Below are 790,064 nucleotides of genomic sequence, written 5' to 3'. Positions count from 1 at the left end.
CCAAGGCGCAATCATCGACCCCTCATGCGGCGGTAACCCCATCAAACTCAACGAGGATAATCTGACAAAACTATTCAATAACGCGTTGTGATCAGGAAATTGCTGTGTAGACACAATGGCCGGTCCGCTTATCGGGCCGGTTCTTTTACGCACGAGGTGCAGTTGTGACCATTTTTGTCATCGTCATCATTCTGACGGCGGCTTTGCTGCACGCAGTGTGGAACGCCATCGTCAAAACTGCGGCGGACAGAACAACGACTTTGGGTCTGGTTGCGTTCGGCCACGTCATCCCAGCGTCGATCATGGTGATGCTCCTACCGTTGCCGAGTGCAGAGAGCTTTATTTACATCCTGCTCTCAACCGTTGTGCATTTCGGCTATTACTTCATGTTGGGCAAAGCCTACCAGCATGGTGATCTGAGCGTCGTTTACCCGATTGCACGTGGCATCGTGCCCGCGTTGGTGTCGCTCTGGGCAATGCTATTGGTGGGCGAGGTTCTTCCTCTGCAAGCCTGGGGTGGGATCGCACTGATCGCACTCGGGATACAGCTGAGCAGCTGGCGCGCATTGCGTTCGGGCGTGGGGCGTGCCGCGTTGGGCTTTGCTGTTGGCACTGGTTTTTGCATTTCGGTCTATTCCGTGGTGGACGGAATTGGGGTGCGATTGTCGGGCAATACGCTTAGCTATTGGGCGTGGGGCGCCTTTCTGCATTTGTTTATCGCCGGATTTGTTGGTGTGCGGAAAAGAAACACGCTGGCGGCGCTGCCTGCCAAAACCTGGATGATCGGCATTCTGGGTGGGTTGGTGTCGATGACGGCCTATGGGCTTGTGCTTTACGCCAAGAACTTCGCTCCGCTGGGGGCGGTGTCGGCGTTGCGGGAAACGTCGGTCATCTTCGCTGCGCTGATCGGGTTTGTGTTCCTGCACGAAGGCAACTGGATGCGCCGTATGGGCGCGGCGGTTCTGATGGCGGCGGGCGTGGCTCTGATCGGACTGGCCGTTTGATTCCCGATCGCGACCTTGCTGTAGACGCCCCCGATCTCTCATAGTGGCGAGAGAAAAGGGAGCGTTTTCATGACCAAAGAGATTGTTCTGATCCACGGGGCCTTTGCTGGGCCGTGGTGTATGCAGGATTACGCTGGGTTCTTCCGTGATCGCGGCTGGACGGTTCACACCCCCGCGCTGCGCTATCACGGTGGGGACCCTACGGCTGAACCCGACCCGCGCCTGACCGACACCAGCGTGATGGATTACGCCGACGATATTGCGGATTTTGCGCAGGGGCTGGACAACAAGCCAGTTCTGTTGGGCCATGCCATCGCGGGCGTGGTGGCGCAGCAGGTGGCCTCACGCGGGTTGGCCAGTGCCATCGTCCTGATCAACCCGAACGCGCCGTGGGGCACATTGCCCGAAACCGACGATGAACGTGCCATCCCCCGTGCGCTGATGGAGGGCGGGGCGTTCTGGAAACAGCCCATGCGGGTCGAGTTCGACCTGATGGCCCCCTTCGCGCTGAACAAAATGCCCGAGGCGCAGCAGCACGCGGTGTTCGACCGTTTAGGCGCCGAAAGCGGGCGGGTGATGTTCGAGATGTTCTTTTGGATGTTCGACGATCACCACGCGATGAAGGTCGATATCGACAAGGTCGACTGCCCGGTGCTGGTCGTTTCGGGCACTGAGGACCGTGCCGTGAACCCCAACACTTGCCGCGCTTTGGCCGATCTGTACGGGGACCGCGCCACCTTTATGCCCGTCGAAAACCACGCGCATTTCCTGTTCATGGAGCCCGGCTGGGAACAGCCCGCCGCGCAGATCGCGGACTGGCTGGAAGGGAAGGTGGGCTAACGCGCCCACCTTATGCGTTTAGTTATTGGTCGAGAACGTGCTCTGCGGTTTCCATTTCAGGGTACCATCGCTTTCGCGGTGACAGCGCAGCAGCCGTTCCTGAATCGTGCTGACCGTCTGAGTGACCGTGTTGTCACCGACCAGCAGGACAAACGCGTCCTGCGAATAGGCCATGCCGTCATAATAACAGAACCGCGTCTCAGCCCCGTCCGGAATGGGGGATGCTGTGCTCAAGGTCTGCTGCGCACTGGCTTGGCTGGCCAGCAGTGCAAAGGCCAGCCCAAGGATTAGTGTTTTCATATCGTCCTCCCGTTCGAAAATCTGTTCTTGGTTTCATTGCGTCTTGGACGCTCGGAACCTCAATTGTCGTTCTTGAATGACGGTTTGAGGGTAAGTGTGAACGAGATCAACGGGTTAGGCAAGGGGAGTGTTTGGTGGTCGTTTTTTTTTGGACAAGTTCCGCGCCACCCTTAAATCGGGGGCGTAAGTTGAGATGATGAGGAGTTTAGGAGAGAAGCCCAGCCCAGTCCCTTTATTTGCAAGTGGTCCTGATAGCTCTTGCAAGTTTCAATTTTGTTTGCACGTAAGACTGCCCCGGTTTTACGAGGTCTGAATACAGAGCAGAAAAACTAAGCGAATTCGCGTCAAACCAGGAGTTTCTGAGGCTAGGGTCATTGAAACTAACAGGTTCGAGTTTCTTGAGGCCCATAGTTTTTAAAGTTACGGCTTCTACGCAAGCAAACGTATCCTCATCGGAATACCCAAGTTTCACCCAAATTTGCGCATCTTGTATCGTACCGTCTTCGTATTCCGTGGTAATCTCGGTGCACAACCGGTCGCTTTTCAGCCAATTTGAGAAGACCGTTCTGCGTATCTCTGGGAAGCCTAAATTTTCGGGTGCCACTATATTCTCAATAGTGGCATTTAATTCTCCGGTGGAATCTTCTTCGTCAACAACAACAAACGCCAACATGTTTAGTGTTTCGGGCGTTCTAAAATGGGCTCGGCTCTCAGTTAAATCACTAAGTTCTGTAAGTAATTTGGAGGTTCTAGCAACTAGCGATTTTCCTATGTCGAAGCCTGTCGGTGCCACTATGAAAACACTGTAGTCTTCGACGCGTCTAGTCGCAGGCGCATAGCATGGGCCGCTATCGTCGCATAAACCGTAGTAGTGGATGGAGGTCGCTATTTTCTGGGTCAGCGCCTCGACGTTTCCACCGTTACGCTCAAGCCCAACGCACAAACTATCAATCGTAGAACTCAATTGCTCTCCCGATGTCTGACTGGCCAAGCCAGTCGCCACAAGAATGGTACCGAATAACACGTTTCTCATAATCAATTTTGATAAAGGCTGTTGGGGCTTGAAGCAGCTTGGAAGTCTAATTGAATGCGTTAACGGAATTTGAAGTTGCCGGAAGCAACCTCTTAGTCTCAAACATCCAACTCCTCCACAAACCGGGTATTCTCCTGAGTGTATTGGAACCGCAGTTCGGGTTTTTCCCCAATCAACCGTTCGCTCTCTGGCCGAGCCAATCTCGACCTCACCAATTCGATTTATTGATCTCATACAATGCGTTATGCAGCGAGACAAACGCATTGCTCCGATCGTTTGGTGAGGCGTTGAACAGAATGACAACGGTCTCTCCATCCAAAAACTGAAAGACAGTTGTGAACACGCCCCGGACGCCGCCCCAGTGGGTCAGGTGCTGGCCGTTTTCTTCCGGCCACACATGCCAGCCCGACGCATAGAAATCACTTTTGTCATCCTCTAAGGCCGTCGCCTCGAAAGAAGGTTGCGGGGTCGAGGCGAAGGACCAGACCGCCTCGGCCGTGCCGATTGCCCCGCCAGCGATGCCTAGCCCCAACACCCAAGCCTCGTCGGCCTCAGAGCCATGCACGCGGACCCAGCCGTCGCTGGTACGTTCCCAATTAGCCCCGGCAGGCCCTTGCAGACGGATATCGGCGACCTGTTGCAGGCCGCCCTCAACACCCGATCCGGGGATGGTGGTGAACAGGTCGCTCAGAAGACAGAAACCAACGTTCGAGTATGCCGTCTTGTTGCCGGGCACGTGGTCCAGCGGCATGGTTTGCCACACGGTTCGGGCCACATCCGCGCAACTGGCAGACCAATCGAGGCCAACACGTTCAGGTGCGAAGATCGGATCGAAGCTGATTTTTCCGTCGAAACCACCGGTATGCGCCATAAGCTGTCGCGCCGTTATCTGCGCGGCCCGTGGATCATGGGGCGGGGGGAGGTCGGCAAGCTCGGCTATTGGGCGGTCCAGATCGATTTGGCCGCGTTCCTCGGCTTCGATCAGCGCTCTGGTTGCAATGGGTTTGGTGACTGAGGCCAGGCGAAATGGCTGGTTGATCGACATGGGTGTGTTCTGAACCGGATCGGACACGCCGAATGCTATAACTTTGGGGTCTGCGCCCGAGGGACCATAGGCCAGCACAGCGCCCGGAATATCGTGGATTTGAAGAAAAGCCTCGACGATGTCTTCGACAGTGGCCGGTTCGTGGCGACGATCCGCGAACATCGCAATCACACCTGCAAGGACAAGAATACCTGCTGACCAGCGCAGCCTTGCCTTACGTGATTTGAACATTTGGCCCCTGTGCTGATTGGAAAATTACGATATCGCTGTCCTGATTGGATTTTCGCGTAAAGCCGCCTTATACGTCCAGTTCTTCCACAAATCGCGCGTTCTCCTGAATGTACTGGAACCGCAATTCGGGTTTTTTGCCCATCAGGCGCTCGACCAGGTCGCCGGTCTCGCCAGGTTCGTCTTCGTCGATGGTGACCCGGATCAGTTTGCGGGACGCGGGGTCCATGGTGGTTTCTTTCAGGTCCTTGGCGTCCATTTCGCCCAGACCCTTGAAGCGCGAGACGTCGATCTTGCCCTTGCCGCCCAGACCTTTCTCAAGCCATTCATCCCGCTCGGCCTCGTCCAGACAATAGACGCGCTTGGCGCCTTGGGTCAGGCGGTAGAGGGGCGGGCAGGCGAGGTAGAGGTGGCCCGCGTCGATCATCGGGCGCATTTGGGTAAAGAAGAACGTCATCAGCAGCGAAGCGATATGTGCCCCGTCCACATCCGCGTCGGTCATGATGATGACCTTGTCATAGCGCAGGTCGTCGACGTTGAACTTGGTGCCAAGCCCCACACCCAACGCCTGCGTCAGGTCGTTGATCTCGGCATTGGTGCCCAGTTTCGAACTGGCCGCGCCGAGCACGTTCAGGATTTTGCCGCGCAGGGGCAGCAGGGCCTGCGTTTTGCGGTCACGGCCCATTTTGGCAGAGCCGCCCGCCGAGTCGCCCTCGACGATGAATAATTCGGTGCCGTCGCGTGTTGAACTAGAGCAGTCCACCAGCTTGCCGGGAAGACGAAGTTTCTTAGTGGCGGACTTGCGTTGTGTTTCCTTCTCGGCCCGTCGGCGCAGGCGTTCCTCAGCCCGCAGGATGAGGAAGTCCAGAATGGCGCCGGCGGATTTTGTGTCCGCGGCCAGCCAGTTATCGAAATGGTCGCGGACCGAATTTTCCACTAGTCGCTGCGCCTCGACTGTAGCCAGACGGTCTTTGGTCTGGCCTACGAATTCCGGTTCGCTGATGAAACACGACACCAGCGCGCAGCCGCCGGTGATCAAGTCGTCACGGGTGATCTGACCTGCCTTCTTGTTGTTGATCAGTTCGCCGTAGGCTTTTATCCCCTTGAGGACCGCAGCCCAGAACCCCGCCACATGGGTGCCGCCTTCGGGCGTGGGGACGGTGTTACAGTAGGATTGGATGAACCCGTCGCGCGAGGGCGTCCAGTTGATCGCCCATTCGACTTTGCCGGGGGTGCCGAATTTCTCGTTAAAGTCCACGGTGCCGGCAAAGGGTTGCTCGGCATAGGTGGACGAGCCATTCATCGTCTCTTTCAGGTAGTCCGACAGGCCACCGGGGAAGTGGAAGGTCGCCTCGGTTGGGGTCTCGCCATCGTCGATGGCTGATTTCCAGCGGATTTCGACGCCTGAGAACAGATAGGCCTTGGAGCGGATTGATTTGAACAGTCGCGCGGGTTTGAATTTGTGATGGCCGAAGATCTCGGCATCGGCGTGAAAAGTGACCGTGGTGCCACGCCGATTGGGAGCTGCACCGACCTTTTCGACGGGCCCCAGTGGGATACCGCGTGAGAAGCGTTGTTCGAACAGCGTCTTGTCGCGCGCCACTTGAACAACCATCGAGTCCGATAGAGCGTTGACCACAGATGCCCCCACGCCATGCAGACCGCCGGAAGTCTGGTACGCCTTGCCCGAGAATTTGCCGCCCGCATGCAGGGTGCACAGGATCACCTCCAACGCTGATTTGTCCGGGAATTTCGGATGGGGGTCGATCGGAATGCCGCGCCCGTTGTCGCGTACGGTCAGGGCGTAATCAGCGTGTAGCTCAACCTCAATCCGGTTGGCGTGGCCCGCGACGGCTTCGTCCATCGAGTTGTCGAGAATTTCGGCCACCATATGGTGCAACGCGCGCTCATCAGTGCCGCCGATATACATACCGGGGCGTTTTCGGACCGGTTCTAGACCTTCCAGTACCTCAATCGAAGAGGCGTCGTAAGTGGTGGTCGCGCTTGGCGTCAACAGATCGTCGGGCATCGGGGCTGCTCTTGTTTTTAGGTTAAGCCCATTATGGCAGGTGATGTGGTCCGGGGGAAGAGGGGCGCGAGGTGTAGTGGACGATTGACTGCAATCTTGATGGGTGACACCCCTTCACGAACCCGAAGTTATTCCGGTTTTTCCGCCGTCAATCGTACTCCGCCGATCCGTCTTTGTTTCACGTCGCTGACAAATTGCGCGTACATTTTCAGGAAGGTATCGCCTTTGGACGGGTTGCCAGCACGTTCGGCCTCGGCATCCAGAGTCTGGTACATGCTCAGCCGACGCGCCAGAATTTCGCCCCAGGACGCTGTTACATCGTTGGCCGAGACGACCGAAAACCCAGCTTTTTCCAACACAGTTTCGTATTCGGGAATACTGAGCAGGGACTGGCAGGCAAAACGTTGGTGGTACAATTCCATCTCATCGTCGGGCAGGGGCTTATGCATCACCCAGTCAGTAAAGGCAAAGCGGCTGCCGGGGCGCAGAACGCGGAACACTTCGGACAGGGCTTTGAACTTGTCGGGGATATGCAAGAAGGATTCCTGACTGACCGCCGCATCGAAATGCGCATCGTCAAAGGGTATATCCATCGCACTGCCCAGAATTGGATGCACCTGATCCTGTAGTCCGACAAGCTCGTTCAGTTCCTTGGCGCCGTCGACGCGGTTGGGGCTGATATCGAGGCCAGTGACGTCAACGTCATGCTCAGAGGCGTACCATCGCGCAGGTCCACAAAGTCCGGCACACACATCCAGAACGCGATCACCAGATTTCATCCGGACTTTGTCCGCCAGTCGGGCGTTGGCATTCAGGCCGTCATAGTGATCCTGATCATAGGGGTAGAGTTCTTGCGGAGTTACATCCTTTAACGATCCGCGAATGCCTGTCAGCTTTGTCAGGATATGTGGCGCGGAAATTGGGTGGTTGGCATAGAATTCAGTGACAGTTTTCTCCGCCATTTCCATGAGATGCTCCCTTACTTGCGTTTCCTCAACTTAGCCTGACATGGTGGGGTGATCCAGTTTTGTCTCAGAAGGATACGGAGCGAAATTGGGAGGCGAAGACGAGATAAGACAACAGGGCGAGGACCACATGAGCTGGATTAAGACTGTTCCATTTGAAGAAGCCACCGGCAAGCTGCGGAAGCTGTACGAACGAGTCACCGGGCCGGGTAACAACGTGGACAACATCATGATGGCGCATTCCCTGCGCCCGCATTCGATGGAAGGCCACATGGCGTTGTACAAGAACGTCCTGCATCACTCGGCCAACAAGGTTCCGAAATGGTTTCTAGAGGTGCTGGGGGTTTGGGTCAGTTCCCTGAACCAGTGCAGCTATTGCGTCGAGCATCACTTTCATGGGTTACAGCGGTTGTTGGCAGACGCGGAACGGGGCGATGCCATCCGCGCGGCGATTGAGGCGGGAACACCGGAATCCGCGCCGCTGGACAACGCCCAAATCGCTGCCATGTGTTATGCGCGCAAGCTGACCGAGGCACCTGCGGAAATGGTTCAGGCTGATGTTCGAGCCCTTAGGGACGCCGGGTGGGACGATGGCGAGATTCTCGAGATCAATCAGGTCTGCGCTTATTTCTCATATGCAAACCGAACAGTTCTTGGGCTTGGATGCTCGACCACAGGCGATGTTCTGGGTCTGTCGCCCAACAACTCGGATGACCCGGCGGATTGGGGGCACAGCTAGATCTGTGCCACAACGTGTTGAACTTCTTTGGTAGAAATATTCCTAGGCTACGGGTCAAAAGTTTGACCCGTATCAAAGCGAAAAACCACGCCTTTTGCTAGACGTTCCCGCGGATAGTGAAAAAGGAATAATTGAATGGAAGCTGCGGCACAAATCGAACAAAAACAACCCTCTGTCAAAATTGTCCCAACACCCAAGCCCGAACCATCGCAACCTAGTCCCGAACGAATTCGGCAGGCGTTTGAAAGCGGCAAATACCCTTATGACCGCAAGATGGCACGCGGCAAGTATGAGGCGCAGAAAGCGCAGCTGCAGGCCGAATTACTCAAGGTGCAGCTTTGGGCGCAAGAGACGGGGCAACGCTTTGTTCTGCTGTTCGAAGGGCGCGATGCGGCAGGTAAGGGTGGTACGATCAAGCGGTTCATGGAGCATCTGAACCCCCGGCAAGCCCGCGTCGTCGCGTTGAATAAGCCGACCTGGGAAGAGAAAGGCCAATGGTATTACCAGCGCTATATTCAAGAGTTGCCGACCGTCGGTGAAATGGTGTTCTATGACCGGTCTTGGTACAACCGTGCAGGCGTTGAGCGGGTCATGGGGTTTTGTTCGCCCAACGAGTACCTGGAGTTCATGCGGCAGACACCCGAGTTGGAGCGAATGTTGGTACGCTCGGGCATTCAGCTCTACAAATATTGGTTCTCGGTCACGCAGCCAGAACAACAGCGCCGGTTCAAAAGCCGGGAAACCGACCCATTGAAACAATGGAAACTGTCCCCCATCGACAAGGCGAGCCTCGATAAATGGGACGACTACACCGAAGCCAAAGAGGCGATGTTCTTCTATACGGACACTGCCGACGCGCCTTGGACCATCGTCAAGTCTAACGACAAGAAACGTGCGCGCCTGAACTGTATGCGCCACTTCTTGTCGACGCTGGATTACCCAGACAAGAACCACGATATCGTGGGCCAGCCCGATCCCATGATCGTGGGGCAGGCGCATCACGTCATTCATCAATCCGAGCATATTTTGGGTAATTCCCTGCATCCGGAAGCCCGGTGAGTTAAGCGGCCAATTGCCGGCAGCAATAGTCTCACATTGAAATTTCATTGATCACCTCTTGTACCGGCCTCTGGCCGGGCATAAGGCTGGTGAAATGAATAAAGTAATGACATATCAAGCCCACTTCCGGGCTATTGCCGTGCTTGGTCTGCCGCTGGTCGGCGGGCATTTGGCGCAGTTTGCCATTGGTTTGACCGACACGATCATGCTGGGCTGGTACGGGGTCGAGGCACTGGCCGCCGTGACGCTGGCCAGCAGCTTTTATTTCGTGTTGTTCCTGTTTGGCGGGGGTTTCGGACTGGCCGTGATGCCCATGGTGGCGACTGCGGCCGCCGAAGAGGATGAGACCAGTATTCGCCGCTCGACCCGGATGGGGGTGTGGCTGTCGTTGCTGTATGCGGTGCTGGTCATGCCTTTGCTATGGTGGTCCCACCCGATTTTGATTGCCGCAGGGCAAGATCCGCAGGTGGCTGAAACCGCATCGCAATATCTGCGTGTTGCAGGATGGGGTCTGTTCCCGGCGCTGGTGGTTATGGTGCTGAAGTCCTATCTGGCGGCTTTGGAGCGCACGCAGATCGTTTTGTGGATCACCGTGACGGCCGCTGTCGTCAATGCGCTGACCAATTACGCGTTGATCTTTGGCAATTGGGGCGCGCCTGAACTGGGCGTGATGGGGGCTGCCATTGCTTCGGTGGTGACGCAAATGGTGTCACTGATTGCGGTCGTGGTTTACGCCGTGCGCGTTTTGCCCGAACACAACCTGTTCCAAAGGTTCTGGCGCCCGGATTGGGAGATGCTGTACAGCGTGCTGCGCCTAGGCATTCCCATTGGGTTTACATTGCTTGCCGAGGTGTCGCTGTTCGCCATGTCGGCCTTCATGATGGGGTGGATCGGGCCGGTGCCGCTGGCGGCACACGGGATTGCGCTGAACCTGGCCTCCGCCACGTTCATGGTGCATCTGGGGCTGTCCAATGCGGCCACGATCCGCGCCGGAAACGCCTTAGGGCGCAAGGATCGCCCACATCTGGAAAAAGGTGCGAAAGCGGTGACCGTGATGTCTCTGCTGGTGTCCGTCCTGACGATAACTCTGTTCGTGACCTGCGCCGAGCCGTTGATTTCAGTATTCATAGAACCCGACGATCCGCAGCGTCCACAGATTTTGGCAATTGGCACTGGCCTGCTGGCCATGGCTGCCCTGTTCCAACTGGTCGACGGGGCGCAGGTGATTGCGCTGGGGCTGCTGCGTGGCTTGCAAGACGCCAAGGTACCGATGGTAATGGCCGGACTTAGTTATTGGGTGGTTGGGATTCCGGCGTCGTATTACTTTGGCTTTGTGCAGGGGATGGACGGGATTGGAATCTGGCTGGGCCTCGTTCTGGGGCTTGCTTGCGCGGCTGTCTTGCTGATGGCGCGGTTCTGGACACGCTCGGTTCAGACCGTTGGAGTGCCTGCGGAATAGCCCGCTCCTTCAGTCCTTGTTCAGCCGATCCGCCTTTTTGCGCACCAAAACGGTGCGCAGATCGTGCATCGCCAACAGCAACCGGTCAGTTACATCCTCAAGCTGTTCTTCCGTGGCCTTGGACTGCGCCCATTGTGTCGTCAGGTTCAGGTAGTCGACTGCGCGGTGAATGTCGTCGATATCCCGTTGCGCCAGCAGGGCTTTGCGTTCCTCCATCCAACGCGCGATTTCCGCCTGATCCGCTGTGGTCAGGGTGCGCTGGCCCTGTGGCTTAACCTCGCCATTGCGGATGTTGATGACCGCGATCTGATCCATCTCGATTCGCCGTTGACGGTTTTCGGTATCGATCCGGAAAACCGCGGCGCCATTCTCTCGGACACGAAAGTAGTATTCGGGCAGTTCTGCGGTCATCTTGTCCTCCGGTTCAGGTCAGGGACGCGCAGAAACGCTGGATGCGGGTGCAGGCTTCAGTCAGAGCTTCGTCCGAGGTCGCATAGCTGACCCGAAAATTCGGCGACAGGCCAAAGGCTGCACCAAACACAACGGCTACGTCGGCCTCTTCCAGCAGGGCGGTGGCGAAAACCTCATCCGAGTCAATCTTGGTGCCCGCCGGAGTGGTCTTACCGATCAGACCCGCGATCGACGGGTAGACATAGAACGCGCCCTCGGGCGTAGGGCAGGTAATGCCGTCAACCTGGTTGAGCATGTCGACCACCAGATTGCGACGGCGCTTGAACGTCTCGTTGTTCGGGGCCAGAAATGCCTGCGTTCCGTTCAGCGCCTCGACCGCCGCCCATTGGCTGACTGAGCAGGGGTTCGAGGTCGATTGCGACTGTATCTTGCGCATGGCGGCGATGATTTCTACTGGACCCGCCGCATAGCCAATGCGCCAACCAGTCATAGCGTAGGCTTTGGATACGCCGTTACAGGTCAGCGTACGCTCATAGAGGCCTGGTTCCACTTCGGCCGGGGTGCAGAATTCGAACCCGTCATAAGCCAGATGCTCGTACATGTCGTCAGACATAATCCACACATGCGGGTGGCGCATCAGCACATCGGTCAGCGCCTTCAACTCCGCACGGCTATAACCTGCACCGGTCGGGTTCGACGGCGAATTGAAGATGAACCACTTGGTCTTGGGCGTGATCGCTGCCTCAAGCTGTTCTGCGGTCAGTTTGAAGTTGTTCTCCAGCGTCGTTTCGACAACAATCGGCGTACCACCGGCCAGAAGAACCATATCCGGATAGCTGACCCAGTAGGGCGCAGGGATGATCACCTCATCGCCATCGTTCATGGTCGCCATCAGGGCGTTATACAGTGTTTGCTTGCCTCCGGTCCCGACCGAGATCTGCGCGGGCGTGTAGTCCAACCCGTGATCACGCTTCATCTTGGCGCAGGCGGCCTGCTTCAATTCTGGAATGCCGTCGGGTGCGGTGTATTTCGTTTTACCAGCAGCAATGGCCGCAACGGCCGCGTCCTTGATGTTTTGCGGCGTGTCAAAATCAGGCTCACCCGCACTCAGGCCGATCACGTCCCGTCCGGCAGCTTTTAGCTCGGCCGCTTTGGCCGTCATCGCGATGGTTGGGGATGGTTTTACGCGTGACAGTGTCGCAGACAGGAAACTCATGGGGGCCTCGGTTTGTATGTTCAACCTGTCTGTCATAGGGTGCGCCCGAATGACGATCAAGCCGTATGAAAAATTGAATTGGAGACCCCGATGGACGACGAAAACGACTGGTACGGACCAGAGGCCGCGACATTCGGGGATCGGCTGGCAGGCGCGCGCGAAGCAGCGGGCATGTCTCAGGCCCAACTGGCGCGGCGACTAGGTGTCAAAAAGGCGACGATTGCGGCCTGGGAAAATGATCTGTCGGAACCGCGTGCTAACCGTTTGTCGATGATGGCGGGAATGATCAACGTGTCGATCATGTGGTTGCTGACCGGCGAGGGCGAGGGTATGGACGCCCCCTTCGAAGAAGGCGAGACCAATATCGAACTGTCGGATGCAGTGGCCGAGCTGCGCGCGATCCGTGGCGAGATGCGTGGAAGCGCCGAACGAGCCGCGCGACTTGAGAAGAAGCTGCGATTGATGTTGGAGCAGGGAAAGTGACCGAAACACGGGACGTCAGGATCAAACGCATGCAGATGCGGTCGATGCGCCGCGGGATCAAGGAAATGGATTTGATCCTGTCGGCCTATGCCGAGCGCAATCTGGAGGCGATGGATACAGCCAGCCTGGATCAATTCGACGCGTTGCTGCACGAAAACGATCAAGACCTGTATCAATGGGTCACCGGACAGGTCCAACCGCCCGAGGGTTTCGCAAGCCTGATCGCCGACATCGCGCAAACCTTTCAAAAATAAAGAAAATCCAGCTTAACTGATTCTTGGGGATTTCGATTCATGCTGCCTGAAACAGCGCGACTGAATCGGAGGATCGGATGAGTATGGAAATGCAGGTCTCCGCGCCGGAAACCAAGGGTTTCATGACCAGCTATCTTGAGGCGCTCGCTTTGGTCGAGCGGCTGCATCGTCTGCTGCTGGACGTCATCAAAGATGAGTTCGAGCGGGTGGGGGTGCTTGAAATCAACGCCGTCCAGGCCCTGCTGCTGTTCAATATCGGCGATCATGAGGTGACGGCCGGCGAGTTGAAAAGCCGAGGTTATTACCAGGGCAGCAATGTCAGCTACAACCTAAAGAAGCTGGTCGAGATGGGTTATATGCACCACCAGCGGTGTGAGATTGACAGGCGCTCGGTTCGGGTTCGACTGACGCCGCGCGGGCGGGAAATTCGGGATATCGTGTCCGAGCTGTTCTCGCGCCATGCCGAAGGGCTGCAGACCCGTGGCGTGCTTGGGTTGGAGGGAATTGATGACATCACAACCTCTCTGCGCCGGGTTGAGCGGTACTGGACGGATCAGATCCGTTATATCTACTGATCAGGGGTGCAGGTCCGACAGGATCAACCCTTCGAGTTCTCGGATCAGTTTTCGGGTCATGGCGTCCTCGTAGGCGTCAAACCCAAGGGCGACCTCGACAAAGGCGTCTGGCCCCAGAATGACCCAGGCCGAGTAATAGGCAGATAGCTCTCCGACCTGAACATAGCGTTTGTCGCCGTGGCTGGGATCATCCGCGCCGATGACCAAACCGTTGATGGTGATACCCGAGGAGAGAAGCGCGGTTTTGGCCTCGCGAGGGTGGGTGCCCAGATTATGTTTGCCGTCCCCGGAAAGATCGAGCGTTTGTTTCCAGCAGTCTGTTTGCCAGGACAGCAGTTCGGCGCCGAACAGCATCGCTGACCCTACAGCCGTGCCTTGCGGGGCGGCGCTGCGTTTGGTGCTGTTTAACAGAAAAGCGATCTGTTCAAGGTCGCTGACTGATCGGATGGCGGTCCAATTCAGCAGCAGACGTTGATGGCCTGGCTCGCTCCACTCGAAGATCGCCAGTCGCACCGGAGTTAATGTGTCGGACAGGAATATCTGCACCACTTCAGGCTGTTGCAACGCCGCAGCCAGACCATCTAGTTGCAACCGGTATTCCTGGCTGTCCACGGAACCGGACACATCGAGACCCAAAGCCAAGGCTTGACGACACTCCGCCGCGGCTGATCCGGCAGCCAAGCTCGAGATAACCGCCAGTAGCCGCATCATCTGGTGATTGCGTCCTGCAGTGCGCTGATTTGCTGCCCGGTTAATTCTCGTTCCAGTTTCCGCCGCATGGCACGTTCGAAATCCTCGAACCCCTGTGCGACTTCAAGAAAAGCACCAGGCCCGTACAGAACGTTGTCTAGGAAGTAGGGGACCAGAAACAGTTCGTCTTCGAAATTGGTGGCATTGATGACGAGCCCGTTGACCACAGTGTTGTCGAACGGAAAATAGCGATAGGCCGAAGCTGGTTGATAACCGTCATTATTTGTTCCGTCCCCAGACAGGTCGATGGTCTGGAATAAACAAGATGGCGCTTGCTGCATCAACAATGCGCCAAATGCCAGAGCATGGCCCATTGCCGTGGCGGAGTCACTGTCAGTCCGAGCCGATTTCTGCACGGTTTCCGCCGCCGTCAGCAGGTCAGCCTGTGTGTTGATCGTCGTCCAGTTCAAAATGACGTGCTGGGTAGAGCGACTACTCCATTCATACACAGCTAATGCTACGGGCATAGGCGAGGAAAAGAACGCCTCGGTCACCTCGGGTGCGATCAGGGCGGCCGCCAAGCCCTGTCGCTGCAGGGCGTCCTCGGTTGCGTCCACCGAGCTTGAAATATCCATAGCCAGAGCCAGGGCCAGACGGCAGGTTTCGGCCCGAAGCGGGCTGGCCAGCCCGGCCAGCCCCAATGCTGTCAGCCAGCGGATCACCAGTGGCCGGTGCTTTCCATACTGGTCCAGGGCTCGGCGGGCTCCAGCGCGTCACCGTTCTGCAGCAGCTCGACCGAGATATTGTCGGGCGACCGAACAAATGCCATGCGGCCATCGCGGGGCGGGCGGTTGATCACCACACCATTGTCCTGCAAGTGCTGGCAGACCTCATAAATATTATCGACGCCATAGGCCAAATGTCCGAAATGCCGGCTGTCGCTGGGCAGCGCGTCGTCCCCATCCCAATTGTGGGTCAACTCAATTGGACGATCTTCTTGCCCAGGAGGTGCCATGAAGATTAGCGAAAACCGCCCAGACTCACTGTCGTAGCGGCGGGTTTCCTTCAGGCCCAGCAGCTCGAAAAACGCCATCGACTTCTCCAGATCCTTCACGCGGATCATGGTGTGAAGATATCTCAGCCCCATTGTGGCTCCTTTTCTGTTCAGGTGATGGGCTGCAGCTTAGCGCGCGGAAATAGCGTGTCGAGGGGCAGGGCGGACACATTTTTTAAATTGCGCCGCCGGGTACACATGTCGCGGTTCCGGTCCGGGAATTGCCGATATATAGTGGTGAACGACTCATTGCTGGAAAGGAACTTTCATGCCGCTGTCCTCTGACCAACTGGCCGAGATCGAAGCGCAACGGGCGCAATCGCATCCAACACGCCGCGTTGTGGCTGCGGGTATGGAAGAGCATCTTTATACCGCCCACCAAGTGCTGGACCACGGTTTTGTACGCGTGATCGACTATATGGGTGACGATGCGGCGATCTGTCAGGCGGCGCGGGTGTCTTATGGCAAAGGCACCAAATCGGTTCAAAATGATGAAGGTCTGATCCGCTACCTGATGCGCCATTGGCATTCGACCCCGTTCGAGATGTGCGAGATCAAGCTGCACGTGAAACTGCCTGTCTTCGTGGCTCGGCAATGGATTCGTCACCGTACGGCGAACGTGAACGAATACTCCGCGCGCTATTCGATTTTGGATCGCGAGTTCTATATCCCTGCGCCCGACCACGTGGCCGCTCAGTCCGAGGTGAACAACCAGGGCCGGGGCGATGCCCTGCAGGGCGAAGAGGCCGCCCGTGTGCTGGAAATGCTCAAAGCTGACAGCGCAAGGTGCTATGACAACTACGAAGCGATGATTAGCCAAGATGGCCAACAGGGGCTGGCGCGTGAACTGGCTCGAATGAATCTGCCCGCGAATATCTATACGCAGTGGTACTGGAAGGTGGATCTGCATAACCTGTTCCACTTCCTACGTCTGCGCGCCGACCCACATGCGCAGTACGAGATTCGGGTCTATGCGGATACCATGTGCAAGATCGTCGCCGACTGGGTACCATTCGCCTACAAGGCGTTTGAGGATTATCGCCTGGGCGCGGTGAACCTGTCGGCTCAGATGGTGGACAGCCTGCGCAGAATGCTATCGGGCGAAGCTGTTACGCAGGAAAATTCGGGCATGACAGCACGGGAATGGCGTGAGTTTGAGGCAGTCATTCGCGATAGCTGAACGCGCATGCTGTACCTCATTGTGTTGAGAAAAAACCAACATACTCGCGTCAAAGTTAACTTGGCGCGAGGGTAAGGTTTCGAACCTTTAAAAATTGGTCAACGGCCGGAAATTGGCCGTTGTCCTGTTTTGGTCACCCGCTGCATGCGGGATTGTTTTACAGTGGCTTTAAATCAGATGCCATTTGGCGGCCGTCACGTCCGTCTTCCAACTCATACGAGACTTTCTGATTGTCAGCGAGCCCGGTCAGACCGGACCGTTCAACGGCCGAGATATGAACAAATACGTCCTTGCCGCCCTCATCAGGGGCAATAAACCCGTAGCCTTTAGTGGTATTAAACCATTTCACGGTGCCAGTTGGCATTTCCCGTGTCTCCTTCTACTTACGCGTTGTCCCACATAATTGGTGGGGGCAGTGGTTGACGTCACCGCAATGCATAACCGTATCGCCCACACGATACAGCCTGAATTGCGTGTTTCGTCTTTTTCAACATTGCACGGTGAAGTAAAAAATCAAGAATAACCGATACGAGCAGGCAATTTTGCTGAAAATTGAACCAGATACAGGAGACACCCAAAATGCGCCTCTATGGCTTGAAAAACTGCGATACGTGTCGCAAGGCTTTGAAATCATTGCCGGAAGTTGAATTTGTCGACGTTCGGGCTGATGGTGTGCCCGATGCCGTTCTAACGCAGGCGCTGGATCGCTTCGGCGGTGCTTTGCTCAATACTCGCTCGACAACCTGGCGTGGATTGGACGATTTGCAACGCGCGCGGCCACCGCTAGAGCTGTTGGCGGACCACCCAACCCTGATGAAGCGCCCCCTGATCGAGCAAAACGGAACCCTTTATCTGGGATGGACGGTGGAAACGAAGGCAGAACTTGGCGTTGCGTGACTGGATGACTATGTGAATCAACGCAACTTAGAGGGTTTTGAATGCGCAACGCAGCTATGATTTTGGGCGTCATTGCCGGACTGATCGGGATGATCGTGGGATTTTTCGGCTATGGTTATGTCGAACTGATCGACCGATTTGGCGAGATTGAAGGACTGGCCGAGCAGGTGGACAATGCGCAATTCATTCAATTCGCGTCGATCATTGCGCCGCTGTTGGCGATTGCAGGCGGTGCTATGGCCCATGCGCGGGCCCTTATCGGAGGGGTCTTATTGCTGATTTCAGCAGCCGGGATGTATTACGCCTTTGGTTTTAATGTCTTCACCATGTTTCCGGTGGCGTTTGCAGCTGTAGCGGGCTTCCTTGGGCTGGCCGCGGGTAAACCGGACGAGCCCAAGGCGCATTTCTAGATCATTTGATGCGCAGGATGCGGTCCACTGACAGCGGGCCTGCGCCATTGATCACGATCACGGCAAGCAGGAAGGACCAGAGAGTCCGATCGTCCAGCAAACTTACGGCATTGGTGAAGTAGTTGCCCAACTGAGTACCGTGCCCAGCGACATCCACGATCGTCTGAACCCAGACAAACCCGATCATGCCCAATGCTGCAAAACGTGACAGCAGGCCGACCACGATCAGAGCAGGTAGCAGGAATTCCGCCCATGTACCTGCGACAGCAACCGCCCAGTGAAAGATGCCAAGCTGCGAGCTGTCGTAGCTGACGGCCTCCATCGCTTTGGGAAAAATCTGGACATAGGCACCGTCAGACGGGCGCAGGAACCCGAAGAAGCCGCTGCCCAGTTTGGTCGTCGCCGAGTTCCAGTAATACACCAGCAATGTTGCCGCAAAGACCAAGCGGGCCAGAGTCGGTGTCAACCAGCCAGCGGTCATTTCCAACCGTCCCAGGGTGTTGTTATGCAATGAAATCAGGGCAGTCATGTTGCCAGCCTTTCGATAGTCACAGAGGTTATTGCGCCACCTTGTAAAAGAAGCGCCAGAGTGGCCCCAAGGTCAAATTCGGGGAATTGAGCTGCCGTTTCTTCAAATGCGTCGCCAATGGTCTGTCCGGCCTGAAGGCTAGCGATCCAATGTGCGCCGCCAGCGGGCAGCAAATGGGGAACCGGGTCATATTCAGCCCGGGTGATCAGAACGTCTTCTGCTTTGGGATCAGGCTTGGGTGCACCGTCTTCGGTGTTGAAACGCCAGATCGAAAAAATCGGCCAATTCGAGCGTAAAACCTGCATCGACGGCGCAAAGTCCAGCCGTGCCCGCATGATGTCTTCCGGCGGGACTGCCAGCGCGTCAGTCGGGGCGGCCTCGCTATCGGCGGCGTGGTACGAACGGCGCAAGGCCAGCTCCAGTTGGGCCACGTCGGGCAGGTAGCCGATATGCGACAGCTGCTCCATACCGGCCAGAAAACTGGGGAATTCTTCGCCGTAAAACATCATCAAGGGCGAAGTGGGGGGGTGTTTGCGCAGGAAAATACCTGACAACCCATCCATGTTTTTCGCTCCAAGCAGCTTGGCGATAACCGGAAAGGCCTGATGCATCGCCTCGGTCAGCGATACCGCGACATTGTTGCGATACACGCTGAACCGGCGCCCCGCAGGGTGTGCGTCAGCATCCAGCAACCCTTCTGGTATGGCAGCTGCCGGGTCCAGCAGCGCGGCGTGAAGGATTGCTTGAGAAACGCTCATGCCGGGACGCGGTCCAGCGCCGCCTGCGCACGATCCGCTTCGGCCCGCAGGACAGGCCAGTCAGGAACGTCCGTGTCCCATTCGATCAGCACCGGTTTCGGGCCGGACCGTTCCAGAACGTAATCCAACAGCGCCCAGACCGGATCGACAACTTCGCGACCATGGCTGTCGATTAGCAGGGGGCGACCGTGGTCATCCTCATCCTCATCATGTCCGCCGAGATGGATTTCACCCACTTTCTCAAGTGGATAGGCGTCAATATAACCCTGCGGTGAAAACTCAAGATTGGTCGCCGATACAAAAACGTTGTTGACGTCCAGCAGCAGCCCGCAGCCTGTACGGCGAGCGATTTCACGCAGGAAATCGGGTTCGGACCAGGTGCTTTCTTCGAACGCCAGATAGCTGGACGGATTTTCCAGCAGCATTTGTCGCCCGACGGTTTCCTGTACCTGATCGATATGCTCGCAAATGCGTGTCAGCGTGGCGTTGGTGTAGGGTAGGGGCAGAAGGTCATTCAGAAAATGGCTGTCATGGGTCGACCAGGCCAGATGTTCCGAGAAACTGCCCGGGTTGAGCCAGCCGACAAGGTGTTTCAGCCGTGCCAAATGATCGGGGTCCAGCGGGCCTTCGCCACCAATGGACAGGCCGACGCCGTGGACCGAGATCGGAAACTTTTCAGAGAGGTGGCGTAGCTGAGCCAGCGGGCGGCCACCTTCGCCCATGTAGTTTTCGGCGTGAATTTCCAGCCATTCAACCGGCTGAGCCTGTTCTAGGATCTGCGTGAAATGCTGCGGTTTGTACCCTACGCCCGGTGCCGAGGGCAGACGGTTTGATCGGAGTGTATCATCCAACATTTGGCAGCTCCTTGTTCTAGAAATAAAGGGCGGGCAATGTGGCCCGCCCCCTGACTAGCTTAAGCCAGACTTATGCCGGCAGGTCGCGGTCCTGGGCTTCCAGGGAACCTTTGCGCGGTGTGCCGTCAGCCTCGGCCGGCAGTTCGATATCGGCGCAGGTGCCCGCATCGACCAGAGTCCAAGCGTTGCCCTGATAGTCTACGGTCGAGGTGCCCGCGCAGGTTGTGCCGGGGCCAGCGGCGCAGTCGTTTTGACCGGCCAGCGAAATGCCATAGCATTTCTCTTTGGCTTGTGCGGTGGCAGTGGTGGCTGCGCCCGAAACTGCGGCTGCGACTGCGGTTGCGATAACCAGTGATTTTGCGGTGTTCGACATCTCGGTAATCCCTTTTGATGACTGCGTATGTCTGCTTGTGACAATGACAAAGGTAGTGGCTTGAAGCCCAGAGTTGAATTCACGAGCCCGTGTCTCACAAGCCCGTCAGGGCGCACGATGCCCCCCTTGAACGTTAATATACTGTTTTTGAATAAGAAAAGAGGAAATATTACAATTCGACCCCAAGAGTGGGGCCGAATTCACGGCAATTAAATGCCTAATGTTACATCAGGTCCGGCGGAGTCGCGGCCCGCGAAAGCTCATTTGTTACAGCCTCAAGCGATTGAACCTGCGTTTGTTTTTCGCCCAGACGGCGGACACTGACGGTGCGCTCATCGACCTCGCGGTGACCAACGGCCAGAATGACCGGCACTTTGCCGACCGAATGTTCGCGGACCTTGTAGTTGATCTTTTCGTTGCGAATGTCAGCCTCGGCGCGGACACCGGCGGCCTTGAGCGTCTCAACAACCTCGGCCACGTAGTCGTCCGCCTCGGATGTGATCGAGGCGACAACGACCTGACGCGGTGCCAGCCAGAACGGTAGCTTGCCTGCGTGTTCTTCGATCAGGATGCCGATGAACCGCTCGAACGAGCCCAGTGTCGCCCGGTGCAACATGAAGGGGCGGTGCTTGGCTCCGTCAGCGCCGATAAAGCTGGCATCCAGCCGCTCGGGTAGGTTTGGGTCTACCTGCAAGGTGCCGCACTGCCATGTCCGGCCGATCGCATCGGTCAGAGTGAACTCCAGCTTGGGCCCGTAAAACGCGCCTTCACCTTCTAGTAACTCATACTCATATCCAGCGGCCTTACAGGCATCACCCAACGCCTTTTCGACCAGATCCCAGCTTTCATCCGAACCGATCCGCTTTTCGGGACGAGTGGACAGTTTGATTGTCCAGTCATGGAAACCCAGATCGGCATAGACCTTGGACAGGAAGGCAATGAACTTGGCGGTCTCGGATTCGATCTGATCTTCGGCACAGAAGATGTGGCCATCATCCTGTGTAAAACCGCGTACCCGCATAATACCGTGCAGCGCGCCGGACGGTTCATATCGGGCACAGGACCCAAACTCGGCCATCCGCAGCGGCAGATCGCGGTAGGACTTCAGGCCCTGATTGAACACCTGCACGTGGCATGGGCAGTTCATTGGTTTCAGCGCGTTGATCGCCTTTTCGCGGGCATGTTCTTCGTCGACTTCGACGATGAACATGTTTTCCTGATACTTGTCCCAGTGGCCCGAGGCCTCCCACAGTTTGCGGTCGACGACCTGCGGGGTGTTCACCTCGACATAGCCGTCACGTTCCTGCATCCGGCGCATATAGTCCTGCAGGGTGGTATAGATTTTCCAGCCGTTCGGGTGCCAGAAGATCTGGCCCGGGGCCTCTTCCTGCATGTGGAACAGGTTCATCTCGCGGCCCAGCTTGCGGTGGTCGCGCTTGGCGGCCTCTTCCAGCATGTGCAGGTGCGCTTTCAGCTTTTCTTTGCCAGTGAAGGCCACGCCATAGATACGCTGCAGCATCGCGCGATCACTGTCGCCGCGCCAATAGGCACCGGCGATGGACATCAGTTTGAACGCATCGCCCGGAACCTGTCCGGTGTGCTGCAGATGCGGTCCGCGACACAGGTCTTGCCAGTCGCCGTGCCAGTACATGCGCAGCGGTTCATCGCCGGGGATAGCCTCAATCAGTTCGACCTTATAGGGCTCGTTATTCTGCGTGTAGAAATCAATCGCGCGCTGACGGTCCCAGACCTCGGTGGTCACGGGGTCGCGCTTGTTGATGATTTCCTTCATCTTTTTTTCGATCAGGCCAAGGTCTTCGGGCGTGAAAGGCTCTGCCCGGTCGAAATCGTAATACCAGCCGTTTTCGATGACGGGGCCGATGGTGACCTTGGTATCCGGCCAAATCTCCTGCACTGCACGAGCCATGATATGCGCCAGATCGTGGCGGATCAGCTCATTGGCCTGAACCTCGTCCTTCATGGTGTGAATGGCGATGTCGGAATCGTTTTCGATGGGCCATTGCAGGTCCCAGTGCTGGCCGTTCACCGTGGCCGAGATGGCCTTTTTCGCCAACGAGGTTGAGATATCGGCAGCCACCTGCGCGGGCGTTACGCCAGCGTCATAGGAACGTGCATTGCCATCGGGAAATGTGAGTGAGACGGATTTTGCATCCAGGGCCATATCGGCTCTCCTCGTCGGTTTGGCGCCCACTGAACGCCCGGTTGCGGGTTATGTGTGTTCGGCCCATGTGGCAGGTGCAGCAAAACCTGTCAAGTGTCGAAGGGCGTATGATCGACGCTGCGGTACGGTGGAAATCGGGAATTGCGACCACCGGCATGCCGTGCATGATGTCATGCAAAAGGAAAGAGGGTGTCATGGCAGCAACGGAATCTCTGATCACCGCAAAGGACCGGCGGTTGGCCTATCACAAAAGCGAGGGCCATGGCCCGATCATCGTTTTTCTGGGCGGGCTCAAATCGGACATGGAAGGCACTAAGGCGGTGCATCTAGAAGATTGGGCGCAGACGCGCGGGCAGGCGTTCTTGCGGTTCGACTATTCCGGTCATGGTGAAAGTTCTGAGGAATTCACAGATGGCTGCATTGGCGACTGGCATGAAGATACAGTCGAGGCTGTGACAGCCCTGACCGAGGGGCCGTTGATCGTTGTCGGATCGTCCATGGGCGGGTGGCAGGCGCTGTTGCTCGCCAAGGTAATGCCCGAACGGATTGCTGGAATGGTCACAATTGCCGCCGCGCCGGATTTCACCGAGGACGGTTATTGGGCGTCGTTCAGTGAAGAGCAAAAGGCCGCGCTGGACAGTGTCGGGCATGTGGAGTTGCCCTCGGATTACATGGAACCCTACATCATCACCAAGCGGATGATCGAAGATGGACGGCAACGGTTGGTACTGCGCGACGCGCTGGACCTGCCTTTCCCCGTGCGCTTTCTACAGGGCACGGCGGATACGGCGGTGTCCACTGAAACCGCCGTGCGATTGCTGGAACACGCCACTGGGCCGGACATGCATCTGTTGCTGGTCAAGGACGCAGACCACCGGTTTTCGGACGGCCCTTGTCTGGGTCTGATCGAAAACGCCGTGCTTGAGGTAATGGAGGCCAACTGATGCAGCGCTTTGGGTGGTTTCTAGGGCGTTTGCTGCTGGCGCTGATTGTTATCGGCGCGCTGATCTATTGGTTTGGGCCGCGTGAGCAGGTCGATTTGTATCCCCGCTTTGACCCGCGCAAATTCGGCGAAGGGGTTCAGGTCTATTTTGAAAGTACGGAATCCGCCTATGATGACATCGTGCCGGGCGTGGAAAAACGTGTGATCTGGCAGGAAGGTTTCAAGGAACAACGCACACCCGTTTCTGTGCTCTATGTGCATGGTTTTTCGGCCTCGTCCGAGGAAATCCGTCCGGTGCCCGATAGGGTGGCTGACGCGCTGGGGGCCAATCTGGTCTATACGCGCCTGCAGGGCCACGGCCGGGATAGCGCCGCGATGGCCGAAGGCACGGCAACCGGCTGGATGCAGGACATAGCCGAGGGGCTGGCAGCCGCGCAGGCCGTGGGTAATAAGGTTGTGGTCATCTCAACCTCGACCGGTGGAACTTTGGCGGCAGCTGCGGCGTTGGACGAAGACCTGAGCAAGGACGTGGCGGCGCTGATCTTTGTCTCTCCGAACTTCGGCGTGAATACTCCGGGTGCGTGGATGCCCGGCCTGCCTTGGGCGCGGGAGTGGCTACCCTTGGTGATGGGCGAAGAACGGGATGTCTCTGGCCCGGACCCGGAGGTAAACACCTATTGGACGTCAGTTTATCCGTGGGAGGCTGTGGTGCCGATGACTGTGTTGGTCGAAACTGTCTATGCACTCGATTTCTCGGGTGCGCAGGTACCGGCACTGTTCTGGTTCTCGAATGACGATCAGGTCGTGCGGCCCGATCTGACGCATAAAGTGGCTGAAGCCTGGGGCGGGCCAGCGAAGGTCAATCTGGTGACGATGGGGCCGGGGGATGATCCGGCGTCGCATGTGATCGCAGGGCGCCTGATGTCCCCCGGGCAGACTGATGCGACTGTGGCGGGTATTCTGGATTGGCTGACTGAGCAGGGGATTAAGTAGTGGACCAGCGAGTAAGCTTGATTACGGTTGGGGTGGATGATCCTGAGGCCGCCGCTGGTTTCTATGAGGCCATGGGTTGGAAACGGGTCAGCAGCCCGGATGGGGTGATTGCCTTTGATCTCATCGGTCAGACTTTGGGTCTGTATCCCTTGTCGGCCTTGGCAGACGAGATCGGAATTGACGTTGACTCTCTTGGGCGCGGTGCATTGACGCTCAGTTACAATTGCCGGTCAAAGGACGAGGTCGCGCAGGTGCTAAGCAAGGCTGGCGATGCCGGGGCAGAGGTATTGAAACCGGCATCTGATGTTTTCTGGGGCGGGCATAACGGATATTTCCGCGCCCCAGAAGGCACGATCTGGGAAGTCGCCTTCAATCCGTTCTCACCCCTATCCCCAGATGGCGCATTCCGCTGGAACGGATACGGGTGATGCGCAAGCCCGGCAGCATGTGGAGCCTTGAAACGCTTGGCCGCGTGCGCTTGTCTCGGCATTTCTTCATGCGGGATTTCCTGTATTCCGAAATCGGGAACTTCCATGAAAAGCAAAACCTTCCGGACAATCCTGATCTTGCTATCGAAACTGGGCGGGCCTTTTGCCAAACCCTGCTTGACCCGCTTGAGGAAACCTTTGGGCGTATCGCGGTTCGGTCCGGGTATCGGTCACCCTCACTGAACCAGTTCGGGAATGAAAACCGCCTGAACTGCGCCCGCAACGACAACCCGTTAGAGTGTCATATCTGGGATCGAGGAACGGGCGATGCCCGGATCGCCGGGGCGTCGATTGTCATTCCATGGTTCGCAGATCAATACGATGCCGGGCGCGACTGGCGCGATCTGGCGTGGTGGATGCACGACCATCTGGACTATTCCGAGATCTGGTTCTTCCCTAAGCTTTGCGCCTTTAATCTGGTTTGGCGGCCCAACCCTCACCGTCGGATCGACAGCTATATCGCACCGCGCGGCTGTTTGCTGCGCCCCGGGGCTGAACCGGGCGAAGACTTGGCCGTCCGTCGCGGTCGGTATGCGGATTTCCCTACCTTCCGAGGCATAAACTATCCCTGAAGTTTAACTTGCCCGAACCTGCAAAACCTCTCATCCTGTTGGCATAGGACATCGCTTATAAGGTTGAAGTGTTGCGAGGCCCCGCGTGATCGAGCCGCTGGTTTTACTGCCTGAAATGATGTGCGACGCACGGCTATTTGGACCCCAGATCAACAGCCTGTCGCGGCAGCGCGCAGTCACGGTTGCGCCTATTTCGCTGGGTGAGCGGATTGAAGAGATTGCATCGTCCCTTTTAGACCAACTGCCGCATCGGTTCGCACTATGCGGGTCGGGTATGGGCGGCGTGGTGGCGCTGGAACTGATCCGGCGCGCATCGGATCGGGTGACGCGGTTGTGCCTGATAGCAACGGATGCGCAAGCCGATACACCGCACACCGCAGCGGCCCGCGAAGAGTTATTGGTTGGGGCAAAGATGGGACGCCTAGAAGAGGTGATGCACCGTATCATTGGCTCGGACACGCTGGCACCGGGACCGAAGCGAATACCCATTCTGAACGAGGTAATTTCAATGGCGATGGATCAGGGTCCCGAGGTGTTTGAACGCCAGATCCGCGCCTTGCAACGACGCCCCGATCAGCAAGGAGAATTAAGGCGCATCAATGTGCCGACCTTGGTTCTGTGCGGCGCGCATGACACTCTGACACCGCAGCGCAAACACGCGTTTATGTCAGAGCTGATACCGGGGGCGGATCTGAAAGTTCTTGAAGAGGCCGGGCATTTGCCGACCCTCGAGGCTCCTCAAACTGTGAATGACGCGCTGGCCGAATGGCTGAACGTGCCCGCGCGCGCGGCCTATGTGTAAAGCTTTGACCGCTCAGCTTTGCTGAGAATAGTCGGAGCGGCCACGGGTTCACCGCTGTTCGCGTCGAAAAATGGCGTGTTTTTCCAGCTTCCTGACAGCCACGATTTGCTGAGCCGTGTCACCATCCCAACCGCCGCATAGCGCAGTTTTTCATGAGATTGCTTACCATTTGGCTGTGGAACAAACCCTAGGGTGGTGATCGGACCAAGACCGCTAGGATCGGTTATTCGCTTAACGATAAACCCGGCGAACGGAAATTTCGCGGTCCGGGCCGACGTCGCCAGCGGCGCATTGCAGCATTTGGCATACCACCGCAGCATTCCCTTCGGGCTCAGCTGCATCAGCGCAAGATGTTCTGCGCCACTGTCGATGTGAATTTCTTCGGGGCTCATCTGCAGAACATCGACGGGGCCGGGGGCGGGATCAGGTTGTCCGAAATACAGTTGCGCTGCGCGGCAGTCGTGGCAGAAACAGCCGACGTGGGTGCCTGAATGCACTCCAGCCGCTGTAATATGTCCGTGTAAGGCGCTGCAATCGCAGGAGAATGCCGCTTGTCGAGCCGCTCTCCTGCTCATTGAATCAGGCGACCTTGTTATTATTGGCGGCCCGCCTGCGCGGTTTGCGCGCGTTGGCGTTCATGAAGTCGATCACCAATGGGCGGATGTTGTCGCGCCAGCTGCGTCCGGCGAAGATGCCGTAATGCCCAGCACCCGGTTCAACATGGCTGGCCTTTTTCGCGTCGGGCAAGCCGGTACACATGTCCAGTGCCGCGATACATTGGCCGGGGGCGGAAATATCGTCATTCGCGCCTTCTACGGTCTTAACCGCAACATCCGTGATCTTGCCGATATCTACCTTATGGCCCGCGACAACGAATTCGTTCCGGGCAATTTCGCGGTTCTTGAACACGCGCTCAACTGTGGACAGGTAGAATTCTGCAGTCATATCCATTACGGCCAGATATTCATCGTAGAACCGGTTATGCGCATCGTGATCCGAGGCTTCATCGCGCATGACTCGCTGAATCTGCTCGGAAAAGGCCTTGGAGTGACGCTCGGCATTCATGGACATGAAGGACGCTAGTTGCAGCAGACCTGGATAGACCATGCGGCCAACGCCTTTGTATTTGAAACCGACCCGCTGGATCATAGTCTCTTCCAGTTGTCCCATGGTGACGCGGCGGCCAAAATCGGTCACGTCGGTCGGAGTGGCATCGGGATCAACTGGTCCCCCGATCAGAGTCAGGGTGCTGGGCTGCGCCTTGGGCTCGACCTCGGCCAGATAGGCGGTGGCGGCCAGAGTCAGCGGTGCGGGTTGGCAAACGGCCACAACATGAGTGTCGGGACCAAGTTCTTTCATGAAATCGACAAGATAGAGTGTATAGTCCTCTACATCGAACTTGCCTTCGGACACAGGGATGTCGCGCGCATTATGCCAATCGGTGATATAGACTTCGCAATTGACCAGCAAGCTTTTCACGGTCGATCGCAGCAGCGTGGCGTAGTGGCCAGACATCGGCGCAACCAGCAAAACCTTGCGGGGCTGTTCTTCGCGCCCGTTCACCCGGAAATGAACCAGATCGCCAAAGGGGCGTTCGACAACAGTGGTGATGTCTACCAGATGGTCTTTGCCATCCTCGCAGGTAAAGGTGCGAATTCCCCAGTCCGGCTTGACGACCATGCGCTGGAAAGTGCGTTCCGTCACCTCACCCCAGGCGGCCATCATGCTGAACGCGGGGTTGGGCACCATGGAGAACGCGGGGTAGGAGGCGATTGCGCTGGCAGTTGCGCCCATCCACTGGTTGGTGTTGCGCATCGTCTCCATCAGGTCGTATGTCATCATATAGCGCATGGAAAGGGGCCTCCTAGATGTCAGCCAATAAGTTCGGACCATTCGCCGCTTTGCCCCCCGACATCCACGACGTTATTCTGCGTAGCAGCGAGGTTAGGGGGGAATTGTTAAAATGACAACAAGTGAAGATCAGATGCCAGAACCGACCGAAGAAAACATTGAACGCCTTAAAGAAAATATGGAAAAGGTCGAAGAGCTTTCGAAACGGCTGATCGAAGTTATGTCGGCCAAAAAGCCTCACACCCCCGCTTTGGACGGCCCGAATCAAGAACTTTTCGCACGAGCAGCAACTGCCTATTGGGCCGAAGCGTGGCAGAATCCCGCAAAGTTGCTGGAACAGCAGATAGAGTATTGGGGCAAGTCGGTTCTGAACTTTGCCGAAGCCCAAAAGGCCATGACCAGCGGCGAAGTCGAGGATGAGGAACCCAAACCCCGCGACAAACGCTTTGCCAACCCCTTGTGGGACAGCAACCCTTATTTCCGCCTGATCCGTCAGCAATATCAGACCAACTCGGACGCTATCGCGCAGGCTGTGGCCTCGGTCGAGGATCTGGATGCCAAGGACAAACGCCGCCTGCGGTATTTCTCGCAGCAGATTATCGATATGATGTCGCCTACAAATTTTCTGGCGACCAATCCCGACGCGCTGCAAAAGGCGGTTGAAACCGAAGGGCAGTCGTTGATCAAGGGGCTTGAAAACCTCGTTTCGGATCTTGAGGCCAATGACGGCGAACTGGTGGTCAAGCTGGCCGACGAAAGCGCGTTCGAAGTGGGGGGCAATCTTGCGACCACACCGGGCGATGTCGTCTACCGCAACCGCATGATGGAACTGATCCAGTACAAACCTGCGACCGAGACGGTTCATGAAACGCCCATTGTGCTGTTCCCGCCTTGGATCAACAAGTTCTATATCCTCGATCTGAAGGCGCAGAACAGCCTGATCAAATGGGTCACAGAACAGGGCTATACTCTGTTTGTGGTCAGTTGGGTCAATCCTGACGAAAGCTATGCGGATGTCGGGATGGAGGACTATATCCAGGATGGTTTCCTGACTGCGGTCGAAGAGGCCAAGAAGATTTGCAAGGTTAAGCAAGTGAATGCGATCGGCTACTGCATTGCGGGCACCACGCTAAGCTTGACTCTGTCTCTGATGAAACAGCGCGGCGACAAGTCGATCAAATCGGCCACCTTGTTTACCGCACTGACGGATTTCTCTGAACAGGGTGAATTCACACCCTTCCTACAGAACGATTTCATCGACGGTGTTGAGGAGGAAGTGAATAAAGAGGGCGTTTTGCGGTCGTGGATCATGGCGCGCACCATGTCCTTCCTGCGTTCGCGCGATCTAATCTATGGGCCGGCCATCCGCAGCTATATGCTGGGAGAGGTGCCTCCGGCCTTTGATCTGCTGTTCTGGAATGGTGACGGCGCCAACCTGCCGGCCAAGATGACGGTGCAATACCTACGAGGGCTGTGTCAGCGCAATGAGTTCGCCGCTGACGGGTTCGAACTGTTGGGGCACAAGCTTCGCGTCAGTGATGTGGATGTGCCGCTGATGGCAATCACCTGCGAAACGGATCATATCGCGGCCTGGAAAGACTGTTATCGTGGCGTGCAGAAAATGGGCTCGCGCTCCAAAACCTTTGTGGTTTCGGAATCCGGTCATATTGCGGGCATCATTAATCCGCCCAGCAAAAAGAAATACGGCCACTACACCAATCAGGATATGACGGCGGATGCCGACACATGGATGAAAGAGGCCGACTTTCACGAAGGGTCGTGGTGGCCGTTGTGGGAGGCTTGGTTGAAGAAGCGATCCGGCAAGCAGGTTCCTGCCCGTGATACCGGCGATTCGGATCACCCGAGGTTATGTCCGGCGCCTGGCACCTATGTTGTGGCCGATCCAAACAGCTGATTTCATTCTGAAACTAAATTTTTCTGCATCGCAGCAAGAAAAAACTTGCAATGCTGCGATGCAGCAATCATATTGTCCTCAAGCTGATGAAAGCCGGGGTGGGCCCGGTTCGGCAAAAGGATTAGGACAATGGCAAAGACTCAAGACTTTACCGCGACCCTGAAAGAAATGATGGGCGCATTCCCTGTTGACACCACCGCTCTGGAAGGTGCCTTCAAATCGACCGCAAGCCTGAACGAAAAACTGTCGGGCGTTGCTCTGGAAGCAGCAGAAAAGTCGGCTGAAATCTCGAACAAATGGACCAAGGACACCCTGGCCAAGCTGACCGAGATGTCGAAAGCAAAGGCTGAGCCTGCTGATTACGCAAAAGCGGCCACCGATTTCGCAAGCGCGTCGGCTGAAGTTGCTGCTGAAAACATGGCTGCATTCGCGGAAATCGCGAAGAAACTGCAGACCGAAACCGTCGAGCTGCTGATGGCTGCTGGCAAAGAAGCTGCTGAAGACGCAACTGCCGTCGTTCAGAAAGCCACCAACGACGTGACAGCTGCCGCTAAAAAAGCCGCAACTGCCAAGTAAGAGAAGGGCGCGAGGGGCACCCATTCCTCCCATTTGGTGCATTCGCGCAGGGCGGGTCTTAGGACCTGCCCTTTCTTTTTGTTCTGCGCTCGCATAATCTCTGCTGCAACGCATCATCCTTGGGGAGGGCAACCGGTGCCAGAACAAGAAAAACCGCTGTTGATCAAACGCTATGCCAGCCGTCGGCTGTATAACACTGAGACCAGCGACTATGTCACGCTCGAGGACATCGCGACCTTTATTCGCGACGGGCGGGAAGTGCAGATCATCGACCTGAAAAGCGGGGATGATCTGACCCGGCAATATCTGTTGCAGATCATTGCCGAACACGAAAGCCGGGGTGAAAATGTGTTGCCGGTCAACGTGTTGAACGATCTGGTGCGCAGCTACATGATTCCGGGCGGTGGGATGATGCCGCAATTCCTGCAAAGTTCGTTCGAGATGCTGCGCGAAAGCCAGAATAAGATGATGGAAAACATGAACGCCATGAACCCGATGTCGCAGATGCCGGGATTCGAGGCGATGCAGGCACAGCAACAGGCGTTCCTCAAGGCGATGACGGGTGGTTTGTCGGGCGGCTGGTCCGGGCCCGAGAAAGACGACGAAGACAAACCAGAATCGAAAGAAGATCTGGACGACATCAAAAAGCAACTGGCCGAGTTGCAACAAAAACTCTCCAAATTGAACTGACGACTGCGGTGATGCGCTGGTTAGTCCTGAGTATCGTACTGCTTTGGACCCAACCTGCGCTGTCACAGGGCGTTTTTTCGGAAAACTGGTCTCCGGTCTGTACGATGGGCACCCAATCCGACGAAGGGTGCGACGCCATTCGCGCGCGCAAGATTCTGGAGGCGAACCAAGCCCCGTGGCGTGCCATTGGGCGGATCAACTTCGCCAGCCGGGATCGGCGGTCACATTGTACCGGCGTTCTGGTATCGGACCAGCTGGTCCTAACCGCAGCCCATTGTCTCTATAACGCGCCCCGCAAACGTTGGATACCACCGTCCAGCATCCGGTTTGCTGCCGGCTACCAACGCGGAGAGGCCACTGCGGTCTCAGATGTCAGCGGATATCGGATGCATCCCGAACAGGGTGCTGGTGGAACATTCGACGATCGTGCCGAATTGGATTGGGCGGTACTTGAGCTGACCGAGCCTATTGGTCAGACGGTTGGGTACCTGCCGCTGGCAACAACGGCCACGCCTTCTGCTTTTGTCGCGGGGTATCCTGGACTTCGGCCTCATGTCCTCAGCCGAACCTTGGCCTGTGCACCGCGGCCCTATGAGGGGGGGATCGTCTTGTCGCTTTGCCCGGTCATGATGGGGGACTCAGGTGCGCCGCTTTTGGTGGATACGCTAACCGGCCTCCAGGTCGCGGCGATCCTGTCGCGTGTGGGCGCAACCCCCGAAGGGATTACAGCCCTGTTTTTGGCGACCGAGGTGTTTGACCTCGGCCCGTGATCATCTTCAGGTGCCGTAGACGGGAACTGGGCCGGTTACTTCACCGACCGAAGCGAGAAGAATATCGGCAATCACATCCAGCTCTTCCTGCGTCAGACGCACTGGCAGGCGAACGTCACAAGCCTTCATCAGCATGTCACGTGTTTGCGGCAGGTCGAACTTTTCAGGCAGGAATTGCCAGTTCCAGAAGGCGCGGGCGTTATCCTCGCTCAGGCCAAATACCTGAACTTTGACACCGCGTGCCTCTGAAGCATCCGCAAAGGCGCGGATTTCGGCCTCATTCATCCCAACCAGATTGAACTGGATCGAATCCGGCGCGCGCCGCTCGGGCGCTAGGGGGGCAGGGACGTCGATATGCGACGAAGTGTTCAGCCGCTCGGCCACATAATCGTGGTTCGATAGGCCATTGCGCACACGGCGCGCCAATTCGGGGATTTGCGGGCGGATGACGGCGGCGCTTAGGTTGCTCATCCGCAGGTTATACAGAGGCAACTGGTTCTGCCAGCGGGCAAAGGCCTGCTGCAACTCGGGCGAGTTGTCGCCATGCGGAGTTTTGTGCTTTTTCCAGTTGTGCTCATACGCGCCCGACATAATCACGGCCTGGGCCACCAGATCGGCGTCGTCGGTGATCAAGATGCCACCTTCGCCAGCGTTGATCATCTTGTAGGACTGGAACGAGAAGCACCCCACCTTGCCGATGGTACCAATGTTCTGTCCATGCCAGGTGGTGCCCAGCGAATGGGCCGCGTCCTCGATCACCGGGATGTCGCGAGCGTTGCACAGCGCCATGATCGCGTCCATGTCGGACGTGTGGCCGCGCATGTGGCTGATGATCACGGCCTGCACGCCGTCCAGCTTGGCAGCGAAATCCTCCATGTCGATGCGATAGTTCTGACCCACTTCGCATAGAACCGGAATGCAATCCGCATGCACGACCGACGATGGCACGGCGGCGAAGGTAAAGCCGGGTATCAGTACTCGCGCATCCCGTGGCAGGCCCAACGCCTTGAGTGACAGGAACAAAGCTGCCGAACACGACGACACGGCCAGCGCGTATTTTGTGCCCAGCAAAGCGGCAAATTCCGCCTCGAGCAGAGCCACCGGAGCATCCTGCGGCGCGGTATAGCGGAACAAGTCCCCAGACTGCATCAAGGCGTCGATGGCTTCTTTTGCGGCTGAAGGGATGGGTTCGGCGTCATGTACGTTTGGAGGAAGCGTCATATTTGATTTTCCCAAATTCTAACTTTGGGAAACGTAAAGCTAAATATGGGGTAATCCAACCCCTCAATCGCTTAGTGAGCAAAATTTCACCAATCCGTCACAATCAAAGGATCACTGGTTGGCTCGAAGCTCGCCCCAGATATTTGTTTTGAGCTTGCAACTTTTTGGAAAGTAAGGTGCCAATGACCCAACTTTCACGTTGATCTAGGTTGCTAGGTGGGATCACTGTTTTGATTGTCGGACGTTTCACCGTTCTCTTGGCGCTATTAACGTACGCGCCGGTGGCAGATGCTCAGTTTGTTTTGTCAGACGGCGTGGAAGTGGCTCCGCTCGAGATATTTCAGGAATGCGATGTTTGCCCTGAAATGATTGCCTTGCCTTTGGGTGATTTTCTGATGGGTGGACCTCCAGGTGAATCGAAACTGCATTACAATTTCGATAAAGAGGGCAACTGGATACGCACAACTCCTGAATTGTCCTATAGTTCGATTCACGAAGGGCCAGTTCACAGGGTCAAGATAGACTTACCCGTGGCGATGGGCCGAAACGAAATCACCTACGATCAATGGATGGCTTGAGTGGATGATGGCGGCTGTGGCAGTATGAGCCCGAAGACTTCATTCGGCTACCCAAATCGCAGCGCGCAAAGGTCATTGGAAACCATCCCGTCATCACGGTCTCTTATCTGGATGCACTCTCCTACACGGATTGGCTGAACGGCAAGGTGGGGAAGGATGTTTATCGCTTACCGACAGAAGCTGAATGGGAATACGCCGCACGTGCCGGGACGCAGACTCCTTTTGCACAGGGCGAAGAAGTCACAACCGGTCAGGTGAACTTTCTGGGCAACGCAACAGAGATCATGCTGGGGGAAAAACGCCCAGACCTCGTTTCCCGTGGTGTACCAGTTCCAGTGGATATGCTGGACGCGGCCAATGCCTGGGGTCTGCGCCATATGTCCGGCAATGTTGCCGAAAGAACGATGTCCTGTAGGACGGATCAATATGCAGGTTGGGAGACATCCAGCCTTTATCTGGAAAAGGCACTTGAACCAAATTGCGAAAGACGTGTCACGCGGGGTGGAGCTTATTATGCCGCGATGGACAGCTCCCGTGTCGCTGGACGAGGCAGCGCTTCGGAAAGCACTCGGACCGCCGGATCAGGGTTTCGTGTCTTGAGAGAATTTAAGTAATCAGATTGGGGCCTGCGATCACAGGCCCAACCGATCCCTCAGCGCAAACCATGTCATCGCCAACACCAGCAGCGGGCTGCGCAGGGCGGGACCACCGGGGAAGGGCAGGGCTGGGACGCGGGCCATGGTATCAAAGCCTTCGGCTTGTCCTTGGACAGCCAGTGCCATCAACTGACCGGCATGGGTGGCCGTGCCAACCCCGTGGCCGGAATAACCCGACGCTGACAGGATATTCGGTGCAACCCGTGCCAGATAAGGCATGCGGCGCATGGTGATGGCCAGCGTGCCGCCCCAAGCATAGTCGATCTTAACATTCTGCAGGTGCGGGAAAATCTCTGTCATCGGTTTGCGCACTTTAGCGGCAATATCAGCGGGGAAACGGTAGCCATAGCTTTCTCCGCCGCCAAAGAGCAGGCGGCCATCCGCGCTGAGGCGGAAGTAATTCACCACGAATTTGGTGTCAGCGACGGCGACGTCTTTCGTCAGAACATGAGCGGCGTCAGCGCCCAAGGGTTCGGTCGCCGCGATGAAGTTATTGATCGGCATGACCCTTGAGGCCACCTTGCGGTTCAGGTCACCCAGATAGCCGTTGCAGGCCAGAATAACATGGTCTGCGCTGACCGTTCCGTTCGCTGTTCGAACCTTGGCGGGCTGTCCTTCGTCGATCCCGGAAACCTCGGTGCTCTCATAGATGCGCACCCCGGCTTTTGCCGCCGCCTGCGCCAGACCCAAGGCGAAATTCAGCGGGTGCAGGTGAGCGGCACCCATATCCAGAAACCCGCCTTTGTAAGAGGGCGATGGACACAGAGTGTGGCAGGCGGCCTCATCCAGCAGCTGAATCTGATCGTATCCGTAGCGGCCGGACAGATGCGCGGCATGCTCGTGCAGGTCTTTTTGTTCGCCGGCACTCAGGCCCAAAACTGCTACGCCAGGTTTCAGGTCGCAGTTGATCTGGTGCTTTGCGATCAGGGATTTGACCAGGTCTTTAGCATCCTCAGCCAGATCCCATAGCTTGGCGGCATCGTCGTCACCGACCAGCCGTTCAAGGTCTTCCTGATCCATGCGCTGTGCGCTGCCCAACTGACCGCCGTTGCGACCGGACGCGCCGAATCCAACACGGTGCGCCTCAAGCAGCACTACGCTGAGTCCGGCTTCGGCCAAATGCAGCGCGGCGGAAAGGCCGGTATAGCCTGCGCCGACGACGCAGACATCGGCTGTCTCGTTTTTGGAGAGTGCGGGAAGCCGATCCACTGGGTTGGCCGTTGCCGCATACCAGCTGGCCGGATACTCGGCCTTGCGGTCGTTGGAATAGAGCAGGTTCATCGCAGGCCTCAGACGTTCAGCAGTAGATGCTCACGCTCCCAAGGGGAGATCACCTGCAGGAATTCCTCGTACTCGGCGCGTTTTACGATGCCATAGACGCGGGCGAATTCGGGGCCCAGAACCTCATGCAAAGCAGTGGCCTCGTCAAACAGGTCCAGCGCGTTGCCCATGACCTGCGGGATATCGCCTTCGCCTTCATAGGCGTCGCCATAGAATTGGCGGCGGGGGCGTTCTTGCTGAGTAAGGCCCAGATAGCCACAGGCCAGCGACAGCGCGATGCCCAGATAAGGGTTGCAGTCCATCCCGGCGATGCGGTTCTCGACCCGGCGCGCCTCGGGCCCGGAAAGAGGCACGCGGATTCCAGTGGTGCGGTTGTCGCGCGCCCACTCCAGATTGATAGGTGCGGCGTGGTCTTTCACGTAACGACGATAGGAATTCACATAAGGCGCCATGACTGCCAGTCCGGCGGGCAGGTGGTTCTGCAGCCCGGCGATGAAATTGTAGAACGCGTCCGTCTCGCCGCCTTGCGGGCCGGAAAAGATGTTCTGGCCGGTCTCCATATCCGTGATCGAATGATGGATGTGCATGGCTGAGCCCGGCTCATCCTCGATCGGCTTGGCCATGAAGGTGGCAAAGCAATCGTGGCGTAGAGCGGCCTCGCGGATCAGGCGTTTGAAATAGAATACTTCATCGGCCAGTTTAACCGGATCGCCGTGCCGCAAGTTGATTTCCAACTGGCCTGCGCCGCCTTCCTGCGTGATGCCGTCGATCTCGAACCCCTGATGTTCGGCGAAATCGTAGATATCGTCGATCACCGGGCCGAACTCGTCTACCGCTGTCATCGAATAGGCTTGCCGGGCCGCCGCCGGACGGCCCGAACGGCCCATCATCGGCTTGATCCCCTGCGCCGGATCGACATTGCGGGCGACCAGATAGAATTCCATCTCAGGCGCGACAATCGGTTTCCAGCCCTTGTCGTGGTACATCTGCACCACGCGTTTCAGCACGTTGCGGGGGCTGAAGGGGATCGGCTCGCCCTCCCGGTCATAGGCGTCGTGGATCACCTGCAGTGTCCAGTCGCCGGTCCAGGGCGCGGCTGAGACAGTCGAGAAGTCGGGCTTGAGGATCATGTCCCGTTCGATAAACCCATCCTCGCCCGCAGCTTCGCCCCAGTCGCCGGTGATGGTCTGGTAGAAAATACTGTCGGGCAGGTGGAAATAGGCCTGTTTTGCAAATTTAGATGCTGGCACAGCTTTGCCACGGGCAATGCCTGGCAGGTCCGAGATAATGCATTCAACTTCATCCAGGCGCTGGCCTTCGATATAGGTTTGGGCTGCCTGTGGCAGTTGTTCTTTCCAGTCGGCCATCAGGCCCTCTCTTTCTTCAGAAACTCGGCCATTAGCTGTCCGATCTTCGGATTGTCGTTCCGGGCGGGCAGGCGGTTCGCAGCCGCTTCCATCAGTGCATCGGGCACAACGCCCTTGCCGCGCGTGTTCATCAGGCCCTGAATGAAGGCGTCGCCGTATTCCGGATGCGCCTGCACCGTCCAGATGTTATCGCCATAGGCCACCATCGCATTTTTGCAAAACGCGTTTGTGCCCAACACATGCGCGTCTTCGGGTAACTCAACTACCTGATCCTGATGCCAGGCGTTTAGTGAAATAGTTTGGCCGCCATAATCATAATCGGTGCGCCCGACGGCCCAACCGTCTTTGAATTTCTCGACCTTTCCGCCTAGTGCCTGCGCAATGATCTGGTGGCCGAAACAGACACCGATCAGGGGCCGACCACTTTGGCGGATGGCGCGGATCAGATCCTCAAGCGGCGGAATCCACGGGTGGTCCTCATAAGCGCCGTGGCGCGAGCCGGTGATGATCCAGCCATCGGCCTGAAGTTCATCTTTGGGGAACTGGCCGTCCACAACGGCGAAGGTTTCATAGGTAAAGCCATTACCGTCCAGAAGCGCGCGAAACATCGCGTCATATTCGTCGAACTGGTCCTGCAACACGTCAGGAGGATGGCCAGTCAGGAGGATGCCGATTTTCATAGGTCACCAAATTTGATCAAATTTATTCTAACCCACCGGGTTCACGTGAGCAAGAGGGTCATACCGCTTCCAGATAGCTTAGCCAGTGCTCTTCCGGCGGGCGGTCGGCAAAGCGGCGGATTTCTTGTCGCTTGGTCATGGCAAAAAAGCGGATCAGATCGGCGGGGAAGATGCGCGCCACGGTCGGATCGGTTTCGAACGCGGTGATGGCTGCACCCCAGTCTGCTGCCAGTTGCGGAAGCCCGTCGATCTCATAAGCATTGCCCGAGATCGGGGCGGGGGGCTCGGTCTCATCCTCGATCCCGTTCAGCGCGGCACCCAGAACGGCGGCCAGCATCAGATAGGGGTTTATGTCACCGCCCGCGACGCGATGCTCGATCCGCCGTGCGGCTGGGGCGCCGCCGGGAATGCGCAGAGCGGCGGTGCGGTTTTCGTAAGCCCAGCTGGCGCCAGTGGGGGCGTGCGCGCCGGGTATAAGGCGTGTGTACGAGTTGCCATGGGGCGCAAAGATCAGCGTGCAGCCCGGCATCGCTGCCAGACATCCGGCAACGGCCCAGCGCAGCAGATCGGTGCCTTCCGGTCCGCCATTGTCAAACATGTTCCGCCCCTGATCGTCTACGACCGAGAAATGCACATGCATCCCGTTGCCTGCGTCGTCGGCGTAAGGTTTGGACATGAAGGTGGCCGTAAACCCGTGCTTGCGGGCAAGACCACGCGTCAAGGTCTTGAAAAGCCACGTATCATCGGCGCAACGCATGGCATCTTGATGGTTCAGGTTGATCTCGAACTGGCCAATTCCGCTTTCGGATATCGCCGTCTGGGCGGGGATGCCCATTGCTGCGCACCCGTCGTACAGGTCGGTGAAAAACGCGTCGAACGCATCCATCTCAGCCATGGACAGCACCGCCTCATCCGCCAAGCGCCGATTTGTGACCGGGTTGAGTGGAGGCTGCGGCTGGGAGCCGGACGCGTCCAGCAGGGTAAACTCCAGTTCGGTCGCTGCAACGACCGACCAGCCGCGCTGGGCATAGCGTTCCAGCACCGCAGCCAGTGCGTGACGAGGATCACCTGCAAAGGGCACACCCGCGTCGTCATGCAGACACATCGGAACCAGCGCTGTATCAGCGTCTAACCAAGGCATCGGCACCGGTCCACGGTCCGTCGGCAGCAGCATTCCATCCGCATCGCCGGATTCAAAGACCAACGGGCTGCCGTCGATATCCGCGCCCCACAGGTCGACGTTCAGCGCGGAAAAGGGCATCCGGACCGCGCCCTTGGTCAGTTTGTCGGCATATGAGGGCGGCACTCGTTTGCCGCGCATCTGGCCATTAAGGTCACAGGCAGCAACGCGAAAACTGTGCAGGGCGCTCAGATCCATCGGGGTCTCCATCCTTCGAGTTACCCGAGATGTAATAGGTTAAGCGCGCGTTGTCACGAAATTTGATCAAATTATCTCTTGAGCGGTCCTCAGTAAGTTGCTCCGCGCCCGAGGGGGAAGGCGCGGAGCAGGGGCTTTAAACGAAGCTGATGCCGTTTTCAGCCATTGGCAGTTCGGCGACATGCGTGCCGGAGAGTGCGTTGATCGCATTGGCCAGTGCCGGGGCCGAAGGCGGTGTGCCCGGTTCGCCAACACCCGTAGGTGCCTCGGCAGATGGGACGATGTGCACGTCAATCGTGGCAATGTCCCCGATGCGCAGCGGCTCGTAATCAGGAAAGTTGAACTGATCCACGGTACCGTCCGTCAGCGTGATCTGGTCTCGCATGACGTGGCCGATGCCGTAACCGATTCCACCTTCCATCTGCGCACGCACTACGTCGGGGTTCACGGCAATCCCGCAGTCGATGGCACAGGTGACCTTTTCGATCTTGATGCCGTTTTCCGGATCGCCCGAAACTTCGACGACCTGAGCGGCATAGGACCCAAAAGACTTATGAACTGCGACGCCCTGCGCGCGGCCTGCGGGAACGTTACCCCAACCGGCTTTTTCTATGGCTAGCTTCAGAACGCCTGCTTTGCGTTGCTGATCCGGGTTGCTGGTATCCGCGAGGTGTGACAGGCGGAACTCCACCGGATCGCGACCTGCGGCCTCGGCAACGGCGTCCATCATCGTCTCCATGACATAGCCGGTGTGGGTGTGGCCCACGGACCGCCACCACAGAACCGTCGTTGCCTTGGGCGTGTCGGTCAGGCCAAGCGCCATGCCGGGGATCGTATAGGGACTGTCCGCGATGCCCTCGATCGAGCTGTGGTCGACTCCGTCATGCACCAGAACGGATTCGAACGGAGTGCCTTTGATGACGGATTGACCAGCCACCTGATGCTGCCAGCCGACGATATCGCCATCGGTATTCAGACCCACGCGAACCTTGTGACCGAAGGCTGGGCGGTAATAGCCGCTGCGAATGTCATCCTCGCGCGTCCAGACCAGCTTGACCGGACGCGAGCGGTCGGTGACGACAAAGGCCAGCGCGGCCTCGACCTGATAATCCGCATCCGGCGTCGCGCGACGTCCGAAGGACCCGCCAGCCAGCATCGTTTTAATGTGGATCTTTTCTGGCGGCAGTTGGAAGATCTGTTGATACGCCATATGCGGGCCGGTTGGCATCTGCGCACCGTCATGCAGAACGATATCGCCCTCGGCGGATTGTTCGATGGTGCAGTTCAGCGGCTCCATCGGTGCATGCGCCAGCAGCGGGAAATAAAAGGTCTTTTCGATGACCTTGTCCGCGCCTTCGATTGCCGCCGCAACCGCTGCAACGTCCGCTTTGTTCACATTGTATGTGGGTGCGGCGTCCAGTGCGGCCATAATCTCGGCCTTGATCTGATCGGAATGGCGGGTTTCGGCGCCCGACATATCCCAGTCTACCTCGAGCGCGTCGCGTGCCTGAATCGCGGCCCAGGTGTTTTCGGCGTAAACCGCGACCCCTGCCTGATTTGGCAATACAGCGGCAGAGATGTAGCCTTTGACCTCTTTCGACGCGCTGTCGTCAAAGCCGTTGGCGACCCCTCCGCGCGAGTCCGGGCGCTTGATCATGGCGACCATCTGGTTCGGCAGGTGAACGTCCATCGCGTACTTTGCCTGACCGTTGCCCTTGATCGCTGAATCCTTGCGGCGCACGGCTTCGTTGCCGATCAGACGGAATTCCGACGGGTCCTTCAAGCGCGGCTCAGCTGGCGCATCAAGCTGAGAGGCTGCGGCCACGAATTCAGCAATCGGGGCAGACTGATCGCCAGCTTTGACAACGCCTTCCTCGATGGTGATGCCTGCGGCTTCTACGCCCCAGCTTTGAGCGGCAGCCGCGATCAGCATCTCGCGTGCGGCGGCCCCCGCCTGACGGTATTGCAGCCATGAGTTCGCCATCGCAGTCGACCCGCCCGTGCCCTGGAAGGGGCCGAACAGTAGGTTGTTGTAGATCTGCGGGTTAGACGGCGCAAATTCGTATTCGATCTGATCCATTCGCAAGCCGATTTCCTCGGCGATCAGGGTCGGCAAACCGGTTGCGGGACCTTGGCCCTTTTCAAAATGCTTGACGATGGCGGTCACGGTGCCGTCGGCATCAATTCTGACAAAAGGGTTGAACTTTGTGGTTTCGGACGTCGCCACGGCCAACGCACCATCCGGGCGCGCACCAACCAGGAGAACTGCACCAGCAGCGGCGGCACCTTTCAGAAATCCACGGCGAGAAGTGTTGATGGTCATGGATCAGGCCTCCAGAATTTCGGACGCGCGCTGAATGCCGGCGCGGATGCGTTGATAGGTGGCGCAGCGGCAGGCGTTGCCGTACATGTAGTCGTCGATCTCTTCAGCGCTTGGCTTGGGGTTTTCGGATAGCAGGCCAACCGCGGACATCACCTGGCCCGATTGGCAATATCCGCACTGGACCACGTCCAACTCGACCCAGGCCTGCTGAACGGCGGCGCCGATCTTGTCCTCGCCAACTGCCTCGATTGTGGTGATCTCGGCATCTTCGACGTCTTCGATATATGTCTGGCACGAGCGCACGGGCTCTCCATTCAAGTGTACAGTGCACGCACCGCACGAAGCGACGCCGCAGCCGAATTTGGTTCCGGTCAGTTTCAATTCATCCCGGATTACCCACAGCAGGGGCGTGCCGGGTTCGGCGTCAACCGTGTGGGTTTCGCCGTTCAATTTCAAAGTCAGTGCCATGAGGGGACCTTCCGTGTTGGGCTGGTTACCTGAGTCGGTAAACTGGCGCGTTTACTAGTGGCACAGAAATCCACCTGTGTAAACTCTGGCGTTTACCTAGGATTTGACCGCCCCCTGTCAATAGGTCTATAGCTCTGACATGACCGAATGCAGCGCACCGAATGCGACCAAATACGCGCAGATCATCGAAGCTGCTGTGGCCGAGTTCCAGGACAAGGGCTTTGCCGCGGCCAGTATGGATCGCATCTCGGCACAGGCCGAGGTGTCTAAGCGTACGCTGTATAAGTATTTTGAAAGCAAGGAAAATCTATTTCGCTCAATTGTGATCGAACTGTCCAGCCGCTTTGCCGAAGTTGTCGAAATTCGGTATGAAAAAGGGCGTGATATTCGCGAGCAATTGACCGAGCTGGCCTGGGCCGAAGGGCGCATTCTGATGATGCCTGACGTGATGGCGATGTCCCGAATGGTGATCAGCGAAACCTTGCGCAGCCCGGGCCTTGCCGCCGAAGCGACGGGCAAGCTCGACAAAACTGCTGCCTTCATTGGCATGATGCGAGATGCGGCCGAAGACGGCCAATTGCGAATCGACGACCCTGAACAAGCCGGGCGCGAATTCATCGGCCTGATCAAGGCGCGAGCCTTCTGGCCGCTGTTGTTCACAGGGTCAGTATTGAGCGAGCCCGAAATGGCCGAAACCATCAACAACAGCGTTGAAATGATGCTCAGCCGTTATGCAGTTTAGAGGCTAAAGATCCTCACATTTTGCCAACCCGTGTTGAGGCTGGCCGCAGATTCGGCACTCTGGCATTCTATGTGACGCTCAATGCCGAAATAACGCTGAAGGGTAGGTCTGAAATTGGCCCTTGAGTCGAATGGGCGGAGAATCGTCATTCGTGGCTGTCGCAAACTGCTAACAGTTTCGAAGCTAATGCGGACATTCACACCGTAAGAAAATCTTAGAAAACAGCGAGCAATTCATCGGAAGTTAGAGAAAGCGAGCTTTTGGTCGTACCGATACGGTTGCACCTATTGAGGCGTCGAAGGTGCCAAACGGCGTTCAGATTTATAAGGCGGCAGAGTTCGGCCTTTGCCGCCTAAAACTCAGCAATGATCTCAGTCTACCGCAAGTTCTGTGATTTCACGGCGGAAGGGCAGATCGTCACCAATATCATTGCCGTCAAGTTCGCGGGCATAGCGGTGACCGGCATAGGTTGCCCAGGCGATCGGACCCGGAGCGTTGGCGTCACCAATCAGTTTGACCGATTTGATACCTGCATCCGCCCATTCGGCCTCACGTTCTTTCAGGTCATTGAATACCCCGTTGTTTTCCAGACGTGACGCAACCATCACAACGGCATCTGCCTCGATCTTCCAGTTGCGGTCGGTGTAAACGCAGTTTGAAACCACATGATCTGGGTGAATTTCAGTGACGCCTTGGTTAAGCACAATCTCGACGCCCGCGTCGACCAGTCGCGGATGGATGGCAATCTGTTCGAGTGTGTTGTTGGTCCAGTCACTGACATAGGCCGATGGCGTGATCAGCGTCACCTGTGCGCCGTTCTTGGCCAGAAGTTCGGCCAGCACTCCACCCATGTAATAGTGGTCATCGTCATACACCACCACGCGGCCTGACGGAATTGTGCCATCCATCAGATCATCAGGGGTATAGACATTGGCACCTTCGGCAATTGGCATCGGCACGACGTGCTGACGCGAGACCCCGTCGTTACGCCATGTAGAACCCGTAGCAATGCAGACGTTTTCAAAGCCGAACTCCAGAATGCTCTCGGCATCCAACTCGCTTTCACGATAGATTTCCACATTCGGACGCTGGCTGAGCTGATAGTCGCGATAATCCACGACACGGCCCCAAGCCGAAAGGCCCGGCAAAAGGCGTTCGCGGGCAACACGGCCGCCGATCATGTCACGAGCCTCTGCCACAGCTACGTCATAACCGCGACGACAAAGCGCCCAGGCAGCCTCGAGCCCGGCAGGGCCCGAGCCAACGATCAGCACGTTCGAGCTGTCGCCTTTTTCGTTCATCTTCTCGGGGTGCCAGCCTTTGCGCCATTCCTCCATGAAGGTCGGATTCTGGGTGCAACGGCTGATTGACATGGTCATATCACCAGTGATGCAGATGTTGCACCCAATGCATTCGCGGATGTCCTCGATCCGGCCTTCCTCGATCTTCTTCGGCAAGAATGGATCGGCAATCGACGGACGGGCGCAACCAATGAAGTCCAGCGTGCCTGACTTGACCATCTTGGCCATTACATCCGGTGATGTGAACCGACCAACCCCTACGATGGGCTTGTCGGTCAATTCATGAATGCCGCGCACCAGCAGTTCTTGTGCGGCCTCTTCTTTGAACCGAGAGGGGCCGGAACAATCTTCCCAAGTGCCCTGCGCCAGATCCCAGAGGTCTGGTAGGTCCTTGTTCATCTCGATGTAGTCACGCACCTCGGCGTTTGAAAAACCGAGCTCTCCAATAGTTTCGTCCAAAGACACCCGAAGCGTGATCGCCATGGTATCACCTACGGCATCACGCATATCTGCGATGACCTCTTGGCTGAACCTCGCTCGGTTCTCCAGAGAACCACCATATTCGTCGCTGCGTTGGTTGGTGGCACGGCTGAGGAAGTGCTGGAAGATGCCAAACCCATGTGCGCCGTACAGGCAGATCAGATCGAAACCAGCTTCTTTCGAGCGTTTCGCAGCGTTTACGAACCACCGACGCAAGTCCTTGATGTCCTGCTTGTCCAGAGCGCGGGCCTGCACCGGGTCGTTGGTGAATGTGCGGATTGGCAGGGCAGAGGGGGCTAGTGGAACCTCTTTGGTATACAGGTTCGGCCCGTTGATACCGGAATAGGCCAGCTGGATACCGGCCAACGCGCCATGTGTCTTCATCCGTTCAGACATCTTGCGCAGTTGCGGGATGTCCTTGTCCTCCCACAGCCGAAGTTCGATGAAGGGCGTGATCTCGGACGTGTGGTGCATCTCGCACTGTTCAGTAAAGATCACGCCCCAGCCGCCTTCGGCTTTGATCCCCCGCATCGCGGCGGCGGCGGAAGGGTCACGATATCCGCCTCCATTGCAATGGGGCACCTGATAGAACCGGTTCTTGGCGGTCAGAGGGCCGATGTTCATCGGCTCGAACAGAATGTCATAGCGGGGATCGCGCATAGCTGGCTCCTTGTAGCTGGCTAATAGGTAACAAGGCGGGGGCATGACCCCGCAGAGCGGGATTACAGACCGGCGGCGACTTCGGTGATGGCGTCGCGCAGGATGGCTTCGATGCGGTCAATCATGGGTTCGTCCATAATCAACGTTGGAGACAGGATCAGGACGTTGCCGAGCGGGCGCGCAATGAGACCACGTTTCTGGCAGGCGCGAGCGACTTTGAGACCGACCTGCGCCTCTGCGGGATGGCTTTCCTTGGTGGCCCGGTCCTTGACGAACTCGATACCCATCATGAAATGGCTGCCGCGCACTTCGCCGACCAACTCTATGTCTGTCAGGCCGCGCAGGTTGTTTTCGAACTGCTTTCCGGTTGTCCGTACGCGCTCGGGAATGTCGTCGCGCTCCATGATCGCGATATTGGTGAGGCCTGCTGCTGCTGCCGCAGGGTGTCCAGAATAGGTCATGCCATGCAAGAACATACCCTTCGGACCCGAGATCACCTCGTGAATATCGTCCGAGACGATCGTGGCTGAAAGCGGCTGATAGCCTGAGGTCAAACCTTTGGCTGTGGTGATGATGTCGGGCACCATGCCAAACACGTCTTTTGACGCAAAGAAATGCCCAAGACGGCCAAAAGCTGTGACGACCTCATCTGCCACGTATTTGATGTCGTTGGCTTGGCAGATTTCCCAAGCACGCCTGTGGTAACCTTTGGGTGCAGTTACAACACCGCCTGCACCCTGGATGGGTTCGGCGATGAAAGCACAGATGTTTTCTGAACCGATCCGCTCAATGCTTTGTCTTAGATCGTCGATCAGGGTATCGAGGAACTCGGCCTCGGTCATCTCACCGCCTTCGCGCCAGTAATGGGGTGAGCGTAGGTGGTGAACCAATTCACTGGCCGCGTGCCAACCTTCGGAATAACCCGGTGTGGTCATGGCCATCGCCAGATGAGTCGAGCCGTGATAGGCACCGTGCCGCGACAAGACCAGCTTCTTTTCCGGCTTCCCTTTGCGGATATTGTAGTGGTGCAGCATACGAATGGCACTGTCATTGGCGACCGAGCCGGAATTGCCAAAATACACAGCGTTCAAATGACCCGGCGCAAGTTTCGCGATCTTCTCTGCCAACGCTGCTGCTGCCGGGTGGGTGAAGTTGTAGAAGGTCGAATAGTAATCCAGCGTTTTCAGCTGATCCGAGATTGCGGCGATCATCTCATCATTGCCGTGGCCGATATTGACGCACCAAAGGCCTCCGATTCCGTCAATCAGTTCGGTTCCGTCGCTATCGTAAACATATGCGCCCTTTGCGCGTGAAATCACGGTGCGCGCGCCTTGCTGCTTCAGCGCGTTCAGGTCAGCGAAGGACTGAATCAGGTGTTCGTCCTGTGCAAGAATGTCGAGTGTATCTTTAGCCATGATCAATCCCTTTGTTTTCCCGATGCAATTTCGCTGATCCGATAAGGCCCCGTCAGGGGACGGTCACAGGGTGAGTTGCATACCACTCTTTTTGGGGATTAAGGTTACTTCGGCTAATTTAAGGGGTATATACCCCCAGGGGGGTATTCGAAAGTGACAACAATTCCGGCACCAGACGCGCTTTCGGTGGCAATCATGGCAATTGGATCGCAACGTTTCGGCGACGCGCTGCAGGCTTGGCTGGACCGGACATGTTCATTCGATAACTTCGCGATTATTGCCTTCTTTCATCGCAGCAACCCTCAAGTCTTGATGACACACGCACGCGATAGTCGCGTTTTTGAGCGTATCGACAGCCACTATGTCAAAGGCGCCTATCTGTTGGATCCGTTCTATGGCCTGCACCAAAGCCGCGCAGCGGATGGCCTCTACAGATTAACGGACATTGCGCCCGATCAGTTTCAGCGCAATGAATATTTCAAATCCTACTATACAAACACGACATTAACTGATGAGCTTGCCTTTTTTGCCAGCCTCACCCCCGAAATCTCGATCACTGTATGTATCGGCAGGGACGCGACAACCGCGTCGCGATTTTCACCCAAGGATTACAATGCGGCCAAAAACGCCGCCCCAGTCGTTAATGCGCTGGTGAGGATGAACTGGTCTGACCTTCAGCCAACCAATGAGACAGAGCCGGAAGATGTTGTTGAGCAATTGCGTCAGCGCCTGACCGCTGAACAAGACATCAGCCTCAGCCCAAGGCAGGCGCAGGTTGCACTCTTAATCCTGCAGGGTCATTCGTCGATTTCGATTGGCTTGACTTTGGGTATCAGCCCCCAGACCGTTAAGGTTTTGCGCAAGCAACTCTATCGGAAATGCCAAATTTCTTCGCAGGGTGAATTGTATTACCTCATCGCACCGTACCTTTCGGAAAGTGGGCAACCGGCAGGGAAACAAGCATAAATCTCGGCGGGTTAGCCAAAGCCTAATTAAGAGTAAGTTAGACAGTAATTTCGCCTCTCCCCAACTTGTGAAACCTTATCCCGGAAACGTGCAATTCGTGCTGGAGCGGCACAGTAAGCGTTAAACCCAAGCGGCCTTTACCCTGGAATTGGTCAAAGCCCTGGTTACGCGCTGATGTCCGGTTTTTGAAACTGCAAGGCGCTTGGCCCATTGCGGTCACTCGCCTCTCAGACCAGCTCAAAACGCGCGAAATTAGCGACCTCTCCGGGTCAATTCGAGACGCAGTTATAGGGAACCGACACATGTCCATTGAGAAAACGGATACGCTGGTTGTTGGCGGCGGGCAGGCAGGTATCGCGCTAAGCGAGCACCTGGGAAACAACAAAGTGCCTCACATCATTCTGGAAAAGAACCGGACTGCGGAGGCGTGGCGAACAGGTCGCTGGGATGCTTTGGTAGCCAATGGCCCGGCATGGCATGACCGTTTTCCAAGCCTACTGTTTAAGGGGGATGACCCGGATGCATTCGTTTCAAAAGACCGCGTCGCTGAATACCTGGTCGAATACGCAGAAATGGTGCAGGCACCTATCCGCGAGGGTGTTGAAGCGCTCAAAGCCGAGCGGTTGCCTGGCGAAGGTGGTTTCCGTGTTGAAACTTCTGCCGGAGAAATTCACGCCAAGCGTATTGTAGCCGCAACTGGCGCATTCCAGCACCCTGTCATTCCGCCAATTGTGCCGGAAACTGCTGGCGTCGAACAAATCCACTCGTTCTATTACAAGAACCCTAACCAACTGGCTGACGGTGCCGTGATGGTTGTTGGAGCCGGTTCATCCGGCGCGCAAATTGCAGATGAGCTGAACCGCGCCGGGCGCAAGGTTTTCCTGTCGGTAGGTCCGCATGACCGTCCACCGCGCCGTTACCGTGGCCGCGATTTTGTCTGGTGGCTGGGTGTCTTGGGACTTTGGGATGTGGCTGCAATGAAGCCGGGAACCGAACATGTAACCATCTCTGTCAGCGGCGCATATGGTGGACATACGATGGACTTCCGTCGTCTGGGTAACGAGGGCGTCACTCTTGTGGGCCTGACCAGGAGCTTTGAAAACGGTGTGCTCAGCTTTGCGGATGATCTACAGCGTAACGTGGCCTCAGGTGATGCCAACTACAACGAAATGCTGGATCTGGCAGACGCCTATGTGGAACGCACGGGTATCGAATTGCCGGAAGAGCCAGAAGCTCGCGAAGCTTTTGCCGATCCGAATTGCCTGACCAATCCACTCAGCTCGGTTGATTTCAAAAAGGAAGGCATTACCACGATTATCTGGGCCACGGGTTTCCGGCAGGATTTTAGTTGGATCAAGGCAAACGCTTTTGACGACAAGGGCGCTCCAATGCATCAGCGCGGCGTTTCAGTTGAGCCAGATGTGTATTTCTTGGGTCTTCCCTGGCAGTCCCGTCGCGGCTCGACCTTTCTTTGGGGCGTTTGGCACGACGCAAAATACATCGCGGACCAAATCGCGATTCAGCGTGCCTACGCCGAATACGACGGCGAAGCGGCAATTGTCGCGCCAACTGCAGCAGAATAACAAAGTCAGGACATCGAAATGGCGCATACACGCATTCGTAAATTCAACACCAAAGAGACTTATCCAGAACAAAACCTCGACAACGACCTGTGTCAGGCCGTTGTTACACAGGGTGGGAAAACAGTATACCTGCGCGGCCAGTGTCCGCAGAACCTGGAAGATGCGGTCAATATCGACAGCCATGATCCCGTCGAACAGACCCACAAGGTGATGCAAAACATCAAGCAGTTGATCGAAGAGGCGGGTGGCTCGATGGAGCATCTGGTCAAGGTGGTGGTTTACATCACCGACGTCCGCCACCGCGAAGCCGTATACCGGACCATGGGTGAGTATATCAAAGGGGTTCATCCTTGCTCGACAGGGCTGGTCGTTCAGGCGTTGGCTCGCCCCGAGTGGTTGGTTGAGATCGACGGTACCGCTGTTATTCCCGACTGATCGCATCGATCAATTGAGGATACCGGGCTGCGCAGACATGCTCTCAACACGCGCGGCCCGGTCTTTGTCGTTAAGGAGGTCTGTATGACTTTTTCACTGGTTGCCCGGTGCGCTGAGACCGGTATGTTCGGTCTGGCGATTTCGTCGTCGTCACCCGCAGTCGCCGCGCGCTGTTCCTTTGCCCGAGCCGGTGTCGGTGCAGTTGCATCGCAGAATGTGACGGATCCCAGCCTCGGCCCGCTAACACTGGACTTGATGGAACAGGGCAAATCCGCGCCTCAAGCGATCGAGGCCATGAAAGCTCAGGCGAAATTCATCGAATACCGTCAGGTTTTGGCCGTGGACACCGAAGGGCGCACGGCGATTCATTCCGGCCCCAACAGCCTAGGCATTTGGACGCAGGCACAGGCAGAAAACGTCGCCTCAGGCGGAAACCTTTTGGACAACGACGCCATTCCACAGGCCATAGTTGACGGGTTCCTGTCATCCGCTGGGCATATCGGAGACCGTCTGATTGCTGCAATGCGGGCCGGTTTAGCCGTCGGTGGCGAAGCAGGCCCCGTGCATTCGGCAGGAATGAAGATCGTCGACAAGGTCAGTTGGCCGGTGGCGGATCTGCGTTGCGACTGGACTGAGGATTGCCCAATCGAGACCATCGCGACTGCTTGGGACATCTACAAACCGCAACTTGACGCCTATACCCAGCGCGCCCTCGACCCGCGCGAAGCACCATCCTACGGCGTCCCCGGCGACGAATAATCAGGGAGAAACAAAATGTTGGACAATACCCACGCGGATTGGAAAAGCCGCGCCGCCAGTCTGTCGTTCCGGGGTCAAGCCTTTATCGACGGTAAATTCACCGATGCCGCATCAGGCAAGACTTTTGACAGTATCAACCCAGCCACAGGGGCGGTTCTGACCCCGGTCGCTGAATGCGACGAAGAAGACATCAACCGCGCCGTGGCCGCAGGCCGTATCGCATTCGAGGATGGTCGCTGGTCGCGTATGACACCGGGTGATCGCAAGGTGGTGATGCTGAAACTCGCCGATTTGATCCGCGAGAATCTTGAAGAGATGGCGCTGCTGGACAGCTTGGACATGGGTAAATTGGTAACGGATGCCGTGACCATCGACGCACCGGGATCTGCCCACTTTTTCCAATGGTATGCCGAAGCCGTCGACAAGGTGTATGACGAGGTTGCCCCGACCGGCCCCGGCGACTTGGCGTTGGTTAGTCGCGTGCCGTTGGGTGTTGTCGGTGCGGTGACCCCGTGGAACTTTCCGCTTGATATGGCAACGTGGAAAGCCGCCGCTGCGCTAGCCGCAGGAAACTCGGTTGTACTGAAACCGGCGGAACAATCGCCTTTGTCCGCGCTACGGCTCGCGGAACTGGCGGCCGAATCTGGTATTCCAGACGGTGTTTTCAACGTTGTTCCCGGTTTTGGGGTAACCGCAGGCAAGGCGCTGGGTTTGCACATGGATGTAGACTGTCTCGCATTCACCGGTTCGACTGCAATCGGTAAGATGTTCATGCAGTACTCGGGACAGTCGAACCTGAAACAGGTCTGGCCAGAAACAGGCGGCAAAAGCCCTAATCTAGTATTCGCAGACTGCGAGGACCTGGACGCCGCCGCCGACATGGCCGCCTTTGGTATCTTCTTCAATCAGGGTGAGGTTTGTTCGGCCAATTCACGGCTTTATGTAGAACGTTCGATTAAGGATGCGTTTGTTGAAAAGCTGATTGCCCGTGCGCAAGCGATGCAGCCAGGCGACCCATTGGATCCCGCATCGAAAATGGGTGCGATCGTCGATGAACAGCAAACGCAAGGTATCATGCGCTTTGTTGAAGACGGCAAGCAAACCGCCAATCTGGTTACAGGCGGTGAGCGTGTCACCGTTGAGGGCAAGGGCTGCTTTGTTCAACCAACAATCTTCGACGACGTGGCGCATGACAATCCGCTGGCGCGCGACGAGATTTTTGGCCCCGTCCTGTCGGTCATTCCCTTTGATACCGAAGAACAAGCCGTCAGCATGGCGAATGACTCGATCTATGGCTTGGCGGCGTCAGTCTGGACCGACAACCTTTCCCGTGCTTGCAGGGTGTCTGACAATCTGATGGCTGGCACCGTCTCTGTGAACACGGTGGACGCCCTTTCAGCGATGACCCCATTCGGAGGCATGAAACAGTCAGGTTTTGGTCGTGATTTGTCATTGCACTCGCTTGAAAAGTATACTGCTTTGAAGACCACGTGGATCAAGTACAAGGCTTGATCCGCGGCCAAGCGGAGATGTGCCATTGCCTTTCAGATACACGCTGCGGCAGCTTGAGTATTTTGTAGCGGTCGGAAAGGCGGGTAGCATCGCCGCTGCCAGCGACAAATTGAACGTGTCGTCGCCGTCAATCTCAGCGGCGATTACCCAGCTCGAGGTTGAATTCGGGGTCGCCTTGTTCGTGCGCGAACACGCGCGTGGACTATCGCTGACCAAGGCCGGGCACAAACTCATGGAACGCACCGAGTTTGTCCTGCGTGAAGCCGAATTGCTCGCCACGCTGGCAGGGGAAATCACCGGTAAGGTTCAAGGCATTCTGTCTGTTGGATGTCTGGTCACATTTGCCCAGATTATATTGCCAGGGTTGCGGCGCGATTTCGAAAACAGCTACCCCGATGTACGCATTGAACAGCGTGAATTGAATCAGGCCGATATTTTCAGCCAACTGCGTCGAGCTGAGCTGGACATCGCATTGACCTACGATCTGGACATTCCCACCGATCTTGAATTCCAACCTCTTCACGACCTCCCGCCCTATGTGGTTCTGGGGGAAAATCACGCGTTAGCGAACCGCACTGAGTTGACGATTCCGGATCTACAGGACAGCCCCATGGTTCTGCTGGATTTACCATTCAGCGGTGAGTATTTTTTGTCGTTTTTCAGTGAGGCAAATATGAAGCCTAATATCGCAGAACGAACCGCAGACATGTCAGTGATGCGTTCTTTGGTTGCCAACGGTTTCGGATTCTCAATTGCGAATATTCGCCCTCTGAACAGCTTGTCGCCAGATGGGAAGAAACTGATCTTTGTGCCTTTGGCTGGAGAGTTGCGCCCAATGCGCCTTGGCTTGCTACGCGCGCGGGCCGAGAATGAAACAAACACCCTAAAGGCCTTTGTCGAACACTGTGCGCGGGCTGTGAAATCGGGAACACTTCCGGGGTTGTGCGCTTCGGACAAAGCGTGATCGCCGGTTCTTCGAAAAAACCTAACCTCTGCTTCGCCATTCCCAGATTTAAGTATTCTGCCCATCGTATAGGCTTAAGGAAAATCCCCAGCAGAGCGGGGATCAAACCGGTCGCCAATCCGAAAAGCAGGTTCAATTCGCATGACGTCTACACTGGACATTCTAGACAAACTGGTCGGTTTCGATACGGTTAGCAAGAACTCGAACCTCGAACTTGCTGCATATGTCGAAGAGTTTCTGGAAGCGCGCGGTTTTGCTGTCCATCGCATCACAGATCCAGGTGGCGACAAAACTGGGCTATACGCAGAAAAAGGGCCGGAAGGTGACGGGGTTCTGTTGTCGGCGCATACAGACGTTGTCCCGGTCGAAGGCCAAAGCTGGACAAAAGACCCGTTTCGCCTGACCCGCGAAGGTAATCGTGTTTATGGTCGTGGCACCACAGATATGAAAGGGTACGTGGCTTCGGTCATGTCTCTGGCAGACCGAACCACAGGAAATGAACTCCGGGAACCGCTTAAGATCGCGCTGTCATATGACGAAGAGGTGGGGTGCGTCGGCATTCAACACATGCTGGATCGGCTCGCCCCAATGCTGGGCCAACCACGCGCTTGTTTCGTCGGCGAACCTACTGAGATGCAGGTGGCAGTTGGGCACAAAGGAAAAGCCGCGTTGCGAGCCGTCTGTCATGGCCAAAGTGGGCATTCAGCCCTGGCTCCGAAGTTCGTTAACGCGCTTTATCTTGCAACCGATTTTGTAGGAGAGTTGCGCGCCTTGCAGGAAGCCTATGCCAAAAATGGGAATAGCGATCCGGCCTATTCGGTGCCCTACACAACGTTCCACGTGGGAGTGATGTCGGGCGGAAAGGCGCTGAATATTGTGCCGGACCGGGCTGAGTTGACCTTTGAGTACCGTCATCTTGCCTCGGATCTTGGAAAAGACATCCTGTCACAAATTCAGGACGCAGCGGTCAGGGTCGGCACCCGGTATCAAACCCTATGCCCAGAGGCGCGCATTGAGGTTGAACAGTATAACGCCTATCCCGGACTGGATGTCGTCGAGGCAGAAGGCGTCATCGCGTATGCCCAGAAACTTGCACAAAGCAACGCCACAACCAAGGTCGCCTTTGGCACCGAGGCCGGGTTTTTCAGCGAGTTGGGTATTCCGACCGTCGTCTGCGGGCCTGGTTCAATGGAACGTCAGGGACACAAGCCAGATGAATACCTTGAGATCGATCAACTGAACGCTTGCGACGCGATGATGGACCGTATCCTCGACGACATCAGCAACTGAGACAGAGCATGACCCTGCTTCAAGACCTAACTTTCGTTGATGGCCTCGGCATCCTGGGATCGGCTATTATCATCTGCGTCTATTATCTGGCGACCCGCAAAATCCTTCCTGCCGACAAGATCGCGTTCAATGCTTGGAACATCGCAGGGGGATCGCTGGTTATGCTATCCCTCATCTATCGACCCAATCCGGGCGCCATCGTGATGGAGGTCATGTTTCTGGGCATTGCCGCCTTGGCGGTGCTTAGAAATCTACGCGGCGCGAAATAGCTCGCGCCACGCACCAGTCACGCTGCAATCATATAGAACTTGCGCAGAGTCTGGGTGATTTCCCAGGTGCAAGGCGTGCCTTTGGCAATGAAAAACGTGTCACCACCCGTAAAGGTCTGAGCAGAACCGCCCGCGTCAGTCAGGGTGACTGAACCCGAAAGCACCGTCATCATCTCGTCCACGGGATACGCTTCGATCACCTCACGGCAAGGGGCGCAATCCCAGACACCGACCGAGATTTTCTCATCGCGGCTTTCGAAAAAGCTGCTGATGGTTTCGGTCTTGTCTTCGGTGGTGAAGTCGCTTTCCGCCACCAGAGAGGACGGAACAAAGCCGGTTTCGGGATTGCCCTCAGGCAGCAAACGAATTGGCTTTTGCATTGTGCAGTCTCCTTCCATTAGCCACAGCGGCCATGAATGAAGACAGCCCTCCGAGGCAGGTGATACTGACCCGGAGGGCTGTCACTCAGAAGAATAGGATTACTTCTTCAGGTTGGTCCAGATCTGATCGTACACCGCCTGGGTTTCTTCATCACAAACCTCGATGAATACTCCCTGGCCTGCGTTGCCATGAGGGTTCTTTTCCGGTTGTCCGGCCAGCGCCGGATCCAAGAAATCACTCACTCCGTTCACACCGGCATTGTACTGCGCAAAGTTGGAGACGGCCGCAATATTTTCAGGTTCCAGCAAGAAATCCATGAAGATCAGCGCGTTATCGCGGTTGGGGGCATCTTTCAAAAGAACGACGTTGTCCATCCAGGCGATGTAACCTTGGGTTGGAAAGGCGTATTCCACATTGGCCCCTTCTTCGCGCGCCTTGGCCGAGAACCCGTCATAGATCTGGCCAACGGCAGCATCGCCCGAGACCAGAACTTCTTTAGCGGTATCCGAGTTGAACGACGCCCAATGTTGTTTGGCCTCTTGCAGCATGGCGTTCAGCGCCTTCAGCTGCTCACGATCTGTGGAACACTGCGGGATCCCCATATGTAGCGCGGCCATAGCCATCACTTCGCCCTGACTGTCCAGCATGTTGATGCGGCCCTGCAATTCGGCGGGTGGGTTGAACAAGATGTCCGTGGTCTGAATGTCTCCATCATAGGCGTCGCGGTTAACCGCAAAACTGGTAGATCCCCACTGATAAGGGATCGAAGATTGACGGCCCGGATCGAAGCCGGGGTCCGCCCATTCGTCAGAAATGTTGCCTTTGTTCTTCAATTCGCCATCCGCGATTGTGTCCAACATACCTTCGCCCGCCATGATCGAAACCATGTAGTCGCCAGGCACTGACACATCATAGGTTCCGATACCACCAGCCTTGAGCGAAGCCAGCATTGCCTCGTTCGAGTCGTAGGTATCCATGGTGACATTGATGCCGGTTTCTTCGGTGAACTTGTCCAGCAGTTCCTGCGGAATGTATTCGAACCAATGGTACAGAACCAGCTCGCCTTCGGCCGCTGCGGCGTTTGCGCCGATAGCAAGTGCAAGGGCGGCGACGCCACTTTTCATCATATGTTTCATGTGTCTCTCCATCTGTTGGTTATTTTGTGTTGTCAGACTTGCTGACGAAATAACTGATCGTGACCATGATGATGGACACACTCAGCAACATGGTCGAAATCGCCATGATATTCGGTTTGATACCCTGCTTTACCGAGCCAAAGATTGCCGTAGGCAGGGTCTCGACTCCCGCTCCTTTGACAAAGTTGGTGATGATGAAGTCATCCAGGCTGACGATGAAGGCCAGCAAGAAACCCGAGATGATGCCCGGCATCATCAACGGCAGCAGGATCTTGGTGAACGCCTGTCGTTTGGTGGCATAGAGGTCCAGCGCGGCCTGCTCATAGCTGTCTTCGATCCCCTGCATACGAGCCGAGATCGGCAGATAGGCAAAGGGAATGCAGAATGCGATATGGGCCAGCAGGATGGTCAGCAGACCGCGTTCAAATCCGATCGAGTTGAAGAAGATCAGGGTGGCAACCGCCAGAACAATCTCGGGTACCATCAGCGGCAAGCTGATCAGCCCGAAGGACAACGTGCGAAAGCGAAACTTGCCCCCTCGCACCATCCCCGTTGCGGCAAGCGTGGCGATAGCTGTCGCCGTGGTCGCGGCGATGATTGCTATGACAAAGCTGTTCTTTGCCGCTGTTTTGAACTTGCCGCTTTCAGGGCCGGTAAAGACGTCCGCATACCAGCGCAGTGAGACACCTTCCCAGTTGGTCAGCGATTGAGAGGCGTTGAAGCTGTAGATCGTGACCACGATCAGCGGGGCGTAGAGGATAATCAGGCACAGTAGGGTGATCCCTTTGAAACCTGTGTATGACTTGATGTCGAATTGCTTGCTTGCCATTGATCAGCCCCCCGCCTTGTCGGCTTTGGCCTGCTGGCGGGCCGAAAACATCAAAATGATCAAAACCATTGTCAGCAAGATCATCGACGCGGCTGCGCCGAACGGCCAGTTGCCGGCATTACCTTTGAACTGTTCCTCAATCAGCGAGCCAATCATGAAGTTCTTGGCGCCACCTAGCAGATCGGGTGCAAGGAACGACCCCATTGAGGGGACAAAGACCAGAATGCACCCCGCAAACACACCCGGCTTGACTGCCGGAAGCAGCACGCGGCGCAGCGTGGTCCATTTTGATGCGTAAAGGTCAGCCGCCGCCTCGGAGAGGGCGAAGTTGTAGCGTTCAACCGCTGCGTAAATCGGCAGAACCATGAAGGGAAGATAGGAATAGAACAGGCCGAGCTGCACCGCGAAGTTAGTGTTGACGATATGCAGTGGGCTGTCGATCAGGCCGATATTCATCAGAAAGTCATTAAGCGGCCCCTGATCGCGCAGCAGGAACTTCATCGATACGGTCCGGATCAACAGATTCACCCAATAAGGGATAGTGATTAAGAACACCCAAACCGGGCGCATGTTCTCAGAGCGGGTAGCAATGAAGTACGCCGTTGGAAAACCGATCACGAGGCTCAGCAGCGTCGCTGCCCCTGCCTGCCAGATCGAGCGCCAGAAGATCGTAATATATGTCCATTCGATCTTTGGGGGATCGTCACCGAACAGGCCGCGGTCAAAGAAGAACTGATCATAGGCGGCCAGCGAGAATTCCCAGATCACGCCGCCGCGAAACTCTTTCGTCAGGAAAGAGTAGATCAACATCATGATCACCGGCGCCAACACTAGAATGGCCAGTGTCACCCATGCGGGCAGCAGGAGCCAAGTACGTGCCTCTTTATAGGTATCGGTCGTTGCGCTGCCGCCGCTTGCCGCACCCGCTGCCATCAGTCGACCAGGAGGCGTCCCGCCCCCAACTCCATGTTGACGAACATCTCGGTGCCCGGTTCGAAAATACGTTTATTCCCGCGGTCGGAATTGGAGGTGCGTACGACAAAATCCGGACCATCCTGCAGGTCCACGATAGTGGTGATGTCTGTCCCGACAAAGATATTGTCTTTGATCCGCCCTTTCAGACTTTCGGCCTCTGCGGGGGTATCCGACATATACAACCGCTCAGGACGGATCGACATGTGAACCTTGGAGCCGACATCAACCCCGTCAACCGAGTTGCAGGTCAGCTCATGTCCTCCGCCAAGGTGACAGGTCGCGCGGCCATTTTCGATGCCGTCTACGGAAACTTCCAAAAGGTTGGTCTCGCCGATGAAATCCGCCACGAACATGTTGTGCGGACGCTCGTAGATGTCTGTTGGCGTACCCAGTTGTTGCATCTCGCCCGCCGACATGACCGCGATGCGGTCCGACATGGTCAGAGCTTCTTCCTGATCGTGAGTGACGAAAATAAAAGTGATCCCGGTTTCGCGCTGCAGATGCTTCAGTTCAAGCTGCATGGCTTTGCGGAGCTTCAAGTCCAGGGCAGACAGGGGTTCATCCAGCAACAGAACTTTGGGCTGAGGTGCCAGAGCGCGCGCCAGCGCGACACGTTGCTGTTGACCGCCTGACAACTGGCTGGGCTTACGCGCCGAAAACTGGGAGAGTTGCACCAGTTCCAACATCTCGCCCGCCTTTTTGCGTGCATCGGATTTTGATATCCCGCGCATTTCCAGCCCGAATGCCACGTTGTCCAGAATGGTCATATGCGGAAACAGCGCATAGTTCTGGAAAACCGTGTTCACCGGACGCTTGTTTGGCGGGAGGTTTTCGATTTCATCGCCATACAGGTAGATTGCACCTTCGGTTACGGCCTCGAACCCGGCGATCATCCTAAGCAGAGTAGTCTTGCCGCAGCCAGACGGGCCCAGAAGAGTGAAGAACTCATTGTCCATGATCGACAGCGAGATTTTCTTGAGCGCCGTAAAGTCGCCATAGCGTTTCACCGCATCCCGTACGTCAATCGCGATATTTTCTTTATCAGACAATTGCGCCTCCCTCAGCACCGCGAATTTCCATTCGGGTATATACGGGCTGCGTGGTCCTCCTAAGAATTGACTTCCTCACCAAACATTAGGATTTGCCTAATCATTTTTATTCTTGATTATAGATCAAGGCGTTATCGTTTATCTGCAATCTTTTTCAGCAAAAAGAAAAGACCAGAGCGCATAAAGGAAGTGCTACCCCTATTAATTTTAGGGATCCCAATTGTGAAAGGATCACCCAAGATCTAGTGAAGGGTCAATTTTTGGAGCAGGAAACACCGCAGGGTTTGTTGTCTGGCTTGTGACTGGCGCCAGTTAATTGGAAGACGTTCACTTGGTTGGATTGTATCCTCGACCTTGGGACGAGCTGCATTAAAAAATGTATCCTACCATCCATGGCGCGCTGGCGCCGATTTTGGTCATGAGACTCATCCCGTCTTGGTGTCAGTGATGGCAAGGCAGTCCGAGCGCATAAAAGTGAAGTTCAGCGCTTTAAACTTGGTTTCCATTAGAGAAATCGGAAGATGCAAAAGGGGGCGTTCGGATCAGAAATCTACTGCATTCGGGCCGCTGTCTGTGCTTTCCTGATGTGCTACACCCTAGCACACTCGAATCGAAAATCCCTGGCAATACGGTGAAACCTAGGGAATACGTTTTACACGAATTTCAAGGCGCGCGGAGGTAACCCCTTGATAAGTAATGCGCAAAAGGCAGCACGTTTAAGCGTGGCACCCATGATGGACTGGACAGATCGGCATTGTCGCTATCTGCATCGGCTGCTCAGCGGTCAAACGTTGCTGTACACCGAAATGGTGACGGCTCCGGCGCTGGTGCGAGGTGGGGCGATGCATCTGTTGGGTTACAGCCCGGAAGAACATCCCGTTGCGCTGCAATTGGGTGGGTCTGACCCGCAGGAACTGGCGCAGGCAGCGCGGTTTGGGGCCGAAGTGGGCTATGATGAGATCAACCTGAATTGCGGTTGCCCCTCAGATCGTGTCCAATCCGGGACATTCGGCGCGGTATTGATGAAAGACCCTGGCCGCGTCGCCGAATGTGTGTCCGCGATGCGTGAGGCGGTTGGCGTCGAGGTGACTGTCAAGTGTCGCATCGGCGTGGATGAACAAAACCCCGAAGAGGTTCTGCCCACGTTTCTGGACCAAATCCGCGCGGCTGGTTGCGAACGGGTGACGATCCACGCGCGTAAGGCTTGGTTGCAAGGGCTCAGCCCCAAGGAAAATCGCGACATTCCACCTTTGGATTATGATCTGGTGCACCGGATGAAGACGGCCTTTCCCGATCTGCATATTTCAATCAATGGCGGCATTACCTCTCTGGATCAGGCGCGTACGCATCTTAAGGCCGGGCTGGACGGTGTCATGATCGGACGTGCGGCCTATCACCAGCCAACCGACATTCTGGCCGAAGCAGACCCGCTGATCTACGGAACAGGGCAGGAGGCTGATCCGATCGATGTTGTGCGCAAAATGGTTCCCTATGTCGAGGCGCACCTTGCCGAGGGGGGACGGTTGCACCAGATCACCCGCCATATGCTGGGCCTTTTCGCAGGACGCCCCGGTGCGCGGGCATGGCGACGGACCTTGTCCGAGGGCGCGGTGCACGAGGGTGCGGGCCCCGAGGTGATGTTACAGGCACTGGAGCGCGTGGCGCCTCTGGTCGAGGTTTGAACGGATTAAGATACGGCCACCGGCCGGTATGGGGGAAAGATGCCCGAGACGATGTTGCTGGCCCAGATGCTGGGCCTTTTGCTTGTAATCGGGGCGCTGGCGGGTGTGCTGGCCGGATTGCTGGGCGTTGGCGGGGGCATCGTGCTGGTGCCCGCCTTTTTCTACACCTTCAAGACGCTTGGCTATGGCGGCCCGCAGCTGATGCAGCTGTGTCTGGCGACTTCTTTGGCGACGATCATCGTAACCTCGACGCGGTCCGTGCTGTCGCACAACAAGAAAGGCGCTGTGGACTGGGATATTCTGCGCGGCTGGGGGCCTGGGATCGCGGTTGGGGCGATTATCGGCGTTCTGGTGGCTTCGGCGCTGCGGACCGAGGTCCTGCAGATATTGTTCGGTGTGCTTGGGATGGTCATCGGGGCCTATCTTGGGCTTGGCAAATCCGAATGGCGGCTGGGTGATGCCATGCCCAAAGGTTTTCGTCGTGCGCTGCTGTCGCCTTCGCTAGGCTTTCTATCGGTGTTGATGGGGATCGGAGGCGGCAGTTTCGGCGTACCACTGATGAGTCTGTTCAACACGCCCATTCACCGCGCTGTTGCTACTGCAGCCGGGTTTGGAGTAGTCATCGCGGTGCCCTCGGTTCTGGGCTTTCTGTTTCTGGACATTTCGCCAGAGCACCGCCCTCCGCTGACCATCGGTGCAGTCAATTTGATTGCTTTTGGTATCGTTGTGACCATGACGACGATTACTGCCCCGTGGGGGGTAAAACTGGCCCACGCCATGGACTCCAAACTCCTCAGACGTGTGTTTGCAGTCTTCCTGACCCTCGTCGCGCTGAACATGCTGCGCAAGGCGCTGGGCTTATGAGTGATTATAACGAAACAGGTTGGATAAAGTTCCCCTTTGACCCAGCACTGGTCAAGTGGGTGGGGCATGCTCTGCCTGCAGCCCACGCATCTGTTGTCGATCCCGCCCATGCCCAATGGCTTGATTGCGAAGGGACATGGTTTATTGGCGTCGACGCGCTGGACAATGACCCGCAGGGCAGGGTGGGGCAGTCGGACGTGCTGTCCGGACACGCCTTGGACTTCATCATTGAACAGTACGGAGAGCTACCACTGCACAAGGGGCAAGTCTCGGTTGTCTATCCCGGCTATCCACGCCCACGGCAGGGTGAAAGTGACAGCGCCGGGCGGTATCGTCTGAAACGGGACGCGGCGCATGTGGACGGTTTGCGACCCATGGGGCCGGATCGTCGGCGACGGGTGGAGGAGCCACACGCCTGGATACTGGGAATTCCCCTGAACGACGCCAGCGCTGATGCGGCCCCGATGGTGTTGTGGGAGGGCAGCCATAAAATCCTACGTGCCGCGTTCCGACGCGCGCTGGACGGGCACCCACGCGACGACCTGCATCAGGTGGATATCACAGATACCTATCAGGCCGCCCGCCGCGAGGTGTTCGACACCTGCCCGCGCATCGAATTGCCCGCCAAACCGGGCGAGGCCTACCTGTTGCACCGTCATTGTTTGCATGGGGTGGCCCCGTGGGGTGCCAATGCCTCTGCAGGACCGGATGGACGTATGATTGCCTATTTCCGCCCTGAGTGTGCTGGGGGAGTAGCCGAATGGATCGAATCCGCCTAACCTCCTGCCATTATTCGGATTTGGAGGTTTTTGGATGATTACGGTCCACAGAAATTCGGACGGGGCCTTGCTGGAAGTCGAACTATCCGGCGAGGTGACCAGCACTGATTACAGCGAGGTTCTGGTGCCCGCGATCGAGGCCGCACTGACCGAACATGACAATGTGCGTCTGCTGGCTGTCGTTCAGCCGGAATTCAAGGGTTACGATTTGGGTGCCGCTTGGGCTGACACAAAGCTGGGACTGAGTCATTGGCGCGGATTTGACCGCATTGGCGTGGCTGCGGATCAGGGCTGGGTTAAGACCAGCATTCGTTTGGCTGCACCTATCTTACCATGCCCAGTGCAGGTTTTTGAATTGTCCGAGCTTGAGGCCGCCCGCCGCTGGATGCGCGAATCCCTGGGCTCCATTCACGTAATTGATCTGGGCGGCCCCTGCATTCAGATTCGCTTGTTGGGCAAACTAGACCCCGAGGAGTTTAACCGGGCCGAACTGGACCTCGACAACCTGTTGCAGGGAAAGGACGGGTTCCGGCTGTTGATCGACTTGCGGGAATTCGATGACTGGCAAGGGCTGTCCGCCCTGGCATCGCATTTCAAGCTGGTTAGAAATCACGCCGGGATACTGGATCGCGCGGCCATCGTTGGCGACAAGACGTGGCAGCATATGGCGCAACGGGCGGCCAGCCACGTTCTGGGGACGAGAACTCAGTTCTTTGCTTCCGAGGATATTGAGAACGCCAAATCCTGGTTGGCTGCGGGATAGGTCAGGATCAAACGTAACGCTTACGTAAGGTCATGCTAGGTCAGGCTTTGTTTTTCTTGATTGAACGGTCAAAAAAAGATTAGCAATGCCTTGTTCTTCCGCGTAACCACTTCGGAGGAACCGAAAAACTGAAGCGCGTCGCTGTGGGTTGCCACTCACTCACCACAAGTGTTCGAACTTGATCCCCCTCGAAGTTCAGACCGGCCTACAGCGGCGCAGATTCAGTCCATGCCCTCGATTTGAATAGGATTAAGACTCTTTCAGGCGTGCCGCACGACCTCCCCGACGTTTGGTCAGTTGCGGCTTGCGTGAGGGTAGGTTTTCCATGATTTCGGCACGTTCGCTGCTGTCCATTTTGGACCAGCGCGAGATTTCGTCAATCGTGCGATAACAGCCGGTGCAGATACGTTCGGTCGGGTGCACGACACAGATCTGGACGCAAGGGCTTTCGACCTCGTTCCTTTTCCAAACCATGTTCGTCATTGCTGTATCCTGTCGCAACTAAAGAAAGCGTAGCCTGTCCAAGGCTCCTTGCAGAATATAGCCAGCGGCGACGTGATCGATAACCTGTCCGCGACGTTTTCGTGTCGTATCCGCCTCAAGCAGTGCCTTTTCGGCCGCAACTGTGCTGAGTCGTTCGTCCCAGAACCCGATGGAAACCTCGGTCAGGCGCGACAGATTCCGGGCAAAAGCACGGGTGGATTGGCATCGCGGGCCTTCGGTACCGTCCATGTTTTTCGGCAAGCCCAGAATGACGCCGCCGATTTCGCGGTCGGCGATCAATTCAAGCAACCGCGCAGAATCCAGAGTGAATTTCTTGCGCCGTACGGTTTCTAATGGGCTGGCCACGCCACGCATCCGGTCCGAGACGGCAACGCCGATGGTCTTTTCACCCAGATCCAGACCCATCAGCGCGGTCATCGGCGGCAGGGCGGCAGCAAATTCTTCGAACGCGTCGTGAATCATTGTGCGATCCCGGCCTGCAAAGCCGCAGCGTCGATCAATTCTATGGCATCTGTATTTCCGGCAAAGACTTCCATCGCCTCGTTTTTGATGTCGATGGCGCGTTGACCCTCCCCCAGAACACCAAGGGCTGCGATCAGACGCGCCCATTCCTCGGGTGAACCGCCTTCAGTGGCCAGACGTTCAGACAATTGGTTGACCATGCCCTTGATCATCTCTTGCCGTTCTTCCGGCGTCAGTTCGGCTGCGGCGTTGACGTCATCCTGACTTGGGCCGGGAGCAGCAGGTAGTTCCGGAGCGTTGAAAACGCCGGCGCGGAAGGCCAGCTCGTCCAGTTGCGCCCGAATGGCATCGGCCCACGGAGCGCCCGCAGGGGCATCGCGTAGAGCATCAACCCAGACCCGGTAGCCGACGTCGGGGCGACCGATCTGTACCATCATCTGCCCCAGATAATACTGTGCCGGACCATGGCGCGGGTCGCGTTGCAACGCCTGTTTCAATGCCTCTTCCGCCTCGGGCGAGACATAGCCACCGACGGACAGGATCATCATCTCGGCCAGATGCGAAAAGGCATCGGCGGGGATATCGTCGCCGGACAATTCGATCACACGTTGCTGGGCTGCGTATGCGGCGGGAAAATTGCCAGCATTTGCCTCGTGCTGAGCTAGCAAAATGTGGCCCTGCAGATCATCAGGGCGCGCTGCAACAGTCTCGCGCAACTGATTCAGAAGATTGGCATAACTCTCATCCAACTGCGGCAATTGCGCGGGCGGGGCGGCCGCTTCGGCGTCTGTCTGACTGGGGCGTTCGGCCCGCAGAATTTCGGCCTGCTCCAGTCGCTGCGACAAAGGCTGGTCCGGCAGCCCTGCGGCACCCATCTGGCGATACATCCAGCTCGCACCACCAACGACGACAAGTGCAATGACGGCAAAGGCGGTAACAGAGGCCCAGCGTGGCGGTCCGGCGTGATCAACCCCGGCCTGCATCTGTGCGTCAGCGGCCAGAATGCGGCGTGAGATTTCCGTGCGTACCCGATCTGCGTCGGCCTCACCGATCACACCCCGGGCTAAGTCCTTGTCTACGCCCGCCAGTTGTTCGCGATAGACACGCAGGTCATAGGCCGCCGCTGGCTCTCGCGTTTTGCGGCTGCGTAGCAGCGAAAAGCCCAGGAACACCGCAATGATCAAAGCAGTAAGAATGGTGACGACCAGGAACGACATGGTTTCTCCGATATGGCTGCCCTGACTTAGACCTGTCAGCAGTCGGAAAAAAGGGACAAATAGCCGCGAGAGGACGTCATGTCGCAATAATGGAGCCGATGTCGCAATAGTTCGATATTGTGGCGCTGTGCGGCAGGGGTAAACTGTTTGCGCACGGCATATCTGCGCCAATCACCGAACCGGATGGATTCGCTTATGAAACACTACTCAGCCTTTGCTGTGGCGCGGGAGGCCCTGCGCTATCACACCGGATGGGAGCGCGCGTGGCGCTCGCCTGAACCGAAAAAACGGTACGACGTGATCATCGTCGGCGCAGGGGGGCACGGTCTGGCGACCGCCTATTATCTTGGCAAGAATTACGGCATCCAGAACGTCGCCGTGATCGAGAAAGGCTGGCTGGGCGGCGGCAACACCGGCCGCAATACGACCATCATCCGGTCGAACTATCTGCAGGACCCGTCGGCGGCGATCTATGAAAAGGCGCGTGGCCTCTATGAGGATCTGAGCCAGGATCTGAACTATAACATCATGTTCAGCCCTCGTGGCGTAATGATGCTGGCGCAAACGCAGCACGAAATCCGAGGTTATCAGCGCACGGCCCACGCCAATGCGCTACAGGGCGTGCAGACCGAATGGATCGGGCCCGAACGGGTGAAACAGCTGGTGCCGATCATCAATATCGACGGTCCGCGCTATCCGGTTCTGGGGGCCCTGTGGCAGGAACGCGGCGGCACCGCACGGCACGATGCTGTGGCCTGGGGCTATGCCCGTGCGTGTTCGGCCATGGGTATGGACATCATCCAGCAATGCGAAGTCACTGGCGTCCGGTCCGAGAATGGCCGCGTCGTTGGCGTTGACACCACCAAGGGTGCGATTGATTGCGAAAAGCTGGGCATCGTGGTCGCGGGCCATTCAGGTCAGCTGGCCGAGATGGCGGGCTTCCGTCTGCCGCTTGAGGCGATTGCCCTGCAGGCGCTGGTCTCCGAGCCTATCAAACCGTGCATGGACGTGGTGGTGATGGCCAACACCGTGCACGGCTATATGTCTCAGTCCGACAAGGGGGAGATGGTGATTGGTGGTGGCACCGATGCCTATAACAACTTCACTCAGCGCGGGTCCTTCCACCATATCGAGGAAACCGTGCGCGCGCTGGTCGAAACCTTTCCGATGATCTCGCGCCTGAAGATGCTGCGCCAGTGGGGTGGTATCGTTGATATGACCGGCGACCGATCGCCCATCCTGTCGAAGACGCCGCTGCAAGGCTGCTTCATCAACGGTGGTTGGGGCACAGGTGGCTTTAAGGCGATCCCGGGTTCCGGCTGGGGGATGGCGCAGCTGATGGCCACGGGCCATTCCCCGCTGACCGAGGCGTTCTCGTTGGATCGTTTCAAAGAGGGTCGCTTTATCGACGAAAGCGTCGCCGCCGGGGTGGCGCACTAAGGGTGTTGCCCAAGGTTGCCCACTAACAGAATTCAGGTCGGCCATTGCGCCGACCGACCGCCAAAAGGATGAACACATGCTGATCCTGAATTGCCCGTATTGCGGCGTCGACGCCGAAGAAACCGAACTGGCCGCTGGTGGCGAGGCGCATCTGAAGCGTTTTGGTCCGGGCTCGTCGGATGATGAGTTCCATGACTATCTGTTCATGCGCGAGAACCCCAAAGGCGTTCATTTCGAACGCTGGCGTCACAGCAATGGCTGCGGCAAGTGGTTCCACGCCGCGCGCTGCACCCAGACGCTTGAAGTGTTCGGGACCTATTCGGCCCAGACCACCGAGCCGCCAAAAGAAATCAAGGACGCGATCACTGCAAAGCGCCCTGGCTGGACGTGGAGAGAGTACGAATGATCCGCGCCGCCACCCGTAATTCCGCCTGCGAAAGGTCCGCAACATGAGCACCCGTCTCGCAAAACAAGGCCGGCTGATTGACCGGTCAAAACAGGTCACCTTTACCTTCAACGGCACCTCGATGCAGGGGTACGAGGGCGATACGCTTGCCTCGGCCCTGCTGGCCAATGATCAGATGATGATGGGCCGGTCGTTCAAGTACCACCGTCCGCGTGGTGTTGTCGCCAGCGGTGCAGAAGAGCCGAACGCACTGGTCGGTCTGGGGCAGGGCAACCGGTTCGAGCCGAACCAACGCGCCACCACGACCGAGCTGTTCAACGGTCTGACCGCAATTTCACAGAACCACTGGCCGAACCTTGAATTCGATATCGGGGCCGTGAACACGCATCTGTCGCGTTTTCTGCCGGCTGGTTTCTATTACAAGATGTTCATCCATCCCAAGCCGTTCTGGAAGCACGTCTATGAACCGTTTATCCGCCAATCGGCCGGTCTGGGCAAAGCGCCTGACAAAGACAACCGCGATGCGGACACCTATGAGCACTTCTATGCCTTCACCGATGTTCTGGTTATCGGTGGCGGTGTTGCCGGTCTGCAGGCTGCCAAGGCGGCGGCTGCGTCCGGTGCCAAGGTGTTGCTGATCGAACAGACTGCACACTGGGGCGGGCGCGCTCCGGTCGATGGGGGCACTGTTGATGGCTCGCCTGTGGATAAGTTCGTGGATCAATTGGTTTCCGAATTGGAAACAATGGACAACGTCACGATGCGATTGCGTTGCATGGGCGCGGGTGTCTATGACCACGGTTACGTGCTGGGGTATGAGCGTCTGACTGACCATACTCCGGGCATTCAGGGGCCACGCCACCGCCTGTGGCGCATCCGCGCCAAGCAGGTCGTGACGGCAACCGGTGCGATTGAACGACCGCTGTCTTTCGCAGGCAATGATGTGCCGGGTGTTATGCTGGCCTCGGCCATGCGCGACTATGTGGTGAACTGGGGCGTAACCCCCGGCGAGCGTGTGATCGTTGCCACCAATAATGATGACGGTTATCGCACCGCGATCATCCTGAAACAGGCCGGAGTGGATGTCTTGCGCGTGGTTGACGCACGCGCCGCCGCTGGCCCGATGGCCGAAGAAGCGCGTCAGCTCGGTATCCGCGTTGACCCCGGCAAAGCCGTCGCCAAAGTCAAAGGCGGCAAGCGCGTCAAGAAGGTTGCGATTTGCAATCAGGAAGGCATCGGTGGCGCTCGCGAAGAGGTTGAGTGCGATGCTGTTGCCATGTCGGGCGGCTGGTCTCCGGTCGTTCATCTGTGGTCGCATTGCGGTGGCAAGCTGATTTGGGATGATGCGAACGCCCATTTCCGTCCTGATCCCGAACGTCCACCGCTGGGTGCGAACGGAGAAGGATTTGTCGTGGCCGCCGGTTCCGCCAACGGACCGCTGTCGCTGGGCGATGTGCTGTTTGATGCACAGACCGCAGGCGAAGCCGCGGCCAATGGCGCGGGCTTCAAAACCAAATCAACCGATGCACCGAAAGGCGAAACCACGGCCGAGGCCGCGATGGAGCCGGTATGGCTGATGCCCGCCAATGCCGAGGTTCAACTGCGCATGAAATCGTGGCTGGATTTCCAGAACGACGTTAAAGTATCCGACGTCCAACTGGCCGCGCGCGAAGGTTATGAAAGCGTTGAGCATACCAAGCGTTACACCACGTTGGGTATGGCAACTGATCAAGGTAAGTTGAGCAACATCAATGGTTTGGCTATCCTTGCTGATGCATTGGATTCTGAGATCCCGAAGGTCGGCACCACCACGTTCCGCCCGCCGTATACTCCGATCTCGATGGGGTCGATTGGCGGCGAAGCGCGGGGTGATGTGTTCCAACCGATCCGCCAAACCCCGATGCACGACTGGCACGACAAGAATGGTGCGGATTGGGAACCGGTCGGCCACTGGCACCGGACCTACGCCTATGTGCGTCCCGGTGAATCCGTTCATGACGCGGTGAATCGCGAGGTTAAGAACACGCGCGAAAACCTCGGTCTGCTGGACGCGTCTACGCTGGGCAAGCTGATCGTCAAAGGCCCGGATGCCGGCAAGTTTCTGGACATGATGTACACCAATATGATGTCCACGCTGAAGGTCGGCAAATGCCGCTATGGCCTGATGTGTTCGGAAAACGGTTTCTTGATCGACGACGGCGTTGTTGCACGTATCGACGAGGATACCTGGCTTTGCCACACAACCACCGGCGGAGCGGAACGTATCCACGGCCATATGGAAGAGTGGCTGCAAACCGAGTGGTGGGACTGGAAAGTCTACGTCGCTAATGTGACCGAGCAGTACGCTCAGGTGGCAGTTGTTGGCCCCAACGCTCGCAAGGTGTTGGAGAAACTGGGCGGCATGGATGTGTCCAAAGAGGCGCTGCCGTTCATGGAATGGCGTGATGGCAAGATCGGCGACTTCGACTGCCGCGCCTACCGCATCTCGTTCTCGGGTGAGCTGTCCTATGAAATCGCCGTTCCCGCGTCTCAAGGTCAGGCGTTCTGGGACGCTCTGATGGAGGCAGGCAAAGAGTTCGGCGTGATGCCTTATGGCACCGAATGTCTGCACATCCTACGGGCCGAGAAGGGCTTTATCATGATCGGGGACGAGACCGACGGCACCGTGATCCCGCAGGATCTGGGGCTGCACTGGGCACTGTCTAAGAAGAAAGAAGACTACCTTGGCAAACGCGCCCATTCGCGCACTCATATGGCCGATCCCGAGCGCTGGAAATTGGTGGGACTTGAGACTGTGGATGGTTCCGTCATCCCTGACGGCGCTTACGCAGTTGGTGACGGCGTCAACGCCAACGGTCAGCGCAACATGATCGGTCGCGTGACCTCGACCTACTACTCGGCCAATCTGGACCGTGGTATCGCCATGGGCCTGATCAAGCACGGTCCTGACCGGATGGGTGAGATTGTCGAGTTCCCGGGCACCGACGGCAAAACCTACAAAGCCAAGATCGTAGACCCGATCTTCTTCGATAAGGACGGGGAGAAGCAGAATGTCTGAACCCATCAGCGCACTGAATCACGCCAGCTATGACGGCATCGTCAAGGTCGAGGAATGCGGCCTGCAGGGCATGATCACCCTTCGGGGTGACCTGTCCGACAAGGTGCTGGCCAAGGCAGTCAAGGATGCCACGGGTCAAAAAGTGCCCGACCAGCGCGAAGTTCTGGTCAATGGCGACACCGGCGTCTGTTGGATGTCGACCGATGAGTTGTTAGTGCTGGTGCCTTATGCCGAGGTTGAGGTCAAATTGGCCTCTATGACAAACGCGCTCAGCGGCACACACGCGCTGGCGGTCAATGTATCGGACGCGCGGGCCGTATTCCGCATCTCGGGCGCTAGCGCGCGCGAAGTGATTGGTAAGCTGGCCCCGGTCGAGTTGTCGACCGAAGCCTTCCAGCCCGGTCAAATCCGCCGCTCGCGCTTGGCGCAGGTGGCCGGGGCGTTTTGGATGGGTGATGCTGAAACCTTCCGGGTCGTCTGCTTCCGGTCGGCTGCGGACTACGTGTTCAAACTGCTCAAGGTTGCGGCGCAGCCGGGCAGTGAAGTTGGATATTACTGACCGCGTTTCACTCTCAGAAAAGCAACAAATGGCGGCCGTCTTTGCAAAAAGGCGGCCATTATCATTTTAGTGTTGCACAGTTATTTAGAGGTCTTTTATGCGGGGGTCACGAAGGTGGGCTCTCCTTAAGATTGTATTGAGTTTTAAGCGGGATAAGGCTGCAAACGTTAGTGTTATTGGTTCTACTTGAAAGCCTAAGAAGATGAGGAAAGCATTGACCGCCCTGGCATTGACCTTGGCTGCGACCACAGCAAAAGCTGAAGTCTTCACCTATGACTGCAAATTGCATCGGTTGGAACAAGGGTGGATCGCCGAACGAGTGATCCTGAGCGTTGATGAAGAAAATGCGCGCGCGCTTACGACGCCTACATTCACCACTATGATGTTGAGCAGCCCAAGGATGTGAAGTTCAATAAAACGCGCAAGGTTGAATTCAGGTTGACTTGGAAGATGAAAATTCCCGCACGTAACGGTGGATCGACCTAGGCAAGCTACACTGCCACGCACAACCCGGAACAACAGCGTCTGGATCTGCTTGCAAGATTTCCGCAAATCAGTGTGACCAACCGGCCATCTGGGTATGGGGGCTGCTCATTGAACGCGACCGAGTCACTTTACGCATCCTGAGTTCTGAAAACCCTGCGCCCATGCGTGCTTATAAAAGAAATCCCCGGGATTACCCGAGGATTTTTTTAACTTTCAACGCTGCAAATGCCCACACCGTAAGGCTTGTTTGCGGCGTTTGTGCTGACAAATGCCATACGAACTTTGAGGCTGTTGTCAGCAGGATTCAGGTTGGCCTGATACCTGACACGCAAATTACCACCGGCAGAGGCGCGTTGGGTTTCGGTCCAGACTATCCGAACACCTTTCTTGCCGCGACTTTTGTACTTGGTGTCTACCCATTCGGGGCTGTCCGCTACTTTTGCCCATCCGTCTTCGACGTCCACCTGAAATGCGTAGCTTGGTGCGATCCAGCCATGACTGTCCTGTTTGGTCATTTTGCAATTGTAGGTAACAGTTTCTGCCATGGCACCGTTTGCAAAAAATGCGGCAAAAGCAACAATGCTGAGGTATTTCATTTTGTTCCTGTTTCCTTGTAACCGGCTACGGGAAATTTCAGCTAACCGCAGAAGGAACAAGGTGTTGGAGCTAATTTTCCTGATTGCCTTGGGGGTAATGTCAATTGCGCAACAGCAACGTTTTGTACTGCGTCAGAGCGTCCGGAGACAGCAACAGTTCAGCGGTGATCGGCTGGGATTTATCGTCGAGGATTTCGGAATAGAAGTTCAACAGATTCAACAGGGCTTTTGTCCGTTGCAGGCGATCATTATCTGGCAACAGTGGGGCGTGCAAAGACAACAGGAGGGCGGGGCGCTGTTTCTTTAGCCAGTCAATCAAAGTGGGCAATACGAAAAACTCGGCCCCCTCGATGTCAATCTTGACCAGCGACACGCCGGACAGATCATTCGCGGCCTCGAACTGATCCCATGCAATTGTAAGGGCATCACTGCCATGCGCGCCGTCATGCAGCAGGGAACTGGTGGAATCACCCGGCTCTCCGCGTACTGACGCCATGCGGGCCACGCCGAACTGATCAGACAGCGCCACCCCAAAGGCCGAGACGTTGTGGATGTTGTTCAGGTCCAGATTCCACGCCAGATACCGAAAAGCAGTGGGGTCGGGTTCGAAACACCAGACATGCCGGGCGCGGCGGGCACCGTAAAGGACCGTGGGCCCGATCCAGGCTCCGATATCCAGATAATCGCTGTCTGGCGACAGATGGTCGTCCAACACGGCGAAAGTTTCAGGCTCCCACGCGCCAGAAGATGCCTTGCGCCAGAATTTCGAATGATAGGGGTCCAGGCGAAAAGGCTCTCCATTCAGGTTGCCTGCATAATACCCGCGGGCGCGGTAAAACATCTTGCGCGCCTGTGTCAGCATCGCGGACCTCCGGGTTTTATTGTCACGGGCCTTGACCTACGGCGGCTGTCAAAGCATTTAACCTTGGGAACCGCAACTTACATTTATTACAGGGGGCCGAGATGGCTTTTGAACTTCCTGATCTTCCTTATGCACATGACGCGCTGGCAGCCAAGGGTATGTCCGCGGAAACGCTGGAATATCACCACGACTTGCACCACAAGGCCTATGTTGACAACGGCAACAAGCTGATTGCCGGAACCGAATGGGACGGCAAGTCGCTGGAAGAGATCATTGTTGGCACCTATGACGCAAACGCTGTGGCGCAGAACGGCATCTTCAACAACATCAGCCAGCTGTGGAACCACAACCAATTCTGGGAAATGATGGGCCCCGGCGGCAACGCCATGCCTGGTGAGCTGGAAAAAGCTCTGACCGAAAGCTTTGGCTCGGTTGACGAATTCAAATCGCAGTTCAGCGCGGCTGGTGCCGGTCAGTTCGGCTCGGGCTGGGCGTGGCTGGTCAAGAACGCTGACGGCTCGCTGGCAGTGACCAAGACCGAAAACGGCGTTAACCCGCTGTGCTTTGGTCAGACCGCTCTGCTGGGTTGTGACGTGTGGGAACACAGCTACTACATCGACTTCCGCAACAAACGCCCGGCTTACCTGTCGAACTTCCTCGACAATCTGGTGAACTGGGAAAACGTTGCATCGCGGATGTAATTCTTGACCCGCAGAGGGTTCATACAGGGCCTGCTGGCGTCCACGCTGGCAGGCCTGTTTGTTGCGGCATATGGGTTCTTTGTAGAGCCCTCGCTGCGGTTGCGCGTACGCAAATGGCGCGTACGACGTAAGGATTGGACTGCCCAGCCCTTGCGGATCGCGGTCCTGTCCGATCTGCACGTTGGAGAGCCCTATGTCGGGCTTGATCGTATACGGCAGGTCGTCCGGCGCACAAATGCATTGGCACCCGATCTGATCTTGTTGTTGGGTGACTATGCCGGGCACCACAAAGTCACCTCTGATAGAATAGAAGCAGACGAACTGGCTCCGGTTCTGGCTGGGCTAGAAGCGAAAAATGGCGTCTACGCTGTTCTTGGCAATCACGACTGGTGGGATGACCGCGATGCTCAGAGCCGGGGCGCAGGGCCGAACAAATTTGCAGCGGCGTTTGGGGAACATGGAATCAGGGTTCTGTCCAATGAGGCTATTCGCCTTGATGGGCCAGAAATTTGGTTGGCAGGTCTGGAAGATCAGCTTGCGTTCAGACGTAATGGAGAGCTTGTGGGTTTGGACGATTTGCCGGGAACCTTGGCTCAGGTGACTGATGACGCCCCGGTGGTGATGATGGCGCATGAGCCCGACATCTTCCCCAAAATCCCGGACCGCGTGGCGCTGACCCTGTCGGGCCATACCCATGGTGGCCAGGTGCGGTTGTTGGGTTGGTCTCCGGTGGTGCCGTCCAAATATGGCAATCGCTATGCCTATGGTCATGTGCATGAAGACGGGCGCGATCTGGTTGTGTCGGGCGGAATCGGGTGCTCGATCCTGCCAGTGCGCTTTGGTGTGACGCCCGAGATCACGGTGATCGAACTGTCGGCCTGACAGGAGAAAACCCGCCTATGAATAAAGTTTCACCCTGAGACGGGTTTGCACGCAACCTCGCAATGCTTACCTTTGGTGAGGCGGAGGGAGAGAACCGCTAACCATATGAAAATGCACAGGCAACGCGCTGGAAACCTCTGGTCGCGTCAGGGTTAACCTATGCCTGGCAATTGAGGGATGGCCGTAGAAACATGACAGGAGATCACGATGGTCGCACTTGAACAGGGAACCTGGGTTGTCATTGCCGATGGGGAAAAGGCGTTGTTCGTCGAGAACATCACTGATGCCGAAGACCCAAATCTGGTTGTTGTCTCGGTGGAAGAACAAGACGGGGTCAACCGACCCACCGACCGGGCCGGACGGCGCGCTGATATCGGGCCGAACCAGAAATCTGCGGTTGAAGAACCAAACTGGAAAACCCACGCGAAATCTCTGTTCGTGCAGGATGTCGCCAATCTGCTGAACCGCAAAGGGTTGAAAGGGGCCTTTAACAGGTTGGTTCTGGTTGCCAGCCCGCATGTTCTGGGGCTGCTGCGCCGTCGCTTGCATAGCGAGGTGCTGGCCAAGGTTGTGGCCGAAGTGGACAAAACCCTGACCAATCATCCGATTCACAAGGTTGAAAAGTTGCTGACCAGCCGCCTGAACCCGGCAGTTTAGGCGATCTATCTCCGGTGGGCGCTCCCAGTCGCCTGCCCACCGGTCAGGTCAGGAACCCGCGCAGCGTCGACATCGCCGAGGCCGGATCATCAACCCAAGTGATGTAGTCCGCCAACGACTCGTCCGCGAACCCCTGACCGATGACGCGCTGCACCAGCTCGTGCAGCGCGTCCCAGTAACCATCCACATTCATAACCAAAATGGGTTTGTCATGCAGACCCAGCTGCCGCCATGTCAGTGCCTCGAACAACTCGTCCAGTGATCCCGGACCGCCCGGCAGCACCACCACGGCATCCGCGTTCATGATCATAACCTTTTTCCGCTCGTGCATCGTTTCGGTGACAACAAAGCGGGTCAGGTCGGTCTTGCCGACCTCGCGCCGTAGCAGGTGAACCGGGATCACGCCAAATGTGTCGCCGCCAGCGGATTGTGCAGCTCGGGCGACTTCACCCATCAGTCCGACATCCCCGGCACCATAGACCAGACGCCAGCCTTCTTGCGCCAGCATCGTTCCGAATGCACTTGCGGCTTTGGAATAGGCGGAATTTGCGCCATTGCGTGACCCGCAATACACACAAACAGATTTCTGAGACATCGTGAACGCTCTCCGGGGTTGTGCCTGGGCTTTTGACCCCTGATAGCGGGATTGATAGATTGGCTCAACCGCCGGGCAGAATGTGTTTAAGCCAAGACAGTTGCGCTGCGGAGTGAAAGGAAAAGAATGAACGCCGAGTCGGGAAGCGGAAGCTCTGGCGCGTTCACCTGGGGGGTGATCGCCGGTATCGCAGTTATAATCGGGGCAGGTGGATTGTACCTGTCCGGCATAGTCGGCGGAGGCCCGGAAGAAACCGTACCCGACACTGAAGCAGCAGTTCAGACCCAGGATGACAGCACCGCCCCCGCTGAGCAACCCGTCGAAGGTTCCACAACACCTGCCGCAGAAGCGGAGCAGAGCGCCGAGGCAGCCACGACACCTGCTGCCGAAGAAACCGCGCCTGAGGCACCTGCTGTGGAGGAGGCCGCCGAAGCTAAGCCGCAAGCAGCGCCGCTGTTGGATCAGATTTTTGTCGAACCGGACGGCAATACGGTTCTATCCGGTTCTGCCGAGCCGGGTTCCGAGGTGAACGTTTTACTGGACGGCGAGCCGGTGCACAGTTTCACGGTTGATCCTAGCGGTCAGTTTGCCGAGTTCGTTTCCATCCCGTTTGCCGATACTGCGCGTGGCCTGACGCTGGAAACGCAGGGCGATCAACCCGTGCGCTCGGATGATTACGTGATTGCAGCGTTGCCCAAACCGGAAACCGCAGATGAACCTGTTTCCTCTGCGGGCACGGCTGAGGGTGCAACGCACGAACCCGAAGTGTCTGAAGCTGCTGTACCGGATAAACCGGCTTCGACTGGCACAGCCGACGCGGGCGCGGAGTCGACCGAAACGGCTGATGCTGAAGTGCCGTCGTCCGAAACCACTGATGTTGCGCAAGCCGAGACAACTGACGCGGACGCAAAGCTGACCGAAGATCAATCGGAACAGATTGCTGAGGATCAGGCCGAGGACACTCAGGACCAACAGGTTGCCATCTTGCGGTCCGGCGAAGAGGGTGTCGAATTGGTGCAAGGTTCTGAGGGCCAACCGCAAGCATCGGAACAGATCGCGCTCGACACAATTGGATATTCCGAAACCGGCGAGGTTGAACTGACAGGTCGGGTACCGGATGGGTCGGCGGTGCGTCTGTATCTGGACAACCGGCTGGTCGATGATCTGTTCCCGGCTGACGACGGTAAATGGCGTAGCGAGCTGGGCGGGATCGAACCCGGTGTCTACACCTTGCGCGCAGACGAAATTGCGCCGGACGGCACTGTGGTCAGCCGAATTGAAACGCCATTTAAACGCGAGGCCACCGAAGTGTTGCAGGCGGCCGAAGCCACTAACAACGCTGAGGCGACGTCAGAATCTGCGCCTATCCGCTCGGTCACGGTACAAAAAGGCGACACGCTTTGGGCCATCTCCCGCGAACGTTTTGGCGACGGTGTCCTGTATGTGAAACTGTTCGAAGCCAACCGCACTGCGATCCGTGATCCGGATCTGATTTATCCCGGGCAAATCTTCACGATCCCCGAATAAGCTTTTGCCTCTGGCCCCGTCCGGGGCGGGGGGCTATCTCTGACCGCAGATTAGGTACGTGATGAGACGATCAGCCCCGATGCATTCAGACGATATGCCAGAGACGAACGAACGCCGCTCAGGCTGGCGCACGATCCGCAAGGTGTCCCCTTACCTTTGGCCCGAGGATGAGCCCTGGGTCAAACGCCGTGTCGTTTTGGCCATGGGGATGCTGGTTCTGGCAAAGCTGATCGCGGTCTATACGCCAATTCTGTACAAAGGCGCGGTCGATGGCCTGGCGGGGGAAGGCGTACCGCCACTGGCGCTGGGCGCTGTGGGATTGACAGTGGCCTATGGCGTTGCCCGGATGATGACCGTGGGATTTCAGCAGTTGCGTGACGCGTCGTTTGCGCCAGTTGGGCAGCGGGCCTTGCGGGCGCTGGCGCTGGAAACGTTTCAGCACATCCACCAATTGTCGATGCGCTATCACGTGACGCGTCGCACCGGTGGCCTAAGCCGGATTATCGAGCGCGGTGTGAAGGGCGTGGAGTTCCTGTTGCGGTTCCTGCTTTTTTCCATAGGGCCGCTGATCCTGGAGCTGCTGCTGGTCGCGATTATTCTGATGTGGCTGTTCGATGTCTGGTATCTGGTCGTCGTGGCGGTGACGATTGCGCTTTATATATGGTTCACCTTTGCGGTGACCGAATGGCGCGTGAAACTACGGCGCGAGATGAATGATCAGGACACCGAGGCCAACCAGCGCGCTATCGACAGTTTGCTGAACTTTGAAACCGTCAAGTATTTCAACGCTGAACAGCGCGAAGCTGAACGATATGACACCTCGATGAAAGCCTATGCCGGGGCGGCCCTCAAGACGGCTTATTCACTGGCATTTCTGAACTTCGGTCAATCTTTCCTGATCACCTGCGGGTTGATTGGCGTGATGGTGCTGGCAGCTTTGGGGGTACAGAACGGCTCGCTGACTGTGGGCGATTTCGTCATGGTCAACGCCTACATGATCCAGATTACCGTGCCGTTGAACTTTCTGGGCACGGTGTATCGAGAAATCCGTCAGTCACTGGTCGACATGGGGCAGATGTTCGACCTGCTGGAACAACCCACCGAGGTGACCGACAAGCCCTGCGCGCCAAACCTTGCAATCAATGGCGGCGAGGTGACGTTGGACAACGTGCGGTTTGGTTATGATGCGGATCGGGAAATCCTCAAGGGGGTATCGCTGACGGTGCCGGCGGGCCAGACCGTGGCAATTGTCGGGGCTACCGGTTCGGGTAAATCGACCATCGGGCGGTTGCTGTTCCGGTTCTACGACGTGACCGGCGGAGCGCTGAGGATCGACGGGCAGGACGTGCGTGATGTGACTCTGAACAGCTTGCACGCTGCTATCGGCGTGGTCCCGCAGGATACAGTGCTGTTCAACGACACCATCCGCTACAACATTGCCTATGGCCGCGATGGTGCCACGCAGGAAGAGGTAGAGGCCGCGGCCAAGGCGGCCCAGATTCACGAATTCATTGCTACGCTGCCCGAAGGTTACGACACCAAGGTTGGTGAGCGTGGGCTGAAACTGTCCGGCGGAGAAAAACAGCGCGTCGGCATTGCGCGCACGTTGTTGAAGAACCCGCCTATCCTGCTGCTGGACGAGGCGACCTCGGCTCTAGACACAGATACCGAACAGGACATCAAAGACGCTTTGGCGCGGGCCGGCGAGGGGCGCACGGTACTGACCATTGCGCATCGCCTCAGCACCATCGCCGAAGCCGACCGCATCGTGGTGCTGGAACAGGGCGAGATTCTGGAACAGGGCACTCATGACGAGTTGCTGCAGCGCGAAGGTCGCTATGCACAGCTGTGGAGCAGGCAGCAATCGGACGCACAGGCTGCCTGAACCGATCCGATTATGTGATACACTGACTGGGTTTCGGAGGAGTTGGTTTGATGCGCAAATTGAAAAGGAACACCGTTATTCCGGTCGTTATTGCCATGCTGATGCCCGTGATGGCGGCGGCTGATCCCATTGTTGGCGTTTGGAAAACCGAACCGGACCGCAAGAACCTGATTTCGCATATCAAAATTTCCGCCTGTGGCGACAAGTTCTGCGGCCAGATTCAGTCGGCCTATGACCAGTCGGGGAAAGAGGTGCAGACCCCCAATATCGGCAAAAAGCTGTTCTGGGATGTGGCCAGCGAGGGGGGCGGCAAGTACGGTGGCGGCGATTTCTGGATCCCCATGGTTAATGTGGATGTCGTGCCCCAAATGACGCTGAGCGGAGACAGTCTGACCGTGCGCGGATGCGAGCATGTTGTGTGCGGGCATCAGAAATGGACCCGCTTGTCCAAGTGATACGGCCTTTCAGCTCTGGTCTTGTTGCAGGATAGCACACAGCTTTACTCACCGATCTGGTTGCAGGCGATTGTCGTTTGACCGACGGCCTTGGTCCGGTATGACAGACAACACCACCCGTGTGGTGTCGAAGAACAAATCAGGGAAACACCTAATGAAGAAATTCTTTGCTGCGCCGATCATTCTGGCGTCGCTTATCGCGTCGACCGCATCCGCCGAAGACCTGGTATTCTTGCTGGGCAATGAAAGCAGCGTCGATCTGGTCGAATTCAACGTCTCGCCAAGTGCGTCAGACAATTGGGAATCGAACTTGCTACAGGGCGATTACATCGCGCCGGGGTACGAGGCGGACGTTCTGATTGCCGACGGCCAGACCACCTGTGTCTATGACATTCGCGGTGGGTTCTCTGACGGGTCCAGCGCAGAAGATTATGGCGTGGATCTTTGCGATCTGGGTGAATACGTCTTTACTGACTGATCTAAAAAGAAGAATGGCGAGCCATAGAGCTCGCCATTCTTTTATTCTGCCGCTTTTAGGGGCGGACCTGGCGGATGTTTTGACGATTGCGCATCCTTGGGCGCAGGGGGAGTTTCGTCGCCCCAAACCACTTCGGTTGCCTGTGCCTGACGGACAGCTTTGCCAATGGCCATATCCTGCGCGATTTTGCTGGACTTGCCAGACGTCGCGCGGGCCAATGCTCGGCCCAGCCATATCGTATAGGTCGAAACCCAAACGCGCAGCGCCAGCAGCGATGGCGTCACGATCAGCGTCAGAACCGTCGCAATACCCAAGCCGAACACCACAGCAGTGGCCAGCTGTTTCCACCACAGCGCAGTTGGGCTGTCGATCGAATAGCCGCCGTTGATAAAGTCCAGCGACAGACCGAACATCATGGGTGTCAGACCGGCCATCGTAGTCAGCGTGGTCAGCAAAACCGGACGGATACGCGCCTCGGCCGTGCGCACGATGGCTTCGATCCGGGGCATGTAGCGGCTGTATTCCTGATAGGTGTCGATCAGAACAATGTTGTTGTTCACCACGATCCCGGCCAGCGCCACGATGCCCGTTCCCGTCATAATGATCGAGAACGGTTGGTTCATCGCAATCATCCCGATCAGAACCCCGGTGGTCGACAGAATAACCGCCAGCAACACCAGAACCGAGTTGTAGAACGAGTTGAACTGCGCCAGCAGGATCACGAACATCAGCCCCAATGCGCCCAAGAATGCGTTCATCAAGAAGGCGCCGGATTCTTCCTGATCCTCCTGATCGCCGGTCCATTCCCAACTGATCGAAGGATCAAATGGGCTGGTATCCAGCCACTTGGTTAGGAGAGCGATGCGTTCGTTCGGATTAATTGGCCAGAAGTTCGCAGATTGGGCTTTTTCTTGCAACTCCTGAAAATCGGCGGCGCCAGTAAGTTGTACAACTTCATAGACTCCTCCATTTTTGTCCGAGATCGTTGGTAGATTGGCGGTATTGCCTTCGTCTAGCGCTCGAACAATGGCCAGCCGCTTTTCCTTAAGTTCTGTGTCTATGCTCTCATCTCTATGATCAGCACTTAGATGCACGACGTCGATCAGCCCCGGTTCGACATCAGCTTTCACATCATAATACCGCTGCTGGTCGATCCGGTTGATCTCGGCCAGTTTGGCCACCGGTTGGCGGGTGACAAAGTTGGAAAGCGGTACCAGCCCGTCTGGGGTGCGGACCTTGAGAGAATCCAGTGTCGACAGAACCCGGTCCTGCTCGGGCAGGCGCACGCGAATTTCGACCTCTTCATCGGTATTGTCAGGGCGCATTTCGCCCAACAGGATGCCACGCGTGACAAGCTGAACCATCGCGCCCACCGTTGCGACATCGGCACCAAAACGACCCGCCTTGGCAACGTCCACGTCGATCTGCCAGTCAATGCCGGGCAGGGGCATGGTGTCTTCGATCTTGATCAGACCCGGCGTTTCGTCAAACACTGCGCGCGCGGTTTGGGCCGAAGCAGTTAGTTCCTCCCAGCCATCGCCCTTGATGCGCAGATGCACAGGCTTGGCCGAGGCCGGGCCCTGTTCCAACGGCAGTATTTCCACGATGAAACCTGGCAGCTTAGAAAGCTCTGCGTTCAATTCGTCCAAAACGAAATTACCATCATATTCGGGCGCAATAACCTCACGCTCGAACAGACCGAAAAACGCGGATTCGCTCAGCGTTGGGCGGTCCTCCCACGGGGTGATTTCGAATTGAACGCGACCCACCGTATCCGCAGGTGCAGACACACCGCCATCGTTCTGGGTCAAACCGCCTTCGCCGGCAAAGGCGAACACGTTGGTTACAGCCGGATGCGCTCCGATCACCTCTTCGGCGGCCAGCACCATTGCATCTTTTTCTTGCAGCGACAGGTTGCCCCGCGCACGGACATAAGCAGTGGCCTGTTCCGGTTCAGTTTCGACAAAGAATTCAACGCCGCGATTGTTGGCCATGTAATAGGACATCACGGTCATGACGCCAAAGGCGACAACCGCGATCGAGACAAGCGGCATAATGGGATTGCCGACCAAAAACTTGACCACGTAGCCAAAACGCGAGTGTTCGCGGGCGGTATGCACACGCTCTTCTTGGTGGCGTTCGATCTTGGCCGCGCTCAGAGTTACTGATCCGGCAAAGCCACCGAAGATGAACAGCAAAGCACCCGACAGCACTCCCCCGGGCAGCAGGTAATCGGGGTTCAGCATCTGCATCGCACCGAGGAAAATCATATACAACGACGGCGGAACCAAAGCCGCGCGCACCCACCAGGGTGCAATACCGCGCAGCCAGTTCGAGGTGCGGTCGAAAGTGCGGCTCATACGCCCTGACACACCGCCCACGACCGGCAGGTAGATCAGCGCCACGATCAGCGAGGAGGACAGCACGAAGATCAGCGTGATCGGCAGCATCTTCATGAACTCGCCGGGCACGCCGGGCCAGAACAGCATCGGCAGGAAGGCACACAGGGTTGTCGCGGTCGATGATACGATGGGCCAGAACATCCGCTGCGCGGCCTCGACATAGGCGTGCATTGGGCCAATGCCCTCTTTGATGCGTTTGTCAGCGTATTCCACCACCACAATGGCACCGTCGACCAGCATACCCACGGCAAGGATCAGACCGAACATCACCATGTTCGAGATGCTAACCCCCATGACCGCCAGAAAGGCGAAGCTCAGCAGGAATGAGGTTGGGATCGCAAAACCCACCAACAGCGCGGCGCGCGTTCCTAGCGAGGCCAGAACCACGATCATCACTAGCGCGATGGCGGTCAGGACCGAGCCTTCAAGCTGGCGCACCATCGAATCGACGATACGGCTTTGGTCGTTCGAGGTGCCGACATCGACTGCGGCCTGCAATTCGGCGGGCCATTTCGCTTGCGCGGCATCCAGAGTTGCCTTCACGTCGGCAACAGTGTCGATCAGGTTGAAGCCTTTGCGTTTGACCACCTGCAGCGCGACGGTGGATTCATTGTCAAAGCGGGCCGTGCCTTCGCGGTCTTCGAAGGTGTAGTTGATCTGCGCCAACTCGCCCATTGTGACCACACGGTCGCCGTTTACCTTAACCGGCAGGCTATAGACGTCCTCGGCGGTTTTGAACGAGGACGGGATCTTGACCGAGAACGTGCCCTGCGCACTGTCAACCTCACCCGCCGCGATCAGCTGGTTGTTGTTCTCTACAACTGAGATCAGCTCATCAGCCGACACGTTGTAGGCCTCAAGCCGCAGGGGATCGATGATGACCTCGAGCAACTCGTCGCGATTACCAGCAATTCCGGCTTCCAGCACTGAATCCAGTGCCTCAAGCTCGTCCTGCAAGTCCTTGGCGATGCGGGCCATTGTGCGTTCGGGGATGGCCCCGGTAAGGTTGACGATGACGATGGGGAATTCGGACAAGTTGATCTCGGTCAGCGAGTATTGCTCAGCCCCTTCGGGGAAATCAGCTTGCGCGGTGTTCATTGCATCGCGAACATCCGCCATAATCGCTGTCTTGTCCCAGCCAAAGTCGAACTCCAACGCAATACCAGCATAACCTTCGGCAGCGGTGGCGGACATTTCCTTGAGACCGTCCAGATCCGCCAGCTCGGTCTCCATCGGCTTGATCAGCAGATTCTCGGAGTCCTCGGCGGAAATGCCGGGAAACTGAACCGATACGAAAAGCGCCGGAATTTCGATGTCGGGTTCACCCTCTTTAGGCAATCCGACATAGGCAAAGCCACCGACAATCAGCGAGATCGCGATAAAGGCCAATACCATTCGGGCCCTGTGGGCGGCCCATGCAACCAATCCTGTCATTGTGCAGCTTCCCGATAGGTTGGCTCGACCCTAACGCCTTGTGTTACGAATTCCTGACCAATGACGATGATATCTGAGGTTTCCGGCAACCCATCCACCCAGACACCTTCCGACGTATCGCGCAGCAGAAGGATCGGCATGAACTCGACGATTTTGTCAGCACCGACCGTGCGCACTCCGATCTGGCCTTCGTTGTTCAGCGTCAGCGCGGATTGCGGTAGCAGGTGGGCCTTAGCCCCTTCGGCCGCAATTCGGATATCGGCGGTTTGTCCGTCACGAATGGCCAGTTCCGGGTTCGGAACGGTGATCTCAACCTCGAATGTGCGGGTTGTCTCATCGGCCGAACGGCTCAGGAAGGTCACACGACCCGCGACTTCAAGGCCCGTGATCAGCCGCGCCGAAGCTTCTGATCCGACGATGATTTTGTTCACATCCGTTTCTGGCACGAACCCGACCAGCTTGATTGGGTCCAGCTGAATGACGGTCGCGCACAGCGATCCGGGTTGCATCAGGCTGCCCAGTTCGGCGGTATCGCTTTCCAGCAGGCCCTTGAATGGTGCTTCAATGGTCTGGCGGTCGATCTCGCGCTGGGCGGCCTTGACCTCGGCGGTGGCGGCTTCGATCCCGGCGCGCGTGGCCTCCAGACCGGCTTCGGCGGTTTTTACGCCAGCCTCGGCCGAGCGCATCGCAGCCTCGCTGGAAATACGGCGTGTTTCCGATCCAAACCCGGTTTCCGACAGTTTCTGCGCGGCGGTCAGGTTGATTTGCGCCTCGGCCACAAGGGCATGCGCCTCTTCCAGACGGGCTTCGGCTTCGGGGATGCGGCTTTCGGCTTCAAGCTTGGCGGCTACAGCCTCGGCCAAACTAGCAGGGCGGGTGCCTGGGTCCAGCTCGCACAGCAGGTCACCGGCTTCCACAAAAGCACCTTTGCGCTTGGGTTCTGAAATTACGGTCGAGGTCGTTTCGGCCAGAACTTCGACCTGACGATTGGCTCTGGTCTGGCCGCGCAGCAACACGGCACTGTCAATTTCCCGTGCGGTCGAACGCAGTACGACGACGCCAATAGCATTCTGGGCCGTCTGTGGACCAGACACAGAATCTGTCTCGGATGCGGTATCTGTTTCAGAGTCGCCACGGCCTGCAAAGGCAAACAATGCATCGCGTTCAAAAACCAAAAGGAATAATGCGGCGATCACTAAAATCGCATTCACGAATGAAATCAATCGCATACGGGGCCTCGCTTAAAATTCTTCGCCGATTGTCCTTCGGCGTGCATGTTAGAAAATGGGGTCAGGCACGCACGTTTTCTACACTAAACTGAATAGTTCGGTTCACTTTTTTTCGCAAGGGCAGCGTGACGCCGCGAAAATGTGCGAAATCCGGCTCTTGGCTTGGCACGGACGCCGGGGTATGACATGGCGCCATGGAAATGTGACAGCCCGGGGAGCAGGGATGAGCGACGTCGACAGTTTTATTGATGAGGTGACCGAAGAGGTTCGCCGTGATCGCCTGTTTCTGCTGCTGCGCCGTTGGGGGTGGATTGGCGTGCTGGCGGTAGTCCTGATTGTGGGCGGGGCCGCATTCAACGAATTTCGCAAAGCCCGTACCACCGGTCAGGCTGAAAAGCTGGGTGATGAGATTCTCAGCGCACTTGCGCAGAATGACTCGGCAGAACGTGCCGCCAATCTTGCCAGCATCGAGGCCGCCACACCCGGCGGTGACGCGGTTCTGAATATGCTGCTGGCTTCGTCGCAGACCGAAGCCGGGTCGCGGCAAGAAGCTGTGGACAGCCTGAATGCCATAGCCGTTCAGGGCGAGCTGCCGGAAATCTATCGCTCAATTGCGGCGTTCAAAGCATTGCTACTGCAAAGCGACACTCTGCCGGTGGCGGATCGCCGTCAGCAGTTCGAAGCGCTGGCCGCGCCTGGCGCGCCGCTGCGGTTGTTGGCCGAAGAACAACTGGCGCTGATTGATGTTTCCGAAGGGAACGTCGACGCGGCGATCGAGCGCCTGCAGGCGATGCGGCAGGATGCCGAGATCGGCGTGGACCTTCAGCAGCGTGCTGCTCAATTGATTGTTGCCCTTGGTGGCGAACCGGAACCGCTGGTGGCCCGGCAGGGCTGATAAGGCGGCAAAAAGAATGACAGGCGAGTTCGGAGTATCATGGTGACAAGTCTTTTCTCCCGCATTGGATTGCCGGCTGCGGCCCTTTCGCTGACCGTGCTTGCCGCCTGCGAGGAACCTGAGGTCATTCTGCCCGGTGCCCGCGAAGATATCCGGCCTACAACCGACAATGTCGCGGCGGTGATCCCAGGGTCGAAACCGATCAGCCTGCCTGCGCAAAGCGCGAACACCAATTGGTCGCAAAGCGCCGGGACACCAGCCTATCGCACCAACAACGCCGCATTGCGTTCAACGCCGCAGCGTGTCTGGTCAACCTCGATCGGAGACGGGGATTCGCGAAAACGCCGCATTACCGCTGAACCCGTTGTGGCCGGTGGCTTGATTTATACGCTGGATGCAGGTGCGACTGCCTCTGCCGTTACTCCTCAAGGGCAGGTGGCTTGGAGCACGAACCTGATCCCAGCCAGCGATGGCGACTCGGACGCGACGGGTGGTGGGTTGGCCTATGCCAATGGTGTACTTTACGTGTCGTCCGGGTTTGGGCGCCTGACGGCGCTTGATGCAAAAACTGGTGCGATCAAATGGCAAAAGCGTCTGAACGCCACCGGCAGCGGCGCGCCTTTGGTCAATGATGGTTTGCTGTACCTGGTCGCAGGTGATGAAACTGGCTGGGCAGTGAATACCAAGGATGGCCGTATCGCGTGGCAGGTTCAGGGCACGCCGAGCGTAGGTAATGTTCTGGGTGCCCCGGCCCCCGTCGTCGCATCGGAATTTGCCGTCTTTGCCTTTGGGTCGGGTGATATTGCCGCGTCTTTCCGTAAAGGGGGAATTGGGCGCTGGAATTCCTCGGTCGCAGGCGGGCGTCGGGGTCGTGCAGCCGCGCAGATCGTCGATGTGACAGGCGGTCCCATGGTTGTTGGAGATACGATTTATATCGGCAATCACTCGGGCCGAACCGTGGCGTTTGACGCCAGTTCGGGTGACCGGATTTGGACCGCTGATGAGGGTGCCGTGGATACGGTTTGGCCTGCAGGCGACAGCTTGTTCCTGATCAGCGACCGCAGCCAGTTGGTCCGACTGAATCGCGCGGACGGTTCTATTATCTGGGCGCGGGACCTACCGGGTTTCGTCAAGGACAAACCAAAGCGCCGTGGCCCGATCTTTGCGCACTATGGCCCGATCCTGGCCGGTGGGCGCATCGTGGTCGCCTCGAATGACGGGTACCTGCGGTTCTTCAATCCGGTCGATGGAACGCTGGTCAACAGTGTTGAAGTGCCAGGTGGTGCCACCACGGCGCCAGTCGTGGCGGGGCAGACACTGTACGTGGTGTCGACCAAAGGTGATCTACACGCTTTCCGTTGACCGCAAGATGCGCTAAAGGGCGCGTCTGAGTCTTGAAAGTTGAGTATCATGTCGCTGACCCTCGCCATCGTGGGGCGCCCGAATGTGGGCAAATCCACTCTGTTTAACCGCCTTGTGGGCAAACGTCTGGCCTTGGTCGACGACCAGCCCGGCGTGACACGCGACCTACGTGAAGGCGAAGGGCGTCTGGGTGATTTGCGGTTTACTGTGATCGACACGGCGGGGCTTGAGGACGCGACCGACGACAGCCTCCAGGGTCGGATGCGCCGCCTGACCGAGCGGGCGGTAGACATGGCTGATGTCTGCCTGTTCATGATCGACGCGCGAGTGGGGTTAACCCCGACTGATGAGATGTTCGCCGAGATCCTGCGCAAACGCTCAAAACATGTGATCCTCGCCGCCAACAAGGCGGAAGGAAACGCGGCGGATGCCGGTGTGCTCGAGGCGTACAATCTGGGTCTGGGTGAGCCAGTGCGCCTGTCGGGCGAGCATGGCGAGGGGATGACGGACCTCTATGCACAACTCATGCCCTTAGCAGATTCGGCAGCCGAGCAGGCTAAGGATGATACTCCGCAAACCGATATCGAATTGGATGAAGACGGCGAGGGCGAAGCGCCTCTGATCACAGCTGCCAAACCATTGCAGGTTGCGGTTGTAGGTCGGCCGAATGCCGGTAAGTCCACCCTGATTAACAAGATCATCGGCGAAGATCGTTTGCTAACGGGTCCCGAGGCGGGAATCACGCGTGATGCGATTAGTCTGCGCATCGATTGGGCAGATCCCGATGGTGAAAGCACTCCGATGCGGATATTCGACACCGCCGGGATGCGCAAAAAGGCCAAAGTACAGGAAAAGCTGGAAAAGCTTTCGGTATCCGACGGGCTGCGCGCTGTTAAATTTGCTGAGGTTGTGGTGGTGCTGTTGGATGCGGCGATTCCGTTCGAGCAACAGGATCTGCGCATCGCCGATCTGGCCGAGCGCGAAGGACGTGCTGTCGTTGTTGCCGTGAATAAATGGGATATCGAAGAGGACAAGCAGGAAAAACTGCGCGATCTGAAAGAATCCTTTGAACGTCTGCTGCCGCAATTGCGTGGCGCGCCGCTGATCACCGTGTCGGCCAAGACGGGCCGGGGGCTGGAACGTTTACGCGCCGCCATCCTGCGCGCCCATGATGTCTGGAACCGCCGCGTGCCCACAGCGGCACTGAACCGCTGGTTGACAGCCATGCTGGAACAGCACCCGCCGCCAGCACCACAGGGCCGCCGGATCAAGCTGCGCTATATGACTCAGGCCAAGACACGTCCCCCCGGATTTGTGGTCATGTGTTCGCATCCCGACAAGATGCCGGACAGTTACACCCGCTATCTGGTGAATGGCTTGCGTCAGGATTTCGACATGCCCGGGACGCCAATCCGGCTGACGTTGCGCGGGCAGGGCGACAAGAATCCCTATAAGGGACGGCGCAAGAAAAACGCGGGCGCGCTGGCAAAACATCTCAAAGGTCGCGCATAACCGCGCCAATTTGCAGCATTTTCAGCTGTGGGGCGTGACAGCCCCGCTGCCACAGGCTAGCATTCGCCTGTGTGCATTTGTTTTTTGAGCGCGCAGCTTGATTGCAAGCAGGACGCAAATAGTTTCGTGGTGATATTAACTGGGCCAAACGTGGGGACAGGCTGAATGAATTTGCGGGAATATACACGCCAATACGCGGTGCAGGATAATCGGCTGGCCGCGCTAAGCTATTTTGGAACATTCGCTGTGTATTTCGCTTCGCTGGCGCTGGCGATTGTTTATGTTGATCGCTGGTATATCATGGTTCCCTCCGGGATCGTATTCGCCTTTTCCGCTGTGCGTCTCTACGTTTTGCAGCACGATTGCGGTCACCATTCCCTGTTCGAAACTCGGGAACAGAACGAATGGGCCGGGCATGGGCTGTCGCCCTTCACCTTTGCGCCGTTCGAAGTGATGAAGCAGAACCACAATCTGCACCATGCTGGGATCGGCAATCTAGAACACCGCGAAACCGGTGAGATTCATACCATGACCCTGCGCGAATGGAATGCGGCGGACTGGAAAAATCGTTTGTTCTACCGCCTTTACCGCAACCCCTTCATTTTGGTTCCGGTTGGCGCGCTGTTCACTTATTTCATCCGCTACCGCTGGCCAAAAAACACCGTGCGCTTTGGCGTAACAGGGGTATTGCTGCACAATCTGTCGATCGTGATCTTCTTAGGTCTGCTATATCTGATCGCTGGTATGACCGGAATTCTGGTGTGGCTGGTGTTTTCGTTTATAGGGGGCATGTTGGGCGTGTTCCTTGTTTATCTGCAGCATAATTTCGAAGACACCTATTGGGATCGCCGCCCGGATCTTGATCCGCAACTGGCGGCCCTGCAGGGGTCTTCCGCTTTGGATTTCGGTTGGTGGTTCGACAATGCGGTGGCTTGTATCACGCTGCACGATATCCATCATTTTAACGCGCGCATCCCGTCATACCGGCTGCGGGCGTGCCATTATAACTTGCCACCCGAAGTCACACCGCGTCGGATCAAGTTCCCCGAAGCAGTGGCGGCGCTGAATTTGAAACTGTGGGACGAGGATGCGAAACGCCTCGTACCGTTCCCGAAAAAGGACAGAACCGGCACTCTGGCCCACAGCAGCTGACACACAGGAGTCGCTAAATTGGCTTGTCGAATTGCGGGCGGGTGTATCCAGTCTGCATGCGATTAAAATAACAGGGAGAGAAAGGAAGGATTTGTAATGACTGCAGTGACCGACGTAAAAGGTGTGGGAAAGGCGCTTGGGCAGGCGCTTATCGCCAACGGATTCAAGACCGCCGAAGCCCTCGCCAAAGCCAATCCAACCGACCTGGTCAAGATCCCCCGAATAGGTGTGTCCAATGCGTCGCTACTGATCGCTGCCGCGAAGGAGGCGATTGCCTCCAAACCTGCGCCCAAAGCCGGAAGTGCAAAACCTGCGGCTAAGGTTGCCAGCCGCCGAGCGCCTGCACGCAAACCTGCAGCGCGCAGACCTACAGCTCGGAAAACCGTTGCCGCGGCCGCCGCCGAAAAGCGCGCCGAAGAGGCTGCTCGCAAGGCAGCCGAAGAAAAAGCTGTAGCAGAGGCTAAAGCTCGTAAAAAGGCCAAAGCCAAGGCAAAGGCCGATAAAGCTGCTAAAAAGCTGCAAGAGATGGAGGCCGCAATCTCCAAGGCCAAGGACAAGGTGAAGGCCAAGTCCAAAAAAGACAAAAAGTCCAAGAAGGACAGTAAGAAAGACAGTAAGAAAAAAGATCTGTCCAAGAAGGACGGTAAGAAAAAAGATAAGAAGAAGGATAAGAAAAAGGCGAAGAAGTAATTCTCCTCCGCCTTTGGTTCTTGTTGACCGGCACTGTGTCACGCGTGTGCCGGTTTTTTTACGCCAGTGTGCCGTCCAATTGCAGCGTCTGCTTGCCGCCCAGATACGGGGCGAGCACTTCGGGCAGGGTCACTGTGCCATCTGCGTTCTGGCCGTTTTCAAGCACTGCAATCAGGCAGCGCCCTACCGCCAGCCCCGAACCATTCAGCGTGTGAACATATTCTGGTTTTCCGCCGCCTTCGGGGCGGAAACGGGCGTTCATGCGGCGGGCCTGGAAATCGCCGCAGGTCGAGACCGAGCTGATCTCACGATACGTGTTCTGACCGGGAAGCCAGGCCTCGATGTCATAGGTGCGACGTGCGCCAAAGCCCATGTCGCCGGTGCACAGGATCACGGTACGATAGGGGATGCCCAGTTTTTCCAGAATCCCTTCGGCACAGCGCAGCATGCGTTTTTGTTCCTCATCCGACTTGTCGGGATGCGTGACCGAAACCATCTCGACCTTTTCGAACTGGTGTTGGCGCAGCATGCCGCGTGTGTCTTTGCCAGCCGAACCGGCCTCGGACCGGAAACACAGGGAATGTGCAGTATAGCGGCGGGGCAAGTAGCTTTCCTCGATCATCGTGTCGTTGACGATGTTGGTCAGCGACACCTCGGACGTTGGGATCAGCCACCAGCCCTCGCGTGTTTGATAGCTGTCCTCGCCGAATTTCGGCAGTTGACCTGTGCCCTGCATCATCTCGGAGAGCACCAGAACGGGGCCGTTGACCTCGGTCAGGTCGTTTTCGTTGATATGCGTGTCCAGCATGAATTGCGCCAGCGCCCGATGGATGCGCGCAACACCGCCGGACAGCAGCACGAAACGCGAGCCGGATAGTTTGGCCGCGGTTTCGAAATCCATGCCGTTCTGGACGGCTTCGATTTCGAAATGTTCTTTCGGGGCAAAATCCAAGTCAGGCGGGGTGCCCCAGCGGTTGATCTCGACATTGTCGTTCTCATCCGCGCCTTCTGGCACATCCTCGGCGGGCAGGTTGGCGATGCGGATCAACTGGTCGGTCAACAGAGCGTCCAGGTCCTTGGCCTCGGTTTGCATGCGGGCGATTTCGGCCTTTTTCTCGGCCACCAGTGCGCGCAGGCGCTGGAATTCGTCCTCATCACCGCGTCCTTTGGCGGCACCGACCTCTTTGCTGGCTTTGTTCTGTTCTGCCTGCGCGGTTTCGGCGGCCAGAATCTTGGCCCGGCGGCTTTCGTCCAGCCTCAACAAATCTGACGACACCGGCGCATCCCCACGGCGCGCCAGGGCGGCGTCGAAGGCGTCAGGGTTTTCGCGAATGGCGCGGATGTCGTGCATGGTTCAGATCCTTAATGCGTGAATCACTAGGACCGCTTATGCACCATCTGAAAGGCAGGGTGTAGCACCGGTTACGACTTATCAGCGTCCTCGTGTTCTTCATGCGCCAGATGCCCATCCCATTCCTCGGCAGGGATTTTCGGCTCAGGTGGATCGGCCATGTAAGACGGCGTCATGATCTGCACGTTGTTTTCATTGAACACGGCCACGATATTGCGGTGCAGATCCGATCTGATCTTCGGAATGATGCTGCCCCGCGTGGTATAACCGTTGATCTGATAGTTGATTGCGTAATCGGCTAGTGCGGTCCACAACACGAACGGCTCAGGCTTGGCTTTTATTCCCTTGGTGCGCTTGGCAGCTTCGATCAACATAGCCTCAACTTTTTCAGGGGGCTCTTCATAACCAATGCCTACGGTGGTGTGCAGCAACAGTCCGCTGCCATCTGTTTTCTTTGAAAAATTCACTACATCCGAGTTCATCAATTGCGCGTTGGGGATCGAGATCAGTTCATTCTTGATGGATTTCAGATGGGTCTCCATTAACTTGATCTGAACCACATCGCCGATGTGATCTCCGATCTGAATACGGTCTCCGATCGAGGTTGAGCGGCGGTAGATTACGAAAAGTCCCGCTAGCATGTTGGATACGACGGAATTCGCCCCCAGTGACAGCATGGCGCCAACCAGGATGGTCAGGCCCTGAAAGGCCGCCGAGTCCGATCCCGGTATATAGGGCACCGCAAAGACCAGCGCGATCAGGATGACGACGACGCGTGCAATATTGAAAGTTGGGTTGACCCAGTGCTTCTCGAAATCGCCCATGTCGAACGAGCCTGCTTCGACGGCATCAAAAAACACGCGCATGCCCTTGATGATGTACATCGTGACCCAGGTAATCAGGGCCAGCATGATCATATTGGGGATGTAGGACAGAATGCCCTTGAAGATTAGTAGAACCGGTTCGGTCAGGTAGGTCAGCAGCAACTGCGCGAAATAGCGGGTTTCGGCAAAGGCGAGCAGAACAAAGGATAGGTAGTAGTAGAAGCCCAGAAAGAAGATGATCAGAAGAACGAAATTCAGACCATAGCGGACCAAAGCGGCAATCGCCTCGGCCTGAACGCTTTTGGCGGTAGCGGTTTCAACATCCCGCAGATGGCGTTTGACGAATTTCAGCGTGCGCCATCTGATCCTGCGATGCAGCCAGAGGATCACAACGATGAATACGGCAAACCCAAACGTCCAGCCGGCGGCCTCAATCGCGCCCGATACACGCGCCTGCTCAGTGCGATTGGCGCGGTATGCTAAAATGGCTTCTTCGATGGCCTGACCATGTAGAAAGCTGAGAACATCCAGTTCCATCTGGTCCAGCTCAGCATCTGCCACAGTCACGATGGACACGATCACACCATCCGCGCGAATTCGGATGCCAAGGTCGGTGTCTTCGAACGAAATGTCGACCGAAGGGTCTTCTGATGCTTCGGCAACCTCGATAATCTTATCCTGGACACTTTCCGCACGTTCCGGCGCGGGTAGGGCGCTGGAGCCGCGTAGGAAGAATAGCATATCGCCGTCTACGATGACGGGGGCTTTGAAACTGTCTGTTTCCTCTGCATCGGGTTCAACGATTTCAGCGGGTGTTTCCTGAGCCCCAAGCGGTGCAGCTAGACACAAAACCAGGGCTATTAACAACAGCAAAAGCGTCAACAATTGGAATGGTTTGTAACGAGCTGCCATTGTGCCTCCTGAGGTTTGACTATAGCCGAGTTGAGGCCTCTGCCTAGGACATATCTGCAACGCTTTGATGCGACTTCATGCGTTGGGATCAGGTTCAGGTGGGTCACAGCGCCGCCTTTGCTTGCAAAGGCGCATCTCAGGGCATAGGTTCCCGCCAAATTTGCGGAACGGTACCGCAATACAAAGCAAAAGGAATATCCCATGGAAGGTGGCGCATTCGCCCAGTTTCTCCCGCTGATCCTGATCTTCGCGATCATGTATTTCCTGCTGATCCGTCCGCAGCAGAAGAAGATGAAGCAACATCAGGCCATGGTCGAGGCCGTGCGCCGCGGCGATCAAGTCGTCACCCAGGGCGGTCTGATCGGCAAAGTGTCGAAGGTCAAAGAAGGCGAGAACGAGATCGAGGTCGAGCTAGCCGAAAATGTCAAGGTTCGTGTGGTCAAGTCGACCATCGCGCAGGTTCTGAACAAGACCGAACCGGCGAAGTAACTTCGCGCGATAATTCCTTGAAAAGGCAGGGTAATGCTGCAAATTAATACCTGGAAGCGGGTTCTGATCTGGTCGGTCTGTGTGATCGGCCTGCTGATGGCCCTGCCGAATGCGTTTTACACGCGTGTCGAGCAATCCAACGATGCCAAGGCCGCGATTGAACTTGGCATCGACACCCCCGAGATGCAGGCTCAGGCGGCGCAATGGCCCAACTGGCTACCGTCATCTCTGGTTAATCTGGGCCTCGATCTGCGGGGCGGTGCGCATCTGCTGGCCGAAGTAAAGGTCGAGGATGTCTACGAATCTCGGATGGAGGCAATGTGGCCGGAAATCCGTGATGCGTTGCGCGATGAACGCGCGACCGTTGGTACGATCCGCAAACAGGAATCAGCTCCGGATGAGATTCGCGTTCGCATCAGCCAGCCCGAGGGCATGTCCCGCGCGCTGGAGGTTGTGCGTGGGCTGGCCCGTCAGGTGCAAACGCTGACCGGCGTTGGTGCCACCGACATCGAAGCCCGCGCTGATGGGGATACGATTGTCGTGCAACTGTCCGAAGCCGAAAAACTCGCCTCGGATGACCGCACCGTGCGTCAGGCGCTGGAAATCATTCGCCGTCGTATCGACGAAGTCGGTACGCGAGAGCCGACAATTCAGCGTCAGGGTGCAGACCGCATTCTGATTCAGGTGCCGGGTATCGGCAGTGCTGGTGAATTGAAAGAGATCATCGGCACCACTGCTCAGCTGACCTTCAACTCGGTGGCTGGACGCGGCACCGACCCGGACGCAGTACCGGGCATCGGGCAAGAGGTCGTTCCGTCCATTGATGAGGATGGCGTTTACTACATCATCGAATCCGCCCCTGTTGTGACGGGTGAAGAACTGGTGGACGCGCAACCCTCGTTTGACCAAAACGGCCGCCCGGCGGTCAGCTTCCGGTTCAACACTTCCGGTGCACGTAAATTTGGTGACTACACACTGGAAAACATCGGTGCACCGTTTGCCATCGTGCTTGATGACGAGGTGATCTCGGCCCCGGTGATCCAAAGCCATATTCCGGGCGGGTCTGGTATCATCACCGGCAACTTCACCGTCGAGGAAAGCACCAATCTGGCCGTTCTTCTACGCGCCGGTGCCCTGCCTGCAGGGCTGGAGTTCCTTGAAGAGCGCACGATTGGTCCCGAACTGGGGCAGGACAGCATCGACGCCGGTAAAGTGGCCACCATCGTGGCCTTTGTCGCGGTGCTGACTTTCATGGCGCTCAGCTATGGTCTGTTCGGGGTGTTTGCCAATATTGCGCTAATCGTCAACGTGGGGCTGTTGTTCGGCCTGCTGTCGCTGATCGGGGCCACGCTGACCTTGCCGGGTATTGCGGGGATCGTCCTGACGGTCGGTATGGCGGTGGACGCCAATGTGCTGATTTTCGAGCGTATCCGCGAAGAGCTGAAATCCGCCAAAGGCCCGGCGCGCGCGATTGAGCTGGGTTATGAAAAGGCGCTGTCGGCCATTCTGGACGCCAACGTCACCACTTTCATCACCGCCGTGATCCTGTTTGCCATGGGCAGCGGACCGGTGCGTGGGTTCGCGATTACGCTGGGTCTGGGTATTCTGACCTCGGTCTTCACCGCGATCTTCGTGACGCGTTTGATGATCGTGATGTGGTTCGAACGCCGCCGTCCGAAAATGATCGAGGTTTGACATGAGACTGAAACTCGTACCCCAAAATACCTCGTTCGATTTTTTCAGCCGCTGGAAGGTCTGGCTGGGTATCTCGGCCCTGATGATGGTCGTGGCGTTCACGTCCTTCATGCTGCAGGGTCTGAACTTCGGTATCGACTTCCGCGGCGGGACCACGATCCGGACCCAATCCGCACAGGAAATCGACGTCGGTGCTTATCGCGATGCCATCTCTCCGCTGGAACTGGGCGATGTCAGCATCACCGAGATTTTCGACCCTACCTTTGGGCCGGATGAAAACGTCGCCATGATCCGCATTCAGGCGCAGGCCGACGCCGAGGCTGTCTCGGCCGCGACGGTTACCGCCGTGGAAGAGGCACTGAAGGTCGCTGCGCCGGATATCGAGTTTGTGTCCGTCGAATCCGTTGGCCCCAAAGTGTCAGGCGAACTGATCCAGACCGCTGTGATCGCAGTGGTTTTGGCTATCGGGGCGGTGCTGGTATATATCTGGCTGCGCTTCGAATGGCAGTTTGCGCTGGGCGCTGTTGCGGCGCTGGTGCATGACGTGATCCTGACTATAGGCATTTTCTCGGAGCTACAGATCCGGTTCGACCTGGCCATTATCGCTGCGCTTTTGACCATCGTGGGCTATTCGCTGAACGACACCGTAGTTGTGTTCGACCGCGTTCGCGAGAACCTGCGGAAGTATAAGAAGAAAGACCTGAAAGAGGTCCTGAACATCTCGATCAACGAAACGCTCAGCCGTACTGTTATGACCTCGGTGACCACGCTGCTGGCGCTGATCTCGCTTTATGTGCTGGGCGGGGATGTGATCCGCGGCTTTGTCTTTGCGATGATCTGGGGCGTGATCGTGGGAACCTATTCGTCGGTCTTTGTGGCCTCGACCATTCTGTTGTGGCTGGGTGTCAAGCGCGACTGGTCCAAACCGTCGAATACGGCGGGCAATCAGTTTGCCAACATCGACGCCTGATATTTTCGGCCAGTCCCCAACGGGGCTGGCCGTTATCTTTTTTGCAGCCTTCCTTGGCGGCATTGTTCGCGGGTTTTCCGGTTTCGGCACCGCGCTGATTTTCCTTCCCATCGCGACACCGTTCCTAGGTCCGTTCGGAGCCATCATTGGCCTGACCATCATGGACATCTTTGGCCCATTGCCGAACCTTCGCGGTGCGTGGAGCGTTGTGCATCGTAAAGATTTGCTGCGGTTGCTGGTGGGCTGTGCGCTGCTTTTGCCAATTGGTCTGTGGACCTTGACGCAGGTCGAGCCCGAGGTGTTCCGCTATGCCGTCAGCCTGCTGGCGCTGTTCATGCTGGCGGTTTTGATCCTTGGGCTGCGGTATCACGGCCATGTCGGCCGATGGATGGTCGCGGGCATCGGCGCAGCCGCCGGGTTTCTTGGCGGCGTAGCGGGTTTGCCCGGCCCGGCGGTGATCCTGTTCTATATGTCCCGACCCGTACCCATCGAAGTAATCCGCGCAACGATTCTGTTGTTCCTGTTCGGTTTTGATTTCCTCATCCTTGGGTATCTGACCGGGATGGAGCGGATTACCTGGGCGGCAGCCGCACTGGGGCTTGCGCTGGCTGTGCCGAATGTGCTGGGCAACTGGCTGGGTGGTTGGTTGTTCCGACCAGCGTATGAAAAGATCTATCGCGCTGCCGCTTATCTGGCGATTGCGGTCGCGGCCTTGTCGGGCTTGCCGCTTTGGGGCTAGAAGGTGCCCATGCGCCTGAATGAGATTTCCTATACCAACGCAGTCCCGGTTGACGGGTATGGCCCGGGCTTTTTTCGGATCGGTGGGCAGGTTCACCAGGGGGCTGTTCTGACTGGCCCCGCAGGAACTGCAACCTGGGGCGGATATCAGGACAATACACCGCTGTTGGACCTGTCCGATGCCGTGGACGTTTTGTTCATTGGCACCGGGGCCGAACTCAATCACATCCCTGCTGATCTGCGCGTGGCCCTGGAAAATGCCGGGATTGGGGTCGAGATCATGAACTCCCCGGCTGCGTGTCGCACGTACAATGTGCTGTTGTCCGAAGGACGGCGTGTTGCGCTGGCCTTATTGCCGGTCTGATCTGTCGGCAAGGCCTGCGTCAAATCTCGCCTTTTGCCCCTGACGGCAATGAGATAAGCGGGACCCATGACATTGACTGTAACCGATCTGGCCATCGCCCGTGGCGGCGTTCCTGTGCTTGAAGGGCTGAGTTTTGCCTTGCAACCGGGCAAAGCGCTGATTCTGCGCGGGCCGAACGGGATCGGCAAGACGACATTGCTGCGCACGCTGGCGGGATTGCAGCCTCCGCTGGCGGGGCAGATTATCGGGGCCGAGGACCAGATCGCCTATGCCTCACATTCCGATGGGTTGAAGCCGACGCTGACCGTAGTCGAGAATCTGACCTTCTGGGCCTCGGTCTTTGGCACGAATGGCATCCAGCCCGCGTTGGACGCCTTTGCGCTGAATGAGCTGTCGGATCGTCACGCGGGCAATCTGTCGGCGGGGCAAAAGCGGCGGCTGGGTCTGGCGCGGATGTTGGTCACCGGGCGGCCGATCTGGATGCTGGACGAACCCACCGTGTCGTTGGACAAAAACGCCGTGCAGATGTTTGCCGACGCAGTGCGGGCGCATCTGGGGCAGGGCGGCTCGGCCCTTATCGCCACCCATATCGACCTTGGCCTGGATGGCGAGGTTCTGGACGTGGGCCCCAATAAGGCGAAACCCAAATCCATCGACGATTTCGACGGAGGCTTCCTGTGATCGCCCTGTTGCTGCGTGACCTGAAGCTGGCCTTCCGCGCGGGTGGGGGATTTGGGCTCGGTCTGGCGTTTTTCCTGATCGTCACCGTTCTGGTGCCGTTTTCGGTCGGTCCGCAATCATCGCTGCTGTCCACCATTGCGCCGGGTGTTCTGTGGCTGGGTGCGTTGCTGGCCTGCCTGTTGTCGCTGGACCGCCTGCTTGCACTGGATTGGGAAGACGGCTCGCTTGACCTGCTGGCCACCGCGCCGCTGCCGCTAGAATCGGTAGTGACCATCAAAGCGCTGGCTCATTGGCTAACCACTGGTCTGCCACTGGTTTTGGCCGCACCATTTCTGGGCGTGTTGCTGAACCTGCCCGTGCCGGGGTTTTTCTGGCTGGTCGTATCGCTGTTGATCGGCACTCCGGCGATGAGTGTAATCGGTACCTTTGGCGCAGCGTTGACCGTTGGTCTGAAGCGCGGCGGATTGCTGTTGTCGCTGCTGGTTCTGCCACTGTATGTGCCAACACTGATCTTTGGGGCCGAGGTCGCGCGCCGCGGGGCCACGGGGATGGAAACACAGACCCCGCTGCTGATGCTCGCCGGGATCACCGCCGCAACAATTGCCCTCTTGCCCTTTGCCAGCGCTGCGGTGCTGCGCATTAACCTTCGCTGACGCGGTCAAACTTTGACTGATGTCAATTGAGAACGAACCCGACTCGGACTAGATAAGGCCCATGTCTATCGCAGCCAAAGCCAACGCCCTCTGGGAATACGCCAATCCGCGCAAGTTCCTTGCCACCAGTGAACGGGTGATGCCGTTTTTCTGGCTGTCATCGCTTGCCTGCATCGTGGTGGGGCTGGTGTGGGGGTTCTTCTTCACACCGGATGACTACAAGCAGGGCTCGACGGTCAAGATTATCTACCTTCATGTGCCTGCTGCGCTGATGGCGATCAATTGCTGGCTGATGATGTTGGCGACTTCGCTGGTCTGGTTGGTGCGGCGTCATCATGTCAGCGCGCTGGCGGCGCGTGCAGCGGCCCCTGTGGGCATCGTTATGACCCTGATTGCGCTGGCGACCGGTGCGATCTGGGGGCAGCCAATGTGGGGCACTTGGTGGGCCTGGGACCCGCGCCTGACCTCGTTCCTGATCTTGTTCCTGTTCTATCTGGGCTATGTCGCACTGTGGGAAGCCATCGAAGACCCGGATACAGCGGCTGATCTGACTTCGGTCCTGTGTCTGGTGGGGTCTGTCTTTGCGATCCTTAGCCGTTATGCAGTAAACTTCTGGAACCAGGGGCTGCATCAGGGCGCGTCCGTGATGCGTGCTGCCGCGGTGACCGGTGCGGATACCGAAGAGAAGGTTAGCAACATCTATTTCTACCCGCTGCTGCTTTGTATCATCGGGTTTGTACTGCTGTTCATTGCGCTGGTCCTGTATCGCACGGGCACGGAAATTCGCGCGCGCCGGGTCAAGGCGCTGCTGGCGCGGGAAAGGGTGAACGGATGATCCCTGATCTTGGAAAATATGCCGATACGGTTTTGTGGTCCTATGCGGCCTCGATCGGATTGCTGGCGCTGCTGATCGTGTTCAGCGTCGTACGCGGTCGCAAGGTTCGGGCCGATATGGAGAAGATCGAGCAAAGGATGACGCGCAATGGCTAAAATCTCGCCCCTGATGATTGCGCCGCCACTGATTTTTGGCGCTTTCGCCGTTCTGGCGGGCATCGGCATGTTCCGCGATGATCCCAACGCGTTGCCCTCGGCCCGCGAGGGTCAACCTTCGCCGCCTGTGGTCCTGACGGAATTCGCGGGCAAGCCGGGGTTTGATGATGCCACGCTGCGCGACGGAGAGGTCAAGCTCGTCAACTATTGGGCCAGTTGGTGCGCGCCATGCCGGGTTGAACATCCCAACCTGCAGGCCCTGTCAGATGAGGGCATTCCCGTTTACGGCATCAACTACAAGGATAAGCTGGCCAACGCCGAAGCGTTCCTGACTGAACTGGGCGATCCCTATGCCGGGATTGGCCGAGACGAGCAGGGGCGCATGGGATTGGACTGGGGCGTTTATGGCGTGCCCGAAACCTATGTGATCGACGGCGAAGGCACGATCATCCTGCGCTTTGCCGGTCCAATCACCCAGCGCGTGATAGAAAGCACGATTCGTCCGGCATTGGCAAAAGCGGCAGGCAACTAAAACTGCGATGGTTTGACCAAACGAGATAAGAAAAGGGCGCCCAATCGGGCGTCCTTAATTTTTGCATTCAGGCTTAGTCCGCCTTTGCCAAGTTCCGCAGCACGTATTGCAGAACACCGCCGTTTTCGACGTATTCGATCTCGGGCGCGGTATCTATGCGGCACTTGAGGGTGATGGTTTTCTCGGTGCCGTCGCCATAGGTAATGGTGCAGGGCACCTCTTGCAGCGGTTCAACTGTATCCAGACCGTGGATCGAGACAGTTTCGTCCCCCTTCAGCCCCAGCGATTTCCGGGTGTCTCCGCCGGTGAATTCGAACGGAATCACACCCATGCCGACCAGGTTCGAACGGTGGATACGCTCAAAGCTTTCGGCGATCACGGCCTTGATGCCCAGCAACGCAGTGCCCTTTGCGGCCCAATCGCGTGAGGATCCGGCACCGTATTGTTGGCCTCCGAACACCACAAGCGGAACGCCCTGTTCTTGATACGCCATCGACGCATCATAGATCGAGGTCTGCTGACCGTCCGGTCCTTTGGTATAGCCGCCCTCGACGCCATCCAGCATTTCGTTCTTGATGCGGATATTGGCGAACGTGCCGCGCATCATGACCTCGTGATTGCCCCGACGCGAGCCGTACGAGTTGAACTCGCGCGGCTGAACCTGACGCTCTGTCAGGTACTTGCCCGCAGGCGAGGTTGCCGCGAAGGACCCGGCGGGTGAGATGTGGTCGGTGGTGACCATGTCGCCTAGAATGGCCAGAACCTTAGCGCCGTCGATATTCGAGATGGTGCCCGGTTCGGGGCTCATGCCTTGGAAATAGGGCGGGTTCTGGATGTAGGTCGAGGTCGGAGGCCAGTCATAGGTCTCCTGTTGCGGAACTTCGACCGCCTGCCATTTCTCGTCGCCTTTGAATACGTCGGCATATTTCGACTGAAACGCATCGCGCGTGACGGTTTCCTGCACCAGATCAGCGATTTCCTTCTGATCCGGCCAGATATCTTTCATGAACACATCATTGCCGTCCTTGTCCTGACCGATCGGTTCCGAGGTCAGGTCGATATCCATGGTGCCCGCCAGCGCATAGACCACCACCAGCGGAGGGGAGGCCAGGTAGTTGGCGCGCACATCCGGTGAAATTCGACCTTCGAAGTTGCGGTTGCCCGACAGAACCGAGGTGGCCACCAGATCGCCCTCGGCAATAGCTTCGCTGATTTCTTTCTGGATCGGACCCGAGTTGCCGATACAGGTGGTGCAGCCGTAGCCCACAAGGTTGAACCCGATGGCGTCCAGATGCTGTTGCAGTCCGGCGGACTCAAGATATTCGGTCACGACCTGCGATCCGGGGGCCAGCGAGGTCTTGACCCAAGGCTGGCGGTTCAGGCCCAGCTCGTGCGCCTTTTTCGCGACCAAACCGGCGCCGATCATCACATAGGGGTTCGACGTGTTAGTGCACGATGTGATCGACGCAATCACCACTTTGCCGGATTCCATGGTGTAGTCTTCGCCTTTTACGTCGACCTCCTTGGCCATCGGGCGCTTGAAGGTTTCAGCCATTTCCTTGGTAAAGGCGGCTTTGGCATCGGTCAGTGCGACATAGTCCTGCGGACGTTTCGGGCCCGAAATCGCCGGAACGATGGTGCCCATGTCCAACGACAGGGTGTCCGTGTAGATCGGGGCGTAATTCTCATCCCGCCACAAGCCGTTTTCCTTGGCGTAGGCCTCGACCAGCGCCAGACGTTCTTCGTCACGTCCGGTATTGCGCATGTAGCGCAGGGTTTCGCCGTCAATCGGGAAGAATCCACAAGTTGCGCCGTACTCCGGCGCCATGTTGGCGATGGTTGCACGGTCTGCCAACGGCAGGCGATCCAAACCGTCGCCGAAGAACTCGACGAACTTACCCACAACACCTTTTGCGCGCAGCATCTCGACCACTTTTAGAACCAGATCGGTACCGGTGGTGCCTTCGACCATCGCGCCTGTCAGTTCAAAGCCGATCACTTCGGGGATCAGCATCGAGATCGGCTGACCCAGCATCGCGGCCTCGGCCTCGATACCGCCGACGCCCCAGCCCAAGACAGCCATGCCGTTGATCATGGTGGTGTGGCTGTCGGTGCCGACCAGCGTATCGGGATAGGCGACCTCTTCACCATTCTGGTCCTTGTCGCTCCAGACAGTCTGGCCCAGGTATTCCAGGTTCACCTGATGGCAGATGCCGGTGCCGGGTGGTACGACGCGGAAATTGTCGAAGGCAGACTGGCCCCATTTCAGGAACTGGTAGCGCTCCATATTCCGCTCATATTCTCGATCCACGTTCATCTGGAATGCGCGCGGATTGCCGAATTCGTCAATCATGACCGAGTGGTCGATGACCAGATCCACCGGGTTCAATGGATTGATCTTTTGCGCGTCGCCACCCAACGCCTTGATCCCATCGCGCATTGCGGCCAGATCGACCACGGCCGGAACTCCGGTGAAGTCCTGCATCAACACGCGGGCAGGGCGATAGGCAATCTCGCGTGGGTTTTTGCCGCCATTGGCACCCCATTCGGCAAAGGCTTTGATGTCGTCAACCGAAACAGAAAACCCGTCATCCTCAAACCGCAGGATGTTTTCTAACACCACTTTCAGCGCTGCGGGAAGCTTGGAAAAATCACCCAGACCGGCCTCTTGCGCGGCGCGAATCGAGTAATAGGCGATGGACTTGCCATTCACGCTCAGGCTGCGGCGTGTCTTGGCGGTATCCTGTCCTACGGTAATGGGCATTATTGGCCTCCCTTTCAAAAATTCTGGGTTTTGGGATTTGCTGATTGTTTTCTGTAGCATGATTGCTGCGCGTTCAAGGCTTAGATACCTTGACTCTAAAATTGTATGCGAAAGTATGCAATTCAAGGGTAATAGCTTTAAATCTCAAGAAACCTTGATTGGCGGTTGAGCGTCGATCCGTTTAAACCGGTTAAGCACCCAAAAAAACCGAGATTTCAGATGTTCAGAATTGCTCCTGCCGTTGTCTTTGTTTCCTTGTTCCTGGCCACCTCAGCCGTGGCCGAAAAGGACCCGGTCGTGGTTGAATTGTTCACTTCGCAGGGGTGTTCGTCGTGTCCACCAGCCGATGAATTGATGCATGATCTTGCACAGCGCGATGACGTGATTGGTCTGGCCCTGCATGTGGATTATTGGGACTATATCGGTTGGGAGGACGAATATGCCAATCCCGATCACACCCAGCGTCAGCGTGCCTATGCACGTCAGGGAGGGCGGTCGATGATCTATACCCCGCAGATGGTCATCAACGGGCAGCACGATGTTGTCGGTGCAAAATCTCAGGAGCTGGAGTATCTGATCGACGCCCATCTCAAAGCTGCACCCGAGGCCGAGGTAGTCGCGACCCGTTCGGGCAATGACGTGACGGTCGATGTTACGCCAGTCGAATTGCCAGAGGGTGAACTGTATGATGTGCGCGTGGTGCAGTATTCACCAATGCGCCATGCCTCGATCCGCCGAGGTGAGCTGGCGGGGCATGAGCTGGATTATGCAAATGTTGTAGAGACCTGGCAGGTGGCCGGGCAGTGGGACGGGGAGGCGCCGCAGCAGTTTTCCGCGGCGTTGACCTCGGACCTTCCGGCGGTCGTTTTGGTGCAAAAGGTTGGGCATGGACCAATCGTCGCGGCCGCCAAAGTTAAGTGATCAGGGCATATCCTCGGGGGCGACGCCCAAACCGTTCCAGGCCTTCCAACGCCTGTGAATCCAGAACCACTGACCCATGTGTTGGCGCACCATGGCTTCAAGATCGTCATTGGTGAACTGCGTCATTGTCTTAGGGTCCGTGTGCGGAACCGGATCGTGCAGAACGATTTCGAAATCAATGCCATTGGGCTGGCGGATGGCATAGCAGGGGATTAGCTCCGCCTTGTATTTCATTGTCAGTTCCGCGTTCAGGACGGATGTCACGGCGGGTTTACCAAAAAAGGTCAGCTCTTCTCCGCCCTGGGCATGTAGATCCGAGACTATAGCAATGATGCCACCTTTTTTGAGCGAGCGGACCATCTCGACCATACCGCGGCGGCCCTGTTCGAACATGGGCGCGCCGGTTTTGTAGAACGCATCGACATACATGTCATTGAAATACGGGTTCGCCATACGGCGATAGAGGCACCCTATGGGCTGGCCACTGCGGGTTTGCAGGGCAATCCGCGCGGCCAGATAGTGGCCGAAATGCGCGGTGATCATCATGACAGGGCGCCCCTCGGCCACGGCGGCATCGAAAGCGGCAATGCCCGGGCCAGAAATCTTGGCGGTGGCTTGCCGTTCAGTGAACCCCTCTGGCGAAAAATGCTCCATGATCGCGCGGCCGGCATTATCGGGAACAGCGCGGCAAATGCGTTTCACCTCGGCATCCGGCAGATCGGGGCAGGTGAGTTTCAGATTGCTGCGCACGCGCTTGGTGAACCCGACCAGGGGGGCAAGCCCGCGCACGATGGCTCCCATCGTTGCGATACGCCGTTCATACGGCAATAGACGCATCGCCCCGATCACACCTTTTAGAAACAGGCCGGTGACATAGTACTTTCGAAGCGCCCCGCGGCTGAGTTCCGACTTTTCGACGGGCATAATCTGGTCTCACCGGCTGTTGAATTCTGCCGGGTCAGACATACAAGCCACATCCCGTGACCACAAGCATTCCTATGGTCCAAGTCGCGATGCTTACCTATTCCTCATTTTCTTCGTCGATCAACGAGATTGTCCCTTCGTCGACCAAGGATCGGATGGCGCCTACAATCTGTGTCATGGCGTCTTCGGCGTCGGATTGTTTGACTCTGCCGCGTTCGCCTATCTCTTCGCGCAGGTTGTCGGCCATTCGTGACGACATGTTGGACAGCAGAAACTCGACCGTTTTTTGATCATCATCTGTTGTGGCCCCGGCCAGCGCGGTGACCAGATCGGCCTGATCCACGTCGCGAAGAACCGCCGGGACGTCACGCGGCAGAATGCGAGCTGGCACATGCGCAAAGGTAAAGATCGAGCGGCGCACGACACTGGCGAAATCCGAATCTTCTTCGTCTAACGCGGTCAGCAACCCGTCGCGTGTTGACGCAGCCGACTGGTTCAGTATGGCCCCTACACGAGCGCCCGGACCATCTGCAAACGCCTGCGACGGCCGCTGATCCAATTGCGCCGCCAGCGACCAGCCGATGCGTTCAACAGCTTCGGGTGTTACGTTGGCGGTCTTCGAAATTGCATAGGTAATCTGGCGGGCAATAGGGCCGGGCAGGTGCCCCAACAGTTGCGCGGCTTTTGCGGTTTCCAGTTTCGAAAGCATCACAGCGGCAATCTCGGTGCTTTCTGCCTGAGCCATGGCCGCCAAATCTTCGGTCGGGACTTCGCGCAGGCGTTGCCACGGATCGCCGATCTGACGCACTCCCGCCACCTTACGCAGCCGCGCCGCCGTTGTCGGGGCAATCTTGCCGTCCACCGCGTCCAAAGCACCGGCCAAACCGTGCGGGAAAGACAAGCCGACACTATCAAGTGCTTCGGCAAATTCTAGCGCGACCGCGTCCAATGTCACACGATCCACCAGACCCATTTCACCCAGTTGGTGGGTCAGCTTTTCCTGCAAATCATCGGGAAGGTCTTCCAGTGGGATATCCGCACCTTCGTTTAGCAGCAACCGCACAACTACGGCGGCCTTCTGTCGATTGCTGAGCGTACGGGGGATGACGCGAGGCGCGTCACTGTCCGCCTGATCTGTCACCGGAGCCGCCCCCGGCGCAAACTGTATCAAAGTGTTTGAATCCTGCATCTGCCTGCGGTGCCAAAGTTGCGTTCCACAGGCAGATTACGGAGAGTCGGGTAAAGAAAGACTGAAGCTTAGTAGCTATAGGTCAGCCCGGTGCGGATAGCCTCGCGCAGCGACGCCTCGGCCCATGTGCCTTCCCCCCCGCGCGCCTTGATCTCGCGCCACTGGGCAATTGCCAGATCGGTTTTGCCTTCGGCGACAAATCCCTGACCCATATAGCTGCGGGCAAGGATATTGTCGGGGTTCGCTTCAATGGCGTTGGTATAGAAGACATTGGCCAACTCAAGCTCTCCCATCTTGCGGTAGGTAAAGCCCCAATAGGTCAGCACGCGATCATCGTTCTGATCCATGATGCTCAAAATGTTCTGAGCGTTCTCGAACTGCCCGTCATAAGCCAGTTCGCGCACGGCGTCGTACAGTTCGTCCTGGGTAAAATTGGTCTTGTCGGGTTTGACACAGCGCCCGGCATCCTTGTCGTAGACACGGCCGAACAGGCATTTCTTGGTTGTGTTCGTCGGTTTTGGGGCGGTGCTGCCACCGCCGCCCGCAGCGTATGCCGCCGGTGCAAAGACAAAGGCCTGAAGGGCAATAGCTGAAACTAATACAAGACGCATTTTCCTACTCCGTTCTCTGGGCTGCTCTGATCAAGCATAGTGCGATCTGATAAAAAGCTAACAATCGCGCCCTCGCTTTTATTCACAAGTAGGAAAAAAATTTTCAGCCGCTGACGTTTTTCGCGCAGGTTTGGCTTTCTGCATCCCAGTAGGTGCCCGGTGCGCAGGACTGTGTTTGCTTGGAATGGCCGGTACAGGCCATAGCGACCGAGGCCGAAAACGTAAGGGCCAATGCGCAGACAATAGTGCGGATCATGGTGTTTCTCCGGTTTGGAAATACACACGCAGCATAACTGATTTCGACCCGTCTGGCAAAAGAACAGGGCCCGGATCGCGTTGTGCGACCCGCGCCCCCTTGAACCGATTGAACGGTCAGGAATTATTCACCGAACACGCGGGCGAAGATCGTGTCGACATGTTTGGTGTGATAGCCAAGGTCGAACTTCTCTTCGATTTCCTCGGGGCTCAGCGCGGCGGTGACATCGGCGTCGGCCAGCAGTTCTTCTTTGAAATCGGTGCGGTGTTCCCACACTTTCAGCGCGTTGCGCTGAACCATGGCATAAGCATCTTCGCGGCTGACCCCTGCTTGTGTCAGAGCCAGCAGAACCCGCTGGCTCATCACCAGACCGGGGAACTTGTTCATATTCTCCATCATGTTCTCGGGGAAGATTAGCATCTTGTCGACCACACCTGTCAGCCGGGCCAGTGCAAAGTCCAGTGTGATTGTGGCATCCGGGCCGATCATGCGTTCGACCGAGGAATGCGAGATGTCACGTTCGTGCCACAGCGCCACGTTTTCCATCGCAGGGATCACGGCCGCGCGCACCATGCGCGCCAGACCAGTCAAGTTCTCGGTCAGAACCGGGTTTTTCTTGTGCGGCATGGCCGAGGAGCCTTTTTGACCCATCGAGAAGAACTCGGCCCCTTCAAGCACCTCGGTCCGCTGCATGTGACGGATTTCGATGGCGATGTTTTCGATGCTGCTGGCGATGACGCCGAGGGTCGCAAAGAAGGCCGCGTGGCGGTCACGTGGGATGACCTGCGTGCTGATGGGTTCAGGCACCAGACCCAGCTGATCGCAGACATGTTCTTCGACGCGTGGGTCGATATTGGCAAAGGTGCCGACCGCGCCGCTGATCGCTCCTGTGGCGATCTCGGCACGGGCGTCGCGCATGCGGGACAGGTTGCGGTCCATCTCGGCGTAGAAGCGGGCAAAGGTCAGGCCCATGGTGGTCGGCTCGGCGTGGATGCCGTGGCTGCGACCGATGCGGACGGTGTTCTTGTGTTCGATCGCGCGGCGCTTTAGCGCGGCCAACAGGCCTTCGAGGTCGGCAATCAGCAAGTCAGCGGCGCGGGTCAACTGCACGTTGAGGCAAGTGTCCAGCACGTCCGAAGAGGTCATGCCCTGATGCACGAAACGGGCTTCTTCGCTGCCAACATGCTCGGCCAGATGGGTCAGGAAGGCAATGACGTCGTGCTTGGTGACGGCCTCGATCTCATCAATGCGGGCCACGTCGAATTCCACGTCCTTGGCTTTCCACACGGCCTCGGCGTTTTCGCGCGGGATCACGCCCAGATCAGCCATGGCGTCGCAGGCATGGGCCTCGATCTCGTACCAGATGCGGAACTTGGTCTCGGGCGACCAGATGGCGACCATATCGGGGCGGGAATAACGTGGAATCATTGGCGGCGAGACCTTTTTGTGTTTGGGATAGAGCGTTGGCGCGGGGTTTAAACCCAGCCGCACAAGGGAACAAGGCGCGAGTGCAGGTATGAGACGGTTTGCCCTGATTTTGGCCCTTTGGCCCGGCTTTTTGGCCGCAGAAGAGTTCCGGACGCTGACCGGAGACGAGACTTTGGAGGCTCTGGCTGGCCAAAAGCTCGATTACGGAGAGGGTGTCTGGCAGACCTTCGATGATACGATGCTGACCCAGTATTTTTCGGGAAGACCCAGTGCGGGGCGCTGGGCCGTACGTGAGGATCGGTATTGCTCGCTCTGGCCCCCTTCGGATCTGTGGGCCTGTTACGACGTGCAACAAAGCGGTGAAGTGATCCGGTTCGTGGATGACGCGGGCGGAACCACTGACGGAACCTTCGCGGAATGACTTTGCCGCTCAGCCTGTCCGATTTCGAGGGCAAGTGGAGCCTGACTCGCACCATTCAGGACACGCGGGCAGGGCAGGTCGTACACGCCGAAGGTCACGCGGTTCTGTGTCCGGCGGAGGATGGGTTGATCTATGACGAAGAGGTTACGCTGCGCATCCCTGGGCAGGCCGAGATGAAAGGCACGCGACGCTATATATGGCAGGATGCAGGCGAAGAGGTTGCGGTTCATTTCGAAGATGGGCGGTATTTCCATGCATTGAGGCTGGGGCATTCCCAGGCTAAAGATCATCATGATTGTCCGCCAGACAGCTATGACGCGGTTTATGATTTTTCGTGCTGGCCGAATTGGTCCGTACACTGGACGGTGAACGGACCTCGGAAAGCCTATGAAATGAAAACCGAATACCGCCCTCGATAGCGCAATCATCTTGAAGTCTCGATGTGAAATGGGCCATCCTGTGCCCAAATTTCCATCCGAACGTGGAGAAATGACAATGACGACAAATGTTCTGGCCGAAGCAATCGGTCCGCGCGAGGGCACGGCGCTGCGTGTGAAACAGGTGGTTCTGGTTGCGCTGGGTATCTTGGCTCTGGCGATTGCCGCAAAGATCAAAGTGCCGATGTGGCCGGTTCCGATCACCATGGGCACCTTTGCCGTGCTGACCATCGGCACCGCCTATGGCGCACGTCTGGGCCTGATCACCATGCTGGGCTATCTGCTGATCGGTGCGCTGGGCTTTGATGTATTTGCGGGCTCATCGGCTGAGAAATTCGGGCTAACTTACATGATGGGCGGTACCGGCGGTTATCTGGTGGGTTACCTGATGGCTACCGTTCTGCTGGGCGCACTGGCGGCGCGCGGTTGGGACCGCTCGGTTGGCAAACTGGCACTGGCGCTGGTTCTGGCCAATGTGCTGATCTACGTGCCGGGTCTGCTGTGGCTGGGTCAGCTGTACGGCTGGGACAAGCCGATCCTGGAATGGGGCCTGACGCCATTCCTGGTGGGAGATGTCATCAAACTGGCGCTGGCCGCGCTACTGATCCCCGCCCTATGGAAAATGGTTGGCGACGCCCGCAGCTGATTTCCCAGAAACTGTTTGAACGAACCCGCGCCCGGAGAAATCCGGGCGCGGTTTTTTGCGGCTTAATCCAAGAGATGCTGGACAAAACCGGCAACCAAGGTCCAAGCTGCATTCAACGAAAACATCAGGTTATTTAGAAATGAGAATTTTTACTGGCTCGATCCTGACCGCCTGCGCCGCCCTGTGGCTGGGGGTCATGACACCGGCATCCGCGGATACTCCGGTCACATATACCGACGCTGGGCGTGCCCTGTTCAGCTTTGCCGTGCCAGACTATTGGGTTGTGCGAACAGGTGGCCCGCGTGAAATTGAGGATACCGAATTGGGTGATCTGCGCGCGGTCGCGCGTGTGATGGCTGTACGACCGTTGACCGATGACAACGTCTGGATGGGTTTTGTTTCACCAGCGGGCGTCAAGTCAATTAATGATGGGCTTCAATATCTTGAAGACATTGATAAATTCCTTGTTGAGGATCCGGAAGTTTCCGGCACCTCCGACACTCGAATTGGAGGGTTACCTGCGCGCGTGATACGCGGCACGGGCACCCGGGACGGGCGCGGCATCAACTTTACCGCGACCGTCATCGACCTGCCGAATGGTCGCGTGGCCGTGGTTGTGGCGATCCTGCGAAATGGCGCTGACCCGGCTTATGTTGACGACCTGAACGCCGTGTTCACGTCGTTCCGGGCCTTGCAGTAGGGAGACGTGCAGATGATCACAATACGTATCAAACGTACCATCCTTGCGTTGGGGCTTGGGGCTGCAAGTTTTACGCTTTCCGGATGTGAAGGCGTCTCGGTCGGTGTCGGTTATGGATACGGTTACGACCCGTTCTATGACTCGATGCTGTGGAATGACTATTATCGACGTGATATTGACGTCGACCGGCCTCCGCGACCGAAGCCACCTGCAGGTAAACCTCCGGCAAGGCCAAAGCCGCCGGTTGCCAAGCCGCCAGCGCGACCACGACCACCTGTATCGCGCCCGCCTGCGGCCAGGCCTCCGATACATCGACCTGCGCCGCGACCGCGCCGATAAATTCAGAGGGTCAGGTCAGCAATTCCGTAGTGATCTGGGCTGACCCTTCTAGCGTTCTGTGAACAGGGCATTTGTCTGCGATCTCAAGTAGCCGAGTGCGCTGTTCCTGATCCAGCGGTCCTTCCAGGCGGATTTTCCGGCGGAACACGTCGATTTTACCGTCTCCGGCCAGCCCGGCATCCTGTCCGTGCACTTTGTTGTGGCAAACATCGACGGAGATAGCTGTCAGAGGCCACCGCTTGCGCCGCGCGTACATGCGGATCGTCATCGACGTACAGGCCCCCAGACCCGAGGATACAAACCCGTAAGGCGACATACCCCGATCCGAGCCGCCGTAGGATTCAGGCTCATCTGCGACTGCATGGTGCCGGGGGCCGGATTGAATGTCCTGCAGGAAACCGGATGGATCGACCTCGGTCACGCGCACCACGCCCTCTGGCGCGCCCGGTGGCGGTGCTGGAGGGCAGAGGGTGACGTACCTCTTGACCCACGCCGCGATCACGTCCGCAGCGTATTCAGCATCTGCAGCTCGCGTGATCAGGTGATCGGCATCATCCAGCGTGACAAAGCTTTTGGGATGTTTGGCAGCCAAAAAGATGGTGCTGGCATTGTCGATGCTGACGGTCTCATCCCGTGGCGCATGGAGGATCAGCAGCGCTGCTTTGAGATCGGCAATGGCCGGGGCCAAGGCCGTTTCCGAGATGTCATCGACAAAAGCCTTACCGATGCGGAACGGGCGACCGCCCAGCATGACCTCGGCCGAACCTTCTTGTTCGATCTCCGGCAGGGCAGCTTCGAAGTGATGCGAAACATGCCCAGGATCGGCAGGAGCGCCCAGCGTGACCACTGCTTTGACGCTGGGAATACCGGCGCGGGCGCGCAGAACGGCAGCCCCTCCCAATGAATGACCGATCAACAGAGCAGGGGCCATTTTGCGCCCGGCCAGATAATGCGCGGCAGCAATCAGGTCTTCGACATTCGAAGTAAAGGTGGTGTTCGCAAACTCTCCGCCCGAATGGCCCAGTCCGGTGAAGTCAAAGCGCAAAACGGCAATACCCATGGCCGCCAGACGTGCGGCGATGCGGCGTGCGGCGGGAATGTCCTTGGAACAGGTAAAACAATGCGCAAACAATGCGGTCGCAAGCACTGGGCCATCTGGCAGATCCAGGCGCGCAGCCAATTGGTTGCCGTCGTGACCGGCAAAAGTAATGCGTTCGGTGGGCATGACAATTCCTTACCTATCGGGATGGCCCTAATACTGTGTGCTTCGCTCTGGTCACTCAACCCCATTGTAAGAAGCGTCACGGGAAGGTGAGGAGAAAACAGACATTTGCGGTAGGTTGCGCGAAACCAAAATGGTTCACTATCTGTGATGTATGATCCATCAAATATTCGTTTTATTAATTTACTGCCAGCACCCATCTTGCGGTTGTCACACACAGTCAGCCAAGGAGGCTCAAATGGCACATACTGCATCCGCCCCGCGTGGCGTTATTATTCGCCCCGATCTTCTGATCATCATCGCCTTGACCGGAATTTTGGGGTTCTCACTGGGACAAAACTGGTCACCGGCGGCATCGACCACAACCGAAGCCGCCATCCCATCCGAGGATTGGCACGGTAACGTCCGGCGCTCAACCTGGCCGGACTGAGATCTTACGCCAGCCCCATAAGCTGAGGATCAAACGGGTATGTGGTGAGGTTTTCATACCCGTCCTCGGTGATCAGCACCTGATCTTCTAGCTTGATCGAGAAATCGCCCCCGACTTCACCACAGGCGGCCTCGACACACAGGACCATGCCGGGCTCAAGCGGATAGTCGTATGAGCCCGCAACCGCCTTATCCGGATAGGCGACCAGTGGCCATTCATCACATAGGCCTACACCGTGCATCAGGCAGCCGTATTTCCGGGCCTGAAACTTATCGTCAAGCTTATGCGCGTTGGCGGTCAGTTCAGGGATCATCACGCCGGGTTTCAACATCTCCATGTTGGTCATGATGTGCTCATGCGCGTGCTGCATGGCATAGACCATGTCGGGGCGGGGTTTCTCATCCCCGATCCACCAGGTGCGCGAGATGTCGATACAGATGCCGTATGAGCCGATCAGATCGGTATCAAAAGCGATGATTTCATTCTTTTGGGTGATCCGTGGGCCGCATTCCTGAAACCAGGGGTTTGTACGCTGCCCCGAGGCCAGCAGGCGGGTTTCAATCCATTCCCCACCGCGCCGGATGTTCTCGGCGTGCAAAACGGCCCAGATATCATCTTCCGAGGTCTTGCCGTCCCCCACATTGGCGCGTGCGAACTTTTCCATCTCGGCCACTGCAGTTTCGCAGGCATGGTGGGCGCAGCGCATGGCCAAAATCTCGTCCGGGCCTTTGATGGCACGGGTCTTTTCGCTGACCTCTTCGCCCTCCATAATCTCGAATCCCTGCGCTTCCAACGCGCGCAGCCCGTGCAACATGATCTTGTCAACGGCCAGACGTTTATTGCCGCCGCCATGTTCGTCAATCAGCACCCGCACCTCGTTCGAGAACACGTCGGCCTGAACATCCACCTTGTCACCCCGGTCAAAATAGAACAGGTCCGCGCCCGAGCGTTGTTCGCGCACCAGCGGATTGAATTTAGACAGGAAGGGTGAATTCTTATAGTCCCAGATCACCATGTAGCCATCGGCGCACAGCAATACCGCTCGGAAAGGGTTGTGGGTGTTCCAAAGCTGCATGTTGGTGCTGTCGGTGGCATAGCGAATGTTGAGCGGGTCAAACATCAGCAACCCACCATAGCCGCGATCGACGATGGCCTTGGTCAGTCGTTTCCACCGGTGTTCCCGCATCCGCGCCAGATTGGGCAGGGCAAGTCCGGCCGCTTCCCATTCGGCAAAGGCCAATTGCGTCGGCCCGATCTCGATCCGGTCATTTTCATTCGGGGTGCCATCGCCGAGCGTTGCGCCCTTTGTCGGGTCGATCTTACGGGTATCACGGTAGTGTTGGTTCATGGTGGGTCTCCCTGCCTGACTTCGAGCGTGGAAGATCATTTTCGCCACGTCTTGAAAGTTTGCGACGGCGTATCCGTCGCTTTTTGACCGACAAGCCAATGAACTGGTGCTAGGTCCAAGTCATGACGATCCTTCAGAGCTCAATCCCCTATGATCCGCTAACCCCAAGACCCTTGCCCGGTATTCAACCGGGCAGCATGGATGATTGGCTGCATTGCGATGATGCTTTCGCCGCCCAGATGCAGCGGCGAGCAGCCCTGTTGGTGGAAAAAAGGGACGAGGTTCTAGCGCTGGACCCAAACGCCGAACCAGCAGCGCAAGAGCTTTTGAGCGTTGTCCTACGACACGCCTATCCAGAGAGTTCGGATCGCGTGACACGACCTGACGGACAAGTTGTCGAAATCGACCGGGTTCGTCCCCTGGATACGTTGTGCCATCTGGTTCAGGAAGATTTCTGCATCCTGCAAAAGTATGGGGATGAACACGTTCTGACCGGTGCCATTCTGTGTTTTCCGGCCAGTTGGCGGTTATCTGAAAAATTCATGCGGCCCTTGATCGACATTCACGTGCCCGTTGCCAGCTATGATGGCAATATCGCCCGCCGAGTACAGCGCCTGTTCGACGGGATACAATCAGGCCGTCCGCTATGGCGGTTTAATGCGCTTTGGTACGAAAACGCCGAGCTGCACCAACCTCGCAGCGCCAATGCACCGCGCGACGTCAAAGATGCGGGGACCGCTCCGTATTTGCGTAGTGAACGACAGACACTATTGCGCCTGCCTGAAACGCAGTCGGTGGTCTTTTCGATCCACACTTATGTGCTTGAGGCACGGCACCTGCACAAAATGGAAAACCCCGCCTAAGTGGCGGGGCCTCCAAGGAGGGTCTTCGGTGTAGTGTTACATGCCCAACGCGTTTGCGACACCTGCAATTGCCCCGCTTGTGCTGAGAGCGGAGATTGCGACTGTGTAGGCAAGTACCTGAGTATTCAGACGAAAGTCTTCGCCTCTAATCAGGTTCACTGCGGCCAAAGAGACCGCGATCGGAACTGACACGCTAGCCACGGCCCCGGTCAATCCCCAACTGGACAGTCGAAGGATATCGCTGGGCTTTTCGTGGTCGAGGGGGGGCGTGTCGTCGTCCCGATCAGTAGGCTGCTCGATAGGTTCTGTCCGGAAAGCGATGCTGAGCAACTGCTCATCCGACAGCTGGATCGGCCGGGCTGCTGTTTTCAGCGCCTCTTTTTGTGGCTCATCCAGGTCTTCTTCAGTAGTGGCCAGCCCCGCGAACGGGCCTGTCACTGCCTCGAAAATCTGTTTTCTGTTACGTGGTTTGGAAGGCGTCAATGTGTTGAACGCGCTCATGAATTGTTCGATGGTCAGAACGGTGTTGGGCGACAGCCACTCAACACGCTGTGTCGCGCAGATATCGACCATCCGGTACAGGATAACCACCAGCATAAGTTCTGAGATTTCACTGTCATCCAACAGTGCCGATACCGGAGAGATGGTGATTGTCAAACGGTTCTTCGGAAGGGTTACTATCTGCCGGTGGGCTGTCTTCAACCCGGCAGCACGGTCCAGCCGCTCAAACCGGTCTTCCGTACCTATAGCGTGGGTATCAAGGGTCAGACGTACCAGATACTGGCTGGAAACGATGCTGGCTTCGGTCTCGCTTAGAATGGTCTTGCGCTCTACCAGATGGCCATAGTCTTCCAACGTTGCCGCAACAATGGTGCCAAAACGCTCGATCGCGCCCTCGGTCTCACCGTTGAATTGAAGACCACCATGATAGCTGTGCTTCGGAGTCACTGCGCTGTCCCTTGTCGCATCCTGTCTTAGCAAACAGGTTAACAACGGATATGGGGCAGATTTTGGCAAAAATGGAAAAAAATCAAAAAATGGCGGGATTGATTACTCTATGGAAACCTAGACATTTTAGGGGCCAATTAATGTCTGTGGCAATAATGTGGCCGGATTGGGGTGTGGGGGCGCAGATTTGTGGCGGTTCTCAGTTGTCGATTCGGGTCGCCATAATCGCGATGGATTGCTGATAGACCGATGCAGCGTTCCATTGCTGAATCACTGCAAAATTAGGTTGCCCCGGTTGATAGCCGCGCCCCGGTTTCCACCCTTTCTGGCGGAGAAAATTGGCGGTTGAGGCCAGTGCGTCAGTCATGTTGTAGAAATCGACCCGCCCGTCGCCGGTCGCATCAACCCCATATGTAAGCGCGTTGCCCGGCAGGAATTGTGTGTGCCCCAATTCGCCGTGTTTGGCCCCCTGCGTTCCTGTCGTAATGCTGCCTTGATCAACCAGTTTCAACGCACCAATGGCATGAGGAATAAAGAAGTCAGAACGGCGACAATCATAGGCCAGTGTTGTGATCGCGGAAACAACCTGACTGTCCCCCATGAAATTTCCGAACCCAGTTTCCATTCCGTGAATGGCGATCAGTACGCCGCTTGGAACACCGTATTGGCGTTCCAGTGCGGCATAGAATTGCGGGTTGCGGGCCTTGCGTTTCCGCCCTTGCGATACGATCGCGTCGGCACCGCGCACGCGCATGAATTTGTCCAGCGAGTATTTAAAGCTTTTCTGGTTGCGATCCGCCGCGATGGTACGGGTTGCGTATTGGCTTTGGGCCAGCGCCTGCAGTCCTTTCTTTTTGACGCCCGCGCGTTTGGCCTGTTTGGCAAAGTCCTTCTTCCAGACCTCAAAGCCGTTGCTGGTATTGCCGCAGGGGGCGGCGACCGCAACAGCAGGCACAGTCAGAGCAAAGGTTAGTAAAATCGCAACACGCCGCATGAAGAGCTTCCTCTGATCCAGTCCGTTCCTACCGATCCGCATGACACTACAAACCGCGCTGTAAATCTTCAGCGGTCAGAACAGGTTGAATTTCAATATTGGCATTCAACGCGGCAAACAGAGGCTCGTTTATCTTTGGCATACGGGCCTGATCGGTTTCCTCGAAGATGACAATGCCCATGCGCTTCCCGTGTTCCAAACCGAAATAGGCGGCCTCGGCATTGACCTCATTTACCAGCGCTTCGATAGCTTTTCCCAGCGTGCCGTCCCGTTCCGCCTGATTTCCTTTTTCAACCGGTATCGTGAATTTCAACATCAGGCGCATCGTTTCCTCCCAAAATTCTCTGATCAATACTTTAGGCAGAGGCTCGGACGTTCGCATGCGTCAGTCAAGATCCGTTAATCTGAACAGCAAAAGGGCGCCCAACTGGACGCCCTTCGTCTTTCTTATACTTAACCGCAGTTTAGCAGCTGTAGTACATACCGTACTCAACCGGGTGCGGTGTGTGCTCGTAGGTTTCGACCTCTTCCATCTTCAGTGCGATGTAGCCGTCGATCTGGTCTTTGGTGAACACGTCGCCCTGCAGTAGGAAGTCGTGATCCGATGCCAGAGCTTCCAGAGCTTCGCGCAAGCTGCCGCAGACGGTCGGGATGTCGGCCAGTTCTTCGGCGGGCAGATCGTACAGGTTTTTGTCCATGGCTTCGCCCGGATCGATCTTGTTCTTGATACCGTCCAAACCGGCCATCAGCAGCGCGGCAAACGCCAGGTAGGGGTTTGCAGCCGGATCGGGGAAGCGAGCCTCTACGCGCTTGGCTTTCGGGCTTTCGGTCCACGGAATACGGACACAACCCGACCGGTTACGGGCCGAGTAGGCGCGCAGAACAGGTGCTTCGAAACCCGGGATCAGACGCTTATAGCTGTTGGTCGACGGGTTGGTGAAGGCGTTCAGGGTCTTGGCGTGTTTCAGAACACCACCGATGAAGTACAGCGCTTCGTCCGACAGGTCGGCATATTTGTCGCCAGCGAACAGAGGCTTGCCGTCTTTCCAGATCGACATGTTCACGTGCATGCCGGTGCCGTTGTCACCTGCGATCGGCTTCGGCATGAAGGTGGCCGATTTGCCGTAGGCGTGTGCGACATTGTGGATGACGTACTTGTACTTCTGCAGCTCATCGGCCTGTTTGGTCAGGCTGTCAAAGATCAGACCCAGCTCGTGCTGGCACGAGGCAACCTCGTGGTGGTGCTTGTCGACCTTCATGCCCAGACGCTTCATGGTCGATAGCATTTCCGAACGCAGGTCCTGTGCTTCGTCAATCGGGTTGACCGGGAAGTAACCGCCCTTGACGCCCGGACGGTGGCCCATGTTGCCCATCTCGTATTCGGTGTCGGTGTTCCACGACGCGTCGGTTGCATCAACTTCGTAGGATACTTTGTTGATAGTGTTCGAGAAACGAACATCGTCGAACAGGAAGAATTCAGCTTCGGGGCCCATATAGGCGACGTCACCGATACCCGATGCTTTCAGGTATGCTTCGGCTTTCTGGGCAGTGCCGCGCGGGTCACGCTCATAGGCTTCGCCGGTGTCGGGCTCTACAACCGAGCAGTGCACGCAAATGGTTTTTTCGGCGTAGAACGGATCGACATAAGCACTTTCGGTGTCGACCATCAGCTTCATGTCCGAAGCTTCAATCGACTTCCAGCCCGCAATGGACGAACCGTCGAACATAAAGCCTTCTTCCAGGAAATCCTCGTCGACCTGATCGGCCATCAGGGTCACGTGCTGCAATTTGCCGCGCGGGTCGGTAAAGCGGACATCGACGTACTCGGCGCCTTCGTCCTTGATCAGCTGAAGAACTGCGTCCTTGCTCATACTTTTATTCCTCTATTGAGTGTATTCGATTACAGGGCTTCCGAACCGATCTCGCCGGTACGGATGCGAATGGCTTGTTCAACGGGCGAGACAAAGATTTTGCCGTCGCCGATCTTGTCGGTTTTCGCGGCGGATACGATGGCCTCGATGGCGGCGTCGACCTGATCGTCGTCCAAAACGACCTCGATCTTCACCTTGGGCAGAAAGTCGACCACGTATTCGGCACCGCGATAGAGCTCGGTATGGCCTTTCTGCCGGCCGAACCCTTTGACCTCGATCACGCTGAGGCCCTGGACACCCACGTCCTGCAGCGCCTCTTTCACTTCGTCCAGTTTGAACGGTTTGATGATCGCTTCGATCTTCTTCATCCCGGGCTCCTATAACTCTTGTCAGAAAGGCACTGATCACGTCTAAGATCGGTCGGCAATCTGATTGCGAAAATGGCCGTGCCCTTGTGGTTAGAAATTAAGCGGTAGGTGAAACTTTGATCGACTTGCACAAAAAGTAATCAGAATTGAATCGCCGGGGGAATTTGAGATGACGGAATTGCTGACAGCCGCGCAGATGCGGGCCATCGAACAAGCCGCGATCGAGTCTGGCGAGGTGACCGGGCTGGAGTTGATGGAACGGGCCGGGCGCGGCGTTGTTGAGGCGATTTTTGAGGAGTGGCCTGAATTGGCCAAATCCTGGGGCCGCGCCGTGGTTTTGTGCGGGCCAGGGAATAATGGTGGAGATGGGTTTGTCGTTGCGCGCTTGCTGAAGGAGTGGGGTTGGGAAGTCGAGGTATTTCTTTACGGCGATCCTGACAAGCTGCCGCCGGATGCGCGGGTGAACTATGAACGCTGGACTGGCATAGGATGCGTCGAACCGCTTGATGAACGGTTGGAGCCTTCGACGCTCAAGGCCAACGTGATTGTTGATGCCCTGTTTGGCACAGGGCTTGCCCGACCCTTATCGGATCTTGGTCTCCTTATGCTTGACCTGCACGACAGTCAGGGGCTTGGTGCTGCGATGGCGGCGGCACAGAGACCCGACTGGTGCCCGCTGATTGTGTCAGTTGACCTGCCAAGTGGTTTGTGCAGCGACAGTGGTCGTGCATTGAGGACGCCGGATTTCGTGGGACTACCTGCTAAATTGGAGGCAATGTCTTGCGCTAGCGATCTTACCGTCACGTTTCACAGTAAAAAGTTGGGTCACATGCTGGCTGAAGGGCCTGAATTGTGCGGACGTGTTGTCGTTAAGGGGATCGGGCTAAAAGTGTCCAAGAATGATGAGTGTGTTTCTGAGGTGCATGTCGGTTCTGGTCGGGTAGGAGGCAAAGAGTCTACATCGCACAAATACTCCCACGGCCACGCCCTAACCCTTTCAGGTGGCGCAGGTAATACCGGAGCCGCTCGATTAGCGGCACGCGGGGCACTGCGGATTGGGGCGGGGTTGGTGACTTTGGGGATGCCTCCGGCGGCGCAGTTGGAAGTCGCGGCGCAGGTCACGGCCATTATGTTGCAGCGGGTTGAAGGGGCGGATGGCCTGACCGGAGTGTTGCAGGACGAGCGATTGAACGCATTGTGCCTTGGTCCTGGATTGGGGTTGAAGCGCGCGCGGGAATTGGTGCCAGCGGCTCTGACTGCAAAGCGCGCGACAGTACTGGACGCGGATGCGTTGACAGCTTTTGCTGATGATCCCTCGGCCTTTTTCGCGCAATTGCATGAAAATTGTGTTTTGACCCCGCATGGCGGTGAATTTGCACGGCTGTTTCCGGATGTCGCCGAAAAGCTGTTGGAACCAGCAACCCAAGGTCCGGCTTACTCCAAGGTTGATGCAACGCGCGAGGCCGCCAAGCGGGCAGGCTGTGTGATCCTGTTCAAAGGGCCGGACACGGTGATTGCCGCGCCGAACGGGCGATGTTCGGTGAATGCCGCTGTGTATGAGCGCTCAGCCCCATGGTTGGCGACGGCCGGGTCGGGGGATGTCTTGGCTGGTTTTATCGCTGGGCTGCTGGCGCGTGGATTTTCGCCGATGCAGGCGGCGGAAACTGCGGCCTGTTTGCATGTGGAATGCGCACGAACATTTGGCCCGGGGTTGATCGCCGAAGATTTACCTGAGCAGCTGCCCGAAGTTTTCAAACAACTTGATATATGATTTATTAGGCAAGTTTTGGCCGATCCACCTGAACTTCGGCAGCATTTGGCCGATTGGTCTGCGGTGCTGTCTAAGCGAGTGTTTGCCAGACGCATGGCCGGGCGTCAGAATTCTCTTGGATGGGGGGCTTCGGTTACGGTCCTACCTGCAGATAATACGTTGATTGAAATAGGAATTATCTCTGACTTTCATGCTCTAAGTGGCGAGTATGCAATACTTTGAAAGTATCGGGTGCAGCTACTGGAGCCTCGGTGTCATGCGCGCGATCGAGGAGCATCGAAAGCCGGAATTTTCAAGGTGAATGAAATGACCCAGAAACTAAAACTGTCCTCAATAGCTGCGGCCCTGGTTGCGACAACGGCAATTCCTGCAGCGGCCGAGTTGAAATATAAAAACAACAGCGGTGGGTACGTGCTGTTGTACGGTCAGTTGCACCCTGCCTTGATCTCGGTGGATGACGGGCAGCAAACAGAAACCCGGGTGCTAGACAATGACCTTTCGAACAGCCGAGTGGGACTGCATTTAGTCCAACCTTACGGTGCCAACGAATTTTCGTTCCGCTTTGAATCTGCATTGGGTCTGCCCAATTCAACCGAATGGAACCAGTTGGGCACAAATTTCGGCGGCTGGACCCGCACAGATATTCGCCATGTCGATTTCGCGTTGAAGGGAAATTACGGCACATTTTCGGCGGGCCAGGGGAGCATGGCGTCCGACGGGGCGGCCGAAGCCGACCTCTCCTATGTGGGTACTGTGTTGTATTCGTTCACGAATGACGAGAACTTTGCATTCCTTTATCGTGAAGCGAATGGTACCCTGAGCGGGATTAAGATTGGCGATAGCAGCGACAGCTTTGACGGGTCTCGCCGCGGGCGCATCCGCTATGATACGCCGAATTTTAACGGGTTTTCTGCCAGTATTGCCTATGGTGAAAATATTCTGTCCAGCAGTGACGACGACACCTATTACGACATTGCCGTAAATTACAGAAACACCTTTTCGAATGGCATCGAGTTTGACGCGAGCTTGGCTTACGCAGTGCGGGATTTCGATAACACTTCGGGAGAGCGCAAGGATACGATTGGCTCAGCCTCAGTTCTGCTGCCCAGCGGATTCAGCTTTACGGCAGCTGCAGGTACACGGAATGATAGTTCAACCGGTGCCAGCGATCCGAACTATTGGTACGCGAAAATCGCCTATGAAGACGACTGGGTGTCCTGGGGAAAAACCGGCATTGGGCTCGACTATTATGACGGGTCGGATTTCGACACAGACGGATCCAGCACCAAAGCCTGGGGGGTCGCGGTGATCCAGAAGATCGACTCGATCAACACTGACACCTATCTGAAGTATCGCAACCACGACTTCGATGACGGTACATCCTTCGACAACAACGAAACCTGGGTTTTGGGTGCTCGCTGGAAGTTCTGACATCGTCCTCCAATAACTCAAAGCGCCTCGGTCCTATTCGGGGCGTTTTTTTGTTCAAATCGGCGGCAAAACAAGGCTGATCCGGGCTTTGCCCCTTGCACGCGGGCGGCTGGGCAAATAGAAGGCGTCAAATTTGCCTGGCGCGCCCTTTTTGCGCGCCCCGAATCCTATGGGGACTACCATAATGCAGGTTACCGAGACGCTGAACGAAGGTCTGAAACGCGGCTACAACATCGTTGTGTCCGCAGCCGAGCTGGACGACAAGGTCAACGAAAAGCTGACCGAAGCGCAGCCCGAAGTCGAGATGAAGGGTTTCCGCAAAGGCAAGGTGCCGATGGCGCTGCTGAAAAAGCAGTTTGGCCAGCGCCTGCTGGGCGAAGCGATGCAGGAAAGCATCGACGGCGCCATGAACAAGCACTTTGAAGACAGCGGTGAGCGCCCGGCGCTGCAGCCCGAAGTCAAGATGACCAACGAAGACTGGAAAGAAGGCGACGACGTTCACGTCGAGATGTCCTATGAGGCACTGCCCGCCATCCCCGACGTTGACCTGAAATCGGTTGAACTGGAAAAGCTGGTTGTTAAGGCCGACGATGAAGCCATCGAAGAAGCGCTGAAAAGCCTGGCTGAAACCGCGCAGGATTTCAAAGCGCGCCGCAAAGGTTCCAAGGCCAAGGACGGCGATCAGGTTGTGATCGACTTCGTTGGCAAAGTGGACGGTGAAGCCTTCGAGGGTGGTTCGGCCGAAGACTATCCGCTGGTTCTGGGCTCGAACAGCTTTATTCCCGGCTTCGAAGAGCAGCTGGTTGGCGTGAAGGCCGAGGAAGAAAAAGACGTCAACGTCACCTTCCCCGAAGAATACGGTGCGGAAAACCTGGCCGGTAAAGATGCTGTTTTCACCTGCACCGTGAAAGAAGTGAAAGAGCCGGTTGCCGCCGAGATCAACGACGATCTGGCCACCAAGTTCGGTGCCGAGGATCTGGCTGGCCTGAAATCTCAGATCGCCGAGCGTCTGGAAGCGGAATACTCCGGTGCATCGCGCGCAGTCATGAAGCGCGGCCTGCTGGATGCGCTAGACAAGATCGTTTCCTTCGACCTGCCTCCGTCGCTGGTTGAGGCTGAAGCCAAGCAGATCGCTCATCAGTTGTGGCACGAGGAAAACCCGGAAGTGGAAGGCCACGATCACGCAGAGATCGAGCCGACCGACGAGCACAACAAGCTGGCCGAGCGTCGCGTGCGCCTGGGCCTGCTGCTGGCAGAACTGGGTCAGAAGGCTGAGGTTGAAGTCACCGATGCAGAGATGACTCAGGCGATCATGAACCAGGCGCGTCAGTATCCAGGTCAGGAACGCCAGTTCTTTGAGTTCGTGCAGCAGAACGCTCAGATGCAGCAGCAACTGCGCGCGCCGATCTTCGAAGACAAAGTCATCGACTACATCTTTGAGCTGGCCCAGGTTGCAGACAAAGAAGTCAGCAAAGACGACCTGCAGAAAGCCGTTGAGGCACTGGAAGAGGAGTAATCCTCCTCCGCCCATTCCCCATGGGCACAAAAAAAATCGGAGCCGTCTGCGGTCAGACGGCTCCGGTGGGTGGCTTTTGATCTTATGAGGTGAGGGGGTCAGGCCTCATGAGCAAAAGCACGGGGGGTACTCAGCAGAGCGATCTTCTGCTCTGGCGTGAAGCGATCTGACAGTGCCTCGATTAGCTTTAGCACGTCTTTAGTTTCGTCTTCTGTTTTTGCCGAATGCATCTGTTCGACAAAATATTTCTCTAGTTCGGTCAGAGGTTGGTGGTCGCGGTTCGCGACTTTCGGGTCGACCAGCTTTTTGCTGTTGAACAGAGCAAGTGCCTCTTCTTCTTCAAGGAACACATCTCCCTCGATGCCTGCGAACTCCCGTAGGGCGGCGATGCGTTCATCGGTGCAGTCAACCAGAGCGGCTAGAGCTGAAACCTTGCCCATCGGCACAGTTTTCCCGACATAGTCGTAAGGCGCGCAGTTCGAACGTTTGAGAACGCGATCCATCACCGGATCAATGACCGTAATTATGTCCTGAATACCTGCGTTTATGGCATATTCCAGCGAACCAACCATAAGTTCACAAGTCGCATAGGACAGTGAGTTCTTATCCGTACCGTGTTTTAGCCGTTGGGTGTCGACGCAGAAGCGCGTGGATTCCCACATTGTTGCGCTTCGGAGTGGTGGTTCTCCATCCAGAATGGCCGAGAATACATCCGCCAGCATGTGAGGTCCGGTCGTCTGTAGGGCACGCACGGCTGCGACGACATTCCCCCCGTCGTCGAAGCCGATTACGTATGTCGGATCCAGATTATCGAACTCATCGATTTCTTTGCCGTCTTCGATTTTGACGTCCCAACCAAGACGTTCACCAAAAACGCGCGCTCTTAACTCGAACATTTCGTCAAGAACTTCGCCGAACATATGTCTGTTCAGCCCATCAACTACGATGATCATTTCTTCCCCCTTCGAGTGGTTATTCGGTAAACTAGAGGTTACCGCTTCGAAGGAGATTTTCTATTGGGGGTTTCCCGTATTTTGTTCAGATTGTGGGATTTCTGTGCCTAGCCGGTGCCGATAAGTCCGACTGCGATGGCCCGGCCCACAGCCTGTGGAGTGGTCAACGCACACAGTTTTTCCCTGCTTGAGCGCAGGTGAACCTCGACCGTCCGGTGCGAGATTGAGAGAATGTCGCCTATGTCCTGTTGCGATTTTCCAGCCGCAACCCATTGAAGGATCTCTGCTTCACGGGTCGATAGGTTGGGGTGATACAACGCACCGGTGAAATCGTCCGATGTGATTACGTTGTCATGCATGTGTACTGCCATGCCCTGGAGGTCGCTGATCACGTGTTTGTAGAGCTTGCGCCATTCCTCTTTAGAGCAGTCACGTGTCACACTAAGGAAACCGATGTCGCCATAAGGTCCGCGGACGGGAATGGTAACCCCTTGACTGGGAAGGCCAAAATCATGTGCGTCTCTGAAAACGCGTTGAAAATTTTGGTTGCGTTCCAGGCGGGTCCAATCAACCGGAGCGATGCTGCGTTTGGCCACATGCAGCGTTGGATCAATCATAACCAGATCGTGCTTTTGGTAATGCTCTTTCCAGTCGTCATTATAGGTAACGTGGCCTGCAACTTTTCCCTCCGACGGGTTCATACCCGCGTAGGCTGCGTGATCCATTTCAAACTTTTCACAAACCTGCTTAAGAAAATCGGTATACCGATTTTCCGAACCTGGCAGCGTGCTCAGATCAATGATCTCCATATTGCGCCTACGAACTACTGCTTTTATTTCAGCCCGATGGTGTCTTCGGACCAGCAATTTACCAGAGTGGAACCAACTTACCTCGCGACAAGTACGACAACATATATTTCAGATAATGACAAGACAATGGAATAATTGTCTGTGCTTTTCGAATCAGTGTTATGTACATCAGAGCATTTTTGTCACAATAGCCCTCAAGTACGCCCAGATTGCGTCATAAACCATGATTTAACAACCTATGGTGATGGCACTAGCCCAGTTTCGACCAGCATTCCCCGCGCTTTGGCTTCTGGATAGTATCCTTTGGCGTACAGGAATATTGCCCGTTTCTGATCACCGTCCGACAACAGCCACGCGCCACGCAGGTACTTTCCGGCAAATTCCAGATTGGTATCGGCATCCAACAGCCCCTGTGCATTTCCCTTGTAGCCCATCGAGCGAGCCGTCGCGGGCAGGATTTGCAACAGGCCGTAATACGGCCGGTTTACAGCCCAGGGTCGGTGGGTACTTTCCCGGATCGCCAGTTTGTGCACCAGCTCTCGAGGGACTTCGTAATGATCGGCCCACTTGTTGATTGACGCCCGCAACTCAGGAGTTTCGTTGGGATGGAGCGGGGGATCAAACGTATCTTGCGTCGACGTATTCGGCCCGCCGCAGGCGGCGAAAGGGATTGTCAGCAACATGGCCAGAACGCTGCGGCGCAGGATAGGTGTCATCTGTGTACTCCGAATTTCAGGGCGCGATGATAGGAAACGAAGACCTGGTTGCAAGTATAGGTTTGAGATGTGGCCGAAATTTGCCCGTTTTGCGTGTGCATAAAAAAGGCCGCACGAAACTGTGCGGCCTTTTCAAATTTCGGTAAAACCGGATCAGGCTTTGGCTTCGTCTTCTTCAGCCGGCGCTTCTTCGGCAACCAGCTCTTCATCGTCCGAAGCAGCGGAACCGATATCGTCGAACAGTTCAGCGATTTCGAATTCAGCGGCAGCTTCTTCTTCAGCAGCCAGTTCCTGGATCGATTTGCCCGACGCCTGCAGTTCGGCTTCTTCTTCCGAACGGGCGACGTTCATCTTGATCTCGACTTCGACCTCGGGGTGCAGTTTGACTGCGAGCGAGTGCAGACCCAGTTCCTTAATCGGTGCGATCAGAGCAATCTGTTTCTTGTCGACCGAGAAACCAGCCTCGGTTGCAGCGTCCGCGGCGTCACGCGGGGTGACCGAACCGTACAGAGCGCCGGCATCTGATGCCGAGCGAATCACGATGAACTGCTGACCGTCCAGCTTTTCAGCCAGTGCTTCAGCTTCTTTCTTGGTTTCCAGGTTGCGTGCCTCAAGCTGTGCTTTCTGGGCTTCGAACGACGCGATGTTGGCGTCCGATGCGCTCAGCGCTTTGCCCTGGGGCAGCAGGAAGTTGCGGGCATAGCCGGGCTTGACGTCAACGACGTCGCCCATCTGACCCAGTTTCGCAACGCGTTCCAGCAGGATAACTTGCATGTCAGTCTCTCCTTACTTCACGGCGTAGGGCAGCAGGGCGAGGAAGCGCGCGCGCTTGATAGCACGGGCCAGTTCACGCTGCTTTTTCGCCGAAACGGCGGTGATACGCGAAGGAACGATCTTGCCACGCTCAGAAATGTAGCGCTGCAGCAGACGTGTGTCTTTATAGTCGATCTTCGGCGCGTTCTCGCCCGAGAACGGGCAGACCTTGCGGCGGCGGAAGAATGGTTTTGCGGCCATGGTTTATGTCCTTTCGTCAGGCGTTGATCAGCGGCGCTCGCGGCGGCCTTCGCGCTCATCGCGCTTCTGCATCTGGACCGAGGGGCCCTCGGCATGCTCGTCGACCTTGATGGTCAGAACACGCATAACGTCGTCATGCAGGCGCATCAGGCGTTCCATTTCCTGAACGGCACCGGCAGGGGCGTCGGTCTTCAGGAAGGCATAGTGGCCTTTGCGGTTTTTGTTGATCTTGTAGGCCATCGTCTTGACGCCCCAGTACTCGCTTTCAACAACGTTGCCGCCGTTGTCCGCCAGAACGGTGCCGAAATGTTCGACGAGGCTTTCTGCCTGCGCGTTGGACAGGTCCTGACGCGCGATCATTACATGCTCATACAGTGGCATGTGCACTCCTGTTTCTATCAAGGCGCATTTCATAGGCGGGGCCATTTTGTCCTTCGCGACCCTGCCACGAGAGGCTGCGCGATTCATATGATTTGCGAAGGATGGCCCCATATACACGTTTGAGCGGTAGGGGCAAGCCCCGCCTCAAACGCCTTGGCGGTGTCGTGCTATTAACATCCAATTAACATTGCACCGCCCAATTCCTGACGCTTTTCGGCTCAAAGTTGTTTTTCATACCGGGGACTATCCGGCCCGACCGGACCCAGATCGGCAACCTGAAATACAGGGTGAGAGAGATGACCGCGATGAATACGAATGCATTCGAAAAGTCCGCAACCTCAGCGAACTATGAGAAATCTGTACCAGTTATGATCACCTTCGCACCGAACTGGAAGGTTCGCATGGTACTGGCCCGTCTTTTGGGCGCTTTTCTAGTCGTGATGGCTTTTTCCATGTGGCTGGTTGCTGGCTCCGCAATGGCCGCCGAAGTCTGGCCGATCAAGCTGGCTGCGTCGCTGATGTTCCTTTTGGTTGGGGTCAGCCTGCTGACGATTCAGCTGCTGGATGCCCGCCCTGATGCCTATTTCGACCCGATCCGCCGCGAGGTTCGGGTGCTGCAAAAGAACGAGAACGGCCGCCCACAGACTGTTCTGCGCCGTAGCTACGACACGCTGGGCGGCGCCCGCTTTGCGGACGATCAGGTCGAACTGTACGACGTCGACGGCAGCCTGTTGATGAAGCTGCCGCTGCAATCGGCGGATGTCAGCCGAGCGCTCAAGGGGCAACTGAGCGGAAGTGTAACAATCTTTGCCTAAATCTTATTCTGTTCATCTAAGAACAGAAACTGTTAGCGAATAATACTTGTGTGCTGCCCAAGGGCAGCACATTTTCGTTATTGAGCAACCCAACCGGATTGCATCCATAATTTTGCGGAGATTACCATGAAATCCACCCTTCTTGCTGCTGCACTGGCCGTTTCGGCAACATCGGCGTTTGCCAGCGCCGAGAAATATGTTTTGGACCCCAGCCATAGCCAGGTTGTCTTCAGCTATAACCACCTAGGTTATTCAACCACCACCGGCATGTTCTCGGGCTTCGAGGGCGAGATCATGTTCGATCAAGAAGACCCCGCGGCTTCGAGCGTGTCCGTTTCAATGCCTGTTGTCGAAATGATCACCGGTTGGAAGCCGCGTGAAGATCACTTTATGACTGAGGATTTCTTTGGCGCAGCCGAAGGTGATCTGGTCACCTTTACGTCGACCGGCATCGAAGTCACCGGCGAGAACACTGCCAACATCACCGGCGATCTGACCATGAATGGTGTTACCAAATCGGTCGTTCTGGATGCCAAGCTCAACCAGGTGTCCGAGCACCCGATGGCAAAAAAGCCGTGGGCCGGCTTTGATGCGACCACCACATTAATACGCAGCGATTTCGATCTGGGACAGTTTGCACCGTTCGTCGGTGATGAAGTCGAAGTTCGGATTTCGGTCGAAGCGGTGAAGGCTGAATAAGCCAGGTCCGACCCTTTGAATAGAAACCGCCGGGGTATATCACCCCGGCGGTTTTTTTACTCGGCGCGTTGTGCGGTCAGGTCCACCGAGACTGCCACCGCAAAGGCCAGCGAGTCCTCACCGGACATGGACTTGCCAACGTCAAAGTCCAGACGGTTCAGTTCCAACGCTCCGGTCATCGTGGCGGTGTTGTCCTGAAGATCAAGCGTGAAGGGCAGCACGACATCCACCGTTTTGTCGCGGATGGTCAGCGGGCCGCGTGCCTCGTACCCGGTGCCGGTCTTGTAGAGCTCGGCCTTGAACTGGGCGGTTGGGAACTGGGTGCTGTCAAAGAAATCGGCACCCATGGCCTGATCTGTAACTGTTCCGAGGCTCAGCGAAGGGATGGCGATTGTGACATCCACTGTCCCGGCCAGGCCTAGCTCGGATGGGTCCTCAAAGGCGATTGCGGCAGTCCAGTCGGCGAAGGTGCCGGTTACCGGGCTGCCCAATTGAGTAATGGTAATGGACAGTGTCCCGTTCTGTACTTGCCAGTCCGATTGCACCTCGGTCAGCTCTGCGGTGTCGGTCGCGGCGGCGGAGTGGTCCGAGACTACGCCCATGGACCAGCCCCCAAGCAAAACCGCGCCCCAGATTGCCAGCGCGGCAAATGCGGGCAGGGCCGTATGATGTTGGGCTGGCGGCTGTGGAGCGTCCGAAAGGCCGGGCAGCATACGGCGCAGGGTGCTGTCCTTATCGACCACGTGATGCTTCAGGGCACCGGTGATATGCAGAACCAGTGATCCAGCGAGAACCAGGATAAACAACCAGTGCAAGCCAGCCGTGACCTCGGCGACATAGGGCGACTTGGGCACGAGGGGCAGGTTTTGCCCAAAGGGCCACAGGATCGGGGCAAACCCTTCTGCCGCGGCGTGATGCAACCAGCCGGTCAGCGGAACCAAAACCAGCGAGCCATAAAGCATCCAGTGAACGACCTCGGCGGCAAAGGCTTCGGGTTTGTTGTCTGCGTTCAGCAGACCGGGTTTGGGTTGGGTCAACGCCCAAATGATACGGGCCAGAGCAACGAAGAAGACGGTAACCCCGACCGTCTTATGAAGCGAGAACAGCTGAACTGCTCGGACAAGGTCCTCCTCGGTGGTAGGGATCGCAGGGTCATAGATTGCGTGTGCCAGATTGTTGGCGAACCATCCCAGCGGCAGGGCGGTGAAGATCAGCAAAGCGGTCAACCAGTGAAAGGTCTTGGCCACACTGCCATAGCTAGAGAAAGTATTGGTCGAGGGCATCGGTTGCTCCGTGCTGGGGTGATTGCGATCAACCTAAAGCCAAGGGATCAGGACGCAATAGGGAGGCACGCACAGTCAAAGTGCCAGATTGCAGAGGTCAGGCAATGCTTGTGCCGCGCCCTCGCACGGTTTACACCCCGCCGCAATCTAACGTCATCCAAGAGGTCGCAATGACACGCGCATTCGTTTTTCCGGGGCAGGGTGCCCAAACCATCGGGATGGGCAAGGCTCTGGCCGAGGCCTACCCGGCTGCTCAGGCTGTATTCGATGAGGTCGACGAGGCGTTGGGTGAAAAGCTGAGCAACCTGATCTGGGAAGGCGATATTGCGGACCTCACCCTGACACAGAATGCGCAACCCGCGCTGATGGCGACGTCGATGGCGGTGATGCGCGCGCTGGATGCCGAAGGTATTTCGGTGACAGACGCCGCGTTTGTCGCAGGCCATTCGCTGGGCGAATATTCAGCGTTGGCCGCGGCCGGGGCGTTGTCAGTAGCCGATACTGCCCGCTTGTTGCGCACCCGGGGTCAGGCCATGCAAAGCGCCGTCCCAGTCGGCGAAGGCGCAATGGCCGCTATTCTGGGTCTGGATTTGGACGCGGTCCGCGCTGTGGCCGAAGAAGCTGCGCAGGGAGAGATTTGTCAGGCGGCAAATGACAATGACCCGACGCAAGTTGTGGTATCGGGCTCCAAAGCCGCCGTCGAACGCTCTGCCGAAATTGCGAAGGAAAAAGGAGCTAAGCGCGCGGTGATGTTGCCGGTCAGCGCACCGTTCCATTGTGCGCTGATGCAGCCTGCCGCCGATGTGATGGCCGAGGCGCTGGCAGAGGTTGAAATCAAGGCACCTGCAGTACCGTTGGTGGCCAATGTGCGGGCCGAGGCGGTCTCGGACCCCAACCTGATCCGTCAATTGCTGGTCGAGCAGATCACGGGCTCGGTCCGCTGGCGTGAAAGCGTGCAATACATGGCGGCGCAAGGCGTAACCGAAACATGGGAGATTGGCGCAGGTAAGGCCCTGTCGGGTATGGTCCGTAAGATCGACCGTGCCATCGCGGGCAAGGCTGTGAGCACGCCGGAAGATGTTCAAAAGGTCACGCAGGCCGAATCGTAAGTTAAAAGTCGTCGCAACGGACGCACCAAGAGGGAAACCGAATGTTTGATTTGACAGGTAAGAATGCGCTGATCACCGGCGCTTCGGGCGGTATTGGGGGCGATATCGCGCGCGCTCTGCATAGCGCGGGCGCTACTGTCGGGCTGTCTGGTACGCGGGTCGAGCCGCTGCAGGCTTTGGCGGATGAACTGGGTGAACGCGCGCATGTTCTGCCATGTAACCTGAGTGATCCGGAATCTGTAGCGGCGCTGCCGAAACAGGCGGCTGACGCCATGGGGTCGGTTGACATTCTGGTGAATAACGCTGGCATCACTCGGGATAACCTGTTCATGCGGATGTCGGACGAAGAATGGCAAAGCGTGATTGACGTCAACCTGACCGCCACTGCCAAACTGTGTAAAGGCGTGTTGCGCGGCATGATGAAGGCGCGTTGGGGTCGGATCATCAACATCTCGTCGGTGGTTGGTGCGACGGGCAATCCGGGTCAGGTCAACTATGCCGCGTCCAAGGCCGGTATGGTTGGTATGACCAAGTCGCTGGCCTGTGAAGTAGCAAGCCGCGGAATCACGGCAAACGCGGTGGCCCCGGGCTTTATAACAACTGCGATGACGGAAAAGCTGACCGACGATCAAAAGTCCGGAATTCTGGGTCAGGTTCCGGCCGGTCGCATGGGCGAACCATCAGAAATTGCTGCAGCAGTTCTGTACCTTGCAAGCCCCGAAGCAGGATATATCACAGGAACAACCTTGCATGTGAATGGCGGTATGGCCATGTTGTGACCGCAAACTGGCGCAGGCGCGAAAGCGTTTGCGTCGGGCGTTGTCTGTGCTATAGGCGGCGCATGTATGCAGGGGTCGACCGATGGGTCGGCCTTCTACTTTCCCGGCAATCGGGAATCCAAACCGCCCGGACCGGGCAAATCAAAGCCAGCCTGAGCGGGCAAGGGCAGAACCGGGCAATGCGCCCTGAAACGGAATGAGGAATAGACATGAGCGACGTCGCAGATCGCGTTAAAAAGATCGTTGTTGAGCACCTGGGTGTTGAAGAAGACAAAGTGGCTGAAAACGCTTCCTTCATCGACGATCTGGGCGCAGACAGCCTGGACACTGTTGAGCTGGTCATGGCCTTCGAAGAAGAGTTCGGCATCGAAATCCCGGATGATGCAGCCGAAACCATCCAGACCTTTGGCGACGCCGTCAAATTCATCTCTGAAGCGTCCTAAGCGTTTCAAACCCTTGAAAGCGGCGCTTCCGGGCAACGGAGGCGCCGTTTTTTATGCCCTTCGAAAATTCATCCTTGCTTGACGCTTATTCGCTAAGCACTGTTGGAACTGAGGCAATTTTCTGAGCGGGCAGGGCATGATACGATCCACCCCGACGATAAATACAGCACGCTTGATGCTTTGCGCCATGCGTCCCGAAGATTTCAACCGGTTCGCCGAGATCTGGCGGAACCCCTGCATCGTGCGGCATATCGGTGGCAAACCACGTTCGCGCGGTGAGGCATGGGATTCATTTCTGCGCAATGCTGGGCACTGGCAGATGGCCGGGTTTGGGCAATGGGCAGTCTTGCAGCAATCGAATCGCCAGATGATCGGTCAGGCCGGTTTTTTCTACGGCAACCGCTCGATGGGCGACGATTTCGACAGTTACCCCGAGGCCGGGTGGATTCTTGTACCCGAAGCACAGGGTCAGGGTTTGGGCATAGAAGCAGCCCAGGCGGCGCATGATTGGTTTGACCGCATAATGCCTGGGCCCTTGGTTGCAATGGTAAATTCGGCAAATGAGGTCTCGCAGAAACTGGCTGGAAAGCTGGGATATGAGACGATGCGCGAAAGCGAATACAACGGCTCAGAGGTTGTGTTGTTACGCCGAAATGGTCCTCCGAAACGTCTGTAACCTCCAAATGCGGCAATGCCGCAAAATGTCCTCAGTTTGCCGAAACTGGTAAAATCCAACGTGAGTCTCATGTATATTCTACACAGGATTGCCATGTGATTGAGCGGAGGAATGGGCTCATGAGGATTTACCCAACTATGGAACTGCAGAACGGCCGGTGTGTGACGCTGGACAAGGGCCGTCTGGACAACGCCATGATCTGGCACGTGGACCCGGTTGAAACAGCACGTAGCTGGTCGGCTGCCGGGGCCGAATGGATGCAGTTGACAGATTTCGACGCAATCGAAGGACGCGACACCAACGCCGAACTGGTCGAAGAAATTATTCGCTCAGCCGAGATGCCGGTGCAGTTGGCTGGTGGGATGCGCGCGCGCGAACATATCGAACACTGGATCGACAAGGGCGCAGGGCGGGTCGTCATCGGTACGCTGGCCGCACGGGACCCGATCCTGGTGAAGGAACTGGCCAAGTTTTACCCGGATCAGATCGTTCTGGCAGTGGATGTCTGGCAGGGTTTTGTCATGACCGAAGGCTGGCGCAGTCAGAGTGCCTTTACCCCAGAAGCCTTTATCGAAGCTTTCGCGGATACTCCGTTTGCAGGCATCGTGGTGACGGATATCGACAGCGATATGGAAGATGTCGAGGCGCAGCTGGGCCTGATTTCAGGTCTTGCCGAGAAATCCCGGACCCCGGTTATCGCCAGCGGCGTAGTGCGTACGGCGGACGACATTTCACGCTTGGCCTATATCCACAATATCTCGGGTGCGATTGTCGGACGTGCGCTATTCCGCAAGTCACTGAGCCTGGAAGAAGCGCTGGACGTGGCCAAAACCGCGCATGAACCCGTGGCGCAGTTCCAGTAGTAAATAAGTAGTACGGAAACCGCCTTTTGCCTGTTTGGGCAGAGGGCGGTTTTTCATTTCAGGACCCTTCAAGCGGTGTCAGACGGTTTTTCCTTAGGGTTTGGCAGGATGATGCCGGAAGGGATTATGCCGTGGCTCTTGCCCCCGGACCCCGGGCCGGGGTATGAGCGGTTCTCAAATAGGAAGCAGGCAAGAGGCATTTCATGCGCAGAGTCGTTGTAACCGGTCTGGGATTGGTCACGCCGTTGGCCAGTGGGGTCGAGGAAAGCTGGTCACGGCTGCTGGACGGAGAATCCGGCGCAGGCCCGATCACGCAGTTTGATGCTGAGGCAAGCGGGGTCACGACGACCTATGCCTGCGAAGTGCCGCGTGGTGATGGCACCAACGGGACGTTCAATCCCGACGATTGGATGCCGCCGAAAGAACAGCGCAAGATCGAAGACTTTATCCTGTATTCCATCGCAGCGGCCGATATGGCCTGTCAGGACGCAAATTGGTTGCCTGAGGATGAAGACGCGCGCCTGCGCACCGGCGTTCTTATCGGTTCGGGCATCGGTGGTCTTGGTTCCATCGCGAACACGGCCAACCTGATCCGTGACAAAGGCCCGCGCCGTGTGTCGCCCTTTTTTATTCCTGGGGCTCTGATCAACCTAGCCTCGGGGCAGGTGTCGATCCGTCATGGCTTTAAAGGTCCGAACCATTCGGTGGTGACTGCCTGTTCAACCGGTGCGCACGCCATTGGCGACGCCAGCCGCATCATCCGTGCCGGTGACGCGGATGTCATGGTTGCAGGTGGCGGCGAGGGCTGCATCTGCGAGATCGGCATTGCAGGCTTCAATGCGTGCAAGGCGCTGTCGACCAAATATGCGGACGATCCTAAGAAAGCGAGCCGCCCGTATGACATCGACCGCGATGGGTTCGTCATGGGTGAAGGCGCCGGTATCGTTGTGCTGGAAGAATACGAACACGCCAAGGCGCGCGGGGCCAAGATTTACGCCGAGGTCCTAGGGTATGGCATGTCCGGTGACGCCTATCACATCACCGCGCCGTCTGAAGATGGCGACGGGGCAGAGCGCTCAATGAAAGCCGCGCTGCGTAGTGCCGGGCTGGAACCTAAGGACCTAGACTACATCAACGCGCATGGCACTTCGACCATGGCGGATACGATCGAACTGGGCGCGGTGGAGCGTCTGCTGGGCGACCATGCTGGCAATGCAACCATGACCTCGACCAAGTCGGCCACCGGTCACCTGTTGGGTGCGGCTGGTGCGATTGAGGCGATCTTCTCGATCCTCGCGATCCGCGATCAGGTGGCACCGCCGACGATCAATCTGGACAACCCAGCAGTTGAAACGCCGATTGATCTGGCACCCAATGCCAAACGGGAACGTGAGATCAACGTGGCGCTTTCAAACTCATTCGGGTTTGGTGGAACCAATGCCAGCGTGATCTTCGGAAAGGTCAGCTAAATGTGGCGGGCTTTGGCATCAAACGCGCTGACCATCCTAGTGGTCGGCCTGTTTCTGATCGGCGGTTTGGTCCTTTGGGGGCAGTCGCAGTACAAGTCCGAAGGCCCGTTGGAAACCGCCATGTGTCTGCAGGTTAAACGCGGTTCGAATATGACCGCCGTTAGCCAACAGCTTGAGGATGACGGCGCTATCAGCAGCTCTCTGATTTTTCGTCTGGGCGCGGACTACACCGAAAAAGCCCAACAGCTGAAAGCTGGCAGCTTTCTGGTTCGCGAAGGTGCGTCGATGGAGCAGATTATCGACGAAATCACCAGTAGCGGCGCCAGTACTTGTGGATCCGAGATCGAATACCGCGTCGGCGTTACACGGGTTCAGACCCGTGTGCGCGAGCTGAACCCTGCGACTCTGGAATTCGTTGAGATTGCGAGTTTTGAAGCTGGCGAAGAAGAAGCCCCGGCTGAATATGCCGAAAAACGTCAGGATGCCGACACACGGTATCGCGTTTCAGTGGCCGAGGGCGTGACCTCGTGGCAGGTGGTTGAAGCGCTGAAAGGGATCGACGCGTTGACTGGTGAAGTCGCCGAGATCCCAGCCGAGGGTATGCTGGCCCCGGACAGTTATGAGCTGACTCCGGGCGACGATCGGGCTGCTATGTTGCAGGAAATGCAAAACAAGCAGCAACTACGGATCAATGCGGTCTGGGAGAACCGCCAGAGCGATCTGCCGATCTCGAACCCCGAAGAGATGTTGATCCTGGCCTCGATCATCGAAAAGGAAACCGGTGTCCCGCACGAGCGTGGGCAGGTGGCCAGCGTCTTTGTGAACCGGCTTGAGAGAGGCATGAAGCTGCAGACGGACCCGACTGTGATCTATGGAGTCACCAAAGGACAAGGCGTGTTGGGCCGTGGTCTGCGCCGCAGTGAACTGCGCCGGGCAACCCCTTGGAACACTTACGTGATCGACGGTCTGCCTCCGACACCAATTGCCAATCCCGGCCTCGCAAGCCTTGAGGCTGCGGTGGCCCCGGAGGATACGAATTTCGTGTTCTTTGTGGCGGATGGCACGGGTGGGCATGCTTTTGCGGAAACCTTGGATGAGCACAACCGCAACGTTGCCAGATGGCGAGAGATTGAAGCCGAGAGAAGCAGCTCGAGCAACTAAGAAAAGGGCCGCGTCAAAAACGCGGCCCTTTCTTTTTATGCGGCGGGACGTCTGCGTGGACGCCGACGTTTCGACGATGCAGGTTTTGACGTCGAATTTGCCCCTTGCGGTTTGCGCCCCTGGAATCCTCCGCGAATGCGTGTTTTCTTGGGTTCAGAAAATTCGGGCATAGTGCCGCTGGCGACCGGAATTTCGATCTTCATCAGCCTTTGAATCTGGCGCAACTGGTCCAGCTCATCCGGCGCGCAAAAAGCTATGGCTTCACCCTCACGACCGGCGCGGGCTGTGCGGCCAATGCGGTGGACATAGTTGTCTGGCACCTCGGGCAGGTCATAGTTGATCACGTAAGCAACGCCGGGAATGTCGATGCCACGTGCGGCCACGTCGGTGGCGACAAGCACATTGATGTCTCCGGCGCGGAAAGCCTTGATTGCGCGGTCGCGTTGGCCCTGACTTTTGTTTCCGTGGATCGAGGCTGCGTTGAACCCGTCGGCCACGAGGCCCTTCATCAGCTTTTCAGCACCGTGTTTGGTACGAGCGAAGACCAGCGTCAGGGCCTCCATGTCAGTGGACAGAATTTCGCGTAACTTTTGGGGTTTTTCGGCCCGGCTAATGAAATGGACAGACTGGGTGATCTTGTCTGCCGCCTTACCCGGAGGTGAGACCTGCACCCGTTGCGGGTTGGTCAGGTAGGACTGACTGAGCTCCTCCATCTGCTTCGGCATGGTGGCCGAGAACAACATGGTCTGGCGCGGCGTGCCCAGAGCGGGCGCGATTTTGCGCAGGGCGTGGATAAAGCCCATGTCCAGCATCTGGTCGGCTTCATCCAGTACCAGATGGCGCACTGAGCTGAGATCAACGGCCCCGCGCTCCATCAGATCGATCAGGCGACCGGGGGTGGCGACCAGAATATCGGTGCCCCGCGACAGAAATGAGATCTGTTTACCAATCGACTGGCCGCCGACTACGGTGCCCACGCGCAGTTTTGTTTTCTGGGTCAGATTTCGCAGGCTTTCTGCGATCTGGTTTACCAGCTCGCGGGTCGGAGCCAGGATCAGAGCCTTAACCGTTTTCGGTGCAGGTTTACCCGGCTGGGCCAGCAGGTTGTCAATCAGCGGTAGCCCAAAGGCCAGGGTTTTGCCGGTGCCGGTTTGTGCCAGCCCAAGGATGTCATGGCCTTTCAAAGCCAGCGGAATCGCCTGGTTCTGGATCGGAGTGGGTTGGGTGAAGTTGGCGCGTTGCAGCGCGTCATTCAGGGCCGGGGCAAGGCCCAGCATGTCAAAGTCGAACAAGTGTCATTCCTTTTTAATCCGCACTGAAATATCGGCCACGGACAAGAGCGTCAGGCCGCGCAAATTGCGAGGCCAGCAGGGGTTTCTCGCGGCCTCGGGACGTGCAGGCGGTTCCTGCGGCATCCGGCCGTCTCAACAAGAACCCTGCGTGAAGGGGAACTGGGAAGTGTGTAGGGCGCTGTGGGGGGCTGTGTGGCCCAAGTGCTCACGCGTCAGCGCTGTGATTGCGGGCAGATGGGCTGTTAAGCGGGAATTGTCAAGCGTTTATTGATGGTCGTTCGCCCGCGTCAACAGCCAGCCGCCGCCCAGAATGGCCGCGCATCCGATCCAGGTTCCCAACCCCGGGACCTCGTGAAATATTGCCAATCCTAGCAGGGCTGAGAAGACGAGCCAGCTGTAATCTACCGGCGCAACCACCGAAAGCGGGGCGGAGCGATAGCCGCGAATGGTGCAATATTGCCCGAGTATCCCAAGCGGGCCCAGTAGGAGGGTCAGGCTGAAATGGGTGAAATCAATGCTCTGCCATCGAACAATCGAAGGGGGCAGCATCAGGCACGCCCCAAAAAGGGTTACATAGAACATAACGGTGTAGGCGCGTTCGGTGCGGCCCAGAAGAGTGATCAGCAAACCTTCGACGGCGAACAACAATGCGCTTAGAAAGGCAATTGCACTGGGTAGGACCGAAAGCCCTTGTTGAAATGCGCCTTTTGATATCATGACGATCAATGCTCCGGCGACAGAAACGGCAATTGCGACCTTGTGGCGGCCGCCAATGGCTTCGTTCAAAACGAAGGTCCCAAGCAAAACGGCAAGGACACCTGACAGCATGCCGATTGCCGTTGCGTCCACCAGCGGCATATTGGCCGACGCCCAACTGATCGCAACGGCGGCCCCGCATCCGCACAAGGCTCGCATGAAATGGACCCAGGGCTGAGTGCTGCGAAGCCTGAGACCGCGCCCTTGGAAAGGCAGTAGAAATCCAAGCGTTAACAGCGCGCCCAGATATCGGAATAGCGTAAGTTGGAAGACGTCGATCTCTCCATCCGCGAATTTTACCGCAGCGAATATCACCGTCCATATGAACGTGCTGAGAAGAACCCAAAGAATGGCTCCGAGGTGATTTTGGGTGGATTGCAATCGAATGTTCCTTAGAGTGTTTGGAATACGCTGGGCAAAGTTTTGTGTTTACTTCAAACGAGAAAAATTCGTTTTGAATGAGGATTTCTATTGCAGAATTCTGAACGAATATCGCTGAACGCAGTACGAATATTCGCTGTTGTTGCTGAACATCAAAGTTTCAAACTAGCGGCGCAACAGTTGGGGGTAACAGCCGGCGCAGTCAGTCGTCAGGTGCAAAGTCTTGAGGTCGCAATGGGCGTGCGGCTGTTCGATCGCCGCAACAATGCCATTTGGTTGACTGAGGCCGGAGAGACTTTTCTTCGGGATGCGCGACCGGGATTGCAGACCCTCAACAAGGCCATTGACGCAACGCTGAACGAGGGGCGAGACCTGACGGTATTGGTGCCGACCACTCTGGCCACGTTGTGGTTGGTGCCATTGTTGGCGGACTTCAAACGTCGCTGGCCTGACATTGCCGTGCGGATCGATACTTATGATCAGATCAATGCGGTACCGTCACGGCAAAGCGATATCCTCATTTCCTATCTGCCGGTCGGCATGGCGATGGAGGATGGAGGCGTATTGTTAGAAGATCGCTGCCGCCCGTATCTGTCCCCGGGCCTTCTGTCCAGCGTTTCTGACCCTGGAAATTTGACTCAAATTCCGGCATTGCAGTGCACTCGAAGCAATTGGGACTGGCTTGCTTGGCTGAAAGAGATTGGCGCAGCTGAAACGCAGCTGAGCTATGCTGGTCAATTCGATCTGGACCAAACCGCTTTGAGGGCCGCAGTTGCGGGAATGGGTATGGTGCTGTCATCTGAGTTCATCGTGCAGGATGACCTGCAAGCGGGGCGGTTATGCGCCTTGCCTGGACATCAAAGCGTGCTGTTAGGGCACTACACAATCAAGCTTTCCGAAATGGCCACGTCCGGTGCTCGTATCTTCGCTCGGTGGTTGCGATCAGCCAGTCAGAGGCCGCTATCGGTCGATTTAGGTTAACAACACGTACGGTGTCTGTTGCGTTCGCTGTTGCGTAACATATTGACTTTGCGAACTTAATCACGTATACGTTATGTCATGCTAGAAGAGGTGGGCAACGGCCGCGGGGAAACCCGGTGGCCGTTTTTCGTTTCTCTCGTGCGGAAAAACTCACGCATGAGGTCACAGGCAAACATGACTTTGATTACCCCGGAAGAGCGGATGTCCCAGACGGTAGAACTTTTGCAGTCGCTTGAGATATCCATTCGCGGTTTGCGCCAAGCAGCGGAAGAACTGCGCAGGCAAATCGGAACCGGGGAGGATGCAGACCTGGCTGGAACAGCCAAGCAACTTGGGCAGCTAGAGGGGCTGATCCGAAGTTGTCAGAAAGTGGAGACAAGCTTTGTCGAACAACATCACAGACAAGCCGGAATTGCCCAAGGAGGGTACGCACTCGACCTTGAGCGCGCTCGATTTGAAATCGGGTGCAGGTTGGCTCGCCTCCGCCGATGCTGCGGTTCGGGAGAGATTTCTGAGTGAGATCGGGGAGGGGGGGCTGTGCGCCCTCCCTTTCCTTTTCGAGTTCTGGGCGCTGCCGCATCAATTGCCGCCCGAAGGTGATTGGCGATCCTGGGTGATCATGGGCGGGCGCGGGGCTGGCAAGACACGGGCCGGGTCCGAGTGGGTGCGGTCGATGGTCGAAGGGGCCAAGCCGCTGGATCGGGGCGAGGTCGGCCGTGTGGCTCTGGTGGGTGAGACGTTTGATCAGGTGCGTGATGTGATGATCTTTGGCGACAGCGGGATATTGCAATGTTCGCCGCCGGATCGCCGACCGGTGTGGAAGGCATCCGAGCGCAAGCTGATCTGGCCGAACGGGGCCGAGGCGCAGGCATTCTCGGCCAGTGATCCCGAAGGGCTGCGGGGTCCTCAGTTCGATGCTGCGTGGGTGGACGAGCTGGCCAAATGGAAAAAGGCTGGCGAGACATGGGACATGTTGCAGTTCGCACTGCGATTGGGGAAACGCCCCTGTGTCTGTGTTACGACCACGCCCCGCAATGTGAAGGTTTTGAAAGAGTTGTTGGCCTCTCCGTCCACGGTGCAAACCCACGCGCCGACTGAGGCGAACCGGGCCAATCTGGCAGACTCGTTTCTGGAAGAGGTGCGCGCGCGCTATGCAGGCACACGGCTGGGGCGGCAGGAATTGGACGGGGTACTGCTGTCGGATGCTGAGGGCGCACTGTGGACGGGGTCGATGTTGGATGCGGCGCGCATTGAGGCCGTGCCCGATCTGGACCGCATCGTCGTGGCGCTGGACCCGGCGGTGACGGCGGGGTCAGGTGCCGATGCCTGCGGAATCGTGGTAGTCGGGGCGCATGTGCAGGGGCCGCCCGAGCAGTGGCGCGCCTATGTACTGGCCGACCGGACAGTGCAAGGGGTTGGCCCGGCAGGTTGGGCGCAGGCGGCGATTGACTCCATGGATGAGTTTGGGGCCGAACGGCTGGTGGCTGAGGTCAATCAGGGTGGGCAGTTAGTTGAGGAGGTCGTGCGGCAGGTAGACCCTCTGGTCCCGTTCCGCGCGGTGCGCGCGTCGCGCGGCAAGGTCGCGCGGGCGGAGCCTGTAGCGGCCCTGTACGAACAGGGTCGGGTGTCGCATGTCTCGGGGTTGGACGCGCTGGAGGAACAGATGTGCCAGATGACCGCGCGTGGGTTCGAGGGGCAGGGCTCACCTGACCGGGTCGACGCACTGGTATGGGCACTGCATGAGTTGGTTGTGGGGCCTGCGGGGGCGTATCGGCGGCCAAGGGTGCGGGCACTGTAGTAGAACCAAAGCGGGCCCCAGTAGTCCGCTGGAAATACGATACACGTGATCACGTGCTGTCTCTGGAAGTATTGCCCTACACCTCACTTGATGCGACCATTTCGAGGCGGAGGTGTAGTCATGAACATCCGGGTTGCTTTGCGAGGTAACATTGTCGCGGCGATGATTTGTGCTGTCATCGGGCCAGTTGCCGCGCAAACCACAGAATTACCAGAACGGACGACAGCAATACCAGAGACGACCCGTGGGGTTCCTCATGTCCAGATTGGTGTTGAGGCTGTCCCAGAGTTGACCGAAGACCTTCTGAGACGCGTCAACGAAATTCCTGATGTAGAAATTCGCGAAACTGTCGTCTCATTGCCCGGAGCAAAGGGATTCTGGTTAGCAGACAACATTTCTTTGGAGCATCCAGAGGTAATTGTTGGAGGACGAGAGTTTGCGCATGTGCATCCTGATGGCTCACTCCACGCATCGCTTGACCCTAGAACGGCGCGTCTCGCGATAGATGCAGGCTGGGCGGTCGCCCACCCCTGGTCGCAAAAACGGCCGGGATGGGAAGGATTTGTGATGATTTTCACCCCTTCTTCGGCAGACGAGCTTGACGTTGTTTTTCAATTGGTTGTGGGATCCTACAATTATGTGACCGGAAGGTCATGGCAGGACCAATAGTATTTTGCGGTGAAGCGGTTCATTTCCCTACGCCTTTGTGTTGCCCAACCCCCGTACGCCTTATTCCCGAGGCTTAAACTTCTCTCCGTCATAACTCCTTTCAACAAGCCGAGCTGAGCGGCGGCAGAAAGGAGCACAGATGGTATTCGATTTCTTGCGTCGTGGAGCGGCTGAGGAAGTACCCGAAGCAAAGGCAAGTGCGGCGGGCCCTGTGGTGGCTTGGCAAACCGGTGGGCGCGTGGCGTGGAGCCCGCGGGACGCGGTCTCGCTGACGCGAACGGGGTTTTCGGGGAATCCGGTGGGGTTCCGCTCGGTCAAGCTGATTGCCGAGGCGGCGGCGGCCTTGCCGTTAGTGCTGCAGAATCGCGATCAGCGGTATGAGACGCACCCGATGCTTACCCTCATGCGCCGTCCCAACGCAGCGCAGGGGCGGGCTGAGTTGATGGAGGCGGTGTTCGGTCAACTTCTGCTCTCCGGTAACGCTTATATCGAGGCAGTGCAGGCCGAAGACGGACTGCCGGTTGAACTGCACGTCTTGCGCTCGGACCGGATGAGCGTTGTGCCGGGCGCGGATGGGTGGCCCAAGGCTTATGATTACAGCGTCGGCGGCAAGACACATCGCTTTGCGGCAGATGTCATCTGCCACATCAAGTCCTTTCACCCGCAGGACGACCACTATGGGTTTTCGCCGATGCAGGCGGCGGCCATGGCGATTGATGTGCATAACAGCGCTTCGCGCTGGTCGAAATCACTGCTGGACAATGCGGCGCGGCCTTCGGGGGCGCTGGTGTGGAAGGGCGGCGACGGTCATGGGGTGATGGCCGAGGATCAGTTCCGCCGTCTGTCCGACGAGATCGAACAAAACTATCGCGGGGCGCGCAATGCTGGTCGGCCGATGGTTCTGGAAGGGGGACTGGATTGGAAGCCGATGGGTTTCTCGCCGTCAGATATGGAGTTTCAAAAGACCAAGGAAGCCGCCGCCCGTGAGATCGCGCTGGCCTTTGGAGTCCCGCCAATGTTGCTGGGGATTCAGGGCGACGCGACCTATTCGAACTATCAGGAGGCTAACCGGGCGTTTTATCGCCTGACCGTTCTGCCCCTGGTGACGCGGGTGGCGGCGGCGGTGTCAGAGTGGCTCTCGGGCTTTACCGGTGAGGATCTGATGCTGAAACCGGATCTGGATCAGGTGCCTGCCTTGGCCACCGAGAGGGACGCGCAGTGGACACGCGTCAGCCGTGCTGAGTTCCTAACGGATGCCGAAAAACGGTCTCTGCTGGGGCTGCCAGTGCTGGCGGAGGATGCGGATGGCTGAAGGGTATCCGCCGTTCGATTGCGCGCCGGGCTTGCGTCTGGCTGCGCATGAAAGGGTGGCTGAGATTCAGCACGCGCATTTGTGCAAACGGTTGGATCAGATCGAAGAGATGATGGAACGACTAGAGCGCCGGTTGTGGCTGACAGTCTATGGAGTGGCCGCAGTGATCCTAGCGCAGGCGTTTCAATCGTTTTTATCGGTAACGCCATGAGTTCTGATGCTTACGAGGAGTTGTTGATGGATTTAGAGCATAAGTTTGCGCGGTTTGGCGATGGTTTGTCTGTGTCCGAAGATGCGGTGATCGAGGGGTATGCCAGCCTGTTCGGTCAGGTTGATCAGGGCCGTGATGTGGTGCAGAAAGGTGCCTATCGCGCATCGCTGGACGGGCTGATGAAAGCCGGTCAGCGGGTCAAGATGCTGTGGCAGCACGACCCGGCGCAACCTATCGGTGTTTGGGATGAGGTGCGCGAGGACGTCAAGGGCCTTTGGGTCAAGGGGCGTCTGTTGGAAAGCACCCAAAAGGGCCGTGAAGCCGCCGAGCTGATCCGTGCAGGCGCAATGGACGGTCTGTCGATTGGTTATCGAACCAAGCGGGCCGTGAAGAATGACAAGGGCCAGCGGGTCCTGACGGAACTGGAGCTGTGGGAAGTGTCGCTTGTGACTTTCCCGATGCTGCCCAGTGCGCGGGTGGCGGCAAAGGGGACGACCCCGAATGCCGAGGATACCCTGCGCAGTATTGCCGAGGTGTTCAATGACGCCCGGCAGGAGCTGGCGCGACACTAGCGCGCCTCAAACCCACCCAAGAATGGAAGTGCTGATGAGCAAGACCGAAACCCCGGCCTTGACCGGAGAGGGTGCGCCCCTGGTTCAGGAGGTGAAGCAGGCGATGGCTAGCTTCGTTAATGAATTCAAGGGCCTGAAGGCTGAAATGAATACTAAACTGCAACAGACAGAAGAGCGACTGACCATGCTGGATCGTAAATCAACCATCACGGCACGCCCGTATCTTGCGGCCTCGATCGAAGAGGGTGCACCGCACCAAAAGGCCTTTGACGCTTATGTACGTTCGGGCGACGATGACGGCCTGCGCGGGCTTGATATGGAGGCCAAGTCGCTGTCTAGCGCCGTCAATAGCGATGGCGGCTACCTGGTTGATCCGCAAACGGCCGAGATCATCAAATCGGTGCTGAAATCCACTGCTTCGATCCGGTCGGTTGCGTCGGTGGTGAATGTCGAGGCGAACTCGTTCGATGTATTGATCGACCACACCGATGTCGGTGCGGGCTGGGCGGATGAAACCACGGCCGCGACCGAGACCGCAACCCCGTCGGTTGACCGCATCTCAATCGCTCTGCACGAGCTGAGCGCGTTGCCGAAAGCATCTCAGCGCCTGCTGGACGACAGCGCATTTGACGTCGAAGGCTGGCTGGCCGGTCGTATCGCCGATAAGTTTGCCCGCGCCGAGGCGTCGGCCTTTATCAGCGGTGATGGTGTCGACAAGCCGAAGGGTATTCTGGATCACGCCAAGGTCGACAATGACGTCTGGGATTGGGGCAATATCGGCTACGTTCCGACCGGCATTGAAGGCGGTGTCGAAGCAGATGCCATTGTTGACGTGGTCTATGCGCTGGGCGCGCAGTACCGAGTCAATGGCACTTTCGTGATGAACTCGAAAACTGCTGGCCTTATCCGCAAGCTGAAAGACAGCGATGGTCGCTTCCTGTGGTCGGACGGTCTGGCGGCTGGTGAGCCCGCGCGTTTGATGGGCTATCCGGTACTGATCGCCGAGGACATGCCGGATGCAGCATCCGACAGCTTCTCGATTGCCTTTGGTGACTTCCAGGCCGGGTACACCATCGCCGAACGTCCTGATCTGCGCGTCCTGCGCGACCCGTTCAGCGCCAAGCCGCATGTCCTGTTCTACGCGTCCAAGCGTGTTGGCGGCGACGTGAGCGACTTTGCCGCGATCAAGCTGGTGAAATTCGGCACCGCCTAAACGGTGGCGGATCCGGGGGGCGGGAAACCAGCCCCCCGGGCGGCAGGTGCGGGCCGGGGTGAGATCCTCTGCGTTGTCTAGCTGCTCCCCTCCGTCCGAGCAACGTGGGGCGGCGCGTGCCTGCCAAATTCCTGAAGTGACAACCCCCGGAGGGGGCCGAGATTGCGGAGTGAATGGATGATGTTGATCGAAGAAACCGCCATCGCGGATGCGGCGCTGCCGGTGGATCAGTTCAAGGCGCATCTGCGGCTGGGAACCGGCTTTGCCGAGAGCAGCGTGCAGGACCAGGTGCTGAAGGGGTTCCTGCGGGCGGCGATCGCAGCGATTGAGGCGCGCACCGGCAAGGTGCTGATTGAACGTGAATTTTCCTGGAACCTGAGCGGATGGCGTGATGCTGCGGGTGAAGTGTTGCCGGTGACTCCGGTGACGATAGTTGATGCGGTGACAGTCACCAGTGCGGCGGGTGCGCAAAGCCCAATTGCATCGAGTGATTACCGGCTGGAACAGGATAGTCAGCGCCCCAGGCTGCTCCCTGTGGGCTCGACGCTGCCAAAAATTGCGACGGACGGGTCGGTGAAGATCACTTTTACCGCAGGTATGTCGGCCGATTGGGGCGGGCTGCCTGCTGATCTGGGGCAAGCAGTTCTGTTACTGGCCGCGCATTACTACGAATACCGCGACGAAACTGCTTTGGGCGCTGGTTGCATGCCCTTTGGTGTAACCAGCCTGATCCAGCGCTACCGTGTCGTGCGTTTTGGTGCCGGAGTGACGCAATGAAGACGCCGCGATTAAACCGAAAGCTAGTGCTGGAGACACCGGTTCGCACGGCCGATGGCGCGGGGGGATATACCGAGACATGGGCTGCTCTGGGCTCGGTTTGGGCCGAAGTCACAGCACGCAGCGGGTCTGAACGCCAGGTGGCCGGGGTGCCAGTGTCGCGCGTGAGTTATCGCATCGTCGTGCGGGGCACGCCTGAGGGGTCATTGATGCGCCCGTCACCGGATCGGCGCTTTGCCGAAGGGGCGCGCCGTTTTGTCATTCGCGCGGTCGCTGAACGCGACCCGCGCGGCCAGTACCTGATCTGTTTCGCAGATGAAGAGGTGGCGGCATGAGCTATGGCGTTTCAGCGGCCTTGCAGGCGGCGGTCTATCAGCAGCTTTCAGGCGATGCGCAGGTCAGTACGCTGTCAGGCGGCGCAATCTATGACGCGGTACCTGCAGGGGCGGTGCCCCAGACTTACGTAACATTGGGCCCGGAAGAGGTCCGGGATGCCTCGGACCGATCAGGCGCTGGTGCTTTGCATCGGTTCACAGTGTCGGTGATGTCTGAGGCCGCCGGGTTCGGTGCCGCCAAGACCCTGGCGGGGGCGGTGTGCGATGCGCTTGAGGGTGCGGCACTGACCCTCGATCGCGGGCGATTGGTGGGGCTGTGGTTCGAACGCGCCTCGGCCCGCCGCGCGGGAACCGGTGGAGCCATCCGCCAGATCGACCTGAGATTCCGCGCCCGCGTGGAAGACGACTAAGCAATCAACGGAGAGAGCATATGGCTGCCCAAAACGGAAAAGACCTGTTGGTCAAAGTGGATATGAACGGCTCGGGCCTGTTCGAAACCATCGCGGGGCTGCGGGCCACGCGGGTTAGTTTCAACGCTGAAAGTGTGGATGTCACCAGCTTGGAAAGTCAGGGTGGCTGGCGCGAGCTTTTGTCGGGCGCAGGGGTGAAATCCGCAGCGATTTCGGGCTCGGGTGTGTTCAAGGACGCGGACACTGACGAACGCGCGCGACAGCTGTTCTTTGACGGCGAGACGCCGAACTTTCAGGTAATCATTCCAGATTTCGGCATCGTCGAAGGCACTTTTCAGGTCACCGGCATCGAATATGCGGGCTCGCACAATGGCGAAGCGACCTATGAGATGAGCCTGGCTAGCGCCGGTGCCCTGGCCTTCACGGCGCTTTGATCCGATGGCCAATCCGTGGACGGGCGAGGTCGCATTGACCATCGATGGAGAGCGGCAGGTGCTCAAGCTGACGCTGGGTGCTTTGGCGGAATTGGAACAGGAACTGGGCACCGGGTCTTTGGTGGAACTGGTGCAGCGCTTCGAAGGCGGGGCTTACTCTAGCGGTGATGTGCTGGCGCTGATCGTCGCCGGTTTGCGGGGTGGTGGGGCCGATGTGGCGCGATCAGATCTACTGCGTGCAGAAATCGACGGCGGCCCGATGGCTGGCGCCAAGGCGGCGGCTGAACTGCTGGCACGGGCTTTCATGGTGCCGGGTGGCGCATGAGTGGGATTGACTGGCCCACCCTGATGCGGGTCGGCTTCGTCGGCCTGCGCCTGACGCCGGATCAGTTCTGGCGTCTGACCCCGGCTGAACTGCGACTGATGCTGGGGCAGGGGGCGGGTATGCCAGCGATGAACCGGGCAGGACTGGACGCTTTGCTGGCGGCCTATCCGGACAAGGAACAAGGAGAGCGTGATGACGGATCGTGACGGGTTGGACGACCTGCAGGAACGGGGCGAGGCGCTGGGCGACTCGCTGGGGGATGCGGCGTCGATGGCTGCGGCTTTCGACAGTCAGATGAAGCGGATCAGCGCAGCCTTTGAAGAGACCGGCAAGGATGTCGCCACATTGGAGCGCGGTATGTCCGGCGGGTTGCGCAAGGCGTTTGACGGCGTGGTGCTGGACGGCATGAACCTGTCAGACGCGCTGGATGTGTTGAAGAACTCGATGATCCGAACGGCTTATTCGGCAGCGATAAAGCCTGTCACGGATCATTTTGGCGGCATGTTGGCCAATACAGTCGGTGGTCTGGTGCAGGGGATTTTGCCCTTTGCCGATGGCGGTAACTTTTCGCAGGGCCGGGTGATGCCCTTTGCCAGTGGCGGTGTGGTCAGTGGCCCTACAACCTTTCCGATGCGCGGTGGCACCGGATTGATGGGCGAGGCCGGCCCCGAGGCGATCATGCCTCTGGCGCGTGGGCCGGATGGCAAGCTGGGGGTGCGAACATCCGGCGGAGGGCGCGCGGTAAACGTGGTGATGAATATCACAACGCCGGACGTGCAGGGTTTCAGGCGCAGTCAGGGTCAGATTGCCGCCCAGATGAGCCGTGCGTTGGGTCGCGGTAATCGCAACAGGTAACACGAGGGAGCAGCTGATGAATTTCCACGAGGTTAGATTTCCCGCCAGCCTGAGCTTTGGCTCGGTCGGCGGCCCCGAGCGGCGCACGGATATCGTGACGCTGGCCAATGGGTTCGAAGAACGTAACACACCCTGGGCACATTCCCGTCGTCGATATGACGCGGGGCTGGGTATGCGATCGCTGGACGATATCGAGACGCTGGTTTCGTTTTTCGAGGCCCGTCAGGGGCAGATGTTCGGTTTCCGATGGAAAGACTGGTCGGATTTCAAATCCGGGGCGGCCACCGCAGACGTAGCTCAGGGCGATCAGGTCATCGCGCGTGGCGACGGTACAAGCACCGAGTTTCAGCTGGTTAAAACCTACAGCTCGGGCGGGTTCAGCTATGTTCGTCCGATTGTTAAACCCGTTTTGGGTACAGTTCAGATCGGGCTGGAACAGGACCAAGTGCGCGAAGGCGTCGATTTTGAAGTTGATCTGAACAGTGGACTGATCACGTTTTCAGCGCCGCCGCCAGAAGAGGTGGAAATCGCCGCCGGGTTTGAATTCGACGTTCCGGTTCGTTTTGACACGGACAAGATTCAGACCAGCGTGGCCAGCTTTCAGGCGGGCGATGTACCAAATGTTCCGGTGGTCGAGGTGCGTGTCTGATGAGTGGTGATAAGCAAGGGCTGCACACCCATCTGCAAACCGGATTGACCACAACCTGCCGATGCTGGGCGATCCGGCGTGAGGACGGGCGGGAGTATGGCTTTACCGATCATGATATGGAACTGAGTTTTGAGGGGATGACCTTCAGGGCCAGCACAGGCTTGACCGCCACGGCGATTGAACAAGCCACTGGCCTGTCTATCGACAATTCCGAGGCCATGGGGGCCTTGTCCGATGCTGCCGTGACGGAAGAGGATATCGAGGCCGGCCGTTTCGATAACGCCGAGGTCCGGGCGTGGTTGGCCAACTGGGCCGCGCCTGAGCAACGAATGCTTCAATTCAAAGGCTCAATCGGTGAAATGCGCCGCGCTGGTGGGGCGTTTCATGCCGAACTGCGCGGATTGACCGATCTGCTGAATCGCCCGATGGGCAGGATTTACCAGAAACCATGTACTGCAGTTCTTGGGGACGGCGAATGTAAGTTCAGTCTCAGCGCGCCCGGTTACCAGGCTGAAGCTGAAATCGTCAATTTGATTGCGGGAGCTGTCTTGCAGTTGAAAGGCGCTCAAGGGTTGGACGACGGCTGGTTTAAACGCGGGAGATTGGATGTTGTGTCCGGACCGGCAACCGGGCTGTGGGCTGCGATAAAACAGGACGAGAGGATTCCGGGGGGGCGAAATATTGCGCTTTGGTCCGGTATCAGCGGCGGCCTGTCAGTCGGGGATCGGGTAAAGTTAACGGCAGGGTGCGACAAAAGCATGAATACCTGTCGCAAAAAGTTTAACAACATCATCAACTTTCAAGGATTTCCTGACCTGCCAGGTGAGGACTGGGTGATGGCCGTAGCCAAGCAAGGCAATCCCAACACCGGGGGGAGCATACGATGAGCCCCAATAGACAGGATGTTGTAGCCGAAGCACGCAGCTGGTTGGGAACGCCTTACGTGCATCAGGCGTCAGTCAAGGGGGCAGGCACGGATTGCCTGGGACTATTGCGCGGTGTTTGGCGCGCGCTGCTTGGGCACGAACCCGAAGTGGTTCCGACCTACAGCATGGACTGGTCCGAACCGCAGGGCGAAGAACGCATGTGGGCCGCCGCACGTCGTCATTTGATCGAAAAAAAAATCGATGCTGCAGTGGCGGGCGACGTGTTGTTGTTCCGCATGCGAGACGGGCGGGTTGCTAAACATGTGGGCATCGTCAGCGAAACCGGGCCGGTGCCGCGATTCATTCACGCTTATTCCGGGTACGGCGTCGTTGAAAACATGTTGGGCGACCCCTGGCGTCGCCGGGTGGTCGCCTGCTTCGAATTCCCGCTGGAGGATATGTGAATGGCTACAATAATTCTTTCTGCAGCAGGGGCCGCGGTCGGCGGCGCGATTGGCGGCACCGTTGCGGGGTTGTCGACAGCAGTAATAGGTCGCGCAGTCGGCGCAACGTTAGGCCGAGTTATCGACCAGCGGTTGATGAGCCAGTCGGTCATGGGTGGCGGGAGCGAAGTGGTTGAGACTGGCCGCCTTGACCGTTTCCGCCTGACGGAGAGCGGAGAGGGCGCGCCTGTCACAACGGTTTTCGGACGCATGCGGGTGGGCGGTCAGGTCATCTGGGCATCGGATTTTCTGGAAACCAAAAGCACAAGCACGACCACTCAGGGTGGCGGGGGCGGCAAGGGCTCTCCTGCGTCGCCCGAGGTTACAACGACCTCGCACAGCTACAGCTATTCGATTTCACTGGCCATCGCGGTGGGGGCTGGGCGAATCTCGGACGTCCCGCGCATTTGGGCGGACGGTGAGGAGCTAGAGCGCGCAGGTCTGAACATGCGTATCTATCGGGGGGACGACCAACAATTGCCAGACCCTCTGATCGAAGCCATCGAGGGCGCTGGAAATGTCCCGGCCTATCGTGGCACCGCCTATGTTGTGATCGAGGGGTTGCAGTTGGCGCAGTTTGGAAACAGGGTGCCGCAGTTTTCATTTGAAGTAGTAAGACAAGAACAGCCGGGTTTACCGGATACTCCGGATGCCTTGTTCAAGACCATCCGGGGCGTTGCCCTGATGCCTGGCACTGGTGAATACGCGCTGGCCAGCGAACAGATCAATTATACCAAGGGCCGCGGGCAGAGCTGGGCGGCGAATGTAAACTCTCCCTCGGGGCTGGCGGATCTGGTGACCTCGACCCAGGCACTGCAACGCGAATTGCCAAGCTGCGATGCTGCGTCGTTGATCGTTTCATGGTTTGGTGACGATCTGCGGTGCGGTCATTGTCAGATACGGCCGAAGGTTTTGCACAAGGACATTGAAGGCGACAACATGCCTTGGCGTGTAGCAGGTTTAGACCGCCAAGCTGCCCAGATTGTTAAGCACGAAGACGATCGTCCTGTTTACGGCGCCACACCTGCGGATCAATCTGTGATTCAGGCGATTAAGCATTTAAAAAGCATTGGAAAACGGGTGATGTTTTACCCGTTTATCTTAATGGATCAGTTGCAAGGCAACGGGTTGCCCGACCCGTGGTCAGATACGGGCAATCAGCCACATCTTCCTTGGCGGGGACGGATCACACTCAGCGCTGCGCCCGGTCGGGTTGGGTCGCCAGATCAAACAGCAGCAGCAGACGCAGAGGTGGCCGCGTTTTTTGGATACGCGCGTGCCAGTGATTTTGTCATTGGCGATGGTCAGGTGACTTATAACGGTCCGCAAGAATGGGGCTTGCGCCGGTTTATCCTGCATTATGCCGCGCTGTGCAAAGCTGCTGGTGGGGCGGATTCGTTCTGCATCAGCTCCGAGATGCGCGGGCTGACACAAATCCGCGGTCTGACTGGCTTTCCTGCTGTATTTCAAATGAAAACACTGGCCGCAGAAGTACGCAAGATTTTGGGGCCGGACACCAAAATCGGGTATGCCGCCGATTGGAGCGAATATTTCGGCTATCAGCCCAATGACGGAACAGGGGATCGATATTTTCACCTAGATCCACTGTGGGCAGACGAAAACATCGATTTTGTCGGCATCGACAATTACATGCCCCTGTCGGATTGGCGTGATGGCGAGGATCACCAGGATCTCAAAGCGGGTGCCGAGGCGATCTATGATCTAGATTACCTTCGCGGCAATATTGAGGGCGGTGAGGGCTATGACTGGTTCTATGCCTCTCCAGAAGAGGCCGAAGCCCAGATACGAACGCCAATCACAGATGAGGACCACGACGAGGCCTGGGTTTGGCGGTATAAGGATCTGCGGAACTGGTGGTCGCACCGCCACCACGAACGCATCGGGGGAGTCCGACAAGCGAATCCGACAGACTGGGCTCCAAGCTCAAAGCCAATTTGGTTCACGGAACTGGGCTGCGCCGCCATCGACAAGGGGACCAATCAGCCGAACAAGTTTCTTGATCCCAAATCCTCGGAATCCAGCCTGCCGCGATATTCTTCCGGTCAGCGCGATGATTTCATGCAGCTGCAATATCTGAAGGCGATGCATGGCTATTGGTCTGATCCGGCGATCAATCCGAATTCGGATCAATATAGTGGTCGGATGGTGGATATGGCGAACGCCTATGTCTGGGCTTGGGACGCACGTCCGTTCCCCACTTTTCCAAGCCTGCGCAGCCAATGGAGCGATGGGGTGAACTATCCTCGGGGACACTGGCTGAACGGTCGGTCGGGGACGCGGTCTCTGGCCTCTGTCGTCACTGAAATTTGCCATGGTTCGGGAGTGACGGATATCGATGTGTCGCGTCTATATGGCGTGGTGCGTGGATACGTGATTCAGGATGTATCCAGCGCACGTGCGGCCCTGCAACCGCTTATGCTGCGCTATGGGTTCGACGCGATTGAACGGGACGGTGTGCTGCTGTTTAAGATGCGCGGTGGCCACAACGCGATTGGGTTGGACGCGGATGTTTTGGCTGACAGCTCTGACATTGAGGGCCGTGTGGAATATCGCAGGGAGGCTGAAGCGGAAATGACCGGCCGTGTACGGTTGCGATTTGTACAATCGGATGCGGATCATGATGTCGTAGCAGAAGAAGCCATTCTGCCAGACACCCGTACGCATTCTGTATCGGTGAACGAGATGCCGCTGTCGCTGACGCGCGCCGAGGGCCGTCAGACCGCAGAACGCTGGCTAAGCGAGGCGCGGGTCTCGCGCGAGACTGCACGCTTCGCTTTGCCCCCGTCGTTGCTGCATCTGGGTGCAGGCGATGTCGTAAGCCTGACGAAAGACGGGCAGAGCGCACGCTATCGCATCGACAGGCTGGAACAGGCGGATCTCCAACTGGCCGAGGCGGTCCGGATTGAGCCCAGCGTCTATGCGCCGTCTGACTTGCCCGACGATGAGGTGACGATCAAACCCTTTGTGGCGCCGGTTCCTGTTTTGCCCGTGTTTATGGACTTGCCGCTGCTGACCGGATCAGAAGCGCCACATGCCCCATATCTTGCCACATCGGCCAATCCATGGCCCGGCAGTGTCGCCGTTTATTCAGCAGCCAGCGACGAAGACTATGCGTTGCAAGAGGTGATCTCGGGTCAGGCGGTTATCGGCTTTATTGAAACCCCGCTGAGACGTGCAAGTGCCGGTGTCTGGGATGAAGGTGCGCCGCTGCGCGTCAATCTGATTGATGGCCTGCTGGAGTCGCGCCCTCGGGGTGCGCTGTTGAACGGGGCCAATCTGGCCGCAATCGGAGATGGGACGCCTGGCAACTGGGAGCTGTTCCAGTTCGCCGACGCCACCTTGCAAGAGACGGGCATCTATACGTTGTCCGGTCGGTTGCGCGGCCAGCTGGGGACGGATGCGATCATTCCCGATGTCTGGCCCGAAGGGTCTATGTTCGTTCTGCTGGATCACCGCGTTTACCAGACAGGCCTGTTACGGTCCGAGCGTCGTGTGACCAAACACTATCGCATCGGCCCGGCGAAGCGCGGGTACGATGACCCATCCTTTGTTCATCTTGTCGAGGCTTTCGATGGAAATGGATTGCGTCCCTACGCGCCGGTGCATCTGAAGGCGATGGAAACACCCGCAGGCGATCAGTTGTCATGGATACGCCGAACCCGGCTGGACGGAGACGACTGGGCGGGGATCGAGGTGCCTTTGGCTGAGGAAAGCGAATCCTACCTTCTGCAAATTCGGACCAACGGAACTTTGATACGGGAACAGATCGTGAGCGAGCCAAACTGGGTTTACTCGCCCGCCATGAAGGCTGCGGACGGGGTGAATGGGTCTTATGAGGTTCGTGTCGCTCAGGTCTCGGCCAGCTACGGGCCGGGATTATCCGCCAGCTTGATTGTCGGGTAAGTCAGGGTATGCGCCCCGTCCTGCACGGTGACGTCAGTGTGGCAGCGCGAGCCTTGTTGGCCGTGCTGCCGCAAAATCGCAACCGCCTGTGTATTCGCATGATCCACGAAGCCGAACTCGCCGACCAACATGTCGGCCAGACGGGAGAACTTCATCCTCTGTTCGGCAATGGCTCGTTGATGGCGACCGCGCGCAACAGGCGGTTGGCTGACGAGCCTGGCTTTGATGATGTGCAATATTGTCGCTGTTTCGAACTGGTGTTGCGCCATCTGATCCAGTTTCAGATCAGCCAGAGGCGCAGCTGACACATTTCGTGGCGGCGAGATCCAGGTTCAATCGACCCGCTGGGATTTCATCGCAACAATCCTCGCAAAACCCGAAATCGCCATCGTGAATTCGGTCTAACGCGGCCTGCAACCGCAACGCCTCGATGTCCCGATTGGCCTGCTGTGCTTTGGCCATTGCCTGATTCTGCAGCGCGTCCATTCTGCTAAGACGCCCGACTGCCTGTTGATCCAGCTCGACAATGGCCTGAGCCTGCTTTTCTGCAGCTGAATGCGCTGTAATCTCTGCCAGCCGCGCCTGTATTTTTGCTTCAAAGTCTGCCAATTCGGTATCATTCATTTTTGTTACTCTGCAGATCACGGGTTTGCGTTTGGCGTTTTTCCCACTAAATGGCATTCTAGGCGCAGCAAAGGATCAAAAGCCATGTTGGAAAAGCGCAGTCAGGTTACTCCGGTTGACCCGGTTTGGAATCGCATCACGACCGAAGCCCATGCGGCGGTCGAAAGCGAACCATTGATGGGGGGACTGGTTCACGCCTGCATCCTGCACCACAGAAGCCTTCAGCGGGCCCTATCATATCGGGTGTCTGCCAAGCTGTGTTCGAACGAAATGTCGATGATGGTGCTGCGCGAAATCGTGGACGAAGCCTATGCCGATGATGCCTCGCTGATCGAAGCGGCGCGCGCGGACCTGATGGCTGTGTACGAGCGTGACCCGGCGTGCCACCGTCTGTTGCAACCAATCCTTTATTTCAAAGGCTATCAGGCGATGCAGGCCTATCGCGTGGCGCATTGGCTTTGGAAGAAGGGACGCCACGATCTGGCGTATTTTTTCCAGATGCGTTCGTCCGAGATTTTCGGGATCGACATTCACCCTGCGGCGAAAATCGGCAAAGGCATCATGATCGACCACGCGCATTCGATCGTTATTGGTGAAACTGCGGTCGTTGGTGACAATGTCTCGATGCTGCATTCCGTGACGCTGGGCGGGACCGGAAAAGAAGAAGAACAGCGCCATCCGACCATCGGTAACGGTGTGTTGATCGGGGCTGGCGCCAAGGTTCTGGGCAATATCGTGGTCGGCCATTGCAGCCGCATCGCAGCGGGGTCTGTGGTGCTGCAAGAAGTTCCCGCCTGTAAGACCGTGGCGGGGATCCCTGCGAAGATCGTCGGAGAGGCCGGATGCGACCAGCCCTCGATCTCGATGGATCATATGCTGGGTAAAGACCAGTAAGACGACCTTAGTTCGAGCGGTTCTTCTTTCTGTTCAACCGCTCGAGCCGCTTCTCCTCGCGACGTTTTTTGCGCACTTCGATGCGTTTGACCCGTTTGGCTTTGCGTTTGGCCTCTGAGACGGGATCAGATTTAAAGGTCGAGTTTTCGCCCGGATAGCCGTTGGGTTTTGCAATAGCCGCAACAGGCACAGCCGTCGCCAGCAAAGAGACCACCAGTATAAACTTAGCCGAGTTCACGAGGGTCATAGGGCACCTTTGCATCAGAATTACCTGTGCATTTAAGGTGGTCCGCAACGAGTGTTTGAGCAACTGTTCTGGCGATCACGACTGCTCACAACGTGGCCGTGATCCGTGAGGCCACGCCGGGGAATAGCCCGGCGCGGCCTGTGTGTAAGTGGTTGTTAGGCCAACATAACCATCGGGTTTTCCAGGTTATCAACGATCGCCTGCAGTAACTCTGCGCCCAATGCGCCGTCGATGACCCGGTGGTCCACCGACATGGTGACCGACATGACCGTTGCAACAGTCAATTCGCCATCGTCGCCGACGACCGGCTTCTTGACGCCCGAGCCGACGGCTAGAATACCTGCGTGGGGCGGGTTAACGATGGCGTCGAAATTATCGATGCCGAACATGCCCAGGTTCGAGATTGCAAAGGTGCCGCCTTGGTATTCGTGCGGTGCCAGCTTACGTTCGCGGGCGCGTCCCGCAAGGTCCTTCATCTCGGTCGACAGTGCCGACAGGGATTTTGTGTCCGCGTCCTGCAGAACTGGGGTGAACAGGCCACCTTCGATGGCGACCGCAACGGCCACATCAGAGGGTTTCAGTTGCAGAACACGATCTTCGGCCCAGACAGCATTGCATTGCGGTACTTGCTGCAGTGCGTTGGCGACGGCCTTGATGATGAAGTCGTTTACGCTGAGCTTGACGCCCCGGCCTTCCAACTGCTTGTTCAGTTGTGCGCGGAACTTGAGCAACGCATCGAGTTTGATATCGCGACGCAGGTAGAAGTGTGGGATGGTCTGCTTGGCCTCGGACAGGCGCGCGGCGATGGTCTTGCGCATGCCGTCCAGTTTGACCTCTTCGTACTCCCGACCTTCGTACATGCGTGCCACCGCATCTGCCGAGGGTCCAGCCGGGGCCGGAGCGGATGCCGTCGCCGTTGCAGGCGCAGGAGCAGCTGCTACGGCTGGAGCAGCCGAGGCACCTTCGACATCTGCCTTGACGATACGGCCATGCGGGCCGGACCCTGCGATCTGCGTCAGGTCCAGACCTTTTTGTGCAGCGATCCGGCGGGCCAGCGGTGACGCAAAGATGCGACCGCCATCAGCTTTGGTCGGAGCAGCCGGGGCAGGGGCGGGCGCCTCGGACGCCGCTGGCGCGGCGGCCTCGCTGCCCGCTGCGGCTGCGGGGGCAGCCGCGGGTGCTGTCGCAGGCGTGGCCGCGATGTCGTCGGTGCTTTCACCATCTTCCAGCAATACTGCAATGGCGGTGTTGACCTTGACCCCTTCGGTGCCTTCGGGGATCAGGATCTTGCCAACGGTGCCTTCGTCGACGGCTTCGAACTCCATCGTGGCCTTGTCGGTTTCGATCTCAGCCAGCAGGTCGCCGGAAGAGACGGTATCGCCTTCCTTGACCAGCCATTTGGCAAGCGTGCCTTCCTCCATGGTCGGTGAAAGGGCGGGCATCAGAATTTCTGTGGGCATCTGTCTGTCGCTCCTTACCGGTAGGTCACTTGCTTGACGGCGGCGATCACCTCATCCGTGGTCACCAGCGCCAGTTTTTCTAGGTTTGCGGCGTAGGGCATCGGAACATCCTTGCCGGTGCAGTTGATGACCGGCGCATCGAGATAGTCGAACGCTTCCTGCATCACAACGGAGGAGATGTAGCTGCCGACCGAACCTTGTGGCCAACCTTCTTCGACCGTCACCAGACGGTTGGTTTTCATCACTGAGTTGATGATCGCGCCAGTATCCATCGGGCGGATGGTGCGCAGATCGATAACTTCGGCGCTGATGCCTTCCTCGGCCAATTTGTCAGCGGCTTCCAATGCGAATTGCATGCCGATGCCAAAGCTGACGATGGTTACATCCGAGCCTTCGCGCCAGATGCGGGCCTTGCCCAGTGGGATGGTCAGGTCATCCACTTGCGGTACGTCGAAAGAACGACCGTAGAGGATTTCGTTTTCCAGGAAAACCACCGGATTGGGGTCGCGGATCGCGGATTTCAGCAGGCCTTTGGCGTCTGCTGCCGAATAGGGCATCACGACTTTCAGGCCGGGGACTTGCATGTACCACGCAGCGTAGTCCTGAGAGTGCTGCGCGGCCACGCGGGCAGCGGCACCATTCGGGCCACGGAATACGATGGGGCAGCCCATCTGGCCGCCGGACATATAGAGCGTTTTGGCCGCCGAGTTGATGATCTGGTCCATCGCCTGCATGGCGAAGTTGAAGGTCATGAATTCAACAATCGGTTTCAGACCACCAAAGGCGGAACCAACCGCGATACCGGCAAAGCCATGCTCGGTGATCGGGGTGTCGATGACGCGCTTGGAGCCGAATTCGTCCAGCAAGCCTTGGGAGATCTTGTACGCGCCCTGATATTCGGCGACTTCTTCACCCATCAGATAAACATCTTCGTCGCCGCGCATTTCTTCGGCCATCGCGTCGCGCAAGGCTTCGCGGACCGTTTCAGACTTCATCTCGGCGTCGGCCGGCCAATCGGGTGACAAGTCAACGTCCGGAGCTGCCGGGGCTGCGGCAGGAGCGGGGGCCTCAACCGCCGCTGGGGCGGCCTCAGCCACCGCTGCGGCTGCAGGGGCAGCCGCGGGCAGGGCTGACGCGTCTTCGCCTTCCTCGACCAAAACCGCGATGGGTGTGTTGACCTTAACCCCTTCGGTGCCTTCGCCGATCAGGATTTTACCGACGATGCCTTCATCTACAGCTTCGAATTCCATCGTCGCCTTGTCGGTTTCAATTTCGGCCATGATGTCACCGGAAGAAACGGTATCGCCTTCTTTGACCAACCATTTGGCCAATGTGCCCTCTTCCATCGTGGGCGAGAGTGCGGGCATGAGAATTTCGGTTGCCATGTCTTATTCGTCCTCTCAGGCGTAAATATCAGTCCAGAGCTCATCCAACGACGGCTCGGGGCTTTCTTTCGAGAATTCGGCGGCCTGATTGACGATCTCTTTGATCTCTTTATCGATCGCTTTCAGATCGTCCTCGGTCGCGTGTTTGCCGGTCAGCAGCAGGTCGCGCACATGTTCGATCGGGTCGCTTTGTTCACGAACCTTCTGAACCTCTTCACGGGTACGGTACTTGGCCGGGTCGGACATCGAATGGCCGCGATAGCGGTATGTCTTGATTTCCAGAATGTAAGGGCCTTTGCCCGCGCGACAGTGCGCGACGGCTTTCTCGCCCGCGGCTTTAACAGCCAGAACATCCATGCCGTCGACCATTTCACCTGGTATCCCAAAGGCTTGGCCTCGGTGGTAGATGTCAGCGGAGGATGTTGAGCGCGCTTGCGCGGTGCCCATGGCGTATTGGTTGTTCTCGATCACGAAAACCACCGGCAGTTCCCATAGGGCGGCCATGTTGAATGTCTCATAGACCTGACCCTGGTTCGCGGCGCCATCACCGAAATAGGTGAAGGTCACGCCACCGTTTTCCTTGTACTTGTCGGCAAAGGCCAGACCTGCACCCAGCGGCACCTGCGCGCCGACGATGCCGTGGCCGCCGTAGAAGTGTTTCTCTTTCGAGAACATGTGCATCGAGCCGCCCTTACCTTTGGACAACCCACCTTCGCGGCCGGTCAGTTCGGCCATCACGCCGCCCGGTTCCATCCCGCAAGCCAGCATGTGACCATGGTCGCGATACGAGGTGATACGTTTGTCACCATCTTTGGCTGCGGCTTCAAGGCCCACAACGACGGCTTCCTGCCCGATATAAAGGTGGCAGAACCCTCCGATCAGGCCCATGCCGTAAAGTTGGCCTGCCTTTTCTTCGAATCGGCGGATCAAAAGCATTTCGCGGTAGTAGGTTTTAAGCTCTTCCGCAGAAACGTTTGGTTTCTTTGTGGTTTTTCGCGCAGCCATCGTGGCGATCTCCCCCTTTCGGACAGATAGTTTAGCGTTAAACTATCTCATAAAGCATTTCCTGCTTTCTGGCGAGAGTAAATATGACGCATCGCTGTTTCGCGCGATTTCAGGCCGCGGTGAATTGTTCGAAGGCGCTGGCTTTTCGATGAAAAATATCGATCCGGATCAGCGGATGACGATTTCGTCCGAGCGGATCATGCCCAAAATTGAACGGGCCTGCTGATCCAGCAAGTCTAGATCCAGATAGGTGTCGGACAAACGACGGGTCAGGTTTTCCATTTCGGCGATCTCGGCCTCGAGCTTGGCCAGGTCCTGTGACAGGGCGTCCCGTTCCGCTGCAATCTCGACCCGTCTGAACAGGCCATAGTCGCCTTGCACGGCGGCGAAGGTGAAATACACACCCAGCATAAATGCCACCATGAAAAAAACGACTGCGCCCAAACCGGGCCGATGGGAACGGGACACTCTGTTTACCGCCGTATGAAGTTTGCCTCAATAACGTGCCCTTTGCGGGCATCTGTTCGCACTATGTCACAGGTGATTCGGGTTGTGAATCCCTTGGTTCGCACTTTTTTGCGAATTGCTGGATTTCGTTCCTCAGCGCCATGCCTCCAGGGTCTGATTGCGAGTCAGCGTTTGCTGCTCCATGCACACCCAATAGAACATTGGTGCTGCGCTGCCGTCGCTTTCCAGTTCCGGGTCGCAGGCGGCGTCGCGCGCTTTCAACCAGGCACGCTGCTCGCTTAATAGGGTCTGACCGTCTCCGCGTGCATCGGCCAGCGGTTTAACCTCGGCCCAAAGCCGGTTCAGCTCGCGATCCGCAATTTCCCATTTTTCCTTGGCGCAGAAATTAGCGTCGAGCTGCGTTTGCCCGCCGCAGCTGGATTGTGCGGAGGAATAGACTGGGATCAATGTGACGATCAGATAGGCAAGAACCCTCATGGCAAATTCTCCAACAAATAGGGAGAGTCTACCATGAGGCCCAAAATGCAGCCAAATGGGCGCTAGGCCTGACCTTCCAATGCAGCGACACCGGGCAGGGTCTTGCCTTCCATCCATTCCAGGAACGCACCGCCAGCGGTCGAGATGTACGAAAAGTCCTTGGCCGCGCCCGAAGCGTTCAGCGCCGCGACCGTGTCACCACCGCCTGCGACCGAAATCAGCTGCCCCGACCGTGTCAGTGCTGCTGCTTTAAGCGCCGCTGCGTTGGTGGCGGCGTCAAAGGGCTCGATCTCGAATGCGCCCAGCGGACCGTTCCAGATCAGGGTCTGGCTCTGCGCAAAGATGTCAGTGATCGTTGCAACGCTATCGGGGCCTGCGTCCAGGATCATGCCTTCTTCGGGGCATTGGTCGGCAGGCAGCACTTGATGTGGGGCGTTGGCTTCGAATTTTTCCGCGACCACAACGTCAGAAGGCAGAATGATCTTGCAGCCCGAGGTTTCAGCCTTGGCCAGGATCTCGGCGGCGGTGTCTTTCATGACGCGCTCGGCCAGCGATTTGCCGACATTCAGACCTTTGGCGACTAGGAATGTATTCGCCATGCCCCCACCGATCACCAGATAATCGACCTTGTCGATCAGGTTGCCCAGCAGCTCAAGCTTGGTCGAAACCTTTGCCCCACCAACAACAGCCGTCACAGGGCGCTTGGGCGCACCCAGCGCACCTTCCAGCGCTTCAAGCTCGGCCTGCATCAGACGGCCAGCACAGGCAGGCAACAACCGGGCGATAGCCTCGGTCGAGCTGTGGGCACGGTGGGCCGCCGAGAACGCGTCGTTGCAATAGACATCGCCCAGCTTGGCCATACCAGCGGCCAGATCGGGATCGTTCTTGGTTTCGGCGGCGTGAAAGCGGGTGTTCTCCAACAGCAGCACCTGACCGGGCATCAGCGCTTCGGCGACCAGATCGGCCTCGGTGCCAACGCAATCCGCGGCGAACAGAACCTCGGTTCCAAAGGCAGCTTCAAGCGTGGGGATCAGTTGCTTCAGCGACAGGTTCTCGCGCCGCTCGCCACCAGGGCGACCGAAGTGGGCCAGCAGGATGGGCTTGCCCCCGGCTGCGAGGATATCACGCACGGTGGGGACGATACGCTGAATACGGGTTGCGTCGGTTACGACCCCGTCAACGACCGGCACGTTGATATCGACGCGCACCAGCACGCGTTTGCCATTCAGGTCCATATCGTCCAGAGTTTTCCAGCCCATCGCTCTATCCTTGCCGTTACAACAGATTCAGGCGGTTCTTTTCCTGCATTTTGCCCTCAGGTCAATGCGTCACTTGGCATTCACGCGCCCGCGTCATAGGTATTTGCGCAAGACAAACGACAGGAGGGCCTCATGGCCGAGATCAAGGATCCCGAAAACACGATCATCATGGAACTGAAAGACGGTAATGTCGTCATCGAGCTGCTACCGGATGTTGCCCCGCAGCACAGCGCCCGGATGAAAGAACTGGCGCGTGGTGGTGAATATGACAACGTGGCCTTCCACCGTGTGATCGACGGTTTCATGGCACAAACCGGCGATGTGCAGCACGGCGACATGGAAGACGGGTTCAACCTGCGCATGGCGGGCACTGGTGGCTCGTCGCTGCCTAATGTTCCTGCAGAGTTCTCGAAGCTGCCCCATGACCGAGGCACCCTGGGCGCCGCCCGCTCGCAGAACCCGGATTCGGCGAACTCGCAGTTCTTCATCAACTTCAAAGACAACCATTTCCTGAATGGCCAATACACCGTTTACGGTCGCGTCATCGACGGGATGGAGCATGTAGATGCCATCGTGCGCGGCGAGCCGCCTGCAAGCCCCGACCGCATGATCAGCGTCAAGGTTGCAGCAGATGTATAAGCTGGCCGCCGCTTTTGCCTTGTTGGCCAGCCCCGCGCTGGCCACGGGCCTGCAGATCGAGATCGAAGGTGAGGGGGCCAACGGCACCGTCACCGTCGACCTGTTTGATGACATCGCCCCTAAACATGTCGAGCAGATCAGTACTCTGGCCGCTGAAGGCAAGTATGACGGCGTGGTGTTCCACCGAGTCATCGACGGCTTCATGGCGCAAACCGGTGATGTCGAATTCGGCCGTATCGGCGGCGATATGCGTCGCGCCGGAACCGGCGGGTCCGACCGTCCCGATCTGCCGGCTGAGTTCTCGGACTTCAACTACGACCGTGGTGTCGTTGGAATGGCGCGAGCACAGGACCCGAACAGTGCGAATTCGCAGTTCTTCATCATGTTTGCGCCGGGCCCGTTCCTGAACGGCCAGTACACGGTTGTCGGTCAGGTCACTGACGGCATGGATGTGGTGGACGCGATCAAGCGGGGCGATGGCCCGAACGGTGCAGTGATCGGTCAGCCAGACGTGATGAAAAAAGTCACGGTCACCGAATAAAGAAAAAGCCCCGATGCGCATCAACATCGGGGCTTTTTAATCTCAGTCGTCACCCATCATTTGCCAGATCAGCGCCCCGATGGCAGCGCCGATCAGTGGGGCGACCCAGAACAGCCAGAGCTGCGCAAGCGCTGGGCCATCTGCGAACAGGGCTACTCCGGTAGAACGCGCCGGATTGACCGACGTATTGGTCACCGGGATCGAAATCAGGTGGATCAGAGTCAGGCACAGACCTATGGCGATTGGGGCGAAACCGTCTGGCGCAAAGTTGGACGTTGCGCCCAGAATGACCACGATGAAGAACGCGGTCATCACGATCTCGATCACCAAGGCGGACATCATTGAATAGCCCTCGGGCGACGCTTCGCCGTACCCGTTCGAGGCGAACCCGCCGACACCTTCAAACCCTGGCGCGCCGCTGACGATCAGGTACAGAACGGCGGCGGCGGCGATTGCGCCGATCACCTGTGCGATCCAATAGGGGATCAGCTCTTGCGCCGGGAATCGGCCGCCGATCATCAGGCCAAGGCTGACCGCAGGATTAAAGTGCCCGCCCGAGATATGCCCGACCGCGTATGCCATGGTCAGAACCGTCAGGCCGAAGGCAAAGGAAACGCCCAGCCAACCTATGCCTACATCAGCAACGCCTGCCGCCAGAACGGCGCTGCCGCAACCGCCCAGTACCAGCCAGAACGTGCCGAAGAATTCGGCCATGAGTTTAGATGCCATGAAAAGCCCTCCTGAAAACAATGGGTTTCAGTGTAATTCAAAAATCGATTTTTGTGAAACTGGCGTGAATTTGCGTTCTAGTGACCTGAGGAACTCCAGCTGACCGGGTCCAGCCGAAACAGTTTCGACAGCTGCTGATAAACGTCGGGTACGGCTGCTTTGAGCTGACGGGGCTGTTCAAAGAAGACCTCGACCGAGACCGCAAAAAATTCTTCGTGACCCACGGCACCATAGGGGTCGATGACCGTGTGCTGACCATGCTCAACAGCACGGACATGGGCGTCATAGGCGGTCAGAAACACACGTTCCCACTCGGCAAAGCTCTGACCGTCGCTCAGGATCGGAACGCCGTTGGTACCGCCTGAGAGGTCATCAACCTGATGCGCAAACTCGTGCAGGACGACATTCTGCCCATCGTGATCGTTTGCCGCGCCTTGTTTGCTGTGCGACCACGACAGAATGACCGGTCCGCGATCCCAGCTTTCACCGGTGCGCACGATTTCTTTCTCGCTAACAACATAGCCATCCTGTCGGCGCTGACGAGATTTGAACGCGCTAGGATAGATCAAGATGGTCGTCAGATGGTCGTACCAGAGATCGCTGTTGACCAGCAGCAGGCTGGCTTGCGCAGCTATGGCCAATTCCATCTCCTCGGTGACTTCCAACCCATCACAACCGTGAAACTGCACCTGATCCAGAAACAGGTTCACCTTGCCGTCCAGTTTGGCGCGCAGATCAGAGGGCAGGCGGCGGATCAGGGGCACCTGTTGTTCGATCAGCATGCGCTGGTGGTCGGTCAGGGGCGCGGCCAGCAGGGCCTGCCGCGCCTGGGATTTGGACCAATGGCGGTACAGAAAAAAAGCCACGATCAACAGAATGATAGAGAAAAAGATCAACATGACAGAACCCTATACCGACCACAGCAGCCAGCAAGGGCAAAAGAAAAACGCCGCAGGCTAACCCGCGGCGTTTGATCATTCGATTGTCGGGTCAGCGTTACTGCTTGACCTCCGCAGCCGGGTTGGCACCCGACTTGCCGCTGCGGCCCGGGTTCAGCGGGTCGTCCTGACGTTGCACAGACCCTTCGAAATGCGCACCGCTTTCGATGGCGATGGTCTTGTGGATGATGTCGCCTTCGACACGGGCGGACGAGGTCAGGCGTACCTTCAGGCCGCGCACGCGTCCCACGATGCGGCCGTTGATCACGACGTCATCAGCGGTGACTTCGCCCTTGATGGTTGCGGTTTCGCCAATGGTCAGCAGATGCGCGCGGATGTCGCCTTCGACTGTGCCTTCGACCTGGATGTCGCCTGTGGTTTTCAGGTTGCCTGTGATGTGCAGATCCGAGGACAGAACCGATGCCGGAGGCTTGGGCTTGGGCGCGGTGCTGGCCTTGGTTTCTGCCGGTGCTGGGGCAGCCGGTGTCGCCGGAGCAGCAGGTTTTGCTGTCTCGGGGGCGTCGGATGCGGGTTCGTTGATTTTGCTCTTAGAAAACATTTCTCGCAGCCTTAATGTAAGTCATTGGATTTCTTGGTACACCGTCGACACGAACCTCATAGTGCAGATGCGTTCCGGTAGACCGTCCGGTGCTACCCATATCAGCAATATGATCCCCGCGCGAGACCCTTTGGCCAACCTTGACCCGGATCTTGGTATTATGAGCGTAAAGAGTCTCAACCCCGAAGGCGTGCCTGATTTTCACTAGCCTGCCGAAACCGGATTGCCAGCCCGCATGGGTGACAACACCATCGGCGGTGGCAAAGATGTCGGTTCCGTGGGCACCGGCAAAATCCGCGCCGTTGTGCATGCGCCGACCGCCGGTCTTGGGGTCACGTCGCGTGCCAAAGCCGCTGGTAAAGCGGACGGCGTCGTGCACCGGGCTGGCGAAGGGGGCCTTTTCGGCAGCGATGCGGTACAGGTTCAGCTGATCCATCTGTTGCAGCAGAACGTTTGCGCGGATTTCGTCGGGGGTCAGATCCTCACCGCGCGTGCTGAAAGAGATGGGAGTCAGGGGGCCGCCCATGCCGCTATAACCACGGCGGACTTCTTCAATAATGCGGTCGGTTGGCATGCCGGCCTCGCGGAACATCTTGTCTAGCGGCTCGACCGAGATCACCATCGCCTCTTCCAGCTGACGGAAAATCTCGTCGCTGCGCTCCTGCATCAGCCGGATTTCCAGCTCAAGTTCGTCGCGCTGCGCCAATGCGTCCTGCGCATCGGTGGCGATCTGATCGCGCTCTTGTGCGGTCCGGACCAGCGCCTCGGTCATGAAGTTCATCTGTTCGGGATCGGCGAGGGCAGGCATATAGACGTCGCCGTCATCGGTTTCGACCTGCATGCTGGCCAGCTCGGTGCGAGCTTCTTCGCGCTGCTTCATTGTGGCACGCAAGGTGGTCTGGATTACCTCAATCCCGGTTTCCAACTCACGACGGCGGTTCTCCGAGGTCAGCAGCTCGGACTGCATAGCCGATATTTGTTCCAGCGCCGCGTTGAACCGATCCTGCGCGGCCAGCGCCTCTTGAGCGCGGGTATCGCGTTCGGTCGACAGGATATTCAAGCGTTCTTGATAGGTTGCCTGATCCCGCTTGGCCTGTTCGCGGAAATTACCCGACCCGATGCTATCCATTAGCAGAATCGCAGTGGCGACGGCCGTCCAGCCAACAAACACCGCGACGCCAGCGACGGCAAAAATCTGCGTTTCCGAGCTAAGCCGAATAAACCGCGTGTCGTTGTCAGATTTCAGGAAGACTCGGCGTTCGGGAAAATGCCGCTCAAGCAGTGAGTGTAGTTTGATTGCCAGACGTGTTCGCACGCGTCTTCACCTCTCATCCCCAAGATTCGGGACCGGTCGTGAGTGATAGCCGTCCCTTTGGCGAAGTGCATAGAGGGCGCGCGTGATTTGGGCAAGTTTGTAAACTAGTTCACACATGAAACCACGTTATTCCCGCCAAAACTCGGCGGGAAATTGCCGATAACGTTAAGTTGCGCGCGTTTATTGCGCGGACCCGGGCGCAGGCAGGTCTTCGGTCAGGGGCCAGTAGAAATCAGGGGGCAATCCGGCTTCGGCGCGCTTCTCTTCGTTGAAGGGTGGCTTGAGGACGCCATGAAAATATTGCCGGACTAGCTGGTGAAACACATCCTTGGGATCGGCATTCTCGCGCCCGCACAGGGACTCGTTATACCAACTAAAATTGATTTATCATTGTATTTATCAGTGCAATCCCCTTGAAAACAATCGATACATCGAACCGAGATACTTCCACTTCAAAAAGTTCCACGTGCATTGTGGAACTTTTTCGCCTCAAAACCCGATCAAAAGTTCCATGTACTTGAGTTCCAATCTTGATCGAATCGAGGACAGAAACGGCGAATTGGAAGAGTATTAGGTTTGGCTTGGGTAATCCTTCTGCTTCACTAGGATAGTGATGTGATCTCTGAGAACTGGACCATCTCCGTTGAGAGTTTTCAGTCGATAAGACGGCGCTCAAGAAGCTCATTCATCTTATTTGCGACGGTTCTGTTACCAGTGCATTGGAAGATCAGGATGTCAAACTCGGTGATTTCAGGTTTCAAAAATCTAATGTTGAAGAACTTCTCAGATCAGAACGGCAGTCGTTGGACTGGACTGCAAATGTCGTCGCGAAGTTAACAGGTTGGAAGGCTCAGGCGGTGACACATTGGTGCAAGCTGGGCCTGCTCGGATCACGCAATGTCCCGCATGGCCCAAGCGAGTCTTTCTTGGTCAAGCCGCAGCAGCTTGCGATCTTTCAAAGCGAGTACATGCCTGTAGCTACACTGGCTAGGTCAAGAGGAACTACGTCCCGAAAGCTCCTGTCTGATTTTGAGAGCAAAGGGATTGAGACCCATGGTGCGCAAATGGAAGGTAAGACGACGCGAGGACACTTGGTAAAACTGAGTGATCTGGCTTCGCTGCTGTCTGAGGCTGCCTAGTGCTCGCCTGCACCATCCGAAAAGAACACCACTGAAATACGCTGTCCAATTGCGGGTTCGTGGTCGCGCGAAACCTGCTCAGCTTCCTCGATGACCCGGACCATCTTTTCATGGATCTCAGCGGACGCCTGATGATCGCTTTCGAGCTTTTCCAGGATAACCTGAAGAGCGATGTACCCCTTGGGAAGATCCTCATAGGCGAAGCTGTCACGCACTTCGTGTTTTGCTTGTTCCCAGAAGGGATCAAGCTCACGGCTCCACGCCTCGCACACCATTTCCACGGCCGGCAGTGAAAGATGGCCAAACCATTCTTGATCACTGAGATCGACACCACCCTTGCGTCCCATGAACTCGGCGCAGGCTTTCATGAGGCTCTCAACGCGCGCCGGACGCAAGTCCCACTCGGTCAGCTTGCCGATCTGCTCTGAAATCGTCTCTAGCGCTTCAGAGAGATCTTCCAGTGACATGTGGGCGTGTTCCATGCCAAGGCTTCTGGTCCGTTCGTATGCAGTCTCCAGAGTTTGGACGCAGGCCAGCTGGTCGCGTTCCAATATCAGGCCTGGCGCAGTATCCTTTAGAAGAAGCAGGCGAGGCGGAAAGAAGCTATTGCTCTTGCTAAGTCCTTTGAGATGTAGCGCCGTGAATTTCTCACGGGCCGATAGGAGCGCCAACTCGGCGCCCCAGGTGCCCTGGATCTTGGCCTTGTCGATGAGTTTGTAGCGGTCTTCGGGGATTGTTTGCTTGGTGCGTTCCAGCAGGTCGTGAAAGTTATTGTCGCGAAGCGGCCGTGGGGATCGCAGATATTTAACAACACTATTGAGGATCAGTTCTGCGTCTTCGGTGCTTTCTTCTAAGACGGCGTCGATTAGCGCCTCCCCAGCCAAAGTTTTATAGTTCTCTATGCGCTGGGCGATTTTTTCGTCAGATGCAAACTGACCTACTGGCACATCAACAAGGTGGTAATTGACGACCCCGAACTCACTATCGATCCTGTCGATCCTACCCAGACCTTGGATGAGCTCTTTCAGGTTCGAGGTCAGACCAAGCAACACCAGCGTGTCTGACGACTGAAGGTTGATGCCTTCAGCCATCTTGTAAGTCAGAAAAACCGATGCAGATCCTTTTGGTTCGTTCTTTCCTCCAGGTCGGAAGTAAGACTCCACGGACTTGCCCTGTTTGATACGCTTGAAACTGTCGGGGCCATCTCCAAAGATCGCCTTCACGGCGCGATCTTCACCCTTGGTTTGGTTTCCCACGACATAGTTGGTGTGGTGGCCTCTGCGCGACAGCGCTTCTGCAAAAATCTCGAGTGTGTCCGTCCGTTCTGCGAGAAAGACGACCCTGTTTTTTTCATTTTGTATTCTCAGGCACGCCTCATACCGCTTCTCATCAAGCTCCTTGAGAACACTGAGACCCAGTTTTTGGTTTAGAGCGTCGCATTTCTTTGTGGGTTCAGGCGCTGCTATTCCCAGTGCTGCGAACATGTCGGACTGGTCGCGGTGGGATACCTTTTTCTTCGATTTTCCACCACGCTCGAAGTCGCGAAGCGATTTGCCAATCGCTCCATGAGACATCTCCCAATGGGCTTGGGCGGCACTCACGCGCAGAATGTTCAAAAGGTTTCGGATGTAGAGCTGATCCTGCGTGCTTTGTTGCGTGCTGACGTGTCCGAAGCGGCTTTTCTCGACTGCGGTCACCCTACCGCCAGGCGCAAGTTCTTTACAGAGGGCCACAATCTCATCCAGGCGCGTTTGCTGAGGCTTTGTCACCTTAAGTTTCTTCGGGCGCCCGTGGTTTTCTAGTCTTGGGTAACTGTGCTTCTTGGGATCTTCGTCCTCGCCAATGCATTTCCGTTGTCTGCGTGTCAAAAACGGCGAAACCAACTGAGCGAGTTCGTTGCGAGCCTCTCGCGTGAGCGTCGTGTCAGGCTCTGATAGGACGGCCAGTTGCGCATCCTGGTTGAAGATATCCTTAGGAACTTGGGTTTCGCGCTCGAACAATTCACCCATGGCCTGAATGAAATGCGGAGTCATGAAAATGGACGCTCGCTTTTCCTGCATATGGGTTAACCAGTCGACATCGCGGTTCCCGAGCAGCGTCGCCGACAGACAGACGTTCCAGCTTGGCGGGGCAAGCTCAATAGCTGAGGCCATTTGAGATGCTTGTTCAAAGCCCGGTGTAACTGTGTGGCTCTCATCGATTATAAGAATGCCAAACTGATCGAGCCTGAGCCCAGATTTTTCTTCGTCGCCAGCGCCGCGGAGGTGTTGTTTGGCAAGTTTGCTGTTTGCGACAGGTTGGAGCGAGTTTGTCGAGTACTTGCGCCAACTGGGAATAACTTTGGGCGGGGCAATTACAGCTGCATTTTTTCGCGCAACGCCATGGACCGGGGAGCGGGGCACGACTTCCGAGAATGTTTCTGACAACGCTTCGGCCAGGTGACAGCCGATCTCTGTCTTTCCTGAACCGGTTGGCGCTTCTACAAAGGCGATCCCATGGTCATAGACGATGGAACACGCCTCATAGGTCAGCTCCTGTTGATACCCAAACAGCGTATGGCTCGTGATATCTTTTCGGTCTCCGGTGAGCCAAGGTTCGAACCCCTTTTGCTCGGAGATCGTACGCGCCATCGCATCTTCAGCGGTCACCGGTTTGATGAGCTTTTCGAGTATCTCCAGCGCTTCGGTATTCCAATCGACAGACACATCCCAAGCCTGCTCAGCGGCTTCTGTGCGTTCGACCTGAAGTTCATGAGTGCCCGCATCCAGGTCATCGGCATACTCGATGTTTCTGTAGAGCCCTGAGTAGGAAAAGTTTGCGGATCCGGCGACGGCACCTTTTGGCGAGCTGACGATTTTTGAGTGTAGCCGCCGATCCCCGGTTATCCCTAACTTACGTTTGGCAAGCTCCGGATCGAAGACACGCAAATCAATTTTGCCGGTTTTGATGGCGTGTTTTGCCAGCACCGCGATAAGATCGTGATCCTCTTCCACCTGAAGCCCGGAGCGCTCCAGCCAGTAGAGTTTCATTTCTTCGGTGACTGGTTTGGGGTTTGTCAACCTTTTGGTATTCGCCGTGTCGATCCCGAACGATATCCGGATCCGGATGTCGCTTTCGTTTTCCGGATCCTTCAGCTCGGGCAATTCCTTCATCAAAATCGACAGCGAAGACAAGAAGTCCTGATACCCGGTGACAATCAGACAATCCCCAGAGGTGATATGGGGTCGGTAGAGATTGATGACCGGCCGGTCGATATTGGTGCCGACCTTCGCAATCGGTTCGGCCTTAAGCCCGCTTGCTGGCTTTTGATCTGCTTCGGTGAGTTGTTTTGGCCTGGAGCGCAGCCAATCTGGGAGTGAAAACAATGAACAAGACTTGGTTTAAGGACACTTAATCTAATAGTGATACTGCGGGCATCGTCCTTCAAGACATCACCGGAAGAAACATTCGTTTTCCTGAAACTGTCGGAAATTCGCACCGTTTTTACGTGGGCGATGACCAGGCTCTCGAACACAACATGAGCCGTCAGCCTGCCAGGTAACCTTACTGGCGACTGAGAGTATTTTGAGTTAGGGGCCTGGCGGCATACCAGGCCCTCTCTAGTCAAGTCCTGGCGCTAGAGACCTCGAAGTGGGTATTCATCACACACAACAAGTGCTCATAATCGCCCTGAACGGCGTCCTCCAGAAAAGTCTGAATTCTGGCTTGCTCGACTCCGGCTTTTTCGGCTGCGGCCTGGCAGCGCGCCAGGATTTCAAAGGCGTTGGCGCTTGTTCTGGGCAGGTCGATGGTTGCAAGTTTTTTCATGGCAAATCCTTTTTAGAATACCGGGCAACCATCGCGGGTCGAACTTAATCTCAGGTATAAGAATTGCGGATTTTGCCCCCGATCCAGAGGCTGATTGGGATTTAACATAAGTTGCAAATTATGGAGCGTTTTTGCTCGCGTCAGCCAACCACTCGCTGCACCCGAACAACGGTCAAACGTGAATATTCCTTCAGCGAATGCCTTGAGCCCAAAACACAAATGCTTCACCACGATCAAAGGTCAGCAATGCGCAGAAACCAGACTTTGCAAACTTTGGCGGCCGAGCCAATGCGGACAATCAACACCTTTCTCGGATGTTGCGGTTGAGGCCCGCTTACCTGCAACAGCAGTCACCTAACTGAATTGGCGGGCAGGGGACAGTTGCGTAGGAACAAAAAACACAGCAATCACCTTCTAACGGCTTCAAGACTGCCTTGCATGATTTGCATTCATAAAACCACTGGCACGAGTCAGTTGGCATTGTCTCGGTTTCAACGTGCCCACACCGAGGGCAGGTCAAAACGCTATCTAGCACTGCAGTTTGTTTTGTCATTGTCTCACATCTGCATGATTAGATAATTGTTGATTTGAGCCTCACTGAACACGATGGCCCATGCCAGCGCGATGATCACCGTACTTCTGACAAGCCACCATTTCAGATTTACCAACGTCCCGTTTCGCTGCACTACGAACCATGAAACTGCTACCAGCGCTGTTGAGACGGCGAGAAACTGGTAATTTGCCGCCGCTATTTTTCCGAATTCCGCCAACCAACTTCCACCCAAGTCTAACAACATCATGGCTATTGGAGGAACACAGCATATTGCGACGCCCAGAGCGGAAACCGAACCCAGGTAACTGAGGGTCACATATTTCTTCATCGTTCGCTCCCTGGGTACTCGACCTGATTGTGTTACGGCACGGATATTCAGAACGTAAAACTCCTGTATCGACTACAGGATCAAGAGGGGCACTACATGTGATTGCGATAGGTGAGGCTTCCCGTCAAAGCGGGGTCGGCATAGAAACCATTCGCAACTGTGAAAGTGAAGGTATTGTACCAGGGTCTGAGATTTAGCCAGATCACGTCAGACCAAGGTCTGTGGTGCGGTAACAAATTGTAGTTCATAGTCGATTTCACGATGAGAGCGAAAGTAGCTGAACTGACGATTGGCAATTGGTCGTTGTCGCGAGTCTTTCTTGCGGCCAGCATCATTGTGATGGGCACCGCTACCGCACTCGTCGGGGTCTGGGTGTCAAACCGAATTCAGAACGCAGTCGTGCAAAACTCCGCCAACTCCGCAGCGCTATACATGGAAAGCGTGGTATCCCCGCTCAGCCAAGAATTGGCACATGGCGACCGCCTTTCTGAGCAGGCGAGCCTAGCGCTGGCCGAGATATTCATGACCCAGCCAATGCGTGACCGCATTGTCTCCTACAAATTTTGGAAACAAGGCGGTGTGATTGCCCACGCCTCGGATACAGACATCATTGGAAACCGTTTCAATCCAACGGATGACTTAAGGCGGGCGTGGAGCGGTGATATCTCCGGCTCTTTCGAAGAGCTTGATCATGCCGAGAGCGCCGCCGAGGCGGCTTTGGGGATACCATTACTTGAAGTTTACAGCCCCATCCGTGAACTCTGGTCCGGCGAAATCATCGCAGTTGCAGAGTTCTACGAAAGAGCTGATCAGCTTGAGTTAGACTTAGCCAAGGCCAGGCGAACAAGTTGGTTGGTCGTCGGTTCCGCTTTTCTGGCAAGTACTATTGTTCTGTATGCCATCGTCGCAATTGGTGACAAAACAATTCGACGACAGGGGTCTCTTCTTAAACAACGCCTGACAGAAAGTGTGAGGATGGCTGAGCAGAATGCCCTGCTGAGGTCGCGTGTGGTCGAGGCGTCGGAAAGATATGCCACGCAAACAGATCGATTCCTCAAGAAACTTGGCGCCGAGCTACATGATGGTCCTGCGCAATACTTGTCACTCGCCGCCCTTAGATTGGAGGCGGCGTTTTCCAAAGAGTCCGAAAGGCCTAAAGAGGCAGTGGAAATTCATCAATCTTTGCAAAAATCTCTGGCTGAAATTCGTGCGCTTTCGCGAGGGCTGTCCGCGCCGGATATCGATGGTCTGTCACTCGTCGATGTTGTGAAGAGAGCCGTTGAGGATCACGCCGAACACAGCCCGTTGCGACCGGATGTTTCATTCTTGGGTAGCCAGGCCCCAGAGTTGTCATTGTCCGACAAGCTGTGCGTTTTTCGGTTCCTTCAGGAGACGCTTTCCAATGCCGCGAGGTATGCTCCAGCATCCAAGTGCATTGTTATCTCTGAGGCGCAGAGCGACTGCATAGTTGTGAAGGTCAAAGACGACGGACCTGGATTTGACAGGTCAGAAGAAACCGCGTTGCGAGACGATGGTGGCCAGGGACTTATGGGCTTGCGAGATCGGGTCGAAAGTATTGGTGGCAGGTTCGAAGTCGCATCGAGGCCGGGCGAAGGCACCACCATTGCTATGACACTCTTTCCCAGAAAGTTAGGCACATCATGACTACATCTGTCGTAATAGCTGATGATCACCCGATATTCAGGGATGGTTTGCAACGAACGTTGGATGAAGCTGATGGCTTTGAAGTTTTGGCCGCTGGGTCCAACGCTGAAGAGGCAATATCGCTGGTCGACACGCATCAGCCGGACATAGCTATTCTTGACCTCTCTATGCCCGGTGGCGGGATAAGCGCGACACGTAAAATTGCGGCAATGGAAAATCCACCCGTCATTGCAATCTTGACGGTCTCAGAGAACAGCAGCGATGTCGCGGACGCCTTGGAGGCGGGCGCGATTGGGTACATTGTGAAGGGAGTAACCGCGAGCGAACTAACCGCTTCCTTACGCAGCATCGCCGCGGGTGAAGGGTTCGTTTCTCCGGGCTTGGCTTCGCGGGTACTTTTTCAAATCAACGCTGACACCGGCATGTCTGTTAACAGCAGCATTCTAGATGACCTTACACATCGTGAGGAAGAAATACTGAGACGTGTGGCCAAAGGATTGAGTAATCGTGAAATCGCTGACGATTTAGACCTCCAGGAAAAAACCGTGAAGCACTACATGACGGCAATCCTGTCCAAGCTTCATGCGCGAAATCGGGTAGAAGCCGCGCTTATTGCACATGATGTTTGGAACAATGGAGATTAGCTGCGGTCTCTTTGACGACGATGACGGCCTCTCATTGAGAGAAGCCACCAACGATTATCGACTAGTTGCTGTTCAGTTGGCAACCGACTGTAACCTCCGGCGATCAGAGGCCGTCGCGGTTCTTTCAACAACAGTCCGGTTGTACGGGTCTTTCAACTCGTAGCGCCCAAACTCGATCTCCTCTTTCCAACCATTGGCATAGTTCACTTCGATATTGTTGCCCTGGCGTTCGATTTTGGTGGGTCGACTTCCAGCAGTGCCGCCTTGCCCGGGAGAACGCACGTTGTCGATTGAGATACCATTCGCCAACGACCGAAGCCTTGAGACGTCAGCGCCGGTCGCGGGGCGCTCCTCAACAGTTCGGTTCTGCGCGTTCTTTCTCTCATACCGCCCATTTTCGATCTCCTCCTTGGTTCCGTCGGCGTAACGCACTTCGATGCCGTTAGCGTTTGTTTCAACCTTTGTTATCCCTGCCGAACCCGACGGTTTGCCCCCTGCTTGAGACCGACCCTTCTTTCCGCTGCCTTTGTTGGAGCGTTTGGAGTCATCATCATCGTCGTCGCGATCATCGTCTCTATCGTCATCACGATCATCGTCCCGGTCACCACCACGGCCGCTACTCCCCGACCCCGAGTTATCATCCCGGTCGTCGTCGCGATCATCATCCCGATCATCGTCGCGACCATCCCCGTCTTTCCCCTTGCCGCTCTTGGCAAAGGCATATGACGGCTCAAAGTGTAGGCGACCATCGGCATCGAACGCTGGCACATAAGGTGTCGCCGCGATCAACGAAGCCAACGCCGCGGTACTAAGAAGTTGACCCAGCTTTCTTTGAATTTTCATTTTCGCCTCCAATTTTGAGCATCACGTTTCGTGACGTTGGAGACAGGTTACTTCTGGTTCAACTTTCCCACATCGGGCTTAGGTCTGACGAATTTCAAGCCGAACGTCTTAGTCAGATCAGTCAAACCAATAAAGTTTTTGCTGAGCCATTTGCCCCGTTTAATGGGAACTAACGCCGTCTCCCTTCAACTCGTCATCTGGTTCGAGGTGAATGACAAAGACGGAACTCGGATACAAACGATCCAGTTCTTCCTCGATGTCATTGCATATATCATGCGCCGCGCTGACTGGCATTTTGCCGTCCACAACAAGATGAAACTCCACGAAGATGACATTAGCGGATCTGCGCCCTTTGAGGTCGTGGTACTCTAAGGCTGCACCGAGATTTGCTTCGATTGCGTTGGAAACAGTCTGCAAGTCATGGTCCGAAAGTGTCACATCCATCAGGCCATCGACGGACGACCGAATAACTTTCCAGCCTTCCCACAAGATGTTCAGTGCAACGAGAATTGCCAGGATCGGATCGAGGATCAGCCAGCCGGTGACAAGTGCAAGTATCAGACCTGCGATGACACCAACTGAGGTCATGACATCTGTGAAAATGTGCCGGGAGCCTGCCTCCAATGCAGGCGAACCCTCGCGCCTGCCAATTTTGAGCAATAGGTAAGCCCATGCGCCATTCACACCCGTTGCTATGACATTGACGACGATTCCAAGAAGCGGCGCATCCTCAAGATGCGGGTTTGGGAGTGCCAGTACAGCTTCTCTGATGATCAAGAACGCCGCCAGCACAATCAGTACGCCCTCGACGACAGCGGAAAGGTACTCAGCTTTTTTGTGACCAAAGGGGTGGTTTTCATCAGGAGGTTTATTGGCAACCCGAACTGCGAAGTATGCCAGCAACGCCGCAACGACATTCACGGTAGATTCCATTGCGTCCGACAACAACGCCACCGAGCCTGTCAGCCACCAAGCCAACAGTTTTAGGGCCAGTACCGCAACGGATATCGGAATGGACCAAAGAGCGATTTTTTGTGTCATTGGGCCGCGACCCTCAGTCAATCATGAACAGAAACTCGAGTGATTGGTGAGCTCCGATGTTCAAAACGTAAAACAGGTGTTTGGTGAAAAGGGAATAGGCCTCACAGCTTCCTACCGGCGACCGGCAACAGCATCTGGCCCCCGCAGCATGGCGCCAAACGACTGTTACTCGGATGGAAGCCCCGTCGACGAAACAGGAACAGCTTTGAGATAGGCGGCAATCGCCAAGCGGTCCTCATCCGTGAGGCGTGATGTGTTCTCGATGACGTCCACCATCTCACCACCTGCGCTGTCATAATCCGGCGTGAAGCCAGATTTGAGGTATTCGGCAATGTCTGCCTCAGACCAATCAAGCTGGTCTGAGGTCAGGCCGGGGATACGTCCCTTTCCGCTGGGGTTTGGCGCTCCCGTCAACCAGAGATCGCGTTGCATACCCCCTAAGCCGTTGCGTGGCGTATGGCATTCGGCGCAGTGGCCAAGAGCCTCCACCAAGTACCGGCCATGTCGTTGTTGGTCGGTCAGATCTCCATCGAGCACCCATCCTGGCGACATGAACAAATGCTTCCATCCGCCCAGTCCGCGTCGAATGTTGAAGGGAAAGCCAACCTCATGCACCTCGCTTTCGGTTGCGGCCGCTGGCAGCGTGCCGAGAAATGCGTGAAGCGAAACGACGTCGTCTGCCGACATGTTGGTGTAAGATGTATAAGGAAACGCTGGAAAATAGTGCTGTCCTTCGGGTCCGGTCCCATGGATCAAGGCATTGGCCAGATCCAGGGCAGACCAGGACCCAATACCAACTTCCGGGTCACTGGAAATGTTGGGGGCAATGAACGTGCCGAATTCCGTATCAAACCGGCGACCACCGGAGAGCATGAGCTTGTCCTCACCAACCGCATCCGGCGCTGAATGACAGGATGCGCATCCCGCGGCGTGGAACACGATTTCACCTCTGGCGAGATCTGGGTTCAAACCGTCGAGTTGAGATTGATCCATTCTTTGTGGTCGGGTGAGTACCAAGCCGGCCAACCCAACCAAAAGTGCAACGAAAGCAGTGAAAAGGAAAAGCCGCTTCACAGCTTTCTACCATTTAGTCTTTCGGTGCTCTGTACGCTTTGTGACATGCCGAACAGCTTCCACCTAGATCGCCCATCGCTGCTTTCAGGGCATCAATATCTTGACCAGCCGCAGCCTGCATCGCAACAGCGGCGTCTGCCATAGCTTGCCCTTTGGCACCCACGTCGGGGAAATTCTCCCAGATCGCAGGCAATGCTCGGGTGGACGGATCGGACACATTGTCAGATCCCTGAGGCCACATCGCGGATTGGTCGATCTGCGTTAGCACAACAAGGTTGTTTGCAGCCCGTGTCGCGGTCTCGGCATCATAATCCACCTCGCCTTTGGCCATGCCGCCAAGTGTACCAAGATTGAATGCATAGAGCTGCATGATCGAGGTTCGAGCCTTCACAGCCGGGTTTTCACTTTCGTGGGCGATGGCTGTGCCAATTACAGCCACCGAGAACAGACCGGCCGCAAAGATCGAAAATTTCTTCATCATGGTGTGTCTCCCTGTTCAATAGTCTGAATGTTAACTTGATCGAATTTACTTGTAATTGTTTGTTCTTCGTCTTCACTTGTTAATTTATGAACAACGAAAACTGGGACGACATTCGATACGCGCTTGCGGTAAGTAAATACGGCTCACTTAATGCAGCCGCAGTGGCCATGGGCGTCACGCACGCCACAGTCTTGCGCAGGGTGGCCGCATTCGAGGAGAGAAATGACTGCCGGATTTTCCAGAAAAGTCCGTCGGGATATTCCGTTCTCCCCGAAGCAAGTGCGATCTTTTCGGCCATGGAAAGTGTTGAAGAAGCGGTGCTTTCGGTGGAGCGGGCAGTTGTCGGAGCAAATCGCTCCCCAATGGGCCACGTGCGCATTACATCGACCGATAGTCTTTGTCAGATTGTTCTCCCTAGAATACTCAACGAAATCTCACTCCTTTACCCAGGTTTGAACCTGACTCTGCTAAGCCAGAACAGCCACCATGATCTTTCCCGACTGACAGCAGACATTGCTGTGCGCCCTTCGATAAAGCTCGGGGAAGGGCTAATCGGGCAGCGTGCAGGAACGCTGTCCTTCGGTGTCTTTGACGATGGTTACCCCAATCGCAAGTGGATGAGGCTAGACGGAGCTTTGAGTCGTTCACTTCCTGCCAAATGGTTGGCACAGAATGTACGCGCCAACGAAATGACCAATGGAGCAGACAGTTTTCTGGTGCTACAGCAGATGGCGGCCTCGGGAGTGGGTAGAACCTTTCTCCCCTCATTTTTTGGCGACGAGGATACCCGCCTTAAACGGTCACAGGAGGTGAACCCTAAAATCGAGGTTCCGCTCTGGGTCGCGACGTTGGAAGAAATTGCACAAACTCCAAGGTTTGCCGTTGTTCAGAAGGCGTTAGTTGAACGCATATCGGAAGCGCTAGCTAAGTGATTTCATGCAATCGAGATTTGCTATTTTTCGTATTCTTCATCTCTCGAAATTTGCAAAGTCCTGCCGGAAATGTCCGCTTTGGGCTGAGAGCGGGCATTGATCTTGGAGAGTGCAGCGTAAGATTTGATGCGCTTTGTCGACTTTTTTTGAAGACACGACGATAGCCCGGTATTCCTCACACACTTTGCTCGGCGATCAGATCAAGCAGCGCATTTTGCCGACGCACCATTTGATCAACTTCCACCCGCAACTCTTCCGCTTGCCCCTTAGCTTCACGAAGCTCGCCTTCGAGTTCAGCCATGCGCACGTTTTCGCTCGTCGGGGTGCGCTCATAGAAGGCAATAAGTTCGAGGAAGAGAGCGGTTTTAGCTCCTTTCCCATGGCCTGCAAACTGGACGGCCAGTGCGCCAAAATGCTCAAACATTTCCTCCGAGACCATGAACTGGAGCGGTTTGGTTGCTGTATCAGACTTTGTCGTCCTCATGGGTTTCTCCTTTAAATTTCGATGTCGTCACGCTCAGTTTTGCCGGGAGACCAATTTTAACTGCTTCCTCGCCGCGCGGATCATGCAGACGGCAGTTCTATCGATTTCTCATGGAGGTATCCGTGCACCAGCCGCCCCAGAATGCGGATGGATTTATGCACCTTGTACGTGTCAGCCAGTGCTTCGACCTCGCCGATATCAAGCGAGAAGAACTCCCGCCTGAGACCATGGTCCGCCGCATATCCACCGACGAGACTGTTGATGATGGCAGGCACCTGCTCCTGCGTCGGTTGCGGGATCTCATAGACCTTGCAACGGCTCCGTAGCGGCGCAGAGATCTTGTCGAGTACGTTAGCGGTGAAAATCCAGTTCACATGTGATGCATCGACTTCGGTGGTCAGGTATTTTTCCCGGTAACGCCTGGCTTCTTCGAGCTCCAACAGACCCAGAAGCTCGCCCTGGATATCCCCGTTTCTGCCGGAATGGGTCTTGTCAATCTCGTCCAGGATAATGACAGGGTTTAAAACGCGTGCCGAAGCGACGGCCTGCGTTACAATGCCCGGATGAGCGCTGTGCCATCCCGCGGACAAACCGAACAGATGATTTTCCGAAATACCGCCCACATTGGCAGACTGGGCGTATAGCCCAAGTGTCTTGCAAAGCTCCCTCGAAAACTTGGTTTTGCCGATACCAGGAGAACCAACCAAAAGCGTCGGTCGGAACCGGATAACATCGGATCCCATGCCCCAATTCAGTTCGATGTCGTGAACAATACCGTCGACGGCACCCTTGCAGTGCGGGAAATTTGTTGTCAGCAAGCGAACTTTCTCAAGGTGATCCGGAACTTTGAGGCGCGCGAACTGGCCACTCCATTCAACCAACTCCCGGATGTGTTTTGGCATTTCGTTTTTGAGATTGCGCGGCAGGTAGTCAAAGTCGCTTTGGCCGATGAGGTAACGCGCGTCGAGCTTATCGGGATCTTCTCCAGACTCACCATCCTCTGCCAACTTCGTCTGGTAGTTTTTGACAAGTAATTCAGCGACCTGGTGCCAGACATCCATGCTGGGCATCTGGTTGATTGCATATGCCGCGAAAGATGTCGGGATCGGATCGTCTGATTTCAGCTTGTCGATTTCGGTTTGGCGCCAATCTGGATCGTCCGTGTCGGCATAGCATACTGCTTCAGCACCTCGGCATTTGATCACCTTAAACGCGTCTAGGGCGGACTGGTGATCGATAATGCGCGCCTTGAGTTCGTCCCATTCACGCTTGTCTCCAACAACTTCGACAACGCGGCGCACAACGTCCTGGAACTCCCAGTCGAACCCCGAGAGCCGTCTGACTTCAGCGTCTTCCCATTTCCGTTTCTTGAGCACCATTTCTACAGTCCTTTGGAGACGCAACACGGACACCGATGACCGGTTGCCTTCCAGGCAATCTGCCCGACATAGCCACAGCTCTGACACCGGAGTGGATCGTCCGGCAGGTGTTGGGTGTTGAACTTGGGCTTCGACTTGCCGGTGTTGTCCGCCATGCGGTGCATGCACCAGCAGCACATGTTGACGATCCAGGCATCGATGATCTGCGTCCGACAGCTGTTTCCGCACCACTGGCAACAACGATTTGCCTCAGTGATCGCGGCCACAATGTCCGAATCCTGGTAGCCGTCGGTGTTCGCGCGGCTGTAGTAGATACGCAACTCGCCAAATTTTTGCTTGATCTGATGAACCTCTGGGGCAGGCCTTTTTTGCTCAATCGCGCGCTTCTTGACGCGCTCAAGAGCTTCTTCGACGATCCGGATCCAGCCCTGGCACTCCTTTCCAAGTTCGCTGACGACGCTGTTATGGATGTCACCCCAATCAATCACGGACATACCTGCCTCCTGTTTCTTTACGGTGACGCAAGGGCAACTTGGCCCTGCGTTCACAGATTGCGTCCGCAACCAAGTCTCGGAACAAGGACCTCCAAGGACTTGGTTCTGCTTCGCGCAGGTGCTTTTCATATTCCTGATTGTCTTGTTGGTGGTTTACCTTCCTAGGAAGCCAACCGAATTCATGCTGAGTCTTACTTTCCCGCATCACACATTCCTCCTTTGAAAATGGTAGGAGGCGTCGGAATCGAACCGACTCGTGCACTCTAATCTGGAGCTATCACAGGGGTATAAGCCCCGCCCGCATACCAATGCTGCCTCCCACGGGTTTCGCGTGGGCTATCGACCTCAGGCCGATATTCGGTGGCAGATGATGCGTGCGTTTGACATACGCCAAGGCTGGTCCAATTCCTGTTCCCACGTCAAGACGGAAACTGAAGCGCCAAAAGAAATGACCTATAATAAATTGAAAATAATAACTTATTTCTATCAACAATTTTAGAATATGCAATTTGGGTATCAGCTCTCGTGACCTCCCTAAGTGAAGAATCGACCGATCCTGATGCTCACATAATTCGTACTTGCAGCATCAGGGAAAAACACCCTGAGAACGCTTGATGCGAGTGGCTTTTGTCGGTTCCGCAGTTTCAAAAATAGAATCGAGTGCAACGAAATTGAGCATGCTTGCTAAGGCTTGGATGCCTTGAGGATCCTCCATCACAAAGAAGATGAAAAAGTCATGCGTCGTTCTTTTCGGAGAATTCCTTTCGAACCCTTTTCTGATATTCGATGTCATCAACAAAAATTGCTCGAGTCTTGGTCTTATCTAAGAATACTTTTTCAATTTCTTCGTCTGTAGCCGCTTTCGGCTCTTCAGGCAGACTTCGCCATGTCAACCAGCAGGCGATCCCACCGATTACGCCTATCACGACGGCGAGGATTGAAATGATCTGATCAGGCTCCATTCGCTCATTTTATCATAGCCATCCTAAGTGGAGAAAAAAATTCGTGCACTAGCGGCCAACTTGGACCAGTCAGATGAGGTTGCTCAAACTCATCCAGTTACGCCTTTGGATACAGAACTGGACATGCTCGTATTGTTCAATCTCTGCTTTTGTAATCGAATCCACCTTTGTCGCCCGAGGAGGATAGCAGGCCGAAGCCAGTGGTGTTTCCTCGACAGATTTGATCGTTCTCTCCGCTTCACCAAGGTTCAGTCATAACTTTGAAGTTTGATCAGCAGTTCGCAATCTAGTGGCTGTATCGGTGCCACATTCCTCGAAGCAACGTCGCAATAGGTGGAAGAGCTTTCCATTCTGGATTTCGAGTTCGTGCCTCAAAGACCGGAACCAATCCTCGTCCTCGGGTAAAACCTTCATATGCAACTGACCGGAAAATGCAGATTTTCGTCTCCTAAATCGACGTTCTTCCTTGGCAGCAATACCTTCCGTAACTGAACGATTGTCTAACTCTTGGTGCTCGGAAACGGCCTCCAAAACCTCTTTGGTGATTTCCTGTATGAGAGCAGCGATCTGATCATTTGAAAACTTGCTTTGAGTCATAGTGGTCTTTCGCGATTGGTTCCGAATTGTGCCTCTTTCAAGCGTATGGCCTATCCGACCCGCACATTTTGTTTGCCCACTCAATATTCACAGTATACTTCATAGCCGCAAGGCATTTATTGCCCCCTTCCTCTCTATATGAAGCCCGTAAGAATCAATCCATTGCAGCGAGCGCTGGCCAATGTCGTACGTAGACATCGGCAGGCAAAAAAAATGTCTCAAGAGGAGCTCGCACACAGAGCCGACAGAAGCATGCGTTATATTTCCTTGCTGGAAAGCTGCCATCATCAACCGACCTTGGATACATTAATCCGAGTAAGTCGTGCTCTGAGACTGCCCTTGAGCCAGCTAATTCTGGAAGCGGAGCAAGAGGAAGAAAACACAGAATGATCCCGTTTGTTGAGACGGTCTCGCCCTTGATGAGTTGTAACTGTCGCCTCGTGAATACGCGCGCAGGGTGATTACTTGAAGCACGAGGTCCGCAAAGGAAAATGCTTCAATGGCGCGGTCAAATGCCAATTTTCTCAGCGAACATAAGCGGGAAGCTCCTCAGCGAGCGGCCAATAAAAGTCAGGTGGCAATCCGGCATCTGCGCGTTTTTCTTCGTTGAACGGAGGCTTCAAACCTCCTTTGAAATAGCGCTTTACTAGCGCATGGAATACTTCTTTTGGATCACTGTTGTCCCTGCCACAGCCGAAGTTAAACCATTTCGCCCCATACGCCACGTGGCTGACTTCCTCGCTGTAGATGGTTTTGAGGCTTTCAACAGCCGCGGTCTCGCCGGCTTTCTCGAAAACTTCTATCATTCCCGGTGTTACGTCTAGCCCTCGTGCCTCCAATACCATTGGAACGATAGCTAACCGCCCTTGTAGGTCGTTTGCAGTATCTGTTGCCGCGCGCCACATTCCGTCGTGAGCGGGCAGGGCTCCGTAGTAGCTTCCCATACTTTCCAGGCAATCACAGATCAGGTTGAAGTGCTTTGCTTCGTCGTCTGCGGCTTTCACCCAGTCGTCATAAAATCCCATCGGCATTGGCACGTGGGCGAAGCGTGAGATAATATCCCAGTGCAGATCAACTGCATTGAGTTCGATATGAGCGACGGCATGCAAGAGCGCTATTCTTCCTGCTGGAGATCCCGGCTTGCGCTTTGGCACGTCGCGGGGACTGAGCAGCTTTGGTTGCTGCGGGCGAGCAGGGTGATCTGGTGGAATTGAGCGCCCGAGTTCAATGATTTCACCCGTAGTCCGCGCAGTGTTCCAAACAGAAGCATAAGCTCGTGATTTGGCTGTTTTTGCGTGACCATCCGCCGTGGAGAGCACATCGACTGCCATTGCGGTCAGCGTAGTCGGACGCTGTGTTTCAGCGTCTTTTTCAGTACGGCTAGACAAAGTGTAGATTGCTCCCGGGTCGGTAGAATTAGCAGTGCCTGGCTTTGTAACCAAATGGCGCAACTAACCTTTTAAGGTTGTTCGCTACGCCTACTATAGGGGGCGGCCTGCGTCCAGATTGCAGGTTGCTGCGAGGTCTGCATCATCATGCGCTCCCGATACTACGAACGTGTGTCCGTAAGAGCACATATTGAGTGACCGGTTCATTGGCATGTTCAGATGGTCGATGAGCATGCTGAAATCAATTTCTAATCAAATGTTATTATATATCAAATATTTAAAAGTAATAGCTTAAAAAGCTTCCACCTACCACGCGTATTCAGTTCGCCAAATGATTGTGGCCGCACAAATGTCCAAGTATTGATTCCAAAAGTCATATGATCTGGCTGCCGACAAGACTTCGGAACTAACCAAGGCTACTGCTGTCGACAGCCATTAAGGTTTGAGGGAAACCAGTGGCAGTCAAGAAAACCGATCTTTATGCATCTCTTTGGGCCAGCTGCGATGAACTTCGCGGCGGCATGGATGCGTCTCAGTACAAAAACTATATCCTGACACTTCTGTTCATGAAGTATGTCTCCGACAAGTACGCCAACCAGAAATACGGCGCCATCGTTGTGCCAGACGGCGGGTCGTTCGGTGACATGGTGGCGGCAGATGGAAAGACGGATATCGGTGATCGCCTGAACACTATCGTCGGTGCTTTCGCAAAAGCTAATGACATGGACTGGCTCCGCAGTGCTGACAACGATTTCAACAACGAAGATCGGCTGGGCAAAGGGAAGGCTATGGTGGACACGTTGTCCAAGCTAGTCCGGATCTTTGATGGCTTGGATCTTGGTCGGAACCAGGCCGAGGGCGACGATCTCATGGGAGATGCCTATGAGTATTTGATGCGCCATTTCGCGACAGAGTCGGGAAAAAGCAAAGGGCAGTTCTACACACCTTCTGAAGTTTCTATAATTCTTTCCAAGGTCATCGGCATTAGTTCCGAGACCAAACAAGACCAAACGGCGTACGACCCTACCTGTGGTTCGGGCTCCCTGCTTCTAAAAGTGAACGCAGAGGCTCCCAACGGCTTGTCGCTTTTCGGTCAGGAGAAGGAACAGGCCACTGCGGCACTCGCCAAGATGAACATGGTGCTGCACAATAGTCCGACGGGTGTGATCTGGCAGGATGATACGATTTCTGCTCCACATTGGACGAAGGCAGACGGAACTCTTGAGACCTTCGACTATGCTGTTGCCAACCCGCCATTCTCTCTCAAATCCTGGTCGAATGGCATTGTGGTAGGGGAAGACCAATTCAATCGCTTTGAGTACGGTGAACCTCCCGAGAAGAACGGCGACTACGCATTTCTCCTGCATATCATCAAGTCGCTTAAGAGCACGGGCAAAGGGGCCGTAATTCTGCCTCACGGCGTTCTCTTCCGCGGAAACGTCGAGGCGGACATCCGCAGGAATCTGGTTCACCAAGGGTACATCAAGGGGATCATCGGTCTGCCGGCGAACCTGTTCTATGGAACCGGTATACCGGCCTGCATCGTCGTGATCGACAAGTCTGCGGCTAAAGCAAACAACCCGATCTTCATGATTGACGCCTCCAAGGGCTTCATCAAAGACGGCAACAAAAACCGACTGCGGTCGCAAGACATTCATCGGATCGTGGATACCTTCAACAATCAGATCGAAGTTGACCGGTATTCACGGCTGGTTCCATACGATGAGATTGCAGACAAGAACGAGTTCAACCTGAACATTCCTCGCTATATCGACGCTAGCGAACCAGAGGACATCCATGATCTCAGCGCACATTTGCAGGGCGGTATTCCGAACGCTGACATAGATGCCCTATCGCAGTATTGGGATGTGTTCCCGACCTTGCGTTCGGTTTTGTTCGAAGACGGGGATCGCCCGGGCTATTCCAAAGCGCTGGTCGAGCCGCGACAGATCAAAAAGACCATTCTGGACCAGCCAGAGTTCGAAACCTTCAAATCCACGACCATGGAGCGCTTCGAGGCTTGGAAAACCCGGCATGTTGACCGTCTCAAAGGTATTTCGAATGAGGATCATCCAAAGGAACTGATCCACACTATTTCCGAGGACTTGCTCGGCAGTTTCACGGATGCTGATTTGCTGGACAAATATGACATCTACCAGATCCTCATGTCCTACTGGCGGGATGTGATGCAAGACGATGTCTACATGCTGGTTCAGGATGGTTGGGAGGCTGCCAGCAAGGTCCGCCAACTGGTGCCTGTAAAGGATAAGAACGGCAAGAATGTCTACAAGGAAGACGCGGATTTTGAATTCGGCGCCGGCAAGGCCAAAACCAAGCATAAGTCGGATCTCATTCCGCCAGCTTTAGTGGTTGATCGTTATTTCGCGGATGAGAAGGCAGACCTTGAAGCAAAGACGCAGGCCAAAAACGAGGCTGCCCAGGCGCTGGAAAGCTACATCGAAGAAAACAGTGGCGAAGATAGTCTGATCCAATCCGCCCAAGGGGACAACGGCAAGTACGCCCAGACCGAAGTAAAGCGGCAGATCAAGGCGGTCACGGACCCAGAGGAAGTGGACGCACTCAAGAAGCTGCTGAAATTGTTGACCGCTGAGGCTGCGACCAAGAAGGCTGAGAAAGACGCGATTGCGGCTCTGGGCCTACAGGTATTTCAGAAGATCCCACAGTTGTCGGGGCAGGAGGCAAAAACGCTGGTTGTGGACGACAAATGGATCGCGTCCGTCGAGGCTCAAGTTGAGGAGGAAGTCGAGCGGGTTACGCAGGCCTTGTCCAATCGGGTGCGGATTCTGGAAGAACGCTATGCGAAAACCCTGCCGAAGCTGGAAGAGGTCGTCGAGGACTACAGCGCCAAGGTCGAGGCCCATTTGAAGACGATGGGGCTGACATGGTGAAGGCGGGGTATAAACAGACTGAGGTTGGGGTGATCCCGGAGGATTGGGAAGTCCAGCCTCTGTCCAGATTTGTAGAAAGGCTGGACTCAGGTGTCAGCGTTAACTCTGTGGACGCTGAGTACACCCCAGGACAAAAAGGAATTCTAAAGACCTCGTGCGTATTTGCCGGCGAGTTTTGTCCTGATGAAGCCAAAGTTATTCAGCCCAACGATCTGCGTCGTGCGAAGTTGAATCCCTGCAAAAACACAATTCTAATTAGCAGAATGAATACACCTGATCTGGTTGCCGAGAGTGGGTACATTCCAGAAACTTATCCGGATTTGTTCGTGCCGGATCGGCTGTGGTTGACCAAACACAGAGGCGATACCGAGCACAGCGTTCTGTGGTTGTCCAAGTGTTTGGGATACGAAGCTTTCAATCGATCAATTAAGTCGGCGGCCACGGGGACTAGTGGCAGCATGAAGAACCTCTCCAAGGAGAGCTTTCTCGCTTCTGTCGTTCCGTGTCCTCGACCAAACGAGCAAAAGGCCATTGCGGAGGCTCTTTCGGATGTGGATGGGTTGATAGCGGCGCTGGAGGCGTTGATAGCCAAAAAGTATGCCCTCAGAGCCGCCACCATGCAACAGATCCTCACAGGCAAAATCCGCTTGCCTGGCTTTGGTGCGGGCATGGGCATGAAGCAGTCGGAAGTTGGCGAAATTCCTGAGGATTGGGAAGTTCAGGGGCTTGGTTCACTGTGTAGTTCAATCGTGGATGGGACACACTACACACCGTCCTATGTCACTAACGGTGTTCCATTCTACAGTGTCGAAAACGTTTCGGCCGATGAGTTCGAAGACGTAAAGTACATTTCTGAAGAAGAACACGAAAGACTGATAACTCGCTGTAAACCTGAAAGAGGTGACGTGCTGCTGACGCGGATAGGAACGCTCGGCAAAACCAAATTCATAGACTGGGAAGCTGAAGCCAGCATTTATGTGAGTTTGGCGCTCCTAAAGTTCAGTCACTTGAGAACTGCGAAGTATTTTTCCGTGTTCTCACAGTCTTCTTTGTTTCTTAGAGAGGTAGAGAAACGCTCGCTTACGAACGCCACGCCACAAAAAATCAACATGGACCAAATCGGATTGGTTCCGATTCCGATGCCCAGTGAACTTAAAGAACAACAAGCGCTCTTTGAAATCCTGGACGACATGAATTCTGAAATTTCTATGATTGAATGCCGCCTTAGAAAGTCCAGGGCCCTAAAGCAAGGCATGATGCAGGAGCTTTTGACAGGCAGAACGAGATTGGTATGAGCGAAATTGGTCAGATTGAACGGGCCACCCAAAACCGGGTGGTACAGCTTTTTGAAAATACATTGGAATACAATTACCTTGGCAACTGGCAGGACCGACCGAACAACCGGAACATCGAGCCCGAGTTCCTGGGGCAATGGTTGACAGCGCAGGGGCACAGCGCCTCGGTGCAGTCCAGGGTGTTCAACCAACTAGAGATTGCTACGGCCCTTGGGTCTGGCCGCCACCTCTATGAGGCCAACAAGGATGTCTATGGCCTGCTGCGGTATGGTGTGAAGGTTAAGGATGACGGGGATGAGTTGACCCAGACCATCTGGCTGATCGACTGGGAAAACCCCGAGAACAACCATTTCGCCATTGCCGAAGAGGTGTCGGTCGAAGGGGAACACAAGAAGCGACCGGATATTGTTCTATACGTCAACGGTATCGCGCTTGGGGTAATCGAACTCAAACGCTCTAGTGTATCAGTCAGCGAGGGCATTAGGCAGAACTTGGACAATCAGGATAAGGCATTTATCCGTAACTTCTTTACCACCATGCAGTTTTGCTTCGCCGGGAATGACACCGAAGGTCTGCGCTACGGCACGATCCAGACGCCGGAAAAGCACTATTATGCTTGGAAGGAAGACGTCGATAATCCGTTCGACAGCCCGCTTGATTTTCACCTCAGACTAATGTGCGAGAAACGGCGGTTTCTGGAGCTAATCCACGACTTCATTGTGTTCGATAAAGGAGTGAAGAAGACCTGCCGGCACAACCAGTATCACGGCGTGATTGCTGCTCAGGAACACATCCAAGGTCGCAAGAACGGCATTATCTGGCACACACAAGGGTCAGGCAAAAGCCTGACTATGGTGTGGCTAGCTAAATGGATCCGTGAGCACGTGGACGACGCCCGTGTGCTGGTGATCACTGATCGTACCGAGTTGGATGAACAGATCGAGGGCGTCTTTCAAGGCGTTGATGAAAAGATCTTTCGCACCAAAAGTGGTGATGAGTTGATCAGCGTTCTGAACAGCCCAGTCGAATGGTTGGTGTGCTCCTTGATTCACAAATTCGGACGTCAATCCGAGGGCGAAGATGAGCAAGCAACCGACAAGTTTATTGAGGACCTGAAGGCGAGCTTGCCTTCAGACTTCGAAGCCAAGGGGGAGATGTTTGTCTTCGTAGACGAATGTCACCGAACCCAATCCGGCAAGCTTCATGAGGCTATGAAGGCGATCCTGCCGAATGCAACCTTTGTTGGCTTTACAGGTACGCCGCTGCTGCGGGCCGATAAGAAGAAAAGTATCGAGGTGTTTGGCGGCTTCATCCATACCTATAAGTTCGATGAGGCTGTTGCAGATAAGGTTGTCCTAGACCTCCGATATGAGGCCCGGGATATCGACCAGTACGTCACTTCTCAAAAGAAGGTCGACAAGTGGTTCGAAGCCAAAACAAAGGGTCTGAGTGACTCTGCAAAAGCGCAGCTCAAACTGAAATGGGGAACGCTTCAAAAGGTCCTTTCCAGCCAAGGGCGGTTAGAGCAGATCGTCGACGACATCCTGATGGACATGGAAACGAAGCCCCGCCTAATGGATGGGCACGGCAACGCAATGCTGGTTTGTTCCAGCATTTATCAAGCCTGCAAGGTATTTGATATCTTCAGCCAAACTGACCTTGCCGGCAAATGCGCCATTGTCACCAGCTACCACCCGTCTCCTGCGGATATCAAAGGTGAAAGTACTGGAGAGGGGCTGACCGAAAAGCTGAACCAGTACAACATCTATCGCAGGATGCTTGCGGACTATTTTGAGCAGTCCGAAGACGAGGCTATGAACCGGGTTGAGGAGTTTGAAAAGGCCGTCAAAAAGAAATTCGTGAACGAGCCTGGCCAGATGCGGTTGCTGATCGTGGTCGACAAACTCCTTACAGGGTTTGATGCCCCTTCCGCTACGTATCTCTACATCGACAAGGAGATGCGCGACCACGGCCTATTCCAGGCGATATGCCGCGTGAACCGGCTGGATGGAGACGACAAGGAATACGGCTACATTGTTGATTACAAGGATCTCTTCTACCGCCTGGAAAGCTCGATTTCCGATTACACCAGCGGCGCATTCGATAACTACGATCAGGAAGACGTTGCCGGGTTGCTGAGTGACCGGCTCGAAAAAGGAGCCGAGCGGCTTGAAGAAGCCCGAGAGACAATCAAAGCGATTTGTGAGCCGGTGTTAGAGCCACGTCAGCAAAAGCACTACTTCGATTACTTTATAGGTGATGCGGCCAACAAAACCGAGATCGCCGAAAACGAACCCAAACGGATTGCACTGTACAAGGCAGCGGCGTCCTTGGTCAGAGCGTACGCCAATCTCGCAAACGAGATGTTGGCGGCGGGGTACACGGCAGCGCAGGAAGATGAGGTGAAAACAGAGGTTGAACATTACAGCAAACTGAGCGCCGAGGTGAAACTGGCCAGTGGTGACTTTGTGGACATGAAACTCCACGAACCAGCCATGCGACGTCTGTTGGATACCTACATTCAAGCAGAGGACAGCAAACTGCTCGCTGACTTCGAAGAAATGGGCCTGATCCAACTGATCGTCGAGAAGGGTACAGAACCCCTCGAAGATCACACTATGGCTATGATGACTTCGGAAGAAGCTATGGCCGAAGCAATCGAAAACAACATTCGCAAAGTCATCATTGATGAGCAGCGGGTGAACCCTCAGTATTATGAAAAAATGTCTGAACTTCTGGAAGCGCTTATCGAAGAACGAAGGAAGCAGGCGCTCGAGTACAAGGAATACCTGGAGAAGGTCAAAGAGCTCTCTGTCCAGGTTGTTAACCCTGGTGGCGTTGACCCAACTGACTACCCTGCATCAGTTGACACGACGGCCAAGAAGGCAATGTATGATAACTTCGATGTCGACGAGAGTTGGGTTTCGAAAGTTGATACCGCGATCAAGTCAACAAAAAAGGCGAATTGGGTCGGAAGCGCAATCAAAGAACGCGAGGTCGCCGGAGCCATCTTTACCGCGGTGGGAGATGCCATAGACATCGATGACATCCTGAACATTGTCCGGAACCAACATGAGTATCAGTAGGACCAAGCTATCGGTTTCTGGGATCGACGTTGATTTGATCCGAAAGGATGTAAAGAACATCCACCTATCGGTGTGTCCGCCAGATGGCTTGGTGAAACTGACGGGTCCCAGCAAACTGTCAGATGACAATGCACGTCTGGCCGTGATTCAGAAACTGCGTTGGATCAGGGACAAGCAAGCCGAATTTCAACAACAACAACGTCAAAGCGAACGTCAGTTTGTGGATGGCGAAAGCCACTATTTTGATGGCGAAAGATACCTGCTGGAAGTTAGGGAAGCGCAAGCCAAGCCAACAGTCCAGATTGCAGGTAACGGTCGGTTGAGGATGGCGGTTCGACCTGGATCCGATCTAGCAACTAGGTCCAGTACCATGGCTGAATTCTACCGTACGCACCTAAAGCTATTTGTGTCTGGTCTCGTTGATGATTGGGCAACACGTTTAGGCGTGGAGCCCAAAGAAATTCGGATTCAAAAGATGAAAACTCGATGGGGGAGCTGCAATCCAGCCACAGGTCGAATTCTGCTGAACCTCGAACTCGCCAAGAAGCCGAGGACGTGCGCCGAGTATATTCTGGTGCATGAGTTGGTTCACTTTCTGGAACGGCACCACAACCAGCGCTTCGTTGCACATATGAACAGAGTGATGCCGGATTGGCGATATAGGAGAGATGTTTTGAAGTCGTTGCCGTTAGCGTACGAGACTTGGGATTACTGAGGTTGTATCCGATCCTGCGATACGGTTTTCGAGAGTTGCAATCTCTTGTGCTTCATTGTGGAACGGTCAACGGATACCTCGTTACCAAAAAAGGGGGAAGCAGTGGATAGCTCTCTGAAGAAACAAGAATCTTTGCGAAGAAATCGTGAAGGATTGTATTCGGTAAGAGTTTTGCCTGATTTCTTTGACTCACTAGTTGAAGCATTCGGCGAACAAGCAAGCCTTTATGTTTCGAACGAAGGCAATGAAAACTTTGACATCTCCTCTCAGGTAGCGTTTTGTAGTTTCCTTTCCAGCGATTTAGATGGCTCCCTCAGGACCAAAAATATTGGGTTAATGGTCCTGGACTTACCCATTAACTGGCAACCTAGCTCTTTGAATGGCGAGGCCCCCAAGTACAAACGAAACTTCGAGTTCAATATTGCGGGAACATTGCTGGAATATCTGGACTCGAAGGGCTTGGCGTTGCTCACAGTGTCTTCTAGGGGGTTAAGTACGCGAGTTGGCAAACAATTTCTTTCAGATCTGAACAGCAAAGGGCTTTACGTTGTCGGATACCTGGAGCTACCGAAGAAAGGTCTTAACTTGGGTATTCGGCCTTTGTTGGTCGCGATATCGAGGAAAAAATCAGAAAATCTTTTTCTTGCAACTTTGGATGACGAGCTAGACGAGTTGTTCGTCGCTGAATCTCTTGTCAGACGTGATGAGGCATTGTGGAAAGAGCATGGACACATTGCTAGAAACAAAGATTTTAATGGCTTCAACGCAGAGCGAATACAATCTGAGCTTGATGGCCTGTTGAAATCTTATAGCGGTTTTGAAATTAGGCCATTTAGAGATTTTATAGAAGCCACGAAGACAAGCCACCGGCATCAAAGTCTGGACATTGGCGCAAGATCTGTCGCGGTCTCCCGGTTTCTAGGGGGAACGAGCAAAGAAGTGGTTATTACTGGAGCTGATGATCCAAGTATCCGTCCCCAGTGGATTGTGGTAGATTTAAACGACAGCATTAACCCCTCTTACCTCAAAATGTTTCTCAACTCGACACTGGGTCGTATGTGCCTCGAAGGAGTGGCGTCTGGGACTCCGCATTTGACTTTGACTGGTGATCTTCTCACAACCTTAGAGATTCCTGTTCCGCCATTGAATGTGCAAACAACCCTTGTGGAGACCCATTTCAATTTGCTGAAATTACAAGAGCAGATAGCGAGATTGGAAAGGGATTTGGTTTTTAGCCCAAACAACGTCAATTCCATTTCAGTCGACGTCTCAAGTCTTCTTGGTGCAATTGGCCGACTAACCGCAGCCGATGAAATCAAGGCTTTAGTTCGATCTGGTGAAGACAAAGTAACCGAGTTTAAGGAAACACTTTCGGTCGACCTGAGAACCGGCAAGAAAGAAAAGTACATCGAAATATCAGCGCTCAAAACAGTAGCTGGGTTCCTTAATACGGAGGGAGGCACTCTGCTGATCGGTGTAAGTGATGATGGGCGCATCCCTGGAGTGGATCAAGAAGTCTCAAAGCACCATTCAGGAGTAACGGATAATTACCTTCTTCACTTCAAGAACCTGATTAAGTCGAAAATTGGTGAGAAATTCTACCCTCAGCTGGATTGGGTGCTTGAGGCAGTTGATGGCAAAAATGTGCTAGTAGTAAGAGTTGCGAGTGGCGCCGAACCAGCATTCCTTGGTGATGATTTCTATGTTCGGACCAACCCAGCCACCGACAAATTGCAGGGCGAAAAGCTCTACAAATATCTATCGCAACGATTTTCCGGCAGGACATAGTGAGAGCTCACAAGGAGCGTTTCATAGGTCCACAGCGCCCGGCCGAAAACCTGAATCGTTTGGATTCCCTTGAGGCCTGATCTGTGATTATGGGATGACCCGCCCTTTTCGGCGGCGGCCTTTGTTATGGTCGCCTTGGTCAAAAGGGAAGCTACTGCCCCCATAACCGACTTGTTCATTCTGCGTGGCCCACCGGAATACATAAGATCCGACAATGGGCCGGAATTTATCGCTCAAAAGGTGCGGGACTGGATCGCCGCAGTGGGTGCCAAGACAGCCTACATCGGACCAGGCTCGCCATGGGAAAATGGATACTGCGAAAGCTTCAATGCACGCTTCAGGGACGAACTGCTAAACGGTGAACTGTTCTACAGCCTGCGCGAAGCTCAAACCCTCATCGAGCAATGGCGTATTAGATGCCCGCAACTCAGCAATCTTCTTTTCAAGCTGTGAGACCCGCTGCTGTAGGTCTTTGAGCTTCTTAAGGGGCACCATGTCTGTGGGATCTGACTTCGATGCTTCAAGGCTTTCTTCAGTTGGGCGACTCTGCCTTTCCTGCTGTATGCCAGCCCCTTTTCTTCTGCGTACTCTGCGAGGAGAGAGCGGATTTCTTCGTTGCGATACAGAGTGTTCCAGTTCAGTTTCGCCTGTTCCAAAATCAGTTTCAGGCTCAAGGCACCATCCGCATTGGGCAGCAACTGATCGTTTTCCTCAGCCTTTCTGATCAACGCCTCAAGCGTGGCAATGGCCTCCGCTTTCCTGCTGCGGCTCATTTTTTGCGTCCCTCTGGGTAGGTGTTCCCAAGTCTGGAGACGTTTAGCGGTTGCTTCATCAAGCGAGGATCAACCCCTTGTGCCATGGCGTTTGACAAGATCACGTCCAATTTCTCTTCGAGTTGAGCGATCTTTTTTTGCTGTTCTTCCATTATTACAGCGGCGTTTTTTGGTGCCTTTCGGGTTTTTTTACCTTTATCCGTCTCTCTTTTGCGCGAGAAGGCTGCCGCCTTGTCTAGGTAGGCCGCATGGATGAGAGGGTGTTTGAACAGCTGCTTAGATGAGATTTTGACAACCTTTGATTCAACTTTATCGTGTATTTTGGTCCGGGTGATTTCGCCCCTCATTTGACTAATCAGGACCAGAATTTTATCCACTTTTTCGGGCGTAAGCTTCACGTCAAGTTCCCTGTGGTTCGAGAGGTTTCAAGCTCTGCCAGCTTTTTTTCGATGATCCGTTCAGCGTGGCTGAACTCGATCAATGGGCCAAGGTCGGTATTGCGGATCAGACTCCCTTCGTTTGCTGGATCCATAATGGCCTCAGCGAGTGCTTGACTACGAGCATGACTATGTTCGATAGCCTCTATGGTTGTTTCATTGACCCGCATTCCTTTAGCCTGGCGAGCACGCAGGGTTTCAAGAGATTTCTGATCTCTTTCCGCATCTCTAAGGAGCTGATCAGCGGCTCTTTTGGAACCGCCTAGGCATACCAGCCTAGTGCATGTTCTACAGGCACCAGCTCGGTCGCACGGCTCTTGATTAAAGCGACGATTGCAATATCCGAATAACGTCGAAAGAAGATGCATCTTCAGGTTTGCAGTTTCGTAGGCCGCATTTTCGACTTCCGAGTCGTCCACAACTCTGATTGCCGGTAGGTTCTCACCCTCGCCAGTGCGCTTTATTTGTTCGACTTGATACAGTTTGTCTGTGTGGTCGTAGTTCCGGTTTTGCATGACGTTCGCACGACCACTCCAGTAGGCTATGTGTGATTGGGGAACATTGGCGCGTTGAGCAATAGTGTTTAGGTAATGGCGCATTTGGTGTGTAGTGATTTTGGGGTACTTACCGTTTTTTAACCGGATATCGAAACGCTCGAAGATGGAGGGAACCGCAGGTTGAGTTTGGCCACTTTTTTGAAGACTTTCTGGCCTGCCTGACAAGACGAGTTCGACCACAGCTCTACTTAATGCTTCTATCATGTAAGGCCGTGCCTCAGCATTGTGAGCAAATTGGTTTTTTAAACAGACGCACAGCGCCTCGGAGTACACTAACGAAGACAATTCGCTGAGCACAGGAAATCCGTGAGGTGCTTCGGCCAAGCACTTCTTTTCAACCTGAACAAAGTCGTATACTGCTATGGGTTTTCCATTTTCGCGGGTCCTGTACTTGGCAGCTAGGATGCGCCTAGACTGAAGCCAAAAATCTACACCGACACCAAGAAGTTCTTCCAGCTCTGAACGTGTGATTTCGCCGGTTGCCCTAACATGTTGAAGATTCGCAGGGACAAAAACCCTGCCAGGGTTCTCCATCATCCACTTTGCTAATTTGCGCGCTTTCTCAGTATGTTCACAGATCCTTTCGAGTGCCAACTGAGAAACCGGAACCATTTCTTTCGGAACAAATTTAATCATAGGCTTTCCGCCCTTTACTGGCCACCACCTGAGGCCAGCTTTGAAACGACAGTCTTCGTTGAAGGGCACATCTGGGTTGACGTAACCTTCGCCCGGGTTATCCAAAGCCTGAACCTTGGCTGGTAGAATGAAGACTTCCTCTTTTCGAGAGGGGGCACACATCAACAGTGCGACAATGCCCATAACGACCTGATCTCGTGGCGTTTTTGCTCGGTGAAAGGCTTCTCCCAAGCATGACACTTCCTCTTCGGTCAGGTTTTTCCGGAGAGAGTCCTCATTCACTCTGCTCCGAAAGCGATTGTCTTGGAGTTCTGGATGCCACCAGCTCTTTAGGTCACGCGCGATGCCCGCTTCCTCCAACACTCTCGCAATAGATCGCATGGTCTCGGCAGCCTTACGCTTATGCGATTTACTGGCTAACTCGACGACTTTGTTCAGGTCTGACTTTGCTATAAGGTCTGCACGGCCGGGATGTCCTCGACTTTCTAGAACGCGGTCTAAGATGCGGCAGAACTTAACCTTGTGGCTAAAGACATTGGATTTTCTAAATTTTCCTGTTTTTGTGGCGTTTTCATTGAGTTGAAAGGCGAAGTATGCCTTTGCGAAGTCACCAAACGGCAGGTTCATCGCGAACTCGGGATCATTCGCCCGGGACCGCCATCGATCTGCATGATGGAAACCAATCGTTTCTCGCTTGGAATTCCTTATCCGCTTTACGAAAGCAGTGATGTCCCAAGTGGCACTGTCCCAAACAACATGCCCCTCGACACGGGGGTCAAGGATCGACAGTTTCTTAGCCATTGCGATGTATTCTTCAACCGAGATTTGTTGTTTCGACTTGAAATGCAAAGTCATGCGTTGCGCTCCCGCTCTTGGCGCGCCTGATGCTGCATTTTCTTAGCCGCTAAAACCGCAGCAACGTGCCGATTAAGTTCTCGAGAATATTCGTCATCGCCATGCATTTTAGCTTCTGCCTTTCTACCAGCCAGAAGGCGCAGTAACGGGTCAAGCTCGGAATCAATTGAGAGATTGAAATGGCGGCAGAGAAAGCATGCATATGGCGCTGCGAGGCTTTCCAGCGCGCTGCAACCTCCAGAATCGCATGCGCCCAAATCAGGAGCACCGTCAGCTTCGGTTGCTGTAATAATTGCGCCAAATTCGAGGTCGTCGGATTGCGCTTCAGTCACTTGACCCAAGAACCTGCCTGCGACATGAACCATCTTACCGTCCAGCAGACTACTCATGAGCTGATGATGTCGAGAGGCAAGTTCGATGTAGGCTTCGCAGCTGCCGGGGCTGGTGTGATGCATCCATGCCGCGATTTCTTCCGCCGTACATCCTCGCATCGCCATGATTGTTGCGATAGTGTGCCGTTCTCTCAATTGGTTAAACACCATTGGTTCACCAGTTCGAGGGCTTATGATATTTAATTTTTTAAGAATGTTTTTGAATCGCGCAGAGGCTTGGTGCGCAGTCATATGACCTTCGTAACCCGCCATTGTTTGACCTTTTGAGTCTCGCGCTCTTTTCTTCGTGACTGAGCGACAATCTGCAACAAATTCATCAGTACTCGCGGGAAATAATGGTTTCTCGTGATTCCACTCAGAAGCAGGAATGCCACCGGTTAATCGATCTAGGTAAGCCTCTAAGGCGTGGGTAAACAGCATTGGGGCAGGTCGCTTGGGGCCGTATCTTTCGGCTTGGGTTCGCTTTTGTTTAAGGATTTCGAACCGGATAGAGGTTTGCACACCGTGGTGCTTCGGAGTTCTTATGTCCCGAAGTTTCAGGTTGGCATTCATTGAGGCTCGCTGACCATAGAGGCGAAATGTTTGAACTAGCACATATTGAGCATCATTGATGGCGCCGCTTTCGTAAGCTTCATGGAGTTCGCGATCCACCATCGCGATTTCGCCATCCAAGTACGGACCCGACTCTGGATCTAGGGTCAGAATATGAACTTTTTCGTTTTCTTTTTTCCGGAAGCCGTCGATTAGTTCAGCCGCATCTGGGGCAATCCCCGGAAATCCAATTTCTTGCCATGAAGAAACAATGTTTCGCATGCTGTAATCACTACCACTCGGATCATCCAATCGGTAGGCGGCAATATCTTTACGGTTGATCCGACCGACCAGGTCGTTGTTTTCGCGCCTGAGCCAGACACAGGGTCGCTTGAAGGCTCTCAACTCTCCAAGAATCGAAGAAGCAAGGTTGGTTTCGAGCCGATAAGCCACCACTTCCTTAAGCGCGTTTTTCATCAACGGCGACAATACCTCAGTACACCATTTAAAATTGAAAGTAGCAACGCTACCAGTTGCGCTCACTTCCCAATAATCAGAAGTGATATCGAAAGTTTCACCGTTGGCAGCTCGGCGGATATTGGTCGGGCGAAATGCTGGAATGCCATGATAAAGATGTTTGCGCTTGTTCATTGCTTACCATGCTTCCTTTCCGCGGCTTCTTCGAACAGCTTTTCGCGGTGATCGAGAAGGCTAATGTACTCGCTGGGTTCCGAACCAATTGTGTTGAGGAATTCCGTATCTAGAGCAGCAGCTCTTGCCTCCTGTTCCGCCCAGATTGTTCGCATGCTTTTCGCGGCGCCAAGATCGGACTCTCCTCCAAGATAGCGAGAGATCATCTTAGACGTTTCCGACCATCCAAAGTGATAAGTGAAGACTTTTCGAGCTTCTTCGCCACTGGTTCCAAGTTCCTTTAAAAGCTTGGCCATTTCTCGGGCCTTTTTGTGTCGCATTGGGTGCGGGGTCAGTGTTCGAACTCCAGCTGCTCTGGAGGCGTCTCTGAACACATCGTCAATTGCGGTCTTGGACATGGGCTTGCCATACTCAGTGGGATCACGAGCCAAGTTGACAAACATGAAGGAGTTTGAGTTTCTCCCGCTTTGAAAATCGATGTCGTCCCTCACATCCATCCATTCATCGAGGGTCTCGATCAGCAACGGCGACGCTTTCAAACTGATTTTCCGGTCGAAGGTCTTTGCGTTTGGCTGACGTTTCCTAGGGTCTTCTGGGTCATTGCGGCGGCGAACGACCTCGATCAAATCATCTTCGCTCTTATAATCTTCGGTCTTCATTTGACCCAACTCGCCAGCGCGCAAGCCAAGGTCGGAAAACATCAATAAAATTAGGTAGTTTCGTAAAGCTCGAACTCGATTCTTGGGCCAAACATCATACGGATTACAGATCGCGATCCATAGGGCAAAGCGGTCAGCAGCTTTCTCATGATCGTATGCCTTGATCCGGCTTTGCGGCATACCTTTACGTACCTTTCGAAAGTAGTGCGCATAGCTGCCCGGCACTGTGTGATAGCCGCCCTCACGTAGCTTGATCGCTGGTTCCAGGAGTTGTTTGCGACGGCACAGTTTCCGTTCGGATTCTGGGCTTGGCTTTTTTTGAAGCAAACGATTGCCGTACTCGCCGAGCCACAGGAGGTATTCTTCAATACCAATCTGCCGTTGGATTATTGTGCCAGCTTGAACGCTTCGCTCTTCCAGACACCTGGTAAGAAACTTCTGCTCATTCATGGGCAGAACCCTCGCCAGCTTACGCAAATCCTGTATTTGAAAATTCAGGAAGTAATTTAAGTCCGCTACTTGCTCTAAGCCCAAGCATTCTCCGTCTAGCATGATGGTGTAAAGTTCGATACCTCGGTGAATTGCCCAAAGTTCGAGAATGGTGATGTGAGATAGTCGAGTGGAAATAGTATCCGGGGTGTAGTTTCGTTGACGTGTCTCGCTTACAACCCAAGCCCAAGGCCACATCGCGATGCTGCCATCTTCCCGGTAGATCGAAAATCGGGTTTCGCCAGCTCGAGTTTGTGTGTGTTTCACAGGTTGCCGGCCTAATTCTGAGATGGGCTTCAAGTGGTCCTCCAAGGCAGCGAATGGTCTCCAAAAGATACAAGAATGGAGGCCATTCTTCAACTATCCTGCGCTTGGTGCAGTCGTAAAAATCTAGCAAGAACAGATGCTTATGCTATTCTTGGTCCCTAATGGATAGATGAGGGACTGTTCTTGGATTTCAAGGATAGAAGAAGAGTAGAGAGGCAATGGTGCTCTACGATTGGCTATTCTTGCCAATGAGAGCCCTAAGATTTTTTTTCCCGGTCTAACGCGTTTTTGAGCATTGTCGGTGCCAGTTTTGACCAGCGCTGCGAATCACCGGAGAGGCCCGCAACTGCAAATGATCGAAGGGAACAACCTCGACAGACAAACCAACTTGGAGGCACGGATCCACGCAGCCTCACCAGGCTGCACATTTGCAACGATCATCGGCAACATGGCTTGTACCTGTCATGGTTTGATATCGCTGACCGGAGCCTTTCTCAACAGGCTTACCCATCATGTCAGAATTCTTGAGATGAACGGTGACAACTATTGCCTGACGCAAAGCAGGGCAAAACAGCTCAAAGACAATTCTTGAAATGGAATTTCGATTGGTCCTGACGGACCAAGGCACCTCGGCACACGCCAGCTATTTGGAGAGCGCGCGTGCCAAGGTGCCAGTCACTCTGAAATGGCCGGGTATTGCGCCTCCCAGTGGTCGGAAAACATACCGCTGTTGGCATTTCAATAATGAAAACGTCTGAAGTAGTTGAGACCATCTGTGTCTCCGTCCGTGACTGTAAGTCAAATCTAGTCAGCAACGTGCATCAAACTACGTGGCATTGAGTGCTGTCGGTCATTTTTGTTCCCAGAACGTCCATTCTTGTAAAGCATTGTGGTGATTTGCTTTTTGTGGGCGCTGCTTAGGTGTACGTGGGCACATTTCGAAAGTTCCATCCGAAAAAGACTTGTTCTGTAATCCCAAGTGATGGAGCAAGTCTTTTGAAGGGGGAATCTGACCTGATGAAAAAATTTTTAATAATTTACAAATATTTAGGTGCTCGAGGCTTCCTCTGGAACGAAATGGTTGGCATATAAATGAAACCATTTCGAACCATAGGCCACATGCCCGACCTCTTCGGCATAAATAACCTCTAGCGCCGCGATGGCCTTTGCGTCCTTGGCCTTGCGGAAGATGTCGATCATGCCGGGGGTCACATCTAGCCCGCGTGCTTCAAGCACCATCGGAACCACGGCCAGACGGCCCATCAAATCCTCGGCGGTGTCCTCGGCTGCGCGCCACATGCCGGCATGGGCTGGCAGGGCGCCGTAATGGCTGCCCATAGCTTCGAGGCAATCGCAGACCATTTCGAAATGGCGCGATTCCTCTTCGGCGCATTTGACCCAGTCGTCATAAAATCCGATCGGCATCGGGACATGACCGAAACGGGCGATGATGTCCCAGTGCAGATCGACCGCATTCAGTTCGATATGGGCGACGGCATGCAACATAGCGATACGGCCCGCCTCAGTGCCAGGTTTTCGTTTGGGCACCTCGCGCGGGGACAGCAGTTCAGGCTGATCGGGACGCGCAGGTTGCAGTGGCGGGATGGCGGTGCCGATCTCAATCGCAGGCGCGTCGCCCTTGCGCGATGCAAACCATGCGGCGGCATGGCGTTTGGACAGGGCGGTTTTCTCCCGCCCTTCCGCCATGGTCAGAACTTCGGTCGCCATCTGAGTTAGCGTCTTTGACACCATGTTTCTCCGCTTGATTGCACGCGGCTCTTAGACCGGATGGCGACTGTGGTCGAGGGGGCTAAAGGGCGCGCACAGCCTCCAACACTTCGTCCACGTGACCGGGCACTTTGACCTTGCGCCAGACCTTGGCGATCTTGCCTTCGGCGTCGATCACGAAGGTCGAGCGTTGAATGCCCATCGATTTCTTGCCGTACATGTTCTTTTCCACCCACACGCCGTAGTCCTCGCAAACGGTCGAGCCTTCATCCGACAACAGGGGTGTGGTCAGGTTGTGCTTGGCGACGAATTTGTCGTGCTTGGCGACGCTATCCCGTGAAATGCCGAAAACGTGAGCGCCCGCATCCGCAAAGGCTTGAAGTTGTTCCGAGAAACCGATGGATTCCTTGGTGCAGCCCGGCGTATCATCGCGAGGATAGAAGAACAGAACCACAGTGCCGCCGCGCAGGGCTGACAGGGTGACCTCACCGCCTCCGTCGCGGGGCAAAGTGAAATCAGGGGCGATGTCTGAAACGTCGGGCATTGGAAACTCCGCTAAAGTTTTTTATGGGCTGCCCGACATCATAGGGCGGCGCGGGCGGGTTGGAAGACGTGGATAGAAAATTGGTGCAGCACGAAGACAAAAGTGCGCCGCAGCCCAAAAAGCCCCGGCGTCGCCGGTCCCGTCGTCGTATTGCCGCGCATTTTTCTGGTTGGACGGTCCTGTCGCTGGGGTTGTTAGTCTTTGCGGGTTGGTTTTTTCTATTCGGTCAGAATCTGCACGCGCCTGAGTGGCTGCGCAAGCAAGTAGAACAGCGCCTAGACCAAAGCCTTGGGGGGCTGAAAATCCGTTTCGGCGACGCCAGTTTCATCGTGAACGAAGAATGGCGCCCTCGGCTGCAGCTGACTGACGTGACGATCAGCGACGCGGCGGGGCAGCAGATTGCGCAAGTGTCCGATTTGCGCACTCGACTGTCCATGCGTGGGCTTTTACGGGGACAAATCCGCCCGCGTCGTATCATCCTTCGCGATGCGCAGATCGCGTTGACCCGGGGGCTGGACGGGGCATTGTCGCTGACCGTCGGCTCGGGCAGCGCCCCTGTACAGCGAGCGCCGAACTTAGCCGAGTTGATCGAACAATCCGACGACGTATTTCTGTCGCCTATCCTGTCCGGGCTGCGCTCGGTTGATTTGGAATCGCTGACGCTTGACTACCAGGATCTGCGTCTTGGTCGGGCCTGGATTTTTGACGGGGGGCATATCACTGCCACCCGCACCGGGGATGAGATGCATTTGGCCACAGGGTTTTCCGTTCTGACCGGCCGAGACTATGCCAGCTCGATTGAAGCGAATTATACCAGTGTTTTGGGCACACCTCAGGCGCAGTTCGGCATTTCGATCACCGATCTGCCGACCGAAGATATCGCCAGTCAAAGTGTTGCTCTGTCGTGGTTACAGGTCCTCAAGGCGCCGATTTCAGGGGCGTTGCGCGGTAGCATCGACGGTAACGCAGCGTTGGGGCCGTTGTTCGCAACGCTGAACCTTGGGGCAGGAGCGGTGCAGCCAACGCAAGAAACGCGCCCCATTCCGTTCGAGTCCGCCAGAACCTATTTTACCTATAACCCCACTAAGGAGGAGCTAGACTTCAACGAAGTCTCGGTGGTTTCCGCCTGGGGGGCCTTTCAGGCCGAAGGTAAGGCCTTTTTGCACGGTATCGAAAACGGTGCGCTGGACAGCCTGACTTCACAGTTGAGCCTCAGCAATATCAACATCAACCCGGCTAACTTGTTCCCGGTCCCGTTGAAACTGGCGCGCTCCGATCTGGATTTGAAGATGAAACTGGCTCCGTTCGAACTGCAACTGGGTCAGATCATGATCGAAGACGCTAACTATCGGCTGTTGGGATCGGGCAAGCTGACCGGTGAACCCGAGGGTTGGGCGGCGCAAATTGAGGCGCATCTAGACAGCATGAACGGGGATGAGCTGTTGAACTATTGGCCCGAACGCCTGGCGTCAAAGCCACGGCTTTGGGTAGAGGAAAACCTTTATGAAGGCCAGTTCTCGGACATTGATTTTGCCTTGCGGCTACAGCCGGGAAATAAACCGGATATCTATTTGGATTTCGGATTCGACAAGGCAAAGATCAGGTTCGCCAAGACCTTGCCACCGCTTGAGAACGCGCAGGGACAGGCCAGCTTGATCAATCGCCGTTTCACGGCCACAGCGGAAGCTGGCGTTGTCATCGCGGACGAAGGGGGCGCAGTAGATGCCACCGGCACGTCGTTCATCATCCCCGATACAGCGATCAAGGAACTGTCCCCGTCGATCACACGCGTCACGGCCAAAGGCAGCGCGACAGCGGCGTTGTCACTGCTCGACCGCCCACCACTCAGTTTGCTGTCCAAAGCGAACCTGCCGGTCGATCTGGCTGAGGGCACTGTGAGCCTTGCCGGAACGTTGTCGCTGCCGATGAAGAAGGGGTTAAAATTCGAAGACACCGAGTTCCATTTCCTCGGCAATATAGGCAATGTCCAAAGTGACAAGCTGGTTCCGGGGTTTTCGGTCAGTGCCGACCAACTGGCACTTGAAGGTAACCAAACCGAAGTTGAAGTTTCTGGCGATGGGTTGTTCGGCGATGTCCCGATTCAGGGTACGTGGCGGCAACCGATCGGCGGTACCGAAGCACAGCGCAGTGAGTTGACCGGCCAGATCGAATTGTCCCCTCGGTTGATGACCGAGTTGAATGCCGGGTTGCCGCAAGGAATGCTAACCGGGCTGGGCACGGCAGATATTGCTCTGGGCATCGGTGCTGGGACGCCGCCAATTCTGACCGCTTCGTCCGATCTAAGGGGTGTGGCATTGGCTGTTCCCGAGCTGGGCTGGCGCAAGGGCACGGGCACGACCGGCACAATGACGCTTAAAGCCACCTTAGGGGAAAATCTTCGTGTGGATGAGTTGAAGCTGGACGCGGCCGGATTGCGCACTACCGCTTCGATCTCGTTCAATGACGGTGATTTCGACCGTGTTCAGTTCAGCTCGTTTGATCTGGGCAATTGGTTGGCGGTTCCAGCCGAGCTGATAAATCGCGGCGGCGCGGTGCCAGATATCCGGGTGCTGGGCGGCGTAATGAACTTGGGGCGCGCGACATTTGGCAGTGGTAGCGGTGGTTCCGGCACAGGACCCCGGATGGACGTGACACTGGACCGTCTGCAGGTGACCGAGACCATAGCGCTGACAGGGTTTCGGGGCACGTTTCAAACCACCGGCGGCGTTAATGGATCCTTCACAGCCAACGTGAACGGAGGCGCGCCTGTGCGAGGGCAGGTTTCACCGCGTGCGGATCGTAATGCGGTGACACTGACCTCAGGGGATGCTGGGGCAGTTCTGCGGTCTGCGGGGATGATCACGCAGGCGCGGAGCGGGTCATTAAACGTGCAACTAGAGCCGGTTGCGGGGCCCGGGAATTACGACGTGATCGCAAAAATCACCAATACATACATCAAGGATGCCCCTGCCATGGCCGCCCTGCTGAACGCGATCAGCCTTGTTGGTTTGGTCAATGAAATGGCGGGGCAGGGCATCTTTTTCTCGACCATCGAAAGCCGGATGCGTATCACTCCGACAGAGGTCAAAGTCCTCAGCGGTAGTGCTGTTGGCCCATCAATGGGCTTGTCCTTTGACGGCACTATCAACACAGTTACTGAAACGCTGAACCTGCGCGGGGCGATTTCTCCGATCTACCTAGTTAACGCCATCGGCAGCGTGTTCACCAAGAAGGGCGAGGGCGTTATCGGTTTCAACTACACCCTGACCGGCCCGTTCCGAGATCCAAAAGTATCCGTGAACCCATTGTCGGGGCTAGCACCGCTGTTCCTGCGCAACCTGCTGCGGGCTCCGGCGCCCACTGTGTCCGACGGGCCTAACGCGCAGCCCATAAAGCCGGATGAGCCGAAGCGAACTTACGGGGCGCCGCCATCAGACCGTTGAACTGAGATGTTTGGCGCTGTATGGCGCGGCCATGAAACTCAGCGATTTTGATTTCCACCTGCCCGAAGACCGAATTGCCACGCGCCCGGCCAGCCCGCGTTCGTCCGCGCGGCTTTTGGTAGCCAACGGCGATGCCGTCTCGGATGCACATGTGTATGATCTGCCGGATTGGCTGCAACCCGGTGACCGGTTGGTGCTAAATGACACGCGCGTCATCCCCGCGCGCTTGAACGGCCGCCGCCATCGCGACAGCGCGCAAGGCCCGGTTTCGGCTGCAATCGAGGCCACCTTGCTGGACCCGCAGGCCGACGGCACATGGGCAGCGCTGATCAAACCGCTAAAAAAGGTCAAACGGGGCGAAGAAATTAGGTTCTCCGATGACCTCAGTGCCACGCTGGAACGGGTTGAAGACGGGCAGGCCTATCTGCGGTTCAACCTGTCGGATGAGGATTTCGACACCGCGCTGGAACAGGCAGGCGCAATGCCGTTGCCCCCTTATATTGCCGCTAAGCGCCCGGCAGATGAGCAGGACAAAACCGATTACCAGACGATCTGGGCCCGCAATTCGGGTGCTGTCGCGGCCCCCACGGCGTCTTTGCATTTTGATCAGGCGCTGATGCAGGCACTGGAAGCCCGCGGCGTGGTGATAAGCCATGTTACACTGCATGTGGGGGCAGGCACGTTCCTGCCGGTCAAGGTCGAGGACGTGACCACCCACAAGATGCACGCTGAATGGGGCAAGGTCAGCGCCACTGCAGCCGAAGAAATCCGCGCCACCAAATTGGCCGGAGGGCGAGTTATCCCCGTGGGCACCACCGCCCTACGCCTGATCGAAAGCGCGGCACGGTCCGGGCAGATCGAACCGTGGGAAGGCGACACAGATATCTTCATCTATCCCGGTTTCGAGTTCCACGTGACCGATGCGCTGATGACCAATTTTCACCTGCCGAAATCCACGCTGTTGATGCTGGTTTCAGCACTGATGGGGCAGGATCGGATGCGCGATGTCTATGCGCATGCGATTGAAGAAAATTATCGTTTCTTTTCTTACGGTGACGCGTCGCTTTTGATCCCATAAGGGGCGCGTTGTCGGGATCGTCTGTTTGCAATGTCGTAGACAAGCGCGATCAGAGCCGTTTTTCATATAAAAGCGAATCCATAATTCAGGTCGGCATATTTCGGAGGCCCCAATGTTTCAGGTCCTGTCCAGCGCATGGGCGCTTCTTCTTGGTATGGGCTTGTTGATGGTCGGCAACGGCCTGCAAGGGACGATCTTGGGTGTCCGTGGTGAGATCGAGGGGTTTTCGACCCTTGAGATGTCGTTCGTAATGTCAGCGTATTTTATGGGTTTTCTTGGAGGATCACGCCTCGCACCCGAGATGATCCGAAGGGTCGGACATGTGCGAGTGTTTGCGGCGCTAGCGTCTTTCATCTCGGCCGTCATGATCCTTTACCCGTTGATGACCAACCCGTTTGTCTGGATTCTGGGGCGCTTCGTGATCGGGTTCTGCTTTTCCGGCGTTTATGTCACCGCAGAAAGCTGGCTGAACAACGCCGCCAGCAACGAAAACCGTGGTCAGGCATTGTCGCTGTATATGATTTTTCAAATGACAGGCATCATCACTGCCCAGGGTCTGGTTGTGCTGGGCGATCCGGCTGGTTTTGACACGTTTGTCGTCGCGTCCATTCTGGTTTCGATCTCTTTCGCCCCCATTCTTCTGTCGATTTCGCCAACGCCGGCATTTGATACAACCAAACCGATGACTCTGCGCGAACTTTTCAAAAGTTCGCCACTGGGCTGCGTTGGTATGTTCCTTCTAGGCGGAGTGTTCTCGGCTCAGTTCGGTATGGCCTCGGTCTATGGTGCCCGCGCGGGCTTGACGCTGGTTGAAATTTCGACCTTTATCGCTGCTTTCTACATCGGCGCTTTGGTGTTGCAATATCCGTTGGGCTGGATGTCGGACCGCATGGACCGCCGTTTCTTGATCATGCTGGTTGCTGGGGTAGGGGCGTGTGCGGCAACAGCGGGCATGCTATTCGGGGTCACTTTCCCGATCTTGCTGGGGGCGGCATTTGTGATCGGAGGCATGTCGAACCCGCTATATTCGCTTTTGATTGCCCACGCGAACGACTTTCTTGATCACGAAGACATGGCCGCTGCTTCGGGCGGTTTGCTGTTCATCAACGGTCTGGGGGCGATTGCGGGTCCGCTGATCACGGGTTGGCTGATGGGCGATCGCGTCTTTGGCCCTCAGGGGTTCTTCCTATTCATTGCTGCACTGCTTGTAACGATGGCAGTTTATGCCCTGTATCGCATGACGCAGCGTGCTGCGATCCCGGTGGACGAGACAGGCACAATGTCTCCGGTCTACCCGACGGCCTCGCCAGTTGCGGTAGAAGTAGCGCAAGAAGTTGCCATTGAAGCGGCCGAAGCCGAGGCCGAGACGCAAGATGTTGCCTAAGACACACGATTATGTCGCAAGTGTTGCAATTTTTTACTGTAACAATCCTGTAAAACAGCTTTAAATGACCTTACGTCCCTGGGGAGGGCAACACGACGGAGTTATAGGGCAATGGCAAGTCCTGAAGAAGTATTGAGTTATTGGTTAGATGAGATTGGTCCCAAAGGTTGGTATCTACAAGACGATGCCTTGGACGCAGAAATTCGCGAACGGTTTTTGACCACCTGGGAAGCCGCGAATGAAGGCAAATTTTCTCTTTGGTTGACTTACCCTAGCGGGGCATTGGCATACATCATCCTGATGGACCAGTTCCCGCGCAACATGTTTCGTGGCAGCGCCAAGGCATTCGCGTCAGATCGCGCCGCTTTGTCAGCAGCGAAATGTGCGGTGGACAAGGGTTGGGACCTCAAGATCGATGAACCCGCGCGGCAGTTCTTTTACCTGCCGATGATGCATTCGGAAAATCTGTGTGATCAGGAACGCTGTGTCCGTCTTATGTGTCAAAACATGAGCGACGGTGATCAAAGCAACCTGTTGCATGCACGGGCGCATCGCGAAGTGATCCGCAAGTTCGGACGTTTCCCTTACCGGAACGAAGCACTTGATCGCCCGATGACCGAGCACGAAGCCGCTTATGTCGATATGGGCGGGTATGGGTCCACGGTGCGCGAGCTGCAGGCCGCCCTCTAAGACGGCGGTACGCAGCCTCGAATGGCAATAATTCGGTCGGCGACCACGTCGGCCGATCTCTTTATTGCAGAATTGATAAGCACACCCGGAGCGTCGGTTATAGCGGCAACTCGGGTTTGCGCGTCCTGCATTCTCTCTTCCAGGTTATCCAGCTTTACCAGCGCCGTGGATATCCGCAGTTTTTCGGTAATATCTGTGACAGAGCCACTGGCTTGCGCATCTGCAAGATCGCTGCGCAGCGCCACAAGCTCGCCCTGAACTCCGCGAATTTCATCCCTCAGCGGTGCCACTAACTGGACTTTTTCCGAGAAAACTGTGGTGACGTCTTCTACTGTCGAAGCCAGCTTCCATCCCAGAAACAAGCAAAGAGCCACAAGAATTAGTGTGGCGTTGAGCAATGCAAGTAGCAGATCCTTAAGTGTTTTGGCCATGGTAAGCCTCTCGAATAATTTGTGTTTATGAAAGGGTGGGTGAACCCGCCCCCTATGTTCTAGCCATAGAAGCGTACCCGGTATAGGCTGAAATCAGCATACACTGATACCGGTGATCCCGCGTCGCATTTGTCGCGGGAAAGGTGTGTTGATGCGTTCCGGAAATTAGTTTAATGGTAAACTAAATTTTTCAACCGTCCTGCGCCGAGAGGGAAACATGGCTGCACAATCTTTTGATCTGATCGTAATCGGCGCTGGTCCGGGCGGCTATGTCGCTGCCATTCGCGCAGCACAGCTGGGCCTGAAAACAGCTGTGGTCGAACGTGAACATCTGGGCGGTATCTGCCTGAACTGGGGATGTATCCCAACCAAGGCGCTGCTGCGTTCCTCCGAAGTGTTCCACCTTATGGAGCGCGCCAAGGATTTCGGTCTAAAGGCGGACAAGGTTGGCTACGACTTGGACGCTGTTGTCAAACGCTCACGCGGTGTGGCGGCACAGCTTTCAGGCGGCATCGGTCACCTGTTGAAAAAGAACAAAGTCACCGTCGTGATGGGGCAGGCGACGATCCCCGCCAAGGGCAAGGTTTCGGTCAAAACCGACAAGGGGACCGAAGAGCTGACGGCCAAGAACATCGTGCTGGCCACCGGCGCGCGGGCGCGCGAACTGCCGGGGCTTGAGGCCGATGGTGATCTGGTCTGGACCTACAAGCACGCGCTACAACCGCCGCGGATGCCCAAGAAACTGCTGGTCATCGGTTCGGGCGCGATCGGTATCGAATTCGCCAGTTTCTACAACACGCTGGGTGCCGATACGACCGTTGTCGAGGTCATGGACCGCGTGCTGCCGGTGGAAGATGCCGAGATCAGCGGTCTGGCCAAGAAGGCCTTTACCAAGCAGGGCATGACCATCATGGAAAAAGCGATGGTCAAGCAACTGGACCGTGGCAAAGGGAAGGTCACCGCGCATATCGAGGTGAAGGGGAAGGTCGAAAAGCACGACTTTGACACCGTGATCTCGGCCGTTGGGATCGTTGGCAATGTCGAAAACCTCGGGCTTGAGGCTCTGGGTGTAAAGCTCGACCGCACCCATGTCGTGACCGACGAATTCTGCCGCACCGGGGTTGAGGGGCTGTATGCCATTGGCGATATCGCGGGCGCACCGTGGTTGGCGCACAAGGCGAGCCACGAAGGTGTCATGGTTGCCGAACTGATCGCCGGTAAACACGCGCACCCAGTTAAACCCGAAAGTATCGCCGGCTGCACCTATTGTCAGCCGCAAGTGGCTTCGGTCGGCTACACCGAGGCAAAAGCCAAAGAACTGGGCTATGACATCAAAGTCGGTCGTTTCCCGTTTATTGGTAATGGTAAAGCCATCGCTCTGGGCGAACCCGAAGGTCTGATCAAAACTGTGTTTGACGCCAAGACCGGCGAATTGCTGGGCGCGCATATGATCGGTGCGGAAGTGACCGAACTGATTCAGGGCTATATCGTCGGCCGTCAGCTGGAAACTACCGAAGAAGATCTGATGAACACGGTCTTCCCGCATCCGACACTGTCGGAAATGATGCACGAGAGCGTTCTGGACGCTTACGGCAAAGTCATTCACATGTAATCAGTGAGACCGATCTGAAAAAGGCACCGCCAATCTGGCGGTGCCTTTTTCTTTAGCGGGTCAGGTTTCTTTAGCGGGTCAGGGCGTCCAGAATCCGGGCCCAGGAGCGGATGCCTTTGTGAAAGCTTTTCACGTCGTACTTCTCGTTCGGTGAGTGGATGGCGTCATCGTCATTGGCATAACCAACCAGCATCGAATCCAGCCCGAGTTCGGTATTGAAATAACCGACGACAGGAATGGAGCCGCCCATCCCGGTGAACACGGCCTCACGCCCCCATTCGTCCGACAGGGCACCACGGGCGGCTTCGAATTCGGGGCGATCCAGATTCATGACCGACGCTGGGGACCCTTCCAGATCATTGTCCCATTCGACCGTGGCGTCCGGCGACAGACGCTCTTCAACATGTTTGCGGATTTTGTCGCGCAGGCTGTCAGGGTCCATGTCACCGACCAGACGACAAGTGATCTTACAATGCGCCTGCGACGGGATCACGGTTTTCGACCCCGCGCCGTTATAGCCACCCCACAGGCCGTTGACCTCAAGCGTTGGACGCGCCCATTGCTGTTCCAGCGTCGAATAGCCTTTTTCGCCATGGGGTTGCGAGTAGCCGACCGAGTTCAGGTACTCGGCCTCGTCAAAGCCGCAGTTTTGCCACTGGCGCAGCTGTTCGGCAGGCACCTCATGGACACCTTCATAGAAACCCTCGACAGCGACACGGCCGGTTTCATCGTCATAGAACGAGGCGATGATCTTGGACAATTCCCGCAGCGGGTTCAGGCCGGGGCCGCCGTAATGGCCCGAATGCAGGTCGATGCGCGGGCCGGTGATGGTGAATTCGTCCTTGAGCATGCCGCGCAGCTGCGAGGAAATCGACGGCACACCGCGCGATACCATCGAGGTATCGCACACCAGCGCCAGATCAGCTTTCAGCTCAACCGCATTTTCCCGCAGGAACGGAACCAGGGAAGGGGACCCCGATTCTTCTTCGCCTTCAAAGAAAAAGGTGATGCGGCAGGGCAGGGAGCCGTTGACGGCTTTCCAAGCCCGGCAAGCCTCCACAAAGGTCATCAGCTGGCCTTTGTCATCCGACGACCCGCGCCCACGAATGACCGGGCCATTGTCCGTGTCCTCGATGGCGGGATCGAACGGGTCACGATTCCACAGCTCGAGCGGGTCAACCGGCTGCACGTCATAGTGCCCGTAGAACAGGACATGCGGCGCGCTGCTGTCTTCTCCGACATGGCCAACGACCATGGGGTGGCCGGTGGTCTCACGCTTTTCCGCTGCAATGCCTATGCTTTGCAGATCGGCCACCAGCCAGTCGGCAGCCTGATCCACCTGTTCGTTATAGGCCGGGTCGGTCGAGATGGATGGAATGCGCAGCAGCTCCATCAGTCGGTCGATTGAGGTTTGCAGATCAGCGTCAATGCGGTTCAGAACAGCGTCCAGCGACATGGGGTTCTCCTGCTTTCAAGATTTGGCAGAACCTATCAGCGCAATCGGCGCCGTCCAGTGTGCTTTGGCGGGAATATGGTATAATATCGGAAACTCCGGCGGGTGCCTGCGTCGTTTCCTCGCGCCCGATGGCCGTAACTTTACTTGTCGATGCGGGTACGAGGGGATATTTGATGCAAATCAAATATGTGATCCCAATGTCGTCTATACGTACTGGGCACAAGGGAACGCATTGGCGTATATCCGGATTCGTCCGGTGAGGACGTCAGAAATTTTGTCCGGTCTTTAATGACCTGGCCGGGCAGGTAAGGAGATACCGGTGGACTATACTGCTCAGCTCGATACAGCGATCGCCAGGCTGCATGATGAAGGACGCTACCGGACCTTCATCGATATCGAACGCCGTAAAGGCCATTTCCCGCATGCGGTGCGGACGCGCCCGGACGGGTCGCAGCAGGATATCACCGTGTGGTGTGGCAATGATTATCTGGGCATGGGCCAGCATCCGGTTGTTTTGAACGCCATGCACGAAGCGGTTGACGCAACTGGCGCTGGCTCGGGTGGAACCCGCAATATCTCGGGCACCACGGTTTATCACAAACAACTTGAGGCCGAGCTGGCTGATCTGCATGGCAAAGAGGCCGCGCTGCTGTTCACCAGTGCGTATATCGCCAATGACGCGACGCTGAGCACGCTGCCGAAATTGTTTCCTGGTCTGATCATCTATTCGGATCAGCTGAACCACGCCTCGATGATCGAGGGCGTGCGCCGCAACGGCGGTGCTAAACGCATCTTCCGCCATAACGATGTGGCCCATCTGCGCGAACTGCTTGAGGCCGACGACCCCAAAGCACCAAAGCTGATTGCGTTTGAATCCATCTACTCGATGGATGGCGATTTTGGTCCGGTTGAAGAAATTTGCGATCTGGCCGATGAGTTCGGCGCGCTGACCTATCTGGACGAAGTCCACGCAGTAGGCATGTACGGCCCGCGTGGTGGCGGCGTGGCCGAGCGTGATCGTCTGGCGCATCGCGTCGACATCATCAACGGCACTCTCGCCAAGGCCTTCGGGGTGATGGGCGGCTATATAGCGGCCAGTGAGAAAATGTGTGATGCAGTGCGCTCTTATGCGCCGGGCTTCATCTTCACGACGTCGTTGCCGCCTGCGGTGGCAGCAGGGGCTGCGGCCTCGGTCGCCCACCTGAAAACCGCGACCGATCTGCGCGAGCAGCATCAGACTCAGGCAAAAGTCCTAAAGCTGCGGCTTAAGGGGCTGGGCCTGCCGTTGATCGACCACGGTACGCATATCGTGCCGGTGATCGTTGGTAATCCTGTGCATACAAAAATTCTCAGCGACCGGTTGCTGGATGATTACGGAATCTATGTTCAGCCAATCAATTTCCCCACCGTTCCGCGTGGAACCGAGCGCCTGCGCTTTACCCCATCCCCGGTGCACGGACCTGGTGAGATTAACCGTTTGGTGCAGGCGATGGACGAACTTTGGTCACATTGTGCGCTAAATCGCGCCGAACTTGCAGGTTAACCTCACGCTAAAGTGTGCAACGCGTTTGCCGCGTGTTAAGCTTAAGCTAACAAAAGTGACGGACGAATCGTCAAAGGGATGATTCGCCGTTAGCGTGAAACACGCGCAGGCAGAATGGGGCAGCAGGGATGATTGGGCGCAGATCTCAGCGCGATTCCAAAGGTGAAGCCGACGTCAGGCCAAAGGGCTATGACGATTACGAGGTACGGCTTGGCGACATGATGCGCGGTGAACGCGCAACAATGGGCAAGTCCCTTCTGGATGTGCAACGAGAACTGCGGATAAAGGCCAATTACATCGCAGCCATCGAAGACGCCGATCCAGACGCGTTCGATACACCCGGCTTCATCGCCGGGTATGTGCGTTCTTATGCCCGCTATCTCGGGATGAACCCGGATGACACCTTTGCCGCCTTCTGCAAGGAAAGTGGTTTTGAGGTTGCGCATGGTATGTCAGCCGAGGCATCGGTTGTCCGCAAGCCCTCGGGCGCGGTAGCTGCACGCGGCCCAATGGGACGAGATCCCTTTATGTCGCCCAATACACCTTTCGTTCCCGGTCGGGAATCTATTGTTAGCCAGATTGAACCGCGGGCCATCGGCTCGTCGCTTGTTTTGGTCGCAGTGATTTGCGGCATTGGTTACGGCGGTTGGTCGGTTCTGAGCAAGATTCAGCAAGTGCAGGTCAGCCCGGTCGAACAAGCTCCGGTGGTTCTGTCCGACCTCGATCCGCTGGATGCGGCGCGTAAGAGTGTCGAAACTGAGGTCGCAGCTGCAGACTCCCCAAGTGCCGAGGCGCTGGATCGTCTATACCGCCCGCAGGCGCTGGACGTTCCCGTTCTGATCGCCCGCGATGCGCCAATATCCACACTGGACCCGCGCACGGTGGGCACCTTCTTACCGCAGGCACTGCCCAAGGTTGAGGTCGCTGAAGTACACACCGTCGAACGCCCGGCCTTGCCGCAAGTGGTCGAACAGATCGACACCACCCTGAAAATTGTTGCTGTGAACCCGGCCTGGATGCGGGTCACCGCAGCGGATGGCAGCGTGATCTTTGAGGGCACCCTTGGCACCGTTGAACAGGGCAGCGTGTTCGAGGTTCCGCTGACGGAAGAACCGCCGCTGTTGCGCGCGGGCGCTTCGGGCTCGGTGTTCTTCTCGATGAATGGTGAACATTACGGCCCGGCCGGCGCACCGGGGACCGTCGCCAAAGGTGTTGTTCTATCCAAGGATGCTGTTGCCGAAACCTATGCGGTGGCCGATCTTGAGGCCGATCAGAACAGTGCACTGAAGCAGCTGGTGGCTGAACTGCAGGCACAGGTTTCAGAAGACCCCGCCGAGTGATCTAACCATTGCGGTGCCCCGGTAGGCGGACTATCTAAAGACCCAACTCAGGCTGTCTTGGATCCGTCCTCATGTCGCTCAATCATGTTCGCCCGTGGCGCAATATCTATCGCCGCAAATCCCGTCAGATCATGGTCGGGGATGTTGCCGTTGGCGGTGACGCTCCGATTGCTGTTCAGACGATGACCAACACGCTGACGACCGATGTTGCGGCAACTGTGGCGCAGGTTCAGGCGGCGGCCGAGGCCGGTGCCGATATAGTGCGCGTTTCGGTTCCGGATGAGGCATCTTCGAAGGCCCTAAAAGAGATCGTGCGCGAAAGTCCGGTGCCGATCGTGGCTGATATTCACTTCCACTACCGCCGCGGGATCGAGGCCGCCGAGGCTGGTGCCGCCTGTTTACGGATCAACCCGGGTAATATCGGCGACGAAAAGCGGGTGAAAGAGGTCATCAGGGCGGCGCGTGACCACAATTGCTCGATCCGGATTGGGGTGAATGCAGGGAGTCTGGAAAAGCACCTGCTAGAGAAATATGGCGAACCGTGCCCCGAAGCGATGGTTGAAAGCGGGTTGGAGCATATCCGCATCCTGCAGGACAACGATTTCCATGAGTTCAAGATCAGCGTGAAGGCCAGCGACGTGTTCCTGTCGGCTGCCGCTTATCAGGGCATCGCAGAGGCGACCGACGCCCCGATTCACCTAGGGATCACCGAGGCCGGGGGTCTGGTGTCTGGTACCATCAAATCTGCCATTGGGTTGGGTAATTTGCTGTGGATGGGCATTGGCGACACGATCCGCGTCAGCCTGTCTGCTGATCCGGTCGAAGAGGTCAAGGTTGGTTATGAAATCCTGAAATCTCTGGGCCTGCGCCATCGCGGCGTAAACATCATCTCGTGCCCGTCCTGCGCGCGGCAAGGGTTTGACGTGATCAAGACGGTCGAAGCACTTGAGCAGCGGCTTGAACACATCAAGACCCCGATGAGTCTGTCCATCATCGGCTGTGTCGTGAACGGACCGGGTGAGGCATTGATGACCGATGTCGGCTTTACCGGCGGTGGCGCCGGATCGGGCATGGTCTATCTAGCGGGTAAGGCCAGCCACAAGATGTCGAACGACCAGATGATCGATCACATCGTTGAAGAGGTCGAGAAGAAAGCAGCTGAACTGGATGCGGCTGCCGAAGCCGCGGAATAGGTTGGCAGACGGCTTGAGCTGGCCCTTATACCGCAGGCATCTGTTGCGTGGCGCAGTGAATGCCGCCGCCTGACTGGCCCAGAGCATCGACGTTCAATGAAATAAGCTCGCGCCCAGGATAATGCCGGGCCAAAGCTTCGCGTGCGATGGCATCGGTTTCTCTGTCGCCGAACTGCGCCATTATGACCCCGCCATTGCAAACATAATAGTTTGCATATGACGCAACAAATTCCGCGTCAGTAACCCGAGGTCTGAACGGTTCAGGGATTACATCGACCTGCAAGCCTTCGGCGACAAGACGGTCATGCGTGTCGAGCGCTGCAAGGTGGAACGGGTCTTGCATGTCCGGCTCGTCTGGCAGATTGACCAAAACGCGGCCCGGACCGGTGAACCGTGCCAGACTGTCGATGTGGTAATCGGTGATGTCTTCGCCCCAAACACCCTCGGACCAGATCATTCGATCGGCACCATAAGCAGTCAGAAGTTTGGCTTCGACCTCATCACGCGATTGACCGGGGTTGCGATTGTCATTCACCCATGAACTCTCATGCGCCATCAGCAATCCGTGCCCGTCATGTTCGACCCCACCAGCCTCACCCATCAGGCCAGAGGGCAGCAGGGATAGACCTAAACGCCCAGCAACTAGGCTGGCGATACGGGCGTCATGCTTGTGGGCTTGTTTCCGACCCCAGCCGTTGAACTGAATCTGACGAACCGCAATGTCTCCACTGTCGTTGACAACAAAGATCGGGCCGGAATCCCGGCACCACAGGTCCTCGGTCGGGATGTCCCACAGTTCGACGCTCTCCGACAGTCTTTTACGTGCCGTTGCGTGATATTCGGCGTCTGTCAGCATCGTTACAGGCTCAAACTCCGATATCGCATTTGCAATATCGGCGATGGTCTGCTGCGTCATACTCAGAAGATAGCTGTCCCCGTACACTTTGCGGCTGACAGGCCACTGCATAAAGGTCCGTTGATGCGGGGCTTCCTCGGCAGGGACGAAGTAGCCTTTATCTGGTTGAGCGAAAGACTGACCTGAGATTCCCATGACACCCATAGCCCCGCCGGAGAGCAATATGTTCCGCCGGTTCATCGCCAATTACCCCTTTGTGTAAATCTGAGGTTGAGAGCACCTCGGTAAAGAGGTGCTCTGTGGCCAATCAGCCTTGTTCTGCGCGCACGCCCTTGGCGATTTGCAGCATTTGGTCCGCAGGCAGGAACCCGCGCAGCATTTCGGTGCCCAGAATGAAAGACGGAGTTCCGGAAATCTGCATGCGTTGTGCCAAGGCACGGGTGCGGGTGATCTCATCGGTCACCTGATCGCTGTCCATCGCCGCGATGATCGCGTCACTGTCCAGACCCAAGCCATCGGAAATGCGACGCAGAGAAACCTCGGTTGGTTCGCCGCCAAACTCCAGCAGGGCATCGTGAACCTGTTTATAGGCATCGTCGCCGGCCACATGTTTGGTTGCCACGGCAAAGCGTGAGGACAGGACCGACGCCTCGCCCAGAATCGGGAATTCCTTGATCACCAGCCGGATATTGCCGTCTTCGGCCAGCAGTTCAGCAACTTCGGGTACCGCGCGACGGCAATAGCCACAGCGATAGTCCATGAATTCGACCAGGGTAATGTCGCCCTCCGGATTGCCTCCAACCCAGCTATAGCCGTCATTGAACAGCTCATCAGCGTTGGCAGCCACTAGTTCCTGGTCGGCGGCGGCCTCGGCAACGGCATTGCGTTGTTCAAGGATGTTGATTGCCTCGATGATCACCTCGGGGTTTTCCAGCAGGTACTCGCGCACCTGTGCGCCGAATTCTTCCTTTTCCGAGGCGCTGAGCGCGTTCAGATCCAGCGCTTGCGCGGGGCCTGTGATCAGGGAAAGCCCCAGAAGGGCGGGTGCTGCATGTCTGAGGATCATTTCCGTTTCCTTTTTGCTTTCTTTGCGCGTTCCGATGCAATCAGCACATCCTGCGCCCTTTGCCAACCCGGTGACCCTTCGGGCAATTGCCCAAGGGCTCGTTTTGCATGAATACCCGCGTCGGCCAGACGACCGCTCAGGGCATATCGTTCTGCGGTCACGACCGAAGCCATGCCGTTTTTTCCTACTTTCGCATATGCGACCCCGAGGTCTTGCATAAGTCGGGGGTTTCGGTAATCTCTTTGCCTTGCGTTTTCAAGCGCTTGCAAGGCGTTCTTTGTCTGCCCTTCAGCCAGCAGGGCACGCCCGTACCCAGCTAAAATCAACGAGTTATTGGGGGCCATTTCAACTGCTTTACCATAGGCCTTCACAGCGTCTTGCACCTTGCGGTTTTCCAGCAGAATCTGGCCTTTGAGTTCATAGTAAAACGGATCGTCCGGACGAATGGCCAGGGCACCGTCGATGGCTGCGCGGGCATTGGCCAGATCGCGGTTCTGATGGTAGGCCGACGCTTCGCGCATCAGGCGGACATCCTGCGCGTTTTCCTCTTTCGCGCGGCGCATGGTCCATGCTGGGGATCGCAGGAAGGCCGACAGCTTACCTTTGACCCGCGCAAACCAATAATCGGCATTCGGGTCCGATTTTGACCAGTCGCCGGATTGCGCTAGAAACCTCTCAGCCACGCGCAGGCGCTCGCGGCTGGTGGGGTGCGACCGCATGTAGGGGTCTTGATTGACGGCGTTCAGCAACTCTTGACCTGCGAACTTTCGATGCAGTTCAACCATCCCGGCGGGCGAGATACCGGCCCATCTGAGATAGCTGGCCGCGCTTTGGTCGGCCGAGGATTCTTCGGCGCGGGTATGTCCGAGAAAACTGCGCAGCGCGGCGCTTTGGGTTCCCGCGGCAATGCCTGCTGCGGCCTCACCACCGCCCGCAGCCGCAGCGATCAGGGCCAGTGCGGTTCCAAGACCTGCTTTGCGCTGCGCCGTTCGCAAGTTTTGCGTCCGGCGGGCCAGATGACCGTTGGCGATATGAGCAGCTTCGTGGGCGATGACCGCCTGCAGCATTTCGGGGTTTTCGACGGACAGGATCAGGCCGTAATTCAGGTAAATCGCGCTGTAATCGATGACAAAGGCGTTGAACGTACGGTCATTGACCACCAGTACCTTGACCCGGTTGGTGTTCAGCCCGGCCGCGCGCAAAATCGGAAAGGCCAGTTCACGCAGCCCGTGTTCTATATCGGGGTCTCGGATCAGGCCCTGAGCGTTTGCCGGAACAAGGCTTGCCATCCATGTCACTGCTACCAGCAACAGGGTCGGGATTGACGCCACCCTGGATAAGCGTTCAAAAGCCATGGCTGAAACATGGGAGATTGGCATGAGAAACTCAACCCGGTCCGGGGTCGATCCCTTTATCGTGATGGACGTGATGGAGGCCGCGCGCCGCGCCGAAGAGGGTGGGCGCCACATTATCCATATGGAAGTCGGCCAGCCCGGAACCGGTGCGCCCAAAGGGGCCGTGCAGGCCTTGGGCAACGCCATGGAGCAAGCCCCGCTGGGCTATACGGTTGCCTTGGGCCTGCCTCAGCTGCGGCAACGGATCGCACGTCTTTATGGTAAGTGGTACAACGTCGATCTGAACCCCGAGCGTGTGGTGATTACCCCCGGGTCGTCGGGCGGATTTCTGCTGGCCTTTACCGCGTTGTTCGACAGTGGCGACCGCGTTGGTATCGGTGCGCCGGGCTACCCGTCTTACCGGCAAATTCTGAAAGCTCTGGGTTTGGTGCCAGTCGATCTGCCGACCGCACCGGAAAACCGTCTGCAGCCCGTGCCTGCGGATTTCGCCGGGCTTGACCTGCAGGGCCTGATGGTCGCGTCACCGGCCAACCCGACGGGCACCATGCTGGATCACGCCGCAATGGGCGCGTTGATCGAGGCCGCGCACGGGCAGGGGGCCTCGTTCATCAGTGATGAGATTTACCATGGTTTGGAATATGAAGCCAAAGCCGTCACCGCGCTCGAGCTGACGGATGAGTGCTATGTGATCAACTCATTCTCGAAGTATTTCTCGATGACCGGTTGGCGTGTTGGCTGGATGGTGGTGCCCGAGGAACAAGTGCGTGTCGTTGAACGTATTGCCCAGAACATGTTCATCTGCGCGCCCCATGCCAGCCAACTGGCGGCTTTGGCTGCGATGGATTGCGACGAGGAATTGCAAGCCAATCTGGACGTCTATCGCCGCAATCGCGCGCTGATGCTGGAAGGTCTGCCCAAAGCCGGGTTCACCAATATCGCGCCGCCCGACGGGGCGTTCTACGTTTACGCCGATGTGTCCGGCCTAACCGATGACAGCCGCGCCTTCGCGGCCGAGATTCTGGACAAGGCCGGCGTAGCCGTGACTCCGGGGTTGGATTTCGACCCTGTACGCGGGCACCACACATTGCGGTTCTCCTATGCGCGATCAACGGCGGATATCGAGGAAGGCCTGCTACGGCTGCAGCGTTTTATGACCGAGCGCGGTGCGATCACAACTCCGGCGTAACCCGTTCACAAAAACGCTTCGGTCCGTTAGTCTGACTGTCAAACGATCTCGGGAAAACTTGAGGCCATGAGCAGGATTTTCTATGCCATCGCGCTGATCTGGGCGCTGAGCAGTGCTGCGTTCGCGCATGATTTCAGCGCGCTTGCACGTGTGTTATCCGATGAAAGCCGTATTACCGATGACGGCCGCGCTGGCGTTCGGGTTGAGCTTGGCCTCAGTCAGGGGGTTCCTTACCGGGTCTTCACTCTGCGAGATCCATACCGCGTGGTGTTGGACTTTCAGGAGGTAGACTGGACCGGGCTGGACGCCGCCTCTTTCCTGCAGACTGACCGGATTAGTGGCGTGCAGTTCGGGACCTATGTTCCCGGCTGGTCGCGCATGGTGCTGGAATTGGGCGCACCGCTGGCCGTTGATACTTCAGATCTGAGGGTGGATCAGGTCAACGGGACAGCGAAACTGTCGCTTGGTCTGAGCGGCACCGATTTCGACAGCTTCGCAGCCTCCGCCGGGGCGCCGCGCCAGCCAGGATGGGATTTGCCTGAACCGGCAGTGACGACTGCCAGACCCAGTCGGGATGGGTCGCGTACGCTGCTGGTGATGCTGGACCCCGGTCATGGTGGCATTGATCCCGGGGCAGAAGTCGCTGGAACGGACGAGAAAACCCTGATGCTGACCTTCGCTCGCGAGCTGCGCGAAACGTTGCTTCGGGCTGGAGGGTATCAGGTCGTTATGACTCGTGTGGATGACCATTTCGTCAGCTTGGAACGGCGCATAGCTTTGGCGCATCGGGCAGGCGCGGATGTGTTTATTTCGCTGCATGCAGACATCCTGTCCGAAGGTCGCGCACATGGAGCAGCGGTCTATACGCTGTCCGACGACGCCTCGGACGTGGCCAGCCACAAACTGGCCGAACGCCATGATCGGGGTGATCTGATCTCCGGCGTAGACCTGAGCGGCGCAGACGATCAAGTGGCAGACATCCTATTGGATATCGCGCGGCAAGAAACCAGACCACGCACCGACGCCCTGGCTCGGGCAGTGGCTGAGGGGATGACACAGCAGGGCGGACCGATGAACAGCCGGCGCATTCGCACGGCGTCCTTTTCGGTGCTCAAGGCGGCGGATATCCCCTCGATTCTGGTCGAACTTGGATTTCTTTCCAGCCCCAGAGACCTGAAAAACATCACGAATCCCGAATGGCGCAAAGGTATGGCGCGTGGAATCCTGACCGGGTTGGAGCAATGGCGGCAGGACGATCTGGTCAAACGAGTCCTGATTGGGCAGTGACGCTACGGCGCAAACCGGCTAATATTGGCCATCGTGTTTTGACCCTGCGCCGGGGCACTACTATATAGGCGGCAGCGCGAGTAAAAGGCAGTAACGTGATCCGTTTCATTCTTTCGTTTTTCGGGGCGATCTTCAGCCTCGTCACCTTGGGTATCTTTATGGCTGCGCTGGTGATTGGCGCGGTCTTCTGGATGTATGGGCGCGACCTGCCCAGCCATGAATCGCTGGCACAATACAAGCCGCCCACGATCAGCCGGATATACTCGGGCGAAGGTCAGTTGATCGACGAATTCGCACAGGAACGCCGCCTGTTTACCCCATCCGAAGAAATCCCCGATATGGTAAAGCAGGCCTTTATCTCGGCTGAGGACAAGAACTTTTACACTCATCAGGGCTATGACCCGCGTGGCATCATTGCAGCGGGCGTGGAAGCGGTGAAGTCCAAGGGTGAAAACGTGCGTGGGGCATCCACAATCACTCAGCAGGTGATGAAGAACTTCCTGCTGTCCGGCGACCGCCGGGCCGAACGGAAGATCAAAGAGATCATCCTCGCTACCAGGCTAGAAGATACGCTGGACAAGGAACAGATCCTCGAACTTTACATGAACGAGATCTTTCTGGGCCAGAACTCCTATGGTGTGACGGCTGCGGCGCAGACCTATTTCAACAAGACGCTGCAGGAACTCGAACCGCACGAAGCCGCCACTTTGGCCGCGATGCCCAAAGCGCCATCGGATTACCACCCAGTTCGGCAGAAGGAACGGCTGCTGGCACGCCGCGACTATGTGCTGCGTGAAATGCGGCAGAATGGATATATCGACCAGGCAACCTATGAAGTTGAGGTCGCGCAACCGCTGCGCTCGGTGCAGAACGGCGATTTCGAGAGCTTCCGTACGGCGCTGCCGCCGCGTGACTATTTCACTGATGAAATCCGTCGCCAGCTGAGCGAGGATTTCGGTGAGGGTGAGTTCTTTACAGGCGGCTTCACCGTTCGCGCTTCGGTGGATGAAGAGATGCAGGTCGAAGCAGCCGAAGCGCTGCGTACCGCCCTCCAGAAATATGACCGTTCGCGCGGCAAATGGCGGGGCACCGGTGAGGTGATCCCCGAAGAAAAACTGACCGACGAAGCCCAGTGGCGCGAGGCGCTGACGATCATGGAAGTCCCGCGCGACGTGGTGTTGCCGACGCAGTGGTATCCGGCGGTGGTGCTGAATGTGGCAGAGCAATCGCTGACGGTTGGCATCGAGGACGGCCCGGCCGACGGTGTTGTCCCGCGTTCGGATATCAAATGGATGCAGGGCGATTTCGCTGCCAATTTCAAACGTGGTGACGTCATTCTTGTTATGGCTGGCGAAGAGGGGCAGTGGTCTGCTCGTCAAGTGCCTGAAGTGCAGGGTGGCTTTGTGGCAATGGACGTGAACTCGGGCCGTGTTCTGGCTATGCAGGGTGGGTTCTCGTATCAGGATTCGGTTTTCAACCGCGCCACGCAGGCGCAGCGCCAGCCGGGATCCAGCTTCAAGCCATTCGTCTACGCAGCCGCGCTGGACAGTGGCTATAGCCCGGCCACCATCGTTGTGGATGCGCCGATCGAGGTGAACACGCCGCAAGGCCTGTGGCGGCCCAAGAACTCGACGAACAAATTCTATGGCCCGACGCCATTGCGCACCGGGATCGAACAATCGCGGAACCTGATGACGATCCGGCTGGCGCAAGAAGTCACGATGCCGGTTGTTGCAGGCTATGCCGAGCGGTTCGGCGTCTACGACCGGATGGGCGCGTTCCTTGCCAACTCGCTGGGGTCCGAGGAAACCACACTCTATAAAATGGTCGCCGCGTATGCGATGTTCGCCAATGGTGGTGAAAGGGTCGAGCCCACTCTGGTTGACCGTATTCAGGACCGGTTCGGCAAGACGATCTACCGCCATGATGACCGCCAATGCGTGGACTGTAATTCTAGCTGGCTTGAGCCGGATGAGTCCCCCACTATTGTGACCGATCGCTGGCAGGTCATGGATGCGATCACCGCATATCAGCTAACGTCGATGATGAAGGGCGTGGTGGATCGTGGCACGGCATCCAGCGTCGTCAACCTGCCGGTTCCGACAGCTGGTAAAACCGGTACGACAAATGAATCCAAGGACGCGTGGTTCATCGGCTTTACGTCCAATATCGTGGCCGGTTGCTATATCGGCTATGACCGTCCACGTCCGATGGGGCGGGGGGCTTATGGTGGCACCCTGTGCGGCCCGGTGTTCCAGAGCTTTATGGAACACGCTGTCGAGAAATACGGCGGCGGTCCGTTTGAAGTGCCCGAGGGTGGCCACTTTATCAAGATCGACCGATTTAGCGGCGCGCGTCTGCCCGCAGATGCGACTGGCGATTACGTCGTGGCTGAGTATTTCCGTGATGGCGTCGACGGCTTTATCGACCGTGTTTATGACGGCGGCTTTGCGGTCGGCTCGGACTTGCCGCTGTTCGAAGAGGTGAGCACTGGCCGTCAGGTGACTACATCAACCGGCAACACCATCACTGTTGGACCCAATGCCAGCCAGGGCGACCTACAGGGTGGCGGACTTTACTAATCCGCTACCTTCAGGAACTGATCTAGCAAATCTGCTTCGGGGTCGTCTGTGATTGTCCCTTTGCCCCGCCAGAAAATTGACAGCGCGCATTTCGCTGCAGCCCATTGCGCCAGACGCTTGGGCTGCACTTCCATTGCTTGCGAATAAAGCTTTAGACACCAACGAATTTGTTCCGGTTGGCGTACAAGCATAGGCATGTCTGCGGGGTGGCGCAAAGCATTGGCCAGCTCAAAGGCCGGATCGCCTACATATCCCTTCGCGTCGATGACCTTTAACCCGTGTTGGGTTTGAATGACGTTATCATGATGCAGATCGCCGTGCAGTGGAACCTGATTGTCCTGCCTGTCTAGAAGGGATCGGGCTAAACCCATTGCCCGCATCATGTTGTATTTCAGCGGATCTGAACAGTTCAATGAAAAGTCAAACTGGAACAGCGGGGCAAAAACCTCGTTCAAATCTAATAATCCAATTGGCTGAATCCAGGGCTTTGCATGTAGACGACGCGCTGCCTCAGCCAATGAACGACAGGCGCTTTCCGCGTCTCCTCGGCGCGCGATATCACCCAGAGATGGACCTTCGAGCCATTCCATCAAAACGGCATTGCCAGCTTCTGCAATGATCTCAACACCTCCGCGATCTCGCCAGTGGGTCAAGATCTGCGCAGCTGGCGCTTCGTTTCCGCGATCTGATCTGCGATATAGCTTCAGGACAGCCAATGTACCGTCCGCGGTCTGGACTTTCCAAAGCTTGGCTAGGCCGGTGTTTGCGACCGGTTCAATGATCTTCAGCCCCCACCTCGGGGGAAACTCGAGCGGTACATCAGTCATTCATGCCTCACGCGGCTTGTGGTGCCCCGAACCTCTTGCTATCACGCAGGCCTGATTGAGCAAGTTGGGACAAGACCATGCGCGCCGAAACCCAGAATACTGTGGCGGAAATTGAAAAGTCGCTGGAGCTGCTGGCGCAGCGCATGGACTATGAAACCGCGCCCCACCGCCTTGAGGAATTCAATGCGCGTGTCGAGGACCCTAATCTTTGGGACAACCCCGAAAACGCGCAGAAACTGATGCGTGAGCGTCAGATGCTGGTTGATGCCATTGAGACGTATGAATCCATTAAAACCGATCTGAACGACAATATTGAACTGATCGAATTGGGTGAGATGGAAGAGGACCAGGAGGTTGTCGACGACGCTGAAAACGCCATCAAAGGCCTGAAGGCCAAAGCCGCCAAGAAAGAGCTTGAGGCGCTGCTGGATGGCGAGGCAGACGGCAATGATACGTTCCTCGAAATCAACTCGGGCGCAGGCGGTACGGAAAGCTGTGACTGGGCCTCAATGCTGGCACGGATGTATGTCCGTTGGGCAGAGAAAAAGGGATACACGGTCGAGCTGCAATCCGAGACCGCGGGCGAAGAAGCGGGCATCAAATCCGCCGCCTATAAGATTTCAGGTCACAATGCTTATGGCTGGCTTAAATCGGAAAGCGGCGTGCACCGGCTGGTGCGGATTTCGCCCTATGACTCTGCAGCCAAACGGCACACCTCATTCAGTTCGGTCTGGGTCTATCCGGTGGTCGACGACAATATCGAGATCGAGGTGAACCCGTCGGACATCCGTATCGACACCTACCGGTCCTCGGGTGCGGGGGGTCAGCACGTGAATACGACGGATTCGGCGGTTCGGATTACGCACATCCCAACGGGCATTGTGGTGACCTCGTCCGAGAAGTCGCAGCACCAAAACCGTGATATTGCGATGAAAGCGCTGAAATCGCGCCTGTACCAACAGGAACTGGATCGTCGTAACGCGGATATCAACGCAGCGCATGAGGCCAAGGGCGACGCCGGTTGGGGCAACCAGATCCGGTCTTATGTCCTGCAGCCGTATCAGATGGTAAAAGACCTGCGGACGAACCATGAAACCTCGGACACCAAGGGTGTTCTGGATGGTGATCTGGATGAGTTCATGGCGGCGACGCTGGCGTTGAACGTGGCGGGCAAAAGCCGGTCCGAGGCGCAAGGCGAATAACGCGGGCTTGGGGCTTGCACCCGTTTCCACAAGTGGAGCCGCGCCCGGAAACCTCTGACCAGAGCAAGTGGATCTCGGTTTAGTGCTGGGACGAAAAAGATACATTTAAACAGTGGGTTTAAATGGGGGAACGCCCCGGCTAGGCTGCTCTTGCAAAGAGGACGAGCCTGGGATGAATCTGAGCCAAGTAACTGCAAGTGACCTGTCGAAAGCGCTCTCGGCGGGGCAATTGTCGGCGCAGGAGTTAATGCAACAAACGCTGGACCGGATTGGGGAGGTTAATTTGACCGCGAACGCCATCGTGGCTTTGCGCGACCCGGATGATTTGATGGCCGAGGCCCGTGCGTTCGACGCTGGGCCTAACCGTGGCCCCCTGCATGGGTTACCGATTGCGGTAAAGGATCTGGCGAATGTGGCGGGGATTGAGACGTCACAGGGGTCTCCGATATTCAGGGGCCATATTCCACAAAGGGATGATCTGATTGCTGCCAGGATGCGGGCGGCGGGGGCGATCTTGATAGGCAAGACCAATGTGCCCGAATTCGGGCTGGGTTCTCATACTTTCAATCCAGTCTACGGGGCGACACCTAATCCCTATGATCCGACGCGGACCTGCGGCGGGTCATCCGGTGGAGCAGCGGTGGCCTTGGCAACTGGGATGGTAGCGCTTGCGGATGGGTCCGACGCGATGGGCAGCCTGCGTAATCCAGCTGCCTGGAATAATGTTTACGGGTTCCGGCCCAGTTGGGGGCGGGTACCATCCGAACCAGTTGGAGATGGATATCTGCATCAATTGTCCACCTTGGGGCCTATGGCGCGGAGCCCTGAGGATCTTGGCCTTTTGCTGGACGTGATTTCAGGGCCGGATTCGCGGCAGCCGTATGGGGGAACGCATCCCAATATCTCTCCGGTGCAGGCGGCGGATATGCGTGGCCTGAGGATCGGTTGGCTGGATAATTGGGGCGGCGCCTATCCGTTTGAAGACGGCATACGCGCACTGTGTCAGGATGCTTTGACAGTGTTCACCCAACTGGGTGCCGAGGTTGTTCCTGTAGCACCTCCGTTTGAGTCAGAGTGGCTTTGGAGCAGCTGGACAACTCTGCGATCCTGGAGTGTCGCCGCAAGCCTTGCGCCGCTTGCCGATCAGCGCGCAGCGTTGAAAGACACCGCACAATGGGAATTGGATCGGGGTCAGGCGCTGACTGCAATGCAGGTGCACCAGGCCAGTGTTGTTCGGTCAGAGTGGTTTCGGTGTGTTGCAAAGTTGATGCGTGACAATGATGCCTTGGTATTGCCGTCGACGCAGGTATGGCCCTTTGAAATCGAAACGCCTTACCCAACCGAAATTTCTGGGCAGCATATGGATACCTATCACCGGTGGATGGAGGTCATGGTTCCAGTCAGCCTGATCGGTTTGCCCTGCGTGTCAGTTCCTGCGGGTTTTGGCGACAACGGGTTACCGATGGGGATGCAAGTGTTCGGCCCGCGTGGATCGGATGCTCACATCCTGTCGATTGGCGCGGCCTATCATGCTGCCACAGGCTGGCCGCAAAAAAGACCGGCCCGACCAAAGGCGCCGCAAGAGAGGAGGACAGAACATGGATAAACCATTCGGCGTTCCGGACATGGGGCCGGTAAACATGGGGATGCTAAGCAAAGCTTTGCGCCAGGCCTGGTCCGACTTTCGCCGGGCTCCGGTTTTCGGCCTTCTGTTTGCCGGGTTTTATGTGCTGGCCGGTTGGTTCATGGCTTGGGTCACTTTAAGGACGGGCACGTCCTACTGGCTGGTTCTGGCTGCCATCGGGTTCCCTTTGCTGGGGCCGTTTGCAGCAGTGGGGATGTATGAAGTCTCGCACCGGCTCGAGCAGGGGGAACCTTTGGATTTCAAAGCTATTTTCGGGGTGGTGATACAACAGGGACGCCGCCAGTTGCCCTCGATCTGTGCAATCATCGTGGTGATTTTCCTGTTCTGGTTCTTCCTCGGGCACATGATTTTTGCATTGTTCATGGGGCTATCAACCATGACCAACGTGTCGACCTCACTAGAGGTGTACACGACAGTCAATGGACTAACTATGCTGGCTGTGGGCAGCGTTGTGGGAGCTGTGTTCGCAACTGTGCTTTACATGATCACGGTGCTCTCAATTCCGATGCTGTTGGACCGCGAGCTGGATTTCGTGACCGCCATGATCGCTAGCTTCGGCTATGTCCGCGACCATTTCGGTGTCATGCTGCCTTGGGGCATATTTATCGCGGCCCTGACCTTCTTGGCCATGATCCCGTGGTTTCTGGGCTTGTTTATTGTGTTGCCGCTGTTGGGGCATGCAAGCTGGCATTTGTACCGGCTAATCACACAAGCGGCGGGCGAAAACACGACCTGACGTCAGCCAGCAACTTGCTGAAGAGTACGGTCCGCGCGGCGGGCCGTGCGTGCTGCGGCTAGTATGGCTGAAGGGTCTTCACCCAGATGGCGCAATAGAATACGCCGGGTCGTTGTTGCGCTAGCCGTGGTCTTTGACAGGCAGATCGCCACGCCGCGCCAACGGTCCGAATGATCGTCGGAGCCGCGTGTCACCAAGTATATCCGGCTGTTTTGCGAGGCCCGGCTGGACATCAGAATGTAAATCTGCCGACCGGCGCAGGCAGCAATCCCCTGAACTTCGCGGTCGTTTGGAGTGGCACCGGGCATGCCAGGGCGGGGTTCATAGCCACGTACCAATGTACATTGAGGCAACCGACGTGCGTGAAGCAACCTGTGCCGCGAAGGCTTAGGATCATCCACTTCGGTTTCCGTCGCATAGTAGAACCCCGCTGGAAAAAGGTTCTCGGTCAGTGTCGTGGGACCCGAACCTAGGAAATCGGTCAGGGCTGATGCTGCGGGATGGGTGGGTGAGCGGTCAATCTCGTCCAGTGGTCGCAGCAGAATGCGGGCGTCGACTTCGAAAAAGCGACAAATCCGGTCCAACACGTCAGGTCTGGGAAAGCTCTCGCCGCCCAAGTATCGGTTGAATTGGGTCCGGTTGATACCCAGTTGGCGGCAAAGCTCTGAAACCGACGAATATTGCTGAGCCAGTTGCCTGAGATTTGCGCCGAACATCCTGCGCAATTCGTCCGGGTTACGCATGTCTTTGGTCATTGGTGTCCCAGGTTCTCGCGACTTGTTTTATAGTACGCAATATGTCCGACCTGACGGCCGTCGCAACGCACACAACATACAGATGACACGAACGGACGCATCCCAACGCCACGTCACACCCAAAGGCTAACGTTCAATCTTACAAAGGCAATAGGCTTTATATTATTTTGTATGATCTTTTTTTGCTGTTTTGCTCAGAAAAACAGCACTCGGCCAGTTTCCGCCTTTGAGGGGCAAAAACAGACCAGAATGACCCCACCCTAATCGAATGGCCCGACAGGGTGGGGCGAAAGTTTATTCGCCGCGCAGCAGAGCCGCGACACCGGTACGGGCCACTTCGACCAGACCCAGTGGGCGCATCAGATCGGCAAAGGCGTCGATCTTATCCGGCGCACCGGTGATTTCAAAGATGAACGAGTTCAGCGTGCTGTCGACCACATTGGCGCGGAAGATATCGGCTAGGCGCAGTGCCTCGACCCGTTTGTCGCCGGTGCCAACCACCTTAATGATCGCAAGTTCACGCTCAACGGCGTCGCCTTCTACAGTCAGGTCATGCACGTCATGAACTGTCACGATACGGCCCAGCTGTGCCTTGATCTGCTCGATCACCTGCGGCGTGCCTGTCGTGACGATAGTGATGCGGCTAAGGTGCCCGGTGTGGTCGACCTCGGCCACCGTCAGGCTTTCGATGTTGTAACCACGGCCCGAGAACAACCCGATCACACGGGCCAGGACACCCGGCTCGTTCTCGACCAGAACCGCAATTGTGTGGCGTTCCTGTACGTCCGAAAAGGTAGGGCGTAGGTTATAGGCCGAATGGCGGGTGGAGCCTTTTTTGATATGTAGGGCAGACATTTACGTCCCTTTCATCATCCTTGTGGTGCCGGGCACGTGGGGCGCCCAACGGTATTTCGTCAAACCAGGACCGAACCTTTGGAGTCGATCACGCCCTGCGTTTCTGCTTCACCCAGCAGCATCTCGTTATGCGCCTTGCCCGACGGGATCATGGGGAAGCAGTTTTCATGCTTTTCAACCAGACAGTCAAAGATCACCGGACCGTCATAGTTGATCATCTCCATGATCGCGTCATCCAGATCGGCAGGGTCCGAGCACAGAATACCCTTGGCACCAAACGCCTCGGCGAGCTTGACGAAATCGGGCAGGGCCTCGGACCAGGAATGCGAGTACCGTTCGCCATGCAGCAGCTCTTGCCACTGGCGGACCATGCCCAAACGCTCGTTATTCAGAATGAACTGCTTCACCGGCAGGCGGTACTGCACCGCGGTGCCCATTTCCTGCATGTTCATCAGCCACGATGCTTCGCCCGCCACGTTGATAACCAGCGCGTCGGGATGGGCCATCTGTGCGCCGATCGAAGCCGGGAAACCATAGCCCATCGTGCCCAGGCCGCCCGATGTCATCCAACGGTTGGGGTCCTCAAAACCAAGATACTGAGCGGCCCACATCTGATGCTGACCGACCTCGGTGGTGATATAGCGGTCGTGTTTTTTGGTCAGCTCTTCCAGGCGTTGCATCGCATATTGCGGCTTGATTGTCTTTTCGCTGTTGGTAAAGGCCAGACAGTTCACCTTGCGCCAATCGCTGATCTGCGCCTGCCATTGCTTGACGGCAGCAGCGTCGGTTTTACGGCCGCGTGATTTCCAGATCTTGAGGATATCCTCAAGCACATGCGCCACGTCGCCAACAATCGGGATGTCCACGCGGATCACCTTATTGATCGACGAGGGATCAATATCGATATGCGCCTTTTTCGAGTTCGGTGAGAAGGCATCGATCCGTCCGGTGATCCGGTCGTCGAATCGTGCGCCGACGTTGATCATCAGGTCGCAGTCATGCATCGCCAGATTGGCCTCGTACAGCCCATGCATCCCCAGCATGCCCAGCCAGTTCTCGCCCGACGCGGGATAGGCACCCAATCCCATCAGGGTCGACGTGACCGGGAAGCCCGTCGCATCAACCAATTCACGCAACAGTTGGCTGGCTGCAGGTCCCGAATTGATAACGCCGCCGCCAGTGTAAAAGACCGGTTTCTTCGCGGTCTCGATTGCCGCAACCAGTTCAGTAATCTCTTCCAGATCGCCTTTCAGAACCGGCTGGTAGTGCGAGGTCGACGGCTTCGGCGCGCTGTATTCACCCGAGGCGAACTGAACGTCCTTGGGGATATCGACCAGCACCGGACCCGGACGGCCCGCGGTGGCGACGTGGAATGCCTCATGCATGGTTTCTGCCAGCGAATCTGTGTCCTTCACCAACCAGTTATGTTTGGTGCAGGGGCGGGTGATGCCGACGGTGTCGGCCTCTTGGAACGCGTCCGAGCCGATCATGAAGGTCGGAACCTGTCCGGTCAGAACCACAATCGGGATCGAATCCAGCAACGCATCCGTCAGGCCGGTCACCGCGTTGGTGGCACCGGGACCCGAGGTCACAAGTGCAACGCCGGGCTTACCGGTCGAGCGCGCATAGCCTTCGGCTGCGTGGATCGCGCCCTGTTCATGCCGCACCAGAATGTGACGGATATCGTTTTGCAGAAAGATCTCATCATAGATCGGTAGGACGGCGCCACCGGGGTATCCGAATACCGTGTCCACGCCCTGATCCTTGAGGGCCTGAACTACCATCTTTGCGCCGGTCATCTCACGTGTCATCTGCTTTGCTCCGTTCGCGACATGTGTCTTGCGTTTAGCATAAAAAAAAGCCCCCGAGATTTTTCGGAGGCGCATGGGTTCGATTATGGTTTACCGTTACCGGCCCATGCGCGTGTTTCCTACGATTACGACTAGCGCTTTCATCGCCAGAGGCTCCTTTTCAGCTTGGCAGGGACATTATTGGCGGGCGATGTGGGCGTCAACCGGCAATCGTACCAATTTTGTAACCTGAGATGCGGTTTTTGCGACATTTTATTGCGCAGAATGCCGCAGGTTGGGAATTTCCGCGAAATTTGACCCATTCAAGCTGCGCAAGGTTGATTTCCAGCAGGTCTGAAAGCGTCAAGGCGATGTCCAAAATTGACATGAGCGGTCAGTTTCTGTGCGGCACGCTGGGCTGAGTTGAACAGGTATGGGAGGCGGACAATGCTGCAGGACTTGATAGATCTGGGGCGGTATCCGATCGATCGGCCGGGGTCGCGAGGCTATGATCAGATGATCGCGGATGTGCGGCACGAGCTCGATCGGGATGGCTGTGCGGTTCTGCCCGGATTTGTCCATGAAGACGGATTGGAGCAATTGGTGCAAGAGGCGGATGCAGTCGCCCCACAAGCGCACCGGTCTTTCAATAGGACCAACGCCTATTTCACCAAGGACGACCCGCGTTTTGGGATTGGGCATCCGATACGACGCTTCTATGACCGTTCCAACGCCTTTGTTCCGGCAGATAACTTCCCCACCTCGGGTCCTTTGCGCCGAATCTATGAATATGATTGGTTTATGCCTTTCGTTCGGGATGCGCTGGATGAGCCGGAGGATCGATTCTTTCGCTACGATGATCCACTGGCCGACGTGATTATCAACGTAGTCGAAGAGGGGCAGGGATTTCCCTGGCACTTCGACACCAACAATTACACCGTCACGCTGGCGATCCAGAACGGAGAGGCCGGCGGTACGTTTGAATATGTGCCGAGCCTGCGCACAGCTGAAGATGAGAACTTCAAGGCCGTGGCTTCAGTTCTGGACGGGGACAGGGCGCGGGTACGGGAAATGGACCTGCAACCAGGGGACCTGCAGATTTTCAAAGGGCGTTACGCGTTGCATAGGGTGGCCCCGGTGACAGGTGGACGCACCCGGTATGTCGGGATATTCTCATTCGTCGAAGCAGAAGGGATGTGCGGCGGTGTTGAACGCACACGGCAATTATATGGGCGTGTATTGCCGCATCATCATGAGCGTGAGGGAATGCGAAAGGACCAATTGCTGGACTGAAATATCTCGGTTTGAATATAAGGGTATTTTGCGACCGGAGGGTCTGATGCCCAAGATTTTACAGCTTACGCCATTTGTTCTGTGTTCGTCCCTACAAAAGCAGATTGATTTTTATTGCGACCGCTTGGGGTTCACTTGTGGGTTCCGGCAGGACAATTACGCCTTTTTGTCATTGGGGTCGGTGGCCATTCGGTTGCTGGAATGCCCGCCGCGCGATGATGGTCGACCGTTGGGAGAAGATCAGTCGTTTTACATAGATGTCGACGAGATCGACGCATTGTACGGCAGTTTGCAAACGATGCTGTCTGATCTGCCCAAAGGCCGTGTACGCCCGCCGTTCGACCAGCCCTATCTGCAGCGCGAGTTTCACGTCATCGACGAAGACGGGGCGTTGGTGTTTTTTGGGCAGGATATCAGTCCGAGGGCGTAGGCCCTCCCGCCCGTCGTCAATGCGCCTGCGGCGCATCTTCGCCGGTTGGGCAGAGCAGCGCTTCGCGCTGCGGGTGGACTTAGAATCCTGGGCTTGTACCTTGCAGGACCCCGTGTTCCAGCGCGTAGCGGGTCAGGCCGGCGGTGGAGGAGATACCCAGCTTGCGTTTAATGTTCTTGCGGTGGGTTTCCACCGTTCGAACCGAAATATCCAGGGTCTGCGCCACTTCTTTGTTGGATTTCCCTTGCGCCAGTTCCAGCAGGATTGTCTGTTCGCGGCCTGTCAGCGCTTCGCGTGCGCTGTCCTGTTTGGGCGCCAGTGATCCGCTGGCCCCAGTGCACAGGTACTGTTCGCCACGCATCACCGCATCAATGGCCTGCTTGATCTCATCTGTGGGGACGTCTTTGAGGATATATCCTTTGGCGCCGTGACTCAGCGCGGTTGAGATATATTCCGGGCTGTCATGCATCGACAGGATCAGGATGCGGGTGTCGGGCAGGCGTTCAAGGATGATTTCGGTGGCGCTGAGCCCGCCCAGGCCGGGCATGTTCAAATCCATCAGGATCACGTCTGGGGTCAAATCGGTGGCCTGATCGACGGCTTCCTGACCCGTACCAAGGGTGCAGACCACCTCGATGTCGGGATAGCTTTCCAGGATCGATTGAATTCCTTCGGCCACCATTGGGTGGTCATCCACGATCAGGACCCGGATCGTCTGTGCGCTCATGTACCGGCCTTTCGGTTCGGAGTTGCGTCTTCCTGCGGCGGTAGCAGGTGGCTGAGGGGCAGGGTGACCTCAATCACTGTGCCGCCGCGCGGGCTGCGTGATGACAGAATGCGCAGCGATCCGTCAAGCTGTTCGATGCGCTCCTGCATATTGCGCAGCCCGATTCCGGTGCTGACGCCGTCAGGCTCGCGGGGCAGTCCACAGCCGTTGTCGGTGATGCGCATGGTGGCACCCTTTTTGTGCCCGCGCAGGTCGATTGTAACATGTGTTGCGTTGGCGTGGCGTTCGATATTGGTCAGGGCTTCCTGCGCAATGCGATAAAGAGCGATCTTGGCGTCCTGATCCAGTCGGTTACGAAACACGACGGTCGAGAATTCGGTCTCGATACCCGTACGTTCGCGGAAATCATCTGTCAAAGCCTTGACCGCAGGGCCAAGGCCGAGATCATCCAGTACGCCCGGACGAAGGTCACGACTAATGCGGCGAACTTCGTTGATCGCGGTGCCAAGATGCTCGATTCCTTTGTCCAGAGGAGCATGCGCGCCGTCGTCATCGCCCCGTGCAAGTCTCCGCCGTGCATTGTCCAGCGCATAGCGTACACCGACGAGTATTTGACTGATGCCATCATGCAATTCGCGCGCCACGCGGCCGCGCTCTTCCTCTTGCGCGTCAAGCACCCGCTGGGTCAACTCTTTCAGTTTGGCATCCGCTAGCCGCCTCTCCCGGAAATTCAGGAACATGCCGGAGGCAAAAACGACCAATACCGCTGCCAGAGTGATCCCGCCGATATAATAGAATGTTCTTCGCACGCGGGCTTCCACCTCGGCCCTCGCGGCGGCGATCGAGGCGACAACGTCATCGATGAACACACCGGTTCCTACAGCCCACTGCCAGCTGGGAAAGCTGGTGACATACGTGATCATCTGCGCCTCTTCCCCAGTCGAAGGTTTGGGCCAAAGGTAGGTGTGATACCCGGCACCCTGTCGAGCGATACGGATTAGTTCGTCCACGACAGGGGTGCCCTCGCTGTCGGTCAGGCCGCTCCAGTTCTTGTTGATAAGGTCGGTCTGGCGAGGGCTTACCAGATTGTTGCCGTCATAGTCATAGACAAAAAAGAACCCGTCATCGCCGTAGATCATCGCCGAAAGGATTTGCGCGACCTGATCCTTGGCGTCCTGATCGTCGGGTTGGGCCGAGCCGTAGACGAAATAAAACCCGTTGCGTGCCTGGGTGACGTAGTTGCGTAGCTCGGCCTTTTTAGCCTCGATCAGCTGAGCCTCGAGCTGGTCAATTTCACGCTCGGCGAGTTTGCGGGACTGATGCGCAACAAGAATGGCAATCGCCGCCACGGCCACAATCAGCGGCAGCGTCGCCAGTAGCGACAGCTTTTGCGCGTAATTCGGTCGAAAGACGTTGCGGAATCTCCCCATACCTCTGCGATAGGCAAATTTTTCGAAAAAAGCAAAGTCGGACCGTTCGAGGCTGGAAAAAGGCGGGTTCAGCACAGAAAAATCACGGTGAATCCAGTGGTTTGCCCTAACGAATGCTCGTTTCTACGTAGTAGTAGGTATTTTCATCTTGAAATGCATGGATATGATCCGCCTCATCGACAACGATCAACTGCCCCAAGAGGCAGACCATGACTTTGGGAGGACTGACTAAATGGATCGTCGTTCATTTTTGAAAACCACGGCACTAGGCGGCAGCGCGGCTGCAGCTACCACTCTGGCGGCACCGGCATACGCTCAGGGCAAGCGGACCCTGACTATGGTGACATCTTGGCCGCGTGGCTTTGCCGTTTTGGATGACGCTGCCAGCTATATGGAGCAGATGGTCGGTGAGATGTCCGATGGTCAGCTGACCATTGAAAAGAAAGCCCCGGGCGAACTGGTGGGCGCGCTGGAAGTGTTCGACGCCGTGTCATCCGGCCAGGCCGACATGTATCACTCGGCTGACTACTACTTTATTGGTCAGCACCCAGGATATGCCTATTTTACCGCCGTGCCCTTCGGTGGCACCGCGCAAGAACTGACCAACTGGTACTATCACGGCGGCGGTGAAGAGCTGCACGACGAGCTGGGCCAGATCTTCAATCTAAAAGGCCTGCTAGCCGGTAACTCAGGCTCGCAGTCGGGCGGTTGGTTCCGCAGCGAGATCAACTCGGCCGCAGACTTCAACGGTCTGAAATTCCGTATGCCGGGTCTAGGCGGCAAGGTGCTGGGCAAGCTGGGTGCTTCGGTTCAGAACATCCCCGGCGGCGAACTGTATCAGGCGCTGTCTTCGGGTGCGCTGGACGGTCTGGAGTGGGTTGGCCCGATGGCTGACGAACGCGCCGGCTTCCAGGAAGTTGCCAAGGTCTACTATACTGCGGGCTTCCACGAGCCGGGTTCGGGTCTGGCCGCATCGGTCAACCTGGATGTCTGGAACGAGCTGACACCCGCGCAGCAAGCGATCATGCGTTACGCTTCGATGGCCACGACCCACTACCAGCTAGCCGAAACGCTGGCCAACAACGGTGCCGCTTTGGCGCGCTTGCAGTCGCAAGGCGTGAAAACGCTGCAATTCTCGGATGATGTCTGGGATGCGTTCGGCAAGGCATCCGCCGAGGTCATGGACGAGAACATGAGCGACGAATTGTTCGCCAAAATCCGCGGTTCGTTCGAAGATTCGCTGGCGACATCGGCCTCGTGGATCAACAAATCGGATGGTTACTACGTCCAGCAGCGCGTTCGCGTTCTGGGTGGCTAAGTAAGCGCCGGAAATCTCTGAGGCCTCACGAAAGTGGGGCCTCTTTTCAATACATTTCTCTGAATGTCGTGGTCCCTGCTAAGGTGAAGATCACAAATATTCAGCTGAGTGAGGGACATCATGGACGACAGCAGCTCGGTTGGTTTGACCGACGCTCTTGCCGCGATTGGCGGCGGGATTGTCTGGGTTCTGCAAAATCTGGCCCAAGCCTTCTACAACATTGGCTATGCACTGACCCATCCAAGCCATTGGCTGGATTGGTCCGATAAAGAAGCTGTCATGCGCTTCGTCTACTATGGCGGATCGGTTGAGTTCTTCTTTGCCGTTTTTGCCGTTTTTCTGGTCATCACGATCATCGGGATGGCTCGCAACAACTTTATGTGGGGTTGTGTGCGGGGGCTGGAGGGGTTCACCAACACCCTGGGCCGATTCTTTGCCTGGGCTGGCCTGCTGATGGTGCTGCAACAGATCATCATCGTGATCATGCAGCGGATTTTTACCCGCCCCGACATCGTGCTCGCCTTTGGCATTCCGCTGCAATACGACATTAGCTGGTATGCAGAAATGCTAAAGTTTTACAACGCTTTGGTGGTGTCTCTTTGCGTTGGCTACACCTTTGTCCAAGGTGGGCACGTGCGGGTTGACCTGTTCTATGCCCCGGCACGGTACGGCACCAAAAAGGTGATCGACATGCTCGGTTCGGTGTTCTTCATGATGCCGCTGGCGGTGCTGGTCTGGATGTATGGCTGGTACTTCATGTGGCGCCACCTGATCGTGCCGAAACCCTCGGCCAGTGACACGCTGGAGCGGCTGTTGCTGAAATCGAAAGCGATGCGCTGGAACGTAGAGACCATCGGCTTCAGCCCTAACGGTTTCACCGCGTACTTCCTGTTCAAGATCATGCTGGTGGCCTTTGCCGGGCTGGTCTTCCTGCAGGCCATCGCGTTCCTGTACCGGTCGTATCTGGAGTACGTCGAAGGGCCGGACAGTGCCGGAAAATACCTCGACAAAGACAGCCTTGGCGAGGGTGAAGAAGCCTTCGAAGGCGTACATTAAGGACGGAGACCAAGACTATGCTATTCGGACTTGATGGCGTCGAGATAGGCCTCATTATCGTATTCTTCTGCCTTTTCGGAGGCATCCTTTCCGGGTTCCCGGTGGCTTTTGCCATCGGTGGGGCCGGTATCATCTCATTCGGGATCATCGCGGCGTTGGACAGCGCCGGGTTGCTGGTGCACCAAGCAATTGACTCGGGTACACAGGCCTATAGGGATTTGGTGAATTCGGGCGTGAAACCCGACACCATATCCGTGTTTCGATACCCGGAATTACCAACCGTAGGTGAGCCGGTCTTTCCCTCTGGCTGGGAAACCGCACTGGACCGCAACGTCTCGTTCATCGTGAACCGCATCAACGAGCGGGTTCTGGCCGGGCAGTCCATCGAAACCCTGTTGGCCGTGCTGATGTTCGTGCTGATGGGGATTACACTGGAACGTTCAAAGATCGCCAACGATCTGCTGACCACGATGGCGCGCGTCTTCGGCCCGCTGCCGGGTGGTCTGGCCGTGTCGATCGTGGTTGTGGGCGCGTTTCTGGCGGCCTCAACCGGGATCGTGGGCGCGACCGTTGTGACGATGGGTCTGCTGGCGTTGCCGACCATGCTGCGGAACAATTATTCGCCCGAACTGGCGACTGGTGTAATTGCGGCTTCGGGGACGTTGGGGCAGATCATTCCACCCTCTATCGTGATCGTTCTTTTGGGCACGCTGGCCGGTGATTTGTACTCGACCGCGCAAGAAACTCGCGCGGTTGAGGCTGGGTGTACCGATGCGCTGACCTATCTGGGCGAGCCTGCGGTGGTCTCAGTCGGTACTCTTTTCCAGGCGGCGTTACTGCCGGGGATCATGCTGGCCTTGCTCTATGCGCTGTATGCGTTTGGTTATGCGCTGATGAACCCCGAGAAAGCCCCAGCAGTTGAGTTGGGCGGCGGTGGCGGCGAACCGATCACCCGGGGCGAAGGCCTGACCTGGCTGTTGGGTGCGCCCGTCGCGTTGATCGTGGGGGCCATTCTGCTGGGTAGCACAGGTGTGATTGGCAGCCAGAACATCACTGTTTCGGCCTTCTCGGATATCGGTGAGGGCGCTTCGTTACGCACCAACGTGTCTGAAGAGTGCAAGGTTTCGATGATCGAACTGCATGGACAGTCCGCCTGGGATCAGGCCGTAGCTGAGCAGCAGGCGCTGGATGAGGCTGGTGGTGTCGCGCAAGCTCAGCGACTGACCGAGGAAGAGTTGACTGCCGCGCAGGACGCCAAAATCGCAGCAGCAGCGCCGATCGGAACGGGCGTCGCGGTTATTGTTGTGCTGCTGGGTTTGACCTTGCTGTTCGGTCGCGGCATTGCGCCGTCGAAATCGACGCAACCCTTGATCGTTGGGACCATCGGCCTGTTGCTGATGGTGCTGGTGGATGTGCTGCTGATTGCGCCGACGACCTCGTCTGGGGTGGCTTTCCTGATCATGGCGATACCGTTTGCACTGGCGATCTACGGCTGCAAGTTTGCGGCTGAACGCTGTGCCACCAATGATCTGATCCGCGTGGTCTTCCCACCTCTGGTTCTGATTATCGCGGTGCTAGGGTCGATCCTTGGCGGCATTACCAATCCGACACCGGCGGCGGCGCTGGGTGCGGGTGGGGCGATCATGCTGGCCGCTTATCGCAAGCTGCAGGATCAGGGGCGCTCGGGCAAGGTGATCATCTGGTCGACCTTCGCTATCCTCATCTGCATGCTGATGGGCATAAACTTCGATCTGCGCATCAACCAAGGTGATATCTCGGTTGAAACCTGGATTGCCTTCATCTTCGCCTATGCAGCTTATCTCTATGCGCTGTTCGGTCTGATCTTTGCCTGTTGGGTTCTGTACTCAAGCGACGTTCTCACACCCGTGGTGCGCGAGACAGCCAAGGTGACGTCGATGGTCTTTACCATTCTGATCGGGTCGCAGCTGTTGAACCTGGTGGTGATCTCATTCGGGGGCGAGCATTACATCCAGCAATTCCTGCGCAGCTTTGACAACGAGTTCACAGTCTTCCTGATCGTGATGCTGGTACTGTTCATCCTAGGCTTTGTGCTGGATTTCCTCGAGATCATCTACATCGTGATCCCCATCGTGGGCCCAGTGATCTATGGCGGGTCGTTCGATCCGAAATGGGTGACGATCATGGTGGCGGTCAACCTGCAGACCTCGTTCCTGACGCCACCGTTCGGCTTTGCGCTGTTCTACCTGCGGGGTGTCGCGCCAAAAGAGGTGACAACGGGTCACATCTATCGTGGGATCATACCCTTCGTGATCATTCAGGTGGTGGGAATCGGCATCTTGTGGTCCTTCCCGTCGATTGTGACCATCGTGCCGGATCTGATCCCGAACTGATGGATCGCCGAGATCCAATGGAAAAGGGGGCCGTTTGGCCCCCTTTGCTTTTTCGGTTTGGTGAAGGGGCCAGCCCCTTCTTGGCCTGCGGCCAATTCAACACCGAGATGTTTTTGACCAGATGAAGGCGGATCAGGTGAATTGAATCAGGTCCCAACGATTTCCGAACGGATCGCGCCAGACGGCGACTGTACCGTAGGGTTCTCGCCTTGGGTCTTCCTCGAAGTGAACACCATTTGCCCGCATAGCGGTGTAATCGCGTTCGAAGTCATCCGTTTGCAGAAAGAAACTCACGCGACCTCCGGTCTGATTACCTACGGCAGCGATCTGGTTTGGTCCGTCGGCCTGAGCCAGCAACAGAGAGCCTGAGTCTGATCCCGGTGGCGTTACCAGCACCCAGCGTTTGCCACCGCCTAGGTCGATGTCCTGCGCCAGGGTGAAATTAAGAACCTGAGTGTAGAACGCAATGGCGGCTTCGTAATCCGGCACCACGAGCGTGACCGCGTGAAGCGTTTGTCGCATGGTTGATCAGCCCTTGGTCGGGTGGCGGTCAGGCAGTTGGATGTTGGCGACCTGCTCAGCGATCGGGGCCGTGGACAGGGGATGATGCTTGCCGTCCGCCAGTTCGGACGGGTCATTGATACGGTTCCAATTGCCCTGAATATAAGCCTCAAGCCCTGAGAACCGCGCTTTGTATCCCATCTTGGGGCTGCCCGGCACCCAGTAACCCAGATAGACGTAAGGAAGGCCAGCCTCGCGCGCGATATCGATGTGATCGAGGATCATATATGTCCCCAATGAGCTTTGCGGCTGTTCAGGGTCATAGAAGGAATAAACCATGCTGAGACCGTCATCCAGAACATCGGTTAGGCTGACGGCAATCAGATCTCCGCTTTCGGGGTCGGCATATTCGACCACACGGCTGCGGATCGGGGTTTCTTCGATCATTGCCGCGAACTCGAATACGTCCATATCGGCCATACCGCCATCGGCATGGCGTGTGTCCAGATAACGGCGGAACAGCTCGTATTGCTCATCGGTCGCCCAAGGTGAGTTTGCCCGACGCTGCAGATAGGCGTTGCGTTTGGCGGTGCGTTTCTGGCTTTTGCTGGGCTGAAAGGCCGCCACATCAATACGGGCTGACAGACAGGCGGCGCAATCGGTGCAGGACGGGCGGTAGAGCACGTTCTGAGAGCGGCGAAACCCTTGTTGTGAAAGGGAGTTGTTCAGCTGATCAGCACCTTCGCCTTGTAAGGCGGTGAACAACTTACGCTCCATCCTGCCCTCAAGGTAAGGGCAGGGTTGAGGGGCCGTCACATAGAATTGCGGCGCAATGGGCAGCGTGTGTCGCATGAAGGTTCCGTGTTTCCTGAGACAGGATGATAACAACGGTTCTCTAAACCGCCAAGTGATTCACGTGGCTGATTTATTACGCCCGCTGATTGATCATGACTGTTCCCAGGAACGAATCCGTCAGTCCCTGGCAACGTGCACTGGTCAACATCATGATGACCGAGATAATCTGAACCACGAAAAACGCCATGCTGATGAAATATCCGGCGGTATGCGCCACGGCTTTGCCCATATCCAGACGGGCCCCGAAAGCGTCGCGCAGTTCAATGCCCATAAAGCGCATGCCTAGTGTCGCCGACCCGTTGGCGATGGTGACCACGCGGTACACAAAGCTGATGACGCCGTAGATCAGGGGTAGAAAGAAAAGTCCCGCGCCGAATGTTAGGAAAACCGGCACGATACACAGCAGAGAAATAAAGGCGATGTCAAACAGCCACGCAACAAAGCGTTTGGTTGCCACCGACTGGTAGAACTCGGGCTGGGTGTCAGGATCGGGCAGGTGAGTCATATTGTAATATCCGGATATTGTTCGGAAAATACCCTGTCCCGAATGGCGAAACAGGGCAAGTCTTGATTAGGCGCGTTCGCCGTTATCGGCCTCGTCGCGGTTGTCGCGGGCGCGTTCGTCCATGAACTGATCGAACTCCGCCTTGTCCTTGGCGTCACGCAGGCGGCGCAGGAAGGATTCAAAGTCCTGCTGTTCGCGTTCAAGCCGCGCCAGAGTGTCCGCCTTGTAGGCATCAAATGCACTGTTGCCCGAGGGCTTCATGGCGCTCATGTGACTATGCCAGGTTTTGCGGCGGCTGCAGGATTTGCTGAACATGCGTTTGCTCCAGATCATGTAGGCCAACAGGGCCAGGCCAACGGGCCAGAAGAAGATGAAACCAAGGACCATGGCGGCGATCCAGGCGCCTTTGCCCTTGTCGTCAAGCCAAGCTTCGATACGGTGCAGCCATCCCGGATTTTCAGGGACGGCGGGGTCGGACAGTGCGGTCATTTAAGGTCTCCGGGGTTGATGTAAATCGTTTTCACATTGATAAGATGGGAAGCGAATGGCCGGTTGCAAGGGGTCGATGTGAAAAAGATTTACATTATTCGCCGCGCCTGAGTTTGGTTGACGTCACCCAGAGAACCAAGCAGTTTGCAAAAATGTCTGTCGAAGAACGAAAAACCGCCCCGTCACTTACCGAAATTCTGGAGCTGGAAAAGCAGGTCTGGACAGCCTTGGTTGAAGGTAATGCCTCTGCCGATCGGGCGTTGTTGAGCTCGGATTTTCTGGGGGTCTATCCCACTGGGTTCGCCAACCGCGATGATCATGTCGGGCAATTCGCTGATGCACCGACGATGGCGCAGTACGAGTTGAGCGAGACAAAACTGCGGGTTCTGACGGCCGATATCGTCCTGCTGTCCTATCGCGCCGACTATCAGCGCCCCGACAGCGACGCATGGGAGGCGATGTTGATCTCATCCCTGTGGGAGCGACGCCATGACGTCTGGGTCAACAGTTTCAGTCAGGACACTCCGTTGGAGGCACAATGACCGGTCCGCTGACCATCCACCGTGTTCCGCGGGCCTTCGATGCGTCGTTGGGTGATGAGGCGCTGAATTCGGTATCCGGCATTACTTCCGAGCAGGGGGAGTTGATCGCAGGGGCGGCGGGATCAAGCCCGTATCTGAAGGGATTGATCGAACACGAACGCGAATGGCTACCATCGGCCTTGCAACAACCGGATCAGGCTTTAGCGGATTTGATGGACGCAGCGCGGGCCTTGCCGCCTGATCAGTTAAAACCGGGTTTGCGGCAAGCCAAGCGGCACGTGGCGTTGCTGACCGCACTAGCTGATCTGGCGGGCGCGTGGCCGTTAGAGAAAGTGACCGCTGCGCTGACGGATTTCGGCGCGCTTGCGGCAGATGTGGCGGCTAAGGCCGAGATTGCGGCGCTGATCCGGCGCGACAAGTTGCCGGGGATGACCGAAGACGATGTGGAAACCGCTGCCGGGATGATCATTCTGGCAATGGGCAAGATGGGCGCGCACGAGCTGAACTACAGCTCAGACATCGACCTGATCGTACTGTTCGATGAAACCCGCTTTGACCCCGATGATTTCTTTGACGCTCGGCAAGGGATGGTGAGGGCAACGCGGAATTTCTGCGCCACGCTCAGCGACAAGACCGCGGATGGGTATGTATTCCGCTCCGATCTGCGCTTGCGCCCCGATCCGGCGGTGACCCCGGTCTGTTTGGCGGCTGAAGCGGCCGAGCGGTATTATGAAAGCCTTGGCCGCACGTGGGAGAGGGCGGCCTATATCAAAGCGCGTCCCTGTGCCGGTGACATTGCCGCCGGACAACGCTTTCTAGATGCGCTGCGCCCCTTTGTCTGGCGCAGGCATTTGGATTTTGCCGCCATTCAAGACGCCCACGACATGCGCCTGCGTATTCGCGAGAACAAGGGTACTGGCGGTGCGCTGACAATTCCCGGCCATGACATGAAGCTGGGGCAGGGCGGCATTCGTGAGATCGAGTTCTTCACCCAGACCCGCCAGTTGATCGCCGGGGGGCGCGACCCTGATCTGCGCGTGCGTGGCACCGTGCCCGGTCTGGCGGCGCTGGCCGGAAAAGACTGGATACCGCAAGACGTGGCCGAAAAGCTGACCGCCCACTACCGCGCCCACCGCGAGGTCGAACACCGCATTCAGATGGTCCACGATGCGCAAACCCATAAGGTTCCGCAATCTCCGGATGGAATCGAACGCGTTGCCTGCCTGATGGGGATCGACACCGCCGAGCTGACCGCTGACCTGACCCGCCGTCTGACCGAAGTGCACGAGCTGACCGAAGGGTTCTTTGCGCCCGGTTCCTCGACCCCCGCACCCGCAAGTGAGGCCGATTTTGACCAGAATGTTCTGGCCCGGTGGATGACCTATCCGGCGTTGCGCTCGCAACGGGGCGCGCGAATTTTTGAACGTCTCAAGCCAGAACTACTCTCACGCCTGTCTAAAACCGCAAAACCGGATGAAGCGCTGCGGGCACTGGACGGGTTCCTCGCAGGGCTGCCCGCTGGTGTGCAGCTGTTTTCTTTGTTCGAAGCAAATCCGCACCTGATTGATCTGCTGGTCGATATCGTGGGCACCTCCCACGCATTGGCGGCCCATCTGTCACACAATGCTGCCGTGTTTGACGCGGTGATTGGTGGCAGTTTCTTCAGTGGCTGGCCAGGGCAAGCGGCGCTTGAGGCGGAACTGTCAGTGGCATTACAGCAAGAAACGGACTATGAAACGCAGCTGGATTTCGCGCGTCGCTGGTGCAAGGAATGGCACTTCCGTATTGGTGTGCATCACCTGCGCGGCCTGATCGACGGTGTGCAGGCCGGGCAGCAATATGCCGAGCTGGCCAGTGCCGTCATCGCTGCGATCCTGCCTTGCGTGACCGAACAATTCGCCAAGAAGCACGGACCCGCACCGGGGCGCGGGGCGACAGTGCTGGGTATGGGCTCGCTAGGGGCAGGTCGGATCAACTCGCAATCCGATCTGGACATGATCGTAATTTATGACCCGCTGGATCAGGACATGTCCGACGGTCCGCGCCCCCTGGCCACGCGAACCTACTACGCGCGGTTCACGCAGGCGCTGATCACTGCATTGTCCGCACCGATGTCGCAAGGGCGGCTGTATGAAGTCGACATGCGCCTGCGCCCGTCCGGCAATCAGGGGCCGGTGGCGACCAGTTGGGCCAGCTTCACCAATTACCAACGCAACGAAGCCTGGGTGTGGGAGCATCTGGCCCTGACCCGCGCCCGCGTGGTCGCAGGTGACGCAGGGCTGGCGCAGGATATCGAAGCCTTCCGCGCCGATTTTATGTCTCAGCCCGTTGATCGCCAAAAAGTACTGCGCGAAGTGGTCGAAATGCGCGCGCGCCTGGCCGCTGCCAAATCCCCGGCGGGGATATGGGACGCCAAGAATGGTGCCGGACGGATGATGGATATCGAACTGGTTGCCGAAACCGGGGCGCTGCTGTCAGGTGTCACACAGCGCGACGTGCATTCCGGTTTGGACGGCGCTGTCGCTGCCGGTTTGCTGGACGTCGCTCAGGCGCAAACGCTCAAAGAATGCTACGATCTATGCTGGTCCGTGCAATGCGCCGCCCGGCTGCTGTCGGGCAGGGCGATCGAAGCTGACAACATCGGCGAAGGCGGCGCGGCTTTCCTGTGCCGGGCTACCGGGTTCGAACAGGTCGAACACCTGCAGGGGGCGCTGCAGGACAGTTACACCGCCGCCGCCGGTATTATCGGTCGCGTGCTTGAGGAGGGGCAGGATGCCGCGCAATGACGATCCAAACGATCACAAGGGCCTGATCCGCGAGGCGTATCGCATCGAAGGCATCACGCTGCCCGAGTGCCGCAGCATTTTTCTGGATTGGGCGCTCAGCCTGCCTGCGGATCGCGACCAGACTCAGGCGCTGACCGCGCTGCATGCCATCTATGCCGGGCAAGAGGCCGATCATCCGATGACGCAGGTGCTGGCCGAAGGGTTACAATCGGCTAAAACCCCAAAGAGACGCGGCGGCTGGCGCTCCCGACCGCGCTAGGGCTTTTCCCCCGGCGCGTTCAGCACTATGAGGGCGTCATGACCCAAGCCACCGACCGCCCCCGTATCCGCCTGAAACCCAAAGCCAATGCACGCGGCTTGCGCCATGGCTTCCCGTGGGTCTACGCCAACGACATCGTCACTGACCGCCGCACCCGCAAGATCCCTGCTGGCGCTCTGGCCGTGCTGGAGGATGACAAACGCGCGCCTATTGCGTTGGTCGCTGTAAACCCCGAGTCGAAAATCATGTGCCGCGTGCTGGATCGTGACCTTGGCGCCGACCTGAATGCTGAATGGTTCGAAACCCGCCTGCGCCGCGCGTTGGACATGCGCGAGCGCCTATTAGATGCGCCGTATTACCGCCTGATCCACGCCGAAGCGGATGGCTTTCCCGGCGTGATCATCGACCGCTTTGGCGATGCCTGCGTGATTCAGCCCAACGCTGCCTGGGCCGAAGCGCATCTGGAAACGCTGACCGACGCACTGGTTGCCGTGACGGGTGTGACAACGGTTCTCAAAAACGCCTCGGGCCGGACCCGAAGTCTTGAAGGGCTGGATGATGTAAACCTGACCCTGCGTGGAACAGCGCCTGACGCGCCGCTGCCAGTGCCGATGAATGGCGCGACCTATATGGCCGACCTCACCGGAGGTCAGAAAACCGGCCTGTTCTACGACCAACGCCCCAACCATGCCTTCGCCGCGCGGTTGGTACAACCGGGTGCGCAGGTGTTGGATGTGTTCAGCCACGTCGGCGGTTTTGGTCTGGCGATGCTGGCCGGAGGGGCGGCTCAGGTACTGTCCGTCGATGGCTCGGCTGCGGCGCTGGATCTGGCCGCGCAGGGGGCTGAAGCGTCGGGATTTGCGGACAGGTTCCAGACCCGGCAGGGCGACGCCTTCGACGTGCTGACCAAACTGGGTGAAGAGGGCGCGCAATTTGACGTTGTCATCTGCGACCCACCGGCCTTTGCACCTTCGAAACAAGCACTAGACGCGGGCCTGCGTGCCTATGAGCGTATCGCACGGCTTGCGGCACCCTTGGTCAAATCAGGCGGCTATCTGGGCTTGTGCTCGTGTTCACACGCTGCCGATCTGGGTCGGTTCCGTGACGCGTCTTCGCGCGGGATTGGTCGGGCTGGGCGGCAGGCGCAACTGATCCACACGGGTTTTGCCGGCCCCGATCACCCGCAATTGCCGCAACTGGCCGAAAGCGGCTACCTCAAAGCCGTGTTCTACCGGCTGTGAAGGCGGTTCTGGATACCTGCGTCATCTATCCAACGGTGATGCGAGAGATGCTGTTGGGCGCTGCCAGATTAGGTCACTACACGCCGATCTGGTCCCCTCGTATCCTCGAAGAATGGGCCCGTGCCGCCCGCAAGCTGGGCCCGGAAGGCGAGGCGCAGGCCCGCGCCGAAATCGCCCTGACACAGGCGCAATGGCCCAAGGCCGAACGCACAGCCAATCCGGGGCTTGAACAACGCCTCTGGCTGCCCGACAGCGCCGATATCCACGTTCTTGCCACCGCTGTGGCGTCTTCGGCTGATGTTATCGTCACCGTGAACGCAAAAGATTTTCCAAGAAATATCCTTTCAGAAGAGGGGTTGGAGCGCGGCGATCCCGACAGCTTGCTATACAGATTCTGGCTGGATGACCCTGATGGCATAACCGATGTCGCCAATCGTGTTCTGGCTGAAGCCAATCGCCTGTCCGGTGATCAGTGGACCTTGCGTGCCCTGATGAAAAAGGCCCGTCTTCCAAGATTGGGCAAAGCGCTAGTTACTTAATTTCAGCTGGCCCGTCGCTGCCAAATCTAACCGTCCGCGCCCCAACGCTGCTCAAGCGCTTCCAACGCTGCAATCCGCTCATCTGTCTTCGGATGGCTCATCAACCACGCAGGAACAACTCCGGCGCGCTGCTGAGTTAAATCTTCCAGCTTGTGAAACAGTGATTTTTGCGGGCCGATGCCGATCCCGGCCTTGGTCAGCAGGGCGGCGGCATATTCATCGGCTTCATATTCATCGCCACGCGACAAGCGTGATGCCAGCAGATGGGTCAGCATATTGGCGATCCACGCGCCGATGAAAGGAATGAAGCGGTTTAGCAGCATCATCAGTGCCGCCCGCAATGCGTTCTGGCCGGAAAAGTCAATCATCCGCCGCCGCGCGTGACCCAAGGCCACATGGCCAAGTTCATGGGCGATCACGCTGGCCATTTCCTCGGCCGATACCTCTCCGTTGAGAAATTTACGGTAAAAACCACGGGTGATAAATATACGTCCGTCCGGCGCAGCCAACCCATTTACCGGGTCAATTTCATAGATATAGACAGGCACTCGATCGATCCCGAGCGCCGCTGCCAGCCGATCCGTCATGCGTTTCAGCGCCGGGTCGGCCAGTTCGGTCGATTTTGCATCCAGCTCACGATGGGTGCGCCAGACAGAAATCCGATACATCACAATGGCATAGGCGATGGCCAGCAGAATTGGAGTAAAGCGCAGCATATCTCAGATATGGGCCACAGCCGTCAGACTGGCAAGGGGTTACAGAAGTAGCGCGGGCGAGATGCCCGAGGCCTCGAATTCCCACTGAGCCGACCAGTGTCCACTGGTGCGGGCAACCATCAGATAGTTCCGTTCCGCAACATATCGCAGCGCCTGGCCAGGAAAGCGACGGATGTGAATCGGGTGACCGGGCAGGGGTGTCTCTCCGACCGTGACCAGCGCGCCCAAAACCCGGGCCTAAGCCAGGGGCGGTGCCCGGTGCGTGACGCCCGAGGCGACGAGCTGATGCAATAGCTTGCCATGAGCCAGCTTCATCTCGCCACGCGCAGCAAGGTGGATTTCACCCGACACAACAGTGACATTCTGATCCGCTGGTGCCGCGATGCGTTGCATCAATTCCAGCATATGCGCCCAACTGTCGCGATGGGCGCGGCTTTGCCATTGGTCGCGCAGGTCGTCCTCGTATTTCTGCATGCGTGGGGTCAGCACCATCAGCAGTTCCAGCAGCGACAGGCGCGGGCCCAGCAACGGAACGCTCGACATCACCAATGTGCGGCCCGGCGATGACTGCCCGGCCAGATCCTCCATCCATTGCCAACCGCGCTTGCCCAGCACCTCGCGCCGGGTGCGTTCCGAGCGCAAATCCGGCCCGATCAATCGTATGCCCGGTGCCGTGACCGACCATCCCAGATGCAGACCGGACGGATCGGCGAACCGCGCGGGCAGATCTCCTTCGACCGTGCCATGCTGAAACAGCAGCGCCGCCTCGTGCGCCATGTCGAACAGCACCTGTCCAACCGGCGAATAGGTGCGTGATCGCCTAAGCGAGCCCCAACCGTCGCAAATATCATGGTCGTCCCACTGCATCAGCGAGGGCACACGGGCCATCATATAGGCGATCTCGGGGGTTGCGTAGTTTGTCAGATAGCGTTGCAGGAAACCCTCGCGCAGATGGGTTCGTAATGTCACCAGATCAGCGCGCAACGGGCCCGATGGCAAGTGATCCGGCCATCCATAGCTGAGCGGATGCCCCTGAGTGACTTCATCGGCATAGACCTGATCGCCGCCATGCAGCAGCAACGAGAACGGTGTCCGTTGATGTTCAGCGCCCATACGCGCCCACATCGCATTGCGTTCGGCCCCGTCGCGGTCAAGATCGCCATGCTCCTCGCCATTGCACGAGGCATAGGCGATGCGCAGATCGTCAGTCAGGCCAGAGACTACGTATTCGGTTCCAGCCCAGCATTAGGAGGACGGGCGATCCGCAGGAACTGCAAAGCGCGCGCGGTGCACGTCGTGGGCGGAGTATTCTGCCATGAGTTGTGGGCAAACAGCTCCATCGGGTATTTCGATCTGACCGGGAGTATGACCTTTCAACGAAATAAACAGCGCGGCCAAATGCATCTTGCCGTCGCGAATGTCATCAAGGATCAGAATGGGGCCGGTTACGGTGCTGGAACTGCTCATTTTATTCGCTCACCTATGACGTCACCCTCGAGGGTTCAAGGTGAGCTGTCAGGGATCATTTGTCCTGGTGCCACCGAGTCTTCTAGCGCTCTGATCGGGGTTGGTAGCGGGAACATGACCAGCGGGATGTTATAGCGGCAGCCGAGCCCAATTTTTGCCGAAATTTCTACTTATTGGGGTGGAATGTAGATTGCCAAGCATGAGTGAGTTGAGATGAAAAAATTTTTCTTTCTGTTGTACAAATTTGGGCTGAAAGCACAGGGGCGCTACGGGTTGATGATGTCAGTGTTGCTCTTGACCGGGCTGATCAATGGTGTCCCTGAAGAACATAATGTTCTTCCCCTGATTGCGCTTCTTCTGGCCGGGGTGATCTGCGGTGCTGTGATGGGGCTGCCGCGATTTACGCCTGCTTGGCTTGGCGATCCGAATGGTGTGCTGAAGGGTGGCGCAGTGTTCGTTTTGTCTGGCCTCGTCTTCATTCTGTACGTTCTTGTCGGCATGTTGGGAGTAATATCTTGGGGGATTGAAGAACCGCTGTCCAAAGCTCTGGCGATGCTGGCCTGTTTGCCCACCTTCCTATTTTCAAACATCCTCGGATGGTCGGCACTTGTTTACGGTGTTTCGCCTGACAAAGAAGGTGCTGAACCTCCTCAACACCCCGATATTCCCTCCGCTGTGGGACCTACAACACCAGAGGATCTGCGGAACCTGCGTCAATCACGTATGACACGGTAAGGATTGCTTTAACGGGTCAACTCCCGCATTCCCTGTTCCAGCCCGGCCAGCGTCATCGGCACCATGCGGTCCTCGAAAATCTCTTGGATCATGCCGATCGAGTGGGTGTATTCCCAGTATTTTTCGGGAACCGGATTGATCCACAGATTTGACGTCCACTGTTCGCGTGCGCGTTGCAGCCAGGCCTGACCGGCCTCTTTGTTCCAGTGCTCGTTAGCCCCGCCGGGATAGGCGATCTCGTAGGGGCTCATCGAGGCATCGCCGACAAAGATGCACTTGTAGTCCGAACCATAGGTGCGCAGTACCTCATGGGTCGGGGTCTGCTGGTCCCAGCGGCGGCGATTGTCGCGCCAGACGCCTTCATACAGGCAGTTGTGAAAGTAGTAATATTCCAGATGCTTGAACTCGGTCCGGGCGGCCGAGAACAGTTCCTCGACCACCTTGATATGCGGGTCCATTGACCCGCCTACATCCAGAAATAGCAGCACTTTTACTGCGTTGTGACGCTCGGGGCGGGTTTTGACGTCCAGATAGCCGTGTTCGGCGGTGGCTCGGATAGTGCCATCCAAATCCAGTTCCTCCGCCGCGCCCTCGCGTGCCCAGCGACGCAGGCGTTTCAGGGCCACCTTGATGTTGCGTGTACCCAGTTCAACTGTGTCGTCCAAGTTCTTGAATTCACGCTTGTCCCAGACCTTGACTGCGCGCCGATGGCGGCTTTCGTCCTGACCTATGCGCACACCTTCGGGGTTATATCCATAGGCCCCGAACGGAGACGTTCCGGCTGTGCCGATCCATTTATTGCCACCCTGATGGCGGCCTTTCTGATCCTTCAGCCTCTCGCGTAGCGTTTCCATCAGCTTGTCGAACCCGCCCAAGGCTTCGATTTCGGCTTTTTCTTCATCTGACAGGTGTTTCTCGGCCATCTTCGCCAGCCAATCAGCGGGGATGTCAACGGCTTCAAGAACCTGTTCAAAGCTGATTTGATCCAGCCCTTCGAAACTGGCGGCAAAGGCACGGTCGAACTTGTCGATGTTGCGCTCATCCTTTACCATCGACACGCGGGCTAGGTAGTAGAACGCTTCAACATCATAGGTCGCCAGACCCTTTTTCATCCCCTCTAGAAAAGTCAGATATTCGCGCAAGGATACGGGAATGCCGGCTTTTCTGAGGTTTTCGAAGAAGGGCACAAACATCGGTCAGACCACAAAGCGGATGAGGATAAGGGACAGTACCAGCCCGACCAAGGCAAAGGCGATGCCGTATCCGGCGGCATATTGCGCCATGTCGGCACCGGTACCATTGCGTTTGCGCGCCGTCAGCGCCCCAAGGATTGCCCCTAGTATCGCCATACCCAGAATTACGACCATGCGTTATCCGCCCCTGTTGTTGTTGGGGGGCCCTTCCGCAACGTCCTGACTTAGCGACCGGACCACCATTTCCGAGCCGAACCCGTAGCGTGCCCATCCCAGACTGTCCAGCCTGACGGAACGTGCCTCAGAAGTTCGGCCCGCCTGATTGAGGGCTTCGGATTTTAGCAGCAACAACGTTGCCAGTTGTGAGGCATTTTCGGCCCGCTTCATCACGTCTATGGCCTTGTCCAATTCGGGAAGAATTGCAGGACCGTCGCCCAATGCCAGGGCGAAAGCTGCTGTTTGGGTGGTGATATAAGCCTGATGGATTTCAGTGCCGGGGCTTGCGCGCAGAAACTGCAAGGCGGTCTGATAATTGCGCAGTGCGTCCTGAGGTCTGTCAAACTGGCCCATCCGTCCCATCAAGTAATACGGATAGGCGCGACGGTGATCAGTCCAGCCTTGTTCCTGACCGATCCGTGCGGCTTTTTGTGCGGCCCGCAGGCGACGCTGCGTACTCAATTCCGGACGCAGGGATTTTTGAACTGCGTTGATCCATTCGCGCGGCGTTTCAGACAATGGTTGCGCGGGTAGTGCAGCGCCGCGGGGGTTCAGGCGGCTGAGGATCCCGGGCAGGGCGACTTCGACCTGTTCGCGGGTCATACCGCTGCGCAGTTCGGGTGCGTAGGCCGTGCGCAGGATCAGCATGTCGAACCCGGTCAGAACAGTGTGGATATTGTCATCGTTGAACACCGAATCCGGCAGATGGTACAGATCGTTCAGCGGCCCCAACGCCTGCGCGATCTCTTCATGCAGGCAATCGCGTTTTTCCTGCGGGCTGACGTCATTGGGGATGAAGATACCCAGACGTTCGCGGCTGCGCAGTCGGCTCCAGCTGCTTTTCTGTTTGCGCCGGTCGCGCCGGTATTCATCGAAGGTCGAAGAGTTGGGCACCACAAAACAGGCCGCCTGTGGCAGAATTTCGTGGATCTGCGCCTGACTGACGGCCTCGATTGTGATGTTGGCCGTGCCTTCCGAGATCTGGCGGATGTCGATCCCGGCCTCGCGGCGCAGGCGGTTCAGCAGTTGCGCCAGGTCGCGCTGCATCGAAGGCGTTGGCGCACCGGTTAGGCGAACGGTTATCGGGGTTTCAAATCGAGTAAAGACCGGCAGTTGTGCGCCGCCCTCCAGCGCAAAATGCAACGACACGAAATCCGCTGCGATATTGGCATTCGATCGGCCCGGTGGCTTGGGATATGCACGGGTGAACGCCTTGGCTGGGGGCAACGCCTCTTCTATAGCCTGAACGCGGGTCGGCACTTCGGTCGGCTCAACCGTGGCGCAACCCGCCAACGCCACGCCTGCAACAAGGGCCACCAATCGCATCATGGGCGCTGATACCGGATAAAGGGCGTCTGTTTACCAATGCGATCATAGAGCTTACGGGCGGTGTGGTTGAAATCCTGCGTCAGCCAATAGACCGAGGGGGCGCCCTGCCGGTCAGCCTCATCATACACTGCCTGGATCAGGGTGCGTCCAACACCGGTGCCGCGCGCCTCAGGCCGGGTAAACAGGTCCTGCAGATAGCAGACGGATTCGACCTTCCACGCGTGGCGGTGAAACAGATAGTGGGTCAGACCAAGAAGCTGCCCACTTTGTTCCGCAACAAAGCATGAGAAATCATTTGGGTCGTCACCCAGCAACCGCGCAAAGGTGCTGTCATAGGTGTCATCGGCGACCGTTGTCTCATAGAACGCCAGATAGTCGCGCCACATGTCGGACCATTCAGCCCGGTCGTCGGGCCGCAAGGCGCGGATGGTCAAATTGTCAGTCAATCACAGTGTCCCGTCTGATCCGGTTATACATAGCCCGGAATAACCGGGCCGCCACCTGCAATGCTGACAGCCAGACCTGTCCAAGGCAAGCAGCGATCACCGGGTGTTCAACAGGTTCAGCGTTTGCCGCGCGCCATAAAGGCCAGACGTTCGAACAAATGCACGTCCTGTTCGTTTTTCAGCAGCGCTCCGTGCAGTTTGGGCAAAGCGTTCGCCCCATCGCGTTTGAGATCCTCGGCTGTCAGGTCTTCAGCCAGCAGCAATTTCAGCCAGTCCAAAACCTCGGAGGTTGAGGGTTTTTTCTTCAAACCTTGTGTTTCGCGGATTTCATAGAACTGGGTCAGGGCGGTGGTCAGCAGCGCATCCTTGATGCCAGGGTGATGGACCTCGACTATCCGGCGCATGGTCGCCTCATCGGGGAAGCGGATATAGTGAAAGAAACAGCGACGCAGAAACGCGTCGGGCAGTTCCTTTTCATTGTTCGAGGTGATGATGACGATAGGGCGATGCTTGGCCCGGATGGTCTCACCAGTCTCGTAAACATGGAACTCCATCTTATCGAGTTCCTGCAGTAAATCGTTGGGAAATTCGATGTCGGCCTTGTCAATCTCGTCAATCAGCAGAACGACTTTCTCGTCAGCATCGAACGCTTGCCAAAGTTTACCTTCGCGGATGTAGTTGGACACGTCATGCACGCGTTCGTCGCCCAGCTGACTGTCGCGCAACCGGCTGACCGCATCATATTCATACAAGCCCTGTTGCGCGCGAGTGGTGGATTTCACATTCCACTCGATCATGCGCAGCCCCAGCGCTCCGGCCACCTGCTTGGCCAGCTCGGTCTTGCCGGTGCCGGGCTCCCCCTTAACCAACAGAGGGCGTTCCAGTGTCACGGCAGCGTTTACCGCAATGGTCAGGTCATCGGTGGCAACATATTCGGCGGTGCCTTGGAAACGTGCGGTCATGGGACCCTCATGTGGTTTCGCGCTATCTGTGTTGTTCGGGTTACAGAGAGGCGATGATTTTGACAAGCGGGCCACAGCGTCACGCGACGAGAATTTCGTAACGACTCCAATCCCTTTTGTGTGATTCGACGGCTTGCAAGCGCAGTTGCGGGTGTGGTTTGCCAAAATTTTGCCTGACAATTTCCACAGTATAACAAGGTTTTGTTGTTATTTGTCTCATATTTAGACATGTCAGGGACGTGACGTATCAAGACGACGTTTGTGTAGTGACATTCAAGCGTGCGTCGGATACACGCACCGCAGAAGGGAGTGCCAAATGTCAGGTCAAACAACAGCAACCGACGTTACTGGCCATACCGAGGGAGCAAAAATGAAGCAGGAAGTTTTTCTGCCGGAGGATTACCGTCCGGCCGAAGATGAACCTTTCATGAACGACCGTCAGCTTGAGTATTTTCGCCGCAAGCTGATGGATTGGAAGAATGAACTATTGGCGGGCAGCCGCGACACGATTGAGGGGCTGCAGGACAACACCCGCAACATTCCGGACGTAGCAGACCGCGCAAGCGAGGAAACTGACCGCGCGCTGGAACTGCGTACCCGCGACCGTCAGCGCAAGCTGGTCGCCAAGATCGACTCGGCCCTACGCCGCATCGAAGAGGGCGAGTACGGCTATTGCGAAAAGACGGGTGACCCGATTTCGCTGAAACGTCTGGATGCGCGTCCTATCGCGACTATGACGCTTGAGGCTCAGGAACGTCACGAGCGCCGCGAAAAGGTTCACCGCGACGATTGATCGCTGGAACTTGGGTAAAAATTCAAACGCCGGGGCCTGTTGCCCCGGCGTTTTTACGTTAAGCCGGTATCATGAATATCGATGGTCTGAATTTCAATGTCATTGGCGGCGGAATAGGGGGTCTGGCGGCCGCTCTGGCGTTGCGGCAACGCGGGGCGCAGGTCACGGTTCACGAGCAGGCCCCAGCCCTGACCGAGGTTGGCGCGGGTTTGCAGATCAGCGCCAACGGCATGGCGGTCCTGCGGGCACTGAATGTGCTGATGCCGGAGCCTGAGGACGGTCAGTTGTCCCACGGCACAATCCTGCGGGATTACCGCAAGGGACGTGTCGTCAGCCACATTCCCGCGCCGGCTGCTGGACCGACTTATTATTATCATCGCGCGGATTTGCTTGACTTGCTGCACCGTGCGGCGGTGGAAGCGGGCGTCACTATTCGGCTGGGCGCGCAGGTGGCGCAGGTAATTCAACACCCGGCTGAGGCGGAAATCGTCTTAACCAATGCTGAACGCTTGCGCTGTGACTGCGCCATCGCAGCTGACGGGGGGCGTAGCGCTATACGACCGATACTGAACGGCTCAGAGGCTCCTCAATTCACCCATCAGATTGCCTGGCGCGCGACCATTCCCTGGTCACACCGTGATGAGACGCCTTGCGCATCGCTGACAATGGGACCGGGCCGCCACGTCGTCACATACCCATTGCGCGATCAACGTCTGATGAATGTGGTAGCGATTGAGGAACGCTCGGACTGGCAAGAGGAAGGCTGGCGTCTGCAAGGTAATCCGGACGACCTGCGGGCGCGGTTTGCTGATTTCGGTGGTCTGGTGGGCGATATCCTGTCCGACGTGACCGAAACCCATCTTTGGGCCTTGTTCCTGCGTCCGGTGGCGCAAAGCTGGCAGCGGGGACGACTGGCGCTGCTGGGCGACGCCGCGCATCCTACGCTGCCCTTCATGGCGCAAGGGGCCTGTCTGGCGCTAGAGGATGCTTGGGTTCTGGCATGCTCCTTCGAAGACCAACCCGATGTGACACAAGCCCTTGCTGCCTATGAAAACCTTCGCCGACCAAGAGCTAAACGAGTCGTTGCCGCCGCCGGAGCCAACGCGCGCAATTTTCACCTGCGTGGCCCCATGCGACTGGCGGCTCAGATGGCACTGATGGCCATAGGCCCGCGGCTTTCTCGAAAATACGAGTGGATCTACGACTACGACCCGACCGCGTGATCTTTTACAGGTCGAGTTGAACCCAGACCGGCACATGATCTGAGGGTTTTTCGTGCCCGCGCACGGCTGCATCAATCTGGCAGTCTTGCATCAGATCGGCGGCCTGAGGTGTCAGCAGAAAGTGATCGATGCGAATGCCATCGTTTTTATTCCACGCACCGGCTTGATAGTCCCAAAAGGAATAGTGGCCGGAGCCTTGCGTGCGGGCGCGGAAGGCCTCGGTAAAGCCCAGATAGAGGATTTTGCGAAACGCCGCGCGGCTTTCCGGGCGGAACAAGGCGTCTTCGCGCCAAGCATCCGGGCGGGCGGCGTCTTCGGCCTGTGGGATAATGTTATAGTCACCGGCCATGAGTGCCGGTTCTTCGCTGTTCATCAGGTCGCGCGCCCGATCATACAACCGCTCCATCCAGGCCAGTTTGTAGTCGTATTTCGGCCCTGGCACCGGGTTGCCGTTGGGCAGGTACAATCCGCAAATACGCAGCGCCTGTTTGCCAATCACGGTTGCTTCGATCCAACGCGCCTGCTCGTCCTCATCATCGCCGGGCAGGCCGCGGGAAACATCCTCAAGCGGAAGTTTCGATAGAATAGCTACGCCATTAAAGCTTTTTTGGCCATGAGTTTCGACGTTATAGCCACGTTCCTCGAACATCTCGCGCGGGAAGTTTTCGTCGACCGATTTGATTTCCTGCAGCAGAACAACGTCTGGCTGTGCGTCGTCAAGCCACCTGGGCAGGGCCTCGGCCCGCGCTTTGATGCCGTTAATGTTAAACGTGGCGATTTTCATGCGCGATCCTCCGGCTGGCTGCCGGTTGATCTATCACTCAACCGCGCGGTCAGGGCAAGGTCACATTGAAAAAGACGTACCGCAGCCGCAGGACGAGGTCGCGTTAGGGTTCTCGATCACAAACCGCGCGCCGATCAGTTCTTGTGTGAAGTCAATCACCGCGTTTTCCAAAAACGGCAGCGAAATCGAGTCGACAATGACCTTCTGGCCTTTACCTTCCAGCACAAGATCATCGTCCTTGGGCTCGTCGAGCGCGATTTCGTATTGAAAACCGGAACATCCGCCACCTTCCACGGCGACGCGCAGAGCTTGACCCTGATCTGCTGCGCCAATCTCGGCGAGGCGATCATAGGCGCGTTCTGTGACTGTGGGGGGCAGATTCATGCCGGTCTCCAAAGGTTTATTTCCTTAGCAGGCTACAATATATGAAACCTTAGGACAGGCGACAAGGACAAGACCTTTGGAAAGAGCGGGTTTTGCCTCGAACCCCAATCGCGCAAGGGGGCGGTTGGTGCCAGAGGAAGAAAGCAGTTTCCGGTCATGTTTTCAACGTGACCGGGATCGGATCATTCACGCCAGCGCATTTCGGCGGCTGAAGCACAAGACACAGGTGTTTGTTGAGCATGAAGGCGACAGTTATCGCACTCGTCTGACACATTCGATCGAAGTCGCGCAAGTGGCGCGCACGATTGCCGGTGCCTTGAGGTTGAACCCCGAGCTGACCGAAGCCGTGGCGCTGGCGCATGATCTTGGGCATACGCCCTTTGGTCATACCGGAGAGGACGCTCTGCACGCATTGATGCAGTCCTATGGTGGCTTCGATCACAACGCGCAGGCCATTCGGATCGTCACCAAACTGGAACGCCATTATGCCGAATTCGATGGCTGCAACCTGACATGGGAATGTCTGGAGGGCATTGCCAAGCATAACGGCCCTGTGACAGGCGAATTGCCGTGGGCATTGGCCGAATGCAACGGTGGTTTTGACTTGGAACTGCACACCCATGCCAGTGCCGAGGCACAGGTGGCCGCGCTGTCAGATGATATTGCCTATAACAATCACGATCTTCTGGATGGGCTGAGGGCTGATTTGTTCACGGACGCGGAAATTCAGCAATTGCCAATTGTGGGTGATTGTTATGCTGAAGTGGACCGCAAATACCCCGGTCTGGACCCGTATCGGCGCAGGCACGAAGCGTTGCGGCGCGTTTTTGGTGTGATGGTTTCGGATGTGATCGACACGTCGCGCGACCTGATCGCCGCGTCTGGGGCGCAAACGGTCGGGGATATCCGGCATCTGGGCTATCCGGTGATCCAGTTCTCGGCGGGGCTTTGGACCCAGCTCAAGGAAATCCGCACCTTCCTGTTTTCGCGGATGTATCGCGCGCCCAGCGTGATGAAGGTCAGGGCCGAAGTCTCTGCTGTCGTTGAAGAATTATTCCCGATCTACTTGAACGATCCGAAGCAGATGCCAGCCCGTTGGCACAGCGATATCGAGGCCGCCCGGGATGAGACTGCGCTAGCCCGCATCGTGTCTGATTATATTGCCGGAATGACCGACCGCTTTGCTTTGCAGGATCACAAAAGACTGACGGGCCGCTCGTCACTCGATCCCGATATAGGCTAACGCCCAGACCTGCTGCCCGGATTGCTCGTACGCCAGATCAGCATCGTTTGTGGGGGGGAAAACAATCATCGTCGGGCCATAGCCGCCGATCCCCATTGGGCTGCCATCCGCGTGGGTTGCCACGATGGGCTGGTGCGTCTGAATACTGTCCCAAAGGATTTCGGACTGATAGCCATCCATCGCCATTGGCTTGGCAGTTTTCCCTTCAGCCCCGGCCATAGTCATCACATCCGACAAAAGCGGGCCAGAGAAAGTGATGTCACGCTGATTGTCTTCGGAACCGTAGGCAATCGTGATCTCCACCTGTGTCAGACCGTCCAACATAGAGGCGTCAAATCCGGCGGCACCGTCGTGCTGCACTTCGAGGTATCCCAGCAGGCCACCGTCATTCTCACCCCGGGCTGGCAGGTTGGTTTCGGTGACCGCTCCACCCAGAGTCAGAAGGACGTGGCCTTGCGGGGTGTGCATCTCGGCCCAAACCGGGATCGAGATGGTCAGGACAAAGGCAAGAGGCAGGGCAAGGCGCATGAAACGGTCTCCGGGTTACAATTTTCCTGAGACCTTAGCCCGGTTTATAGCTAATCCAAGCGGAAACTGATCGCTTCCATTGACCTTGCCGCTTTGCGTGGTAAACCGCCGGGCAAGCAAAAGGACATCCGAAATGAACCTGTTTTCCGAGATCCGCGGCCTTGTACTGGACGCGCTGGCGCAGTTGCAGTCCGAAGGTGCTCTGCCCGAGGGGCTGAGCTTTGACAACGTGGCGGTCGAACCGCCGCGCGATGCGGCGCATGGCGATATGGCGACCAACGCCGCGATGGTATTGGCGAAACCTGCCAAGATGAAGCCGCGCGATATTGCTGATGTGCTGGCCGGAAAGCTGGCGGCGGATGATCGGATCACGAGCGCCGAAGTGGCCGGGCCGGGATTTTTGAACCTGCGGTTGGCGCCTTCGGTTTGGCAGGGTGTTCTGGCGGCGGTGCTGGAGAAAAGCACCGATTATGGCCGCTCGACCATGGGGCAGGGGCAGAAGGTCAACGTGGAATACGTCTCGGCCAACCCAACCGGTCCATTGCATGTGGGGCACACGCGGGGTGCGGTGTTTGGGGATGCGCTGGCGAGCTTGTTGGCCTATTCCGGTCATGACGTGACCCGCGAATATTATATCAACGACGGTGGGGCGCAGGTGGATGTGCTGGCGCGCTCGGCTTATGAACGGTATCGCGAGGCCAACGGACTGAGCCCCGAGATTGCCGAGGGGTTGTATCCAGGTGACTACCTGATCCCGATCGGCGAGGCGCTGAAAGAGAAATACGGCGACAGTCTGATCGACAAGCCGGAAAGCGAGTGGCTGGAAGAGCTGCGCAACTTTGCCACCGACGCGATGATGGACCTGATCCGCGCTGACCTGAAGGCGCTGGGCGTTGAGATGGACGTGTTCTTTTCGGAAAAGTCGCTTTATGGCACCGGCCGTATCGAGGCCGCGTTGGAGTCTCTAACCGAGAAGGGACTGATCTACGAAGGCGTTCTGGAACCCCCGAAGGGCAAAAAGCCCGAGGATTGGGAGCCGCGCGAGCAGACCTTGTTCAAGTCCACCGAACATGGCGACGACGTCGACCGCCCGGTGAAGAAATCGGACGGCAGCTGGACCTATTTTGCCCCGGATATTGCCTATCACTATGACAAGGTGACCCGTGGCTTTGACGCGCTGATCGACGTGTTCGGTGCGGATCACGGTGGCTATGTCAAACGGATGAAAGCGGCTGTATCAGCGCTGTCCGATGGCAAGGTGCCGCTGGATATCAAGCTGACCCAGTTGGTGAAGCTGTGGAAGAACGGCGAGCCGTTCAAGATGTCCAAGCGGGCAGGGAATTTTGTTACCCTGCGCGATGTGGTCGATCAGGTGGGGCCGGATGTGACCCGGTTTGTGATGTTGACCCGCAAGAACGACGCGCCACTAGATTTCGATTTCGACAAGGTGCTTGAGCAGAGCCGCGAGAACCCCGTGTTCTATGTGCAATACGCCCATGCCCGCGTCATGAGCGTTGTTCGCCGCGCGGCCGAGTCCGGGATTGCCGCCGATGACGCGACCCTTGCAGGTGCGGATCTCAGCAAGAACGACCACGCATCGGAATTGACCGTGGCCAAGAAGCTGGCCGAATGGCCCCGCTTGGTAGAGATTGCTGCGCGTACCAACGAACCGCACCGCGTTGCCTTCTATCTGTACGAGCTTGCAGGTGACTTCCACGCGCTGTGGAACAAGGGCAACGACGAGACTCAACTGCGTTTCATCCAGGATGGCGATGTTGCCACAAGCCAGTCAAAAATCGCATTGGCCCGCGCCGTTTCTGTTGTGATTTCAGCGGGCTTGGGTATTCTTGGCGTTACTCCAGCGCAGGAGATGCGGTAACAAACACCGCCCGACGCGCCGGTACGAGGTAGGCAAGAAATGACCCGCGCGCCTTATTTTCTGGCGTGAATCGGGCGGTGAGGCGGACATGGCACGTTACGATTACTCGGGGCAGATGCGCCCCGAGCAGATGCATTACACGAATCAACCACATCCTCAGGATGGGTACGAATATTCCGACGACATCCACGGGTATGATGAGGCGCCACGCGCAGCGGGACTGGGACGTATCGTAAACGCGCTGGGCGCGGTTGCGTCCCTAGCTTTGGTCGCAGGGATTGGCGTCTGGGGCTATAAACTAGTGATGCGCGATGTCAGCGGCGTGCCGGTTGTGCGCGCCATCGAAGGACCCATGCGCATTCAGCCGGAGAACCCCGGTGGAACACCCGCTGATCATCAGGGACTGGCCGTCAATACGGTGGCTGCGGTCGGAACCGCGGCTCCGCCTGCGGATCGTTTGATCCTTGCGCCGCGCCCGGTGTCTCTGTCGGATGAGGACATACCTATTGAACCTCTGAAAGCTACTCCGGCCGTGCATGTAGTGCAGGAAGAGATTTCCGATCAGGAAGCCGCTCAGTTGCGTCAGGGCAAGGTCGATGCTCTGGTCGCCGAATTGGCGGGGGACGCGGCCGAAATTGATGCACCCTCTGAGCAAGGTGTGCAACTGGCCTCTTTGACAGTGCTTGAGGAAGAGCCAGCGATTGACCCCGCTGACCTCGCGGCGCAATTGCCCGATCCTGAACTGGCTGCGCTGCCGGGGGTTCGTCGGTCTCTGCGTCCCAACACTCGACCGGCGCGGGCCGTCCCCAGCCGGATCACCAACAACAGCAGTACCGAAGACGCGATCAATGCCGCGGTCAAAGCCGCTGTAGGGTTGGATATTGACCCGGATACGCTGTCCAAAGGCACGCGTATGGCTCAGTTGGGGGCCTATGAAAGCACCGACGTAGCGCGCGCCGAGTGGGATCGCCTGAATGGCCGTTTCGGGGAGTATATGAATGGAAAACAACGTGTTATCCAGAAAACTTCGCGTGGTGGGCGAACCTTCTATCGCTTGCGCGTGCTGGGATTTGACGATCTGAGCGACTCCCGCCAGTTCTGCGCGGCCCTCGAAGCACAAGGCGCTGATTGTATCCCGGTGGCCGCTCGGTGAGTTTTCGCGCGGCGATCACTGATGCCGAAGGCCTGCGCCTGACGCCCGAAGAAAAAAAACTATTTCAAGAAATGAACCCTTTCGGGTTTATTTTGTTTGCCCGCAACATCGATAACGCCGATCAGGTTCGCGCTCTGTGCGATGACTTCCGCGAGGCGGTGGGGCGCAACTGCCCCATAACCATTGATCAGGAAGGCGGCCGGGTGCAACGCCTGCGCGCGCCGCTGGCACGGGAATGGACGCCGCCGCTGGATCACGTCACGCGCGCCGGGGATCAGGCCGAACGCGCCATGTATCTGCGCTATCGCCTGATCGCGAATGAGCTGTTTGAACTGGGGATCGACAGCAACTGCGCACCGATGGTGGATCTGGCGCGCGATAATACTCATGCCTTTCTGAAGAACCGCTGCTATGGAGCTGATCCCAAAGAAGTTTCCGGGATCGGAAAGGCCGTTGCAAAGGGGCATTTGGATGGCGGCGTTCTACCTGTGATCAAACACATGCCGGGCCATGGTCTTTCCACGCTGGATAGCCACCACGACCTGCCGCATGTCGATCTGACGCAGGATGCGTTGGAGCAGGCCGATTTTGCACCGTTCCGCGCCCTAAGTGACCTGCCGATGGGGATGACCGCGCATTTGGTTTATGACCGGATCGACCCGCAACCGGCTACGATTTCGCCCACCGTGATTGGTCTGATCCGCAACGAAATCGGCTTTGATGGTCTGATCATGACGGATGATATCTCGATGAAGGCCGTCAGCGGGGCCCCCGAAGAAATTGCCTGTCAGGCGCTGTCCGCAGGATGTGATGTGGTTTTACATTGCAACGGGTCGTTTGAAGCCCGAACCAAGGTGTTGGAAGCTGCCGGAGAAATGACCGAGCTGGCCCGGAAACGCGCGGAAAAGGCGTTAGCGATGCGGCAAAAGCCCCTTGAACTTGACATCCCAGCCGCCGAGGCGGAACTATCTGCCCTAATGGGCGGGCAGGTATATGAACGATAACCTTTTCAGCGAAGAACCGGTCTCGGTCGCGGATCGTCTTGCGGCCGAAGCCCTGATCGTTGACGTCGACGGGTTCGAGGGCCCGTTGGACGTGTTGCTGACCCTGTCGCGCACGCAAAAGGTTGACCTGCGAAAGATATCGGTTCTGGCGCTGGCGCAGCAATATCTGGCTTTTGTTGAAAAGGCTCGCGCGCTGCGGATTGAACTGGCGGCTGACTATCTGGTGATGGCGGCGTGGCTGGCGTTTCTGAAATCACGTCTGTTGCTACCCCCTGATCCGGATGACGAAGGTCCCTCGGGTGAAGAATTAGCTGCGCATCTGGCGTTTCAACTGGAACGCCTGCAAGCAATGCGTGACGCCGCAGCGCGTCTGATGGCACGCGATCAGTTGGGGCGTGATTTCTTCAAACGCGGGCAGGGCGAAGATGTCACACGTATCCGTACTGTGACTTATTCCGCAACACTGCTGGATCTGATGCAGGGCTATGCCCGTATCCGAACCCGCGACGAATTCCGTCCCTTTGTGATGGATCGCGACGCTGTGTTCACGATGGAACAGGCGCTTGAACGGATGCGCCCTCTGATCGGCTTTGCGGGCACCTGGACGGATATGGAAACCTATCTGCCCGAAGGTTGGGATGCTGACCCAGTTCGCAAACGGTCGGCCACGGCGGCGACGTTCGCAGCTTCGCTGGAGTTGGTGAAAGAAGGACATATGGAGATCAAGCAGAGCGATACCTTTGCACCGATCCATCTGCGCAAGAGGACTGACACACGTGACTGACGCCCCCGAAGACGAAGGCACTGGCACCCTGTTCGAAGCACCGCCACTGGCGGAGCAGGAGCGCATGGTCGAGGCCGTGCTGTTCGCTAGCGCCGAACCGGTGACTACCTCCGACCTTGAGGCCCGGATGCCCCATGGCAGCGACGCGGCGCAAGCGGTTGAAATGCTTCAGAAACGTTATGAAGGGCGCGGTGTGCGTGTGGTCAAGGTTGGTGAGGCCTGGGCCATTCGAACCGCTCCCGATCTGGGCTTTTTGATGCAGAAGGAAACGGTTGAGACTCGCAAGCTCAGCCGTGCTGCCATCGAAACGCTCGCCATCGTGGCTTACCATCAGCCCTGTACCCGGGCCGAGATCGAAGAGATTCGCGGCGTATCTGTATCGCGCGGGACGATTGATCAATTGCTTGAGATGGAGTGGATTCGTCTGGGCCGTCGTCGCATGACACCAGGCCGTCCGGTGACATTCGTGGTGACGCCGCATTTCCTTGATCATTTTGGGTTGGAGAATGCTCGCGACCTGCCGGGGCTCAAGGAACTGCGTGCCGCTGGCCTTCTGGAAAACAGGCCGCCTCCGGGGGCAATTCCGCTTGGTGAAGGGCGCGAAGACGAGCAAGATGAAGACCAGACCGAACTGTTTGAGGAAGAGTGATCAGGCAGCCCTTTTGTTGTCACACTAATCTCCTATGTTGGGGACAGGAAACGGAGTTGAGCAATGAACGCCAATCGGATCATCGACATGATCGTACGTCAGGTCATGCGACGCCTTGTCAGCAAGGGCGTAGACAAGGGTTTTGACATGGCGGGTCGCATGGGCGGTAATGACCAACAGTCCGGTGAGCCCAAACGTGCGAAAAGTAATGGACCGCGCCCGTCGCAGAACCTGAAACAAGCGCAGCGGATGACCCGCCAGATGCGCCGGTTCATGAAGTTTTGATCAGCCAACCGCTTTGAAATGTTTGGACAATTTCAGGCCTTGTCCCTGATAGTTTGAGGCAATGCCCGCGCCGTATAGCTGCGTCGGCATCTCGGCCATTTTCTCATAGACCAACCTGCCAACGACCTGCCCGTGTTCCAGCACGAAGGGAGCTTCGTGACAGCGTACTTCAAGTACTCCGCGCGATCCTGCGCCTCCGGCGGCTGCGTGTCCAAAACCGGGGTCGAAGAAACCCGCGTAATGCACCCGGAATTCGCCGACCATGGCCAAATAGGGGGCCATTTCGGCGGCATATAGGGGCGGGATGTGTACGGCTTCGCGGCTGACCAGAATGTAGAACGCACCCGGGTCCAGGATGATGCGGCCATCGGTGGTGCGCACCTCTTCCCAATATTCCTGCGGATCGTATTCGCCGATTCGGTCTAGATCAATCACGCCAGTATGCGGCTTGGCGCGATAACCCACCAGATCGGTGTCGGGCAATTGCAGATCGACCGAAAAGCCCAGCCCGTCCTGAATCACGGCGGGACCATCGACTAGGGGTGAGTCGCTGTGCAGTGCGATCAGTTCCGCGTCGCTGAGCACGGCTTGTCCCTGACGAAAGCGAATCTGGTTGAGCCGCATTCCCGGGCGTACCAGCACTGAGAATGAGCGCGGGCAAATCTCGGCATAAAGAGGGCCGGTATAGCCTGCGGGGACGCGGTCAAATTCAGTCCCGCCATCGGTAATGGTGCGGGTCAGCAGGTCCAGCCGTCCGGTTGAGCTTTTGGCGTTGGCCACAGCCGTCACGTTTTCGGGCAGGGCCAGCGATTCCATCAGAGGAACCAGATAGACGCAGCCTTTTTCCAGAACCGCCCCGTCCGTGATGTCGATGCGGTGCATCTCGAATTCGGACAGCCGTTCCGCGACCGATCGGGTTTCGCCCGCCAAGAATGATGCCCGGACACGGTAAGCTACTGTTCCCAATCGCAAATCCAAACTGGCAGGTTGTACTTGTGCCGGAATGATCTCGGGGCTGGCGGTGATTTCACCGCGCGCGATCATCGCCTCGATCTGCTGATTTGGGCAAACACCTGTCATTCCGATCCCCCCTGATGCCAGAGCGGGATCTGGCCTATTTGCCATAAACGTCGGTGTGATTTGGTCGGGCTAGCAGGACTCGAACCTGCGACCTTCCGTCCCCCAGACGGACGCGCTACCAGGCTGCGCCATAGCCCGACGTTGAGGTGTTCATAAAGACTTTCCCGGCAGGGGCAAGAGGAAATCATCGCCTTTTTTCTTATCCCGCCGTTCGGTTTTCGATGCGGTTGAGCACGGCGCGCAAGTCCTTTGCCACCGGAGCGATCTGTTTCAGCAGGTCGTCGTCGAAATCGGTGCGATTCCACGCTTGCGATGCGATTCCACCCAGCAGGGGGGCTTCGTCCAGAAATTCTGGTGTGGGCTTCGAAACAGCTGGCTGTGGCGAAGGTGCAGCAGGTTCCGCCTTTGGGACGTCTGCCGCAACAGGCGCGGCAGGCTTAGCCATGGGGGCAGACTCATCCAGATCCAGGTTGATCTGCTCATTTGACGCAGCCGGTTTGGATGCGAAGGGCACAACCACGTTGTCGCTGTGCTCAACCTCTGGCTTGGCAACCTCGTCCAATCCCTGCGAGAGCGAAGCAACATAGGACACACCCTGTTCGCGTAGGATACGCTGAACACCTTTGATGGTTATCCCATCCTCGTGCAGCAGTTTCTTGATTCCGCCCAGCAGGCGCATGTCGTTGGGCCGGTAATAGCGCCGCCCTCCGGCGCGTTTTACCGGTTTGACCTGACTGAAGCGGCTTTCCCAGAAACGCAGGACATGAGCCTGAACGCCCAGCCAGTCCGCAACTTCACTGATAGTGCGAAAGGCGTCGGGGGACTTGCTCATGACCGTGTCGTCCTGATCTTACTTGCGATTCCCTGCGGCGACGCGATCCTTCATCAGGTGCGACGGGCGGAACGTCAGAACCCGGCGGGGTTGAATCGGAACCTCTTCGCCGGTTTTGGGGTTGCGACCGATGCGGGCGGTCTTGTCCCGAACGCTGAACGTCCCGAACGACGAAATCTTCACCTGCTCACCGCGCACCAAGGCGTCGGACATGTGGTTCAGAACGCTTTCGACCAGCTGCGCACTTTCGTTGCGTGACAGGCCAACCTCACGAAAGACGGCCTCGCTCAGATCCATTCGGGTCAGTGTTTTATCGCCCATACCATTTCCCCTGTTGATACCGCAGAATACGGCGGGGGAAAATTCGCTGTCAATATCAATGAATTGCAAGTCTGTGTGTAAGCCGAATTGCGCCGGTTACCAGCGCAGAACAACCGCACCCCAAGCCAGACCACCGCCGATGGCCTCGGTCACGACCAGATCGCCTTGTTTGATCTGCCCGCGTTGTTTTCCGACAGACAGGGCAAGGGGAATCGACGCGGCTGAGGTGTTGCCGTGGTCTTGGACCGTGACAACAACATTATCCATCGGCAGGCCCATTTTCTTGGCGGTGCCCTGAATGATGCGGATATTGGCCTGATGTGGCACGATCCAGTCGACATCGGAACTGCCCAGGCCTGCGGATTCCAGTGCGGTTTCTGCAGTTTTCGTCAGTTTTTCAACAGCATGGCGGAAAACCTGATTGCCCTGCATGCGCAAATGACCGGTCGATTGAGTCGACACGCCGCCATCTACATAAAGCAGGTCCTTGTACCGACCGTCTGAATTGAGGTCAGTGGCCAGAATACCGCGATCCTGCGCAGTGCCTTCGCTCTCTTGCAGCTCCAGCACCAGCGCACCAGCGCCATCGCCAAACAGCACGCAGGTCGACCGGTCGGTCCAATCCATGATTCGCGAGAAGGTTTCGGCCCCGATGACCAGAACGCGTTTGGCCTGACCGGATACGATCAGGGCATTTGCATTGGTCAGCGCAAAAACGAATCCGGCGCAAACGGCCTGAACGTCAAAGGCGAACCCTTTGGTCATGCCCAGCTGCGCTTGCACCATGGTCGCGGCTGATGGAAAGGTCAGGTCAGCGGTCGAGGTTGCCACAATAATCGCGTCAATATCGTCCGCCGTCAGCCCCGCATCGGCCAGCGCGGCCTCGGCCGCCTTGGTGGCCAGATCAGATGTGGTTTCGTCTTCGGCAGCAAAGTGGCGGCGTTCGATACCCGAGCGGGTTCTGATCCACTCATCCGTTGTATCGAGCGTCTTTTCAAACTCGGAATTCGGAACGATGCGCTCTGGCAAATAATGTCCGACACCTACGACAACTGAACGGCCTGCCATGCTTGGGTACTGCCTTTTTTGTTATTCGCCGGCCTTTGGCGGCGTGTGGGCGGCATCTTGTGCAAGCTCGGCTGTCGATGCAACCCGTGCCGCCAATTTTTCGGCAAAGCCAGACTGGGCCAGGGTAAAGGCCAGTTTGACGGCTGCCGAGACTCCGGTGGCATCCGCGCCACCATGTGATTTGACCACGGTTCCGTTGAGGCCAAGGAAAACCCCGCCATTCACACGGCGCGGGTCGATACGCTTTTTCAGACGGTTCAGCGAGGTGATCGCCAGGACCGAGGCTAGGCGAGACAGCGGCGAATACTTGAACGCCTGACGCAACAGATCACCAATCAGGCTGGCTGTACCTTCGCCGGTTTTGATCGCGACGTTGCCGGTAAACCCATCGGTGATAATGACATCTGCCTTGTCACCGGGAATGTCGCTGCCTTCAACGAATCCGACAAAATCAAAATTCGCCTGCTCTGCGAATTCCGTGATCATCGCGTGCGCTTCTTTCAGTTCGGCGCGGCCCTTGTGTTCTTCGGTGCCTACGTTCAACAGGCCGATCCGGGGACGTTCCAATGCCATGCCGTTGCGCGCGTAAGAGGCACCCATCAGCGCATATTGCAGCAGATCCTTGGCGTCGGCCCGCACATCCGCGCCCACATCCAGCATCACGTTGAACCCCTGCGGGTTGCGCGAAGGCCACAGAATCGCGATTGCCGGGCGGTTAACCCCCGGCAATTTGCGTAGCCGCATCATCGACAATGCCATCAGTGCGCCGGTGTTGCCGCAGGACACGGCACCATGCGCATCACCTTGCCGCACCGATTCCAGCGTCGACCACATCGACGTCTGCTTGCCGCTGCGGACCACCTGGCTGGGCTTGTCCTCCATCGTGACCACATCGGGGCAATCACGAAAAACGACGCGCCCCTGCAGGACACGCCGTTTGGCAACAAGTTTGCGCAGCGTTTGCTCAGGACCGTGCAGGATGAACGCGATGTCGGGATTTACGCTTGCCGATTTGGTAATGCCCGCAACCACGGTCGCGGGCCCCGAGTCTCCGCCCATAGCGTCAACCGAGATGGTAATCCGTCCGGCCTGCGAGGGCTGTTCTGTCATGCCTTGCCTGCGCTTTTAAAGGCTTAGGCCGCGTCTTCGTCCAGGTCGATTTCGTCGGCCTGTGCGACGACTTCGCGGTCATCGTAGTGGCCGCAGGACGCGCAGACGTGGTGCGGGCGCTTCAGCTCGCCGCAGTTGGGGCATTCGTTCGGGTTTGCAGCAACCAGAGCGTCGTGTGCGCGGCGGTTGTTGCGACGCGACTTGGAAACTTTGTTCTGTTGGACGGCCATGGTCTCAACCTTTGTCTAACTAAGGGCCAACAGATTCGCTGTGGGCCGGGTTTCATTCTTCGTTTTTCTCGTGGTTTGACGCGCGTTTAGGGTACATGCCCCACGTTGTCCAACCCAAATTCCGATGAGCGCGCGAAAATACTGCGATTCTCGACATGTTCAAGCGATTTTTCTGAGGGCGTGCTATGACAGGAAAACAGACCTATGTCACTCGTCTTTTTTCAATGCATCCCGCAAACCGGCCAGACCGGCAAAGGGTTTGACGTCTTCGTCCGTCATGGCCTGTTTGCCCGGCTCGGTATAGTCGGCCTGTCCTAATTCCGCACCATCTTTGCGTGGGTATTGGGGCAGGGCCAGCGACAAGGCCTCGATCATCACAAGGGCCGGGTCGATCTCGGAACCCAGCTGTTCGGTTTCATCACCTTCAGGTATTTCAAATTCGGCTTCTTCGGGATAGGCCCAGTCGGCCACAAATACCCGAGAGACCGGAATGTCGATGCGCGTGGTCACAGGTTCCAACGTCACCACGCAAGGCTGAATAACAGTAGCCCCCAATTTCCCGGCAAGAATCCAATCCCGCTTGCCTTGTGCCCTAACGTCACCTGCAAAGCTGAGCTTGCGCAGGCCAAGCAGGCCCAATTCGTCCTTGATCGCCTCCAAGGCCTTGGTGTCTGGGCGCAAGTTAAAGGGGGTAGGTGCGTTCTGGGGCAGGTCGGCCACCCGCAGAGATGTCTGGTTGTTCATTCGTGACCCTTTCCTGTGTTGAACCGGGGCTGCGGTTTGATGTAAGCGGATAGGGTCCGTAACGGGCCAAGGCAAGAGGGTGTGAATGTTGAAGGTTGTGAACAGGTTGAAACCGGCGTCGAAAACGCTTGTCTTTGCGGCCTGTATGGCAGCAGCCGGTGCATGTACGCCGGTCTTCAAGAATCACGGATATATCCCGACACCCGAGGATCTGGCCGAGGTTAAAGTGGGTGTGGATACCCGCGACAGTGTGATCGAGGCGGTCGGAGCACCAAGTTCGTCCGGCGTGATCCGCGATTCCGGCTTTTACTACGTCCGGTCTCGCGTTCGCCATTACGGCCCGAAAAAACCCGAAGTCGTCTCGCGCGAGTTGGTAGCGATCAGTTTTGATGACCGGGGCGTGGTGCGGAACATCGAACGGTTCGGGCTTGAGGATGGAATCGTCGTTCCGCTGGATCGCCGGATCACCGAATCCAACATTCAGGGTCAGGGCTTTATCCGTCAGCTGTTGGGGAACATCGGCAACTTCAACCCGGCTAATATTCCGGGTGCAAGCCAGCAATAAAAAACTCAGCCTTGCAGTGGTCATCCGGCAGTCACACATTGTGTGATAGGGGCATGGCAAGAGGAAACGGGTCAGCAACCGTGGAGGATGCGACCATGGCACTATTGCTTCGTAAGGGGCGGTATCGCGTCCGACTGGCGCAATCGCCGCAAGACGTGGCGGCGGCACAACAGCTACGGATGCTGGCCTTTGGGACCGATAAACTAGATCAGGACTACTTCGACCCGGTCTGCGCTCATATTCTGGTCGAGGATACGCGGGCAGGCGGGTATCTGGTTTGCTGCTTCCGTATGCTGACCATGGCCGATGGTACTGATATCGGGCGCAGCTATTCGGCGCAGTTCTATGATCTTTCCGCGCTTGCAGGCTTTAAGGGTCGGATGGTCGAGATGGGGCGGTTCTGCGTCCATCCGGATTGGACAGACCCGGACATTCTGCGTGTCGCCTGGGGTGCGATGACGGCCTATGTGGATCAGAACAATGTCGAGATGCTGTTTGGCTGTTCCTCATTTGCCGGGACAGAGACCGAAGAGTATCTGGATGCATTCGCGATGCTAAAGCACCGGCATCTGGCTCCAAAACGCTGGTTGCCACGGGTGAAGGCGCCGGATGTATTCCGATTTGCTGCCCGTCTGCGCCGCAGGCCGGATGTGAAAAAGGCGATGCTGCGGATGCCGCCCTTGCTGCGGACTTATCTGATGATGGGCGGCTGGGTCAGCGATCATGCGGTGGTCGATCGTCACATGAACACGCTGCATGTGTTCACCGGGCTTGAGATCGGTGCGATTCCTCCTGCGCGGAAACGATTGTTGCGGGCCTTGGTCGGGTAATCGCCGTTGACGCCTTGGCCTTGCCGGTTTAGCTGGCGGGCATGGCGAGAATTCCTTTGTTGCAGATGTCCGGCATTTCCCTGACTTTCGGGGGCAATCCGGTGTTTTCCGAACTGGACCTTGTTGTTCAGCCGGGTGATCGCGTGGCCTTGGTGGGGCGGAACGGGTCGGGAAAGTCCACTCTGATGAAAGTAATGGCTGGTCTGGTTGAACCTGATCAGGGCGACATCGTGGTGCCCCCAGGGAAATCCGTCGGTTATATGGAGCAGGACCCCGGGATGGAAGGGTTTGCTACACTGGGTGACTATGCCTCCAGCGGGTTAGAGCCGGGCGAGTTGTACAAGGTTGAGCGCGCCGGCGAAGGGCTGAAGTTTGACCCGGATCGCGCAGTCGAGACCGCCTCGGGTGGTGAACGGCGGCGCGCGGCGCTGGCCAAGCTAATGGCCGAAGCCCCCGACCTGATGCTGCTGGACGAGCCAACCAACCATCTGGATATCGAAGCCATCGCGTGGCTTGAGCGTGAGTTGGGCGCAACGCGGGCCGCTTATGTGCTGATCTCGCACGACCGTGCTTTTCTACGCGCTTTGACACGCGCAACGCTGTGGATCGACCGCGGTATGGTGCGACGACAGGAACAGGGGTTCGATGCGTTCGAAACCTGGCGCGACAAGGTCTGGGATGAGGAAGATCAGCAGCGGCACAAGCTGAACCGCCTGATTAAGTCCGAGGCGAAATGGGCCGTTGAAGGCATCAGCGCACGGCGCAAACGCAATCAGGGCCGGGTGCGGGCCTTGCAGGCGTTGCGGGCCGAAAAGGCGGCACAGATCAAACGTCAGGGCTCGGCTGCGATGACGCTTGAGGTGGGGCCAAAGTCCGGAAGAAAGGTGATTGAAGCCAAGGGTTTGTCCAAGTCTTTTGATGCACAGCAGATCGTACGGAACTTTGATCTGTTGGTGCAGCGCGGTGATCGGGTGGCATTTGTCGGACCCAATGGCGTTGGCAAGACGACCCTGCTGAAGATGCTGCTGGGGCAAGAACAACCGGATGAGGGTTCGGTCTCATTGGGTACCAATCTTGAGGTTGCGGTATTCGATCAGACCCGCGCGCAACTGGACCCGGAAATGAGCCTGTGGGACAGCCTGACCGGCGATCCCGAGATGCGAGTCTCCGGCAAGGCCGATCAGGTCATGGTCGGCGGCCAACCCAAGCATGTGGTCGGTTATCTCAAGGAATTCCTGTTTGACGAGCGGCAGGCCCGAGCGGCGGTTAAATCCCTATCGGGTGGTGAAAAAGCCCGTTTGCTGCTGGCTAAACTGATGGCCAAATCCTCGAACCTATTGGTGCTGGACGAACCAACCAACGATCTGGACGTCGAGACGTTGGACCTGTTGCAGGAACTGCTGGATGATTATGACGGCACCGTTCTGCTGGTCAGCCACGACCGCGATTTTCTGGATCGCGTCGCCACCACAACCATCGCGATGGAGGGCAATGGCCGAGCCACCGTTTATGCAGGTGGGTGGTCGGACTACATTGCACAGCGAGGCGACGTAGCGGAAAAGAAGATAGAAAAAACAAAAATTTCAAAGCCGAAGATAAAGCAGGAAAGCCAGCCGAAATCGGGCCTTTCGTTCTCGGAAAAACACCGGCTCGAAAAACTGCCCGCCGAAATCGCCCGGCTTGAGGCCGAAATTGGCAAGCTCGAAGAACTTATGTCCGATCCTGAACTGTTCACCCGCGAACCGGTCAAGTTCCAAAAGGCGACCGAAGCGTTGGTTGAGCGGCAGGAAAAGCTGGCAGCGGCCGAGAATGAGTGGCTGATGCTTGAAGAAAAGGCCGAGGGCACCTAGGGGCGGCTAAGCAGGCGGGCAGGGTTCCCAACAACCGTTTCGTCGGCGCCGACGTCTTTGGTCACGACGCTGCCCGCGCCGATGGTGGCATTGTCGCCGATGGTGATGCCGGGCGTCAGGATGGCTCCTCCGCCCACCCAGACATTCCGCCCAATCGTCACCGGCAAGCCAATTTCCAGACCCTGCGCACGTTCAACCGGGTCTTTGGCATGTTGGGCGCAATATATCTGAACGTGCGGACCGAACATTGTGCCGTCTCCGATCCGCACGGGCGCGGTGTCCAGGACCACGCAGCCTGCGTTGAAATAGACCCGATTGCCTAAGTGGATATTCAGTCCGTAGGCGCAGTGGAACGAAGCCTCAATAAAGCAATCCGATCCGATGCTGGCGAACAGTGCCCGTAACTCTGGTGCCATCGCGCCGCGCGTATCAGGGGGACAGGTGTTGTGGGCATGAACCGCACGCCGGGCCTGCGCACGCAAGGCATCCAGTTCCGGATCCAGACAGCAATACCATTGTCCGACCTGCATCTTTTCCCGTTCAGTCATGAAACAGACCTAACGCATTCGCAGGGCACCGTCGATGCGGATGACCTCTCCGTTCAGGTAGCCCATCTCAACGATGAAACCGGCCAGCCGCCCGTATTCGCGCGGGTCCCCCAGACGGGCTGGGTTGGGGACATCGGCGGCCAGTTGTTGCTGCACCTCTTCGGGCAGTCCAGCTAGCATCGGGGTCATGAAGATACCGGGGGCGATGGCCATCACTCGAATCCCGGTCGAAGCCAGATCGCGTGCCATCGGCAGGGTCATCCCCACCACTCCGCCTTTCGAGGCCGCATAGGCTGCTTGCCCCTTTTGCCCGTCAAAGGCCGCGATTGAGGCGGTGTTGATGATCACACCTCGCCCGCTGTCAGGCTCGGGATCGTTCTTTGCCAATTCAGCCGCGGCCAGGCGCGAGACGTTGAATGTGCCGACCAAGTTGATGTCGATGGTGCGTTGAAAGGCGTCCAGAGGGTGGGGCCCGGCCTTGCCTACCGTCTTGATGCCATAGGCGATCCCGGCGCAGTTCACGGTTGCCGTGATCCGGCCCATCTTGTCCATCGCTTGTCCGATGGCCGCAGCGACCGACGCCTCGTTCGTCACGTCCGTTTCAGCAAAATGCCCGCCAATTTCGTCCGCGACCTGAGCGCCTCGTTCGGTGTCGCGATCCAGAATGGTGACCTGCGCGCCGTGTTCGGCAAAGTAGCGTGCCGTTGCCTCGCCCAGCCCCGAGGCACCCCCAGTGATGATCGCGGATGTGGTGGACAATTGCATGGCGGATGCCTCCTGTGAGGATATGAACATTTGTTCAGTTAATCCGAGGATTAAGAAGATGTCCACAATCCAGGCGTGATTTTTCAAAGTTCTAAGCTGTTTCTCAAGGCTTTCTCAGATGATCTTTAACTGTACTTAATGCTCAAGTCTCAAATCGGAACTCACGAAATTGACGCGTCGAGGGGGCGCTGAACAAGGAGACTAGCGGTATGAGTAAGAGTTTGAAGGTTGGAATTCCTGTGCTGGTGGCAGCGCCTTTTCTAACCGTGATGATGGCAAGCAGTGCCATGGCTGCACCAGAAGTGTGCAACTGGAAAACAGCGCGGGATGCGGCGAATCGTGGGGATTATCAAGCGCTGTGTGATTGTCAGCAAGTGACGCCCAGCTTTTTAGAGCGTCTTCAAAAGCGATCGGATTTCACGACCACACTGCGCAATACAACGGCCCAATGCCCGGGATTGGCTGCACTGCTGACCGATCAGCCGACTGGGTCGATTGGTACGTCCGGAACACCGGGCGAGGCGCGTAGCAATGATCAGTTTGCCGAACTCGGTTCAGATAACGGAAATAACCCGGGCTCTGGTGGCGGAGGAGGTGGCAGCAATCCTGGTGACGGCGGTGATCCCGGTAATGGCGGTGGTGATCCGGGTGAAGGCGGTGATCCCGGTGATGGCGGTGGTGATCCGGGTGACGGTGGCGATCCCGGTAATGGCGGCGGCAACGGTGGTAACAACGGCGGCGGCAATGGTGGTAACAACGGCGGCGGCAACGGCGGGAACAACGGCGGCGGCAACGGTGGTAACAACGGCGGCGGCAACGGCGGGAACAACGGCGGCCCTGGTAACGGCAATGGAAATAACGGGAACTCCGGCAATGGCGGTGGCAACAATGGTGGCTCCGGCCCCGGCACCGGTAACGGTGGCGGCAATAACGGAAACGGCAATGGCTCTGGCAATGGCGGGGGCGGTCACGGCAATGGCGGTAACAATGGCGGCGGCCACGGCGGTGGTAAAGGTGGCGACGGTAAAGGTGGCCACGGTGGCGGCAAAGGTGGCGACGGCAAAGGTGGCGGCAAAGGCGGTCACGGTGGCGGCAAAGGTGGTAAACGCTAACCGCGCCTGCGCGTATACCTAATACGTTATCGAAAAAGAAAACGGCCACCCAATGGGGTGGCCGTTATTTGTATTGTGAAAAGTTATGATCAGCCCAGCTGCACCAGCGCGTGTCGCTTTTTACCCGCGCTCAGCTTGATCGGAGACGACAGCGCACCCGCGTCGATCATTAGCCCTGCGTCGGTCAACGGCGCGTCATCCAGCTTGGCACCGTTTTCGGCTATCAGACGTTTGGCCTCTTTCCCCGATTTAGCCAGACCCGATTTCACGATCACCTGCACAATTGACATGCCGTCGCCCAGCTCATCCGCGCTGAGGGTCAGGGTCGGAAGGTCTCCGCCCACACCGCCCCGTTCGAAAACTTCGCGCGCAGTGGCTTCGGCGGTCGCCGCAGCCTGAGCGCCGTGGGCCAGGGTGGTCACTTCGTTAGCTAGGCGGATCTTGGCCTCGTTGATCTCGGAACCCTGCAGGGCGCCCAAACGGTCACACTCATCCACCGGCATTTCGGTATAGAGCTTCAGGAACCGACCCACGTCCGCATCGGTCGTGTTGCGCCAGAATTGCCAGAACTCATAAGGAGAGCGCATGTCGGCATTAAGCCACACCGCACCGTCCTGAGATTTGCCCATCTTCTTGCCGTCGCTGGTGGTCAGCAGCGGCGAGGTCAGGCCATAGATCTCGTGATCCAGCACGCGGCGGGTCAGGTCGATACCGTTGACGATGTTGCCCCACTGATCCGAACCACCCATCTGCAGAACGCAACCATAGCGGCGGTTCAGCTCAAGGAAGTCATAGGCCTGCAGGATCATGTAGTTGAACTCAAGGAAGCTTAGCGATTGCTCGCGATCCAGCCGCGATTTCACGGACTCAAACGACAGCATCCGGTTGACCGAGAAATGCCGCCCGATGTCGCGCAGGAAATCGAGGTAGTTCAGGTCGTCCAGCCACTCGGCATTGTTCAGCATCAGCGCCTTGTTTTCGGCGCCACTGTCATAGTCGATATAGGCCGAGAACACCTTTTTGATGCCCGCGATGTTCTCGTCGATCTGTTCGGGGCCCAGCAAGGGGCGTTCGTCCGCGCGGAACGACGGATCGCCCACCTTGGTGGTGCCGCCGCCCATCAGGGTGATCGGCTGGTGGCCGGTTTTCTGGAACCAGCGCAGCATCATGATCTGGATCAGGCTGCCCACATGCAACGACTTGGCCGTCGCATCAAAGCCGATATAAGCCGGCTTGCATCCACTGATCAGCGCTTCGTCAAGGCCCTGATAATCGGTGCAGTCGGCGAGAAAGCCGCGCTCGATCATCGTGGCGATGAAATCCGATTTGGGATGGTAGGTCATATCGTGCCTTTTGGGTTGATGTTGCGGGGCACTGTATAGGCGGCGCGTCAGGCAAGGAAAAGCCACCATTTCCAAGAAAACGCGGGCTGTGTCAGCTTTTGACAGGCGGAAGGCGGAAGGCGTAGAGCATCGCGATCAGGTTCAACGCGGCCAGCGCGACGATCGGGGTAATCGGATCGTGCCAATGCGCCACTGCACCCAGAATGGCAGCAAAGACCATACCGATCAGACCTGCGCTGACATCGCCCAGGGCGACCAGATAGGGGCGCTCCTTTTCTGAGGTCTTTTCGATAATATAAAGGTACCGGCCATAGATAACACCATTTCCGCCCAGCGAAAGCAGCAGGATGACCAGAGCATAGGCCCAGACGTATTGCGCGTAGCCCAGATAGGTGAAGGCCAGAGCGAGAACCGCGGATAGTGTCGAAATAAGACAGCCCAGCCACATCACCGGCTTTACCGAAATCCGTCCACTGAGCCAGCCCCACAGGATTGACCCCAGAACCATGCCCAGACTGGCCGCCATCACGAAATAGCTGAGCGAATGTTTTGTGCCGGTGTGAAAGGTCGCCGCGTGGATCGTATAGAATGGCATGGCCAATTCCACCGAGACAAAGATCAGGCGTGCAGTTAGAAACTTGCGATACCACTTGTACGCCATACCGGTTTTGAACCCGGTCATCAGTTCGGTCAGTGGTTTGGGTTTGCTTTTGGGGGGCGGTGCGTGGGCCTGTTCTTCTTCCAGCAGGCGGACACCGGCAAAACTGACGCCAGAGGCGAACATGGCGACAACGCCGCACCACAGGACGACGATGTGGCGCTGCATCGGCTGGTCCGAGGCCAGCAGGTCGCGCGTCATCCAGACGACTAGGATCGCCAGAATGCCCGAGATCGTGGCCTGCGCAAACACCATCCGATTGCGTTTCGCCTCGGGCACCGAGATGCCGTATATCTGGCTGGTGCCCAGGCTGGTGATCCCCTGGCACAGTCCCATAACAACCGAAGTCGTCAGAAACAGAAGAACGATCAGAAGGTTGGGCAGGTTTGTTGCGAACAATGCGACGACGGCCAGAATAGAGGCAGTCAGGATATTTGGCACGTAAACCGCCAGCTTCGCACGGGTCACGCGGTTGATGAACGGAGACATGAAAATCTCGGCAATCAGGCGCGATCCGGTCACGAAGGGCAGCAACAGACCGGCGAAAAACGTCGGGGCTCCCAAAGCCAGATACAGGAACGGCAAGACCAGATTGGGATTGACCAACTGCCCACCAATCGTGGCCAGTGATCCCGACCAAAAGATCAGCTGGTAATTGCGCCCTTGGGTGGGTTTGTTGGGGCTCTGTGTGTCCGTCATGGTCGTCCGTTCAGGGTGCAGATGACCGCAATGGTTACTCAGGCCACGCGCGCGTGCAACTGTTGCGTTTCGCGAATTGTGGTCACAGGCGCGCAGGTTGAGCTAAAAATGCGCATGGACAGCGCGAAGTGACTTGCGCAGCGGGGCATCGAACAGGCATTTTGAGCGCCATAAAACAAGATAATTGAGGTGAGCGTGAACCGGGCCATCAGGAAAGGCGGGCCGATCAAAGCCCTGGGTGCGATGTCTGGCACATCGCTGGACGGTGTGGATGCTGCCGTGGTGGAGACCGACGGGCGTCAAATCATCGGCTTTGGCCCAAGCGGTTATCGCGCTTATACCGAGGCCGAGCGCACAGATCTGCGCGCGGCGCTGGGTCAGTGGCACGGCCCGGATGTGGACAGGGCGGCTGAATTGGTCACAATTGCGCATGCCGAGGCGCTCTCGGAATTTGAAGAGATCGACCTGATCGGCTTTCACGGACAGACCCTGGCACATGAACCGCATGGTCGGGGCACGTTGCAGGTGGGCGACGGCAAAGGACTGGCGCAGGCACTGGGCGTGCCGGTGGTCTGGGATTTCCGCAGTGACGATGTGGCGATGGGCGGAGAGGGCGCACCGTTGGCGCCGTTCTTCCACTTTGCCTGCGCCAAATGGATCGGTGCATCTCAGCCGCTGTGTTTCCTGAACCTTGGCGGGGTAGGAAATCTGACCTATGTGGACCCCAGTTTTGACGGCCCGGAAGCACCCGGGGCCTTGCTGGCCTTTGACACCGGCCCTGCCAATGCGCCCGTTGATGATCTGATGCAGGCGCGTCTGGGTCTGCCGATGGACCGCGACGGCGCAGTCGCGCGTGGCGGCACCGTCGAGATGGGTGCGTTGGAACTGTTTTTGGCCGAGCCCTATTTTGCCCGGATGCCCCCCAAATCCTTGGACCGTAACGACTTTGCCGAGATGATCCGGCTGGTTCAGGAATTAAGCGACACTGACGCCGTGGCCACTCTGACCGGTATGTGTGCCGCAGGTGTTGTGCAGGGGATGGAACATTGCCCCAAATCGCCCTCGCGCCTTTTGGTCACCGGTGGTGGACGGCGCAACCCGGTGCTGATGGAGATGCTGCGCGTCGCGCTGGACTGCCCGGTTGAGCCGGTCGAGGCGGTGGGGCTGAATGGCGACATGCTCGAAGCACAGGCCTTCGCCTATCTCGCGGTACGCGTGGCGCGGGGGTTGCCGACATCTTGTCCCGGAACAACCGGGGTTAAAGCTCTTGTCGGGGGTGGAGTTGTCAGTACGGTTTCGATGGGTGCCGCTGGCTGAAGGGAAATTGGTGGAAACTTAGATATAAGGTTTTCGGGTCGCTCGGCAGCAAAATTTGCATTCGATGTCGCATGCAGACAAACCCAAGTCTGAATATTGGCTATCCTCGCTCTTTATGAGCAAGGAAGGCGTTTACCAGAATCTACTGCAACAAGCTCGGGATGCATATGTCAGCCATCCCCAGATGACGTCTTTCGCACCGTTTCCAGATGACATTCAAAGGCAGGAGATTGCGCCATATCATCTCCCGTGTGGCGACGTGTTGCGGCAGAAGGCGGGGCTGGTATCACAAACCTATGCTCACCTGCAGGATGCGATCGTAAACGCAGCACCTTACGCGGTTTGGCGAGAAACCTACAAACACACAGATATCGGCGATCGTTTCCTGAAAAATTTTGGATGTTATTCCATCGTCGGAGCAGGAGGGCCGTTCTCATCGAACAAACTCTGGCTTTGGATTGTTCACATGCCGCCTCAGCTTTACTATCCGTCGCATCATCATCCGGCAGAAGAAATGTACATGGTGATTTCGGGAACTGGAGTGTTCAAGCGCGAGGGCTGTCCGAGTGAAACCCTCGGCGAAGGCGGCACTGTGTTTCACGAAAGCAATCAGCCGCATGCAATGGAAACACAGGACGATCCGGTTTTGTGCCTTGTGGCCTGGCGCAACCGTTTCGATACGCCTCCTGTCCTGACCCCATCCGATTGAACAGTTGGATCGGGGTGACGTTGTCCAGCTTTTTTGTCGGAGGTCAAAGGGCCACTGGAAGATGGATCTTCACTTCAGAGACTTGATGTAATCCTGTGTGAAATCGGAATACCCGTCTGAAGTTGATTTCAGATATGCTTGGGTCCGATCGTGCAGAGCCGGCAATTGGTGAAACGGCACGTTAGGAAAGGCGTGGTGCTCGGCGTGGTATGGCATGTTCCACGCCAGAAAGCGGACGATGCGGTTGGTGAAGGTGGTCCGAGAGTTTTCAAGCATATTGGCGACCGGGGGGCACAAGCCATGCTCGGCCAGTAGATAGAGGCGCAAGACGGGTTGAGCGATAAGCACCGGCAATAGCCATAACCAAAACAGCGCCGATGAATAGATCAGGCTGAAACCGCTTACGATGTAGAGCCCCAGCAACAGCCGCGCCTCAATACGCATGGCGCGGTGTTGGCGGGCAGGCAGGTAGGGGGCGTCGATCCGGCTAAAGGCGTTTTGCACCAGAACCTTTGCCATCCCGCTCCAATACGGCCAACCACTGAGGTAAATCAGCAGGTCCCGCCAATTGCCAGGTCGTGGTTTGCCACCCAACTCGGGGTCTTTTTCAGGGTGGTTGGTCCATTTGTGATGCGCCAGATGGAAATATCGAAACCAGGTAAAGGGCAGGGCGATAGGGATAGAAACCAGATGCCCGATGACATCATTCAGCCAGCCGGAGCGAAACGGCGTCTTGTGCGTGCATTCGTGGCTGAGCGTGAACAGAAAGACCAAAAGGACGCCCTGATGAAGGATCAGCAAGGGCCAGAGAGGAACCCTCAATGCGATACAGGCAGATGTACCCGCGAGTAACGCGCCATACATTGCCAAATGCCTAAGCCCAGCCGCGTCAGATCTTTGCTGCAGGCTATCCTTCGCCTCAGCTGGGATCGACGCTATGAGGGCGCGATGATCCATGGCTTACCCGCGCGCGATATCGAATTCCGGTTCGGCCAGAACGAAGCCGTCGAATTCGAACCCGGGTGAGACGGTGCAACTGACGAGTGTGTACTCTCCGGTCGATTGCGCCGATTGCCAATGGTTCTTGGGCACAATCACTTGCGGCGCGCCTTTGGTCAGGTCGGGGGTCAGCAGGTGGTCGGTGGCCGGGCCGTCATCCGTGGCGCTGAGGGAAAGGGTCAGCGGTGCCCCGGCATGGTACAGCCAAATCTCGGTTGCATCCACGCTGTGCCAGTGGCTGTGCTCACCCGCCTGCAGCAGGAAATAGATACAAGTGCCGGTAGCGCGGCCTTCGTTGTCTGCCCGCCAGGTCTCGCGGAACCAACCGCCCTCGGGATGACGCTGCAGTTGCAGGTGGTCGATGATTTCTTGCGCGGTCATAGGGGCCTCTTGCTTGGTTAGGGCGATTATGCATGCGGGCTTGCAATCCGCTATGGTATTTACGTGTATCCAACATATGTTTGCGGCATGACCCTGAATATCCCGTTTGACAACAGCTACGCCCGCCTTCCCGATACGTTTTTCGCGCGACAGGCACCGGTCCCGGTACGTGCCCCGCGTTTGATTGCGTTTAATGAAGATCTGGCCCGAGTGCTGGGTGTTACTCCGGGCGATGTTCAGGAGATGGCTGAGGTTTTCGCCGGGAATACTCTGCCTGATGGGGCCGAGCCGATCGCGCAGCTTTATTCCGGGCATCAGTTTGGTTCCTACAACCCGCAGCTTGGCGATGGGCGCGCGGTGTTGTTGGGAGAGACGGTTGGATCCGACGGCGTTCGGCGGGACATACAATTGAAGGGCTCGGGGCAGACGCCGTTCAGCCGCCAGGGCGATGGTCGCGCTTGGCTGGGGCCGGTGCTGCGTGAATATGTGGTGTCCGAGGCGATGCATGCGCTGGGCATCCCAACCACCCGTGCGCTGGCTGCGGTTGAGACCGGAGAGGTTGTTTTACGCGAAGGTCCAATGCCGGGTGCAGTGCTGACCCGCGTAGCGCAAAGCCATCTGCGTGTGGGGACATTTCAGGTGTTCGCGGCGCGGGGGCAGGTCGAGAACCTGAAACAGCTGACCGAATATGCCATCACCCGACACTACCCGCAGGCGGAAGGGCCCATGGGTCTGCTGTGCGCAGTTAGGGATGCTCAGGCGAGACTGATTGCGCAATGGATGAGCGTGGGGTTTATCCATGGGGTGATGAACACCGATAACTTCTCGATCGCCGGAGAAACCATCGACTATGGGCCTTGTGCCTTCATGGATAGCTATCACCCGAACACGGTCTACAGTTCGATCGACCGGATGGGGCGATATGCTTATTCTAACCAACCGGACATCGCCGTGTGGAATCTGGCGCAATTAGCGACCTCTTTGATCCAGCAGGTCGAGGAGCCCGAAGCCGCCGTTCAAGAGGCCACTGAGATCGTGCATGCAATGCCCGGACTGATCCAGCAGGAATGGCTGACCCGGTTCCGCGCCAAGATCGGTTTGGCCACCGAAGATGAAGGTGACGAGGCACTGATCACCGATTTGCTGACCCGAATGGCGCACAACAGTGCCGATTTCACCAATACCTTCCGAGCGCTGAGCAATGACAAGGCTCGCGATCAGTTCCTAAATCCCGAAGCCTATGATGAATGGGCCGGTGGCTGGCAGGCGCGGCTGGCTCGCGAAAAAGACCCGCAGGCTGTGATGAACACCGCCAACCCGGCCTTTATCCCGCGTAACCACCGGGTCGAGCAGATGATACAGGCTGCTGTCCATGGCGATTTCGCCCCGTTCCATCGGTTGAACGCGACGCTTTCCCGTGCCTATGAGGATCAACCCGACATGATCGACCTGACACACCCACCGACCGAAAACGAAGTGGTTCACGCGACGTTCTGCGGGACATAGAGGCCATTACTAAACTGAACGCCGCTGTTTTGTGCAGTCGAAGAAGTATTCTCAAGAACACAACACCAAGCGACTTACCATCAACTCAGAATGCTGCATAATAGGCGCATCAGGGGGAACTGCAGATAAAATCAGTTTTGTTTCAGGGAGCATAAAATGCGCTACTCCTTTTTGTTGGAAGACGCGGACGGCGTGTCTTATTTCGAAGATCGCGAGATTGATTTCGAACTCAAAACCTTTGCCCCACCAGCCGCGCCATTTCTGGTCTCCAAAGAGGTTGATGCCGCGCGTATCGCGTTCCTGACATTGCCTGCGGGTTGGAAAGGGGTTCAGCATCGATCCCCGAAACCTCAACTTGCGACGGTTCTGTTTGGTACGTTTCGTGTTCAGGCAGGCTCGGGCGAAATACGTGACTTTAAAACGGGTGACTTGTTTTGGGCCGAAGATGTCACGGGATCGGGTCATGCCTCGTCCGCTGAAGGGGGTGAACCCGTGAATTTGATGATTACGCAATTCCAATAGCGGACGGATGGCCGAGTAACATTTAATGCCTAACACGGAATGTAAATGACCCAACTCTCAACCCTGCGCATCGCCAGCTATAACATTCAGAAATGCGTGGGCCTGGATTTTCGGCGGCAACCGCAGCGCATCATGCAGGTCATCGACAGCATGCAGGCCGATATCGTGGTGTTGCAAGAGGCTGACAAGCGCCTGCCGCCACGACCGGCGGCGTTGCCACATTTCATGCTGGATGAGGCCGGCTGGCAGATCGTCGATCTGGGCGGAGCGGGCAGTTTGGGCTGGCATGGAAACGCTGTGATCTGGCGCGGGGATTCGATCCGCGTTCGGCAGACCGGGCACCATGACCTGCCGGGGCTGGAGCCGCGGGGGGCCGTGCGTGTGGAGTTCGATACCCAAATCGGGCCGCTGCGCGTGATGGGGATGCATCTGGGGCTGCTGCCAGCGTCCCGGCGGCAGCAGATTACGCACATCCGGCGCTTTGACGACGATCTGGACAACATGCCCACCGTCTGGGCCGGGGATTTCAACGAATGGTCGCGCCAGCCCGTGTTGGACCATCTGGCCCCGGATATGCGCTTTCTGGCGCCGGTTCCAAGCTTCCCGGCCGCACAGCCCTTGGGGGCGCTGGACCGCATCGCGCTGGGCGCTGGCCTTGAAGCGGTTGTCCACGGGGTGCATGACGCACGGCCTGCGCATATTGCATCCGACCACCTGCCGATCTGGGCCGACCTGCGACGGGTGGCCTAGGATGCAATTCCCCTGTGGCGCGATCCGCGCAGACGTACTAAGACAGAATCCCGAACTACTCTGAGGGTCACTAATGTCCGACACGATCATCGCCCGTTGCGAAGCAAAAGGTCTGCGCATGACGGGACAGCGCCGCACAATCGCGCAAGTTCTGCAGCAAAGCGACGATCATCCGGATGTCGAAGAGCTTTATGCTCGTGCCTCGAAAGTGGATTCGGGGATATCGATCGCAACGGTCTATCGCACCGTCAAACTGTTCGAAGAGGCAGGAATTCTCGACCGTCTGGAGTTTGGTGACGGGCGCGCGCGATATGAGGATGCCGAGCGGGATCACCATGACCACCTGATAGATATGCAATCGGGCAAGGTGATCGAATTTGTCGACCCCGAGATTGAGGTGCTGCAGGAAAAAATCGCGGCCAAGCTTGGGTATAAGCTGAAAGGTCACCGGCTGGAATTGTACGGCGTGCCGCTGGAACAGGACTGATCCATCACAAAACGCGAACGTCAGGCGCACGGGAATTCATGCTTTTCAGGCGGATAATGCTTGCCTGAACGCGCTTCTTGCGATTTTGCTGAGAAAAGCGGCATTGGGGCCGCAGGATTCAACGGACACGGTCATGAACAACGTACACGGCATTTTGCTGGTCGTCGGCGCTATGGCGGCCTTTGCGCTTGAGGATATGTTCATCAAGCTTTTGTCGGTGACTGTACCGACCGGCCAGATCATGGTTGTTCTGGGGTTGGTTTGCGGCTTGGTGTTCGCCCTGTTGGCGTTTGTGACGCGCAAACGCATCTTTGATCCCTTGGCGTGGCGTCCCTTGCCTTTGGCACGCGCCGGGACCGAGATGGTGGGCGCTTTGACATTCGTGACCGCGCTGTCGTTGGTGGAACTTTCCACAGTGGCCGCCGTGTTCCAGGCGATGCCTTTGGCCGTCACCATGGGCGCTGCGCTGTTTCTGGGCGAGCATGTCGGCTGGCGCCGGTGGAGCGCGATCGGCTTGGGCTTTATCGGCGTTCTGATGATTATTCGACCGGGGCTCGAAGGGTTCCAGCCCGAGTCGCTGTTTGTCGTGGCAACCGTGATCGCCATCGCCGCGCGAGACCTGATCACACGCAAACTGGACAGCCGGGTCGCGTCGTCCGTTGTCGCGTTGCAGGCTTATTTTGCAGTGGCCGTCTCGGGCATGGCGCTGATGTTGTTTATGGCGCAGCCCGTTGTCGCGCTGGAATCTGCGCAGATCGGCCCTTATCTGGGAGCAATCGGATTTGGTGTGTTGGGATATTATGGCATCGTGACAGCCATGCGGATCGGAGAGGCTTCGGCCCTGACACCGTTCCGCTACACCCGGCTGATCTTCTCGATCGCAGCGGGGATGCTGATGTTCGGCGAACGCCCCGACCTGATGACTCTGGCTGGGGCCACGTTGATTATGGGGTCGGGCATGTACACCTTTATACGCGAACGCCGCTTGGCCCGTGAATTGGCTGTCGCGGCCTGACGGATCGTCGCACGTTGGCGCAAACAGATAATTGTTAGCCCTAAAGAGTAAAGAATGTGCGTGTTAGCGATAACATGACAGGTTTACTTTTCACCCGGTGATGATATGAGGCGTGCAACTGATTGCAGCCATAGGAACGGGCCTCATGAGCACCATCATCGACATCCACGCACGCGAAATTCTGGACAGCCGGGGCAACCCAACCGTTGAGGTGGACGTGATTCTGGAAGACGGCACCATGGGCCGCGCAGCTGTGCCCTCGGGCGCGTCGACCGGCGCTTATGAGGCGGTGGAGAAGCGTGACGGTGACAAGGCGCGCTACATGGGTAAAGGCGTTCTGCAAGCTGTCGCTGCTGTAAACGGTGAGATTGCCGAGGAACTGGTTGGTTTTGACGCTACCGAGCAGGTCGCCATCGACGGCGCGATGATCGAACTGGACGGAACCGAGAACAAGGGCCGACTGGGCGCGAACGCCATTTTGGGCGTCTCGCTGGCCACTGCCAAGGCCGCAGCCGATTTCACCACGCAGCCGCTCTATCGCTATGTCGGCGGTACTTCGGCCCGCGTCCTGCCCGTACCGATGATGAACATCATCAACGGTGGCGAGCACGCGGACAACCCGATCGACATTCAGGAATTCATGATCATGCCAACAGCGGCCGCGAATATCCGCGAAGCCGTGCGCATGGGGTCCGAAGTTTTCCACACTCTCAAGCGCGAGTTGTCGGCAGCCGGTCTGGCCACCGGCGTGGGCGACGAGGGCGGCTTTGCCCCCAACATCGCATCCACCCGCGAAGCACTGGATTTCATCCTGCAAGCCATAGAAAAAGCGGGCTACAAACCGGGTGAGGAAATCCACCTGGCGCTGGATTGCGCGGCCACCGAATATTACCGCGATGGTAAATACGTGCTTTCGGGCGAGAAGATCTCGCTGACTTCGGAAGAAAACGCCGAGTATCTGGCGACGCTAGTGAATGACTACCCGATCATCTCGATCGAAGACGGCATGTCGGAAGATGACTGGGATGGCTGGAAGGCGCTGACAGATGCCATCGGTGACAAGGTTCAGCTGGTGGGCGACGACCTGTTCGTGACCAACCCCGAACGTCTGGCCGAGGGGATCGACCGTGGTTGCGCCAACTCGATGCTGGTCAAGGTGAATCAGATCGGTTCGTTGACCGAAACCCTACGCGCCGTCGATATGGCGCATCGCGCGGGTTATACCAACGTGATGTCGCACCGCTCGGGCGAAACCGAGGACGCCACCATTGCCGATCTGGCCGTGGCGACCAATTGCGGTCAGATCAAGACTGGTTCGCTGGCGCGGTCAGACCGGTTGGCCAAGTATAACCAGCTGATCCGCATCGAGGAATCGCTGGGCGAGGTTGCCGAATACGCAGGGGCTTCGATCCTGAAACGCTGAGTGCTACTCTGATCCTCAAACCTATCCTGAGGATCAGCGGTTGCTTAGCATAATAGAACCCAGAACGCCGGACCACTTTGATGCGGTCCGGCGTTTGTGTTGGGAATATCGCGATTTCCTGCTTACGCTGGATGAGAAATCGCAGCGTATCGTTCAAACCATTTATTCGCAGGACAAGTATGCCCGCGTGATGGACGCGATCGAGGTCGAACACAGCCCACCAAACGGTGGCGTGTGTCTGGCGTTGATAGACAATCAACCCGTTGGATGTGGCATGTTCCATACGATTGAACCGGGCGTGGCCGAGATCAAACGCGTATTCGTCAGGGACAGCGCCCGTGGCACAGGGGCAGGTCGGGCTATCATGCTGTCTTTGATCCAGAAATGCCGCGATCAAGGGTTTGACCTGATCCGCATGGACACCGGCAAACCCTTGCAAACAGCGACCCGCCTTTACCTTTCGATGGGCTTCCGCCTGCGTGAGGCATACGCCGAGATTCCGGAAATCGCAGAGGGTCATCTGCTATTTTTTGAGATGAATTTGCGCTGAACAGACCAGAATGAGTTTTTGGTAGGATTTTTCTGCGCCGCGTTCTCGTTGTTAACAAATGGAAAAAGCTTAACCCGGAAAAAATTCCGACATAATTCACGTTATGTGTGAACTTTTTCCTATTTGTCTCAATTTGAGCTGATCTATTGTGCCTGCATTACAGAAAAGGGGGCACACCATGACTGGTTCGAAATTCCTTCTCGTAGTGTCAGTAGTCAGCACGGTATTTTTGGCGGCCTGCTCAGGGCCGGGTACATATCCGGTAACGGGGATGCAGGCGTCATCCACTGACCCGGTGATGGATATGGACATTCCTGGATTCGATATGGGGGTTGAGGCGCGCTAAAGCGGCTTGCTCATCAGTACATAGCGGTCACGTGGTTTGAAACCGGTGCGCAGATACAGTCTTTGCGTGGCTTCATTGGTCCGGTCGACCTCAAGGTGCAATGCGGTCAATCCTGCCCCGGCAAGGGCTTTGGGCAGGTCCAGCAGGACTTCGGTGGCGATCCCGCGACCACGAACTGCGGGGCGGATGTAAATCTCGTCGACAAAACCGTCCATACCGCCAAATTCGACCGACCACCCGAAGGTCAGCACGATATAGCCCAGCGGTGCACGACCGGGGCCGATCAGATAGACACAGCCGTGGGGGATACCCTCAAGCAAAGGGGCAAGCGCTTCGCGCCGTTGATCGGCGTCCTGTTGAATGCCGGCCTCTGCATGAAAGGCAGAGACCAGCGCCATCAGGCGATCCAGATCTTCGGGACGGGCGAGTTTCAGCGCGGCGCTCATAGGCGGGCCAGCCTTTCTGTTAGCAGGTCAAAGAATCCATCGGCGTCGATTTCTCCCATGAACATGGCATTGGGTGGGTGATCCGTCACGCGCCACCAGTCGGCAACAGTCATTCCTAGGGTCAGGTCGGATTGTGTTTCGATCTGCACGTTGATGTGACGGCCCGAAAACAATTCAGGTCGGATCAGGTAAGCTGTCACGCAGGGGTCGTGCAGAGGTGCGCCCTCCGAACCGTATTTTTCAGTGTCGTAGCGTTCGAAAAATTCCGTCATCTCGGCGACGGCATGGCCGACTTTGCTGTCCAACGCGTGGAAGGCTTCGTTGCGGTGTTTTGTGACCAACGCATCGTGGGTGACATCCAACGGCATTACAACAATTTGAATCCCAGATTTAAACACAATTTCAGCAGCTTCCGGGTCGACGTAAATGTTGAATTCAGCGGCTGGAGTGTAATTGCCAACCTCGAAATACGCGCCTCCCATCAGGACGATTTCTTGCACCCGGCCGACAATATCGGGCGCTTTCTGAAAGGCCGTGGCGATATTGGTCAATGGCCCCAGTGGGCAAAGCGTCACTGTCCCCGGTTCTTGCGTACGAAGGGTGTCGATGATGAAATCGACAGCGTGCCCTTCAGCCAATGGCATTTCCGGATCGGGTAGAACAGGCCCGTCCAGCCCGGTCTTGCCATGTACGTGTTCTGCCGTCACCAAGTCGCGCTTCAGCGGGCGATCGCATCCGGCATAGACGGGGATATGCGTGTGTCCAGCCAGCTCACACACGATCCGAGCGTTCTTGGCCGTCAGCTCTAACGGTACATTTCCGGCAACGGCGGTGATGCCTATCACGTCAATCTCTTCGGGGCTGGCCAGCGCCAGCAGTATGGCGACGGCGTCGTCCTGACCGGGGTCGGTGTCGATGATGATTTTGCGCGGTGCCATTCTGTGCCTCCGTGGTCTTGAAGCGCGGACACTCGCAAGTGTCACCACACTTGTCCAGCGGTTTCAGGCGTCGGTCGCGGCGTCCACAGGCGGGAGTTTGCCTTTGGCGCGGTGTTCCTCGATCTTCACTTCGTCCCACAGCGCATCCATCTCGGCCAGATCACTTTGTGATGGCGTTTTGCCGCGCGCGGCCAGGCGCGCCTCGACCTGTTCAAAGCGGCGGGTGAACTTTGCGTTGGTACGGCGTAGGGCGGCCTCGGGTTCGATTCCTAGGTGACGACCAAGATTGACCATCACGAACAGTAGATCGCCAAATTCATCTTCAAGCGCATCGGCATCCTTGCTGTTGCGGGCCTCTTCCAACTCAGCCGCTTCTTCGGTGATCTTGGCCAGCACATGGCTGGCGTCGGGCCAATCGAATCCCACACGCGCCGCGCGTTTTTGCAGCTTATGGGCGCGCAGCAGCGCGGGCAGATTCGCGGCCACACCATCCAAAGCACCTTTCTGTTCCTTGCCCGCACGCTCGGCCGCCTTGATGGTTTCCCAGTCCACGGTTTGTTGTTCAGCGGACTTGTCGCGGGATTCGTCGCCGAACACATGCGGGTGGCGGTCGACCATCTTGTCCGACATGGTGCGGACCACGTCCTGAAAGGTGAAATGCCCAGCCTCTTCAGCCATTTGTGCGTGGAAAACGGATTGGAACAGCAAGTCACCCAACTCGCCCTTCAGCTCGTCATATGCGTTGCGTTCGATGGCGTCCGCGACCTCATAGGCCTCTTCGATCGTGTAAGGGGCGATGGTGGCGAAATCCTGTTCGATATCCCACGGGCAGCCTGATTCCGGGTCACGGAGGCGGCGCATGATTTCCAGCAAACGCTCGATACCAGCATCGCTGTCGTGGATCAGAGGATTTTCGGCCATTGCGAACCCTTTCGTTCCGGTGTCAGATGCATCCATTCCGCAGTCAGGATCAGGAGTCCACCCCAGATGCCCGTCGTCAACCGAATTGCCGATTTCTCTGCCGATATGGCCGCATGGCGCCAGCACCTGCATTCGATCCCCGAACTTGAGTTCGAATGCCACGAAACATCTGCTTTCGTCGCCGACCGACTGCGCGAGTTCGGCGTGGATGAACTGCATGATGGCATCGCCAAGACCGGCATTGTGGCGATCATCAACGGGCAGGGTGAGGGGCCGACGATCGGCTTGCGCGCCGATATGGACGCGTTGCCGATCCCCGAGGAGACGGGCGTGCCTTACGCTTCCAGGAATCCCGGCAAAATGCATGCTTGCGGTCATGACGGACACACGACGATGCTGTTGGGTGCGGCGCGCTATCTGGCCGAAACACGGAATTTTCGCGGTCGCGTGGCGCTTATCTTTCAACCCGCCGAAGAAGAGGGCGGCGGTGCCGGTGTCATGGTCGAAGAGGGGATCATGGACCGGTTCAACATCTCTCAGGTCTACGCGCTGCACAATGCGCCCGGATTTGTCGAAGGGTCGTTCTATACCACGCCGGGGCCGATCATGGCGGCGGTGGACACGTTCGAGGTGCATATTCAGGGTGTCGGAGGCCACGGGGCCATGCCGCATGAGACCCGCGATCCGGTGATGGCGGCCTGCGGCATCGCGCAGGCGATCCAGACTATTGTCAGCCGTAACCACTATGCGCTGGATGATCTGGTGGTCTCGGTCACGCAAATCCACACGGGAACGGTGAACAATGTGATCCCTGATACGGCCTTCATCAACGGTACAGTCCGGACGTTTGACCCCGCTGTTCAGAAGATGGTGATAGAGCGGATGGAACAGATCGTGCAGGGACAGGCGACCTCGTATGGGGTCACTGCGCGGCTGGACTATGAAAAGAACTATCCCGCCACGATCAACGACGCCGACAAGGCCGGGTTCGCAGCCGACGTCGCGCGCGATATTTCCGGCGAAGACCGGGTAACTGCCAATGCCGGGCGTGAGATGGGGGCCGAGGATTTTTCCTATATGTTACAGGCACGTCCCGGCGCATATCTGTTCCTGGGGCAGGGTGAGGGCGCAGGGCTGCACCACCCCAAATACAACTTCAATGACGAGATCGCGCCGGTTGGTGCCTCGTTTTTTGCACGGATCGTCGAAAAGGCGCAGCCTTTGGGCTGATGAGGGGAAGACATGGCACTGGAAGACGCAAAAAATCAGGTGGATGAGGCATTCACCAATCCGGACCTCAAAGGGTTATCGTTCGAAAACACGTTCGGCGGCGCGACGTCGTTCCTGCGGCGGCTCTATACCAAAGAGTTGAAGGGCGTAGATATCGCCGTAACCGGGGTGCCGTTCGATCAGGCCGTGACCAACCGTCCTGGAACCCGCCTTGGCCCCCGCGCGATCCGCGAGGCCAGCGCGCTGCAATCGCCGGATGCGCCCTATGGCTGGCCCTTCGATGCGCTCAGCGAATTGGCGATCGTGGATTACGGTGACATGGCCTACGACTACGCCAATATCCCAGCCTTTCCCGATACGTTGACGGATCATATCCGTACTATTCTGGCGGCTGACGTAGCCTCGGTTTCGTTGGGCGGAGATCATTATATCAGCTTTCCGATTCTAAAAGCCTATGCCGAGAAATATGGGCCGATGTCGTTGCTGCAATTCGATGCGCATACGGACACCTGGGCCGATGACGACATGTCCCGCGTTGATCACGGAACAATGTTCTACAAGGCGGTTAAATCGGGGATCGTAGATCCGAAACGCTCGGTTCAGGTAGGGATCCGCACCACAAATGAGGACATGCTAGGTGTCAACATTATTGACGCGCGTGAGGTGTACGAATCCGGCCCCGCCGCCGTGGCGCAAAAGATCAAGGGTATTCTGGGCGACAGCCCCGTCTATCTGAGCTTTGATATCGACGGGTTGGACCCGGCCTTTGCCCCCGGCACCGGCACGCCTGTTTGGGGTGGTCTGACCTCGATCCAGACCCAGATCATCTTGCGCGACATCGCCGGGATCAACATCAAGGGCGGGGACGTGGTCGAGGTCTCTCCGCCATACGACACATCTGGCGCAACCGCGATTGCCGGGGCGCATGTTGCGACGCAGATCATTTGTCTTTTGGGGTGGAACAAGTTGGTCACGGATTAACCAATGGGGCTTAACCATTGGTTAGCCATCTTTCCGGTATCAGGTAAACCAAAAGACCGGACGGGAGAATGACGGCCATGACAGAGTTTAACCAACCCATCAGCGGCAATGATCTGGCGCGGTTTTCGGGACCGAATACGTTTATGCGCCTGCCGCAAGTAGATTCGCTGGCCGGGCTGGACGTGGCGGTGCTGGGGATTCCCATGGACATCGGCACCTCGTGGCGGTCGGGGACGCGGTTTGGTCCTAAGCAGATCCGTAGCGAAAGCGCGATGATCCGGCCATACAATATGGCCACGTTTGCGGCCCCGTTCGATAGCCTGCAAGTCGCGGATATCGGCGATCTGGCGATCAACACCTTCTCGCTGGCGGACAGTTTGAAGATCATCAAGGAAAGCTATGACGCGATTCTGGCGCAAGGCGTGACGCCGGTGGCAATGGGGGGCGATCATTCGATCACCTTGCCCATCCTGCGCGCGATTGCGGCCAAGCATGGCCCGGTGGCTTTGGTTCATGTCGATGCCCATGCGGATGTGAATGATGAGATGTTCGGAGAAAAGGAAACGCATGGCACTGTTTTCCGCCGGGCCTACGAAGAGGGGCTGATCGTCCCCGATAAAACCTTTCAGATCGGTATTCGCGGTTCGGGCTACGCCGCGTCGGATTTTACCGAGGCTAAGGGTTGGGGCTTCCGTCAATTCCCAGCCTGGGATCTATGGCAACAGAACTTAACCGAGATTGGAGCGCAGATCCGCAAAACGGTCGGCGATCACCCAGTTTACATTTCGTACGATATCGACAGCCTGGACCCGTCTTTTGCCCCAGGCACCGGCACGCCAGAGATCGGAGGTCTGACCACGCCGCAAGCGCTGCAACTGATCCACGCGCTAGGTGGGATGAAAGTAGTGGGGTGTGATCTGGTCGAAGTCTCGCCACCTTATGACCCCACGGGGAACACGGCACTGACGGCCGCCAACCTGCTGTTCGAGATGCTGTGCATTCTGCCAGGCGTGACGTCGCGATAGGGGCAGCAATCTCTTGCACGGCCTGCCGATCCGAATATCTTTCGTAAAAAGAACAGGTTCGGAATGAAGAAAATGGTGTTTTGGCTGATTGTCGGTCTGGTGGTGTTGCTCGATGCCTACATCCGGCTGGCACCTTCTGACCCTTTGCATTGGCATCAGGCACCAAAGGCTGAGGTAGACCGCGACTTTGATGGGGGCGTTCTGCGTGTGGTTGAAACCGGTCCGGGAGGTTTGGCTCGGCTTGACGCTATTGCCCGCGTGTCACCACGCACCACCGTTCTGGCTGGCTCAGTCGCAGAAGGGATGATCACCTATATCACCCGCAGCAAAATGTTCGGCTTTCCAGATTACACGACGGCCCTGCAGGATGGGAACACTTTGCGCGTTTATGGACGTTTAAGATTTGGCCGGCGAGATTTCGGGGTAAATCGAAACCGAGTTGATGGGTGGCTGGCTGCTTTGCAGCCTTGACGACAAACAGCCCTCTTGCACCTCGCGCCACATGGGGACGTTCAGGGACATCTGGCATTGTGCTGTAAACATGCGGCCGTCCACCTGCAGGCAGATCATCTCACCCAATTCGATGCGCGTGCCGGATTTGTCGGTGCAATAGCAGTCCTGTACTTTGCCTCCGGGACCTACCACATCGGCCATAGCGGGGGCCGCAAACAGCAAAATAACAAGTGTTAAACGTGTCATAGTGTCAGCTTAGCACAGGGTCGGCCCTTGACCAAAGCGCCGGATTAAGAGACACCGCGCGGATGATCCCCGAAGAACGCCTTGAACAGATAACCCAGCGATTCCAGTATCTCGAAGCTGCCATGGCCGATGGCGCCTCGGGTGGAGATATTGCGGCCTTGGCCAAGGAATACTCGGATCTGAAGCCGGTGGTCGATCAGATCATGGCGTGGCGTCAACTAGTCGATGATCTGGCCGAGGCAGAAACGATGCTGGCTGATCCGGACATGAAGGAGCTGGCCGAAGAGGAAATCCCCGAGCTTCAAGCCCGCATCCCTCAGGCCGAACAGGCCCTGCAACTGGCGTTGTTGCCGCGGGACAAGGCTGATGCACGTCCGGCGATGCTGGAAATCCGACCCGGCACGGGTGGGGATGAGGCCGCATTGTTCGCGGGCGACCTGCTGCGCATGTATCAACGCTATGCTGAAGCACGCGGTTGGCAGTTTGAGATCATCGAAGAGCAAGCTTCGGATCTGGGCGGCATCAAAGAGGTGGTGGCCCATATCAAGGGCGACAATGTCTTCGCCCGCATGAAATACGAATCCGGTGTACACCGGGTGCAGCGAGTGCCCGAAACCGAAAGCGGCGGGCGCATTCACACCTCGGCAGCGACCGTAGCGGTTCTGCCCGAGGCCGAGGACGTAGATATCCAGATTGATGCCAATGACATCCGCATTGATACGATGCGCAGTTCGGGTGCGGGTGGCCAGCACGTGAATACCACCGACTCGGCAGTGCGGATCACGCATCTTCCCACTGGTCTGGTGGTAACGAGCTCCGAGAAATCGCAGCACCGTAACCGCGAAATTGCGATGCAGGTGTTGAAAACACGCCTTTATGATCTTGAGCGACAGCGGATCGACAGCGAACGGTCGGCTGATCGCGCAAGTCAGGTGGGCTCAGGCGACCGGTCAGAACGCATCAGGACCTATAACTTTCCACAGGGCCGCATGACCGATCATCGCATCAACCTGACGCTCTACAAGCTGGATCAGGTGATGCAGGGCGATCTGGATGAGGTGATCGACGCGCTGACCGCAGATGATCAGGCCCGGCTGTTGGCCGAGATGGCGCAATGATTGCGGCGCTGACAGCTGCCCAGGCCATGGTTGCCGCCACCGCGCGCCTACGCGCCGCAGGAGTGGACGACCCGGCACGCGATGCGCGGGTTCTGCTGGCCCATGCTGCACGAATCGAGGCCAGCCGAGTCACTTTGATCGCGCCCGAGGAATTGTCGCCCGAGATCGCCGAACGCTATGATACCCTGATCTCATTGCGGGCCATTCGCATACCTGTTTCGCATCTGTTGGGCGAGCGTGAATTTTATGGGCGGCGGTTCCGTGTCAGCCCGGATGTGTTGGACCCGCGCCCCGAAACCGAGACGTTGATTGAGGCGGCGCTGAGCGAGCCGTTCGATCATGTTCTGGACTTGGGCACAGGATCGGGTTGTATCCTGATCACTCTGTTGGCTGAGCGCACAAGTGCGTCAGGCATCGGTGCAGACCTGAGTGAAGCCGCTTGTTTGCAGGCTAGCGCGAATGCGGTGCAGCATCAGGTGCAGAGCAGGGTTGAGATTGTTCATTCGGACTGGTTTGAAGACATTGAAGGGCTTTATGATCTGATTGTTTCCAACCCGCCTTATATATCGCTGGCTGAGATGCAGGATTTGTCCCCTGAAGTGCGTGAGCATGAACCGCGCATGGCGCTGACGGATGAGGGGGACGGGCTTGGCGCTTACCGGCACATCGCCGCCTCGACCCCGGATTTTCTGATGCCGGGCGGACGCATTCTGGTTGAGATCGGGCCGACACAGGGTCAGAGCGTCACAGCCTTGTTTCAAGCGGCCGGGTTGGTCGATGCGCGGGTGATCCCCGATCTGGATGGCCGTGATCGTGTCGTTGTCGCCAGAATGCCGTAAATTAGACATCAGGTGAGGCTGAAATGCGCCGATCAATGTAAAAAACCTGCGATTTTTTGGACAAACCTCTTGTCTGTAGGCGCTGGACATGCTTACTCAGAGATAGTCGGAGAGGTTGACGCTGTTTTCAGCGGGCCCCTGACGCCAAGCCCAAAAAAGTCGACATCGCGTGACGGCTAATGCCTTTGAGCAGTGCAGGACGCGACTTGATCGGCACCGAATGACAAGGCTGACGTAAAGTACGATGAGATCTTCCAAATCCCGCTCGCGGGCCAAAAATAACCGCAATCGCCCTTCTGGCGGCAACGTTGTTAACCGGGTTTTCGACAGCTCGGGTCCCGAAGGCAAGGTGCGCGGTACGCCCCAGCAGATCATTGATAAATACAACCAGTTGGCGCGCGACGCCCAGCTTTCGAACGACCGTGTGGCAGCTGAGAACTTTCAGCAGCATGCCGAGCATTATCTGCGCCTGCTCAGCGAAGCGCAGCGAGAAATCGAAGCACGCCGGGAAGAGCAGGAGCGCCAGAACCGTGAACGCCAGGCCGAGCGTGATCGCGAACGCGCCGAGCGTCAGGAACGCGAAGCTGCCCGTCAAGCCGACCCTGCCGAGGCACCGCAACCTGATGTGATGGACTTCGGAGCCGAAGCGTCCGCACCCGAATCTGGACTGGTTGAGACCCCGGAAAGCAAGGATGCCGCTCCGACAGCCGAGTCGGCCGAAAAACCTGAAAAGAAAGAAAAGCCCGCGCGTCGACCGCGTGCGCGCAAGCCCAAGGTCGCACCGGCAGAGAATGCGCCCAAAACGGATGGGGATGCGCCTGAAGCGGCGGAATAAATACTGACATAGAGTGTGTAAAAGCCCCGGGATGATCCGGGGCTTTTTCCTTTTACTCTCAGCCTTTTTTGACTTCACGCGCCAAGGCGCAGAAGGCCTCGAGCGGGACCTGTTCAGCGCGTTCGGTGGGTTGAATGCCAGCCGCCAACAGACGGTCTTCAATATTCGGTGCGACACCTTTCAAAGATGCGCGCAGCATCTTCCGGCGCTGATTAAAGGCCGCTGCGACTACACGTGACAGGGTAGCTGCATCAGCGGGATAACGCGGTTCGGGTAGGGCTGTCAGGTGGACCACTGCACTTGAGACTTTGGGGGGTGGGGTAAACGCGCCGGGTGGCAGCGACATGGCGATCCGCGCCTCGGCCCGCCATTGGGCGAGGATAGCGAGGCGTCCATAGGCCTTGCTGCCGGGTTGAGCGACGATGCGCTCGGCCACTTCGCGCTGGAACATCAGGGTCAGGCTTTGCCAAAAAGGCGGCCATTCGGGCGGAGTCAGCCAGCGAACCAGCAATTCAGTACCGACGTTATAGGGCAGGTTAGCCGCGATACGGATCGGCGGGGTTAGATGAACCAGCGGGTCGATCTCAAGCGCGTCGCCGTTGATCACTTCAAGCCGACCAGGGTATGCGGAGGCGATATCGTTCAGGGCCGCGATACAACGGGTGTCCTTCTCCACGGCCACGACCTTGCGCGCGCCTTCGGACAACAGCCCGCGAGTCAGACCGCCGGGACCAGGGCCGATTTCCAGCACGTCACAATCAGACAGGTCTCCGGCCTGACGGGCGATCTTGGCTGTCAGGTTCAGATCCAGCAAGAAGTTCTGACCCAGAGATTTGCGGGCCGAAAGCTGGTGTGTCGCGATGACCTCGCGCAGAGGAGGTAGATTGTCGATTGCGCTCATGATCCGGTTTCCATAGCGCGGAGTGCGCCGACGACGAGGTATTTTCAGCCAACTGAAGGGTCAAGCGCATTGTGCCATGCGTTGGGCCAGTTTCAGTGCCTCGATCAGGCTGGTGGGGGTGGCGATGCCTTGGCCCGCAATATCCATCGCGGTGCCGTGATCGGGAGAGGTGCGGATAAAGGGCAGGCCTAGCGTCACGTTTACGCCACGGTCAAAATCCAGTGTTTTTATCGGGATCAGCGCCTGATCGTGATACATCGCAATTGCCACGTCATAGCGAGCCCGGGCGGCTGCGTGGAACATCGTATCCGCCGGATGTGGGCCGGTGACGGTATAACTGTCACCGGGCAAGTCAGCTATCAAGGGGGCGATCCAATCCAGTTCCTCGTGCCCCATCTTGCCGCCTTCACCTGCGTGCGGGTTGAGGCCAGCGATGGCTATACGGGGATGCGCGATGCCGAACTGGTTACGCAAGCCTTCGGCAGTGACCGTGATGGTGTCGCGCAGCAAGTCTGGGGTCAGGGTCGAAGGCACCTCGGACAGCGCGATATGGATAGTTGCGGGCACCACACGCAATTGCGCACTGGCCAGCATCATGATCACACGGTCCCGGCCTGCTAGAGCGGCCAGAAATTCGGTATGTCCAGGGTAGGCGAAACCGGCTCCGTCGATCAGAGCCTTTTTGTGAATCGGTGCGGTGCACAGAGCCGAAGCCGCACCGGACTGCACCAGCGAAACACCCTGTTCAATGGCGGCGATAACCGAAGGCGCGTTGGCTGGATCGGGTTGACCTGGAACATTGGGTGCAGGGAAGTCCAGTTGTAGGACCGGCAGTGCCGTGGCACTGACATCCATGGCGTCAGATGGGTCAGAGATGCGTACGACAGGGGTATCAGACGGCAAATGGGCTGTATCGCCGATATAGAAGAATGGGCAGGTGTCGCGCAGTTCAGACCACGCTTTTGCTGCGATTTCCGGGCCTATTCCGGCCGGGTCACCGCAGCTGAGCGCGATCGGTTGTGTCATTGCTCGACAATGTCAGCTTCGGCGCGCAACTGCGCCACCAGGCTGTTCGCAAAAGCGCCAAGGCGTTGTTGTGTCAGTGCGTTGGCAACGTCGACACGTGTTGTCTCTTCCCCCAGATCACGGGTGCGGGTGCAAAGCATCAGAAACATCAGGGTCTGGCCGTTGTTGCGGGTCAGTGTCGTTGACACTTCGTTGAGGTCGAGCTTGGCAAGTTCCAACGCGACGTCGCGCGGAATCTCGTTTGGGCTGGCCTGAATCCGCTGCAGAACTTCTGGTGGCTGGTCCTTAGCAATGCCATAGAGGTCATCGCAAGTATCGATTTCTTCCCTGAGCTTGGCTGCCCTCGCAAGAGTGTCGGCGCTGCGGCCACCGGCCAGGTTGTAGATTGCGTAGTCGATCTCGGAATAGTTGGGGGCACTGGTCGCGACCTCACGCAGACCACGCATCTGGAAAAGTGCAATAGCGTTAGGCAACGACAGCGGCTGAGTGATATCGCCATTTTCCAGACCGAGAATCACCGGTTGCAGTGCAGGGGGCAGGCTGGTGAGATTCAGCCAATCTAGCCGCCCGCCATTGTTACGTGTGGCGGCTGCTGAATATTGTGTGGCTGCAGCAGAGAACGAGTCAAAGCCCTGCAGTTGGGCAATCTCTTGTGCCAGAAGATCGGCTTGGGCCACTGTTTGCTGGTTCACCGGAATGATGATCTCGGATAGCAGCACCTGCAGGCCACCGCCGCCGGCTTGACCAAGGGCTCGGTTGATCTCTTCTTCTGATGGACGCGCCTGTGACAGGAAGCGCGCGCTGACATAATCGTTCCATGAAACCTGATCAGCCACGAAATCCCGAACTGTTTCACGATCAACACCTTGATCAGCAAGCAACTGCAGGAACTGGTCCGTTGACAATTGCCCACGCGCGGCAAATTCGTCGATACCGACTTGAATGTCTTCGGGGGCGGCTTCAATTCCAGCTTCGCGCATAGCCTGACGGCGCAATCTTTCATCGATTAGGGCATCGCGTACTTCGGCCTCGGTTGCGCCCGGGGCACCCAGAGCAGTCAGGAACTGTTGTCGCTGTGAAAGCTCGTACCAAGTAATGATATCCTGATTGACCTTTATCGCTGGTGAAAACAGGCTTTGCGCATCGGCTTGTGGCGACGTCAATGCCAGCGAAGCCCCAATAAGCACTGGGGCGACCGGTTTAAGCCAACCGGAGCGGAGGAAACTGGTGAAACCTGAAATCAACTGCATCTTCTCTTGTACTGTTGGCCGCCACTATTAACGGAATAACCCGTCAGGGCTACGGTAAAGCCGAATTCTGTCGAAGGCTCAATACTTGATGATGAGGTAAAGCGCCTGCTGACGTTCATGTTAACTTGAACGCATTCATTCTGATATGTGACACCCATCCCAAAGCGGATCGGTTCGGATTCGCTTAGGTCATAGCGTGCAGCGGCCCGTGTATTCCAGTTCTGATCCACCCGGTAACGTCCCGTCAACAGGACCTCAGATATCTCTTCTTCGATCTGCTCGACTGGGTCTGGCTCTTGCCAACCATAGCTTCCGGCAAAGCCAACCCTGCGCTGCTGCCAGCCAACGCGCAGTTCGGCCTTGGAAAAGCTGAAATCGCTGTTCAGCAATCCGCGGCCAGCTAAAAGCCAACCGTTGTTGGTTTGAATCTGACCGGCCAGCAACAGGTCCGACGATGTGCCCTGCAGGCCCGAGGTCAAATTGAAATTGGGATCTGCATCAGCACGAAAAACCTGACCAATCGTGGCAAGGGCCCGCCAATTCCCGGCCGCGTAGCGGGACCAGTTTAGGCCAACAACACCGGTCAGGCCGTCTTCGCGCCGGTCCGGGGCCGGAAATCGGGACAGCGACAATAAGTTGCCCTGATCGAATTCCTGAAAGGTGCTTTCGTCATTTGGTACGTCTTCATCTGAAACATGGGTCCAGCCGATCTGTGCAATCGGCTCCAATACCTGGATCGCGCCCGATGACTCGCGCCTGCGCAAAGGATAACGCAGAGTCAAAGCGACACGCGGCGTGGTTCGGGTAACGTTATCGGGAAATTCACTGTCATGACGGATATTGAACGTATCAACCGAAGCGCCAACACGCGCCTCGGCTCGAAGGCCCGATGCAAGGGTCCAGTTGCGCAACCATTCCGCATCGAAAGTGGCACGTGCCACATCGCGCCCCACGATATCCTCATCACTGGTTCGTTCATGCGAGTGGGCGACAAAGCCCAGTCGAACTTCGCCACCTAAGGAAGTGGGGAACAGGCGTTTTTGATAATAAAGGTCAAAGACCCGCGACGGGATTTCATCCTGATCCTCGCTGTCACGCAGGGTTTCATAGTGAATAAAACTAGTACGGAACGCCGTATCGCGCTTGATCCGCTCTAACGCTACTTCGCTGCGTAGCCGGTCTAGGTCAGGCAAGCCATAGTCGGTTAGGTAAGAATCGTCCGTTGTGGTCTGAAGGTTGAACAGGAACCGGTAGCCGTCATTGAGGTTGAACCAGCCATTGGCAAACAGGTAGCCTCGATCCTCACCTGGCTGCAGATCATCGCGGGTAAAGGCACCATCTAGTTGAATGCGACCATTCTTGAAGGCCTGACGATAGCGAAGCCCGAGGGTTTTGGTCTTGGGCGAGACATAGGGCGTGAGTGTCAGGTCCTTATGGTCACCCAGCTTGATGAAATATGGCACTCGCACGCCGGTACCCAATTGCGTGGTGGTACGTATCGACGGCACCAGGAACCCAGTGGCCCTGTCCAATGTTGGATCCGGCAGACGCAGATAGGGGAAATAAAATACCGGTACGTCAAGTACCCGAAGTTGAGCCCCTTCAAAGTAGAGTTGCCGCTCCAGTTGATCGTGGGTGACCTTGCGCGCGCGGATTTGCCAGATCGGTGGTTTCCCGTTTGCGCAGACATGGCATGAAGTGGCCGAAACTTTGCTAAGCTGCGTGTACCTGCCAGCCGCGCGTGTGGCCTGAACCGATGCGATCTGCACCTGCTGGTCAAATACCATTCTAGCACCAATCAGCAGGCCGTTCTGAATGCCGTCATCCAGTTCGGCCGAATCCGCAAGTGTCGTCGTGTCACCGGCTTGATCGATACGAATCGGGCCCTCCAGCGTCAGCGCGCCGGTTTCCTGATCATAGGTGATACGGTCGGCGGTGACTTTGACGTCGCCCTGAAAGGCTTCGACATTGCCTTCGGCCACCAGCAGACGTTCAGGTGTAATGAAGATCTTGTCAGCCACCAGCAGGGCAGGTTGGTCCTCCTGTTGGGTATCCTGCGTTGGGCCGGGCGAGGACTGGTTTTGGGCTGCCGCACCGGTCGTCATCGCCAGAGCAACAGCGCCGGACATCAAAAGACTGGATATGAGTCGCATCAGCCATCCTCCGCGTGGAGCAGAAGGCCTAGGGACAAAAGAATGGCTGCAAAAGGCGGAGCCCAAGCCGCGACTAAGATAGGCAATTGACCGTTTTCCCCGAGTATTTGGGCAAAGTTTCGTATGAAGTAGATCGAGAACCCCAAAAGCACCGCAGACAAAATCGCGATGCCGGTGCCGCCAAAGCGAACGTGGCGCATGGTAAAGGCCGCACCGATCATAACCATCGCCATCAGAAAGAGGGGGCGCGCAAGTTGTACCTGCAGCCAGACCTCATATTGCTTGGTGGAAAACCCTGCTTCGCGGAGATCGCGTATCAGTTGTGGCAGGTCGTAGACCGACACCGAATCCTGATGGCCCAGCGTGTCCAGAATGCGCTGGCGCGTCAGCGTAGTGGGGAGTTCGAAGCGGCGGTATGTTTTTGCTGTGGCTTCGGGGTTCACGTCATCGGCCAAAGACCAGATCTTAGCGTTGAACAGAACCCATGATCCGTTCGACAGTTGCGCCCGGCTGGCGCTGATTTGTTGCGTCGGCTTGCCGTCAGACATAAATGTGACGATCGTGACACCGGTCAGTTCCAACGGATCTAAACTGTTGGTACCGCGGGCGTGAATGACCGATTGCCCATTTGCCGAGCCCTGCCGCAGCCACAGCCCTTCGCTGGTAATCGAAAATGCGGAATTGCTCCTGTCCTTGTAGGCGTCGGACAGGCGACGGTATTCCTCGGACGTGGCTGCGGTGATTGGATTCAGCAAGGCAACCGCCAGAGTGCCGATAATCAGTGCCAATGCGATCGGTGCCAGCAGCGCCCTGATACCGGACCGCCCAATGGCGCGCGTCACAACCAGTTCGGAACTACGGGCCAGCCCGACGAACAATGCGATGGTGGCCAGTATGACCAGCAGGGGCAGCATTTCGCTGATGGCAGCGGGCGAGTTCAGCAAAGTCAGGTGCAGCAAGGTACCAAAAGACAGGTTCTCAGTACTGAACCGGCGGGACTGCTCGACCAGGTCAATCAGAATCAATAGCGTCAGAAAGATGCCGCCGATGACCAGAAAGCTTTGCATGAACCGGCGGGCAAAATAGCGGTCGAGGATCACGACAGTGCCTCCACCTGGAGCAGAGTGCAGGGCAAACTGGCAATAAAAAGGCCAGAATCACTTTCGTCTGCGCGGATGCGCGACGGCATATGCCTGCCCTGTCTCGCCAATTCGTTCTCCCCCGATCCTGTCGGATTTTTTTCGGCACTGTAATGCAATTGGCGCGCGGGGAAAACTGCTATCTGGTCAAGCTGCGCAGCGCGAGCTAGGTCTTGGGGAACAGATTTTGAGGAGTTTGCAATGAGCAGTCTTGTATCGATCCGGTTTCAGCCCTTTGACGCGGATGCAATGGCACAGGCCGAAGGTCGAGTGGCGGTGATCATCCCCACTGACGGCAAGATGAGCCCCGCCGTACGCCGGGCCAACCGCCTGACACGTGGCGCCGTCGCGCGCTTGGTGGAAAGTCCCCGGTTCGAAAAAGTAAAGACGGGCGACGTGATCTCGATGGCCTGGCCCGCTGGCATGGTGGCAGAGGCACTGGATATCGTGATCCTGCCCCGCCGCCCAGATGCAGCCGAGGCGCGCAAGGCCGGTGCGGCGCTTGCCAAATTGGCGGGCGGCAAGGACGTGCTGGTGATGGCTGGCAATCAGGTTCGGGCCGAGGATCTGGCTATGGGCATCGCACTGCGCAGCTATGATTTCGACGTCCATAAGACCAAGGAGTCCGAAGAATCCGGCACCGTCACCATCAGCCATCAGAAGGCCGATGAGGTCGAGGCCGCGTTCGCCCCGCAATATGCCGTCGCGGACGGTGTGCGGATGACTCGCGACTTGACCAACGAACCCGCAAACGTTCTGACCACCACCGAATTTGCGGACCGGCTTGTCGAAATGAAAGAACTGGGTCTTGAGGTCGAGGTTCTGGATGAGGACCAACTGGCCGAACTGGGGATGCGCACGCTGCTGAGCGTTGGGCAGGGCTCGGACAGCCCCTCGAAGGTCGTAGTGATGCAGTGGAATGGTGGCGACAAGGACGACGCGCCGCTGGCACTGATCGGCAAGGGCGTTGTGTTCGACACCGGTGGTATCTCGCTGAAGCCGGCCGGTGGCATGGAAGACATGACCATGGACATGGGCGGTGCTGGGGTCGTTGCGGGCACCATGCGCGCGCTGGCCAAGCGTAAGGCCAAGGCCAATGTTGTGGGTCTGGTTGGACTGGTTGAGAACATGCCCTCTGGCAACGCCACGCGCCCCGGCGATGTGGTCAAGTCGATGAAGGGTGACACGGTTGAAATCATTAACACCGACGCCGAGGGCCGTTTGGTTCTGTGCGATGTGATGTGGTACACGCAGGAACGTTTCAAGCCAGTAGGCATGATCGATCTGGCCACCCTGACGGGCGCGATCATCATTGGTCTGGGGCATGAGAATGCAGGCGTGTTTTCGAACAATGACACGTTCTGCGATGCCTTCCTGAAATCGGCCAAGGCCGAGGACGAGGGCGCGTGGCGCATGCCACTGGGCGAAGGCTATGACAAGCTGCTGAAGTCGCGAATTGCCGACATGAAAAACGTAGGCGGCCGTGCGGCAGGTTCGGTCACTGCAGCGCAGTTCCTACAGCGGTTCGTCAAAGAAGATGTGCCATGGATTCACCTGGATATTGCGGGTGTAGCATCGGTGTCGTCGGAAACATCCTATGCGCCCAAGGGGGCAACCGGTTGGGGCGTTCGCGCGCTGAGTCGTCTGGTGCAGGATCACTTCGAGTAATCCGATGGGCGCCGTCTATTTCTACCACCTGACCCGACAACCTCTGGAACACACCTTGCCGGTGCTGCTGGACAAGGCACGACAGGCCGGGTGGAAGATTGCCGTGCGGGGCACCGATCCCGCACGGATGGACTGGCTGGATGAAAAGCTGTGGCTGGGGCCCGAGGACGGATTCCTGCCACATGGGCGCGAGGGTGGGCCGCATGACGCGTCGCAGCCCGTGCTGCTGACGACCGTGCCAGAGGCCGCCAATGAACCGGCCTGTGTAATGGCTGTGGATGGTGCACCGGTGGACCCATCTGAAGTGGCGGCACTAGAGCGGGTCTGCATCCTGTTCGACGGCAATGATGATCTGGCGGTCCAGCAGGCGCGGGCTCAATGGAAGGCTCTGACCGGTGCAGGATGTACTGCGCAATACTGGTCCGAGGAATCGGGGCGGTGGGAGAAGAAGGCCGAGGCGTAAGGCTAAGACTTCGAAGGAACTTTCAGGAGGGCAGCAGATGGAAACGAAACCGCTGGGCCGTACGGGAATAATGGTGACAGATCTGTGCCTGGGTACAATGACCTTCGGCACGCAAACGTCCGAGGCGGAAGGCCATCGGCAGATGGACATGGCACTGGCGGCGGGGATTAATTTCGTTGATACGGCCGAGATGTATCCGGTGAACCCAATTTCGAAAGAAACCGTTGGCCTAACCGAAGCCATTCTGGGTAATTGGAACGTGGCCAACCCGTCGCGTCGCAGCGATTACGTGCTGGCGACCAAGCATTCCGGGGCAGGGTTCGCCCATGTCCGCGACGGCGCGCCGATTACGGGTCAGACGATCCCCGAGGCGATCGAAGGGTCACTGCGGCGGCTGCGTACGGATTACATTGATCTATACCAGTTTCACTGGCCGAACCGGGGCAGTTACATGTTCCGTCAAAACTGGAACTACTCTCCCTCGGGGCACAACACCAACGAAGTTCTGGACAACATGCAGGATTGTCTTGAGGCCCTGCAGGCACAGGTCGCCAAGGGTAATATCCGCGCCTTTGGCCTGTCCAATGAAAGCGCATGGGGTACGGCGCAATGGCTGAGGATAGCCGAGCAGATAGGCGCACCACGCGTAGCCTCGGTGCAGAATGAGTATTCGATACTGTGTCGACACTTCGATACCGATATGGCGGAGCTTAGCGTGCACGAAGATGTGGGACTGATGGCTTTTTCGCCCTTGGGGGCAGGGTTTTTGACCGGCAAGTATCAGGGCGGGGTGGTGCCCGAGGGCTCGCGCATGTCGCTGGTGGCCGAGATGGGTGGGCGAACCGGTCCGCGCGTGTTCGAGGCAGTGGAGGCTTATCTGGAGATCGCCGAGCGGCATGGGCTGGACCCGGTGCATATGGCGCTGGCCTGGTGCCGGACGCGGCCCTTCATGATGTCGGCCATATTTGGCGCGACCTCGGCGACTCAGTTGGAACATATTCTAGCCGGTAAAGGTGGGCGGCTGTCTGATGAGGTCGTGGCTGAAATAGCTCAGGCTCATCGCGCGCATCCGATGCCGTTTTAGGGGGGGGCGCCGAGATTTTTTAGCTATATGAAGGAAATTCGGTCAGTGATGGGTCGGGTGGATGCGTTCTTGCCTCAAATCACGGGCGGACAGGCCGTGCGCCGTTCGGAACGCACGGGCAAAGCTGGATTGTGAGGCAAAACCAGTGGCAAGCGCCACATCCATCAGCGACATGTCGGTGTCAGTGACCAGACGGCGGGCCTCGGCCAGGCGCAATTGCAGGTAGTGGTCTTGGGGCGTCGTGTTCAGGCGCAGGCGGAATTGCTGCTGCAGAGTGCGGGGGCTGGTGCCCAGTGTCTCGGCGATATCTGCCAGTGGCAGCGGCTCGTCCAGCGAGGATTCCATCAAGGTGTTGGCCTTGGCCGTCAGCGCCGTATGGCGATGTGGGGCCCCGGTCCGGCTTTGCGGTTTTGTCGGTTCCGGCGCGCCGTCGTAGAGGAACAGGCCTGAGACCCGCGCGGCAAAGCCTGCACCGTGGCGCGCGGCAATAATGTGCAACATCATCTCAACCGCTGGGATCGCACCACCCGAAGTCAGGCGATTGCCAGATACGGTGAAACGATCGGGGCGAACGTCAACATCGGGGAAACGGGTGGCGAAATTGTCCAAATCTTCCCAGTGGGTTGTGGCAGCGTGCCCGTCCAACAAGCCAGCTTCGGCCAACAGCCACGGGCCGCCGTCTATGCCAGCCATGGTGGCACCGGTCCCGGCGATGCGGCGCAGGCCGGCCAACAGGTTGGGCGTGGCATGGCGGGCCAGCTGGAACCCGGCCACAACGATCATCAGATCGCAGCTTTGCAGCCGTGCCAGCGGAACACCCGGCACATTCAGCGCGCTGGTCAGCATTGCGGGCTCTGCTGTGGCTGTCACATAATCCCAATCGAAAGCGGGACGATCCGCCAGCCGGTTGGCCGCGCGCATCGGATCGACCGCCGAGGCGAAGCTGAGCGTGTTGCATTCGTCCAGAACCAGCACGGCCGTTTTCAGGGCGCGATGTTCGGGCTGAAGTATATTTTTTGCGGATTTCATCAAGTTCGATTCGCATTCTGGCAAGTGTTTCTACAAGGCTGCGTCAGAGTCGCACGCAACGCAAATCGGAATCCGGGGAGAAGCCTGGGGAAAACTCATGGCAAATCCGGGTATAACTTGGGGAAAACACGATGCCTCTGGAAATGAACCGCGAAGTCTTCATCACTTGCGCCGTCACCGGATCAGGCGGAACGCAGGATCGCAGCCCGCATGTGCCGCGTTCGCCGAAGCAAATTGCCGAAAGTGCGATCGCAGCAGCCAAGGCCGGGGCGGCGGTGGTGCATTGCCATGTTCGTGACCCCGAAACCGGCGCGCCCAGCCGTCGTCTGGACCTGTATCGCGAGGTGACTGACCGCATTCGCGAGGCCGAGGTCGACGTCGTTCTGAACCTGACCGCCGGGATGGGCGGGGACATGGTGTTTGGCCCAACCGAATCTCCGCTGCCGCTGCGCGAGGACGGGACTGATATGATCGGTGCAGCCGCGCGGGTCGAACATGTAGCAGAATGCCTGCCCGAGATCTGCACGCTGGACTGCGGCACCATGAACTTTGCCGAGGCCGATTACGTCATGACCAACACGCCGGGCATGCTGCAGGCGATGGGTCGGATGATGACGCACCTGGGAGTGAAGCCCGAGATCGAGGCGTTTGACACCGGACATCTTTGGTTTGCCAAGCAATTGGTGAAGGACGGTGTGTTGGACAGCCCGGCTCTGGTGCAGTTGTGCATGGGTGTACCATGGGGCGCGCCGGACGATCTGAACACCTTCATGGCGATGGTCAACAACGTGCCCGATGACTGGACGTTCAGCGCGTTTGCTCTGGGTCGCAATCAGATGGCTTATGTGGGGGCTTCAGTGCTGGCGGGCGGCAACGTGCGCGTCGGTCTTGAGGACAACCTGTGGCTGGACAAGGGCGTGCTGGCCGAAAACTGGCAGCTTGTTGAACGCGCCGGAACCATCATCGAGAATATGGGCGCACGGGTAATCGGTGCGCAGGAAGTGCGTGACAAGTTGGGGCTGGTGAAACGGGCGCCGGTTTCGAAATAACTCAGGGTAGGGTTGAGACAAGCTCCCAATCCTTTGGGTTATTTCGACAAATGAAAACTGTGAGTTTGTAGGCGAGAAATGATGAAAACAGCGGCGATTATTGGCGGCGGTGTAATCGGCGGCGGTTGGGCTGCGCGGTTCTTGTTGAACGGTTGGAACGTCCGGGTGTTCGACCCGGACCCCGAGGCCGAGCGCAAGATTGGTGAGGTTCTGGACAATGCGCGTCGTTCCTTGCCGGGGCTGAGCGATGTGCCATTGCCTGCCGAGGGGGGGATGACCTTCCACGAGGATTTGGCTGAGGCCGTACAGGGTGCGGCGTGGATTCAGGAAAGCGTGCCGGAACGGTTGGATCTTAAACTGAAGGTCTACAAGGGGTTGCAAGAGGCTTGTGATCCAGATGCGATCATAGGCTCCTCGACTAGTGGCTTTAAACCGTCCGAATTGCAGGAGGGTGCGCTGAGGCCCGAGCAGATCGTGGTGACGCACCCGTTCAATCCGGTCTATCTGCTGCCGCTGATTGAATTGGTGCCGACTGATAAGAACTCGCCTGAGATGGTTGCCAGGGCTCAAGAGTTGCTGAAATCCGTTGGGTTCTTCCCGCTGCACGTCAAAAAGGAAATCGACGCGCATATCGCTGACCGATTTCTTGAAGCAGTCTGGCGCGAGGCACTATGGCTGGTCAAAGACGGCATCGCCACGACCGAAGAGATCGACGAAGCAATCCGCATGGGCTTTGGCATCCGCTGGGCGCAGATGGGATTGTTTGAAACCTATCGCGTGGCCGGTGGCGAGGCCGGGATGCGGCATTTCATGGCTCAGTTCGGGCCTGCGCTGAAATGGCCATGGACCAAGCTGATGGACGTGCCAGACTTTACCGATGAATTGGTCGACTTGATCGCAGATCAGTCGGACGCGCAGTCGGGTATGCACTCAATCCGAGAACTGGAGCGTATCCGCGACAATAATCTTGTGGGCATGATGCGAGCGCTCAAGGCGCAGAATTACGGTGCGGGGGCGGTGCTGAACCAGCATGATGCACTGTTGAAGCCGGGCGCGTTGCCAACGCTGGAACAGGCGGACATAAGCCAGCCGATCCTGACCTTGTCCCGCGCGGTGCCGTTGGACTGGACTGATTACAACGGCCACATGAATGAGGCGAAGTATGTCGAGGCCTTTGCCGCCGCGACCGACCGGTTCATGGAGATCATCGGCTGTGATGCAGATTACATCGCCTCGGGTGGCAGCTATTTCACCGCTGAAAACCACATCCGCTACGTCGACGAAGCGCATGCAGGTGCAAAGATCGAAGTGCGCACGCAGATGCTGTTGGGGCAGGGCAAGAAATTGCACGTGTTCCACAGCATGTATGAGGGCGACAAACTGCTGGCCACGGGTGAAAGCTTCTTGCTGCATGTCAGCCTTGAAACCCGCCGTCCCAGTGCACCGTCGCCGGAAATCGAGGCTGCCATGGCGCGGATCGCCGAGGCGCAGGCCGGGTTGCCCTATCCCGAAGGCGCGGGTGCTGCGATCCGGAAACCCGCATGACCGGGCGCGTTCTGATAACGGCTGGCGCGTCGGGCGTTGGCCGCGCCATGGCCGAGGCCTTCGACGCCGCAGGTGCGCAGGTGTGGGTGGCGGATGTGGACAAATCCACGTTGGCAGAATGTCCGGCACATTGGCAGCAGTCGACAGTGGATGTAGCGGACGAAACCGCTGTGGTCGCTCTGTTCGCAGAGATTGAGGCCAGATGGGGGGGATTGGACACGCTCTGTGCAAACGCAGGTGTGGCAGGCCCTACCGCTTTGGTTGAAGACATTGCTCTTGATGACTGGCGGTTCTGCCTTTCCGTTAATCTTGAGGGCGCGTTTTTGTGCGCGAAATACGCGACACCGATCTTCAAGCGGCAACGCAGCGGGGCAGTCGTGATTACGTCTTCAACCGCTGGGCAATTTGGCTACCCCAATCGGGCGCCCTATGCGGCCGCGAAGTGGGGCGTGATCGGGCTTGGCAAAACGCTGGCGATGGAACTTGGGTCACACGGCGTTCGGTGTAACGTCATCTGCCCTGGCGCGGTCGAAGGTCCTCGGATGGAAGGTGTGCTGGCGCGCGAAGCTGCCGCCAAGGGCATGACGCGGGATCAGGTCTATGACGGCTACGCCGCAGGCACCTCGATGGGCCGGTTTGTTGAAGGCCACGACATCGCGAATATGGCTGTATTCCTAGCCTCGGATGCGGCCCGGCTGGTGTCGGGGCAGGTCATTGCGGTGGATGGCCACACGGTGAACCCTGATCCGAAAATCTAGATCGCTTCAGGAAATACGCGAAAGCCCAATGCCCTGCGCGCCTGGCGCTTTTGGGGCATTGGTGAGCGGCATGGGGCAGGGATCTTCTGATCCGTTGAAATCAGCCCTGATTTGGCCCACGGATTTGGCGAATGGTCTGGCGGACTGCCTGCCAGTCCTGTGCTTCCTGTTTATTCCCGGCGGCCTCGCATTCGCGCATCTTTTGCGCGGCTTCCGCCTCGGCCCGGTCGCCGTGAACGGTATAAAGAGCCCGTGCGTATTGAGCGGTCTGTAGTGCGTCCATTCCTGTCGTCCTCCGTCTGTGATCGGAATACCCGAAGGTTCGCGCCGAATGACGATAGCACAAGACGGGTGCCGGTGCACCTTAGTGATCGCAAATCTGCGTGCGTAGCTTTCTGAGGTGCTCCGAGAAGTCGCGGGCTGTCAGGTCAGCTTCGCGCACCAGACGGTCGAAATGGCGCGTAAATGTCTCGATCCGATCACGGTCACGGAAAGCCATATAGTGGCTGCCAGCGTAGAATACGCAGAGCAGGGGCCCGAAGATCGTGACCGGAGCGGAATAAAGCCGTTTGGCATCAAACAGATAGATCCTGAGGCGCGGATAGAGTTGTTCACAGATTTCAAGCAGATGGTCGATCTGTTCCAATCGGATTTTGGGGCATAGCCCTTCGTAGTAGCCACGCGCATGAGCAAAACTGTCGATTTCATACAGCGGCATGGCGATTTCATAATCGGATTGCGCACTGCGCATCCACATCAGCCGGTCAGCCGAGGCGCCAATAGCCTGATCCGCCGTCCGCCCCAGATGCGGGGCATATTCCCACTCCAGCACTGCCCGGGTCTTTAACATGTCGGGCAAAGTCGCTGGAACGTAACGGATTTTGTACCCTGCAGCCTCTTGGTGCCATTCGAAAATTCGCTCATCCACCAATGCGCGCGGCGCTTCGGTCATGGTCAGCGAACTGGCCAACAATTCCGCGGCGCTTTCGGGGCGGTCAGACAGGCTCAGTAGCCAGTCCGCAGATACTCCCAAGGCCGAGGCGCAACTTCCGACCACATGAGCGTTCGGCAATCGTGCGCCCTCATCCGTCAACAGCTGTGATACGGTCGAACGATCCACGCCGATATCACGCGCCAGCGCGCTTTGGCTGACGTGTTGTTCCTCCATCGCGCGGGCAAGGCGCGTGCGAAACTGTGATGCTCGGTCTCGCTTGTCGATTTTTTCCTGCATGTGTTTTCAAATATCACAGATGATGAGTTTTGTTAATCATATTCAGAATTTTCAACGGATGCCGTGACCCTTAATTTTGAAGACATAACAATAATATGGGTGACGGAATGGAAACACGACGTAGATCAGTCGTGAAAGCTGTATTGTGGAATGCGATGGGCCTGCTGGTGATGACGCTGGTCGGGTTGATCGCAACCGGGTCAGCAGCTGTGGGCGGGACACTGGCGATTGTGAATACGGCCATCGGCTTGACGATGTACGTTATTTACGAGCGCGTCTGGGCCAAAATCGCGTGGGGCCGCAATGTCTAGGCCCAGATCACCTGAGTGGGGCACTCTGGCCCTGATCCTAGCCTGCTATGGGGCGTGGCTGGCGGTGATTTTCCTGTTGCCGCTCTGGCTGGCGATCCCGGCGATGGGGTTGGTTTCCGCGCTACATTCCTCGTTGACGCATGAGGCGCTGCACGGTCACCCGTTTCGTACAAAATGGCTAAACGAGGCGCTGATGGCGCTGCCTCTGACCTTGTTCATCCCGTATCAAAGGTTCCGCGACCTGCATCTGGCGCATCACCGGGATGAGACGCTGACCGACCCTTATGACGACCCCGAAACGAACTACCTGGACCCGCAGGTCTGGGGAGCTTTGGCGGGGTGGCAGCGGTGGTTGCTGTCTGTGAACAACACTTTGTTGGGGCGAATGGTTGTGGGTCCGGCGATTGGCCAATTCATTTTCACGCGGGATGAACTGCGCGGTGCTTTGCGTGGAGGCCGGGGTATTTTGCGGGCCTGGGCATTGCATCTCGTCGGGGTAGCCTTGGTTTTGTGGGTGGTTGGACATTCGGCAATGCCAATTTGGGCCTATATACTATCGGCTTATATCGGTCTGGGGTTGGTGAAGATCCGTACTTTCCTAGAGCATCGCGCACATGAGAATCCGCAGGCCCGCACCGTGATTATCGAAGACCGCGGATTGTTGGCTTTTCTGTTTCTTAACAATAACCTGCACGTGGTTCATCACATGAACCCAAGTGCGCCGTGGTACCGGCTGCCTGCGCTGTACCGAGCGGGTAAAGTTCAGTTTCAGGCCCGGAACGAGGCCTATGTCTACCGCTCATACGCTCAGGTTTTCCGAGCGCACTTCTGGCGGGCCAAGGATCCGGTGGCACATCCTCTCTGGCCAAAGCATTGATTTGACGACAAAAGGGGTCCATGAGTTTATGGATTCCCGTCACAATCGCCGCCGCCTCGTTCCAGACAGTGCGGTTTATGCTGCAAAAATCGCTCAGCACCGTAAAGCTGACTGCGGCCGGCGCGACCTTTGCCCGGTTCGCTTACTCCATGCCGCTGGCGATAATCGGGTTGCTTGTGGCACTGCAGATGACTGGGTTCAGCTTACCGCCGCTGACGGGATGGTTCTGGATATACGCTGTCATCGGCGGGACGTCGCAAATTCTGGCAACGATCTGTGTGGTTGCACTATTTAAGCAGCGAAATTTTGCGGTCGGGATCACCTTTAAGAAAACCGAAGTCATTCAAACCGCCATTGTCGGTTTCCTGGTGCTGGGCGACCAAGTCTCGAACGGCGGGCTGGTTGCGATCTTGCTGGGGCTGATGGCGGTACTTCTGCTGTCCAAATCACCTGAGGTCGAAAGCGCATGGTGGAAACACCTGACCAACCGCGCTTCGCGTCTTGGGCTGGGGTCGGGTGTGCTGTTTGCCTTTTCCGCAGTCAGCTATCGCGGGGCTTCGCTGGAATTGGGTGATATCGACGCGTGGTTTCGCGCCCTGATCACCTTGGCCGTGGTGGTAACGTTCCAGTTCCTAAGTATGGCAGTGTGGCTGCTGTGGCGTGACCGGGCAGAACTGCGTGCGGTGTGGCAGACACGACGGACCGGAGTATTCGTCGGCCTGACCAGTTTGGGCGGATCGTTCTGCTGGTTCTTTGCGTTCACCTTACAGAACGCAGCCTATGTCAAAGCGTTGGGGCAGGTCGAGCTGTTGCTCAGCCTGTTCGCGTCGATCCTGTTTTTCCACGAGACCATCACCCGGCGTGAGATCGCCGGGATGACGTTGTTGGGCGTATCGATCTTGGCGCTGGTGCTAGCAATTTAACCGGCGCGGCGTTCGTCAAAGCTGAGGGCGATAAAGCTGGGCAGGTGATCGCCCATGCCCACAACCGCCGGGCCACCGTCGTCGCGACGGCCACGACCTTTGGGTTCTTTGTCCCTTTTGCGGTCGCTCTTTTTGGGGTCGGTCTTTTTCTCGTCCGACTTGGCTTTTTTCTCGCGCTTGGGCGCCTCGTCCTTGGGTTCTTCCTTGACCGGGTTATCCAGTCGCGGAATTTCCTTTTGGATCAGCTTTTCGATTGCATCCAGCGCCTTTTCATCGCGGCCTGAGCAGATCGTGACGGCCTTGCCCTCACGCCCGGCGCGACCGGTTCGGCCGATGCGGTGCACGTAATCCTCGGCATGGCCTGGAACGTCGAAATTGAACACGTGGCTGACCGAAGGAATATCCAGACCACGCGCGGCCACGTCAGAGGCAACCAGCAGGCGCAGCGAGCCATCGCGGAACCCGTCCAGTGTTTTCATTCGCTGCGATTGATCCAAATCGCCGTGAATGGCGGCGGCGTTATAGCCGTATTTCTTCAGAGACTTGGCGCAGATATCCACGTCTGTCTTGCGGTTGCAGAAGATGATCGCATTTGTGCACTTGTCGCCTTCGGCGTCGATCAGCGAACGCAAAACCTTGCGCTTGGCGCTGGCCTCACGGTCGCGGCGACCACCTTTGAACATGACCACGCCCTGTTCAATAGTCTCCGACGCGGTGGCCTGTCGGGCAACCTCGATCCGGGCCGGAGCGGACAGGAAAGTGTCGGTGATACGTTCGATCTCAGACGCCATAGTGGCCGAGAAGAACAGCGTCTGGCGAGTGAACGGTGTCAGCGAGAAGATGCGTTCGATATCTGGGATAAAGCCCATATCCAGCATCCTGTCGGCTTCATCCACCACCATGATCTGCACGCCGGTCAGCAGCAGCTTGCCGCGTTCGAAGTGGTCCAGCAGGCGACCTGGCGTGGCGATCAGAACGTCAACGCCACGGTCGATCAGTGCTTCCTGCTCTTTAAAGCTTACACCACCGATCAGCAGCGCTTTGGTCAGTTTCAGGTGTTTAGAGTAGGTGTCGAAATTCTCGGCCACTTGCGCGGCCAGTTCCCGAGTTGGGCACAGCACCAGCGAACGTGGCATGCGCGCCCGCGCGCGGCCCCGTGCCAACAAGGTGATCATCGGCAGGGTAAAGCTGGCCGTTTTGCCGGTGCCGGTCTGGGCGATCCCAAGAACATCACGCCCTTCCAATGCGGGCGGAATCGCGCCCTCCTGAATCGGGGTGGGGGTTTCGTATCCGGCTTCCTCAATAGCCTTGAGGACCTTCGGGTTCAGGTTCAGTTCGTTGAATTTTGTCATGTAAGTCCGGTTCAAGCGGACACTAGACCTGGCCCGCGCGTCAAAGGTTTGCCGGGCCCGGATGGCCATACGCTGCATTGCGCATTTTCGGCTTGAAGGGGGACATAACAAAAACACCGGGCATGGTCAAATGAAGACCTCTTAAGGGATGTCATCGTGTCCGTATTGCGGATTTCTCGCAACAATTCAGTGACTTCTGGGGAAGTGTTTCCGAGCTTTGTCATCCAAATCCAGTGGCCGATGCCGGAGCAGACCCTGTTGTTGCAAGCGGGCGCGTACGTCGGGGTCAGTGCCGCTGATTTCATCGAAAAAGGCGCGCAGACCTTCCATTCCACTTTCGGTCTCGATCCAGCTGAGTAGTTCGTTCATGTTCATGCCGCCACGTTCGCGCGGTACATTCAGCGACATTCCAGGCTGATATGAGCCACGCGCCAGGCGGAACCTCAAGTGCGTCTGCCAATGTTTCCAATCTGGGGCGTGCCGGTGGCACAACTCCAATCCGGGCAGTTCGAATTTGCAGGATAAGAGCTTTTTGTTCTGGAATAGATTGTGGATGCGAAAGTTCAAATTCTCCATTCCGGTGCGAACGATCAGCTTGCCCTGCAAATGGCTGAAGAACCCGCCCTGAACAAAGGCGCCATAGTTCGGGTACAGCGATTGAACAAGTGCGTCGCGCTGTGGACCTTTAGGGATGTGAGCCTTGAACAGGTCTTCAGCATCGGCCACCACCTCAATGGGGCGGACACGCACGGCAGGGATGTGTTCGGGAGTATCGGTCAGTTGCTGGGGTATGGGGCGATCCGTCCACAGGAACTCGTCCACGTCGATATGGGCCAGCCAATCTAAATCGGTTTTGCGATAGGTAAAGGATGCATTCGCGGTCTGACGGTTCTGATGCCGTTCGGGCCGCTCGCGCTTGCGGCTGGTCCAGAACGCATCGTCACAGGTGTGAACGTCGACCTTTGGGTGCCGAACCAAGACGTCGAAGGCATCGGGGTTGGGTTCGTCCAGATGGATGTACATCCGGTCGACCCCGAGATCGAGATGATAGGCTACAAACCGCAGGATATCCGGGGCAGGACCCCGAACCGTCGAGACAATGCCCCAAGTCGGTTGCTTATCTGCCATGTATGGCCCTCGGGCCGATCACACCATCATCTCTTTCGTCGCCGTCAGGTTCAGCTCAGGGTAATCGCGCACGACCCGGTCGATGTCCCACTGAAGGCGCGTCAGATAGACGATGTCGCCGTCATGATCATGGGCGATGTGCTGTTTGTTGGCGTTGACGAACTTGTCGACCTCGGCCTTGTCGCCACTGACCCAACGGGCGGATGTGAACTGAGACGCCTCGAACCGGACGGGCAGACCGTATTCCATCTCGATCCGGCTGGCGAGCACTTCGAATTGCAGCGCGCCGACGACGCCCACGATAAAGCCCGAACCGATCGAGGGTTTGAACACCTTAGCGGCACCTTCTTCGGCAAACTGCATAAGGGCTTTTTCCAGATGTTTGGCTTTCAACGGATCACCTGCGCGGACGGTTTGCAGCAGCTCCGGCGCGAAGGAGGGGATGCCGGTTACACGCAACGCTTCACCTTCGGTCAGTGTATCGCCAATGCGCAGCTGGCCGTGGTTGGGGATGCCGATGATGTCTCCGGCCCATGCCTCTTCGGCGAGTTCCCTGTCCGATGCGAGGAAAAGCACAGGGTTCGAAATTGCCATCGGTTTTTTCGACCGCACATGGGTCAGTTTCATGCCGCGTTTGAAGTGGCCCGAGGCCATGCGCACGAATGCCACCCGGTCGCGGTGCTTGGGGTCCATATTTGCCTGAACCTTGAAGACAAACCCGGCGACCTTCTTCTCATCGGGTGCGATTTGGCGTGGTTGTGCAGACTGAATCTGCGGCTGTGGGCCATAGGCGCCGATACCTTCCATCAGCTCTTTGACCCCGAACGAGTTGATCGCTGAGCCGAACCAGATCGGGGTCATGTGCCCCTCAAGCACGGCCTGCGGGTCCAGCGCGGGCAGCAGTTCGCGCGCCATCTCGACCTCTTCCAGCAACTTGTCCAGCAGATGCTCGGGCACGTGTTCTGCCAGTTTCGGATCGTCTAAACCATTGATTTCGATACTTTCGGCGACCTTGTTGCGGTCTGCTCGGTCCATCAGTTCCAGCCGATCGCGAAGCATGTCATAGCAGCCGATGAAATCCCGGCCTACGCCAATAGGCCACGCCGCAGGGGTGACATCGATGGCCAACATCTCCTGAATTTCGTCAATGATCTCGAACGTATCGCGGCTTTCGCGGTCCATCTTGTTACAGAAGGTCAGGATCGGCAGATCACGCAGACGGCAGACCTCGAACAATTTCTGTGTCTGGCTTTCTACACCCTTCGCGCCGTCGATCACCATTACAGCGGCGTCCACTGCAGTCAGTGTGCGATAGGTATCTTCCGAGAAGTCGCTGTGACCGGGCGTGTCCACCAGATTGAACCGGAAATCCCCATAGTCGAAGGACATGGCCGAGGCGGAGACCGAAATACCGCGATCTTTCTCCATCTGCATAAAGTCCGAGCGCGTCCGCCGCGCCTCGCCTTTGGCACGCACTTGACCTGCCATCTGAATCGCACCCCCGTACAACAGAAACTTTTCAGTCAGCGTCGTCTTGCCCGCATCCGGGTGCGAGATGATGGCGAATGTCCTGCGCCGAGCGATCTCGGGCGGCAATACGGGTTGGTTCGAGGCGGTATCAAGCATGAACGCGCATATATGCGGGGAATTCTGCCGAAGCAAGACAAAGGGGCTGTTCAGAATCGTGAAGCTATGCCAATAAGAACATATAGAGAACAAATAATGGAGAGGACCAATGAATTTGAAAGAAATCGCGGACGAACTGGTGGCTGGTTGCCGAGAGGATCGGGCCAAGGAGAATCTGGCAAAGCTGTATGCGCCGGATGCTGTTTCAGTTGAGGCGCAAGAGATGGAAGGAATGGGTCGCGAGACTCATGGCGTCGATGGCATCCGCGGTAAGCACGAGTGGTGGGAAGGCGCGCATGAGGTCTCAGGCGCATCCGTCAGTGAGCCTTATCTGCATGGTGACGACCGCTTTGCCGTAATCTTCGAGGTGCAGGGCAAGGTGAAGGAAAGCGGCGAGACATTCGATATGAAAGAGGTTGGTATCTACCACGTCGCCAACGGAAAAATCGTGCGGGAAGAGTTCTTTTACTAACTCGTTTTGACTTCTGGTCTTCCCCGTCTGGCCGGTGCTAGACATGCGGGCAACAACAGATGGGGAGGATCCGATGGATCTGGGAATTCAGGGAAAACGCGCGCTGGTTTGTGCCAGCAGCAAAGGTCTGGGTCTGGGCTGTGCAGAGGCACTGGCCGAGGCGGGCGTTGATCTGGTGATGAACGCCCGCGGGGCCGAAGCGCTGGAAGCCGAGGCCGCCCGTTTGCGATCCGAGTATAATGTGGACGTGCAAACCGTGGCCTGCGATGTGACCTCGGCCGACGGTCAGACGCAGGTAATTGAGGCTGCGCAGGGCGTTGATATCCTTGTGACAAATGCCGGTGGCCCCCCGCCGGGTTTGTGGTCGGATTGGGATCGGGATGATTTCATCAAGGCGCTAGACGCCAACATGCTGACGCCGATTGCGTTCATGAAAGCGCTGCTGCCGGGGATGATCGACAAGGAATGGGGCCGGGTAGTGAACATTACCTCACAATCCGTACGCTCTCCGATTGCAGCACTGGGCTTGTCGAATGCGGCCCGAACCGGGTTAACCGGGTATGTGGCGGGCACGTCCCGGCAGGTTGCGCAATATGGCGTTAATATCAACAACCTGCTTCCGGGTATTCATGATACGGACCGGGCGTTGTCACTGGATGGCGGTGTCTCGAAACAACAGGGTATCTCACTGGACGAAGCCCGTGCCGCGCGCTCGGCAACGATTCCGGCGCGCCGGTACGGCACGCGGCAGGAATTCGGGGCGGCCTGCGCATTTCTGTGTTCCCAGCATGCAGGCTTCATGGTCGGGCAGAACATTCTGCTGGACGGTGGTGCAGGCAATATGACGATGTAACTATGTCTCAGGGGTATTCGCTAAAGGATCAGTTGTTTAACGCGGAAAAGACCCGTTATCTGACGGGCTTGTTCTCGGATGTCGATCCATCCTTTGATGGAGAGTCATTCGAGGAGCAGGTCATGTCGCGGCTGCCGAACCTTGAGTTGAAAGAGCGCATGGCCTGGATCGCCAAGTGCTTGCAAGAAGCGATACCTGGAGAGCTGCCGACCATCGCGCCGATCCTTCTGCGTGCTCTGCCACCGCCTTTGGATCCGACCAAAACGGATGATGACTTCGGAGATTTCATCTTTGCACCTTTGGGGGATTGGGTCGTCGCTGTGGGTTTGGATCATCCTGATCTTGCCCTGGACGTACTCGAAGAGTTGACCCAGCGGTTTTCGATGGAATGGGCCATTCGTCCCTTCCTCAACCGTCACCAGGATCAGGTGTTGGCGAGGATGGAGGATTGGTGCGGGCATGACAGCTATCACGTGCGTCGTCTGGTCAGCGAAGGTACGCGGCCTCGACTGCCTTGGGGGCAGGCGGTTGGGTTGGAATTGACCGATCCGATGCCGTTGTTGGACCAGTTGCATAAGGATCCGACACGCTATGTCACGCGGTCTGTGGCGAACCATTTGAATGACATCACTAAGAAAGACCCCAAGCTTGTGCTGGATCGGTTGCAGGATTGGTCCCGGACCGGGAAACAAGATCAGGACGAACTGAGTTGGATGACCTCACATACCTTGCGAGGGCTGGTGAAGGCGGGTCATCCGGATGCCATGAAGATGTTGGGCTTTGATCCCGAGGCCAAAGTAACCGCGAGTGTGCAGGTGAATCAGGAGGCCAGGATTGGCGGTGCGCTTGAGTTTGATGTCACGCTAAATGGGACAGGGGATCAGCCTGTTCTGATCGACTATATTGTTCACTTTCAACGGCCTGGCGGAAAAACCTCAGCCAAAGTGCACAAGTTGAAGCAGACGACCTTGCGCGACGGCGCGCTAAGCCTAACCAAGAAACACAAGCTGAAGGGCAACGCGACCACGTTCAAACTGGTCCCCGGTGCGCATCAGTTGGATATTCAGGTAAACGGGCGGGTTCGCGCCTCAGTCAATTTCGAACTGTTGGGCTAGGCCTCACGCTTTTGTCAAATTTGGCAGCAGCGGTTGCATAGACGGCGGTGCTGCATTAGCTGCCAAGTAGCCAGCGAGGAAAGGGTAGCTGCGATGAAGCATGAATCAGTGCAGAATTACTATGGCGAGGTCCTGCAGGGCAGCGCGGATTTGCAAACCAACGCGTGCTGCACACCCGACGATATGCCGGACCATGTTAAAAAGATCCTCTCGAAAATTCATGACGAAGTGTTGACGCGTTACTATGGCTGCGGCCTGATTGCGCCGTTGGATCTGGAAGGGATGAGCATCCTCGATCTGGGCTGCGGGGCAGGCCGTGACGTATACGCCCTGTCCGCGATGGTGGGTGAAAAGGGCCGGGTGGTTGGGGTCGACATGACTCCGGAACAGCTGGACGTCGCCCGCGCGCATCAGGATTTCCACGCGCAGGCTTTCGGTCACTCAGCCAGCAACGTCGAATTCCATCATGGCTACATCGAAAAGCTGGATGAACTGGATCTGGAGCCCGGTTCCTTCGACATCATCGTCTCAAACTGTGTGATTAACCTGGCCACGGATAAAGAGGCTGTTCTGCGCGGTGCCCATCGTCTTTTGAAAGAAGGTGGCGAGATGTATTTCTCGGACGTCTACGCCGACCGCCGTGTGCCGCAGGCCATGGCCGAGGATGAGGTGCTCTACGGCGAATGCCTGTCAGGTGCGTTGTATTGGAATGACTTCCTGTCGATTTCGCGGAAGACTGGCTTCGGCGATCCGCGCCGCGTCACGCACCGTCCGCTAACCATTGAGAACTCAGTGCTTGAGGAGCGTGTTGCGCCGCTTAAGTTCCTGTCTGCCACTTATCGTTTGTTCAAATTGTCCGCGCTTGAGCCCGCTTGCGAAGACTACGGTCAGGCCGTGACCTACAAAGGCACCATCCCGCACGCGCCGCATCTGTTCGAACTGGATGATCACCACGCGATCGAGACCGGCAAGGTTTTCCCGGTCTGTGGCAACACATGGATGATGCTAAAAGACACGCGTTTTGCGCGACATTTCGACTTTATCGGCGATTTTTCGACCCATTATGGCATTTTCGACGGCTGTGGTGGCGAAAGCCCGTTCAAGGCCAACCGCGCGACCATCAGCGCGGCCACGAGTGAGACTGCCTCGGGCGGTTGCTGCTGATCGCTTGCGCCTGACGGGTGGGGTTGCTATCCCCGCCCAAGCCCGGGATTTTGATCGGGAAAAGGCAACGAGGCCCATCGGTGACAATAGACGCAACTCCTCCTCGTCTGGAAATTCGCAATCTGATCGCACGGTACGAAGGGCGGGTTGTTGTTGACGACGTTTCTTTGACGGTTGAAGCCGGGAAGGTGACCTGTCTGCTGGGGCCGTCGGGATGTGGCAAGTCGACCACGTTGCGCATGATTGCCGGGGTTGAGATGCAGGAATCCGGTGAGATTTATGTGGACGGCAAGCTGATCTGCGACACCGTGTTTCGCGTTCCGCCCGAACGCCGCGAGATCGGCCTGATGTTTCAAGATTTCGCCCTGTTCCCGCATCTGAGCGTTGCCGACAATGTGTCCTTTGGCCTGACGGGGCACAAAGAGGAAAAGCGCGCGCGTGTCGACGAGCTGCTGCGCAAGGTTGATCTTACCCGTTTCATTGACAAATTCCCGCATCACCTTTCTGGGGGCGAGCAACAACGCGTTGCTCTGGCCCGTGCGCTGGCCCCACGTCCGCGGATCATGTTGATGGACGAACCGTTTTCGGGCCTCGACAACCGCCTGCGCGACGGTATCCGGGATGAGACGCTGGCGATCCTCAAGGAAGAGGATGCCGCCGTCGTGCTAGTGACCCACGAGCCCGAAGAGGCGATGCGCATGGCCGATGAGATCGCCCTGATGCGACGCGGTAAGATCGTGCAACAAGGTGCGCCGTATAACGTCTATACTCGTCCAGCCGACAAGGCTGCAGTCGCATTTTTTAGTGATATCAATGTGTTGCAAGCTCAGGTTAATGGTGCATTGGCGGATACTCCGTTTGGACAGTTTCTGGCGCCAGGTGTTCCGGACGGCACGGATGTTGAAATCGTGTTCCGTCCCCAGCACGTGCGATTGGACTTTGACCGCAACGGCAAGGGCCCGCTACCAACGGCAACCGATGGGGTGGCAGCCCGCGGTACGGTCGAGAGGGCACGGTTTCTGGGTAACGAGAGCCTGGTTGAGTTCCGCATGGACCATGACGGCTCGGTCTTGAAAGCCACGGTGCCGAATGTCTTTGTCCCCAATCCGGGGCGCGTCATGTGGCTGACCATTCGCCGGGACCGATGCTTTGTTTATCCGGTTTAGGGACTAAAAACGCAGTTTTGACCAAAGTGGTGCGCGAAAGCCGCAGATTGCGTGCGTGCTTTGCTTGCCGCCACGCGGGGGCGGGTCTATCAAGGGCAAAACGCTGCGGTGGATGGGGCAAATGCGTATTCTTCTGACCAATGATGACGGTATCAACGCGCCGGGCCTGATCACGCTTGAGGCGATCGCCGCCGATTTGGCCGGATCTGACGGTGAAGTCTGGGTGGTTGCGCCTGCGTTCGAGCAATCGGGCGTTGGCCATTGCATCAGCTATACCCATCCGATGATGGTCGCCAAACTGGGTGATCAGCGTTTCGCTGCCGAGGGCTCGCCCGCTGATTGTGTTCTGGCCGGTCTGCATGATGTGATGAAGGATGCGCCGCCCGATCTGGTGTTGTCTGGTGTGAACCGGGGCAATAACTCGGCGGAAAACACACTTTATTCGGGCACTGTCGGTGGTGCGATGGAGGCCGCATTGCAGGGCATCCCGGCTATCGCTCTGTCGCAGTATTTTGGCCCGCGTAATCTGGGGCTCGACGATCCGTTCGAGGCTGCTACCCGGTACGGCGCTGATCTGGTGCGGAAAATCCTGGACGCAACTCCGGCAGAGCAGGGCGATTACCGTCTGTTCTACAATGTCAATTTCCCACCCGTGCCGGCGGATGAAGTACTGGGCACCAAGATTGCCCCGCAAGGTTATCGCCGCGACACGCACTTCTCGGTCGAGCCGCATAGTTCTCCGTCAGGGCGGCGGTTCCTGTGGATCAAAGGCGGGTACCAACATAACCCAACCGCGCCGGGCACGGATGCTGCGGTCAATCTGGCGGGCTATATCTCGGTCACCCCAATGCGCGCGGATCTGACTGCGCATGACGCGCTTGTGGCACTGAAGACAATCGAATGACCGGACCAGATCCCGAAACAATTATGCAGTTCCTGTTTGCCCTGCGATCGCGTGGGGTGACTGATGCCCGCGTGCTGGCCGCGATGGAGCAGGTTGATCGAGGTCAGTTTGTCAAAGGTCTGTTCGCTGAGCGTGCTTATGAGGATACGCCACTGCCGATTGCCTGCGGGCAGACGATCAGCCAGCCGTCTGTTGTTGGGCTGATGACACAGGCACTGGACGTGCGTCCGCGGGATACGGTGTTAGAGGTCGGCACAGGCTCGGGCTATCAGGCGGCAATCCTGTCCAAGCTGGCGCGCCGGGTCTATACGGTCGAACGCCACAAGCGGCTGGTGCGCGAAACTGGTGCGCTGTTCCGTGAGTTGGGTCTGACCAATATCACTGCGATGTTGTCGGATGGCTCCTTTGGTCTTTCCGAACAGGCGCCGTTTGACAGGATTATCGTGACTGCTGCAGCAGAAGACCCTCCAGGGCCGCTCTTGGCGCAGCTGAAAATCGGCGGTATCATGGTGCTGCCGGTGGGACAGTCGGATGCGGTTCAAACCTTGATCCGGGTCAGACGGACCGAGACTGGTCTGGACTATGACGAATTGTTGCCCGTTCGTTTCGTGCCCTTGTTAGAAGGGCTTGGCAGGGACGGGGCGTAAAAGAATATTCTGTAACACGCGCCGGAACCCCGGAAAACACGGGCAGGCGCTGAGGACGGTAAGATGAGAGCAGTTTCCAAATCAGCGATGCTCCGCTGCGCAACAGGTGTGGCGGTTTTGGCGATTCTGGCTGGGTGCGAAGGCCCGCTGGACTATGATCTGCGCGGGCAGGTCGGCGGGTTTTCGACCGCCGATGCCGCGCGCGGGGTTACAACGAACCGGCCAGCACCGGATGCGCGGGGGGTCATCACCTATCCGAATTACCAGGTGGCCGTTGCGCGTCGTGGCGATACGGTTGCCTCGGTTGCCGCCCGCGTCGGGTTACCCGAGGGAGAGTTGGCTGTGTTCAACGGCCTCAAGCCGACCGATCAATTGCGCGATGGCGAGGTGATCGCCCTGCCGCGCACGGTAAGTTCGGCTAGCTCGGTTGATATCGCCACGATCGCCGGTACCGCGATTGATGAGGCTCCGGCAGATGGTTCAGTCCGGACGTCAACGCTAGCCCCGGCCCAGCCTGCGCCTGCAACGGCCCCGGCGGCATCGGGGCCCGAGCCGATCCGCCACCAGGTCAAACGCGGCGAGACGGCATATACAATCGCGCGGCTTTATGATGTGCCCGTGGATGCGCTGGCCGAGTGGAACGGGCTGGGACCGGACTTTACCGTGCGCGAAGATCAGTTCCTGCTGATCCCGATCAAGAACCAGCCCGCGCCGCAACAAGCGGCTGTGCCTGCCACCAACGTGACGCAACCGGGGCAGGGTTCGCCCACACCGACACCTCCAAGCGCAACCCAGCCGCTGCCGGACGAAGTTATCGAACCCGCCCCGCCTGCACCTGATGTAACGGCTGAGGCGCCGACCAGCCAAAGCAGTTCAGCCTTGGGGTTGCCGGTTACGGGGACGATCATTCGAACCTATGACAAAGGCAAGAATGAAGGGATCGACATCGCCGGGTCGCCGGGAACCGCTGTGAAGGCAGCAGAGGCCGGGACCGTAGCTGCAATCACCGCAGATGCGGATCAGGTGCCGATCATCGTGGTCAAGCACAACAGTGACCTGCTGACCGTCTATGCGAATGTCGACAAGATCACGGTTAAAAAAGGCGATCGCGTCCGTCGAGGAGAGCGGATCGCCTCCTTGCGGGGTGGGGACAATTCCTATGTCCATTTCGAGGTGCGCAAAGGTTTTGAATCCGTCGACCCGGAACCTTACCTTAAGTGATGACAATGGCCCGTTTCGGGCCATACATCTTACAGCCGAATTCAGGCGTGCGGTTCGAAGTCGTCTAGCGTTTTCCCCGGTTCGTCGGCGAAGATTTCCGGCAGGGGTGAGACGGAATCAATCAGGTCGATGCGGAACACGCGGAACCCTTCGCGCAATTCGCACCATGCGGTCAGGGTCCAGACGCGGCCCCAGTACTCCATATGAAGAGGGCGAATGGTGCGGTCTGTCAGAACGCCGTCTATACGACGATAAGACAGGTGCAATTTCTGCCGGGTTTTGATCGCGGACCGAATCGGAGCCATATGCGCCAGCCCCCGCGCAGCGTCGGCAAAGGGGTATACGGCGAATTTCCACGTGTCCGCCTCGGCCACGACCTGGGTGGGCAGTACAGCGTCAATCTTGTCGGCCAGGGTTTCTGCGGCGGCCTTCAGATCGGGGTCTGCGGCCTCGGCCACGATGGCCATGCCGAGGTTCAGCGCTTCAAGCTCGGCCGGGGTCAGGTTCAGCGGGGGCAGGGTGATCTGTTCACGCACCATGTATCCCACGCCGCGCTCGCCTTCGACCGGAACGCCTGAGGCGACCAGAGTATCCATATCGCGATAGATCGTGCGAACCGACACTTCAAGCCGATCCGCAATATCCTGCGCGCGGTGCAGTTTGCCGTCGCGCAGGATCTGGATGATGTCGAACAGACGATCAGAGCGGCGCATGACACGCCGCCCAGACCGCTTTTATGCGGTCATGTTCCATAGCACATTCTCGTGGCGCATCTGGACGCTTTCAGGGTTGATGGCGGCCATCATGCCAGCGGCACACTCTTGTTGCGGAAATTGTGCGGCTGCGTCCTGCGCGGCCTTCATATTCGTCCAGATGACGTAATCGGTCCAGCGGCCATCTTCACCCTGGCTCAACTGACGGTGGGCAAAGCCAGGGGCCGAGCGGACGAACGCCTCGGACGCTTGGCTAAGTTTCACAAACTCTTCCGGTGTAGTCCCGTTGGCGAGGGTGAATGTGACGATTTCAGCAACATGGGTCATTTGAATCTCCGTTGACCAGGTTTCGATGCCCTGTTCCTAATGCCGTGCAACTGACATAAACCTGTCAGTTGGATTTTACCAGCCCACAAAAAATGCGTGATCGGAACAAATTTGAACGCGGAATCGATCTGACGCACTTTTGCCACGGGCTTTGCAGGCGTAGACACAGACCCAGATCACATTCCCGGCGCATTGCGCCGATGTACAAGGAGAAGAGACATGCTTAACAATATCGGCCTTCCCGGTCTGCTGCTGATCGCCGTTGTGGTGCTGGTGCTGTTTGGCCGCGGTAAAATCAGCTCATTGATGGGTGAAGTGGGCAAGGGCATCACCTCGTTCAAGAAGGGCGTCAAAGAAGGCGCGGACGAACTGGAGCAGGATGCTGCCGAAGTGGCCAAGGACGTCACGCCCGAGACCGACAAAGACAAGGCCTAAGCGCAGATGTTTGATCTGGGCTGGACCGAGCTTCTGGTCATCGGCATCGTTGCCCTGATCGTTGTGGGGCCAAAGGACCTGCCGGTGCTGTTTCGCAATGTAGGCCGTTGGGTCGGCAAGGCCCGTGGCATGGCGCGAGAATTCAGCAGCGCCATGAACGAGGCTGCGGATCAGGCGGGTGTGAACGAGATCAAGAAGGGTCTCAACGCGGCGGCGAACCCCGTCAGCACCGCCATGGACAGCGTTAATGAGGCGGCGCGAGACGTTGCCAAAAGCATTGATCCCACTAAGTTCGATCCCGACAGCGAAACCGGCAAGCTGGCCGCGGAACGGGCTGAACAGGCCAAAAAGATTCAGGCCTCAACCGCGCGTGCCGCGGCTGAACGCAAGGCCAAAGAAGCGGCGGATGCGCTGGCCAAGGCCGAAGAGGCCGAGGCCGCGCTGAAGACTGAAAGCAAGACATGACAAAGACCGACGAGATCGAAGACAGCTCGGCCCCATTGATCGAGCATCTGGCGGAACTTCGCACGCGGCTGATCCACTGCGTCGTGGCATTTCTGGTCGGGATGATCATCTGTTTCACTGTGGCCACGCCGCTCTTCAACTTCCTAACGAACCCTCTGTGCGAAGTTCTGGCCGAACGCGGGCAGGATTGCGGGCTGATCTTCATCTCGCCGCAGGAAGGGTTCTTTGTTGCCATCAAGGTTTCGCTGTTGGGCGGCTTTATTCTGGCCTTTCCCTATATCGGGATGCAGATGTGGCGGTTTGTGGCACCGGGTCTCTACCGGTCCGAGAAGAACGCGTTCCTGCCGTTCATGCTGGCGTCGCCTTTCATGTTCCTGCTGGGTGCAAGCTTTGCATTCTATGTCGTCACACCGTTGGCCTATGACTTTTTCCTGGGGTTCCAGCAATTTGGCGCTGAAGGTGAGGCCGTGGTCGAAGGTGCAACTGCGGCTCCGCTAAGCGTGGTGTTCCAGGGTTCGGCGCAGGAATACCTGAACCTGACGATCAAGTTCATCGTGGCCTTTGGCCTGTGTTTCCAACTGCCCGTTCTGTTGACCCTGATGGGCAAGGCGGGGTTGGTTACAGCCGAAGGGTTGGGTTCCGTGCGGAAATATGCGGTGGTTGCCATTTTGGTGCTTGCTGCATTGGTAACACCTCCGGACGTGATCACGCAGGTCATCCTGTTTGTAGTGGTCTACGGGCTGTATGAAATATCCATTTTCCTCGTCGCACGGGTCGAGAAAAAGCGCGAGGAGCAACTGCGCGCTGACGGCTACTATGATGATGAAGAAGAAGCCGACGAAGAGATAGTGCGGGAAGAAGACGGCAAGTAACCCCGCTGAAAACAATGAAACAGGCGCGCTCGTTCGGCGCGCCTTTTTCGTGTCTGGCCCTTGTTGCGCTGCTTCGAACATGGTTTGAACCCCGCAAGACATGACGCCGGAGGCCCCAATGGACGACAAAGCTCTGAACCGTATCGCCGACGCGCTGGAGCGGATGGCACCAGCCCCTCTGGCCGCGCCCGATTTCGCGGCGGCCCCGGCATTTGTTTGGCATGTTGAACCGGATCGGTTGGAGCCCGTCGCGCAGGTCAACCGCGTCGATCTGGATTTGTTGGTCGGCATCAACCGGTCTCGCGACACGTTGCTGGACAACACTCGCCGCTTTGCCGCTGGGTTCAAAGCCAACAACGCGCTGTTGTGGGGCGCGCGGGGGATGGGCAAATCCAGCCTTGTCAAGGCTGTCCACGGCACGTTGCAGGATGAATACCCGGACCTGAAGCTGGTAGAGCTCCAGCGCGAGGATATGGGCTCGGTCGCGCGTTTGCTGAACCACCTCCGGGCCGCGCCGCACCGGTTCATCCTCTTCTGTGATGACCTGTCTTTTAGCCACGATGACCAGCACTACAAATCGCTCAAGGCAGTGCTAGACGGGGGTATCGAGGGGCGTCCGGAAAACGTCGTGTTCTATGCCACGTCAAACCGCCGCCACTTGATGCCACGCGACATGATCGAGAATGAACGTTCCAGCGCGATCAACCCGTCCGAGGCGGTCGAAGAAAAAGTATCATTGTCTGATCGATTTGGCCTTTGGTTGGGCTTCCATCCCTGCGATCAGGACGAGTATCTTGCGATGATCGACCGCTATTGTGGTGCGTACGGCGTGTCAGTTGACGCCGAAACCTTGCGTGCCGAAGCCATCGAATGGCAGGCGACACGCGGCGCTCGTTCAGGCCGCGTTGCGTGGCAATTCTTCGTCGATCTGGCTGGGCGGAACGGCGTGCATATCGCCTAACCCGCCCGCTTCACTTGGCAATAATATCTCCGCCGGAGGCATGGCCCATAGGGCCATTCCTAGAGCAAAGACAAAATCCGTGCGGCTTCGTCTGCCGTGCTGGTCAGGGCATCGCGGTCTTCACCGGGATGGAACCGCGCGCGCACGGCGGTTGGCATTGGGGCAGGCTCGACAATAGAAACCCGAGGACCGGTGCGCTCGGTCTCAAGCGCCCAGCTGCGCGCCAGTGCCATCTGTGCACCTTTAGTCGCGCCATATATGCCATAGAACTTCTGACCTGCCTTGGGATCGTCAAAGAACACGGCATGGCCGGTTTCGCCCAGCAAAGGGGCGATATAGGGGATCAGAACTGACGTGGCCGTAGCGTTGGTATTTACGGCCTTTGTCCACTCTTTCGGGTCTATGAAATGCGTGGGCGTCAGGGCCGAAGTGTGGACGGCCGTGTGCAGCCACAGGTCCACCTTGCCCCAGCGGTCATGAATGCCCCGGCACAGGGTCGCCATGGCGTTCGGGTCGGCGATGTCCATCGGCGCCAGTGTTGCCGCTCCGCCTTTGGCCTGAATGCGGTCATCCAGCTCTTCCAGCCCGCCAGTGGTGCGGGCGACGGCGACGATGTGATATTCGGGTGCCAGTGCCTCGGCCAGGGCAGCGCCCAACCCACGAGAGGCCCCGGTGATGAGGGCTATTTTGGTCTGATCGGTCATGATAGCGGTTTGAACCCCTGCACGCAGGGCGTCAAGCCGGTTTAACTGCCGGGGATGACGATCCGCTTGGTCCGGCCGCTTTGTCGCAGCATCACGCCTTCAGCATCAATCGCAACCACAGTACCCGAGGACACGCGGCTGCCCAGTTTCACCTCTTTGACACGCCCCGACGACATGCGCATCAGGGCCCGCATATCCGATTTCGGGCCAAACACCCCAAGAACGGACAAAGAGCTTTTGTTCAGCGCGCCCTTTTGCGTGGCCGCACTTTTGACAGTGGCGTTTGACATGGATTCCGGCCCGGCCGCAGCGACCCGACCCCTTGTTTTGAGTGGTTTCCAGCGGGCTACCAAACCGGGTCGCGAAGGAAAACCCCGATTGGTCAGTCGCCACCAGATGGGATTTCGCACCTCGGCGAAGCCCTTGCGATTGCAATTTCTTCATCGAAGGGTTGTGGCGGAAATCTACCTATTCAGTCCGGCAGTCAGGCAAAAAAAGACCCGCATCGCGTCTGCGACACGGGTCAATGAAATGTCGATTCGGGGTAAAACCTAGCCCGAGGCCAGTTTCGCGCTGTTCCACGATCCGCCGGGAACCTGCATGTCTTCGCGTTTCTTGCTGACCCGAGTGCTGTTTTCGAGACTGTCCAGATAGTCATCGCTGACACTGCCGGTGATGTAGTTGCCATCGAAGCAGGAACAGTCAAACGCCTCGATCTCAGGATTGCCTTCTTTGGCCGCCCAGATCAGATCGTCGAGATCCTGATAGAACAGGGCGTCGGCTCCGACCTCTTGGCGGATTTCTTCGATGTCTTTGCCGTTGGCGATCAACTCATGCTTGGTGGGCATGTCGATGCCATAAACGTTAGGGAATTTGACCGGCGGAGAGGCGCTGGCGATGAATACTTTCTTGGCACCGGCATCACGGCACATCTGCACGATTTTCTTGATCGTGTTGCCCCGGACGATTGAATCGTCGATCAACAGCACGTTGTGGTCTCTGAACTCCAACGGCACGGCGTTCAGCTTGCGTCGCACGGATTTCTGACGCTCTTCCTGGCCGGGCATGATGAAAGTTCGACCGACATAGCGGTTTTTCACCAGACCTTCGCGGTAGGGAATGCCCGTGGCTTTGGCAACTTCAAGCGCAACAGGTCGGGCACTGTCGGGCACGGGGATGATGCGGTCGATCTCAAGCCCGGCGGCTTCAATTTGACGGGCCAGCGTTTGACCCATGCGCATCTGCGTCTTGTAGACCGAGACACCGTCCAGCAGCGAATCCGGGCGGGCCAAATAGACATATTCAAAAATACACGGTGTTAGTTGACCTTCGACCGCCTGGAAGGTGTGCATGTTGCCATCCAGATCAATCAGGATCGCCTCACCGGGTTTCAGATCGCGCAGCTTTTCAAACCCGTTGATGCCAAAGGCCACATCCTCAGAGGCAAAGGCGTAATCATCGCCATCTCCGTCCACATCGCGCTTGGCAACGGACAAGGGGCGGATGCCATAGGGGTCGCGGAAGGCCAGCATACCAACGCCTGCGACCAGACAGATCACCGAATAGGCGCCCTGAATCCGCTCCATCGTCATCTTCACACCCGCAAAGATATTGCGGATCGGCTCGGCATTGCCGTTGACCTTGATCGCGTCGGCCACCTTGTCGGCCAGCACGTTCAGCAGGATTTCCGAGTCCGATGTGGTGCGCAGGTGGCGGCTATATTTGGCGGTTACCTTCTCGCGCTGTTCAGCGGTGTTGGTGATGTTGCCGTTGTGGACCAGATAGATGCCGTACGGGGCATTCACGAAAAAGGGCTGTGCTTCCGACGCGCTGAGCGAACCGGCGGTCGGATACCGCACATGGCCCATGCCGATCTTGCCCATAAGGGTTTCGGCGTCTTGGGCGTTGAACACATCCTTGACCAGGCCATTTGCCTTTTTTTCGCGGAAGTATTCGCCGTTGTAAGTCACGATCCCCGAGGCATCCTGACCCCGGTGCTGCAGCATCAGCAGCCCGTCATAGATTTCCGCAAAGACATCATGCGTCCTGCTTGCGATCCCCAAAATCCCACACATGTACGGGCTCCAATTTCTATGACGGTTTGATTAGCGGTGATGAGCGGAATGTCTGCACTGCGGTGCAAATGCACAGAGTCGTCGACCAAGCTGATGGTGCAAACGCGCTGTCGTCATAAGGGTAAGCGCGAAAGAAAACAGGTACAGCAAGATCGGTCGCTCCGATTCCATGTCAGTTCGGCCTCCACATAATGCTTAAAGGGGGCTGTGTCATCAAAGGATCACAATTGTTATTTCCCAAAGGTGGATTTTGCCGAATGAGGTATCAAAAGGTGACATATGCGCAGGCTTGTGCTGTCATAATACGTGTAACGAGTTTTCCCGTTAGCCGGGATGTAAATTGGAACAGAGCCATGTGGGAACACAAGCAAGGAAGAAAAAAGGAAGAGCCGGTTAAGCGCCGGTGCCATCGTTGCCGTGGCATGGGCCGATCACCGTGCCCGATTTGCAATGGCTCAGGAGAGGTAGTCAAAAGCCGCGATATCCACGGCGCACCTATTATGGGCCGCTGTGAAGGGTGCTTTGGCCTGAAGAATACCAGGTGCACAGTCTGCGGCGGAGAAGGTTTCTTAACCGAATATGTCTGACGGTTAGGTAAGGAAAAAGCCCGGTCAGTGCCGGGCTTTCTTTTATTCGGTTGTTGCTGGTGCCGTGGTTTCCGAGGCTTCTGGCGCTTCGGTACCGGCGCCGCAGCTTGCCACCAGCTCTTCATATTGTTGGGTGACCCAACCCAGCCATTGCTCGGGGTTTTGTTCCTCGATGCGGTCGCTGAACTGTTCGAACACTTTGGCAGAACGGCTTTCGTCGACCATTGTATAGGATTGGCCAGTCATCACTGTATCATAGACAAAGAAGGCGATAGCCACCAACAAGATGCCGCGCGCGATGCCGAAGAAAAAGCCAAGTGCCTGATCCAGACCGCCAATGGCAGAGCGCTGCACGATCGACGAAAACAGTGGTGTAAAGATACTGACCACGATCAGAGCGATTGCGAACACGGCGGCAAAACCGGTGATTACCGACAATTCGCAGCTGTCGCGCAGGAAATCCCCGACGACTGGGATTTCTTTCACCAGCGGCACAGCCTGGGGTGCGAAAATAAAGGCCAGAACGGCGGCTGCGACCCAGCCTGCGATGGCCAAAACCTCACGTAAGAATCCTCGTGAATAGGCCAGCAGGCCCGACACGACGATGATCAGGGCAACCACCCCGTCGATAATTGTAAAACCTTCCATGGCCCTCGCCCGTAATTTTTTCTGCCCCTCAAGGCGTTACCTTAACCTGCTCCGAAGGTTTCGCCAACAAACCCCACCAAATCAGAGGGTCGGGTGAGTGTCAGACCTGCCACAGTGCCGGTTTTACCACCCGCCGGAGCGATTGCTGATGTGAAACCAAGTTTTTGCGCTTCTTTCAACCTGTTTTCGGTCTGAGGGGCCGGTCTAAGTGCCCCGGATAACGAGATTTCTCCGAAAACCACTGTATCTGCGGGCAGGGCTGTGTCTTCGCGGGCACTTAGCAGGGCTGCGGCCACAGCAAGGTCGGCAGCAGGTTCACTGACCTTCATCCCACCGGCCACGTTCAGATAGACATCGAGTCCCGCAAAGGGAACGCCGCATCGAGCCTCAAGCACTGCAAGGATCATTGCAAGTCGTCCGCTGTCCCATCCCACGACGGTGCGGCGGGGTTGAGAATGGGGCGACGGAGCAACCAAAGCCTGCAATTCAACCAATACAGGGCGGGTGCCTTCGATCCCCGCAAAAACCGCCGAGCCGGGGCTGGGTGTGCCGCGTTCCGACAGGAACAAGGCCGAAGGGTTGGTGACCTGTGCCAAGCCTTTGCCGGTCATCTCAAAAACACCGATCTCATCGGCGGGGCCAAACCGGTTTTTGACGGCGCGTAGGATGCGAAACTGGTGGCCGCGTTCGCCTTCGAAGTAGAGGACCGTATCGACCATATGTTCGACCACCCGGGGGCCGGCAATCTGGCCCTCCTTGGTGACGTGACCAACCATGACAATCGACACACCGTGTCGTTTCGCAAATGTGGTCAATTCATGCGCGGCTGCCCTGACTTGTGATACCGAACCGGGTGCGCTGTCCACGTTGTCGGCCCACATGGTCTGAATCGAGTCGATGATTGCAAGGCCGGGTTTTTCAGCCTCAAGCGTTGTCAGGATGTTGCGCAGATTAGTCTCGGCAGCCAGTTGCACCGGCGCATCTTCTAACCCAAGCCGACGGGCACGCATTCGAACCTGAGCGCTGGCTTCCTCGCCCGAGATATAAATGGTTTTCACACCAGCGCGGGAAAAACGGGCCGCAGCCTGAAGCAGAAGGGTGGATTTGCCGATGCCGGGGTCGCCGCCCACCAGCAGGGCCGAAGCCGGGACAAGGCCACCGCCCAGTACACGGTCGAGCTCTTCAACTCCGCACAGCGTGCGGGGCGGAGGTGTTTCTTCGGTCGACAGATCGGTGAGTGCGATGGACTGGCCGCGTTTGCTGCCCAAGGATTTCTTGGCGGGGCCTGCCGAAAGGGGGACGTCTTGCGTGATCGTGTTCCATTCACCGCATGCGTCGCAACGCCCGGACCAGCGCGAATGTGACGCGCCACAGGCCGAGCAGGAGAAAGTCGTTTTTGCCATGCGGCCTTGGTGCCCGAGGACGGGCGGTTCTTCAAGCCCTTGCAGGGCTTTCATCTCCGCCGGTGGGGCGCCGCGTCCTCAGGTCCGATGGGCCGTCGTTCGCGGCGAGGCGCTGAAGCGCCTATTCCGCCGCGCGAGGCGGGGACATTGCGACCACGCTGGATGCTTTGTTCGTGCTGTCCTTGGGAGGAGTTTGCAACTGTGCTGACAATTCGGGCAACAGCTCGAACAGCTCATCGCGCAAACGGGCCAATTGCGATTTGGCGATGGTTTCCTCCATCTCGACATCGCGGGTCCATTGGCGCAGCTCGTTTTGGATCACCTGAGCTTCTTCGAGACGTTTCTGGAACAGTTCGATCTCTTCCTGGCGCTGTTGCAGGAAGGACCGTGCGCGATTGATCCGGACATCGCCGTAGGTTTCGGCCAGTTCATGACTGATCTGACTCATTTGGGCGGCCAATTCCAGGATTTCGGGTTCGAGTTTTTGCAGGTCGGGATGCTGGCGCAGAAAGGCCATGCGTTCTTTCACCGCGTCAAATTCGGACGACATCATGAACAGACCAGCGCGATCTGCGGCATGGGCCATTTGATAGGCGTCAGAGATGTCATGCATGTTCAGCGCGAATTTGCGGTGATTGTTTTCCAGGGCCATCATTCGTGCGTTGGCCGGCAGATAGAACGCGAGCATGAGAATCAGTACGGTCAAACCGATCTGAATAAACATCCCGGCATCCGTCACCGGGCCGCCACCGAATCCGGCTTGCATTGAGAGCCAGGGTAAGACGCCTAATGCGGATAAAAGCGTGGCTGAAACAGCGAAAAGGGCTGCCGCGCATATGAGGAAAAAAGTCAGTCTTAAAAAGGCATTCTGAAATTGCAATGTTATGTTGTGGAGGGCAGTCATGTTCGACGAACTCCTTCTAGAACCGGTACACACCAGGCCCAAGCGGAGAGCATCCAAAACACACAGATTGATCCGCTACGGACCCGAAACTACAAATTGTCACTGCTCGAAATATAAAGATGATACTCAGATGAGTGTTTTCAATCAATTACATCTGATTATTTCGTGATCTGCGTGTCATCTCGGTAATATAGCCCAGTGCGATCGAGGCCAAAATGCAGGATGTGAACAGATACAGACCCCATGCGGTTTCGATGGTCGCATACGAGATGCCCTTGGCCAGAGTGATATAAAGCGCGATCAGGAAGATGTCGGCCATGGCCAGTTTGCCGAGGATGTTCAGGGCGGGTTGGACGCGGGCGTCCAGCAGATCCCATTGGACCAGAGCGGTGCCGATGGTTTTGATGTAAGGGGCAAACAGGGCGAAGATGGTGACGATCAGTGCCAGGAAGACGTCTGATTTCCACAGGGACTGCAGGCCGGTGATGACACTGATTTCGCTGAGGCCGAAGATCGGCAGTAGCCCCGCGCGCATCAGGGGGGCGAACCACGCGATGGGGTAGAGGATCAGAAGGGAGAGGGTGGCGAGGCGGAGGGTCATTGGCTCCATCGAAGTTCACGGTGGCACATTACCATTGGGCTTAAATGTCTTTAGTTGAGCTTCTCTTCTTCGAGTTTCCTCGTTTTAGCTGAAAAAACTCCCAGAACATATAAAGAACAGCAAGTGGAAGGACGACTACTAGGGCAAAATCGGCTTGCGTTGAATAAGCAGATTCATAGTAGCTGTCGGCGAAAAGAAACCTCCAGACAATAACTGGCGAGCAACAAGCGAGCAAACGAAGTGGAACCGAATAGTAGGTCACAAACTCTCTTGCCAGTAATAGAAACGTCTTCAAGTTCTTGTTCCTCTGAAATTCATTTCTTTAGTCTTTGCAGGGCGCGAGGAAGTGAAGAGAATGAAGCACTAGACTCGCAGTTTACAAAACAAGTTTCAGTAGAAAACGGATTACAATCTTTTAAGCGCACATTGCGCCATCACCGCACTGCCTCAATCGGCCCCTCTGCACTGCCGCTGATGAACTGCTCCACATAGGGATCACCTGACGCGTCCATCTGGCTGACCGGGCCGGTCCACTGGATGACGCCTCCGTGCAGCATGGCCACGTTGTCGGCAATCGCACGGACCGAGCTCATGTCGTGGGTAATGGTCATCGCGGTGGCTCCCATCTCGGTCACGATCTCGCGGATCAGGTCGTTGATGACACCGGACATGATCGGGTCCAGGCCGGTGGTGGGCTCGTCGAAGAAAATGATCTCGGGCTCGGCGGCGATGGCGCGGGCGAGGCCGACGCGTTTTTGCATCCCGCCTGACAGCTCGGAGGGGAACCGGTCGGCCACGTCGGATTTCAGACCAACGCGGCGCAGTTTCTCGATGGCGATCTCGCGTGCGTATTCCGGGGGGCGCTTCAACGGTCCGCGCAAGAGGCGGAATGAAACGTTCTGCCAGACGGGCAGCGAGTCAAACAGGGCCGCCCCCTGAAACAGCATCCCGAACCGGGCCAGAAACGCATCCCGGTCGCCCTTAGTGGCGTCTCTGTCATCCACAAAGATCATGCCGCTGTCGGGTTTGATCAGGCCAAGGATGCATTTCAGCGCCACCGATTTTCCTGTGCCCGAACCACCGATGATGACCATCGAGGTGCCCTTGGGGATCTCGAGGTTCATGCCCTGCAAAACCCGATTGTCGCCGAAGGCTTTTTGTACGTTCTCCATCCGGATCATAGCGAGAAGAACACCCCTGTCAGAATGAAGTTGGTGGCCAGAATCATGATGGCGGCAGATTCGACCGAGGATTTGGTGGCCCGGCCCACCCCCTGCGCGCCGCGGCCCGAATTCATGCCGTAAAAGCAACCCATCACAGCCGCGATCAGGCCGAAAGCTGCACCCTTGGCCAGTGATGACATGATGTCATGCGCCTCAAGGAAATTGACGGTGTTCAGCAGGTAAGTCGCGGGGTTGAAACCCAGATTTTGGGTGGCAACCACATAGCCGCCTGCGATGCCGATGACATCTCCAATTCCAACCAACAGCGGCACGGTGATCAAGGCGGCCAGAACGCGCGGGGCAGTCAGGTATTTCATCGGATGGGTGGACAGAGTGACCAAGGCGTCGATCTGCTCGGTCACTTTCATGGTGGCGATCTCGGCGGCGATGGATGAGGTCACGCGGGCCGCGATCATCAGGCCCACCAGCACGGGGCCAAGTTCGCGCACCATGCCGATGGCAACGATCTGGGGTACTACTGCCTCGGCGTTGAAACGGGCACCACCGGCGTAGATCTGCAGCGCCAGCGCGCCGCCGGTGAAAATGGCGGTCAGGCCGACAACGGGCAAAGACAGCCATCCGATATTCATCAAAGCAACAAGAAATTCCCGTGGGTAGTAAGGCGGACGAAAGATGTGCGAGATCGCATCAATCGAAAACAGCGCGACCTTGCCGAAAGTGGCAAACAGCGCCAGGACCGCGCGGCCCAACCCACCCAACAGAGAAAGAGGATTCATTCCACGTAACCCCGAGAATAGCGCGCGCCAAGCGATGTGAGGATTTCATACCCGATGGTGCCAGCAGCCTCGGCCAGATCATCGACTGTCTGGTGACCGTTCAGGATGCGCAGGCGCTCGGGGTCCTCGGGCAGGTCTGTGACGTCGACTGTGATCAGGTCCATCGAGATACGACCGACAACAGGGCAGGGTTTACCACCTGCAAAAGTATCGATGCCGCCACCTATGGCTCGGTGCAGGCCGTCTGCATAACCTGCGGCAACTGTCGCGATTCTGGATGGCCGTCGGGCGACCCAACTGCTGCCATAGCCCACAGATTCGCCGACTTCGACGACGCGCACCTGAATAACCGGCAAATCGGCGGTCACCACGGGTTTGGCGTCGGCAAATGGCATGCCGCCGTAAAGGCCAACACCTGGACGGCAGAAATCAAAGTGAAACTCCGGGCCCATCAATGTGCCCGCCGTCGCTGCCAAAGACCGTGGTGCGGTTACACCGTCGGTCATATCGCGGAAGGTCTTCAGCTGCTGGCGGTTCATCGGGTGGTCAGGTTCGTCAGAGCAGGCTAAATGCGAAATGATGACTTGTGGGTTCAAGCTCTCCATCTCAGACCTCAGCGCGGCCCATTCGGCGGGTTCGAGACCCAGACGATTCATGCCGCTGTCCAATTGAACACCGAAAGGGTGATCCGGCATTGCCTGTTGCAGGCGCTTGAACTGTTCCGGTGAATTGATCAAAGGGATCAGGTTGTCGGCAAAATGCAGGCCGTTGTCGCCTTCCATGAACCCCGAGAATACAAAGATCTGCGGTTCTGGGCCCACGGCTTGGCGCACGGCGGCACCTTCTTCTGCCGCGGCGACAAAGAATTTGCGAACGCCTTCTTCGGCCAGAGTCGCGGATACGGGTCCAGCGCCAAGGCCGTACGCGTCGGCTTTGACCACGGCGCCGGTCTCGACATTTGTTTTTGCATCCAACGCCCGCCAATTGCTGGCCAGCGCGTGAAGATTGATCGTTAAGCGTGCGGTACTCATGGTGCTGTTCATGACATTGGATTGCGGCAGGTCAAGGGGGTAGGCGGCAAATCTTGCGCATATCCCGGCATTCCTGCGCAGCTTCTGGCCTGTAACCTAAGGTCAACGCTAAATAAAAAGCCCCAAGTTGGGGTGGTCGAAGTCTCGCCATTGTGTCTGCCCTGTGTTCAACTGAGTGCCCAGAACGGGATCGTTGATGCAACTGAGAGGGGCTGCAATGCTATACCTGACAGCAGACTACCAAGCGCGGGTCGATGAACTGCCCGGTTTGTTTCTGGATGTTTTCACCGCCTCTGAGAGTGAGGCCGAAGGGCGCGCAGTGGCCGATTTGGTGGGTGATTTACTGCATTCCACACCCGACGGAGACTTGTTGGGTGTTATGGCGGTGGACGATGACGTGCTGACAGGCTGCATTTTGTTCTCGCGCCTCAAGTACGATCAGGACCCACGTCAGGTATTTCTGATGTCACCGGTGGCGGTGAAAACAGATAGGCAAAAGTCGGGCATCGGGCAAAAACTGATCGGGTTTGGACTGAACGAGTTGTGTGGACAAGGGGGTGATCTTGCAGTGACTTACGGCGACCCGGCCTACTACGAGAAGACTGGTTTTCAACCGATCACCATTGCGTTTGCACAACCGCCAATGCCGCTGAGCATGCCGCATGGATGGCTGGGGCAATCCCTGAATGGCAATGATGCGCCGCTGGCGGGTCCGTCTCGCTGTGTCCAAGCGTTCAACAGGCCCGAGCTTTGGTAGATCAGTAACCTTCGATCTGGCCGTCCTGCTGCCAGGGTTTGACCAGATTGCCGAAGCGGGTGAACTGCGCCTCAAACGATAGTTCGACCGTGCCGATGGGGCCGTGACGCTGCTTGCCGACGATAACCTCGGCCTTCGCGTGCAGGCGTTCCATGGCCTGCTTCCACTCTTCCATCTTTTCCAGCTCATGATCGCCGGGTTTTTCGCGTTCTTTGTAGTATTCTTCGCGGAATACGAACATCACCACGTCAGCGTCCTGTTCGATCGAGCCCGATTCCCGCAGGTCAGACAGTTGCGGGCGTTTGTCGTCGCGGCTTTCGACCTGACGCGAAAGCTGTGACAGAGCGATGACAGGGATGTTCAGCTCTTTTGCGATGGCCTTCATGCCCATAGAAATTTCAGCAATCTCATTGACCCGGTTATCGGCCATTCCGCGACATAGCTGCAGGTAGTCGATCACCAGCAGGTCCAGACCATGTGTCCGTTTCAATCGACGCGCGCGAGCGGCCAGCTGCGAGATCGGCAGGGCAGGTGTGTCGTCGATGAACAGGGGGCAAGCTTCCAGTTCTTTGGCCGCGTCGACAAAGCGGCGGAATTCTGATTCCGTCATATCGCCCTGACGGATCTTGTGGCTGGAAATCTCGGATGCTTCGGCCAGAACCCGACCCGCCAGCTGCTCGGCGCTCATCTCAAGTGAGAAGAACCCGACCACGCCGCCGTCAATCGCACCTTCGGTGCCGTCGGGCTTGGTGCCACGCTTATAGGCTTTGGCCACGTTGAACGCCACGTTGGTCGCCAATGAGGTTTTCCCCATCGACGGACGACCGGCCAGAATGATCAGGTCGGACGGGTGCAACCCGCCCAACTGTTTGTCCAAGTCGGCCAGACCGGTGGAAATACCTGCCATGCCGCCACCACGTTGATACGCTTCGTTGGTGACGTTGACGGCTTCTGTGACCGCCTTGAGGAAGGATTGAAATCCCTGTTCGGTCTGGCCCTGCTCGGATAACTGATAAAGTTGCTGCTCGGCCTCGACGATTTGTTCTTTGGGCTCGCTCGACACATCGACCCTTGCCGCCTTGTCCGAGATGTCCCGGCCTAGCCGGATCAGCTCGCGCCGAATGGCAAGGTCATAGATCATCTGGGCGTAGTCATGCACCGCGAAAGCACTGATCGAGGCCCCGGCCAGTTTCACCAGATAGGCCGGGCCACCCAGCTCCTTCAGACCTTCGTCCTCGGCCATGAAGGATTTCAGCGTTACGGGCGAGGCCAGCGCATTCTTGGCGATGCGATTGGCCGCAACTTCGTAGATTCGGGCATGGACCGGATCATAGAAATGCTCGGACCCGATAATCGAGGCCACCCGGTCGTACAGATCGTTGTTGGTGAGGATCGCACCCAGAAGCTGCTGCTCGGCTTCGATGGAGTGCGGCATGGTTTCGGCGTTCTGAATCTGCGCCGCTGCCTGCTCGATACTGCTTATCTCGTTCATTTTGTCCCCGCTGCCCTGTGGCAGTTCTAATCAATCAGACCCCAGTAGGGCCATCTGTAAATCTCTGAAGATAAGTCGCGTATAACTTGGCTTCAGCTTGGGATAACTTTGGACAACTCTGCCAAAAAATACCACGTCACGCAATATTTTGTGCAGCCGCACAACGGTTGCACAAGATGCAAGCTGTGTGGGGGCGATTCTGGGCAGAGTTACCCCCAGCTTATACACAGGCGTTTTATAAAGGTTTGTTGGCTTCCTGCCAGCCACGGGGGTCGTTCAGGAAAGCCTCAACACCGTCAAGTGTCTCTTGGTCAAAGGCTTTCTGGGCCTTGGCCTCGGCCAGAACATCCCACCAGGTGCAAAGCGAATGCAGCTTCACGCCATGATCGCCCAGCGTTTTCTCGGTCTCGGGGAAAATGCCATAGTAGAAGATCACCGCCGTATGCCCGCAGGTCGCGCCGGTTTCACGGATCGCATCTACAAAAGACAATTTCGAGCCGCCATCGGTGGTCAGGTCCTCGACCAACAATACGCGCTCGCCTTCGCTCATCGCGCCTTCGATACGGGCGTTGCGGCCATAGCCCTTTGGCTTTTTGCGAACGTACGTCATCGGCAGCGCCATACGCTCAGCGACCATGGCAGCGAACGGGATACCCGCGGTTTCACCGCCGGCGATGTTGTCGAACGCTTCGAACCCTGCATCGCGCATCACGGTAACCGTAAGGAAATCCATCAAAGTCGATCGGATGCGTGGGTATGAGATCAGCTTGCGGCAATCGATATAAGTCGGGCTAGGCAGGCCGCTCGCCAAAGTGAATGGTGCGCGCGAATTGAAGTGAACGGCCTTGATCTCCAGCAGCATCCGCGCAGTCAGGCGGGCGATTTCGGTGCTATCGGGGAAAGAACTGGGGATCATGGTGCAACCTCGGGACAAAATGACGTTGCGGGCTGATAGCCTGTCCATTGGGCCAGAGTCGAGAGGGCTGAGCCGCAAAAGAAAAGCGGACCCGCAAGAGGTCCGCTTAAGCCCTTACGGGCCGAGCGCGCTAAGGTGGGCTTAGCTGCTCATATCATAGGCCCGCTCGCCGTGCGCCGACAGATCAAGCCCGTTTGTTTCGGTCTCGGCATCTACGCGAAGCGGGGTGATAAGCGCAACCACCTTGATCAACACAAAAGTGACAACTGCCGTAAAGACACCTACGATCATCAGCCCGCCCAGTTGCGCGGTCCATGCGCCCAGTCCGAATACGGCGATCATGATGGTGCCAAAGATTCCACCCACACCGTGCACAGCAAAGACGTCCAGCGTGTCGTCGATCTTGAGGATATTGCGGATCACATTGACCGCTTCCTGACACAGCACGCCAGCAACCGCACCGATGATCAGCGCCTGCACCGGGTCAACATAACCCGAGGCCGGGGTGATCGAGGCCAAACCGGCGATTGTGCCGGTGACCAGACCCACCATCGAAGCCTTGCCGTATTTGATGCGCTCGTACAGCGCCCATGACAAAGAGGCTGTTGCGGCCGAAATATGCGTGACCGTCATCGCCATAGCGGCTCCACCGTCAGCGGCCAGCTGCGAACCGCCGTTGAAGCCGAACCAGCCGACCCATAGCATCGCGGCACCGATCATGACATATCCGGGGTTGTGCGGCGGTGTCGTGCGATTGCGGCGCGGCCCAAGCGCCACTGCGATGATCAGCGCGGCCAGACCGGCTGTTTCATGGACGACGATGCCGCCTGCAAAGTCACGCACTCCGATTTCTCCCAAGATACCACCATCGGTCAGCATGCCGCCGCCCCAGATCCAATGCACCACAGGGGCGTAACACAGTAACATCCACAGGCCCGAGAAGGTCAGGACGAAGCCAAACCCCACGCGTTCCACATAAGCTCCGACAATCAATGCGGGGGTGATGATGGCAAAGGTCATCTGGAAGGCAAAGAACAGAACCTCGGGCAGGGTGCCTGATAAGCTATCGGCGTCGACCCCGTTCAGAAACGCTTTGCCCAGCCCGCCCCATAGGCCCAATCCACCGTCGCCGAATGCAATCGAATAACCCGCGACTAGCCACAGGATGCTCATCAGACAGGCAATGCTGAAGCAGTGCATGAAGACACTCAGCACGTTGCGGGCGCGCACGAGGCCGCCATAAAACAGGGCCAGTCCCGGCAATGTCATGAACAGGACCAGAGCGGTTGCAACTATAATCCAGGCGGTATCGGCTCCATTCATCGGCCGGTCTCCTCTTTGCTTCTTTAACGTGCGTGACGGGCGTTGAAGCCGAGAGCGGGCGTGGAAAAAAGAGGCAGGCGTGGTTTTTAGCGCCTGTTTTTAGGGCTTTTGGCTAATCGGTGATTAAATGAGCGCCGTTTGGCGTTCGGTGCTTAAAAAATGATCAGCAATGGAATGGAGAATGGTGCGGGCTTGCAAGTGAAACCGATGCCTTCAAGGGAACGGTTGCCGGGGCAGCCAGCTTTTTGCCTGGTTAACTTCATCACGCCGGTTCAAAGGCGTTGTTGGTGTTTGAGTTCATTCGAAAACGGTGTGTAACTTAATGCGAATAGGATTTCGAGGTGCCTTTAGGTTTATGAATTAAGGCATTGATTTATCATTAATAAAGCATGATCTCGTGCGGCAATGCGCACGTTGTCTCGGCCCAACGGCCCAAACTCAACAGTCTCAGTCAGCGTGGGTCGACCCTTAACGGCCAACCCAAAACAGACTCGACCCTCGGGCTTGAACTCAGACCCTCCGGGGCCCGCGATGCCGGTAACGGAAACTGCAAGCCGCGCCTCGGAATGCGCCAAGGCACCCTCTGCCATTTCACGTGCGACCTGTTCTGAGACCGCTCCATGTGCGGCCAGCGTTGCGGCCCGAACACCTAGCATCTGCTGCTTTGCGGTGTTTGTATAAGTGACGAACCCGCGCTCGACCACGGCGGAACTGCCGGGGATATCGGTCAGGGCCGCCGCCACCATGCCGCCAGTACAGCTTTCGGCGGTGGCGATCATCACGCCCTGCGATTTGGCGCGGTGGAGGATATCGGCGACGGTCACAGGCCTAGAACTCCGTGTGAAATACCGGCGAGGATCAGAACACCGATCCCGGCAAGAACTCCGGCAATGACGTCATCCAGCATGACGCCCATCGCGTCGTTGCGCCGGTCGGCCCAGCCAACAGGGCCTGGTTTGGTGATATCGAACAGGCGAAACAGCACAAAGCCAGCAATCCACCCCGGCCACAGCGCTGTGATTTCAATTCCGTGAGCCCAGGACGGGTATGAAATCGCCCAGAGCGCGATGAATTGCCCGGCGACCTCATCGATGACAATTTCGGATGGGTCGTGATTGTCCTGACCAGCGGTCATCACGCGTGTGGCCCAGAGACCGCCAAAGAATGCGGCCAGCGTGGCGATTACCAACAGGGGAAAGCCTCCCAACGTGTGCAGAACCCACGCTAGGGGCAGGGCGACAAGAGACCCCCATGTGCCTGGCGCAGGCCGCAAATACCCGACACCACCAACAGTTCCGATCAGACGCGCGGCGGTCATGATTTCACCAAACAGGCTGTAGCCAATGAGGCAATCCCTTCGCTGCGACCGGTGAAACCTAGCCGTTCCGACGTGGTTGCCTTGACTGAGACCTGATCCGCGCGCAAATCCATAATCCGCGCCATTGCGTCCCGCATGGCGGGCGCATGGGGGCCGATTTTGGGATATTCGCAGACCAGCGTGCAATCGACATTCGAGATATTATATCCCATCTGCCCGGCCAGCTCGACCGCGTGACGCAGGAAGATCTCGCTGGCAGCACCCTTCCATTGTGGGTCCGAAGGAGGGAAATGTTGGCCGATATCACCCTGCGCCAGCGCTCCATAGATGGCGTCGGTGACCGCGTGCATCCCCACATCCGCGTCGGAATGGCCCTGCAGGCCACGGTCATGCGACACCTTCACACCACACAGGACCACGTGATCCCCGTCGCCAAACCGATGCACGTCGTACCCGTTGCCTAGCCTTACATCCATGTCCGTTCCCAATATGCGTTCTGCCCGGGCAAAATCCTCGGGCCGTGTGATTTTGATGTTGTCCGCATTGCCCGGCACTATGGCGACGTCCAGCCCTGCAGCGCGGGCAACCTCGACATCGTCTGCAGCGCCGCCGGGGTGGGCGGCGTGCGCCGAGACAATGGCGTCATAGAGAAAGCCCTGCGGTGTTTGCGCTGCAAACAGACCGGACCGGTCCTGCGTTCCTGTGACGACGGTCCCATCCCCAGTCCATAGTGCATCGGTGACCGCCAGCCCCGGTGCGGCTGCGGGGTGGGTTTCCAGCGCGTCCAACACTTGTTGAATGGACTGAATGTCAACGCAGGGTCGGGCGACGTCATGGATCAGAACGCGTTCTACCCCAAACGGTGAAAGCGCTGCGAGCCCGTTGCGAACTGATCCGGCTCGGTCACTGCCGCCCTTGGCAAGGATCAGATCGGTGCTTTCGAATTCGGCCCACGCGTCGCTGTCACCTTCGGACAGAACGAGCACGATATGGTCGACCTGTCCCCGAAAACGGTCGATGGTCCAATCCGCGACGCGACGCCCCGTCAAAGGACGCCACTGTTTCGGCATCCCCCCTCCGGCGCGCAGACCGCGTCCTGCGGCGACGATGATGGCGGCGGTAGTCATGGGGGCGTTCTCTCCGGTGGTTTGAGGCAATCTTTAGGGTGCGGTGAATGCAGAGGCAATCACCCACGTAAAGTTGCCTAAAAATTAGGCATGTGATGATTTAGCGGGCTTGATGGTCGCCATTTTATTGTTCATATGCGTTCAATTCGATATCAAAGCCGCAACTGCCCAAGGATTAAGCACGTTGACTCTGTTGCTCGCTGACAAAGCTCTGAACCCGCCGGTCTTGCTGGCACCGATGGCCGGAATCACCGACCGTCCGTTTCGCGATCTGGTGATGCGATTTGGCGCGGGCATGGTCGTGAGCGAGATGGTCGCCAGTCAAGAGATGGTGCAGGCCAAACCCGGTGTACGGGAGCGGGCCGAGCTGTCTGCGGATGTGGAAAACACTGCCGTTCAGCTGGCGGGACGCGAGGCACATTGGATGGCCGAAGCCGCCCGGCAAGTGGCTGATCGTGGGGCGCGGGTGATCGACATCAATATGGGTTGCCCGGCCAAGAAGGTGACAAACGGCTATTCTGGGTCGGCCTTGCTGAAAACGCCAGACCACGCGCTGACTTTGATCGAAGCGGTGGTCGAGGCCGTTGATTTGCCGGTGACTCTGAAAACCCGTTTGGGTTGGGATGACAACCTGCTGAATGCACCCGACGTGGCGCGGAGGGCGCAGGATGCAGGCATCTGCATGGTCACGATCCATGGCCGCACTCGCTGTCAGTTCTACAAAGGGAGTGCCGACTGGCGGGCGATCCGTGCGGTGAAAGAGGCGGTCTCGATCCCGGTTATCGCCAACGGGGATATCGTGGACACGGACGCCGCGCGCATTGCGTTGGACCAATCAGACGCAGATGGGGTGATGGTCGGACGCGGGGCGCAGGGCAAACCCTGGCTGCTGGCGCAGATTTGTCATGACCTTTATGGCGCAGTCGCGCCGGAAATTCCGACGGGTGAGGATCTGCTTGAAATGGTGCGGGCCCATTATCAGGCGATGCTTGGGTTCTATGGATCCGATCTGGGCCTGCGCGTCGCGCGGAAACATTTAGGCTGGTATATGGACGAGGCCGGCACGCCTGCGGCTTTGCGCCGTTCCGTTCTAACCACGCGCGACACAGACGAGGTGATGCGCCTACTGGGTGACGCTCTGGACGCAGATGCAGAGGCGGCCGCATGACCTCGGATCAGAACATCTGGACCTCATTGCCGGTTCCCGCCTTCATCATCAACGCCGAGGACCGGATTGCCGATGTGAATTCCGCGGGTGAAGGGTTTCTGAACGCATCGCGCAAAGCGGTGGTGGGACATCCGGTCTGGGACCAGATCGCCGTGGACGCCCCGCTGGAAGAAGCGTTCGAGCGTGCGCGCGAACAGGGCACGCCGCTATTCGTGAACGATGTGGATGCTGGGTCGGGCAACCGGGCACCGCTGCAATGCGCGCTGCAGATTGCCCCTCTGGTTGGGCATCCGGGGTCGATGATCATGATCATCTCACCGCGCGAGTTGGCCGGGCGGATGACCTTGGGCAATACAGTAAAATCGGCAGCGCAGTCGGCTATTGGCATGGCTGAAATGCTGGCGCATGAGATTAAGAACCCACTGGCCGGGATTACCGGGGCGGCGCAGCTTCTTAGCATGAATATCCCGCAGCAAGATCTTGAACTCACAGATCTAATCGTCGCTGAAAGTCGACGAATCGTGAAATTGCTGGAACAGGTCGAGCAATTCGGAAACCTGCAACAACCTGATTTCAAGCCGGTCAATATTCACGATGTTCTCGACCGCGCGCGGCGGTCGGCGCTGCTTGGGTTCGGCGCGCATATGAAAATCATTGAGGATTATGACCCCTCGCTACCGTTGGCCTATGGTGACCCCGATCAGTTTCTGCAGGTGGTGTTGAACCTGCTCAAGAATGCGTCGGAGGCGGCTGATCCCAAAGGCGGCACTATCCGGTTGCGCACCTATTTCGAACATTCCTTCCGGCTGCGCCGCAATGACGGTTCGGGCCATTCACTGCCGCTGCAGATCGAGATCATCGACGATGGTCCGGGCCTGCCCGAGAAGATCCGGGGCGATATTTTCGATCCCTTCGTGTCGGGCAAGGAAAACGGTACCGGCCTAGGACTGGCGCTGGTCAGCAAGATTATCTCGGACCATGACGGCTGGATTTCGGCCGACTCTGTGCCGGGCCGTACGGTGTTCCGCATCTCGCTGAGGCGGGCGCCAAAAGACGCAACGTAGAACAAGGAGAGCACCCGATGGATGGCACAGTACTGGTCGCAGATGACGACCGCACGATCCGCACCGTTCTGACGCAGGCCCTGACGCGGGCAGGGTGTAAAGTTCATGCGACCTCATCGTTGACCACGCTGATGCGTTGGGTTGGCGAGGGCAAGGGTGACGTGGTGATCTCGGACGTGGTCATGCCGGATGGTAATGGGCTGGAGATGCTGCCGAAAATAGCTGAGGACCGACCCGGGCTGCCTGTCATCGTGATCTCGGCCCAGAATACGATCATGACGGCGATTCAGGCGGCCGAGGCGGACGCCTATGACTACCTGCCCAAGCCCTTCGATTTACCCGATCTTATGAAGCGCACCGCGCGTGCGCTTGAACAGAAACAGCACGTGCAATCCGAAGCGGTCGAAGTTGCTGAAGATCGCCCCGAAGATCTGCCCCTTGTTGGGCGGACACCGGTGATGCAAGCGCTGTATCGGTTGGTGGCGCGGGTGATGAACACTGACCTGTCAGTGATGATTTCTGGTGAAAGTGGTACGGGTAAGTCTCTGATTGCGCGCGCTATTCACGATTTCTCGGACCGACGTACCTTGCCTTTTGTGACGGCTACCGCGGCTGATCTGCAAGATCTGGAAGGACCCGCGCGCATCATGGCGCGAGTGCGTGGCGGCACCCTGTTGATCGACGAGATCGCTGATATCGATGACGAATTGCAGGCCCGCATCGTACGCATGATGGACACGCCCGGCGACCACGTCCCGCGTTTTATGGCCACCAGCCAGTCGGATTTGACCGAAGCGATGGAAAATGGACGGGTGCGTCAGGACCTTTATTATCGCTTGTGTGGCGCGACGGTGCATGTGCCGTCCCTGCGCGAGCGGGTAGACGATATCATCTTGCTGACCGATCACTTCCTGGCACGCGAAGAGCGTGAGCATGGCGCTAAACGCTGGCTCAGCCCCGAGGCGGTGGAACTGGTTCGGCGTTATTCGTGGCCCGGTAATGTGCGGCAATTGGAGAATGCCGTTCGCCGCCTGAGCCTGACCAGCCGCACTGATGAGATCTCCAAGCCCGAGGTCGAGATGGTGCTGGGCAGCCAGCCCGAGGCTGAACCGATTCTGGGCGATGGCGAACGTGAGAAATTGTCGGCCTCAGTTGCCCGTCATTTGCGCCGATATTTTGACCTGCATGGTAATCTTTTGCCGCCTCCGGGCCTGTATCAGCGGATTTTGCGCGAAGTAGAAGCTCCGCTGATAGAGCAAGCTCTGGACGCAACCGGCGGAAATCAGGCGAAATGTGCGGATCTGCTTGGGATTAACCGGAATACGTTGCGGAAAAAAATTACAGATCTCGATATTCAGGTGACACGTCGACGCAAACTGATGTAATATCGCCACACAAATCGTGGCATCTGGGTTCACACCCGGCAAGGACCACGACATATGGCGGTACGTCGCGCAAGCGACACATCAGGATGAGGGCAGACGGTGGCAACCCGGGCACAGAGCGGGCCGATTCCAGCGATTAATCGGTGGCGGAAATCCCGAAAACTGCGCAACTTCGGCACTTTGGGGCTGGTTCTTCTGGGCCCCGCGCTGGCGTTGGCCACCTATCTTGTCATTGGTCCCTTTGATCTGGGGGCAACGGCCCCGACGCTGCGCCTGATCCTTCTGGCAGATTTGGTCTACGTGTTGGTCGTGGCCGCCCTGGTACTAGGGCAGGTCTTCAACCTGATTGCTGCGCGACGAGCGAAATCGGCCGGGTCACGTCTGCACCTTCGATTGATCGGCGCATTTACGCTGTTGGCTCTGGTGCCGACTGTGACCGTGGCGATCTTTGCAGGGCTGACGGTGAATATCGGTCTGGAAGGGTGGTTTTCGGATCGTGTGCGGCAGGTGGTTGGCTCATCTCTGACAGCTGCAGAGGCGTATGAGTTGGAACACAGGCAGGGCCTGACGCAAGACGCAACAATTCTGGCGCGGTACCTGGACAATGCGCGTAACCGGGACTTTTACATCTCTGACGCGGAGTTGCGTGAAGTTCTGGCACAGGGGCAGGCACAGATTCAGCGCGGCCTGCGCGAGGCTTATGTCATTGATGGCAGTGGCGAAATAAGATCGCGCGGGGATCGCTCTTATCTATTCGATTACGAGGCTCCTACGCCCGACCAAATGGTCGAGGCCATGAATGACGGCGTGGTGATCATTGCCGACTGGCAAAACAACGAATTCCGCGCGCTGGTGCCGTTGCAGGCCTATTTGGACCGGTTTCTATATGTCAGTCGTGAGGTGGACGGGCAGTTACTGACGCTGTTGGATGACACCAAAGAAACGGCGCAATTTTATCAACAGTTGGAAAGCGAACGGGGCAGGGTGCTGTTTGAGTTCGGCCTGTTGTATTTGGGTTTTGCGGTGATCCTGATTTTGGCGGCAATGTCGCTGGGCATGTGGTTCGCTGAGCGCCTCTCGCGCCCTGTGGGTCGGTTGACCACTGCTGCGCAACGAGTTGGTGCGGGCGACTTGAGCGTTCAGGTGATCGAAGAGGCCAGCGATGACGAAATCGCAATGTTAGGCCGTTATTTCAACCAGATGACGCGACAACTTAAAGGGCAACGCGACACTTTGCTGGAAAATACGCGCCATATCGAGCGCCGTCGGCGGTTGTTTGATTCGGTGCTCAGCTCGGTGACCTCGGGCGTGGTTGGCGTTGATCCGGATGGATGCGTGACATTCGTGAACCGTTCGGCTGAGCGGTTGTTGGACTGGACACGCGTGGATGAGCAGTTATCCATCGGCATCGCAGTGCCCGAATTTCTGCCGCTGTTTGAAAGCCTCAAGGAAAGTGGGCAAGAGGCCGTGCAGGGCGAGGTTAAAGTCACCCGCAAAGGTCAGCTTGAAAATCTGCTGGTCCGCATGGCCACGCGCCGTGGCGAAGATGGCGGGCTTGAGGGTTACGTGGTCGCCTTCGACGATGTGACCGATCTGGTCAGTGCACAACGGATGGCCGCCTGGGGCGACGTCGCGCGGCGGATCGCGCACGAGATCAAGAACCCGCTGACCCCGATCCAGCTGAGCGCTGAGCGCATTAAACGCAAATTCTCAAGGAAACTGAACGAAGAGGATTGCGACAGCCTTGAATCCATGACCGATGTGATTGTACGGCAGACAAACGACCTGCGGCGGATCGTGGATGAGTTTTCAAAATTCGCGCGGATGCCGGAACCGGAACGGCGCGAAGAAGACGTGGTCGGGCTGGTGCGCGAGGCGGTTTTGTTGCAGCAAGCCGGTCAGCCGGACGTTCAGATCGACGCGGCCCTACCGGATCAACCGATTCTGGCGGATGTGGATGCCACAATGCTGAATCAAGCACTTACCAACCTAATCAAGAATGCTGGTGAGGCCATTGAAACTTTGAAACAAAAAGACCCACCAGAAAACCTGAAACCACAGATCAAGGTGGACGTGATCAGCGATGACGCGGGTACGGTTATTACCATCGCTGACAACGGCATCGGCCTGCCCGAGGACCGGGCGCGGCTGTTCGAGCCGTATGTGACGACACGGGATGAAGGCACAGGTTTGGGCCTGCCCATCGTCAAGAAGATTATCGAAGAACACGGCGGAGCGCTCACTTTGGAAGATGCGCCCGTCTTTGACGGACAGGACCATTTTGGTGCAATGGCCGTGATCCGTTTACCGGGGGGTAATCTCTCTCCGACCGCAGCGCCACAGAAGCAGGCAATTCATACAAACAAACTGAAAGCAGGCCAAAGATGAGCGACATTCTGATCGTAGATGACGAACGCGATATTCGCGAACTGGTGTCCGACATTCTGGAGGACGAAGGCTATTCAACCCGGCTGGCTGGCAACTCGGACGAGTGCATGGCTGAGATCAATTCCGAGCCGCCAGGACTGTTGATACTGGATATCTGGCTGAAAGACAGCCGTATGGACGGGATCGACATTCTAAAGGCGGTTAAACGCGACAACCCGGACGTTCCGGTGGTGATTATTTCGGGCCACGGGAACATTGAAATCGCCGTGGCGGCAATCAAACAGGGGGCGTATGACTTTATCGAAAAGCCCTTTAATATAGACCAGTTGATGGTGGTTATCCGTCGTGCGATGGAAACTTCGCGCCTGCGTCGCGAGAATGCCTCGCTGAAACGCAAAGAGGTCACCAATTCCGACATGATCGGCAAGTCCGCATCATTCCGTGCGATGCAAAGCCAGTTGGACAAGGTGACCAAATCGAACGGTCGCGTGATGCTCAGTGGCCCGGCCGGATCGGGCAAGGAAATCGCCGCACGGTATATCCACGCCCATTCGAACCGCGCCAATGCCCCCTTTGTGACCGTGAATTGTGCCGGGATCGAGCCTGAGCGCGTCGAAGAAGTTTTGTTCGGCCGCGAGTCCTCGGAACGCGGAATCGAATCCGGCCTGCTGGAAGAGGCCCATGGTGGTGTAGTCTATTTCGACGAAGTGGCCGATATGCCGCTGGGCACGCAGTCCAAGATTTTGCGCGTGCTAGTCGATCAGCAATTCCAACGTGTTGGCGGATCGGACAAGGTGCGAGTTGATCTGAGGGTGATCTCTTCCACCAATCGTGATCTCGAAACGGAAATCGCTGCCGACCGTTTTCGCGAAGAACTGTATCACCGACTGAACGTGGTGCCGATTGCAGTACCGTCGCTGGAAGAACGGCGCGAGGATATCCCGGTTTTGGCGCAGCACTTTATCGAGATGTGCAATGAATCGCAGGGCCTTGCGATGCGCGAAATCTCGGAAGAGGCGGTTGCGCTGTTACAGACTATGACGTGGCCGGGCAACGTGCGTCAGCTCAAAAACCTTATCGAACGTGTGCTGATCCTGGGCGATGACTCGGGGCCGATCGAGGCCAAAGAACTGCCCGCAGAAGAAGAAAAGACCGACGACTCGGGTCGGGTGGTGCTGTCGGGGGCCCTGGCGACATTGCCCCTGCGCGAAGCACGCGAGGCGTTCGAGCGGGAATACCTGCTGACCCAAATTAACCGCTTTGGCGGCAATATCAGCCGCACTGCCAGCTTTGTCGGGATGGAGCGCAGCGCGCTACACCGCAAGCTGAAATCGCTGGGCGTCGTGACCTCGAACAAATCTGGTGCGCGGGTGGCGCAAATTGATGAACCGGAACCGGCGGAATAATCCGCCGGGCCACTATCCGGACTGGCCGGGTGTGATGATCTGAAACGACCCATTGTCGAATTTCACATAGCAGGATTGGGTGCCCAGCGGCGGCAGTGTCGTTGTTGGTATGGCTGGCACCTGAGATTTCACGTTCTGCTTGCAGGGTGGCAGACTAATCGGGCGAAACCCTTTTTTGGCCATGCATTGAGCCTCAACCTGATTGCGCAGTCCTTGATTGACATCGACGGTGTAAACCCGGCCGGGCTGCCACCAGCCGGGCGAGCGGTAACAGCGCCCCCGACCATCGCAATAAGTGCGTCCGGGCCAGTAAGTGGGCGGGTTTTGACGTATTTGATTGGCCACCGGAACTTCTTCCAGCGCCTTAACTTGGCATTGGGTGGTTTCGGTCTGCAGGCGCGATACGCTCTCACCCTCACGGTAATACAATGCAAGCGGGCCGTCGCACGCGGACAGGACCATCAATGGAAAAAGCAATCGAAGCACTGATTTCATAGGCTTATCTTGCCCCAGCTTCGCCAGCATGACAATTCAATTGACCGCTTTGGGGGCATCTGTCATTCAAAGATTTCAGGCAGAAGGGCCAAAAACATGAAGGTCATCATTTGCGGTGCAGGTCAGGTGGGTTGGCAGATTGCACGGCACCTTTCGGGCGAACTGAACGACGTAACAGTAGTGGATAACAACCCCGATCTGGTGCGCCGCGCGACTGAGACACTGGATGTGCAGGGGATAGCGGGATTTGCCAGCTATCCGGATGTATTGGAACGGGCGGGGGCCCGCGACGCTGACATGATCATCGCAGCCACCCATTCGGACGAGGTGAACATGGTCACCTGTCAGATGGCGCATTCTATATTCTCGATCCAGCGCAAGATCGCGCGCCTGCGGTCGAAATCCTATCTTGAGGCGATCCATTCGGACCTGTTCCGGCGCGATCACTTGCCCATCGATGTGGTGATCAGCCCCGAGCGCGAGGTGGCCGCTGCCGCCATGCGCCGCCTGTCCGCTCCTTCGGCGTTTGATACCGAGATGTTCATGGATGGCAAAGCGCAACTGCTTGGCATCCGCATCGAAGAAGACTGCCCCATCGTCAACACGCCCCTAAGGCAACTGACGGATCTGTTTTCAACACTCAGCTCGATTGTTGTAGGTGTACGGCGCAAGGGTAGCCTGTTTGCTCCGGAATCCGAGGATCAGCTGTTCGTCGGTGATGAATGCTATGTGTTTAGCAACGTTCAGGACGTTGACCGCACGATGGAGGTTTTCGGAAAGACCCAGAAGAAACAGGATCGCGTGGTGGTCGTGGGCGGAGGGAACGTCGGGCTCGAAGTTGCACGTACACTGGAAGAACGCGAAAGTCGGGTTCGCGCCAAGATCATCGAGCGGGACCGCCGCTGTGCCGAGTTGGCCGCCGAGTCGCTGGAACGAACGATTGTTCTGAACGGTGACGGGCTGGACGCGGCGCTGCTGCGCGAAGCCGGGATCGAACGCGCAGATGCCATGCTGGCGGTCACAGATGATGACCGGGCTAACATGCTGGCCGCCGTTCGCGCCAAGGCCGAAGGCTGCGCGTTGGCCATTGCGCTGATCAACGATCCCAGCATGGTGGCGCTGATGGGGCCACTGGGGATTGACGCCTATATCAATCCGCGCGCTACAACCGTCAGCTCGATCCTGCGCCATATTCGTCACGGGCGGGTGCGGCAGGTCTATTCCATAGGCGACGCCGAGGCCGAGGTGATCGAAGCTGAGGTGTTGTCGACTTCACCATTGGCCGGGCAAAAACTGCGCGATATCGACTTCCCTGAAGGCGTTTTGGTGGGCGCAGTGCGCAAGGGGGATGAGGTCCTGCGCCCCTCTGGTAGCTTGCGGATCGAGGAAAAAGACGTTGTGGCGATCTTTGCTATGGCCAAAGACGTGCCCGAGGTCGAACGGTTGCTACAGGTCTCGATCGATTTCTTCTGATGATACGCGCGCGAACTCAAAAGATCGGGCTAGTGCGGCGCTTGCCGCTGTTCCTACTGATCTGGGGGGTGTTTTCACTGTCGATGTGGATACCGGCAATCTATGCGCTGGCGCTGGATGACCATGACACGTCGCGGTCGTTCTTCTATTCCGGTTTGCTGGGTCTGTTTGTCGTGGCTTCGGTCGCGCTAGCCTCCTCGAATCGGGTGCCGCGTCGAGGAACGCTGGGGCAGCTGGCTGTATTGTTCGGTTGCTTTACTGTGCTGCCGTTGTTCCTAGCCATTCCACTGCATGATGCGTTGGGCAACACCACTTTACTGAACGCCTATTTTGATATGGTCAGCGCGCTGACGACCACGGGAGCAGACATTTTTCCAGACCCTGACCGCCTGACCGCTCCGCTGCATTTGTGGCGCGCGCTGGTGGGTTGGATGGGTGGTTTGTTGATGTGGATTTCGGCTGCCGCGATTCTGGCTCCGTTGTCGCTGGGTGGGTTCGAGGTGACCGCGCAAGGACAGCCCGGACGCCCGGTCACGGGTGTTGCGCAAAGCGAAAAGGTCGACCCGCGTGGGCGTCTGATCCGTGTGACCCGCACGCTGACGCCAGTTTATGCAGGGCTGACGGCGGTGATCTGGCTGCTGCTGTTGATCGCGGATGAACAGGGGCTGACCGCCATCTGCCATGCCATGTCTACCATGGCCACGTCGGGAATCTCTCCAGTTGGCGGGCTCGAGGGCGCGCAGGCTGGCCTCACGGGCGAGGCGATCATGTTCCTGTTCCTGTTCTTTGCCTTGTCCCGGCTGACCTTTTCCACCGATACCGCCACCACAGGGTTTTCTCGGTTGGACAAGGACCCGGAGTTTCGGATTGGCCTGCTGATTGTTCTTGCCGTTGCTACGCTTCTGTTTTTTCGTGTGTGGGCTGGAATCAACGAAGTCGGCGGGACGATGCGCCCGATTGAGGCGGTGCAGGTCTTTTGGGGCATGTTGTTCACGGCGCTGGCTTTCCTGACCACGGCTGGGTTTGAAAGCGCTAACTGGAACGATGCGCAGCAATTGTCCGGGCTGGGGACGCCAGGTCTGATCCTGATGGGGTTGGCCCTGATCGGCGGCGGTGTTGCTACGACGGCGGGTGGGGTCAAGCTGCTGCGGGTCTTTGCGCTGTACCTGAACGGTGCGCGCGAGATTGACCGGCTGATCTATCCTTCGTCGGTCAGCGGCGTGGGCGGTGGCAACCGGCGAATCCAAAGTGACGGCGCCTTTATCGCGTGGATCTTTTTGATGATGTTCGCGTTGACGGCAGCTCTGTTCAATCTGCTGTTGGCGATGATGGGGGCCGGGTTTGAACAGGCCATGGTCCTGACGGTCGCTGCGCTCAGCACGACGGGGCCGGTAATCGAACTGGCAACGGATATTCCTATTCGCCTGGTGGACCTGTCGCTTGGGGCCAAGCTGACGATGTGCGCCGCAATGGTAATCGGAAGGCTGGAAACTCTGGCGATCATCGCGCTGATCACGCCAACCCTCTGGCGGGACTGAGATTCAACACAAATCGAAAGACTGATTTTTCATCTGGAAACTCAGTTAATCCCACTCCATACTCAGCCAGAGGGAGCGCGTTGGTCCGCAGCGCGTAGCAAGAACAATGGCGAGATAACAAAATATGGCTTCTGACAGACAGAATCTGCAGGACGCGTTCCTGAACAATGTACGGAAAGCAAAGGTCCCGGTCACAATTTTCCTGATCAACGGTGTGAAATTGCAGGGTGTGATCACCTGGTTCGATAACTTCTGTGTGCTGCTGCGCCGCGACGGACAGTCGCAGCTGGTCTATAAGCATGCGATTTCGACCATCATGCCGTCGCAACCGATCAGCTTGTATGAGGGCGAAGACGCCTCTTGATGGAACATGACAGGACGCAGACCCGCGCTTGGGTTCTGCATCCGGAAATCAAATCAGATGAACAGCGCCGCGTTCCCGGACCAGCGCTGGAAGAGGCGGTGGCACTGGCCGCCGCTTTGCCGGATCTGGATGTGATCGGGTCCGAAATCGTGCGCCTGCAACGTGCCCAGCCGGGGCTGTTGTTCGGCAGCGGCAAGATCAATGAGCTGGCTGAGCGGCTTCATGACAATGAGATCGAACTGGTTCTGATCGACGGGCCGGTATCGCCTGTGCAGCAACGCAATCTAGAGAAGGCGTGGAAGGTTAAAATCCTGGACCGAACCGGCCTGATCCTTGAAATTTTCAGCGACCGCGCGCGCACCCGCGAAGGTGTGCTGCAGGTCGAAATGGCCGCGCTTAGCTATCAACGGACCCGGTTGGTGCGGGCATGGACGCACCTGGAGCGTCAGCGGGGCGGATTGGGATTTGTCGGTGGTCCGGGTGAAACCCAGATTGAGGCTGATCGCCGCGCTATTGATGAACAGTTGGTGCGTCTGCGGCGGCAATTGCAAAAGGTCGTAAAAACTCGCACGCTACACCGTGCTGCCCGCGCCAAGGTGCCGTATCCGATTGTGGCTTTGGTGGGCTATACGAACGCCGGTAAATCCACACTGTTCAACCGCCTAACCGGGGCCGAGGTGATGGCTAAGGACATGTTGTTCGCCACACTTGACCCAACCATGCGCCGGGTCGAACTGCCTGATGGCTCCGAGGTGATCCTGTCAGACACTGTGGGTTTCATCTCGAATTTGCCGACCGAACTGGTTGCGGCCTTCCGGGCGACACTCGAAGAGGTGCTGGGCGCAGATATCGTGGTCCATGTGCGCGACATCAGCCACGAGGATACCGAAGCACAAGCGCAGGATGTCGAGGCGATTTTAACCTCACTGGGTGTAGACGAAGAGCGCCCCCGGCTAGAGGTGTGGAACAAGATTGATCTTCTGAACGATGAAGAACGTGAAGCGGCTTTTAAGCGGGCGGATCGCGACCCATCGATTTTCGCTATCTCGGCGGTGACCGGTGAAGGGGTCGAACCTCTGCTGGCTGAGATCGCTACCAAGTTGCAGGGCGCGCGTCACCAAGAGACATTGTCTTTGGATTTTGCCGAGGGTAACAAGCGCGCATGGCTGTTTCGACAGGACGTGGTGCGGTCTGAAAAGCAGACCGAAGTCGGGTTTGAAATCACCGTTTTGTGGACCGATAGGCAGGCCGCGCAATTCGCCGGACTTTAAGCGTCAGGTGCCGTCTATCTGACGCTGCATATCTTCTACGTCGAACCAGCCTTGTGAAGAGAGGACTTTATGGTCCTCGTTCAGGTCCCATTCTTCCCATCCCCGCGTCAGGACGTGGTTTCCGGTCTTGGTGTGATGGCCTTCGAAGGTCCAGACAAAGATGGCATGAGAACCGGCCCATCGCATCATGTCGCAGCGCAGTTCAAGATCGGGAAAGTCTGATTGAAATCCACGGGCCATCTCGGCGATTGCGGCACGACCTATCAGAGGGTCAGCTCGATTCATGGACATCTGCCCGTCGGCGGCAAAAAAACTGGCGACAGCATCGTGGTCGCCCGAGCTCCACGCGATTGCATAGTCGCGCGCAAGATTGTTCAACCTATCCCGAATACTCGCCATTTGTGCCCCCAGTCCCACCTAATCCGCCCGCAGATCGTATGCGAAAAGGGTACTCGGCGTCCACGGCAGTGGCCATCAGGGGGCAAGGTCTTGCCGAGACAGCGGAAATCAGCGCGGGATCAGATTGGTCACACCAACTGCGGCGGCGCGCGCCAGATCAATGTCCAGTGACATCGGGATATACTCGCCCCGGCGCCATAGCTGTGCCTGATCGTCATAATAGCGCGACAGGAAGTGGCCCGACTGGCCGGTTGCCGTGATAAATACCGAGCTGTCAGGATCGGCAAAATCATACACACCGCGATAGCCCGCGCCGTGCACGTTCTGAAACGGGTCTCTGCCTTCGCCAGAGGTACGCCCGCGCAGCAGGGTGTTGTCGCCGCCGCTGGTGGATTGCCGGATGTTGACGAAGAACCGCAGGACCGGAACTTTGCCCAATACGGGGTGGTCATGCGTGGCCTGATGCGCATCGCCCCAGCGCAGGGATTGCAACGCGGTGCCATAGTTTTCAGAGATCCAGATCAGCGCGTCATCCAATGCTAAACGCGCCATGTCGGTACAGGTTTCAGAGGGTGCGCTTTGGCGAACATCACACCAGATCGAGGCACCGTCGATATCGCGGTAGACACGCTCGATGAACAGCGGCTCGACATGCTTGTATTCAGCAGCCAGCGGTCCTAGCTCGTCCGAGATTAGACGAATTTGCAGCGCCCGTAACCACGCGGCGTAGATCAGCGGTTCGGGCAGATGCTCGTTCATCTCACCATTCCATTCGGCCAGCAGCGAAAGGGCAATCTGGCGCTGACGTTCCAGGGTGCCCTCGGGGGCGGATGCGCCGGTAAACCAAAGGTCCGCGCCGATCAAAGGCAGCAACGAGCGGGCGGTAAAGCTGACTGTATCCAGTTGTGCTTCGATAAAGCTGTCGCGTGTGTGGACTTCGCGCGATTGCATCAGGCGCTCCCAGCGTTGCACGCGCTGAGTGTCGCCCCATTCATACGAGACATGTAGGGGAAAGGGCCGGTCGATGATCTTGTTGTTGGTGTTGCCCAGAATGCCACCGGCGGGGGCCACGAATTCCGGATTGTCGGCATAGGGCAGGCGTCCTTGCCATAGATTTTCGGCCAACCAGCCTGGCGTCGGGATGCGGCCCCGGCTTTGGTTGCGCAGATCTCGTTTGGGCATCGCACCAATCAGCTTCAGGCCGATCGTGTCCTTATCGACCAGCGACAGGTTTTGCGAGGGCGAAATGAACAGCTCGCCCGCATCAATCGCCTCTCGAACAGTGTCAGCATTCATCAGCGCCATCGACGCCGTCATCGAAGTGTCTCGCGGGCTGAGCGCCGTCCAGGACAGCGAGGCGACATGACCAGGAGGCGTGATCGTTTCCAGATTGTAATGACTGCCGGGCAGCACCGGGCCGTTTTCCGTCCAACGCAGGGTCAGAGTGATGGGGGCTTCGTCCTTGATCTCGATGATCGAGGGGCGGGTGCGGAATTTTTTGTACCCATCCGGCGACAGATATTCCTCGGAGTTGTCGGGGTTAAGTTGCTCGATGTGTATGTCTTGGTCATCCAGATAGGACGAAGTCAGACCCCAGCCCAGACGGTCGCTGCGTCCAGTCATAACGGCGGGAACACCGGGGATAGTTGCGCCTATCACGCCGCTTTTGGCCAGTTCCAGCCGCGCCAGATACCAGACACCGGGGGCGGTGAACCCCAGATGCGGGTCATTGGCCAGCAACGTTCCACCACTCGCTGAGCGTGAGGGGGCAGCGGTCCAGGCGTTGGATGCCCCGGCTAATCCGCGCTTAGGGAAAGGTGACAGCGGTGTGTCGGGCATTGGTGTACCGCGGGCATAACGGGGCAACCCAGGAAACAGGGCGGCATATTCGGGCAGGGCGGCAATGCCGGCACCCGGAACATTCGGCAAAATATCGGACAGCCGCGCCGGATCGTTCAGCATCAACGAGGTACGGGCGCGCAGCACCTCGTCCTCAAGATGGCCGGATAGTTGCAAACCCATCAGCTTGATCACAGCAATGCTATCGCCCGGTTGCCACGGCGATACAGGCGCATTGAACAGAAACATCTCGGGCGCGCCGCGGCCCAGGGCGGCTTCGTTGATCTCGTCCAGCCGCGCGTTCACCCCGGCGGCATAGGCGCGCAATGCGGCCTTGGTGTAATCATCCTGCGCTTCGACCGAGCGGTGCGCCAGACCGTACAGGTCAAACCGGCGCAACAGCTTGTCGATACTGACGGTGCGGGCCCCGAATATTTCGGACAGGCGCCCTTGCGCAGTTCGGCGCATGACAGTCATCTGCCACAGCCGGTCCTGCGCATGTGCATAGCCTAGTCCAAAGAACACATCCGGGTCATTTTCGGCCAGGATATGCGGAACATTGGCGGTATCGCGGATGATCTCGACCGGGGCGCTCACCCCCCGAACTTCGACTGTTTGATTGTAGTCGGGCAGGGACTGACTGGCGAGGAAATACACCAGTGCCACAGCAGCCAAAGCCAGCAGGATCAGACCCGTTGTAATACGCACGAGCCAGCGAAACACAAATCCCATCTGCGGCCTTCAATCCTGATGCAATTCCAATTGCGGCCAGACTAGTGGATGGCCGGACTGACCGAAAGAGGAACAGCCCGGGAATATTCATGTTAACAGCGCTATAAATGAAAAACCCCGCCACAACTGAGAGCCTGCGGCGGGGACCAATAGAGGGGAGAGTGGTAGCCCGAAGTTATGGAATGATCCGTGTGTATTTGGTACCTTCGACCGTCGCGCCGAATTTCAAACCGGCTTGTCCGAATACGACCGCCAACACCGGAGAACGCAGAGTCGTTGTGTCCGTGGATAGGGAGTTTCCAGTTGCATCAACCACATAGCCAATATCGGCACCGGCGGTCCATCCGCTGGATCGGCGAAAATCGTTTAGCGCATCCTGCGTCATGAAGAACAGGACATGTGCATATTGCTGTGCGCCAATTTGCAGGCCGGCGGTTCCGGAAATTGCAGAATAGTAATCAACCGTTGCGCCCTGAATGCGCAAGGCGCCCTGACCGTAAGCGCCACCAAAGAAGATTAATCCGGCGTCGGTGATCAGTGGCATGACCAACATACCGTTGGCTTTGTTCGCGATCTCAATCGTGTTGGGATACTTCGCATACATCTCGGCAAGTGTGGCATCGACGCGGGCGTCGATGGTGGCGGCGTTGGAATTGCCGACGCCGTTGCCGCAAGCTGCGGTTACCGTCAATCCGGCCATGCCAAAGGCAAAGCCACGACGGCTTAGTCGGGGTGCATTGGAACTGCTCATGTTTTTTTCTCTGTATTACTGCCTGATATGTCGGGTGTTCCCGATCTTATGTGCAAGAATACGCCGATTGCTTCGCTGTGTCACGGGAAAGCTGAGTGACGGCAGATCACAATCGGCGAAAAATTGCGACAATTAGGGGTATTAGCCTTGCAGGATGCGCGCGACCTGAGGGGCGAAATAGGTGAGGATGCCGTCACAGCCTGCGCGTTTGAAGGCCAAAAGGCTTTCCAGCATCGCCTTCTCGCCGTCGATCCAATCATTCTGGGCGGCAGCCTGAATCATCGCGTATTCACCCGACACTTGATAGGCATATGTGGGCGCGCCGAAGGTATCCTTCACCCTGCGGCAGATATCCAGATAAGGCATGCCGGGCTTGATCATCACCATATCCGCGCCCTCGGTCAGATCCCGTTCGATCAGGCGTAAGGCCTCGTTCGAGTTGGCCGGATCCATCTGATAGGTTTTCTTGTCACCCGTCAGCGCGCCCGAAGCGCCCACCGCATCGCGGAACGGTCCATAGAAGGCGCTGGCGTATTTCGCAGCATAGCTGAGGATCATCACGTTCTGATGCCCTGCTGATTCCAGTGCGCGGCGCATTTCGCCGATCCGGCCATCCATCATATCAGAGGGGCCAATGATATCCGCACCTGCCTCGGCCTGCGCAAGCGTCATCTTGACCAACGCCTCGATCGTCTGGTCGTTCACAATTTCGCCATCGACGACATAGCCGTCGTGACCATTGATGTTGTACGGGTCCAATGCCACATCGGTCATCACCGCAATATCTGGGGCTGCGGCCTTGATGGCGCGAATGGCGCGATTCGACAGGTTTTCTGGATTCCAAGCCTCGGCGCAATCTTCAGTTTTCAGGCTGGGATCGGTGTAGGGAAAGATGCAGATTGCCGGGATTCCCAACGCCTGCGCCTCAACCGCGGCCTTGGCGATCAGGTCGACCGAACGGCGCATCACACCTGGCATCGATGGCACGGGCTCTTCCACGCCTTCGCCGTCACGCGCAAATACCGGCCAGATCAGATCATCCGTGGTCAGCGTATTTTCCCGGACGAGGCCACGCACGGCCTGCGATTGGCGCGCCCGGCGGAAACGGGTCAGGGGATAGGGGGCGATGGTCGGCTTCATGTCGCGCTCTCCTTGAATATTCTCGCATTGGGTGGCATGAATTCCACGTGGTCTCAAGGGTAACGATGGTCGCGCCTGCGCAGAGAAGGCCCCAAAGGACAGTGAACAAAGGGCTGACGCTTGGACTTATACTCTTCGCTTTTCGAAATCATCGACATGCGCAGCTTTTCGAATCTGTGGTATTGGATTGGGTTGGCTGTGTTGTGGTCGTCGGCAAGCCATTGGAGTATGGGTATACCCTACGATCTACTGGTGCGCGCCCGTCGTGTCGGAGGGCAGGCTGAGCGTGATTTTCTGGATATCGTGCGGATCAACAGCAATCGGATTCTGTATATCGTTGATGTGTCTGGTCTGGCCATTCTGGGGCTGTGCTGTTTCATCTTCACGGGCTTGGCGACGCTGGGGTTCTATTATGGGGTCGAATTTGCGCAGGCCGTGTTCTTGTTACTATTCCCGGTCTGTATTGTGATGTTGATCAACATTTCGGCGGCGCGAAAGTTGCGGGCGGGAGACGGGACGCTGGAATTTACCGGCAAAATTTTGACCCGCTGCCGGATCTATACACAGATCATCGGCATGATTTCGATCTTGATCACGTCGCTTTGGGGCATGTACCAGAACTTTTCGATCGGTGTTCTGGGGTAGGAAATTCGGAAAGGCGAGGCAATGACGGCTCCGAACCACGTAACTGTCGGCGGCGCCCCCGAGGGGTTTGACGCGCAGCTTGTCCTGAACGAGATCGCGCGTTCGGGCGGGCCGGTTTGTCATGTTGCGCGCGATGATAAGCGGATGGAGGCGATGCGAGCGGCACTCGCCTTTTTTGCCCCCGACATGCCGGTGTTCGTCTTTCCCGGCTGGGATTGCCTTCCGTATGACCGGGTGTCGCCCAATGCGGATATCGCTGCGGCACGGGTGGCGACACTGGCCGCGCTGGTGCATCAGATGCCCGAACGGTTTGTGCTGTTGACCACGCTGAATGCTGCAACCCAGCGCGTTCCGGCACGCGATGTTCTGCGTGAGGCCGCATTTACCGCGCGGGTCAACCACCGCGTTGACGAAACCGCATTGCGGAATTTTCTGGTGCGCATGGGGTTCACGCAAAGCCCGACGGTGATGGAGCCCGGAGACTATGCGATCCGCGGCGGCATTATCGACATTTTTCCTCCGGGCGAATCCGGTCCGGTTCGTCTCGATCTGTTCGGTGATGTTCTGGATGGTGCACGCCGCTTCGATCCAGTGTCGCAGCGTACGACCGAAAAGTTGGACATGGTCGAGCTGGCTCCGGTGTCCGAAGTCATTCTGGATGACGCCGCTATCACACGTTTCCGCCAGAACTATCGCATCGAATTCGGTGCGGCTGGCACCGACGATCCGCTATACGAGGCGGTCAGCGCCGGTCGCAAACATCAAGGCGTCGAACACTGGCTGCCGTTCTTCCATGAAAAGCTGGAAACGCTGTTCGACTATCTGCCGGGGGCCACGATCTCGCTGGACGATCAGGTCACGCCCGCGCGGTTGGCCCGTTGGGATTCGATTGAGGATCAGTACGAAACCCGGCGACTGGCATTGGAAAACCGATCACGGATGGACACGGTGTATAAGCCGACGCCGCCCGGTTTGCTGTATCTCGACGATGCCGCGTGGGAACAGGCTGTGGGTGATCTGCGGGTGATGCAGTTCAGCCCTCTGCCGCAGGCCAGCGGCCCGGGCGTAATCGATGCGGGCGGGCGGATCGGACGGAATTTCGCCCCCGAACGGCAGCAGGAAAGCATCAGCCTGTTTGGTGCGCTTGCCAGCCATATCACGGACAAATTGACCAAGGGCGCAGTACTGATTGCGTCTTACTCTGAAGGTGCGCGTGAACGTCTGACCGGATTGATCGAGGACGAAGGCCTGGCCGAGGCGATCCCCGTCACCAACGGCACTCGCATTGGCAAGCGTGGCCTGCATCTGGCGGTTTGGGCGTTGGAACATGGGTTCGAAACGCCAGGCCTGACGGTAATTGCTGAACAAGACGTTCTGGGCGATCGTCTGATCCGCCAACCCAAGAAACGCCGCAAGGCCGAGAATTTCTTAACCGAAACCCAATCGCTGTCCCCCGGCGATCTGGTGGTGCATGTCGATCACGGCATTGGTCGCTATCAGGGGATGGAGGTCGTCACGGCGGCGGGTGCGGCCCATGAATGCCTGTTGTTGGAATATGCCGAACAATCCAAATTGTACCTGCCGGTCGAAAACATCGAGTTGCTGTCGAAATACGGCCACGACGAAGGTCTTCTGGACCGTTTGGGTGGCGGCGCGTGGCAGGCCAAGAAGGCCAAACTGAAAGAGCGCATCCGCGAGATGGCGGATAAGCTGATCCGCATTGCGGCGGAGCGCGCCTTGCGCAAGGCTCCGGTCATGGACCCGCCGCCCCACGCGTGGGAGGAGTTCAGCGCGCGCTTTCCGTATCAGGAAACCGACGACCAGCTGCGCGCGATTTCCGAGGTGATGGAAGACATGCACTCGGGCGCACCTATGGATCGCCTGATCTGCGGCGACGTGGGCTTTGGTAAGACCGAGGTCGCCATGCGCGCCGCTTTTGTCGCCGCAATGTCGGGCGTGCAGGTGGCCGTTGTGGCACCTACGACGCTGCTGGCGCGACAGCACGCGGCATCGTTTAAGGAAAGGTTCCGGGGGTTCCCGTTAGAGGTTCGGCAGTTGTCTCGTTTCGTCTCAGCCAAAGAGGCGCAACAGACCCGCGATGGATTGGCCCGCGGCACGGTGGATATTGTGATCGGCACCCATGCGCTGCTGGCTAAGGGGGTCCGGTTCAACAACCTCGGACTGCTGGTCATTGATGAGGAACAGCACTTTGGCGTTGGTCACAAAGAACGTCTGAAGCAGCTTCGTTCAGACATCCATGTGCTGACCCTGACCGCAACGCCGATCCCGCGGACGTTGCAATTGTCGCTGACCGGTGTGCGTGACCTGTCGATCATCGGCACGCCACCCATCGACCGCCTGGCCATCCGCACTTATGTCAGCGAGTTCGATGCCGTTACCATCCGCGAGGCGCTGCTACGCGAACATTATCGCGGCGGGCAGAGTTTCTATGTGGTCCCACGCATCTCGGATCTGCCCGAGATTGAGGAGTTCCTTAAGCAACAGCTGCCGGAACTGACCTATGTAGTGGCCCACGGGCAGATGGCAGCGGGTGAGCTCGATGATCGGATGAACGCGTTTTACGACGGCAAGTACGACGTGCTGCTGGCGACGACGATTGTAGAAAGCGGATTGGATATCCCGACCGCGAACACGATGGTTGTGCATCGCGCGGATATGTTTGGCCTAGCGCAATTGTACCAAATCCGGGGACGAGTGGGGCGGTCGAAGACCCGCGCCTATGCCTATCTAACCACCAAGCCACGTCAGCGGCTGACCGCAACGGCCGAGAAACGCCTGCGGGTTCTGGGCTCTCTCGATACGCTGGGGGCCGGGTTCACGTTAGCCTCGCAGGACCTGGACATTCGCGGAGCGGGTAATCTGCTGGGCGAGGAACAGTCCGGCCAGATGCGTGACGTGGGCTACGAGCTTTACCAATCCATGCTGGAAGAGGCGATTGCCAAGATCAAAGCCGGTGAGATGGAGGGGCTTAGCGATGCCGACGACCAATGGGCGCCGCAGATCAATCTGGGCGTGCCGGTTCTGATCCCAGAGGATTACGTACCCGATCTGGACGTGCGTCTGGGTCTGTACCGCCGCTTGTCCTCGCTCTCGACCAAGGTGGAATTGGAAGGTTTTGCGGCTGAGCTGATTGACCGGTTTGGGGCTCTGCCGAAAGAGGTAAACACCCTGATGCTGGTCGTGCGCATCAAGGCGATGTGCAAACGGGCGGGTATTGCCAAGCTGGACGGCGGGCCGAAAGGCGCGACGATCCAGTTCCACAATGACAAGTTCGCCTCACCCCAGGGGCTGGTCGAGTTCATCCAGAACCAGCGCGGACTGGCCAAGGTCAAGGACAACAAAATCGTCGTGCGCCGCGACTGGAAAAAGGACAGCGATAAGATCAAAGGGGCCTTTGCTATCGCCCGCGATCTGGCGGAAAAGGTTGTGGCCGAGAAGAAAAAGGCGAAGATTTAGTCTCCGCTGACAAAAGTACACAGCTGCCATTCGCCCGCGTCCGATTTCACGAAGGCGGCACGGTGGCCGGTCATAGGCCAAAGAAAGTCGGCGTGCATATAGCCTTGGGTGCCGTCTGTTAGCAGAACGCGCTGATACTCGGCACCATCGTGATAGTCGCGTATGATCGCGATCTCGTAGCTGATCAGGCCAAGAATGGGTGAGCTGCGGTCCGGTCTTTGACGCAGTGAAACATTCGTTCCCGTGACAAAGAATGCCAACTCCGGGTCCAGCGACGCTGGTAGGGTGATCTGCCATTGATGCGGCATCCAGAACTCGCCCTCTTCGTCGAAGTAGCCAGGCTGGGATAGGGTGTCTTCCAGATGGACCCAGTATTGCGCGCGTAACGCATCTGCGTTTTCGCGCTGTTCTTCTGACAAGGTTTCAGGGTCCCGGATCAGATTGGCGCGCAGTTCCTCGGGTCCGCCATCGCCGCTTTGGCTCAGGTAGATATCGGGGCACGCTGCCGTGACCACCGCGTCGGTGTCCCGTGCAATTACTTGAGCAAGTAACGCTTCGCGAAAGGCCACCAGCGTTTGGTCGCGGTCGGCCTGATCGACTGGAGGAAAGGATTGACGATCAGCAAGGGCGGGGCCGCAGAGCAGGGCGGCCAACAGAATGGCGTACTTCATTCAGCAGCTTTCATCGCGGCCTGAGCACAAAAACAGGATGCCCCGACGGCCCGATCGGCACGGGCCAAAGCAAGATCAAGGCGTTGTTTGATCTGAGTAATTTCAACACCTTCCCCGCGCGCCTTCAAGCAGTCATGCAGACCTTTGAGGCTCCAAACATTATCCGGATGGATCGAGGCTCGGCTGAGGGTGCCGCCCAGGCCAAGATCCTCGCGATAGACCGCTTCGGCCTCGGCCACATGGCCCTGTTCGAACAAAAGCGCTCCTAAGGCATGACGTGTTGGCTGCATCCAGCCCCATGGCTCATCATAGGGCAGGGTGTCATCCAACTCGACTGATCGGCGCAGATGAGCATAGGCGATGTCGTAGTTGCCCTTGCGGTATTCAATCTCTCCACTCAGCATTTCTCGGGCGATTTCAAGCAGATCGACAACGCGGTTGTTGTGCAGCAATCGCGTCTCGGGCACGCAGGCCTTGGCCGACAGGAACAGCTGCTCTTCAGCTTCGGCCTCGGCCACCTCACCTGTCGCAGCGTGGGCGATGGCGCGGGCGTAGTGGATGGTGGCAGTCAACGTGCGATAGAGGTTCGGGTCTTCGGGCAGTTCCAGCGCCTTGGCTTCCTCCCACCGGCCAAAGCGGATCAAGATATGCGGCCCCATGGACATGTAGCTTTCGAAGTAATCCGCCATGGGTGGGCTTTCGATGCGCAACATCTCTTCGGGGGTGGTGTCCCACAGACCCTGATTGGCACGAAGGGCCGGTTCCATCTGACCCAGGAACAACGCGCCATAGATGGCGAAATGGTAATTGTGCTGGCGATAGCCAGTGTAAATGTTGAACGCGCCTTCGCGTTCGTAATACTTCAGGTCGGCGACGGTGGCCTTCTCGTTCCAATAAACGACGTTGTGGTAATGGCCGCACAGCACGTCGATATGGGTGGGCATATGCACCAGATGGCCCGCATCGGGCACCAACGTGCGCAGAACATCCCCTGCTTTCAATGCCTTTTCCGGGGTCGGAGACATCTCCATCAGATGAACATATAGGTGGAGCAGGCCCGGATGGGACATGGCCGCCGGGTCGTTGGCCATCGCATCTTCTAGCGCTTTCTGCGCCTCAAGCGTGGCGGCACCTTCGGCGGGTTGGCCGGTTTTCAAATCCCACATTTGCCAGGGGGTCAGGTTCAGCAATGACTCGACATAGATTGTACGCAGGTCCAGATGGTCGGGTTGTTCGGCAAAGGTCGTGCGCATGGCGTCTACAAAATCGTGGTTCCAGCCGTTCATGTCCGGAATCGGATCGCGCTGAGGGTAGCGCGCAGGCAAGGCGCGGATCAGCGCCTGTTCGACTGGGGTGCAGGTCTCCAGCAGGGCAAGTGCCTGCTGCGTCGCGTCATAAGCTTGCGCCAGCGCTTTCTGCTGGCCACGCTCGTCGCGTAAATCCCAAGGCAGGTTGTAATTCGGGCCAGCTGCGTATGCTATGCCCCAATAGGCCATGGCGCAATCTGGGTCATGTTCGGCAGCGCGCTGGAAACAGACAACGGCCTCGTCATGGTTATAGCCATAGGTCCAGACCAATCCCCGGTCGAACCACAGCTGCGCTTCGGCTGAGGTTGTACTGACCGAACAAGAATGTGTGCCCAGATCGTAATACTCGGTCATAGAAAATCTCCCCTCGGATCGGGGAAATGTTAGCGTGATTCACTCGGGCTGCACAGGTCAGGCAGGCAGTCTGTTTTCGATCCGGCCCATATGAAGCATCAACCCGAAGCCGGTCATGCTCATGACCAGAATGCCGGTGGTCAGCGGATATAGTGAACCATCGAACAATTGCCCGATCGGTGCAGCGATGGCAGCAGCGAGAATGGTCGAGAACGCACCGATGACCGACGCTGCCATGCCGGCGATATGCCCCATCGGCTCCATTGCGATGGCGTTCAGATTGCCCATCGTCATGCCAGCCATGAAGAAGATCGAGGTCTGCCAGAAGACGAACACCGCAAAGTTCAGGTTGGCCGAAAGTGGCATCATGTTCAGGGTGATCACGCCAATTGTGACGGCGATCTGCGCGCCGAGGGCCCAAGTTACAAGCCGCCGCATCCCCACGCGGATCACAAGCGCGGCGTTCAACAGGCTGGCAGATCCCGCCATCAGTGCCACAAAGCCGAACCAAAACGGGAAGCTGTCGGCACTGTTATGGATAACGTCATAAACTGGCTGCACCATTGTCAGCATAGTGAACAGCATGCCCAGGCAAAGGGTCTGCACGAAGATTGATACCCGTACTGTGGGGTGGGTGAACATCTCGCGCGCGGCCGCGGCCATCAATGGCAGGCGCAGTGGGCGACGGTTCTCGGGCTTTAGCGATTCCGGCAGGCGCAGGCCCAGCCAAATCACGGTGATAACCGAGAACAGAATGAACGAGACGAAGATGCCGCGCCATCCCGCGATGGCAATCATTCCGGCCCCCAGCATCGGGGCGACGGCGGGCACCAGCGTAAAGATCATCATGGCGATTGATACGATCCGCGCCATTTCCCGGCCCGAGTACAAATCCCGGATGATCGCCATGGCCACCACGCGTGGCGCAGCACAGCCGATGCCCTGAGCCACCCGTGCGAATAGCAGCAGTTCCAGCGAAGAACTGGCCCAGGCCACTGCAGCTGAAACGATATACAAAGCCGAGCCGACATAGATCACCGGCTTGCGTCCAAACGCGTCGGACAGAGGGCCCACAAAGAATGTCCCGATGCCCATACCCAGTACAAATGAGGTCAAAATCAGCTGAGCGTCGTTGACATCATCGGGGCTGAGTTGCGCGCCGATTTCGGGCAAAGCAGGCAACATCGAGTCGATCGAAAACGCAATCGTCGCGAACATCATTGCGACTAGTGCGATGAACTCTCCCGAAGACATACGATTGGCCATTGCGCCCTCCTGACCGGATTGCGCTATCACGGCTTTTCAAATGGCGCTAGGGGTCAGTGCGCACAGGGTCCTGTGCTATTTTGCAGGGGAAGCCTCAATCTGAGACATGATCTCATTGATTACTTTTTCCCACATTTCAGGGGGTTGCGCACCAGGGACTGCGTGCTGGTTGGCCACGATGAAAGTTGGAACAGAATTCACACCCATCTGACGTGAATGGGTGTCGCGGGTGCGGATATCCTCGCGGTCGGCGTCGGATTTCAGCAGTTTTGACACCACTGCCGCGTCCATGCCGACACCATCGGCGATATCGGCCAAGACTTCGTGGTCGCCAATATCGCGACCCTGCACGAAATACGCATCGAATAAGGCGTCCACGACCGCATCCTGCTTGCCTTCAATCCCAGCCCAATGGATCAGGCGGTGGGCGTCCAGCGTGTTGGGCGTGCGTTTCATCCCTTCGAAATCTATGCTCAGCCCTGCGTTCTGCGCATGCTCAACCACCGGGGCATAGGCGCGCACGGCACCGTCCTTGCCACCGAATTTGCGTTCTAGATACTCGCGACGATCCATGCCTTCGCCCGGCATATCGGGGTTCAGTTGAAACGGATGCCATTCGATCACGAACGGGTGGTCCGGAATGGCGGCCAGCGCTTTGTCCAGATGGGTTTTGCCGATATAGCACCACGGGCAGATCGGGTCGGACATGATGTCGAGTTTGACGGTCTGGGTCATGGTGTATTCGCCTTGAAATAGGCCGGTAGCGCCCGGCGCAGGAGTTTGCCGTTGCCGCCGGTTGGCAGCTGGGGCAGGTGAATGAACGCGCGTGGCTGTTTGTATCGCGCCAGATTTGCCTCCACATAGGTTTGCAAAGCGGCCTCGTCCAGCTTTTCCGGCCCAGTATAGAAAGCGGCTATCACGAATGTGTCCTGTTTGACCTCAACCGCAGCCGCGCCCACTTGCGTGATGCCGGGGTATTTGGTCAGGGCAGCCTCAACTTCGACCGGGGACACGCGATAACCGCCTGCGTTCATCATATCGTCGTCGCGGCCTAGATAGGTGATCTGCCCGTCTATCGCCATTGCCCCTTGGTCGCCGGTTAGAAACCAGTCGCCCTGCATACGGGTCTCGGCCTCGTCCGGTGCGTTCAGATAAGTCAGCATCAGCCCGGGGTCTGATCGGTGGATAGCAATGGTACCCTCTTGGCCGTGCGGAACGGGCCCGTCCGGCCCCAAGATCGCTACGCGGCGGCCCGGCTGCGGTTGACCCAGAGCTTCACCCCGCGCCGGACGAGAAGGGCTGGATGAGATAAAGGTGGAACATTCGGACATTCCGTAGGCTTCGTACAATTCCGTCCCGGTCAGGTCTGTCCATTGGGCGTGCAGATGCCGTGACAGTTTTTCGCCCGCGCACAAGCCGTGGCGCAGGTCCGGCAGGTGCAGATCACCGGCGGATTTAAGAAGTTTGCGAAACACGCCCGGCGCGGCGGCAAAGATCGTTGCCCGATGTTGGCGTAACAGGGTTGGCAAATCTTCCGGGTCGGTGCCCGGTTCGGGGATCAATGCGGTCGCGCCGATGGTCCAGGGGTCCATCAGTCCGGTACCCAGCGTATAGGTCCAGTTGAACGCCCCGGCATGGCACAGGCGATCCCATCCCTGCAGACCGTACCAGCCGTCCACCATCATCTGACGCGCCCAAATGGCGCGATGGGCATGGGCAACAGCACGCGGTTTTCCCGAAGTCCCAGAGGTATAAACGATATAGGCAAGTCGGTCAGGGTCGCCGTATTGGAATTCAGCGGGCGGCAGGGCGCGCATCTGGGCTAGGTCATCCAGTGCAATCTGCATCGGATGCTCGGCACAGGCGACGGACGGGTCCCGCAGTATGGCTGCGGGATTCAGATCGGCGATCATGCGCGCGGTTTCGGGTTCGGTCAGTTGTGACGAGGTTGGAACCGGCACGATCCCGGCAGCTATGGCACCCAGATAGGCAATTGGAAAATCGACGGTGTTCCCCAGCCGCATCAGCGCAATGTCACCGGGTTTCAACCCAGACTCCAGCAAGCCGGTGGCAGTGCTCAGAATGGCTGATTTCAATGCGCCATAGGTCCAATCCTGTGCCCGGCCGCTGCCTAGAACCGACAAGCCGATCTTGTCCGCTTGGTCATCCGAACGACGCAGCACATGTGCGGCCAGATTGAAGGGGGCAGGGCAGGCCGTTGGCGGCCCCTGATCGAATACAGAAAGCATGACAACTGGCTATCGCGGCGCTTGGCGCGTTGCAAGCGGGACAGGCTGGCCCTATAGAGTTGCGCATGAGCACCAATGAACAGCCATCCCTGATCCGTATTGCCCGTGACTCGGGTGAGCATACCGATCTTGAACCGCTTGACCTGGGCGCGCGTGTGCGTCAGCTGCGTAAGGCGAGGAACTGGACGCTGGAGCAGGCGGCTTCGCAGGCGGGGCTTGCGCGCTCGACGCTGAGCAAGATCGAGAACGGGCAGATGTCGCCGACCTACGATGCGCTCAAGAAACTGGCGACCGGGTTAGAGATCTCGGTGCCGCAGCTGTTCACACCGCCGCAGCGCGATCAGGTGATCGGGCGTATGGCGATCACCCGCATGGGTGAAGGTGCCGCACATCCAACAGGTACCTACGAGCACGAGTTGCTCGCCGAAAACCTGACGAAAAAGCAGATGCTGCCTTATCGCGCCCGTGTTCGAGCGCGTTCAATGGATGAGTTTGACGGCTGGGTACGCCATGATGGCGAAGAATTCCTGTATGTGCTGACTGGGGTTGTAAAGCTGTATACTGAATTCTACGAACCTGTCGAAATGCGTCGTGGCGACAGCGCCTATTACGACGCCAGTATGGGGCACAACGTGATTTCCGTCAGTGACGAAGATGCGACGATCCTATGGGTAACGTCACTTGCTTAACGACCGGCTGAACTCGCGGTTCAACCCTTCGGTGAATAGAAAATCCTCAAGTTCTTCGTGGGCTTCGTTTACGGTCAGGTGGTGGCGTTCGGCCAGGTATGCTTCGAATCCTTTTCGATCTTTGCTCAGCCGCACCTTGTCCTGATCGCGTAGGTTCGGAAAACGCCGTTTGGCGCGGGAGTACATAGCGTCCCAGTCTTGCGTCAGGTCAGTCCAGTTCAACATCAGTCAGCTTCCGTAGTTCGGGTTTCACGGCTGCTCGGCCCTTACATCAGGGTACGGAGACGGCAGGAGTCGTCGCGCATGACAAAATGTCGCACCCTGGCAATGCTTACCTTAGGTCAAAAAGGCCCGTCACGCACGAAACGTAACGGGCCTACGGACCTGAGGTTTGAGTGAGTGGAGGCCGGTCCGCAAAATCCAGGTGTGACGCGCCGCATGGAAAGCTATCTAGCTAGATAATCAGAATTAATCTGGTCAAACAGCACGGTTAAATGCCAATAGGCTATATCGTTCAGACATGTTCAGTAAAGCCCCTTGTGGGTGTTTTTTTGATTTAAGCTGTAAATTGGAGGTTGTACAAATTGTGGCGAAACTTTGTTGAGGCATAACTAGATGTGGTGGGATTTAACCCATGTGCCGAAATCCGCCGAACGACGGTGCGAATTAGTGGGGCTTTCTTTCGGAAATAAACCTGCAGATGCACGAGATCGCCGCGACGACAACCTTGCAACCGATCAGGCTTGTAGTGGGGCTTATCTAATCACTCTTCGAACCACCAAACCTGCGGCATATACTCGGGACCATCGCCATAGATCGGTAGGGTCTGCGGTTGTTTCAGCTCCTTGGCGTGAGCGATGCGCCCGACGTCGAAATTCCAGATCGGAATGACATAGCGACCGGTGGTCAAAACCCTGTCAAGCGCGCGGGTGGCGGCCACGAAATCCTCATGGCTTTCCGAGGCCAGCATCGCATCAATCAGACCGTCCACGGCAGGTGAGGCAACGCCCATCAGGTTGCGCGTGCCCTGTGTATCGGCATTTTCGCTGCCCCAATACAGGCGCTGCTCATTGCCCGGCGATAGCGACAGCGCGCGGCGGATGAAGGTGATATCAAAATCCAATTCGGCGTTGCGGCCAGCGAACTGGGCGCTGTCTACTTGTTCGACATTGATTTTGATGCCCAAACGCTCAAGCGCGCGAGTGTAAATTTCGATGGCCGTCTGGCCCTCGCTGTCGCCCTGTTGAAGTAAAACGGTGATGGCGAAGTCCTGACCGTCCTCATTGCGCAACACACCGTCCTGAATGGTCCAGCCAGCCTCGGCCAGCAGTTTGTTGGCTTTGCGGATATTGGCGCGGTTACGGGCCGAGCCGTCGCTGACGGGCAGGGCATAGCCCTCAAGCGCGCCGGGCGGCAGGTCGTCGGCATAGGGCCGTAGCAATTCGGCGACGCGACCAGTAGCAGGGCCGGATTGCATGCCCAGATCGGAACCCGAGAAATACGAGGTGATCCGGGGCTGAGCGCCACCGGTGATCGTGTCGTTGATATATTCGAAATTGAACGCCAGCAGCATCGCCTCGCGGACGCGCCAGTCGTCAAAGGGGGCTTTGCGGGTGTTCATGACGAACCCGGTCATGCCCGAGGGCTTGCCGTGCGGGATCTCGGTCTTGACCACATCGCCGCGCTGGACGGCTGGGAAATTATACTGGGTGTTCCATTTGTCGGCGTTGAATTCGCGGACCGCGGTCAACTCACCGGCCTTGAACGCTTCGAACAGTACGGTGCCGTCGCCATAAAATTCGATCCGAATGTCATCCAGGTTCATGGTGCCGCGCCGGAACGGAATGTCAGCCCCCCAATAATCCGGGTTGCGGCGCAAATTCACAAAACGGCCTGCCTCATAGCTATCGACGACGTAAGGCCCCGATCCGATGGGAACGTCGTGCAGCGCGGCGTTGGCGAAATCCTTCCCTTCCCACTGCGCCTTTTGCAGAATTGGGCGCAGCCCAGCGATCAACGCCAATTCACGGTCGGGTTCGTTAAAGGTGATCCGCACCTTGCGCGGGCCTGTCTGTTCGATGCTATCGATCTTGCCCCACAACCCGCGATAGCGCAGGTGCCCTTCTGTGCCCAGCGTCTCATATGACCAGATCACATCGTCTACGGTCACTGGGTTGCCATCCGAAAACTCGGCATTTTCACGCAGCGTAAATTCGACCCAGGAGCGGTCCGGAGCAGTCTCAACTGATTCGGCTAACAACCCGTAAAGAGTGAAAGGTTCGTCCCAGGACCGGCCCATCAGGCTTTCGTGGGTCCAAAATCGCAATTGCCAGGGCGATGCACCTTTTTGCACAAACGGGTTCAAACTGTTAAAGCCGCCGGTATTTCCGAAAACGACTTTGCCGCCTTTGGGGGCCTCGGGGTTGGCATAGGGCAGAGACACAAAATCCGGTAGTAGGGCAGGGTCTCCGTACATAGCTATGCCATGCGCCGATTCTGCATAGGCAATCGTGACGGCAAAAACAGAGGTGATTCCCGCGATCACAGTGCGAACGGGACGTAGAAAATCGGGGCTCATTTTGGAAACAATCCTGCTCAGGCCTTATTTTGTTGGGATTCACCGTACCGATGATTTTTCTTATTATCAAACTTTTAGCTTGGACGAAGGCGGGGAATTGCGTATAAAGGTTGCACTGCTCGATAGGTTTCTTGCCTGTATGAAACCTGCCTCAATAACTTAACGCCCGCTTCGTGCGGGCGTTTTTTTTGGCAATTTCAACCCCGGATACAGAACCTAAATGTTTCCCCGTTTCCTTTGCACGTGCAGCATGGCACTGTGCGGCCAAAGCGGATGTTGAGGGAGAAAGCTCATGAGCGTGGCGGGAAAAACAGCGATCATCACTGGGTCGAATTCGGGGATCGGTTTGGGCGTTGCCCGTGAATTGGCCAAGGCCGGGGCCAACGTCGTTTTGAACTCGTTCACCGACCGGGATGAGGATCACGCGCTGGCCGCCGAGATTGCGCAGGAGACCGGAACCAACGCGCGGTACATCAAGGCGGACATGTCCAAGGGGGATGAATGCCGTGCTCTGATCGAAAAGGCGGGTGCTTGTGACATCCTGGTGAACAACGCGGGCATTCAACACGTTTCACCGATTGATCAGTTTCCGGTCGACAAATGGGATGCGATCATTGCGATCAACATGAACTCGGCCTACCACACCATGGCCGCTGCTTTGCCGATGATGCGCAAGGCCGGGTGGGGACGGATCGTTAATATCGCCTCGGCGCATGGGCTGACCGCGTCGCCTTTCAAAGCAGCGTATGTCGCTGCCAAACACGGTGTGGTCGGAATGACCAAAACCGTAGCGCTGGAAACCGCGCAGGAACCGATCACCTGCAACGCGATTTGCCCTGGCTACGTGCTCACGCCTTTGGTTGAAGCCCAAATCCCCGACACGATGAAGGAATACGGCATGAGCCGCGAGGATGTGATCAAGAATGTTATGCTGGAACGCCAACCTTCGAAAGCGTTTGCAACGGTCGAGCAACTTGGTGGCACTACAGTCTTTCTGTGTTCGGATGCTGCCGCGCAAATCACCGGGACAGCAATCTCGGTGGATGGGGGGTGGACGGCTCTGTAAAGAAAGGGGCGGGTCATGAAGCAGATCAATCTAGCCTTGCAAGGTGGCGGCGCGCATGGCGCTTTTACCTGGGGTGTACTGGACCGGCTGCTGGACGAGGATGATATTGAGGTCGCGGCCATTACCGGCACCTCGGCCGGGGCGCTGAACGGCGCGGCCTTCAAATCCGGTATGGTGCGTAATGGCCGTGACGGCGCGCGGGCCAGCCTTGATGGCCTGTGGGCGCGCATGGGGGCCGTGGGCGACATGCGCCTTGCCAACTGGATGCAGGCGATCGAACCTGCACAGATCGCGCATGCCATGGAGTATTCCCTGCCGTTCTCCGTGGGTGATGCGTGGTCGCGGCTGGTTTCGCCCTATGCTTACGGCCCGTTCTATCGCAATCCTTTGGAGCCGGTGGTGGACCGGTTCAATTTTGATGAAATCTGCGCCGACGAAGGGCCACGCCTATTCGTCTGTGCCACCTGTGTGCGCAGCGGCAAGATACGGGTCTTTACCGGGGGTGAGGTCTCGACAGATGCGATCCTGGCCTCGGCTTGCCTGCCGAACCTGTTTCAGGCGGTCGAGATTTTTGATCCCAAATCTGGAAGGACCGAAGCCTATTGGGATGGCGGCTATACTGGGAACCCGGCCCTGTACCCTTTGTTCAACACCGATCTTCCGGAAGATTTGGTGATCGTGAACATCAACCCGCTTGAGCGGGATGAGGTGCCGAAAACGCCGCAGCAAATCCAGAACAGGATCAATGAGATCAGCTTTAACTCATCCCTTTTCCGCGAGTTGCGCGCCATCAGCTTCGTGCAACGCTTGCTGGCCGAAGGCAAGCTGAAAGCGGGTGAGATGAGCCGAGTGCTGGTTCACATGATCGCAGATGACGCGCTGATGAATGATCTTTCGGTGGCAACCAAAACGGTGCCGAACCCGGTGGTTTTGCACAAGTTAAAAGAGGCCGGGCGAGCGGCCGCGCATCGGTTCCTATCGGACAACAAAGCCGATCTGGGTCAGCAGAGTACCGTAAACCTTCCGGAGATGTTCGGCTGATTATTCAGGCGGTTGCGTAGGGTCTTTGTCGTTGGGGTAAACCAATCCTGCCGAAATCACCAGCTTGGCCGCATCCTCGATGGACATGTCCAGCAGGATGACGTCCTCTTCGGGGAAGAACAGCAAAAAGCCCGAGGTTGGGTTTGGGGTCGTAGGGACAAAGACACTCAGCAATGCGCCACCCGTTTCCGCTCGCTCACTGACTTCGCCCCGCGCTGTGGTCGACACAAATCCGATGGCCCATATGCCGCGGCGGGGGTACTGGATCAGGCAGGCTTTTTCGAAGGACCGTTCGGTCTGCGCAAAAACCGTTTCGGAGATCTGTTTGATCCCAGAATAGACCGAGCGGACAACGGGCATCCGCTCTACCAGGCTTTCGGCGAACGAGATTAAGGACCGACCCAGAATACCCTTGGCAATCCAACCCACCAAAACAGTGAACGCCAGAAAGATGATGACACCAACGCCACGCGGGTTGATGCCCACGTATTGCTGGGGCTGGAACTGTTGCGGGATCAGCGGCAGGACAGCACTGTCGATCCAACCTACAACCGACCAGATTAGCCAGATCGTCAGCCAGACAGGCGCAATGACGACGATGCCCGTCAGAAAAGACGCGCGCAGCCGGGATAACAGGCCCGGTCTACGATGGGGTTCTTCATCAAACGGTGTGTTCATTGCGATCCTGAATGATTTGCCGATTTAATTAAGCAGTCCGGCGTCTTGGTACAATAGGTTAATCCTATGCGGTTTTGCTCAGCGCAATCGCGACACCAGCGGCAAGTCGGGCATTATTGCGCACCAGCGCAATGTTTGCGGTCAGCGAACGGCCCTCGGTTTGTTCGTAAATCCGCTGCAGCAAGTAAGGTGTGACGCCTTTGCCCGTGATACGATGCGTTTCTGCGTCGGCATGGGCCGAGGCGATGATTGGGGCCAGTTCCTCGGCCGGGATTTGATCGGCGGTCGGGATCGGGTTGGCGACCAGCTGACCTCCGGGCAGGCCAAGCGCCCGTCGGGTGGCGTGAGCTTTGGCGATGTCTTCAGCGCTGTCCAGGCGCAGGGGCGCGGCATAGGGAGATTTGGCAGACCAGAAGGCCGGGAACTCATCCTGACCATGCGCGATGACCGGAACACCCAGCGTTTCCAGCACTTCTAATGTCTTGGCGATATCTAAGATCGCCTTTGCGCCGGCTGCGACAACGGTAACCGGTGTTTGCGCCAGTTCATGCAGGTCAGCCGAAATGTCAAAAGTGGTCTCAGCCCCCTGATGCACACCTCCGATGCCGCCCGTGGCAAAAACCTCGATCCCGGCATAATGTGCGCCGATCATGGTGGCTGCGACCGTTGTGGCTCCAGTCCCGCCAGAGGCCATGCAAACGGGCATATCTGCGCGGGACACTTTGGCGACGCCATGGGCCTGACCCAGTGATTTCAACTGGTCAGATTCCAACCCCACATGCAGCTTGCCCTTGATCACCGCGATCGTAGCCGGAACCGCACCCGCATCGCGGATGTCCTGTTCAACCTGCGCCGCCACCTCGATGTTCTGAGGGTAGGGCATGCCGTGGGTGATGATGGTGCTTTCCAGCGCGACGATGGGCTGGCCCGCTTCTTTGGCGCCGCGGACTTCGGCGGAATATTGGATGTCGATCACAGCGGGGTTTCTCCGGAAACATAAGTTGCGGCGGCGTGCAGGGCGCGGCGCAGGGCTTCGTCACTGGACGCGCCGCTGGCCTCGGACGCGATATGCGCCGCCATGAAGGTATCCCCGGCACCGGTCACGCGTGTGACCAATACAGAGGGCGGTGTTTGGGTCAGTATTTCGTCAGCGTTGCCTACGGTGGCCGAGTTGCCGCCATCGGTGACCAGCACCCGCAGAGCGCCGCGATCCAGCAAGCCCTTGGCGGCGCTTTCAGAATCTGTGAATTCGCGTTGGCACAGGATGCCAGCCTCTTCGAGGTTCACATAAAGCGTGGCGCGGGCGTGTTTCAGGAAAGGCAACAAACGTTCGGCCTTGCCGGGCGAAGCCGGTGCCACGCGCAAGTCAGCACGCGCAAAGCCCGGGCTTTGGGCGATTTCCTCCAAAAGGGTCAGGGTCAGATTTCCATCCAGCGCGATTGGGCCCTGAAATGGAGTGTTCTCATACCCCAGCGGCCCGTGCATCAAAGGACGCAGGATTTTGGCACCGGCGGCCTCAAGCGAATGCGCGTCGGCAATCGCTGCGATCAGACCGTTGGCCCCTTCGACGGCCATGTATCTGTCCGTCGGCAAATCCTGCGAGCGGTAGATATGATCCGTCACCATGCCCAGCCGCGAGCAGGCATGAACTAACTCGTCCCCTTCGGGGTCGCGACCGATGGCCGTCAAAATGGTTGGGGTCATGCCGAACCGCACCAGTGTCATGGCAATATTCATGGCCACACCGCCGGGCAGGCGGGTGATCCGACCCGGCACGTCCGAGCCTTGCCGCATGGCGCTGGCGGAACGCCCGATTATGTCCCACAGGACCGAGCCAATACACAGGATTTCGCTGTTCTGAGTCATGCCCGTGTCATGCCGCAGCCCTGAGGTTGGTGCAAGGGTTAACGCTCACATCGCGTCGGTGAGGGCTTTCAACGCGGCAAGAGGGTCGTCCTGCGACCAGATCTCATCCCCGATGCCAAAGAAATCGGTGCAGGGGGTAAGGTCGCGGACCAAGTCGGGGGTCAAGCCGCCTTCGGCAACAACCGGAACCTCGATCATTTCCGACCACCACTGGAAGAGATCTTTTTCAGCTGTGGTCCCGTCGCCCAGCGTTGACGCGCCGACCGGACCAAAGGCGACATAATCCACGCCAGCCTCGCCAGCGGTCATGCCATCGTGGCTCGACGCGCCACAAAAGCTGCCAACGATGGCATCAGCGCCTAGCTCTTTGCGCGCGGCGCGCGCAGAACGCGCGGCGTCATCCAGATGTACACCGTCCAGCCCCAACCGTTGCGCCAGCAGAACGTGGTTCGAGATCACCAGTGCCACGTCGCGTGCATGGGCCACTTCGCGGCAAGCGTCAGCAGCGCGGGCGATGGCGTCTTCGTCGTTGCCCGCTAGCGCCAGCCGGATGCAGGCGATCTCGGCACAGTCCAGAACGCGGCCAAGCTGGTCGGGGAAGGCGCTCAACGAGATCGTTGGCGGGGTGATCAGGTAAATCTGCGGCTGCTCGGGGGTGTCCATTGGCGCGTCCTTCGCTTTCAGTCTTTGGCGCGGTTTAGCGGATTGTGCCGGGGAAGCAAACTTTTATGCCGGTTTAAGGCGCAAATGACCAATCTGATGCCTTGCCCTGCGCCAACGCGCCGATTACAGCAGGCCAAGTTTTCCGGAGACAACCATGCCCAGCGATAAATCCCAGCCCTCTTTTGTGCTCGTGCGCCCTCAGATGGGGGAAAACATCGGTGCCGCCGCGCGGGCGATGTGGAACTTCGGGCTGGACCGGATGCGGATCGTGGCACCGCGCGACGGCTGGCCCAATCCAAAGGCGGTGGCTATGTCCAGCGGGGCCGGCCGGTTGCTGGACGAGGCGCAGCTGTTCGATGATCTGGCCGGGGCGTTGTCCGACAGCACGTTTGTTTTTGCTACCACAGCGCGTCAGCGTGGGCTGACCAAGCCGGTCTACAGTCCCGAACGCGCGATGCAGATTGCAGCCGAGAAAGTCGCGGCCGGAGAAAAGGTCTCGGTCTTGTTCGGACCGGAGCGGGCAGGGTTGGAAAACGAAGATATCGCCAAGGCCAATGCCATCATCTCAGTTCCGGTGAACCCGGAATATGCCTCGCTGAACCTAGGACAGTGCGTGTTGCTGAACGCTTATGAGTGGATGCGCCAGACCGGCGATGTGGTGCACGAAGCCACTGATCTAGGCAAGGGTGACTGGGCCACGGGGATCGAGGTCGAAAAACTGGTCGAACATTACGAGGATCGGCTGGAAGAGGCAGGGTTCTTCTATCCGCCCGAAAAGGCCGAAGGCATGAAGACCAATCTGCGCAATCTGTGGTCGCGGATGCGGATGACCCGCGCCGATGTACAGATGCTGCACGGGATCATGCGTCAGATGGTCCGTTGGAAGGATAAGGGCTGAGGCTGGACCTTAGCCCCCCTTCACCCTAGCTTGCGACGAAATCCAAGGCACAAGAGGACAGCATGAGCGGTAAGCGCAGCATCTTCGAAGACGTCTCAGACACCGAAAAACAACAAGCCGTTCAACCGGGTATGATTGACCGGGGAAAAGGCGGCGCACGCGGGGCCATTCGCGTCTGGCTGATGATCCTGTTCGCGCTGGTCGTCGTCATGATCGCCGTGGGCGGCCTGACACGTCTGACCGATAGCGGGCTGTCGATCACCGAATGGCGTCCGATTACCGGAGCTATTCCGCCGATGACCGAGTCCGACTGGCAGGCCGAGTTCGACAAGTACAAACAGATCGACCAATGGCAAATCCAGAACCAATGGATGGAGCTGGATGACTTCAAAACCATCTACTGGTGGGAATGGGGTCATCGCCAATTGGGTCGGGTGATCGGTCTGGTCTGGGCGCTTGGATTCTTTGGCTTCCTGTTGGCGCGGAAAATACCGACCGGGTGGACCGGCAAGCTGTTGATCCCCGGCGTTTTGGGCGGAGTTCAGGGCGCGGTCGGCTGGTGGATGGTCGCCTCGGGCGTGACACAGGGCGAGGGGATGACAGCCGTCGCCAGCTATCGTCTGGCGGTCCATCTGGGGCTGGCCTTCGTGATACTGGGTTTCCTTGCCTGGTATATCTTTGAGCTAGGCCGAGAAGAGCGTGACCTGATGCAGGCCCGTCGCGCGAAAGAGGGTAAGCTGTTCTCACTGTCGACCGGCCTGATGCATTTCGCCTTTTTGCAGATCCTTATCGGCGCGCTTGTGGCAGGCATCGACGCCGGGCGATCTTTTACCGATTGGCCGCTGATCGGTGGGCAGTTATTGCCGCCCGACGCGACAATGCTTGAACCGATGTGGCGTAACTTCTTTGAAAGCCCCGGTCTGGTTCAGTTCATCCATCGATGTGCGGGCTACCTGCTGTTCATCTTTGGCATCATCGTGTGGCGCCGCGGTAGCACCAGCGCGCATACCCAAACTCGATTTGCCTTCAACGCAGCTTTTGCAGCGCTGTCGCTGCAGGTGGTGGTCGGGATTATGACGGTCATCTACGCAGCCCCTTGGCAGATCGCCATCTTCCACCAGTTCATGGCTGTCGTCGTCTGGACCTTGATCTTGCGTGCACGGTTCCTGACTGCCTACCCAATCGCCACCTCAATCCGCGGAGCGTAACCCCGATGACTGCCTATGACGACCTGATGGCCTTTCAACGCGAAACTTCGGCCCTCGGGCAGATCGCCGGGCGGCTGGGCTGGGATCAGGAAACGGTGATGCCGCGTGGCGCAGCTCCGCAACGGGCCGAGGAGATGGCTGCGATCGAAGCCGTTCTGCATGCCCGTCGCTCAGACCCGCGCGTGGCTGAATGGCTGGAGCAGGCCGATCCGCAAAACGATGTGGCCCGTGCTCAGTTGCGCGATATCCGCCGAACCTACGAGCGGACGGTCAAGGTGCCTGCCGATCTGGCCAAGGCTATCGCGCGCGTGACCTCAGCAGCGCAGGGAACGTGGGCGCAAGCCCGTGCAGACGAGAACGTCGCCACTTTTCTGCCGGTTCTCGAAGAAGTCGTTGCCCTCAAGCGTGAAGAAGGCGCAGCACTGGCGCAGGGTGGCGATGTCTATGATGCCATGGTCGAAGACTATGAGCCCTACACAACGGGCAAGCAGATCGCCGAGATTTTCGATCAGATGCGCCCGCGTCTTGTGGCTCTGCGCGCGGCTGTACTGGATAGACCTGCGCCTCAAGCTTTGACCGGTAAATACGATGAACAGATACAGATGCGCCTTTCGCAGAAACTGGCGACCACCTTTGGCTATGACCTGAATACGGGGCGCGTGGACAAGGCAGTACATCCGTTCAGCTCGGGCAGTGGTCTGGATGTGCGCATTACCACCCGAACAAGCGAGACCGACCCGTTCAACTGTTTCTATTCGACCATTCACGAAGTCGGCCACGCTGCGTACGAGCAGGGCATTAACCCGGCTTTTGCGCTTACTCCGCTGGGGCAGGGCGTTTCGATGGGTGTGCATGAAAGCCAAAGCCGCATCTATGAAAACCAACTGGGTCGTTCTCGTGCCTTTACCGAGTGGCTGTTCGAACAGATGGTGGACGCATTCGGTGATTTCGGTGTCGCGGATGCCGACGCTTTCTATGCCACGGTCAATGGCGTGCACAAAGGCTATATCCGGACCGAGGCGGACGAGGTGCAATACAACCTGCACATCATGCTGCGCTTTGATCTTGAACGCGCCTTAATGGCCGGCGATCTTCAGGTCAAAGATCTGGAGGCCGCGTGGAACGACCGGTTCAAGGCAGATTTCGGATATGCGGTCGACAAGCCATCGAACGGGTGTTTGCAGGACGTCCATTGGTCGGTCGGACTGTTTGGTTACTTCCCAACTTATTCACTGGGCAACGTTTACGCGGGGTGCCTCAATCAGGCGTTGCGCGCTGCGCTACCTGATCTGGATGCGCAATTGGCCGGCGGCGATACTTCGGGCGCAACAGGATGGCTGCGTGAAAATCTCCAGTGTCATGGTGGGCTCTACACTCCGCGCGAGACCATCCAGCGCGCCAGTGGGGTAGAACCGGGACCGGAACCTTTGTTGGCGTATTTGGAGCAAAAATTTGGTACGCTATACGGTCTTTGAACGCAAAATTTCCGGCGGTTTTTGTTCTCAGATGCGTGCCGCGTTGCAAGTTTTTTGCCTAAATAAGACTTTAGTAGTCGAGCATTGCTAATCAGGCAGAAGATAGATGGTCAGGTAGCACAAAAGCTGAAAGCCCCCCTGAACCATGTGGTTTTCTTCCAGGTCAAAATTCATGACCGTCTGGTCCGCCAGAAAAAAAGCGAGCCACAACCCTAGCGATACAATAAACGCTGCGTCGACTCTCTTTTGCCAACGATCCGTCTGGGAATAAGGGGTAAATGACGCGAGCGCAAAAAGCAGCGTCGATAGAAGCAACCACAGAATGATCCCAACAAATAGAAACACATCAACGGCCATAGAGGCACCAAACTGATCCAGCGTTTTTTGCAGAAACGGAAAGTTATGGCCGTCAAACCAAGGGGTTGAAGTCATCCCCAGTAGCTCTAGCCCGCCGATGAAATCGGTTAAAAACGCGAATGTCCACCACAGGAACCAAAAGATTACTAAACTTTGTTTGAAAAAAATGCGCATTGAAACGACCTCTTGAAACTACTGTTTCGAATAATCTTGGTCGTAGAATAACGAAATTTAGAAGATACAGAAATCAGCGCCAATTTGACCGTTGAAAGGGCAGATCGTCGATTGCTGAAATTCGGATCGATTTCTGCGCTAGCAGCTCAAAGGCCCCGGAACGCAAAGTTCTGGGGCCTTTGCCGCAATTTTATTCCTCGGCCTCTTCGTCGCCCTGATCCGCGATCCAAGCGACGCTGACGACCTCTTCGCCTTTGCCGGTGTTGAATACCTTCACGCCGCCCGCGCTGCGGGACCGGAACGAGATGCCGTCGACCGGCACTCGGATCGACTGACCCTTGGACGTGGCCAGCATGATCTGATCGTCGATCTCAACCGGGAAAGAGGCCACCAATTCACCACCGCGCATGGCCTTGTCCATGGCCGCAACGCCCATGCCGCCGCGTCCGCGGACCGGGTAGTCGTGGCTGGAGCTCAATTTGCCCGAACCGCCTGCCGTGATAGTCAGGATTAGGTTTTCGGCAGCTGACATTTCGGCGTAGCGTTCCTGACTGATGGTCGCCAGTGCATTGCCTTCTTCGTCGCCTGCCTCGGCCTCTTCTGTCAGCCCGGCCACCGCACGGCGCATTTTCAGATAGGCGGCGCGTTCATCCGATGTGGCCTTGAAGTGGCGGATCACCGACATGGAGACCACACGATCGCCGTTGGAAAGCCGGATGCCACGCACACCGGTCGATTTACGTCCTTTAAAGACCCGCACATCGGTGGTCTGGAAGCGGATCGCACGGCCCGAATTGGTGACCAGCATCACGTCATCGTCTTCCGAACAGATGCGCGCGTTCACCAGTTCCACGCCCTCGGGCAGATCCATTGCGATCTTGCCATTGCGTTTGACGTTGGTGAAATCGCTCAGCGCATTACGGCGCACGTCGCCGGCACTGGTGGCGAAGACAATCTGAAGGTCCTCCCATTCTTCATCCGGTACATCCACCGGCATGATCGCCGCGATGGAAACGCCGGTCGGAATCGGCAGGATGTTAACGATGGCCTTGCCTTTGCCAGTCCGACCGGATTGCGGCAGGCGCCATGTCTTGAGCTTGTAGACCATCCCGTCGGTGGTGAAGAACAACAGCTGTGTATGCGTGTTCGCAACAAAGAGGTTGGTAACTACATCCTCTTCTTTTGTCTGCATTCCGGACAGGCCCTTGCCGCCACGCTTTTGCGCGCGGAAATCGGCCAGCGGGGTCCGCTTGATGTAACCGCCTGAGGTGACGGTCACGACCATGTCTTCACGTTCAATCAGGTCCTCGTCTTCCATGTCGCCGGACCAGTCGACGATCTCGGTGCGACGGGGAACGGCGAACTGCTCGCGCACACTGCGCAGCTCATCGCCGATGATCGACATGATGCGTTCACGAGAGGACAGAATATCCAGGTATTCCTTGATCTTGGCGGCCAGTTCTTCAAGCTCGTCCGTGACCTCTTTGACACCTAGTTGGGTCAGGCGCTGCAGGCGTAGATCAAGGATGGCACGGGCCTGAACCTCGGTCAGGTTATAGGTGCCGTCGTCGTTCATCTTGGACAGAGGGTCGTCGATCAGGCGCAGATACCCTTCGATCTCGGATGCGGGCCAGCGACGGGTCATCAGCTTTTCACGCGCCTCGGCTGCGTCGGCGGATGACCGAATGGTGGCGACTACTTCGTCCACGTTGGAAACGGCCACGGCCAGGCCACACAGGATGTGGCTGCGTTCGCGCGCCTTGCGCAGGTCATACGCGGTACGGCGGGCAACAACATCCTCGCGGAAGTCGATGAATGACGTCAGGAACCGACGCAGAGTCAGCTGCTCAGGCCGGCCACCGTTCAGCGCCAGCATGTTGCAGCCGAAGGACGTTTGCATCGGCGAGAAGCGGTAAAGTTGGTTCAGGACCACCTCGGGTGTGGCATCGCGCTTCAGCTCGACCACGACGCGGACACCGTTACGGTCGGATTCATCCTGCACGTGGGCCACGCCTTCAATACGCTTTTCACGCACGGCTTCGGCGATCTTTTCGATCATCGCGGCCTTGTTTACCTGATAAGGGATCTCGTCGACGACGATAGCGTAACGATCCTTGCGCAGCTCTTCCACGCGGGTCTTAGCGCGAATGATGACGCTGCCGCGCCCCTCAAGATAAGCTTTACGCGCACCAGAACGTCCCAGCATGACGCCGCCAGTCGGGAAGTCGGGGCCAGGGACATACTCGATCAGCTGTTCTGAAGTCAGGTCCGGGTCGTCGATCAGTGCCAGCGTGGCGTCGACCACTTCACCCAGGTTGTGCGGTGGGATGTTGGTCGCCATGCCCACGGCGATACCACCGGCGCCGTTGACCAACATGTTCGGGAAACGGGCAGGCAGTACGGTGGGTTCTCGGTCCTTGCCGTCATAGTTGTCCTGGAAATCGACCGTCTCTTTTTCGATGTCGGCCAGCAGCGATGCGGCGGGCTTGTCCATCCGTACTTCGGTGTAGCGCATGGCCGCCGGGTTGTCGCCGTCCATCGAGCCAAAGTTGCCCTGACCATCCAGCAAAGGCAGAGACATCGAGAAGTCCTGTGCCATCCGCACCAGCGCGTCATAAATCGCGCTGTCGCCATGAGGGTGGTACTTACCCATCACGTCGCCAACCGGGCGGGCCGACTTGCGGTATGCCTTATCGTGAGTGTTACCCGTTTCATGCATCGCATACAGGATGCGGCGGTGAACCGGCTTCAGCCCGTCACGCAGATCGGGGATCGCGCGGGACACGATGACCGACATCGCATAGTCCAGATAGGACGTGCGCATCTCGGATTCGATGGACACCGTCGGGCCGTCATAGACTGGGCGTTCGGGCGGGGTTTCATCCATGTTTTCTGGGGTTTCTGGCGTATCGCTCACGTAAACTGCCCGTGTATTGTTCTGGGTCTATATCTTGTGGATGTACCTTATCAGACCCGGCACATAAGGTGCAAGCAAGCAACGGTTTTGCATGTGAAAAACCCCCGTAACACCTGAGTAACATATTGTTAACTAAGGGTTAGGTGATTTTTGTGTTACCCTGAAGAGACCTTGCAACAAAATTGGAGGTCTGCATGGAGCAAAGCGAAACCGAATTAATGCTCAAGGGGTACGGGCTGACGACGGCGGAGTTCTTCTACCACATGCCCGATTACATTCACGTTCTGAACACGTTCATCTGGCAGGATTACGACCTGGCGCCGGATCATCCGAAACTGTTCGATTTCATCGACTTCTGGCAGCGCGAGATTGATGGCCCGCTGCATTCGGTCCGGTTCACACATCGCAAGATGATCGCGCCCGGAGAATGGCGCAACATGGTTGGTGAATTCAGGGTAAATTGAATTTCCGACCGGTATTTTGGTCAGTAACGATTGAGACGCGTTAAATTTTTTGGTGCTTGGGTTATGGTGTCGACCAAATCATTGGTCACATACGGAATCGCTTTATGTCCCGAGCTTTGTTTTTCGCCGCTGCTTTGTTGATCAGCGGGCCAGCCGCCGCCGAGGGCGTCTTTGACAAAATCAAGAAAGGTGCTGCAAACACAGCCGACGCTGTCGGGCGTGGGGCCGAAACCGTGGGCAATACCATTGAGAAGGGTGCGGATGCGGTCGGGGGCACAATCGATTCTACTGCTGATCTTGTGACGAACGAGGCCACGCCGGAAGAGACGCGCGCCAAACTGGATATGATGGCCAGCGAGGTTCTTTCCCAGCTGTTGGCGGAAAATCCCGACGCGAAGACGCTTTACGATGTCAGCGCGGGCTACGCAGTGTTCGATTCACGCAAGGTTACGGTGTTTCCGGTTTCAGCCGGGTATGGGCGCGGGGTGGCCGTTTCAATGGATACGGGTCAGCACACTTATATGAACATGGGCACCGGTGGCGTGGGTGCCGCCGTAGGCATCGGCGGTTTCGAGACCAAGTTTGTGATTATGTTCGAAACCCCCGCCGATCTGCAGAAATTCATCGAGCATGGCTACGACGCCACGGCGGAAACCGGGGCCATGTATGGTGACGAGCGCAGCGGAGAAACCGTGCGGTTCACCGATGGCCGCTCGTTTTTTGTTCTCGGCAAGAAAGGTTGGCGTGTCTCGGCAGGAGCATCCGGTACAAAATTCTGGGAATCCCCCGAGTTGAACTGATCAGCCCGAACAACTGGCCCCGCCCAGAACGCAGAACTTGGCGCAATGAGGGTGGTTGAGGTGCACGTCCGCTTCGGCCTCAGCCAGAGTGTGGCCCATCTCGAATTCTGGCGCATAGGGCAGCAGTGTGCAGGCCAGAACCGCAGGGCGTACCGCACCCTTGCGCTTTACCACCATGCGGGCGCTGGCGCACATCACCGCATCGGGTGACTTGTCCAGGATCCCCCAGCAGGCGGTTGTGATCTCGGGCACCTCGACGGTGTCATCCATCTCAGGAAACAGAACCGTTTGGCCAGGGTTCTGGGCGTCAATGTCAAAGTCGTGCTGTTCGAAAAAAGCGGCATAGCCAGCGCGGCTTTCGGCGTCGGAATCACCCCAGACGGTGCGCCCGGCGACAGCCATGTTAAAACCGTTATCGCGCAACCATTCCATCCCAATCAGGGTCTTGGCAAAACTGCCTTTGCCGCGTTCTTCGTCATGCAGATCAGGGCGGTAGTGATCGACCGAGATTCGCAGGGTCAGCTTGTCGCCATATTCGCGCAGTAACTCCAGAAGTCCTTCGCGCACCTTGCGGCGCATCATCGGCTGCATGGCGTTTGTGAGAATCAGCACCTCATACCCGCGTTCCAGCGCGGCGTGGTTCATTTCGATCATTTCGGGGTTCATAAAAGGTTCACCCCCGGTGAACCCGATTTCCCGAACTGGCCAGTTGCGGGCCTCAATCTGATCCAGATAATCCCGCACCTCATCCGCTGTGATATAGACCAGCGCATCGTTGGTCGGGCTACTTGCGATATAGCAATTTACACATTCGATATTGCACAAGGTGCCAGTGTTGAACCAAAGCGTTTCAGGGTTGCTAAGCGCAACTGAAGCCCGCGTTTGCCCGTCAGCCGTCACCAATGTGTTTTCAAACTTGCCTATATTGGCGGCCTGAGAGGCATTGTCTTTCATTCCGGCATCCGGTTCTTTGAAGTCATGTTGCTGACTTAGCCTTTCGGACCGGGTTAGTTAAGGGTGTCACGGGCGACCTGACAGAGTTTTGATGATGGGAAAAAATCAAATTTGTTTGCGCTAACATTGGACATGCCCGCAGGGGTAAGGTAGGGGAAACGCATGGTTTCTCGTGTCATACCCGTCGACCCGTTCGATCTGGTCATATTTGGCAGTACCGGCGATCTTGCACAGCGCAAGATTCTGCCGGCCCTGTTCCGACGCTATTGTGCCGGACAGTGGCCCGAGGATGTTCAGATCATCGGTGCCGCACGGTCGAATCTGGATGGTGATGCGTTCCGCGACATCGTTTCACAGTCGCTGCGCACCCATGCGCCTGCGCAATGCCAGGACTCAGAGGCGCTGAATGCGTTTCTGAAGCGGGTCGACTATGTTGCGCTGGATGCGCTTTCTGATGAGGGGTGGGTCCAACTTGCCGCGAAACTCACCATTGATCGGGTGCGGGCGTTTTATTTCTCGGTCGGGCCGCGCTTGTTCGGGCCGCTGGCCGAGCGGATCAAGACCCATGATCTGGCGACGGCGCAGACGCGGGTTGTAATCGAAAAACCCTTTGGTCACGATCTGGGCAGTGCGCGGGCGTTGAATGCCACTCTGGCAGCGCATTTCTCCGAAGGGCAGATTTACCGGATCGACCATTATCTGGGAAAAGAAACCGTTCAGAACCTGATGGCCGTCCGTTTTGGCAACATGCTGTTTGAGCCGCTGTGGAACAGTCAGTATGTCGATCACATCCAGATCACGGTCGCCGAATCCGTCGGCATAGATGGGCGCGAGGAATATTATGAGCGCGCAGGCGCCATGCGAGATATGGTGCAGAACCACCTGATGCAGCTGCTTTGCCTGATTGCGATGGAGCCGCCAGCCAAGTTTGACCCCGACGCAGTGCGGGACGAAAAGCTCAAGGTGATCCGCGCGCTGGACCCGGTTGAACCACACCACATCGTGCGGGGCCAGTTCGAAGGCGGCCCAAATGGTCTGAGCTATCGTGATGCTGTCGGCAATCCGCGCTCGACCACGGAGAGTTATGTGGCCTTGCGGGCGCATGTCAGCAATTGGCGGTGGGCGGGCACTCCGTTTTATCTGCGCACAGGTAAACGGCTTGTGGCGCGGTCTTCGGTGATTAATGTGATGTTCAAGGACGCACCGCATTCGATCTTTGGGGCAGATGCAGGGCGGCACGCCAATGTTCTGTCGATCCGTCTACAGCCAAATGAAGGCATCACGCTGAAGGTGACGATCAAGGAACCGGGGCAGGGTGGGATGCGTCTGGTCGACGTGCCTCTGGATATGAGCTTCGCCGAGGCTTTGGGACCCGAAAATCAGGACCCGCCGGACGCTTACGAACGGCTGGTGATGGATGTGATCCGTGGCAACCAGACCCTGTTCATGCGTGGCGATGAAGTTGAGGCCGCCTGGGCCTGGACCGATCCGATCATTGCGGGCTGGCAGGCGCGTGGTGACGTGCCTAAACCTTATGAAAGCGGCAGTACTGGCCCCGGCGACGCCGAGCTGCTGATGAAACGAGACGGTCGCCGCTGGCAAGGGATAAACCCATGAATATACAGGACTACGCCGACCGGGATATGCTGGCCATTGACGTTGCAAACGTTCTGGCAGGCGAATTGGAATCTGCCTTGCTGCACCACGATATCGCCTCGTTGGCCGTCCCCGGAGGCACCACGCCTGGCCCAATGTTTGACGTTCTGTGCGCGGCAGATCTGGAATGGGACCGGGTGCGAGTTCTGCCCACAGATGAACGCTGTGTGCCGGGCGATCATGAACGTTCGAACGAGCGTCTGATCCGCGAGCGATTGCTGACCAATCGGGCTGCGGTTGCGCAATATATCCCTCTGTTCGTTCCGGGAAGGGAACCCGAGGATGTATTGCCCGAGATCGAAAGTCTGATCACTCCGATCCGGCCCTTGTCAGTGCTTGTGTTGGGGATGGGCGAAGACATGCACACCGCGTCTCTGTTCCCAGGCATGGACGGGCTTGAGGCCGCTTTGGACGGCCACGCGCGCCCGCTGGCAGTGGCGCGGACCGACGTTCAGCCTGAAGCCCGCATCACGTTGACTGCGCCCGTTTTGGATGGTGCCTTGTCGAAGCATCTGATCATTTTCGGGGATGCGAAACGCGACGCGTTGGAGCGGGCCATGTCTTTGCCGCCGGAAGAGGCCCCCATTGCAGCGGTGCTGAGCGGCATGACCGTACACTGGGCGGAGTAGACGCGATGCAACTTGAGACGCTCACAGCATTGGCTGCAGACCGAGAGGGGCAGTCCATCCTGGATTTGTTCCATAAGGATGCAAACCGGGCGCAGGGGTTTTCGGCCTCGACCGGTGATTTGCTGTTTGACTATTCGAAAACCCGGATAGACGCGGATATCCGTGACGCCTTGATCGGGCTTTGCGATGCGGCTGGGTTGGCCGAACGGCGCGATGCTATGTTCTCGGGTGTAAAGATCAACGAAACTGAAGGGCGCGCCGTGCTGCACACGGCGTTGCGCAATCTGGATGGCGGACCGGTCGAGGTCGACGGGCTGGACGTGATGCCCGACGTGTTGGATACGTTGCAGCGAATGCGAGTCTTTGCCGAAGAAGTGCGCGGGGGTGCAATTTCCGGGGTAGGGGGCAGCTTTACCGACGTGGTGAATATCGGCATTGGCGGTTCAGACCTTGGACCGGTGATGGCGACACACGCATTGGCCCCGTATCACGATGGTCCGAACCTGCACTATGTCTCGAACGTGGATGGCGCGCATATTGCGGACACGCTGCGCCTGCTAGATCCGACGCGGACATTGATCATCGTAGTGTCGAAAACTTTTAACACGATTGAGACGATGACCAACGCCCGCACCGCGCGCGCTTGGATGTTGGATGGTGGTGGCGATCCGGCAAAACAGTTCGCTGCTGTGTCCAGCGCGGTGGACAAGACCGAAACCTTTGGTATCCCCGATGAGCGTGTCTTCGGTTTCGCAGACTGGGTCGGTGGGCGATACTCGGTCTGGGGACCAGTGGGCTTGCCGGTGATGATCGCGGTCGGATCGAACGCCTTTGACGCGTTTCTGCTCGGCGGACAAGCGATGGACGTCCATTTCCGTGCCGCTGACTGGGTTGAGAATATGCCGGTGATGCTGGCCCTGGTCGGGGTTTGGCACCGTCAGGTTCTGGGATATTCCAGTCGCTCCGTTCTGCCCTATGAACAACGGCTGCTGCGTCTTCCCGCTTATTTCCAACAGCTTGAGATGGAGTCGAATGGTAAGTCGGTGGCGATGGATGGCAGTGCCTTAACCGTGCCCGCGGGTCCTGTGGTCTGGGGTGAGCCGGGCACCAATGGCCAGCACGCCTTTTACCAGCTGATCCATCAAGGCACCGATGTGATCCCTTGTGAATTCATGGTGGGCGCCGAAGGGCATGAGCCTGAGTTGACCCACCATCACCGTTTGCTGGTGGCTAATTGTCTGGCCCAGTCCGAGGCGTTGATGTGTGGCCGTTCACTGGACGAAGCGCGGCAACGCATGGCCGATCAGGGGCTGGAGGGGGATGAACTGGAACGTCAGGCCCGCCACCGCGTGTTCCCGGGAAACCGACCGTCCACAACCCTGATTTATCCGAAACTCACCCCATTTGTGTTGGGCCAAATTATTGCCTTGTACGAACATCGCGTATTTGTCGAAGGGGTTCTTCTGGGTATCAATTCGTTCGACCAATGGGGCGTGGAGCTGGGCAAGGAACTGGCAACCTCGCTGGGCCCGATTGTGGAGGGTGAAGAAGGCACCGACGGCAAGGATGGCTCGACCGCTTCACTTGTCGCCTATGCGCTGCGCCACCAGGATTGACGGTTAAATTTTAGCAACTGTCGCCACGACAGATCGCATTCTTTTATTGTCAGACAATTAAATGCTTGGCAGGCTCTACCTAGGGAAAAGCCATACCGCGCGATGCGTTTGCGGGCAGAAATGGCACCACCATAGGGAGGACGCCCATGCTGGGACAGATGATGACGCAGCCGCTGCTGATCTCGTCGCTGATAGATCATGCCGACCGCTTTCATGGTCAGACCGAGATTTATTCGGTCGAAACCGACGGCACAGTGAGCCATAGTAGTTGGTCACAAGTGGCTGGAAACGCGCGGAAACTGGCCTCGGCTTTGTCCAAGTTGGGGTTGGAGCCACAAGCGCGGATCGGAACGCTGGCCTGGAATAACCGGCGGCATCTTGAGATTTACTATGCCACTTCCGGTGCCGGGTTCGTCTGCCATACGGTCAACCCGCGCCTGTTTCCCGAACAGCTCACCTATATCATCAACCACGCGCAGGACCGGGTTCTTTTCTTTGACGCCACCTTTATTCCACTGGTCGCTGCCCTGCATGAGCATTTGCCAGAGGTTCAGCATTTCGTTCTGATGGGCCCCGGAAACGAAGACGCCATCGCTCAGATACCGGACGTTCAGTTCTACGATGATCTGATCGAGACCGGTGACGATAGTTTTGAATGGCCCAGCTTTGACGAAAACACCGCATCCGGCTTGTGTTATACGTCCGGCACGACCGGCAACCCAAAAGGGGTTCTGTACTCACATCGATCCACTGTACTTCACAGTTTTGGGTCGAACACGCGCGATGTCATCGGGTTTTCGGCGATGGATGTGGTGATGCCGGTGGTGCCAATGTTCCATGTAAACGCCTGGGGTTCGCCTTATGCCTGTGCAATGTCGGGGTCACGCATGGTGCTGCCAGGGCCTGGGTTGCATGGCGAGGCGCTGGTGAGCCTGATCGACACATACGGCGTCACCTTGGCCATGGGGGTGCCGACAATCTGGCAGGGTCTGCTGGCCCATGCCGAGCAATCCGGAAGCAAACTGGCCAGTCTGCAGAGAACGGTGATCGGCGGGGCCGCTTGCCCGCCCTCGATGATCGAAACTTTCCGCGAACTTTATGGCGTCGACACTGTTCACGCTTGGGGAATGAGCGAGATGAGTCCCTTAGGAACTGCGAACCAGCCACTGGCAAAACACTTTGATTTACCTCTGGAAGACCAGCACAAACTTAGGGAAAGTCAGGGACGGCCTTGCTATGGTGTCGATCTGAAGATCGTCGATGATGACGGCAATCACTTGCCACATGACGGTGAAACACAGGGCGATCTGTTGGTACGCGGACCTTGGGTATTGGATAGCTATTACCAGATGCAGGACGAAGAATTGCTGCAGGATGGCTGGTTCGCCACCGGTGATGTCGCCACGCTGGACCCTGATGGCTACATGACCATCCGCGACCGTTCCAAGGACATCATCAAATCCGGGGGCGAGTGGATCAGTTCCGTTGAATTGGAAAACATCGCCGTTGCTCACCCTAAACTGGCGACTGCAGCCGTTGTTGGCGTGCCGCATCCGAAATGGGACGAGCGCCCGCTTTTGGTGGCCGTCAGGGCGGAAGGAGAAGACCCGACCGAAGATGAGGTGCTGGCATTCTATGACGGTAAAATCGCCAAATGGCAGGTGCCGGACAAAGTGGTGTTTGTGGACGCCTTGCCACTGAATGCCACGGGTAAGGTTCTGAAACGCAATCTGCGGGCAGATTTCGAGAATGCCTTGAAGGGCTGAATTTAAAAAAATGGAATTGGCTCCGGCGGTAGGGATCGAACCTACGACCAATTGATTAACAGTCACATTTTCTGTGATTTTGTTGACCAAGTTTGGTCGCGTTTGGCCAAGTTTGACCTGATATTACCTAAGTAAGCCAATGTGTTAGCCAATTGACTACGGTTTTTTGACCACCTATGGCTAGGTAATGGCCCGTTTGTCGTGTCCCGGTTTTCGGGACACACGTCGGGACACAGGGGAACTGACATGAACAAACTGAAGGAAGCACTACCGGCTTCGGGCCGGGGATCGTGGCGGGACACTCAAACGCCCGGTCTGGAACTGGTCGGCAACCAGAACGGCGCAAGTTGGTATCTGCGACACAGGATCAACGGAAAGAGGGTGCGGGACACACTGGGACGCTGGCCCGCTCTGGACCTGTCTGCGGCCCGTAAAGCAGCGAAGATGACCATAGAGGCATCAGCGGTCAAAACGGCTGCTGGTGTCGATGTGGTGGCCGAAAGGAAGGCAAAGAAACGGCATCGGTCAACACTGATTGTTGAGGCCGCATTGTGCCGCTACAGGTCCGACCGGCTGGACAACTTGCGATCTGGGGCGCACGCGGAGTCGACCATCAGGAATGTATTTGGCCCGGTACTGAAGCACAGCCTAGGCGATCTGGACACCGACGATCTGCGCGATGTCCTGAAGGCCAAGAGGAAGACAGCACCAGCAACGGCTGACACGGCTTTGCGCTATGCTCGACCGTTCTGGCGATGGATCGCGGATGAACGTCTGGGTGACAATCTCCTGATCGACATGAAGGCACCACAGACCAACAAACGAGAACGCACCCTGTCGCTGCTGGAACTGGGCAAGGTGGTCGTCGCCTTGGAAGACATGGATGATGTTGGCGCACTGGTTGCCCGTGCTCTGATCGCTTCACCCGGTCGGTTGAAAGAGGTGGCGCACATGCGGTTAGACGAGTTGGAAGGGGATGTATGGTTGTTGCCCCACGACCGGAACAAGTCGGGATCGACCCACCGGATACCGTTGAACAAGTATGCGCTGGAAGCCATCGAAGCGGGCAGGGCGAGGAACACCGGATCGCCCTATGTGTTCGAAGGTCGAACAGGTCGGACGCCGTTTAGTGGCTGGTCGAAGATGAAAGACCGGCTGGACGAATCCAGCGGTGTTTCCGATTGGGTCTGGCACGATCTCCGCCGGACCTTTGCCACGATCTGCGCGGATCGTGGTGTCGATCCTCTTATTGCCGACCGGTGCCTGAACCACGTGGGATCATCTAGCATGTCCACCGTCGCCCGTATCTATCAACGCTCAGAGTTTTTCGATCAGAGGCGCGAGGCACTGGCGGTCTGGGATCAAGCGATTCGGGACGTTGCGGCTCGTGTCAGGGCGCAAAACGTGGTCAGCCTGACCGGCTAGAAAAATATACATTTAACATAATGCATGGGCGCATCGGTCTAAGTGACTGGTGCGCTTTTCTTATTCAGGATGCTTGCATATAGCTTTTTGACTATAAGAAAATATAACGTTTTCAATATGTTGACTCCATTACCCCGTTCGGGCCTGTTTGTCTTGTCACAAGCAGAAAGGAGTCTGTGATGAATACTTACAAACTCGACCCGTGGCCGACCTTCGCACCGTTGGCGGAACACGCGAACACGCTGTCTCAGCATCTTTACGGGGTTGGTCCGAAAACGATTTCCCGTTGGCCCGTAGATCAGCCGGTCGTCACCCACAAACGTCAACCTATGACCGTCGATGTCTGGGCGATTGCCGTTGCCCGGTTGCCCGAAGCGGCACGCGATCAAGCCCTGATGCACCTGCCCAAAGCATTTGTCGAAGCGATCCGCGACAAGCTGCCTTCAGCTATTGAGGCGAACGAAGCCGCGTAAGCAATCCCCGCCCGATGCTGGGCCAATCGGGATGACGGGATCACTGCGCCCAAAGGAACTGACAATGAATACACCAATTGAGAATGCCCTACTGAAAGCCCAGGGCGAGGTTCACTACAGAGCGACCCGTTTGGAACAGTACGGCGGCTGGCACAATGAGCAGCTTTTTAAAGAGGCCGTTAGCCGCCTTGAAGAACTGGAAGCGAAACGCACCGCACGGGTGGTGGCCGATGCTTTCAACGATCTTGGCATCAGCATGGAAGCAACTACGCCACACAATCAGTGGGATGAAATTGCTGATCGTGTCGCAGGACATCCGCTTCTTAAAGAAGACCGACAACAGGCCGCATCCTTGGTCAAATGGTGCCGCGCACAAGCCGCCTAAACCAAAACGGGCGACCTAAGCCGCCCGTCCCGATAACCACCCGATGCGCCATCGCCAAACACCGCACCGGGCTATCAACTCAGAAAGAGATACTATGAAAAAGCGCATCGTTGAAGCACTGGATAGGGTGCTGGATCAGAGCATGACCGTAGAGCAGGAAATCAGCGAAAAATATCCAGCTCTGCCCGACTGCGAAATTGGCTATCCCAATTACGGATCGAACGTCGAATTGGATAACTGCATGGGTTATCTGGACCGGTACAACTGGTTGCTGGTCAGTCTCCTTTTTACGACCCGCAACGAAATGATCACAGCTGAGCAAGCACGCGAACGATTGCTGGCAATCAAGCCTGTGCCGGTTCGGTATGGCGACAGTGAAGACGCCATTCTGGCCGCTGATACGTTGCAATACGTACAGCAGCGGATCGCCAGTTTGCAGAAGGAACTGGTGTCGTAACAGTCCTTTAAGTTTTCGGCACGGTCTTAACTGAAAGAACGAAGGTATTGTTCCTGCGTAACATCCGGCCTGTCATGGCGACGGTTGCGGATGAAAAAAGCCCCGGCCCGTCATGGGCCAGGGCGGATCAGAAGAACGAAACCCTAACGCCAAAAAGGGGTCGCCATGACCAAACATACACCACTTGGAAAACCTCAGCAAACATGGGTGCGTGCGTTCAGCCGCAGCCCGTTGTCCGATCCGTCGCAGTGCGTCATGGGTCAGATGCCACAAACGGCCCATCTGGCGCATGGCACGTTTGCGATGACCGTACGGGCCGAAGACATTCGCGCGGTCATGCCACCGTTCCAGCCGCAGTGTGAGGGCTATCTGGTGATCACCGTCAAAGGAATAAAGGGTCGCAACCTGATGGCCCTGCGTGACGAACTGGTAAAAGTCTTTCCAACACTGGCGGCAACCTATCCATGAACTTTATCAAACCCGGCGACATAGCTCCGACCGATTACGTGACTCCGACGATCCACCAGCTAGACCCGCAGTCGATGGAAATTCTGACACATCCACCCGGCCTTGTGGGGGCGCTTACCGACTTCGGGGCGCAGCGGTCCATGCGGTTGACCCGTTTGCCTGCTCTGGCAGGCGCGTTGGCGGCTGTTAGCGCACTTTCGGGCCGCAAGTACGTCGTGGACGGTTACGGGATGCGCACCAGCCTTGGATTGCAGACCATGTGCGTGGCCGAGTCCGGCGTCGGTAAAGACGTTATGTTCGAAGTCAGCAGTGAAGTGGCCGATGCGTCCGGTGATGTTTTCAGCATGGCACATCCAGCATCCGTTGCCGGTCTGCACAACTTGCTGGCCGAACATCCGACTTTGCTTTGGCGTGTCGATGAGTTTGGCAGGTACCTGGAAGTCGCCACCAAACAAACGGGCCATGACTGGCAGTTGTTGACCAAGATGATGGAATTGCACACCAGCTTCATGAAGACTTGGGGCAAGCGTGCCTATTCGGACAGCGGCAAGAATTTGGCACCGGTCACCCACCCGTTGATGGTCGGTCTGTTCGCCACCACACCGGCGCAGTTTCTTCGCGCAATGGATCGCGGAACGGTCGTTGACGGTCTACTGGGTCGGATGCTGGTTTTGCGTGTGACCGACAAGGTGGAAGCTAAGCCGCTGGGAAGTCGTGTGTGGGTACCAATGCCGGATGATGTGACCAAGGCGACCCAGAATGTCGCGACGATTCTGGCACCGTCACAAGGCGGCGTGCAGGGGATCGACGGTCACCGCATGTGGCCGGTTCATTTCCAGCCAGCCGCGTACGACATGCTGCAACCGATCTTTGACGATGTGGATAATCGTGGCGTTGACGAACTGGAACGGACGCTGTGGCGTCGGTCGTTCGAACAGATCATCCGAATTGCTGGTGTCGTTGCGTTGGGTGAAGCCGCGATGGTAGGAACCGCTTGGAACGTTCAGATCACACCAACGACGCTGCAATGGGCTTATTCGCTGGTTACTCACAGCATCGTTGGAATGATGCCGGATATAAAAGACAACGCAGCGGACACCGATCTGGAACGGCTACAGAACGCAATCCTCAGCGCGTTGAAGAAACACATGGCTGAAACTGGTGACACAACAGTTAAGAAAACAGCGTTGATTAAACGTCTGAAAGGACGCAGCAGATCGTATCGTGACGTGAAGGACGCCATAGAAAGTCTGGTGGAAAGTGGGACACTGTTGGTGTCGCTGAAAATGATTAACGAACGTGGTGTGGAATTTATAACGCTCAATGGGGAATGATTGGATACTTGTGGGACAAGCCGTGTCCCCACGGTTAAACACATGAAAACTTGCAATATATATACATAATAGGGACAGTTTTTTTTATTATTACTTATCTTTCTTTTTCTTTTAATTGGCGATCTGTACGTTCTTTCTCGCTCGTTCTAAGCACGCATCCCCCTGTCCCCATAGGGTTCCAACTCCGGGCATATATCCATCCAGCTATACCCCAGTTGCTCTAGTCTCACGGCAGTAGCACCAGCCATCAACAGACCCCAACAACCAGCCACCAACCAACGAAGACCCAGCGGTCAAGAAGGGTATAGAACGTATCATATAGGTGCGCTGTGGTAGGAGTGTTCCTGATGTGTGTTTGGTTGAAGCTGATCTACTGTAACAGGTTGTGATAGTACGTGACGCACTGACCGTGGCGACCGTGGCTGTCAAACGTCGGGCGGGGGGCGGATTCGTTCGTAGGAATGAAACCATCCACCGCGCTTTGGAAGTGATTCCGTTACGGCCCTGCAAATCTCAGTTGGTGGAATCGGTCTGTTGCAAGTTGTTACAGACCCCCAAACAGCCGTCCAAACACGTGCCATTTACGCCCGATCAGAACGATTTATAAAAACTATGGTGAAAACGTAGTACGATAAGCTAATATTATGGCGACTCGCGCCGACCCACACGCGCCAAGGGGGATAACTGTGACCGACAGCACCGCCAGCGACTACCAGAAACGTAAATCCGTAGAGAACGCCGACGCGATCCACGATTGGCCCGACGAAGCGGGGGAATGCGCCGAAGACAGTTGGTCGATCTATCGCAAGAACCAAGATTACCGTGCGTACGACGACTGGACCGACAGCGACCTGATCGAACTGGCCCGCATGTCCCGGCTGCAAGCCATCGCAGTCGATCTTCAGAACCAATTGGACGATGAGGGCTTTGTGATCCTTGGCGGCAAATCCGGCAAGACGCCAATTGAAAACCCGGCTGGTCGCGCCCTGTCCACGGTCAATGGCAGCATCAACAGCATCGCCCGCCGTCTGGGCCTGACCAGCGCAAGCCGTGGCGACCGTGCCAGCCGATCCAACCGCGCCGCGCAGCAGCGCGATGCGGCCAAAACCACCAGCTATCAGGAAGACGATGAGTATTCAGGTCAGGCGTTGATGTGACAAAGCGTAAGAGGCCACCAAAGCATGTCCGCGAAGCAAAGACCGCCAACAGTTACACAGGCCGCATTCAGTCGAGCAAAGGCCGAATACGCAGCAGCCCTGCGGGGAATGTGCGAGACCTGCACCCAGATCGTAACGCGGGTAAACGTGACGTACCTGCCACCACCCGACGCGGCTGACTTCGACCCGGAATACCTTTTGTGCCGCTGTCAGTCCTGCTTACGGCGCGGACGAACCGAACTGATCAAAATACGGTTGGTCGATGCCTACATTGCTTGAACAGTTCGCCGCAGCCGAAAACGCCGCAATGCGGGAAGTCATGCGGGATGATCGCGGCGTCAAGGGCATTCGGCCCAATCGGTTGACTCAGGGGTTCAGCCAGAAAGACCGTGCGATCATCCAGCGGGCCAAACAACTTTGCGCGGGATGCGGTACACTGTGCCAACCAACCAACGTGTACCATTATCGCGGGGATCGGATGTGCAGCCAGCAGTGTCTGGACGATGTGAAACGCTGGAACCGCTGGACCAGATCAGACAAAATTTGACGCCACCTGGTAACTACATCTGGTAGCATATAGCCAAAATCCTATAACCTAACATATTGATTTATTTCGTTTATGTACGACTCAAAATCTAGACAGACACCATATGTGGGGTCCATGCTGTCGGCAACCTGAGAAGGACCGACGCGATGGCAGTACACCAACATACCGCGACCAGAGCCGTTAATTCGGTGGTCAAAAGCGTCGGCCACACCCGCCAACAACTCGACTCCGCATCCCGTGCCGAACAGGACGGCATCCAAGGCGCGTTCGAACAGCGGATCAAGGCAACTGCCAAATTCAAACACGATCAGGATCGCGCACAACGGGCCATTGATGACACCAGAGCGGCGTCAGTCCGGTTTCAAAAAGCAGCCATGATCCTGCGATCCGATACGGTCTATTGCAACTTGCAAGAGACACGATCCGGTGGTGTTTCTAGCAAGTTGCGAGAAACACGATCCGGTACGGTGCAAAACGGCAATGCGATTGCCGATACCCTGCTCCAACGGTGCGCCGATCTGGTGCGGATGAATTCCCATTCGACTGGGAATTTGGCCGACCAACTGGACGCCATAGCCAAGACAGCCAACGACGCAGCGGATCGGGCCGAAGATCGGCTGAATGGGGCCGAAGACGATCTGCGGGTAACCGACGCGATGGCGGATTATCTGGCGGCACTGGCCAAGCATTCATTCGACAAAAGCAACCCAGCCGTACGCGCCAAGCACCGTGACTACATGGCGTGGAAAACCGTAGCGAGGAAACGCGCATGACAAACCCTTTCCGTAACAGCGGTGACAACCCGTACGACCGCCCGCTGGTCGGTGGCAAGTTGCAACAGACCGGCGCACCGACGCAATCGGATCACGCGGTCCTGTACGACGCAGCGGCCAAGACAGCCAGCCCAGCCGGTGCTGCACTGATCGAAGCCATGATGGCGCAGCTACGGGCCGAACAGGCCAAGCAACAGGACGCCACGGCCCGTGTGATCGCCAAAACGATCCGGCCATTGCTGGACCGCATCGACACGCTGGAAAAGGCGTTGGATGTGAAGCGCGATAACATCGCCAAGTCGGTCCAGCGTGAGATTGATCAATTCATGGGCGACGACGCGCCATTGGACGAAGCCACGCTGGAACGCATGGCCGACCAGCACCGCAAGTCTATGCGTGAACGGGGGATTGGCTGATGGGAATGCCCAGCAGAATTATGCACGACATGCCGCACGCGATCCGGTCCAAGCTGGTCAAAGAAGCGGCCCTGTTCCGTCTGGCTGGCCACGACAGCCAAACCGCAAAGGAAATGGCGAAAACGAAAGTCCGCCAGTTCTACACCGAACGCGGCAAGGATTTCGTCCGCGATCATCCAACATGGGCTGACCTGTTCCGCAAGACAGCGGCCAAACAACTGGGGAGTCTGGACCTATGAACGCAGCAATGAGCAACACCACCCGCCGCCGTGACAGCGACGACAAAGCGGCCCAAATTCTGATGCAAGAGACCAAGGCCGCAGCGTTCGATGACGCACTGGCCACGGCCAAAGATGCGCCACGGATCGCCCGCGAACACGCAGCCCTGAAGGCGGAAAACGCGGCCCTGAAGGCGCAGGCGGATCGGCCCGTATCCGTAACGGTTACGCAACCCAAACCGGCAACGGTCAAAGGGACCGTGAAGGTGCCGAAGACCACCGACATTGCCTTTGCCAAGGCCACGGCCCATTTCAGCCAACGCCAGATCGAACAGGTGGCTAATGATCTGTTCCCCGGCGAACCCGGCAAGCTGCAACGGAAAGCTGCGACAGCACCGGCCAGCACGGTTGATGCGGGTTTTGGTGCGGAACTGGTAACGCACGATGTCGGTCCATGGGTCGAAGAACTGCGGCCCGTGTCGGTTTATGCCGCTATGGCCGCTGGTGGCGTTCCGTTGCCAATGGCTGATCTGTCCAGCCTGACAATGCCGACCAACCCCGGCACAGGCGACATCAGCGGGTCTTTCGTTGGCGAGAAAGGCACGATCCCGGTCAAATCGGGCGTGGTCGGATCGGTCACGTTCCACCGGCTGAAAATGGCCGTGCTGTCGGTCTTCACGAACGAATTGCGCGACACCAGCACACCCAGCATCGAGTCGGTGATCCGCAGAAATGTGGTGGCTGATGCGGCTGAAATGCTGGACGTATATTTCCTGAACCCAGCCAACGCAGCCGTGCCGGGTATCCGCCCCGCAAGCCCGTGGAACGGTGCCGCCAATCAACCGTCCGCTGGTACCGGTCTGGACAACGTGATCGCGGATATTGCGTATCTGACCGGCGTGATCACCGCAACGCGACCGCGCAACCCGGTCCTGATCATGGACAACATGCGGGCGCAGCGGCTGCGTATGATGCGCGAAGCCGGGGTGTTCCTGTTCCGTGACGAAGTGGAACGGGGCGAACTGTTCGGCTTACCGTTGATCATCAGCGCGACGGTACCGACCGACCATATTTTCGTGATTGATCTGGCCGACTTTGCGTCGTTCCTGCCTGCGCCCGAAATCGACACCAGCGGATCGGCCACGGTCGTTTTGGCCGATGACGCAGAACCCGCACCGCAGATGCTAGATGAAAACGCCGTGAATGACACGGGCGGGTCGATCCAAGTGTCCGACGCGGCTGGAACCGTACCCGCAACCAAAGTGGTCAGTTCGTTCCAGATCAACGCCACCGTTCTGCGGATGGTCCAGCCCATTGCGCACGGAATGCTGCGGGCCGGAAAGGCTGCGTATGTCGCGGGGGTTGCTTGGTAAGATGTTCGAACCCGTCGCAAACGTACCGAACCTGTTGCTGGCCATTGATCGTGATGGTCAGCACCGGCTGTGCGCAGCCGTACAGGACCGCCGAAGCCGCGAAATCGTGGCCACAGCGGTGGAACGTCATGTCACGCTGCACAAGCCGCGTACGGACGTTCTGGCCGATCAGGTGGCTGCTGCACTGGCACCGTTCATGGCGCGGCTGGATCAGGAAGGGTTCGCAGTATGATTTTTACAGACCCGAACGGGCTGAAGGGCATCCGCCAAAGCCGATATGATGCCGGTCTGCTGACCAACGATTACAGCAAAACCCCAACACCGCCCAACAACGACAACCTGTTCCAGCCCCGGCACGACAAGACCACAAGAACGGATTTGGACGATGGACAGTGATCTGACACCGAGAGGAAGGAGCCTAAAGGATGCCCTTTGATATTTCGAAGCCTAAGCGCAAACCCGAAGACCTGAAAAAGCTGGTGCGGGTCGGGTTGATCAACAAAATGGTCAAGATTTTGGGCCGTGAACTGGACGAACGCGAACTGGTACTGCTGGACAACGCGCTAGAGGATTGGGAACCGCCCAAATGAACAAACTGGTCTGTTCCATTTCATCCCCTGGTTAAAACCCATTACGCGGTGCTATGGCCTCGCTTGCGGTACTACTTTCTATCCAACTCGCAAAGCCTTGGGTCGGAGTTGGCCGTGCGTCGCCGGTCATGTGTTTCGCTATTGTTTTTGGGCGTGAATTTCGTAGCCTTCAGAAGTCTGGCTGCACTAACTTTTGGCACCCAGAATTGTTGTATCGACCTTTCCAAAGCACATGGCTACAGTTAGCATAAAGCAGTGCTACTGCAGTATTTTTCCTTCAAAAAAATAGGCAAAAAAATGAAGCCAGATGATCTTAAACACAGCGCATTCTCGGAGGTGTTAGAGAAAAACTACCCGGATCGCGCACCGGATTTTGCCAAAAGGTTCTTGAAGTGGTTTTTAGAGAGTATTTTCCGTTTGGACGAATTTGAAACAGACGACGCTTGCGTGGATGCGAAGCATGACAAAGGTGTGGATGCTATCTATGTCGACAACGTTTCCGAAGTCGTGTTCGTGGTCCAGTCGAAAACAAAGTCCAACGACAAAGCGACGCTTGGAGACACTGAACTAAAAGATTTTTATGGAACACTTGCGCAGTTCGATGACGGTGAAAAAATCAAGAAACTTGCTGAGGAAACAAGTAACCAACGCCTCAAGCAAGCGATCGCCAGAAACGAAGTGGCTGAAAAAGTCGAGGCGGGATACGATGTCCAAGGTGTTTTTATCACCAACGTGGCCGCCAACGATGATGCTGAAACATACTTGGATAAAGTCGAAGGCATCGACCTGTACGATGCGGTTGAAATTGCTCGGGACTATGTCGATCTTGAGATTGACGGCGGAATATCCAAGAAATTTATGTTCGACATCTCTGATAGTGACGTTATCGAGTATGATGCTGGAGGTGCCGCCACTAGGATTTTTCTCGCTCCCGCCCTTAATTTAACAAAGATGGAAGGAATCTCTGACGGCGTTCTTTTTGAACAGAATGTGCGTCTTTCCTTAGGGAATACAAAGGTTAACAAGAGTATTAAGTCCAGCATTCGGCAAAAGGCTGAACACGGAAACTTCCCTCTGTACCACAATGGCATCAACGTGCTTTGTGGCGAAATTCTGGACGAGGATGATCAATCCTTAACCGTCCAGGACTATGTAGTGGTGAACGGTGCTCAAAGTCTAACTTCGCTTTTGTCAGAGCGGGCAAAAATTACGGACGATCTGAAAATCCTTGTCAAACTAATTGAGGTAAAGGGCAATTCTGCGCTTTCTCAAAAAATCACAAGAAACAGCAACAACCAGAACGCCATTAAAGCGAGAGATTTAAAGTCAAACCACAATATTCAGCAGCGTCTAAAGGCGGAAATCGACAAGATAAGCGGCGGCGATGTCGCGTATGAGATCAAACAAGGTGAAAAGAACAAAGGTAAAGAGGTAGTAACGAATGAGGCTGCCGGTCTCGTGTTGCTGGCTGGAGACCTTGAGCAGCCTTGGAATTGTCACCAGAAATACAAGATTATGGACGATCTGCATTCCGACATATTCGGAAGGCCAAATGTCACTGGTTCACGCGTTCTCGCATTATGGCGGTGCTTTCAATCCGTCAGTGAGGCTTTGGGCGAGTTAGATAACCAGTCTTTCGCGAACTACACCCTGACGAAGTATTTTTTGTTCTTTGCCGTCATGGAAATCATAAAGGGTGACCCAGATGGCTCGAAGCTACTAAAGGGAATTGATCAGATAGTGGAAAAAGGGAAGATCGATGAATTTGCTCAAGGTGTAGGCGAGTTTTCTGTGGATGCGGCCATTGATCTGAATGCAGAGATAGCACCCGAAGATGACGAGTATTTCGACTACAAAAACTTGTTAAAAAGCCAAAAGTGGTGCCGAGAAATGTCCGCCAAACTTTTGGCGCAGCACAAGAAAGATGCGCGACGAGGTAAAGCGGAAACTGTGGCTGACATTTTCGGGGAATTGTTGAAGTAGGTTTATCTTCTGGGTCGAAGTCAAAGGTGCGGACTACGGGCTTCGGCTGCAGTTCCGTACCTTACTTCCAACATGCATAACAATACCCAGCACGAACTACCCTCGCCCTAGCTTCCGGCGTCTCTAAATAACGGTACCGGCTACCTGAATATCGGCGGCAGTCTAGGGCATGCCCGGCAGCCATTGAGGCCGCCCTTGTGTCCTCGCCATCCACATAGCAAACGCCCACCCAGCGGTCATAGGTGCGTTCACCGTTCAACTTGCGCGTGGCGGTCTCGCCGCGAAGGTGAAGCGTGCTTGAAGCTACTAATCTCCGCTCCGGCTCACCTTTATTGTTGTCCTCTGTCGAATGCGAATAGAAGCATGCCCAAACTGCCCGTTAGCGAGTCTTCGCCGCACTCCCGGTGGCTCTAGATGGCGATACTTACCACGAGAAAACTCCGGCAAATCTAAAGCCAATCCTTGTTTAATTAACTCTGCACCAATGTCTCGACCGTCTGGTAGATAGCATGTTCCCACAAGTCGATCGTAAGACCTTTCACCATCAAGTTCTGCGGTAATTGTTTGCCCCTTACAAATTTCGACCATCGCCCATTTGGACTTTTGGCCATAAGGCATGTCCAATTCCGGAGCATCGATTCCAGCCAAACGAATTTTTGTTCCATTTATCCGGATAGTGTCCCCATCTATCACATAGGCACGCCCTTGCAGCATCATGCTCTTTGGCATTGCCGGTATCGAGTATTTTGGCTTGTGGATGGGGCGTCTATTGTTAGGTCGAATTACTGGCTTCAGAGTTGATCGCCGATTGTTAGGTCGAATTACAGGCTTTGGGGAAGTTCTTCTCCGACGAGAGCGACCTACTGCACGGCCTATCGAGCGACCTATAGAGCGGCTTGATCCAGTGACCTTAATTAAAAATCCGCCAAAAATAACGGCCAAGACAACTAGTTCCATTGTTCCCAAAACCCTTCCACGAAGCGGATGAAGCAGGTTGTTTGATTAGGGTGTTTTTGGGTCAAATTGCTTTCGGTTCACGGCCAATAGCTTTTTAATTTCCGCCAAAAACAATGATATACAGATCAATCACTTTGCCGCTCTGGGAAGTCTTAATCCGAATTGAGGTTCGTACCGTGGTTCAGCAACACCCAGGGTAATCAACCAAGTCATGGATGCTGGCTTTGATGTTTGGTTCGTCTAGAGAACTGACACCCGCTGAACTGGGGTGGGGTACCGGCCATTGATCCACTTAGCCAATAACCCCGTAACACACTTGCCCCATTTCGTCTGGGCAGTCCCATGACCAGACGAAATCCCCGCGTTGCCCATCATCCCAGATTAGGGCGGCGCGGGGAACTTTGATCCAACCCATGATCCCTGTCGTAACTAAAGTACCCCAAACTGCGACCCGCGTTGTTCAACTGGTTTCCCTCCGAACAATGCGCGTTTTTTGGGGATGAGGGGGTAACGAGTTTTCTGTCACCAGTGGCCGACCGGACCTTTTAATTCTGGTTCGGTCGGTAACGCATGATCTGGCGGTTCCACGCCATGCTTTTCCAGCCATTCCAGAACTTCACCCCACTGGGTTTGGATGCTGGGTGCGCTGCGGTATTCATGCAGCGATTCTAGTCGGCAGCGTAGATCATACGGAATTGTTCGCGGCCATTTCTTCATGACACGATGTTCTAATTTTGTTCCAAATAATGTCAACTGGCATTAGGCAGCAAAAGATTGACTTAAAATCACAAGCCAAGTCTACACCGAAGCCCGATTTCACGGTTTACCAAAATGGAGTAACATAATGCTTTTCATTAACATTGCGCGGATTTCCGGTTGGGTTGGTTTGGCTTACGCAGTGCTTTTATTTGTGTCCGCACAAGACATACTGAGCCAGAACCCGGATTTGATTGAAGACGCAAGTTATATGACAAAAAAAGTCATTAACCCAATCGTTGGCGTGGTTGCCACTTCGATCTTATTGGGTGCTGTAGGTGAAATTGGAAAGTTGGTTGCTGGGTCTAACAAGCAACCAACTGACTGATCATAATCTGGTCGCCGGAAAGAAGCTGACCGGCTTAGCCACAACGCGCCCAGTTTACCGCGCCATCGTAAAATTCCAGGCCATTAGTGCCAATAACTGATGGAGTGTGAACGACAAGTGCATTCCCTCGCAGCATGACACTCTTTTCATAAGGCAATGAAACCGCATCATTTGATCAATTGACTTCTTGTCATTCTAGGCAAGTGTTTGGAGTACCCTTGGCTACGACTTCTTGCCAATTCGGACCGAGAGTGGCACGAGCATCAATCGCGTTTGCTGCCTCAGGGTCATTTGCTTTAAACATTACTGCAACAAGTGCAGCATCTTGTGTACCGCCATAGATAGGTGTGGCCGTGGTGTAACCAGAATAGCTTCCTGTGTTACCCCAAGTGTTTATTGTGCCAGTTGTATTGTAGTTGGCTCCAACAACTCGAACATTGTTTTGTGCGTCCATTCCGGCGATGTAGTACTTGTCGTAACCCAATCTAATAGTTTCGACCGCCGCCATTCGAGCTACCAGCTTCCTTGCGCCGGACGAACCACATGCTGGTGCAGCACTTACATCGATACGGACTATGTTTTGAGCAAGTTGCGTGGTGGTGGAGGAAGCACAGGCACTGAGAAGCGTGAGCAGCGACAACCCGACAAGGCAACTGGTGAACTTCATTTAATTTTTCCCTTATTTTTCGTAGGTTGTTTAACATTCCTACAATCTGATTGATTGCGAATATTGACTAAATTTTGACGATTTTTCGCAGGAACGATACAAACGGTCTTTCAGGCTGATGTGCTATCTAAAAATGTCAATTTGATACTTTTTTGCAACTGAAAAAACGATGAGAACAATCAGCATTGTGAGAAAACTGAAAGCGAAAATTGTGACTAATTTCTATGCCTCATGCACTGACCGCCACAAGTGGCCGACAAGGTACATGTTGCCACCCAGACCCGATGACCGCGTCACAGTTGCCTGCGGACCCTGTCGTTATGGTTTCTGGTTAGTTTCATTCCAGTGGCGTTGCTGCGGTGATGAGTCGGGACACACGTCGGGACACGATCCAAACACACCCCGCGTAGGTGTGTCCCAAGTGGGTTTTAAGTCATTGTAACTTAGTGGTATTTGGCTCCGGCGGTAGGGATCGAACCTACGACCAATTGATTAACAGTCAACTGCTCTACCGCTGAGCTACGCCGGAACGGTTCGCGCCGTATAGCAATCCGTTTCTGTGGCGTCCAGAGGGGGCGAAAGATTTTTCGACGAAAAATCCTGCGCCAAAATCCCTACTCTGACAGGCTCTGACGATAGTTACGATTGTAGGGAAGATTTGGCTCCGGCGGTAGGGATCGAACCTACGACCAATTGATTAACAGTCAACTGCTCTACCGCTGAGCTACGCCGGAACTGAGGGCCGTATAACAATCCCAATTTTTGCCGTCCAGAGGGGAATTCGACGTTTTCGCAAAAAAGTTCTGGCGACTCAGGATTGCCTGCTGAACCGGGCGTCGGCAGACAATTTTCCTTCGGGCGCGACCTGCGATTTTCCAACCAGATCAATAAGGTGGGCAAAAACGTTTCTTTCTGCAGCAGGCAGCAATGCGGCTGGTGTGTCCACATAGATCCGCTTGGCCAAGTCATGGGCTGTGCCGGGGTGATCCTCAAGCGCTGAGAGAATCTGCGCTTCGCGAGTCAGGCGATGTTTGATCAGCCAGTCCAGCCGCGCCGTGGGGTCGGTAATGGGCGCGCCGTGTCCAGCGTGAAAGACCGTCCAGTCGCGTGATCGAAGGCGATGGCAGGCCGACATGAAATCCGTCAGATCTCCATCAGGAGGTGAGACCAGAGAGCTGGCCCAACCCATGACGTGATCGCCGGTGAAACAGACTTGGTCCCAGCCAAGGGCAATGTGGTTGCCCAAATGGCCGGGTGTGTGAATCACTTCAAGCTGCCAGTCATCGCCGGTGATCAGCGCGCCATCAGGCAGTTCGATATCAGGGCGAAAGGTGGTGTCGATTCCTTCGCCACCGCCCGCAAGCCCACCATCGGCCAGTTGGGTCATCACTGCGCTGCGCCCGGCCTCGGATCCACCAAAGGCCAGAATGGGGGCGCCGGTTCGATCTGCCAAAGGCCGTGCAAGCGGTGAGTGATCCAGATGGCTGTGGGTGACGATGATGTGGCTGATCCGTTGATCTGGCTGTACCGCGGCCAGAATCGCATCCAAATGCCCATCGCTGAGTGGTCCCGGGTCGATCACGGCCAGTTCGCCCGTACCCAACAGATACGTGTTGGTCCCACGATAGGTCATGGGCGACGGGTTCGGTGCCAAAACCCGCCGCAATCCCGGCTGCAGCTCAACCGCCGGACCCGCGGGCGGGTTGAATTCGTCAGGCGCCTGCATTCTGTGCTCTTTCTCTTGTCGTAACAGCCCGTTAGGTTTAGCGCATGTCCACGCTATGGCTCAAACACTATATGCCGCGCAGCCTATATGTACGTGCTGCGCTGATACTGGTCCTGCCGGTGGTTGTCGTATTGCTGGTGGTGGGGGTCGCGTTCCTGCAAAAGCACTTGGAAGACGTCACCGCGCAAATGACTCGGGCCGCCTCGCGCGAGGTGACCTTGGTAACCGATGTCATGGACGGATCGGAAACGCAGCAGCAGGCGCTGGCGGCTGTTCGACCTGATTTACAGGCGCTCGAGATGAAAGCCCGGTTTCTGGGCATCAACGAAAAGCCAATGATCGGCTCTCGTCGCTGGTATGACTTCATCGCGCCGCGTGTCGAAACCGATTTACGGACGTTGCTGCCGAATCTGTCGGCTGTTGCTTTGCCGAGCGGACAAGAAGCCCGGCTGTACCTGCAGACGGATCTGGGGGTTTTACAACTGACCTTTGACCGCCGTCGCCTGTCTCCGGTGGCGCCGCATCAGCTGATTGTAACGATGTTGTTCTTTGCGGTGGTTATGACCACGATTTCTTTCCTGTATATGCGCAACCAACTGCGCCCGATCACACGTCTGGCCGAGGCTGCGCAAGCATTTGGTCGGGGCAGAGTGGTGCCTTATTCCCCCGGTGGGGCCATCGAAGTACGCGCGGCGGGAAGTGCGTTTCTAGACATGCGGGCGCGTATCGAGCGTCAGATGGAACAGCGCACTATGATGTTGTCGGGGGTCAGCCACGATTTGCGCACTCCGTTGACGCGTCTGAAGCTTGGCTTGTCGATGCTGCCCGAGGAAGAAGCCGCCCCTTTGCAGCAAGATGTTGATGAGATGCAATTGCTGCTGGATGCGTTCCTTGAATTCTCGCGCGGGGCCGCCGAAGGAGCACCGGAAGCAGTCGATCCCAAAGTGCTGTTGGAACAAATCGTCAAAGATGCTCGCCGGGCGGGGCATGAGGCCGAATTAATCTCGATTGAGGGGGAAGGGACGGCAATGCTACGCCCTACCGCTATACGGCGCGCAGTGGAAAACCTGATTGGCAACGCCATGCGGTATGGGAAACGCGCTGATGTCAGCCTGTCCGTCACGCCCAAGTCCCTGCGTATCCGGGTCGAGGATGACGGGCCGGGAATTCCGCCCGAAGAGCGGGCGGAGGCGGTCAAGCCATTCTCGCGCTTGGATCCGGCGCGCAATCAGAATCAGGGCAGCGGCGTAGGGCTGGGCCTTGCCATCGTCTCAGATATCGCACGGGCACATGGGGGCGTGGTCCGTCTAAGCAAGAGTGAGCGTTTGGGCGGCCTTTGCGCCGACATCATCATCGGACGCTAAGGTGCTGACCGGTACATGCGCTGCATCACCAGCGGGGTCAGGTACATCGGGATTTGGTAGGCGCCGATGAACACCATGATTGGTGCGGTAACTTCGGGCGCCAAGGCAACAAAGAACAACGCGATATTTCGATTGCCCGCGATCAGGGACACAGCGGTCGCCGTAGCTGCGGGCATGCGAAAACGGGTCAAGCGGAAACAAATGACCTGCACACCGAGATTGGCCACGCAGGCGAAGGTGATCCAGAGCAGCGCGCGTAACGGCTCGGTCAGGATGACCTCGCTGACCGAGGGCATTAGGCCGATGACAAAGAGGGCCAGGGTGATATTGGCGAGGCCCTCAAGCGCGCTTTCTGTTGAAGGTGACGGGGCTCGTAACAGTGTTCTTCGGATGATAACCGCTGTTGCGGTTACCAGTAGGATCGTGGCCAGAAGTTTGGCGGCGGCCCAAAGCACCGTGCCGAACCCGCCCAGCTGCGGCGCAAGCCAGAACACTGGGGCAATGGTCAGTGGCAGCAACGCGGTGCCGATGACCAGAAGGCGGAGCGCGTATTCAGACGGGTGCCCCATCATTCTGCACATATTCGGGCTACCTGCAATCGAGGGAGCGGCGGTCATGACCAGCAGCGCAAACACTGCCGGGCTGTCCAGCCATCCGCCCACGGCACCTACACCCAGAACTATCAGGGGCAATACGAGTTGCAGGCCAAGAACCACCCCGATGACGCGGTGTAGGTCACGCAGAGATCCGAAGATGCGCGCCGGGTCCATTCGCAGTACGGTGACGAACAGCAATAGCACAACCATTGGCGGCAGCAGGGGCCGCATCGGCTGCGCCAGCCATGGCAGCAGCAGCCCCGATAAAAGGCCCGCCAGCAGAACATAGGGTCCGTGGCGGGCAGCGATGTGCAGCGGGTTCAACGGCTACCCGGCGGGACTTTGCCGCAGGTTATCTGGCAGCCAGGTGGCAAGTTCCGGGAACCAGATCAGGACGAAAACCATTACCACCATGATCAGGAACATCGGGATCGCTGCGCGGGCGATATAGCTCATCTCATGATTGGTCATGCCCTGCATCACGAACAGGTTGAACCCAATAGGTGGCGTGATTTGCGCCATCTCGACCACGACGACGATGAAGATGCCGAACCAGATAAGGTCGATCCCTGCATCACGGATCATCGGCTCGACCACGGCCATGGTCAAAACAACCGAGGAAATCCCGTCCAAAAAACACCCAAGGATGATGTAGAACACGAGCAGTACCATCAGCAGTTCGAACCGTGTCAGCTCCCATCCGGCAATCAGGTCAGCCAGACCGCGCGGCAGGCCGGTAAAGCCCATCGACAGCGAAAGGAAGGCCGCGCCCGCAAGGATCAACGCGATCATTGCGCTGGTTCGGGTTGCTCCCATCAGGCTTTCGGTGAACGTCTTCCAGTTCAACGACCCCTGACCAGCGGCGAGCAAAAGTCCTCCGATCACGCCAAATGCGGCGGCCTCGGTCGCGGTGGCATAGCCCAAATACATCGAACCGATGACAACGACGATCAACAGGATCACCGGCAGCAAAAAGCGTGAGTTCTTGATCTTCTCGGCAAACGTCAGTTTGTTTTCCTGGTTCGGGTTCCAGTCTTTGCCGATCTTGGAATAGATCGCGACATAACCCATGAACATGCAGGCCAGAACCAGACCCGGCAGGATGCCTGCAAAGAACAGCTTGGTGATCGATTCATTGATGGTAACGCCATAGACGATCAGCGTCAGCGAGGGCGGGATCATCAGGCCCAGTGTCGCCGCACCGGTCAGGGTGCCGATAATCATGCGCTCGGGATAGTTCCGCTTGCGCAGTTCAGGGATCGACATCTTGCCAACTGTAGTCAACGTGGCAGCGGACGAGCCCGATACGGCAGCGAATACCGTGCAGCCAACGATATTGGTATGCACCAGACCACCGGGCAGGGGGGCCATCCACGGGGAAAGCCCCTTGAACATGTCCTCGGACAATCGCGTTCGGTACAGGATTTCGCCCATCCAGATGAACATTGGCAGCGCTGTCAGCGTCCACGAGGATGATGCTGACCAGATCGTGGTGATCATGACGTCGCCGACGGGGCGTGTGGTGAAAAGCTCCATCCCGACCCAGGCGACGCCCATCAGGGCAAGCCCGACCCAGACACCGGTGCCCAGTAAGGTGAACAGAACAAAGAGGAAGAGGATTATGATTGATGCGTTTTCCATGCTCTCACTCTCCGTGGCTTTGATCGGCAAGATCGCGGGTGATGCGGTGATCGCCGCGGAATATCACGTGGATCAGGTGGTCTGTCAGGGCGATGGCCAGAATGACAGCACCGATCAGCATGGCCGACTGCGGTATCCAAAGCGCGGTTTTGTCCTGCCCCTGACTGATGTCGTTAAATTTCCAGCTCCAATAGACAAAGCGGTAGGCGTACCAGCAGAAATACCACATGACCGCAGTGCCGATGCCAAAACACCAGATTTCCAGCACCCGCCGGAACTTTTCAGGCACTGCATTCAACAGGATCGACACGCGGATATGGCTGCCTCGGTTCAACGCGTTAGCAAAGGCCAGGAACGAGGCCGCGGCCATCGCATATCCCGCGTAGTCGGGCGCGCCTGGGAAAACTTCGCCCGTCCAGCGGGCCAGCATCTGCACCACGATCAGAACCAGTATGGCGATCAGGCTTAACGCCGCCAGCACGCCTGCTGCCAGATAGATGAAATCCAGTACGGACCGAAGCCCTCGTAATGCTGCCATACTGTCCCCGCTTTTCTTATGGTTGGATAGAGAACGGGCGGCAGATGGCTGCCGCCCGCACGCGCAGTGTTATTGCTGTGCGTTGAAGGCGTCGACGATGGCCTTGCCTTCGTCCCCGGCGGCCTCAAGCCATTCATTGGTCATGGTGACGCCGATCTCTTTCAGCTCGTTCGTCATCTGCTCGGAGGCCGGACCAACGGTCATGCCACCATCACGCAAACCCTGCAAAGTGAAACCGGTGTATTCCTTGGCGCGCCAGTTACCTGCGTATTCCGCCAGCTCGGCACAGCCCTTGATCACGTTCTTGTTCGCGTCAGAAACGCCACCCCAGACATCCGAGTTCACCATCACGTAGTTACGCGGCAGCCAGGCATCCACTTCGTAGAAATAGTTCAAGCTTTCCCATACTTTACGGTCATACCCAGTAGAGCCCGAAGACACCATAGAATCGGCAACGCCAGTGGCAAAGGCCTGACTGATTTCAGCCGCTTCGATGGTCACCGGCAGCATGCCTGTCAGCTCGGCCAGGCGTGACGTGGCGTTGTTGTACGAGCGGAACTTGATGCCTTTCATATCGGCGACCGAGTTCACCTCGTCTTTGAAATACAGCCCTTGCGGCGGCCAAGGCACCGCGTAAAGCAGCGTCAGGTTCTGTTCAGCCAGAAGTTTCTCGATCGAGGGTTTTGCAGCGTCCCACAGCTTGGCGCTGTCGTCGAAAGATGTGGCCAGGAAGGGGATTGAATCAAATCCGAACAGCGCGTTTTCATTCTGATGGCCGGACAGCAGGCGCTCACCAATCGGGGCTTGACCAGTCTGAATGGCACGTTTGATGTCGCCGCCCTTAAACAGCGAGCCCGAGGGGTGGGTAACAATCTCGATCTCACCGCCTGTACCTGTTGTCACGCATTTGGCGAACTCAGCGCCGGTGGCCGAATGGAAGTTCGAGGCCGAATAGGCCATCGGCATGTCCCATTTCTCGGCCGCGACCGGCATGGCTGCGGCGGCGGTCAGTGCGGTTGCTGTCAGAAGGCTCGTTAATTTTTTCATTTTGGTCTCCCAGTTGGTGTTGGTCATGCCGGTGTTGATCACCGGCTGTATTAATTCGCGTATCGTGACGGGGCGTAGACGCCCATGTCCGTGTTCGGGGTTCTGCCCGCGATCATTTGCGCCAATAGACGCCCGGTTTTGGGCCCGCCTGTCAGGCCGATGTGATGGTGGCCAAAGCCCAAATACGCGCCGTTAATGCCCGGAACCTCACCGATTACCGGGATCGAGTCTGCGGGCGCGGGACGGTGCCCCATCCATTCCACTTCATCCTTCCATGTCACGCCGGGAAAGGCCGCCCGGGCATTTTTGCGCATCAGTTCGAACGGCGCCTTCGAAGGCGGCGCGTCCAGCCCGCCAAACTCGACGATCCCGGCCAGACGGATACGGCCCTCCATCGGGGTGGCGACGAATTTGCCTGATGCCACCATAACCGGACTTTTCGGCATTGCGGAAGGTTCCACTAATTCAAGATGATACCCGCGTTCGGTTTCCAGCGGAACAGAAACACCCAGTTTGTCGGCCAAGGGCCCGGACCAGACACCCGCAGTGACAATCGCGGTATCACAGGCAATGGTTTCACCACTCGCCCGTACGCCGGTAACGTGGCCATTGTCGCGCACGACGTCATCGACTGCCGCGCAGATGATTCTGCCGCCATTGGCTTCGACATAAGCAGCTAAGTCTTTCACATACCGCCCCGGATCTGTGATATGCCCGTGATCGGACAGCCTTGCGGCGAAACCAATTTCCTTGCTGAAGATCGGGTCGTAGGCATGAAAAGCTTCGCCCTCTAATTCTTCCCATTCGAAGCCATGCTTGCGCCGGATACCCCAGCCCAGTGCATCGCCTTCGAAATGCTGTCGGTTTTCGTAGAGGAACAAATAATCCGAAGGTGTAAGCCATTTCTCGGCCCCGGTGCCTTGGGCCAGTGCCTGGTGGTCGTTCAGGCTGTCGCCGACAATGGGTGCTAGTGCGGCAGCAATTCGTTCCACGTCGTCTACGTTTGCGTGCTTCAGGTATCGCATCAGCCACGGCAACAGTTTGGGCACATACCCCCATTTCAAGAACAGAGGTTGGGATGGATCAAACAGCATTCTCGGGGCCTTTTGCAGCAGCCCCGGCACCGTAACGGGAATGATTGAACAAGACGCTAGAACCCCACCATTGCCGTGCGAAGTGCCCTCGCCAGGCCCTGCCTTGTCGATCAATATAACGTCATGCCCGTCGCGTTGCAGCCAGACCGCCGCCGACACACCGACAATGCCAGTGCCGATGATGGCTATGGTCTTGCGTTCGCTCATGCGGCCACCGCCTTGGCCACGGCATAGCGGTTCAGCTTAGCCAGATCCGGACGACCGCCCAATCCGGGCGTGTCAGGCACGATGACTTGCCCGTTCTGTACCTGGAAGGGGTCTTCCAAAATATCCTCTTTCAGGAAGTAAGAGGCCTGGTAGAACTCGCATCCCAGCGTGATTTCGGGCGTCGCGGCAATCATGTGGGTTCCGGCCAAATGCGCCAGCCCAGCCTCGAACATATCGCCACCATAAGCGCTGAGCCCATGTGCAGCCGCGATACGGGCGACGGTCTGACCCCGGCTAAGTCCGCCGGACTTCATGATCTTGACCGAGACGCCATCGCAGATGCCTTCACGTGCCGCGCGTTCCATATCTTCGGGCCCGAACACACTTTCGTCGGCCAGCAGGGGTAGGTCGATCTGGTCTCGCAGCTTGGTCATCATCCCAAAATGATGCGCCCGGACGGGTTGTTCGATGAAGTCCGGATTGAACTGCGCCACATCACGCACCTGTGCGGGGGCGTCTTCGATGGACAGGCCTTGGTTATAGTCGACGCGCACCGAAAACTCGGTGCAATGTTGCGCCAGATGTTCCAGCCGCATGATGTCGAACGCATGGTCCTTGAACCCGGTCTTTAGCTTGACGATGCGAACGCCATCTTCGCGCAGTTGCTCAAGCAGCGCGATGTCCTGCCCGAAATCCGGGTTGGCGATCGAGCAGCTCAGCGGGATCGAGTCCCGACATTTGCCGCCCAACAATGCCCAGACCGGCACGTCACTGATGCGCCCGGTTAGGTCCAGCAAGGCGGCTTCCAGCGCGGCCTTGGCCTCGGTGCAATGCGCGACGGCATAGGCGGCTTTGGCCGTGATTCCAGCCCGGTCAGCTACCCGCGCGCCAACAACCAGCGGACGGATATAGCGGTCCAGCGCGGCGAAGGTTGCTTCGGGTGTTCCTGTGAAGACCGACCAGGGCGACGCCTCGCCGAAGCCTTGCGATCCGTCCTCAGACGTCAACCGCAGAATTACGACTTCGCAACTGCCCTCGACCGATCCGATCCCATGGTCGCGCCGCGAGGTAACGGGCAATTCAAGATGCCAGAGGTCAAATCCGGTGATGGTCTGGTTCAAGTCGGTCATTGGTCCTCCGGTCGTTAGGGGAACCGTGCCGTGATGGCTATATCATTTCAAATACTATGTTATAGCAAGGGTATCAGAAAAAATGATGAGGATGGTCTGATGTCCCTTCGGTTCCGGCAATTGCAAGCGTTTCACGCGATAATGGAGACGGGAACGGTGACTGGGGCCGCCTCGGTTCTGGGGATATCGCAACCTGGCATCAGCAATCTTCTGGCTCAGTTGGAGCGCGAAGCCCGTCTGCCGCTGTTCGAGCGGAATAAAGGCCGTTTGTTGCCCACCCCCGAAGCCGATTTGCTGTATCGCGAGGTGGACACGGTTGTGCGGGGCCTTGACCACGTGGCGCAGGCGGTGACGGATTTGCAGAACAAACATCCCGGTCAGCTACAGGTCGCCGCGCCACACATGCTGTCCTTTGGCTTCATTCCACGGGAAATCGCGCGTTTTGCGGCCAGCCGCCCCAATCTATCGGTCAGTTTTCAATCGCAATATTCGTCGAAGATTCAGGAATGGGTTATCTCGGGTCTGTTCGAAGTGGGCATTGTCGAAATGCCGATCCTGCACGACACGCTCAATGCTCAGGTGTTCCGCTTTGAAACTCTGGCCACGTTTCCCGAAGACAGCCATCTGGCCCAATACGACGTGATGACCCCGGATCTGCTTGAGAACGAGCCCTTTATCGTGATGGGCCCCGAACATCAGACCTATCGCGGGACTCGGGATGTCTTTCAGGCGGCGAACCGGACGTGGCGCACGCAGATTCACACGCATCTGTCCGAAAACCTGTTGAGCTTTGTCAAACAGGGGATGGGGGTCGCGGTGATCGACCCCTTTACTGTCGCCTTTGATGCCGAAAGCGGATACCAGACCCGCCCATTCCGGCCAGCGGTGACTTTGGAGCTGGCGATCATCACCGCCAAAGGGCGTCCTTTGTCAACCATCGGGCGAGAATTTTTGGACCAGTTGAAACCCGCGATGGCGTCCTTTTCCACCATGGCGAATGACGGCAGCGACAGTGTTTGAATTCGGGCCGAATACCAAGCATGCAGTTTTGCCTATTGACCTTTAACCGCTCTGTGCAAACTCTGCGCGCGTCGCCTCGTTTTGGATGGCGAAGAAATCCCTGCAGAAAATACCCGGATAACAAGAGGTTTGAGGAATGATCGCAACAGGTGGAAAATCGGTTTACGGCGCATCGGTGGGTATCCTGATGCTGGACGCTCGCTTTCCCCGCATTCCCGGCGACATGGGCAACGCGTTGACCTGGCCATTTCCGGTGCACTACCGCATCGTTCGGAATGCCTCGCCCGATTTGGTGGTGCGACGCGGGGCCGCTGGCATGCTGGACGCCTTTGTCGATGCTGCAAGAGATTTGGTTGATGAGGGTGTCGACGGGATCACCACCAATTGCGGGTTTCTGTCGCTGTTTCAAAAAGAACTGTCCGAGGCGGTCCCGGTGCCCGTTGTCACATCCTCGCTGATGCAGGTCGAAATGGTGAACCGGATATTGCCAGCAGGCAAACGGGCAGGGGTGCTGACCATCTCGGCCTCGACCCTGACCGAGGCCCATCTGCGCAGCGCACAGGTGCCCGAGGGCACGCCCATCGGCTCGACCGAAGGCGGGCAGGAGTTCACGTGCGCGATCCTGGACAACGAACTGACGCTGGACGTGGACAGAGCCCGCGCCGACAATGTCGAGGCCGCCTTGGCGATGAAAGAGGCCCATCCCGATCTCGGCGCGCTGGTGTTGGAATGTACCAACATGTGCCCCTACGCAGCTGATATTCAAACGGCGACGGGGCTGCCGGTGTATTCTATCGTCTCTCTGGTCAGCTGGTTTCAGGCCGGGCTGCGCCCGCCGGTTTATTGAGCGGTTAATGCAGACTGGCGACCGACCTTAGTATCGAAACCTTCGGTGGATCGCGGGTGTGCAGTGGATCAAACGGTGATTTCCCAGCGACATTGACAAGATGTGGCTGCACCATCACTCGAAACCATACGTTATATGGCGCCAGAGTTGGCCAAGATTTAGTTACTAAACTTTAGGCGAGCTAAGACTTCATTAATGGAATCGACAAATGGGCTGCACGTTAGCGAGACAACCTGAGTGTGATGGCCGCTAACATAAGTTTGGGTAAAGAATCCTTCCCACTCATCGGAAAGGCATTTCTTAAGATAAAGTTGATCGTTGCCTTTGTAATTGATCAAGAACTTATCGAGTGAAACTTCGCTGTACGTGGTTCGGTATTCAGCGCCATTGGTTATTCGGGAAATCCCCTTGAAGCTGCTCGCTGGGAAAGGTTCTTCAATCAGAACATTTGTTCGGTCGGGCTCGCCCAGATAAATCTCAATGCCGTGCTCCAAGTCGTGCGTGAAATCGAAGTTGAATACCGTGCCAGACGAAAATCCTTCACTGTGAATATCGATTGAGACGCTGTGTTCCTCGCTGGTTGGAACGAACTTGCTTGTCAGGACCTTACAGATCATGCGGCCCGTGATTGCATCTTCTTGGGCAAACGATTGGGAACCCGAAAAGGCGACTAGAAAGGCAAGGATGGCTTTCATTTCGATTACCTCCTCCTGCAATCACACTACTTTAAAATCGGCATGAAGTCACCAGACAGCTCCAAGCGGAGAACTTTGAAATCCTCCGTTTCGATAACTGGCAGGTGGAATAGTGCGCATGGGCAAAGTTTTGCGGGTTGAAGCTGAAGTTGCTTAGGTGATCGACACTTGAATCGTCCCTACTGTTTTGAATTCGTAAGGCTCTCGCCTCGCACCCCATTGAGGAAATGTGAGCTAATCTGCCCGAGGCATTAGGTGTTCGGTCACAGTTTTTTAGGAAAAAAGCGGTTTTTGGTAGGCCCGGCAGGACTTGAACCCGCAACCAAAGCGTTATGAGCGCTCTGCTCTAACCAATTGAGCTACAGGCCCGCCTGAGCGCTTTGAGTATCACGGTGAACAGCCGCGTCAAGCCTGACCGTTGCAACAGGACGCACAATCGAATAACCCGCGCGGGAACCATTCAAAAGGGGCTGGCCATGACGACGGGCAAGAACGGAATCACCTATGCCGATGCAGGCGTTGATATTGATGCGGGGAACGCTCTGGTCGACCGGATCAAGCCAGCGGCCAAGCGCACCAACCGCTCGGGCGTGATGAGCGGTCTGGGCGGGTTTGGTGCCTTGTTCGATCTGAAAGACGCCGGATATCAGGACCCGATTCTTGTGGGCGCGACCGACGGTGTTGGAACCAAGCTGCGGATCGCCATTGATACCGGCGTGGTTGACGGCGTGGGCATTGATCTGGTGGCGATGTGCGTCAATGACCTGATCTGTCAGGGGGCCGAGCCGCTTTTCTTCCTCGATTATTTTGCCACCGGCAAGCTAGACACCGACACCGCCGCTCGGATCATCGAAGGTATTGCCGAGGGCTGTGTACTGTCCGGCTGCGCTCTGATCGGCGGTGAGACGGCCGAGATGCCGGGCATGTACCCAGATGGCGATTTCGATCTGGCCGGGTTCTCGGTTGGCGCGATGGAACGTGGGGCGCATCTGCCCGCCGACGTTCAGAAGGGCGATGTGTTGCTTGGTTTGGCCTCGAACGGTGTGCATTCCAACGGCTATTCACTGGTGCGCAAGCTGGTTGAGATCTCGGGTCTGGGATGGGATGCGGCGTCGCCCTTTGGTAACGGGTTGCTGGGTGAGGCGCTGCTGACACCGACGCGCCTGTATGTAAAACCGGCGTTGCAGGCGATCCGGGCAGGGGGCGTACATGCGCTGGCCCATATCACCGGCGGCGGTCTGACCGAAAACCTGCCGCGCGTGTTGCCCGAGGGACTAGGCGCTGAAATCGACCTGAACGCTTGGGACTTGCCACCCGTCTTCCGTTGGATGGCTGAAACCGGTGGAATCGTCGAAGCCGAGATGCTGAAGACCTTCAACTGTGGTATCGGCATGATTGTCGTCTGTGCTGAGGATCGCGCTGATGAACTGGCCGCGTTGCTGGCAGAGGCTGGGGAAACGGTTGCCCGCATGGGCACCGTGACCGACACGCCCGGCGTGGCCTATTCGGGTCAACTCCTGTGAGCCACAAACGCGTCGCCATCTTGATCTCAGGGGGTGGGTCCAACATGGTGTCGCTGGCCGACAGCATGGTCGGGGACCACCCGGCGCGCGCCTGTCTGGTCCTGTCGAATGACGCCGAGGCTGGCGGACTGAAAAAGGCCGCCGACCGGGGCATCCCGACGGCCGCAGTGGATCATCGTCCGTTCAAAGGGGACCGCGCCGCGTTTGAGGCCGAACTGCTGAAACCTTTGGAAGAGGCACAGCCGGACATCGTTTGCCTCGCTGGGTTTATGCGCGTTCTAACCGGTGATTTCGTTTCGCGTTTTCAGGGGCGGATGCTGAATATCCATCCGTCGTTGCTGCCGAAATACAAAGGTCTGTACACCCATGCCCGCGCGATCGAGGCCGGGGATGCGGAACATGGATGCTCGGTTCACGAGGTCACGGCAGCATTGGATGACGGCCCCATCCTAGGACAGGCGCGGGTTAACGTAGAAGCTGGTGACACGCCTGACGCATTGGCTGCTCGTGTGTTGGTTTGGGAACATAAACTTTACCCAGCAGTGTTGCGCCGTTACGCCAGTGGCGACCGGACTCCGGTGTTGCTGCCCTGAAGGTCCCAGGATGATTTACACGCGCGTCAAATTCGGCCTATGGTCCGCAATACGGTTGGGTATGGCAAAGAAATGACGGCCCGCCGCACAGAACAAGAGCAAGAACAGCACCGCGCATGAAAACCCTGACAACGACGCAAGAGCTGGCCGATTTCTGCAAGGCCGCGGCGGAATATGACTATGTCACCGTAGATACCGAGTTTCTGCGCGAACGGACCTATTATTCAAAACTCTGCTTGGTGCAACTGGCCGTTCCTTCCGACGACGAAGACAGCGCCGTTCTGGTCGATCCGCTGGCTGACGGTTTGTCACTGGATCCGCTTTATGAGCTATTCGGCAACGAAGAAGTGGTCAAGGTATTCCACGCAGCGCGCCAGGACCTTGAGATTTTTTGGGTCGAAGCAAACGTCTTCCCTAAACCGTTGTTTGACACGCAGGTTGCAGCGATGGTCTGCGGCTTTGGCGAGCAGGTTGGGTACGAAACGTTAGTGCGCAAAATTTGCAAGCAGGGAGTCGACAAGACCTCTCGCTTTACCGATTGGTCCCGGCGTCCGCTGTCCGAGGCACAAAAGACCTATGCGCTGGCCGATGTTACTCATCTGCGCCAGATTTATGAATACCTCGCAGCGCAGTTGAAAAAGACGCAGCGCAACCATTGGGTGGCCGAAGAGTTGCGTACGCTGACCCAGCCCGCGACCTATGACATTCGTCCCGAAGATGCGTGGAAACGGGTGAAAACCCGGACGAACTCGGCCAAGTTTCTTGCCGTTGTGCGGGAATTGGCGCGGTTTCGCGAGGCTTACGCTCAGGATAACAATGTGCCGCGCAGCCGTGTGTTCAAGGATGACGCGTTGATCGAACTGGCCTCGACCAAGCCCAAATCGCCTTCGGATCTGGGCGGCTCACGCCTGTTGCTGCGCGAGGCGCGCAAGGGCGCGATTGCAGATGGAATTCTGGCTGCCGTCAAGAAAGGGGTGAATTGCCCGGCGGATCAATTGCCACGCGTCGACAACAGCCGAGACAAGATGAAGGTGAACCCGGCGCTAGCGGATTTGTTGCGGGTTCTGCTGAAGTCGAAAACCGAAAGCTCAGGCGTGGCGGCCAAACTGATCGCCACCAGTTCGGAATTGGATCAGATCGCAGCGGGTGAGCGGGAACTGCCCGCGATGTCAGGTTGGCGGTTCGAAGTGTTCGGCGAGGATGCCCTGAAACTGTGCGAAGGTAAGATCGCGCTGGCCGCCATGGGCCAAAACGTCAAGGTTGTGTCGCTGTAAGACCAATTAACGCCGCCGCGATTCCAACGCGTTCTGCTGCCCGACGACCCGTACCAGACGGGTGCTTTGCAGGTCATCCTTACTAATATTGATGGCATCAGACACCATGCGGGACCGCTCAGTTCCAGTATTGGTGGCCCGCTCAGGGTAGGTTACTCGGAAAGTGAATTCCAAAACGCCGTTTTTCTCGTTTTCTTCGCTTTCCACGCGAACTAATCGGGCGTCATATGCTCCTTGTCGGATTGCCGTACCCGAGGCGTAGACGATTGCACCGTTCGGAGTCGGTTCAATCCTCAATTCATCAATTTTGGCGATCGGAACACTGGTATCTTCGGGGGTCGGTCTGGAGAGCAGGCCGCCGCCTTCCCTTGTTTCGGGCACTAGCGCGTTGGCATCATAGGCCGCCGTTTCCGGTGGAGGGGCTGGGGTGCTGGAGCCGAACCAGTTGGACGGGTTCACCCGAGATTCGCGCCAGCTGTTGCAGGCAGAAAGGGTCAGGGTGGCGACCAGGAGAAAAGTAAACGATTTTTGCATGGTCCCAACGTCCAGAGCAGTAAGTCCTGCAATGGGTTATCTCAATTTCTGCTGCTTGAAAAGCCACGCAGGGGGGTGGACAGGCATAGATCAGAGGCATAGTTCACAATTGTGAATGCAATGAAAGGACCGCCGCGTCATGGCAACGCCTGCCTTTGAAGAGATCGTCGAGGATTTCGTGTTTCTGGAGGACTGGGAAGACCGGTACCGCCACGTCATCGACCAGGGCAAAGCGATGGAACCGCTGGACGACGCGCTGAAAGTACCGGCCACCAAGGTCCATGGCTGCGCCAGCCAAGTTTGGCTGCACCCGATCATCGAAAATCAGATCTTCCGGTTTGACGGTGACAGTGACGCGCTGATCGTGCGCGGTCTGATCGCTGTCCTGCGATCTCTGTACAACGGGCTGCCCGTCAGCGAAGTTCCCAAGGTTGATGCGGGTGGCGAGCTGGCGCGGCTGGGTCTGCACGATCACCTGTCCGCACAGCGGTCGAACGGGTTGCGGGCAATGATTGAACGCATCCGCGAAGTGGCACAGGAAAACGCCTGAGGTTAATCAGCCTTTCGGCTTGCGGTTCGCCCAATCGGTCAGGGTGTTTTCCAGATCGCCATAGCCGGTCAGGCGACGTTCAAATTCCAAACCCATCCGCTCGGCGCATTCTCGGGCGCGGGCCGTCAGGTCCGGGTCGTCGATTTGCGCCTGATAGACCAGCTTGGTGTAGTTGCCGAAATACATATCAAGCAGCTCAGGGTGCCGATCCAGCCCTAAGGGTTTCCACACAAAGGCATCGAACTGCCGGGCCAAAAAATCGGTTAGATAGAAGGCGGTGGTTTCTTCGTCGCCATGGGCTTCGAAAGCCTGATTTCCTTCAAAGAATGAATAGCAGTGGGGGCCTTTGACCATCTCGACGTTCAGTTCTTCGCAGGCTTGTTGCAGCAGGCCGCCAGTGCCGCAATCGGCGTAGACGACAAATATCTGGTCATAGTGGTCGCGGTGTTTGGCAACGGCCTCGCGTACCGCCGGAATGATCTTGTCAGGCTGGATGTGAAAAATCGCAGGCAGGCAAGTCAACGCCATGTGATCCCAACCATTGCGTTGCTTCAGATCCAGAATCTCGCGTGCAAGCGCGCCACAGGCCAATAGCAGGATGCGCCCTTGTTCATCGGATTCGTAACCCTTGGTCGTCAGACTGGTATCGTCTGGCAATTTATCCTGCTGCATTGGGTGCCCCTCGGAATTTATGCGACAGTCAGTGTAACAAAAAAGGCCGCCCGAATACCGGACGGCCCCAGAACATTCTTAGCGTCCGGTTAACCGGCCAGTTGGTTGTGCTTGCGCGAGACGAAATCCTTAGCGGTTTCAACCGCAACAGCCGCGTCGCGGCAGTAAGCGTCTGCGCCGATGGCTTTGCCGAATTCTTCGTTCAGCGGCGCGCCGCCTACCAGAACGATATAGTCTTCGCGCTTACCTTGTTCGACCAGCGTGTCGATCACAACTTTCATATAAGGCATAGTCGTGGTCAGCAGGGCTGACATACCCAGAATGTCGGGCTCTTCGGTCTCTAGCGCTTCCAGATAGTTCTCAACCGGGTTGTTGATGCCGATATCGACCACTTCGAATCCGGCGCCTTCCATCATCATCGACACAAGGTTTTTGCCGATGTCGTGGATGTCGCCTTTGACGGTGCCGATCACCATTTTACCGACGCGTGGTGCACCGGTTTCGGCCAACAGCGGCTTGAGGATAAACATGCCGCCTTTCATGGCGTTTGCGGCCAGCAGAACCTCGGGCACGAACAGGATACCGTCGCGGAAGTCGTGGCCAACGATGGTCATACCACCGACCAAAGCCTTGGTCAGAATGTCGTAAGGTGTCCATCCGCGTTCCAGCAGGATATTCACACCTTCTTCGATTTCTTCTTTCAGGCCGTCATAAAGATCGTCGAACATCTGTTCGACAAGTTCGTCGTCGTTCAGTTCGGACAGGACGATGTCTTCTTCATCAGACATGGGGCGTTTCCCTGAGCTGTGCGGGCCATTGGCCCGTGGTGGCATTTTTCCCGTTTTGGCCAAAACGTCGCAGTTTGACTGTGACGATTGCGACCTCAGTCGTTTCGAGACCGACCTATACGGTAAATTTTCGCATCACTCGACAGAATTATCTGCAAGATGATCCTGCATCTGGTTCATTTTTTTGGTGGATGCCCATGTCGCCGGAAACAACGCAGAATCAATCGGTAGGCTTGTAGGTTCGTTGGATTGGCGATATACCCCATAGCCGGAACATAACAGGAACAAAAGATGAAAACCTCGCATATCCGAGGCCGTGGAGTCGCCACTAATGCAGCTGGACGGTTCGAGCAATTCGATACCGTTTCTTGCGATGACGGGTGGGATATCGAGGAGGACCTACCACCATTGCGCACCGATGTGCGGGGTGAAGTCGCACGCAGCCTGATCACTTACAACCGTTCGCCCGACTTGCCGTTTGATCGCTCGATCAACCCGTATCGCGGGTGTGAACACGGCTGTGTCTATTGTTTTGCCCGACCCACCCATGCCTATCTTGGTTTGTCGCCGGGACTGGATTTCGAAACCCGATTGATCGCGCGTCCGAATGCGGCTGATATCCTGCGCAAGGAGCTGTCAGCCAAAGGGTACAAGGTCGCGCCCATTGCCTTGGGCACCAACACGGACCCATATCAGCCGATTGAGAAAACCCTTTCGATTACAAGGGGCTGCCTCTCGGTTTTGCAAGAATTCAACCATCCCATCGCCATCGTCACCAAGGGGGCTTTGATCGAGCGGGACTTAGACATTCTGGCCCCGATGGCTCAGCAGGGTTTGGTACGGGTTGGGATTTCTTTGACCACTTTGGATGCTGATCTTTCCCGGCGGATGGAACCACGCGCGCCGTCCCCTCAGCGTCGATTGACCATCATGCGCCGTCTCACCGGCATGGGCGTGCCTGTGCGTGTCATGACGTCTCCGGTGGTGCCCGGTTTGACGGATCATGAGCTGGAACATTTGCTTGAGGCGGGGCGCGAGGCGGGTGCGGATGCGGCCAGCTGGATCATGCTACGCCTGCCGCGCGAGGTCTCGGCCTTGTGGCAGGAATGGTTGAAAGATCATGAACCCGCGCGGGCGGAAAGGATCATGTCCAAGTTGCGCGAAATGCACGGGGGCAGGGACTATGATCCGCGTTGGGGTCACCGAATGCGGGGCGAGGGCGAATATGCGGGGTTGATCGCCAACCGGTTTGCATTGGCGGTCAAACGTCTGGGTCTTGCAACGCGGACGCCACCCTTGCGATGCGACCTGTTCACCCGCCCGGCCCAGATTGGTGACCAGCTGAGTCTTTTGTAACAAAAAAAGCCCCGGAGGTTGGTCCGGGGCTTTGATGTTTCTGTGCAGCGATCAGCGGTTTTCGATATCCACATAGTCGCGCATGGTTTCGCCCAGATACAGCTGACGCGGACGACCAATCTTGTTCTGAGGATCGGCGATCATCTCTTTCCATTGGCTAACCCAGCCAACTGTGCGCGACAGGGCAAAGATCGGGGTAAACATCGAGGTCGGGAAGCCCATCGCCTCTAGAATGATGCCCGAATAGAAGTCGACATTCGGGAAGAGTTTCTTCTCGGCGAAATACGGATCTTCCAGCGCTTCTCTCTCAAGCTCTTTGGCGACCTGCAGTTTCGGGTTGTCTTCAACACCCAGCAGGTCCAGCACTTCGTCGGCCGACTGCTTCATCACCTTGGCGCGCGGGTCAAAGTTCTTATAGACGCGGTGACCAAAGCCCATCAGGCGGAACGGATCGTCCTTGTCCTTAGCGCGGGCAATGTATTCAGGGATGCGATCCACTGAACCGATTTCTTCCAGCATCTCCAGACACGCTTGGTTTGCGCCACCGTGGGCCGGACCCCAGAGGCAAGCGATGCCGGCAGCGATACAGGCGAACGGGTTCGCACCAGAAGACGAGGCCAGACGCACGGTCGAAGTCGACGCGTTCTGTTCGTGATCCGCGTGCAGGGTAAAGATCCGGTCCATCGCGCGGCTGAGGATCGGATTGACCTCATATTCTTCGGCCGGAACGCTAAAGCACATGCGCAGGAAGTTCGAGGCATAGTCCAGGTCATTGCGCGGATACACGAAGGGCTGACCGGTGTGATATTTGTAGGCCCATGCCGCGATCGTCGGCATCTTCGCGATCAGGCGGTGCGAAGCAATCTCGCGCTGACGTGGATCATGAATATCCGTCGAGTCATGGTAGAACGCTGACATCGCACCAACGACGCCGACCATAATCGCCATTGGATGCGCATCGCGACGGAAGCCGCGATAGAAATACTGCATCTGCTCGTGCATCATGGTGTGGCGGGTGATCGTGGTCTCGAACTTTTCCAGATCTTTTGCGACCGGCAGCTCTCCGTACAGCAGCAGATAGCACACTTCGAGGAAGTGCGATTTCTCGGCCAGCTGGTCAATCGGATAGCCACGGTGCAGTAGCTCGCCCTTGTCGCCGTCGATATAGGTTATGGTGCTGTCGCAGCTGGCTGTCGATGTGAAGCCAGGATCATAGGTAAACACACCCGCATCACTGTACAGCTTGCGAATGTCGATTACATCCGGGCCAACGGTTGGCGAGTAAACCGGCAACTCGTAATTTTCACCATGTACGGAAAGAGTGGCTGTTTTTTGGCTGTCGGTCATTGTTGTCCCTTCTTCGTTCATGGGCATGCCGAAAGAACGGCCTGCGCGCGGTCTGCGGTCACACACCAATGCGTTGACCGGTCGTAACGGAGCAGCGTTACCTGAACATTAAGTCAGGATTAGTTTGCTGCGTCGGAGAGCCGCGCCAGGGTTTCTTCGCGCCCCAGCACAAGCATCATGTCAAACACCGAAGGAGTTACCGCTCGACCCGCCAAAGCCGCCCGCAAGGGCCCAGCCAGCTTGCCGAACTTAATACCTTTCGCCTCAGCAAAGGCGTTGAGGGCTTCCTCCAGTTCGTTCCGCAACCAGCTAGCATTTTGCACGTGCGGCGTCAATTCACTTAGTATACCGTCGGATACAGTTTGCAGCGCTTTTGCCGCTTTCTCATCCGGTTCAACAGGGCGGGAAATCAGCGCAAAATGAGCTTTTTCAAGCAATTCCGGGAATGTTCGGGCCCGATCCTTGAGACAATACATCGCGCGTTCCAGATCACTGGATTGTGTCTGGGTGAGAGCTGGAAGGCCTGCCGCATTTAGGTAGCCTTCGATTTCATGCCGCAATGCAGCATCATCTGAAACCGCAATATGCTGCCCGCAGAGATTTTCGAGTTTTTTCAAGTCAAAGCGAGCAGGGCTTTTGCCGATTCCGTCTAGATCAAACCACTCTTTGGCTTGATCGTCGGTAAAAAACTCATCATCGCCATGGCTCCAGCCCAGACGCGCCAGATAGTTTCGCATACCAGCGGCCGGATAGCCCATAGCCTGATATTCCTGCGCGCCCAACGCACCGTGACGTTTCGATAGTTTCTTACCGTCCGGCCCGTGAATCAGAGGGATATGCGCCCACACCGGAACGTCCCAGCCCATCGCTTCATAGATCATCATCTGCCGCGCTGCGTTGTTCAGGTGATCGTCGCCCCGGATCACATGGGTCACGCCCATATCGTGATCGTCCACTACTACGGCTAGCATATAGACAGGCGTGCCGTCTGAGCGCAGCAGGACCATATCGTCCAACTGATCGTTGCGTATGGTCACGTCGCCTTGTACCTGATCGCGGATTACAGTGGCGCCATCCTGCGGTGCCCTAATGCGGATGACACACGGTGTGTCGGGATGTGTTGCCGGGTCGGCGTCACGCCAGGGGCTGCGGAACAGAGTGGATTTACCTTCGGCCTTTGCCTGTTCGCGGAATGCCGCGATCTCATCCTGCGTCGAAAAGCACTTATAGGCTTTACCTTCGGCTAGCAATTGATGCGCGACCTCGGCGTGGCGTTCGGCGCCTTCGAACTGGCTGATCACATGACCATCATGATCAAGACCCAGCCAAGCCATGCCTTGTAGAATGGCCGCTGTCGCTTCGGGTGTTGAGCGCTCGCGATCCGTGTCCTCGATCCGCAGCAGGAATTTACCGCCGCGTCCACGGGCATAGAGCCAGTTGAACAACGCAGTGCGGGCGCCGCCGATATGCAAAAAACCGGTGGGCGAGGGGGCGAAACGGGTGACGACCTGATCGGACATTGTGTGGATTAACCTTTTGGTAACCGTGTCTGGCATAGTTTGGCGTCTGTCTAACGAGCCCGAAGGACGGGGGCAACCATGCGTGTTCTGGCACGGGTCGACGCCGCTTTGCTGAACCAGACAGGGTATTTGTTTCAGTGGTCTCCGATTTGTCTGGCAATTGGCATCGGCCTTTATTTCAGCCTTCGGTTTGAACCGGAATGGCAAGTCTATGCTTGCCTTCTGTTGGCGGTCGTAATTTTGGTCTGGATCGTGCGCGCGCGGCGCAATGGTTGGGCTGCGTTGGCAATTGGGAGCGCACTGATCGCAGCCGGATTCATACTGGCCGGTGCGCGGGCCCACTCGGTCGCAGAGCCGGTCATGTCCTGGCGGTATTACGGCCCGATCGAGGGGCGGGTCGTAGCCATGGATCGCTCTGCGTCGGACGCGTTGCGGGTCACGCTGGATCGGGTTCGCATGGGGGATGTGCCCGCAGACCGCAGGCCGCAGCGCGTCCGGCTTTCGCTGCATGGCGGCTCGGCCTCATTGTTGCCAGGTCAAAAGATTATGACAACGGGGCATCTGTCCCCGCCGCAAGGGCCTGTCGAGCCCGGTGGATTTGATTTCCGCCGTCATGCTTGGTTTCAAGGTTTGGGGGCGGTGGGCTACACCCGGGTGCCGGTGATGACTATAGCGCCTGCAACCGACGCGACCGAGGGGGTTCGGATTACTGCCTTGCGGATGGCCATCTCGGAAAGGGTTCGCGCAATTCTGCCCGGTGAAATCGGTGGATTTGCAGCCGCGGTCACAACCGGAGATCGCAGTGGCATGGGGCAAGAGACGCTGAAATCCTTGCGCGCGTCGAATCTTGCGCACTTGCTGGCGATTTCTGGCCTTCACATGGGGCTGTTGACGGGGTTTGTATTTCTCGTTTTTCGGCTGGGCCTGTCCGCCATTCCTGCAGTTGCTCTAAGGCTGCCCATCCGCAAGCTGGCGGCGATATTTGCCCTGATCGCGGCGATCATCTACCTGATGTTGTCTGGAGGGAATGTTGCTACGGAGCGGGCATTTGTAATGGCCAGCGTTATGTTGGGCGCGATCCTGATAGACCGCCGCGCAATTTCCCTGCGAGCAGTGGCAGTGGCCGCGTTGATCGTAATGGTCTTGCGACCTGAATCTTTGTTGAGCCCTGGATTCCAGATGTCCTTTGCCGCAACTACGGCCCTTGTGGCGGTGTTTGGTTGGTTGCGGGACTATGGACCGATGCCCGGTCCGAAATGGTTGAAAGCCGTGACGGGGTTGCTGCTGTCGTCGGCCCTTGCCGGGCTCGCGACCGCTCCGATAGGGGCGGCCCATTTCAACACGATGTCGCACTATGGCTTGCTGGCCAACATGCTTTCGGTTCCGGTGATGGGAACAATAGTGGTGCCCGCCGCCTTTGTCGCGGCATTGCTGAGCCCCTTCGGACTCGAGGCTGTAGCATTGAAAGTCATGGGATTGGGGTTGGAGTGGATCCTGATCGTTTCGGACCGGGTGTCGTCCTTAAATGGCGCGCAGGGTTATGTGGTCAGCCCGCCGCATTATGTACTGCCCATGTTTGCGCTGGGGGCCTTGTGGTTGGCACTGTGGCAGGGCCGCGTGAAATGTATTGGGATCATTCCAGTTGTAACGGCGTTTCTGATGTGGGGCCAGGAGCATAGGCCGGAGATTTTGATTGCGGAATCAGGCGGCCTGGTAGGTGTCATGACTGAAAACGGCCGAGCGTTGAGCAAGGAAAGAGGCAGCGGTTTTATTGCCACTGTGTGGTTGGAAAATGACGGGGACGGGGTCGATCAGACAAAGGCCGCCAGCCGTTGGCCTGACGGCGTGAATATGGTTCAGCGTTATGTCTGGCGGGGCAAGGAACTGATTCATATCACCGGAAAACGCGCGGCTAAGGGTTTTGAAGAATGCCAACAAAACCAGATCGTAGTGTCTGCTGTTGATCTGGACCTGAACGGAGACTGCGGTCTGTTTGATCCCAATCGCCTGAAAGAGACTGGTAGCCTGGCTTTGTCAAAAGGTGGTATAACAACCAGCCGAGAAACGATCGGTCATCGCTTGTGGTCCCCGGTCATAACCGAGAACCGCAATGTCAAAGTGGATCAATAACTGCGGATCAATCCGACCAACCGCCCTTGCACCTTAACCTTGTCTTCGGGCAGAACGCGGGTTTCGTAGGCTGGGTTCGCAGCCTCTAGCGCTATGGCATTGCCGCGGCGGAAAAAGCGTTTAAGGGTAGCTTCCTGATCTTCGACCAATGCCACAACAATATCGCCATTGTCGGCCACTCTAGTCTCGCGGATCACCACGACATCGCCGTCATTGATACCGGCGTCGATCATCGAATCTCCGCGGACCTCAAGCGCATAGTGCTCTCCTTTGCCAGAAACCATGCTTCCCGGTACCGCGACACGGTGCGAAACGTGGCTGATCGCCTCAATCGGCACACCAGCCGCGATGCGGCCCATAACGGGAAGCTCCAAAGCATCCACGGTAACAGGTTCAAAATTCGCCGGGCGCGGGCCGTCGGGCCTATCACCCTCAATCACGCGGGGTTTGAAGGCGGCTGTTGGTTCGCCACCAAGGCTTTCGGGAAGCTTCACGATCTCAATCGCGCGTGCCCGGTGGGCGAGGCGGCGGATAAAGCCGCGTTCCTCCAGTGCAGTGATCAGGCGATGGATGCCGGATTTCGATCGTAAATCCAACGCGGCCTTCATTTCGTCGAAACTAGGCGGAACACCGTCCGCCTGAACGCGTTTGTGGATGAATTCCAACAAATCCAACTGTTTCTTGGTCAGCATTGCTCACACCTCGTCGGTCATGCGTTTTCTTTTGTTCTACGCATGTTCACGTTTTGTGTCAACGGATTTGAACGCGACCTAAATCGGCAGGTACAGAACGTCATCCCCTGCAGGGCGTGCCGGATCATGTGGTTCGCGGACCAACAGCGCGTTGGCTTGCGCCAGAACGCTAAGAAGCGAGCTGTCCTGATCGGAACAGGCGCGAATGCCATCGTCACTGAGAATGGCGCGCATATAATGTTCGCGTGGACCATTTTTGCTAACTGGTTCGGCCAGCTTGGCGCGCTGGAACGGGGATAAATTATGCTCGATGCCTAACATGCGGCGCATCATAGGGATTAGAAAGAGATACCCGCAAACCATTGCACTCACAGGGTTTCCTGGTAGGCCAACCATCGCTGCCTCACCCAATCGACCTGCCATCAGAGGTTTGCCAGGGCGCATGCGGATTTTGTAGAACGACCGCTCCAACCCCAATTTTTGCGAGACGTCAGCGACCAGATCGTATTCCCCAACCGAGGCACCACCTATTGTCACGACCAGATCAGAACCTTCAGTTAACCCAAACGCCGTTTCAAGCGATGAAACGGTATCGCGTGCAATCGGCAGAACGCGAACATGAGCGCCTGCGTTTTCTAACATCGCTTTCAGGCCAAACGTGTTCGAGGCAATGATCTGATCCGGGCCAGGTGTCTCGCCCGGCATCACCAACTCATCTCCGGTCGAGATCAACGCGACCACGGGTTTACGTCTGACAGGCACTACTGCGATGTTCATCGCCGCGAGAAGTGCGACGTCTTCAGGGCGCAGCATGCGTGGAGCGGTGATTTTGGTTCCGACAGTGAAGTCGGCACCAGCAGGCCGGATGTTTGTTTTAGATCCGGGGTCTTCCGTGATTGTCAGCAGATCGCCACGCCGTTCTGTATCCTCTTGAATAACAACGAAATTCGCCCCGTCGGGAACCGGGGCTCCCGTAAAGATACGAACGGCCTGGCCGGGCCCAACAGTGCCTTCAAAACGACATCCGGCTGCGGATTCGCCAACAACCTTGAACATGGCGTGCTGTTCGACTTCAGTCGATTTCAGCGCATATCCGTCCATGGAAGACGCAGCAAACGGGGGTTGATCACGGGTAGCGCTGAGATCTTGCGCCAACACGCGCCCCGCAGCTTCGGCAAGAGGAACCGTTTCTGCATCAAGCGGGGAAACGAGATCAAACAGCAGCGCCCGGGCGTCTTCGACCGTAATCATGTCGCTTCGTAACGTCCTGATTTACCGCCATCTTTCAGCAGAACTCGGATGCCGCCAATCTCCATCGCCTTATCAACTGCTTTGGTCATGTCATACACAGTCAGCGCTGCGGTCGAGACGGCAGTTAGTGCTTCCATTTCAACCCCGGTCTGGCCTGAGGTTTTGACGGTTGCCTCGATCTGTACGCCGGGCAAATCGGGGTCAAGCGTTAACTCAACCGCAACTTTGGTGACCGGCAATGGATGGCAGAGCGGGATCAGATCGGACGTTTTCTTAGCCCCCATGATGCCCGCCAGGCGAGCAATGCCTAGAACATCACCCTTCTTGGCGCGACCCTCTGAAATCAAATCAAAGGTTTCCTTTGCCATCTTGATGTGACCAGCCGCCACGGCAACACGGTCTGTAATGGCCTTGTCCGAAACGTCGACCATATGGGCTTGTCCCTGCGCATCAAAATGAGTCAGTGGCATCACATCACTCCGGGGATCAGCGGGTTTGCCAGCAATTGCCGGGTTGCGGCTGCGACATCATCCTGACGCATCAGGCTTTCACCGATCAGGAAACACCGCGCGCCATAGCGGGCGATATCGGCCAGGTCTTCCGGCGTGCTCAGCCCGCTTTCACAAACAATAGTTCGGTCGCCGGGTACCAGTTTCGACAAACGTCGCGTTGTATCCAGCGAGGTTTCGAACGTCTTGAGATTGCGGTTATTTATCCCGATCAGTCGGCTTTTCAGTTGTGTCGCACGTTCCAGTTCGGCCTCATCGTGGACTTCGATCAGCACGTCCATGCCCCAGTCAAACGCCGTTTGCTCCAACTCTGCCGCCTGACCGTCTTCGACCGAGGCCATGATGATCAGGATACAATCGGCCCCCAAGGCACGCGCTTCGACCACTTGATAGGGGTCGTACATGAAATCCTTACGCAAAGCGGGCAGCGAGGTCGCGGCACGTGCCGAAGTCAGATACTCTTTAGCGCCCTGAAAGCTGGGCGTGTCAGTCAAAACAGACAGACAGGCTGCACCGCCGTCTTCATAAGCCTTGGCCAGAACGGGCGGATCGAAATCCGGGCGGATCAGGCCCTTGGACGGGCTGGCCTTTTTTACCTCGGCGATCAGGCCATAGCCGCGGCGCGTTGCCTTCTGCAAGCTTTCGGCAAAACCTCGCACTTCGGGTGCAAATCTTGCTTCACTCTCCAGTTCTTCCAAGGACTTATCAGCCTTATCTGCCGCAACTTCTTCCAGCTTATAGGCTTTGATTTTGTCCAGTACCGTCTCGGTCATGCGGCCTCCTGAGTCATGCGGGCCAGTACGGCGATTTTTTCTTTGGCTTTTCCGCTGTCGATGCTTTCAACGGCTTTTGCAACCCCGTCCCGTAGGTCGGAGGCAGCGTCTGCGACCACCAGCGCGGCGGCCGAGTTCAAAAGAACCGCGTCGCGATAGGCCGAGGGCTGTCCGTCCAGCAGCGCGCGGAAGGCGACGGCGTTTTCTTCGGGCGTGCCGCCGAGAATATCCTCGAACGGGTGCACTGGCAGACCTGCGTCTTCGGGGTGGAGTTCGACTTCTTTGACTGCGCCATCTTCCAGCGCGGCAACCCAGCTGATGCCTGTAATGGTCAACTCATCGGTGCCGTCCGAGCCGTGCACCAGCCAAGCGCGGTCAGATCCCAGTAGGCCCAGTGTTTCGGCCATGGGTCGGATCAGGTCGCGGCTGAATGCTCCGGTCAGCTGACGTTTAACACCCGCAGGGTTCGTCAATGGACCAAGAATGTTGAAGATCGTGCGGGTTCCAAGCTCTTGCCGCGAAGGCATGACATGGGCGATGGCCGGGTGATGCATTGGTGCCATCATAAAGCCGATGCCGGCCTCTTTCAAAGCATTTTCAACGGTTTCCGCACCGACCATGACGTTGATTCCCAGTTGTCCCAACGCATCGGCGGCCCCGGATTTTGAGCTGAGATTGCGATTGCCGTGCTTGGCAACGGTGACACCGGCACCGGCAACAACAAAAGCTGTGGCGGTCGAGATATTCAGCGTGCCTTTGCCGTCCCCTCCGGTTCCAACAATATCCATCGCACCGGCAGGCGCGCTGACGGCGTTGCACTTGGCGCGCATTACGGCGGCGGCGGCGGCGTATTCCTCGACCGTTTCACCGCGGGTACGCATGGCCATCAACAACCCACCAATCTGGCTGGGTGTGGCTTCGCCGTCGAACAGGATGCCAAAGGCCTGTTCGGCCTCGGCGCGGGTCAGAGGCCGGTCGGCGGCGGCTCCGATCAGCGGTTTCAGAGCGTCGCTCATGCAGGAACTTTCATCTCAGACAGGAAATTCTTGAGCAGGGCATGACCATGTTCGGAGGCGATGGATTCCGGGTGGAACTGAACGCCATGAATCGGCAGCTCTTTGTGCTGCAAGCCCATGATGGTGCCATCGTCCAGCTCTGCCGTGACTTCAAGACAATCGGGCAGTGTATTCGGATCAACCACCAACGAGTGGTACCGGGTCGCCTCGAATGGCGTGGGAAGTCCGGCAAACACTCCTTTGCCGGTGTGGTGCATCATACCCATTTTGCCATGTACGATTTCATGGCAGCGGATCACGTCGCCGCCAAAGGCCTGTCCGATGGTCTGATGACCAAGGCAGACCCCCAACAGCGGTATTTTCGTTTCAGCCGCGGCCTCGGTCAGGGCTAGGCAAATACCGGCCTGATCCGGATCACAAGGGCCAGGGCTTAGCAGGATGCCGGACGGGTTCATAGCCATGGCTTCCTGAACGTCTAAGGCGTCATTCCGCCGAATAACCATCTCGGCGCCAAGTTCGCCTAAATAATGTACCAGGTTGTAGGTAAACGAGTCGTAGTTGTCGATCAGCAGCAGCATTTGGGCACTTGTCTCGGATTGGGCATTTCGGACTGGCGATGCAGCCCTTAGCCACGGTATAATGTCGGGACATACATGCTCAGGCTTGTGCGGCAGCGTCAAGGGGACATCCCATTCTTGGCGCCGCGACAAGCAAATGCCGCAGCAGACGGCGAACATGTGATTGAAGCAGGGCCAAGACGAGAGGCATTTGTTATGGGCGGATTTGTTGGCGGAATGATCGTGGGAGCGGTCAGCGTTATTGCATTGGGGGCAGTGTTGTCGCTGAACATGCCGCTGAGCAGCAAACCGGACGTGGCGGTTTCCGTGCCCAAACCTTCCGCGGTTGAGGTGCCGGATACTGTTGCAGATGCAACCGATGCCGTTGGCGACGCCGATGTGCTGGATCTGCCGCCCACGTCACCCGAAGCCGTCGGCGATCAGAGCGACACATTGGCTGAAATATCGGATGTCGAGGTTGAGTCTGATGCACTACCCGAGGTGAAAGCGGATGTGGAGCAAGGTAGTGCGCCGAGTGTTGCCCAATCTGCACCGGTGACCGTAGTAGCAGAGGCACCGGTTGCTCCGAAAACTGTGCCGGTGTCGCAAGGATCTCCTAACTCCGACTCTACGCCCGAGGTGTCGTTGGAGGTGCCTGAACCTCAACCTGAACCGGTCATAGAACAGGAGCCCGAAGTTGCAGAGGTCGAACCGAAGCCGGATTCCGAGGTTACCGACACTCAAACACAACCAGAGCCCGAGGTGGCAGCGATCGCTGACCCGGAGGCAGAGGAAAATCCATTCACCGACAGCCCGATTGCGGTTGAAGGTGACGAAGATACTGCACCGCGCAAACTGCCCCGGATTGCTTCGGTTCCGCAGATCGGTGGGGCTGATCAAGCTGCCACGATTCCGTCAATCGGCAAACGCATAGTGCCGTTGACCGAGCGTGATGACGTTGTGGAAGTAAGCACAACCAGCACCGAGACAATTATCCCAGGCAAACCAATCGAGGCATATGCCGCCAAATTCGAGAACCCGGAATCCAAACCGTTGATGTCGATCATCTTGATCGACGACGAAGGGGCCTATGGGGCCGAAGCCCTGCGCGATTTTCCGTACCCGCTGAGTTTTGCTGTCAGCCCGTCTGATCCGGAGGCCGTCGAAAAAATGGCACGACATCGCGAAGCCGGGTTCGAAGTTCTGGCCATGGCGGACCTACACGAAGCCTCCAGCGCGCAGGATGCCGAAGTGTCATTGGCCGTGTGGCTCGACACACTTCCGGAAACAGTGGGTATACTCGAGGGGGTTGATTCTGGGATTCAAGGCAACCGCAAACTGGCTGATCAGGTGGCCGCGATCGCCGCAGACACCGGTCGCGGTTTGATCACGCAAGACAATGGTCTGAACACGGTGCAAAAGCTGGCCGCACGTAACGGCGTGCCATCGGGTGTGATCTTCCGCGATATCGACGGCGCGCGTCAGGACCCCCAGATCATGCGCCGGTTCCTCGATCAGGCCGCGTTTCGCGCCGGGCAGGAGGGCACGGTCGTGATGCTGGGACGTCTGCGTCCCGACACGATCTCAGCCCTGTTGCTGTGGGGGCTTGAAGATCGGGGTAGCCGTGTAGCAATGGCCCCAATCTCGGCGGTGATGATGAAAGAAGTTCAGTAGAACTAGAACTGGAAAAACGGCTGGCCCTAATACGGCCAGCTTTTTTTTATGCGTTACCCGAACCTGTAAACCGGGATGCGTCAGCGGCCGCGCGGCGAATGGCGTTCGATTTATGGACGGTTTCCATAAATTCCGCCTCGGGGTCGCTATCATAAACAACTCCGCCGCCGGCTTGAATATAAAGCTTCTGATCTTTCACGATGGCCGTGCGCAGGGCGATACACATATCCATGTCGCCTCCGGCACTAAAATAGCCGACACCGCCGCCATAAACACCGCGCTTTTCAGGCTCCAACTCATCGATGATCTCCATTGCGCGTACTTTTGGCGCGCCCGAGACTGTGCCTGCAGGCATCCCGGCAAAGAAGGCGTCCAGCGCGTCTTTGTCTTCGGCCAACTCTCCGACCACGTTCGACACAATGTGCATCACGTGGCTGTACCGTTCGATGATGAACTCTTCGGTCGGACGCACTGTTCCAATCTTGGCCACACGGCCCGTGTCGTTGCGGCCCAGATCCAACAGCATCAGATGTTCTGCCAACTCTTTCTTGTCGGCCAGCAGATCGAGTTCGTTGGCCTTGTCCTCTTCGGGCGTGGCGCCGCGCGGACGGGTCCCTGCGATGGGGCGGATCGTCACCTCGTCGCCAAAGACACGTACCAGAATTTCAGGGCTGGCACCGACCACCTGAAAGCCGCCAAAGTTGAAATAGAACATGAACGGAGACGGATTGGTGCGCCGCAACGACCGATAGAGCGTAAAGGGCGGCAGCGGGAAGTCCTGCGTCCAACGCTGCGCCGGAACTACCTGAAAGATGTCACCTGCACGGATATATTCCTTGGCCTTTTCAACTGCTTCCATATAGCCGGATTTGGTGAAGTTCGACACGGGCGATGCCACCTCGGACGCATCGCCCAGATCACGGGTTTCTGCGGGCATAGCGCGTTCCAGATCGCGCACGGCGTCCATGACACGCTCGGCGGCTTGCGCATAGGCGGCTTTAGCTGATTGCCCTTCAGCCACCCAAGCAGGTGAGACGACCGTGACCTCGCCCTTCACGCCATCAAGAACCGCGATGACAGACGGGCGCAACATAATTGCATCCGGCAATCCTAATGGATCAGGGTTCACATTGGGCAAGTACTCGACCAGCCGAACCATGTCATAGCCCAGATAGCCAAACAGCCCCGCCGCTGATTGCGGCAGATCATCTGGCAGTTCAATCCGGCTTTCGGCCAGCAGCGCACGCAGGTTATCCATCGGGTTACCGTCCTGCGACGAAAACGCGTCGGCGTCGAAGCGGGCCGAGCGGTTTAGCTCGGATGTTTCACCCCGGCAGCGCCAGATCAAGTCCGGCTTCATCCCGATAATCGAGTATCGGCCCCGAACCTCACCACCAGTCACGGATTCCAACATGAAGGCGTCTTTCTGCGCGCCCGTCAGCTTGAGCATCAGGGACACAGGCGTATCCAGATCAGCCGCTAAGCGGGTGTAAACGACCTGATTTTCGCCTGCCGCATAGGCACGGGCGAAGCTGTCAAACTCGGGGGTCAGGGCCATATTCGGTCTCTTTTAATAGCTCGACTGCACTGCGTTCAGCGCGCGTTGGTCAATCACAGGACGAGCGCGGGTCTGAGCGTCGCGTACATAGGCGTCAAATATGTTCTGAGCTAGAGCTTGATTCAGCTGTGCCTCAAGCGCGGTCTGGGCTTGCCGTAGTTCATCTGTTTCGGCTGGCGGCAGCAGTTCTTCAAGGCGTACGATAAACGCGGTGTCGTTGCCTGGGACAACGCGCAGCTCAGCGGGTTCCATCTCGAACACTTGGGCCATGAAATCTGTCGGCACATCCTCAAGGAAAGCGGTGCGAGTCAGAGCGTTCTCCACCCGGAACGGCAGGCCGGTGGCAGTGAAGTCGCCATCAGATTTCAGTTGTTCCAGAACAGTATTGGCTTGGTCTGCCAATGCCCTTCCGGTTTCCACTAGCGTCCAGGCAGCAGCCACACGGTCACGTGCACTCTCCAGAGGCTCGGGGCGCTGAGGCAGCACTTCGTTCAGTCGTAGCGCAAAAATCGAGCCGTCTTCAAGGAACGCGACCTCAGGGAAATCGCCTTCGTTCACGGCTTCGGCAGCGGCGCGGAAACCGTCATAAGCGGCGACGCCTTCGCCGCTTTCGCGGGTCCAGTCGATCTGGCCCAACTCCATCTCGGTCTCACCGATCAGCTCTTCCAGTGTGGCGCCACCGGCAAGCAGGTCGTCAATATCTTCGGCCTGGGCTTCGATTTGACGACGCGCACGGTCGGCGGCCAATTCCTCGCGCAGGGCAGGGGCGGCATCTTCGAACGGCGTGTTGTTTTCGGCCAGCGACCCGTTGATGCGGAACAGCGCCGGGCCGAAGGTCGAAGGTAGCGGGCCAACGACCGTATCCAGATCAGCGGCAAAGACAGCATCGGCGGCATCGCCCAGATCTTCGCGGGTGACATCGCCAAGGTCGATATCGCTCAGCTCTAGCTGACGATCCCGCACAAGATTTTCGAACGTTGTGCCACCGACCTCAAGCTGAGCCATCGCATGCTTCGCATCTTCTTCGTTGGGATAGGTCAGTCGTTCGACCAGACGACGCTCGGGCTGGTGGAATTCAGAGGCGCGCTGGTCATAGAGGCGACGCACCGCATCCTCGTCAACTTCAACACTGTCCAGCAACATGTCAGGCGACAGGATCGCATAGGTTAGTTGCTTGGTGCGGGGCAGGGTGAACTGATCCTGGTTCTCATCGTAATAGGTCTGAATCTGTTCGTCCGTGGGTGCAGGAACGGGCGAGGTCAGAGCGTCAGGTCCGACTGTCGCAACGGTAAAGCTGCGACGCGCGCCAACATAGTCTGTCAACACTTGCGTCAGTAGCGCAGGCATCTCAACTCCGCTGACCACAGCGTTTTGCACAATAGTGCGCGAAGATTCCTTACGCAGATCCGATTCGAATTCCGAATCCGTCATGCCAGCCTGTTCCAGCTGAAACTGATAAGCTTCGCGGTCAAACGTGCCATTAACACCCTGAAAGGCTGGGATGGCGACGATCTCTTCTTGCAGGTTTTCGTCCCCAATAGAAATGCCCAACTCGCCGACTTCGTTATCCAGCGCGGCCAAAGCGGTTAGGCGCGACAGGGCCAGTTGGTCCAGTCCGAACTCATGTGCCTGCGACATTTGCAGGGGCTGGCCGGTCTGGCTCTCGACCGCGCGGATTTCACGCTGCAGTTCGCGAACATATTGGTTGATCGAAACCTCTTCGTTCCCGACCTGCGCGACCGTGCGTACGGTGCCGGTCAGGCTTGTGGCGCCAAAGCCTGCAAGGCCCAGCATCAATAGGCCCATGAGAATCCAGACAAAGGTCTTCGATAGGTTTTTCATGCCTGCGGCCATGGTGCCCTCTTATTCTGCGGCAATAACTGCCCTGTCGGTTGCGGCCCTGAATACGACGCGCACCGCCGGGGGGCAAGCTCAGAAGGACAGGGCCTGCAGCCGTTCGAACAATTGCTGAATTCCAGCGCGGTCCAGATTGGCGAACGCCACGCGCACCTGCCGTTTTCCGGCGGGATCATCATGCGGCATAAACATGGTTCCGGGCAGCAGAAGAACACCGACCTCGGACACCAGGCGGCGGGCCAACTCGTCCGAGGGGATGTCGAATGGATGTTCGAAATAGGCAAAATAAGCCCCCAGCCCCAGCAAGCGCCAACCTTTGTCAGTCAGGCGCGGCAATTGCTCTTGGATCGCGGCGCGTCGATCGAGGATTTCGTCGCGCTCTCCGGCGACCCATTGTGACAGGTTCCGCATCCCCCAAAGGGCTGCGAATTGGCCGATCTGACCGGGGCAGATCGCCATTGTATCCAGGAACTTTTCAACTTCGGACAGCAAGTTTGCGCTGGTTGCAATTGCGCCAACGCGATGACCGGTCAGGCGATATGCTTTGGAAAAGGAATAGAGGTGAACCAGTGTCTGGTCCCATCCGGGTTGCCCGAACAGATCATGAGGTGGGCCGCTGCGGCTGTCGAAATCGCGATAGGTCTCATCCACCACTAGGCGCACACCCTTTTCGCGGGCCAGATCATAAAACGCGCGGACGAGGTCTGCCGGGTATTCCACACCGCCCGGATTGTTCGGCGTCACCAGTGCGATGGCCCGGGTCTTGTCAGTGATCAAAGCGCGGGCGGCGTCTGGATCAGGCAGTAGATCATCACCGGTTTTCAGGTCAATTGCGTGTACACCTGCCATGTCCAGCCACATTTTGTGATTGAAATACCATGGGGTTGGCAGGATGACCTCATCCCCTTCGTCAGTGATGGCAGAGATTGTGGCGGCAAATGCCTGATTACAGCCCGAGGTGATTGCGACCTGATCTGGTGCGATCTCGGCGGCATAGTAATGACCAATTTGCGCCGCCAGTTCGGTACGCAAGTCTGGATTGCCCAGAACCGGCCCATACAGATGCGCCTGGTCTTCGGTCAACGCAAACTCGGCCATGGCCTGACGCAATGCCAAGGGCGGCGGATCGACCGGTGCGGCCTGGCTGACGTTAATCAGAGGCCGGTTTTCAGGAAAGTTCGCGCCCTCCAGCCAGCGCCGCGCCTCCATCACCGGAGGGGCGAAGGTGGCGGCGGTGCGTGTCCGGGTCATGTGTGGTCCTAGATGTTCAGGAAATGATCAGTCGGTGCCGCGATAGGGCTCGACATATTGCAGGGCCATATCCCAAGGGAAGAAAATCCAGGTGTCCTGGCTGACCTCGGTAATGAACGTATCCACCATCGGACGGCCTTTGGGCTTGGCATAGACAGTAGCGAAATGCGCCTTGGGGTACATCGCGCGCACCAGTTCCAACGTTTTGCCGCTGTCGACCAGGTCGTCGATAATCAGTACACCTTCGCCATCGCCCATCAGTTCGGCATCCGGGGCTTTCAGCACCTCGGCTTCGCCTTGCTCCTGATGGTGATAGGACCGCACGCTAATCGTATCGACGGTGCGGATATCCAGCTCGCGGCTGACGATCATCGCGGGCGCCATGCCGCCACGGGTGATCGCAACTACGGCACGCCAGGCCCCATCATTCGGGCCCTGACCATCCAGACGCCACGCCAAAGCGCGTGAGTCGCGGTGAATCTGGTCCCAACTGATGTGAAAGCCTTTTTCGTGGGGCAGGCGGTCCTTGGCGCTCATGACTTAACCCTTTTCAACGTCCGGGGCGTCGACGGCTTTCATGCCGACGATGTGATATCCCGAATCTACGTGCAGATTCTCGCCTGTGACGCCGCTGCTGAGATCGGACAGCAGATACAGAGCAGACTTGCCAACATCGTCGATGGTCACGTTGCGGCGCAGGGGCGAGTTATACTCGTTCCACTTCATGATATAGCGGAAGTCGCCAATACCGCTGGCGGCTAGCGTCTTGATCGGACCTGCAGAGATCGAGTTCACGCGGATACCATCCTTGCCCAAATCCTCGGCTAGATATTTGACCGATGCTTCCAGCGCTGCCTTCGCGACACCCATGACGTTATAGTGTGGCATCACCTGCTCGGCACCGTAATAGGTCAAAGTGATTGCGCTGCCGCCTTCGGACATCATCTTTTCCGCGCGCTGCATTACGGCGGTGAAAGAATAAACCGACACATCCATCGTTAGCTTAAAATTCGCACGGCTGGTGTCGACGTACCGACCACGCAGTTCGTTCTTGTCGGAAAAGCCAATCGCGTGAACGACGAAATCAAGCTTGCCCCATTTCTGTTCCAGTTCTGAGAACAGAGAATCAATCGATTCCTCGTCGCCGACATCGCAGGGCAGAACAATTTCACTGCCTAATTGCGCTGCCAGTGGGTCGACCCGCTTTTTCAGAGCTTCGCCCTGATAAGAAAAGGCCAGATCGGCTCCGGCGTCGGATAAAGCGCGCGCAATGCCCCATGCGATCGATTTGTCATTGGCCAGTCCCATGATGAGGCCGCGTTTTCCGGCCATCAACTGATTTGACATGTTTGGTTCTCCGCCTGTCTTCGCGATTTGTTGAGTTGGTTTATGCCATTGGGTGCGCTGCATCAAGGCCGCGTACTCTTGCCCGCAGCGGGTTCTCGCCCTAGGGTAGCCAATAATAGTTTCCGGGGGATGGAAATGACCGAACGTGACGGCATTTTCGCTGGCACCGATCCGTTTGAAATAGCGGCGCGGTGGTTGGGCGAGGCCAAAGACAACGAACCGAATGATCCCAATGCGATAGCGTTGGCGACAGTCGATTCTGATGGCATGCCAAATGTGCGCATGGTGCTGTTGAAGGAAATCGAATCCGGAGCGTTCGTGTTTTACACCAATTACGAAAGTGCCAAGGCGGCCGAATTGGATTTGGCAGGTAAAGCAGCTTTTGTGATGCATTGGAAATCTTTGCGGCGGCAAATCCGTGTTCGTGGTACAATAACCCGGGAAAGCGGTGCGCAAGCCGATGAGTATTATGCGTCCCGCTCGCTAAAAAGCCGTCTTGGGGCCTGGGCTTCGAAGCAGTCTCAGCCCCTTAGCAGTCGGTCTGCACTGATGGCAGAAGTTGCAAAGGTGACCGCGAAACTGGGGCCGAACCCTCCGCGACCACCGTTCTGGGGCGGGTACAGGTTGGTACCGACCGAGATCGAGTTTTGGGCCGATGGTGCATTCCGTTTGCACGATAGGTTCCAGTGGCGCCGGGATCACGAAGACTCGGCATGGGATGTACAAAGGTTGAATCCATGACGTTCGCGTATCGTGAAATGCAACACGAAGGAAACAAAGGATTTTTTCGGCTTGAATTTGCGGACCAATCCCATACACATCGGACCCTTAACGAACCATTAATTTTCGCGATGGGAAAACCGTGCCAGAAGATCTGAACAACATGTACCGCGTCCGTGGACACGTGAAATGGTTCGACCCCGCCAAGGGGTACGGGTTTGTCGTGTCTGACGAAGGCGGCCCGGATATTCTGTTGCATGTGAATGTGTTGCGAAATTTCGGTCAAAGCTCGGTCGCCGATGGTGCCGGGATCGAGATCATGACACATCGCACCGACCGCGGGGTTCAGGCGGTCGAGGTTATCAGCGTTGATCCACCTGCGCGTGCCGACTCGATGCTGCTGGCGGATTTCGCTGAACTTGATCCGGTGGTGATCGCCGAAGCTCCGTTGGAGGCGGCTCGGGTGAAATGGTTCGACAAGGGTAAGGGCTTTGGCTTTGCCAATGTTTTTGGCCGGGGCGAGGATGTGTTCTTGCATATCGAAGTTCTGCGCCGATCCGGCCTGGCCGATCTGCAACCGGGAGAAGCGCTGGCTATGCGTGTCATCAGCGGCAAGCGCGGGCGCATGGCAGCTCAGGTTTTAGCCTGGGAAGCGGCACTGGACGAATAATCACCGATGAACAGACTGTTAGCGGTTCTTGCAAGTGTAACAATGCTATGGGCCGGTGACGTACTGGCTGCGTGCCAGATGGATCGGGTCGGGCTTCGGAACGACAAGACTCAGATCAATTTCAACATAGAACTTGCCATCAGCCCGCAGGACAGGGCTCGCGGGTTGATGTTTCGCGAGTCGCTCCCGCAGCGGTCCGGAATGCTGTTCGTGTTCGACCCGCCGCAGCGAGTCGCTTTCTGGATGAAAAATACACTGATTCCCTTGGATATCATTTTTGTGGATCGCACAGGCACTGTCGTCCATGTGCACGAGAACGCGATTCCCGAAGATGAATCGCTGATCGAAGGCGGGAATTCGGTCTATGCTGTGTTGGAAATCAACGCTGGGTTGGCGGCCCGTTACTTGATCACCCCAGGAACACAGATGCAGCACGAAATTTTTTCGCAAGGTCCTGCAATTTGGGCCTGTTAGGGCTTTTCAAATCAGAAAGGCAACGTTAGGAAGGCGCACGGTCCGGGGCGTGGCGCAGTCTGGTAGCGCACCTGTTTTGGGTACAGGGGGTCGTAGGTTCGAATCCTGCCGCCCCGACCACTTCTTTCACTTATGTTGGTGAACCACCCATTTGCTGGAACAGCGCGCCAAGCGCCTGATCCAGTGTTTGGCTTTCCACAGGAACTTTAACAGCCGGGCCGTTTCTTCGCGGTACGTTAAAGAACAACTCGGCATCTACGCGATACCCTGAGGAATTCTTGGTCGACGTCATGCGCATGACGCTTTTCGGCAGGTCCTGAGGGTAGCCATCGTAATTGAGAATCAGGAACGCTGTTGTATCCGGCGGCAGAAACTCCTGGCATTCGAACACCCGATTCCCCACTTTCTCAAAGTTTTCGCCTGGCCCGGCGCACTGAGTCTCGAATGTGTCAAACAGTCGTTCGGGGTAGGCTTCGAACTGCGCACTGCGGGAAGGTAAGGGCACGTCTTGTGGTGTACAGGCCACTATAAGGGCTATTGCAGGTAGAAATCGAAATGCCGTCATGTCCTTTGAGCCTCTCGATTTTCCATTCTGCACGTGAACCTTCCCGTCTAGTCCCGCAGTTAGCGGTGTTCTGATTCCCAGTCAGCCTAGCCATCTTACAGCGGGATTACCAAATGCCGGTAACTCCGCTGAGAAAAACAGTTAATTCAGATAAGAGAATTTCAACTCCGGCACCATGATCCGTGGATGAACCTGTGGGGGAATCGGAAATCCAAGCCCGGCAAGTGCCCGGAACGGTTGGGTCAACTAAAAAGATTTAAAAAATGAATGAAAATGGCGTTGACGATCTATGGCTGAATACGCCAAGTTGTATGGGCCGAAAGATATGCCACTAAATCTGGTAGCATAACCAGGGTAAGGCATAGGGCGAGGGTCGGAAAGCACATCTATTAAACGTGCAACCGTTTAGGCGGTTTCGCGCTGTTAAAGACAGCGACCGGTCATTTGCGCCCAATTTTCAGGCATGGCGTGCGGATCGCTGAAATGCATCTGACGCAAAACGGACAAGTTGATTGAATCTAGGGCTGCGGACATGAAGATTGACAGGAAATTCACTAAATCGGGGCAAGACGCATACGCAGAACTGGACTTTGTCTCTGCGACTTCTGAGATTCGAAACCCTGATGGCACCATTGTTTTTCGTCTGGATGAAATCGAAGTTCCCGCAAAGTGGAGCCAAGTCGCCAGCGATGTCATCGCGCAGAAATATTTCCGGAAGGCTGGCGTTCCATCAGCACTGAAAAAGGTCAAAGAAAAGGATGTCCCCGAATTCCTGTGGCGCTCGGTTCCCGCGGAAGGTGCTGAATTTGGTGGTGAAACCTCGTCGAAGCAGGTGTTTGATCGTCTCGCCGGGGCTTGGGCCTATTGGGGTTGGAAGGGTGGCTATTTCTCAACCGAAGAAGATGCGCGCGCCTATTTTGACGAGATGCGCTATATGCTGGCGACCCAGCGGGCCGCACCCAACAGCCCTCAGTGGTTCAATACCGGTCTGCATTGGGCCTATGGAATCGACGGCCCGGCGCAAGGCCATCACTATGTCGATTACAAAACTGGCAAGCTGACCAAATCGAAATCCGCTTACGAACACCCGCAGCCGCACGCGTGTTTTATCCAGTCCGTCGATGATGATTTGGTGAACGAGGGCGGCATCATGGATCTGTGGGTGCGCGAGGCGCGCCTGTTCAAATATGGCTCGGGTACCGGGACCAACTTCAGCCATCTGCGTGCAGAAGGCGAAGCGCTGTCGGGTGGCGGCAAGTCCTCGGGCCTCATGGGCTTTCTCAAGATCGGCGACCGCGCCGCTGGCGCGATCAAATCAGGCGGAACAACCCGTCGAGCAGCAAAGATGGTGATCGTCGATGCAGATCACCCGGACATCGAGCAATTCATCGAATGGAAGGTGATCGAAGAGCAGAAGGTGGCCTCGATCGTTGCCGGATCAAAGATGCACGAGAAGATGCTGAATGGCATTTTCGAGGCCATCCGCAGCTGGGACGGCGCGCAGGATGATGCGTATGATCCCAATAAGAATGACAGCCTGAAGAAAGCGGTTCGCGAGGCGAAAAAGGTCGCGATCCCAGAAACTTACATTAAGCGTGTTCTGGATTACGCGAAGCAGGGTCATGACAGCATCGAATTCCCGACCTATGACACGGACTGGGATTCGGAAGCATATAGCTCGGTTTCGGGCCAGAACTCGAACAACTCGATTCGTGTGACCAACGCATTCCTGACCGCAGTTGAAAAAGACGCGGATTGGGAGTTGATCAACCGGACCGATGGCAAGGTTGCCAAGACCGTCAAGGCGCGCGACCTGTGGGAGAAAGTCGGCCACGCTGCTTGGGCCTGTGCCGATCCGGGTATCCAGTTCCACGATACTGTTAATGAATGGCACACTTGCCCTAAAGATGGCGAGATCCGCGGCTCGAACCCGTGCTCGGAATACATGTTCCTTGATGACACGGCCTGTAACCTGGCGTCGATGAACCTGCTGACTTTCCTTAAAGATGGTGAGTTCCAGGCGGCGGACTATATGCATGCTTCGCGCCTGTGGACCCTGACACTGGAAATCTCGGTGACAATGGCGCAGTTCCCGTCGAAGGAAATCGCACAGTTGTCCTATGACTTCCGTACGCTGGGTCTGGGTTATGCGAACATCGGTGGCTTGCTGATGAACATGGGCTACAGCTACGACTCGGATGAGGGTCGGGCAATCTGCGGCGCGCTGACTGCGATCATGACCGGTGTAGCATACGCGACTTCCGCCGAGATCGCTGGCGAGTTGGGCGCGTTTAAAGGTTACGAGCGCAACGCCGAGCATATGCTTCGCGTCATCCGCAACCACCGCCGCGCGTCGCAAGGCGTGACCCAAGGCTACGAGAAACTGGCGGTTAAACCGGTGCCACTGGACCACGGCAACTGCCCGGACAAGCGTCTGATTGACTTGGCCATGTCGGCCTGGGATGAGGCACTGACCCTGGGCGAAAAGAACGGCTACCGCAACGCGCAGGCCACTGTGATTGCACCGACCGGCACCATCGGTCTGGTCATGGATTGTGACACCACCGGGATTGAGCCAGACTTTGCTCTGGTCAAGTTCAAGAAGCTTGCAGGCGGCGGTTACTTCAAGATCATCAACCGCTCGGTGCCTTCGGCATTGGAAAAGCTGGGTTATTCCTCGGCTCAGATCGAAGAGATTGTGGGTTACGCAGTTGGCCACGGCACCATTGGCAACGCGCCGGGGATCAACCATACTTCTCTGACCGGCCACGGTTTTGGCCCTAATGAGCTGGCCAAGGTGGACGCCGCGCTGGAAAGCGCCTTCGACATCCGGTTTGTCTTCAACCAGTGGACTCTGGGCGAGGACTTCTGCACCGGCGTTCTGGGCATCCCGGCGACTAAGCTGAACGACCCGACCTTCGACCTGCTGCGCCATCTGGGTTTTACCAAAGCGGATATCGACGCGGCCAACGATCATGTCTGCGGAACCATGACGCTGGAAGGCGCGCCGCATCTGAAGGAAGAGCACTATTCGATTTTCGATTGCGCCAATCCGTGTGGCAAGAAAGGCAAACGTTTCCTGGGGGTTGATAGCCACATCACCATGATGGCGGCGGCGCAGAGCTTTATCTCGGGTGCGATCTCGAAGACGATCAACATGCCGAACGATGCGACCATTGAGGATTGTCAGAAGGCTTATGAACTCAGCTGGTCGCTGGGCGTGAAGGCCAACGCGTTGTATCGCGATGGCTCGAAACTGTCGCAGCCACTGGCGGCGGCTCTTGTCGAGGATGACGACGAGGCAGCGGAAGTTCTGGAAAGCGGATCGGCACAGGAGAAAGCCGTTGTTCTGGCAGAGAAGGTAATCGAGAAGGTTGTGGTCAAGGAAATGATCCGCAGCCATCGCGAGAAACTGCCGCATCGCCGCAAGGGCTATACCCAAAAGGCGATCGTGGGCGGCCACAAAGTCTATCTGCGGACCGGTGAGTTCGAAGACGGCAAGCTGGGCGAGATTTTCATCGACATGCACAAGGAAGGCGCTGGCTTCCGGGCGATGATGAACAACTTTGCCATCGCGGTCTCGGTCGGCCTGCAATACGGCGTGCCGCTTGAGGAATTCGTAGACGCCTTTACCTTCACCAAATTCGAGCCGGCGGGGATGGTACAGGGCAACGACTCGATCAAGAACGCAACGTCGATCCTGGATTACATCTTCCGCGAGCTGGCAGTGTCCTATCTGGATCGAACCGATTTGGCCCATGTGAAACCCGAAGGCGCAACCTTCGACGATCTGGGCCGGGGCGAGGAAGACGGTTTGTCGAATGTCTCGGAGATTAGCGACAGCGCGGCGACTAAATCCTTGGAAGTGCTGAAACAAATCAGTTCGACCGGCTATCTACGCAAACGTTTGCCGCAGGACCTGATGGTGTTTAACGGCGGTCAGGCCGAGGTGAACGGTATGTCTGAAACAGCAGCTTCATTTGAAGCTCCTGTCGCGGATACAGCGGTTGCAACCGGTATGGATGCACGCACCAAAGCCAAGATGCAGGGGTATGAGGGTGACCCATGCGGCGAATGCGGAAACTACACGCTGGTGCGCAACGGCACCTGCATGAAATGCAACACTTGCGGCGCGACCAGCGGGTGTAGCTAAGGCAAACGCCCCGCCAGGCGGGGTGTAGGGACCTAGGATTTCCCCCCCGGATTTCCGGTCCCGACGAATACGGAGCAAGGCAAAGCCTGAGACTTACCACTAGGCGTCTTGTTCCACTCGGCCGACATGCCCGTGTTGGCCGGGAACAGGGTGGGGCGGAATATTTGCTCTTTCCCACTCTTTCACGGGGCGGGTGCGCTCGTCCCATGCGCAGTCCAGGCCGCAGGCAAAAAAACACCGGGCGGTCAACGAAATGAGCCTGGAAGGCGAAACTGACAGGGGGCTTCGGCCCCCTTTCTTTTTTCCAACCGTGTTTGGGAATTTGGGCAGGCTTTTGCCGGATTTTGCATTTCCCATCGGGCAAGACCCGCCGAGACGTGATGGGGGAATTTTGCCGAGCGGCTCGTCGCAGACGCGACTCGGATAAACACGCAAAGATTGGCGCGTAAGCGAAGTAATCCCGCAATGCGGGTGACAGCGGCCCGGGATGCAGTGTTTGTGATGCTTGTCCGGACACAAACACGCAAAAAACTCAATCAGGAGGCATCACAATGAAACCGCAAACTCTGGCCGCTATTTCCGCCATCGCTCTTGGTCTGCCGACACTGGCCGTCGCACAATCCTCGGCAGATGCAAATGGAGATGGTGTACTGACCATCGAAGAAGTGCAGGCTGTTGTGCCTAGCGTCGACGCGGATGGATTCTCGGCTATGGACGCCAACGGCGACGGCGCACTGGATGAGGCCGAGATTGCCGTGGCACAGGAAGCAGGATTGCTGCCGGCAACTGACGGCTAATGCATTTACGAAAGCGGCCAGAGTGTTTCTGGCCGCTTTTCAATACCTTATTGAGGTAAGTAAATTTTGAATTTGGAACGGAGTTCAGCGTCCAGCAAAGGGTCGAAACGGGCTGGAGACGGGGTCGACAAGATCTCTTCCTTCCGCTTAATCGCTTTTTCGATCAGATCGGGTTTGCCAAGCTCGACCCATTCTTTGGGTGAAGTTCGGTCTCCGAAAACGGGATAGACATAGTCCGCCTGCATCCGACTGAGCGTTGCATCAGTGCCAAGGTAATGACCCGGCCCGCCAATGCAGACCTCGGCGATCTGGTCCAGAGCCAGTGTTTCATCGGTAACTTCGATTCCGCGCACGCACCGTTGCGCCTGGCCAATCAGGTCGTCGCTAAGGATTAGGCTCTCATGGCAAAAGCCCAGCAGTGAGGCATGCATGCCCGCCGCTTCGTACACCATGTTCAGACCTGACAGACCCGCCATGACGTTGGAACACATCTGTTCCCACCCGGCCTGCATGTCGGGCAGTTTCGAATCCGACGCGCCTGCGGCAGCTCCACCCGGCAGGTCGTAAAAACGGTGCATCTGTGCGCAACCCGCCGTCAGCAGGGCTTGTTCACCCGACCCGATGGACATCGCACCTGTCCGCAAGTCCAGACCAAAAGGCCAGGTACCAAAAACTGCTGGTGCGCCTGGGCTTACGGCATTTACGTAAACCAGCCCGGCCAGACATTCCGCAGTGGCCTGAGTTATCGCACCGGCGATGGTCGAGGGTGCGGTTGCGCCAGCCATCCCCGCAGAAAGCAGCAGAACCGGCATACCGGCCTTGATGCACTCTTCCATCACTTCGCAGCTTTCCGTTGCGAACTTCATGGGAGGAACGACAAAACAGTTCGAATTCGAAACGAAGGGACGCTCGCGATATTTGTCCTCACCGCCAGCGATCATATATATCATCTCCATCGCAGGAGCGACATGGCTGGGTTCGGTAAAGGATGTACCGATATGTTTGAAGCTGCCTGAACAGGCGGCGTAGATTGTGTTCAGGTCCATTTCCAGATTGTCCGCGATATCGCGGCAGACCATGGGGCGCTGAACAAAATGGATGTTTTCCAGCTGTTCGCAGATACGCGCAGCATCGTGCAAGTCCTGAACGGTTGAATCTCGATATTCCTGCCCATGCACGTCGACCATGCTTACTGCTGCACCGGCTGTACCATAGTGAACTTTGGTGCCCGACAGCTCCAAGTCGGTTTTTCCATCGCGGCTGAATAGGGTGACCGAGCGATTGGCCTTGGCAATCGTGTCTTCCACCAATGCGCGCGGGAATCGGATGCGACCATCGTCGCCCAGGATGCACCCGGCACCGACCAGATAGTCGATGCCGCTTTGAGGCGCATCTGCAAGGCCGATGGTTTCCAATGCGGTTAGAGCGGCTTCGTGGATGCGCTCGATCTGAGCTTGAGTAAGCACATTGAGAACACCACCTTCCATGCCCGGGCGGACGGGGCGCAGATGTTCAGGCAGGGCAGTGGCGCGGGCAGCACGACGCGCGGCGCGACCGCCGGTACGGGAAGAGGTGCGGGATTGATCGTTCATGATTCGGATTCCGGTCGTAAAGAGGGTGTCAGAGTGGTTGATTTAAATCTCTGATGGCCGCCCACGCGCCGCACGACCGCGATCCGCACCAATGGTGCGGCTGACCAGTCGAATCTTCCAAACGTCGTCTTGCATGCAGGTCCTCACCTTGTGAAACGAAGTATCCAGATGTGTCCTGTCACAATCTGTTCTGTTTGCGACCTGGGGGTCTAAAAGCGAAGTATACATGAAGATGTCACACTCTTCTTTTGTCTGCCCAAGTTTTTTTCTTGGACAAGTAAAAATCTGTTATAGTTCCTTCACTTATTTAAGAGTGGTTCGTGATCTCAATTGAATTTTAATGATCATGTACCAAGTTTTTGAGTTAACATGACTTAACCGAACGTCTCTGCGACGAAAGGTTTTTAGGAGAGATTAATGAAAGCCCTTAAGGCCCTCAGTCTCACAGCATTGGTGTCCTTCGCGACCCCGGTATTGTCTGAGGATTGGACCGGGGCTTATGCAGGTTTCAGCTTTGGATATGCAGATGCCGATGGCCCGAACGGTTCCAGCGGAGATGATCTGACCTTCGGGCCGCATATTGGCTATGACCGCGACTTCGGGAATTTTGTTTTGGGCGGCGAGCTTGAATACAACAGCCTGTCTTTGAACCTGGGTCAGAGCGAGGGTTCGCTGGACAGCATGACCCGTCTGAAGCTGCGTGGCGGCTACGATTTCGGGCCCGCCTTGGGCTATGTTGTGATCGGTGCGTCGCGGGTCGATAGCTCAGTCGATAACGATACTGCGGCTGTGTACGGAATTGGCGTCGCCTATCCCATTGGCGATCGTTTTGTAATCAGCGGCGAAGCCTTGCGGCAGGAATTCGACGATGTCACGCGGTCAGATGGCTCGTTGGATTCGAATGTCTTCAATCTACGCACCTCATTCCGGTTCTGACATCAACTAGCTTGCGGCGGCGTGACGGTTCGCCATATCCGAAGCGAACTCGCAGATCGTCGATAGGGCGGATGCAAAGCGTTCGTCGTCAATGGTCATGGCCACGCGGATATGACCAACTGCAGCAGAGCCAAAACTCTCACCCGGCATCACGGCAATGGCGTGCATATCCAGCAGGGCGTTGGCGAATTCTTCACCGCTAAGACCCGTGGCGCGGATATCTAGCATCAGGTACATGGCCCCCTGTGCCGGGACCAGACCGACCGTGTTCTGGGCGTTCAGAATGTCCACGGCCAGCGCGCGCCGCCTGCGGAAGGGTGCGGCGATCTGTTCTTCCAGCGCGTTACCTGCGTTAAGTGCGAAACTGGCGGCGTCCTGAATAAATCCCGGAACTCCATATGTGGTATGAGTGGCAAGATTGATCAGATGGGTAATCACTTCTTCTGGCCCGACAACCCAACCACAGCGCGAACCGGTCATGGCGTGCGACTTGGACATCGATCCTACGACAAGCGTACGTTCGGTCATCTCTGGCAAAGTGCGTGGCGAAATATGCGAGCCTTCCCAAACCTGTGTGTCGTAAACTTCATCTGAAATTAGCCAGAGGTCTCGCTGACGGCAAACCTCGGCGATTCCCTCAAGAGTTTGACGAGAATAGACGACCCCAGTGGGATTATTGGGCGTGTTGATTAGCAGTGAAACCGCGCCGTCTGCGGCTGCGTCAATCTGTTCGGCACGCGGCTGAAATGCGTCTTCAGCGGTGGTTTGGATCGCCCGCGCCTCGGCTCCGGCACCACGGATCGTACCGGGATAGGTGGCGTAATAGGGATCCAGAAACAGACCGACATCGCCCGGATCGCAAACTGCCACATGGGCTGCGAACAAGGCCGATTGACCACCGGGCGTGATCAGCACGTTGTGGCGGGTGGTGGGGACTCCGGTGCGCGCCTGTAGCCGTGCGGCAACGGTATCGCGCAGCAAATCCGTGCCGGGCACCATCGCATAACCGGTGTGTCCCTGACGGGCCGACAGGTCCATGGCCTCAAGAATCGAGGGGTCGGTACGAACATCATGCTCACCAATGGTCAGTTCGGTCACGGCATAGCCGTCGCTGATCATCCGCCGAGCACGATAGAACACATCCCACCCGTCACTGCCGCCACCGGTCAAATGAGTGATACGCTGCGACAATTTCATGACCCGCTCCCGTCCTGTCATTTTCGGTGACAGGGCCAGAGCGCCAGCCGTTTGTCAATCAGCTTCGCGGCGGCAGAGTGGCTTGAACCTTTTTGGTCAACGAGGCGCGAACCAGATCATACGAGGCGGTTAGCCTGTGGTGCAGTTCGTCTTTGTCGCAATCGAAGGGCAAGCGAATCCAACTGCGGTGGAAATACGGGGCTTTTTCTCCGATTCCGGCATCGATCAGCATCTGGGCGGTTTCGATGTCAGGTGTTTTGACCGATACACCGTCATTGGCCGTCCCGATGCACGCAAACATCTTGCCACCGATTATCCAGGCATCATGGCCGCCACCCCAAGGGTCGGACTGTTCCGCACCGGGCAAGGTATGGCATATTGCGTTTACATTTTCGCGGGTCATGGCGGTAGGCTGCGATGCAGAGCGGCGAAACTCAAGGCTTGGCGTCCGGCATTCTGCATGCTAGGTGATTTGTTATGAACCCGATGACCTGCATCATTATCTGCTGCATTACCTGCTGATACTTCAAGCGGGCCGGTTTCTTTCGTTTTCATCCCTGAGACAAGTTGCTAAGCCCGCGTCAACGCGACAAGCCATGCTGTCTTTAGGAGCCGACCGATGACGACGATCAAACTGCACAACACCCGGACGCGGACGAAAGAGGATTTCGTGCCGATCAGCGCCGACAAAGTGCGGATGTATGTCTGTGGCCCCACCGTTTACGACCGCGCCCATCTGGGCAATGCGCGGCCTGTCGTAGTGTTCGACGTGCTCTACCGGTTGTTGCGGCACATCTATGGTGCGGACCACGTAACCTATGTGCGCAATTTCACCGACGTGGATGACAAGATCAACGCAACCGCATTGGCGCGGCAGCAGGCTGGGGCCGAGGGCACGTTGGAGCAGTTGGTGCAGGAGCGGTCAGACGAAACCATAGGCTGGTATCTGCACGACATGGGCGCGCTTGGGGCGCTGGAGCCCAATGAGATGCCGCGCGCCACGCAATATATCGCGCAGATGATCGCGATGATCGAGGATCTGATCGCCAAGGGCCATGCTTACGCGGCAGAGGGCCATGTTCTGTTTGCCGTGGACAGCTGGAAAGAGCATTACGGCGAATTGTCGGGCCGGTCCGTCGATGACATGATCGCAGGGGCTCGGGTCGAGGTTGCGCCCTATAAGAAGAACCCGATGGATTTCGTGCTGTGGAAGCCCTCGACCGATGAACTGCCGGGGTGGGAATCCCCCTGGGGCCGGGGGCGTCCGGGCTGGCACATCGAATGCTCGGCCATGAGCTATGAGCTGCTGGGCGAGAGTTTTGATATTCACGGCGGTGGCAACGACCTGATGTTCCCACACCATGAGAATGAGATCGCGCAGAGCAAGTGTGCCCATCCGCATGGTGAGTTTGCAAAGTTCTGGCTGCACAATGAGATGCTGCAGGTGGAAGGCAAGAAGATGTCCAAATCCCTGGGCAATTTCTTCACCGTCCATGATTTGCTGGAACAGGGCGTGCCGGGTGAGGTGATCCGGTTTGTCTTCCTGCAGACCCATTATCGCAAGCCGATGGATTGGACCGAGAAGAAGGCGCGCGAGGCCGAGGCAACGCTGCGCAAGTGGCGGGCGCTGACAGCGAGCATCGAGCCCGCCGCCAGCGCGGCACCCGCAGTCGTTGCTGCGCTAAGTGACGACCTGAACACGGCGGGCGCTTTGGCTGAGCTCTACCGCCTAGCTGCGGATGGAGATGCTGCAGGCTTATTGGCTAGTGCGCAGTTGATGGGCTTGCTGTCGTCGGAAATGGGAGCGTGGGCGGATACGGATTCAGTTGACTTGACCGTTCATGCGGATCGGTTGGCAGACGCGCGGGTCATTGCGATGCAAAGCAAAGATTTCTCGGAAGTAGATCGTCTGAAAGCCGCCTATCTGGCAGCTGGGCTAGAAGTTCGCATGAGCAAAGATGGGGTCGAACTTGTGCCCGGCGCCGGTTTCGACGCCGCCAAGCTGGAGGAGGTGTGATGCCTAAAGAACGCCTCTACCTCTACGACACCACGCTGCGCGACGGGCAACAGACGCAGGGCGTGCAGTTTTCCACCTCTGAGAAGGTGCAGATCGCGCAAGCGCTGGACGCGTTGGGGGTCGATTACATCGAAGGCGGATGGCCGGGCGCCAACCCGACCGACAGCGCGTTTTTCGATGTTGCGCCAAAGACTTCGGCCTGTTTGACCGCATTTGGCATGACCAAACGCTCGGGGCGGTCGGCTGAGAATGATGATGTGCTGGCCGCTGTCATGAACGCGGGCACGCAGGCGGTGTGTCTGGTTGGCAAGTCGCATGACTATCACGTGACCCACGCGCTGGGTATTTCTCTGGAAGAGAATGTCGAGAACGTCCGCGCCTCGGTCGCGCATATCGTGGCGCATGGGCGTGAGGCGCTGTTCGATGCCGAGCATTTCTTTGACGGCTATAAGGACAACCCTGATTATGCGGTTCAGGTGTGCCGCGCCGCATTGGACGCCGGAGCGCGCTGGGTTGTACTGTGCGACACCAATGGCGGGGTTCTGCCTGCCGAGGTGGCGCGGATAGTGTCCGAGGTGATTGCCGCCGGGTTGCCCGGTGACCTACTGGGGATCCACACCCACAATGATACCGAGAACGCGGTGGCTTGCTCTCTGGCTGCTGTAGATGCAGGCGCACGGCAGATACAAGGCACGCTAAACGGGTTGGGTGAGCGGTGTGGCAATGCCAATCTGACCGCTCTGATCCCGACCTTGCTGTTGAAGGAACCCTATGCGTCCAGCTTTGATATTGGCGTCAGCGAAGAGGCTCTGGCCGGTTTGACGCGGGTCAGCCGGATGCTGGACGACATCCTGAATCGGGTGCCCAGCAAGCAATCGGCATATGTCGGCGCTTCGGCCTTTGCGCATAAGGCAGGGCTTCATGCTAGCGCGATCCTCAAGGACCCATCGACCTATGAGCATGTCGACCCGGCCTCGGTCGGTAATGCGCGGGTCATTCCGATGTCGAACCAGGCGGGGCAGTCGAATCTGCGCAAGCGTCTGACAGAGGCCGGTCTGTCCGTGGAAAAGGGCGACTCGGCGCTGGGGCGCATTCTGGATCGGATCAAGCAGCGCGAGGCCGAGGGGTATTCCTATGACACCGCGCAGGCCAGCTTTGAACTTTTGGCGCGGGATGAGCTGGGGCAACTACCGGAGTTCTTCGAGGTCAAGCGCTATAAGGTGACCGTTGAGCGGCGCAAGAACAAGTACAACAAGATGGTCAGTCTGTCCGAGGCCGTCGTCGTGGTGAAGGTTGACGGAGAAAAGAAGCTGTCGGTCAGCGAGTCCATGGACGAAAACGGCAGCGACCGGGGGCCGGTGAACGCGCTGGCCAAGGCGCTGGCGAAGGATCTGGGGCAATATTCGCAGATATTGTCCGACATGCGGCTGGTCGACTTTAAGGTGCGCATCACTCAAGGCGGGACCGAAGCGGTTACACGCGTCATAATCGACAGCGAAGACGGGCAGGGGCGACGCTGGTCGACCGTGGGTGTCAGCGCGAACATAGTCGATGCCTCGTTCGAGGCACTGTTGGACGCCATTCAGTGGAAGCTGGTTCGGGATTGCGGATCACAGACGGCGGTGGCCGAGTGACCGTGGACTTCGACGACGACGTCAAATCCTGCGCGGCACTGGTACACCGCGCCGATCCGGACCGGTTCATGGCAGTTATGGCGGCACCTGTTGCGGTGCGACCGAAGTTATTCCCGCTCTATGCGTTGAATGTTGAAGTCGCGCGGGCTCCTTGGGTCACGCAAGAGACGATGATCGCTGAGATGCGCTTACAATGGTGGCGCGATGCGCTGCAAGAGATCGCCGAAAGTAAGGCGGTGCGTCGGCATGAGGTCGTGACGCCTCTGTCGCAGGTCCTGTCGCCGCATCTGGCGGCCATTCTGGATGAGTATGTAGCTGTAAGGCGTTGGGATATTTACCGTGAACCGTTTGAGGATGAGACGCATTTCGACGCCTATATCAACCATAGCACGGGGTCCCTGTTGGTTGCGGCCGCGCATGTTCTGGGTGACGCAGATGAGGCTGTGCTGCGCGATTTCGGTTATGGCGTAGGGGTGGCGAACTGGTTTCGCGCGATCCCCGATCTTGAGGCACGCGGCCGTATTCCATTGCTCGACGGAACGCCTGACGGCGTTCATTCGCTGGCGCAAAAGGCATTGGATAGGCTTCAGCGCGCACGATCAAATACTGTGGGCATCTCGGCAGATGCCCGGCCTGCATTGTACGCCGGATGGCAGGCCGAGTGGGTTTTGAAACGGGTCATTGCACGCCCTGACCGCGTTGCGGCGGGGGATTTGGCACAAGGCGAAATTCGGCGCAGGATATCTCTGATGTGGTCCGTCGCCAGCGGACGCTGGTAGATCTTAGACCGTTTCCGCTTCGGCCGGCTTAAGTACCAGCCACAACAGCGCGCCGCCGGCCAGCGTCAGCAGCGGGATCATCGCCAGGTTCACGGCTGTCCAGCCCTCGACCGGGGAACCGCCCGAGCAGTTCATCAATCCGCCCGAAGCCAGCGACGCAAGCGTCACGCCCCCAAACACTAGAAGGTCGTTTAGCCCTTGCATCCGACCGCGTTCGTTCACGTTATGCGAGGCGGCCAGCATGGTGGTGGCACCGATAAAGCCAAAGTTCCAGCCGACGCCTAACAGGATCAGGGCGACGAAGAAATTGCCAAGACCAACGCCTTGCAAGGCGACCAAACCAGCCCCGCCCAGAATGGCCAGACCTACGGCCACAATCTTTTCGACACCGAACCGCGCGATCAGCTGACCCGTGAAAAAGCTGGGTACATACATCGCCAGAACATGGCTGGTGACAACGTCGGCGGCGTCATTGGCACTGAACCCGCAGCCCACCACTGCAAGCGGAGTCGAGGTCATGACAAGATTCATCAGTGCATAGGAGACCATCGCGCAAATGATCGCTACGGCGATGCGGGGAGTCTTGAGCATTTCAAGCCGGGTTCGCCCCTTGGGTGCGTCTTCCCTGGGCTTTTCAGGAGTTGGGATGTCGAGGAAGAAAAACAGGATCGATCCGAAAATATTTATCGCGATCACGGCCAGGTAAGTGCCAAGAAATGGGATCACATAGGCAGTCGATGTCAGCTTGACGATCTGCGGGCCGATGATGGCGGCCGCTAGGCCACCTGCCATGACATATGAAATCGCCTTGGGCCGAAACTCGTCAGACGCCGTGTCAGCCGCTGCGAAGCGGTAGAAACCGTGCGCGCTCATATAGACACCGGTCAGCAAGCTACCCAAAAGGAAGATCGGGAACGACCCTAGAAACAGGCCGTATGCTCCGACCACTCCGCCACAGGCGCCTGCGGTGGCACCAACCAGAAACCCTGCGCGCCGCCCCCAGCGTTGCATGATCGCCGAAACGGGTGTGGCGGCCAGCATCGACCCCAGAACGATCAGCGAAATGGGCAAGGTGGCCAGACAGGGGTTGGAGGCTAGTGATTGCCCAGCCAACCCGCCAACGATAAAGATCATCGGCATCTGCGCACCCAACACAGCTTGGGCCGCCACCAATACGGCGACGTTGCGCTTGGCCTGGCTGTTGTCTGGTGTTGCGGTGGAAAGTGTCATGCGCCAATGCGTAACTTTGAAAAGCCAATCATACAAGCGGGTTGCATCTGCGACAAAGCAACCTACCGTGAGCGCAGTATCAACCAGCCGGAGTGCCCATGTCGGTCGGACGCATCATTGAAACACCCGACTGTGTCGCAGAAGGGGCCGAATGGCTGTCTGCGTCCTGTCCACGCATGTCCTGGGCGATGGAACAGACCGGGCCTTTGCCGCTGCGTCGTCGCCCGGACGGGTTTGCCCAGCTTCTCAGCGCCATTGTCAGTCAGCAGGTCAGTGTGGCCTCGGCCAATGCGATCTGGAAACGCATGCAGGATGCGAAGCTGACCGGGCCGCGCAAGATTATGTGGGCCACCGATGATGATCTGAGGGCTGCCGGGCTGAGCCGTCAAAAGATACGCTATGCCCGTGCGCTTGCGGAGGCGCGTATTGATTACAAAGCTTTACGTGACGCTCCTAATGATGACGTCATTGCGATATTGACCGAAGTGCCGGGGATCGGTGTTTGGACGGCCGAGATTTACGCGATGTTCTCCCTCGGCCGTGCGGACGTCATCGCACCGGGCGATCTGGCCCTGCAAGAGGCGGCGCGTATCCTCTATGACTTGCCCAAGCGCCCTACGGACAAAGAGTTGCGCCAGATGGCCGAAGCTTGGTCGCCCTGGCGATCGGTTGCGGCCCGGGTGTTGTGGGCCTATTACCGGGTGGCCAAAGAACGAGAAGGGATCAGATGACACGGGTTTTGAATGCGCTCCGAAAAGAGCCGGTTTCGGGCGATACCCGCTCGGTCGTGGTGTTCGTGCACGGCTATGGGGCCAATGGAGCCGATTTGCTGGGGCTCGCTGATCCGCTGGGCGAACACTTGCCGGACACGCTGTTCGTTGCGCCCGACGCGCCCGAGCAAATCCCCGGTATGCCCAATGGTTTTCAGTGGTTCCCGATTCCGTGGATTGACGGCTCGTCCGAAGAAGAGGCGCGCCGTGGAATGGAAATGGCGGTCGAGGATTTTAACGCATTCCTCGACGCGCTGATGGTGGATGAGGATGTTTTGCCGGAACAGGTCGTGCTGTTCGGGTTTTCGCAAGGCACGATGATGAGCTTGCACGTAGCCCCGCGCCGCGAGGACCCTGTCGCTGGTATTGTCGCCTTTTCGGGCCGGTTGCTGGAACCCGATCTGCTGCCTGACGAGACGGTCAGCCGGATGCCGATCCTTCTGGTTCACGGCGATGCGGATGACGTGGTGCCGCCGCAATCGCTGCCTGCTGCCGCCGAAGCGCTGCAAGAGGCTGGGTTCAAAGAGGTCTACGCGCATGTGATGAAGGGCACCGGCCATGGTATCGCGCCGGATGGCCTCAGCGTTGCGCTTGCCTTTATGCGTGACAAGCTGAGCCTGTAACGATGATCGCGGTTCGCCCGATGATGCCCGAGGATGTCGCCACAGCTTGCCGTATCCTCAATGACATCATCGAAATCGGGGGCAGTACCGCGTTTGAAATCCCGTTTTCTGAAGCGCTGTTTGTACAAAGCTACCTGGATGGCGCCGATAAGATCTGCAGCCACGTCGCGTTAGATGATCAGGGCGAGGTGGCTGGTTTTCAGTGGTTAGGAACGTATGACGCCTTGCCACAGGACTGTGTCGATATTGCGACTTTCACACGCCGCCAGCCTATGTTGAAGGGGGCAGGTCGGGCCTTGTTCGCGGAAACGTCTAAAATCGCGGCGGCAATGGGGTTTACGGCGATCAATGCAACCATCCGTGCCGATAACGGAATGGGTCTCAGTTATTACGACAAGATGGGATTTCGCGACTACTCGGTCGCTTATGGCGTGCCGCTGAGGGATGGCACGCCGGTCGACCGCATCTCCAAACGTTTTGACCTGATGGCAGGCGCGGTGTTTTGACCGATCAGGTCCATTGACCGATCAGGTCCACAGGTGCCCCTCGGCAAACTCAACTGAATTGCCGGACGGGTCGCGCACGTAAAGGGAACGCGCACCGTTGGGCCAGTCGAATTCGGCATCTACGGGGATATTCCAATCCAGCAGATGCTTGCGCATCGTGTCGATCTGTTCGCGAGTCAGGACCAGACAAACATGGCCGGGCCCTTGTGCACCATGGGGCGGGACGGGCAGGTCGGGATTGCCCGGCGGTTTTTGGGTTTCTTCCGCGTTAAATAGCAACAAAACCGAACTACCAACACGAAAGAACACGTGCCGATCCGTCACACGCTGAACTTTCTCTAACGCCAGTATTTCACCGTAGAACCGCTCGGCAGCATCCAGATCGTCAACATAGAGCGCGGCTTCGAGAATGCCGTTTGGCACAGGGATATCCGGTGTGACCTTCATGCTGTAAGCCTATCACAACATGCGGTTTTTGTCACCGGCGCGGGCGGCGGTCCCTTTTGCGCTGCGGGGCGGAGTTCAACATTGGTGCAGGCAGGCTGTCCCACTGACCGGGCTCTAGTCCCTCTAGTGACCAATCGCCAATCCGAGCGCGGATCAGGCGCAGGGTCGGGTGGCCCACGGCTGCCGTCATCCGGCGCACTTGCCGGTTGCGACCTTCGCGAATCGTCAATTCGATCCAGCAATCGGGCACCGTCTGGCGCACCCGGATCGGCGGATTGCGGGGCCACAGTCCCGGTGGTTCATCCATCAGGCGTGCCTTGGCAGGACGGGTTAGGCCGTCTTTTAGCTCGACGCCGTCGCGAAGGGCTTTCAGAGCCGCGGTATCGGGTAGACCTTCGACCTGAACCCAATACGTTTTGCTCATTTTGTGCTTGGGGTCTGAAATTTGCGCCTGTAGCCGCCCATTGTCGGTCAGCAGCATCAAGCCTTCGCTGTCCCGGTCCAGTCGCCCGGCCGGGTAAACGCCGGGCAGGTCGATATAGTCCAACAAAGTGCTGCGCGGCGAATCCGCATTGGCGCGGTCGGTAAACTGCGGCAGTACGTCGAAAGGTTTGTTGAAGCGAATGAACCAGGACATGGCAAACGCCATAGCCTGCAGGCCACATCGGTGCAACCTGTGGATAACTGTCACGTTACTGTTACTGCGGCAGCTTAACCAATACCCGAGATATTGTGGAAACTCAGGGCTTGTCAGAGTTTTAACACGATATATAGTTAAGTTAAGGCCGGGGCGGGTGTTCCCCGCTCTGATGTCAAAACGGGCAGAGCAGAGCGAGGAGCGATTCTGATATGGACGGAGACTTCAGGACCGAATTTGTCAGGGAACCCGGTGCACTCAGGCATCATCCGGCATTGGTTTTGAACGCCGATTATCGCCCCTTATCCTATTACCCATTGTCCCTGTGGCCTTGGCAAGAGGCGATCAAGGCGGCCTGGCTGGACAGGGTCGACATCGTGGCTGAGTACGACGAGGTCGTACGAAGCCCCAGTACCGAGATCCGAATACCCTCGGTCGTTGTCCTGAAAGATTATGTAAAACCCAGAAAGCGCGTGGCCTTCACGCGCTTTAATTTATTTTTGCGGGACGAATTCCGCTGTCAGTATTGCGGCAGCAAGGGTGATCTGACCTTTGACCACGTGGTGCCGCGTGCGGCAGGGGGCGTCACAAGCTGGCAAAACGTGGTTGCGGCTTGCAGCCCGTGCAACCTTAAGAAAGGGTCGAAGTCTTTGCGACAGGCGAGAATGACTTTGCGCAAACCTCCGCGCCAACCGGATGCCGAGGCGCTGCGCAATATCGGGCGCAAGTTCCCACCGAACCACCTGCATGACAGTTGGATCGACTTTCTCTATTGGGATGCGGAACTGGACGAACTTTAACGAGCGCGCCAGGCGGCGATCCAGACCAGAACCAAAACGCCCGACAACACGGCGTTCCATCCTGCCATAGACAGGCCGAGCATTTCCCATGGGATGTCGTCGCAGCGCACCAGCGGCGCGGACATGATCTGATCCATCAGTTGTTCGGTAGAGAGGCCGCCAATATCACCCGACGTGCAGCTGGTCGGACCTTCCCACCATTTCTGCTCGACCCCCGCATGAAACACGCCAATGGCAGCCGTGGTCAGGGCTGCGAGCGCGCCCAGCAGCGGCAGCAACGTTGCCCGAGGTAGCGCCAGAGCCAAAGCGCCGACAAGAATGGCAGCGCCATGCGGGTACCTTTGCCAAATGCACATTTTGCAAGGCGCCAGCCCGCCGATGAACTGAAACCCCCAAGCCCCAAGCAAAAGTGCGGCAGACCCGACCGTAGCGATCAGGACCAAAGTGTTTTTGCGTGTCATAGATATTTCACCACGAAGAAGCCGCCGAACAGCAGGATAACAAACAAAGTGAACATAAGACCCAGTCGTTTCTCGATGAAGGCCCGGATCGGCTCACCAAAGCCCCAAAGCAACCCGGCAACAATAAAGAATCGCAAGGCACGGGCCAGAATGGACGTTGCGATGAAGGTACCAAGGGGCATGCCGGTCCAGCCGGACATGATGGTGATGACCTTATAAGGGAAGGGCGTTACCCCGGCCGCCAATACAGCCCAGAAACCGAAATCATTGAAGCGTGTGTTGAACTCTTCCATGGCGTGCGCCTTGCCCATCGACTCTAGGATCGGTTGGCCGAGACTTTCGTAAAAGAACGCGCCAATAGCATAGCCCAGCAATCCCCCCAAAACCGAAAAGACCAGTGCGACCGTTGCAATCAGCCAGGCGCGCGACGGGCGTGCCAAAATCATCGGAATCATCAGAACATCGGGTGGAATCGGAAAGACCGAGCTTTCGATAAAAGCCACAAAGGCCAACGCCCACAAAGCGTGTGGATGTTCTGCCAGACGAATGGTCCAGTCATAAAGCGAACGCAACATAAGGTGCTAAAATCCTGTTTTAACGTTGCGCAAGCCAAATCACGCACCCAGCAAGGCGTCAACCATTGCCGCGCAAACAAACTGGATTTTGGTTGCTTTTTGCCTCTGGACCTTCCCGATTAGGGGCGCTAATCCAATGGTCGTGGCCCAAGTGGCGGAATGGTAGACGCAGGGGATTCAAAATCCCCCGGTAGTGATACCGTGCCGGTTCGAGTCCGGCCTTGGGTACCAAAGTAAAAACAGAGGGTTAGGGAGGCCTGCTCTCTGTTTTTTCTTTTCCGGCATTGTGATTGCTCCGCTGCCCTCTCACATTTTCTCTTTCTGGTCTTGCGTTGTCTCAGTCTCGGCGGGTTTCGTCGGCGTTGGAGAGTCTTTGAAGATCAACCAGATCAGGAACCCGATATAGGCGAAAATGATGACATTCAGTATGGTATCGACGAATTGTCCGCTCATGTCTGGTCCTCACGTGCAAGGCTTTTGAACAGGCAGATCACAAGGATCGGCACGATAAACACGAACGCCATTGCCGAAAGCGCGATGATGGATCGTACCACAGAGATGTCGCCCACCAGTATCATCGCCAGCCCTAGTGCCCCCAATATTATGCCCCAGATCGTGCGGATGCGGGGTGACGGGTTTTCGTCGCCGCCGGAGCCGATCATCGCAAGCGTGAATCCGGCGCTCACGACGCTGGTGACAACGAACAGAAACGCAGCCAAAACCGTGGCGATTTGGGTGACGCCGCCCAATGGGAACTTTGCGAGCAGAGCAAAGGTTGTCGCGTCCAGATTCTCGGCATTTACGGCGGACAGGGCACCGTCCTGACGAAGCGTGTCATAGAATCCCAGTCCACCAAAAATGCCGAACCACAGGATTGAGAACAGAGTGGGGGCGACGATGACACCGACCAGGAACTCTCGGATCGTGCGCCCGCGTGAGATTCGAGCAATGAAGATGCCCACAAAGGGCGACCAGGCCAGCCACCAAATCATGTAATTCAGCGTCCAGCCGTGAAACCAGTCGACGATGATGTCGTCGAAGAACTCAGCCGTAGAGAACCCGGCTGGAAGTACTCCGAATAAATAGCGCCCGAACCCTGAAACGATGCCGTCCATGATGTAGGACGTGGGGCCGAGAACCAGCAGATAGATCATCATTCCAACCGCGATCAGCATCGCGGTGTTGGATAGCAGAGACATCCCTTCGCCCAGGTCTCGACGCAGCGGGATGATATAGGCCACGCACAGCAGGGCAAAGACCGGCAGGGTCAGTGTGCCTGGTGAGTCGACCCCCATCAGACCCGCCAGCCCTGTCTGGATTTGGAAGACGCCCATCGCAAGCGACCCGGCCAGACCGACCGCAATCGCGACAATCGACAGCAAATCAAACACCCATCCCAACGCCTTACTCCATTGGGCAGATCCCAAAGCCTCGGCCACCGGGGCGCTCAGCAGCAGAGCGCGCCGTCGGCGATAAGCGAAATAGGCGATGATCAAGCCAACGATGGCGTAAATGGCCCATGCGTGAAATCCCCAGTTCAGATAGGTGATGAACAGGGCGTGGCCTGCGGCCATAGGGTCAGGATCGTATTGGCGCAAAACTTCGAAATGGGTCAACGGTTCAGCCGCGCCGTAAAATAGCAAACCGACCCCCATGCCTGCCGCAAACAGCATGGCGATCCAGGCTGGTGTCGAGAATTCAGGCTTGGCATCGTCAGGGCCAAGGCGGATGCTGCCAAACCGGGACAAGGCCAGATACAGCGTGACGAACAGAAGGCCGCTGACTTCCAGCATGATGAACCAACCACGGCTATTGAACTGTGTGGCTACCGCCGCAGATGCGAGTTTTCCCAACCCTTGAGGGTCGAAAATCCCCCAGGCCGCAATTGCCGCGCTGATGGTCAGAGCGATAACAAGCAGTGGGCTGGGTGATGCGGACTTCATATAATCGGCCTTTCCCGGAAAGTGTGGAACAATTTCCTTTCCAGCCCTGCGCTTACAGGTGTCTGTGAATGTCAAGCTGACACTAAAGGTCGCTTGAGCGAGTTTCAAAAGAATTGTTCCCACCAGCCCAAATGACCCTCAATTGGAGCGTTCTGGGGGGAAAGTTCGGAAAAAACCTTCAGATTTGCGGCGTGGGCGGGTTGGGCCGTGCACGGGGGTTGACAAGTTGAGTGTCTGAATGAAACGTCGAATATGTTGGGAGATTTTGGAAATTCAGTCGCTTGCGCCTGTTGCAAGACGGGTGCAGTTCGCGTACCGGCAGGTCCCGGGATGGGACCGCTAACAATCTCCCATCCACAATAAGAATTGGGAGTTCTCAAAAATGAAAAACAGCAGCAAGCTTGGCCTCGGCGCGGTCGTTACCGCGGCCCTTATGGCTCCGGCCGCGTATGCAGAGGAATTCATCACAATCGGCACCGGTGGTGTGACCGGTGTGTATTACCCGACCGGCGGTGCGATCTGTCGTCTGGTTAACAAAGGCCGCAAAGAGCACGGCGTGCGCTGCTCGGTCGAATCGACCGGTGGTTCGGTTTACAACATCAACACCATTCGCGAGGGCGAGCTGGAGTTCGGTGTGGCGCAGTCCGACTGGCAGTACCACGCCTTTAACGGCAGCTCAAAATTCGAAGAGGCTGGCCCGTTCGAAGGTCTGCGCGCCGTCTTTTCGGTACACCCCGAACCGTTCACCGTTGTGGCCCGTGCCGATTCCGGTATCGCCAACTTCGAAGACCTGAAAGGCAAGCGGGTCAACATCGGCAACCCCGGTTCCGGTCAGCGCGGCACCATGGAGGTTCTGCTGGGCGAAATGGGCTGGACGACCGAAGACTTCGAACTGGCGACCGAGCTGAAGGCGGCTGAACAGTCCGCCGCTCTGTGCGACAACCAAATCGACGCCATGGTCTACACCGTTGGTCACCCCTCGGGTTCGATCCAGGAAGCCACCACCGCGTGTGATTCCGTGTTGGTAAATGTTAGCGGCGACGCCGTGGACAAGCTGGTTGGCGACAACTCGTTCTACCGTACTGCAACCATCCCCGGTGGTATGTATCGCGGTTCCGACGGTGACACTGCAACCTTTGGTGTGGGCGCGACTTTCGTGACCTCGGCAGACGTGTCGGAAGACGCGGTTTATGCAGTAGTCAGCTCGGTCTTCGAAAACTTCGATGACTTTAAAAAGCTGCACCCAGCATTTGCCAACCTGAAGCCCGAAGAGATGATTGCAGACGGCCTGTCGGCTCCTCTGCATCCGGGTGCTGAGAAGTACTACAAAGAAAAAGGCTGGATTCAGTAAACCAGACCTAACGCAGGGTGCCCACGGGCGCCCTGCTACCCAAGCCCGTAAAATAACGGGTGGTTCAAAAGGCCAAAAAAGGCCGCGACGGGGAGACACTTTATGAGTTCCGACACACAATCCAATCGTCCGTTATCCGAAGAAGAGCTGCAGGAACTTGTAGCCTCGTCCGATGCGGGCGGGCGTAATCCGGTCGGTAATGTAGGAATCTTTCTGGCCGTTGTGGCGGCGATCTGGTCGATATTTCAGGTGCTTTTGGCCTCACCGATCGCTAACTATGTGTTGCCGGGCAGTGTGGTGAATAATGCGCGCCAGTTTCATCTGGCCTTTGCCATGTTTCTGGCCTTTGCAGCGTATCCGGCGCTGAAAAGTAGCCCGCGTGACTATATCCCGATTCAAGATTGGATCATGGGTGTCGCAGGCGCGTTTCTTGCGTTGTACGGATACTTCTTCTACGAAAAAATCGTTGACGCGGGTGGTCTTGCGGATGACACCGACAAATGGGTCGCTTTGGCTGGCCTGTTGCTGCTGTTTGAAGCGGCGCGCCGCGCGCTCGGGCCTGCCATGGCCATTATCGCAACGATCTTTCTGGCTTACGTGTTCTTTGGCTCATCCGATTGGGTGCCTGAGGTCATTCGCTGGAAAGGCGCTAGCCTGAAAAAGGCCATGAGCCATATGTGGATCACGTCCGAGGGCGTATTCGGCATTGCCTTGGGTGTTTCAACCAAATTCGTGTTCCTGTTTGTGCTCTTCGGCGCCTTGCTCGATAAGGCCGGGGCAGGGAACTACTTCATCAAGATGGCCTTTGGTGCCCTCGGCCACCTGCGTGGTGGTCCTGCTAAGGCGGCGGTTGTTGGCTCTGCAGCGACCGGGCTGATCTCGGGTTCATCTATCGCCAACGTGGTTACCACTGGCACCTTCACCATCCCGCTGATGAAACGTGTGGGCTTTAGCAGTGAACAAGCTGGATCGGTCGAGGTTGCCTCATCTGTGAACGGTCAGATCATGCCGCCCGTGATGGGCGCTGCAGCCTTCCTGATGGTGGAATATGTGGGCATCTCCTATGTCGAGGTGATCACCCATGCCTTCTTGCCAGCGGCGATTTCCTACATCGCGCTGGTCTACATCGTGCATCTTGAAGCGGTGAAGCGGAACATGCCCACGCTGGGTGATCGCGACGTGCATCTGGCCCGCACCGTGGTCGGAATGTTGATGTTCTTCCTTGTATTTGCAGGACTTTGCTATGGTTCGCAATATCCGGTCGATGCAGTTACCAGTTGGGTGCCTTCAGCGGCCGGATTGGTTCTGAGCCTGATTGTCTGTGCGGTTTATGTCGTGCTGCTGTATCTGGCGGCTCAAGTGCCGGATCTGGAGCCTGATGATCCTAATGCCAAAGAGGTGCAACTGCCGGTTATCGCCGATATCTACAAGGCCGGGCTGCACTACCTGCTGCCGATCATCGTTCTGGTTTATTTCCTGATGATCGAACAGAAATCGCCGGGTCTGTCGGCCTTCTGGGCCACCGCGTTGCTGTTCGTGATCCTGCTGACGCAAAAACCGCTCAAAGCAATGTTCCGCGGACAGAGCAGCCTTTATAACAGCTTTATCGATGGCGTTGCCGACTTGTGGCAGGGCCTGATCGATGGCGCGCGCAATATGATCGGCATCGCCCTTGCGACGGCCACTGCGGGCGTTATCGTTGGCACCGTGACCCTGACCGGCGTTGGACAGGTGATGGCCGATTTGGTCGAGTTCCTGTCGGGCGGCAACCTGATTTTGATGCTGGTGATGGTCGGTATCCTCAGCCTGATTCTGGGCATGGGTCTGCCGACCACAGCGAACTACATCGTTGTTAGCTCGCTGATGGCTGGTGTGGTTGTCGAACTGGGCGCGCAGAGCGGTCTGATCGTGCCATTGATCGCCGTGCACTTGTTCGTCTTCTACTTTGGGATCATGGCAGACGTGACACCTCCGGTCGGACTGGCAAGCTTTGCGGCGGCAGCCGTGTCAGGCGGCGATGCAATCAAGACGGGCTTTACCGCGTTCTTCTACAGCCTGCGGACTGTGGCACTGCCGTTTGTGTTCATCTTCAACACAGACCTGCTGTTGATCGACGTCACCTGGGTTGAGGGGATAACGGTCGCGATATTCGCGACTATAGCCATCCTTGTCTTCACAGCGGGCACAATGGGTTATTTCGTAACGCACAGCCGTATCTATGAGAGCGTCGCCCTGATCTTTGTGGCCTTCGCACTGTTCCGGCCCGACTTTTTCATGGATCGGTTATCACCGCCTTATGCAACTGTCGAACCGGGTGCCTTCGTTGAAACGGTGGGACAAACGCCTCCGGGAACTGAAGTGCGCCTTGTTGTTAGCGGCCCGGATTTTGACACTCTGGAAATGACGGATACCACGGTTGTGGTAGCTGTAGGCAGCGAAGAGGGTGGTGCTGCGCGCGTGGACGCTATGGGCCTGATGCTGATCGAAGAGGACGGTCTGGTCAAATTGGACGAACCGCTGTTTGGCACTCCGGTCGCGGATGAACTGGATATTTTCGACTATTACGCGGATGACGCGGTACGTTTGACTTCGGTCAGCCTGCCGTCCAGCCAGCCACCGAAGCAATTGATCTATATCCCCGCGATGATCCTGCTGGGTCTGATTGCCTTCCTTCAACGCGGCCGCGCCGCCAGACAAGAGGTGCTCGCATGACAAATTCAGTTCTTTGTGCCGTCGATATCAGTAACGGTGATCTGGACGTGAACGTGTTGAAGACGGCAGCAGCGCTGGCCGATCAGGACAATGCGCAGTTGGACGTTGTGACCGTATTACCGGACTTTGGGGAAAGCTGGGTTTCCGGGTTTTTCCAGCCGGACTTCCACGAAAAGGCACTGGATGAGGCGCATGCCAAGCTGACCGACTTGTGCACCGCAACCTTAGGCGCAGAGCGGAACGAGAAAATCCGACATGTCGTCGCTACCGGCACGGCTTATCAGGAGATTCTGAAGACCGCCGAAAGTGCGAATAGCGATCTGATCGTTATTGGCGCGCATAAGCCGGACCTCAAAGACTATCTTCTGGGCCCGAACGCGGCACGGGTCGTGCGGCACTCTACCGTTTCGGTCTACGTGGTGCGCTAGTATCCGGTCATCTCAAGGTAGCCGCGCCCGGAGTGGCTGCCTGAGACCGTGACGGGGCCTTCCCAGTATTCGAACCGTGTCGCCATCCAGGCGTCAGGAGTGATGGCTGAAACATCGACCTCCAAATTGCGGTCAGGTATTGTCACGCGCCACTGAACGGGCACGTCCCGCCCGGCAATGCTCGCGGTGTCCAACGGTTTAAACAAAACGGACTTGTCGGGCAGGGGTGTCGTTGCGCCGTTCGGGGCGATCCATGTGGCCGCTGTGAAATCTCCGCGTCCGCCACGCAGGCGAAAGGCCATCAGCTTGTTACCGTCATCAAAGCTGAGCGAGAACCAATCCCACCCGCTTTGATCTGCGGCAAGCGGTTGACTGGACCACTCGCGATCCAACCAACCCTGACCAGATACCGCAACATCTCCATCTGGTAGGCGCAGCAAGCCTTCGACGTCATAGAAGGGCTGCGAATAGTAATAGCTGGCTTGCCCATCGGCGGACTTGACCGAGTATCCTCCCTCTCCGTGAAATACCAACGGGCCTTGGGCATTCAGGGTTAAGTCATAGGAAAAGTCCACACCACCGGCGGACAGAGCCAACGTGTTGGGATCAGGCCCGCGCATATGCCATTCGTCGATCCATGCCTCGAATGGTTCCGCAGTCACCCCGGCCTGACCAATGCCTCCGCGCGACAGGCGTTCAGCGAAATAGTGCGTGTCCTCAGTCGTCACAGCAGCATGGCCCAACCAAAGCTGCGGGCTTTGCCAGCCTTGGGCTTCGGTTGGTTTCAAGGCGGATCGGAACAGGGTCCACTGTATGCCGTAATCGCGCGCATCTTCGCCGGTCAGGTTGGCAGTCAGATACCACCATTCGATCCGGAACGTCGGGTGCGGTCCGTGATCGCGTGGAAATTCGAACTGGTAACCGGGCTGAGGGATGTCGAACCCATCGGCTGATCCCCCAAGTCCGGCATAGCCCTGTGCCCGCACGATTGAAGGCAGCAATAGGATCAGGACAAACAGCCAAGCTCTAACGTTCATTGGCAAATACCTTTAACAGATCGGCAGGTGGCAGGCGCATCAGACGCAACGCGGGCAAGGCGGCAGCGACAAAGGCGGCCAGCAGGGTCAGCACGAACAGATAGACCCAATCGGCAGGAAACAAAAACATCGGCAGTCGCCAACCAAAGGCTTGTACGTTGATCACCGCCAATAGAGCCCAGGCCAGTACCAGCCCAAGCGGAAGGGCCAGAACCGCCGTCAACGCTGCCAGCAGCACACTACGCAACAGCTCCAACCGGGCCAACTGAGCGCGTGTCAGTCCCAGCGCCCATACCGGGGCAACCTGCGGCAGCCGCTGGGTCCACAAGGTCAACAGGCTGGTCAGGATGGCAAACCCCGCCACCCCGAGTGTCAGCACGTTTAGTGCCGAAGTCACGACAAAGGTTTTGTCAAAGATCGCCAGCGATTGCGCCTTCATGGCGGCCTGTTGCACGACAGCCTGCCGAGGTAGGTCAAACTGATCCCGCAGCGCCTGGGTTGTTTCGGTGGCACGCTCGGGTGCAAGGCGTATACCGAACCGGCGGGTGTCAGCCCCCGGAGCGATCAAGTCAAGCTGCGGCATGGAAACGATCGCCTGGCCGGTTGGGTTGCCGTAATCCGAATAGACGCCCGCCACAGTCAGCGTATGGCCTGCTTTCAAGGTCAACATGTCCCCCGGCCACAGCCCCGCACGGCGAGCGAGTTGTTCGTTGATCAAAACGGCCTCACCCGCCAGGGTCCGATCCCAGACATTATCTGACGAGGCGATCAAGGGCCAATGATCGCGATAGGTTTGATGGTCCACGATCCCATACAGAAACAGCGGGCCGGTCTTGTGGGTCAGTTCAACGCTGCGGATCGGCAGAACAGCTTCTACCTGTGGGTTTAGCCATTCGGCGATCTGTAGGCCCTGCTGGTTGTTAGTGGCGGTCACGTACACCTCAGACGTCAGGCGTTGATCGAGCCAGCCTACAAAGGTGAGGCGAAAGCTGGATACCATTGTTCCGACGCCAATATTCGCTGCCAATGCAAGCAGCAATGCCATCAAGGCCAGAGACAGGCCGGGCAGTTGCGCCCGCATATCGGCCCAGACCCATTGCGCAACCGGCCCTCGGGCGCGCCGATGGAACATGGTAAGGGAGAGAGACAGTAGATACGGCAACGTCAGCGCCGCTCCGGTCAGGATACCGCCTACCATCGCAAATCCAGCAACCAGCTCGTCAAAGGCAAACCCTATTCCAAATCCGCCGACGATCAGAGCCAGCCCGATCAGACCTGTGGTGCGTAGCCCTGTGGCCGAGCGGCGCCAGGCTTGCACTCCGGCGCCGCTCAAAAGGGGCATGTTTGACAGACGGTACAAGGCATGACCACTGGCCAGCAAAGTGCCCGCCAATGCCATCGCCAGCCCGGCCAGCGCCCATTGCGGCCGTAACGACATTTGCCCATCGACCGGCGCGCCATACAGCCCGCGTAAAGTGGCCGCGACGTCGGGCAGCAGGGCTCCGGCCAGAAAGAACCCAAGGACCAAGCCCAGCGTGCCGCCGACCAGGGCTAGCAGAGTCAGTTCCGCCATGATCATCCAGATCAAACGTCGCATTGAGACACCCAGCGCCCGCAGGGTGCGGATCATTCCACGTCGCTGGGCAAAGGCTAGTCCGACTGTGCCGTGAACGATGAACAGACCAACGGCAAAGGATAGCAGACCAAACGCCGTCAAGTTCAGATGAAAGCTGTCTGTCAGACTGGCCGCATCCAATTGCGCCGAAGCTGTTATCCGTTCGAGTTCCGGCGCGACCTCAGATAGCGGCGGTACGCCCACGGGCTGGTCGGGCAGCACTATCAGCCGAGAGATCTGTCCTTGCCTGTCCAGCAAGGTTTCAGCAACGCCGATATCGGTCAGGATCAGATCCGGCGGTACCGAATTAGATGACAGCACTGGGGGCAGGCTAATTTGCCCGCGCAACACTTGCGCCAAATCAGGTGCGGCCAGCAACCGACCCGGTGTAGTCAGCATATCAGCCGGGTCGGGGGGCGTTTCGCTTCGCTCGATCTGGGTTACGGCGGGCAGGGCCGGGTAGGCGACCATATCGACGCCCATCACCTGTACTGTGCGCCCGGCAATCCGAAAAGGACCTTCCAGAACTGCCGCAACTTGCCATCCCGCGCGGCGCAGTGTGACGTAACGTTGGACCGATATCCGACCGGACGGGTCGCGAAGTTCGTCGAATAATCCGAGTGCAAGCTGATCACTGGCTTGTTTATAGCTAGCGCGCGCCTCGGCATTGATGGCCTGCACCGCTGACCACAAACCGGTCGCCAGTGCGATGCCGATCAACAGCGTTGCCAGTTGAAGCCAATGACGCCGCCAATGCGATAGCAAGGCCTGTATGACTGCCCCTGTCATGCGATATGACCGCCCGTCAGGTGTGCCCGCCGATCCAAACGCGCCGCGATGTCTTGCGAGTGGGTGACCAGCAGCAAGGCGGCCTCGGTCTCGGCAACAAGCGAAAGCATCAGATCCAGCACTGTTGCGCTGGCGGTTTCGTCCAGATTGCCAGTCGGCTCATCTGCCAGCAACAGCTTTGGCCGGGGGGCCATAGCGCGGCCAATGGCTACGCGTTGCTGCTGACCACCCGACAGGTTCTCGGGGTAGCGCGTCAGCAAATCGGACAGGCCAAGACGTTCGGCCAGTTGCGCAGTCCATTCGGTATCTTCACGGTTCGCCAGTCGGGCGTGAAATGACAGGTTCTGAGCGACCGTCAGCGATGGGATAAGGTTGAATTGCTGAAACACCAGCGACACGCTTTGACGGCGCAAAGCGGCGCGGCCGCGATCGTCCAGCGACGACAAGGCGGTGCCGTCTAGCGTGATCTCACCCCCGTCAAAGCTGTCCAGAGCCGCTGCAAGGTTCAAAAGCGTGCTTTTGCCACTGCCGCTTTCACCGGTCAGAGCTAGCGTCTGCCCCTGACCCAGCGTAAGCGACACATCCCGCAACACCGGCCGCCCGCCGGGGTAGGATTTCTGGACCTTGTCGATATTCAGCAGCATGCAAAACCCCTTGGACAATGCCAGCCACAATGTGCAACGCCACCGCACAGAGTCCAGCGCCCGCGCACAATCTTTTCCATTTGTCACAGCCTTGTTCTTTTTGGGTTAAGTCGCCATTGTGTCAGAACTTCTCAGGGCTGGGATACGAGTTGATGACACTAGCGCAGCAGATTGTTTGGGGCAGCATCTATCTCGGGATTTGTTTTCTGATCGAGATCATCCTACTGACGTGGTGCACGCAGTTCATCCGGCACATGGCACCACGGTTAGAAAATACCCAAAAGTTTCTTGCGATCGCCGGACCAATCTGTATCGCCCTTGCGTTCATCGTAGCTATTCACACGTTTCAGGTGTGGTTATGGGCGATTGTCTGGGTTCTGGGGGATGTTCTGCCTGATTGGAACTCGGCCTTATATTTTTCGTTGGTGACATTCACCACGCTAGGCTACGGCGATATCGTGCTGGGAGAGCCGCTGCGCATATTCGGCGCGTTCGCTTCGGTCACCGGATTGCTGGCTTTTGGCTTGTCGACCGCCTTTATGGTCGCGCTGATGACCCAGGTTTTCAAAGAAGAGTTGATGTCCTAGAGGATCGGCGCGAACAGCCGCGCTAGGGGCGAGCCGAACCGGATATAACCTGGTTGTTCGGGCAGGTTGCGTGTCAGTTCATAGCTGTTTTCGAAATCGGCCCGCAGCATTTTGTCTACGGCTTCAGCCGCGCGTTGGTCAAAAAACAGCGCCATGGCTTCGAAATTCAACCGGAATGAGCGGTTGTCTAGATTGGTCGTTCCCACAGCGGCCAGCGTGTCATCGACCACAAACGCCTTTTGATGCATGAACCCTTCGGTATATCGAAACACGCGCGCGCCGCAGTCGCGGATCTCGTCAAAATAGGCGAAGGCGGCCAACCAGGGCAGGCGGTGGTCGATCACTTCGGGCACGAGGATACGCACATCGACACCCCGTAAGGCGGCGTGCTGCAGGGCTGTCATTACGTCTATATCGGGAACAAAATAGGGCGATGCGATCCAAATGCGTTCTTTGGCTGCGGTGATGGCCGAGAAAAACATCATCGCACCGGTTTCCGTATCATCCCCCGGTCCGGTGGCGACCAGCAGGGCGTTCATATCCTGTTCGGATTCCGACCCGGCCCAATTCAGCTGGTCAATCAGGTCTTCTTCGTGGGCCCAGTGCCAGTCTTCGACAAAGATCAATTGTAGTTGCCGGACGATGTGGCCAGTCATTTTAAGATGTGTGTCGCGCCATTTCCCGAAGTACTTGTCTTGTCCCAGATATTCGACACCCACATTGTGACCGCCGATAAAGCCCATTTCCCCATCAATGATCACGGTTTTGCGGTGATTGCGGTAGTTGAGTTGAAAGCGGTACTGCGGCCCGCGCCGGTCGCGCGGATTGGCAATCTCGATCCCAGCATTGCGTAGGGTGTCAAGATACGCGGTCGGCAGGCCATAGCTGCCCACGGCATCGGTCATAAAGCGGACAGATACTCCGCGCTTGGTGGCAGCGATCAGCTTGGACTGCAACTGTTTACCCAGTTGGTCGTCGCGGACAATGTAGAACTGGATCAGAATATAATTCTGCGCGGAGTCGATTGCGTCGAAAATGGCATCGAATGTGGCTTGGCCGTCGATCAGCAACTCGGCCCCGTTGCCGCGCGATACCGGCAGATGCGCCAAAACCTCGAAGGGTCGCGGGTTAAACGGCATCGACCCGGGTTCGGGCATTGAAAAATCCGCAAAACTTTTGATGCCTTCGACGACCCTTTCACTGTGCTTGCGGGCGATACGATAGCCGCGAAATCTGTGGTGACCTAGAAACAGGTACAACGGGACGCCAAATACCGGGGCCGAGATCAGAAACACCACCCAACCAACCGCGCCTTGTGGCGTGCGGGCGGTTTGCGCGGCCCGTATCGCAAAGACCACGGCCGTGACGTAAAGAAAGAAGACGGCCGCGGAAACTAGCAATGTCCACATTGGGTTATCGTTCTCTGAGTATCTTATTCAAATCCAGTGTAGATGCGATTCCAGTCTTGCGCCATATCCACGATGACCCAACCCATATCGGGGCCTTTGTCCAACCCGTCGACCAGCTTTCCGATCGGACTTTCGCGGTCATAGGCCCATTCCCGTTCAGCGTCGGTGTGATGGATCAGGACGCCCAGACGCGGCCCATGACCGGCGGTTGTCCACTCGAGCATGGCGAAATCCCCGTCCGAGTTTCCACCGGCCAGAATGGGACGCCTGCCAAGCGTGCGTTCGATGTTGATCGGCTTGCCTTCCTTGTCATCAATAAAAGCAATGCCGGGGGCCTTGATGATCGTGGGTTTGCCCTCGGCTGTTTCATAGGTCGTGGCGGTATATGTTCCCAGAACCTGCTCTGGCGGAACGCCATAGGCATCTTCGGCAAACACGCGCATGAAATGCAGCCCGCCACCCGAAACGACGTAAGTGCGGAACCCTTCATCCCTGAGGTAACGCAGCAGTTCGACCATTGGCTGATAGGTCATCTGGTCATAGGGCAGACCGGTATCGGGATGGCGCGCAGTGTCCAGCCACTTGGTGACCGAGGCCTGAAACTCTTCCACGCTGATCCCGGAATGCGAGGCGTTCAGAACTTCGATCAAGGCCTCATGGCCGCCTTCGGCGATGGTTTGTAAATCTCCCTTTGCCGCCGCCTCCAGCGTTGGGCTGGTCAGGATCGAAGGGTTAGCCGCTGCCATTTCGGCAAGGCGATCCATGGCGAAGGTCAGTTGGAAATAAACCGGCTGCTCTGCCCAAAGGGTGCCGTCGTTGTCGAATACTGCAATCCGATCCGCCGGTGTCACGTAATCGGGGTTATCCGGATCGGTGACAGCATCGACAAAGGCGACGATCCGATCTTTCGACACTGAGGTTCCCCAACTGGGTAGCGGGTCGGCGAAAACAGCAGACGGAGCCATGAAAACGGCAGCGGCATACAAAGCAGCCTTCATGAGGAAATCCTTTATACTTCAATGTGAAAAGGGCCGCCGTTGAACCGGCGACCCATGATTTGCGAGAGGGATCAGTTGTTGGTCGGTGTGACCAGTTTCTCCATCACCTGATCTAGGTTAAAGCTGGCCGCTTTCTGGCGTGGCGGGAATTCCTGGAAGGTTTCCAGGAAGGACCCGACATATTGCTGTGCGGGAACCAAGAAATAGGCCCGATCCAACAGCCAGTCATAATAGGTGTTGGAGGTCCGATAAGCGCGCTCATAAGGATCGCGACGCAGGTTCACGATCAGCGGAATACGCAGTTCAGTCCACGGTTCGATCCAGGCGCGCAGTGTGGCCCAGGCCTTCTGCTCAAGGAAGATCAGCTTCCAGTCGTCAAAGCGCAGCGCGGTCAGGTCACCGTCATCCGAGAAATAGAAAATTTCACGACGGGGGCTTTCCGTGGCCTCACCAGTCAGCAGAGGCAGGATGTTGTAGCCGTCCAGATGTACTTTATAGTCGCGACCCATACCGGACGAACTATAACCAGCTTTCAGCTTTTCCTTAATTTCCGGATCACCGGCGACCGCCAGATAGGTCGGCAACCAATCCATATGGTGCACGATCTCATTGGTGACAGATCCTGGCTCAATCTGGCCGGGCCAGCGTACCATGGACGGAACGCGCCATCCGCCTTCCCAGTTGGTATTCTTTTCCCCCCAGAACGGTGTCATGGCAGCATCCGGCCATGTGTTCATGTGCGGTCCGTTGTCGGTGGAATAGTGGACGATCGTGTTGTCGGCGATTCCAAGCTCATCCAGTAGGTCAAGCAACTGCCCCACATGCATGTCATGCTCAATCATGCCCGCGGTGTATTCGTCTGCAACGCCACCGATGATGTCGTTCGCTTGCGCGCGCATCTCATCCTTGACGTGGGTGCGGAAGTGCATCCGAGTGCCGTTCCACCAGACATAGAAGGGCTGGCCTTGCTCATGAGCTCGTTTGATGAAGTCAATTGCAGCGGCAACGGTCTCTTCGTCTACCGTCTCCATGCGCTTGCGGGTCAGGGGACCCGTATCTTCGATGGTTCCATCTGCCTTGGACTTAATCACACCACGCGGGCCATAAGCTTCGCGGAAGGTGCGTCCATCGGCCAGAACTGCTTCACCGGGATAGTCTTCATTTTCCGGTTCTTCCTCAGCGTTCAGGTGATAGAGGTTGCCAAAAAATTCATCGAATCCATGGTTTGTAGGCAGATGCTCGTCCTTGTCACCCAGGTGGTTCTTGCCAAACTGCCCAGTGACGTAACCATGGTCTTTCAACAAGCCCGCGATGGTCGGGTCTTCAACCTGCATACCCAGATCGGCGCCTGGCAAACCAACCTTGGACAGGCCGGTCCGGAAAACAGATTGCCCCATAATGTAAGACGACCGGCCGGCGGTGCAGGATTGCTCACCATAGTAGTCTGTAAAAATCATCCCTTCCTTGGCGACCCGGTCAATGTTCGGCGTTTGATAGCCCATAAGTCCCATCGTGTACGCCGAGATGTTGGACTGTCCGACATCGTCCCCCCAGATAACCAGAATGTTGGGTTTCTGTTCCTGTGCCCAGGCAGGAATTGCCAACGCAACGGCGAAAGTAGCCACAGCGACCCGACGCAAGCCATTGCGCCAGCTATGTGCAATCGAACGAGGTGGTGACATGATGTGCTCCTGATTTGAATGGGTTGAGAAAACCCGGAGAGAAAAATTAGATGGAGGCTGGCTTTTTTAGCCAATAAGCTGCCAAGAAAAGATCAATTCCTGAAAGGTGTTAGATCACACGCTAGGGAATCGAGTGGGCCAAGCTTAGGCGATCAAATAGATTGAAAACTCATCATATGATGATATTGGAAAATTCTAATGTTTGACAAAGCGAATAATTTGAAGCTCTTGCAGGGCGGCAGCTGGTTCAGCAAACGCTCGGCCGCTTTTCAGCGTGATCTACTGGAGTGTGGGACGCCCAGAACCTATGAAGCCTGGGAAACGCTGTATCACCATGGTGACGCTTCCAACGGGGTTTTTGCAGTCCTCAGTGGAGGTGTGCAGATCACCGCACCTGCGGATGACGGACAGGAGTTCGTTCTGCATCGCGAAGGCGCGGGGTTCTGGGTGGGGGATTTAGCCCTTTTTGCAGATGAGCCCCGGCTGGTCAGCGTCGTGACCACGCAAGAGACTCACGCTCTGTTTTTTCCAAGCGGCCGTGTTACTAAGCTGGTTCAGTCCAAGCCTGATTACGTGCGGGACTTTTATGCGTTGACCCACGAGAATATGCAGACCGCCCTGAGGATCATGGCAAACCTTGCGGTGACGGGAAGTGAAAAGAGGCTTGTTCTAAGGCTTTTGCATCTGGATGAAGGTACTTCGAAATGCGACGGCTGGATCGTGGTGTCGCAGGAGGAGCTGGCTGAGATGATCGCCGTCTCCCAACCCACTTTGCATCGCAGTCTTCACCGGCTTGCGGATTTGGACTTGATCGAACTTGGTTATGGACGGGTGCGATTGAAGAACAGGCAGGCACTGATCGCGAACTGCCAAACGTAAAAGTCAGGGGTTCAGTGGAGGAAGGGGCTGTGCCTGCTTTTGTGGTGTTGCCTGAAGCCCATTCATGGAAGAAATTGCGGTAGACCAATCTGGCGTTTTACGATCGGAAACAACCGCGTATTGCGCACGGCCGATCTTGGCCAACTGCGCTTCCAGTTCGGCATATCCCTGTGGATCACTGCAGCGGCCTTTCCATGTTTCAAGCGCAGAATAAGCTCCGGTCAGATCATGCGCCTGTAATGCGCTGCGCAATTCCGCCAGTGCAAAGGCTGGCGAGGCCCGATACGCTTGTTCCCGCGCTGATTTCCAAGAGCGATATCGCGGCGTGCCCCAGTGCAAAATTGCCCAAACCACAATTGCTGCCAGACCCATCCATAGCGCATAAGCAACCAACCTTTCCGCAGTCAGGGGGGTCGACTTGGGCGCGGTCAGCGTCATATCCACGCCCGGGACATCCACCGTTTCAACCGATTTGGTCGTCAGGTTGTACCACTGGATGGAAACTGGCGGCAGCTGTGTTTGGCCTCCACCTTGTGCGAGATACACAACCTCGTCTATGCGTTGGCCTGACAGGACACCTCGGTCCTCAACCTCGGTGAACCGCGGTTCCTTTGGATAAGGTCGCAACAGAAGATCTTGATTTTCGGGAATAAGATGTGGAATTAAGATTGGAGTGGTCCCAGCAATACGCGCCGTTAAGCGTCGCGTGATCGCATCTCCGGCTTGCATTTCGTTCGCGCCTTCAATCTCTTGGTCCAATTCAAAGCCCGTCGCGATAATCAGAGGGTTCAGTGTTGCCGCACCGTCGGGGACAACCGCGTTGATCGTGATCGGAGAAAACGGGACTGAAACCTGAATTGGGTCGGTCGTTTCAGGATCGGCAAATGTCACCGCCATGTCTGTAGTGCCAAGGTCGATTTGGCCGGCTTTCAATGGATAAATACGATAACTGCGCTGAACGCCGGACCAGGTTTCGCCGTTTACAGTCTCGCTGACGGGACCAGAGGCGCGTTCGGGAAGGCGGACCAACAGGTTCTCCTGTTCCAGTGATGGGAAAACAGGAGGAGACAGCATAAACGTCGGAACTAGCACCTTGATGCGCACGATGGCCGGTTGCCCTACGATTACGTCTTCGGTCGGCGTTTCGACCGTGACTTGAGGTTGGACGGCAGTGGTTCCTTGCGAAAGCGCCAAGCAGGGCAACAGCATAAGCAAAAGCAGCAGGAACCTCATTGCTTCTGCTCCTGATTTTCCAACAAGAACCGATTGCGTAAAAAATCCTGCATGTCCGTATCAATGGCGCTGATCCACTGATCTGCAGAAAGGGGCTGACTGCCGTCAGACTGGGTTTGAATGGTCGTATTTTCACCCCGACCGCCTTCATTGTCGAAAACCGTGTCATCTGCGCCAATACCGGCCTCTTCGCCGGTATCGGACTGTTCGCGCGTGGTTTCCACATAGTCCAGAATGGCCGTGGCAACTTCAAGATTATGTTGTGCGTCTGGCCAGTTCGGGCGACGCTCTAAAGCGGTTTCAAAGGCCGCGATTGCCGGTCGATACTCCCGGTTTCGGATGCGTGCCATACTCTCGGCAAAGGCTGCTTCGGGAGTGTTGATCTCCTCAAAGATCGCTGCGGCCTCTGGGTATTGGCCTGCTTTCAGGCGGGCGTATCCTTCGTGATAGGGATCCTCGAATAACTCCGCCGCGTCGGCAAAGCGTTTTTGGTTCATGGCGATCTGGCCCTGTTGATCGGGGGTCAGGAACCAATCACGCCAACCGTCAGCCTTGGCCGGGCCTGACAGTTGCACAAGGAACAGCCCCAATAAGGCCCACCGGACAACCCACCCCCGTCGGAACCAAAGAAGGGACAGCAGCGCCGCAGGCCAGGCCAAAATCCATCCCTTATCCTGCCAATCAAGCCGGTCCTCGTCATCCAGCGCATCGACATAGGCCGTCTGTATTTGCCTCAGCAGCTGAGCTACATCACGGTCATCGTTTGAAAATTGGACGACGGTTGCATTCTTCAAAGTATTCAGCTGAACGATCTCTTGGTTGTTAGGCAGCATTGTCAGGAAGAACATCTGCGATGAGGCGGTCTGAAACTCTGGAGCTTGCGACGGGTCGAGATCATCCAGAACAAACAGCACGGCACCGGGAGTCTCACTGTCATTCAAAATGCTTTGCGCCAATACCAGCGCGTCTGCTGCGGTGTCTCCCGGTGTCGGCATCACGGCTGGGGTCAGGCCCTCGAGCAAAGGGCGCAGGATATTTGCATCCTCAGTCAGCGGTGCCACCCGATGGGGTGATCCTGCATAGGCAATCAAAGCGGTCTGTGCGCCGACCCGCGCGTTGATTATATCTGTGATCTTGAATTTAGCCCGCTGCAACCGCGACGGGATCAGGTCCGTATTCTCCATGCTGTCGGTGACCTTCAAAGCGATCACCAACGGGGCGGTGTCGGCAAGCAGAGGATTGGTCGCTCGCGTCCAGGTTGGGCCAGCGGCAGCGAGTGTGATTAATGCAGCGACGAGCATAGCAACGTCTATCGGATAGATCCGGCGCTTTTGGTCTGCGCCCAGCGTAAGCGCTCGTGCAAGATGGGGTGCAATACCCGCAGGTAAGTTAGATTGCCCTCTGCGTTTCGGGCGGATCATCCACCATAATCCGGCTATTGGAATTAGGAACAGTAGATATCCCATTCTGATAAAATGAAATTCTGTGACAGCGTCGATCAAGTCGTTCTCCTTCGACGCTGTGCGACATGAAAGCCAGCGGAACTAAACAGGAAAACGATCAAAGCGATCAGTAACGGGTAGTGGGTAAGGCTTTCACGCGGACGATAGCTCTGGGTTTCTACAATTCTGGGGTTCTGCTCATCAATTCGCTGGTAGACATCGCTGAGTGCGGCCTGATCGTTGGCAAAGAAGTACTGACCATTGGTGCGATCCGCGATGGCTTGCAAAGCGTCCAGATCTACACGGTCTTCGCCGGTAGCATTGGGGTCACCTACACCAATGGTATAGATGACCACGCCTTTATCCGCAGCGATGGCTGCGGCATTGGTGGGCGTCATTCGACTGGACGTATCCGCTCCGTCGCTGAGCACAATCATCAGACGTTGGTCCACTTCGCTTGAATCGAAGATGCGTATGCCAAGCCCAATCGCATCGCCCAAAGCGGTGTTCGGACCCGCCATGCCTACTTGAGTCTGGTCTAGGAACCCATTCAAACTATTTAGGTCTTCAGTGAAAGGTGCTTGCACAAAAGCTCGTGTACCAAAAATTATAAGCGCCATTCGGTCGCCCGGACGCTCGGCTATGAATGTGCGCAATACATCTTTGACGGCCGCCAATCGTTGCACGGGCGTGCCATCTGTAGATTGGAAATCGCGTTGATCCATCGAGCCCGAGATATCGAGCGCTAGTACTACGTCTCGTGCAGATTTTTCGATCACGATTGGGTCGGCCAGCTTTTCAGGTCGGGCAAGGGCTGTGACTAGCAGCAACCAGATCAAGGTCGCCACAAGGGCTTGCACCTTCGTCCGCAGTGAAATCACCGACCCGGATTGCGGATCAGCCCCTGCAGCCCTGGCGACATGGCGGAAAAACGGAATGCGGATCGCGCTTGTTTGTTCTTGATGGGGAGGAGCGAACCAGTAGACCAGCCCCGCTAAAGGCAAAATCAGAAAAGCCCATGGTGCAGCGAATGAAATCATCAGCGCCCCCTTTTAGCTTTGTGGGTTTTGATCCAGACCCGTGCCATATGCGTAACTTCCGGGCTCGGTGGACAGATTCTATACGGCGCCTCTAGCAACAGACGAGATGCAGAGGCAGAAAAAGGCAATTTTTCAGCAGTTTGCTGTAGAAAGTTGATCCATTCTTGCCCATGCAGACCGGCGACTTGCGCACGTGGATATGCAGCAAGTGCAGTGCGCCGCAGAATCTCTGCTATCTTGGCGGGGTCGTCGCCGGCAGCTTGAAGATCAGCCAGAGCTGCACGTCGATACGCATTTGATCGCCTATGTCGGCGAAACAGGTAAATTTCGACTGCGATGGCCGCGATCAAAACAATAGCAAGAGCCACCCAACCCCAAGTCTGCGGTGTCATTAGAATTGGTTCTGGCGCAGGTGCGGGGACAAGCATGTCCAGCAACTCGACCAGGGATTTGCCTTCTACGTCAACAGTCATGCCCGACCTCCGGGGTGACCGAACAGTTTCAGCAATTGATCCAGAGCTGGTTTTGACGTTGTTAGTGGGACAATAGGAAAGCCATAGCGTCGTGACCAGAGTTGTAATTGCGCTAACCGGTCATCCATTGCCGCTTTGATGCGGTTGGATAAGTCAGGTTCAGAACTGTCGAGCTCGATTTGTTTAGTTCCGTCCGACACGGTCATTTTCAGCCCTGCGGTCAATTGATGCGCGCTGGGATCGGAAATATTGAACAGAATAAGGTCATTTGACTGCGACAAGCGGTTTATTAGGCGTTCCGAGTCTTCGGTCAGACCGTCGAAATCCGAAAATACGCAGATCAGTGCGTTGGTGTGTGCTATGCCAATTGCCTGCTTCAGGACGTCGTTCAATAAAATGGTCGGTTCTGGATGCAAGGATGCGTTCAAGCCGCTGTTCAACGCGGCGACTGACGAAATGAACCTCGTCAATACAACAGCGCGGCGTTGAGGACGATGCTCGGCGAGATCTGTATCCCCAAAAACGATCCCACCGACACGGTCTCCTTGGGAAAGGACACGATGGGCCGCGATAGCAGCGGCTTCTGCTGCGATGACCGATTTCATATAAACTTCGGTCCCGAAAAACATTGAAACACGTTGATCAACCAACAGCAGGGCAGGGCGATCTCGTTCTTCGGTGTAGACCCTAACATGAGGTTTTCCGGTCCGCGCCGTCACTTTCCAGTCGATTGTCCGAATGTCATCGCCGGGAAAATAACCTCGCAGTTCCTCAAAATTTAGACCTCGCCCCCGCAGGCGCGACGCATGACGCCCGTTCAGGATCGAGCGTGCGGGTTGTTTCGGCAAAAGACTGAGGGCACGCGATTTTGCGCCAAGCCGCAACAGGTGTTGAGCATCCACATGTATGCGTGGGTCTTTGGTATATGTGGCGGTCTTGGCCACGGGCCTCTCTTTCCAATCAATCAGGGCAGCGCCACGAGGCGCAGGATTTCCGTGATTACGTCGTCCGGTGTTTTGGCGCTTCCCTGCGCCTCGAAACTAAGTGTGATGCGGTGGCGAAACACGTCGTGCGCAATGGAACGAATGTCAGCAGGATCCACATAGTCGCGTTCCTTCATCCAGGCATGGGCCCGCCCGCATTTGTCCAGCGCAAGCGACGCACGTGGGCTGGCACCTATTTCGACCCAGCTGGCGAGCTCTTCGCTGTATTTCTCGGGTGTGCGGGTGGCCTGTACCAGATCGGCCATGTAGCGATCCATGGCATCGGACACGTGGACTTGGCCGATTTCAGATCGCGCCTGAAATACGGCATCTTGTGGGATCGGAGGTTGAGGTTTCTTGAACATGCCGGACCCGGCCACAATTTCTTCGCCCCGAACCAGCCGAATTACCTCAACCTCATCTTCAACCGGGGGGTAGGTGATCTGGACGTGCATCAGAAACCGATCCATCTGGGCTTCGGGCAAGGGATAAGTCCCCTCTTGCTCGATCGGGTTTTGCGTGGCCATCACGATGAACAATGGCTCCATCTTGTGTGTGGTGCCAGAGACGGTGACCTGCCGTTCCTCCATCGCCTCTAACAGGGCGGCTTGGACTTTGGCGGGTGCGCGGTTGATCTCATCGGCAAGAACGATATTGGCAAAGATCGGGCCGGGATCGAACCGGAAAGTGCCGCCATCGCCTGTCTGCTGAAACACTTCGGTGCCGGTCACGTCGGATGGCAGCAGGTCCGGCGTGAACTGTATTCGGCTGAAACTTGCATCAAGATTACGCGCCATGGCTTTGACTGCACGGGTTTTTGCCAGACCGGGCAAGCCTTCGATCAATAGGTTTCCGTTTGCCAATAATCCGATGATCAGCCGGTCAATCACCTCGACCTGCCCGATAACTGACTGCCCCATACGGCCCTTAAGATCATTTATCTGATTAAGTGCATTCATTTTTTGGTCCAATCATGGCCAGATGTCAGGAATTGACATGTCAAGGCAGCGCTGCAGCGGAATGGTCAAGAATATTTAGTAATGATGGAACGTTAGCAGCGTTGTCCCCACCGATCCACTATGAAATCCGATGCGAAAGAAGTTGCAAGTCGGCTCTTAATTCAGGGCGGATTTCTCCGTGGATTGGCTTGTCGCGCAGAGTCTCGAACCAGTGTCGTGGGGGGCGTTTTCCGGCAGCACGGCTCCAGGTCAGGTCACTCAGCACTGTTTGCACCTTTGAGTTTAACGCGACAGGTACGTCGATCCCGTTCAGGGTCGCCCAAACACCGCTCCACAGCCGTGCAACGGACCAAGGGTTGTATCCTCCGCCGCCGAGAACAAGCAGCCGTGGAGCCATATCGCGCAGGCTTGCAACCGCGCGCCAATGGGCGTTGTTCGAAAGCGTCAGGCGCGATAGCGGGTCTTCGGCCACCGCATCCGCGCCGCATTGCAACACGATAGCCTGAGGTTCGAATGATGCGGTCGCGGGCAGGATGAGCTGATCTAGGATCGCATAGAACTCATCATCATTCAGATTACGTCCAACGGGAAGGTTGAACGCGGCACCACCCGCATCGTCCGTTAAAGTACCGCTGAACGGCCAGCGGCGCGCCTCATGAACCGATATCATGCGAACCTTGGTCGAGCCGTGGAAGGCGGTCTCGACCCCGTCGCAATGGTGCGCGTCGATATCAATATAGACGATCCGGTCGAGGCCGCTTTTTAGCAAGGTCAGGATCGCAAGAACCGGGTCGTTCAGATAGCAAAACCCGTTGGCGCGGTTCGGCAGGCCGTGATGCGTGCCGCCGGCGGGGCTGTAGACGATACCACCATCCCGGATCAGTTCTGCGCCCAAGATGGAACCACCAGCGGCGGTCGCAGGACGTCGATACATTTCAGCGAATACCGGGTTCGACAGGGTGCCCAGCGCGTATTTTTCACGCGTCTCGTCAGATACCGCCTGATCTCGCTCGGCCTGCTGCAGGGCTTCTATATAGTCCGGCGTGTGAAACGCAGTAAGAGCTGCGGGTTTCGCGCAGGGGCTGACGCGATAATTCGTGCTCGTTAACCAACCCTGAGCCCGGCACAGATCAATGACGGTGGACACGCGCGGGATGGCTAACGGGTGTTTTGAGCCATAGGTCGAGCTGCGATAAATTTCCGATCCGATGAACAGAGGCGCGTGCATCGTCTAACTAGCGCCAGTAGGGCGGGTATCTTCCCCCAATCGTCCGTCTAGGGACATCAGGATTGCAACCGGACGCAGAGCCGGAATATGGCTGAACACGATCAGGATGCAGACTGTTAGGGGCACACTGAGGAACGCCCCGATCAGGCCCCAGATCGTGGTCCAGAACATCAGCGCCAGGATGACCAAGAATGTCGACATGTTCAGCGAACGCCCCAGAAATGCGGGGTCCAGGAAGTTACCGATCAGGAATTGAATCGTGCCGCAGCCCAATATGATCACCAGAAATGGCCCGATACTTTCGAACTGAACCAATGCGATCAAAGATGGAAAGATCACCGCGATGATTGAACCGATAGATGGGATGAAGTTCAGTGCAAAGGTCAGCACCGCCCAGGTTTCAGCGAACTCCAGCCCCAGTATCTTGAAGACAGAGTAACTGATGGTCGCCGTAATCAGGCTGATCAGGGTTTTCACCCCGACATAGCGTTGCAGACTGAATGAGATTGCATCCAGAATGGCAGCGAACTCGATACCTGTCTTGGGATCGCCTGCGGCAAGTTGGATTTTTTTACGAAAGGCCAGTCTCTCGGCCATCAGGAAGGCGACATAAAGGCTGATCAGGAAAAACTGGTTCAGCAGTGATGTTGCGCTGCCCAAAAGAACACGCGCAATATAAGACATGTCGATGTTGATCAGGTTGTCGCGGATAAACGTGGTCACGTCATTGCCAACCCACCCGGTGACGCGGCTGACGGTTTCGTCGAACTGGTTTTCGTAAGTGCCGATCGTGCGGGCGAATTGAGTGGCCTGACTGCCCAGAATATACATGATCACGAACAAACCGGCCAAAACGACAGTGACACCGGCAAGATTGGCCAGCCACACCGGCATGCGCGTCAGGGCGATGATCCGGTCGCTGAGCGCGATGATCAGGACGTTGACCAGCAAGGCCATCGTCAGCGGGATCAGAAACGCCGAACCTGCGTATAGCCCAAGCACCACCAGCGTGGCCACAATCGACACGTCGCGGACAACCGACAGTTTCAGCTTTGTCTGTGTCTCTTCTTTCTCCGGTGTCATAGCTAGGCCTGTTTCGGGAATTGCGTTTAGCGCGTGTGGTTGATCCTGCACAGCAGGGCCGGATTATGCAATGCGCCCAGACATTTGTCAGAGATTATTTGCGTACATCCCCGGATTGCCGGTTCTTTGCATGTCGCTGGCGGGTTAGTCTTTGGGAATGAGCACGCGTGTGATTCCCTATCTTAGTAGGCCGGTTCAGGCACTTTGGGTGGCCATTGTCCGCTTTGACGCCAAGAACGGCTTTGTCATGAGCAGCCATGTAGCCATGTCATTGATGTTGGCGCTTTTCCCTTTTGCGTTGTTCACCGTCGCCCTGGCCGGGTCGCTTTCTCAGGATTACGTCACTAACGAATTGATCGAATTGATATTTGGCGCTTGGCCCAAGGATGTTGCCGGGCCGATCGTGGCCGAGTTGCGCTCGGTTCTGTCCGAGTCCGGCTCGGGTGTGATCACTCTGGGTGGTTTGCTGGCGGTGTTCTTTGCCTCGAATGGGGTATTGGCTGTGCGGAAGGCAATGAACCAAGCTTACCATGATCATGACAGCTGGCCGTTCTGGAAAACGCGTTTGCTATGTCTTGGGCTGGTCATTGTTGGAGGCGTCACCATCATGATTATCGCCGCAGTCGAAGTTGTGCTTCCGGTCTACACGAAACTGGTGTCCGAGAAGACGGATGTGAACGTGTCCGATTGGTTGTCGGTGGATCGCCTGCGCTGGACGTTCACGGTGGCCGTTCCTGCGGGTGTGGTTCTGCTGGCACATCTGGTCTTGCCGACGGGGCGGCACAAGTTACGGCAGATTTTGCCGGGCGTCCTACTGACGCTGGCCCTCTGGGCCGCTGGCGGTTGGGGGTTTTCGGTTTATATTGCGCAGTTCGCATCTTACAGCGCCACCTATGCGGGGTTGGCTGGGGCGATGGCGGCGCTGATTTTTCTGTATCTGTGTGCTGCGATCCTAATCCTTGGTGCCGAATACAACGGTGCTTTGATGGATATGCAGAGTGATTTGAACGGGCAGGCGGCGTGAAAACAGCAGCGTTTCTTCTCGGGCTGTTCGCGCCAGTGTGTGCGTTTGCCCAATCGCCTACGTATGTGGGCTCGGATCAATGTATCGAGTGTCATACGGCCGAGGTTGAAGCCTGGTCTAAGTCCCATCATGCTTTGGCCTGGACTAGGGTGGAGGACGGTCATGTCGTGGCCGATTTCGACGGCACTCGGTTTGACCATGAAGGCATGTCGACCGAGTTCATTCAGACAGGCGATGCTTTGCAGGCCCGCGTGACTGAAATGGACGGCGCCACGACCCTTTATGATCTGCATTCGGTGGTCGGCATTGAGCCCTTGCAGCAATACCTATTCGAAACCGATCCCGGCCGGTTGCAGAGTTTCGATGTGGTTTGGGATGCAGAGGAACAACGCTGGTATCACCTCTATCCCGATCAGGATCTTCCGCCGGATGATGGTCTGCATTGGACCGGACCGTATAAAAACTGGAACGCTCGTTGTGCTGAATGTCACGCAACCGGATTTGAAAAGAATTACGACGGACAGACCCGTAGCTATAGCTCGGTTCAGGCTGAGATTGGGGTAGGGTGCGAGGCCTGTCATGGCCCGTCCTCGGCTCATATCGACTGGACGCAAGGCGAAAGCACCGGTGCCAATCTAAGTGAGTTTGGGTTCACTATGGATTGGGGCAAAGGTCGGACCGAAGCAGAAATCCAGCAGTGCGCCGGTTGTCACTCCCGACGTGAGGCGCATGGTGATGGCAATCCGGTCCCCGGAACGCCCTATCATGATGCTTATAACCTGTCGGTGCTGCGTCCTGGTCTATATCACCCGGACGGCCAGATTATGGACGAAGTCTACGTCTACGGCTCGTTCCTTCAATCCAAGATGTATGCGCAGAGCGTCGGCTGCATGAATTGCCACGACCCGCACAGCGCCGAGCTGAAGGCCGAGGGCAACGGCGTATGTACCCAGTGCCATTCACCGGCAGGAAACCCCGATTTCCCGACCCTGACGGCCAAGGAGTATGATTCACCTGCGCATCATCATCACCCGGACGAAAGCGCAGGTGCTCAGTGCGTGTCCTGCCATATGATAGAGCGTGTCTATATGGGCGTCGACTGGCGGCGTGATCATAGCTTCCGCATCCCGCGTCCCGATCTGGGGTTGGGACAGGATGCCTGCACCGATTGCCATCAGACCGAAGATCAGGTGTGGGCCGCGCAACAAATCGAAGGGTGGTTCCCCGATTCTTCTCACCGCGGCGCGCATTTCGGGACAACGTTTCAGGCCGCCTTGAGTGGACAGGCCGATGGGCCTGATGCTCTGCTGGGCATTACGACCGATCCGAACATGGCTGGCATCGTGCGGGCTACTGCGGCGTATCTGTTGCAACCCTTCGCTTCGGCCGAAGTTGCGGCGAAAACCGCACCTTTGCTGACAGATACTGATCCATTGGTTCGCGCCAACGCAGCACCGCTGCAACGTCAAGCGGTGCTGCCGGATCAGGTGGGGCGGCTTGAGCCGTTGCTGTCGGACCCGATGCGAAACGTTCGTATTTCGGCCGCCAAAGAGTTCCTGAACATCCCGGCTCAGGCGCTGACACCGGACCAGCAGACACAATTGGCCCAGAGTATGGATGAATGGCAGGGATCTATCGGGAACCGTCTGGATTTCCCTGAAACTCACCTCGTTCTGGGTGGTATGGCATTGACGTTCCGCAACGCGCCAGCTGCCGAGCGCGCCTTTCGCGAGGTTGTTACCTTGGACCCGCAGCGCGCCGAAGCGTGGCCAATGTTGGTGCAATTGGCCCAGATCAACCGAGGGCTAGAGGCCGCGCGCAATGTGCTGCAAGAAGGGCTGGAGAAACTGCCCCAAGATCCAGGATTGCTGCAACTCAAGGCTCAGCTGACCCCGTGATCCGGCATGGGGAGGTCTGTTTTTGGCCACGATCCCGGCAAATTTCTCGGTTAACGAAGGGGCAAGGTGAAAATGCCACCAGACCCGGAGGTGACCAATGGCTGACAAACCGGTGCATACGTCGCAGCTGCAAAACCCATTGTCGCTGAACCAAAGGATTGCCGATCTTCAGGCCAAAAAGCCGGAATATATCAACCATGGTGAAGCCCTGCTGCTTCAACGTACAGCTGCTGCGTCGCTGCGCGAACAATTTCTGACCGGTGATCGAAGCTGGCTTGACGATTAAGTCAGCCCCGGAACCCCGTGGCGACAACAAATTTTTCGGAACTGTCCGATCGTGATGCAGGCGGTTTTACGTTCGCCACTTTTTCGAACTTTTGCTTCAGCAGTTTTTGCAGATCGCCTTCGGCACCTCCGGCCAAAACCTTGGCGACAAAGGTGCCGCCTTCTTCCAGAACGTCAAAGGCGAAATAGGCCGCGGTTTCACACAATGCCATGATCCGCAGGTGATCGGTTTGCTTATGCCCGGATGACGCTGCCGCCATGTCAGACATAACAACATCGGCTTTGCCGCCCAGCCAAGTTTTGACCTTTTCGTCGGCGTCATCTTCCATGAAGTCCAGCACATGCGCCTCGGCACCTGCAACAGGTTCAACCTCTTGCAGGTCGACGCCCAGAACCGTGCCGATTCGTTTGCCGGACCGCTCACCCAGCGCATTTACGCGTTTGACGGCGACTTGCAGCCAACCACCCGGTGCGCAGCCCAAATCGACGACACGCGCGCCGGGGACGAGGAAACGGAACTTGTCATCCAGTTCCAGAATCTTGAACGCCGCGCGCCCACGGTATCCTTCGGCCTGCGCACGTTTCACGTACGGGTCGTTCAGCTGCCGTTCGAGCCAGCGGGTCGAGCTGAGCTTGCGCCCGCGCGCCGTCTTGACCTTAACCTTCAGGTCGCGTTGCCCGCGACCCGAATTGTTTTTGCCACTTGGTGTCTTCGCCATCAGAACGGTCCGTCTTCCAATACACCGTCCGCGCTCATCTGCGCATAAAGCAGGCCTTCGCGCAGCCCACGGTCCGCCACGGAAAGGCGGTCAGTGGGCCAGCAGCGTAACAAAGCCTGCAAAATGGCTGAGCCGGACATGATAAGGGCCTGCCGGTCATCGCCGATACGCGGATCTCGCCGCCGCCCCAGTGGGCCGAGTTCTAAGTATCCTCGTATGACTTTGTCAATCTGATCGCTGGTCATGCGCAGACCGTCCACTTTGGTCCGGTCATAGCGTTTTAGCCCCAGGTGCGAGGCGGCCACGGTCGTCACGGTGCCACTTGTGCCGACGATCTGAAACCCTTCGCGCGCTTGTTCGTCCTTATAGGGAGCAAAATCGGCCAGATTCTCTTCAAAGAACCAGCTCATCAGCGCAAATCGGGCCGAGTCGTCTTCGACATCATTGAACTGATCGCGCAGCGTGGCCACGCCCAGCGGGACGCTGATCCAGTCCACCACTTTGGCTGCCGGAAAAGGGCTGTCGGCCGTATGAAACCCGTGGTGCAGCCGCATGATCGCCGCTGGACGATCCCGACGCGGCACGGATGAGATGTCGATCCACACCAACTCGGTCGAGCCGCCACCGATATCCACGACCAGAAGTTGTTCAGTCTTGGTCGACACCAACGGCGCGCAAGAGATCACGGCCAGACGGGCCTCTTCCTCGGGCTGAATGATTTCTAGGGGCAGGCCGGTCTCGCGTTTTACTTGCCGTATGAAATCGCGCGAATTCTTGGCGCGTCGACAGGCCTCGGTCGCGACCAGACGCATCCGTTTGACCTTGTTTCGTTTGAGTTTTTGCTGGCAGATTCGCAGCGCTTGAATGGTGCGTGCCATCGAAGACCGAGACAGCCGTCCGGTCCGTTCCAGCCCCGCGCCCAGTTGCACGGATTTGGAAAAGCTGTCCACCACATGAAACCCGCTGCCCTTGGGCTGGGCTATCAACATGCGGCAGCTATTTGTTCCCAGATCCAGCGCCGCATATAACGCATCTGGATCGGGTCTTGCCGGCGCGGGGCTTTCGACCGCCTTGGGGAACGCGCCCGCACCTTTGGGACGCTTGGGCGCCATCTTTAACGCCCTCCGATTTTCGAGTTACCCCGACCATAGGTCGGCCAAATGTTTCGTGCAAGACGCTCATTAAAGTGATGAGTATTTTGATGTGCGCGTTTGCGCGATAATTGAGTACAAGCGCCGTATCCTGTGGTGGACAAAAACGTCGTTTGAAAGACTGCTTGTGTCGAAAATCGACCGACTTTGACCCATATAGAAGTCTAGAACCGATCCATCTGGTTAGGAGGAATCAACGGCAATGCCTGACGTCACCATCGTATACTGGCGCGATATTCCCGCCCAAGTCATCGTCGGCAAGGGCCGTCGTGGCGCAAAGCGGCAGTTGGAGGAACGGTTCGAACAAGCGATCGACCGGGCTGCGATGAAGGTGAACGCCAAGGACAGTGATGCCTATCTGGCCGAATGGCGCAAAGCCGAACCCTTTGCAGTTGAGGGCGACCCGTCCGAGATTGCCGAGGCTGAGGCCACGCGTTTGGAAACGGAATACGATCAGGACCGTATCAAGGCTCTGATCGCCAATGACGGTTGGGCATGAGCCCCAGAACTATATGGGAGGCCGCAATGGCTTTGCTGAACTTCAAGAAACGTGACACGGTCGAAAACGGCCCTGTGAACCCGACCGTCGAAGCCTTTTTGCAGGGCTATTCGATCGAGGTGATGCCGCGCACCGCCGAGAAGGTCGAGGATTTCCGCGCGCTGCTGCCCGAAGGCACACGCGTTTACATCGCCCATATCGAAGGCACGCCCATCGAGGACATGGTCAAGACTGCCAAGCGGATCGCGGCCGAGGGATATCCGGTCATGCCGCACTTCCCGTCGCGGATCATCAAGGATGCGGCGACGCTGGAGAACTGGATCTCCATGTATCAAGGCGAAGCAGGTGTAGATCAGGCACTGCTGCTGGCAGGTGGCGTCGCCAAGCCACACGGCGAATTCGACAGCTCGATGCAACTGCTGGAGACCGGTCTGTTCGACAAGGCAGGCTTCAAGCGTCTGCACGTTGCAGGTCACCCCGAGGGCAACAAGGATATCGATCCGGATGGCTCGACCAAGAATGTCGACGACGCGCTGCGCTGGAAACAGAAGTTTTCGGAAACCACCGACGCGGAAATGGCTTTGGCGACTCAGTTTGCCTTTGATGCCAAGCCGATCATCGCATGGGCCGACAACCTGAAAGAGGCGGGCATCGATCTGCCGATCCACATTGGTATTGCAGGCCCTGCCAAGCTGCAGACCCTGATCAAATTCGCCATCGCTTGCGGCGTTGGCCCATCACTCAAGGTTCTGCAGAAGCGCGCCATGGATGTCTCCAAACTGCTGCTGCCTTATGAGCCGACTGATGTTTTGACCGAACTGGCTAACCACAAGGCGGCCAACCCCGATTTCAACATCACCAACGTGCATTTCTTCCCGCTAGGCGGCATCAAAACCAACGCCAACTGGGCTATCAACAACGGCGGAGCTTCGGCAAAGCCTGCAAACTCCTAAGGAACGGACATGACCCGTACAGTCGTAGAATCAAAAACAAAAACCGCCGTCCTGGGCTTTGACGAACCGTTCTGCGTGATCGGTGAACGGATCAACCCGACAGGCCGCAAGAAACTGGCTGCTGAACTGGAAGCAGGCGATTTCTCGACCGTTGAGAAAGACGCGCTGGCGCAGGTTATGGCAGGCGCGACCGTTCTGGATATTAACGCGGGTGTTGTGTACAACTCGAACCCCAACCCGAACGAGACCGAGCCGCCGCTGATGCGCAAGATCGTCGAGCTGGTGCAGGGCCTAGTCGAAGTGCCGCTATGCATCGACTCGTCGGTTCCCGGTGCGTTGGAAGCCGGGCTTGAAGCGGCTGAGGGCCGTCCGCTGCTGAACTCGGTTACCGGCGAGGAAGAGCGTCTGGAGCTGGTTCTGCCGCTAGTCAAGAAGTACAACGTGCCGGTCGTGGCGATCTCGAATGATGACACCGGGATTTCGGAAGACCCCGACGTGCGTTTTGCCGTGGCCAAGACCATCGTAGAACGCGCTGCTGATTACGGCATTCCGGCGCATGACATTGTCGTCGATCCACTGGTCATGCCCATCGGAGCGATGGCGACTGCTGGTCAGCAGGTGTTTGCGTTGGTCCGTCGTCTGCGCGAGGAACTGGGTGTGAACACCACATGCGGTGCGTCCAACATCTCGTTCGGTCTGCCAAACCGTCACGGTATCAACAACGCCTTCCTGCCGATGGCAATGGGCGCTGGCATGACCTCGGCGATCATGAACCCGGTGGCTCTGCCGACGACGCAGAAGAAGATTGCCGAGAAGAAGGAACAGGTTGCCGCCGCTGGCATAATCCTGCCCGAAGGTATGGATGACGAGGCATTCGTCCAGATGTTCGGTCTGGGCTCGACCATGCCGCGCGCGGGCAAAGAGATGGAGGCCATCCGTGCCGCCAACTTGCTGACCAACAACGACCCGCATGGTGGTGAGTGGATCCGGTTTAACAAAGCACCGGACGAGGCGGGTGCCGCAGGTGCAGCTGGTGGCCGTCGCGGTGGTGGCCGTCGTCGTCGCGCCTCCTGATCAGGAAGCCCCAGAAAGTTGATAAGGCCGGGCCGTGTGCTCGGCCTTTTTCGTTCTTGATACCGATCAAGGCCCGCTTTGGGGTGGCGAGTCAGACTGTCTGAGACAGATGACCAGGGAACAGCGCAATCATGACCAGACATCACCCTCCTAAACTCGCGGATGCGGACCTGAGCCTGAAACTGGGCAAGCAGGCGTATTTCAAGAAACTGACCGAGCTGCAGGCGCAGTTGGCACTGATCCAACAGGCGTTTCTGTTTCATGGGACCAAGGGAGTGCTGGTTTTTGAAGGCTGGGACGCGGCTGGCAAGGGCGGAACGATCCGGCGGGTAAGTCAGGCTTTGGATCCGCGTAGCTTCAAAGTATGGCCGATCGGGGCGCCCCGGAACTACTATCTGAACCGTCACTATCTGTTGCGGTTCTGGGAGAGGTTGCCACCGCAGGGCGCGATCTCGGCCTTTGACCGCAGTTGGTATGGCAGGGTACTGGTCGAACGGATCGAGAAACTCACACCGGAAGAGCGCTGGCGCGCCGCCTATCGAGAGATCAATGATTTTGAACGTATGCTTTTGGATGACGGCACTCGCATCGTAAAACTGTTCTTTCACATTTCCCAAGAAGAGCAGATGGAGCGATTTACTGAACGTCTGCGCAACCCGATGAAGCGGTGGAAATTGACCTATGAGGATTTTCGTAACCGCGAGCGATGGGCCGAAGCTGAAGTCGCCGTGGATGAGATGCTGGCCCGTACCTCAACTGAGATCGCGCCGTGGCATGTGATCCCGGCCAACAATAAGAAACACGCAAGAATCAGTGCAATGCAGGCAATTGTTGATGCCTTTTCAAAGGATATCGACCTCAGCCCGCAGCATTTGGATCAGCGCACGCTTGATGCGGCCTCAAAGGCATTGGATGTGGATCAATCCCTGATCGATAGTCTGCGTGCTCGAACCGAGTAAATAGCCACTGAGATGGAAAGGCGCTTGCGGTCGATCAACCGGCGGTGCTATCCAGCGCCACGCGGCGGGTATGATGTAATGGTAGCCTGTCAGCTTCCCAAGCTGAACGCGCGGGTTCGATTCCCGCTACCCGCTCCAATCACTCAGATTTGCGCGCCTGAAACAGGTTGATGACCGCCGGGATGCGCAGCTTTGGCCCGGATAGGAACTGCCCAAATTCCTTGGTAACGCTGTCCTGAATCGCTTGCACATCCTGTTCGTCGCCGTTGAAGTGCGCAATCACACGTGCTGCGGGGCCAACGCGTGTACATAAGGCCGCTGAACCTTCAACGCCGCCATAGCCGGGTAGGTTCATGGGCACAGCTTCGCTCCTTACGTCAGTCAATCCGGCCTGTGTCATCATTCCTGACACGTGGCCTAGGTCGTGAAAAGCCAGAGGGCCGGGTGCATATCGGTCAACACGCGGTGGTCGACCGAGCCGTTTTACAGCCGCCAGATGCGGAATCTTGAACCATGGGTTGTCATCCAGAGGCCCCCAGGCGGCAAAGGTCATCTGGCCTCCGGGTCTTAGGGCGCGGGCAATGTTGGCAAAGGCGGCCACTGAATTCTCAAAAAACATCACGCCAAAGCGTGAGATCGCCGCATCCATTTGGCCCTGCGGAAAGGCAAATGTCTGCGCATCTGCATATTGAAAGCGGATGTTGTTCAGCCCAGCTTCTTCCGCACGTGACCGAGCGCGTTTCAGAAAGGGCTGTGAGATGTCTGCTGCTAGAACTTGCCCTTCGGGTCCGACTAGAGAGGCTGCGGTCAGGGCACTAACACCCGTTCCGCATCCAATGTCGAGAATACTCATGCCAGTAGAAAGTTCGGCGCGGGTAAGAACCAGCTCCAGAACTGAGGCAAAGGTTTGATCCAACTGGTCTTCGTAAGTTAGCCACTTGGTGCCTGGATCGGAATTGCCCCAATATTCTGCCTGTTCTTCGTTCACCAGTTCCATCTTCGCCTCCTGTTTGTGGCGACTATGACCTCCTGCGACGACGGCGACCAGACTTTTCCTCAGCCCCGCCCGTATTGAACGAAGGTGAGGGCAGGGTAACCACCTGTGCCAGTTCCGGGAATGGGTCGGTTTTGTGCGGGATCGCGTTTGCAGCTACGAAGTGGTCCTGGAATTTGGGCTCAATCGCGGTTTCAACCTTGGTGATTTTGCGCACGACGCGCTCGATCTCGGACCGGGCAGTGATATTGCACAGTGCAATCCGCGCACCGGTTCCTGCCGCGTTGCCCGCGCTTGAGACTTTGTCCAGCGGCGCATCAGGGATCATGCCCAGTACCATCGCGTGTTTGGTCGAAATATGTGCACCGAACGCCCCAGCGAGAACCACGCGATCCACTTTGTCGACTTCCATGACATCCATCAGAAGGCGTGCACCTGCATAAAGCGCGGATTTGGCGAGTTGGATGGCCCGTATATCACCCTGGGTCACGGTGATACGCGGGCCGCCTTCGGCGCTTGCGTCGTGGATCAGGTAGGCATGGGTACGGCCTTCGGGCACGCAACGCGAGGTGCCGGTTTGTTCGGCCGATCCGATCAACCCGCTCTCGTCCAGCAACCCTGCTATACGCATCTCGGCGACCGCCTCGATGATACCCGAACCGCAAATGCCGGTGATGCCAGTAGTGGCAACGTCCTGATCGAAGCCATCCTCGTCGGACCATTTATCGGATCCTATGACGCGGAAACGAGGTTCCTTGGTAACGGGATCGATCTCGATCCGCTCAATAGCTCCGGGTGCTGCGCGCTGACCCGAGCTGATCTGAGCGCCCTCAAACGCCGGACCGGTGGGTGAGGAGCACGCCAGAACACGGCTGGTGTTGCCCAGCAGAATCTCGGCGTTGGTGCCGACATCGACGATAAGAACGAGGTCTTCGGACTTGCCGGGCTCTTCCGACAGGGCCACCGCCGCGCAGTCGGCACCGACATGGCCCGCGATGCAGGGCAGAATATAGACCTGCGCGCGTGGGTTCATTTTCGTCAGGTCCATTTCTCGCGCGGGCAGGGACATGCTTTCCGACGTGGCCAGAGCAAACGGCGCCTGACCCAGTTCAACCGGGTCTAGCCCCAGCAGCAGATGGTGCATGACCGGGTTGCAGACGAAGACGGTCTCAACGATCAGGTCCGCGTCAATCCCGGCCTCTTCAGCAATCGAGGTTGTCAGGTCATTGATCGCCTCGCGCACGGCTTTTGTCATCTCCTGATCGCCGCCGGGGTTCATCATCGAATATGACACACGGCTCATCAGGTCTTCGCCAAAGCGGATCTGTGGGTTCATCAGGCCCGAAGATGCCTTTACTTCACCCGTTTCCAGATCGGTCAGGTGGGCCGCAATGGTGGTCGAGCCAAGGTCGATGGCCAGCCCATACAACCCGCTTTCATGCAGGCCGGGCCAGATTTCGACGATCCGTGCAACCGAGTCCTTGTTGCCTTTGTGGACCGCGACCGTGGCCTCCCATTTGCCTTTGCGCAGCACTGGTTGCAGCTTGGACATCAGCGATAGATCAGCTGTGACCGCGTCGATGTTCCACTGTTCGCGCAGGGCGCGCTCTAGCCGTTCCAGATCACCGGTGGGTGAGTGCATGTCGGGCTCTTCTACGACGACGAAATACAGCCGGGTCGCTGGGTCCATAGTGATGGCACGCGCGGTGGCAGCCTTTCGAACGACCTGACGGTGTACCTGGCTTTCAGGTGGCACGTCGATCACGATGTCGCCCTGTACCGTAGCCTGACAACCCAAACGGCGACCGGTTTTCAAGCCGCGTTTGTCGTCGTAGCGCTGTTCGACTGCGTTCCATTCGCTTAGCGCGTCTTCGGAGACAGTCACGCCGTGCTTGGGAAACTCACCATAGCTGGGCGTGATCTGGCATTTCGAACAGATCCCACGTCCGCCACAGACCGAATCCAAATCGACGCCCAACTGCCGGGCGGCGGTCAGAACCGGGGTGCCTACGGGGAAATGCCCGCGTTTGCCCGAGGGGGTAAAAACGACAAGGGGGTCGGTGGTCATATCTGGCCTGCCTTTTTGTATTCGCGCGTATGCCGGGCAAGATATGGGTTTGCGCGCAAAGGGAAAGGGCATTCCGCGGCACGTTTTGCACAAGGAACGTCGTTTTTTATCGCGGCAACGGCCCGCAGGGGAAAACTAGTTTAGGTCAGGGGCTTTTCCTTGGCCTGAATCCATGTAATAGGGTCACCGCCAAACGGGCTTTTGCATGAGGTTAGAAGATGCAGATTCGTGAGGCACTCACCTTTGACGACGTACTCTTGGTTCCGGGGGCATCGACGGTGCTGCCTGCGACGGCGGACACGACCACACGTGTGACCCGTGAGATTACGATGAACATCCCACTGCTCAGCTCGGCTATGGACACAGTGACCGAGGCGCGCATGGCCATTGCAATGGCACAGGCCGGTGGAATTGGTGTTATTCACAAGAACCTGACAGTGGACGAGCAGGCCCGCGAAGTGCGGCGGGTCAAGCGGTTTGAATCGGGGATAGTCTACAACCCGGTGACTTTGCGGGCCGATCAGACGCTGGCAGATGCGCAGGCGCTGGTGCAGCGGTATAACTTTACCGGCTTCCCGGTGGTCGATGACGAAGGCCGCGTCGTTGGTATCGTAACCAATCGCGATATGCGTTTTGCAACCTCGGATGACACGCCGATCAAGGCGATGATGACCTCGGACAATCTGGCGATGCTGCAAGAGCCGGCCGATTTGGAAGAGGCCAAGAGCCTGATGCGGGCCCGCCGGATTGAAAAGCTTTTGGTGGTTGATGGTGCGGGAAAACTGACCGGCCTTTTGACCTTGAAAGACACCGAACAGGCGGTGCTGAACCCGACGGCCTGTAAGGACCGTCTGGGCCGGTTGCGTGTGGCTGCGGCAACTTCGGTCGGAGATGCCGGGTTTGAACGGTCAGAACAGTTGGTGGATTCAGGTGTCGACATCATCGTGGTTGATACCGCGCATGGCCATTCGCAAGGGGTTCTGGACGCAGTGAAACGCGCCAAGACACTGTCGAATGAAGTTCAGATCATCGCAGGAAACGTGGCCACTGGCGAAGCGACCAAGGCGCTGATCGACGCAGGCGCGGATGCGATCAAGGTCGGTATCGGGCCAGGTTCGATCTGTACCACGCGGATGGTCGCCGGGGTCGGGGTGCCTCAGCTGACGGCAATCATGGACTGTGCCTCAGCCGCCGGAGATGTTCCGGTGATTGCTGATGGCGGCATCAAATTCTCGGGCGATTTCGCCAAGGCGATTGCGGCAGGCGCATCCTGTGCGATGGTCGGTTCGATGATTGCGGGAACTGATGAAAGCCCAGGTGAAGTGATCCTGTATCAGGGTCGTTCATTCAAATCTTATCGCGGTATGGGCAGCCTTGGCGCGATGGCGCGTGGCTCGGCCGATCGCTACTTCCAAAAGGATGCCGCTAACGACAAGCTGGTGCCTGAAGGGATTGAAGGGCAGGTGCCTTACAAAGGCTCAGCCAGCGCCGTGGTCCACCAGCTGGTTGGCGGTCTGCGCGCGGCGATGGGTTATACCGGCTGCGCCACGGTTGAAGAGATGCGCAAGAACTGCAATTTCGTCAAAATCACTGGCGCGGGTTTGAAAGAAAGCCACGTGCACGACGTGCAGATCACCCGAGAAAGCCCGAACTACAGGGTGATGTAATTGCAGCCATTGCGTGATGCGGCGCCTGGATCAGGGCGCCGTTTTGCGTTTTTGGCTCACTTGCTCACGCCACGCCAATAGCAACGGAAATCAACATGACCCCGGCAGCTCGTATTCAGGCATCGATAGAAATCCTTGATCAGATTCTCTCGGGCACACCCGTTGAAAAATCTTTGACCAACTGGGCCCGCCGCAGCCGGTTTGCGGGGTCCAAGGATCGAGCAGCGGTTCGGGATCATGTGTTTGAGGCATTGCGGTGTAAGCGGTCTTTTGCGGCGCTTGGTGGTGCTGAAACCGGCCGTGGTTTGATGATTGGTTCAGTTCGTGCCTCGGGCGAAGTGCTCGACGATTTGTTTTCGGGTGCGCGCCATGCGCCTGCGGTTTTATCCAGTGATGAGCTTGGGCGCGATTTTCAAACGGAGGCCGAGCGTTATGACATTCCCGAATGGCTCTGGCCCAGATTTCAGTCTTCGCTGGGGGGGCAGGCGGTATCGGTCGCGCAGGCCCTGCAACATCGCGCGCCGGTGCATCTGCGGGTCAATTTAGCCAAAACGGATGTGCAAGCCGCGATTGCCGAATTGGCAGTAGAAGGTATCAAGACGGCCGCGCATCCGGTTTGTGAGACTGCCCTCGAAGTGACCGAAGGTTCGCGCAAGATTGCGCGCAGCCGGGCCTATACAGAGGGGCTGGTCGAGCTTCAGGATGCTGCCAGCCAGGCCGTTGTCGCCGCTCTGGAATTGCGTCCAGGAATGCGGGTTCTGGATTTTTGCGCGGGCGGCGGCGGCAAATCGTTGGCCTTGGCAGCGCATCGGGGGATAGATGTATTTGCTCACGATGTGAACGCAGATCGGATGCGCGATCTGCCCTCGCGTGCGGAACGCGCTGGCGTCAAGGTTCAAATCATGATGACTGATGAGTTCGAGCAACAAGCTCCTTTCGATATTATTCTGGTTGACGCACCGTGTTCGGGCAGCGGGTCATGGCGGCGTGCACCCGCAGGAAAATGGGCGCTGACTGAAAGCAGGTTGCAAGAGCTTACGGAAATCCAATCGAGCATTCTGGGCAAGGTGTCGTCCATGGTCGCTGCGGGTGGTGTTCTGGCCTACGCGACGTGTTCCATGCTGGATGATGAAAATGGATCGGTCGTTGATACATTTTTGCGCGCCAACCCTGTGTGGTCCGAGACATTTCGCGAAACGTGGCTGGTTTCGCACGGTGCAGACGGTTTCTTTACTGCACACTTGACGCGATAGTGCGTCAGAGATTAGCAACTTTAAGACGAGTATCCGATTTCGCTTAAGCGGACATTAACCTTATTTGGGCTGACTACGCGAAAGCCCATCGACTTGAGTTGTTTATGACTGACACCACGGAAGTTTTCTCTGATCCGTCTTTCCAGAAAATCCCCTCCGGATTGCGACTAGCCTCTTTGATCGTCATTGGCGCACTGTTGAGTTTGACGCCAGTATTGGGACTTTTACCAGAGGTCTGGCACACCGGGTTCACGGTTGCCGGAGTATCGCTATTGGCCGCGTCGTTCCTGGTGGTTCTGCGGGGTAAGATCACCGACTATATGGCGCAGCAGGCGGTTAAAACCATGGCCGTTTTTGCGGAGCAGGATCAGTTCCCTTGCATGATCGCGAACGCTCAGGGCGAAATTCTAACCGCTAACCCGGCGGCACGGGCGCAGTTTCAGGCGTTTACTGGCACCCGGCTGGAACTTTGCCTAAAATCCAGGTTCGCAAACCCTCCGGCCATTTTGCTGCGATTGCAATCGTCGGCTGAAATCTATGGTAAAGCCCGCGAAGACATAGTGACCGTTGGATCGACGATTCCGGTTTCAGTGTTCAATGTTGGCCAGGATCGGTTCTGCTGGCGCTTTCATCTGGAAACGCCCGGGCAATGGGATGACGTCAGCGTTCCTGTTTTGACTGAGGGGCGCAACGGCACGTTGCTGCGGGTGAATGATGCGGCAGCACATTTGCTGGGGCAGAGACCGGATATGCTGCATGAGATCTTGACCGGCGAACCGCGCGCGCAGGGTGATATCGTGCAAGTTCAGACATCAAGCGGTTCAATTCCAGCCGCTGTGTGCGAACTCGGTCGGTCCGGCACTGTTCGCGACCTTCTAGTGTTGCCAGTGGAACAGCCCGGGCATGCTTCCAGCGCCGCGTCATTTGCTGATCTACCAGTACCGATCATGCACCTTGCGCCAGATGGTCGTATTCTCGAAGCAAACCGATTGGCCATGAAACTGATCGGAGATATTGAGCCTGGGGAAACCAATGTCGAGGAAATCATGCAAGGATTGGGGTATCCAATTCTGAATTGGCTGGAACGCACTGCGGCTCAGGAACCCACCATGCGGTCCGAATTTCTGCGCCTGACCAGACAGGACAAGGAGATCTTTGTTCAGGTCACTTTAAACCGTGTGGTGAGCAACGGTCAGGTTTGTCTGATTGCGGTTTTAAACGACGCAACCGAACTCAAGACGCTTGAGGCGCAGTTCGTGCAGGGGCAAAAAATGCAGGCCGTGGGGCAATTGGCTGGTGGTGTTGCCCACGATTTCAACAATTTGCTGACAGCAATTTCCGGGCATTGCGACCTGCTGCTTTTGCGGCACGATCAAAGTGATCCGAACTACGGAGATCTTGTTCAAATCAATCAGAATGCCAACCGGGCTGCCGCTCTGGTTAGTCAGCTTCTGGCGTTTTCACGCAAACAGACCTTGCAGCCCGAAGTACTGGACCTGCGGGATACGATCTCGGACCTGATCCATCTGCTGAACCGGCTGGTAGGTGAGAAAGTGCGTTTGATTCTTAGCCATGATCCGGTTCTGAAACCTGTTCGGGCGGATAAACGGCAGCTTGAACAAGTGCTCATGAACCTTGTCGTGAACGCGCGCGACGCCATGCCGGACGGTGGCGAGATTCGGATTGAAACTGAGGTGGTGGTGTTGGACCAAACCTTCACACGCGACCGGGCAACAGTTCAGCCGGGTGAGTATGTGACCGTAAAAGTGATCGACAGCGGCACCGGTATCCCCGCGGACAAGCTGCAAAAGGTGTTTGAACCATTTTATACGACCAAACGCACCGGCGAAGGCACGGGGTTGGGCCTGTCCACGGTTTATGGGATCGTCAAGCAGACGGGCGGTTTCATCTTTGTCGATAGTCTTCCCGGGCATGGGACGGAGTTCATTGTCTATCTCCCGGTCTCAGCCGCTCCACAGGAGATTCCTCAGGAGGCGCTGCCCGCTGCCGATACACAAAGCGCGAGGCAGGGCGAGGGCGTTGTACTGCTGGTCGAGGATGAAGCCCCGGTACGTGCCTTTGCAACCCGCGCGTTGCGGTTGAAGGGCTATACCGTGCTCGAGGCCGACTCGGCCGAGGAGGCGCTGCGCCTGCTTGAGGACGGAGCATTGAATGTCGATGTGTTCGTCACCGATGTGGTTATGCCCGGAATGGATGGGCCCACCTGGGTGCGTCAGGCGATGGAGACTCGCCCCGATGTTCAGGTGATTTTCATGTCCGGCTATACCGAGGGGGCATTTGGCGACTCAGGCCCGGAAATTGCGAATTCAACTTTCCTGCCGAAACCGTTCTCATTGAATCAGCTGACCGAAGCGGTGTTTCAACAGATCAATTGACCACACTAAATCGCCGCATCATGGCAGGCGAACTCGGCGTTGTGGTGTTTTCGGAATTTCCGCTCGGTCTCTCGTGAAAGGACAAGTTCACGCTTGGGCGAGACGTTTTCCAGTTGCAGGCTGATCTGCATGTTCAGGCGGTCCTGCAAGAAATTCAAAATTTTGTCCTGATTTTCGTATTTGAAGACGTGGCTTGCGCCGAAACCGTTGCTTCGGGTGCGGAAAAACTGACTTTGGCTACCCACATCCGCAAAGTCGGGGCGCGGAGATTTCATATAGGCCTGCACGAAGTCGTCAAACGACATGTCCCGGGTCGAATGTGGATGCCCGATCCGATCATCGCGACTGCGGAAGCGGTACCAACTGCCCAGCCAATCAATCGGTTCGCGCACGACGGCCATGATCTCCATCTCGGTGTCGTACATTTTTCGAAAAATGTTCTGAAAAAAACGGTCATAGCGCCGGACAGGGGCGTGTTTCAGATCTGGCGGACCGGTTACGACAAAATCGGCACGGTCACGAAGGGCTGAGTGGTAGGCCGTGCTGCCGGTTTTGGGAACAGCTAGAAACGCGAGGCGTTCCTTATAAAAAACAAGCATTTATTTGCCCTGCATCGATCTTTGTTACGAATGCAGATTGGCGTAAACGACTCTTTAACACAATTGCTCAACAGTGAGATCTGTAAGTTTTTATTGAAATGTTCTTCTTTTAGTCCCATAAGGAACAAGAGGCGAACAAAGCAGCGATTGCCGCCCGTTCAAGGGTGTGACAAAAGGGAAGGCGACAGGACAATGGCGGATCTTCTGACAATGAGCGACAAGAAAAACGCAGACAAGCAAAAGGCGCTCGACAGCGCGCTGGCCCAGATTGAACGCCAGTTCGGCAAGGGCTCAATCATGAAGCTGGGCGAGGACGCCAAGCAGGACATTGACGCGAGCTCGACCGGTTCTCTGGGCCTGGATATCGCGCTGGGAATTGGCGGCCTGCCCATGGGTCGGATCGTTGAAATTTACGGACCGGAAAGCTCTGGTAAGACAACGCTGACGCTGCACTGCATTGCCGAACAGCAAAAACGCGGCGGGGTATGTGCCTTTGTGGATGCGGAACATGCGCTGGACCCGCAATATGCGCGAAAGCTAGGTGTTGATCTGGATGAGTTGCTGATCTCGCAGCCCGACACAGGTGAACAAGCGCTTGAGATTACCGATACGCTGGTGCGCTCGGGTGCGGTGAACATGGTTGTTGTTGACTCGGTTGCGGCACTAACACCGAAATCTGAGCTCGAAGGCGACATGGGTGACAGCAATGTCGGCGTGCAAGCCCGTCTGATGAGTCAGGCAATGCGCAAGCTGACCGGTTCGATCAGCCGTTCGAACTGTATGGTGATCTTCATCAACCAGATTCGGATGAAGATCGGCGTCATGTTCGGCAGCCCGGAAACCACAACCGGTGGTAATGCGCTGAAGTTCTACAGCTCGGTCCGACTGGACATTCGCCGGATCGGAGCGATCAAAGACCGGGATGAGGTTGTTGGCAACCAGACCCGGGTCAAGGTCGTGAAAAACAAGGTGGCGCCGCCGTTCAAACAGGTGGAATTCGACATCATGTATGGCGAAGGCATCAGTAAAATGGGCGAATTGCTGGACTTGGGCGTTAAGGCTGGTGTGGTTGAGAAGTCGGGTTCTTGGTTTAGCTATGGGGACGAACGGATCGGGCAGGGGCGTGAGAACGCCAAGCAGTACCTGCGCGACAACAGCCGCGCTGCGCTTGAGATCGAAGACAAGATTCGTGCCGCACATGGTCTGGATTTCGACATGCCGCCCGGCGCTGCCGAGGATGATGATATCCTCGAAGCTTAATCATCCGTTAAAGGAAAAAGCAGAAATCCCCGGCACCAATTTAGTGCTGAGAATATTCGGAACAGGGCGGTCCATTGGGGCCGCCTTGTTTCGTTCTGCGGGTCCAACGCTGTGGACTATCCGCAGGGACAGGGATAAACCCGTTTTGACACATATGATTGCGCGCTGAGAGAGCCTTATGCCCACGTTAAACGATATCCGATCGACCTTTCTGAACTACTTTGACAAGCAGGGGCACGAAGTTGTGGCGTCCAGCCCTCTGGTCCCGCGCAATGACCCGACCCTGATGTTCGTGAACTCGGGGATGGTGCAGTTCAAGAACCTGTTTACCGGCTTGGAAACCCGCGACTATCAGCGTGCAACAACCGCGCAGAAATGTGTGCGGGCGGGCGGCAAACACAATGATCTGGACAATGTCGGCTATACCGCGCGGCACCATACGTTCTTTGAGATGCTGGGAAATTTCTCGTTCGGTGATTATTTTAAGAACGACGCGATCCCGTTTGCCTGGGAATTGATCACCAAGGAATTCGGCGTCGACAAGAACCGCTTGCTGACAACGGTTTATCACACAGATGATGAGGCGTTTGAGATTTGGAAGAAAGTTGGTGTGCCTGAGGACCGGATTATCCGCATCGCCACCAATGATAACTTCTGGCAAATGGGCCCGACCGGCCCGTGCGGTCCGTGCACAGAAATTTTCTATGATCACGGCGATCACATCTGGGGTGGCCCTCCGGGTTCGGCTGAGGAAGACGGCGATCGTTTCATTGAAATCTGGAACATCGTTTTCATGCAGAACGAACAGTTCGAAGACGGCTCGATGGTCGAACTCGACATGCAGTCGATCGACACCGGCATGGGGCTGGAGCGGATTGGTGCCCTGCTGCAAGGAAGCCATGACAACTATGACACCGACTTGTTCAAGACACTGATCGAGGCGTCCGCAGATGCCACGGGCGTTGATCCCTACGGTGATCAGAACGTGCATCACCGGGTGATCGCGGATCACCTGCGCTCGACCTCGTTCCTGATTGCTGATGGGGTGATGCCATCGAATGACGGTCGTGGTTACGTTCTGCGTCGGATCATGCGCCGCGCCATGCGTCACGCGCACCTGCTGGGTGCGAAAGACCCGATCATGCATCGCCTAGTGCCGGCGTTGGTGCAGCTGATGGGTGCGCAATATACCGAGCTGGGTCAGGCGCAGGCCTTGATCGAAGAGACGCTTCTGTTGGAAGAAACCCGCTTTAAGCAGACGTTGGATCGCGGTCTGAAGCTGCTGGACGATGAGGTTGCTGGACTGCCCGAAGGCGCGGCCTTGCCCGGTGATGCAGCGTTTAAGCTGTACGACACTTACGGGTTCCCGCTGGATTTGACGCAAGATGCGCTTCGGGAAAAGGGCCGGACTGTGGATACGGAGGGGTTCGACACAGCCATGGCCGAGCAAAAAGCCAAGGCCCGCGCCGCATGGGCAGGGTCCGGTGAGTCCGCAGATCAAGCCGTTTGGTTTGATGTGTTGGACACAGCCGGCGCGACGGATTTCTTGGGCTATGACACCGAAAAAGCCGAAGGTCAGGTGGCCGCTTTGGTTGTCGACGGTGCGCTGGTCGACAAGATTGAAAAAGGCGGCTCTGGATGGGTTGTCGTGAACCAGACACCGTTCTACGGCGAAGCTGGTGGTCAGGTTGGCGACACTGGTGAAATCCGGCGTCTTGAGAATTTGCAGGACGTGGCGCAAGTCGAGGACACGCGCAAGTTTGCTGAAGGTAAGGTGTATGCCCATCGGGTAACGGTGAGCCAGGGCACGTTATTGAAAGGCGATGCGGTTGAGCTTGAGGTTGATCATGCCCGTCGTACCGCGATCCGGGCCAACCACTCGGCTACGCACTTGCTGCACGAGGCATTGCGCGAAACTTTGGGCGATCACGTGGCACAGCGTGGCTCGCTGAATGCCTCGGACCGGTTGCGGTTCGACTTCAGCCATTCTAAGGCGCTTAGCCCTGATGAGATCCGGAAGGTCGAACGTGAGGTGAATGAATTCATCCGTCAGAACTCGACCGTCGAAACCCGGATCATGACGCCTGACGACGCGCGCGAACTGGGTGCTCAAGCGTTGTTTGGAGAGAAATACGGCGACGAAGTCCGGGTTGTGTCGATGGGTAAAGCTGAGACTGGCAAGGGCCACGATGGCGACACTTGGTCGATAGAATTGTGCGGCGGCACGCATGTGCGTCAAACCGGCGATATCGGCACCTTTGTTGTTCTGGGTGACAGCGCCAGCAGCGCCGGTGTGCGCCGGATCGAAGGGCTGACCGGGGATGAGGCTTTCCGCCACCTGTCTGCTCAGGATCAGCGGTTGGGCCAAATTGCTACGGAGCTGAAGGCGCAACCGGATGACGTGGTCACACGGGTCAAATCTCTGCTGGATGAACGGAAGTCCTTGCAAAACGAAGTTGCTCAGCTGCGCCGTGATTTGGCGATGGCTGGTGGCGCGGGGCAAGGCGGTGGTGTCGAGGCGCGGGACGTGAACGGTGTGCCCTTCCTGGCGCAGGCGCTGAGTGGTGTTTCGGGAAAGGACCTTCCCGCATTGATCGACGAGCACAAGGCCCGTTTGGGTTCGGGCGCGGTGTTGTTGATTGCGGATGCAGGTGGCAAAGCCGCCGTAGCAGCCGGTGTGACATCAGACCTAACCAACAAGGTCTCAGCCGTTGATCTGGTCCGGGCAGCAGTGGTTGAACTGGGCGGCAAGGGCGGCGGCGGACGTCCGGATATGGCGCAAGGCGGTGGCCGCGATGCGTCGAATGCAGACGCGGCGATCAAAGCCGCAGAACAAGTATTGGGAGGATAAGATGCCTGCACTCTGGATTGCCCATGTCACGGTGACGGACGATCAAGCTTACGGCAAATATGCTGAGCTGGCCGGGCCTGCGCTTGCCAAGCACGGGGGCGAGTTCATCGCGCGTGCCGGGCGGTATGTGCAGCTTGAAGGGAAAGAGCGCCCACGCAATGTGGTTGCTCGGTTCCCCTCAGTTGAGGCTGCGGTGGAATGCTACAATTCACCTGAATATCAGCAGGCACTGGACCATGCGCGTGGGGCCAGTGAACGTGAATTGTTGATCGTCGAGACCACTGAATAGATTCAGATTGCCAAAGTTTTGCCAACTTCTGGTTGTGTAGGCGGAATTTAGCCAATGGGAAAGCCAGGTAGCGTGATTAGCAGCCTGGCTTTTTATTTTTCGAAATACCTTCATATTTTACAGGTATTTGCTGTTAAGCTTGGATGTTTAGTTTACGCTCCGTCACCCCTAGATTGTGACCAAGTTCTCTCAATTATTGCCTGAAATGGTCAAATTGCGGAACGAATTTCCGCCTCTTTTTCCTTGCAACTTCACCTCAGATTGCGCAAACGGCCTCGTCTACTGATAGTTAAGCTAAACGATCTACGGTCCTGTTTGTCCGCAATTGTGAGGATGAATTTAGGTCGAGGGACAGGCATGAAACTGTTGAGTACTGAAGTCAAAGCCGTATCTGCGCGGTTGACCTCATCAATGGGTCGACTGTTAGTTTTTTCCACTTTGGCATTGGGACCGTTGATTAGTGGTTCAGCGGCGGAAGCGTCAGAAGGGCGCTTTATCAAGATTGTTGCCGCTTCACCGCCTCCATCGGGTGCAAGGCAATTGTGCCGTCAATACAACTGGGCCTGTTCCACCAAAGCGTCCGTTTCCATGTCCAGCAAGAAAGAGATGCAGATCATTCAGCGCGTCAATCGTCGGGTGAATGCTTCGACACGGACGGTGACTGACCAATCGCAGTATCGGACTGCAGAACGATGGGCATTGCCAACTTCCCGTGGTGGCGATTGCGAAGACTTTGCCCTGCTGAAGAAACGCGATCTGATCCGGGCCGGAGTTGATCCTAGTAAGCTGCTTATTGCAACTGTGTTAGATGCGAAGCGGAACTCACATGCCGTTCTTGTCTATCGTTCGGCAGCTGGCGATTTGGTTTTGGATAACCTGACTAACCAGATTAAACCCTGGACAGCCACGCAATATTTGTTCCTTCGCATGCAAAATCCACAGAAGCCCAGTGGATGGGTTGGTGTTTACGGGCGCAGTTGACGCTTGAAAACAATTAATCGAACTCAGGAATGTTAGACAAAATACATGGGCGACCAGAGGGCCGCCCATGTATTTTGTCTAACACGTTTGCTTCGGCGATATCGTTCAGTTTTGACGATACGCGGTAAACTTAGGCTATCAGTTAAAAGTGCCGCCTTTTCCGGCACCATTGGCGTTTCCGCCAGAAGCGCCACCAGTGCTACCACCGTTCCCGTTGCCGCCGCCACCGCCGCCTTGGCCGTTGTTGCTACCACCATTGCCGGTGCCGGAGCCAGAGCCGCCGTTGTTGCCGCCTCCGTTGCCCTTGTTCCCGGCGTTTCCGTTCCCATTACCTGGGCCGCCGTTGTTGCCGCCGTTACCATTACCGGAGTTGCCGCCGCCGCCGTTGTTGCCGCCGTTGCCATTACCGGAGTTGCCGCCGCCGCCGTTGTTGCCGCCGTTGCCATTACCGGAGTTGCCGCCGCCGCCATTGTTGCCGCCGTTGCCATTACCGGAGTTGCCGCCGCCGCCATTGTTGCCGCCGTTGCCGTTACCGGAGTTGCCGCCGCCGCCATTGTTGCCGCCGTTGCCGTTACCGTTGTTACCACCGCCGCCGTTGTTACCGCCGCCCCCGTTATTGTTGTTATTATTGCTATTGTTATTGTTATTGTTGTTGTTGTTGTTGGAGGTGGTGTCACCGTTGTTGTTATCGCCACTGCCTGAACCGTCAAAACTAGTGTCGTCGTTGTCACCATCTCGTGCTGACGCAGCCGTTGTCGCAGTTGGTAGGTCAGTCAGCACTGCCGCGAATGCCGGGCAATTTGCAGCCGTGCGGGCCAGAATGTCCTCGAAATCAGCTCTGCGCTGTATATAGCGCAACATGCGAGTATCAACGACTGTGCAGTCGCACAGTGTTTCAGTCGATACAGATTGTCGGGCTGTTTTGATGTTGCATCTTTCCGCCTGAGCCGCGCTGGCGGTAATAAATGGTAATGTTGCGGAAACAAAAACAAAAGATAACAAATGAGATTTCACGCGCATGGCGTTGCTCCTTCAGAACTCGTTACTAACACTGGCGCACTACAAATTGTGCTTTACGTCTGGGTACAACAATAGTGCCATATTTCAACCACAATTACACCTATTTTGCGGCACATTTTCAAGAGGGGTTTATTTTGAATTAATGTTGGGAAGAAAAATCTCACGCGTAAAATTTATTGAAAACAAAGAGAAAGCCCGCCAAATTGGCGAGCTTTTCACGTTTTGTTATGTTGTCTGACGGTATAAATTAGTCATAGGTGTGGCATTGTTGCCATTGTGGCAACTATACCTAGGGGTGACTCAAGCTGATTTGGCCATGCGCTTGCGTTCATGCGGATCTAGAAAGCGTTTGCGAAGGCGTACGGCGTTCGGAGTAACCTCAACCAATTCATCATCATCGATATAAGCGATCGCCTCTTCCAGCGAGAACTGTACATGCGGCGTTAGCCGGACAGCGTCATCCGAGCCGCTGGCGCGCACGTTGGTCAGTTTCTTGCCTTTGAGGGGGTTCACTTCCAGATCGTTGTCGCGCGAATGCTCGCCAATCACCATACCCTGATAGACATCCGTTTGGGGGGCAACGAACATGCGGCCACGTTCTTCAAGGTTCCAAAGCGCATAAGCGACGGCCTGACCGTTCTCCATCGAGATCAGAACGCCTGCTCGGCGCCCCGGGATCGGGCCTTTATGTGCCGCCCAGCCGTGGAATACCCGGTTCAGAACGCCAGTTCCACGTGTATCGGTCAGAAACTCGCCGTGGTATCCGATCAAACCGCGCGAAGGGACATGCGCGATGATCCGGGTTTTGCCTGCGCCTGCAGGGCGCATTTCGGCCAGTTCCCCTTTGCGCGCGCCGGTGATCTTTTCGATTACAGCGCCCGAGTATTCGTCATCAACGTCGATGGTAACCTCTTCGATGGGTTCAAGACGCTGGCCGTCTTCCTCACGAAACAGAACCTGCGGGCGCGAGATACTAAGCTCGAAACCTTCGCGGCGCATGTTTTCGATAAGAACGCCCATTTGCAATTCGCCTCGGCCGGCAACCTCGAAAGCTTCGCCACCGGGGGTGTCGGTGATGCGAATAGCAACGTTGGATTCCGCCTCTTTCATCAGTCGGTCGCGAATGACGCGGGACTGTACTTTTTTGCCATCGCGACCAGCCAGAGGTGAATCGTTGATGCCAAAAGTCACGGTGATTGTGGGCGGGTCGATGGGCTGGGCAGGCAGGGCCTCTTCGATCTGCGGTGACACCAGCGAGTCAGCTACTGTGGCCTTACTCATGCCGGCGATGGTCACAATATCGCCTGCTTCGGCGACGTCGATGGGTTGTTGCGCGAGGCCACGGAAGGCAAGAATTTTCGACGCGCGGAAGTTCTCGATCAGCGTGCCGTCGCGGGACAGCGCCTTGAGGCTGTCACCTGCCTTGAGCGTACCGCTTTCCACGCGACCGGTCAGGATTCGGCCGATGAATGGATCGCTGCCCAGCGTGGTGGCCAGCATGCGGAAGGGTTCGTCCTTCTTGTCGGCTTGTTTTGGCGCGGGAACGTGGTCGACGATAAGATCAAACAGAGCGGTCAGGTCCTTGCGTGGTCCATCCAGCTCCATATCCGCCCAGCCCGAACGGCCCGAGGCGTACATGGCGGGGAAATCCAGTTGGTCATCATCTGCACCAAGGTTGGCAAATAGATCAAAACATTCATCCAGCGCCCGGTCGGGTTCAGCGTCGGGCTTGTCGACCTTGTTCAGAACCACGATAGGGCGTAGTCCCAGCGCCAGCGCCTTGGAGGTCACGAACTTTGTCTGCGGCATCGGACCTTCGGCGGCATCGACCAGCAGCACGACGCCGTCCACCATGCTGAGAATCCGCTCAACCTCGCCACCGAAATCGGCGTGGCCGGGGGTGTCGACGATGTTGATGCGCGTGCCCTTCCACTCGACCGAGGTGGCTTTGGCCAGGATGGTGATGCCGCGCTCACGCTCCAGGTCATTGCTGTCCATGGCGCGCTCTGCCACGGCCTGATTTTCCCGGAACGCGCCGGATTGTTTGAGCAGCTCATCCACCAGGGTCGTCTTGCCGTGGTCAACGTGAGCGATGATTGCGATATTGCGCAGGTCCATGAGAGGTCAGCCTTTGAACGGGAAGTTGCCGCGCGCATAGCGCGGTTTGACAAAATAGACCAGCCCTAACCGGCGATCAGTGACCGGCTGTCTTGGAAAACAGGTGAATGATGAGGATTCCGGCCAAAATCATGACCAATCCGATCACGGCGGGCCAGTCGAGTCTCTGTCCGAAAACGATGAAACCGATGATCGCGATCAGAAAGATGCCAAGCCCTGACCAAATCGCATAGACAATTCCGACAGGCATGAACTTTAGCGTAAGTCCCAGCAAATAGAATGCTATGCCGTAGCTAACTACAACAAGGACGGACGGCCAAAAACGGCTGAACTGTTGGCTGGCTTGCAGGGACGTGGTGCCGATGGTCTCTGCAATGACCGCCAGCAACAGGATCAGATAGGCTTTGGGCACAGTGGGGTTCTCGACAAATGTTTTGCGAGGTTGAGCACGAAAATAGCCGGGCGAGCAAGAAAAAACTGGCGGAGTCTACCCGCAGGCTGACGTTACGGCAGTAGTGCCGGTGTTTTGAGGAGTATGGATAACCTGACTATTTTCTCAGCATCAATTATGATAAAAACGCGTTGTTTTTTAATGATTTTTGTTTTTCAGGTTAAGCCAAATGACGAGATTTTCAGGACTAATAGTATTTGTTTCGGCATTAATTGTGGTGCTTGGGTGGCTTGCTGGCGGGGGGTCCGTCGACAAAAACGCAGCCAAGTTTGTTGAACGGTTAGAAAGTTTTCAGGTTTGAGCGCCTGCCGAAGCATGGGAAAAAGAGGCCTTTGTGCCTCTTTTTCTTTTTCTAGGTTGTGACCTCTGATGCGAAATAGGCATCAAGCTGTGGTTGCAGCCACGCCCAAAGGCCGGGTGCGCCTCGTTTGACCGGCGCGCCCACGCGCTGTTCGATCTGCGCGTATGTGACGTCATAGTCCACCCAAGAGCCACCACCGGTTGCGAGGTTGCCCACAGGTGCCTGAAACCGGTCAACCGCCTTGGCGAACTGGGCATCAGGGCTGTTGGCCACCTCGAATTCCTGCCACAAAGACATAAAGGCCGTTTTTTGATCATCGGGCAGCAGCCCGAACAGCCTCTCTGCGGCGGCTTGCTCTGCAGCTTCCTGGGCGGCGTGATCAACCTGACCATGGATGGGATTATCACCAGCGTCGATCTCAACGATATCGTGCAGCAGAAGCATTTTTAGAACGCGGTCGATTGAAACATCTGGCGCTGCTTGTTCGGATAAAATCCAAGCATAAAGCATAATATGCCACGAATGTTCGGCGGAATTTTCGAACCGCTCGACGCTGAGCAAACGCGAGGCGCGATAGACGGATTTCAATTGGTCACTTTCGGCCAAAAACTCAAGACGGGTTGAAAACGCGGATTCAGCTACGGGATTACCGTTTAGAAGGTTTTGTGCCGCGGTATAGGCTTCCGGAAACTCGGTTTTAAGATAGGCGGCACGTCCTCCGTTCAGGTTATCCCGAACAATAGCCCTGTGATCGGCCCTTGGCGTTGGCGCGCAGAGCACCTGAAACATTGGCTGGCAGCGATCAAGGCACTTTGTAAATTTTGCGTCTGGGGTTTGGTCAGCCTCAAACTCCCGCCACAGCGCCAGGCAAGCCTCGGCTTGATCTGCGGGCAAAAGGCCAAACAATTCGGAGGCGGCGGCTTGCTCGGCCCTTTCGACAGCTTGCCAGTCGGTTTGCAGGTGGATCGGATGGTCGCCGACGATGATTTCGACTAGGTCATGCAGCAATAGCATGCGGATCACCCGGTCAATGCTGACATCGTTGTCAGCCAATGGCTGCATCACCAGCGCCCATAGCGCGAGTTGCCAGCTGTGTTCAGCAGCGTTTTCAGCACGGGACTGATCCAGAAGATAATTGGCGCGATCAACCGACTTCAGGCTGTCCACGCGTTTCAGAAATTCGATTTGCGCGGACAGTCTGGTGTTCATTGTTTTTCGATCGCTTTCAGTTTCGAGCGGTGTTCCGAGAGCCTCTGAATCACGAATTTGCGTGCTTTGCGTTCTGCCAGCCGCACGCGAATTTCCGTCAGAAAGGCTTCTTCCAAAGTCTGCGAGGACGCCCCCAAGTGTTCGCCCACCTCAACAAAGAAACGGTCGTCTCCGGTTTCGTCCATCACTTTCATCGTGTCCTCGGCCAGTTTGGCGGCAAGGGTGGTGATGGTATCAGACATCAGCGCGTGTTCTCGGTCAGGCGGCGTTTCACATAGTCACTGACATCGGTGATCAGCGTGTCCATGTGACGTTCCTGGAAGAAATGGTCAGCGCCATCAACCTCGTTGTGAGTAATGGTGATTCCCTTTTGTTCGTGCAGTTTGTTCACCAGCGAGGTGGTGTCCGCAGGCGGTGCCACGCGGTCTGCTGATCCGTTGATGATCAGACCCGAAGACGGGCAGGGCGCCAAGAACGAAAAGTCGTACATGTTCGCCGGGGGCGAGACACTGATAAAGCCGGTGATTTCCGGGCGGCGCATCAGCAGCTGCATGCCGATCCAGGCGCCAAACGAGAATCCAGCTACCCAACAGTGCTTCGAGTTATTGTTCATCGACTGCAGGTAATCCAGCGCTGAGGCTGCATCGCTCAGCTCACCTACACCCTGGTCATACTCGCCCTGGCTGCGACCAACGCCGCGGAAGTTGAACCGCAACACGGTGAAGCCCATGTTGTAGAACGCATAGTGCAAGTTGTAGACCACCTTGTTGTTCATGGTCCCGCCGAATTGAGGATGCGGGTGAAGCACGATGGCGATCGGTGCGTCTTTTTCCTTTTGCGGGTGGTAACGGCCTTCCAGGCGGCCTTCGGGTCCGGGAAAAATCACCTCGGGCATGTGTGCTTTGGTCCTGTCTTTTTCTTCCTGGTGCCGGGATATACTTGACGGTTATCGTCAGGCACCTTAGAACGGTTCTAATAATGTTGCATTGCGCAAGGCACTGCCCGTCGGAGATACGCACTGGCAGCGGCGGCGTCAATGTTTTCGCGCGGTACCAGCCAAAAGGGGAAGGGAATGAAGCTTTCGACCAAGGGTCGTTATGCCATGGTTGCAATGGCCGATATCGCTCTTCAACCGTCAGATAACCTTGTAACGTTGGGTGAAATTTCCGAACGACAGGACATTTCGCTGCCGTATCTAGAGCAACTGTTCGTAAAACTGCGTCGGGCGGATCTGGTATCATCGGTTCGCGGACCGGGTGGCGGGTACCGGCTGTCGCGGTCGCCATCAGAAATTCGAGTGGTCGAGATTCTTTCAGCCGTGGACGAAACTGTCGATGCGCTGCAAAAAGGCGCGGGGGCGTCTGGGGCGTCATCAGGTAGCCGGGCGCAATCGCTGAGTAACCGTTTGTGGGAAGGGCTTAGTGCCCATGTCTATGTTTTCCTGCATCAAACGCGGTTGTCAGATGTGATCAAAAACGATCTGGCCCCGTGCCCTGCTGTGCCGAGCCTTTTTGCAGTGGTGGATGAGTGAGGCGTTGCACTTGGCTATTGAATACGCGAAACCACTTCGCATTCGCAAAAAGATGAATCTATGAGTCGTGTTTATCTGGATCATAACGCAACGACTCCTCTGCGCCCTGAGGCCCGAGAGGCGATGATCGCGGCGATGGAGGTGTGTGGCAATCCGTCCTCGGTTCATGCCGAGGGGCGCGCGGCCAAAGCACTGGTCGAGCGTGCCCGGGCGCAAATCGCCACAGCCTTCGGGGCGGATGGGGCAGATGTTGTGTTCACCTCAGGTTCGACCGAAGGGGCGGCGCTGACGTTAGGTGGGCGGAAACTACATGGATCCGCCGTTGAGCATGATGCTGTAAGAGCTTGGATTAACGAAGATTTGTCGACGGATATGTCAGGTCGTGTTCTAGTGTCTGACCCTGCACACTCGACCCTGCAGTTGGCGAATTCTGAAACCGGGATCGTGCAGGCTTTACCTGCTGGGCTTGCGGTGACCGATGCAACACAGGCATTTGGCAAATTGCCGGTCGCCTTCAACTGGCTGGACACGCGGATGGCGCTGATCTCGGCTCATAAATTGGGCGGTCCAAAGGGTGTTGGCGCGGTTGTGATAAAACGCGGCACGGATTTGCCGGCCCAGATCAAGGGCGGCGGTCAGGAAATGGGTCGCCGGTCCGGTACGGAAAATGTCATTGGAATCGTGGGCTTCGGGGCCGCAGCAGAAGCGGCTGCAAGGGACCTTGCCAATGGCGTTTGGGAGCAAGTGAAAGAAATTAGAAATATTCTAGAAAATGCCCTTGAGGCCGGGTCTAAATTGACTATTTTTGTCGGGAAGGATCAGGACCGACTGCCAAACACATTATGCTTTGCCACCCCGGGATGGAAGGGCGAGACACAAGTTATGCAGATGGACCTGGCGGGGTTTGCCATCAGCGCGGGTTCTGCCTGTTCCAGTGGCAAGGTGCGCGCCAGCGCGGTCCTCACGGCAATGGGGTATGATGAGGTTGCGGCGGCCAGCGCGATACGCGTGTCGCTGGGACCTTTGACAAAAAAAGAAGATGTGCTGCGTTTCGCCGAAATGTGGCTTGAAAAAGAGAAAAAGCATCGCGCGCGTGCCGCGTGATCTGACGGAGTGAAGGAAATGGCCGCTTTGGACCAGACCCAGGTAAAAGAAGGCGTCGATCAGGAAACCGTGGATGCGGTGCGCGAGGTTGGCACCTATAAGTACGGCTGGGAAACCGATATCGAAATGGAGTACGCGCCCAAAGGTGTGAACCCGGATATCGTCAGACTGATCTCTGAAAAAAACGAAGAGCCCGAGTGGATGACCGAATGGCGTCTGGCGGCTTTTGAACGCTGGACCAAGATGGAAGAGCCAACTTGGGCGATGGTGCATTACCCGCCGATCGATTTTCAGGACCAGTATTACTATGCCCGTCCCAAGTCGATGGAAGAAAAGCCGAAATCGCTGGACGAGGTCGACCCCAAGCTATTGGCCACTTACGAAAAGCTGGGTATCCCGCTGAAAGAACAGATGATTTTGGCGGGTGTTGAGGGTGTCGAGAACGCCCCCGCCGAGGGTCGTAAGGTTGCTGTGGACGCCGTATTTGATTCGGTATCCGTTGGCACGACGTTCCAGGCTGAATTGAAACAGGCCGGCGTGATTTTCTGCTCGATCTCTGAGGCGATTAGGGAACACCCCGAACTGGTGAAAAAATATTTGGGTACCGTAGTTCCGGTATCAGATAACTTCTATGCCACGCTGAACTCGGCCGTGTTCTCGGACGGTTCGTTCGTTTACATCCCGCCGGGCGTTCGCTGCCCGATGGAGCTGAGCACCTATTTCCGTATCAACGCGGAAAACACGGGTCAGTTCGAGCGTACCCTAATCATCGCTGACAAGGGATCGTATGTCTCTTATCTGGAAGGCTGCACGGCGCCGCAGCGTGACACTGCGCAGCTGCACGCGGCTGTGGTTGAAATCATCGTCGAGGAAGACGCCGAGGTAAAATACTCGACGGTTCAGAACTGGTATCCCGGAGATGAGAACGGCAAGGGTGGCATCTACAACTTTGTGACCAAGCGTGCCGACTGTCGGGGGGATCGGTCCAAGGTGATGTGGACGCAGGTCGAAACCGGCTCGGCCGTTACATGGAAATACCCGTCCTGCATCCTGCGCGGCAATGAAAGCCAGGGTGAGTTCTATTCGATCGCGATTGCCAATAATTATCAGCAGGCCGACACCGGCACCAAGATGATTCACTTGGGCAAGAACACCAAGTCGCGCATCGTGTCTAAGGGTATCAGCGCAGGCAAAGCGCAGAACACCTATCGTGGTCTGGTGTCGATGCACCCGAAAGCGAAAGACAGTCGGAACTATACGCAGTGCGACAGCTTGCTGATCGGTGACAAATGCGGTGCGCATACGGTTCCCTATATCGAGGTCAAGAACAACTCCTCACGTGTTGAGCATGAGGCGACGACATCCAAGGTGGATGACGATCAGTTGTTCTATTGCCGTCAGCGTGGCATGGACGAGGAAGAAGCCGTGGCGCTGGTCGTCAACGGGTTCTGCAAGGACGTGCTGCAGGCTCTGCCGATGGAATTCGCGATGGAGGCGCAGCAGCTTGTTGCGATTTCACTAGAGGGTTCCGTCGGCTGATGACCCGCATCCGGAAAGATGATGTGTTGACCTGGCTTGGGTATGCGCTGCCTGTTTTGGGTGGTCTGCTCGGCGTGGCCTACGTGAACATCAACCACATGGAATTCATCAACCCGGTCTGGGCTGTCGGCGGTGGAGCAATCCTTGGATGGATTGCTGCGCGGCTGATCCGCAAAGTGCTGGGCTAGAAAATTATCGGGGTTGTGATGCCCCTTGCGATACGCAAAAGGAAAAATCATGCTGGAAATCAAGAACCTGCACGTACAGCTTGAAGACGAAGACAAGCAAATCCTCAAGGGCGTGGACCTGACGGTCGAACCCGGCAAGGTGCATGCGATTATGGGGCCGAACGGTTCAGGTAAGTCGACTCTCAGCTATGTGCTGTCGGGGCGCGACGGTTATGAGGTCACCGAAGGTGAGGCTACACTGGAGGGAGAGGACCTGCTGGATATGGAACCCGAAGAGCGCGCTGCCGCTGGTGTGTTTCTGGCATTCCAGTATCCGGTCGAAATTCCAGGCGTTGGCAACATGACCTTCCTGCGTACGGCTGTGAACGCACAACGCAAGGCGCGCGGACAAGAGGAACTGTCAGCGGCAGATTTCCTGAAAGAGGTGCGCGCCAAAGCCAAAACGCTGAAAATTGATGCTGATATGCTCAAGCGCCCGGTCAATGTTGGTTTCTCGGGTGGTGAGAAAAAGCGCAATGAAATCCTGCAGATGGCCATGTTGGAACCCAAGATGTGCATCATGGATGAAACTGACTCTGGTCTCGACGTGGATGCGATGAAGTTGGTTTCGGAAGGCGTGAACGCGTTGCGGGACGAAGGTCGGAGCTTTCTGGTCATCACCCACTATCAGCGTCTGCTGGATCACATCAAACCGGATGTCGTCCACATCATGGCCGACGGCCGCATCGTGAAAACCGGCGGGCCCGAGCTGGCGCTTGAAATTGAACATAACGGCTATGCCGACATTCTGGCCGAGGTGAACTGATGGCTTTGCCGCAAGCGAAACAAACCGCAACTCAGGAGCGGCTGGCCAGCATGACCATGCCCGCAGCCGGGTGCACCCGTGCCGCGCGCGAGGATGCTCTGGCTCGTGTGCAGGAAATGGGTCTGCCAGGGCGTCGTGATGAGTACTGGAAGTACACACATCCCGATACGCTGGTTTCAGCCGTGGCGCCACGTGCCGCAGTTTTCGATGCTGGTGAACCAATGCTGTTCGAAGATATGGACACGCTGCGCATTGTCTTCGTCGATGGCGTCTTCAGCCCCGAAGAATCCGATGATCTAAGCCTTGAAGGCGTCAGGATCGACCGGATTGAGGATATTTGCGGCAAGGACATACACTGGGCCAAGGAATTGTATGGCACGCTGGAACGCCGGGGGCAAACCCCGGTTGAACGTCCGCTGGCGGCGCTGAATACGGCGTTTGCCAAGGATGGGGTTGCGATCCATGTAACCAACACGCCGCCCAAGCCGATCTGTTTTGTCTACCGCCATGCCTCGGAAACTTCGGATGCGATGCTACATCACGTGATCCGCGTTGAATCCGGCGCCGAAGTGACCGTTCTTGAGGTTGGACCGGCTGCGTCGCGCTTTAACAAAAGCATGGAGATCGACATCGCCGACAAGGGCACGCTGCACCATGTGCGTGCACAAGGGCGCGATCATGAACGTCGGGCAATGACGCATATGTTCGCCCGTCTCGGCGAAGAGTCGACCTACAAGTCGTTTTGCCTGACAGCCAACGGCGTTTTGACCCGCAATGAACAGGTCGTCGAACTGACCGGTGACAATGCGGTTGCGCATGTTGCGGGTGCCTGTGTCGGAGACGGCGATTTCCACCACGATGACACCGTCTTTATCACGCATGACGCGGTGAATTGCGAAAGCCGTCAGGTTTTCAAGAAAGTGCTTCGTAACGGTGCGACAGGCGTGTTCCAGGGTAAGATTCTGGTGAAGGAAGGCGCGCAGAAGACTGATGGCTACCAGATCAGCCAGTCGCTGCTGCTGGATGATGACAGTCAGTTCCTCGCCAAACCTGAACTTGAGATCTATGCCGATGACGTTGCCTGTTCGCACGGCTCGACCTCGGGCGCGATTGATGAGACGGCTCTGTTCTACCTGCGGTCGCGCGGTGTTCCGGTCAAGGACGCCACCAACATGCTGACACTGGCCTTTTTGGCCGAGGCGGTTGACGAGATCGAAGACAGCGAAGTCGCCGAAAAGATCGTGGACCGTCTGGAAGATTGGTTGGCACGGCGCAGCTGATGCCTGTCACATCGGATATCGTGGCCACATACCGGGGGCCGGGGCGCGTGGTGCGCCGGCTTTTGGATTTAGGGCAGCGGGAAGACAGAGCGCTGATATTTGTTATGGGCTTCTGTATCGTGGCCTTTATCGCACAGCTTCCCAGTCTGGCGCGTCGGGCGCATCTAGAGGGGCTTGAGCTGAATATGCTAATGGGCGGGGCCCTACTGGGGACCGTGATTATCCTGCCACTGTTCTTCTATTTATTGGCGTTCGTCTCTTATGGCGCGGCGCGTCTGGTTGGTGGGAAAGGTTCGGCTTATGGTGCCCGATTGGCGTTGTTCTGGGCCTTGCTGTCGTCGACACCTTTAGTGTTGTTGAACGGACTGGTGGCGGGCCTTATTGGACCTGGGCCAGCGTTAACCTTAGTTGGGGCAGCGTGGCTTGGGGTGTTTATCTGGTTCTGGCTGGCTGGCCTCAGACAAGCGCAAAGGCAAGCGGAATGAATACCTCGACTCTTGGAAGCCTAGCAGTTCTAACCTTGACCAACCCTGCAGAGGCTGCTCGAAAATTGCTGACCTTTGGCGTCGGGCGTGACGTTCTTTGGCTCGGGTTCTTTCTGGCCGTTGTGTTGAACGGGCTGGTGCAGTTTGGGTTCGAACATCTGCTTCCTGCGCCGGAGGGCCTAAACCTTCCTGAACCCGAACCGATTTTCATGAGCCTGATCCGCTCGTCCGTCCTTATGTTGTTCAGCATCGGCGCGTTCCTATTCGTCGGGCGCTTGCTGGGCGGTCAGGGATCGTTTGAAGAAATCATGACGCTGACGGTCTGGTTACAGTACCTGCAGATCACGGCGATGTTCATTACGCTTATGTTTGCCATAGTTGCTCCGGTTCTGATGGTGCTGTTTTTGTTCGCCACAGCGTTGGTGAGCCTTTACGTCACGCTCCATTTCCTCAATGAAGCGCATAAATTCGGGACGCTTTGGAAATCCTTCGGGGTCATTGTGCTGTCTGCGTTGATAGCGGTGCCATTTGCCCTCGCTCTGACACCCAGCGGCCCGGTATAAGGATAAGAATATCATGTATGACGTAGATAAAATCCGCGCGGACTTTCCGATTCTGTCGCGTGAGGTGAACGGAAGGCCGCTGACTTATCTGGACAATGGGGCCTCGGCGCAGAAACCTCAGGCAGTCATTGACGCGGTCACGCGTGCCTATGCCGAGGAATACGCGAATGTGCATCGTGGTCTGCACTATCTGTCCAACCTAGCGACCGAAAAATATGAATCCGTCCGCGGAACTATTGCCCGGTTCCTTGGGGCGGCGGATGAGAATGAGATCGTCCTAAACTCGGGCACGACCGAGGGGATCAATCTTGTGGCCTATGGCTGGGCGATGCCGCGCCTGCAGGCCGGGGATGAGATTGTCCTTAGCGTGATGGAGCACCACGCCAACATCGTACCCTGGCATTTCCTGCGCGAACGCCAGGGGATTGTTCTGAAGTGGGTCGATATCGATGCGGATGGTGGGCTGGACCCACAGGCCGTGATTGATGCAATTGGTCCGAAGACCAAGCTGGTCGCAGTCACTCAATGCTCGAACGTGCTGGGGACTGTGGTGGACGTTAAGGCCATCACCCAAGGCGCCCACGCAAAAGGTGTTCCGGTTCTAGTCGATGGCAGCCAGGGCGCGGTGCATATGCCGGTCAATGTATCGGATATCGGCTGTGACTTTTATGCGATCACAGGGCACAAGCTGTATGGCCCGTCCGGTTCGGGCGCGATCTATATCAAATCCGAACGTATGGCCGAGATGCGCCCCTTTATCGGCGGCGGCGACATGATCAAAGAGGTCAGCAAAGATCAGGTGATCTATAACGACCCGCCCATGAAGTTCGAAGCCGGAACCCCTGGTATCGTGCAGACCATCGGGCTGGGCGTGGCGCTGGACTATATGATGGATCTGGGGATGGAGAACATCGCGGCGCATGAAGGCGCGCTTCGCGATTATGCAATGCAACGACTGACAGGGCTGAATTGGGTGCAGGTGCAGGGCACGCGCCCTGATAAGGCCGCTATTTTCAGCTTTACCTTGGATGGGGCAGGGCATGCGCATGACGTGTCGACAATCCTCGACAAGAAGGGCGTTGCCGTGCGGGCAGGTCATCATTGCGCTGGTCCACTGATGGATTTCTACGGCGTGACTGCGACCTGCCGCGCCAGCTTTGGTCTGTACAACACCAAAGATGAGGTCGACACGCTGGTCGATGCCCTTGAACTGGCGCATGATTTGTTTGCCTAAAAGCTGGTCGATTCGGGCAGATTTTCAGTTGCGCCCGGATCGGATCAAGGATAGCTAACGGCCAAGGCACCTGTAGCTCAGCTGGATAGAGCGCTGCCCTCCGAAGGCAGAGGCCAGAGGTTCGAATCCTCTCAGGTGCGCCATACTACTACCTTGCAAAAATTTCGTTTTCGGAGGCTCGGCGGGGCGCTTCGATCTGTCAGGTGGCGCATGGCTCGAAACTGTTTCAGATATACTTGCGAAGCTGAGTTCAGCTGATCGTTTAGCGATTCTAACGGCGGCCGTAGCGATGTCTACAGCGGTCAGAATAATCATTCCTCGTTGAAATCGAGTGATTTTTTATCTGTGCGCAGAATATGGCTCGGATTGTTCGGCTTTATTCGCCCAAACCTCGTGAGTACGCCGGAGACATTCGAATGATCGCCTACAGTCGGAAAGAAACGCTTGAGTTGCAGCCTAGATTGTGAGGAGTTGGGGTCAAAATCTAGCCACAGCTCGGTTTCTCTTGGGAATACGCGAGTGGAGCAACGTCGACGTCAGGAAATTCGTTGCGACGATCGAATTCAAGATTGGCTACAATGTCCGCCAGAACTCAGTGGCGCGGTCGATTTCTCAGAATATTCGCAGCGTTTTCGTGCGTGTTTGCAATGTCCTGAGGTTCCCTCTCAGAGGTTGGAATGTGTGATACTGCATCGTTGAGCTGTTTGGCAATTTCTTCTCTGGCATCTAGGTCCAATGCACCTTTTTTGGGTCAGTATTTCCATCAGAAAGCTCGTTACGTTGAGCAGCGTGGCCTAACGGGCTGTGGATATCTCTCGTAAGCGGACAATTTGATCCTGCAGTTGCTCGTTTGTTAAGGCCATCTTTCAAACTCCTTCATCTCTATATGGTTGCACATTTAAGGGTGGAACGGGGCGGGAGTCGTGTAAACCCCCATCCGGTGTCCGGAAGAGAGGAGAAGGGGCAGCATGAAAGGCTAGGCGAAATTGGTCTTGAAATAAAATTCACTTATTAGCACACGCTCAGCATGAGGCGCGCCAACGTCACTTGAAAAAACGGGGATTTACTTGGCTGGAGCACAAAGTAGTGAACACGCAGGTAGCAACTATGTTCGAGCGGATTCAAGTCTTCTTGGCAGGTTCACCCCAAAAATGGATTATCTCCGGGTCGCATAAATAGGAGCGCCTAAGGGCGCTCGTTGTCTCAAATCTTGTGGAAGATTTAGCCGCCCCAGCTACGAACTTCGCCACAATCCATGTGAACGAAATTTGAACGAGAGTATTTGCCAACGCCACCAGCACGGCAGGACATTGCGGCCTTGGCCATCTGCGATACCGAGCGCGACGACAGTCGCAGATCGGCCGCTTGACCCTTCATGTGCAACGAGTTCTTAGCAACCCGACGGGAACGGGAGCGAAGCATTGCGTTGGTTTGCGGGGACCGATAGCCGGACAGCAGCATGTAGGGTTCATTGACGTCCAGCAGGTTATGTGAGGCAGCCATGATGTCGATTGTGCGCAGGTCCATGTCTTTGGACTGATCGGTCCGCCAGTCGCGCATGAAGTGGTTCACTTCTTTGACAGCGTCCTTGATGTATTTGCCGTCGACCCAATATATCATATCAATCCGCTCACCCGTGCGACCGGAATACATACGAATACGGCGAATATCACCGCCGCCGCGAAGAAACCCTGCTGCATTGGAATAAGTCGGTGCTGCCACAACTGCCGTAGCTGCGAATGCGCCCAGAAGGGCACGCCGGGTCATGCCCGAAGTACTGCTCATCGTCATTTCAGTTTCGTCCCGTACTGTTCCTGCCTGCACACGATGTTACGCGCGCGTTCTTAATTTTTTCCCATCCCAGATGCGGGATTTATGACACAGACGCAAAAGTCAGCCAAGAAGTCTTTCAAATTCACCTTTTCAAGGGGGAATTTTCGGCAGTTTTTTGCGCAGGTGATGCGATTATGTATAATATTGAGACATTTGGCGGCGCATTTCCGCCGGGCGATGCAAACACGCATCACGCATCAAAAGATGCGCCAGGTTGATACGTTTGTGAATAGACAACCAACTCGCGGCGCAATCATAGTTTATCGGCACGCAATTTTGCGGCGTAGAAATAATAAAAATCAAGGCCATCTCATGTTCTCAGGTTTTCGGACGCGTACTGGTATTATTTTAACCGCATGTTTTCTGGCTTCGGCTTCCTTAGTGAATGCAGATTCCCGACCAGCGACTGCGTTTCAGATGGCTGTGGCCGAGTTCGCGCCTTCGGGTTCGGGAATCGCTGAGTACTACCGAGAGGCTGGTTTTGTCCCGATCTGGGTGGGCGAAACGCCTCAACACACCGCGCGCCGCGTTCGTTTGATCCGCGCGTTGTCGTCGATCGATATGCATGGATTGCCGCAAGGGACAATTAGCGTTCAAGCGCTGGTGGAGCAGATGCAGGGCGCACGCTCAACGCGTGATCTGGGTGCCGTGGAAATCAAGCTCAGCCGAGCATTTGTGGAATACGCACGGAACGTTCAATCTGGTGCGCTGCGTCCGTCTCAGATCGACGACGGCTTGGTTCGGAAAGTTCACAGAGCCTCGGCAAAAGAACATTTGCAAGGGCTAGTCACAGCCGAGGGGGATGCGTATTTCGATCGGCTAGCCCCGCAGACGACCCAATACCGGGCGTTGATGAAGCAGAAACTGGTGTTGCAGAACCTCATTCACCAAGGTGGATGGGGTGCGACTGTTCCAGTGGCAAAGCTGGAATATGGCGACACCGGACCTAATGTAATAAAGCTGCGGAACCGTTTGGTTTCCATGGGATATTTACGCTCGACCGCCAGCCCAAAATTCGATGCGGCTATGTTGGCTGCGGTCCAGGCATTCCAGACCGACCACGGGCTTGCACCGGATGGGGTGGCTGGGCAGGGCACGATTACCGAGCTGAACCGCAGCGCCTCGGACCGTCTCAAAGCAGTCTATGTTGCGCTCGAGCGTGAGCGTTGGTTGCCGCGCGAACGAGGCGAGCGGCACATCCTGGTGAATCAGGCCGATTTCTCGGCCAAGATTGTGGATGACGGGCTGGTAACGTTTGAAACCCGCGCTGTTATTGGCAAGAACACCCATGACCGTCGCAGCCCGGAATTCTCGGACGAGATGGAGCACATGGTTATCAACCCCAGTTGGTATGTGCCGCGCTCGATTATCACCAAGGAATACCTGCCTCAGCTGCAGTCCAACCCCAACGCCGTTGGTCATATCCAGATCACTGACCGCAGCGGGCGGCAGGTCAACCGCGGAGCGGTGGATTTCACCCAATTCAACGCCCGGAACTTCCCGTTTGCAATGCGCCAACCTCCCAGCAAGAGCAACGCGTTGGGGTTGGTGAAGTTCATGTTCCCCAACAAGTACAACATATATCTACATGATACGCCTCAAAAAAGTCTGTTCGCGCGTGAGGTGCGGGCGTTCTCACACGGATGTATCCGTCTAGCAGACCCGTTTGATTTCGCCTATGCGCTGCTGGCTAAGCAGGAAGAAGACCCTAAGGCGTTTTTCCAGCGCGTTTTGGCGACCGGAAAGGAAACCACGGTGCAGCTTGAACAACACGTTCCGGTCCACCTGATCTATCGCACGGCCTATATCGACCCGAAGGGACAGGTGCAGTACCGCCGGGACGTCTATGACCGTGATCGGAAAATCTGGGAGGCCTTGCAGAAAGCAGGGGTGGCCCTGCCGGACGTTCAGGGGTAATCAGCAGGGCAGATCCTTAAACCGGGAAGCCCGATATGCACTACACCATCCAGCAAATCGCCGACGCTCTTGGGGCGGACAGCCATGGCGATACCAGCCTAATCGTTAATCGTGCGGCTGAACCGGGCGATGCGGCGGCGACCGATCTGGCGATGGCGATGTCTCCGAAATACGCTGAGGCGCTCAGCAGTGGTTCAGCGAAGGCGGCTGTATTGTGGGAAGGCGCTGATTGGCAATCCTTGGGGCTTGAGGCTGCTATTTTTGTTCCCCGTCCGCGTATGGCGATGGCCGGAATAACCGCAATGCTGGATCGCGGTCAGGGTGTTGCGCCTGGTATCCACCCTTCGGCCGTGATCGACCAGACTGCGGAAATCGCCGAGGACGCCTCCATTGGCCCCTTGGCTGTTATCGGAGCGCGGGTTCGTATCGGCAAGGGCGCGGTCATCGGTCCGCATTGCGTGATCGGCATGGACGCGGTTCTGGGCGACAATGCTGTTTTGCGTGAGATGGTCAGCATCGGGGCCCGGGCGCAGATCGGTGACCGTTTCATTGCTCAGCCGGGTGCACGGATCGGGGGCGACGGCTTCAGCTTTGTCACGCCTGAGGTCTCGGATGTAGAAAACGTCCGTAAAACAATGGGCGACAAGGGCGATGCGCGGGCGCAAAACTGGCTGCGCATCCACTCACTGGGCGCAGTCGAAATCGGGGATGACGTCGAAGTTGGTGCCAATTGCACGGTCGACAATGGAACAATCCGGAATACATGCATTGGTGATGGGTCGAAACTGGATAACCTAGTGCATGTCGGCCACAACACCCGTGTTGGGCAGGATTGTCTGCTCTGTGGTCAGACCGGCGTGTCCGGCTCGGTTGAGATCGGCAATAACGTGGTTTTGGGAGGTCAAACCGGTGTGGTCGACAATATCTTTATCGGCAATGGCGTGATAGCAGGGGGTGGCACAAAAATCCTGTCCAATGTTCCCGCGGGTCGGGTCATCATGGGGTATCCGGGGATCAAAATGGAAACCCATACCGACATCTACAAAGCACAACGCCGCTTGCCGCGCATGGCGCGTGACGTCGAGGCGTTGAAAAAGGCTGTTTTCAAACAGCCTCCGAGAGATTAAATCATCCGCAACGGGATAATCAGAGGACCGACATGAGCATCACCGACCGCGTCATCGCAATCATTGCTGAGCAGGCCGTGCTGGAGCCTTCGGACGTCACGCCCGAAAGTACGCTTGAAGATCTGGGAATCGACAGCCTGGGTCTGGTCGAGAGCATTTTCGCCATCGAGGAAGAGTTCGACATTTCGGTCCCGTTCAACGCCAACGAACCTCAAGCCAGCGATTTCGATATTTCCAACGTTGCTGCGATCATTGCCGGGATCGAAAAGCTTGTGTCGGAAAAGGTCTGACATAACCTCATGAAACGCGTTGTCATTACCGGGGCCGGGACGATCAATTCGCTGGGTCATTCTGTCCCCGATACGCTGGAGGCCATGCGCGAAGGGCGTTGTGGCATCTCGGATCTTGAATTCCGCGATGTTGAGCGGCTATCCATAAAAATCGGCGGTCAGGTGCGCGGGTTCGAGGCGGAAGGGCGGTTCAACCGTCAACAGATGAGCCTTTATGACCGCTTTACGCAATTCACGCTGACGGCCGCGAAAGAGGCGATTGACCAGTCGGGGATCGAGTTCCACGGTGATCTTGCCGCCCGGTCCGGCGTCGTTCTGGGCACAGCGGGTGGTGGGGTATCCACCTGGGATGACAATTACCGTTCAGTTTATGAGGACGGGAAGAACCGCGTTCATCCGTTTGTCGTACCAAAACTGATGAACAACGCTGCGGCCAGCCATGTGTCGATGGAACACAACCTGAAAGGGCCAAGTTTTACTGTCTCGACTGCCTGCGCGTCATCCAATCACGCGATGGCTTTAGCTTTTCAAATGGTGCGTAGCGGTGCCGCACCGGCGATGATCACAGGCGGGTCTGAATCCATGTTGTGTTTTGGCGGCGTCAAGGCTTGGGAAGGTCTGCGTGTGATGTCCAAGGACGCTTGCCGCCCGTTCAGCGCCAACCGAAATGGTATGGTGCAGGGCGAAGGGGCCGGTATTTTCGTCTTTGAAGAGTATGAACATGCCCGCGCCCGTGGCGCGGATATCCTTTGCGAGGTTGTTGGCTTTGCCATGTCCTCGGACGCATCAGATATCGTGATGCCTAGCAAACAGGGCGCTGCACGCGCTATGTCAGGTGCGCTGGCGGACGCTAAACTGAATGCGGATCAAGTGGGGTATATTAATGCCCATGGAACAGGCACGGCAGCAAACGACAAAACCGAATGCGCGGCAGTTGCGGATGTATTCGGGCCACACGCGGACGACCTGATGATTTCGTCTACGAAATCTATGCATGGACATCTGATCGGTGGCACTGGCGCGGTAGAGTTGTTGGCCTGTATCATGGCGCTGCGCGACGGGGTGATTGCCCCCACGATTGGTTATGAGGAACCTGATCCGGAATGCGCCTTGGATGTGGTGCCTAACGAGGCCCGCGAAGCTAAAATTGACGTGGCGCTTAGCAATGCCTTCGCTTTCGGAGGGCTGAATGCAGTTCTGGCACTGAAGCGGGCCTAATGTTCAGACTGTAGAACGCAAGAACGCCGCCCGTAAATTCAGGCGGCGTTATCTTTTTGTCAGAACATTAGTTTTGGATGACTTCTAGCTGGTCGAATCCGGCAGTAAAGCCAGCCAGAGAAATCTCCAACTGCAGCGCTTGTGAGGGAGCCAGAACCGAAACCATAGACAGGGTTCCTTTGGTACCGCTTTTCATTGCTTCGACATCTTGCTGCGTAAAGCCAACTTGCGCGAGACATCCAACGGGGTTGCAGTGGTGAAAGTTGTACCGCTTGCCCGGTGCCCCGTCGATCGACAGCGCCAGCTGCGCTTGAAGCAGCACTTCAAGTGGCACAATGACAGTAGCGCCAGCCGCAGCCGGAGCTGTTTCGGGTAGCTTTTCGATCGTTATTTCCGCTACAGGTTGACCTTGTTGTCCGGTCAAAATCTGCCGCATCGCGCACGGTTCGTTTTCAGTCTCCGTTTTGATGCACATAATTGCCCAGTCACCGGTTTCTTCCTTGAGGTATTGCTCGCCGATGCGAGGCCCGGATTCCCCTAGGTCCAGACCAGGCGCGACTTGGGTTTGCGGGGTCTCAGTATCCTGATTTGTTTCCTGCGCATAAGCGACCCCACACCAAAGCGTAGCGGCCACAAGGCTGAGAGATAGAGTGTTCTTGATCATGAATGCCTCGGCAATGTGATTGAGCTTTTTGTCCGGTCTAACACCCTAGGAACATGGTGTCAGGCATTAAGCTGCGCAAACTAGCGGTTGTGATCGGATTTTTGCCGTTTTCCGGCGTTACAGGCCGCTCTTATACAAATGAGAAAGGGAGCCGGTGGAGCGGCTCCCTTTCAAAAATTTTCTCCCCGTCGGACTGGCCGACTTAGTTATGCGCAGACGTTACGAGAGGCGATGGCATGCGTCAACTGAAAACCTGAATTTTTAATGGAAGATCAAGCCCAGATTTAAAAAAACCGCGCCCAAAGGCGCGGTCAGTCGACAGGGAGGAAGTTTGCCGCCCATCACCTGTGACAGCGTAGGCAGCAAATTGACTATCGCAGTCAAAGGTTAACTTTGTATGCTGGGTCGAGATCGGTGGAAATTTAGGCCTTACATACATGGACAAAAACATCTTTCTGGGCGGCGCGGGTGAAGATTATAGCCAGCCTCAATCCTTGACGTTGAAATATGCCAACCGCCACGGGCTGATCGCCGGGGCGACGGGAACAGGAAAAACAGTGACGCTGCAAATTCTGGCAGAAGGGTTTTCTGCGGCGGGTGTCCCAGTGTTTCTATCGGATGTAAAAGGCGATTTGTCCGGACTCGCCAAAGCGGGCAGTGAAAGCCACAAACTGCATCAGGCGTTTCAGGATCGCGCTACACGCATTGGATTTCAGGACTACGCCTATTCCGCGTGCCCGGTGACATTTTGGGATTTATTTGGCGAACAGGGCCATCCGGTGCGAACCACCGTCACCGAAATGGGACCATTGCTGCTGTCCCGCCTTATGGATTTAAGCGAAGCGCAAGAGGGTATCTTGAACATCGCTTTCCGTGTTGCGGACGAAGAAGGGATGCCGCTGCTGGATCTTAAGGATCTGCAGGCTTTGCTTGTCTGGATCGGTGAAAACAGGGCGCAGTTATCCTTGCGCTATGGCAATGTCTCAACCGCTTCTATCGGAGCAATCCAGCGACGCCTTTTGGTTTTGGAGAATCAAGGCGGGACCAACCTGTTTGGAGAACCCGCGCTGGAATTGGCCGATCTGATGCGCACTGACGCAAACGGGCAGGGTGTAGTGAACATTCTTGCCTCGGACAAGTTGATGGGATCGCCGCGCCTGTATGCGACTTTTCTCCTATGGTTGTTGAGCGAACTATTCGAAGAACTGCCCGAGGTCGGTGACCCCGACAAGCCCAAGCTGGTGTTCTTCTTTGATGAGGCGCATTTGCTTTTCGACGATGCGCCCAAGGTTTTGGTCGACAAGGTGGAACAAGTCGCACGGCTGATCCGGTCCAAGGGCGTCGGCGTTTATTTCATCTCGCAAAATCCGGCTGATATTCCCGAGGATATTCTAGGCCAACTTGGCAACCGTGTGCAGCACGCGTTGCGCGCCTTTACCGCCCGGGATCGCAAGAACCTGCGCTTGGCTGCCGAGACCTATCGCGAAAATCCTGCCTTCGACACGGAAACCGCAATCCGTGAGGTTGGCGTGGGTGAGGCAGTCACGTCGATGCTGCAGAAAAAGGGCGTGCCGGGCATTGTCGAGCGGACGCTGATCCGGCCACCGGGAACGCAGCTTGGGCCGATCACGGCGTCCGAGCGTCAAGCGGTTGTCGCGGCGTCGCCGATGCAAGTTAAATATGGAACATTGAAAGATCGGAAGTCGGCCTTTGAAATCCTGCAGGCGCGTGCGGATCAGGCCGCGCAGGCGGCCGCGAAAGCGGAAGAGCAAGAGGATACGCAAACCATGGCCGAGCGCGAATTTGCCACGGCCCGACGGTATTCCGGCAACCGGGTCGGGCGGTCTTCATCCCGCGTAACGCGGCAGAAGGATACATTTGCCACGGCCATGAGCGAGGCCGTAATCAAAGAGCTGAAAGGTACCACTGGCCGCCGTATCGTACGCGGTATTTTGGGTGGGTTGTTCAAGGCCAGATGACCTTGGAGCACCGCGTAGCCAAGCGCCGCGCGGTGCTAATCAGGTTATTTCAGACGTCGCTGACCTTCTTGACGGCAGTATCCGTCAGCCTCGGCGACTGACATTTTGGTTGCCGGATAGTCGATGGCACGATCCCAGATGACGCGATCCGGACGATACAATTGGCAAGTCACCACACCCTTAGAGGTCTGGACCTTGACCGGGTCGGTTTCCAGATCTTCGGGCGAAGGGATACATGCCGTCAAGCTGGCGACAACCGGCAGCATTAGGATCTTTGGGATAAACGAAGTTTTCATGTGTCGTCTTCTTACTCTCGAGAGGTGACCTGTAGTATCAGCGTCAACTGACTAATTAACCGTGAAGGCGATCTGGCGCAGGTCCGGAATGTGCCCAACGATAATTCGGTCTATTAAGGTTCGGTTCATGAATCAAGAAACCGCGCCGATTTTGCGGCGCGGTTCCGATTTTTCCCCGGAATGTGATTTATTTCTCGGGGATCAGGCCTCTTGGACTGAATCTGAGAACAATCAACAAGATCAAACCCATTGTGAGCAGACGCATATGTGCGGCGCTTCCGATCAGATGGGCCTTGAGCGCACTGCCATCGGGCAGTCCGGAAGTAATCAGGTTCATCAGCCACAGGCCAATCGGTTCGACCTGAACCCATAGGAACCAGATGACGAACGCGCCCAGAACGGCACCGAAATTGTTGCCAGAACCGCCTACGATCACCATCACCCAGACTAGGAAGGTAAACCGCAATGGCTGATACGCGCTGGGGGTCAACTGGCCGTCCAGCGTAGTCATCATGGCACCGGCAATGCCGCAGATGGCCGAACCCAGTACAAAGATCTGCAGGTGGCGGCGGGTGACGTCCTTACCCATCGCTTCGGCCGCGACTTCGTTGTCACGAATGGCGCGCATCATACGGCCCCATGGGCTGTTCAACGCTTTTTGCGCCATCCAAAGCAACACTAGTAGAACGATCAGGAACAGCAGTGAATAGCCCAGTTTGACCGCCAACGTCGAAGCCGTGACGGTGTCCAGTCCTAACCATTCAGCACGCGCCACAAATCCAGGATCATTTTGCAGATCAACTTCGTATCCGACGACCGGAGCTGGGCGCGGGATACCGTAGACGTTTTTGACGCCTCGGGCCAGCCAGTCCTCGTTTTTCAGAATCGCGATAATGATCTCGGCAATACCCAGCGTTGCAATAGCCAGATAGTCCGAGCGCAAGCCCAAAGCGGTTTTACCAATCAGCCACGCAGCGCCCGCAGCCAAAAGCCCACCCGCTGGCCAGGCCAGAAGGACGGGCAGGTTCAGACCGCCGAGGTTACCCGCAACAGCCGGCTCAATCGCCTCGACCGCAGCAGTATTTGGATCAAGTACAGCGCGGAAAATAAAGAAGCCGACGACAAGAATGGCGATAATCGAGATGGTTCGCACCCGACCTTTGGGCATCTTCTTCGCCACAAGAACTGTGGCCACTACGGTTGCCGCTCCCAACAGCAGGGCCAGAACAATGCCGAACCCACCTGCTGACCAGGCCCCGGGAGTGGTCGGGGTCGAGATCAGCACGACAGCAAGGCCGCCAAGCGCAACAAAGCCCATGACACCGACGTTGAACAGACCGGCAAAGCCCCATTGCAGGTTTACCCCAAGCGCCATGATGGCTGAGATCAGCCCCATGTTCAGGATCAGGATCGCAGCGTTCCAGCTTTGCGTGAAACCGGTCAGCAGGATCAGACCACCGACGACAGCAAAAAGCAGTGTGTTTCTGACAGGCTCGGTCATACTGCTTTCCCCTTAAACAGACCCGTAGGTTTGAACAAAAGCACGATCAGCAGGATGACAAAGCTGACGGCGAATTTGTAATCGGTGGACAGGAATTGCACCAATCCCGAAGGTTCCAGATTCTCCGGTGCCAGATAGGTCAGCACCTTTTTCCAGGCATAGGTGATCGTGACCTCGGAAAAGGCGATGATGAACCCGCCTGCAATGGCACCCACTGGGTTACCCAACCCTCCTACGATAGCCGAGGCGAAAATCGGCAGTAGTAGTTGGAAATAGACGAAAGGCTTGAAGCTCTTGTCGAGGCCATAAAGCACGCCCGCCGTTGTGGCCAGCGCCGCAACGATAATCCAAGTGATCATCACGACACGCTCGGGGTTGATGCCGGACAGCAGGGCCAGATCTTCATTATCCGAATAAGCGCGCATTGACTTGCCAGTGCGTGTCTTATTGAGGAACCAGAACAAAAGAACCACGGCGACGACCGCAACGATGACCGTAATACCCTGAGAAGTCTTGATCGCCAGCCCCTCATTCAACCCGGTCATGGCCTTAAATTCGCGTGCGGAAATTAGAAACCGCTGACCGTCTGAAAACCTCTGATCGTCCGGGCCGATGATGAAACGTACCAGACCGTTCATGATGAACATCACGCCCATCGAGACGATAACCAAAATGACCGGTTTGGCCTTTTGTTCGCGATAGAACCGATAAACCAGACGATCAGTGATCAGCACCAGAACGATACAGCCTAGAATGGCAAAGGGCAGGGCGAGCAGCGCAGTAGGTAACGGACCAAAACTGATCCCAACGGCCTGCAGCCCCCAGGTGACAAGAACAGCGATCATCGCGCCAAAGGCCATCGTGTCGCCATGGGCGAAGTTGGAAAACCGCAGGATGCCGTAGATCAGAGTGACCCCCAGCGCCCCCAGTGCAAGCTGGCTGCCATAAGCAATCGCAGGCACCAGTACAAAATTCGCAAGCGCGACAAGCGCGTTCAGTATGTCCATTTCACCTTCCCATTCCGCCGGGTGCGGCCTTATGGCATACCCGCACGCAAAGACACAATATTTCAACGGTTATGGACAGCAGAATTCCGTAGAAAAACTGCAATTGCGCAGCGTTCTTTACTGGCAGTTAATGCGCGCCGGATCGGGTCGTATTTTTCCGGCGCGTCATTGGTTTAACTTCGCAGTTCTCGCAGATACGAAAAAGTTCAGTTGGGCAGCGTGCAAACGCCACGTTCGTTTCGTTGTTGCCCGCCAGAGGCGCGCACCTCAAGATGACCGGACTCGGAATTGACCGTGTATCCGACGCTTCCATTGCTTAGAATTTGCAGAAATTCCTGCGCCCCGAGGCTGGGGATTACCATAACTTCAAGCTCCTGACCGTCGGCCAGCAGCAAGCCTTTAGATTGCCCCTCGATTTTTTTCAGCGCAACCTCACGCGCAGGATCAAGAGGATTGCATCCACCGGGATTGCAAGTTTCGGTAATCTGGCACTCGTATACAAATTCACCTTCCGCGGGGGCTTGCGACACGGCCTGCGCGGTCGCAGGCAGAACGATGGCGGCAAGCGCTGCCAGATATTTCATTTTATGTCTCCTGAAGAGGGCAATCGCCCGAAATTTTAAGAATCCGCCCAGGATTCCCGCTGTTCGCGCGCCCGTGGTTATGGGTGGATCATGGCGGAAATTGAGCCGAGACAGGGCAGAATTCTGGACGGCCTCAATTTCTCAATTCTGAAAGTGGAAGGAATAACCAACAGGGAATAAACCGTTTTATTAGACGTTGAATTCATTTCCGGCTGCGCAAGCCTTCGATCGTCATTATCTCGCCATAATTGCTGACCCAAAGGCTCTTATTCTGAGCGACGCCAAAAGGGGCAGATACACGAACACGGCAATTCACTGGGTTTCAACTGAAGGTGAGGATGGCCGTTCAGCTTATTGAAGTTATTAAGTTAAATGGTGAACTTGCCCTGTGCCTGAGGGCGCTGACTAAAGGGAGGTACATCATGAAATTCTACGCAGCAGTAATATTGAGCGCGGTTTTGCCCGCGATGGCGCATGCCGCGACAAGCGATCCTTTGGACGGGGCGGATTTCGTCGTCAATTGCGTGTCGGACAGCAATGGTGGCGCGGTGACATTGGCGAGATCCGGAGCCACAGATAAGGGTTTTTTCGTCACAGATGACATCCGCGGAGAAGCGACGATCATTGCCGGTCTGAACTCACTGACTTTCCTTCACATCATGGACAAGGACGTCGTGACCTTTGTCGTGGACTTCGAGGACCTGAACTATGATATGTCGATCAAAGGCCCGCATGCCGCGCAGGATTTTGGGTCTTGTGGTGATCCGATCGGATAACTGAGGTTGGATGTCTTGGTGGTGAAGGCAGGGCAGATGAGAGAAGGTCCTGTTTTCCCAATTCAGCAACTTAAAGCTATGTTGGCAACGCAAATTCAATGCTTCGAAACTTGGATATTTACACTGGATGTAGTTGAAGGTGAAATGCGAAACGAGTGCCGCTAGGAAGTCAAATTTCGTTATTAATCGGAATCGCAAAGTAATTTCTGAGTGTGGTACTTGCCAACTTCACCCCAAAGCTTTCTATAAACAGTCATTTCCCAGGGCAAGTCATCATCCTTGTCTAAATTGGCCCTGCTGTACTGAATTTCATACAGGTCACAAGTCATAACGAGAGCATAACCCTTTACGTCGTAAGGGGAATCCTGTTCCCCTTTGAGCCAATCCTCTAGGCGGAAGGTTATCTGCGGGTCAAAACCGGCATCGTCGAGATACCAAACAGGCAACGGGAGCTTGCCAGCACGCGGATTAATGAATTCCACCCAAGCTGTCACTTCCTGCCAAGTGTTAAATGGGTAATCAATTGGAGTAATTGACTTGGAAACTGACAAGTCGTGGACCAATGCGGTATAAGCTATCTGAGTAGGCTCTTCAGTTGTCTTACACAGGGACTGGTGGTCACACTTTTGAACTATGGTGCAATTGAACTCAATATAGTGACTCTGCGGTGCCGAATACGCCAATACTGTGGTTGTTGATATTGCATAAATTAATGCAGCAGCAGTGTTTTTAGTCATCACCCACCCAAGAAACTCTTCCGAACCTCTGGATCAGCCAACAGTTCCTTTCCCGTGCCGCTATACGCATTGCGCCCCTGCACAAGCACATACCCTTTATCCGCAATCTCCAACGCCTGACGGGCGTTCTGTTCGACCATCAGGATCGGCAAACCGGTGCGTGAGACCTCGATGATCCGATCAAACAGTTCATCCATCACGATGGGCGAGACACCGGCGGTGGGTTCGTCCAGCATCAGCACTTTGGGTTGGGTCATCAGCGCGCGGCCCACGGCGACCTGTTGGCGTTGACCGCCTGAAAGCTCTCCTGCCGCCTGGTTACGCTTGTCGCGCAGGATGGGGAACAGGTCATAGACCTGCTCCATCGTCTGGCTGATATCGTCGCGGCGAATGAAGGCACCCATTTCAAGGTTTTCCTCAACCGTCATCGACGTAAAAATGTTCTGAGTTTGCGGCACAAACCCCATGCCTTTGATCACGCGGTCTTGGGGTGAGAGCTTGGTGATGTCCTCTCCGTCCAGCCGTACTGCGCCGGCGCGCACGTCCAGCATTCCGAACACGGCTTTCATAGCTGTGGATTTGCCTGCGCCGTTGGGGCCAACGATCACCGCAATCTCACCTTTGTCCACGGCGATGGTGCAGTCGTGCAGAATGTCGGGACCCTTGCCATAGCCACCGGTCATGGTGTCACCGATCAGGAAAGGGCCGCCGCTGACCTTGTGGGTTTCTCCGCTGGTCGGATGGGCGGGGGTCATCGTGCCGATGCCTTTGGTATTGGCAATCGTCGCGTCCTTGTTGCCGTGATCGTCCTGGTAAGGGTTGTCGCTCATGCCCCGGCCTCCAGCTTGTCTTTGTTCTTCAGGCCGGTGCCCAGATAAGCCTCGATCACGTGCTCATTGGCTTTGATCTGTTCCAAAGTACCTTCGGCAAGGACCTTGCCCTCGGCCATGCAGATAACCGGGTTGCAGATTTTTCCAATGAAATCCATGTCATGCTCGATGACGACAAAGGTATAGCCGCGTTCCTTGTTCAGGCGCAGGATGGTGTCGGCAATGGTCATCAACAGGGTGCGGTTTACACCTGCTCCGACCTCATCCAGAAACACGATCTTGGCGTCGACCATCATGGTGCGGCCAAGTTCCAGCAGTTTCTTTTGCCCGCCCGAGACCTGACCGGCCTTGTGGTCGGCCAGATGTTCGATGGTCAGAAATTCCAGAACTTCATCGGCCTTGGCGCGCAAGGCGCGTTCCTCGTCGGCGATACGTTTGCGGCCGAACCAGGTGTTCCAAAGCGATTCCCCCGATTGCGCGCCTGGTACCATCATCAGGTTTTCGCGGCAGGACATTGAGGAAAACTCATGCGCGATCTGAAAGGTGCGCAGCAGGCCCTTGTGAAACAGCTCATGCGGGGGCAGGCCGGTGATGTCCTCACCATCCATGAATACCTTGCCACCGGTCGGCGGCAGCACACCCGCAATCACGTTGAACAGGGTGGTTTTACCTGCTCCGTTCGGTCCGATCAGACCGGTGATCGAGCCTTTCTGGATTTCCAGCGAAGCACCGTCCACCGCGTGGAACCCGCTAAAATGCTTGTGCACGTCCTCAACGACGATCATGGTTTTCCCTTGCCTTATCCCCGAAAACAGAGGTGCAGACTTTTGTCACTGAAACAGCCCGGACACAAGGCCCGGGCTGTTTGTTTTTAAGACGGTTAGTGTTAGATCAACGGAATTTAACGGTTTCGTTTTTACCGTCTTTTACTTCGATCTCGCGGTAGGATCCCGCGCTTTCGCCGGGGCCGATCAGCTCAACGCCGGATGCTCCGACATAGTCGATTTCCTGACCTGCGGCCAGCAGCTCCAGCCCCTTGGCCAATTCACCCGGATAGATTTTTTCGCCTGGTTCGTTGGCAACTTCCATGATCTTTGCGCCGTACTCAGCTGGGTTGGTCGAACCGGCAGCCTGCATTGCCAGCATGAACAAAGCAGCGGCGTCGTAAGATTCCGGTGAATAAGGGGACGAGCCATCAAAACCCGCGGCTTCGGCCATTGCAAAGTACTTTTCAGCACCTTCGCCACCCGAGCCAGCGATCTGACCAAACGAACCATCAAGATCCGGGCCAACGTTCTGCGGTAGCGAGTCGCCAATCATGCCGCCGGGCAGGCCGAACGTGTCAAACGCTCCGCTGTCCAGCGAGGACTGGATGATTCCCAGGCCACCCTGGTCCAGATAGCCCGCAACAACCAGAATATCACCGCCTGCCGACGCCAGTGCGCCAACTTCTGCCGAATAGTCTGCCTTGCCGTCTTCGTGTGAGGCTACGATGGTAACTTCACCGCCAGCAGCTTCGAACGAGGATTGAATGGCATCAGCCAGACCTTTGCCGAAGTCGTTGTTGGTGTAGGTCAGTGCGATCGAGTTGATGCCGCGATCTTTGAGGATATCAGCCATGATCTGACCTTCACGCGCATCCGATGGGGCGGTGCGGAAGAACAGGCCGTTATCCTCCATTGACGACAGGCCGGGCGAGGTTGCCGAAGGCGAGATCATGACCATGCCATTCGGAATCGCAACGTTCTGAAGAATCGCGCCAGTCACGCCCGAGCAATCGCCACCGATAATACCGGCAACGCCGTCCGCGATCATCCGTTCACCGTTCGAGGTCGCAAGGCCATTGTCGATGCAGCCAGTGTCAGCGCGCGACGCAGTGACCGTAGCACCATCCAGAAGCTTGCCGGATTCGGTAACTTCGGACATTGCCAGTTCAGCACCAGACCCCATGGACGGGGCCAGTGATTCAATCGGTCCGGTGAATCCAAACAGAACGCCCAGTTTTACATCCTCGGCCATGGCGGTGCCGGCCAGCAGTGCGGTTGCTGCAGTTGCAGTAAGCAGCTTTTTCATGTGGTTACTCCCAAATTGGAACATGTTTGTTCTGCGCACGACCCTAGGCAAGCTGCCGGGAAAAGAAAAGTCCTCACGCAAAAGTGTGGTTGCCACCTAAAGTTCTGATTGTTTTGTTGGGCTTGTCCCAATGTTTGGTGACTGGATGCTGCGGATGGAGAGCTGAATGTTGAGAGTTTTCACGATTCTGTTTCTTGTCGTTAAGGCTGGGTTCGTCAGTGCTGATGTTTTGCAAACTTCATCCGGCCCTGTGCAAGTTACTCCGATGGTCACAGGCTTGGATGCCCCGTGGGCAATCGGCATTTTGTCGGGCGAAGGTGTTCTGATCACGGAACGTGACGGTGAACTGCTTTATGTTGCAGATGGGAAAGCCAATTCCGTCAAAGGTGTGCCTGATGTTCTGGCCAAAGGGCAGGGTGGTTTGCTTGATGTGACTGTCGCCCGCGATTTTAAACAAACTCGCGAGATTTTCCTGACCTTCTCCAAGCCACAACGTGGCGGTGCCGGGACCGCCCTTGCGGTGGCCCGCTTGTCCGAGGGGGGTGATCGACTAACAAACCTGCGTGTGATCTTCGAAGCGGTGCCGGGCGGCTCAGGCGGACGTCATTTTGGGTCACGCGTGGTTGAATCTAAGGATGGAACCTTGTTCGTCACGATCGGTGACAGGGGTGAACGCCCCAAAGCCCAGGACAGGTCAAACCATAATGGCACCGTGATCCGTGTGAACCGTGACGGATCGGTTCCTGCTGACAATCCTTTTGTTCGGGAAAGTGCTGTTCGCCCCGAGATTTGGTCGTATGGCCATCGCAACCCGCAAGGAGCTGACTTGGATGCCCGGGGCCGTCTTTGGATATCGGAACATGGAGCCAAAGGAGGGGATGAGGTCAATCTGGTTCAGCCAGGATTGAACTACGGTTGGCCAGTTATTTCCTATGGCGTGCATTACTCTGGAGACAAAATTGGCGAAGGCACCGCGAAACCGGGGATGGAGCAGCCAAAGCATTATTGGGACCCGTCCATCGCCCCGTCCGGGTTGATGGTCTATTCCGGCAAACTGTGGCCGGACTGGAGAGGGGATATCTTTGTTGGATCGCTCAAGTTCGACTATATCGGGCGGTTGGCAGGATCGCCGCTGCGAGAGGTCGAACAGATCAAAGGTCCCGAAACGATCCGGGTACGCGACATCGTTGAGGCCCCCGATGGGTCAATCTGGTTCATTTCTGTGGGTGAGGGGGCCGTTTATCGCATGACCCCCGCGTAGCCTAAACCGACAACCGGTCACCCTGCGCACCCCGCTCGCGGTATGGCGTGGTATTGTAATGTGCCCGGTAGCATTTCGAGAAATGGCTGGGCGAGGCAAACCCGCAAGCCAATGCCACGTTGATCACGCTCATATCCGTTTGCATTAGTAGGTTGCGCGCCTTGTGCAGCCGCAGCTCCATGTAATAGCGCTTGGGTGAGCGGCTCAGGTATCGACGGAACAGGCGTTCCAACTGCCGGGTCGACATACCGACATCCTTGGCCAGTATCGAAGGCGAGATCGGTTCTTCGATGTTCTTTTCCATCATCAGGATAACCTGGCTCAGCTTCGGGTGACGCACGCCGATCCGGGTTGGGGTCGACAGACGCTGGGTGTCCTGATCGGTACGGATCGAGGAATAGATCATCTGATCGGCGACGGCATTCGCCAAATCCTCGCCGAAATCATCGGCGATCATTTTAAGCAGCAGGTCAATTGACGATGTGCCACCCGCCGTGGTCATCCGGTTGCCGTCGACAATAAAGACGGATTTGGTCAGGTCGACCTCGTCGAATTCCTCAACAAAACTGTCCGAGTTTTCCCAGTGAATGGTCGCACGTTTGCCGTCCAGCAAACCGGCTTTGGCCAGAGTATAGGCTGCAGTGCACAAACCACCGATGCGCAGACCCCGACGCGCTTCGCGGCGCACCCAGTTCAACACCTTCTTGGTGGTTGCGGCCTGAACGTCGACCCCACCACAGATCAGCACAACATCGTCGCGTTGCAACTCAACCAAGTCTGAATCCAGCGCAAAGGTTGTCCCTGCCGAGCAACTGACGGTCTCGCCGCCTTCACCCATCAACTTCCAAGTATACAGCGGTTTATCCGCCATACGGTTGGCAATCCGCAGACTGTCCAATGCCGAGGCAAAAGATAGCAGAGAAAAATTGTCCAATAGGACAAAAACAAAATTGCGGGAGGTGGCCCCAGTGTCTTCCACCGTGACAACTTGGCGTTGCTCTTGCATGGCGAGGTGTCCTTGATTCGGCGTCCGGCGACTTTTTGTCCGACGTCAGATTTGGCAGCCACCATGACCAAAGCTTGTTTGCTGCGTCAAGAGGGCCAAATCATATATGGTCAGTCTTCAATGCATTTTGTATAGAAGCAACCTGAATACTTCAGCGGAGATCAAAGCTATGACTGAATGGCAAAAAACGAACTGGCGCAACAAGCCCCGGGTTCAGATGCCAGACTATACCGACGCGGCCGCACTGGCCAAGGTCGAGGCGCAGCTTTCGCAGTATCCCCCGCTGGTCTTTGCGGGCGAAGCACGGCGTCTGAAGCAACACTTGGGTGCCGCCGGTCGCGGCGAAGCCTTCCTGTTGCAGGGCGGGGATTGTGCGGAAAGCTTTGAACAATTCAGTGCGGATGCAATCCGCGACACGTTCAAGGTGATGCTGCAGATGGCGATGGTTCTGACCTATGGTGCAAAGGTGCCGGTGGTCAAAGTGGGCCGAATGGCCGGCCAATTCGCCAAACCGCGCAGTGCCCCGACCGAGGTGGTGGATGGCGTTGAACTGCCCAGCTACCGTGGTGACATTATCAACGAGCTGGCGTTCACACCCGAGGCACGCATTCCGAATCCGGGTAAGATGTTGCAGGCATACACTCAGGCAGCGGCGACCCTGAACCTGCTGCGCGCCTTCTCGACCGGCGGTTTCGCTGATATGAGCATGGTGCATTCCTGGACCCTGGGCTTCACCGACGTACAGGATGTCCAAAAATACTCGGAGATCGCCGACCGTATTCAAGACACCATCGATTTCATGGGTGCGGCTGGGATCACAGCGGACACCACGCATGAGTTCTCGACCGTCGAGTTCTACACGAGCCATGAAAGCCTGTTGCTGGAATACGAAGAGGCACTGACGCGCCTGGATTCGACTTCCGGGAATTGGCTGGCCGGTTCCGGCCACATGATCTGGATCGGCGACCGCACGCGGCAACCGGACGGTGCGCATGTGGAGTTCTGTCGCGGGGTCCTGAACCCGATCGGTCTGAAATGTGGTCCGACGACGACCGCAGAGGATCTCAAGGTACTGATGTCCAAGCTGAACCCGGAAAACGAAGAGGGTCGTCTGACCCTGATCGCGCGTTTCGGTGCGGGTAAAGCGGGTGAACACCTGCCGCGTCTGATCAAGGCCGTCAAAGAAGAGGGTGCTAAGGTCACTTGGGTCTGCGACCCAATGCACGGCAATACGATCAAATCGGCGACCGGGTACAAAACCCGTCCGTTCGACTCGGTCCTTCGCGAGGTACGCGACTTCTTCGGTGTACATCAGGCTGAGGGCACCATCCCCGGCGGCGTGCATTTCGAAATGACGGGTCTGGACGTGACTGAATGCACCGGCGGCGTGCGTGCCGTGACCGAAGAGGATCTGTCAGATCGTTACCATACAGCTTGCGACCCGCGTCTGAACGCGACGCAATCGTTGGAACTGGCTTTCCTGGTCGCAGAAGAATTGACCAATCTGCGCCGCGATCGCAACAAGCGCGAAGCAAGCTAAGTTTCATTGTCTTTAAGAATAAGAGGCGGGCTGTAGTGGCCCGCCTTCTTTGGTTAGTCGTCTCGCGAGGCAACCAGACGCAAGTGTGATCCGGGCTTCTTGAACCCTTCCTGTTCTTCCGCAAACCCGGCCGTAGTCTGCTGAATCGGTTGTTGTGGTGCCTGAACGTCGAATTTGGCCCGTATCTTAAAATCGGGCATGGTAAATCGCCGCGGCGTTGCTCCGATCACGCCATCGGAAATCATCACACCCAGAACGCGGCTGATATCACCAAGATCGCTTTTTAAGGGTAGCAGGATCATGCGCGCCTGCAGTTGAGTTCGCCCCAGTTTGCCAGAGGAAACCAGCCCAAGCTCGGCAACCGCTGGTCGGGCGAAGACTTGTTCCAAAACGTCTGAAATCTGGCCACGAGCGCTAGGTTCAAAAAACGCGGTCAACGGCATGCCGCGTACTTCCATGCCTGCCAGATTGTTAAGATGGCTGCCGGCCAGACGAAACCGCGCAAGTCCGGGCGCGATCCGTTCAAGGATGAAAGTGTACTCCAGAACGTTCTCAAGCCCACGGGGGTCGATTTGCGCACGTTTGGGAACACCGTCGCCGGTTAACAGCGCAGTCCAATACGCCTCGACCTGTCGGATGGGCGAGAGACTGCGCCCGCTGTCAAAACGATCCATTGCGACGATCTTTCCAGAGTTCGATCCGAACCTGTTCCCGAAAAACGTTTTCATTTTCACCACCCTAGCGTCAATCGACCGTCATTTGTCTAAAATGCCAGATATCGGGACCCTTCCGGTCTGAACATCCCTGAGCAAGGCCAAATTGACACGGATTGAGTCAATTTTGGAGGAATTCTTTAATGAATGGTTAACTTCTGGACGAAGGTCGAAAACTAGCAAACTCTTGCCCTGCACCCGTTGATGGCTTTAGGTGCAGCAAGCGAGCAGATGAGGACAGCCAACATGATCAGATCCATGACCGGATTCGCCGCAGGAAAAGGGGCGTTTGGACCTCATAGTTGGACGTGGGAGCTGCGCAGTGTGAACGGAAAGGGTTTGGACATGCGTCTGCGCATGCCCGAGTGGCTGACCGGGCTTGAAGCCGCCTTGCGCGCGCAACTGTCAAAATCGCTAAACCGTGGCAATGTCACCTTATCCTTGCGCCTAAGCCGTGAGGAAACTGCCCCTGATCTGGTTCTGAACGAAACCGCCATGGGCGCGGCGCTTGCTGCGTTGGCCCGCACAGAACAGATGGCCGCAGAAAGTGGTGTCGCGCTAGCGCCTTCGACAGCGGCAGAGTTGATTGCGCAGAAGGGGATGTTGGAGGCCGGCAACGATGCGGATGACTCGGCTCCGCTGGTGAAGGAACTTTCGACGGAATTCGCTGACTTGTTGGCCGCCTTTGTCGACATGCGTCAGACCGAAGGCAAAGCGCTCGCAGACATTCTGAACGGACAGCTTGCTCAGGTCGCAGATTTGACTGTGCAGGCGGCCGAGCTTGCGGAACAGCGCAAAGACAAGACTGCTGAAGCGCTGCGGGAAAATCTGGCAAGGGTGTTGGACAACACACAGGGGGCTGACCCCGACCGGGTTGCGCAGGAATTGGCGTTGATCGCGGTCAAATCCGATATCACCGAAGAGATCGACCGACTAAAAGCTCATGTAAACGCAGCACATGATTTGCTGTCGCAGGATGGGGCTGTGGGGCGCAAGCTGGATTTCCTGATGCAGGAGTTCAACCGTGAGGCCAACACGCTGTGTTCAAAAGCGCAAAGTGCCGAGCTGACCTCGGTGGGGCTTGAGTTGAAGGCCGTAATAGACCAGATGCGCGAACAGGTGCAAAATATTGAATGACGATGGGAACAACTGACATGGCAGATCGCCGCGGCCTACTTATCATCCTGTCTTCGCCTTCGGGGGCGGGGAAATCCACTTTGGCGCGCAGGCTTATGGCCTGGGATGAAGGTCTGGAGTTCTCGGTTTCGGCCACAACCCGCGCGCCGCGCCCGGGGGAAGAGCATGGACGGGAATACTACTTCCTGTCGGAGGACGAGTTCAAACAGCAGGTGGCCGATGGCCAGATGCTGGAACACGCGCATGTTTTCGGGAATTTCTACGGCTCTCCCGCAGGTCCGGTGCGGGACTCGATAAACTCGGGCCGGGACGTGTTGTTCGACGTGGATTGGCAGGGCGAGGTGCAGATCCGCAATTCGGATCTGGGTAAGCATGCACTGTCGATTTTCATCCTGCCGCCTTCGATCCCAGAATTGCGCCGCCGTCTGGAAACGCGCGGTCAGGACAGCGAAGACGTGATCGCTAAGCGGATGCTCAAAAGCTGGGATGAGATCAGCCACTGGGGTTACTACGACTATGTGCTGGTCAATGATGATCTGGACGCAACCGAGGATAAGCTGAAAACCATCGTCAGCGCCGAGCGTATGCGCCGCATCCAGCAACCGAGCCTGCAAAACCACGTGCGCAGCTTGCAGAACGAATTCGAGGGATTGTCATGACCATCTACGCTCTTGGCGAACACTCCCCGCAAATCCACGCGGACACCTGGGTGGCCCCGGACGCTAATCTGATTGGCAAGGTCGTGCTCGAGCAGGGGTCGTCGGTCTGGTTTGGATGTACTATCCGTGCCGATCATGAAGAGATTCGTGTGGGCGAAGGCAGCAATGTGCAGGAAGATTGCGTAATGCATATCGACGCCGGTTACCCACTGACCATTGGTAAGAACAGTACCATCGGCCACAAGGTGATGCTGCACGGGTGTACGATCGGGGAAAACACGCTGATCGGCATGGGAGCCATCGTGTTGAACGGGGCAAATATCGGTAAGAATTGTCTGATCGGGGCAGGGGCCTTGATCACCGAAGGCAAGGAAATCCCCGACAACTCGCTGGTCATGGGAACGCCGGGCAAGGTCGTGCGGGAACTGGACGAAGCCGCGGCGCAGAAAATCACGCTCAGCGCGTTGCATTATCAACAGAACATGCGCCGGTTCCGTGACGAGATGAAGCCTGCGTCCTAACTTGCCGGGAAGGGTCTGAAGAATGTCAGACGACCTGCTTGCCGAATTTGTCTCGGCCATTCCGATGCCGGCTTTGATGGTCGATCAGACCGAACGGATCATCGCCGCCAATGACGAGGCCAAAACCCTGCTGACGCAGAATATCGTCGGTCGGCATTTCGCGACGATTCTGCGGCAGCCGGGGGTGATTGATGCAATAGAACAGTGCCTGCACACCAAGGGTCCGGCAAAGGCGCGTCACCTGTCAAACGATGGCGCGCAAGACACCACGCTAGAAGTTGAATGTCGGTATCTGAACGGTGTGGGCGCGGTGTCAGGTGGCGCCATGCTGGCAATTTTCCAAGACGTTACGCATGTCGAACAAGCCACCCAGATGCGACGGGATTTCGTAGCGAATGTCAGCCATGAGTTGCGCACACCGTTGACAGCGTTGATGGGGTTCATCGAAACGTTGCGTGGCCCGGCGCGTGAGGATGCAGCCGCGCGCGACCGTTTTCTTGGGATTATGGCCGACGAAGCCAATCGTATGAACCGGTTGGTCGGCGATCTTCTTTCGCTGAACCGCGTCGAAAGCGAAGAGCGTGTGCGGCCCAAGGATCAGCTAGAGTTGACGGGGTTGTTGCAATCGACGCTGAATTCTCTGCGACCTCTGGCCGAGGGTGCTGATGTAGAATTAAACCTGAATGCACCAGAGGGGCCCGTTTCGTTGACCGGGGATAGCGACCAGCTGCGTCAGGTCTTTACCAACCTGATTGAAAACGCCATCAAATACGGCGGCAGTGGTGGCAGCGTCGAAATTCGGGTGGAGTCATCCGAACGGGACTCCACTATGCGCGGTCCAGCCGTCCGGGTTCTGGTGAGTGACAGGGGGCCCGGTATTGAAGCGCAACACCTACCGCGCCTGACCGAGCGATTCTATCGCGCTGACAGCCACAGATCGCGGCAGTTGGGTGGAACTGGGCTGGGCCTTGCGATTGTGAAACATATTATCAATCGTCACCGCGGGCGTTTGCGGGTGAAAAGCGAAGTCGGCAAGGGCTCGACGTTTACTGTTATACTTCCAAGATAGAAGCGATTTATCCGCAGCTACCTGTTGCCATGTAACTGGCGCATGGCAGCTTTGCGTTCAGTCCAGCCGTTTTTAGACCGACTGTCATAAAGCTGTTACACACCTGTCACAAAAGACTTACGTGCAAGTTCTAGAAGATCGCGCAAGATCATCATGGGGATGATCAAAACTTATCTTTTCAGGGAGACTGAAATGTCCTTTGTTAAACTGTCGGCTTCGGCGATTGCCATCGCTGCCGTATCGGCCACCGCTGCCGCCGCACGTGATCAGGTTCAGGTTGCCGGTTCTTCGACCGTGCTGCCTTATGCTTCGATCGTCGCAGAAGCCTTCGGTGAAAACTTTGACTTCCCGACACCTGTTGTTGAATCAGGCGGTTCATCCGCTGGTTTGAAGCGGTTCTGCGAAGGTGTTGGCGAAAACACCATCGACGTAGCAAACGCGTCGCGCGCGATCCGCGAAAAAGAGATCAAAGCCTGTGCCGAAAACGGCGTGACGGACATCATCGAGGTTCAGATCGGTTATGACGGCATCGTCTTCGCTTCAGACATCAACGGCAACTCGTTCGAGTTCACACCGGAAGACTGGTACAAGGCTCTGTCCGCGCAGATCGTTGTTGACGGTGAACTGGTCGACAACCCGAACAAAACCTGGGCCGACGTAAACCCCGCATTCCCGGCGCAGCCGATTGCAGCATTCGTACCGGGCACCAAGCACGGCACTCGCGAAGTGTTCGAAGACAAGGTGATCCTGGCTGGATGTGAGCACCTGGGTGACTTCGACGTCTACAAAGCCGCCAACGGCGATGACAAGAAAGCCGCTGAAAAGGCCTGTATCGCGCTGCGTACCGATGGCGTTTCGGTCGACATCGACGGCGATTATACCGAGACTCTGGCCCGCATCGATAGCAACAAGGACGGTATCGGCGTCTTTGGTCTGGCCTTCTACGAGAACAACACCGACAAGCTGCAGGTCGCGACCATGTCCGGTATCGTTCCTTCGACCGAGTCGATCGCATCTGGCGAATACCCGGTCTCGCGCCCGCTGTTCTTCTATGTGAAGAAAGCGCACATCGGCGTGATCCCCGGCCTGAAAGAATATGCTGAGTTCTTCGTTGCGGACGAGATCGCAGGCCCCGATGGCCCACTGGCCGAGTATGGTCTGGTCTCTGATCCGGAGCTGGGCAAGGTTCAGGAAACCGTTGCAAACGAAGCCGTTCTGGGCGGCGGTTCCTAATCCACCTCGAAAACCGAACCGGGGCGTTTTATTCGCGCCCCGGTTCTTTTTGACTCCAAACACTGCCATCCCCACGGAGTTCTCATGGCGTTATCCTGGCTGTTGCTTATCCTGCTTGCGCTGGCAGTGATCGGATATTTCGCGGGTCGATCCCGCGCACTGGCAAATGCGGGAGGTGATGCCCGCGACTTGCACTCTCTGCCTTCTTATTATGGCTACAACGTTGCGCTAACGGCACTGGTTCCGGCTTTGGGCGTGCTAATTATCTGGCTTCTGGTGCAGCCGATGATTGTGAACAGCACGGTGTCCGGACTAATTCCCGATCAGTCAATCCCCGAAGGGTCAGATCGTGGTCTGGTCATGAGCGAGGTGCGACGCGTGGCCTATGGTCTGGACGGTGCCGTTGCCAGCGGTGCGATGACCGAAGCACAGGCTCGGTACGGCAATGCTGACATCGAGACTGTGACCAAAACGCTGAAAGATGCTGGGCAGGTTCTGACGCAGGACATTACGCAGCCCATTCTGGTGGCGGCGCAAAAGTTCCGCAGCATGACGTCGACTGGGAAGGTCGCGATGCAGGTCATCGTGCTAGCTCTGGCGTTGCTTGGTGCGGCCTTTGCCTACGTTCGTACGCATAAGGAATTTCGGGCTCGTAATGTGGTCGAGCAGGGCGTTCTTGCGCTGCTGTTGCTGGCCGCGTCAATCGCGATCCTGACCACAGTTGGTATCGTTTTGTCGATGCTGTTCGAAACCATGAACTTCTTCCAGCTGCATTCGTGGAAGGACTTTTTCTTCGGCAGCACATGGGCCCCAAATTTCCGCGGAGGCAGTGAACTGTCTATCCTGCCACTGCTTTGGGGAACGCTGTATATTTCACTGATCGCACTACTGGTGGCTGTGCCGATTGGCCTGTTCGCCGCGATCTACTTGTCCGAGTATGCTTCGGGTGCAACGCGGTCTATAGCCAAACCTCTGCTAGAAATTCTAGCCGGCATTCCAACCATTGTTTATGGTCTGTTCGCTTTGCTGACAGTGGGTCCCGCGCTGGTGTCCATGTTTGGCGAAGGCGGCGCGCTGGGTGTTGGCTGGATGGCCAGTTCCAATGCGGTTCTGACTGCTGGGTTGGTAATGGGGATTATGTTGATCCCGTTCGTATCATCGCTGTCCGACGACATTATCAATGCGGTACCGCAGTCAATGCGGGACGGTTCCCTTGGTCTGGGGGCAACCCACTCCGAGACTGTGCGTAGTGTGATCCTGCCAGCAGCCCTGCCAGGTATTGTTGGTGCCATCCTTCTGGCTGCAAGCCGTGCCATCGGCGAAACGATGATCGTGGTGATGGCAGCTGGTGCGATCGCCAAATTCTCGGGTAACCCGTTTGAAGCGATGACCACCATTACAACCCGGATCGTCAGCCAGTTGACCGGCGACACCGATTTTGCCAGCCCCGAGACTCTGGTGGCCTTCGCGCTGGGTCTGACGCTGTTCATCATCACGCTGGGGCTGAACATCTTTGCCCTCTACATCGTACGCAAATACCGGGAGCAGTACGAATGACCGATATTTCCCAAACACCTGACGCTGCTCCTGTGGCAAAACCCAAAGGTGGTTCACTGTTTGAAAAGGACAGCCGCACCAAGCGTCGTAACGCGGCCGAAAGCCGGTTCAAGATGTATGGTATCGCGGCCATCAGTATCGGATTGCTGATGCTGATCGTTCTGGTCACCAACATCGTGACGGCCGGTCTGGGCGCGTTTCAGCAGACATATCTTGAACTGAATGTCGAGCTGAAGGCCGACAAGCTGGACAAGAACGGCAACCGCAATATCGAGGACATCAAGAAGGTGTCGACCTTCGGTTATGCACCCCTTATTGCGTCGGCTCTGGAAAATGAGGTTGCTCAGCTGGGCATCCAAACAGATTTGTCGCCCAAGGACATGGGCAAAATCCTGTCCAAAGCGGCGCAGGCCGAGCTGCGCAATTATGTCATCGCCAACCCTGATGAGATCGGCAAGACGGTCAGTTTCCGTTTTTTGACCAACAGCCGTGTCGATGGATACTTAAAGGGTCGCGTCACGCGCGACTCGATCGCCAACGATAAGAGTATCTCGGTCGAACAGCTTGATTTCGTTGATCAGTTGCGGGAAGCGGGCGTGCTATACAAAGCCTTCAATCCCGACTTCATCTTCGGTGCGGATGCGTCCGACCAACGGCCCGAGGCCGCGGGAATCGGTGTGTCGATGCTGGGTTCGCTGTTCATGATGTTCGTGGTGTTGGCCCTGGCGTTGCCGATTGGCGTTGCGGCCTCGATCTATCTTGAGGAATTCGCGCCGCAGAACCGACTGACCGATATTATTGAGGTAAACATCTCGAATCTGGCCGCCGTGCCGTCCATCGTGTTTGGTATACTCGGTCTGGCTGTGTTCATCAACTACATGCACCTGCCAACATCGGCCCCGCTGGTCGGAGGTCTGGTACTGACGCTAATGACCTTGCCGACGATCATCATCTCGACCCGCGCTTCGCTGAAGGCCGTGCCGCCGTCGATCCGCGATGCAGCACTTGGGGTAGGGGCCTCGAAAATGCAGGCGGTATTCCACCATGTTCTGCCGCTGGCCGCGCCCGGTATCCTGACCGGCACCATCATCGGATTGGCGCAGGCGCTGGGGGAAACCGCGCCGCTGCTGTTGATCGGGATGGTGGGCTTTATAGCCTCGAACCCGCCCGACGGGATTGTGGCAGGCTTCCTGTCCCCGAATTCGGCCATGCCGGCGCAGATCTATGAATGGTCCAAACGCGCCGACCCGGCCTTTTATGAACGCGCATGGGGGGGCATCATCATCCTGTTGATCTTCCTCGTGACAATGAACACCATCGCGGTACTTCTGCGCCGCCGCTTTGAACGCCGCTGGTAAGAGGGGCCAATGATGAACCAGATGACGAAAATGGAGAGAACCGTGGACTCCAAAAACATCAAAATCGCCGCGAATAATGTTCAGGTCTACTACGGCGACACGCATGCCATCAAAGACGTGAACGTTAAGATCGAGGACAAGACTGTCACGGCCTTCATTGGGCCATCGGGCTGCGGCAAGTCCACCTTTCTGCGGTGCCTGAACCGGATGAACGACACGATCGATATCTGCCGGGTGAAGGGCGATATCCTGCTGGATGGCGAAGATATCTATGACAAGCGGGTCGACCCGGTGCAGCTGCGCGCCAAAGTGGGCATGGTGTTCCAGAAACCGAACCCGTTCCCCAAATCGATCTATGACAACGTAGCCTACGGTCCGCGCATCCATGGTCTTGCTAAGAACAAGGCGGAACTTGACGATATCGTTGAGAAATCCCTGCGTCGTGGCGCGATCTGGGATGAGGTCAAGGATCGTCTGGACGCCCCCGGCACTGGTCTGTCCGGTGGTCAGCAGCAGCGCCTGTGCATCGCACGTGCAGTGGCCACGGAACCCGAGGTTTTGCTGATGGACGAGCCATGCTCGGCCCTGGACCCGATTGCAACCGCGCAGGTCGAGGAACTTATCGACGAGCTGCGCTCGCGCTATTCGGTGGTGATCGTCACACACTCGATGCAGCAGGCAGCGCGGGTCAGCCAAAAGACCGCGTTCTTCCATCTGGGCAATCTGGTCGAATTTGGTGAGACGGGTCAGATCTTTACCAACCCCGAAGATCCGCGCACGGAAAGCTACATTACAGGCCGGATCGGCTAAGTACAGGTATTCAGATATGAGCGAACAACATATTGCATCCGCCTTCGACCGCGACCTCGAAGCCATTCAGGCCCACATCATGAAGATGGGCGGGTTGGTCGAGGCCGCCATCATGAACTCGGCCCGGTCGCTTGAAACACGGGACGAGGAATTGGCCCAGCAGGTTCGTCAGGGTGACAAGGCCATCGACGCGCTGGAAGAGTTGATCAACGAAGAAACCGCCCGTCTGATTGCCCTGCGTGCGCCGACGGCCAGCGATTTGCGTTTGGTGCTGTCGGTTCTAAAGGTTTCAGCCAATTTGGAACGCATCGGCGATTACTCGAAAAACATCGCGAAACGCACCACGGTTCTGGCCAGTGGGGGGGATATCAACGGTACCGCTTCCGCCCTGCGTCGCATGGCGCGCGAGGTCGAACGGATGCTGCGGGATGCACTGGACGCTTATATTCAGCGTGACGCCGAACTGGCGGCCGAGGTGATCGATCGAGACGAAGAGGTCGACCAGATGTACAATGGTCTGTTCCGCGAGTTGCTGACATTCATGGCCGAGGATCCGCGCAACATTTCATCCTGTATGCACTTGCATTTCATAGCTAAAAACATCGAGCGTATGGGCGATCATGTAACCGCGATTGCTGAACAGGTCGTGTATTTCATCACCGGTGAACGCCCGACCGAGGCGCGCCCGAAAGCTGATATAACTTCGCAATCCGCCTAGGAGTTCAGACGAATGTCCGCTGATCAACCAACCGTTCTGGTGGTCGAGGATGAACCGGCCCAGCGCGAAGTGCTGGCCTATAACCTCGAAGCTGAAGGGTTCCGCGTATCCAAGGCTGCCAATGGCGAAGAAGCCATGCTGTTGGTCGATGAAGAGCAACCGGATATCATCGTGCTGGACTGGATGATGCCCAATCTCAGCGGGATAGAAGTTTGCCGTCGGCTGAAAATGCGCACCGATACGCGTGCGATCCCCATCATCATGTTGTCGGCGCGCACGGAGGAGATCGACAAGGTGCGTGGTCTGGAAACAGGCGCGGATGACTATGTGGTCAAGCCATATTCAGTGGTTGAATTGATGGCGCGTGTGCGTACGCAACTGCGTCGGGTTCGCCCGGCAACCGTTGGGATACGGCTTGAGTTCGACGATATCGTTCTGGATGCCGAAACGCACAAGGTCAGCCGCGACAGCAAGCCGTTGAAACTTGGTCCGACCGAGTTCCGCTTGTTGAGCACGTTCATGGAAAAACCCGGCCGTGTCTGGAGCCGTGAGCAACTGCTTGACCGGGTGTGGGGTCGAGATATCTATGTCGATACACGCACCGTAGACGTCCATATCGGCCGGTTGCGAAAAGCACTGACACAGCATGGCGGCAAAGACCCGGTTCGAACCGTCCGCGGCGCCGGCTACGCACTAGGATAAACGCAGGGGCAGGAGGTATGAGTTTTGCTCATAGATGGATGCCAAACTCTTACTGTCTTTTGCTGAAAGGCCGGGTTAGTTTGCCGCGAAGCTGATTGAGCGGAGAAGCACCATGAACGCCCCTGACACCAAGCCAACTCTGCGCGCCAAAGATGCGCCTGATATGGGTTCATTCACGTGGGATGATCCGTTTCGTCTGGCCGATCAACTGACGGAAGACGAACGTATGATCGCCGCCAGCGCCAATGCTTATGCGCAGGAAAAGCTGCAACCGCGGGTGACTGAGGCCTATCAGAACGAAGAAACCGACCCCGAGATTTTCCGTGAAATGGGCGAAATGGGCCTGCTGGGCACCACGATCCCCGAAGAATACGGTGGCCTTGGGGCAGGGTACGTATCCTACGGTCTGGTCGCTCGCGAAGTCGAGCGTGTAGATTCGGGTTATCGTTCCATGATGTCGGTACAAAGCTCGTTGGTGATGTACCCAATTTATGCCTATGGCAGCGAAGAACAGCGCCGGAAATACTTGCCTAAACTGGCCAGCGGTGAATGGATCGGATGTTTTGGTCTGACCGAACCCGATGCAGGATCGGACCCGGCTGGTATGAAAACCCGGGCCGAGAAAATTGATCGCGGATATCGTCTGACCGGCAGCAAGATGTGGATCTCGAACTCTCCGATAGCGGATGTGTTCATCGTATGGGCCAAATCAGACGCGCATGACGGTAAGATCCGTGGCTTTGTTCTGGACAAAGGCGTCGAAGGTCTGAGCGCTCCGAAAATTCAGAACAAGCTGAGCCTGCGGGCGTCGATCACCGGTGAAATCGTTTTGGACGGCGTTGTGGTCGGCGAAGATGCGCTGCTACCGCACGTTCAGGGATTGAAAGGTCCATTTGGTTGTTTGAACCGTGCGCGTTATGGCATCAGTTGGGGCGTCATGGGGGCGGCCGAGGCCTGCTGGCATGGTGCACGCCAGTACGGAATGGATCGGAAGCAATTCAACAAACCTTTGGCACAGACGCAGCTGTTCCAGCGCAAACTGGCTGACATGCAGACCGAAATCTCTTTGGGCCTGCAGGCAAGCCTGCGCGTTGGCCGTCTGATGGATGAGGCGAATGCGGCGCCCGAGATGATTTCGATCGTCAAGCGTAACAACTGTGGCAAAGCGTTGGACATTGCGCGGATGTCACGGGATATGCATGGCGGCAATGGCATCTCGCTCGAATTCCAGGTCATACGCCACATGGTCAACCTTGAGACTGTGAATACCTATGAAGGTACCCATGATGTGCACGCGCTGATCCTGGGGCGGGCTCAAACTGGGTTGCAGGCGTTCTATTAGAGTTATCGTGTAATTGGTATTATGGTAATAATATGGTAAATTTGGAATGCCAATATTGCCTTTATACCAATGTTTTACGGCGGATTCCTGAATCAATACATGGGTTCAACTCATGGAGCTGAGCGGAAAAACAGTGGTTGTTACCGGTGCCGCTCAGGGTATCGGTAAAGGTTTGGCTGAGCGGTTCGCCAAAGAAGAAGCCACAGTAGTGTGTTCAGATATCGACTTACACGGCGCGCAGTCCGTGGCCCGGGAAATCGGTGGTCACGGATTGGCCTGCGACGTGTCGCGAGAAGATGATATCAAATCACTGATTGACACAGTTGAGAGCCAGATTGGCCCGATTGATCTATTCTGTGCCAATGCCGGAATACTGACGCTTGGCGGTCTGGATGTTCCCGACGAGGATTGGGACAGCATCTGGAAGATCAACGTCATGTCTCATGTCTGGACGACACGCCATTTGGTGCCGCGCATGATTGCGCGTGGCGGTGGATATATCATGATCACGGCGTCGGCGGCTGGATTGCTGAATCAACCCGGTGCCGCACCTTATGCAGTCACAAAACATGCGACTGTTGGTTTTGCCGAGTGGTTGTCACTGACGTACGGCCAGAAAGGTTTGCGCGTGTGCGTTCTGTGCCCACAGGCCGTGCGTTCTGAAATGACGCGCGGCCATGAAACTTCGGTTGCTTCAATTGACGGAATGTTAGAGCCTGAAGATGTGGCCGAAGCCTGCGTTTCAGCGATCCGATCCGAGCAGTTTCTGGTGCTGCCGCATCCTCAGGTTCTGGATTACTTGCAGTTCAAGACAGCTGACTATGATCGGTGGTTGACCGGGATGCAGAAGTTAAATCAACAGTTTATCGAGGACATCTAAGGCTTGCGTCGCGCTTTGCGCATCAAGCCTTCCTGAGCCACAGAAGCGACCAGAGTGCCGTCTTGGGCATATATGGACCCGCGGTTGAAATTGCGTCCCTGCCCGCTCCATGGAGAGTCCATCGCGTATAGATGCCAATTTTCGAAATGAATTGGCGCGTGGAACCACAACGCGTGATCGAGGCTCGCGCCGTTTACTTCTCCGGTAAACCAGCTGACTCCGTGCGGACGCAGACCAGAGGTCATCAAATACATGTCTGACGCATAGGCCAAAATCAGATGTTGCGTCACCGGATCGGTTCCGGCTGAAGCTTTCATGCGAAACCAAATCTGATTTCGGTCATCCGATTTTTCAGGCGCAAATGGATTTTGATGATCCACTTCGCGCACTTCGATGGGACGTTCTCGCATCAGTTCGCCACGTAGTTTTTCTGGAACCTGATCTACATATCGTTGGCGCAGTTCCTCGCGGGCCGGATAAGCCTCGGGCCCATTGGTCGGTGGCATAGCGTGCTGGTGATCCCATCCTTCGTCTTGAACATGAAATGAGGCCGACATGTTGAGGATTTGCTTTCCATGCTGGATCGCGACGACGCGACGGGTGGTCATGGAACCTCCATCACGTGCTCTATCAACTTGATAAATAACGGGAATAGAGGGATCACCAGCGCGAATGAAGTAGGAGTGTAATGAATGGCACAGGCGATCTTCAACTGTACGATAGGCCGCCGCCAGGGCCTGCGCGATCACCTGACCACCAAAAATGCGCGTTGGCGTTTCACCGCCCGAACCAGTGCCGCGAAACAGGTCGACCTCAAGCCTTTCGATGTCCAAAAGGTCCAGAAGGATACGTTCTGCTTCGGTCATGTTGCGGTCTCCGCTAGGTCTGATGTCGATAACAGCGGCCAGATCGTCATTCAATCAGTGCCCCAAGGACAAGTGCCTTTAGTTCTGCCCGTGATGGATATGAACTGGATGGCGACAATTGCGTGAAGAAAACAGTGGTAAGGTCATTCATCGGGTCGATCCAGAAGAATGTCGACGCCATACCGCCCCAGCTAAAATCACCCACTGAACCGGGTACGCGGGTGCGGCCCGGGTTTATCACCACGGCACCGCCCAATCCAAAACCGGTGCCTTCCATCGGCTGTTCTGCAAAACTCTGCGGTCCCATCGAGGCGATGTCGCCCGGCAAATGGTTGCGCATCATGTAGTCCACGGTTTTGGGGCCCAAGAGGCGGTGTCCTGCGCCCTGCCCCCGGTTTCGCAGCATTTCCGCGAAACGAGAATAGTCGTCGATCGTGCCAACCAAACCGCCGCCGCCGGAAAAGGTGGAGGCGTTTTGGAACGGAGATCCCTTGGCTTGATCCACCAGCCGCAGAGTTTCAGCCCCGGTCTCTGCCGAATTCAACGCCATCGCATCACCGGCCAGCGGAGTATATAACGAAGCGAACCGATCCCCTGCCCCCGCAGGCACGGAGAATCCAGTGTCTTTCATTCCAAGTGGCTCAAGAATTTCCTGCGCGAAGAACTGGTCCAAAGGTTGCCCCGAAACAACCTCTATCACGCGGCCAATAACGTCGATGCCGACGGAATATTCCCAACGAGTTCCTGGTTGAAATGCCAAAGGTAGCTCAGCAAGGTCGCGGGCTCGGTCGGCCAGAGGACCCTGATCCGGTTTGAACATCAGGTCTCGCTCGTCCATCGCTTGCGGTAGCACTCCGGGGTTGAAGGGGTAGCTGAAGCCGCTTGTATGCGTCAGCAGTTGATGCAGTGTCGGTGTAGGTGCGTTTTCGGTCTGGTCCAACCGCTCTGCACCCGGCACCAGTGCTCGCATTTTAGAGAATTTTGGCAAAAATTCAGACAGTTGCGTGTCGAGGTGAAACAAACCACGTTCTACTAACATCATCAGCGCAACCGTGGTGATCGGTTTCGTCATTGAGTAAATACGAACCACTGTATCGCGCTGAAAATCAAGATCGTTATCAACGTTTCTTTTGCCGCAGGCATCGAAAAACACTTCGGCCCCATTGTGTTTCACCAACAAGGAACTACCAGCGTATTTGCGTTCGTCGACATATCGCTGCATCCAGTCGGAAATGCGGCTCAGGCGGTTCGTGTCGAATTTTGTCATTGTTGCGGGACCCTCTGGTTCATGACGGGATTTTGCTGGCTTACGTGCTGAATTGACAGGGAAATCGACCACATGGCGTGCAAGACTGCTACACTAAGGCCGTAGCGGATTCGGTTGTCACGAGTTGGTGCATTTACATTGTTCGAAATCTCGGAGGAGCAACATGGTGCAACATATAGATTTTGTGTATGATTTTTGCAGTCCCAATGCGTTTTTGGCCTATAAGACCTTGCCGGCACTGGCAGGCAAGCACGATGCGCAAGTGAACAATGTGCCGGTTCTACTTTCGACCGTGTTCAAGGCAACAAACAACCAAAACCCGTTTCAGGCCTTTTCGGAAAATCGACAGAAATCGGCCTATCTGACCCATGACCTCCACCGGTTTGCACGTAGACGAGGTCTGAGTTTTCATATGAGTCCGCATTTTCCGATAAACACCAAATTTGCTATGCGCGGTGCTGTTTATGCGTCAAGAAAGCCGTGGGAAGACAAATACATGGGCGCGATATTTGATGCGATTTGGGTGCACGGCCAAAAAGTGGATGAGCTTAGTGTCTTGTCCGAAATCATGCAAGAAAATGGGCTGCCAGTCCGCAAATTGCGCGAGGCGATGACCAGTGCCGACATAAAGCAACAGCTAAAAGACCAAACCAAAGCTGCCGTGAAACGCGGCGTGTTTGGCGTTCCCAGCATGTTTGCAGGGTCCGAGATGTTCTTTGGCAAGAATAGCCTTGGAAATCTGGGGTTAGAATTGTCGAAGGAATCTTAGGCGTTAATGGCGTCCAGCCCGTGCCGGGCAAAGATTGGAACATATGTGCCAAGGATCTTCGCCCGTTCCGGATCGGACGCATTGCCATCTTGCGCGCGTTTGTAGACGCCCTGCAAAATTCCGGCCATTCGAAAGAAGTTGAAAGCCAGATAAAACCCGAAATTGTCGATCGCGGGAAGGCCACGACGCTGGCAATACTGGTCTATAAACGCCTGATCTGATGGCAGGCCGAGGCCATCTCGGTTAACGCCCGCTAGCCCCCGTCCCTCACTACCGGGCGGCATCTGCCATTGCATAATCACTGCCGCCAGATCCGCAAAAGGATGCCCAATGGTCGACAACTCCCAATCCAACACTCCGATGCACCGTGTCCCACCTTTTTCGAACATCAGATTGTCGATGCGATAGTCGCCATGCACCAGTGTTTTTTGGCCATCATCCGCAGGGATTGATCCTTCAAGCGCGATAATCAGCGCGTCCATCTCAGGGATATTTTTGGTTTCAGAGGCGCGATACTGTTTGATCCAGCGCGTGATCTGACGTTCAAAATAGTTCCCGGGCGGGCCATAGTTAGAGAGTCCAACGGCGTTGATATCCACCTCATGCAGCGCGGCCAGAACCCGGTTCATTTCATCCAGAATTGCGGTGCGCGTTTCGCTGCTTTCCCTCTTCAATGTAGGTTCCAGAAACACGCGCCCTTCGAGGTGCTCCATGATGTAAAATTCGGACCCGATGACTGCCCTGTCCTCACACAACAAGTGCATCCTTGGGACGGGGACGGCACTACCCGACAAAGCGCATTGTACTCGGAATTCCCGATCAACGGCGTGTGCGGATTTTAACAAAGCGCCTGGTGGCTTCCGCCGCAGGACGTAGCTCTGACCCGGCGTTTTCAGTAAAAACGTCGGATTAGATTGTCCCACGGCAAACTTAGTCGCCTTCAGCGGGCCTCTATAGCCCGGAAGATGGGCGCCGAGATAGGCCTCCAAAGCCTTTAGATTCAAGTTGCTGCCGTCCATTTTAATGCTTCTGTCCTCACAAAGCCTCGGCAAAGATATTCCCGGCGGTCTCGACGTTAATACCACCAGAAACCGGGATGACTGCACCGGTGACATAGCTGCCGCCTCGGCCACACAAAAACAGCATGCAGCCAGCGATATCCTCATCACGCCCGACCCGTCCAAGTGGAACGGATTTACCGACCCGTTCGCGGGTCTCTTCGTCAGCCGTGGCAAAGGCAGTCATTTTCGACACGAACGGCCCCGGCGCCAGCGCATTGACCGTGATGTGGTAAGCCGAGAACTCTTTGGCCATGATCTTGGTCAGGTGCAGAACCGCCGCCTTCGACGCCGAATAACTATAAGCGCCGTCACCCATCGGTACCTCTCCCATGACCGAGCCCACATTGACCACGCGCGCCGGATCGTCGGCCGTGCCGGACGTCATCAGCATCGGCAACAGTCTCTGGGTCAGTTCGAACAAACCCGCAACGTTGACGGACATTACTCTATCCCAGGCTTCGTGAGGGAACTGCCCCATCGGCGCCCCCCAGGTTACACCTGCATTATTCATGAGGATATCAAGCTGATTTGTCCGGTTATTAACCTCAGACACCAGTGCCTCAATCCCGTCTTTGGTCGCGACATCACCACCGAAGCCCTCGGCATGGCCAGGTGCATCCAGAGCGTTCAGCTCAGACGCCACGGCTTCGCAGGCGTCGGCCTTGCGGGATGCAATAAGAACACGTGCACCGGCACGTACCAGCGCTTCGGCCGCCATTCGCCCGATCCCAGTAGCGCCACCGGTGACAAGCGCGGTCTTACCCTGCAAATTGAATAGTGTCTCGGGGGTCATGGTTTGCTCCTGGGTCTTATAATCGGTGGCACGTAGCGGAACCGGTTGGTTTCTTGACAACTCCCTAAGCCGCGCCAAAGCTCCTTGTTGAATAACAGTGATAACAGGATTGATATGCAAGCTTTACTCAGCGTCGCGCCAGGCGGACCGGATGCTCTGGAGCTGACCACCCTGCCCGATCTTGTACCAGGCAAGGGTGAATTGCTGATCGGGATCAGGGCCGCCGGCGTCAATTTCCCCGATACGCTGATCATTCAGGACCTTTATCAGATCAAACCGCCCCGCCCCTTTGCGCCGGGTGGAGAAATCGCCGGGGAGGTTCTGGCGATTGGCGAAGGTGTGGCTGATTTCGCCATCGGTGATCGCGTTCTGGCGCTGACCGTACATGGCGGGTTTGCTACGCATATAGCAATCCCTGCGGCAACAGCCATAAAGTTCCCGGACAAAATGCCATACGAAGACGCGGCCTGCTTTGTCTTTACGTACGGCACATCTTATCACGCATTGAAGGATCGCGCGGCCCTACAAGACGGCGAAACACTGCTGGTGCTGGGCGCTGCCGGAGGGGTCGGATCCGCAGCGATCGAGTTGGGCAAGGCCATGGGCGCACGTGTGATTGCGGCAGTATCCTCGCAAGAAAAAGCGGATTTTTGCCGGAGTTTGGGGGCGGACGAAACAGTCATCTATGCCCGAGACATGGACAAAGACGCACAGAAATCCTTTTCCTCTGAAATCAAGGATTTGGCCGGTCCATTGGGTGTGGATGTCGTCTATGATGCCGTGGGTGGCGTTTACGCCGAACCAGCGTTGCGGTGCATAGCATGGGCCGGGCGATACCTTGTGGTTGGTTTTCCGGCGGGAATCCCCAAAATTCCGCTGAACCTTCCGTTGTTAAAAGGTTGTCAAATTGTGGGTGTATTTTGGGGCGCGTCGGTCCTGCGTGACCCGATGGGGCATTCCAAAAATGTCAAAGATTTGTTTAAGTTGTACAACGAAGCTCAAATAAAACCCAAGATCAGTGCCAGATACCCGCTTGACTGCGCATCAGAGGCTCTGACTCATCTGACCAGTCGTTCGGCCCTTGGCAAGATCGTGGTGACAATGCCGGAAGGGTCGTAAAGTGACTGACGACCCAGCGACTGCTCGCCCTATACGCGCGTTGGCTGGTGGACATTACCACCCATTCGCGTTTATGAACCTGTTATGGGAACAGTGAAATAATGCATAAAGCTCTGATTTTGAACGGCCCGAACCTGAACCTTTTAGGCACTCGGCAGCCCAAGGTGTACGGAAGTACCACGTTGGAGATGGTTGAAAGTCTGTGCGTTAGCCACGGATCTTCCATCGGAATTCACGTGTCTTGCTTTCAGTCCAACCACGAAGGTGCGTTGATCGACGCCATTCACGCGGCCAAAGGAAACCAGGACGGCATCGTTCTGAACGCAGGTGCTTATACCCATACTTCCATTGCACTGATGGACGCGATTGCGTCTGTCGAATTGCCGATGGTTGAGGTACATCTGTCCAACATCCATGCACGTGAAGACTTCCGCCACGTGTCTTACATCTCAAAGGTGGCCATTGGCCAGATTTGCGGCTTTGGCGCGCAGGGCTATTTGATGGCATTAGACGGATTGGCCGAACATCTGAAAGGCAGGTCGACTGCATGACGCTGAGCGAATACCTGCACTTTCTCAGCTATACCAAAACTTTGGAAGAGCTTTGGGATGCCCATTGCCGTCAGATGGCTGAATACGGGTTTGATCGGTTGATATATGGCTATACTCAGTATCGAACCGAAACATCGCTAGGCGATCCCGAGGACTTCGTGATTTTGACCAATCATGAAAAGTCCTATCTGGATGGGTTTTTGCGCGCAGGTCTGTACTTTCATGCGCCGATGTTGAAATGGGCGTTGCACAACGAAGGTGCCGCAAGTTGGAATATCGCTCAGAACATGGTGAGCACCAGCAAATTGACGCCTCAGGAACTGGACGTTCTGGACTTTAATCGCAAGCACGGTGTCGCTTTCGGGTATACGGTCAGTTTCACCTCGGTCTCAATGCGGTCTAAAGGTGCGATCTCCCTATCCGCCGGGAATGCTTCCAGCCAAAGCGAAGTCGATGCGATGTGGGCCGAACATGGCGACGACATTCTACTGATGAACAATGTTGCGCATCTTAAAATTCTCACCCTGCCCTATCACGCGCCAAACCGGGCGTTGACCAAACGCCAGCGTGAAGCTTTGCAATGGGTTGGCGACGGCAAGACCACTCAAGACATTGCCCTGTTGATGGGTTTGACATCGGCAACGGTCGAGAAACACCTGCGTTTGGCACGCGAGGCTTTGTCGGTTGAAACCACCGCGCAGGCCGTTCTGAAGGCATCATTGCAGAATCAGATGTTCGTTATGGAGGCGTAAAGCTGGAGATCTGACGCCAAGTTGCGTCAATTTACCCTAGGTAAGGAAATCATGACTTTCCAAATCTGGGGTCTGGTTGCAAAGTGAGAGTGTTCCGTGAGTGGTGGCTTTAGCCAGGGAACATTTGGTTGGATCTTTGCAATACCAAGGCTCTCCAATCGCTCTGACATCCGGGCGCCTATTCGTCCGCGTCTGATTGTCGGAATTTTGGGGGGCCTCGACCATCCCCATCATGCGGGGCCCCTCATATCCTTTCCAGTAGGTTCAGGACGCGCGAGCGTCCTTTTTTGTTTCTTAGTATCTTGAAGGGCCAACAAAAAACCGGCCACGCAGAACGCGACCGGTTTCATTATTTGCCCAAACCCTATCGAGTTCGGGAATACCTGATTTAGCCTTGTGCGGCTTTGGCAACCTCGGCTGCGAAGTCTTCTTTTTCAACAACGATGCCTTCGCCAACTTCCAGACGGATGAAGCCGGTGATGGTTGCACCTGCCTCTTTGGCCGCTGCTTCAACGGTCAGGTCAGGGTTCACGACGAAGGATTGGTTCAGCAGAGTCGATTCGGCGACGAATTTCTTCATACGACCTTCGATCATCTTTTCGATCACCTGCTCCGGCTTGCCGGATTCGCGGGCGATGTCCATTTGAACCTGCTTTTCTTTTTCGACAATAGCCGGATCCATGTCTGCTTCGGACAGGGCCGCGGGGTTAACAGCTGCGATGTGCATCGCAACCTGCTTGCCGATCGCTGCGTCACCGCCCGACAGAGCAACCAGAACACCGATTTTGCCCATGCCGTTGGTGGCCGCGTTGTGAACGTAGGACACAACGGTGTCGCCCGACAGTTTGGCCATGCGGCGAACCGACATGTTTTCACCGATAGTGGCGATCTTGTCGGTCAGAGTGTCGGCAACGTTCTTTCCGCCCAGATCAGCAGCCAGTAGTGCTTCGACATTGTCGACGCCTTCAGCAGCGTAAGCGATCTTGCCAACCATTTCCTGGAACTCGGCGTTTTTCGCGACAAAGTCGGTTTCCGAGTTCACTTCGACAGCAACACCATTGCCGCCGTCGACGTGCACAGCAACCAGACCTTCTGCTGCGGTACGGCCCGATTTCTTGGCCGCTTTGGCCAGACCCTTGGTGCGCAGCCAGTCAACGGCTTCGTCCATGTTGCCGCCGGTTTCGGTCAGCGCTTTTTTTGCGTCCATCATGCCTGCGCCGGTCGAGTCGCGCAGTTCTTTAACCATTGCTGCTGTGATTGCCATCTCTTGGCTCTCCTCAATTCAAACGGAATTGGGGCAGGTCTACCCTGCCCCATATGTCATTTAGGTAACGGGCAGCTTACGCTTCGGCTTTAACTTCCGGCGCGGCTTCTTCTGCAACAGGTGCTTCTTCTGCCACGGCTTCTTCAACCGGAGCTTCTTCGAACGCACCCAGGTCAACACCTGCAGCACCCATCTGGGCGGTCATACCGTCCAGAGCGGCACGTGCGGCCAGATCGCAGTACAGCGAGATTGCGCGTGCTGCGTCGTCGTTGCCGGGGATGATGTAGTCAACGCCGTCAGGCGAGCAGTTGGTGTCGACAACGGCCACAACCGGGATACCCAGCTTGTTGGCCTCGGCGATGGCCAGTGCTTCTTTTTTGACGTCGATGACGAACAGCAGGTCCGGAACGCCGCCCATTTCGCGGATACCGCCCAGCGAAGCTTGCAGCTTGCCTTGGTCACGCTCCATGCCCAGTCGCTCTTTCTTGGTCAGGCCTTCTGCGCCCGATTCCATGGCTTCGTCGATCTGGTTCAGACGGTTGATCGACTGAGAAACGGTTTTCCAGTTGGTCAGAGTGCCGCCCAGCCAGCGGTGGTTCATGTAGTACTGAGCCGACTTTTCAGCGGCTTCGGCGATCGGGCCAGCGGCTTGACGCTTGGTACCAACGAACAGAACGCGGCCACCTTTTGCGACGGTGTCACGAACGGCTTGCAGAGCCTGGTCCAGCATCGGAACAGTCTGGGTCAGGTCCATGATGTGGATGCCATTGCGCGAGCCGTAGATGAACGGGCCCATGCGGGGATTCCAACGCTGTGTCTGGTGACCAAAGTGAACGCCAGCTTCCAGCAGCTGACGCATGGTGAACTCGGGAAGAGCCATGCTTTACTTTCCTTTTCCGGTTTACGCCTCGGCGGGGGTGAAAGAAGCGGATGCTCCAACCGGCGGTCTTGATGAGGATGTCTCCCTCAAAAAGCCCAAACCCCGCCTGCGGGTTTGAATGGCGCGCGTATACGGTAGGTTTTCAGGCAACGCAAGGGCTTTTCGCCCTTATTTTTCGAGCTGCGCCAACGCATGCGCGTGGCGCACGGCTTCCTCGCAATGAGCCGCCAAGGCTTTGCGGCTTTCGAAATCACTGACTTTGGCTGGGGCATGATAGATCAACTCAACCGCCCCCTGCCGGCGTGCGCCCAGGGTTTTCAGCAAATGCGGTCCGAAATCCATATCGCCCCACCAGCCATAGAACCTGTCGGGCTGGCCTACTGGAGCGCGATACACAACCGAGACAGGCTGCACATACATGAAGTCTCGCAATTCATCAGCAAAAAAAGCGGCGAAAAGCGTTGTTTTGAATGGTAAAACCCGCAAACCATCGGTTGAGGTTCCCTCGGGGAAAAACAGCAATTTGTGGCCTGCTTTCAGCCGGGTCTCGAATACTTTCGTCTGTTCCTTCGCTTTCTTACGGTCCCGTTCGATAAACACCGTGCCAGTTGCTCGGGCAAGCCAGCCGATTCCCGGCCATTTTGCCACCTCGGCCTTGGATACGAAGTAAACGCGCTTGCGTGCATTGAGCGCAAAGATGTCCAACCACGAGGTATGGTTGGCGACCACTGCCCCCTGCTGATGCATCAATTCGCCGGAGGTTTGAAACCCCAAACCGAGTATCCGAAACGCATTGCGGCAGACGAACTGTGAGATGAACGGCGTTATCGGTCGGCGCACACCAAACAACGGCCGCTCGAACAGACGAATGCACAAAAGGACAAGCAATCCGCCGAACACCAGAATGGCCAAAGGTAACCCGCGAACCACAACCAACACCCAACCCACCAGACCCAGATTGATGGGGTCCGGTGCATCCTCACTATTCCAAAGCGGGTCACTCACTGTGTTAGGCCCCGCCATAGATACGCTTTTGCCGCTCGTTCATCCGGGCGGTATCGAGGATTAGGCAAACATCAGTGGTGTTGAAGACGTGGTCGATAAACGCACCTTCCCCCACAAAGCCGCCCAGGCGAAGATAGGCCTTTATCAGCGCCGGAACCTGAACCATTGCAGCACGGCGATTCAGATCCTCGGGCGCTACAAGATCCATAGATTCAAATACTTCTGGCTGCGCCCTCACTCGCAAGTCAGGCGGGGCAAGGTGGTTGTGGTGCAACATCGACAAGGGCTGCGCCAATTCCCGAACATCCGTCCCGTGAAAGCTGGCGACGCCGAACAGAACTTCGAACTCATGTTCGTTTACATAAGCCGCCAACCCGTTCCACAAGTGATACATCGCTGTGCCGCCACGATAGTCCGGATGAAGGCAGGATCGACCCAGCTCCAGCAGCTTACGGCCGCTTTGCTTCAGGACGGTCAGATCGTATTCATCCTCGGAATAGAACTGGCCCAATTCAGTTGCACGTTCGCCCGATAACAGCCTGTAAACACCGATAACTTCGCTTGTCAGATCATCAATCGCCAGCATGTGGTCAAAATACGGATCGAACTTATCCTGCTCTAGCCCGGCCTCGTGATCCACCATCTCTCCGCCGCCACCCAACTCGCGTACGAATACGTCATAACGCAACCGTTGGGCGGCGCGCAGTTCGTCCTTGGTCTGTGCAAGTTTGACGGTAAAGGAAGGGCCTGCGTCCGGCATTGGTAGTTCCGTTCTTGTTTGCGCGCTGATACCGCAGTTTTCGTGAGGATGGCAACAAGGGCAGAGTTGTGGGGCCGTTAACCTTTCCTAAACCAGTTTCACGGATCAAAGACCGGCATCAGGGCGATGCGCGTTCCGTCAATCACCACTTTCCCCTGCTCGCGAAAGTTCACGGTGATCTTGCCTCCGATGTTGGACTGCACCTGTCCAACGCCCCAATCGGGGAAATCGGGGTGGCGGACGTACATGCCCGGTGCAAGAATAGCATTAAGGTCTGTCATGGCTGGGCTCCGGTCCGGCGGCAGATGCAGCAGGAGGTACGCTTGAGCGACACCACAGTCAACCTGGCCGAGCTGATCGGTTCCCGGATCTGTCACGATCTGATCAGCCCTATTGGCGCAATCACCAACGGCCTGGAACTGCTTGAGATGGTTGGCTCGGTTCAGGGTCCCGAGATGGAGCTGATCTCGGGCAGTGTCGGAAGTGCTGGGGCGCGCATTCGGTTTTTCCGCGTGGCGTTTGGATCAGCCAGTGATCAACCACTGGGCCGCGCCGAGGTGTCGGAGCTGCTGAAAGATGTCGAACGCGCAGGCCGCGTGCGCGTCAACTGGCATCTGACCGAGGCGGTGCCGCGCAATCAGGTGAAACTGGCGTTTCTGGCGATGATGTGTTGCGAAAGCGCCATGCCTTTTGGTGGAGATGTTACTATCGACCATGTTGGCGAAAACTGGACAGTCACAGGATCAGCCGACAAGCTGAACGTGGATAACGACCTTTGGAAAAACCTGCCGAAGGGGCGATACGCGACCAAGGTCACGCCCGCACAGGTTCAGTTCGCCTTGCTGCCTGAAACTGCGGCCTCGATGGGACGACGGGTTGCGGCGGAAACCACCTCGACCCGCGTTGTGATCCGGTTTTAGGACCGGGTCGTTCCGTTTCCGCGCACAAGATACTGGAAACTTGTCAGCTGCGCCGCCCCCACTGGGCCACGCGCGTGCATCTTGCCAGTGGCGATACCGATCTCGGCGCCCATGCCAAACTCACCACCATCGGCGAATTGGGTTGAGGCGTTGTGCATCAGGATCGCGCTATCGAGCCGTTCAAAGAACCGTTTAGCGGCGGTCTCGTCCTCGGTCATGATGCAATCGGTATGCTCTGATCCATTGAGGCGGATATGCGCGATAGCCTCGTCGATATCAGCGACAGGTTTCGCGGCGATGATGCTGTCTAGGAATTCCTTACCCCAGTCGTCAGCTGTAGCGGCGACAGTGCCACCCACGGCAAGCGCACCTTCGGCGTGCACCTCAACACCTGCGGCCATCAGAGCGGCGATGACATCTTGCCCCAGTGTTTCCACCACATCCTGATGGATCAATAGGCATTCCGCTGCGCCGCAGATACCGGTCCGACGGGTTTTGGCATTCAGAACGACGTCCATCGTTTTCTGCGGATCGGCTGCTTTGTCGATATAGATATGCACAATGCCTTCAAGATGCGCGAATACGGGCACACGTGCCTCACGCTGCACCAGTCCTACCAGTCCTTTGCCTCCGCGAGGGACGATAACGTCGACATAATCCGTCAGGGTCAGCAATTCCTGCACCGCCGCCCGGTCCCGAGTCGGCACCAGTTGGATGGAATCTTCGGGCAGGTTCGCAGCTTTTAGTCCCTGAACCAAACAGGCGTGGATTGCTCCCGAGGAATGAAAGCTTTCGGACCCACCGCGCAAGATAACCGCGTTGCCGGATTTCAGGCACAGCGCGCCGGCATCGGCCGTTACGTTGGGCCGGCTTTCATATATCACACCGATTACACCCAAAGGCGTGCGCACACGTTGGATATGCAGCCCCGAGGGCATGTCCCATTCGGTCAGCACCTCGCCTACAGGATCAGCTTGATCCGCAACCGTGCGCAGCCCATCAACCATGCCCTGAATGCGCGCCTCGTCCAGCATCAGACGATCCATCATTGCCGGGCTCAGGCCTTTCTCGCGGCCAAACTCCAGATCTTTCTTGTTGGCCTCGATGATGTCTGCACGGTTGGCCCAAACAGCATCTGCAGCTGCGATCAGTGCTGCGTGTTTGCGTTCGGCACTGGCAAAGGCCAATTCGGCCGAGGCTGCCTTGGCGCGTTTTCCAAGATCGGCCATCAGTGTGGGAATGCTGTCGAAATCCTTCATCTCATGTGCCTTTCGGTCGGTCTTTTGGTGTTCTAACATTGCAAGGCTAAAGCGCCAAATCGTCTCGGTGGATCAACACAGCTCTGCCCGGATAGCCCAGAGTTTCTTCGATTTCCGAAGATTTACGCCCTTTGATCGCGTCCGCCTCTTGCGCGGTATAGCGGCTGAGACCTTGCGCCAAGCGTCGTGCTTCCGGGTCCAGGATCGCCACGGGATCGCCGCGACCAAAGTCTCCGGTCACTTCGATGATTCCGGCAGGCAACAGGCTTTTGCCGTTACCAAGCGCCTGCGCAGCGCCTGCGTCGACGATGATTTCACCACGCGGTTTCATCGCGGAAATCCACCGTTTACGCGCTGCATGTGGGTCCAAGGTTGCGATGAACCATGTGCAATTCGCACCATTTTCAAGCGACTTCAGCGGGTTCAAGGGCGATCCTTCCGTGATCGCCATATCACATCCGGCTGCGGTCGCCATCTTGGCTGCTAGCAACTTGGTCTTCATCCCACCTTTTGACAGGCCCGACCCTGCATCACCCGCCATTTGTTCAATCTCGGCGGTAATTTCTTCGATCACGTCAAAACGCGTGGCCGAGGTGTCCTTGTTCGGGTTGCCAGTGTAAAAGCCGTCTACATCCGACAAAAGGATCAACTGATCCGCACCAACCGTAACAGCGATCTGTGCGGCCAGGCGATCATTGTCTCCATAGCGGATCTCATCCGTCGCCACCGTATCGTTTTCGTTGACGATGGGAACGGCACCCATGCTGAGCAAAGTTTCCAGCGTGGCGCGTGAGTTCAAATAGCGTCGGCGGTCAGCGCTGTCTTCCAACGTTACTAGAACCTGCGCCGTGGTAATCTTGTATGGCGTCAGCGCCTCTTCATACGCACGTGCTAGACGAATTTGTCCGACGGCGGCGGCGGCCTGTGACTGTTCCAGCGGCAAGGTTTGCATTGGTAGGCCCAAAACCCCACGTCCTAGCGCGATTGACCCGGACGAGACCAGAATGACATCCGTGCCCTGCCCTTTTAGCCAAGCCACGTCCTGCGCCAATGAATGCAGCCAATCTGACCGCAAAAGGCCTGTGTCCCGATCCACCAACAGGGCGGACCCGATCTTGACCACCAGTCGCTTGGCCGAGGTCAGGGTTGCCACGACTTCGCCTCCTCAGCGGGCTTTTGCCGCAGGCGGTTTTCGTCGATCTGGGCACGCAATGCACGCAGAACCTCGGTTACGCCCAAATGCGCCACACCTGACATGGTCATAACGGGGCCGCCAACGGCCTCTTCTAACTCGGTCTTGGCCAATTCGCGTTCTTCATCATCCAGTGCGTCAACCTTGTTCAGCACCGTAATGCGAGGTTTCTCGGCCAGTTCGCCACCATAAGCCTCAAGCTCGTGAATGATCGTCCGATAGTCGTCGGCCACGGTTTCTGACGTGCCATCGACCAAATGCAGCAGAACGGCGCAGCGTTCCACGTGACCCAGAAAACGATCTCCGATGCCACGGCCTTCGTGAGCACCTTCGATTAGACCGGGAATGTCAGCCACCACAAATTCAACGTTATCAACGCCGACGACACCCAAGTTCGGGTGCAGTGTGGTAAAGGGGTAGTCGGCGATTTTGGGACGCGCGTTGGAAGTTGCGGCCAGGAAGGTCGACTTACCTGCATTGGGCATGCCCAACAGACCGACATCAGCTATTAGCTTCAACCGCAGCCAGATGGTGCGGTCTATCCCCGCCTGTCCTGGATTGGCCCGGCGCGGAGCCTGGTTGATGGCGGATTTGAAATGCAGGTTGCCAAAGCCACCATTGCCGCCTTTGGCCAGCAATACCCGCTGACCAACCTCTGTCAGATCACAGATGACAGTTTCTTCGTCTTCGTCCAGAATTTCGGTGCCAACCGGCACCCGCAAAACGATGTCATCGCCATCCTTGCCAGTACGCTGTTGGCCACGGCCCGGCTGGCCGTTTTTGGCAAAGAAATGCTGCTGATAGCGGAAATCGATCAGGGTGTTCAGCCCGTCAACGACCTCGGCCCAGACAGACCCGCCCTTACCGCCGTCGCCGCCATCGGGACCGCCGTATTCGATGTACTTTTCGCGCCGAAAGCTTACGCAACCGCCACCTCCGGCACCAGACCGGATGTAGACCTTTGCAAGATCGAGAAATTTCATGTGTGTCCCCTAATGCAAAGGCCCCATCGGCCACAAGTCAGAGTTTCTTAGTATATGTCCAGGTGGGCACATTCGCATCACGCGCCACCGAATAGCTTTCGGCATCGCCGAGATAAGCAAACCCACAATGCGTCAGAACCCGCGCCGAAGCCGGATTGTCCTGAAACACGCTGGCAAACATGTTGGCGTTTTCCAGTGGGTTGGCATTGACCAGCGCTTCGACGGCCGAAGAGGCTACGCCTGTGTTCCAATAGACCGGCGCGACCCAATAACCAACCTCGGACTGGTTCCGATCCAGACGCGTCAGTGAGATCAGACCGATCAACTCGGGGCCGCCATCTTTTGTGGCATCCATCGCCCACACGTCTTCTTCCCGGTCTTCTGTCATCGACCGTGCGACAAATGCTTCGATCGAGCCGGGCGGCAATGGGTGCGGGATCGACGTTGTCATCCGCGCCACGCGCTCGTCACCTGCATAATGTTCAATGAGACCCATATCCGACCGACGCAATGGTCGCAGGTCGAACCGCTCGGTTTCAATGACCGGCTGGTTTATTATCGTCTCAATCTTCATGAGTGCGTTCCTCCTCCGAACAACACATAAAATACGGACGCAACAGTAATACTCGCCAATGTCCACATCAGATATTTTTCCGTAGGCCGTCCTTCAACCGCGTGGGCAATTCTATCCCCCGCAAAAGTCCAGATTGGGTGAAGAAAGGCCTGACAAAACAATAAACAAGCAGCGATCGTAGCCGTTGCCTCAAAACTCGGTGTTCCCGCTGCCACGAAGCCGGTGAAGCCGGCAATGATCATCGCCCAGGCCTTGGGGTTCAGCGGATGCACGACCAGACCAGACCAGAACCCCGGCGCGTCGCTAAGGCTGTCTTGCCGGGACAGGCGCAGATTAGCGATTTTCCATGCAAGCCAGCAAATATAGGCCGCTGAGGCATATTTCAGGGCGGTAAACACACCTGGCGCCTGATCGGCTAAATGCAACACTCCAAACCCAACCGGCCAGATGATCAGTTGTTTGCCCAGAACCACGCCTGCCACAAAGGGCAACGCCGCCCGAAAACCATAGCGCGCACCGGTTCCCAGCAGGACCATGTTGGCGGGTCCCGGCGTGCCGACCTGACTGGCGGCAAAAATCAGGAAACTGGTGGTTGCGACTGTCATCTGAACGTTCGATCAAAACTGCGTTGAAACGAGAAAGGGGACCGGCATTTTCTGCCGGTCCCCCAAGAATTTTCAAACCTTATGGGTTTCGGCTTACTCTGCGGCCTCCGCCACTGGCAGGACCGAAATAAAGGTGCGGTTTTTGAGTCCCTTGTGGAACTTAACGGCGCCATCGACAGTCGCAAAAATGGTGTGATCTTTGCCCATGCCTACGCCTTCGCCCGGCCAGAACTTGGTGCCGCGCTGACGCACGATGATGTTGCCTGCAATAGCGGCCTGGCCACCATACAGTTTCACGCCAAGGCGGCGACCAGCTGAGTCGCGACCGTTACGGGAGGAACCGCCAGCTTTCTTATGTGCCATTCTCTCTCTCCTTAGCCTTTAGCCAGTTCTTTGGCCTGCTCAACCCATTCGGGTTTCACTTTGATTGTGTCGATAGCAGCAATCTGCTCTTCCGACAAGGCGGCCAGAGCGGCAAAGCCCTCGATACCGGCTTCTGCCAGCTTTTTGGCAGCGGCGGGGCCGACACCAGTCAGCGCGGTCAGATCGTCAGCGGCGGCAGCAGCGGCGGGTGCCTCTGCTTTGGCTTCGGCTTTCTTGGCAGGCTTTTTCGCCGCCGGAGCAGCTTCGCCAGCCGGTGCCGAACCAGTTGCAGCTTTGATACCAGATTTTTCAGCGCCCGATGCCAGGATGTCGGTGATTTTGACCAGAGTCAGCTTCTGACGGTGACCAACGGTTCGCTTCGAGCTGTGCTTACGACGACGTTTTACGAAGTTGATGACCTTGTCACCTTTGATCTGTTCGATCACTTCGGCCTGAACGCCAGCGCCTTCAACGAAAGGTGCGCCAACAACCGGTGCGTCACCGCCCAGCATCAGAACATCGTTGAATTGAACTTTTTCACCTGCGTCGGCAGCCAGCTTTTCAACACGGAGAACATCGCCCGCCTGAACCTTGTACTGCTTGCCGCCAGTCTTGAGGACCGCAAACATGCGTCTTTCCTTTTCCAAACCGCGTTCTGTGGTCCCCGAATGGGTGTTTTTGGCTTAAGCCACCTCGAACAGCGCGCCCTATTTGGGGCTGTGTGACGACCCGTGGGAATGGCCCTTTGGGTCAATAATAACGATACCCGGCGCGGAAGAACCGGCCGGGATGAGCGCTTATCCATAGATTACAAAGGAAAGTCAACATCAAATGCGCCCCTAAAGGTCCGACCCTTTCAGGACCTGAGCGACTGCTTGACCCATCTGATAATAGATCGTGTCAAACATCCGGTTAAAACTTTCAAACAGCGCCGTGTTGATGGCCCTGCCTGTGTCAGTGCGTGAAAAGGCGATGTTCTCACGCATCTCGCTGTCGCTAAGCGGTTTGTAAGCCAACAGGAAGAAAGAATACAACCAGATACGGGTGTCTTCTGTCACACTGTCCTTTTGCCCGAGAAGCTGTGCCAGCAACTCGCCGTCGTCCGCCCCGACCCCAAGACTCATCCCGCGAAAAAAGTTGTAATCTGCGCTAATGGAGTTCTGAACATTCTCATCAATCAGGTTGTTGACCTGAATATACTCGTCAACCAATCGATACAGTTCCGTGCTACGATCGTCGTGCTTGTAGGCATCCTGTGCCATCTCTTCAATGGCTTCATCCGCCAGCGCTATACGGGCGGATATTTCCAGCGAAATTATATTTTGCCCCAAATCACTTTCGAAAAACAAAATGGCACGGTCCACCTGGCTCTCGGTAAGCGTTTCAACAAAAACCTCCTCGACCTGAAGGCGCATTTTATCTGTGTCGTAAATCCGATCTACCTGATCCAGAAAGACCTGGCCGCCATTGTTATCAAGAAAAGTCTGCTGCAGATCCTGCCCCAGCATGCTGCCTTCGTCCCGCAGGATATCGATGACCGCATCCACTTGCAGGGCCTGCATCAGTCGCTCGACCTTTTCCCCCGCCTGCAATGGAACGGCCCAAACGAACAGGGCGAGGAACGAAGCAACCAGACGCATCAGATATCCTGTGCCGGGTGCAGGTCCGCCATCCGGGTAGCGAGAATCTCGAATTTCATAGCCATGATTTCATACTGAACGGCATTCAGCAGTTCGTAGACCTCTTGCATTAAAGGTTGCTCCAGCGCATCGGCATAAGCGATTACATCGGCATCTGAAAAATCCTGATATGTATAAGCTGCACCCGCAAGCGCGGACAGTTGCAGTGCCTGCCGCATGCCGGTCTCGTTTTGGCGCATCATCTGCCGCAACTCGTTTGCGTCCAGTTGCAGATCAATCACTCCCGAGGCACTGGCGGCTAGCAGAAATCGCACTTGAATCTCTTGCAACGCCCGCAGCGCCGTCCCGCTGGAATCAATTGCCCTGTTCATGCGTTTGAGGCTTTCAACACGATGCGAGCCGTCCTTGATCAGCTCTGCCACAATCTCTTGCCCCTGCTGCTGCTTAGCCTCTTCATCGTCGAGCATATGCGAGGCATTTTCCGCCTCGACCAGACGCTGACCCAGATCCGAGGCATAAAACTCCACCGCATGGTTCAGCGCCTCATCGCTCAAGGTCTGCTCCAGAATGGACACGGCTGTTTCATGCATGTCTTGGGTATCGAACACTTCTTCGGTCAGGCGGGCCCAATCCGAACCGAAACCGTCAGGGTCGATGCCCAGCATTTGTGGCGCTGAAGCAGAGGACAGCGCGATACTTTCCAACGCCACGTCAAAGCCGGTTGTGGTTAGAAACGCCTCAATCCTGTCGCGCCCGGCGGCAAAGGACGACACAGGCGCAAATGCCAGCGTCAGAAGCAATAGAAAAAAGGTGAAAGCGGTGCGGCGAAGATGATAAGTCATATCTCAAAGCCTAGGCGATTTGTGTCGTCTGGCAATGGAAAAAACCGTCATAGTGAATTTCGGGAATTTTCTGCTTGCACCCCCGCGCGTTCCTCACTAAATCCCCCCCTCACAGACCCCCGCGGAGAGGTGCCGGAGTGGTCGAACGGGGCGGTCTCGAAAACCGTTGTGGGTGCAAGCCCACCCAGGGTTCGAATCCCTGTCTCTCCGCCATTTTCCTGAGACTACGACATGCCCTGTTCAGTGGCGCGAAGCATCACTGGCTATCGGTGGTCTTTCCGTTAAAAAACTGATGATTCTGTTTCCAGGTATTCCCAAATAGGTTTTTCAGATTCAGCAATTATGTCTGCAGAGGTCATCGCGCCTTTTGCTACAGCACCCTCTTGGCCCAAACCGGACTTTCGAAGTTTTGTTTATTTCTGCAATGCGGATTGTAGCGATCTTCAACTTTCAGAGTTTCTCAATGTAGAGCTAAAAGCAGATAAGTACGCCTGAGACGTACTATTTATTGCCCACTAAAATGGCGATTAGACCCTGGCTTTTTCAAAAGCTGCCCAAGCGGTTTCGAATGCTTCGAAACCAAACTCCGGCTGGCGCGCCGCGTCTAAGACAATACGCTCTGTCGACAACAGCTTTTGTATTGCAGATTCCAATTGATCGACGACATCCTCGGGTACGACCAGCGCCCCATGACGATCGGCATGAACCAATTCGCCTGGGTTAACAGCTAGGCCGAAAACTGAAACCGGTGTATCAATCTCGCGGATGTGTACAAAACCATGGCTCGGTCCGACGGAACCGGCAACAACCGGGAATCCCTCGGGTAAATCGCCGAGATCGCGCATGACACCATTGGTTACGACACCGGAAATTCCGAACCCCTTGTGGACAGAGGTATTGATCTCACCCCAATAGGCTCCGATGCAGTCCGGATAATCCAAGTCCTCAATCACAGCGACACAGGGGCTGGGCGCTTCGGCCATGTACTTGTAATAGGCCATGCGACGGGCTTTGATGACGTCGGGCGTCTCGGTCGGTGGGTTGACCGCCGCGATCTTGGCCGTGCGCGCATAGCCGACGATCGCAGGCTCTTCAGGCGCTGAACACAGCATGGTGCCGCGCGTAAAATCGTCGAACCCACGCTTACCCTGTGCCACTTCGATGGCATTGCAGACAGTGGGAGTGTCGACCTTGCGAAGCAGGGACAAAAGGGATGGCGTCATGTGTCCTCCAACCAGCGGATCAATGCCGCTGTGGTTTTTTGTGGTTGTTCCAAAGTTGGAAGGTGTCCTGCACCCTCGATGACCTCCAGCGCGCTGTGTTGCAGCAGGTCATGCATCATCTGGTGGCGCTCAACCGGGCACAACTTGTCTTCACGCCCACATAGGACCAGAGCGTATCCGGTATAAGCCCTTAGGGTCATACTTTGATCCGGGCGGTTCATCAGCGCCTGCGACTGGCGTAAGAAAACGTCAGGCCCCAAGTCGGTGGCCATTGCCATGCAAAGATCCAGAATAGCCCCTCGGTTAGGTCCGTCCGCCAGGTAATTGGGTTTCATCTCGTCCCGCATCACCGATCTTAGGTTGCCATCGCGAACAGCCTCCATTTGGGGCGCACGACGGGCTTTTACTTCTGGATTTTCAGCGAGTGGATTTGTGTCAAGCAATGCCAGACGCGACACACGTTCAGGAGCCTGACGCAATACTTCCATCGCCACGATCCCCCCCATCGACAAGCCAGCCAGTGCGAAATCGGGTGGCGCATTTTGCAGGATGTTATTCGCCATTGCCTGCACACTGTCTTGCCGGGACAAAGGGAAAGTCATCACGGGTCTGCTGCCCGACAGAGCGTTGATCTGCGGGCCAAATAGGCGGGCATCGCACATCATACCCGGCAAGAAGATCAAGGGTGTCATGCTGAAGCCAGCTTTGCCCCATCAGACAGTGCCGACAACTTGGCGTAGGCAATCTGAGGGTCGACCGCGCCAAAGCCCGCAAAAGTGCCAAAGCCGCAATCGCTGCCTGCTATAACCCGGTCCGCGCCGATAATCCCCGTAAAGCGCTCGATCCGCTGGGCAACAAGTTCGGGGTGTTCGACGAAATTGGTGGTGGTATCGACCACACCGGGCACCAGAATCTTGTCATCCGGTATCTCCGACTTGCGGTCGCGAAACACAATCCACTCGTGCGCATGTCGTGGGTTCGAGGTCTCAAACAGGACATAACGCGATTTGGTAGCCATCAGGGTGCTGAAAACCTTGTCCATTGCGATGTCACAGCAATGCGGACCTTCGTAGTTGCCCCAGCAGATATGCACCCGCACACGATCCTGTGGGACGTTCTGAAGCGCGTGATTCAGAGCCTCAACGTGCAAGTCGGCAATCTTGACGAACTCGTCGTCCGAAAGATCCGTGAACAGCATATGGCGCGACAAGGCCAGATCGGGGCAATCCAGTTGCAGGTCCAGACCAGCGGCCACGATGGTTTCGTATTCTTCTTTCATGGCATCGGCCAGAGCTGCCAGATAGGCCTCACGCGTGGGATAGAAATCATTTTGCAAAAACAGCGAGATTACGCCGGGAGACGCGGCATTCATGAAACCGCGTTCGCCCCCATTTTGGGCCATGGCGGCTTTGAGGTTGGCAATGTCCTTCTCCAACTCGCCCTGCCCTTTTGAACGCACCTCGCCTGTGCACATCGGTCGAGCGTATTTTGGCGTGCCACCGTCGTCAGCCAGTCGCTGCAGATAACTGGGGAACATCTTCAAATCTGCAGGCGCATTTCGGGGGCTGTCCCCGGAAAAACCGGTGTAACGATCCTTGACATAGGTCGCGTAAGAAATCTTTGAGGTTTCGCCATCGCTGACAACGTCGACACCGGCTTCGACCTGCTTTCGTACTGTCTCAGAAACCGCATCGGTCATACAGGCATCAAACGCGGCCGCGTCGTAGGTTTCACCGTTCTCACGGGCGAAAATGAAATCCACAACATTCTGTGTGCGGGGCAGAGACCCAACATGTGTGGTTTTGATAGTCATCAGCGCCTCCTTAAACTTTGCGTGCCATCAGGATCGTGTGGCTTTGGGTCTCAGGATCCTCGGCCAAATACCCGGTCATTTGCAGTCCGTTTTCCTCTAGACACGTCGCGTAATCGGCTGGGGACAACGAGGCGTGATAGACAAGCTCTGATCCCACCGTGCCGCTGACCTCTCCGGCCCGAGGTCCAACGGTCAGCATGAGCATTCCACCGGATCGCAAATGACGCGACATGCGCGCAATACAGTCTTTTTGTTCACTTGCTGTCAGATGAAAAAAGCTATTCCAGGCGATGATGCCGTCGAATTGCTGGTCTAACTCAAAGTCCCGCATATCAGCATGCCGCCAATCCCCGTCTGGCCAGCGATCGCGGGCTATGGCCAGCATCGCCTCGGCGAAATCCACACCTGTTACTGCGAACCCCTCAGCCATGAACCAGCGTGCAATCGGATCACCTGTGCCGCAACCCAAATCCAGCACATGGTCACCCGGCTTGAGGCTGGCCGTGAAGCGCGCCAGCCAGCGCGCTTCGAACAGAGCCTTTGAGCGGCGCTTGTCATACTCCTTCGCTTGCCGCTCATAAATGGCGTGTGTGTCTTCGGGGTCTACGCTCATCCTGTCCAGGTTGCTCCTGCCGGGTCATCGGTTGCAGTGATCCGATACAGGCCCGCCTGCCCGGTCATCGATGGTTTCACGCTATAGGATTCACCGGTTAAGACCAAAGCCGTGTCGCCGGTGGACAAAGTGGTTTCATGATCGTCGATCACAACACGCCAGTGGCCACTGGCGGGCATAAGAACCACAGGTCTTTCTGCTACAACCGGTTCGGTAACAGAGGATCCTCGCCCAAGGAAATCAACCTCGAACCCGGGTTTATCCTTGATCATTCCGTTTTCACCGATCACCTGAGCGGGTTTATTGGCCGACAATGCCATCAGGTCCCAGTAGCGCGCGACGTATTTTCCGACCACATCTTCAACCGGAACCTCGGGGTAGTCTTTCAATTGCTCCTCAGTCAACAGAGGCATTGGGCGCACATTGTGTGGCAGGTCCTGGCCCTTTTTAGAGTCGTAAAGAACACCATTGTCGCCAAGCATCAGCCCATGTGCCTGCGCATCTTCGATGACTTGCGGTGCCCAAGTGACCCCGCCGCCGGCATCGTCACCGCCCAAGATCGACATGATCATCCCATAGTCCTGGCCTACGTTTTCAAAACCCCGGAAGATACCGGTCGGGATGTTGAAGATATCGCCCTCTTCGGCGATGAACTCACCGGCGGTGCCATAGCGGCCCCAGAAAAACCGCCAACGGCCCTTGGCGACAAAGAATACCTCGGCTGTCGTGTGGCTGTGAAGCGAGTTCCGGCATTTCGGTGGCTGGCCCGCAGCACCGATGTTGAAGCCGATCTTATCAGTGATGTGCACATGCTGATCCGGAGATTCCGAGACCCCGCCGCCGACGATTGTGAAGTTCTCTTTCTGATCGCTGCCCGGTGTGTGGGCGTCGATGAAGGCGGTTTTACAGGGCTGGAGTTCGCCGTAGCGAACAATGCGAGAAGAGATGGTTGATTTGATCATGACGTTTGTTCCGATATTACGTTTTAGGGAGATAAGGTGCTTGTGCCTGTAAAGCACTCGCCCTTACTCTCCCGGTGGACGCAGGTTCAATCGGCGTGCGCGCAGGCTTTGACGGAACATGTGGAACCGTCGGCTAGCCCCGGTTTCATGCAGACCATCCACAAGTATACGATATCTGACCGGGTGAACCACTCAGCCCTCGCCGCCTTGCAAAAGGATCTGTTTCCAGACCGACGTTTCATCGAACAATGTATATTCGCGGCGCAGTTGCGGGTGACCGCCAATCAGCGCACCGAACTCGGCGTGGCTGATGCCAAGGACATACACCTGTGCACCCGTTGGTGCGCCAAACACGCCCCAGCCGTCATGTTTGCCCCACAGACTCCAGCGGATCGCGGCGCGGGGTGGCATATCCGGATCGTCTCGCCCGATCTGATGCTCGATCTTGAATTCTGCATTCGGGAAACTCGCGCGCAGACCCATCCAGAAACGGTCAACCGCATCCCAGCCATGACCAGTCACGCCGCCCACATATTCTGATTGAACAGCACGGTCATATTCTGCCTCAATTGCACCCATATCAGCTTTCATGATCCGGGCCAGAATGTCAGCATAGCGCTGCCCCCACTCATTGTCGTTCCCGAGGCTCTTATACGGTCCCGGCTGATCGATTTCGGGTGTCAGGGGTTTGACGCATTTTTCGGGGCCGCCTTCGCGGGCAATCAAATCAGTGGCGTATTCCTTGGGGTCCCATCCCATCTGACGGACGATGGCGCCCTGATCGCGAATGAGCCATTCGTCGTTTATTTGATTGTTGATGGCATGGCAGTCGGCCAGAATTCGATAGCGCAGTTTTGTACCTGTTGGTTTGCCATAAACACCCTCGGCCAAATGTGTAGCGGTCGAAATGATGCGGTGCGAACTCAACATTCCTTCTTCCGGCGTTCCTGACCAGATCACATCCTCGCCCAGCAATTGGCGATCCGGAAACTCTGCCAGCGTCGCCATTGTTGCGCCGATCACGTTCTGATTGCCCAGCACCACTGAACCGGGCGAGCGCACGACGATATCCTCGCTGTAATAGTCGTGCAGGGTCGCGATACCTCGGTCTTCCCAGATCTCTTTGGTGATGCCGATGATATAGTCGGGGAAGTCCCTGAACTTGGGATCAAAGCCTTTCATGTTTTCATCCTTTGCGGCGTCCAGCCTTTGGGCAGCCGTGCCGATGTGCGCACGATCAGAGGCCCATCAATCGCGACCTTGCGTGCCGTAGCGGCTGTCGGGTTTTCAATATGGTCCAACAAAGCGTCAACGGTCTCGGTAACCATGAGGTTGGCGCGCTGACGAATGGTGGTAAGGTTATAGGCAAGCCAAGCTGCCTGCGGGACGTCATCATATCCAACAACTGAAACGTCTTCGGGTACACGCAATCCCAGCTCGAATCGGATAACGTCCATGACGACAAGAGCCATGTGGTCATTGGCGACGAACACCGCGTCGGGCCGTTTCTCGGGTTCGACATCGAACATACGACGTGCCGCCATGCGCGCGTTCTCGGTGTGAAACTCTCCGACTTCATGAGCGTACAAATCCTGGCCCACATCACTCAGAGCTGCCCGGAAGCCAGCTTCGCGGTCCCGCTGAGTTGATGCACCTTGCCACCCAGCGATATAGGCAATGCGGCTGTGACCCGCTGCGATAAGGAATTCGGCCACCTTGCGACCGCCCGCATAATTGTCGGACGTGACGGACGTGATCCCGTCAATGTCCTGACTACGGTTGAACAGCACCACCGGCACACCGGCCTGTTGGCAACGCGTTGCGATATCGGACGACATCGCGACCGAGGCCATTATGACGCCATCAACTTGATAATCGAGGATTTCCTCCATCACGTCGTCAATATTTCCGGCCGTTCTGGAGGCCATGAAGATCAGGACGTGATAGCCCTGCTCCTGCAACTCGTTCGACAACTTCTCGATTGCTTCGGGGTAAAAATAGTTGTCCAGATAGGCGACCACCAAACCGATGATGCGGCTTTTGCCGGACACCATTGCGCGCGCCAAAACATTGGGGCGGTAGCCTAATTCAGTAGCGGCTTTCCGAACTTTCTCTTCTGTCTTCTTGCTGACCGAAGCCCCAGGCGTGAAGACCCGGCTAACTGCGGATTGGCTGACCCCTGCAAGTTGGGCAACCTGGAGTGATGTTACCTTCTCAGCCATCAGTCTGCCGTCCAACCTCCGTCAATTAACATCGCAGTGCCCGTGACTAGTGCCGAGGCGTCCGAGGCGAGGTAGCGGACCGCGCCCATTATGTCCTCGACCTCTCCTACCCGATCCAGCTTGATCTTTTCCATTATCCAAGCGGCGCGTTCGGGATTGTCAAAGGTGGATTGCGTCAAAGGCGTTCGAATGAACGTCGGGCAGACAGTATTGATCCGGATTCCCTGTTTGCCCCATTCGATGGCCATTGATTTGACCATCCCCTCCAGACCGTGTTTCGTCGCACAATAAAGCGCCCGGTCGACTCCGCCGACATGTCCCATCTGGCTGGAGATGTGGATGATCGAGCCAGGCTTGTCGGCCTCGATCAAAGCGCGGGCTGCATAGGCCGAAAGAAAATACGCCGATCGTAGATTGACGCTGGTGACAACATCGAAATCCTCTGGCGTTGTTTCTATTGCAGCGCTGTGCCGTGCGACTCCGGCCGAATTCACCACAACATCAAAGCTGCGCGTCAAGAACAGCTGTTCCAACGCGCCCAGATCGCCCTGATCCAACACAAGAGCTTCGGCTGACCAACCTTGCCCCTTCAAAGCAGCGACGGTGTCGTTCAATCGGTCCACACCTCGGGCCGCACAGACGACATGTGCGCCTGCCTCGGCCAAAGCCACCGCACTCCCCTGCCCGATGCCTGAGGAAGCTCCGGTAACGAGCGCAGTTTTTCCATTGAGGGAAAACGAAGGGGTGCGTGGCAGTTCCGTCATCAGCTCATTCCATCCGGTGTTTCAATGCGACCCATATTTCGGGCCTTGTTGAATTCCCGCAGACGAGCAAAGACGTCAACGCCAAGCTGCCGGTAAGCGTCCAGCAAATCGACCAGAACCCAGTTCTCCCGGATGCGTCCGTTTTCCAGCCGCCAAAAATCGAGGCTACGCATGGTGATTTTCCTGCCCGAGGGCGCGATCCCCAGCCAACCGTCATGAGTCACGGTCTGGATCATATTGGGCCAGCCAGTCACGGCCGCGTATTCGCCATCACCAAAAAAGTGATAGGTAATCTCGTCCACGTATTGCCCCCGATCCGGCATCCCGTTGAGGAACGGGATCTGGTGCCAGTTTCGAAAGCCTGCATATCCGCGCCCGGTGCCGATGCCCGAAGGACCGTACCAATTCATGCGTGGATGCCAGAAACGCTCCATCTCCATTACTTCAGGACCACCCAGGGACGGATGTTTTTTCAAGTGCTCAAGCATGTCTATAATATGCTGGCAGGTCGCCTTGCCCTTGGCCGCGTCATATGGGCCAGGCACGAAACCGTCTTGCGTGGTCGGTCCAGGCACATGCCATTCGCGTCCCAGGCTAGGGACCATCGGCCAGGCAGCTGCCTGCATCATCACCTCGGGGATATCCCAAAGCGCCTGCATTTCAACGACTTTGCCGTCCTCGAACCGATAGAATTCGTGGAACCGCATGGTCGCCTGATGCCCAGTGGGTGGAATATCCAGCCAAGGGCCGGTGAAAGTACCCGTGTAGTAGCCCCCGCATCCGACCCAATCCGCACCGTCTTCGTCTGGCCCAGCCATGACGATGTAATCGCGGCGCTCCAGATCAGGCCAGGCGCCCAACAGGTCCTTGAAGGCACAGTCATAAAACGCATCGCTGCCGATAATGTCTCCGAAGGGATGGCAAAGGTGGAACACTGTGTCTTGAGTCGTCGTCTCGGCCAGCGCCTTTCGGACACCGGCCTCGGAAAAGTCATACATTGCGGCCCTGAGCGGAGCGATCAGGGCCTTGTGCCAGGTGTGCGGGTCATTCATTCAGCAGCATCCCGATACGGCGCAGGTTCACCATAGGGCACATTGATGCCGCCATATCGACGCACACGAACGTTGCATTGTTCGGCATGACCAACGAAGCCTTCCAGCATACACAGACGCGAACCGTATTCACCGATTAGCGTCGCGGCCTCATCAGTCAGAACTTTTTGATAACTATGGGTTTTCAAGTACTTCCCTACCCAAAGTCCACCTGTGTAACGACCGGCTTTCTTGGTTGGCAGCGTGTGGTTGGTACCAATCACCTTATCGCCATTCGAAACGTTGGTGCGCGGGCCAAGGAACAGAGCGCCGTAGCAGGTCATGTTCTCGAGGAACCAGTCGTCGCGATCTGTCATTACCTGAACATGCTCTGACGCAATGTCATCGGCGACCTGCAGCATCTCGTCATAGGTGTCGCAGACGATTACCTCGCCATATTCGTCCCACGACACTTTCGCGGTGCCTGCTGTGGGTAGGATACCGAGCAGACGGTCGACCTCGGCCAAGGTGTCCTCGGCCAGTTTGCGAGAGTTGGTCAGCAGCACGCAGGGGCTGTTGTAACCGTGCTCAGCCTGGCCCAGCAAGTCGGTAGCGCAAAGCTCCGCATCTGCCGCAGACTCGTCAGCAATAACCATCGTCTCGGTCGGACCGGCGAATAGATCGATGCCGACGCGGCCGAACAGTTGCCGTTTGGCCTCGGCCACAAAGGCATTGCCGGGGCCGACCAGCATGTGTACCGGGTCAATGGTCTCGGTTCCCAGCGCCATCGCGCCGATGGCCTGAATACCGCCCATAACGTAAATCTCATGCGCGCCACCCAGATGCATCGCGGCAATCACCGCCGCATTGGGCTTGCCATTGAACGGAGGCGTACAGGCAATGATCCGGGGTACGCCCGCCACCGAGGCCGTAGCCACCGACATATGGGCCGAGGCCACCATCGGAAACTTACCGCCAGGTACGTAGCAACCCACCGACTGCACGGGGATGTTTTTGTGGCCAAGGATGACACCAGGCAGGGTCTCAACCTCGATATCCAGCATTGAATCACGTTGTGCCTGTGCAAAGTTTCGAACCTGCTCCTGCGCGAACTTGATATCGGCCAGCTCGCGTTCGGTTAGTTGTCCGATCAAGTCATCGATTTCCTGCTGGCTCAGACGGAAGGAAGGCGGCGAGTAGTTGTCGAACTTTTCGCTAAGCTCTCGTACTGCGGCATCGCCACGGGTTTCAATATCTTTAAGGGTTGCTTCGACAACGGCGCGGGTTTTGGCGTCGTCTTCGGCCCGGTCAGCATCAGATTTACCGCGTTTAAGATACTCGATTGTCATGTTTCCAAACCTCAGTTTTCAGGCCGGGGCGCGACTTTTTCACCCCGGTCAAAGGCTTCCCAGCCTTCGCCGTTGAACAGATCGACGCCCAGCTGCGCCGCGACATGCGCGAAATCAACGTTCACCCAGTTGTCGACGATCTTGCCATCGACCACTTTCCAGAAATCCATATAGCGGATCTCGACCCGTTTTCCGGTGGGCGCAATACCCAGAAATTCGCCCGAATGGGTCGCTTCCTGACGGCCAAAAGCTGCCGCCCACTCGCCCATATATAGGCGCGCCTCATCGATGCAGGTCTTGTCCGAAAACGCCGCCTGAAACGGGCGCTGCCAGTTGTCCTGAAACTCTTTCAACCCGGTCTTGGTGCCGCAGCCCTGATTGCCCATCCAGCGAAAGCCCTGGGCAAAGAACTCACCAATATCATCAATTCGGTGGTCGTTCAGACCATCCACCATGGTTTCAATCACACGGCGTGTCTCATCCGTTTTGCTGAGATCCGTGTCGCGGGTCAGAACCGCTTGTTCGGGGCGAGAACCTTTCATGTCTCATGTCCTTTCAGATTGCTTGGGGAAGAGTTTGGGGACAGTTCCCCCAAGGCTCAGAAAATCCCTCGGCATTCTGTTCAGCGCCGGGTGGCGCGACATGGCGTTATGTCGGGCGTTTTTGCTCATTAGCCTTTAACCGCCCCTGCTGTCAGACCGCTGACGATCTGGCGCTGGAAGATGAGAACAAGGAAGATCAACGGCGCGGTAATCGACACAGCGGCGGCTACAGCAACCACCTGGTCGGTTGTTGTCGTCTCGCGGTTGAACATGCCGACGATGGCCGGAACCATGGTCTGGTTCTGCGCGTCCAGCAGCAACGAAGTGACAAGAATATCGTTGTAAGCCAGCAAGAAGCTGAACAACCCGGTGGTAATTACCCCCGGCCACATCACCGGCATAATCACACGGCGGAAAGCCTGGAAGTGATTGCAGCCGTCGACGCGGGCGGCTTCATCCAGCTCGGCCGGGATGTTCTGGAAGAACGACCGCAGCATCCAGATCGTGAACGGCTGGTTGATCGCCACCAGCACCGCGATCACGGCGAAAGGTTTGCCATAGAGTGTCGGTGCATTTTCGCCCAGGATCGGGGCCAGCCATTCGGACGAGCTGATGAAGACCGGCAGATAGCTGGCCACCAGCGCCGAGGGCGGCAGCGCGCGGAAGATCAGTGCAACGATCAGCAGCCAGAAAGCCAGATTTGACCCCGACCGGGCCAGACCGTATCCCGCCAACGTCCCGACCGACAGCGACAGGACAACAACCCCCGTGGTCACGATCAACGAGTTCTTGAAATTGTTTGAGAAACCCCGGTCGATCCAGACTGTCTTGTAGTGTTCGGTCGTCAGACCCAGTATGTCCCGCCCAAGTGGACCAAAGAGTGGATTCAGAACGCTCAGAATGGCGGGCAGGATAACAAAAAACACGACTAGAAAGCCCACTGCGGCGGCCAGAATACCGATCACCCAGCCAAACCATTCCTGCCCTTCCTTGGAATAAGTTTTGACCATTGTTGGCATTTTCTTGAATGCCACAGCAATAGTGGCCCAGATCACCGCTATTCCGAGGATTATGTCCAAAAGCGAAAGCCCGTTGCCGTTGGACAGTGTCGCTGGCCCGAAGATCACGTTGAGGGCGTTGCTGTCAAAGGCATCGACCGGGGATTTGAAGCTCATCACCGTAATCCAGAAGATCGGGAAGATTGCAACAAGGCACCAGAAGGCCAGGAAGATGTTTGAGGTCAGCCGAAGACTGAGCGGTTGGCGAAGCGCGCGCGAGGACATGTTAGTGACCTCCTTTGTGATCGCGCCAAGTCCGGCGCAGCGGGAAGATAAGCAGGATGGCAATTCCGATCATGGTCAGCATGGCGCTGGCCGAGGCCCGGCTGATCGAGCGGTTGCCGGCCTGATCCGGAACCAGGAAGTCATAAGTCAGCCATTGCAGCGAGATGACATAGCCCTGGCTTGCGAAACCGACGATCTCTTCGAACACCCGATAGCTGTCCATTAGGTGAATCATCGATACGAAGATGATCAGCGGCATCAGGTGGGGGATGACGATAAATTTCATCCGTTGCCAGCGGGTCGCGCCGTCGATCACCGCACTTTCCAGGCTGTCCTGATTGACCGTTTGCAGACCGGCATAGAACACGATGGCGGCAAAGGGCGCGACGTGCCAAACGCGGTAGAGCATCATCAGGATTTCAATGGTCCAGGCCTGCGCAAACAGGGCAATGTCCCGGTTCAGCCACCATTCCAACAACGCAGTCAGGATACCGTCACCGCGGAAAAGCCAGTTGACCGACAGAACCCCGATCACAGGGGTTATGATAAAGGGCAACAACGAGATGAAGATCACCGGCCCTCGGATCGCATGTGCGGCGTTGTTGATCATAACCGCAATCCCCAACCCGCAGACGATGACCAAAGGCAAAGTGATCAGCGTAAAAGTTAGGGTAAACCGAAGCGCTTTCCAGAAGTTGATGGTGGACAGCACGTTCCAGTTGCCATCACTGATCGCGCGCCAGGCCCGTTCAGGCTCCAATACATTGCGATAGCTTTCCCACCCCACATACTGTGTTTGGGTGATGACCTTGCCATCCTCACCCAGCTTTGGTTGCGAGACAGTTTCCGTCACGCAAGTCTGTTCCAGAAAGCCGGGGGTGCAGGTTTCGATCTCGACCGTTTCATACAACGGCTGCGTGACGTAAAAGCTCTGCTTAAACACGCTGACCAGCGGGAACGCGATGAAGAGAAGCATCATAAAGACAGAGGGGCCAACAAAGGCGGCAAATGTCCGGAAATTCATGGCTCTGCCTTTCTCATGGTTCTCAAGGGAAAAGGGAGGGGAGGACCGGAACCCTCCCCCCGGGAGGATCAGTTGTTGATCAGACCCGCTTCTGTAGCAGCGGTCAGATACTCTGCTTCGATATCAGCCAGAGTGGTCTGCGCATCCTTGGCGCCGGTCAGGTAGTCGGCCAGCCCGTTACCCAGCGCGCTGTGCAATACGCCCATCGCTGCGGAGGCAGGATACGCCTTGGCGCCGTTCTGGGCCGAAGCTGCGGCACCAGCGGCCAGATCACCCGGCGTGTAGGCAGGGCTCAGCCAGACGGCTGTATCGTTGTTGGCGCTGACCATGTCACCGTCGATACCTTCCATGACAACGCGGAAAGCGGCATCCGCTTCTTCGTCACTCATGTTCGCGGCCAGAACGACCCCGTCCCACCAAATGGTTGTGGATGGCGCAGCAGCACCCATCGGTGCCGACGCCATGGTCACTTTGCCGACTACCTGGCTCTCGGCCTCGTCATTCATCGCAGCGGCACGGCTAGCCCACAAGTTCGCCATAGCGATCTTACCCTGTTGGAACTGCTGCTGAACGTAGGTCGAGTCAGAAACCAAGTATTCCGGGTCCATGTACTCGGTCATCGCTTTCATGGTCTCAAGCGCTTTGACACCCTGTTCGTTGTTAATCGAAGGCTGATTGCCGTCGCCAAAGAACTCACCACCTTCGCCCATATACATGTTGACGAATTCCTGGGCGAGGTTCCAACCGGTCTTGAAGGTTCCGCCAATCGGGTAGTCCATGACACCCGCTTCCTTGATCTTGGCAGCGGCGGCCAAAACGTCGTCATAGGTCTTGGGCTCTTCGATGCCCAAATCAGCCAGAACGTCGTTGCGATACATCAGGTGTTGCGCGTTGACCATCATAGCAATCGCCATGATCTGACCGTCTACTTTGATCAGCTGGTTCGGAAGCAGGTCCTGACCATACTTCTCAACGAGATCATCCAATGGACGCAGCGACCCCGCGTTCAGCAGGGGGATCATCGTTTCGTTGGCTACGCCACCGATCTGATACAGCGAAGGGTTCGCGGCAAACGCTTCAGGCTGTTTCTCGCGGAATTCCTGGTCCAGCGAAGCGCTGAAATTGCCGCATTCGGCCATTGCGTCAGTTGCGGCCTTCCAGGCCTCAAACCCAGCCGAAAGTGATTTCAGCGGCACGTCGTTTTCAAAGGCGCACTCGGCCCATGCGCCGCCGGCGGCGATGGACATGGCACCTGCCATGAGGATCATCTTGAGTTTCATGCGTTTCTCCCTGTCAGGATCGGTCCGTCGTCGACGTCCGGACCGGTGTTAAGCCCGTTTGGGCTGTTCGTGGGGTTGCTCCCCGATCCGCGCACCGCTTTCAGCTTCAAAGAGGTGACAGATTTCTGTCGGCACCGAGAACGAGACCGGTTCGCCAATTTCAGCGCGGAAGGCTTTGTCCGCTTTGACCGAGACCAGAGCACCACCGACCCGGACCGAGATCATGGTCGCGTCGCCCAGAAGTTCCAGCGTGTAGATCGGCGCGGTAATCTGGCCTTTTCCTTCAGCAAGGCTGGCATCCTCGGCCCTAAAGCCCAGCGTCATTGGGCCGTCCGGCGCATCGACCGGAATTTCGACGTGCTCGGCACGGAACACGCTGCCCGAGACTTCACCATCCATCAGGTTCATCGCGGGCGAGCCGATAAAGCTGGCCACGAATGTATTCGCTGGGCGATCATAGATTTCGGTCGGGCTACCGACCTGCTGTACCACACCCTGTTTCATCACGACGACGCGGTCGGCCAGCGTCATCGCCTCGATCTGGTCATGGGTCACATAAATGGTGGTCACTGCCAGTTCGTGGCTAAGGTTTTTAATCTGCGCCCGGGTCGAAACCCGTAGCTTTGCATCCAGGTTCGACAGCGGTTCATCCATCAGGAACACGTTCGGCTCACGTACAATCGCACGGGCCAGCGCCACACGCTGTCGCTGACCGCCCGACAATTCCGCGGGTTTGCGATGCAGGAAATCGTCCAGTTCGACCATTGCGCTAGCGCGGCGTACTTTGTCGTCATGCGTCGTGGGGTCGATCCCGCGTACTTTTAGAGGAAAGCGGATGTTTTCATAGACGTTCATGTTGGGATAAAGCGCGTAGCTTTGGAATACCATCGCCACGTCGCGGTCCTTGGGCTCCAGGTCGTTGACCACTTTGCCGTCGACCAGGATTTCGCCCTCTGTCACGTCTTCGAGACCGGCAATCATTCGCATCGTCGTAGTCTTGCCGCAGCCCGAAGGGCCAAGCAGCACCAGAAACTCGCGATCCGCAATCGTCAGGTCGAAATTGTGAACCCCAACGAATGAGCCCCATCGTTTGCCGACGTTCCGCAATTGAATTTCCGCCATGGTGCCCCCTGCAAGGAATCATTTTGCATACGTTTGCAAAACTGTAATTCGCATATATCAAATCAGGCAAGACTTTTTTGCATACGCATGCAAAAATGCTACTGATATCCGACTCACACCGGCCCCGCGCCTCTCGTAAAACCCTGACTACAATGGTAAACACCGTGAAATTTCAGACAGAAAAAAAACTGGTTACCGCGTTTCACACCGCCTTGGAATCCGCGACAGAGCAAGAATCACCCAAGGTCGTGAGCCAATTCTGCGTTCCGAACCTGAAGTGGCGCGGTTTTCATCCATTTGGCGAAATCAATGGCGCCGAACAGGTTGCGCAGCAATTCTGGCGACCGCTAAAATGCAGCCTTACCCACATGCAGAACCGTGTGGATATCTTGTTTGCGGGGCAAAACTCACTGAGCGACGGGGCTGACGTTTGGGTCGTGTCCATGGGGCATCTGATGGGGCTGTTCGATCGACCGTGGTTAGGCATTCGACCAACCGGTAAGTTGGCTTTCCTTCGATATTGTGCGTTCTACAAAGTTGTAGGTGAAAGGATTGTCGAAACTGCAATGTACTTCGACATACCTCATCTGATGGTTCAAGCCGGACAGAACCCATTTCCTCCACAAACGGCTGTGCATCTCGTGCAACCTGGTCCAATGCCGCATGACGGCCTGCTGTTGAACGAACAACCGGTTGAAGAAGGCAAGAAGACACTGGCGGTCATCAATGCAATGATCTCGGATCTTGGTCAATGGGACAGTGGAGTGTCGCTTGAGGATGAATTGGCTCGAACCTGGCACCAAGACATGATCTGGTGGGGACCCGAGGGTATCGGCGCGACCTATACGATAGAACGCTATGCCAAGCAGCACTCTGGACCGTTCCGCGCGACTTTCAAAGACAGATCCAAGACCAAACATATATGCCGTCTGGCCGAAGGGCACTATGGCGGCTTCTTTGGCTGGCCCAACTTTACGGCTACTCCATCGGGAGGGTTCATGGGTATGCCTGCCACTGACAAACCCGGCGAGTTTAGGGTGATCGACATCTATCGCCGCGCTGGCGACAAACTGGCGGAAAACTGGATATTCATCGACTTGCTCCACTTCTGGAAGGGGCAAGGAGTTGATATTCTGGCACGCACCACGGGGATCGAAACACCATGAAGATAGATGCACATCACCACCTGTGGGATCTCTCTGCGGTGAACTACCCCTGGCTCATGGAGAAAGGCATCGTTCGATTTTTTGGCGACCCGGCTTCAATACAGCGGGACTATTTGCTGCCGGAATTTCGCGCAGATGCCGAGGCCATGGGCTTCGGGGCTTCGGTACACATTCAAGTCGGCGCTGCTGACCCTTGGGCCGAAGCTCAGTGGGTGCAATCCGTGGCGGATCAGTTCCCTGATTGGCCGTTGGTGCAAGTGGCCTTCTGCGATCTGACCTCTGACGATCTGGACGAACAACTTGACCGTCTTCAAACCCTGCCTTCGGTACGCGGCGTTCGTCAGATTGTTGGCCGTGCCCCGGGCGAAGATGCCTCAACTGGCACGAACTCGTTGCTTAAAGACCCAATGTTCTTAGCTGGCCTGGAGCGACTGGGCACTCGCGGCTTTTCCTTTGATCTTCAATTGCTGCCGGAGTTAATGGGTCAAGCCGCTGATGTTCTCGCGCAAACTCCGGATACCCAGATAGCACTGTGTCACGCAGGTTCGCCACACGACCGGACACCGCAAGGTTTACGACGGTGGGCACAGGAATTAACTGCATTGTCGAGCCTGCCGCAGGTCTATTGCAAGCTCTCCGGGCTCGGAATGTTCGACCACAACTGGAGCACTGACAGCGTCGCGCCTATCGTTTCGACCTGCTTGTCCCAGTTTGGCGCCGATCGCTGCATGTTCGGATCGAATTTCCCGGTCGATAGCCTCACTTCAACTTACAAGGAAGTTGTTTCCCGACACCAGGAACTCGTCCCGAGCTCAAACCATGAAGACGTGTTCTATGGCACATCAAAACGCTTTTATCGCGTTTAACCGCGTAGAAACACACAACTCAAAGGTCTTTGGTTCCATTTCAAAACAATCTCTTTGCAGTCGCGGCGAAAGGCAGAATCCCGCCCAATTTGTGCCGAGATAGCCTTGAAATCGGTCGAAACCCGAACGTCGGACTATTGAAAAAAGCATTCAATTGCGCGGCGGCGTGATATTGCCGCCCGCCACCAGTGCATAGGCATAGCCTGGCTCAATCCACGGATTTGAAAAGAATTTCCGGGATTTCCCCTTTGAAATCCGTTAACTTTAACCCATCTCGGCGACACATTTTCCAAAGGAGAGAGACATGTCGCGTACTATCATATTGGCCGTGGTGATCATTGCCGCTGGCGCTGGAATCTATTTTTACACGACGCAACCCGATCCCACACCTGCCGAACAATTGCAATCGGCGGCAGAAGACGCTTCTGACGCGGTCAATGAAGCCGCCAGTTCGGTGACTGAGCAAGCCAACGAAGCTGCTTCGTCCATTGCGGAACAGGCCTCGGACGCTGCGGATCAAGCGGGCGAAACAGCCACAGATCTGGCCAATCAAGCCGGTGATCAGGTTGCCGCATTGGCGAGCCAGGGGCAGGATTTGCTGAATTCGTGGATTGAAGACGGCGCGCTAACCCTTGAAAATTTCGACTATGACACGATGGTCGCTTCAGTTCAGGAAAGCGATCTTGCGCAGAACCTAAAATCACAAGCCATTCAAATCCTGGACGAGATCAAGGCTTCGCCTGAAACGATCGCGACAAAGTTCCAGGAACTCCGCGACTTGCTGTCGGGACAGTGAACTCGGCGGGCTACCCTAGTCGGGTGGCCCGTCCTTTTTGGCGTTACGCTCGTTCCATCCACGTCATTTATTATGTCGATTGACGCACTGCATCCCATTTGATTGGCTTTTGCCCAAGGGGAAGCTAACCCAATTCAGCAACTGTTATTCTAAGGTTGCGGATAATGGTTGTGTTCCAAAGATGATTTTTGATCCGTTCAAGCGGGAGGAACGACCTTGACCACCCTGCCCCCGACTATGTTTGCGACCGTTTTGACTCACGGCGGATATTCCGGTGAGGCTTCCGGGCCCTATATCGATGACGCCGGGGAATGGCTGGCAGAGACTGAACTGCCTGTGCCAGAACCCGGCCCCGGACAAGTTTTGATTAAGCTGCGCGCCGCGTCGGTCAATCCGTCTGATATCCACTTTATCAAGGGCGAATATGGGCAGCCGCGCGTCAAAGGGGCTCCAGCCGGATTCGAAGGTTGCGGCGACATAGTCGTAACCGGTAGTGGTGCCGAAGCATTGCAGGGTCAACGCGTCGCCTTTGTCACTGCAGGTTCTGGTGCATGGGCCGAATACGTTCTAGCCCCGGCCCTGATGTGCATTCCTCTGCGCCCCGAAATTTCAGACGAAGACGGAGCAGCCCAGATTGTAAATCCGCTGACCGCCATGGCGATGGTCGATATTGCACGCCAAGCCGGGGAAGCATTTGTTGTTTCGGCCGCCACCAGCCAGCTGGGTAAGCTTATGTGCGGTCTTGGCCGTGATTTTGGTCTGAAGCCTATCGCTCTGGTTAGGCGATCCGAAGCAGTGAGCATGCTAGAGGATATCGGCGCAGCCGAAGTGTTGACGACAACCGACCCGAACGTGGTGCAAACATTTCAAAAGATAAGTAAAGATATGAAACCTCGCATTTTTCTGGATGCCGTGATCGACCAACTCTCTGAGCAAATTTTCTGCGCCATGCCCAACCGGGCGCGCTGGATTTGTTATGGTAAGCTTAGTGCCGAACTACCAACCCTTACGCAGACAGGTCAGCTAATCTTTATGGGTAAACAGATCGAAGGGTTCTGGCTGACCAATTGGATTTCAAATACTCAGCTAGCAGATCAGGCGCGGATTGTGAGCGAGGTTCAGGCCCGTTTTGCTGACGGGCGCTGGAAAACGGACATTTCAGAGAAAGTGGCGTTGAGGAACGTAGTAGAAAATCTGGCCAAGGCCCTGAATAAGAGCGACGGAAAGGTAATCATCACGCCCTAACGGACCGACACCTTGCCGCTGATCATCAGGCTGGCGCGTTTTTTGTCGATATAGCAAGTGGCACACTGAAGCAGCCATGCGAGAAATAATGTTTTTTATCAGCTTCTTATTTGAGATATTTCAACCTTTTGAGTGCGGGAAAGCTAGTTTGCTTTCATGCAAAAAGTAGGCGCCGACTCTGCTTGCGTCATCACAAAATTGTTATAATTTCCCGGCATGACAAGTGCTCGAATCGGAAACCTGTTGAAATTGAAAGACTCTGAGGTGATTGCTCAGGGTAACCGTCAATTTGTTTACCAGCATCCCGACGAGCCGAATACGCTTTTAAAAGTACCGCAGCCACACACCACAGATGGCGGGGCCAACCTAAAGACAGACACGTGGTTTGATCGGAACTTTCGGCGCTCCACGGTTTACAAAGGGTTCCTGCGAGAGTTTCACGAGTCCTTTGACCTTATGGTTCGCTACCAAAACAGGAATGAACCCATCCCAGTTTGCGAGGTTCGCGGCGTAGTACAGACCGATATCGGCCTTGCTCTTGTTTATGAACGAATTTCCGAACCCGATGGTCAGTTGTCGCCCAGTCTAAAGGAACTGGTCAAAAGTGGACGCCTTACGCAACATCATTTGACGTCGTTGAACGAGCATTTCGATATGCTGATCGAAGAGCAAGTCCTCATCAGCAACAAAAACGTCGGAAATATTGTTTATCAGACATTATCCGACGGGTCAGGTCGGTGGGTTTGGATCGACAGTTTCGGATGTAAACAGATAATTCCTGTGCGCCGCTGGTTTCAATTTTTGAACAGGCGCAAGATCAATCAGATCAGGGATAGGTTCGTAGGTGTCGCAAAAAATGCCTTGCATCAGACGGCAGCGCCTTAAAGTCGACCAATAACTTATGATCTTGCTATTGGGCAAATACCGACAATCCGAAAGAAAACGGTCGCAATTTCTTGCGACCGTCTGAATTCGTAGTCCGCAGCGATTAACGCTTCGAGAACTGGAACGAACGACGCGCTTTGCGCTTACCGTATTTCTTACGTTCCACAACCCGGCTGTCGCGGGTCAGGAAGCCAGCGGCTTTCAGAGCGCCACGCAGGTTCGGGTCGTATAGTTGCAGGGCTTTCGAGATGCCGTGCTTGACCGCACCGGCCTGACCGGTCAGGCCACCGCCTTTGACGGTTGCGACAACGTCGAACTCACCTTCAACACCAGCAACCTGGAACGGCTGGCGCAGGATCAGCTGCAGAACCGGACGCGCAAAGTACTTGTCCTGGTCTTTGCCGTTCACGGTGACCTTGCCGGAGCCCGGCTTGATCCAAACGCGGGCAACAGCGTCTTTACGCTTGCCGGTGGCGTACGAGCGGCCCAGCTCGTCACGTACGGGTTCACGCACGATGACTTCTTCGGCCACGGTTTCAACGCCTGCGACGGCGCTCAGCTCTTCGAGAGTATTGATCTGATCAGCCATCGGTCATTAGCTCCGGGTGTTTTTCTTGTTCATGGACTTAACGTCCAGAACTTCGGGGGCCTGGGCTTCGTGCGGGTGCTCGGCACCGGCGTAAACGCGCAGGTTGGTCATTTGCTGACGCGCCAGACGGTTGCCCGGCAGCATACGCTTGACCGCTTGGGTCACGACGCGTTCGGGGTGTGCGCCCTCGAGGATCTGCTGCTTGGTGCGCGACTTGATGCCGCCTGGGTGGCCAGTGTGCCAGTAGAAGTTCTCTTCGCGCTTCTTGCCGGTCATCTGGATTTTGTCAGCGTTGATCACGATGACGTTGTCGCCCATGTCCATGTTCGGGGTGAACGACGCTTTGTGCTTGCCACGCAGGCGCATGGCGACGATCGAGGCAAGACGGCCCAGAACAACGCCCTCGGCGTCGATCAGGATCCATTTCTTGTCGATGTCTGCAGGTGTTGCAGAAAAGGTTTTCATGGCAGGATAGTCCTGTTTGATGTGAAAGACCGCCCCAAGTCAGAGCGGTCCGAATTCGATGGAGCGTATTTAGAGGCCCCTGTAGCTCACGTCAACAACACTAAAATCTTTTAAATTGTGCAATATCAATAACTTAAAAAATAGGTATTATTTTACCCCACAATCGAAACCCTTTACGACTGCCCCACCCGGCCCGCTATACTGTTTAATAAGATCCGATTAAAGGAACGCAGACATTATGGAGTGGCAACAAACCATCGCTGACTATGGTGCATCCTGGCAAGAGACGGACCCTGAGAGGCGCCTATTACTTCTGACAAACTGCTTTGCGGAAAACGGACGTTACGTTGACCCAACCGCAGATGTGAACGGTCGCGCGAACCTGTGCGATCATATTGGCCAGGTTCTGAAAAGTTCTGATGGCCGCGTTGAGCTGACAAGCAAACCGTCCAACCATCACGATGTCGTCCATTTCACTTGGCACATGATCGGCCCGGATGGTGGTGTCGTTGTATCAGGTCATGATTTTATTCGTTTAAATGCCGACGGTAAAATCGCCTATTTGGCTGGCTTCTTTGGTGATCCGGCCCCGCTGAACTGAAGGATCAGACACTGATCTGTTCGGGCGGATTGTCCAGCAAACGCCGCAACCGCTGCATCGCATCCTCAAACCGTTCCAGTGACACATGCCCGTTCATGGCGATGCGCACCGCATTTGGGGCTCGCCCGTCCCGCAGGGCGAACTCATCGGCAGACCGGAGTTGTATCCCTTCCCGCTCAGCCGCGCGACTGAAGGCTGCAGCGCGCCAGCCTGAGGGCAGGTTCAGCCAGACAAAGGGCACATCCGGCGCCCAGTTCAAATCGAACCCGCCCAGAGCATTCACAGCAACCCGGACGTATTCACCCATTCGAACCCTCACATCTCTTGCAATCTGCAGCGTGCGGGGATCAGACAGCAGCAACCGGGTCAGTTCAGCCAGCGGTTGCGCCAATCCGAAATACCCATATTCCGCGGAACGCCGCAGGTCCACGCTGCGCTCGCGTGGTGCAATGGCAAATCCAACACGCAATGCTGGTGTCAGCGTTTTTGAGATCGAAGACACATGCCAGCCCCGCTCAGGCGCCAATGCCCGAAAGCTGGGTTCACGGGCGTCGCCCATGCGATAGCAATCGTCCTCGATGATTTGCAGGTCAAAGCGCCGGGCCACTTCAACAATCTCCTTACGGCGCTCCAGCGGAGTATGCGCACCGGTCGGATTCTGCACTTCAGGCGAAACGCAGATGGCTTGCGCCGGTGTCTGCCGCAAGACGTGCTCCATCGCAGACGGGTCGACACCCCACTTGTCCATTTTCACGCCAACAACATCGGCGCGCATCAACTCTCCGGCTCGGCGGAACCCGGCATACGAGAGGTCCTCGACCAGAACGACTGGCTTTGGCCCGCGCAGGATCGTTTGGAACACAAGGCACAGGCCATTCTGGCCCCCGTGTGTCAGTACAATATCGTCATGCGACAGCGCGCCCAAAGGCAGGTCAGAAAGCCAATCCACCACGGCCTGCCGCATCGGTTGATATGCATCCCGTGTAGGGTAGTTCAAAAACAGGCCCGGATCCGCTTGGGCAACCTTCTGTAGGCACTCCCGGATCAACGTGACCTGCCCTACATCCGCCAATCGCGGGCTGAACAGGCTGACATTGGCGTTGTACTTATCGTCTTGCAAATGCAATTGCCGGGCCCAGACGTCGTCCAGAATTGGCGATTTGGGTGGGGCGACGAATGTACCACGCCCAACCTCGGCATTTAGCAGCCCCTCATCCGTCAGAATCGTGTAAGCCCGCGCAACGGTACCCGGTGTGATTTGTAACCGATACGCCAACTCCCGCACCGGAGGCAGCTTCGTTCCGACCTCCAGCAATTTGTTATCAATAGCTTTTCTGATTGTGTCAGCGACCAGGGTATATTTTGGACCCTTGGATTTGGGTAGTGATTCAGGCCAAATTGTATCCATTACAATTCTTCCTTTGATTTTGACACAATCCAGAATGTATCAAGCACATATACCGAACACTTTAACTTTGTGTCAATACAATTTGAAAGGATACCCTGATGACACGCTCAATGCACAACCCCGCCCTCATGCTGCTGAACGACAGCCCCCGGCTGCCGCTGATCGCCGCGCTGGCCGTGCGGTTTGCGGCGACGGTCACGAAATGGGAACGTCAACGCCGCAGTCGAGTCAATCTGTCCAAGCTGGATGACAGGCTTCTGAAGGATGTTGGCCTGACAAGGTATCAGGCACGTCAAGAATTCACCCGCCCATTCTGGCAGGGCTGAAATTTCCCCAGTCCCTTGATGGGACCTCTTCCTGGCCGGGCTCTGCCCGGCCTTTTTTAACCGAAAGCCGCTGCGGCCGACCCTTTGGGCGGCAGCGAGTAGGTCATAGTGGCGCGCGCGGCGGGTTTATCTGACCCCTCGGAATACATAAGCACATCCCCAACAGCCAGACTACGACCCATTTTCAACAGCCGACAATGGGCAATCATGTCCTTGCCGCCTTCGGGTTTCCGTAGAAAATCCAGGGAACTGTTGGTGGTAACAGCCAGAGATTGCCGCCCCTTACTCGCTAGGATCATCGCATAGACGCTCACATCCGCCAGGCCAAACATTGATGGCCCGGAAACTGTACCACCCGGGCGCAGATGCCGGTCTTCGACAACCAGACGCATCACGATCGAATCCTCGTCCAGCGCTTCCACAACGAAATCCCGATGCACCTGCGGGAAGATTTGCCTTAGGTATTCCATCAGGTCTTCCCGGCTCATGACCAATGACATGCTTCCCCTCCTCGATTTGCCGACCTAGAGTTGGCCCAACATCGCAACGGAGGGCAAGATGGCAATTCTGGAACGTAACGACACAGGTGCAATTGCAACGCTGAAAATGAACGCGCCCGATCGTCTAAATGCTCTCAGCGACGAGATGCTGACCGCCCTTCAATCAGAGTTTGATAGTCTGAGCGATGATAACTCGATCCGGGCGGTGATCTTGCGTGGCGAAGGCAAGGCGTTTTGCGCCGGCCACGATCTGAAACAGATGACAGCAGGTCGTCAGGCAGAAGATGGTGGCAAAGCCTATTTTCAGGACCTGTTCGCCAGATGCGCACAAATGATGCTGTCGATCCGATCCCTGCCCCAACCGGTCATCGCACAAGTTCACGGTATTGCAACTGCTGCAGGGTGCCAACTGGTTGCCACCTCCGATCTTGCCGTCGCGGCTGAAGGCACGCGTTTTGGCGTGAACGGCGTTAATATCGGTTTGTTCTGCTCGACACCGATGGTTGCCCTCAGCCGCAACATCCCCCGCAAGCGCGCATTCGAGATGCTGACAACCGGCAGCTTTATTTCGGCAGAGACTGCGGCTGAGCTAGGACTGATCAATCGCGTCGTCCCTGAAATGCTGTTGGAACATGAAACCGCGACGCTTGCTGAACAGCTTGCTACCAAGCTGGGATCGGCCGTGAAGATCGGCAAACAGGCCTTCTACAGACAGTTGGAAATGCCCATTGAGCAGGCCTATGACTATACCGGAAACGTAATGGCACAGAATATGCTGCACCGGGATACCGAGGAAGGCATATCCGCTTTTATTGAGAAAAGGCCGCCAAACTGGCAACAATAAGGCGATTATTGTCAACAATTTTTAGGATTGTTCGTAATTTTGCACTTCCCAAAAGGGCGACACTGTGGCAATGCTGGGACAGGGCTATGGCTCTGGATACACTTTTGGGTCGCCGTGGGCGGAAGGTCCCTCCAAGCTGGTTTCTCTCACCAGCGTCGACATTCCCGCAGCGGCGACCCCAAAATTCCCCTAATTTCCTAATCCACGCAGCCTGTGTTGCGTTGTGCGGTGCTCTGCCCTATGTGGCAGCGCATGACACAAAAACTGCATATCGTGGGCGGCGGCATGGCCGGGTCCGAGGCTGCCTGGCAGGCAGCGGAAATGGGCGTGGATGTGGTGATCCACGAAATGCGGCCCAAAGTGGGCACCTTTGCGCATCAGACCGGCAATCTGGCCGAAATGGTGTGCTCGAACTCATTCCGCTCGGATGACGATGAACAGAACGCTGTTGGTCTGCTACATTGGGAAATGCGCGCCGCGAACGGCCTGATCATGACAACTGCTGACGCACACCGCCTGCCCGCTGGTGGTGCGTTGGCTGTGGACCGCGACCCTTTTGCCGAGGCAGTCACCGCCAAACTGCAGGACCATCCGCGCGTCCAAGTAACCGGGGAAGAGGTCACTACCCTGCCCGACGACGGCCATTGGATCTTTGCCACCGGCCCTTTGACGTCCGCATCCTTGGGCGAGGCCATTCGCACCGAAACTGGTGCCGAGTCGCTGGCCTTTTTCGATGCCATTGCACCTATCGTCTACGCAGATAGCATCGACATGAGCAAAGCCTGGATGCAATCGCGCTATGACAAGGGCGAGACCGAGGAGGAGCGCACTGCTTACCTAAATTGCCCGATGGACCGTGATCAGTATGAGGCCTTCATCGATGCCCTGCTGGCCGCTGACAAGACCGAGTTTCACGAAGGCGAAACCGCAGGCTATTTCGATGGTTGCCTGCCGATCGAGGTGATGTCGGAACGCGGGCGCGAGACGCTGCGCCATGGCCCGATGAAACCAGTCGGTCTGACTAACCCTCACCAGCCGGACGTCAAACCTCATGCCGTCGTTCAACTGCGCCGCGACAATGCGCTTGGCACGCTGTTCAATATTGTCGGTTTTCAAACTAAGATGAAGTACGGAGCGCAAACCGACGTATTCCGCAGGATCCCCGGATTGGAAAACGCCAGCTTTGCGCGGTTGGGTGGTATTCACCGCAATACGTTCATCAACTCTCCGACTTTGCTTGATGCACAGATGCGGTTGAAATCGAAACCGAATATCCGTTTTGCCGGGCAGATCACCGGGGTTGAGGGCTATGTCGAAAGCGCGGCCATGGGTCTGCTGGCCGGTCGTTTGGCCGCAGCCGAAATTCTGGGCCATACCCTTCCCGAGGTCCCTCAGGACAGCGCCATGGGTGCCTTGATTCACCACATCACCGGCGGGGCCGAGGCCAAGACTTTCCAGCCGATGAACGTCAATTTTGGCCTGTTCCGCCCCGTTGACGGGTTAAAAGGCGGGCGGCGTGGCCGCAAGGATCGCTACAAGGCCTATACAGATCGTGCCAAGGCCGACTGGACCAACTGGCTGGCGCAGTGTTGACTGGACGCCTCGGGTCTGCGCGGCGTATCATCAGGTTATGAGCGATAAGTACCTCAAAGACACTTATAATCTAGATACACCCCAGGACACGCACGCGCATTATCAGAAATGGGCGTCATCCTACGATGCTGAAGTTGGTGCACATGGCTACGCCACCCCCGGGCGGGTGGCAGAAGCGTTGTGGTCAAAGCTGCCCGAGCCGCAAACTCCGATCTTGGACTATGGCTGTGGCACCGGCTTGTCCGGCGTCGCCCTGCGTGCTGCGGGTTTTGAAGTGATTGACGGCGTTGATCCAACCCCAAAGATGCTGGAAGGTGCCGCGGCGAAGGGTATCTACCGTAAGCTTTCTACTTTTGAGATCACCGACCCGGACCCATTGGACCAAGGAGCTTACAAAGCCATCACCGCCATCGGTGTCATAGGTGTTGGCGCGGCACCGCCCGAAGTCTTCGACATGTTGATGCACGCCCTTCCTAAAGGTGGACTTCTTGGATTTTCCTTTAACGATCATGCGCTTGAGGACGTTTCTTACACCTCTCGTTTAAATGACTGGCTGGATATGGGTGCCGCGCGATTGCTGTTTCGTGAATACGGCCCGCACCTACCGGGCATGGACCTTAAGTCAGACGTATATATTGTTGAAAAAGCGTGATATTTAAAACTCGATTTGCGCCTTCACCCACCGGTCCGTTGCATCTGGGTCATTCGTATTCAGCGATGCTGGCCAATGATCTTGCCTCCTCTGAAAACGGTCAGTTCTTGTTGAGGATCGAGGATATCGATCTGTCTCGATCTCGGCCCCATTGGGAAGAACAGATCTATGACGATCTTCAGTGGCTGGGATTGCGTTGGCCTGAACCTGTCATGCGTCAATCTGAGCGGCTGGAGGTATATGACAAAGCTCTGGACGACCTGTGGGCGCGTGGTCTGCTTTACCCTTGCACCTGCAACCGCCAGGATATCGCCGCCGCGGCCAGTGCTCCGCAGGAAGGAGCACCGTTACACGGGCCGGACGGGATCATTTACCCCGGAACTTGCCGAGACAAAAATCGAGACGCGTCACGCCCCTCGGACATCCCCCTGAGATTAAATATGGCTGTTGCTGGCCGCTTACTAGCGGTCTCAGACCGGCCTGATGCAAAAGTAGGCGCGTTTCACGAAACTGGCGCAGGACCAAACGGTGAAACGGGCACCATTCCGTTTTCACTGGGTGAGTTAACGGACACGATTGGCGACGTTGTCTTGTCACGCCGCGATATGGGGACGTCCTATCACCTGTCGGTGGTGTTGGATGACGCCGCACAGGGCATCACCCATGTTATACGCGGTCAGGACCTATTCGAAGCGACCCGTATTCATGTCGTGCTGCAGGCTCTGCTGGGTTTGCCGACGCCACAATACCTCCACCACCGCCTGATCCGCGACGAAGCCGGCAAACGTCTGGCCAAGCGTGACGATGCGCGCGCGATCTCGAAATACCGGGCCGAGGGGGCCTCGCCAGCAGATATCCGGGCGATGGTCGAGCTTTGATCGTGTCACTCCATGGGTGACATCAGCTCAACCTCGTCGCCATCGCGCACAGCAGTATAGAAACATGTGCGGCGGTTCGTGTGGCAGGCCGCACCGGTTTGGCGCACCAGAACCAGCAAACAATCGCGGTCGCAATCAAAGCGGAATTCCACCAACTCCTGCACGTGCCCCGAGGTTTCGCCCTTGATCCAGAACGACTGTCGCGACCGTGACCAGTAAGTGACGCGCCCGGTTTCCAGCGTTTTTTCAATAGATTGAACATTCATCCAAGCCATCATCAACACCTCGCCCGAACTTGCATCCTGGGCGATGGCCGGGATCAGTCCGACCTCGTTAAATTTCAGAGACGACGGATCAAACGCGACAGTGGTAGACATGAGAAAAACCTTTTGCATCCCGGTAGATGCTCACTATGTATGGGGAACAGACAACGAGGGAAAGCCATGTCCGGCGAGAACGACCTGATCAAGCTCTATTCCGGCCGCATTCTGGCGCTGGCTGCGGATATTCCGCATCTGGATCGGCTTGAGAATCCTGATGCCACGGTGAAAAAACGCTCACCCCTATGCGGGTCGACCGTAACTGTGGATGTGAAGATGCAGGATGGCAAGATCTCGGATTTCGGGCAGGACGTGAAAGCCTGTGCATTAGGGCAGGCTTCGGCCTCGGTCGTGGGCAGCGCCATCATCGGGGCGACACGGGCGCAGGTGGAAACCGCGCGTGATCAATTGGCGGCGATGCTGAAGAAAGACGGCCCGGCCCCGGATGCTCCCTTTGACGGGCTCGAAGTGCTGATCCCCGCTCGGGATTACAAGAATCGCCACGCGTCGATCCTTTTGGCGCTGGAGGCCACGGCTGAAGCGATGCGGCAGGCTGAACAGGCTAACTGCGCATAACAATGGAATTTTTGCGGGCAATCCGGTTTAATCACCCCGCATGATGTCGGGGGGATTGGATTGGAAAAATTGCTTGAACACTTTGTTACGCTCTGGGTCGTTATTGATCCAATCGGGACCATCCCTGTTTTCATTGCTGTCACTGCGGGCCTCACAGCAGCGGCCCGTCGTAAAACCGCCCTGCTCGCCGCGCTGGTCAGTGCGGGAGTTCTTCTGTTCTTCCTGGTTTTCGGCCAATTGCTGATCGAAGCGCTGGATATTGGACTGAATTCGTTTCAAGTCGCAGGTGGTATCATCCTGTTTCTCTTTGCACTGACGATGATCTTCGGCGAAAGCAAACAAGTCGTCGAACAGCATGAAGCCGAAGAGGAAATGGAGATTTCCGCCAACAAACCCAATCCAGCGATTTTTCCTCTGGCGGTGCCATCCTTGGCGTCACCCGGTGCCATGCTGGCCATTGTCATTCTGACCGACAATAACCGCTACAGCGCAGCGGATCAGGGCATTACGGCGCTGGTCATGCTGTCCGTTATTCTGATTTCGTTTGTTCTGATGCTGCTGGCAGACCCGATAATCCGGGTCATCCGGGCTTCGGGTGCTGCGATTATCAGCCGGGTCATGGGCATGATCCTAGCTTCGGTCGCGGTGAATTCCGTACTGTCAGCGCTTCTTGAGATTATGAAAACCGGCCAACTATAAAAAAACCGCCGCACCTTCCGGGCGGAAAGGGCGGCGGCAGGTTGTGCGTGTCTCGTGTGGGGTCCGGATAGCCGCACGGGGCCGAGGCTGGCCCCTCAAGGGAATTGGGACAGGCAGGTCACCCTTGACTGAAATGGGGATGACAGCGCGGTATGATCGGCACGAGATCGCAGGCAGAAAGGCTTAGAACGATCCGGGCAGGTGTAGGGCAACCATTAGCATAACCACCAGAGACACGGCCCCCACAGCATCCTGCAAAATCGTCGATTGCGAGCGGCTCAGGGCGGTCTTGATCTGGGTCAGCATGGTCTCACCTCCGGTCGAGATTTAATCCTTTGTTGACCTTTTGTTCTCATATTTCGCCGAGTCGGTAAAGAACTTTTTGAGAACATTTGCGAACTTACAAGAACAAAAAACCTAACCCACTGAAATCAAACGGATTGCCTGATCCTGTTTCATAAGCCACAGCAGAACACGCGCCGCCTGCCCCCGATCTGATTTCAATTGAGGGTCAGCAGATAACAGGGCGCGGGCATCAGTCTGAGCTGTCGCCATCAATCCGGCTTGGCGCTCCAAGTCAGCGATCCGGAATTTGGGTAAGCCTGATTGTGCTGTTCCGATCAGATCACCAGCGCCACGCATTTGCAGATCGGTTTCGGAGATGCGAAACCCATCTTCAGTTTCACGCAGTACTTCAAGACGTTTCCGTCCGCCTTCACTGAGCGGCGGTTGGTACATCAACAAACAAGTAGAATCCGCCTCACCCCGACCAACGCGACCGCGAAGTTGGTGCAACTGTGCCAGCCCAAAGATTTCGGCCCGTTCAATGACCATGATCGAGGCATTCGGGACGTTTACACCGACTTCGATCACGGTTGTGGCGACCAGCACCTTGGTATGACCCTCCTGAAACGCCTTCATCGCCGCGTCTTTTTCCGCCGGTGGCATCTGACCATGAACCAGCCCGACCGTTCCTTCGCCCAGAATGGCGCGCAGGCGTTTGAAACGTTCCTCAGCCGCCGTCAGGTCGGAAACCTCAGACTCATCGACCAGAGGGCAAACCCAATAGCACTGCCGCCCTTCGTCTATAGCCCGGCGCAGGTGGGCCACGACCTCGTCCATACGATCCGTGCTCACAACGGCGGTTTTAATCGGTTTCCGCCCGGGCGGTTTTTCGTCCAGCACAGACACATCCATGTCCCCGTATTGCGCCAGCGCCAGGCTGCGCGGGATCGGGGTGGCCGTCATAACCAGAACATCCGCACCCTGCCCTTTTTCCGACAACTCCATACGTTGCCGGACACCGAACCTGTGCTGTTCATCAACGATAGCCAGTCGCAGCGCACTGAACTCCACGTCACTTTGAAACACAGCATGAGTGCCAACCAGAATGTGAATATTTCCGTTTTTCAGCGCCTCGAGCTTTGCCCGCCGTTCTGCGCCTTTATCGCGGCCAGTGAGGATTTCCAGCACAACCCCGGCCTCTTCGGCCAAGGGACGCAGACCTTCCAGATGCTGCCGCGCCAAAATCTCGGTCGGCGCCATCATGACACCCTGCCCACCAGCCTCAACCGCAACTAGCAAGGCCATGAAGGCGACCAGTGTTTTTCCCGCCCCTACATCGCCTTGCAGCAACCGGTTCATCCGCGCATCCGAGGCCATATCGCCAGCGATATCATCAATGGCCCGCAGCTGCGCCTTGGTGGGTTGATATGGCAAGCTGGCAAGAACCTTTGCCTGCAAAGCGCCCGTGCCAACGCTGACAAGACCCCGCGCCTTCCTCTCGCGCTGCCGCGCCAGTGCCAGCGTTAATTGATGCGCGAACAACTCGTCATATGCCAAACGTTCTCGCGCCGGAGCATGAGCAGCCACATCATCTGCACCTTGCGGACTGTGCACTGCGGTAATGGCAGCAGCCCAATCCTGCCACCCCTGTTTCGCCAGCAAGGCGGGGTCGACCCATTCCGCCAAAACCGGAGCTCGCGCCAAAGCGCTTCGGGCGGCTTTATAGGCTTTCTTTTGAGTTATCCCCTGTGTCAGGTGATACACCGGTTCAAAATCCGGTATGTCCCGCGCCTCTTCAACAGGCAGCATGTGATCCGGATGAACCATCTGCGCCATCCCGTCGAACAGTTCCAGCTTGCCCGAAATCACCCGTCGAGAACCCTCAGGCAGAACACGTTTCAGGTAGTCGCCACGCGCGTGAAAAAAGACCAGTTGGAAGTCCGCCTGACTGTCTTCGACATTAACCCGGTAGGCGCCGCCCTTATTGCGTGGGGGGCGATGGGTTCCAACCGTAACCTCAACCGTCAGAGTCGTTGGCAAGTCAACGCCCTGAATCGTGTCACGGCGGCGTCGATCAATGACGGCATATGGCAGGCTGAACAGAACATCACGCGGCGAGTCTGTCCCCGCCTGAACGAGAACCTGAGCCGTCTTCGGTCCGATACCATCGAGCGTTTCCAATCCCGCAAACAGCGGGAACAGGCTTTCCGGACGTCCACTCATGCAGTGCCGATCAGCTGCAGCCAGCCATCCTCATCCAGCGTTTCAATGCCCAGTTCAGCGGCTTTCTTGGCCTTGGACCCTGCACCGGGTCCCGCCACCAGAATGTCGGTCTTTTTACTGACCGACCCCGAGACCTTAGCCCCCATCGCTTCGGCCCGGGCTTTGGCTTCGGCGCGGGTCATCTTTTCCAACGTGCCTGTGAAGACGACTGTTTTACCTGCGACAGGACTACCGGCAGTATCAGGGCGCTTGACCTCTTGCACGTCTAACTGAGCAACCAAGGCGTCAATGCTGGCGCGCTCAGCCTCTTGCGCGAAGGCTGAAACAAGGGCACGGGCCATGACCTCTCCGACTCCATCAACACTCAGCAAATCTTCCCATTGAGGGCCTTCGAACCCAGCCGCGGTGGTCACGGCATGTTCAAAGTCTCTCCAATTTCCATAGTGTGTTGCGATCAGGTTGGACGCGGCCTCTCCTACATGCCTGATACCTAACGCAAACAGCAGCCGACCAAAGGGAATTTTGCGTTTCTCGTCGATGGCCTCCCACAGGTTGCCCGCACTTTGCGCACCCCAACCTTTCCGATTGGCCAGTTTGTTCAGATTTCCGGCGTCTCGCGCCTGCAATGTGAATATATCAACCGGAGTTCTGATCGGCAGGTCCGGATCAACGTAAAACATCTCGATCTGCTTGGCCCCCAGACCTTCGATATCGAAGGCCTTACGAGAGACAAAGTGTTTTAACTTTTCAACTGCTTGCGCCGGGCAGATAACACCGCCAGTACAGCGACGCACGGCGTCGCCTTCTTCGCGGACAGCGTCACTGCCGCATTGCGGGCAAGTCTTGGGGAACTGGAACGGTTCAGCCCCCTCGGGTCGTTTCGAGATGTCGACATCCGCCAGTTTCGGAATCACGTCGCCCGCGCGGTAGACCTGCACCCAATCCCCAACCCGGATGTCCTTACCATCACGGATGGTACCGCCCTTGGCGTCACGGCCTGCAATGTAATCTTCGTTGTGCAAAGTTGCGTTTGACACGACCACACCACCGACAGTGACCGGATGTAACCGGGCAACCGGGCTGAGCGCCCCAGTACGGCCAACCTGAATGTCGATCGCTTCAAGCCGCGTCCAGGCCAGCTCTGCCGGAAACTTATGCGCAATCGCCCAGCGAGGGGTTGTGGACCGGAACCCCAGACGTGCTTGCAACGACAGATCGTTCACTTTGTAGACGACACCGTCGATATCATAGCCAAGGGTCGACCGCTGCGCCTCGATCTCCCGGTAATGTGCCAGCATCTGATCTGTCGTTTCGCACAGTTGAGTCAACGGGTTGGTTACGAATCCAAACTCGTGCAACCGGTCAATTGCCTTCATTTGGGTTTCTGCCAACGGTTCGGACAGCTCGCCCCAGGCATAAGCATAGAACCGCAACGGACGGGATCGCGTGACGGATGAATCCAATTGCCGCAAGGAACCCGCTGCCGCGTTTCGTGGGTTGGCGAAAGGTTTTTCTCCTGCCTCTTCCTGCCTCGCGTTCAGCTTTTCGAAGTCTTCATGGGACATATAGACCTCGCCCCGCACCTCCAGAACGTCTGGCGCATTTTCCAAAGTTTGAGGAATATCCGAGATCGTCCGAGCATTCGCAGTGACGTTTTCGCCCACTTCTCCATCCCCGCGAGTGGCAGCATGAACCAAATTGCCCTTTTCATATCGTAGCGAAAGCGACAGACCGTCGATCTTAGGCTCGGCCGTATAAGCTAAAGGTTTAGACGCATCTAATCCCAGATATTTTCGGATCGAGCGGTCAAAATCCTGAACGTCTTCATCATCGAACGCATTACCCAGCGACATCATGCGAACGGCGTGCGTAATTTTCGAAAAACCGTCAGCCGGGCGCGCACCAACTTGATCCGACGGGCTGTCGGCGCGCTTCAAATGTGGAAAACGCGTTTCGATTTGGGCGTTTCTGTGCTTGAGCTCATCATACTCAGCGTCTGAAATCTCGGGGGCGTCTTCGCCGTGATACAGCGTGTTTGCCCGCGCCAACTGTTCGGCCAATTGCGCCAGTTCGGCACGCGCGGCTTCTTCAGTCAGATCAGATACCGGAATCAATTCGCTCATGGCCTCGCCCTGTCATATAGTCTTGGACCTCAGTGATAGGGCGAGGTCATGGTCAGGTCCAGACGTGCTGTTCAGTGAGTGAGAACGGCCACCCCGGACCACAGGCGGCCATGTTCAAATCAAGCCCCAACCGCCATCCGTGTTTCGTCAACACTGTTGCTTTGCGGATCACGCAGGACATAGCCCCTGCCCCAGACGGTCTCGATATAGTTGTCACCGCCCGTCGCGTTGCTGAGTTTTTTACGCAGCTTACAAATGAATACGTCGATGATTTTCAGCTCGGGCTCGTCCATACCGCCATAGAGGTGGTTCAGGAACATCTCTTTTGTCAGCGTTGTCCCTTTGCGCAGGCTCAACAGCTCGAGCATCTGGTATTCCTTGCCGGTCAGATGAACGGCCTTGCCCTCCACCTCGACCGTTTTGGCATCAAGATTCACAGCCACCCGCCCAGTGTGGATGATGGACTGTGAATGCCCTTTTGACCGGCGAATGATGGCGTGGATACGGGCCACCAGTTCTTCGCGATGGAAAGGCTTGGTCATGTAATCATCAGCGCCGAATCCGAAGCCTTTGATCTTGCTTTCAGTATCATCGGCGCCCGACAGAATCAGGATCGGCGTTTCGACCCGAGCGATACGCAGTTGCCGTAGAACTTCATGCCCATTCATGTCGGGCAGATTCAGGTCCAGCAGGATCAGATCGTAATCATAGAGTTTTGCCAGATCGATGCCTTCCTCGCCCAAGTCCGTCGCATAAACGTTCAGGTTTGCGTGTGTCAGCATCAGTTCAATGCTTTTGGATGTGGTCGGATCATCCTCGACAAGAAGTATACGCATTTACTGCTCCAATTCGGGTCAATTTACCAATTCAAATTGAGCCTGCTTAAAAATGGTTAATCTGACGTTACCGTTGAATCATTTATTCATTTTCCCCCTTAGGTTGTCGATATTTTTTTAACGCAGTCACCTTCAACGCGTCTGTTCCGTGCTCGGCAACAGCCGAAACCCAGGCGTTGAATTCCTCATCGCTCAACCCGTATCGCTTTTTGGCGTCAGATAGCGTGATAAGCCCATAAACCACCCCCCGCACGACGATCGCCTTGCGTGATGCAACCCAGCGCGTCGTCTCCTTTGGGGGCAGATCGGCACGCGATAAAACCGTGCCATCCGGTAGGGTTACGGATCTTGAACCCTCAACTTTGTGCAAAAACATTCTCTGATCCTCTTCGTGCTGCGACAAAGCTGCCTCAAGCCTACTTAATGCTGAGTGAAACCGCCCCTTGAGAGTGTGTAGAATTTTCTTATATTCTGCCGGTCTTTCTTAACCCGCACTGGAATCACCATGGCCCTCGCTGCCGAGACCCAACTCAATTCGCTTGGATTCGCCAAACCGCCCTCAGAAACGCGGGTGGTTGTTGCAATGTCTGGCGGTGTAGACAGTTCCGTTGTCGCCGCCCATCTGGCAGATCAGGGATATGACGTAGTCGGCGTAACGCTGCAGCTTTATGATCACGGCGCGGCGTTGGCCAAAAAAGGTGCCTGCTGTGCGGGGATCGATATCCATGACGCGCGGCGTGTAGCCGAGGAACGCGGTTTTCCGCACTATGTTCTGGATTACGAGAATATCTTCAAAGATGCAGTGATCGACGAATTTGCCGACAGCTATCTGGCAGGCGCGACGCCGGTGCCCTGCATCCGCTGCAACGAACGGGTAAAGTTCAAGGACCTGCTGGAAACGGCCAAGGATCTTGAGGCCGACTGCATGGCTACTGGTCACTATATCCAACGCAAGATGGGTCCTAACGGGCCAGAGCTGCACAGCGCAGAGGACGCGAACCGCGATCAGTCCTATTTCCTGTTCTCGACTACGCCCGAGCAGCTGGACTTCCTCCGCTTCCCTCTGGGCCATCTACCCTCAAAGGACGCGACTCGGGAGATGGCCGCACTATATGGGCTGGCTGTGGCCGACAAGCCGGACAGTCAGGACATCTGTTTCGTACCCAACGGCAACTATGCCAGCGTCATTGAAAAACTGCGTCCGGGCGCAGCGGAACCCGGTGAGATCGTGCATGCCGACGGTCGCGTTCTAGCCCAGCATAACGGCGTGATCCACTATACCATCGGTCAACGCCGTGGTCTGGGCATCGGCGGCCTTAGCGAGCCTTTATATGTCGTGAAACTGGACGTCGACGCAAAACAGGTTGTTGTCGGTCCCAAAGAGATGCTGGCCACCCGCACCATTCCGGTGCGTGAAATCAACTGGCTTGGGGATGAGCCCTTCACCTCACGCGATGAGTGGCATGTCCTGGTTAAGGTCCGCTCGACCCGCCCCCCGCGTGAGGCGATCATCCGGCCCCTGTCGGATACAACGGCCGAGGTTGAACTGCTGACGCCCGAAGAAGGCGTCTCACCCGGTCAGGCATGTGTGTTCTACGCCTCGGAAGGCAGCCGTATCTTTGGCGGTGGCTGGATTTGGCGCGGTTATTAAATCGCGTCCGTCCACGAGTTGCTGAGAATATAGAGCCCGGCACAGATCATCACATATGGAACCAACCGTTCCAACCGCCGGGCCAGCGTGCCGCTCATGAACGGCGCTTTTGCCCCCAAGAGCGCAACAGTTGCCAGACCAACTGCAGCCAGCACGGCCCCGATCACACCAGCGGTTCTGAAAGTGGGCGCCGAGTCGGCCAGCAGAGGCGCAAGTACGGCAAATGTGTCCATCGACAGGCTAATGAACAGCAGCGTGATCATGATCACCGATGCCCCGGTGTCCAGATTGGGATGGGTTTCTGCGTCGGTCTCTCGCTTTCGCCGGATCAACGCCAGGATTCCCAAGCTTAACGGAATCAGGCCCAGATGTCCGGCCCAATGCGGCACCACGTCCTCGACCCCCAGCGCTAGCAAAAGCGCTGCGCTGATCACGATAACCTGCGCAAGCAGGAAGCCAAAGACCGAGCGTTTGGCCCCTGACACCAATGTCAGCGCCAAAAGCGCTGCCAAATTGTCCAGATTGGTCAAGATCTGCGCCATAAAAGCGGACAGGCCGAAAAGTACGAAATCCAACATCAGGTCGTCATCCGTTCAAGAACGGCCTTTGCAGCTCGCAATCCGGGTGCCTCACCTCCGCGCCCCAGACGGTCCATCGTGATGGCCATGGCATCGCGCTGCGCATCGGGGGCATCGGTTACATGTTTCAATGCTTCCGCGATCAGTTCAGGTTGGCAATCATCCAGCAAACACTCGGGTACTGTCCGGGTCTCGGCCACCAGATTGACGAGCGTTACAGTATCTAGCTTGACCATCCGTTTGGCGATCAGAGTGGTCAGCCAGTTCAGGTTATAGGCAATTACCATTGGTGTGGCTTGTGCAGCCAATTCCAACGAAACTGTACCCGAAGCCGCCAGCGACAACTCCGCTGCCGCAAACGCGGCCCGTTTCTGTGCTTGGGCCTGATCCGAAGGCATCTCGCGCGGATCGACGACAACAGGACTTCCGGGCCAGCTCCGCATATGCTCAGTGACGGTATCCACCATATGCGCGACTGCGGGTACCACAACGCGCGCGTCCGGCCTGTCGCTCAGATAAAGTCTCAGCGCCTCACCAAAGATTGGGGCCAGACGCTCAATCTCACCCCCTCGCGAGCCCGGAAGGGCCAGAATAATCGGTGCTTCACCAAGATCGTAGGCCGCGCGAAACTCTTGGATATCCTTGTCTGAGGCCACTGGTTCGCTGGCCACCGGATGGCCGACGAAATCGCACTCCATCCCCGCGCGTTCCATATAGGGCGGCTCGAATGGCAGCAGAGCCAACACGTGGTCGATCACCTTGGCCATCTTGTCGGCGCGTCCCGGTCGCCAGGCCCAGACACTGGGGGCGACGTAATGCACAGTTCTGATATCGCTCTGCGCTTTGACCAACTTGGCGACGCGCAGTGAGAAGTCAGGACTGTCGATGGTGATCAGTACATCGGGCTGCGTATCAAGAACGGCCTGAGCGGTTTCGGCAATCCGGCGTTTCAAGTGGAAGAACTTGGGCAGAACCTCGATCAATCCCATGACTGACAACTCGGTCATCGGAAAGCGGCTCTCCAAGCCTTGCGCCTGCATCAGTGGTCCGCCAACCCCGTCGAACCGAATATCGGGTACAAGGCTGCGCAGCCCTTCCATCAATGCGCCGCCCAAACGGTCGCCCGAAGGTTCACCGGCGACCAGGAAGACCCGCATCAGATGGTCCGCTCGCGCACATACAGGAACAGGCCCAGACGATTGCATTCGTCGATCACGCGATCCTGCTGCAGCACGATTACGCCACCTTTTTCGATGACAATACCCGCCAGCCCGGCGGCTACAGCACCAGATACGGTGTCCGGACCAATGGTCGGCAAGTCAGCGCGTCGATCCTGATCGGGTTTAGGCGCTTTGAACAGAACTCCCCCCCCCGCATCAGGCCGTTGCGTTAGGGATTGCAGCATCCAATCGGTGCCATAGATGCTTTCGACCGCAAGCGCCTGCCCTTTGGACACCGCACAGGTCTGACCGATATCTGCCGCACCCATGGCCCGCAAAATACCCACCGCCCTGTCCGCATCGGACAGATCAGTCTCGGACGGCTGCGCTTCGGTCAGGCAACCGAGTTGGGGCAACAATGCCGGTGCGATCTCGTGCGCGGCGCGGACAGTCAGCCCGGCGTTCTCGAATATCCCAATCACGGCCCGCAAAGCCCCATCATCCCCGGACATCATCGCCTGTTGCAATACCGGAACCAAGGGCATCGTGGCCGCGTCAATCCGTGACGGATCGATAGCGGGCCGGCGAACCGTGCCTGCCATGCAAATCTCGGTCACGCCTCGGGCTTGCAGCTCTGCAAGGAAGCTTCCCAACTGTTCCAACGGAAAGACGATATCCGCCGTCAGCGCGTCGGGCGTGAACCCTTCCATTGCACAGATCAGCGGGCGGTCAGAAAGACGGCCAACCACTTCGCCCGGCAATGCGCCTGTTCCAGCAATCAATGCCAGCATCGGATTATTTCCTCGGCGTTAGGAACGAGCGATCCGTTTGGCCGGTCACGAAATCCACGATCCGCTGCACGTATTCGCTTTCGTTATCCGCGCCCACTCGGTGCGCCCGCTCCATGAAAGTGCCATCGCCGGTCGACAATTCGCGGAATGCTGCACGCAGGGCCGAGATATCCTCCCGTGAGACGCCGCGCCGTTTGAGGCCAACAAGATTCAGCCCGTCCAACTCGCCCCGCGGTGCCTGAACCAAGCCGTAGGGGATCACATCGTTGGCCACCATTGTCAGTGCACCGATGATCGCACCACGACCCACGCGCACCCACTGGTGCAGACCGGAAATACCACCAACGATCACATCATCTTCGATGACACAGTGACCAGCGGCACCGGCGTGGTTCACCATGATCACACGGTTGCCGATCTGAACGTCATGCGCCACATGCACACCGGCCATAAATAAACAGTCGTCGCCGATCCGGGTGACACCGCCGCCGCCTTCGGTTCCGGTATTCACCGTCACATGCTCGCGAATGCGGTTGCGCTTGCCGATCTCCAGCCGCGTGTCCTCACCACCAAACTTCAAATCCTGCGGAATTTCTCCGATCACCGAAAAATTGAAGATGACGGTATCTTCTCCGATTGAGGTATCGCCGGTCACCACGACATGCGATTTCAATTCAACCCGGTCAGCTAGTTTGACCTGACTACCGACAAAGCAGAACGGACCGATTGTGCAGCCCTCACCGATCTGCGCACCTTCTTCGATGATTGCGCTTTGGTGGATGCCACTCATGTTGTTTTTTCCATGTCCCAATCAACATAAGCTGAGAATTCAGCCTCGGCTGCAACTTCACCATCAACGGTCGCCCTGCCACTGAACTTGAAGATCTTTCCGCCCTTCTTGCCGCGCACGGTGTCCACGTGCATCTCAAGCACGTCACCCGGGACCACTTTTCGACGGAATTTGCACTTGTCGATGTTCATGAAATAGATCAGCAGCTCACTGTCGATCACGTCCATGCCGACGCCCAACATCACACCTGCCGTCTGCGCCATCGCCTCGACAATAGTGACGCCCGGCATGATTGGAGTTCCGGGGAAATGGCCCTGAAAATGGGGCTCGTTCATGGTGACGTTCTTGATGCCAACGGCCGACTGATAGCCCGAGATATCAACCACCTTGTCCACCAACAGAAACGGATAGCGATGCGGCAAGATCCGTTGGATCAACTGGATATCGGCGCTTTTGGTTTCCGTGCTCATGGTGTCGTTGTCCCATTCTGGATTTCTGTTTGCGGCGTGGTTAGCAATACCACGCCATAAGGGCAAGCAAACCTATTCGATGGACCCGTTTTCGACAGTGCTGCCATCGCCGATAACCGCATTGATCCGCACAATGGCAGCATCGGTAATATCGGTGCGATCCGAGCTTAGAAATACATTAGATCGCTCGATAATGATCGAAGCACCAGATTCGCGCAGCAAATCTATCAATACTGGTCTCGCGAGTTCCAGGAACTTCTGCCGGGCCTCTTCACTACGACGCGCCAATACGTCCAGTTTTGCGCGCTGTCCTTCACGGTGTGATTGTACTTTTTCGTCGAAAGCATCGGCCAGTGGGCGAAACTCTTCAGCCGTCATCGTCGCCCGCTGTTCCGTCAGAACCTTCTCCTCACGGCTTAACTCCGCCACAATTCGTTCGTTTTCTTCCCCCAAAAGGATACCTTCGACCTCAATTTCACGCAGGACGCGTTGACCGAAAGCAGATTCGGCGAACAAACGCTCGCTTGACAAAGTCACCACGCTACTTTGAGCGACTCCCAGTTGTTGGGCCGTAGCGATGCCCGAAGAGGCGAGGAACAGAAATACGCACAGGGCCCGAAAAGGGCCCTGTAGCTTCATGAATACAGTTTCCAACATCCAGGGATCAGAACTGGGCCTGAACCGTCAGGTCAAAGTTCTGCTCTTTGTCAAAGTCTTCCTTTTTCAACGCTTTCGAGAAGTTAAAGCGCAGCGGACCGAACGGCGTTTCCCACAGCACCGAAACACCAATCACGTGCCGGATAGAACCGTCTTCACCAACAATGTTGGCCCCGGCGGTATTTACATCGTTGAGATTGTACAGGTTACCGAAGTCATAGAATACGCCACCACGAATTCCAAATTCTTCGGGTAACCCCAGTGGGAAATCCGATTCCAGGCGCGCGACCCAATAATAGTTACCCCCGATTGCATCATCCTGACCGTTAGACAGATCGCGCGGACCGAGACCAGCTGGCTCAAACCCACGGAAGACGCTGGGCCCTAGAACAAAACGGTCGATGGTACGGCTGAAATCATCGCCCCTCCAGTGCAAGGCTCCAACTTCCACCGTAGCCCGCAGAACAACTTCTTCGTTCCAAACTCGGGTTTGCGCAATACTACGTGCAGTCGTCTTGAAGTACTCGTTGTCCCCACCTAATCCGGCTGCGTCGATACCTGCTTCAATCAGAACACCTGCATTAGGATTCAGACCACCAATCCGGCTGTCATAGACGTACGAGAGACCCAGCGAACTTGTTGTCCGCTCACCCTGAGCAATTTCCGAGGAAATGACCGCACCGTTGACCTCATTGCTTTGCTGAGTCATTTCACTGTTTTCCCAGCCGTAGCGTAGACGCAGTGCTGACAGTTCGCCGATCGCGTAGCTCAGCTGCGGTCGAAAGAACAGTGTCTCGGTGTCATAGCTGGCAAAGCTCGAGTTGGTCGTCGATAACCCAAGCCCCATATCGAACCGCAGTTTGCGACCCAACAAGTATGGTTCAGAAAAGTTCAGAGTGTATTGCTCGGCATCTTGTGCGGTCGACAGGTTAACGCCAATGGTTTGCCCGCGCCCAAGGAAATTGGATTCGCTCAGACCAATAGCAACGCCGAAACCATCGGAAATCGAGTAACTACCACCCAGGCTCAGCGAGCCGGTCGGTTGTTCCTCAACATCCACATCCACGATCACCTGACTGGGTGTAGACCCTTCGCGCGGCTCGACATCAGCCACCGCAAAGAAACCCAGGGCCCGGATGCGTTCCGCTGCCTGACGAATCTCACGTGGGTTGAAAGGGTCACCTTCCACCGTGTCGAATTGGCGGCGGATCACACGGTCCAGCGTGGTCGTGTTGCCCTCAATATCGATCCGCTCAACAAAAATTCGCGGACCTTTGGTCAACACGAATTGAACATCCAGCGTCAAATCGCGTGCATTGCGAGTTACGCGCGGCTCCACCCGCAGAAAGTCGACGCCCTGCTTGATCCCCAAGCGCTCCATCCGCGCAATCGAGTTTTCCACCAGCGTTGGCGTATAGGTAACCCCTGGCCGAATTTTCAGCGCGTCCTGATACGGAGCAGCGTCTACCCCTGGAATTTCGCTAACCGTGCTGATTTGGCCAAACGAGAATTTTTGACCTTCCGTGATATTCATCACCAAAAAGAAGGCATCACGTTCACGGGTGAATTCCACATTCGCGCTGTTGACGCGGAAGTCGACATAACCGCGGGACAAGTAAAAGTCCCTGATTACCTGTTTATCAAACTCAATCCGGTCGGCGATGAAAGTGTCGCTACTGACGAATGTCCGCAGAATATTCGCCTGCTTGGATTCTAGAACGCGGCGCAAACGTCGATCAGAATAGGCACGGTTGCCGACAAAGCTGACGCGTTCGACTTCAATGGTGGTACCTTCGGCGACTTCAAACACCAGGTCGACACGGTTGTCACTGCGGCGAATGATGCGGGGAATGACCGTGGCCGACACCCGCCCTTGGGACGAGTAGATTTGAGCAATCAAGTCGGCGTCCGCTTCCGCAACCTGGGGTGTGAACACCCGGCGCGGTTCAGACGAGAGCGCCTCGAGCAGCACGTCATCCTTGACGCGGCTGTTTCCTTCAATACTGATCTGGTTGATCGTCGGGTATTCTGCGACCGCAATCACCAATGTATTGCCACGCGGCGTCAACTCGACTGTCTCAAAAACACCACTGTCAAGCAAACGCTGATAGGCGTCATTCAGTTCACCCGCTGTAACCGACTGACCGGGTTCGATCCCGGTACGTGCAATAATGGTCGATGTTTCGATGCGCTGGTTTCCTTCGACATCAAACGAATTGAAGACGAAATTCTGCGCCCATGCGCCCTGCGGAAGCGACCCAAAAGCTACCAATGTAAAAAAGAAAATTACCGCTAGTGACCGCCACAAAATCTTGTTTTCTGGCTTCTGCCGCCCGCAGGATGTGCCCGCGCCTCGCCTGTCAGTCATATTTTTCACTACCCAATATTTTTGGACTTTAATGCTGATTAGCGAGAATATTTAGCCTTGTCAAAAGACCAAAACACAAAGCGGCCCGAAGGCCGCTTCTTAAAACTTTCACAACCAGTGTTAAGAATCACATGGTGATCAAATATGCCCAACCACCCATCGCGACAGCGGTCGCACCGAAGAACAGCAATGTGTCCCAGTTCAACACGAACAGGCACCCAAAGCTTTTGGCGGATTTACGCAGGGCCTTTGTCATCATTTCCTCTGACACGGTTCAATTTCAGGCAATAAGCTACGCTGAAATTGAGGCGGAATTGCGGCGATTTCTTGGGGTCATCGCCACATTCAGCAGAACAAATCGTTGGTAACAGAAAAGACCATCAGTGCAAGAATCAGCGACACACCAACGCCCATCAGTACCCGCAATACACCATCGCTGGGTGGTTTGCCTGCTATGGCCTCGTAGGCATAGAAAACCAAGTGCCCGCCATCCAACGCAGGGATAGGAAACAGGTTCAGAAGGCCAACGGCTGTCGACAGAACAGCAATGAAGAAAATGAAATTCTGTGCACCTTGGCTGGCCATTGCCCCGGAAGTTTCTGCAATACCGATAGGACCGGATATGTTGCAGGTGCTGATTGCCCCTGTCACCATGTGCCAGACGCCGGACAAAGAGCCGTCGACAATGCGAATGGTCTGCTGCACACCACCCGAAAGCGAGGCAAAAATACCCGCTGGTTCGGTTGCGGGTTCCAGAGCCATACCGCCCACAATCCCAATGCGCCAATGCGTTACAAAGCCACCTTCGGGCTGTGGCTCATCCGTGCGACGTGGGGCCAATGCAAATTCAAGCTCGGCCCCGTCGCGCCAGACATTGAGCAATAGAACCTTACCATCCGATCCCTCAACATGCTCTTTGAGTTGCTCAAAGGCAAAAATCGGGTCGCCGTTGACAGCCGTAATGACGTCACCGGATTTCAGATCAATGTCCATTGCCGCACTGCGTGGAACGACTTGTTGGATGAGCGCCGGGAATAGCCAGGGGCCGGACACATCCAGTGTCTGCCCATCGCGGATCACTGTGTAATCCAGTTCCGGTTCCACTGGTAACGCATCAGTAAAATCGGACCAGGTCCCCTGCTGATCGAAATCCGGAACCGGCAGGCCCGCAATGGCGACGATCTCATCCCCGTCCTGCAGCTCCTGAACCGTACCGGGCAGTGACCGCAGCTCGCCAACGGTCAAAGGATCACGCGTAACGCCCTGAGACATAAAGATAAGGCCGAACACCACAATGGACATCACGAAGTTGAACACTGGCCCCGCCGCAACCGTGGCTGCCCGTGCCCACAAGGGGGCGCCATGCATGGTCCGGCGCAGTTCTTCGGGACTTTGTTCGGTGATTTCCTGCATCGCGCCTTCGTCTTTGCCCGATGCGGCGTTGGCGTCCCCTAGGAATTTAACGTAGCCTCCAAAAGGCAACGCCGCGATCTGCCAGCGGGTTCCACGCTTGTCGACACGGCTCCACAACACCGGGCCAAAACCTATCGAGAATACCTCGGCATGGATGCCGGACCAACGACCGACAATATAATGGCCATATTCATGCACCGCGACGATGATGGACAGAGCGATCACAAAGGCAACGATGGTATAAAGCAGGTTGCCGAATTGAGGGATCAGAGAGAGTACGTCCAAGTTTCTATCCTGCTTTCTGCATCACGGCTTCATCGGCCCACTTACGTGCCAGATGGTCCGTTTGCAGTACGTTATCAAGGGTTAAAGAGGCATCTAGAAGGCCGTCTGACGCCTCAAATCTGTCCAGAACGGTTTCCACGATCCGGGCCATCTCGGGAAAGCTGACCCGGCGAGCGATGAACAGGTCCAGCGCTCGCTCTTTTGCGGCGTTGAACACGGCTCCGGACAGGCCGCCACGCTGCATAACGTTGCGGGCAAGGCGCAGAGCCGGATAGCGGGCCTCGTCCGGGTCCTGAAAGCGCAGTTGACCCAGTTTCGCTAGGTTCAACCGTTCAACCGGCAACTCACGCCGTTCCGGCCAGTGCAGCGCATACCCGATTGCATGCCGCATGTCCGGCGCGCCCATATGGGCCATGACCGCGCCGTCGTTGAAACCGACCAGAGAGTGCACTATGGATTCGGGATGCACTAAAACTTCGATCTGCTCCGGAGAAACGCCAAAGAATTCTCGCGTTTCAATTACTTCTAATGCTTTGTTGAACATCGACGCACTGTCGATAGTGATACGCTGGCCCATGTCCCAGTTCGGATGGCTCGAGGCTTGTTCAACCGTCGCGTTGGCCAACTCATTCAGCGGCCAATCCCGGAAAGCACCACCGCTGGCGGTGATAATGATCCGCTCGACCGCGCTCATATCCTCACCGACCAGCGCCTGAAACACGGCGGAATGTTCGCTATCTACCGGCAAAAGGCGGGCATTGTGTTTCCGAGCCGTCTCCAACACCAAAGGCCCGGCGCAGACTAGTGTTTCCTTGTTTGCCAGCGCTAGTGTGGCACCTTGTTTCAACGCCTCAAGACCAGGCGGCAATCCGGCAGCGCCTACAATGGCCGACATGACCCAATCCGTCGGCCGTGCTCCGGCTTCGGTCAACGCAGCCTGCCCGGCGGCAACTTCGATGCCACTTCCGAAAAGCGCGGCACGCAAGTCCTCTAACCGGTCCTCATGGGCAGTCACGGCCAGATCGGCGTTCAGGCGGCGCGCGTCGTTTGCTAGCTTTTCGATGTTGGCCCCGCCAGTCAGCGCTACCACGTCATAGGCGGAAGGGTTTCGGTCGATCAAATCGATAGTGTTCTGTCCAACCGATCCGGTCGCGCCAAAAATGGAAACTCTGCGCATTACATGCCTCCGGGGGAATAGATCAGCCCCGCTATCAGAACGAACAGGGCCGCCCCCATCATCCCATCAAACCGGTCGAGAAACCCGCCATGTCCCGGGATCAGGTTCGAGCTGTCCTTGACCCCGAATTTCCGCTTGGTCGCACTTTCGACGATATCTCCGGCCTGGCTGGCCATAGAAGCCAAAACTGAGATCAAAACAAACATGAACCCAAATCCTGCATAGATTGCAAAAATGGCACCCACGATGGCCGCCGCGGCCCAACCTCCGGCAGTACCCGACCATGTTTTCTTGGGGCTAACTTTGGGCCAGAATTTAGGGCCACCAAAGGTTTTGCCAACAAAATACCCGGCCACGTCTGTCGCAACGACGACTGAGATCAGCCACACCATCCAGCCAAAACCCATCGTCTCGCGGATTGAGATAAAGCCCAGACCAGACGCGGCAATCCAGATGGCGAACAGCGTAAAGATTGCTTTCGAACGACCGACCTGCCCTGCCCCAACCAAGGACGGAGCCACCAGAATCGGCAGTTTGAAAAGCGGTGGCACGTGATAGCTGACCAGAACGGCCACTCCGGTCAGGATGCCAAGCTGAATGCGCACGCCGACCTTGTCCGGATCAATCATCCGTACCAATTCCCAGGTCATCAGACCGCAGGCAATTGCAATGAAAGTTTCAAACCACAAACCGCCCAGCCAAACTTCGACCGAGCCGATAACCACCAGCACAGCGGCAGACAAAACACGGGCGCTAAGGTCAGACCATCGGCCGTCGCTCATACCGACACTGCTCCAAAACGGCGCTCGCGGGATCCGAAGTTACGGCACAATCGTTCCAACTCGGCCGCAGTGAAATCCGGCCAGAGCGTGTCGATGAATTCATACTCTGAATAAGCAGACTGCCACAGCAGGAAGTTCGAAATCCGTGCTTCGCCGCTGGTTCGGATGACAAGGTCGGGATCAGGAAGAACATGCGTATCCAAATATTTGGGCAGTGTTTCCTCATCCACATTCTCGGGACGCAAGCGCCCTTCGGCAACGTCCCGTGCAAGGCGTTTGGTTGCCCTCGCAACTTCATCCCGGCCGCCATAGTTCAGAGCAACCGTCAGGTGAACCAGATCGTTATCCTTGGTTTCTTCTTCCAACGCATCCATCAAGGCAGTCAGTTTGGCGTCCAGACGAACCCGGTCGCCGATGAACCTCACCCGGATACCATTTTCCTTGAGGGTTCGCGTTTCTTTAATGATGTAGCGCCGAAACAGGCTCATCAGCCCAGCGACCTCGGCCTGGGTGCGTTTCCAGTTCTCGGTGGAAAAGGCGAAAACAGTTAGATATTTGATGCCAAGCTCTGGGCAGGCTTCAACCACCTCTCGCACGCGTCGCGCCCCAGCGTGGTGTCCGAATAACCGTGGCCGTCCACGCGCCTGCGCCCAGCGTCCGTTCCCGTCCATGATAATAGCAACATGGCGCGGCCCAAGTGCGGGCGCAGTATGAGGAGTGTTGAGCATTACCAGTCTCAGACCTGCATAATCTCAGCCTGCTTGGTCTCAAGCGCGGCATCTACGGCTTTGATCATCTCATCGGTCAGATCCTGAACCTCGGATTCCCAGAACTTCTGATCATCTTCGGACATTCCGTCCGACTTGGCCTTCTTTATCTGGTCCATCCCATCGCGGCGTACATTCCGGATCGAAACGCGCGCGCTTTCAGCGTATTGACCGGCGACCTTGCCCAACTCGCGACGGCGTTCTTCGTTCAATTCAGGAATCGGCAACATGATGATGGTACCGTTCAGCTGTGGGTTAATCCCCAGACCGCTTTCGCGGATCGCCTTTTCGACTTTGCCGACCAGCCCCTTGTCCCACACGTTGACCGTCACCATACGCGGTTCGGGAACATTCACTGTGCCCACCTGGTTGATCGGGGTCATCGAGCCGTACGCGTCCACCATCACCGGCTCAAGCATCGAGGCCGAGGCCCGTCCGGTCCGAAGCGAAGCAAACTCGGTTCTGAGGTTGCCCATGGCACCTTCCATGCGCCGTTTCAGATCGTCGGTATCCAGTTCGAAATCGTCAGACATGCTGCTCACTCCCCGTATTCAGGTGCTGTTTGCTAGGCTTCTAAGCCATCGCAATTGGGATGTATAGCAATGATGATGTGGAAATGCGCCAATGACCAGAGGTGTTTGAGGCATTTTTTGGTTGTTTTCGCGTCAAACTGACCGGTCAGCGTTAAGGCCAACCGGCCTGAAGTAAGCTTTTCCAATCAGGCGTTTACGTCGACAACCACGCGTCCCTTGACCTGACCTTTCAGAATATCCGCACCCAGTTGCGGCAGATCGTTAAGGGTTGCCGGATGAACCATCGCTTCAAGCTTGTCCATTGGCAGATCAGTGGCGATGCGCTGCCATGCGCGGACACGGTTGTCATAAGGCTGCATCACGCTGTCGATGCCCAAAAGATTGACCCCGCGCAACAGGAACGGAATGACAGTCGCAGGCAGGGCTGCACCACCCGCCAGACCTACAGCAGCAACTGAGGCGCCATACTTCATCTGCCCCAGCACGCGCGCCAGCATCTCTCCTCCGACGGCATCAACACAACCAACCCAGGTTTCACTTTCCAAAGGCCGCTTGGTTGTTTCATTCAGCTCATCCCGTGGGACGATCGTACTGGCCCCCAGGGATTTCAGGTAGTCCCCCGTCTCAGGCCGTCCGGTCACGGCAGCAACCTCATACCCAAGGTTGGCCAGAATGGCTGTGGCCACCGATCCAACACCGCCTGCGGCCCCGGTCACCAGAACCGGCCCGTGTCCCGGTGTCATCCCGTGATCTTCCAGTGCCATTACGGCCAACATCGCAGTAAACCCGGCCGTTCCCACAGCCATCGCTTGTCGCGCGTCCAACCCATCAGGCAGCGGCACCAACCAATCGGCCAGGGCATTGGCTTTCTGTGAGTACCCCCCCCAGTGCGCCTCACCCACGCGCCAACCGGTCAAAACCACTTTGTCTCCGGGCGTATAACGGTCATCTGTCGACGCCTCGACTGTTCCCGCATAGTCAATGCCTGGCACATGCGGATAGTTGCGCACCAAACCGCCGCCCTTAGGGGATGTGCATAGACCATCTTTATAGTTAACCGTCGAGTACTCAACGGCCACCGTCACCTCGCCATGCGGGAGATCGTCTACAGACAATTGCTTTATCGAAGGGCTGGCAAGACCGCTCTCGTCATCTTTTTCCATTACCAATGCATTAAACATCTGACTTTCCTTTCGTTTTCCTGCAGCCAGGCTCGCACTTCATCTGGCCTAAATACCAAGGGGCGTGCACCCCAACTCTCCGCTAGATCCAGAACCGCTCCTGCACCGTTGCGCGACGCATACCGTCCGGCGTTTCAACCTCTACAACCGTATCGGCGTCCCAGTGGCTTAACCTCAGCATACCAATTGAGACATTCGTCCCGAAATCAGGGGACCACGCGGCCGAGGTCACCTGACCTACCTGCCGACCATCCGCGAACACCGGCCACGGTCGATCGCAGGGTGGCACCGCTTCGCCTTCAATTGAAACCGGGCGAATCTGCTGTACTGGTCCTTCCTTGGCCACGCGCAGCAAAGCATCCCGGCCAACACAACCTATCGCGGTATGGGTGTTACAGAACTTACCCAAACCACATTCATGCGGCGTGTTGTCGTCAGTCATGTCATTGCCATAAGACAACAACCCACCCTCGATCCGTTCGATCAGGTTGGGGCAACCCGCGCGCACGTTCAGGTCCTCGCCTTCAGCGAACAAAGCATTCCACAGAGGCATACCGATGTCCGAGCCCTCGACATAAATCTCAAACCCGCCCTGTTTCGAATAACCCGACCGGGCCACCGCCAGGTCGCGACCTTCGAATTGAAACATGTCAAACTTGAAGAAACGGACGTCCCGTATGCGATCTCCGAATACGCGCGCCATTAGATCATCTGCCTTGGGCCCTTGGACCGCCAAAGGTGAAACGTCCGGCTCATCCACCAGAACATCTAACCGATACCCGTTGGCGATACCCTTGACCCACAACAGCAAGTCACTGTCGGCGATTGAAATCCACCAGCGATCATCGGACAATTTCACGGCCACCGGGTCATTCAGCATCCCGCCGGTTTCATCGACGATGGGTACGTAATAGCACTGTCCCGGCAGCATTCCCCGCAGGTCGCGAGGGGTGAGCATCTGCATCAAACGACCCGCATCCGGACCGCGCAGTTCAACCTGCCGTTCGCAGGAGACATCCCAGACCTGAACATGGGTTTTGAGATGCCGGTAGTCTGCCCCAACACTTTCGAAAACCGTGGGTAGTAACATGCGGTTATAAACCGTGTAGGCTTTGACCCCTGCGGCCTCGACACCGTCCGAGAACGGCGTACGCCGCAACCGTCGGGATAAGGAAATCTGCGGCATTCAAACCTCCTTGGGCATAAACACCAGATCGCTTACAGGCGCAGCTGATCCGATTTCGGTCAACATTTGATGCAATTGCCCGCGATGATGAGTCTGGTGGTTAAACATGTGGATGACGCATTGCGCGTAAGGCAATGTAACTTCAGCTTCTTTCGCTGCCGAGAACCATGTGAAATCCCCTGTTAGAAGGTCCCCTGCAAGTGATCTGGCCCACTGCGAAATACGGGCGTCGACTGTCTTGCACAGCGGTAGCCACTCGGCCAGATCGCTGCACAAGGAGACACTATCGGGAATACTGCCACCCGGGGCATCGCCTTTGTCAAAGCGTGATATCCAAATCCAGTTGCCCCACAACAAATGGTTTGCTGTCCCCATGATCGAACCGAAGAAAGCGCCGCAGTCTTTGGTTAACTCTTCAGGCGTTAATTCCTGAAGAAACTCGGATAACTGACTGTTCTGCCAGTGATTGTACCGCGCCATTTCTTGCGTGTAGGCTCCGGTGATCATTATTTCGGACCGTGCCAGTCGATCGGGCAAATCTCGGCCGACTTACCGCCGAAATCCCAAACGCGACCATAATCGCGCACTTTGGATTTCGTTCCACGCGCCACAATGATGTCCGGCCCCATCCAGTATTTCGAGTTCGACACCATCACCGGATGCTCGGGGTCTTTGCCCGCCAGCATCTCAATCTCACCCTGTATTTTTCGACCAATCACGATGCGGCGCTTGTTGCCGTCGCGTTCGATCTGAACCGGAGCCCGTTCAGCACCAATAATTTCGCTGACGAGCATGGTGAAAAGACCGGTGGTACCGCCCGCCTGCCCGCTGAAGATTTGCAGCAGACCGTTATAGGCCTTACCGCTGGCTCGTTCATCGACATAGGCCGCTACCTTCCACTGGCCCTCGCCCATACGGCCGGGGATATCGACCAGCAGCCCGACGTTCAAACCCGACAGATCTTCGCCCTCGTAATGGCCTTCGTCGATGATGACCCCCATCCACGCGTGACAATGCCCTTCGGTTGGAGGATGCGCGCCCAGCGACACAACACAGGGGCAAAAAACGTCGCACGAACAGTTTAGGATCAGCTCTCCTTTAATCGCCCAATTAGTCGGGCTCATCTCTCGCCGCTTGGGATTGGGCATACGGCTGTCGATGCGTTGGCTGATCGGCAACCTGTCCGCCTCAGGTTTTCTGTTCTTAGCCATATACTTATCCTCCGAATATAAAGGGATAGATCAGCAGAAGAATTCCTCCTGCAATAAGAGAAAACCCCATCGGCCGTGTTACTGCGTGGCCAATCTGAGGCAGTTTTTCCAGAACCATGAACAGCGTCGCCAGCCCCATCCAAAGCAGGCTCATGACACCGCCGACAAACCCCAGCGCCATAAAGCCCCAACAACAGCCGACGCAGAAGGCACCTAGCCCAAGGCCCATACGTAGACCGCCTGTAAAACCGGTTTTCCAATGGCCCAGGAAATAGGTCATGGGCGCGTGGCAAACGCCGTGGCAAACCTCTTTGGCGCGTGTAAATTGGAATGCACCGACTGCGATCATCAGGCCCCCCGCAACAACGCCAGATTTGGCGATTCCAAGCATGTCGACCACGCCAGCGAACAGTAATATCAGTTGAATTCCGGTAATCAGCGCCGCGAATCCGACCCAGACGATGAAATACCCGACCAGAACACCCAACCAACCCTCCCGAGTGCCGTTAGCGCTGCGGATCAGATCCTCATAGCTGCGCAATGTCGGAACGAGGGTCGGCAGCATCATTGCGGCCATCATGATGGCCCACATCCACAACAACGGACCGAATTCGGCCATAGGCATGTACATGTCCATTCGCGGGTCCATGGCGGCCATCGCTTGCCCCATCGGGCCTGGGCGACCGATCCAGTCCAAATCCATTCCACGACTCATGGTGAACATCATCCACCATGCCCACAGGATCAGACCGTAAAACCCCAGCCACAAACCGCTGCGCAGAACTGCACGACTCATGCATCCCTCCCGACTCAGTCCTTGCAATTCAAATGTCAGACTTTTAAATGTCAGACAAATAAAATCTCACCAACGGTCCCTTGATTATGAAAATCGACCCCAGAAAGCCCGCCGATTTGTCAGCTCAGATCGCGCAGGCCATTCGTGACGCAATCATTTCGGGTGAATTGATCGTAGATGAGCGGTTGCCATCCGAGGCAGAGCTGTCCGAGCAGTTTCAGGTCTCGCGTCCGACCGTGCGCGAAGCATTAAAACGTCTGGCCGCGCAATCTCTTATCCGAACGCAGCGCGGGGCCAGCGGTGGCGCTTTTGTCAACCGGATCAGCTTTGAGGACGCGTATTCACAGCAAGTCACCACCTCAACGCTGTTGCTGTCGATGAATGCCGTCAGTTTCGATACCGCCTGCGAGGCTCGCTTTGCGCTGGAACGTGCCTGTGCGCTCTTATCCGCGCAACGTCGCACAGCCGATCAACTGGCCACCATGCGGGCCGAGATTTTTCGTCAAACACAACCAGGACTTTCGGATGAGGCGTTTTGTGCTTCGGACGTCACGTTTCATCGGGCTCTGGTCGATGGAGCTGGCAATCCGGTGCTTTCTTACCAATTGGCCGGCGCGGTCGAGGCCATGCAGCCTCTGATGAACATGATCACTTTCACAGCCAGATCACGTGAGGAAATAGTCGCCTTGCACACCCAAATCGCGGACGCGTTGGAAAATCAGGACGCGACAAAGGTGGATGCAACACTGGTTGAGCTTGAAGCCTATACGCGTAAGCTGGCGCAGGATGTGGCTCAGCAACATCGCATACCTGCGTGACGAGGGAAAGATGACAACTGCTTTGAACGCAATCGCGGCCCTTTTGACCATAGGTTTTGGTCTTTTCGGGTTTCTGGCGCCCGCGTTTACAGCGGCATCGCTGGATCTTACGCCTACTGACAGCAATATGGGCCTCAGTGAGATGCGCGCGTCCGTTGGCGGCTTGTTCGTGGTCACTGGCGCTGTGGTTCTGTGGCTGAACAACCCCATGGCCTATGCCATGCTGGGTGTTGTCTACGCGGGCGCGGCGCTTGGTCGGTTTGTTTCGGTTGTTCTCGACAACCCACCGGTTGTCAAAGCAGTGACATTCGGAGGAATCGAACTGGCCCTGGCGCTTTGGTTAATCTTAGCGAACATCAATAGAGCCGCATAAGCGTTTGCTTTTAATGCATTCGCCGCAAAAAATTCCTGGTTTGCATCCGGGCGTCTGCTCACCTATATAGGATATGTCCTTCGGGACTATGGACATAAACGCGCTCGTAATAAGCGGATCGGACCCGGGGGCGGTACCCGGCGGCTCCACCAAAATCTTTCGTTTGAAGATCATGGGGCCGAAACAGGATCGACGAACGTCTAAAGGGGTTAGCTTTGTCTCGGCGGTCTGCCACCGTTACCGGCGAAAATAGTACAATTGCAAACGACAATCGTGCTCCGGTTGCAGTTGCTGCGTAAGCAGTAACAAGACCGAAACTTAAGCCCTTGCGCCTAGCCGCGTAAGGCGGGGTTCGCAGGTACCTGGCAACAGAAACCTGCATTTTCCTACAAATGTCTGCTGTTTAACCTTGATCTTGTTCACGTTCAGAGTTTTTTCACCCTTTGGTCTCATGCTGACCCCGACAAGAAAAGGAGAGTCGGGATGTCCCATGCAGATGTCGTCAAAGGATGGTATTCCGAGGTTTGGGAAAACGGGAACCTTGATGCGATCGACCAGTACTTCGACGCTGATACGATGGCCGAGGGGCTGATCCCCGAAATGCAAGTTGGCGCGGATGAATTCCGCGATTTGGTATTGGCGTTTCAACATGTTCTCGGGGACATAAAGGTCGAGATTCCAAAGATCGTCGAAGATGGTGACTGGGTGTCAGCCATTCTGCATGTCAGCACGACACGGGCCGACAATGGTGCCCCGCTAAAGGCCACAGGAAGCGTCTTCGCCCGAATAATGGATGGCCGGATGGTCGAGGCTTACAACCAATTCGACTTCATTTCCCTGTTCGAACAACTCGGGCAATTCCCGCAAGACACGCTGCCTGTGTGCATGACGGGCCAAAGGCTCGATTGGGCGTAACCCTGGTAAGGCAATCTTGACCCTTTGGGCGCTTGCACGTAAGCAAAGGCCATGGGGTAAGATTGCGAACGCCCCGTGAGGCGTCAGCCCAAGTTTCGCATGTATCCGCTCAAAACAGGAGACATGCTATGCCTGCGCCCAATTCAATCACACCGAAACAGCTGATGCGCCTGATCGGAACACCTCAGGCTCCGGTTTTGGTCGATATTTGTCTGGATGAGGACTTTGAAGCAGACCCCTATCTGATCCCTGGGTCCATGCGTCATCCCGCCAAAGATATTGACGGGATTGCTGACAGGGTTGGAGACCGTGCTGCGGTCATCGTCTGCCAAAAGGGCAAAAAGCTCAGCCAGGGGGTCGTCTCGTGGCTGCGCAGCAAGGGCTGCGGTGCTGAATATCTGGAAGGCGGTATGTTCGCCTGGGAGGAAATGCCCGACTCACCACGTGTTCCGGCCTCCGCTGTGCCAACAGGCAGTGATGGCAGGTCCGTCTGGGTCACGCGCCATCGACCCAAGATTGACCGAATAGCCTGCCCGTGGCTGATCCGCCGTTTCGTAGACCCAGATTCGCAGTTTCTGTACGTTGCCCCGTCCGAGGTACAAGCCGCCGCCGAAGCCTTCAACGCAACTCCGTATGATATTGAAGATACGTTTTGGTCCCACAGACAGGACCGCTGTACCTTTGACACGATGCTGGACGAGTTTCAGTTGCACACACCTGCGCTTGACCGTCTGGCCATGGTCGTTCGGGCCGCAGACACCAATCGCCATGATCTTGCCCCCGAAGCCGCCGGATTGCTTGCAATCTCGGTCGGTCTGTCTCGGCAATATCGTGATGATCACCAAAACCTTGAGGCCGGGTTACATCTGTATGACGCGCTGTATCGCTGGGCGCGTGACGGTTTTGACGAGGGCCACGACTGGCCCACGGACCGTAAATCATGACGCCATCAAACGCAGAACTTGTCCGGGTGTTCGGCCGCATCGGGCTTCTGTCTTTCGGAGGGCCGGCAGCACAGATCTCATTGATGCATCATGAACTGGTCGAGCGACGCCGGTGGTTGGATGAGCAAACTTATCTGCGCGCCTTGTCGCTGTGCATGCTGCTGCCCGGCCCCGAGGCAATGCAACTGGCCACCTATGCCGGTTGGAGGTTGCGTGGCGTTGTCGGCGGGTTAATCGCAGGTGCCCTGTTCGTGCTCCCAGGGGCTTTTGTCATTGCCGTTCTAGTCGGGCTTTACGCTGCTTTTGGAAACCTGCCGCTGGTGCAGGCTGGGTTTCTGGGGGTGAAGGCGACAGTGATTGTCATTGTTCTACAGGCGCTTAGAAATTTATCGCGCAAAGCCCTGACAGACACCCAACACCGAGCCATCGCGGGCCTGGGCTTTCTCGCGATTTTCGCGCTGAACCTACCCTTCCCGCTAATCATTCTGGCCGCCGCTATCTGGGGTTATGCCACCTTCAACGGCGAAGTTAGAACCGCAGATGCGCCCCCTGCTCCCAAGGCCAGTGGAATGCTCCGGACCGCTGCGATCTGGTTGGTTCTCTGGCTGGGACCACTTCTGGCTTTGACCTTGTCGGGACAAAAACTGCTCAGCGATCTGGGATGGTTCTTTGCCCGATTAGCCGTTGTTACGTTTGGCGGGGCCTATGCCGTGCTGGCTTATATGACCCAAACCGTTGTGGAAAAATATCAATGGATCAGCACAGATCAGATGATCGACGCCCTGGGGCTGGCCGAAACCACACCGGGACCGTTGATTCTAGTGACCCAGTTTGTCGCCATGTTAACGGGTCAGATCAGCGGCGGTGCGCCTCTTGCGCTAGCGGCCGGAGCGGTTGCTCTCTGGGCCACTTTTGTACCGTGTTTTCTGTGGATTTTCCTCGCTGCCCCATACCTGGACCAATTGGCGATCCGTTCGAGGCTATCCGCCGCGCTGCACGGGATTACCGCCGCTGTGGTGGGTGTGATTCTAAACCTGTCGGTGTGGTTCAGTCTGAATGTTCTTTTTCAGGATATCCCCCGGCGGTCATGGGGGCCTGTGACCATCCCTTGGCCTGATCTGTCCAGCCTAAACCCGGCCGCTCTGATCTTAACACTGTTAGCTGGGCTGTTGATTTTTAAGTTTAAATTTGGGATGGCGACAACTCTGGCCTTTATGGCCGTGATTGGAACGGGAATTCACTTCCTTTAAACAATCCTCGCATACCCGGTCTTTCGTTTCCGTCGAAATCCCCTATGCTGAGGGTAACCACTTTTGAGGATGACACATGTCGCAAGACATCGACTATGGGAACCTGATGCACACCGCCATGCGCGGTCTTATCAAGTCCGTTTTGAACAGCGTTGCCGATAACGGCCTCCCTGGCGCGCATCATTTCTTTATCACTTTTGATACCCGTCAGGAAGGTGTCGAGCTGGCCGACTGGCTGCGCGAACGCTATCCCGAAGAGATGACAATCGTTATGCAGCATTGGTTTGAAAATCTTGAGGTCGGCGACGATGGATTTGCCATCACGCTGAACTTTGGCGATGCACCGGAACCGCTGTATATCCCCTATTCGGCGATCAAAACCTTCGTCGATCCTTCGGTTGAATTCGGATTGCGGTTTGAAAGCCCCGAGGATGAGGAAGAAATCGAACCCATCACCGAAGAATCGATCGAGGTCGAGGAAGAGGCTGACCAACAAGACGCCGAGGTGGTCTCACTGGACAGTTTCCGCAAGTAACAGGCTCTATTGCCTATTGTTTTTTTAGGAATGTCTCGACTGATCGGGATTTCACGCCATTGCGAAACCGTGAAAACGACAAGTTCAGACCGCCATCTGCCAGGGTGCGGTCGAATTGTTGCAACTCGTAATCGCCGGTCTCACCAATAAACAGCGAAAATACGGTCAAGGTGTCACCATCGATCCGGCCCCAAACAAAGGGTTCGCCCTGCATCGGGTCAAGCGGGACCTCATGACCGAACACATTGCGTTTCATCGCAGCGGAAAAAACGTCAGCCCGGTCAGTCTGTTTGAAATCTATCGAGAATTTTTGCTCTTTGATACGACCATCCGCCTTGTAGGTCGTGGTCGTCCAACTGACGTTGAAGCCGTTTTTCATCTCGTGAATCGACACGCTCATGTCACGAGGGGTCTCGGTGCCGTCATCATCTATAACATTTGCTGACCCGACATAGTCACCAACAAAGGGGGCAATATCCGCTGCTTGGGCCGGCAGGTTGGACAATGCGGCCCAAAACAGGACGCTCAGAGAAAACGCAATATATTTCAGGGGACAAGTCCGAACCAATGTGCCCACCGGAGCCTCCAATTTGGTAATTCTTGTATTGTAGCGGACTAGCAAGCGCGCACAATGCGATTCACAAGAAATTTCACCCAACCTTCCACCTATACCTCTGGTGCCCTTGAGTTTATGGTGCGCGCAACTGGCCGATTGCTCTGTAGCTACGTTGCAGGTAAACGGCATGCGACTGTATACACGACGGAGTGACAGATGTCTCAGACCCGCACCGAATCCGACAGCTTTGGCCCGTTGGAGGTTCCTTCTGACAAGTATTGGGGTGCCCAAACGCAGCGTTCGATCATGAATTTCCCCATCGGTTGGGAAAAGCAGCCCGTCGCCATCGTGCGAGCGCTGGGTGTGATCAAAAAAGCCTGTGCGATGGAAAACAAAACGATCGGCAAGCTGGATGCAAAGATCGCGGATGCCATCATTCAGGCCGCCGGTGAAGTGATCGAAGGCAAGTTTGACGACAACTTCCCTCTGGTCGTCTGGCAGACCGGTTCGGGCACGCAGTCGAACATGAACTCGAACGAAGTTATCGCCAACCGTGCAATTGAGATTTTGGGCGGCGTTATCGGCTCGAAGGAGCCAGTTCACCCGAACGATCACTGCAATATGGGCCAGTCGTCCAACGACACATTCCCCACCGCCATGCATATCGCCACAGCGATGAGCGTGCGTGACGTACTGTTGCCGGGTCTTGAAAAATTTGCCTTGGCGCTGGAAGCCAAAGCAAAGGAATTCGCAGGCATCATCAAAATCGGCCGTACCCATACACAGGACGCAACGCCGCTGACTTTGGAACAGGAATTTGGCGGTTACGCACACCAAATCCGTCAGGGCATCGCCCGCGTGCACGCGTCGATGCCTGGCATTTACGAACTGGCACAGGGTGGTACCGCAGTTGGCACTGGTCTGAATACCCATAACGGTTGGGATGAGGCCGTCGCCAAGAACATGGCAGACATCACCGGCCTGCCCTTCGTGACCGCACCGAACAAATTTGAGGCGCTGGCTGCCCACGACGCTATGGTATTCCTGTCGGGCGCGCTGGCGACGATTGCTGGCTCTTGCTACAAAATCGCCAACGATATTCGCCTGTTGGGGTCGGGTCCGCGTTCAGGTCTGGGTGAGTTGATCCTGCCGGAAAATGAGCCTGGGTCGTCCATCATGCCGGGCAAAGTGAACCCGACGCAGGCCGAGGCGCTGACACAGGTGGCTGCGCATGTCATGGGCAACGATGCAGCGATGAAGTTTGCCGGTTCGCAGGGCCACTTCCAGCTGAACGTCTACAACCCGATGATGTCCTATAACCTGCTGCAGTCGATCCAGCTGCTGGGCGACGCCACCGACAGCTTTACCGAGCGGATGCTGCTGGGCATCAAGGCTAACGAGCCGCGCATCGACAAGCTGATGAAGGAATCGCTGATGCTGGTAACCGCTCTGGCGCCCACCATCGGGTATGACAACGCCACCACAGTTGCCAAAACCGCGCATAAAAACGGCACGACCCTCAAGGAAGAGGCCATCGCGCTGGGCTTCGTGGACGAAGAGACCTTTGACGCTGTTGTCCGCCCCGAACATATGATCGGACCGAAAGACTGATGAGTAAGCCGGTCAATCTGAACCGGTACAGAAAAGAAAAGGCACGGGCCGAGAAAAAGGCCCGCGCCGACCAGAACGCTGTCAAATTCGGTCGCAACAAGGGCGAAAAGGCTGAGGCCAAGTTCGAGAAAGATAAACAACGCCGCTACGTGGATAATCACGAGCTGGATGAATGAGCGGTCGCCCAGTCAAACGCTCGCTGACCTTGAAAGGGCATCGTACCTCGGTGTCTCTTGAAGATGAGTTTTGGCAGGCTTTCCGCGACATCGCGAAAGAAAAAGGGCTAGCAATCAACGCTCTGGCAGCTGAGATTGACATAGAGCGCGATCCTGAAATTGGGCTAGCCTCGGCCATTCGGGTCTATGTTCTGAATTGGTATCGTAACCTCGATTGACGCTTGTCAGACCCTTTCTTTTGCATTTAATCTGAACGAGAACAAAAAGGGTACATCGCATGAGCAAGACAGTCACCGGACCCGATGGAAAACCGCGTTGCGCCTGGTGTCAAGCTGCCCCAGAGTTCTTTGAGTATCACGATAAGGAATGGGGGTACCCGGTCGCGGACGATCAACGATTATTCGAAAAACTGTGCCTGGAAAGCTTTCAATCGGGTCTCAGCTGGCGGACGATACTGAACAAGCGTGAGAATTTTCGTAAGGTGTTTAATCACTTTGACTTCAATGTAGTAGCCGCATTCACTGATGTAGATGTCGAACGCCTTCTACAGGACGAAGGCATCATACGTCACCGGGGTAAAATTGAAGCCGTCATCAATAATGCCCGCCGCGCGCAGGAGCTTGTGGCCGCCGAAGGATCTTTGGCTGCTTATGTCTGGCGCTACGAAGCGGACAACCCGCCCGCGCCGCAAACTGCGTCGACGTCGGCCGAGTCCACTGCAATGTCGAAAGACTTGAAAAAGCGTGGCTGGAAATTTGTTGGGCCAACCACAGTATTTGCCTTCATGCAAGCTATGGGTTTGGTCAACGATCACGCAATAGGGTGCTCAATGCGTGAAAAAGCGGCGCAAATGCGCCGCGAATTCACCAAGCCTGAATAGCGCTCCTTAGACCGAAGCGCGGAATATCTTGTCGATGTTACCACCCAGAGCGGCGTTAAATTCGGCATCTGACTGCTGTTTGGACAGACCTTCGGTCAGCGCGCGCGAGAAAGATGCGATCATCTTGCCGTTCTGGTTCAGAAGATCACAGGCTTGCTCGGTCGAATAACCGCCCGACAAGGCCACAACGCGGACAACACGCGGGTGGTCAGCCAATTCGTCAAACAGGTTGGCATTGCTGGGGATGGTCAGCTTCAGCATGATGTCCTGTCCCTCGTCCAGCTGATCGAGGTTCTTCAGGATTTCGGCTTTAAGAATGTCCTCGGCCTCGGCCTTAGTGGCAGAATTGATGTTCACTTCGGGCTCGACAATCGGAACCATGCCCGCAGCAACAACCTCGCGCGCGACGTCGAACTGCTGTGCAACCACGGCGGCGATGCCTTCGGCGTTGGCTTCATGGATCACCGAGCGTTCCTTGGTGCCGAACACACCATCTGCCTTAGCCAGCGTTTCCGCCAGACCAGGGATTGGTTTCATCATCTGTACGCCGTTGGCTTGATCTTCCAGACCCTTGTCGATCTTCAGGAACGGCACGATACCTTTCTGCGACCACAGATAATCGGCAACTTTGCGGCCATCGATTTCCTCGCCCAAAGTGCGTTCAAACAGGATTGCACCGATCACTTTGTCCTTGGTAAAGTCGTCGGCAAGAATGATGCGTGCGCGCATCTTCTGGATTTCACCGAACATTTCCTCATCCGAGCTATAGTCCGAGGCCTCAACCCCATAAAGAGCCAGCGCCTTGGGCGTCGACCCGCCGCTTTGATCCAGGGCTGCAATAAAACCCGCGCCGTTGGACATCTGCTCGCGCTGTTCTGATTTGGACATAAGACTTTCCCGTTTAACAATGATTCCGCATTTTGCACTCGCATACAGCAAGGCGGCGAGCGATGGTAGCGTGTTAGCGCTCAACCACGCGCAACCAAATGCCGTCCTTTGATCGGACCGTCAGATGCGCCACCGGCACTGGCGTGCGACCTTCGACCAGCTCAAACCGAAAATTTCGCAACAGCATCGACAGCAACAAGGGTCCTTCTACCATAGCGAACCCTGCCCCGGTACAAACGCGGGGGCCAGCAGAAAACGGGATATAGGCGTGGCGTTGGCAGGCTTTCCCATTTTCGGTGGACCAACGGGTAGGATCAAAATCATCGGGTCGATCCCACAGACGCTCTTGCCGATGCAGATGCCAAGGGCTGATGACGATCTGCGCGCCATTGGGCACGTCGCGCCCTCGGAATTCCTCCGAACAGGATGCCTCACGCACCATCATCGGCACTGGAGGGTACAGGCGCAGCGCTTCTCTGAATACATCTCGGCTGAGTTTCAGCTTCGACACGACACCAAAGCTGGGTTCGTCGAGAATAGTCGCCTCAGCGCTCAGTTTCTCCTGCCATTCGGGATACAGCGCCATCAGGTACAGCGTCCAGGCCAGTGCCGATGCGCTGGTTTCATGCCCGGCCAGGAAAAAGATGGCCACCTGATCCACCATTTCTCGTGTGCCGAAACACCGTCCGGTTTCCGGATCAGGTGTAGTCATAATCTTAGTGGCCAGATCGTCCGGCGCCTGCCCCGAGGCGATCAGATCGGTGCGTTCAGCCGTCAGGTGCGTGATCAAAGCCCGGATACCCCGCGCATTTTTACGTGTATTGCGCGCATGCATTCTTGGCACCCAGCGCGGCACCGGGATAAACGCCGCGAGATTCAACAATGGCTGTTGCCGCTGATAGGCCCGAAACTTTTCAAACACCTGCGCGGCCACTTCATGTTCAATCGGGACCGAGAACAGCGTTCTGAAAATCACATCCGCCGCGGCGTGGCTGGTAAGTTCCTCGCATTCGATCACCTGCCCCGCCCGCCCCTTCAACCGTGTGACACAGGATTGCGCGGCGTCCAGCATGGCTGGAAACGTGTCCTTCAACCGCCCGCCTTCAAAAGCCGGGTCAATGATACGCCGTTGCTGTTTCCAAGTCTCACCATTTGTCAGAAAAACCGAGTCCCCCAACAGCGGACGCAACCCCTCGCTGATGCGGCCGGATTTGGGGAAATCCTCGGGACGCTGTTTAAGGACCGTATCCACAAGCTCGGGTTGGTTGATCATGTAGGACCTGAAGAACGGCGTGCGAAACTCGGCCATCCAGGCACGATACAGGCGCTGTGGTTGGGCCGACAACAGATCCTTTCGGAACAGTTTCACGTAGCGCCACAGAGAAACCTTATCCGGGCGGGGTGTTGGCTTGGGCGGCTTCATGGCTGAACCGTTGTGTATTTTGAAACCGGCTGCTCGATGCGAGATTTGGATGGCGCGCGCCCTTCAAACCTTTGTGCCAGGGTCAGCGGCCCCGCAGTAATGCGGAAGTAGTCATAAATTCCAGGGCGATCAAACGCGCAAAGATATTGAAAATGCAGCCGGAAAAACCGCCAACGCAGTTCTTGCCAACGCTCTGGCGACAAAGTTTGCGTGAAAGCTGCAGACAACACTAGCGGCCAGCGTTTTTGGTCAGTCGCAACGCCACTGACACCCACCGGATCACACAGCGCAAAGGCGCACCCATCACCCGGAGCAGATACGTCAACCCAGGCCAGGTCACTTTGGGTCGACAGGAATTGCAGATCAGTGCGCAAATCCTGCGCGCCTGGGAGGAATGAGACCATGGGCACCACCTGCCCCACACTCAAAAAGGAAAGGACCGGCCCGTTATCGGGCACCCCTTGCGCGCGGATCAGATTAGACAAAACCGTCACACCTAAATACGCGCCCGAGGAATGCCCGACGACCAGAACCTCATCCACATCTGTCTCAAGTGCGTGCTGAATATGCGTGGTGAATTCGGCGAGGCGAGAGTTAAGCTCGGGTGAGACAGCACCATTCAATGCAGCAGAATAGGCGTAATCGTGCATCAGGTAATAGGCAAACAAGCGATTGTCGATCTTGCGAAACCAATGCAACAACGCATAGGCCACCACGATTGCCGGGGCCAAAGTCAGCCATCCGCCAATGGGCCATAGCAGAGCTGCTACAATCCACATCACGGCCAACGACAAGAGAAATTGCGCAATCAGCATTCCAACAGGATAAAGTGCCACGATCACTGGTCCTTTGCGCAGGCGCATCAAACGTCCCAATGTCCCTGATCGGATGTAAATCCAGGCTGTGCGAAATAGCTGCAGGTAGGTCGCAGGAATCGAATTCGACATACTGTCGCGCACGATATCGGACCAGACTAGAACCTCGACATCCGTCTCAACATCTGAACCATCCTGATGTGAGCGGACATGCCAGCCATAAGGCCCATCAGTCGGCTTGGGCGACTGAGAAATCTCATAGCCCGATATGTCCGCCTGCACCCGGCTTTCCTTGCGGTACAGCTCTCGGTACCGGCGGGGATGAATCGGATCGTAGCCGGGAATATAGAACACCCGACGCCGTCTTACCCGAGGCTGATTTGTATGACTGCTCATGTCCTTACCTTCTACGGCGCAGGTTAACGCAGCCTCGCCGCCAAGGTAAGTCAGTTCAGCACATCATCCGAAATTGGCCAGCGCTGGGAAGGTCTCAAGCAGCCACCAACTGAATTCGGTAAACAGTCCGGTGATTAGCATAATGCCGACGAACAACAACAGACCACCCATGACCTTTTCAATCGTGCCCATGTAAGGCTTGATCCGGTTCATTACCGACATCGACCGGTTTAGGAACATCGCCGCCAGCAGGAACGGAATACCCAGACCCGCCGCATAAACCCCCAGCAACAGCGTGCCCCGCGCCACCGAGGCCTCGGACGCAGCCAGCGACAGGATCGCACCCAGCTGCGGCCCAATGCACGGCGTCCAACCAAACGCAAAAGCCAGACCCAGAATATAAGCGCCAAAGACCGAGCCACCGGAATCCCCAGTCTCGATCCGCGCCTCACGATCCAAAAACGGGATGCGAAAAACGTTCAGGAAGTGCAGGCCAAAGACAATGACCACCGCGCCAGACAACTTGGCAAACAGAACCTGATTCTGCAGCACAAACGCCCCAAAGGCCGAGGCCGTGAACCCCAGCAACAAAAACACCGTCGACAGACCCAACACAAAGAACAGCGCTGACATCGTTGCCTTGCGCCGTGCGCGCGCCTCGTCTTGCATCTCGTTGATGGTTACACCGCTCATATACGCCAGATACGGCGGCACGATGGGCAACACGCAGGGCGAAAGAAAGCTGATCAGCCCGCCCAGCATCGCGATGAACATGGCAGGCAGCAGGCCCGCGTCTATGATATCAATTCCGAACATAGATCAGCACATATGGTATCAACCTCGCCACGTCACGGGGCCATTCGGTCACATCCCCGTGCTTGGACGCTGGACACTGTGTCAAAGTGGAAATATCTGCATCTTATGTCTAACCCTACCGAAACGCTGGACGCGCTGGGTCTTCTGTGCCCCTTGCCCGTCCTAAAAGCCAGAAAACGCCTTAAATCTATGCCCGCAGGGGCGATCTTGCGTGTGTTGGCCGATGATCCCGCCGCCGTCATCGACGTTCCGCATTTTTGCGCTGAAAGCGGGCATCAGTTGGTTTCGCAAGAGGATGCCGACGGACATCAGATCTACGTTATTCAAAAAATAGGTTGAGACGAAAACACGTCCCATTCAAGAAAAAGGCGGGCTCAAGGCCCGCCTTTCTAGTTTATTGCCCTAAGGACCACCATCCACGCCGTTTCGGCTTGGGCGGTTCGCTGGGCTGCTCTGGCTCTTCGGCCACAACTTCCAATACAGGTTCCGGCGTTTCAGCAATTGGCTCTTCCGGCGTCACTTCGACCTCAGCCTCTTCGACCGGCTCAGAGACTGTCACTGCAACTTCTTCTACAACCGCTTCGGCGACCACTTCCAACTCGGTCACTTCTTCAGTCTTTGGCGCAGTGGGTTCGTCAGCGACCGGTTCTGCCGAGTCTTCACCGGTTTCAGGTTGCTCAACGGCCTGTTCCGCCTCAGCTTCTACAGGCTGCTCAGCAACCGTTTCTTCGGGCGCTTCAGCAGGTGTTTCGTCAGACGCAGAGGCGTTTTCCTCGGCCGCTTCAACCGGTTCCGCATCTTTCTTGCGTCGGCGTGGTGCTCGGCGGCGCTTGGGTTTTTCAGCCTTTTCTTCCGCAGCGGACTCTTCCGCTTCAGCCTCAGCAGGTGCTTCTTCTGCAGCCTCGGCAGCGGCCTCACCTTCTTCGGCACCGACTTCAGGTGCTTCACCCGAACCGTTGCTTTTCTTGCGACGACGACGGCGACGTTTGCGCTTGGGCTTGGTCTCTTCTTCGGACTGAACCGCTGTATCTTCTTCGGCGACTTCGTCCTCGTCCGCGTCCACCATATCCATCAACGTCGCGTCCACTGACACCACCGGAGCGGTTGCCTCGGGCACGATGCGGCTGGCGGTCTTGAATTTCTCCATCGAGAAATCAGGGCTGACCAGATGCACGTCCCCTTCGATCCGAACCGACAGGCCATAACGCGCCTCGATCTGCGCGATATGCTCCCGCTTTTGGTTCATCAGGAAGTTGGCAATGCTAACCGGGCAGCGCACCAAGACCTCGCGCGAGCGGCGGCGCGTGCCTTCCTCTTCGATCTGACGCAGGATGGTCAGAGCCATGTTGTCATCCGAACGGATCAGACCGGTGCCATGACAGGATGGGCATGGCTGCGTCGTCGCCTCCAGCATACCGGGGCGCAGACGCTGACGGCTCATCTCCATCAGGCCAAAGCCGGAAATCCGGCCAACCTGAATGCGCGCGCGGTCTGTCTTGAGCTTTTCTTTCAAACGTTTTTCTACGGCCGAATTGTTCTTACGCTCGTCCATGTCGATAAAGTCGATGACGATGAGACCAGCCAGGTCGCGCAAGCGCAGCTGGCGCGCGACTTCCTCGGCAGCTTCAAGGTTGGTCTTGAGCGCAGTTTCCTCGATCGAGCCTTCCTTGGTCGCCCGGCCTGAGTTCACGTCAATCGCCACCAAAGCTTCAGTCACGCCGATCACGATATATCCGCCAGACTTCAGCTGAACCGTCGGGTTGAACATCCCGGTCAGATAACTTTCGACCTGATAGCGTGCGAACAGAGGCAGCGCGTCCTCATACCGTTTCACGTTCTTGGCGTGCGACGGCATGATCATTTTCATGAAGTCTTTGGCGATGCGGTATCCGCCTTCGCCTTCGACCAGAACCTCGTCGATATCGCGATTATAAAGATCCCGGATCGACCGTTTGATCAGGTCGCCCTCTTCATAGATCTTGGCGGGCGCGATGGATTTAAGAGTCAGCTCGCGGATCTGCTCCCACATGCGCTGCAGATATTCATAGTCGCGCTTGATCTCGGACTTGGTGCGCTTGGCTCCTGCAGTACGGATAATCAGCCCCGCGCCGGTGGGTACGTCGATTTCAGCGGCGATTTCTTTGAGCTTCTTACGATCAGGCGCGTTGGTGATCTTGCGGCTGATGCCACCGCCACGGGCGGTGTTGGGCATCAGAACGCAATAGCGCCCTGCCAGCGACAGATACGTGGTCAGCGCGGCGCCCTTGTTGCCACGCTCTTCCTTGACGACTTGCACCAGCAGAACCTGGCGCACTTTGATCACTTCTTGAATCTTGTAGCGACGCGGACGCGGCTTGCGCGGCGGACGAATGTCTTCGCTGTCGTCCTCGTCAGCAACCGATTCGATGCTGTCATCTTTGGCGGTTGCGTCTGAACGAGGTTTTTCATCGGCCTCAACTTCGTCGTCAGAACCGCTTTTGGCTTCTTCTGCGGCAGCTGCGTCTTCTGCGCCTTCGCTCTCAGCACTTTCGCTTTCCGCGTCACCCTCGGCAGAGGCATCTTGCGCCTCAGCGTCTGCTGTTTCGTCTGCAATCTCCTCAGGCGCATCTTCCGCTACGGCTTCTTTCGCCTCATCAACAAGCTCTTCGGCTACTGTAGCTTCCTCTGCCTCTGCGGCAGGTTCTTCAGTTTCTTCTGAAGTTTCTGCATCGTCACTCGGTTCTTCGACCGGCGTTTCAGCGACATGATCCATCGGAGAAGTGCCTTCAGGAACCGACAGGTCAGCCCCTTCTTCACCCTCATCCAGATCGATCGTCTCCATGCCCGTTGGCTCAGACGATACCTCGATGGATTCTACGGCGTCGTCCGATTTCACATCCGCCGCTTTGGTACGCGACCGTGACCGGCGTTTTTTGGGCTTGGCTTCTTCCGCCTCGTCCCGGGCTTTCATCGCCTCGGCATAGGCGCGTTCTTCTTCCATCAGCGCTTCTCGATCAGCGACCGGAATTTGATAGTAATCCGGATGAATTTCCGAGAACGCGAGGAATCCGTGACGGTTCCCGCCATAATCTACAAAGGCCGCCTGAAGGGACGGTTCGACCCGCGTAACTTTTGCTAGATAGATGTTGCCAGCAAGCTGACGTTTGTTTTCGGATTCAAAATCGAACTCCTCGACCTTGTTTCCGTCGACCACCACAACGCGGGTTTCCTCCGCGTGGGTGGCATCGATAAGCATTTTCTTAGCCATGTGTCCTTGGTGCACCGCGCCAAACGCGTTGTCCTAACCCATCCGGGGGGACAGGCGCTTTTGGGGTGGTGTCTTGTCAGGGCGATATCGGACGGCGCGCGGCAGGGTCTGGCGCTGTGGCCCCCTGCCCGTACTCTCGATCGTTGCGCGCGCGTCATCGCGGTTCTTCTCCGACAGGCGCGGAGTGCCGCGTCCTGCCCATTTTTTCCTTTCGCCCGCTCAGGCGGGCTCAGGCGTTCAACTGCCCAGTTAAGGGCATAATCGGTCTGCTTTGCCTCGTGGGGATCATCACCATCCGCAGCAGAGCAGCGAAACTCAAAGCTTGGGGTTTAAGGGCGCAAAAAGGCCCGACCCGTCCCGCCACCATAAAGGCAGTCCTGTGGAAAAGACAATGGGCAAACTGCACGGTTCATGCTGAACACGGGCCAGGATCGCTTCATCTGGCCCAAAATACCTTGAGGGAGGGAATTGGCCCAATAGGCCAAGAGAGGGGGCTGGCCCCTTCTCCGACGTTTACAAGTAATCCGAACGCTGTAGGCTGTACTTAGCCATTTTCTCGTTCAATGTCCTCCGTGGCAGGCACAGTTCTTCCATAACGGACGCAATCGAGCCCTTGTGGCGGCGCATCGTATTGTCGATCAGCATCCGCTCGAACGCTTCGACATATTCCTTGAGCGGTTTCCCTTCGGTCGTCATAACCGGCTGCATTTCCTCGTGATCCGACATCAGCAACGATGCAATCGTCCCCGAGCCACGGCGTGATTGCAGCACTGCGCGTTCGGCGATGTTGATCAGCTGTCGCACATTTCCCGGCCATGGGGCCTGCAGCAGCTGCGCCGCCTCCTGAGCGCTGACCTGCGGCGCATCACAGCCATATTCCTCGGCAAATTGCTCACTCAATCGCGTAAACAGCGTCAGGATATCCTCACCGCGTTGGCGCAAGGGTGGCATGGTGATCCGTAGCGCGGCCAGACGATAAAACAGATCCGGGCGCAGCACGTCCTCGCTGGTCTTACCGGCCTCTTGCAGGTTCGAGATCGCCACGATCCGCGTCTCAGCCGGTGTACCCTGATCGTTCATGACGCTCAGCAGACGGGCCTGCAGCGTGTCACTGAGCGCCTCAACATCTTCAAGCACCAACGTACCACCGCGTGCCTCTTCGATCGCGGGCAGTTGCGCGTCTTCCGGCATCATCGGACCGAACAGTCGTTTCGACAGCACTTCTTCTTCCAGAGCCGCGCAAGAGACCAGAACGAATTTCTTGCCCGCTCGACTACCAACGGCATGCAGAGCATGCGCGACCAGGGTTTTACCCGTGCCGGTCTCTCCATCGATCAGCACATGGCCGTCGGCCTGCCCCAGGTCCAGAATATCCTCGCGCAAGCGTTCCATGACTGGGCTGGCACCGATCAGCTTGTTCATGATCTGAGTACCGCCGGACAACTCGCGCCGCAGGGCCCGGTTATCCAGCGTCAGACGGCGCGCGTTGCTGGCGCGTTTGGCCAGTTCCGACATACGGTCTGGGTTAAAGGGTTTTTCAAGAAAGTCGAACGCGCCCACGCGCATCGCCTCAACTGCCATCGGAACGTCACCGTGACCGGTGATCATGATGACCGGCAACGTGCTGTCTGCCCCCATCAGCTTCTTCAACAGTTGAATGCCGTCCATTCCCGGCATCTTAATGTCCGAAATGACAATGCCCGGATATTCCGGCCCCAGAACCTTCAGCGCATCCTCGGCGCTGGAGAAGGTTTCCGTGTCATAACCCGACAGTGCCAGCCATTGGCTGATCGACTGGCGCATATCCTGTTCGTCATCCACGATGGCGATTTTCATGGCCTGTGCCATAGTCATTCCTTTGTTATTCAGCGGCCTCAAGGCCGTCGCTTCCCAGTATCGGCAATTGCATCTCAAACACCGCACCACCTTGCTGGCTGTTACGCGCGGTCAGCCGTCCCCCGTGGTCGTTCACGATACCCGACGAGATGGCAAGCCCCAAACCGACCCCATCACCGGGCTGTTTGGTCGTGTAGAAGGGCTCGAACAGGTTCTCGATATTCTCGATTCCGTGACCATTGTCGCGCACGGTCAGCACCGCCATGTCACCAGCCGCCAGGATAATTTCCACATCCGGCTCTGATACAGATTTGGTAGCGTCCAGCGCATTGCGCAAGAGGTTCACCATAACCTGTTCGATCCGCATCCGGTCGCCCATCACTATAACAGGTTCTTCGGGCAGGATCTGAGTAATTTTCACATGCCGCTGCCGTAGCTGCGGCTCCATCATAGACAGACTGGAAGCCAGCGCTTCGCTAAGGTTTACAGGGGAAAACGCATCTGCGCCTTTGCGCGCATAGGATTTTAGCTGCCGCGTGATCGCACCCATCCGCTCAATCAAACCATCGATGCGACCAAAGCTGGCCAGTGCCTCTTCGGAACGGTTTCTGCGCAGCAACAGACGCGCGCCTGCCAGATAGGTTTTCATTGCAGCCAGCGGTTGATTCAGCTCGTGACTAACAGCGGCCGACATCTCGCCCAATGCGGCCAATTTCGAGCTTTGCGCAAGCGTCTGCTCGGCCACTTCCAATGTCTTTTCAACCCGTTCCCGTTCAGCAATTTCCCGCTGTAGCCTTGCATTCAATGCGCGAAGCTCTGCCGACTCGCGCTGGAACAAAGCCATCCGCAACGTTGCCCGACGGCTCAGCGCATAGAACGCCAGCGCCAGCAGAATCGCGAATCCCATGATCTCGAGCGCAAGAACGCTATTCACCTTTTCGCGGATCGAAGCATAGGTGGTGAAGGATGTCATCTGCCATCCACGGAAGGGAATGCGTGTCTCCATCCGCATCACGGCTTCACCCTGCAGGTAGGCGTCGGGGGGCAAAGCTGTCCAATCGGTCGTAGCCCGGATCGCGCGCTGGATCGCCCCTTCTGGCGGTTGGCGCAACATCGCCTCGCCTTCTTGCAGGCCGCGCCATTGCGGTTCGGTCGAAAGGATGATCGTGCCGGTGCTGTCGGCCACCATCACCGCGTCCGAAATCCCCGCCCAGGCCAGTTCGAACTTGTGCAGATCAACCTCAACCACAATTACCCCGAGGATCTCGGCATTGGCGTCCATGCGGCGTGAATAGACAAAACTGTAGCCGCCGGATTCCTTCGGGATCACCGAAAAAATGGTAGCGTTTGAGCGCACAGCATCAATAAAATATGGAGTGTTTCTATGCGCTTCGCCCAACCGGTTACGATCAGTAGACGCGACCGAACGACCGTCTCCGTCCAACAGCATCAGCGAAGCGGCACCGATCTCTTCGACAAACGAAATTAGGCGCTGGGTCGACAGTGAATAATCACTGGACTGAAGCGCCGAGATCAGCGTGGGGTCGCGCGAAAGCAGCTGCGGTACAATCGCGTTTCTACGTAATTCGCTCAGCAGGTTGCCGGAATACAGGGCTAGACGAAGCTCGGCCCGGTTGCGGGTCGACTCGGTGAATCTGTCGGTCAAAAGACGGTTCGTGATCCAGATCGTTGCGACTGCAGCAACCAGTAGGACAATAACAGCCAAACGCAGGCGCCACCCAAGGGGCGCGCCGCGAAAAGGTTTTGTCAGAATGGACCAGCCAGAGCGAACATCAGAACTCATCCCGGGAAATTACGCGGGCTTGGTCGCAAGCTCAAGTCACGCAGGTGCGAGGACACCCGACAATGCGCGGAACAATGCCGTTCCGTCGGTGCCGCCATGACCTTCATCTGCCGCCCGCTCAGGGTGAGGCATCATCCCCAGCACCCGGCGGTTTTCCGACAGGATGCCGGCAATGTCGCCGACCGAGCCGTTTGGATTCTCGGTATAGGTGAATGCAATACGGTCCTGATCCTGCAGCGCAGCCAGGGTGGAGTCGTCCGCAAAATAGTTACCATCATGGTGCGCTATCGGAATACCGATCACGTCACCCGCATTATAACCTTCGGTAAAGGCGCTGTCGCTGGTTTCCACTTTCAGACCAACGGTCCTGCAGATGTACTTCAAACCCGCATTGCGCAGCAGCGCACCCGGCAGAACGCCGGTTTCGGTCAGGATCTGGAAACCATTACAGATACCAACGGCATAACCGCCGCGGTTGGCGTGGTCGACAACAGCCTTGCAGATTGGCGATTGCGCGGCAATTGCGCCGCAACGCAAGTAGTCGCCATATGAAAATCCGCCGGGGACGCCCACGATATCGATGCCTTCGGGCAGCGCGGCATCTTTGTGCCAGACCATGTCGACCTGGAACCCCGCCTGTTCAAAAGAAACGGCAAGGTCGCGGTCACAGTTGGACCCTGGGAATACGATAACAGCAGCGCGCATGGCGGGGCCTCCGGGAAAAAGGGTCAGACCAGTTCGATTTCGTAGCGTTCGATGACCGTGTTGGCCAACAGCTTTTCACACATCTCGGTAATGTCGGCCTCGGTCGCGCCTGCGGCCAGTTCAAGATCGATCACCTTGCCCTGACGCACGCCTTCGACCTGATCGAAGCCCATCGCGCCCAATGCGTGCCGCACTGCCTCTCCCTGCGGGTCCAGGACCCCGTTCTTCAGCATCACATGCACCCGTGCTTTCATTCCTGCAACTCCAGCTAAGGGCCATGGTTTCGGGCCCGTTCCGTTGCGCGGGGGATAACGCGGTTGTTGGCATTGGACAACCCTTGTTGAACCTCAGTTTGCCCCAAAAACCAGAGTTTCAGCCGCCCCCGCCCGCGCTTAGGCCAGGATAGCGCGCATCAATTGCGTCGAAGGCACCGGTAAAAATCATCTCAACTGCGACGGCTACCAAAATAATACCCATAATCCGGGTTAGCACGTTGATCATCGTGGCCCCCAAGAACCGAGAGATCGGAACCGCAAACAGCAACCCTACCCCGATGAGCGCGCAAGCGATCAGAATGGCAGACCCAAGAGTCACAATTTCGGCGCCATCTGACAACGTGTGTGCGAAAACGATTGTTGTGGCAATGGTGGCCGGTCCGAACGTCAGCGGTATCGACAACGGAACCACGGCAATGTTTGTCTTTTTCTTGTGGCCCTCTTCCGCAGCCTGCTGATCGCCCTGCGCACGGTCCGAGCTGTTCAGCATTGTCATGCCGATACCAAGAATAATAAGTCCCCCTGCGATGCGGAAGGATGGGATGTCGATGCCGAAGATGGCCAAAACTTCCTCGCCAACCAACACGACAACCATCGACAGAATGACCACCGATCCCGTGACGATCAGCGCAACGCGTTTGCGTTCCGCGTTGGTATAGCCTTCGGTCATGCTCAGGAAAATAGGAATGCCGTAGAGCGGATTAAAAATCGCCATTAAGGCTGCAAAGAACTTTAGAAAAACGGCGTGATCGAACAGTTCGGCCATGGGATGAAATCACCTTGGTTGCAGGTCAGGCCGACAATGCGGGACAACCGCCCATTCTGTCAAACCACCAATTTCTAAGAAAAAAGCGCCACATCTTTCGACGCGGCGCTTTCTCTCAGAATTCAGGCAATCAGAAAGATCAGTTGATCAGTGTGGGCTTGGTCACATTGCTTTGCGGCAGAACGCCCAGACGGCGCGCAACCTCGGAATAGGCATCGGTCAAATTGCCCAGATCGCGGCGGAAGACGTCCTTGTCCAGCTTCTGGCCGGTTTCGATATCCCACAAGCGGCAACTGTCGGGGCTGATCTCATCCGCGATTATCAAACGCTGGTAATCACCGTCATAGACGCGGCCGATCTCAATTTTGAAGTCGACAAGGCGGATACCCACGGCCAACATCACGCCACTTAGGAAATCGTTCACACGTAGCGCGAGGCTCAGGATATCTTCCATGTCCTGCTGGCTGGCCCAACCAAAGGCGGCGATGTGTTCCTCGGTCACCAGGGGATCGCCTAGTGAATCATCCTTATAGCAGTATTCCACAATCGGACGTGGCAACTGCGTGCCCTCGGCAATGCCCAGGCGTTTCGACATCGTTCCAGCGGCATAGTTGCGTACGATCACTTCCAGCGGCACGATCTCGCAACTGCGCACCAACTGTTCGCGCATGTTCAGACGGCGGATAAAGTGGGTCGGTACTCCGATCTGAGCCAGACCGTTCATAAAGAACTCGCTCAGCCGGTTGTTGAGCACGCCTTTACCGTCGATCACGTCTTTTTTCTCGGCGTTGAACGCGGTGGCGTCATCCTTGAAATACTGTACGATGGTGCCCGGTTCGGGGCCTTCATACAGAATTTTGGCCTTACCTTCGTAGATTTTCTTGCGACGCGCCATCGGGGGCCCCTTCCATATCGGCAAAACGCGAATACCGCGTTGTTGCGGCCCTCATAGTGCAAGCCCCCCGTTCCCGCAAGCGCGCTGAACCGAGGGGCTTTGACGCAGCGCAAATTGCTTGCGCCCATACCAGTGTATAGTCATATCATGATGGAAGAAGATTCAATCCAAGGGGTCCCCAAACAATGACCACATTTGACGAACGTGAAGCCGCGTTTGAAAACAAGTTCGCGCATGATGAAAAAATGCAGTTCATCGCCCGTATGCGCCGCAATCGATTCATGGCTGTGTGGGCCTCGACCCTGAAGGGTGAGCCCGTTGAAAAAGCCAGGGCTTACGGTGAGGTATTGGTGCACACCGACCTTCAGAATGTAAGCGAAGATGACGTCGTCGAAGCGGTAAAAGGGTACTTGGGTGACCTGGCTGATGAGGCGAAGATCCGCGAAAAGATGTCCGAACTTCTGATCGAAGCAAAAGAACAGGTGATGGCTGAGGCTGAAATCTAAGCTTTGACCTGCAAATCTCATGATCTTCATGAGAATTATGAGTTTGATTTGGCGCCCCGGTCGTGAGACACGGGGCGCCTCTCTCATTATCAGGCCGATTGTGCCTTTTCCCGGATTACTCCAATGACAAATGCACTGACCCGTCTTCTCGAAACCACCGACGCCATTCTGGCAGACGGCGCGACAGGGACCAATCTGTTCAACATGGGTTTGCAATCGGGTGATGCGCCCGAGCTATGGAACGTGGACTCGCCGGACAAGATCCGCGCCCTGTATCAGAGTTCGGTCGATGCGGGCAGCGATCTGTTTCTGACCAACACTTTTGGCGGTACATCAGCTCGGCTGAAACTACACGACGCGCAAAACCGCGTGGCCGAATTGAACCGGATCGGTGCCGAGTTGGGGCGTGAGGTTGCGGATAAGGCCGGGCGTCCGGTCGTCGTGGCTGGGTCGGTCGGCCCGACCGGCGAGATTCTGGAACCCGTCGGCAGCCTGACCCACGCCGAAGCTGTTGAGATGTTCCATGAACAAGCAGATGCGCTCAAGGCTGGAGGAGCCGATGTTCTGTGGCTGGAAACCATCAGCGCCCCCGAAGAATTCCGCGCCGCAGCCGAGGCATTTGCGTTGGCCGATATGCCGTGGTGCGGCACCATGAGCTTTGATACCGCGGGACGCACCATGATGGGTGTTACCTCGTCCGACTTGGCGCAGCTGGTTGAAACCCTGCCCAATCCACCAATCGCCTTCGGGGCCAACTGCGGCACCGGCGCGTCGGATATCCTGCGAACGGTTTTGGGTTTTGCCGCGCAAGGCACTGAGCGGCCCGTGATCTCAAAGGGTAATGCCGGTATTCCGAAATACGTGGATGGTCACATCCACTATGACGGGACACCCGAGTTGATGGGTGAATACGCGGCTATGGCGCGTGATGCCGGAGCCACCATCATCGGCGGTTGCTGCGGCACCATGCCGGATCACTTGCGTAAGATGCGCGAAGCCCTAGACACAAGATCGCGCGGGTCACGCCCGACGCTGGATCAGATCACCGATGCGCTTGGGCCGTTTTCCTCGGCCTCGGACGGCACCGGCGACGATGCCGCCGCACCCGAGCGGCGCGCACGCCGCCGCCGCCGCGCTTGAGCGGTTCAGCGCCCCTCGAATTTCGGGGGGCGTTTTTCCATGAAGGCCACGACACCTTCGGCAAAATCACGACTGCGTCCGCATTCGCCTTGCAAATGCGCCTCGGATGCCAATTGCTGCGGCAGGGTATTTTCATAGGTACCACGGATGGCCTGTTTGATCGCTGCAAACCCAGCTGTGGGACCATTCGCCAAATAGGCCGCACGCTTACGCCAATGGGCGTCAAATTCGGCGTCGGGCACGGCCTCCCAGATCAGACCCCATTCATCGGCCTGCCGCGCACTGATCTTGTCGGCGAACAAGGCGGCCCCCATGGCTTTGGCGAACCCCATTTGACGTGGCATGAACCACGTGCCGCCCGCATCCGGCAACAGCCCGATCCGCGCGAAGGCCTGCAGGAAATAGGCACTTTCGGTGGCGATCACTATATCAGCACACAGCGCAAGGTTTGCCCCTGCCCCGGCCGCCGGCCCGTTCACGGCCGCAATGGTGGGAACAGGGCAGTCATAAATCGTTTCCAGCATGGGCTCATATTCGTCCCGCAGCGTGCGTTCCAGATCGACCTTGCCGGTGCTGGACGCATCACCCAGGTCCTGCCCCGAACAAAAGGCGCTCCCCGCCCCGGTCAGAACGATCGCCCTTGCATGACGGGCCGCATATTTCATGGCATGCGTGACCTCGGCGCGCATCTGCGCTGTCATCGCATTCATCTTGTCGGGTCGGTTCAGGGTAAGAACCGCCAAATCGTCCGTGATGTCCAACTGGATCGTTTCGTATTCCATAAACCCTTCCCCAATTCAAAGCTTTTCAAAACCCTGACTGAAATGGAGGGGAAGGAAAAGATGAACGCGGGGTCAGTCTTCAAGAATTTGGCGTAAACGCTCTTTCTCAGCCTCGCTGAGCGTATCCTTCTCACCTGCGACCTGAACCTGTGACCGTTTACGCAGAAAGCTCCAGCCCATGACGGCGGCGATCAACAACATGATTGGGCCAGCCAGCCACAGCATCAGGTTCGATCCCGAAGTGGTTGGCTTCAGTAGTACATATTCGCCGTAACGGTCGACGATGAAAGCAATAGCCTCGTCATCTGTGTCCCCGGCCACAAGCCGTTCGCGCAGCAACAAGCGCAGGTCACGGGCCAGTTCGGCGTTACTTTCATCGATGCTTTCGTTACGGCAGACCAGACAGCGTAGACCTGTGCTGAGGTCCCGCGCCCGTTGTTCCAACGCCGGGTCGTCCAAAACTTCGTCGGGCTGCACGGCAAACAAGGGCGACGCGATGAGGGTCAATATCAGGATCAGGCGTTTCATTCCGCAGGTACTCCGCCCGCTGGGGCCTTGCGGGCGCCGGCCGCTACGCGGAACCGGCGGTCTGACAGGCTGAGCAAGCCGCCCAGAGACATCAGGATACATCCACCCCAAATCCAGTTGGCCAACGGCTTGATATAGGTCCGCATGACCCAGCCGCCATCTGCCTGCTGATCGCCGATCACCACGTAGAGATCCCCGAGGAACCGGTAGTCAATCGCAGCTTCGGTTGTGGGCATCCGTGCCACAGGATAATCGCGTTTTTCCGGATGCAGGGTGCCCATGGGCCGCCCGTGTTTTTCGACCCTAACATCAGCCGTGGTCGAGAAATAGTTTGGTCCTTCAACAAGCCGAACGTCTTCCAGAGTCAAAGTAAACTGCCCTACTTCAAACGGCTGCCCGGGTTGCGCGACGCGAATGTCTTCAACCTCCCACGCGGTCAACCCGGCGATGGCAAACATTGTGACGCCCATACCAGTATGAGCCACGGCCTTGCCCCAATCTGCACCCGGCAGACGGAACAGACGTTTCAAATTGCCTTTGCGACCCGTACGGCTCCACAAATCAACGGCTGCGCCAAAGGTAATCCATGCGCCCAAGAACAGACCGACCGGACCCAGCGCACTACGCCCCGTCTGCATTGCCCAGACCAGCAAGGCCAAGGCAACGGCCAGAACAAAGGCATAGCGTAGTGAGTAGGCAGTTTTCCCAAGCTTGCCACGTTTCCACGGCAGCATCGCGCCAACAGGCAAAGCGATCCCGAGGGCGACCATGAATGGTGTAAAGGCTGAATTGAAGAACGGTGCCCCGACCGACAGTTTGCGGTCAAACGCCATCTCGGCCACCATCGGCCACATTGTACCTACGAATACGACGAAACAGCTGACGGCCAGCAGGATATTGTTCAGCACCAGCGCGCTTTCACGGCTGACCATGCCAAAGACGCCTTTGGCCTCCATCGCCTGTGCCCGCGCGGCAAACAAGGTCAGCGCACCGCCAATGAAAATCACCAGAATAATCAGGATGAACACGCCGCGCTCGGGATCATTGGCAAAGGCATGGACCGACGTCAGCAGACCCGAGCGCACGATAAACGTGCCGATCAGCGAAAAGCCAAAGGCAATGATCGCCAACAGGATGGTCCAGCTTTTCAACGACTCACGCTTTTCCACGACTATGGCCGAATGCAACAGCGCAGCGGCAAGCAGCCATGGCATGAACGAGGCATTTTCGACCGGATCCCAAAACCAGAACCCGCCCCAGCCAAGCTCGTAATAGGCCCACCAGGACCCCAGCGCGATACCGATGGTCAGAAACACCCAAGCCGCCAGTGTCCAAGGACGCACCCACCGGCCCCACGCGGCGTCCACACGCCCTTCGATCAAGGCAGCAACAGCAAAGCTGAACGCCATGCTCAAGCCGACATAACCAAGATACAGGAACGGCGGATGGAAAGCCAAACCTGGGTCTTGCAGCAACGGATTCAGATCGCGCCCGTCAAAGGGCGCTACGTTCAGACGGTCAAACGGGTTTGAGGTGAACAGAATAAAAGCAAAGAACGCCACACCGATTGCGCCCTGCACCGCTAGTACCCGTGCTTTTAACGTTGGTGGCAACCCGCCTCCGAAGAATGCGGCCATAGCACCAAACAGAGACACAATGAGAACCCACAACAGCATCGAGCCCTCGTGGTTACCCCATGTTCCGCTGATCTTATACAGCATTGGCTTGGCCGAGTGGCTGTTTTCGACCACGATCCGCAGCGAGAAATCCGACGATACAAAGGCCCAGACAAGCGCCCCGAACGAAAAGGCGACCATTGAGAACTGAATGATCGCCGCCGGTTCAGCAAAATTCATCCAGCTGGACCACCGTTTGGCAGCACCAATTAGCGGGACCACCGACTGTACGATGGCAACCAGAAAAGCGAGGATTAGGGCAAAGTGGCCAAGTTCAGTAATCATGGCCCCGGGTATATTCCTGTTCCGAGGCAAGCACCAATCACTTTCGCCCCTTAGGGGCGAACATAGTGTCGCGGGTCAGGCCACATGTTTGCGGCGCCAATCTTCTAGCGCCTGGTTAGCATCAGGATGTGTAACTCTTTCCACCAATGCAGCATCCGTCCCGGGACTTGCCGCCCCCAACGCATTGCTATGCAACGCCTTCAGCGCTTGCAGGTTTTCAACCACCTGAGGCGTACGACTCATCGTTGCGGTGATCTCGCGTTGCAGGTCTTGCACTTTGGCTTGATGGCGCGCGCCGAAATAAAACGACACGATCACACCCAGCAACCACCACAAGGGTTCCGGGACCAGCGCAATCCCCTGCATGCGGGCCGCGAACCACACCGGATCGACCATCGCCGCAAAAAACAATCCCAAGGTGCCCAATGCCATCGTTGGCCGAGGCAGACGATTAAGCCCATCCATGAACCGATCAAACGCGCCTTTGTGGGGGGCATTGAATTCGCCGCCGAACTGAGCCATCGCCTGTTGCTGCAAAGCCAAGCCGCGTTCAGCCCCGTTTTCAGCGTTTTCCCGAAATATTTCAACGGTTTCGCGTACGACATTGCGATTGCCACCAAACAAAATTGTCAACACGTCCGAGATCAAACCCATTCTGCAACCCTCGCTTGAAACTCTGCGTCACTCAGGTGGTAATTCGGCGAAAGGAATTCCTCGGCTCGGAGAATCCAGCCTCCTTTAAGCCCGGCCCGAGTACGGGCGTATTTGCGGGACGTGGGCCGGTGATCAGCCAGTCGAAAATAGTAATTGCGCCGCGCAACGCCATACGCGTCCCTGAGTGCAATTGGATCGGGGTCAGCCGCCTTTCGGCAGGCCCGCGCTGTTTTGGGGCCGATAACGCCATCGACTACGACCCCAAACTCCATGTCGCGCAGCAGCCGTTGCAGAATTATAATCGCGTGGCTGCCCGCGTTGACATACATGTCGAAAACCGAGGGCTGTAGTGCCCGTGGCAACATATCCATCCGAGGCTTCTCAAAATAATGCCGTTCGAAAATATCGACGGCCTGAGATTTGCTCAGCATCCGTACATCAGCGCTGTTGATCGTCCCATCGCCTGAAAGATCAAGCCCAAGACGGCGCATCGTGTGAATGGTCACTCCGTATTTGGTCGCCCCGCCGGGATCGTCTGGGTCATCAACGAACCCGCCTTCACGCGCCACGATCTCAGTTGCAATCTGTCGCACCGTCTGCATTGCACCCTCCGTCTGTCATTGAACAAACTCTGAGGCAATCCGGTTAAATCTGCGGAACGAAATAGGGCGCTGCTTACGCAACGCCCTTCAATTCTGTCCTGCTAGCCGGCGGCGATCAGCTTTCGCCAGCCTCTTTGTAAACACCCTGTTCCTTCAGAGCGTCCACGACTTCTTTTGGCATGTATGTTTCATCGTGTTTCGCAAGGATTTCAGTAGCTTCGAATACGCCATTCACGTAGGATCCTGTTCCTACCATACCTTGGTTTTCCGCGAACAAATCTGGCAGAACCCCGGTAAACGCCACCGGCACACTTTCACCGCCATCGGTAACGATGAACCGCACCGTCTCGCCCTGCCCACGAATGATCGAGCCTTCTTCGACCAAACCACCGATGCGAAACACTTCAGTCGGTTTCGGAGGTTCAGCAATCACCTGACTGGGTGAGCGAAAAAAGTTGATGCCATCGCGCATCGCAAACCCAATCAACCCCGTCGCCAAGACCAAAGCCACGACGGCCAGCAGAATGACTTGTACACGACGACGTTTCTTGAGCGTTTTCATACCGTCCTCACGGGAATAGCGGGGCCATCATCAGCCCCCGGGTTTCATCTTCACCTAACATCAGGTTGGCGTTCTGCAAGGCTTGGCCGCTGCTACCTTTTGTCAGGTTATCCAATGCGCCAATCACGATGGCGCGACGTTCGATCCGGTCGCCGACCACACCGATATGGCAGAAATTCGAGCCCCGCACATGGTGGGTCGATGGCGTTTCGCCAAACGGCAACATCTGAATAAAGGGTTCATCTTCATAGGCTTTGGCAAGCGTCTCATACACGCTGGCCGGATCGCCTTTGACATATGTCGTCGCCAGAATACCCCGATTGGCCGGGACCAGATGCGGGGTGAACTGAACATGTACAGCACGCCCAGCCAGCGCCGAGAATTCCTGATCGAACTCCCCCAAATGCCGGTGCGTGCCGCCTACGGCATAAGCATTATAACCCTCGCTTAGCTCTGCATGCAGCAGGTTTTCTTTCAGCGACCGTCCTGCACCCGATACGGCGCATTTCAGATCCAGCACGATATCGTCCAGATCAATAACGCGAGCAGAGATCAAAGGACGCAACACATATTGCCCTGTTGCTGCGTTACACCCGGTTCCAGCCACCAGCCGCGCGTTGCGGATGTCATCCCTGTAAAACTCGGTCAGGCCATAAACGGCCTCTTCTTGTTGTTGCAGCGCCGCGTGTGGGTTGCCGTACCACTTTTCGTATTCATCCGGGTCACGCAGACGGAAATCCGCAGACAGATCGATAACCTTCAGATTTTTCGGCAGGTCGCGAATGACCTCTTGGCTGGTTTTGTGCGGCAATGCGCAGAAACACAGATCAACCGCAGAAAAATCGATCTCAGAGATTTTGCACAGGTCCGGCAGATTCATGTGGCGTAGATGCGGAAAGACCTGCGCCATGGACATGCCTGCTTTCCGCTCGGCCGCCAATGCGGTGATTTCCATATTCGGGTGCTCGGAGATCAGCCGCACCAGTTCGGCGCCAGTATAGCCGGATGCACCTAGAATTGCGATTTTATGGGTCATGTCAGACCTCTTGTTCCAGTGTGTCACATATCACGACCGCCGATGTGACGGTCTTCGAATAACGGAGAGTGCGCAGCGACGTCCTTGACCTAAGTCAGGCGGCCTCGAACGAGATTTGTCGTCGGAGGAACTGAGTCGCCCGGTCGCTGACGAAATCCGGCTTGCCGGTGGTCAGAAATCCGCCCTTGGCCTCGCCCTGCATATTCGGGTGGCGTTGCAGATAATCCGCAAGGCTGTCCGCCACTAAGGCGCCTTGGCTGAAAACCTGCACATCCGGACCTAAAGCGGTCTGAAATGTTTCAGCCATCAACGGGTAATGCGTACAGCCCAAAATGGCAGCCTGTGGTTCGGGCATTTTCCGTTTCAACGCATCCACATGGCTGCGTACCAGCGCCTCGGCCAGGATCAAATCACCGTCTTCGATGGCATCGACCACACCGCCACAGGCCTGCGCCTCGACATCTACGCCAATCGCACGAAATGCCAGCTCCCGCTGGAAAGCGCGGCTGGACACCGTTGCGGGTGTAGCAAACAAGGCCACATGCTTGACGGCGACCTCACGCGGGGGACTGTTGTCGCCCCACTGCCGCTCGGTCAGTGCTTCGATCAAGGGCACAAAAACTCCCAGAACGCGCTTGCCCGCTGGCACACCCTCTTCCTGCATCCGGCGCAACGCCGCGGCGCTGGCCGTGTTGCAGGCCAGAATCACCAGATCACAGCCGCGGTCCCACAGGTCATGAACTGCGCGCCGTGTCAGATCATAGATATTCTCGGCGTCACGCACGCCATAGGGCGCATGTGCACTGTCCGCGTAATACAGAAAATTCACGTCCGGCAGACGTTTCTGCGCGGCGTCCAGAACGGTCAGACCGCCCAAACCAGAATCAAAAATGCCTACTGCCATTTGCCCCTTTAGGCGCGATGCCGTTCCTCGAATTCATAGCCGTAATCATAAGACTTTAACGGCGTCGGAGACAGCTCATACGTGGCTTTGCGCAAGAAATCCATCATCTTGCGCGTATCTGTGGCCAATGGGTTCAGAACATCGCGTCCGATGGGCTCTCCGACCACCACTTTAACCGGCGTATCCACACGTTTTTTGAACTCTTTGATCAATAGGCCCATGCGCAGCGTATTGTGCAAATGGCTGGCGATCTGGAACAGGCGTGAGGTGTGGCCGTCAAAGAAAACCGGCACCACAGAGGCATTGGATTTGGCCACCATGCGCGCCGTGAAACCACGCCAACCCGGATCCATAGGGTGTGAGAACGGTTTGACCCCGGTGCTGACCGTGCCGCCCGGAAAAATTCCAATGGCTCCACCCTCACCCAGATAGCCCAATGCAGCTTTGCGCGTTTCAATGTTCTGTTTCATCGCCTCTTTGGTTTCGTCGAACGAGATAGGCAGGATGATATTGTCCAAATCCTTGGCTTTGCGAAACACATGGTTGGCCAGAATACGGAAATCGCCGCGCGTCTGCGACAGGATGTGACCCATCATCAACCCATCCAGAATGCCGTAGGGATGATTTGCGATCAGAATCAGAGGTCCTGTTTTCGGGATATTTGCTAGCGATCCGCTCGCGATATCCAGTGACAGCCCGTAGCGTTTCACCATCACCGACCAAAAATCACGCCCTTTGGCGATCTCTTTCTCGTATCCGTCTGCGCGCTTTATCAGGCGCATTCGACCAGTGGTGTTTTCCATCAGCTTGATCATCATCCGCCCGCCTTTGGTAGAGGCGGAATAGGCATAAGATATGTCACGAACAACATGGCGGCGCGAGGGCATACGACTCTCCGAGGTTTGCGGCCTGTAAGATAAGTATACGCGGCAATCTTGCCTAGGATTCGTGACAATCCCGTTATGATTTATTCGGCAGCGGCGCGCAGTTCTGGCCCTCCGTTCCGTATTGTTGCCAGCAATTCCTCACGCCGCTTGGCTGCTTTGGCTTCATTGGCCCGCAGCACCGGACCGAACCCGCGAATGTCCAATGGCAATTGGGCCAACGCAATCACGGCGTCACGAGTATGCTGTGTAACAAGTGGCTCTACCCCTTTGATATCCCTTTCATATTGCTTGATCAGAGTACGTTCCATTCGCCGTTCAGCGCTGTAGCCGAAAATATCGAAGGGTGTTCCCCGCAGAGATTTCAACCGAGTGAGCAGTTTCATCGGCTTCAAAATCCACTCACCAAAACTGCGTTTGCGCGGGCGTCCATCTGAACCAGTTCCACCAAGGATGGGCGGGGCGAGATGAAAGGTCATTTTGAAATCCCCATCAAACTCGGCCACGGCCTTTTCACGGCAGTCCAACATCAGTCGCGCGACTTCGTATTCATCCTTATAAGACAATAACTTATGGTATCCTTTTGCCACCGCTTCGCGGATGGTTTCATCTTCGAACATATCCACCAGTTTGCGATAGCGTTTGGCCAAGCGACCACTTTGATAGGCCGTCAGGTGTTGTGCGCGGTAGTCGATCTTTTGCTCCAAAGATTTCGGCATATCCGTCACGTTAGGCTCTAGAATATCCGCGACCTCCTGCGGGTGCAGAACCGTCCAACGGCCGATGTCAAAGGCGCGTTTGTTGCGTTCGACTGCGGTGCCGTTCAGTTCTATGGCCCGCACGACGGCATCATGGCTAATCGGCAGCAAACCCCGCTGCCACGCCGCACCAAAGACCATCATGTTGGAATAGATCGAGTCCCCCATCACCGCCCGTGCCAGATCAGTCGCGTCGAACAGTGAGACATCCTCTTTCAACCGCGCCTGCAGAGCCAGTTCAAGCCGGTCACCCGGAATTCGGAAGTCGGTGTCGCGAGTGAAATCACCGGTCACTGTCTCATGATTGTTGATCACAGCTCCGGTATGACCAGCGCGGGTCAGCCCTAGCGTCTTTGCCCCGGCGGATACCACCAGATCGCCGCCAATCAGTGCGTGCGCCTCACCAGTGGCAACGCGAATGGCGCTGATATCCTCGGGTCTGTTGGCCAAGCGACAGTGGATATGAACGGCACCGCCTTTTTGCGCAAGCCCGGCCATTTCCATCATTCCGGCGCCTTTGCCGTCGATTTGCGCGGCCTGTGCCAGAATCGCACCTAGTGTCACCACACCTGTGCCGCCTACGCCGGTGATTACCACGTTATGCGTCCCTTTGATTTCGGGTAGCATAGGCTCAGGCAGATCCGGCAGATCGATATTGGCGGTCGCTTCCTTACGAATTTTCGCGCCTTCCAACGTTACGAACGACGGACAAAACCCGTTTAAACAAGAGAAATCCTTGTTACAGCTAGATTGATCAATCGCCCGTTTACGGCCCAGTTCCGTCTCTTTCGGCACAATCGAGACGCAATTCGATTGCACCCCGCAATCACCGCATCCCTCGCAAATATCAGTGTTGATGAACACACGCTTGTCCGGATCGGGAAACTCACCCCGTTTGCGTCGACGCCGTTTTTCGGCTGCGCAGGTCTGTATGTAGACAATGACCGAAACACCCTCGGTCTCGCGGAACCGTTCCTGAACCCGCATCAGGTCAGCGCGTTCAAAGGTATCCACGTCAGCGGGCATCGCTTTGAAGTTAACATCTTCTTTTTCATCGTAGACCACAGCGACATTTTGTACGCCCATGGCCTTGACCTCGGCGACGATCCGTTCCGCCGACAATCCACCCTCGTTTTCTTGCCCGCCGGTCATGGCCACGGCATCATTGAACAGGATTTTGAAGGTGATGTTGGTGCCCGCCGCCAACGCCGCACGGATCGCCTGCACCCCTGAATGGTTATAAGTCCCGTCGCCAAGGTTCTGGAACACATGTTTGGTGGTCGAAAACGGCGCTTCGCCAATCCAATTGGCACCCTCACCGCCCATCTGCGTGAACCCGGTGGTCTCGCGATCCATCCACTGCACCATGTAGTGACAGCCGATCCCAGCGTAGGCACGACTACCATCCGGCACCCTGGTAGAGCTGTTATGCGGGCATCCTGAGCAGAAATACGGCAACCGTGTCGCGATTTCTTCGGCGTTATCCGCCCGGCTCCCCTCGGAGAGTTTGGCCAGACCAGCACGAATATCTTCTGTGTCGCGGCCTTCTTCGATTAGAATTTCACCCAGTTTCTCGGCGATCATGTTCGGATCAAGTGCGCCGCGTGTTGGGAAAAGCTCTTCACGATGCAGGGTCCCAGCTCCACCCTTGTACCAGCCATAAACACGGCGACCGCGACGGTCGTCAAAGATGGCCTCTTTGACCTGAACCTCGATCAATTTACGTTTTTCTTCAACAATAACAATCAGTTCCAGGCCTTCAGCCCAATCGTGAAACCCTGCCATGTCCAGGGGAAAGGTTTGACCAATCTTATAGGTTGTGATCCCCAACCGTTCAGCCTCATCAGCGTCGATATTCAACAATGACATGGCATGGGCCAGGTCCAGCCAGTTCTTACCCGCCGCGACAAACCCGATTTTGGCGCCGGGTTTACCCCACACACGCCTGTCCATCTTGTTGGCACGCGAAAACAACTCGGCCGCGAAACGTTTATGGTCGATGATCCGCCCTTCTTGCAGGTGCGGCGTGTCGCCCAGACGGATGTTCAACCCGCCCTCGGGCATGTCGAACTCAGGTACGACCAGATTCATCCGGTCTGCACTGCCATCGACGACTGACGTGACCTCAATCGTGTCCTTCATCGTCTTCAAGCCAACCCAAAGCCCCGAAAACCGGCTGAGAGCAAAACCGTACACGCCGTAGTCCAGAATCTCCTGCACACCCGCCGGGCTAACAATCGGCATGTACATATCGACCAGAGACCATTCCGACTGATGCAGAACGGTCGAGCTTTCACCGGTATGGTCATCGCCCATCGCCACCAACACACCACCGTGCTTGGCCGTACCCGCCATATTGGCGTGACGCATCACATCGCCGGACCGATCCACGCCGGGCCCTTTGCCGTACCAGAGGCCAAACACGCCATCGAACCGCCCGTCGCCGCGCAGCCCAGCTTGCTGACTGCCCCACAGCGCCGTGGCGGCCAGATCTTCGTTCAAACCGTACTGAAAAGTGATGTCGCTTTCGGTCAGCTGTTTCTGCGCCCGTGTCATCTGCAGATCCACCGCACCCAACGGTGAGCCGCGATATCCGGTCACTAGGCCCGCGGTGTTCAGCCCCGCCCGCGTATCCCTCGCCTTTTGCATCAGCATCAGGCGCACCAACGCCTGCGTGCCATTCAACAGAATTGGGTTCTTATCCAGATCGAACCGATCATTCAGCGATATTTGTGGCTGACTCATCAAACGCCTCCCCTCGTCAGATCAGTGTGCTGCATATTTCAACATATTAGGTCACCAATACTGACCTGCATAGAGTTTATCCCCTGAAACGTAAGGATTTCACCGTTTGATTGTAGAAGTTGCTACCTATTTCATATAGGCAGTCTGAAAGATAACGAAAGTTGCGGCGATGGATTGGGACAAGCTTAGGATATTTCACGCAGTGGCGGATGCAGGTAGCCTGACTCATGCGGGTGATAAGCTGAATCTGTCGCAATCGGCCGTCAGCCGGCAGATCAGAGCGCTGGAAGAGTCGCTTGATTCGACTCTGTTTCACCGTCACGCTCGTGGACTGATCCTGACAGAACAAGGTGAGTTGCTGTTCGATGCAACCTCGGCCATGACAAAACGTCTGGATGCCGCCGCCGCCCGTATTCGTGACAGCGAAGAAGAAGTGTTCGGCGTCCTGCGCGTTACCACCACCTATGGGTTCGGTACGCTATGGCTGGCCCCTCGCCTGCCGAAACTGTACGAACAGTACCCCGATCTCAATATCGACCTGATGCTTGAAGAACGCGTGCTGGACCTACCTATGCGCGAGGCCGACGTAGCCATCCGCATGAAAGAGCCGAGCCAAGCCGATCTGGTCCGCAAGCGTCTGATGACCGTGCAGATGCAGCTTTATGCGACGCAGGAATACATTGATACCCACGGTGGCATGCTCAAATCGCTGGACGAAATCAAAAACCACCGGTTGATCTGTCAAACGCCCTCGGCGCCGCAAGTTGGCGCGGGTGCAGCAATGGTGCGTCACCTGATGACGTACAATCCGGGTTCGCTTCTGACCGTTAACAACTATTTTGGTGTACTTCAGGGAGTGCTACACAATTTGGGTATCGGAGTCCTGCCCGACTATGTCACCCAAGGGTTGCCCAATGTTGCGCCGATCCTGTCTGATATCGAAAGCGCGGATGTCCCCGTCTACCTCGCTTATCCCGAGGAGCTGCGCCATTCCAAGCGTGTCGCGGCCTTCCGGGACTTTGTTCAGGATGAGATCGTAGCACAACGTAAACAGTTGAAACAGATGGGAAAACTCTAGCTATGCACCAACAGCATAGCGGGATTGACCTGCAATCATTCTGAAATCTCTTGATCGTTCACAAACTGATCCCTAAATGAACTCTCGAAGGCGGTGATGCTGAAACGCTCATCATCTTCATACCTCCCTGTTGGACTACGGCCGAGCTTAGTGCTCGGCCTTTTTTTTGGCCAAACGGCAACGCGCATTGAGATCGGTTGGCAAAACATCTGGGAAACTCGGGTACTTAGACCTATGATCACGAAAAAAATCACGAAGACTTGTGTTCGAGGACAGATTCGATGTTTCACCCCCTTCGCATTTTATTGGCGATACTTTCAGTCATTTGCCTTTCAGGGCCGGTTCTTGCGCAAGATAGCGACACAGCCAGTTCCTCTACTACTATCGGCATTCCCGATGACCTAACGCCTGAACAGGTGGACGACCTGGTCGCGCGTATGTCTGACGATCAGGTCCGCGCCATTTTGCTTGAGCGTTTGGACGCAGTTGCCGAACAAAGGGCCGCCGAAGCAGAAGAACGCGAAGACCCGATCACGGAAATTAATGAAATATGGGCCGAAATGGTCGCCTCATGGACACATGTAGCCGTTACCTTGCCTAGAATTTTCAGTGTGCAGGTAGAGGCGGTTCAAAACTTCGTCGGCACGTTCGGTACGACCGGCACCTTTAGCCTGATGGGGCTGATCCTCAGCGTTCTGATCGTCGGGTACATAGCAGAAAAACTGTTCGGCCTGCTCACCCGTAAATGGCACAACCGGCCCGAGCCCGCAGACGAAAACGATTTGTGGGGCGCTGTTAACTACCTGTTCCGACGGTTTTGCCACGAAATCGCCGGTTTGGTCGTGTTTTACGTTGTCATCCGTGCCCTTGGACGCGGCCTTCTGACACCCGAGCAACTGACATATGCTGCACCTTTCGTTTTCTATCTGATCTGGATTCCCCGTTTGGGAGCCGCAACTTCGCGCTTCATTCTTGCACCGAACAAACCACACTTCCGTTTGGTCAACATCGAAGATCACTGGGCAAAGTACCTACACCGGAATCTGATCGGCCTTCTGATCCTTATCGGCTTTACGCTGTTTATTATTCACTTCAACGAACTGAACGGGATTAGCGGTGGTGAAACCCGAATTGGGTTCTGGCTGAACGCTGCAATCCACATCTATATCGGCGTGATTGCCTGGAAAGCCCGCGAAGGGCTGTCGCAGATGATGCTGGGTACAGACCCTGATCACACAAAGTTCGACGAAGAAGTGGCCTATTATTACCCCTATTTCGCCATCGGTGTGTCAGCGGTAACCTGGTTGCTGGTCGAATTTCTTGTCGCGCAGCGCAACCCAATGCTGTTGAACCTGTTGGTACAGGGCGCGCATTTCACGACTATGTTCTGGCTGTTGATCGCGCCGGCCTTAGACACATTGATCCGTGGGTTGGTGCGTCATCTACAGCCGCCGATGCAAGGCGGAGGCGCAGTGGCCGAAAAGGCGTACAAATCGACCAAGCGCAGCTATATCCGCATCGGACGAGTTTTGGCCGGTATTCTGATCATCCTGATGATTGCCAATGCTTGGGACCTTGATCTGCGGGAAATTGCGGGTGGAGGTGATGAATCCGGCAGCAAACTGATCCAGTTCTTTATCATTATCGCCGTTGGCTACATCCTCAACGAACTCGTGTCGCTTTGGATCAACCGTCGTCTGGCCAAAGAGCAAGCAGCCGATCAAAGCCCGGATGAAGAGGCCGGTGAAGGCGGCGGTGCTGGCGGGTCCCGTCTGGCCACGGTCCTGCCTCTGCTGCGAGTGACCGCTCAGGTCGCTATAGCGGTCATCTTTGTGCTGCTGGCGCTTGGAGCACTGGGGATCAATATTACCCCTTTGCTGGCCGGTGCTGGTGTGCTTGGTCTGGCCATTGGTTTTGGCGCACAGAAACTTGTGGCCGATATCGTTGGCGGTATTTTCTTCCTGGTCGATGACGCCTTCCGCGTCGGTGAATACGTAGATGTGGGCGGCACCACAGGTACGGTCGAAAAAATCTCGATCCGTTCAATGCAGCTGCGGCACCACCGCGGGCCGGTCCACACTATTCCTTATGGCGAGATTCAGAAGCTGACCAATTACAGCCGCGACTGGGTCATTATGAAACTGAAATTCACCGTGCCGTTCGACACCGACCCCAACAAGGTTAAGAAGATCTTCAAAAAGATCGGTGCCGAGATGATGGAGGACGAAACTCACAAGGATGGTTTCCTGCAGCCCTTCAAGTCACAAGGCGTGTTCGACTTTGATGATGTTGGCATGATCATTCGCGGCAAGTTCATGGCGAAGCCAGGCAAGCAGTTCACGCTGCGCAAGGAAATCTTCAACCGTGTGAAGGCCGCGTTCAAAGAAAATGGCATCGACTTTGCCCGCCGTGAGGTGCGCGTTGCGATCCCCGGTCTGGATGACGCAGATCATCTGAGCGAGGAACAAAAGGCCGCCATCGGCGCAGCCGCCGGAGAGGCCGCCAACCAGCAAGCAGAACAGCAAGGCCAAGAACCCGGTTCGGAACACGGTGCACCGAAATAGCGATGTCACACCACAAACAGCACAAAGGCCGCCCTGAGGGCGGCCTTTTTTGACCGGATCGCCACAGGAAACCCTCTGACGCCGGTCTTAACCCTTTCCACCGACGCGCCCTTGCCCTAAAAGGCGCGCAATCTCGGCCACCTTGAGAACAGGACAGACGATGCAAGAGCCCGCCATCACACCGGATCTGATTGCCGCCCACGGACTGAAGCCCGACGAATACGACATGATCCTTGAGATCATCGGCCGCGAGCCGACCTTCACCGAATTGGGCATCTTTTCCGCCATGTGGAATGAGCACTGCTCGTACAAATCCTCGAAGAAATGGCTGCGCACCCTGCCCACTTCGGGCCCTCAGGTGATCTGCGGTCCGGGTGAAAACGCTGGCGTCGTTGATATTGGTGATGGGCAAGCCGTTGTTTTTAAAATGGAAAGCCACAACCACCCGTCGTACATCGAACCCTATCAAGGTGCAGCTACCGGTGTCGGAGGCATCCTGCGCGATGTTTTCACTATGGGCGCTCGCCCCATCGCGTCGATGAACGCGCTGTCCTTTGGGGAACCCGGCCACCACAAGACCCGCCAGCTGGTCAATGGCGTAGTCGAAGGCATCGGTGGTTATGGTAACTGCTTTGGTGTGCCCTGTGTCGGCGGCGAAGTGCGATTCCATCCCGCCTACAACGGCAACTGCCTTGTGAATGCGTTTGCCGCAGGTCTGGCCGACAGCGACAAAATTTTTTACTCGGCGGCGTCCGGCGTCGGTATGCCCGTCGTCTACCTGGGTGCCAAAACCGGTCGTGACGGCGTTGGCGGCGCAACCATGGCGTCGGCCGAATTTGACGACACGATTGAAGAAAAACGCCCCACCGTTCAGGTTGGTGACCCCTTCACCGAAAAGCGTCTGATGGAGGCGACGCTGGAACTGATGCGTACCGGTGCCGTGATCTCGATCCAGGACATGGGCGCGGCTGGCCTGACATGTTCAGCTGTTGAAATGGGCGACAAAGGTGGTCTGGGCGTGCGCCTCGATCTGGAAAATGTCCCTCAGCGCGAAGAGGACATGACCGCTTACGAGATGATGCTGTCTGAATCGCAGGAACGCATGCTGATGGTCCTCAAGCCTGAGCTTGAGGCCGAAGCCCGCGCCGTATTTGAAAAGTGGGACCTCGACTTTGCCATCGTCGGCGAAACCATCGCCGAAGACCGTTTCCTGATTGTCCATAACGGCGAGGTCAAAGCTGATCTTGTGTTGTCGAAGCTGTCCTCGACCGCGCCGGAATATGACCGCCCGTGGGAGCCTACACCAGAAGCCGAAGAACTCGCCGAAGTACCGCAGATCGACCCGATCGACGGCCTGCGGGCCCTGCTCGCTTCGCCGAACTATGCTGGCAAGCAATGGGTGTACGAACAATACGACACCATGGTTATGGCTGACACCGCCCGCACGCCGGGTCTGGGCGCGGGCATGGTTCGTGTGCACGGCACCGACAAAGCGCTGGCCTTCACCAGCGATGTGACCCCCCGCTATGTCCGCGCCAACCCGGTTGAGGGCGGCAAGCAAGCCGTGGCCGAAGCTTACCGCAACCTGACCGCCGTGGGTGCCAAACCGCTCGCCACCACAGACAACCTGAACTTCGGAAACCCGGAAAAGCCCGAAATCATGGGTCAGTTCGTTGGTGCCATTCAAGGTATCGGCGCTGCCGTCGCTGCGCTGGACATGCCGATCGTATCTGGCAACGTGTCGCTGTATAATGAGACCGACGGTCAGGCGATCTTGCCTACCCCGACCATTGGCGCGGTTGGCCTGCTGGACCACACCGACGAAATCATCGGCAACGAGGTGCGCGAAGGCCACGTCGCGCTGGTTATTGGTGAAACCAACGGGCATCTGGGGCAATCCGCGCTGCTGGCCGAAGTATTCAACCGCGAAGACGGCGACGCGCCTCATGTCGATCTGGACGCGGAAAAGCGCAACGGTGATTTCATCCGAGCCAATCGTGAGATAATCAAGGCCTGCACCGATCTTGGTGACGGCGGTCTGGCGCTGGCGGCTTTTGAACTGGCGGAAGCGGCAGGCGTTGGCGTTCACCTCGACGAAGCCTCGACCGAGTTCCTATTCGGCGAAGATCAGGCTCGCTATCTGGTCGCCTGCAACTTTGATCAGGCCGAGGCGCTGATGATTGCTGCCGGTCAGGCCGGGGTTCCGCTTGTCTCGGTCGGTCGCTTCACCGGTGACACAGTCAAGGTCGGCAATTCCGAGGCCTCTCTGGCCGAGTTGACGGACACGTTCCGCGGCAGCTTCGCCGCCGCCGTGGCTTGATCTCATAATCGGACCGACTTAAGAAACCTGCGCCCATACCGGCGCAGGTTTTGTCGTCTCAGGCCCCTCATCACACCCTTGCACCCCCCGTTCGGGCGCTCTACATCTTGGGAAAGACCTTCAGGAGTAACCTACATGCCGATGAGCGCCCACGAAATCGAACACCTGCTGCGCGAAGCCTTTCCCGATGCGGAAATTCAGGTCGGCGGGCATGACGGCGTGCATATGTCCGCTATGGTCGTGGACGAGAGCTTTCGCGGGAAAAACCGGGTTCAACAGCAACGCGCAGTCTATGCTGCGTTGAAAGGCAAAATGGACGGCCCGGACGGCGAGCTGCACGCGCTGGCGTTGACGACGAAAGTGCCTGAATAATGGATGCACCGATCGGATGGGTTCTGCTAAGGCTGGCCTATCTGGTCTTTGACTTTGTCAACTGCATAGCGATCTTGTTTTGTGATTTTCCAAAGCTCCTGCAATACGGTCCCAGATATTGGCGGGTTACAAGAAAAATGAGACACCGCGACTACGAACGTCGCCAAATTTGAGTTGCAAAAATGAATGGCTGGCTGTTCTGGATAGGTGTAATCGCGGCGTTGATAGTTGCCGCCGCTCTGATCGAAGCCTATGTGAAGCGCAACCGGAAACGTAACCTCGCCGACATGCGTCCCGATCCGGACAAGATCAGCAAGGTCGGCGGCATTGAAAGATACGGGTTGGACCCATTGTCTCTGGCACAGGCCGAACATCGGCGGCTAGAGGAAGAAGGATGGGGTTCTGACCCATCGCAAAGTAAAACCACTGCCCAGGATGAGGGTAAAGAGGACAAGAAAGATGACCGACGTTAAGACCCAGATCGACGAAACCGTCAAAGCCAACAACGTGGTGCTGTACATGAAAGGCACCAAGGAAATGCCGCAGTGCGGATTTTCCTCTCGCGTGGCCGGTGTTCTGAATTACATGGGCGTGGAGTACACCGACGTGAACGTCCTGGCCGATGAAGAAGTGCGTCAGGGTATCAAGGACTATTCCGACTGGCCAACCGTGCCGCAGCTCTACGTCAAAGGCGAGTTCGTCGGCGGTTGCGACATCATCACCGAGATGACTCTGTCCGGCGAACTGGACACGCTGTTTGACGAAAACGGTGTCGGCTACAACAAAGAAGCGGCCGACAAGATTCGCGAAGCAAACGCCTGATCAGCGGCTGACGCAATTTTCCAAAATGACCTGCTCACTGGCGGCATCCGCACCTGCCGCCAGATAGCTTACAGTTGCGTCCCAACCTTTAGATCGCAGGATGTAAATTCCAGCCCCTCCGGCGGATTCATAACGAATACCGGAACCGCTTTGGACCTGACGCAATGTGACCAGTTGGTTGTCTACCAGCATGGCCGCCGCGCTGGATCCGTCGGGCGCGTTAAAATAGGCAACCTCCAACGGTACACCGTTCAAGCAGGTGAAGGTCACCGGCAGAATATCAATCTCAGCCCAAGCCAAGCCCCCGGGCAAAGCCAATGCCACGGCGCAAGCGACCGTCTTTATGGAATTCATCCCGCTGACCTCTCCTCAATCACCGATGCCAGTGCTTCGGCCCGTGCGGCCAGTTCAGCCAGAGTGTCCGTCACCGACGGCGGAACAACTGCAACCTCAATCCGTTCCGGCTCGGGTTGCGGCATGTTTCTGAGGGTTCGAAGCTCGGCTTCAACTTCGGCCAGTTTGGTCTCAAGCGCTTTGATCTTGTCGTCGGTTCCAGCAGTTTTATCTGCCAGCATCAGCCCAGCCATCAACAGCATCCGGGATTCCGGCATGCGCCCGATCTGATCGGATAGGACTTGTGCCTCGTCATCCAGCAACTTGGCAGCGGAATGCAGAAACGGTTCTTCCCCTTCTTGGCACGAGACATCAAAGCCGCGTCCACCGATTTGAATGGTCACTTCGGGCATTATTCAACCTCTCCTTCCGCCAGTTTCGCCTTCGACAGCAGTGGCTCCAAGCGGGCCAGGACCGCATGTGCTTCGGCCGCGTCGGTTGCCTGCGCCGCGCGCGTCGCTTCAAGTTCGGCCACCGTTGCGCGGTTGAGCAGATCTGCATCCGGCACACCAGCCTCAGAGGCGGAGCGCAACTCATCGACCGATTGACGCAACTGTTCATTTGCTTTGCGCATCCGCTGAAGATCGTCGTCCAAACGAGACATTGCCGCCCCATGACTGGAACGCTCTGCGCGCAACATATCCAATTCAGCGCTTAACTCCGCCACACGCTCGCTATCCGCCAGTTCTGACCGAAGGCGCGCGTTTTCGGATTCGATTTCCTGAGCTGCTTCAATTGCGATTTTCAGCTCAGCGTTTTCTGATTTAAGCGTTTCCAATTCACTCTGGTTTTCCAGCGCAGCTTTGGCATCGGCCAGTTCAGCCCGAGCCGCTTCGACCGAAGCCAGCCTGGCCGTTGCTTCGGCCAATTGCTCACGAAGAGCGGCGTTTTCCGGGTCTTCCACTGGCGCTGTACGCAGGCTTTCCATGTCGGCGCGCATGGCGTCAACTTCCCGTTCGTGGCGTTCTTTCAGTGATTTCAGCCGCTCTTCCAACTGCGCATTGGCGACGCGCTCATCATCCAGTGCCGCGCGCAGGTTGCCATCCTCGCCACTGCTGGCCGACGCCGTATCACGCAGCGCTTCGACGCCGGTCCCAATCCGATCCATCGCGGTTACAATACGGCGGTGTAATTCTTCGATCTGGCTCATGCCCCTGCCACCTATTAACCAAGGTTCCTTGTATCGCGGATGCATCCGAATCAACATCACCCACGTCTTGCCCTAGTCTAACCCAACGAGCTGGAAAATACCCACTGTTTGCTTTCAACAACTTGGGCTGCTTTCTTGAACCACAACTTTATCAGAACACCCGGTTCTGCTTGCACTTTGGAAGGTGAATGGTATTGAGCGCCACATCTGCCTGTAATCCAAAGGAACAACGCCCGTGGACCTGACTGCGCTGCGCAATGCAAACCCCGAACACTGGGACAAAGCTGCGGCCATCCGCACCCTGACCCTTGACGCCGTCGCCGCCGCCAATTCCGGCCATTCCGGTATGCCGATGGGCATGGCCGACGTTGCGACCGTGCTGTTCGAGAAGCACCTAAAATTTGATGCCTCGGCCCCGAACTGGCCTGACCGCGACCGGTTCATCCTGTCGGCGGGGCACGGCTCGATGCTGATCTATTCGCTGTTGTATTTGACCGGTCATGGTGACGTGACGCTTGATGAAATCAAGAACTTCCGTCAGTTGGGCGCGAAAACCGCAGGCCACCCGGAAAACTTCCTGGTTGACGGGATCGAGACCACGACGGGCCCTCTGGGACAGGGCATCTCGAACGCTGTCGGCTTTGCCATGGCCGAGGAAATCCAGCGTGCGCACTACGGCAAGAAAGTCGTGGATCACTATACTTATGTAATCGCGGGCGACGGTTGCCTGATGGAAGGCGTTAGCCAAGAGGCTATCACTCTGGCCGGTCGTCATGAACTGAGCAAACTGATCGTCTTCTGGGATAACAACAACATTACCATCGACGGCACTGTTGATATGGCCGACCGCACCGATCAGGTGCGGCGTTTTGCGGCTTCGGGCTGGCACGTGATCGAGATTGACGGGCACGATCCGCAAGCTATCGACGCAGCCATCGTGCAGGCGAAAAAGTCGAACAAACCGACCATGATTGCGTGCGAAAGCCATATCGCATTGGGTCACGCGGCGCAGGATACCTCGAAAGGCCATGGTGCGCTGACCGATCAGGAACAGCTGAAAGCCGCGAAAGAAGGTTATGGCTGGCCGCATGATGCGTTCCACGTTCCAGCCGAAGTGAAATCCGCATGGGAAGCCATCGGTTCCCGCGGGCTTGCCGAGCGCACCGCTTGGGAAGAGCGTTTCGCGCAAATGTCCGAACGCAAGCAAGCCGAATTCAATCGTGCCTATGCGTTTGAAGCGCCCAAAAAGCTGGCCGGTGCGATCCGCGCGTTCAAAAAGCAGATCTCAGAAGATCAGCCTAAACTGGCCACCCGCGCCTCGTCCGAGAAGGTTCTGAACGTTGTGAACCCGATCATGACCGAAACCGTAGGCGGTTCGGCTGACCTGACCGGTTCGAACAACACCAAATCAGCTGACATGGGTGTCTTCCTGCCGGAAAACCGCAAGGGCCGCTACATCCATTACGGTATCCGCGAACACGGTATGGCTGCAGCAATGAACGGCATGGCGCTGCATGGCGGCATTCGCCCCTATGGCGGCACATTCATGGCCTTCACCGACTATGCCCGCCCATCCATGCGACTAGCTGCACTGATGAAGGTGCCCAGTGTCTTTGTGATGACCCACGACTCGATCGGTCTGGGCGAAGACGGTCCGACCCACCAGCCGGTCGAACATCTGGCGATCTCACGCGCGACGCCGAACACCTATGTGTTCCGCCCGGCTGATTCCGTAGAAACCGCCGAAGCGTGGGAACTGGCGCTGACCTTCAAAGACAGCCCCTCGGTCTTGTCGCTGACCCGCCAAGGCGTGCCGACAGTGCGGACCCAACACAAGACCAAGAACCTAGTCGCTCAGGGCGCTTACGTTCTGGCGGAAGCCGAGGGCAAGCGTCAAGCCATCCTGATTGCCACAGGCTCCGAAGTTTCGCTGGCGATGGAAGCCAAGGCGATGCTCGAGGCCGAAGGCATCGGCACCCGCGTCGTCTCCATGCCCTGCATGGAACTGTTCGCTGAGCAGGACGAAGCCTACCGCAAGCGCGTTCTGCCCGCAGGTGCCGTTCGCGTCGGAATCGAGGCCGCAGTCCGCGCTGGTGGTTGGGATCGTTGGCTGCTGGGAGAGCGTGGCCGCGAAGCCAAGGCCGGCTTCATCGGCATGTCAGGCTTTGGCGCCTCTGCTCCGGCAAATGAGCTGTACAAGCATTTCGGCATCACCGCCGAGGCGACCGTTGCCAAGGTCAAGGAATTGCTTGGGCTGTAAAACAGACCAAGCTCATCGTGCAAAGGGCGGCTTGTGCCGCCCTTTTCATTTTAACCTCAGTGAGTTTTTTCCTTTTTCGACAACAAAGGCCCAATCACTTTAGTGGCCACGGGGATCAGCACAAACCCCCAGGCCAGACCAAACACGCCATCCATTGCCGCTTTGGAAATCCATTCGACGGCCCCGACCCAGTCCTCTGACACGGAATGCCCAATCGCGTAGGCCCAGTCGTGGATGTGATGGCCCAGCCAGCCAAATCCCAGAACTTCCATCCCGTGAATGATGATCGATCCGCCGACCCACAACATCGCGGCGGTTCCAACAATTGATAGGGTTTTCATCACTCCTGGCATCGCCTTGACCAACCCGCGCCCCAACCCGCGCCCCACTGGCGTCGGGGCGTTTTGGGCCAGAAACAATCCGACATCATCCATCTTCACGATCAGGGCGACCGAGCCATAGACCGCCACCGTCACCCCAATGCCCACAACAGCCAGGGTCGCGGCCTGCATCCAAAGATTGGGCGCCTCTATCGCGGCCAGCGCGATGGTCATGATCTCGGCCGACAGGATAAAATCCGTCTTGATGGCACCCTTGACCTTCTGCTCCTCAAGGTGTCCAGGATCGCGCACATTCATGTCTTCCTCGATGGCGTGGCTGCCATGGGGAAACAGAACGTGAAATATCTTCTCAGCGCCTTCGAAACAAAGGTAAGACCCGCCTATCATCAGCAGCGGCGTAATCAGCCAAGGTGCAAAATTGGCCAGCAACAGAGCCACCGGCAACAGCAGCACGATTTTGTTGAATATTGATCCGCGCGCAATCCGCCAGATGATCGGCAACTCGCGAGCAGGCGCAAAGCCCTGAACGTATTTCGGAGTGACCGCCGCATCGTCGATAATTACTCCCGCCGTCTTGGCCCCGGCCTTGCCCGCCGCCGCAACAACATCGTCCACCGAAGCCGCCGCAACCTTGGCGATCCCTGCCACGTCATCCAAAAGAGCCAACAGACCGCTCATCGCGCTACCTTTCCTGTCACCTGTCGCAACAGGACCCTACTTATTCTCACGGCTAGCGCAAGCGTTAGCGCAATCGTGTGAGGTTTGCGCTAACACATTAAAAATATGCCGCTTTTGCTCTTTTGAGATTCACCAATCGCCGCTATATGGCCTGCAACGCAAGCGCATTTGGAGACATCATATGACCATCAAGGTCGGCATCAATGGTTTTGGCCGCATTGGCCGTTGCACCCTGTCGCACATCGCCGCGTCAGGCCGGAACGATATCGAAGTCATCAAGGTCAACGCGACCGGACCGCTGGAAACCTCGGCGCACCTGCTGAAGTATGACAGCGTCCACGGACGTTTCCCCCGCGACATCGCCATCAACGGCAACACCATGGATCTTGGCCGCGGCCCGATGGAGATGTTTTCGACCTACGACATGAACGAGCTGGACTGGGAAGGCTGTGATGTCGTCCTGGAATGCACCGGCAAGTTCAATGACGGCACCAAGGCAAAAACACACCTTGAACGTGGCGCTGGCAAAGTTCTGCTGTCCGCACCGGGCAAAAACGTCGACAAGACCATCGTGTTCGGTGTGAACCACAACACCCTGACCGCAAACGATAACATGGTTTCGAACGGGTCGTGCACCACGAACTGCCTTGCTCCGCTTGCCAAGGTTCTGGACGAAGGTGTTGGCATCGAAAACGGCATCATGACTACGATCCACGCCTATACCGGCGACCAGCCGACCCTAGACCGTCGTCACAGCGACCTGTATCGCGCACGCGCCGCCGCCATGTCGATGATCCCGACATCAACTGGTGCCGCCAAAGCGCTGGGTGAGGTTCTGCCGAACCTGAAAGGCCGTCTGGACGGCTCGGCCATCCGCGTTCCCACCCCGAACGTTTCGGCTGTGGACCTGACTTTCCGCGCTTCGCGCCAAGTAACTGTCGAAGAAGTCAACGAAATCGTCCGCGAAGCAGCACACGGCCCGATGCAGCGTGTTCTGGGTTATGAGCCCGCACCGCTGGTCTCGACCGATTTCAACCACACCGAAGAAAGCTCGATCTTTGCGCCGGAACAAACCCGCGTCGTTGATGGTCGCTTAGTTCGTGTTCTCGCCTGGTACGACAACGAATGGGGTTTCTCGGTTCGCATGGCCGATGTCGCTGTTGCCATGGGTCGTCTTAACTAAGACCGGTTTGAAATCTTGAACCTTTTTGCCCGCTCAGGTTATCTGGGCGGGCATTTTCGTTCGGGGCCGCTATGACCAACCAAATCGCTATCTGGCTTGGCCTCTTGATCCTCGGCTGTTTCATTTTGGATTACGTCATCTTTGGGCCCGAACATTTAATTTTCCTCGGTAAAAAGCTCTACGCCTTTTTGGATTGGCTGGCTTTCTGGCGCTGACAGAGGTTTTGCTTGACTTTTTCGCTCATCTGGCTTTGTTAGCGCTAACTTTATTAATTCCGATATTCGGACGGAGCGGAACATGACACTCAAGCTGGCAATTAACGGATTTGGTCGGATCGGACGCGGAGTTCTGCGCGCGGTGATGGAATCTGGTCGTACAGACGTAGAAATCGTAGCTATAAACGATCTGGCTAAACCCGAGATGAACGCGCATCTGTTCGAGTTCGACAGCGTACATGGCCGTTATCCTAACAAAGTGACGCTAACCGAGGCTGGATTAGACGTGGGCGCTGGTCCAATTCGGCTGACCAGTGAACGAGACCCTGAGGCGCTGAATTGGGCAGACATCGACGTGGTTCTGGAATGTACCGGCGTCTTCCGCACTCGTGAGACCGCAGAACGCCACCTGAAAAACGGCAGCAGAAAAGTTCTGATCTCGGCGCCTGCACGCGGCGATGGAGCTGTAAAGACAATTGTCTTTGGTGTAAACGAGCATGAGTTGTCGGCCGAGGAAACCGTGGTTTCAAACGCCTCGTGTACCACCAACTGCCTGTCGCCCGTTGCTGCCGCGCTGGATGCCGGGCTTGGCATTGTCCACGGCAATATGACCACTGTTCACGCTTATACTGCCAGCCAGCCGGTCCATGATGCCGCTGGCAAAGATCCCTACCTGTCACGCGCTGCGGCTTTGTCGATGATCCCGACCACCACGGGTGCCGCGGCAGCTGTGGGTCTGGTATTGCCGCAACTGGCGGGCAAACTGACCGGCCAGGCCATCCGCGTGCCCACACCGAACGTGTCCGTTGTTGATCTGGTAGCCGAGGTTTCGCGCTCTACCACCGAAGACGAGGTTAATGCGTTGTTTGTCGAGGCAGCCGCCCAGCTTCCCGGCGTTCTGGCTGCCGAAAGCCGCCCGCTGGTGTCGATGGATTTCAACCACGACTCCCATAGCTCGACCGTGTCTTTGGCAGAAACCAAAGTCACCGACGGCACATTGGTGCGCGTGCTGGCCTGGTACGACAATGAATGGGGCTTTTCGAACCGGATGCTGGACACAGCCGCCGCGATGGGCGCGTTAGCCTAACCTTTCACGCAACGCCGTATGAACGCGGGGCGTCACGAATTTCGATACGTCCCCGTTCAGGCGCGCGATTTCTTTCACCAGTTTCGATGCGATGGCCTGATGCCGCGCTTCGGCCATCAGGAATACGGTTTCGATTGAATCGTCCAAAGCACGGTTCATACCGACCATCTGGAATTCATACTCGAAATCCGCAACGGCCCGTAGACCGCGCACAATAATCTGGGCTCCCACATCGCGGGCGCAATCGATCAGCAGGTTTTCGAACGGATGGGCGACAATCTCGGTTCCGGTCTGATCGGACAGAAGTGTGCATTCAGCCTCGATCATGGCCACGCGCTCTTCCAGAGAAAACAGTGGGCCTTTGTCCCGGTTGATCGCCACGCCGATCACCAGTTTGTCCACCAAAGCCGAAGCGCGCCGGATAATATCGACATGACCCAGAGTAATCGGGTCAAAGGTTCCGGGATAAAGACCAACCCGCATCACGCCCTCCTGCGTTCCGGAATTTCTGCGTCAGCAAACACAACTTTGCTGCCGGTGCAAGAGGTTGCAATCGCAACCAGCCCCGTCAGTGACCCATAATCATGCCTTGTAGGGCATCTTTTTCCATCGCCAGCTCGGTCAATTGCGCTTTGACCACGTCACCAATTGTCACGATTCCAACGAGTTTGCCCTCTTCAACCACGGGCATGTGGCGAAAACGGCCCTCGGTCATGCGGGTCATGATGTCTTGCACAGTTTCTTGCCGCGTTGCTGTAACCAGATCACGGGTCATATAGGTTTCGACCTTTTGATCCAGGCAACTGCTGCCGCTCGCGGCCAGTTCGCGGACGATGTCCCTTTCCGACAGGATACCGATAGCGGTGCTGCCGCCGTCTTCGGACACGATCACGGTGCCAATACGCTTTTCTGCAAGAATTTTCGCTGCTTCTGATACGGTTGCCGAAGGCTCAACCGTCACCACGCTGTCTGTCGCTTTGGATTTCAGAATGGCCTGAACGAGCATGAAGAGCACCTCCGGAATAATGAACTTATCCAAAGCGTTGCGCGATTGTATCGACCTGTCAAGCGTTGGCGTCGGCTTCAAGCCGCGCAACTTCGTCACGGATGCCGTGCGTCAGCGCCTCGGCAAAGCGGTTCAAGCGTTCGTTGCGCTGGTCACCCTGATGCCGGACCAGATAGAAACTTCGCGTCAAACCCACTTGATCCGTCAAGATTTTCCGCAGGTTTGTGTGAAACGGCAAAGTAAAATCATGAGCTACACAAACCCCGGTGCCCAGTGATACCTGCCGCAACTGAACCGAGACCGAATTCGATGCAAGTGCGACACGGTCAACGCCGATATCGTTGAGATAATCTAGCTCTCGGTCAAAGATCATGTCCGGAATGTAACCAATCAGGCGATGCCCCTTAAGATCGTTGACGGACCCAATAGGCGCGTGACGATCCAGATAATCCTGAGTTGCCACCATATGCAGTTTATAATCACTGATTTTCTTTACCAGTAGCCTGCCCGCTGTGGGGGCACTAACGGTCACGGCCATATCGGCCTCGCGCCGAGACAGGTTGATGATCCGCGGCAGGGCCAAAATCTGGATGTCCAGATCGGGGTTTGCATCACTGATTTTCGCGCAAACCTGCGGCAGCAAATAATTGGCGCTGCCGTCCGGCGCCCCAATCCGAATCTGCCCGCTTAGGGATTTGGTCGATCCCGCGACCACACCGGCCGCTGCGCGCATCGCCTCTTCGGCCTGCAGACCGTGATCCAGAAGACGTTCTCCAGCAGCTGTCAGGATGTAACCTTGCTGCGATTTAGTGAATAGCTGCGCATCCAATGTCGCCTCAAGCCGCGCGATACGCCGCCCGACCGTGGCAGGATCGATCTTAAGGATACGGCCCGCCGACGATAGGCTTTCCTCGCGTGCAACTGCCAGAAAGACTCGCATATCATCCCAGTTTGGGTTCATGTTTTACCTTTTGCATTTTTGCAAGGCTCTTTTGAAACATTGCCTCTGTTCACCGAATTTTTGCAAGTCTATTTTGGCCGCAAATCTACCCGGAGGAATTTGTCATGCAAAACTTGACCCACTATATCAACGGCGAAAATGTAGAAGGCACATCAGGCCGTTTTGCCGACGTGTTCAACCCCGCCACTGGCGAGGTTCAGGCCCATTGCCCAATGGCCAGCGTTGCCGAAACCGAAGCTGCAATTGCCGATGCTGCTGCTGCTCAGCCTAAATGGGGAGCAACTAATCCACAGAAACGTGCACGCGTCATGATGGCGATGGTTGGCCTTATGAACCGCGACATGGACAAACTGGCCGAGGCGTTGAGCCGTGAGCACGGCAAGACTATCCCCGACGCAAAGGGCGATCTTCAGCGCGGCCTGGAAGTGATCGAATACTGCATCGGCGCACCGCAGATGCTAAAGGGTGAGTTTACCGACAGCGCAGGTCCCGGCATCGACATGTATTCGATGCGCCAGCCTCTGGGTGTTGTTGCGTCGATCATGCCGTTCAACTTCCCCGCCATGATGCCTCTGTGGCATGTCGGGCCAGCTTTAGCCTGCGGCAACGCTGTGGTTCTAAAACCGTCCGAGCGCGATCCTTCTGTGCCGCTGATGCTGGCCGAACTGTTTGTCGAGGCAGGCCTGCCCAAAGGCGTATTCCAAGTCGTAAACGGTGATAAAGAGGCGGTCGATACCCTGCTTGACAGCGAAATCATTCAAGGCGTCAGCTTTGTCGGATCAACTCCGATCGCGCATTATATCTATTCCCGTGCAACTGCGAACGGGAAACGTGCTCAGTGCTTTGGAGGTGCAAAGAACCACATGATCGTCATGCCGGATGCCGATCTGGACCAGGCCGCTGACGCGCTGGTCGGTGCGGGTTTCGGAGCTGCTGGCGAACGCTGTATGGCAATTTCGGTTGCCGTTCCGGTGGGCGAGGAAACCGCTGACGCGTTGATCGAGAAACTGATCCCGCGCGTTGAGAAACTAAAGGTCGGTCCCTATACCGCCGGAGATGATGTGGATATGGGACCAGTCGTAACTGGTGCCGCCAAAGAGCGTATTCTTGGCCTGATTAACTCTGGTGTTGAACAAGGCGCAAAACTGGTTGTCGACAACCGCGATTTCAGCTTGCAGGGATATGAAGACGGCTTCTTTGTCGGCCCCCACCTGTTTGATAACGTCACACCCGAGATGGACATCTATAAGCAGGAAATCTTCGGCCCGGTGCTGTCCACAGTACGTGCGGGATCATACGAAGAAGCGCTGAAACTGGCGATGGACCACGAATATGGAAACGGTACGGCGATCTTTACCCGCGATGGTGACACCGCTCGTGATTTTGCAAGCCGTGTAAATATCGGCATGGTGGGCATCAACGTTCCGATCCCGGTTCCGTTGGCATACCACACCTTTGGCGGTTGGAAGAAATCCATGTTTGGTGACCTGAACCAGCATGGACCGGACAGCTTCAAGTTCTATACCCGCACCAAAACTGTTACCTCACGTTGGCCGTCGGGTATCAAAGAAGGTGGCGAGTTCAACTTCAAAGCGATGGACTGATCTGCAACAGCAGAATTGGTTTTCCTGGATACCGGCCCCTCGCGGGCCGGTTTTTTTTGGCAAGGAATTGCCACAGTAGACAAGAAAATCCAGATCTCACGATAAATTCAAAGTACAGGCACTGGAGAATCAACCCCGACGACAATAATTTAAAGCCAATTTCCAAGTTCCGAGCAGTACGAATACCGGAGGCCGCTTTGTCAAATCCGTACATGACCCGCCGCTCTGCCCTGTTGGGTGCAGCTTCTTTGTTGGCGACACCCGCTTTGGTGCGCGCTCAAAGCTTAGATGCTTTTCCGGCGGACGAAGACGCCATCAGTACACAATTGCCGGTACGCCGCAATGTGTCTTCGTTCTCGCAGCAGAACTGGCAGGATCATTTTGATGAGCTGGGCGTTGGCTGCTTGCTGGCTGATATCACTAGCCGCGCTGTGCATTACTGGGGGCCGGACGGAACGTATAAGCTGTACCCAAGCTCAGTTCCGATGAGCGAGGAACTGACCAAGCGCGGCTATACCGAAATTAAACGCAAAACCGAAAATCCAAGTTGGACCCCAACCGCATCCATGCGTGAGCGTGATCCGACTCTGCCTGTTCGCATGGAAGGTGGCGAACCCGGAAACCCGTTGGGGACTCGAGCCATGTATTTGGGTTGGCCTGCATATCTAGTGCACGGCACCCACGACACGCGCAAGATTGGACGTCAAAGCTCCTCAGGGTGTATCGGCTTATACAACCAACACGTTGAAGAACTTTATCCACTGGTGCAGATCGGAACCAAGGTTCGCCTAGTTTAACAAAAAAGCCCCGGCCATCTGGACCGGGGCTTTGTTCTTTACAGGGGTCGTTGTTTTTATTCCGGAAGGATCACCGCATCGACCACGTGGATCACACCATTACTGGCTTCAATATCGGCCGTCACAACTTTAGCATCATTGACTTTTACACCGTTTTTGGCGTTCACACTAAGGCGGTCGCCTTGTACCGTCAGCACTTTGGCGCGTTTGCCTGCGATATCACCTGACATCACCTTAGCCGGGACCACGTGATACGTAAGAATTTCGACCAGCTGGTCCTTGTTTTCCGGCAGCAGCAATGTTTCGACAGTGCCCTCGGGCAGCGCGGCAAACGCTTCGTCCGTGGGTGCGAACACAGTGAAAGGACCATCACCCTTCAACGTGTCGACCAGACCTGCGGCCTGTACGGCGGCGACTAGGGTATTGAACGATCCGGCCGAAACGGCGGTATCGACGATATCAGCGGCTTGTGCCTTGACGGGCAGTGCGAGTGCAAGTGCGGCGGCAGCGCCCATGAAAGTGCGGCGAAACATGGCTGTTGTCTCCTCTCCAGCTTGTTATGGAAAGGTTTACGGAGGCTCAGCCATCCCGGATCACTTTTCTTTGACCTGAACCCAGATACTCTGCGCACGCCCATCTTGCAGAAACGGCAATGCCTCGACCGCATCGGGGCGATCCATCTGCAAGAAATATCCCGGCCAAAGCATTGAATACGCGCCAGATTGCAGCAATGCATGCAGAATGTACTGCTCACCCCAGCCCGGGCAGTCATAGAAAAACCGCTTGGGATATTCGTAGGGCAGAAAAACATCATGCACGTGGATCACCACACCCGGTTTCAACCCAGGAATGATGCGGCAAAACAGATGCGCCACGTCGTTGCTCATCCGAACGACGTGGCTGGAATCAATGAACAGGATGTCACCTGATTCTAGCTGATCGAACAGCGCCGGATCGACCTCTTCCAGCCGCTTCTGTTCAAAGTGATCGACGACATGCGCGATATCCGCCCGTGGATACGGATCAACCGCAGTGATCTGCGTATCCAGACCGCCGTCGATAATGGCCTGCCGGGTGACGCGGGTTGAATTGCCGCAGCCGACTTCAATCACGCGTTTGGGCGCGAACCGCCGGATCATCAGGTACAACGCGTCAGCATCCGGGCTGTCGTAATATCCATTGCCCAGGCGATAGCCGGTTTGATTGCGCGCAGGGTCTTTCAACGCCTCCAGTGCGGCAGCGTGCTGACTATATTCGGCAACCAGCTCGCTGATATCAAACCCCTCCATCCCCGGCGACAAGGCATAGGCCGGGCGGGTCAACCCGCCTGCCCGTTCAAACGCCTCAAGCCGCGCTCGCTCGTCCAGTTCCGTGACCTTATCGACCAGCTTCACCCCCAACTCATCAAGGGCTGCGTTGATCTGCGGGAATTTTCTGGGTTTCACGGGCGGCTCCACTTGGCGGTTCGTGTGTTCCATACCTTTGCAGGCCGGGCTTGTGCAAGAAGAGCCGCCCCAAACGCTTGGCAAAACAGAAATTTCCGTATTCACTGGTCAGAATAGTAGTACGAGGGTTGCCATGCAGCAGGAATTTACGCTGGGCATTGAAGAAGAGTATCTGCTGGTCGATCGCGACAGCTTTCAACTTGCCCAAGCGCCCACGGCACTAATGGAGGCCTGTCAGGCGGATTTCGAGGGACAGGTTAGCCCCGAATTCCTGCAATGCCAGATTGAGGTCGGCACCCGGCCCCATTCGACGATCAAATCGGCCCGAGAAGATTTGAAACGCCTGCGCTCATGCGTTGCGGATCGGGCGGCTGAATACAACCTCGCGCCAATTGCCGTGTCCTGCCATCCGTTTGCCGACTGGAAGAAACAGCATCACACCCGCAAGGATCGCTATGACGCGCTGCAACATGCCCTTGGCGGCGTTGCACGGCGCATGTTGATCTGCGGGATGCATGTGCATGTGGGTGTCGAAGACCCGGCCATGCGTGCCGACCTGATGCCTCAGCTGTCATATTTCCTGCCCCATCTGCTAGCGCTTTCGACCTCGTCCCCCTACTGGAATGGCGAAGATACGGGCCTGTCATCCTATCGCCTGACCGTATTTGACAATCTACCGCGGACGGGATTGCCGCCGGTTCTTGCCAGTTGGGCAGATTATGAACGCACCACCGGTATTCTGGTTGAGTTAGGCGTGATCGAGGATACGACAAAAATCTGGTGGGACTTGCGCCCGTCACACCGCTTTCCCACGCTGGAAACACGGATCATGGATGTGCAGCCGCGATTGGAACATACCCTGTCGCTGGCGGCATTGGTCCAGGCCCTGACCCGCATGCTGTGCCGCCTGAAGGATCGGAATCTTCGCTGGCGGCATTACGACCAGTTCCTGATCAGCGAAAACCGCTGGCGCGCACAGCGCTACGGTGTGGGCGAAGGGCTGATTGATTTTGGCGACCGATCTATAAAACCCATGCCTGAACTGATGGGTGAACTGATGGGTATGCTGGCCGAAGACGCCGAGGCTTTGGGTACTATGACGGAACTGGCGCGTCTGCAGCAAATCGCACAGACCGGCACCTCGGCCACTCGCCAGCGCCGGGTCTATGCCGAAGCAACTGCGCGCGGCGATGATCCCGGCAAAGCCGTGGTGCAGCACCTGATCGAAGAATATCACCACGATCTTTAATACTCCCTGTCAACGATTGCTGACCGTGCAAAAATTCTGTAAGAATTCGGAAATAAACAGTTGTTCAATTATTTCGACAGCGTGGGAGGCAAGCCTTGGATTTTGCACTGACAGAAGAGCAAACCGCGATCTTCGACATGGCGTATGATTTCGGGCAGGACAACATCGCCCCATACGCCCGCCAATGGGAGGCTGACGGCACCATCCCCAAGGATCTCTGGCCACGAATTGGCGAACTGGGATTCGGTGGTCTCTATGTCTCGGAAGACAGTGGCGGTTCTGGCCTTTCCCGTCTGGATGCGACACTGGTGTTCGAGGCACTTTCGATGGCCTGCCCGTCGGTCGCGGCATTTCTGTCGATTCACAACATGTGCGCCAAGATGTTGGACAGTTTCGCCAGTGACGACCTGAAAGCCCGCATCATGCCCGATGTGCTGAGCTTGAACACCATTCTCAGCTATTGCCTAACAGAACCAGGATCAGGCTCGGATGCGGCTGCGCTGAAAACCCGCGCGGACCGCACGAATGAAGGCTATACACTGAACGGCACCAAGGCCTTTATCTCGGGGGGCGGTTATTCCGACGCCTATGTCTGCATGGTACGCACCGGTCAGAACGGGCCCAAGGGCATTTCGACGGTCTATGTCGAAGACGGCACGCCGGGCCTCAGCTTTGGCGCGCTGGAACAGAAGATGGGCTGGAAAAGCCAACCGACGGCGCAGGTGCAGTTCGATGACTGCCATATCCCGGCCGGAAATCTTGTGGGCACCGAAGGCGACGGGTTCAAATATGCGATGAAGGGTCTGGATGGCGGGCGGCTGAACATCGCCTCTTGCTCTCTGGGGGCCGCCCAATCCGGGCTGAACATGACGTTGCAATACATGTCCGAGCGCAAGGCTTTCGGTCAGTCGATCGACCAGTTTCAAGCGTTGCAATTCCGTTTAGCGGATATGGAGATTGAACTTCAGGCCGCCCGAACCTTCCTGCGTCAAGCCGCTTGGAAATTGGATCAAGGCACGCCCGATGCTACAAAGTTTTGCGCCATGGCCAAGAAATTCGTGACCGAAACCGGATCAAAAGTGGTCGATCAATGTCTGCAACTGCACGGCGGTTACGGCTATCTGGCCGATTACGGCATCGAGAAACTGGTGCGTGATCTGCGCGTTCACCAGATTTTGGAAGGCACCAATGAAATCATGCGGGTCATCGTGGCCCGCCAACTGCTCGCCGAACGCTGAGGGTTCTATGCCAGAAATCGACATCCGCATCACAGGCCGCGCCGGACGCATCACTCTGACCCGGCCAGAGGTGTTGAATGCGATGACCTACGACATGTGTATGGCTATCGACACGGCCCTGCGCAACTGGCGCGAGGATGACGCGGTGGATCTGGTCATCATCGACGCGGAAGGCGACAAAGCCTTTTGCGCGGGGGGCGACATCGCCGATCTTTATGCCACGGGCATCAAGGGTGATTTCGATTATGGCCGAACATTCTGGCGCGATGAATACCGGCTGAATGCGCTGATTTTCGAATTCCCTAAACCGGTCGTCAGCTTTCTTCAGGGCTTTACAATGGGCGGCGGTGTCGGCATCGGTTGCCATGGCAGCCACCGGATCGTGGGTGAAAGTTCAAAGATAGCGCTGCCGGAATGCTCAATTGGACTGATCCCCGATATCGGCAGCACCCTGATGCTGGCGCTAGCCCCCGGTCGTCTTGGCGAATATCTGGGCATAACCGGTCATCGCATGGGCCCCGGAGACGCAATCTTTGCGGGGTTTGCCGATCATTTTATCCCCATCGCGGACTGGTCCGCCCTGATCGAAATGCTCGAAGCGTCGGGCGATGCCGAACTCATCGAACGGCACTCCGCTGCGCCACCCGAAAACGCGCTGGAACAACAACAGCCCACTATTGACGGCCTTTTCGCTGGGGAAAGCTTGGGCGACATCCTGAATGCGCTCGGCAATTCAGATGACGCAATGGCTGCTGACGCGCTTGGGTTGATGGACCGGAATTCACCGCTTTCAATGGCTTGTACGGTAGAAGCGCTGCACCGCCTCCGGGGACCCAGCCTAACGCTGCGCAAAGCGTTGGAGTTGGAATACCGGTATACATACCGCGCGATGGAGCACGGAGATTTTCTGGAAGGTATCCGCGCGCAGATCATAGACAAAGATCGTAACCCGCTATGGCAGTTTCCCGACCAATCCGTGCCTGCGGTGGCGGTGTCGAAAATGCTGCAGCCGCTGGGCAAAGACATGCTGACATTTGAGGAGATTTGAAAGATGAAAATCGGGTTTATCGGTCTGGGAAACATGGGCAACCCAATGGCAGCCAATCTGGCCAAGGCCGGGCACGAAGTGACTGGTTTTGACATGGCTGACGTCAGCGTTGCTGGCGTCTCCATGGCCGACTCGGGTGCTGAGGCGGCAGCCAATGCCGATGTCGTCATTACCATGCTGCCAAACGGGAACATCCTGCGTGCGGTTGGGGATGAGATTATCCCCGCGATGCAGTCGGGTGCCGTGTGGATTGATTGTTCGACCGTCGATGTAGACAGCGCCCGCGCCGTCGCAGATCAGGCAAGAGAGGCTGGAATACTCGCGGTTGATGCCCCTGTATCCGGTGGAATCGGCGGAGCGGCAGCGGGCACCCTAACCTTCATGGCTGGTGGCGGCGACGCAGCCTTCGCCAAGGCCGCGCCACTGTTCGACATCATGGGCCAGAAGGCCGTGCACTGCGGTGACTCCGGTGCAGGTCAGGCGGCCAAGATCTGCAACAACATGATCCTCGGCGTTACAATGATTGCCACCTGTGAGGCGTTTGCTTTGGCAGACAAGCTGGGTCTGGACCGGCAAAAGATGTTTGATGTGGTCAGCACATCCTCGGGCTATAGCTGGACGATGAACGCCTATTGCCCTGCCCCCGGCGTGGGCCCCGAAAGCCCGGCGGACAACAACTATCAACCCGGCTTCGCCGCCGAATTGATGCTGAAAGACCTGCGTCTAAGTCAACAAGCTGCCGAAAGCTCGGATGCCGATACGCCGATGGGGCAAACTGCAACGGCGCTTTATGAGCAATTCGTGGAATCCGAGGACGGATTAGGTATGGACTTCTCTGCCATGCTGCCACGGTTCGAAAAGCGCGGACGGAGTTAAACACCTTCGTGGGCAGGTTCCTGCCCACAGGGTTGACCACACAGGAAACAACGGCCATCTGTCTTTTACTACAGCGTTCTTACAGAGGGTAACTAGATGACGCGTGTATTGACCATTTCTACGGCAGTTCTAGCGCTCACGCTCAGTTCTGGGATTGCCATGGCCGGGAACGGCAAAAGTAAAGTCGGCCATTGCCCTCCCGGTCTGGCTAAGAAAGCTGTACCGTGCGTGCCACCAGGTCAGGTTAAAAACCTGTACCGCGCGGGGGATTATATCAACCGCGACTATCGCTGGATCAACGACCCGTACCGCTATGGACTGAACCGAGGCAGCTACATCCGAGCCGGTGACTACGTCTATCGCGTCGATCCCGACACGCGAAAAGTGCTGAACCTGATCGGTGCGGTGGCTGACATCCTTAACTGAGGATCAGCCCCACTATTCCGCGGCAACTCGCGCGCCCTCAAGCATCTGTTTCAGATACCGTCCGGTATGGCTGCGTTCCACTGCAGCCACATCTTCGGGCGTTCCCGTGGCTACGATCTCACCACCGCCATCGCCGCCTTCAGGGCCGATATCAATGATGTGATCCGCGGTTTTCACAACATCCAGATTGTGTTCGATCACCACGACCGTATTGCCCTGATCGACCAGTTCATGCAAAACTTCCAACAACTTACGGACATCTTCGAAATGAAGACCGGTGGTCGGCTCATCCAGAATGTACAATGTCCGTCCGGTGGAACGTTTAGACAGCTCCTTTGACAGCTTCACCCGCTGCGCCTCACCACCCGAAAGCGTGGTCGCTTGCTGGCCGACTTTGATATAGCCAAGCCCGACCCGTGCTAGCGCATCCATCTTGTCGCGGATCGACGGCACGGCCTTAAAGAACTCCTGCGCGTCTTCCACTGTCATATCAAGAACATCAGCGATGGACTTGCCCTTGAACTTAATCTCTAGGGTTTCGCGATTGTACCGCGCACCCTTGCAGGTTTCGCAGGTGACGTAGACATCAGGAAGGAAGTGCATCTCGATCTTGATGACGCCGTCACCCTGACAGGCCTCGCACCGCCCGCCCTTGACGTTAAAACTGAAACGCCCTGGCTTATACCCCCGCGCCTTGGCCTCGGGCAAACCGGCAAACCAGTCGCGAATCGGAGTGAAGGCCCCGGTGTAAGTGGCTGGATTCGAACGCGGAGTCCGCCCAATGGGTCGCTGGTCAATGTCGATGACCTTATCCAGATGTTCCAACCCCTTAATCGTCTCACAAGGAGCCGGAGTCTGGCGCGCTCCGTTCAGACGCATCGAAGCAGTCTTGAACAGTGTCTCAATCGTCAACGTGGACTTACCGCCACCGGACACGCCCGTCACGCAAACAAACTTGCCCAGCGGGAAATCGGCAGTGACGTTCTTCAGATTGTTCCCTGTCGCCTTGACGACGGAGACCTTTTTCTTATTTCCCTTGCGCCGCTTCGCCGGAACCGCGATCTCTCGTGTCCCCGCCAGATACTGTCCGGTCATCGAGGCCGCGTCGGCCGCGATTTGTTCGGGCGTACCCTTGCTGACCACCTGCCCGCCGTGCACACCTGCGCCCGGTCCAATATCAAACACATAATCAGCCTCGCGGATCGCCTCTTCGTCATGTTCGACGACAATCACCGTGTTGCCCTGATCGCGGAGGTTCTTGAGCGTGCCCAGCAGGCGGTCGTTATCCCGCTGATGCAGCCCGATTGAGGGCTCGTCCAGCACGTACAGAACCCCGGTTAAACCGGAACCAATCTGGCTGGCCAGACGAATTCTCTGGCTTTCTCCCCCGGACAGGGTGCCGCTTGAGCGAGACAGCGTAAGGTACTCCAAACCAACGTTATTCAGGAATCCCAGCCGCTCACGAATCTCTTTGAGAATGGCCCGCGCGATCTCATTCTTCTGAACGCTCAGGTGGTTCGGAGCATCCTCGACCCAGGCCAGCGCTTCTCTGATCGACATTTGAACAACCTGCCCCACATGTAGGCCAGCGATCTTGACGGCCAGCGCCTCGGGACGCAGGCGGTAACCGTGGCAGGCGCCACAAGGCCGGTTGTTCTGGTACCGCTCAAACTCTTCGCGAATCCAGGCGCTGTCGGTTTCGCGATAGCGGCGTTCCATATTGGGAATCACGCCCTCAAAGCTGCGCGTGACCTGATAGACCCGCCCGCCTTCGTCGTACCGGAACTGGATTTCCTCGTCGCCCGATCCGCGCAAGAACACCTGCTGCACATTGGCAGGCAGGTCTTTCCATGGGGTGTTTTTATCGAATTCGTAATGCCGCGCGATCGCCTCGATCGTTTGCAAGAAATACGGTGATTTGCCCTTGCGCCACGGGGCCAGCGCTCCATCGTAAAGCTTCAGCGTTTGGTCCGGCACAACAAGGCGTTCATCAAAGAACAACTCAACCCCCAGGCCATCACAATCGGGGCAAGCGCCAAAGGGTGCGTTGAACGAAAACAGACGCGGTTCAATCTCGGGGATCGTGAAGCCGCTGACCGGGCAGGCAAAATTCTCGCTGAATGTAATGCGTTCCGGATCACCTTCCCGCGGAGCGGTTTCCAGAATCGCGATTCCGTCCGCCAGATCCAGCGCTGTACGAAGGCTGTCGGCCAAACGCGTCTCCATCCCTTCGCGAACAACCAGACGGTCGACCACGACGTCGATGTCATGGCGAAATTTCTTGTCCAGCGTCGGCGGCTCGTCCAACTCGTAAAACTCGCCATCTACTTTGACACGCTGGAAGCCCTGCTTGCGCAGTTCTAGAAATTCCTTTTTGTACTCGCCCTTCCGGTCACGCACGATGGGCGCTAACAGATAACCGCGGGTGCCCTCCTCCATCGTCATGATGCGGTCAACCATGTCCTGCACTTGCTGTGCCTCAATGGGCTGGCCAGTCACGGGACTAAAAGGTGTACCTGCACGGGCGAATAACAGGCGCAGATAGTCGTAGATCTCTGTCACAGTACCAACCGTCGAGCGTGGATTTTTCGACGTGGTTTTCTGCTCAATCGAAATCGCCGGGGAAAGACCGCTGATATGGTCTACATCCGGCTTTTCCATCATATCCAGGAACTGGCGGGCATAGGCCGACAGGCTTTCGACATAGCGGCGCTGCCCTTCGGCATAAATCGTATCAAACGCCAAAGACGACTTACCCGAGCCCGACAACCCGGTGATCACCACCAGCTGATCGCGTGGGATATCCACGTCGATGCTCTTCAGGTTATGCTCGCGCGCGCCGCGCACCTCGATATTCTTCAGCTCAGCCATATTGGCCCCCAACACACAAGTGTCCTAGAAATAGGCGAGCGGCTCCGAGTCTCCAACAAAAAAGTTAGAACAAAGTGTGAACAACTGGATTATTGCCGACATCTCCTGACAGTATGACCCCAATCCGAAGTGTGCCCCGGAAGGGGTTGATTGTATTTTCGGTATTTCAGGAAAATGGCGCGGTTGACGGGGCTCGAACCCGCGACCCCCGGCGTGACAGGCCGGTACTCTAACCAACTGAGCTACAACCGCGCATTTAGGGTCTATGTGCGATCCATTTACCCGGATCAAAGGCTGGCAGCGATGGCGCGGTTGACGGGGCTCGAACCCGCGACCCCCGGCGTGACAGGCCGGTACTCTAACCAACTGAGCTACAACCGCCCGCTGCCCGTTCGTTGCTGAACGTTGGGGTGTATTATGGCCACGCCCCGGCAGCGTCAAGCGGGCTTTTGAAATTTTTTTGCAGAACTCAAAAAATGTTTGCCGACTTCGTCCGCTTCCTTTTTCGGAATTGCCCCTTTCCGAAGCGATTGCACAATCCAGGACGACCACTGGGAATGGCGCTTCCCTTTTCTGCAGAAGCGTTCCTGCCACTCAAGTTTCTATTTTCACCGTTTCCAGTGTGAAATGTAACGTGCAGACGGAATCAGAAAATATTTAACATAATCCCCAAAAGAACTGAACTTTGGGAATTGACCCAATCCTGCTAACAACGTGTGCGCCATCATTCGGCCACATTGCGTGTGCCAGAGGCGACACAGTAACACAAAATCAAAATATAGTGGGACGCTGAACTTGCACAGGGAAGTCTCGAAGTGGAGTATCCAAGCAGATAATAAGTCCCATATAACGGGATAATTAGTAAGCCTAACACAATCGGTAATCAGGATTTTTGAAGATCAGTTGGTTGTGTTGCAAAAAATGGAAATAGTAGTATGTCAGTTGCAACTAACTCTTACCCCGGCGCCAGCCCAACTGGTTATGAATATGTAGACGGATTGATTTGGGGGTCCTCCTGGAATCTAGGGACCAGTGTTGGAGGTCCAGTTGGAACTCTTACATATTCGTTCGGAGATTCCTCTGTAAACGGTTTCGCCGATTTTCTTGAATACGAAAAACAAGCCTTCCGTAACGCCCTAAACGTAATCGAACGATATATCCCCATTAAATTTGTCGAAGTTAATTTCCTCGCGCCCCAAGGGACGCCCTACTACGAGAACATTTCCTGGGGTCTCATTACCCTCGATGATCTTGGGGGAAGTCTCGCGGCACACCAGGTGCCTGGTATGCAACCTGTTTTGCAAGACCAGGGTATTGACACCTTGTTTGGCTGGTTCGCCTACGACACCGTTTTATTTAGCCAAGCGGCATTGTCGAAAGGTGGTGCAGGATTCGAAACTATCCTGCATGAAATACTGCACGGTCTTGGCTTGGCGCACCCGCACGACGCAGGCGGCAGTTCAACGATCTTCGATGGCGTGACCCAAGAATTTGGCGACTATGGAACTGATGCGCAGAATCAGGGCGTTTACACAATTATGTCCTACAATTCGGGCTACGCAGAAGTTGTTCCAGTCACGAGTTACAAGTTCGGCCATTCTGCCACACCGATGGCCCTGGATATTGCAGCTCTGCAAGCAATCTACGGAACGTCCACCTACAGAACCGGTGACAATGTTTATAAAATCAATGGTTCTAACGGTGCCGGTACATTCTGGTCGGCCATCTGGGACACTGCCGGTACAGACACTATTTCAGCGGCAGGTGTGACAAGAAAAGTGGTCATCAACCTCAATGACGCTGACTTGGAAGGTCATGACGCAGGCGGCTCGCCTTCCTCGGCCAATGGCGTTGCTGGAGGTTTCACTATTGCAAACACTGTGATTATCGAGAACGCGATCGGCGGTCTTGGCAGTGACATACTTATAGGTAACGAATACAACAACACGCTTAGCGGAAGCAGCGGTCATGATGTTATAGCCGCAGGTGCAGGCGACGACACAGTAATCGGTGGTGCTGGCAAAGACGTTATCGGTGGCGGTGCCGGCGCGGACATTCTGAATGGCGGCGGTGGCGACGACAAATTCAATGCCAAAGATGGTGATGGCAACGATACCTTCCATGGCGGTGTAGGTATTGACTGGATAAGATATGACGGCACGACCGCAGTAACCTTAGACCTGTTCGAATTCGGTGCGCAGGATACAGGTTACGGTGTCGATATCATCCGTCTAATCGAAAACGTAGAAGGTTCTGAACAGAACGACGTGATCAGCGGCAATGGTCAGGCGAATACGATCATTGGCAATGGAGGGGATGACGTTCTCGATGGCTACCTCGGGCGAGACGTGCTGATAGGTGCCACGGGAAATGATACACTTATCGGCGGCAATGGTTGGGATTTCTTAAACGGCGGCAGAGGCGACGATACCCTAATTGGCGGCCAGGGATTGGACACAATGACGGGCGGCGCAAACGCTGACGTGTTCGTCTTCAATTCGACCAGCGACAGTTCAACTGTAGTTCAGCACGCTGACTGGATAAGAGATTTCAAACCCGGCGAAGATAAAATCGATCTGAGTGCCATTGATGCCAGCACTGTTCTGGCTGGCGATGACTCGTTCATCTTCAACGGAGAAAACTCCGCTACAGATTCCGACGAGGGAGAAGTGTATTTCGTCAAATTGCAAAGGGCCAATCCCGTCGACAACAGAACCTATGTCTATGTCGATACTGATGGGGATAAGGAACCCGAAATGCTTATCAAACTGACCGGTCTACACGATCTGACAGCGAACGACTTTATCCTGTAAGCCCACGATCAGGATTGCCAGGCAGCAGGATTCTGCTGCCTGTTTTTTTTGCCCGAAATTTAAAGCTTTTGTACTTCCAGCACCCTTGCAAGCCCCCAGTTCACTCTGTAAGAGGCATCCTCACGGGTGATTAGCTCAGTGGTAGAGCGCTTCGTTCACATCGAAGATGTCAGGAGTTCAAATCTCTTATCACCCACCATTTCCCTTTTTAAAGCTTCCTTCCAATTTTCCGTTCCCTGACGGTTACTTGCCATAAATCGTCTGGCCTGCGTATCCTGATTTGAACAGCCGCAGGACTTTGCGGCGATAAGGGATGGAGTAAGGACGTGGCCAGATTGAAGCGGGATATCGGCCTCGTAGGGCTAACTTTCATTTCAGTCGGTGGCATCATTGGGTCCGGATGGTTGTTCGGCCCACTTCTGGCGGTGCAACATGCTGGGCCAGCCGCTGTCTTCTCATGGGTCATCGGCGCAGTGGCTATGTTCATTCTGGCGATTACTTTCGCTGAAATTTCGGCCATGCTTCCAATTCCAGGGGGCATTGCGCGGGTACCGCAGTTTTCCCACGGCAATATCGTTTCGATGGCGATGGGTTGGACGGCCTGGATCGGCTATAACACCACTGCCCCGATCGAGGTCGAGGCAATGCTGAAGTACCTGGCACCCTACGCTCCATGGCTGCACACAGCCGAGACAGGGGACCTGACTGGCGCTGGCATCACTGTCGCCCTGTTTTTCATGCTGCTGTTCGTCGCGGTCAACGCACTGGGTGTCAAATTCTTTACTCAAGTGAACGCGGCGTTGACATGGGCGAAGATCGCGATTCCAATCGTTTTGGCCGCCTTGCTGATCGCCAATCGGTTCGACACCCAGAACTTCACCCAACCGGATGGATTTGCGCCATATGGGCTGCAAGGAATTATGGCCGCAGTATCGACCGGGGGCGTGATCTTTTCCTTCATCGGCTTTCGTCACGTGGTCGACATGGCCGGTGAAGTTCGAAACCCCAAATTCGCAATCCCAGCTGCACTAATTTTGTCCATCGTACTTTGCGCACTGATCTATGTGGGCTTGCAAATCGCTTTTATCGGCGCGCTGGACCAAAAAATGCTTGCCAACGGCTGGGCCAGCTTGAGTTTCGGTGGTCAGGGCCCGCTGGACGGCGTCATCATTTCGGTCGGGTTTGTCTGGTTTCTTAGCGTGCTGAACATTGGCTCGGTCATCGGGCCGTTCGGCAACGGCCTTGTCTCGACTGGATCGAATGCAAGGATCGCTATGGCATTGGCGAAAAACGGCTTTCTGCCAACTCGCTTGATGATGTTGTCATCATTCGGAGTTCCCCTTTGGGCGTTGGCGCTGAACTTCCTGATCGGCATCCTGTTCCTGCTGACTGTTCCCTTCACTACCGTCATTGCCCTGAACGGCGCGGCCATCGTGCTTTCATTCGCGGTCGGCCCCATTGCCGTCGTATGCCTGCGCCATTTGATGCCGGATCACCCCAGATCCATCCGAATCCCTGCAGTGAAACTTGTTGCCGTTTCGGCCTTCGCCATCGCCACCCTCGTGGTGTATTGGAGCGGTTGGGATACGGTATGGCGTTTAGGTATCGCTCTTGCCATTGGAATGGCTCTTTTGCTGGCGCGGTTCCGCAACCGGCTGGATGAGATGGACGTGACCGAAGCGTTATGGCTGCTACCTTATCTGGTAGGAGTCGGCCTGATCTCTTATCTCGGGCAGTTCGGAGAAGGCGCCTTGAAGCAAATACCCTTTGGCTGGGACATCGCGCTTTGCGTGTTGTTTTCTGCAGTGATCTTTGGGCTGGCGGTTCGTTCCGCCCTACCCCAGGAAAAATTCCAGGAATACATCGATGAAGAAGAGATTCTGGACCCAAAGAAACCCGTCATAGGGCTGTAAAAAAGGCGGGGTCACCCCCGCCTTTAATCTGTTTTAATGTGCTGTGGCCGACGGGCTGGCGCTTTCGGCCGCTTTGGCGGCCGCCGCTGCGGCTTCTTCTGCGGCCTCATCCCATTCGACAGGCTCGGGCTCGCTAATTAGCGCGTGTTTCAAAACTTCCGAGACATGCGTGACGGGGATGATTTCCAGCCCTTCTTTCACGTTGTCTGGGATTTCCGCCAGATCCTTTTCGTTTTCTTCCGGGATCAGAACGGTTTTGATGCCACCACGCAGAGCCGCTAGCAGTTTCTCTTTCAAACCACCGATAGGCATAGCGTTACCACGCAGTGAAACCTCACCCGTCATGGCGATATCCTTACGAACCGGAATGCCGGTCAGCACGGACACGATCGAGGTCACCATCGCCAGACCGGCGCTTGGACCATCTTTGGGCGTTGCACCATCCGGCACGTGGACGTGAATATCCAACGTGTCAAACTTCGGCGGTTTCACACCAATCTGAGGAGAAATTGACCGCACATAGGACGACGCCGCGTCGATGGATTCCTTCATCACATCACCCAGCTTACCCGTAGTCTTCATCCGCCCTTTGCCGGGCAGTTTCAGAGCCTCGATATGCAACAGATCGCCACCAACGGAAGTCCAGGCCAGACCAGTGACAACACCGACCTGATCATCCTGCTCGGCCAGACCGTAACGGAACTTCGGAACGCCTAGGAATTCATCAAGATTTTCAGGCGTTACAGTAACTTCTTCCGCCTCTTTCTTGATGATCTTGGTCAGCGATTTCCGCGCCACCTTGGCAATCTCACGCTCGAGATTCCGCACACCAGCCTCGCGAGTATAGGTGCGAATGATCTTCTGCAGCGCCTCATCGGTCAGTTCGAATTCCTTAGCCTTCAGACCATGGTTCTTGACCTGCTTATCAATCAGGTGCTGCTTGGCGATCTCGCTCTTTTCCTCTTCGGTGTAGCCGGCCAGCGGGATGATCTCCATCCGATCCAGCAGAGGTCCAGGCATGTTGTAGCTGTTCGACGTGGTCAGGAACATCACGTTGGACAGGTCATATTCGACCTCAAGGTAGTGGTCCATGAACGTATTGTTCTGTTCGGGGTCCAACACCTCGAGCATCGCCGAAGCCGGATCACCACGGAAGTCCTGCCCCATCTTGTCGATCTCGTCGAGCAATATGAGAGGATTCGTAGTCTTCGCCTTCTTCAGCGCCTGGATGATCTTACCCGGCATCGAACCGATATAGGTCCGACGGTGGCCGCGGATCTCGGATTCGTCGCGTACGCCTCCCAGCGAGATGCGAATGAATTCGCGCCCCGTGGCTTTGGCAACGGATTTACCCAGCGATGTCTTACCCACACCTGGAGGGCCAACAAGGCACAGGATCGGGCCTTTCAGCTTTTTCGAGCGCTGCTGAACCGCCAGATACTCAACGATCCGCTCCTTGACCTTTTCAAGGCCATAGTGATCGTCATCCAGAATTTCCTGCGCGCGGCCCAGATCCTTTTTGACACGGGATTTGGTGCCCCACGGCAGTGATAGAATCCAATCCAGATAGTTACGCACGACGGTCGCCTCGGCGGACATCGGGCTCATATTGCGCAGCTTTTTCAGCTCGCCCTCGGCCTTTTCACGCGCTTCTTGCGACAGCTTGGTCTCGTTGATCTTGGCTTCCAGTTCGGCGACTTCGTTACCGCCGTCCTCACCATCGCCAAGTTCCTTCTGAATGGCCTTCATCTGCTCATTCAAATAGTATTCGCGCTGCGTCTTCTCCATCTGGGATTTTACGCGTGTCTTGATCTTTTTCTCGACCTGCAGAACCGACATTTCGCCCTGCATCAGGCCATAGACTTTCTCAAGCCGCTCGCTGACGGAAAGAGTTTCCAGCAGTTCCTGTTTTTGCTCAACCTCGATACCCAGATGGCCCGACACGAGGTCGGCCAGCTTGGCGGGTTCGGCGGTTTCACCCACGGCAGTAAGAGCTTCTTCGGGTATGTTCTTGCGAACCTTGGCGTAGCGTTCGAACTCATCCGCAACGGTGCGCAGCAGTGCTTCGGTCGTGGTGACGTCGCCCGGGATTTCGGTCAGATATTCGGCGCGAGCTTCGAAAAACTCTTCGTTTTCTAGAAATTCGGTGATCTGCACCCGCGCTTGCCCTTCGACCAGCACCTTTACGGTGCCATCGGGCAGCTTCAGCAATTGCAGAACATTGGCCAGAACACCAGAACGGTAAATTCCGTCTTCAACCGGATCGTCATCGCCCGGATCAATCTGGCTGGACAGCAAAATCTGCTTATCGTCCTGCATCACTTCTTCCAATGCACGGACGGACTTATCCCGACCCACAAACAGCGGCACGATCATATGCGGGAACACTACAATATCGCGCAGCGGCAGTACCGGGTATGAGGAATTAAGGGGCTCTTGCATGCTCAATCCTTATCGTTGGCAAGATGGCTCCGGTCCCTGTTCAGGCAACGCTCGGCCATCTCCTGTCTTGGACGATAAAGGTGGGGCCTCATCGCCCTTTTTCAACCTTACCGCCATGTATCGCGATTCAGAATGACCCGAGCCTTGGCGGACTGCAAGGCATCCAGTGAACATATCCACCGAATTTAACAAAACTGGCCAAGAGGGCCGAAAATGTAAGCGTCAGAACACCCTTTGAACGGCACGAGATAGAAAAAATCCGTGCCCGTCCTCATTCTTGCACTCCAACCCCTTCTTTGACGAGTGGCAAACAAATCCACCGAAATTACCAGTTACTCCGTATTCGGCCCGGTCGAACCCATCGCGATGACGGTTGAGCGGTCGGCACAGCATCTCGACCGGCCCGGTATTCGCCATGAAGAAGTCATGCCCCCAATCGGATTGGCAATCTGACGGGCGCGGCAGGGCTGGATCGCCCCGGCGCTCGATAATGGTACAATAGATGTCTGCGGCGTTCAGCTCTTGCCCGACCGAACATTGGATGTTTTCCGATGGAGTTTCAAACGTCCAGACATCGGCAGACGTGGCGGTCGCAATTGCTGCTGAAAAGACAAACAATCCAAATAGACGAGGCATAAAAACCCCCAGTGCAAAACAGAAAATACCTTGAATAATTCGAAAGCAGATTAGCAAAATAACGGCGTTTTGTCATCAAGGGGCCGGAATTACAGCGGTTCGATATCGCCCTGCGCCCGCTGTGCGTGAAACTCTGCCTGCCAAGCCTGGAACGTTCCGGCAGCGATGGCATCGCGCATGCCCTGCATGATTTCCTGAAAGTAATGCAGGTTGTGCCAGGTCAGCAGCATGCCCGAGATCATCTCGTTGGACCGGAACACATGATGCAGATAGGCCCGCGAATAGTTCGAACAGGCAGGGCACGAGCACGCCTCGTCCAGCGGTCGCGGATCATCGGCATGACGGGCGTTTTTGATGTTCACAACGCCATGGCGGGTGAACACCTGCCCGGTGCGCCCCGAGCGTGAGGGCAGAACGCAATCCATCATGTCGATACCGCGCGTAACCGCACCAACGATGTCGTCTGGTTTGCCGACCCCCATCAGATAGCGCGGTTTGTCGGTCGGCAGGAAATCGGGCGCGTAGTCGAGACAGTCGAACATGGCCTCCTGCCCCTCACCCACGGCCAGACCACCGACCGCGTAACCTTCGAAACCGATGGCTTTCAGCGCCTCAGCGCTCTCCTCGCGCAAATCTTGTTCCAGCCCGCCTTGCATAATGCCGAACAACGCGTGCCCCGGACGATCCCCGAATGCCTCACGCGAACGTTCGGCCCAACGCATCGACAGACGCATCGACTCGGCGATGCGGTCGCGGTCGGCGGGCAAGGCCGGACATTCGTCGAAACACATGACAATGTCAGACCCCAGCAAGCGCTGGATTTCCATCGACCGCTCCGGCGTCAGTTCGTGTTTCGATCCGTCCACATGAGATTTGAACGTCACACCCTTTTCGGTCAGCTTACGCAGCCCCGCCAGTGACATGACCTGAAACCCGCCTGAGTCCGTCAGGATGGGCCGGTCCCAGTTCATGAACCTGTGCAACCCTCCCAGCCGATAAATACGTTCCGCCGTGGGGCGCAGCATAAGATGATAGGTGTTACCCAGCAGAATATCCGCCCCGGTCGCACGTACACTTTCCGGCATCATGGCCTTGACCGTCGCCGCGGTGCCCACGGGCATGAATGCCGGGGTGCGCACCTCGCCCCTCGGCGTGTTGATCGCACCGGTTCTGGCCTTGCCATCGGTGGCTTTCAGATCAAATGAAAAACGCTCGGTCATGGGGTGCCTCGGGGTTTTTGAACCGGGCAGCATTTGCCCGATCTGTCAGGGCAATGCAACCCATCAGGGCAGCGAGGCGACACGTTCGGTAAACAGGTGCACGACCCCTGTTCCATCTACGTCTCGACACACCCGGACTGGAGGCCGCGAAGGATCGGGACGGGTTGCGCCAATCTCAGTCCCCTCGGTCACTACGCGCAACCCTGTTTCGACCACGTCAAACATCGGTTCGTGCGTGCAGGCGATCACAGCGGTTGAATCATGCAACCCACAACCCTCAAGCCCGCCAACCTCTTTGTAGAATTTCAAATAGAAGCGAGAGATATCGCGCAGGAACCCGCCTATGTCCGTTGACCGCTGGGCTAGCGCCTCAAAGTCCGCCGGTTCATAAAGGGTTTTCAACGTCACATCCAAACCCACCAAAACGGTCTGCGGTGGTTTGGCAAAGACTTCATCCGCCGCTGAGGCATCGTGATAGATATTGGCTTCGGCGTATTGAGTTACGTTTCCGTGACAGTAAACCGCGCCCCCCATGATGACCAAACGCTTGATATTGGTCGAAAACTGCGGATCCAAACGCATCGCAGCGGCTATATTCGTCAGGGGACCTACCGCGCAAACCACCAGCTTGCTCTTATGCTTGCGGGCCATGTCCACTAAAAACTCGGCTGCAGGCAGGGGGTGATTTGTCCCGATCTCAGGAATCTCGGTCACATCACCAAAGCCTTCAGGCCCGTGTACATGGTCCGACGGGTCGTGGTGATCCCGCCCCATTGCATTTGCGGCGCCTTCAGCCACCGGCGCATCCAGCCCCAGTTTATGCAGCAAAAACCGTGCATTGCGGCTGGACTGATGAATATGCGTGTTGCCGAATACTGTCGTCAAGCCGATCAGGTCAATCTCGGGCGCAGCGGCGGCATAGGCAATGGCCATGGCATCGTCGATGCCGGGATCTGTATCGATGATCAGTTTCATAGCGCCCGATACCGCAATCAAGACGGGATGCAAAGCGGTCACATTCCCGAATTACTGCCCAACATCTGCAACTTCAAAGATTTGCATCCACACCCGATCACCCCATACCAGAGTTGAAATTGGGCGACTCAATCCCCACATGTATACCATAGTACACAACAAAAGAGGACAGATATGACCGAAGACCAGATTATTGGCTTGCTGACGTCAAACATCATTTACGTTCTGGCGGCGGTCCTGATCATCGTCGTCATTTTCAAGGGCATCAAAATCGTTCCCCAATCCGAGAAATACGTGGTCGAACGGTTTGGTCGCCTGCATTCGGTTCTTGGCCCCGGTATTAACTTTATTGTTCCTTTTCTAGATGTTGCGCGCCACAAGATATCCATTCTGGAACGCCAGCTGCCCAATGCGACGCAGGACGCGATCACCAAGGACAACGTTCTGGTGCAGATCGACACGTCCGTGTTTTACCGCATTCTCGAACCGGAAAAGACGGTGTATCGTATCCGTGATGTAGACGGCGCGATTGCGACAACTGTGGCTGGTATCGTGCGGGCAGAAATCGGTAAAATGGATCTGGACGAGGTCCAGTCCAACCGCGCCCAACTGATCACCCGTATTCAGGAAAGCGTCGAAACGGCCGTGGATGACTGGGGCATCGAAGTGACACGAGCTGAGATTCTGGACGTGAACCTAGATCAGGCAACCCGCGACGCCATGCTGCAGCAGTTGAACGCTGAACGGGCCCGCCGAGCGCAGGTGACCGAGGCCGAAGGTCAAAAACGTGCGGTCGAATTGAACGCGGACGCCGAACTGTACGCTGCCGAGCAAACCGCCAAGGCGCGCCGTATTCAGGCCGAAGCCGAAGCCTATGCAACCGGCGTTGTCGCCAAGGCCATTCAGGATAACGGCATCGAAGCCGCGCAATATCAGGTTGCCCTGAAACAGGTCGAGTCTCTGAACGCCCTGGGCAATGGCAACGGTTCGCAAACCATCGTTGTGCCCGCCAACGCACTGGAGGCTTTTGGCGACGCCTTTAAGATGCTGAGAGGAGGAAAATAATGGCCGACCCCTTCTGGCTGACCTGGTGGCTCTGGCTGGCCGGAGCGCTGGCCCTAGGTATACTTGAGATCGTCCTGCCTGGCTTTATCTTTCTGGGCTTTGCGATCGGGGCCGCGGTCACCGGGCTTTTGCTGATCATCCCCGGAGTCACTCCCTCGCTACCGGTCCTTCTGCTGATTTTCGCAGCGTTGTCCCTGATTGCGTGGCTGGTTTTGCGACGTGTGTATTCCCTGCCTCATGGTCAGGTGAAAACCTTCCGGCACGACATTAACGACTAAAACTATCTGGCGCCCCACACGGGGCGTCATTGCACCTCTGGACGCTGGCCATGGCTTTCCCTATATAATTGCTCAGGTAACAGACCCGAGGCACGAATGACTCATCCGAGCGAACAATTAGAAGGCACACCGCTGATTGCACCTTCGAGCGTTGAGCACCCCCTGTATGACTCCGTGGTGGAAGCCTGCCGCACGGTCTTTGACCCTGAAATTCCAGTGAATATCTACGACCTTGGCCTGATCTATACGATCGACATCAATCAGGAAAACGCGGTGAAAGTCATCATGACTCTGACCGCACCGGGTTGTCCAGTCGCCGGCGAAATGCCCGGCTGGATTGTAGAAGCCGTCGAACCCGTCGCAGGTATCAAAGAGGTGGACGTCGAGCTTACCTGGGAGCCCCCCTGGGGCATGGAGATGATGTCGGACGAGGCGCGGCTTGAACTTGGCTTCATGTAAGCCAGGCAATTAACCCCTTGTCGTAAAAGCTTTATATCTCTGTCATCGGCACGTTGGAAAACCGTTACCGAAATCGGCAAAGGTTTCCTTGTACTTGCATCCTAATAAGCCAAGGCCGGTCGCACGCTTGTGCCCCCCCAATAAAGACCCGGCCTTACGACTTTAATGAAAGACCGCTCTTGCCCGAGAGCGGTCTTTTTACGTTAGTGCACTGCTTATTCTACACCGCATTTGGATTTTATTTCCGCCGCGCGTTCATCTAGAGCTTTTACATAATCCCCTGACAACATAGACAATCTTTTGTTTTCTGTGCCAGTCACCAATCCCAAAAGCGCGCCAGCAGGCAAAATGGATATAACGCTTTCCACCTGCTGATCCTGCGCATACTTTTTTTCGGCCGCGATCGCGCGCAAGTCGCCTTCGGCAGTGGAACAGTTGACGGGGTGTCTTTTTTGCTCTGTCTCCGCTAACGCTACGCCTGAAATTATCGGAGAAACCGCAACAGCTGACGCTAAAGCCATGCTTTTGCAAGTGAATTTCATCTTATACATTTTGTTTCGCCCTATATCAATCTGCCGGAAATTATCTTTGATCAGCTAAGGTCAGCTTGTTTTAAAAGGCAAGCACAATCCGGAAATGCCTGAAATGTTAGGTAAGAATGACTGCTATGTCTTGAGCCATCGCCCTGTCGGCACTAGATTAAAAGCTGCGCGCGACAACGGAGATCACTATGTTCGGCATACCCGGCAAACAAGCCGTGACCATGACGCCTAAAGCGGCAGAGCAGATTGCCCGCCTGATGGAAACAGGCGGCCATGCAGGCCTGCGCATCGGCATCAAAAAAGGTGGCTGCGCCGGTATGGAATACACGATGGACTACGTCGATCAGCCTGACACGAATGACGAAGTTGTGGAGCAGGACGGTGCGCGGATCATGATTGCCCCGATGGCACAGATGTTCCTGTTTGGGACCGAGATCGATTATGAAGTCTCGCTGCTGGAATCCGGGTTCAAGTTCCGCAATCCCAACGTCGTTGATGCCTGCGGTTGTGGCGAATCGATTAAGTTCGACGAAAGCCTGTCTTCCCAGTCGTAAGACCCGCGAAGCTGCGGCTGCCCTTCCCTGAAACACGGCGGGCATTGCCGATTTGTTAACTGCGCTGCAACCGCAATTGTCAGCCCGCGCTGGTGGTGCTATCCGGTTGCAGAATTTGCGAATTTCAAGGAGATCGGATTATGCGGCGCAAGCTGGCGGCTGGGAATTGGAAGATGAACGGAACCTCGGCAGCGCTGAGTGAGCTGGGCGCTCTGGCCAGCGCCTTCCCTTCGCCTTCGGTCGACATTCTGATTTGCCCGCCCGCTACGCTGCTGAACCGTGCGGCCGAAACTATGCGTGGCGCAGGTATCTCCGTTGGCGGACAGGACTGCCACACTGCCACATCAGGCGCACATACGGGTGATATCAGCGCTGACATGCTGGTCGATGCCGGAGCCAACTCGGTCATTCTGGGCCATTCCGAGCGTCGTGAAGATCACGGTGAGCAAAACGAAACCGTCCGCGCCAAAGCCCGCGTGGCCATGGATGCCGGGTTGAAGGCCATCATTTGCGTCGGCGAAAGTCTGGAGCAGCGCGAGGCGGCCAATACGCTGGACATCATCGGCGGCCAGTTGTCGGGTTCGATCCCGGATCAGTCGACCGGCGAGAATCTGATCGTCGCCTATGAACCGATCTGGGCTATCGGCACCGGCAAAGTACCCACACTGGACGAAATCGGAGAGGTCCATGACTTCATCCGCAACCGGCTGGAGCGGCGGTTCGGCGAAGTTGTTGGTCGCTCAGTCCGACTTTTGTATGGTGGTTCGGTCAAACCGTCTAATGCTGCCGATATCTTTGCCGTGTCAAACGTGGATGGCGCGCTGGTCGGGGGTGCCAGCCTGAAAGCGCAGGATTTCTCGGGCATTATCGATGCGCTGCAAAAGGCCTGAGCTACAGCTCAGGCCAGTTTCATCGTCACCAGGCCCGTCACGATCAGAACCGCCGCGATGATACGCGCGGCGTTTACTGTTTCGCCTAACAGCATGATTCCCACCAGAAACGCCCCTACTGCGCCGATGCCGGTCCAGATGACGTAGGCCGTGCCCAAAGGCAACGTACGCATCGCCATGGCCAGCAAGCCGAACGACCCAATCATAGAAACCCCCATGATAGCCGTCGGCCATAGCCGCGTGAAACCGGCAGATTGCTTCATCGCAACGGCCCACACGATTTCAAGCAGGCCAGCGAACAACAGATAAATCCAGGACATAAGGACACCTCAAAACTTTTCGGGTCGTCCCGAATGATCACCCGTTCTGGGGAGGTCGTCCTCTGTTACAAATTTGGGAAGGCGAGCTGCAACTTCAAGTGTCTCACAACGAAAAAGGCCGGGCAGATCGTGCTGCCCGGCCTGAGCGAAGGGTTATCTTCGCTAGTTCGTTATGATTTCCGGCCCCATGAAGGTATTGGGCAGAAAGGTCGATATCCAGGGGATATACGTCACCATGATCAGGAAGACGAAGAGCACGGCCAGGAACGGCAGCGCGGCCTTCACCACACCCATCATCGGCATGCCCGCCACGCCCGATGTCACGAACAGGTTCAACCCGACCGGAGGTGTGATCATCCCGATCTCCATGTTCACCACCATGATGATACCCAAATGGATCGGGTCGATGCCCAGCTCAATCGCAATCGGAAAGACCAGAGGTGCGACAATGACCAGCAGGCCCGAGGGCTCCATGAACTGACCACCGATCAACAGGATTACGTTGACAACGATCAAGAAGGTCACCGGCCCCAGACCTGCTGACAGCATTGCGCTGGCGATATGCTGTGGCACCTGCTCGTCCGTCAGCACGTGCTTCAGGATCAGCGCGTTGGCGATGACGAACAACAGAGTGACGGTCAGCTTTCCGGCCTCAAACAAGGTGTGTTTGGTGTCCGGATGGAAGAATGCGGTGATCAGAGCATAGGGTTTCTTGATCAGAGGCAGGTTCGCCTGACCCTCTTCGGTGCTAAGCGGTCCCATATCCTTGTAGACAAAGCTAGCAATCAGGAACGCATAGACAGCAGCCACAGCGGCGGCTTCGGTCGGAGTGAAAATCCCGCCATAGATACCGCCCAGGATGATGACGATCAGGAACAGGCCCCAACCGGCTTCACGTGCCGAGGTAAAGACCTCGCCCCACCCTTTCCAGTCACCTTTCGGCAGGTTCTTGACCTTGGCCATGACGTAGATGGTGATCATTAGCATCAACCCGGCCATCAGGCCCGGAATGACACCGGCAAGGAACATCCGCCCGACCGAAACCTCAACGGCTGCCGCATAGACAACCATCACGATCGATGGTGGGATCAGAATACCCAGGGTTCCAGCATTACAGATCACACCAGCGGCGAATTCCTTGGAATAGCCCACTTGGCGCATCCCAGCGATCACAATTGAGCCGATGGCTACAACTGTCGCCGGAGACGACCCGGACAGCGCCGCAAACAACATACAGGCGAAAACACCTGCAATCGCCAGACCACCCGGAAGATGGCCCACGCAGGCGATCGAGAACCGAATGATCCGCCGCGCCACACCACCCGTCGTCATGAAGGAGGATGCGAGGATAAAGAACGGAATTGCCAGAAGGGTGAAATGCCCTTCAAATGCCTCGAATAGGGTACCTGCCACCGAGGCCAACGAGCTATCGGAATACATCAGCAGGAACAGGGTCGAGCTGAGGCCCAGAGCCACCGCAATCGGAACCCCAATCAGCAGCAGTCCGATGACCATCGAGAAAAGGAATACAACGTCCATCAGTCATGCTCTCCTTGCTGAGCGCGCACTTCTTCGATCTCGTCCTCAACCTCATGGCTGGCGACAATGCGGTCTGCCTCACCACGCCAGATTTGAATGGCGGCCTGCGTAAAACGGATCACCAGCAACAGCATCGACAGGGGGAGGACGAAATACGGAACTACCTTTGGCAACTTTTCATAGGCCTCGTCGTAGTTGATCATCGCTTCCAGAAACCGCAGTGGCGCGACCATGGGGATGTCGTCGACTTCGTAAAAGCTTTGACTGCGGGCGTCGAAGTTGAAACCCGTCGGGAACCAACGGCCCGATGTGGGAGGCAGATCAGCGAATACGGCCCAATAGTCATATGCGCCTTTAAGCATCAGCAGCGAAAACACTAGACAGCATCCCACTGCAATCAACGCCAGAACGCGGCGCGGCGCCGGGGCTAACATGTTAAGGATGGCGTCCACACCAAGATGCGCGTGCTTTTTCACCGCATAAGACGCACCCAGCAGTACCAGCCAGCCAAAGGTGAACACTGTCAGCTCAAGCGCCCACAGAATGTTGGAATTGAAAACGAAACGAGCGATCACATTGGCAAAGGTAACGGCCGTCATCAGGCCCAGCAGCAACGCGATCAGGGTTTCTTCGATATGGTCGACCAGCCCGCCTTGGCCGGATTTCGCACCAGACATCTCTTTAGTCCCCGCAAATTTTTTGTGATGAGAGTGATAGCGGGCGGGCCTTTTCTGATGGCCCGCCCGGCCTGCGCGTCAGCAACTCCCCAGCCCCCTGACGCGCGGCCTGTACCGGGATCAGAACCCGGCGTTAATTGCCTGAGCGGCGTCGATCTTGTCCTGACCCACGTCGTCGGCGAATTTGTCCCAAACCGGCTTCATCGCATCAACCCAAGCCTGACGCTGTTCGGGGTTCAGATCGCGAATGATACCGCCAGCATCCGTGATCGAGGCTTTGGCCGCTTCGTTCACAGCAAAGGCTTCCTTGTTCCGGGTCTCGGTCACTTCACCAAGAATGGTCAGGAATTGATCGCGCACTTCCGGATCAAGGCTGTCCAGCCAGTCCACGGAGGTTACAACCAGGTAATCAATAATGCCGTGGTTGGTTTCGGTGATGCCGTCCTGAACCTCAAAGAACTTCTTACCGTAGATGTTCGACCAGGTGTTCTCCTGACCGTCCACAACACCCTGCTGCAGCGCGCCGTACACTTCCGAGAACGCCATTTTTTGCGGGCTGCCACCAATGGCTTCCATCTGCGCCACAAGTACGTCCGAGGACTGAACGCGGAACTTCAGACCATCCGCGTCAGACGGATCAACCAGCGGCTTATTGGCCGACATCTGCTTCATGCCGTTGTGCCAAAACGCCAGCCCCTGCAGACCACGGCGCTGCATACTGTCTTTCATCGCCTGACCTTCCGCCGAGGCCTGGAATGCATCCACGGCATCGATGTTCTTGAACATGAATGGCAGGTCAAACAGGCGGAACTGTTTGGTGAACTTTTCGAATTTTGACAGTGACGGTGCAGCCAGTTGGACGTCGCCCTGCAGCATTGCCTCAAGCACCTTGTCGTCGTTATAAAGCGTCGAGTTCGGATAGACCTCAACGCACATCACGCCGTTCATCTCGTCATTTACGCGCTGTTCCAGAAGCGATGCCGCGATGCCTTTGGGGTGTTTGTCAGTGTTGGTGACATGCGCGAACTTTACAACGATTTCACCATCGTCGCATGCCGCCATGCCTGTTGTCGCAATTGCGGACAGAGCTACTGCCGTTGCAGCCGTCGTCAGAAATTTCATCAGTCTTTTCCTCCCGGACTTCCTGGATACTCCAATTGGCGCCAGTTCAGCGCCGCATGCCGGGAAGTGAACTGAATCAGCTGTTCTGGCTCAACATTTTGTTACGGCGCACTAAATTCTTCATTCTTCCCTTTTAAATTAAATAGTTAAAAGATTACCTTTAGGTGCACTAATTGCTCACCAGCATTCACTGTGCGGAAATTCGCACAAGCTTCACAAGCCTTGTGCGGATTTCCGCACTCCATTCGAATCAACTCGGCCGAATCAGACCCGTCCCCGCTTGCACCAACCGCAGCCCGCGTCAGCGGGCTGCCCAGCCCAACGCCTTTAACCGCATGATAATGCGGTCAAAGGAGGCGGGAGATTCTGTGGTTATCTACGATAATCCTCGGGGCGAATCTGATACCGGGCCAGCTTGTCATAGAAGGTTTTGCGCGGTAGCTTCAGCGCCTTTGCCGCGTCAGACGCCTTACCGTTATGCCGCCCCAGCGCTGCAATCAGCAAAGACCTCTCAACCCGCGCCATCTGCTCGCTCAACCCCAGATCGGCGACCTGCGAGACTTCCTCCGGCATGCCAAGTACGAAACGCATCGCGGCTGACATCAAAGACCGAGCGTTTCCGGGCCATTCCCTGACCATGAGCGTTGCCAGATGTTCCGAGGATATCTCGGGCTCGGCAATACCAGCCTGCTCGGCCGCCTGTGCCACGTAGTGGCGAAAAATCACTGGAATATCCTCGGGTCGTTCGGCCAATGACGGGATGCGTACACGCATCACATCCAAACGGTAAAACAGGTCCGCTAGGAATTGCCCCTCAGCGGACATGATGGCAAGGTCAACTGTCGTCCCGGCCAGAATGCGCGCGCCCACGCCCTGTTCGACCAACTCCAACGCTGCATACTGAGTGGCCTCGGGCATTGCCGATATCTCGTCCAGAAACAAAGAGCCACCGGAGGCGTCTTCGCAGACCTGAACCAGCGCCTCGGGCGTTAGACCCGACGACGGCTGTTTTACGAACGATCCCTGCCCTTGCGGCGACATAAGGTGTATGACCTCGGCCACTTTTGAAATCCCGCTGCCCGCAGGCCCCGTGACCAACACTTCGGCTCCGGTGGGGGCAACGGTCCGAACACGTTCTCTCAGCGCTTCGGCCTGTGCTGACAGACCGAACAGCAAACGAGCGGCAGGATCACCGCGCGCCAGCTCTTTCTTCAAAGCGCGTTGCTCCAGAATCTGCACTCGGGCGGCAAAAGCTTTCCCCAAAACTTCAAGCAGGTCCGCGGCCGCACAGGGTTTTTCCAGAAAGTCGAACGCACCCTGCCCCATAGCCCGAACGGCCATGGGAATGTCCCCCTCTCCCGTCAACAGGATGACTGGCAGCTCCGGGTCGACCTCGTTCGCGTAGTTCAATAGATGAAACCCGTCCCGTCCCGGCATGCGAATATCCGACACGATGACACCCGGAAAATCGTCACGGATGTGATCCTTGGCCGCCACAAACGATCCCGCCGTGACCGGATGATAGTCTGCCAATTCCAGCGTCTGCGCCAGTGCCTCGCGCACAGCGGCGTCATCATCTACCAATAGAACCTTGCGCGTCATGCCACTTTACCTTCCCGGTAATACTCAAGTTCGACAGTAAACATCGCCCCTGTCTGCGCGTTGGAACCACGGATGTTGCCACCAAAGCTCTGCACTAGACCATACGAGATCGAAAGACCAAGACCCATCCCTTCAGACGATCCAACCGCCTTGGTCGTATAAAATGGTTCGAACAATTTTTTGGTATTCTCAATGCCCGGTCCGATATCTCGGACTGTAACGGCCAGCTTTTCTCCGGTGTCTATAGCAATATGAATAAGACGGTCGTCCTGTTGGCTCATCGCATCTGCGGCGTTGTTGATCAGGTTCACAAAGACCTGAACCAACCGAACCTCTCCGCCCCACGCATATACCGGTCCTTTCGGAGGGGACCACTTCATTGTGACGCTTTCCGACCGCAAGCGCGCCTCAGTCAACTCTAGGGCTGTGTCAATTACCTGAACCAGATCGACCTTACCCATAGGCTCACTTTCGTTGCGGGCAAAGGCGCGGAGGTTCCTAATGATCCGTGCCATTCGGGCGGCCATGTCGGAAATACGTGTCAGGTTTTCGCCAGCCTTTTCTGTACGGCCCCGCGACAGGAACGCAGCACCATTGTCGGCAAATTGTCGGATCGCCATCAGGGGCTGGTTCAACTCATGACTGATACCTGCTGACATCTGACCCAGAGCGCTTAGCTTGCCGGCCTGAATAAGCTCTTCCTGAGCGTGTTTTAGCGCGGCTTCAGCCTCTTGCCGTTCGTGCACCTCGCGGCGCAAAGCACTGTTCGCAGCGGTCAGAGCGTGGGTGCGTTCAGCGACACGGGTTTCAAGTTCCGCATTGGCCTCGGTCAGGGTGCGCCTGCGTTCAGTCGCCAGAAACAACAAGGCGCCAAAGGCCAGACAGATTGCAGCGACAGTGGCAGCCTGCAATCCGGCCAGACGCCGAGCCGGGGCCACGTCCATAACCACCTCACCCGTCATACCGATGACCGGCAAATCCCGACTAAGGTGCAGCGCGCGCTTCGGCAAATACGGCCCCCACCCCAATTGCCACAGCTCGAACGGTCCAATCCGGGTTTCCGCAAATACCACCTGCTCCCCGCTCGGAGGGATCAATCCCAACTGTCCTTCAGCGCGCTGCCAAAACAACAGCTCGGAACGGTTGGAAATGAAAACCAACCCGGTGCGATCGACAAAGAAGACTGCTTCGGTACTGCCACGCCAAGTCTGTTCGATAGCTTCGACATCGGCGATGACAATCAATGCACCCGACACTATGCCGTTGGGTGCAAAATCCGGGGCAGCATAGGTGAAAATTCGGTTTCCCATCCTGGGAAGCACACCGTGAGAGCTGCCCAAAGCGCCCTGCATAGCACGCTCGAACGCGGGCTGGCCCGAAACGTTGCCACCCACAACGTCATGGGCTGCCGCCAGAACTCGCCCCGACGCGTCAGCATAAAGGACGTCTACAGCCGCAGTTTTGTCAGCAACTTCCAGCAACAAGGCCCGCGCGATCGCCAAATCCACAGGATTGTTCAGATTACGCAGGTCAGGATGCCCTGCCATTAGTACGGCTAGTTCCTGATACACCTGCAACTGCGTGCTCAATCGGTCAGCTGCCAGTTCCAGATCTGCCTCAGCCTTTTCACTAAGCTGGGACAGCGCCTGCCGGTAGCCATAAGACCACACTCCGGCGGACAACAGCCCGACAGCACACAGAAAACCCAAGATCACCCAAACCCTTTGCATGACATAGGGTCTTGCATTCGCCACGCCGCATGGCAAGTCTGCCGTGCATGAAGACGGTGTTCCAATCCCCGGTTGAACCGGATTTCGTGCAAAACCCTTATCCGTTCTATTATGCGGCTCGTACGCACGGAGACCTTGTGTATTGGGACGATTACAACAAAGTCGCGGCCGTCTCGAATCGGGCCGTGCAGGCCTTGCTGAAGGATCGCCGCTTTGGCCGAGAGATTCCCGCTGAATTGCAACGCCCTGGTCCCGCTCATCTGGCGCCTTGGTTAACCGTTGAGGCGCATTCGCTGCTCGAAGCAGAACCGCCCCGTCACACGCGACTGCGCGCGCTGGTCATGCATGCCTTTACCTCGCGCGCAATCGTTGCGTTGGAGCCTTCTCTTCACGATCTCTGCCACAGCTTGATCAATCGCTTTCCCGACACGCCGTTCGACCTGTTGAATGCGTTCTGCACACAGGTTCCCGTGATCACCATATGCCGACTTCTGGGTGTACCCGAAAAGATGTCGCCCGATCTTTTGCGTTGGTCTCATGCTATGGTGGCGATGTATCAGGCCAGCCGGACACGCCAGACCGAGGACGAGGCCGCAGATGCCGCGCGTGTTTTCAATCTGTTCCTCACGGAATACATCGAACAGCGCCGAACGGATCCTCAGGACGATCTGATCACCCGCCTGATTGCAGCCGAGGAAGACGGCGAAAAACTTTCTCACGACGAACTCGTCGCGACATGCATTTTGCTGCTGAACGCAGGGCATGAGGCGACGGTTCATTCATTGGGCAACGGTGTGAAAACAGTTCTGCAACTGGGGCTTGATCCCCGGAACTATGAACCGGACCGGTTGGTTGAGGAAATCCTGCGTTACGACCCGCCCCTGCATATGTTCACACGCTACGCTTATGAAGACGTCGAAGTTTACGGCCACAACTTCAAGCGCGGCGATGAAGTCGCGCTGTTGCTTGGGGCAGCGAACCGCGACCCCTCGGTCTGGAGCGACCCGGATCGATTTGATCCCTCCCGCCCTATTGTCACCAACACCAGTTTCGGAGGCGGGTTGCATTTCTGCGTCGGTGCGCCGCTGGCCCGGTTAGAGATGCGAATTGCGTTACAGGTGCTGTTTGACCGATGCCCGAACATTCGCCTTTTCGCCGATCCCGAATATTCGAACATCTATCATTTCCACGGCCTGGCCCGGCTGATAGTTCAGGTTTAGGCCGCCTCAGCTTTCGATCAGCGCATTCAAGGGCAGCATGGTAGTGGATTTGATCTCTTCCATCGACAATAAGGCGGTCACGTTGTGCACACGAACCTCAGAAATCAGGGTCTGGTAGAAAACGTCATAAGCCCGCGCGTTCTTGACCCTCACCTTGAGGATGTAATCAATATCCCCAGCCAGCCGGTGCGCCTCTTGCACTTCGGGGCGGTCACGCAGGGCCTTGAGGAACTTACGCTGCCAATCAGCCTCATGCTCCGAGGTTCGGATCAGAACGAAAAATGTAGCCTCAAACCCCAGTGCTTCGGCATCCAGCAAAACGGTCTGCTGACCGATGACTCCTGCCCCTTTCAGCTTGCGGATTCGATTCCACACTGGGGTCTTGGAACTGCCGACACGGGCGGCTATTTCATCCAGCGACTGACTGGCGTCGCGCTGTAGCTCGACCAGAATTTTCCGATCCGTGTCATCAATCCGCACCGACATTCCATTTTTCCCTTCGTTTCGAAACCAATGTCCCGATTGGCGACCTTTATGGAACATTTGTCCTTATTTGGTCGCCCATATGGCGTTTTACCGGGAATATTTCCTATATTGCAGGTCAAGTCAAACCAAGCGGAATGAAACATGCAGCTTACGCATTCATATGATGGCACAGGACACGTCGACTTTGTCGGCGCGGGTCCGGGTGATCCGGAATTGCTGACGCTCAAGGCACTGAAAGCCTTTGAGCGCGCTGATGTCGTGCTGCATGACCGCTTGATCAGCCCCGAGGTCCTGACCCTGGTGGGCAAGAGCGCTGTTCTGGTCGATGTTGGCAAAGCCGGGTTCGGCCCATCCTGGAAACAGGAAGACATCGACGCGCTGCTGGTCGACTACGCCCTGAAAGGCCAGCGTGTAGTACGCCTGAAATCTGGCGACCCCACCATATTCGGGCGTCTGGACGAAGAGATAGAAGCGGTCGAGGCCGCAGGCATCACATGGCAGATCGTACCGGGCATCACCGCCGCGTCTGCTGCTGTCGCCGGGATTGGCCAAAGCCTGACCCGTCGTGGCCGCAACTCATCTGTTCGTATTCTCACCGGCCATGACATGAAAGGTTTTGCCGATCACGACTGGAATGCGCTGGCACGCGCTGGTTCCGTCGCGGCGATCTATATGGGCAAGAAATCCGCCCGCTTCATCCAGGGCCGCCTGATAATGCATGGCGCCGAGCGGGACACACCAGTGACGCTGGTCGAAAACGCCTCGCGCCGTGATCAACGTGTTCTGGCCAGCACTCTGGACCAGCTGCCCAATGACCTGACCGCCGCCGAAATGTACGGCCCCACCCTGACCTTTTACGGCCTCGCTCCGCGCCAAGCGGCTGCAGCACTGACCGAATTCAAGAAGGAGCACGCCTGATGGCTCGCGCTTTTACTCCCAAAGTAGTCACCGCTAACGATCTGTTGTTGGGTGACGTCATCTATCTGACCGCAGACGACCGTTGGTCGCGTGATCTGGCCGATGCAGAACTGATCACCGACGAAGCACATGCTCAGGTCCGTCTGTTGGATGCCGAACGTCAAGCCAACAAGATCGTCGGCGCCTATCTGGCCGATGCCGTTGCTGGCGTGAACGGCCCCGAACCCACCCATTTCCGCGAGGACTTCCGCCGCACAGGCCCGTCCAACTATGCCCATGGCAAGCAGGAAACCAAAACGCAGCCCCGGGCCTAATTTCTGGCCTACTCTCTCCCCTTCAAGGCCCCTCAGGATCGGGGCTGCAACCAAGGACAGCTAGACATGTATCGCTACTCCGAATTTGACCATGATTTTCTGGCAGAGCGTAACGCACAGTTCCGCGCCCAGGTCGAGCGCCGTCTTGACGGTTCGCTGACCGAAGATGAGTTCAAGCCCCTGCGCCTGATGAACGGCTTGTACCTGCAACTGCACGCTTACATGCTGCGGGTTGCAATCCCCTATGGCACGCTGAACAGCGATCAAATGCGCAAACTGGCGTTTTTGGCGGAAAAATGGGACCGGGGCTACGGTCACTTTACCACCCGCCAGAACATCCAGTTCAACTGGCCGAAACTGCCCGATGTACCGGACATGCTGGATTCGTTGGCCGAGGTTGGCCTGCACGCGATCCAGACCAGCGGCAATACCATCCGCAACGTAACGGCTGACCACTTTGCTGGCGCCGCTGCGGGTGAAGTTGCTGATCCGCGCCCCTATGCTGAATTGTTGCGCCAGTGGTCGACCGACCACCCGGAATTCCAGTTCATGCCGCGTAAGTTCAAGATTGCGCTGACCGGCTGTGAGGAAGACCGCGCCGTTATCAAGGCACATGACATCGGCCTGCAGCTGATCGAGCGCGACGGCGTCGTTGGCGCGCGCGTGTTAATCGGTGGTGGCCTGGGCCGGACCCCGATGATCGGCAAAGAGCTGTCAGAATTCGTTCCGTTCGAAGATCTGCTGGCCTACGTCGAATCCATCGTCTCGGTTTGGAACCAGATTGGCCGCCGCGACAACAAATATAAGGCTCGTATCAAGATCACCGTTCATGAAAACGGTATCGACACGATCCGCGCCCGCGTGAACGAGCGTTTCCTGCAGGTGCGCCAGCAGTTCAAAGGCGCCGATATGTCCCTGCTGGAAGAGATCAAGGGCCACTTTGCGCCGCCAGAGTTCCGCAAGGCATCGGTTGCATCCTTCGAGTCAGCCTATACCAACGATCCGGTGTTCCGGTCGTGGATCGACACCAATATCGCACCGCACCGCGATGCCGATCATGCGATCGTCACTATCTCGATCAAGAAACCCGGCGCGACCCCCGGCGACGCCTCGGCAGACCAGATGCGTGCGATGGCCGATCTGGCCGATGCATACGGCTATGGCGAACTGCGCATCAGCCACGAGCAGAACGTGATCCTGCCGCATGTCCACAAGTCGGACCTTCCTGCAGTTCATGCCAAGCTGAAAGAGTATGATCTGGCCACCGCCAATATTGGCCTGATCAGCGACATCATCGCCTGCCCCGGAATGGACTATTGCGCGCTGGCGACCGCCCGCTCGATCCCTGTCGCGCAGCAGATCGCAACACGGTTCGACGAGCTGAAGCTTGAGAATGATATCGGCGAAATGAAGATCAAGATCTCGGGCTGCATCAACGCATGTGGTCACCACCATGTTGCGAACATCGGTATCCTGGGCCTGGATCGCGCTGGCGTCGAAAACTACCAGATCACGCTGGGCGGTGACGCCACTGAAACGGCTGCCATCGGTGACCGGACTGGTCCGGGCTTTGCCTACGATCAGATCGTGCCTGCCGTGGAACGCATCGTTGAGACGTATTTGGAACAACGCGAAAGCTCCGAGGAGACGTTCCTGCAAACCTACCGTCGGGTTGGTATGGCTCCGTTCAAGGCTGCCCTCTACCCCGAGGCGCAGGCCAATGCCGCTTGACTTAATCCAGACGGAACTGGGTAAAGACCGCGCTGAGTTGACCGAACAGGTCGAATCGCTGAACGCCCAGTTTCGCCACCACAGTGCACATGACGTGATGCACGGCGCGATCGAGGAGATAGACGAGCTTGCTCTGGTCTCCTCTTTCGGGGCGGAATCGGTTGTTCTGTTGCACATGGCTGCGGTTGTGAATAAAGCGACGCCGGTGCTGTTCGTGGACACGCAATTGCTGTTCCCGGAAACCCTGGAATACCAGCAGGATGTCAGCGACCGCTTGGGTTTGACAAATGTCCAGGTCATCCGCGCCGATGATGAAGACATAGAACGCGACGATCCTTATAGCGCGCTGCGCCTGAGCGATACGGATGCCTGCTGCAACCTGCGCAAAACTTTCCCGTTGCAAAAGGCACTGATGGGATTTGATGGCTGGATCACCGGGCGCAAACGGTTTCAGTCGGGCACGCGGGCCACGCTCGACTTCTTCGAGGTCGAAGACGGCACCGGACGGATCAAGGTCAACCCTCTGGCCCATTGGGCGCCCGAGGATGTTCGGGCCTATATGGAAGAAAACAACCTGCCCCGGCATCCGCTGGTGGCCAAAGGATACCCTTCGATCGGCTGTGCGCCCTGCACCTCGCCGGTCAAAGAGGGCGAAGACCCCCGCGCCGGACGCTGGCGCGACCAGAACAAGGAAGAATGCGGCATCCATTTTGTCGATGGCAAGATGGTTCGCGTTGGAGAGAGATCATGAACGTAATCGTAACGGATACGGGGTTCGCCCCCGATGACTGGACCGATGGATTTGTCACACTGGAAGATGCGGCCAATGATGTCGTCGCGCTTGATGTGGCTTCAGATACGGACCCGGATGAGTTGTTTGACCGCTTGGGTAACGCCAAAATGGTGCGTGTGGATTTTCCATCCTCGGCTGATGGTCGAGGCTTCACCATTGCCCGCGTTCTGCGCCTGAAGGGCTATACCGGTCGCCTGCGCGCCAAGGGGCACGTGTTGGCCGACCAATATGCCATGGCCCGCCGCAGTGGCTTTGACGAGGTTGAAATCGATCACGCGCTGGCCAACCGCCAGACCGAAGACCAATGGTTGGCCCGTGCCAACTGGAAAGAACATCACTACCAGGCCCGCCTGCGCGGTTAAGACCGCCATCGCCAGCTTGTGAAGGAACGGGGGCAAACTGTCCCCTTTTCCTGCCTTGAAACAACGTTTAAACGGAGATGCCGGTCACGCTGACCGACAATGAAACCATGACAGAGATGAAGCCCGTGACCGAAGCAACCACTGTGAAGGCCCCCGTTCTGCCGGATGCCCAGACCGTAACAGACGTCAAACACTGGACCGACAGCCTGTTCTCGTTCAAGGTGTCGCGCCCCGCCTCGCTGCGGTTCCGCTCGGGCGAGTTCGTGATGATCGGCCTGCTGGGCGACAATGGCAAGCCGTTGCTGCGCGCCTATTCCATCGCCTCGCCGTCCTGGGACGAAGAGCTGGAGTTCTACTCGATCAAAGTACAGGACGGTCCGCTAACCTCGAAGCTGCAGCACATCAAGCCGGGTGATCAGATCATCCTGCGGCCCAAGCCTGTTGGCACGCTGGTCCATGATGCCCTACTGCCTGGCAAGCGCCTGTGGTTTTTCGCCACCGGCACTGGCTTTGCTCCGTTCGCCTCACTGCTGCGCGAGCCGCAGACCTATGAGGATTATGACGAGATCATCATCACGCATACCTGTCGCGAAGTTGCGGAACTGGAATATGGCCGTCAGCTGATCGACAGCATCCGCCAAGACGAAATGCTGGCCGAGTTGATGGGCGAAGGCTTTGCCGACAAGATCCGCTATTACCCCACCACCACCCGGGAAGAGAGCCCCAAGATGGGCCGCATTACCAACCTGTTGAAAGACGGAACCGTGTTTGCCGATCTGGGCATCGAAGGTGGCATCAACCCTGACACAGACCGCGCCATGGTCTGCGGTTCGCTGGCCTTCAATCTGGACATCAAGGCTATTCTGGAAGAATTCGGCCTGCGCGAAGGTGCCAATTCCGAGCCCAAGGAATTCGTGATCGAAAAGGCCTTTGTCGGCTGATCCAATCGCGCGGGCCACTGGAACGGCCATGGCCTGCGCATAAACCTGCTGTTAAACCTGATTTATTGAGCCGTTTCGGCAAGGTTCGCGCTTGAAACAAGACGCGCAGCAGTCTAAATTCCGGGCTCGAAATTCTGCAATTATCAAAGGAATGAACCCATAGCTCGCAGACCTCACAACGCGCCGCCGCAACGAGACACTGGCCCGCGCGTCAATGACAAGATCCGTGCCCCCGAAATTCGCCTTATTGGCGCCGAAGGTGAAAACGTCGGGGTGGTTCATCCCGCCAAAGCAATGCAAATGGCCGCTGACGCCGGGCTTGACCTGGTCGAGATTTCGCCGAATGCGAATCCTCCGGTCTGCAAGATTATGGATTTCGGCAAGTTCAAGTACGAACAGCAGAAACGCGAAAGCGAAGCCCGTAAGAAGCAAAAGATCATTGAGGTGAAAGAGGTCAAATTCCGGCCCAACACCGATACGCATGATTATGACGTCAAAATGCGGAATGTTTTTAAGTTTCTCGAAAATGGCGACAAGGTCAAAGTCACTCTACGTTTCCGAGGTCGTGAGATGGCCCACCAGAATCTGGGTCGCGAATTGCTTGAACGCGTGGCCGAGGACGTCAAAGAGTTGGGCAAGATCGAAAACATGCCCAAAATGGAAGGTCGTCAGATGATCATGATGATCGGGCCTCTGCCGCAGAAATAAGGTTATAAACAACCTGAATGTTCAAAGCCCCCTCGATTGAGGGGGCTTTTCTTTTGAAGGGCTTAGCCATGTAGGGCTAAATCACGGTTGCAATTGCCTTGCTCAGCTTGCCAACCATCTCGTCAATCTGTGCGTCTTCGATGATGAAGGGTGGCGCAAGCAGGATGTGATCCCCCAGCCGCCCATCACGGGTGCCGGACATGGGATAACAGATCAGCCCTTCAGCCAGCGCAGCCTTTTTGATCTTACCAGCCACCCCAAGCGCGGGGTCCAACGGCGCTTTGGTGTCACGATCCGCAACCAGTTCAATGCCCCGGAACAATCCCCGGCCGCGAATATCCCCGACGTTGGGATGTTGCCCCAACGCAGCTTCAAGCGCGGATTGAACCTTTTCGCCCATTACAGTCACCCGCGCGGGCAAATCACGCTGTGTCATTTCACGAACTACGGCCAGAGCTGCCGCCGTTGCGACCGGATGGCCGATATAGGTGTGGCCGTGCTGAAAAAACCCAGATCCGTCGCGGATCGCATCGAAAATCTTCGCGGTACACATCATGGCACCAATAGGTTGATATCCAGCGCCCAATCCTTTGGCGATACATAGAATATCCGGGGATAATCCATCGTGGTCACAGGCAAACAAGTGCCCTGTCCGGCCCATACCGCACATCACCTCATCCAGGATCAACAACACACCGTACTGGTCGCAAATTTCGCGAATACGTTTGAAGTATCCCTCAACCGCAGGCACCGCACCCAAGGTCGCACCAACAACCGGTTCGGCCATAAACGCCATGACGGTCTCAGGGCCCAGCCGCAGAATTTCGGCCTCAAGCTCATTGGCCACGCGTTGGCCGTAGTCAAAGCTGCTCTCACCGTCTGGCTTTTCTGCGTATTCATAGCACGGTGCGATATGGGTCATCTCGATCAGCATCGGTGCGAACTGTGCCCGCCGCCACGCGTTGCCACCTGCCGACAAAGCCCCCAGGGTATTCCCGTGATAGCTCTGCCGTCGGGCAATCACATGTCGGCGCTCTGGCTGACCGATTTCCAGAAAATACTGCCGCGCCAGTTTGATCGCTGCCTCGGTCGCCTCGGATCCGCCGGAGACGAAATATACCCGATCCAGATCGCCCGGGGCATGCTGAATCAGCAAATCTGCCAAGGCCTCGGCCGGTTCCGAGGTCATGAAGCCAGTATGCGCAAAGGCGATCTGCTCAACCTGATCCTGTACCGCCCTAATTACGGACGGGTTCGAATGACCCAGGCACGACACCGCCGCATCACCGCAATCCAGATAGCACCGACCCTGCGCATCAATCAGATAGCACCCGTCCCCACCGACCGCGACTGGCAGCTCTGATTTTGTATGGCGTGGAAATACGTGACTCATTTGACTGCCCTTTCCAGCTTGTCAACAAGCGCCGACACCGACGCGGCATTGTCTTTCCAAAGGGTCCCGCTCTCATCCGTCAAGCTGTTTTCAAACCCGACGCGAACGTCCCCACCTTGCCCGGCTGCGTATGCCAAACAAGCATGTTCCTGCCCACCAAAGGCGCAGACCATCCAAGGCGACGGGTCATTGGGAAACCGATCCAAATCTTGCGGAGTGGATTGCTGACCGGCCGTATAACGCCCCAGAACCAAAATACGCTCTACCTGTTCTTCGCGCACAATCCCGACCTTTTGCCATTGCGCCAATAAGGCCGCATCGTCGGCATCGTAAAGGATATGCTGCACTCGCGTACCCTGGTCAGCACACAGGCCATAAACCCGATCGGCCAACTCTGGCGAGCGCGCAACCTCTCGTATCGAGATCGACGCCCATTCCGGACGCACCTGCTCCAGACATGTGAACTGGGCGGCCACATCGAACACGCCAGCGGCCTCGGTTGTGATCTGCAGATCCAGCCCAGGAACGCTATGACGCAGCGCGGCCATCGTTTCCCGATACTGACCTGCGTCCAGAGAATGCTGACCGTCCGCATCCCGAATATGCAGGTGCAACCCGTTTGCGCCCGCCGCAGAACAGGCGCGTGCGGTCTGAATGATCTGATCCGAGGACACCGGCAACTCCGGATGATCCGGCGGCCCACGCCGCGCACCGGTTGGGGCGACAAGAACATAGGGTCGCCTGGCAGGTTGGTCTTCTGACTGAGAGTCTGACATGCACATTCCTCAAGTATTACTTGACCCATCTAATCTGTCGCGAAATGTTTTTTACTTGATAAATTAAAAACATTTGTTTTTCTACGATAATGGACAGCACACCCACCCAGATCATCGACCACCTGCGTCAGGATATTGAGCGGATGCCAGTCGCGCTGCAAGCCGCCGCCAAGTACATCATCGATAACCCCGGCGATTTCGGCCTTGATCCAATCCGTGCCACAGCCAGCCGAGTTGGCGTCAGCTCGAATGTACTGGTCCGTCTGGCACAACGCATGGGTTTTGATGGGTTCGAAGCGTTTCGCGCACCCTTCCGCAATGCTCTAGTCACTGACAGAGAAGGCAATCTGGGACAGGATTGGTTGACGGCACTGCAATCCGAAGACGCCTTCGGCAACCTTCAGGCCAAACTGGTACAGAATGAACAGAACGTCGTCTCGCGTTCTTTACGCCTTATGAAACCCGACAAAGTGCGTGAAGCCATCCGGCACATAACCACCTCTCGCCGATGTTTCGTAACGGCCACGCGCGCCAGCCATGCCTTGGCCTACTACTTTTCCTATACGGGGCGCATGGCGCATCCGGGCATTCAACTTGTGCCGCGCCATGTGGGCTCCGCCACCGACGATCTGTTGGATGCGGACCAACAGGACTGCTTGATTGCCATCACCGTTCACCCCTATTCCGCCGACACGATCCAGTCTATGCGTTTTGCAAAACAACGGGGACTGCGCCTGATCCTGATCTCGGATAGTGATGTGATCGCGCCGGGGGTCGAGCCTGATGTCGCCTTCACCGTCAGCACCCGCGCCCTGCATCCGTTTTCCTGTTTCACTGGCGCGATGGCTGTTCTGGAATGCCTGCTGGGGCACCTTTTCGACGCCGGAGGTGACGCGGCCCGTCAGCGATTAGACGCCTATCAAAAAGCGCGCGAAGACACCGGGGCTTACTGGCAGCCCTCAAAACCACCAAGACTACGCCGCACGTAAAAAGCCCCGGCCAAAAGCCGGGGCTTCAAGGGTTTTCCTCCAATCACATACAGGCTTCGACGGCCCGTTTTGTCATGACACCAACAAGATGCGCGCGGTAGTCCTTGCTGCCATGCAGATCAGCGATCATGTTGGCGGGATTGATGCGCAAATTCATCAACGCATCGGGCCTGAACTCTTTGTTCAAAGCTTCTTCTGCCTCGGACCAACGGAACACACCATCTTCACTGGCCCCGGTCACGGCTACACGAACACCGTCCGCAAATCGCGCAAGGTAGACACCGACCAGAGCAAACCGAGACGCGGGCTGCAGGAACTTCTGGTAACTCGCCGCCTGCGGCACCGGGAACCGGATCGAGGTGATGATTTCTCCTTCGTCCAGCGCGGTCGAAAACATCCCCTCAAAGAAATCATCCGCCGCGATTTGACGTGCATTGGTGACAACCGTCGCGCCCGACCCTAAAACACCCGCCGGATAGCAGGCCGCAGGATCGTTGTTAGCAACCGAACCGCCAATGGTGCCACGATTGCGCACCGCCGGATCACCAATCTGACCGGCCAACGCCGCCAGCGCCGGATAACTGCCCGCTGCCTCAGCCGCGACAGTGGCGTGGGTTGTCGCCCCACCGATGGAGACCGAGCCATCATCGTCGACACACACACCCTTCATCTCGGCAATCCCGCTCAGCGAGACCAAAGCCGAAGGCGCTGCCAATCGTTGTTTCAGCGTCGGGATCAGGGTCTGACCGCCCCCCAACGCCTGCGCATCCTCGGCCCCCAACGCGGCAACCGCATCAGCAATGGTCGAGGGTTTTTCAAACTCGAAATTGTACATTTCGTCTTCCTTTCCGAAAGGCGCGGATCGGCCCTTCATCTGGCTGTAAATATCCCGGGGAGTGCGAGGTGCTGGCACCTTGCACTCCGACCACTCAGCTGTTCATAGCCGCCCAGACGCGCGAGGGGCTGACCGGCATGTCGATGTGATCTACAGCCTTTCCACCTGAATTCAGCGCATCTAGCACCGCGTTAACCACTGCGGGTGGCGACCCGATAGCACCGGCCTCACCGCAACCTTTAACGCCCAACGGGTTGTGCGTGCAGGGTGTCTGGCTGGAATGGTCGACCCCATAGAACGGGACGTCATCGGCTCGTGGCATCGCGTAATCCATGAAGGACGCGCTCAGCAGTTGACCGTTTTCGTCATAGGCACAGTTCTCCAACAGCGCCTGACCGATGCCCTGACCGATACCGCCATGCACCTGGCCATCCACAATCATCGGATTGACGATATTGCCGAAATCGTCCGCCGCTGTGAACTTTTCGATGCTGACATGACCGGTTTCCGGGTCGACCTCAACCTCACAGGCATAAGCCCCTGCCGGGAAAGTAAAGTTGGCCGGATCGTAGAACGCAGTTTCCTCCAACCCCGGTTCAACCTCCAGCGGATAGTTGTGCGGAACATAGGCCGTCAGGGTCACATCGCCCCAAGCCACCGACTTGTCAGTACCCGCCACGCTGAACTGACCGTCTTTCAGTTCGATATCAGCCTCGGACGCCTCAAGCAGGTGCGCCGCGATCCGCTTGGCTTTCTCGATCACCTTCTCGGTTGCCTTGACCATGGCCGAGCCGCAAACCGCAAGCGAGCGAGATCCATATGTGCCCATGCCAAACGGAATCTTGGACGTGTCGCCATGCACGATCTCGACCATCGACTCATCAATACCGATCATATCGGCCACAACCTGAGGGAAGGCGGTCTCATGCCCCTGACCGTGGCTATGCGCACCGACCATGACGCTGATTGAACCAGTGGCGTTCACCCGCACCGTCGCAGCATCATAGAGACCAGCACGGGCCCCCAGCATGCCGACGATATTCGAAGGCGCGATGCCGCAGGCTTCGATATAACAGTTGATACCCAGCCCCCGCAGCTTACCGTTGGCCTCGCTTTGCGTGCGTCGTGCAGCAAAGCCCGCCAGATCTGCGGCGACCTCAAGCTTGTCCATCGTTCCGTTGTAATCTCCGGTGTCATAGGTCAGCGCCACAGGCGTGTCATAGGGGAATTGGGTGACAAAGTTTTGGCGACGCAGGGCAATCGGGTCGACGCCCAACTCGCGTGCGGCCTTATCCACGACACGTTCCAGTTGGAATGTCGCCTCGGGGCGACCTGCACCGCGATACGCATCCACCGGCACCGTGTTGGTGAACATCGCCTTTACGTTCACTTGAATGACCGGCGTCTTGTAATTACCCGCCATCAGCGTTCCATGCAGCCAGGTCGGAACCGAGCTGGAGAAGGTCGACAGATAAGCACCCAGGTTGGCATAAGTGTTGGTACGCAAGCCGACAAAATTATTGTCCGCATCCAGCGCCAGTTCGATGGTGCTGACATGGTCGCGACCATGCGCATCTGACATGAATGCCTCGGACCGGCTGGCCGACCATTTGACCGGGCGATTGCAGGCCTTAGCGGCGAAGGTACAGAATGCCTCTTCGGCGTAGTGGAAGATCTTGGTGCCAAAGCCACCGCCCACATCCGGGGCTACAACGCGGACCTTGTGCTCTGGCAGGCCCAGAACAAACGCGCACATCAGCAACCGGATCACGTGCGGGTTCTGCGACGTGGTGTAGAGCGTATATTCCTCAGTCCCACGGCTGTATTCGGCCACAGCTACGCGCGGCTCCATCGGGTTGGCGACCAGACGGTTGTTTACCAAGTCCAGCGTGGTCACATGTGCCGCATTGGAGAAGACTTCGTTCACCTTGGCGTCGTCGGCCTCACCCAGCTGCCAGTCGTAGCAGATGTTGTTTTTCAGATCGTCATGAACCAACGTTGCGCCATCCTGCGCCGCGGCTTTCATATCCATGACGGCGGGCAGTTCCTCAATATCGAGGTCAATCGCCTCGGCCGCATCACGGGCCTGTTCAAGACTGTCGGCCACAACAGCCGCTATCGGGTCGCCTACGTGACGGACCTTGCCTTGTGCTAGAATGGGGTGCGGCGGTTCCTGCATAGGCGCACCATGCTTGTCGGTGACTTCCCAACCGCAGGGCATACCACCCACGCCTTCGAAATCCTTACCGGTGAAAACCTTCACCACGCCGGGCATGCCCTCGGCGGCCGAGGTGTCCACGCTATTGATCCGTCCATGCGCTATGTCAGAGCGCAGGAAATAGACATGGGCCTGTCCGGCCACATTAATATCGTCGGTGTAATTGCCCGCTCCGGTCAGAAAGCGCACGTCTTCGCGTCGCTTGGAACTGGCTCCGATGCCACTGTCTTTGGGCATTGCTTGTTCTCCTCCCATAAACGGATGCTTGTGCACCCCTTGTCATCCCACGGGCGTCTCCTCTTACGCCCGCAGTGGCATCATTCGGCAGCGACGCTGCTGACGTCCTGGCCTGATGCGGCCATGATCGCTTTGACGATGTTGTGGTACCCGGTGCAGCGGCACAGGTTGCCTTCCAGATATTTGCGGATTTCAGCCTCGGTCGGGCGCGGATTGTCTTTCAGCAAAGCTGCAGTGCTCATCACCATACCCGGCGTACAGAAACCGCATTGCAGGCCGTGGTGATCCTGAAAGGCCTGCTGGATCACGTTCAGCGAGCCGTCATCATTGGCCTGCCCTTCGATCGTGCCGACATCGGACCCATCAGCCTCAAGCGCCAGCATGTTGCAGGACTTCACCGCCTCTCCATTCACGTGAACCACACACGCGCCACATTGCGCGGTGTCGCAGCCTACATGCGTTCCGGTCAGTGACAGATGATCGCGCAGAAAACTGGACAGCAATGTCCGGCCTTCGACATCACCGCTCACGGATTTTCCGTTCACGGTCATTGAGACCTGTGTCATTCGCTCCTCCCAAAATGAAACTCTCCCTGGCCCGAGTTAAACACGGGAATTTTTGTTTGAGAACAAAAATATTTAGCGATTTGCCCAGGAGGTCGTTTGGTCAGCCTTCATAAGTATTGCGTTGACTCAGAAAGGCAAATTATCGCCGCGATGCCCGTGGTTGTGGTCGTGTCGGGATCTCTTTGAGCAGCCCACCCACCCCCATACCGGCAATATCCGCACCGGTCGTTTCGATCCCGCACGCAACGCGCGACAGCACCCAATCGGCCCCGTTCAGCGCGGGGGATCGCGCACAACCCGGTAAGCCGATCACCGGTCGCGATCCAAGCGAGCCTAGAAACAGCAGATTGCCCGGATCGACCGGCATGCCGAACCGATCCACCTGCCCGCCAGCGGCACGTACGGCGGCAGGAGCTACATCCGCTACGTCCGAAGTCGCCGACCCGGTCAGGATCATCGTCACCTGGCCCTGTATCTCGGTGACAGCCTGCGTAATGGCGTCCGTCTGATGCGGCACGATGCGAACATCGGTCATCTCCATCCCCAACGCCTCAACCCGGCCCCGGATAGCCGCGATGCCTTTCTCATTCGAAGGCCCGCCGGGAATGTCGGTCACCACCAGTCCGGCGTTTTGGAAAACCGGCCTAGCAAGGCGAATTGCGCCTTGCGCCATCCGGGAGGCCTCGAGAACGTCAGCGCCCGGAACGGCGTAGGAAATAACCTTGATCGTTGCGACCATACCTCCGGTGCCCATCTGCTGATGTTGCGGCACGGTGGCAACGGTAATCATCGGATTGACCTGATTGAACGCCTCAAGCGCTGGGACATCCAATACCGCGACACCCGGCCCGTCTGCCAACAGGTTCACGCGCCCCGTGAATGGCTGCGTCACCCGTAACGCAGCAGCTTTCGGATCAGGCGCCAGAGCATCTGCCAGCATTCCAGCTGCCTTGTCCTCGTGGCAATCTCCGGGTTCCAGTCGGGCGACTGTGACGGATTGATAGCCGGCCGCGACCAGTTGTTCCTGATGCTCCGGCGTCAGGACGATCCCTTTGCGTAGCTTGGCATCCTTGACCTGCACGGAATGCGCGAGAATGGCTCCAACGGCTTGATCGACGGGAACCGGGCCGAACTTCACGCCTTGCCTCGCAGTACAGCAGTCATTTGCGCCAGAATAGCTACGGCGATTTCAGAAGGCCCCGTAGCACCGATATCCAACCCAATGGGGCCATGAATGCGAGCGATCTGTGCGTCGGAAAAGCCAACCTCTTTCATCCGCGCCACTCGTTTGGCGTGGGTCCGGGTCGATCCCAAGGCACCTATATAAAACACCCCCGCCTCCAGCGCCGATTGCAAAGCTGGATCGTCCAGCTTTGGGTCGTGCGTCAACAGCACCACCGCCGTCCGCGCGTCCAGCCCCAGTTTGGCTACCGCCTCGTCGGGCCAATCGGTCAGGATATTCTCTCCCGGAAACCGCGCGCTTGAAGCAAAGGCATCGCGGGGATCAATGATGGCGGGATCATATCCGGCGATCCGCGCCATCGGCACCAGCGCCTGCGCGATGTGGACCGCCCCCACAATGATCAACCTTAGCGGAGGGTTTTGGACCGCAACGAATGTTAGACCGTCCTCTTCAAACCCCGAGCGGTCCATGCGCAGCCGATCTGCGTACGCGTTTCGGCGCAGAGCCCGGTGGCCAGTTTCGATATTCACCTCATAAGCCACGGGCTCACGCCGGGCGCGGGCCTCGACCAGCTCACGAAGCATGGATTCGGGCAACACCTTGCCCACCGGCTCAACCAATACCCGGATTGTACCGCCACAGGCCAATCCCACAGCAAAGGCGTCATCGTCACTCACTCCGAACTCCAACAGGCGCGCTTCGCCTTCGTCGATCGCCTCCAACGCCTCGACCACGACCGCACCTTCGACACAGCCACCCGAGACGGACCCTTCGATCCGAGCATCCCCATCGATCACCAGTTGCGCGCCGACACGGCGCGGGGCGCTGCCCCAGGTTTCTACCACCGTGGCCAGTGCTGTAGGTCGCCCTTCACTGAACCAGCGCAAGGCCGTTTCCGGGCTATTGTCGAATCTGTCCATTGCACCCTCCACGAGCGTTCAGGTTCAACATAAGCAGGTTTCGCCAATTGAAAAGGAACCGCGATCATCAACTGCGTGTGGCGATCTAGTAAATGCGCCCTTCGGCACGAATTGGCCCGGTTTTCCACCGTTTAAGCAAAGGATTGATTGTCACAGGGTCTGATTCTAGCTTACACGCGCAACTGGTGCATTCCAGTATGCGCATATTTTATTTTCACAAGGGAGACAGAGACTTGAAACGCATTTTTACACTCGGAACTGCAATCGGCCTGCTGGCCTCGACCGCGGTCAGCGCGGATACGTTCCTGCGCTATGGCGAAGTCGAAGGGTGGAAAGTTTTCATTGATCAGGAAAAGAAATCCTGCCTGATCGAGGCCGTGGACAGCGCTGAAAACGTGGTTCAGATGGGACTGACCGAAGATCGCGGCGTCGGCTATGTCGGCGTTTTCACCAAGGCCAAGACCGACATCAAGCGCGGTGAGAAAGAGGCCGTGGCGATCCTGCTGGGCGACAACGTCTATGTCGGCGAAGCCACCGGTATGAAGGGCAACATCACCAAGGGCTATTCCGGTGGTTATGTTCTGTCTGATGACCCTCAGTTCGCCGATGATATCGCCAAGCAGAAGGTCATGGTCGTGTTCCCGGAAAAGGAATTCGCCTTCACCGTCGATCTGACCGGCACCTACAAGGCCATGGAAATGGCGCGGAAATGTAACGAAGAACAGCTGAGCTGAGCTGAGCTGAGGTTCAGCCAGAAAGCGCGGCCATCAACCGCGCTTTCTCCCCCATGTCGTCGGGTTTTGATATGACGGCGGCCAAGTCCTCAAGCGACGCAATCGAATGCCCCGCGCGGAAACTGTCCACATGCGGCAGCATCGCCACCACACCCCGCGCCTTGGGTGCGAACCCATCCCAACGCAGCAATGGATTTAGCCAGATCAGACGACGGGAAGACAGGTGTAGCCGTTCAACCTCGTGCCCCAAAGCGTCGGGATCTCCACGATCCAACCCGTCCGAGATCAACAGAACCACCGCACCCTGCCCCATAACCCGCCGTGACCAGTCGCGATTAAACGCGTGCAAGCACTCTCCGATCCTGGTGCCGCCCTCCCAGTCCTGCGCTTCGGCCCCTGCTGCGGCAAGGGCGGCGTCCACGTCGCGTTGTTGTAAATGACGGGTGATGTTTGTCAGGCGCGTGCCAAAGGTAAATGCATGCACCTTGGCCCACCCCGCCCCCTTGGCATTCGAGACAGAGTGCAGGAAATGCAGAATGATCCGACTGTATTGGCTCATCGACCCTGAGATATCGCACAGCACCACAAGGTTGGGCCAGCGCGGCTTGGGTTTGAGTCGGGCGATATCACGTAGTTCTCCACCCTGTCGCATGGCCGACCGCAGGGTCCGCGCGCGGTCAATCCGGTGCCCCAGATGACTGGCCTGCCCACGGCGGGATTCGATGGGTTTCACGGGCAAGGTCAACCGCGCAAGCATACGTTTGGCCTGTGCGATCTCGGCTGTGCTCATCTGTTCAAAGTCCAGACTGCGCAACCGTTCCTCGGTTGAGGCGGTTTGAGAGGCGTCGATCTCCAGCTCGGTTTCGCCTTCATCATCGGTCGCCTCGGGCAAGTCTCGTTCGATCCCATCCAGCAAAGCCTCAGCTGCGCGTTTTTCGGCAGCGTCGGCCTTGCGGTCTTCCTGCACGCCACGGATGGCCGGCAGCATCATCGACATCATGTGCTCAAGATACCGTGGATCACGCCAATACAACCGAAAGACCTGCGCAAATACTGTGCGATGTTCGGGTCGGTTCACGAAACAGGCGTGCAGAGTCCAGTAGAAATCCCGTTTCTCGGTGAACCCTGCGGCCTGTACGGCACGGATGGCATCAACAACCCGCCCCGTCCCGATGGGCAAACCGGCCTTACGCAAAGCCCGCGCAAAATGGGTGATATTCTGCGCCAGCTTTGGGTCGTCAGGGATATCAAGCGGCAGCTGTTCCGCCATCAGCCCGGTTCCAGATCAGCTTTCGCCTCATCCAGAATCCGCTTTGCCTCGGACCCTTGCAGTTTCTGAATGTCGTCTTGGTATTTCAGGATAGCGCCTAGCGTATCGCCGATCACCTCGGGGCTAAGATTGATCACATCCAACGCAAGCAGGCATTTCGCCCAGTCGATAGTCTCGGCCACGCCGGGTTTCTTGAACAGGTCTTCGGTGCGCAGACGTTGGACAAAGGCGACGACCTCACGGCTGAGCGCCTCGGCAGCTTCGGGTGCGCGGGCGTGTAGGATTTCGATTTCGCGGTCGAAATCCGGATAGTCGACCCAGTGATACAAGCAGCGGCGCTTTAGCGCGTCATGCACCTCGCGCGTGCGGTTCGAGGTTACGATCACAACGGGTGGTTCAGGCGCTTTGACCGTACCCAGTTCGGGAATGGTAACCTGAAAATCGCTGAGCGCCTCAAGCAGAAAAGCCTCAAAGGGTTCGTCCGTCCGGTCCAGCTCGTCAATCAGCAAGACCGGCGCACCGTTCTCGTCCGGGCGCATAGCCTGCAGCAGCGGACGTTCAATCAGGTAGTCGTCCGAGAACAATTCGGACTGCAAGGCACCACGATCTGCCCCGCCCGCGGCCTCAGCCGTGCGGATCGCCACCATCTGTGCCGGGAAATTCCACTCATATACGGCCGAGGACGCATCCAGCCCCTCATAACACTGCAGTCGGATCAGGCGTCGGTTCAGCCCGGCGGCCAGTGCTTTCGCGATTTCGGTTTTGCCAACTCCAGCTTCACCTTCCAGAAACAGAGGGCGACCCAGTTTCAGCGACAGAAACACGACTGTGGCCAGAGCCCGCCCACAAACATAGCCCTGCGCGCCCAGCATAGTCTGAACGGAGGTGAAGGAATCTGGCTGGGTCATGTCATTTTTCTCCTTCGCCACAACAGGTCACGGCAACGCGCGTGCGTCAAGACCGCAGTCTTTCCGGGACTTACGTCGATCGGGTCCGCTGACAAGGGCTTTCCCGCAGACGGCCGCTGTGCTAGCGGATGCGCCATGACCGATAGCATCACGATCCGCCGCCCCGACGACTGGCATCTGCACCTGCGCGACGGCGCAATGTTGCAGGCCGTCCTGCCCGAAACCGCGCGCCACTTTGCACGTGCGATCATCATGCCGAACCTCGTACCGCCCGTCGTGCGCGGTGATCAGGCCGCCGCCTATCGTGACCGCATCATGGCCGCTCTGCCCGAAGGTATGACGTTCGATCCGCTTATGACGCTCTATCTGACCGAGGACACAGATGCCGAGGACGTGGCCGCAGCGCATGCCAGCGGATTGGTCAAAGCGGTCAAGTTGTATCCGGCGGGAGCAACAACCAACTCAGCCTCGGGTGTGCAAGACTTCAACAATGTTCGCTCGGTGCTGGAAAAGATGGCCGAGATCGGATTGCCCCTTTGCGTTCACGGCGAGGTCACCGACGCCGAGATCGACATTTTCGACCGTGAGGCCGTGTTCATCGACCGCATTCTGGACCCGATCCGCAAGGCGACACCCGGCCTGCGCGTTGTGATGGAACACATCACGACCAAAGACGGCGTGGATTATGTGAAGTCAAATGATGCGGATCTGGGCGCGACTATCACAGCGCACCATTTGATCATCAACCGAAACCATATTCTGGTGGGTGGGATCAAACCGCACTACTACTGCTTGCCCGTCGCCAAACGCGAAGAGCACCGGTTAGCACTGTTGGCCGCTGCGACCTCGGGCGATGCGCGGTATTTCCTGGGTACTGACAGCGCGCCGCACACAGATGCCAACAAGGAAATGGCCTGCGGATGCGCTGGGTGTTTCACCGCGACAAACACCATGTCGCTGGTGGCCGAGATGTTCGAATCCCAAGATGCGCTGGACAAGCTGGAAGGCTTCGTCTCGCTCAACGGTCCTGAGTTCTACCGCCTGCCAGTGAACGAAGACACCATTACCCTGACCAAAGGCGATCCCGTGGAATACCCGGACAAGATCGAAACCGAGGACGGCCCCGTGACGGTGTTTGAACCGGGCTTCGCCTTGCACTGGCGCGTGGTTTAACCCGCCAGCATCCTTGCCAGATCGCGGGCGCGGCCACCGGTGCGCAGCATCGACCAGATCGCGTCCGCTTCTTCACCGCCGATCAATTTGGCCGCTTTGCCACGCACGCGATCTTCACGGTCAGAAAGCGTCATCGGTGCCATCAGATCATGCGTCGCCTCAAGCCGCGCACCGTCACGGCGCAGCAGGGTCAGATGCGCCTGCGTTTCCAACAGCGACTCATCGACCTCAACCGAAATCCTGTCGCGCAGGGATTTCAGCCGCGGGTCGGCACAGACCTTTTCGGTGTAGCTGCCCGGCAAGGCTGTATCATAGCCAAGCGCCTGCATAGCGATCACCGTTCGATAAGAAAACTTGGCACCCAATCCGGTGGTCGGAGACAATTGGTTGCAGACACTCATCCAACGCGGATGAGTCTTGATCTTGATCTCGGCCACTTCGGGTTCTGCGATATCAAGATCACGCGCGGCCTCTAGTGCGGCGTGTAAGCCATGGCAGCAGGCGTGGAATTTGTGGCTAACAGTTTCGAACAGCCATTCATCGCCCAGACCCGCCAACGCGGTTTGCGCATCATCTACGCCTCTATGGGTCGCCCCAAACCCAAACTGACCTTCCAAAGCATCGATGTTCGGCGTGAATCCTTTGGCGATCAGTAGCGCGGCCTCAACCCCGGCTGAGGCCGCAAGCCCTGCGTTATAGGGTTTGCCCATTGTTCCGAACTGCGCCTTGAGACCAGCTGCTCGGGTTGCCGTCAATCCAAGCGCTTTCCGCATCTGGTCCGTGTCGAAACCAAGGATACGCCCCGCCGCAACGACCGCACCAAACGCGCCCGCCGTAGCGGTTTGGTGAAACCCCGCCTGATAGTGATCCCGCCCAAGCCAAAGCCCAACGCGGATCGAAACCTCCATCCCCACAAGGGCGGCTTCAAGGAAATCCACCAGAATACGGTCATCCCATTCGCTCAGCGCCAGCGCGGCCGGTAGAATCGCAACCGAAGGGTGACCGATGTGAGCAAAATGCGTGTCATCGTAGTCCAAGGCATGCGACACCGTACCGTTGACCAAAGCAACCCCACGCAACGGGGCCGCCCCTCCGCCAAACAAATGCGCCTGCGCCGCGCCCTCTTCGCCCAAAACAAGGTCTCGCATCGCTTTGGAGACGGGCTCATCAACACCGGCCCGCCCGACTGCAATCCAGTCCAGTACGGACAGAGATGTGACGACCCGCGTTTGCAAAGTCGTCTCGATGGGTCCAGCAGCAAACCCGGCAAGTGAAGTGGAAAAATCGCTCATGAGCGCAGTCTAGCGCGCGCCGGATGCGGGTAAAGACCTAGCCGTACAAATCGGCAGCACGGGTTTCGAACGCCTGTACGATCCGGTGCATGGCCTCGTTGAAAACAACGCCAATAATGCCCTGCAAGATGGCGTTCTTGAATTCGAAATCCACGTGGAAAGAAACGTTGCATCCACTGTCGGGTGCGTCCTCGAACTGCCAATCGGATTTCATGTACTTGAACGGGCCGTCCAAATATTCCGTGTCGATCCTCATCTGATCAGGGAACAGCGTCACCCGGCTGCCGAACCTTTCGCGAAACACTTTGAACGAGATGATCAGGTCGGCCTCCATCACCTGCGCCTCGCCCGCAGCATAGGTCCGACGGATACGGGCGGCTGCACACCAGGGCAGAAATTCGGGGTATTTCGCCACGTCCGCGATCAGGTCGTACATCTGCTGTGCCGTATAAGGCAGGTGGCGGGTTTCCGAATGAGTAGGCATAGCGTCCGGTTTTAACAGGTGACAATGGCGCGTGATTTCGTATGTTGCGCGCCAAAGATCAAGGGGGCAGCGATGAGCGACCGTGCATATGTGATAGATGAGATGATCTCGGCCAAGGCCATCGCCGCCCGGATCGAGGAGCTGTGCCGCGAAATCAGCACCGAATACAAAAACACCGACAAGCTGGTCGTGGTCGGCCTGTTGCGCGGCAGTTTCGTCTTTATCGCGGACTTAGTGCGCGAGCTGGACCTGCCGATTGAGGTGGATTTCCTTGAAGCGTCATCTTATGGCGATTCAATGGAAAGCAGCCGAGAGGTGCGCATTCTCAAAGACTTGCGCGGCGCAATTGAAGGGCGCGATGTGCTGGTTGTCGAGGATATCGTTGATACCGGCCACACGCTGAACCACGTCACTCATCTGTTGCAAAGTCGTATGCCCAAGCGTCTGAAATCCATCGCCTTGTTGGACAAACCCAGCCGGCGCGAGGTTGATTTCCGGTCCGACTGGATCGGGTTCGAGATTCCGGATGAATTTGTCGTGGGTTATGGAATCGACTACGCGCAGCGCAACCGCAACCTGCCATTCATCGGCAAGGTGCGCTTTACCGAGGATTGATCGGGTCCAGAACCTTTTGAATGGCATTTACGAAAATTTCGGTTCCGACCGGGATCAGCGCATCCGGGAAATCGTAGTCTGGGTTGTGCAATTGTGGATGATCTTCACCCGACCCTAGCCAGAACATTGCTGCTTTGGCATCTTTGCCAAATTGCCCAAAATCTTCCGAGAACTTCTGCGGGCTTGGCGTCACTTCACAGGTTACGCCTGCGCGCACAAAAGACCCGCTTAGGATATCGACGGCGTCTGGCGCGTTCACACAGGCTTCGAACGCGTCTTCATACGTGATCTCGTATTCAAGCCCTTGATCCGCAGCCACCTGCGCAACTAGCGCTTCGGCCTCATCAATCAGGCTTTGCATACGCGCGTCGGCGACAGTGCGCAGGGTCACCCACAGCTCGGCCAGTCCCGGCGCCACGCCAAAGGTCGGCTCGCCCAGTTTAGCATGCGTCACGGTCGTCAAAGCGAAATCGGCATCCAAAGGGCCACCCTGCCCCAACTGCGCCATTAGCGGCATCAGCGTCGCCAGTGCCCCCGCTGGTGAGACCCCATCTTGGGGCGCTGCTGCGTGCGAGGTTTTGCCTGCTAAAACAACCTTCATTCCGCGCGATGCACAGTTCGCCGGGCCTTCACAGAGTTGCACATCCCCCAAGGCCAGCCCTGGCAGATTATGAAGGGAAAACACGTAGTCCGGCGCAATTTCGGAAAATTTGGGGTCGGCACGATAGGCGATAGCGCCCTGCCCGGTTTCCTCGGCGGGTTGGAAAATCAATACCACTCGGCCGTGCTGGGGGCGGTTTTGGTTCAGATGGTCGGCCACACCCAGAACCATCACCATATGCCCGTCGTGCCCGCACAGATGAGCTTTGCCCGATATACGGGATGCATGGGCCGCATTGGACAGTTCCTGAATGGGCAGCCCATCAAGCTCACATCGAATGGCAACCGTCGGACCAGCCTGCCCGCTGTCGAACACACCTGCAACTCCGTGGCCGCCGATACCGGTCAACACCTGATCTGCACCACGGTCGCGCAACTCGTTCGCGATCCGAGCGGCCGTCAGCTCTTCTTGTCCAGAAAGTTCCGGGGCCTGGTGCAGTTCGTGACGCAGGCGCGTAAGCCGCGCGAGTGTGTCAGGTGTCACCCTTGCTCCAACTTCTTCTGGCGGGCATCACGCAGGCGGGAAAAGTCGTCGCCTGCATGGTAGGACGACCGGGTTAGCGGAGTCGCAGATACCATCAGGAAGCCCTTGCCATAGGCCGCTTTCTCATAGGATGCGAATTCCTCCGGCGTGACAAAGCGGTCAACGCCATGGTGTTTCGGCGTGGGCTGCAGGTATTGGCCGATGGTCAGGAAATCGATGTCAGCAGCGCGCATGTCATCCATGACCTGCCGGACCTGCTGTTCGTCTTCACCCAGACCAACCATGATCCCCGACTTTGTAAAGATCGAAGGGTCCAGTGCCTTGACCCGCTGCAGCAAGCGCAGCGAGTGGAAATAGCGCGCGCCGGGGCGCACCTCGGGGTACAGGCCCGGTACAGTTTCGAGGTTGTGGTTAAAAACGTCAGGCTTGGCCTCGACCACGACTTCCAGAACTGACGGATCGCATTTCAGGAAATCTGGCGTCAGAATTTCGATCGTTGTCTTGGGCGAGCGGTGCCGTACGGCGCGAATAGTCTGGGCGAAATGTTCCGCACCACCATCTGTCAGGTCATCGCGGTCCACAGACGTAATGACCACGTGATTCAGACCCAGCTTTTGCACCGCATGTGCCACACGTCCAGGCTCAAACGCGTCCAGATCATCCGGGCGACCAGTGGCGATGTTGCAAAAGGTGCAGCCACGGGTACAGATCTCGCCCATGATCATCATGGTGGCGTGGCCCTGGCTCCAGCATTCACCCACATTGGGGCAACCGGCCTCTTCGCAGACGGTCACCAGATTATTCTCGCGCATGATTTTATGGGTTTCAGCATAGCCCTTGCCGCCGGGCGCCTTAACGCGAATCCACTTCGGCTTTTTCGGCTGCGCATTGTCCTGACGATGCGCCTTTTCGGGATGACGTTGTTCGGGGATCTTCAGATCACGCACGGTTGGCTTTCCTGACTTTGGGTCACTTTGCTTGGACATAATATAAACTGCTGCGTTGAGCTATACCACCCGTGCATACCTGCCATAATGGCGCACTTTGCGCGCGCAGCATTCGGACCACCTAAAACCGAAAAACGCGAGAAAAAACAGTCCTTTTGATAGGATGCGCAGAAAACACGTTTGTGACGAATATATCGTTGAAACCAATTTAGAACTATTTTAAATCATCCTCAGTTCACACATGAATCACAGGAATTTGATAATGAAATCCGGTACCCAACTGCCTGATGTAACCTTTCACACGCGCGTCCGCGACGAGGCCGTCGAGGGCCCCAATCCGTTCCGCTGGGAAGACAAAACTACGGCAGATTACTTTGCTGGCAAGCGCGTGATCCTGTTCTCGCTGCCCGGTGCCTTCACCCCAACCTGCTCGACCTATCAACTGCCCGGTTTTGAAAACGGCTATGCCGAATTCAAGGAAAAAGGCATCGATGATATCTACTGCATGTCGGTGAATGACAGCTTTGTCATGAACAAATGGGCGCAGGATCAGGGTCTGGATAACGTCAAGGTTATCCCCGACGGATCGGGCGAGTTTACCCGTAAAATGGGTATGCTGGTCGACAAGGACAACCTGGGCTTTGGCATGCGCTCGTGGCGCTATGCAGCCATCGTCAATGATGGTGTGATCGAAGCATGGTTCGAAGAGCCCGGCCTGATGGATAACTGCCCCGAAGATCCATATGGCGTGTCTTCCCCGGACAACCTGAAAAAACACCTAGACGAAGCGAAGGAGCCGGCACTGGCTTAAGCTTTCCGGCAATTCCAAGCAAAAGGCCCGCCACTGGCGGGTCTTTACTTTTTTCAGGCGCGGGTAGCCGTGACAATACCCTCTCCAACTTGACGGATAACCTGCGCCAGACTGTCGAACCACTCCTCACCCGCAGTCGATACGCGCCGGACCAGCCCAACCGTCCGTGCCGGTTGGGGCGCACCGAAGCGCAGTAGTTTCAACCCGGGCACTGCGTCGGTTTCCGCCCGCGCGGCCAGCTCGGGCATAAGCGTCAGGCCAAATCCTTCGGCCACCAGCCGCGACAGGGTTGCAAGCGAAGACGCACCCATATTGATCAAACCGCTGCTTCGATCCTGACCGCAAACCTCGAGCGCCTGATCGGTCAGGCAATGCCCATCATCCAGCAACATCAGCTGTGCGGTTTGCAGGTCTAGTGGTCGCAGGGCCTCGGGATTTGTGGCCATGCCTCGCAGACGGGCGGAACTGCCAGCCAGCAGGAAGCGGTCCTGAAACAGAGGTAACTCGAACAGGTCACTTCTTCCGGCAGGCAAGGCGATGACACCGGCGTCGATTTCCCCTTCACGCAGCATCGTCAACAAACGCTCGGTCCTGGCCTCGCGGACCTGCACGCGCAATGACACATCAGACGTCCGCAAACCCGCCAAGACACCGGGCAGCAAATACGGCGCAATCGTCGGAATGATTCCGATCGATAACGACCTATGCCCACCTGAATGATCCCTGGCGAACTGATCCAGCCTTTCTGCCGCCCCAAGAACAAGGCGCACACGGTCCAGCACATCACGCCCCAATGGGGTCAGCAAAATGTCTCGCGCCTGACGCTCAAACAGCGGGCCGCCCAAACTGTCCTCAAGCGCTTTGATCTGAACGGACAAGGCGGGTTGAGATACATGGCATACTTGCGCGGCCCGACCGAAATTGCGCTGCTCGGCAACGGCATTGAAGTATTTCAGTTGTCTGAGGGTAAAATTCATAACCCCTGATTATCACTTACCCACCTAGGCGCAACCAAAACATATTGCGCTGTTATCCGATCAAACGGTTGCGCTCGGACTGGCTTTCGTAATGACGCTTGAGCCGCTGCAACGCGATCCGCAGCACAATTTTACCCGAACGCGCCGACCACCCCATGCGTTTTTCCGCAAGTTCCAACCCCTCAAGATAACAACAGCAGCGCAACGCCACGTCGCTAAGCCCCGGCCCCAGATCCGACAGAGCATGTTCTACACGAACCCGCGCGTCTGACGACCCCTGCCCGCCATGGCCTTCGCTTTTGAAACTTCCGCGTCCACCAGCCGTAAGAAAATGATCCCAGTTTTGCGCGACCTGAGGGCCGATCTGCGCCAGTTCAAAGTCCTCGCGCAGCCGTTCGCCCGCCGCTACTAAGGTTTCATCCAGAAAGGGTTTTCCATCCCGATCCCGCCTGCGTGCCAACGCGATCAGGGGGCTCTCGGTCGCGCTGTATCGAATACGCCGGGGCCGGTCAGGTTTCGCCGCCCGTGCCATTTGACCCTGAAACGAGGCCTGCGCATCAGCCATACCAAATTCACTGCGCTCGCGCGCCATATTCTCGGCGTCGGCAATGAGGCGGCTCAACGCCGTCCGGCCTGATGAGGAAATCCGGTACCGCGAAATTCGTCCTGGGTTGTCGCAGGAAATCCAGTCTTTTAGCGCCAGCGCCTGCGCTATTTTGCAATCCACGACCGCCGTTCTGGTGGCCCCGCTATCACCAGTATCTCGGACCACTACGGCCTTGTCCATTTCCTCAGCCACCGCAAGAACCGACCCAGTTTCGCAGAGCCTGCGCAGAATACGCAGGGCTTCGCGGTTGAATTCTTCGTCCTTGGCTGTGGCGGTTTCATCTTCGTTTGCGGCCAAAGCGCCAAATTGCTTCAGGGTCGGTTCACTAACCGAATCCGAAAAATGCGTCTCGGCCAGAGATTGCAGCGCAGCATCCACCAAAGGGTCGTCCCGGCGCATTTCGATACGCCTGATTTGCCTGAGTATAGTCGAAGCATGGCACCCCGCTGATCGCGCAATATCGCGGATCGACTGGCCGGTCTCGGTGTGGGCAAGGTATCGCTGTGCCCCTTCAGGTACCCAAGCCGGAATGGTGAATGCCATGTTGTTTTCCATAGTTACTTGTCCTCGTCGACACAACAATCTGTTCTCAATCGCCCCCGGTGAATTGGTTAACCAATTCTAACTAGAGTCGCTTTCGTTACTCGTTCGTTAACCCGCAGTGACAAGGACCAGATTTGATTCAAAAACATAAACACTCATGAAGCCATAGTTCGGCGCGAACTCAATCAAGGCAACACCCGCTAAGGTTGTGCGACACATTCAGGGACGTTCACTCACACAAGGAACACCCGGAATGCAGGACCTGATGACCATGATTACCACCCTCCGCCGTCCACGCCTGTTGGCACGGGCCGCGAAACACGGGGCGCAGGACTATGACCGGGATCGGCACCTGCAGCGCATCCTTGGCTATGGATCGCTACCTGGCACAGGCGCGGCACTGATGCGGCTGATGGAAATGGAACGGGAAGTTAACGCGCAGCGCGTGGAAGAGGACGCAGCCTATTCGCTGGTCCGTCATCTGGACCTGCTAATCGCGTTGTTGGGCGAGGCGCAGCTGTTTCAGGCCAGCCGCGCCGCGCAGTATCAGTGATCAGGTGAAGGCATCCGGCATGGATGCTTTCTTCTTATCAATGTACTCGTTAAGAGCAGCATTGATTGCCGGGTCGAGTTGCGGCTGCTGATAGTTGGCCAGCAAATGCTCGACTCGGGCAGTCGCCAGTTGGCGCGTGTCACGCCCACCTTCATCTTCCCAGGTTTCGAACGGTTTGTAGTCCAGCATTTCAGACTTCCAGAACGCATCTTTGAAGTTTGCTTGCGTATGAGCACAACCCAGATAGTGACCGCCCGGACCGACCTCGCGGATCGCGTCCATCGCCTGCGCGTTCTCGTCGTAGGCCACACCTTTGGCCAGGCCATGCAGAACGCCCAACTGATCAGCATCCATGACGAACTTCTCGAAATCCGCGACCAGACCACCTTCGAGCCAGCCGCACGAGTGCAGCATGAAGTTCACACCCGACATCAGGCCCATGTTCAGCGAGTTTGCAGTTTCGTACGCTGCTTGTGCGTCAGGCAGCTTCGAACCACAGAACGATCCCGCTGAGCGGAACGGCAGGTTCAGACGTCGCGCCAGCTGACCCGCACCATAGGTGACCATCGACGCTTCGGGCGTACCAAAGGTCGGCGCGCCCGAGTTCATGTCAATCGACGATACGAATGCACCAAAGATTGCCGGAGCTCCCGGGCGAATAATCTGGCTGTACGCCACACCGGCCAGCACCTCGGCCAGAACCTGTGTCAGAGTACCTGCCACCGAAACCGGCGCCATCGCACCACCGACGATAAAGGGCGAGATGATGCAGGCCTGATTGTTAGCCGCGTAAACTTCAAGCGAGCCCATCATCACGTCGTCGAAGGTCATCGGCGAGTTGATGTTGGTCAGCGAGGTCATCACTGTGTTTTCCTGAACGAACTCTTTGCCGAACAGGATTTCGCACATCTCAACCGAATCCTGCGCCCGGCTGGGATCGGTGACCGAACCCATGAACGGCTTGTCCGACAGGGTCATATGCGCCATCAACATGTCCAGGTGACGCTTGTTCACCGGTACGTCGGTCGGTTCGCATACGGTTCCGCCCGAGTGGTGCAACCATTTGGACATATAGGCCAGTTTCACGAACTTGTTGAAATCGTCCATGGTTGCGTAACGACGACCACCCTGTGCGTCGCGCACGAATGGAGGACCATAGACCGGTGCAAGCACTAGATTGCGGCCACCGATGACAACCGATTTCTCGGGATTGCGCGCATGCTGGGTAAACTGGCTGGGGGCCGTTTTGATCAGCTCTCGTGCCAGACCGCGCGGAATGCGGACACGTTCACCATCCACATCGGCACCGGCGTCTTTCCAGCGCTGCAACGCGCCCGGATTGTCGACGAAATTTACGCCAACCTCGGCCAGAATGGTTTCCGCATTGGTTTCGATGATCTCCAACGCTTCTTCGTTTAGAACCTCGAAATTCGGAATATTCCGTTCGATGTATTTCGCAGTTTCGATACGGACTGCGGTGCGCTCGGCCCTGCGGGCGGCACCACCACCGCCTCTGGCTCTGCGTCGGGTGTTTGCCTCTGCCATGAGATAATCCCGTTAGTCATGTTCACGTTGCAAATTGTGTTACCGGAACCGCAGATCACACCAGACGTGGATTACGGCGCAATAGGGGTAAAAGCGACATGATCGCCCATTCGATCCTGTTTTGACCCCTATTTCCTGACGCACATGATAGAAGCATGGGACCGGAATCGCAAAAATCATCTAACCGTCAGCTGAGCGAAACCTCCCTGCCGCGACCGAAATTGGTGGCGTTATACCTCTGGATGTTCGTGAGGAATCTCAATTGACAGGCCGACAACCCTCAGAGGTCTTTGCGCATCGCAACCGTGTTTCCTACCACGTCGATTTCAACCCACCCAAGATGCGCATAAATTGCCCGCGTGTCCCGCATCAGTCGGTGAGTTCGTAATTCCAAATGGGTGCAACCAGCCTCGCGCGCGTTGGCCTCTACGCGTAACAATAGTTTTCCGGCAATCCCCTGCCCTTGCGCCGACGGTGATACGGCCAGGTTGAAAACCTTCATCGCAACGCCTTGTTGGGCAAAAATAATCACACCGGCCAATCGGTCCTCATCGTGGGCCAGAACCACGCGGTGCTTTGCAATTTCTTCCGCCAAACCTCCGGTTACATCGGGCAGATCATCTATGGTTTCGCGCGCGTTGGCATAGGCAGCCCTTATGCAGCCAGTCACCGCCTCGACGTCATCCTGCGTTGCATCCCTGAAACGAATGACGGTCATTGATCCAATCTCCCTATGCATCTGGCTGAAATCGCCTTCATAACGCTTGCACATAACCGCCGCGCAACCTAAGAGCCAGTCATGAGCCAGACATCCCATGACCGCCTTCTGATCATCGACTTCGGCAGCCAGGTGACGCAGCTGATCGCACGCCGCCTGCGCGAGTTGAATGTCTATTGCGAAATCCACCCCTATCAGAAAGTCACGATGGACTTTGTGCGCGAAATGGCGCCCAAGGCCGTGATCTTTTCAGGCGGGCCAGACAGCGTGACGCGCGAGGGGTCTCCCCGCGCCCCGCAAGAGATTTTTGACTACGGCGTGCCGATCCTTGGCATCTGCTATGGCCAACAGGTGATGATGCATCAACTTGGCGGCAAGGTCGAAAGCGGCCATGGCACTGCCGAGTTTGGTCGCGCCTTTGTCACTCCGAAAAACCAATTGGATATTCTTGACGGCTGGTTCGCGGATGGTGACGAACAAGTCTGGATGAGCCACGGTGATCACGTCAGCGAAATCGCCCCCGGGTTCGAGGTCTTCGGCACCTCGCCCAATGCGCCTTATGCAATCACGGCTGATACCAACCGTCACTTTTATGCCGTTCAGTTTCACCCCGAAGTGCACCACACGCCCAAAGGCGCGAAACTGTACGAAAACTTCGTGAAACTGGCCGGGTTCAGCGGTGACTGGACAATGGGTGCCTATCGCGAACAGATGATCGAAAAGATCCGCGAACAAGTCGGCGACAAAAAGGTTATCTGTGGCTTGTCCGGCGGCGTCGACAGCTCGGTCGCGGCGATCCTGATTCACGAAGCGATTGGCGATCAGCTAACCTGCGTATTTGTCGATCATGGACTGCTGCGCAAGAACGAAGCCGAAGAAGTTGTCGGCATGTTCCGCGACAACTACAACATTCAGCTTATACACGCGGATGAAAGCGACCTGTTCCTTGGCGAACTGGACGGCCAGTCCGACCCGGAAACCAAGCGCAAGATCATCGGCAAGCTATTCATCGACGTGTTCCAGAAACATGCCGACACGATCGAAGGGGCGGAATTCCTGGCTCAGGGTACGCTTTACCCCGACGTCATCGAATCAGTTTCGTTCTCGGGCGGTCCGTCGGTCACCATCAAATCGCACCACAACGTCGGTGGCCTGCCGGAAAAGATGGGCCTGAAACTTGTCGAGCCCCTGCGCGAACTGTTCAAGGACGAGGTTCGTGCCCTGGGCCGCGAACTCGGCCTGCCGCAAAGCTTTATCGGCCGCCACCCCTTCCCCGGACCGGGTCTGGCGATCCGTTGCCCCGGTGAGATCACCCGGGAAAAACTGGAAATCCTGCGCGAGGCCGATGCTGTCTATATCGACCAGATTCGCAAACACGGTCTGTATGATGACATCTGGCAGGCATTTGTGGCTATTCTCCCGGTTCGCACAGTCGGCGTAATGGGTGACGGACGTACCTATGACTATGCCTGTGCACTTCGTGCCGTGACGTCAGTCGATGGCATGACAGCCGATTACTATCCGTTCAGCCACGAATTCCTCGGTGAGACCGCCACGCGGATCATCAACGAGGTCAAAGGCATCAACCGATGCACCTATGACATCACTTCGAAACCTCCGGGGACGATCGAGTGGGAATAAATCCTACGATAAGGCAACACATGGGGGACTCGTGATGGAAGTGCGTTCGCTGAAAAAGGGCATCCGCATATTCGGACACGAAATTATCCGAATAAAAAGAACTGATGCCGTGCGAAACAGGCTTAATAGTTTGTCTGAACACCTCGCGAAGGCAAATTCGTCCGCTAGAACCCTGACTAAGGAACTTGAGCGCTCAAATTCGACTGCAGAACAGCTGCGCAAACAAACCAATCAATTGCACAAACAGGTTGAGAAGATGCAGAGCGAGCTAGCTAAGCTTCGCGAATGCAACAAAGAGATCCCCAATCTGATGGATTTGGCCCTTGTTGCCGCAGGATGCCAGGAAAAGTCTGAAGCACAGCTAAAACAAGATATCTTTGTCTTGTTGCAGACCAAGTTCAAAACCGGTGGCTTCTTCGTTGAATTTGGTGCCACCAACGGTCTTGGTCTCAGCAATACCTACCTACTAGAGAAGTCCTTCGGCTGGACAGGTATTCTAGCCGAGCCAGCACCCATGTGGCACGATGACCTGAAGAAGAATAGGAATGCCTCCCTGGATTTCGATTGCGTATGGACAAAGACCGGAGAAACACTCGAGTTCAATATGGCGAATGAGGGTGAACTCTCGACACTAAATTCGTTCTCGAACAGTGATCACCACGCGGAAACAAGAAAAGCCGGCGAAATTATTTCAGTTCAAACGGTTTCTTTGAACGACCTTCTAGAACGCCACAACGCGCCGCGAAAAATCGACTATCTTTCGATTGATACGGAAGGCAGCGAATACGAAATCCTAAAGAACTTCGATTTCTCGAAGTATGATATCGACATCATCACGTGCGAGCACAACTTCACGAAAATGGGTGACGAAGTTTTCGAATTGCTTTCCAAGCACGGCTACAAACGTGTCTTTGAAGGAACGTCAAAGTGGGATCACTGGTACGTTAGGTCATAGCCAAGGCAGTATTTTGTGTTTCAGTTTAACATTCTAAACACCAAATGGAACAAATAATGAATAGATTTATTTCACGTATTGTCGGCTACTTCGGCTACAAGCTCATTGAAAAAAACTCCGAAGAAGTCCCGTCTCCAGTACTATCTCAAGACACTATTTTGGATGCCTCAACTTCACCCGATTGGTCGAAATTTGCCGATGGAGATATCCTTGAGAAAGGCCGTTCGTTTCAAGAACGTGCCAGAGATGTGATTTCCGATCCACTAAACCTCTTAATCGATAGAGTGCCCAATGCTGGATATGTTGATCGCAAAGGGCGAGTTATCCTCCACAATGGAAATAGAGTACCCGCCAGTGGCGACTTTTCCTATTATGGAGAGTTCTCGGAGGTTCTGATTTCTAATCGCGGCGTTCACGAACCTTTGGAAGAATTCTGTTTTCAACAGGTCTTGAAAAAAATACACTCAACCAAACCTAGAATGGTCGAATTAGGTGCCTATTGGGCGCACTATTCTATGTGGTTGAAATTGGTGTATCCAGACGCGGATTGCACAATGGTTGAACCGGAAGAACAAAACCTTGAAGCCGGCAAAAAAAACTTTGAGATAAATGGCTACGACGGAGAATTCATTCAGGCATTTGTTGCAAAAGGCCAGTTTTCAGTAGATACATTTATGGAAGAAAAACAAGTGGATAGACTGGATATCTTACACTGCGACATTCAGGGTTATGAAAAAGATATGTTGCAAGAAGCGAGCGAGACGCTTGCCAATCACAAAGCTGACTATGTGTTTATTTCCACTCACAGCGAGCAACTACATAACACTGTCCTAAATCAAATGAAGGGCTTTGGTTATCGAATTGAAGCACACTCTCCTTTTGAGAAGCACACGACCAGTTTCGACGGTTTCGTTCTTGCCAGTAGTCCTAACCTTCCGGAATTGTTTAGTGATTTCGAACCATGGGGACGTGAGGATATAGCCAAGGCAACCGGCAGGGAACTCCTCGAAAAGCTAAATTTGGATGCGGCTTCAATTTCGGTTACCCAGTGAACGACACACTTCGGGCAGCGCTTTGGATGACGGGGGCAATTGCGTCCTTCTCGTCTATGGCTATTGCTGGCCGCGAGCTAAGCGTCACCCATGATACATTCGAAATCATGTTCTACCGCAGCCTTGTCGGTATCTGCGTTGTAGCGCTAGCACTGACACTGACGCGCAAATGGCATCAGGTCTCGACTTACAGGCTAGGGCTGCACGGTATTCGAAACCTGACACATTTTATTGGTCAGAATTTGTGGTTCTATGCAGTAACCGTCATTCCTCTGGCACAGGTTTTTGCGCTTGAGTTTACACAACCCATCTGGGTGATCCTGCTGTCACCGCTGCTGCTTGGTGAGCGGCTGACATCTGTGCGTGCGCTATCGGCCCTGATTGGGTTCGCCGGCGTTCTGATTATCACGCGTCCCGGCGCTGTGCCACTAAGCACTGGCATTTTGACTGCTGCGCTTTCCGCTGTATTCTTTGCCTTTACAACTATTTCCACCAAGACCCTGACCCGCTTTGCCAGCATTGGCTGCATCATGTTCTGGCTGACCGTCATGCAGGCGGTCTTGGGGTTGATGGCCGCAGGGATCGATGGGCAGATTACTCTGCCGACGGCAAACACAATCCCCTTCCTGGTACTTGTAGGATTGGCGGGATTGCTGGCGCATTATTGTATCACCAACGCTCTGGCCATTGCCCCTGCGACCGTGGTTGTACCGTTCGACTTTGTCCGCCTGCCCACCATCGCGGTGGTGGGGATGATTCTCTATCACGAGCCACTGGATCACTGGACGCTGCTGGGGGCCGTCGTGATCTTTGCCGGTATCTTTCTGAACGTTCACACTGAAAATCGTAACAGTTTGGCAACAGTTTCCCGCCAGACTCACCAGAAATAACGCACCGTCACTAGTTGACGATAAAGTAACCCTCAAGAAAGTATCGAGCACCATAAGGCAGATCGGTCTTCACCACTCAGCAACCCGGTCTGAAGAACAGGACACCTTTAGGGAGGACAGAATGAAAAAAGCGCTTCTACAGGCGTGCGCGGTGTGCGTTGGGACAACGGGGGCTTACGCCGGGGGCATCGACCGGAGCGGTCAGGGCATCAACCTGATTTTCGAAGAAGGAACGGTTGTTCAATTCGGCCTGAGCTATACAGATCCGGATGTAAGCGGCACCATGCCGAATATATTTGGCGCCGGTGAACCCATCGACTCGGGTAATATCGCCAGTGATTTCTTCACACCACATCTGGGGTTCAAAACCGCGTTAACTGAACAAATCGACCTAGCGATCATCTACGATGAGCCATTCGGCGCTGACATCGCCTATTCGTCCGCATACCCACTTTCGATCAACCCGTTCAATCCTTTCCAGGCCAATTCGCTCAGGGCCGAGGCTGATATTGACGCGATTACCGCCTTGTTGCGGTACAAGTTTGACAATGGTTTCAGCGCGTTGGGCGGTGTGCGTGTTCAACGCGTATCCGAGGCGAAGATTGGTGTTCCAATTGTCGGTGACTACTCGTTTGATGCTGGTAGTGAAGTTGACTTTGGGTATTTGATCGGCGTGGCGTGGGAGAAGCCGGAAATTGCTGCGCGGGTCGCGTTAACGTACAATTCCAAAATCACTCATAGCCTGTCGCAGACCGAAGTCATTGGAGGCGCTTCATTTGAGACGTCGACAGAAGTTGACACACCGCAATCGGTCAACTTGGATTTCCAGACGGGCGTAGCCCCCAAAACCTTGCTGTTTGGTTCGATCCGCTGGGTCGATTGGCCACAACTGGATCTGGCGCCCCCAGTCTACACTGCTAACGTTGGTCAATCTCTCGTTGACTATGAAAACGCGACATATACCTACTCTCTCGGTCTCGGCTACCAGTTCACTGACGAGTTCGCTGGTGCCTTTACCCTAGGCTATGAAACCGACGAAGGAATCCCAGTGTCCAACCTGAGCCCAACTGACGGGTTCTGGAGCATTGGCGTTGGCGGCACATATACTTTGGAAAAGGCAAAAATTTCTGGCGGTGTCCGATACACTGATATCGGAGATGCGACCGCAGACGGAGCCGGCGGCGTTACGGCCGATTTCACCGGCAACAGCGCGTGGAGCGTCGGCTTTCAGATCACCTATTCGCTGGGCTGATCCGCAGAACAAAAAACGATTAACCCCGCCTTTCCGGCGGGGTTTTTCTTTGCGCGTCTGCCAAAATATGCCTTCCAGAAACCCCATTGCAGTTAAGCCACAGTTTCAGTGAATTCATCGGCCTTACAATCTCACAATGATATTCTCTCTGTCCGTTTCTGACCGGATCAACTAGGGGACCGGCACAACAAAAAGAAGAGGACATCAAATTGTTGAATCCAGGCAAAACCTCAATTTTAGCAATGATTTCACTGATCCCGACAATTGCAGGGGCGCAAGAATTTCACGGTGCCGCGACATTGGGTTACGGGCAATCTTCCATATCCAACGGCGGTGGCGATTTCGGTACATTCACCGGAGATTTCACCGGAACTTTAAGCTTTGACAACGGCCTGCATTGGGGCTTTGACACCAAGTACTACAATGCTGATCCTGACAACCTTTCTGGGGATCTTTCCCTGTTGGATTTGGGCACAACGCTGAATTACCAGTTTGATAACGGCGGTGTTCTGGGTGGCTATCTTGATTACGCCGATTCCGATTTCGATACCGGTCTGGGTTTCAACCTGTCCAGCGATGTTACTTCGTATGGTATCTCGGGCGGGTATGTCATCGAAAATGCCGGGTTCGAGGCGTGGATCGGTGAATCGGAGACATCCCCCAGCCTGCCCGGTGGCGCGGATTGGACCGATTTCGGCGCGCGGTTCCGCTATCAGGTGTCGGATAGCGCAGTTTTCGGCGGTCACTATGTCCGCAGCGACGTGTCTGGAGGTGGTGTAGACCTTGATCTCTACAGTATCGGCCTGGGCGGTTACTACCAATTCGACAGCGGCTGGGGAACATATGCAGGTCTCGTATATCAGTCGTTTAAGGACCTCGATTTGGACCTCACAACCCTGGGCATCGGCGTGGACTATAATCTGCTTGAGATCAGCGAAATCCCGGCCCAGGTGTCACTGGAACTGGCCAGATCGGATATCGACGCTGGCGGCGCCAACTTGGATATCGATTCAATTCGCTTCGGCCTGACCTTCCCTCTTGGCGGTCGTACTTCGGCGACACCGCTCAACAGCGTCGCGGGTGCTGCCATGGCTCCACGCCACAACGCCTTGACAACGCTGGAAGACACAACCTTCTAAGCGGTCAGAGCAATCTACAAGATCTGGAATGCCCCGCCTCTCTAGTGGGGTTTTTCTTTGCGCAAGTTCCGGGTCGATAGAATCTAGTTCGAATGCAAAAAACTAGGCATGGCTGCACAAAAACACCTCTCCGCCCGCGCATGGACCGAGCTCATTCTGCTCGGCGTGATCTGGGGTGCCTCGTTTCTTTCAATTCGGATCGCGCTGGACACGATTCCGGTGATGACATCAGTTTTGCATCGCGTTTTATGGGCCATGCTGGTGCTTTGGTTGGTGGTCCGTTTCCAGCGCTTAACTGTGCCGCGCAGCCCGCGTATTTGGCTAGCGTTCTTGGTGATGGGGCTGCTGAACAACGCGATTCCGTTTTCTCTGATGGCCTGGGGGCAGCTTTATATCGAGACCGGCCTAACCTCGATCCTGAACGCCATGACAGCAATCTTCGGAGTCATCATAGCAGCGTTGTTTTTCAAGGATGAGCGCCTGACCCGTTCACGCGCCATTGGTGTAGGGCTTGGGTTTCTGGGGGTCGCAACGGCAATCGGGTTGCGAAATTTTGCGACGTTCAACCTGCAGAGCATTGCTCAACTCGCCATCATCGCCGGTACGATTTCGTACGCGCTGGCCGGGGCCTGGGCGCGTGCCACTTTGTCGGATCTACCTCCCGTAGTTGCTGCGGCAGGAATGCTAACCGGGTCGACCGTGCTGATCATGCCCCTTACCCTGATGATCGACGGTGTGCCCAGTCTGAACCTGCCGCTGATCACATGGACCGCAATCGGGTATTATGCTGTGATTGCAACGGCTGGCGCATACCTGCTGTATTACCGGGTTCTTGCCATGGCCGGAGCGGGCAATCTGATGCTGGTTACTCTGGTCATTCCCCCGGTCGCCATCGTTTTAGGCGCGGTTCTGCGGGATGAGGCCCTGCTCCCACAAGCTTATTTGGGCTTTGCGATCCTCGCGCTGGGGCTACTGATCCTCAACCGTTCAGGCACACGAGATTGACGCCGCCCGCTGCCCGTTTTAGCTAGGTCTGAAAGAGGGATGGCGGACAATGATCTACGGCTCGGCAAAAGACTGGCGCGAAGCAGCGCGAAAAAAGGTGCTGTTCTTTGGTATGTCCGGGCTGGGCAAGACCTATGTGTCGAATGTGTTGCGCGACTCGGGTGACTGGTTCCACTATTCGATCGATTACCGCATCGGTACCCGGTACATGGGTGAATACATCGCTGACAACGCCAAGGCCGAAGCGATGAAAGTGCCCTTCCTACGCGAACTTCTATTGTCGGATTCGATTTTTATCGGGTCAAATATCTCTTTCGAGAATCTAACACCTGTTGCCGCTTATCTGGGCAAACCCGGAAACCCGGCGTTGGGTGGTCTGGATCTGCCCGAATACAAGCGTAGGCAGGAACAATTCAGGCAGGCCGAAATCCATGCTCTGTTGGATACCGAATACTTCATCGACCGCGCGCAGCGCCTGTACAAATACCCGCATTTCATCTGCGACACCGGTGGTTCGATCTGCGAATGGGTAGACCCGGAAAACCCCACAGATCACGTCTTGTCAGAACTATCTCGGCAGACGCTGATGATCTGGATTCAAGGTGATGAGGACCATACCGCAGAGCTGATCCGCCGTTTCGACAAAGCGCCCAAGCCGATGTCCTATCAGCCCGAATTTTTGATCCGAGTCTGGGACGACTACTTGATCCAACACGACTGTCGCTCGGAAGACGTGGACCCTAACGAATTTATCCGGTGGACTTATGCGCAGGCACTGGCGCACCGCCAGCCGCGCTATCAATCGATGGCGGACAATTGGGGCGTGACGGTCACCGCTGAGGACATACACAAGGTCCGTGATGCCGCAGATTTCGATGAGTTGATCGAACGCACCCTTGAGACCCGCGCCAACCGGGCTTAATTACCGCCTCTACACTGTAACTCCAAAGGCTTGCACCTGATGCCAATCAAGATTCCCTCCGACCTGCCTGCATTTGACGTTCTCACGCAAGAGGGCGTCATGGTCATGGCCGAGGATCAGGCGATGCGTCAGGACATCCGCCCCCTGCGGATCGGTTTGCTGAATCTGATGCCTAAAAAGATACAGACCGAAAACCAGTTTGCCCGCCTGATCGGGGCGACTCCGTTGCAGATCGACCTATCTTTGATCCGCATGACCGAACACCGCACCAAGAACACTGCAGCCGAGCACATGGCCGAGTTCTATCGCCCCTTCCAAGAGGTGAAGCATGAGAAATTTGACGGTCTGATCATCACAGGTGCCCCAATTGAGCATCTGGAGTTCGACAACGTCACATATTGGGAAGAGTTGCGCGAAGTATTCGAATGGACCCAGACCAATGTGCACTCGACCTTTGGCGTGTGCTGGGGTGGGATGGCAATGATCAATCACTTCCACGGCGTTAAGAAACATATGCTGGACGCCAAGGCGTTTGGCTGTTTCCGGCATGCGAACCTTGATCCGGCCTCGCCTTTCCTGCGCGGGTTCTCGGATGATTGTGTAATCCCGGTCAGCCGCTGGACCGAGATGAAACAGGGTGAGATCGATGACGCCGATGGTTTGGTGACGCTGCTGGGTAGCGACGATGTTGGGCCTTGTCTGGTCGAAGATCGAGGTCATCGCGCGCTCTATATCTTCAACCATTTTGAGTATGACAGCGATACTCTGAAACAAGAGTATGACCGCGACGTTGCCAACGGCACGCCGATTAACGTGCCGATGAACTACTACCCGGACGACGATCCGACCCAGACACCGCAGAACAGATGGCGCAGCCATGCGCATTTGCTCTATGGCAACTGGATCAGCGAGATTTACGGGACTACGCCCTATGACATCAGTCGGATCGGTGTCGATCAGACCGATCTGAGGGCCTGATCCGGTGATGCGCGTCGGCCTAATTGCACTGACCTTGCTGGTTTTGCTGTGGGCCGTCGCACTCTGGCGCGCTGCCCGGAATGAGGCTCGCGCCGAAGCCGCATTTCCCCCCGAAGGCGAAATCGTTGAAGTTGACGGTATCCCGGTTCATGCCGTTGTCATGGGCGAAGGTCCAGATGTCGTGCTGATCCATGGATCAAGCGGCAATACGCGCGATATGACCTTTGCGCTGGCTCCGATACTGGCAGAGAACTACCGCGTGATCGTCTTTGACCGTCCGGGTCTGGGATATAGTGCCAGCTTTAATCCGGACGGTGAAACCATTGAGCAACAAGCGGAAATCCTGCAAAAGGCAGCGGCTCTATTGGGCGCTGACAAACCTATCGTCGCGGGGCAAAGCTATGGAGGCTCGGTCTCGCTTGCGTGGGCTGTCACGCGACCTGACAATATCTCGGGACTGGTCCTGATTGCTGCTGCGGCCATTCCGTGGGAGACCCCTCTGGACGGCTTTAACAAGCTGGCGGCGACACCCACCGGCAACGTCGCTGCACTACCCTTGATCACTGCATTTGTGCCCGAATGGTATGTTGAGAAGGCTTTGGACCGCGTATTCGAACCGCAATCTGCGCCCGAAGGATATGCCGACCACTTTGGCCCTGGCCTGACCATGCGCCGCGCCTCGATGCACGCCAATGCCAAGCAGCGCGCTAATTTGCTGGAAGAGGTTCGCGCCCTGCAACCGAGATACAGTCAAATCGAAGTGCCGACCGAGATTGTCCACGGCACCGACGACGATACCGTAGGGTTGGGATGGCATTCACATCGACTGATCGAACAAATTCCCGGCGCGGAATTGATTGAACTGCCTGGAATTGGACACATGCCGCAGGTCGTAGCCGCGCCCGAGGTTGCCGCCGCCATTGACCGTGCCGCACAACGTGCGGGTTTGCGTTAGGCTCGTTGCTAATCCATAGTAGGATATGGATTTTATGGCGAGGTAACCCATGGCCCGTTCCGAAAAAGGTTCCATCGAAAAGTACTTTAAGAATGACGCGCCGAAAGAGGTGCGTTCAGCCATCGAAAAATCCGATAAAGGCGATATTCTTAACCCGTCCTACCCTTACGACGAACGGATGAAGCGTAAGGATTACGACAAACAGATGGAAAAGCTGCAAATTGAACTGGTCAAGATGCAGTCCTGGCTTAGGGAAACTGACCATCGTATAGCGCTTATTTTCGAAGGCCGCGATGCGGCTGGTAAAGGCGGCACCATCAAGCGGTTCCGGGAAAATCTGAACCCGCGCGGCGCACGCAATGTGGCGCTCAGCAAACCTTCGGATACCGAGCGCAGCCAGTGGTACTTTCAGCGATACATCGCACATCTACCTGCCGCTGGTGAGATCGTGTTCTTTGATCGCAGCTGGTATAATCGCGGCGTCGTTGAAAACGTCTTTGGTTTTTGCACTCCGGAGGAACGAGAGCGGTTCTTCCGACAGGTCTTGCCGCTGGAAACTGGTTTGGTGAATGACGGGATCAAACTGTTCAAGTTTTGGCTGAATGTCGGCCGAGCAGAGCAACTCAATCGTTTTCTGGCCCGTGAAACCGATCCGCTGAAACAGTGGAAGCTTAGCCCGATCGACATAGCGGGCCTGAACAAATGGGACGAATATAGCCAGTCGATCGAAGAAACCCTGACGCGCAGCCATACAGAGCACTGCCCCTGGACCATTGTTCGATCAGACGACAAGAAACGCGCGCGATTGGCGGCCATTCGTACGATTTTGCACGCATTGGACTATGATGAAAAGGACGAGGAGGCCATTGGCCCGAACGATCCGAAAATCTGTGGTGGGCCGGACATCTGGGATGCATGACAGGTGGTGGACGAATGCGTCGGCGCGAATTATGTCATGAATTCTATAACTTAAAAAAGGGCACCTGAAGCAGGTATGACAAAACGCGGGTATCACCACGGGAACCTGAAACAGGCTCTGATCGAGGCTGCCCTGTCTCTGATTGAAGAAAAAGGTCCGACCGGCTTTACCCTGTCCGAGGCCGCAAAAACCGCTGGTGTCACTCCAGCTGCTGTCTATCGGCATTTCCACGGACGCGAAGACCTGATCGCCGAAGCCGCCAGGCAAGGGTTCGAGATGTTCGCGGATCTGATGCAGTATGCCTATGACAAGGGTCAGCCTTCAGCGCTAGCCGCATTCGAGGCGACAGGGCGCGCCTATCTGGCGTTTGCGCGCAAGCACCCTGGCCACTACATCGCGATGTTTGAAAGCGGTATCTCAGTCAATCGCACGCCCGAACTGTCCTTAGCCGCAAACCGCGCCAAGGCAGTGTTGGAGAAAGCCGCCGCTGATCTTTCGCAACACATCCCGCCCGAAAAACGCCCGCCAGCTTCCATGTTCAGCGCCCATATCTGGGCCATGAGTCACGGCGTAGTCGAACTTTACGCCCGGAACACCGGCGCCAGTTCCCCCTTTTCGCCCGAGGATTTACTGGAATCCGGCATTGGCATCTACTTGCGAGGTCTGGGGCTTGTGCCGCAGGACGATTAACGGTCAGAATCTGCCAAGTGGTTTCGGTACGCTGAGGCCAGAGGTGACGTTGATCAATTCCATTTCACCCATGCCCTTGATGTCTACGCGCCCGATGTCCGAGACCTGAAACTCATCAATCAGGGCGTATTTCATCTCTTCCGGGGCAACGATATGCATTGGGTTTGCAAAAACTTGGAGGCGTGAAGCTATGTTCACTGCCGGTCCGAAAACGTCATAGACGTATTTCTGAATCCCAACCACGGAACCCACCGCGGCCCCCATTCCCAAGCCGATCCGGGCCTGCCATTTATGAGGGTGGCTTTCATTGCGCCGCTCCAGATAGCGCAGGAAGCGAACCGCGCAATGAGCAACAGCGGTGGCATGATCCGGTGTCGCATCAGGCATACCGGACACCGCCAGATAGGCGTCACCGATGGTCTTGATCCTTTCGCACCCGAACTGTTCGACGATACGGTCAAAGGCGGTGAAGATGTCGTTCAATTCGCTTAACGTGACGGTTGGGTCGGTCTTGGCGGCAAAATCCGTGAAGCCCACAAAATCCAACATCACCACCGAAACCTGTTCGTATAGCTGCGGCGTGACGACACCAAAGGTCTTGAACTCTTCGTACACTGCTCGAGGCATAAGATTTAGTAGCAGACGTTCGACACGCTCTTTCTCGCGCTCCAGTTCACGCGTGTTGCGTTCCACCATGGTCGAGTAGCTGTCGATCATGCTTTCCAATTCGCGGATACGGGTGATGTTCTGGCATTCGACGACCAGAACCTGTTCGGACAGGCCGTTCGCCAGAGATACCGCCGTCGCAAAAATCAACGTTCTGCGTTTTGGTTTGATCTGCAGTTCGACAGTGTATCGAAGCCCCGATTGCTTGACGTCGTCCAATTCGCGCTGATCCAGCGACGGGAGCAAATCCAGCAAGGTCTGCCCTTCGGTCGGGGTTCCGAACCATTCGGCAAACGGTCCATTGTGGAACACAAAGCTCAGATCCGAAGCACGCACAACGGCGACGCCAACACCTATCGCCCGCAGCAATTGTTCGTTTATCGCAAGAATACTCATGCGGCGTCACGTGCGACAATAATTGCGCGTTTAGATTCAATGGCATTCATGGCGATCTTGATGTGCGTATCTTCCATTCCGTGCATAGACAATGCCTCGGCAAATAACTCTGCCATCTCATCGAAATCCGCATGAGAGATATTGAGGTTCCTGTGGACGGCCTCAATCCTGTCATCGCTAAAGGATGCAGGACCACCGACAAGAGAAGACACGAATTTGGTCTGATGGTCGATCAAACGCGGCATGTCGATGTCTTCGAAATGGCCACCGATCTGATCCGAATCCAAAGCCATTTCATAGAAAGTCATCACGATCCGACTGATCGTTTTGAACCCACCGTATCTTTCATATATTGTCTGCCCCACGCTACACACCCAAGCTTAAACCGAAAACAACACTGCAAGTTTATATCAAACTGACAGTTTTGTTAACGCTTATGCGTAGTTCGGCGGATTGGTGGTTACAAAAAGCTTCGGGACCATCCGTGACTTAAGTTAGACTTTCAGGTCTTCGGCGCAAGGAATGAAGCCCTCAAATCCGCCGTGTGCCAGCAATCGCCCTTGTCCGCCTGCACGCCAATACAACTTGCGCCGGGCGGCCTGTAGTTCGCGACGGATGCGGAACCACAGTGGGCCTTTGTCCAACCCGCTATTGGTTTTCTGATCCTGCGACCGTTCGCTGACCTTGACGGTTTCGACAATCAGTTCCTGCTGTTTTGACCATATCATCTGCACGCCTACGGCCGGAAAACACTGATACATACTCCAGTCTGGACGCGGAATTGAAATGAAATCATCTAGATGATCCGAGTATTGTTCAGACCACGAAAGCAATTTACGGCAGGCTGCTTGCGTCAAAATATAAGCCGCCGCACTAGGGGCCATTTCCAACATCGGTCGTACTGGCACATCCGCAATCGTCTCAAGTGCCCCAAATCGCATAGAACGTGGCGAATAATCCAGCTTGATCAGGTCGAACCCTGATCCATCCCCCAGCAACGCCGCGATACACGCGCCAGCTTGAGCTGACATTTCAACATCATCCTCAAAGATCGCGACTGCATTCAACCCTTGATCCACCGCAACCTGCCAAATAGAGCGATGGCTTTCAAAACAGGCAATTTCGCTCTGCTTCAAACCCCAACGGGTGCCGGTTCCCGGAACGTAACCATTTCCATCCAGCGCCCCGGGTTGCTGACCATCCACTGCACTGAACTGACGGGCACCGACCAACCCTGTTGCGGTGAACTGACCCTCCATGAACGCGGCCCGCTCGGGCACCCGGTCCAGGTTGATAAAGTAGGCACCTGTTCCCGGCGGCAGCTCATAATGTCCCACGGCGCATCCTTTCAAACACTGTCGTCAGATACACACCGCAGAAGCGGACAATCAACCCCGCCACAGCGTGACCACGTGAAGTTCTGATGCCTACGTGAGGCAAGAAGGGCTGACCGCCCTTCTTGCCGATCCATTTAAGCGCTGATCGTGTTGTGCTCGGGACCATATGGGAAGCCGGTGATATTTTCCGCACCAGTTTCCTCGACGACCAGAATGTCATGCTCGCGATACCCACCCGCGCCTTTCTGGCCTTCGGGAATCCACAACATTGGCTCGATGGACACGACCATGCCCGGTTCAAGCACCGTGTCGATGTCTTCGCGCAACTCTAGCCCGGCCTCACGGCCGTAGTAATGGCTGAGAATGCCGAAGGAATGGCCGTAACCGAATGAGCGGTATTGCAGCAGACCTTCGTCAGCAAAGAACCTGTTGATCTCTTCACAGATGCCGGAACAGGTTGCGCCGGGTTTGATCAGGCTCAGGCCCAGTTCATGCGCGGCGACATTGGCCTTCCAGATGCGCAGGCTTTCGGCGTCGGGTTCTCCCAGAAACAACGTCCGTTCTAACGCGGTGTAGTAGCCTGAGATCATTGGGAACGTGTTCAGTGACAGGATATCGCCGTTCTGCAGGGCACGCTTCGTGACCGGGTTATGAGCCCCATCGGTGTTCAAACCCGACTGGAACCATACCCATGTATCGCGGTACTCGGCTTCCGGATAAGCCCGCGCGATCTCAGCCTCCATCGCGTCACGCCCAGCCATGGCGATCTCAATCTCAGTGGCACCTTCGCGGATCGCAGCGTGAATGGCCGCGCCACCGACGTCAGCCGTACGGGCGCCACCCTTGATCAGGTCGATCTCTTCGGCTGATTTCACCATGCGTGCCGCCATCGTGTCGGGTGCGATATCCACCAGTTCTGGCCCGCCTAGCATGTCCAACGCCGTATCGCGCATAGCCAGCGTCATGTGATCACCCTCGATACCAATCCGGCCGGCCGAACCAATCAGGCTGGCCACAGCGCGCCAATAGTTGTTCCGCTGCCAATCGGTGTAAATCACATTCTCTTCGACCGAGCGCCGCCACGGCTGGCCCGCGTCGATATTCGCCGAAACCGTCGTGCAGCTGTCCTGCGTCACGACGCAACCGTATGGGCGGCCAAAGGCGCAATACAGAAAGCCCGAGTAATAGGCGATATTGTGCATCGACGTCAGCAGCACCGCGGGGATGTCACGCGCCGCCATCGTCGCACGCAATTTGGCCAGACGCCGCGTGTACTCGGCCTCACTGAAGGGCAACGGTGCTTTGTCACCATTGTGGCTGGTGAAAAACTCTGGGCGATTAGTCAGGTCAGTCATATGGTCTCTCCTAATGCCGGACAGGCACCGCCCGGCCACAAGCCCCGGCGTTCAGGACAAGCGGCCTCGGGAACCGAGAGCCATGCACCCCGTGTATCGTCACGACGCCATCGTGACCGGAGTGCATGGTGAAATCGCTAAATCAGCTTTCGAGTCGCGTCAACCCGGGCTGAGGCCCCGTAGTCGCTCAGACCGACGTCGCAGTAGTTCGACCGTGGTCAGCAACGCGATCGAGATCACAACGAGAATGGTCGCAACCGCCAGAATGGTCGGGCTAATCTGTTCACGCAAACCAGTGAACATCTGCCAAGGCAGCGTCTTTTGGCTTGCCGATCCGACAAACAGAACCACAACAACTTCGTCAAACGAGGTGATAAAGGCGAACAACCCGCCCGAGATTACGCCCGGCAGGATCAGCGGCATCTGGATCTTGAAAAACGTCCGCACCGGCCCAGCCCCCATATTCGCAGCGGCCCGCGTCAGCGACCGGTCAAACCCGACCAACGTCGCGGTCACCGTAATGATAACGAACGGAATGCCCAGAACCGCGTGGGCAAGAACAACTTTGATGTAACCGACAAAGTTCTTGTCCATGCCCAACGTGCCTTCCATGAATCGGCCGATGTCGCTGTAGAAAAAGAACATACCCGTGGCCGAGATGATCAGCGGCACAATCATGGGCGAGATCAGGATGCCCATGATGGCCCGGCGACCTGGCACATGCGATTGGCTAAGGCCGATGGCGGCCAACGTTCCCAGCGAAACCGAAATGACGGTCGCGATTGGCGCGATGATCAGCGAGTTCTTGAAGCTGCGCTGCCATTCATTATTGGTGAAGAAGTCACGGTAGTGCTTCAGCGAATACCCTTCGGGGTCCAGGCGCAGCATCTCAGGGGTGAATGTGAAAAAGTCCTGTGCGTTGAACGACAGAGGCAGAACCACAAGGATGGGTGTGATCAGGAACACAAAGATAGCGCCGCAGATCACCCGAAACAGGTAGTGTCCGAACACCTGTTGGCCCGTTAGATAGGGCAACAGTTTTTGTCGGTAGCGCCCTTCGTAAAGCCAGAAGATAAAAAAGGCAAAGAACCAACCGGCCAGTAAACCAACAATCAGTCCCGTGAATCCGGCAAAGAAGAAACCGATCACGCCCAGCCCCAGAATGGTGATCCAGCGCGCGACGCCTTCGTTATCAAGCACTGTGATGTAAACCCAGGCCAGTCCTGCCATCAGCGCGGCCCCGATCAGGATGCCCAGCAGGACACTGCCCTGCCCGGCCCCGACGAACATGCCCAGGAAACCTCCGGCGGCGGCAACTGTGGGCAGAACCATCGACAACGGTTTGCGGGATATTGGTGTAAGTGCTGCCATGATCTTTATCCCAGTTTCACGTTATCGATGCCGACGATTTTGTCGTAGCACCAGTACAGAAGCAGAACGACCGCCAGCAGGATCGTTCCCAGCGCCGCAGCCAGCCCCCAATTCAGCGAGGACGAGATGTGGTACGCAATCCGGTTCGAGATGAAGACACCTTTGGTGCCGCCCACGATTTCGGGCGTGATGTAGTAGCCGATGGCCAGAATGAATACGAGGATCGAGCCAGCGCCGATACCCGGTATGGATTGCGGGAAGTAGATCCGCCAGAACGTCGTCCAGTTCGTGGCCCCCATCGACTTGGCAGCACGAGTGTAGGATGGCGGGATCGTCTGCATCACCGAATACATTGGCAGGATCATGAACGGCAGCAGGATATGCGTCATCGCAACGATCGTACCGATCTGGTTGTTGATAATCACCAGTCGCGCGTCATCCGCGACCAACCCAAGCCAAACCAGCGTTTCGTTAATTACACCTTGCTGTTGCAGCATCACTTTCCACGCCGATGTCCGCACCAGTAGCGAGGTCCAGAAGGGCAACAGCACCAGGATCATCAGCAGGTTTGAAACGCGCATTGGAAGGTTCGCCAGCAGATATGAGACCGGATAGGCCAACAGAATGCACGACCCGGTGATGATCAGGGACATGAACAACGTTCGACCGAACAGCTTTACAAGAATCTGCTTTTCTTCCGGCTGCGCAGCTACACCATCAGGCGTGAGCCTCAGATCAACCGCAGCAAGGAAATAGCCGGGGGTCACGTTGCGGGAATGGGTCTTGATCACGCGCCAGTTTTCGACGTCTCCCCACCCTTTTTCAGCATCAATGAGCTTTTCCTTGAACGGCGCGTCCGCCACGGGGTCCCATTTCCTGATCTTTCGACCGGTTTTACGGAACAGGGACGAGATGCCCGGCTCTTCGTAGTTCAGCCGAGACCCCAACCGTGTGTGTTTCTTTTCAGCGACCGCAATGATCATGTCATTGACAAAGGCGTCATAGACGGCCTCGTCCGGCAGTTCGCCGCTTTTTTCATCCCAGCTCTCCAACGCCACAACCGTCAGAGGCAGCGTTTTTTCAACGATGCCGTTTTCCACCGAACGGAACAGCATCGATGCGATTGGAATTATGAATGAGAACAGAACGAACAGAAGAAGGGGCGCAATCAATAACAGAGCGCGCAGCTTTTGCCGTCGTAGTGAACGTGCCAGAGATTGCTTGAGCGGCGTTCCATCCGCGGCCAGCATCGGTCCTGCGTTTTGGCTTGCGTCAGTCATCAGTGCCCCTTGAATTTATCGGGCCAAGGGGCAGCGAACCGCCCCCTGACTGGTTTTTGAACTCAAATGGTTACTGCGACAGCCATGCCTGGAACCGTGCGTCCAGATCATCACGGTAGTCAGCCCACCATTCGTAGTTGTTCACAAAGGTGTTCTGAGCGTTGCTGGGATCAGTCGGCATATGGGGGGCCATGTCGATACCCAGTTCAGCATGTTGACCTACCAGAGGCGCCGAAGACGCACGGGCCGGGCCGTATGAGATATAAGCGGCCTGATCAGCCAAACGCTGAGTGTCCGATGCGAATTTGATGTAGTCCAACGCCCGCGCCTCGCGCTCCGGGGTCAGACCGGCCGGGATTGCGAAACCGTCCAGATCGAACATCTGCCAGTCCCATGCCATGCCGACAGGCTGATCCTGCTCGGCAATCATCGAGAACAGGCGACCATTATAGGTAGAACCCATGAAGATTTCGCCATCAGCCAGCAATTGCACTGGTTCGGCAGCCGCGGACCACCAGATTGTCTGGTCTTTGATCGTGTCCAGTTTCGCCAGAGCACGCTCGACACCTTCTTCGGTTTCCAGTGTGTCATAAACGTCTTCGTAGGCCACGCCATCGCACAGTAGTGCCCATTCCATGTTGGCGATCGGGCGCTTGTTCAGTGCGCGCTTACCAGGATATTTCTCAAGATCGAATACATCGCATGCGCCAGTTGGGGGTTCCACGCCTTCCGGAACCATGTCCGTGCGATAACCGAAGGTTGTCGAGAAGACGATCAGGGGAATGTAGCAGGGCGAAACCAGCTGATCCCCGAAATCTTCGGTAGCCGGAGTGCCGTCAGGCGCCGCCGCCAGATGCTCATCAGGATTGATCTCGATGATCAGGCCTTCGTCGCAGGCGCGGATATTGTCTGCCGCTTCAAGGTCGACAACGTCCCACGTGACGTTGCCCGCCTCGTTCATGGCGCGCAGCTTGGCAACGCCCTCGGGCGAGCTGTCGTCATTCAGAATGGTGACACCTGTCTTTTCCGTATAGGGCTCGTGATACGCTTTTAGCTGCGATTTGGAGTACGCGCCGCCCCACGAGACGATCGTCATCTCTTCGGCCATAGCACCGCCAGCAATTGCGGCAACCGCACCCGCCAGTAGAGTGGTTTTGGTAACTTTCATTGTTAACTCCCTGTTGTTCCCGTTAATTTTAGCTTTTCAGGTCGGGCCACGGGACGCCCGATTACCTGATATCCCCCACGTCCGGGCGGAGCGTGTGGGTATTTCCCTGCTCAGGCGTCAAGCGCCCTGCAGTCATGGGCTAGCCAGCCGATTTCAACCTCTTGGCCCGGCTGCAGTTTCACCGCATCCGGTGCATTCCGGGTTTTGATGATGAAATCGTCGTTCCCCGCCACAGACAGGCGGAAACGGAACACGTCACCCATATAGATGAACTCTTTGACCGTAGCTTTCAGCGTATGCGCATCTGCGTGTAGGCGGTCTTTGTTGAACTCGACCCGTTCCGGACGGATGGAAACTTTGGTCCGATCTCCCGGGTTGTGGACATTCACAGGTTTGGCATCGATCTCGGATCCGTCATCCAGCGCCACCACGCAGGAGTCGCCGTCGATTGATTTAATAACACCTTCCAAGGTGTTGTTTTCACCAATAAACTGCGCAACGAAACTATTTTCGGGTTCTTCATAGAGAAGATCAGGTGGGGCTAATTGTTGAATGCGCCCATCGTCAAACACTGCGACCCGGTCCGACATCGTCAACGCTTCGGTCTGGTCGTGTGTCACGTAGACGGTGGTAATCCCCAGCTCATGCGCCAGTCGGGTGATTTCAAACTGCATATGCTCGCGCAGTTGTTTGTCTAGCGCCCCCAGTGGTTCATCCATCAACACAAGTTCAGGTTCGAACACCAGCGCCCGCGCCAATGCGATCCGCTGCTGCTGACCACCTGAAAGCTGCGCGGGGCGGCGGCTACCAAAGGCCCCCATCTGCACCATATCCAGTGCGCGTTTGACCTTTTCCTCGCGCTGATCCTTGCCCATCTTCCGCACTTCCAGCGGAAACGACAGGTTTTCAGCCACTGTCATATGGGGAAACAGAGCATAGTTCTGGAACACCATCCCAATACCACGCTTGTGCGGGGGGATGTTGTTGATCGGTTTTCCGTCCAACATGATCTCGCCATGGGTAGCAGTTTCAAACCCTGCCAACATCATCAGACAAGTTGTCTTGCCGGACCCCGACGGGCCCAACATTGTCAGAAACTCACCTTTTGGCAATGAGAGGTTTAGATCTTTTACAACGAGTATTTCACCATCATAAGATTTTTGGACACGTTGAAACTCGACGAACGCAGCGTCATTGGACATATACCGACTTGGCTCCCTGTGCGGTCTGTTGCTTGCCCGGTTTATCCGGATCTCAAAGACCATTGGGGACATTTAAGGACATGCAGGGCGCGCCACGCAACCTAATTTTTTAGGCAGGGTGACTATTTTAATTCCGACCAGTCCGTCATCCGACCGAGTTCAGTTCCCGCATATGCCAGGCAAGGCTTTGATTGCTGGACAAAACTGGCTTTCCAAGGCGTTCCTGTATCTCGGGTATAGCATCAAAAGTTCTTAGATTCGTGCAGCTTAGAAAAACAGCTTCAACCAATGGATCAGCCCCTAGTTTAAGCGCAGCATCCACCACAGAGCGTTTCGAAATTCGTACGACCTTTGATTCTTCAGCTTCACCGAACGAACCGAAAACATCCATCGAAACCCCGTTTTCTGCGAATGCTCGGCGCAGTGGTTCGTTCACTTCTTCGATATAGGGCGACAGCAGCGCGAGTTTTGAAACACCCAAATGCATTGCACAGACCGATGCGGCACGCAGAGGATTGGTGACCACGGCGGTATTGCACGTCTTTTGCACCATCCGCTCGACCTTCTCTGAGCCTATGACCGAACTGGCGGACGTGCATCCGTAGCCGACTACTTTGTAAGGGCGAATTTTCGGCAACAGATCCGCTGCGGCGGGCAGAGCAGTCTCCATTTCCGCCAGAGTATCCGTTGTCACCTCGGCCCCGCTTGGAATCCGCGAGACATAGATCGGACAGGTACGATCCGCGAAATAGGCGTTGAACTCGGGCTCGATAGTCTCGTCGGTTTGCAGAACAATCAGACCCATTGGCGGAGCTTTAGGATCGTCCTCGTCCAGCGTGTACGGAAGATAACTCATATCTGTGGCAACTCCGGTCCGATCCTAGGGCTTATAAAGCGTGGCATCCCTTCGGTGATGACGATATTTTCTTCATGAACCAATATATTATCGCCTATAGCTATTCCCGGTTCTAGCGTCAGGACCATACCGGGTTCCAGCACCGTGTGATCCGTCGGGATCAGAGACGGCCACTCCGTCAGTGACATCCCAAGGCCATGCCCCAATCGTCCTGCACCGGTGTCCTCGCTGTTTCGGGACAGGATGGCGTTCATGACCTGGAATAGCTCAGCCGCCGTTGCGCCCGGACGTGCAGCTTCGAACGCAACATCCGACGCTTCGATCAGAGTGGCATAGGCATCACGCACCTGCTGCGTGGCTTGCCCCACCGACCAGTTGCGGTCGTAATCGCAGAAATATCCGTCCCACACCAATCCTGTGTCCAGCATCAGAACATCGCCCGGCACCAACGCAGTTGGGCAGGCCGGAGAGATCACGTCGGTGTACCCGCCCTGCTCGGCCCCGCCCGCAAGGTATGGGACCCAGTCCGCGCCTTCCTCAAGGCACAGCATCTGAAACCGTCGAAACACCTCGTCCAGGGCGACACCTTCACCCGCGATCTCGGGCACGCGCTGAAAGGCCCTACCGCCGATTGCGCAAGCGTTTTCGATCTTGGCGATCTCAGCCTCGGATTTCACCATACGCAGCGCGCGGAGTATTCCAGCGTCACCACTCAGACGCCGGGCATCCAACCTCTCCTGCAACCTGTGAAGATCGGTCAATGGCATGCGAACATGGGTTTCGTGCCCATCCGGCAGACCGATCACCGCATCCGTCGGGCAAATTTCGCACAGAGTATCGGCCAGCAGACTGACACCGTCGTCGGTCAAGTCCGGAGCGCTCCAAGTGCGTATGTCTTCGACCCAGGTCGTCGCCATCAAGGCCGCGCCGATCGAAGGGATAACAGCGATAGGTTTGCCGGTTACAGGAACAATCAGAAACCATGGGCGCGTCGGGCTTTCCCAAAAGCGGGTCAAGTACCCAGTGAAATAGCGAATCTCAGGTTCTGTAGTCAGCAACAGCGCCGACAGACCCGCCTGCGCCATTCGTTGTTGCGCGCGTTCGGTCCGCGACTGGAACTCAGAAGGTACAAACCCCCTCATTCCGCGATCTCTGAGATTATGCACAGCACACGGGCATCTGGCCCGATGCCCAAACCCTTGCGTGCATCCTCGTTCATGACAGCGGCAACCCCTGCTCCGCCAGACGCTGTCGTGGCGATGCCCGCTTTAGCCATGGCTGGCAGATGTTCGGTCACTTGGTCGTCGGTCAGGGTCAAGAAACTGTCGGCATCCCGGGCCAGCCCGTTCAAGGCTATCAAAGACGGTTCTTTGCAGTCGAGACGTCCCATCACGCTGTCAGGGCCATCGGCGAACACGCAAGCTCCTGCCTCAATACTGGCCTGCAAGGCTGGGGCCGCCTCGGGTTCGACGACGATGATCTGCGGTTCCTGCCCCCATGCCGCCCTCGCATAAGCGGCGGCTGCTCCGGCCAAACCACCGACACCCGCCTGCAGCATGATATGGGTCGGCACCTGAGGACATTGGCGCACTGCTTCGGCGGCCATCTGCAGATACCCTTCCATCAGAGTATGCGGCAACTCATAGTACCCCTCCCACGAACTGTCAGAGAGAAGTATCCAGCCGTTATCCTGCGCCGCTTTGCTGGCGGCCTCCATGCTGGCGGCGTAATCAGCACCCTCACGCACAACATCCGCTCCTTGCGCACGCAGACGTTCAGCAAAGTTCTCAGGTACGGTACCCGCAATGTAGACGACGGAATTGGCTCCGAAACGGCTCGCACCGGACGCAACGCTTAGGCCGTGATTGCCTGCGCTGGCGGTAACATAAGTACGGCCCGCCAGTGTGGAGGTATCCGGGTTTTCAGCGATATCCGCTGCATGGCGCGCGATGACATAGGCCGCTCCCAGCGCTTTGAACGATCCCAGCCCCATCCGACCGCGCTCATCCTTCACCCACAGGTGGGCAACGTCGGTCAATCCTGTCACTTCGGTCAGAGGCGTTTCTTTGTCCGACAGACAGCGGGCGATCAATTCCGACGCGCGCGCGACATTGGTCGAAGGATACGGCGCGGCCTCGATCAGTTTCTGGCCGCCGCGATGAGGGTTGGATGTGATTTTCAATTGAGCGTCTTTCCTGAGTTGCCCATTGACGTGATCGGATTCGTCCAGTTCTGTCAACAAAACTCGGTCACCACAGGAGCGTCCAATGGCCCATGCCAACCCGGCCTTCAGCCAAGCTGAATACGACCGCCGACTGATAAAAACACGTGCTGCTATGGCAGCAGTTGGTTTGGACGCTTTGTTTATCGAAGATCCGTCCAACATGGCGTGGCTGACGGGGTATGAGGGGTGGTCGTTCTACGTGCATCAGGGCGTTCTGGTTCTGCATGATCAGGAGCCCATTTGGTGGGGCCGCAATCAGGACGCCAACGGCGCGCTCCGCACAGTCTGGATGAAAAATGACCGAGTTCGCGGCTACGCGGACCACTTCGTGCAATCCACCGTTCGCCATCCGATGCAGGACCTCGCAACATTGATCCGGGATTGTGGTCTGGCTGCGGATCGGATCGGCGTCGAACTGGATAACTACTATTACTCGGCCAAGGCTCATCTGACCTTGGTGGCCGAACTGCCGCAGGCTGATTTGGTCGACGCAAATGGGCTGGTGAACTGGCAACGCGCGGTGAAATCAGATGAAGAGATCACGCTGATGCGCAAGGCTGCGCGCATCACAGAACATGTCATCGATGGCGTGATTGACCGGATCGAGCCCGGTCTGCGTAAGAACGAAATGGTTGCGCAAGTTTATCACGATGCGATCTCGGGCGTGGATGACGATTGGGGGGATTATGCCGCCATAGTACCTCTGCTGCCTTCGGGCTCGGATGCAGCCGCGCCGCATCTGACATGGGACGGCGCGCCTTTCAGAACCGGTGAGTGTACGTTCTTTGAACTGTCCGGCTGCTATCGCCGCTATCACACTCCGTTCTGCAGGTCGGTTTTTCTGGGCCAACCGCCTGACCACATGTTGCGGGCCGAGGCGGCATTGGTCGAAGGTCTTGAGGCCGGGTTGGACGTCGCCCGCGCGGGCAATCAGGCCCGCGATATTGCGCTGGCCCTAGCCGCCCCCCTGGAACGCGTCGGGATTGAACGCGGTGCGCGATGTGGTTATCCGATCGGCCTCAGCTATCCGCCGGATTGGGGCGAGCGCACGATCTCACTGCGGCCCGAAGATGAGACCGTTTTGGAACCCGGCATGACCTTCCACTTCATGCCCGGCCTCTGGATGGACGACTGGGGGCTTGAGATTACCGAATCCATCCTGATCACTGAAACCGGACCTGCCGAATGCTTTTGCAACCGGCCCCGAAAACTGTTTGTAAAGCCATGACCCTGCCAAGAACCACGGAAATCCTTGCTGACCTGATTGCCTTTGAAACGGTTTCTGCCGTCAGTAATCTCGAGATCATCCGCTATCTGACCGAACGCCTTGAGGCTTTGGGCGCGCGCTGTATCGAAACGCGGGATGCGTCCGGGAATAAGGCCAACGTCTTTGCCACACTCGGGCCGGGTATGGCGGGCGGCATTCTGCTGTCAGGTCATACGGACGTGGTGCCCGTGGCCGACCAGGACTGGACCACGAATCCGTTTGAAATGACCGAACGGGATGGCAAACTTTATGGTCGCGGCACCTGTGATATGAAGGGGTTTATCGCCGCCGCGCTGGCATTTGCTGAGACACTGGACGCTAGCAAACTGACCCAACCGTTGCATTTCGCCTTTACCTATGACGAAGAAACCGGCTGTCTGGGCGCGCAGAACCTTGTCAACGATCTGTCCGAACGAGGCATCGTGCCAGACATTGCCGTCATCGGTGAACCGACTGAGATGCGTGTGATCGAAGGGCACAAGGGTTGCTTTGAATACACCACCAGCTTCGTCGGGCTCGAAGGACACAGCTCGGCCCCTGATGATGGTGTAAATGCGGCTGAATACGCTGCGCGATACATCGGCAAGCTACTGGAACTGCGGCATATCCTGAAATCACGCGCACCGAAGGGTAGCCCGTTTGAGCCGCCCTGGACCACGGTCAATGTCGGACGCATCTCGGGCGGAGTCGCCCATAACGTCATCGCCAGCAAAGCGGAAGTCGCGTGGGAAATGCGCCCAGTGCAATCCAGCGACGCCGAATTGGTCAGAAACACTCTGTCGGATTACGTCAAGCACAGTTTGCTGCCCGAAATGCAGGCCGTCCACCCCGATGCCAGCATCACGCAAGAAGCGGTGGCCGAAGTCGAAGGGCTTGAACCCATGGACGAAAATGCCGCGCGTGAGCTTGTGGCCGAACTAACCGGTGCCAATGGCACCGGCGTCGTTGCCTTCGCCACCGAAGCCGGTCTATTTCAGCAACTGGGCGTACACGCCATTGTCTGTGGGCCAGGCTCGATCACGCAAGCGCACAAAGCTGACGAGTATGTCGAAATCGAACAGCTTGACCTGTGCTGCCGGATGCTGAACCGTCTGGGCCGCCGCCTGATTGCTTAACCGGCACCGTGCGTGCGGTCATAGGCCGAGCGCGCGGGTTGCACATGCGCGGCGCGCGCAACTCCACCCGGATCATAAACCTCCATCACGAGCGGATAGCAGGCAGCTGCGTCCGAGGAATGCTCCGACGAACAGTCGCCTCCGGGACAGGCCGAAAGACCGACAATCAGGTCGATCTCAGCGAAGAACTCAAGATAGTCGCCGGGACGCACCGGGCTGGCCTTCATGAAGTACTGCCCGGTGTCGCGGGTGAACCCGGTGCACATGAACACGTTCAAAACGTCATGCACCAGCGTCTCGGCCTCGTGCAACGGCAGGTCGCAATGGCTGGCAAGCGCACGGGTCAGGTTGGAATGGCAGCAATAGTGGTAATCGTCGCCGGACAACAACCGCCCTGTATAAGGATCGCAGCGCGTGCCGATCACGTCATGAACCGAACCACCAAACGCATCGAACCCGTACCAATCCAGCGTGTCATCGACAACGGTCGCCATCGGGCGCATGTTGGGAAAGCTCGACCACATGCGGTCCCCGGTCGACAGGTGTGTACCATGCAACGCGCGGGTTTTGCCGGAATAGAAGCGCTCGGACAGGTCGTGCTTGTTCCACATGTTCAGATCGCCGACCTGCGGACCATCAACAGACAAGACCCGAACGAACGCCCCGGCGGGTACATCGATACAGGTCGCATCACGTGGGGCAGCGATAGCCTCGGCCGTCTTGCTGGCCCCCTGCCGCAGCTTAGACAACGCGGTCAGGTCGGGTTGCGTAAGTGTCTCGGGCGGGTAGCAAATGACCGGTTGGATAGCCTTCCGGTCATCTGCATCTGTTGGTGCTGCGAAGTTCGGGTTTTCCAGTTTCATCAACGCTCTCCCCATGCTTTTGCACAGGCTTAGCGCATAATGAACGGGTTCGCCATCGGCTCTTGCGCGGTGTTGATCCAGGTTGTTTTGGTTCGGGTATAGTCCAGTATCGACTCGACCCCGGCCTCGCGCCCATAGCCCGATTGGTTAAACCCGCCAAAGGGTGCAATCGGAGAAATCGCTCGGTATGTATTCACCCAGCAAATCCCCGCCCTGATCCGTTTCGATACCCGATGCGCCCGCGCCAGGTTCTGCGTAAACACTCCGGAACCCAGCCCATAGGGCGTGCTGTTCGCAAGCGCGATCGCCTCCTCCTCGGTGTCAAAGGGCAGCAGAGACATCACCGGCCCGAACATTTCGACCTTCAGCGTTTCCGTATCGGCCGAAGCACACACAACCAGCGTTGGTTTCATATAGTTCCCTGATCGATCCGCAGTTTCACCGCCAAAATGGATCGTCGCCCCCTGCCCGCGCGCTTTGGCTAGCGTTTCCTCGATCCGCCGCACCTGCGCCGCGGTACACAATGGCCCCACATGCGTTTCCGCCTGCAGCGGGTCACCCAATCGGATACCACTGGCCTTCTGTTCAATTCGTTCGATCAGCGGTTCCAGAATGGATCGATGCACCAGCCCCCGTGTTCCTGCTACGCAGCTCTGCCCCGAAGCGCCAAAATTCCCGGCGATCAAGCCATTGGCTGCGCCGTCCAGATCGGCATCTTCAAACACCAGAATTGGCGATTTGCCCCCCAGTTCCAACGAAGTGACGGCAAAGTTTTCGGCCGAGTTGCGCACCACATGCCGCGCTGTCTCTGGCCCGCCGGTAAAGGCGATCCGGTCGATATCCGGGTGACGGGTCAGTGGAATGGCGCAGTTTTCGGCGTCGCCCGTGATGACCGAGACGACGCCGGGTGGAAACCCCGCTTGTTCGATCATCCGCGCAAACTCCAGCATTGGCGCAGGCGCAATTTCCGAGGCTTTAAGAACAACCGAGCATCCCGCCGCCAAAGCCGGACCCAGCTTTGTCGCGGTCAAAAACATTTGCGCGTTCCACGGCACGATGGCCGCGACAACTCCAATGGGTTCGCGAGTTGTAAAGACGTGCATATCGGGCTTGTCGATGGGCAGCACCGTGCCTTCGACCTTATCCGCCAGACCTGCGAAATAGCGGTAGTAGTCCGCAACATAACCCGTTTGTGCCGAGGTTTCGGCCAGCAGCTTGCCGCTGTCCGTTGTCTCCAACTCTCCCAACTTAGGCGCATGTTCAGCCACCAGATCGGCCAGCCGGTACAACAGCTTGCCACGCGCGGTCTGCGTCATATCCCGCCACGCCGGATCGTCCAGAACGCGTTTGGCAGCCGCAACAGCGCGATCGACATCCCCGGCCGAGGCGCAAGCGAACGTGGCCCATCCCTGCCCGGTCGCGGGGTTCTCTGATGTCATGACCTGAGCGTCTGATCCTTCGGACCACTCGCCATCAATGAACAGTTGAAAATGCGGAAGATTTCCCATGGTGGTCCTCACTGAAAAGCTGGCATGACGTCGTCGATGAACCGCGCCAGAGAGGCGCGTTTGCGTCCGTTGGTCATGCCGCTATCGACCCAGAACGAAAATTCATCATAACCCAGATCCTCATATCGTTTGATCCGGTCAATCACCTGCTGTGTGGTTCCAACGGTCAGATCGCGGCCCAGCTTATCGGTGGTATACATCGGGTTGGCGTCCATTTCGGCCTGCGTGAGCGGCTCGATCAAACCCTGTTGGACCGGACGTTTATTCAGGAACCAGGCACCGAAATAATTGTAGTAGCGCCGCAAATCCCGAACGCCCTGCGCCACGTCGTCGTCATCCTTGCCGACATAGGTGTGATGCAGCAACATAATCTTGGGACGCGGCCCGGCATAGCTGTCACAGGCATCGTTGAAGCGGCCCATCAGCGTTTCGATTTCCTCCATCCCCTGCCACAGCGGCGTGACCTGAATGTTGAACCCGTTGTGGACGCCGAACTCGTGGCTGTTCGGATCACGAGCCGCGATCCATATTGGCGGGCCGCCGTCCTGCAGCGGCTTCGGAGCCGAGGTCGTGGCGGGGAAGGAATAAAACTCGCCCTCATGCGCGCAATCGCCCTGCCAGATTTGCGGCAATAGCGGCGTGGATTCCCGCATCCTTTGACCGGCCTCCCACGCGTCCATCCCGGGCATCAAACGTTCGTATTCAAAGGAATAGGCCCCGCGCGCAATGCCCAGTTCGATCCGGCCCTTGGTGATCTGATCCGCCGCCGCAGCCTCACCGGCCAGTTTGATCGGATGCCAGAACGGCGCGATCACCGTCCCGGTACCAAGGCGCACATTCTTCGTGTGATGCGCCAGATCGACCAGAGACAGGAATGGGTTCGGCGCAATGGTAAACTCCATGCCATGATGCTCGCCCGTCCAAACCGCGCGCATGCCACCCTCATCAGCCATTTTTACCAGATCAACGAATTCGTCATACAGAACGTCATGCGGCTGATCCGGCGTCAGGCGTTCCATATGGGCAAACAGCGAAAACTCCATCAATCGGCTCCTTTAACGAAAGCTGTGAATGTCGCCGCGTTGGGCGTCGCCCAGATACAGGGCAAAATCCCCGGTCTGAGCCTCGCGTGCAAAGCGGGTCATCATGTGGTGAATGCCTTGAGTGGCGTATGTCAGATTGGGCAGGTCCGCGACCGCAACCCACTGGGTATTCGCCGATGTGGGGGCCTGATCTGCTGATGCCAGGAAGAACGTGTACTGCAGCTTGGTCTCGGCGTCGTTGAACGACGAATAGACCTGTTCGATCCGCGCGTGGATACCGCACTCCGACAGCCCCTGCTCCAACCTGTTCCTTTGGCCCCCGGCCTCAGCACCCGAAACCTGAACCGGGCGGAACGCATCGCCGTTGCGTTCAAGAAGCACTTGGTCGCCAGCAGTAATAATTGCGCCGCAAACCGTTGGAACTTTGGCGTCCATTTCGGCTTCAAGACCCAGACTGAAATACGACCCCCCGACATAGCCCAAACCGTCACCCGCAACGTGCGAGAAATCCAGCACCCGACCTATTAGGATAGTGTGATCGCCTGCGGGAATGGCCTGATGGGTTTCGCAACAGAACTGCACCAAAGCGCCTTCCACCAACGGCAAGTCATGCACGCCTTTACGATGGGGAACTTTCGCGAACCGGTCGCCTTTGTACCCTGCGAAAGTGTTCGAAACTTCTTGCTGACCTTCTGCCAGGATATTGACGGCAAAATGTCGACAGCCAGCGAACACCTCATAGCTGGACAGGAACTTGCCCGGGCACACCAACAACAATGGCGGGTCAAGTGATACAGAGGAAAACGAATTGGCCGTGAACCCAACCGGCGCGCCCGCCGCATCGCGAGCGGTCACCACCGTCACGCCGGTCATGAAACTGCCAAAGGCATCGCGCAGGGCGCGTGGGTCCAGTGTTGTCATGTCAGGCACTCCTGAACGAAGGGCAACAAGACGGCGTTGACCTCTGCGTCATGGGTCATCGGCATCATATGAGCCGCATCAGGTATGATCTCTGCGCGCCCCTTTGGTGCAATGCTGGCCATCTGGCGCGACATATTGGGGGTCGAGTTCGGCTCATCCGCGCCGGTTACAAACAAAGCTGGACATGTGATCCCGGCCAGGTGCTCCTCGGTCGGACCGTCGCTTTTGGCAAAGACCGTATAGGCCGCTTTATAAGCGCGAGGATCGACCTCTTGCAGCCATTGCGCGCAGGCCTCGCGTTCCGCCGATGTATCATCTGCAAACCATCGTTGCAGAGTGATCGAGGCGTCATTCGGCTGCTGCTCATCCAGCGCATGGGCCCGCGACAATACCGCTTGCCTGGCTGAATCAGACCGCTGGTAAATGGCGTTCAGGGCCGCAACACCTTTGACATTGCGATTGCCCGAGGCCGCAATATGCGTTGCGATCAGCGCGCCCATCGAATGCCCGATGAGTACTGCTGGCTCGCTCAGCAACTCAACAATCGGCGCGGCATAGCTCTCCAGCCCGTTTGGTGCGGCAAACGCCGTTTTCCCATGCCCCAACATATCCGGGCTAACGACCCGATATCCTGCTGCAACCAGCGCCTCAATCTGCCCGCCCCACGCCTCGGCCCGCAGTCCGACGCCGTGCAACAGCACGACCAGAGGTCCCTCGCCCACGTCAATCGCGGCGAGGTCGCCGAACTTAGACCGAGGCCGGGTTGTCCACGTCATGACCCAAATCCTTCAAGTCCTGATAGCGATCCCCAATCCGGTGATGCGGCCGCCCCGAAGTGGCCCCACCCAGCACAATCACAACCTCATCAGCGCGCGGTGCGTCGGGAATGGCGAATTGCAGCGTCAGATAATGTGACCGGCGACCGGCATCGTTCTTATCCATCAAAGGCACCATGATCGGTGCGTTGGCTGGCCCACGGGTATTGGTGAAGGACAGATAGGATTTCGCCCCAACGGCCTGCCGGAAATGATTACCGAAATGCAGCGTGTGGATCAGGCCCGAGGCATGCTCGACCTCTCCGTCCAACCCCACCACGGCAGCCTTGCCATAGGCTTCGATTGCATCGCCGCTGCCAGCCAGCGCAATCATTCGTCCGGTCAGTTCCTCACCCAGAACGGGGGCAAAGCTCAGAATCTCAGGCCGCAGATCTTCGACATAACGTCCGGCCCATGGGTTATGGACCACGGCCGCCACGGCAAACATCCGCCATGGGCGATCTGCCTTGCGAAACCCTTCGACCAGAACTTCTTCATCGTAGGTCACGAATTTTCGAATATTTGGCTGCACAAACGCCCCCTGTGATTGGTTGGCAAACTATCCTCGGCCAGGGGCTGCTTTGACAAACGAAAGAACTTTGGTCTTAGGTATTAATGACTCTAATATGTAGGTTACAAATGCCCAAAACCCTACCCCCGCTCACGTGGTTCAGATCGTTTGAAGCGGCCGCCCGACGGCTAAGTTCCACCGCAGCCGCTGACGAGATCGGCCTGACGCAATCCGCTGTCAGCCAACAGATCAGATCGCTGGAAACGCGGTTGGGTGTGGTGCTGTTTCACCGCCACGCGCGTGGCTTGTCACTGACCGACGAGGGCCGCAAGCTGCTGCCACAGGTCGAGGCCGCGTTGGAGATGCTGCACTCGGCCGCGTCACCGTATCTGGCCGATGAACGCGCGCGTCACCTGACTGTTGCGGCGTCGGTCAGCGTGCTGGAATGGGTGATATCCCCCGCGTTGCCGCAATTCCGGTCGCGAAACCCGGACACATCCGTGCGCTTTGTCAGCACGATCTGGCCGGATGAATACTCGGCCTCTCGCGCGGATATCGAAATTCGGTTCGGGTCTGTAAAACAAGTCGGCAGGGACGCCACCGAACTGCTGCCCAACGACCTGATCGCGGTGAAATCACCCCGTTTGGACGGAGACCTAACTGACCTGCCTTTGATTGAAGCAGTCGGCACATCTGGCAATTGGTCCTCTTGGTCCGAGGCAACCGGCCACACGATCCCAACGCCGACCTTCTACGTGGATTCTTACGGCCTCGCCTTGCAACTCGCCACAAACGGAAACGGAGTTGCGCTGGTCAATGCTCTGGTCGCGGAACACGCGTTGAACACCGGTCAGGTCATACGTGCCACCGAATCGACAGCCCCGGCAACCGAAGGGTATTTTCTGGCGGTCCAACGGCGCTCGCCCGAGGTGGATGCATTTGTGGAATGGTTTTCGCACATTCTCCCAGAACAAGTCGCATTTAACGTCTGATTCAGACAAGTCGATGTCGCATCTGAGGATATTCATAGGCCTCATTTTAGTGAATTCTGGCGAAAAAGGTCCGATTCATGCGATATTCAGGCTTCCGAGTCATCAAAGAGGCGCTCACCGGCCACAAAGGGTGGAAACCGGTCTGGCGTGAGCCCGAACCCAAGGCGCATTATGACATAATCGTCATTGGCGGTGGTGGCCATGGGCTGGCAACGGCGCACTACCTGTCCAAGGTCTACGGTCAGCGCAACGTGGCCGTTGTCGAAAAAGGTTGGATCGGCGGCGGCAATGTGGGGCGGAACACCACGATTGTCCGCTCGAACTATATGCTGGACGGGAATGAGCCTTTCTACGAATTCTCGATGAAGCTCTGGGAAGGGCTTGAGCAGGACCTGAACTACAACGCTATGATGAGCCAGCGCGGGATCATCAACCTTTTTCATACTGACGGTCAGCGCGACGCCTATACTAGGCGCGGCAATGCTATGATCCTGAACGGTGCGGATGCCGAACTGCTGGATGCCGATCAGGTGCGCAAGGAACATCCCTATCTGAATTTCGACGATGCCCGTTTTCCGATCAAGGGTGGGTTGGTTCAACGTCGCGCAGGCACCGCCCGCCACGACGCGGTGGCCTGGGGTTTTGCGCGGTCGGCTGACCTGCATGGCGTCGACATCATCCAGAATTGCGAGGTCACGGGCCTGCGGATCGAGAAGGGCAAA

At 56.7% G+C, this 790,064-nt stretch carries 787 protein-coding genes, 13 tRNA genes, 1 other RNA gene and 3 pseudogenes (1 of these 804 running past the window's edge); 396 read left to right on the top strand and 408 right to left on the bottom strand.

The features are described from left to right. The first annotated feature begins 164 nt into the window (after nucleotides 1-164). On the top strand, nucleotides 165-1,004 hold the full coding sequence (locus ACR0DT_RS04790) for an EamA family transporter (RefSeq protein ID WP_480709643.1): 840 nt from the start codon (nucleotides 165-167) through the stop codon (nucleotides 1,002-1,004). Nucleotides 1,005-1,073: 69 nt separating this feature from the next. Then, nucleotides 1,074-1,844, top strand: a complete 771-nt coding sequence (locus ACR0DT_RS04785; protein ID WP_480709642.1) for an alpha/beta hydrolase — start codon at nucleotides 1,074-1,076, stop codon at nucleotides 1,842-1,844. 18 nt (nucleotides 1,845-1,862) lie between these two features. Here the strand turns inward: ACR0DT_RS04785 and ACR0DT_RS04780 are convergent, their stop codons facing one another. From ACR0DT_RS04780 to ACR0DT_RS04760, 5 genes are all read right to left on the bottom strand, one after another. Then, the gene (locus tag ACR0DT_RS04780) at nucleotides 1,863-2,144 is read right to left on the bottom strand and encodes a hypothetical protein (protein ID WP_480709641.1); all 282 of its coding nucleotides are present in this window, start codon (nucleotides 2,142-2,144) and stop codon (nucleotides 1,863-1,865) included. Nucleotides 2,145-2,376: 232 nt separating this feature from the next. Further along, complete coding sequence (locus ACR0DT_RS04775; protein ID WP_480709640.1) at nucleotides 2,377-3,108, bottom strand: hypothetical protein; 732 nt, start codon at nucleotides 3,106-3,108, stop codon at nucleotides 2,377-2,379. A 277-nt stretch (nucleotides 3,109-3,385) separates the two neighbouring features. Further along, entirely contained in the window at nucleotides 3,386-4,453 is a 1,068-nt protein-coding gene (locus ACR0DT_RS04770; RefSeq protein WP_480709639.1) for a serine hydrolase domain-containing protein, read from the bottom strand. Between the two features lie 67 nt (nucleotides 4,454-4,520). Beyond that, nucleotides 4,521-6,479: a DNA topoisomerase IV subunit B gene (gene parE / locus ACR0DT_RS04765; RefSeq protein WP_170396358.1), complete on the bottom strand. Its 1,959-nt coding sequence runs from the start codon at nucleotides 6,477-6,479 to the stop codon at nucleotides 4,521-4,523. 128 nt (nucleotides 6,480-6,607) lie between these two features. Beyond that, the gene (locus ACR0DT_RS04760) at nucleotides 6,608-7,447 is read right to left on the bottom strand and encodes a class I SAM-dependent methyltransferase (protein ID WP_480709638.1); all 840 of its coding nucleotides are present in this window, start codon (nucleotides 7,445-7,447) and stop codon (nucleotides 6,608-6,610) included. A 127-nt stretch (nucleotides 7,448-7,574) separates the two neighbouring features. Between ACR0DT_RS04760 and ACR0DT_RS04755 the strand changes: the two genes are divergently transcribed. From ACR0DT_RS04755 to ACR0DT_RS04745, 3 genes are all read left to right on the top strand, one after another. After that, nucleotides 7,575-8,183, top strand: coding sequence for a carboxymuconolactone decarboxylase family protein (locus ACR0DT_RS04755; RefSeq protein WP_480709637.1), 609 nt, complete (start codon nucleotides 7,575-7,577; stop codon nucleotides 8,181-8,183). A 135-nt stretch (nucleotides 8,184-8,318) separates the two neighbouring features. After that, entirely contained in the window at nucleotides 8,319-9,242 is a 924-nt protein-coding gene (ppk2, locus tag ACR0DT_RS04750) for a polyphosphate kinase 2 (protein WP_480709636.1), read from the top strand. 106 nt (nucleotides 9,243-9,348) lie between these two features. Continuing rightward, complete coding sequence (locus ACR0DT_RS04745; RefSeq protein ID WP_480709635.1) at nucleotides 9,349-10,701, top strand: MATE family efflux transporter; 1,353 nt, start codon at nucleotides 9,349-9,351, stop codon at nucleotides 10,699-10,701. Nucleotides 10,702-10,710: 9 nt separating this feature from the next. On the opposite strand, the gene ACR0DT_RS04740 is transcribed toward ACR0DT_RS04745, so the two are convergent. Further along, entirely contained in the window at nucleotides 10,711-11,112 is a 402-nt protein-coding gene (locus ACR0DT_RS04740) for a hypothetical protein (protein ID WP_480709634.1), read from the bottom strand. Between the two features lie 13 nt (nucleotides 11,113-11,125). Next, the gene (locus ACR0DT_RS04735) at nucleotides 11,126-12,328 is read right to left on the bottom strand and encodes a pyridoxal phosphate-dependent aminotransferase (protein ID WP_480709633.1); all 1,203 of its coding nucleotides are present in this window, start codon (nucleotides 12,326-12,328) and stop codon (nucleotides 11,126-11,128) included. A 90-nt stretch (nucleotides 12,329-12,418) separates the two neighbouring features. Here ACR0DT_RS04735 and ACR0DT_RS04730 point away from each other — a divergent pair, with 90 nt between their 5' ends. The 3 genes from ACR0DT_RS04730 to ACR0DT_RS04720 all read left to right on the top strand — a co-directional run bounded on the left by ACR0DT_RS04730 (nucleotide 12,419) and on the right by ACR0DT_RS04720 (nucleotide 13,640). Continuing rightward, nucleotides 12,419-12,811, top strand: coding sequence for a helix-turn-helix domain-containing protein (locus ACR0DT_RS04730; protein WP_480709632.1), 393 nt, complete (start codon nucleotides 12,419-12,421; stop codon nucleotides 12,809-12,811). Next, the gene (locus tag ACR0DT_RS04725; protein ID WP_480709631.1) at nucleotides 12,808-13,065 is read left to right on the top strand and encodes a succinate dehydrogenase assembly factor 2; all 258 of its coding nucleotides are present in this window, start codon (nucleotides 12,808-12,810) and stop codon (nucleotides 13,063-13,065) included. The genes ACR0DT_RS04730 and ACR0DT_RS04725 overlap by 4 nt, the downstream gene beginning before the upstream one ends. 77 nt (nucleotides 13,066-13,142) lie before the next feature. Beyond that, nucleotides 13,143-13,640 (top strand): MarR family winged helix-turn-helix transcriptional regulator, encoded by a 498-nt coding sequence (locus ACR0DT_RS04720; RefSeq protein ID WP_370731918.1) that lies wholly within the window; start codon nucleotides 13,143-13,145, stop codon nucleotides 13,638-13,640. Here the strand turns inward: ACR0DT_RS04720 and ACR0DT_RS04715 are convergent, their stop codons facing one another. From ACR0DT_RS04715 to ACR0DT_RS04705, 3 genes are read right to left on the bottom strand one after another with little or no spacing between them, the layout of a single operon-like run. Further along, entirely contained in the window at nucleotides 13,641-14,351 is a 711-nt protein-coding gene (locus tag ACR0DT_RS04715) for a DUF1194 domain-containing protein (RefSeq protein WP_480709630.1), read from the bottom strand. Next, nucleotides 14,348-15,052, bottom strand: a complete 705-nt coding sequence (locus ACR0DT_RS04710) for a DUF1194 domain-containing protein (protein WP_480709629.1) — start codon at nucleotides 15,050-15,052, stop codon at nucleotides 14,348-14,350. Before ACR0DT_RS04710 ends, ACR0DT_RS04715 begins: the two co-directional genes overlap by 4 nt. Further along, entirely contained in the window at nucleotides 15,049-15,477 is a 429-nt protein-coding gene (locus ACR0DT_RS04705; RefSeq protein WP_480709628.1) for a VOC family protein, read from the bottom strand. Before ACR0DT_RS04705 ends, ACR0DT_RS04710 begins: the two co-directional genes overlap by 4 nt. Before the next feature lie 175 nt (nucleotides 15,478-15,652). On the opposite strand from ACR0DT_RS04705, the gene thyX reads away from it, so the two are divergent. After that, entirely contained in the window at nucleotides 15,653-16,564 is a 912-nt protein-coding gene (gene thyX / locus ACR0DT_RS04700) for an FAD-dependent thymidylate synthase (protein ID WP_480709627.1), read from the top strand. 157 nt (nucleotides 16,565-16,721) lie between these two features. Here thyX and ACR0DT_RS04695 read toward each other — a convergent pair whose 3' ends face one another. Next, on the bottom strand, nucleotides 16,722-16,928 hold the full coding sequence (locus ACR0DT_RS04695; protein WP_010439113.1) for a cold-shock protein: 207 nt from the start codon (nucleotides 16,926-16,928) through the stop codon (nucleotides 16,722-16,724). A 215-nt stretch (nucleotides 16,929-17,143) separates the two neighbouring features. On the opposite strand from ACR0DT_RS04695, the gene ACR0DT_RS04690 reads away from it, so the two are divergent. Together ACR0DT_RS04690 and ACR0DT_RS04685 are read left to right on the top strand one after the other, a co-directional pair. Further along, entirely contained in the window at nucleotides 17,144-17,461 is a 318-nt protein-coding gene (locus ACR0DT_RS04690; RefSeq protein WP_480709626.1) for an ArsC/Spx/MgsR family protein, read from the top strand. 41 nt (nucleotides 17,462-17,502) lie between these two features. Next, complete coding sequence (locus tag ACR0DT_RS04685) at nucleotides 17,503-17,871, top strand: hypothetical protein (protein WP_480709625.1); 369 nt, start codon at nucleotides 17,503-17,505, stop codon at nucleotides 17,869-17,871. Between the two features lies 1 nt (nucleotide 17,872). On the opposite strand, the gene ACR0DT_RS04680 is transcribed toward ACR0DT_RS04685, so the two are convergent. The 5 genes from ACR0DT_RS04680 to thrS form a co-directional block, all read right to left on the bottom strand. Further along, nucleotides 17,873-18,400, bottom strand: coding sequence for a DoxX family protein (locus ACR0DT_RS04680; RefSeq protein ID WP_480709624.1), 528 nt, complete (start codon nucleotides 18,398-18,400; stop codon nucleotides 17,873-17,875). Beyond that, nucleotides 18,397-19,158 (bottom strand): HvfC/BufC family peptide modification chaperone, encoded by a 762-nt coding sequence (locus tag ACR0DT_RS04675; protein WP_480709623.1) that lies wholly within the window; start codon nucleotides 19,156-19,158, stop codon nucleotides 18,397-18,399. The genes ACR0DT_RS04680 and ACR0DT_RS04675 overlap by 4 nt, the downstream gene beginning before the upstream one ends. Next, entirely contained in the window at nucleotides 19,155-20,012 is an 858-nt protein-coding gene (gene bufB / locus ACR0DT_RS04670) for an MNIO family bufferin maturase (RefSeq protein ID WP_480709622.1), read from the bottom strand. The genes ACR0DT_RS04675 and bufB overlap by 4 nt, the downstream gene beginning before the upstream one ends. A gap of 70 nt (nucleotides 20,013-20,082) precedes the next feature. Then, a complete protein-coding gene (locus ACR0DT_RS04665) occupies nucleotides 20,083-20,385 on the bottom strand; it encodes a BufA1 family periplasmic bufferin-type metallophore (RefSeq protein ID WP_170349161.1) in 303 nt (100 codons plus the stop codon). A 223-nt stretch (nucleotides 20,386-20,608) separates the two neighbouring features. Then, on the bottom strand, nucleotides 20,609-22,567 hold the full coding sequence (gene thrS / locus ACR0DT_RS04660) for a threonine--tRNA ligase (protein ID WP_480709621.1): 1,959 nt from the start codon (nucleotides 22,565-22,567) through the stop codon (nucleotides 20,609-20,611). A 194-nt stretch (nucleotides 22,568-22,761) separates the two neighbouring features. Here thrS and ACR0DT_RS04655 point away from each other — a divergent pair, with 194 nt between their 5' ends. The 5 genes from ACR0DT_RS04655 to ACR0DT_RS04635 all read left to right on the top strand — a co-directional run bounded on the left by ACR0DT_RS04655 (nucleotide 22,762) and on the right by ACR0DT_RS04635 (nucleotide 26,365). Next, nucleotides 22,762-23,511, top strand: coding sequence for an alpha/beta hydrolase (locus ACR0DT_RS04655; RefSeq protein WP_480709620.1), 750 nt, complete (start codon nucleotides 22,762-22,764; stop codon nucleotides 23,509-23,511). Then, complete coding sequence (locus ACR0DT_RS04650) at nucleotides 23,511-24,503, top strand: alpha/beta hydrolase (protein WP_480709619.1); 993 nt, start codon at nucleotides 23,511-23,513, stop codon at nucleotides 24,501-24,503. Before ACR0DT_RS04655 ends, ACR0DT_RS04650 begins: the two co-directional genes overlap by 1 nt. Further along, nucleotides 24,503-24,931, top strand: a complete 429-nt coding sequence (locus ACR0DT_RS04645; RefSeq protein WP_480709618.1) for a VOC family protein — start codon at nucleotides 24,503-24,505, stop codon at nucleotides 24,929-24,931. The genes ACR0DT_RS04650 and ACR0DT_RS04645 overlap by 1 nt, the downstream gene beginning before the upstream one ends. Before the next feature lie 17 nt (nucleotides 24,932-24,948). After that, complete coding sequence (locus tag ACR0DT_RS04640) at nucleotides 24,949-25,563, top strand: hypothetical protein (protein WP_480709660.1); 615 nt, start codon at nucleotides 24,949-24,951, stop codon at nucleotides 25,561-25,563. An 85-nt stretch (nucleotides 25,564-25,648) separates the two neighbouring features. Next, nucleotides 25,649-26,365, top strand: a complete 717-nt coding sequence (locus tag ACR0DT_RS04635) for an alpha/beta fold hydrolase (protein ID WP_480709617.1) — start codon at nucleotides 25,649-25,651, stop codon at nucleotides 26,363-26,365. Here the strand turns inward: ACR0DT_RS04635 and ACR0DT_RS04630 are convergent. Together ACR0DT_RS04630 and phaZ are read right to left on the bottom strand one after the other, a co-directional pair. Continuing rightward, nucleotides 26,356-26,940, bottom strand: coding sequence for a DUF6151 family protein (locus ACR0DT_RS04630; protein ID WP_480709616.1), 585 nt, complete (start codon nucleotides 26,938-26,940; stop codon nucleotides 26,356-26,358). The genes ACR0DT_RS04635 and ACR0DT_RS04630 overlap by 10 nt on opposite strands. A 4-nt stretch (nucleotides 26,941-26,944) precedes the next feature. Then, entirely contained in the window at nucleotides 26,945-28,216 is a 1,272-nt protein-coding gene (gene phaZ, locus ACR0DT_RS04625; RefSeq protein WP_480709615.1) for a polyhydroxyalkanoate depolymerase, read from the bottom strand. Between the two features lie 112 nt (nucleotides 28,217-28,328). On the opposite strand from phaZ, the gene ACR0DT_RS04620 reads away from it, so the two are divergent. The 4 genes from ACR0DT_RS04620 to ACR0DT_RS04605 all read left to right on the top strand — a co-directional run bounded on the left by ACR0DT_RS04620 (nucleotide 28,329) and on the right by ACR0DT_RS04605 (nucleotide 32,167). Next, the gene (locus ACR0DT_RS04620) at nucleotides 28,329-30,131 is read left to right on the top strand and encodes a PHA/PHB synthase family protein (protein WP_480709614.1); all 1,803 of its coding nucleotides are present in this window, start codon (nucleotides 28,329-28,331) and stop codon (nucleotides 30,129-30,131) included. A gap of 129 nt (nucleotides 30,132-30,260) precedes the next feature. Then, on the top strand, nucleotides 30,261-30,707 hold the full coding sequence (locus ACR0DT_RS04615) for a phasin family protein (protein ID WP_480709613.1): 447 nt from the start codon (nucleotides 30,261-30,263) through the stop codon (nucleotides 30,705-30,707). A gap of 135 nt (nucleotides 30,708-30,842) precedes the next feature. After that, nucleotides 30,843-31,397: a polyhydroxyalkanoate synthesis repressor PhaR gene (gene phaR, locus ACR0DT_RS04610; RefSeq protein WP_480709612.1), complete on the top strand. Its 555-nt coding sequence runs from the start codon at nucleotides 30,843-30,845 to the stop codon at nucleotides 31,395-31,397. Between the two features lie 11 nt (nucleotides 31,398-31,408). Further along, nucleotides 31,409-32,167 (top strand): trypsin-like serine peptidase, encoded by a 759-nt coding sequence (locus tag ACR0DT_RS04605; RefSeq protein WP_480709611.1) that lies wholly within the window; start codon nucleotides 31,409-31,411, stop codon nucleotides 32,165-32,167. A 6-nt stretch (nucleotides 32,168-32,173) separates the two neighbouring features. Here ACR0DT_RS04605 and ACR0DT_RS04600 read toward each other — a convergent pair whose 3' ends face one another. After that, nucleotides 32,174-33,388, bottom strand: coding sequence for a DegT/DnrJ/EryC1/StrS family aminotransferase (locus ACR0DT_RS04600; protein ID WP_480709610.1), 1,215 nt, complete (start codon nucleotides 33,386-33,388; stop codon nucleotides 32,174-32,176). 230 nt (nucleotides 33,389-33,618) lie between these two features. Here ACR0DT_RS04600 and ACR0DT_RS04595 point away from each other — a divergent pair, with 230 nt between their 5' ends. Together ACR0DT_RS04595 and ACR0DT_RS04590 are read left to right on the top strand one after the other, a co-directional pair. Further along, on the top strand, nucleotides 33,619-33,966 hold the full coding sequence (locus ACR0DT_RS04595; RefSeq protein ID WP_480709609.1) for a hypothetical protein: 348 nt from the start codon (nucleotides 33,619-33,621) through the stop codon (nucleotides 33,964-33,966). Nucleotides 33,967-33,980: 14 nt separating this feature from the next. Continuing rightward, complete coding sequence (locus tag ACR0DT_RS04590) at nucleotides 33,981-34,580, top strand: formylglycine-generating enzyme family protein (RefSeq protein WP_480709659.1); 600 nt, start codon at nucleotides 33,981-33,983, stop codon at nucleotides 34,578-34,580. Nucleotides 34,581-34,598: 18 nt separating this feature from the next. On the opposite strand, the gene ACR0DT_RS04585 is transcribed toward ACR0DT_RS04590, so the two are convergent. The 6 genes from ACR0DT_RS04585 to ACR0DT_RS04560 form a co-directional block, all read right to left on the bottom strand. Next, a complete protein-coding gene (locus ACR0DT_RS04585) occupies nucleotides 34,599-35,903 on the bottom strand; it encodes an NAD(P)/FAD-dependent oxidoreductase (RefSeq protein WP_480709608.1) in 1,305 nt (434 codons plus the stop codon). Nucleotides 35,904-35,911: 8 nt separating this feature from the next. Continuing rightward, nucleotides 35,912-37,270: a glutamine synthetase family protein gene (locus ACR0DT_RS04580; protein ID WP_480709607.1), complete on the bottom strand. Its 1,359-nt coding sequence runs from the start codon at nucleotides 37,268-37,270 to the stop codon at nucleotides 35,912-35,914. Continuing rightward, nucleotides 37,270-37,950, bottom strand: coding sequence for a type 1 glutamine amidotransferase (locus tag ACR0DT_RS04575; protein WP_480709606.1), 681 nt, complete (start codon nucleotides 37,948-37,950; stop codon nucleotides 37,270-37,272). The genes ACR0DT_RS04580 and ACR0DT_RS04575 overlap by 1 nt, the downstream gene beginning before the upstream one ends. A gap of 58 nt (nucleotides 37,951-38,008) precedes the next feature. Continuing rightward, nucleotides 38,009-39,328: a glutamine synthetase family protein gene (locus ACR0DT_RS04570; protein ID WP_480709605.1), complete on the bottom strand. Its 1,320-nt coding sequence runs from the start codon at nucleotides 39,326-39,328 to the stop codon at nucleotides 38,009-38,011. A gap of 136 nt (nucleotides 39,329-39,464) precedes the next feature. Continuing rightward, the gene (locus ACR0DT_RS04565) at nucleotides 39,465-41,651 is read right to left on the bottom strand and encodes a xanthine dehydrogenase family protein molybdopterin-binding subunit (protein ID WP_480709604.1); all 2,187 of its coding nucleotides are present in this window, start codon (nucleotides 41,649-41,651) and stop codon (nucleotides 39,465-39,467) included. A gap of 3 nt (nucleotides 41,652-41,654) precedes the next feature. After that, nucleotides 41,655-42,119 carry a (2Fe-2S)-binding protein gene (locus ACR0DT_RS04560; RefSeq protein WP_480709603.1) on the bottom strand — a complete coding sequence of 155 codons (465 nt, stop codon included), beginning with the start codon at nucleotides 42,117-42,119 and terminating at the stop codon, nucleotides 41,655-41,657. A gap of 139 nt (nucleotides 42,120-42,258) precedes the next feature. On the opposite strand from ACR0DT_RS04560, the gene ACR0DT_RS04555 reads away from it, so the two are divergent. Beyond that, nucleotides 42,259-42,861, top strand: coding sequence for a TetR/AcrR family transcriptional regulator (locus ACR0DT_RS04555; protein ID WP_480709602.1), 603 nt, complete (start codon nucleotides 42,259-42,261; stop codon nucleotides 42,859-42,861). 371 nt (nucleotides 42,862-43,232) lie between these two features. Here the strand turns inward: ACR0DT_RS04555 and ACR0DT_RS04550 are convergent, their stop codons facing one another. Continuing rightward, nucleotides 43,233-45,302: an oxidoreductase gene (locus ACR0DT_RS04550; protein WP_480709601.1), complete on the bottom strand. Its 2,070-nt coding sequence runs from the start codon at nucleotides 45,300-45,302 to the stop codon at nucleotides 43,233-43,235. A 62-nt stretch (nucleotides 45,303-45,364) separates the two neighbouring features. After that, a complete protein-coding gene (locus ACR0DT_RS04545; RefSeq protein WP_480709600.1) occupies nucleotides 45,365-46,717 on the bottom strand; it encodes an aminotransferase class III-fold pyridoxal phosphate-dependent enzyme in 1,353 nt (450 codons plus the stop codon). Nucleotides 46,718-46,870: 153 nt separating this feature from the next. Between ACR0DT_RS04545 and ACR0DT_RS04540 the strand changes: the two genes are divergently transcribed. The 8 genes from ACR0DT_RS04540 to ACR0DT_RS04505 all read left to right on the top strand — a co-directional run bounded on the left by ACR0DT_RS04540 (nucleotide 46,871) and on the right by ACR0DT_RS04505 (nucleotide 54,495). Next, nucleotides 46,871-47,683, top strand: a complete 813-nt coding sequence (locus ACR0DT_RS04540; RefSeq protein ID WP_480709599.1) for a helix-turn-helix transcriptional regulator — start codon at nucleotides 46,871-46,873, stop codon at nucleotides 47,681-47,683. 302 nt (nucleotides 47,684-47,985) lie between these two features. Next, complete coding sequence (locus tag ACR0DT_RS04535) at nucleotides 47,986-49,266, top strand: flavin-containing monooxygenase (protein ID WP_480709598.1); 1,281 nt, start codon at nucleotides 47,986-47,988, stop codon at nucleotides 49,264-49,266. Between the two features lie 18 nt (nucleotides 49,267-49,284). Further along, nucleotides 49,285-49,701 (top strand): RidA family protein, encoded by a 417-nt coding sequence (locus ACR0DT_RS04530; protein WP_480709597.1) that lies wholly within the window; start codon nucleotides 49,285-49,287, stop codon nucleotides 49,699-49,701. Nucleotides 49,702-49,785: 84 nt separating this feature from the next. Then, nucleotides 49,786-50,460, top strand: a complete 675-nt coding sequence (locus ACR0DT_RS04525; RefSeq protein WP_480709596.1) for a DUF1028 domain-containing protein — start codon at nucleotides 49,786-49,788, stop codon at nucleotides 50,458-50,460. A 15-nt stretch (nucleotides 50,461-50,475) separates the two neighbouring features. After that, nucleotides 50,476-51,972, top strand: coding sequence for an aldehyde dehydrogenase (locus tag ACR0DT_RS04520; RefSeq protein ID WP_480709595.1), 1,497 nt, complete (start codon nucleotides 50,476-50,478; stop codon nucleotides 51,970-51,972). Nucleotides 51,973-51,997: 25 nt separating this feature from the next. Further along, a complete protein-coding gene (locus tag ACR0DT_RS04515) occupies nucleotides 51,998-52,936 on the top strand; it encodes a LysR substrate-binding domain-containing protein (RefSeq protein WP_480709594.1) in 939 nt (312 codons plus the stop codon). A 141-nt stretch (nucleotides 52,937-53,077) separates the two neighbouring features. Further along, complete coding sequence (argE, locus tag ACR0DT_RS04510; RefSeq protein ID WP_480709593.1) at nucleotides 53,078-54,226, top strand: acetylornithine deacetylase; 1,149 nt, start codon at nucleotides 53,078-53,080, stop codon at nucleotides 54,224-54,226. 8 nt (nucleotides 54,227-54,234) lie between these two features. After that, nucleotides 54,235-54,495 (top strand): CBU_0592 family membrane protein, encoded by a 261-nt coding sequence (locus ACR0DT_RS04505; RefSeq protein WP_480709592.1) that lies wholly within the window; start codon nucleotides 54,235-54,237, stop codon nucleotides 54,493-54,495. 17 nt (nucleotides 54,496-54,512) lie between these two features. On the opposite strand, the gene ACR0DT_RS04500 is transcribed toward ACR0DT_RS04505, so the two are convergent. The 5 genes from ACR0DT_RS04500 to ACR0DT_RS04480 all read right to left on the bottom strand — a co-directional run bounded on the left by ACR0DT_RS04500 (nucleotide 54,513) and on the right by ACR0DT_RS04480 (nucleotide 58,865). Further along, nucleotides 54,513-54,875: a cupin domain-containing protein gene (locus tag ACR0DT_RS04500; protein ID WP_480709591.1), complete on the bottom strand. Its 363-nt coding sequence runs from the start codon at nucleotides 54,873-54,875 to the stop codon at nucleotides 54,513-54,515. Nucleotides 54,876-54,974: 99 nt separating this feature from the next. Beyond that, nucleotides 54,975-56,012 (bottom strand): extracellular solute-binding protein, encoded by a 1,038-nt coding sequence (locus tag ACR0DT_RS04495; RefSeq protein ID WP_480709590.1) that lies wholly within the window; start codon nucleotides 56,010-56,012, stop codon nucleotides 54,975-54,977. Nucleotides 56,013-56,031: 19 nt separating this feature from the next. Next, a complete protein-coding gene (locus ACR0DT_RS04490) occupies nucleotides 56,032-56,841 on the bottom strand; it encodes an ABC transporter permease (protein WP_480709589.1) in 810 nt (269 codons plus the stop codon). A 3-nt stretch (nucleotides 56,842-56,844) separates the two neighbouring features. Further along, on the bottom strand, nucleotides 56,845-57,774 hold the full coding sequence (locus ACR0DT_RS04485) for an ABC transporter permease (RefSeq protein ID WP_171236840.1): 930 nt from the start codon (nucleotides 57,772-57,774) through the stop codon (nucleotides 56,845-56,847). Continuing rightward, complete coding sequence (locus ACR0DT_RS04480) at nucleotides 57,774-58,865, bottom strand: ABC transporter ATP-binding protein (RefSeq protein WP_480709588.1); 1,092 nt, start codon at nucleotides 58,863-58,865, stop codon at nucleotides 57,774-57,776. Before ACR0DT_RS04480 ends, ACR0DT_RS04485 begins: the two co-directional genes overlap by 1 nt. A 686-nt stretch (nucleotides 58,866-59,551) precedes the next feature. On the opposite strand from ACR0DT_RS04480, the gene dusA reads away from it, so the two are divergent. Genes dusA through ACR0DT_RS04460 form a run of 4 tightly spaced genes read left to right on the top strand, consistent with a single transcriptional unit; the run spans nucleotide 59,552 to nucleotide 62,953 of the window. Continuing rightward, entirely contained in the window at nucleotides 59,552-60,547 is a 996-nt protein-coding gene (dusA, locus tag ACR0DT_RS04475) for a tRNA dihydrouridine(20/20a) synthase DusA (protein ID WP_480709587.1), read from the top strand. 39 nt (nucleotides 60,548-60,586) lie between these two features. Next, nucleotides 60,587-61,411 (top strand): sulfite exporter TauE/SafE family protein, encoded by an 825-nt coding sequence (locus ACR0DT_RS04470; protein ID WP_480709586.1) that lies wholly within the window; start codon nucleotides 60,587-60,589, stop codon nucleotides 61,409-61,411. Next, nucleotides 61,408-62,190 (top strand): hypothetical protein, encoded by a 783-nt coding sequence (locus ACR0DT_RS04465; RefSeq protein ID WP_480709585.1) that lies wholly within the window; start codon nucleotides 61,408-61,410, stop codon nucleotides 62,188-62,190. The genes ACR0DT_RS04470 and ACR0DT_RS04465 overlap by 4 nt, the downstream gene beginning before the upstream one ends. A 34-nt stretch (nucleotides 62,191-62,224) precedes the next feature. Further along, nucleotides 62,225-62,953: a SpoIIAA family protein gene (locus ACR0DT_RS04460; protein WP_480709584.1), complete on the top strand. Its 729-nt coding sequence runs from the start codon at nucleotides 62,225-62,227 to the stop codon at nucleotides 62,951-62,953. 249 nt (nucleotides 62,954-63,202) lie between these two features. On the opposite strand, the gene ACR0DT_RS04455 is transcribed toward ACR0DT_RS04460, so the two are convergent. Genes ACR0DT_RS04455 through ccmI form a run of 3 tightly spaced genes read right to left on the bottom strand, consistent with a single transcriptional unit; the run spans nucleotide 63,203 to nucleotide 65,136 of the window. Beyond that, nucleotides 63,203-63,436 carry a DUF1289 domain-containing protein gene (locus ACR0DT_RS04455; protein WP_058280670.1) on the bottom strand — a complete coding sequence of 78 codons (234 nt, stop codon included), beginning with the start codon at nucleotides 63,434-63,436 and terminating at the stop codon, nucleotides 63,203-63,205. Between the two features lie 18 nt (nucleotides 63,437-63,454). Continuing rightward, nucleotides 63,455-63,919 carry a Holliday junction resolvase RuvX gene (ruvX, locus tag ACR0DT_RS04450; protein ID WP_170349136.1) on the bottom strand — a complete coding sequence of 155 codons (465 nt, stop codon included), beginning with the start codon at nucleotides 63,917-63,919 and terminating at the stop codon, nucleotides 63,455-63,457. Further along, complete coding sequence (gene ccmI, locus ACR0DT_RS04445; protein ID WP_480709583.1) at nucleotides 63,916-65,136, bottom strand: c-type cytochrome biogenesis protein CcmI; 1,221 nt, start codon at nucleotides 65,134-65,136, stop codon at nucleotides 63,916-63,918. Before ccmI ends, ruvX begins: the two co-directional genes overlap by 4 nt. A gap of 195 nt (nucleotides 65,137-65,331) precedes the next feature. Here ccmI and ACR0DT_RS04440 point away from each other — a divergent pair, with 195 nt between their 5' ends. The 5 genes from ACR0DT_RS04440 (at nucleotide 65,332) to ACR0DT_RS04420 (ending at nucleotide 71,005) form a co-directional block, all read left to right on the top strand. Next, nucleotides 65,332-66,576, top strand: coding sequence for a sarcosine oxidase subunit beta family protein (locus ACR0DT_RS04440; RefSeq protein ID WP_480709582.1), 1,245 nt, complete (start codon nucleotides 65,332-65,334; stop codon nucleotides 66,574-66,576). Nucleotides 66,577-66,652: 76 nt separating this feature from the next. Beyond that, nucleotides 66,653-66,982 carry a sarcosine oxidase subunit delta gene (locus ACR0DT_RS04435; protein WP_170414529.1) on the top strand — a complete coding sequence of 110 codons (330 nt, stop codon included), beginning with the start codon at nucleotides 66,653-66,655 and terminating at the stop codon, nucleotides 66,980-66,982. A 43-nt stretch (nucleotides 66,983-67,025) separates the two neighbouring features. Further along, nucleotides 67,026-70,040, top strand: a complete 3,015-nt coding sequence (locus ACR0DT_RS04430) for a sarcosine oxidase subunit alpha family protein (RefSeq protein WP_480709581.1) — start codon at nucleotides 67,026-67,028, stop codon at nucleotides 70,038-70,040. After that, on the top strand, nucleotides 70,033-70,599 hold the full coding sequence (locus ACR0DT_RS04425) for a sarcosine oxidase subunit gamma (protein WP_480709580.1): 567 nt from the start codon (nucleotides 70,033-70,035) through the stop codon (nucleotides 70,597-70,599). The genes ACR0DT_RS04430 and ACR0DT_RS04425 overlap by 8 nt, the downstream gene beginning before the upstream one ends. Nucleotides 70,600-70,813: 214 nt before the next feature. Beyond that, nucleotides 70,814-71,005, top strand: a complete 192-nt coding sequence (locus tag ACR0DT_RS04420) for a hypothetical protein (RefSeq protein WP_480709579.1) — start codon at nucleotides 70,814-70,816, stop codon at nucleotides 71,003-71,005. 286 nt (nucleotides 71,006-71,291) lie between these two features. Here the strand turns inward: ACR0DT_RS04420 and ACR0DT_RS04415 are convergent, their stop codons facing one another. Together ACR0DT_RS04415 and ACR0DT_RS04410 are read right to left on the bottom strand one after the other, a co-directional pair. Then, on the bottom strand, nucleotides 71,292-71,681 hold the full coding sequence (locus tag ACR0DT_RS04415) for a hypothetical protein (RefSeq protein WP_480709578.1): 390 nt from the start codon (nucleotides 71,679-71,681) through the stop codon (nucleotides 71,292-71,294). Between the two features lie 100 nt (nucleotides 71,682-71,781). Continuing rightward, nucleotides 71,782-72,543 carry an FkbM family methyltransferase gene (locus tag ACR0DT_RS04410; RefSeq protein ID WP_480709577.1) on the bottom strand — a complete coding sequence of 254 codons (762 nt, stop codon included), beginning with the start codon at nucleotides 72,541-72,543 and terminating at the stop codon, nucleotides 71,782-71,784. Nucleotides 72,544-72,644: 101 nt separating this feature from the next. Here ACR0DT_RS04410 and ACR0DT_RS04405 point away from each other — a divergent pair, with 101 nt between their 5' ends. The 3 genes from ACR0DT_RS04405 (at nucleotide 72,645) to ACR0DT_RS04395 (ending at nucleotide 74,783) form a co-directional block, all read left to right on the top strand. After that, nucleotides 72,645-73,244, top strand: a complete 600-nt coding sequence (locus tag ACR0DT_RS04405; RefSeq protein WP_113789565.1) for a superoxide dismutase — start codon at nucleotides 72,645-72,647, stop codon at nucleotides 73,242-73,244. Nucleotides 73,245-73,247: 3 nt separating this feature from the next. Next, the gene (locus ACR0DT_RS04400; RefSeq protein ID WP_480709576.1) at nucleotides 73,248-74,126 is read left to right on the top strand and encodes a metallophosphoesterase; all 879 of its coding nucleotides are present in this window, start codon (nucleotides 73,248-73,250) and stop codon (nucleotides 74,124-74,126) included. A 207-nt stretch (nucleotides 74,127-74,333) separates the two neighbouring features. Further along, nucleotides 74,334-74,783: a host attachment family protein gene (locus ACR0DT_RS04395; RefSeq protein WP_480709575.1), complete on the top strand. Its 450-nt coding sequence runs from the start codon at nucleotides 74,334-74,336 to the stop codon at nucleotides 74,781-74,783. A gap of 43 nt (nucleotides 74,784-74,826) precedes the next feature. On the opposite strand, the gene ACR0DT_RS04390 is transcribed toward ACR0DT_RS04395, so the two are convergent. Next, nucleotides 74,827-75,378 (bottom strand): LOG family protein, encoded by a 552-nt coding sequence (locus tag ACR0DT_RS04390; protein WP_480709574.1) that lies wholly within the window; start codon nucleotides 75,376-75,378, stop codon nucleotides 74,827-74,829. Nucleotides 75,379-75,504: 126 nt separating this feature from the next. Here ACR0DT_RS04390 and ACR0DT_RS04385 point away from each other — a divergent pair, with 126 nt between their 5' ends. From ACR0DT_RS04385 to ACR0DT_RS04370, 4 genes are all read left to right on the top strand, one after another. Beyond that, nucleotides 75,505-76,905 carry a LysM peptidoglycan-binding domain-containing protein gene (locus ACR0DT_RS04385; RefSeq protein ID WP_480709573.1) on the top strand — a complete coding sequence of 467 codons (1,401 nt, stop codon included), beginning with the start codon at nucleotides 75,505-75,507 and terminating at the stop codon, nucleotides 76,903-76,905. 79 nt (nucleotides 76,906-76,984) lie between these two features. Beyond that, nucleotides 76,985-78,790 (top strand): ABCB family ABC transporter ATP-binding protein/permease, encoded by a 1,806-nt coding sequence (locus tag ACR0DT_RS04380; protein WP_480709658.1) that lies wholly within the window; start codon nucleotides 76,985-76,987, stop codon nucleotides 78,788-78,790. 50 nt (nucleotides 78,791-78,840) lie between these two features. Continuing rightward, nucleotides 78,841-79,245, top strand: coding sequence for a DUF2147 domain-containing protein (locus tag ACR0DT_RS04375; protein WP_480709572.1), 405 nt, complete (start codon nucleotides 78,841-78,843; stop codon nucleotides 79,243-79,245). A 154-nt stretch (nucleotides 79,246-79,399) separates the two neighbouring features. Next, a complete protein-coding gene (locus tag ACR0DT_RS04370) occupies nucleotides 79,400-79,723 on the top strand; it encodes a hypothetical protein (protein WP_480709571.1) in 324 nt (107 codons plus the stop codon). A gap of 41 nt (nucleotides 79,724-79,764) precedes the next feature. Here ACR0DT_RS04370 and ACR0DT_RS04365 read toward each other — a convergent pair whose 3' ends face one another. Next, a complete protein-coding gene (locus tag ACR0DT_RS04365) occupies nucleotides 79,765-83,559 on the bottom strand; it encodes an efflux RND transporter permease subunit (protein ID WP_480709570.1) in 3,795 nt (1,264 codons plus the stop codon). Beyond that, nucleotides 83,556-84,788, bottom strand: coding sequence for an efflux RND transporter periplasmic adaptor subunit (locus ACR0DT_RS04360; RefSeq protein ID WP_480709569.1), 1,233 nt, complete (start codon nucleotides 84,786-84,788; stop codon nucleotides 83,556-83,558). Before ACR0DT_RS04360 ends, ACR0DT_RS04365 begins: the two co-directional genes overlap by 4 nt. Nucleotides 84,789-85,011: 223 nt before the next feature. Between ACR0DT_RS04360 and ACR0DT_RS04355 the strand changes: the two genes are divergently transcribed. From ACR0DT_RS04355 to ACR0DT_RS04335, 5 genes are all read left to right on the top strand, one after another. After that, complete coding sequence (locus tag ACR0DT_RS04355; protein WP_480709568.1) at nucleotides 85,012-85,683, top strand: hypothetical protein; 672 nt, start codon at nucleotides 85,012-85,014, stop codon at nucleotides 85,681-85,683. 39 nt (nucleotides 85,684-85,722) lie between these two features. After that, complete coding sequence (locus tag ACR0DT_RS04350; RefSeq protein WP_480709567.1) at nucleotides 85,723-87,045, top strand: PQQ-like beta-propeller repeat protein; 1,323 nt, start codon at nucleotides 85,723-85,725, stop codon at nucleotides 87,043-87,045. Nucleotides 87,046-87,093: 48 nt separating this feature from the next. Beyond that, entirely contained in the window at nucleotides 87,094-88,557 is a 1,464-nt protein-coding gene (gene der / locus ACR0DT_RS04345; RefSeq protein ID WP_480709566.1) for a ribosome biogenesis GTPase Der, read from the top strand. Between the two features lie 165 nt (nucleotides 88,558-88,722). After that, nucleotides 88,723-89,709 carry a fatty acid desaturase gene (locus ACR0DT_RS04340; RefSeq protein WP_480709565.1) on the top strand — a complete coding sequence of 329 codons (987 nt, stop codon included), beginning with the start codon at nucleotides 88,723-88,725 and terminating at the stop codon, nucleotides 89,707-89,709. A gap of 96 nt (nucleotides 89,710-89,805) precedes the next feature. Further along, a complete protein-coding gene (locus ACR0DT_RS04335; protein ID WP_480709564.1) occupies nucleotides 89,806-90,399 on the top strand; it encodes a helix-hairpin-helix domain-containing protein in 594 nt (197 codons plus the stop codon). Nucleotides 90,400-90,457: 58 nt separating this feature from the next. On the opposite strand, the gene serS is transcribed toward ACR0DT_RS04335, so the two are convergent. Further along, nucleotides 90,458-91,750, bottom strand: coding sequence for a serine--tRNA ligase (serS, locus tag ACR0DT_RS04330; protein WP_480709563.1), 1,293 nt, complete (start codon nucleotides 91,748-91,750; stop codon nucleotides 90,458-90,460). Nucleotides 91,751-91,821: 71 nt separating this feature from the next. After that, nucleotides 91,822-93,486 (bottom strand): mechanosensitive ion channel family protein, encoded by a 1,665-nt coding sequence (locus ACR0DT_RS04325; protein WP_480709562.1) that lies wholly within the window; start codon nucleotides 93,484-93,486, stop codon nucleotides 91,822-91,824. A gap of 201 nt (nucleotides 93,487-93,687) precedes the next feature. Between ACR0DT_RS04325 and yajC the strand changes: the two genes are divergently transcribed. From yajC to ACR0DT_RS04275, 10 genes are all read left to right on the top strand, one after another. Next, entirely contained in the window at nucleotides 93,688-93,975 is a 288-nt protein-coding gene (yajC, locus tag ACR0DT_RS04320; protein ID WP_480709561.1) for a preprotein translocase subunit YajC, read from the top strand. Nucleotides 93,976-94,008: 33 nt separating this feature from the next. Then, nucleotides 94,009-95,670, top strand: coding sequence for a protein translocase subunit SecD (gene secD / locus ACR0DT_RS04315; protein WP_480709560.1), 1,662 nt, complete (start codon nucleotides 94,009-94,011; stop codon nucleotides 95,668-95,670). Between the two features lies 1 nt (nucleotide 95,671). Next, entirely contained in the window at nucleotides 95,672-96,640 is a 969-nt protein-coding gene (secF, locus tag ACR0DT_RS04310; RefSeq protein ID WP_170349109.1) for a protein translocase subunit SecF, read from the top strand. After that, the gene (locus ACR0DT_RS04305; RefSeq protein WP_480709559.1) at nucleotides 96,621-97,379 is read left to right on the top strand and encodes a TSUP family transporter; all 759 of its coding nucleotides are present in this window, start codon (nucleotides 96,621-96,623) and stop codon (nucleotides 97,377-97,379) included. Before secF ends, ACR0DT_RS04305 begins: the two co-directional genes overlap by 20 nt. A gap of 9 nt (nucleotides 97,380-97,388) precedes the next feature. Further along, nucleotides 97,389-97,742 carry an Mth938-like domain-containing protein gene (locus tag ACR0DT_RS04300; protein ID WP_480709558.1) on the top strand — a complete coding sequence of 118 codons (354 nt, stop codon included), beginning with the start codon at nucleotides 97,389-97,391 and terminating at the stop codon, nucleotides 97,740-97,742. A 66-nt stretch (nucleotides 97,743-97,808) separates the two neighbouring features. Beyond that, nucleotides 97,809-98,423, top strand: coding sequence for a heme ABC exporter ATP-binding protein CcmA (ccmA, locus tag ACR0DT_RS04295; RefSeq protein WP_480709557.1), 615 nt, complete (start codon nucleotides 97,809-97,811; stop codon nucleotides 98,421-98,423). Further along, nucleotides 98,420-99,076, top strand: coding sequence for a heme exporter protein CcmB (gene ccmB / locus ACR0DT_RS04290; RefSeq protein WP_058280640.1), 657 nt, complete (start codon nucleotides 98,420-98,422; stop codon nucleotides 99,074-99,076). Before ccmA ends, ccmB begins: the two co-directional genes overlap by 4 nt. Nucleotides 99,077-99,137: 61 nt before the next feature. Beyond that, entirely contained in the window at nucleotides 99,138-99,911 is a 774-nt protein-coding gene (locus ACR0DT_RS04285) for a heme ABC transporter permease (RefSeq protein ID WP_480709556.1), read from the top strand. Further along, nucleotides 99,908-100,066 carry a heme exporter protein CcmD gene (gene ccmD / locus ACR0DT_RS04280; RefSeq protein ID WP_480709555.1) on the top strand — a complete coding sequence of 53 codons (159 nt, stop codon included), beginning with the start codon at nucleotides 99,908-99,910 and terminating at the stop codon, nucleotides 100,064-100,066. The genes ACR0DT_RS04285 and ccmD overlap by 4 nt, the downstream gene beginning before the upstream one ends. Next, a complete protein-coding gene (locus tag ACR0DT_RS04275) occupies nucleotides 100,059-100,598 on the top strand; it encodes a DsbE family thiol:disulfide interchange protein (RefSeq protein WP_480709554.1) in 540 nt (179 codons plus the stop codon). The genes ccmD and ACR0DT_RS04275 overlap by 8 nt, the downstream gene beginning before the upstream one ends. 73 nt (nucleotides 100,599-100,671) lie before the next feature. Here the strand turns inward: ACR0DT_RS04275 and acnA are convergent, their stop codons facing one another. After that, a complete protein-coding gene (gene acnA / locus ACR0DT_RS04270; RefSeq protein ID WP_480709553.1) occupies nucleotides 100,672-103,362 on the bottom strand; it encodes an aconitate hydratase AcnA in 2,691 nt (896 codons plus the stop codon). 219 nt (nucleotides 103,363-103,581) lie between these two features. Between acnA and ACR0DT_RS04265 the strand changes: the two genes are divergently transcribed. Continuing rightward, nucleotides 103,582-104,283 (top strand): DUF1223 domain-containing protein, encoded by a 702-nt coding sequence (locus ACR0DT_RS04265; protein ID WP_480709552.1) that lies wholly within the window; start codon nucleotides 103,582-103,584, stop codon nucleotides 104,281-104,283. On the opposite strand, the gene ACR0DT_RS04260 is transcribed toward ACR0DT_RS04265, so the two are convergent. The 5 genes from ACR0DT_RS04260 to purB all read right to left on the bottom strand — a co-directional run bounded on the left by ACR0DT_RS04260 (nucleotide 104,284) and on the right by purB (nucleotide 108,691). Beyond that, nucleotides 104,284-105,207, bottom strand: coding sequence for a lysophospholipid acyltransferase family protein (locus tag ACR0DT_RS04260; RefSeq protein WP_480709551.1), 924 nt, complete (start codon nucleotides 105,205-105,207; stop codon nucleotides 104,284-104,286). Nucleotides 105,208-105,304: 97 nt separating this feature from the next. Continuing rightward, entirely contained in the window at nucleotides 105,305-106,378 is a 1,074-nt protein-coding gene (locus ACR0DT_RS04255) for a flagellar motor switch protein FliG (RefSeq protein ID WP_480709550.1), read from the bottom strand. An 86-nt stretch (nucleotides 106,379-106,464) separates the two neighbouring features. Then, nucleotides 106,465-107,007, bottom strand: coding sequence for a tetratricopeptide repeat protein (locus ACR0DT_RS04250; protein WP_480709549.1), 543 nt, complete (start codon nucleotides 107,005-107,007; stop codon nucleotides 106,465-106,467). 103 nt (nucleotides 107,008-107,110) lie between these two features. After that, nucleotides 107,111-107,263, bottom strand: a complete 153-nt coding sequence (locus ACR0DT_RS04245) for a chitin-binding domain-containing protein (protein ID WP_480709548.1) — start codon at nucleotides 107,261-107,263, stop codon at nucleotides 107,111-107,113. A 123-nt stretch (nucleotides 107,264-107,386) separates the two neighbouring features. Next, the gene (gene purB / locus ACR0DT_RS04240) at nucleotides 107,387-108,691 is read right to left on the bottom strand and encodes an adenylosuccinate lyase (RefSeq protein WP_480709547.1); all 1,305 of its coding nucleotides are present in this window, start codon (nucleotides 108,689-108,691) and stop codon (nucleotides 107,387-107,389) included. A gap of 88 nt (nucleotides 108,692-108,779) precedes the next feature. On the opposite strand from purB, the gene ACR0DT_RS04235 reads away from it, so the two are divergent. The 4 genes from ACR0DT_RS04235 (at nucleotide 108,780) to ACR0DT_RS04220 (ending at nucleotide 110,895) form a co-directional block, all read left to right on the top strand. Next, complete coding sequence (locus ACR0DT_RS04235; RefSeq protein WP_480709546.1) at nucleotides 108,780-109,112, top strand: hypothetical protein; 333 nt, start codon at nucleotides 108,780-108,782, stop codon at nucleotides 109,110-109,112. Next, nucleotides 109,109-109,531 carry a DUF6314 family protein gene (locus tag ACR0DT_RS04230; protein ID WP_480709545.1) on the top strand — a complete coding sequence of 141 codons (423 nt, stop codon included), beginning with the start codon at nucleotides 109,109-109,111 and terminating at the stop codon, nucleotides 109,529-109,531. Before ACR0DT_RS04235 ends, ACR0DT_RS04230 begins: the two co-directional genes overlap by 4 nt. Before the next feature lie 76 nt (nucleotides 109,532-109,607). Beyond that, entirely contained in the window at nucleotides 109,608-110,195 is a 588-nt protein-coding gene (locus ACR0DT_RS04225) for a biotin transporter BioY (protein WP_480709544.1), read from the top strand. Between the two features lie 139 nt (nucleotides 110,196-110,334). After that, a complete protein-coding gene (locus ACR0DT_RS04220; RefSeq protein ID WP_480709543.1) occupies nucleotides 110,335-110,895 on the top strand; it encodes a hypothetical protein in 561 nt (186 codons plus the stop codon). Nucleotides 110,896-111,244: 349 nt separating this feature from the next. Here the strand turns inward: ACR0DT_RS04220 and ACR0DT_RS04215 are convergent, their stop codons facing one another. Next, nucleotides 111,245-112,459, bottom strand: a complete 1,215-nt coding sequence (locus ACR0DT_RS04215; RefSeq protein WP_480709542.1) for a bifunctional alpha/beta hydrolase/OsmC family protein — start codon at nucleotides 112,457-112,459, stop codon at nucleotides 111,245-111,247. Nucleotides 112,460-112,694: 235 nt separating this feature from the next. Between ACR0DT_RS04215 and ACR0DT_RS04210 the strand changes: the two genes are divergently transcribed. Then, nucleotides 112,695-112,886 (top strand): hypothetical protein, encoded by a 192-nt coding sequence (locus ACR0DT_RS04210; protein WP_480709541.1) that lies wholly within the window; start codon nucleotides 112,695-112,697, stop codon nucleotides 112,884-112,886. 4 nt (nucleotides 112,887-112,890) lie between these two features. On the opposite strand, the gene dddP is transcribed toward ACR0DT_RS04210, so the two are convergent. After that, a complete protein-coding gene (gene dddP / locus ACR0DT_RS04205) occupies nucleotides 112,891-114,234 on the bottom strand; it encodes a dimethylsulfonioproprionate lyase DddP (protein ID WP_480709540.1) in 1,344 nt (447 codons plus the stop codon). 122 nt (nucleotides 114,235-114,356) lie between these two features. Here dddP and ACR0DT_RS04200 point away from each other — a divergent pair, with 122 nt between their 5' ends. Further along, on the top strand, nucleotides 114,357-115,097 hold the full coding sequence (locus ACR0DT_RS04200; RefSeq protein WP_480709539.1) for a heme-dependent oxidative N-demethylase family protein: 741 nt from the start codon (nucleotides 114,357-114,359) through the stop codon (nucleotides 115,095-115,097). A gap of 36 nt (nucleotides 115,098-115,133) precedes the next feature. Here the strand turns inward: ACR0DT_RS04200 and ACR0DT_RS04195 are convergent, their stop codons facing one another. The 5 genes from ACR0DT_RS04195 to ACR0DT_RS04175 all read right to left on the bottom strand — a co-directional run bounded on the left by ACR0DT_RS04195 (nucleotide 115,134) and on the right by ACR0DT_RS04175 (nucleotide 119,278). Next, complete coding sequence (locus ACR0DT_RS04195) at nucleotides 115,134-116,045, bottom strand: hypothetical protein (protein WP_480709538.1); 912 nt, start codon at nucleotides 116,043-116,045, stop codon at nucleotides 115,134-115,136. 199 nt (nucleotides 116,046-116,244) lie between these two features. Next, nucleotides 116,245-117,039 carry a lytic murein transglycosylase gene (locus tag ACR0DT_RS04190; RefSeq protein ID WP_480709537.1) on the bottom strand — a complete coding sequence of 265 codons (795 nt, stop codon included), beginning with the start codon at nucleotides 117,037-117,039 and terminating at the stop codon, nucleotides 116,245-116,247. A 46-nt stretch (nucleotides 117,040-117,085) separates the two neighbouring features. After that, nucleotides 117,086-117,364 (bottom strand): hypothetical protein, encoded by a 279-nt coding sequence (locus tag ACR0DT_RS04185; RefSeq protein ID WP_480709536.1) that lies wholly within the window; start codon nucleotides 117,362-117,364, stop codon nucleotides 117,086-117,088. 139 nt (nucleotides 117,365-117,503) lie between these two features. Further along, nucleotides 117,504-118,910, bottom strand: coding sequence for a type I glutamate--ammonia ligase (gene glnA / locus ACR0DT_RS04180; RefSeq protein WP_170489693.1), 1,407 nt, complete (start codon nucleotides 118,908-118,910; stop codon nucleotides 117,504-117,506). A gap of 29 nt (nucleotides 118,911-118,939) precedes the next feature. Next, nucleotides 118,940-119,278: a P-II family nitrogen regulator gene (locus ACR0DT_RS04175; protein WP_480709535.1), complete on the bottom strand. Its 339-nt coding sequence runs from the start codon at nucleotides 119,276-119,278 to the stop codon at nucleotides 118,940-118,942. Nucleotides 119,279-119,447: 169 nt separating this feature from the next. Between ACR0DT_RS04175 and ACR0DT_RS04170 the strand changes: the two genes are divergently transcribed. From ACR0DT_RS04170 to tig, 3 genes are all read left to right on the top strand, one after another. Continuing rightward, a complete protein-coding gene (locus ACR0DT_RS04170; RefSeq protein WP_480709534.1) occupies nucleotides 119,448-121,049 on the top strand; it encodes an NAD(P)H-hydrate dehydratase in 1,602 nt (533 codons plus the stop codon). A 306-nt stretch (nucleotides 121,050-121,355) separates the two neighbouring features. After that, nucleotides 121,356-122,480, top strand: coding sequence for a porin (locus ACR0DT_RS04165; protein ID WP_480709533.1), 1,125 nt, complete (start codon nucleotides 121,356-121,358; stop codon nucleotides 122,478-122,480). 184 nt (nucleotides 122,481-122,664) lie between these two features. Beyond that, entirely contained in the window at nucleotides 122,665-123,996 is a 1,332-nt protein-coding gene (gene tig / locus ACR0DT_RS04160) for a trigger factor (protein ID WP_480709532.1), read from the top strand. A gap of 98 nt (nucleotides 123,997-124,094) precedes the next feature. Here the strand turns inward: tig and ACR0DT_RS04155 are convergent, their stop codons facing one another. From ACR0DT_RS04155 to rpsF, 6 genes are all read right to left on the bottom strand, one after another. Then, on the bottom strand, nucleotides 124,095-124,949 hold the full coding sequence (locus tag ACR0DT_RS04155) for an acyl-homoserine-lactone synthase (protein WP_480709531.1): 855 nt from the start codon (nucleotides 124,947-124,949) through the stop codon (nucleotides 124,095-124,097). Between the two features lie 107 nt (nucleotides 124,950-125,056). Further along, the gene (locus ACR0DT_RS04150; protein ID WP_480709530.1) at nucleotides 125,057-125,758 is read right to left on the bottom strand and encodes an autoinducer binding domain-containing protein; all 702 of its coding nucleotides are present in this window, start codon (nucleotides 125,756-125,758) and stop codon (nucleotides 125,057-125,059) included. Between the two features lie 236 nt (nucleotides 125,759-125,994). Then, a complete protein-coding gene (locus ACR0DT_RS04145) occupies nucleotides 125,995-126,474 on the bottom strand; it encodes a transglycosylase SLT domain-containing protein (RefSeq protein ID WP_480709529.1) in 480 nt (159 codons plus the stop codon). A gap of 153 nt (nucleotides 126,475-126,627) precedes the next feature. Next, complete coding sequence (gene rplI, locus ACR0DT_RS04140) at nucleotides 126,628-127,248, bottom strand: 50S ribosomal protein L9 (protein ID WP_480709528.1); 621 nt, start codon at nucleotides 127,246-127,248, stop codon at nucleotides 126,628-126,630. Nucleotides 127,249-127,260: 12 nt separating this feature from the next. Then, nucleotides 127,261-127,488 carry a 30S ribosomal protein S18 gene (gene rpsR, locus ACR0DT_RS04135; RefSeq protein WP_005608650.1) on the bottom strand — a complete coding sequence of 76 codons (228 nt, stop codon included), beginning with the start codon at nucleotides 127,486-127,488 and terminating at the stop codon, nucleotides 127,261-127,263. 27 nt (nucleotides 127,489-127,515) lie between these two features. After that, on the bottom strand, nucleotides 127,516-127,869 hold the full coding sequence (gene rpsF, locus ACR0DT_RS04130; protein WP_155151103.1) for a 30S ribosomal protein S6: 354 nt from the start codon (nucleotides 127,867-127,869) through the stop codon (nucleotides 127,516-127,518). Nucleotides 127,870-128,174: 305 nt separating this feature from the next. On the opposite strand from rpsF, the gene ACR0DT_RS04125 reads away from it, so the two are divergent. Together ACR0DT_RS04125 and ACR0DT_RS04120 are read left to right on the top strand one after the other, a co-directional pair. Then, nucleotides 128,175-128,684: a hypothetical protein gene (locus tag ACR0DT_RS04125; protein WP_480709527.1), complete on the top strand. Its 510-nt coding sequence runs from the start codon at nucleotides 128,175-128,177 to the stop codon at nucleotides 128,682-128,684. Nucleotides 128,685-128,810: 126 nt separating this feature from the next. Further along, a complete protein-coding gene (locus tag ACR0DT_RS04120; RefSeq protein ID WP_480709526.1) occupies nucleotides 128,811-129,383 on the top strand; it encodes a YceI family protein in 573 nt (190 codons plus the stop codon). Between the two features lie 56 nt (nucleotides 129,384-129,439). Here the strand turns inward: ACR0DT_RS04120 and ACR0DT_RS04115 are convergent, their stop codons facing one another. Further along, nucleotides 129,440-130,666 (bottom strand): cytochrome b/b6 domain-containing protein, encoded by a 1,227-nt coding sequence (locus tag ACR0DT_RS04115; protein ID WP_480709525.1) that lies wholly within the window; start codon nucleotides 130,664-130,666, stop codon nucleotides 129,440-129,442. Between the two features lie 170 nt (nucleotides 130,667-130,836). Between ACR0DT_RS04115 and fabD the strand changes: the two genes are divergently transcribed. From fabD to mltG, 7 genes are all read left to right on the top strand, one after another. After that, a complete protein-coding gene (gene fabD, locus ACR0DT_RS04110; protein ID WP_480709524.1) occupies nucleotides 130,837-131,775 on the top strand; it encodes an ACP S-malonyltransferase in 939 nt (312 codons plus the stop codon). 41 nt (nucleotides 131,776-131,816) lie between these two features. Then, nucleotides 131,817-132,554: a 3-oxoacyl-[acyl-carrier-protein] reductase gene (fabG, locus tag ACR0DT_RS04105; protein WP_480709523.1), complete on the top strand. Its 738-nt coding sequence runs from the start codon at nucleotides 131,817-131,819 to the stop codon at nucleotides 132,552-132,554. 209 nt (nucleotides 132,555-132,763) lie between these two features. Further along, nucleotides 132,764-132,997 (top strand): acyl carrier protein, encoded by a 234-nt coding sequence (locus tag ACR0DT_RS04100; protein ID WP_008756330.1) that lies wholly within the window; start codon nucleotides 132,764-132,766, stop codon nucleotides 132,995-132,997. 136 nt (nucleotides 132,998-133,133) lie between these two features. After that, complete coding sequence (locus tag ACR0DT_RS04095) at nucleotides 133,134-133,673, top strand: GNAT family N-acetyltransferase (protein ID WP_480709522.1); 540 nt, start codon at nucleotides 133,134-133,136, stop codon at nucleotides 133,671-133,673. Nucleotides 133,674-133,792: 119 nt separating this feature from the next. Then, a complete protein-coding gene (locus ACR0DT_RS04090) occupies nucleotides 133,793-134,536 on the top strand; it encodes a 1-(5-phosphoribosyl)-5-[(5-phosphoribosylamino)methylideneamino]imidazole-4-carboxamide isomerase (protein ID WP_480709521.1) in 744 nt (247 codons plus the stop codon). A 203-nt stretch (nucleotides 134,537-134,739) separates the two neighbouring features. After that, complete coding sequence (fabF, locus tag ACR0DT_RS04085) at nucleotides 134,740-136,005, top strand: beta-ketoacyl-ACP synthase II (RefSeq protein WP_480709520.1); 1,266 nt, start codon at nucleotides 134,740-134,742, stop codon at nucleotides 136,003-136,005. Further along, nucleotides 136,006-137,166 (top strand): endolytic transglycosylase MltG, encoded by a 1,161-nt coding sequence (mltG, locus tag ACR0DT_RS04080; protein ID WP_480709519.1) that lies wholly within the window; start codon nucleotides 136,006-136,008, stop codon nucleotides 137,164-137,166. 35 nt (nucleotides 137,167-137,201) lie between these two features. Here mltG and ACR0DT_RS04075 read toward each other — a convergent pair whose 3' ends face one another. Continuing rightward, a complete protein-coding gene (locus ACR0DT_RS04075; RefSeq protein ID WP_480709518.1) occupies nucleotides 137,202-138,458 on the bottom strand; it encodes a DEAD/DEAH box helicase in 1,257 nt (418 codons plus the stop codon). Between the two features lie 264 nt (nucleotides 138,459-138,722). Continuing rightward, the gene (locus ACR0DT_RS04070) at nucleotides 138,723-139,595 is read right to left on the bottom strand and encodes a DMT family transporter (RefSeq protein WP_480709517.1); all 873 of its coding nucleotides are present in this window, start codon (nucleotides 139,593-139,595) and stop codon (nucleotides 138,723-138,725) included. Nucleotides 139,596-139,685: 90 nt separating this feature from the next. Here ACR0DT_RS04070 and ACR0DT_RS04065 point away from each other — a divergent pair, with 90 nt between their 5' ends. From ACR0DT_RS04065 to ACR0DT_RS03975, 19 genes are all read left to right on the top strand, one after another. Then, the gene (locus ACR0DT_RS04065; protein WP_480709516.1) at nucleotides 139,686-140,576 is read left to right on the top strand and encodes a LysR substrate-binding domain-containing protein; all 891 of its coding nucleotides are present in this window, start codon (nucleotides 139,686-139,688) and stop codon (nucleotides 140,574-140,576) included. A 454-nt stretch (nucleotides 140,577-141,030) separates the two neighbouring features. Further along, on the top strand, nucleotides 141,031-142,374 hold the full coding sequence (locus tag ACR0DT_RS04060; RefSeq protein ID WP_480709657.1) for a DNA-packaging protein: 1,344 nt from the start codon (nucleotides 141,031-141,033) through the stop codon (nucleotides 142,372-142,374). A 120-nt stretch (nucleotides 142,375-142,494) separates the two neighbouring features. Continuing rightward, nucleotides 142,495-143,043 (top strand): luciferase domain-containing protein, encoded by a 549-nt coding sequence (locus tag ACR0DT_RS04055; RefSeq protein WP_480709515.1) that lies wholly within the window; start codon nucleotides 142,495-142,497, stop codon nucleotides 143,041-143,043. A gap of 139 nt (nucleotides 143,044-143,182) precedes the next feature. Continuing rightward, a complete protein-coding gene (locus ACR0DT_RS04050) occupies nucleotides 143,183-144,355 on the top strand; it encodes a phage portal protein (RefSeq protein ID WP_480709514.1) in 1,173 nt (390 codons plus the stop codon). Next, nucleotides 144,348-144,566, top strand: coding sequence for a GTA head formation protein, RCAP_rcc01685 family (locus ACR0DT_RS04045; RefSeq protein ID WP_058280601.1), 219 nt, complete (start codon nucleotides 144,348-144,350; stop codon nucleotides 144,564-144,566). The genes ACR0DT_RS04050 and ACR0DT_RS04045 overlap by 8 nt, the downstream gene beginning before the upstream one ends. 26 nt (nucleotides 144,567-144,592) lie before the next feature. Further along, a complete protein-coding gene (locus ACR0DT_RS04040) occupies nucleotides 144,593-145,138 on the top strand; it encodes an HK97 family phage prohead protease (protein ID WP_480709513.1) in 546 nt (181 codons plus the stop codon). Nucleotides 145,139-145,172: 34 nt separating this feature from the next. After that, complete coding sequence (locus ACR0DT_RS04035; RefSeq protein WP_480709512.1) at nucleotides 145,173-146,351, top strand: phage major capsid protein; 1,179 nt, start codon at nucleotides 145,173-145,175, stop codon at nucleotides 146,349-146,351. 177 nt (nucleotides 146,352-146,528) lie between these two features. Beyond that, nucleotides 146,529-147,128 (top strand): head-tail connector protein, encoded by a 600-nt coding sequence (locus ACR0DT_RS04030; protein WP_480709511.1) that lies wholly within the window; start codon nucleotides 146,529-146,531, stop codon nucleotides 147,126-147,128. Further along, complete coding sequence (locus tag ACR0DT_RS04025) at nucleotides 147,125-147,463, top strand: phage head closure protein (RefSeq protein WP_480709510.1); 339 nt, start codon at nucleotides 147,125-147,127, stop codon at nucleotides 147,461-147,463. The genes ACR0DT_RS04030 and ACR0DT_RS04025 overlap by 4 nt, the downstream gene beginning before the upstream one ends. Continuing rightward, nucleotides 147,460-147,873: a DUF3168 domain-containing protein gene (locus ACR0DT_RS04020; protein WP_480709509.1), complete on the top strand. Its 414-nt coding sequence runs from the start codon at nucleotides 147,460-147,462 to the stop codon at nucleotides 147,871-147,873. Before ACR0DT_RS04025 ends, ACR0DT_RS04020 begins: the two co-directional genes overlap by 4 nt. A 20-nt stretch (nucleotides 147,874-147,893) precedes the next feature. Then, the gene (locus ACR0DT_RS04015) at nucleotides 147,894-148,307 is read left to right on the top strand and encodes a phage major tail protein, TP901-1 family (protein ID WP_480709508.1); all 414 of its coding nucleotides are present in this window, start codon (nucleotides 147,894-147,896) and stop codon (nucleotides 148,305-148,307) included. A gap of 4 nt (nucleotides 148,308-148,311) precedes the next feature. Beyond that, nucleotides 148,312-148,632, top strand: coding sequence for a gene transfer agent family protein (locus ACR0DT_RS04010; protein WP_480709656.1), 321 nt, complete (start codon nucleotides 148,312-148,314; stop codon nucleotides 148,630-148,632). Continuing rightward, the gene (locus ACR0DT_RS04005) at nucleotides 148,629-148,838 is read left to right on the top strand and encodes a rcc01693 family protein (RefSeq protein WP_480709507.1); all 210 of its coding nucleotides are present in this window, start codon (nucleotides 148,629-148,631) and stop codon (nucleotides 148,836-148,838) included. Before ACR0DT_RS04010 ends, ACR0DT_RS04005 begins: the two co-directional genes overlap by 4 nt. Next, nucleotides 148,825-149,487, top strand: a complete 663-nt coding sequence (locus ACR0DT_RS04000) for a phage tail tape measure protein (protein ID WP_480709506.1) — start codon at nucleotides 148,825-148,827, stop codon at nucleotides 149,485-149,487. Before ACR0DT_RS04005 ends, ACR0DT_RS04000 begins: the two co-directional genes overlap by 14 nt. A gap of 16 nt (nucleotides 149,488-149,503) precedes the next feature. Then, complete coding sequence (locus ACR0DT_RS03995) at nucleotides 149,504-150,136, top strand: phage distal tail protein, Rcc01695 family (RefSeq protein ID WP_480709505.1); 633 nt, start codon at nucleotides 149,504-149,506, stop codon at nucleotides 150,134-150,136. Next, nucleotides 150,136-151,023 carry a DUF2163 domain-containing protein gene (locus tag ACR0DT_RS03990; protein WP_480709504.1) on the top strand — a complete coding sequence of 296 codons (888 nt, stop codon included), beginning with the start codon at nucleotides 150,136-150,138 and terminating at the stop codon, nucleotides 151,021-151,023. The genes ACR0DT_RS03995 and ACR0DT_RS03990 overlap by 1 nt, the downstream gene beginning before the upstream one ends. After that, nucleotides 151,020-151,466, top strand: coding sequence for a C40 family peptidase (locus ACR0DT_RS03985; RefSeq protein ID WP_480709503.1), 447 nt, complete (start codon nucleotides 151,020-151,022; stop codon nucleotides 151,464-151,466). The genes ACR0DT_RS03990 and ACR0DT_RS03985 overlap by 4 nt, the downstream gene beginning before the upstream one ends. Beyond that, nucleotides 151,467-155,429, top strand: a complete 3,963-nt coding sequence (locus tag ACR0DT_RS03980) for a baseplate multidomain protein megatron (RefSeq protein WP_480709502.1) — start codon at nucleotides 151,467-151,469, stop codon at nucleotides 155,427-155,429. It abuts the gene before it with no gap. Between the two features lie 8 nt (nucleotides 155,430-155,437). Continuing rightward, nucleotides 155,438-155,734: a DUF7742 family protein gene (locus ACR0DT_RS03975; protein WP_480709501.1), complete on the top strand. Its 297-nt coding sequence runs from the start codon at nucleotides 155,438-155,440 to the stop codon at nucleotides 155,732-155,734. On the opposite strand, the gene ACR0DT_RS03970 is transcribed toward ACR0DT_RS03975, so the two are convergent. Beyond that, nucleotides 155,715-156,053, bottom strand: coding sequence for a TraR/DksA family transcriptional regulator (locus ACR0DT_RS03970; protein ID WP_480709500.1), 339 nt, complete (start codon nucleotides 156,051-156,053; stop codon nucleotides 155,715-155,717). The genes ACR0DT_RS03975 and ACR0DT_RS03970 overlap by 20 nt on opposite strands. Before the next feature lie 84 nt (nucleotides 156,054-156,137). On the opposite strand from ACR0DT_RS03970, the gene cysE reads away from it, so the two are divergent. Further along, nucleotides 156,138-156,947 (top strand): serine O-acetyltransferase, encoded by an 810-nt coding sequence (cysE, locus tag ACR0DT_RS03965; protein WP_480709499.1) that lies wholly within the window; start codon nucleotides 156,138-156,140, stop codon nucleotides 156,945-156,947. A gap of 7 nt (nucleotides 156,948-156,954) precedes the next feature. Here the strand turns inward: cysE and ACR0DT_RS03960 are convergent, their stop codons facing one another. From ACR0DT_RS03960 to ACR0DT_RS03930, 7 genes are all read right to left on the bottom strand, one after another. Continuing rightward, the gene (locus ACR0DT_RS03960; RefSeq protein ID WP_480709498.1) at nucleotides 156,955-157,194 is read right to left on the bottom strand and encodes a hypothetical protein; all 240 of its coding nucleotides are present in this window, start codon (nucleotides 157,192-157,194) and stop codon (nucleotides 156,955-156,957) included. A gap of 155 nt (nucleotides 157,195-157,349) precedes the next feature. Further along, nucleotides 157,350-158,654, bottom strand: a complete 1,305-nt coding sequence (locus ACR0DT_RS03955) for a pyruvate dehydrogenase complex dihydrolipoamide acetyltransferase (RefSeq protein ID WP_480709497.1) — start codon at nucleotides 158,652-158,654, stop codon at nucleotides 157,350-157,352. Between the two features lie 14 nt (nucleotides 158,655-158,668). Continuing rightward, complete coding sequence (locus ACR0DT_RS03950; protein WP_480709496.1) at nucleotides 158,669-160,039, bottom strand: pyruvate dehydrogenase complex E1 component subunit beta; 1,371 nt, start codon at nucleotides 160,037-160,039, stop codon at nucleotides 158,669-158,671. 15 nt (nucleotides 160,040-160,054) lie between these two features. After that, nucleotides 160,055-161,044: a pyruvate dehydrogenase (acetyl-transferring) E1 component subunit alpha gene (gene pdhA / locus ACR0DT_RS03945; RefSeq protein WP_480709495.1), complete on the bottom strand. Its 990-nt coding sequence runs from the start codon at nucleotides 161,042-161,044 to the stop codon at nucleotides 160,055-160,057. Nucleotides 161,045-161,212: 168 nt separating this feature from the next. Continuing rightward, on the bottom strand, nucleotides 161,213-161,512 hold the full coding sequence (locus ACR0DT_RS03940; protein ID WP_480709494.1) for an FtsB family cell division protein: 300 nt from the start codon (nucleotides 161,510-161,512) through the stop codon (nucleotides 161,213-161,215). Between the two features lie 132 nt (nucleotides 161,513-161,644). Continuing rightward, complete coding sequence (locus ACR0DT_RS03935; protein WP_480709493.1) at nucleotides 161,645-161,989, bottom strand: lysozyme inhibitor LprI family protein; 345 nt, start codon at nucleotides 161,987-161,989, stop codon at nucleotides 161,645-161,647. Between the two features lie 62 nt (nucleotides 161,990-162,051). Beyond that, on the bottom strand, nucleotides 162,052-163,248 hold the full coding sequence (locus ACR0DT_RS03930) for a phosphoglycerate kinase (RefSeq protein ID WP_480709492.1): 1,197 nt from the start codon (nucleotides 163,246-163,248) through the stop codon (nucleotides 162,052-162,054). A gap of 132 nt (nucleotides 163,249-163,380) precedes the next feature. Here ACR0DT_RS03930 and ACR0DT_RS03925 point away from each other — a divergent pair, with 132 nt between their 5' ends. Next, entirely contained in the window at nucleotides 163,381-163,887 is a 507-nt protein-coding gene (locus ACR0DT_RS03925) for a peptidylprolyl isomerase (protein WP_366550570.1), read from the top strand. Further along, the gene (locus ACR0DT_RS03920; RefSeq protein WP_480709491.1) at nucleotides 163,880-164,428 is read left to right on the top strand and encodes a peptidylprolyl isomerase; all 549 of its coding nucleotides are present in this window, start codon (nucleotides 163,880-163,882) and stop codon (nucleotides 164,426-164,428) included. Before ACR0DT_RS03925 ends, ACR0DT_RS03920 begins: the two co-directional genes overlap by 8 nt. Before the next feature lie 42 nt (nucleotides 164,429-164,470). On the opposite strand, the gene aqpZ is transcribed toward ACR0DT_RS03920, so the two are convergent. The 9 genes and pseudogenes from aqpZ to ACR0DT_RS03875 form a co-directional block, all read right to left on the bottom strand. Continuing rightward, a complete protein-coding gene (gene aqpZ / locus ACR0DT_RS03915) occupies nucleotides 164,471-165,157 on the bottom strand; it encodes an aquaporin Z (RefSeq protein ID WP_480709490.1) in 687 nt (228 codons plus the stop codon). A 77-nt stretch (nucleotides 165,158-165,234) separates the two neighbouring features. Beyond that, nucleotides 165,235-166,056, bottom strand: a complete 822-nt coding sequence (locus tag ACR0DT_RS03910; protein ID WP_480709489.1) for a M90 family metallopeptidase — start codon at nucleotides 166,054-166,056, stop codon at nucleotides 165,235-165,237. 97 nt (nucleotides 166,057-166,153) lie between these two features. After that, nucleotides 166,154-166,654 (bottom strand): bactofilin family protein, encoded by a 501-nt coding sequence (locus ACR0DT_RS03905; RefSeq protein ID WP_170349036.1) that lies wholly within the window; start codon nucleotides 166,652-166,654, stop codon nucleotides 166,154-166,156. After that, complete coding sequence (locus ACR0DT_RS03900; protein WP_480709488.1) at nucleotides 166,644-167,969, bottom strand: DUF5930 domain-containing protein; 1,326 nt, start codon at nucleotides 167,967-167,969, stop codon at nucleotides 166,644-166,646. The genes ACR0DT_RS03905 and ACR0DT_RS03900 overlap by 11 nt, the downstream gene beginning before the upstream one ends. Before the next feature lie 180 nt (nucleotides 167,970-168,149). Further along, a pseudogene (locus ACR0DT_RS03895) lies at nucleotides 168,150-168,341 on the bottom strand (DUF455 family protein); the annotation flags it as partial. Nucleotides 168,342-169,104: 763 nt separating this feature from the next. After that, on the bottom strand, nucleotides 169,105-172,473 hold the full coding sequence (locus tag ACR0DT_RS03890) for a DEAD/DEAH box helicase family protein (RefSeq protein ID WP_480709487.1): 3,369 nt from the start codon (nucleotides 172,471-172,473) through the stop codon (nucleotides 169,105-169,107). A gap of 238 nt (nucleotides 172,474-172,711) precedes the next feature. Then, complete coding sequence (locus ACR0DT_RS03885) at nucleotides 172,712-172,915, bottom strand: hypothetical protein (protein WP_480709486.1); 204 nt, start codon at nucleotides 172,913-172,915, stop codon at nucleotides 172,712-172,714. A gap of 334 nt (nucleotides 172,916-173,249) precedes the next feature. Next, nucleotides 173,250-173,468 carry a GDCCVxC domain-containing (seleno)protein gene (locus ACR0DT_RS03880; RefSeq protein WP_480709485.1) on the bottom strand — a complete coding sequence of 73 codons (219 nt, stop codon included), beginning with the start codon at nucleotides 173,466-173,468 and terminating at the stop codon, nucleotides 173,250-173,252. Between the two features lie 4 nt (nucleotides 173,469-173,472). Further along, nucleotides 173,473-173,796, bottom strand: coding sequence for a hypothetical protein (locus tag ACR0DT_RS03875; protein WP_480709484.1), 324 nt, complete (start codon nucleotides 173,794-173,796; stop codon nucleotides 173,473-173,475). Nucleotides 173,797-174,057: 261 nt separating this feature from the next. On the opposite strand from ACR0DT_RS03875, the gene ACR0DT_RS03870 reads away from it, so the two are divergent. Both ACR0DT_RS03870 and ACR0DT_RS03865 read left to right on the top strand, forming a co-directional pair. Then, nucleotides 174,058-175,461 (top strand): sensor histidine kinase, encoded by a 1,404-nt coding sequence (locus ACR0DT_RS03870; RefSeq protein ID WP_480709483.1) that lies wholly within the window; start codon nucleotides 174,058-174,060, stop codon nucleotides 175,459-175,461. Continuing rightward, nucleotides 175,458-176,105, top strand: coding sequence for a response regulator (locus ACR0DT_RS03865; protein WP_480709482.1), 648 nt, complete (start codon nucleotides 175,458-175,460; stop codon nucleotides 176,103-176,105). The genes ACR0DT_RS03870 and ACR0DT_RS03865 overlap by 4 nt, the downstream gene beginning before the upstream one ends. A gap of 72 nt (nucleotides 176,106-176,177) precedes the next feature. On the opposite strand, the gene ACR0DT_RS03860 is transcribed toward ACR0DT_RS03865, so the two are convergent. The 4 genes from ACR0DT_RS03860 to ACR0DT_RS03845 form a co-directional block, all read right to left on the bottom strand. Then, nucleotides 176,178-176,948, bottom strand: coding sequence for a hypothetical protein (locus tag ACR0DT_RS03860; protein ID WP_480709481.1), 771 nt, complete (start codon nucleotides 176,946-176,948; stop codon nucleotides 176,178-176,180). Between the two features lie 159 nt (nucleotides 176,949-177,107). Beyond that, entirely contained in the window at nucleotides 177,108-177,989 is an 882-nt protein-coding gene (locus tag ACR0DT_RS03855; protein WP_480709480.1) for a cation diffusion facilitator family transporter, read from the bottom strand. A gap of 165 nt (nucleotides 177,990-178,154) precedes the next feature. Continuing rightward, the gene (locus ACR0DT_RS03850; protein ID WP_480709479.1) at nucleotides 178,155-178,982 is read right to left on the bottom strand and encodes a c-type cytochrome; all 828 of its coding nucleotides are present in this window, start codon (nucleotides 178,980-178,982) and stop codon (nucleotides 178,155-178,157) included. A 94-nt stretch (nucleotides 178,983-179,076) separates the two neighbouring features. Then, entirely contained in the window at nucleotides 179,077-179,544 is a 468-nt protein-coding gene (locus tag ACR0DT_RS03845; protein WP_480709478.1) for a c-type cytochrome, read from the bottom strand. Nucleotides 179,545-179,630: 86 nt separating this feature from the next. Between ACR0DT_RS03845 and ACR0DT_RS03840 the strand changes: the two genes are divergently transcribed. Further along, the gene (locus ACR0DT_RS03840) at nucleotides 179,631-180,476 is read left to right on the top strand and encodes a LysR family transcriptional regulator (protein ID WP_480709477.1); all 846 of its coding nucleotides are present in this window, start codon (nucleotides 179,631-179,633) and stop codon (nucleotides 180,474-180,476) included. Nucleotides 180,477-180,651: 175 nt separating this feature from the next. On the opposite strand, the gene ACR0DT_RS03835 is transcribed toward ACR0DT_RS03840, so the two are convergent. From ACR0DT_RS03835 to ACR0DT_RS03815, 5 genes are all read right to left on the bottom strand, one after another. Continuing rightward, nucleotides 180,652-180,960 carry a hypothetical protein gene (locus tag ACR0DT_RS03835; protein WP_480709476.1) on the bottom strand — a complete coding sequence of 103 codons (309 nt, stop codon included), beginning with the start codon at nucleotides 180,958-180,960 and terminating at the stop codon, nucleotides 180,652-180,654. A gap of 80 nt (nucleotides 180,961-181,040) precedes the next feature. Beyond that, nucleotides 181,041-182,339, bottom strand: coding sequence for an AAA family ATPase (locus tag ACR0DT_RS03830; RefSeq protein ID WP_480709475.1), 1,299 nt, complete (start codon nucleotides 182,337-182,339; stop codon nucleotides 181,041-181,043). A 2-nt stretch (nucleotides 182,340-182,341) separates the two neighbouring features. Continuing rightward, nucleotides 182,342-182,833, bottom strand: coding sequence for a hypothetical protein (locus ACR0DT_RS03825; protein WP_282022469.1), 492 nt, complete (start codon nucleotides 182,831-182,833; stop codon nucleotides 182,342-182,344). A gap of 226 nt (nucleotides 182,834-183,059) precedes the next feature. Further along, nucleotides 183,060-183,153, bottom strand: a tRNA-Ile gene (locus ACR0DT_RS03820). 414 nt (nucleotides 183,154-183,567) lie between these two features. After that, nucleotides 183,568-183,795, bottom strand: coding sequence for a hypothetical protein (locus tag ACR0DT_RS03815; protein ID WP_480709474.1), 228 nt, complete (start codon nucleotides 183,793-183,795; stop codon nucleotides 183,568-183,570). 735 nt (nucleotides 183,796-184,530) lie between these two features. On the opposite strand from ACR0DT_RS03815, the gene ACR0DT_RS03810 reads away from it, so the two are divergent. Further along, on the top strand, nucleotides 184,531-184,782 hold the full coding sequence (locus ACR0DT_RS03810; RefSeq protein ID WP_480709473.1) for a helix-turn-helix domain-containing protein: 252 nt from the start codon (nucleotides 184,531-184,533) through the stop codon (nucleotides 184,780-184,782). Between the two features lie 134 nt (nucleotides 184,783-184,916). Here the strand turns inward: ACR0DT_RS03810 and ACR0DT_RS03805 are convergent, their stop codons facing one another. Beyond that, on the bottom strand, nucleotides 184,917-185,723 hold the full coding sequence (locus ACR0DT_RS03805) for a ferritin-like domain-containing protein (protein WP_480709655.1): 807 nt from the start codon (nucleotides 185,721-185,723) through the stop codon (nucleotides 184,917-184,919). A gap of 512 nt (nucleotides 185,724-186,235) precedes the next feature. Between ACR0DT_RS03805 and ACR0DT_RS03800 the strand changes: the two genes are divergently transcribed. The 6 genes and pseudogenes from ACR0DT_RS03800 to ACR0DT_RS03775 form a co-directional block, all read left to right on the top strand. Further along, nucleotides 186,236-188,689, top strand: coding sequence for a type I restriction-modification system subunit M (locus ACR0DT_RS03800; protein WP_480709472.1), 2,454 nt, complete (start codon nucleotides 186,236-186,238; stop codon nucleotides 188,687-188,689). Beyond that, nucleotides 188,683-189,984 (top strand): restriction endonuclease subunit S, encoded by a 1,302-nt coding sequence (locus ACR0DT_RS03795; protein ID WP_480709471.1) that lies wholly within the window; start codon nucleotides 188,683-188,685, stop codon nucleotides 189,982-189,984. Before ACR0DT_RS03800 ends, ACR0DT_RS03795 begins: the two co-directional genes overlap by 7 nt. Continuing rightward, entirely contained in the window at nucleotides 189,981-193,070 is a 3,090-nt protein-coding gene (locus tag ACR0DT_RS03790) for a type I restriction endonuclease subunit R (RefSeq protein WP_480709470.1), read from the top strand. Before ACR0DT_RS03795 ends, ACR0DT_RS03790 begins: the two co-directional genes overlap by 4 nt. Further along, on the top strand, nucleotides 193,057-193,785 hold the full coding sequence (locus ACR0DT_RS03785; RefSeq protein WP_480709469.1) for a M48 family metallopeptidase: 729 nt from the start codon (nucleotides 193,057-193,059) through the stop codon (nucleotides 193,783-193,785). Before ACR0DT_RS03790 ends, ACR0DT_RS03785 begins: the two co-directional genes overlap by 14 nt. 102 nt (nucleotides 193,786-193,887) lie before the next feature. After that, entirely contained in the window at nucleotides 193,888-195,573 is a 1,686-nt protein-coding gene (locus tag ACR0DT_RS03780; protein ID WP_480709468.1) for an RNA-binding domain-containing protein, read from the top strand. A 162-nt stretch (nucleotides 195,574-195,735) separates the two neighbouring features. Beyond that, nucleotides 195,736-195,984, top strand: a pseudogene (locus tag ACR0DT_RS03775) (integrase core domain-containing protein); the annotation flags it as partial. Here the strand turns inward: ACR0DT_RS03775 and ACR0DT_RS03770 are convergent. Genes ACR0DT_RS03770 through ACR0DT_RS03750 form a run of 5 tightly spaced genes read right to left on the bottom strand, consistent with a single transcriptional unit; the run spans nucleotide 195,960 to nucleotide 201,853 of the window. Next, nucleotides 195,960-196,346, bottom strand: coding sequence for a hypothetical protein (locus ACR0DT_RS03770; RefSeq protein WP_480709661.1), 387 nt, complete (start codon nucleotides 196,344-196,346; stop codon nucleotides 195,960-195,962). The pseudogene ACR0DT_RS03775 and the gene ACR0DT_RS03770 sit on opposite strands and share 25 nt — an antisense overlap. Then, entirely contained in the window at nucleotides 196,343-196,744 is a 402-nt protein-coding gene (locus ACR0DT_RS03765) for a hypothetical protein (protein WP_480709467.1), read from the bottom strand. Before ACR0DT_RS03765 ends, ACR0DT_RS03770 begins: the two co-directional genes overlap by 4 nt. Next, the gene (locus ACR0DT_RS03760) at nucleotides 196,741-198,831 is read right to left on the bottom strand and encodes a hypothetical protein (protein ID WP_480709466.1); all 2,091 of its coding nucleotides are present in this window, start codon (nucleotides 198,829-198,831) and stop codon (nucleotides 196,741-196,743) included. The genes ACR0DT_RS03765 and ACR0DT_RS03760 overlap by 4 nt, the downstream gene beginning before the upstream one ends. Further along, the gene (locus tag ACR0DT_RS03755; RefSeq protein ID WP_480709465.1) at nucleotides 198,828-200,405 is read right to left on the bottom strand and encodes a hypothetical protein; all 1,578 of its coding nucleotides are present in this window, start codon (nucleotides 200,403-200,405) and stop codon (nucleotides 198,828-198,830) included. Before ACR0DT_RS03755 ends, ACR0DT_RS03760 begins: the two co-directional genes overlap by 4 nt. Further along, nucleotides 200,402-201,853 carry a tyrosine-type recombinase/integrase gene (locus tag ACR0DT_RS03750; RefSeq protein WP_480709464.1) on the bottom strand — a complete coding sequence of 484 codons (1,452 nt, stop codon included), beginning with the start codon at nucleotides 201,851-201,853 and terminating at the stop codon, nucleotides 200,402-200,404. The genes ACR0DT_RS03755 and ACR0DT_RS03750 overlap by 4 nt, the downstream gene beginning before the upstream one ends. Before the next feature lie 445 nt (nucleotides 201,854-202,298). On the opposite strand from ACR0DT_RS03750, the pseudogene ACR0DT_RS03745 reads away from it, so the two are divergent. Next, nucleotides 202,299-202,412: pseudogene (locus ACR0DT_RS03745) on the top strand (ATP-binding protein); the annotation flags it as partial. Nucleotides 202,413-202,867: 455 nt separating this feature from the next. Here the strand turns inward: ACR0DT_RS03745 and ACR0DT_RS03740 are convergent. After that, nucleotides 202,868-203,548 carry a ferritin-like domain-containing protein gene (locus ACR0DT_RS03740; protein ID WP_480709654.1) on the bottom strand — a complete coding sequence of 227 codons (681 nt, stop codon included), beginning with the start codon at nucleotides 203,546-203,548 and terminating at the stop codon, nucleotides 202,868-202,870. An 82-nt stretch (nucleotides 203,549-203,630) separates the two neighbouring features. Then, nucleotides 203,631-204,092, bottom strand: a complete 462-nt coding sequence (locus tag ACR0DT_RS03735; RefSeq protein ID WP_480709463.1) for a peroxiredoxin — start codon at nucleotides 204,090-204,092, stop codon at nucleotides 203,631-203,633. Between the two features lie 68 nt (nucleotides 204,093-204,160). Between ACR0DT_RS03735 and ACR0DT_RS03730 the strand changes: the two genes are divergently transcribed. From ACR0DT_RS03730 to ACR0DT_RS03715, 4 genes are all read left to right on the top strand, one after another. Then, nucleotides 204,161-207,535, top strand: coding sequence for a YhdP family protein (locus tag ACR0DT_RS03730; protein ID WP_480709462.1), 3,375 nt, complete (start codon nucleotides 204,161-204,163; stop codon nucleotides 207,533-207,535). Nucleotides 207,536-207,566: 31 nt separating this feature from the next. Beyond that, a complete protein-coding gene (gene queA, locus ACR0DT_RS03725; protein WP_480709461.1) occupies nucleotides 207,567-208,613 on the top strand; it encodes a tRNA preQ1(34) S-adenosylmethionine ribosyltransferase-isomerase QueA in 1,047 nt (348 codons plus the stop codon). 112 nt (nucleotides 208,614-208,725) lie between these two features. After that, nucleotides 208,726-209,997 (top strand): MFS transporter, encoded by a 1,272-nt coding sequence (locus tag ACR0DT_RS03720; RefSeq protein WP_480709460.1) that lies wholly within the window; start codon nucleotides 208,726-208,728, stop codon nucleotides 209,995-209,997. Between the two features lie 111 nt (nucleotides 209,998-210,108). Further along, nucleotides 210,109-210,687 (top strand): DUF924 family protein, encoded by a 579-nt coding sequence (locus ACR0DT_RS03715; RefSeq protein ID WP_480709459.1) that lies wholly within the window; start codon nucleotides 210,109-210,111, stop codon nucleotides 210,685-210,687. Here the strand turns inward: ACR0DT_RS03715 and ACR0DT_RS03710 are convergent. Beyond that, complete coding sequence (locus tag ACR0DT_RS03710; RefSeq protein WP_480709458.1) at nucleotides 210,684-211,118, bottom strand: hypothetical protein; 435 nt, start codon at nucleotides 211,116-211,118, stop codon at nucleotides 210,684-210,686. The two genes, ACR0DT_RS03715 and ACR0DT_RS03710, sit on opposite strands and share 4 nt — an antisense overlap. Before the next feature lie 217 nt (nucleotides 211,119-211,335). Between ACR0DT_RS03710 and lpdA the strand changes: the two genes are divergently transcribed. After that, nucleotides 211,336-212,730 (top strand): dihydrolipoyl dehydrogenase, encoded by a 1,395-nt coding sequence (lpdA, locus tag ACR0DT_RS03705; RefSeq protein ID WP_480709457.1) that lies wholly within the window; start codon nucleotides 211,336-211,338, stop codon nucleotides 212,728-212,730. 70 nt (nucleotides 212,731-212,800) lie between these two features. Here the strand turns inward: lpdA and ACR0DT_RS03700 are convergent, their stop codons facing one another. Beyond that, a complete protein-coding gene (locus tag ACR0DT_RS03700; RefSeq protein ID WP_480709456.1) occupies nucleotides 212,801-214,186 on the bottom strand; it encodes a M20/M25/M40 family metallo-hydrolase in 1,386 nt (461 codons plus the stop codon). 319 nt (nucleotides 214,187-214,505) lie between these two features. On the opposite strand from ACR0DT_RS03700, the gene hemA reads away from it, so the two are divergent. From hemA to ispG, 3 genes are all read left to right on the top strand, one after another. Further along, nucleotides 214,506-215,729: a 5-aminolevulinate synthase gene (gene hemA, locus ACR0DT_RS03695; RefSeq protein WP_480709455.1), complete on the top strand. Its 1,224-nt coding sequence runs from the start codon at nucleotides 214,506-214,508 to the stop codon at nucleotides 215,727-215,729. Between the two features lie 128 nt (nucleotides 215,730-215,857). Beyond that, the gene (locus ACR0DT_RS03690) at nucleotides 215,858-217,069 is read left to right on the top strand and encodes a helix-turn-helix domain-containing protein (protein ID WP_480709454.1); all 1,212 of its coding nucleotides are present in this window, start codon (nucleotides 215,858-215,860) and stop codon (nucleotides 217,067-217,069) included. 71 nt (nucleotides 217,070-217,140) lie between these two features. Continuing rightward, nucleotides 217,141-218,262 carry a flavodoxin-dependent (E)-4-hydroxy-3-methylbut-2-enyl-diphosphate synthase gene (ispG, locus tag ACR0DT_RS03685; protein WP_480709453.1) on the top strand — a complete coding sequence of 374 codons (1,122 nt, stop codon included), beginning with the start codon at nucleotides 217,141-217,143 and terminating at the stop codon, nucleotides 218,260-218,262. 25 nt (nucleotides 218,263-218,287) lie between these two features. Here ispG and ACR0DT_RS03680 read toward each other — a convergent pair whose 3' ends face one another. From ACR0DT_RS03680 to ACR0DT_RS03670, 3 genes are all read right to left on the bottom strand, one after another. Then, nucleotides 218,288-219,358 (bottom strand): agmatine deiminase family protein, encoded by a 1,071-nt coding sequence (locus tag ACR0DT_RS03680; RefSeq protein ID WP_480709452.1) that lies wholly within the window; start codon nucleotides 219,356-219,358, stop codon nucleotides 218,288-218,290. A gap of 67 nt (nucleotides 219,359-219,425) precedes the next feature. Then, a complete protein-coding gene (locus ACR0DT_RS03675) occupies nucleotides 219,426-220,184 on the bottom strand; it encodes a DsbA family protein (RefSeq protein ID WP_480709451.1) in 759 nt (252 codons plus the stop codon). Then, nucleotides 220,181-221,563 (bottom strand): M48 family metalloprotease, encoded by a 1,383-nt coding sequence (locus tag ACR0DT_RS03670; RefSeq protein ID WP_480709450.1) that lies wholly within the window; start codon nucleotides 221,561-221,563, stop codon nucleotides 220,181-220,183. The genes ACR0DT_RS03675 and ACR0DT_RS03670 overlap by 4 nt, the downstream gene beginning before the upstream one ends. On the opposite strand from ACR0DT_RS03670, the gene ACR0DT_RS03665 reads away from it, so the two are divergent. The 3 genes from ACR0DT_RS03665 (at nucleotide 221,562) to ACR0DT_RS03655 (ending at nucleotide 226,594) form a co-directional block, all read left to right on the top strand. After that, the gene (locus ACR0DT_RS03665; RefSeq protein ID WP_480709449.1) at nucleotides 221,562-222,725 is read left to right on the top strand and encodes a pyridoxal phosphate-dependent aminotransferase; all 1,164 of its coding nucleotides are present in this window, start codon (nucleotides 221,562-221,564) and stop codon (nucleotides 222,723-222,725) included. The two genes, ACR0DT_RS03670 and ACR0DT_RS03665, sit on opposite strands and share 2 nt — an antisense overlap. A 66-nt stretch (nucleotides 222,726-222,791) precedes the next feature. After that, nucleotides 222,792-224,012, top strand: a complete 1,221-nt coding sequence (locus ACR0DT_RS03660; RefSeq protein ID WP_480709448.1) for an N-acetylmuramoyl-L-alanine amidase — start codon at nucleotides 222,792-222,794, stop codon at nucleotides 224,010-224,012. A 95-nt stretch (nucleotides 224,013-224,107) separates the two neighbouring features. Continuing rightward, nucleotides 224,108-226,594: a penicillin-binding protein 1A gene (locus ACR0DT_RS03655; RefSeq protein ID WP_480709447.1), complete on the top strand. Its 2,487-nt coding sequence runs from the start codon at nucleotides 224,108-224,110 to the stop codon at nucleotides 226,592-226,594. On the opposite strand, the gene ACR0DT_RS03650 is transcribed toward ACR0DT_RS03655, so the two are convergent. After that, nucleotides 226,591-227,421 carry an aminoglycoside phosphotransferase family protein gene (locus tag ACR0DT_RS03650; RefSeq protein WP_480709446.1) on the bottom strand — a complete coding sequence of 277 codons (831 nt, stop codon included), beginning with the start codon at nucleotides 227,419-227,421 and terminating at the stop codon, nucleotides 226,591-226,593. The two genes, ACR0DT_RS03655 and ACR0DT_RS03650, sit on opposite strands and share 4 nt — an antisense overlap. 77 nt (nucleotides 227,422-227,498) lie before the next feature. Between ACR0DT_RS03650 and prfB the strand changes: the two genes are divergently transcribed. The 3 genes from prfB (at nucleotide 227,499) to ACR0DT_RS03635 (ending at nucleotide 231,004) form a co-directional block, all read left to right on the top strand. Further along, nucleotides 227,499-228,623, top strand: coding sequence for a peptide chain release factor 2 (prfB, locus tag ACR0DT_RS03645; RefSeq protein WP_480709445.1), 1,125 nt, complete (start codon nucleotides 227,499-227,501; stop codon nucleotides 228,621-228,623). 172 nt (nucleotides 228,624-228,795) lie between these two features. Continuing rightward, on the top strand, nucleotides 228,796-230,229 hold the full coding sequence (locus ACR0DT_RS03640; RefSeq protein ID WP_480709444.1) for an amidase: 1,434 nt from the start codon (nucleotides 228,796-228,798) through the stop codon (nucleotides 230,227-230,229). Beyond that, nucleotides 230,222-231,004, top strand: a complete 783-nt coding sequence (locus tag ACR0DT_RS03635) for a DUF2189 domain-containing protein (protein WP_480709443.1) — start codon at nucleotides 230,222-230,224, stop codon at nucleotides 231,002-231,004. Before ACR0DT_RS03640 ends, ACR0DT_RS03635 begins: the two co-directional genes overlap by 8 nt. Before the next feature lie 2 nt (nucleotides 231,005-231,006). On the opposite strand, the gene ACR0DT_RS03630 is transcribed toward ACR0DT_RS03635, so the two are convergent. The 3 genes from ACR0DT_RS03630 to ACR0DT_RS03620 all read right to left on the bottom strand — a co-directional run bounded on the left by ACR0DT_RS03630 (nucleotide 231,007) and on the right by ACR0DT_RS03620 (nucleotide 234,425). Next, the gene (locus ACR0DT_RS03630; protein ID WP_480709442.1) at nucleotides 231,007-231,759 is read right to left on the bottom strand and encodes a helix-turn-helix domain-containing protein; all 753 of its coding nucleotides are present in this window, start codon (nucleotides 231,757-231,759) and stop codon (nucleotides 231,007-231,009) included. 294 nt (nucleotides 231,760-232,053) lie between these two features. Next, entirely contained in the window at nucleotides 232,054-232,614 is a 561-nt protein-coding gene (ilvN, locus tag ACR0DT_RS03625) for an acetolactate synthase small subunit (protein ID WP_480709441.1), read from the bottom strand. A gap of 59 nt (nucleotides 232,615-232,673) precedes the next feature. Then, nucleotides 232,674-234,425, bottom strand: coding sequence for an acetolactate synthase 3 large subunit (locus tag ACR0DT_RS03620; RefSeq protein ID WP_480709440.1), 1,752 nt, complete (start codon nucleotides 234,423-234,425; stop codon nucleotides 232,674-232,676). Between the two features lie 426 nt (nucleotides 234,426-234,851). On the opposite strand from ACR0DT_RS03620, the gene ACR0DT_RS03615 reads away from it, so the two are divergent. Together ACR0DT_RS03615 and ACR0DT_RS03610 are read left to right on the top strand one after the other, a co-directional pair. After that, on the top strand, nucleotides 234,852-235,697 hold the full coding sequence (locus tag ACR0DT_RS03615) for a HalD/BesD family halogenase (protein ID WP_480709439.1): 846 nt from the start codon (nucleotides 234,852-234,854) through the stop codon (nucleotides 235,695-235,697). Nucleotides 235,698-235,743: 46 nt separating this feature from the next. Further along, nucleotides 235,744-236,127: a bleomycin resistance protein gene (locus ACR0DT_RS03610; protein WP_480709438.1), complete on the top strand. Its 384-nt coding sequence runs from the start codon at nucleotides 235,744-235,746 to the stop codon at nucleotides 236,125-236,127. Between the two features lie 79 nt (nucleotides 236,128-236,206). Here the strand turns inward: ACR0DT_RS03610 and ACR0DT_RS03605 are convergent, their stop codons facing one another. Together ACR0DT_RS03605 and ACR0DT_RS03600 are read right to left on the bottom strand one after the other, a co-directional pair. Then, entirely contained in the window at nucleotides 236,207-236,854 is a 648-nt protein-coding gene (locus tag ACR0DT_RS03605) for a response regulator transcription factor (RefSeq protein WP_480709437.1), read from the bottom strand. Further along, nucleotides 236,851-238,284: a cache domain-containing protein gene (locus ACR0DT_RS03600; protein ID WP_480709436.1), complete on the bottom strand. Its 1,434-nt coding sequence runs from the start codon at nucleotides 238,282-238,284 to the stop codon at nucleotides 236,851-236,853. The genes ACR0DT_RS03605 and ACR0DT_RS03600 overlap by 4 nt, the downstream gene beginning before the upstream one ends. A gap of 232 nt (nucleotides 238,285-238,516) precedes the next feature. On the opposite strand from ACR0DT_RS03600, the gene ACR0DT_RS03595 reads away from it, so the two are divergent. From ACR0DT_RS03595 to ACR0DT_RS03585, 3 genes are all read left to right on the top strand, one after another. Further along, nucleotides 238,517-239,602 carry a TRAP transporter substrate-binding protein gene (locus ACR0DT_RS03595; protein ID WP_480709435.1) on the top strand — a complete coding sequence of 362 codons (1,086 nt, stop codon included), beginning with the start codon at nucleotides 238,517-238,519 and terminating at the stop codon, nucleotides 239,600-239,602. 120 nt (nucleotides 239,603-239,722) lie between these two features. Further along, nucleotides 239,723-240,658, top strand: a complete 936-nt coding sequence (locus tag ACR0DT_RS03590; RefSeq protein ID WP_480709434.1) for a TRAP transporter small permease subunit — start codon at nucleotides 239,723-239,725, stop codon at nucleotides 240,656-240,658. Nucleotides 240,659-240,675: 17 nt separating this feature from the next. Continuing rightward, entirely contained in the window at nucleotides 240,676-243,030 is a 2,355-nt protein-coding gene (locus tag ACR0DT_RS03585) for a TRAP transporter large permease (protein ID WP_480709433.1), read from the top strand. Nucleotides 243,031-243,162: 132 nt separating this feature from the next. Here the strand turns inward: ACR0DT_RS03585 and ACR0DT_RS03580 are convergent, their stop codons facing one another. The 4 genes from ACR0DT_RS03580 to ACR0DT_RS03565 all read right to left on the bottom strand — a co-directional run bounded on the left by ACR0DT_RS03580 (nucleotide 243,163) and on the right by ACR0DT_RS03565 (nucleotide 245,380). Then, the gene (locus ACR0DT_RS03580; RefSeq protein WP_480709432.1) at nucleotides 243,163-243,552 is read right to left on the bottom strand and encodes a VOC family protein; all 390 of its coding nucleotides are present in this window, start codon (nucleotides 243,550-243,552) and stop codon (nucleotides 243,163-243,165) included. 6 nt (nucleotides 243,553-243,558) lie between these two features. Then, complete coding sequence (locus tag ACR0DT_RS03575; protein ID WP_480709431.1) at nucleotides 243,559-244,383, bottom strand: arginyltransferase; 825 nt, start codon at nucleotides 244,381-244,383, stop codon at nucleotides 243,559-243,561. A 76-nt stretch (nucleotides 244,384-244,459) separates the two neighbouring features. Beyond that, nucleotides 244,460-244,891 carry an RDD family protein gene (locus ACR0DT_RS03570; protein ID WP_480709430.1) on the bottom strand — a complete coding sequence of 144 codons (432 nt, stop codon included), beginning with the start codon at nucleotides 244,889-244,891 and terminating at the stop codon, nucleotides 244,460-244,462. A 66-nt stretch (nucleotides 244,892-244,957) separates the two neighbouring features. Further along, nucleotides 244,958-245,380, bottom strand: coding sequence for a DUF2852 domain-containing protein (locus tag ACR0DT_RS03565; protein ID WP_480709429.1), 423 nt, complete (start codon nucleotides 245,378-245,380; stop codon nucleotides 244,958-244,960). Between the two features lie 152 nt (nucleotides 245,381-245,532). On the opposite strand from ACR0DT_RS03565, the gene ACR0DT_RS03560 reads away from it, so the two are divergent. Genes ACR0DT_RS03560 through ACR0DT_RS03540 form a run of 5 tightly spaced genes read left to right on the top strand, consistent with a single transcriptional unit; the run spans nucleotide 245,533 to nucleotide 250,747 of the window. Next, nucleotides 245,533-245,922 (top strand): DUF4440 domain-containing protein, encoded by a 390-nt coding sequence (locus tag ACR0DT_RS03560; RefSeq protein WP_480709428.1) that lies wholly within the window; start codon nucleotides 245,533-245,535, stop codon nucleotides 245,920-245,922. Beyond that, on the top strand, nucleotides 245,919-248,708 hold the full coding sequence (locus tag ACR0DT_RS03555) for a [protein-PII] uridylyltransferase family protein (RefSeq protein WP_480709427.1): 2,790 nt from the start codon (nucleotides 245,919-245,921) through the stop codon (nucleotides 248,706-248,708). The genes ACR0DT_RS03560 and ACR0DT_RS03555 overlap by 4 nt, the downstream gene beginning before the upstream one ends. After that, nucleotides 248,695-248,967 carry a hypothetical protein gene (locus ACR0DT_RS03550; protein ID WP_480709426.1) on the top strand — a complete coding sequence of 91 codons (273 nt, stop codon included), beginning with the start codon at nucleotides 248,695-248,697 and terminating at the stop codon, nucleotides 248,965-248,967. The genes ACR0DT_RS03555 and ACR0DT_RS03550 overlap by 14 nt, the downstream gene beginning before the upstream one ends. 38 nt (nucleotides 248,968-249,005) lie before the next feature. After that, nucleotides 249,006-250,208 carry an RSP_2647 family RNA methyltransferase gene (locus ACR0DT_RS03545; RefSeq protein WP_480709425.1) on the top strand — a complete coding sequence of 401 codons (1,203 nt, stop codon included), beginning with the start codon at nucleotides 249,006-249,008 and terminating at the stop codon, nucleotides 250,206-250,208. Then, nucleotides 250,205-250,747, top strand: a complete 543-nt coding sequence (locus ACR0DT_RS03540) for an RSP_2648 family PIN domain-containing protein (protein ID WP_480709424.1) — start codon at nucleotides 250,205-250,207, stop codon at nucleotides 250,745-250,747. Before ACR0DT_RS03545 ends, ACR0DT_RS03540 begins: the two co-directional genes overlap by 4 nt. A 26-nt stretch (nucleotides 250,748-250,773) precedes the next feature. On the opposite strand, the gene ACR0DT_RS03535 is transcribed toward ACR0DT_RS03540, so the two are convergent. From ACR0DT_RS03535 to ACR0DT_RS03520, 4 genes are read right to left on the bottom strand one after another with little or no spacing between them, the layout of a single operon-like run. Further along, entirely contained in the window at nucleotides 250,774-251,463 is a 690-nt protein-coding gene (locus tag ACR0DT_RS03535) for a M48 family metallopeptidase (RefSeq protein WP_480709423.1), read from the bottom strand. Nucleotides 251,464-251,502: 39 nt separating this feature from the next. Continuing rightward, complete coding sequence (locus tag ACR0DT_RS03530) at nucleotides 251,503-251,691, bottom strand: hypothetical protein (RefSeq protein ID WP_480709422.1); 189 nt, start codon at nucleotides 251,689-251,691, stop codon at nucleotides 251,503-251,505. 9 nt (nucleotides 251,692-251,700) lie between these two features. Next, complete coding sequence (locus ACR0DT_RS03525; protein WP_480709653.1) at nucleotides 251,701-252,657, bottom strand: alkaline phosphatase D family protein; 957 nt, start codon at nucleotides 252,655-252,657, stop codon at nucleotides 251,701-251,703. A 51-nt stretch (nucleotides 252,658-252,708) separates the two neighbouring features. Next, nucleotides 252,709-252,930 carry a hypothetical protein gene (locus tag ACR0DT_RS03520; RefSeq protein WP_480709421.1) on the bottom strand — a complete coding sequence of 74 codons (222 nt, stop codon included), beginning with the start codon at nucleotides 252,928-252,930 and terminating at the stop codon, nucleotides 252,709-252,711. 213 nt (nucleotides 252,931-253,143) lie between these two features. Here ACR0DT_RS03520 and ACR0DT_RS03515 point away from each other — a divergent pair, with 213 nt between their 5' ends. Then, entirely contained in the window at nucleotides 253,144-253,665 is a 522-nt protein-coding gene (locus ACR0DT_RS03515; RefSeq protein WP_480709420.1) for a hypothetical protein, read from the top strand. Nucleotides 253,666-253,673: 8 nt separating this feature from the next. Here ACR0DT_RS03515 and ACR0DT_RS03510 read toward each other — a convergent pair whose 3' ends face one another. The 5 genes from ACR0DT_RS03510 to ACR0DT_RS03490 form a co-directional block, all read right to left on the bottom strand. Further along, complete coding sequence (locus ACR0DT_RS03510; RefSeq protein WP_480709419.1) at nucleotides 253,674-254,858, bottom strand: vWA domain-containing protein; 1,185 nt, start codon at nucleotides 254,856-254,858, stop codon at nucleotides 253,674-253,676. Between the two features lie 3 nt (nucleotides 254,859-254,861). After that, on the bottom strand, nucleotides 254,862-255,032 hold the full coding sequence (locus ACR0DT_RS03505) for a hypothetical protein (RefSeq protein WP_480709418.1): 171 nt from the start codon (nucleotides 255,030-255,032) through the stop codon (nucleotides 254,862-254,864). 3 nt (nucleotides 255,033-255,035) lie between these two features. Next, nucleotides 255,036-256,400, bottom strand: a complete 1,365-nt coding sequence (locus ACR0DT_RS03500) for a DUF2927 domain-containing protein (protein WP_480709652.1) — start codon at nucleotides 256,398-256,400, stop codon at nucleotides 255,036-255,038. Beyond that, nucleotides 256,400-256,849, bottom strand: coding sequence for an N-acetyltransferase family protein (locus ACR0DT_RS03495; RefSeq protein WP_480709417.1), 450 nt, complete (start codon nucleotides 256,847-256,849; stop codon nucleotides 256,400-256,402). The genes ACR0DT_RS03500 and ACR0DT_RS03495 overlap by 1 nt, the downstream gene beginning before the upstream one ends. A gap of 116 nt (nucleotides 256,850-256,965) precedes the next feature. Next, on the bottom strand, nucleotides 256,966-257,811 hold the full coding sequence (locus tag ACR0DT_RS03490; protein ID WP_480709416.1) for an AAA family ATPase: 846 nt from the start codon (nucleotides 257,809-257,811) through the stop codon (nucleotides 256,966-256,968). A gap of 370 nt (nucleotides 257,812-258,181) precedes the next feature. On the opposite strand from ACR0DT_RS03490, the gene dksA reads away from it, so the two are divergent. Together dksA and ACR0DT_RS03480 are read left to right on the top strand one after the other, a co-directional pair. After that, a complete protein-coding gene (gene dksA, locus ACR0DT_RS03485) occupies nucleotides 258,182-258,604 on the top strand; it encodes an RNA polymerase-binding protein DksA (protein WP_425080489.1) in 423 nt (140 codons plus the stop codon). Between the two features lie 71 nt (nucleotides 258,605-258,675). After that, a complete protein-coding gene (locus tag ACR0DT_RS03480) occupies nucleotides 258,676-259,827 on the top strand; it encodes an FAD-dependent monooxygenase (RefSeq protein ID WP_480709415.1) in 1,152 nt (383 codons plus the stop codon). Between the two features lie 4 nt (nucleotides 259,828-259,831). On the opposite strand, the gene xth is transcribed toward ACR0DT_RS03480, so the two are convergent. Together xth and ACR0DT_RS03470 are read right to left on the bottom strand one after the other, a co-directional pair. After that, a complete protein-coding gene (xth, locus tag ACR0DT_RS03475) occupies nucleotides 259,832-260,611 on the bottom strand; it encodes an exodeoxyribonuclease III (protein WP_480709414.1) in 780 nt (259 codons plus the stop codon). Nucleotides 260,612-260,671: 60 nt separating this feature from the next. Then, complete coding sequence (locus ACR0DT_RS03470) at nucleotides 260,672-260,995, bottom strand: HesB/IscA family protein (protein WP_480709413.1); 324 nt, start codon at nucleotides 260,993-260,995, stop codon at nucleotides 260,672-260,674. Between the two features lie 76 nt (nucleotides 260,996-261,071). Between ACR0DT_RS03470 and ACR0DT_RS03465 the strand changes: the two genes are divergently transcribed. After that, nucleotides 261,072-262,238: a deoxyguanosinetriphosphate triphosphohydrolase gene (locus tag ACR0DT_RS03465; RefSeq protein ID WP_480709412.1), complete on the top strand. Its 1,167-nt coding sequence runs from the start codon at nucleotides 261,072-261,074 to the stop codon at nucleotides 262,236-262,238. Here the strand turns inward: ACR0DT_RS03465 and ACR0DT_RS03460 are convergent. Continuing rightward, nucleotides 262,215-262,766, bottom strand: coding sequence for a putative pterin-binding protein (locus ACR0DT_RS03460; RefSeq protein ID WP_480709411.1), 552 nt, complete (start codon nucleotides 262,764-262,766; stop codon nucleotides 262,215-262,217). The genes ACR0DT_RS03465 and ACR0DT_RS03460 overlap by 24 nt on opposite strands. 133 nt (nucleotides 262,767-262,899) lie before the next feature. On the opposite strand from ACR0DT_RS03460, the gene argS reads away from it, so the two are divergent. The 6 genes from argS to ACR0DT_RS03430 all read left to right on the top strand — a co-directional run bounded on the left by argS (nucleotide 262,900) and on the right by ACR0DT_RS03430 (nucleotide 268,520). Beyond that, complete coding sequence (argS, locus tag ACR0DT_RS03455; protein ID WP_480709410.1) at nucleotides 262,900-264,645, top strand: arginine--tRNA ligase; 1,746 nt, start codon at nucleotides 262,900-262,902, stop codon at nucleotides 264,643-264,645. Nucleotides 264,646-264,733: 88 nt separating this feature from the next. After that, entirely contained in the window at nucleotides 264,734-265,798 is a 1,065-nt protein-coding gene (locus ACR0DT_RS03450) for an SPOR domain-containing protein (protein WP_480709409.1), read from the top strand. Further along, nucleotides 265,795-266,802, top strand: coding sequence for a beta-N-acetylhexosaminidase (gene nagZ, locus ACR0DT_RS03445; protein WP_480709408.1), 1,008 nt, complete (start codon nucleotides 265,795-265,797; stop codon nucleotides 266,800-266,802). Before ACR0DT_RS03450 ends, nagZ begins: the two co-directional genes overlap by 4 nt. Then, nucleotides 266,792-267,586, top strand: coding sequence for a segregation and condensation protein A (locus ACR0DT_RS03440; RefSeq protein ID WP_480709407.1), 795 nt, complete (start codon nucleotides 266,792-266,794; stop codon nucleotides 267,584-267,586). Before nagZ ends, ACR0DT_RS03440 begins: the two co-directional genes overlap by 11 nt. Continuing rightward, nucleotides 267,579-268,235 carry an SMC-Scp complex subunit ScpB gene (scpB, locus tag ACR0DT_RS03435; RefSeq protein ID WP_480709406.1) on the top strand — a complete coding sequence of 219 codons (657 nt, stop codon included), beginning with the start codon at nucleotides 267,579-267,581 and terminating at the stop codon, nucleotides 268,233-268,235. Before ACR0DT_RS03440 ends, scpB begins: the two co-directional genes overlap by 8 nt. A gap of 63 nt (nucleotides 268,236-268,298) precedes the next feature. Then, entirely contained in the window at nucleotides 268,299-268,520 is a 222-nt protein-coding gene (locus ACR0DT_RS03430) for a hypothetical protein (protein ID WP_480709405.1), read from the top strand. Here ACR0DT_RS03430 and ACR0DT_RS03425 read toward each other — a convergent pair whose 3' ends face one another. The 8 genes from ACR0DT_RS03425 to ACR0DT_RS03390 all read right to left on the bottom strand — a co-directional run bounded on the left by ACR0DT_RS03425 (nucleotide 268,521) and on the right by ACR0DT_RS03390 (nucleotide 273,905). Continuing rightward, complete coding sequence (locus ACR0DT_RS03425; protein WP_480709404.1) at nucleotides 268,521-269,600, bottom strand: 2'-deoxycytidine 5'-triphosphate deaminase; 1,080 nt, start codon at nucleotides 269,598-269,600, stop codon at nucleotides 268,521-268,523. 61 nt (nucleotides 269,601-269,661) lie between these two features. After that, nucleotides 269,662-269,738: transfer RNA gene (locus ACR0DT_RS03420), tRNA-Pro, on the bottom strand. 61 nt (nucleotides 269,739-269,799) lie between these two features. Further along, nucleotides 269,800-270,432 (bottom strand): MerR family transcriptional regulator, encoded by a 633-nt coding sequence (locus tag ACR0DT_RS03415; RefSeq protein ID WP_480709403.1) that lies wholly within the window; start codon nucleotides 270,430-270,432, stop codon nucleotides 269,800-269,802. A gap of 18 nt (nucleotides 270,433-270,450) precedes the next feature. Further along, complete coding sequence (gene ihfA / locus ACR0DT_RS03410; protein ID WP_008755922.1) at nucleotides 270,451-270,753, bottom strand: integration host factor subunit alpha; 303 nt, start codon at nucleotides 270,751-270,753, stop codon at nucleotides 270,451-270,453. 96 nt (nucleotides 270,754-270,849) lie between these two features. Then, on the bottom strand, nucleotides 270,850-271,821 hold the full coding sequence (locus ACR0DT_RS03405; protein ID WP_480709402.1) for a beta-ketoacyl-ACP synthase III: 972 nt from the start codon (nucleotides 271,819-271,821) through the stop codon (nucleotides 270,850-270,852). A gap of 21 nt (nucleotides 271,822-271,842) precedes the next feature. Then, nucleotides 271,843-272,931, bottom strand: coding sequence for a phosphate acyltransferase PlsX (gene plsX, locus ACR0DT_RS03400; RefSeq protein WP_480709401.1), 1,089 nt, complete (start codon nucleotides 272,929-272,931; stop codon nucleotides 271,843-271,845). Between the two features lie 23 nt (nucleotides 272,932-272,954). Then, nucleotides 272,955-273,161: a 50S ribosomal protein L32 gene (gene rpmF / locus ACR0DT_RS03395; protein WP_008756996.1), complete on the bottom strand. Its 207-nt coding sequence runs from the start codon at nucleotides 273,159-273,161 to the stop codon at nucleotides 272,955-272,957. 207 nt (nucleotides 273,162-273,368) lie between these two features. Next, nucleotides 273,369-273,905: a YceD family protein gene (locus ACR0DT_RS03390; RefSeq protein ID WP_480709400.1), complete on the bottom strand. Its 537-nt coding sequence runs from the start codon at nucleotides 273,903-273,905 to the stop codon at nucleotides 273,369-273,371. An 85-nt stretch (nucleotides 273,906-273,990) separates the two neighbouring features. Here ACR0DT_RS03390 and ACR0DT_RS03385 point away from each other — a divergent pair, with 85 nt between their 5' ends. The 3 genes from ACR0DT_RS03385 (at nucleotide 273,991) to ACR0DT_RS03375 (ending at nucleotide 277,150) form a co-directional block, all read left to right on the top strand. Beyond that, nucleotides 273,991-274,470, top strand: a complete 480-nt coding sequence (locus tag ACR0DT_RS03385) for an outer membrane protein assembly factor BamE (RefSeq protein ID WP_480709399.1) — start codon at nucleotides 273,991-273,993, stop codon at nucleotides 274,468-274,470. A 95-nt stretch (nucleotides 274,471-274,565) separates the two neighbouring features. Beyond that, nucleotides 274,566-275,300: a GNAT family N-acetyltransferase gene (locus ACR0DT_RS03380; RefSeq protein WP_480709398.1), complete on the top strand. Its 735-nt coding sequence runs from the start codon at nucleotides 274,566-274,568 to the stop codon at nucleotides 275,298-275,300. 41 nt (nucleotides 275,301-275,341) lie between these two features. Further along, nucleotides 275,342-277,150, top strand: coding sequence for an ABC-F family ATP-binding cassette domain-containing protein (locus ACR0DT_RS03375; RefSeq protein ID WP_480709397.1), 1,809 nt, complete (start codon nucleotides 275,342-275,344; stop codon nucleotides 277,148-277,150). Here the strand turns inward: ACR0DT_RS03375 and ACR0DT_RS03370 are convergent. Next, entirely contained in the window at nucleotides 277,147-277,698 is a 552-nt protein-coding gene (locus tag ACR0DT_RS03370) for a sugar O-acetyltransferase (protein WP_480709396.1), read from the bottom strand. The two genes, ACR0DT_RS03375 and ACR0DT_RS03370, sit on opposite strands and share 4 nt — an antisense overlap. Before the next feature lie 9 nt (nucleotides 277,699-277,707). Further along, on the bottom strand, nucleotides 277,708-278,463 hold the full coding sequence (locus ACR0DT_RS03365) for an SDR family NAD(P)-dependent oxidoreductase (protein ID WP_480709395.1): 756 nt from the start codon (nucleotides 278,461-278,463) through the stop codon (nucleotides 277,708-277,710). Between the two features lie 209 nt (nucleotides 278,464-278,672). On the opposite strand from ACR0DT_RS03365, the gene ACR0DT_RS03360 reads away from it, so the two are divergent. Further along, on the top strand, nucleotides 278,673-279,575 hold the full coding sequence (locus ACR0DT_RS03360; RefSeq protein WP_480709394.1) for a hypothetical protein: 903 nt from the start codon (nucleotides 278,673-278,675) through the stop codon (nucleotides 279,573-279,575). 89 nt (nucleotides 279,576-279,664) lie between these two features. Here the strand turns inward: ACR0DT_RS03360 and tyrS are convergent, their stop codons facing one another. Together tyrS and ACR0DT_RS03350 are read right to left on the bottom strand one after the other, a co-directional pair. Continuing rightward, on the bottom strand, nucleotides 279,665-280,918 hold the full coding sequence (gene tyrS / locus ACR0DT_RS03355; protein ID WP_480709393.1) for a tyrosine--tRNA ligase: 1,254 nt from the start codon (nucleotides 280,916-280,918) through the stop codon (nucleotides 279,665-279,667). Nucleotides 280,919-281,009: 91 nt separating this feature from the next. Continuing rightward, a complete protein-coding gene (locus tag ACR0DT_RS03350) occupies nucleotides 281,010-282,275 on the bottom strand; it encodes an MFS transporter (protein WP_480709392.1) in 1,266 nt (421 codons plus the stop codon). A gap of 195 nt (nucleotides 282,276-282,470) precedes the next feature. On the opposite strand from ACR0DT_RS03350, the gene ACR0DT_RS03345 reads away from it, so the two are divergent. Both ACR0DT_RS03345 and ACR0DT_RS03340 read left to right on the top strand, forming a co-directional pair. Beyond that, nucleotides 282,471-283,592: an anhydro-N-acetylmuramic acid kinase gene (locus tag ACR0DT_RS03345; protein ID WP_480709391.1), complete on the top strand. Its 1,122-nt coding sequence runs from the start codon at nucleotides 282,471-282,473 to the stop codon at nucleotides 283,590-283,592. A gap of 64 nt (nucleotides 283,593-283,656) precedes the next feature. Further along, nucleotides 283,657-284,301 carry a dimethylsulfonioproprionate lyase family protein gene (locus ACR0DT_RS03340; protein WP_480709390.1) on the top strand — a complete coding sequence of 215 codons (645 nt, stop codon included), beginning with the start codon at nucleotides 283,657-283,659 and terminating at the stop codon, nucleotides 284,299-284,301. A 69-nt stretch (nucleotides 284,302-284,370) separates the two neighbouring features. Here the strand turns inward: ACR0DT_RS03340 and ACR0DT_RS03335 are convergent, their stop codons facing one another. Next, a complete protein-coding gene (locus tag ACR0DT_RS03335) occupies nucleotides 284,371-285,258 on the bottom strand; it encodes a fatty acid desaturase (RefSeq protein ID WP_480709389.1) in 888 nt (295 codons plus the stop codon). Nucleotides 285,259-285,261: 3 nt separating this feature from the next. After that, nucleotides 285,262-285,681, bottom strand: coding sequence for a cupin domain-containing protein (locus ACR0DT_RS03330; RefSeq protein ID WP_480709388.1), 420 nt, complete (start codon nucleotides 285,679-285,681; stop codon nucleotides 285,262-285,264). Between the two features lie 87 nt (nucleotides 285,682-285,768). On the opposite strand from ACR0DT_RS03330, the gene ACR0DT_RS03325 reads away from it, so the two are divergent. The 8 genes from ACR0DT_RS03325 to ACR0DT_RS03290 all read left to right on the top strand — a co-directional run bounded on the left by ACR0DT_RS03325 (nucleotide 285,769) and on the right by ACR0DT_RS03290 (nucleotide 292,280). After that, nucleotides 285,769-287,187: a protein adenylyltransferase SelO gene (locus tag ACR0DT_RS03325; protein WP_480709387.1), complete on the top strand. Its 1,419-nt coding sequence runs from the start codon at nucleotides 285,769-285,771 to the stop codon at nucleotides 287,185-287,187. Nucleotides 287,188-287,343: 156 nt separating this feature from the next. Continuing rightward, nucleotides 287,344-287,709 (top strand): cupin domain-containing protein, encoded by a 366-nt coding sequence (locus ACR0DT_RS03320; protein ID WP_480709386.1) that lies wholly within the window; start codon nucleotides 287,344-287,346, stop codon nucleotides 287,707-287,709. 45 nt (nucleotides 287,710-287,754) lie between these two features. Continuing rightward, nucleotides 287,755-288,459, top strand: coding sequence for an endonuclease/exonuclease/phosphatase family protein (locus ACR0DT_RS03315; protein WP_480709385.1), 705 nt, complete (start codon nucleotides 287,755-287,757; stop codon nucleotides 288,457-288,459). A gap of 73 nt (nucleotides 288,460-288,532) precedes the next feature. Beyond that, complete coding sequence (locus tag ACR0DT_RS03310; protein WP_480709384.1) at nucleotides 288,533-288,946, top strand: Fur family transcriptional regulator; 414 nt, start codon at nucleotides 288,533-288,535, stop codon at nucleotides 288,944-288,946. A 133-nt stretch (nucleotides 288,947-289,079) separates the two neighbouring features. Next, a complete protein-coding gene (locus ACR0DT_RS03305) occupies nucleotides 289,080-289,961 on the top strand; it encodes a DMT family transporter (protein WP_480709383.1) in 882 nt (293 codons plus the stop codon). Between the two features lie 145 nt (nucleotides 289,962-290,106). Further along, entirely contained in the window at nucleotides 290,107-291,384 is a 1,278-nt protein-coding gene (gene eno, locus ACR0DT_RS03300; protein WP_480709382.1) for a phosphopyruvate hydratase, read from the top strand. 40 nt (nucleotides 291,385-291,424) lie between these two features. Then, a complete protein-coding gene (locus ACR0DT_RS03295) occupies nucleotides 291,425-291,934 on the top strand; it encodes a GNAT family N-acetyltransferase (protein ID WP_480709381.1) in 510 nt (169 codons plus the stop codon). A gap of 178 nt (nucleotides 291,935-292,112) precedes the next feature. After that, complete coding sequence (locus ACR0DT_RS03290) at nucleotides 292,113-292,280, top strand: hypothetical protein (RefSeq protein ID WP_480709380.1); 168 nt, start codon at nucleotides 292,113-292,115, stop codon at nucleotides 292,278-292,280. Here ACR0DT_RS03290 and ACR0DT_RS03285 read toward each other — a convergent pair. From ACR0DT_RS03285 to mazG, 3 genes are all read right to left on the bottom strand, one after another. Next, nucleotides 292,277-292,726, bottom strand: coding sequence for a GNAT family N-acetyltransferase (locus ACR0DT_RS03285; RefSeq protein ID WP_480709379.1), 450 nt, complete (start codon nucleotides 292,724-292,726; stop codon nucleotides 292,277-292,279). The two genes, ACR0DT_RS03290 and ACR0DT_RS03285, sit on opposite strands and share 4 nt — an antisense overlap. Beyond that, entirely contained in the window at nucleotides 292,723-293,664 is a 942-nt protein-coding gene (locus ACR0DT_RS03280) for a nucleoside hydrolase (RefSeq protein ID WP_480709378.1), read from the bottom strand. The genes ACR0DT_RS03285 and ACR0DT_RS03280 overlap by 4 nt, the downstream gene beginning before the upstream one ends. A gap of 63 nt (nucleotides 293,665-293,727) precedes the next feature. Then, nucleotides 293,728-294,585 (bottom strand): nucleoside triphosphate pyrophosphohydrolase, encoded by an 858-nt coding sequence (gene mazG / locus ACR0DT_RS03275; RefSeq protein WP_480709651.1) that lies wholly within the window; start codon nucleotides 294,583-294,585, stop codon nucleotides 293,728-293,730. Nucleotides 294,586-294,651: 66 nt separating this feature from the next. On the opposite strand from mazG, the gene ACR0DT_RS03270 reads away from it, so the two are divergent. The 7 genes from ACR0DT_RS03270 (at nucleotide 294,652) to ACR0DT_RS03240 (ending at nucleotide 301,312) form a co-directional block, all read left to right on the top strand. Then, a complete protein-coding gene (locus tag ACR0DT_RS03270; protein ID WP_480709377.1) occupies nucleotides 294,652-295,815 on the top strand; it encodes a M20 aminoacylase family protein in 1,164 nt (387 codons plus the stop codon). A 12-nt stretch (nucleotides 295,816-295,827) separates the two neighbouring features. Continuing rightward, nucleotides 295,828-296,796, top strand: a complete 969-nt coding sequence (speB, locus tag ACR0DT_RS03265; protein ID WP_480709376.1) for an agmatinase — start codon at nucleotides 295,828-295,830, stop codon at nucleotides 296,794-296,796. Nucleotides 296,797-296,873: 77 nt separating this feature from the next. Beyond that, nucleotides 296,874-297,821: an agmatinase gene (gene speB / locus ACR0DT_RS03260; protein WP_480709375.1), complete on the top strand. Its 948-nt coding sequence runs from the start codon at nucleotides 296,874-296,876 to the stop codon at nucleotides 297,819-297,821. 63 nt (nucleotides 297,822-297,884) lie between these two features. After that, nucleotides 297,885-298,292: a DUF1499 domain-containing protein gene (locus ACR0DT_RS03255; protein WP_480709374.1), complete on the top strand. Its 408-nt coding sequence runs from the start codon at nucleotides 297,885-297,887 to the stop codon at nucleotides 298,290-298,292. A 290-nt stretch (nucleotides 298,293-298,582) separates the two neighbouring features. Next, a complete protein-coding gene (gene prfA / locus ACR0DT_RS03250) occupies nucleotides 298,583-299,638 on the top strand; it encodes a peptide chain release factor 1 (protein WP_480709373.1) in 1,056 nt (351 codons plus the stop codon). Further along, on the top strand, nucleotides 299,635-300,477 hold the full coding sequence (gene prmC, locus ACR0DT_RS03245; RefSeq protein WP_480709372.1) for a peptide chain release factor N(5)-glutamine methyltransferase: 843 nt from the start codon (nucleotides 299,635-299,637) through the stop codon (nucleotides 300,475-300,477). The genes prfA and prmC overlap by 4 nt, the downstream gene beginning before the upstream one ends. A 244-nt stretch (nucleotides 300,478-300,721) precedes the next feature. Continuing rightward, on the top strand, nucleotides 300,722-301,312 hold the full coding sequence (locus ACR0DT_RS03240; RefSeq protein ID WP_480709371.1) for a DUF4167 domain-containing protein: 591 nt from the start codon (nucleotides 300,722-300,724) through the stop codon (nucleotides 301,310-301,312). 58 nt (nucleotides 301,313-301,370) lie between these two features. Here the strand turns inward: ACR0DT_RS03240 and rsmA are convergent, their stop codons facing one another. Genes rsmA through lptG form a run of 5 tightly spaced genes read right to left on the bottom strand, consistent with a single transcriptional unit; the run spans nucleotide 301,371 to nucleotide 307,742 of the window. Continuing rightward, a complete protein-coding gene (rsmA, locus tag ACR0DT_RS03235; RefSeq protein ID WP_480709370.1) occupies nucleotides 301,371-302,213 on the bottom strand; it encodes a 16S rRNA (adenine(1518)-N(6)/adenine(1519)-N(6))-dimethyltransferase RsmA in 843 nt (280 codons plus the stop codon). A 60-nt stretch (nucleotides 302,214-302,273) separates the two neighbouring features. Then, the gene (pdxA, locus tag ACR0DT_RS03230; protein WP_480709369.1) at nucleotides 302,274-303,239 is read right to left on the bottom strand and encodes a 4-hydroxythreonine-4-phosphate dehydrogenase PdxA; all 966 of its coding nucleotides are present in this window, start codon (nucleotides 303,237-303,239) and stop codon (nucleotides 302,274-302,276) included. Then, nucleotides 303,236-304,489, bottom strand: coding sequence for a peptidylprolyl isomerase (locus tag ACR0DT_RS03225; RefSeq protein WP_480709368.1), 1,254 nt, complete (start codon nucleotides 304,487-304,489; stop codon nucleotides 303,236-303,238). Before ACR0DT_RS03225 ends, pdxA begins: the two co-directional genes overlap by 4 nt. Next, on the bottom strand, nucleotides 304,480-306,642 hold the full coding sequence (locus tag ACR0DT_RS03220; protein ID WP_480709367.1) for an LPS-assembly protein LptD: 2,163 nt from the start codon (nucleotides 306,640-306,642) through the stop codon (nucleotides 304,480-304,482). Before ACR0DT_RS03220 ends, ACR0DT_RS03225 begins: the two co-directional genes overlap by 10 nt. Next, the gene (lptG, locus tag ACR0DT_RS03215; RefSeq protein WP_480709366.1) at nucleotides 306,642-307,742 is read right to left on the bottom strand and encodes an LPS export ABC transporter permease LptG; all 1,101 of its coding nucleotides are present in this window, start codon (nucleotides 307,740-307,742) and stop codon (nucleotides 306,642-306,644) included. The genes ACR0DT_RS03220 and lptG overlap by 1 nt, the downstream gene beginning before the upstream one ends. Nucleotides 307,743-307,982: 240 nt before the next feature. Here lptG and ACR0DT_RS03210 point away from each other — a divergent pair, with 240 nt between their 5' ends. The 3 genes from ACR0DT_RS03210 to ACR0DT_RS03200 are packed head-to-tail and all read left to right on the top strand — an operon-like array spanning nucleotide 307,983 to nucleotide 310,996. Next, nucleotides 307,983-309,449, top strand: a complete 1,467-nt coding sequence (locus ACR0DT_RS03210; RefSeq protein ID WP_480709365.1) for a leucyl aminopeptidase — start codon at nucleotides 307,983-307,985, stop codon at nucleotides 309,447-309,449. A gap of 4 nt (nucleotides 309,450-309,453) precedes the next feature. Then, nucleotides 309,454-309,912, top strand: a complete 459-nt coding sequence (locus ACR0DT_RS03205) for a DNA polymerase III subunit chi (RefSeq protein ID WP_480709364.1) — start codon at nucleotides 309,454-309,456, stop codon at nucleotides 309,910-309,912. A gap of 37 nt (nucleotides 309,913-309,949) precedes the next feature. Beyond that, complete coding sequence (locus tag ACR0DT_RS03200; protein WP_480709363.1) at nucleotides 309,950-310,996, top strand: aldo/keto reductase; 1,047 nt, start codon at nucleotides 309,950-309,952, stop codon at nucleotides 310,994-310,996. Nucleotides 310,997-311,038: 42 nt separating this feature from the next. On the opposite strand, the gene ACR0DT_RS03195 is transcribed toward ACR0DT_RS03200, so the two are convergent. Next, the gene (locus tag ACR0DT_RS03195) at nucleotides 311,039-312,025 is read right to left on the bottom strand and encodes a GlxA family transcriptional regulator (protein WP_480709362.1); all 987 of its coding nucleotides are present in this window, start codon (nucleotides 312,023-312,025) and stop codon (nucleotides 311,039-311,041) included. Between the two features lie 131 nt (nucleotides 312,026-312,156). On the opposite strand from ACR0DT_RS03195, the gene bcoG reads away from it, so the two are divergent. From bcoG to ACR0DT_RS03180, 3 genes are all read left to right on the top strand, one after another. Continuing rightward, nucleotides 312,157-313,074 (top strand): 3-dehydrocarnitine:acetyl-CoA trimethylamine transferase BcoG, encoded by a 918-nt coding sequence (bcoG, locus tag ACR0DT_RS03190; RefSeq protein ID WP_480709361.1) that lies wholly within the window; start codon nucleotides 312,157-312,159, stop codon nucleotides 313,072-313,074. Nucleotides 313,075-313,152: 78 nt separating this feature from the next. Next, nucleotides 313,153-314,619, top strand: coding sequence for a carnitine 3-dehydrogenase (locus ACR0DT_RS03185; protein ID WP_480709360.1), 1,467 nt, complete (start codon nucleotides 313,153-313,155; stop codon nucleotides 314,617-314,619). After that, the gene (locus tag ACR0DT_RS03180; protein ID WP_480709359.1) at nucleotides 314,616-315,377 is read left to right on the top strand and encodes an SDR family oxidoreductase; all 762 of its coding nucleotides are present in this window, start codon (nucleotides 314,616-314,618) and stop codon (nucleotides 315,375-315,377) included. Before ACR0DT_RS03185 ends, ACR0DT_RS03180 begins: the two co-directional genes overlap by 4 nt. Nucleotides 315,378-315,477: 100 nt before the next feature. Here ACR0DT_RS03180 and ACR0DT_RS03175 read toward each other — a convergent pair whose 3' ends face one another. Further along, nucleotides 315,478-315,660, bottom strand: a complete 183-nt coding sequence (locus ACR0DT_RS03175; protein WP_480709358.1) for a hypothetical protein — start codon at nucleotides 315,658-315,660, stop codon at nucleotides 315,478-315,480. 81 nt (nucleotides 315,661-315,741) lie between these two features. Continuing rightward, complete coding sequence (locus ACR0DT_RS03170) at nucleotides 315,742-316,608, bottom strand: helix-turn-helix domain-containing protein (RefSeq protein WP_480709357.1); 867 nt, start codon at nucleotides 316,606-316,608, stop codon at nucleotides 315,742-315,744. 107 nt (nucleotides 316,609-316,715) lie between these two features. Between ACR0DT_RS03170 and ACR0DT_RS03165 the strand changes: the two genes are divergently transcribed. From ACR0DT_RS03165 to ACR0DT_RS03155, 3 genes are read left to right on the top strand one after another with little or no spacing between them, the layout of a single operon-like run. After that, nucleotides 316,716-316,919, top strand: a complete 204-nt coding sequence (locus ACR0DT_RS03165) for a DUF2061 domain-containing protein (RefSeq protein ID WP_480709356.1) — start codon at nucleotides 316,716-316,718, stop codon at nucleotides 316,917-316,919. Beyond that, nucleotides 316,912-317,796 carry a fatty acid desaturase gene (locus ACR0DT_RS03160; protein WP_480709355.1) on the top strand — a complete coding sequence of 295 codons (885 nt, stop codon included), beginning with the start codon at nucleotides 316,912-316,914 and terminating at the stop codon, nucleotides 317,794-317,796. Before ACR0DT_RS03165 ends, ACR0DT_RS03160 begins: the two co-directional genes overlap by 8 nt. A 20-nt stretch (nucleotides 317,797-317,816) precedes the next feature. Beyond that, nucleotides 317,817-318,719, top strand: coding sequence for an EamA family transporter (locus tag ACR0DT_RS03155; protein ID WP_480709354.1), 903 nt, complete (start codon nucleotides 317,817-317,819; stop codon nucleotides 318,717-318,719). Here ACR0DT_RS03155 and ACR0DT_RS03150 read toward each other — a convergent pair. The 3 genes from ACR0DT_RS03150 to ACR0DT_RS03140 form a co-directional block, all read right to left on the bottom strand. Then, entirely contained in the window at nucleotides 318,716-320,071 is a 1,356-nt protein-coding gene (locus tag ACR0DT_RS03150; protein ID WP_480709353.1) for a DEAD/DEAH box helicase, read from the bottom strand. The genes ACR0DT_RS03155 and ACR0DT_RS03150 overlap by 4 nt on opposite strands. 186 nt (nucleotides 320,072-320,257) lie before the next feature. Next, nucleotides 320,258-321,199, bottom strand: a complete 942-nt coding sequence (locus tag ACR0DT_RS03145) for a glycosyltransferase family 2 protein (protein WP_480709352.1) — start codon at nucleotides 321,197-321,199, stop codon at nucleotides 320,258-320,260. An 18-nt stretch (nucleotides 321,200-321,217) separates the two neighbouring features. Then, a complete protein-coding gene (locus ACR0DT_RS03140; RefSeq protein ID WP_480709351.1) occupies nucleotides 321,218-322,825 on the bottom strand; it encodes a peptide chain release factor 3 in 1,608 nt (535 codons plus the stop codon). Nucleotides 322,826-322,934: 109 nt separating this feature from the next. On the opposite strand from ACR0DT_RS03140, the gene ACR0DT_RS03135 reads away from it, so the two are divergent. The 8 genes from ACR0DT_RS03135 (at nucleotide 322,935) to ACR0DT_RS03100 (ending at nucleotide 330,367) form a co-directional block, all read left to right on the top strand. Continuing rightward, nucleotides 322,935-323,297: a SnoaL-like domain-containing protein gene (locus ACR0DT_RS03135; RefSeq protein ID WP_480709350.1), complete on the top strand. Its 363-nt coding sequence runs from the start codon at nucleotides 322,935-322,937 to the stop codon at nucleotides 323,295-323,297. Between the two features lie 73 nt (nucleotides 323,298-323,370). Continuing rightward, nucleotides 323,371-324,150: an SDR family oxidoreductase gene (locus tag ACR0DT_RS03130; RefSeq protein ID WP_480709349.1), complete on the top strand. Its 780-nt coding sequence runs from the start codon at nucleotides 323,371-323,373 to the stop codon at nucleotides 324,148-324,150. Nucleotides 324,151-324,152: 2 nt separating this feature from the next. Next, nucleotides 324,153-325,265, top strand: coding sequence for a hypothetical protein (locus tag ACR0DT_RS03125; RefSeq protein WP_480709348.1), 1,113 nt, complete (start codon nucleotides 324,153-324,155; stop codon nucleotides 325,263-325,265). Between the two features lie 93 nt (nucleotides 325,266-325,358). Next, on the top strand, nucleotides 325,359-326,429 hold the full coding sequence (locus ACR0DT_RS03120; RefSeq protein ID WP_480709347.1) for a methyltransferase domain-containing protein: 1,071 nt from the start codon (nucleotides 325,359-325,361) through the stop codon (nucleotides 326,427-326,429). A gap of 80 nt (nucleotides 326,430-326,509) precedes the next feature. Continuing rightward, nucleotides 326,510-327,595, top strand: coding sequence for an ABC transporter ATP-binding protein (locus ACR0DT_RS03115; RefSeq protein ID WP_480709346.1), 1,086 nt, complete (start codon nucleotides 326,510-326,512; stop codon nucleotides 327,593-327,595). 121 nt (nucleotides 327,596-327,716) lie between these two features. Further along, on the top strand, nucleotides 327,717-328,499 hold the full coding sequence (gene surE / locus ACR0DT_RS03110) for a 5'/3'-nucleotidase SurE (protein WP_480709345.1): 783 nt from the start codon (nucleotides 327,717-327,719) through the stop codon (nucleotides 328,497-328,499). Next, nucleotides 328,496-329,146, top strand: a complete 651-nt coding sequence (locus tag ACR0DT_RS03105) for a protein-L-isoaspartate(D-aspartate) O-methyltransferase (protein ID WP_480709344.1) — start codon at nucleotides 328,496-328,498, stop codon at nucleotides 329,144-329,146. Before surE ends, ACR0DT_RS03105 begins: the two co-directional genes overlap by 4 nt. A 63-nt stretch (nucleotides 329,147-329,209) precedes the next feature. Further along, on the top strand, nucleotides 329,210-330,367 hold the full coding sequence (locus tag ACR0DT_RS03100; RefSeq protein WP_480709343.1) for a peptidoglycan DD-metalloendopeptidase family protein: 1,158 nt from the start codon (nucleotides 329,210-329,212) through the stop codon (nucleotides 330,365-330,367). Nucleotides 330,368-330,408: 41 nt separating this feature from the next. On the opposite strand, the gene ACR0DT_RS03095 is transcribed toward ACR0DT_RS03100, so the two are convergent. Both ACR0DT_RS03095 and ACR0DT_RS03090 read right to left on the bottom strand, forming a co-directional pair. Further along, on the bottom strand, nucleotides 330,409-331,080 hold the full coding sequence (locus tag ACR0DT_RS03095) for a helix-turn-helix transcriptional regulator (protein WP_480709342.1): 672 nt from the start codon (nucleotides 331,078-331,080) through the stop codon (nucleotides 330,409-330,411). 21 nt (nucleotides 331,081-331,101) lie between these two features. Beyond that, nucleotides 331,102-331,407, bottom strand: a complete 306-nt coding sequence (locus ACR0DT_RS03090; RefSeq protein WP_480709341.1) for a hypothetical protein — start codon at nucleotides 331,405-331,407, stop codon at nucleotides 331,102-331,104. Between the two features lie 219 nt (nucleotides 331,408-331,626). Between ACR0DT_RS03090 and ACR0DT_RS03085 the strand changes: the two genes are divergently transcribed. The 4 genes from ACR0DT_RS03085 (at nucleotide 331,627) to ACR0DT_RS03070 (ending at nucleotide 334,140) form a co-directional block, all read left to right on the top strand. Further along, nucleotides 331,627-331,842 carry a twin-arginine translocase TatA/TatE family subunit gene (locus ACR0DT_RS03085; protein WP_170348913.1) on the top strand — a complete coding sequence of 72 codons (216 nt, stop codon included), beginning with the start codon at nucleotides 331,627-331,629 and terminating at the stop codon, nucleotides 331,840-331,842. A 6-nt stretch (nucleotides 331,843-331,848) separates the two neighbouring features. Then, the gene (gene tatB / locus ACR0DT_RS03080) at nucleotides 331,849-332,307 is read left to right on the top strand and encodes a Sec-independent protein translocase protein TatB (RefSeq protein ID WP_170348912.1); all 459 of its coding nucleotides are present in this window, start codon (nucleotides 331,849-331,851) and stop codon (nucleotides 332,305-332,307) included. Further along, nucleotides 332,304-333,179, top strand: a complete 876-nt coding sequence (gene tatC / locus ACR0DT_RS03075; protein ID WP_480709340.1) for a twin-arginine translocase subunit TatC — start codon at nucleotides 332,304-332,306, stop codon at nucleotides 333,177-333,179. Before tatB ends, tatC begins: the two co-directional genes overlap by 4 nt. Nucleotides 333,180-333,297: 118 nt before the next feature. After that, nucleotides 333,298-334,140, top strand: coding sequence for an ATP-binding protein (locus tag ACR0DT_RS03070; RefSeq protein ID WP_480709339.1), 843 nt, complete (start codon nucleotides 333,298-333,300; stop codon nucleotides 334,138-334,140). Between the two features lie 59 nt (nucleotides 334,141-334,199). Here the strand turns inward: ACR0DT_RS03070 and ACR0DT_RS03065 are convergent, their stop codons facing one another. From ACR0DT_RS03065 to alr, 10 genes are all read right to left on the bottom strand, one after another. Continuing rightward, nucleotides 334,200-334,844: an SDR family NAD(P)-dependent oxidoreductase gene (locus tag ACR0DT_RS03065; protein ID WP_480709338.1), complete on the bottom strand. Its 645-nt coding sequence runs from the start codon at nucleotides 334,842-334,844 to the stop codon at nucleotides 334,200-334,202. 41 nt (nucleotides 334,845-334,885) lie between these two features. Further along, complete coding sequence (locus tag ACR0DT_RS03060; protein WP_480709337.1) at nucleotides 334,886-335,134, bottom strand: hypothetical protein; 249 nt, start codon at nucleotides 335,132-335,134, stop codon at nucleotides 334,886-334,888. A gap of 261 nt (nucleotides 335,135-335,395) precedes the next feature. After that, a complete protein-coding gene (gene purF / locus ACR0DT_RS03055; RefSeq protein ID WP_480709336.1) occupies nucleotides 335,396-336,919 on the bottom strand; it encodes an amidophosphoribosyltransferase in 1,524 nt (507 codons plus the stop codon). Nucleotides 336,920-337,548: 629 nt separating this feature from the next. Further along, a complete protein-coding gene (locus ACR0DT_RS03050) occupies nucleotides 337,549-338,154 on the bottom strand; it encodes a CvpA family protein (RefSeq protein WP_480709335.1) in 606 nt (201 codons plus the stop codon). A 41-nt stretch (nucleotides 338,155-338,195) separates the two neighbouring features. Beyond that, nucleotides 338,196-339,557, bottom strand: coding sequence for a DNA repair protein RadA (gene radA, locus ACR0DT_RS03045; RefSeq protein WP_480709334.1), 1,362 nt, complete (start codon nucleotides 339,555-339,557; stop codon nucleotides 338,196-338,198). 121 nt (nucleotides 339,558-339,678) lie between these two features. Further along, nucleotides 339,679-340,323, bottom strand: coding sequence for a DNA repair protein (locus ACR0DT_RS03040; RefSeq protein ID WP_480709333.1), 645 nt, complete (start codon nucleotides 340,321-340,323; stop codon nucleotides 339,679-339,681). 286 nt (nucleotides 340,324-340,609) lie between these two features. Further along, on the bottom strand, nucleotides 340,610-341,062 hold the full coding sequence (locus tag ACR0DT_RS03035; protein ID WP_480709332.1) for a paraquat-inducible protein A: 453 nt from the start codon (nucleotides 341,060-341,062) through the stop codon (nucleotides 340,610-340,612). A gap of 434 nt (nucleotides 341,063-341,496) precedes the next feature. Beyond that, on the bottom strand, nucleotides 341,497-342,243 hold the full coding sequence (locus ACR0DT_RS03030; RefSeq protein WP_480709331.1) for an ABC transporter ATP-binding protein: 747 nt from the start codon (nucleotides 342,241-342,243) through the stop codon (nucleotides 341,497-341,499). Further along, entirely contained in the window at nucleotides 342,240-343,022 is a 783-nt protein-coding gene (locus ACR0DT_RS03025; protein ID WP_480709330.1) for an MlaE family ABC transporter permease, read from the bottom strand. The genes ACR0DT_RS03030 and ACR0DT_RS03025 overlap by 4 nt, the downstream gene beginning before the upstream one ends. Beyond that, nucleotides 343,019-344,053 (bottom strand): alanine racemase, encoded by a 1,035-nt coding sequence (alr, locus tag ACR0DT_RS03020; RefSeq protein WP_480709329.1) that lies wholly within the window; start codon nucleotides 344,051-344,053, stop codon nucleotides 343,019-343,021. The genes ACR0DT_RS03025 and alr overlap by 4 nt, the downstream gene beginning before the upstream one ends. 217 nt (nucleotides 344,054-344,270) lie before the next feature. Here alr and ACR0DT_RS03015 point away from each other — a divergent pair, with 217 nt between their 5' ends. After that, the gene (locus ACR0DT_RS03015; protein WP_480709328.1) at nucleotides 344,271-344,810 is read left to right on the top strand and encodes a GNAT family N-acetyltransferase; all 540 of its coding nucleotides are present in this window, start codon (nucleotides 344,271-344,273) and stop codon (nucleotides 344,808-344,810) included. 1 nt (nucleotide 344,811) lies between these two features. Here the strand turns inward: ACR0DT_RS03015 and ACR0DT_RS03010 are convergent, their stop codons facing one another. The 6 genes from ACR0DT_RS03010 to ACR0DT_RS02985 all read right to left on the bottom strand — a co-directional run bounded on the left by ACR0DT_RS03010 (nucleotide 344,812) and on the right by ACR0DT_RS02985 (nucleotide 350,986). Then, nucleotides 344,812-346,302, bottom strand: coding sequence for a replicative DNA helicase (locus tag ACR0DT_RS03010; protein ID WP_480709327.1), 1,491 nt, complete (start codon nucleotides 346,300-346,302; stop codon nucleotides 344,812-344,814). 235 nt (nucleotides 346,303-346,537) lie between these two features. Continuing rightward, the gene (locus ACR0DT_RS03005) at nucleotides 346,538-347,218 is read right to left on the bottom strand and encodes an orotate phosphoribosyltransferase (protein WP_480709326.1); all 681 of its coding nucleotides are present in this window, start codon (nucleotides 347,216-347,218) and stop codon (nucleotides 346,538-346,540) included. Nucleotides 347,219-347,359: 141 nt separating this feature from the next. Beyond that, a complete protein-coding gene (locus tag ACR0DT_RS03000) occupies nucleotides 347,360-348,541 on the bottom strand; it encodes an ammonium transporter (RefSeq protein ID WP_480709325.1) in 1,182 nt (393 codons plus the stop codon). Between the two features lie 353 nt (nucleotides 348,542-348,894). Next, nucleotides 348,895-349,365 carry a CinA family protein gene (locus ACR0DT_RS02995; RefSeq protein WP_480709324.1) on the bottom strand — a complete coding sequence of 157 codons (471 nt, stop codon included), beginning with the start codon at nucleotides 349,363-349,365 and terminating at the stop codon, nucleotides 348,895-348,897. Next, the gene (locus ACR0DT_RS02990) at nucleotides 349,362-349,859 is read right to left on the bottom strand and encodes a phosphatidylglycerophosphatase A family protein (protein WP_480709323.1); all 498 of its coding nucleotides are present in this window, start codon (nucleotides 349,857-349,859) and stop codon (nucleotides 349,362-349,364) included. The genes ACR0DT_RS02995 and ACR0DT_RS02990 overlap by 4 nt, the downstream gene beginning before the upstream one ends. Then, a complete protein-coding gene (locus tag ACR0DT_RS02985; protein WP_480709322.1) occupies nucleotides 349,856-350,986 on the bottom strand; it encodes a bifunctional 2-C-methyl-D-erythritol 4-phosphate cytidylyltransferase/2-C-methyl-D-erythritol 2,4-cyclodiphosphate synthase in 1,131 nt (376 codons plus the stop codon). Before ACR0DT_RS02985 ends, ACR0DT_RS02990 begins: the two co-directional genes overlap by 4 nt. A gap of 184 nt (nucleotides 350,987-351,170) precedes the next feature. Between ACR0DT_RS02985 and dusB the strand changes: the two genes are divergently transcribed. The 5 genes from dusB (at nucleotide 351,171) to ntrX (ending at nucleotide 358,397) form a co-directional block, all read left to right on the top strand. Continuing rightward, nucleotides 351,171-352,154 (top strand): tRNA dihydrouridine synthase DusB, encoded by a 984-nt coding sequence (dusB, locus tag ACR0DT_RS02980; protein WP_480709321.1) that lies wholly within the window; start codon nucleotides 351,171-351,173, stop codon nucleotides 352,152-352,154. Beyond that, nucleotides 352,151-353,218: a two-component system sensor histidine kinase NtrB gene (locus ACR0DT_RS02975; protein WP_480709320.1), complete on the top strand. Its 1,068-nt coding sequence runs from the start codon at nucleotides 352,151-352,153 to the stop codon at nucleotides 353,216-353,218. Before dusB ends, ACR0DT_RS02975 begins: the two co-directional genes overlap by 4 nt. A 17-nt stretch (nucleotides 353,219-353,235) precedes the next feature. Beyond that, a complete protein-coding gene (locus ACR0DT_RS02970; protein WP_480709319.1) occupies nucleotides 353,236-354,603 on the top strand; it encodes a response regulator in 1,368 nt (455 codons plus the stop codon). 99 nt (nucleotides 354,604-354,702) lie between these two features. Further along, nucleotides 354,703-356,991: a sensor histidine kinase NtrY-like gene (locus ACR0DT_RS02965; protein ID WP_480709318.1), complete on the top strand. Its 2,289-nt coding sequence runs from the start codon at nucleotides 354,703-354,705 to the stop codon at nucleotides 356,989-356,991. Next, nucleotides 356,988-358,397 carry a nitrogen assimilation response regulator NtrX gene (gene ntrX / locus ACR0DT_RS02960; RefSeq protein ID WP_480709317.1) on the top strand — a complete coding sequence of 470 codons (1,410 nt, stop codon included), beginning with the start codon at nucleotides 356,988-356,990 and terminating at the stop codon, nucleotides 358,395-358,397. The genes ACR0DT_RS02965 and ntrX overlap by 4 nt, the downstream gene beginning before the upstream one ends. Before the next feature lie 12 nt (nucleotides 358,398-358,409). On the opposite strand, the gene ACR0DT_RS02955 is transcribed toward ntrX, so the two are convergent. After that, nucleotides 358,410-358,892, bottom strand: a complete 483-nt coding sequence (locus tag ACR0DT_RS02955) for a hypothetical protein (RefSeq protein WP_480709316.1) — start codon at nucleotides 358,890-358,892, stop codon at nucleotides 358,410-358,412. Nucleotides 358,893-358,988: 96 nt separating this feature from the next. Between ACR0DT_RS02955 and trkA the strand changes: the two genes are divergently transcribed. The 4 genes from trkA (at nucleotide 358,989) to hflX (ending at nucleotide 363,538) form a co-directional block, all read left to right on the top strand. Next, nucleotides 358,989-360,365: a Trk system potassium transporter TrkA gene (trkA, locus tag ACR0DT_RS02950; protein ID WP_480709315.1), complete on the top strand. Its 1,377-nt coding sequence runs from the start codon at nucleotides 358,989-358,991 to the stop codon at nucleotides 360,363-360,365. After that, nucleotides 360,365-361,903 carry a TrkH family potassium uptake protein gene (locus tag ACR0DT_RS02945; RefSeq protein WP_480709314.1) on the top strand — a complete coding sequence of 513 codons (1,539 nt, stop codon included), beginning with the start codon at nucleotides 360,365-360,367 and terminating at the stop codon, nucleotides 361,901-361,903. Before trkA ends, ACR0DT_RS02945 begins: the two co-directional genes overlap by 1 nt. 124 nt (nucleotides 361,904-362,027) lie before the next feature. Then, the gene (gene hfq / locus ACR0DT_RS02940; protein WP_010440340.1) at nucleotides 362,028-362,267 is read left to right on the top strand and encodes an RNA chaperone Hfq; all 240 of its coding nucleotides are present in this window, start codon (nucleotides 362,028-362,030) and stop codon (nucleotides 362,265-362,267) included. Beyond that, nucleotides 362,267-363,538: a GTPase HflX gene (gene hflX / locus ACR0DT_RS02935; RefSeq protein WP_480709313.1), complete on the top strand. Its 1,272-nt coding sequence runs from the start codon at nucleotides 362,267-362,269 to the stop codon at nucleotides 363,536-363,538. The genes hfq and hflX overlap by 1 nt, the downstream gene beginning before the upstream one ends. Before the next feature lie 3 nt (nucleotides 363,539-363,541). On the opposite strand, the gene ACR0DT_RS02930 is transcribed toward hflX, so the two are convergent. The 4 genes from ACR0DT_RS02930 to hemB form a co-directional block, all read right to left on the bottom strand. Continuing rightward, a complete protein-coding gene (locus ACR0DT_RS02930; RefSeq protein ID WP_480709312.1) occupies nucleotides 363,542-363,937 on the bottom strand; it encodes a DUF1348 family protein in 396 nt (131 codons plus the stop codon). 108 nt (nucleotides 363,938-364,045) lie between these two features. Further along, nucleotides 364,046-366,508, bottom strand: coding sequence for a penicillin acylase family protein (locus ACR0DT_RS02925; RefSeq protein WP_480709311.1), 2,463 nt, complete (start codon nucleotides 366,506-366,508; stop codon nucleotides 364,046-364,048). 175 nt (nucleotides 366,509-366,683) lie between these two features. Then, entirely contained in the window at nucleotides 366,684-367,259 is a 576-nt protein-coding gene (locus ACR0DT_RS02920) for a lipid-binding SYLF domain-containing protein (RefSeq protein ID WP_480709310.1), read from the bottom strand. Nucleotides 367,260-367,400: 141 nt separating this feature from the next. Beyond that, on the bottom strand, nucleotides 367,401-368,399 hold the full coding sequence (hemB, locus tag ACR0DT_RS02915) for a porphobilinogen synthase (protein ID WP_480709309.1): 999 nt from the start codon (nucleotides 368,397-368,399) through the stop codon (nucleotides 367,401-367,403). 120 nt (nucleotides 368,400-368,519) lie between these two features. Here hemB and ACR0DT_RS02910 point away from each other — a divergent pair, with 120 nt between their 5' ends. After that, nucleotides 368,520-369,044, top strand: coding sequence for a component of SufBCD complex (locus ACR0DT_RS02910; protein ID WP_480709308.1), 525 nt, complete (start codon nucleotides 368,520-368,522; stop codon nucleotides 369,042-369,044). A gap of 21 nt (nucleotides 369,045-369,065) precedes the next feature. Further along, nucleotides 369,066-372,521, top strand: a complete 3,456-nt coding sequence (mfd, locus tag ACR0DT_RS02905; protein ID WP_480709307.1) for a transcription-repair coupling factor — start codon at nucleotides 369,066-369,068, stop codon at nucleotides 372,519-372,521. Here the strand turns inward: mfd and ACR0DT_RS02900 are convergent. The 5 genes from ACR0DT_RS02900 to ACR0DT_RS02880 form a co-directional block, all read right to left on the bottom strand. Continuing rightward, nucleotides 372,518-373,192, bottom strand: coding sequence for an SH3 domain-containing protein (locus tag ACR0DT_RS02900; protein WP_480709306.1), 675 nt, complete (start codon nucleotides 373,190-373,192; stop codon nucleotides 372,518-372,520). The two genes, mfd and ACR0DT_RS02900, sit on opposite strands and share 4 nt — an antisense overlap. Further along, complete coding sequence (locus ACR0DT_RS02895; RefSeq protein WP_480709305.1) at nucleotides 373,189-374,853, bottom strand: hypothetical protein; 1,665 nt, start codon at nucleotides 374,851-374,853, stop codon at nucleotides 373,189-373,191. Before ACR0DT_RS02895 ends, ACR0DT_RS02900 begins: the two co-directional genes overlap by 4 nt. Nucleotides 374,854-374,910: 57 nt before the next feature. Continuing rightward, a complete protein-coding gene (locus ACR0DT_RS02890; protein WP_480709304.1) occupies nucleotides 374,911-376,119 on the bottom strand; it encodes a multidrug effflux MFS transporter in 1,209 nt (402 codons plus the stop codon). Between the two features lie 75 nt (nucleotides 376,120-376,194). Continuing rightward, nucleotides 376,195-376,854: a DsbA family oxidoreductase gene (locus tag ACR0DT_RS02885; protein WP_480709303.1), complete on the bottom strand. Its 660-nt coding sequence runs from the start codon at nucleotides 376,852-376,854 to the stop codon at nucleotides 376,195-376,197. Continuing rightward, nucleotides 376,851-378,368: a class I adenylate-forming enzyme family protein gene (locus tag ACR0DT_RS02880; protein WP_480709302.1), complete on the bottom strand. Its 1,518-nt coding sequence runs from the start codon at nucleotides 378,366-378,368 to the stop codon at nucleotides 376,851-376,853. Before ACR0DT_RS02880 ends, ACR0DT_RS02885 begins: the two co-directional genes overlap by 4 nt. Before the next feature lie 65 nt (nucleotides 378,369-378,433). Here ACR0DT_RS02880 and ACR0DT_RS02875 point away from each other — a divergent pair, with 65 nt between their 5' ends. Beyond that, on the top strand, nucleotides 378,434-379,057 hold the full coding sequence (locus ACR0DT_RS02875) for a helix-turn-helix domain-containing protein (protein WP_480709301.1): 624 nt from the start codon (nucleotides 378,434-378,436) through the stop codon (nucleotides 379,055-379,057). Here the strand turns inward: ACR0DT_RS02875 and ACR0DT_RS02870 are convergent. Together ACR0DT_RS02870 and ACR0DT_RS02865 are read right to left on the bottom strand one after the other, a co-directional pair. Beyond that, nucleotides 379,046-379,282 carry a hypothetical protein gene (locus ACR0DT_RS02870; RefSeq protein WP_170325112.1) on the bottom strand — a complete coding sequence of 79 codons (237 nt, stop codon included), beginning with the start codon at nucleotides 379,280-379,282 and terminating at the stop codon, nucleotides 379,046-379,048. The two genes, ACR0DT_RS02875 and ACR0DT_RS02870, sit on opposite strands and share 12 nt — an antisense overlap. Nucleotides 379,283-379,820: 538 nt before the next feature. Further along, nucleotides 379,821-381,635, bottom strand: a complete 1,815-nt coding sequence (locus ACR0DT_RS02865) for an extracellular solute-binding protein (RefSeq protein ID WP_480709300.1) — start codon at nucleotides 381,633-381,635, stop codon at nucleotides 379,821-379,823. Nucleotides 381,636-381,927: 292 nt separating this feature from the next. Here ACR0DT_RS02865 and ACR0DT_RS02860 point away from each other — a divergent pair, with 292 nt between their 5' ends. Next, nucleotides 381,928-382,701: a 3-hydroxybutyrate dehydrogenase gene (locus ACR0DT_RS02860; protein ID WP_480709299.1), complete on the top strand. Its 774-nt coding sequence runs from the start codon at nucleotides 381,928-381,930 to the stop codon at nucleotides 382,699-382,701. A 15-nt stretch (nucleotides 382,702-382,716) separates the two neighbouring features. Then, nucleotides 382,717-383,742 (top strand): patatin-like phospholipase family protein, encoded by a 1,026-nt coding sequence (locus ACR0DT_RS02855; protein WP_480709298.1) that lies wholly within the window; start codon nucleotides 382,717-382,719, stop codon nucleotides 383,740-383,742. Here the strand turns inward: ACR0DT_RS02855 and ACR0DT_RS02850 are convergent, their stop codons facing one another. The 4 genes from ACR0DT_RS02850 to ACR0DT_RS02835 form a co-directional block, all read right to left on the bottom strand. After that, a complete protein-coding gene (locus tag ACR0DT_RS02850; RefSeq protein ID WP_480709297.1) occupies nucleotides 383,743-384,420 on the bottom strand; it encodes a DUF502 domain-containing protein in 678 nt (225 codons plus the stop codon). 64 nt (nucleotides 384,421-384,484) lie between these two features. Further along, the gene (locus ACR0DT_RS02845; RefSeq protein WP_480709296.1) at nucleotides 384,485-385,396 is read right to left on the bottom strand and encodes a pseudouridine-5'-phosphate glycosidase; all 912 of its coding nucleotides are present in this window, start codon (nucleotides 385,394-385,396) and stop codon (nucleotides 384,485-384,487) included. Beyond that, nucleotides 385,393-386,286, bottom strand: a complete 894-nt coding sequence (locus tag ACR0DT_RS02840) for a PfkB family carbohydrate kinase (protein ID WP_480709295.1) — start codon at nucleotides 386,284-386,286, stop codon at nucleotides 385,393-385,395. Before ACR0DT_RS02840 ends, ACR0DT_RS02845 begins: the two co-directional genes overlap by 4 nt. A gap of 45 nt (nucleotides 386,287-386,331) precedes the next feature. Further along, on the bottom strand, nucleotides 386,332-386,949 hold the full coding sequence (locus ACR0DT_RS02835) for a thiamine phosphate synthase (protein WP_480709294.1): 618 nt from the start codon (nucleotides 386,947-386,949) through the stop codon (nucleotides 386,332-386,334). 154 nt (nucleotides 386,950-387,103) lie between these two features. Between ACR0DT_RS02835 and ACR0DT_RS02830 the strand changes: the two genes are divergently transcribed. The 3 genes from ACR0DT_RS02830 to ACR0DT_RS02820 all read left to right on the top strand — a co-directional run bounded on the left by ACR0DT_RS02830 (nucleotide 387,104) and on the right by ACR0DT_RS02820 (nucleotide 390,530). Next, complete coding sequence (locus ACR0DT_RS02830; RefSeq protein WP_480709293.1) at nucleotides 387,104-387,847, top strand: RNA methyltransferase; 744 nt, start codon at nucleotides 387,104-387,106, stop codon at nucleotides 387,845-387,847. 62 nt (nucleotides 387,848-387,909) lie between these two features. Then, on the top strand, nucleotides 387,910-389,055 hold the full coding sequence (ctaA, locus tag ACR0DT_RS02825; protein WP_480709292.1) for a heme A synthase: 1,146 nt from the start codon (nucleotides 387,910-387,912) through the stop codon (nucleotides 389,053-389,055). 5 nt (nucleotides 389,056-389,060) lie between these two features. Continuing rightward, nucleotides 389,061-390,530: a carboxypeptidase M32 gene (locus tag ACR0DT_RS02820; RefSeq protein WP_480709291.1), complete on the top strand. Its 1,470-nt coding sequence runs from the start codon at nucleotides 389,061-389,063 to the stop codon at nucleotides 390,528-390,530. Between the two features lie 87 nt (nucleotides 390,531-390,617). Here the strand turns inward: ACR0DT_RS02820 and ACR0DT_RS02815 are convergent, their stop codons facing one another. Together ACR0DT_RS02815 and gyrA are read right to left on the bottom strand one after the other, a co-directional pair. Beyond that, a complete protein-coding gene (locus ACR0DT_RS02815; RefSeq protein ID WP_480709290.1) occupies nucleotides 390,618-391,061 on the bottom strand; it encodes a hypothetical protein in 444 nt (147 codons plus the stop codon). A 190-nt stretch (nucleotides 391,062-391,251) separates the two neighbouring features. Next, nucleotides 391,252-393,978, bottom strand: a complete 2,727-nt coding sequence (gene gyrA / locus ACR0DT_RS02810) for a DNA gyrase subunit A (protein ID WP_480709289.1) — start codon at nucleotides 393,976-393,978, stop codon at nucleotides 391,252-391,254. A gap of 194 nt (nucleotides 393,979-394,172) precedes the next feature. Between gyrA and ACR0DT_RS02805 the strand changes: the two genes are divergently transcribed. Continuing rightward, nucleotides 394,173-394,442, top strand: coding sequence for an usg protein (locus ACR0DT_RS02805; protein ID WP_480709288.1), 270 nt, complete (start codon nucleotides 394,173-394,175; stop codon nucleotides 394,440-394,442). 104 nt (nucleotides 394,443-394,546) lie between these two features. After that, complete coding sequence (locus tag ACR0DT_RS02800) at nucleotides 394,547-395,242, top strand: lipid-binding SYLF domain-containing protein (protein WP_480709287.1); 696 nt, start codon at nucleotides 394,547-394,549, stop codon at nucleotides 395,240-395,242. Here ACR0DT_RS02800 and ACR0DT_RS02795 read toward each other — a convergent pair whose 3' ends face one another. After that, nucleotides 395,243-396,196: a radical SAM protein gene (locus tag ACR0DT_RS02795; RefSeq protein WP_480709286.1), complete on the bottom strand. Its 954-nt coding sequence runs from the start codon at nucleotides 396,194-396,196 to the stop codon at nucleotides 395,243-395,245. A gap of 162 nt (nucleotides 396,197-396,358) precedes the next feature. Between ACR0DT_RS02795 and zwf the strand changes: the two genes are divergently transcribed. The 21 genes from zwf (at nucleotide 396,359) to ACR0DT_RS02690 (ending at nucleotide 413,462) form a co-directional block, all read left to right on the top strand. Next, the gene (gene zwf / locus ACR0DT_RS02790) at nucleotides 396,359-397,813 is read left to right on the top strand and encodes a glucose-6-phosphate dehydrogenase (RefSeq protein ID WP_480709285.1); all 1,455 of its coding nucleotides are present in this window, start codon (nucleotides 396,359-396,361) and stop codon (nucleotides 397,811-397,813) included. Continuing rightward, nucleotides 397,810-398,481: a 6-phosphogluconolactonase gene (pgl, locus tag ACR0DT_RS02785; protein WP_480709284.1), complete on the top strand. Its 672-nt coding sequence runs from the start codon at nucleotides 397,810-397,812 to the stop codon at nucleotides 398,479-398,481. Before zwf ends, pgl begins: the two co-directional genes overlap by 4 nt. Nucleotides 398,482-398,486: 5 nt before the next feature. After that, nucleotides 398,487-400,097, top strand: coding sequence for a glucose-6-phosphate isomerase (gene pgi, locus ACR0DT_RS02780; RefSeq protein WP_480709283.1), 1,611 nt, complete (start codon nucleotides 398,487-398,489; stop codon nucleotides 400,095-400,097). A 146-nt stretch (nucleotides 400,098-400,243) separates the two neighbouring features. Beyond that, nucleotides 400,244-401,863, top strand: a complete 1,620-nt coding sequence (locus ACR0DT_RS02775; RefSeq protein WP_480709282.1) for a long-chain-fatty-acid--CoA ligase — start codon at nucleotides 400,244-400,246, stop codon at nucleotides 401,861-401,863. A gap of 246 nt (nucleotides 401,864-402,109) precedes the next feature. Then, the gene (locus tag ACR0DT_RS02770; RefSeq protein WP_480709281.1) at nucleotides 402,110-403,288 is read left to right on the top strand and encodes a tyrosine-type recombinase/integrase; all 1,179 of its coding nucleotides are present in this window, start codon (nucleotides 402,110-402,112) and stop codon (nucleotides 403,286-403,288) included. 179 nt (nucleotides 403,289-403,467) lie between these two features. Further along, on the top strand, nucleotides 403,468-403,761 hold the full coding sequence (locus ACR0DT_RS02765; protein ID WP_480709280.1) for a hypothetical protein: 294 nt from the start codon (nucleotides 403,468-403,470) through the stop codon (nucleotides 403,759-403,761). A 64-nt stretch (nucleotides 403,762-403,825) separates the two neighbouring features. Beyond that, nucleotides 403,826-404,146 (top strand): hypothetical protein, encoded by a 321-nt coding sequence (locus ACR0DT_RS02760; RefSeq protein ID WP_480709279.1) that lies wholly within the window; start codon nucleotides 403,826-403,828, stop codon nucleotides 404,144-404,146. Between the two features lie 94 nt (nucleotides 404,147-404,240). Continuing rightward, the gene (locus ACR0DT_RS02755) at nucleotides 404,241-404,603 is read left to right on the top strand and encodes a hypothetical protein (RefSeq protein ID WP_480709278.1); all 363 of its coding nucleotides are present in this window, start codon (nucleotides 404,241-404,243) and stop codon (nucleotides 404,601-404,603) included. 165 nt (nucleotides 404,604-404,768) lie between these two features. Next, on the top strand, nucleotides 404,769-405,071 hold the full coding sequence (locus ACR0DT_RS02750; protein ID WP_480709277.1) for a hypothetical protein: 303 nt from the start codon (nucleotides 404,769-404,771) through the stop codon (nucleotides 405,069-405,071). Next, nucleotides 405,068-406,405, top strand: coding sequence for a DUF3987 domain-containing protein (locus ACR0DT_RS02745; protein ID WP_480709276.1), 1,338 nt, complete (start codon nucleotides 405,068-405,070; stop codon nucleotides 406,403-406,405). The genes ACR0DT_RS02750 and ACR0DT_RS02745 overlap by 4 nt, the downstream gene beginning before the upstream one ends. Before the next feature lie 686 nt (nucleotides 406,406-407,091). Next, entirely contained in the window at nucleotides 407,092-407,562 is a 471-nt protein-coding gene (locus ACR0DT_RS02740; RefSeq protein ID WP_480709275.1) for a P27 family phage terminase small subunit, read from the top strand. Nucleotides 407,563-407,586: 24 nt separating this feature from the next. Next, nucleotides 407,587-407,841, top strand: coding sequence for a hypothetical protein (locus tag ACR0DT_RS02735; protein ID WP_480709274.1), 255 nt, complete (start codon nucleotides 407,587-407,589; stop codon nucleotides 407,839-407,841). Beyond that, nucleotides 407,825-408,109, top strand: a complete 285-nt coding sequence (locus ACR0DT_RS02730) for a hypothetical protein (protein WP_480709273.1) — start codon at nucleotides 407,825-407,827, stop codon at nucleotides 408,107-408,109. Before ACR0DT_RS02735 ends, ACR0DT_RS02730 begins: the two co-directional genes overlap by 17 nt. 146 nt (nucleotides 408,110-408,255) lie before the next feature. Further along, nucleotides 408,256-408,882, top strand: coding sequence for a hypothetical protein (locus tag ACR0DT_RS02725; RefSeq protein WP_480709272.1), 627 nt, complete (start codon nucleotides 408,256-408,258; stop codon nucleotides 408,880-408,882). Further along, a complete protein-coding gene (locus ACR0DT_RS02720) occupies nucleotides 408,879-409,298 on the top strand; it encodes a hypothetical protein (protein ID WP_480709271.1) in 420 nt (139 codons plus the stop codon). Before ACR0DT_RS02725 ends, ACR0DT_RS02720 begins: the two co-directional genes overlap by 4 nt. 5 nt (nucleotides 409,299-409,303) lie before the next feature. Continuing rightward, nucleotides 409,304-409,537: a hypothetical protein gene (locus ACR0DT_RS02715; protein WP_480709270.1), complete on the top strand. Its 234-nt coding sequence runs from the start codon at nucleotides 409,304-409,306 to the stop codon at nucleotides 409,535-409,537. Between the two features lie 8 nt (nucleotides 409,538-409,545). Then, nucleotides 409,546-410,889, top strand: coding sequence for a phage major capsid protein (locus ACR0DT_RS02710; protein WP_480709269.1), 1,344 nt, complete (start codon nucleotides 409,546-409,548; stop codon nucleotides 410,887-410,889). Next, nucleotides 410,867-411,121, top strand: a complete 255-nt coding sequence (locus ACR0DT_RS02705; protein WP_480709268.1) for a hypothetical protein — start codon at nucleotides 410,867-410,869, stop codon at nucleotides 411,119-411,121. The genes ACR0DT_RS02710 and ACR0DT_RS02705 overlap by 23 nt, the downstream gene beginning before the upstream one ends. Beyond that, complete coding sequence (locus ACR0DT_RS02700) at nucleotides 411,118-411,285, top strand: hypothetical protein (protein WP_480709267.1); 168 nt, start codon at nucleotides 411,118-411,120, stop codon at nucleotides 411,283-411,285. Before ACR0DT_RS02705 ends, ACR0DT_RS02700 begins: the two co-directional genes overlap by 4 nt. A 29-nt stretch (nucleotides 411,286-411,314) precedes the next feature. Further along, a complete protein-coding gene (locus ACR0DT_RS02695) occupies nucleotides 411,315-411,479 on the top strand; it encodes a hypothetical protein (RefSeq protein WP_480709266.1) in 165 nt (54 codons plus the stop codon). 255 nt (nucleotides 411,480-411,734) lie between these two features. Further along, nucleotides 411,735-413,462 (top strand): AIPR family protein, encoded by a 1,728-nt coding sequence (locus ACR0DT_RS02690; protein ID WP_480709265.1) that lies wholly within the window; start codon nucleotides 411,735-411,737, stop codon nucleotides 413,460-413,462. A gap of 306 nt (nucleotides 413,463-413,768) precedes the next feature. Here ACR0DT_RS02690 and ACR0DT_RS02685 read toward each other — a convergent pair whose 3' ends face one another. Continuing rightward, the gene (locus tag ACR0DT_RS02685; protein WP_480709264.1) at nucleotides 413,769-414,191 is read right to left on the bottom strand and encodes a thermonuclease family protein; all 423 of its coding nucleotides are present in this window, start codon (nucleotides 414,189-414,191) and stop codon (nucleotides 413,769-413,771) included. Nucleotides 414,192-415,263: 1,072 nt separating this feature from the next. Here ACR0DT_RS02685 and ACR0DT_RS02680 point away from each other — a divergent pair. Then, the gene (locus ACR0DT_RS02680; protein ID WP_480709263.1) at nucleotides 415,264-415,503 is read left to right on the top strand and encodes a hypothetical protein; all 240 of its coding nucleotides are present in this window, start codon (nucleotides 415,264-415,266) and stop codon (nucleotides 415,501-415,503) included. A 190-nt stretch (nucleotides 415,504-415,693) separates the two neighbouring features. Here ACR0DT_RS02680 and ACR0DT_RS02675 read toward each other — a convergent pair whose 3' ends face one another. The 4 genes from ACR0DT_RS02675 to ACR0DT_RS02660 all read right to left on the bottom strand — a co-directional run bounded on the left by ACR0DT_RS02675 (nucleotide 415,694) and on the right by ACR0DT_RS02660 (nucleotide 417,896). Continuing rightward, the gene (locus ACR0DT_RS02675; RefSeq protein ID WP_480709262.1) at nucleotides 415,694-416,170 is read right to left on the bottom strand and encodes a hypothetical protein; all 477 of its coding nucleotides are present in this window, start codon (nucleotides 416,168-416,170) and stop codon (nucleotides 415,694-415,696) included. Between the two features lie 454 nt (nucleotides 416,171-416,624). Next, a tRNA-Asn gene (locus ACR0DT_RS02670) sits at nucleotides 416,625-416,699 on the bottom strand. Nucleotides 416,700-416,829: 130 nt separating this feature from the next. Further along, a tRNA-Asn gene (locus ACR0DT_RS02665) sits at nucleotides 416,830-416,904 on the bottom strand. Nucleotides 416,905-416,981: 77 nt separating this feature from the next. Continuing rightward, nucleotides 416,982-417,896 carry an MBL fold metallo-hydrolase gene (locus tag ACR0DT_RS02660; protein WP_480709261.1) on the bottom strand — a complete coding sequence of 305 codons (915 nt, stop codon included), beginning with the start codon at nucleotides 417,894-417,896 and terminating at the stop codon, nucleotides 416,982-416,984. 44 nt (nucleotides 417,897-417,940) lie between these two features. Here ACR0DT_RS02660 and ACR0DT_RS02655 point away from each other — a divergent pair, with 44 nt between their 5' ends. After that, complete coding sequence (locus ACR0DT_RS02655) at nucleotides 417,941-419,260, top strand: ATP-binding protein (protein ID WP_480709260.1); 1,320 nt, start codon at nucleotides 417,941-417,943, stop codon at nucleotides 419,258-419,260. On the opposite strand, the gene ACR0DT_RS02650 is transcribed toward ACR0DT_RS02655, so the two are convergent. The 6 genes from ACR0DT_RS02650 to ACR0DT_RS02625 all read right to left on the bottom strand — a co-directional run bounded on the left by ACR0DT_RS02650 (nucleotide 419,257) and on the right by ACR0DT_RS02625 (nucleotide 425,513). Beyond that, nucleotides 419,257-420,180: a hypothetical protein gene (locus tag ACR0DT_RS02650; RefSeq protein WP_480709259.1), complete on the bottom strand. Its 924-nt coding sequence runs from the start codon at nucleotides 420,178-420,180 to the stop codon at nucleotides 419,257-419,259. The two genes, ACR0DT_RS02655 and ACR0DT_RS02650, sit on opposite strands and share 4 nt — an antisense overlap. A gap of 3 nt (nucleotides 420,181-420,183) precedes the next feature. Further along, nucleotides 420,184-421,497, bottom strand: coding sequence for a TRAP transporter large permease (locus ACR0DT_RS02645; RefSeq protein ID WP_480709258.1), 1,314 nt, complete (start codon nucleotides 421,495-421,497; stop codon nucleotides 420,184-420,186). 4 nt (nucleotides 421,498-421,501) lie between these two features. Then, on the bottom strand, nucleotides 421,502-422,035 hold the full coding sequence (locus ACR0DT_RS02640; RefSeq protein ID WP_480709257.1) for a TRAP transporter small permease: 534 nt from the start codon (nucleotides 422,033-422,035) through the stop codon (nucleotides 421,502-421,504). 69 nt (nucleotides 422,036-422,104) lie between these two features. Then, the gene (locus ACR0DT_RS02635; protein ID WP_480709256.1) at nucleotides 422,105-423,082 is read right to left on the bottom strand and encodes a TRAP transporter substrate-binding protein; all 978 of its coding nucleotides are present in this window, start codon (nucleotides 423,080-423,082) and stop codon (nucleotides 422,105-422,107) included. Nucleotides 423,083-423,132: 50 nt separating this feature from the next. Then, nucleotides 423,133-424,383 (bottom strand): NAD(P)/FAD-dependent oxidoreductase, encoded by a 1,251-nt coding sequence (locus ACR0DT_RS02630; RefSeq protein WP_480709255.1) that lies wholly within the window; start codon nucleotides 424,381-424,383, stop codon nucleotides 423,133-423,135. Next, the gene (locus ACR0DT_RS02625) at nucleotides 424,380-425,513 is read right to left on the bottom strand and encodes an enolase C-terminal domain-like protein (protein WP_480709254.1); all 1,134 of its coding nucleotides are present in this window, start codon (nucleotides 425,511-425,513) and stop codon (nucleotides 424,380-424,382) included. The genes ACR0DT_RS02630 and ACR0DT_RS02625 overlap by 4 nt, the downstream gene beginning before the upstream one ends. Nucleotides 425,514-425,612: 99 nt before the next feature. On the opposite strand from ACR0DT_RS02625, the gene ACR0DT_RS02620 reads away from it, so the two are divergent. Further along, on the top strand, nucleotides 425,613-426,533 hold the full coding sequence (locus ACR0DT_RS02620) for a LysR family transcriptional regulator (protein WP_480709253.1): 921 nt from the start codon (nucleotides 425,613-425,615) through the stop codon (nucleotides 426,531-426,533). A gap of 136 nt (nucleotides 426,534-426,669) precedes the next feature. Then, on the top strand, nucleotides 426,670-427,380 hold the full coding sequence (locus ACR0DT_RS02615) for an aspartate/glutamate racemase family protein (protein ID WP_480709252.1): 711 nt from the start codon (nucleotides 426,670-426,672) through the stop codon (nucleotides 427,378-427,380). A gap of 158 nt (nucleotides 427,381-427,538) precedes the next feature. On the opposite strand, the gene ACR0DT_RS02610 is transcribed toward ACR0DT_RS02615, so the two are convergent. Together ACR0DT_RS02610 and ACR0DT_RS02605 are read right to left on the bottom strand one after the other, a co-directional pair. After that, nucleotides 427,539-428,075 (bottom strand): hypothetical protein, encoded by a 537-nt coding sequence (locus tag ACR0DT_RS02610; protein WP_480709251.1) that lies wholly within the window; start codon nucleotides 428,073-428,075, stop codon nucleotides 427,539-427,541. 292 nt (nucleotides 428,076-428,367) lie between these two features. Continuing rightward, a tRNA-Ile gene (locus tag ACR0DT_RS02605) sits at nucleotides 428,368-428,444 on the bottom strand. Between the two features lie 107 nt (nucleotides 428,445-428,551). On the opposite strand from ACR0DT_RS02605, the gene purM reads away from it, so the two are divergent. The 3 genes from purM to rnd all read left to right on the top strand — a co-directional run bounded on the left by purM (nucleotide 428,552) and on the right by rnd (nucleotide 431,465). Further along, nucleotides 428,552-429,598: a phosphoribosylformylglycinamidine cyclo-ligase gene (purM, locus tag ACR0DT_RS02600; protein ID WP_480709250.1), complete on the top strand. Its 1,047-nt coding sequence runs from the start codon at nucleotides 428,552-428,554 to the stop codon at nucleotides 429,596-429,598. Continuing rightward, nucleotides 429,595-430,191 (top strand): phosphoribosylglycinamide formyltransferase, encoded by a 597-nt coding sequence (gene purN, locus ACR0DT_RS02595; RefSeq protein ID WP_480709249.1) that lies wholly within the window; start codon nucleotides 429,595-429,597, stop codon nucleotides 430,189-430,191. The genes purM and purN overlap by 4 nt, the downstream gene beginning before the upstream one ends. Before the next feature lie 116 nt (nucleotides 430,192-430,307). Beyond that, nucleotides 430,308-431,465: a ribonuclease D gene (gene rnd, locus ACR0DT_RS02590; protein ID WP_480709248.1), complete on the top strand. Its 1,158-nt coding sequence runs from the start codon at nucleotides 430,308-430,310 to the stop codon at nucleotides 431,463-431,465. A gap of 6 nt (nucleotides 431,466-431,471) precedes the next feature. Here rnd and ACR0DT_RS02585 read toward each other — a convergent pair whose 3' ends face one another. Then, nucleotides 431,472-431,999 carry a hypothetical protein gene (locus ACR0DT_RS02585; protein ID WP_480709247.1) on the bottom strand — a complete coding sequence of 176 codons (528 nt, stop codon included), beginning with the start codon at nucleotides 431,997-431,999 and terminating at the stop codon, nucleotides 431,472-431,474. A gap of 139 nt (nucleotides 432,000-432,138) precedes the next feature. Here ACR0DT_RS02585 and ACR0DT_RS02580 point away from each other — a divergent pair, with 139 nt between their 5' ends. Beyond that, nucleotides 432,139-432,549 carry a SufE family protein gene (locus ACR0DT_RS02580; RefSeq protein WP_480709246.1) on the top strand — a complete coding sequence of 137 codons (411 nt, stop codon included), beginning with the start codon at nucleotides 432,139-432,141 and terminating at the stop codon, nucleotides 432,547-432,549. Nucleotides 432,550-432,555: 6 nt separating this feature from the next. Here the strand turns inward: ACR0DT_RS02580 and ACR0DT_RS02575 are convergent, their stop codons facing one another. Further along, a complete protein-coding gene (locus ACR0DT_RS02575) occupies nucleotides 432,556-433,221 on the bottom strand; it encodes a DUF1638 domain-containing protein (protein ID WP_480709245.1) in 666 nt (221 codons plus the stop codon). Between the two features lie 89 nt (nucleotides 433,222-433,310). Further along, nucleotides 433,311-434,009 carry a corrinoid protein gene (locus ACR0DT_RS02570; protein ID WP_170394248.1) on the bottom strand — a complete coding sequence of 233 codons (699 nt, stop codon included), beginning with the start codon at nucleotides 434,007-434,009 and terminating at the stop codon, nucleotides 433,311-433,313. Nucleotides 434,010-434,300: 291 nt separating this feature from the next. Between ACR0DT_RS02570 and ACR0DT_RS02565 the strand changes: the two genes are divergently transcribed. Continuing rightward, entirely contained in the window at nucleotides 434,301-435,365 is a 1,065-nt protein-coding gene (locus ACR0DT_RS02565; protein WP_480709244.1) for a PA0069 family radical SAM protein, read from the top strand. A 51-nt stretch (nucleotides 435,366-435,416) separates the two neighbouring features. Here ACR0DT_RS02565 and gltA read toward each other — a convergent pair whose 3' ends face one another. Continuing rightward, nucleotides 435,417-436,712, bottom strand: coding sequence for a citrate synthase (gene gltA, locus ACR0DT_RS02560; RefSeq protein WP_480709243.1), 1,296 nt, complete (start codon nucleotides 436,710-436,712; stop codon nucleotides 435,417-435,419). 119 nt (nucleotides 436,713-436,831) lie between these two features. Beyond that, the gene (gene gltX / locus ACR0DT_RS02555) at nucleotides 436,832-438,232 is read right to left on the bottom strand and encodes a glutamate--tRNA ligase (RefSeq protein ID WP_480709242.1); all 1,401 of its coding nucleotides are present in this window, start codon (nucleotides 438,230-438,232) and stop codon (nucleotides 436,832-436,834) included. A gap of 78 nt (nucleotides 438,233-438,310) precedes the next feature. Here gltX and ACR0DT_RS02550 point away from each other — a divergent pair, with 78 nt between their 5' ends. Further along, nucleotides 438,311-440,362, top strand: a complete 2,052-nt coding sequence (locus ACR0DT_RS02550; protein ID WP_480709241.1) for a ComEC/Rec2 family competence protein — start codon at nucleotides 438,311-438,313, stop codon at nucleotides 440,360-440,362. On the opposite strand, the gene lexA is transcribed toward ACR0DT_RS02550, so the two are convergent. From lexA to ACR0DT_RS02520, 6 genes are all read right to left on the bottom strand, one after another. Then, the gene (gene lexA, locus ACR0DT_RS02545; RefSeq protein WP_480709240.1) at nucleotides 440,356-441,054 is read right to left on the bottom strand and encodes a transcriptional repressor LexA; all 699 of its coding nucleotides are present in this window, start codon (nucleotides 441,052-441,054) and stop codon (nucleotides 440,356-440,358) included. The genes ACR0DT_RS02550 and lexA overlap by 7 nt on opposite strands. Before the next feature lie 78 nt (nucleotides 441,055-441,132). Continuing rightward, on the bottom strand, nucleotides 441,133-442,305 hold the full coding sequence (locus tag ACR0DT_RS02540; protein WP_480709239.1) for a molybdopterin molybdotransferase MoeA: 1,173 nt from the start codon (nucleotides 442,303-442,305) through the stop codon (nucleotides 441,133-441,135). Further along, complete coding sequence (gene moaC / locus ACR0DT_RS02535; protein ID WP_480709238.1) at nucleotides 442,302-442,775, bottom strand: cyclic pyranopterin monophosphate synthase MoaC; 474 nt, start codon at nucleotides 442,773-442,775, stop codon at nucleotides 442,302-442,304. Before moaC ends, ACR0DT_RS02540 begins: the two co-directional genes overlap by 4 nt. Then, a complete protein-coding gene (gene trpC, locus ACR0DT_RS02530) occupies nucleotides 442,775-443,587 on the bottom strand; it encodes an indole-3-glycerol phosphate synthase TrpC (RefSeq protein ID WP_480709237.1) in 813 nt (270 codons plus the stop codon). Before trpC ends, moaC begins: the two co-directional genes overlap by 1 nt. Then, complete coding sequence (gene trpD, locus ACR0DT_RS02525; RefSeq protein ID WP_480709236.1) at nucleotides 443,584-444,603, bottom strand: anthranilate phosphoribosyltransferase; 1,020 nt, start codon at nucleotides 444,601-444,603, stop codon at nucleotides 443,584-443,586. The genes trpC and trpD overlap by 4 nt, the downstream gene beginning before the upstream one ends. Beyond that, entirely contained in the window at nucleotides 444,600-445,181 is a 582-nt protein-coding gene (locus tag ACR0DT_RS02520; protein ID WP_480709235.1) for an anthranilate synthase component II, read from the bottom strand. Before ACR0DT_RS02520 ends, trpD begins: the two co-directional genes overlap by 4 nt. A 117-nt stretch (nucleotides 445,182-445,298) precedes the next feature. Here ACR0DT_RS02520 and ACR0DT_RS02515 point away from each other — a divergent pair, with 117 nt between their 5' ends. Continuing rightward, on the top strand, nucleotides 445,299-446,834 hold the full coding sequence (locus ACR0DT_RS02515) for a divergent polysaccharide deacetylase family protein (RefSeq protein ID WP_480709234.1): 1,536 nt from the start codon (nucleotides 445,299-445,301) through the stop codon (nucleotides 446,832-446,834). 46 nt (nucleotides 446,835-446,880) lie between these two features. Here the strand turns inward: ACR0DT_RS02515 and trpE are convergent, their stop codons facing one another. The 5 genes from trpE to fabI all read right to left on the bottom strand — a co-directional run bounded on the left by trpE (nucleotide 446,881) and on the right by fabI (nucleotide 452,847). Continuing rightward, a complete protein-coding gene (gene trpE, locus ACR0DT_RS02510; protein ID WP_480709233.1) occupies nucleotides 446,881-448,392 on the bottom strand; it encodes an anthranilate synthase component I in 1,512 nt (503 codons plus the stop codon). A 12-nt stretch (nucleotides 448,393-448,404) separates the two neighbouring features. Then, a complete protein-coding gene (locus tag ACR0DT_RS02505) occupies nucleotides 448,405-450,246 on the bottom strand; it encodes a peptidyl-prolyl cis-trans isomerase (protein ID WP_480709232.1) in 1,842 nt (613 codons plus the stop codon). A gap of 78 nt (nucleotides 450,247-450,324) precedes the next feature. Beyond that, the gene (locus ACR0DT_RS02500; RefSeq protein WP_480709231.1) at nucleotides 450,325-451,500 is read right to left on the bottom strand and encodes an aminotransferase; all 1,176 of its coding nucleotides are present in this window, start codon (nucleotides 451,498-451,500) and stop codon (nucleotides 450,325-450,327) included. A 27-nt stretch (nucleotides 451,501-451,527) separates the two neighbouring features. After that, nucleotides 451,528-452,037 (bottom strand): xanthine phosphoribosyltransferase, encoded by a 510-nt coding sequence (gpt, locus tag ACR0DT_RS02495; protein ID WP_480709230.1) that lies wholly within the window; start codon nucleotides 452,035-452,037, stop codon nucleotides 451,528-451,530. Between the two features lie 3 nt (nucleotides 452,038-452,040). Then, entirely contained in the window at nucleotides 452,041-452,847 is an 807-nt protein-coding gene (fabI, locus tag ACR0DT_RS02490) for an enoyl-ACP reductase FabI (protein WP_480709229.1), read from the bottom strand. 135 nt (nucleotides 452,848-452,982) lie between these two features. On the opposite strand from fabI, the gene pdxH reads away from it, so the two are divergent. From pdxH to ACR0DT_RS02470, 4 genes are all read left to right on the top strand, one after another. Continuing rightward, nucleotides 452,983-453,588: a pyridoxamine 5'-phosphate oxidase gene (gene pdxH, locus ACR0DT_RS02485; RefSeq protein WP_480709228.1), complete on the top strand. Its 606-nt coding sequence runs from the start codon at nucleotides 452,983-452,985 to the stop codon at nucleotides 453,586-453,588. A gap of 142 nt (nucleotides 453,589-453,730) precedes the next feature. After that, on the top strand, nucleotides 453,731-454,237 hold the full coding sequence (locus ACR0DT_RS02480; RefSeq protein ID WP_480709650.1) for a cold-shock protein: 507 nt from the start codon (nucleotides 453,731-453,733) through the stop codon (nucleotides 454,235-454,237). A gap of 6 nt (nucleotides 454,238-454,243) precedes the next feature. Continuing rightward, nucleotides 454,244-454,711, top strand: coding sequence for a DUF192 domain-containing protein (locus ACR0DT_RS02475; protein ID WP_480709227.1), 468 nt, complete (start codon nucleotides 454,244-454,246; stop codon nucleotides 454,709-454,711). 43 nt (nucleotides 454,712-454,754) lie between these two features. Beyond that, nucleotides 454,755-454,831: transfer RNA gene (locus ACR0DT_RS02470), tRNA-Pro, on the top strand. Between the two features lie 10 nt (nucleotides 454,832-454,841). Here ACR0DT_RS02470 and ACR0DT_RS02465 read toward each other — a convergent pair. Beyond that, nucleotides 454,842-455,276 carry a hypothetical protein gene (locus ACR0DT_RS02465; RefSeq protein WP_480709226.1) on the bottom strand — a complete coding sequence of 145 codons (435 nt, stop codon included), beginning with the start codon at nucleotides 455,274-455,276 and terminating at the stop codon, nucleotides 454,842-454,844. 532 nt (nucleotides 455,277-455,808) lie between these two features. Here ACR0DT_RS02465 and ACR0DT_RS02460 point away from each other — a divergent pair. Beyond that, nucleotides 455,809-459,429 (top strand): vitamin B12-dependent ribonucleotide reductase, encoded by a 3,621-nt coding sequence (locus tag ACR0DT_RS02460; RefSeq protein ID WP_480709225.1) that lies wholly within the window; start codon nucleotides 455,809-455,811, stop codon nucleotides 459,427-459,429. A 551-nt stretch (nucleotides 459,430-459,980) separates the two neighbouring features. Next, nucleotides 459,981-460,226 carry an EF-hand domain-containing protein gene (locus ACR0DT_RS02455; RefSeq protein ID WP_480709224.1) on the top strand — a complete coding sequence of 82 codons (246 nt, stop codon included), beginning with the start codon at nucleotides 459,981-459,983 and terminating at the stop codon, nucleotides 460,224-460,226. Nucleotides 460,227-460,273: 47 nt separating this feature from the next. Here the strand turns inward: ACR0DT_RS02455 and ACR0DT_RS02450 are convergent, their stop codons facing one another. Beyond that, nucleotides 460,274-461,818, bottom strand: coding sequence for a trimethylamine methyltransferase family protein (locus tag ACR0DT_RS02450; RefSeq protein WP_480709223.1), 1,545 nt, complete (start codon nucleotides 461,816-461,818; stop codon nucleotides 460,274-460,276). Nucleotides 461,819-462,235: 417 nt separating this feature from the next. Here ACR0DT_RS02450 and ACR0DT_RS02445 point away from each other — a divergent pair, with 417 nt between their 5' ends. Next, nucleotides 462,236-462,754, top strand: coding sequence for an outer membrane protein (locus tag ACR0DT_RS02445; protein WP_480709222.1), 519 nt, complete (start codon nucleotides 462,236-462,238; stop codon nucleotides 462,752-462,754). 6 nt (nucleotides 462,755-462,760) lie between these two features. Here the strand turns inward: ACR0DT_RS02445 and ACR0DT_RS02440 are convergent, their stop codons facing one another. After that, nucleotides 462,761-463,951, bottom strand: coding sequence for a pyridoxal phosphate-dependent aminotransferase (locus tag ACR0DT_RS02440; RefSeq protein WP_480709221.1), 1,191 nt, complete (start codon nucleotides 463,949-463,951; stop codon nucleotides 462,761-462,763). A gap of 58 nt (nucleotides 463,952-464,009) precedes the next feature. Beyond that, nucleotides 464,010-464,354, bottom strand: a complete 345-nt coding sequence (locus ACR0DT_RS02435) for an MmcQ/YjbR family DNA-binding protein (protein WP_480709220.1) — start codon at nucleotides 464,352-464,354, stop codon at nucleotides 464,010-464,012. A gap of 216 nt (nucleotides 464,355-464,570) precedes the next feature. Between ACR0DT_RS02435 and cysS the strand changes: the two genes are divergently transcribed. Genes cysS through ACR0DT_RS02420 form a run of 3 tightly spaced genes read left to right on the top strand, consistent with a single transcriptional unit; the run spans nucleotide 464,571 to nucleotide 468,381 of the window. Beyond that, nucleotides 464,571-465,968, top strand: a complete 1,398-nt coding sequence (gene cysS, locus ACR0DT_RS02430) for a cysteine--tRNA ligase (protein ID WP_480709219.1) — start codon at nucleotides 464,571-464,573, stop codon at nucleotides 465,966-465,968. Beyond that, nucleotides 465,968-467,602: a citramalate synthase gene (gene cimA / locus ACR0DT_RS02425; RefSeq protein ID WP_480709218.1), complete on the top strand. Its 1,635-nt coding sequence runs from the start codon at nucleotides 465,968-465,970 to the stop codon at nucleotides 467,600-467,602. Before cysS ends, cimA begins: the two co-directional genes overlap by 1 nt. Nucleotides 467,603-467,604: 2 nt before the next feature. Continuing rightward, entirely contained in the window at nucleotides 467,605-468,381 is a 777-nt protein-coding gene (locus ACR0DT_RS02420) for a squalene/phytoene synthase family protein (protein WP_480709649.1), read from the top strand. A 3-nt stretch (nucleotides 468,382-468,384) separates the two neighbouring features. On the opposite strand, the gene ACR0DT_RS02415 is transcribed toward ACR0DT_RS02420, so the two are convergent. After that, nucleotides 468,385-469,611, bottom strand: coding sequence for an MFS transporter (locus tag ACR0DT_RS02415; protein WP_480709217.1), 1,227 nt, complete (start codon nucleotides 469,609-469,611; stop codon nucleotides 468,385-468,387). Between the two features lie 98 nt (nucleotides 469,612-469,709). Between ACR0DT_RS02415 and ACR0DT_RS02410 the strand changes: the two genes are divergently transcribed. From ACR0DT_RS02410 to ACR0DT_RS02400, 3 genes are read left to right on the top strand one after another with little or no spacing between them, the layout of a single operon-like run. Continuing rightward, nucleotides 469,710-470,342 (top strand): DNA-3-methyladenine glycosylase family protein, encoded by a 633-nt coding sequence (locus ACR0DT_RS02410; protein ID WP_480709216.1) that lies wholly within the window; start codon nucleotides 469,710-469,712, stop codon nucleotides 470,340-470,342. Beyond that, nucleotides 470,339-471,004 carry an alpha/beta hydrolase gene (locus ACR0DT_RS02405; RefSeq protein ID WP_480670363.1) on the top strand — a complete coding sequence of 222 codons (666 nt, stop codon included), beginning with the start codon at nucleotides 470,339-470,341 and terminating at the stop codon, nucleotides 471,002-471,004. The genes ACR0DT_RS02410 and ACR0DT_RS02405 overlap by 4 nt, the downstream gene beginning before the upstream one ends. Nucleotides 471,005-471,006: 2 nt before the next feature. Continuing rightward, nucleotides 471,007-471,510 carry an N-acetyltransferase family protein gene (locus ACR0DT_RS02400; RefSeq protein ID WP_480709215.1) on the top strand — a complete coding sequence of 168 codons (504 nt, stop codon included), beginning with the start codon at nucleotides 471,007-471,009 and terminating at the stop codon, nucleotides 471,508-471,510. A 21-nt stretch (nucleotides 471,511-471,531) separates the two neighbouring features. Here ACR0DT_RS02400 and ACR0DT_RS02395 read toward each other — a convergent pair whose 3' ends face one another. Continuing rightward, nucleotides 471,532-471,957, bottom strand: coding sequence for a VOC family protein (locus tag ACR0DT_RS02395; protein ID WP_480709214.1), 426 nt, complete (start codon nucleotides 471,955-471,957; stop codon nucleotides 471,532-471,534). A gap of 31 nt (nucleotides 471,958-471,988) precedes the next feature. Beyond that, nucleotides 471,989-472,594, bottom strand: a complete 606-nt coding sequence (locus ACR0DT_RS02390) for an rRNA large subunit pseudouridine synthase E (RefSeq protein ID WP_480709213.1) — start codon at nucleotides 472,592-472,594, stop codon at nucleotides 471,989-471,991. Between the two features lie 212 nt (nucleotides 472,595-472,806). On the opposite strand from ACR0DT_RS02390, the gene ACR0DT_RS02385 reads away from it, so the two are divergent. Continuing rightward, a complete protein-coding gene (locus ACR0DT_RS02385) occupies nucleotides 472,807-473,394 on the top strand; it encodes an HNH endonuclease (protein WP_480709212.1) in 588 nt (195 codons plus the stop codon). On the opposite strand, the gene ACR0DT_RS02380 is transcribed toward ACR0DT_RS02385, so the two are convergent. After that, nucleotides 473,391-473,855: a disulfide bond formation protein B gene (locus ACR0DT_RS02380; protein WP_480709211.1), complete on the bottom strand. Its 465-nt coding sequence runs from the start codon at nucleotides 473,853-473,855 to the stop codon at nucleotides 473,391-473,393. The genes ACR0DT_RS02385 and ACR0DT_RS02380 overlap by 4 nt on opposite strands. Continuing rightward, on the bottom strand, nucleotides 473,852-474,430 hold the full coding sequence (locus ACR0DT_RS02375; RefSeq protein ID WP_480709210.1) for a YqaA family protein: 579 nt from the start codon (nucleotides 474,428-474,430) through the stop codon (nucleotides 473,852-473,854). The genes ACR0DT_RS02380 and ACR0DT_RS02375 overlap by 4 nt, the downstream gene beginning before the upstream one ends. 145 nt (nucleotides 474,431-474,575) lie before the next feature. Here ACR0DT_RS02375 and ACR0DT_RS02370 point away from each other — a divergent pair. Next, a tRNA-Leu gene (locus ACR0DT_RS02370) sits at nucleotides 474,576-474,661 on the top strand. 75 nt (nucleotides 474,662-474,736) lie between these two features. On the opposite strand, the gene ACR0DT_RS02365 is transcribed toward ACR0DT_RS02370, so the two are convergent. Further along, complete coding sequence (locus tag ACR0DT_RS02365; RefSeq protein ID WP_480709209.1) at nucleotides 474,737-474,883, bottom strand: hypothetical protein; 147 nt, start codon at nucleotides 474,881-474,883, stop codon at nucleotides 474,737-474,739. Continuing rightward, nucleotides 474,880-476,373, bottom strand: a complete 1,494-nt coding sequence (locus ACR0DT_RS02360; RefSeq protein ID WP_480709208.1) for a BCCT family transporter — start codon at nucleotides 476,371-476,373, stop codon at nucleotides 474,880-474,882. Before ACR0DT_RS02360 ends, ACR0DT_RS02365 begins: the two co-directional genes overlap by 4 nt. A gap of 382 nt (nucleotides 476,374-476,755) precedes the next feature. Between ACR0DT_RS02360 and ACR0DT_RS02355 the strand changes: the two genes are divergently transcribed. The 3 genes from ACR0DT_RS02355 (at nucleotide 476,756) to ACR0DT_RS02345 (ending at nucleotide 480,864) form a co-directional block, all read left to right on the top strand. Next, on the top strand, nucleotides 476,756-477,724 hold the full coding sequence (locus tag ACR0DT_RS02355; protein ID WP_480709207.1) for a TAXI family TRAP transporter solute-binding subunit: 969 nt from the start codon (nucleotides 476,756-476,758) through the stop codon (nucleotides 477,722-477,724). A 102-nt stretch (nucleotides 477,725-477,826) separates the two neighbouring features. Then, nucleotides 477,827-480,436, top strand: a complete 2,610-nt coding sequence (locus tag ACR0DT_RS02350; RefSeq protein ID WP_480709206.1) for a TRAP transporter permease — start codon at nucleotides 477,827-477,829, stop codon at nucleotides 480,434-480,436. Further along, nucleotides 480,433-480,864: a universal stress protein gene (locus tag ACR0DT_RS02345; protein WP_480709205.1), complete on the top strand. Its 432-nt coding sequence runs from the start codon at nucleotides 480,433-480,435 to the stop codon at nucleotides 480,862-480,864. Before ACR0DT_RS02350 ends, ACR0DT_RS02345 begins: the two co-directional genes overlap by 4 nt. Here the strand turns inward: ACR0DT_RS02345 and ACR0DT_RS02340 are convergent. Genes ACR0DT_RS02340 through ACR0DT_RS02330 form a run of 3 tightly spaced genes read right to left on the bottom strand, consistent with a single transcriptional unit; the run spans nucleotide 480,861 to nucleotide 484,949 of the window. Beyond that, nucleotides 480,861-481,901 carry a lipocalin-like domain-containing protein gene (locus tag ACR0DT_RS02340; protein ID WP_480709204.1) on the bottom strand — a complete coding sequence of 347 codons (1,041 nt, stop codon included), beginning with the start codon at nucleotides 481,899-481,901 and terminating at the stop codon, nucleotides 480,861-480,863. The two genes, ACR0DT_RS02345 and ACR0DT_RS02340, sit on opposite strands and share 4 nt — an antisense overlap. Further along, nucleotides 481,891-484,305, bottom strand: a complete 2,415-nt coding sequence (locus tag ACR0DT_RS02335; RefSeq protein ID WP_480709203.1) for an FtsX-like permease family protein — start codon at nucleotides 484,303-484,305, stop codon at nucleotides 481,891-481,893. Before ACR0DT_RS02335 ends, ACR0DT_RS02340 begins: the two co-directional genes overlap by 11 nt. Continuing rightward, nucleotides 484,302-484,949 (bottom strand): ABC transporter ATP-binding protein, encoded by a 648-nt coding sequence (locus ACR0DT_RS02330; RefSeq protein WP_480709202.1) that lies wholly within the window; start codon nucleotides 484,947-484,949, stop codon nucleotides 484,302-484,304. The genes ACR0DT_RS02335 and ACR0DT_RS02330 overlap by 4 nt, the downstream gene beginning before the upstream one ends. Before the next feature lie 152 nt (nucleotides 484,950-485,101). Between ACR0DT_RS02330 and ACR0DT_RS02325 the strand changes: the two genes are divergently transcribed. Beyond that, entirely contained in the window at nucleotides 485,102-485,536 is a 435-nt protein-coding gene (locus ACR0DT_RS02325; RefSeq protein WP_480709201.1) for an ion channel, read from the top strand. On the opposite strand, the gene cls is transcribed toward ACR0DT_RS02325, so the two are convergent. The 3 genes from cls to ACR0DT_RS02310 all read right to left on the bottom strand — a co-directional run bounded on the left by cls (nucleotide 485,533) and on the right by ACR0DT_RS02310 (nucleotide 489,625). Beyond that, nucleotides 485,533-486,945, bottom strand: coding sequence for a cardiolipin synthase (cls, locus tag ACR0DT_RS02320; protein WP_480709200.1), 1,413 nt, complete (start codon nucleotides 486,943-486,945; stop codon nucleotides 485,533-485,535). The genes ACR0DT_RS02325 and cls overlap by 4 nt on opposite strands. A 23-nt stretch (nucleotides 486,946-486,968) precedes the next feature. After that, nucleotides 486,969-487,943, bottom strand: a complete 975-nt coding sequence (locus ACR0DT_RS02315) for an HAD family hydrolase (RefSeq protein WP_480709199.1) — start codon at nucleotides 487,941-487,943, stop codon at nucleotides 486,969-486,971. A 71-nt stretch (nucleotides 487,944-488,014) separates the two neighbouring features. Next, complete coding sequence (locus tag ACR0DT_RS02310) at nucleotides 488,015-489,625, bottom strand: arylsulfatase (protein WP_480709198.1); 1,611 nt, start codon at nucleotides 489,623-489,625, stop codon at nucleotides 488,015-488,017. A gap of 198 nt (nucleotides 489,626-489,823) precedes the next feature. Here ACR0DT_RS02310 and ACR0DT_RS02305 point away from each other — a divergent pair, with 198 nt between their 5' ends. Further along, nucleotides 489,824-490,504 carry a Crp/Fnr family transcriptional regulator gene (locus ACR0DT_RS02305; protein WP_480709197.1) on the top strand — a complete coding sequence of 227 codons (681 nt, stop codon included), beginning with the start codon at nucleotides 489,824-489,826 and terminating at the stop codon, nucleotides 490,502-490,504. A gap of 3 nt (nucleotides 490,505-490,507) precedes the next feature. Here ACR0DT_RS02305 and ACR0DT_RS02300 read toward each other — a convergent pair whose 3' ends face one another. From ACR0DT_RS02300 to ACR0DT_RS02265, 8 genes are all read right to left on the bottom strand, one after another. Further along, entirely contained in the window at nucleotides 490,508-491,737 is a 1,230-nt protein-coding gene (locus ACR0DT_RS02300) for a hypothetical protein (protein ID WP_480709196.1), read from the bottom strand. Continuing rightward, nucleotides 491,734-493,239, bottom strand: a complete 1,506-nt coding sequence (locus ACR0DT_RS02295) for a VWA domain-containing protein (RefSeq protein WP_480709195.1) — start codon at nucleotides 493,237-493,239, stop codon at nucleotides 491,734-491,736. Before ACR0DT_RS02295 ends, ACR0DT_RS02300 begins: the two co-directional genes overlap by 4 nt. Next, the gene (locus ACR0DT_RS02290; RefSeq protein WP_480709194.1) at nucleotides 493,236-494,219 is read right to left on the bottom strand and encodes a VWA domain-containing protein; all 984 of its coding nucleotides are present in this window, start codon (nucleotides 494,217-494,219) and stop codon (nucleotides 493,236-493,238) included. The genes ACR0DT_RS02295 and ACR0DT_RS02290 overlap by 4 nt, the downstream gene beginning before the upstream one ends. Continuing rightward, complete coding sequence (locus ACR0DT_RS02285; RefSeq protein WP_480709193.1) at nucleotides 494,219-494,692, bottom strand: DUF4381 domain-containing protein; 474 nt, start codon at nucleotides 494,690-494,692, stop codon at nucleotides 494,219-494,221. The genes ACR0DT_RS02290 and ACR0DT_RS02285 overlap by 1 nt, the downstream gene beginning before the upstream one ends. Further along, complete coding sequence (locus tag ACR0DT_RS02280) at nucleotides 494,689-495,636, bottom strand: DUF58 domain-containing protein (protein ID WP_480709192.1); 948 nt, start codon at nucleotides 495,634-495,636, stop codon at nucleotides 494,689-494,691. Before ACR0DT_RS02280 ends, ACR0DT_RS02285 begins: the two co-directional genes overlap by 4 nt. Before the next feature lie 20 nt (nucleotides 495,637-495,656). Continuing rightward, nucleotides 495,657-496,634 (bottom strand): AAA family ATPase, encoded by a 978-nt coding sequence (locus ACR0DT_RS02275; protein ID WP_480709191.1) that lies wholly within the window; start codon nucleotides 496,632-496,634, stop codon nucleotides 495,657-495,659. 118 nt (nucleotides 496,635-496,752) lie between these two features. Further along, nucleotides 496,753-497,862 carry an acetoin utilization protein AcuC gene (locus ACR0DT_RS02270; RefSeq protein WP_480709190.1) on the bottom strand — a complete coding sequence of 370 codons (1,110 nt, stop codon included), beginning with the start codon at nucleotides 497,860-497,862 and terminating at the stop codon, nucleotides 496,753-496,755. Nucleotides 497,863-497,865: 3 nt separating this feature from the next. Next, the gene (locus tag ACR0DT_RS02265) at nucleotides 497,866-498,945 is read right to left on the bottom strand and encodes an AI-2E family transporter (RefSeq protein WP_480709189.1); all 1,080 of its coding nucleotides are present in this window, start codon (nucleotides 498,943-498,945) and stop codon (nucleotides 497,866-497,868) included. A gap of 157 nt (nucleotides 498,946-499,102) precedes the next feature. Here ACR0DT_RS02265 and ACR0DT_RS02260 point away from each other — a divergent pair, with 157 nt between their 5' ends. From ACR0DT_RS02260 to ACR0DT_RS02250, 3 genes are all read left to right on the top strand, one after another. Next, complete coding sequence (locus ACR0DT_RS02260) at nucleotides 499,103-499,969, top strand: YihY/virulence factor BrkB family protein (RefSeq protein WP_480709188.1); 867 nt, start codon at nucleotides 499,103-499,105, stop codon at nucleotides 499,967-499,969. After that, complete coding sequence (locus ACR0DT_RS02255) at nucleotides 499,966-501,867, top strand: multiheme c-type cytochrome (RefSeq protein ID WP_480709187.1); 1,902 nt, start codon at nucleotides 499,966-499,968, stop codon at nucleotides 501,865-501,867. Before ACR0DT_RS02260 ends, ACR0DT_RS02255 begins: the two co-directional genes overlap by 4 nt. Nucleotides 501,868-501,964: 97 nt before the next feature. Then, nucleotides 501,965-502,153 (top strand): hypothetical protein, encoded by a 189-nt coding sequence (locus tag ACR0DT_RS02250; RefSeq protein WP_480709186.1) that lies wholly within the window; start codon nucleotides 501,965-501,967, stop codon nucleotides 502,151-502,153. A 1-nt stretch (nucleotide 502,154) separates the two neighbouring features. Here ACR0DT_RS02250 and ACR0DT_RS02245 read toward each other — a convergent pair whose 3' ends face one another. Continuing rightward, nucleotides 502,155-502,871, bottom strand: coding sequence for an RlmE family RNA methyltransferase (locus ACR0DT_RS02245; RefSeq protein ID WP_480709185.1), 717 nt, complete (start codon nucleotides 502,869-502,871; stop codon nucleotides 502,155-502,157). Beyond that, nucleotides 502,871-503,983 carry a Ppx/GppA phosphatase family protein gene (locus ACR0DT_RS02240; RefSeq protein ID WP_480709184.1) on the bottom strand — a complete coding sequence of 371 codons (1,113 nt, stop codon included), beginning with the start codon at nucleotides 503,981-503,983 and terminating at the stop codon, nucleotides 502,871-502,873. The genes ACR0DT_RS02245 and ACR0DT_RS02240 overlap by 1 nt, the downstream gene beginning before the upstream one ends. Nucleotides 503,984-504,224: 241 nt before the next feature. On the opposite strand from ACR0DT_RS02240, the gene ACR0DT_RS02235 reads away from it, so the two are divergent. The 5 genes from ACR0DT_RS02235 (at nucleotide 504,225) to ACR0DT_RS02215 (ending at nucleotide 507,645) form a co-directional block, all read left to right on the top strand. Then, nucleotides 504,225-504,521: a virulence factor gene (locus ACR0DT_RS02235; protein WP_480693609.1), complete on the top strand. Its 297-nt coding sequence runs from the start codon at nucleotides 504,225-504,227 to the stop codon at nucleotides 504,519-504,521. 26 nt (nucleotides 504,522-504,547) lie between these two features. Continuing rightward, complete coding sequence (locus ACR0DT_RS02230) at nucleotides 504,548-505,474, top strand: methylenetetrahydrofolate reductase (RefSeq protein ID WP_480709183.1); 927 nt, start codon at nucleotides 504,548-504,550, stop codon at nucleotides 505,472-505,474. A 9-nt stretch (nucleotides 505,475-505,483) separates the two neighbouring features. Continuing rightward, nucleotides 505,484-506,548 carry a methyltetrahydrofolate cobalamin methyltransferase gene (locus ACR0DT_RS02225; RefSeq protein WP_480709182.1) on the top strand — a complete coding sequence of 355 codons (1,065 nt, stop codon included), beginning with the start codon at nucleotides 505,484-505,486 and terminating at the stop codon, nucleotides 506,546-506,548. Between the two features lie 131 nt (nucleotides 506,549-506,679). Next, on the top strand, nucleotides 506,680-507,507 hold the full coding sequence (locus tag ACR0DT_RS02220; protein ID WP_480709181.1) for a polyphosphate kinase 2 family protein: 828 nt from the start codon (nucleotides 506,680-506,682) through the stop codon (nucleotides 507,505-507,507). A gap of 64 nt (nucleotides 507,508-507,571) precedes the next feature. Next, a tRNA-Gly gene (locus tag ACR0DT_RS02215) sits at nucleotides 507,572-507,645 on the top strand. A 1-nt stretch (nucleotide 507,646) separates the two neighbouring features. Here ACR0DT_RS02215 and ACR0DT_RS02210 read toward each other — a convergent pair. Then, complete coding sequence (locus ACR0DT_RS02210) at nucleotides 507,647-508,504, bottom strand: class I SAM-dependent methyltransferase (RefSeq protein WP_480709180.1); 858 nt, start codon at nucleotides 508,502-508,504, stop codon at nucleotides 507,647-507,649. Between the two features lie 22 nt (nucleotides 508,505-508,526). After that, a complete protein-coding gene (locus ACR0DT_RS02205) occupies nucleotides 508,527-510,569 on the bottom strand; it encodes an ASKHA domain-containing protein (protein ID WP_480709179.1) in 2,043 nt (680 codons plus the stop codon). 218 nt (nucleotides 510,570-510,787) lie between these two features. Here ACR0DT_RS02205 and guaB point away from each other — a divergent pair, with 218 nt between their 5' ends. The 3 genes from guaB (at nucleotide 510,788) to ACR0DT_RS02190 (ending at nucleotide 515,885) form a co-directional block, all read left to right on the top strand. Next, nucleotides 510,788-512,236 (top strand): IMP dehydrogenase, encoded by a 1,449-nt coding sequence (gene guaB, locus ACR0DT_RS02200; protein ID WP_480709178.1) that lies wholly within the window; start codon nucleotides 510,788-510,790, stop codon nucleotides 512,234-512,236. Between the two features lie 95 nt (nucleotides 512,237-512,331). Further along, a complete protein-coding gene (locus tag ACR0DT_RS02195) occupies nucleotides 512,332-513,489 on the top strand; it encodes an RsmB/NOP family class I SAM-dependent RNA methyltransferase (RefSeq protein ID WP_480709177.1) in 1,158 nt (385 codons plus the stop codon). Between the two features lie 104 nt (nucleotides 513,490-513,593). Further along, the gene (locus ACR0DT_RS02190; protein ID WP_480709176.1) at nucleotides 513,594-515,885 is read left to right on the top strand and encodes a hybrid sensor histidine kinase/response regulator; all 2,292 of its coding nucleotides are present in this window, start codon (nucleotides 513,594-513,596) and stop codon (nucleotides 515,883-515,885) included. A 5-nt stretch (nucleotides 515,886-515,890) separates the two neighbouring features. Here ACR0DT_RS02190 and ACR0DT_RS02185 read toward each other — a convergent pair whose 3' ends face one another. Next, nucleotides 515,891-516,484 carry a sulfotransferase family 2 domain-containing protein gene (locus ACR0DT_RS02185; protein WP_480709175.1) on the bottom strand — a complete coding sequence of 198 codons (594 nt, stop codon included), beginning with the start codon at nucleotides 516,482-516,484 and terminating at the stop codon, nucleotides 515,891-515,893. A 192-nt stretch (nucleotides 516,485-516,676) separates the two neighbouring features. On the opposite strand from ACR0DT_RS02185, the gene recA reads away from it, so the two are divergent. The 4 genes from recA to ACR0DT_RS02165 all read left to right on the top strand — a co-directional run bounded on the left by recA (nucleotide 516,677) and on the right by ACR0DT_RS02165 (nucleotide 521,865). Continuing rightward, a complete protein-coding gene (gene recA / locus ACR0DT_RS02180) occupies nucleotides 516,677-517,744 on the top strand; it encodes a recombinase RecA (protein WP_420587074.1) in 1,068 nt (355 codons plus the stop codon). A 178-nt stretch (nucleotides 517,745-517,922) separates the two neighbouring features. Then, nucleotides 517,923-520,595, top strand: coding sequence for an alanine--tRNA ligase (alaS, locus tag ACR0DT_RS02175; protein ID WP_480709174.1), 2,673 nt, complete (start codon nucleotides 517,923-517,925; stop codon nucleotides 520,593-520,595). Between the two features lies 1 nt (nucleotide 520,596). Then, nucleotides 520,597-520,884 carry a DUF1330 domain-containing protein gene (locus ACR0DT_RS02170; RefSeq protein ID WP_480709173.1) on the top strand — a complete coding sequence of 96 codons (288 nt, stop codon included), beginning with the start codon at nucleotides 520,597-520,599 and terminating at the stop codon, nucleotides 520,882-520,884. 357 nt (nucleotides 520,885-521,241) lie between these two features. After that, nucleotides 521,242-521,865 carry a transglutaminase-like cysteine peptidase gene (locus ACR0DT_RS02165; protein ID WP_480709172.1) on the top strand — a complete coding sequence of 208 codons (624 nt, stop codon included), beginning with the start codon at nucleotides 521,242-521,244 and terminating at the stop codon, nucleotides 521,863-521,865. A 138-nt stretch (nucleotides 521,866-522,003) separates the two neighbouring features. On the opposite strand, the gene ACR0DT_RS02160 is transcribed toward ACR0DT_RS02165, so the two are convergent. The 6 genes from ACR0DT_RS02160 to ACR0DT_RS02135 form a co-directional block, all read right to left on the bottom strand. After that, nucleotides 522,004-522,885 carry a hypothetical protein gene (locus ACR0DT_RS02160; RefSeq protein ID WP_480709171.1) on the bottom strand — a complete coding sequence of 294 codons (882 nt, stop codon included), beginning with the start codon at nucleotides 522,883-522,885 and terminating at the stop codon, nucleotides 522,004-522,006. Nucleotides 522,886-523,185: 300 nt separating this feature from the next. Then, entirely contained in the window at nucleotides 523,186-525,003 is a 1,818-nt protein-coding gene (gene typA, locus ACR0DT_RS02155; RefSeq protein WP_480709170.1) for a translational GTPase TypA, read from the bottom strand. A 76-nt stretch (nucleotides 525,004-525,079) separates the two neighbouring features. After that, the gene (locus ACR0DT_RS02150) at nucleotides 525,080-525,415 is read right to left on the bottom strand and encodes a DMT family transporter (RefSeq protein WP_480709169.1); all 336 of its coding nucleotides are present in this window, start codon (nucleotides 525,413-525,415) and stop codon (nucleotides 525,080-525,082) included. A gap of 391 nt (nucleotides 525,416-525,806) precedes the next feature. After that, nucleotides 525,807-526,964, bottom strand: coding sequence for an HD domain-containing protein (locus ACR0DT_RS02145; RefSeq protein WP_480709168.1), 1,158 nt, complete (start codon nucleotides 526,962-526,964; stop codon nucleotides 525,807-525,809). After that, entirely contained in the window at nucleotides 526,961-527,206 is a 246-nt protein-coding gene (locus ACR0DT_RS02140; RefSeq protein WP_480709167.1) for a hypothetical protein, read from the bottom strand. The genes ACR0DT_RS02145 and ACR0DT_RS02140 overlap by 4 nt, the downstream gene beginning before the upstream one ends. Beyond that, a complete protein-coding gene (locus ACR0DT_RS02135; RefSeq protein ID WP_058281239.1) occupies nucleotides 527,206-527,859 on the bottom strand; it encodes an alpha/beta hydrolase in 654 nt (217 codons plus the stop codon). The genes ACR0DT_RS02140 and ACR0DT_RS02135 overlap by 1 nt, the downstream gene beginning before the upstream one ends. Before the next feature lie 177 nt (nucleotides 527,860-528,036). Here ACR0DT_RS02135 and iscR point away from each other — a divergent pair, with 177 nt between their 5' ends. The 10 genes from iscR (at nucleotide 528,037) to ACR0DT_RS02085 (ending at nucleotide 535,836) form a co-directional block, all read left to right on the top strand. Next, entirely contained in the window at nucleotides 528,037-528,495 is a 459-nt protein-coding gene (gene iscR, locus ACR0DT_RS02130; RefSeq protein WP_480709166.1) for a Fe-S cluster assembly transcriptional regulator IscR, read from the top strand. 60 nt (nucleotides 528,496-528,555) lie between these two features. Then, nucleotides 528,556-529,599 (top strand): cysteine desulfurase family protein, encoded by a 1,044-nt coding sequence (locus tag ACR0DT_RS02125; RefSeq protein ID WP_480709165.1) that lies wholly within the window; start codon nucleotides 528,556-528,558, stop codon nucleotides 529,597-529,599. Nucleotides 529,600-529,617: 18 nt separating this feature from the next. Next, entirely contained in the window at nucleotides 529,618-531,138 is a 1,521-nt protein-coding gene (sufB, locus tag ACR0DT_RS02120) for a Fe-S cluster assembly protein SufB (RefSeq protein WP_480709164.1), read from the top strand. Next, nucleotides 531,138-531,326, top strand: coding sequence for a hypothetical protein (locus ACR0DT_RS02115; protein ID WP_480709163.1), 189 nt, complete (start codon nucleotides 531,138-531,140; stop codon nucleotides 531,324-531,326). Before sufB ends, ACR0DT_RS02115 begins: the two co-directional genes overlap by 1 nt. Nucleotides 531,327-531,375: 49 nt before the next feature. Further along, nucleotides 531,376-532,131 (top strand): Fe-S cluster assembly ATPase SufC, encoded by a 756-nt coding sequence (gene sufC, locus ACR0DT_RS02110; protein ID WP_480709162.1) that lies wholly within the window; start codon nucleotides 531,376-531,378, stop codon nucleotides 532,129-532,131. After that, the gene (locus tag ACR0DT_RS02105; RefSeq protein ID WP_480709161.1) at nucleotides 532,131-533,411 is read left to right on the top strand and encodes a SufB/SufD family protein; all 1,281 of its coding nucleotides are present in this window, start codon (nucleotides 532,131-532,133) and stop codon (nucleotides 533,409-533,411) included. The genes sufC and ACR0DT_RS02105 overlap by 1 nt, the downstream gene beginning before the upstream one ends. Then, entirely contained in the window at nucleotides 533,411-533,896 is a 486-nt protein-coding gene (locus ACR0DT_RS02100; protein WP_480709160.1) for a YIP1 family protein, read from the top strand. The genes ACR0DT_RS02105 and ACR0DT_RS02100 overlap by 1 nt, the downstream gene beginning before the upstream one ends. A 35-nt stretch (nucleotides 533,897-533,931) precedes the next feature. Further along, on the top strand, nucleotides 533,932-534,459 hold the full coding sequence (locus ACR0DT_RS02095; protein WP_480709159.1) for a YIP1 family protein: 528 nt from the start codon (nucleotides 533,932-533,934) through the stop codon (nucleotides 534,457-534,459). Between the two features lie 13 nt (nucleotides 534,460-534,472). Beyond that, a complete protein-coding gene (locus tag ACR0DT_RS02090; RefSeq protein WP_480709158.1) occupies nucleotides 534,473-535,693 on the top strand; it encodes a cysteine desulfurase in 1,221 nt (406 codons plus the stop codon). A gap of 66 nt (nucleotides 535,694-535,759) precedes the next feature. Then, a tRNA-Arg gene (locus ACR0DT_RS02085) sits at nucleotides 535,760-535,836 on the top strand. A gap of 1,078 nt (nucleotides 535,837-536,914) precedes the next feature. Here ACR0DT_RS02085 and mepK read toward each other — a convergent pair. Beyond that, on the bottom strand, nucleotides 536,915-537,484 hold the full coding sequence (gene mepK / locus ACR0DT_RS02080) for a peptidoglycan L,D-endopeptidase MepK (RefSeq protein ID WP_480709157.1): 570 nt from the start codon (nucleotides 537,482-537,484) through the stop codon (nucleotides 536,915-536,917). 354 nt (nucleotides 537,485-537,838) lie between these two features. Here mepK and ACR0DT_RS02075 point away from each other — a divergent pair, with 354 nt between their 5' ends. The 4 genes from ACR0DT_RS02075 to ACR0DT_RS02060 are packed head-to-tail and all read left to right on the top strand — an operon-like array spanning nucleotide 537,839 to nucleotide 542,078. Further along, nucleotides 537,839-539,443, top strand: coding sequence for a L,D-transpeptidase family protein (locus tag ACR0DT_RS02075; RefSeq protein WP_480709156.1), 1,605 nt, complete (start codon nucleotides 537,839-537,841; stop codon nucleotides 539,441-539,443). A 35-nt stretch (nucleotides 539,444-539,478) separates the two neighbouring features. Then, a complete protein-coding gene (gene lpxD / locus ACR0DT_RS02070) occupies nucleotides 539,479-540,570 on the top strand; it encodes a UDP-3-O-(3-hydroxymyristoyl)glucosamine N-acyltransferase (protein ID WP_480709155.1) in 1,092 nt (363 codons plus the stop codon). Nucleotides 540,571-540,602: 32 nt separating this feature from the next. Further along, the gene (locus ACR0DT_RS02065; protein ID WP_170348740.1) at nucleotides 540,603-540,860 is read left to right on the top strand and encodes an acyl carrier protein; all 258 of its coding nucleotides are present in this window, start codon (nucleotides 540,603-540,605) and stop codon (nucleotides 540,858-540,860) included. 9 nt (nucleotides 540,861-540,869) lie between these two features. Next, nucleotides 540,870-542,078, top strand: coding sequence for a beta-ketoacyl-[acyl-carrier-protein] synthase family protein (locus tag ACR0DT_RS02060; protein ID WP_480709154.1), 1,209 nt, complete (start codon nucleotides 540,870-540,872; stop codon nucleotides 542,076-542,078). A gap of 67 nt (nucleotides 542,079-542,145) precedes the next feature. Here the strand turns inward: ACR0DT_RS02060 and ACR0DT_RS02055 are convergent, their stop codons facing one another. After that, on the bottom strand, nucleotides 542,146-542,742 hold the full coding sequence (locus ACR0DT_RS02055; RefSeq protein WP_480709153.1) for an invasion associated locus B family protein: 597 nt from the start codon (nucleotides 542,740-542,742) through the stop codon (nucleotides 542,146-542,148). A 437-nt stretch (nucleotides 542,743-543,179) separates the two neighbouring features. Between ACR0DT_RS02055 and ACR0DT_RS02050 the strand changes: the two genes are divergently transcribed. Further along, entirely contained in the window at nucleotides 543,180-544,721 is a 1,542-nt protein-coding gene (locus tag ACR0DT_RS02050; RefSeq protein WP_480709152.1) for a helicase HerA-like domain-containing protein, read from the top strand. A gap of 44 nt (nucleotides 544,722-544,765) precedes the next feature. Here ACR0DT_RS02050 and ACR0DT_RS02045 read toward each other — a convergent pair whose 3' ends face one another. The 4 genes from ACR0DT_RS02045 to ACR0DT_RS02030 all read right to left on the bottom strand — a co-directional run bounded on the left by ACR0DT_RS02045 (nucleotide 544,766) and on the right by ACR0DT_RS02030 (nucleotide 548,109). After that, a complete protein-coding gene (locus ACR0DT_RS02045; RefSeq protein ID WP_480709151.1) occupies nucleotides 544,766-545,017 on the bottom strand; it encodes a hypothetical protein in 252 nt (83 codons plus the stop codon). A 187-nt stretch (nucleotides 545,018-545,204) separates the two neighbouring features. Then, a complete protein-coding gene (locus ACR0DT_RS02040; protein ID WP_480709150.1) occupies nucleotides 545,205-546,518 on the bottom strand; it encodes a branched-chain amino acid ABC transporter permease in 1,314 nt (437 codons plus the stop codon). Further along, nucleotides 546,515-547,525 (bottom strand): branched-chain amino acid ABC transporter permease, encoded by a 1,011-nt coding sequence (locus ACR0DT_RS02035; RefSeq protein WP_480709149.1) that lies wholly within the window; start codon nucleotides 547,523-547,525, stop codon nucleotides 546,515-546,517. The genes ACR0DT_RS02040 and ACR0DT_RS02035 overlap by 4 nt, the downstream gene beginning before the upstream one ends. Before the next feature lie 206 nt (nucleotides 547,526-547,731). After that, complete coding sequence (locus ACR0DT_RS02030) at nucleotides 547,732-548,109, bottom strand: hypothetical protein (protein WP_480709148.1); 378 nt, start codon at nucleotides 548,107-548,109, stop codon at nucleotides 547,732-547,734. 422 nt (nucleotides 548,110-548,531) lie between these two features. On the opposite strand from ACR0DT_RS02030, the gene ACR0DT_RS02025 reads away from it, so the two are divergent. Further along, nucleotides 548,532-548,885 (top strand): hypothetical protein, encoded by a 354-nt coding sequence (locus tag ACR0DT_RS02025; RefSeq protein ID WP_480709147.1) that lies wholly within the window; start codon nucleotides 548,532-548,534, stop codon nucleotides 548,883-548,885. A gap of 182 nt (nucleotides 548,886-549,067) precedes the next feature. Here the strand turns inward: ACR0DT_RS02025 and ACR0DT_RS02020 are convergent, their stop codons facing one another. From ACR0DT_RS02020 to ACR0DT_RS02005, 4 genes are all read right to left on the bottom strand, one after another. Continuing rightward, nucleotides 549,068-549,622 carry a hypothetical protein gene (locus ACR0DT_RS02020; RefSeq protein ID WP_480709146.1) on the bottom strand — a complete coding sequence of 185 codons (555 nt, stop codon included), beginning with the start codon at nucleotides 549,620-549,622 and terminating at the stop codon, nucleotides 549,068-549,070. Then, nucleotides 549,622-550,452, bottom strand: a complete 831-nt coding sequence (locus ACR0DT_RS02015; RefSeq protein ID WP_480709145.1) for an ABC transporter ATP-binding protein — start codon at nucleotides 550,450-550,452, stop codon at nucleotides 549,622-549,624. The genes ACR0DT_RS02020 and ACR0DT_RS02015 overlap by 1 nt, the downstream gene beginning before the upstream one ends. Beyond that, the gene (locus tag ACR0DT_RS02010; RefSeq protein ID WP_480709144.1) at nucleotides 550,449-551,237 is read right to left on the bottom strand and encodes an ABC transporter ATP-binding protein; all 789 of its coding nucleotides are present in this window, start codon (nucleotides 551,235-551,237) and stop codon (nucleotides 550,449-550,451) included. The genes ACR0DT_RS02015 and ACR0DT_RS02010 overlap by 4 nt, the downstream gene beginning before the upstream one ends. A gap of 106 nt (nucleotides 551,238-551,343) precedes the next feature. After that, nucleotides 551,344-552,525 carry an ABC transporter substrate-binding protein gene (locus tag ACR0DT_RS02005; protein WP_480709143.1) on the bottom strand — a complete coding sequence of 394 codons (1,182 nt, stop codon included), beginning with the start codon at nucleotides 552,523-552,525 and terminating at the stop codon, nucleotides 551,344-551,346. Nucleotides 552,526-552,691: 166 nt separating this feature from the next. Here ACR0DT_RS02005 and ACR0DT_RS02000 point away from each other — a divergent pair, with 166 nt between their 5' ends. Then, nucleotides 552,692-553,786 (top strand): PQQ-dependent sugar dehydrogenase, encoded by a 1,095-nt coding sequence (locus tag ACR0DT_RS02000; RefSeq protein WP_480709142.1) that lies wholly within the window; start codon nucleotides 552,692-552,694, stop codon nucleotides 553,784-553,786. Nucleotide 553,787: 1 nt separating this feature from the next. Here the strand turns inward: ACR0DT_RS02000 and ACR0DT_RS01995 are convergent, their stop codons facing one another. After that, nucleotides 553,788-554,792, bottom strand: a complete 1,005-nt coding sequence (locus ACR0DT_RS01995; RefSeq protein WP_480709141.1) for a GlxA family transcriptional regulator — start codon at nucleotides 554,790-554,792, stop codon at nucleotides 553,788-553,790. A 169-nt stretch (nucleotides 554,793-554,961) separates the two neighbouring features. Between ACR0DT_RS01995 and ACR0DT_RS01990 the strand changes: the two genes are divergently transcribed. Continuing rightward, a complete protein-coding gene (locus tag ACR0DT_RS01990; RefSeq protein ID WP_480709140.1) occupies nucleotides 554,962-556,332 on the top strand; it encodes a class II 3-deoxy-7-phosphoheptulonate synthase in 1,371 nt (456 codons plus the stop codon). A gap of 53 nt (nucleotides 556,333-556,385) precedes the next feature. Here ACR0DT_RS01990 and ACR0DT_RS01985 read toward each other — a convergent pair whose 3' ends face one another. After that, the gene (locus ACR0DT_RS01985; RefSeq protein WP_480709139.1) at nucleotides 556,386-557,060 is read right to left on the bottom strand and encodes a PAS domain-containing protein; all 675 of its coding nucleotides are present in this window, start codon (nucleotides 557,058-557,060) and stop codon (nucleotides 556,386-556,388) included. 231 nt (nucleotides 557,061-557,291) lie between these two features. Here ACR0DT_RS01985 and ACR0DT_RS01980 point away from each other — a divergent pair, with 231 nt between their 5' ends. The 12 genes from ACR0DT_RS01980 (at nucleotide 557,292) to ACR0DT_RS01925 (ending at nucleotide 569,031) form a co-directional block, all read left to right on the top strand. Continuing rightward, nucleotides 557,292-558,182: a YicC/YloC family endoribonuclease gene (locus tag ACR0DT_RS01980; RefSeq protein WP_480709138.1), complete on the top strand. Its 891-nt coding sequence runs from the start codon at nucleotides 557,292-557,294 to the stop codon at nucleotides 558,180-558,182. 17 nt (nucleotides 558,183-558,199) lie between these two features. Next, nucleotides 558,200-558,841, top strand: a complete 642-nt coding sequence (gmk, locus tag ACR0DT_RS01975; protein ID WP_480709137.1) for a guanylate kinase — start codon at nucleotides 558,200-558,202, stop codon at nucleotides 558,839-558,841. Then, nucleotides 558,838-559,362 carry a gamma carbonic anhydrase family protein gene (locus tag ACR0DT_RS01970; RefSeq protein ID WP_480709136.1) on the top strand — a complete coding sequence of 175 codons (525 nt, stop codon included), beginning with the start codon at nucleotides 558,838-558,840 and terminating at the stop codon, nucleotides 559,360-559,362. Before gmk ends, ACR0DT_RS01970 begins: the two co-directional genes overlap by 4 nt. A 22-nt stretch (nucleotides 559,363-559,384) precedes the next feature. Further along, complete coding sequence (locus tag ACR0DT_RS01965) at nucleotides 559,385-560,431, top strand: sensor histidine kinase (protein ID WP_480709135.1); 1,047 nt, start codon at nucleotides 559,385-559,387, stop codon at nucleotides 560,429-560,431. Nucleotides 560,432-560,623: 192 nt separating this feature from the next. Then, nucleotides 560,624-561,664, top strand: coding sequence for a substrate-binding domain-containing protein (locus tag ACR0DT_RS01960; protein ID WP_366550283.1), 1,041 nt, complete (start codon nucleotides 560,624-560,626; stop codon nucleotides 561,662-561,664). A gap of 84 nt (nucleotides 561,665-561,748) precedes the next feature. Next, the gene (gene pstC, locus ACR0DT_RS01955; RefSeq protein WP_480709134.1) at nucleotides 561,749-563,221 is read left to right on the top strand and encodes a phosphate ABC transporter permease subunit PstC; all 1,473 of its coding nucleotides are present in this window, start codon (nucleotides 561,749-561,751) and stop codon (nucleotides 563,219-563,221) included. After that, complete coding sequence (gene pstA / locus ACR0DT_RS01950; protein ID WP_480709133.1) at nucleotides 563,218-564,579, top strand: phosphate ABC transporter permease PstA; 1,362 nt, start codon at nucleotides 563,218-563,220, stop codon at nucleotides 564,577-564,579. Before pstC ends, pstA begins: the two co-directional genes overlap by 4 nt. A gap of 12 nt (nucleotides 564,580-564,591) precedes the next feature. Then, a complete protein-coding gene (pstB, locus tag ACR0DT_RS01945; protein ID WP_480709132.1) occupies nucleotides 564,592-565,389 on the top strand; it encodes a phosphate ABC transporter ATP-binding protein PstB in 798 nt (265 codons plus the stop codon). Nucleotides 565,390-565,405: 16 nt separating this feature from the next. Beyond that, nucleotides 565,406-566,107, top strand: a complete 702-nt coding sequence (gene phoU, locus ACR0DT_RS01940; RefSeq protein ID WP_480709131.1) for a phosphate signaling complex protein PhoU — start codon at nucleotides 565,406-565,408, stop codon at nucleotides 566,105-566,107. Between the two features lie 12 nt (nucleotides 566,108-566,119). Then, nucleotides 566,120-566,809 (top strand): phosphate regulon transcriptional regulator PhoB, encoded by a 690-nt coding sequence (phoB, locus tag ACR0DT_RS01935; protein WP_480709130.1) that lies wholly within the window; start codon nucleotides 566,120-566,122, stop codon nucleotides 566,807-566,809. A gap of 112 nt (nucleotides 566,810-566,921) precedes the next feature. Continuing rightward, nucleotides 566,922-568,151 (top strand): acyl-CoA dehydrogenase, encoded by a 1,230-nt coding sequence (locus tag ACR0DT_RS01930; RefSeq protein ID WP_480709129.1) that lies wholly within the window; start codon nucleotides 566,922-566,924, stop codon nucleotides 568,149-568,151. Between the two features lie 112 nt (nucleotides 568,152-568,263). Next, complete coding sequence (locus ACR0DT_RS01925; protein WP_480709128.1) at nucleotides 568,264-569,031, top strand: SDR family oxidoreductase; 768 nt, start codon at nucleotides 568,264-568,266, stop codon at nucleotides 569,029-569,031. Here ACR0DT_RS01925 and ACR0DT_RS01920 read toward each other — a convergent pair. Both ACR0DT_RS01920 and ACR0DT_RS01915 read right to left on the bottom strand, forming a co-directional pair. Next, entirely contained in the window at nucleotides 569,028-569,897 is an 870-nt protein-coding gene (locus ACR0DT_RS01920; protein WP_480709127.1) for an acyl-CoA thioesterase, read from the bottom strand. The genes ACR0DT_RS01925 and ACR0DT_RS01920 overlap by 4 nt on opposite strands. 46 nt (nucleotides 569,898-569,943) lie before the next feature. Next, complete coding sequence (locus tag ACR0DT_RS01915; protein ID WP_480709126.1) at nucleotides 569,944-571,164, bottom strand: serine hydrolase domain-containing protein; 1,221 nt, start codon at nucleotides 571,162-571,164, stop codon at nucleotides 569,944-569,946. Nucleotides 571,165-571,327: 163 nt separating this feature from the next. On the opposite strand from ACR0DT_RS01915, the gene ACR0DT_RS01910 reads away from it, so the two are divergent. Next, the gene (locus tag ACR0DT_RS01910; protein ID WP_480709125.1) at nucleotides 571,328-571,933 is read left to right on the top strand and encodes a DsbA family protein; all 606 of its coding nucleotides are present in this window, start codon (nucleotides 571,328-571,330) and stop codon (nucleotides 571,931-571,933) included. Here ACR0DT_RS01910 and ACR0DT_RS01905 read toward each other — a convergent pair. Both ACR0DT_RS01905 and ACR0DT_RS01900 read right to left on the bottom strand, forming a co-directional pair. Then, the gene (locus ACR0DT_RS01905) at nucleotides 571,930-572,952 is read right to left on the bottom strand and encodes a phosphotransferase (RefSeq protein ID WP_480709124.1); all 1,023 of its coding nucleotides are present in this window, start codon (nucleotides 572,950-572,952) and stop codon (nucleotides 571,930-571,932) included. The two genes, ACR0DT_RS01910 and ACR0DT_RS01905, sit on opposite strands and share 4 nt — an antisense overlap. A 16-nt stretch (nucleotides 572,953-572,968) precedes the next feature. Continuing rightward, nucleotides 572,969-573,787, bottom strand: a complete 819-nt coding sequence (locus ACR0DT_RS01900) for an SDR family NAD(P)-dependent oxidoreductase (RefSeq protein WP_480709123.1) — start codon at nucleotides 573,785-573,787, stop codon at nucleotides 572,969-572,971. A gap of 114 nt (nucleotides 573,788-573,901) precedes the next feature. On the opposite strand from ACR0DT_RS01900, the gene ACR0DT_RS01895 reads away from it, so the two are divergent. From ACR0DT_RS01895 to ACR0DT_RS01885, 3 genes are all read left to right on the top strand, one after another. Next, nucleotides 573,902-574,906: an NADPH:quinone oxidoreductase family protein gene (locus tag ACR0DT_RS01895; RefSeq protein ID WP_480709122.1), complete on the top strand. Its 1,005-nt coding sequence runs from the start codon at nucleotides 573,902-573,904 to the stop codon at nucleotides 574,904-574,906. Nucleotides 574,907-575,007: 101 nt separating this feature from the next. Further along, nucleotides 575,008-575,457 carry a type II 3-dehydroquinate dehydratase gene (gene aroQ / locus ACR0DT_RS01890; protein WP_480709121.1) on the top strand — a complete coding sequence of 150 codons (450 nt, stop codon included), beginning with the start codon at nucleotides 575,008-575,010 and terminating at the stop codon, nucleotides 575,455-575,457. After that, nucleotides 575,454-576,209, top strand: a complete 756-nt coding sequence (locus ACR0DT_RS01885) for a helix-turn-helix transcriptional regulator (RefSeq protein WP_480709120.1) — start codon at nucleotides 575,454-575,456, stop codon at nucleotides 576,207-576,209. Before aroQ ends, ACR0DT_RS01885 begins: the two co-directional genes overlap by 4 nt. A gap of 388 nt (nucleotides 576,210-576,597) precedes the next feature. Here ACR0DT_RS01885 and tsf read toward each other — a convergent pair whose 3' ends face one another. The 5 genes from tsf to ACR0DT_RS01860 all read right to left on the bottom strand — a co-directional run bounded on the left by tsf (nucleotide 576,598) and on the right by ACR0DT_RS01860 (nucleotide 580,399). Further along, nucleotides 576,598-577,473, bottom strand: coding sequence for a translation elongation factor Ts (gene tsf / locus ACR0DT_RS01880; RefSeq protein ID WP_480709119.1), 876 nt, complete (start codon nucleotides 577,471-577,473; stop codon nucleotides 576,598-576,600). Nucleotides 577,474-577,549: 76 nt separating this feature from the next. Continuing rightward, nucleotides 577,550-578,353, bottom strand: coding sequence for a 30S ribosomal protein S2 (rpsB, locus tag ACR0DT_RS01875; RefSeq protein ID WP_480709118.1), 804 nt, complete (start codon nucleotides 578,351-578,353; stop codon nucleotides 577,550-577,552). A gap of 168 nt (nucleotides 578,354-578,521) precedes the next feature. Beyond that, a complete protein-coding gene (olsA, locus tag ACR0DT_RS01870; protein WP_480709117.1) occupies nucleotides 578,522-579,376 on the bottom strand; it encodes a lyso-ornithine lipid O-acyltransferase in 855 nt (284 codons plus the stop codon). Then, on the bottom strand, nucleotides 579,363-580,118 hold the full coding sequence (gene olsB / locus ACR0DT_RS01865) for an L-ornithine N(alpha)-acyltransferase (protein ID WP_480709116.1): 756 nt from the start codon (nucleotides 580,116-580,118) through the stop codon (nucleotides 579,363-579,365). The genes olsA and olsB overlap by 14 nt, the downstream gene beginning before the upstream one ends. Nucleotides 580,119-580,216: 98 nt before the next feature. Then, nucleotides 580,217-580,399 carry a DUF3553 domain-containing protein gene (locus tag ACR0DT_RS01860; protein ID WP_010440107.1) on the bottom strand — a complete coding sequence of 61 codons (183 nt, stop codon included), beginning with the start codon at nucleotides 580,397-580,399 and terminating at the stop codon, nucleotides 580,217-580,219. Nucleotides 580,400-580,441: 42 nt separating this feature from the next. Here ACR0DT_RS01860 and ACR0DT_RS01855 point away from each other — a divergent pair, with 42 nt between their 5' ends. Beyond that, nucleotides 580,442-581,038 carry a histidine phosphotransferase family protein gene (locus ACR0DT_RS01855; RefSeq protein ID WP_480709115.1) on the top strand — a complete coding sequence of 199 codons (597 nt, stop codon included), beginning with the start codon at nucleotides 580,442-580,444 and terminating at the stop codon, nucleotides 581,036-581,038. Here the strand turns inward: ACR0DT_RS01855 and ACR0DT_RS01850 are convergent. The 9 genes from ACR0DT_RS01850 to ACR0DT_RS01810 form a co-directional block, all read right to left on the bottom strand. Continuing rightward, nucleotides 581,035-582,297, bottom strand: coding sequence for a glutamate-5-semialdehyde dehydrogenase (locus tag ACR0DT_RS01850; protein WP_480709114.1), 1,263 nt, complete (start codon nucleotides 582,295-582,297; stop codon nucleotides 581,035-581,037). The genes ACR0DT_RS01855 and ACR0DT_RS01850 overlap by 4 nt on opposite strands. Nucleotides 582,298-582,343: 46 nt before the next feature. Continuing rightward, on the bottom strand, nucleotides 582,344-583,450 hold the full coding sequence (gene proB / locus ACR0DT_RS01845) for a glutamate 5-kinase (protein ID WP_480709113.1): 1,107 nt from the start codon (nucleotides 583,448-583,450) through the stop codon (nucleotides 582,344-582,346). Further along, nucleotides 583,438-584,472: a GTPase ObgE gene (gene obgE / locus ACR0DT_RS01840; protein ID WP_480709112.1), complete on the bottom strand. Its 1,035-nt coding sequence runs from the start codon at nucleotides 584,470-584,472 to the stop codon at nucleotides 583,438-583,440. The genes proB and obgE overlap by 13 nt, the downstream gene beginning before the upstream one ends. Nucleotides 584,473-584,509: 37 nt before the next feature. Further along, on the bottom strand, nucleotides 584,510-585,046 hold the full coding sequence (locus tag ACR0DT_RS01835) for a GNAT family N-acetyltransferase (protein WP_480709111.1): 537 nt from the start codon (nucleotides 585,044-585,046) through the stop codon (nucleotides 584,510-584,512). Further along, nucleotides 585,043-585,651, bottom strand: coding sequence for a LysE family translocator (locus ACR0DT_RS01830; RefSeq protein WP_480709110.1), 609 nt, complete (start codon nucleotides 585,649-585,651; stop codon nucleotides 585,043-585,045). Before ACR0DT_RS01830 ends, ACR0DT_RS01835 begins: the two co-directional genes overlap by 4 nt. A gap of 93 nt (nucleotides 585,652-585,744) precedes the next feature. After that, nucleotides 585,745-586,014, bottom strand: coding sequence for a 50S ribosomal protein L27 (gene rpmA, locus ACR0DT_RS01825; RefSeq protein ID WP_010440093.1), 270 nt, complete (start codon nucleotides 586,012-586,014; stop codon nucleotides 585,745-585,747). Nucleotides 586,015-586,025: 11 nt separating this feature from the next. After that, complete coding sequence (locus tag ACR0DT_RS01820; protein ID WP_480709109.1) at nucleotides 586,026-586,643, bottom strand: 50S ribosomal protein L21; 618 nt, start codon at nucleotides 586,641-586,643, stop codon at nucleotides 586,026-586,028. 210 nt (nucleotides 586,644-586,853) lie between these two features. After that, nucleotides 586,854-587,654 carry a DUF2059 domain-containing protein gene (locus ACR0DT_RS01815; protein WP_480709108.1) on the bottom strand — a complete coding sequence of 267 codons (801 nt, stop codon included), beginning with the start codon at nucleotides 587,652-587,654 and terminating at the stop codon, nucleotides 586,854-586,856. After that, nucleotides 587,654-588,496: a DUF2059 domain-containing protein gene (locus ACR0DT_RS01810; protein ID WP_480709107.1), complete on the bottom strand. Its 843-nt coding sequence runs from the start codon at nucleotides 588,494-588,496 to the stop codon at nucleotides 587,654-587,656. The genes ACR0DT_RS01815 and ACR0DT_RS01810 overlap by 1 nt, the downstream gene beginning before the upstream one ends. Nucleotides 588,497-588,619: 123 nt before the next feature. Between ACR0DT_RS01810 and ACR0DT_RS01805 the strand changes: the two genes are divergently transcribed. Beyond that, nucleotides 588,620-588,709 (top strand) — tRNA-Ser (locus ACR0DT_RS01805). Nucleotides 588,710-589,023: 314 nt separating this feature from the next. Here the strand turns inward: ACR0DT_RS01805 and ACR0DT_RS01800 are convergent. From ACR0DT_RS01800 to ACR0DT_RS01730, 15 genes are all read right to left on the bottom strand, one after another. Further along, a complete protein-coding gene (locus ACR0DT_RS01800; RefSeq protein ID WP_480709106.1) occupies nucleotides 589,024-589,719 on the bottom strand; it encodes an RraA family protein in 696 nt (231 codons plus the stop codon). After that, nucleotides 589,716-590,411, bottom strand: a complete 696-nt coding sequence (locus tag ACR0DT_RS01795; RefSeq protein WP_480709105.1) for an alpha/beta fold hydrolase — start codon at nucleotides 590,409-590,411, stop codon at nucleotides 589,716-589,718. The genes ACR0DT_RS01800 and ACR0DT_RS01795 overlap by 4 nt, the downstream gene beginning before the upstream one ends. Next, the gene (locus tag ACR0DT_RS01790) at nucleotides 590,408-591,532 is read right to left on the bottom strand and encodes a cobalamin-independent methionine synthase II family protein (RefSeq protein ID WP_480709104.1); all 1,125 of its coding nucleotides are present in this window, start codon (nucleotides 591,530-591,532) and stop codon (nucleotides 590,408-590,410) included. The genes ACR0DT_RS01795 and ACR0DT_RS01790 overlap by 4 nt, the downstream gene beginning before the upstream one ends. A 10-nt stretch (nucleotides 591,533-591,542) precedes the next feature. Then, a complete protein-coding gene (locus tag ACR0DT_RS01785) occupies nucleotides 591,543-592,145 on the bottom strand; it encodes a class I SAM-dependent methyltransferase (protein WP_480709103.1) in 603 nt (200 codons plus the stop codon). Continuing rightward, a complete protein-coding gene (locus tag ACR0DT_RS01780) occupies nucleotides 592,142-593,107 on the bottom strand; it encodes a cupin domain-containing protein (RefSeq protein ID WP_480709102.1) in 966 nt (321 codons plus the stop codon). The genes ACR0DT_RS01785 and ACR0DT_RS01780 overlap by 4 nt, the downstream gene beginning before the upstream one ends. Nucleotides 593,108-593,299: 192 nt before the next feature. After that, nucleotides 593,300-594,289, bottom strand: a complete 990-nt coding sequence (locus tag ACR0DT_RS01775; protein ID WP_480709101.1) for a nuclear transport factor 2 family protein — start codon at nucleotides 594,287-594,289, stop codon at nucleotides 593,300-593,302. Beyond that, a complete protein-coding gene (locus ACR0DT_RS01770) occupies nucleotides 594,286-595,329 on the bottom strand; it encodes a LacI family DNA-binding transcriptional regulator (protein WP_480709100.1) in 1,044 nt (347 codons plus the stop codon). Before ACR0DT_RS01770 ends, ACR0DT_RS01775 begins: the two co-directional genes overlap by 4 nt. Then, nucleotides 595,329-596,093 carry an SDR family NAD(P)-dependent oxidoreductase gene (locus ACR0DT_RS01765; RefSeq protein ID WP_480709099.1) on the bottom strand — a complete coding sequence of 255 codons (765 nt, stop codon included), beginning with the start codon at nucleotides 596,091-596,093 and terminating at the stop codon, nucleotides 595,329-595,331. The genes ACR0DT_RS01770 and ACR0DT_RS01765 overlap by 1 nt, the downstream gene beginning before the upstream one ends. Continuing rightward, on the bottom strand, nucleotides 596,093-597,145 hold the full coding sequence (locus tag ACR0DT_RS01760; protein ID WP_480709098.1) for an ester cyclase: 1,053 nt from the start codon (nucleotides 597,143-597,145) through the stop codon (nucleotides 596,093-596,095). Before ACR0DT_RS01760 ends, ACR0DT_RS01765 begins: the two co-directional genes overlap by 1 nt. Then, complete coding sequence (hisD, locus tag ACR0DT_RS01755; RefSeq protein WP_480709097.1) at nucleotides 597,142-598,473, bottom strand: histidinol dehydrogenase; 1,332 nt, start codon at nucleotides 598,471-598,473, stop codon at nucleotides 597,142-597,144. Before hisD ends, ACR0DT_RS01760 begins: the two co-directional genes overlap by 4 nt. 11 nt (nucleotides 598,474-598,484) lie before the next feature. Then, a complete protein-coding gene (locus tag ACR0DT_RS01750; RefSeq protein ID WP_480709096.1) occupies nucleotides 598,485-599,015 on the bottom strand; it encodes an ester cyclase in 531 nt (176 codons plus the stop codon). A 128-nt stretch (nucleotides 599,016-599,143) separates the two neighbouring features. After that, nucleotides 599,144-600,298: a carbohydrate ABC transporter permease gene (locus ACR0DT_RS01745; RefSeq protein ID WP_480709095.1), complete on the bottom strand. Its 1,155-nt coding sequence runs from the start codon at nucleotides 600,296-600,298 to the stop codon at nucleotides 599,144-599,146. Nucleotide 600,299: 1 nt separating this feature from the next. Continuing rightward, complete coding sequence (locus ACR0DT_RS01740; RefSeq protein WP_480709094.1) at nucleotides 600,300-601,322, bottom strand: carbohydrate ABC transporter permease; 1,023 nt, start codon at nucleotides 601,320-601,322, stop codon at nucleotides 600,300-600,302. A 68-nt stretch (nucleotides 601,323-601,390) separates the two neighbouring features. Further along, nucleotides 601,391-602,602: an ABC transporter substrate-binding protein gene (locus ACR0DT_RS01735; protein WP_480709093.1), complete on the bottom strand. Its 1,212-nt coding sequence runs from the start codon at nucleotides 602,600-602,602 to the stop codon at nucleotides 601,391-601,393. Nucleotides 602,603-602,650: 48 nt separating this feature from the next. After that, nucleotides 602,651-603,724 carry an ABC transporter ATP-binding protein gene (locus ACR0DT_RS01730; protein WP_480709092.1) on the bottom strand — a complete coding sequence of 358 codons (1,074 nt, stop codon included), beginning with the start codon at nucleotides 603,722-603,724 and terminating at the stop codon, nucleotides 602,651-602,653. Between the two features lie 164 nt (nucleotides 603,725-603,888). On the opposite strand from ACR0DT_RS01730, the gene ACR0DT_RS01725 reads away from it, so the two are divergent. The 5 genes from ACR0DT_RS01725 to ACR0DT_RS01705 all read left to right on the top strand — a co-directional run bounded on the left by ACR0DT_RS01725 (nucleotide 603,889) and on the right by ACR0DT_RS01705 (nucleotide 608,682). After that, the gene (locus tag ACR0DT_RS01725; RefSeq protein ID WP_480709091.1) at nucleotides 603,889-604,890 is read left to right on the top strand and encodes an ester cyclase; all 1,002 of its coding nucleotides are present in this window, start codon (nucleotides 603,889-603,891) and stop codon (nucleotides 604,888-604,890) included. Next, nucleotides 604,887-605,756 carry an amidohydrolase family protein gene (locus tag ACR0DT_RS01720; RefSeq protein WP_480709090.1) on the top strand — a complete coding sequence of 290 codons (870 nt, stop codon included), beginning with the start codon at nucleotides 604,887-604,889 and terminating at the stop codon, nucleotides 605,754-605,756. Before ACR0DT_RS01725 ends, ACR0DT_RS01720 begins: the two co-directional genes overlap by 4 nt. 304 nt (nucleotides 605,757-606,060) lie before the next feature. Next, nucleotides 606,061-606,552 carry a hypothetical protein gene (locus tag ACR0DT_RS01715; RefSeq protein WP_480709089.1) on the top strand — a complete coding sequence of 164 codons (492 nt, stop codon included), beginning with the start codon at nucleotides 606,061-606,063 and terminating at the stop codon, nucleotides 606,550-606,552. 216 nt (nucleotides 606,553-606,768) lie between these two features. After that, nucleotides 606,769-607,797 carry an alcohol dehydrogenase catalytic domain-containing protein gene (locus tag ACR0DT_RS01710; protein WP_480709088.1) on the top strand — a complete coding sequence of 343 codons (1,029 nt, stop codon included), beginning with the start codon at nucleotides 606,769-606,771 and terminating at the stop codon, nucleotides 607,795-607,797. Between the two features lie 243 nt (nucleotides 607,798-608,040). Continuing rightward, a complete protein-coding gene (locus tag ACR0DT_RS01705; protein WP_480709087.1) occupies nucleotides 608,041-608,682 on the top strand; it encodes a YrbL family protein in 642 nt (213 codons plus the stop codon). Nucleotides 608,683-608,785: 103 nt separating this feature from the next. Here ACR0DT_RS01705 and rpsI read toward each other — a convergent pair whose 3' ends face one another. Both rpsI and rplM read right to left on the bottom strand, forming a co-directional pair. Then, complete coding sequence (gene rpsI, locus ACR0DT_RS01700; protein ID WP_010440030.1) at nucleotides 608,786-609,271, bottom strand: 30S ribosomal protein S9; 486 nt, start codon at nucleotides 609,269-609,271, stop codon at nucleotides 608,786-608,788. Between the two features lie 6 nt (nucleotides 609,272-609,277). Next, a complete protein-coding gene (rplM, locus tag ACR0DT_RS01695; protein WP_039536983.1) occupies nucleotides 609,278-609,736 on the bottom strand; it encodes a 50S ribosomal protein L13 in 459 nt (152 codons plus the stop codon). 238 nt (nucleotides 609,737-609,974) lie between these two features. Between rplM and ACR0DT_RS01690 the strand changes: the two genes are divergently transcribed. Then, nucleotides 609,975-610,337 carry a nuclear transport factor 2 family protein gene (locus ACR0DT_RS01690; RefSeq protein ID WP_480709086.1) on the top strand — a complete coding sequence of 121 codons (363 nt, stop codon included), beginning with the start codon at nucleotides 609,975-609,977 and terminating at the stop codon, nucleotides 610,335-610,337. Between the two features lie 4 nt (nucleotides 610,338-610,341). Here the strand turns inward: ACR0DT_RS01690 and ACR0DT_RS01685 are convergent, their stop codons facing one another. Then, nucleotides 610,342-611,745 carry an aminotransferase-like domain-containing protein gene (locus ACR0DT_RS01685; protein WP_480709085.1) on the bottom strand — a complete coding sequence of 468 codons (1,404 nt, stop codon included), beginning with the start codon at nucleotides 611,743-611,745 and terminating at the stop codon, nucleotides 610,342-610,344. A gap of 98 nt (nucleotides 611,746-611,843) precedes the next feature. On the opposite strand from ACR0DT_RS01685, the gene ACR0DT_RS01680 reads away from it, so the two are divergent. Beyond that, the gene (locus ACR0DT_RS01680; protein ID WP_058281326.1) at nucleotides 611,844-612,071 is read left to right on the top strand and encodes a DUF1127 domain-containing protein; all 228 of its coding nucleotides are present in this window, start codon (nucleotides 611,844-611,846) and stop codon (nucleotides 612,069-612,071) included. Nucleotides 612,072-612,127: 56 nt separating this feature from the next. On the opposite strand, the gene ACR0DT_RS01675 is transcribed toward ACR0DT_RS01680, so the two are convergent. Next, complete coding sequence (locus ACR0DT_RS01675; RefSeq protein WP_480709084.1) at nucleotides 612,128-612,571, bottom strand: PaaI family thioesterase; 444 nt, start codon at nucleotides 612,569-612,571, stop codon at nucleotides 612,128-612,130. A 58-nt stretch (nucleotides 612,572-612,629) separates the two neighbouring features. On the opposite strand from ACR0DT_RS01675, the gene ACR0DT_RS01670 reads away from it, so the two are divergent. From ACR0DT_RS01670 to gluQRS, 4 genes are all read left to right on the top strand, one after another. Continuing rightward, entirely contained in the window at nucleotides 612,630-613,415 is a 786-nt protein-coding gene (locus ACR0DT_RS01670) for an enoyl-CoA hydratase (protein WP_480709083.1), read from the top strand. 252 nt (nucleotides 613,416-613,667) lie between these two features. Further along, complete coding sequence (gene trmFO, locus ACR0DT_RS01665) at nucleotides 613,668-615,008, top strand: methylenetetrahydrofolate--tRNA-(uracil(54)-C(5))-methyltransferase (FADH(2)-oxidizing) TrmFO (RefSeq protein WP_480709082.1); 1,341 nt, start codon at nucleotides 613,668-613,670, stop codon at nucleotides 615,006-615,008. A gap of 37 nt (nucleotides 615,009-615,045) precedes the next feature. Next, nucleotides 615,046-615,660: a class I SAM-dependent DNA methyltransferase gene (locus tag ACR0DT_RS01660; RefSeq protein ID WP_480709081.1), complete on the top strand. Its 615-nt coding sequence runs from the start codon at nucleotides 615,046-615,048 to the stop codon at nucleotides 615,658-615,660. After that, nucleotides 615,657-616,538: a tRNA glutamyl-Q(34) synthetase GluQRS gene (gene gluQRS / locus ACR0DT_RS01655; protein ID WP_480709080.1), complete on the top strand. Its 882-nt coding sequence runs from the start codon at nucleotides 615,657-615,659 to the stop codon at nucleotides 616,536-616,538. Before ACR0DT_RS01660 ends, gluQRS begins: the two co-directional genes overlap by 4 nt. A 5-nt stretch (nucleotides 616,539-616,543) precedes the next feature. On the opposite strand, the gene hisI is transcribed toward gluQRS, so the two are convergent. Next, nucleotides 616,544-616,933, bottom strand: coding sequence for a phosphoribosyl-AMP cyclohydrolase (hisI, locus tag ACR0DT_RS01650; protein WP_480709079.1), 390 nt, complete (start codon nucleotides 616,931-616,933; stop codon nucleotides 616,544-616,546). Nucleotides 616,934-616,981: 48 nt separating this feature from the next. On the opposite strand from hisI, the gene ACR0DT_RS01645 reads away from it, so the two are divergent. Continuing rightward, nucleotides 616,982-617,434 (top strand): iron-sulfur cluster assembly scaffold protein, encoded by a 453-nt coding sequence (locus ACR0DT_RS01645; RefSeq protein ID WP_480709078.1) that lies wholly within the window; start codon nucleotides 616,982-616,984, stop codon nucleotides 617,432-617,434. A 60-nt stretch (nucleotides 617,435-617,494) separates the two neighbouring features. Next, a complete protein-coding gene (locus ACR0DT_RS01640) occupies nucleotides 617,495-618,133 on the top strand; it encodes a MarC family protein (RefSeq protein WP_480709077.1) in 639 nt (212 codons plus the stop codon). 183 nt (nucleotides 618,134-618,316) lie between these two features. On the opposite strand, the gene ACR0DT_RS01635 is transcribed toward ACR0DT_RS01640, so the two are convergent. From ACR0DT_RS01635 to sciP, 5 genes are all read right to left on the bottom strand, one after another. After that, nucleotides 618,317-618,439, bottom strand: a complete 123-nt coding sequence (locus tag ACR0DT_RS01635) for a hypothetical protein (RefSeq protein WP_480709076.1) — start codon at nucleotides 618,437-618,439, stop codon at nucleotides 618,317-618,319. A 111-nt stretch (nucleotides 618,440-618,550) separates the two neighbouring features. Continuing rightward, the gene (recG, locus tag ACR0DT_RS01630) at nucleotides 618,551-620,641 is read right to left on the bottom strand and encodes an ATP-dependent DNA helicase RecG (RefSeq protein WP_480709075.1); all 2,091 of its coding nucleotides are present in this window, start codon (nucleotides 620,639-620,641) and stop codon (nucleotides 618,551-618,553) included. Continuing rightward, on the bottom strand, nucleotides 620,638-622,764 hold the full coding sequence (gene ligA, locus ACR0DT_RS01625; protein ID WP_480709074.1) for an NAD-dependent DNA ligase LigA: 2,127 nt from the start codon (nucleotides 622,762-622,764) through the stop codon (nucleotides 620,638-620,640). Before ligA ends, recG begins: the two co-directional genes overlap by 4 nt. A 119-nt stretch (nucleotides 622,765-622,883) precedes the next feature. Further along, nucleotides 622,884-623,600 carry a response regulator transcription factor CtrA gene (gene ctrA, locus ACR0DT_RS01620; RefSeq protein WP_480709073.1) on the bottom strand — a complete coding sequence of 239 codons (717 nt, stop codon included), beginning with the start codon at nucleotides 623,598-623,600 and terminating at the stop codon, nucleotides 622,884-622,886. Nucleotides 623,601-623,682: 82 nt separating this feature from the next. Beyond that, on the bottom strand, nucleotides 623,683-623,976 hold the full coding sequence (gene sciP / locus ACR0DT_RS01615) for a CtrA inhibitor SciP (RefSeq protein ID WP_480709072.1): 294 nt from the start codon (nucleotides 623,974-623,976) through the stop codon (nucleotides 623,683-623,685). Nucleotides 623,977-624,105: 129 nt separating this feature from the next. Here sciP and mnmA point away from each other — a divergent pair, with 129 nt between their 5' ends. Beyond that, nucleotides 624,106-625,251: a tRNA 2-thiouridine(34) synthase MnmA gene (gene mnmA, locus ACR0DT_RS01610; protein ID WP_480709071.1), complete on the top strand. Its 1,146-nt coding sequence runs from the start codon at nucleotides 624,106-624,108 to the stop codon at nucleotides 625,249-625,251. Here the strand turns inward: mnmA and ACR0DT_RS01605 are convergent. The 18 genes from ACR0DT_RS01605 to ACR0DT_RS01520 form a co-directional block, all read right to left on the bottom strand. Then, complete coding sequence (locus ACR0DT_RS01605; protein ID WP_480709070.1) at nucleotides 625,248-625,829, bottom strand: cadmium resistance transporter; 582 nt, start codon at nucleotides 625,827-625,829, stop codon at nucleotides 625,248-625,250. The two genes, mnmA and ACR0DT_RS01605, sit on opposite strands and share 4 nt — an antisense overlap. Beyond that, nucleotides 625,829-626,986: a lipid-A-disaccharide synthase gene (gene lpxB, locus ACR0DT_RS01600; protein ID WP_480709069.1), complete on the bottom strand. Its 1,158-nt coding sequence runs from the start codon at nucleotides 626,984-626,986 to the stop codon at nucleotides 625,829-625,831. Before lpxB ends, ACR0DT_RS01605 begins: the two co-directional genes overlap by 1 nt. After that, complete coding sequence (locus tag ACR0DT_RS01595; protein WP_480709068.1) at nucleotides 626,986-627,780, bottom strand: LpxI family protein; 795 nt, start codon at nucleotides 627,778-627,780, stop codon at nucleotides 626,986-626,988. The genes lpxB and ACR0DT_RS01595 overlap by 1 nt, the downstream gene beginning before the upstream one ends. Nucleotides 627,781-627,784: 4 nt before the next feature. Next, nucleotides 627,785-628,570, bottom strand: coding sequence for an acyl-ACP--UDP-N-acetylglucosamine O-acyltransferase (lpxA, locus tag ACR0DT_RS01590; protein ID WP_480709067.1), 786 nt, complete (start codon nucleotides 628,568-628,570; stop codon nucleotides 627,785-627,787). Then, entirely contained in the window at nucleotides 628,567-629,040 is a 474-nt protein-coding gene (gene fabZ, locus ACR0DT_RS01585; protein WP_480709066.1) for a 3-hydroxyacyl-ACP dehydratase FabZ, read from the bottom strand. The genes lpxA and fabZ overlap by 4 nt, the downstream gene beginning before the upstream one ends. Nucleotides 629,041-629,112: 72 nt before the next feature. Next, the gene (locus ACR0DT_RS01580; RefSeq protein ID WP_480709065.1) at nucleotides 629,113-629,679 is read right to left on the bottom strand and encodes an OmpH/Skp family outer membrane protein; all 567 of its coding nucleotides are present in this window, start codon (nucleotides 629,677-629,679) and stop codon (nucleotides 629,113-629,115) included. 25 nt (nucleotides 629,680-629,704) lie between these two features. Next, nucleotides 629,705-632,065 carry an outer membrane protein assembly factor BamA gene (gene bamA, locus ACR0DT_RS01575; RefSeq protein WP_480709064.1) on the bottom strand — a complete coding sequence of 787 codons (2,361 nt, stop codon included), beginning with the start codon at nucleotides 632,063-632,065 and terminating at the stop codon, nucleotides 629,705-629,707. Between the two features lie 127 nt (nucleotides 632,066-632,192). Then, on the bottom strand, nucleotides 632,193-632,321 hold the full coding sequence (locus ACR0DT_RS01570) for a hypothetical protein (protein WP_279385375.1): 129 nt from the start codon (nucleotides 632,319-632,321) through the stop codon (nucleotides 632,193-632,195). An 89-nt stretch (nucleotides 632,322-632,410) separates the two neighbouring features. Continuing rightward, the gene (gene rseP, locus ACR0DT_RS01565) at nucleotides 632,411-633,763 is read right to left on the bottom strand and encodes an RIP metalloprotease RseP (RefSeq protein WP_480709063.1); all 1,353 of its coding nucleotides are present in this window, start codon (nucleotides 633,761-633,763) and stop codon (nucleotides 632,411-632,413) included. 4 nt (nucleotides 633,764-633,767) lie between these two features. Beyond that, a complete protein-coding gene (gene dxr, locus ACR0DT_RS01560; protein WP_480709062.1) occupies nucleotides 633,768-634,940 on the bottom strand; it encodes a 1-deoxy-D-xylulose-5-phosphate reductoisomerase in 1,173 nt (390 codons plus the stop codon). Further along, nucleotides 634,940-635,722: a phosphatidate cytidylyltransferase gene (locus ACR0DT_RS01555; RefSeq protein WP_480709061.1), complete on the bottom strand. Its 783-nt coding sequence runs from the start codon at nucleotides 635,720-635,722 to the stop codon at nucleotides 634,940-634,942. The genes dxr and ACR0DT_RS01555 overlap by 1 nt, the downstream gene beginning before the upstream one ends. Beyond that, nucleotides 635,719-636,450, bottom strand: coding sequence for an isoprenyl transferase (locus ACR0DT_RS01550; protein WP_480709060.1), 732 nt, complete (start codon nucleotides 636,448-636,450; stop codon nucleotides 635,719-635,721). Before ACR0DT_RS01550 ends, ACR0DT_RS01555 begins: the two co-directional genes overlap by 4 nt. A gap of 8 nt (nucleotides 636,451-636,458) precedes the next feature. Next, complete coding sequence (gene frr, locus ACR0DT_RS01545; protein WP_480709059.1) at nucleotides 636,459-637,022, bottom strand: ribosome recycling factor; 564 nt, start codon at nucleotides 637,020-637,022, stop codon at nucleotides 636,459-636,461. Between the two features lie 185 nt (nucleotides 637,023-637,207). Next, nucleotides 637,208-638,203 carry an acryloyl-CoA reductase gene (gene acuI, locus ACR0DT_RS01540; protein WP_480709058.1) on the bottom strand — a complete coding sequence of 332 codons (996 nt, stop codon included), beginning with the start codon at nucleotides 638,201-638,203 and terminating at the stop codon, nucleotides 637,208-637,210. Nucleotides 638,204-638,285: 82 nt separating this feature from the next. Continuing rightward, nucleotides 638,286-639,389: a dimethylsulfoniopropionate demethylase gene (locus tag ACR0DT_RS01535; protein ID WP_480709057.1), complete on the bottom strand. Its 1,104-nt coding sequence runs from the start codon at nucleotides 639,387-639,389 to the stop codon at nucleotides 638,286-638,288. Continuing rightward, nucleotides 639,390-639,896, bottom strand: coding sequence for a DinB family protein (locus ACR0DT_RS01530; RefSeq protein WP_480709056.1), 507 nt, complete (start codon nucleotides 639,894-639,896; stop codon nucleotides 639,390-639,392). Continuing rightward, the gene (locus ACR0DT_RS01525; protein WP_480709055.1) at nucleotides 639,896-640,600 is read right to left on the bottom strand and encodes a DUF1326 domain-containing protein; all 705 of its coding nucleotides are present in this window, start codon (nucleotides 640,598-640,600) and stop codon (nucleotides 639,896-639,898) included. Before ACR0DT_RS01525 ends, ACR0DT_RS01530 begins: the two co-directional genes overlap by 1 nt. A gap of 4 nt (nucleotides 640,601-640,604) precedes the next feature. Further along, on the bottom strand, nucleotides 640,605-641,396 hold the full coding sequence (locus ACR0DT_RS01520; protein ID WP_480709054.1) for a DUF2182 domain-containing protein: 792 nt from the start codon (nucleotides 641,394-641,396) through the stop codon (nucleotides 640,605-640,607). Nucleotides 641,397-641,482: 86 nt separating this feature from the next. On the opposite strand from ACR0DT_RS01520, the gene ACR0DT_RS01515 reads away from it, so the two are divergent. The 7 genes from ACR0DT_RS01515 (at nucleotide 641,483) to ACR0DT_RS01485 (ending at nucleotide 646,231) form a co-directional block, all read left to right on the top strand. Then, complete coding sequence (locus tag ACR0DT_RS01515) at nucleotides 641,483-642,214, top strand: FadR/GntR family transcriptional regulator (RefSeq protein WP_480709053.1); 732 nt, start codon at nucleotides 641,483-641,485, stop codon at nucleotides 642,212-642,214. 10 nt (nucleotides 642,215-642,224) lie between these two features. Continuing rightward, nucleotides 642,225-642,587: a DUF4345 family protein gene (locus ACR0DT_RS01510; protein ID WP_480709052.1), complete on the top strand. Its 363-nt coding sequence runs from the start codon at nucleotides 642,225-642,227 to the stop codon at nucleotides 642,585-642,587. Between the two features lie 36 nt (nucleotides 642,588-642,623). Continuing rightward, nucleotides 642,624-642,970, top strand: a transfer-messenger RNA (tmRNA) gene (gene ssrA / locus ACR0DT_RS01505). A 100-nt stretch (nucleotides 642,971-643,070) separates the two neighbouring features. Next, nucleotides 643,071-643,502 (top strand): ester cyclase, encoded by a 432-nt coding sequence (locus tag ACR0DT_RS01500; protein ID WP_480709051.1) that lies wholly within the window; start codon nucleotides 643,071-643,073, stop codon nucleotides 643,500-643,502. Nucleotides 643,503-643,630: 128 nt separating this feature from the next. Next, on the top strand, nucleotides 643,631-644,446 hold the full coding sequence (locus ACR0DT_RS01495) for a chromate resistance protein ChrB domain-containing protein (protein WP_480709050.1): 816 nt from the start codon (nucleotides 643,631-643,633) through the stop codon (nucleotides 644,444-644,446). Further along, nucleotides 644,443-645,696, top strand: a complete 1,254-nt coding sequence (chrA, locus tag ACR0DT_RS01490; RefSeq protein ID WP_480709049.1) for a chromate efflux transporter — start codon at nucleotides 644,443-644,445, stop codon at nucleotides 645,694-645,696. The genes ACR0DT_RS01495 and chrA overlap by 4 nt, the downstream gene beginning before the upstream one ends. A 76-nt stretch (nucleotides 645,697-645,772) precedes the next feature. Further along, nucleotides 645,773-646,231 (top strand): SspB family protein, encoded by a 459-nt coding sequence (locus ACR0DT_RS01485; RefSeq protein WP_480709048.1) that lies wholly within the window; start codon nucleotides 645,773-645,775, stop codon nucleotides 646,229-646,231. Nucleotides 646,232-646,244: 13 nt separating this feature from the next. Here ACR0DT_RS01485 and ACR0DT_RS01480 read toward each other — a convergent pair whose 3' ends face one another. Beyond that, nucleotides 646,245-646,808, bottom strand: coding sequence for a hypothetical protein (locus tag ACR0DT_RS01480; RefSeq protein ID WP_480709047.1), 564 nt, complete (start codon nucleotides 646,806-646,808; stop codon nucleotides 646,245-646,247). Nucleotides 646,809-647,003: 195 nt separating this feature from the next. Between ACR0DT_RS01480 and fumC the strand changes: the two genes are divergently transcribed. From fumC to ACR0DT_RS01460, 4 genes are read left to right on the top strand one after another with little or no spacing between them, the layout of a single operon-like run. Continuing rightward, a complete protein-coding gene (gene fumC / locus ACR0DT_RS01475; protein WP_480709046.1) occupies nucleotides 647,004-648,398 on the top strand; it encodes a class II fumarate hydratase in 1,395 nt (464 codons plus the stop codon). After that, nucleotides 648,398-648,574 carry a DUF4169 family protein gene (locus ACR0DT_RS01470; protein WP_480709045.1) on the top strand — a complete coding sequence of 59 codons (177 nt, stop codon included), beginning with the start codon at nucleotides 648,398-648,400 and terminating at the stop codon, nucleotides 648,572-648,574. Before fumC ends, ACR0DT_RS01470 begins: the two co-directional genes overlap by 1 nt. Continuing rightward, a complete protein-coding gene (locus tag ACR0DT_RS01465; RefSeq protein WP_480709044.1) occupies nucleotides 648,571-648,792 on the top strand; it encodes a ribbon-helix-helix domain-containing protein in 222 nt (73 codons plus the stop codon). Before ACR0DT_RS01470 ends, ACR0DT_RS01465 begins: the two co-directional genes overlap by 4 nt. A gap of 59 nt (nucleotides 648,793-648,851) precedes the next feature. After that, entirely contained in the window at nucleotides 648,852-649,454 is a 603-nt protein-coding gene (locus tag ACR0DT_RS01460; protein ID WP_480709043.1) for a DNA-3-methyladenine glycosylase I, read from the top strand. Nucleotides 649,455-649,460: 6 nt separating this feature from the next. On the opposite strand, the gene ACR0DT_RS01455 is transcribed toward ACR0DT_RS01460, so the two are convergent. The 4 genes from ACR0DT_RS01455 to ACR0DT_RS01440 form a co-directional block, all read right to left on the bottom strand. After that, entirely contained in the window at nucleotides 649,461-650,342 is an 882-nt protein-coding gene (locus ACR0DT_RS01455; protein ID WP_480709042.1) for a fructose bisphosphate aldolase, read from the bottom strand. Between the two features lie 73 nt (nucleotides 650,343-650,415). Next, entirely contained in the window at nucleotides 650,416-651,765 is a 1,350-nt protein-coding gene (locus ACR0DT_RS01450; protein ID WP_480709041.1) for a cytochrome P450, read from the bottom strand. Next, the gene (locus tag ACR0DT_RS01445) at nucleotides 651,762-652,976 is read right to left on the bottom strand and encodes a hypothetical protein (protein ID WP_480709040.1); all 1,215 of its coding nucleotides are present in this window, start codon (nucleotides 652,974-652,976) and stop codon (nucleotides 651,762-651,764) included. Before ACR0DT_RS01445 ends, ACR0DT_RS01450 begins: the two co-directional genes overlap by 4 nt. A gap of 63 nt (nucleotides 652,977-653,039) precedes the next feature. Next, nucleotides 653,040-653,792 carry a cytochrome c biogenesis CcdA family protein gene (locus tag ACR0DT_RS01440; protein ID WP_480709039.1) on the bottom strand — a complete coding sequence of 251 codons (753 nt, stop codon included), beginning with the start codon at nucleotides 653,790-653,792 and terminating at the stop codon, nucleotides 653,040-653,042. Between the two features lie 105 nt (nucleotides 653,793-653,897). On the opposite strand from ACR0DT_RS01440, the gene ACR0DT_RS01435 reads away from it, so the two are divergent. Further along, nucleotides 653,898-654,131: a sulfurtransferase TusA family protein gene (locus ACR0DT_RS01435; protein ID WP_480709038.1), complete on the top strand. Its 234-nt coding sequence runs from the start codon at nucleotides 653,898-653,900 to the stop codon at nucleotides 654,129-654,131. A gap of 55 nt (nucleotides 654,132-654,186) precedes the next feature. Here ACR0DT_RS01435 and ACR0DT_RS01430 read toward each other — a convergent pair whose 3' ends face one another. The 7 genes from ACR0DT_RS01430 to purC all read right to left on the bottom strand — a co-directional run bounded on the left by ACR0DT_RS01430 (nucleotide 654,187) and on the right by purC (nucleotide 663,320). Further along, complete coding sequence (locus ACR0DT_RS01430; protein ID WP_480709037.1) at nucleotides 654,187-657,039, bottom strand: Rne/Rng family ribonuclease; 2,853 nt, start codon at nucleotides 657,037-657,039, stop codon at nucleotides 654,187-654,189. 513 nt (nucleotides 657,040-657,552) lie between these two features. Then, entirely contained in the window at nucleotides 657,553-658,887 is a 1,335-nt protein-coding gene (locus ACR0DT_RS01425; RefSeq protein ID WP_480709036.1) for a sigma-54-dependent transcriptional regulator, read from the bottom strand. 13 nt (nucleotides 658,888-658,900) lie between these two features. Further along, nucleotides 658,901-660,679, bottom strand: a complete 1,779-nt coding sequence (locus ACR0DT_RS01420; RefSeq protein WP_480709035.1) for a sensor histidine kinase — start codon at nucleotides 660,677-660,679, stop codon at nucleotides 658,901-658,903. A 36-nt stretch (nucleotides 660,680-660,715) separates the two neighbouring features. Next, a complete protein-coding gene (gene purQ, locus ACR0DT_RS01415) occupies nucleotides 660,716-661,384 on the bottom strand; it encodes a phosphoribosylformylglycinamidine synthase subunit PurQ (RefSeq protein WP_480709034.1) in 669 nt (222 codons plus the stop codon). A gap of 23 nt (nucleotides 661,385-661,407) precedes the next feature. Then, nucleotides 661,408-661,638, bottom strand: a complete 231-nt coding sequence (purS, locus tag ACR0DT_RS01410) for a phosphoribosylformylglycinamidine synthase subunit PurS (RefSeq protein ID WP_170348612.1) — start codon at nucleotides 661,636-661,638, stop codon at nucleotides 661,408-661,410. A 118-nt stretch (nucleotides 661,639-661,756) separates the two neighbouring features. After that, nucleotides 661,757-662,425, bottom strand: a complete 669-nt coding sequence (locus ACR0DT_RS01405) for a MarC family protein (RefSeq protein WP_480709033.1) — start codon at nucleotides 662,423-662,425, stop codon at nucleotides 661,757-661,759. Nucleotides 662,426-662,564: 139 nt separating this feature from the next. Further along, complete coding sequence (purC, locus tag ACR0DT_RS01400) at nucleotides 662,565-663,320, bottom strand: phosphoribosylaminoimidazolesuccinocarboxamide synthase (protein ID WP_480709032.1); 756 nt, start codon at nucleotides 663,318-663,320, stop codon at nucleotides 662,565-662,567. 185 nt (nucleotides 663,321-663,505) lie between these two features. On the opposite strand from purC, the gene ACR0DT_RS01395 reads away from it, so the two are divergent. Further along, complete coding sequence (locus ACR0DT_RS01395) at nucleotides 663,506-663,826, top strand: DUF1476 domain-containing protein (RefSeq protein WP_480709031.1); 321 nt, start codon at nucleotides 663,506-663,508, stop codon at nucleotides 663,824-663,826. 123 nt (nucleotides 663,827-663,949) lie between these two features. Then, the gene (gene bmt, locus ACR0DT_RS01390) at nucleotides 663,950-664,966 is read left to right on the top strand and encodes a betaine--homocysteine S-methyltransferase (protein ID WP_480709030.1); all 1,017 of its coding nucleotides are present in this window, start codon (nucleotides 663,950-663,952) and stop codon (nucleotides 664,964-664,966) included. A gap of 5 nt (nucleotides 664,967-664,971) precedes the next feature. On the opposite strand, the gene ACR0DT_RS01385 is transcribed toward bmt, so the two are convergent. The 10 genes from ACR0DT_RS01385 to ACR0DT_RS01340 form a co-directional block, all read right to left on the bottom strand. Beyond that, the gene (locus tag ACR0DT_RS01385) at nucleotides 664,972-665,748 is read right to left on the bottom strand and encodes an enoyl-CoA hydratase-related protein (RefSeq protein WP_480709029.1); all 777 of its coding nucleotides are present in this window, start codon (nucleotides 665,746-665,748) and stop codon (nucleotides 664,972-664,974) included. 72 nt (nucleotides 665,749-665,820) lie between these two features. Continuing rightward, entirely contained in the window at nucleotides 665,821-666,276 is a 456-nt protein-coding gene (locus ACR0DT_RS01380; RefSeq protein ID WP_480709028.1) for a cytochrome c-type biogenesis protein, read from the bottom strand. Next, on the bottom strand, nucleotides 666,273-668,237 hold the full coding sequence (locus tag ACR0DT_RS01375; protein ID WP_480709027.1) for a heme lyase CcmF/NrfE family subunit: 1,965 nt from the start codon (nucleotides 668,235-668,237) through the stop codon (nucleotides 666,273-666,275). Before ACR0DT_RS01375 ends, ACR0DT_RS01380 begins: the two co-directional genes overlap by 4 nt. A gap of 75 nt (nucleotides 668,238-668,312) precedes the next feature. Next, nucleotides 668,313-668,891 (bottom strand): holin family protein, encoded by a 579-nt coding sequence (locus tag ACR0DT_RS01370; RefSeq protein ID WP_480709026.1) that lies wholly within the window; start codon nucleotides 668,889-668,891, stop codon nucleotides 668,313-668,315. Next, nucleotides 668,882-669,493, bottom strand: coding sequence for a holin-associated N-acetylmuramidase (locus ACR0DT_RS01365; protein ID WP_480709025.1), 612 nt, complete (start codon nucleotides 669,491-669,493; stop codon nucleotides 668,882-668,884). The genes ACR0DT_RS01370 and ACR0DT_RS01365 overlap by 10 nt, the downstream gene beginning before the upstream one ends. Before the next feature lie 115 nt (nucleotides 669,494-669,608). Further along, complete coding sequence (gene ccmE, locus ACR0DT_RS01360; protein WP_480709024.1) at nucleotides 669,609-670,055, bottom strand: cytochrome c maturation protein CcmE; 447 nt, start codon at nucleotides 670,053-670,055, stop codon at nucleotides 669,609-669,611. Between the two features lie 7 nt (nucleotides 670,056-670,062). Further along, nucleotides 670,063-671,091, bottom strand: a complete 1,029-nt coding sequence (gene argC, locus ACR0DT_RS01355; protein ID WP_480709023.1) for an N-acetyl-gamma-glutamyl-phosphate reductase — start codon at nucleotides 671,089-671,091, stop codon at nucleotides 670,063-670,065. Nucleotides 671,092-671,185: 94 nt separating this feature from the next. Beyond that, nucleotides 671,186-671,995, bottom strand: coding sequence for a glutamate racemase (gene murI, locus ACR0DT_RS01350; RefSeq protein WP_480709022.1), 810 nt, complete (start codon nucleotides 671,993-671,995; stop codon nucleotides 671,186-671,188). 8 nt (nucleotides 671,996-672,003) lie between these two features. After that, a complete protein-coding gene (locus ACR0DT_RS01345) occupies nucleotides 672,004-672,882 on the bottom strand; it encodes a lysophospholipid acyltransferase family protein (RefSeq protein ID WP_480709021.1) in 879 nt (292 codons plus the stop codon). Between the two features lie 80 nt (nucleotides 672,883-672,962). Continuing rightward, nucleotides 672,963-676,382 (bottom strand): indolepyruvate ferredoxin oxidoreductase family protein, encoded by a 3,420-nt coding sequence (locus tag ACR0DT_RS01340; RefSeq protein ID WP_480709020.1) that lies wholly within the window; start codon nucleotides 676,380-676,382, stop codon nucleotides 672,963-672,965. A gap of 169 nt (nucleotides 676,383-676,551) precedes the next feature. Here ACR0DT_RS01340 and ACR0DT_RS01335 point away from each other — a divergent pair, with 169 nt between their 5' ends. The 6 genes from ACR0DT_RS01335 (at nucleotide 676,552) to grxD (ending at nucleotide 683,538) form a co-directional block, all read left to right on the top strand. Further along, on the top strand, nucleotides 676,552-677,460 hold the full coding sequence (locus ACR0DT_RS01335) for a LysR family transcriptional regulator (RefSeq protein ID WP_480709019.1): 909 nt from the start codon (nucleotides 676,552-676,554) through the stop codon (nucleotides 677,458-677,460). 281 nt (nucleotides 677,461-677,741) lie between these two features. Further along, nucleotides 677,742-680,024, top strand: a complete 2,283-nt coding sequence (locus ACR0DT_RS01330; protein ID WP_480709018.1) for a mechanosensitive ion channel family protein — start codon at nucleotides 677,742-677,744, stop codon at nucleotides 680,022-680,024. A gap of 160 nt (nucleotides 680,025-680,184) precedes the next feature. Further along, nucleotides 680,185-682,344, top strand: a complete 2,160-nt coding sequence (gene purL, locus ACR0DT_RS01325) for a phosphoribosylformylglycinamidine synthase subunit PurL (protein ID WP_480709017.1) — start codon at nucleotides 680,185-680,187, stop codon at nucleotides 682,342-682,344. A gap of 135 nt (nucleotides 682,345-682,479) precedes the next feature. Continuing rightward, on the top strand, nucleotides 682,480-682,716 hold the full coding sequence (locus ACR0DT_RS01320; protein WP_155147029.1) for a BolA/IbaG family iron-sulfur metabolism protein: 237 nt from the start codon (nucleotides 682,480-682,482) through the stop codon (nucleotides 682,714-682,716). A 182-nt stretch (nucleotides 682,717-682,898) separates the two neighbouring features. Continuing rightward, on the top strand, nucleotides 682,899-683,189 hold the full coding sequence (locus ACR0DT_RS01315; RefSeq protein WP_480709016.1) for a hypothetical protein: 291 nt from the start codon (nucleotides 682,899-682,901) through the stop codon (nucleotides 683,187-683,189). Next, on the top strand, nucleotides 683,176-683,538 hold the full coding sequence (gene grxD, locus ACR0DT_RS01310) for a Grx4 family monothiol glutaredoxin (protein ID WP_480709015.1): 363 nt from the start codon (nucleotides 683,176-683,178) through the stop codon (nucleotides 683,536-683,538). The genes ACR0DT_RS01315 and grxD overlap by 14 nt, the downstream gene beginning before the upstream one ends. On the opposite strand, the gene ACR0DT_RS01305 is transcribed toward grxD, so the two are convergent. Genes ACR0DT_RS01305 through ACR0DT_RS01295 form a run of 3 tightly spaced genes read right to left on the bottom strand, consistent with a single transcriptional unit; the run spans nucleotide 683,539 to nucleotide 685,081 of the window. Then, nucleotides 683,539-683,892 (bottom strand): MliC family protein, encoded by a 354-nt coding sequence (locus ACR0DT_RS01305; RefSeq protein WP_480709014.1) that lies wholly within the window; start codon nucleotides 683,890-683,892, stop codon nucleotides 683,539-683,541. Further along, the gene (locus tag ACR0DT_RS01300; RefSeq protein WP_480709013.1) at nucleotides 683,889-684,284 is read right to left on the bottom strand and encodes a cell division protein ZapA; all 396 of its coding nucleotides are present in this window, start codon (nucleotides 684,282-684,284) and stop codon (nucleotides 683,889-683,891) included. Before ACR0DT_RS01300 ends, ACR0DT_RS01305 begins: the two co-directional genes overlap by 4 nt. After that, nucleotides 684,284-685,081, bottom strand: coding sequence for a hypothetical protein (locus ACR0DT_RS01295; protein ID WP_480709012.1), 798 nt, complete (start codon nucleotides 685,079-685,081; stop codon nucleotides 684,284-684,286). Before ACR0DT_RS01295 ends, ACR0DT_RS01300 begins: the two co-directional genes overlap by 1 nt. A gap of 235 nt (nucleotides 685,082-685,316) precedes the next feature. On the opposite strand from ACR0DT_RS01295, the gene tkt reads away from it, so the two are divergent. Continuing rightward, the gene (gene tkt, locus ACR0DT_RS01290) at nucleotides 685,317-687,341 is read left to right on the top strand and encodes a transketolase (RefSeq protein ID WP_480709011.1); all 2,025 of its coding nucleotides are present in this window, start codon (nucleotides 685,317-685,319) and stop codon (nucleotides 687,339-687,341) included. A 56-nt stretch (nucleotides 687,342-687,397) separates the two neighbouring features. Here the strand turns inward: tkt and ACR0DT_RS01285 are convergent, their stop codons facing one another. Next, the gene (locus ACR0DT_RS01285; RefSeq protein WP_480709010.1) at nucleotides 687,398-688,360 is read right to left on the bottom strand and encodes a DUF808 domain-containing protein; all 963 of its coding nucleotides are present in this window, start codon (nucleotides 688,358-688,360) and stop codon (nucleotides 687,398-687,400) included. Between the two features lie 181 nt (nucleotides 688,361-688,541). On the opposite strand from ACR0DT_RS01285, the gene gap (ACR0DT_RS01280) reads away from it, so the two are divergent. The 3 genes from gap (ACR0DT_RS01280) to gap (ACR0DT_RS01270) all read left to right on the top strand — a co-directional run bounded on the left by gap (ACR0DT_RS01280) (nucleotide 688,542) and on the right by gap (ACR0DT_RS01270) (nucleotide 690,845). Next, the gene (gene gap, locus ACR0DT_RS01280; protein ID WP_480709009.1) at nucleotides 688,542-689,543 is read left to right on the top strand and encodes a type I glyceraldehyde-3-phosphate dehydrogenase; all 1,002 of its coding nucleotides are present in this window, start codon (nucleotides 688,542-688,544) and stop codon (nucleotides 689,541-689,543) included. 71 nt (nucleotides 689,544-689,614) lie between these two features. Further along, nucleotides 689,615-689,758: a hypothetical protein gene (locus tag ACR0DT_RS01275; protein WP_480709008.1), complete on the top strand. Its 144-nt coding sequence runs from the start codon at nucleotides 689,615-689,617 to the stop codon at nucleotides 689,756-689,758. 82 nt (nucleotides 689,759-689,840) lie between these two features. After that, on the top strand, nucleotides 689,841-690,845 hold the full coding sequence (gene gap, locus ACR0DT_RS01270; RefSeq protein WP_480709007.1) for a type I glyceraldehyde-3-phosphate dehydrogenase: 1,005 nt from the start codon (nucleotides 689,841-689,843) through the stop codon (nucleotides 690,843-690,845). Here the strand turns inward: gap (ACR0DT_RS01270) and coaD are convergent. From coaD to ACR0DT_RS01255, 3 genes are all read right to left on the bottom strand, one after another. Then, nucleotides 690,837-691,328 (bottom strand): pantetheine-phosphate adenylyltransferase, encoded by a 492-nt coding sequence (gene coaD / locus ACR0DT_RS01265; protein WP_480709006.1) that lies wholly within the window; start codon nucleotides 691,326-691,328, stop codon nucleotides 690,837-690,839. The genes gap (ACR0DT_RS01270) and coaD overlap by 9 nt on opposite strands. Nucleotides 691,329-691,413: 85 nt before the next feature. Next, nucleotides 691,414-691,851: a CBS domain-containing protein gene (locus tag ACR0DT_RS01260; RefSeq protein WP_480709005.1), complete on the bottom strand. Its 438-nt coding sequence runs from the start codon at nucleotides 691,849-691,851 to the stop codon at nucleotides 691,414-691,416. Nucleotides 691,852-691,909: 58 nt separating this feature from the next. Beyond that, entirely contained in the window at nucleotides 691,910-692,812 is a 903-nt protein-coding gene (locus ACR0DT_RS01255) for a LysR family transcriptional regulator (protein WP_480709004.1), read from the bottom strand. Nucleotides 692,813-692,916: 104 nt separating this feature from the next. Between ACR0DT_RS01255 and ACR0DT_RS01250 the strand changes: the two genes are divergently transcribed. Further along, nucleotides 692,917-694,416, top strand: coding sequence for a CoA-acylating methylmalonate-semialdehyde dehydrogenase (locus ACR0DT_RS01250; RefSeq protein WP_480709003.1), 1,500 nt, complete (start codon nucleotides 692,917-692,919; stop codon nucleotides 694,414-694,416). Between the two features lie 212 nt (nucleotides 694,417-694,628). Next, a complete protein-coding gene (locus ACR0DT_RS01245) occupies nucleotides 694,629-695,213 on the top strand; it encodes a L,D-transpeptidase (protein WP_480709648.1) in 585 nt (194 codons plus the stop codon). A gap of 56 nt (nucleotides 695,214-695,269) precedes the next feature. On the opposite strand, the gene ACR0DT_RS01240 is transcribed toward ACR0DT_RS01245, so the two are convergent. Beyond that, on the bottom strand, nucleotides 695,270-695,746 hold the full coding sequence (locus ACR0DT_RS01240) for a fasciclin domain-containing protein (RefSeq protein WP_480709002.1): 477 nt from the start codon (nucleotides 695,744-695,746) through the stop codon (nucleotides 695,270-695,272). A gap of 60 nt (nucleotides 695,747-695,806) precedes the next feature. Next, the gene (locus tag ACR0DT_RS01235) at nucleotides 695,807-696,658 is read right to left on the bottom strand and encodes a class I SAM-dependent methyltransferase (protein WP_480709001.1); all 852 of its coding nucleotides are present in this window, start codon (nucleotides 696,656-696,658) and stop codon (nucleotides 695,807-695,809) included. 133 nt (nucleotides 696,659-696,791) lie between these two features. On the opposite strand from ACR0DT_RS01235, the gene ACR0DT_RS01230 reads away from it, so the two are divergent. The 5 genes from ACR0DT_RS01230 (at nucleotide 696,792) to ACR0DT_RS01210 (ending at nucleotide 701,495) form a co-directional block, all read left to right on the top strand. Continuing rightward, nucleotides 696,792-697,907 (top strand): carboxylate-amine ligase, encoded by a 1,116-nt coding sequence (locus tag ACR0DT_RS01230; RefSeq protein ID WP_480709000.1) that lies wholly within the window; start codon nucleotides 696,792-696,794, stop codon nucleotides 697,905-697,907. Between the two features lie 95 nt (nucleotides 697,908-698,002). Beyond that, on the top strand, nucleotides 698,003-699,145 hold the full coding sequence (locus tag ACR0DT_RS01225; protein ID WP_480708999.1) for an acyl-CoA dehydrogenase family protein: 1,143 nt from the start codon (nucleotides 698,003-698,005) through the stop codon (nucleotides 699,143-699,145). Between the two features lie 7 nt (nucleotides 699,146-699,152). Continuing rightward, on the top strand, nucleotides 699,153-700,193 hold the full coding sequence (locus tag ACR0DT_RS01220; protein ID WP_480708998.1) for an enoyl-CoA hydratase/isomerase family protein: 1,041 nt from the start codon (nucleotides 699,153-699,155) through the stop codon (nucleotides 700,191-700,193). A 3-nt stretch (nucleotides 700,194-700,196) separates the two neighbouring features. Next, entirely contained in the window at nucleotides 700,197-701,069 is an 873-nt protein-coding gene (gene mmsB, locus ACR0DT_RS01215; RefSeq protein WP_480708997.1) for a 3-hydroxyisobutyrate dehydrogenase, read from the top strand. Between the two features lie 96 nt (nucleotides 701,070-701,165). Further along, nucleotides 701,166-701,495: a hypothetical protein gene (locus ACR0DT_RS01210; protein ID WP_480708996.1), complete on the top strand. Its 330-nt coding sequence runs from the start codon at nucleotides 701,166-701,168 to the stop codon at nucleotides 701,493-701,495. A 12-nt stretch (nucleotides 701,496-701,507) separates the two neighbouring features. Here the strand turns inward: ACR0DT_RS01210 and uvrA are convergent, their stop codons facing one another. The 3 genes from uvrA to ACR0DT_RS01195 all read right to left on the bottom strand — a co-directional run bounded on the left by uvrA (nucleotide 701,508) and on the right by ACR0DT_RS01195 (nucleotide 704,747). Continuing rightward, on the bottom strand, nucleotides 701,508-704,366 hold the full coding sequence (gene uvrA, locus ACR0DT_RS01205) for an excinuclease ABC subunit UvrA (RefSeq protein WP_480708995.1): 2,859 nt from the start codon (nucleotides 704,364-704,366) through the stop codon (nucleotides 701,508-701,510). A gap of 175 nt (nucleotides 704,367-704,541) precedes the next feature. Continuing rightward, nucleotides 704,542-704,618, bottom strand: a tRNA-Asp gene (locus ACR0DT_RS01200). 52 nt (nucleotides 704,619-704,670) lie between these two features. Beyond that, nucleotides 704,671-704,747: transfer RNA gene (locus ACR0DT_RS01195), tRNA-Asp, on the bottom strand. Nucleotides 704,748-705,301: 554 nt separating this feature from the next. Between ACR0DT_RS01195 and ACR0DT_RS01190 the strand changes: the two genes are divergently transcribed. The 3 genes from ACR0DT_RS01190 to ACR0DT_RS01180 all read left to right on the top strand — a co-directional run bounded on the left by ACR0DT_RS01190 (nucleotide 705,302) and on the right by ACR0DT_RS01180 (nucleotide 709,092). Further along, a complete protein-coding gene (locus ACR0DT_RS01190) occupies nucleotides 705,302-707,179 on the top strand; it encodes a M10 family metallopeptidase C-terminal domain-containing protein (protein ID WP_480708994.1) in 1,878 nt (625 codons plus the stop codon). A gap of 124 nt (nucleotides 707,180-707,303) precedes the next feature. Beyond that, nucleotides 707,304-707,378 (top strand) — tRNA-Val (locus ACR0DT_RS01185). 127 nt (nucleotides 707,379-707,505) lie between these two features. After that, nucleotides 707,506-709,092, top strand: coding sequence for an APC family permease (locus ACR0DT_RS01180; protein WP_480708993.1), 1,587 nt, complete (start codon nucleotides 707,506-707,508; stop codon nucleotides 709,090-709,092). Nucleotides 709,093-709,125: 33 nt separating this feature from the next. Here the strand turns inward: ACR0DT_RS01180 and lon are convergent, their stop codons facing one another. The 4 genes from lon to ACR0DT_RS01160 form a co-directional block, all read right to left on the bottom strand. Continuing rightward, nucleotides 709,126-711,534 carry an endopeptidase La gene (gene lon / locus ACR0DT_RS01175; RefSeq protein ID WP_480708992.1) on the bottom strand — a complete coding sequence of 803 codons (2,409 nt, stop codon included), beginning with the start codon at nucleotides 711,532-711,534 and terminating at the stop codon, nucleotides 709,126-709,128. Nucleotides 711,535-711,756: 222 nt separating this feature from the next. After that, nucleotides 711,757-712,170, bottom strand: a complete 414-nt coding sequence (locus ACR0DT_RS01170; RefSeq protein ID WP_480708991.1) for a DUF6636 domain-containing protein — start codon at nucleotides 712,168-712,170, stop codon at nucleotides 711,757-711,759. 89 nt (nucleotides 712,171-712,259) lie between these two features. Continuing rightward, a complete protein-coding gene (gene tgt / locus ACR0DT_RS01165) occupies nucleotides 712,260-713,390 on the bottom strand; it encodes a tRNA guanosine(34) transglycosylase Tgt (protein WP_480708990.1) in 1,131 nt (376 codons plus the stop codon). Between the two features lie 63 nt (nucleotides 713,391-713,453). Continuing rightward, nucleotides 713,454-714,365: a nucleoside hydrolase gene (locus ACR0DT_RS01160; RefSeq protein ID WP_480708989.1), complete on the bottom strand. Its 912-nt coding sequence runs from the start codon at nucleotides 714,363-714,365 to the stop codon at nucleotides 713,454-713,456. Nucleotides 714,366-714,539: 174 nt separating this feature from the next. Between ACR0DT_RS01160 and ACR0DT_RS01155 the strand changes: the two genes are divergently transcribed. From ACR0DT_RS01155 to ACR0DT_RS01145, 3 genes are all read left to right on the top strand, one after another. Then, a complete protein-coding gene (locus tag ACR0DT_RS01155) occupies nucleotides 714,540-715,430 on the top strand; it encodes an SPFH domain-containing protein (protein ID WP_480708988.1) in 891 nt (296 codons plus the stop codon). After that, on the top strand, nucleotides 715,430-715,708 hold the full coding sequence (locus ACR0DT_RS01150; protein WP_480708987.1) for an NfeD family protein: 279 nt from the start codon (nucleotides 715,430-715,432) through the stop codon (nucleotides 715,706-715,708). The genes ACR0DT_RS01155 and ACR0DT_RS01150 overlap by 1 nt, the downstream gene beginning before the upstream one ends. Nucleotides 715,709-715,804: 96 nt before the next feature. Then, nucleotides 715,805-716,167: an SUF system Fe-S cluster assembly protein gene (locus ACR0DT_RS01145; RefSeq protein WP_480708986.1), complete on the top strand. Its 363-nt coding sequence runs from the start codon at nucleotides 715,805-715,807 to the stop codon at nucleotides 716,165-716,167. Nucleotides 716,168-716,382: 215 nt separating this feature from the next. Here ACR0DT_RS01145 and ACR0DT_RS01140 read toward each other — a convergent pair whose 3' ends face one another. After that, nucleotides 716,383-716,718 carry a hypothetical protein gene (locus ACR0DT_RS01140; RefSeq protein ID WP_480708985.1) on the bottom strand — a complete coding sequence of 112 codons (336 nt, stop codon included), beginning with the start codon at nucleotides 716,716-716,718 and terminating at the stop codon, nucleotides 716,383-716,385. 179 nt (nucleotides 716,719-716,897) lie between these two features. Here ACR0DT_RS01140 and ACR0DT_RS01135 point away from each other — a divergent pair, with 179 nt between their 5' ends. Beyond that, nucleotides 716,898-717,263, top strand: a complete 366-nt coding sequence (locus tag ACR0DT_RS01135) for a HesB/IscA family protein (protein WP_480708984.1) — start codon at nucleotides 716,898-716,900, stop codon at nucleotides 717,261-717,263. Nucleotides 717,264-717,403: 140 nt separating this feature from the next. Further along, entirely contained in the window at nucleotides 717,404-718,153 is a 750-nt protein-coding gene (gene tpiA / locus ACR0DT_RS01130; RefSeq protein WP_480708983.1) for a triose-phosphate isomerase, read from the top strand. An 8-nt stretch (nucleotides 718,154-718,161) separates the two neighbouring features. Here the strand turns inward: tpiA and ACR0DT_RS01125 are convergent, their stop codons facing one another. The 6 genes from ACR0DT_RS01125 to ACR0DT_RS01100 all read right to left on the bottom strand — a co-directional run bounded on the left by ACR0DT_RS01125 (nucleotide 718,162) and on the right by ACR0DT_RS01100 (nucleotide 725,143). After that, complete coding sequence (locus ACR0DT_RS01125; protein WP_480708982.1) at nucleotides 718,162-718,473, bottom strand: DMT family transporter; 312 nt, start codon at nucleotides 718,471-718,473, stop codon at nucleotides 718,162-718,164. Nucleotides 718,474-718,635: 162 nt separating this feature from the next. Further along, a complete protein-coding gene (locus ACR0DT_RS01120; RefSeq protein ID WP_480708981.1) occupies nucleotides 718,636-720,012 on the bottom strand; it encodes a TRAP transporter large permease in 1,377 nt (458 codons plus the stop codon). Then, nucleotides 720,012-720,689, bottom strand: a complete 678-nt coding sequence (locus ACR0DT_RS01115) for a TRAP transporter small permease (RefSeq protein WP_480708980.1) — start codon at nucleotides 720,687-720,689, stop codon at nucleotides 720,012-720,014. Before ACR0DT_RS01115 ends, ACR0DT_RS01120 begins: the two co-directional genes overlap by 1 nt. A gap of 120 nt (nucleotides 720,690-720,809) precedes the next feature. Next, on the bottom strand, nucleotides 720,810-721,811 hold the full coding sequence (locus ACR0DT_RS01110; RefSeq protein WP_480708979.1) for a DctP family TRAP transporter solute-binding subunit: 1,002 nt from the start codon (nucleotides 721,809-721,811) through the stop codon (nucleotides 720,810-720,812). A gap of 372 nt (nucleotides 721,812-722,183) precedes the next feature. After that, nucleotides 722,184-723,413, bottom strand: a complete 1,230-nt coding sequence (locus ACR0DT_RS01105; protein ID WP_480708978.1) for a sigma-54-dependent transcriptional regulator — start codon at nucleotides 723,411-723,413, stop codon at nucleotides 722,184-722,186. Next, nucleotides 723,410-725,143, bottom strand: a complete 1,734-nt coding sequence (locus ACR0DT_RS01100; protein ID WP_480708977.1) for a sensor histidine kinase — start codon at nucleotides 725,141-725,143, stop codon at nucleotides 723,410-723,412. The genes ACR0DT_RS01105 and ACR0DT_RS01100 overlap by 4 nt, the downstream gene beginning before the upstream one ends. A gap of 47 nt (nucleotides 725,144-725,190) precedes the next feature. On the opposite strand from ACR0DT_RS01100, the gene ACR0DT_RS01095 reads away from it, so the two are divergent. After that, a complete protein-coding gene (locus ACR0DT_RS01095; RefSeq protein WP_480708976.1) occupies nucleotides 725,191-726,363 on the top strand; it encodes a cytochrome P450 in 1,173 nt (390 codons plus the stop codon). A 6-nt stretch (nucleotides 726,364-726,369) separates the two neighbouring features. Here the strand turns inward: ACR0DT_RS01095 and ACR0DT_RS01090 are convergent, their stop codons facing one another. After that, nucleotides 726,370-726,849, bottom strand: coding sequence for an Lrp/AsnC family transcriptional regulator (locus ACR0DT_RS01090; RefSeq protein ID WP_480708975.1), 480 nt, complete (start codon nucleotides 726,847-726,849; stop codon nucleotides 726,370-726,372). Between the two features lie 141 nt (nucleotides 726,850-726,990). Between ACR0DT_RS01090 and cobA the strand changes: the two genes are divergently transcribed. The 7 genes from cobA to infC all read left to right on the top strand — a co-directional run bounded on the left by cobA (nucleotide 726,991) and on the right by infC (nucleotide 732,616). Further along, the gene (gene cobA / locus ACR0DT_RS01085; RefSeq protein ID WP_480708974.1) at nucleotides 726,991-727,767 is read left to right on the top strand and encodes a uroporphyrinogen-III C-methyltransferase; all 777 of its coding nucleotides are present in this window, start codon (nucleotides 726,991-726,993) and stop codon (nucleotides 727,765-727,767) included. Then, nucleotides 727,767-728,081 carry a DUF2849 domain-containing protein gene (locus ACR0DT_RS01080; protein ID WP_480708973.1) on the top strand — a complete coding sequence of 105 codons (315 nt, stop codon included), beginning with the start codon at nucleotides 727,767-727,769 and terminating at the stop codon, nucleotides 728,079-728,081. Before cobA ends, ACR0DT_RS01080 begins: the two co-directional genes overlap by 1 nt. Before the next feature lie 66 nt (nucleotides 728,082-728,147). After that, entirely contained in the window at nucleotides 728,148-729,812 is a 1,665-nt protein-coding gene (locus ACR0DT_RS01075) for a nitrite/sulfite reductase (protein WP_480708972.1), read from the top strand. Continuing rightward, the gene (locus ACR0DT_RS01070; protein ID WP_480708971.1) at nucleotides 729,802-730,563 is read left to right on the top strand and encodes a phosphoadenylyl-sulfate reductase; all 762 of its coding nucleotides are present in this window, start codon (nucleotides 729,802-729,804) and stop codon (nucleotides 730,561-730,563) included. The genes ACR0DT_RS01075 and ACR0DT_RS01070 overlap by 11 nt, the downstream gene beginning before the upstream one ends. Further along, a complete protein-coding gene (locus ACR0DT_RS01065) occupies nucleotides 730,560-730,967 on the top strand; it encodes a DUF934 domain-containing protein (RefSeq protein WP_480708970.1) in 408 nt (135 codons plus the stop codon). Before ACR0DT_RS01070 ends, ACR0DT_RS01065 begins: the two co-directional genes overlap by 4 nt. 107 nt (nucleotides 730,968-731,074) lie before the next feature. Beyond that, nucleotides 731,075-731,908, top strand: coding sequence for a ferredoxin--NADP reductase (locus ACR0DT_RS01060; protein ID WP_480708969.1), 834 nt, complete (start codon nucleotides 731,075-731,077; stop codon nucleotides 731,906-731,908). A gap of 117 nt (nucleotides 731,909-732,025) precedes the next feature. Beyond that, nucleotides 732,026-732,616, top strand: a complete 591-nt coding sequence (infC, locus tag ACR0DT_RS01055) for a translation initiation factor IF-3 (protein WP_480709647.1) — start codon at nucleotides 732,026-732,028, stop codon at nucleotides 732,614-732,616. A gap of 76 nt (nucleotides 732,617-732,692) precedes the next feature. On the opposite strand, the gene ACR0DT_RS01050 is transcribed toward infC, so the two are convergent. Then, nucleotides 732,693-734,009 (bottom strand): aspartate aminotransferase family protein, encoded by a 1,317-nt coding sequence (locus ACR0DT_RS01050; RefSeq protein ID WP_480708968.1) that lies wholly within the window; start codon nucleotides 734,007-734,009, stop codon nucleotides 732,693-732,695. Then, complete coding sequence (locus ACR0DT_RS01045; protein WP_480708967.1) at nucleotides 734,006-734,785, bottom strand: beta-keto acid cleavage family enzyme; 780 nt, start codon at nucleotides 734,783-734,785, stop codon at nucleotides 734,006-734,008. Before ACR0DT_RS01045 ends, ACR0DT_RS01050 begins: the two co-directional genes overlap by 4 nt. Nucleotides 734,786-734,874: 89 nt before the next feature. Between ACR0DT_RS01045 and ACR0DT_RS01040 the strand changes: the two genes are divergently transcribed. Further along, nucleotides 734,875-735,774, top strand: coding sequence for a MurR/RpiR family transcriptional regulator (locus ACR0DT_RS01040; protein WP_480708966.1), 900 nt, complete (start codon nucleotides 734,875-734,877; stop codon nucleotides 735,772-735,774). Nucleotides 735,775-735,817: 43 nt separating this feature from the next. Here the strand turns inward: ACR0DT_RS01040 and ACR0DT_RS01035 are convergent, their stop codons facing one another. From ACR0DT_RS01035 to ACR0DT_RS01015, 5 genes are all read right to left on the bottom strand, one after another. Continuing rightward, nucleotides 735,818-736,609: an FAD binding domain-containing protein gene (locus tag ACR0DT_RS01035; RefSeq protein ID WP_480708965.1), complete on the bottom strand. Its 792-nt coding sequence runs from the start codon at nucleotides 736,607-736,609 to the stop codon at nucleotides 735,818-735,820. A gap of 94 nt (nucleotides 736,610-736,703) precedes the next feature. Further along, nucleotides 736,704-739,064 carry a xanthine dehydrogenase family protein molybdopterin-binding subunit gene (locus tag ACR0DT_RS01030; RefSeq protein WP_480708964.1) on the bottom strand — a complete coding sequence of 787 codons (2,361 nt, stop codon included), beginning with the start codon at nucleotides 739,062-739,064 and terminating at the stop codon, nucleotides 736,704-736,706. Nucleotides 739,065-739,144: 80 nt separating this feature from the next. After that, nucleotides 739,145-739,630 (bottom strand): (2Fe-2S)-binding protein, encoded by a 486-nt coding sequence (locus ACR0DT_RS01025; protein ID WP_480708963.1) that lies wholly within the window; start codon nucleotides 739,628-739,630, stop codon nucleotides 739,145-739,147. Nucleotides 739,631-739,769: 139 nt separating this feature from the next. Further along, on the bottom strand, nucleotides 739,770-740,768 hold the full coding sequence (locus ACR0DT_RS01020; RefSeq protein ID WP_480708962.1) for a molybdopterin-binding protein: 999 nt from the start codon (nucleotides 740,766-740,768) through the stop codon (nucleotides 739,770-739,772). Continuing rightward, nucleotides 740,765-741,733 carry an XdhC family protein gene (locus ACR0DT_RS01015; protein WP_480708961.1) on the bottom strand — a complete coding sequence of 323 codons (969 nt, stop codon included), beginning with the start codon at nucleotides 741,731-741,733 and terminating at the stop codon, nucleotides 740,765-740,767. Before ACR0DT_RS01015 ends, ACR0DT_RS01020 begins: the two co-directional genes overlap by 4 nt. A gap of 233 nt (nucleotides 741,734-741,966) precedes the next feature. On the opposite strand from ACR0DT_RS01015, the gene ACR0DT_RS01010 reads away from it, so the two are divergent. Then, entirely contained in the window at nucleotides 741,967-742,467 is a 501-nt protein-coding gene (locus ACR0DT_RS01010; protein ID WP_480708960.1) for a hypothetical protein, read from the top strand. 13 nt (nucleotides 742,468-742,480) lie between these two features. Here ACR0DT_RS01010 and ACR0DT_RS01005 read toward each other — a convergent pair whose 3' ends face one another. Together ACR0DT_RS01005 and ACR0DT_RS01000 are read right to left on the bottom strand one after the other, a co-directional pair. Further along, nucleotides 742,481-743,737, bottom strand: a complete 1,257-nt coding sequence (locus tag ACR0DT_RS01005) for a vWA domain-containing protein (protein ID WP_480708959.1) — start codon at nucleotides 743,735-743,737, stop codon at nucleotides 742,481-742,483. Continuing rightward, the gene (locus tag ACR0DT_RS01000; RefSeq protein ID WP_480708958.1) at nucleotides 743,737-744,645 is read right to left on the bottom strand and encodes an AAA family ATPase; all 909 of its coding nucleotides are present in this window, start codon (nucleotides 744,643-744,645) and stop codon (nucleotides 743,737-743,739) included. Before ACR0DT_RS01000 ends, ACR0DT_RS01005 begins: the two co-directional genes overlap by 1 nt. A 135-nt stretch (nucleotides 744,646-744,780) precedes the next feature. On the opposite strand from ACR0DT_RS01000, the gene pyrC reads away from it, so the two are divergent. Beyond that, entirely contained in the window at nucleotides 744,781-745,818 is a 1,038-nt protein-coding gene (gene pyrC / locus ACR0DT_RS00995; RefSeq protein WP_480708957.1) for a dihydroorotase, read from the top strand. Here pyrC and ACR0DT_RS00990 read toward each other — a convergent pair. Together ACR0DT_RS00990 and ACR0DT_RS00985 are read right to left on the bottom strand one after the other, a co-directional pair. Next, nucleotides 745,815-747,110 carry an MmgE/PrpD family protein gene (locus tag ACR0DT_RS00990; protein ID WP_480708956.1) on the bottom strand — a complete coding sequence of 432 codons (1,296 nt, stop codon included), beginning with the start codon at nucleotides 747,108-747,110 and terminating at the stop codon, nucleotides 745,815-745,817. The two genes, pyrC and ACR0DT_RS00990, sit on opposite strands and share 4 nt — an antisense overlap. 37 nt (nucleotides 747,111-747,147) lie before the next feature. Next, on the bottom strand, nucleotides 747,148-747,594 hold the full coding sequence (locus ACR0DT_RS00985) for a type II toxin-antitoxin system RatA family toxin (protein ID WP_480708955.1): 447 nt from the start codon (nucleotides 747,592-747,594) through the stop codon (nucleotides 747,148-747,150). 72 nt (nucleotides 747,595-747,666) lie between these two features. Here ACR0DT_RS00985 and hpt point away from each other — a divergent pair, with 72 nt between their 5' ends. After that, complete coding sequence (gene hpt / locus ACR0DT_RS00980) at nucleotides 747,667-748,209, top strand: hypoxanthine phosphoribosyltransferase (RefSeq protein ID WP_480708954.1); 543 nt, start codon at nucleotides 747,667-747,669, stop codon at nucleotides 748,207-748,209. Here hpt and ACR0DT_RS00975 read toward each other — a convergent pair. Together ACR0DT_RS00975 and lipA are read right to left on the bottom strand one after the other, a co-directional pair. Beyond that, a complete protein-coding gene (locus tag ACR0DT_RS00975; RefSeq protein ID WP_480708953.1) occupies nucleotides 748,196-749,353 on the bottom strand; it encodes an amidohydrolase in 1,158 nt (385 codons plus the stop codon). The two genes, hpt and ACR0DT_RS00975, sit on opposite strands and share 14 nt — an antisense overlap. Continuing rightward, on the bottom strand, nucleotides 749,350-750,300 hold the full coding sequence (gene lipA, locus ACR0DT_RS00970) for a lipoyl synthase (RefSeq protein ID WP_480708952.1): 951 nt from the start codon (nucleotides 750,298-750,300) through the stop codon (nucleotides 749,350-749,352). The genes ACR0DT_RS00975 and lipA overlap by 4 nt, the downstream gene beginning before the upstream one ends. A gap of 262 nt (nucleotides 750,301-750,562) precedes the next feature. Here lipA and ACR0DT_RS00965 point away from each other — a divergent pair, with 262 nt between their 5' ends. Then, nucleotides 750,563-751,111 (top strand): redoxin family protein, encoded by a 549-nt coding sequence (locus ACR0DT_RS00965; RefSeq protein WP_480708951.1) that lies wholly within the window; start codon nucleotides 750,563-750,565, stop codon nucleotides 751,109-751,111. 53 nt (nucleotides 751,112-751,164) lie between these two features. On the opposite strand, the gene ACR0DT_RS00960 is transcribed toward ACR0DT_RS00965, so the two are convergent. Both ACR0DT_RS00960 and ACR0DT_RS00955 read right to left on the bottom strand, forming a co-directional pair. Next, nucleotides 751,165-752,088 carry a LysR substrate-binding domain-containing protein gene (locus tag ACR0DT_RS00960; RefSeq protein ID WP_480708950.1) on the bottom strand — a complete coding sequence of 308 codons (924 nt, stop codon included), beginning with the start codon at nucleotides 752,086-752,088 and terminating at the stop codon, nucleotides 751,165-751,167. A gap of 52 nt (nucleotides 752,089-752,140) precedes the next feature. After that, a complete protein-coding gene (locus ACR0DT_RS00955) occupies nucleotides 752,141-753,250 on the bottom strand; it encodes a DUF6456 domain-containing protein (protein WP_480708949.1) in 1,110 nt (369 codons plus the stop codon). A gap of 241 nt (nucleotides 753,251-753,491) precedes the next feature. On the opposite strand from ACR0DT_RS00955, the gene ACR0DT_RS00950 reads away from it, so the two are divergent. Next, nucleotides 753,492-753,791 (top strand): DUF6477 family protein, encoded by a 300-nt coding sequence (locus tag ACR0DT_RS00950; protein WP_170375086.1) that lies wholly within the window; start codon nucleotides 753,492-753,494, stop codon nucleotides 753,789-753,791. On the opposite strand, the gene ACR0DT_RS00945 is transcribed toward ACR0DT_RS00950, so the two are convergent. Together ACR0DT_RS00945 and ACR0DT_RS00940 are read right to left on the bottom strand one after the other, a co-directional pair. Continuing rightward, the gene (locus tag ACR0DT_RS00945; protein ID WP_480708948.1) at nucleotides 753,792-755,336 is read right to left on the bottom strand and encodes a trimethylamine methyltransferase family protein; all 1,545 of its coding nucleotides are present in this window, start codon (nucleotides 755,334-755,336) and stop codon (nucleotides 753,792-753,794) included. It abuts the gene before it with no gap. A gap of 280 nt (nucleotides 755,337-755,616) precedes the next feature. Continuing rightward, nucleotides 755,617-756,054, bottom strand: coding sequence for a GNAT family N-acetyltransferase (locus ACR0DT_RS00940; RefSeq protein WP_480708947.1), 438 nt, complete (start codon nucleotides 756,052-756,054; stop codon nucleotides 755,617-755,619). An 81-nt stretch (nucleotides 756,055-756,135) separates the two neighbouring features. Here ACR0DT_RS00940 and guaA point away from each other — a divergent pair, with 81 nt between their 5' ends. From guaA to ACR0DT_RS00880, 12 genes are all read left to right on the top strand, one after another. Continuing rightward, entirely contained in the window at nucleotides 756,136-757,695 is a 1,560-nt protein-coding gene (guaA, locus tag ACR0DT_RS00935) for a glutamine-hydrolyzing GMP synthase (protein ID WP_480708946.1), read from the top strand. 34 nt (nucleotides 757,696-757,729) lie between these two features. Further along, nucleotides 757,730-758,650: an FkbM family methyltransferase gene (locus ACR0DT_RS00930; protein ID WP_480708945.1), complete on the top strand. Its 921-nt coding sequence runs from the start codon at nucleotides 757,730-757,732 to the stop codon at nucleotides 758,648-758,650. 56 nt (nucleotides 758,651-758,706) lie between these two features. Then, complete coding sequence (locus ACR0DT_RS00925) at nucleotides 758,707-759,702, top strand: FkbM family methyltransferase (protein ID WP_480708944.1); 996 nt, start codon at nucleotides 758,707-758,709, stop codon at nucleotides 759,700-759,702. Further along, nucleotides 759,699-760,592, top strand: coding sequence for a DMT family transporter (locus ACR0DT_RS00920; protein WP_480708943.1), 894 nt, complete (start codon nucleotides 759,699-759,701; stop codon nucleotides 760,590-760,592). The genes ACR0DT_RS00925 and ACR0DT_RS00920 overlap by 4 nt, the downstream gene beginning before the upstream one ends. Before the next feature lie 121 nt (nucleotides 760,593-760,713). Next, the gene (locus ACR0DT_RS00915) at nucleotides 760,714-761,844 is read left to right on the top strand and encodes an OmpP1/FadL family transporter (RefSeq protein WP_480708942.1); all 1,131 of its coding nucleotides are present in this window, start codon (nucleotides 760,714-760,716) and stop codon (nucleotides 761,842-761,844) included. A gap of 242 nt (nucleotides 761,845-762,086) precedes the next feature. Then, nucleotides 762,087-762,983 carry a hypothetical protein gene (locus ACR0DT_RS00910; RefSeq protein WP_480708941.1) on the top strand — a complete coding sequence of 299 codons (897 nt, stop codon included), beginning with the start codon at nucleotides 762,087-762,089 and terminating at the stop codon, nucleotides 762,981-762,983. Nucleotides 762,984-763,091: 108 nt separating this feature from the next. Next, nucleotides 763,092-763,988 (top strand): DMT family transporter, encoded by an 897-nt coding sequence (locus tag ACR0DT_RS00905; RefSeq protein ID WP_480708940.1) that lies wholly within the window; start codon nucleotides 763,092-763,094, stop codon nucleotides 763,986-763,988. 49 nt (nucleotides 763,989-764,037) lie between these two features. After that, nucleotides 764,038-764,910 (top strand): ATPase, encoded by an 873-nt coding sequence (locus tag ACR0DT_RS00900; RefSeq protein ID WP_480708939.1) that lies wholly within the window; start codon nucleotides 764,038-764,040, stop codon nucleotides 764,908-764,910. A 39-nt stretch (nucleotides 764,911-764,949) separates the two neighbouring features. After that, nucleotides 764,950-765,888 (top strand): homoserine O-acetyltransferase MetA, encoded by a 939-nt coding sequence (metA, locus tag ACR0DT_RS00895; RefSeq protein WP_480708938.1) that lies wholly within the window; start codon nucleotides 764,950-764,952, stop codon nucleotides 765,886-765,888. Nucleotides 765,889-765,895: 7 nt separating this feature from the next. Next, nucleotides 765,896-766,843 carry an alpha/beta fold hydrolase gene (locus ACR0DT_RS00890; RefSeq protein WP_480708937.1) on the top strand — a complete coding sequence of 316 codons (948 nt, stop codon included), beginning with the start codon at nucleotides 765,896-765,898 and terminating at the stop codon, nucleotides 766,841-766,843. Between the two features lie 49 nt (nucleotides 766,844-766,892). Beyond that, entirely contained in the window at nucleotides 766,893-767,762 is an 870-nt protein-coding gene (ppk2, locus tag ACR0DT_RS00885) for a polyphosphate kinase 2 (RefSeq protein ID WP_480708936.1), read from the top strand. 75 nt (nucleotides 767,763-767,837) lie between these two features. Next, a complete protein-coding gene (locus tag ACR0DT_RS00880) occupies nucleotides 767,838-768,452 on the top strand; it encodes a TetR/AcrR family transcriptional regulator (RefSeq protein ID WP_480708935.1) in 615 nt (204 codons plus the stop codon). Nucleotides 768,453-768,455: 3 nt separating this feature from the next. Here ACR0DT_RS00880 and ACR0DT_RS00875 read toward each other — a convergent pair whose 3' ends face one another. The 11 genes from ACR0DT_RS00875 to ACR0DT_RS00825 all read right to left on the bottom strand — a co-directional run bounded on the left by ACR0DT_RS00875 (nucleotide 768,456) and on the right by ACR0DT_RS00825 (nucleotide 780,265). Then, entirely contained in the window at nucleotides 768,456-769,514 is a 1,059-nt protein-coding gene (locus tag ACR0DT_RS00875; protein ID WP_480708934.1) for an adenylate/guanylate cyclase domain-containing protein, read from the bottom strand. After that, nucleotides 769,511-769,879: a group I truncated hemoglobin gene (locus tag ACR0DT_RS00870; protein WP_480708933.1), complete on the bottom strand. Its 369-nt coding sequence runs from the start codon at nucleotides 769,877-769,879 to the stop codon at nucleotides 769,511-769,513. The genes ACR0DT_RS00875 and ACR0DT_RS00870 overlap by 4 nt, the downstream gene beginning before the upstream one ends. A gap of 129 nt (nucleotides 769,880-770,008) precedes the next feature. Beyond that, the gene (locus tag ACR0DT_RS00865; RefSeq protein WP_480708932.1) at nucleotides 770,009-770,851 is read right to left on the bottom strand and encodes a glycosyltransferase family 25 protein; all 843 of its coding nucleotides are present in this window, start codon (nucleotides 770,849-770,851) and stop codon (nucleotides 770,009-770,011) included. A gap of 134 nt (nucleotides 770,852-770,985) precedes the next feature. Next, on the bottom strand, nucleotides 770,986-772,206 hold the full coding sequence (locus ACR0DT_RS00860; protein ID WP_480708931.1) for an aminopeptidase P family protein: 1,221 nt from the start codon (nucleotides 772,204-772,206) through the stop codon (nucleotides 770,986-770,988). 159 nt (nucleotides 772,207-772,365) lie between these two features. Further along, nucleotides 772,366-773,577, bottom strand: a complete 1,212-nt coding sequence (locus ACR0DT_RS00855; protein WP_480708930.1) for an ABC transporter permease — start codon at nucleotides 773,575-773,577, stop codon at nucleotides 772,366-772,368. A 5-nt stretch (nucleotides 773,578-773,582) separates the two neighbouring features. Then, on the bottom strand, nucleotides 773,583-774,857 hold the full coding sequence (locus ACR0DT_RS00850; RefSeq protein ID WP_480708929.1) for an ABC transporter permease: 1,275 nt from the start codon (nucleotides 774,855-774,857) through the stop codon (nucleotides 773,583-773,585). A 70-nt stretch (nucleotides 774,858-774,927) separates the two neighbouring features. Further along, entirely contained in the window at nucleotides 774,928-776,025 is a 1,098-nt protein-coding gene (locus tag ACR0DT_RS00845; protein ID WP_480708928.1) for an ABC transporter substrate-binding protein, read from the bottom strand. Nucleotides 776,026-776,135: 110 nt separating this feature from the next. After that, on the bottom strand, nucleotides 776,136-777,227 hold the full coding sequence (locus ACR0DT_RS00840; protein ID WP_366550915.1) for an ABC transporter ATP-binding protein: 1,092 nt from the start codon (nucleotides 777,225-777,227) through the stop codon (nucleotides 776,136-776,138). 145 nt (nucleotides 777,228-777,372) lie between these two features. Then, nucleotides 777,373-778,083, bottom strand: a complete 711-nt coding sequence (locus tag ACR0DT_RS00835) for a maleate cis-trans isomerase family protein (RefSeq protein WP_480708927.1) — start codon at nucleotides 778,081-778,083, stop codon at nucleotides 777,373-777,375. Further along, nucleotides 778,080-779,225 carry a M24 family metallopeptidase gene (locus ACR0DT_RS00830; protein ID WP_480708926.1) on the bottom strand — a complete coding sequence of 382 codons (1,146 nt, stop codon included), beginning with the start codon at nucleotides 779,223-779,225 and terminating at the stop codon, nucleotides 778,080-778,082. Before ACR0DT_RS00830 ends, ACR0DT_RS00835 begins: the two co-directional genes overlap by 4 nt. Further along, nucleotides 779,222-780,265: a pyridoxal-phosphate dependent enzyme gene (locus tag ACR0DT_RS00825; protein WP_480708925.1), complete on the bottom strand. Its 1,044-nt coding sequence runs from the start codon at nucleotides 780,263-780,265 to the stop codon at nucleotides 779,222-779,224. Before ACR0DT_RS00825 ends, ACR0DT_RS00830 begins: the two co-directional genes overlap by 4 nt. 85 nt (nucleotides 780,266-780,350) lie before the next feature. Here ACR0DT_RS00825 and ACR0DT_RS00820 point away from each other — a divergent pair, with 85 nt between their 5' ends. Both ACR0DT_RS00820 and argE (ACR0DT_RS00815) read left to right on the top strand, forming a co-directional pair. Further along, nucleotides 780,351-781,535, top strand: a complete 1,185-nt coding sequence (locus tag ACR0DT_RS00820; protein ID WP_480708924.1) for a M24 family metallopeptidase — start codon at nucleotides 780,351-780,353, stop codon at nucleotides 781,533-781,535. Continuing rightward, nucleotides 781,493-782,689, top strand: a complete 1,197-nt coding sequence (argE, locus tag ACR0DT_RS00815) for an acetylornithine deacetylase (RefSeq protein WP_480708923.1) — start codon at nucleotides 781,493-781,495, stop codon at nucleotides 782,687-782,689. Before ACR0DT_RS00820 ends, argE (ACR0DT_RS00815) begins: the two co-directional genes overlap by 43 nt. Here the strand turns inward: argE (ACR0DT_RS00815) and ACR0DT_RS00810 are convergent. The 6 genes from ACR0DT_RS00810 to ACR0DT_RS00785 are packed head-to-tail and all read right to left on the bottom strand — an operon-like array spanning nucleotide 782,686 to nucleotide 788,371. Beyond that, nucleotides 782,686-783,552 (bottom strand): urea carboxylase-associated family protein, encoded by an 867-nt coding sequence (locus ACR0DT_RS00810; protein WP_480708922.1) that lies wholly within the window; start codon nucleotides 783,550-783,552, stop codon nucleotides 782,686-782,688. The genes argE (ACR0DT_RS00815) and ACR0DT_RS00810 overlap by 4 nt on opposite strands. Before the next feature lie 29 nt (nucleotides 783,553-783,581). Then, nucleotides 783,582-785,060 (bottom strand): aldehyde dehydrogenase, encoded by a 1,479-nt coding sequence (locus ACR0DT_RS00805; RefSeq protein WP_480708921.1) that lies wholly within the window; start codon nucleotides 785,058-785,060, stop codon nucleotides 783,582-783,584. An 8-nt stretch (nucleotides 785,061-785,068) separates the two neighbouring features. Continuing rightward, nucleotides 785,069-786,103: an LLM class flavin-dependent oxidoreductase gene (locus ACR0DT_RS00800; protein ID WP_480708920.1), complete on the bottom strand. Its 1,035-nt coding sequence runs from the start codon at nucleotides 786,101-786,103 to the stop codon at nucleotides 785,069-785,071. A 12-nt stretch (nucleotides 786,104-786,115) separates the two neighbouring features. Continuing rightward, nucleotides 786,116-787,024 carry a flavin reductase family protein gene (locus tag ACR0DT_RS00795; RefSeq protein WP_480708919.1) on the bottom strand — a complete coding sequence of 303 codons (909 nt, stop codon included), beginning with the start codon at nucleotides 787,022-787,024 and terminating at the stop codon, nucleotides 786,116-786,118. Continuing rightward, nucleotides 787,021-787,800 carry an alpha/beta fold hydrolase gene (locus ACR0DT_RS00790; protein WP_480708918.1) on the bottom strand — a complete coding sequence of 260 codons (780 nt, stop codon included), beginning with the start codon at nucleotides 787,798-787,800 and terminating at the stop codon, nucleotides 787,021-787,023. The genes ACR0DT_RS00795 and ACR0DT_RS00790 overlap by 4 nt, the downstream gene beginning before the upstream one ends. Further along, nucleotides 787,772-788,371, bottom strand: a complete 600-nt coding sequence (locus ACR0DT_RS00785; protein WP_480708917.1) for an amino acid synthesis family protein — start codon at nucleotides 788,369-788,371, stop codon at nucleotides 787,772-787,774. The genes ACR0DT_RS00790 and ACR0DT_RS00785 overlap by 29 nt, the downstream gene beginning before the upstream one ends. 107 nt (nucleotides 788,372-788,478) lie before the next feature. Between ACR0DT_RS00785 and ACR0DT_RS00780 the strand changes: the two genes are divergently transcribed. Both ACR0DT_RS00780 and ACR0DT_RS00775 read left to right on the top strand, forming a co-directional pair. Beyond that, nucleotides 788,479-789,342: a LysR family transcriptional regulator gene (locus tag ACR0DT_RS00780; protein WP_480708916.1), complete on the top strand. Its 864-nt coding sequence runs from the start codon at nucleotides 788,479-788,481 to the stop codon at nucleotides 789,340-789,342. Between the two features lie 77 nt (nucleotides 789,343-789,419). After that, nucleotides 789,420-790,064 carry the 5' portion of a sarcosine oxidase subunit beta family protein gene (locus ACR0DT_RS00775; protein WP_480708915.1) on the top strand. The gene runs 606 nt beyond the window's last position, so 645 of the gene's 1,251 nt are visible here — the first part of the coding sequence; it begins with the start codon at nucleotides 789,420-789,422; its stop codon lies off the right edge, out of view.

Source organism: Ruegeria sp. BI11, from assembly GCF_056538005.1.
Note: the sequence above shows the minus strand (reverse complement) of the source record. Positions and strands in the feature narration are given on the sequence as shown.

Coding starts and splice junctions, on each gene's coding strand:
- ACR0DT_RS04785 (WP_480709642.1), top strand. CDS start 1,074: ATGACCAAAGAGATTGTTCTGATCCACGGGGCCTTTGCTGGGCCGTGG.
- ACR0DT_RS04780 (WP_480709641.1), bottom strand. CDS start 2,144: ATGAAAACACTAATCCTTGGGCTGGCCTTTGCACTGCTGGCCAGCCAA.
- ACR0DT_RS04770 (WP_480709639.1), bottom strand. CDS start 4,453: ATGTTCAAATCACGTAAGGCAAGGCTGCGCTGGTCAGCAGGTATTCTT.
- parE (WP_170396358.1), bottom strand. CDS start 6,479: ATGCCCGACGATCTGTTGACGCCAAGCGCGACCACCACTTACGACGCC.
- ACR0DT_RS04760 (WP_480709638.1), bottom strand. CDS start 7,447: ATGGAAATGGCGGAGAAAACTGTCACTGAATTCTATGCCAACCACCCA.
- ACR0DT_RS04755 (WP_480709637.1), top strand. CDS start 7,575: ATGAGCTGGATTAAGACTGTTCCATTTGAAGAAGCCACCGGCAAGCTG.
- ppk2 (WP_480709636.1), top strand. CDS start 8,319: ATGGAAGCTGCGGCACAAATCGAACAAAAACAACCCTCTGTCAAAATT.
- ACR0DT_RS04745 (WP_480709635.1), top strand. CDS start 9,349: ATGACATATCAAGCCCACTTCCGGGCTATTGCCGTGCTTGGTCTGCCG.
- ACR0DT_RS04740 (WP_480709634.1), bottom strand. CDS start 11,112: ATGACCGCAGAACTGCCCGAATACTACTTTCGTGTCCGAGAGAATGGC.
- ACR0DT_RS04735 (WP_480709633.1), bottom strand. CDS start 12,328: ATGAGTTTCCTGTCTGCGACACTGTCACGCGTAAAACCATCCCCAACC.
- ACR0DT_RS04730 (WP_480709632.1), top strand. CDS start 12,419: ATGGACGACGAAAACGACTGGTACGGACCAGAGGCCGCGACATTCGGG.
- ACR0DT_RS04720 (WP_370731918.1), top strand. CDS start 13,143: ATGAGTATGGAAATGCAGGTCTCCGCGCCGGAAACCAAGGGTTTCATG.
- ACR0DT_RS04715 (WP_480709630.1), bottom strand. CDS start 14,351: ATGATGCGGCTACTGGCGGTTATCTCGAGCTTGGCTGCCGGATCAGCC.
- ACR0DT_RS04705 (WP_480709628.1), bottom strand. CDS start 15,477: ATGGGGCTGAGATATCTTCACACCATGATCCGCGTGAAGGATCTGGAG.
- thyX (WP_480709627.1), top strand. CDS start 15,653: ATGCCGCTGTCCTCTGACCAACTGGCCGAGATCGAAGCGCAACGGGCG.
- ACR0DT_RS04695 (WP_010439113.1), bottom strand. CDS start 16,928: ATGCCAACTGGCACCGTGAAATGGTTTAATACCACTAAAGGCTACGGG.
- ACR0DT_RS04690 (WP_480709626.1), top strand. CDS start 17,144: ATGCGCCTCTATGGCTTGAAAAACTGCGATACGTGTCGCAAGGCTTTG.
- ACR0DT_RS04685 (WP_480709625.1), top strand. CDS start 17,503: ATGCGCAACGCAGCTATGATTTTGGGCGTCATTGCCGGACTGATCGGG.
- ACR0DT_RS04680 (WP_480709624.1), bottom strand. CDS start 18,400: ATGACTGCCCTGATTTCATTGCATAACAACACCCTGGGACGGTTGGAA.
- ACR0DT_RS04675 (WP_480709623.1), bottom strand. CDS start 19,158: ATGAGCGTTTCTCAAGCAATCCTTCACGCCGCGCTGCTGGACCCGGCA.
- bufB (WP_480709622.1), bottom strand. CDS start 20,012: ATGTTGGATGATACACTCCGATCAAACCGTCTGCCCTCGGCACCGGGC.
- ACR0DT_RS04665 (WP_170349161.1), bottom strand. CDS start 20,385: ATGTCGAACACCGCAAAATCACTGGTTATCGCAACCGCAGTCGCAGCC.
- thrS (WP_480709621.1), bottom strand. CDS start 22,567: ATGGCCCTGGATGCAAAATCCGTCTCACTCACATTTCCCGATGGCAAT.
- ACR0DT_RS04655 (WP_480709620.1), top strand. CDS start 22,762: ATGGCAGCAACGGAATCTCTGATCACCGCAAAGGACCGGCGGTTGGCC.
- ACR0DT_RS04650 (WP_480709619.1), top strand. CDS start 23,511: ATGCAGCGCTTTGGGTGGTTTCTAGGGCGTTTGCTGCTGGCGCTGATT.
- ACR0DT_RS04640 (WP_480709660.1), top strand. CDS start 24,949: ATGTGGAGCCTTGAAACGCTTGGCCGCGTGCGCTTGTCTCGGCATTTC.
- ACR0DT_RS04630 (WP_480709616.1), bottom strand. CDS start 26,940: ATGAGCAGGAGAGCGGCTCGACAAGCGGCATTCTCCTGCGATTGCAGC.
- phaZ (WP_480709615.1), bottom strand. CDS start 28,216: ATGCGCTATATGATGACATACGACCTGATGGAGACGATGCGCAACACC.
- ACR0DT_RS04620 (WP_480709614.1), top strand. CDS start 28,329: ATGACAACAAGTGAAGATCAGATGCCAGAACCGACCGAAGAAAACATT.
- ACR0DT_RS04615 (WP_480709613.1), top strand. CDS start 30,261: ATGGCAAAGACTCAAGACTTTACCGCGACCCTGAAAGAAATGATGGGC.
- ACR0DT_RS04605 (WP_480709611.1), top strand. CDS start 31,409: ATGCGCTGGTTAGTCCTGAGTATCGTACTGCTTTGGACCCAACCTGCG.
- ACR0DT_RS04600 (WP_480709610.1), bottom strand. CDS start 33,388: ATGACGCTTCCTCCAAACGTACATGACGCCGAACCCATCCCTTCAGCC.
- ACR0DT_RS04585 (WP_480709608.1), bottom strand. CDS start 35,903: ATGAACCTGCTCTATTCCAACGACCGCAAGGCCGAGTATCCGGCCAGC.
- ACR0DT_RS04580 (WP_480709607.1), bottom strand. CDS start 37,270: ATGGCCGACTGGAAAGAACAACTGCCACAGGCAGCCCAAACCTATATC.
- ACR0DT_RS04575 (WP_480709606.1), bottom strand. CDS start 37,950: ATGAAAATCGGCATCCTCCTGACTGGCCATCCTCCTGACGTGTTGCAG.
- ACR0DT_RS04570 (WP_480709605.1), bottom strand. CDS start 39,328: ATGGATCTGAGCGCCCTGCACAGTTTTCGCGTTGCTGCCTGTGACCTT.
- ACR0DT_RS04565 (WP_480709604.1), bottom strand. CDS start 41,651: ATGACCATCAACACTTCTCGCCGTGGATTTCTGAAAGGTGCCGCCGCT.
- ACR0DT_RS04560 (WP_480709603.1), bottom strand. CDS start 42,119: ATGGCACTGACTTTGAAATTGAACGGCGAAACCCACACGGTTGACGCC.
- ACR0DT_RS04555 (WP_480709602.1), top strand. CDS start 42,259: ATGACCGAATGCAGCGCACCGAATGCGACCAAATACGCGCAGATCATC.
- ACR0DT_RS04550 (WP_480709601.1), bottom strand. CDS start 45,302: ATGCGCGATCCCCGCTATGACATTCTGTTCGAGCCGATGAACATCGGC.
- ACR0DT_RS04545 (WP_480709600.1), bottom strand. CDS start 46,717: ATGGCTAAAGATACACTCGACATTCTTGCACAGGACGAACACCTGATT.
- ACR0DT_RS04535 (WP_480709598.1), top strand. CDS start 47,986: ATGTCCATTGAGAAAACGGATACGCTGGTTGTTGGCGGCGGGCAGGCA.
- ACR0DT_RS04530 (WP_480709597.1), top strand. CDS start 49,285: ATGGCGCATACACGCATTCGTAAATTCAACACCAAAGAGACTTATCCA.
- ACR0DT_RS04525 (WP_480709596.1), top strand. CDS start 49,786: ATGACTTTTTCACTGGTTGCCCGGTGCGCTGAGACCGGTATGTTCGGT.
- ACR0DT_RS04520 (WP_480709595.1), top strand. CDS start 50,476: ATGTTGGACAATACCCACGCGGATTGGAAAAGCCGCGCCGCCAGTCTG.
- argE (WP_480709593.1), top strand. CDS start 53,078: ATGACGTCTACACTGGACATTCTAGACAAACTGGTCGGTTTCGATACG.
- ACR0DT_RS04505 (WP_480709592.1), top strand. CDS start 54,235: ATGACCCTGCTTCAAGACCTAACTTTCGTTGATGGCCTCGGCATCCTG.
- ACR0DT_RS04500 (WP_480709591.1), bottom strand. CDS start 54,875: ATGCAAAAGCCAATTCGTTTGCTGCCTGAGGGCAATCCCGAAACCGGC.
- ACR0DT_RS04495 (WP_480709590.1), bottom strand. CDS start 56,012: ATGAAACATATGATGAAAAGTGGCGTCGCCGCCCTTGCACTTGCTATC.
- ACR0DT_RS04490 (WP_480709589.1), bottom strand. CDS start 56,841: ATGGCAAGCAAGCAATTCGACATCAAGTCATACACAGGTTTCAAAGGG.
- ACR0DT_RS04485 (WP_171236840.1), bottom strand. CDS start 57,774: ATGGCAGCGGGTGCGGCAAGCGGCGGCAGCGCAACGACCGATACCTAT.
- ACR0DT_RS04470 (WP_480709586.1), top strand. CDS start 60,587: ATGCCCGAGACGATGTTGCTGGCCCAGATGCTGGGCCTTTTGCTTGTA.
- ACR0DT_RS04465 (WP_480709585.1), top strand. CDS start 61,408: ATGAGTGATTATAACGAAACAGGTTGGATAAAGTTCCCCTTTGACCCA.
- ACR0DT_RS04460 (WP_480709584.1), top strand. CDS start 62,225: ATGATTACGGTCCACAGAAATTCGGACGGGGCCTTGCTGGAAGTCGAA.
- ACR0DT_RS04455 (WP_058280670.1), bottom strand. CDS start 63,436: ATGACGAACATGGTTTGGAAAAGGAACGAGGTCGAAAGCCCTTGCGTC.
- ruvX (WP_170349136.1), bottom strand. CDS start 63,919: ATGATTCACGACGCGTTCGAAGAATTTGCTGCCGCCCTGCCGCCGATG.
- ccmI (WP_480709583.1), bottom strand. CDS start 65,136: ATGTCGTTCCTGGTCGTCACCATTCTTACTGCTTTGATCATTGCGGTG.
- ACR0DT_RS04440 (WP_480709582.1), top strand. CDS start 65,332: ATGAAACACTACTCAGCCTTTGCTGTGGCGCGGGAGGCCCTGCGCTAT.
- ACR0DT_RS04435 (WP_170414529.1), top strand. CDS start 66,653: ATGCTGATCCTGAATTGCCCGTATTGCGGCGTCGACGCCGAAGAAACC.
- ACR0DT_RS04430 (WP_480709581.1), top strand. CDS start 67,026: ATGAGCACCCGTCTCGCAAAACAAGGCCGGCTGATTGACCGGTCAAAA.
- ACR0DT_RS04425 (WP_480709580.1), top strand. CDS start 70,033: ATGTCTGAACCCATCAGCGCACTGAATCACGCCAGCTATGACGGCATC.
- ACR0DT_RS04415 (WP_480709578.1), bottom strand. CDS start 71,681: ATGAAATACCTCAGCATTGTTGCTTTTGCCGCATTTTTTGCAAACGGT.
- ACR0DT_RS04410 (WP_480709577.1), bottom strand. CDS start 72,543: ATGCTGACACAGGCGCGCAAGATGTTTTACCGCGCCCGCGGGTATTAT.
- ACR0DT_RS04405 (WP_113789565.1), top strand. CDS start 72,645: ATGGCTTTTGAACTTCCTGATCTTCCTTATGCACATGACGCGCTGGCA.
- ACR0DT_RS04395 (WP_480709575.1), top strand. CDS start 74,334: ATGGTCGCACTTGAACAGGGAACCTGGGTTGTCATTGCCGATGGGGAA.
- ACR0DT_RS04390 (WP_480709574.1), bottom strand. CDS start 75,378: ATGTCTCAGAAATCTGTTTGTGTGTATTGCGGGTCACGCAATGGCGCA.
- ACR0DT_RS04385 (WP_480709573.1), top strand. CDS start 75,505: ATGAACGCCGAGTCGGGAAGCGGAAGCTCTGGCGCGTTCACCTGGGGG.
- ACR0DT_RS04380 (WP_480709658.1), top strand. CDS start 76,985: ATGCATTCAGACGATATGCCAGAGACGAACGAACGCCGCTCAGGCTGG.
- ACR0DT_RS04375 (WP_480709572.1), top strand. CDS start 78,841: ATGCGCAAATTGAAAAGGAACACCGTTATTCCGGTCGTTATTGCCATG.
- ACR0DT_RS04370 (WP_480709571.1), top strand. CDS start 79,400: ATGAAGAAATTCTTTGCTGCGCCGATCATTCTGGCGTCGCTTATCGCG.
- ACR0DT_RS04365 (WP_480709570.1), bottom strand. CDS start 83,559: ATGACAGGATTGGTTGCATGGGCCGCCCACAGGGCCCGAATGGTATTG.
- ACR0DT_RS04360 (WP_480709569.1), bottom strand. CDS start 84,788: ATGCGATTGATTTCATTCGTGAATGCGATTTTAGTGATCGCCGCATTA.
- ACR0DT_RS04355 (WP_480709568.1), top strand. CDS start 85,012: ATGAGCGACGTCGACAGTTTTATTGATGAGGTGACCGAAGAGGTTCGC.
- ACR0DT_RS04350 (WP_480709567.1), top strand. CDS start 85,723: ATGGTGACAAGTCTTTTCTCCCGCATTGGATTGCCGGCTGCGGCCCTT.
- der (WP_480709566.1), top strand. CDS start 87,094: ATGTCGCTGACCCTCGCCATCGTGGGGCGCCCGAATGTGGGCAAATCC.
- ACR0DT_RS04340 (WP_480709565.1), top strand. CDS start 88,723: ATGAATTTGCGGGAATATACACGCCAATACGCGGTGCAGGATAATCGG.
- ACR0DT_RS04335 (WP_480709564.1), top strand. CDS start 89,806: ATGACTGCAGTGACCGACGTAAAAGGTGTGGGAAAGGCGCTTGGGCAG.
- serS (WP_480709563.1), bottom strand. CDS start 91,750: ATGCACGACATCCGCGCCATTCGCGAAAACCCTGACGCCTTCGACGCC.
- ACR0DT_RS04325 (WP_480709562.1), bottom strand. CDS start 93,486: ATGGCAGCTCGTTACAAACCATTCCAATTGTTGACGCTTTTGCTGTTG.
- yajC (WP_480709561.1), top strand. CDS start 93,688: ATGGAAGGTGGCGCATTCGCCCAGTTTCTCCCGCTGATCCTGATCTTC.
- secD (WP_480709560.1), top strand. CDS start 94,009: ATGCTGCAAATTAATACCTGGAAGCGGGTTCTGATCTGGTCGGTCTGT.
- secF (WP_170349109.1), top strand. CDS start 95,672: ATGAGACTGAAACTCGTACCCCAAAATACCTCGTTCGATTTTTTCAGC.
- ACR0DT_RS04300 (WP_480709558.1), top strand. CDS start 97,389: ATGCGCCTGAATGAGATTTCCTATACCAACGCAGTCCCGGTTGACGGG.
- ccmA (WP_480709557.1), top strand. CDS start 97,809: ATGACATTGACTGTAACCGATCTGGCCATCGCCCGTGGCGGCGTTCCT.
- ACR0DT_RS04285 (WP_480709556.1), top strand. CDS start 99,138: ATGTCTATCGCAGCCAAAGCCAACGCCCTCTGGGAATACGCCAATCCG.
- ccmD (WP_480709555.1), top strand. CDS start 99,908: ATGATCCCTGATCTTGGAAAATATGCCGATACGGTTTTGTGGTCCTAT.
- ACR0DT_RS04275 (WP_480709554.1), top strand. CDS start 100,059: ATGGCTAAAATCTCGCCCCTGATGATTGCGCCGCCACTGATTTTTGGC.
- acnA (WP_480709553.1), bottom strand. CDS start 103,362: ATGCCCATTACCGTAGGACAGGATACCGCCAAGACACGCCGCAGCCTG.
- ACR0DT_RS04265 (WP_480709552.1), top strand. CDS start 103,582: ATGTTCAGAATTGCTCCTGCCGTTGTCTTTGTTTCCTTGTTCCTGGCC.
- ACR0DT_RS04260 (WP_480709551.1), bottom strand. CDS start 105,207: ATGCCCGTCGAAAAGTCGGAACTCAGCCGCGGGGCGCTTCGAAAGTAC.
- ACR0DT_RS04250 (WP_480709549.1), bottom strand. CDS start 107,007: ATGCGTCTTGTATTAGTTTCAGCTATTGCCCTTCAGGCCTTTGTCTTT.
- ACR0DT_RS04245 (WP_480709548.1), bottom strand. CDS start 107,263: ATGATCCGCACTATTGTCTGCGCATTGGCCCTTACGTTTTCGGCCTCG.
- purB (WP_480709547.1), bottom strand. CDS start 108,691: ATGATTCCACGTTATTCCCGCCCCGATATGGTCGCCATCTGGTCGCCC.
- ACR0DT_RS04235 (WP_480709546.1), top strand. CDS start 108,780: ATGAGACGGTTTGCCCTGATTTTGGCCCTTTGGCCCGGCTTTTTGGCC.
- ACR0DT_RS04230 (WP_480709545.1), top strand. CDS start 109,109: ATGACTTTGCCGCTCAGCCTGTCCGATTTCGAGGGCAAGTGGAGCCTG.
- ACR0DT_RS04225 (WP_480709544.1), top strand. CDS start 109,608: ATGACGACAAATGTTCTGGCCGAAGCAATCGGTCCGCGCGAGGGCACG.
- ACR0DT_RS04220 (WP_480709543.1), top strand. CDS start 110,335: ATGAGAATTTTTACTGGCTCGATCCTGACCGCCTGCGCCGCCCTGTGG.
- ACR0DT_RS04215 (WP_480709542.1), bottom strand. CDS start 112,459: ATGCCCACCGAACGCATTACTTTTGCCGGTCACGACGGCAACCAATTG.
- ACR0DT_RS04210 (WP_480709541.1), top strand. CDS start 112,695: ATGGCACATACTGCATCCGCCCCGCGTGGCGTTATTATTCGCCCCGAT.
- dddP (WP_480709540.1), bottom strand. CDS start 114,234: ATGAACCAACACTACCGTGATACCCGTAAGATCGACCCGACAAAGGGC.
- ACR0DT_RS04200 (WP_480709539.1), top strand. CDS start 114,357: ATGACGATCCTTCAGAGCTCAATCCCCTATGATCCGCTAACCCCAAGA.
- ACR0DT_RS04190 (WP_480709537.1), bottom strand. CDS start 117,039: ATGCGGCGTGTTGCGATTTTACTAACCTTTGCTCTGACTGTGCCTGCT.
- ACR0DT_RS04185 (WP_480709536.1), bottom strand. CDS start 117,364: ATGCGCCTGATGTTGAAATTCACGATACCGGTTGAAAAAGGAAATCAG.
- glnA (WP_170489693.1), bottom strand. CDS start 118,910: ATGAGCAAGGACGCAGTTCTTCAGCTGATCAAGGACGAAGGCGCCGAG.
- ACR0DT_RS04175 (WP_480709535.1), bottom strand. CDS start 119,278: ATGAAGAAGATCGAAGCGATCATCAAACCGTTCAAACTGGACGAAGTG.
- ACR0DT_RS04170 (WP_480709534.1), top strand. CDS start 119,448: ATGACGGAATTGCTGACAGCCGCGCAGATGCGGGCCATCGAACAAGCC.
- ACR0DT_RS04165 (WP_480709533.1), top strand. CDS start 121,356: ATGACCCAGAAACTAAAACTGTCCTCAATAGCTGCGGCCCTGGTTGCG.
- tig (WP_480709532.1), top strand. CDS start 122,665: ATGCAGGTTACCGAGACGCTGAACGAAGGTCTGAAACGCGGCTACAAC.
- ACR0DT_RS04155 (WP_480709531.1), bottom strand. CDS start 124,949: ATGATCATCGTAGTTGATGGGCTGAACAGACATATGTTCGGCGAAGTT.
- ACR0DT_RS04150 (WP_480709530.1), bottom strand. CDS start 125,758: ATGGAGATCATTGATCTGAGCACGCTGCCAGGTTCGGAAAATCGGTAT.
- ACR0DT_RS04145 (WP_480709529.1), bottom strand. CDS start 126,474: ATGACACCTATCCTGCGCCGCAGCGTTCTGGCCATGTTGCTGACAATC.
- rplI (WP_480709528.1), bottom strand. CDS start 127,248: ATGCAAGTTATCCTGCTGGAACGCGTTGCGAAACTGGGTCAGATGGGC.
- rpsR (WP_005608650.1), bottom strand. CDS start 127,488: ATGGCCGCAAAACCATTCTTCCGCCGCCGCAAGGTCTGCCCGTTCTCG.
- rpsF (WP_155151103.1), bottom strand. CDS start 127,869: ATGCCACTGTATGAGCATGTAATGATCGCGCGTCAGGACCTGTCCAAC.
- ACR0DT_RS04125 (WP_480709527.1), top strand. CDS start 128,175: ATGAATACGAATGCATTCGAAAAGTCCGCAACCTCAGCGAACTATGAG.
- ACR0DT_RS04120 (WP_480709526.1), top strand. CDS start 128,811: ATGAAATCCACCCTTCTTGCTGCTGCACTGGCCGTTTCGGCAACATCG.
- ACR0DT_RS04115 (WP_480709525.1), bottom strand. CDS start 130,666: ATGCCCTCGACCAATACTTTCTCTAGCTATGGCAGTGTGGCCAAGACC.
- fabD (WP_480709524.1), top strand. CDS start 130,837: ATGACACGCGCATTCGTTTTTCCGGGGCAGGGTGCCCAAACCATCGGG.
- fabG (WP_480709523.1), top strand. CDS start 131,817: ATGTTTGATTTGACAGGTAAGAATGCGCTGATCACCGGCGCTTCGGGC.
- ACR0DT_RS04100 (WP_008756330.1), top strand. CDS start 132,764: ATGAGCGACGTCGCAGATCGCGTTAAAAAGATCGTTGTTGAGCACCTG.
- ACR0DT_RS04095 (WP_480709522.1), top strand. CDS start 133,134: ATGATACGATCCACCCCGACGATAAATACAGCACGCTTGATGCTTTGC.
- ACR0DT_RS04090 (WP_480709521.1), top strand. CDS start 133,793: ATGAGGATTTACCCAACTATGGAACTGCAGAACGGCCGGTGTGTGACG.
- fabF (WP_480709520.1), top strand. CDS start 134,740: ATGCGCAGAGTCGTTGTAACCGGTCTGGGATTGGTCACGCCGTTGGCC.
- mltG (WP_480709519.1), top strand. CDS start 136,006: ATGTGGCGGGCTTTGGCATCAAACGCGCTGACCATCCTAGTGGTCGGC.
- ACR0DT_RS04055 (WP_480709515.1), top strand. CDS start 142,495: ATGAACATCCGGGTTGCTTTGCGAGGTAACATTGTCGCGGCGATGATT.
- ACR0DT_RS04050 (WP_480709514.1), top strand. CDS start 143,183: ATGGTATTCGATTTCTTGCGTCGTGGAGCGGCTGAGGAAGTACCCGAA.
- ACR0DT_RS04045 (WP_058280601.1), top strand. CDS start 144,348: ATGGCTGAAGGGTATCCGCCGTTCGATTGCGCGCCGGGCTTGCGTCTG.
- ACR0DT_RS04040 (WP_480709513.1), top strand. CDS start 144,593: ATGGATTTAGAGCATAAGTTTGCGCGGTTTGGCGATGGTTTGTCTGTG.
- ACR0DT_RS04035 (WP_480709512.1), top strand. CDS start 145,173: ATGAGCAAGACCGAAACCCCGGCCTTGACCGGAGAGGGTGCGCCCCTG.
- ACR0DT_RS04030 (WP_480709511.1), top strand. CDS start 146,529: ATGATGTTGATCGAAGAAACCGCCATCGCGGATGCGGCGCTGCCGGTG.
- ACR0DT_RS04025 (WP_480709510.1), top strand. CDS start 147,125: ATGAAGACGCCGCGATTAAACCGAAAGCTAGTGCTGGAGACACCGGTT.
- ACR0DT_RS04020 (WP_480709509.1), top strand. CDS start 147,460: ATGAGCTATGGCGTTTCAGCGGCCTTGCAGGCGGCGGTCTATCAGCAG.
- ACR0DT_RS04015 (WP_480709508.1), top strand. CDS start 147,894: ATGGCTGCCCAAAACGGAAAAGACCTGTTGGTCAAAGTGGATATGAAC.
- ACR0DT_RS04010 (WP_480709656.1), top strand. CDS start 148,312: ATGGCCAATCCGTGGACGGGCGAGGTCGCATTGACCATCGATGGAGAG.
- ACR0DT_RS04005 (WP_480709507.1), top strand. CDS start 148,629: ATGAGTGGGATTGACTGGCCCACCCTGATGCGGGTCGGCTTCGTCGGC.
- ACR0DT_RS04000 (WP_480709506.1), top strand. CDS start 148,825: ATGACGGATCGTGACGGGTTGGACGACCTGCAGGAACGGGGCGAGGCG.
- ACR0DT_RS03995 (WP_480709505.1), top strand. CDS start 149,504: ATGAATTTCCACGAGGTTAGATTTCCCGCCAGCCTGAGCTTTGGCTCG.
- ACR0DT_RS03990 (WP_480709504.1), top strand. CDS start 150,136: ATGAGTGGTGATAAGCAAGGGCTGCACACCCATCTGCAAACCGGATTG.
- ACR0DT_RS03985 (WP_480709503.1), top strand. CDS start 151,020: ATGAGCCCCAATAGACAGGATGTTGTAGCCGAAGCACGCAGCTGGTTG.
- ACR0DT_RS03980 (WP_480709502.1), top strand. CDS start 151,467: ATGGCTACAATAATTCTTTCTGCAGCAGGGGCCGCGGTCGGCGGCGCG.
- ACR0DT_RS03975 (WP_480709501.1), top strand. CDS start 155,438: ATGCGCCCCGTCCTGCACGGTGACGTCAGTGTGGCAGCGCGAGCCTTG.
- ACR0DT_RS03970 (WP_480709500.1), bottom strand. CDS start 156,053: ATGAATGATACCGAATTGGCAGACTTTGAAGCAAAAATACAGGCGCGG.
- cysE (WP_480709499.1), top strand. CDS start 156,138: ATGTTGGAAAAGCGCAGTCAGGTTACTCCGGTTGACCCGGTTTGGAAT.
- ACR0DT_RS03960 (WP_480709498.1), bottom strand. CDS start 157,194: ATGACCCTCGTGAACTCGGCTAAGTTTATACTGGTGGTCTCTTTGCTG.
- ACR0DT_RS03955 (WP_480709497.1), bottom strand. CDS start 158,654: ATGCCCACAGAAATTCTGATGCCCGCCCTTTCACCGACCATGGAGGAA.
- ACR0DT_RS03950 (WP_480709496.1), bottom strand. CDS start 160,039: ATGGCAACCGAAATTCTCATGCCCGCACTCTCGCCCACGATGGAAGAG.
- pdhA (WP_480709495.1), bottom strand. CDS start 161,044: ATGGCTGCGCGAAAAACCACAAAGAAACCAAACGTTTCTGCGGAAGAG.
- ACR0DT_RS03935 (WP_480709493.1), bottom strand. CDS start 161,989: ATGAGGGTTCTTGCCTATCTGATCGTCACATTGATCCCAGTCTATTCC.
- ACR0DT_RS03930 (WP_480709492.1), bottom strand. CDS start 163,248: ATGGGCTGGAAAACTCTGGACGATATGGACCTGAATGGCAAACGCGTG.
- ACR0DT_RS03925 (WP_366550570.1), top strand. CDS start 163,381: ATGGCCGAGATCAAGGATCCCGAAAACACGATCATCATGGAACTGAAA.
- ACR0DT_RS03920 (WP_480709491.1), top strand. CDS start 163,880: ATGTATAAGCTGGCCGCCGCTTTTGCCTTGTTGGCCAGCCCCGCGCTG.
- aqpZ (WP_480709490.1), bottom strand. CDS start 165,157: ATGGCATCTAAACTCATGGCCGAATTCTTCGGCACGTTCTGGCTGGTA.
- ACR0DT_RS03910 (WP_480709489.1), bottom strand. CDS start 166,056: ATGTTGATCTTTTTCTCTATCATTCTGTTGATCGTGGCTTTTTTTCTG.
- ACR0DT_RS03905 (WP_170349036.1), bottom strand. CDS start 166,654: ATGTTTTCTAAGAGCAAAATCAACGAACCCGCATCCGACGCCCCCGAG.
- ACR0DT_RS03885 (WP_480709486.1), bottom strand. CDS start 172,915: ATGAAAAAACTTGCAACCATCGACCTGCCCAGAACAAGCGCCAACGCC.
- ACR0DT_RS03880 (WP_480709485.1), bottom strand. CDS start 173,468: ATGACAAAACAAACTGCAGTGCTAGATAGCGTTTTGACCTGCCCTCGG.
- ACR0DT_RS03875 (WP_480709484.1), bottom strand. CDS start 173,796: ATGAAGAAATATGTGACCCTCAGTTACCTGGGTTCGGTTTCCGCTCTG.
- ACR0DT_RS03870 (WP_480709483.1), top strand. CDS start 174,058: ATGAGAGCGAAAGTAGCTGAACTGACGATTGGCAATTGGTCGTTGTCG.
- ACR0DT_RS03865 (WP_480709482.1), top strand. CDS start 175,458: ATGACTACATCTGTCGTAATAGCTGATGATCACCCGATATTCAGGGAT.
- ACR0DT_RS03860 (WP_480709481.1), bottom strand. CDS start 176,948: ATGAAAATTCAAAGAAAGCTGGGTCAACTTCTTAGTACCGCGGCGTTG.
- ACR0DT_RS03855 (WP_480709480.1), bottom strand. CDS start 177,989: ATGACACAAAAAATCGCTCTTTGGTCCATTCCGATATCCGTTGCGGTA.
- ACR0DT_RS03850 (WP_480709479.1), bottom strand. CDS start 178,982: ATGGATCAATCTCAACTCGACGGTTTGAACCCAGATCTCGCCAGAGGT.
- ACR0DT_RS03845 (WP_480709478.1), bottom strand. CDS start 179,544: ATGATGAAGAAATTTTCGATCTTTGCGGCCGGTCTGTTCTCGGTGGCT.
- ACR0DT_RS03840 (WP_480709477.1), top strand. CDS start 179,631: ATGAACAACGAAAACTGGGACGACATTCGATACGCGCTTGCGGTAAGT.
- ACR0DT_RS03835 (WP_480709476.1), bottom strand. CDS start 180,960: ATGAGGACGACAAAGTCTGATACAGCAACCAAACCGCTCCAGTTCATG.
- ACR0DT_RS03830 (WP_480709475.1), bottom strand. CDS start 182,339: ATGGTGCTCAAGAAACGGAAATGGGAAGACGCTGAAGTCAGACGGCTC.
- ACR0DT_RS03825 (WP_282022469.1), bottom strand. CDS start 182,833: ATGTCCGTGATTGATTGGGGTGACATCCATAACAGCGTCGTCAGCGAA.
- ACR0DT_RS03815 (WP_480709474.1), bottom strand. CDS start 183,795: ATGGAGCCTGATCAGATCATTTCAATCCTCGCCGTCGTGATAGGCGTA.
- ACR0DT_RS03810 (WP_480709473.1), top strand. CDS start 184,531: ATGAAGCCCGTAAGAATCAATCCATTGCAGCGAGCGCTGGCCAATGTC.
- ACR0DT_RS03805 (WP_480709655.1), bottom strand. CDS start 185,723: ATGGCAGTCGATGTGCTCTCCACGGCGGATGGTCACGCAAAAACAGCC.
- ACR0DT_RS03795 (WP_480709471.1), top strand. CDS start 188,683: ATGGTGAAGGCGGGGTATAAACAGACTGAGGTTGGGGTGATCCCGGAG.
- ACR0DT_RS03790 (WP_480709470.1), top strand. CDS start 189,981: ATGAGCGAAATTGGTCAGATTGAACGGGCCACCCAAAACCGGGTGGTA.
- ACR0DT_RS03785 (WP_480709469.1), top strand. CDS start 193,057: ATGAGTATCAGTAGGACCAAGCTATCGGTTTCTGGGATCGACGTTGAT.
- ACR0DT_RS03770 (WP_480709661.1), bottom strand. CDS start 196,346: ATGAGCCGCAGCAGGAAAGCGGAGGCCATTGCCACGCTTGAGGCGTTG.
- ACR0DT_RS03760 (WP_480709466.1), bottom strand. CDS start 198,831: ATGACTTTGCATTTCAAGTCGAAACAACAAATCTCGGTTGAAGAATAC.
- ACR0DT_RS03755 (WP_480709465.1), bottom strand. CDS start 200,405: ATGAACAAGCGCAAACATCTTTATCATGGCATTCCAGCATTTCGCCCG.
- ACR0DT_RS03740 (WP_480709654.1), bottom strand. CDS start 203,548: ATGGCGACCGAAGTTCTGACCATGGCGGAAGGGCGGGAGAAAACCGCC.
- ACR0DT_RS03735 (WP_480709463.1), bottom strand. CDS start 204,092: ATGCCCGACGTTTCAGACATCGCCCCTGATTTCACTTTGCCCCGCGAC.
- queA (WP_480709461.1), top strand. CDS start 207,567: ATGAAACTCAGCGATTTTGATTTCCACCTGCCCGAAGACCGAATTGCC.
- ACR0DT_RS03720 (WP_480709460.1), top strand. CDS start 208,726: ATGTTTCAGGTCCTGTCCAGCGCATGGGCGCTTCTTCTTGGTATGGGC.
- ACR0DT_RS03715 (WP_480709459.1), top strand. CDS start 210,109: ATGGCAAGTCCTGAAGAAGTATTGAGTTATTGGTTAGATGAGATTGGT.
- ACR0DT_RS03710 (WP_480709458.1), bottom strand. CDS start 211,118: ATGGCCAAAACACTTAAGGATCTGCTACTTGCATTGCTCAACGCCACA.
- lpdA (WP_480709457.1), top strand. CDS start 211,336: ATGGCTGCACAATCTTTTGATCTGATCGTAATCGGCGCTGGTCCGGGC.
- ACR0DT_RS03700 (WP_480709456.1), bottom strand. CDS start 214,186: ATGTCGCTGGACGCTGTTCTGAACCGCATTGACGCTGATCTGCAAACC.
- ACR0DT_RS03690 (WP_480709454.1), top strand. CDS start 215,858: ATGATTGGGCGCAGATCTCAGCGCGATTCCAAAGGTGAAGCCGACGTC.
- ispG (WP_480709453.1), top strand. CDS start 217,141: ATGTCGCTCAATCATGTTCGCCCGTGGCGCAATATCTATCGCCGCAAA.
- ACR0DT_RS03680 (WP_480709452.1), bottom strand. CDS start 219,358: ATGAACCGGCGGAACATATTGCTCTCCGGCGGGGCTATGGGTGTCATG.
- ACR0DT_RS03675 (WP_480709451.1), bottom strand. CDS start 220,184: ATGATCCTCAGACATGCAGCACCCGCCCTTCTGGGGCTTTCCCTGATC.
- ACR0DT_RS03665 (WP_480709449.1), top strand. CDS start 221,562: ATGAGAAACTCAACCCGGTCCGGGGTCGATCCCTTTATCGTGATGGAC.
- ACR0DT_RS03670 (WP_480709450.1), bottom strand. CDS start 221,563: ATGCCAATCTCCCATGTTTCAGCCATGGCTTTTGAACGCTTATCCAGG.
- ACR0DT_RS03660 (WP_480709448.1), top strand. CDS start 222,792: ATGAGCAGGATTTTCTATGCCATCGCGCTGATCTGGGCGCTGAGCAGT.
- ACR0DT_RS03650 (WP_480709446.1), bottom strand. CDS start 227,421: ATGACTGATGTACCGCTCGAGTTTCCCCCGAGGTGGGGGCTGAAGATC.
- prfB (WP_480709445.1), top strand. CDS start 227,499: ATGCGCGCCGAAACCCAGAATACTGTGGCGGAAATTGAAAAGTCGCTG.
- ACR0DT_RS03640 (WP_480709444.1), top strand. CDS start 228,796: ATGAATCTGAGCCAAGTAACTGCAAGTGACCTGTCGAAAGCGCTCTCG.
- ACR0DT_RS03635 (WP_480709443.1), top strand. CDS start 230,222: ATGGATAAACCATTCGGCGTTCCGGACATGGGGCCGGTAAACATGGGG.
- ACR0DT_RS03630 (WP_480709442.1), bottom strand. CDS start 231,759: ATGACCAAAGACATGCGTAACCCGGACGAATTGCGCAGGATGTTCGGC.
- ilvN (WP_480709441.1), bottom strand. CDS start 232,614: ATGTCTGCCCTACATATCAAAAAAGGCTCCACCCGCCATTCGGCCTAT.
- ACR0DT_RS03620 (WP_480709440.1), bottom strand. CDS start 234,425: ATGACACGTGAGATGACCGGCGCAAAGATGGTAGTTCAGGCCCTCAAG.
- ACR0DT_RS03615 (WP_480709439.1), top strand. CDS start 234,852: ATGCTGCAGGACTTGATAGATCTGGGGCGGTATCCGATCGATCGGCCG.
- ACR0DT_RS03610 (WP_480709438.1), top strand. CDS start 235,744: ATGCCCAAGATTTTACAGCTTACGCCATTTGTTCTGTGTTCGTCCCTA.
- ACR0DT_RS03605 (WP_480709437.1), bottom strand. CDS start 236,854: ATGAGCGCACAGACGATCCGGGTCCTGATCGTGGATGACCACCCAATG.
- ACR0DT_RS03600 (WP_480709436.1), bottom strand. CDS start 238,284: ATGGGGAGATTCCGCAACGTCTTTCGACCGAATTACGCGCAAAAGCTG.
- ACR0DT_RS03595 (WP_480709435.1), top strand. CDS start 238,517: ATGGATCGTCGTTCATTTTTGAAAACCACGGCACTAGGCGGCAGCGCG.
- ACR0DT_RS03590 (WP_480709434.1), top strand. CDS start 239,723: ATGGACGACAGCAGCTCGGTTGGTTTGACCGACGCTCTTGCCGCGATT.
- ACR0DT_RS03585 (WP_480709433.1), top strand. CDS start 240,676: ATGCTATTCGGACTTGATGGCGTCGAGATAGGCCTCATTATCGTATTC.
- ACR0DT_RS03580 (WP_480709432.1), bottom strand. CDS start 243,552: ATGCGACAAACGCTTCACGCGGTCACGCTCGTGGTGCCGGATTACGAA.
- ACR0DT_RS03575 (WP_480709431.1), bottom strand. CDS start 244,383: ATGCGACACACGCTGCCCATTGCGCCGCAATTCTATGTGACGGCCCCT.
- ACR0DT_RS03570 (WP_480709430.1), bottom strand. CDS start 244,891: ATGACTCACCTGCCCGATCCTGACACCCAGCCCGAGTTCTACCAGTCG.
- ACR0DT_RS03565 (WP_480709429.1), bottom strand. CDS start 245,380: ATGACCGCACTGTCCGACCCCGCCGTCCCTGAAAATCCGGGATGGCTG.
- ACR0DT_RS03560 (WP_480709428.1), top strand. CDS start 245,533: ATGTCTGTCGAAGAACGAAAAACCGCCCCGTCACTTACCGAAATTCTG.
- ACR0DT_RS03555 (WP_480709427.1), top strand. CDS start 245,919: ATGACCGGTCCGCTGACCATCCACCGTGTTCCGCGGGCCTTCGATGCG.
- ACR0DT_RS03550 (WP_480709426.1), top strand. CDS start 248,695: ATGCCGCGCAATGACGATCCAAACGATCACAAGGGCCTGATCCGCGAG.
- ACR0DT_RS03545 (WP_480709425.1), top strand. CDS start 249,006: ATGACCCAAGCCACCGACCGCCCCCGTATCCGCCTGAAACCCAAAGCC.
- ACR0DT_RS03535 (WP_480709423.1), bottom strand. CDS start 251,463: ATGCTGCGCTTTACTCCAATTCTGCTGGCCATCGCCTATGCCATTGTG.
- ACR0DT_RS03520 (WP_480709421.1), bottom strand. CDS start 252,930: ATGAGCAGTTCCAGCACCGTAACCGGCCCCATTCTGATCCTTGATGAC.
- ACR0DT_RS03515 (WP_480709420.1), top strand. CDS start 253,144: ATGAAAAAATTTTTCTTTCTGTTGTACAAATTTGGGCTGAAAGCACAG.
- ACR0DT_RS03510 (WP_480709419.1), bottom strand. CDS start 254,858: ATGTTTGTGCCCTTCTTCGAAAACCTCAGAAAAGCCGGCATTCCCGTA.
- ACR0DT_RS03505 (WP_480709418.1), bottom strand. CDS start 255,032: ATGGTCGTAATTCTGGGTATGGCGATACTAGGGGCAATCCTTGGGGCG.
- ACR0DT_RS03500 (WP_480709652.1), bottom strand. CDS start 256,400: ATGCGATTGGTGGCCCTTGTTGCAGGCGTGGCGTTGGCGGGTTGCGCC.
- ACR0DT_RS03490 (WP_480709416.1), bottom strand. CDS start 257,811: ATGACCGCACGTTTCCAAGGCACCGCCGAATATGTTGCCACCGATGAC.
- dksA (WP_425080489.1), top strand. CDS start 258,182: ATGAAGCAGGAAGTTTTTCTGCCGGAGGATTACCGTCCGGCCGAAGAT.
- ACR0DT_RS03480 (WP_480709415.1), top strand. CDS start 258,676: ATGAATATCGATGGTCTGAATTTCAATGTCATTGGCGGCGGAATAGGG.
- xth (WP_480709414.1), bottom strand. CDS start 260,611: ATGAAAATCGCCACGTTTAACATTAACGGCATCAAAGCGCGGGCCGAG.
- ACR0DT_RS03470 (WP_480709413.1), bottom strand. CDS start 260,995: ATGAATCTGCCCCCCACAGTCACAGAACGCGCCTATGATCGCCTCGCC.
- ACR0DT_RS03460 (WP_480709411.1), bottom strand. CDS start 262,766: ATGCGCCTTGCCCTGCCTCTTGCCTTTGTCCTGACCATCTCGATCCCG.
- argS (WP_480709410.1), top strand. CDS start 262,900: ATGAACCTGTTTTCCGAGATCCGCGGCCTTGTACTGGACGCGCTGGCG.
- ACR0DT_RS03450 (WP_480709409.1), top strand. CDS start 264,734: ATGGCACGTTACGATTACTCGGGGCAGATGCGCCCCGAGCAGATGCAT.
- ACR0DT_RS03440 (WP_480709407.1), top strand. CDS start 266,792: ATGAACGATAACCTTTTCAGCGAAGAACCGGTCTCGGTCGCGGATCGT.
- ACR0DT_RS03430 (WP_480709405.1), top strand. CDS start 268,299: ATGAACGCCAATCGGATCATCGACATGATCGTACGTCAGGTCATGCGA.
- ACR0DT_RS03425 (WP_480709404.1), bottom strand. CDS start 269,600: ATGACAGGTGTTTGCCCAAATCAGCAGATCGAGGCGATGATCGCGCGC.
- ACR0DT_RS03415 (WP_480709403.1), bottom strand. CDS start 270,432: ATGAGCAAGTCCCCCGACGCCTTTCGCACTATCAGTGAAGTTGCGGAC.
- ihfA (WP_008755922.1), bottom strand. CDS start 270,753: ATGGGCGATAAAACACTGACCCGAATGGATCTGAGCGAGGCCGTCTTT.
- ACR0DT_RS03405 (WP_480709402.1), bottom strand. CDS start 271,821: ATGGCAGGCCGTTCAGTTGTCGTAGGTGTCGGACATTATTTGCCAGAG.
- plsX (WP_480709401.1), bottom strand. CDS start 272,931: ATGACAGAACAGCCCTCGCAGGCCGGACGGATTACCATCTCGGTTGAC.
- rpmF (WP_008756996.1), bottom strand. CDS start 273,161: ATGGCCGTCCAACAGAACAAAGTTTCCAAGTCGCGTCGCAACAACCGC.
- ACR0DT_RS03390 (WP_480709400.1), bottom strand. CDS start 273,905: ATGAACAACCAGACATCTCTGCGGGTGGCCGACCTGCCCCAGAACGCA.
- ACR0DT_RS03385 (WP_480709399.1), top strand. CDS start 273,991: ATGTTGAAGGTTGTGAACAGGTTGAAACCGGCGTCGAAAACGCTTGTC.
- ACR0DT_RS03380 (WP_480709398.1), top strand. CDS start 274,566: ATGGCACTATTGCTTCGTAAGGGGCGGTATCGCGTCCGACTGGCGCAA.
- ACR0DT_RS03375 (WP_480709397.1), top strand. CDS start 275,342: ATGGCGAGAATTCCTTTGTTGCAGATGTCCGGCATTTCCCTGACTTTC.
- ACR0DT_RS03370 (WP_480709396.1), bottom strand. CDS start 277,698: ATGACTGAACGGGAAAAGATGCAGGTCGGACAATGGTATTGCTGTCTG.
- ACR0DT_RS03365 (WP_480709395.1), bottom strand. CDS start 278,463: ATGCAATTGTCCACCACATCCGCGATCATCACTGGGGGTGCCTCGGGG.
- ACR0DT_RS03360 (WP_480709394.1), top strand. CDS start 278,673: ATGAGTAAGAGTTTGAAGGTTGGAATTCCTGTGCTGGTGGCAGCGCCT.
- tyrS (WP_480709393.1), bottom strand. CDS start 280,918: ATGACCTACCATCCCAAATCGGATTTCATCGCCACGATGATCGAGCGC.
- ACR0DT_RS03350 (WP_480709392.1), bottom strand. CDS start 282,275: ATGACGGACACACAGAGCCCCAACAAACCCACCCAAGGGCGCAATTAC.
- ACR0DT_RS03340 (WP_480709390.1), top strand. CDS start 283,657: ATGTCGCATGCAGACAAACCCAAGTCTGAATATTGGCTATCCTCGCTC.
- ACR0DT_RS03335 (WP_480709389.1), bottom strand. CDS start 285,258: ATGGATCATCGCGCCCTCATAGCGTCGATCCCAGCTGAGGCGAAGGAT.
- ACR0DT_RS03330 (WP_480709388.1), bottom strand. CDS start 285,681: ATGACCGCGCAAGAAATCATCGACCACCTGCAACTGCAGCGTCATCCC.
- ACR0DT_RS03325 (WP_480709387.1), top strand. CDS start 285,769: ATGACCCTGAATATCCCGTTTGACAACAGCTACGCCCGCCTTCCCGAT.
- ACR0DT_RS03320 (WP_480709386.1), top strand. CDS start 287,344: ATGCGCTACTCCTTTTTGTTGGAAGACGCGGACGGCGTGTCTTATTTC.
- ACR0DT_RS03315 (WP_480709385.1), top strand. CDS start 287,755: ATGACCCAACTCTCAACCCTGCGCATCGCCAGCTATAACATTCAGAAA.
- ACR0DT_RS03310 (WP_480709384.1), top strand. CDS start 288,533: ATGTCCGACACGATCATCGCCCGTTGCGAAGCAAAAGGTCTGCGCATG.
- ACR0DT_RS03305 (WP_480709383.1), top strand. CDS start 289,080: ATGAACAACGTACACGGCATTTTGCTGGTCGTCGGCGCTATGGCGGCC.
- eno (WP_480709382.1), top strand. CDS start 290,107: ATGAGCACCATCATCGACATCCACGCACGCGAAATTCTGGACAGCCGG.
- ACR0DT_RS03290 (WP_480709380.1), top strand. CDS start 292,113: ATGACTGGTTCGAAATTCCTTCTCGTAGTGTCAGTAGTCAGCACGGTA.
- ACR0DT_RS03285 (WP_480709379.1), bottom strand. CDS start 292,726: ATGAGCGCCGCGCTGAAACTCGCCCGTCCCGAAGATCTGGATCGCCTG.
- ACR0DT_RS03280 (WP_480709378.1), bottom strand. CDS start 293,664: ATGGCACCGCGCAAAATCATCATCGACACCGACCCCGGTCAGGACGAC.
- mazG (WP_480709651.1), bottom strand. CDS start 294,585: ATGGCCGAAAATCCTCTGATCCACGACAGCGATGCTGGTATCGAGCGT.
- ACR0DT_RS03270 (WP_480709377.1), top strand. CDS start 294,652: ATGCCCGTCGTCAACCGAATTGCCGATTTCTCTGCCGATATGGCCGCA.
- speB (WP_480709376.1), top strand. CDS start 295,828: ATGGCACTGGAAGACGCAAAAAATCAGGTGGATGAGGCATTCACCAAT.
- speB (WP_480709375.1), top strand. CDS start 296,874: ATGACAGAGTTTAACCAACCCATCAGCGGCAATGATCTGGCGCGGTTT.
- ACR0DT_RS03255 (WP_480709374.1), top strand. CDS start 297,885: ATGAAGAAAATGGTGTTTTGGCTGATTGTCGGTCTGGTGGTGTTGCTC.
- prfA (WP_480709373.1), top strand. CDS start 298,583: ATGATCCCCGAAGAACGCCTTGAACAGATAACCCAGCGATTCCAGTAT.
- prmC (WP_480709372.1), top strand. CDS start 299,635: ATGATTGCGGCGCTGACAGCTGCCCAGGCCATGGTTGCCGCCACCGCG.
- ACR0DT_RS03240 (WP_480709371.1), top strand. CDS start 300,722: ATGAGATCTTCCAAATCCCGCTCGCGGGCCAAAAATAACCGCAATCGC.
- rsmA (WP_480709370.1), bottom strand. CDS start 302,213: ATGAGCGCAATCGACAATCTACCTCCTCTGCGCGAGGTCATCGCGACA.
- pdxA (WP_480709369.1), bottom strand. CDS start 303,239: ATGACACAACCGATCGCGCTCAGCTGCGGTGACCCGGCCGGAATAGGC.
- ACR0DT_RS03225 (WP_480709368.1), bottom strand. CDS start 304,489: ATGCAGTTGATTTCAGGTTTCACCAGTTTCCTCCGCTCCGGTTGGCTT.
- ACR0DT_RS03220 (WP_480709367.1), bottom strand. CDS start 306,642: ATGCGACTCATATCCAGTCTTTTGATGTCCGGCGCTGTTGCTCTGGCG.
- ACR0DT_RS03210 (WP_480709365.1), top strand. CDS start 307,983: ATGAGCAGTCTTGTATCGATCCGGTTTCAGCCCTTTGACGCGGATGCA.
- ACR0DT_RS03205 (WP_480709364.1), top strand. CDS start 309,454: ATGGGCGCCGTCTATTTCTACCACCTGACCCGACAACCTCTGGAACAC.
- ACR0DT_RS03200 (WP_480709363.1), top strand. CDS start 309,950: ATGGAAACGAAACCGCTGGGCCGTACGGGAATAATGGTGACAGATCTG.
- ACR0DT_RS03195 (WP_480709362.1), bottom strand. CDS start 312,025: ATGAAATCCGCAAAAAATATACTTCAGCCCGAACATCGCGCCCTGAAA.
- bcoG (WP_480709361.1), top strand. CDS start 312,157: ATGCCTCTGGAAATGAACCGCGAAGTCTTCATCACTTGCGCCGTCACC.
- ACR0DT_RS03185 (WP_480709360.1), top strand. CDS start 313,153: ATGATGAAAACAGCGGCGATTATTGGCGGCGGTGTAATCGGCGGCGGT.
- ACR0DT_RS03180 (WP_480709359.1), top strand. CDS start 314,616: ATGACCGGGCGCGTTCTGATAACGGCTGGCGCGTCGGGCGTTGGCCGC.
- ACR0DT_RS03175 (WP_480709358.1), bottom strand. CDS start 315,660: ATGGACGCACTACAGACCGCTCAATACGCACGGGCTCTTTATACCGTT.
- ACR0DT_RS03170 (WP_480709357.1), bottom strand. CDS start 316,608: ATGCAGGAAAAAATCGACAAGCGAGACCGAGCATCACAGTTTCGCACG.
- ACR0DT_RS03165 (WP_480709356.1), top strand. CDS start 316,716: ATGGAAACACGACGTAGATCAGTCGTGAAAGCTGTATTGTGGAATGCG.
- ACR0DT_RS03160 (WP_480709355.1), top strand. CDS start 316,912: ATGTCTAGGCCCAGATCACCTGAGTGGGGCACTCTGGCCCTGATCCTA.
- ACR0DT_RS03155 (WP_480709354.1), top strand. CDS start 317,817: ATGAGTTTATGGATTCCCGTCACAATCGCCGCCGCCTCGTTCCAGACA.
- ACR0DT_RS03150 (WP_480709353.1), bottom strand. CDS start 320,071: ATGACAAAATTCAACGAACTGAACCTGAACCCGAAGGTCCTCAAGGCT.
- ACR0DT_RS03145 (WP_480709352.1), bottom strand. CDS start 321,199: ATGGCAGATAAGCAACCGACTTGGGGCATTGTCTCGACGGTTCGGGGT.
- ACR0DT_RS03140 (WP_480709351.1), bottom strand. CDS start 322,825: ATGCTTGATACCGCCTCGAACCAACCCGTATTGCCGCCCGAGATCGCT.
- ACR0DT_RS03135 (WP_480709350.1), top strand. CDS start 322,935: ATGAATTTGAAAGAAATCGCGGACGAACTGGTGGCTGGTTGCCGAGAG.
- ACR0DT_RS03130 (WP_480709349.1), top strand. CDS start 323,371: ATGGATCTGGGAATTCAGGGAAAACGCGCGCTGGTTTGTGCCAGCAGC.
- ACR0DT_RS03125 (WP_480709348.1), top strand. CDS start 324,153: ATGTCTCAGGGGTATTCGCTAAAGGATCAGTTGTTTAACGCGGAAAAG.
- ACR0DT_RS03120 (WP_480709347.1), top strand. CDS start 325,359: ATGAAGCATGAATCAGTGCAGAATTACTATGGCGAGGTCCTGCAGGGC.
- surE (WP_480709345.1), top strand. CDS start 327,717: ATGCGTATTCTTCTGACCAATGATGACGGTATCAACGCGCCGGGCCTG.
- ACR0DT_RS03105 (WP_480709344.1), top strand. CDS start 328,496: ATGACCGGACCAGATCCCGAAACAATTATGCAGTTCCTGTTTGCCCTG.
- ACR0DT_RS03100 (WP_480709343.1), top strand. CDS start 329,210: ATGAGAGCAGTTTCCAAATCAGCGATGCTCCGCTGCGCAACAGGTGTG.
- ACR0DT_RS03095 (WP_480709342.1), bottom strand. CDS start 331,080: ATGCGCCGCTCTGATCGTCTGTTCGACATCATCCAGATCCTGCGCGAC.
- ACR0DT_RS03090 (WP_480709341.1), bottom strand. CDS start 331,407: ATGACCCATGTTGCTGAAATCGTCACATTCACCCTCGCCAACGGGACT.
- ACR0DT_RS03085 (WP_170348913.1), top strand. CDS start 331,627: ATGCTTAACAATATCGGCCTTCCCGGTCTGCTGCTGATCGCCGTTGTG.
- tatB (WP_170348912.1), top strand. CDS start 331,849: ATGTTTGATCTGGGCTGGACCGAGCTTCTGGTCATCGGCATCGTTGCC.
- tatC (WP_480709340.1), top strand. CDS start 332,304: ATGACAAAGACCGACGAGATCGAAGACAGCTCGGCCCCATTGATCGAG.
- ACR0DT_RS03070 (WP_480709339.1), top strand. CDS start 333,298: ATGGACGACAAAGCTCTGAACCGTATCGCCGACGCGCTGGAGCGGATG.
- ACR0DT_RS03065 (WP_480709338.1), bottom strand. CDS start 334,844: ATGACCGATCAGACCAAAATAGCCCTCATCACCGGGGCCTCTCGTGGG.
- ACR0DT_RS03060 (WP_480709337.1), bottom strand. CDS start 335,134: ATGTCAAACGCCACTGTCAAAAGTGCGGCCACGCAAAAGGGCGCGCTG.
- purF (WP_480709336.1), bottom strand. CDS start 336,919: ATGTGTGGGATTTTGGGGATCGCAAGCAGGACGCATGATGTCTTTGCG.
- ACR0DT_RS03050 (WP_480709335.1), bottom strand. CDS start 338,154: ATGGAAGGTTTTACAATTATCGACGGGGTGGTTGCCCTGATCATCGTC.
- radA (WP_480709334.1), bottom strand. CDS start 339,557: ATGGCAAAAACGACTTTCTCCTGCTCGGCCTGTGGCGCGTCACATTCG.
- ACR0DT_RS03040 (WP_480709333.1), bottom strand. CDS start 340,323: ATGCAAGCCGGATTCGGTGGCGGCCCGGTGACGGATGCCGGGATGTTT.
- ACR0DT_RS03035 (WP_480709332.1), bottom strand. CDS start 341,062: ATGACCCTCCGCCTCGCCACCCTCTCCCTTCTGATCCTCTACCCCATC.
- ACR0DT_RS03030 (WP_480709331.1), bottom strand. CDS start 342,243: ATGATCCGGATGGAGAACGTACAAAAAGCCTTCGGCGACAATCGGGTT.
- ACR0DT_RS03025 (WP_480709330.1), bottom strand. CDS start 343,022: ATGAATCCTCTTTCTCTGTTGGGTGGGTTGGGCCGCGCGGTCCTGGCG.
- alr (WP_480709329.1), bottom strand. CDS start 344,053: ATGAGTACCGCACGCTTAACGATCAATCTTCACGCGCTGGCCAGCAAT.
- ACR0DT_RS03015 (WP_480709328.1), top strand. CDS start 344,271: ATGCTATACCTGACAGCAGACTACCAAGCGCGGGTCGATGAACTGCCC.
- ACR0DT_RS03010 (WP_480709327.1), bottom strand. CDS start 346,302: ATGAACGAGATAAGCAGTATCGAGCAGGCAGCGGCGCAGATTCAGAAC.
- ACR0DT_RS03005 (WP_480709326.1), bottom strand. CDS start 347,218: ATGATCCCCAGTTCTTTCCCCGATAGCACCGAAATCGCCCGCCTGACT.
- ACR0DT_RS03000 (WP_480709325.1), bottom strand. CDS start 348,541: ATGAATGGAGCCGATACCGCCTGGATTATAGTTGCAACCGCTCTGGTC.
- ACR0DT_RS02990 (WP_480709323.1), bottom strand. CDS start 349,859: ATGACCGCCGCGCGTCTGATCGGAACTGTTGGTGGTGTCGGGTATTTG.
- ACR0DT_RS02985 (WP_480709322.1), bottom strand. CDS start 350,986: ATGACTACCGCCGCCATCATCGTCGCCGCAGGACGCGGTCTGCGCGCC.
- ACR0DT_RS02975 (WP_480709320.1), top strand. CDS start 352,151: ATGACCTCGGATCAGAACATCTGGACCTCATTGCCGGTTCCCGCCTTC.
- ACR0DT_RS02970 (WP_480709319.1), top strand. CDS start 353,236: ATGGATGGCACAGTACTGGTCGCAGATGACGACCGCACGATCCGCACC.
- ntrX (WP_480709317.1), top strand. CDS start 356,988: ATGAGCGACATTCTGATCGTAGATGACGAACGCGATATTCGCGAACTG.
- ACR0DT_RS02955 (WP_480709316.1), bottom strand. CDS start 358,892: ATGAAATCAGTGCTTCGATTGCTTTTTCCATTGATGGTCCTGTCCGCG.
- trkA (WP_480709315.1), top strand. CDS start 358,989: ATGAAGGTCATCATTTGCGGTGCAGGTCAGGTGGGTTGGCAGATTGCA.
- ACR0DT_RS02945 (WP_480709314.1), top strand. CDS start 360,365: ATGATACGCGCGCGAACTCAAAAGATCGGGCTAGTGCGGCGCTTGCCG.
- hfq (WP_010440340.1), top strand. CDS start 362,028: ATGGCTTCTGACAGACAGAATCTGCAGGACGCGTTCCTGAACAATGTA.
- hflX (WP_480709313.1), top strand. CDS start 362,267: ATGGAACATGACAGGACGCAGACCCGCGCTTGGGTTCTGCATCCGGAA.
- ACR0DT_RS02930 (WP_480709312.1), bottom strand. CDS start 363,937: ATGGCGAGTATTCGGGATAGGTTGAACAATCTTGCGCGCGACTATGCA.
- ACR0DT_RS02925 (WP_480709311.1), bottom strand. CDS start 366,508: ATGGGATTTGTGTTTCGCTGGCTCGTGCGTATTACAACGGGTCTGATC.
- ACR0DT_RS02920 (WP_480709310.1), bottom strand. CDS start 367,259: ATGAGCAGTTCCAATGCACCCCGACTAAGCCGTCGTGGCTTTGCCTTT.
- hemB (WP_480709309.1), bottom strand. CDS start 368,399: ATGAAGCCGACCATCGCCCCCTATCCCCTGACCCGTTTCCGCCGGGCG.
- mfd (WP_480709307.1), top strand. CDS start 369,066: ATGACGGCTCCGAACCACGTAACTGTCGGCGGCGCCCCCGAGGGGTTT.
- ACR0DT_RS02900 (WP_480709306.1), bottom strand. CDS start 373,192: ATGAAGTACGCCATTCTGTTGGCCGCCCTGCTCTGCGGCCCCGCCCTT.
- ACR0DT_RS02895 (WP_480709305.1), bottom strand. CDS start 374,853: ATGACCGAGTATTACGATCTGGGCACACATTCTTGTTCGGTCAGTACA.
- ACR0DT_RS02890 (WP_480709304.1), bottom strand. CDS start 376,119: ATGGCCAATCGTATGTCTTCGGGAGAGTTCATCGCACTAGTCGCAATG.
- ACR0DT_RS02885 (WP_480709303.1), bottom strand. CDS start 376,854: ATGACCCAGACCGTCAAACTCGACATCATGTCCGACCCGATCTGCCCG.
- ACR0DT_RS02880 (WP_480709302.1), bottom strand. CDS start 378,368: ATGCTTTCTGTATTCGATCAGGGGCCGCCAACGGCCTGCCCTGCCCCC.
- ACR0DT_RS02875 (WP_480709301.1), top strand. CDS start 378,434: ATGAGCACCAATGAACAGCCATCCCTGATCCGTATTGCCCGTGACTCG.
- ACR0DT_RS02870 (WP_170325112.1), bottom strand. CDS start 379,282: ATGTTGAACTGGACTGACCTGACGCAAGACTGGGACGCTATGTACTCC.
- ACR0DT_RS02865 (WP_480709300.1), bottom strand. CDS start 381,635: ATGAGCCCCGATTTTCTACGTCCCGTTCGCACTGTGATCGCGGGAATC.
- ACR0DT_RS02860 (WP_480709299.1), top strand. CDS start 381,928: ATGAGCGTGGCGGGAAAAACAGCGATCATCACTGGGTCGAATTCGGGG.
- ACR0DT_RS02855 (WP_480709298.1), top strand. CDS start 382,717: ATGAAGCAGATCAATCTAGCCTTGCAAGGTGGCGGCGCGCATGGCGCT.
- ACR0DT_RS02850 (WP_480709297.1), bottom strand. CDS start 384,420: ATGAACACACCGTTTGATGAAGAACCCCATCGTAGACCGGGCCTGTTA.
- ACR0DT_RS02840 (WP_480709295.1), bottom strand. CDS start 386,286: ATGACTCAGAACAGCGAAATCCTGTGTATTGGCTCGGTCCTGTGGGAC.
- ACR0DT_RS02835 (WP_480709294.1), bottom strand. CDS start 386,949: ATGGACACCCCCGAGCAGCCGCAGATTTACCTGATCACCCCGCCAACG.
- ACR0DT_RS02830 (WP_480709293.1), top strand. CDS start 387,104: ATGCCCAGCGATAAATCCCAGCCCTCTTTTGTGCTCGTGCGCCCTCAG.
- ctaA (WP_480709292.1), top strand. CDS start 387,910: ATGAGCGGTAAGCGCAGCATCTTCGAAGACGTCTCAGACACCGAAAAA.
- ACR0DT_RS02820 (WP_480709291.1), top strand. CDS start 389,061: ATGACTGCCTATGACGACCTGATGGCCTTTCAACGCGAAACTTCGGCC.
- ACR0DT_RS02815 (WP_480709290.1), bottom strand. CDS start 391,061: ATGCGCATTTTTTTCAAACAAAGTTTAGTAATCTTTTGGTTCCTGTGG.
- ACR0DT_RS02805 (WP_480709288.1), top strand. CDS start 394,173: ATGGAGCAAAGCGAAACCGAATTAATGCTCAAGGGGTACGGGCTGACG.
- ACR0DT_RS02800 (WP_480709287.1), top strand. CDS start 394,547: ATGTCCCGAGCTTTGTTTTTCGCCGCTGCTTTGTTGATCAGCGGGCCA.
- ACR0DT_RS02795 (WP_480709286.1), bottom strand. CDS start 396,196: ATGAAAGACAATGCCTCTCAGGCCGCCAATATAGGCAAGTTTGAAAAC.
- zwf (WP_480709285.1), top strand. CDS start 396,359: ATGGTTTCTCGTGTCATACCCGTCGACCCGTTCGATCTGGTCATATTT.
- pgl (WP_480709284.1), top strand. CDS start 397,810: ATGAATATACAGGACTACGCCGACCGGGATATGCTGGCCATTGACGTT.
- pgi (WP_480709283.1), top strand. CDS start 398,487: ATGCAACTTGAGACGCTCACAGCATTGGCTGCAGACCGAGAGGGGCAG.
- ACR0DT_RS02775 (WP_480709282.1), top strand. CDS start 400,244: ATGCTGGGACAGATGATGACGCAGCCGCTGCTGATCTCGTCGCTGATA.
- ACR0DT_RS02770 (WP_480709281.1), top strand. CDS start 402,110: ATGAACAAACTGAAGGAAGCACTACCGGCTTCGGGCCGGGGATCGTGG.
- ACR0DT_RS02765 (WP_480709280.1), top strand. CDS start 403,468: ATGAATACTTACAAACTCGACCCGTGGCCGACCTTCGCACCGTTGGCG.
- ACR0DT_RS02760 (WP_480709279.1), top strand. CDS start 403,826: ATGAATACACCAATTGAGAATGCCCTACTGAAAGCCCAGGGCGAGGTT.
- ACR0DT_RS02755 (WP_480709278.1), top strand. CDS start 404,241: ATGAAAAAGCGCATCGTTGAAGCACTGGATAGGGTGCTGGATCAGAGC.
- ACR0DT_RS02750 (WP_480709277.1), top strand. CDS start 404,769: ATGACCAAACATACACCACTTGGAAAACCTCAGCAAACATGGGTGCGT.
- ACR0DT_RS02745 (WP_480709276.1), top strand. CDS start 405,068: ATGAACTTTATCAAACCCGGCGACATAGCTCCGACCGATTACGTGACT.
- ACR0DT_RS02735 (WP_480709274.1), top strand. CDS start 407,587: ATGTCCGCGAAGCAAAGACCGCCAACAGTTACACAGGCCGCATTCAGT.
- ACR0DT_RS02730 (WP_480709273.1), top strand. CDS start 407,825: ATGCCTACATTGCTTGAACAGTTCGCCGCAGCCGAAAACGCCGCAATG.
- ACR0DT_RS02725 (WP_480709272.1), top strand. CDS start 408,256: ATGGCAGTACACCAACATACCGCGACCAGAGCCGTTAATTCGGTGGTC.
- ACR0DT_RS02720 (WP_480709271.1), top strand. CDS start 408,879: ATGACAAACCCTTTCCGTAACAGCGGTGACAACCCGTACGACCGCCCG.
- ACR0DT_RS02715 (WP_480709270.1), top strand. CDS start 409,304: ATGCCCAGCAGAATTATGCACGACATGCCGCACGCGATCCGGTCCAAG.
- ACR0DT_RS02710 (WP_480709269.1), top strand. CDS start 409,546: ATGAGCAACACCACCCGCCGCCGTGACAGCGACGACAAAGCGGCCCAA.
- ACR0DT_RS02705 (WP_480709268.1), top strand. CDS start 410,867: ATGTCGCGGGGGTTGCTTGGTAAGATGTTCGAACCCGTCGCAAACGTA.
- ACR0DT_RS02700 (WP_480709267.1), top strand. CDS start 411,118: ATGATTTTTACAGACCCGAACGGGCTGAAGGGCATCCGCCAAAGCCGA.
- ACR0DT_RS02695 (WP_480709266.1), top strand. CDS start 411,315: ATGCCCTTTGATATTTCGAAGCCTAAGCGCAAACCCGAAGACCTGAAA.
- ACR0DT_RS02685 (WP_480709264.1), bottom strand. CDS start 414,191: ATGCCAAAGAGCATGATGCTGCAAGGGCGTGCCTATGTGATAGATGGG.
- ACR0DT_RS02680 (WP_480709263.1), top strand. CDS start 415,264: ATGCTTTTCATTAACATTGCGCGGATTTCCGGTTGGGTTGGTTTGGCT.
- ACR0DT_RS02675 (WP_480709262.1), bottom strand. CDS start 416,170: ATGAAGTTCACCAGTTGCCTTGTCGGGTTGTCGCTGCTCACGCTTCTC.
- ACR0DT_RS02660 (WP_480709261.1), bottom strand. CDS start 417,896: ATGCAGGCGCCTGACGAATTCAACCCGCCCGCGGGTCCGGCGGTTGAG.
- ACR0DT_RS02655 (WP_480709260.1), top strand. CDS start 417,941: ATGTCCACGCTATGGCTCAAACACTATATGCCGCGCAGCCTATATGTA.
- ACR0DT_RS02645 (WP_480709258.1), bottom strand. CDS start 421,497: ATGGAAAACGCATCAATCATAATCCTCTTCCTCTTTGTTCTGTTCACC.
- ACR0DT_RS02640 (WP_480709257.1), bottom strand. CDS start 422,035: ATGGCAGCATTACGAGGGCTTCGGTCCGTACTGGATTTCATCTATCTG.
- ACR0DT_RS02635 (WP_480709256.1), bottom strand. CDS start 423,082: ATGAAAAAATTAACGAGCCTTCTGACAGCAACCGCACTGACCGCCGCC.
- ACR0DT_RS02630 (WP_480709255.1), bottom strand. CDS start 424,383: ATGAGCGAACGCAAGACCATAGCCATCATCGGCACTGGCATTGTCGGT.
- ACR0DT_RS02625 (WP_480709254.1), bottom strand. CDS start 425,513: ATGACCGACTTGAACCAGACCATCACCGGATTTGACCTCTGGCATCTT.
- ACR0DT_RS02620 (WP_480709253.1), top strand. CDS start 425,613: ATGTCCCTTCGGTTCCGGCAATTGCAAGCGTTTCACGCGATAATGGAG.
- ACR0DT_RS02615 (WP_480709252.1), top strand. CDS start 426,670: ATGATCGCAACAGGTGGAAAATCGGTTTACGGCGCATCGGTGGGTATC.
- ACR0DT_RS02610 (WP_480709251.1), bottom strand. CDS start 428,075: ATGAAAGCCATCCTTGCCTTTCTAGTCGCCTTTTCGGGTTCCCAATCG.
- purM (WP_480709250.1), top strand. CDS start 428,552: ATGACGACGGGCAAGAACGGAATCACCTATGCCGATGCAGGCGTTGAT.
- rnd (WP_480709248.1), top strand. CDS start 430,308: ATGAAAACCCTGACAACGACGCAAGAGCTGGCCGATTTCTGCAAGGCC.
- ACR0DT_RS02585 (WP_480709247.1), bottom strand. CDS start 431,999: ATGCAAAAATCGTTTACTTTTCTCCTGGTCGCCACCCTGACCCTTTCT.
- ACR0DT_RS02580 (WP_480709246.1), top strand. CDS start 432,139: ATGGCAACGCCTGCCTTTGAAGAGATCGTCGAGGATTTCGTGTTTCTG.
- ACR0DT_RS02575 (WP_480709245.1), bottom strand. CDS start 433,221: ATGCAGCAGGATAAATTGCCAGACGATACCAGTCTGACGACCAAGGGT.
- ACR0DT_RS02570 (WP_170394248.1), bottom strand. CDS start 434,009: ATGTCTGATGAAGAAGACATCGTCCTGTCCGAACTGAACGACGACGAA.
- ACR0DT_RS02565 (WP_480709244.1), top strand. CDS start 434,301: ATGAAAACCTCGCATATCCGAGGCCGTGGAGTCGCCACTAATGCAGCT.
- gltA (WP_480709243.1), bottom strand. CDS start 436,712: ATGACCGACAGCCAAAAAACAGCCACTCTTTCCGTACATGGTGAAAAT.
- gltX (WP_480709242.1), bottom strand. CDS start 438,232: ATGTCCGATCAGGTCGTCACCCGTTTCGCCCCCTCGCCCACCGGTTTT.
- ACR0DT_RS02550 (WP_480709241.1), top strand. CDS start 438,311: ATGCGTGTTCTGGCACGGGTCGACGCCGCTTTGCTGAACCAGACAGGG.
- lexA (WP_480709240.1), bottom strand. CDS start 441,054: ATGCTGACCAAGAAACAGTTGGATTTGTTGGAATTCATCCACAAACGC.
- ACR0DT_RS02540 (WP_480709239.1), bottom strand. CDS start 442,305: ATGATTACGGTCGAAGACGCCCGGGCGCTGCTGTTTGATCTCGTTTCC.
- moaC (WP_480709238.1), bottom strand. CDS start 442,775: ATGCCACTGACTCATTTTGATGCGCAGGGACAAGCCCATATGGTCGAC.
- trpC (WP_480709237.1), bottom strand. CDS start 443,587: ATGACCGAGACGGTACTGGACAAAATCAAAGCCTATAAGCTGGAAGAA.
- trpD (WP_480709236.1), bottom strand. CDS start 444,603: ATGAGCGACGCTCTGAAACCGCTGATCGGAGCCGCCGCCGACCGGCCT.
- ACR0DT_RS02520 (WP_480709235.1), bottom strand. CDS start 445,181: ATGCTGCTGCTGATCGACAACTACGACTCGTTTACCTACAACCTGGTA.
- trpE (WP_480709233.1), bottom strand. CDS start 448,392: ATGGCCCTGACCCCCGAGTTTGACAGCTTCGCCCGTGCCTATGCGGCA.
- ACR0DT_RS02505 (WP_480709232.1), bottom strand. CDS start 450,246: ATGGCCGCAGGCATGAAAAACCTATCGAAGACCTTTGTCTGGATTCTC.
- ACR0DT_RS02500 (WP_480709231.1), bottom strand. CDS start 451,500: ATGACCCGGACACGCACCGCCGCCACCTTCGCCCCTCCGGTGATGGAG.
- gpt (WP_480709230.1), bottom strand. CDS start 452,037: ATGAGCGCCAAGGACCGCCTGCCCCACGAAAAAGGCTTTCACATCAGT.
- fabI (WP_480709229.1), bottom strand. CDS start 452,847: ATGTCAAATCAGTTGATGGCCGGAAAACGCGGCCTCATCATGGGACTG.
- pdxH (WP_480709228.1), top strand. CDS start 452,983: ATGACCGAACGTGACGGCATTTTCGCTGGCACCGATCCGTTTGAAATA.
- ACR0DT_RS02480 (WP_480709650.1), top strand. CDS start 453,731: ATGTACCGCGTCCGTGGACACGTGAAATGGTTCGACCCCGCCAAGGGG.
- ACR0DT_RS02475 (WP_480709227.1), top strand. CDS start 454,244: ATGAACAGACTGTTAGCGGTTCTTGCAAGTGTAACAATGCTATGGGCC.
- ACR0DT_RS02465 (WP_480709226.1), bottom strand. CDS start 455,276: ATGACGGCATTTCGATTTCTACCTGCAATAGCCCTTATAGTGGCCTGT.
- ACR0DT_RS02460 (WP_480709225.1), top strand. CDS start 455,809: ATGAAGATTGACAGGAAATTCACTAAATCGGGGCAAGACGCATACGCA.
- ACR0DT_RS02455 (WP_480709224.1), top strand. CDS start 459,981: ATGAAACCGCAAACTCTGGCCGCTATTTCCGCCATCGCTCTTGGTCTG.
- ACR0DT_RS02450 (WP_480709223.1), bottom strand. CDS start 461,818: ATGAACGATCAATCCCGCACCTCTTCCCGTACCGGCGGTCGCGCCGCG.
- ACR0DT_RS02445 (WP_480709222.1), top strand. CDS start 462,236: ATGAAAGCCCTTAAGGCCCTCAGTCTCACAGCATTGGTGTCCTTCGCG.
- ACR0DT_RS02440 (WP_480709221.1), bottom strand. CDS start 463,951: ATGAAATTGTCGCAGCGTATCACTCATTTGACCGGTGGCGGCAGTGAC.
- ACR0DT_RS02435 (WP_480709220.1), bottom strand. CDS start 464,354: ATGACCCGCGAAAATGTAAACGCAATATGCCATACCTTGCCCGGTGCG.
- cysS (WP_480709219.1), top strand. CDS start 464,571: ATGACGACGATCAAACTGCACAACACCCGGACGCGGACGAAAGAGGAT.
- cimA (WP_480709218.1), top strand. CDS start 465,968: ATGCCTAAAGAACGCCTCTACCTCTACGACACCACGCTGCGCGACGGG.
- ACR0DT_RS02415 (WP_480709217.1), bottom strand. CDS start 469,611: ATGACACTTTCCACCGCAACACCAGACAACAGCCAGGCCAAGCGCAAC.
- ACR0DT_RS02410 (WP_480709216.1), top strand. CDS start 469,710: ATGTCGGTCGGACGCATCATTGAAACACCCGACTGTGTCGCAGAAGGG.
- ACR0DT_RS02405 (WP_480670363.1), top strand. CDS start 470,339: ATGACACGGGTTTTGAATGCGCTCCGAAAAGAGCCGGTTTCGGGCGAT.
- ACR0DT_RS02400 (WP_480709215.1), top strand. CDS start 471,007: ATGATCGCGGTTCGCCCGATGATGCCCGAGGATGTCGCCACAGCTTGC.
- ACR0DT_RS02395 (WP_480709214.1), bottom strand. CDS start 471,957: ATGAAGGTCACACCGGATATCCCTGTGCCAAACGGCATTCTCGAAGCC.
- ACR0DT_RS02390 (WP_480709213.1), bottom strand. CDS start 472,594: ATGTCCTGGTTCATTCGCTTCAACAAACCTTTCGACGTACTGCCGCAG.
- ACR0DT_RS02385 (WP_480709212.1), top strand. CDS start 472,807: ATGGACGGAGACTTCAGGACCGAATTTGTCAGGGAACCCGGTGCACTC.
- ACR0DT_RS02380 (WP_480709211.1), bottom strand. CDS start 473,855: ATGACACGCAAAAACACTTTGGTCCTGATCGCTACGGTCGGGTCTGCC.
- ACR0DT_RS02375 (WP_480709210.1), bottom strand. CDS start 474,430: ATGTTGCGTTCGCTTTATGACTGGACCATTCGTCTGGCAGAACATCCA.
- ACR0DT_RS02365 (WP_480709209.1), bottom strand. CDS start 474,883: ATGAGCGGACAATTCGTCGATACCATACTGAATGTCATCATTTTCGCC.
- ACR0DT_RS02360 (WP_480709208.1), bottom strand. CDS start 476,373: ATGAAGTCCGCATCACCCAGCCCACTGCTTGTTATCGCTCTGACCATC.
- ACR0DT_RS02355 (WP_480709207.1), top strand. CDS start 476,756: ATGAAAAACAGCAGCAAGCTTGGCCTCGGCGCGGTCGTTACCGCGGCC.
- ACR0DT_RS02350 (WP_480709206.1), top strand. CDS start 477,827: ATGAGTTCCGACACACAATCCAATCGTCCGTTATCCGAAGAAGAGCTG.
- ACR0DT_RS02345 (WP_480709205.1), top strand. CDS start 480,433: ATGACAAATTCAGTTCTTTGTGCCGTCGATATCAGTAACGGTGATCTG.
- ACR0DT_RS02340 (WP_480709204.1), bottom strand. CDS start 481,901: ATGAACGTTAGAGCTTGGCTGTTTGTCCTGATCCTATTGCTGCCTTCA.
- ACR0DT_RS02335 (WP_480709203.1), bottom strand. CDS start 484,305: ATGACAGGGGCAGTCATACAGGCCTTGCTATCGCATTGGCGGCGTCAT.
- ACR0DT_RS02330 (WP_480709202.1), bottom strand. CDS start 484,949: ATGCTGCTGAATATCGACAAGGTCCAGAAATCCTACCCCGGCGGGCGG.
- ACR0DT_RS02325 (WP_480709201.1), top strand. CDS start 485,102: ATGACACTAGCGCAGCAGATTGTTTGGGGCAGCATCTATCTCGGGATT.
- cls (WP_480709200.1), bottom strand. CDS start 486,945: ATGTGGACATTGCTAGTTTCCGCGGCCGTCTTCTTTCTTTACGTCACG.
- ACR0DT_RS02315 (WP_480709199.1), bottom strand. CDS start 487,943: ATGAAGGCTGCTTTGTATGCCGCTGCCGTTTTCATGGCTCCGTCTGCT.
- ACR0DT_RS02310 (WP_480709198.1), bottom strand. CDS start 489,625: ATGTCACCACCTCGTTCGATTGCACATAGCTGGCGCAATGGCTTGCGT.
- ACR0DT_RS02305 (WP_480709197.1), top strand. CDS start 489,824: ATGTTTGACAAAGCGAATAATTTGAAGCTCTTGCAGGGCGGCAGCTGG.
- ACR0DT_RS02300 (WP_480709196.1), bottom strand. CDS start 491,737: ATGAGGTTCCTGCTGCTTTTGCTTATGCTGTTGCCCTGCTTGGCGCTT.
- ACR0DT_RS02290 (WP_480709194.1), bottom strand. CDS start 494,219: ATGATTTCATTCGCTGCACCATGGGCTTTTCTGATTTTGCCTTTAGCG.
- ACR0DT_RS02285 (WP_480709193.1), bottom strand. CDS start 494,692: ATGACTGTTGACGTAGAAGGCAAATCCCTGGTCGAGTTGCTGGACATG.
- ACR0DT_RS02275 (WP_480709191.1), bottom strand. CDS start 496,634: ATGAATGCACTTAATCAGATAAATGATCTTAAGGGCCGTATGGGGCAG.
- ACR0DT_RS02270 (WP_480709190.1), bottom strand. CDS start 497,862: ATGCACGCGCCTCTGTTCATCGGATCGGAAATTTATCGCAGCTCGACC.
- ACR0DT_RS02265 (WP_480709189.1), bottom strand. CDS start 498,945: ATGACACCGGAGAAAGAAGAGACACAGACAAAGCTGAAACTGTCGGTT.
- ACR0DT_RS02260 (WP_480709188.1), top strand. CDS start 499,103: ATGAGCACGCGTGTGATTCCCTATCTTAGTAGGCCGGTTCAGGCACTT.
- ACR0DT_RS02250 (WP_480709186.1), top strand. CDS start 501,965: ATGGCTGACAAACCGGTGCATACGTCGCAGCTGCAAAACCCATTGTCG.
- ACR0DT_RS02245 (WP_480709185.1), bottom strand. CDS start 502,871: ATGGCGAAGACACCAAGTGGCAAAAACAATTCGGGTCGCGGGCAACGC.
- ACR0DT_RS02240 (WP_480709184.1), bottom strand. CDS start 503,983: ATGGCGCCCAAGCGTCCCAAAGGTGCGGGCGCGTTCCCCAAGGCGGTC.
- ACR0DT_RS02235 (WP_480693609.1), top strand. CDS start 504,225: ATGCCTGACGTCACCATCGTATACTGGCGCGATATTCCCGCCCAAGTC.
- ACR0DT_RS02230 (WP_480709183.1), top strand. CDS start 504,548: ATGGCTTTGCTGAACTTCAAGAAACGTGACACGGTCGAAAACGGCCCT.
- ACR0DT_RS02225 (WP_480709182.1), top strand. CDS start 505,484: ATGACCCGTACAGTCGTAGAATCAAAAACAAAAACCGCCGTCCTGGGC.
- ACR0DT_RS02220 (WP_480709181.1), top strand. CDS start 506,680: ATGACCAGACATCACCCTCCTAAACTCGCGGATGCGGACCTGAGCCTG.
- ACR0DT_RS02210 (WP_480709180.1), bottom strand. CDS start 508,504: ATGGAACTGGTGAACGAAGAACAGGCAGAATATTGGGGCAATTCCGAT.
- ACR0DT_RS02205 (WP_480709179.1), bottom strand. CDS start 510,569: ATGACCACCGACCCCCTTGTCGTTTTTACCCCCTCGGGCAAACGCGGG.
- guaB (WP_480709178.1), top strand. CDS start 510,788: ATGCAGATTCGTGAGGCACTCACCTTTGACGACGTACTCTTGGTTCCG.
- ACR0DT_RS02195 (WP_480709177.1), top strand. CDS start 512,332: ATGACCCCGGCAGCTCGTATTCAGGCATCGATAGAAATCCTTGATCAG.
- ACR0DT_RS02190 (WP_480709176.1), top strand. CDS start 513,594: ATGACTGACACCACGGAAGTTTTCTCTGATCCGTCTTTCCAGAAAATC.
- ACR0DT_RS02185 (WP_480709175.1), bottom strand. CDS start 516,484: ATGCTTGTTTTTTATAAGGAACGCCTCGCGTTTCTAGCTGTTCCCAAA.
- recA (WP_420587074.1), top strand. CDS start 516,677: ATGGCGGATCTTCTGACAATGAGCGACAAGAAAAACGCAGACAAGCAA.
- alaS (WP_480709174.1), top strand. CDS start 517,923: ATGCCCACGTTAAACGATATCCGATCGACCTTTCTGAACTACTTTGAC.
- ACR0DT_RS02170 (WP_480709173.1), top strand. CDS start 520,597: ATGCCTGCACTCTGGATTGCCCATGTCACGGTGACGGACGATCAAGCT.
- ACR0DT_RS02165 (WP_480709172.1), top strand. CDS start 521,242: ATGAAACTGTTGAGTACTGAAGTCAAAGCCGTATCTGCGCGGTTGACC.
- ACR0DT_RS02160 (WP_480709171.1), bottom strand. CDS start 522,885: ATGCGCGTGAAATCTCATTTGTTATCTTTTGTTTTTGTTTCCGCAACA.
- typA (WP_480709170.1), bottom strand. CDS start 525,003: ATGGACCTGCGCAATATCGCAATCATCGCTCACGTTGACCACGGCAAG.
- ACR0DT_RS02145 (WP_480709168.1), bottom strand. CDS start 526,964: ATGAACACCAGACTGTCCGCGCAAATCGAATTTCTGAAACGCGTGGAC.
- ACR0DT_RS02140 (WP_480709167.1), bottom strand. CDS start 527,206: ATGTCTGATACCATCACCACCCTTGCCGCCAAACTGGCCGAGGACACG.
- ACR0DT_RS02135 (WP_058281239.1), bottom strand. CDS start 527,859: ATGCCCGAGGTGATTTTTCCCGGACCCGAAGGCCGCCTGGAAGGCCGT.
- iscR (WP_480709166.1), top strand. CDS start 528,037: ATGAAGCTTTCGACCAAGGGTCGTTATGCCATGGTTGCAATGGCCGAT.
- ACR0DT_RS02125 (WP_480709165.1), top strand. CDS start 528,556: ATGAGTCGTGTTTATCTGGATCATAACGCAACGACTCCTCTGCGCCCT.
- sufB (WP_480709164.1), top strand. CDS start 529,618: ATGGCCGCTTTGGACCAGACCCAGGTAAAAGAAGGCGTCGATCAGGAA.
- ACR0DT_RS02115 (WP_480709163.1), top strand. CDS start 531,138: ATGACCCGCATCCGGAAAGATGATGTGTTGACCTGGCTTGGGTATGCG.
- sufC (WP_480709162.1), top strand. CDS start 531,376: ATGCTGGAAATCAAGAACCTGCACGTACAGCTTGAAGACGAAGACAAG.
- ACR0DT_RS02105 (WP_480709161.1), top strand. CDS start 532,131: ATGGCTTTGCCGCAAGCGAAACAAACCGCAACTCAGGAGCGGCTGGCC.
- ACR0DT_RS02100 (WP_480709160.1), top strand. CDS start 533,411: ATGCCTGTCACATCGGATATCGTGGCCACATACCGGGGGCCGGGGCGC.
- ACR0DT_RS02090 (WP_480709158.1), top strand. CDS start 534,473: ATGTATGACGTAGATAAAATCCGCGCGGACTTTCCGATTCTGTCGCGT.
- mepK (WP_480709157.1), bottom strand. CDS start 537,484: ATGACGATGAGCAGTACTTCGGGCATGACCCGGCGTGCCCTTCTGGGC.
- ACR0DT_RS02075 (WP_480709156.1), top strand. CDS start 537,839: ATGTTCTCAGGTTTTCGGACGCGTACTGGTATTATTTTAACCGCATGT.
- lpxD (WP_480709155.1), top strand. CDS start 539,479: ATGCACTACACCATCCAGCAAATCGCCGACGCTCTTGGGGCGGACAGC.
- ACR0DT_RS02065 (WP_170348740.1), top strand. CDS start 540,603: ATGAGCATCACCGACCGCGTCATCGCAATCATTGCTGAGCAGGCCGTG.
- ACR0DT_RS02060 (WP_480709154.1), top strand. CDS start 540,870: ATGAAACGCGTTGTCATTACCGGGGCCGGGACGATCAATTCGCTGGGT.
- ACR0DT_RS02055 (WP_480709153.1), bottom strand. CDS start 542,742: ATGATCAAGAACACTCTATCTCTCAGCCTTGTGGCCGCTACGCTTTGG.
- ACR0DT_RS02050 (WP_480709152.1), top strand. CDS start 543,180: ATGGACAAAAACATCTTTCTGGGCGGCGCGGGTGAAGATTATAGCCAG.
- ACR0DT_RS02045 (WP_480709151.1), bottom strand. CDS start 545,017: ATGAAAACTTCGTTTATCCCAAAGATCCTAATGCTGCCGGTTGTCGCC.
- ACR0DT_RS02040 (WP_480709150.1), bottom strand. CDS start 546,518: ATGACCGAGCCTGTCAGAAACACACTGCTTTTTGCTGTCGTCGGTGGT.
- ACR0DT_RS02035 (WP_480709149.1), bottom strand. CDS start 547,525: ATGGACATACTGAACGCGCTTGTCGCGCTTGCGAATTTTGTACTGGTG.
- ACR0DT_RS02030 (WP_480709148.1), bottom strand. CDS start 548,109: ATGAAATATCTGGCAGCGCTTGCCGCCATCGTTCTGCCTGCGACCGCG.
- ACR0DT_RS02025 (WP_480709147.1), top strand. CDS start 548,532: ATGAAATTCTACGCAGCAGTAATATTGAGCGCGGTTTTGCCCGCGATG.
- ACR0DT_RS02020 (WP_480709146.1), bottom strand. CDS start 549,622: ATGACTAAAAACACTGCTGCTGCATTAATTTATGCAATATCAACAACC.
- ACR0DT_RS02015 (WP_480709145.1), bottom strand. CDS start 550,452: ATGAGCGACAACCCTTACCAGGACGATCACGGCAACAAGGACGCGACG.
- ACR0DT_RS02010 (WP_480709144.1), bottom strand. CDS start 551,237: ATGATCGTCGTTGAGGACGTGCACAAGCATTTTAGCGGGTTCCACGCG.
- ACR0DT_RS02005 (WP_480709143.1), bottom strand. CDS start 552,525: ATGAAAAAGCTGCTTACTGCAACTGCAGCAACCGCACTGCTGGCCGGC.
- ACR0DT_RS02000 (WP_480709142.1), top strand. CDS start 552,692: ATGTTGAGAGTTTTCACGATTCTGTTTCTTGTCGTTAAGGCTGGGTTC.
- ACR0DT_RS01995 (WP_480709141.1), bottom strand. CDS start 554,792: ATGCAAGAGCAACGCCAAGTTGTCACGGTGGAAGACACTGGGGCCACC.
- ACR0DT_RS01990 (WP_480709140.1), top strand. CDS start 554,962: ATGACTGAATGGCAAAAAACGAACTGGCGCAACAAGCCCCGGGTTCAG.
- ACR0DT_RS01985 (WP_480709139.1), bottom strand. CDS start 557,060: ATGAAAACGTTTTTCGGGAACAGGTTCGGATCGAACTCTGGAAAGATC.
- ACR0DT_RS01980 (WP_480709138.1), top strand. CDS start 557,292: ATGATCAGATCCATGACCGGATTCGCCGCAGGAAAAGGGGCGTTTGGA.
- gmk (WP_480709137.1), top strand. CDS start 558,200: ATGGCAGATCGCCGCGGCCTACTTATCATCCTGTCTTCGCCTTCGGGG.
- ACR0DT_RS01970 (WP_480709136.1), top strand. CDS start 558,838: ATGACCATCTACGCTCTTGGCGAACACTCCCCGCAAATCCACGCGGAC.
- ACR0DT_RS01965 (WP_480709135.1), top strand. CDS start 559,385: ATGTCAGACGACCTGCTTGCCGAATTTGTCTCGGCCATTCCGATGCCG.
- ACR0DT_RS01960 (WP_366550283.1), top strand. CDS start 560,624: ATGTCCTTTGTTAAACTGTCGGCTTCGGCGATTGCCATCGCTGCCGTA.
- pstC (WP_480709134.1), top strand. CDS start 561,749: ATGGCGTTATCCTGGCTGTTGCTTATCCTGCTTGCGCTGGCAGTGATC.
- pstA (WP_480709133.1), top strand. CDS start 563,218: ATGACCGATATTTCCCAAACACCTGACGCTGCTCCTGTGGCAAAACCC.
- pstB (WP_480709132.1), top strand. CDS start 564,592: ATGAACCAGATGACGAAAATGGAGAGAACCGTGGACTCCAAAAACATC.
- phoU (WP_480709131.1), top strand. CDS start 565,406: ATGAGCGAACAACATATTGCATCCGCCTTCGACCGCGACCTCGAAGCC.
- phoB (WP_480709130.1), top strand. CDS start 566,120: ATGTCCGCTGATCAACCAACCGTTCTGGTGGTCGAGGATGAACCGGCC.
- ACR0DT_RS01930 (WP_480709129.1), top strand. CDS start 566,922: ATGAACGCCCCTGACACCAAGCCAACTCTGCGCGCCAAAGATGCGCCT.
- ACR0DT_RS01925 (WP_480709128.1), top strand. CDS start 568,264: ATGGAGCTGAGCGGAAAAACAGTGGTTGTTACCGGTGCCGCTCAGGGT.
- ACR0DT_RS01920 (WP_480709127.1), bottom strand. CDS start 569,897: ATGACCGAAGCAGAACGTATCCTTCTGGACCTTTTGGACATCGAAAGG.
- ACR0DT_RS01915 (WP_480709126.1), bottom strand. CDS start 571,164: ATGACAAAATTCGACACGAACCGCCTGAGCCGCATTTCCGACTGGATG.
- ACR0DT_RS01910 (WP_480709125.1), top strand. CDS start 571,328: ATGGTGCAACATATAGATTTTGTGTATGATTTTTGCAGTCCCAATGCG.
- ACR0DT_RS01905 (WP_480709124.1), bottom strand. CDS start 572,952: ATGGACGGCAGCAACTTGAATCTAAAGGCTTTGGAGGCCTATCTCGGC.
- ACR0DT_RS01900 (WP_480709123.1), bottom strand. CDS start 573,787: ATGACCCCCGAGACACTATTCAATTTGCAGGGTAAGACCGCGCTTGTC.
- ACR0DT_RS01895 (WP_480709122.1), top strand. CDS start 573,902: ATGCAAGCTTTACTCAGCGTCGCGCCAGGCGGACCGGATGCTCTGGAG.
- aroQ (WP_480709121.1), top strand. CDS start 575,008: ATGCATAAAGCTCTGATTTTGAACGGCCCGAACCTGAACCTTTTAGGC.
- ACR0DT_RS01885 (WP_480709120.1), top strand. CDS start 575,454: ATGACGCTGAGCGAATACCTGCACTTTCTCAGCTATACCAAAACTTTG.
- tsf (WP_480709119.1), bottom strand. CDS start 577,473: ATGGCAATCACAGCAGCAATGGTTAAAGAACTGCGCGACTCGACCGGC.
- rpsB (WP_480709118.1), bottom strand. CDS start 578,353: ATGGCTCTTCCCGAGTTCACCATGCGTCAGCTGCTGGAAGCTGGCGTT.
- olsA (WP_480709117.1), bottom strand. CDS start 579,376: ATGGCGGGGCCTAACACAGTGAGTGACCCGCTTTGGAATAGTGAGGAT.
- olsB (WP_480709116.1), bottom strand. CDS start 580,118: ATGCCGGACGCAGGCCCTTCCTTTACCGTCAAACTTGCACAGACCAAG.
- ACR0DT_RS01860 (WP_010440107.1), bottom strand. CDS start 580,399: ATGACAGACCTTAATGCTATTCTTGCACCGGGCATGTACGTCCGCCAC.
- ACR0DT_RS01850 (WP_480709114.1), bottom strand. CDS start 582,297: ATGAAGGATTTCGACAGCATTCCCACACTGATGGCCGATCTTGGAAAA.
- obgE (WP_480709112.1), bottom strand. CDS start 584,472: ATGAAATTTCTCGATCTTGCAAAGGTCTACATCCGGTCTGGTGCCGGA.
- ACR0DT_RS01835 (WP_480709111.1), bottom strand. CDS start 585,046: ATGAAGATTGAGACGATAATAAACCAGCCGGTCATTGAAACCGAGCGG.
- ACR0DT_RS01830 (WP_480709110.1), bottom strand. CDS start 585,651: ATGACAGTCGCAACCACCAGTTTCCTGATTTTTGCCGCCAGTCAGGTC.
- rpmA (WP_010440093.1), bottom strand. CDS start 586,014: ATGGCACATAAGAAAGCTGGCGGTTCCTCCCGTAACGGTCGCGACTCA.
- ACR0DT_RS01820 (WP_480709109.1), bottom strand. CDS start 586,643: ATGTTTGCGGTCCTCAAGACTGGCGGCAAGCAGTACAAGGTTCAGGCG.
- ACR0DT_RS01815 (WP_480709108.1), bottom strand. CDS start 587,654: ATGCGTCTGGTTGCTTCGTTCCTCGCCCTGTTCGTTTGGGCCGTTCCA.
- ACR0DT_RS01810 (WP_480709107.1), bottom strand. CDS start 588,496: ATGACTTATCATCTTCGCCGCACCGCTTTCACCTTTTTTCTATTGCTT.
- ACR0DT_RS01800 (WP_480709106.1), bottom strand. CDS start 589,719: ATGACGCCATCCCTTTTGTCCCTGCTTCGCAAGGTCGACACTCCCACT.
- ACR0DT_RS01795 (WP_480709105.1), bottom strand. CDS start 590,411: ATGACACCCTTGATCTTCTTGCCGGGTATGATGTGCGATGCCCGCCTA.
- ACR0DT_RS01790 (WP_480709104.1), bottom strand. CDS start 591,532: ATGACTATCAAAACCACACATGTTGGGTCTCTGCCCCGCACACAGAAT.
- ACR0DT_RS01785 (WP_480709103.1), bottom strand. CDS start 592,145: ATGAGCGTAGACCCCGAAGACACACACGCCATTTATGAGCGGCAAGCG.
- ACR0DT_RS01780 (WP_480709102.1), bottom strand. CDS start 593,107: ATGATCAAATCAACCATCTCTTCTCGCATTGTTCGCTACGGCGAACTC.
- ACR0DT_RS01775 (WP_480709101.1), bottom strand. CDS start 594,289: ATGAAAGGCTTTGATCCCAAGTTCAGGGACTTCCCCGACTATATCATC.
- ACR0DT_RS01770 (WP_480709100.1), bottom strand. CDS start 595,329: ATGGCTGAGAAGGTAACATCACTCCAGGTTGCCCAACTTGCAGGGGTC.
- ACR0DT_RS01765 (WP_480709099.1), bottom strand. CDS start 596,093: ATGACGGAACTGCCACGCACCCCTTCGTTTTCCCTCAATGGAAAAACT.
- ACR0DT_RS01760 (WP_480709098.1), bottom strand. CDS start 597,145: ATGAATGACCCGCACACCTGGCACAAGGCCCTGATCGCTCCGCTCAGG.
- hisD (WP_480709097.1), bottom strand. CDS start 598,473: ATGACAATCGAGTATCTTAAACGCGGTAAATCTGATGCTGACCGGGCC.
- ACR0DT_RS01750 (WP_480709096.1), bottom strand. CDS start 599,015: ATGAAAGGTTCTCGCCCCGAACAAGCGGTTCTGACCCGCGACACGGAT.
- ACR0DT_RS01745 (WP_480709095.1), bottom strand. CDS start 600,298: ATGTCCTCGCGCGCGCTTCGCCAACCGCTCAGTCTTCGGCTGACCTCA.
- ACR0DT_RS01740 (WP_480709094.1), bottom strand. CDS start 601,322: ATGAATTTCCGGACATTTGCCGCCTTTGTTGGCCCCTCTGTCTTTATG.
- ACR0DT_RS01735 (WP_480709093.1), bottom strand. CDS start 602,602: ATGAAACTCAAGATGATCCTCATGGCAGGTGCCATGTCCATCGCCGCC.
- ACR0DT_RS01730 (WP_480709092.1), bottom strand. CDS start 603,724: ATGGCGGAAATTCAATTGCGGAACGTCGGCAAACGATGGGGCTCATTC.
- ACR0DT_RS01720 (WP_480709090.1), top strand. CDS start 604,887: ATGAAGATAGATGCACATCACCACCTGTGGGATCTCTCTGCGGTGAAC.
- ACR0DT_RS01715 (WP_480709089.1), top strand. CDS start 606,061: ATGTCGCGTACTATCATATTGGCCGTGGTGATCATTGCCGCTGGCGCT.
- rpsI (WP_010440030.1), bottom strand. CDS start 609,271: ATGGCTGATCAGATCAATACTCTCGAAGAGCTGAGCGCCGTCGCAGGC.
- rplM (WP_039536983.1), bottom strand. CDS start 609,736: ATGAAAACCTTTTCTGCAACACCTGCAGACATCGACAAGAAATGGATC.
- ACR0DT_RS01690 (WP_480709086.1), top strand. CDS start 609,975: ATGGAGTGGCAACAAACCATCGCTGACTATGGTGCATCCTGGCAAGAG.
- ACR0DT_RS01685 (WP_480709085.1), bottom strand. CDS start 611,745: ATGGATACAATTTGGCCTGAATCACTACCCAAATCCAAGGGTCCAAAA.
- ACR0DT_RS01680 (WP_058281326.1), top strand. CDS start 611,844: ATGACACGCTCAATGCACAACCCCGCCCTCATGCTGCTGAACGACAGC.
- ACR0DT_RS01675 (WP_480709084.1), bottom strand. CDS start 612,571: ATGTCATTGGTCATGAGCCGGGAAGACCTGATGGAATACCTAAGGCAA.
- ACR0DT_RS01670 (WP_480709083.1), top strand. CDS start 612,630: ATGGCAATTCTGGAACGTAACGACACAGGTGCAATTGCAACGCTGAAA.
- trmFO (WP_480709082.1), top strand. CDS start 613,668: ATGACACAAAAACTGCATATCGTGGGCGGCGGCATGGCCGGGTCCGAG.
- ACR0DT_RS01660 (WP_480709081.1), top strand. CDS start 615,046: ATGAGCGATAAGTACCTCAAAGACACTTATAATCTAGATACACCCCAG.
- hisI (WP_480709079.1), bottom strand. CDS start 616,933: ATGCAAAAGGTTTTTCTCATGTCTACCACTGTCGCGTTTGATCCGTCG.
- ACR0DT_RS01645 (WP_480709078.1), top strand. CDS start 616,982: ATGTCCGGCGAGAACGACCTGATCAAGCTCTATTCCGGCCGCATTCTG.
- ACR0DT_RS01635 (WP_480709076.1), bottom strand. CDS start 618,439: ATGCTGACCCAGATCAAGACCGCCCTGAGCCGCTCGCAATCGACGATT.
- recG (WP_480709075.1), bottom strand. CDS start 620,641: ATGAGTGGACGTCCGGAAAGCCTGTTCCCGCTGTTTGCGGGATTGGAA.
- ligA (WP_480709074.1), bottom strand. CDS start 622,764: ATGAGCGAATTGATTCCGGTATCTGATCTGACTGAAGAAGCCGCGCGT.
- ctrA (WP_480709073.1), bottom strand. CDS start 623,600: ATGCGTATACTTCTTGTCGAGGATGATCCGACCACATCCAAAAGCATT.
- sciP (WP_480709072.1), bottom strand. CDS start 623,976: ATGTTTTTGCACAAAGTTGAGGGTTCAAGATCCGTAACCCTACCGGAT.
- mnmA (WP_480709071.1), top strand. CDS start 624,106: ATGGCCCTCGCTGCCGAGACCCAACTCAATTCGCTTGGATTCGCCAAA.
- ACR0DT_RS01605 (WP_480709070.1), bottom strand. CDS start 625,829: ATGTTGGATTTCGTACTTTTCGGCCTGTCCGCTTTTATGGCGCAGATC.
- lpxB (WP_480709069.1), bottom strand. CDS start 626,986: ATGCGGGTCTTCCTGGTCGCCGGTGAACCTTCGGGCGACCGTTTGGGC.
- ACR0DT_RS01595 (WP_480709068.1), bottom strand. CDS start 627,780: ATGCTGGCATTGATTGCTGGAACAGGCGCATTGCCGGGCGAAGTGGTT.
- lpxA (WP_480709067.1), bottom strand. CDS start 628,570: ATGAGTGGCATCCACCAAAGCGCAATCATCGAAGAAGGTGCGCAGATC.
- fabZ (WP_480709066.1), bottom strand. CDS start 629,040: ATGAGCACGGAAACCAAAAGCGCCGATATCCAGTTGATCCAACGGATC.
- ACR0DT_RS01580 (WP_480709065.1), bottom strand. CDS start 629,679: ATGAAGCTACAGGGCCCTTTTCGGGCCCTGTGCGTATTTCTGTTCCTC.
- bamA (WP_480709064.1), bottom strand. CDS start 632,065: ATGACTGACAGGCGAGGCGCGGGCACATCCTGCGGGCGGCAGAAGCCA.
- ACR0DT_RS01570 (WP_279385375.1), bottom strand. CDS start 632,321: ATGACAAAGGCCCTGCGTAAATCCGCCAAAAGCTTTGGGTGCCTGTTC.
- dxr (WP_480709062.1), bottom strand. CDS start 634,940: ATGCGCAGAGTTTCCATTTTTGGCGCGACCGGATCGGTTGGACAGAAC.
- ACR0DT_RS01555 (WP_480709061.1), bottom strand. CDS start 635,722: ATGAGCGACGGCCGATGGTCTGACCTTAGCGCCCGTGTTTTGTCTGCC.
- ACR0DT_RS01550 (WP_480709060.1), bottom strand. CDS start 636,450: ATGCTCAACACTCCTCATACTGCGCCCGCACTTGGGCCGCGCCATGTT.
- frr (WP_480709059.1), bottom strand. CDS start 637,022: ATGTCTGACGATTTCGAACTGGATACCGACGATCTGAAACGGCGCATG.
- acuI (WP_480709058.1), bottom strand. CDS start 638,203: ATGTTTAATGCATTGGTAATGGAAAAAGATGACGAGAGCGGTCTTGCC.
- ACR0DT_RS01535 (WP_480709057.1), bottom strand. CDS start 639,389: ATGCCGCAGATTTCCTTATCCCGACGGTTGCGGCGTACGCCGTTCTCG.
- ACR0DT_RS01530 (WP_480709056.1), bottom strand. CDS start 639,896: ATGATCACCGGAGCCTACACGCAAGAAATGGCGCGGTACAATCACTGG.
- ACR0DT_RS01525 (WP_480709055.1), bottom strand. CDS start 640,600: ATGGCTAAGAACAGAAAACCTGAGGCGGACAGGTTGCCGATCAGCCAA.
- ACR0DT_RS01520 (WP_480709054.1), bottom strand. CDS start 641,396: ATGAGTCGTGCAGTTCTGCGCAGCGGTTTGTGGCTGGGGTTTTACGGT.
- ACR0DT_RS01515 (WP_480709053.1), top strand. CDS start 641,483: ATGAAAATCGACCCCAGAAAGCCCGCCGATTTGTCAGCTCAGATCGCG.
- ACR0DT_RS01510 (WP_480709052.1), top strand. CDS start 642,225: ATGACAACTGCTTTGAACGCAATCGCGGCCCTTTTGACCATAGGTTTT.
- ACR0DT_RS01500 (WP_480709051.1), top strand. CDS start 643,071: ATGTCCCATGCAGATGTCGTCAAAGGATGGTATTCCGAGGTTTGGGAA.
- ACR0DT_RS01495 (WP_480709050.1), top strand. CDS start 643,631: ATGCCTGCGCCCAATTCAATCACACCGAAACAGCTGATGCGCCTGATC.
- chrA (WP_480709049.1), top strand. CDS start 644,443: ATGACGCCATCAAACGCAGAACTTGTCCGGGTGTTCGGCCGCATCGGG.
- ACR0DT_RS01485 (WP_480709048.1), top strand. CDS start 645,773: ATGTCGCAAGACATCGACTATGGGAACCTGATGCACACCGCCATGCGC.
- fumC (WP_480709046.1), top strand. CDS start 647,004: ATGTCTCAGACCCGCACCGAATCCGACAGCTTTGGCCCGTTGGAGGTT.
- ACR0DT_RS01470 (WP_480709045.1), top strand. CDS start 648,398: ATGAGTAAGCCGGTCAATCTGAACCGGTACAGAAAAGAAAAGGCACGG.
- ACR0DT_RS01465 (WP_480709044.1), top strand. CDS start 648,571: ATGAGCGGTCGCCCAGTCAAACGCTCGCTGACCTTGAAAGGGCATCGT.
- ACR0DT_RS01460 (WP_480709043.1), top strand. CDS start 648,852: ATGAGCAAGACAGTCACCGGACCCGATGGAAAACCGCGTTGCGCCTGG.
- ACR0DT_RS01455 (WP_480709042.1), bottom strand. CDS start 650,342: ATGTCCAAATCAGAACAGCGCGAGCAGATGTCCAACGGCGCGGGTTTT.
- ACR0DT_RS01450 (WP_480709041.1), bottom strand. CDS start 651,765: ATGAAGCCGCCCAAGCCAACACCCCGCCCGGATAAGGTTTCTCTGTGG.
- ACR0DT_RS01445 (WP_480709040.1), bottom strand. CDS start 652,976: ATGAGCAGTCATACAAATCAGCCTCGGGTAAGACGGCGTCGGGTGTTC.
- ACR0DT_RS01440 (WP_480709039.1), bottom strand. CDS start 653,792: ATGTTCGGAATTGATATCATAGACGCGGGCCTGCTGCCTGCCATGTTC.
- ACR0DT_RS01435 (WP_480709038.1), top strand. CDS start 653,898: ATGTCTAACCCTACCGAAACGCTGGACGCGCTGGGTCTTCTGTGCCCC.
- ACR0DT_RS01430 (WP_480709037.1), bottom strand. CDS start 657,039: ATGGCTAAGAAAATGCTTATCGATGCCACCCACGCGGAGGAAACCCGC.
- ACR0DT_RS01425 (WP_480709036.1), bottom strand. CDS start 658,887: ATGGCACAGGCCATGAAAATCGCCATCGTGGATGACGAACAGGATATG.
- ACR0DT_RS01420 (WP_480709035.1), bottom strand. CDS start 660,679: ATGAGTTCTGATGTTCGCTCTGGCTGGTCCATTCTGACAAAACCTTTT.
- purQ (WP_480709034.1), bottom strand. CDS start 661,384: ATGCGCGCTGCTGTTATCGTATTCCCAGGGTCCAACTGTGACCGCGAC.
- purS (WP_170348612.1), bottom strand. CDS start 661,638: ATGAAAGCACGGGTGCATGTGATGCTGAAGAACGGGGTCCTGGACCCG.
- ACR0DT_RS01405 (WP_480709033.1), bottom strand. CDS start 662,425: ATGGCCGAACTGTTCGATCACGCCGTTTTTCTAAAGTTCTTTGCAGCC.
- purC (WP_480709032.1), bottom strand. CDS start 663,320: ATGGCGCGTCGCAAGAAAATCTACGAAGGTAAGGCCAAAATTCTGTAT.
- ACR0DT_RS01395 (WP_480709031.1), top strand. CDS start 663,506: ATGACCACATTTGACGAACGTGAAGCCGCGTTTGAAAACAAGTTCGCG.
- bmt (WP_480709030.1), top strand. CDS start 663,950: ATGACAAATGCACTGACCCGTCTTCTCGAAACCACCGACGCCATTCTG.
- ACR0DT_RS01385 (WP_480709029.1), bottom strand. CDS start 665,748: ATGGAATACGAAACGATCCAGTTGGACATCACGGACGATTTGGCGGTT.
- ACR0DT_RS01380 (WP_480709028.1), bottom strand. CDS start 666,276: ATGAAACGCCTGATCCTGATATTGACCCTCATCGCGTCGCCCTTGTTT.
- ACR0DT_RS01375 (WP_480709027.1), bottom strand. CDS start 668,237: ATGATTACTGAACTTGGCCACTTTGCCCTAATCCTCGCTTTTCTGGTT.
- ACR0DT_RS01370 (WP_480709026.1), bottom strand. CDS start 668,891: ATGGGTTTGATCTCGGACGTGTTGACAATTTTGTTTGGTGGCAATCGC.
- ACR0DT_RS01365 (WP_480709025.1), bottom strand. CDS start 669,493: ATGCAGACGGTGCGACAGATTGCAACTGAGATCGTGGCGCGTGAAGGC.
- ccmE (WP_480709024.1), bottom strand. CDS start 670,055: ATGAAAACGCTCAAGAAACGTCGTCGTGTACAAGTCATTCTGCTGGCC.
- argC (WP_480709023.1), bottom strand. CDS start 671,091: ATGACCCATAAAATCGCAATTCTAGGTGCATCCGGCTATACTGGCGCC.
- murI (WP_480709022.1), bottom strand. CDS start 671,995: ATGGCAGTAGGCATTTTTGATTCTGGTTTGGGCGGTCTGACCGTTCTG.
- ACR0DT_RS01345 (WP_480709021.1), bottom strand. CDS start 672,882: ATGCCCTCGCGCCGCCATGTTGTTCGTGACATATCTTATGCCTATTCC.
- ACR0DT_RS01340 (WP_480709020.1), bottom strand. CDS start 676,382: ATGAGTCAGCCACAAATATCGCTGAATGATCGGTTCGATCTGGATAAG.
- ACR0DT_RS01335 (WP_480709019.1), top strand. CDS start 676,552: ATGGATTGGGACAAGCTTAGGATATTTCACGCAGTGGCGGATGCAGGT.
- ACR0DT_RS01330 (WP_480709018.1), top strand. CDS start 677,742: ATGTTTCACCCCCTTCGCATTTTATTGGCGATACTTTCAGTCATTTGC.
- purL (WP_480709017.1), top strand. CDS start 680,185: ATGCAAGAGCCCGCCATCACACCGGATCTGATTGCCGCCCACGGACTG.
- ACR0DT_RS01320 (WP_155147029.1), top strand. CDS start 682,480: ATGCCGATGAGCGCCCACGAAATCGAACACCTGCTGCGCGAAGCCTTT.
- ACR0DT_RS01315 (WP_480709016.1), top strand. CDS start 682,899: ATGAATGGCTGGCTGTTCTGGATAGGTGTAATCGCGGCGTTGATAGTT.
- grxD (WP_480709015.1), top strand. CDS start 683,176: ATGACCGACGTTAAGACCCAGATCGACGAAACCGTCAAAGCCAACAAC.
- ACR0DT_RS01305 (WP_480709014.1), bottom strand. CDS start 683,892: ATGAATTCCATAAAGACGGTCGCTTGCGCCGTGGCATTGGCTTTGCCC.
- ACR0DT_RS01300 (WP_480709013.1), bottom strand. CDS start 684,284: ATGCCCGAAGTGACCATTCAAATCGGTGGACGCGGCTTTGATGTCTCG.
- ACR0DT_RS01295 (WP_480709012.1), bottom strand. CDS start 685,081: ATGAGCCAGATCGAAGAATTACACCGCCGTATTGTAACCGCGATGGAT.
- ACR0DT_RS01285 (WP_480709010.1), bottom strand. CDS start 688,360: ATGAGCGGTCTGTTGGCTCTTTTGGATGACGTGGCAGGGATCGCCAAG.
- gap (WP_480709009.1), top strand. CDS start 688,542: ATGACCATCAAGGTCGGCATCAATGGTTTTGGCCGCATTGGCCGTTGC.
- ACR0DT_RS01275 (WP_480709008.1), top strand. CDS start 689,615: ATGACCAACCAAATCGCTATCTGGCTTGGCCTCTTGATCCTCGGCTGT.
- gap (WP_480709007.1), top strand. CDS start 689,841: ATGACACTCAAGCTGGCAATTAACGGATTTGGTCGGATCGGACGCGGA.
- coaD (WP_480709006.1), bottom strand. CDS start 691,328: ATGCGGGTTGGTCTTTATCCCGGAACCTTTGACCCGATTACTCTGGGT.
- ACR0DT_RS01260 (WP_480709005.1), bottom strand. CDS start 691,851: ATGCTCGTTCAGGCCATTCTGAAATCCAAAGCGACAGACAGCGTGGTG.
- ACR0DT_RS01255 (WP_480709004.1), bottom strand. CDS start 692,812: ATGAACCCAAACTGGGATGATATGCGAGTCTTTCTGGCAGTTGCACGC.
- ACR0DT_RS01250 (WP_480709003.1), top strand. CDS start 692,917: ATGCAAAACTTGACCCACTATATCAACGGCGAAAATGTAGAAGGCACA.
- ACR0DT_RS01245 (WP_480709648.1), top strand. CDS start 694,629: ATGACCCGCCGCTCTGCCCTGTTGGGTGCAGCTTCTTTGTTGGCGACA.
- ACR0DT_RS01240 (WP_480709002.1), bottom strand. CDS start 695,746: ATGTTTCGCCGCACTTTCATGGGCGCTGCCGCCGCACTTGCACTCGCA.
- ACR0DT_RS01230 (WP_480709000.1), top strand. CDS start 696,792: ATGCAGCAGGAATTTACGCTGGGCATTGAAGAAGAGTATCTGCTGGTC.
- ACR0DT_RS01220 (WP_480708998.1), top strand. CDS start 699,153: ATGCCAGAAATCGACATCCGCATCACAGGCCGCGCCGGACGCATCACT.
- mmsB (WP_480708997.1), top strand. CDS start 700,197: ATGAAAATCGGGTTTATCGGTCTGGGAAACATGGGCAACCCAATGGCA.
- ACR0DT_RS01210 (WP_480708996.1), top strand. CDS start 701,166: ATGACGCGTGTATTGACCATTTCTACGGCAGTTCTAGCGCTCACGCTC.
- uvrA (WP_480708995.1), bottom strand. CDS start 704,366: ATGGCTGAGCTGAAGAATATCGAGGTGCGCGGCGCGCGCGAGCATAAC.
- ACR0DT_RS01190 (WP_480708994.1), top strand. CDS start 705,302: ATGTCAGTTGCAACTAACTCTTACCCCGGCGCCAGCCCAACTGGTTAT.
- lon (WP_480708992.1), bottom strand. CDS start 711,534: ATGCAAGAGCCCCTTAATTCCTCATACCCGGTACTGCCGCTGCGCGAT.
- ACR0DT_RS01170 (WP_480708991.1), bottom strand. CDS start 712,170: ATGCCTCGTCTATTTGGATTGTTTGTCTTTTCAGCAGCAATTGCGACC.
- tgt (WP_480708990.1), bottom strand. CDS start 713,390: ATGACCGAGCGTTTTTCATTTGATCTGAAAGCCACCGATGGCAAGGCC.
- ACR0DT_RS01160 (WP_480708989.1), bottom strand. CDS start 714,365: ATGAAACTGATCATCGATACAGATCCCGGCATCGACGATGCCATGGCC.
- ACR0DT_RS01155 (WP_480708988.1), top strand. CDS start 714,540: ATGACCGAAGACCAGATTATTGGCTTGCTGACGTCAAACATCATTTAC.
- ACR0DT_RS01150 (WP_480708987.1), top strand. CDS start 715,430: ATGGCCGACCCCTTCTGGCTGACCTGGTGGCTCTGGCTGGCCGGAGCG.
- ACR0DT_RS01145 (WP_480708986.1), top strand. CDS start 715,805: ATGACTCATCCGAGCGAACAATTAGAAGGCACACCGCTGATTGCACCT.
- ACR0DT_RS01140 (WP_480708985.1), bottom strand. CDS start 716,718: ATGTATAAGATGAAATTCACTTGCAAAAGCATGGCTTTAGCGTCAGCT.
- ACR0DT_RS01135 (WP_480708984.1), top strand. CDS start 716,898: ATGTTCGGCATACCCGGCAAACAAGCCGTGACCATGACGCCTAAAGCG.
- tpiA (WP_480708983.1), top strand. CDS start 717,404: ATGCGGCGCAAGCTGGCGGCTGGGAATTGGAAGATGAACGGAACCTCG.
- ACR0DT_RS01125 (WP_480708982.1), bottom strand. CDS start 718,473: ATGTCCTGGATTTATCTGTTGTTCGCTGGCCTGCTTGAAATCGTGTGG.
- ACR0DT_RS01120 (WP_480708981.1), bottom strand. CDS start 720,012: ATGGACGTTGTATTCCTTTTCTCGATGGTCATCGGACTGCTGCTGATT.
- ACR0DT_RS01115 (WP_480708980.1), bottom strand. CDS start 720,689: ATGTCTGGTGCGAAATCCGGCCAAGGCGGGCTGGTCGACCATATCGAA.
- ACR0DT_RS01110 (WP_480708979.1), bottom strand. CDS start 721,811: ATGAAATTTCTGACGACGGCTGCAACGGCAGTAGCTCTGTCCGCAATT.
- ACR0DT_RS01105 (WP_480708978.1), bottom strand. CDS start 723,413: ATGACGCGCAAGGTTCTATTGGTAGATGATGACGCCGCTGTGCGCGAG.
- ACR0DT_RS01100 (WP_480708977.1), bottom strand. CDS start 725,143: ATGCAAAGGGTTTGGGTGATCTTGGGTTTTCTGTGTGCTGTCGGGCTG.
- ACR0DT_RS01095 (WP_480708976.1), top strand. CDS start 725,191: ATGAAGACGGTGTTCCAATCCCCGGTTGAACCGGATTTCGTGCAAAAC.
- ACR0DT_RS01090 (WP_480708975.1), bottom strand. CDS start 726,849: ATGTCGGTGCGGATTGATGACACGGATCGGAAAATTCTGGTCGAGCTA.
- cobA (WP_480708974.1), top strand. CDS start 726,991: ATGCAGCTTACGCATTCATATGATGGCACAGGACACGTCGACTTTGTC.
- ACR0DT_RS01080 (WP_480708973.1), top strand. CDS start 727,767: ATGGCTCGCGCTTTTACTCCCAAAGTAGTCACCGCTAACGATCTGTTG.
- ACR0DT_RS01075 (WP_480708972.1), top strand. CDS start 728,148: ATGTATCGCTACTCCGAATTTGACCATGATTTTCTGGCAGAGCGTAAC.
- ACR0DT_RS01070 (WP_480708971.1), top strand. CDS start 729,802: ATGCCGCTTGACTTAATCCAGACGGAACTGGGTAAAGACCGCGCTGAG.
- ACR0DT_RS01065 (WP_480708970.1), top strand. CDS start 730,560: ATGAACGTAATCGTAACGGATACGGGGTTCGCCCCCGATGACTGGACC.
- ACR0DT_RS01060 (WP_480708969.1), top strand. CDS start 731,075: ATGACAGAGATGAAGCCCGTGACCGAAGCAACCACTGTGAAGGCCCCC.
- ACR0DT_RS01050 (WP_480708968.1), bottom strand. CDS start 734,009: ATGAGTCACGTATTTCCACGCCATACAAAATCAGAGCTGCCAGTCGCG.
- ACR0DT_RS01045 (WP_480708967.1), bottom strand. CDS start 734,785: ATGTCAGACTCTCAGTCAGAAGACCAACCTGCCAGGCGACCCTATGTT.
- ACR0DT_RS01040 (WP_480708966.1), top strand. CDS start 734,875: ATGGACAGCACACCCACCCAGATCATCGACCACCTGCGTCAGGATATT.
- ACR0DT_RS01035 (WP_480708965.1), bottom strand. CDS start 736,609: ATGTACAATTTCGAGTTTGAAAAACCCTCGACCATTGCTGATGCGGTT.
- ACR0DT_RS01030 (WP_480708964.1), bottom strand. CDS start 739,064: ATGCCCAAAGACAGTGGCATCGGAGCCAGTTCCAAGCGACGCGAAGAC.
- ACR0DT_RS01025 (WP_480708963.1), bottom strand. CDS start 739,630: ATGACACAGGTCTCAATGACCGTGAACGGAAAATCCGTGAGCGGTGAT.
- ACR0DT_RS01015 (WP_480708961.1), bottom strand. CDS start 741,733: ATGGACAGATTCGACAATAGCCCGGAAACGGCCTTGCGCTGGTTCAGT.
- ACR0DT_RS01005 (WP_480708959.1), bottom strand. CDS start 743,737: ATGGCGGAACAGCTGCCGCTTGATATCCCTGACGACCCAAAGCTGGCG.
- ACR0DT_RS01000 (WP_480708958.1), bottom strand. CDS start 744,645: ATGACCCAGCCAGATTCCTTCACCTCCGTTCAGACTATGCTGGGCGCG.
- pyrC (WP_480708957.1), top strand. CDS start 744,781: ATGACCGATAGCATCACGATCCGCCGCCCCGACGACTGGCATCTGCAC.
- ACR0DT_RS00990 (WP_480708956.1), bottom strand. CDS start 747,110: ATGAGCGATTTTTCCACTTCACTTGCCGGGTTTGCTGCTGGACCCATC.
- ACR0DT_RS00985 (WP_480708955.1), bottom strand. CDS start 747,594: ATGCCTACTCATTCGGAAACCCGCCACCTGCCTTATACGGCACAGCAG.
- hpt (WP_480708954.1), top strand. CDS start 747,667: ATGAGCGACCGTGCATATGTGATAGATGAGATGATCTCGGCCAAGGCC.
- ACR0DT_RS00965 (WP_480708951.1), top strand. CDS start 750,563: ATGAAATCCGGTACCCAACTGCCTGATGTAACCTTTCACACGCGCGTC.
- ACR0DT_RS00960 (WP_480708950.1), bottom strand. CDS start 752,088: ATGAATTTTACCCTCAGACAACTGAAATACTTCAATGCCGTTGCCGAG.
- ACR0DT_RS00955 (WP_480708949.1), bottom strand. CDS start 753,250: ATGGAAAACAACATGGCATTCACCATTCCGGCTTGGGTACCTGAAGGG.
- ACR0DT_RS00950 (WP_170375086.1), top strand. CDS start 753,492: ATGCAGGACCTGATGACCATGATTACCACCCTCCGCCGTCCACGCCTG.
- ACR0DT_RS00945 (WP_480708948.1), bottom strand. CDS start 755,336: ATGGCAGAGGCAAACACCCGACGCAGAGCCAGAGGCGGTGGTGGTGCC.
- ACR0DT_RS00940 (WP_480708947.1), bottom strand. CDS start 756,054: ATGACCGTCATTCGTTTCAGGGATGCAACGCAGGATGACGTCGAGGCG.
- guaA (WP_480708946.1), top strand. CDS start 756,136: ATGAGCCAGACATCCCATGACCGCCTTCTGATCATCGACTTCGGCAGC.
- ACR0DT_RS00930 (WP_480708945.1), top strand. CDS start 757,730: ATGGAAGTGCGTTCGCTGAAAAAGGGCATCCGCATATTCGGACACGAA.
- ACR0DT_RS00925 (WP_480708944.1), top strand. CDS start 758,707: ATGAATAGATTTATTTCACGTATTGTCGGCTACTTCGGCTACAAGCTC.
- ACR0DT_RS00915 (WP_480708942.1), top strand. CDS start 760,714: ATGAAAAAAGCGCTTCTACAGGCGTGCGCGGTGTGCGTTGGGACAACG.
- ACR0DT_RS00910 (WP_480708941.1), top strand. CDS start 762,087: ATGATTTCACTGATCCCGACAATTGCAGGGGCGCAAGAATTTCACGGT.
- ACR0DT_RS00905 (WP_480708940.1), top strand. CDS start 763,092: ATGGCTGCACAAAAACACCTCTCCGCCCGCGCATGGACCGAGCTCATT.
- ACR0DT_RS00900 (WP_480708939.1), top strand. CDS start 764,038: ATGATCTACGGCTCGGCAAAAGACTGGCGCGAAGCAGCGCGAAAAAAG.
- metA (WP_480708938.1), top strand. CDS start 764,950: ATGCCAATCAAGATTCCCTCCGACCTGCCTGCATTTGACGTTCTCACG.
- ACR0DT_RS00890 (WP_480708937.1), top strand. CDS start 765,896: ATGCGCGTCGGCCTAATTGCACTGACCTTGCTGGTTTTGCTGTGGGCC.
- ppk2 (WP_480708936.1), top strand. CDS start 766,893: ATGGCCCGTTCCGAAAAAGGTTCCATCGAAAAGTACTTTAAGAATGAC.
- ACR0DT_RS00880 (WP_480708935.1), top strand. CDS start 767,838: ATGACAAAACGCGGGTATCACCACGGGAACCTGAAACAGGCTCTGATC.
- ACR0DT_RS00875 (WP_480708934.1), bottom strand. CDS start 769,514: ATGAGTATTCTTGCGATAAACGAACAATTGCTGCGGGCGATAGGTGTT.
- ACR0DT_RS00860 (WP_480708931.1), bottom strand. CDS start 772,206: ATGACTGACCTGACTAATCGCCCAGAGTTTTTCACCAGCCACAATGGT.
- ACR0DT_RS00855 (WP_480708930.1), bottom strand. CDS start 773,577: ATGGCAGCACTTACACCAATATCCCGCAAACCGTTGTCGATGGTTCTG.
- ACR0DT_RS00850 (WP_480708929.1), bottom strand. CDS start 774,857: ATGACTGACGCAAGCCAAAACGCAGGACCGATGCTGGCCGCGGATGGA.
- ACR0DT_RS00845 (WP_480708928.1), bottom strand. CDS start 776,025: ATGAAAGTTACCAAAACCACTCTACTGGCGGGTGCGGTTGCCGCAATT.
- ACR0DT_RS00840 (WP_366550915.1), bottom strand. CDS start 777,227: ATGTCCAATGACGCTGCGTTCGTCGAGTTTCAACGTGTCCAAAAATCT.
- ACR0DT_RS00835 (WP_480708927.1), bottom strand. CDS start 778,083: ATGAGTTATCTTCCGTACACGCTGGACGAGGACGATCCTAAAGCTCCG.
- ACR0DT_RS00830 (WP_480708926.1), bottom strand. CDS start 779,225: ATGAGGGGGTTTGTACCTTCTGAGTTCCAGTCGCGGACCGAACGCGCG.
- ACR0DT_RS00820 (WP_480708924.1), top strand. CDS start 780,351: ATGGCCCATGCCAACCCGGCCTTCAGCCAAGCTGAATACGACCGCCGA.
- argE (WP_480708923.1), top strand. CDS start 781,493: ATGCTTTTGCAACCGGCCCCGAAAACTGTTTGTAAAGCCATGACCCTG.
- ACR0DT_RS00810 (WP_480708922.1), bottom strand. CDS start 783,552: ATGAAACTGGAAAACCCGAACTTCGCAGCACCAACAGATGCAGATGAC.
- ACR0DT_RS00805 (WP_480708921.1), bottom strand. CDS start 785,060: ATGGGAAATCTTCCGCATTTTCAACTGTTCATTGATGGCGAGTGGTCC.
- ACR0DT_RS00800 (WP_480708920.1), bottom strand. CDS start 786,103: ATGGAGTTTTCGCTGTTTGCCCATATGGAACGCCTGACGCCGGATCAG.
- ACR0DT_RS00795 (WP_480708919.1), bottom strand. CDS start 787,024: ATGACAACACTGGACCCACGCGCCCTGCGCGATGCCTTTGGCAGTTTC.
- ACR0DT_RS00790 (WP_480708918.1), bottom strand. CDS start 787,800: ATGACGTGGACAACCCGGCCTCGGTCTAAGTTCGGCGACCTCGCCGCG.
- ACR0DT_RS00780 (WP_480708916.1), top strand. CDS start 788,479: ATGCCCAAAACCCTACCCCCGCTCACGTGGTTCAGATCGTTTGAAGCG.